This is a genomic window from Limnohabitans sp. MMS-10A-178 (assembly GCF_003063375.1).
Taxonomy (GTDB): domain Bacteria; phylum Pseudomonadota; class Gammaproteobacteria; order Burkholderiales; family Burkholderiaceae_C; genus Limnohabitans_A.
On sequence record NZ_NERY01000001.1, the window covers coordinates 565,316 to 1,474,467 of the forward strand.

Here is a 909,152-nt window from a genome sequence, read left to right on the forward strand (position 1 = left end):
GCACGGGCAAATTCCGCCAGGCTGTTGGGGTCGGGTAGCGGGGAAACCGCGGTAATCACAGAGAACTGGCTGCCTAAATTCAGAGTTTGCAGAGCTGCCGCTGTGGCATCGGTGGCTTCCTTGGGCTCAGTTCCGGCAAGCTCTTGCCGCTCTCCCTTGGCCATCAAGTCCCGCATCACACCCGCAAATTCCTGCCCATTCATGGGCTTGGCAAGGCTCGGGTCTAAACCCTTAGAACCGCTGGAAGCCCCTACTGACGTGGGGTTTGAGCTAGGGGTCGTTGCAAAATTCAGGTTGGCGTCCATGTTAATTCCATCTTCAGTTGGATGTGTACACCCCGGTTTTCAGGCCGGGCATGCCTTGTATTAGCAAAAACCGTGACAGGTCAGGGCTTGCCGCTTTGGCTGAATCTGGGAAATAGGGCTTGGTGTCGGGATTCCACATGGCATGGTCTTTGCTCGACAAGCTGAACTATGGAAGAAAACCATGCAGTTTGATTGCTTGACCCCTCTAAACAGCCCCTTAGGCCAACTATGAGCACCTTGACCCTGTCAGCGGTTCGACAGAACCTGTCCAAATTTGATTACGCCGGCCTGGGCTTGCCCGCCATGGTGTTGTTGATCATGGCCATGTTGGTGATCCCTCTTCCACCCTTGCTGTTGGACATTCTGTTTACCTTCAATATTGGCTGCAGCTTGTTGGTCATCATGATTGCCATTGGCACCCGCAAGCCGCTCGAGTTTTCATCCTTCCCATCTGTGTTGTTGTTTGCCACCATGCTCCGTTTGGGCTTGAACGTGGCATCTACCCGTGTCATTTTGGTCGATGGCCATGAAGGCCACGAGGCTGCTGGCAAAGTGGTGGCGGCTTTCGGTGAGTTTGTGATCGGTGGCAATTACGTGGTGGGTTTCATTATTTTCGCCATCTTGATGATCATCAACTTCATCGTGGTCACTAAGGGTGCGGGACGTGTATCTGAAGTGAACGCTCGTTTTACCTTGGACGCCATGCCTGGCAAACAAATGTCGATTGATGCCGATTTGAATTCTGGCGTGATTGACCAAGAAACCGCGAAAAAGCGCCGCGAAGAGCTTTCTCAAGAATCAGATTTCTTCGGTTCTATGGACGGTGCCTCTAAATTTGTGTCCGGCGACGCGATAGCGGGCCTACTTATTTTGGTAATTAACTTGGTGGGTGGCCTCATCATTGGCGTCGCTCAACACGATTTGTCTTTGTCCGAAGCTGGCCGTATTTACACCCTGCTGACCATCGGTGATGGCTTGGTGGCACAGATTCCTGCATTGTTCTTGTCATTGGCGACAGCCATCATCGTGACCCGTGTGACCACTGCTGAGTCCATGACGGAACAAGCCTCTTCTCAGTTGTCCAACCCTGCGGCTTTGTACCTTTCGGCCGCGATTTTGGCCATCATGGGCTTGGTACCCGGCATGCCACATTTGGTGTTCCTTACCATCGCTTTGGCCACGGCAGGCTTGGCTTATCGACTTACACAAAAACAAGACAACCCCGTTGCCACGCCAGCAGAGCAGGCTGCCCAAGCCGCTTTGGAAGAGCCCAAAGAATTGGATTGGGACGATGTCGATCAAGTGGACCTGATTGGCCTAGAAATTGGCTACGGCTTGATTCCCTTGGTCAACCCCGAAACAGGCGGTCAATTGATGAACCGTGTAAAGGGTGTGCGCAAAAAATTGTCTGCTGAGTTGGGCTTTTTGGTTCAACCCGTGCGCATTCGCGACGCTTTGACCATCGATCCCGATGCTTATCACATTGTGTTGAAGGGTGTGGTTCGCGGTAAGGGTCAAATTAAAGTGGGCAAAGAATTGGCCATCAACCCAGGACAAGTTTATGGTCCTTTGGAAGGACAAGCTACGCAAGAGCCAGCTTTTGGTTTGGACGCCGTGTGGATTGAGCCTTCGCAGCGCGACTTGGCCCGTACTTTGGGCTACACCGTGGTCGATGCCAGCACCGCAGTGGCCACGCACCTGAACAAAGTGCTGCGTGACAACGCTTCCGATTTGCTCAGCCACGACGAAGTTCAGCAGTTGCTCGACAAGTTGGCTGCCAAGTCACCTAAGTTGGTGGAAGACTTGGTGCCTGGCAAGTTGTCTTTGGGTGTGGTCACTCGCACCTTGCAAAATTTGTTGAACGAATCGGTGTCGATTCGGGACATGCGCACCATTGCCGAGACCTTGTCTGAAGTGGCCAGCCGCACACAAGAGCCCGAGCAACTCACCTCGCTGGTTCGTCCTAAGTTGGGCCGCATGATTGTTCAGAGCTTGGTTGACGACAGCAATGGTTTGTCGGTTATGACCTTGGACCCTAGCCTTGAGCAACTCATTCACAACATCTTGCAACAAACCGCCCCTGGCCAAAGCATTGCCATGGAGCCTGGTTTGGCTGAGCGTTTGTTTGGTGCTTTGCGCGATGGCGCACGCGCCGTAGAAGAAATGGGTCACCCCGCTGTGTTGGTGGTGTCCCCTGTGATTCGCCCCTGGTTGTCCAAGGCTGTGCGATATCGCGTGAACGATTTGACCTTGTTGTCTTACAGCGAAATTCCAGATGACCAGACCGTGAAGGTGGTCCATACGGTTCACGCTGAAACTCGATAAAACACGTCCAAATATTAAGATTGAAGAAGAGATAACGCCATGGAACTTAAACGCATACTTGCCCGCGACACGCGCAGTGCCACTGAAAAGGCAATGGCTTTGTACGGCCCCGATGTGTTGATCATCTCCAATAACCGTGTGGAAGGTCAAACCGAGTTGATCGTGGCCATGGATGTGGCTGAAACTGCGCCCGAAGAAATGTTTGATATGACATCAGAGGCTCAAAGCCAGGCGTCTAGCCCAGTGACTGTGGCAGCCACAGGTCCTCGTGCTCGTATCTCCAGCACGCCGTCTTCTGTGAACAATCCTTTCAGTGATCATTTGCATCAGTTGCTGCAGCCTGGTTCAAAGATGGCCCAAGCAGAAGAAGCAGAACCTGCTGCTCCAATCAGCACAGAGCAGCTTTTGACACAAGGCCGCGACCAAGTGAGAAGCCAAGAAATTGTGTCTTTGGTTCGTGAAGAGTTGGCCGCCTTGCGCCAAGAATTTCGCTTGAGCCAGCAAACAGCCAGTTGGCAAATGAACCAATATTGGCCAGCGCACATTCAACCTTTGATTCAAACCATGACCGAAGCAGGTGTGCCCACTGCTTTGCGTGCCTTGTTGCAAGAAGGTTTGCGTGAGCAACCCACTTTAGACCGCGCCTTGGACAGCATTCGCGCCCAGTTGGCACACAATTTAGAGCGCCCTCAAGAGGGCTTCCCTAATCGCGGCGTCCATGTCATGGCTGGATTGTCGGGTTCTGGGAAAACCTTGATGGTGGCCAAAGCCGCTCAGCAGGTGGCCATGCATTACGGCGCAGAATATGTGGCGGTGGTGAGCTATCACGACATGCGTGCTGGAGCTTGGAGTCAAACTCAAATGTTGTGCGCACAATTGGGCGTCGACTGTTTCCGTGCAAGCAACCCTGAAACGCTGCAATTGTTGCTCAATGAGTTGTCGTCCAGAAGGCTCGTTTTGATTGACACACCGGGTGTTCAAATGACGGACCGTTTGGCAGAAATTGTGCAAATCTGCCCACAAGCTGGCTTGCACGCTGTGGTGCCAGCCGATTCTTCGGGTGTCAGTCTGTCTCGAATCATGTCCAAATCCAAGGTGCAATGGCAGTCGCTCATGATCAGCAAGCTGGATGAGTCCAATTCACCTTGGCCATTGATACAGTTTTTGATTGCAGACGGTGCGCAGTGCGTGGTTTCTGCGGGCGGTAGCTCTGACAGAATTTCCGATGGTTTGAAATCTTCGGGTTTGCAAAAACTGATCAACATTGCGATTGACAATTTGCACCCAATTTCAGAGGCATTTGAAGGCTCAGAGCTCGAACAGGGCGTAAAACCTGCGACACTAGACACTCAGGTGAACGAAGTGGAAGCTGCCAATGAGCCAATCACCCATGACATGGGTTTGAGCCGTCCCAATTGGTCGCTTGAAATTCCTCAAAGTGAGCTTCATGGATAAAGCAAAAACAACGCAAGTCATTGGCATTGCCAGTGGCAAAGGAGGAGTGGGTAAGACCACGGTCTCCGTGAACTTGGCTGTTGCACTGCAAGCCATGGGTCACCGCGTCATGTTGTTTGATGCCGACATGAGCTTGGCCAATGCTCAAATTGCATTGGGCTGCCGTTGTCCCTACAACCTGAGTCATTTTTTAAGCGGCGAAAAAACCCTTGCCGAAATCATCGTCACCACCCGCCAGGGCGTGAAGTTGGTCCCCGGAGCTTCTGGCATTCAAGAAATGGCCGCCTTGGGCGACATTCAGGCGGCCAACATCGTGCGGGCTTTTAGTGCCCTAGACGATGACATCGATTTCCTCATTGTTGACATGGCCGCCGGCATTTCGCCAGAAGTTTTGGCCTTCATGGCGGCCTGTTCTAGGCGCTTTGTAGTGGTGCGAGACGATCCGTCTTCCATTGCCGACGCCTATGCCACCATCAAGGTGCTCATTCAAGATCATGGCTTGGACGAAATTTACCTGGTGCCCAATGGCGTTGGCAGTGCGCAAGAGGGCTATCAACTTTTTGAGCGAATCAACCAGGTTTGCGCCCGCTTTCTCAACCGAACCGTGCGATATTTGGGCTCGATTGAAAACGATGAACTCATTTTGGCGGCCTTGAAAAAATACCAACCTGTTTCAGAATACGCCCCTGGCAGCGCCGGTGCAAGAGACTTCAGGCGCTTGGCGGAAGCCGTTCGCCAACTCGAGCCCATTGACGAAGCCTCGGGTGGCTTGCAATTTTTTGTGGAGCGGTTGGTGAAAACCAGCGCATAAACAACATGGCCAACTCCACTCGACTTTACGAACAGGTTCAAAACAACAGCGAAGCGCTGGTCATGGCCCATTTGGGCATGGTCAAGCGCGTGGCTTTGCACCTCAAAGTCAGGTTGCCTCCTTTCATGGAGTTGGACGAACTTATTCAAGTGGGCATGATTGGCCTTTTAGAAGCCGCACGCGCCTTTGACCCTGTAAAAGGCATGGAGTTTGAGAACTTTGCCCACAGCCGTGTTCGCGGCGCTATTTTGGACGAAGTTCGCAGGCTGTCATTTTTGCCTCGTTCTGCCGTGGCCATTAATAAGTCGCACAGCGAAGCCACTCACGAATTGGCCGCCGAGCTGGGGCGCACCCCCACCCAAGCTGAGCTGGCCGACCACATGGGCAAAGACATTGAGCTTTTTCACAAGGAACGCACGCAAGCCCGCAGGTTTGAAACCTATTCCATGGAAGTGGTTACCGAAGAGGTGATGAACATTGCCACCGATTCGTCGCAGCAGCCCGAAGCCATTGTGGAACACGAGCAGTTCATGGGCGTGCTCACGGAAGCCATTGCCGATTTGCCCGAGCGCGACCAATTGTTAATGAATTTGTATTACGTTGAAGAGCTCAACCTCAAAGAAATTGGGGAAGTTTTGGGTGTGACCGAGTCGCGGGTCAGTCAGTTGCTCACGGCGGTTGTCAAAAAGTTGCGGGGCACTTTGAAAGTCGAGCCCGCCCACGTGGCCAAACCCAAGGCTGGGAAGGGCGCATGATGTTTGCCAATTTAGCTCTTTCAAGCCTGGGTGTGTCCCATTTGCCCCTCAATGCTTCTTTTCTGGAAGAAGACTCAAGTTTTCCGGTGTCCCTCCGATTCCTGCTGTGTCAGGAACAAAAGGAACAAGACATCATGCGAGTACATTTCAAGGCGATGGAGAGCTACGGCGAAGGTAACAATGCATCACAAGCGTTGGTGGCCGACAAAGTTGAGCTCATTCAAATGTTGTTTGACGGCTTGATTGACAGCCTGGTGACTGCCAAGGGCCACATTCAGCGTGGCTCTATTGAAGACAAGAACAAAAGCTTGATGCGCGCTGGTCGCATTGTTTTGGGCTTGCAAGGCTCGCTTGATTTAGACAAAGGTGGCGATTTGGCCCGTAACCTGTACGAGTTGTACAGCTATGTGACACGCCGCTTGGTTCACGTGAACGCTCGCAATGACCTCGATGCATTGCAAGAAGTTCACACCTTGTTGAATGAAATTCGCCAAGCTTGGCGTGATGTTCCTAACTTGTTACCCAAATCTGCGCCTGCTTCAGGTGTTGTAATGTCTTCAATGCATTGAGCTTTTGCCTTTAGAGGCAAGGTTTTGAGGGAACAATGACGGGCGCAGCTGGGAAGCCAGCCGCCCGTTTGGTCGTTTTTGGAGAGAAATATGAATGCGATTATTGGTATCGTTGTTTTGATGGTCTGCGTGTTCGGCGGCTTTATCATGGCCGGCGGAAGCATGAAGCCGATTATCAAAGCGGCGCCGGTTGAGACTTTCATTATTTTGGGCGCTGGTATTGGCGGCATGCTCATTGGCAACAGCATGGACATTTTCAAGGGCGCCTTGGGCGGCATGGGCAAAGTGTTCAAGGGCCCTGCCTACAAAAAAGAAGATTATTTGAGCACCATTTTTGTGGTGTCCAAAATCATGAAAACGCTAAAAACCGAGGGCCCTGTGGCTCTTGAGGCGCACATTGAGAATCCTGAATCCAGTGCCATCTTTGCTGAGTACCCCAAAATTTTGCACGACCATGCTTTGTTAGATTTGGTTTGCAACACAGTTCGTTTGATGGTGGTGTCTACCAGCCCCTTAAGCCCATATGCGGTGGAAGACGTGATGGACCTCTCTATCAAAACCCACCACCACGATGCCCTGAAAGCCCAAACCGCCTTGGCCACTTTGGCTGGTGCCCTTCCCGCTTTGGGTATTGTGGCTTGCGTGTTGGGTGTGGTGAAAACCATGGACGCGATTGACCAGCCGCCCGCTGTTTTGGGTGCCATGATTGGTGGCGCTCTGGTGGGCACGTTCTTGGGTGTGTTCATGGCTTACGGCTTTGTTGAACCCATGGCCTCGCGCTTGGCGCAGATCATTGACGATGAAGGTCAAATTTACAAAGTGGTGAAACAAATCATCATTGGTACCTTGCACGGTCACCCTATGCCATTGATCATTGAGGCTGCGAGGGCAGGTATCAGTCACCACAATCAGCCAAGTTTTGCTGAAGTATTTGATGGCTTGCGAGGGGGCTAATAGCCATGGCTGAGGCAGTTTTAGAGGCTCCAACAGACGAGGCCAAGGTTCTGGAGGCTGAAGCACCGGCTGGTGCTGATGCCGCAGAGGGTGCGGCCGAAGCTGCTCCTCTCATTCCAGAAGAGGCGGATGTCGATGCGCCTGTGGTGGTTGCGCCTAGCATCACCATTAAGAAAATCATGGACGATGGGCACGGCGGTGCCCACGGTGGTGCCTGGAAAATTGCCCTAGCCGACATGATGACCGCCATGATGGCCTTCTTCTTGTTGATGTGGCTTTTGGGTGCCTCCAATGCCGACCAACGCAAAAGCATTGCCGACTATTTCAAGCCCACTTCGCACAGCAATGTGACCATGGGCAAGCTGGCGGGCTCTGACGGCATGTTGGGCGGTCGCTCCGTCATTGATCCTGATGGTTTTCCCTTCTCTGCCAAGCAAACCAGCGCTTTGAACATGGTGACACCGCGTTCGCAAGGTGGCCCCACAGAAAACGATCCTTCGCCCAATGGCGCTGACAGCAAAGAGTCTGGGCAGGACGGCGATCCAGGTAAAAAATCGGCAGCTGCTGCTGCCGCAGCCGCCGCTGCAGCTGCAGACGCCGCCAACTTTGAGAAGTTGGAAAAAGATATCAAAGAGGCCATGGCAAAGAATCCTAGGCTGGACAAACTCAAAGACCAAGTTTCATTTGCCCGCGACAACGAAGGCCTGCGCATAGAGATCATCGACAAAGCCGATTTCGCCATGTTTGGTCTGGGTACCACCACCATGACACCCAGAGCCCAGGCTTTGCTCACCGAGGTGTCCAAAACACTGGCAGCCTTGCCCAACAAAGTGGCCATTCGCGGTCACACCGACAGCGTGCAGTTTGCCAACACCGATGACCGCAACAACTGGTCCTTGTCGGCAGAGCGAGCCGAGGAAACTCGCAAGATCATTGAGAAAAAAGGCATTCCAGGAAATCGATTTGCCAAAATTGAAGGTGTGGCCGATACGGCCCCCTACAACCCCAAAGACCCCAAAGACCCGCGCAACAGGCGGATCAGCATCACGGTCATGAACCAATAAAACCCTCAAAAGCAGCTTTTTCAAGCTGCTTTTTTTTGGCCCTTGACCAGCTACATCAGATTGCCCATAATCATTTCAAGCTTCAACTATTGAAGTCAAAACAATTTGCCGGACGGGCTTGATACAAGGAACCTCATCATGAACATCGTGTGCTTGGGCGGCGGCCCCGCAGGCTTGTATTTTGGGCTGCTCATGAAGTTGCGGCATCCTGAACACCGCATCACCGTGCTAGAGCGCAACAAGCCTTACGACACCTTTGGCTGGGGCGTGGTTTTCTCCGATGCCACCATGTCGAGGTTGCAAGTGGCAGATCCCGTTACAGCTTCAGAAATTTTGGGTGCTTTTAATCACTGGGACGACATTGCTGTGCACTTCAAGGGCGAAACCATGCGCTCAGGAGGGCACGGGTTTTGTGGCATTGGCCGCAAGCGTTTGCTCAATATTTTGCAAAAGAGATGTGAAAGCTTGGGCGTTGAATTGGTGTTTGAAGCAGAGGTGGATGCCCATGCCGACATCGGTGCGCTGTACCAAGCCGACTTGGTCATTGCATGTGATGGCATCAACTCTAGGGTTCGCACCCGTTTTGAAAAGACCTACAAGCCCGACATCGATGAGCGCCATTGCCGCTTTGTGTGGTTGGGCACGCGCAAGCTGTTTGATGCCTTCACATTCGCCATTGAGGAAACTGAGCACGGTTGGTTTCAAGCCCATGCTTACCAGTTTGATGGCGACACCTCCACCTTTATTGTGGAAACACCAGAGTCTGTTTGGAAGGCCGCGGGGTTTGAGGACATGTCGCAAGAAGAGTCGGTGGCATTTTGTGAAAAGTTGTTTGCCAAATACTTGGACGGCAACCCCCTTATGACCAATGCCAAGCACCTGCGTGGTTCGGCGCATTGGATCAAATTTCCAAGGGTGATTTGCGATCAGTGGGTGCACTGGGACACATCCTCCGATGGCCGCTCAGTACCTTATGTTTTGATGGGAGATGCTGCACACACGGCCCACTTTTCAATTGGCTCTGGCACCAAGCTGGCGCTGGAAGATGCCATTGAATTGGCTGATACCTTTGAGCGTGTGGGACACGGTGTGAAGGGCATGCCAGAAGTGATGAACGCTTATCAAGCGACGCGCTCGATTGAGGTCTTGAAGATTCAAAATGCAGCGCGCAATTCCACAGAGTGGTTTGAGAATGTGGCGCGCTATGTCAATTTGCCACCGCAGCAATTTGCCTATTCATTGCTCACACGCAGCCAACGCATTTCGCATGAAAACTTGCGACTGCGCGATGCTAAGTTTGTAGAGTCATACGAACGTTTCATGGCGTCATTGGTTAGCTTCGATGACAGCTCGCGCCCCAAGTCAACACCACCCATGTTTTTGCCTTTGCAGGCGCGCAGCATCACTTTGAAAAATCGCGTGATGGTGTCGCCCATGGCCACATACTCGGCCATAGACGGTGTGCCTGGTGATTTTCATTTGATGCATTACGGCGCACGCGCTGTAGGTGGCGCTGCCATTGTGTTCACCGAGATGACGTGCGTTTCACCCGAAGGCCGCATCACACCCGGTTGCCCTGGTTTGTGGAATGATGTGCAGCAAAACGCTTGGGCGCGCATTGTGAGTTTGGTGCACGCTCAGTCGGATGCCAAGATGGCTTTGCAGTTGGGTCATGCAGGTCGCAAAGGTTCTACACGCCGAGCGTGGGATGGCATTGACATGCCTTTGAACGATGGAGCGCGAGATGGCCCCAATTGGCCACTCATGGCGCCATCGGCTGTGCCCTACATAGACGGCGTGAGTCAGGTGCCACATGAAATGACACGTGCTGACATGGAGGTGGTGCTGGCAGACTTTGTATCTGCAGCGGAGCGGGGCGCTAAAGCGGGGTTTGACTGGCTGGAGCTGCACTGCGCGCACGGTTATTTGCTGTCTGGCTTTATTTCGCCATTGACCAACCAGCGCACCGACGAATTTGGGGGAAGCTTGGAAAATCGACTGCGTTTCCCCTTGGCCGTCTTTGTAGCGCTGCGAAAAGTGTGGCCTCAAGACAAGCCCATGTCGGTGCGTATTTCTGCACACGATTGGGTTAAAGGCGGCATCACCATCGATGACGCCATCGAGATTGCCAAACAATTTAAAGCAGCTGGCGTTGATTTTGTCGACTGCTCATCGGGCCAAGTAGACAAGCGCGAAAAGCCAGTGTATGGCCGCATGTTTCAAACCCCGTTTGCCGATCGCATTCGCAATGAAGCGGGTGTGCGCACCATTGCTGTGGGCGCTATTTCGGAAGCGGATCATGTCAACAGCATCATCGCAGCGGGCCGTGCCGACTTGTGCGCAGTGGCTCGCCCGCACTTGGCCAATCCCTCTTGGACCATGCAAGAGGCAGCCCGCATTGGCTACACCGATTTGAATTGGCACAAGGCTTATGTGTCTGGCAAGCGGCAAATGGAAACCAACTTTGAGCGAGCTGCAGCCATGGCCGCTGCCAGTGCCACACCGGCCGCAGCCAAGGGAGAAAATTGATGAGGCATGTCTGGGTCACGGGCGCAGGCCGAGGCATTGGTGCTGCCGTGGCCTTGGCATTTGCGCGCCAAGGAGCTGCATTAAGTTTGTCTGGTCGAGACATAAAAACCCTGCAAGCACAAGCAGCGCATTTAAAAAGCCAGTGTCCCAATGTGAAGGTGCACTGCAGTGCCATGGATGTAAGCGATGCAGCTTCGGTTGCAGCCGCCTGGCAGTCAAACCATGCGGCTCTGGGCCCTGTGGAGGTGTTGGTAAACAACGCAGGTCAAGCACTGAGCCAGCCCTTTGCCAAAACAGATTTGGCTTTGTGGCAACAAATGCTCAATGTCAACCTAACCGGCAGCTACTTGTGCATTCAGGCAGCGCTGCCAGATTTGTTGGCTGCTGGCGCCAGTGGCAAGGCGGCCCGCGTTGTCAATATTGCCAGCACAGCTGGCTTGAAGGGCTACGCCTATGTGTCTGCCTACACAGCAGCCAAGCATGGTGTGATTGGTTTAACGCGCAGTTTGGCCATGGAGTTGGCCAAAAAGGGCGTTACCGTGAATGCTGTATGCCCTGGATTTACAGAAACTGACATTGTGCGCGAGTCGATTGCCAACATTGTGGCCAAAACAGGCCAGACAGAACAGCAAGCGCGTGAAGCCTTGGTGTCGCACAACCCGCAAAAGAAAATGATTCAACCAGACGAGGTGGCAAATACCGTGTTGTGGTTGTGCAGCAATGCTGCAGCTTCAGTGAATGGTCAGTCAATTGCCGTTGATGGTGGGGAGACTATGTGATGCATGCGAATTCAAGTTCAGTGGTGAATGTGGATCATGAATTTAGAGCCCACGCCGATCACCATGCCTCCTTGAGATTGTGGTTGCGCTTGTTGTCCTGCACCACGCGGGTAGAAGACAAAATACGGCAAAAGTTGCGCGAGTCATTTGACATCACGCTGCCACGCTTTGACTTGATGGCGCAACTCGAGAGAGATCCAGACGGTTTGAGTATGGGCGAGTTGTCGCGGCGCATGATGGTCACAGGCGGCAACATCACCACCATCGTCGATCAACTTGAAAAAGAAAAGCTGGTGATGCGCCAAGTGGGCTTGAACGATCGCAGGTCGTTCACTGTCAAGCTAACTCCTGCAGGCCGTGTCGCATTCACCGATATGGCCATTGCGCATGAGGAATGGGTGGCTGAGTTGTTTTCTGGCTTGTCCAACAACCAACAAAGCCAGTTGTATAGCTTGTTAGGTGCCATGAAAAAGAATTTACAGAAACAAGAGGAGACATCATGAGTCAAAAGTACTTGCCTGGCCAGCCACAGCAGCTGCCTCGCCACAACAACAAGTTGGCCCACTACAAAGCTGAACACGTGCTGTTTGAAGTGAAGGACGGTGTGGCCACGCTCACCTTGAACAGGCCGGAGCGAAAAAACCCCTTGTCATTTGACTCGTACGCCGAAATGCGCGATTTGTTTCGCGCACTGGCCTATGCCGAAGATGTGCATGCTGTGGTTGTCACTGGCGCAGGCGGTAATTTTTGTTCAGGCGGTGATGTACATGAAATCATTGGGCCCCTTACCAAACTGGATATGCCAGGCTTGTTGGCGTTCACGCGCATGACGGGCGATTTGGTCAAGGCCATGCGGGCGTGCCCGCAACCCATTGTGTCTGCCATCGATGGCATTTGCGCCGGTGCAGGTGCCTTGCTGGCCTTGGCCTCTGACATGCGGTATGGCACGGCCCGCAGCAAAACCTATTTTCTATTCAACAAGGTAGGCTTGGCTGGCTGTGACATGGGCGCGTGCGCCTTGTTGCCCCGTGTGATTGGCCAAGGCCGTGCTTCCGAATTGCTTTACACAGGCCGAGGCCTTGCAGGTGAAGAGGCCGAGCGCTGGGGGTTTTACAACCGAGTGTGTACACCCGAAACTGTTTTAAGCGAGGCACAAGCCATGGCCCAAATGCTGGCAAGTGGCCCTACCTTTGCCAACGGCATGACCAAGAAAATGTTGCAGCAAGAATGGAACATGGGTGTCGACGAAGCCATTGAAGCCGAGGCGCAAGCGCAAGCCATTTGCATGGTCACCAACGACTTTCACAGGGCCTATCACGCCTTTGTGGCCAAGCAAACGCCCGTGTTTCAAGGAGACTGACCATGAACTCAGCAGCTCATTTGGCATGGCCGTTTTTTGATGCGTCGCATCGAGAATTCAAAGCCAACTTGCAACAGTGGAGCACGCAGCAGTTTGGCCAATGGCACGCACACGATGAATCGCGTGAGGCCATTGACCGTGAGTGTGTGAGCTTGGTCAAAGCCTTGGGTCAAGGCGGTTGGTTAAAGCCCGCCATTGCAGGCACCAAGCATGGCGGAGCTGCTGATGTGATCGACACACGCACCATTTGTTTGTTGCGCGAAGAGTTGGCTTGGCATCATGGCTTGGCTGATTTTGCATTTGCCATGCAGGGCTTGGGTTCAGGCGCTATCAGCCTCAAAGGAACACCAGAGCAACAAGCCGCTTACCTACCTCGCGTGGCCAAAGGCGAGGCGCTAGCAGCCTTTGCCTTGAGCGAGCCCGATGCGGGCTCTGACGTGGCGGCCATGCAATGCAGCGCAGTTGAAACCCCCGAAGGCTATCGCTTGAATGGTTTCAAGACCTGGATTTCCAATGGTGGCATTGCCAATTTTTATGTGGTGTTTGCACGCACCGGCGAGGCGCCAGGCGCCAGAGGCATCAGCGCTTTCATTGTGGATGCCAACACCCCAGGTTTGGAAATTGCAGAGCGCATTGATGTGGTGGCACCACACCCTTTGGCCACCCTTCATTTCAACAATGTATTGGTGCCACATGCCAAGCGCATTGGTGCGACGGGTGAGGGGTTCAAGGTGGCCATGGCCACTTTGGATGTTTTTAGAACCTCGGTGGCGGCTGCATCGCTGGGCTTTGCGCGCAGAGCTCTAGATGAATCAATTGCCTGGGCCAAGCAGCGCAAGATGTTTGGCGGGACCTTGGCAGACTTTCAAATTACGCAAAGCAAGTTGGCGCAAATGGCCACCCTGCTCGATGCCGCCACTCTGCTCACTTACAGAGCTGCATGGCTTCGTGATCAAGGGCAACGCATTACTCAAGAAGCGGCCATGGCCAAAATGACCGCCACAGAAAATGCACAGCAAATTATTGATATGGCTGTGCAAATGCATGGAGGCATGGGTGTTAAAAAAGGCTGCATTGTGGAGTCTTTGTACCGAGAAATTAGAGCGCTGCGCATTTACGAAGGCGCCACTGAAGTACAACAATTGATCATTGGTCGTGATTTACTGAAGTGAGGATTGAAATGAGCCAGTCATTAGCGCCTTCATCACACACAGACACATTTACGCGCGACAATTTGCCGCCGCTAGATCAGTGGCCCGTGTTTGTCTTTGATCGACCTGAAGTTCAATATCCTGAACAACTCAATTGTGTTCAGGCCTTGTTAGACGATCATGTGGCGCAAGGCCATGGCAATCGCATGGCAGTGCGCGGCCAAGATACAGCAGGCCCTATGGGCTGGACATATGCGCAACTGCAAAGCAAGGTCAATCAAATTGCCCATGTGTTGGTGCATGACATGGGCTTGAAATCGGGTGAACGTTTGTTGCTGCGTGGGGGCAACAGCCCCATGATGGCGGCGTGTTTCTTGGCGGCATTGAAGGCGGGTTTGGTGGTGGTGCCCACCATGCCTTTGCTGAGGGCCTCAGAACTCAAACAAATCTTGGACAAGGCGCAAGTGAAAGCAGCGTTGTGTGACAGTGTGTTGGCTGAAGAATTGGCGCACTGCACTGATCACACGCATGCTCAATTTGCCCCATCACTCAAACAAGTTTTGTGGTTTAGAAGCTTGGATGAAGAGGGCGTAGAGGCCCGAATGGCCAAGCATTTGAAGGAATTTGAAGCAGTGGCCACCAGCCGCGATGATGTGTGCTTGATTGCCTTTACCAGCGGCACCACCGGAAAGCCCAAAGGCACTATGCATTTTCACCGAGATGTTTTGGCCATGTGCGATTTGTTTCCTAAGCATGTGCTCAATATGGGTGCCAATGATGTGGTGTGTGGTACGCCGCCCATTGCATTCACATTTGGCTTGGGCGGTTTGTTGGCTTTCCCCCTGCGCTATGGCGCATGTGCTGTGCTCCTTGAAAAATACACACCTGAATCATTGCTGCTTGCCATCGGGCAGTATGGCGCTACGCAGTGCTACACCGCTCCTACCATGTACCGCCAAATGGCCATGTTGGTTTCTGAAAAGCCATATGGCTTCAACTTGAAGTCATTGCGTCACACGGTGTCGGCAGGCGAGGCCTTGCCTGATGCCACGCGTCAGTTGTGGAAGAAGGCAACGGGCATTGAGATGACCGACGGTATTGGAGGTACCGAGGTGATTCACATTTATATTTCCAGTGCAGGCCAAGACGTGCGTGCTGGCAGCATTGGCAAAGTGGTGCCTGGCTATCAGGCACAAATTGTGGACGAAGACATGAAACCCGTACCGCCCGGCACAGTAGGACGCTTGGCTGTGAGAGGCCCAACAGGGTGCCGATATTTGGATGACCCGCGGCAAAAAGAGTATGTGAAAGAAGGCTGGAATTTACCCGGCGATACCTTTGTGATGGACGCCGATGGTTACTTCAGTTATCAGGCGCGCAATGACGACATGATCATTTCTGCGGGATACAACATAGCAGGACCCGAAGTAGAGGGAGCGCTGATGCAGCACCCTGCTGTAGCAGAATGTGGCGTGGTGGGTGCTGCTGACGCTGAGCGCGGGCAGGTGGTCATGGCCTTTGTGGTCTTGAAATCAGGATTGACAGGCACACCTGAATTGGAAAAAGAAATTCAAGAATTTGTGAAGCAAACCATTGCGCCCTTCAAGTATCCAAGGCGCGTAGAGTTTTGCACAAGCTTGCCGCGCACCGAAACTGGCAAGTTGCAGCGCTTTAAGTTAAGACAGAAAGCGTCAGCTTTCAATACAGAACAATAAGGAGCAGAAATGTCACAAGATATGTTGAGAGTGCTTCAGCCAGAGGGATGGGCGCCTGCCAAAGGCTATGCCAATGGCATTGCTGCGCGTGGCGAGATGGTGTTTGTTGCAGGCATGATTGGCTGGAACGGCCAATGCCAGTTTGAGACCGATGATTTTGTGGAGCAGTGCAAGCAAGCGCTGCAAAACATTGTGGCCACGCTGGCTTGTGCAGGGGCAGGGCCTGAACACATGGCGCGCATGACTTGGTACGTGAAAGACAAAAAGGAATACATCGCGCGAGGGCGTGAGTTGGGCAAGGTGTACCAAGAGGTGATGGGCAAAAACTACCCTGCCATGACCTTGGTTCAGGTGGCCGACCTGGTGGAAGACCGCGCCTTGGTGGAAATTGAAGTGACGGCTGTGAAGCCTTGAGGTGCAGCGTCTATTGGGCTAGCTTTAGTCAATGTAAATGATCCATTTCAATATCATTTAAACTTGTTTGAAGAGCATCAACACCTTGCCACGACGGCTTGGGAGTTGCAAGGAGTAAAAATGCTAATTGAGCAAATTGAGCACCGTTGGTTGTCAGCGTTTGAGCGCACTTTTTCCTTGTGCAAAGTGCAATCTGACGAGGTGGTTGCCTTGTTAACGGAGAGTCAGTCTAGGCGTGTCAATGTAGACTTGGCAAGACTTGCCCTGCAGCGCATGGGTGCTAAAGTGTTCGAAGTATGTCTACCCACGCCTGCTTTGAGTGCACCGGCGCCCATTCGATCGACGGGTGCCACCGATGTGATTCAAAACTTGGCGCCCGTTGTGTCGGCATTGCAGCGTGCAAATCTAATCATCGATTGCACGGTTGAAGGCATGCTGCATGCGCCTGAATTGCCTGCAATTTTGAAAGGCGCAGATGGCGTGGTGCCACGCCTCTTCATGATATCCAACGAGCATCCTGAAATTTTAGAGCGCACAGTACCCGATGCTGGTCTGGAGGGGGTGGTGCGCCAAGCCATGAAAAAGTTGCGCGCTGCACAGCATATGCATGTCACCTCGAAGGCGGGTACCAATTTGAACATCCAGCTGAAGTCTGCTGTGGTGGGTGGCGTTTGGGGATTTTGTGCCAAACCAGGCATGGTGTCGCACTGGCCAGGCGGTTTGGCGCTGGCGTTTCCTGCTGCTGGCAGCGTCAATGGCACCTTGGTCATGGCGCCTGGTGATGTGAATCTCACTTTCAAACGCTATTTGCGAGACACCATCTATCTCACCATCGAAAACGACACCATCTCGCACATCGAAGGCAAAGGCGTCGACGTGGACATGATGCGCTCTTATTACCAAGCTTGGATTGACAAGGAAGGCCATCGCGATGCCTGTGCTGTATCGCACGTGGGCTTTGGTTTAAATCCTGCTGCGCGTTGGGATGCCATGACGTTTTATGACAAGCGCGATTGCAATGGCACAGAATTGCGAGCCTTTGCTGGCAACTTCTTGTACTCCACGGGCGCCAACGAAGTAGCGGGCCGCCACACTTTGGGACACTTCGATTTGCCCATGCGCCACTGCAGCATTGCTCTAGATGGCCTGTTTGTGGTGCAAGAGGGCGAGTTGGTCAAGGGTGTGTTTGAAAGCACCGCTTCATGACGGCCTCAACACCGGCTTACTTGGAAGCGGGACCGCCCAGTGCCAAAACCTGTTTGGTTTTTTTGCATGGCATTGGTGGCGGTAAAAAAGGTTTTCAATCGTCGGTCGATTTTTTTGCGAAGCAAGGCTTCCGAGCCTTAGCTTGGGACATGCCCGGCTACGGCGAGAGCCAAGCGCACGACACCTTGAGCTTTGAAAGTTTGGCAGCCTCTCTAGAAACCATGTTGGATGCGGCGCATGTGGAGAAAGCCGTTTTGATTGGACACAGCATGGGTGGCATGGTGGCTTTGCAAGCCTGGACCCAATGCCCGTCGCGCATTGCAGGCCTGGTGGTGGCTGCAAGCAGCCCTGCTTTTGGTCATCAGGACGGTGATTTTCAAAAACAATTTGTGGCACAAAGGCTGGCGCCCTTGAACGCTGGAAAAACCATGTCGGAAGTAGCTGATCGTTTGATTCCCAGTATGGTAGCGCCCCTGGCATTGGCCGCCGGTGCAGGTCTTGCGCAATACCCCGCAGGCTTGGCATTGGCACATGCGTGCATGTCGGCGGTGCCGCCAAGCACATACCGCGCAGCTCTTAACGCTTTGGTGAAGTTTGAGCAGCGCGGGGCACTGCCCACCGTCAGTGTTCCCACTTTGTGCTTGGCGGGAGAGCATGACAAAACAGCGCCACCAGAGGTATTGCGGCGCATGGCGCAAAAAATACCCAGTGCCGAGTATGAATGCCTCAAGGGGGTAGGGCATCTGATGAATTTTGAAAATGAAGCCCTATTTCACGAAGCTGTTTTGAATTTCACAAGACGCTATTTTTGACTTGAGGATGTTTGTATGACGACCAATGTGGCTGCTAAGCCTTACATGCCAATTTGCGGGGATGATTACCCGCTCACAGATAAACAAAAACACCTCATGTCATTGGCCCATGATTTGGCCAAAGACAAATTTGCACCCCGTGCCGCTCAATTGGACCGCGACGCACAATTTCCATTTGAGAATTACAAAGACATGAAGGCTGCAGGCCTGCTCGCGCTTTGTGTGCCCGAAGCGCATGGCGGTCAAGGTGCCGATTACGCTACCTATGCCATGGTGTCGGCAGAAATTGGCCGTTGGTGTGGTGCCACAGCGCTTACTTTCAATATGCATGTTTGCACCACAATGTGGAGTGGCTTGTTGTCTGATGATTTAGACATGACGCCTGAGCAGCGTGCTTTGCACCTTGTGCATCAAAAGTCGCACTTTGCGCGTGTTGTCAATGAAGGTGCTATTTATGCACAACCCTTCTCTGAAGGCGGTGCATCGGCATCTGGCGCCCAACCCTTTGGCACACTGGCTGTCAAGGTGGAGGGCGGGTGGTGCATCAATGGCAAAAAGATTTTTGCATCGCTCTCAGATGCTGCAGACTTCTTTGGCGTACTTTGCACTGAGAAAAAACCAGATGCCGACTTGTCGCGCCGTGACACACTTTATTTGGCCATCCCGCGCACAGCCCCTGGCTTGACAATAGAAGGCGACTGGGATCCCTTGGGCATGCGTGCCACGGTGTCGCGCAATTTGATTTTCAAAGATGTGTTTGTGCCTGACAATGCTGCGCTCATGCCGCAAGGTGTTTACTTTCAAGCGGCCAGCCGCTGGCCTCACATGTTCATGACGCTGTCCCCCACTTACATGGGCATTGCACAAGCGGCCTACGATTTCACAGTGGCTTATTTGCGTGGCGAAATTCCTGGTACAGGCCCAGTCAAGCGACGCCAGTTTGCCACCAAGCAAATTGCGGTAGCTGAAATGTTTGTCAAGCTAGAGCAAACGCGAAACTTATTTTTGCGCGCCATTGAAGACGCCACAATTGACCCGCCCAAATCGTCACGCCTGCGTGCCTATGCCGCGCAGTACACCATCATGGAAAACGCACAAGACATTGCACGCTTGGCCATTCGCACTTGTGGTGGGCAGTCGATGCTCAAGTCTTTGCCCCTTGAGCGCTTGTACCGCGATGCCCGTTGTGGCTCTTTGATGCTGCCTTGGACGGCTGAGTTGTGCTTAGACCGATTGGGGCGCGAAACCTTGTACGAAGCCGGCGAGAAAGACGAATGAACGAAAGTTCCAAATTAGCACATCGCTTTTGGGAACTAGCGCAGACGCAGCCAGCAAAATTGGCCATTCGATTTGGCATGCCCGGACACACTGCTGATTTTGACTTTGCCAAATTTTGGCGGCGTGTAGAGCGTATCACTGGGCATCTGCAAATGACGCATGGTTTGACCCTTGGCCAGCGTGTTGCTTGGCTTGGCTTGAACCATGAATTGCAATTGGTCACTTTGGTGGCTTGCGCGCGTTTGGGTTTGATCTTCATGCCACTGAACTTTCGGCTTGCTACAGCTGAGTTGCGCGTGGTGCTGGAAGATGCCAAGCCAAGTATGTTGATTCATGACTCCCTGCACGCCGAGGTGGCCAAAATTTTGTCCCAAAATAGCCTGCCCAGTGACAGCTTGGAGAGTTTCATTTCAAGCCCTTCGCCCCAAAATCTGCTACTGCCTGATCTGGCCAACGATGCAGATGTGTTGTTGGTTTACACCTCAGGCACCACAGGCCATCCAAAGGGCGCTGTACATACCCAATCAGGCTTGCTGGCCAATGCCAAAGCCAGTCTTGAGGCCCATGAGTTCAAGCCCACCGACATTGTGTTGTCAACCTTGCCTTTGTTTCATGTCGGCGGCCTTTGCATTCAAACTCTGCCTGCTTTGCTTGCCGGCGTGTCTGTGCATCTGCACCCACGCTTTGATACCGATGCATGGCTGAGCGATGTATCTACAGCCGAGCCAGAAGAACGTCCCACTTTGTCGCTTTTGGTACCCGCCACGATGCGTGCTGTGTTGGAACATCCACTATGGCCCAGTGTTGATTTAAGATGTTTGCGGGGCATCATGGCGGGCTCATCGACGCTGCCAGAAAGCTATTTGCAAAAATTCCACCAACGAGGTGTGCCCGTTGGACAAATTTATGGCACCACCGAAACAGGCCCAGTGAGTGTGATCTTGAAGTTTCAAGATGCAGTTGAAAAAATAGGGTTTGCAGGTTGGCCCCATGCCAACTCAGAGCTCCAATTGAGAGACCCAGAGGGGCGTGAAGTCAATTCAGGAGCAATGGGTGAGGTGTGTGTGCGCGGTAACAACTTGATGCGCGGCTATTGGCATGCTTCAAGCCAGAGTGTTGCGCCGAGTTTGAAGGATGGTTGGTTCCATACAGGCGACATGGGGCATCTGGATGCGCAGAGGTGCTTGCAAATTGTGGGCCGCAACAAGGACATGATTATCTCGGGGGGAGAAAACATATACCCTGCAGAAATTGAGAATGTCTTGGCTGCTTTCCCAGGACTTGCAGAGTGTGCTGTGGTGGGATTGCCCGATGAGCGGTGGGGTGAAGTGCCCGTGTTGGCTTTGGTTCGAGCACCTTCGCCTGACGGGCTATTGCTTTCTGAAACTGCCATCAAGGCACATTTAGAAACCCTCATTGCGCGCTTTAAATTGCCGCGCCGAATGGTCTTTGTGGACGAATTACCCAAAAGCGCTTTGGGCAAGGTGCAAAAGCCTATTCTCCAGAAACAACTCATGTCTTTGAATTCTTAGACAATGAGGCATCAAATCTCACAAAGGATTTTCAATGACACAGTTGATTTTGGGCCTGATCTTGTTCCTTGGCGCACACTCAGTTCGCATCTTTGCGGATGACTGGCGAACTCGCACCATTGAGGCGAGGGGTGAGAAGGTTTTCAAGGGCATTTATACCCTTGTCGCCCTCCTTGGCTTTTACTTGCTGGTGGTGGGTTATGGCGCAGCAAGGCTGGAAACGGTGGCGCTTTGGAATCCGCCCCGTTTCACCAAACACATCAGCATTCTTTTGATGCTGTTTTCAAGCATTCTCTTGGTGGCCGCCTACATTCCTCGCAACCATTTCAAAATGCGCTTGAGGCACCCCATGGTCTTGTCTGTCAAGGTATGGGCTTTGTCACACCTGATTGCCAATGGCAATTTGGCTGATTTGCTCTTGTTTGGCGCATTTTTAATTTGGGCGGTTTTGAACTTCAGGTCTGCACGTGCGCGTGACCGTGCTCAAGTGCAACTTTCTGATGCCAGCGAAGACGCTCCTCTCAAGCCCAATCTGTTTGCCACCCTCATTGCCTTGTTTGGCGGTATGGCTTTGTGGGCTGTCATCACTTTTGTGTTGCACGCCAAAGTTGTGGGCGTTGCGCCAATGGGATAGCTGAGAGAAAATAGCGCCATGAGCACAAATGACGCATCCACCACAGAAACTCTCAACACTTGGTTCGATGGTTTTGAGAAAAGACAATTCAATGTGAATGGCGTGGTGGTCTGCGCCCGCATATCTGCCAATTGGTTGAACCAATTAGACAAGCCCGTATTGGTGTTGTTGCATGGCTTTCCACAAACACATGTGATGTGGCACCGTGTGGCCCAAGCCCTCAAAACCGACTATCGCTTGGTCTTGCCCGATTTGCGCGGCTACGGAGATTCTTCCCATGCACCAGGTTTGCCAGATCACAGCAACTACAGCAAACGCGCCATGGCGCAAGATGTGGTGGGCCTATTGGATCAACTCAATGTGGACGATTTCTTTTTGTGCGGCCACGATCGTGGCGGCCGCGTGGCCCACAGATTGGCCCTTGACTATCCAGCACGTGTGCGCCGCCTTTGCGTTTTAGACATCGCTCCCACCCTTGACATGTACAAGCGCACCGACATGGATTTTGCGCGTGCCTATTACCATTGGTTTCACCTGATTCAGCCCAGCCCCTTGCCCGAGAAAATGATTGGCGGCAACGTGCTGCATTACTTGCACACCAAGTTGGGCGGATGGGGCTCACAAGGCACTTCTTTCATTGAGCCTGAAGCCATGGCCGAATACGAGCGAAGCATGAATTTGCAGCCAGAACAGCCTGGCGATTTGATGCCAGCCGTGCACACCGCTTGTGAAGATTACAGAGCCAGTGCGGGCATTGATTTGGATCACGACAAGACAAGCCGTGCGCAGAATCAAAAAATACAATGTGATGCGCTGGTACTTTGGGGTGACCGTGGCGTGGTTCAAAAAATGTTCAAGCCGCTTGAACTTTGGCAAGCTCAATGTGCGGGGCAAGTCACTGGACACGCCGTGCCTTCAGGTCACTTCATTCCAGAAGAGTTGCCAGAACGAACCGTTGAAAGCCTTCGCGCTTTCATGGTTTGAACAAGCTCCCTAACCAAGCCTCCTTATCAGGCTTAGTGGGCGCCGCAACACCGCTTGTATTTTTTGCCACTGCCGCAGCTGCAAACATCGTTGCGACCTGGCGCAGCTTCTTTGATTACCTGCGTAACGCGGGGCCCCACGGTTCGCCAAATTTCTCGCAAATCGTAAACAGCCCAGAGGGCTTCGCCATAGGTATTCAGGCGCGACTCGCTCACACTCAAGGGTCCGTCTTCGCTGAGGGCCGACAGGGTGGGTTCGTCGGTGTCGTCTTCGGTGAGTGCCACTATGGCTTCTAGCGCTGTGTCGTGCCACTGCGCGGCGTCTTTGTCTTTTGGCGCGGCCCATTCATCGGGCCAGTTTTCGACGACGAACATAAATCCTAGTGCCCACACCTGTGCAAAGGCTGGGATTTCTTCGCTTGCAATTTCTGCGCGCTCTTCTGCTGGCAGGCTGGCAATGGCGCCTCGCACATCCATCACTTCGGGTGCATAGGCACTGTCTTCGTCGAGGGCTTTGATTTCGGTGTCCAGGGCTTTTTTGACTTCGTCGTAACGCCGTTGCCAAAGATTCAAGAATCTAACTTTTTGCACTTCATCTAAAAATTCTGCGCCGCCCTCATCGTCTTCAAGACCCAGCAAAACTGGCAACCATTCGGCTTCTGGAATGGCTCGTCTGCAACAAATAAGGGCGACCATAAAGCCTTCACAAAATTCCCATTGCGGAGTTTCTTCGTAGCGCGTGCGCAGGTCGTCCAAGATGTCGTCAAGGGCATCAAAGTCTTCGGGTTGCAAACCGGTCATGAGGTGTTCCAGTGTTCAGTTAACGGGAATTTGGGCTGGATTGAGAACCACGCCAGATTGAAGCAGTCTTTTCTTCATGCACAAAATGGCAGCGTCTTTGCTCAATAAAGGTACGGCATGGGCCACTGCCAGATCGATGAATTTTTGATCGTCAGGGTCTTTGCAAGTGCAAGACGCTTTGCTGGCTGGCTCTGCGGTCATGCAGTGATCGTCAAAGCGATTCAATATGTCTTGCGCTTGAATGCCCGACTTGGCCATGCGCTTCACAATGTGGGGGTAGGTGAGAACGCGTTCTAACTCATCGCGCATGCTGGCGGTGGCCAAATGAGAAATGACACCACTTTGCAAAGCAGCGCGCAAAGGTACAGTGGCTGGATCTTCAAACAGCCACAGATCTAGCACGATATTGGTGTCGATTACCCAGGCTTGGGCAGCAGGCCTGGCGTGAACCTCAGAGCTTGTCACGCACAGAGCCCTTCATCAGATCGAAGCGAAACATGCGGCATTCGATAGGGCCATTCCACATGGGCACGCGGCGGGATTCTTTGAGTCGCATCTTGGAGGGCAGCTTCAAGTCGGGTGTGAGCATCCAAGCGGTCCAGCCGTTGTAATTTTTTTTCCAATGCGAGGCCAGTTGCGAGAAGAACTCGCCGCCATCGTCGCCTTCTGCAATTTCACGCGCACGGCTTGAAGCCCCTGCCACACCGGCCGCTTCAATGCGCTCGCCATAAGGTGGGTTGAGAAGCATGAAGCCAGGTGTCTCGCAAGGTGGCATGCGCTGGAGTGCGTCACCGCCTCGCGCTTGCACCACCTGACCGACACCAGCGCGCTCAGCGTTGCGCTGCGTGAAGTCGACCATGCGGAAGGCCACATCGGAGGCATGAATTTCGGTGGTGGGTGCGTGCTCTAGTGCGCGGGCATCGTCTTGCAATGCATGCCATACGTGCGGCTGGAAGGGGAGCAATTTTTCAAAGCCAAAGCGACGCATGATGCCAGGCGCAATGCCACAGGCAATTTGGGCGGCTTCAATGGCAATGGTGCCACTGCCGCAGCAAGGGTCGTACAGGGGCGTGTGCGCATCCCAGCCACTGGCGGCCAGCATGGCGGCGGCCAAAGTTTCTTTGAGAGGCGCATCGCCTTTGTCTTCGCGCCAACCGCGTTTGAACAAAGGTTCACCAGAGGTGTCCATGTAAAGCGTGCAGCTGTCGGTGGTGAGGTGCACATAAATGCGCACATCGGGCCACTGTGTGTTTACATCTGGACGCTCGCCACGCTTGGCGCGAAAGCGATCGGCTACAGCGTCTTTGATTTTGAGTGCAGCAAAGTTCAGGCTGGTGAGCGGGCTGTGTTGTGCCGTGATTTCAATTTTGAAGGTTTGCTTGGTGGTGAACCAAATTTCCCAAGCCACAGCGCTGGCCGCATCGTACAAATCTTTTTCATTGCGATAAAAAGTTTGCGACAGTTGAATCAAGACACGCTGAGTGAGTCTGCTGTGCAGGTTCAGGCGCATGGCTTCGCGCCAAGATGCGTTGGCCATCACACCGCCACGACCTGTGAGCAAGTCATTGCCTGTGAGGCCCGTGAGTTGATGGACCTCGTCGGCCAGCAGACCTTCAACGCCAGCGGCGCAAGGCATAAAGAGTTGGAGCGAATTCACAGAGTTTTACGCAAGTTGGCGGGCGCAATTTTGAGCGCCTCGCGGTATTTGGCAACGGTGCGGCGGGCGCAATCAATGCCTTGTTCTTTGAGCATTTCAGACAGTTGGTTGTCTGAAAGGGGTTTGTTGGGGTTTTCGGCAGCCACCAATTGCTTGATGAGTGCACGCACGGCGGTACTGGACGCTGCGCTGCCGCTGTCGGTGCCCAAGCCGGAGCCAAAGAAAAACTTCAGCTCATACGTGCCCATGGGCGTGGTCATGTACTTGGCTGTGGTGACGCGGCTGATGGTGGACTCGTGCAAACCGAGTTCATCGGCTATTTCGCGAAGCACCAAAGGTCGCATGGCCAGTTCGCCATGAATGAAAAAGTTGCGCTGGCGCTCCACAATGGCGGTGGATACGCGCAATATGGTGTCAAAGCGTTGTTGGATATTCTTGATGAACCAACGCGCTTCTTGTAGCCTTTGTTGCAAACCCAAATGGCCTTCGCCTTTGCCACCGCGCAATGCGTTGGCGTAAATGTCGTGTACGCGCAGTTTGGGCATGACATCTGGATTGAGTTGCACTCTAAAGTGAGGCTCACCACCTTTGCGTGTACCGATGACCAATACATCGGGCACGATGACGTGCTGTTCGGCGTTGGCAAAAGGACGACCTGGCTTGGGTTCTAAGCGTGTGATGAAGGTCAATGCTTGTTTGACAAGTGCTTCGTCTTCGCCGCACTGCACCGCCAAGCGTTTGAAGTCGCGCTTGGCCAAGAGATCTAAGGGCAGAGCACAAATTTTCAAACCCACTGCAGCCACTTCGTTGTCGGGCTCATCTTTCAAGATGGCTTTGAGCTGAATGCGCAAACATTCACCCAAATCGCGAGCGCCAATGCCAACAGGCTCAAGCGATTGCAACAAATTCAAGGCCACGGTAAAGCGGTGCACCAATTCTTCGAGTTGCTCAATGTCATCTGTACCAGCCAAGCCTTGCGCCAAAGACTCGAGGCTGTCTTCCAAGTAGCCGTCGTCGTTCAAAGACTCAATGAGAAAACGCAAGGCCGCACGGTCAATTTCAGACAAGCGCATGGACAAAGCTTGACGGTGCAAATAGTCTGTGAGGGAGCCTAAGCCGCGCGCCAACTCAATGGCGTCTGCGCCCTCGGAGTCGTTGTTGGTGTTGTTCTTGCGAGCGCCTGCGTCAGTGCCCCATTCGCTGTCGTCGGGCGCTATCTCCACGCTGCCATCGCCATCCCAGCTGTCGGCCACATCAGTCACCGCTTCGTCGTTGGACACCGACGCAGACGATTCGCTGGCGGCATCGCGTGAGTCAGAACTGGCGTCGCTGGCGGCTTCAGACACTCGATCGCCTAAGCTCACGCGTGCGTCGGCTTCTGGCAAACCAAAATCCTCTTGCGGTGCATCGTCGGTGCTGCGTTCAAGGAAAGGATTCTCGTCGAGCATTTGCTCAACTTCTTGGCTTAGCTCTAGGGTAGAGAGTTGAAGCAGCCGAATGGATTGTTGCAGCTGTGGCGTAAGCGCCAAGTGCTGGGACATCCGAAGGGAGAGGCTTTGCTTCATATTTTTTCAGCCATCACATTCGGAAATGTTCGCCCAGATACACGCGGCGAACATCGGCATTGTTGACAATGTCTTGCGGCGTGCCTTGTGCCAGCACGCGCCCCTCGCTGATGATGTAAGCATGGTCGCAAATGCCCAATGTTTCGCGCACGTTGTGATCGGTAATGAGCACGCCAATACCGCGCTCTTTCAAGAAGGCAATGATGCGCTGAATTTCAATAACGGCAATGGGATCGATGCCTGCAAAGGGCTCGTCTAACAAAATGAAGCGAGGTTCTGTGGCCAAGGCGCGGGCAATTTCAACCCGCCGCCGTTCGCCACCAGACAATGCCAAAGAAGGTGAGTCGTGCAAATGGTCAACGCGCAAATCTTTCAACAGGCCGTCTAGCCGTGTTTGGATGTCTGTTGGGTTGAGGGGCTGGCCTTGGGCATCGTGTTGCAACTCTAAGACCGCACGCACGTTTTCTGCCACGGTGAGTTTTCTGAAAATAGAAGCCTCTTGCGGCAAATAAGACAAGCCCATGCGCGAGCGACGGTGAATGGGCATGCGGGTGACGTCTTCGCCATCGATCAAAATTTGGCCGCCATCGTTGCGCACCAAACCGACAATCATGTAGAAGGATGTGGTTTTGCCAGCGCCATTGGGGCCAAGCAGACCAACCACCTCGCCTTTTTCAACTTTGACGGAGACGTCAAACACCACTTGGCGGCTGCCGTACGATTTTTGCAAATGCCTCGCTTCTAAACTGCTGACGAGACTTTGCGCACTCATGGCTTGTCGCCCCCTGTGCGAGGACTACTTTTTAAAGCTGGCCCGACGACAGGCGCACTTGCTTCATTGGTTTTGGGCCGTGGTGTGATGGTGGCTTTGACGCGCTGGCTGCCAGCGTTGTTGCCCGCTGCATTGGATTTGCCGTCCACCGAGAAAACTTCGGTGTTGTTGTCGACCAAAATTTGCTGCCCTTGAATTCGGTCTGCCACCACCGTGCCTCGCAACAAGCGCAATTCGGCCCGTTGGGTGAGTGTGAGGGTGTTGGCTTGGCTGTTGTAAACGGCGGTTTCGGCTTCGCCTTCGGTGTATTCGTTAACGCCCTCGCGTTTTTGACGAAAGAAAATGCGTTCGCCGGGCTCGGCCCACAGCCTGGCCACCTGATTGCCTTGGCTGTCTTGCTTGACTTCCATCTTGGCGGCTTTCAGTACCAAAGTGCCCTTGGTCATTAGCACTTTGCCTGTGAAGGTGGTGAGTTGTTGCTGGTCGTCGTGTTTGAGGCTGTCGGCCTCGACGTTCATGGGCTTGTCGCGGTCTGCTTTTTCGGCGAAAGCCATCTGCGCCGTGAAGACGGCAGCCAGAAGACAGAGCAGAATGTTGAGCTTGATTTTCATAAAGGCGCGAATCTTGCTTGATTGTAGGTCGTCAGAGAGAAGTCAAGCCTCTTTGATGAAAAAATGACAAAAAAAAGCCCGCAGATGCGGGCATATGTGCAACACCTGCTTTGAATCAGGCACGACCTTGTCGAACCAAGGCCAGCAAAGAATCGGTCACTTGCAATGCCCGATCCATGTTGCCTGCTGAAGTGCCGTCAATGTAGTATTTGCCGGCAACGCCCAGGGATGGGACGCCTTCGATCTTGAAATCGTTTTGCAATTGCACAGCACGCTTGAGTTTGCTGGCCACACCAAAAGACTTTGCGGTGTCTGCAAACTTGGTTTTATCGACACCTTGCTTTTCGATCCAAGTCAAAATGCTGGCGTCGGTGTTCAAGGGCAAGCGCTCGCCATGAATGGCCTGAAAGACTTTGACATGCAATTTATCGAGCAAGCCCATGGCTTCTAAAGAGAAAAACAAACGTTGTTGGGGCGCGAAGTCTTCTCTGAACGCAACGGGTATGCGGCGCACCACCACATCCTTGGGCGCATTTTTGACCCACTGGGCAAAAGCGGGTTCGAAAGCGTTGCAGTGACCACAGCTGTACCAAAAAAATTCAATCACTTCAATTTTGCCCGCTTCGGTTTCTGTAGGAATGGGACGGCCTAGCTTGATGTAGTCTTTGCCAGCCACAAACTTGGCAGGGCCTTGCGCCAATGCGGGAGCCATGAGGCCCACAGTGCCTACAGCGGCAGCCGTGCCCAATGTAGCCAAAGAAAATTCGCGACGTTTCATGAGTTGCTCCTGGTCAATAGAGGTGTGAGTCAATCAGCCGAAGGCATGATCAGCGTTGCACGCGCACCAAGGCGGCATCCATGCCGCTGGCATCAAGGCGTGATTTGATTTTTTCAGCTTGTTCTTTGTCGTCAAAGGGGCCGCTGCGAACCCGAAAAATAGCGCGTCCAGCTTGCTCACGCTCACTCACTTTGGCCTCAATGCCCATCATGGAAAGCTTGGCTTTTTGAGCGTCTGCATCGGCGGCAGACTTGAAGGCACCGGCTTGAACAAAGTAAGTGAAAGGATCGCTTGAAGCGGCAGCTTTGGTGGCAGGTTGAGGTGTGGCCGCAGGTGCTGGCGCAGCAATGGGTGGATCGGCCGTGACAGCGGGCGCAGGCATATTGGCGGCTGGCGGAGTTGCGCCTGTAGAGCCTGTAGGGCCTGTAGTGCCTGGGGTACCTGCTGTGGCTGCCCCACCTGCAGCACCCGCAGCACCTGTATTTGGGGCAGCTGCCGCATCAGGCGGCACTGCCGGCGCAGCCGGTTTGCTCTGCAATGCTCCGTTGGGATTCCAATCTTTGTTTTTCTGGGCTTCAACCGCATCTTGGTCTGCAGAGCGAGTTTGATTTTTGTTGCTAAAGGGCATGGGCACTTTGGTCACGTACATGGCCACACCGAGTGCCACAGTGAGACCAATGACCAAACCCAGAACAAAACCGAGCAAGGTACCACCGCGCTGGCGTTGGATGTTGGAATGGGACATGTTGTGAAGTACTCTCTAATTCGTTCTGAAAAAGTGACGTCAGAATTACATTTGCTCAGGCGCTGACACACCCAAGACTTTCAAGCCATTTTGCAAGACTTGCGCGCAAGCTGCAACCAGTGCCAAGCGCGCCAATTTGAGCGACTCGTCTTCTACCAAAATGCGTTCGGCATCGTAGTAGCTGTGGTAGCTGGCTGCCAAGTCGCGCAAGTAGAAGGTGACGTCGTGCGGGGCAAAATCTTGTGATGCCGCCGTGAGCATTTCGGGGTACTTGGCCAACAGCAACATGAGCGCTTGTGCCTTGGGGTTGTCCAAACTGGACAGGTCTGCTTTGGCCAAGCTGGCCACATTGCCGCCCCAGGTTCGCAAGATGGATTGAATGCGCGCGTGGGCATACTGCACGTAGTAAACGGGGTTGTCGTTGTTTTTGGCCAAGGCCAAATCAATGTCAAACACATACTCGGTGTCGGGCTTGCGGCTGAGCAAGAAAAACCGCACGGCGTCTTTGCTGGTCCACTCAATGAGGTCGCGCAAAGTCACATAGCTGCCAGCGCGTTTTGAAATTTTCACTTCTTCGCCACCGCGCATCACGCGCACCATGGTGTGCAGCACGTAGTCGGGGTAGCCTTGGGGAATACCTGCGCCTGCGGCTTGCAAGCCAGCGCGCACGCGGGCAATGGTGCCGTGGTGATCGGTGCCTTGAATGTTGACCACCTTGGTAAAGCCACGTTCCCACTTGGTGATGTGATAAGCCACATCGGGCACGAAGTAGGTGTAGGTGCCGTCGCCTTTGCGCATTACGCGGTCTTTGTCATCACCATAGTCGGTGGACTTGAGCCAAAGAGCGCCGTCTTGTTCGTAGGTCTTGCCGGCTTCTTGAAGTTTTTTGACCGCACTGTCGACACGGCCGCTGGTGTAGAGGCTGGACTCGAGGTAGTAGTTGTCAAACTTAACGTCGAAGGCTTTGAGGTCGAGGTCTTGCTCATGGCGCAAATAAGCCACGGCAAATTCACGCATGCCATTCAAATCGTTGAGGTCGCCACTGCCGGTAAATTCGCGGTCGTCCGACTTGACGGTTTTCTTGGCTAAGAAATCTTGCGCAATGTCGTGGATGTAGTCGCCGTTGTAGGCGGCTGCGTTTTCGCCGCTGGGCCACTGAGCATCGCCCGGTTTGAAACCTTGCGCGCGCAATTGCGTGGAGGTGGCCAAGGTGTTAATTTGCACGCCGGCGTCGTTGTAATAGAACTCGCGGTACACCGACCAACCTTGGGTGGCAAACAAATTGCAAATGGCATCGCCCAATGCCGCTTGCCGGCCATGGCCCACATGCAAGGGACCTGTGGGGTTGGCCGACACAAATTCCACCAATACTTTTTCATGGCGCTCGGCTTGTTTGCCAAAGCAAGATGCAGCGTGCAGCACTTCTTTGACCACCGCTTGTTTGGCGCTGGGCTTGAGCTTGAGGTTTAAAAAGCCAGGGCCTGCAATGTCGATGCTTTCAACCCATTGGCTGAACGCAGGTGTGTCCATGAGTGCAGTTCGCAAAGCCTCGCCCACTTGCCTTGGGTTTTGCCCCAGGGGTTTGGCCAAGTGCATGGCGGCCGTACAGGCTAAATCGCCATGGGCGGCCACCTTGGGTGACTCAAAAATGGCTTTGGCGCCGGCACCAGCGTGAAGGCGTTCGAGTTCGGCGGCAAGGGCCGAGAGTAAATCTTGTTTGGCTTGAAGCATCCCCCGATTTTACGGGGCGCTTTGCCAAGTTGCGGGCAAGCTGTAGTGATGCTTTAAAAAGTCTATCCAAAGCCGCAAACGCAGGGGCAAGTGTTTGCGCTGGGGAAAAACACCGTAAATGCCATTGGGCGGGGCCGCATAATTGGCCAAAACCTCTACCAACTGGCCCGATTGGATGTCGTTTTCTACCTCCCAAGTGCTGCGCCAGGCAATGCCCATGCTGGCCAGGCACCAGCTGTGCAAGACCTGACCGTCCGAGCAATCTAAGGGGCCGTGCGGCCTGAGGTGAGTCACTTCTGGGCCTTCTGAGGTGTCTGGGGAAGTGGTTTTGAAGGCCCAGCCGCGGGTTTGAGAGGCATCGCTAGACAAGGTCAAGCAGCTGTGATGCAGCAGGTCTGACGGTTGTTGGGGGGTGCCATGCTTTGCCAAGTAAGCGGGCGTGGCCACACATAGACGGCGGTTGTCGGCCAGGCGAACACTCACCAAGGAAGAGTCTGGCAAGTCGCCCACGCGCACAGCAAAGTCAAAACCTTCTGCAGCAAGGTCTATGACCCGGTCGCTCAGGTTCAAGGAGATTTTGACATCGGGGTTTTGGGCGTGAAACAGGGGGGCCAAGGGAGCCACATGGCGCCTCCCAAAGCCCGCTGGCGCAGTGATGCGCAAATGACCGCTGGCTTTGAGGCCGCCGGCCGATAAGCTGTCTTCGGCATTGGCCACGTCGCTTAAGAGGCGTTGGCAGTTTTCCAAAAACGCACTGCCTTCATGCGTGAGGCTGATGCGGCGGGTGGTGCGCAGCAGCAGCTTCACGCCCAGATGGGATTCCAGAGCATCCAGTCTGCGCCCAATGATGGCTGGCGCTACACCTTCTGCGCGTGCGGCAGCGCTCAGGCTGCCACGGGTGGCCACTGACACAAAAGATTCAAAAACTTTGAGTTTGTCCATGGTGTCTAGTTGTTAATGTGTTGAGGTGTTTGGTTTTAGCTGCTTGGGTTGCTGAGTTTTTGAATGTCTTCGGCGCTGTAGCCCAAGCTGCTGAGCAGAGGCGCGTTGTGCTCGCCCAAGCGAGGTGCAGATTGCCTAACCTTCAAGCGCTCTTGGTTCATGCTGAAAGGCAGCAACACCGTGTTGATGCTGCGGCCATCGTTGAGTTCAACAGGCGCTAAGCTGCCCGTGGCCTTTAAATGCGGATCGTCTAGCAGTTCGTGAGGGGCCGTGATGGGCGCATAAGGCAATGCGTTTTTTTCAAACACTTCGCTCAGGTGAGCCGCAGAAAATGCTTTGAGCCGCTCACGCAGAAGTGGAATTAGCCAATCGCGTTCTTTCACCCGGTCGTTGTTGGTGAGCAAGCGTGGGTCATTGAACAAGTCGGCATAGTGAAAGACCTCGCAGAAAATTTTCCAAGCTGTATCGCTTACAACGGCCAAGAAAATTTGTTCGCCGTCTTTGACCACAAACACATCGTAAACAGCCCAAGCCGAAATGCGTTCTGGCATAGGCGCTGCCGCTTTGCCCGTCACTTGGTATTGCATCATGTGTTGCGCCACCAAGAACACATTGTTTTCAAACAAGGCGCTTTGCACCTCTTGCCCAAGGCCTGTTTGTGTACGTTGCGCCAGTGCTGCCATGGCGCCAATGGCACCAAACATGCCGCCCATGATGTCGTTGACGCTGGTACCTGCGCGCAGGGGATCGCCGGATCGGCCTGTCATGTAGGCCAAGCCGCCCATCATTTGCACCACTTCGTCCAAGGCGGTGCGATGTTCATAAGGGCCTGGCAAAAAACCTTTGAGAGAGACGTAAATCAAGCGTGGGTTGAGCTTTTTCAGGGTGGTGTAATCAAGCCCTAGCTTTTCCATGGTGCCGGCCTTGAAGTTCTCACTGAAGATGTCGGCCGTGGCAATCAAACGCAAAACCGCTTCTTTGCCTTCGGGTGTTTTCAAATCAAGGGCCAAGCTTTTTTTGTTCCGATTGAAAAGCGGAAAAAAACCTGCACCCGAGCCCAAAAGTTTTCGCGTGCCATCGCCCTCGTGGCCGTGGCCAATTGGCTCCACCTTAATCACCTCTGCACCCAAATCGGCCAGCACCATGCCGCAGGTAGGCCCCATCACCATGTGCGTGAGTTCAACAACGCGGATGCCTTCGTAGGGCAATGATGGCAAAACACGGTAAGAGGACATGCTGTCTTTGGGTATGAAAATGTGCGTATGGGTATTTCAATCTTTTCAGAACTGAACAATATTTTCACTAATTTTGACGTAATTGGCCCGAATCTTTGCCAAAAAGTCACAAGTCAAAAGATATTTCTCTGATTTATAAACTCTGAAACATCGAATAAAGTGAGGTTTATTCGGAAAATTGTTTTTATTTTTTTAAAGAGGCTTCCATGACCGATCGCATTGCCATCCACGGACTTCACGTGGCCACACCACTTTTTCGTTTTATCGAAGACCAAATGCTGCCCGCAGTAGGCGTCAAAAGCCAAGCATTTTGGGCGGGCTTTGATGGCATCGTGAAAGACTTGGCACCCGTCAACATCGCTTTGTTGGCTGAGCGCGACCGCATTCAATTGGAAATGGACAAGTGGCACACCGCCAACCCAGGCCCCGTGAGCGATGCCAAAGCCATGAAGGCGTATCGCAAACATCTCTCGTCCATTGGCTATTTGGTGCCCGAACCCAAGAGCCCAAAAGCCACTACCCAAAACGTCGATGCCGAATTGGCAGTGTTGGCTGGCCCACAATTGGTGGTGCCTATTTTGAATGCGCGCTATGCACTCAATGCAGCCAACGCACGTTGGGGCTCTTTGTATGACGCCTTGTATGGCACTGACGCATTGAGCGAGGCCGATGGCTGCGAAAAGGGCACAGGCTACAACCCCAAGCGCGGCGCCAAAGTGATTGAGTATTGCCGCTATGTGCTTGACCGTTGCGCGCCCTTGAAAAAAGGCTCGCACATTGACAGCACGGGTTACAGCGTGAAGGACGGCAAGTTGGTGGTGAGCTTGAAATCGGGCACCACCACCTTGGCCGATGGCAAACAATTTGTGGGCTTCCAAGGCGATGCCAAGGCGCCCACATCATTGCTGTTCAAGCACAACGGTTTGCACCTCGATTTGCAAATCAACAAGTCTCATCCCATTGGCAAAACAGACCCCGCGGGCGTGTCTGACTTGGTGGCTGAAGCGGCGCTTTCCACCATCTTGGATTTGGAAGATTCGGTGGCAGCCGTTGATGCCGAAGACAAAGTGTTGGCCTACAGCAATTGGCTCGGCATTTTGCAAGGCACGTTGTCTGAAGACGTGCTAAAGGGTGGCACAACCTTCAAGCGCACTTTGAATGGCGACCGCGTGTACACCAAGCCCAGCGGCAAAGGCCACGAAGTGTTGCATGGCCGCTCTTTGTTGTTCGTGCGCAATGTGGGTCACCTCATGACCAACCCTGCCATTTTGTACAACGCCGCAGACGGCACGCAAAAAGAAATTCCAGAAGGCATCCTGGACGCCATGATTACCACCACCTGTGCCATGGCCGATTTGCAAAAGAAGAAGGGCGCCGATTTCCGCAATAGCCGCACCGGCAGCGTGTACATCGTGAAGCCCAAAATGCATGGCCCCAAAGAAGTCGGTTTTGCCGACACTTTGTTTGGCCGCGTTGAAAAGGTCTTGGGTTTGAAGGCTTCTACCGTGAAGCTGGGCATCATGGACGAAGAGCGCCGCACCAGTGTCAATTTGGCAGCCTGCATTGCAGCCGCTAAATCGCGCGTGGCCTTCATCAATACCGGCTTCTTGGACCGCACTGGCGATGAAATGCACACCTGCATGTTGGCAGGCCCTGTGATGCGAAAGGGTGACATTAAAGGCAGTACATGGCTGGGTGCTTACGAGCGAAGCAATGTGGCCGTGGGCTTGCAAGCCGGATTGCGCGGTCGTGCACAAATTGGCAAGGGCATGTGGGCCATGCCCGATTTGATGGCCGACATGTTGAAACAAAAAATTGGTCACGCCAATGCGGGTGCCAACACTGCTTGGGTGCCAAGCCCCACAGCGGCCACCTTGCATGCCATGCACTACCACCAAGTGAACGTGCCAGCTCTGCAAAAGCAGATGGAAAAAACCATTGCTAAGCAAAGTGCCAAGGCCATGCGCGAAGAAACCTTGAGCAAGTTGTTGCAGTTCCCCGTAGTGACCGCAGCACAAGCTGCAGAGTGGACCGCGAAAGACAAACAAGATGAGCTCGACAACAACGCCCAAGGCATCTTGGGTTATGTGGTGCGTTGGGTTGACCAAGGCGTAGGTTGCTCCAAAGTACCCGATATCCATGGCGTGGGCTTGATGGAAGACCGTGCCACTTTGCGCATCAGCAGCCAGCACATTGCCAACTGGCTGGCGCATGGTGTGGTGACACAAGCCCAAGTGGAGTCCACCATGGAGCGCATGGCCGCAGTGGTGGACCAGCAAAATGCAGGCGATCCTTTGTACCAAAAGATGGCCGGCAATTTCAAAACATCCAAGGCTTATCAAGCGGCTTGCGACTTGGTTTTCAAAGGCAAAGAGCAGCCTAGCGGTTATACCGAGCCTTTGTTGCATGCATGGCGTTTGAAGGTCAAGGCCGGCTAAACTGTTTCAGGGCGGCCTATTGTGGGCCGCCTTTGAAAAAGGCTTCGATATGTGCCAACTCTTGGGCATGAACTGCAACACGCCCACGGACGCGACGTTCAGCTTCAGTGGCTTTTCGCAAAGAGGCGGTGTCACCGATCACCATTCGGATGGTTGGGGCATTGCCTTTTTCGAAGGTGCGGGGGTGCGGCATTTTGTAGACCACCAAGAGGCCAGCCGTTCGCCGGTGGCCGAACTCATTCGGCGCTACCCCATCAAAAGCCAAAATGTTATTGCGCACATTCGCAAAGCGACGCAAGGTGCGGTGTCACTCGAAAACTGTCATCCGTTTGTGCGCGAGCTCTGGGGCCGTTATTGGGTGTTTGCGCACAATGGCAATTTAGAAAACTTCTATCCGCGCTTGCATGGCCACTTTCAGCCTGTGGGACAAACCGACAGTGAGGGGGCATTTTGTTGGATCATGCAGGAGCTGTCCAAGTCGCATGCAACGGTACCCAGTGTGCAAGAGCTCACCCTCACACTGCGTGAGTTAGTGCCGCAAATTGCCAAGCACGGCACCTTCAATTTTTTGCTGTCCAACGGCCAAGCGCTTTGGGCACATGCCTCCAACAACTTGTACTACGTGATTCGGCAGTACCCATTCAAAACGGCCACGCTCAAAGATGAGGACATGCAAGTGAACTTTGCCGAGCAAACCAAGCCCACCGACCGTGTGGCGGTGGTGGTCACCGCCCCCCTCACGCTAGACGAGCCGTGGACAGCGTTTGTGCCAGGCGAGGTGATGGTGTTTAAGGATGGCGCTTTGCTTTAAGGCGCTTTGCTTCAAGGCGCTTTGATCGCCGCTTCCAATGCATCAATGAAAATAGCCGCCACATCACAGCCGGTTTGGTCAAAAATTTCTTGGAAGCAAGTGGGGCTGGTGACGTTGATCTCGGTCACGCTGGTGCCAATGACGTCAAGACCAATGAGCAACAAACCACGCGCCGCCAAAATGGGGCCAATGGTTTCTGCAATGGCGCGGTCCTTGTCTGTAAGGGGCTGCGCCACACCTTTGCCACCCGCAGCCAAGTTGCCGCGCACTTCGCCACCTTGCGGAATGCGCGCCAAGCAGAAAGGCACAGGCTTGCCGCCAATGATGAGCACGCGTTTGTCACCTTGCGCAATGGCGGGTAAAAACTTTTGAACCATGACCGATTGCGCACCATCGAGGTTGAGCGTCTCAATGATCGAGCCCAAATTCATGCCATCGGCGCCAACACGGAAAATGCCCATGCCGCCCATGCCATCGAGCGGTTTCAAAATGATGTCTTGGTGCTCCGCGTGGAACGCCTTGATGGCGTCGGCCGATCGTGTGACCAAAGTGGGCCCAATGAATTCGGGAAATTCCATGATGGCCAGTTTTTCGGGGTGGTCACGCAAAGCAGATGCTTTGTTGAACACCTTGGCACCTTCGCGTTCGGCTTGGCTTAGCAAATGTGTGGCGTAGAAAAATTCGCTGTCGAAGGGTGGATCTTTGCGCATGATGATGGCGTCAAAGTCTTTCAGCCAAGCTTGGCGCGTGGCCGTCACTTCGTACCAGGTGTTGGCATCGCCGGTTAAGTGCAGATCTTGAACTTGCGCTTTGACGCACTCACCGCGCTGCCATTGAATATGCGGTACCTCGCAAGCCGTGATGCTGTGGCCGCGCTTTTGGGCCTCGCGCATCATGGCAAAACTGGTGTCCTTCTTGATCTTGAAGGAGGCGAGGGGGTCGACAATGAAAAGGATGTTCATGCGCGTAATGTCTCACAAAGACATTAACTGCGCATGACAGTCGGAAATTTACATGTTTCGGCGGTATTGACCACCCACCTCAAACAAGGCATTGGTAATTTGACCCAACGAGCAAACGCGCACAGCGTCCATTAGGACCTCAAACACATTTTGATTGTGAATCACGGCTTGCTGTAGGCGCACCAACATGGCGGGAGACTCTTTGGCATGCTGGGCATGAAAGGCGTGCAAACGATCGAGTTGAGACTTTTTCTCATCTTCCGTAGATCGAGCCAATTCCAGCTTCTCGAGCACTTCGTCACCTTTGGGGTTGCGGAAAGTGTTGACACCAATGATGGGGTACTCGCCGGTGTGCTTGAGCATTTCGTAGTGCATCGATTCGTCTTGAATCTTGCCGCGCTGATAGCCTGTTTCCATGGCGCCCAACACACCGCCTCGGTCTGCAATCTTTTCAAACTCGGCCAACACGGCTTCTTCCACCAACTCGGTGAGTTCTTCAATGATGAAGGCGCCTTGGTTGGGGTTTTCGTTTTTGGCCAAGCCCCACTCGCGGTTGATGATGAGTTGAATGGCCATAGCACGGCGCACGCTGTCTTCGGTGGGCGTGGTAATGGCTTCGTCAAACGCGTTGGTGTGCAAAGAGTTGCAGTTGTCGTAAATGGCAATCAAAGCTTGCAGCGTGGTGCGAATGTCGTTGAACTGAATTTCTTGCGCGTGCAGTGAGCGGCCTGAGGTTTGAATGTGGTACTTCAACTTCTGGCTGCGCTCGTTGGCGCCGTACTTGTTCTTCATGGCCACCGCCCAGATGCGGCGAGCTACACGGCCCATCACGGTGTACTCGGGGTCCATACCGTTGCTGAAGAAGAAACTCAAATTGGGCGCAAAGTCATCGATGTGCATGCCCCGTGCCAAGTAGGCTTCCACAAACGTGAAGCCATTGGACAATGTGAAGGCCAATTGGCTGATGGGGTTGGCACCAGCTTCTGCAATGTGATAGCCGCTGATAGACACGGAGTAGAAATTGCGCACATCGTTGTTGACAAAAAATTGTGCAACGTCGCCCATGACCTTCAAGCTGAACTCGGTGCTAAAGATGCAAGTGTTTTGACCTTGGTCTTCTTTCAGAATGTCGGCTTGCACCGTACCGCGCACATTGGCCAAAACCCACTCGCGAATTTTGGCGGCTTCGGTGGCTGTCGGTTCGCGGCCATTGTCGGCCTTGAATTTATCCAAATTCTGATCGATGGCGGTGTTCATGAACATGGCCAAGATAGAGGGCGCAGGACCGTTGATGGTCATCGACACGCTGGTGCTAGGGTTGCACAAGTCGAAGCCGCCGTAGAGCACCTTCATGTCGTCCAAGGTGGCAATGCTCACGCCAGAATTGCCCACCTTGCCGTAGATGTCGGGGCGAGGATCGGGGTCGTTGCCATACAAAGTGACTGAGTCAAAAGCGGTGGACAAACGCTTGGCGGCCATGCCTTCGCTCAGCAATTTGAAGCGGGTGTTGGTTCTGAATGCATCACCTTCACCAGCAAACATGCGTGTGGGATCTTCCCCTTCGCGCTTGAACGCGAAAGTGCCAGCGGTGTAGGGGAAGCTGCCTGGCACATTGTCGAGCATGAGCCACTTCAAAATTTCGCCGTGGTCTTCGTAGGTGGGCAAAGACACTTTGCGAATGGTGGTGCCCGACAAACTTTTGGAAGTGAGCGCTGTGCGAATTTCTTTGTCGCGAATTTGCACTACGTACTCATCACCAGCGTAGGCCTTTTGCATTTCTGGCCATTGGGCCAACAACTTGCGCGCGCCGGGGTCTTGCGTTTCTTCGCGGCGAGCAGCCAAGTCGATGGCGGCTTCGGAAGCTTTGGCGCGGCCTGGCTTGTCGACTTCCAACATGACAGCGGCTGCGCGCAGTTGTTGAATTTCGCGTGCCAATTTAGCTTGGGCACGGGCTTGTTTTTTGTAGCCCCGCACAGTGTCGGTAATTTCTGCCAAGTATCGCGAGCGTGCAGGTGGAACCACTGGCGTTTGGTTGGTGCTGTGCCGTACATCTACCTTGGGTAGCAGGCCTTCATTCAAGTTCAAACCCAACTCGCCCAAGCGAACTTTGAGCGCTTGGTACAAAGCGGTCACGCCATCGTCGTTGAAGCGAGCGGCCATGGTGCCAAACACGGGCATTTGTTCGGTGGGAACAGTCCAAGCTTCTTGGTTGCGCTGGACTTGTTTGGCCACATCGCGCAGTGCGTCGCTGGCACCTTTGCGGTCAAACTTGTTGATGGCGACGAACTGGGCAAAGTCGAGCATGTCGATTTTTTCCAGTTGGCTGGCTGCGCCAAATTCGGGCGTCATGACGTACATGGGCACATCCACGTGCGGCACGATGGCCGCATCGCCCTGGCCAATGCCAGAGGTTTCCACCACCACCACATCAAAGCCCGCTACCTTGCAAGCAGCCACCACATCGGGCAAGGCAGCAGAGATCTCGCTGCCAAAATCGCGCGTGGCCAAACTGCGCATGAACACTCGCTGTCCATTGCGCCATGGGTTGATGGCGTTCATGCGAATGCGGTCGCCTAACAAGGCGCCGCCGCTCTTGCGGCGTGAAGGATCGATGGAAACCACCGCAATGCGCAAGCTGTCGCCTTGGTCTAAGCGCAAACGGCGAATGAGTTCGTCGGTTAAAGAAGACTTGCCCGCGCCGCCAGTGCCAGTAATGCCCAGCACGGGCACTTTGTGTTTGCCAGCTTCGGTGCGCAATGCGGCCACCATGTCGGCAGAAGCGTTGCCGTTTTCTAAAACGGTGATGAGCTGTGACAGCGCTCGCCAGTTGGCTTCGCTGCCACCTTGAATGGCTTTCAAATCTTTGGGTGCATACGCGCTAATGTCTTTGTCGCAGCGCATCACCATCTCGCCAATCATGCCGGCCAAGCCCATGCGCTGGCCGTCTTCAGGGCTGTAAATTCGGCCCACGCCGTAGGCATGCAACTCGCGAATTTCTGCGGGAACAATCACACCGCCGCCACCGCCAAACACTTGAATGTGTTCGCCGCCGCGCTGGCGAAGTAAGTCGACCATGTATTTGAAATACTCCACATGACCGCCCTGATAGGAGCTGATGGCAATGCCTTGCGCGTCTTCTTGCAAAGCGGCCGTGACCACTTCATCGACTGAGCGGTTGTGACCCAAGTGAATCACTTCGGCGCCCATGCTTTGCAAGATGCGGCGCATGATGTTGATGGCTGCATCGTGGCCGTCGAACAAACTGGCGGCAGTGACAAAACGCACTTTGTGCGTGGGGCGGTATTCAGCGAGGGCTTTGTATTCGGCAGACAAGTCGGTCATGGCATGGTTCCGTTCAAGGTTGACTTTACGTTTACGTCAACGTCAACTAGCGATCTTAGCGGTTTTGCTGAGAAAAGTCTTGCAAATGAACATGCCAGCCAACATGGCGGCCGTAAAAATAAGGGCATCGGCGCTCAAAAGCGCGCTGGCCAATGCTGGGCCTGGGCAATAACCCACCAAGCCCCAGCCTGCGCCAAACATCACTGCTCCACCAACCAGCGGCAGATCGATTTTGTTTTGTGAAGGCTCATAAAACTGATTGCCAAACAAGGGGGTTTGCGAAATTCTGCGGGTCCATGCAAATGCCAAAAGGGTGACGCTGACCGCGCCGCCCATGACAAATGCCAAGGTGGGATCCCATAAACCAGGGAAGGGTCCTTTGCCCATGGCTGTGATGTCTAGGAAGCCCATCACTTTGAGCGGTTGGGTCATGCCAGACAACACCAAACCAGAGGCGAACAAGAGCCCTGCTGAAAAAGCCAGTCCTAGACGGCCGGCACGTTGGGGGTTGTCATTCATACGGCACCTCGCATCAAGGTCACGGCCGCCATGCCAGTGGCCATGAAAACGCCAACTGAGACCAAGGACCTGACAGACAACCTGCCCAAGCCACACACCCCGTGGCCACTGGTGCAGCCACTGCCCCAGACGGTACCAATGCCCACCAGAAGTCCCGCGGGGATCAGCAAATACAAGGGCCGAGTTGGCAGGGTGGGGATTTCTAAGCCCTGACCCAAAAGGCATCCGCCAATAATCAAACCGGCTAAAAAAGCCCAGCGCCAAGTGTCGGGCTGGGTGGGCGCAGCCATGGTTTCTGAGGCAATGCCGCTGATGCCGGCAATACGGCCAAGGCCCCACCAAAGCAGCCAACTGGCCAAACCAATGAGAATACCGCCGAGACCGGCAATGAAATAAGGATGAAAATTGTCAAGCATCAAGCTGTGTTCCCGAAATTGTTCCAAAAAAGCTGGCAAAAGTTATCATAATTTGATCCCATTCTGAAAGATTCTCATGAGCCGCATTGCTGATCCTGAAAAAAAGAAAGCCCTTTGTGCTCGCTTGGCCCGAATTGAAGGCCAAATTCGAGGTTTACAAAAACTCATCGACAGTGACGCCGATTGTGAAAAAGTAGCCCAGCAAATGGCGGCATCTCGCAAAGCTTTAGACAAAGCTTTTTTCTCCATGGTGGGTTGCATGATTGAGCAAGGCGACCAATCGGCTGAGCATGTGGCTGAAATGCTCACCAAATTTGCCTGAAGTTTCAAATGCACACTTCCCAAGCTCAAGTCATTCAGCTGTTTGACCCCCAGTCCAGCACCTACACCTATTTGGTTTATGACCCCCACTCGCTGGATGCGGTCATCATCGATCCGGTCGACGATCAAATTCAACGCGATCAACAACTCATTCAAGACAAGGGCCTCAAAGTCCGATGGGCTTTAGAAACACATGCACATGCAGATCACATCACAAGCGCAGGTTTGCTGGCCGAACATTTGGGCTTGAAAACGGCAGCGCCTGAAGGCTGTCACATTGGAACAGCCTCGGTGCAATTGGTCGATGGTCAATTGATTCCGTTTGGGGCTTTTGCGCTCAAGGCCTTGCACACCCCTGGCCATACAGCAGGAAGCATGAGTTTTTATGTGGCTGCGCAAGAGGGTGGACATGTGTTTACAGGCGATACCCTGCTCATTGGTGGTTGCGGCCGCACCGACTTTCAATCGGGCAGTGCGCAGGCCCTGTATCACAGCATCACGCAAATCTTGTTCAAGTTACCGCAAGACACCACGGTGTGGCCAGGCCATGATTACAAAGGTCAAACTCACTCAAGTATTGGTGATGAAATCAAACACAATGTGCGTGTTGCAGGTCACACCGAAGCGCAGTTTGTGGCCATCATGAACAACCTGAATTTGCCCAAGCCACGGCGAATTGATGAAGCCGTGCCTGCCAATTTAAATTCTGGATTACGGCAAGATGCCGGAGGAGAAACTGTGAGAAATGATGTCCTAACCATTCGTCCCGCAGACGGTTATGCCGGCGATGTCTATCCTGAACTGGCCTGGCACTGGGTGCAGTCGGGCGAAGCTGTTTTGGTAGATGTTCGATCGGATGCAGAACGTGCGTGGGTGGGCTTTGTGCCTGAAGCCAAACCATTGGCTTGGAAGCAATGGCCGGTGGTGGATGTCAATCCAGAGTTTGATGCAGGCATTCGAGCCATTGCATCTACAGGCCTCAAAATTGTGTTGTTGTGTCGCAGTGGTGTAAGGTCTGTTGCTGCAGCACAAAGAGCCACCACTTTGGGCATTGAGGCGTTCAATATTTTGGAAGGTTTTGAAGGCGATCCCGATGCCAATGCGCATCGCGGTAAGTTAGGCGGTTGGCGAATGCGCGGCCTGCCTTGGCGACAGAATTGATCAAGTCAAAAGCCCCACGCGGTTCTTGTGCGCTTCAAGCCTGCACTTTGCTTGCGAGCATTGAGGCTAAGCAAGTTGAAAAAATCAGTATCATCTGCACATGACATTTTTGGCAATCGACGTCGGTAACACGCGTTTGAAGTGGGCACTCTACGATCGGCCGCATACCCAAGCCAATGTGCTTGCGCAAGGCGCGGAATTTTTAGAGAACATCGAAACCCTCTCCGATGGACCTTGGGCGGGCTTGGCTGCGCCCAAACATGTGCTGGGCTGTGTGGTCGCTGGCGATGCCGTGAAGCGCCGTGTGCAAGAACAATTGGAACTGTGGGACGTTGCGCCGCAATGGGTGGTGTCTTCCAACCAGGAGGCTGGCGTGAGCAATGGCTACGACCATCCCACTCGCTTGGGCTCCGACCGTTGGGTGGCCATGATCGGTGCGCGCCACCGCATGTTGGCCAAAGGCCCAGCCCAACCATTGGTGGTGGTCATGGTGGGCACAGCCGTCACAGTGGAAGCCTTGGATCAACACGGTAAATTTTTAGGCGGCTTTATTTTGCCCGGCCACGGCATTATGTTGCGCGCCTTAGAGTCAGGCACCGCTGGATTGCATGTTCCCACTGGGGAAGTCAGGCCCTTCCCCACCAATACCAGTGATGCTTTAACCAGCGGTGGAACCTACGCCATTGCAGGTGCTTGCGAGCGCATGGTGCAGCACCTAAAACAACACACCGGACAAGAGCCGCAGTGTGTCATGACGGGTGGTGCGGGTTGGAAAATGGCCCCAAGCATGGCCATCCAATTTGAGTTGGTGGACAGCCTTATTTTTGATGGCCTGTTGAAGCTGGCGCAAACACGTTTTGTCTAAATTGCTTTAACTCACCTCTGACGCATAGGCATGCGTGAGTTGCATCAAGTGAGCGCGTTCGCTTGGGTTTTCCAAGTAGGGTGCCAACAACAAAAGCACATGCCGTGCACCACGGGCTAAGGCATCGCCAGCGCTTTCTGGCTCCATGGCATGCCTAGGGTTGCGCACATACTCATAACTGAGCCAATAGGTAACGACCACCGACATGCTGGTTGACAAGGTATTGAAGGTGTCGGGCTCATGCCGAATGTGGCCTTGTCTGGCCAAAGCCTGCAGCAACTGGTGAAGCGAAGCTGTTTTAACTTCTAAGATGTTTTTGAAGTTGGTTTCCAAATGCCGATTTTTAGACAGCAAGTCGTTCAGGTCTCGGTACAAAAATCGGTGCGTCCAAATGAGCTCAAACAAGGAGTGCAAAAAGAACCACGCATCTTCCACATCCTTCACATCTTGGCTGGCATCAAGCAGCTTCAGCATGTCTGCTTTGTAGTTGTCAAACAGATGGCTGACCAATTGGTCTTTGGCGGGAAAGTGATAGTACAAATTGCCCGGGCTGATGTTGAGCTCGGACGAAATGAGCGTGGTCGACACATTGGGTTCGCCATAGCGATTGAACAGGTCTAAAGACACTGTGGCAATGCGCTCGGCGGTGCGACGGGGGGCTTTTTTGGCCATGAATTACTTGGCAGGGGTGACGCGTTTTCTGGCGGGCGATTTGGCGTTTGCCTTTGCCTTTGCATCTGCCTTTACTTTTGCATTTGCCAGGGCCGCCTCCAAAACGGCCACTCGATCTTGCAGCTCGGCCACTTCTTGGGCAGTGGGCAGGCCCAAACTTTTGAGCGCCCGAGCCACGCGATCTTCAAAAAGGTGTTCTAAGCGATCAACTTTGGCACCAACCGGTTGAACCAAGCCAGCCCCCAAATTTTGCGTGAGTTGGTTGAAATGCGCTGCGGCTTCTTGGATTTTTTCTTGGGCAGCAGCTTGCGATTTTTTCTGAAACGCCAAACCTTCTGCCACCAAAGCTTCAAAGGCTTTGCTGCCTTGTTCGCGAGCTTGTGCCTGCGCTTGCGCCATGGCGCCGAGGCCTGCTAGCCAAATGTCTTTGGAAGCCGCGCTGTGCGCAGAGCCTGCGCTGCCAGTACCTTTGGAATTGCCTTGAGCTGGCTTTTTGGGGGCGGTGGGGGCCATGAAAACTCCGTACTTCGATTGATGGACCATCAAAACCTCACTTTAACCGCTGCCGCACGACATGCCAATGCTTATAAAATACAGTTTTGGAAAGAAAAAATGACAATTCTTGTGACCGGTGGTGCGGGCTTCATTGGCGCCAACTTTGTATTGGACTGGGTGGCCAACACCGACGAAAAGATTGTGAATCTCGACAAGCTGACCTACGCGGGCAACTTGGAGTCATTGGAACCCTTGAAAAACAAGCCTCAGCACGTGTTTGTGCAGGGTGACATTGGCGATTTTGCTTTGTTGCCCCAGCTTTTGGCCGAGCACCAACCCCGAGCGGTTTTGAATTTTGCAGCCGAGAGCCATGTCGATCGCTCCATTCACGGCCCCGGCGAATTCATTGAAACCAACATTGTGGGCACCTTCCGTTTGTTGGAGTCGGTGCGCGGCTACTGGCAAAGTTTGGAAGCCAATGCGCAAAGCAGTTTCCGCTTTTTGCATGTCTCAACCGATGAGGTTTATGGCAGTTTGGCGCCCCAAGATCCAGCCTTTACCGAGCAACATCCGTACGAGCCCAACAGCCCCTACAGTGCCAGCAAGGCGGCCAGCGATCACTTGGTTCGTGCATGGCATCACACCTATGGCCTGCCGGTGCTCACCACCAACTGCAGCAACAACTACGGTCCTTTGCACTTTCCTGAAAAGCTCATTCCCCTCATGATTGTCAATGCGCTGGCAGGCAAGCCCTTGCCGGTGTATGGCGACGGCATGCAGGTGCGCGATTGGCTTTATGTCAAAGACCATTGCAGCGCCATTAGACGTGTGCTGGAAGGCGGCCAACTGGGCGAGACTTACAACGTGGGCGGTTGGAACGAGAAGCCCAACATTGAAATTGTCAAAACAGTTTGCGCCTTGCTCGACGAGCTGCGCCCGCGTGCCGATGGTGCCAGCTATGCACAGCAAATTACGTATGTCAAAGACCGTCCTGGCCACGACAGACGCTATGCCATTGACGCTCGCAAACTTGAAAAAGAATTGGGCTGGAGGCCCGCCGAAACCTTTGAGACCGGCATTCGCAAAACAGTGGCTTGGTATTTGGAAAACACCGAATGGGTGGCGCACGTGCAAAGCGGCGCTTACCGTGAGTGGGTTTCAAAGCAATACACCGCATGAAAATTTTATTGCTCGGCAAAAAAGGCCAAGTCGGCTGGGAACTGCAGCGCAGCTTGGCGCCATTGGGCGAGTTGCTGGCCCTAGACAGAAACAGCACAACGCACTGTGGCGATCTGAGCAATTTGGAAGGTCTGGCAGAGACTGTGCGGGTGTATCGACCCGACGTGGTGGTTAATGCAGCTGCTTACACAGCAGTTGACAAAGCTGAAACAGATCAGTCAACGGCGAATTTGGTCAATGCCTTGGCGCCAGAGGTCTTGGCCCGTGCCTGTGCGGCCATTGATGCTTACCTGGTGCATTTTTCCACCGACTATGTGTTTGATGGCGCGGGTCAAAAACCTTGGCTTGAGTCTGATGCAACAGGGCCGGTCAATGTCTATGGCCACAGCAAGCTGGCAGGAGAGAAGGGCATTGCCAAGCAAGGCGCCAAGCATGTCATTTTCAGAACCAGTTGGGTGTATGGCACCGAAGGCGGCAACTTTGCCAAAACCATGCTGCGCTTGGCCCAAGAGCGCGAAAAGATGGCGGTTATCAATGACCAGTTTGGCGCTCCCACCGGCGCGGCCTTGTTGGCCGACATCACAGCTTTGTGTTTGCAGCACGAAACGCCCTTGACAGGCATTTACCACTTGGCGGCGGCTGGCGAGACCACATGGCACGCGTACGCACAATATGTTTTGCAGACTGCCCAAAGCCTCAAGCCAGATTTGACGTACACGGTGAAAGAGCTTGCTGCGGTTCCCACCACCCAGTTTCCAACACCTGCGGCTCGCCCGCTGAACTCTAGGCTCAATTGCAGCCAGCTTGAAAAAGCCCTCCAACTCAAATTGCCGGCTTGGCAAACTGGGGTGGATGCCATGCTCGCAAAAATTTTGTAAACTTGGGCTTGCATGGGGTGTTAAATGCCCCAAAAGTGTTCACAATACGGCTCTGACAGCCTTTCATCACATGAGCAAGTACTGACTTGCATGTTTTCACTTTGAAGAACCATCATGACTGACAACGATTCTTTGGCCCACATTTCTCCTCGCGACAAAGCAGAAATTTTGGCCCAGGCTTTGCCTTACATCCGCATGTTTCACGGCAAGACCTTGGTCATCAAATACGGCGGCAATGCCATGACCGACCCCGCCTTGCAAGCCGACTTTGCTGAAGACGTGGTGCTCTTGAAATTGGTAGGCATGAACCCTGTGGTAGTGCACGGTGGCGGCCCGCAAATTGAAACCGCCTTAAACCGCTTGGGTAAAAAAGGTGAATTCATTCAAGGCATGCGCGTGACCGACGCAGAAACCATGGAAGTGGTGGAGTGGGTGTTGGCCGGTGAAGTGCAGCAAGACATTGTGGGCTTGATCAATCAAGCAGGCGGCAAAGCAGTGGGTTTAACGGGCCGTGATGGCGGTTTGATTCGCGCCAAAAAATTGAAAATGGTCGACAACGCCGATCCCAACAAAGAATACGACGTGGGTCAAGTGGGCGAGATTGAATCGATTGACCCCAGCGTGGTCAAAGCTTTGCAAGACGATGCCTTCATTCCTGTTATCAGCCCCATTGGCTTTGGCGAAAACAATGAAAGCTACAACATCAATGCTGATGTGGTGGCAGGCAAGTTGGCCAGTGTTTTGAAGGCGGAAAAACTGGTGCTCCTCACCAACACACCTGGTGTGTTGGACAAAGCTGGCAATTTGTTGACTGACTTGAGCGCTCGCCGCATTGACGAGCTGTTTGCCGATGGCACCATCAGCGGCGGCATGTTGCCCAAAATCAGTGGCGCCTTGGATGCCGCTAAGAGTGGCGTGAAAGCCGTGCACATCATCGATGGCCGTGTACCGCATGCCATGTTGTTAGAAATTCTGACTGATCAAGCCTTCGGCACCATGATTCGCAGCTACTGAGCAGGAGCCTTTCCATGACCACAGAGACAAGCCACGAAGGCAGCATGCCCGACAACGAAGAGGCTGGCGCCACGCCCACACGCAAGCGCCCCAAGCCCGGCGAGCGTCGTTTGCAAATCTTGCAAACCTTGGCCGGCATGCTGGAGCAGCCTGGCGCAGAGCGCATTACCACGGCCGCTTTGTCGGCCAAGTTGGGTGTGAGTGAAGCGGCGCTTTACCGTCACTTTGCCAGCAAAGCGCAAATGTTTGAAGGCCTGATTGATTTTGTCGAGCAGTCGGTGTTTGCGTTTGTGCGGCAAATTGCCGATCGCGAGCCAGCAGGCCCAGCCCAAGTGGCGCGCACCGTAGCGCTCATTTTGCAATTTGCAGAAAAGAACCCCGGCATGGCCCGCGTCATGACGGGTGATGCGCTGGTGTTTGAAAACGAGCGTTTGCAAGAGCGCATGAATTTGTTGTTCGACAAACTCGAAAGTGCATTCAAGCAATCTTTGCGCGATGGCGGTCCTCAGAGCGACACCCCCACTGTGGATGCGCAAGTTACAGCCTCTATGTTGGTGGCCTTCATGATGGGCCTCATGCAACGCTTTGCGCGTTCTGGCTTTAAACGTTTGCCTTCAGAGAATTTGCAGGCTTCGTTGGCTCGCATTCTTTGAGTTGAAGGTTTTGAGAGCATCAGGTTTGAGTGGTTGACATTTTCAAAAAAGCACTAAATAATGTGCTTTTTTAAGTGCTAATTCAATGCCTGTTACCCAAACCATATATGCCCGCAATACAGTCAGCATGACTGATCTTCGGCGAAATCCAGCCGAGGTCATTGAGGTGGCTAATTTGGCACCAGTCGCTGTGTTGAATCACAATAAGCCAGCAGCCTATTTGATATCGGCTGCCGCATATGAAAACATGTTGGAGCAAATTGAAGACGCGGCACTGACCAAGATCGTCAAAGCACGCCAAGGTGGTAAATCAGTCAAGGTCAACATTGACGACCTATAGTCTTGAGTTTCACGAGCTGGCTCTCAAGGAATGGAGAAAATTAGACGGCTCAATCAAATCGCAGTTTCAAAATGCTTTGGCCAAACGTCTTAAAACTCCACATGTGCCTTCTGCCAAGCTGCATGGCGAATTACAAAACACCTACAAGATCAAGTTGCGTGATGTAGGTTACCGTTTAGTTTATGAAGTGATCGAGCAAAAATTGGTCGTCATGGTCATTGCTGTTGGCAGGCGAGACCACAGTGAGGCGTATGTGAGTGCTGTTAAGCGGCACAACTAATTTGAATTACCAACTCCAAAGCGTACCGTCGTGCTGCAATCGGTTGACGGGCAAATACGCGCGCTGATACGGATACTTTGCGGCCAGTTTTTCGTCAATGTCCACGCCGTGGCCTGATGACTCGCCGCAATACAGCATGCCCTTTTCAAAACGCCAATCGTGGGGAAAGACCGACAGCATCTCTTCGCTGTGCGCCATGTGTTCTTGAATGCCAAAGTTGGGTACCCACGTGTCAAAGTGCAATGCAGCACCCATGCAGACTGGCGACAAGTCTGTTGCACCATGAGAGCCAGTGCGCACTTGGTACAGGCTGGCCAAGTTGGCAATGACGCGAAGATGCGTGATACCTCCCGCGTGTGTCACGGTGGTGCGGATGTAGTCGATGAGTTGCTGCTCAATCAAATCTTTGCAGTCCCACACAGTGTTGAAAATTTCACCAACGGCCAAAGGTGTGGTGGTGTGATGGCGAATGAGCTTGAAGGCTTCTTGGTTTTCTGCGGGGGTGGGATCTTCCAGCCAAAACAAATGGAAGGGCTCGAGCTCTTTGCCTAGGCGTCCCGCTTCAATGGGTGTGAGACGGTGGTGTGCGTCATGCAGCAAATGCGTGTCGGGTCCAACGGCATCGCGCACTGCTTGAAACAAGCCAGGCGTGTGACGCAAGTATTTCTCGGTGTTCCAATCGTGCTCGCCTGGCAAAGGGCCATCTGCAGGTTCGTACATGCGGCCATTGCCACTCACGCCATAGACTTTGTGGAGGCCTGGTATGCCGCTTTGTGCGCGAATGGCCAGGTAGCCCATTTCTTTGTAGCGCAACACTTCATCCACTGTTTCTGCGGTGTCGCGTCCTGTGGCGTGTGCATAAGACATGATGCCCGTGCGGCTGCGGCCACCCAACAATTGATACAGCGGCTGTCCTGCAATCTTGGCTTTGATATCCCACAGCGCAGTATCAACTGCGGCTATGGCCGACATGGTGACAGGGCCTCTGCGCCAGTAAGCACCTTTGTAGAGGTACTGCCAAATATCTTCAATTTGTTGTGGATCTCGGCCAGTCAAACAAGGAATAACGTGCTCTTCCAAGTAGCTCACCACCGACAATTCGCGGCCATTGAGCGTGGCATCGCCAATGCCGGTGAGGCCTTCATCGGTTTCAATTTTGAGGGTGACAAAGTTGCGGCCAGGGCAGCAAACAATGACGCGTGCAGCGGTGATTTTCATGAGAATTCTTGCTGAGTGATGTATTTCACGGTGGCGTCGATGCCTTGGTGCAACACTTGATCGTGCCAATAGCTTACGCGTGAAAGCCAAGCTGCTGATGCCGCCAGTTCTTTGCCCCACAAATCTTCACGGGCCAACAATGCACGCACACTTTCATGAGGCTCTGTGGCTTGATTGGCACCAATGGCCATCAGGCTACTGACTTGCGGATCGTTGAGTGCGTAGGCTTTGCCTTGCTCATCTTTGGCCAAGGTGTAGCGCAAAAAAACGGCAGCCGCCAGGGCGTGGTGTTCAAACGAAGCATTGCTAGCCATTTGTCCCAAAACGGAGGGCGGCCAACGCTGCGGAATTTTTTGCGAACTGTCGGTGGCAATTTGGTGCACGCTGTGCTTCAAAAACGGATTGCCAAAACGTTGAATGAGGGCATCGCGGTAGTTGGCCCAATCGGCACGGCTTAAATGGGGGGCAACTTCTTGACTCATCAAGCGTTCAACAAATTGGCGAATGTGGTCTTCGCCAATGCAATCGGCAATGTAGGCGCGACCTGTGACAGCACCCATCAAGGCCATGGCGGAATGACTGCCATTGAGCATTCGCAATTTGGCTTCTTCATAGCTGTGAACATGGGCTGTGACGCGCACCCCACACTGGCTCAGCAAGGCGGCATCAGCAGGGTCTGCAAAATTGTCTTCAATCACCCATTCCCAAAATGTTTCGGTGCTGAGAGCGCACTCGTCTACCAAGCCCAGTGCGGTTTTGGCGGCATTTGTCACTTCAGGGGTAGCGGCAGGCACAATGCGATCGACCATGCTGCAAGGAAACGCGCAATGGGCGTCCATCCACTTCATGGCAGGTGCGTCTTGCGGCGTGGCTGTGGCGTGAATCAAGGCTTTGAGCTTGTGGCCATTGCCTTGCAAGTTGTCGCAAGAGGCGATGGTCAGGCCTGGTCGACCTTCTGCGCAGCGAACGCGCAAGCCTTCTATCAGCAGTTGCGCCAATGTAGGCGTATATCCCTTTTCAGTCACGGTCAGTGTGATCCAACGGGTGCTGGCAGCAGAAATGGCTTTGATCACACTCTGCCGCTCGGTGGTAGCCACGCTGGTTTGCCAAAGGGCGCCAGGTAATTGCCATTCAATGCCTTTTGATCCTGCAATGCGAACCGCATACAAACCGTCTTGTGCGCGCAGTTTGTTCACCAAACCGGGCTGAGTCATGCCCACGCCATGAACGCCCCAGCGCATATCACCTGCACGCAGCAGCTGGTCAAACACCATGGCTTGGTGCGCGCGGTGAAACGCGCCCAATCCGAGATGCAAGACCCCAGCCGCTGAGGGAATGGGTTGATAGGAAGGTGATTGAACGGACTTTGGAAGGCGTGATTGCGTTTCGCGGCACAGAAGCAATTCAGACATGGCGCTGCTTGAGTTTTTCTTCGGATGCTTGAATTTCGGCCAAGGTGGCATCGTCAACCCAGATGCCATTGAGTTGACGATCGGTGCGCGCTTTGCGCTCAGGCTCACCGGCCAGCAAGACACCTTCCGTACCCGGCGCATTGGGGCTTTGGCGCAACCAGTCTTCAAAAGCCAAGGCTTCTTTTTCGAAGGCGTCATGCGTGCCCAAGCGAACAGGGTCGACGATCATGGTGAGCATGCCGTTGAGCACGGCACGCTTGTTGTCTGCTTCGCGGTGCCATGTGCCACCGCCCGTAAGCGCACCGCCTAAAAGTTCGCAAGCCATGGCCATGCCAAAACCTTTGTGATCGCCAAAGGTCATGAGCGCACCAAAGAAACCATTTGATTGCGGCACCACCACCACGCCTGGGTTGTTGGTGGGGTGGCCTTTTTCATCGATCAAGTAGCCATCTGGCACTTGCTCACCTTTGTTGTATGCCACGCGCATCTTGCCTTGCGCCACGCGGCTGGTGGCAAAGTCGAGCACAAAAGGTTTGCGCTGCCCCATGGGCACGCCAATGCAGCAAGGGTTGGTGCCAAAGCGTCCGTCACCGCCTCCATAAGGCGCCACCACAGGGCGCGACAACACATTCACAAAGTGAATCGACACCAAACCTTGCGCCACCGCCATTTCGGCAAAGTGACCGATACGCCCCAAGTGATGGGAGCGGCTCAGCGCCACTGTGCAAACGCCGTATTGTTTGGCGCGTTCAATGCCCATCTGCATGGCTTGCACGCCCGTGATTTGCCCATAACCACGTTGACCATCCAAGTTCAACAAAGGGCCCGTGTCTAGGACAACCTTCACGCCGGTGTTGGGGCTGAGGCCACCTTCCAGGACAGCATCGACATAGCGCGGCACCATGCCCACACCATGCGAGTCGTGGCCACTTAAATTGGCCATGACCAAATTGGCAGCCACTTGCTCAGCCTCCGCGGCTTGGCTTCCTGCCTGTTGAATGATGGAGGCAACACGCTGCCGCAACTGATCGGCTGGAATACATTGGCTCATTGTTTGACTTTCAAATTACATGACGGCGCCCACTTGCCATGGCACAAATTCATTTTGGCCATAGCCGTGCAGCTCGCTCTTGGAAGGTTCGCCTGAAGCGGTTTTCAAAATCATTTCGAAAATGCGCTGACCCATGTCGGCAATGCTCACACCGTTGTCGACAATTTCACCGCAATTGAGATCCATATCTTCCTCTTGTTTTTTCCACAAAGCGGAGTTGGTGGAAAACTTCAAGCTGGGAGAGGGGGCGCAACCATAGGCACTGCCGCGCCCTGTGGTGAAGCAAATGAGGTTGGCACCGCCCGCCACTTGGCCCGTGGCACTCACAGGATCGTAGCCTGGTGTGTCCATGTACACAAAACCATGGGTATTGACTGGCTCTGCATATTCGAAAACGGCCTGCAAGTTGCTGGTGCCGCCTTTGGCCACGGCCCCCAATGACTTTTCCAAGATGGTGGTGAGGCCGCCTGCCTTGTTGCCAGGCGATGGGTTATTGTTCATTTCACCGCCGTTGATCTCGGTGTATTGTTCCCACCAGTGAATGCGGTCAATGAGTTTTTGCGCAACCTCTGGTTTGACTGCACGGCGTGTGAGCAGGTGCTCTGCGCCATAAATTTCGGGGGTTTCGCTCAAGATGGCCGTGCCGCCATGCTGCACAAGCAAGTCAACCGCAGCGCCCAATGCTGGGTTGGCGCTGATGCCAGAGTAGCCGTCAGAACCGCCGCACTGCAAACCCACCGTGATGTGCTCGGCACTGCAGGGCTCGCGCTTGATTTGATTGGCGCGCGGCAGCATTTCTTCAATGAGCGCAATGCCTTTTTCAACGGTGAGTCGCGTGCCGCCTGTGTCTTGAATGTTGAAAACCTTGAGGGTGTCGCCTTCGCGCAAACTGCTGTGCGCCAACCAAGTGTTGAGTTGATTGGACTCGCAGCCCAAACCCACCACCACCACACCCCAAAAATTGGCATGCGTGGCATAGCCTGCCAAAGTGCGCTCTAGCAACTGAATACCCAAGCCCTCAGTGTCCATGCCGCAGCCGGTGCCGTGGGTGAGTGCCACCACGCCATCGACGTTGGGGAAGTTGGCCAAAGCGGCTGGGTTGTTGCGTTTGGAGAAGTGATCGGCAATGGCGCGTGCCGCCGTGGCCGAGCAATTGACGCTGGACAACACCCCAATGTAATTGCGCGTGGCCACACGGCCATCTGAGCGCTTGATGCCCATGAAGGTGGCATGCTTGCGCGGTGCCTCTGGCTTGACATCTTGCCCGATGGCGTAATCGCGTTCAAAGTTGCCTTTCTCGGGGCCCATATTGAGGTTGTGCGTGTGCACGTGCTCGCCGGCTTGAATGGCTTGACTGGCAAAGCCAATGATTTGGTTGTAACGGCGCACAGCTTGGCCAGCTTGAATGGCACGGGTGGCCACTTTGTGTCCTGGTGGAATCAAACCCCGAACAGCAACACCATCAACGCTGGTACCGCTCATGAGTTGTGCGCGCGCAATGACCACGTCATCGGCAGAGTGGAGGCGAATGAAAAGGCTCATGTTGTCGACTTAATAAAATTGTTTTGGCAACCACAGCACCAAGCTGGGTGCGTAAGTGATGACCGCCAAACTGCCCAGTAAGGGAAACAGCCAAGGCAAGATGGCAGCAGTGGTTCTTTCCACGCTGAGTTTGGCCACACGTGCCAACACAAACAACACCATGCCCATGGGGGGGTGCAGCAAGCCAATCATGAGGTTGAGTACCATGATCAAACCAAAGTGAACCAAGTCGATGCCCAATTTTTGGCAAATGGGAACCAAGATAGGAACCAGAATGGTGATGGCCGCAGTGGGCTCTAAGAAGCAGCCTACAAAGAGCATGAGCAAGTTGGCCAAGAGCAAGAACTTCCAGGGCTCTTGCGTCACGCCCAGCACCCAATCGCTGATGGCCGCCGTCACGCCTGTGGCCGTGAGCATCCAACCAAAAATACTGGCCGCAGCCACAATGAACATCACAGTGGCAGTGGTCTCGACGGTGTCTAAACAAATCTTGACGAACATTTTGAGGTTCAGGGTGCGGTACCAGAGGAAGCCCAAAATGAGCGCCCACACGCATGCTGCAATAGCGCCTTCAGTGGGTGTGAATACACCAGTGGTCATGCCGCCAATGAGCAGTACGGGCGTCATGATGGGCAACACAGCCTGAAACTTGAATAATTTGTCTGCCACAAATAAAAAGGCCAAGGCCACAAACACCGTCATTTGGGGTGGTGTTTCAAACACTGTAACCAGACCCCAAACGCAAAAGGGCCAGAACACCACCACGGCAGTTTCTGACAAGGCCTTGAGAACGCGAGGCCAGTTGAATTTGACGTCAGAGCCCCAGTTGTTTTTATGGGCAAAGTAGGCCACAGTGACCATCATCAAAAAAGCCATGAAAACACCTGGCAAGATGCCTGCAAGAAACAAAGAGCCCACAGACACATTGGCCATCATGCCGTAAATCACAAACGGCAAACTCGGGGGGATGATGGGGCCTAGCGTAGCCGAAGCAGCGGTGACACCAACGGCAAACTCGGTGCTGTAGCCATGGTCTTTCATGGCCTTGATTTCAATGGTGCCAAGGCCTGCTGCATCGGCAATGGCCGTGCCACTCATACCAGCAAATACCACAGAGCCCACCACATTGACGTGGCCCAAGCCGCCTTTCATCCAACCCACCAGCGCCAAGGCATAGTTGTAGATGCGGTTGGTAATGCCTGCGTTGTTCATGAGGTTGCCAGCCAAAATAAAAAAGGGCACAGCAAGAAGTGGAAAGCTGTCAATGCCAGACACCATGCGGTGAATGACTACAAAGGGTGGCGAGCTTTGCGTCCAGAACAAATAAATGAGCGACGCACCTGCCATGGCAATAGCAACTGGAATGCCACCACTCATGAGGAGCAAGAAAAGAATTTTTAACATGCGACTACTTTCAGGCGTCTAAACATAAAGGACAGAGATTCAGCGGTCGGTCATTTCTGACTCGGGACGCTCTAAGACCGTAAAGCCGCGTTGCCAATGAATTTTCATAACCCACATGGCTCTCAAACTCATGGCTGCAAAGCCTGCCATCACCACGCCATAAACCAAGTTCATGGGCAAATCGACGATGGTCATTTTGTAAGATCCCAGCTTCTGCATCATTTGCCAAGTTAGGAAGGTGGCTGCCACAAAAAAAGCCACACGCAGAATGTCGACCAAGGTGGTCATGACTCTGGACATCCAAGATGGCATGAAACGAAAAAAGAAATCAACTTGAATGTGGTTGTTTTTGGCCACACCAATGGCGGCGCCAGTGAAGACAACGGCAATTAAAAAGTAACGCGCAATTTCCTCGGTCCACGATGCCGAGTTGTTGAGCACATAGCGCGTGAAAAATTGGTAGAACACAGTTGCACCGAGCAACCAAAAAAATCCCAAGGCCACCCAAGCTTCTATGGGGGTGCCAGACAAATCGACTTCTTCATCAACGGCATGAAACTGACCATCGTCGCCCATCACTTTGGGCATGGCGTCTAGGTCGGGGGTGTTGCTCATGGGTTGTCCTTCAAAACGCAAAAAACCTCAAAGGTCGGGCCTTTCGGCTCGACCCACTTGAATGTACCGAGCCCCGAGGGGCCCGGTGCATGCACTGAACAACTTACTTCGCAGCCTGAATTCTGTCGAAATCAGCTCTGGTAAAGCCCATGGATTCAAGTGGCTTGTTTTTCAAGACAGCGTCTTGGAAAGATTTGCGATCGACTTGCACCACTTGCAAGCCTTTTTTCTTGAACTCTTCGGCCAACTCGGCTTCACGTGTTTTGATTTTGGCGGTTGCGCGAACAGCAGCCTCTTGTGTCACATCGGTAAAAATTTTCTTTTCTGCATCAGAAAGTCTGTTCCAAACGTGAGGTGCAATTTGCGTGGTCAAACCGTCCACGATGTGACCCGTCAGCATGATTGCTTTTTGAACTTCAAAAAACTTTTTGGCTTCGATGGTGGTCAAAGGATTTTCTTGGGCTTCCACAGTGCCGTTTTGCAGAGCCAAATAAACTTCGGCAAATGCAATGGGTGTTGGGTTGGCGCCGCATGCCTCTGGCGTGGCACGGTAGGCAGGCACATCAGGTACGCGAATTTTGATGCCCTTCATACCGGCGCAGTTGGTGAATGCTTTTTGCGCGGTGGTGTGACGCGCGCCATAGTAGGTATAGGCAGTGACCTGAATGCCAGTTTTGGCGCGGAATTCATTCACCATCTCTGCAAACACGGGGCTCTTGGAGTAAGCAATGAGGTGGTCACCATCGCGGAAGATGAAAGGATAGTAAGCAATGCCGAAACGGGGATAAGCGCGGGCTGCAAATGAAGGGCCGCTGATGATCATGTCAACCGTGCCCAAAGTGAGACCTTGGTTGATGTCGGTTTCTTTGCCCAAGGTGGAAGCTGGGAAAACCTGAATTTCAAATTTGCCGTTGGTGCGTTTTTTGATTTCTTCGGCAGCCCACACAGACTCTGTGTGATAGGCCTCTGAAGTCTCATAGACGTGAGCCCATTTCAGTTTGGTTTGCGCTTGCACGGCGGTGCTGCCCAACGCGCCTACCAGCCCTAAGGCGATGAGGCTGGCGCTGGCCAGAGCTTTCAGTGAGTTTCGTTTGGTGGTCATGGTGTCTCCTTTGGTTGAAATGATTTGGATGTGCTGGCGAAAAACTAAGCTCGAGAAGGTGCGCTTCGCCAGCTAGCGCTGAATCGTTTGTGGGCTTGCCGCAGGTGTTTCTGCATGGTTTTGCGTGCGCCCTGTGAATCGTGTGCTTGAATGGCAGCTAACACCTCATGGTGTTCTGCTATGGCCGAAACCCAAGAAGCTGGAGACTCAAAATAGTCGCCAAGGCGTTCAAACAAAGGTCCGTTTCTGGCTTGCAGATACAGCTTCAGGGTGTCTTGCATGACGCTGTTGGCGCATGCGTTGGCAATGGCCATGTGAAACGCAATGTCGTTGTCACGTGGAATGCGCCCAGCCTTGGCATCTTTTTCCATGCCTTTTAAGGCAGCCGACATGGCTTTGATATCGGCCGGCGATGCATACTCAGCCGCCAATGCCGCCATTTCAGCCTCAATAAATAAGCGCGCACGCATCACTTCCAAGGGGCCCCACTCGGCGGGGGTGTTGAGATAATTTGACTTGCTGTGAGAGCTTTGCCCCAAAGATTTCACATAAATGCCAGACCCAGTTCGAACTTCAATGACCCCTTCAACTTCCAGAGCAATGAGTGCTTCTCTGACCGACGGCCGGCTGACACTCAGTTGTGTGGCCAAGTCACGTTCGGCGGGCAAGCGAGAACCCACTGCAAACTCACCAGACTTGATGAGGTCTTGGATTTGTTTGGCAATTTGGCGGTAAAGCCTTTGGGGTTCGACTGACTTGTCTGGCATGAACAGAATTTGCTTATTTAAAAACGTGGGGTCATTCAAAGTGGGGTCAACCAATGTGAGGTCAAAGACGGCTTGTCAGGGAATACGCGCATTGGACAATTGGTCAGACCAGTTGCACAATCTTCACATGGAACCTGAGTGAGGGTCAAGACTGTTTTCATCCAAACAAACCCGAACTCGTCGCAATCAATTTATCGCCACCATGACTTCAGTCACCATCGATCGCGTTCACTTGCGGCAGGTCAACTTGCCGCCCAAGGTGAAGCGTACCGACGCCATTCAATCGTTTGTCACCCAAGAAACGATTTTGCTCACCTTGTTTTGCAGTGATGGCATCCAGGCTACGGGCTATGCGTACACCATTGGCACGGGTGGCAGCTCGGTGGTGGCCTTGCTCAAGGACCATTTGGTGCAACGCCTATTGGGTCAAAACCCAGTTCACATTGAAGCCATTTGGAAAGATTTGTTTTTTCACACCCATGCCACAGCGGTTGGTGCCATGACCAGCTTGGCACTTGCCTGTGTCGATACGGCGCTATGGGATTGGCGAGCCCAAAGCCAGCAGCTGCCCTTGTGGCAATTGTTGGGGGGCGCGCAACACAAGGTGCCGCTTTACACCACTGAAGGCGGCTGGTTGCAGTTGTCAACCGAGGTTTTGGTCGAGCAAACTTTGAAAGCCAAAGAGGAGGGCTTTAAGGGTGCCAAAATCAAAATTGGCAGGCCGCATGTGAGCGAAGATGTGGCCCGTTTGTCAGCTGTGCGAGACGCTGTAGGCCCCGGTTTTGAGATCATGACCGATGCCAACCAAGGCTTTCACCGCGCAGAAGTGGTGCGCCGCGCCAAAGCGTTTGAGGGTCTCGATTTGGCTTGGCTCGAGGAGCCATTGCCTGCCGAAGATGTGAGCGGGCACCGGCACTTGCGCGAGCACACCAGCATTCCGGTGGCGGTGGGTGAATCGATGTACCACCCCATGCAGTTTCGCGAATATTTAGAGCAAGGCGCGTGCAGTGTGGTGCAGCCCGATGTGGCGCGCATTGGTGGCATCACACCGTGGATCAAAACGGCGCATTTGGCCGAAACCTTCGATGTGCCTGTTTGCCCTCACTTCCTCATGGAGTTGCATGTGAGCTTGTGTGCCGCAGTGCCCAATGCCACTTGGGTTGAATACATTCCCCAGCTGGACGACATCACACATTCGCGCATGAAAGTTCAAGACGGCTTTGCATATCCGCCCGACACAAATGGCTTGGGCATCCTATGGAATTGGGATGCCATTGAAAAACGGCAACAGATTTATTTGGAGATTAATCATGCGACTTAAGAACAAAAACATTTTGGTAACCGCTGCCGGACAAGGCATCGGTCATGCAGCCGTCATGGCCATGGCGGCAGAGGGCGCCACTGTGTGGGCCACCGACGTCAATGCCGAGCTGCTCAAAAGCTATGCGGGCGTTGCCAATGTTCACACTGCGGTGCTTGATGTCTTGAACAAAGACGATATTCAAAAGCAAGTGGCGCTAATTCCGCGCATCGATGCCCTGTTTAACTGCGCTGGCGTAGTGCACAGCGGTACCATTTTGCAAGCCACCGACAAAGACTGGGATTTTGCTTTCAGCCTCAATGCGCGTGCACAGTTTTGGATGATTCAAGCTGTGTTGCCAAAAATGCTGGCGCAAGGTGGCGGCAGTATCATCAATATGGCCAGCGTGTGCTCTAGCGTGCGCGGCTTGCCCAACCGATTTATTTATGGCGCTTCGAAAGCAGCTGTCATTGGCCTCACCAAAAGCGTGGCTGCCGACTATGTGACCCAAGGCATTCGATGCAATGCCATTTGTCCTGGTACGGTTGAGACACCTTCTTTGCATGACCGCATCAACGCAGAAGCCGATCCCGTTCAAGCGCGCAAAAACTTCATTGCCCGTCAGCCCATGGGCCGCTTGGCACAAGCCCATGAAATTGCCCCTATCATTGTTTTCTTGGCCTCCGACGAAGCCATTTTTGCCACTGGCAACGCTTACATGGTTGATGGTGGCATGACCATTTAAGCGGCCTTCAAGCCATCAAATTAAATTCGAATCTTTCAATTTATCAACTCACTTCACTGAACAATATTCCATGAACCAATATGACATGAAAGGCCGCCACGCGGTCATTACCGGCGGTGCCACAGGTTTGGGCTATGCCATTGCAGAGCGTGTGCTGGCTTCTGGCGGTAGCGTCACAATTTGGGACCGCGATGAAGCCGGTATGGACAAAGCGCTTGCCAGCTTGAAACACCCTGGCTCTGTGCACAGTGTGCAAGTCGATGTGTCGCAGCATGCCTCTGTGGTTGCGGCCACTGCGGCAACTTTGAAGATCGGTCCGGTCGATGCCGTGGTCAATTGCGCTGGCATCACAGGCCCCAATACCCAAGTTTGGAACTATCCGGTAGATGCTTGGCAGCAAGTCATGGATGTCAACATCAATGGCGTGTTTTATTGCTGCCGCGAATGGGCTCCGCATTTGAAAGATCGACCAGCAGGCCGCATTGTCAACATTGCCTCTGTGGCAGGTAAAGACGGCAACCCCAACGCCAGTGCTTACAGTGCCAGCAAAGCTGCTGTCATGGCCATTACCAAATCCTTGGGCAAAGAATTGGCCAGTACCAACGTGCGGGTCAATTGCGTCACGCCTGCCGCCGTGAAAACCGCCATTTTCGATCAGATGACGCCGGAGCACATTCAGTTTATGTTGTCCAAAATTCCCATGGGCCGTTTTGGCATGCCCGAAGAAGTGGCGGCCATGGTCACTTGGCTCATGACCGAAGATTGCTCCTTCTCAACAGGTGCTGTGTTTGATTTATCCGGTGGCCGTTCAACTTATTGAAGTGATTTCGATCACAATCTTGCCATCGGTATCGACATCACCAGCACCATCACCATCAAAAGTGGCAATTCACAATTCCATCGATTTTTAACAAAGGAAGTTCCCATGAAACTCGTGCGTTATGGCCAACCCGGCAAAGAAAAACCAGGTCTCATTGATGCAGCAGGCAAATTGCGTGACCTCAGTGGCGTGGTTTCCGACATTGGCCCTGAACAGCTGTCTGACAAAGTCTTGGCCAAATTGGCCAAACTTAAAACTGACAAGCTGCCCTTGGTCAAAGGCAAGCCCCGCATGGGATGCCCCGTGTCACACGTGCCAAAGTTCATTGCCATTGGCTTGAACTACGCCGATCATGCGGCTGAAGCCAACATGCCTATTCCCAAAGAGCCCATTGTTTTCATCAAGGCCACTTCTTGCATTCAAGGCCCAGACGATGACGTCATGTTGCCCAAAGGTTCTTTGAAGTCAGACTGGGAAGTTGAGTTGGGCATTGTGATTGGCAAGCGCGCAAGCTATGTGACACAAAAAGAAGCGCTCGACTATGTGGCTGGCTATTGCACCGTCAATGACGTGAGCGAGCGCGCCTACCAACTTGAAATGGGCGGTACTTGGGACAAGGGCAAGGGCTGCGACACATTCGGCCCCATCGGTCCTTGGATGGTTACCAAAGACGAAGTGCCCAATCCGCAAAATCTGAAGATGTACATGGAATTGAATGGCCAGCGCATGCAAGATGGCTCCACCAAAACCATGATTTTTGGGGTGACCAAATTGGTGAGCTATGTCAGCCAGTTCATGACCCTCGAGCCCGGTGATGTAATTACCACTGGCACCCCGCCAGGTGTGGGAATGGGCGTGAAGAAGGACGGCAAACCCGCGCCCGTGTTCTTGAAAAAGGGCGACGTGATGCACTTGGGCATTGAAGGCTTGGGCGAGCAAACCCAAAAAGTGGTGGCCTACAAACGCAAAGCTTAAGCACCAAGCTTCGAGTGTGTCCGTCTCCAAGACGGCAATCTGGGCGAGTCAGGAATAACCCTGATTCGCCTTTTCTTTTTGCCGATGCTTTCTTTTTCATGCAAAATAGCACGAGCGTTCTATTTTAAAAACTTGCAAACCATGAATGTGCGTCACATCACCTCTTTGTCACAAGCTTCACAAGTTGCCGAAGATGGCAGCAGCAGAACCTTGATGAAGGGCCGCCAAACCAAAGCGGCCATTGTCGATGCGGCTTTGGGTTTGGCATCTCAAATTGGACTGGAAGGGCTCTCTATCGGGGCCTTGGCTGAAGTAACAGGCATGAGCAAATCGGGCGTGTTTGCGCACTTTGGTTCGCGCGAAGAATTGCAAATTTCTGTCATCCGCGAATACCACGACCGTTTCGAAAGCGAAGTTTTCTATCCTGCGCTCAGTTGCGCGCGAGGCCTGCCACGCTTGCAGTCTTTGTTTGACAATTGGATGCAACGCACCACCACAGAAATTGACTCAGGCTGCATCTACATCAGCGGCGCGGTTGAGTTTGATGATCGGCCAGGTTCAGTGAGGGATGCGCTGGCATCGTCGGTGAGCACTTGGCAAAACGCACTGCAACGCTCTGTGGCGCAAGAACAAGAAGAAAAACACCTCACCGCCGTGGCAGACCCCTTGCAAGTAGCCTTTGAAATTCATGGCCTCATTTTGGCGCTGCACTACGAGGCCCGTTTTTTGCGCAATCCTGGCGCAGCAGACCGCGCGCGCAAAGGTTTTACAGAAATTGTGGCGCGAAATCAACCGTCAGCTTGATAGATCCAAAGCGCCACACCCCAATGCTTTAAATTGAATTTTTTGAAAGAAAACCATGCCAACCTACAACCCTCCATTGCGTGATCTGCAATTTGTCTTGCATGAAGTACTCGATTTAGAAAATGAATTGAAAGCCTTGCCCAAGCATGCAGAAACAGACGCAGAAACCATCAACGCTGTTCTGGAAGAGGGCGGCAAGTTTGCCGCTGAAGTGGTCTTCCCGCTTAATATCTCTGGCGATGAAGAAGGCTGCCATCTGAACCGTGACACCCATGAAGTGAAAGCGCCCAAGGGTTTCAAGGAAGCTTACGAGCAGTACGTGGCAGGTGGCTGGGCCGCTCTCAGTGCCGAAGCAGAATATGGCGGTCAAGGTTTGCCCCTGATTGTGAATCAGTGCTTCTTTGAAATGTTGAATTCCGCCAACCAAGCTTGGACCATGTACCCTGGCCTGTCGCATGGTGCACATGCGTGCTTGTCAGCACACGGCTCCAAAGAACAAAAGGACATGTACTTGCCCAAGCTCACCAGCGGTGAATGGACTGGCACCATGTGTCTCACCGAGCCACACTGCGGCACCGACTTGGGCATGCTTCGCACCAAGGCCGAGCCGCAGGCCGATGGCACTTACCGCCTCACCGGTCAAAAGATATTCATCAGTGCGGGTGAGCACGACTTAGCGGCCAACATTGTTCACTTGGTCTTGGCCAGATTGCCAGATGCACCAGTGGGCAGCAAGGGCATTAGCTTGTTTGTGGTGCCTAAATTCAATGTGAAGTCAGATGGCTCTGTCGGTGAGCGCAACGGTATTTACTGTGGTGGTTTGGAGCACAAGATGGGCATCCATGGCAATGCCACTTGTCAGATGGTGCTAGACGGTGCGGTAGGCGCCATGGTGGGTCAACCCAACAAAGGTTTGGCCGCCATGTTTGTCATGATGAATGGCGCGCGTTTGGGTGTGGGCAATCAGTCTTTGGGCCTCACAGAAGTGGCTTATCAAAATGCGCTGGCATATGCCAAAGACCGTCTTCAAATGCGCAGTTTGTCTGGTGTGAAAGCGCCGGCCAAACCTGCAGACCCTATCTTGGTTCACCCCGATGTGCGGCGCATGCTGCTAACGGCCAAGGCTTACGCCGAAGGTGGCCGTGCGCTGGCTTGCTATGGTGCTTTGCTGCTCGACAAAGAGTTGAACCACCCCGACGAGAAAGTGCGTGCCGACTCTGCAGAAATTTTGGCCTTGTTGACGCCCATTGTGAAAGCCTTTTTAACCGACAACGGTTTCGCCGCTACCAACATGTGCCAGCAAGTGTTTGGTGGCCATGGTTACATCAAAGAGTGGGGTATGGAGCAGTATGTGCGCGATGCGCGCATCAACATGATTTATGAAGGCACCAATGGCATTCAGTCACTTGATTTGCTGGGCCGAAAAGTACTCGGCAATCAAGGTGCCAGTTTGCAAAAATTTGGCAAGCTGATTGGCAAGTTGGTCGCGCAAGAAATAGGCAATGAAGCCATGGCCGAGTTCATCAAACCATTGGCTGACTTGGGCCAAAAGATGACGCAATTCACCACCGAAATTGGCATGAAGGCCATGGGCAACGCCGACGAGGTGGGCGCTGCTTCGGTAGACTATTTGCGTGTAGCAGGTCACTTGGTGTTTGCTTATTTCTGGGCGCGCATGGCGCAAGTGGCTTTGGCCAAAATTGCAGCTGCCGAGGAAGAAGCCCAGCGACCCGATCCGTTCTACAAAGCCAAACTGCAAACAGCTCGTTTCTACTTTGCTCGCTTGCTGCCCGAAACATTGAGCTTGATGAACACGGCTCGTTCTGGTGCTGATGTTTTAATGGACACTGATTTGGCCTTATCCTGACTGACGTCTGATTGAATTTTTTTGGATTGACTTATGACAACAAAGAACTTGACAACTCGCCTTTTGAAAATCAGTTTACTGACGCTTTCATGTCTCATGACGCCCTGGGCTTTGGCCAACTCACCAGTGGGCCAATGGCACACCTTGGATGAGAAAACGGGGGAGCTCAAAAGCATGGTTGTTATTTTTGAGCATCAAGGTGCCGTTAAGGGCCGAGTTGAGAAGGTGCTGCGCAAAGGTGCAGACCCTGCTGCCAAATGCGATAAGTGCAGCGACGATCGCAAAAACCAGCCAGTGGTGGGGCTTGAGATCATTCGAGGCGCCAAGAAAGCCAGTGGCAAAAATGTTTGGGAAGATGGCGAAATTCTCGATCCTGAAAATGGAAAAACCTATGCCCTGCGCTTAACGCCCATTGAAAATGGTGCCAAGTTGGAAGTGCGCGGTTCATTTGGCCCTATTGGCCGAACACAGACTTGGGTGCGCGTGCCTTAATTCGAGCATCACTCACTTTTATTTTTCGAAAGAAGCTACGCCATGTCAGACATCTTGACCCACATCGACGCAGGTGTGATGACCCTCACCTTCAATCGCTTAGACAAAAAGAATTCCATCACAGGCAACATGTATGCCGCCATGGCGCAAGCCGTTGACCAAGCACAAGCCGATGCCGCCATTCGGGTTTTGGTCATTCAAGGGCACGAAAGTATTTTCAGTGCGGGCAATGACATTGGCGACTTTCTCAACAAGCCGCCGTCTACCGTTGACTCTCCGGTTTTTCATTTCATGCGTGCTTTAACCATGTTTGAAAAACCTGTGATTGCCGCGGTGGCAGGTCCAGCGGTTGGCATTGGAACCACCTTGTTGTTTCACTGCGATTTGGTTTATGCCGGCGACAACGCTGCGTTTTCCATGCCCTTTGTCAATTTAGGCTTGTGTCCCGAATTTGCATCCAGCATGCTGGCGCCGCAAATGTTTGGCTATCACCGTGCCGCAGAGGCTTTGCTTTTGGGTGAGGCATTCTTTGCTGAAGCCGCTTTGGAAATTGGTTTGGTCAATCGCGTGGTGCCACCTACAGAAGTCAATGCCCATGCTCAGGCTCAGGCCAAGAAATTGGCAGCCAAGCCTCTTTCTGCATTGATAGAAACCAAACGCTTGATGAAGGGTGGACAGACCAAGGCCCTCATTGAGCGCATGGGCGAAGAGGGACAAAGCTTCAGACGCATGCTCACCGAGCCTGCTGCCAAAGAAGCTTTTGGTGCTTTCATGGAAAAACGCAAGCCAGACTTCTCTAAAATCTAAGTTCTTCTGCCAACTTAGACCTTCCATGACTTCCTCGCGCTCAGACCTTCCCACCGACGTTGAATTTGAGCCAGAGTTCATTGCCGCCTTGCACGACATTTACGAAGAGAAAATTCTCTTCAATCAGTGGATGGGCTTGAAGGTTGACAAAATCAAGGCCACGGGCATTGTGGCTAGCCTCAACATGAAACCCGAGCTGGTGGGCCACTATGCGTATCACCGCATTCATGGTGGTGTGATCAGTGCCGTGCTAGATGCCATGGGCAGCTTGGCAGTCATGGCAGCGTTAGGCGCCAAGCACATGGATGAATCTGTGGCTAAGCGCTTAGAACGCTTTGCGCGCCACAGCACCATCGATTTGCGCATCGATTTTCTGCGGCCTGGCATTGGCGACTCTTTCATCGTGCATGCCGAGGCCATGCGGGTTGGTGCCAGAGTGGGCAATGCGCGCATGGAGTTTTTGAGTGCCGACGGCAAATTGCTGTCAACGGGCACGGCGGCCTATCTCACTTCTTGAGTACAAAGTTGGAGGCACCGTCTCAGACAGGTGCACAATGTGAGCTTGATTTTGATTCAGATTGTGTCCCATGCGCCACCACGGTGAAAGTTCTCCGCCTGTAGCTTCCTCAGCTGCCAACATCCCTCAAGACTCAGACACCAAAACCCTGAAAAGGTTGTTGCCGTATTTACTGACCTACAAGTGGCGTGTGGCAGCCGCCTTGTTGTTCATGGTGGGCGCCAAATTGGCCAACGTCAGCGTGCCCCTGTTGCTGAAAGATTTGGTCGACGCCATGAGCTTCAAGCCCAACGACCCGGCTCAAATCTTGGTGGTGCCGGTGGCTTTGTTGTTGGGCTATGGTGCGCTTCGGCTCATGACCTCTGCCTTCACCGAACTGCGCGAACTGGTTTTTGCCAAAGCCACGCAGGGCGCAGCACGCACCATTGCGCTTCAAACCTTCGAGCATTTGCATGCCCTGAGCTTGCGTTTCCATCTGGCGCGCCAAACGGGCGGCATGACGCGTGACATAGAGCGCGGTGTGCGCGGTATTGAATCGCTTATTTCTTACTCGCTTTACAGCATCGTGCCCACCTTGATTGAGGTGGCACTGGTGCTCTCCATATTGGCGGTCAAGTTTGACGCTTGGTTTGCATGGATCACATTGGCCGCCCTGAGTTTTTACATTTTCTTCACAGTGCGCATTACCGAGTGGCGTACGCATTTCAGAAAACAAGCCAACGAATTTGATTCAGCAGCGCACACCAAAGCCATCGACTCCTTGCTCAACTACGAAACCGTGAAGTACTTTGGCAATGAAGCCTATGAAGCCAGCCGGTATGACGAAAGCTTGGAGCGACTGCGCAAAGCAAGGTTGAAATCGCAAACGTCTTTGTCCTTGCTCAACACGGGACAGCAGCTCATCATTGCTGCCGCTTTGGTGGCCATGCTGTGGCGCGCCACGCAAGGTGTGGTGGAAGGACGCATGACTTTGGGCGACTTGGTCATGATCAACGCCTTCATGATTCAGCTCTACATTCCCTTGAATTTCTTGGGTGTATTGTACCGCGAAATCAAACAAAGTCTGACTGACTTAGACAAGATGTTTGTGCTGATGGACCGAGAACGCGAAGTGGCCGATGTACCCAACGCGCCCGATTTGAATTGCCAGCAAGGCGCGCATTTGAAGTTTGAGTCGGTGTCGTTTGCCTATGAATCAGACCGCCCCATTTTGCACAACATCAGCTTTGAAATTCCTTCAGGTAAAACAGTGGCTGTGGTGGGCCCTTCTGGTTCTGGTAAATCGACATTGGCGCGTTTAATGTTTCGCTTCTACGACGTGCAGCAAGGCCGCATCACCATCAACGGGCAAGACATTCGCCAAGTGACGCAGCACAGTGTGCGCAAAGCCTTGGGCATCGTGCCGCAAGACACGGTGTTGTTCAACGACACGGTGGCTTACAACATCGGCTATGGCCGCACAGGTTCAACCCAAGTAGAAATTGAAACCGCGGCCAAAGCGGCGCGCATTCACGATTTCATCGCTTCCACCCCCAAGGGCTATGCCACTTCCGTGGGCGAGCGCGGCCTGAAGCTGTCGGGCGGCGAAAAGCAGCGTGTGGCCATTGCGCGAACCTTGCTCAAAAACCCACCCATCTTGGTTTTTGATGAAGCCACATCGGCACTCGACTCGGCCAACGAGCGAGCCATTCAAGCCGAGTTGGCCAGCGCAGCCCAAAACAAAACCACCTTGGTCATTGCCCACCGCTTGTCCACCGTGGTGGATGCACACGAAATTTTGGTCATGGAGGCTGGGCACATTATTGAGCGGGGCAATCACGCCCAGCTGCTGCAACTCAATGGCCGATACGCTCAAATGTGGGCGTTGCAGCAAAATTCAGAGACCAGCTCTGAGGGGGCAACTGCGGGATAATGCGTGCATGGATACCAAGTGGCTTGAAGACTTTGTCAGCTTGGCTGAAACGCGAAGTTTCAGCCGGTCTGCTCAGTTGCGGCATATCACCCAATCGGCCTTTTCTAGGCGCATTCAATCGCTTGAAGCTTGGGCCGGTACTGACTTGATCAATCGCAGTTCATACCCCACCACACTCACGCCGGCTGGCGAGGTGTTACATGCCAAAGCGCTTGAATTGCTGCAATCTTTGCAAAGCATCAAATCTGAAATGAAAGATGAACATGACCCAAAATCTGACAATCACCCAGCCTGACGATTGGCATTTGCATGTGCGCGATGGTGATGCGCTCAAAACGGTGGTGCCCCATACAGCAGCGCAATTTGGCCGCGCCATCATCATGCCCAATTTGAAGCCGCCCGTGACCACAGCCGCCATGGCCCTTGAGTACAAGTCGCGCATCTTGGCCGCCGTTCCTCAGGGTGTTCATTTTGAACCCCTCATGACTTTGTACCTCACCGACAATTTGCCACCCGAGGAAATTGTGAAAGCCAAAGCGGCAGGTGTGCTTGCGTGCAAGTTGTATCCCGCTGGCGCCACCACCAACAGCGATGCAGGCGTCACTGATTTGAAAAAAATCTATCCTACTTTGGCCGCTATGCAAAAAGAGGGCGTGCTCTTGTTGGTGCACGGTGAAGTGACCAGCAGCGACATCGATTTGTTTGACCGTGAAGCGGTGTTTATTGAGACGCAGCTCATTCCCTTGCGCCGAGATTTTCCAGAGCTCAAAATTGTGTTTGAGCACATCACCACCAAAGACGCCGCAGACTATGTCATGTCTGCCGATCGTTTCATGGGCGCTACCCTCACGGCGCATCATTTGCTTTACAACCGCAACGCTATTTTCACAGGCGGTATTCGGCCCCATTACTATTGCTTGCCGGTGCTCAAGCGCGAAACCCATCGCTTGGCTTTGTTGAACGCAGCCACCTCTGGCAATGCGCGATTCTTCTTGGGCACCGACAGCGCACCTCACCCAGCCCATTTGAAAGAGCACGCCACTGGGTGTGCCGGATGCTACACAGCCCATGCCGCCATGGAAATGTATGCAGAAGCTTTTGACAGCGTAGACAAGCTCGATCAACTCGAAGCCTTCGCCAGTTTCAATGGCGCCGACTTTTACGGCTTGCCGCGCAATCAGGGCCAGATCACTTTAAAGCGCGAATCTTGGACGCCCCAAGAAAGCTTTCCTTTTGGCGAGGCTGAACTCAAGCCGCTGCGTTCTGGCGAAGCCTTGCCATGGCGCATGGCCTAAGCAGCATTGATTGGGAAGCGCCTTGGCTCAAGCCCTGGCGCGAACGAGGTGAACCCATTGCCCATCAGGTAAAGCAGGGCGTTTCGGTTGAACAAGCTTTCAACGCAACACTCGCTTTGCACAAGCGTGAGTTGAGCATGCAAGACCTCGGCACCCAGGCCCAGGCTCAGGGCCTGGCCCATGCCATTTGTGAGGTGCAGTTTGTGCCGCAGTCAGCCTTGCCTGACGGCCAAGCGTACGAGCAATTTATTTTTGACACTCAGAGTGTGCCCACGCGAGATGGCCTTCACGATTTTTTCAATGCACTGTGTTGGTTGCAGTTTCCCTTGGCCAAAAAGCAAATCAATCTAGTCCAAGCAACAGCCATTCAAGCGCAAGGGGTGGGCGCGGTGCGTGGGCCCGTGCGAGATGCTGTCACAGTGTTTGACGAAAACGCCACCTTGATTCAATTGCCCGATGACCTTTGGCGTACTTTGCAAGAAAGGCATTGGCACAAGGCATTTGTCAACCTGAAATCTAGCTGGCAAGACGTGCAGATGTGGGTCTTTGGCCATGCGGCTTTGGAAAAATTGGTCAATCCTTACAAAGCCATCACGGTTCATTTGTGGCGTGTGCCTTCCAATTTACCAACTTCCGAATGGGATGCCTGGTTGGCGCAAGACCTGCAGCCCAGAAAGTTGGCCGCCAAACCCTTTTTGCCAACCCCTGTTTTAGGCGTGCCTGGGTGGTGGCCAGCCAATGAAAATCCTGATTTTTATGCCGATACACAGGTGTTTCGCCCACCGAGAGGGGCCTAATTCCGTTCATTTTTGAGGAATTAAAGTCGCGCACTTGATTTTGCGTGCGTCACCCCTAATATTCAGCCTGTGTGCTTGGCCTTCGCTGGGCAGTAAACCTAAATTACTCATGAAACGCATTATTTTGTTTGTATTGACCAACTTGGCTGTGGTGCTGGTGTTGGGTGTTGTGGCCAGTGTGTTGGGCGTGAACCGCTTTCTTACTTCCAATGGCTTAGATTTAACTGCCTTGCTGGGCTTTGCCCTGATCATGGGTTTTGGTGGCGCGTTCATTTCTTTGCTCATCAGCAAGCCCGTGGCCAAGTGGAGCTCGGGTGTTCAGGTCATTGCGCAGCCTAGCAATGCCGACGAAAAGTGGTTGGTCGACACGGTGAAGAAATTGGCCGACAAGTCGGGTATTGGTATGCCAGAAGTGGGCATCTTCGAGGGCGACCCCAACGCGTTCGCCACCGGCGCTTTCAAAAATTCTGCCTTGGTTGCCGTCTCTACGGGCCTGTTGCAAAACATGACCCACGAAGAAATTGAAGCTGTGTTGGCTCACGAAGTGGCCCACATCGCCAATGGCGACATGGTCACCATGGCCCTCATTCAAGGTGTGATGAACACCTTCGTGGTGTTCTTGTCCAGAGTGGTGGGCTATGCCGTCGACAGTTTCTTGCGCAAGAACGACGAAGAAAACACCGGCCCTGGCATGGGTTACTGGATTACGACCATTGTCTTGGACATTTTGTTGGGCTTTGTGGCTGCCATTGTGGTGGCCTGGTTCAGCCGCCAACGCGAGTTCCGAGCCGATGCCGGCGCTGCCGAACTCATGGGCCGCAAGCAACCCATGGTGAATGCCTTGGCCCGATTGGGCGGTTTGCACACCGCCGAGTTGCCAAAAAGCATGGCGGCCATGGGCATTGCAGGTGGCATTGGCCAGTTGTTTTCTACGCACCCCCCCATTGAAGAGCGTATTGCGGCTTTGCAAAACAACTGAGCACAGCTTTCTTGATTGAAAAGGCTCAGCCACATGGCTGGGCCTTTTTTCATGGCGCTCTGCACGCCCTGAAGATGGCTTCTGGTAACCCATGAGACTTTGGCTCACACAGGCGTCCTTTATAGTGCACTGGTGTCCAGATTTGTTCCCACTTCACTGCAGCGATTTTTAACCCTCGCGCTTCTTCAAAGCTCACGTCGTTTTGAACGTTTGCCAGGGCCTGTTCGGGGCATGGCCTGGATGACTCTCGGTGGTTTGACGTTCTCCTTGCTCAATACCATTGCCCGAGGTTTGTCCATGCAAATGGATCCTTTTGAGGCTCAGTTTCTGCGCTATTTTTGTGGCTTGATCGTCATGTTGCCTTTGCTGTGGCACCAAGGCTTGAGCGCCTATGTACCAGTCAATGTGAAAGGGCAGTTTTGGCGGGGTGGTGTGCACACCATTGGCCTCATGTTGTGGTTTGTGGCGTTGCCCCAAATTCCATTGGCCGACATGACGGCCATTGGTTTTACAGGGCCCATCTTCATCATGCTGGGCGCGGCCTGGTTTTTGGGGGAGCCCATGCGCAAAGACCGTTGGATTGCAGCCGCTATTGGCTTTGCCGGTGTGATCGTAGTGGTGGCCCCCAATTTATCGGGCACTGGCGGTTGGTACAACTTGGTGATGTTGGCATCTTCGCCTGTGTTTGCAGCTTCATTTCTCATTACCAAGCACCTCACCCGAACTGAAAAGCCAGGGGTGATTGTGATGTGGCAATCCCTCACGGTGACTTTGTTCAGCTTGCCCTTGGCATTGCTGAATTGGCAAACCCCCACACTTTGGCAGTGGAGTGGTTTCATGGTGGCAGGCTTGTTGGGCACCATTGGCCATTACAGCTTTACCAAAGCATTCAGTGTGGCTGATATTTCTGCCACCCAATCACTTCGGTTCTTGGACTTGTTGTGGGCTTCTCTCTTGGGCTGGTTGGTTTTCAGTGACATCCCCAGCAAATGGACTTGGCTTGGCGCCGCAGTCATTTTGGTGTCGACCATCTGGATTGCGCGGCGCGAGGGCCGCAGAAAAGAAGAGCCTGAAGCGCTGCCTTAGTGGGTCGGATTGCTAATGCCGCTGGCCACATGACCGGCTGGCACGTGTTGGGCTGCCGACTCAATGTGGCCTGTTTGGTCGTCAAAAAAGAAGTCGGGCTCAAACTCTTTGAGAAATTCGCCTTTGGGCAAGCCGCCTAAAAACATGGCCTCGTCTACCTCAATGTTCCACTCCATCAGGGTTCGAATGGCACGTTCGTGCGCCGGGGCACTGCGCGCTGTGACCAGTGCCGTTCTAACGCGAATAGCGGGCGTGCCCTCTTGCTGCAAGCGGTGAAGTGCCGCCAGCAAAGGCTTGAAAGGCCCAGCCAGCAAAGGTTGCGAAGCTTTGGCGCGCTCATGCGCTTGAAATGCAGACAATCCCTCCGACTGAAAAATGCGTTCAGCTTCATCGGAAAACAAAACAGCATCGCCGTCAAATGCAATGCGCACTTCATGGGGATGGGCCTCGGATGCGTGAGCAGAGTGAGGGTAGACCTGCGCAGCTGGAACGCCGGCATCTAAGGCGGCACGCACATCGGAGAGATGGGTCGATAAAAACAAATTGGCGTTCAGAGGTTTTAAATACCGCCAAGGAGATTGGCCACGCGTGAAACTTCCGCGCTGAATAGGCAGGCCATAGTGCTGTGCAGATCTGAAAACGCGCATGCCCGAGACAGGGTCGTTGCGCGACAAAATGACCACCTCCACACGCTGCGTTTGCGCATCGTTGAAGGCCAAAAGTTTTTTCACCAAAGAAAAAGCAACGCCTGGCTTGGCGGGTTCTTCAAGTCGCTCCAATTGAAGCTTCATGTAAGCACGGTCGTCGCTTTGCTCGAACACCAGGTTTTCTTCTTCAAAGTCAAACAGGGCGCGCGACGAAATAGCCACCACCAACTGACCATCTAGGCTGACTGGCATGGGATGCTCCTTGTTAACGAACCCATTGGTTCAATTCCATGATGGGCATGAGCACGGCCAACACAATGAGCATGACCACCCCGCCCATGGCCACAATGAGCAAAGGCTCCAAAATGGTGGCCAATGCCAAGGCACGCCGCTGAACATCGGCCGAAAGTTGTTGGGCTGCGCGCTGCAACATGAGGGGCAGTTGGCCGGTTTGCTCACCCAACCTTGCAAACATGGCCAGCAAACTGGGAAAACGCTTCTTCTGCCCAATGGCCATGGCCAAGGGCGCGCCCTCGCGCACCAACACCAAGGCATCGAGCACATCTTCGCGCATGGCTTGGTTGGACAAGGTGTCTGCAGCCGATTGCAGGGCTTTCAAAATGGGCACGCCAGCCCCAGTTAGCATGGCCAGGGTGCTTGCAAACCTGGCGGTGTTGTAGCCTGTGGCCAGCCTTCCCAAAATGGGCAATTTTAAAAATGCCGCATCAAACTGCACACGCAAACTGGGCTGTTTCATGGCCTGCTGAAAGCCCAACCAGCCCAACACCAACAGCAGTGCCACAGTCCAACCATGGTTGCGCACAAAATCACTGAGCGCCAGCATGAAGACGGTGAGGGTGGGCAGTTTTCTTTGATTGCCAGAGAAAACTTGCGCCACTTGCGGCACCACCGTGCTGAGCAAAAAAATCACGATGAGCAAGGCAATGAGGCTTACGATGGCGGGATACAAGGAGGCACTCAAGAGCTTGGCTTTGAGCGTTTGCTGGTCTTGCAAGTCGTCGGCCAATTGCCCCAACACTGCACCTAAATTGCCGCCTTGCTCGCCAGCACTGATGACCGAGGTGTAAAGCGCAGAAAATTCGGAAGGATGTTGAGACATGGCTTTGGCCAAGCCCAAGCCCGCATTGACCTCGGCCCTGAGGTTGGCCACCAAATGCGCTTGCTTTTCTGATTCCGCTTCATCGCTCAGTGCCGCCAAGGCGCGCTCTAAGGGCAGGCCGCTGCCCACCAGGCTGGCAAGTTGGCGTGTCCAAACGGCCAAGGCATTGGGCGAGAAGCAACGACTCGAGCCAATGTTGTACTGCCATATGCTGCGCTTGTCTGAGCTGCTGGGGGCCAAGGCTTGCACGCTCAATGGCACTAAAGACTGCGCCCGCAGTTGAGTGCGAGCGGCTTTGGCGCTGTCGGCCTCGACCACGCCTTTGCGCAAGGCGCCATCGTTTTGCAGAGCTTCAAAAGAGTAGGCGGGCATTGATTGAAGATCTGAAAAAAAGTAGTCAGTCGCGGGTTACGCGAAGCAATTCTTCAGCGCGAGTAATGCCCAACTGAACCAAGCGCTCGCCATCTTCGCGCATGAGCACCATGCCCCCCGCAACGGCAGCATCTCGAATGCTGGCTTCCGATTGCTTGGCATGAATTTGAGCCCGCAGTGCATCGTCGGTGATGAGCAATTCAAAAATACCGGTGCGGCCAGCATAGCCCGTTTGACCGCATTGCACACAGCCTTCACCAGCACATTGAGTGCAAACTTTGCGCACCAGCCGCTGTGCCAAAACCCCCAACAAAGAAGAGCTCAGCAGGAAGGGCTCGATGCCCATGTCGGTGAGGCGGGTGACTGCACTTGCTGCATCGTTGGTGTGCAGGGTGGCCAAAACCAAATGGCCTGTCATGGAGGCTTGAATGGCAATTTGAGCCGTTTCAAAATCGCGAATCTCACCAATCATGATGATGTCGGGGTCTTGGCGAAGAATGGCGCGCAATGCTTTGGCAAACGTCAAATCGATCTTGGCATTGACCTGCGTTTGGCCCACGCCGGCCAATTCATATTCGATGGGGTCTTCCACCGTCATGATGTTGCTGCCCATGGCATCTAAGCTTTGCAGGGCGGCATACAGCGTGGTGGTTTTGCCAGAGCCGGTGGGCCCAGTGACCAAGATCAAACCGTGAGGTTGGGTGACCAACTGCTGAAAACGCTGCAAGGTAGCGCCTTGCATTCCCACGGAGGCCATGCTGAGACGGCTCTCCGATTTGTCGAGCAAACGCAGAACAGCTCGCTCGCCATGGGCGCTGGGCAACGTTGACACCCGAACATCGACAGCGCGCGAACCCAAGCGCAAACTGATGCGACCATCTTGCGGCAAACGTTTTTCGGCAATGTCGAGTTCGGCCATGATTTTCAAACGCGAAATCAGGGCAGCATGAAGCGCGCGATTGGGTTGAACCACTTCACGCAAGTTGCCATCTACGCGAAACCGCACACTGGAATGCCGCTCGTAAGGCTCGATGTGAATGTCGCTGGCACCATCGCGCGCAGCTTGCGTGAGGAGTGCGTTGAGCATGCGAATGATGGGGGCATCGTCGCTGGTTTCTAGCAAGTCTTCCACGGCGGGAAGCTCTTGCATCATGCGCGACAAGTCGGCTGCCGACTCTACTTCACTCACCACAGCCGCGGCACTCGATTCACCGGCACCATACTGAGCCGCATAAGCCTGACTGATGCGCTGTTTGAGCTGCACTGTGTCTTCGTGTGCAATATCGAGAGACAACTCTGCGTGACCCCATTTGCGCATGACTTCCGAAATGGCATTGGCCCCGCTTTCCGGACAAAGCCACAAGCTCAGCCGCGCGCCATCGTCCTCCAACAACAGTTGGTGGCTGCGCGCAAATGCGTAGGGGAGTGGGTAGCGATGGGCCATCAAGGTTTGCGAGTTGGCTCAGGCAAAATGGGTGCGCCCATAGCGGGCAGGCCTGGGCTGGTGCCGGGTTGCGCCTGAGTTTGCACACCGCGCATTTGCTCATATCGATCCAAAGAGAGTCCGCCGGTAGCAGCGCCATCGCGAACCACCACGGGTCTGAGGAAGACCATCAAATTGGTCTTCTTGCGGCTGCGTGATTCGGCTCTGAACAAATTGCCAAAAATGGGCACATCACTCAAACCAGGCACACGCTCTTGGCTGTTGCCATAGTCGTCTTGCAGCAATCCACCCAACACCACAATAGCACCATCTTCAACCAACACACTAGACTCAATGGAGCGTTTGTTGGTGATCAAGCCGGTCGCGGAGTTGATGGACGCAGGATCGAGTCGACTCACTTCTTGGTAAATTTGCAATTTGACAGTGCCGTTTTCACTGATCTGCGGCTTGACCCGCAATGTAAGGCCCACATCTCTTCTCTCGATGGTTTGGAAAGGGTTGACGGCACCAGAATTGGTGTTGTTGTTGGTGTATTGTCCCGTGACAAAAGGTACATTTTGACCAATCACAATTTTGGCTTCTTCGTTGTCAAGGGTTAAGAGGTTAGGTGTCGACAGCACATTGCCATCGCCTGTGGTTTGTAAAAACCGCGCCAAGAACCCGAGGACATAGGTGCCATTGGTGTTGTGCGCAATGCCCACATTCAAGCCCGAAGAAGGCGCCACATTGCCACTGGCGCCTTGAGCGGCCAGCGCGATGAGGTTGGCGCCACCAACTCGGAAGTTGGTGCCCAAGAGACCGATGTTGGTATCGCCTTTGCCGCCCACAGGGCCTTGCCATTGCACTCCAAACTCAGCCGCTTTTTCGGCGCTCACTTCGGCAATCAAACTTTCAACAAAGACCTGCGCACGCCGTGCATCCAGCTTGTCAATTACCGCACGCAGTTGTCGGTATTGCGGCTCAGGCGCCGTGATGATGAGGGCATTGGTAGATGGGTCCGCTTGAATTTGTCCACCCGTAGACACTTGCCCTCCTGTTGCACCGAAGCTGGCATTGGTGCCACTGGCCGTGGCCCCTGGGTTGTTGGGCATGTTGGTGGTGGAGGGGATACTTGAATTGGGGCCGCTTTGTGCGCTGAGGGCTGCGCGCAAAGTGGCTGCCAATTTGGTGGCGTCTGCGTTTTTCAAATACACCACGTGGATATTGCCGCTGGCCGCATTGGGCCCTGAGGCGGAGGGTTGGTCGAGTTGGACAATGAGGGATCTGGCCAAGGCCATGCGTGCTGCATTGGCAGCCCGCACAATGAGTGAGTTGCTTCGAGCCTCGGCCATGACAGTGGTTTTGAGTGCCGTGTCTGACTGCCCAGGTGCAGGCGCTGCGCCACTGGCAGCACCCGAATCTAGCAAGCGCTGAAGCATGGGCACCAAATCTGAGGCCAAAGCATGTTTCAGAGCAATGACTTCAACACCTGTGGCGTTGGCCACATCCAAGGCCGCAATGATGCGACCCAAGCGCTGCAAGTTGTCGGCATAGTCTGTGATCACCAGAGCATTGGTGCCAGGGTTCACGTTGACGGTGTTGTTGGGGCTAATAAGCGGACGCAGAATGGGCACCAAATTGTTGGCGTTTTCGTGGTTGAGCTGAAAAATTTGGGTAACGATCTGACCATTGGAGGTGGGCACTGTGCCAGCCGATACAGCGCCGCTTTGCAATTTGGCATCGGCCTCGGGTACCACCAAATACAAACCAGCCGATTCAATCAACGCAAAACCTTGTGTGCGCAACTGGGCTGCAAACAGGCGAAGAGCTTGCGATGGCGCCACAGGCACATTGCTGGTGAGGTTGATGGTGCCTTTGACGCGAGGGTCGACCACCACGTTGTGGCCAGACAAGGTGGCCAAAGTTTTGGCCACGGCATCGATCTCAGCATTGTTGAAATTCAATGTGACGGGCTCGGGGGCCTGCTTGCCGGACGCGTTGGATTTTTTGGTGGGCTTTGGCGTTTGTGTTTGTGTTTGTGGTTGTGTTTGAGCTTGAGCGTGGCTTGGGCTCAGCACCATAGGCAAACCTATTCCATAAATGAGGCACAGCCCCATCAAGCAAGTTGCCAAGCGCTGGCGCTGTGGCAAATTTTTGAAAGAAGATTGTCGTGAAACCATGATGTTCAACCCAGTGAAAGCAAGCTGCGCGCCCCTTGGCGACGTCCAATGATATTAAGCAAATTTGACAAAGCTTCTGCATGCTCAGGCACTGCAGAGGCTTCGCCTCGAAATTGAAGTCTTGAGCCTTGCCACTGACCTTGCCCACTGAGCAGCAAGCTGCCAGATTGGGTGCTCAAGGTCAATGAAGGCATGACGTTGGGCGAAGCACTGCCACCCAACTGAATTCGATAGGTGCCCATGGGCTGGAGGGTACTCAGCTTGGAGGACATGTTTTCTGCAGTGAGGGTCAAGCCGCCTTGAAGCCAAGTTGTTGCTGTTTGAAATTGCACTTGCAATTGTTTGGTTTCAAGGATCAAGTTGCCTTCTGGCTGCAGCGTGTTCCAAGGTGCACCCAAGCCACTGAGCAGATGGGCCGGCCATTGCGAGCGGTGGTCGTTGATTTGCAATTGCCAGATGCCCAAACGCTCGGCCACTTGAAGTGACAACTGCACCGTTTGGGTCATGCAACAAGCCGCATTCAAATTGAATACGAATTGTGGCCATTCAAAGCCATGGAAGGCCAATGCGGTTTGCCACTGGATGCGGCCTGGCAATGCCAAGGCATCTCGGCTGCCTTGACCGCCTGTTAGAACCAACTTGCCCGAACCCCGCCAGGCAGAGCCCTGTGCCTCTTGAATTTGCACCTGTTGGTGGGTGGCCTGGGACACCACTTTTGCCAGCCACTGTGCGGGCAAATGAACCAACACGGCCAAAACAGCGCCAAGCACTGCACCCACCAAGGCCCAAGACCAAGTGCTTTGAATGTGAGAAGGGCGCAAGCTGGCCATTGTTATACGCCTGGCAAACTCAAAATAAGCGTGCCGCGCCAAAGATCGGTGGGGGTATTTGTTTTGGTCGCGCCTGCATCTGTGAATTTTTGAAGCTGGGCTTCAATGGGCAAGGCTTGGGCTTGTGTGCGGGCCAAGGCCAAAAACTGCGCAAGAGATTCTGCAGAAACGCGACTGATTGTGAGCGTGGCACGCGAGCCTTCAATGTTGAGTCGGGCGCCATTGTCTAAATTTTCTGTGGCAACTTTTTGCAGCAGTGTGCGAGCGTCCTTGGCTTGAACGCGCGGTGACTTTTGCAAAGCTTGCGCTTGTGCTTGCATGAGTTTCAATTGTTGGGTTTGATCTTGCAACTGAGCCAACTGGGCAGGCATGTCGCGCAAGGTTTGCAAGGCGGGGGAGATCTGCCATGTCCAAAGTATGAGGGCCAACAAAACCAAGGCCAAAGCCAACAGTCGCTGGCGGTCTTTGGGCGGCAAGCTTTGTAGGCTGCTTAAAAATTTCATGCTCATAGGCCGGCCTTCAGACTCACAATGCGCCATTTGCCGTCGTTGCTTTGCGCATCTAGCCCTTGCTTGCGAAGTGCTTGTACAAAGTCATTTGCTTGCGATTCAGACAACTGCAAGCCTTGCAACCGAGTTTCGCCATTGCCTTGAACTTGAAAATCCAAATTGGAAATGAATTGACCCGCTGGCAATGCAGTGCCCACGGCCTGCAAGACCCATTCCAAATCGCGCGGTGAAATGGCGCCTGAATTGCGCTGCAAGCGTTCTAGTTCCTTGGCCATTTGCAATGGGGCATCTACCACCGTGACATGGGGGAAACTTTGGCTGAGGATGTTGTTTTGCAAATCGCTTTGCAGTTGGGCTTGCGCATTGAGTTGCCAGGCGGCCACATTCAAGCCAATGAGCTGCGCTAAAACCAACAAGGCAAGGCTCCAGCGGGCGGCTTTCCAAGAAGGGCTATTGGCAAACGTTTGCCAAATGCGCTTGATTTTTTGAAGCCAACGCGCAGAACCATGTGCTGCAAATTCAAACTGCGCCAAATCCCACTGGGAGGCGGCAGCTTGCGCATAACGGCTCGTACCCGCAGCGACTTCAGCTCGCCATGATGCGAGGCGATCTGCAGTGTCAGTGGCAGCGTTGGCCTGCAATTGGCGCAAAGCTTTTTGTGCCAGTTCTGCCACGGCAGGGTCTGCTTGAATGCGCAATTGGGCGGGTATGTCTTGTTGATTGGCTGACTTTAATTTTTCAATCCAAAAATTAATACCAGCTTCAAGGGGCAAGCGCCATGCGCCTTGGGTGTCGCTTACCCACAACCATGCATCCTCTGGCACACCACTGATCCAAGCGGACATGCCACCCGCTTGGGTATTGGGCACCCACTCAGGCACGATGCGATGGACCACATGGCCCATGGTTTGAAGCTGTGCCAAATGTTGTTGGAGCCAGGTTTTGTTGCAAGCTGCAACCCAGGCTGGTGCATTGGCTTCCCAGTCGGGTTGCAATGCCAAATGCAAGAGCTCGGGTTCATCTAAGAGCCGCTCTTCCATCAAGCTTTGAAGTGCAGCCGCCAATCGGTTAGATTGTTTTTGAAGGCCTGCGGGCAAATTGATGCGGTGCCAAGAAATGGCTTCTGCGGGAACCAAAGCCCAAATTTCTTTGTCGCGCGCACCAGCCACTTGTGAAGACAAGACGGTCTGGGGGTAAGCTGCGCCACTTTGTGGGCGAAGCGGCAGCGTGAAAATTTGAGTACTCATGGCTGGCTTGATTGTAGAAGCGACTGCTGGTTCGTTGGGGGGAGAATTCCGGCAATTTTTTGTCGCCACACAAATGTCACATTTCCTGTATCTCGAAAAATCAATGCGGTTTCTTCATGCGTGCGATCTTCCATGCGCAATCTGCCCCAAACTTCAAAAAAGCGCGACCCCACGGCAAACCAACGTGCCTCCAGTGTTTTCCCGCCCAAGGCCTTGCCAGCATCTGTCAAATTGCCAAAGTGCGAGCGCGAGCGCAGTTCTACAAATTGCTGGGCAGCGGCCAGATCCAAACCCAGAACCATGGCATAAATTACCTCAGCGCTTGCAGTGTTCAGATTGACCGGTGTCGGTTGCGGCAAGATGGTTACAAAGGGGGCGAGCCGCTGCACCGTTTCACGGCTAACCCCCAGCCACTGAAGCTGCGTGATTTGCTGAGGCAGCAGGGCTGTACCAGGTGCCACGTTGGCCAAGGCTTGTCCCACTTCGGGCTTGGCCAGCTTGGCGGCTTGGGACGCAGCGCGCCATGCTTGGCCCAGGCGTTCAAGCTCAATCAGAGGCAAATCCAATACTTTGAACAGACGAACCAAAGCAATTTGCATAGTTTCATTGAGCTGTGTGCCGCCTTTGCTGTCATTGCCCTCTGTCCAATTGGTCAAATTGATGCGGCTTTGCGCATCGGTCATTTGGCCTGACAAAAAGACCTCAGGGTCGCCCTCACGCAGTTGCTGATCTTGAGCCAGAAAGGTAGAAAGCTTGGCCTCTTTAAGGGGCAATGCCCATGGCTCTGCCAAGTGATCGGTGTTTGAATTTGCTTGGCCGCCAGTGCCGCCGCCCCTGGCCAAAGCATCTTCTCTCAAAATGAGCCGAGACCAATCTAAAGCGCCGTTCAACAACCAAGATGCCTGCACCCTGTGCCGCTCTGCACTTTCCACTTCCACATGCTTCCATTGCTGCCACAAAGCCACACTGGCCAATGTGGCCACCAAAGTCACCACCAGCATAGCGCTGATCAAGGCTGCGCCGCGCTGAGCATGCTTGCTGGTGGTCATGCTTGGTCGGCTCATTGTTTGTTCACCGTGAAGGTAGGGCGAACCCAGTCTAGGGTCAGCTTGCCTTGGACTTGCGCGCTCTCAGCCAAATCAATGACCAAACGGATACCTTCTGGCAAGGCCGCCGCTTGATTCAGCGAGCTTTGAACTGAGCTGTTACCCGCACTCGAAAGCGGATTGCTCCAAGCACCGTCGCGGTGGTAATAAATTTGCCAGCTTCGAATGGCATGAATCACAACTTCGCGGGTATTGTTGGACAGGGGCTGACCCGCCGAATCCCCCCAAATTTGCGCTTGGTTCCAAGCTTGAGCCCACACATCGCGTTGAGTCAGGGGCGGAGATTGCCATCTCGTCCACTGACCATTGCCCAAAGTCCATGCCACCACCTGCATGCCTGCTTGAGGATCTTGCGAGTGCTGGCGCGTGATGCGCAGCACACGACCATCCCAATCGAGTGCGGGGATGTTTGGCAAGCTCACCATGTTGTCAAGGTCGGTTCGCCATTGCGCCAAGCCCACTTGCCAAGTTTGATTGGCTTCGCTGCGTGTTTGCAGCGCCTCTTGCGCTTTGGACATGCCCTCCAAACCGCGCCAAGAAATGAGCGCCATGAGCGCCAAGATGGCGCTGGCCACCAGCACCTCAATCAAGGTAAAGCCAGCCATGCTGCGCATGCTGTGGGCCTTGGAATCGGTGCGGCGCATCAATTTCGCCCCAGTACGGTCGACAATTGCAACAAGGGCGTGATTTCTGATCCGCTGCGCTGTACCACCCTGGCATCCACTCGTCTGAAATTGGGGTTGGGTGTCACTTGTACCGTTAAATTCACTTGCAGTTCAAGACCGGCCTGCAAACAGCTGGTACTGCTTTCACCCACAGGGGGCACTTGCCTCGAAAGTCGCAGGCGGCTGAACTCGTTTTCCGCACACATCTGGGCCAGCCATTGAGTCGATTGGCGCGTTGCATTTCTGCTGAGTGCATCGGTTGAGCGCAAACCAGCCATGAGGGCGATGGCCACAATGCCCAAAGCGACCAGCACTTCAATGAGTGTGAAGCCGCTGCTGGCTTGTGACTTTTGGCGCACTGGCCTCGATTTGACGTTCACGGCGCGGCTCGCCTGGCTGCAAATGGTTTGAGCCCATCGGTACTGACCCACATCTGCGAATCGTGCATTCGCAATTGCACGCTTTGCGGGCCAATGATGGGATCGGGCCCTAAGATGACAAGGCTGTTGGGCGCTACTTGAATTTGCGGCGAGAGCCATTTGTCTGGCAGGGTTTGGCTGGGCAAACCATCAAACACAAAACCATTGGGGTTGACGCCGGTGGTTTGTGGGTACCACTTCACGGGCATGCCGCTGGCTCTCGACCTGGCTCTGGCCGATTCAAACAAGGCGGCCAATCGATCGGCATCTCGCTCGAGCACAGTTTGGGCGGAATCGCGCAAACTAAAGCTGACAGCCGCAGTGCCAATGGTAATCAGGGCAATCACCACCAGCAATTCAATCAAGGTGAAGCCGTGAGATGCGCGCATAGAAAATTATTGCCAGCTGCCGATGTCCGCATTGGCCCCATTGCCGCCCGACTTGCCATCAGCGCCCCAAGACATCACATCCACTTCGCCTTTCAGACCGGGATTGAGGTACTGGTAGGGTCGGCCCCAAGGGTCGGCAGGCAGTTTGTCCAAGTAGCTTTTCCAGTTGCTTGGCACAGGCTCAACAGTAGGTCTGACCACCAAGGCTTGTAAGCCTTGCTCGGCGGTGGGAAAGCGCTGGTTGTCTAGCTTGTAGAGCTTAAGGGCTTGCGTCAAATTGCCAACATCGGTTCGCGCGGCAGTAACTCGCGCATCGTCTGCGCGGCCTAAAACATTGGGCACCACCAAGGCAGCCAGGATGCCAATGATGGCCAGCACCACCATCAACTCAATCAAAGTGAAGCCGCGCTGCTGTTTGGCTTTGCGGCCAAGAGGGGCTGCTGTGGTGTTCAAAGTTTGAATATCGGCTATGGAATTTGGATTTTCTAATTTCATGACAAAAGGCTCTCTGCTTTTTCTAACACTTCTCCATCATAATCCCCTCATGTTGCAACTTAAACATGGCAATTCCAAATCCCTCTGGCCTGCGATCTGTGCGCTGGTGCTTGGGGGCTTGGCCGCTTACACAGCCCTTGCTTGGGTGTTGCAAATTCAAAGTATTTCCGTTGCGCCTTCTTCGGTACCTTCTTCGCTACAAGTGGCCGCTCAATCAGCCTCGCCAGCATCCACCCTTCAAAATGTTCAAAGTTCCTACGTGGCAGCCGCTTTGGGCGCGCCCTTGGCAGCCGGTGCTCCAAGTGGCGCCAATGCCATAACTGCCGATCACCAATGGACGCTGTTGGGCGTGGTGGCAGGCGCTTCGGGGCAAGGCAGTGCCTTGCTGTCGGTGGATGGTCAGCCGCCCAAGGCTTATCGACCAGGCCAAGTGGTAGCGCCAGGTTGGGTTTTGCATTCTGTGGGTCACAGGTTGGCACGTTTAGCGCCTGCCCAGCAAAACACACCCACCCTCACATTAGAACTGCCCAAAGCCGAGCCCTGAGCTTGGACAATTTGAGCTTGAAAATTCAGGCAGATTGTTGCAAGAACATCCGGTAAACCGGGTTCAGTGTTTCTTCCACGTAGGGGTAGCCCAAGGTGCTTAAGAATTTGTCAAAGGCTTTGTCGTCTTTTTCAGGCACCTGCAGGCCCACCAAAATGCGCCCGTAATCGGCCCCTTGGTTGCGGTAGTGAAACAAACTGATGTTCCAGCCTGGGCGCATCAGGTTGAGAAATTTGAGCAAAGCGCCGGGGCGCTCTGGAAACACAAATCGCATGAGGCGCTCGTTTTGCGCCAAGCTGGTGTGGCCACCCACCATGTGCCGAATATGCTCTTTGGCCAAATCGTCGTGCGTCAAGTCGAGGTTGTCAAAACCGTGCTTCTTGAAATTGTTGGAAATTTTGGTGCTTTCGCCTGAGCCTTGTGTGGTCAGGCCCACAAACACATGCGCTTTGGCAGCATCACTGATGCGATAGTTAAATTCCGTCACATTGCGCGGGCCGCCAGGCAAGCTGCCAATCAGTTCGCAAAAGCGTTTGAAACTGCCACGCTCTTCGGGAATGGTGACGGCAAAAATGGCTTCGCGTTCTTCACCCACTTCGGCCCGCTCTGCCACAAAGCGTAAGCGGTCAAAGTTCATGTTGGCGCCGCACAAAATGGCTGCGTAGGTTTCACCTTTGGTTTTGTGTTTGGCCACGTACTGCTTGATGGCTGCAACAGCCAATGCACCAGCGGGTTCCACAATAGAGCGTGTGTCTACAAACACGTCTTTGATAGCAGCGCACACTGCGTCTGTGTCTACTGTCATGTAGTCGTCTACCAAGCCGCGCGTTACTCGAAAAGTTTCTTCGCCCACCAGCTTAACGGCTGTGCCATCTGAGAACAAACCAACGTCATTCAAGGTGACGCGTTTTTTGGCATTCACCGATTGGATCATGGCGTCGGAGTCGTTCATCTGCACGCCAATGACTTTGATGTCGGGGCGCACAGCTTTGATGTAATTGGCTACACCAGAAATAAGCCCACCGCCACCGATGGCCACAAACACAGCATCCAAGCGCCCCTGGTGTTGGCGCAACATTTCCATGGCAATGGTGCCCTGCCCCGCAATGACTTCAGGATCGTCGAAAGGGTGCACAAAAGTCATGCCCATTTTTTTCTCGAGCATGACCGCATGGTTGAACGCATCGGAGTAGCTGTCGCCAATCAAGACCACCTCACCGCCCAAGGCTTTCACCGCTTCAATTTTGACTTGAGGTGTGGTGATGGGCATCACGATCACAGCGCGGCATCCCAGCTTGCTGGCGCCTAGGGCAACGCCTTGTGCATGGTTGCCAGCAGAGGCGCAAATAACGCCTTTCTTGAGTTGGGCCGGCGTGAGGTGCGCCATTTTGTTGTATGCGCCGCGTAGCTTGAAGCTGTGCACGGGCTGCTGGTCTTCGCGCTTGAGCAAAACGGTGTTGTGCAGCCGCTTGCTTAAGTTTTGCGCGGGCTCCAAAGCCGATTCGGTGGCAACGTCGTAAACACGTGCGTTCAGAATTTTTTTAAGGTAATCGGCCGGTTTGAGATTTTTCGCAGTCATACCCGAATGATAGCGGGCGAAAAAAATGCCCCGGGTCTTGCGACTCGGGGCAAATCCACCTTTTCGGAGGGTGGAGGAGACAAAGGGTTCGTGCCAATTTCAATAAAAAAGCACGACTGTTCGAAATTCTACATAAATTTTGCTGCAGTGCAATACTTTTTCAAAAGCTTTACGATGCAGATCAAGCTAAGCTTGAATATTTGAAGAAAGAGTTCATCAAAATGGAATGCACAGTGAGTTGGACCGGCGCCTCAGGTGCGCGCTCAGGCATGGGATTTGTGGCAGAAACAGGCAGCGGCCATGTGTTGGTCATGGACGGCGCGCCTGATGCTGCCAAGCCCGAAAACGGCGGACAAAACTTGGCTCCCCGACCTATGGAAACGGTTTTGGCGGGTACAGGTGGTTGCACAGCCTACGATGTGGTGCTCATTTTGAAGCGTGGCCGCCACGACGTACAGGGCTGCTCAGTGAAGCTTACCTCTGAGAGAGCCGACACCGATCCCAAAGTGTTCACCAAAATTCACATGCACTTCACGGTCAAGGGCAAGGGCATACCGGCTTCTGCGGTGGAGCGGTCTGTGGCCATGAGTCACGAGAAATACTGCTCGGCCAGCATCATGTTGGCCAAGACAGCTGAAATTACCACCAGCTTTGATTTGATTCAAATGTGATGGGCCACAGTGGTCATCACTTTGGCTGAAGCTCCCATCATTCTCTTGACGGGCTCTGGCAATTCAAGTGCACCCGACTTTTGAGCCATGCGCGCATGCGCTGCTTCATCGGTTTTCATTTGGGCCACGATGGCTCTGGAGGCAATGTCGTTGGAGGGCAATTGCGACAGGTGCTCTGCCAGGTGTGCTTCCACTTGGTTTTCAGTTTCTACGACAAAGCCCAAGCTCAACTTGTCTCCGCCCAGCTTGCCTGCGGCATAGCCAATGGCAAAAGCACCCGCATACCAAACGGGGTTGAGCAAGGAGGGGCGGCTGTTCAATTGTTCCAATCGCTCCGCTGTCCACGACAAATGATCGGTTTCTTCTCGGCAAGCGGCATCGAGCTTGGCTCGCAGAGCGGGGTTTTGGCAGGCCAGCGCCTGCCCTGTGTAAAGAGCTTGAGCGCAAATCTCGCCCACATGGTTGACGCGCATGAGCGCGGCAGAAAGCGACTTTTCTGCTTCTGTTAGCTCGGGCGGCTCAGACGGCTCAAGCATTTGGCTGTCTGCCTGCACTTGAAGCAGCTTTTGAGGCTTAGGCATAGGCCTTGAAGCCCTTGGCTTGGCAAATAGGGTGCGCAAGGCGCTGTCGGCGGCAAGGATCAAAGCATCGGCATTCATAGAGAGAAGTTTAGCCCCCTTGTTGTGCTTAAGCAACAAAATTGCCGGCTTTCTGGTGATTTTCTTTGCAGTCTGGTCTGTCGTCTGGTGCAATAGCAACAACTTCCACAACGGAGGTTAGCTCAGGATTCAGTGGTCGGCGCTTTTGCAGGCCACTCAAATTGGGCCCTTGTAAAACCTTGGAGAAACTTTCAAATGAAAAAAACCCTTATTGCTCTTGCTGTTTTGGCAGTCTCAGGCACCGCCTTCGCTCAATCTACAGCCACAATTTCTGGTTCCATCTCTGTTGGTGTCATGGACACTGGCCTTGCTAACGCTAAAGCGGCCGTTGCCTCTTTGGGTGGTGGTGCCAATGCCATCAACATCGTCACTGCTGAAGACTTGGGTGGCGGCATGCGCGCTGGTTTCGACAGCCAGATGCGTTTCAGCTCAGCCACTGGTGACCGCAATTCAAATGGTACTGGTGCAGCTTTGTTCCACGGTGCTAACGCTTACATCAGCGGCGGCATGGGTACTATTCGCGTCGGTAAAATCATTGAAGCCAACAACTGCGCATTTGATCCATGGGCATGTACCGGCGGTGCAGGCACCAACGCTGGCGCTTCAGGCACTATCTCTGGCTTGATCGCTGCTGGCACCATTGCCCAGTCTGTCAGCTACGTTACACCCACAGTTGGCGGTTTCAACGCCAGCTACCACACATCAGTGTCTTCACGCAACAATGAGCGTTCGGTCATGAGCTTGAACTACTCACAAGGTCCTTTGCTTGCTCAGTTCTTGCAGAGCAAGAACAGCGCTAACGTTGGTGGTGACGTTGTAGGCGGTGCACCATCTATCAAAGATGAACCAGGTCAAGGTACTTCTATGGGTGCTCGTTACAACTTCGGCTTTGCTACTTTGTCAGCATTCAATGCTAAGACAGAAAACGCTGCTGGTACAGTAACAGCTGACATCACTGCTTTCACAGCAACTGTTCCTATGGGTGCTTACACCTTGTTGGCAAGCTCTGCCAAGAACAAGAAAGCTGCTGCAACTGCTGACACCAAGACAGCCGTTGGTATCAACTACGCTTTGAGCAAGCGCACCACTGTTGGCGCCGACATGTTCAAGCAAGACGCTGTTGGTAGCAGCACAGGCTTCGTGGCTCGCGTTCGCCACAACTTCTAATTCCAAGCTGGCGTAAGCCAGTGAAGAGTTAAGCCAATCAAAACCCACTGTGGCAACACAGTGGGTTTTTTCGTGCCTGCCATCTTTGCAGGTCTGTTGTGCTGTTTGGAAAGTGCTGGCCGCTTGATTAGAAATCCTTTTCTAAAAAGGGCAGTATTCATTTGTGGCATATTCCAACTTAGAAAAATTTGAATGGAGCTGTTATGGCGTTTGAAAATATAAATCGTCGCGATCACCTCAAGTGGATGGGTGCTGCTGGTTTGTCTGCTGCTGGTTTGCCTGCGCTTGGTCAAACAAGCAGCTGGCCCGAAAAAGCAGTGAGATGGATCGTGCCCTTTGCACCAGGCGGCACTTCTAGCATTGTGGCGCGCTCCATTGGTGCTGAGCTCACCAAGCAGTTGGGTGTGCCTTTTGTCATTGACAACAAAGGCGGCGGTGGCGGCGTACCTGCCATGCAAGAGGCCATGCGTGCACCGGCCGATGGGTACACCATTGTCATGAGCCACATCGGCTTGATGGCGGTCAACCCCCTCATTTACCCAGACAGCGGCTACGACGTCAACAAAGACTTCACGTCTGTAACCTTGCTATCTCGCGTACCCAGTTTGTTTGTGGTGCACAAAGATGTACCTGTCAAAGATTTCAAGTCTTTTGTGGCGTATGTCAAATCCAAACCAGGCCAACTCAATTACGCTTCTGCAGGCAATGCCAGTGCAGGCCATTTGGCGGTTGAAGCCTTGAAAGTGGCTACAGGCATGTTTATCACGCACATTCCTTACCGCGGTACTGGGCCTGCGCTGAACGATGTGTTGGCTGGCCGCATTGAGTTCATGTCTGCGGGTACCCCCGCCTTGTTGCCGCACATCAAGAGTGGCGCTTTGCGTTGCATTGCCGTGGGCACTACGCAGCGCATTCCCGTGTTGCCCGATGTGCCCACTGTGGCAGAGTTGGGTTACAAAGACTTTGAAACCGTTCAGTGGTACGGCATCACCGTGCGCAATGGCACACCTGTTGAAATCATCAACAAATTGCAACAAGAGTGTGCAAAAACCATGAAGTCGCCTGAAGTCATTAAACGCAATGAAGCCGAAAGCGCCATTCCAGGTGGAGGCACGCCTGCCGAATACGCAGCGTTCATTGCCAGAGAACAGGCACGTTGGAAGACCGTGGTTGAACGAGCCCAAATCAAACCAAGTTAATTTCATTTGGTTTGGCCTATCCACTAACATCACACAGCATGTTCATGCCGCAAGTTGAACGATGGGGATGGGCTGTTTGCTTAGGGGTCGCTGTATTGACCTTGAGCGCTTGCAGCAGCTTGCCGCCCAGCACCCCCAAGCTGGCTTCTCAGGTGCCAGCCACTTGGCAACCAGAAGATCAATTGAAATGGGAGTCTGTGAAGATTCCAGGCAAATTGGCTACTGAGTACTCGCTGGTGCGTTTGAACAATCGCAACAAGCTCAAGGCCAATGCAAAGGCATCTGCCAGCATGTTGCGCCAAGATTTGCACATCGAGCCTGAGCGTTTGAATGCCTTGAGCTTTTCGTGGCAAATTCAAAAATTGATAGCAGATGCCGACATGTCGCAGAGAGAAACTGAAGACTCTCCTGTGAGATTGGTGTTGGCTTTTGATGGCGATCGCAGTCAGTTTTCAGCCAAAAACGCCATGCTGAGCGAGCTCTCGCATGCGGTCTCGGGTAAGCCGATGCCCTATGCCACGCTCATGTATGTGTGGTGCAACCACCGACCCGTCAATTCGGTCATTCACAATCCCCGAACAGATCGAATTCGCAAAATAGTGATTGAGTCGGGGCCGCAGCGAGTCAATCAATTAATTTCCTACGAACGCAACATCAAGGCTGATTTCGAAAAAGCTTTTGGTGAGGCGCCAGGCGCTTTGATTGGCATTGCCATCATGACCGATACTGACAACACTCGAAGCCATGCCCAGGCTTGGTATGGCCCTATTTCTTTATTGCCCTGAAGTGAAATGGGGATTCCCCTCTGTCCATACCCGACTTCTTTGTTGCATAGTTCAGAGTCTTTTTCAGGGAAGTGAATGTTTGCTTTTATTTTGCAGCGCCTCATCCAGGCCATCATGGTCATGGTGTCCGTGTCCTTTATTGCGTTCTTGTTGTTTCAGTACGTGGGCGACCCTGTTTTGTTCATGTTGGGGCAAGACGCTACAAAAGATCAAATTGATGCACTGCGAAAAGACCTAGGACTAGACCAGTCCTTCATTGTTCAGTTTGGCCATTTTTTGTTGAACGCTGTTCAGGGCGACTTTGGCATCAGTCTGCGGCAAGGTGCCAAAGTATCACAGCTCATTGCCGATCGCTTTCCTGCCACCTTAGAGTTGGCGTTCATTGCGGCAGGCTTGGCCTTGTTGTTGGGCATCCCTATGGGTGTGTATGCCGCACTCCGGCGCGGCAGTTTGTCGAGCCAATTGCTCATGACCTTTTCACTCTTGGGTGTGTCTCTGCCCACTTTTCTCATTGGCATTTTGCTCATATTGTTTTTTGCCGTGCTGTTGGGATGGTTTCCCAGTTTTGGCCGAGGTGATGTGGTCAAAATTGGTTGGTGGAGCACAGGGCTGCTCACCGCCAAAGGCTGGCAGCACATTGTTTTGCCCGCCCTCACGCTCACTGTGTTTCAGCTCACCCTGATCATGCGCTTGGTACGCGCTGAAATGTTGGAAGTGCTGCGCACCGACTACATCAAATTTGCGCGCGCGCGCGGCTTGTCCAATCGGGCCATTCATTTTGGCCACGCCCTTAAAAACACACTGGTGCCTGTAATGACCATCACCGGTTTGCAATTGGGGGGTCTGATTGCCTTTGCCATCATCACAGAAACCGTGTTTCAGTGGCCAGGCATGGGCTTGCTGTTTATCCAAGCCGTTACTTTTGCCGATGTGCCTGTCATGGCGGCTTACTTGTGCCTTATCGCGCTCATCTTTGTGGTGATCAACCTCACTGTCGATTTGCTTTACTTTGCCGTCGATCCTAGATTGCGCGTGGGTAAAGTTGGCGGGCATTGAAGCGAATGCGCTGGCGCATGGCCACACTCCGTACATCCCTTTAGAAAGATTCAGACGGCATGTCCAATTCTATTTCCCGTTGGTTGAGCAGCGATGTGGGCTACAGCTTCAGGCAGTCCAAAACGGCCATGGTGGCTGCGTTCATTGCGTTCGTGTTCATTGTTTGTGCGGTCTTTGCAAAGTGGATTGCCCCTTACGACCCCTTTGATGCTGCTTCGCTTGAACTCATGGACTCGCGCTTGCCCCCCGCTTGGTCTGCCGAGGGCAGTACCAAATACTTGCTAGGCACCGATGATCAAGGTCGCGATATTTTGTCGGCCCTTATGTATGGCACTCGCATTTCTTTGGTGGTGGGCATTTCTTCTGTGTTGCTTTCATTGTTCGCAGGTGTAAGCCTTGGTTTGATTGCAGGCTTTCGCGGTGGTTGGCTCGATGCTTTCCTCATGCGTTTGTGTGATGTCATGCTTTCATTTCCTGCCATCTTGGTGGCCTTGCTCATTGCCGGTGTGGGGCGTGCTGTGTTTCCCAATGCCGATGAATCCTTGGCGTTTGGTGTTTTGATCATTTCAATTTCACTCACGGGCTGGGTGCAATATGCGCGCACGGTGCGCGGCACTACTTTGGTGGAGCGCAATAAAGAGTATGTGCAAGCCGCCAGAGTGACTGGGGTTGCGCCCCTTCGCATCATGCTGCGCCATGTGTTGCCCAATGTGCTGGGGCCTGTCACGGTGCTGGCCACCATTCAAGTGGCCTCTGCCATCATTACCGAGGCCACGCTCTCATTTTTGGGTGTGGGTGTGCCTCCCACTTCACCTTCGCTGGGCACACTCATTCGCATTGGCAACGACTTTTTGTTTTCAGGTGAGTGGTGGATTACCATTTTCCCAGGTGTGACGCTGGTGCTCATTGCCTTGTCTGTCAATTTGTTGGGCGATTGGCTGCGTGACGCCCTGAACCCTCGTTTGCGTTAAATTTTTTTGATTCAAGCGACGTGTTTAAAGAGAGTCCTACTTCATGAGTTTGTTACAAGTTCAAAATTTGGTTGTGGAGTTTCCCAGCCGGCACGGCACCTTGCGCGCCATCGATGAAATTTCTTTCGACATTGCACCCGGCGAAATCTTGGGTGTGGTGGGCGAATCTGGCGCAGGCAAGTCTCTCACAGGTGCTTCCATCATTGGACTCTTAGAGCCGCCAGGTCGCATTGCTTCGGGACAAATCTTGTTAGAAGGCCAGCGCATCGACAATCTCAACAACGACCAAATGCGCAGCATTCGCGGCCGCAAAATTGGCGCTATTTTTCAAGACCCACTCACATCTTTAAACCCCCTGTACTCAGTGGGTAAACAACTGACCGAGACCATTCAAGCCCACTTGCCCGTGTCCGATCAAGAAGCACGTCAGCGTGCCATTGCTTTGTTGCAAGACACTGGCATTCCAGCGGCCGCAGAGCGCATTGACCATTACCCGCATCAATTTTCTGGCGGCATGCGCCAGCGTGTGGTCATTGCCTTGGCACTGGCTGCCGAACCCCAATTGATTGTGGCCGACGAGCCTACCACCGCACTGGACGTTTCCATTCAAGCGCAGATCATCAGCCTCTTGAAAAATATTTGCAAAAAACGCGGTGCTGCCGTGATGCTGATCACGCACGACATGGGTGTGATTGCCGAAACATGCGATCGTGTGGCCGTCATGTATGCCGGGCGCATTGCCGAGATTGGACCAGTGCACCAAGTGATTAACCAGCCAGAGCACCCTTACACCGTGGGCTTGATGGCATCCATTCCAGACATGGACAGTGACCGCGACCGATTGAACCAAATTGATGGTGCCATGCCGCGTCTCAATGCCATACCCAAAGGCTGCGCTTTCAATCCGCGATGCCCGCAAGTTTTTGAGCGTTGCCAAGAAGAGCGCCCAGATTTGGCAGCAGTTTCTAGAGGGGGCCAAAACACCCCAACCCAGGTGGCCTGTTGGCTGCACCAAGCCAACGCATTGGAGGGCGTGTGATGAGCGTTCAACAGTCTTCTCAAGCCTTGGTCGTTGCCCGTGACTTGGCCAAAACATTTGATGTCTCTGCGCCTTGGCTGAGCCGGGTCATTGAGCGCAAACCCCGCCAATTGCTAAAAGCTGTCGACGGTGTGAGTTTTGAAATTGAGCGCGGCAAAACCTTGGCGCTGGTGGGCGAGTCTGGCTGCGGCAAAAGCACGGTTGCACGATTGCTGGTGGGCCTTTATGAACCCACACGCGGCGCTTTGAACTTTGATGGCCAAGATGCCTATGCTGCTTTCAAATCAAGCGATGCCAAGGCCATGCGCAAGCGCATTCAAATGATTTTTCAAGACCCCTATGCCAGCTTGAATCCAAGGTGGACGGTCGAAGCCATTGTGGGAGAACCACTGCACGAGCACGGCTTGATCAAAGACGCGCAAGAGCTGAAAGATCGAGTGGCTGAATTGCTCAAGTCAGTGGGCTTGTCTGCGCTTGACATGGTCAAGTACCCACACCAGTTTTCCGGCGGCCAGCGGCAGCGTATTTCCATTGCACGTGCGTTGGCCACTGCCCCCGATTTTTTAGTCTGCGATGAACCAACCTCTGCCTTGGATGTGAGCGTGCAAGCCCAAGTGCTCAACATCATGAAAGATTTGCAGCGCGAACGCGGCCTCACCTATTTGTTTATTTCGCACAATTTGGCTGTGGTCAGGCATGTCAGCGACAAAGTGGGTGTGATGTATTTGGGGCAGCTGGTGGAGTTGGCCGACAAGCACACCTTGTTTGACAATCCGCAGCACCCTTACACGCGCATGCTGCTCGATGCCATTCCCAAAATGAAAGATACAGGCCGTGCACGCACGCCAGTTCAAGGCGAAGTACCCAACCCGCTCAACCCACCACCGGGTTGTAGCTTCAATCCGAGGTGCCCACTGGCCAACGCCAGATGCAAGACAGAACGCCCGGTGTTGAAAGATCTCAATGGGATCAAAATTGCATGCCATGCGGTAGAAGAAGGCCGCCACTGAGGCTGAAACTGAGGCTAAAACTGACGCTAAAACTAAGGCCAAAAAAAGACACCCGAAGGTGTCTTTTTTCTTGGCACTGTGATTTATTTCACTGTGACGTACATCATCTTAGGCGCATCGTTGGAGTTGTGCGTCATGGTGACGTTTTTCTTCATAGACCAAGGGCGCATCTGATGGTGCAAAGGAATGACCAAGACTTCATCGCGTGCGATGGCCAAGCCATCTTTGATCATGGCGTCGCGCTTGTTTTTGTCAGTCTCAGTTTTCATCGACTCGACCAAAGCGTCTAGTTTGGCATTGCTCACTCTGGAATAGTTGAAGTTGCCATCGGCGCCTTGCGTGCGTGTCATGACCAAAGACTGCAATGAGTATTGTGCGTCGTAGGTGGCAGCGCCCCAGCCGAGCAGGTAAGCGCTGGTGTCGAAGTTTTGGACTTTGGCAATGAAAGGACCAAAGTTAACAGCGTTGAGCTTGGTCTTAATGCCAATGCGAGCCCACATGTTCACAACAGCCTGACAAATTTCTTCGTCATTCACGTAGCGATTGTTGGGGCAGTCGAGGGTAAATTCAAAACCGTTGGGGTAGCCAGCGTCGGCCAACAACTTCCTGGCACCATCAGCGTCGGCGGGGGCTACTCTGTCTAAGTCTGCTGTGTGACCATTCACGCCAGGCGCCACCAAGATGCTGGCAGGAACCGACAAGCCGCGCATGATGCTGCGCTGGATGGCAGTGCGGTCAATGGCCATGCTCATGGCTTTGCGAACACGGACATCCTTGAATGGATTCTTGCCTTTGGGGCCATATTTCAACTCGTCGCTACCCATGTCCAAAGCAAAGAAGATGGTTCTGACTTCGGGGCCGTCCAGCACAGACAAGTTGGGTGAACTCCGCAGACGTGCAACGTCTTGCGTGGGTAAGTCAGTGACCGCATCGACGTTGCCAGCCAAAAGTGCCGCAATGCGGGTGGGATCAGACTTGATGGGGGTGTAAATCACGTCAGTGACGTTGCCTTGCAGCTTGTCCCACCAAGCTTTGTTGTGAGTCATCACCAGCTTTTGGTCGGGTTGCCATTCTTTGATGACATAAGGGCCAGTGCCGTTGGTGTTGTTGGAAGCGAAAGTAATTTCTTTGGCTTTGTAGTCTTGAACTTTTTCTGACTTGTTCTTAACGGCCCAAGCTCTGCTCATGATGTAGAACGTGGTGAAGTTGTTGAACATGGTGGGGTTGGGTTTGTCCAAGATGACGTCCACCGTGTGGTCATCTACCTTTTTCATTTCCTTGACGCCAGCCACATAGATGCCCATGGTGCCTTGAGGCTGACGAATGCGATCGAATGAAAAGACGACGTCGTCGGCGGTGAAGTTAGAACCGTCATGGAACTTCACGTTTTTGCGCAGATTGAATCGCACAGTGGTGGGATTGACGTTGGACCAGCTGGTGGCCAATGAGGGCTCAACTTTGTAATTCTTGTCGTAACGCACCAGAGCTTCGTAGGCATGGCCAACGATGTTGTTGGTGGTGGCGTGGTTTTGTGAGTGAGGGTCGAGCGTCAAAATGTCATTTTGAGCGGCCCATTTGAGCTCGGCAGCTTGCGCGCCAGTGAAGCCTAGCAAGGAGGCTGAGACCCCCACAGCCAGCGTCAGCCAGCGTGAGGTTTTGAGGAAGCGTTGGTACATGCTAAATCCTGTCGAAGTTGAGTGACAGTTTCATTCTAGGGGAGGGTCATGCCCCATCGCAAGTGAAATCAGGGTAATTGCCCAGTGGGAAAAGGCCAGATTTATCGGTTTTAATGTGATCTTTGCAGTCAAGGACGGGTCATTTATGAATGCGATCTTGTTTCAGTCGGCCAATGTGCTGGATGTGGCGTCTTTGCAGCTCAAAACTGGGCAAGACGTTTGGGTAGAAAACGGCATGATCAAGTCAGTTGGACCCCACCAAGCCGACGTGTTCATTCCCTCCGGCACCAAGGTGATCAAAGCCGAGGGCAAAACCCTCATGCCCGGCATGATCGATTGCCATGTTCATGTGATTGCTGCACACCTGAACCTCAACATCACGGCCAATCAGCCCAATGTGTTTGCCACTTTGCGTGCCTTGCCCATTATGAAGGGCATGCTCATGCGCGGTTTCACGACGGTGCGCGATGCTGGCGGCGGCGATTGGAATTTGGCAGAGGCCACACGCACCGACATGGTGGAAGGCCCGCGTATTTTTGCATCTGGCCGGGCGCTGTCTCAAACCGGTGGTCACGGCGACGGCCGGCCGCGCAGCGATGTGATTGAACCTTGCGGTTGTTCCAGCAGAGTGGGCGCATTGGCCCGCGTGGTGGATGGCGTAGACAACGTGCGATTGGCGGTGCGCGAAGAAATCATGAAGGGCGCCAATCAAATCAAGATCATGGCCTCAGGCGGCGTAGCTTCACCCAACGATCCAATCCACTACCTGGGTTATTCAGAAGCCGAAATCAGAGCCATTGTGGAAGAGGCCGAGCACGCGGGCACCTATGTGATGGCGCATGCCTACACCCCCAAGGCGATCCACCGGTCTGTGGCCTTTGGTGTACGCAGCATTGAGCACGGCAACTTGATCGATGAAGCCACAGCCCAGTTCATGGCCGAGAAAGGTGCTTTCATGGTGCCCACCTTGATCACCTACGAAGCCTTGGCCAATGAAGGCGAAAGCCTTGGACTGCCTGCCGTGTCTGTGGCCAAAATTGAAACGGTTCGCAGTCAAGGCCAAAAGGCTTTGGAACTTTTGGCCAAGGTGGGTGTCAAGATGGCGCTGGGCTCTGATTTGTTGGGCGAATCTCACCGCCATCAGTCAGAAGAACTGCGCATTCGGGCCAGCATTTTGGGCAATGGCGCGGCTTTGCAGCAAGCCACCCTCAATGCGGCTGAATTGATCAACATGTCTGGCCAGTTGGGCGTGGTGAAAGCCGGTGCCATTGCCGACTTGTTGCTGGTGAATGGCAATCCGCTGACCGATATCTCTTGCTTGTTAGGCCAAGGCGATCACATCGAAGTGATTGTGAAAGACGGCAAGGTTTACAAGCAAGCTTAAGGCCGCCCAAATCAGGTGTAGCGCTTGTTGCGCAAATTGTTTTTCATTTCGCGCAGAGCAGGTTGCAATGACTCGCCAATTCGCAAAGCCACAGTGGTGGCCAAAATGTCAATGATCAGCAAATGCAACAACCGCGACACCATGGGGCTGTATCGATCGTAGCTTTCAGGGTGGTCAGCTGTGAGGTGAATTTGGCCAGCAGCGGCCAAAGGCGAGCCGCTTGAAGTGATCACAATGATAGTTGCCCCCCGTTTGCGAGCAATGTCAGCGGCATCCATCAAATCGCGGGTGCGACCAGAATTGGAAATGACCACCACACAATCGCCTTTGCCCAACATGGAGGCGCTCATCACTTGCATGTGGCCATCGCTGTAGGCAATGGTGTTCATGCCCAGTCGGAAAAATTTGTGTTGCGCATCTTGCGCCACGATGCCAGAGTTGCCCACGCCATAAAACTCGATGCGCTTGCCGGTGCTGTGGGTCTCTGCCAAAGCTTGCACTGCCATGTCTAATGCAAAAGAAGAGGCATCGTTGCGGTATTTCAAAAATGCCGCTACGGTGTTGTCGATCACTTTGACCGCCACATCACTGGTTTTGTCGTCGACATCGACACTGCGATGAATGAAGGGCACACCCTCACTCACACTGCCAGCCAGCTTCAGTTTGAAATCGGACAGACCGTCATAGCCTACACTTCGGCAAAAGCGCACCACCGTGGGTTTGCTCACGTGCGCGCGCTCAGCCAATTCTGTAACAGGCAAATTGGCAAAGGCGCGCGGGTCTTGCAGCACCAACTTTCCTACGCGCTGTTCTGCAGGTGCCAAGGATGGCAATGATGCTTTGATGCGGTCTAGCATGCTTTTAATTTTCCTCCGACCAGCAAAATCCATCGCGTGCAATCATGGCACTAGAGGCACTCGGGCCCCAAGTACCTGCTGCGTAGTGACGAGGACCTTGGGTGTCGGTGGCCCAATGTTGCAAAATGGGTTCTACCCAACGCCAAGCTTCCTCTTGCTCATCGCTGCGCACAAACAAATTCAAACGGCCATCTAAAACATCCAATAGCAAACGTTCGTAGGCGCCCACGCGTTCGCTGCCAAAGCGCTTGTCGAAATCAAGGTCAAGCTGCACCGAACTCAATTTGGCCGAGGCCTGATTGGTTTTAGGGATGCGTTTGTGTTGGCCTTCAGCAAACAGGTGCAATTCCAAGCCATCCTTTGGCTGCAAATGAATCACCAGTTTGTTGACGCCTCCCGCAGGTAACTGAAAAATAGCATGCGGTGTAGGCCGGAAATTGATTTCAATGTAGCCCTCGCGTGAGGCTAAGCGTTTGCCAGTGCGAATGTAAAAGGGCACACCCGCCCAGCGCCAGTTGGCAATTTCGGTGCGCAGTGCCACAAAGGTTTCGGTGCTGCTGTTGGCATTCACGCCGGTCTCTTGGTTGTAGCTAGGCACTGCGTGCCCGTTCACATTGCCCGCGCTGTATTGGCCTCGCACCACGTGTTGGGTGAGGGTGTCTGTGGTCCAAGGTTTGAGGGCGCGCAAGACTTTGAGCTTCTCATCGCGAATGGCGTCTGCATGCGCATTGATGGGCGGCTCCATGGCAATGGCGCACAACAATTGAAGGGCATGGTTTTGCACCATGTCGCGCAGTGCGCCTGTGTTTTCGTAAAAAGCGCCGCGCTTTTCTACGCCCAACTCTTCGGCAATGGTGATCTGAATGTTGGCGATGTGTTCGCGGCGCCACAGCGGTTCAAACAAGGCATTGCCAAAACGCATGGCAAACAGGTTTTGCACTGAGGGCTTGCCCAAATAATGGTCAATGCGGAAAATTTGTTTTTCTTCAAAAACCTTGCGCACATTTTGGTTAATGGCCTTGTTGGACTTGAGGTCGTGGCCCAGCGGTTTTTCCAACACAATGCGAGTTTGGGGTGTGTTCAGTTTGGCGATGGCCAGTTGTTCGCAAACCGTGTTGAAAAGGTTGGGCGCTGTGGCCAAATAAAACACGACTTGTTCGGTTTTTCGTTCTGCCAATCTGGCCGCCAATTTGGCGTAGTCGGCTGGGTTGGACAAATCGACCCGTTCGTAATGAAGCATGGCCTTGAACAGGCCAAATTCTTCATCGTTGGGTCGTTTGGCGCCCTCAACTTGCTCAAACCGTGATTGAATGAGGGCCCGATACTGCTCATCGCTCATGGCATCGCGTGCCACGCCAATGATTCGACCGCCTTCGGGCAAGGTGCCGTGGCGAAACGCTTGGAAAAGAGCGGGCATCAATTTGCGCCAAACCAGGTCGCCAGTGCCGCCAAAAAAGACCAAATCAAAGGACATGTTTATTTGTTACATAAAAATGATTTTGTAATGTAACTTTGTTTCATTGATAATTCAAGTCTTGCACTCTATTTTTTGCCATGAACCAACTCGACGCGCTCAAATCTCACACCACCGTGGTGGCTGATACCGGTGATTTCAAACAGCTGGCCCAGTTCCAGCCGCAAGATGCAACCACCAACCCATCCTTGATTTTGAAGGCCGTGCAAAAGCCCGAATACGCGCCCTTGCTTGCTGAGTCTGTGGCTGCATACAAAGGCGAGCCATTGGATGTGGTGATGGACCATTTGCTGGTGCGCTTTGGTTGCGAAATTTTGAAGACCATTCCGGGCCGAGTGTCTACCGAGGTGGATGCACGTTTGAGTTTTGACACGCTTGGCACCTTGGCCCGGGCGCGTCGCTTGATGAGTTTGTATGAAGCGCAAGGCATTTCGCGTCAACGTGTGCTGATCAAAATTGCAGCTACTTGGGAAGGCATTCAAGCGGCTGCTGAGTTAGAGCGCGAAGGCATTCACACCAACCTCACTTTGTTGTTCTCGTTTGCGCAAGCCGTGGCATGCGGTCAAGCCAAGGTGCAACTGATATCTCCCTTCGTGGGCCGAATTTACGACTGGTACAAAAAGACGGCAGGCGCTTCATGGGACGAGGCAGCCAGTGCAGGCGCCAACGACCCAGGCGTGAAGTCTGTGCGCGCCATTTACAACTATTACAAAAAGAACGGCATAGCCACCGAGGTGATGGGCGCCAGCTTTCGCAATGTGGGTCAAATTGTGGCTCTGGCAGGCTGTGACTTGCTCACCATCAGTCCCGATTTATTGGCTTTGTTGGCAGCCAATGAAACCGCCTTGACGCCCGCATTGAATGCGCAGGCTGCAAAGGGCATGGACTTGCCTTTGATGCAATATAGCGAAGCAGGTTTTCGTTTTGCCCTGAACGAAGACGCCATGGCCACCGAAAAATTGGCTGAAGGCATACGGGCTTTCTGTGTCGATGCCATCAAGCTCGAAGGCTTGATGCTGGCGGCGCAAAAGGCTTAAGAAGGACGTTTATGCGAGGTGATCAAACAGATGCTTGGCAAAGCTTGACGGCGTATTCGAAAGCGTTTTTTGGTTTTGATTTGCGCAATGCATTTGCGTCGGATGCAACGCGTGCGGCTCATTTCAGTCAAGAAGCACCGGGTGTGTTTGCCGACTTGTCGAAGAACCATTGGGATGCAGGAATTGAAGCGCAACTGATAGCGTTGGCTGATCAAGCTGGCGTTTTGAAGCATCGTGATCGGATGTTCAAAGGTGATGCCATCAACGCCACAGAAAATCGTGCTGTTATGCATTGGTTGTTGCGTCATCCTGCAGAGGGTGCTGCAGCAGATGCACTGCCTGCTTCTGTTCAGGTGTGTTTGAAAGAGGTGCACGAAACCTTGAACGACATGCTCTCGTATGCCGAAAAAATTCGTTCAGATGAGCAGATTACCGACGTGGTGAACATTGGCATTGGGGGTTCAGATTTGGGCCCGCAAATGGCGGTCATGGCTTTGCAGTCTTTTGCCTTGAAGGGCAAGCACTTTCATTTTGTGTCCAATGTGGATGGTCACGAGTTAGATGCCGTGTTGAAGGGTTTGAAATCAGAAAGCACCTTGTTTTTGATAGCCTCTAAAACTTTCACCACCTTGGAAACCATGACCAATGCCTTGTCGGCCAAACGTTGGTTTGAATCGCAAGGCGGTACCAATGTGTCGCGGCATTTTGCGGCGCTCACCACCAACGTAGAAGCGGCTGGCAAGTTTGGCATTCAAACTTGTTTTGGTTTTTGGGATTGGGTGGGCGGTCGTTATTCTTTGTGGTCGGCCATTGGCTTGCCTTTGGCCATTGCCATTGGCGCAGACAAGTTTCGCGAATTTTTGGCGGGTGCGCACGCCATGGATCAGCACTTTCAAAATGCCGATGCAGCACACAATTTGCCAGTTCGATTGGGCATGCTCGATGTTTGGTATCGCAACTTTTTGCATTACACCAGCCGCTGTATTGCGCCGTATCACAGCGCACTCAAACGATTCGCACCTTATCTGCAGCAGCTTGAAATGGAAAGCAATGGCAAGCAGGTTGACCTTCAGGGTCAAGCATTGCCTTATGGCACCTCGCCTGTGCTGTGGGGCGAACCCGGGACCAATGGGCAGCACGCATTTTTCCAAATGCTGCATCAAGGAACCGATGTGGTGCCGCTGGAGTTTATAGCCGTGAAAAACGCCACGCATGCTTTGCCCGATCACCAAGCGTTGTTGTTGTCCAATGCGCTGGCGCAAGCGCAGGCCTTGATGGTGGGCAAGGCCGATGCGGGTGGTCATAAGAACTTTCCTGGCAATCGGCCCAGTACGTTTATCTTGCTGGAGGACTTAACGCCCTTCAACTTAGGCGCATTGATTGCACTGCAAGAACACCGCGTGTTTGTGAGTGGTGCGGTATGGGGTATTAACAGCTTTGACCAATGGGGTGTGGAGCTGGGCAAGGTGTTGGCCAAGGACATTCATGCTCGAATGGCCTCGGGTGACGTTGCAGGGCTTGACGCCTCTACAGCGCAATTGTTGCAGAGGGTACGCACTTCTTGAGCTCTGACAAGGGCTAAGCTTTTCGGTTTAGAAAATTTTCTCAGTGCTTGTGGGTGCTGTGATCGTGCGACTTTGTAGGTTTGGTCGATAGGGCAGACGGCACAGCAGCGCCTTTGTTTTGAACTAGCAACTGCCCCTTCATGCCGGCTTCAAAATGACCCGGAATGAGACACGCCATTTGCAAGGTTTGGGCTTTGTCAAATCGGATGACCCATTCTTTGGTTTCGCCAGGGTTGACGCTGAGTTCGATGAAGTCATTGCCAACACCGTGATGGTGTCTTTGTGAGTTAGTGCGCTTGCATACAGATAAAGCCAAGCCTCATGTTAAGGGACTTGATTGCAGTGTGTACCGGCCATAAAAAAACCCCGCAATGACTTGCGGGGTTTTTTGTGCGAGGTCAAAGGTCTTTGCAGACCTTTGAAGCAGCGAGCAATTACATGCCCATGCCGCCCATACCACCCATGCCGCCCATACCACCCATGCCGCCCATGTCAGGCATGCCGCCGCCGGCGCCAGACTCTTCTTTTGGAGCTTCTGAAACCATGCACTCTGTGGTCAACATCAAAGAAGCCACGGATGCTGCGTTTTGCAAAGCAGTGCGTGTTACTTTGGTTGGGTCCAAAATGCCCATTTCAATCATGTCGCCGTAAGTGTCGTTGGCAGCGTTGAAGCCGTAGTTGCCTTTGCCAGCCAACACAGCGTTCACCACCACTGATGGCTCGCCACCAGCGTTGTACACGATCTCACGCAAAGGCGCTTCGATGGCTTTCAAGACCAGCTTGATGCCAGCTTCTTGGTCAGCGTTGTCACCTTTGATGGTGCCAGCGTTTTGACGAGCGCGCAGCAATGCCACACCACCGCCAGCCACAATGCCTTCTTCCACAGCAGCGCGGGTAGCGTGCAATGCGTCTTCAACACGGGCTTTCTTTTCTTTCATTTCGACTTCGGTGGCAGCGCCAACCTTGATCACGGCAACACCGCCAGCCAACTTGGCCACGCGCTCTTGCAGTTTTTCACGGTCGTAGTCAGAAGTGGCTTCTTCGATTTGAACGCGGATTTGTTTCACACGTGCTTCGATGTCGACAGCAGCACCAGCACCGTCGATGATGATGGTGTTTTCTTTGCCCACTTCGATGCGCTTGGCTTGACCCAAGTCTGCCAATGTCACTTTTTCGAGTGTCAGGCCCACTTCTTCAGCGATCACTTTACCGCCTGTCAAGATAGCGATGTCTTCCAACATGGCTTTGCGACGATCGCCGAAGCCAGGAGCCTTCACAGCCACAACCTTCAAGATACCGCGGATGGTGTTGACCACCAAAGTAGCCAAGGCTTCGCCTTCAACTTCTTCAGCAATGATCAGCAAAGGACGGCCAGCTTTTGCAACGGCTTCCAATGTGGGCAACAAGTCACGGATGTTGCTGATTTTCTTGTCGAACAACAACACGAAGGGGTTGTCGAGCAAAGCAGCTTGCTTCTCGGGGTTGTTGATGAAGTAGGGTGACAGGTAGCCACGGTCGAACTGCATGCCTTCAACGATGTCGAGTTCGTTGTCGAGTGACTTGCCGTCTTCAACAGTGATCACGCCTTCTTTGCCCACTTTGTCCATGGCTTTGGCAATGATGTCGCCAATGCTGTGGTCGCTGTTGGCAGAAATAGAACCCACTTGAGCGATTTCTTTGGTGGTTGTAGTGGCCTTGGTGGCTTTCTTCAACTCTTCGATCAAGGCTGTCACAGCTTTGTCGATACCGCGCTTCAAGTCCATGGGGTTCATGCCAGCGGCAACGTACTTCATGCCTTCGCGAACGATGGCTTGAGCCAACACGGTAGCGGTTGTTGTACCGTCACCAGCGTTGTCAGAAGTCTTGGAAGCAACTTCCTTGACCATCTGTGCGCCCATGTTCTGGAGCTTGTCTTTGAGTTCGATTTCTTTGGCCACGGACACACCGTCCTTGGTCACGGTGGGGGCGCCGAAAGAGCGCTCGAGCACCACATTGCGACCCTTGGGGCCCAAAGTTACTTTGACCGCGTTGGCCAAAATGTTCACGCCTTCAACCATGCGTGCGCGGGCTTCGCCGCCGAAAATTACGTCTTTTGCTGCCATTTGAATTTCTCCGATATAAAAATTACTCGACCACTGCAAAGAGGTCTTCTTCTTTCATGACCAACAGCTCGTCGCCCAAAACCTTGACGGTTTGGCCGCTGTATTTGCCGAACAACACGCGGTCGCCGACTTTCACGTTCATGGCCAACACTTCGCCTTTGTCATTGCGCTTGCCTGGGCCGACGGCCAAGACTTCGCCTTGATCGGGCTTTTCAGCAGCTGCATCGGGAATCACGATGCCAGAGGCTGTTTTGGTTTCGCTTTCGACACGTTTGACGATCACGCGATCGCCGAGAGGACGCAGTTTCATTGGATCTCCTAAATATGAAACAAGGTTAAAAACAAAAAGTATTCAAAATTGAATACTTTAGGGTTCTTTGGAGGGTGCTGAAGTTGTTAGCACTCATCTCCTGCGAGTGCTAATGATAAGGGCGTTTGGACAGATTTCAAGAGGGCTCTTGAAAAATCAGTGATTCAGATCAGAGTTTCTGATGAGAGATTCCGAAAAGGGCTGCTAGTTTAAGCCACAGGCAAAAAGCCGCCCTTCGCGCGAAGCTGAGCGTGTTCTGGGCTCACCAATGTGTTGATCATGGCTTGAGCCTCTTCCACACAGGTGCTTGAGGAGCGAATCCCTGCGGTGTACATGGTGGCCAGTTCAAACTCGAGCGGCAGGTCGGCCACCAAATCAATCCCTGCGGTGATCAGTATTTCAGTGACTTGGGTGCAACCAATGACATGGGGGTCGTCGCATGCAGCCAAAGCGTTCATGGCCGTGTTGCCGTTGGGATAGGGGCGCAAATTGGCAGCCACGGTGTCTGCAATGCCCAAACCGTTCAGCACTTTCATGAAATGAATGCCGGCAGTGGCCAGTTGTGGATCGGCAAAATAAATACCCGTGGCGGCCAATATAGCAGCTTTGAGTTGTTCGGCAGTTTCAATTTGTGGCCAAGGTGTGCCGTGCTTCACAGCCACCCCCGTTTTGACAATACCCAAATTTCGGGCACTTCCCGCCAACACATGCCCTGAGGTGCTGAGTTGCTCAATGAGCGCCGCTGTCAAAATGACCACATCGCAAGGCGCACCTTCCAACAACTTTTGTTTCATCATGCCCACGGCATTGAAGGTGCAAGAGAGTTGCGTGTTGGTGGCTTGTTCAATGGAGGGCTGGAGCGAGGTGACCAAGCCCTGTGCTGCGCCACCACTCAGCAAATGAATAAAACGTGTCAAAGCATCAATCCAATTTGATGTTGGCAGACTTGATCACGCCTGCCCATTTGGCAATGTCGTCTTGTAAATATTTGTCAAACTGTGTGGGGTTCAAAATGATAGGCACAGCGCCTTGCTTGGCCCACTGTTGTTTGACGTCGGCTTGCGCTGCAATTTTGGAAACCGCTTCATTGAGTCTGTCGACTATGGCTTTGGGCGTGCCTTTGGGCGCCATCAAACCCAGCCAAATGGTGGCTTCATAACCTGCCACACCATTTTCGTTCAGCGTGGGAACATCAGGTAGCACGTCAGAGCGAACTCTGCCAGTGGTGCCAACCGCTTTGACCTTGCCAGCTTTCACTTGCTCGGTCATGGTGGTCACAGCATCAAACATCATGTCGACTTGGCCAGCCAGAACGTCGGTGCGTGCACCGGAACTGCCTTTGTAGGGCACGTGCACCACGTCAATTTTGGCCAAGCTCTTGAACAGCTCGCCAGCCATGTGATAGGGCGTGCCTGGGCCAGATGAGGCGTAGTTCAATTTGCCGGGTTGGGCTCTGGCCACGCGAATGACATCGGCCAAAGTGTTCATGCCCTTGCTGGGGTTGACCACCAACACCAAGTCAGAATAGTTGATGGGGGCCACGCCCACAAAGTCTTTCATCAAGCCATAGGGCTTGTTGGGAATCAGTGTTTCATTCACGGTTTGCGTGTTGGACATCAACAGCAAGGTGTAGCCATCGGGAGCAGCTTTGGCGGCCAAGTCGGTGCCAATGACGGAGCCTGCACCTGGTTTGTTGTCAACCACAAAGGTTTGACCCAAGCTGTCTTGCAAGCGTTGCGCCATGAAACGCGCATAGTTATCAGCCGGGCCACCCGTGGCAAAGGGCACCACAATTTTGACGGGGCGAGTGGGGTAGTTTTGCGCGTGCGCTTGTTGCGACAGAAATATGCCCGTACCAATGAATGCAAGACTGGCCAAAGCTGCCAACAAGGCGCGGCGTTTTTGGGTTTGAAGTTTGACCGCTTGAGAGGTTTGTGGGGTGTATTTTGTTTTCATTTGTATTTCCAAATTTAATTTAATTTTTTATTCCACTTTGCCAATTTTCTTAACCACATCGGTCATGCGTCTGGCATCGGCTTGAACGTATTTTTCAAACTCGGGGCTGTCTAAGTACTGCACAGGGCTGCCTGTGTTTTGAATGATGTCGCGGGCTTTGGCATCTTGCGCAGCCACTTTGGCGGCTGCACGCAAGCGCTGCGCAATGGGCTCAGGCGTGCCGCTGGGAATGAACAAACCCGACCACTGGGCGTACTCTGCGTTGAAGCCTAAATCTTTCAAGCTGCTCACATCGGGCATGGATGCCAAGCTGCCAGTGCCCCAATGACCCAAGACACGAATCTTGCCGGCTTTGACATGCTGCAAGACGGTGGCGGGGCCTGTCGACAGAGCGTCAATTTGACCGCCCAACATGGCCACCACAGCAGGGCCTGCGCCTGTGAAGGGTATGTGCGTCATTTTGATGCCGGCTGTTTGCGCCAAAATTTCCATGGGCACGTGCATGGTGCCGTAGTTGCCAGAGGAGCCATAGTTGATGGCGCCTGGACGTTTGCGTGCATCTTCAACGAAATCTTTGACTGTCTTCCAGGGTGAGTCGGCGCGCACTGCCAATACCGTGGGATCGGCGGTGTAGCGTGCAATGGGGCGCAACTCGTTTAATAAAAACATGGGGTTGCGGCCCAGCAAAGCGTCGGCTTCAGGAATGACCGTTAAGGACGACAAGGCCAAGAGAACGGTATAGCCGTCAGGCTTTGAGCGAGCGGCCACGCCCATGCCAATGCCGCCACCGGCACCGCCTCGGTTTTCAATGACCACGGGCTGGCCCAAATCGCGGCTCATGGCTTCTGCCACGGGGCGGGCCACAATGTCGGCCAAGCCACCCGGTGGGAAAGGCACAATCATGGTGATCGATTTGCTGGGATAAGGTGCTGCTTGTGCGAGCACATTGGACGTCAAACCCAAGTTCAAAGACAGGCTGCCAAACAGGGCCAAGGCGGTGCCTAGCAAATGACGTTTTGCGGCAACGGCGGTTTTTGAGTGGGGGAACGGTTTCATAAGTCTCCTGATGTGTCATTTAGCACTGTGGCTCTTCAACGAACTCTAACACCGCGTTTTCTTTTCTGCATGAAGCTAGGTCACAAGGGACCATCGCACAGTGAATTGGGCTCACCGCCAGAATTGGCTCAAAGCGGCACAATAGCGACTGATTTAACCTTCACACTGAGTGTCTCAACATGCGTATTGCTGCTTTCTTTTACCAAAACCAACCACACGTGGGCTTGGTGTCTCAAGATTCAAACTCGGTGGCCCCCTTTGATTTGTCTTTGGACAATCGCGAACTGGGCGCCCTCACTTTGGTCGATGCCTTGTCGCGCGGTGAAGCCTTGCCAGCGCAAGGCGCGCCCATCGCCCTGAAAGATGTGCAGTTGCGTGCGCCACTGCCGCACCCACGTCGCAATATCTTTTGTGTGGGCAAAAACTACCATGCGCACGCCAAAGAATTTGCACGCAGTGGCTTCGACAGCAGCGCCAAAGCCGGTGGTGAGATTCCCGCCGAGCCCATCATCTTTACCAAAGTGCCTGAGTGTGTCATTGCCACCGGCGAAGCCATCGAAATGCCCAAAGTGTCAACCGCCATTGACTACGAAGCCGAATTGGCGGTGATCATTGGCAAGGGCGGCAAGGGCATCACCAAAGCCGATGCCATGAAACATGTGTGGGGTTACACCATTGTGAACGACATCACGGCGCGTGATTGGCAAAACAAGCACATGCAATGGCACATGGGTAAATCGTTTGACACCTTCTGCCCCATGGGCCCATGGCTGGTGAGTGCCGACGAAATGGACGGCCAAAATACCCACGTGCGTTGCTATGTGAACGGCGAAGAGCGCCAAAACGCCGCCACCCCCGATTTGATATTTGACATTCCCACCCTCATCGAAACTTTGAGTGCAGGCATTACCTTGTACCCTGGCGATGTGATTGCCACAGGCACGCCCGTGGGTGTGGGCATTGGCTTCACACCGCCCAAATATTTAAAGTCGGGCGATGTGGTGCGAGTTGAAATTGACGGGATTGGCGTTTTAGAAAATCCCGTCAAATAATCTTTTCAGTGGATTATTTCAGGCCAGCCGCCGCACGCAGTGTGGCGGCCAAGTTGGTGCGCTCCCACGTGAAGTTAGGTTCATCACGGCCAAAGTGACCATAGGCCGCTGTCTTGCTGTAGATAGGGCGCAACAGGTCGAGCATTTGAATGATGCCCTTTGGACGCAGGTCAAAGTGCTCATGCACCAAGGCTGCAATTTGGTCGTCAGAGATCACACCAGTGCCTTCGGTGTTGATGGTGATGTTCATGGGGCGGGCCACACCAATGGCATACGCCACTTGAATTTGGCACTTGGTAGCCAAACCAGCAGCCACAATGTTCTTGGCCACATAACGCGCTGCATAAGCTGCAGAGCGGTCAACTTTCGATGGGTCTTTGCCTGAGAAAGCACCGCCGCCGTGTGGGCAAGCACCGCCGTAGGTGTCCACAATGATCTTGCGACCGGTTAAGCCGCAATCGCCCTGAGGACCACCAATCACAAAGCGGCCTGTGGGGTTGATCAGGTACTTGGTGTCTTGCAGCCACTCTTTTGGCAACACAGGCTTGATGATCTCTTCAATGATGGCTTCGTTGAAGCTGGCCTTCATCTTGGTAGACGATTCGCTTTGGTCTGGGCTGTGCTGCGTGGACAACACCACGGTGTCAATGCTGTGGGGCTTGCCATCGACATAGCGCATGGTGACCTGGCTCTTGGCATCGGGGCGCAGAAAAGGCAAGCGGCCGTCTTTGCGGAGTTGCGCTTGGCGCTCCACCAAACGGTGTGCGTAGTAAATGGGCGCAGGCATGAGGTCGGGGGTTTCGCTGCAAGCGTAGCCAAACATCAAACCTTGGTCGCCAGCACCTGTGTTCAGGTGGTCGTCAGAGGCGTGGTCCACACCTTGGGCAATGTCGTTAGATTGCTTGTCGTAGCAAACCATGACGGCACAGCCTTTGTAGTCAATGCCGTACTCGGTGTTGTCGTAGCCAATGCGCTTGATGGTATCGCGGGCTACTTGGATGTAATCAACGTGTGCGTTGGTGGTGATTTCGCCGGCCAAAACCACCAGACCGGTGTTGGTCAGGGTTTCAGCGGCTACGCGGCTGCGGGGGTCTTGTTCAAAAATAGCGTCGAGAATGGCGTCTGAGATTTGATCGGCAACCTTGTCGGGGTGGCCTTCGGACACGGATTCTGAAGTGAAAAGAAAGTCATTCGCCATGAGGGTTCTCCTGTAAGTTTGGCATGCATGTTGATTTGCGCTGCCAGATGCTTTGGGGCCTCGGCGAACGCTTTAGCAGATTTGTCCGAAGACAAGGCACAATCTGAGGCATGCGGTGCATGCTGTTCCGACTGTGTGTGTCGCCCTGCAAGTTGCTCTAGTTAACTCAGCGACCCAAGAAGTTTACCAAATTTAAAATGATTCTCTGGTTTCGATTTTTTTCCCATTGGCCTTTGTGGGCTTTGCATGCCATCGGCCAGTCTGTTGGTTGGTTGGCTTGGCTGTTTTCGCCCACGTACCGCCAACGGTTTTCTGCCAATGTCAAAACGGCAGGTTTGCAATTTTCCCAAGTGCGAGGCGCCATCGGCCAGGCGGGTTCCATGTCCACCGAACTGCCGCGTTTGTGGATGGGCAAAAGCCCAGCCATGGTTTGGACGGAGGGCTCTCTGGACTGTGTTGAATCAGCCTATGCCGCAGGACATGGCGTCTTGTTTTTAACGCCACACTTGGGTTGCTTTGAAGTGACCGCTCAAGCACTGACGGCCTCGTTCAGTGCCAAGTTTGGGCCCTTGACGGTGCTCTATCGACCCTCACGCAAGGAAGGTTTGGGTCAAGTGATGGAGGCCACGCGTGCAAGGCCCGGCTTGGATACAGTGCCCACCACATTGGCAGGTGTTCGGCAAATGATCAAAGCGCTGCGTGCGGGTCGGGCGGTGGGCCTGCTGCCCGATCAGGTCCCGCCCGAAGGCATGGGGCAGTGGACGCCATTTTTTGGCAAGCCGGCCTACACCATGACATTGGCGGCCAGACTGGCTTTGCAAACGGGCGCAAAACTCATGGTCATTTGGGGTGAGCGTCTGCCTTGGGGGCAAGGCTATCGCATTCATGCCAGTGAACTCAACACCCCAGAAAAAGCCGATGTCGATTTGCTGGTTTTGCAAATCAACCAAGCCATGGAGCGCTTGATTTTGACGCGCCCTGACCAGTACCTGTGGGGTTATGCCCGCTACAAACAGCCGCGCCAGGAGTCCACCGGGTGAAATATTTGTTTGTCGGTTTGATGCGTTGGCTGTCTCGCATGCCCTTAAAAGGTATTCGGGTGTTGGGTCATGGTTTGGGCTTGCTATTGTGGGCTTTTTTAAGCAACCGAAGACACATCGTGCAGACCAACTTAACACTGTGCTTTGCAGAAAAATCAAATCGAGAAATCGAGCAACTCACGCGCGCTCATTTTGTGCAGTTCGCGCAATCATTGCTAGACCGATCATGGCTTTGGCATGCGCCTTTGCAGTTGCTTGAATCGCGTTTGAAATGGGTTGGGACCGCTGCTGCATTTTCTCAATTGGATGCTTACGGCACGAAGATTATTTTGGCCCCCCATTTTGTTGGGCTCGATGCGGGTGGCATGGCGCTTACTTTAAGAGCCAACAAACCAGTGGCCTTTATTTTTGTGCCGCAACACAACAAAGTGATGGATGAATGGGTGACTGAAGGACGCCAACGCACCGGCAATGTGAAGCCTTATTTCCGTCGAGAAGGTGTGAAGCAAATCATGAGTGGCTTGCGGCAGGGAGAGATGCTGCACTTGTCACCCGATATGGATTTTGGTCCCGAAGAGTCTATTTTTGTGCCATTCATGGGCGTGAATGCGGCAACAGTGCCATCCTTGCCAAGATTTGCGCGACTGGGTCGTGCGCAAGTCCTGACGCTGGTAACGCGCATGACGCCTGAGGGCTATGAAATAGAAGTTGGAGAAGCTTGGAGCGAATTTCCAAGCGAAGATTTAAAGGCCGACACGATTCGGATGAACGAGGTAATCGAGAAATCCATTCGCCGTTCGCCCTCTCAGTATTATTGGGTGCACAAGCGCTTTAAAACCCGCCCCGAGGGCGAGAAGTCGGTTTACAAAAACGCTGTGATCTCGCGCTGAACACGTTCAGGTTGTTCGTGCACCACCCAGTGCGTGGCATTGGCAATGGGAACATAAGTGAGCTTGGGAATATAGGCATCCAAGCCTTCATTCAAACTGGGCAGCAGCGCCACATCTTGCATGCCCCATAGCAACAAAGTTGGGATAGAGATACGCAACATGTTGTCTGGCAAAGTCAAATTTTGCAGATCTTGTTGGCCGGCTTGGTTGGGTTTGAGTGGGGATGCCACATAAAAATTGAGACCACCTTGCAAACCATGTGACCACGCGGCTTTGTACTTTGCCTTCACTTCGGGTGTGAGCCAAATGGGTTGAGGGCCTTTTTCAAAGAATGCAAAAAGCTTTTCAAATTCATTGGCAGAGAGCTCTTGCGCTGCTTGCGGCTCGCAAAAATAATTCATGTACGCGCTGGCAGCAATTTGCGCTGAGTTGTCTTTCAAATCACGCAAAAAAGTACCAGGGTGTGGCGAGTTGATGATGACGAGTTTGCGCATGACATCCGGCATTTGATTGGCCAGGTTCCATGCCACGCCACCTCCCCAGTCGTGAGCTATCAAAGCATTCAAAGGGGAAGTGCCGGATTCAATTTGAATCAGGGCGGCAATGTCTTGCACCAAAAATTTGGCACGGTAGGCAGACACCTCTGTGGGGTGGCTTGACTTTTCGTAGCCCCGCAAATTGGGTGCGACACATCGGTAGCCGCCGTTTTCGGGTTTGGAAAAATGCAGCAGCATGTCGTCCCACACAAAAGCCGCTTCAGGAAAGCCGTGCAAGAACATCAATACGGGTGCGCCTTTGGGCCCTGCGGCACGGCAACTCAATTGAATACCGTGGGGCAATGCCTGTTGCCAAGTTTCAACCATGCGTGTCGCTCGCTTCTTGCGTGTCAGCCTCTTCATGGGTCCAATCCCACATCAATTGGGCCAAGTCTTCAACGCCTTGTTTCTTCAATGCCGAGAAAAGCTTGGCTTGCCCGCCCCCCGCTTGCAATTTGGCAATGGACAAGGCTTTGGTGCCTTCAGCGCGGGTCAGTTTGTCTGCCTTGGTGAGCAGCACCAAAAAGTTCAGACCCTCTTCAACCCTGGGGCGAATAACCTCTAGCAGCACCTCGTCGAGTTCGGTCATGCCCAAGCGGGGATCGCACAACAACACAATGCCTTTGAGGTTTTCGCGTGTGACCAAGTAATTGGCCATGACTTTTTGCCAGCGCAATTTGTCTTGTTTGGGAACGGCTGCATAACCATACCCCGGCAAATCGGCCAAAACGGCATCTGTCACCCCTTGTTTGCCCAAGGCAAACAAGTTGATGTGCTGTGTGCGTCCTGGCTTTTTGGAGGCAAAAGCCAGCTGTTTTTGCTGGGTGAGGGTGTTGATGCAGGTGGATTTACCAGCGTTGGAACGGCCCACAAAAGCAATTTCTGGCACATCCAAGGCAGGCAGGTGAAACAACTCGGCCGCGGTGGTCAAAAAACGAGCGGTGTGCATCCAGCCCATGGGGGTAATGGCCTTGGCTTCCGTCATTTCAGGCAATGGCCCTGCTCCGGCAGGTGTCTTCCTGGTTTTCGCAGGAGCTGTAGGCTTTGCTTTTAAGGCTTTGGCGGGACTATTTTTGGTGGCCATTCGGGTCAAACTTGAGGTGCGCCAGAAATGGCGCTAGCAGGCATTGTAGAATCACATGGTTTTTGCGCCCACTATTTCGGATGTCGACCATGAAGTCAATGACTCAATTTTTCCTCGCCGCCCTCACTTCAACACTGATGGCAGGCTCTGTTTTGGCAGCTACACCAGCCCCCAAGGCTGAAAAGCCAGATTTGGCCAAAGGTGAAGCCATTGTGGGCGGCGTTTGCGCTGCTTGCCACATGGCAGATGGCAACTCAACCACCCCCGTCAACCCCAAGTTGGCGCAGCAGCACCCTGAATACATCATCAAGCAGTTGCAAGAGTACAAATCAGGCAAACGTGCCAACGCTGTCATGATGGGCTTTGCCTCTCAATTGAGCGACGCCGACATGCGCAATGTGGCTTATTTCTTGGCCAGCAAACCAGCCAAGCCCGGATTTGCCAAAGAAAAAGAGACCGTTGCTTTGGGTGAAAAGATTTACCGCGGTGGCATTGCCGATCGTCAAATTGCCGCCTGCGCAGGTTGCCACAGCCCCAATGGTGCAGGCATGCCTTCTCAATACCCTCGCTTGTCTGGGCAACACGCCGACTACACCATCAGCCAACTCACACAGTTCCGTGATGGCATTCGCAAAAACAATTTGCAAATGACCCAAGTGGCCGCCAAATTGAACGACCGTGAAATCAAGGCTGTTGCCGACTACATTGCTGGTTTGCGCTAAAAGCAGGCAAAGAGCCAACGCTCTTTTGCACCAAATGGGCCTTTTCGGCCCATTTTTTTGGCTCATTTTTGGCCTGTCTTTGCCGTTTTAACCCTTGCCAATACGGGGTTATGGCTGAAGTTTTCCAATGCTTCATCTACTTTGAAAGTTAGCCATGCTGATTCGCACCCAACAAGATGGATTCATTCACCCCTTTAGCAGCGAAATCACTTCGCCAGAGGTGTATGCCAACCGGCGTCAGTTGCTCCGCCAATGGTCTGCAGGCGCAGCGGCCTTGGGCATGGGCTCTTGGGCGCAACGAGAGGCCTTTGCACAAGGCAGTTCTGCTGCAGTCAAATTGCCAGCACTGCCTGCAACCCAGTCTGGCGTTCAAGGCGCCATGACCGTTGAGAAAGTGACCTCTTACAAAGACGCCACAAGCTACAACAACTTCTACGAATTTGGGCTCGATAAAACAGATCCGGCGCGCTATGCCCACACTTTGAAAACGACACCCTGGTCGATTGAAGTGGAAGGCTTGGTGAAAAAACCCACCCGTTTCAATTTGGAAGACGTCATGAAATGGGGCGCGATGCAAGAGCGTATTTACCGCTTGCGATGCGTGGAAGGTTGGTCGATGGTCATTCCATGGATTGGTTACTCTTTGTCCGATTTGATCAAGCGCGTAGAGCCTTTGCCCAGCGCTAAGTTTGTTGAATTTGTAACCCAGGTCGATCCTCAAACCATGCCCGGCCTGCGCAGTGGCTACATCGATTGGCCCTTCACAGAAGGCTTGCGAATGGATGAAGCCATGCACCCTTTGACCTTGCTGAGTTTTGGCATGTACGGTGAAGTGATGCCCAAACAAAATGGCGCACCTGTTCGTTTGGTGGTGCCATGGAAGTACGGCTTCAAAAGCGGCAAAAGCATTGTGAAAATTCGCTTCGTAGAAAAACAACCCATGGTGTCATGGGCCAAAGCAGCACCGCAAGAATATGGTTTTTATTCCAACGTCAATCCATTGGTGGATCATCCCCGTTGGAGTCAAGCCATGGAGCGTCGCATTGGCGAAGGGGGCTTGTTTGAGAAAAAGCGCAAGACACTCATGTTCAATGGCTATGAAGCGCAGGTGGCCTCACTTTACGCAGGCATGGATTTGGTCAAGAACTTTTGATGCTGCGAGATGTGCTGCGCAAACCCTTCGTCAAGCAGAGCTTGGTGGTGGTATCGCTCTTGCCTTTTATTTGGCTTTTTGCAGCGGCATTTCTCGATCAATTGGGCCCTAACCCTGCCGAATATTTAATTCGCTCCACCGGCGAATGGGCCTTGCGATTTTTGTGCATCACGCTGCTGATCACGCCATTGCGCGTGACCTTGAAAATGCCGGAATGGCTTCTGTTTCGGCGCAGCTTGGGCTTGTTGACTTTCTTCTACGCGCTCCTGCATGCCGTGTGCTACAGCCTGTTTGACATGGGATTGGCGTGGAATGACATCTGGGCCGACATCGTCCAGCGGCCTTTCATTGCTGTGGGTTTTGCTGCAGCTGTGTTGCTGAGCTTGCTGGCCGCAACATCTTCCAATCGGGTTATCAAAAAGATGGGTGTGGTGCGTTGGCGAATCTTGCACCGCTGTGTCTATGCCATTGCAGCTTTGGCCATGTTGCATTTCTTTTGGATGCGCTCAGGCAAAAGAAACTACGATGAGGTGATTGTTTATGGCGCCATACTGAGCGCTTTGCTGGTATGGCGAGTTTGGCACGCGCTGCAAACCAGACGCGAAAAAACTCAGTCTTAAAACCAAATTGGTTTTTATTCAGGGCACCAAGTGCTCGCCAACAAAAGTATCGGCCGCAGTTTCGCGATGGCGAATTAAGTGAACTTGATGGCCATCGATTAAAACTTCTGCGGCTCGTCCACGGGTGTTGTAGTTGCTGGCCATGCTCATGCAATAAGCACCGGCGGACAAAACAGCCAAGGTGTCGCCTGCTTGCACATTGAGTTGGCGATCTCGGCCTATCCAATCGCCGCTTTCACACACGGGGCCCACCACATCCACCAGGGTTGTGGCACCCGCGCGGGGCGTAAGGGGCACAATTTGGTGAAAGGCTTGGTACATGGCAGGGCGAGGCAAATCGTTCATGGCTGCATCAATGATGCAAAAATTCTTTTGCTCACCAGGCTTCATAAACACCACCTCTGACAAGCACACGCCCGCGTTGCCCACCAAGGAGCGGCCTGGCTCAATCATGAGCTGACGATGGCCATAGCCGCGAGCATCCAATTTGGCCAGCAATTGTTGCCACAAGGTGTCGGCGGCAGGCGGCGTGTCGCCGTTGTAGTCAATACCCAAACCGCCACCAAAATCGATGTGGTGAATGGGTACACCTGCCGCTTCAATGTCGGTCACCAAATCGAGAATTCGATCCATGGCATCCAAGTAAGGAGTGGCCTCGGTAATTTGCGAGCCAATGTGGCAATCAATGCCCACCACAGCCAAGCCTGGTAAGGCGGCTGCACGCAGGTAAGTTTGCACAGCGCTTTCGTGCGCAACACCAAACTTATTGCCTTTGAGGCCTGTTGAAATGTAAGGGTGAGTCTTGGGGTCTACGTTGGGGTTCACGCGCAAACTGACGGGGGCTTTTTTGCCAAGCTTCAAGGCGACATCGTTGAGCACTTCAAGTTCGGCTTCACTTTCCACATTGAAGCAACCAATCCCAAGCTCGAGGGCTTGTTGCATTTCGGCGCGTGTTTTGCCTACCCCTGAAAAAATGATTTTGTCGGGTGTGCCGCCGGCTGCCAAAACGCGCGCCAATTCTCCTCCCGACACAATGTCAAAACCACATCCAGCTTTGGCAAAGACTTGCAGCACAGCCAAATTGGAGTTGGCCTTCATGGCGTAGCAAATTTGAACCTTGCGTCCTGCAAAGCCACGCTGGTAAGCCGCCAAGGCAGACAGCATGGCGGCCTTTGAGTATGCAAAAACAGGCGTGCCATATTGGGCTGCCACATCGGCCAGCTTCACATCCTCCATGCACAAGGTGTTGGCTTGGTAAGCAATGTGGGGCTGTCCAGGAAGGGTGTTGGCGTTCATGGTTTGGGGGCAGGCTTATTCGGGGGAGCTGGGATTAAAGTTTGCAGCAAAGTAGCGCGATCAGCAGACAAGGGATCTTGGGGATGCACCAAGGACCCTTTTTGACCACATGCCGTCAAAGCCACCGCACAAACGCCAAGGGTTTGGGCAAGGACTAAAATTCTCAATACTTTGAACATGACACGGATTGTAATGACCGACCTTGAATTTCTGGATACTGCTGAACGTCTTTTGTCGCGGATCGAAACCAGTTGCGATCGAATTAACGATGAAACCGATGCCGACATCGACAACCAAAGGGTGGGCGGCATGATTACCATCACCTTCAGCAATCGGAGCCAGATCATTGTGAATTTGCAAAAACCCTTGCATGAAGTGTGGCTGGCCGCCAAGTCAGGGGGCTACCATTACAAATTCAAAGACGGTGCCTGGCAGGACACCAAGGGTGAGGGTGAGTTTTTTGAAAACCTCTCCCGCTTTGGCACGGCACAGTCGGGCGTCAAGCTTCAATTCTAGGAAGCGCAACTCAATTTCTGAACAGATCGAGAATTCGTTTTTTCTCGTCAGGTTCTGGCAGGCTGCCCCCCTTTTCGTTGCCCAAGCCTAGGCTGGTTACACCGCCGCCACTGGCATATTCGTCAAAGTACCACTCACCGTTGACATAGACCACGCCTTCAGGCGCGATGGCATCCATCACAGGCATGTTTTTAAGGGCAGTTTCCATGAAGCTGATCCAGACGGGCAAGCTCAAGCCGCCGCCTGTTTCACGATCGCCCAGCTTGCGAGGTGTGTCGTAGCCAATCCAAACCACGGCTGCCAAATTACGGTGGTAGCCTGCAAACCAAGCATCCATCGAGTCGTTGGTGGTACCGGTTTTGCCGTAAATATCGTCACGCTTCAGAGCAACGCGGGCTTTGGCCGCCGTGCCAGAACGTGTGACCTCTTGCAGCAAACTGGTCATCACAAATGCGTTGCGAGGCGAAATGGCGCGATCGGCTTCATCGACGGGTTGTGCCGGACTGTCCACCAAAACTTTGCCTTTTTGGTCTGTCACGCGTGTGATCACGTGAGGTTGCACGCGCATGCCGCCATTGGCAAAGACCGAGTAGCCGGTGGCCATTTGCATGGGCGTTACTGAGCCTGCGCCAAGAGCCATGGTGAGGTAGGCAGGGTGTTTGTCCTCGTCAAAGCCAAATTTGGTGACCCATTCTTGGGCATTTCGGGTGCCCACAGACTGCAAGATGCGAATGGAAACCATGTTCTTTGACTTGGCCAGGCCTCTGCGAACGCTCATCGGGCCTTCAAATGTTCCGTCGTAGTTTTTGGGTTCCCAAGCTTGACCGCCTGTGACGCCGGCGTCAAAAAACAGCGGCCCATCGTTCACTATGGTGGCTGGGGTAAAGCCCTTTTCCAAGGCAGCCGAGTAGATGAACGGCTTGAAGCTAGAGCCAGGTTGACGCCAAGCTTGAATCACATGGTTGAATTTGTTCTTGGCAAAATCAAATCCACCCACCAGCGCTCTGACTGAGCCATCTCTCGGATTGATGGCCACGAATGCACCTTCAACTTCCGGCAATTGTGTAATTTCCCAAGTTCCTTTGGGCGTTTGAACCACCCGAATCACTGCGCCGCGTTTGATTCGGATGTTAGGGCCCGCCTTGTCGGAAAGGCCAGACTGGGCAGGCTTGAGGCCATCGCCCGTGATTTCGAGCTGCTCTCCGTTTTGTCTGACAGCCACAATTTTCTTGGGGCCAACTTCCAAGACTACCGCTGACATCACATCGCCGTTGTCGGGATGGTCTTCCAGCACATCGTCAATGGCGTCTTCCGTTTCTTTGGGTGAAGCTGGTAGCACGATGAATTTTTCGGGACCTCGATACACCTGACGGCGCTCAAAGTCCATGATGCCTTGACGCAAAGCTTGATAGGCAGCAATTTGTTCGGTCGATTGCAGGGTGGTGTAAACGTTCAGGCCGCGCGTGTAAGTCTCTTGGCCATACTGTGCAAACATCATTTGACGCACTGTTTCAGCCACGTATTCCGCATGAATTCGGCCCTTGTCGCTGTTGGGTCGAATGCGCAGTGGCTCAGCCTTGGCTTCGGTGGCTTGCTTGGCTGTGATGAAGCCGTTTTCTTCCATTCGCTCAATGATGTACAACTGCCGTGAGCGAGCCCGTTTGGGATTGCTGATAGGGTTGTATGCGGAGGGTGCTTTGGGCAAGCCAGCCAACATGGCAGCTTCTGCAATGCTGATGTCTTTGAGCGGTTTGCCAAAATAGGTTTCGGCTGCAGAAGCAAATCCATAGGCTCTGTTGCCCAAGAAAATTTGATTCATGTAAATCTCAAGAATTTGATCTTTGGTGAGCAAATGTTCGAGTTTGAAGGTGAGCAAAATTTCATAAATTTTGCGGGTGTATGTTTTTTCGGTCGACAAGTAAACGTTGCGCGCAACTTGCATGGTGATGGTGGATGCGCCTTGGCTCTTGCGCTTGCTCAAGTTGGCAATACCAGCCCTCATGAGGCCCAAATAGTCGAGGCCGCCATGTTGGTAAAAACGGGCATCTTCAATGGAAAGCACGGCGTCTTTCATCACTTGAGGAATTTCTTTGATGGGTGTGAGATTGCGCCGTTCTTCTCCAAACTCGCCCATCAAAACGCCGTCAGCGGTGTATACGCGCAGTGGAAGCTTAGGGCGGTAATCGGCCAAATCAGAGATGTCTGGAAGTTGGGGGTATGCCATGACCATGGCCACGCCCACCACCATCAAGATTGACATCAATCCCGCAAACACCAGACCCCCTGCCCAAAGACAAGCACGCAGCGCCCAATGCAATCGGGGTGATTCAATCAGATCTGGCTGTTGAGGTGAGTTTGCGTTGGATTTTTTGGACATGGATAAAGCGGAAAAAACCGCTGACCGCATTATAAAAAACTGCTGGGCAGAAGGCAGATTTTGAAGGTTGCACAAAGCAACTCAATTGTGTGGGATTGTAGTCCTTTCAAATCGAAATCTTGTGTTCAATCAAGGCACTGTTTCCATACCTTGAAAGTTTATCTGTGCTGCCCACCCCCACACTTTGGTCTGCCTCGCCTTTGCGGTTTGTTGTAAGCGCTGTGTCTGCAGTACCAGCAGGAATACAGCCAAGCACTGTCAAAACCTGGGCTGCCATTGCCACTCGGGGTCATCAAACACTGTTTCGAAGGGCTGAAAACCTGTCAGATCTCTTGGTGCAATTGCGCGCCGATTGTTTTGAAAATTGGCTTGATCTAAAGAATCCCTCAAGGCGCATACCCATGGCACTGATGCTTGAGCCCACTGAATTTTTGGAAAGAGAGTTGCAGTGCGCAGCCCATTGGCGACCCGATGACATTGCTGCTGAATGTTGCTTAGAAGCCGCAAGCCAGCTGCAAGTACCGGTGGCTCAGTTGCACATGGACTTTGAAGTTCAATTAAGCGCGCAAGGCCATTGGGTCGCAAAGTATTTGGCTTGCCTTCAAAAATTGGTACAGCCCTATCGGGCTCAACTCAGCGCATTGAATTTTCAATTGGAGGTCTTTACTTCTTCGTCTCAAAGTGAAGCCTTGTGTGCATCTTGGGGCTTGCAGTTTGAAACCATCGCCCATGCTTTCAGATTGCCATACCCTGGTGAGTTGGCTCATGGGTACTTCGAGTTGTGCAAAGGAAGCGATCTATGTTGAATTTGATTCATTCATCAAGGTCCGAATGGCGTCAGACCTGGATCGACATGGCTAGCGCATTGTGCATGGGAGCAATTCTGATGTCAGGCACTATTTTTTACTTGGAAAAAGAAGCGGAGCGTGAGATGACCACGCTGATGAATCATTCGCTAACAGCCAAGAGTTCGCAGGATGCCAAGCCCGTGCAGGAATCCGAGACGGCTATTTCTCAACTTGAATTGGCAGACTTGAAAGCGCGTGTGATGTATCTTTCGCACCGACAAATAGAGCGAGAAAATTTCACTGATGTGCAGCACATTCTGTTGAAAAATGTTCTGAGTCCATCGGGTCAGGCAGCTCTTTCACAAAGTTTGTACAGCTTGAATAGCTTGATCTGGCAAAACGGCAGACTTGAATTTGAAGCACTCAGCCAATCTGCAGCAGATTGGCAGGCCCTGTTGAACGAACTGAATGGGTTTGATCGTTGGAAAACAGCGCCCCAAGTGGTCCAAACTCACCGCTCCGCAATACAAGGTGCAACACAGGGGGCAACACAAGCACCCCCCAACGGGCAGAGTCAGGTGGCCTATATCTTGAAGGCGCATATTTGGGGGCAAGCCACAAGTGCTTCAAGCACGCCCACCACCAAGTCTGCCCCATGACAGTCAAGACATGGTTTGACAAGCGCTTGAACACTTGTGTGGAAGTTGCATCGCTCAAATGGCCGGCAGCCAGCCTGCGCTGGCGCAACGGTAAATTGTTTGCGACTGCCCAAGCAAGAGGGTGGCGCGCCATATTGGTTGGCAGTTTGAGCATGTTGTTGTTCGGCATGGCTTGGCAGCTGCTCAGTGGCGCTGGCTGGATTGATTCCCATCGTGTTGCGATGAAGCAGTGGCAAGGTGAGCAGACCACATTGCAAAACATTGAAGCTTTGCAGCAAATCAAGTTAGAAGCTTTGGCTTTGGCCAATGAAAAAAGAAAAGCGACACATCTGGAATACCAATTGGCCTTGGATGACTTGATATTGGCTTGGCCAAACTCTGCAATGCGCAGCCAGTTGATTGATCGATTGCAAAGGATGGCCCAATATCAAAACTTGCGCATTGAACAAATGGCCTTGGCCCCTTTGCCCAATGAACATGGCTATGAAGCTGGTACCTTGAACTTCATTGTGAAGGGTTCAGAACTGGCTACAGCGTCCTTCTGGAAAGCATTGAATCAGTTGTTTCAAAATGGCAATTGGACTGCACTCACTTGGCGTCGCTTGCCAGATGGCAATTTCTTGTTTGAAGGGCAATTGCACTTGTTGTGGGATGCAGAAGATGCTTTCACCGACACGGGCGTTGAATTGCAAGCAAGGGGTCGCAGCGCTGCTGACGCCAAGGTCAACCTCAAGCAAAAGCTCAACAACACCAACAACACCAACAACATCAGCCTTCAGAAAAGCCACTTGTGGCCAGACCAGTCTCTGAGTCAAATGCGTCTTGTGGGAGCGGCGCAGTCAGCAGATCCCTCAAACAAAGACTGGACTTGGACACTGCTGCAGTTGGGCCGACAAATTCAAGCGGTTCGGCCTGGCCAATACCTTGGCCTTGAAAACCGCCTTGTCCTTTCTTTGGATAGTCAGGGGCTTTGGTTGGAGGGGGCAACAGGAACTGAGCTGAGCCTACCGCTTACTTTGCTGGCATGGGACAAGGTGCAGCCATGAGCGGTTTTAATTGTTCAGGCTCACGCACGAAGCGCTGCTTGATTGGGGCATGCCTTCAAGTTGTCTGCCTATTGCCACTCAGCGCACTTGAAGCAGATCAAAAGTTGAAATGGCGTTTCCAAAACATGGAAGTGAAGGCATTGCTTCAATCCTTGGCTGAAATTGGCAAGCAAAATTTAATCGTTGCCGAGGGGGTGTCTGGACCTGTCAGTTTGCACTTGGCAGACATGACTTGGCGAGAAGCCTTGGCCGTGGTGGTTCAGTCCAAGAATTTGGTAGCAACCCAACAAGCGGGTGTCTTGTGGATTGGACCCAAAACGGAGGCGCCTGAACAATTAAAAACGCTTGTGATCCCTTTGAAATACGCCAAAGCACTTGATGTGACCCAACGCTTGCAAGTTTCCAGTGGCGGCGCCGCTGCTGGCGCTCACAAATGGTTGAGTGCGCGTGGCTCGGTGATGGCCGATCCTAGAACCAATCAATTGTTCTTTTTAGACACGCCTGCTTACTTGAAACAACTTCAAGAGGTCATTCAACGGCTCGATATTCCAGTACGGCAAGTGATGATCGAAGCCAAAATTGTGGAAGCAGAGTCTCAATTTGGTCAATCCTTGGGTGTGCGATTGGGTGGTGCCTTTGCCGCGCCTTTTGCAGCGCCTTTTTCTGCCAATGCCAAGCCAGTCAATGTAGCCATCAGTGGGCAAGTTCAAGGCGGTGTGGGCGGCGTTCAGCCCGCTTATTGGTTAAATTTGCCAGCAGGTTCAGCCGGCCAAGCCGTCTATCCCGCCCCTAGCTTTGCTGTGTCTTTGTTCAACGCAGGCGCCCATCAATTTTTGAACCTCGAAATATCGGCGCTTGAAGCTGACGGCAGAGGCAAAGTGGTGGCCAGTCCGCGAGTGATCACCACCGATCAAACCAAAGCCTTGATTGAGCAGGGCACAGAACTGCCTTATCAAGTGAACAACGGCAATGGTGCAGCATCTGTGGCATTTCGCAAAGCCAACTTGAAGTTGGAAGTCACGCCACAAATTACCCCTGAAGGCGCTGTCGTGTTGGAGTTGGACATCTCCAAAGACAGTGTGGGACAAATTACCGCGGCCGGGTTTGCCATCAACACCAAACATGTCAAAACTCAGGTTTTGGTGGACAACGGCGGCACGGTGGTCATTGGCGGCATTTTGGAAGCCGCCGACAAGGACGATAAGGCCCAATTGCCTGGCTTGGGTGCATTGCCATTGGTGGGGTGGCTGTTTAAAACCCAACAAGCCACTCAGCGCAAAACTGAAATGTTGATTTTTGTGACCCCCAGGGTGCTGGCCGAAAACCAAAGCCTACCGCCCTCGAATACACTTGGAGAATCAATCGTTCCTTGAATTTCTACTTTTGCTCATAATTTTTGTTGGCCTTCCTGGATCTGGCAAAACGACCATCGGCAGACAGATGGGGCGTCGTCTCGGCTTGCCTTTTTTAGATTCTGACACCGTCATCGAGCAGCGTTTGGGTTGTTCGATTCGGGAGTTCTTCGATCGTGAAGGTGAAGAGCGTTTTCGCGACATTGAACAAAACGTCATTGACGACTTAAGCAAGCACCATCACGGCGTTTTATCAACGGGTGGTGGTGCGGTCTTGCGGCCTCTCAATCGTCAACACTTGCACGCTCGGGGCAAGGTGGTTTATTTGCGATCTACGCCGGAAGAAGTTTTTAGAAGGCTGAGGCATGATGTGCAAAGACCGCTGCTTCAAGTCAAGGACCCTCAAGAAAAATTGAGAGATTTATTCAGTGTTCGCGATCCCCTCTATCGTGAGACAGCGCATCATGTGTTTGACACAGGACGTCCCAGCATCAGCAAATTGCTCAACGCCATCATTGCAGAGTTGTCACTTGATGGTTTTGACACGCACAACTCACACCATCATTCAAGCCGACCATGAACGCTTTGCACACGCCCACTGAAACTGTCCGAATAGATTTGGCAGACAGAAGTTATGACATCCTGATTGGTGAAAACTTGCTCGGTGAAGCAGGCACTTACGGACAGTTGCCCAAAGCTGCTGCGGCTCTGATTGTGACCAACACCACAGTTTCACCTCTTTATGAGGCGGCTTTGCGTCAAGCATTGTCGGTGCACTACAAGAGTATTCACAGCATTCAATTGCCAGACGGCGAGGTGTACAAAGATTGGCTCACGCTGAACCTTGTGTTTGACAGCTTGCTCAGCCGAGCTTGTGATCGGAAAACTGTTTTGTTTGCCCTTGGCGGCGGTGTGGTGGGTGACATGACAGGCTTTGCCGCGGCCAGTTTCATGCGAGGTGTGCCCTTTGTGCAAGTGCCCACCACTTTGTTGGCGCAAGTCGATTCATCAGTGGGCGGTAAAACAGCCATCAATCACCCCATGGGCAAGAACATGATTGGGGCCTTTTATCAGCCCCAGCGAGTGGTCTGCGACTTGAACGTTTTGAAAACCTTGCCTGCACGTGAGCTCAGCGCGGGCTTGGCTGAAATTATCAAATATGGCCCCATCTCAGACATGCCATTTTTTGATTGGATTGAAGCCAACATCGATGCCTTAAAAGCATGTCAGACGCAGGCCATGGCGCATGCCGTGAAGCGCAGTTGTGAAATCAAGGCCTATGTGGTGGGTCAAGATGAACGCGAGGCGGGCTTGCGCGCTATCTTGAATTTTGGCCATACCTTTGGGCACGCCATTGAGGCGGGTCTGGGTTATGGGGAATGGCTGCACGGCGAAGCGGTTGCTTGTGGCATGGTCATGGCAGCAAATTTGTCGGCCGAATTGGGATTGATCGATGCTGCATTTGTCAAGCGCTTGACAGCACTTATTGAGCGCGCAGGTTTGCCCATCAAAGGCCCTGTGTTGAATGCCCAAGACAACGCGGGCCAGTATTTGGCGCTCATGCTGCATGACAAAAAATCAGTGGCCGGTGACATTCAGTTTGTCTTGATCGAAGGACCAGGCAAAGCCCGCGTCAGTGCGGCGCCAGAAGCCATGGTGCGGGCTGTGATTGATCGTTGCTGTGCTTGAAATCTACGCTTGTCATGCTGAGCACTCGCGCGGTAGGCGGCATGCCGAAGTGCCAGCGCCAACCCGCAATGACTTTCAAAGAGATCGTGATCGCATCGTTCACTCCACAGCTTTTCGGCGTCTGGTTTACAAAACGCAGGTCTTCCTCAACCATGAAGGCGATTTGTTTCGGACCCGATTGACGCATTCTCTGGAAGTCGCTCAACTGGGCCGCTCGATTGCCCGCGCCTTGGGTTTGAATGAAGATTTGGTTGAGGCGGTAGCGCTGGCCCATGATTTAGGGCACACCCCCTTTGGCCATGCTGGGCAAGACACCCTGAATGAATGCATGCAAGCGTTTGGCGGCTTTGAGCACAATTTGCAAAGTTTGCGTGTGGTCGATCATTTGGAAGAACGCTACCCCGACTTTGACGGACTCAACCTCACCTTTGAAACGCGCGAAGGCATTCTGAAGCACTGTGCAAGGCGCAATGCACTTTTGATTGAAGCGCAAGAACCTGGGGGTGTAGCATCACGATTTTTAGCAGGCACACAGCCCAGCTTAGAAGCCCAACTGTGCAATTTGGCCGATGCCATTGCCTACAATGCCCACGACATTGACGACGGCGTGCGTTCTGGCTTGCTCACCATGTCGCAAATGGCCGAAGTGCCTTTGTTTGCCAACTATCAAAGATTGACCTTGCAGCAGCATCCAGGTTTGGCAGTGCCATCAAAATCCAGGCGCCTCTTGTATGAAACCATCCGCCGCATGCTCAGTGATCAAGTCTATGACGTGATTGACACCACGCGTGCACATTTGAAATTGAACGCGCCACAAAGCGCCGATGAGGCCAGACGGGCGGGCGCTATCGTGGCTTTTGGTGAGGCTATGGCAGAGCAAGTTCAGGCCATGAAATCGTTTCTTTTCAAACACCTTTATCGGCACCCACAGGTGATGGAAAAAACCATCCATGCGCAATTGATGGTGCGCGAGTTGTTTGACGCTTATCTCAGCAGTCCGAAAGAGATGTCGTCTGATTTTGCGGCGCGTGAAGAAACACCTCGTGCAGTGGCTGACTACATTGCGGGCATGACCGATCGCTTTGCTGCCCGCGAGCATGAGCGCTTAACGGGCCGTCGATTGCTTGTATGACAAGCGCAAGTTCGGCGCCCTCAAAGCCAGCGTCTCTAGGGGCTGCTTACGGCGTCATTTTTTCTGGCGTGGTGGCCGCTTTGCAAATTGGAAAACTGCCGCCGGCCTTGCCTGAGTTAAGTCAAACATTGGGCTTGAGTTTGATGCAGTCAGGCTTCTTGCTCTCATTGGTTCAATTGGCCGGCATGACATTGGCACTGGCAGTTGGCTTGTCAGCCGATGGCTTGGGTTTGAAGCGAAGCATGTTGGCAGGCCTTTTGGTTTTGGGCTTTGCCAGTGTCATGGGCGCCACAGCCGACAGTGTTTTCAGCCTGATGGTTTGGCGGGCCCTTGAAGGGGTTGGATTTTTGTGGGTCACCTTGCCAGCGCCTGGACTCATTCGCAAATTGGTCAGCGAACAGCACATGCGAAAGCTGCTGGGCTATTGGGGTGCTTACATGCCCGCAGGCACGGCGCTCACTTTGTTGCTTGGGCCTCTGTGGCTGCCCGAATGGGGATGGCGCAGTTGGTGGATTTTGTTTGCAGTTTTAACGTGGGTGATTGCTTTCGTTTTCTGGCGTGTCGTGCCTGCCGATGTGCTGTCATCCGTTGCCGAACCAATTGATGCGCCCGTTCAAACACAGGCTGGCAAAGCCGTTGCGTGGCCACAGCGATTGCGCGAAACACTTTCTGCGCCAGGACCTTGGTGGGTGGCTCTTTGCTTCGCCATGTACTCAGGCCAGTGGCTGGCTGTGGTGGGATTTTTGCCTTCCATCTACACCCAAGCGGGTTTGTCCGGCCTTACCTTGGGTTTGCTTACCGCTGTGGCCGCTGCCGTCAACATGTCGGGCAACATGGCTTCTGGCCGTTTGTTGCAAAGGGGTATTCATCCCAGCGTGTTGCTGGCCTGCGGATTTTTGGCAATGAGCTTTGGCGCTTTGTTGGCTTTTTCTGAATTCACTCAAAGTTGGCCGTGGTTGCGTTACGCCGGTGTGCTTTTGTTCTCTGCTTGTGGTGGCTTGGTGCCAGGCACTTTGTTTTCTTTGGCTGTGCGTTTGGCACCCCATGAACGCAATGTGTCCACCACAGTAGGCTGGATGCAACAAGGCTCTGCAGCAGGTCAGTTTGCAGGACCACCCTTGGTGGCTTGGTTGGCTTCGCAAGTGGGTGGTTGGCAGTGGACTTGGTTGGCCACTGGCTTGTGCTGTGTGGTTGGGGGCGTGCTGTCTGTGCTAATTGCACGCACCTTGAGTCAGCAAAGAGAGGTTTCATGACAACTGCCGCAACAGATGGGTCGCTTCAAAATCGAATGGTGCAAGACACCTTGCGTTGGTTAGAACGCGCAGTCATTGGCTTGAACTTGTGCCCGTTTGCCAAAGCGGTTTATGTGAAAGGACAAGTGCATTGCACCGTCAGTCAGGCCAGCAACTTGGAAGCTTTGCGTGATGATTTGCTACAAGCGCTGAAAGACCTTGTGGCGCATGAGCCTGCTGAGCGAGACACCACTTTGCTGATCATTCAAAATTTGTTGCAAGATTTTGTCGACTACAACGATTTTTTGAATGTGGCCGATGATTGTTTGCTGGCACTGGATCTGGAAGGCGAAATTCAAATAGCCAGTTTTCATCCGCAATACCAATTTGCTGGAACCGATGAAGATGACATCACCAACTTCACCAATCGCTCGCCGTACCCTACCTTGCACCTGATTCGCGAAGCCAGCATTGACCGCGCAGTGGCTGCATTTCCTGACGCAGAAGATATTTTTGAAGCCAATATGGCCACCATGAACCAATTGGGTTTGCAGGGCTGGCAAGACTTGAATGTGGGGCCTACATGGCCTCAGAATGACACCGATGAAAAAAAATAACACCAAGTCTGATTCGGCCAAGCCTTTAGACCTCGATCTGCGCCCGGGGCAATCGATTGAGTTGCTGAAAGAATTGCACATCCTTACCCGCGAAGGCAAACTGAACCAAGACTCGCGCCGAAAACTCAAGCAGGTCTTGCATCTTTTTCAGTTCATTGAAAAGATTTTGAAAGAGTTGGCGGAGGAGACTTCGGCTTCAGACGCCCTAGGCCTGACCTTGGCCGATCATGGCGCCGGCAAGTCTTATTTGGGTTTCATCGTTTACGACTTGTTTTTCAAGGCTTTGCCGCAAGGTCACATTTACGGCATCGAAACTCGTGCCGAATTGGTTGAGGCCTCGCGCGCATTGGCCCAGCGTTTGGACTTCAAGCGCATGGTCTTTTTGAACACCTCGGTGGCCGAGTCTTCGCAGTCCGATCTCATGCCTGCGCAAATTGATGTAGTCACCGCATTGCATGCTTGCGACACAGCCACCGACGACGCCATTGCCTTTGGTTTGCTGAAAAAAGCTCGCGCCATGGTCTTGGTGCCCTGTTGCCAAGCCGAAGTAGCCTCTAAGCTGCGCCAAAACAAAGCCTTGAACTTGTCGCGCACCCCTTTGGCCGAACTCTGGCGCCACCCCTTGCACACCCGCGAAATTGGCAGCCAACTCACCAACGTCCTGCGCTGCCTTTACCTTGAATCCAAAGGCTACACCGTCACGGTTACCGAACTGGTGGGCTGGGAGCACAGCATGAAAAACGAACTCATCCTGGCCCGCTACTCCGGCCGCCCCAAACCCGACGCCGCCCAACGCCTCCAATCCCTCCTGACCGAATTCGGCCTCACCGAATCCCTTGCATCGCGTTACCCTTAATTGGGGTCAGATCAACATTAATTTCTTTCGGGTTAGCATTCACGCATGGCCCGTCATCCTCGTTTAGCCCTTCCTGGTTACCCGCATCACGTCATTCAGCGGGGGAACAACCGCCAGCCCATCGTGCTGGACGAGGCCGATCGCAAGATGCTTTACAGCTTGTGGCTAGAAGAGTCGCAGCGCCACAAAGTAGCGGTTAACGCCTATGTGCTTCTCGACAATCACTTTCACATGTTGCTCACGCCGCCAAGTGATGAGGCCATGTCTTTGATGATGCAGTCGGTGGGCAGAAGTTATGTGCGCTACTTCAACAATCGCCACTCCCGCAGCGGCACTTTGTGGGAAGGGCGCTACAAATCGTCAGTGATTGACTCAGAAGCCTATCTTTTGACGTGCATGGCTTACATCGATTTAAACCCCGTGAGGGCAGGCGTGGCCGAGTCGGCCGAAGATTTCAACTGGTCTAGTTATAAGCACCTGATTGGTCAAAAAATCGACAAATTGGTGACGCCTCATGCACATTATTGGGGCTTGGGCAATACGCCTTTTTCGAGGGAGGCTGCTTATGCAGAGTTTGTGGCGGGCGGCCTTTCTGCTTCCATTGAAAAAGACCTCACGGAGTCAGTTTTGAAAAGCCGGGTTGTGGGGCGACCCGAATTTTTGAAGTCTTTGCAGAAGACAACCCAGCGCCCCATCCTGCCGAAAAAGGCTGGCAGGCCATTTAAAAAACCACTTTAAAGTCATGAGAAGGTCAAAAAATTGACCTTATTTAATTCTTTTTAATTCAATTTTGATCTGTCCCCAATTAATTAAAATTTGGAAAAAGAGGAAATTAATGTTGATCTGACCCCAATTAATTTACTTGGCATTTTTGTTGCAATGCAATATGCTCTCTTTCCCGCGAAATATCTTTAGGAGTGCGCCATGACTTCGGCTGCCGAAAAATTAGCTTTGCAACAAACCGGTCTGTATGACCCAACTCAAGAGCACGACGCTTGTGGTGTGGGTTTTGTGGCTCACATCAAAGGCGCAAAAACGCATGCCATCGTCACGCAAGCACTCAAGATTCTTGAAAACTTGGATCACCGGGGTGCGGTGGGTGCCGATAAATTGATGGGCGACGGCGCGGGTATCTTGATTCAGTTGCCCGATGCGCTCTACAGAAATGAAATGGCCAAGCAAGGCGTCACTTTGCCTGCGCAAGGCGAGTACGGTGTGGGCATGGTGTTCTTGCCGAAAGAACATGCCTCGCGCATGGCTTGCGAACAAGAGCTTGAGCGTGCTGTGAAGGCCGAAGGTCAGGTGTTGTTGGGCTGGCGCGATGTGCCGGTGAACCGTGACATGCCCATGTCGCCCACCGTGCGCGAAAAAGAACCTGTTCTGAAACAGATTTTCATTGGCCGTGGTGCCGATGTGATTGTGCAAGACGCCCTAGAGCGCAAGCTGTACGTCATTCGTAAAACAGCCAGTGCCGCCATTCAAAACCTCAAGCTGAAGCACAGCAACGAGTACTACATCCCCAGCATGTCTAGCCGTACAGTGGTGTACAAAGGCTTGCTTTTGGCCGATCAAGTTGGTACCTACTTCCGTGATTTGGAAGATGAGCGCTGCGTATCTGCATTGGGCTTGGTGCACCAACGCTTCTCCACCAACACCTTCCCAGAGTGGCCCCTGGCTCACCCTTACCGCTATGTGGCGCACAACGGTGAGATCAACACCGTCAAGGGCAACTACAACTGGATGAAGGCGCGCGAAGGCGTGATGTCTTCACCCGTGCTGGGCAACGACCTGCAAAAGCTCTACCCCATCAGCTTTGCTGGTCAATCCGATACAGCCACTTTCGACAACTGCTTAGAGTTGCTCACCATGGCCGGTTACCCCATCAGCCAAGCTGTGATGATGATGATTCCCGAGCCATGGGAAAACCACAACACCATGGACGAGCGCCGCAAGGCCTTCTATGAATATCACGCCGCCATGCTCGAGCCATGGGACGGCCCCGCTTCCATTGTGTTTACCGATGGCCGTCAAATTGGCGCCACCTTAGACCGCAACGGTTTGCGTCCTTCACGCTATTGCATCACCGACGACGACATGGTCATCATGGGTTCTGAAACCGGTGTATTGCCCATTCCAGAAAGCAAAATTGTTCGCAAGTGGCGCTTGCAACCCGGCAAGATGTTCCTGATCGATTTGGAACAAGGCCGCATGATCGACGACGAAGAACTCAAGTCGAACTTGGCCAGCAGCAAGCCCTACAAACAGTGGATTGAAAACTTGCGCATCAAGCTAGATGACGTCAAAGCCACCACCTCCAACGCGCCTGCGTCGAAAGAGTCTTTGCTCGATTTGCAGCAAGCCTTTGGCACCACCCAAGAAGACATCAAGTTCTTGTTGGCTCCTATGGCTCAAGCCGGTGAAGAAGCCTTGGGCTCCATGGGCAACGACAGCCCCTTGGCTGTTTTGTCAGACCGAAACAAACCGCTTTACAACTACTTCAAACAGTTGTTCGCGCAGGTCACCAACCCACCGATCGACCCCATTCGCGAAGCCATCGTGATGTCCTTGGTGTCATTTGTGGGCCCCAAGCCTAATTTGCTAGACATCAACCAAGTCAACCCACCCATGCGCTTGGAAGTAAGCCAGCCTGTGCTGGACTTTGCAGACATGGCCAAGTTGCGCAACATTGAACAGTCCACACAAGGCAAGTTCAAGAGCGCTACTTTAGACATCACTTACCCCGCAGCATGGGGCCGTGAAGGCGTTGAAGCCAAGTTGGCATCACTCTGCGCTGAAGCCGTAGACGCCATCAAAGGCGGCAACAACATTTTGATCATCAGCGACCGCGGTGTGTCGCCCACACAAGTGGCCATTCCAGCTTTGTTGGCGCTGTCTGCTATTCACCAACACTTGGTGCGCGAAGGCTTGCGTACCACTGCAGGCTTGGTGGTTGAAACCGGCACCGCCCGCGAAGTGCATCACTTTGCCGTGTTGGCAGGTTACGGTGCTGAGGCCGTTCACCCCTACTTGGCCATGGAAACATTGCAGGCTTTGCACAAAGAGTTGCCTGGTGATTTGTCGGCTGACAAAGCCATCTACAACTACATCAAAGCGGTGGGTAAAGGCTTGTCCAAGATCATGTCCAAGATGGGCGTCAGCACCTACATGTCGTATTGCGGTGCGCAGTTGTTTGAAGCCATTGGCGTCAACACCGAAACCGTGAACAAGTACTTCACTGGCACGCCTAGCCGTGTGCAAGGTATTGGTATTTTTGAAATTGCCGAAGAAGCATTGCGCATGCACAAAGCCGCTTTTGGCAACGACCCCGTGTTGGCCACAATGCTCGATGCGGGCGGTGAATACGCATGGCGTGCTCGCGGTGAAGAACACATGTGGACACCCGATGCCATTGCCAAGTTGCAGCACAGCACCCGTGCCAACAACTGGAGCACGTACAAAGAATACGCACAGATCATCAACGACCAAACCAAGCGACAAATGACATTGCGTGGTTTGTTCGAATTCAAGATCGATCCTGCTAAAGCCATTTCAATTGATGAAGTAGAGCCCGCCAGCGAAATCGTCAAGCGCTTCGCCACTGGCGCCATGTCTTTGGGCTCCATCTCCACAGAAGCACACGCCACATTGGCCGTTGCCATGAACCGCATCGGCGGCAAGAGCAACACCGGTGAAGGCGGTGAAGACTCTGCGCGTTATCGCAACGAACTCAAAGGCATCCCGATCAAAAAGGGCGAGACTTTGAAGAGCGTCATTGGCGCCAAAGAAGTGGAAGTTGACATGCCTTTGGAGGATGGCGATTCACTCCGCTCCAAGATCAAGCAAGTGGCTTCTGGCCGCTTTGGTGTGACAGCCGAATATTTGCACAGCGCCGATCAAATTCAGATCAAGATGGCGCAAGGCGCCAAGCCCGGTGAAGGCGGCCAATTGCCAGGTGGCAAGGTGTCCGACTACATCGGCAAGCTGCGTCACTCAGTGCCTGGCGTGGGTTTGATTTCTCCACCGCCACACCACGACATCTACTCCATCGAAGATTTGGCTCAACTCATTCACGACTTGAAAAACGTGGCGCCGCACAGCGACATCAGCGTCAAGTTGGTGTCTGAAATTGGCGTGGGCACCATTGCGGCAGGCGTTGCAAAGTGCAAGAGCGATCACTTGGTGATTGCCGGCCACGACGGCGGTACTGGTGCATCACCTTGGTCTTCCATCAAGCACGCTGGCAGTCCTTGGGAAATTGGTTTGGCTGAAACACAGCAAACCTTGGTGCTCAACCGCTTGCGCGGCCGCATCCGTGTGCAAGCTGACGGCCAGATGAAGACCGGCCGAGACGTGGCCGTTGGCGCGTTGCTGGGCGCAGACGAATTTGGTTTCGCCACTGCACCGCTGGTGGTGGAAGGCTGCATCATGATGCGCAAGTGCCACCTGAATACTTGCCCAGTGGGCGTGGCCACGCAAGATCCTACACTGCGTAAAAAGTTTTCTGGCAAGCCAGAACACGTTGTGAATTATTTCTTCTTCATTGCCGAAGAAGTGCGTCAAATCATGGCGCAGTTGGGCATCAAGAAGTTTGACGACATGGTGGGCCGTGCCGATTTGCTCGACACCCGCAAAGGCATCGAGCACTGGAAATCAAGTGGTCTCGATTTCAGCCGTTTGTTGGCTGTGCCCGATGTACCCGCCGACGTGCCCCGTCGCCACATCGATGTGCAAGACCACGGTTTGGACAAAGCTTTGGACAACATCCTCATTGCCAAGAGCCGCGCCGCCATCGACAAAGGTGAGAAAGTGCAGTTCATGGAGGTGGCGCGCAACGTGAATCGTTCTGTGGGCGCCATGCTCTCAGGTGCCGTCACCAAAGTGCACCCAGAAGGTTTGCCAGACGACACCATTCGCATTCAATTGGAAGGTACGGGCGGTCAATCCTTTGGCGCGTTTGTGGCCAAGGGCATTACCTTGTACCTCATTGGTGAAGCCAACGATTACACCGGCAAAGGTTTGTCGGGCGGTCGCATTGTGGTTCGTCCTAGTCTTGAGTTCCGCGGTGTGGCCAGCCAAAACATCATTGTGGGCAACACTGTGATGTACGGTGCCACCACAGGCGAAGCTTTCTTCGCAGGTGTGGGCGGCGAGCGTTTTGCAGTTCGTTTGTCGGGCGCCACCGCAGTGGTGGAAGGCACAGGCGACCACGGTTGTGAATACATGACCGGCGGTACCGTGGCGGTGCTGGGTAAAACAGGTCGCAACTTTGCGGCCGGTATGAGCGGTGGCATTGCCTATGTGTACGACGAAGACGGACAGTTTGCATCTCGCTGCAACACCGCCATGGTCAGCATGGAAAAAGTACTCAGTGTGGCCGAGCAAGAAGCCGCAGTGGACCGCAAAGTGTGGCACCGCGATCAAGCCGATGAAACACAGTTGAGAAAACTGCTGGAAGACCACCACAAGTGGACTGGTAGCCAGCGGGCACGTGAGTTGCTAGACAACTGGGCGCAAGCTCGTTTGAAGTTCGTGAAAGTATTCCCCAACGAGTACAAGCGCGCTTTGGGTGAAATCAACGCTCGCAAAGCAGCCGCAAAGTCCACCGACACAATTGCTGCTAGCTAATTTGCCAAATAAGTACAAAGAAATAACAAGGATTGATCATGGGGAAAATCACTGGTTTCATGGAATTTGAGCGGGTTGAAGAGGGCTACAAACCCGTCGAAGAACGCGTCAAAAATTACAAAGAATTCGTCATCGGTTTGGACGACGCGCAAGCCAAAGCGCAAAGCGCTCGCTGCATGGACTGCGGCACACCGTTTTGCAACAGCGGCTGCCCTGTCAACAACATCATTCCCGACTTCAACGACTTGGTATTTCAAGGCGATTGGAAAAACGCCATTGACGTGCTGCACAGCACCAACAACTTCCCAGAGTTCACGGGCCGTATTTGCCCCGCTCCATGTGAAGCCGCTTGTACATTGAACGTGGCCGACGATGCCGTGGGCATCAAGTCGATTGAGCACGCCATCATTGACCGTGCTTGGCAAGAGGGTTGGGTCAAGCCTCGTCCCGCCGAGCACAAAACTGGCAAAAAAGTAGCGGTGGTGGGCTCAGGCCCTGCCGGTATGGCCGCTGCTCAGCAATTGGCACGTGTGGGTCACGACGTAACCCTGTTTGAAAAGAACGACCGAATTGGTGGCTTGCTGCGCTACGGCATTCCCGATTTCAAAATGGAAAAATCGCACATTGACCGCCGTACTGAGCAGTTGGTCGCTGAAGGCGTGACTATCAAAACAGGCGTCATGGTGGGCAGTCTGCCTGCAGGTTCCAAAGTGACCAACTGGTCGCAAGAAACCATCAGCCCCGAGCAACTTCAGAAAGACTTTGATGCCGTGCTGCTGACCGGTGGCTCAGAGCAGTCACGCGATTTGAACGTGCCTGGCCGAGATTTGGCTGGCATTCACTTCGCCATGGAATTTTTGCCACAGCAAAACAAAGTGAACGCCGGCGACCAGCTCCAAGACCAATTGCGCGCTGACGGCAAACACGTCATTGTGATTGGTGGTGGCGACACTGGCAGCGATTGCGTGGGCACCTCCAACCGCCACGGCGCCAAAAGCGTGACGCAGTTTGAAGTGATGCCTCAGCCGCCCGAAGAGGAAAACCGTCCTTTGACATGGCCTTACTGGCCCTTGAAGCTGCGCACCAGCTCTAGCCACGAAGAAGGTTGCACCCGCGAATTTGCCGTTTCTACCCAAGAATTCATTGGCGAAAAAGGCAAGGTGACCGGTCTCAAAACCGTTGAAGTCGAATTCAAAGACGGCAAATTGGTCAATGTGCCAGGTACCGAAAAAACTTACCCTGCCGACATGGTGTTCTTGGCCATGGGCTTTGTAAACCCCGTGGCCACCATTTTGGATGCCTTTGGCGTGGACAAAGACAACCGCGGCAACGCCAAAGCCACCACCGACTTCACGGGCGGCTATGCCACCAACGTGCCCAAGGTGTTTGCCGCTGGCGACATGCGCCGCGGCCAGTCCTTGGTGGTGTGGGCTATACGCGAAGGTCGACAAGCTGCCCGTTCAATTGATGAGTTCTTAATGGGAACCAGCGACTTACCCCGTTAAAATGACTGCAGACAGGCTAAGTGACTGAAACGCCAAACGCTTCACGCAAACTTAACCTGAACGCCCTATCCTACTAAAGCCGGCGACCCCGGCTTTTGTTCTTTCAAACATGACCCTGCCCAACTCTCCACTGCTGGTAGAACTCAAAGACCTCAGCTTCGGCTACGGGGATCGGGTCATCTTGAACGACATTTCCTTTGGCATACCCCGCGGCAAAGTCACGGCGCTCATGGGCGTGTCGGGTGGCGGCAAGACTACTGTCTTGCGCCTCATCGGCGGTCAATACAAGGCCCAACAAGGTCAACTGAATTTTGATGGCCAAGATGTGGGTCAGATGAATACCGAGCAACTTTATGCGGCCCGCAGGCGCATGGGCATGCTGTTTCAATTTGGTGCCTTGTTCACCGACATGAACGTGTTTGACAATGTGGCATTTCCATTGAGAGAGCACACCAAAATGTCGGAGTCGATGGTGCGCGACATTGTGCTCATGAAACTCGATGCTGTTGGTTTGCGCGGCGCTAGAAATTTAAAGCCTTCAGAAATTTCAGGCGGTATGGGCAGGCGAGTGGCATTGGCCCGTGCCATTGCGCTCGACCCCGATCTCATGATGTACGACGAGCCCTTTGCGGGGCTGGATCCTATTTCTTTGGGCACTGCAGCAAGGCTCATCAGAAGGTTGAACGACAGCTTGGGCATCACCAGTGTGGTGGTGTCGCACGATGTGGACGAAACCTTCCAAATTGCCGACCAAGTGGTGGTGTTGGCCAATGGCAAAGTGGCTGCGCAGGGTACCCCTGAGTCGCTCAGGCAAACCACCGATCCACTCATCCATCAGTTTGTCAATGGCCTCAGCGATGGCCCGGTTCATTTCCATTACCCAGCAACCTCAGTGGCTGAAGACTTTGGGAGGGCCAGCGCATGACGTTTTTGCACCCTGCTGAGCTTGGCTATGCTGTGCGTCAAAAACTGGCAGACTGGGGCTTCGGAGCACGTTTGTTGGGCCAACTCGCCCTGTTGTCTGGCCCCTGCCTGAAGCGCTTTGGTTTGGTCCGTGACCAAGTTCACTTTTTGGGCAATTACTCACTGGCCATCATCACCGTTTCAGGTTTGTTTGTGGGCTTTGTGTTGGGTCTGCAGGGTTATTACACCTTGCAACGTTATGGCGCAGCCGATGCGTTGGGTTTGCTTGTGGCCTTGAGCTTGGTTCGAGAACTTGGCCCCGTGGTAGCAGCTTTGTTGTTTGCCGGAAGAGCTGGCGCCTCGATCACTGCAGAAATTGGCTTGATGCGAGCAGGCGAGCAGCTCACTGCTTTGGAAATGATGGCCGTCGATCCCAAGTTGCGCATTTTGGCGCCACGTTTGTGGGGCGGCATCATTGCCTTGCCATTGCTCACCGCGGTTTTCAGTGCAGTGGGTATTTTGGGTGGGTATATCGTGGGTGTGCTCCTCATTGGTGTTGATGCTGGTTCGTTCTGGAGTCAAATGCAAAGCGGAGTTGATGTTTTCAAGGACGTGGGCAATGGCATGATCAAAAGTGTTGTGTTTGGCGTGGCAGTGACTTTCATTGCCTTGCTGCAAGGCTATGTGGCAAAGCCAACACCTGAAGGCGTAGCCTCAGCCACCACTCGAAGCGTGGTGATTTCTTCGTTGTCTGTTTTAGGACTGGACTTCATTCTCACAGTGATGATGTTCAGCATTTAAGGAGGACGTGATGCAACGTTCAAAAAATGATGTGTGGGTTGGCTTGTTTGTACTGATTGGCTTGGCCGCTGTGCTCTTTTTAGCGCTCAAGTCTGCCAACTTGTTGCAATACAGTTGGTCCAAAGACTACACCGTGACAGCCAAATTTGACAATATTGGGGGTCTCAAAAAAGGGGCGGCGGTGAAGAGTGCAGGCGTGGTTGTGGGCCGTGTGGAAAACATTCAGTTTGATGGTGACAGCTTTCAGGCTAAAGTCAGCTTGGCTTTGCAAAATCAGTATGCATTTCCCCAAGACAGCTCCTTGAAAATTTTGACCAGTGGTTTGCTCGGCGAACAGTACATTGGTATTGAAGCCGGGGCAGAAGAAAAAAACCTGGTGGCTGGCGACAAAATTGGTTCGACACAGTCTGCCGTGGTTTTGGAAAATTTAATCAGTCAGTTTTTGTACAACAAAGCAGCCGACACGGCTGCGCCCTCGAGCGAAAGTAAAAAGTGATGCTGGGTTGGCGTTTTCGCCTCGGTTTGGCCATTGCAGCTTTGATGCTGCTGCAAGGCTGCGCCTCTTTGAAAGGCCCCGATCCCACTGACCCCCTCGAACCTTTGAACCGACAAGTGACAGCTTTCAACGATGTGGCTGACGATTTGGTTCTGCGCCCCGTGGCTGTGATTTATGGCCAGTATTTGCCCACCGTGGTGCGCAAGGGCATTGGCAACTTTTTCAGCAATCAAAGCGATGTCTTGTCGTTTTTCAACAGCTTGGCGCAATTGAAGCTCGAAAAGGCTGCTAAAAACGCCATGCGTGTGGGAATCAATAGCACCTTGGGATTGGGTGGCATTATCGATTGGGCTTCCGAACTCAAAATTGACAAGCACAAGGAAGATTTTGGTCAGACCTTGGCTTTTTGGGGGGTCTCCTCCGGCCCCTACGTGGTCTTGCCTTTTTTTGGACCGTCCACGGTCCGAGACAGCTTTGGTTTGTATGTTGACATCAAAACAGACGTCAATCAGCAATTGGCCGATCAGGGCTCGCGCAACTTCCTAACTGTCTTGCGCCTTACCGATCGGCGCGAACGCTACTTAAACTTGTCCGATGCTGTTCGGCAGGCCTCTCTCGACCCCTACACTTTCACGCGGGATGCCTACTTGCAAAAGCGCTTGAACGATATTTTTGACGGCAATCCGCCCATGTTGGATGACTTTGACGATCCAGATAAGCCAGCTCCCATGGCGGCGCCCAACCAGCCAGGTACTTCCATTAGCCCAGAGTCATTGCCAAAGGCGCCGCTACCTATAAAGCCTTGATTTTTCAAGAAATTGGCTTGGTGGTCTAATCAACTTTTTTGAAGCTGGCGCGTTAAAGAGTCAAACGCTCTTTATGATCACACTTTATGAATCGCAAATTCTTTACTTTTTTATGGCCCCTTATTTGGGCATTGGGCTTGTCTTTGAGCGCAGGCACTGTTTGGGCAAACGATGAAGCACCCGATGCGTTTATCAAACGCATTTCCAATGAAACCTTGGAAGCGGTGCGCTCCGACAAAAGCATCAAGAGCGGCGACATCAACAAGATCATGCAATTGGTCGACACCAAATTGATGCAGCACGTTAATTTTCGACGAATGACGGCATTGGCCACAGGGCCGGGTTGGCGCAAAGCCACGCCAGAACAGCAAGAGCGCCTGCAAGCAGAGTTTAAATTGCTGCTCATTCGAACTTACTCTGGCGCCCTTAGCCAAATCAGCGACCAGACCATTGAGTTGAAGCCTTTGCGCGGTGCCACCGACGACAAAAATCTGGTGGTTCAAACCGAGGTCAGAGGCAAAGGCGAGCCCATCCAGCTTGACTATCGCCTTGAAAAAACGCCTGGCGAGGGTGCTGGTTGGAAAATTTTTGACCTCAACGTGATGGGCATTTGGTTGGTCGAAAACTACCGTTCGCAATTTGCCAAAGAAATCAACGCAGGCGGCGTCGATGGTTTGATCAAGAGTCTTTCAGACCGCAACAAGTCGAATGCCAAAAAAGCCTGATTGAGCGCCCACTGAATGACCACGGCCCTTCTAACCTTGCCACCTGATTTGCGACACAGCAACGCGGCAGACTGCTTGCAAAAGCTGCAAGCGCAAATCCGAAGCAGTCCAAATTCAGAGGTAGAAATTCAGGCAGGACAGTTGTCAGACTTCGACTCCTCCGCACTCGCAGTTCTCTTGGGTTGCCGCCGAGAAGCCGAAAGTTTGTCGAAAACCTTGAAATTCAAGCAATTCCCGGCCAAATTACGCGAATTGGCCCAGCTTTATGGGGTGTCTGAGCTGTTGATCGAAAGCGCATGACCGTAAAATAGGGGGCTCATGCCCGCCATCTCTTTTCAATCCGTCTCCAAAACTTATCCTGCCAAACAGCCTGGCAGCCAGCCTTTCACAGCACTCAACAAGGTGAGCTTTGACATTGCTGAAGGGGAGTTTTTTGGTCTGCTTGGCCCCAATGGTGCTGGCAAGACCACGCTTATCAGCATTTTGGCGGGACTCACCAAGGCCACCGAAGGTCGTGTCATGGTGCATGGCCACGACGTTCAGTTGGATTACGCCCAAGCAAGGCGCATGCTGGGCGTGGTGCCCCAAGAGTTGGTTTTCGATCCCTTTTTCACGGTTCGCGAGGCTTTGCGTTTTCAGTCGGGCTACTTTGGGGTGAAAAAAAACGATGCTTGGATTGATGAGTTGCTGAGCAACTTAGGGCTTCTTGACAAAGCCAACTCCAATATGCGTCAGCTATCTGGTGGCATGAAAAGGCGTGTCTTGGTGGCGCAGGCTTTGGTTCACAAGCCGCGTGTCATTGTGCTCGACGAGCCCACCGCTGGCGTCGATGTGGAGCTCAGACAAACGCTGTGGCAATTCATTGCCAAGCTCAACCGAGAAGGCCACACCGTTTTGCTCACCACCCATTATTTGGAAGAGGCTGAAGCCCTGTGTGGCCGATTGGCCATGCTCAAACAAGGGCGGGTGTTGGCATTGGCCAGCACTTCTGAGTTGTTGAAATCGGCCTCCAGCAATGTGCTTCGCTTCAAGTTGGATGGTCAATTGCCCCCCGATTTGACTGTCAAAGCGCGAGTTACAGGTCGCATTGTTCAGTTTCCGGCCCACGATGCGGTGGAGATCGAAAGCTACTTGGCGGCAGTTCGCCAAGCAGGCTTGGTGGCAGAGGATGTTGAAATTCGCAAGGCCGATTTAGAAGATGTGTTTTTGGATGTGATGGCCGAGGGGAAATCATGAGCGGCTGGTGCATGTTGCTTTACAAAGAGGTGTTGCGCTTTTGGAAAGTGTCATTCCAAACCATAGCTGCGCCTGTTTTAACCTCGGTGCTGTACATGTTGATTTTTGGCCATGTGCTGGAAGATCATGTGAAGGTGTATGACAACGTGCCCTACACGGCATTTTTATTGCCGGGCCTCATCATGATGAGCGTCTTGCAAAATGCCTTCGCCAACAGCTCATCGAGCTTGGTGCAAAGCAAGATCATGGGCAATGTGGTGTTCTTGCTTCTCACGCCCTTGTCTCACTGGCATTGGTTTGTAGCTTATGTGGGTTCGTCCATGTTGCGCGGTTTGGCCGTTGGCCTGGGTGTATTTGCTGTCACGGTGTGGTTTGCACCTTTGCAATACCATTCGCCAGTTTGGATTTTGGTCTTTGCCGTCTTGTGTGCGGGCTTGTTGGGCGCCTTGGGTTTGGTGGCAGGTCTTTGGTCCGAAAAATTTGACCAAATGGCGGCTTTCCAAAGCTTTGTCATCATGCCCATGACCTTCTTGTCGGGTGTTTTTTATTCCATTCATTCCTTGCCCCCGTTTTGGCAAGGCCTGAGTCACTTGAACCCCTTCTTTTACATGATTGATGGTTTCAGATACGGCTTTTTTGGCCAAAGCGATGTGTCGCCTTGGATTAGCTTGGCAGTCGTTTCTGTGGCCATGTTGGCCGTCAGTGCATTGGCCATTCATTGGCTGAAATCAGGCTACAAAATCAGAGGCTGATTCAAACTTTTCGTGAGCTTTACAAAATGACTGCAGAACAAATTCAAGCCATGATTGCCGCTGGGCTTTCATGCCAGCATCTCACCGTGGACGGTGATGGCCGCCATTGGCAAGCGGTGGTGGTGTCCAATCAATTTGAGGGGCTTCGCCTCATTGCGCGCCACCAAAAGGTGTACGCCACCTTGGGCAACAAAATGCAAAACGACGAGGTTCATGCCTTGTCGATGAAAACATTCACGCCTGCTGAATGGGCCAAAGCGCAAGCTTGAATACCAGGCTATTTCAAACGCGTTCCTCCAGATATTCAAACTAAAAAATGGACAAACTTATCATTCGCGGCGGTCATTCTTTGAATGGCGAGATTGGCATCTCCGGCGCTAAAAATGCCGCTTTGCCAGAACTTTGCGCTGCCTTGTTAACCGACCAAGAGGTGGTGCTGCGCAATGTGCCGAAGTTGCAAGATGTCAACACCATGTTGAAACTCATTCGCAACATGGGTGTGACTTGCCAGCATGCAGAAGACGGCAGCGTGACATTGAATGCCAGCGCTTTGAACAAGCCAGAAGCACCCTACGAGATGGTGAAAACCATGCGAGCTTCCGTGCTGGCCCTGGGCCCTTTGCTGGCCAGATTTGGCCATGCTCGAGTGTCATTGCCTGGGGGCTGCGCCATTGGGTCGCGCCCTGTCGACCAGCACATCAAAGGCCTGCAAGCCATGGGCGCGCAAATTGTGGTGGAGCATGGCTACATGGTGGCCAGTTTGACCCAGGGCCGAACACGCCTGAAAGGTGCCCGCATTGCTACCGACATGGTGACCGTGACGGGTACAGAAAATTTTCTGATGGCGGCCGCTTTGGCGGAAGGTGAAACTGTTTTAGAAAATGCAGCGCAAGAACCAGAAATTCCTGATTTGGCCGAAATGCTGATTCAAATGGGCGCCAAAATTGAAGGCCACGGCACCAGTCGAATTCACATTCAAGGGGTTGAAAAACTCAGTGGCTGTGATCATGCGGTGGTAGCCGATCGCATTGAAGCAGGCACATTTTTGTGCGCCGTTGCGGCCACCGGCGGCGATGTCGTGTTGAAGCATGCGCGGGGCGATCACCTCGACGCTGTGATCGAAAAACTCAGGGCTGCTGGCGCGCAAATTGAAGTGGGCTCTAACTTTGTTCGGGTCAAAGCGCAAGGCCGAATGAAAGCACAAAGTTTTCGGACCACCGAGTACCCCGGTTTTCCAACCGACATGCAAGCGCAGTTCATGGCCTTGAATTGCATTGCAGAGGGCACCAGCAAAGTCACTGAAACCATTTTTGAAAATCGTTTCATGCACGTCAATGAGTTGGTTCGTTTAGGTGCCAACATTCAAATTGATGGCAAAGTGTCCGTGGTGCAGGGCGTTGCGCGCTTGTCGGGGGCCACTGTCATGGCCACCGATTTGCGGGCCTCTGCCAGCCTGGTCATTGCCGGCTTGGTGGCCGAGGGCGAGACCATTGTCGATCGCATCTATCACCTCGATCGAGGCTACGATCGCATGGAAGCCAAACTGCGCAAAGTGGGCGCTCAAATAGAACGTTCAAAGTAATCACAGGAACTGACATGATCACCTTGGCCTTGTCCAAAGGACGCATTTTTGACGAAACCCTGCCACTTTTAAAAGCGGCAGGCATCGAGGTTTTGGAAGATCCCGAAACTTCTCGCAAATTGATTTTGCCCACCAATCAAACTGGCGTGCGGGTGGTGTTGGTTCGTGCCACCGACGTGCCCACTTATGTTGAATATGGCGGTGCCGATTTGGGCGTGACTGGCAAAGACACCCTCATTGAGCATGGTGGCCAGGGCTTGTACCAACCTCTCGACTTGCAAATCGCCAAGTGCCGCATGAGTGTGGCGGTGCGTGCCGACTACGACTATGCCTCCGCCGTTAAATCTGGCTCTCGCTTGAAAGTGGCCACCAAATACACCCAGATTGCGCGTGAATTTTTTGCGCAAAAAGGCGTGCACGTTGACATGATCAAGCTCTATGGCAGCATGGAGTTGGCGCCCCTCACGGGCCTTGCCGATGCCATTGTTGACTTGGTGTCTACGGGTAGCACCCTGAAAGCCAATCACCTCATTGAAGTGGAGCGCATCATGGACATCAGTTCGCGCTTGGTGGTGAATCAAGCCTCGCTCAAACTCAAACAAGAATCCATCCGCGCCATCATTCAAGCCTTTGCGGGTGCCGTGTCAGCGCGTCAAGCTGCCCCAACTTCACGCTAACTACTCAAGAGAAAACCAATGACTGCGCTTGTAGCCAAAGCCCTGCGTTTAAGCACCACCGATGCTGATTTTGAAGCCCAATTTCAAAAGCGCTTGCATTGGTCTGCAGACGCCGATGCAGCCATTGAATCCCGCGTGGCCGAGATCTTGGCCGACGTGCAACAGCGCGGCGATGCCGCCGTGCTTGAGTACACCCAGCGTTTTGATGGCTTGAATGCCAAAGACATGCAGGCTTTGATGCTGACGCAGGCTGAACTCAAGGCTGCTTTTGAAGGCTTGCCAGTGGCTCAAAAAGATGCTTTGCAAGCCGCTGCCAAACGTGTTCGCGCATACCACGAAGCGCAGAAAAAAGCTTCTGGTGAAAGCTGGTCATACCAAGACGAAGACGGCACCTTGCTAGGGCAAAAAGTCACGCCCCTCGATCGAGTGGGTATTTATGTGCCCGGCGGTAAAGCCGCTTATCCATCTTCTGTTTTGATGAACGCCATTCCGGCGCATGTGGCTGGCGTAGAAGAAATCATCATGGTGGTTCCAACGCCGCAGGGTGTGAAGAACCCCTTGGTGTTGGCTGCTGCATATGTGGCGGGTGTGTCGCGCGCCTTCACCATTGGCGGCGCACAAGCTGTTGCGGCTTTGGCGTTTGGCACGGCCACGGTGCCCAAGGTAGACAAAATAACCGGACCCGGCAATGCCTATGTGGCCAGCGCCAAGAAGCGTGTATTTGGTGCCGTGGGCATTGACATGATTGCAGGACCCTCCGAAATTTTGGTGTTGGCCGATGGCAGCACCCCACCAGAGTGGGTGGCCATGGACTTGTTCTCGCAAGCCGAACACGACGAGTTGGCCCAAAGCATTTTGCTGTGCCCCGATGCGGCCTACATTGACAAAGTTCAAACCGCCATCGACCAACTGCTACCCACCTTGCCGCGCGCCGAGATCATTGCCAAATCGATGAACGACCGCGGTGCTTTCATTCAAACACGCAGCATGGAAGAAGCCTGCATCATCAGCAACCGCATTGCCCCCGAGCACTTGGAAGTGTCCAGCCGCAATCCACATGCTTGGGAGCCTTTGCTCAAACATGCGGGCGCCATTTTCTTGGGCGCGTACACCAGTGAGTCACTGGGCGATTACTGCGCTGGCCCCAATCACGTTTTGCCCACCAGTGGCACCGCTAGGTTTTCATCGCCCTTGGGTGTCTACGATTTTCAAAAGCGCTCTAGCCTCATTGAGGTGAGTGAAAAAGGCGCGCAGAGTTTGGGCTTAATTGCAGCTGAGTTGGCCTATGGCGAAGGTTTGCAAGCCCACGCCCGCGCTGCCGAGCTGCGCTTGAACCCCGTGCCACCGCAAAGAGAAACACCATGAGCGCCCATCAAAATTCCGCCGCTTGGCTGAAGCACATTCGTCAAGACGTGCAATCGATGCACGCTTATGCCATTCAAGATTCGACGGGCATGGTCAAACTCGACGCTATGGAAAATCCATTCAGCTTGCCCCCAGATTTGCAAAAGCAATTGGGCGAGCGTTTGGGTGCCTTGGCACTCAATCGCTATCCAGGTGATCGGGTCAATGTCTTGCGTGCTGAGCTGGCCAAGTATGTGCACATGCCCGAAGGCTTTGACATCATGCTGGGAAATGGTTCTGATGAACTCATCACACTTATCTCGGTTGCATGTGATGTGCCGGGTGCTAGCTTTTTGGCGCCGCTGCCTGGCTTTGTGATGTATGCCATGAGCGCGCAACTTCAAGGCGTGCAGTTTCATGGGGTGCCTCTCAAAGCCAATTTTGAGTTGGACGAAGCGGCCATGCTCAGCGCCATTGCAAGCCACAAACCTGCCGTGGTTTATTTGGCTTACCCCAACAACCCAACTGGCACTTTGTGGAATGCTGACGCCATTGAACGCATTGTGGTGGCGCAAGGCCAGCAGGGCGGCTTGGTGGTGATGGACGAGGCTTACCAGCCCTTTGCAAGTCAAACCTACATGTCGCGTCTGGCCAGTCATGGTCACGTGCTGCTAATGCGCACCTTGTCTAAATTTGGCTTGGCCGGTGTTCGCCTCGGTTACATGGTGGGCCCCAAGTCCTTGATTGGCCAAATTGACAAAGTCCGCCCGCCTTACAACATCAGTGTTTTGAACTGTGAATGCGCGCTTTTTGCGTTAGAGCATGCCGATGTTTTTGCCGCTCAAGCCCTTCAAATTCGCGAAGAACGCGAAAACTTAAGCCAATCACTGGCACTTTTGCCAGGTGTCCAAGTTTTCCCCAGTCAGGCCAATATGCTGTTGGTTCGTATGCCAGACGCCACAAAGTGCTTCGAAGGTATGAAAACGAAAGGTATTTTGGTGAAGAACGTTTCTAAAATGCACCCATTGCTGAGCAATTGTTTGCGTCTCACTGTCGGAACCCCCGAAGAAAACGCCCGCATGTTGGCAGCACTCAAGGAATCTTTATGAGCTCACCCCGCGTTGCAGAAGTTACGCGCCAAACTGCAGAAACCCAAATTCGCGTCAAAGTGAATTTGGACGGCACTGGCCAATCCAGCCTGTCCACCGGCATTGGTTTCTTTGACCACATGCTCGATCAAATTGCTCGCCACGGCCTTATCGATTTGGAAATCGAAGCCAAGGGCGATTTGCACATCGATGGCCACCACACCGTGGAAGATGTGGGCATCACTCTGGGTCAGGCCGTGGCCAAAGCGGTGGGTGATAAAAAAGGCTTGCGTCGCTATGGCCATGCCTACGTACCACTCGACGAAGCCTTGTCGCGTGTGGTCATCGACTTTTCGGGCCGTCCTGGCTTGGTCAACCATGTGCCATTCACCAGTGGCATGGTGGGCGGCTTTGACACGCAGCTCATGCACGAATTCTTCCAAGGCTTTGTCAATCACGCCTTGGTCACGCTGCACATTGACAACTTGCGGGGCGACAATGCGCACCACCAAGCTGAAACTGTTTTCAAAGCCTTTGCGCGTGCCTTGCGTGCCGCACTTGAAATCGACCCCCGAGCAGCAGGCATCATTCCTTCAACCAAGGGTTCGCTCTGAGCATGTCCCCCAATTCTGTGGCGGTGGTCGACTACGGCATGGGCAATTTGCGCTCTGTGGCGCAGGCGGTCATGCATGCAGCACAAGACACGGGTGTCGAAGTCAAAATCACTTCTAACCCGCAAGATGTCCGCAATGCCACCCGTGTTGTATTGCCTGGTCAAGGCGCCATGCCCGATTGCATGCGCGAGCTGCGCGACTCTGGCTTGATGGAAGCTGTACTTGATGCGGCAGCCAAAAAGCCTTTGTTTGGCGTGTGTGTGGGCATGCAAATGTTGTTAGATCACAGCGAAGAAGGCAATACGCCCGGCTTGGGCCTCATTCAAGGCAATGTGATCAAGTTCAGTCTTTCAGGCCAAACCCAAGCCGATGGCAGTCGCTTCAAAGTTCCGCAAATGGGCTGGAATCAAGTGAATTTCATGAAGCACGAGGGCGCAGCACATCCCGTTTGGGGAGAGATTCCCAACGGCAGTTATTTCTACTTCGTGCACAGTTTTTACGCAAAACCCCATAATATGGCCGATGTGGCTGGGGAAACAGACTACGGTGGTGGCTTTGCCAGTGCCATTGCGCGCGATAATTTGTTTGCCACGCAGTTTCACCCAGAAAAAAGTGCCAACCAAGGTTTGGCCCTGTACCGAAACTTTTTGCACTGGCAGCCCTGATTTTTAAGACGTCCCCAATTTCATTTTTCTTCACTCTAGCGCTACCCCTTAGCCATGATTCTGATACCTGCAATTGATCTCAAAGACGGCCATTGTGTTCGCCTCAAACAAGGCGACATGGACCAAGCCACTACGTTTGGCGAAGACCCCGCGGCCATGGCCCAAAGCTGGCTCGACAAAGGCGCAAGACGCCTGCACTTGGTCGACCTCAATGGTGCCTTTGCGGGCAAACCGCAAAATTTTGCGGCCATCAAATCCATTCTCAAAGCGGTGGGAGATGAAATCCCAGTTCAGTTAGGTGGTGGCATTCGAGACCTCGACACCATCGAAAAATACATCGATGGCGGATTGCGCTACGTCATTATTGGCACCGCTGCCGTCAAAAACCCTGGCTTCTTGCGCGATGCTTGCAGTGCGTTTGGTGGCCACATCATTGTGGGGCTCGATGCCAAAGACGGCAAAGTCGCCACCGATGGTTGGAGCAAACTCACGGGTCACGAAGTGGTTGACCTGGCCAAGAAGTTTGAAGACTGGGGCGTTGAGTCCATCATTTACACCGACATTGGCCGCGACGGCATGTTGAGCGGCATCAACATCGACGCCACCGTCAAGCTGGCGCAAGCGCTCACCATTCCGGTCATTGCATCGGGTGGCTTGTCCAACATGGCCGACATTGAGCAATTGTGTGCGGTGGAAGAAGAGGGCGTTGAAGGCGTCATTTGCGGCCGCGCCATTTACTCTGGCGACCTTGATTTCCAAGCAGCCCAGGCACGGGCCGATGAACTCAACGACTGACACCCACCAAGGCTACCCCGGTTGGCGTTGGTCTTTGCCCAATGGCGACAGTGTTTTTGTGGCTCAGCAGGGTGCCCAAGTTTTGTCTTGGCAAGCCAAGGGCCGTGAACGTTTGTTTTTGAGCTCAGCCTCCATTGCCGATGGAGCCACTGCCATTCGAGGTGGTATCCCAGTGTGCTTTCCGCAATTCAACCAACGCGGCAATTTACCCAAGCATGGGTTTGCGCGCAATTTGGAGTGGCATTGTGTTCCTGAGCGCAGCCAGGGCTCTGAAAAAGTGTTTGAGCTTGTTGCCAACTCAAGCACCTTGGCCATTTGGCCTTTTCAGTTCAGAGCTTTGCTGAGTGTGCTGCTCACTGAGAGTGATTTGAAAGTTCAATTGCAAGTTGAAAATCTGGGACCGCAAACTTTGAGTTTCACGGGGGCGTTGCACACATACTTGGCGGTCAAGCACCTTGACGCCGTGAGTTTGCATGGCCAAGCTCAACAAGCAGAATGGGACGCCGTGCGCGACACCCACCAAAGCTGTTCTGGTGTGTTGAAGTTTGATGCCGAGTTTGATCGGGTCTACGATATCGAAGCCCAAGCCCAGCCCACCTGGACTTTGCAAGAGGGCCCAAACGCACTGCAAATTGCGCAAAGCGCTTCATGGGGCCAAAGCGTGGTGTGGAATCCGGGTGCTGAAAAATGCAGCCAACTGAAAGACATGCCCAAAGATGCATACCAAGGCATGTTGTGCGTTGAAGCCGCCAGAGTCACATCTTCAATTCAAGTTCAACCAGCTCAAACTTGGACGGGCTGGCAAAGTTTCACTGTTTAAACACCATGCTTGCCAAAAGAATCATTCCCTGCCTCGACGTCACCGGCGGCCGCGTGGTCAAAGGCGTTAACTTTGTAGAACTCCGCGATGCAGGTGACCCTGTTGAAATTGCGGCGCGCTACAACGAGCAAGGCGCAGACGAACTCACCTTTTTAGACATCACGGCCACCAGTGACGGCCGCGATTTGATTCTCCACATCATTGAGGCAGTTGCTTCTCAGGTCTTCATCCCCCTCACGGTGGGCGGTGGCGTCAGAACAGTTGAAGATGTACGGCGTTTGCTCAACGCAGGTGCCGACAAAACCAGCTTCAACTCTGCCGCCATTGCCAACCCCCAGGTTATTCGCGATGCGTCGCAAAAGTATGGCGCGCAGTGCATTGTGGTGGCCATAGATGCCAAGCGCCGTCAGGGTGAGGATGTCAAATTGAGAGGTGAGGGCTGGGATGTTTACAGCCATGGCGGCCGACAAAATACGGGTTTAGACGCCGTGAGGTGGGCCACCCAAATGGCCGAGTTTGGCGCTGGCGAAATTTTGCTCACCAGCATGGACCGCGACGGTACCAAGTCGGGCTTCGATTTGGCCCTGACCAAAGCCGTCAGCGACAGTGTCCAAGTGCCCGTGATTGCCTCAGGCGGGGTGGGAAATTTGGACCATCTGGCCGATGGCGTGCAGCAAGGCGGCGCGGACGCAGTGCTGGCCGCCAGCATTTTTCACTACGGCGAATACACCGTTCAGGAAGCCAAGCAGCGCATGCGCGAGCGGGGAATTCCTGTGCGTTTGTAACAAGTGGTAGATTCAGCGCATGAATTGGCTTGATCAAATTAAGTGGGACGCGCAGGGCTTGGTGCCCGTCATCGCCCAAGAAGCCAGCACCGGCGATGTGCTGATGTTTGCTTGGATGAACCGAGAAGCCCTCGAAAAAACCGCGGAGCTCAAGCGCGCGGTGTACTTCAGTCGTTCCCGCAACAAGTTGTGGTTCAAAGGCGAAGAGTCGGGCCATGTGCAAACCGTGCACGACATCCGCCTCGATTGCGACAACGATGTGGTGCTGCTCAAAGTGACCCAATTGGGCCACGAGCCTGGCATTGCCTGCCATACAGGGCGTCACAGTTGTTTCTTTCAAAAGTATCAAAATGGCGCGTGGACCAGCATTGAGCCGGTCTTGAAAGACCCTGAATCCATTTACAAGTGAGCACTCGTTGCCAAAATCATGAGTTCAACCGATGCTTTGGCCCGCCTAGCGGCCGTGATTGAAAGTCGCAAACCGGCCAACGGTGGCGACCCCGAAAAAAGCTATGTAGCGCGCCTATTGCACAAAGGGCCAGACGCCTTTTTGAAGAAAATTGGCGAAGAAGCCACCGAAACCGTGATGGCGGCCAAAGACATGGACCATGGCGGCGAAGCGCACAAACTGGTGGGTGAGGTGGCCGATTTGTGGTTTCACAGCATGATTGCTTTGGCCCATTATGGTTTGTCGCCCGCCGATGTGGTGGCTGAACTCAGTCGCCGTGAAGGCCTCAGTGGCTTGGAGGAAAAAGCCCTCCGCAAAGCCGAACAACGTGAAAAAACAGGTGAATGATGCACGACCCGAACTGCCTCTTTTGCAAAATCATTGCAGGAAAAATACCTTCTAAGAAGGTCTATGAAGACGAACATGTGTTTGCTTTTCACGACATCGCACCGTGGGCGCCAGTCCATTTTTTGATGGTGCCTAAGCTGCACATCCCATCTATGGCGCAAATTACCCCTGAACATTCGGACTTAATGGGTCATCTCATATCCTTAGCCCCTAAACTGGCTTTGGAACAGGGCTGTCGCCCTTATCCTGAGGGTGGTTACAGAATTGTGACCAACACCGGATCTGAAGGTGGACAAGAAATTCACCATTTGCATTTCCATGTCATGGGCGGACCTCGCCCTTGGCTTCGCGGTTAAACGCTTAGAATCACCAATCATTGTTAGGAGATCTCCATGGGTTCATTTTCTATTTGGCACTGGCTCATCGTTTTGTTAATCGTGGTCATGGTTTTTGGCACTAAAAAGCTGAAAAACATGGGTTCCGACTTGGGCGGCGCTGTCAAGGGCTTCAAAGACGGCATGAAAGATCCAAATGCCCCTGCGGCCACCGATGAAAAGCCGGCCGCTCAAGTAGCCGCTTCGACTGCGGCTGAAAAAACCACGATCGACGTGGAAGCTAAGACAAAGTCCTGATTTGATCGACCTTGGCATTTCCAAAATAGCCCTCATCGGGGTGGTGGCGTTGATCGTCATCGGCCCTGAGAAATTGCCGCGCGTGGCGCGGACCTTGGGCAATCTCTTTGGCAAGGCTCAGCGTTACATTTCTGATGTGAAAGCTGAGGTCAATCGCACCATGGATTTGGATGAGCTCAAGAAAATGAAAGAGTCCATGGAAGGTGCAGCTAAAGACCTTGAAGGCTCTGTGCAATCGTCGGCCGTCGATTTTGAAAAGCAATGGGCTGAAACCACGGCCAGTATCACCTCCGAGCCCAACCACACGCCATGGGTGCCGCCGCCGCCGGTTTACAAGCATCCTGGTAAAAAATTTCGTTTGAAGCAAGCCGCTGTGCCTCAGTGGTACAAAGCGCGTGCTGGTGTCAGAACCAAAACATTGTCGGGTGCAGCCAGAGTGGCGCGTTACCGGCCCACCCGATTAGGTTAATTTTCAGTGTCCGATCAAAAATCCAAGACCGAAGACGAACTGGCTGGCACAGAGCAGCCCTTTGTCACCCATTTGATGGAACTTCGCGACCGCTTGGTGCGCGCCATGGCCGCCATTGGCATTGCAGCCGGTTTGATGGCACTTTATCCTGGCCCAGCAGAACTGTATGACTTGCTGGCAGCCCCCTTGGTGGCCCATTTGCCTGCAGGAACCAACCTCATTGCTACCTCGGTTATTTCACCCTTCATGGTGCCCCTCAAAATACTCTTGATGGCGGCGTTTTTGTTGGCTTTGCCCGTGGTGCTTTATCAAGTCTGGGCCTTCATTGCCCCTGGTTTGTACACCCACGAAAAACGCTTGGTCATGCCGCTGGTGGTTTCTAGCACGCTGTTGTTTTTCATTGGCGTTGCATTTTGTTATTTCTTTGTGTTCGGACAAGTCTTTGCCTTTATCCAAAGCTTCGCCCCCAAAAGCATTACCGCTGCACCAGACATCGAGGCCTATTTGAGCTTTGTCTTGAACATGTTTTTGGCTTTTGGCTTGGCCTTTGAAGTGCCTATTGCTGTGGTGGTATTGGCCAGACTCAATATTGTCACCATCGAAAAGCTCAGAGATTTCCGAGGCTACTTCGTGGTTCTGGCTTTTGTCATTGCAGCCATCGTCACACCGCCCGATGTGGTGTCACAACTTGCTTTGGCCATTCCCATGTGTTTGCTTTACGAAGTTGGAATTTGGGCCGCACAAATTTTCATCAAGCACACGCAGGCACCCAAAGAAGACGAAGCCACTAAGGCCGCCGACTGAACGGGGCTTTGACTTTAAGGTCTTATTGGCCTGGTACCCGGCGTAACCCGAATTTCCATCAACTTGCCGTTGCGCTGTACAGCAAGGCTTGCCGGTTCGCCAGGTTTTAATGCTGCTACACGCGTCAGCATTTCGGGTACATCTGAAACTACTTCACCGGCCACCTTCAAAATCAAATCGCCAGGTTGAATGCCGGCTTTGGCTGCGGGGCTGTTTTGCAAGACACCATTGATCAAAACACCTTGTGGCAACAAACCCGTAGCCTTGTCTTTGGGAATGCCAAAACTCTCGGCAATTTCAGCCGTCAAGGGCCGCGGCTCTACACCAATCCAACCTCGGGTCACTTTGCCATCTTTGATCAAGGCAGCCATGACCTGAGTGGCCGTAGAGACAGGCACCGCAAAGCCAATGCCCAAGTTGCCACCCGAGCGAGAATAAATGGCCGTGTTAATGCCCATTAGCAAACCGTTGGCATCGACCAACGCACCACCAGAGTTGCCAGGGTTGATGGCGGCATCGGTTTGAATGAAATTTTCAAAGGTGTTGATGCCCAATTGTTTGCGTCCCAAAGCACTCACAATGCCAGAGGTGACGGTTTGGCCAACACCAAAGGGATTGCCAATGGCCAAAACGGCGTCTCCCACTTGCAAACTCTCCATTTGACCCAACACGATGCTGGGCAGTTTGGGCAAGTCAATTTTGAGCAAGGCCAGATCTGTCTCGGCGTCGGTGCCAATAACTTTGGCCATGGCGCTGCGGCCATCGTTGAGCGTGACTTCAATGCCTTCAGCTCCCTCGATCACGTGGTGGTTGGTAAGGATGTAGCCGTCTGGACTGACAATCACACCGCTGCCCATGCCAGCGCCAGATGACTCGTCTTCGGGCTCTTCAAAAAAACGGAACCAGGGGTCTGCGCGGCGATTTTTGCTTCTGGCCTTTTGCTGCACATTGATGCTCACCACGGCCGGTGCGGCTTTTTGGGCAGCCAGTCTAAAACTGCCACCCGGCATGCCGTCTGACAGCCCTTCGATTCGGGCTTGGGTGAGGGCGACGGTTTTGGCGTTGTCGACTTCCTTGAGCCACCCAGGCTGGAGGGTTGCAACAATGAACCACGCGGCCAAGAGCACGGTCACGGACTGGGAAAAAAGGAGCCAAAATCTTTTCATGTTGTGCATTGTGGCCTGAACTTGAATAGCGCGCACAAAGCCAGACTTCGTTGACAATACGTTAGCTGGCCATGTAAGGCCAAGCACCTAACTCATTATGTCGACTCTGCCCATTATTGCTATCACGCCAGGAGACCCTTGCGGCATTGGCCCTGAGGTCATTGCGCGTGCATTCTTGAACGACGTTTTGACACCCCAAGCCAAGCCTGTCACTCAAGCATGTTTTGTGGCAGGTGATGTGGAGGTGATGCAGCAGGCCGCTAAGTTGGTCGACCCACAAGCTCAAAAACTTCAAATCAAAGTCATCGAAAAGCTGGCGCAAGCGCTTGGTTTGCCCACGGGTGTGTTGCCTGTGATGCAAGTTGCCGAGTATCTTCCGAATCGCAAGGAGCCAGCTTACGGCTCAGTCCAAGCCGCAGCGGGTCGATTTGCAGGCGAGTGTGTGGTGTGGGCGGCCCAAGCGGCGCTTCGAAAAGAGATTGCCGCCATGGTTACCGCGCCGCTTCACAAAGAAGCCCTCTCTGCGGCAGGCGCGCCCTTTAATCAATTTCCAGGTCATACAGAGCTTTTGCAGTTTGAAGCAGCCGCGCACCAAGGTGTTTCATTGACACACATGCCGGTGAGAATGATGTTGGCCAACGATGAGCTGCGAACGGTGCTGGTGAGCATTCATGTGGCCCTTAGGCAAGCCCTTGAGGCGGTTACGTACGACAACGTGCTTGAAAGCCTGCGCATCACCCATCACTCACTTCGCTTGGTATTGGGACGAGCGCCCAAAATAGCGGTGGCTGGGCTCAACCCTCACGCTGGTGAGGGGGGCTTGTTTGGCCGTGAAGAAATTGACATCATTGAACCCGCCATGGCACAAGCCAGATCGGAGGGCGTCCTAGCGCTAGGGCCTTTTGCCCCAGACACCGTTTTCATGCGGGCGCGACAAAAGCCCCATGCAACCCCAGAATTTGATGTGGTGCTAGCCATGTACCACGATCAAGGCCTGATTCCCGTGAAGTACATGGGCATAGAGCAGGGCGTCAATGTCACGCTGGGCTTGCCTTTGGTGCGAACCAGCCCCGATCACGGCACCGCTTTTGACATTGCCGGGCAAGGCCGTGCAGATGCCTCCAGCATGATGGCGGCCCTCAAAATGGCGCGCCAATTGATTCCCTGAGTCGAGTCAGGGTCTAGAAAAAGCCCCCCGCAGTCGGCTACAATCCGAGGCTAAACCCTGATACCGATTCGCTAGAGGATTCTCATGAGTGATACCCCAGTCGACAGCAGCAAAAGAACGTGGCTCATTGCCTCTACTTGCGCTGGCGCCGTAGGCGCAGGCTTCGTCGCCACCCCCTTTGTCAGCACTTTCCAGCCTTCCGAGCGCGCAAAAGCCGCCGGCGCTGCTGTTGAAGTCGATATTTCCGATGTCAAACCCGGTGAAAAACTCACCGTTGAGTGGCGCGGCAAACCCGTCTGGATCATGCGCCGCACTCCTGAGCAGGTTGAAGCTTTGAAGAAGCTCGATGGTCAATTGGCCGATCCAGCCTCCGACCGCCAGGCCTACCCTACACCCGAATACGCAAAAAACACCCATCGCTCTATCAAGCCTGAGTTCATGGTGGCTGTTGGTATTTGCACCCACTTGGGTTGCTCGCCTGGCGACAAATTCCAAACAGGCCCACAGCCTTCATTGCCAGACGATTGGCAAGGTGGTTTCTTGTGTGCATGCCACGGTTCTACCTTTGACTTTGCTGGTCGCGTTTTTAAAAACAAGCCCGCGCCAGACAACTTGGAAGTACCCCCCCACATGTACCTGTCCGACAGCAAGTTGCTGATCGGTGAAGACAAGAAGGCTTGAGGCAAACCAACATGGCTGAATTCAAGGAAATTTCCCCCAACGCCTCTGCTGGCGAAAAACTCATGAACTGGGTTGATAACCGCTTCCCAGCAACTTCGTTGTTCAAAGCTCACATGAGCGAGTACTACGCATCCAAAAATTTGAACATTTGGTATGTGTTTGGCGCCTTGTCATTGCTCGTGCTCGTCATCCAAATCGTCACTGGCATTTTCTTGGTGATGCATTACAAACCTGACGCCGATTTGGCGTTTGCCTCCGTCGAGTACATCATGCGCGATGTGCCATGGGGTTGGCTCATTCGCTACATGCACTCCACGGGCGCTTCTGCGTTCTTCGTGGTGGTTTACTTGCACATGTTCCGCGGTCTCATGTACGGCAGCTATCGCAAGCCCCGTGAACTGGTTTGGATTTTCGGTTGCGCTATTTTCTTGTGCCTCATGGCCGAAGCTTTCATGGGCTACTTGTTGCCTTGGGGCCAAATGTCCTACTGGGGCGCCCAAGTGATTGTCAACTTGTTCTCTGCCATTCCCTTCATTGGTCCCGATTTGGCTTTGCTCATTCGCGGCGACTTCGTGGTGGGCGATGCTACTTTGAACCGCTTCTTCAGCTTCCACGTCATTGCAGTGCCTTTGGTTCTGTTGGGCTTGGTGGTGGCGCACATCATTGCGTTGCACGAAGTGGGCTCCAATAATCCCGATGGTGTTGAAATCAAGGCTCCCGGTGCACCCAAGGATGCCAATGGTCATCCCTTAGATGGCATTCCATTCCATCCTTACTACACCGTGCACGACATCTTCTCTGTCAGCATTTTCCTCATGGTGTTCTCCGCCATTGTGTTCTTTGCGCCCGAGTTTGGTGGCTACTTCTTGGAGTACAACAACTTCATCCCAGCCGACCCGCTCAAGACACCTCTGCACATTGCGCCAGTTTGGTACTTCACACCTTACTACTCCATGTTGCGCGCCATCACTGGCGAGATGATGTATGTCCTCATCGCTTGCGTCTTGCTGGGTGCATTTTTGGCAGTCAAAAACAACGCCATGCCCACTATTCTCAAAGCAGGTGTTGTTGGCGGCGCAGTGGTCATTTCTGCCCTCATGTACGGCATTGATGCCAAGTTCTGGGGTGTGGTGGTCATGGGTGGTGCGGTCATCATCATGTTCTTCTTGCCTTGGCTTGACCACAGTCCTGTCAAATCAATTCGTTACCGTCCCGACTGGCACAAGTATGTGTACGCCGTGTTCGTCATTGACTTCTTGATCTTGGGCTATTTGGGTGTGCAACCGCCTTCACCCATCGGTGAGCGTGTTTCCCAAGTGGGCACGATGTTCTATTTCGGCTTCTTCTTGCTCATGCCTTGGTGGAGCAAGTTGGGTACACCTAAGCCTGTACCTGACCGCGTCACTTTCGTTGCGCACTAAGCCCAGGAGTATTTGGAAATGAAATCAATTCAAAAATTGGCACTGGCTTTGTGCTTGGTTTTGTCAAGTATCACGGGTGCACATGCTGCGGGCGGCAACACCATCCCTTGGGACAAAGCGCCCGGTAAAACCAATGACCTCGCTTCTTTGCAAAACGGCGCCAAGTTGTTTGTCAACTATTGCCTGAACTGCCACTCTGCAGCCTTCATGCGTTACAACCGCTTGCAAGACATTGGCTTAACCAACCAGCAGATCAAAGACAACCTTTTGTTCACCACCGACAAAGTGGGGGCAACCATGAAGGTCAATTCTGATCCCAAGCAAGTCAAAGACTGGTTTGGTGCAGTGCCCCCCGATCTGACATTGGTGGCTCGTTCACGTTCTGGCAAAGATGGCACGGGTGCAGACTACCTCTATACCTACCTTCGCACTTACTATCGCGATGAAACCAAACCCACTGGTTGGAACAATTTGGCCTTCCCCAACGTCGGTATGCCCAACCCGTTCTGGGAGCTGCAAGGTGAGCGTTCGCCAGTTTATGAAGAGCGTCAATCGCATGGACAAGCGGTACAAGTATTTACAGGTTGGAAAACTGAAAAGCCCGGCACCCTCACACCTCTGCAATACGATCAAGCGATTGGCGATTTGGTCAACTACTTGCAATGGATGGCTGAGCCTGGGCAAAATACCCGCATGCGCATTGGCGTTTGGGTCTTGATTTTCTTGTCTATCTTCACTTTCATTGCATGGCGCTTGAACGCTGCATATTGGAAAGACATCAAGTAACAACTCGTTATTCGGGCCTATGCCCGAATTGATGGAGTGGGCAGGCCTGCCAACCCGGTGGCTTCCCACTCTTTTTGATTTTTAGGAGCCTTCACCATGATGGTGCTTTATTCAGGTACAACCTGCCCTTTCTCTCACCGTTGCCGTTTTGTGTTGTTTGAAAAAGGCATGGACTTTGAAATTCGCGATGTCGATTTGTACAACAAGCCAGAAGACATCAACGTCATGAACCCCTATGGCCAAGTGCCTATTCTGGTGGAACGCGATTTGATTTTGTACGAGTCCAACATCATCAACGAATACATTGATGAGCGCTTCCCTCATCCACAGCTCATGCCCGGCGACCCCGTCGACCGTGCACGCGTTCGCTTGTTCTTGCTCAACTTTGAAAAAGAGTTGTTCACGCATGTGGCCACCCTGGAAAACCGCACACTCAAGGGAAACGACAAAGCTTTGGAAAAAGCCCGCGCGCACATCCGCGACCGCTTGACCCAATTGGCGCCTGTGTTCTTGAAAAACAAATTCATGCTGGGCGACAACTTCTCCATGCTTGATGTGGCCATTGCACCCTTGCTCTGGCGCCTCGACTTTTACGGCATCGACCTCAGCAAAAATGCTGCGCCTTTGCTCAAGTATGCAGAACGCATCTTCTCTCGCCCTGCCTACATTGAGGCACTCACTCCTTCCGAAAAGGTCATGCGCAAGTAATTGGCTGTTTGCGGAATCATTTGTAAATGAGATTTTTATGGTGATGAACGCACTTGAATCTCCCTCTACGCGCCCGTACCTTATTCGGGCGATGTATGAGTGGTGTACTGATCACTCTTTCACGCCCTATGTGGCGGTCAAAGTGGACGGTTCTGTTCAAGTACCCCGTGAATTTGTGCAAGGTGGTGAGATCGTGCTCAACATCAGTTTTGATGCCACAAGTTCTTTGCAGTTGGGCAATGAGTTCATCGAATTCAAAGCCCGGTTTGGTGGCAAGCCCTGTGACATCATGGTGCCTATCCATCGCGTCATGGCCATCTATGCACGTGAAAATGGCCAGGGCATGTCCTTTCCTGTCACAGACTCTCCCATGGGAGCTACGGTGGTTGGTATGGACAAGTTGCACAAGGTGCCGGATGCGGCTTCGTCTGTATCCGCATCTTCATCTGCCAGTGATGCAGACAAACCTGAGCCACCTCCGCCGTCGCGGCCCACGCTTACCAGAATCAAATAAGCGCAGCCAAAAACCCAGCACTTGTCTGCAAAACAGCTGATTATTGACTTACAATTCAGCCCGTGCCGCTTTAGCTCAGTTGGTAGAGCAACCGCCTTGTAAGCGGTAGGTCGTCAGTTCGAATCCGACAAGCGGCACCATTTTGAAAACCAGCTTTTTAGCTGGTTTTTTTTCGCCTGAATTTTGCAAGCCTAGAAGCCAAACGCTTTCAGCGGGGGTTTTGAAGTATTTTCAGCCGAATTTTTTCAACGCCATGCCCGTGGCTGTTCAAGTGAGCTTGAAGGGCTGGCAGCATCTGCCTCAGTTTGGCGGCGGCGGCATTGGAATTGACCAGCAAGCACCATTCAGAGCCTTCAATGGGCCCCGCCTGGATGGCATTTCGCAAGGGATCAGGTATGAGCGTTTGCAGGCTTTTGAGCCTCAGGCTCGACTCTCGGGTGAGCTCCGTCAGGCGCGCCAAACTGGGCGATTCCTGGGCGGCTTCCATGAGCGTGATTGCCTGATTGATTTTTGCCATGCCGCCATTATGCGAGAGCCCTGTGAATCTGAGGTAAATAAGGAAAATCTGGTCGAACTCAGCAGTTAAAATGGCGCATTCACTTGCGCTCTGAGCGCGGGTGCTTTTGAATCCACTTTAAGACAGGATTTTCGGGCCGGTCTTTGCTTTATTGGCATAGACATACCCGTGTCACCATGGCGATCAATTTTCTTACCAAAATTTTCGGCAGTCGCAACGACCGCACGATCAAACAGTACCGCAAAACTGTGGTGCTCATCAATGGCTTAGAAGCTCAGTACGAAGCTTTAAGCGATGAACAATTGCGTGCCAAAACCGATGAGTTTCGTACTCGGGTGGCGCAAGGTGAAACTTTGGACAAAATTTTGCCCGAAGCTTTTGCAGTGGTCCGTGAGGGCTCCAAGCGTGTCATGAAGATGCGCCACTTTGATGTGCAAATGTTGGGCGGTATTTCTCTGCACAAAGGCAAGATTTCTGAAATGGGCACCGGTGAGGGCAAAACCTTGACAGCCACTCTGGCGGTGTACTTGAATGCATTGCCTGGCAAAGGCGTGCATGTGGTCACGGTCAACGATTACTTGGCCAGCCGCGATGCACAGTGGATGGGCAAGCTCTACAACTTTTTGGGCATGAGTGTTGGTATCAACTTGTCACAGCTCTCGCGCGAAGAAAAGCAGGCCGCCTACAACTCAGACATCACGTACGGCACCAACAACGAATTTGGCTTTGACTATCTGCGCGACAACATGGTCTATGAAGCCAAAGACCGTGTACAGCGCAGCCTCAACTACGCCATCGTCGACGAAGTTGATTCTATTTTGATTGACGAGGCGCGCACGCCGCTCATCATCAGCGGTCAAGCCGACGATCACACCGCGCAATACCAAGCCATGAATCAAGTGGTGCCCATGCTGACGCGCCAAGAAGGTGAAGCAGATCCGCGCACAGGTGAGGGCATTACCAAGCCAGGCGATTTCACGGTTGACGAAAAATCACACCAAGTGTTCTTGACCGAACAGGGTCATGAAAAGGCCGAAAGCATTTTGGCCAGCGCAGGGCTCATCCCTGAAGGCGCAAGTCTTTATGACCCCGCCAACATTGCGCTCATGCATCATCTCACGGCAGCCTTGCGTGCCAATCACATCTACCACCGCGATCAGCACTATGTGGTGCAAGATGGCGAGATTGTGATCGTCGACGAGTTCACTGGCCGACTCATGACGGGTCGCCGCTGGAGCGATGGATTGCACCAAGCGGTCGAAGCCAAAGAAGGTGTGGCCATTCAGGCTGAAAACCAAACCATGGCTTCCATCACCTTCCAAAACTACTTCCGTTTGTATGGCAAGTTGGGTGGCATGACCGGTACAGCCGACACCGAAGCATACGAGTTCCAAGAAATTTATGGTTTGGAAACCGTGGTCATTCCACCAAACCGCGTCAGCCGCCGACAAGACCAACTCGATCGCGTTTACAAATCGGCGCCAGAAAAATACAACGCTGCCATTGCTGACATTCGCGAATGTTTTGAGCGTGGCCAACCGGTGTTGGTAGGCACCACCTCCATTGAAAATTCAGAACTCATTTCTGAATTGCTCACCAAAGCCAAGTTACCTCATCAGGTGCTCAATGCCAAGCAACATGCACGCGAGGCCGACATCATTGCCCAAGCAGGCCGCCCTGGCATGATCACCATTGCCACCAACATGGCAGGCCGCGGCACCGACATTGTGCTGGGCGGTAACATTGAAAAAGACATTCAGGCTATTGAGTTCGATGAGAATTTAAACGAAACCGATCGTCAATCGAAAGTGGCAGCCATGCGCACCGAGTGGCTCACGGTGCATGAGCAAGTGAAGTCTTTGGGTGGCTTGCGCATCATTGCCACTGAGCGCCATGAGTCACGCCGTATTGACAATCAATTGCGCGGTCGATCTGGCCGTCAGGGCGACCCAGGCTCTTCGCGTTTTTACCTGAGCTTGGACGATCCACTCATGCGCATTTTTGCGGGCGATCGGGTGCGCGCCATCATGGACCGCCTCAAAATGCCCGAAGGCGAAGCCATTGAAGCCGGCATGGTGACGCGCAGCATTGAAAGCGCGCAGCGCAAAGTAGAGGCGCGCAACTTTGACACGCGCAAACAATTGCTCGAATACGATGATGTGTCTAACGATCAGCGCAAGGTTATTTACCAACAGCGCAACGATATCTTGGATGCCGCCGAAATGGACGCCCAAATCACGGGACTGCGCGAGGGTTGTTTCACAGACCTGGTGCGCCAGTATGTACCAGTAGAAAGCGTAGAAGAGCAGTGGGACTTGGTGAGCCTAGAGCGTGTACTCAGAGACGATTGGCAAATTGAATTGCCGCTGCGCGAAAAAGTAGCGGCCGCCACGGCCATCACAGATGAAGAAATTTTGGAAATGGTTGTGCAAGCAGCCAACAATGTCTTCAAAGAAAAATTGGATGTAGTGGGTGTTGAAAACTTTGTGCCGTTCCAGCGGGTGGTGTTGTTGCAAAGCATCGACACACACTGGCGCGAGCACCTGAGCTCCTTAGACTATTTGCGCCAAGGTATTCATTTGCGAGGTTATGCGCAGAAGCAACCGAAGCAGGAGTACAAACGCGAAGCCTTTGAACTGTTTGGTCAATTGCTTGACTCTGTGAAAAATGAAGTCACACGCATTTTGATGAACGTCAAAATTGAATCACCTGCGCAAATTGAAGAAGCGGCGCAAGTCTTGGAGGAGCGTGCTGAAAACATCAGCAATGTCACCTACACCGCGCCGGATGAAAAAGGCGAGCCGCAAACTCAATCAGATTCCCCAAGTGCGGTGTTCGCGCCTGTGGGTCGCAACGAACCCTGCCCGTGCGGCAGTGGTAAAAAATACAAGTTCTGCCACGGCAAATTGGCATAAACGCTTTTCTAAAGGGTTTTCATGACAGTGAATCTTCAAGCACCCAAGCCCGCCGATGTGTTGGCTGTTCCGGGTGTTCGCTTGGGCATTGCTGAGGCAGGCGTTCGCAAGGTGGGGCGCAAAGACCTCACTGTCATTTTGTTGGATGAAGGCAGCGCTGTGTCGGGTGTCTTTACCCAAAACCGCTATTGCGCTGCCCCTGTCCAAGTGTGTCGCGAGCACTTGCAGCATGTTGATGTGGCCAATGCCAACACCCATATCCGCGCCTTGCTCATCAACACTGGCAATGCCAATGCCGGCACCGGTGCCAAAGGCATGGCCGACGCGCGTGCGACGGCCGAAGCATTGGCCCAATTGCTCAAAGTTAAGCCACAACAAATCTTGCCTTTTTCAACGGGCGTGATCATGGAGAACTTGCCAGTGGACCGCATCGTGGCGGGCCTGCCCGCGGCCATTGCAGATGCGCAAACCCAGCACTGGGCCAAGGCTGCAGAAGGCATCATGACCACCGACACTGTGCCCAAGGCCTACAGCGCGCAAGTGGTGTTGTCTGGTCAAACGGTCACCATCACGGGTATTAGCAAAGGTGCTGGCATGATTCGCCCCAACATGGCCACCATGTTGGGCTTCTTGGCCACCGATGCCAACATCGACCCAGCCTTGTTGCCTGCATTGGCCACCGACTTGGCCAATGCCTCCTTCAACCGCATCACCATCGACGGCGATACCTCCACCAACGATTCCTTCATTGTGATGGCCACGCGCAAAGCAGCGCACGCGGCCATCACATCTTGGGATTCGGCTGATGGCAAAGCCTTGCGCATTGCCATGATGTCTGTCGCGCAAAAATTGGCGCATGCCATTGTGCGAGACGGTGAAGGCGCCACCAAGTTCATCACCATTCGTGTTGAGGGCGGCAAAACTTCGGAAGAATGTCGATTGGCTGCCTATGCCATAGCGCACTCGCCTTTGGTTAAAACAGCTTTCTTTGCCAGCGACCCCAACTTAGGCCGCATCTTGGCCGCAGTCGGCTACGCAGGCATACACGATCTCGATCAAGACTTGATTGGACTGCACCTTGACGATGTGTGCGTGGTGAAAAACGGTGGTCGCAATCCAGATTACCAAGAGGCCGATGGCCAGCGTGTCATGAAGCAAAGTGAAATTACCATCAAAGTGTCATTGGGCCGCGGAAATGCAGCAGACACCGTTTGGACCTGCGATTTAAGCCACGACTATGTTTCCATCAACGCAGACTACCGATCATGAGCGCTGCAATTGAAAAGCTCTTGGAGCGCGCTGTGCTCGTGATGGAGCGCATTGAACGCGTCTTGCCGCAGCCCTTGAGTGAACCCCAGTGGGGTGAGGCCATTGCTTGGCGTTATCGCAAGCGTGCCTCTGGCCATGGCGTGTTAGAGCCTGTGCGCCATGTGTCCGACATGAATTTGGCTGACCTCCAAGAAATTGATGGGCAAAAAGAAAAGCTGCAACAAAACACCTTGCAATTTGTCAAAGGCTTGCCTGCCAACAACGTGCTTCTCACGGGTTCACGGGGCACCGGAAAGTCTTCCCTCATCAAAGCTTGTTTGAATGCTTATGCGTCACAAGGTTTGCGCCTCATTGAAGTTGACAAAGAAGACCTGACCGATTTGCCCGACATTGTCGATGTGGTCTCAGGCCAGCCCCAAAAATTCATCATCTTTTGCGATGACTTGAGTTTTGAAGATGGTGAAGGTGGTTACAAGGCTTTGAAATCGATTCTCGATGGTTCGGTGGCGGCATCTACACCCAATGTGCTCATTTATGCCACCAGCAACCGCCGTCACTTGTTGCCAGAGCATATGAAGGACAACCTCACTTACACGCACACCGAAGACGGTGAGGTGCATCCCGGTGAGGTCATTGAAGAAAAAATTTCTTTGTCTGAGCGCTTTGGTTTGTGGATCAGTTTTTACCCGTTCTCTCAAGAAGAATACCTCACCATCGTGGCGCAGTGGCTGCGCTCATTGGGCGCCACTGAGGCTGTGATTCAATCTTCTGGCCCCGAAGCACTGGTCTGGGCACTCGAGAGAGGGTCCCGAAGCGGCCGTGTGGCGTATCAGTTTGCGCGCGATTATGTGGGTCGCATGGGGCAGGGTGCTTCTACTCAGCGATCTTTATGACTGATGAGACGGCAGCCACGCCAACGCTTTTAGTGGCCGACGCACACCGCCAGCGTGATGGCAGTCAAGATCGAAAGACGGTCGATGTGGCTGTTGGTATCTTGATCAACGAGCACCAACAGTTTTTGCTTACATCAAGGCCCGCAGGCAAAGTCTACGAAGGTTATTGGGAGTTTCCGGGCGGCAAGCTGGAGGCCAACGAAACAGTGGCACAAGCTTTAACACGCGAACTCGAAGAAGAGTTGGGTTTGAAAATTGGTGACGTTCAAATGTGGCGTCAACAATTGGTGGACTACCCGCATGCTCTGGTCAGACTCAACTTTTGCAAAGTTCACAGTTGGCAGGGCAACTTAGAAATGCGCGAAGGACAACAGTTTGCTTGGCAAAGCTTGCCCCTGAATGTGGTGCCGGTATTGCCAGGTACAGTGCCTGTTTTGACTTGGTTGGCTGAAGAGCGTGGCTTTCTAGGAGCCACACACCCAGCTTCTAGCTGAGCACCATCACTGCAGCTTGGGATCGCCAAAATTGTCTTGATCGGAGGGTGTGTCTTCGGGCACTCTGAAGCTCTCATTGGCCCATGCACCCAGATCAATACCCTTGCAACGCGCGCTGCAAAATGGACGATAAGCGTTTTGTGAGCTGAACAAACTGGGGCCACCACAGGTGGGGCATTTCACTTGTTTGGGCTTGGCAGATGGCTCGCTCATGGGTCTCTCACCAGATTCAAAAAGGGTCTGCGTTTTAAGAGCAGAGTGTCATTTCAAAGGGTGTGTCTTCTTTGCTGGCAAGCAGTTTGCCATCGGCTTGTTGTTGCATGAGGCGAATGACCACCAACAAACGGTTGCAGCTGATTTCTGGCGTGAGATTCAAGCCGTCGTCGATGCGCAAGCGCAGCAATTGAAAATTGCGACCCTGTGGCAAATTTTGTTGCAGCTGACCGCCTGTGGCCATCACCTTCTGGGTACTGCCAGATTCGCGCATCATTTTGAGAATGAGTTGAATGGCTTTGGCCAAAGGCGCAAAGTGCTGCGACCAGTTGTACAAATCGGCCTGCCTTGCATCGGGGGCATGGTGTTGCCACGCATGGTAGGCAGGCAAATCAAACTCGCAGGTGCCACCAGGAATGGCTGAGCGGCTTCGAATGCTGTTGAGGAACTCGCTCTCACTCAATGCGCTGCCCATTTTGCCAACCATGTTGTTGAGCGAGTCAAAGCGTTGATCGAGTTGTTCGATGATCAGGTCGAGTGCCTGCTCAGAAATGGAAGGGTTGCCACGGTAGCCGTTGAGTTGCTGTTTGTGCCGCTCGATGTCTTTGAGAATTTCTGACTTGAGCTCTGAGCGAGAAGCAACTTCCATGATTTCAAAAATCGTGGAAAGTGCGTAGTGGTGATCGAGGGCTTCGGATCGCTGGCTCAATTGGTTGAAGCGCGCAAACAAATGTTGCAAACGCAAATAAGTTCGAGTGCGTTCGTTGAGGGGGTATTCGTAAAGTATCACGCTGCGTCTTTCAGTGACAAGATCATAGCCCGAAGCGAGTCATCATTTCATGCACCAAGCGCTCCAAATGCGCTAAATCGATGCCTTCGTTGAAAATGACGGCATCGGCACATGCGAGCCGTTGTTGACGGCTGGCCTGCTGAGAAATGATGCGCTCAACATCGGCGCGGCCAAGTTGATTTCGGGCCATGACCCGCTGAATTTGGGTTTCTACTTCACAGTCGACCACGCAAACCCAGTCGACTTGGCGGCGCCATCGATCGCCAGACTCGACCAAAAGGGGCACGTCATAGACCAAACAGGCGTGGCCAGCCGCCACGGCGGCGTTGCTTTGTTCTTGGAGCACTTGCCCAACCAAAGGGTGAACAATGGCTTCGAGTTGGCGCTTGCTGGAGGGGTTTGAAAAGACCAGCGCGCGCATGGCTTCTCGGTCCATGGCGCCATCGGGGCCGATCAATGTCTCGCCAAATTCGGCCAAGATGGCTGGAATGGCTCTGCCCCCTGCTTGCGTTAAAGACCTGGAAATGGCATCGGCGTCCATAACTGTAGCACCAGCGCGCGCCAAGATACTTGCCACCGTGCTTTTGCCGCTGCCAATGCCTCCCGTGAGGCCCAGTCGAAGTGGCTTGCGGCTCAACGAATCAAGCTCCCATAGAAATGCCTAAAAAGAAACATGCGAATCCAGAAAAGGCCAAAAAAGGTCCAAAAGCGAAGTGTCCATTGTGACCCAGTTGCCCCCTCATTTTTTGACTGACCCCAAAAATCAGCCCTGAAATGGAGGCCAAAAGCAGCAGCGGTAACAGGCTCCACACGCCCACCCAAGCCCCAAGTCCGCCCAACAGTTTGAGATCGCCTTGGCCCATGCCCTCCTTGCCTGCAAGTTGCTCAAAGCCCCAACTGACCATCCAAAGAAGCCCATATCCTAGGACTGCGCCTGAGAGTGAATGCATAAGGGGGGTGGGGGTGAGGGACATGGCGCTGCCAATGAGGCCCACCCAAAGCAGCGCTTGAGTAAGCGCATCTGGTAGCAGGAAGGTTTCGGCATCAATCCAGGCAAGGGCCAAAAGCATGGCGCAAAAGGCGCTGGCTAACAGCGCCGGCCAAGCAAAGCCAAATTTGAGCAGGCACAAGCAGAACAAACCAGCAGTGAGAATTTCAACCAGTGGGTAGCGCCATGAAATTGTCTGCTGACAATGCCGGCATCGTCCTAGGCTCACAGCATAGGACAGCACAGGAATGAGCTCATACCAGTGAAGCTGGTGTTGACAGTGAGGGCAGTGTGACCTCGGCGTTTTGAGATTGAAAGCAGTCGTTTCTGGTTCTTCATTCCGCAAAATCATGAGAGGCAAGCGGTAAATGAGCACATTGAGAAAACTGCCGATGACCAAGCCAAGGACTGCAAACAACACGATGTGCCACAGATTGACCTCTGCCACGTGGGGCAACACCCATCCCATGGCGCCAGGCGGCTGCCAAAGTTGAGGCCATGCAGGGGGTGTGATCAAAAGACTTGTCCTAAGTTAAAGATGGGCAAATACAGGGCCAACAAAATGCCGCCAATGAGGGCACCCAGCAGCACCATGATGAGAGGCTCGAGCAGGGTGGAAAGGTTGCCAATTTGTTGGTTCACATCAGATTCCATGAGTTTGGCAGCTCGTTGAAGCATTGCGTCGAGCGACCCTGTTTCTTCACCAATGGCGCACATTTGAATGGTCATCGCAGAGAATAAGTTCGATTTTGACATGGCCTTGCTCAAACTGTGCCCCTCTTGGATGCGCTGCGCCAATGTGAGCGTGGCTTGGGCCAAATTGGGCGAGGCAGTGGCGGCCGATGCTGGCGAAAGCGCTTCTGCGAGAGGTATGCCAGCCTTGAGCAGCGCAGACAAGGTTTGGGACCATTTGACGGCCATGGCCGTGAGCAGTAAGGGTCCCAAGATGGGTGTAGCAAACACCATTTTTTCAAAATTGATTTGAAATCTCACCGATTTTTGATACCACCAGCGAAGCAAGGTGAGAACAACAAAGATGCCAGCAGAAAGAGCGCCAGCCCAATGTCCCAACCAGAAGCTCAGATCGATCAAAAGTTGTGTGGCCCATGGCAAAGAGGCTCCCATGCTTTTGAAAACATCCTCAAAGACCGGTACGACCCAAAGCAATATGACCACCAAAACCAGTGCCGCAATGGTGAGAATACTCGCCGGATAAATGAGCGCATTTTTGAGTTTGGCTTTCAGGGCGGCTTGGGCCTCTAGCGTATCGGCTAAGCGATCCAAAATGCTGTCGAGGATGCCTGCAGACTCGCCCGCAGACAACAAACTGCAGTAATGCTGATTGAAGATTTGAGGGTGTTTTTGAAAAGCACTGTGCAGCGATTGACCTGCATTGACCTCATCGCGAAGTGTTTGCAAGGTTGCGCCAAAGGCCTTCTGCGTGGCCCGTGTTCCCACAATGCTTTGGCTCAGCAGTTCAAAAGCCTGCGAGAGTGGAATACCGGCACTCATGAGCGCTGACCACTGCCGAGTGAAAACGCTCAGTGTTTTGGCTGGGACTGACTTGCTTGGGTAAACGTTCGCAGGTGGCTTTTCTCGCCTGGCCAAGGCCCGAGACATTGCAGCATCAAGGGACATCGGTGTGCGCCAGAACTTCGGCCAAAGATGTGATGCCCAGGGAAGCCTGCAATAGTCCAGCATGGCGCAACGAGCAGACGCCTTCCTTTTCAGCTTGGGTGGCCAACTCTTGTCGACTGGCATTTTGCAAAATCAAATGCTGAAGAGCAGAAGTGATGGGCATCAATTGGAACAGTCCTATACGCCCCCAATAGCCTTTGTAGCACTGAGAGCAGCCTTCAGCCGAATAAAAATGGTGCTGCGCAGTGGCTTGATGGCTCATGGATTGCAAGCCTAATTCTTTGAGCAAGTGGGCTGAAACCACCATGGGTTTGCGGCAGTGCACACACAAGCGGCGAACCAAGCGTTGCGCAGAAATTAGACTGATACTAGATGCCAAGTTGTAGGAGGCCATGCCCATGTTTCGCAGACGCACCAAAGCACTGGGCGCGTCTTGTGTGTGCAAAGTAGACAAGACCAAATGCCCCGTTTGGGAAGCTTTGATGGCGATGTCGGCCGTCTCATGGTCTCTGATTTCACCCACCATCAAGATGTCGGGGTCTTGCCTTAAAAATGCACGCAGTGACGTAGCGAAATTCAGGCCAATTCTTTCTTTCACATTGACCTGATTGATGCCAGGGAGTTGAATTTCAGAGGGGTCTTCTACAGTGGCAATATTGACTTCGGCTCGGTTGAGTAAATTCAGGCAGGCATACAAAGACTGAGATTTGCCTGAGCCTGTGGGGCCAGTGACCAAAATAAAGCCGTGCGGTTTTTGGATGGCATCGAGTAGTTTTTGCTTGTCCGATGGGTTGTACCCCAAATGATCCAAATTGAGTTTGGCCAAATCGCTTGATAAGACGCGCACCACAATTTTTTCGCCAAAGAGGGTTGGCAAAGTGCTCACCCGCAAATTAAGTCGCTGCGAATTTTCAAGTCCCAGATTCATGCGCCCGTCTTGCGGCAAGCGTTTTTCTGCAATGTCAAGGCGCGACAATACTTTGATACGGGATGCGATTTGGTCTTTGAACTCAAAAGGTGGCGCGGCGATTTCTTGCAGGACACCGTCTACTCGCAGTCGAACACGGTAAAAAGTTTCGAATGGCTCAAAATGAATGTCTGAGGCTCGCAAAAGCGCTGCAATTTCCCAAGTTTGCTGCAGGTAGTGAACCACAGTTGCATCTGTGTAGGGGGGCGGGTTGCCGGATTGGATTTCCATCTGAGCGCCGTTTCATGAGAACTGGGCATTCAATGATGCTTGCAATAGGGCCATCGCGACGGTTCAATTTAGAAATGCAAGAACATGTACGCTGTTGTCCTCTTCCTCAAATTGGATGAAAATCAGGCATGGTTCAAAAACTGAACTTTGAGGAACTCATGAAATTCGTATTTTTATTGGTCACCTTCCTAGCATTGAATGCACATGCAAGCGATCCCCCTAAAAAAGGGGATGACAAAAAATCCCAGGAACGATCGGCAGTACCAGAACGCATCACTCGGCCGAAATCAACGCCAGACTCTTTGCCTCAGCCAGTTGGGAAGAAGGAGGCAGGAGAGGTTTGTAGTAAGTTTGAATACAAAGAAAAGCCTGCCAAAATTGTTTGCTTGGACAAGGCAGTCGGGGAGAAGCCCAAAGCGGCCCCGAAATGAGACGAAAAAAAACCTACCGATTATTTCGGTAGGTTTTTTGGTTTTTGGAGTCTCAACAAAGAGACCCCCCACAATTTGCTTCCGCTTATTGGAACTTGATAGCACCCAAATTCACACCATTGGCGTAAGGGCCACCAACGGGGGTTGTTGACTGCATATTGGCTTGCAACAACTGAGCGTGAACTTCATTGACGCGCAGGGTTTTGAATGCGGTCATTGTGTTGGCAGAGCAACCAGTCACAGTCCAATTGGCATCGGTCAATGTGGAAGAGTAAGTTGGCACTGCACCATTGACTTGTGTTTTGCTAGTGCCAGTATTCACTTTTTCCGTCAATATCGTGATGGGAGTCTTGATGGTGGCAATGCAATCGGTGGTGGTCGATTTCAAGATGATGGTTGCTTTGCAAATGCCCACACATTCGGGGTTGGTTCCAAGTCCGACAGTCATCGATGTAGCGCCATCAATAGACCATGTTGTGGTGCCAGCACCTTTGACATAAACACCAACGCCAGCGCCAGCATTTGCTGGTGCACCAATGCCTTTGTAAACTGAATCGGTACCTACGCCAGACCACCAGTCGTTACCGCCTTGGTTCCAAGCGTAGCTTCCGGTCAAATTGTTACCAGGCAAAGCAGTACCTGCATTCGCAGGCGCATCACCGGCAACATATGAGTTTTGAGTTGCTGTTTGCTCTTGCACAACTGTTAATGCGGCGTATGGCAATGTGACAGTGACGCTGATAGCTGCTGAGGTCGCTTCCAAATAACTTGTATCAGCAGCTTTTTTGGCAGTGACTGAACAAGTACCAGCCGCAGTGGCAGACAAAGTGGAGCCTGAAACGGTGCAAGGACCAGACGCAACTGTGTAAGTCACAGCGCCTGAACCATTGCCACCCGTCGTGCTCAAAGTGGAGCTACCGGATGTGAGAAATGAGCTTGGTGTTGCAACAGCTACCAGTGTGGCCTGCGCAACAGGTGGTGGGGTACTGGAGCCACCGCAAGCGGCTACGAGTGCTGCCACAGAAATTGAAGCTGCTGAAAGTAGCCACCGGTTTGAAATGAAATTCATGAGAGTCTCCAAATAATGACAGGTACAGATACGCATAGAGTTGAAAGCGCTATCTGAAAGCGCTTTCAAGATCATAAATTTGCCGTGTTTAATTTGCAATCAAATTAGCCTAGGGATTTTCCCTAGTGATGTTGCCAGTGCAACGGAGGGTTGAGTGGCTCGATGGTGAGCATTGAAGTGTTTTGACTAATTTTTATAAACACGAACGTGCTCAATTTGAAATTCCACTGGGAAAATACTGTCATCAACTTTGCCGCCTAAATCTCCTCCGATGGCAATGTTCATCAACAAGTATTGAGGTCGGTCAAAAGGCCAAGCCTGTGTATCTCCATTTTTGGGATTGATGTAGTTGAAATAAATACGATCGTCGACGCCGATGCTGATTTTTTCAGGCGTCCAGGTCAATTGGTAGTTGTGAAACGTGGTGCAGGCATCTGGTACTGAAGCGCTGAATGAAGCCGGTGGTGTGCCGCCTTGCCAGTTGTATTTTTTGGTGTGCACTGTTGCAAAAACCTCAGTTGGTTTGCTACCTACAAACTCCATGATGTCTATTTCACCATCGTCTGGCCACACCATGCCTCTGGAGCCACCAACACCCAAGGTCCAAATAGCAGGCCATGTTCCTTGTCCGCACGGCATTTTGGCGCGAATTTCAAAAAAACCATAAGTCCAACTGGCCAAACCGCGGGTCACTAAACGTGCCGATGTATAGTTTTGACCGCCATAATCTGCAGCTGTTGTGAGCCTTTCCTTGCGGGCCGTGATGATCAATTTGCCGTTTTCAACACGAGAGTTTTCTAGCCGATTGGCTGCGTAATATTGCTTCTCATTGTTATACCAACCCGCTCTATTGCGGTCAGTGTCAAAAGCCCATTTTTTAGGATCTGGTAAGCCGTTTGTTTCAAACTCATCAGACCAAACAAGGGTCCAACCAGGCTTGCTAGAAGGGTTGAGTGGCGATGTCTGCGAGACATTCACTGCAATTGTCGAAGGCTCAGAATTCTGAGAAACAACTTGATTGCCGCCCCCACATGAAGTTAGAGAAATCATTGTCAATCCTGCCAGCAGGCACAAAAATTTAATTCTCACGCAGCAACATTCCTGGTTGTACGATCATCGATTTACCATCACTGAATTGAACTTTCAGGTCGGCTTTTCCTGAGTTGAATGCCAAATATGTTTTGCGCCCAGTAGCGTCTTTGAAGACTGAATAAAAGATGGTGTTGGCTGTAACACTGAAATCTGGTACACCCATGTCGTTAAGGCTGTAGAGCCAGTGCAATGCGTGGCTCCGCGTGTCACCTAGCTCAAATGAGCCCCAACGTTTCCAAGAATCAAGGCCTTGCTTTGGATCGGCAAGTGCTAAGTATTTGGCAAAAATGTCTTGCCAAATATCAGGCGGGTTTGCATATTTCCCTCTTGCAGCATACAAGGCAGTTTCAGGTCCAAGTGTGGCCACGCTTCGCTTGACATGGTTGGGCGCTCTCCCAAGGTACGTACTGGCCGTGGTGATGGGAAGCAAGTTAATGCCTTTGATTTGTCGTGGTTCATCTGTCCACCAAGTGTTGTGTGAGTATTTGCCACCGAAGACCATGCTGACCTCAGCATTTTTATAGGCCTTTGGAAAAACAATACCGTGGCTGTCAAACCAGTAATGGTGAATGGCTTCAATCTCTGTTGTGTAGAGGTACAAGCCCAAATTTCTGAGCTGCGTATTGCCAGTTAGCTCGCCCCACTGAATGAGCCCTGCCCAGGCATTGATGGCTTCTGAAGATGACTCTTGATTGTTGCCATGCTCACCCAGTCCAACGCCCGATGCCCATGAGTGACCTTCGTAAGGATCAAAGTTTCTCAAGAAAGGAAAGTCAGCTCTACCCCGTTCGCTGGTAGCGATATCTGCAATGAGTAAATTAACCATCCCACCCCATTGCGAAGGGCTAGCCCAAGCTGGATCGCGCAAGGCAATGTCGGCCATTGTTCGGATCCAATAGCCGTAGTGAAAATGATGGTCATTCATTTGTGAAATGCTGAAATATTCTTCTGGATAGGCAATGACAGCACCAAGAGACTTGTCCAAATGAAAATAAGTTTTGTTGTCTTTGCCCGAGAACCACTTCTCAATTCGGGTCTTCAAGGTTGCCAACAATTGATCGCGTGCTGCCAAGTCGCCTTGCTGCTCAACGACATCCATGAGCTTGGCTATTCGCTGCAATCCCTTACCTTGCCAATAAGGCCCAACGCCAATTTCAAGCATCATGCGCCTGGCGTTTCTCACGTCTGTTTTAGTGACCTCACTCAGTTCTTTAGCCTGCAGAGGATTTTTCACGCCTGGCCAAAAGGGCACAAATCCGTTGTAAGTGAATTGAGTTGCAAATGAATTGCTTGCCAGCAATTTAATGGGCCCCCTGATGGTGTCATACGCAGGTCCCAATTTGTCAGTGACAGTGGCGTTTTGATGCCAATGATGTGGGTAAAGTCCTAGAAGTGGGCTTCTCTGTAAGCCCTCCATCATTTTGCTGCTCACATCAAATTGGGTTTTGACTTGGCTTTTGGCAGAATCGAACTCCCAACTTACTTTGGTGTCAGAAACGAAAGCGTATGCATGCTCTTGGAGCAATTTGAATGCAGCAATTGAAGAGTCGGGTAACGCAGCCAAAGACAGATAGCCTTTTCCCTCGGGCATTGACAAGGCCCAAGAGCGATCATTCATGACCTCCCACTTTGCACCTGTAGGGGCAAAAAGTGCAAAAAATTGACCGTTCACTTCTAAGACCAAATGGTGTGCTTTGAGTGCCAATGGTTGCCCAGAAAGACTCTCTATTTTTTTACCTTCCGCGGGTAAGTCGATCCGAAGATTGCCACGACTGACTTGAAAGTAAACATAAGGACTGCCATGGGTAACGGTGGCTAAAAGTTGATCTTGCCCCTGAGATTGGCTGATATCAATTGACCAATCGCTGGTGCGAGCAAGTTTGGCCTTGCCAAGTGACAAGGTTGAACTTGAAATTCGAAGAGGATTTTTGTGAGCGTAATGTATTTCGACGTCTTGCCTCTCAGTTGGCACAACCTCTTGTCTTGGCAAAGATACTTCGATGCCAGCCTCCGTTGGCTTGACACTCAAAGGATGAGCAAAGATTGCCTCAGGTTTGTCATGAAAAATGAGAGTTGAATACCATTGGTTGGTAGGCGCTGCCTTGGTCAATAAATCTGGGGTTCTATGGGGTGCGGCAGGGGGGCGCGGATCTTGCCCTTTTGGATTAAGGACATAACTCGCAGCGCCAATACTGACATTTTGGGAGTGCGCCGAAAGGGGCAATAAAAAGCCAAACAAACCAAATGCAGTCAATGTGCTTAAGGCCAAGTAACGTGTGAGGGTCATGTTCCTACCTATTTTGTCAATCTATCTTGAAGCATCTGAATCATAATGAAAGCGCTTTCAAAAAGCCAGACAAGCCCTAGAAAAATGGCGTTTTTTTGAAATTTAAGGGTAAACGAGGGTGAATGATCATTGACGGTCAATCTCTCACAATTTAAGATTATGAAAGCGCTTTCAAATTAGTGAAACTATGACACATCCAATCTTGCCAAATATCGCACGCCAAAGTGCGCGGTTCCGATCCATCGCATTAGCCATTGTGCTTTTCTCGGGTGCTTCAAGTTATGCCATTGACTTTGGGCCAGAGGGAATGTTTAGCCTCACTGGATTTGCGAAATCAGAAGTTCGAAGAGGCAGTAACAATTGCAATGAATGCCAACTTTATCCACTCGAGAACAAACAAAGAATTTGGGCCGATGATTTGGTCGTAGGCAAGCCTTATGGCACAAGCAATTCAGATGTCACACTGTTTCAGCCATGGTTGGGCGTGAAATATGACCTAGGTCAGGGTTACAAATTCAATGGCTTGGTCAGCCAGAGATGGCGCGACGGAAAACATGACATTCCTGGCTTCTGGTATGAAAAAAATATAGCGATAAGTCATGACGACTATGGAAGTTTGAGAGTCGGTGCCATGACCACCCGAACATGGAGCATCGCGGACTATCCTTATGGCACCAACATTGGCGTGGCCAGTGTATGGGGATCAAGTGGCGCAGGATACGGCTTGCTGACAAAGGCGGTCAGATATACATCAAGAAAATTTGATGTTGCGCAAGGAGATTTGGTTGTTGAGGCCAGTTACGACCAAGGAAATCGTGATTTCAAAATTAACAAGCCAAAGTTTCTTGAACTTTATGCGCAGTATTACAAAGGCGATTTGGTCATTGACGCCATGTTCCAGGACACCCGAAATGGCAACCCTCAAGCTTGGAGTCAAGGACCCTTCACAAGCCTGACTCCAAATGTAGCCGACGATCCCAAGCTGGGCGGTTCTGGACAATCGATCGCCATGGTCATGGGCCGCTATCAACTTGATTCTCGAATTGAACTTTCTGGTGGCATTCGCATCAATCGCTGGAGTGGTGCATATGCAGTTATCACAGTTCCTGGTGCACAAGCTCAGTGGAATAACATGTTCAATGTCGATTGGAACGGCCAACTCAATGGCGTCCCCAATCCTGGTTATGCCGCAAGAACAGTAGACACCATGCTTGGCGCTCGGTACAGAATGGGGCAATGGACCGCACATACCGGCCTGACATATCTAGGCAAAGCCAATACTTCAAATCCCAGTGAGCGAGGACAAAGCAATGCTGCTCTGATCAATACATTGGGTCTGGGTTATGAAGTTCGTCAAGGCTTCCAAGTTTATGGCTTTGTTGGCATCGTTAACTATGCACGAATTGGCTTAGCTCCAATGTCAATGCCCTCTAACACTGCATTCACCGACGTCGATTCGCGAGTTACTCGCACAGGCAATTGGGCGGGTTTAGGCGCAGTTTACGTGTTCTAAATTGAAGGGACACAAGCATGAATAACTTTGAAAAATTGAACATGAAGAATTTGATCAAAAGCTACCTATCCTTATTGATGGCTGCGAGTATGGCTTTGGTATTGATTGGGTGTGGCGGGGGAGGAGTCGTCCCTTCCAATGGCGTACAAGTAAGAGCTTTAAGTGCAGATTTTGGCACTCGAAAAGCTGTTTCTTATTCTCCTTATCGCAGTACCAGCACCGACGGAAATAATTTTCAAAATGAAGTGGTAACCACCGCCAATGTCTTGCAAGATTTGCGTTTGTTACAAGATGGTGGTTTCACACTCATTCGCTTGTTCAACAGCAGTGATGCAATGGCCAAAGTGATATTGGAGACCATTAAAAATAACAATCTGGATATCAAAGTGATGCTTGGAGTCTGGATCCAATCCGGAAACCCTGGAGGGATCAACGAAGCAGAAATTGCCAGGGCGGTGAGCCTAGCCAACAACTACAAAAGTATCGTTTTGGCTTTGAGCGTGGGCAACGAAACGATGGTCAATTGGTCATTCAATCCAGTGTCTGTAGCCGACATGGTCAAATACATCAACGCTGTCCGTAGTCAAGTCACGCAACCAGTGACCACTGATGACAATTGGGCATTTTTTGCAAAGGCAAACAATAACCAAGAACCAAAAGCTATCTTGAATGCGGTTGATTTTGTGGCAATGCATACTTATCCACTGGCAGACTCAGTGCATGACGCTAACAAATGGAACTGGCAGCAAACTGATAAAGCAGCTAATTTGCGCGCAGAGGCAATGATGGATGCCGCTATTGCAGCCGCAAAAAGTGATTTCAATGCGGTAAGGTCTTACATGGACAACCTCGGCTTAACCAACACGCCCATTGTGATTGGAGAAACAGGCTGGAAGGCAGTAGCGTCTGGCGGTGAAAATTACCGAGCACACCCTGTTAATCAGAAAATGTATTTTGAACGTTTAACAGCTTGGAGCAACTCTAGCGCAGCTGCAAAACCAAAGAGCATTTTCTATTTTGAGGCGTTTGACGAGCCTTGGAAAAAAGCCGACGACAAATGGGGGCTGTTCAATGTCGAACGTAAGGCGCGTTATGTTGTGCAGTCACTCTATCCAAATAGCATTTGGGAATCCGGTGCTTACACATCTGCAGACGCCCTTTATTTTATTCCCACACAGAGTAACGGCACCATCACTGCCAATCGATACACTATTTTCTCGGACATGAATACCGCAGGTGAAGTCAGGCCTTCGGAGTCAATTTTGTGGGTTGGCTGGGACAACCCAGCAACTGCTTATGCGGGAAGCAGCTCTATCAGCTTTGCAACTGGCGATGGGCCCAATTCATTAGAAATCACACCCGCACCTACAAGCTGGGGCTGGGGCATGATTGCGGCCTTGCAAACTTCTGCAGATGACCTTTCACAATTTGCCACAACAGGTAAGTTGAATTTCAGCATCAAGACAACGTATCCAGGAAAAATTGAGTTTGGTTTTTTAACAGGTACCACAACCGCGGGCAGTGCTTACGATGTTTACCTCACAGTTGATCCCGCCAATAATCCATATGGTTATGTCAATGATGGAACTTGGCGCAACGTTTCCATACCTGTCAGCGCCATAACGCCTCGCGGCGCCATGGCCTATGGCATGACCGATGCCAGTAAGTCAAAACTAGATTTAAGCAAAGTGACTAACCCATTGGTCATTGCCGACAGGTATGAAAAAACAGGCAAGTCAAACAACTCGAATGACAGAACTAAGATCTACATTGACAATGTGTATTGGTCAAAATAAGAGTTAAGTGGATACAAGAAAGCCCTGAGATTGCAAATGCACTCTCAGGGCTTTTTCAATCAGCAGATCAGTTGACTCGATGACTTTTTGAGTCAAACCCCAGAATGTGGCTCTTGTTAAAAAACAAACCAATCGAATCATGACTTTTGAATTTTTTGTCAGAGTTCATTTTGACATTGATCAAGTTTGTTAAACCATTAACTTGGCAGTGATAAATGGAAGAGTCGCCTAAATGTTCAGCCAGCACCACGGTGGCTGGTAGACCTTGAGCAGCCTCAACAATGTCAATGTGTTCTGGTCGAAAAGCAATGCAATGTGGCTTTGTTGAAAAATTTTCTGAATGCAAATTCCACCAAGCCTTCAGCCATTCAGAGGCCATGTTGAAATTAGGTTTCTCAATCAAGTTTATGCGAGGCGAACCTAAAAAACTGGCCACAAATTGATTGCAAGGTTGCTCATACAGTGACAAAGGTGAACCCAACTGCTCTATGTTCCCATTGTTAAAAACTGCAATTCGATCGCCCATAGTCATAGCCTCAACTTGATCGTGCGTGACATAGATCATGGTGGTGCCTAATTCTTTGTGCAATCTTGAAAGCTCGATGCGCATGTTGACGCGCAACGCAGCATCAAGGTTGGACAGCGGTTCATCAAAGAGGAAGACTTTTGGTTTTCGAACAATGGCTCGACCAATTGCAACACGTTGACGCTCACCCCCCGATAGCTCTTTGGGAAATTTCTTGAGCATCTGATCAATGCGTAAAACCTCTGCAGCCTGACGGACTTGAAGTTGGCGTTCTTTTTCTTTGATGCCAGACATTTTGAGAGAAAAGCCCATGTTCTCTTCAACCGTCATGTGAGGGTAGAGTGCGTAGTTTTGAAATACCATTGCAACACCCCTGTCGGCTGGGTGTGTGTGCGTTACCTGAACACCGTCTATGGTGAGATCACCAGAACTAATTTCTTCGAGCCCAGCAATCATGCGCAATGTTGTTGACTTTCCACATCCAGATGGACCTACAAAGACCAAAAACTCGCCATCATGAACTTCCAAATCGATGCCGCGAATAACTTCATTTCGGCCATAAGATTTGTGCAGATTTTTAAGTACAACATGTCCCATGAACTTAATTTCCTAGAACGGTCACTGCGGGTTCGTTGAGCATATTTGTTTTTAACTCTGGTAATTGAGTCCCTTGCTTTAAAAACTCTCTGTACCAAAGTGCACTGTCCTTCAGAACCCGCTTTTGTGTCTCGTAATCGACGTGAACGATGCCAAATCTCTTTTCATAGCCACTGGCCCATTCAAAATTGTCCATCAAGCTCCACACCATGTAGGCCTCTACTGGTACGCCTTGCTCAATGGCATCTGACAGTGCTCTGATGTGCTGCTGCAAGTAATCAACGCGATTTTTATCGTGGACGCTGCCGTTGACTATTTTGTCTTTGAACGCTGCGCCATTTTCTGTGATGTAAATGGCAGGCAGTGGATAGTCGCGATGCATTCGAACCAGCAATTCTGTTAAGCCTTGTGGATAGACTTCCCATTGCATGTCTGTTACCGGTAAACCGCTTTTCTGCACGTCCCATGGATCAGCCGCGCTAACCACTGATCTGGAGTAATAGTTAACCCCTAAGAAGTCTAGTGGCTGTTGAATGTGAGCCATGTCGTTTGACTCAATTTGAGGGGCATCACTGCCCAAGAAATCCAAAACATCGGCTGGATATTCTCCCTTGAACAGTGGATCCATGTACCAGCGAAGCAGTCGGCCATCTTCCAGTTTTGTTTTTTGTTTATCTTCAGTTGATTCAGTTGCAGAATGCATTGGCGCTAAATTCAAAACAATCCCAAGCTTGGCGGTTTGACGCTCAGCGCGCAGTGCTTGCAAAGCCAAACCGTGACTCAACAACAGATGGTGCGAAACTTGTGTCGCTACGCCTCTGTGTTTAATCCCTGGCGCAAATATGCCTGTTTCATGGCCAAGATGTGCAATGACCCAAGGTTCGTTGTGTGTTGTAAACGATTGGACCCGATCACCCAAGCGACGAGCCACGGTTTGCGCATAGTCTACGAAGCGATGGACTGTTTCACGGTTAGCCCAACCACCCATTTGCTGCAGCGCATCCGGAAGATCCCAATGGTTGAATGTGACTGATGCCGCTATATTTTTTTCAAACAATGCATCGATAACGCGATCATAAAAATCTAAACCTTTTGAATTCCATGCCCCCTTGCCTGTTGGTTGAACGCGAGGCCAAGAAATGGACATTCGATACGCATTGACGCCCAAATCTGAAATGATTTGAATATCGTCTTGCCAATTGTTGTAGTGGTCACAAGCAACTAGACCATTGCTGGCATCTGCAATCGCGCCTGGTTGCTCGCAAAACCGATCCCAAATTGAAGGACCTTTGCCATCAGATCGACCGCCACCTTCAATTTGAAATGCAGCCGTGGCAACGCCCCAAATAAAATCTTTTGGAAACTTTTTTATGCGCATTGCGTTATTTAGATCGGACATTTGCTTGGAATTTCAATGGTGTAAAAAAATGGTGTTACTTAACAGCGCCTGACGTTAAGCCTTCTATCAATCGCTTGGATGAGAAAGCAAACAAAATGAGCAGGGGAACGGTTGCGATTGCAGAGCCAGCCATCAATGCCCCCCACTCTGTATCTACCGGGCTTTGCATGCTTCTCAGCGCCAATGGCAATGTGTACATTTCAGGGGAACGCATGACCACCAATGGCCCAATAAAGTTATTCCACGAAGCAATGAATGTAATCAGGCCGAGCGTGCCCAATGCAGGCTGCAATAAAGGCAGAACGATCCGTGCATAGATCCCTAGCTCTGAGCAACCGTCCATTCTGGCGGCCTCAATCAGTTCTCTAGGAATGGATGTCAAAACAAATTGGCGCATTAAAAAAATTCCAAATGCACTGGCGGCACCAGGGATGAAAAGAGCATGGGGCTGATCAATCCAACCCAGCACATCCATGATCATGAAGGTAGGAATCATGCCCAAAAAAGAGGGTATCAGCATGGTCCCCATGACCAGGAGAAACAGGGGTTTTTTAAACTTGAACTCAAACATGGCGAATGCATAACCCCCCATGGAGCAAAAGATCAACGTCAATGCAGTAGACGCCAATGCAATGTAGAGACTCCAGCCAAGACTGTTCCAAAAATGAATTTTTTCAGTCAATATTTTCAGATTTTCAAAAAATGCAGTACCAGGCCATAGGGGTGGGGGCAGTGTGAAAATTTCGGATTTAGTGTGTGTGGCAAATACAAACATGAAATAGAACGGCGCAAGCATGATCAGGCTACCCAAACCCACCATGACATATGCCGTCACTACGCTGACTGAATGACTACCTTGCAATCGACGGCTTTCAGTCATCATGTTTCTCCCCTCTTAGGTTTGAATGCCAAGTTGGTCAACCAAGTGAGGACAGCCACAAAAACAAAAAGAATCCAGGATAAAGCGCTGGCTGTTCCGAAATCATTGAAATCAAAAGCAGTCCGATACATGTACATGGCAGTGGTCATGCCAGATTGATCACTGCCGCCACGGCCGCCAGTCAAAATGAAGGGCTCTTCAAACAATTGCAAACCACCAATCAGAGTCAAAGTCACACCAAAATAAATCATTGGTTTGAGACTTGGCAGGGTGATGTACCAAAACTGATTCCAACGACTGGCACCATCCATGGTTGCTGCTTCATACATGTCCTTCGGAATTGTTTGAAGTGCAGCCAAGTACAAGACTGTGTTGAATCCGACATATCGCCAAAACACCACAAATGAAATTGCAGGCTTGATGAATTCAGATTCACCTAACCAATCAATGGGTTGTTGCGGAAAAAAACTACCAATCAAAGGCAGTTGGGCCGCACCAGCAATCACCTGATTGATCAGTCCGTAGTCAGTTGAGAACAAGGTGCTGAACATCATGGCGATGGCCACAGTGGAAGTGATGTACGGTAAAAAATAGGCCCCGACAGTGGCATTGCGTGTGCGCTTGAACTGAGCATGAATGACGCAAGCTAGCGGAATTGCAATGAGATGTTGAGGAATTCCAGACACTGCAGCAAGCCAAAAAGTGTTCTTGATTGATTTCCAAAACCATTCATCTTCTAGTGTGAAAATAAAATTATCAAGGCCTACGTAAGACATGTTGGCCAAGCCAGATGTAGGCTCCCAACTTTGAAATGCCAGAAACAAAGAGAACAGAAGCGGAAACAGTCCAAAGATAAAAAATAAAAGAACAAAAGGTGCCAGTAAAACGTACGGCACAAGTTTGGGGTGGAGTCGCCAGCGAGGACGGCGCTGAAGTTTGGGGGATATTGGGGTCATGGAGTTAACGCCGTGCACGACGCTCCAGCAAACGGTCTGCATCTTTCAATGCCAAGCGTATATCCTTACCTTGATTGAGCACTTTATCGAGCTCTGTGTTGATCACTTCATCGGCAAAAGTATCCAGTCGATGAACTTTAGGCGCTTGAATATGGCGCGTGGCTTCGCGCCATAAAATTCGAGCCTTTTGCTGTCCAAGAAAAGCGATAGGTTCATTGAAAAAAGCATCGTTGTGAACACTGATCAGTGCAGGAAAAGCGTCTTGTGATTTGAAGGCTTCCAACTGACGATCAGGATTGAGAGTCATCAATTGAATCAGATCCCAGGCAAGCTCTTTTTGTGTTGCAGCTTTCGGAATGGCATAGAAGCTTCCGCCCCACGCTGCCCAGGTATTTTCAGGTAACTGTGATGCACGCCAGAGTCCCTTTGTTTCAGGTGCAAGCCAGTTGTTGAGATGTCCTGCAATCCATGCGCCAGACATTTGAGTGGCAACATGACCTCGTCGAAAACCTTCTGCCCATTCGTTAGACCATGCGCTGATTTTGCCGTCCAATTTGTTGTCTCGAATTCGTTTGGCCAACTCAAAAGCCTTTACAAATCGTTCGGTGGTAACAAGAGAATGACCTGCCGCATCAAAATACAAACCTTCGCCTGACTTAACGCCGCCACGAATAATCAAATCTTTCACATCTCGAGCATGGGCTACGAGGTAGGCGCCAGTTGATTTTTTGATGACAACCCCGGCTTTGATGTAACTGTCCCAACTGTTTGTTAGGTCGGCTTCTTGCAGTCCTGATTTCAGCAATAAGTCCTGCCTGTAAAGCAAGGTACCTGGACCTATGTCTGTTGGTATGGCAACCAAGCGACCCGTTGAAGATTTGGCTTGGTCAATTGAAAATGCAACAAACAAATGCTTCGATTCGTTCAAGTTGTAAGGCGGGGCACCAAGGTCTTCAAGTCCACCCCCAGTAGCAAAGCGGGCAACGTAGCTTGACTCTAGAACCATCACATCCGGCGGTTTGGATGAGGTAGACAAAGCGGTGGTCATTGCAGTGTGGTGATCGGCGTACGCTCGACTGATCACTTTGACTTGAACGCCTGGGTGTTTTTTCTCCCATGCGGGCAATGCTGCTTTGATAATACTGTCAACCGCAGGATAGGCGGCCACAGTTAACACTTTCTGAGCATGTGCACAGAGTGTCAGATGGCTTAGCAAAACCGCTATGACAACAGATCGTATATTTGCAAACATTGTGGAAAGACGAAACTCAGGCGCAAATTGACCAATGCGATGCACTGAAAGCAACTCATGAAAGCGCTTTCAAGAATTATAGTGACCGCCGTCAAATTGGGTCAAAGGGTTATCCCTAGCCCTTATGGCTGAGCTCAATCAAGGCTTGGCTGTCGATTCCCGAACGATCAACTTGGGTGCAGGCATGACAGCTGTTGGCTTGGTGTCTGCCAACATTTGCAAAATGGCAGAAGCGGTTAAGCGGCCTAGTTCGTAAGCAGGTTGATGGATTGTGCTCAAAGGCGGCGCAACGTAGATGGAATGGTAAAGATCATCAAAGCCAATGAGGGACACATCTTCGGGAATTTTGAGACCCTTGCGATGCAAGCTCAGAGCTGCACCGTATGCCATTTGGTCATTGGCAGCAAAGAGTGCTGTAAATTTGCGTCGGTTTGAAAGAAGTTGATCCGTGGCATTGAGGCCCCCATCGACTTGGTAGTCGCCTGACACCACCAACTGCGGGTCAAATGGAATGCTCGCATTTTTGAGCGCTGTGGTGTAACCCCGAAATCGCTCATTGGCATCAGGATGTGCGGCATCCCCCGAAATAAAAGCAATTTTGCGATGGCCTAAAGAAATCAAATGCTCAGTGGCTAAAACGCCGCCTGCAAAGTTGTCGAAGTTAAGGGCAAAGAGACCGCCACCTTTGATATTGCGCCCCGTGACGACGATTGGTAAATGTTTGGCAGCGTTTTTAAGTGCTTGGTCACTCAAGCGGCCGTTTAAAACGATCAACCCATCAACACGGCGCGATCTGAGGACATCAATGCAACGGCCTTCAGTCACGGGGTTCCAATGGGCGCTCACAAACAAGGGACTGTAGCCAGCACTGTCGAGTTCATCTTCAATACCGCGCAGAGCAGGGCCATAAAAGGGACTGTCTATGGCTTGCGTAACAACGCCAATGCTCAAAGTGCGTCCACCAGCAAGGCCTCTTGCTACAGGGTTGGGAACAAAACCTAACTCTGCAATAGCTTCATCAATGGCTTTTCTCTTTTCATCGCTGACAACGGCAGTACCGTTGAGGATACGAGAAACAGTGCTTGGTGAGACGCCAGCCAGCTTGGCAACACGCTCAAGTGTGACGGGGCCGGACTTGACATTTTCGGCGCGCTTGTTTTTCATAATTTAAGTAAGTTTCAAAATAGAACTTATCATGAAAACGCTTTCACAGCAATCTTGTGAGGAGGCTAAGTCACTTGAAGTTATTGTCATCCTGATGATCAAGTCATGACTTCATTGATGCATAAATCACCATTAATTGGCCAAACCCACAAATACGTTTTGCACATCGTCATTGCCGTCAATGCCGGCAAGGAAATTTTCCACTTCTTCCAGTTGCTCTACAGACAGATTGGCAGGATCGACTGGGTTTTTAGGTTTGTATCCTAATTTGTTAGATAAGACCGTAAATCCATGGTCTGGCAGGGCTTTGCTAACCAGATCTAAATCTGTCGGGTCCGTGATGAACACAGTCACGCCGTCTTCATCGGCCACTTCGAAGTCTTGTGCGCCTGCTTCAATGGCAGCCAGTTCTGCATCTGCATTGGTTTGAGCAGCTTCTGCTTCAATCAATCCGACGTGATCAAAATCCCAAGAGACCGAGCCAGAAGTGCCCAGCTGACCTTTTCGAAACAAAACACGAACTTCAGATGCTGTGCGGTTGAGGTTGTCGGTCAGTGCTTCGACCATCACAGGAACTTGATGCGGAGCAAACCCTTCATAAATGACACGCTCAAAATTGACGGGGTCACCCAAAAGGCCAGCTCCTTTTTTGATGGCACGTTCAAGCGTGTCTTTGGGCATAGACACTTTTCGGGCTTGCTCGACCACCAGTCGGAGCCGAGAGTTGGCAGCAGGGTCGGCCCCACTTTTGGCAGCCATCATGATGTCTTTGGCCAGACGTCCAAAGAGTTTGCCTCTAGCGTCTGCGGCTTGCGCCTTGCCTTTTGCTTTCCACTGCGCGCCCATGGGGAGTACTTTCTCTGTGAGGGTGTAAGCTTGTCATTTTAAGACATGCTAAGACATTCCTTAGGCGCCTCAAGTTCACACTCTGACGACTCACACAGTGATATCGACGTTGCCGCCCTTGGCCTGGCCAGTTGGTTTGACCTCCTGTCTGGTCACTTCTCGCTGAGCCTCTGTTCTTGGTGGTGGCGCTTCTTTTTTCTGCTCTGTTTGCACGGGGCGCTCTTGTTGCACCCGAGGGGTGTCGGGGCGATTGTTGGCGGGACGAATTTCTGACATGATGAAACTTCCTTGAAATTGATGTGGGAATTTAGGGCGCTTCGACAAATGACATTGTCAAGCAAATTAAGATTCAACAGGCATCATTTGTCTGAAAGCACCTTGTGAAAATCGCCATCCAACTTTTATGAAATTGCTCAAAAAATGCTTGGTCGTTGGCGTTTCGGCATGTATTTATTACCTGTCTTTGCTCATCAATGAGTGGGTCTGGGGCGAACCCGGTTTTTCCTTTGATGTGCACTGGGTGTTTTTCCCAAGCGGCATCAGGTTTGTTCTGGTTCTCCTGGCATTGGAGTCTGGGGCTTTGGGCATCGCATTGGGCGGTATTCTTTGGATCTATCAAGACCACCCTGAATTGGGTCTTCATTTTGCTTTGATGACTGGGTTTATTGCAGGGCTCTCGCCGTTGCTGGCTCGCCAACTCAGCGTGATGTTTCTGGGTTTAGACCGTGAATTTAAAGTGGTCTCCCCCATGACCTTGTTGAAGATTTCACTGCTTTTCGCTACGCTGAGTGCGTTTTTGCATCAACTTTGGTTCTACACCTTGGGACTCACGGAAAGCTGGCTCTTAAGTTTCAGTGTCATGGCATTGAGCAATTGGGCAGGAACCTTGTTGGTCTTAATGACCTTCAAGTTCATGGATCTTTCAGGGATCGACGATATAGGCAAAAAATTACTCGAGACCATTGCCATTAAAAGTGCACAAGGACAGCCTTTGGTCGTGACGCAAACCATGGAGTTGAGTGACATTGCCAGCCCCGCCACCATCCACAGGCGCATTGAGATTTTGAAAAAAGCGGGACTGATTAAGGTCATGCAGACTGAGCAAAATCAAAAGGTCAAATTTTTGGTGCCCACCCAAGCGAGCATCGACTATTTTGAGAAGCTGGGCAAACTCATGACCTCAGCTCTTCGCGCCTAACTCCCTCAGGCATGCCGCAAGCTCTTCCCACCTTCGAGGATGTTCTGGCTGCAGCAGCAAGGCTTGAAGGCGTCGCACTCAAGACGCCCGTTCTTCGGTCTCGTACTTTGGATGATCGACTGCAAGCACAGGTTTTTGTGAAGTGTGAAAACTTCCAGCGCATGGGGGCTTTTAAGTTCAGAGGCGGTTTCAATGCCTTGGCCAAATTAAGCGATTCGGAAAGACGAGCTGGTGTGGTTGCGTATTCATCGGGCAATCATGCGCAAGCAGTGGCTTTGTCGGCAAAAATCCTCCAAATCCCTGCCACCATTTTCATGCCACATGACGCTGCTCCTGCAAAGTTGGCAGCCACCCAAGGCTATGGTGCCAAGGTCATTGCTTATGACCGCTATAAAGAAGATGCCAATCTCCTTGCAACAGAGCTTTCCCTTTCTAAAGGGCTGACCTTCATCCCTCCCTTTGATCATCCCGATGTTTTGTCAGGCCAAGGCACTGCTGCGCTTGAATTGTTCAATGAAGTCGGTGCATTGGATGCGCTGTTTGTGTGCTTAGGCGGCGGCGGGCTATTGAGTGGAAGCGCACTGGCCGCGCAGGCGCTATCGCCTGGTTGCCAAATTGTGGGAGTAGAGCCAGCTGCGGGTAATGATGTACAGCAATCTTTGAGAAAAGGAGAGCGCGTCAAAATTGCAACGCCAGTGACCATTGCTGATGGCGCCCAAACGCCCATGGTGGGTGCCATCACGTTTGAGATCATCAAAGCCTTGGTGCATGACATTCACACCGTGACGGATGAACAACTTGTCCAAACCATGCGTTTTTATGCCGAACGCATGAAGATGATTGTGGAGCCAACAGGATGTCTGTCCTTGGCAGCGGCCTTTCAAGCAAGTGCTTCAATCAAAGGTCAAAAAGTGGGCGTGATCATCAGCGGTGGCAATATTGACATGGCCAGATTCTCGCAATTGATGTCGGCCTATCCTTCAGGCGATTAAGTTCGCCGCTCTAGCAGTTGGGACGCCAGCGCAACCAAAGCGTCTTTGTAGGGGCCATCTGGCAGGTATTGAGCCGCATCAACGGCGCGCTGCGCCTCAGACATGGCCGCCTTGCGGCTGGCTTCAAGGGCTCCCGTTTCGCGCACGATGGCAATGACGCTGCTCAGCTGGTCAACAGAACCTGTTTCGATGGCTTGTTGAATGAGCGCTCGTTGTTCTGCCGTCCCTTTTTGCATGGCCAAAATAAGTGGCAAGGTAGCTTTGCCTTCCCGCAAATCGTCACCGAGGTTTTTGCCCATTTCGGCGGCATTGCCCTCGTAATCCAAAACATCGTCAATGACTTGAAAAGCAGTTCCCAGGGCCTGACCATAGTTTGCGCAAGCTTCTTCCAGCTCAGGCGAAGCCTTCGCCAAGATGGCTGCCAAACGCGTGCTGGCCTCAAACAATTTGGCGGTTTTAGACCGAATGACGTGCAAATAGGCGGCTTCGTCTAAAGAGGCATCGTGCATGTTCATTAACTGTAGAACTTCACCCTCAGCAATGATATTGGTGGCATCGGCCAAAACTTGCATGATGCGCATGCTGCCAGCATCCACCATCATTTGGAAAGCTCGGGAGTAGAGGAAGTCACCCACCAAGACACTGGCTGGATTGCCAAAATTCTCATTGGCTGTTGGCCGACCTCGTCTTAAAGTCGACTCGTCCACCACGTCATCGTGCAACAAAGTTGCCGTGTGGATGAATTCGACAACGGCTGCCAAACTGTATTTGTGCGCTTCTTGGTAGCCCAGTGCGCCACTGGTCAGAAGCAAAATGACGGGTCGAAGGCGTTTGCCACCCGCAGAAATAATGTATTGGGCCACTTGCCCCACCAGCGGCACGCCAGAACTCAGACGTTTGGCAATGACTTCGTCAACCCGAGCCATGTCATTTGCCACCAAGGCCAAAGCGGAGGCTGGAGAGGCTAGATGAGGTGCGGCGGAGGTGGGCAAAATGTCTTTGGTCAACAAAATTCGTGGGCAGAACCCCCAAAAAACCTGCGTTGAAGGGTGAATTTCTGTGCGTGAGCCTGATTATAGAGAGCCAAAACGCAACTGGTATGACTCAAATATTAGAAAAAGGGGGCTTGGCAAGCCCCAAAAGACCGTGCTAAAATCCGCGGTTCCTTAGGGTTCGTCCTAGGGTTCATCCATTTCAGATATCAAAAAATATCAAAAAGGTCATTATGTACGCGGTCATAAAAACCGGCGGCAAACAGTATCGTGTTGCTGCTGGCGAAAAAATTAAAGTAGAACAGATTGCTGCGGACGTGGGCCAGGAAATCGTGATCGACCAAGTTCTGGCAGTCGGAAACGGCGCAGATCTGAAGGTTGGCACGCCCCTGGTGTCCGGCGCAACAGTTACTGTCACAGTGTTGGCACATGGCAAGCACGACAAAGTGCACATCTTCAAGATGCGCCGTCGCAAACACTATCAGAAACGTCAAGGTCACCGTCAGCAGTACACAGAACTGCAAATCGGTGCAATTGCAGGCTAAGGAGCTAGGTCATGGCACAGAAAAAAGGCGGCGGCTCTACGCGAAACGGGCGCGATTCCAAGCCCAAAATGCTCGGTGTGAAGGCTTTCGGTGGTGAACTCATCAGCGCTGGCTCCATCATTGTTCGTCAACGTGGCACCAAGTTCCATGCTGGCACCAATGTCGGCATCGGCAAAGACCACACATTGTTCGCTTTGGTTGACGGCCACGTGTCGTTCGGTATCAAGGGTGCTCTGAACAAGCAAATGGTGAATGTGACTGCTGCTTAAACAGCGTCAGCCATTGCGCAAAGAGCCCCGCCGAGTCGGGGCTTTTTTGTTCCAGTGCTCAAATTTAGAATAGTCAAGCTGGCATAGAAACCGGATCCATCATGAAATTTGTTGACGAAGCCTACATTGACATCGCCGCGGGCGATGGCGGGAACGGCTGCGTTTCGTTCCGGCACGAAAAGTACAAAGAGTTTGGTGGCCCCAATGGCGGCGATGGCGGCCGTGGTGGCCACGTGTTTGCAGTAGCCGACCCCAACCTCAATACCTTGGTCGATTTCCGCTTTTCACGCAGGCACGAAGCCAAGCGTGGCCAGCATGGCATGGGCTCCGACATGTTTGGCGCCATGGGCGACGATGTCACACTCAAAATGCCAGTGGGCACCATCATCACCGACGCCGAAACGGGCGATGTTTTGTATGAGTTGCTCAAGCCGGGCGAGGTCATCATGATTGCCAAGGGCGGTGATGGTGGCTTTGGCAACATGCGCTTCAAGAGCGCCATCAACCGTGCGCCACGCCAAAAAACACCTGGCTGGCCCGGCGAGAAAAAAGAACTCAAGCTGGAGTTGAAAGTTTTGGCCGATGTCGGCTTGCTGGGCATGCCCAATGCGGGCAAGTCCACGCTCATTGCCGCTATATCCAATGCGCGTCCCAAAATTGCTGACTACCCCTTCACCACTTTGCATCCCAATTTGGGTGTGGTGCGCGTAGGCCCCGAGCAAAGCTTTGTGGTGGCCGATGTGCCAGGGCTCATTGAAGGCGCCTCTGACGGTGCTGGTTTGGGCCATTTGTTCTTGCGCCATTTACAGCGCACCCGTTTGCTCTTGCACATCATTGACTTTGCACCCTTCGATGAAGCGGTCGATCCTGTAGCGCAAGCCAAGGCCATTGTGGGCGAACTCAAAAAATACGACAAAGCTTTGTATGACAAGCCACGCTGGTTGGTCCTCAACAAGCTTGACATGGTGCCTGCCGAAGAGCGGGAAGCCCGTGTCAAAGATTTCATCAAGCGCTTTAAATACAAAGGCCCTGTGTTTGAAATTTCCGCCCTCACGCGGGAAGGTTGCGAGCCTTTGATCAAGACCATTTTTCAACATATCAAAGCTCAGCAAGTACAAGAGCAAGAGCCGGTCTACATTGACCCTCGCTTTGTCGAAGAACCGCCGCCATGAGCCAAGCCTTCTCGTCCACTGTTCTGCGCGATGCGCGCCGCATCGTGGTCAAGGTTGGCTCCAGCTTGGTCACCAATGAAGGTCGCGGTCTAGACGAAGCCGCCATTGGTGAATGGTGCCGCCAAATGGCGCTGCTGGCCAAAGAAGGTCGCGAGGTCATCATGGTCTCCAGTGGCGCCATTGCGGAAGGTATGAAGCGTTTGGGTTGGGCCACACGGCCTCAAGAAATTCATGCCTTGCAAGCTGCGGCTGCAGTGGGGCAAATGGGTCTGGCCCAAATGTACGAAACCAAGTTGCGCGAAAACGGTTTGGGCAGTGCGCAGGTGCTGCTCACGCACGCCGACTTGGCCGACCGCGAACGCTATTTGAATGCTCGTTCTACCTTGCTCACTTTGTTGCAGCACAAGGTATTGCCCGTGATCAACGAAAACGACACGGTGGTGAATGACGAAATCAAGTTTGGCGACAACGACACCTTGGGCGCCTTGGTGGCCAATTTGGTTGAAGCCGACGCCCTGGTTATCCTCACCGATCAAAAAGGTTTGTACACCGCCGACCCACGCAAAAATCCGGAAGCTCAATTCGTGCACGAAGCGCGCGCAGGCGATCTCAGTTTAGAAGCCATGGCGGGCGGAGTGGGCTCGAGCATTGGCAGTGGTGGCATGATTACCAAGATATTGGCTGCCAAACGTGCTGCGGGCTCCGGCGCTTCTACCGTCATTGCCTGGGGCCGCGAACCCGATGCCCTCATTCGTTTGTGCAAAGGCGAAGCCATTGGCACCTTGCTTGTGGCGCAAACTCAGAAGCAGCAAGCCCGCAAGCAGTGGATGGCCGATCATTTGCAATTGCGGGGGGCGGTTACCGTCGATCCAGGCGCCGCTGCCAAAGTGCAAGCTGAAGGCAAGAGTTTGTTAGCCATTGGCATGACCCAAGTCGAGGGTGATTTTTCTCGCGGCGATGTGATTGCCATTCGAGATGTGAACGGCTTAGAAATTGCCCGTGGCTTGGCCAATTACGCCAGCGCCGAAGCCCGCCTAATTTGCCGCAAACCTTCTACCGAGTTTGAAGCTTTGCTGGGCTACATCGCTGAGTCTGAGTTCGTGCACCGCGACAACCTGATATTGACGCGTTAATCTTTCAAATCGTTTTGCGGATCGGGATCAAAACTGCCGCCTGGAGGCAGCTCCATGTGGATTTGGGTTTGCATCAAGCCAAATTGAACAGTCATGGAAACTTCGCCGCCTGTCTGACTGGGGGGTGCCGTGTTGGGGCTTTCGTTTCGAGGCCTTGACGGACCGCGATAAGACCTACCACGGTTGTCATAGCGTGGCAGGAATCTAGACAGTTCTGTGAGCGCCATTTCATAAACGCCCCGTTTGAACTCCACCACCACATCGAGTGGCACCCAGAAATCGTTCCAACGCCAAGCGTCAAACTCCGGGTGACTGGTGGCGCGCAAATTGATGTTCCAGTCAGGCTCAACCAGCTGGAGTAAATACCAGATTTGTTTTTGGCCCTTGTAATGGCCCCTAGCATCGCGCCGGATGAAACGATCAGGCACTTCGTAGCGCAACCAATCTCGGGTACGGGCCACGATGCGCACATGCTCCGGCAGGAGCCCCACTTCCTCGTGCAGTTCGCGGAACATGGCTTGTTCGGGGCTTTCACCCCGGTCAATGCCACCTTGCGGAAACTGCCAACTGTGGGTTCGGATGCGCTTGCCCCAAAACACCTGATTTTTCTGGTTGAGCAGAATGATGCCGACGTTAGGCCGAAAGCCTTCGCGGTCAAGCATAATCAAACCCCAAATTTTTAAACTGTGTCCATTATGCACGGACAGATCTGTGCAACATTAGGACTCACCCTGAGAACGCTTGGAATTGCCCATGAAAGCCAGTCAATTTTTAATTTCCACCCTCAAAGAAGCGCCCGCAGACGCCGAGGTGGTGAGCCATCAACTCATGATGCGCGCCGGCATGATCAAACGCTTGGGCGCAGGCATTTACAACTACATGCCCATGGGCCTGCGCGTCATTCGCAAGGTGGAAGCCATCGTGCGCGAAGAAATGGACCGCGCTGGCGCCATTGAGATGACCATGCCTGTGGTGCAGCCCGCTGAGCTTTGGCAAGAAACAGGTCGCTTTGAAAAGATGGGCCCTGAGCTCCTGCGCATCAAGGACCGCCATGGCCGTGACTTTGTGGTGCAGCCCACCAGCGAAGAAGTGATCACCGATGTGGCCCGCCAAGAATTGCGCAGCTACAAACAATTGCCCAAGAATTTCTACCAAATTCAAACCAAGTTCCGTGACGAGCGCCGTCCACGTTTTGGCTTGATGCGCGGCCGCGAGTTCATCATGAAAGACGCGTACAGCTTTGACCGCGACCAAGTGTCCGCCAAGCAAAGCTACAAGATCATGGCCGATGCCTATCGCAAAATCTTTGATCGCTTTGGTTTGAGCTACCGCGTAGTGGCCGCCGACAGCGGCGCCATTGGCGGCGATTTGAGCGAAGAATTCCAAGTGATCGCGGCCACCGGTGAAGACGCCATCGTGTACTGCCCCAACAGCGATTACGCAGCCAACATGGAAAAGGCCGAGGCCTTGGCGCCTACCCAAGCACGTCCCGCTGCTTCTCAAGCGCAAACCCTCACGCCCACTCCTGGCAAGAGCACTTGCGAAGATGTGGCGGCCTTGTTGAACGTGCCTTTGTCGACCACCGTCAAGTCCTTGGTCTTGGCCACTGACGACACCGACGAGCAAGGCAACATCAAGGCTTCCAAAGTGTGGCTGTTGTTGTTGCGCGGCGATCACGACATGAATGAAGTCAAAGTGGGCAAGTTGCCTGGCCTCAATGCCGGTTTCCGCTTTGCCACGCTGTCTGAAATTGAAGACCACTTTGGCTGCAAGCCAGGCTACTTGGGACCCTTGAATTTGAAGAAGCCCTTGAACGTGGTGGCCGATCGTGAAGTGGCCGTCATGGCCGATTGGATTTGCGGCGCAAATCAACCCGACCACCACATCACTGGTGTGAACTGGGGTCGTGATTTGCCTGAGCCCATGATGGTGGCCGACTTGCGCAATGTGGTAGCTGGTGATGCGTCACCCGATGGCAAAGGTCCCTTGGCCATTGAGCGCGGCATTGAAGTGGGTCAAGTGTTCTATTTAGGCACCAAGTACAGCCAAGCCATGAACGCCACATTCTTGGACGAAAACGGCAAACCTCAATTCTTGGAAATGGGTTGCTACGGCATTGGTGTGACACGCTTGCCCGCAGCTGCCATTGAGCAAAACCACGATGCCAAAGGCATCATCTGGCCTGATGCCATTGCGCCATTCACAGTGGTCATTTGCCCCATTGGCGCCGATCGCAGCCCCGATGTCAAAGCCGTATCAGAAAAGCTCTATGCCGACCTGATGGCTGCGGGTGTCGATGTGTTGCTGGACGATCGTGGCGAGCGTCCGGGAGCCATGTTTGCAGACTGGGAGCTGATTGGCGTGCCGCACCGCGTCACTTTGGGCGACCGGGGTCTGAAAGAAGGCAAGGTGGAATACCAACACCGCCGCGATGAAGCCGCCACGGCTGTTGCACCTGCCGACATAGCAGCCTTTGTTTTGGCCAAACTCGGCAAGTGAGTTTGCTTAGCTTGCTTAGTTTGCTCAGAGCCCATTGAAAGCAGGGCGTATGAATTTGCACAGACGCAAGTTTTTGCGCCAATGGGGCTTGAAAATGCTGGTTCTGCCCTGCATGCCATTGGCTTGGGCGGGCAATCAAGCTGAAGAGGCGCTGTCTGATTCAGTGCGCACGGCACTAAGCCAGGCCGTGGCGCAAAGTGGCCCTCCCGTGCCGGTTCTCCATACCGAACTAGAAAAAAATCAATTCAATGACTGGCTGGCCAAAGCTTCACTTCGCTTGAGTCAGTGGATGAAACACCCTGACGATCGACAAGAGTTTCTCCACACCCTTTGGTATGAAGCGCGTCGTGCAGGCTTGTCTTTGTCTTTGGTGTTGGGCCTGATTGAAGTTGAAAGCGCCTTTAGAAAATACGCCATCTCTAGCGCAGGCGCACGAGGCTTCATGCAGGTGATGCCATTTTGGACGCGCAGCATTGGCGATGGCAACGAAAGCACTTTGTTTCACACCCAAACGCAACTGCGCTTTGGTTGTGTCATCTTGAAGTACATGCTGGAGCGTGAAAAAGGCAATCTATTTTTGGCCCTAGGTCGTTACAACGGCAGTCGAGGACAGGCTGCTTACCCCAACGCTGTTTTGGCAGCACAAAAAAAATGGTTTCAGTCGGTGGACTGAAACCATTTTCTTTCAAGCTCCAAAGTAGAAGCTTGAGCTCTCAATCTGAGTGAGATTATTCTTTGGGTGTGGTGCCCAGCACTTGAACCAGTTCACCCGATTCGTACATTTCCATCATGATGTCAGAGCCGCCGACAAATTCACCCTTCACATACAACTGAGGAATGGTGGGCCAGTTGCTGTATTCCTTGATGCCTTGGCGAATTTCAGCGTCGTCTAGGACATTGACGGTTTTCACAGCCTTGGGGTCGACCCCGCAAGCCTTCAAAATTTGAATGGCGCGACCAGAAAAGCCGCACATGGGGAAGCTTGCGCTGCCTTTCATGAAAAGCAGTACTTCGTTTTGTTTGACCAAATCATCAATGCGGGCTTGGGTGTCGCTCATGGAAATTCCTCGTTAACTATCGATGGGGTGATTATTTCATGTTGCAAGGGCTTGTGTTGTTTAGGGTCTATTTTTGACCGCCCGAGCACCTTTCGATGCCGGCCAAGTCCAACTTAGACTGCACATGGCCGTAGCCTGCTGCCTGCAGAAGTGCCCTGACTTGAGCCGCTTGTTGCCAACCGTGTTCAATGAGCAGCCAACCGCCCTGGGCCAAGTTTTTGTGAGCGTTTACAACGATCTTTTGAATGTCTTGAAGGCCCTCTGAGCCGCTGACCAAGGCCTCTTGGGGTTCGTGCTTGAGCAAAGCCAAATGGGGGTCGTTGGCCTCAATATAGGGTGGGTTGGAGACAATCACGTCAAATTCACCCTGCACTTGGTTGAGCCAGTTGCTTTCTAGGAATGACACCCCTAAGCCTAGGTGCTTGGCGTTGTGAGAAGCCAAGCTAAGGGCTTGAGAACTGGCATCAACGGCCATCACCATGGCCGCAGGCCGCTGCGATTGGAGGGCCAGCGCAATGGCCCCGCTGCCAGTGCCTAAATCTAAAAAGCGCGGGGTGGCCAAAGAGGCGGCACAAGCCAAAGCCCATTCCACCAATACTTCGGTGTCGTCTCTGGGATCTAAAACACGTTTGTCAATTTGGAGCGTGAGGCCAAAGAACTCTTTTTGGCCCACGATATAGGCCACGGGTTCGTGCTGAAGTCTTCTTTCAGCAAAGGCCTCAAAGTTTGCAAGCTGCTCTGGCGTCACTCCATCGGTGTCGTGTGCCAGCAGCCAAGCGCGATCGTGCAGCGGTCTGCCAATGGCATGCAAAAACAAGATTTGTGCCTCTAACCGTGGCAGCCCCATGGCTTGGCCGCGGATCAAACATTGGGAGACGTTCATGGGGGTAAGCTCAGTTCCAGTTCAGCCAACTGCTCCGCTTGTCGGGCATACTGCAAAGCCTGCGTGACTTCCTCCAAATCGCCTTCCATGATGAAACTCAGCTTGTACAAGGTGAGGTTGATGCGGTGGTCGGTAAGCCGTCCTTGTGGAAAGTTGTAGGTGCGAATGCGGTCAGAGCGGTCGCCACTGCCAATCAGACCTTTGCGCAAGGCAGCATCTTTGGCGGCGCGCTCGCTCCGCTCTTTTTCTTGAATGCGGGCGGACAAAACTTGCATGGCTTTGGCTTTGTTGCGATGCTGGCTGCGATCGTCTTGACACTCCGCCACAATGCCTGTGGGAATGTGCGTGATGCGCACTGCAGAATCTGTTTTGTTAATGTGCTGGCCACCGGCACCGCTGGCGCGGTAAGTGTCGATGCGCAAGTCAGCTGGATTGATGCTTACCGCTTGGGCTTCGTCGGGTTCAGCCAATACCGCCACTGTGCAGGCACTGGTGTGTATGCGGCCTTGAGTTTCTGTGGCGGGCACGCGTTGCACGCGGTGGCCCCCTGACTCAAAGCGCATGCTGCCAAACACGTTCTCGCCTTCGATTCGAAGGACCACCTCTTTATAGCCACCCAACTCACTGGCAGACTCTGACATGATTTCAGCTCGCCAGCCTTTGCGTTCACAAAACTTGGTGTACATGCGAAGCAAGTCGCCTGCAAACAGTGCCGATTCATCACCGCCAGTGCCGGCTCGGATTTCGAGAAAAGCGGGGCGCGCGTCATCAGGATCCTTGGGTAACAACATGCGCTGTAATTCAACTTCCAGCTCATTCATTTCTTGCGAAGCGCTTTGAATTTCTTCATCGGCCATGGCTTTCATGTCGGGGTCATCCGAGCTGGTCTCGAGCATGGCATTGGCTGCGTCTAAATCGCTGCTGCGTTCTTGAAAGCGGGCATAGCGTTTGGCCACGGCACTCACGTCGGCGTGTTCGCGCGAGAGCTTCAAAAACTGATTCATATCGGACATGATGTCCTCGCGCGACAGCAAAAAGTCGAGTTCTTCTAGACGCTGTGCATAACGCTCAAGCTGATGGCGTAAAAATGGTTTCATGAATCTGAGAGAGAAAATTGAAGGGGCATTGAGCTTTTCTCAATGCAGCGCAGGCTAGGGCGAGAGTCGCTAGCGCTCTTTGCGCAAAAAGATACGTTGAACCGCGTGTGTGGCTTGAGCCACGTGTTCGGGGTCTGCTTCGCGGAGTTCGGCCATTGCGCCATGCAGCATTTTTTGGGTCAAACCGCGGGAAAGTGCTTCCAGTACTTTTTCAGGGTCCTCACCCTTGGCCAGCATTTTGCGGGCACGGGCCATTTCAGCTTCTCGCCACTCATCTGCCTGGGCATTCAATTGCTGAATGAGCGGTACGCTGCCGCGCTGAACCATCCAGTGCATGAAGCTTTGCACGCCGGCGTCAATGATGACCTCCGCTTCTGCCACCGCGGCTTGCCGATGAGCTTGACCGGTTTGAATGACGCTGGCCAAATCGTCGACGGTGTAGAGATAAACATCTTCCAAAGATTTAACTTCGGGCTCGATATCGCGAGGGACCGCCAAGTCGACCATGAACATGGGGCGGTTGCGCCGCTTTTTGAGTGCGCGTTCGACGGCCCCCAAGCCAATGAGAGGCAGTGTGCTGGCGGTGCAGCTGATGACAGCATCGAATTCATGCAAGCGATCGGGCAATTCGGACAAGCGCATGACTTCAGCGCCATATTGGGCCGCCAGCTTTTCACCACGATCCATAGTGCGGTTGGCAATGGCCATGCTGCGCGGGTTTTTGGCGGCAAAGTGAGTGACCACCAATTCAATCATTTCACCCGCACCTACAAACAGCACTTTGATTTTGCTGAGGTCTTCAAAAAGCTGACCGGCCAAGCGCACTGCCGCGGCAGACATGCTGATGGAATGAGCGCCAATTTCGGTGGTCGAGCGCACTTCCTTGGCAACTGCAAAACTTCTTTGAAACAACTGATTCAAGGTGCTGCCCAAGGCACCAGCTTCTTCGGCTGCCCTGACCGCATCTTTCAATTGACCCAGAATTTGGGCTTCACCCAAAACCATGGAGTCGAGCCCGCTGGCAACCCGAAAGGCGTGTCGCGCCACATGGCCTTCTTCAAGCAAGTAGGTGTGGGAGCGCAGTTCGTGGATGGAGACCCCACCACTTTGCGCTAGCCAATTCAAGGTGCCTTCTATGATGGGCTGATCTGCGGCACAATAAATTTCTGTGCGGTTGCAGGTGGAGAGAATGGCTGCTTCAGGTTCGCGCGCTGTTTGTGAGGCCAAATTGCCCCTGAGTTGGTGCAAAGTGGGGGGGAGTTGGTCGACGGCGAACGCAAACCGCCCGCGCAAATCGAGCGGGGCTGTTGTGTGGTTTAACCCCAATGCCCAAACTGCCATGTTTCGGATTATAAAACCTGCACCTCAGATAAGGAAATGAATGACTTGGGATGACGTTTTTTGGCATATGGTGAATTTTTCGCTGCCCGCCTTGATGGTATCTCTTGGCATCACCCTTTGGGGCTCGTTCCAATATCGGCGTCAATCTCAAATCGGGTGGCTTTGGCGCTGGTTTTTCAGTGCCATGGGCGGTTTGGCTGTCTTGGTCGGCGGTTTGGTCATCACCGGCAACGACGGGAAAATGGCCACCTACGGTGCGCTGGTGTTGATTTGCGCCACCATTGAGTGGGCTTTGCAAATGAAATTTAAGCGGCAGGGCTGAAAACATCCACTCGGTCAGTGATAATGCCGTCGGTTCCCAAGGCCAGCAAGTGCTGAGCAGCCCACTCGTCATTCACGGTGTAGCTGAGGCATCTCATTCCGGCGCCGTGAGCAGCCAACACAATTTCCGGGCTCCACAGAGCGTATTGGCAGACGATGGCGCTGCAATCCAAGCGCTTGGCAGATTCTAACCATCCCTCGGTCAGGCTGTGGAGCAATAAACCTCTGGGCAAATGGGGCGCGGCTTGTTGGGCGCCTTTGAGGGAATCAAATTGGAAGGAGGTGAGCAGAGGCGGCACTTTTTCGTGTTGCCAAAGGTGCGCAGCTTGTTGGGCCACGATTTCACCTGTTTTGAATTCAACACCCGGTGTGGGTTTGATTTCAATATTGAGGAAAAATTGGTTCCGATTGCAATATTGGGCGAGGCCGGTCAAAGTTGGCAGAGGCTCGCCGCTGTAGTGTCTTGAGTGCCAACTGCCAGCATCTAATTGTGAGAGTTGATGCCAGCTTTGTTCACCGCCAATGCCGTGGCCGTTGGTGGTTCGATTCAGTGTGGCGTCATGCATTAGAAACACCACATCGTCTGCGCTGAGTTTGGCGTCGCATTCAAACATGCGGTAGCCGTACTCGGCGCCTTTGCGGAATGCGGCAAGTGTGTTCTCGGGCGCTAAAGTGCCTGCGCCTCGATGGGCGATCCAGCGGGGGTAGTGCCAATGTTTCATCGAGTCATTTTAAGCAATGCGTTTTTGGGTCTGCGCATCAAACCAGTGCAAGCGTTCGGCGCGTGGTGTGGCGTGTAACGTGCTGCCCGGATCAGGCGCGGGCAGCGATGCGTCCAGCCGCAAGGTGAGGGTTTCTGGCCCCAAGCGGGCGTGCACCAGGCGCTCGGCGCCCAGCAGTTCCACTGTGTCCACCGTCAACGACCAGCTACCGTTTACGGGTACTGGCGTGATGTCCAGATGCTCGGGGCGAATACCCATAATTTGCCCTGTAGGCGTACCAGGAGAATGTTGGAGCAGGTTCATGGGCGGTGAGCCGATGAAACTGGCGACAAAAGTACTGGCTGGGCGGTTATAGACCTCTTCTGGCGTACCGAATTGCTCCATGTGACCGCCATTCATCACGATCATACGTTGGGCTAAGGTCATGGCTTCGACCTGATCGTGCGTCACAAAAAGGCTGGTGATACCCAACTCGCGGTGCAGCTTTTGAATCTCTAGCCGAGTCTGGGCGCGCAGCTTGGCATCTAGGTTGGACAGAGGTTCGTCGAACAAAAAAACCTGAGGCTGTCGCACGATGGCGCGGCCCATGGCCACGCGCTGGCGCTGACCACCGGAAAGCTCGCGCGGCTTGCGTTGCAGCAGCTGAGACAGCTCCAAAATCGCGGCGGCCTTGTCCACGCGTGCCTTGATTTCCTCCAGCGGTCGCTTGGCGATTTTCAGGCCATAGGCCATGTTGTCGAACACGCTCATGTGTGGGTACAACGCGTAGTTCTGAAACACCATGGCGATGTCTCGCTCAGCGGGCTCAAGGTCGTTGACCACGCGCTCACCAATCGACACGGTGCCTGCGGTGATTTCTTCAAGACCCGCCACCATGCGCAGCAGGGTGGACTTGCCACAGCCTGATGGCCCGACGATGACCACAAATTCGCCATCGTGGATGTCAGCGCTCAGATTTTGAATGACGGTATTGCCCTTAGCGCCTGTGCCATAGGTTTTTTGAAGGTGAGAGAGGGTGATTGAAGCCATCATTTTTCCGTATCAACGAGGCCCTTGACGAACCACTTTTGCATCAGAACCACCACCAAGGCGGGTGGCAGCATGGCCAAAATGGCCGTGGCCATGACCAAGTTCCATTGCACTTGCGAGTCGGGTCCAGCAGTCATGCTGCGGATGCCCATGACAATGGGGTACATGCGCTCTTCGGTGCTCATGAGCAGAGGCCATAGGTACTGGTTCCAGCCATAGATGAACTGGATCACAAACAGGGCCGCAATGCTGGTACGCGACAAAGGCAAGAGCACATCCCAAAAAAACTGCATGGGTGAGGCGCCATCCATCTTGGCTGCTTCGGCCAACTCATCGGGCACCGTCAGAAAAAATTGCCGGAACAAAAAAGTGGCTGTGGCAGAAGCAATGAGGGGGATGGTTAAGCCCGCAAAACTGTTGATCATCCCGAAGTCGGCCACCACTTGGTAGGTCGGCACAATCCGCACCTCGACCGGCAACATCAAGGTGATGAAGATGCCCCAAAACACCGCTTTGCGAAATGGAAAATTGAAGTACACGATGGCAAAAGCACTGAGCAAAGAGATGACGATCTTGCCAAATGCAATGCTTAGGGCTGTGACCAAACTGACCCACATCATCCGCGCTACTGGCACTTGGCTGGTCACACCGGGGCCTTCGCCCAACAATATGGTGCGGTAGTTTAGCCAAGCATCTTGGCCAAACCAGATTGGTATGGGCGACTGCGCCATGTCTTGTGCCGAATGGGTTGACCCGACCAAGGCGAGGTAGATGGGGAACACAATAACCATCACGCCCAAAGCCAGCAGGGCGTGAGAGATCAGATCTAAAAAGGGATGCCGTTCGACCATGTTAGTAATTCACCTTGCGTTCGACATAGCGAAATTGCAGCACCGTCAAACTGATGACGATCGCCATGAGCACCACCGACTGCGCAGCCGAACCGCCCAAATCCATGGCTTTGAAGCCGTCAAAGTAGACCTTGTAGACCAAGATGGCCGTGTCTTTACCAGGCCCTCCTTTGGTGGTGGCGTCGATGATGCCGAAAGTTTCAAAAAAGGCGTAAACCGTGTTAACCACCAACAAGAAAAAAGTGGTGGGGGTCAATAGTGGTAATTGCACGGTCCAAAACCGCTGCCAAACGCTGGCACCATCGATGGAAGCAGCTTCAACCAGTGATTTGGGAATGCTTTGAAAACCTGCCAAAAAGAACAAAAAGTTGTAGGCGATTTGCTTCCAAACCGAAGCGATCACGACCAATGTCATTGCATGGGTGCTGTTGAGCAAAATGTTCCATTCGACGCCGAATTTCTCAAGCACATAGGCCACCAAGCCCACCGAAGGCGAAAACAAAAACAACCACAGAACCCCAGCCACCACTGGCGCGACCGCATAAGGCAAGATTAGCAGGCTGCGGTACAACCAGATGCCCCGCACCACGCGGTCGGCGAAAAAGGCCAAAACCAATGACAGCGAAATCCCCAAGCCTGCCACCAACACCGAAAACAAAGCGGTGGTTTTGAACGATTCCAAATAGGTCTCATCGCGCCACAAAGCGACAAAGTTGTCCAGGCCGCTCCACTGAACCGAAGTGCCAAAAGCATCAGACTGTTGGAAAGACTGCACCAAAGCCTGACCGGCTGGCCAAAAGAAGAACGCCAAAATGATGAAGCCTTGGGGTGCAATCAGCACCCAAGGCAACCATTTGGACCGAAAAATAACTTTTTTATCGCTGCTCAAAATCATTCAAGCCAGCCGACGCGAACACCGGCTGGCTTGCCTTAAAAAAAGACCTAAAAGATCAGGACTTATTGGCTTTTTCAAACCTCTCGAGCAATTCATTGCCGCGCTTGACGATGCTGTCCAAGGCGTCTTTGGCAGACTTTTTGCCCGCCCAAACTTGTTCGAGTTCTTCGTCTTCAATGGTTCGGATTTGCACATAGTTGCCCAAACGGATGCCGCGCGATTTATCGGTTGTCTTGCGAATCATCTGGTTGACCGACACGTCAGTTCCGGGGTTTTGCTTGTAAAAGCCCGAAGCTTCTGTGATCTTGAAGGCTTCCATTGTCACAGGCAAGTAACCGGTGCGCTTGTGGTTCACCGACTGAACGACTGGGTCAGACAGGTAATTGAAGAAAGCTGCAACGCCTTTGTTCTCTTCGGCTTTCTTGCCTGCCATGGCCCAGAGGCTGGCGCCACCAATCACGGTATTCTGAGGCGCACCGGCCACATCGGGGTAATAAGGCAAGGTGCCCACGGCAAACTTGAACTTGGCGTTTTTGCTGATACCGGCATAAGCAGCCGATGAGTTGGTGTACATGGCGCACTCGCCCGACTCAAACGTGGCACCGGCTGCACCGGCGCGACCTTTGTAAACAAACAGGCCTTGTTGGGCCATGTTGCCCAAGTTTTCTATATGGCGCACATGCAAAGGCGAGTTAAGAACCAAGCGGGCGTCCATGCCTTTCATGCCGTTGCCTTTGGTGGCCAATTCGGTGTTGTGCCAAGTGGAGAAGCTCTCCAACTGGGTCCAACCTTGCCAAGCAGTCGTGAAGGGGCATTTGTGGCCGCTGGCTTTGAGTTTGGCCGCGGCCAAAGCGACCTCAGGCCATGTTTGAGGCAGCTTGTCGGTCGAAACGCCAGCTGCCTTTAGGGCATCCACGTTGAACCACATCACGGTGGTTGAGCTATTGAACGGGAAAGACATCATTTGGCCGTTGGGCGCTGTGTAGTAACCGGACACGGCGGGCACATAGGATTGGGGGTCAAATTTATAACCTGCATCGCGCATGATTTTTTCTGCCGGGACCACCACGCCTTTGGAAGCCATCATCGTGGCAGTGCCCACTTCAAACACCTGCAAAATATGTGGGGCATTGCCAGCGCGGAAGGCGGCCACGGCGGCCGTCATGGATTCGTCATAGTTGCCCTTGAAGACGGGCACAATTTTGTAATCTTTTTGCTTGCCGTTGAAATCTTTCGCAATGTCACCGATCCATTCGCCAAGTGCGCCAGACATCGAGTGCCACCACTGAATTTCAGTTTGGGCTTGCGCGCCGAAGCTTGCAAATGCGGCCACAGCGACAGTGGCGAGCGTTTTTTTGTAATTCATAAGTACTCCTTTGAGTGTTGGATCAAACATGAGCATAAGTTCATGATTTCACATCTTATTAATGTGTCATGAAGCTTTGGTGACAAACTGAGCTTTCCAAGATCAAACTCAATGTCTGGGTTCACTGTCCCCACCCTTGGTGCGTGAATTAGCTCCTGCAGTAAAATCTGCGCTTAAACCCCATGAATGCTCCAACCACGCTCCAACACCTCATGCAGGCTGACGATTCGTCGCCTCGCTTGCGCGAAATTCCCTACAACTACACAAGCTTCTCCGATCGAGAAATTGTGATTCGTTTGTTGGGTGTTCGTGCTTGGGACCTGCTCAATCAACTTCGAGACGAGCGCCGCACTGGCAGGTCTGCTCGCATGCTTTATGAAGTCTTGGGCGATATTTGGGTGGTTCAACGCAACCCCTACTTGCAAGACGACCTGCTAGACAACCCCGATCGGAGAAAGCTTTTAGTCGAGGCCTTACAGCATCGACTGGGAGAAGTCCAAAAACGTCGCACCCCTGATGCCGATGCTTTGCGAGATGGTGCCGTGGGCGAGTTGTTGGAATTGGCAGGCAAGGCTGTCAAAGAGTTTGGTGAGACTTTCTCGGCCATGGCCCAGTTGCGCAAAAAAACGCAAAAGGGACTGGGCAAGCACACTGCCAAAGACAATATCAAGTTTGATGCGCTGTCGCGCGTGAGCCATGTAACCGATGCTACCGACTGGCGCGTTGAATATCCCTTTGTGGTTCTCACGCCAGACACAGAAACCGAAATGGCCAATTTGGTCAAAGCCTGTTTCACCTTGGGCTTGACCATCATTCCAAGGGGCGGCGGCACGGGCTACACAGGCGGTGCAGTGCCCCTGACGTGGAACAGCGCAGTGATCAACACTGAAAAGCTCGAAGCCATGTCAGACATTGAGATGGTGAAGTTGCCGGGGCTAGACAAAGAAGTGCCTACGCTTTGGACCGAAGTGGGCGTGGTCACGCAGCGCGTGGCCGATGCCGCAGAGCGCGCCGGCTGGGTCTTTGCTGTTGATCCAACATCTGCCGAAGCCAGCTGCATTGGTGGCAACATTGCCATGAATGCAGGCGGCAAGAAGGCTGTTTTGTGGGGTACCGCACTCGACAATTTGGCCAGTTGGCGCATGGTAACGCCCGATGCGCAGTGGCTCGAAGTGACCCGCTTGAACCACAACTTGGGCAAGATTCACGATGTAGAAGTCGCCAGTTTTGAACTGAAATATTTCGAAGCCAATGGCACCACACTGGTCCGCCAAGAACGCCTTGACATTCCCGGTGCAAACTTCCGCAAAGAAGGCTTGGGCAAGGACGTAACCGACAAATTCTTGGCTGGCTTGCCAGGCGTGCAAAAAGAAGGATGCGATGGCCTGATCACCAGCGCACGCTGGATTTTGCACCGCATGCCTGACCACACGCGCACCGTTTGCCTAGAGTTTTTTGGCAATGCCAAAGATGCGGTGCCCAGCATCGTTGAAATCAAAGACTTCATGTTCGCAGAGCAAAAACGCTCGGGTGTGTTGCTGGCAGGTTTGGAGCATTTGGACGATCGCTATTTGCGCGCGGTGGGCTACACCACCAAGTCCAAACGCGGTGGCTTGCCCAAAATGGTTTTGGTGGGTGACATTGCCGGCGACAACGCCGATGACGTGGCCAAAGTCACATCTGAAGTGGTTCGCCTTGCCAACTCACGCAGCGGCGAAGGCTTCATTGCCATCAGCCCTGAAGCGCGCAAAAAGTTTTGGTTAGATCGCAAAAGAACAGCGGCCATTAGCAAGCACACCAATGCCTTCAAAATCAACGAAGACGTCGTGATTCCACTGCCACGAATGGCCGAGTACACCGATGGCATTGAACTCATCAACATCGAGCTGTCGCTGCGCAACAAAATCAAGTTGTGCAACGAATTGGAGCAGTTTTTAAGCAAGGGCAATTTGCCTTTGGGCAAGGAAGACGACGCTGGTCAAATTGCGCCTGCCGAGCTGTTGGAAGACAGGGTTGGCCAGGCTTTGGCTGTGGTGCGCGATGTGCGAGATTTGTGGCAAGGCTGGTTGCAGTCGGTGGACACCTTGTTTCCACAATTGCAAGATCACACATTGCGTGCCAGTTGGAAAACCCAAATCAAGGCACCTTTTGGAAGCATTTTTTCTGGGTCAGCATTCAAGCCTATCTTGGACGAATGCGTGGCCATCCACAAACGCGTTCTCAAGGGGCGTGTGTGGGTAGCGCTTCACATGCACGCAGGCGATGGCAATGTGCACACCAATCTGCCTGTCAATTCAGACGATTACGACATGCTGCAAACAGCGCATCAAACTGTGTCGCGCATCATGGTCTTGGCACGCAGTTTGGATGGGGTCATTTCTGGAGAACACGGCATTGGCATCACCAAGCTTGAACACCTGACCGACGCTGAACTCCAACCCTTTGCCGATTACAAGCAGCGGGTTGATCCTGAAGGGCGCTTCAACAAAGGCAAATTGATACGCAATGTGAGTGGCTCACAGGGTGTGGGTATTCAAGCCGATCTGACCAATGCCTATACCCCCAGCTTTGGTTTGATGGCTCATGAGTCTCTCATCATGCAGCAGTCTGACATTGGCGCTATTGCCGGCAGCATCAAAGATTGTTTGCGCTGTGGCAAGTGCAAACCTGTGTGCGCCACGCATGTGCCCCGCGCCAATTTGTTGTACAGCCCGCGCAACAAAATTTTGGCCACATCCTTGCTGGTCGAAGCCTTCTTGTATGAAGAGCAAACGCGCCGAGGTGTGTCCATTAAGCACTGGCAAGAATTTGAAGATGTGGCCGACCATTGCACTGTTTGCCACAAGTGCCTGTCGCCTTGCCCAGTCAAAATTGACTTTGGCGATGTGTCCATGAACATGCGCAACTTGCTGCGCAAAATGGGACAAAAAACATTCCGTCCCGGCAATGCTGCGGCCATGTTCATGCTGAATGCCACCAATCCCGAAACCATCAAACTGGCCCGAGCAGGCATGGTGGGTGTGGGCATGAAGGTGCAGCGCTTTGCCCACGATTTGCTCAAAACGTTTGCCCGTAAACAAACCAAAGCGCCGCCGTCTAGCATTGGCGCAGCGCCTATCAAAGAGCAAGTGATTCACTTCATCAACAAAAAGATGCCTGGCGGCTTGCCCAAGAAAACGGCCCGCGCTTTGTTGGACATTGAAGATCAAGACTACGTGCCTATCATTCGCAATCCGAAGGTCACTACGCCCGAGACGGAGGCGGTGTTTTACTTCCCCGGTTGCGGCTCTGAGCGCTTGTTCAGCCAAGTGGGTTTGGCCACGCAGGCCATGCTGTGGCACACGGGTGTTCAAACGGTTTTACCGCCAGGTTATTTGTGCTGTGGCTACCCCCAAAAGGGCAGTGGCCAGTTTGACAAGGCCGAAAAAATCATCACCGACAACCGTGTGCTGTTCCATCGCATGGCCAATACCCTCAACTACCTGGACATCAAAACCGTGGTGGTGAGTTGCGGCACTTGCTACGACCAACTTCAAGGTTATGAGTTTGACAAGATCTTCCCTGGTTGCCGCATCGTCGACATTCACGAGTACCTGCTCGAAAAGGGCATGACGCTCAGCAACCATGGCGCCTACCTGTACCACGACCCTTGCCACAGCCCCATGAAGCTGCAAGACCCCATGAAGACGGTCAAGTCCTTGTTGGGGCCTCAAGTGCTGAAGTCTGATCGCTGCTGCGGCGAGTCGGGCACCTTGGGCGTGACTCGCCCCGACATTGCCACGCAAGTTCGCTTCCGCAAAGAAGAAGAAATTCTCAAAGGCGAAACGCAAATGCGCGCCACTGGCATGGTGGGCGAAAAAGAAAACATCAAAGTCTTAACCAGCTGCCCAAGTTGTTTGCAAGGCTTGTCCCGTTATGGCGACGATTTGAAAAATGGCCTGTTGGAAGCCGACTATATTGTTGTCGAAATGGCCAAGCACATCTTGGGTGAGCAGTGGATGCCTGAGTATGTGGCGGCGGCCAATGCCGGCGGCATTGAGCGGGTTTTGGTTTAACGCAAAGCATCACGAAAGACAGCCTTATGGCCGGATTGACAACAGGCGCACCAACGCCAGAGGCCTTGACCCTTCATGGTCAAAGCCGGGCATTGGAAATTTCCTTTTCCGATGGCCAAACATTTCGCATTCCATTTGAACTCATGCGCGTTTACTCACCATCTGCAGAAGTCCAAGGCCATGGCCCGGGGCAAGAAGTTTTGCAGTCGGGCAAGCGTGAGGTGGATATCGTTGAGCTGGTGCAAGTGGGCAATTACGCAGTCCAGCCCACTTTCTCAGATGGCCACAACAGCGGTATCTTTTCTTGGGATTACTTGTACCACTTAGGTGCAGAACAAGACCGTCTTTTAGACCAATACAAAGAACGCTTGTTGGCGGCTGGCGTGCAAAGAGACGATCCTATGCCCGTTGCCGCGGGTGCCTCTTGTGGCCATTCGCATTGATTGGATTTTGAAAATGAGCTCCACCCACTTTGGCTTCAAAACGGTCGATGAAAAAGAAAAGGCCAAGCATGTCAGGGGCGTTTTTGATTCGGTAGCTTCTAAGTACGACATCATGAATGACCTGATGTCGGTGGGTCTTCACCGTGTTTGGAAAGCGTATACGGTGCAAGTGGCCAACCTGAAAGAAGGTGATCGTGCGCTCGACATTGCGGGCGGCACCGGCGATTTGTCACTGGCTTTTTCCAAAAAAGTCGGTAGCTCGGGCCAGGTTTTTCACACTGACATCAATGAAGCCATGCTCAGGACGGGGCGCGATCGATTGGTCAATGAAGGTGTGTTGTTGCCAACCTTGGTGTGTGACGCTGAGAAGTTGCCTTTTCCCAACAATCATTTCAATGTGGTCAGTGTGGCTTTTGGTCTGCGCAACATGACCCACAAGGATGCTGCACTTCGAGAGATGTGCCGGGTGCTCAAGCCTGGTGGCAAGCTGCTGGTTCTTGAGTTTTCCAAAGTGGCCAAGCCCTTGGAAAAAGCCTACGATTGGTACTCTTTCAATGTCCTGCCCAAACTGGGCAAGTGGGTGGCCGGAGACGATGCCAGTTACCGTTATTTGGCGGAATCGATTCGCATGCACCCTGGTCAAGAAGAGCTTAAAGCCCTTATGAAAAATGCCGGATTTGGACATGCTGAATTTCACAATTTAAGTGCAGGGGTGGTAGCCTTACACGTCGGCATCAAATGTTGATCGTTCTTTTCTGATTTTTCGGAGTTAATGTGAACAAATTTTTCAGCTTATTCCTGACCTCAATTTTGATTTTCAGCACCATGGACGCTGAGGCTTCTCGCCGTATGGGCGGTGGCAAATCTGTTGGACAACAATCCAACAACGTCACTCAGCGTGATGCCGTCAAACCGGCTGCACCAACTGCGCCTAGCCAAGCCGCTGCTCCCGCAAAACCCTCTACACCGACAGCAGCTCCCGCTCCTGCAAAGCGCCCTTGGGGTGCCATGCTGGGTGGCTTGGCAGCTGGCTTAGGTTTGGCGTGGTTGGCAAGCAGCATGGGGTTTGGCGAGGAATTTGGCAACATGCTCATGTTTGCGCTCTTGGCCATGGTGGCCGTGGGTGTGATCGGCTATTTCTTACGCTCACGCAAAGCTGGCGCTACCAGACAGGGTGACTTGGCTTACCAAGGCGCAGGTCAATCCGCAGAATCCCCCGCCACCATGCATCAGTACAACCCCGAAAAAGTGGGCAACGATGCATCAGCACGTCCTTGGGAGTCACAGCAGACGCGCTTTGACCCTACGCCCGCAGCCCAAGCTCCAATGGGTGGCTCCTTGATTGGCTCTGCCATTGGCGGCGCCCAGCCTGCTGCCCAGCAGGGTTCACAAACCTGGGGTGTTCCTGATGGTTTTGACACTGTAAGTTTTGTCGAAGCTGCCAAGCGCAATTTCATCACCTTGCAAGATGCTTGGGACCGCGCCGACATGAGTTCGCTCAAGGCCATGATGACAGACAGCATGCTGTCTGAAATCAAGAGCCAATTGACAGAGCGTGAGGTTAATTTCCCAGGCCAGCCCAACAAAACCGAAGTGGTCATGCTCGAAGCCCAATTGTTGGGTATTGAAGAGTTGGCCGAGGGCTACATGGCCAGCGTTGAATTCAACGGCGTGATCCGTGAAGAGCCCACCTCAGAGCCAAGCCCTTTCCGTGAGGTTTGGAACATGACCAAGCCCAAAAATGGCAACAGTGGCTGGTTGGTTGCTGGTGTACAAGCCCTGCAATAATTTCAAGGCTATCTCAAGCAAAGGCTGGCACAAGCCAGCCTTTCGGGAATAATTGGGGGCTATGGCAACACAGTCCCCTTTTTCTTTGGTTGGCGAAGCTTTTGAGAAGTTCGCAACAAACACGCAAGCACCCGTTTGGGTTGTTGATGAATCACTCAATCGTGTGATTCTATTTTTAAATCACGTCATCAGCAGAGAACCCGAGGCCCAAGCCCGACTTGCGCGCCAAAAGGGTCGCTGCATTCAATTGCAATGGCAAGACAAACACCTACAGTTGGCACCTTCGGCTGCAGGCTTGTTGGAGCGTGTATCGAGCCGGCCATTCGATCTTAAATTGACGCTCACCGACAGCTCACCTTTGAACATGGCGGCCGCCTTGATCAAAGGCGAAAAGCCTGGTGTGCACATTGAGGGCGATGTTCAATTGGCTGCAGAAGTCAATTGGCTCATTGACCATGTGCGCTGGGACATTGAAGAAGATTTGGCGGCCTTGTTTGGTGATGCTGCGGCCCACAAGATGGCCAGTTTTGGGCGTCAAGCAGTGAATGCCATGCAAAGCTTTGTTCGCCAAAAAGCCCCTGGCCATTCCAACGACAAGGCTGCCCCATGAACCGTTTTTTCAGGGGAATATTCATTGTCTGGACGGTATGGCGATTTGGCCTGCATGAGCTGATTCTCTCCAATTTCAATCAGCCCCTGCTAAAACTGCTCTCCAAAATTCTCACCTTGGGCCGCACTTACAAGGCTTCGCGAGGCGAGCGTTTGCGTTTGTCGCTCGAACATTTGGGTCCTATCTTTGTGAAGTTTGGACAAGTGATGTCCACTCGGCGCGACTTGTTGCCTGACGACATTGCCATGGAGTTGGCCAAACTCCAAGACCGTGTGCCGCCCTTTAGCTCAGACATTGCTGTGGCCAGCATTGAGCGAGCCTTTGGGCGATCTGTCGATGAAATTTTCGAGTCCTTTGACCGCGTGCCTGTGGCCAGTGCTTCCATTGCCCAAGTGCATTTTGCTTTGTTGAAAAACAAAGAGGGCTTGGTTCAAGAGGTTGCAGTGAAGGTGCTTCGCCCCAACATGTTGCCAGCCATTGAAAAAGATTTGAACCTCATGCGCATGATGGCGGGCTGGCTCGAAAAACTCAGCGCTGATGGCAAGCGCCTCAAGCCGCGCGAAGTGGTTGCAGAATTTGACAAACATTTGCACGATGAATTGGACTTGGTCCGTGAGGCAGCCAATGCGGCGCAGTTGCGACGCAACATGCAAAGTTTGAATTTGGTCATGATTCCTGAAATGCATTGGGATTTCTGTCATCCCGAAGTCATTGTGATGGAGCGCATGAAAGGCTTGCCCATCAGCCAAGTCGATGCCTTGCGTGCCGCTGGCGTAGACATACCGCAGTTGGCCAAAGATGGTGTGACGCTGTTTTTCACACAGGTATTTCGAGATGGTTTTTTCCACGCCGACATGCACCCGGGCAATATTCAAGTGAGCATTGAGCCCGAAACAATGGGCCGTTATATCTCACTCGATTTTGGCATTGTGGGCACCCTCACAGAATACGACAAAGAATATTTGGCACAAAACTTCAGTGCTTTTTTCAGGCGCGACTACAAGCGCGTGGCCGAATTGCACATCGAGTCGGGCTGGGTGCCTGCCCACACGCGAGTCGACGAACTGGAGTCGGCCATCCGGTCGGTGTGTGAGCCTTACTTTGACAGGCCCTTGAAGGAAATTTCTTTGGGCATGGTGCTCATGCGACTGTTTCAAACCTCGCGTCGTTTCAATGTCGAAATTCAGCCGCAGTTGGTCTTGCTGCAAAAAACGCTTCTCAACATTGAGGGTTTGGGGCGTCAGCTAGACCCAGAGCTCGATTTGTGGAACACCGCCAAGCCATTCCTTGAGCAGTGGATGATTGACCAAGTCGGACCCAAAAGATTTTTTCAACAACTCCGCGAACAGGCTCCCCAATACGCCAAAATATTGCCTCAGTTGCCGCGCTTGATGCATGATTACTTGAAGCAATCCACAGCCAGTGCACACGATCGAAACCAATTGGCTGCGCTGCTGGCTGAACAACAACGGACCAATCGACTGTTGCAGGCTGTTGTCTATGTTGTGATCGGCTTTGTTTCCACCCTCATCGTGCTCAATGCATTCGAAAGATTTCATCAAATCTAAGGAGAGTTATTGTGTTGCTGACATTGGTCATCGCTTATTTGCTCGTCACCATTGCCATCGGATTGGTGGCTGCCAAACGGGTTAAAACTTCAGCTGACTTTGCCATTGCGGGCAGACACTTGCCTTTGGCAATGATTGTGACCACCACCTTTGCCACTTGGTTTGGCTCTGAAACAGTGTTGGGAATTCCTGCTAAGTTTGTCAACAGTGGTTTGGGCGGCGTGGTAGAGGATCCGTTTGGTGCGGGCAGTTGTTTGATTTTGGTGGGCTTGTTTTTTGCCGCTAAGTTGTACCGCATGAGCCTGCTGACCATCAGCGATTACTACCGCGAGCGCTATGGCCGTTCCGTCGAAATCCTGTGTTCCATCATCATCATGGTCAGCTATTTGGGTTGGGTTTCTGCCCAAGTAACGGCGCTTGGCTTGGTGTTCAGTTTGTTATCGGGTGGTGTCATCAGCATGCCTATGGGCATGGTCATTGGTGTGGTGTCCATCTTGGCCTACACCTTGTTTGGCGGCATGTGGTCGGTTGCCATTACCGATTTCATTCAAATGATTATTCTGGTGGTAGGCCTGGCTGCCTTGGCCGTCTATGCGGGAGATCAGGCGGGCGGTGCCGACAAGGTTATTGCTTTGGCCGTCAGCCAAGACATGTTCAACTTTTTCCCTGAACCCAATCTGAAAGAGATTTTGTTTTTTGTAGCGGCCGCCATCACCATCATGTTTGGCTCTATTCCTCAGCAAGATGTGTTTCAGCGTGTGATGTCTGCCAACAGTTTGAATGCCGCCACCAAGGGCCCCATCATTGGCGGCATTTGCTATATCTTGTTTGCTTTTGTGCCCATGTTTTTGGTGGTCAGTGCGCTTATCATCATGCCCGAGAAGGCAGCGCAACTCATTGAGGAAGACCCCCAAAAGGTATTGCCTACTTTGGTGATGGATCACATGCCTTTCATCATGCAAGTGCTCTTTTTTGGCGCATTGCTGTCTGCCATCAAATCTTGTGCGTCAGCCACATTGCTGGCCCCTAGCGTCACATTTACCGAAAACATATGGCGCCAGTTCCGCCCACACCAAAGTGACAAACAGGCCTTGCTGGCCATGCGCATCACGGTCTTGATTTTCAGTGGCTTGGTCTTGGCTTACGCCATTTCCATGCAGGGAAGTTCCATTTACGAGATGGTTTCTGGTGCCTATCAGGTCACTCTGGTTGGCGCTTTCATTCCCTTGCTTTTCGGCCTGTATTGGCAAAAAGCCACCACCCAAGGTGCTATTTTTGCCATTGTTTTGGGTCTCCTGACTTGGCTGCTTTTGCTCTTGACCCCTGCTGGAGAAGAATTTCCAGCCCAATTGGCGGGTGTTTTGGCCAGTTTGGCAGGCATGTTGATCGGTTCTTTGGGCCCCCAAGCCATCGCCAACAAGCATGGTTCCCACCACGTTCTGCAAGGTAGCCGCCTATAATTGAGGGTTTTGTGATTCAACGCGAGAACCTTCTACATGCCCATCTACGCCTACAAGTGTGATTCCTGTGGCCATGCCAAGGATGTTTTGCAAAAGATGTCAGACGATCCCCTGACAAAATGCCCTTCCTGTGGTGCCCCCACATTCAACAAACAACTCACTGCCGCTGGTTTTCAGCTCAAAGGCTCTGGTTGGTACGCTACTGATTTCAAGGGCGGTGCCGCTAGCACGGCTGCACCCGCTGTGGCGGGCGCTGCTGCAGGGACTGCCACGCCATCTGACGCGGGTGGTGGTGCAAGCCCTTCAGCCGAGCCCTCTGCCGCTTCGCCATCTTCATCGGCATCATCGGCTTCTGCCTGCGCGCCTTCTTGCGCCTGTCACTGAGACTTTCTAAATGAACTTGAAAATCCGCCATTATTTGTTGACAGGCTTGCTGGTCTGGTTGCCCATGGGTGTTACGGTCTGGTTGCTGACCTGGTTGGTTGGCACCATGGATGGCATTTTCTTGGCTATTTTGGGCGCGCTCGATGCTGTGATTCCTGGCATGCACGAGTTGGCCGAATCATTGCGTCACATGCCTGGCCTGGGCGTGATCTTGGTGGCATTGGTTATTTACTTCACGGGTTTGTTTGTTACCAATATCTTTGGTCAATGGTCCTTGCGGCAGTGGAACAAGATCATCACCCGAATTCCAGTAGTCAACAGCATTTACTCCAGTGTCAAGCAAGTGGCCGACACTTTGTTTTCTGGCAGTGGCAAGGCTTTTTCCAAAGCGCTATTGGTGCAATACCCCCATCAAGGTTCTTGGACCATTGCTTTTTTGACTGGCGCACCCAGTGGTCAGGTGGCGCAACAACTACCCCATGATTGCGTCAGTGTTTATGTGCCCACAACGCCTAACCCCACTTCTGGCTTCTTCCTCATCATGCCCAGAGCCAATGTGGTGGAGTTGGACATGAGTGTGGACGATGCCTTCAAGTACATCATCTCGATGGGTGTTGTGGTGCCCGGTGGCCCCGACGCATTGCCCCACAAAGCCAATACCTCCAAAGCAGTTTGAATTGGCTTGGAGCCAAAGATTTCCAATTGAAAGAACTTCCCCCATGTCTATGCGTTCACATTACTGCGGTCTAGTTACCGAAGCCCTGATGGGCCAAACCGTCACTTTGTGCGGTTGGGTCAATCGCCGTCGTGACCACGGTGGCGTGATCTTCGTCGACGTGCGCGACCGTGAAGGCTATGTGCAGGTAGTGTGCGACCCCGACCGTGCTGACATGTTCAAAACCGCCGAAGGCTTGCGCAACGAGTTTTGCATCCAGATCAAAGGCCTGGTTCGCGCTCGCCCAGAAGGCACCACCAACGACAACCTGAAAAGCGGCAAGATTGAAATCTTATGCCACGAACTGACGGTGCTCAACCCATCCGTCACGCCCCCGTTCTTGCTCGACGACGATAATCTGTCAGAGACCACGCGCCTCACACACCGCGTGCTCGACCTGCGCCGTCCCTACATGCAAAACAACCTCATGCTGCGCTACAAAGTGGCCATGGAAGTGCGCAAGTTTTTGGACGAAAACGGCTTCATCGACATCGAAACTCCCATGCTGACCAAGAGCACGCCCGAAGGCGCGCGAGATTACTTGGTGCCCAGCCGTGTGCACGATGGCCAGTTCTTCGCTTTGCCCCAGTCGCCCCAGTTGTTCAAGCAATTGCTCATGGTGGCTGGCTACGACCGTTATTACCAAATCACCAAGTGTTTCCGCGACGAAGACTTGCGCGCCGACCGTCAGCCCGAATTCACGCAGATTGATATTGAAACGTCCTTCTTGGGCGAGCAAGAAATTCGCGACATGTTCCAAGGCATGATCAGCAGCGTGTTCAAGAAAGTCTTGAACATCGATTTGGGTGCTTTCCCTGTCATGGCTTACTCTGAAGCCATGCATCGCTTCGGCTCAGACAAGCCCGACTTGCGCGTTAAGTTGGAGTTCACTGAGTTGACCGACATCATGGGCGATGTCGACTTCAAAGTGTTCAGCACGCCTGCCACAACACCCGGCGGCCGTGTGGTGGCTTTGCGCGTGCCTGGTGGCTCCGAAATTAGCCGAGGTGAAATCGATGGCTACACCGAGTTTGTGAAGATCTACGGTGCCAAAGGTTTGGCTTGGATCAAGGTCAATGAAGTGGCCAAAGGCCGCGACGGTTTGCAAAGCCCCATCGTGAAAAACTTGCACGATGCAGCCATTGCCGAAATTCTGAAGCGCACCAATGCTCAAGATGGCGACATTCTGTTCTTCGGTGCCGACAAAGCCAAAGTGGTCAACGATGGCATTGGTGCTTTGCGCCTCAAAATTGGTCACAGCGAATTTGCCAAAAAATCGGGCTTGTTCGAAAACCGTTGGGCACCCATGTGGGTTGTCGACTTCCCAATGTTCGAGTACGACGAAGATTCACAGCGTTACACCGCCGTGCACCACCCCTTCACCGCGCCCAAAGACGGTCACGAAGACTGGATGGTCACAGCCCCCGAGAAATGCATTGCCAAAGGCTATGACATGGTTTTGAACGGCTGGGAAATTGGTGGTGGTTCTGTGCGCATTCACCGAGCCGACGTGCAGCAAAAAGTGTTTGACGCTTTGAAAATCACACCCGAAGAAGCTCAACTCAAATTTGGTTTCTTGCTCGATGCATTGCAGTATGGCGCACCACCCCACGGTGGTTTGGCCTTCGGCTTAGACCGCATCATTACGTTGATGACGGGTGCCGAATCTATTCGCGATGTGATTGCTTTCCCCAAAACACAACGTGCTCAGTGCTTGCTCACCCAAGCGCCAAGCCCTGTGGACGAAAAGCAATTGCGCGAGTTGCACATTCGCGTGCGCAACCCTGAAGCCGCTAAGGTTTCTTAAGGCTTAAGCCAAACCCAAACGCCACAAGGAAGTGACCTCTGCCGCACGTGCTGCGTGCAGAGGGTCGCTTTCATCTTGGACTTTTTTGTGCTCGGCTTTGGTGTCGAGTTTGCCGATGACCTTCAAGCCTCCGGCTGAGATCCATTCTTGAAGCTCTGCGCGAGTGCGCAATCCCAAATGCTCTGCCAAATCTGACAAGATCAACCAGCCTTCTCCTTGGGGTACAAGGTGGGCTGCTAAGCCCGCCAAAAAGCCTTTGAGCATGGCACTGTTCTCATCGTAGATTGCACGCTCAATGGGTGCGCTGGCGCGTGCAGGCAACCAAGGCGGGTTGCATACGATCAGAGACGCTGTGCCTTCGGGAAACAGATTGGCTTTGGACAATTCAACTTTGCCTTGTAGGCCTAAGCGCTTGATATTTTCTTTGGCACATGACAAGGCGCGGTCATCAAGGTCGGTGCCAATCACGCGTTTGACGCCACGTTTGGCCAATACGGCAGACAGCACACCTGTACCCACGCCAATGTCAAATGCCAAGTCGGTACTTGGCAGCGGTGCATCGGCAACCAGTTGAATGTACTCGCCGCGCAGGGGCGAGAACACACCATAGCTGGGGTGAATGCGGTTGTGAGGTGAACTGCCGAGTGCTGAAATTTCCATGCCTTTTTCATGCCACTCGTGGGCTCCCACCAAGCCTAACAATTCGCGCAAGGATGTTACGCAACCGGTGGTGCCGGCAGGGCCCCAGGCTTCATTCATGGCCGCTCGCCAATCTGGCGCGCGGCGCAAACTGATCTGACGGTCTGGATTGACTTGAATCAAGATCATGCTCAAGGTGCGAGCGCGTTGCGACTGGGCTTGGCGGTGCAAGTGAAAATTTTCTTGCGCTGTATGGTTTGTTTCAGGGTGGGACTTTGAAACTCTGCGAATTTTTTTGGGTGCATCGCAGCGCCTGGCCAAGGCTTGCAGCAGAAGCCGTGCATTTTGAAAATCACCCCGCCAGAGCATGCCTGTACCTGCACATGCCAAGCGGTAAGCCCTGTCAGCGCTCAGGGTATCGTCTGCCAACACCACCCGTTTGGGAGCGGGTGCGCCGCGTTCGCTGCGCCAAACATCCTCGCAATCATGGCCGTTTTCTAGCCAAGTAATGGTGGTGGCAACTCCTTGGTGGGAGTTTGCGGGGAGGATGGGGGCGTCTTGACTGTGCATGGCTTGATCATAGGTGCTTCTGGGGCAATTGCTCAATCCCTTCAAGACAAGGGCAAAGTTCATGCAGAATGAACAGGCTATGCAAAATCCTGATTTCAAAATACCTGAGTCTGTTTTGGTTGTGATCTACACCCTTGAAGCCGAGGTCTTGCTCATTCGCAGGGCAGATGCAGGCACCTGGCAATCGGTCACTGGAAGCAAAGATTTTGAACATGAGACTTGGCATCAAACAGCATGCCGAGAGGTGATGGAAGAGACGGGCATTGACATTGCACACCCACATTGCGAGTTGTCTGATTGGGCGTTGGAGAATATTTATGAAATTTATCCGGCTTGGCGTTTTCGATACGCACCCCATGTGAGTCACAACAAAGAACGCGTCTTTGGCTTGAAGATGTCAAAGAAAATGCCCATCCGATTGAGCCCAAAGGAGCACACCGAGTACCAATGGTTGTCTTGGCAAGAGGCGGCAGACACCTGTTTCTCTCCCTCTAATGCAGAGGCCATATTGATGTTGCCCCGTTGGTTGCAAGGTTTGCGATGAAAAAAGAGCAAGCTGCTTTTTTGAAGGTAGCCACCTACAACATCCACAAAGGCGTTCAAGGCATGGGCCCCGGGCGACGGCTAGAAATTCACAACTTAGGTTTGGCCATTGAGCAGTTGGACGCTGACATTGTGTGTCTGCAGGAGGTTCGAAAAGTTCATCGGCGCGAAGAAAAGTATTTCAAGCATTGGCCAGAAATACCGCAGGCTGAATTTTTGGCGCCACCAGGTTATCAGGCCATTTACAAAACCAATGCCGTGACGCGGCACGGTGAACATGGCAATGCCTTGCTGTCACGCTGGCCTGTGGTGTCGCATCGGCATGAAGACATGTCAGACCATCGATTCGAGCAACGTGGCTTGCTGCATGTCGAAATACAAGTGGGTGAAATACATGTGGGCGAAATTCACCGGGGCGCACTTCAAGTGGCTTCACACGGCACGCCCAATACAACAGCCCAAGCCAAGCAGTCATTGCCTTTGAATGTGCACGTGATTGTGGTGCATTTGGGACTGATCCCCGCTAGCAGAGTTCGCCAAGTAGAGCAGTTGCAGCACTACATTGAGCGCGAAGTGCCTAGCAAGTCGCCTCTGCTGGTGGCAGGGGATTTCAACGATTGGGGCACGCGTGTGACCAAAATGATGCGCATGCAAAATTTGAAAGAATGGGAAGGCGCCAAATACCCGACCTATCCCTCGAGATTGCCCATTGTTCAGCTAGACCATGTCTATGCCAAGGGATTGAGTCCTGTCAGTCAGATGGTGCCGCACGGCAAAATTTGGCGCCAAATGTCTGATCACTTGCCTTTGGTTGCGCAATTTGACCTATGAAAAGTCATCCAGTTCTTCGCGATGGCCACCAAATCAAACTGCTTCAGGGTGGCGCAGATTTTTTTCCTGAATTGATTCGTGCACTGGATGCTGCGCGCTCTCACATCCAACTTGAAACCTATATTTTTGATTTCCATGGCGATGGCGCATTGGTGGCTGCTGCTCTAGAGAGGGCAGGCCGACGTGGCGTGCGTGTGTGGGTCGTGGTGGATGGTGTGGGCACACCAAAACTGAAAGAGGAATGGCGAACTCGATTTGACTCGGCTGGCGTGGAGTGGCGCGTTTACTCGCCCTTGGGTACGCTCGGACTTCTCATTCCCAGTCGGTGGCGCAGGCTGCATCGCAAGTTGTGTGTGGTGGATGGCCATGTGGCATTTTGTGGTGGCATCAACATCCTCGATGATCTTTACGACCCCCAGCACGGTACTTTGAAGTCACCCCGTTTGGACTTTGCGGTTTGCGCCGCTGGCGCTTTGGTGCAGCAAGTTCAAGAGGCGACCACGCAGCTTTGGTGGCGCATGCAAGCTGTGCGCCATGTAAGGCAGCAAAATTTTCCTGAGGCATTCAGCTCTTTCAGGGCTGCGGGCCTTCACATGCCCTGGATTCATGACACAAGGCAAGCGCATGGCGACACTTGGGTGGCCAAGGCGGGCTTGTTGCTCAGGGACAACCTGCTACATCGGGGGCAAATTGAAAAAGCTTACCGGCGTGCCATTGGTTTGGCCAGGCACGATATTGTGATTGCCAATGCTTATTTCTTACCTGGCCGTAAATTGCGGCAAGCTTTGGTGCATGCCGCTCAACGAGGTGTGAGGGTGCGCTTGTTGCTTCAAGGTCGGTATGAATACTTCATGCAATACCATGCCGCGCGGCCTGTCTATCGTCAATTGTTGGAAGCGGGTGTTGAAATATACGAATACTCAGAAAGCTTCTTGCATGCCAAAGTGGCCGTGATCGATGCCCATCACGATCGACCCTGGGCCACTGTAGGGTCTTCCAATCTTGACCCCTTTAGTTTGTTACTGGCCAGGGAAGCCAACGTGGTCGTGGCAGACACTTTTTTTGCCAAACACCTTAGAGACGGGCTTGAGCACGCCATGGCGTCCAAAAGCCAGCGAATCATGCCTCAATCCCTCTTGCAACGTTCGCAATTCCAAAGGGCCATGGATTGGACCGCTTTCGGGCTCATGCGATTGGCCATTTGGCTGACTGGCAATCGATATTGAATTGAATGATTGGCTTAAACCGCCATGCCCGTATAGTGAAAAGTGGCTTGATTCACTGGTACGATCTAATTTTGACCATTCTCATTAGACGCCTATGAATGCTCCCGCTCACTTGCCCGCAGAGGACATCGGAACACCCGTTTCCGTGAAAATTCGCGAACGCATCCTGGCCGCCCGCAAACGCTTCAATGCCAACGACAACATTGCTGACTTCATCCAGCCTGGCGAACTGGACCAAATGTTGGACGAAGTGGCGCAAAAAATGCAGACGGTTTTGGACAGCATGGTGATTGATACAAAAAACGATCACAACACCCAAGACACGGCTCGCCGCGTGGCAAAAATGTACCTGAAGGAAGTCTTCAAGGGCCGCTATGTTCAAAGCCCCGAGGTCACCGAATTTCCCAATGCCGAGCACCTCAATGAACTCATGATTGTGGGTCCTATCACGGTGCGCAGCGCATGCAGCCACCACCTGTGCCCCGTCATTGGTCAAATCTGGATTGGTGTCTTGCCTAACGAGCACACCAATGTCATTGGTCTTTCTAAATATGCTCGGCTGGCGGAGTGGATCATGGGCCGTCCTCAAATTCAAGAAGAAGCCGTAGTTCAGTTGGCCGACTTGATTCAGCGCAAAACGCAACCCGATGGCTTGGCCATCGTGATGGAAGCCAGCCACTTCTGCATGGGCTGGCGCGGTGTCAAAGACATGGACAGCAAAATGATCAATTCTGTTATGCGTGGTGTGTTCTTAAAAGATGCCAATTTGCGTCGTGAATTCTTGTCGTTGATTCCTAGAAAGGCCTGATCATGTTGGTTCGTTTACTTTATGCAAGTCGTGCCGTTGACCCTCAGCCATCGGTCATTGAATCCATCTTGTCTCAATCCCGACAATTCAACCCCAGCACAGGCATTACTGGTATTTTGGTTTATGGTGCCGGCATCTTTTTGCAAGCCATCGAAGGTGGTCGTGAGGCAGTGAGTGACTTGTACGGCCATATTCAAAAAGACGCTCGCCACAAGCAAGTTGTGTTGTTGCATTACGAAGAAATTTCACAACGTCGCTTCAGTGGTTGGACCATGGGACAAGTCGATGTCTCACGTGTCAATACCAGCATCTTGTTGAAATACTCTGAGCGTGCCGAGCTTGATCCTTACAGCGTGTCGGGGTCTGTCTCTTTGGCATTGCTCGAAGAACTCATGGCCACAGCTTCCATCATTGGGCGTGCTTGACATTTGTTTGATCGGCTGCGACTTCTCCAGCAGCCCGAGTCAACGCAAGCCCATTGTGGTTGCGCTGGGGACCAAACAGCGCAGCGTCGTCAAGCTTGACCGCTTGGAAAAATTTCACACACTTGATGCTTTTCAAAATTTTTTGAATGCACCCGTGCCTTCAGGCGCGATGTGTGTGGGCGGCTTTGACTTGCCTTTCGGTTTGCCCCGCGAGTGGGTTGAGCACATGCAATGGCCTCTCACATGGCCTGAGTGCATGGACCGCTATGCCTCTTTCTCGCGCGAACAATTGCGTCAATTTTTCAAACAGTTTTGCGACAGTCGTCCAGCAGGATCTAAGTTTGCACATCGCGCTACAGACTTGCCCGCAGGTTCTAGCCCTTCGATGAAATGGGTCAATCCACCCGTTGCATGGATGATGCACGCGGGTGTGCCCCTACTGCGAGCTGCGCATTGGACTTTGCCAGGAATGAGCCAGGGCCATCCCGATCGCGTGGCCTTAGAGGCTTACCCAGGCTTGCTGGCCAAAGAAATTGTGAAGCAGCGCAGCTACAAGAGCGACGACAAATCAAAACAAACCCCCGACCGCTGGATGGCTCGCAAAGACATTTTGCATGCACTCGATTTGGGTCAAACCAAATTGGGTTTGCGGCTCAAGCTCAGCGCGGCGCAACACGACACTTTGTTGCTCGACGGATCGGGCGATTCTTTAGACGCGGTGCTTTGCATGGTGCAAGCGGCGTGGGCGCAGCAACAGCAAGAAACAGGGGCTTCAAAGGGGCCTTATGGCTTGCCAGAGTTTGATCCACTCGAAGGCTGGATTGTGAGCGCCTCAAGCCTAGAGTGATCGCAAAGCTTGAATGGCCTCCGTGTCGTTTCGATACAAGCTCACTTGGCTGTCTGGGCCCAACTCGCCTGCCAACTTGAGGGCTTTTTCTACCGGCAGTTTGATGCCGCTGATGTGCAACTGAATGCCGCTTCGAGTGAGGTATTGACGAAGTTGCTGAAGTGTCTCAACGCCGGTTGCATCAATGCGGTTGATGGGTTGCGCAAACAGGCACACATGTTGAATTTGCGCTTGCTCACGGAGTTGCTCTGTGATGTATTTTTCAAAGCTGCTGGCGGCGGCAAAGTCTAGTTCTGCATCCATCCGAATGGCAAATACATGGGGTGCCAGAGGGGGTAATTGCCACAAGTGACGGTCGCGCAAACTGCCATCTTCGTGCAAGCCCACTTCAATGATGCGAGGATGCAATCGAGTGTGCAAAAAGTGACTGAGGCCAAACAGAACGCCTGCTAAAACACCCCAATAAATGCGCGGGGCACTGAGCAAGGTGATGCCAAAGGTCAGACCTGCAGTCACGGCTTCCATGCGTGCCATTCGCCACAGTTTGACAAAGGCCATGGGCTGAATGAGGCTAGAGACCGCCAAGATCACAATGGCTGCCAATACGGCGCGTGGCACATGAAAAAGCGCAGGCGCTGCAAAGACGGCCAAGAGCACGAATGACGTGGTGCCCACCACAGCCCAGCCTGTTTGGGCGCCCGCGGCCAGATTGATGGCTGATCGAGAGAAGGACGTGCTGGTGGCAAAACTGCCGCTCAAACCCGACACAATTTTGGCCAACCCCTGCCCAATCAAGTCTTGGTTTTCTTGCCAGACAGTGCCCTCTTTTTGGTTCTCTGTTTTGGCACAAGAAGCGGCCTCTAAAAAACTGACTAAGGCAATCAAAACAGCAGGGCCGGCCAGAAAGCCCAATTCTTCCAAAGAGGGTAACTTGGGTAAGGACAGGCTTGGCAGATCTGATGGCAATGCGCCAATGACTGCACCGCCATTGGCAGCATAGCCCATGGCATAACTGACCGCCGCACTGACAACCACAACCACCATGATGCTAGGCGATTTGGGAGCCCATTTTTTGGCCAGGAACAAAGCAGCCAAGCTGGCAGCGCCAAAAGCCAAATCAGCCCATTGGAAAGAGCCGCCAGATTGCCAACCTGTGAGGGCGGGCAATTGTGAAGCCATGATCAAAAGCCCTGCTGCTTGTGTGAACCCCATCATGACCGGCGAGCTGATGAGGTTCAAAAGCCAACCATAACGAAACACGCCCATCATCAACTGCAAAGTGCCTGCCATCAAGGCCAGCCAAACGGCCAAGTGAACCCAATGCCCACTGCCAGGCTGAGCCATGCCGATGAGAGATGCGCTAATCAGAATACAAGTGAGTGCAGAGGGACCGATGGACAGGCGGGTAGAGCCGCCCCACATCACGCCAATCAAAGCCGGCAAGAGCGCGGCATAAAGACCCGTGACCAAAGGCATGCCAGCCAGTGCCGCATAAGCAACCGACTGCGGCACCATGAGCAGGGCCACCGAAAATCCTGCCGTCCACTCTTGTTTAAAAAGCGCAGGCGTTAAGCGCGGCCATTGGAGGAAGGGAAACAAAGCCTTGACGAGGTTCATGATGCCAAGCGTTGTTCAGTGGGCTTTGAAGGGGGGTTCAATGAATGGCCTGCTGGCGATAAGGTCGACACACTGGGCAATTCAAATTTCGGGCCGTGTTCATGGTTTGCCACTCCATGTGCTTCGCGTTGAACATCATGAGCTTGCCGTGAAGGCTGCTGCCCATGCCGCTCAAAATTTTAAGCGCTTCGGTTGCTTGCATGCTGCCAATGACTCCTACCAAGGGCGCCAAGACGCCCATGCTGGCGCAACTAGTTTCTTCAAAACTTTGGGTGGGCGGAAAGACGCAGGCGTAGCACGGTGAGTGTGTTTGCCGTGTGTCGTACACCGCCACCTGACCATCTAGGCGCAAAGCCGCGCCTGAAACCAAGGGCTTGGCAAATTGGGCGCAGGCTTGGTTGATCAGTTGGCGTGTTTCAAAATTGTCTGTGCAGTCCAGCACCACATCGACCGTAGGCACGCATTGAGCGAGCAAGGCTGCGTCTGCTTTTTGGGCATAGCCGCTTACACGAACGTCTGGATTGATGGCTGAAATGGCCGTTTGAAGAGATGCCACTTTGGCTTGCCCCACACGGTTTTGCGCATGCGCAATTTGGCGTTGCAGGTTGGTGACATCGACATGATCGTGATCGACCAAGCTGATATGGCCCACCCCCGCGCTGGCCAGATAAAGGGCAGCAGGTGAGCCTAGACCACCTGCGCCAACGATGAGCGCGTGAGATTGAGAGACCTTCTCCTGACCCTCCACGCCCCATTCATCTAAAAGAATGTGGCGCGAGTAACGCAGCAGCTGATCGTCCCGCATGGGCGATTACTTATCTTTTTTCTCTACTTTGCGCTCAGCCAAAGTGGCACTGGCCTTGACGGGCAAGCCTTTGAGTTGGTTGAGAGCCTGGATCAGTTGGAAGTCTTTGTCAGATCCAAATTCTGGCGGACGTCTTTCGGACTCAGGCTTTTTGGCATCTTCTTCTAATTTTTTGAGTGCTGCTTCTCTGGCTTTTTGGCGCTCTTCATTTTTCTTTTCAGCTTCTTGGCCATTGCCAAGGTGCTTTTCTAAATCGGCCTCGCGCGTGCGCAAAGCTGCAAACACATTGCCGTTTTCAGTTTCGTCCAGCATGACATCCGGCAGGATGCCTTTGGCTTGAATCGATTGGCCATTGGGAGTGTAGTAGCGGGCCGTGGTGAGCTTCAAAGCGGTGTCGGGACCCAGCTGGCGAACCGTTTGAACGGAGCCTTTGCCAAATGTTTGGCTGCCCATGATGGTGGCACGTTTGTGATCTTGAAGTGCACCCGCCACAATTTCACTGGCGGAGGCGGAGCCTTCATTGACCAAGACCACCAAAGGAATTTTTTTCAATTTGCCCTGTGTGTTTTGGGTGAGGCGTTGTATGGGATCGTTGTCTGCATTGCGGCGCCAAAACTGGGGCGCAGCTTTGTACACAAATTTACTTTCTGCCAATTGGCCGTTGGTGGAAACCACGGTAACGTTTTCTGGCAAGAAAGCGGCAGACAAGGCAACTGCGGCATCCAAAAGACCGCCTGGGTCGTTGCGCAAATCGAGCACCAAGCCTTGAAGCTTGGGATCTTGCTTGAACATGTCTTCTAATTTCTTGGAGAAATCTTCGACGGTTCTTTCTTGGAACTGAGAAACTCGAATCCAGCCATAGCCCGGCTGAACCAACCTGGCTTTGACCGATTGGGTTTTAATTTCTTCACGAACAATGGTGACTGTGAAAGTGCGGCTTTCGTCTTTGCGGAAAATGGTGAGGACCACTTTGGTGTTGGGCTCACCCCGCATGCGCTTGACCGCATCGTTCATGGACAAACCTTTGACGATGGTCTCGTCAATTTTGGTAATGAGGTCGTTGGTTTTCAAGCCAGCACGGTCGGCTGGTGAGCCTTCAATGGGGGACACCACTTTGACCACGCCTTCTTCTTGAGTGATCTCAATGCCCACACCCACAAAGCGCCCAGAGGTTCCTTCGCTGAACTCTTTGAAGCTTTTCTTGTCGAAGTATTGAGAGTGCGGGTCGAGGCTTGAAACCATGCCAGAGATGGCTTCGGTGATGAGCTTTTTCTCGTCGACTGTTTCGACATAGTCGCTTTTGACCATGCCAAACACGGCGGCCAGTTGTTGGAGTTCTTCAAGCGGCAAGGGCGCAAAGGCACCTCGCGCTGTGGTTTGAAGCGAAATGGTGGTGAGCGCGCCCGCTAAAGCGCCAATGCTGAGCCAACCTGCGATTTTTAATTTCTGTCCCATGTGCTTGACCCCTTAGGTCTCCTTTTCAACCAATATACACCCTGACAGTCTTCTTTGTGCAAGTCTGGTCATGTCTTTCGGGTAAATCAAGCTTTACCTTGGCTGGCCACAGCCGCCGCCGCCTTGGCTGCTGCATCTGCATCACCCAGGTAGTAGTGTTTGATGGGCTTCAAGTTGGCATCTAGCTCGTAGACCAGCGGAATGCCATTGGGGATGTTCAAGTTCACGATGTCGGCATCGGAAATGTTGTCTAAGTACTTGATAAGGGCTCGGATGGAATTGCCATGTGCGGCCACCACAATTTGCTTGCCAGCCTTGATGGCGGGAGCTATGGACTCGTTCCAAAATGGCATGACCCGGTCTACCGTGTCTTTCAGGCACTCTGTGAGCGGAATATCCTGAGGCTTGAGTTTGGCATAGCGCAAGTCGGCGCGCTCACAGCGGGGGTCGGATGCTTCTAATGCAGGCGGTGGGGTGTCATAGCTTCGGCGCCAAACCAAAACTTGCTCATCGCCAAACTTTTTGGCTGTCTCAGCTTTGTTCAGTCCTTGAAGGGCGCCGTAGTGACGCTCGTTCAGGCGCCAGCTGTGGTGCACAGGCAGCCACTGGCGGTCCATGGCATCTAGGGTGTGCCACAGGGTGTGAATGGCGCGTTTGAGAACGCTGGTGTAAGCTAGGTCGAACTCGTAGCCTGCCGCTTTGAGCAAGCGGCCAGCTGTTTGAGCTTGCTCTATTCCCGTGGGCGTGAGGTCGACGTCAGTCCATCCGGTAAAGCGATTTTCTAAATTCCAAGTGGACTCGCCGTGGCGAATAAGAACGAATTTGTACATGGTCAAAGGATTTATCAAGAAAGAAATGCGGGATCACGCCCAGCATTTTAGAATTCGAATCTGGCATGTCTTATTGAATTAGACTGCAATTGAACTTTTTAAGGGTTTTTTGTGAATTTTTTGATTGAAAACTGGATGTTGGTCGCCGTTGCAGCGGGTTCTGCCTTGGCTTTGTTTTTGCCAACTATCACCAAAGGTGCTGCAGGCGGTGTCGAACCTACAGAGGCTGTTTTGCTCATCAACCGCGAAAAAGCGGTTTTGATTGATGTTTGTGAACCCGCTGAATATGCGCAGGGGCATGCAATGGGCTCCAAGAACATTCCATTGGGTCAGTTGGAGACTCAACTGCCTCTGATGGTCAAAAACAAGAGTTTGCCGGTGATCTTGGTGTGCCAAGTGGGCGGCCGTGCCAGCCGAGCAGCCACACAAGCAAAAAAATTGGGCTACGAGCGTGCGCAGGCCTTATCGGGTGGCTTGAAAGCCTGGCGCGAAGCCAGTTTGCCCGTCGAAAAAGCCTGATCGAATCTGAAAAAGAAATCAGCCTGTTTGAGTATTGAATTGGAGAAGTCATGCCCCACGTGAAGATGTACACCACTGCTGTTTGCCCATATTGCGTTAGAGCCAAGCAAATTTTGAAGGCCAAGGGCGTGACCGAGATTGAGGAAATCAGGATAGATACCCAGCCCGAAATTCGCGAGCACATGATGAGCATCACTGGCCGCAGAACAGTGCCTCAAATTTTCATTGGCGAGACCCACGTTGGGGGTTGCGACGATTTAATGGCCCTCGACGCCAAAGGCGGCTTGATGCCGCTCCTGCAAGCCAGTTAAATCCATTAGTTCAAGCATGACGCGGCCCTTTTCTTATCGGTCATAATGCTTGCAATCTCTCGGCAGGGGCTTTTCAAGCGGCCGAAGGGAAAACCACTTTTTTACCAAGAGTTTTTATGTCAGAAGCAAGCACCCCTGTGTTCCAAATCCAGCGCGTTTACTTGAAAGAAGCGTCTTTGGAGCAACCCAACTCTCCTGCCATTTTGCTCGAGCAACAACAACCCTCAGTCGATATTCAGTTGGGTGTTGAGGCCAACCAAGCAGCAGACGGTGTTTTCGAAGTCTGCGTTACTGCCACAGTGCACACCAAAATTGAAGACAAAACCGTGTTCTTGGTAGAGTGCAAGCAAGCTGGTATTTTTGAAATTCGCAATTTGCCTGAAGACCAAATGGGCTCTGTCATGGGCATCGCTTGCCCCCAAATCATTTACCCCTACTTGCGTGGCAACGTTGCCGACATGATCACCCGTGGAGGCTTTCCACCCGTGCACTTGGCCGAAATTAACTTCCAAGCCATGTACGAGCAACAACAAGCTGAAGCGGCAGGAAAAGCGGCAGCACCGCAAGTCCAGTAATTGACTTTGAGGCCCCCAACTTGAGCCTGAAGATCGCGGTCATCGGGGCAGGTGCTTGGGGCACAGCGCTGGCCGTCAGCGCCAGTCGGCATGCGGCAGGACACCAGGTTCAATTGTGGACGCGTGACCCTGTTGCTGCCAAAGAGATGCAATTGCAAGGTCGCAACCAGCGTTATTTGCCTGAGGTTGAATTCCCCAAAACCTTGCGCTGCACCAGTTCAGATGTTTCGGAATTGGCCTCATGGGCTGCTGGCCATGACCTGATTGTCATTGGCACACCCATGTCTGCGCTGCGCAGCATGCTGCAAACATTGCAAAATGTTCAAGTGCCGGTGGCTTGGCTTTGCAAAGGGTTTGAAGCAGCCTCACCCCACATTGAATCGGGTGCCATGCCTCATGAGGTTTGCCAACAAGTTGCGCCCCATTTGATGTCGGGCGCATTGAGTGGTCCCAGCTTTGCATTGGAAGTGGCGCGCGGTCAGCCCACTGCGCTGGTAGCTGCCAGTGCCCATGCCGCGGTGCGACAAATTTTGGTAGAGGCTTTTCACAGCCCTAGTTTGCGTGTTTATGCCAACGACGACATGGTGGGTGTCGAAGTGGGCGGCGCAGTGAAAAATGTGTTGGCCATTGCCACCGGATTGTGTGATGGCCTGAACTTAGGCCTGAATGCACGGGCTGCATTGATCACCCGAGGTTTGTCAGAAATGACTCGTCTGGGCATGGCCTTGGGCGCCAAAGCAGAAACCTTTATGGGCTTGTCTGGCTTGGGCGATTTGGTTCTTACAGCCACAGGCGATTTGAGCCGCAATCGCAAAGTAGGACTGTTGTTGGCGCAGGGCATGGATTTGCATCAAGCGGTTCAATCCTTGGGCCATGTGGCCGAGGGTGTTTACAGCGCTCGCACCGTGGTCAAGCGTGCACAGGCGCTGGGCATTGAGATGCCCATTGCTCAGGGTGTGGTGGCCTTGCTAGACGGCCACTTAAAACCCTCTGAAGCCGTGGCAGCGCTCATGGGTCGAGACGCCAAGGGCGAAACGGCTTAAAGCATTTGTGAGTTAAACGGGTGTGAACGACAGCCGCACGTAGATGGGTGCGAAGGCTTCAGCTTGGGTAATTTCAATTAGCGTTTCTTTGGCCAACTCAAGCAAGGCAATGAATGTGACTACCAACACGGGCGTGCCTTTGCTGGGATCGAACAAGTTTTCAAACTCGACAAACTTGCGGCCCTGTAAGTGCTTTAAAACGATGCTCATGTGCTCTCGCACACTGAGTTCTTCGCGGGTAATTTTGTGGTGCTGAACCAGTTTGGCACGTTTCAAAATGTCGCGCCAAGCTTCTTGAAGTTCAACCAAGTGCACATCGGGAAAGCGCGGTTGCAGACTTTGCTCGATGTAGACCTGAGCCTTTAAAAAGTCGCGGCCGTACTGCGGCAAATTGCCCAACTGCATGGAGGCCATTTTCATTTGCTCGTATTCCAGCAAACGACGAACCAATTCGGCACGCGGGTCTTCGGGCTCTTGGCCCTCCGCCACTTTTTTGGGTGGCAACAGCATGCGCGATTTGATTTCAATCAGCATGGCGGCCATGAGCAAATACTCAGCAGCCAACTCAAGGTTGTGCTCGCGAATTTCATCGACATAACTGAGGTACTGGCGCGTGACCGCGGCCATGGGAATGTCGAGAATGTTGAAGTTTTGCTTGCGAATGAGGTAGAGCAGCAAGTCCAGAGGACCTTCAAAAGCCTCTAAAAAAACCTCTAAAGCATCGGGTGGGATGTAAAGGTCGTTGGGCATTGAAAACAAAGGCTCGCCATACAAACGAGCCACTGCCACGTGGTCAATGACCTCGGGCAGACCCGCCGTGTTTTCAACGGTGGGCAGAAGCTCTGGGGGAGCAGCGGTGTTTTCCAAAAGACTCAACCTTTTGTTTGATAAACGTAGGGCTTTTGGGCCACACGGCCTGAATTGAATTCTTTCAAGACATGGCGGTCAACCGAGGCGTTCCACAGCAAAGCACGGGCTTCTTTTTGCGCTGCGTCAAGGTGAGGCCGATCTGCCTTGAGTTGTTCAATGAACTGGGTGGTGTCGGATTGGTAGTCAGGGCGACGGAAAAAATGCAGGAGCGACATGGCAAAGCGCTTTCTAATGAATTGAGGCTTATTTTAGCGTTACGGCGCTAGGGTTTTTCTGACATATGGGCCACTTCAAGAGCTGCTTCAAGGGCCGCTTCTAGCGCCGAAGACCAATCTGGGTAAACATTCTGGCCCATTGTGGTGAGCAAGCCGGTTCTGCGAGCAATGTCGAGCGGTTGGTGATGCAGCCCGCAAATGATCAGCTGCACGTGCTTTTTTTGGCAGATTTTGGCCAGAGCCAACAAAGCGTCTGCGCCAGACGAATCGATATAAATCAAATTTTTGAGGTCTAAGACCAGTGATTTTTTCGGCAAATTTTCTTCGATGGCTTCTACCAGTTTCACCGCGCCAAAGAACAAGGCCCCATAAAACCGATATGCACTGACTTGCCCATGCTGGTTCTTTAGCGAGGGGCTGTCCGTGGGACCCAATGGCTCAACACGGCTCAGGTTGGAAATTCGGTAAATGAAAGTGAGGCAGGCGGCAAACAAACCAAATTCGATGGCCACTGTGAGGTCGACCACGATGGTGAGCAAAAAAACGGCCAACAAGGTGATGCGGTAAGGCACTCGGAACTGTGTTAAATCTTTGAATGCGTGCCATTCACCCATGTTCCAAGCCACAAACATCAAGATGGCAGCCAGTGCTGGCAATGGCACGTGATTGGCCAATGGCGCTGCCACCCATACCACCGCCAACAAAACCAGGGCGTGAACCATGCCGGCAATGGGTGAACGACCGCCACTTTTGACGTTGGTCACCGTGCGTGCAATGGTGCCAGTGGCGGGCATGCCACCGAAAAAGGGGGTGACAAAATTGGCCACGCCCTGTGCCATGAGTTCTTGATTGGGGTTGTGCTTGTCGCCAATGAGGCCATCGGCAATGCGGGCGCACAGCAAGGACTCGATGGCACCCAGCAATGTCAAGGTGAAGATGGGCATGCTCAAGTGCTGCAGGTTGGCCAAGCTGAATTCTGGCCAGACAAAACTGGGTAACTCTGAAGGAATGCCACCAAATTTACTGCCGATAGTTTCGACTGGCAGTTGCAGTAAGGATGCAATCAAGGTGGCTGCAATGAGGGCCACGATGGAGCCGGGCACCACTTGCAAAATGCGTTTAAGTCCCTTCACGGGCGCTTGGCCTTGTTGGGCTGAAAACAGCCGCTGCCAAACCACAATCAGGACCAATGAGCCACATGCCAATGCCAGTGCAGGGGCTTGAAAGGTGGGCAGCGTTTCATGCAAGGTTTGCAAAATGCCAAAAAAATCGGCAGGCATGTTTGTGACCTGAAGCCCCAAAAAATCTTTCACTTGCGACAACATGATCAACACGGCAATGCCGTTGGTAAAACCAATGATTACCGCCACGGGTATGAATCTGATGAGGTTGCCCAATTTGAGCAAGCCCATGACAAAGAGCAAGACACCTGAAGCAGCGGTAGCCAGGATGAGATTGGCCAGGCCATAGCGTTCTAAGATGCCATACACAATGACAATGAAGGCGCCCGCCGGGCCGCCAATTTGAACTCTGCTGCCACCCAATGCCGATATGATGAAACCTGCAATGATGGCAGTGAACAGGCCCGCTTCGGGTTTGAGCCCTGAAGCGATGGCAAAGGCCATGGCCAATGGCAAAGCAACCACACCGACGGTAAAGCCTGCCGCGATATCTGTGCCCAGTTGCGCCCGGCTGTAACCCTTCAAAGAGTCGACAAGTTTGGGGCGAAAGAAGAAGGCCATGCTTCAGTGTAGCGTTGGAAACGACCTAGTGATTGGCTGGCCGAAAGAGCCAGATCAGTGAATTCGCATGCCAGGTTTTGCGCCTGGCCATGGATTCAACACATAAATGCCAGGCTCCGCTTTTTCATCCGCATGGCTGGCGGCCAGTACCATGCCTTCAGAAACGCCAAACTTCATTTTGCGTGGCGCCAAATTGGCCACCATGACGGTGAGCTTGCCAACCAAGTCTTCGGGTCTGTAAACACTGGCAATGCCACTGAACACATTGCGGTGTTTGCCTTCGCCCACATCCAAGGTGAGTCTCAACAACTTGCTTGAACCCTCCACCGCTTCGCATTGCACAATTTGCGCAATGCGCAGATCGATCTTGGCAAAGTCGTCGATGGAAATGGTGGGTGCAATGGCTTCGCCGCCAGGCAATGGCGCCGCTTCGACCACAGGTTCAGGTGCTTCAAACAAAGCATCCAACATGGCCACATCGACCCGTTGCATCAGGTGCTTGTAGTCGTTGATGGCATGACCTGCACCCAGCGAAGCTTTCACATCTGTGAAGTTCATGGCATCAATATTCAAGAACTTTTCCACGTTGCTGGCCAAAGAAGGCAGCACAGGTTTTAACATGACACTGAGCAAGCGGAAGGCTTCGATGCAGGTGGTGCAAACGTCGTGCAGGCGTGTGTCCATGCCTTCTTGCTTGGCCAATTCCCAGGGTTTGTTTTGATCGACGTATTCGTTCACTCGGTCGGCCAAGAGCATCACTTCGCGCAATGCTTTGGCGTAGTCACGCTCATCGTAAAGCTTCGCAACGGGCGCCACGCCTTCGTGCAATTGCTTGAGCAAAGCTTGTCCATCGGCAGACACAAGGCCCAGTTTGCCACCTAAGCGCTTGGCAATGAAGCCAGCTGCGCGCGACGCAATGTTGATGTACTTGCCCACCAAGTCGGAGTTGACGCGGGCCATGAAGTCTTCAGGGTTGAAGTCGACGTCTTCGTTGCGGCCATTGAGTTTGGCCGCAATGTAATAACGCAGCCATTCGGGGTTCATGCCCAGTTTCAAATACTTGAGAGGGTCGAGGCCGGTGCCGCGGCTCTTGCTCATCTTCTCGCCGCTGACAGTTAAGAATCCGTGCACATAAACTGCGTTGGGTGTTTTGCGGCCGCTGAAATGCAGCATGGCGGGCCAGAACAAGGTGTGGAAATACGTGATGTCTTTGCCAATGAAGTGGTACTGCTCGACCTTGGGGTTGTTGATGTAGGCGTTGTAGTCCACACCAATTTTGCCCAAATAGTTTTTGAGAGAAGCCAAATAGCCAATGGGTGCATCGAGCCACACGTAAAAATATTTGCCGGGTGCGTCAGGAATTTCAATGCCGAAATAGGGCGCGTCGCGGCTGATGTCCCAGTCGCCCAAGCCGCCCTGGCCTTCTTCGTCTTTGGCAAACCACTCTTTGATTTTGTTCAGCACTTCGGGCTGCAAGCGCCCTGTGTCGTGCGTCCATTTTTCTAGGAACTCAACGCAGCGAGGGTCTGACAGTTTGAAGAAGTAGTGCTCAGATTGCTTCAGCACAGGTGTGGCGCCAGACAAAGCGGAATAGGGATTCTTCACTTCGGTGGGGGCGTAAACCGCACCGCACGATTCGCAGCTGTCGCCATACTGGTCTTTGGCGCCGCACTTAGGGCATTCGCCTTTGATGAAACGGTCGGGCAAGAACATCGACTTTTCGGGGTCAAAGAATTGCTCGATGGTCTTGGTGGCGATGAAGCCTGCAGCTTTGAGATCGCGGTAAATTTGTTGGGCCAGTTCGTGGTTTTCGGGGCCGTCGGTGGAGTGCCAATTGTCAAAGGCGATGTGAAAGCCATCGAGATAAGGCTTGCGACCCGAAGCAATGTTGGCCACAAATTGCTGTGGTGTGATGCCAGCTTTTTCGGCAGCAATCATGATAGGAGCGCCATGCGCGTCGTCGGCACACACAAAGTGCACCTCATGACCTTGCATGCGCTGCGCACGAACCCAAGTGTCGGCCTGGATGTACTCCATGATGTGACCGATGTGGAAATTGCCGTTGGCATAGGGCAAAGCGGTCGTGACAAATATTTGTCGCTTGGTATCGGGGAGGTTCGAAGCAGTCGAGGCAGACATGAGGGGTCAGTTTGTAGGGGAATCCTCGATTTTATGGGCTTCGGCCCTCCGATGTCGCTAAACTTCCTGCCATTCGCAGAAAGTTTCACATGTCGACCCCAGAACAACTCCAAAAAGCCCTCGAATCGGTCATCGACCCCAACACTGGCAAAGATTTCGTCTCCACCAAAGCTCTGAAAAACCTGGTGGTGGACGGTGGCAATGTGGCTTTTGATGTCGAGTTGGGCTATCCCGCCAAGAGCCAAATCCCTGGTTTGCGCAACGCCCTTATTGCCGCAGCCAAACAGGTGCCCGGCGTGACCAATGTTTCTGCCAACGTCACCACCAAAATTGTGGCGCATGCCGCACAGCGAGGTGTGGCCTTGTTGCCTCAAGTGAAAAACATCGTAGCCGTTGCCTCAGGCAAGGGCGGCGTGGGCAAGAGCACCACAGCAGTCAACTTGGCGCTGGCGCTGGCCGCAGAAGGCGCCAGTGTGGGCCTGCTGGATGCCGACATTTATGGCCCCAGCCAGCCCATGATGATGGGCATTGAAGGCCGCCCCGAGAGCGAAGACGGCAAAACCATGGAGCCCATGGAAAACTATGGTGTGCAAGTGATGTCGATTGGCTTCTTGGTGAACCAAGACGAAGCCATGATTTGGCGTGGCCCCATGGCCACACAGGCGCTGGAGCAGCTGCTGCGCCAGACCAATTGGAAAGATTTGGATTACTTGATCATTGACATGCCACCTGGCACTGGTGACATTCAACTCACCCTCAGCCAGCGCGTGCCCATGACCGGTGCCGTGATTGTGACCACACCGCAAGACATCGCTTTGCTCGATGCCAAAAAGGGCATCAAGATGTTTGAGAAAGTGGGCGTGCCCATTTTGGGCATTGTGGAAAACATGGCGGTTCACGTTTGCACCAATTGTGGCCATATTGAGCACATCTTTGGCGCCGATGGCGGCAAGAAAATGGCCGAAAACTACCAAATGGATTACTTGGGCGCCTTGCCCTTGAACATGCAAATTCGCTTGCAAGCCGACAATGGTAAACCTACTGTGGTGGCCGACCCCGATGGCGAAGTGGCGGGCATTTACAAGTCGGTGGCTCGCCAAGTGGCCATCAAAATTGCGGCCAAGGCCAAAGACTTTTCAGCCAAGTTCCCTACCATCACGGTTTCTAAAAACACCTGAACCCCTCAAGCCTTTTTGTTTTCCATATCGCGCAAACGGAAACGTTGAATCTTGCCGGTGGCAGTTTTGGGAAGCTCAGCGATGAACTCTACAAAGCGGGGGTATTTGTAAGGAGCCAAGCGCTCTTTCACAAACACTTTCACGTCTTCTTCCGTCAGGCTCTGGCCGGCTTTCAAAACAATGAAGGCTTTCGTTTTGGTGAGGCCGTCGGTGTCAGCTTTGCCAATGACAGCGGCTTCCAAAATGGCCGGGTGTTGAACCAAGGTCGACTCCACTTCAAACGGCGACACATAAATGCCACTCACTTTGAGCATGTCATCGTTGCGTCCTGCGTAGGTGTAGTAGCCGTCTGAGTCGCGTGAGTATTTGTCGCCGCTTTTGGTCCATTCACCTTGGAAGGTGTCGCGTGATTTTTCGCGGTTGTTCCAGTACATCAATGCAGCACTCGGGCCCTTGATGTAAAGATCGCCAATCTCGTCGTGGCCCGACAGTACCTGGCCCTCTTTCCCGCGTAATTGCACTTCGTAGCCCGGCACAGGCTTGCCTGTGGTGCCATAACGAACATCGCCTGGCGTGTTGGACAAAAATACGTGTAGCATTTCGGTAGAGCCAATGCCGTCGATGATTTCGCAGCCAAAGCGGGCGGTCCAACGCTCACCAATGTCTGCAGGCAAGGCTTCACCAGCGGATGAGCACAGGCGCAATGCCACTTGGTCTTTGCTGGGCAAGTCAGGACTTGCCAACATACCGCCATAGCCCGTGGGCGCACCATAAAACACGGTGGGTTTGTGGGTGATCAATCGCTTGAATGTGGCTTGCGGTGTGGGGCGCTCTGCCATCAACACCACACTGGCGCCAACGCTTAAGGGGAAGGTGAGGGCGTTGCCCAAACCATAGGCAAAGAACAACTTGGCTGCTGAAAACACCACGTCATTGGACGTCAATGCCAAAACGCCTTTGCCATACAACTGCGCGGTCCAATACAGATTGCCTTGAGTGTGTACGGTGCCTTTGGGATTGCCCGTTGAGCCGGAGGAGAACAACCAGAAAGCGGGTTCGTCTGTATGTGTTTCAGCAGGTAAGCTGGGGCCTGCGGCAGACGCCAACAAGTCTTTGAAATGCATGTGGGGTGCTGGCAATTCGCCCTCGTGGCGGGACACCACCACGTGCTTGATGCTTTTGGTGCCTAGCGAAATGGCAGTGTTCAAAGTGGTTAACAAAGCCGAGGACACCAAAGCCGCTTGAGCTCGGCTGTTGTTGATCATGAATACGTAGTCATCTGCCGTTAACAGGGTGTTGACAGCAACGGGCACCACACCTGCATAAAGTGCGCCCAAGAATGACACGATCCAGTCTGTGCTGTCGTGCATCAACAAGAGAACGCGTTCTTCTCGCTTGAGGCCTAACTTTCGCAGACCCGCTGCACAGGCTCTGATTTGTTCGCCCATTTCGCCGTAGGTGAGGCTGCCCGCATCGTCAATGAGCGCCGTCTTGTCTTTGCGACTGTTGTTGGCCGCAATCAAAAATTGTGCAAAGTTGAATTGCGCGGGAGGTGCTGAGGGCAGTGTCATGGTTGTCTCCGTGATCTGGATCAAAATTTTTTATTCAAGGTGCATTAAAAAGCTTTGGAATTCTTTCAACAAGCGGTATAAATGCACTATCTTGCTTGCAGATGAGTATGCAGTAAAGTGCATGTTTTGTCTGCCGCCAAATTTAAGGGTTTTCCCTTATAAATTGAGAAATTTGTATCCCCTTCATAAGTTTTTGGAGACGTCGGTGACTGAAGCATCAACCGCATTTGTTGAAGTTGGAGACTCATTGGAGCCATTGCGCAGCCCTTTTTTGATGGCGTTGGGAGAGCGTGTTCGCAACTTGCGCTCTCGCAAAGGCATGACGCGAAAAGCCGTTGCCTTGGCAGCGGATGTGTCAGAGCGCCACTTGGCCAATTTGGAATATGGCACAGGGAATGTGTCTGTGTTGGTATTGCTCCAGGTGTCTCATGCCTTGCAATGCTCCTTGGCAGAATTGTTGGGCGATATCAGTACCAGCTCACCCGAGTGGCTGCTCATTCGGGAGTTGTTGAGCAAGCGCACAGAGTCTGATTTGAGACGTGCCCGTGTACAGCTGACAGAAATGTTTGGAGAAGGTGGTGATGCTTCTGCTCGTCGGACTCGCATTGCACTGATTGGTCTGCGAGGTGCTGGCAAAACCACGCTGGGTCAGCGTTTGGCAGACGATTTGGGTTTTGCGTTTATCGAACTCAGCCGTGAAATTGAAAAATTTGCAGGCTGTCAAATCAGTGAAATTCACAACCTTTATGGTGCCAATGCCTACCGCCGTTACGAACGCCGTGCGTTAGAGGAAGCCATTCAAATTTATCCTGAGGTGGTCATTGCAACACCGGGTGGATTGGTCTCCGATTCAGCCAATTTCAACTTGTTGTTGTCGCATTGCACCACTGTGTGGTTGCAAGCCAGTGCTAACGATCACATGGCACGAGTGGCTGCACAAGGCGATCTGCGTCCTATGGCGGCCAGCCCTGAAGCCATGGAAGATTTGAAGCGCATCTTGGAGGGCCGCTCGGCTTTTTACTCAAAAGCCGACATCAGCATCGATACCAGTGCGCAAGACACCGACGAGAGCTTCAAACGTTTGAAAACTGAAGTACGCAAAGTAATTCAGTGGGTTGAGTGAAGATTGCAAAATATTTCTAAAATATAGGGTAAATACTTATTATTTGCAATAAATTGCATGTTGAGTGTTTTGAATTTATGCAATAAACTGCATGTCATCGGCTCAGCAACTCAATTTGGAGACACACATGACATCAGCACCCATCGTCAATTACCAAACCTCACCCGAAAACTACAAGCACATCAGCTTGGCATTTGACGGCGCAGTGGCTACTTTGTCCATCAACATCGATGAAAACGCTGGCATTCGGCCTGGCTACAAACTCAAGCTCAACTCATACGACTTGGGTGTGGACATTGAATTGCACGATGCTCTGCAGCGCATTCGCTTTGAGCACCCCGAAGTTCGCTCTGTGGTGGTGACCAGTTTGAAAGACCGCGTGTTCTGCTCTGGTGCCAACATTTTCATGTTGGGTGTTTCTACCCATGGCTGGAAAGTTAACTTCTGTAAGTTCACCAACGAAACACGCAACGGCATTGAAGACTCCAGTAAATACTCTGGCTTGAAATTTGTGGCCGCATTGAACGGCGCCTGCGCTGGCGGTGGTTATGAGTTGGCTTTGGCTTGCGATGACATCGTTTTGGTCGACGACCGTTCTTCATCAGTTTCATTGCCTGAAGTGCCATTGCTTGGCGTATTGCCAGGGACGGGTGGTCTGACTCGCGTCACCGACAAGCGCCACGTACGCCACGACTTGGCCGATATTTTCTGCACCAGTGTGGAAGGTGTTCGTGGTCAAAAAGCCGTCGACTGGCGCTTGGTCGATGCCATTGCCAAGCCCAACCAATTCCAGCAAGTGGTGCGTGAGCGCGCAGACAAATTGGCTGCACAAAGCGATCGTCCTGCTGCTGAAAAAGGGGTATCACTGACACCCATTCAACGCAATATTTCAGAGAACAGTCTCAGTTACAACAACGTCACAGTTGAAATCGACCGCGCAAAACGTGTTGCCACCTTCACAGTCAAAGCGCCTGCCTCTGCACAACCCACAGACATCGCTGGCATCTTGGCAGCTGGCGCTCAGTGGTGGCCCCTGCAAATGGTGCGTGAGTTGGACGACGCCATTTTGCACATGCGTACCAACGAACTTGATATTGGCACATGGCTGCTCAAAGCCACTGGCGATGCCAAAGCCGTGTTGGCCAGCGACGCTACTTTGTTGGCTCACAAAGATCACTGGTTCGTGCGCGAAACCATTGGCCACTTGCGCCGCACTTTGGCACGTTTGGATGTGTCATCACGCAGTATTTTTGCCATCGTCGAAGAGGGCACCTGCTTCGTTGGTACCTTTGCCGAATTGGCCTTCTGTGCAGACCGCACTTACATGTTGGCCTTGCCAGACGATGCTGACAAAGCACCCACCATTCAGTTGAACGAATTCAACTTCGGCTTCTACCCCATGGTGAACGACCAGTCTCGTTTGGCTCGTCGCTTCTACGAAGAAGTGCCGGCCATGGAAGCGGCTCGTGGTGCCATTGGCAAAGCATTGGACGCTGATGCTGCTTTGGATTTGGGCTTGGTCACTGCTGCACCCGACGATATCGATTGGGAAGACGAAATTCGCATGTGCTTGGAAGAGCGCGCTGCCATGTCACCCGACGCCCTCACAGGCCTCGAAGCCAACTTGCGTTTTGCCAGCCAAGAGAACATGCTCACCCGTATTTTTGGCCGCCTCACTGCATGGCAAAACTGGATCTTCCAGCGCCCCAATGCCGTGGGTGAAAAAGGTGCTTTGAAGGTGTACGGCAAAGGTGAAAAAGTGCAGTTCGACATGAACCGTGTGTAAGCCATTTATTTACAAAAAGTTTTGAAAGTGTTGTGCAGCAAGGTTCCCGGTGGTCTTTGCTGCAACCCAAATTTGACCCCACCGTTGCTTTAATTTCTGGAGACTCTCATGTCCGGTATCAACTACAGCGAAAAGATTCCAAACAACGTCAACTTGTCTGAAGACCGCACTCTGCAACGTGCGCTTGAGCAATGGCAGCCTAACTTCATCAACTGGTGGGACGACATGGGCCCCGAGGGTTCAAAAGACATGGACGTGTACTTGCGTACAGCCGTCAGCGTTGACCCACAAGGTTGGGCACAGTTTGGTCACGTCAAAATGCGCGACTACCGCTGGGGTGTGTTTTTGAACCCAGGTGACCAAGAGCGTCAAATTCATTTTGGCGATCACAAGGGTGAAAAAGTTTGGCAAGACGTGCCTGGCGAACACCGCGCTAACCTGCGCCGCATCATCGTGACACAAGGCGACACCGAGCCAGCGTCAGTTGAGCAGCAACGCCACTTGGGCCTCACGGCACCTAGCATGTACGACCTGCGCAACCTGTTTCAAATCAACGTGGAAGAAGGCCGTCACTTGTGGGCCATGGTGTACTTGCTGCACAAATACTTTGGCAGAGACGGCCGTGAAGAAGCCGATGCTTTGTTACAACGCAACAGCGGCAACGAAGACAATCCCCGCATCTTGCAAGCCTTCAACGAGAAGACGCCCGACTGGTTGTCCTTCTTCATGTTCACTTACTTCACAGACCGTGACGGCAAGTTCCAATTGTGTGCTTTGGCCGAGTCTGCATTCGACCCATTGGCACGCACCACCAAGTTCATGTTGACCGAAGAAGCGCACCACATGTTTGTGGGCGAGTCTGGCGTGAGCCGCACCATCCAGCGCACCGTTGATGTGATGAACCAACTCAAGACTGACGACGTGGCCAAACTGCGTGCTGCTGGCGTGATCGATTTGCCCACCATACAGCGCTACATCAACTTCCACTTCTCAGTCACCATCGATTTGTTTGGTGCCGACGAGTCTTCCAACGCTGCTACTTTCTACAGCTCAGGCCTCAAAGGCCGCTACGAAGAAGGCAAGCGCACAGACGACCACGTGTTGAAGGGCAACACTTACAAAATCTTGGCCGTTGAAAATGGCAAGTTGATTGAAAAAGAAGTGCCCATGTTGAACGCTTTGAACGAAGTTCTGCGCGACGACTACATCACCGATTCCAAAGGCGGTATTGAGCGTTGGAACCGTGTGATTGAAAAGGCCGGTATTTCATTCAAGTTGACAGCGCCTCACAAAGCTTTCCACCGCAACATCGGTTCTTTGTCTGGTTCCAAAATCACGCCCGATGGCCGTGTGGTCACCAGCGAAGAGTGGATGTCCAAAGTGGGCGAGTGGTTGCCTACCAACGATGACCGCGCCTATGTAGCCAGCCTGATGGGCCGCGTCACAGAGCCAGGTAAGTTTGCTAACTGGATTGCCCCTCCTGTCATGGGCATCAACCGCCAGCCTGTAGACTTCGACTATGTTCGTTTCAGCTGAGATCTAAAGTAGATCCAACACACACGCCATGACCACAGAAGCCGTTTTAATTCAGCAACACCTGATTGATCCCGAGATCTGCATTCGTTGCAACACCTGCGAGGCCACTTGCCCCGTAGGCGCCATCACGCACGATTCTCGCAATTACGTGGTTGATGCTGACAAATGCAATCTGTGCATGGCCTGTGTGCCACCTTGCCCCACAGGCTCCATTGACAACTGGCGCAGCATGCCCAAGGTCAAGGCCTATTCCACAGAAGAGCAATTGACGTGGGATGAGCTGCCTTCCGCCTTGAGCGAAGCCGAACTTCAAGCCATGGGTGTCAGCAGTGATGCCGTTGCGGCAACTCCTGCGGCAGAGCATGCACCTACGCAAGCAGTGAATGCTTCTGGCGAAGCGACATTCAATTCAGCGGCCTATGGTTCAACTTTGCCACCTTGGTCTGCAGCCCACGCCTACACCAACTTGTATGGTCCTAAAACGCCCACGCAAGCCACTGTGGTGGGCAACTTCAAAGTCAACGAAGCCGGTACATCTAACGAAACCCATCACATCGTGATTGATTTCGGCAGCATGCCTTTCCCAGTATTGGAAGGCCAGTCAGTGGCCATCGTGCCGCCAGGCGTTGATGCTTCTGGCAAGGCACACCATGCACGGCAGTACTCCATTGCCAGTCCGCGCAACGGTGAACGGGCCGGCTACAACAATGTGTCTTTGACCGTCAAGCGCGTGGTTGAAGACCACGAAGGCAAAGCCGTTCAAGGCGTTTGCTCTAACTACCTTTGCGATGTGAAAGTGGGCGACACCATTCAGGTGATTGGCCCGTTTGGCAGCAGTTTCCTGATGCCCAACCACCCCAAGTCCAACATCGTCATGATTTGCACCGGCACAGGCAGTGCGCCCATGCGCGGCATGACCGAGTGGCGCCGTCGTTTGCGTCAAACAGGCAAATTTGAAGGTGGCAAACTCATGTTGTTCTTCGGTGCCCGCACCCAAGAAGAATTGCCTTACTTTGGCCCGCTGCAAAAGCTGCCCAAAGACTTTATTGACATCAACTTTGCCTTCTCTCGCACGCCTGGCCAGCCCAAGCGTTATGTGCAAGACGCCATGCGCGAGCGCGCCGCCGATTTGGTGGCCCTTCTCAAAGACCCCAACACCTATTTCTATGTCTGCGGTTTGAAGAGCATGGAAGAGGGCGTGGTCTTGGCTTTGCACGACGTGGCCACCCAAGCGGGTCTCAATTGGGATCAGGTGGGCGCCGCGCTCAAAAAAGAAGGTCGATTGCACCTCGAAACCTATTAAGGTTTCGCCCTCCAAATAGGTGGTTTAAAGGCTGACAAGCACCGATGACTAGAATCATTGGTACTATCAGCCCATGAGTTCTAGACCTTCCATCGATGTAGCTGTTGTCATGCGCCGTGAGCGTGTGCAGGGTGACATGGCCAAATGGCAAACATGGCGCTGGGTTTTAGACGATGTGACGCCACAATCAGAAGGCTTTGGCACTGAGCCAAAGTGCTTGCGCGAAAGTGAAGAAGGTGCTCTCTGGCTTTTCCCTCATTTCAAGGTCGAGCTCTTCCCTGACGACGCAGAAGGCTATTTGCTCAATGTGACCTCCCCCGATCCTTGTTTTTTTGTGATGTGGCGCATGGAAGAAGAAGCCTGCCTGAGCGAAGAGCCCATTGCCAAACCTGAACGCGTGTCTTTGAGCTATCACGATGCCGGTCGATGGCTTGATGCGCAGGAAACCATCGAACAAGTGCCAGCTTCGCCCGACATCGTTCAGTGGGTTCGCGATTTTGCCAACGAGCATTACACCCCCGAGGTGAAGCGGCGTCAGCGGCCCCAAAGCTTCCAAACCCTCACAGATCGTTTTGGCCAACCCGCCAAAGTTACCACCGGCGATCGCTCAGGCCGCAAAGTGGAGGGCTCATGAGCGAGGGCAGCAAGCAGAACCTTGAAGAATCGGGTGGATTTTTCAGCCGTTGGTCGCAGCGCAAACAGGCTGTGAAGCAGGGTGCGCCATTGGCTGAACCCTTGCCCAAGCCTCAAGAGATACGAAGTGAGCCAAGAAGTGAGCAAAACGGTGCGCTTGCAACATCACCCAACAAGGCAACGGGCGCCAAGGATCAAACCGCCCAAACACCAGAACCCGTCAAAGTCCTGACCTTGGAAGATGTGGCCAAGCTCACCCCCGAATCCGATTTCACCTCTTACATGACCCAGGGCGTATCGCCTGAAGTGCGCAACGCCGCCATGAAAAAACTCTTGGCCGACCCGCACTACAACATCATGGATGGCCTTGACATTTACATTGGCGACTACAACACCCCCGACCCCATGCCCGAGGGCATGTTGGCCAAAATGGTCGGGGCGCAGTTTTTGGGCTTGGTCAAAGCACCAGAAGATGTGGCACAGTCCACCAGCGATGAAATCAAACCTCAGAACCTTCCCGAACTTGTGACAGAGCAAACCAAGGACGACCCGCCCCAGAATGCGGCACACTCTTCTAGCCAAGATACAAGTTCAAACCCTTTAGAAAACGATCCTGCCTCTCATGACCACACTCATTTGCGATTGCAATCAGACCATGCCTCTGCAGACCCAAAAACTGGGTCAGGCGCTGGGTGAATCGCTCACGCTGCACAGCACACTTTGCCGCAGAGAAGCGGGCGCTTTTCAAAAAGCCATTCAGTCGGGCCAAGAGGTCGTTGTGGCTTGTACGCAAGAAAAGAAACTTTTCACTGAACTGGCCACCCAAACCGAAGGTGCCACATCGCCCATCAAGTTTGTCAACATTCGGGAAATGGGCGGTTGGAGCAGCGATGCTCAAAACGCCAGCCCTAAATTGGCAGCACTTCTTGCAGCTGCGCACTTGCCAGAGCCAGATCCCGTACCTGTGGTGCCTTTCAAAAGCGAAGGCCGATTGCTGATCATTGGCCCTCTAGACAAAGCTGAAAAAGCCGCCGCTTTGCTTGCGGATGCCTTGCAAGTTGTGATCTTTGCACAGGGCGCGGGTGATGCCGGTGGCGCGCAGGCAAGACAATATCCAGTCATTGCGGGTCAATTGACAAAACTCACGGGTTGGCTGGGTGCTTTTGACGTTTCTTGGACAGAAAACAACCCCATCAATTTGGACCTGTGCACGCGTTGCAATGCTTGCGTAGAAGCGTGTCCCGAAAACGCCATTGGCTTGGACTATCAAATTGACATGAACGCTTGCAACTCAAGCCGTGCTTGCGTCAAAGTGTGTCAAGCAGCGGGCGCCATTGATTTCAATCGCGAGCCCCATGAAGCCGCAGAAAAGTTTGATCTCATTTTGGACCTTAGAGCTGCTGGCGCGGTGGGCCCTGGCTTTCCTCAGCACGCTCCCCCACAGGGCTATTTCAAGTGGGATGGCCAAGACCTGTCCACCCTCATCAAGCTTCGCGACATGGTGGGCGAGTTTGAAAAGCCCAAATTCTTTGCCTACAAGCAAAAGCTTTGCGCGCACAGCCGCAACGAAACGGTGGGCTGCAATGCCTGCATTGACATCTGCTCTGCAGAGGCCATTTCCAGCGAAAAGTCGCGCCAACAAATCAAAGTCAACCCCAACCTCTGCGTTGGCTGCGGTGCTTGCACCACAGTGTGCCCCACTGGCGCCTTGACCTATGGCTACCCCAAAGCGCAGGAACAAGGGCTGAAAATCAAAACGCTCTTGTCCACTTACCACGCCGCAGGCGGGCAAGACGCCACGCTCTTGCTGCACAGCCAAGACGCGGGCGCGGCATGCATCGAAGAGTTGGGTCGATCAGCGCAACTGAAATTGGCAAAAGGTGTACCCGCCAATGTCATTCCCATGTCTTTGTGGCACACCGCCAGTTTGGGTTTGGAAGTTTGGCTTACGGCCATTGCCTATGGCGCCAAACAAGTGCTGGTGCTCAACACGCACGAAGAGGCACCCCAATATGTCGATGGCTTGAACGCCCAAATGGCAGTAGCCCAAAGTTTGCTCGCTGGCTTGGGCTACACAGGTGTGCATTTTCAAATCATCCAGGCCAAAAGTGCCATGGATTTGGATGTGAGTTTGCAAGCCAATTTGCAGGCGCAAAAGCAGTTATCTTCACAAAGCAAATTGCAAGTTCCCGCTGTGTTTGCCAAATACGCCGTTGCCCCTGAGAAGCGCGGTACGCTTGAACTTGCACTAGACCATTTGAGCGAGCACGCGCCTGCGGCTTTGAATGACACCAACAAAATCATCGCCTTGCCAAAACCCGCACCCATGGGCAGTTTGAAGGTGAATGCCGACAAATGCACCTTGTGTTTGAGTTGTGTCAGCGCGTGCCCCGCCAGCGCCCTTCAAGACAACCCCGAATTGCCTCAACTTCGGTTCATTGAAAAAAATTGTGTGCAGTGCGGCCTGTGTGCCACCACCTGCCCAGAAGACGCCATTGACTTGGTACCGCGTTTCTTGCGAACCCCAGATCGCAAGCAAGCTCAGGTTTTGAATCAATCTCAGCCTTACGGTTGTGTTAAATGCGGCAAAGCCTTTGGTACGCTCAAAGCCATCGAAGCCATGCTTGGCAAATTGGCGGGTCACAGCATGTTTCAGGGGGCCGCCTTGGAGCGACTCAAAATGTGCAGCGATTGCCGCGTGATTGACATCTACTCCAACACTGAAGAAGCCAAAATTTTGAACCTGCCCCCAAAGGCTTGAGGCTTTTCATTGAACTTTTTTAATTGAATCAACACGCCATGACTTCTAATTTGCAATCTTCCTCAGCGCTAGACGAAGAAACGGCCCGCGCAGAAATTTATGGCCTGTTGGCGCAATTGTTTTATCAAGTGCCGTCCGCTGATTTGCTGGCGCAATTGCGTGTGGCCGTCACAGATGCGCCTGTAGAAGGCGGCTTTTTAGAGGAGCCTTGGCGGCAAGTGGTAGCGGCCGCAAGAGCATGCTCTGATTTGGAAATTGCCGATGAATTCAACAGTTTGTTTGGCGGCGTTGGAAAGCCCGAAATCTATTTGTTTGCATCTCACTACATCAGTGGATTTTTAAACGACAAGCCGGTTGCAAGGTTGCGAGAGGACTTGGACGCCTTGGGTTTGCAACGAGATGAGAGCATGTCGGAAACGGAAGACCACTTTGCCTGTCTTTGTGAGGTCATGCGTTACCTGATTGCAGGGGACGATGTGCGTGTTGCCAACTTAACCCAGCAAAGAGAATTTTTTGCCAAACACCTTCAGCCTTGGGCCTCAGACATGGCCGACGTCATTTCAAGGCATCCGAAGGCGCAGTTTTATGGCCGTTTGGCCGATTTCACACAAGCTTTTTTAGGTATTGAAACGCAAGGATTCGATTTGTTGACTTAAGACAAACACAAGAAGTCATGCAAGAGACAATTCCCTAAGGGTTTTCCCATTGTTCATGTTTTGCAAACTGATAAGATTCAGGGGTATGCAAAGTATTTCCTAAGCATCATTCGAGGAAGCGTCTATGAATTCCCAAAATCCCAAAGTTTCTCGCCGCAGTTTGTTTGCAGGTGCCGGTACTGTTGGTGCGGTAGCTGCAGTAACCAGCCTCCTGCCGCAAGTGCAAGAGTTAGCCCCCCAAGCCGTTAAAAAAGCCAAGCCCGAGCGGGGCGGTGGTTACGAGCTTTCAGAGCACGTCAAGCGTTATTACAAGACCACCTTGGTCTAATCCCTTTTCAAACACTCACCTCTTCTGGAGAGTTTCATGTTGTTGACCAAAAAGAACTCGGGCACCACAGGTGCTTCATCGTCCCCATTCGTGCACAGCTTGCGCCGCGGACTCACTCAGGAGTTGCCTACCCTAGATCGCCGCACGTTCTTGCGTCGCTCTGGCTTAGGCGTGGGGGTGGGCTTGGCTGCTTCGCAGCTGAGTTTGGTGAAAAAAGCCCAAGCTGCCAGTACTTCTGGCGGTGTAGTGGGTGCTGGCAAGGTGGAAGTGAAGCGCACCATTTGCACCCACTGTTCTGTGGGCTGCGCGGTAGACGCCGTGGTTGAAAACGGCGTGTGGGTTCGCCAAGAGCCTGTTTTTGATTCCCCCATCAACTTGGGTGCGCACTGCGCCAAGGGTGCTGCATTGCGCGAGCACGGCCATGGCGAATATCGCCTGCGCTACCCCATGAAGTTGGTCAACGGCAAGTACCAGCGCATCAGCTGGGACCTGGCCTTGAAAGAAATCACAGAGCGCATGCTTGAGCTGCGCAAAACCAGTGGCCCCGACAGCATCTACTACGTGGGCTCATCCAAGCACAACAACGAGCAAGCTTATTTGCTGCGCAAGTTTGTGAGCTTCTGGGGCACCAACAACACCGATCACCAAGCGCGTATTTGCCACTCCACCACCGTGGCGGGTGTGGCCAATACATGGGGCTACGGCGCCATGACCAATTCGTACAACGACATGCAAAACAGCAAGTGCGCCATGTACATTGGCTCCAATGCTGCTGAAGCTCACCCCGTGAGCATGTTGCACATGTTGCATGCCAAAGAAAATGGCTGCAAGATGATTGTGGTCGATCCCCGCTTCACACGCACAGCCGCCAGAGCCGATGAGTTTGTCCGTATCCGTTCAGGCACCGACATTCCATTCTTGTTTGGCATTGTTTATCACATCTTCAAAAATGGCTGGGAAGACAAAAAGTACATCAACGACCGTGTGTATGGCATGGAAGCTGTCAAGGCCGAAATCATGGCCAAGTGGACACCCGACAAGGTAGAAGAAGCTTGCGGCGTTAATGAAGCGCAAGTTTTCAAAGTGGCCAAGATGCTGCACGAAAACAACCCCAGCACCATCGTGTGGTGCATGGGCCAAACCCAACACACCATTGGCAATGCCATTGTTCGCGCCTCTTGCATCTTGCAACTGGCACTGGGCAACATTGGTAAAACGGGTGGTGGCACCAACATTTTCCGTGGCCACGACAACGTGCAAGGCGCTACCGATGTAGGCCCTAACCCCGATTCATTGCCTGGCTACTACGGCTTGGCTGAAGGCTCTTGGAAGCACTTTGCCAAAGCTTGGGATGTCGACTTTGAGTGGATCAAAGGCCGCTATTCAAGTCCCGCCATGATGGGTAAGAACGGCATCACCGTGTCACGTTGGATCGATGGTGTGCTCGAGAAAAACGAGCTGATTGACCAAGACAGCAATTTGCGCGGCGTATTCTTCTGGGGCCATGCGCCCAACTCACAAACTCGCGGTTTGGAAATGAAGCGCGCCATGGACAAGCTCGACTTGTTGGTGGTGGTCGATCCATATCCCTCTGCCACAGCGGCCATGGCCGCCATGCCAGGCAAACCTGAAGACCTGAACCCCAACCGCGCGGTTTACTTATTGCCTGCAGCCACACAATTTGAAACCAGCGGTTCTTGCACGGCTTCCAATCGCTCCATTCAATGGCGCGAAAAGGTCATTGAGCCTTTGTGGGAAAGCCGCTCCGATCACATGATCATGCTTCAGTTGGCCGAGAAATTGGGCTTTGCCAAAGAGTTGGTCAAGAACTACAAAATGCAAAAAGTCAAAGGCATGGACGAACCCGTGCCCGAAGACATCCTGCGTGAAATTAACAAGTCTGTCTGGACCATTGGCTATACCGGTCAAAGCCCAGAGCGCCTCAAAGCCCACATGCGCAACATGCATGTGTTCGATGTCAAAACCCTCAAATCGAAGGGTGGCAAAGACAAAGAAACAGGCTACGACTTCGGCGACGATTACTTCGGTTTGCCATGGCCTTGCTACGGCACGGCCGAACTCAAACACCCAGGCTCACCCAATTTGTACGACACCTCCAAGCACGTCATGGAAGGTGGCGGCAACTTCCGCGCCAACTTTGGCATTGAGCGTGAAGGCAAATCATTGTTGGCTGAAGACGGCTCACATTCCAAAGGTGCCGACATCACCACCGGCTACCCCGAACTCGACCACGTGTTGCTCAAAAAGCTCGGCTGGTGGGGTGAACTCACAGAAGCCGAAGCCAAAGCGGCCGAAGGCAAAAACTGGAAGACCGATTCTTCTGGCGGCATGATCCGTGTGTTCATGAAGAACCATGGTTGCCATCCGTTTGGCAATGCCAAGGCCCGTGCAGTGGTTTGGAACTTCCCCGATCCTATTCCTCAGCACCGCGAGCCGCTGTATGGCACTCGCCCCGACATGATGGCCAAGTACCCTACGCACGACGACAGAAAAGCCTTCTGGCGTCTGCCCACTTTGTACAAAACCATTCAAGACAAAAACATTGCCGACAAGGTACATGAGAAGTTCCCGCTCATCATGACCTCCGGCCGTTTGGTCGAATACGAAGGTGGCGGTGAAGAAACCCGTTCCAACCCTTGGCTGGCCGAGTTGCAGCAAGAGATGTTTGTGGAAATCAATCCGCAAACAGCGTCTAAGCGTGGCATTCGCAATGGCGACCGTGCTTGGGTGAAGTCACCCACTGGTGCACGCATCAACGTTCAAGCGCTCGTCACAGAGCGCGTTGCGCCCGATACCGTGTTCTTGCCCTTCCACTTCTCGGGTCGTTGGCAAGGTGCCGACATGCTGGCGCACTACCCCAATGGTGCGGCGCCTATCGTGCGCGGTGAAGCCGTCAACACGGCCACCACGTATGGCTACGACAGCGTCACCATGATGCAAGAATCAAAAACCACCGTTTGCGATGTGGAGAAAGCGTAAAGCTTTCCACACACACAGGAGTAAAACATGGCAAGAATGAAATTTATCTGTGACGCAGAGCGCTGCATCGAATGCAATGGTTGCGTCACAGCTTGTAAAAACGAACACGAAGTACCTTGGGGCGTTAATCGCCGCCGCGTGGTCACATTGAACGATGGTGTGCCCGGCGAGAGGTCTATCTCTGTGGCGTGCATGCACTGCTCAGATGCACCTTGCATGGCAGTTTGTCCCGTCAACTGTTTTTATCGCACCGAAGAAGGCGTGGTCTTGCACGACAAAGACGTGTGCATTGGCTGTGGCTACTGCTCCTACGCATGCCCCTTTGGCGCACCTCAATTCCCAAGCGCTGGCACCTTTGGTGTTCGCGGCAAGATGGACAAGTGCACATTCTGTGCAGGTGGCCCCGAAGCCAATGGCAGCCAAGCCGAGTTTGAAAAATATGGTCGCAACCGTTTGGCCGAAGGCAAGTTGCCTGCTTGCGCTGAAATGTGTTCTACCAAAGCCCTGCTCGCTGGAGACGGCGATGTGGTGGCCGACATCTTCCGCAACCGCGTGGTGCAACGCGGCAAAGGCGCAGAAGTTTGGGGCTGGGGCACTGCCTATGGCAGCAAAACCGATGCGAAAGGTGCCAAATCATGAGCAGCTTTCAACGACTCACGGGTATCGCCATTGCTTTGACAGTGGCAGCAGGCCTCACCGCCTGCGGCGACAAAGCCCAAGAACTGGCCGGCCAGCCCAAGTTCGATGCCGCGCCTTACACAGGCACAGGCGTGAAGGTGTTCACCGAGTCTGACTGGAAAGCAGGCGACAAGAACAGCTGGGCCCAGCAACTCAAAACTCGCGCCCAATATGGGCAAAACGATCACTCGCGATCCAACTGAACGTGGGAGTGCCAGCATGAACCGATTTTCGGTACTGAAACAGATCAAGGCCCATGTTCTCATGGGTGCTGTGATCTTCGGCGTGGCCTTGAGTGTGTCGGCCCAAACACCAGTTGCACCAGCTGCAACAGCTACATCTGCAACATCTGCAGCATCTGCAAAGCCAGCAGCGGCTGACACCAAAGCAGCGGCACCTGAGGCGGCCAAAGCAGGCGCCATGGGCGTGCAAAGTGCCAACATCTTCTCCATTGCACCCGATGCCAGCACCGATCCTAAATACGCAGACCAAAACAATGGCGAGCGTGACAAGGTTCAACCTGGCAACAACGCGCCCATGTGGCGACAAGTAGGCGCAGGTGTGAACGGCTTCAGCAGCTTGCCTGCATCGGAAGCACCTGAAGCGGGCAACCTCATTCAGCCATTTGTGCAATACCCAGGCTCCAAGCTCACCACAGCGGGTGAGGCATGGCGCCAAGTTCGCAACAACTGGATCATCCCCTACGGCGGCTCTTTGCTGTTGATAGTTACTTTGGCCATTGCCTTGTTCTACTACGGCAAAGGCACCATGAAGTTGCATGGCGCAGAAACAGGCCGCAAAATTGAACGCTTCACGCCGCTCGAGCGCGCAGCCCATTGGACCAACGCCATTGCGTTTGTTTTGTTGGCGGTGTCTGGTGTGGTAATAGCTTTTGGCAAGTATTTCATCTTGCCTATCATCGGTTCAGCCTTGTTTGGTTGGCTCACCTATTTCCTGAAAAACGTTCACAACTTTGCCGGCCCCTTGTTTGCGGTGTCCCTCATCATTGTGTTTTTTACTTTCCTCAAAGACAACTGGCCTAGCAAAGAAGACATCACTTGGATGCTGAAGGGCGGCGGCATGTTCTCGGGACAAGAAGTGCCATCACACCGCTTCAACGCAGGTGAGAAAGTGGTGTTCTGGTTGGGTGTGTTGGGCTTGGGCGTCATAGTGGTGGCTTCTGGCCTGGTGCTTGACAAGCTCATTCCTGGTCTCATTTACGAGCGCGGCACCATGCAAATTGCCAACATGATTCATGGCGTGGCCACGGTCCTCATGATGGCCATGTTTTTGGGCCACATTTACATGGGCACCATTGGCATGCAAGGCGCTTACAGTGCCATGCGCACTGGTTATGTCGATGAAACCTGGGCCAAAGAGCACCACGAACTTTGGTACAACGACATCAAGGCAGGCAAAATTCCTGCCCAAAGATCTCCCGAAGCAGTAGCCCATGGTGGCGCGGCTTCCACGTCAGCATCTGCTTGAAGTTTGAGGATTCAAACCATGAAAAAAACATTCATCAGCATGGCCACTTTGGTGTTGGCATCTTTGTTCAGCGTTTCGGCCATGGCCAAGTTGCCCCCTCTGAGCGACGAAGCCAAGGCCAAAGCGGCAGAAGCCGCTGCCAAAACAGCCCATGGCAACAAAGTAGCCGATTTTCAGTTGTGCAAGTCGCGCGAAAAAGTAGCGGCCCACTACTACAAAACAGCCAAGGCCAGTGGCAAGCCCACTAACCCACCCGTGGCTACACCCCCATGCGTCGACCCAGGTGCCTTTGTGGCAGCAGCCCCAGCCGCTCCTGCAGCGGTGGCCGCAGCCCCAGCGGCAGGTGCTAAGCCTGCAGCCCCTGGTGCTGCACCAGCCCCTGCTCCCGCGGCTGCTCCAGCCAAAAAATCCTGATTTTTCCCTGAATTCTTCGGGTTGAAAGTCCCTCGCTGCATAAGCGTGGGACTTTTTGCGTTAGGCTCAAGCCTGAATATTTGATTGACCCATGTTGCAAGCTTCTTCCCTTAAACCCAGATTGACTCAAGCGCGCGCTGAATTGACGCGTCAAATCAGTGTGGTCAATGAGTTTGGTGAAACATCCCAAGTGCACATTCCTGCAGAGCGTGCGCTCACTGTGTACTTGGATAAAAAAGAGTTGGTCACACTCATGACCTTGGGTGCCAGCCCTGAGTATTTGGTTTTAGGTTTCTTGCTAAACCAACGCTTGATTCAGTCGGTGGATGAAATTGAATCTGTCACGGTAGATTGGACTCTGGGTGAAGGCGAATTGGGCCAACCCGGTGTGGCGGCCATCAAAACGCGCGAAGGCCTGAGCCAAGCGGGCCCTAAAACTGCAGCGCGTGTGGTGACCACAGGTTGCGGTCAAGGCAGTGTTTTTGGCGATTTGGTGAATGACATCGACGCCATTCAGCTGCCTGCTGACGCACACATTTCTCAAGCCACTTTGTATGCTTTGGTCAATGCCATTCGCCTTCAAGAAACCACTTACAAATCTTCGGGCTCTGTGCATGGGTGTGCTTTGTTCAAAGGCGCTGACATGCTCATGTTTGTGGAAGATGTAGGCCGCCACAATGCGGTGGACACCATTGCTGGTTGGATGGCCATGAATGATGTGAGTGGGTACGACAAAGTTTTTTACACCACTGGCAGGCTTACCAGCGAGATGGTGATCAAATCGGCTCAAATGGGTGTGCCCATTGCAGTCTCGCGCAGTGGCATTACCCAAATGGGCTTGGAAGTGGCCGAGCGCGTGCAGCTTTGTGCCATTGGCCGCGCCACCAACAAACGCTTCTTGTGCTTTAGCGCACCCCAAAGATTGAAGTGGCAAACGGAGTTGGCTGAAACTGCGGGCAAGCCCGTGTTGCATGATGCAAGCTGAAGGAGCACAAGTGCCCAGCACCCCTTCTCTGCCGATGTTGACTCAACATTCTTGGCAACGCTCATTTGAATTGGGTTGGCGCAACCTTTGGCGAGATTTTCGTTCAGGCGAACTCAACCTGCTCATCATTTCAGTTGTGCTGGCAGTGGCCGCACTCACGGCGGTTGGATTTTTCTCAGACCGGTTGCAAGCCGGTTTGTGGCGCGATGCTAGACAGCTTTTGGGCGGCGATGCGGTGGTGGTGAGCGACAAGCCCACACCCGCCAACTTCCAGCAAAAGGCTCAAGCCTTGGGTCTCAAAACCAATGACACCCTGAGTTTTCCCAGCATGGCACGCGCAGACGATGCCAAAGGTGGCGAAACCAAATTGGTGGCCTTGAAGGCGGTGTCAGAAGGTTATCCCTTGCGCGGGCAAATGAGTCTGTTGAACCTAGAAGGCAGAGACGCCATCAAACCAGATTTGTCAAAGATCTATCCCGCTAAACCTACCCGCGAAGTACCTCAACCTGGCCAAGCCTGGGTAGATCCTGCCCTGCTCGAGGTGCTGAATTTGCAACTGGGTGATGCGCTGTGGCTTGGCGACAAGGCCTTTCAAATAGCGGCGCTCATTGACCGCGAACCAGACCGAGGCGCTGGTTTCATGAACTTTGCACCCAGGGTCATGATTCACCAATCGGATGTGATGGCCACGGGCTTGATTCAGCCGGCCAGTCGCTTGTCATACCGCATGGCGGTAGCGGGTGAAGCATCGCAAGCCAATGTGCAGCAGTTTTTAAAGTGGGCTCGCGATGAAGTGGCTAAGCCTGAGGTCAGGGGTATTCAAGTTGAGTCGATGGAGAGTGGTCGCCCTGAAATGCGTCAAACCCTAGACCGTGCCGAGAAGTTTTTGAATTTGGTGGCTTTGTTGGCAGCGCTTTTGTGCGCGGTGGCGGTAGCACTGGCAGCCAGAACTTTTGCAAGCAAGCACCTTGATGGCTGTGCTTTGCTGCGTGTGCTAGGGCAGAGCCAAAAAACATTGTCTGTGGCTTATGCCTTCGAATTCATCACTGCAGGTTTGGCTGCCAGTTTGTTGGGCGTCATCATGGGCTATGGCATTCACCATGCCTTTATTTGGTTGCTGGCTGGATTGGTCGATGTGCAATTGCCGCCAAGCTCTGGTGCACCGGCGCTGTTGGGCTTGGGCATGGGCCTGACCTTGTTGTTGGCGTTTGGTTTGCCGCCTGTTTTGCAGTTGGCCAAAGTGCCTGCCATGCGCGTTATTCGCCGCGACATGGGTGGACTGCAGCCAGCTTCTTTGGGTGTCCTGCTCACGGGTTTAGTAGGCTTCGCGGGTGCCTTGATGTGGGCTAGCCGCGATGTCAAACTGGGTTTGATGACGGTCGGTGGTTTTGCAATAGCCACCTCGATGTTTGCGGGCGCCACCTGGTTGGTTTTGAAGTTGCTGCGCAAGTGGGTGCCCAGCGACACCACACCGCGTTGGTTGCTGTTGGCCACGAGGCAGGTCATGGCACGGCCGGTGTATGCCGTGGTGCAAGTGAGTGCTTTGTCTGTGGGCTTGCTGGCCTTGGTCTTGTTGGTGTTGCTCAGAACCGATTTGATCAGCAGTTGGCGCAAGGCCACGCCAGTCAATGCACCCGATCGATTTGTGATCAATGTCCAGCCCGATCAAACTCAAGCGTTTCAAGACAAATTGAGCCAAGTGGGTGTGAAAGATTACGACTGGTATCCCATGATTCGAGGGCGCTTGGTAGCGGTCAACGGCCGAGAAACCAGTCCGCAAGATTACACCGATGAGCGTGCCAAACGCTTGGTCGATCGTGAATTCAACTTGTCGGCCCACGCTACCCAGCCCGAGCACAACGCGGTGGTGAAAGGGCAGTGGCAGGAAGGCGAAAAAGATGCTGTGAGTGTTGAAGTTGGCATTGCTCAAACGCTGGGTTTGAAGATGGGCGATCGTTTGCGATTTGATGTGGGGGGTGTGATTTCAGAGGGCCGAGTGACATCATTGCGCAAAGTGGATTGGGGCTCTATGCGAGCCAACTTTTTTGTGATTTACCCTGTCGACAATTTGCCAGAAGTGCCCTTGAGTTACATGGCCGCTTTTAAAACTCCCGATGTACCTGCCTTCGAGCGCAATTTGCTGCAGCAGTTTCCCAACGTCACCAGTGTCGACTTGCGGGCCTCCTTGATGCAAGTGCAAAAGGTTTTAGATCAGGTCATTCGCGCCGTTGAGTTCTTGTTTGCCTTCACTTTGATGGCGGGCTTGCTGGTACTCACTGCAGCAGTAACCTCGACACGCGAAGAGCGCAAACGCGAATTTGCCATCATGCGCGCCTTGGGCGCTACGGGCCGTTTGCTTAGTCAAGTGCAAACAGCCGAGCTGATGGGTGTTGGGCTGATGGCGGGTTTCTTGGCCAGCATGGTGGCCGAGTTGGTGGGCTGGGGCTTGGCGCGCTTTGTCTTTGAATTTGAATGGACTGCTTCGCTGTGGGTGCCAGTGGCTGGCGCACTCACTGGTGCGGTGTTGGCTTGGGTTGCGGGCTGGTGGGGTTTGGCGGAAGTGCTTCGCCAACCCGTGTCGCAAACTTTGCGTCAAGCGTCTGAGTAAATCAAGACGCTGTGTCAAGAAGCTGTGTCAAGACGGTGTGAGCAACACCACCAATGCACCGGCGCCACCTTCAGCCGGTTTGGCTTGAACAAAAGCCATGACTTGATTTTTTTGTACCAGCCAACTGTGCACTTTGGATTTGAGCACAGGCGTTTTGCCTGGTGATCCCAAACCTTTGCCATGCACCACGCGCACACACCGAATACCGTGCTTGTGTGCATCGCGAATGAAGGTGGTGAGCGCCAAGCGCGCCTCGTCGCTGCGCAGGCCATGCAAATCGATTTCACGCTGAATAGCCCAGTCGCCTTTGCGCAACTTGCGTGTGACCTCGGGCCCCACCGTGGGGCGCCTGAAGCTCAGGGCATCGTCGGTGTCTAGCAAGGTACTCACATCGAACTCATCGCTCAAGGAATCTTGAATGACTTGGGCTTCGTCTTTTTTAAGCTGTGTGGCAATAGGCTGGCGCGGTTGAATGGGGAGATGCGCTTTGTTGTGAGCAGGTAACGGAGCCACTTTGCCTATGGCGCGTGAAAAAAGATTTTTATCTGCTTCTGCCTTGCGAATGGCTGCAGCGCGCGCGGCCTCCTCAGCAGCTGCTTGGGCCTGCGCCGCCGCAATTTGCTTTTGAACTTTTTTGAGATCTTGAAGCGATTGGAATTTCACCAGCCAATGTTGCCACAAGCTTTGCAGGTTTTGAGGGCGGGTTTACAAAACACCTTGTTCGGCCATTGAAAAGGCCTGCCCGGGCCCCACGATCACATGGTCTAGAACCCTGACATCGACCATGGCCAAGGCCGATTTCAAACTCTGGGTGAGGTGCAAATCGGCAGGGCTGGGGTGCACCGAGCCACTGGGATGGTTGTGCGCCAACACAACGGCTGCGCTGTGGTGATGCAAGGCCCTAAGTACCACCTCGCGCGGATAGACACTGGTTTGACTCAAAGTGCCCCGAAACAAGGTTTCCATGCACAAGAGCCTGTGCTGGGCGTCTAAAAACATCATTGCAAACACCTCGTGAGTTTGGTGTGCCAAGTGAAGTTGCAAATAAAACTGCACGCTGGCGGCGCTTTGCATCACCTCGCGTCTGGAAAGTTGCTGTGCCATGGCCCGTTTGGCCAATTCAATGACGGCCATCAGCTCGGATTGTTTGGCGGGCCCTAAGCCTTTGATGGCATGTTGGTAGGCTGGTGGTGTGAGCAGTAAATTGGCCAATCCCCCACTGGCCAGCAGCATGTCTTGTGCCAATTGCAGCACATTTCGGCCTGCCGCTCCGGTTCTGAGGAGCAGGGCCAACAACTCGGTATCGCTTAAAGCGCTGGGCCCGCGGGTGAGCATTTTTTCGCGGGGACGAGTGTCTGGGGGTAATTCTTGGAGCTTCATGGGCATTCTATTCAGATAAATGCCCCAGATTCAGACTTTTTGGGGCGAAAGCCTTAGAAGCTTTTTACAATGGCGCATTGGACCAATGAGTCTGAGCCAAAACCCCGGTCTTTGGGGCGGTTAGGATTTTCATTGGCCTGCATTGAATTGCGTTTCCTGAGCATTTGAAGTCTCATTCTCAGAATTTAGATTTATGACCACAGTCCAAGCCGGATCTTTTTTAACGCTGCATTACCGTTTGGCCGGTCCTCAGGGAACGCTCATCAATACTTTTGAAGACAAGCCTGCCACGTTGTCATTGGGATCTGGCGAACTGTCGCCCGGTATGGAAGCGGCTTTGATTGGTTTAGAAGAGGGCGTTCGCACCACGTTTGAGTTGGCCTCGGGCGTGGCATTTGGCGATCGCAACCCCGATATGCAGCAATGGGTGGCGCGCAAGTTGATGGCCCAGTTGGGTGCTGCACAAGAACACTATGTGCCTGGCGATGTGGTGCAGTTTCCCACGCCCGATGGCCATGGCACTTATGCCGGTGCTGTGGTTCAGGTGGCCGAAGATGGCGCAGTGTTGTTTGACTTCAACCATCCACTGGCAGGCCATCCCGTCACGTTTGAAGTGCATGTCATTGGTATTTTGTAAATCCACATTAGAAAGATGAAAGAGACTATGGGCGTACAAGAAATTTTGTTGGCTGAGCCTCGTGGATTCTGCGCCGGCGTTGACCGTGCCATCGACATTGTCGAAGCAGCCATTGCCAAATTTGGCCGACCTATTTATGTGCGCCATGAAATTGTGCACAACACCTATGTGGTCAACGATCTCAAAACCAAGGGCGCCATCTTCATTGAAGAATTGAGCGATGTACCGCCCGGCGCCACCTTGGTGTTCAGCGCGCATGGGGTGAGCAAGGCAGTTCAGGCCGAAGCAGAAGCGCGGGGCTTTAACATTTTTGATGCCACTTGCCCCTTGGTCTCCAAGGTGCATGTGGAAGTGGCCAAGCTGCACAAAGAAGGCTACGAGTTCATCATGATTGGGCATAAGGGCCACCCCGAGGTAGAAGGCACCATGGGCCAATTGCCCGATGGCATTCACTTGGTGGAAGATGTGCACGATGTGGTCAACGCCCGTCCCAAGCAAACCGAACTTTTGGCAGTAGTGACCCAAACCACCTTGAGTGTGGACGACGCTGCCGAAATTTTGCAAGCAGTGAAACTGCGCTTTCCCAAAGTGCGTGAACCCAAACAACAAGACATTTGCTACGCCACTCAAAACCGGCAAGATGCGGTCAAACTGATGGCCCCTCAAATTGATGTGTTGGTGGTGGTGGGCAGCCCCACCAGCTCCAACAGCAACCGTCTGCGTGAGTTGGGCAGCAGAATGGGCGCCGATAGCTACATGATTGACAGCGCCGAAGAATTGCAAAATGAATGGTTCGTTGGCAAACACCGCGTAGGCCTCACCGCTGGAGCTTCTGCCCCCGAAGTGCTGGTGCAAGATGTGATTCATCGCTTGCGCGACCTGGGCGCAACATCCATTCGCAAATTGGATGGCGTGACCGAAACCATCAAATTCCCTTTGCCCAAGGGCCTCAAATTAAACGATGGCCACTGATACTCCGACTGCCTTATTTTTATCACCATGCTAGACATTCTTCTGCTCCGCAAAGACCTAGACGCAGCTGTTGCGCGTTTGGAGACTCGTAAAAAACCACAAGCTTTCTTGAATGTCGAAAAGTTTCGCGCTTTAGAAGCCGAGCGCAAAACATTGCAAACACGCACAGAAGAACTGCAAAGCCAGCGCAACAGCTTGTCCAAACAAATTGGCATGCTCAAATCTAAAGGCGAAAGCACCGATCAAGTCATGGCCGATGTGGCCAGCATCAAAACCGAACTCGACGCATCTGCACTGCGCTTAGATGCCTTGCAGGCAGAACTTCAAGACATGCTGTTGGCTGTGCCCAACTTGCCACATGAAAGCGTGCCTGTGGGCGCCGATGAACACGGCAACGTGGAAGTGCGCAAGTGGAGCGTGGACGGCAAGGGCCCCAAGGTATTTGATTTTGAGGTGCGCGACCACGTGGACATTGGCGAAAAGCTGGGCCTCGACTTTGACATTGGCATCAAGTTATCGGGCGCACGCTTTACTTTCATGCGCGGCCAAATTGCACGCATGCACCGTGCCTTAGCGCAGTTCATGCTGGACACTCAAACACAGCAACACGGCTACACCGAGTGCTACACGCCTTACATTGTGAATGCAGACACTTTGCGCGGCACGGGCCAACTGCCCAAATTTGAAGGTGATTTGTTTGCTGCCAAAAAGGGCGGGCAAGAATCTGAAGAGGGCGCAGAAAGCCAAGCGCTTTATTTGATTCCCACCTCCGAGGTGACCTTGACCAACGTGGTGCGAGATGAAATTTTGGCAGAGTCCGATTTGCCCATGAAGCTCACAGCCCACACACCTTGCTTCCGATCAGAAGCGGGCAGTGCAGGGCGTGATACGCGCGGCCTCATTCGTCAACACCAGTTTGACAAAGTAGAGATGGTGCAAATTGTTCATCCAGAAAAAAGCTACGAAGCGCTGGAAGAAATGACCGGCCATGCCGAAGTCATTTTGCAGAAACTAGGCTTGCCCTATCGCGTCATGCTGCTGTGCTCTGGCGACATGGGTTTTGGTGCCACCAAAACTTATGACCTTGAAGTGTGGGTGCCTGCGCAAGGCACTTACCGCGAAATAAGTTCTTGCTCTAACTGCGAAGCATTTCAAGCGCGTCGCTTGCAAGCCCGCTTTAAAAATTCGCAGGGTAAGAATGAACTGGTACACACCTTGAACGGTTCCGGCTTAGCCGTGGGCCGTGCTTTGGTGGCTGTGCTTGAGAATTATCAGAATGCAGATGGGTCTGTTACGGTACCTGAGGTTTTGAGGGCTTATATGGGCGGCATCACTGAGCTTCGTGCTTAAAGGCTACTGATAGAATTTGCGGCAGTGACCAGCCGCAAATGTGAATGTAGGAGAAGTGGCAGAGTGGTCGAATGTACCTGACTCGAAATCAGGCGTGGTGGCAACATCACCGTGGGTTCGAATCCCACCTTCTCCGCCAAGTTAATTGCCTCGCTAGATTGCTAGGCTTTTTTTGCTGAGCTCGCTGGGCGAGGGTGAGGTGGGTGGGTTCCTCATACTGGAGTACCAGAAATCGTCACCCACCCACCTCACCCTCACCCAGCTGCGAACAGCAGTGTTGGTGTTCAGAAATTTTTCGCGTTAGAAAGTTGAGTGGTTAGCGTATTGGGGGCTGACGATTTCTGGTACCCCAGTATGAGGAAGCCCCCAATACGCTAACCACTCAACGCTCTATCTAAAAATAGAAACAGCTAATCCAATTCTTCATCCTTCAAATTAACCCATGTTGAAATCTCGCAAAGCCTTCGTATTGCTTGCAGTCTCCGCATTGGCATGTGCGCTGCTAGCAGCCTGCGTCAGCATGGCGCCTCGCGCCAACCCCGACTACGACGCCAGCAAACCACACCACCGCCCTGACGGATTTTCTAACCGCTACTCAGAACGATCCGACAAGCCAGGCTTGCTGCGTTGGCAATGGGAGCGCATGCGAGACGGCTTGCCCAAGCCGCCAGCTAAGCCCATCGTGGGTATTGAGCCAAACCTTGAATTGATCAACAGCGACAGCACGCAGCCCAGAGTGACATGGGTTGGACATTCAACGCTGCTGGTTCAAATCGATGGCCTGAATCTTTTAACAGACCCTCACTGGGGACAACGTGCCTCACCCTTTAGTTTTGCAGGCCCCAAACGGCATCAAGCACCTGGCATTGCGTTCGACAAACTTCCAAAAATCGATGCTGTGGTGATCTCACATAACCACTGGGATCATTTGGACCAAGAAACTGTTCAGGCCCTCATGGATCGTCATTCAGGCATTCGTTTCTTTGTGCCGCTTGGCATTCAGCATTGGTTCAAGAAAGAAGTCAAAGGCGCTGTTCTGGAGGGCCCTTCGCGCAACGTCATTGCGCTAGACTGGGATCAACACACCAGCATCAAAGGCAAAACAAAAAACCTAGAGTTGCATTTTCTGGCCGTGCAGCACTGGAGTGCGCGGTCAATTGGCGATCGCTACGAAACCCTTTGGGGCAGTTGGGCCTTCATACACCCAGATTTTCGATTTTGGTTTTCTGGCGACCTTGCCTACTCGCGTGACACCAAAGACATTGGAGAGCGAATGGGTGGCTTCGATTTGGCAGCCATTGCAATTGGCGCTTATGAACCTCGGTGGTTTATGAAGGACTCTCATGTCAATCCTTCAGAGGCACTGCAGGTTCAGAAGGATGTGAAAGCCAAAGCGGCCATGGGCATTCACTGGGGCACATTTGATGGCATGAGCGATGAGCCTTTAGACCAAGCGCCGAAAGACTTAGAGATTGCCAAGAAAGAGTCTTCTGTGCCTTTGAACTTCTTTGTGCTCAAGCATGGAGAGAGCTGGTTCTTGGAAAAAATCAATTCACGGCTTGCAAAATAATCTCGATGGCGTACTCGGTGGGCAGCGTGCCGGTCTGTTGAAACCAAATGGTCATCGGACCTTCGCCGAGTTTCTCTGGAGAGATATTGGCAAGGACATTGCGGTTTAAGTCTGCAGGCCCCATGTGACCATAAACGAGCATGCGGCTAACGTCTACGCCAGCATCAAACACGTTGCTTGATTGAATTGCATAAAACGCAATGGCATCTTCTGACACATAGCGAACCAGCCTGACCGACTTAACTCGGTGGTTCTTGGGAATGTCCCACCGAACATAGTCAGCGTCGCCACGAACAACAACGCCATGAATGAGCATTGTGAGCAAACCTTCAGCCATTTTGCTGGGTTGCAGTGGGTTGGTTGATGCCTCATGGCTCATGCTCGAACCTGCTGCTTGCAGATCAAAGACTTGCGAGGCCGATGCGTTGCCGGCCAAATCGACCTGGCGAATCCAAACCATGCTCAGCCCATTCCCTAAAGTACCCAAAGCAGAGCCGCTGCCTGCATGCCAGCTAATCTGGTTGTCTAGCGAATACTCCCACTTTGCATTCGCTTCAAGGCCTGTTACTTGAAGTGACCGCGTGAAGCCGTCAACGCTTGAGCTCACAGCCACAGGTGCTGGCGCCATGGTGTCTAGGACGCACGTCACCACAACGATCTCAGATTTATTGCCTGCGTCGTCGCGTGCTCTAACCCAAATCATTTTCGGGCCATCACCTTTCACTTCAAAGGATTTGCCGGAGCCTATGGTCCAGGTGACGCCTTGGTCCAAAGAGAACTCCCAAGAATAATCACTGTCTACTGCCCAGAGTCCATTTCGGGTAACGCCATCGCTCACGCTCAATCCGGTGTCTGAAAATGACAGTTTGGGCGGCTTTAAGGTGATGGCGCCAGTGCTAGGCGGATTGGATGTTCCAGGTGGATTTGACGAACTTATTGCGTCCCCCGCTCCTCCTGACCCTCCGCACGCAACGATCAATGAGAGAAAGCCAAGGCTCCCAAAAAGAAACAATCGTCTGACAAGAACACCCATCGAATTCATACCATCACTTTTTAATAAAAAATTGATTTGATGGTGTTGGTCAATTGTGACAATTCCGTGAATTGCCATGGTGTACAAAAGCCTATTGGCTTGTAAGTGCTTGATCTAGGTCTGGTGGATTCAGTTGAAAGATTTTGAGCGAGGGTCAAAACAACGGATCAACTGGCTAGGAATTTCGGGTACTTGTGTTTTGAGATAAGTTCGAATTAATGGCGCTGCCAGCCAAGGTTTGGTATGGCCACTCCAAATGCCACGCGGCACAATTTGCTGTTCACTGTCAGTCATTTGAAGTGTGACAAAAGCGGGCAGAAGTGTCTCAAACTCTACCTCTGCCAAGCTCCATGTTCCAAGGGTCCAAATGCCAGCAATTTGCGCAGATTGAGATTGCGGTGGGCTGTAGGCTTGAATGGCTTTGTGAATGGCTTGAAAGGTTGCTTCGCTTTCTTTTGGTTCAGTCACACCTTTGCAATTCTGAGTGTGCGAAAGCCATTGGTTTTGAATTTTGCCAAGAATGTCGATTTCTATGCCGTCTACCACCATCAAGTAGCTGTGGTCAGCAGCTTTGAAGCTGATGTGCGAGGCAATGACGCCAACTAAGACGATGAGCAATAGCGGTAGGGCTACTTTCTTTTTCATCATTGGATTATGGCTGAGCTTGCTGGGCTCGCTGGGTGAGGGTGAGGTGGGTGGGTTCCTCATACTGGAGTACCAGAAATCGTCACCCACCCACCTCACCCTCACCCAGCTGCGAACAGCAGTGTTGGCCGTCTGAGATTTTCCGTACGCCAGAAGTTGAGTAGTTAGCCTATTGGGGGCTGACGATTTCTGGTACTCCAGTATGAGGAAGCCCCCAATAGGCTAACTGCTCAACGCTCCATTTAATCCAAAGCAAGCTTAAGCAAGCCAAAAAATTGCGTATCTATGTACGATCAAAAAACCAATTATCAAACAACGCTTGTCAGTACATCATCCGGACGCTATGATTCAACTTTTAATCGCCAACAGTGCGCCCATGCCTGCATCTCTCAATCCCAAATCCGAGCGCATCGATGTTCGTGCAAGTACCCCTGTCAAACAGTTGTTGCAGGAAGCCGCGCGCGTTTCACACAAAAACGTGAGTGAATTTTTATTGGATGCGGGTATCAATGCAGCTAACCAAGCACTTGCCGATCGCACAAAGTTTGACCTTAGCAAAGAGACTTGGACAGCCTTTCAGAAGGCTCTCGATCAACCGGTCAAACCTAAACCCAAGCTGAAGAAACTCTTGTCCGATAAAGGTTTGCTCGGTTGATCGCACATAACTTCGAGCCAGTTCACAAGCTGAGCATTGCTGATGGCGTGGAGTCGTTTGATTGTGGGCATGTTGCCCTGAATGAGTTTTTACAGCGCTTTGCTTTAGTCAATCAAAGATCAAACAGTTCACAAACTTATGCGAGTTGCAATGCTGGCCAAGTTGCTGGGTTTTACAGTTTGGCCGTTGGCAGCGTTGAGCCATCACATTCTGCGCCCCGTGTGATCAAAGGAATTCCGCGACATCCAGTTCCTGTGATGATTCTTGCCAGACTGGCCATCGATCAAAGATATCAGCGACAAGGTCTGGGCAAAGCACTGCTGAAAAATGCATTGCTTCGAACTGTGCAGGCTGCAGACATTGCGGGCATTCGGGCACTATTGGTTCATGCGAAAGACGAGGAAGCTAGAAATTGGTACCGCCAATGGGAGTTTGAACAAAGCCCTACTGATGCTTACCATTTGTTTTTGTTGGTGAAAGATATTAAGGCACTGCTTTGATGTTTTTTTGCTGAGCTCGCTGGGTGAGGGTGAGGTGGGTGGGTTCCTCATACTGGAGTACCAGAAATCGTCACCCACCCACCTCACCCTCACCCAGCTGCGAACAGCAGTGTTGGCCGTCTGAGATTTTCCGCACGCCAGAAGTTGAGTAGTTAGCCTATTGGGGGCTGACGATTTCTGGTACTCCAGTATGAGGAAGTCCCCAATAGGCTAACTGCTCAACGCTCCAGCATGAGCTAGCTGCCCTTAGCCTTGCTGCTCAACGCTCCAGCATGAGGAAGCTGCCCTAACCCGCCCCTTAGTTATTTAGAAACAAGCTGCCACCACTTAGAAAATGAGTCGCAACGACGTTCAACATTAGGAAATAAAGCAGGCTGAGATCTGTACATTCCAGAAGATGGCAGCCATGCAGCAATATGCGCTTCACTCACCCCACCTACTTGCTTGGCTTCTTGCAACGCCAACTCAATCGACAAGCGATCGCCATACCAACACTCACTGGTTAACTCGGCCATTCTGCTTTGAACAAACAACCACCGCTTTTCATCCCAAGGCCAATTGCGATGAAAATCCGACACAAAAATACCAATCACCAAACTGTCCTTGGGTAAATCTGCTGGTAACTCTCCCAAACTCCAAGGATGAACCAGCCACACATCGCGCCCCTTAGCCACATTTGAATTTGGAGTTCGAATGTTCAACGAAGTTGACGGTGAAGACATCAATGCTGGTATCTCAATTGAATTGCTTAATGTCTGAGCTTGTCCTTTAGCAGGCAATGCTCGTCTGGCCATTCGATCTAGCACTTCATAGGTCGTGTCAATCACGCTGCCGCTACTGTGCCAAGCTTCAGGCGCAAAACGCGCCACATTTTCTGCATTGAACAAATAGGGTTTGTTACTGCCTGTACCCGCCACCCACTGCCAACTCAAATGATTGCTGGCCAAGTCGCCATCCAACAAATGGCCATAAAGCCAATCGGCCCCCACACGCCAATGAACTTTGCGCAGATGCACCATATAGCTAGCCAGCCACATGCGCGCATGATTGTGCAAATAGCCCGTGGTGTACAAAGTGCTCACAGCCATATCGATAGCGGCTACACCTGTGCAGGCATGCAGAATATCGAAAGGAATTTCATTTGAATAGGCTGCGTCTGGCAACACACCTTCATGCAGCGATTCAAAAATGCCATCGCCTCGGTGCTGCCACACATGCCTGTAGTACTCACGCCACCCCAGCTCAAACAAAAATTTGTCTTGTGAATTCACTGTGTGCTGCGAACGCACGCCCTCCAACATTTCAGGCAAACTCACAAAGCCGTGAGTGATATAGGGTGAAAGCTGAGTTACTGCACCGTTCAATGCATTGCGAGTTCGAGCATATTCTGCAGGTCGAACCAAGGCAATTCTTGCCAATGCTTCTTCGCGAGTTGGGGGAAACAGGGACACGTTTTTGCCTTTAATTCAATTTTCTCTTTTACTTTTGCTGTGCTCGCTGGGTGAGGGTATGGTGGGTGGGTTCCTCATACTGGAGTACCAGAAATCGTCACCCACCCACCTCACCCTCACCCAGCTGCGAAAAGCAGTGTTGGTGTTCAGAAATTTTCCGCACGCCAGAAGTTGAGTAGCAAGGCTAAGGGTGGCTGACGATTTCTGGTACTCCAGTATGAGGATGCTGCCCTTAGCCTTGCTGCTCAACGCTCCAGTATGAGGAAGCCCCCAATACGCTAACTGCTCAACGCTCCATTATGAAGAAAACAAGCAGATGACCTGATAGCATCCCAGTATTCCAAGCACTTCAACCTGCCAACCTAGGCCCCCCCCATGAACCTCACAGTCAACGGAAACAACGTCACCCTAGACGTAGACCCCCAGATGCCCTTGTTGTGGGTCCTGCGCGACTCAATGAACCTCACCGGCACCAAATTTGGCTGTGGTGTGGCTGCCTGTGGAGCCTGCACTGTTCACAAAGACGGCCAAGCTGTTCGCTCATGCGTGACGCCGGTGTCAAGCGTAGCCGGAGCAAAAATCAAAACCATCGAATCATTGGGCACCCCCGAAAAGCCACACCCCTTGCAACTGGCTTGGATTGCCGAACAAGTGCCGCAGTGCGGTTACTGCCAAAGTGGCATGCTCATGGCCGCTGCAGCGCTGCTTGAAAGAAAGCCCAAACCCACCGATGCAGACATCGACGAAGCCATGACCAACCTGTGCAGATGCGGCACCTACCAACGCGTGCGTGCTGCCATTCACCGCGCAGCAGGAGCAACAGCATGAAGCGCCGCAACCTGATATTGAGCGGTCTGGGTATTACCGGCGCGCTGGTAGTGGGTTGGGGTGTGATGCCTGAGCGCTCGCGTTTGGGCAAGCCCAGCAACATGTTGCTCACTGAGGGCGATATTGCGCTCAATGGTTGGATCAAAATTGCCAAAGATGGTTCAGTGGTTCTGGCCATGCACCGCAGTGAAATGGGTCAGGGCATTCACAACGCGCTTTCGATGCTGGTGGCGGAAGAACTCGATGTGCCCTTGAGCCAGATTCGTTTAGAGCAAGCCGGGCACGACAGCATCTACGGCAACGTGGCCATGTTCGTTGGCACTTTGCCGTTTCACCCCCTTCAGTCTGAGGGTGTAGACAAACCCTTTGTGGTTCACAGTGGTGAGTGGATCGTTGGCAAAGTGGCGCGTGAATTGGGCGTCAATGCCACTGGCGGGTCTTCCTCTGTGAAAGATGCGTGGTCTCATTTGCGATTGGCTGCGGCCACCGCCAAGGCCAGCTTGCTGCTTGCCGCAGCAAGCCAATGGAAAGTGCCATTGAACGAAATCAAGGTCAAAGAGGGTTTACTCACGCATGCCTCTGGCAAATCAGCCAACTATGGAGAGTTTGCAAAGGCAGCAGCCGGCCAAACGCCTCAAAATGTTGCCCCCAAAGATCGCAAAGATTGGACCCTCATTGGCAAGCCATCGAAGCGTGCCGATGTCCCTTCAAAAACCAATGGCACAGCAATTTTTGGCATGGACGTGCGTCTGCCCAACATGCTTTTTGCCAGTGTGGTTCAAGTGCCTCAAATGGGCGGCACCATGGTCAATTTTGATGCCAAAGAAGCTTTGGCAATGCCTGGTGTGGTGAAGTTTGTTGAGTTGGCCAGCAAGGCAGGCTCTGCGCCTGGCTTTGCGGTGGTTGCCAAGTCCACTTGGCATGCCAAGCAGGCGGCAGACAAAGTGAAAGCGCAATGGGCCCAGCGTGCTGAAGGTGCTATTGATACCCAAGGCATAGAGGCGCAACTGATTGAAAAGCTCAAAACTGAAAAGGGTTATGCGTTTCACGACCAAGGGAATGCTGACAAGGCTGAAAGCAGTGCGACCCGCATCATTCAAGCGCAATACAAAGCCCCTTATTTGGCCCATGCCACCATGGAGCCCATGAACTGCACTGCGCAGTTCAAAGGCGGTTTGCTTGAAATTTGGGCGCCCACTCAAGTACCAGGTTTGGCGCGTGCTGCAGCTGCCAAGGTGGCCGATGTTTCTGAAGACAAAGTGAAGTTGAATGTCACGCTTTTGGGGGGCGGTTTTGGTCGTCGCTTAGAAGCCGATGTGGTCGCGCAAGCCACCCAAATTGCCATGGCACTCGATGGCGCACCTGTTCAACTGGTTTGGACGCGTGAAGAAGATATGACGCACGATTTTTACCGTCCTATGCATGTGGCGCAGTTGAGCGCCGCCATCAATGCCAAAGGCGAAGTTGAAAGTCTGCGCATCAAGTCGGCAGGCGATGCTATTTCGCCGCGTTGGATGTCGCGTGTTTTGCCTGCATTGTCTGGCCCCATTGATGCGCCCGACAAAACGACAGCTGAGGGTTTGTTTGATTTGCCCTACGGCTTTGCCAACCAGCACATGGCACATGTGTCCACGCGCATGGGGGTGCCCATTGGTTTTTGGCGTTCGGTGGGGCATTCACACAATGCTTTTTTCTCTGAAAGCTTTATCGATGAATTGGCCTTTGAAACCAAACAAGATCCTGTCGCTTTTCGCTTGTCTTTGTTAACTCAAACGCCACGCTATGCGGCGGTTTTAAAGATGGCTGCAGACAAAGCCAAGTGGGGCGCAACCTTGCCTTCAGGCCACGCGCATGGCGTGGCTTTGCACAAGTCTTTTGGTTCTATCGTGGCGCAAGTGGCTGAGGTTTCTATGAAAGAGGGTGTGCTTCGGGTTCACCGCGTGGTGTGTGCCATCGATTGTGGTACGGTGGTTAACCCCGATACAGTTGCCCAGCAAGTTGAGAGCTCTGTGAGCTTTGCCTTGAGTGCAGCCATGTTTGGCAAAATTGACATTCAAGAAGGCGTGGTTCAACAAACCAACTTCACCAACTATCCTTTGGTGAATTTGGCGCAGTCGCCGGTGGTTGAAACTTGGATCATGCCCAGTACGCAGTTGCCAGAGGGTGTGGGCGAGCCCTCTGTACCGCCCTTGGCGCCTGCTGTGGCCAATGCCATGTTCAAACTCATGGGCAAGCGAGTGCGGTCGTTGCCACTAAAGGCATAATCGCTCAGCCTTGTTTGAATTTGTTATCCAATCAAAATCACGATATGCCAAATTACAAACTCCAAGTTGAAGTCGTTCCTCAATATCTGCCTGAACAGTCAGATCCTGCCAGCGATCTTTACACATTTGCCTACAGTATCACCATCACCAACAAGGGCAATATTGCTGCCCAGGTTATTTCAAGATATTGGAGCGTGAACGACGCCAATGGTTTGCATGAAAAGGTCAAAGGCTTGGGTGTGGTGGGCTACCAGCCCTTGTTGCAGCCCGGTGAAAAATTTCAATACACCAGCGGTACGCGGCTTAGAACGCCAACGGGCACCATGCATGGCAGTTATTTTTGCGTGGCTGAAGATGGTGAAAAATTTGATGTCGACATTCCCATGTTTATTCTGGACGCGCTCAGCAGTGAGTCAGGCAAGCGCAACTTGCATTAGCCTTTTCCAAAAAACTGCTTCACTCTGAATGGGGCTATCAATTAGACAGACATGCTCAACTTAGAGTCAAGGCGCCAAGAAAATTTATTGGGAATTGCCTGGATGATTGCATCTATGGCGGCTTTTTCTATTGAAGATGCCTTTCTCAAAACAGTTACCAAACAGGTTCCGGTGGGCCAAGTGCTAATGATGTTTGGCGCGGGCGGTTTGTGCATTTTCGTGTTCATGGCAAGACGCATCAAAGCCCCACTTTTTCAGCCTCAGGTTTTCACTCGAAACATGTTGATCAGAGCTGTGTTTGAGTTCTTTGGCCGTTTGTTTTATATCTTGGCCATTGCGCTCACCCCCATGTCCTCTGCAACGGCCATTTTGCAGGCGGCTCCCTTGTTTGTCGCTCTGGGAGCCCGCGTTTTCTTGCATGAAAAAATAGATGCCAAGACTTGGTTGGCGATCTGGGTGGGCCTGCTGGGCGTGCTCATTATTCTGCGTCCCTCTGCAGACGACTTCTCGGCCCTTTCACTGTTGGCAGTCATTGGTACTTTGGGCTTTGTGGGACGTGATTTATTGACTCGCGCAGCGCCGCCTGCTTTAACCAAAGAAGTACTTGGCTTTTATGGCTTTAGCACCACGGTGATTGCGGGCGCATGCTATGCAATTTGGGATGGCAAAGCCTTCGTGGCACTTGAATCATTTCAGATAGTGATGATCAGCGCTGCATTGTTTGCAGGTGTCTTTGCTTACACAGCGCTCATGAGCGCTATGCGCACAGGTTCGATTGCAGCAGTCACACCTTACAGATACACGCGACTTTTATTTGGCATTTCCATTGGCGTGCTTGCCTTTGAGGAAAAGTTAGATGCACCCATGATCTTGGGCTGCGCAGTGGTTATCTGCGCGGGGCTGTTTGTGGGTTGGCAAAACCAGCGTCGTCAACCCGCTCAATGATGATTGGATCGTTTTCTGGGCGAATCACTCGGATGCCATGCTTGCTCAAAATTTCTACATAAACTGAGGCGGCACCTTCTTTGACCAGTGCGTCAATGCCTTCAATCACAGCACTTACTTTGACCACTGCTGCTGAATCGGCTGTCAGCCCCACTTTGCAATCAAAGTCCCAAAAATCGACATCTATGGGCAACGCACGATTGCGTTCGCGCTTGAAGTATTTGCGAATTTCGTGTTTAACGGCCTCCAACACGCGATCTGGGTTTTTACCTTCAATTTGCAGAGGAAAGTTTTTTTTCATGGAGTGGTCCTAAGTGGGTTGAGCGCCCATTCGGGACGAAGATGAAAGTGTTGATTATGGATCAGGCCCCAGATATGCGTTTGCCAATAGCTTGAAATCGACGTCCCCATGCTTCGCGAGTCAACTCAATGCTGTCGTAAAAACTTGGAATGACCAGCAGCGTCAAGATGGTGGAGGTGATGGTGCCACCAATAATGGCCACTGCCATGGGTCTGTAAAACTCACCGCCTTCACCCACGCCAATGGCCACAGGCAACATGCCCGCAATCAAGGCGAAGGTTGTCATGATGATGGGGCGCAAGCGTTTGCGCCCTGCAGTCATCAGCGCTTCTTCTCGGTCTATGCCTTGCTCTTCTAAGCTGCGTGCAGCATCCAACAGCAGAATAGCGTTTTTGGCCACCAAGCCCATCAGCATGATCACGCCAATGAGGCTCATCAGGTTCAAGGTGCTACCCGTTAAGAGCAAGGCCAGCACCACACCAATGAGCGACAAGGGCAAGGAGAACATCACCGCCAAGGGCGCAGTGAAAGAGCTAAATTGCATCACCAAAATGAAGTACATCAGACCAATGCCTGAAACAAGCGCAATGCCCATTTCGGTGAACACTTCTTTTTGGTCTTTGGAGGCGCCATCCAATTCAATGCCGTAGCCTTCTGGAAAATTGATGCTCTTGGCCAATTTCAGAGCGTCTGCAGTAACCTCACCTGAAGATCGACCCTGCACATTGGCCGAGACTCCGATGGTTCTTTTGCCATCAAAGTGTTCAATTTTGGTGGGTGCTTTGCCCATTGAGATTTTGGCAATTTGAGACAAAGGCACCACGGTGTTCATGCCGCTCAAGGTAATGGGCAGACGTTCAATGTGAGACACATTCATGCGATCTTCAGGTGCCAAACGGATGGCCACGTCGCGGGATTGGCCAGTGGGGTCAACCCAATCACCTACTTCAATACCTGCAAAGGCCACACGCAATGCATTGGCCGTATCGGTAACAGAGATGCCCAGTGAATTGGCCAAACCGCGGTCCAGTTCAATTTGCAATTCGTTTTGCGGATCTTGTTGAGACAAACCAACGTCAACTGCTCCCGGCACTTGTCTCAATTGCGCCATGAAATCGCTGGTGATGTCCAAGAGTTTGCGCGAGTCGGTGCCACTAAAACGAATTTGAACGGGCTTGGATGCGCCATTTGATAAATCGTCTAAAACAGTGTATTCGGCACCCACCAGTTGGGATATTCGTTGGCGCAATTCCGTGGCAATGTCTTGCGCTGTGCGTTGGCGTTCGGTGCTTTTTCCAATGTCAACGTAGATTCGTCCCCCCGTGGGGTTGACATAGCTGTTGGTGGCTTTGGTTTCAGGCAAAGTGCGGGCCATGACGGCCGCGGCTTCAAGCTTTAATCTGGAATATTCCAAATTGCTGCTTGCTGGAGAGCGCACATCAACGGCCAGAGTATTGCCATCCTCTTTGGGTAAGAAGCTGGAGCCTCCAAATTTGACTTGCAAAAAGATGGCGGTAAAAAAACTCACAACTGCAAATGCAATCATCCATCGTCTGTGGTGCAGAGCCCAAGCAATGACATTGCCATATCGGTCTGCTTGATGGTCAAACCAATCGTTAAATTGTTTGAGTTTGAGGCTTAAACCAGTTTTGGGTTCAAGGTGATGATTGGGAGGATCTCCCCAGTACGCAGACAACATGGGATCTAGCGTGAACGAGATCAACAAACTGACCAAAACAGAGGCCACCACCGTCAGTCCAAAGGGGCGAAACCATTCACCCGAAATGCCAGGCATGAAACCCACTGGAATAAAGACAGCCACGATAGAGAAGGTGGTTGCGGCCACCGCCAAGCCAATTTCCGCTGTGCCATTCAAAGCTGCAGTGCGCCTGTCGAAACCTCGCTCCATGTGCCGAACAATGTTTTCTCGAACCACAATGGCATCGTCAATGAGCACGCCAATGGCCAAAGACAGACCCAGCAAACTCATGAAGTTCAGGGTGAATCCGCACAACCACACCGCTATGAAAGAAGCAATGACAGAGGTTGGCAGAGACAGCGCTGTGATAAGTGTAGAGCGCCATGAATTTAAGAAAAAGTAAACCACAAAAATGGTGAGACCTGCGCCAAAAACCAGAGCGTGAACCACATTGTTCAAACTGTTTTGCGCTTCGGTGCCGCCGTCTTGCGTGATGTCAATCTTGGTGCCTTCTGGCAACGATTTGTTGATGTCTGCCACCATGGTGCGAATCTGATTGGCAACACTGACGGTGGATGCATCACGAGAGCGAGTGATGGCCAATCCCACATTGGGTTGACCGTTTCGCACACTGAGCGAATTAAGATCGGCAAAGCCGTCTGTTACCGTGGCTACTTGCCCGAGCCGGATGAGGTCATTGCCACTTCGTTTGATGACAATTTGATTGAATTCAGCAGGCGTTTCAATGCGACCAAGTAATCGAATGCTTTGATCTTCAAGAGAACCGCGAATTTTGCCCACAGGCGCTGTGGCATTTTGTGTCCGCAGAGCATTGACAACTTCTGTAACCGACAAATTGACTTCGCGCAGTTTTTGAGCGTGCAATAAAACACTGAGTTCGCGTCTCAGTGCGCCGTTGACACTGACTTGAGCAACCCCTTGAACACCCCTGAACTTGTCTGCAATTTGATCTTCCGCAATTCGAGAAATTTCTGCATGACTTTGGCTGCGAGACGAAAGAGCCAATTGCATGATGGGTTGCGCTGTTGGGTTAATGCGCAAAATGACGGGCTCGCGAATTTCGGTGGGTAATTTGTAGCGAATTCTGCCAATGGCATTGCGCACTTCGTCTGTGGCCTCAACCATGTTCTTTTTGAATTCGAAGAAAACCAAAATGTTGGCGTTGCCTTCGAAGGCTGTGCCGCGCAATTCTTTGATACCATTGACCGACTGAAGTGCCTTTTCAACTCGATTGAGAACTTCTCGCTCTACGGCATCGGGTGAGGCGCCTGGATAGTTGATGTCAATGGCCAGCAAGGGCATTTCGACATCTGGAATTTCATTGACTTTGAGCTTGGTCAATGCCAACAGCCCAACGGCCATCAGCATCATCAAAATAACGATGGTGACAACCGGCTTTTTAACGCTGAAATTGGACAAAAACATGGTTTATTGACCCACCTTGGTCGATGTGTCAGTGCTCAAGGTGAACTGTTGTCCATCTTTCAAGTTGCTGTTGGCAGTTCTCAAAACCTTCTCGCCTGCACTAAGTCCGCTATTGACGACCCAATTGCCTAAGCGAGTATCGCGACCTCCCAATTGAATACCGCGCTTGACTATTTTGTTGCCATCGAGCATCCATGCAAAAACTTTGTCACCTTCTCTGCGTAAGCTGCTTTCAGCCAGCATGACTGCGGGTTTGGTGCTCGCTTCAATCACACCTTCAGCAAACAAGCCCACCACTGGCGGTTTGTCTTTCGCGTTGATGGCCACAATGACAGACACTTGTCTGGTGACAGGATTGGCAGCACCATCGATCCTTTTCACTGTGCCTTGGCTGCTGAGTTGATCTGTGCTTTGCCCCACACCATTGATTCGGAAATTGACGCGTTGGCCGATTTTCACCACGCCCATTTGATCGGCAGCGACTTGACCTTCAAAGCGAATACTGCTGGGATCAATGACTTGAATCAACTCTTTGCCAATTTGTGCCGTGTCGCCTGCAGAAGCTTTGCGTGCACTCACTATGCCACTGAAAGGCGCACGGACTTCAGAACGCTCGAGTTGTTGTTTGGCAGCAGCAACACGTGCCTTGCTGGCCACATGCTCGCTTTGCGCTGCATTGCGTTTGACTTCAGCCTCTTCCAAACCCTGCATGGACACCATACCTTGAGCTTGCAATGATTTCATGCGTTGAAACTGGCGCTCGGCACCATCTAAAGATTGTGCGGCAGCCCGCATCGATTCTTCTGCAGAGTTGAGGTTGTCGCGTAGCACACTGCTGTCTAGGCTGACAAGCAAATCGCCTTTGCGCACAGGCTCACCATTTTCTTTGTGAACTTTGACCACGGTGGCGCTGATTTCGGCGCGCAAATCGGCACGAACCTCTGGCTGCAAAGATCCAGAGATGACGGGGCCGGTTCCATATTCAGAGCTGCCCAGTTGGACGATGTCTTCGTTGCCCAAAATCAAAGCCACACTTTCGGTCGATTTGCCAGCGTCTGTTTCGGGCTTTTTACAAGCAACCAAGGTACTGCCAATACACAGGCAGGCAATCAAAGAAAGCGACAAGGAATAAGGACCCGAACGAGGGGAACGCAACATGTGAACTCCGACTAGGAAAAAAGTACCCGAATTAAATCACGAAAGTAATTTGCGAAACGCTTAAAAGCTTGGTTTACTTTGGTTATTTTCGTGTTCAGGTCACAGCTTGCTTTTGAGAAAAGCGCTCTTGTTGCCATTCTTGGGTCTCCATCACTTCTCTGAGGTGACGGACTGCGTGCCACACGTCTGCATAACCCAAGTACAAAGGTGTGAGGCCGAATCGCAAAATATCAGGATGTTGCTTGCCATCGCCTGCTCTAAAGTCTCCAATCACGCCGCGGGCTATCAAGGCTTGAACAATGGCGTAGGCGCCTTCGGTTCTGGTGAGGCTTACTTGCGAGCCCCGTATTTCTAATTTTTCTGGGGTGGCGATGCCAAAGCCATGCCCTGCCAATTGGGTTTTGACCAGTTGCATAAAGAGGCTTGTCAGTGCCAGCGATTTTTGGCGCAAAGCTGTCATGCCGCCCAACTTTTCGGCTTCCAAAAATGCATCTAAGCCAGTGTCTAAAGCCGTTAAGCTGAGGATTGCTTGTGTGCCGCATTGATAGCGGGCAATCCCAGCCGCGGGTTGGTAATCGGGCGTGAATTCAAATGGTGCAGCATGGCCCCACCAGCCCGAAAGTGGTTGCCAAAAGCGATTGGTGTGTTTGGGGTTGACCCAGACAAATGCGGGTGCGCCAGGGCCTCCATTGAGGTATTTGTAGCCGCAGCCTACAGCGAAGTCTGCACTGGCGCCATTTAAGTCAACAGGGACTGCGCCTGCGCTGTGCGCCAAATCCCAGATGGCCAACGCGCCCACTGCATGAGCAGCGGCAGTTAAGTCTTTCAGGTTCAGCATGGCACCTGTTCGGTAGTTCACATGCGTCAACATCAACACAGCCACATTCTCTTGCAGTGCTGCATGCAGTTCTTCGGCTTCGACCAGTTTAAGTTGATAGCCGCGCTCTTTGCACAAAGCCTCTGCAATGTAGAGGTCTGTTGGGAAGTTAGTGCGTTCACTCAGAATGATATTTTTTTCAGGCTGGTCTGCTTTGGCAATTGACAGCGCTGCACTGAGCACTTTGAACAAGTTGATGGAGGTGCTGTCGGCTGCGACCACTTCATGGTCTTTGGCGCCAATGAGTCTGGCAATTTTGTTACCGACTTTCAAAGGCATCTGAAACCAGCCCGCCGTGTTCCAACTTTTGATCAAGTCGTTACCCCATTCTTGGGCCACTGCTTGAGCAACGCGTGCAGGCGTTTCCTTTGGGAGAACACCCAAAGAATTGCCATCCAGATAAATCACACCTTCGGGCAACTGAAATAAATCGCGTAGAGATCGCAGCGGGTCATGCTGGTCCAAGACTTGGCAGTCTGAAAGCGTATGAGGTGTCATGTGTCATCTTCACTGTGATTCAGGATTTAAGGGATCTCTATCAGATACATAATCCCCGTACTTCAGTCTACAAGAAGACTTCGTCGTAAACTTGCAAACATGATTTTGACGCCTGATTCTTGGCAAGCCATTCAACTAACGGTGGTTTTGGCCACCTCAACCACCTTGATCTTGTTGATCTTGGCCACGCCATTGGCTTGGTGGCTTTCGCAAACGCAGTCTGCATGGCGCGCCCCCATTCATGCGCTGGTGACTTTGCCTTTGGTGTTGCCACCTTCGGTTTTAGGTTTCTATTTGCTGGTTGTGATGGGGCCGCAAGGACCGCTAGGTCAATTCACGCAAGCCATGGGATGGGGTGTATTGTCTTTCACATTCACCGGCTTGTTGATTGGCTCTATTTTGTTTTCCTTGCCCTTTGCGGTGCAGCCCTTGCAGCACGCTTTCGATGCCATCGGCCCAAGGCCTATGGAGGTGGCGGCCACTTTGCGTGCCAGCCCATTGGATGCTTTCTTTTCTGTGGCCTTGCCCTTGGCCAAGCCGGGCATGGTAACGGCAGCTATTTTGAGCTTTGCGCACACCGTGGGTGAGTTTGGTGTGGTGCTCATGATCGGCGGCAATATTCCTGGCCAGACAAGCGTGGTGTCAACCGAAATTTATGGCCACGTTGAAGCCATGGAATATGCGCAAGCCCATGTTTTGGCGGCAGGCATGTTGGCCTTTTCTTTTGTGGTGCTGTTGGCTTTGGCTTTGATGAACCGTCGTCAAAGGCAAGTGGTATGACCACCCTTCACCTGCAAATTAAGATGAACCGTTCAGCTTTCAAGTTGGAAGTAGACCTCCAATTGCCAGGGCAGGGCATCTCGGCTATTTTTGGTCCATCTGGTTCTGGCAAAACAACATTGTTGCGAGCTGTTGCTGGGTTAGAAAAAAACCAGCAAGGGCGCATTCAAATTGGTGCGAACGTTTGGCAAGACACGCAGCAAGGTATTGACTTGCCTACCTGGCAACGGCCTTTGGGTTATGTGTTTCAAGAATCAAGCTTGTTACCGCATCTCAGCGTGACCGATAACCTCCATTTTGGCTTGAAGCGCGCACTGAAGACATCGGGTAATGCGCAGACAGAAGTAGCCAAAGCACTGCAAGCCTCCATCGAGCTCTTGGGCATTGGCAATTTGCTGCAACGCATGCCCGATCAGCTCTCAGGCGGTGAGCGCCAACGCGTAGCCATTGCCAGAGCCATTGCCATGCAACCGCAATTGCTATTGATGGACGAACCCTTGGCATCACTGGATGCAGCGCGTCGGCAAGAAATTTTCCCTTGGCTGTCTAAATTGCGGGATGAGCTCAAAATGCCCATGCTGTATGTCACGCATTCTGCAGAGGAAGTTACTCGATTGGCCGATCACTTGGTGGTTTTGGACCAAGGGCAAGTCAAAGCGCAAGGGCCTGTGAGCGTCGTCCTCACGCAAGTGGTCAACCCTGTGATGGTGGGTGAAGATGCTGGTGCTTTGATTGAAGGCCGCATCGGCAAAGTTGATGTGCAATGGCATTTGTCACGCGTCGACTTTGAAGGGGGTAGCGTTTGGATGCGCGATGAGGGCTTACCTGTTGGTAAAGCCGTACGCATACGCATCTTGGCGCGTGATGTGAGCTTGGCTACGTCAGAGCCGCAAAACACCAGCATTCAAAACCAGCTGCGCTGCAGCATTCAAAGCATCACGGCCGATGCGCATCCCTCTCAAGTTATGGTGGTGTTGAAGTGCGGAACTGAGGATGTGCTGGCCCGCGTCACAAAGCGTGCGACAGACGAGTTGGGACTGCAAGTGGGGCAGTCTTTGTGGGCGCAAGTGAAGTCGGTGGCTTTGGTAGCGTGAACAGACAAGTCAAATCGTCTCAAACCAATTTTCGAGTTTGAGCTTTGGCACACGCACAAGTTCTTTGACATTGTTTGTCACCAGTGTTCCCTCAATATTGAGTGCATGGGTTGCAATCAAGGTGAGGCGTAAATAGGCTTGCCTTTCTGAATCTATATGCATTAAAGGTATAAACAAACAAAAAATGATTCGTTTGAGTTTTGAAGAATGGGTTCCACAATCGCGTCCTTACTCTTTTGAGACGCTTTATGAACAAAATCAAATCAATCGCTGCAGCCATCTTGCTGGCCGTATCTGGCCTCAACGTATCAGCCCAAACCTTGCTCAACGCCTCCTACGACGTAGCCCGCGAGTTTTACAAGGAATACAACGCCGCCTTCGTGGCCAACTATAAAAGGACCACAGGCAAAGATGTGAAGATTGACCAGGCCCATGGCGGCTCCAGCGCACAAGCGCGCGCCGTGAACGACGGTTTGGATGCCGATGTGGTGACCATGAACACCACCACCGACATCGACTTCTTGGCCAGTAAGGGTATTGTGGCCGCCGATTGGAACAAGCGTTTCCCGCACAGCGCATCGCCCACCAGCTCCACCATGCTGTTCTTAACGCGCAATGGCAACCCCAAAAACATCAAAGACTGGGACGACCTGATCAAGCCGGGCATCCAAGTGATCGTGGTCAACCCTAAAACCGGCGGCAATGGCCGCATGGCTTATTTGGCCGCTTGGGGTTATGTGCGCAAAAAGGGTGGCAGCGAAGCTGACGCCGCTGCCTTCGTGGCGAAGCTCTACAAAAACGTGCCTGTGTTGGCCAAGGGTGGCCGTGATGCCACCACCATCTTCTTGCAACGCAACATTGGCGATGTGCTCGTGACCTTTGAGTCCGAGGTGATTTCTGTCGACAACGAATTTGGTGCCGGCAAGGTAGATGCTATTCACCCGTCCATCAGCATCGTGGCAGAAAACCCTGTGGCTGTTGTCGAGCGCACAGTGGCCAAGAAGGGCACTGGCGATGTGGCCAGAGCTTATTTGAATTATCTCTACTCCGACGAGGCGCAAGAAATTGCAGCCAAGCACGCCTTGCGTCCTAGCAACCCCGCCATCTTGAAAAAATACAGCAAGACCTTCAAGCCATTGCAGCTGTTCACTGTGAATGAAGTGTTTGGTTCTTTCGCTGAAGCGCAAAAAGTGCACTTCAACGATGGCGGTAATTTCGACAAGCTGTACACCGTTAAGTAATTCATGCTATCTCGTCCCGATGCGGCGGCGCCTGCCAAGCGCAGAGCGCCCGCCCGAGTTTTACCCGGCTTCAACATCACCTTGGGGTACACCTTAATGTACCTCAGCCTGATTGTGCTCATTCCATTGTCGGCACTGGTGTTCAAAACTTTCACGCTCACGTGGGATCAGTTTTGGACCGCCGTGACGGGACCACGAGTAATGGCGTCTTACCGCCTAACTTTTGGTGCGTCCCTCATCGCGGCCTTGGTTAACGTGGTGTTTGGTTTGTTGGTGGCTTGGGTGCTGGTGCGTTATCAATTCTTTGGCAAGAAAATAGTTGATGCCTTGGTCGACTTGCCATTTGCATTGCCCACTGCAGTGGCTGGTATTTCTTTGACAGCATTGTTGGCTGGCAATGGTTGGGTGGGGCAGTACCTCGAACCTTTAGGTGTTCAATTGGCATTCAACCCCAACGGCGTTGTGATTGCTCTCATCTTCATCGGCTTGCCCTTCGTGGTGCGCACAGTACAGCCCGTGCTTGAAGATGCAGAAAAAGAATTGGAAGAAGCAGCAACTTGCTTGGGAGCATCGCGTTGGCAAACTTTCAGCAAGGTTATTTTTCCATCCATTGCACCTGCTTTGCTCACTGGTTTTGCCATGGCTTTTGCACGTGGCATAGGCGAGTATGGTTCGGTCATTTTCATAGCGGGCAATATGCCCATGATTTCTGAAATCACACCGCTCATCATCATTGGCAAGTTAGAGCAATACGATTACGCAGGCGCCACAGCGGTGGCCACTGTCATGTTGCTTATCTCGTTTATCTTGCTCTTGATCATCAATGGCTTGCAAGCCTGGCAGCGCCGTCATTCGGGAGCACCTGTATGAGTTCTCAAATGATTCGCCGAGCTGAAGCCGGTACCACAGAGGCCCCTTGGGTTCGCTACACCCTTATTGGTATCACGCTGATCTTCTTGTTTTTATTCTTGGTGTTGCCGCTTGCCGCAGTTTTTGCAGAAGCATTGCGCAAAGGGTTTGATGCCTATTGGGAAGCACTCAAAGAGCCCGATGCATGGTCTGCCATTCGCTTGACCTTGATCACAGCTCTCATTGCTGTGCCTCTCAATTTGGTGTTTGGTATTGCCGCTGCATGGTGTATTGCCAAGTACGAATTTAGAGGTAAATCGATCCTGACCACTTTGGTCGACTTGCCTTTTTCGGTGTCACCCGTGGTGGCTGGTTTGGTTTATGTGTTGATGTTTGGCGCACAAGGCTGGTTTGGTCCTTGGCTGCAAGAGCACGACATCAAAATTATTTTTGCTGTTCCTGGCATTGTGTTGGCCACTGTGTTTGTCACCTTCCCGTTCATAGCGCGTGAACTCATTCCGCTCATGCAAGCGCAGGGCAACGAAGAAGAGCAGGCCGCCATTGTGTTGGGCGCTACTGGCTGGCAAACCTTTTGGTACGTCACGCTGCCCAATATCAAGTGGGGTTTGATCTACGGCGTTATTTTGTGCAATGCGCGTGCCATGGGCGAGTTTGGCGCAGTGTCGGTGGTGTCGGGGCACATTCGCGGTCAGACCAACACCATGCCCTTGCACGTCGAAATTTTGTACAACGAATACCAATCGGTGGCTGCCTTTGCGGTGGCATCTTTGTTGGCCTTGCTGGCGCTGGTGACCTTGGTCATCAAGTCTGTGGCCGAATGGCGCCACGAACGTGAGATGAAAGCCATTGGCGATTTGTCTCCCGAAAATGTCAAGTCAACGCCTTTGGATCTGTCATTGAAAGCAGTATCATGAGCATCGAAATAAGAAACATCCACAAACAGTTTGGCGACTTCCACGCACTGCGCGATGTCAGCCTCGACATTGATTCTGGCGAGTTGGTGGCCTTGCTGGGCCCTTCGGGTTGCGGCAAAACCACTTTGCTTCGCATCATTGCAGGCTTGGAAACTGCCGATGCAGGTAGCATTTCCTTCAGCGGAGAAGACACCACCCACGTGCACGTGCGCGAGCGGCAAGTGGGCTTTGTATTTCAGCACTACGCCTTGTTCCGCCACATGACCGTGTTCGAAAACGTGGCCTTTGGTCTGCGCATGAAACCCCGCAACATCCGCCCATCAGAAAGCGTTATCAAACAAAAAGTACACGACCTTTTGAATCTGGTGCAACTCGATTGGCTGGCCGATCGTTATCCGTCACAGCTTTCAGGCGGGCAGCGTCAGCGCATTGCTTTGGCGCGTGCTTTGGCAGTAGAACCTAAAGTCTTGTTGCTCGATGAACCCTTTGGTGCGCTCGATGCCAAAGTGCGCAAAGAGTTGCGCCGCTGGTTACGCCGCCTTCACGACGATTTGCATGTGACCAGTATTTTTGTCACGCACGATCAAGAAGAAGCCTTGGAAGTGGCCGATCGTGTGGTACTGATGAACAGCGGTCGTGTGGAGCAAATTGGTTCACCCCAACAAGTGTGGGACCACCCAGCTAGCCCCTTTGTGTATGGTTTTTTGGGCGATGTCAATTTATTCCATGGCCGTGCTCACGAAGGTGAAATGCTCATTGGTGGCGACAACGCCGTCAGCTTAAACAGTCCCGAGCATCAACACGTGCAAGACAGCAAAGCCTTTGCTTATGTGCGCCCTCACGACATTGAAGTGAAGCGCTACAGCTCCGGCGACGCAGGTATCAAAGCCAAGCTCACGCGTGCCATTGTGGTAGGTCCTATTGCCCGCTTGGAGTTTGAGCCCGTCGATCACCATGACTTTGCCAAAGACACTGTGATCGAAGCACAGTTGTCAGCCATATTGTTTGCCGAGCAGCAGTACAAAGAAGGCGAGACCTTGGTGCTCACGCCTCGCAAAGCACGCATCTTTGTGGAGAGCTAAGTACATTTACACTTCCCGCTAAGCCTGCTGGAGCGGTAGAGCATGAAGCCCGTTAGAATGGCGTTTTTTCTTGATGCTTCTACAAAATAGGGCATCTCAATAGGTTTTTGCCATGAAATTTATCAATGCCTGCGTGGTTCTTTTCACTAGCTTGTCTTTGCAGGGATGCGCCATCGTGGCCGTGGCCGATGTGGTGGCCTCCACGGTCATTTACACTGGGAAAACAGTCGTGAACGTGATTGACGCTGTCACCCCAGACATCGTCAATAAGAAGAAAAAAGAGAAAAAAGACTGAGCTTAAATGCCGAGCCAGCCGTTGGTGCGCGCAAAGTGCAATGCCTGCGTGCGACTGTTGACACCAAGTCTGCGGAACAAACGCCAGAAGTGAACCTTCACGGTGTGCTCGCTGATGGTGAGTTTGTCGGCAATATCTTTGTTGCTCAAGCCTTGGTCCAACATCAAAATCAATTGCTTCTGACGTTTAGACAGTTTGGTCGGTGCTGCAACAGAGCCTTCAGCTGGGGCCTCTTCCTCGGGTGAAGGCAACAAGCTACGTAAACCCTCAATGATGGTATTGGGTGGGCTGGCTTTTTCTAAAAACAAATGAGCACCGGCTTCCAAGCAAGCAGCTTCGCACTCACTGGCCTCAGACCCTGTAACTACCACCAACGGCACATCAGGAAACTTGGCCCTTACTGCATGAACGCCCGACAAGCCCAAAGTGTCGGGCAATTTGAGATCGAGGCAAATCAATTCTGGCTTGCCCTGACGTTCCACCATGGCTTCCAAGCTGTTTAATTTGGCCACGGAAACCACCTTCAATCCGGGGCGTACCCTCTGAACCAACATGGTGAGAGCGTCGCGCATCAGGGGGTGGTCGTCAATGACGTAAACGGTCATGGTGTGCTCAAGAATGAAACTTAAAGTATGAGAGTATCAGCAAAGTCAGGAACAAATCAAGCAACTTTTCTTGAATTTGAACACTTTTTGCAAATTTGATAACAAGCTCAGCCCTTCGATTTGACTCTTTCTGCAATTTCTGAGACCAGGCTGTCGATGGACGCCAGCACGAGGTCAATGCTCACCTCATGGCCCAATACCACTTGAGGGCCGAGCTCAGTGATGGCAAGTGGGGTGTTTTCCTGAAGTCGTGCGATGGCCAAGCCAGCATCTTTGGGTGAAGTGAAGCCCAAACTTTGCAGCAACACTTTGCCCTGCGGGTCGACCAACTTGAAATAAAACTGACCATCTTTTTCACGGTACTGTTTGAATGAGGGGATGGCGGTGCGAGCTTGTTTGGTGCCCACATTGTTCGAACCAGCACTTGCCAGTGCGCGCAGCCCAACGGCGTGACGCAACTCTTTGATGAAAGGCGTTGCGAGTTCACGGGCTTTGGCCGCTCCTTTGAGCAGCAAGGCATCTACTTTGGCTGGGTTGCTGATGAGTTCTTCATATTGAGCCCGCATTGGCGCCACTTCGCGGTCAATCCGCTCAAACAAAACTTGCTTGGCATCGCCCCATGCAATGCCATCGGCATAGGCCTTGGCCAAATCGGCGGTTTCTTCGGGACTGGCAAAGGCTTGATAGATTTGAAACAAAGCCGAGCCTTCAGTGTCTTTGGCTTCACCCGGTGCGCGTGAATCGGTCACGATGCTCGCAATTAATTTTTTCAATTGCGCACTGCTTGAAAAAAGCGGAATGGTGTTGTCGTAGCTTTTGCTCATCTTGCGGCCATCCAGACCCGGCAGCAGCGCAACCGATTCTTCAATGACAGCCTCTGGCAACACCAAGTGTTCGCCATACAAATGGTTGAAACTAGAGGCCATGTCGCGGGCCATTTCAATGTGCTGAATTTGATCGCGACCGACGGGTACTTTGTGGGCTTTGAACATCAAAATGTCGGCCCCCATGAGCACCGGGTACATGAACAAGCCTGCAGACACATCGGCATCGGGGTCGTTGCCTGCCGCGTTGTTTTTATCGACCGAGGCTTTGTAGGCGTGTGCGCGGTTGAGAACGCCTTTGCCAGTGACACATGTCAAAAACCAGGTGAGCTCTGGAATTTCTGGAATGTCCGATTGGCGATAAAACATGACACGCTCAGGGTCAAGGCCTGCAGCAATCCAGCTGGCGGCAATTTCCAACGTTGAACGTTGAATGCGCGCTGGCTCATCGCACTTTATGAGCGCATGGTAGTCGGCCAAGAAGTAAAAACCTTGCGTGGCTGGATTGCGACTGGCTTGCACAGTGGGGCGAATGGCACCCACATAGTTACCTAAGTGCGGTGTGCCCGTGGTGGTAATGCCTGTGAGGACGCGCGTGCGTGTGGAAGTTTCAGTCGTCATGGCTTGGATTTTTTTCAAGAGAGAGATTTCAACATAATTTCGATCAAGCCAAATGTGGCGCCCATCACAGGGTCTAACCACAAATGATTGACCACACCTGTAATGGCCAATGCCATCACGATGTAGAAGCCGTAGGGCTCAATGCGGGAGAATTGATAGGCCATCTTCCAAGGAAGTAGCCCCACCACAATGCGTCCTCCGTCTAGTGGAGGCAGTGGAAACAGATTGAAGGCAAACATCACCACATTGCTCAAAACGCCGGCCTTGCACATGGCCAAGAAGAATTTTTCAGAGACTCCAAAGTCGGTGTAGACCACAAACAAAAGTGCCCAAATGATGGCTTGCAACAAATTCGCGGCCGGTCCAGCCAAGGCCACCCACACCATGTCGCGTTTCGGATTGCGCAAGTTGCCAAAATCAACAGGGACGGGCTTGGCAAATCCAAACAGCAAGGCGCCGCTGGTGCTGAAGTAAAGCAGCAAGGGCAAAACAAGCGTGCCCAACCAATGGATATGCGGCAAAGGGTTGAGAGTCACTCGACCTAGCATGTAGGCGGTGCGATCGCCAAAATACTTGGCGGCATAGCCGTGAGCGGCTTCATGCAGCGTGATGGCAAAGATCACGGGGATGGCATAGACCGAAACGGTTTGAATGAGGTGCGAGGTATCCACGGATGAATTGTCTCAAAGTGACGGCGAGTTGGTAGAAAAAAGAATTTAAGACAGACCAAGCAAAGCGACATCGCCTAAACCTTGGCGAACGACCTCAATGCCTCCACCCGTGCAGTCCACCACAGTGGTGGGCTCCCGGGTGCAAGCACCGGCGTCAATCACACCTGCAATGAGCTTTTCATAACGATCTCGAATTTCTTCAGGATCATTGAGCGGCTCGGTTTCGCCAATAGGAATAAGCGTGGTGGCCAGCAAGGGCGCGCCGTGCAAGGCTAACAACTCTTGCAACACGGCGTGCTCTGGCACCCTCAGGCCAATGCTTTTGCGCTGAGGGTGGCTCACGCGGCGTGGCACTTCTTTGGTGGCCTCCAAAATGAACGTGAAAGCGCCGGGCGTGGCCTGTTTGAGCATTCGAAACTGAGCGTTGTCGACTTTGGCGTAATTGGCCAATTCACTCAGGTCTCGGCACAACAGGGTGAGATGGTGTTTGTCGTCAACACCGCGCACCTTGCGCAGATGGTCGGCGGCGGCTTTGTCATCCAAGTGGCAAACCAAGGCGTAACTAGAGTCTGTAGGTACCGCCAAAACACCGCCTTGGTTCAACAAAGTGACGGCCTGTTTCAGCAAACGTGTTTGCGGATTTGCAGGGTGAACAGAAAAATACTGAGCCATGAATATTCAAACCATGAAGGTTTGAGCGGGTGAGTGTTTCACTGAATTCGGTCTGACAACAATTCCCACACGGGTTTGAGTTGTCCGGGCAACCACGGCAATGTGCCCAAGTCTGTATGGCTTTCGTCGGGGCTGTGAAAATCGCTGCCACGCGATGCAGCCAGGTCAAACTCGAGTGCCGTTTCTGCATATTGCAAAGCATCTGCGCTGGAGTGACTGCCTGTGACAACCTCAACACCACGCCCACCATGTTGTTTGAACTCGGTAAAAAGTGCGAACTCTTCGTTGGCTGTGAAGCCATAGCGAGCAGGGTGGGCAATGACTGCTACCCCGCCTGCGCCAGTGATCCACTTGACGGCGTTTTCTAAGCTGGCCCAGCGGTGTGGCACAAAACCCGGTTTGTTTTCAGTGAGGTACTTGCGAAAAACCTCTGAGGTGTCTTTGCAGACGCCAGTCTCAACTAAAAAACGTGCAAAGTGAGTGCGCGAAATGAGCTCGTGGTTGCCTGCATATTGGAGGGCTCCTTCGAAGGCGCCCTGAATGCCGACCTTGGCCAAGCCATCCGACATTTCTTTGGCGCGCTCGGCTCGGCCGCCGCGGGTATTGCGCAAACCCTGAACCAAGGCTTGGTTGGTATGGTCAAAACCCAAACCCACAATGTGAACCGTTTTGCCTGCAAAGGTGATGGAAATCTCGACACCCGTGAGGTACTTCATGCCTTCGGCTTTGGCTGCAGCTATGGCTCGTTCTTGGCCGCCAATTTCGTCGTGGTCTGTGAGAGCCCAGAGTTGGACGCCGTTGGCTTTGGCACGCGCAGCCAAAGCCTCAGGCGTGAGCGTGCCATCAGAGACCACGGAGTGGCAATGCAAGTCGGCGTTGAGTAAGGGTTCCACAGGGGTATTTTAGGTGCTAGCGGGTGGGCTGACACCTCTGAACGATAATTCCAGTAGATTTAAGTGAGATTTTTATGGCTTTGATGATCACCGACGAATGCATCAATTGCGATGTGTGTGAACCTGAGTGTCCCAATCAGGCGATCTACCTTGGCCCTGAAATCTATGAAATTGATCCGAGCAAGTGCACAGAATGCGTCGGTCATTTTGACGAGCCCCAATGCGTCCAGGTCTGTCCTGTGGCGTGTATTCCGGTCAACCCCGCTCACTTGGAAAACAAAGAAACTTTGTTTCAAAAGTATCTGCGCCTACAACAGGCCAATTAAACGCCCTCGGGCCGAGGCGGCTTGGGTCTGGGCGGTTTGCTGGTGTGAATTTGCACCATGGCTTTCTCCATCTCACCCTCGATCAGCAATGGGGCTGCTTTGACCGAGCGGGCAATGCTTTCCTGAATGAGTTCGCGCTGCTCCGCCATGGGCTTTTTAAGCACCCAATGGATTACCTCGGCCTTAACGCCAGGATGACCAATGCCTAAGCGTAAGCGCCAATAATCGCCGGTTCCCAATTGGGCATGAATATCGCGCAAACCATTGTGGCCTGCATGGCTGCCGCCAAATTTGAGCTTGGCTTGACCTGGCACCACATCCAGCTCGTCATGCGCCACCAAGATTTCTTGCGGGGCAATTTTGAAAAATTTAGCAAGCGCCGCTACTGATTTGCCCGACAAATTCATGAAGGTTTGAGGCTCTAGCAACCAAACCGTTTGGCCTTTGATTTGGGTTCTTGCCACTTTGGCGAAATAACCCTTGTCGGGTACCAAGCTCACATTGAGATCTCGCGCCAAGGCGTCAATCCACCAAAAGCCAGCGTTGTGGCGGGTGTCTTCGTATTCGGCGCCTGGATTTCCGAGGCCAACAAACAGTTTGATCATGTGCAAGTATAAAAACAAAACAACCCGCACAAGGCGGGTTGTTGGGAACACTTGAAGTGTTGAAAGCGCAGAAAAATTACTTCTTCTTGGCTTTGGCTTTTGGATCGGCTGCGGGTGCTGCATCGGCTGCTGGTGCAGCTTCTTCGGCAGCAGGCGCCACAACAGAGACCAACACAGGGTTTTTCTTGCCGTGTGTAACGGCTTTGACGCCCTTGGGCAAAGTGATGTCGGCCAGGTGCAATGAAACACCTTTCTTCAAACCAGACAAATCAACATTGATGGCTTCAGGCAAATCGGCTGGCAAGCAAGTGATTTCGAGCTCATTCATGATGTGGTTGATCAAGCAAGCGTCGACTTTGACAGCAGGCGAAACGTCTTCACCGGTGTAATGGATGGGTACTTTGCGGTTCAAAGTGGTTTTGGCATCAACGCGTTGGAAGTCGATGTGCAAGACCAATTGTTTGTAAGGGTGCATTTGGAAGTCACGGAGCAACACTTTGGTTTCTTTACCGTTCAATTCCATGTCCAAGATGCTTGCGTGGAAAGCTTCTTTTTTCAGGGCGTGCCACAGGGCATTGTGGTCGAGTTCGACCAATTGGGGTTGCTGATCTACACCGCCATAAACAATACCAGGTGTCTTACCTGAATTGCGCAGACGGCGGCTCGCACCCGTACCTTGCATAGAGCGCTCAAAAGCGACAAATTTCATAACTAACTCCAAGTTGAGTCGACCGCGACCAGTACGACTCTGTTTTAAAAAGGCCCACCCGAAAGCAGGCCACATTGATGCTCCCGATCAGTCTTGATCGGAGAACAAACTCATGACCGACTCACCGTAGGCCATGCGCTGGATGGTTTTGGCCAACAGCGGCGCCACAGTGAGTTGGCGAATTTTGGGGCAGGCCGCAGCGGCTTGTGACAACGGAATGGTGTTGGTCACAACCACTTCATCGAGCGCGGAGCCTTTGGCAATGCGGTCGATGGCGGGGCCCGAGAAAATGGGGTGGGTGCAATAAGCGTAAACTTTTTTGGCGCCGCGCTCTTTCAAAACTTCAGCGGCCTTGACCAAGGTGCCGGCCGTGTCAATCATGTCGTCCATGATGACGCAGTTGCGGCCATCGATGTCGCCAATGACGTGCATTACTTCGCTCACATTGGCTTTGGGACGACGCTTGTCGATGATGGCCAAATCGCAGTTGAGTTGTTTGGCCAAAGCGCGTGCACGAACCACACCGCCCACATCGGGCGAGACCACAATGAGGTCTTCGTAGTTCTTTTGACGCAGGTCGCCCAAGAGCACGGGGGAAGCGTAAATGTTGTCGACGGGGATGTCGAAGAAACCTTGAATTTGGTCGGCATGCAAGTCCATGGTGAGGACGTGGTTGACGCCTACGGCTTGCAGCATGTTGGCCACCACCTTGGCCGTGATGGGCACCCGTGTGGAGCGGGGGCGACGGTCTTGGCGAGCATAGCCAAAGTAAGGAATGATGGCGCTGATGCGACCTGCTGAGGCGCGCTTTAAAGCGTCGACCATGATCAGCAATTCCATCATGTTTTCATTGGTGGGCGCGCAAGTAGATTGAATGACAAATACATCTCGTGCGCGCACGTTTTGCTTGAGTTCAACTGTGACTTCGCCGTCTGAGAATCGGCCCACGTCGGCCAAGCCGAGTGAAACATCGAGCTCGTAGGCAACCTCGGCAGCCAACACGGGGTTGGCGTTGCCAGTGAAGACCATAAAGTCGGAGCTTGAATTTGTGTTGGAGGGCTGCATGAGCTTCTCAGCGATCAAATGATGGGCCGATGCGGGTTAGCGCATAAATTTCTATCGTTGCACGATTCAACGTGCATCAATTCACAATGCGTTTGACTGCTTGTGAAAGATTTGGCAGGGGAAGAAGGATTCGAACCTTCGCATGCCGGAATCAAAATCCGGTGCCTTAACCAACTTGGCGACTCCCCTACACGGGTTGGCAGCTTTGGAAAACCAGAGCTGTCGACCGATCAATCGTCGCTGGAGGTCCAACCCTTTTGGGGGTGAACATCCAAATTGCCACACATTCGAATTTGCCAATTGGACCAAGTAGCCGGAACTTGAGGCATTTGGCTTAAATTCGTGCCGCGTGGCACTTGCGCAAACACTGCACTCCCCGACCCTGTCATTCTGCCTTTCACAACAGCGGGCTCTAGGCTGGCTTGTTCAAGCCAGGCGATTGCGTCGCTGATTTGGGGGCAGAGGCTCTGGGCCACTGGCTGCAGGTCGTTGTGGCCGAAGCCGAACGGGTTTGCTGCAAAGACCGAAATTGTAGCAGGCTTTGAGTCTCGGTTGAGGGCCTCAGAGCCAAAAATTTTGGCCGTTTCAAGCCCCTCAGGCGGTTTCACCACTACAAACTGGGCGGGCGGCACTGAGATGGGTTGGATGATTTCACCCACGCCTTCAACCCAAGCGTTGTTTCCTCTTAGAAAAAATGGCACATCGGCACCCAACTTCAAGCCCAACTCAGCCAGTTGATTGACCGAGAAATTGAGCTTCCAAAGCTTGTTGAGTGCCAAGAGGCAAGTGGCAGCATCGGACGAACCGCCGCCCATGCCGGCTTGCGCTGGAATTGACTTTTCAATGGCAATGTGAGCACCCAAGGAAGTGCCGCTGACCTGTTGCAAAAGCCTAGCAGCGCGGGTGATCAGGTCATCTTCTGGCAGCTTGACAGTGAGGTCTTCTCGGCTAATTTGGCCATCTTGTCGAACATCAAAATGCAAGGTGTCATACCAATCAATGAGCATGAACACCGATTGCAGCAGGTGGTAACCATCGGGTCTGCGGCCAGTAATGTGCAAAAACAGATTGAGTTTGGCTGGCGCCAAGACCTGGTGCAAAGACGTCATGATTCAAAGGCAATTCGAAGCACAGTGCGCGGAGCGGGTTGAACCCGTTCAAGGACCAATCGGCGCAAGTGCCATTCACTGACATCGACGTTCCAGCCCTCGGCAGGCGTGGGTTTGCCAGCCAGCCAATCAATGACCGCTGCAGTGGGCAATTGGGTGCCAGTTAGCTCAAAAACCAATCGCTCAAGGCTGGCAGATTCACGCACTTGGCGACCTTGCAAAAGGCGAGCACTTTGAGCTGTCCATTCAAGTCTGGCCATCTGCATTCCCAAAGGGTTGTAGATATTGAGCGTGCCTTCAGGCCAACCTCCGGTAATGTCAAAAGAGGTGATGAACGATTGGGGTGGCTCTGTGTCAATTTGAAGAGCAAATCGACCTGCTTTAAAAGGCGTTGGTAAAGCGGGTGCCTCGACGCTGATAACCTGAGAGTTGGCTGAGGTAGCAGGGGGAGCAGTGCCCGAAGGTGACAAAAAGGTTTGAGTGCCCATGGGCCGAGTAGCGCAGCCCCCCAAAAGCATCATGCACACACTGCAAAGTGCAAGGAAACGGGTTGTCAACATCTCACGCCAGCCAATCAAGGGGTGAACTTGAATTGCTTGAGTGTCTCAAGCAGGGTTTCGTTGTCAGATTTAAGCAGCAGGCCTTCTCGCCAAATGGAGCCTGCTTTGTCTTGCTGCCCCAAGATCCAATACACCTCGCCCAAATGCGCTGCAATTTCGGCATCTGGTCTGGCTTTGTAAGCGGCCTCTAAGATGCGCAGGGCTTCCTTGGTATTGCCCACTCGGTATTCAAGCCAACCCAGGCTGTCTTGAATAAAGGGATCGCGCGGCGCCAGTTGTATCGCCTTGAGAATCAGTTGGCGGGCTTCATCAAGCCTGGTGTTTCTGTCGGCCAGTGAATAGCCCAAAGCATTGAAGGCATGGGGATCGTTGGGCTTGGCTTTCATGATGCCTCGCAACAAACTTTCCATTTGTTCATAGCGGCCCAACTTCTCACAAATCATGGCCAACTCCGACTGCAAGTCAGTGTCTGCAGGAAACTTGGTCAAGGCTTCTTCAATGGTGGTAAGTGCTGCATTGAATTGCTTGTCATCGCGCAACCATTGAGAAATGGCCAACGCCTTTTGCTTTGCAGCTTGTGGGTTGCTGACCTTCACCTGCTCAAGCAAATTCAAACCTTCTGCTTTGCGCCCTTGTTGAGCCAACAAAGCAGCACGTCGGCTGGCAATTTTTAGAGGGTCTGAGTCGGGTGGAATGCGAGCAAGCCATTGGTCGACTTGAGCCAATTGGCCTTGCTTTTGGGCAATTTGCGACAAGGCAAAGTAAGCCTCTGACAATCCGCCAGAGGCGTCAGTGCCACTAGTGCCACTAGTGCCACTAGTGCCACTAGTGCCACTAGGGCCATTGGCAGCATTGGTTGTATCAGTGCTTGCATTCAACTTGATGAATCGCTGAAGCGACAATTCAGCGGCTGCGAATTGAGACAAATCGGTTTGCAGTAAACCTAAAAATAACCAGCCCAGCGCAAAATCGGGGTTCTGTTTGGAAAGTAGATTGAGTTGGACCAATGCAAGCTGCATCTCGTTAAGATCAATCAAGCTGCGGGCATAACCCAGACGCAAGTCTGGCAGTGCATCGCCAGCCATGTAACGGGTGATCATGGGCTGCACTTCGCTTGGAACCACATTGAGAAGACTCAGAGCCAACATGATGGGGCCAGGCGCTTTACCATTGGCCGCGTGACCCGCACGCGCTGCTTCGGCGGCAGGCTGAATTTCACCCGCTTCGCGTTTCATTCGACCGATGGTGGTCCAAGCTGTTGCGGCAGTTTCTGGATTTTGAATGGCCGCAGAGAGCGCTTGCTCGACAACTTTGGCTGCAAAATTTTTGTCTTGGACGCGGCTGAAAACGCGAGGGATAGAGCCAATGGCTGCGGATTGTTCTTGAAGGGGCAGGCTGAAAATGCTGGCCCTTAAGGCTTGTCCAGCTTCTTCGACTCGGTTGAGTGCCAACAAAATTTGCAATATGTAGCGGTTGGCTTCTTGCGACTCTGGCAAGCTTGACTTCCAGCTCCTAGCGGCTTGCAAAGCAGCGTCACCCGATCGAGACTGAAGTGCCAATTCGGTAGCACGCTGAAACAAGGCTTCATCCTTGGTTTTTCGGGCTGCATCCAAAATGATGGCAAAGCCAGATCCAGGCTCCCCAGCGCGTACATTGAGTTCGCCCAACAGCAACTGGTAAAACAAAACCGCATTGAGGTTGGAGTTTTGCACGGGCGGCTGGGCACAAACACCTGTTGTGGCCCAGACCAATGCAATAGAGGAAAACCAATTCTTCATGGAGCCATCATAATCCACAGCCTGTGTCAGAGTCACGGCACCCCCCCATTTCACCCTGTCATTGAAGTCCATCCATGCCTGAATTGCCAGAAGTCGAGGTTACCCGGCTGAGTTTTGCCAGCCGAATAGCTGGCGCTCGGGTTCTGGCCATGCACATGGGCAAGCCTCTAAGGTGGCCCCTGGGTGTTCCGCCCGCCCTGTTGGTTGGGCAAAGCGTGATGGGTGTCAGGCGCCGTGGCAAATACCTTTTGCTGGACATGGACCGCGGCATTTTGATGCTGCACTTGGGCATGTCTGGCAGTCTGAATTTTGCGCCATCGCAAGCTGAAGCAGGCAAGCACGATCACATGGATTTGGTCACTACCCAAGGCGTTTTGCGCTTGCACGATCCCCGCCGCTTTGGCGCGGCCGTTTGGTCTAATTCCGAAACCGATGAACCTGCCGCCAAGTTGCTAGGCAAGCTGGGCATGGAGCCGCTCACAGAGGGCTTTGAGCTCAAGCTGTTTCAGCAAGGTTTGAAAAAACGCGCAGCGCCCATCAAGCAAGTCTTGTTGGCTGGCGATGTGGTGGTGGGTGTGGGCAATATTTATGCTTCTGAAGCGCTGTTCATGTCGGGCATTCGGCCTACCGTCAAATCCAATAAGCTGAGTGCGCCCAGAGTGGCTAAATTGCATGCTGCGATCAGGCAAGTTTTGGCCAGGGCGGTGGAACAAGGTGGCAGCAGCCTGAAAGATTTTGTCAATGCGCAGGGCAACACAGGGTACTTTCAACTAGAAGCCTCGGTGTACGGCAGAGCGAGCTTGCCTTGCCGAACATGCAGCACGCCCATCAAGCAAATTGTGCAAGGCCAGCGCTCAACATTTTTCTGCCCAGTATGTCAAAAGCATTGAAAGAGGCCCGCCCCTTTGCTGAGACGATGGTGGCTTGGCAGAAACTTCATGGCCGCCACCATTTGCCCTGGCAAAACACCCAAGATCCTTACCGCGTTTGGTTGTCTGAAATCATGCTTCAGCAAACACAGGTGAGCACCGTATTGGCCTACTACGAGAAGTTCTTGCAACACTTTCCCACTGTGGCCGACTTGGCAGCTGCACCCCAAGACAAGGTCATGGGCTTGTGGAGTGGTTTGGGTTATTACAGCCGTGCGCGCAATTTGCATCAATGTGCCAAAGATGTGGTGTCAAGGTTCGGTGGCAAGTTTCCGTCCACCGCAGCCGAGTTGATCACGCTGCCTGGCATAGGCCGATCGACCGCCGCTGCCGTGGCTTCGTTTTGTTTTTCTGAGCGCGTGGCCATCATGGATGGCAACGTCAAAAGAGTTCTAACTCGTGTGTGGGCATTTGACGCCGATTTGTCTGTCAGCCAAAACGAAAAAGCTTTGTGGCAAATGGCTGAAAAAGCTTTGCCGACGCGCCAGCTCAAAACAGCCATGCCCCGATATTCGCAAGCACTCATGGATTTGGGCGCTACCATTTGTTTGCCGCGCAAACCCAATTGCCAAGCCTGCCCAGTGAAGCCAGAATGCCAAGCCTTGGCTCAGGGCGAGCCAGAAAAATTTCCTGTCAAAACTCGCAAAGTGAAACGCAGCAGCGAGGTGCTATGGCTCTTGCTGGCGCAAAACTCAAAGGGTGAGGTGTGGCTAGAGAAGCGGCCTTCTGCAGGCATTTGGGCCAGCCTTTACAGCTTGCCTATTTTTGAGTCTGAGGCTGCATTGCGCGCTGTGTTTGAGTTCCCTATCAAGCCTGACCAAGTGCAGGGTAAAAATGCGCAAACGCCCATTGACCTAGAGGTGTCTGTATTGCCCGCATTCAAGCATGTTTTGACCCACAAAGATTTGCATTGTCATGTGGTGAAAGTCAAGCTCAAACAAAAGCCGAAAACGCCTCAAGCTGGCGCATGGTGGTCAGAAAACAATTGGAAAGAATTGGGCTTGCCCACGCCCATTCGTCACTTGCTGTCCAACTCTCTGTGACGTTTTAAGGTGAGCCAATTGGCGCTGAAATGTTGGCTCAGTTGCTCAACCAAATAAACCGATCGATGCTGACCGCCGGTGCAACCAATGGCCACCGTGATGTAGTTGCGATGGTCTTTTTCCAGGGCCGGTAGCCAGTGCTCTATGAAGTTGGTAATGTGCGACTGCATGAGTTTCACATCTGGATAATTTTCTAAAAATTTCTGGACCGGTTCGTCTTTGCCTGTTAAAGCACGGAGCGCGTTTTCGTAGTGTGGATTGGGCAGCATGCGCACATCAAACACATAGTCAGCATCGATGGGAAGGCCTCGTTTAAATCCAAAAGATTCAAACACCAGGGTGAGCTTGGCGCTTGTAGAGGTGATCAATGATTTGACGTAGCTCTGGAGTTGAGGCGCCCGCAAAAAGCTGGTGTCAATGATGTGCGATTTTTCACGCAAACGTGAGAGCAGTTCGCGTTCGTATTCAATCGACTCGGTCAGGGCCAACTCGCCTTCTGTAGCCTTGCTACCCGATAAAGGATGGCGGCGTCTGCTTTCGGAGTATCTGCGCAGCAGAGTATCTGAGGAAGCGTCCAAGAAGATAGATGTAATTTTGTAGCCACGACTTTCCAAAACTTGCAATTGGCCAGGCATGAGGGGCAATGAATTTGCGCTGCGAACATCGATGGCAATGGCCACGCGTTCTTCTTTTTGCCCGTTTTCAAGTTCAATGAATGGAATGAGCAATTCAGGGGGCAAGTTGTCAACGCAATAAAAACCGGAATCTTCTAGGGCGCGCAAGGCCACAGATTTTCCTGAGCCCGACATACCAGTGATGAGAACGATTTCCATGTTTTTTAAATTCAGAACATTATTTGGTGAGCATCTCGCGGGCATGCGCCAGCGTGGTTGCTGATAACTTTTCGCCACCGAGCATGCGCGCAATTTCTGTCACGCGTTGCTCACCTGCAATGGGCGTCACGCTGCTACTAACACCCTCTTTACTGCTGCTCTTGCTCACTAGCAAATGATGGTCGGCACATGAAGCCACCTGCGGCAAGTGAGTTACTGCCAACACTTGGCGGTGTACGCCCAGTTGTTTCATGAGCCTGCCAACGGTTTCGGCCACAGCACCACCTACACCAGAGTCAACCTCGTCAAAAATCAGGGTACCTGCTTCGCCCAATTCGCTGGTGGTGACCGCAATGGCCAAGGCAATGCGCGAGAGCTCGCCGCCTGATGCCACTTTGCCCACGGGCCTAGGCGTGCTGCCTGCATGGCCAGCCACCAAAAATTGAATATCTTCTAAACCATGTTGGGTGGCTTGGTCTAAGCCGAGCAAGGCCACCTCAAAACGGCCGCCTTGCATGCCCAAGTTTTGCATGGCTTGGGTGACGGCTTGAGCGAGCTTAGGGGCAGCTTTTTTGCGCAGCTGTGAGAGTTTTTTGGCTTCAGCGTGGTAAGCCTGTGAGGCCGCTTTTTCTTGGGCTTCTAGGCCTTCTAAATCGCTAGCAGCTTCAAGCGCATTGAGCTCTTTTTTCCAGCCGCTTAACAAGCCGGCCAACTCTTCGGGCGGACGCTTGTACCTTCGCGCCAAAGAAAGCCATTGCGACATGCGCTGATCGAGCTCGTTCAAGCGATCGGGGTCGAGATCGGTTTTGCGCAGGTATGACTGCAATGAATGAGCCGCATCTTCGGCTTGCGCAAGGCTGGATTGAAGCACTTCTGCAATGCTTTGAAACTCAGGCTCTACATGCGCTTGGTCTTGCAATTGCGAAATGGCCTGCGATAGCAAACCCAAGGCGCCCGTGGCGCTACCCAAGCGCGCAGATTCGTCGCCATCGAGTGAGCCAATGGCAGATTGACCCGCGTCAATCAGGGCTTGAGCATGCGAAAGGCGGGTGTGCTGCGCATTCAAGTCGTCCCATTCATCCAAGGCGGGGGCCAGTTTGTCGAGCTCACCTATTTGCCACGCCAAACGCTCTTGCTCTCTGCTCAAAGAATCTTGCGCGTTGCGGGCTGTCTGAACCGCTTGTTGTGTTTGGCGCCAGGCTTGCCAAGCCGTTTTGAGAGCGTCTGTGCTGAGGCCGGCATATGCATCGAGCAAGCCGCGAACCGCATCAGGCCGCGTGAGGCTTTGCCATGCGTGTTGGCCATGAATGTCTAAAAGCATTTCACCCAAGGCGCGCAGTTGGGTGGCAGTGGCTTGGCTGCCATTGACCCAAGCACGGCTTTTGCCTTGCGTATCTACGCTTCGTCTTAAAAGCAAGGTGTCTGACACTTCAAATCCTGCTTCTTCAAGCACAGCTTGCGCGGGTGCGGGGCAATCAAACTCAGCCGACACTTCACAGCGCGTGGCGCCTTCACGCACCACACTTGAGTCGGCGCGCTCGCCCAATGCCAATTGCAAAGCGTCAATCAAAATGGATTTGCCGGCGCCGGTTTCGCCTGTGAGCACGCTGAAGCCTGACGAGAGATTCAAGTCAAGTTCGCGAACAATGACAAAGTCACGCAGACTGATGTGCCGCAAAGCCATGGCCTAGATGCCCCCTTCGTTCCAATGCATTTTTTTGCGCAAGGTGTCAAAGTAGTTCCAGCCTTGCGGATGCAGAAAGCGCACTTTGTGCGACGACTGCTCAACGGTAATTTGATCGCCCATCATGAGGCTGGCCAAAGACTGCATGTCAAAGTTGGCGCTGGCATCTCGGCCAGACACAATTTCGATGCTGATTTTGGAGGTGTCTGGCAACACAATGGGCCGATTGGAAAGGGTGTGCGGTGCAATGGGCGCAATGACCAAGCCACCTAAATTGGGGTGCATCAAAGGACCACCTGCCGACAAGGAGTAAGCGGTAGAGCCTGTGGGCGTGGCCACAATCAGGCCGTCGGCGCGCTGCTTGGCCACAAAGCGGCCATCGACCTCAATGCGAAGCTCAACCATGCCCGAGGTGGCACCGCGGTTGACCACCACATCGTTCATGGCAAACGCATCAAACACGCAATGCTTGTCGCGCCAAACTTGTGCATGCAGCAGGCTGCGCTGCTCTTCTTCATAATGTCCCAAGAGCATGGGCTTGAGCGTTTGTGCATATTCCTCAATGGGAATGTCGGTAATGAAGCCCAGCCGTCCTTGATTGATACCAATGAGCGGGAGGCCAAAAGGTGCCACCTGCCGGCCAATTCCCAGCATGGTGCCGTCGCCGCCCACCACCAAGCCCAAATCGCATTGCTTGCCGATGTCGGCCATTTTGAGGGTAGGGTAGAGGTTCAGGCCCAAATGCTCGGAGGTGCCTTCCTCCATGACCACCTCAGCGCCGATGCGGCTGACAAATTGGGCAACATCGTCCAAAACCCGTCGCGAGCTCTCCAAAGCAGCTCCCGTGACCATGGTGTGGTACTTGCCAAATAAGGCGACATGACGAAATTTTGATTTCATTCGCAAATTACATCATTAAAATGTGTCAATGCTAGATGAACGTGCCAAGTTATTGCTCAAAGCGCTGGTTGAACGCTACATTGCGGACGGCCAGCCTGTGGGTTCCCGCACGCTTTCCAAGGCTTCTGGGCTTGAATTATCCCCTGCCACCATCCGAAATGTCATGTCTGACCTCGAAGAGTTGGGCCTTATTGCCAGCCCGCATACATCGGCTGGCAGGATCCCCACCAATAGGGGTTATCGCCTATTCGTAGACACCATGCTCACGGTTCAGAAGGGTGAATTGCTCACTCAGCGCCTGGCGCCCGACCAACCGCAGAAGGTGATTGCCAACGCAGCCAACATGCTGTCTAGCCTGTCGCACTACGTGGGTGTGGTCATGGCGCCCAAGCGCGCTTCGGTGTTTAGGCACATTGAATTCCTGCGTTTGTCTGAAAAACGCGTGCTTTTGATCATTGTGTCGCCTGAGGGCGATGTGCAAAACCGGGTCATTTTTACCGAGGCCGACTATTCTCAAGGCCAACTCCTAGAAGCTTCTAATTATTTGAACGCTCATTACGCTGGCATGGCCATTGAGCAAGTTCGCCTGCGGGTGAAGCAAGAGTTGGTCAATTTGCAATCTGAAATTGCCAGCCTCATGCAGGCTGCTGTGCAGATGAGCTCTGAGGCCTTGAGTGAAGATGAAGGTGATGTGGTCATTTCAGGCGAGCGCAATTTGTTGTCGGTTAGCGATTTTTCTAGCGACATGGGCAACTTGCGCCAGGCCTTCGATTTGTTTGAACAAAAAACGCAGCTCATGCGTTTGCTCGATGTGTCAAGTCAGGCCGAGGGTGTGCGCATTTTCATTGGCGGCGAAAGCCAGTTTGTGCCCATGCAAGAGTTGTCGGTGGTCAGTGCGCCCTACGAGGTGGATGGCCACATTGTGGGCACCTTGGGCGTCATTGGCCCCACTCGCATGCCCTATGAGCGCATGATTCAAATTGTGGACATCACATCCAAGATGGTGGGCAATGCTTTGAGTCAGTCGAAGTAAATCGACTGACTCGTTTTTCAATCAAGAAGGTTCATGCATCCAAGCCGCATGCTTAGGCGCGCGCTTGGTTTTGCTCCATTCGTTCAGCATGTCCCACTTCACCTCGTCCAGGGTTTTGTACATCTCGGGGGTGCCGGTGTTGGTGGCCAACTCTAGGCGATGGCCATTGGGGTCAAAGAAGTAAATGCTTTTGAAAATGGTGTGGTTGGTTGGGCCAAGTACCTCAACGCCATTGGCCTCTAGTTTGGCTTTGGCGGCCAACAAGGTTTCCATGCTGTCCACTTCAAAGGCCATGTGCTGCACCCATGCTGGGGTGTTTTCGTCTCGGCCCATTTCGGGGGAGTTGGGCAATTCAAAGAAGGCCAGCACGTTGCCACCACCGGCATCCAAGAAGATGTGCATGTAAGGGTCGGGTGCTTTGGTGGAGGGCACCAAGTCTTCAGCAATGGCCAAGACAAAGTCCATGTTCAAGTTTTTCGCGTACCACTCAACGGTTTCTTTGGCGTCTTTGCAGCGGTAAGCAGCGTGGTGAATTCGGCTGATTTTCATAACTTTCCTTTAGGCGTCTACTTGAAGGGCGCCGCGTCTCATTTGATCACGTTCTAAAGACTCAAACAATGCCTTGAAGTTGCCTTCGCCAAAGCCTTCATCGGCTTTGCGCTGAATGAACTCAAAAAACACAGGACCTAGCAATGTTTGCGAGAAAATTTGCAAGAGCAAACGTTTTTCGCCATTGGCAGTTGAACCGTCCATCAATATACCGCGGGCTTGCAGCTCTGCCACGGGTTCGCCATGGCCTTGCAGACGCTCTTCCAGCATTTCATAGTAAATGTCGTTGGGTGCCGTCATGAGGGGAATGCCCGCCATTTGAAGCGAGTCGACGCTCTTCATAATGTCGTCGGTGAGCAGGGCAATGTGCTGAATGCCTTCGCCGTTGAACTGCATCAAGAACTCTTCAATTTGCCCGCCGTTCTTGCCAGACTCTTCGTTGAGCGGAATGCGAATGAGGCCATCGGGCGCCGACATGGCTTTGCTAGTGAGACCTGTGTGTTCACCCTTGATGTCGAAGTAACGAATTTCACGGAAGTTAAAAATCTTCTCGTAAAAGCCGCTCCAAAACGCCATGCGACCCTTGTACACATTGTGTGTGAGATGGTCGATGAGTTTCAGGCCATGGCCGAAGGGGTGACGGTCGGCGCCTTCAATGAATTCAAAGTCAATGTCGTAAATGCTCTTGCCGTCTTCATAGCGGTCAATCAAATAAAGGGGCGCGCCGCCAATGCCCTTGATGGCGGGCAGTCGCAACTCCATGGGGCCTGTAGGCACTTCAACGGGTTGGGCTCCCATGTCGAGTGCGCGTGCGTAGGCTTTGTGTGAATCTTTTACCCTAAAAGCCAAAGCGCAGGCGCAAGGGCCATGCTCTGCCGCAAAGTAGCCCGCCAAGCTTCGAGGCTCGCGGTTGACAATGAAATTGATATCGCCTTGGCGATAAAGCACCACATCTTTAGAGCGGTGTTTGGCTACCAAAGAGAAGCCCATTTTTTCGAACAAGGGCTCTAAAACACCAGGAACGGGGGAAGCAAATTCAACAAACTCGAAACCACACAAACCCATAGGGTTGTCAAACAAATCGGCCATGTCTATCTCCAAAAAAATAAAAACGCTTAGCTAAAAAATTAGAAGCGTTTGTTTGGAGGCGAGCAGATGCGTCCGCGAGTGCTGCGGGCGAGGTGAATACCGACGATGAGTGTTTGTGGTTGCATGGCTTTAGATGGCCTCACGCACAGTTTCGCATATCTTCTGAGTGAATGCACTCTTTTTGTGAGTTGGCTAAACCACCGGCACCTCCGTCCAATCGGTGGTGTAGTTGGGCGACCGCCTTTCCTGCCGCATTTGCCAACCGCTGTAGGCGCCTTGTGTGGACACCTTTACCGCGCCACGACCAAAGCGTTTGTTGAGGGCGTCCAAGGTTTGCATCAGTGTGCCTTGCGTGGGCAAAGGCTCTTCTAGCAAGTCACCTTGGTGGTTCGTGACTGGGCTGATTTCGCTCAGCATGATGCCGGCTTTTTTGTATTGGTACTCGGGCTTGTACATGCGCTCGCACAGCGCATCTACCCACCTGAAAATGACCAAGCTGTCGTTGGTGGGGTAGGGCAGTGGCACCGCCAAGCTGGGGCTGTATTGCGGCAAGTCTTTTCTAAACCGGTTGGTGTGCAAGAACACTTGAATGACGGCGGCTTGGCCGTTTTGTGCGCGCAGTTTGGCGCAGGCATTGGCCACAAATGTAGACAGCGCATCTTTTAAAACAGGCAATTCTGTGACCATATTGCCGAATGAACGGCTAGAAATAATTTGCTGTTTGTCGGGCGTGACTTCTTGTAAATCAACGCACGGAATTTCTTGCAATTCGCGTTGTGTTTTTTCGATCACGACGCCAAAGTCTGCGCGCAGTGTGGGGGTGTGTGCCGTCTTTAAATCTTGCACGGTGTGAATGTTGTACTCGGCCAAACGCTTGGTGAGTTTGCGCCCCACACCCCACACTTCGCTTGCTGGTAATTGCGTAAGCAGCTTTTCTTTTTGTATTTCAGTGAGCGCATTGAAATTGAAAACACCTTGCGAGCGCGGATGCTTCTTGGCCACATGGTTGGCCAGCTTGGCCAGCGTTTTGGTGGGACCAATGCCTACACACACCGGAATGCCCGTCCACTGCACCACACGCTGGCGCATGGCGTAACTCACTTCACGTAAATTGGGCGTGCCCGTGAGGTCTACAAAGCATTCGTCAATGGAATACACCTCGGTGCGCGGCGAGTACTCGCTCAAAATTTGCATGACGCGGTTGGACAAGTCGGCATACAGAGCGTAGTTGCTGCTAAGGGCAAATACGCCGTGCTCTTTCACCAAGTCTTTGCACTCAAACCAAGGTTGCCCCATGCGCACACCCAAGGCCTTCGCCTCGTTGGAGCGCGACACCACGCAGCCATCGTTGTTGGACAACACCACCACGGGCACGTTGCGCAGGTCGGGGCGGAACAAGCGCTCGCAACTGACGTAGAAGTTGTTGCAATCGATCAAGGCCAACTGCTGCAAAGGTTGCTGTATTTGCAAAGCCACGCGCGCGCACCTCTCAATACAACTTGTGCAAGTTGTAAGTGACCACGCCCCAAATGCTGAGCTCCTCGCCACTTTTGACCACAATGGGCGGGTATAAATTGTTCTCGGCCACCAGCTTGACCACGCCACCGCGCTTGTACAAACGCTTCACGGTGAACTCGTTGTTGAGCACGGCCAACACAATGTTGTTGTGCTTGGCTTCAATGGACCGGTCAATCACGAGCGCATCGCCTTCGTAAATGCCAGCACCCACCATGGAGTCGCCCTTCACTTTGAAAATGAAGGTGGCCTCTTTGTTGCGAATGAGGTGGTCATTGAGGTCAATGCGCTTTTGCGTGTGATCGGCCGCAGGCGAGGGAAAGCCAGCGGGCACTTTCCAGGCGCACATGTTGAGCCACAGCTTGGGGGCTGAGGGGTCTAAGGGCTGAGGTGTGATGAAAGCATTTGTAGGCATGCTTGAAATATACTGTACAAAAATACAGTATAGTAAGGAAAATACCACTTCGCAAGTTGCCAGACCTACAATGGCAGCTCGAGGTTTTACAAAGCCAATGCATTTCATCAATCAACGAAGAAAGGCGCTAGATGAACAGAATCACTCTAGAACCAGGCAAGCGTGGTGGCAAGCCATGTATTCGTGGGTTGCGCATCACGGTGTATGACATCCTGTCGCAGTTGTCCCAAGGGGCCACGCAGCAAGAAATTCTCGAAGACTTTCCTGAATTAGAAGCAGAAGACATCCTGGCGGTACTGTCGTTTGCTGCCGATCGCGAGCGAAAAGTCTATTCAGTTGCAGTCTGATGAAGCTGTTGCTAGATGAGAACCTGTCTAGACGGCTGGTTCCTTTTTTACTGACCGCCTATCCAGGATCTACTCAAGTCGTCTTGGTAGGCTTGGAGGCCGTAGACGATGCTCAAGTTTGGCAATACGCCAAGGCAAACGATTTTGTAATCGTTACGCAAGATGCAGATTTCGAAGAACTCTCATTGGTCAAAGGGCATCCGCCTAGTGTCATTTGGATCAAAACTACGCATCCATCGCGCTCTACCATTTTGAAAATCCTATTGGATCAACAGTCCTTGATTCATGAAGTCTTGATCAACCAAAATCAAGGTTGTATTGAAATTACGCAGACACAGAGCTGATCACACCAAGCTACTTTCTCCGCGGTTTATGCGGTGATTGTGGTGTTTTGACCATTTCTAATAATTGCAATGTGCACGTCTTTCGAATGAGATGACCAAAAATTAACCAAGCCTGCGTTTCAGAGGGGTTATTCAGAAGTACGAACCCGTGCTCCTGTGGCCCATTGGTACATTAATTACTTATCAAACTGAGGAGACCTCCCCATGCTAGACCGCCGCTTATTTTTAGGAGCTGGCATTGCCGGCGCATCCGCTCTCACTTTCTCATCCGTGTGGTCTCAAGCTTCTCCCAACTTTGGCCCGCCCACTTTGCCCACTGTGGGCTTTAAGCGCATGAAGTTGGGCAACATGGAAGTCATTGCCTTGAACGATGGCGCGGTGCGCCGTCCTTTGGGTGAAGAGTTTGTGACCAACGCGCCCCTTGAGCAAGTTAAAGCATTGCTTGCAAGTCAAAACCTGCCCACCGATTACATCGATGTGCCCTACACCCCCTTCTTGCTCATCAATGGCAATCAGCGCTATTTGTTTGACACTGGCTTTGCCGACAACGGCCCCCCCACCACCGGCAAACTGGCCGCCCAATTGGACGCTGTTGGCCTGAAACCCACAGACATCAACAACGTGGTGCTCAGCCATTTCCATGGCGATCACATCAACGGTTTGCGCAACAGAGCAGGTCAGTTGGTTTATCCCAATGCGCGTGTGCACGTACCTGCGCCAGAGCATGCTTTCTGGATGGACGACGCCCGCATGGAAGCTGCCCCTCCCGGCATGAAAGGCGCCTTCATGGGCGTGCGCCGTGCACTGGGCAATTTGGGCAGCGATCAGTTGGTCAAATTTGAACCCGGTGCAGTCATAGCGCCAGGCATTACATCCATCGCCGCCTTTGGCCATACACCTGGCCACACTCTGTTCCGCATGGACTCGGAAGGCCAATCGTTTGCTTACGTGGCCGACATCACCAATGTGCCTTCTTTGTTTGCACGCGCGCCCGACTGGTCTGTGTTGTTTGACATGAACCCTGCCATGGCCCGCATGTCACGCCGCCGCGTTTTTGACATGTTGGTCAAAGACAAAATGATGGCCGGTGGTTTCCACTTCCCATTCCCAGCGTTTGGCACCATGGAAGTCAGTGGTACTGGGTATCAGTTCAAGCCGGTGGCAGCGTAAAGTACAAGCCCTTGACTTAATTAACTTAATAGTTAATTATTCGGGGCATGAGTGCCCAACAATCTTCACCAGTCATCAAGACGCGAGACGCCGAAAGGTCTCGCGCAGTCATCCTGAGTGCCGCCCTCGAAGAGTTTGCTCTGTTCGGTTTAGGCGGTGCAAGGATCGACCGCATTGCCGAGCGATCCAATCTCAACAAGAGATTGATTTACTACTATTTCTCCGACAAAGATCAGCTCTTTCAAGCGGTGCTCGAAAGCGCCTACGAGCAAATTCGGGAAAGCGAAAAGAAGCTCAATCTGCAGTCTTTAGAACCAGCCACCGCAGTTCGCACGCTGGTTGAATTCACTTGGAATTACTACCTGGAGCACCCAGAGTTTTTAACCCTTCTTAACAGCGCAAATCTGCACAAAGCCAGGCATATTCAAGAGTCGCCCAATGCGCGAGCACTTAATTCGCCGCTGATCGAACTATTGGGCGAAATATTGGAAAAAGGACGGCTGTCGGGCGAGTTCAGAGGTGGTATTGATCCGGTGCAGCTCTATGTTTCTATTGCAGCACTTTCCTATTTCTACTTATCCAACAACGCCACGCTGTCCACCATCTTCGGACGCGACTTGATGAGCCCCAAAGCCAAGAGCGAGCGCCTGTCGCACATGTGTGAAGTGATCCTAGGGTATGTCCTGAGGAACTAGATTTGATAGCAGGTTGACGCTGGGCTTAAGTCGTTTCTAAAATGAATTATTCACTTAATGGTGAATTATCAAGTTCAATACAGTAGCGCCTTAGCAGGGGTGCGTGTGTTGTGGCTTGTCTTCATTGACTCAAAATTAGGAGGCTTTATGACCCGTTCACGCCGCTTTGCGCTGGCTTTCATTGCATCCCTCACTGCATTCACATCTGGCGTGGCACTGGCCCAAGCGGGTTATCCCAGCAAACCCATCAAGGTTGTTGTGCCGTTTCCTGCAGGTAGCACCACCGACATCATTGCTCGCGCCATTGCCGACAAGATGAGTCAAAGCATGGGCCAGCCTTTGGTCATAGACAACCGCGGCGGCGCCAGTGGCACCATTGGTCAACAGGCGGTGGCCACAGCACCCGCAGACGGTTACACCATCATGGTTCACTCCTCATCGCACACGGTCAGTCCATCCACGTTTGCCAAGTTGCCGTTCGATACCTTGAACGACTTTGTGGGCGTGACGCCCATTTCCAGCACGCCCAATGTGTTGGTCATGTCGCCTTCTAAAAACATCAAAACCTTGCAAGAGTTGTTGGCTGCAGCTCGCGCAAAGCCAGGCAGTATGAACTTTGCTTCTGCTGGTCAGGGCAGTGCAACTCATTTGAATGCAGAGAAATTCAAATTGGCCGCAAAGATTGAAGCCACCAACATTCCATTCAAAGGCTCTAGCGAAGCAGTTACCGAAATCATTGCTGGTCGAGTCGACTACTACTTTTCACCCATTGCACCAGTCATTGGTCAAATTCGAAATGGCCAGTTGGTGCCTTTGGCCGTGGGCTCTTCAAAACGTGCCAGCGCTTTGCCACAAGTGCCCACCACCGCTGAAGCCGGTGTGCCAGGTTCCGAATTCAACTTTTGGATTGGCATGATGGTGCCTTCTAAAACGCCTCGCGATATTGTCAATCGTCTGAATGACGAAGTGGTCAAAGCACTTGCAACACCAGAAGTAAAAGAGCGGTTCACGACATTGGGTGCAGATGCTTGGACCATGAAGCCAGAGCAATTTGACGCCTACATTCGCGACGAAATTAAGAGCAACGCCATCTTGGTGAAGGCTGCGGGACTCTCGCCAGCACCTTAATTTCCAACCAACACCTTTACCCTTCCAAACGCAAAAGAGATATTTATGGCTGTACAGAGACTTGGCATCATCATGCATGGCGTGACGGGGCGCATGGGGATGAATCAACACTTAATTCGATCCATTGTGGCCATTCGCAATCAAGGCGGTGTAACCCTCTCCAATGGTGACAAGGTGATGCCCGATCCTATTTTGATTGGCCGCAATGCTGAAAAAATTGAAGCCTTGGCCAACGCCAATGGCATCACTCGTTTTGACACAGACCTCGACAAAGCTCTGGCCAACAAAGACGACACTGTTTTCTTTGATGCGGGTACAACGGAAATGCGTCCCACCTTATTGGCCAAGGCCATTCAGGCTGGAAAGCATGTGTATTGTGAAAAACCCATTGCCACCAATTTGAATGAAGCGGTAGAAATTGCGCGCCTTGCAGAAAAGTCGGGCGTGAAGCACGGCGCCGTTCAAGACAAGTTGTTCTTGCCTGGTTTGCGCAAACTCGACATGCTCAGAAAAGCAGGCTTCTTTGGCAAGATGCTCAGCGTGCGCATTGAGTTTGGTTATTGGGTGTTTGAAGGCGACTTGCAGCCAATTCAACGACCCAGCTGGAACTACCGCAAAGAGGACGGCGGCGGCATTATTCTCGACATGGTGTGTCACTGGCGCTACGTGCTCGACAACCTGTTTGGTGAAGTTCAATCGGTGTCTTGCTTAGGCGCCACACACATTCCCAAGCGTTGGGACGAGGCCAACAAGCCCTATGAATGCACAGCCGATGACGCAGCCTATGCCACCTTTGAATTGAAAGGTCATCAAGGCGAGCATGTGGTGGCACAAGTCAACAGTTCATGGACCACACGTGTCAATCGTGAAGATTTGGTCACCTTCCATGTCGATGGAACGCATGGCTCAGCGGTTGCAGGACTACAAGCTTGCAAGGCGCAAAGCAGAGTCAATACGCCACGTCCTGTTTGGAACCCTGACGTGAAGCAAACCATGACGTTCACAGACCAATGGCAAGAGGTGCCCGATACGCAGTTCTACGACAACGGTTTCAAAATTCAGTGGGAACACTTTATTCGGCACATTGTCGAAAACGAACCCTATCGTTGGACATTGCCAGAGGGTGCCAAAGGTGTTCAGCTGGTAGAGGCCGCCTTGCAATCTTGGCAAGAGCGTCGCTGGGTTGATGTAGCGCCCCTCAAAATTTAAGGCGCAGCATGACTTACCGCATTCAATTACCCAGCTCTGATGGTCAACTAGAGGGCTATAACCTGGTTGGCACTGCACCCGTCAAACCCAAGTTGGGTGTGAAGTTCAATCGAATTGCTTATTCAGCCGCTCATGTGGTGTCCAATCCTTTGGCGCCACACGAGCCATGGTTAGATTGCGCCGTTGACTGGGATGCCACCATTGCCTACAGAAAACATTTGTGGAAGTTGGGTTTGGGTGTGGCAGAAGCCATGGACACAGCACAGCGCGGCATGGGCTTAGATTGGCCCACATCGCTCACTCTTATACAGCGCTCAATTGATGCTTCTAAAGATGTACCTGGTGCATTTTTGGCTTCTGGTTGTGGCACCGATCATTTAAATTTAGACAGAGTTTCAACTGTAGACGAAGTAATTGCTGCTTATGAATTTCAGATGGAAGCCATTGAAAAGTTAGGTGGCAAGCTCATCATCATGGCCAGCCGTGCCTTGGCCCGAGTGGCCAAATCACCCGCCGATTACGAGCGTGTTTACGACAGAATTTTGAGTCAAGCCAAACAGCCAGTGTTGTTGCACTGGTTGGGTGATGTGTTCGACCCAGCTCTAACAGGCTACTGGGGCAACAAAGATACTGACAAGGCGATGGAAACAGCGTTGGGCATCATTCAGGCGCATGCCAACAAGGTGGATGGCATCAAAATATCTTTGCTGGACAAAGACAAAGAAATACAGATGCGCCGCCGCTTACCAGCCAATGTTCGCATGTACACCGGTGATGATTTCAATTACGCCGAATTGATCGCTGGCGATGGCCAGGGTGAACACGTGGTGCAAAAGCAAAGCGATGCTTTGTTGGGAATTTTTGATGCCATTGCGCCGGCTGCCAGCGCTGCATTGGGTGAGTTGGCCCAAGGCAACGTAGAAAAGTTTCATGCCATCTTGGGGCCCACGGTGCCTTTGTCGCGCCATATTTTCAAAGCACCCACACGTTTTTACAAAACTGGTGTGGTCTTCATGGCTTGGCTGAATGGCCATCAAAAACACTTCACCATGGTGGGCGGGCAGCAGAGCACGCGTTCTGTGATTCATTTGGCAGAGTTGTTCAAATTGGCCGATGCTGCCAATTTATTGGAGCACCCAGACTTGGCTTTGCACCGGATGAAAACCATGTTGGCAATGCATGGTGTTGAATGAATTGAAAACTTATATCCAAGCTCAAATTAAACAGGAGACATCATGAAAAAAATGACACACCACTTAACACTTGTGAGTCTAGGCCTTGCATTGTGTTTTGGTTCTGCCAACCTATGGGCACAAAGCGCCGCCAACTATCCAGACAAGCCAGTCAAGGTCATTATTCCTTTCCCGCCCGGCGGTACGCTCGACAAAATTGGCCGCATGTTGGCCCTCAAAATGGGCGAACAACTCGGCCAAAACTTTGTGGTGGAAAACCGTCCAGGCGGCAACGGCATCATTGGCGCAGACGTGGTGGCCAAGTCCAACGCTGACGGTTATACCTTGCTGTTCAATGCCAGTACTTTTGTGACAGCGCCCATGACCATGAAGTCGGTGCCCTACAAAGTGCAAACCGATTTCACGCCCATTGCTTTCGTAGCTTCTGCGCCGCTGTCCATTGCTGTTAGCAATAAATTGGGTGTATCGGATGTCAAAGGACTGGCTGCTGCTGCCAAAGCCAATCCTGGAAAAATGAATTTTGCGGTAGGCTCTATTGGTTCTGCGGGGCACTTGTGCACCGTCAAATTGGAACAAGCTACTGGCACTCAAATTACCATCGTGCCCTACAAAGGCACAGGCCCTGCCATGACCGATTTGGTAGGAGGACAAATTGAAGGCTTCATTGATCCTGTTTTGGGATCGGTTCAGTTTCACCGTAGCGGCCAACTCAAAGTGGTGGGCGTGACCTCCAGCAAGCGTTTACCCAATTTGCCAGATGTAGCCACCGTCTCTGAAACCATTCCAGATTTTCAGTGTTCCAGTTGGTACGGTTTGTGGGGCCCTAGCAAACTGCCTGCCGACATGGTTCAAAAACTCAATGCAGCAGTTAACAAAGCTTTGTCAGGAGAAATGCGTGATCGCCTAATTGCAGACGGCATTGTGCCTGCAGGTGGCAGTGCTGCTGAGTTTGCAAAATTCCAAGCTGATGACATTGCTATCTCCGGCAAAATCATTGCCGACAAGAAAATTGCATTGGACTAACCCTCTACATGCTAGAAATGCTTTCACCTTGCGCAATTGTCACTGGAACCAGTTCTGGTATTGGTCAAGCAATTGCGTTAAAGCTTTTGAGTGAAGGCTGGCATGTGCATGGGCTAGATGTTGCACCCACCCCCCTTCATCAAGCCCAATTTTCTTCATGGACACTCGACTTGACGCAATCGGATGAATTAGAAGCCGTCTTAGATCAAATTGTGTCCAAGCATCTTCCGCAAGTGTTGGTGCATGCGGCGGGTGTGTTGAGGGTGGGAAGTTTAGGTGCACTCGATATGCAGGCGGGTCAATTGATGTGGCAGTTGCACGTAGATGTGGCTACCAGATTGGCCAATCGCATTCTGCCCATCATGAAGCATGTACATCATGGCCGCATGATTTTGGTGGGTAGTCGTGTCTCTGTTGGTATTGCTGGTAGAAGTCAGTATGCCGCTACCAAGGCAGCCATCTTGTCATTGGCCAGAAGCTGGGCTGCAGAAAGCATTGCAGAGGGTGTGACGGTCAATGTGGTGTCGCCTGCTGCAACCGATACGCCTATGCTGAAAGATCCTGCTCGTGTAGCCACGACACCACGCTTGCCACCCATAGGTCGTTTGATTCAGCCGGACGAAGTGGCTGCACTGGTCGCTTTCTTAACGCGCCCTGAAGCTGCAGCTATTACGGGTCAAGACATTGCCATTTGCGGTGGCGCTTCAGTGTCACGTTGATTAACTTGAGCTTCCAAATGAAGAGTAACAACGTATGAAAGCGTCTTCAGCCTTCGTGACTGATCAATGCGTCGGAATTATTGGCTTGGGTTTGGTGGGCACAGCGTTGGCCACACGCTTAAAAAAAGCAGGATATCGGTGCATTGGTTTTGATATGCGCAACGAAGCCATGCTCGCATTTGAAACTGCTGGATTTAAAGCATGTGAGTCTGTAAACAGCATACTCAATCAAACCAATACATTGGTGCTTGCTGTATTCGACACTTCAGGCGTGCTGGCTGTGGTTGAGCAAATTCAGCAACACAGAAAAAATCAAACAAAGCTGCCCGTTATCACACTGATTGATTGCTCTACAGGCGACCCAAGCAAGCTGGCCGAGTTGGCACATCAGTTGTCTGCGGAAGGTATTCAATTCATTGAAGCACCCTTGTCAGGCTCCAGTGTGCAAATTGAAAACGGCCAAGCCACCTTGCTGCTAGGCGGCGAAGATCAAGATATCGAAAGCGTTAGGTCTGTATTGAATGCATTGGCTACATCGCAAGTCCATGTGGGTGGAGCGGGTATGGCAGCCAAAGCCAAGCTGGCAACCAATTTGGTCTTGGGTTTAAATCGAGCTGCATTGGCAGAGGGGATGGTCTTTGCGCAAACCATGGGCATTCAGCCTGAATCATTTCTACAACTGGTGTTGAACACGCCGGCCCGTTCTGAAGCTGCAGTGGTGAAGGGCGACATGATGGTCAAAGAACAGTTTGAACCACAGTCGCGCATTAGGCAGCATTTGAAAGATGTGCAGCTGATGCTGGATACCGCTGAGATGCGCTCCCAAAATTTGCCACTTTCGCAGGCCCATGCACAGTTGATGCGCAATTCCATTGCACAAGGCGATGGTGAGTTGGACAACGCCGCCATCATTCGCCAAATTCGACGTGAAAAAACCCATTCACCCAACAAAAAATAAATCATGCGCGATTTCTCAAACAACCATGAGTGGCTTTCCATCAACACAGCTACAGTCAGAAAAAGCCGTGGCCAAGACCTGCCATTGACAGACATCATTGAAGCCTGTGTTAGCCGGGGTATCAAAGCCATCTCACCATGGCGCGACCAAGTGGCTGCCGCGGGCTTGAACACCATATCCAAGCTGGTCAAAACTCATGGCTTGAAACTGTCTGGCTATTGCCGCGGCGGTATGTTTCCTGCTGCCACTGCCGCGGGCATACAAGCTGCAGATGCCGACAATCGCCAAGCCGTAGATGAAGCGTGCGAGCTCAATGCGCCTTGTTTGGTGCTGGTGGTGGGAGGCTTGCCTGGCGCATTGGCAGGACAAGCTGCCCATAAAAACATTCAGCAATCGCGCGACCAAGTGTTTGAGGGCATTGAAAAATTATTGGCCTATGCCAAGTCGTGCAACATGCCATTGGCTATTGAGCCGCTGCACCCAATGTATGCGGCAGACCGTGCTTGCATCAACACATTAGAGCAAGCTTTGGATGTGTGCGACAAACTAGACCCTGCGCAGACTGGCGCTTTGGGGGTGGCTGTAGACGTTTATCACGTGTGGTGGGACCCCAAGCTTCGGCAGCAAATTGAACGTGCTGGGCACAACAGGTTGTTGGCCTTCCATGTCTGCGATTGGCTCACCCCCACGCGCGATTTGCTAAACGACCGCGGCATGATGGGCGACGGGGCGATTGATATTCCAAAAATCAGGAGCTGGGTTGAGGCGCAAGGCTTTAATGGTTTTAGCGAGGTAGAGATCTTTTCTACAGAAAATTGGTGGCAAAAAGACTATTCTGAGGTGCTTGAGACGTGTATTGCAAGGCATAGAAGCGCTGTTTGAGTGCCTTACAATGACGCACAAGGGCCTATAGCTCAGTTGGTTAGAGCAGAGGACTCATAAACGATTGTAATACTTTTGTTTCTGAAATACTCTCAATAAAATCAACAGGTTACAGCGCCACAGTTGTCAAAATTTGCTTCCACACCGCTTCCACACTTTGCTGAAAATTTAAGCAGTATTTTTGGGGTCGAAAAGGGGCAAAGTACAATCAGTTTTTCGGGCCTATAGCTCAGTTGGTTAGAGCAGAGGACTTAAAGAGCAGGTGACCTAAAACATCAAAATGTCATGGTCATTTGTCGTTGGGTTGCATGCAGGTAAGTTAACTCTGCTGGCATGTAGAACTACTCAAATTCGGGGAAGCCTGTGCTGTTCACAGCGTGGTAATCCCGAGCCAAGCCCAGTAGCAATATTGGGAAGGTGTAGAGACTGTACGGGTAGGTCGTAAAGACAAGAGACAGTCCAGACTACAAACTGGAAACAGGCAGCGAAAGCTGTAGTAGTAAGCATAATCCTTTGGTCCCAGGTTCAAGTCCTGGTGGGCCCACCAAAAGTGAAAAAGCCACTGATTTTTAAAGTCAGTGGCTTTTTTCAAATCGTCGTTCGATAACTTATAGGGAAACTGAACGACCTGACAAGTTATTGAGCATCTTCAAAAAGGCTTTGGAAGTAGAAGGGTACATACTGGAGACATCGTTTACAGTTTGTACCGGTCACATCCATAGCACCTGATGTCCAAACAGATTGGTTACAGGTGGCAGGCAACAGCTGTCCATATCCAAACTTCGTAGATCGTAGTGACAGAGCTGGCTAACTAATTTTGATATTTGAATTGAACTGCAGGCATTGATTTCAGCCTCTATTTTCTTTCTGAACTTTATCAGCTGAGCCTTCGAGACCAGCCAGCAGAGCTTTGCTGTTGCCGGGAATGACCATTTGAAATTTGTTGTCCACATAGGTGTAGTCATAGTAGCCCATACGAGCCAGTGGTTTGATCTTTAAGACATCAATCAAACCATCCGGCGTGATGATGTTGTCGTCAATGTGAATGGCGACAACACGGCCAAATACAACATCCACAGACCCCATAGGTGGCGTACCAGGAAATCTGACCGTGTTGAGATAGGTGCATTCAAATTGAATAGGTGACCCTTTGACACGTTTCGGCTTGACCAAACGAGAGGGTAATTTTTCAAGGCCAGCAATTTCAAACTCATCAACCCCATGGTCGAGCTCTTGTGCAGATTGATTGACAGCATCGCGCAAATCATAGGTCGCCATGTTCCAAACGAATTCACCCGTTTGTTCTGCGTTGTTAACAGAGTCCTTGCGCAAGCCCTGCGTATTTTGATTGGCACTGAACATGACAATAGGCGGGTCAAATGTGACATTTTGAAATTGACTGTAAGGCGCTAAATTGTCTCGGCCATGTGAATCAATTGTTGAAATCCATCCAATAGGGCGAGGAATGACACAAGATTTGAACGGGTCATGGGGAAGACCATGAGGAGTTCGACCAGGTTCGTAATACATGCTATCTCCAGTGTGTAGTACTTGCTAAACTAAATGTTGAGTTTAGATTGTGCGACCGATAGTCTATCAACCCCACCATTTAACAATGCAGCAGCAAGATAATCAATCAACACGGACACACGGTGTGGGATGTACCTGTTGCTGGGCAATACAGCATAAATGCCCAGTGGCATGGGCTCAAACTTTTGTAAGACTGCGACCACACTTCCATTGTCTAAATAGGGTTGAGCCATGAAGTCTGGGGGGCGCGTGATGCCAAGCCCTTGCGCCGCGGCTTGCAGCAATGCTTCGCCGTTATTAGCCGCTAAGCGAGGGCGAATGGTTACGTTCACATTGCCGTCTTTTGCGCCATAGGTCCACGAGGTAGGTTGAAAGTTTTGTGAGTACACCAAGCACGCGTGCTGTGACAATTCGCGAGGGTGCTTGGGTCGACTGTTCTTTGCCAAGTAATGGGGTGATGCCACCGTGAGCAAACGTGTCTCACCCAATTTACGCACGATGTCGCCTGGCTCTAAACGACTGGTGATGCGAATGGACAAATCAATGCCTTCTTCAATCAGATTACTGCGCCGATCTGAGAAATCCATTACCAATTCAATATTCGAATGGGCTTGAGCAAACTCCAGCAGCACAGGCATGAGGCGCTGCAAACCAAAACTCAACGGCAAGCCCAAACGGATGCGACCACGCGGTTCCGTTTTTTCTTCGATCAAATTCGATTCGGCAGCATCCACCATGTTCAAGATGGCGCGGCATTTTTCAAGGTAGGCCGAACCAGCCGTGGTGAGTGTGAGGCTGCGTGTACTTCGCGTCATCAGCTTGACGCCCAGTTGTTTTTCGAGCGCCGAAATTTGCCGTGTCACGACCGAACGTGCCATACCCAGTTGGTCAGCTACGGCGGTAAAGCTGCCAGTTTCGGCCACCCGCACGAAAAGTTGCATTGCATTGAGTTTGTCCATTGTTGCTAATTTTGCAACAAATAATTGAAGATTGGGTACTTTTTCTAATCTTGAATCGTTTCTACATTACATGCGCCACACCCAATCACTTGTATGCAGACCTTTCGCAATGTTCTTTTTGTTCCGCACGGCGCTCCCACCTTTGCCCTTAATCCCGGTGCTGCGGGCACAGCTATGTTGCAGATGGTGCAAAAGCTGCCCACACCGCGTGCCATCGTGGTGGTGAGCCCTCATTGGGACACTCGAGTCCCCACCGTTAGCATTGCCACTCAGTTAGAAACCATCCACGATTTTTACGGATTTCCCGAAGCGCTGTACACAATTCAATACCCAGCCAATGGCTGTCCAGAAGTGGCCAAAGAAGGTGCCAACGCGTTGCGTAACGCTGGCATGGACGTGGATGACAGCAGCCAACACGGCTTGGACCACGGCGCGTGGCAACCCTTGCGTCAAATGTTTCCCCATGCCGATCTGCCCATCGTACCCCTGTCTATGCAAACGCATGCAGGCCCCGAGCACGCGTATCGCGTGGGACAAGCACTTTCAGGGTTGGTTAAGAAGAATATTTTGGTCATTGCTTCCGGCAACATCACGCACAACTTGCGCGACTGGCAAATTGCGGCATCGACCAACGGACAAACGCCCGACTATGTGCACCAGTTTTCCAATTGGGTGTCTGAAAAATTAAGTGCTCATGATTTGAGCGCATTGATCAACTACCGCCAACGCTCTGCCGAAGGCCGACAAGCCCACCCAAGTGAAGACCATTTGTTGCCGCTGTTTGTGGCGCTGGGCGCTGCAGGAACCGCTGCCACGCCCCAAGCTTTTTACCGAGGTGTGAGCGACTATGTCATCGCTATGGACGGTTATGCCTTTGTAAATTGAGATAACGCTTACGGAACTGCACGGGGAACTTTCTGAGTCACTTATCTTTGTTTCATGTCCTTGTTGGAGTACCCCAGACTATTGGTGGCATCCATCGGTGATTCATGGGCCATAACAGGCAGGTTATTCAACAGATTCGGCTTCCATGCCAGCCGCTTGATCGATCTTTTCCATGTTGTCCAGCAACTTCAGCAAGTAGTGAAGGGTGTGGGTTAAATCGCCTGTTGAAAAATCGACCAGTGCTGATTCGTAATAGGCGCGAATTTTTGGTTGCGCTTCCTTTTCCCAAACATGTCGGCCATTTTGGGTCATGCTGACTCTCTTGGCGCGGCGGTCATGTGTATCAGCGGCCAATTCAATGTGGCCATCCCGTTCCATGCGGCCAATGAGGCCCGACAGATTTTGACGGCTGACCTTCAGGTAATTGGCCAAGTCGCCCACGTTCATGCCGCCTTCTGCCTCTTTGCGAGACAGGGCACCCAAGACCGCCCATTGCTGCGTGGTCAGTCCTTCTTTCTCGACAGCCCTTGTGCCGGTTTTATGCAACATGTTGGCACATTGGTAAAGACGAAAGAACAACCTATTGGCAATTTCTAGTCGAGTTAGATCTCTGTCAATCATAGGGTTAACCATTGGTAAATTATTTAAAAAAATGCTTGCGTTGCAATTTTAGGATACTGCATAATATATCAATACATTGACATATATGCACTCTTATCAATTGCATGATGTTGACGTAAAGCATACCAACATCAGCATTCATCGGAGAGCCAAAATGAAGAAATTTGAAAATAAAACAGTCATCGTCACGGGCGGAGCAGGCGGCATTGGCGGCGCTGCTTGCCGTCGCTTCGCATCTGAGGGCGCCAATGTGGCCGTCTTCGACATGAACTTAGAAGCTGCCCAAAAAGTGGCAGACGAGATTAACGCGGCAGGTGGCAAGGCCGCCGCTTTCAACTGCAACATCACTGACCGCGCGCAAGTGGACGCAGCGGTGGCTGCTACCGAGGCGCAGTTGGGCCCTATTGATGTGTTGGTGAACAACGCGGGTTGGGACATTTTCAAGCCCTTTACCAAAACGGTTCCCACGGAGTGGGACAAGCTGATCGCTATCAACCTCACTGGCGCATTGCACATGCACCACGCTGTTTTGCCAGGCATGGCGGCCAGAGGCGCTGGTCGCATTGTGAACATTGCTTCAGATGCAGCACGTGGCGGATCGTCCGGTGAAGCTGTCTACGCAGCTTGCAAAGGCGGCTTGGTGGCTTTGTCCAAAACCTTGGCGCGTGAGCATGCACGTCACAACATCACAGTCAATGTGGTTTGCCCCGGCCCCACAGACACCGCACTCCTTGCTGGCTTTGCCGAAGGTGCAAGCAACCCAGAAAAACTGATGGATGCTTTTAAGAAAGCCATTCCGTTGGGCCGTTTGGGTCAGCCCGATGACTTGGCAGGCGCCATCGTATTTTTGAGCAGTGACGACGCTTCTTTCATTACGGGTCAAGTGTTGAGTGTGTCCGGTGGACTAACGATGCACGGCTAATCAGTCAATTTAATTTTGGAGAAACACATGCAATTCGAAGACATCCTTTACGAAAACCGCAATGGCGTGGCTTGGATCACGATCAACCGAGCCGACAAAATGAACGCATTTCGCGGTACCACTTGCGATGAAATTATCAAAGCCCTGAACAAGGCGGGCTACGACCGCAGCGTGGGCGCTATTGTGCTGGCAGGTGCTGGCGATCGCGCATTTTGCACAGGCGGCGATCAGTCTGCCCACGACGGCAACTACGACGGCCGTGGCACCATTGGTCTGCCCATGGAAGAGTTGCACACTGCCATTCGCGATGTGCCCAAGCCTGTGATCGCGCGTGTTCAAGGTTTTGCAATTGGTGGCGGCAACGTGCTTTGCACCATTTGCGACCTCACCATTTGCTCAGACAAGGCCATCTTTGGCCAAGTGGGTCCGAAGATGGGTTCTGTGGACCCAGGTTATGGCACCGCATTTTTAGCCCGTGTTGTGGGTGAGAAAAAAGCCCGTGAAATTTGGTATTTGAACAAGCGCTATTCAGGCCATGAAGCTGTGGACATGGGTTTGGCCAACATCTGCGTGCCGCACGATCAACTCGACGCCACGGTGCAAGAGTGGGGTGAAACCATTTGTGAGCGCAGCCCAACGGCCATTGCCATTGCCAAGCGAAGCTTCAACATGGACACCGCTCATCAAAGCGGTATTGCTGGTATGGGCATGTACGCACTCAAACTTTACTACGACACAGAAGAATCGCGTGAAGGTGTGAACGCACTGAAAGAAAAGCGCAAACCCGATTTCCGCAAGTACGCCAAATAAAGTCAAAACGGAGGCATGCCATGAACCCGAACCCTTACATTGATGACGATCTGCAAGCGCTGGCCGAAACGGTCCGTCGCTTTGCAGATGAACGAGTCAAACCAGGTTTTTTGGAGCGCGATAAAACGCGTGATTTAGACCGAAAATTACTCAAAGAAATGGGCGGGCTTGGTTTTATTTGTCCCGAGTTGCCTGAGGCCTATGGTGGTTTGGACATGGGTTGTTTGGCGGCCGGTGTGATCCACGAGGAAATCGCACGAGCCGACTTGAGTTTTTCTTATCTTAATTTGTTGGCGTCTTTGAACAGCCATATTCTTGCCAAATACGGAAACGCAGACATTGTGGCTCCATGGCTAAAGAAGATCATAGCAGGCGAGGCGATCTGTGCCATTGCATTGACTGAGCCACGTGGTGGCTCAGATGCCGCCAATCTGCGCTTAAAGATTGAGCGTGATGGTGATTTTTATGTCATCAATGGCGAAAAAACTTCCATCTCAGCTGCTGATCAAGCCGACATCACGGTGGTCTTTGGACGAACGGGCACGCCTGAGTCGGGTGCACACGGCGTTACGGCATTGCTGGTGCCCATGAACACACCAGGCATCACAACCAATCGTTTTGATTGCCATGGTCAGCGCGCCATTGGTCGTGGCTCGATTTTTTTCGAGAACGTCCGCATTCCCGTCAGTCATCGTCTGGGTGATGAAAACAAAGGCTTTGTGCAAGTGATGCATGGCTTTGATTACTCGCGCTCCTTGATTGGCTTGCAGTGTTTAGCCGTCGCCAGAGTGGCACTCGATGAAACATGGGAGTACATCACGCAACGTCAGGCATTTGGTCAGCCACTTTCGGCTTTTCAAGGCGTGACGCATCCATTGGCGCAATACGACACAGAAGTTGAAGGTGCACGCTTGGTGTGCTTACAGGGACTGTGGCTTAAAGACAAAGGTCTGCCCCATTCTGCCGAGGCGGGCATGGCCAAGTGGTGGGGGCCCAAACTGGCTTATGACGTGATCCATCAGTGCCTCCTGTGCTTTGGTCATGGCGGCTATGACCGAGGCTTGATGGAGCAAAGATTGCGTGATGTGTTGGGCTTCCAGATTGGTGACGGTACGGCCCAAATTATGAAAACCATCATTGCACGTACGCGCGCTGGACGGAAAAACGTACCAGCTTAAAAAGTCATTGAAAAAATCTAATCCAAAGGAGACAACCATGGAGTTCGATGCAGTTTTACTTCCCAAACGCCGTGCACAAATGATTGCGCAAGGTTTTTGGCATGACCGCACCATCAATGACGATTTAGATGCTTGTTTTGCGGCCTGTCCCGATAAATTGGCCTTGACAGCCTATCGGCTAGAAGCAGGCGATTTGCGCCGATTCACATACCGTGAACTGGTACAAATGGCAGATCGCGTGGCCGTTGGCTTGAGCAGGCTGGGTGTTCAGAAAAATGACGTCGTGGCATGTCAACTGCCCAACTGGTGGCATTTCACCGTCACCTATTTGGCTTGCTCTCGAATTGGTGCGGTCATTAACCCGCTGATGCACATCTTCCGTGAACGTGAATTGAATTTCATGTTGAAGCATGGTGAAGCGAAGGTCATCATTGCGCCTAAAACTTTTCGTGGTTTTGACTTCGAGACCATGATCAAGGGCATTCAGCCGAACCTGCCCGACTTGAAACATGTTGTGGTGGTCGACGGCAAAGAAGCCAATAGCTTTGAAGCATTGTTGAGCGGCCCTGCATGGGAAAAAGAAGCTGATGCAAAAGACATCTTGAGTGCCCATCGCCCCGGACCCGATGACATCACGCAACTGATTTACACCTCAGGCACTACTGGTGAGCCCAAAGGTGTCATGCACTCGGCAAATACTGTGATGGCCAACATCATTCCCTACTCGCAGCGCTTGCAGTTGGACGCACAAGATGTCGTCTTGATGGCCTCACCCATGGCGCATCAAACAGGCTTTATGTATGGACTGATGATGCCCATCATGCTTAAGGCCAGCGTAGTGTTGCAGGATATCTGGGAGCCCAATAAGGCTGTCGAAATTGTGCAGCTTGAAAAAGCCAGTTTCACGATGGCTTCAACACCGTTTCTCACTGACTTGACACGTACCGTCATAGAGAAAAAGACCTCAGTGCCCACACTCAAAACATTCTTGTGTGCGGGTGCACCTATTCCAGGACCGTTGGTTGAGCAAGCAAGGGCTGCCTTGAAAACCAAGATCGTTTCTGCATGGGGTATGAGCGAAAACGGCGCAGTGACGCTCATCAAAATTGATGATCCCGACGAGCGTGCTTTTACAACCGATGGTGTCCCATTGCCTGGCGTTGAGCTGAAAGTGGTGGAATCAGATGCTTCTGAACCTGCGTTACCTGTTGGAACGCCGGGTAAATTATTTTTAAGAGCCTGTTCTAACTTCGGTGGTTATCTCAAGCGTCCGCATTTGAATGGAACCGATGCCGATGGCTGGTTTGATACAGGTGATCTGGCGCGCATCGACGAAAAAGGCTATGTCCGCATCACAGGTCGAAGCAAAGACGTCATCATTCGCGGTGGTGAGAACATCCCCGTTGTGGAGATTGAATCCTTGCTGTATCGCCACCCTGCAGTGGCCATGGCTGCGATTGTGGCTTATCCAGATGAGCGCTTAGGCGAGCGAGCCTGCGCTGTGGTTGTGACAAAGCCAGGTGAAAGCTTTGACATGCCTACCATGGTGGCCTACCTGAAAGCGCAAAAAGTTGCCATTCAGTACATCCCCGAAAAGCTAGAGGTGCGTGAAAGTATGCCCTCGACGCCTTCTGGAAAGATTCAAAAATTCAAGCTGCGCGATGAGTTGCGCGACAGTGCTGCTTGAAGAATTTAACGCGCATGGTATTTACAAATTAACAGGAGACCTTTCATGAAACTATTGAAGCAAATTCAAATTCGCAGTGGCTTAACTGTTGCTGCCCTTTCAATTTTGGGTGCAGTTACAAGCACCCCAAGTTTGGCGCAGTCATGGCCTACCAAGCCTATTCGCATCGTGATTGGTTTTGCACCTGGCGGGACCACCGATGTCATGTCAAGACTGGTAGCTCAGGGTTTGACCGAGAGCCTAGGCCAGTCAGTTGTGATTGACAACAAGCCTGGTGCGAGCAGCAACATTGCGGCATCAGAAGTCATTCGTGCCACACCGGATGGCTATACCCTCTTTATTTCACCAACCTCAGTAGAGACCGTCAACCCCTACATTATCAAATCCAATATTCTGCCCTCGAGAGATTTGACACCTGTTGCAGGGATTGGTAAATCGCAAATGTACTTGGTGACCAAACCTCAGACTACAGCCAAGGACGTTAAAGAATTGGTGGCTCAAGCCAAAGGTGGCAAGTTGGCATACGCCTCTGCTGGCGCGGGTACGCCACCCCACTTGGCATGTGAATTGTTCAAACAGGCGACCAATACCAATATTTTGCATGTACCTTATAAAGGCGCCGCACCCGCTTTGCAAGATGTTTTGGCAGGACAAGCTGACATGGTGTGCGATCCAGGTATTGCGTTCCCTCACATTCGCTCTGGAAAAGTAAAGTTGTTGGGCGTATTGAGTGACAAGCGTTCACCATTTTTTCCAGACGTTCCCACAATCGCTGAGCAAGGTTTCAAGGGTGCAAGTTTGGACATTTGGTTTGGCATGTGGGCGCCCAACGGCACACCGCCAGAAATCACTGCACGCTTGAATCGTGAAATTGCCAAGGTTCTGGCATCACCCACCTTGAAAGCGCGCTACGCCGACTTGGGCGGTGAAAACGTGTATTTAGACACTACTGAATTCAAAAGCCTTTTGACCAATGAAGGAAAAGTTTTGTCGGCTTTGATCCGTGATCAAAAAATCACAGTTGATTAAATTGACCCAAGACATGTTGGAAGAACCTGTCATCGTCGCACGTGAAGGTCGGGTGGGCATCATCACCCTCAACCGACCTGCACAGCTCAATGCATTGAACGATGCATTGATGGATGCATTGGGCCGCGAGTTACTCAGTTTTGACCAGGACAAGGACATTGGTGCCATTGTCATTACTGGCAATGAAAAAGCATTTGCCGCTGGTGCTGACATTGCAGTCATGGCCGATTGGTCGTATATGGATGTTTATCAAAGCGGCTTTATCACGCGCAATTGGGAAACAATCCGGCAAGTTCGAAAGCCAGTCATTGCAGCCGTTTCAGGATTTGCCATGGGGGGCGGCTGCGAATTGGCTTTGGCGTGCGACATCATCGTGGCCGCAGAATCAGCCAAATTTGCACTCCCCGAAATCAAATTGGCCATGTTGCCAGGCGCAGGCGGCACGCAACGCTTGCCGCGTGCCATAGGCAAAGCCAAGGCCATGGACATGTGTCTTTCTGCGCGAATGCTGAGCGCAGAGGAAGCAGACCGTTATGGTTTGGTTTCGCGCGTGGTTCCAGACGCGCAGTTAACAGACACAACATTGAAGTTGGCAGCGCAGATTGCGGGCTATTCGCTGCCGGCGCTGATGGCCATTAAAGAATCTTTAAACAGAGCGCATGAGTCAAGTCTGAGTGAGGGCATCCTGTTTGAACGCCGTGAACTTCACGCACGTTTTGCCAGTGCAGATGCACATGAAGGCATGCGGGCATTCATCGAAAAAAGAAAACCTGATTTTCAGCACCGTTAAATATGGCACTCGACACCGAATCCTTTGAGCTTTTGCGCGCCACCGTTCAGCGCTTCATTTTGGAGCGTTTGATTCCTGCTGAGAATCACCTTGAAGAGCACGACGAAGTCCCTCTTGACATTGTTCAAGACATGAAAGACATGGGCTTGTTTGGTTTGACGGTGCCTGAGGAGTTTGGGGGTATCGGTTTGTCTGTCAGCCAAGAGATTTTGGTGAATTACGAATTGGGTCGCACGGCGCCCGCATTTCGCTCGGTGTTTGGTACCAATATTGGCATTGGCTCTCAAGGCATTTTGATGGACGGTACACCTGCTCAAAAGGCCGAGTACTTGCCCAAAGTAGCCAGCGGCGAGTTGGTCATGTCCTTTGCTTTGACAGAGCCCGATGTAGGCTCCGACGCCGCATCACTTAAGACCAAAGCAGAATTAGATGGCGATCACTACGTGCTCAATGGCACCAAACGCTACATCACCAATGCGCCTCGCGCTGGTGCATTCACGCTGATGGCGCGCACGGGGGGACCTGGCGCAAGTGGTGTGTCTGCATTCATTGTGCCTTCTAACTTGCCTGGCATTCGTTTGGGCAAGAAGGACAAAAAGATGGGACAGCGCGGCACGCAAACATGCGATGTCATTTTGGAAAACGTCAGAGTACCTGCTGCCAACATCATTGGTGGTGTCGCAGGTCAAGGTTTTAAAACGGCCATGAAAGTACTTGACCGTGGGCGCCTCAACATATCTGCCGTATCGTGTGGCTTGGCTTCGCGCATCTTGGACGAAGCCAGAACCTATGCCCGCGACAGAAAGCAATTTGGCAAAGCGCTGGGCGAGTTTCAGTTGATTCAAGCCATGCTGGCCGACAGCCAAGCAGAGCTTTTGGCAGCTTGGTCTTTGGTCAAAGAAGTGGCACACCGCTTTGACCAAAAGCCTGCCCACATGTCCAACCCCGAAATTTCAATGCAGGTGTCTTGCGCCAAATTGTTTGCCACCGAGATGGTGGGGCGTGTTGCAGATCGCGGTGTTCAGATCCACGGTGGGGCAGGGTACATCAACGAATATCCCGTCGAGCGTTTTTACAGAGATGCTCGTTTGCTGCGCCTGTATGAAGGCACCTCTCAAATTCAACAAATCATCATTGGACGCGAGCTGCTTCGCACGGCTTGATTTCTTTTCACTTTTTCCTGAATCAATATGTCTACCTCAAAAGCTACTTTTTCATGGTCCGACCCCTTTAACCTCGACGGACAACTGACCGACGAAGAGCGTCAAGTGCGCGATGCTGCCCATGCCTATTGCCAAGAGCGCCTGGCCCCTCGCGTGTTGGATGCCTTTCTCGAGGAAACAACTGACCGTTCTATCTTCACAGAAATGGGTGAACTGGGACTTTTAGGCCCCACCATTTCTGAAGCATACGGCGGTGCGGGTTTGAACTACGTCTGTTATGGCCTGGTGGCGCGAGAAGTCGAACGGGTTGATTCAGGCTACCGCTCCATGATGAGCGTTCAGTCTTCTTTGGTCATGGTGCCCATTGAAGAGTTTGGAACAGAAGCGCAAAAGCAAAAATACCTTCCTAAGTTGGTCACAGGCCAGTGGGTTGGCTGCTTTGGCTTAACTGAGCCCAATCATGGATCAGACCCCGGCAGCATGATCACCCGCGCCCGCAAGGTGCCGGGTGGCTACAGCATCACGGGCAACAAAATGTGGATTACCAACAGTCCCATTGCCGATGTGTTTGTGGTTTGGGCCAAAGACGATGAAGGTCAAATTAGAGGCTTCATTTTGGAAAAGGGTTGGAAGGGTTTGTCAGCGCCTGCAGTCCATGCCAAGGTGGGACTGCGCGCCTCCATTACCGGCGAAATTGTGATGGAAGAAGTGTTCTGCCCCGAAGAAAACGCCTTCCCGGAAGTGCGCGGCTTGAAGGGCCCCTTCACTTGCCTCAACAGTGCACGCTATGGCATTGCTTGGGGTGCATTGGGCGCTGCAGAAGATTGCTACACCCGAGCGCGTCAATACGTGATGGACCGCAACCAATTTGGCCGTCCTTTGGCTGCCAATCAATTGATTCAAAAGAAACTGGCTGACATGTTGACGGAGATCAGCCTGGGCTTGCAGGGCTGCTTGGCATTGGGCCGCATGAAAGATGCCGGCAATGCACCTGTCGAAGTCACTTCAATTTTGAAGCGCAACAGCTGCGGCAAAGCACTGGATGTGGCGCGCATGGCGCGCGACATGTTGGGCGGCAATGGCATCAGCGCCGAATTTGGCGTGGCAAGGCATTTGGTCAACTTGGAAGTAGTGAACACCTATGAAGGCACGCACGATGTTCACGCATTGATCTTAGGTCGCGCCATCACAGGCATTGCTGCATTTACAAATTAAGTTTGAATCACTATGAAAATTCTTGTTCCCGTGAAACGGGTTGTCGACTACAACGTGAAAGTGCGCGTCAAATCTGACGGCACAGGCGTAGACATCGCCAACGTCAAAATGAGCATGAACCCCTTTGACGAGATTGCTGTCGAAGAAGCGGTGCGCTTGAAAGAGAAGGGCATTGCCACTGAGGTGATCGCAGTGTCTTGCGGCGTCACACAATGCCAAGAGACATTGCGCACTGCCATGGCCATTGGCGCCGACCGCGGTATCTTGGTCGAAACACCTGCCGACTTGGATTTGCAACCTTTGGCGGTTGCCAAGTTGCTCAAAGCCTTGGTCGACAAAGAGCAACCCGGTTTGATCATCTTGGGCAAACAAGCCATTGATGACGATTGCAACCAAACCGGTCAAATGTTGGCTGCCTTGGCTGACTTGCCGCAAGCCACTTTTGCCTCCAAAGTGGAAGTGGTTGACGGTAAAGCGCAAGTGACACGCGAAATTGATGGTGGCCTGGAAGTCTTGTCTTTGTCCATGCCTGCGGTGATCACCACAGACTTGCGTTTGAACGAACCACGCTACGTCACTTTGCCAAACATCATGAAGGCGAAGAAGAAACAACTTGATAACTTCAAGCCAGAAGACTTGGGTGTCGATGTGTCACCGCGCATCACAACTCTCAAAGTATCTGAACCACCTAAGCGCTCTGCCGGTATCAAGGTGCCCGATGTTGCGACATTGGTGGATAAGTTGAAGAACACAGCGAAGGTAATTTAATCATGGCTTCTTTGGTTATTGCAGAACACGACAACGCAACCATCAAGGGTGCAACTTTGAACACCGTCACAGCCGCTGTGGCTTGCGGTGGTGATGTGCACGTTTTGGTGGCAGGCCACAACGCTGGCGCTGCCGCACAAGCTGCCGCACAAATTGCAGGCGTCTCCAAAGTGATTCATGCCGACGCAGAAGGCTTGGCCCATGGCTTGGCCGAAAACGTGGCAGCCCAGGTGTTGGCCATTGCCAGCAATTACACACACATCTTGTTCCCCGCTACAGCAGGTGGCAAAAACGTGGCACCTCGCGTAGCTGCTAAGTTGGATGTGGCTCAGTTAAGTGACGTGACCCTGGTCGTGTCTGCCGATACATTCGAGCGTCCCATTTATGCGGGCAATGCGATTGCCACTGTGCAAAGCAAAGACAGCGTCAAAGTGTTGACTGTTCGCACCACAGGTTTTGATGCAGCAGCCGCCACGGGCGGTTCTGCCAGCGTTGAATCTGCAGCAGCAACAACCGACAGCGGCAAGAGCGCGTTCAAGGGCCGCGAAATTGCCAAGAACGATCGCCCTGAACTCACAGCCGCCAAGATCATTGTGTCGGGTGGCCGGGCTTTGGGCAGTGCCGAAAAGTTTGCCGAAGTCATTACGCCTTTGGCCGACAAGCTGGGTGCTGCCATGGGCGCCAGCCGCGCCGCAGTCGATGCAGGTTATGCGCCTAACGATTGGCAAGTGGGTCAAACCGGCAAAATTGTGGCGCCTCAGTTGTATGTGGCCTGCGGTATCTCGGGTGCCATTCAGCACTTGGCCGGCATGAAGGACAGCAAGGTCATTGTAGCCATCAACAAAGACCCTGAAGCACCAATCTTCAGTGTGGCCGATTACGGTTTGGAAGCTGATTTATTTAGTGCGGTTCCAGAGTTGCAATCAGCCCTTTGATTTAACGAGGGCGATAGGTTTATTTTTCTGACATTTTCAGAAAATCAACATCTAAGGAACTTTAAGATGTCATTTTTTACTCGCATTTTCCCCGCTTTTATTACTAGATTTACTGACGCATCAAGCGTTTGCGCAACAGCCTATTAATTTTCCTAGCAAGCCTGTCAATATCGTTTGTAAAGTACAAAAAATTGCTTCCACATTTGCTTCCACACCTCTGAAAAACGCTTGTAACCTATTGATATCATTGAGATAAATTTAATTGAGGCTGCTCATAATCCTTTGGTCCCTGGTTCGAGTCCAGGTGGGCCCACCACTTAAAAAGCGACTTATTCGAGTCGCTTTTTTCTTGCCTTTTAGCTGCAAATGCACGCATTTAAAAGCAGTTTTCTCGAGTGAAACTGCGAATTTTCTGTTTAGTTAGCGCAGAGCAAACCTGAACTATTTTCGCTAGCTAAAAACCGCCTAAATTTGCTTAAAAACCAAGCAAATTTCCCTGTTTCTTCCACACCGCTTCCACACTCTTAGTTCGACTCCTATAAGTCGTTGTTCTGTATGAGGGAAATATTTCTTAAACGGATTTTGTGTTTGTTTAAGAAAGTGGCCCAAGTTGATCAATGCATGCAGCAAAATTGAACGCAAAAAGTTAGACGCTGGCTTCGGGCTTGAACTTGATAGCTAAACGCCCTATGTTTTAAAACCGTGGAATTAATTGCGTAATTGAATTTTCTTTGGGTAAGTAAGGTTTGACTAGGTAAAATAATTCAGAAATGTATTCAATTCAATCATGGGGTGACACCCTACGTCTGCTGGTCGAACTGTCAGCTACAGCTGCCTTTGCTCTCTCTGGGTTGATGAAAGCTGCGGGTAAAAAGCTCGATGCGGTGGGCATTTGTGTTGTGGCTTTTCTAGCCGCGTTTGGAGGAGGCACCTTGCGCGACTTCTTACTTGATAAACGCCCATTTTTTTGGGTGCAACACACCGAAATGCTTTGGGGCGTATTGGCCTTGTGCGTGTTTGCTATGGTCTTCATGCGACAGCGGCATTTTGAAGTCACTGAAAGAACAATACTTTGGCCCGACGCGCTGGGCTTGGGTCTATTTACTGCCACGGGAGTTCACCTCGCCTTGCAGTCACTCATGCCGCCAGTAGTCGCCGTCTTAATGGGCCTGATCACGGGTGTTTTTGGTGGTGTGCTACGTGACATGGTTTGCAATGAAATCCCCACGGCCTTCAAAGACCACCGCCCCTACGCGGTGTGCTCTTTTGCTGGTGGCTGGACTTATGTGCTCCTTTGGACCTTAGACACCCCAGGCTGGGTAGCCTTACTTGGATGCCTTATTGTTACTGTAGGCCTTCGAGCACTGACACTTTGGCGCAACTGGCAACTGCCGGCTTGGCGCGCCTAAAACCAAAAAATTCGCGAGATTTTAAAAGTAGCTATTTGGCATATTGAACTTGCTCTAGGATGGACGAAGGAGTGGGCGATTGAATGATGGTTATCAATTCTTGCTTAACGGTCTCTGCCACCATATCAGCAGTAACAGCCGATAAAGTCCAACCCAAGTGACCATGACCTGTGTTGTAAAACACATTAGAAGCCTTACCCCTGCCAACCTTAGGCATCATGTTGGGCATCATGGGGCGTAAACCTGCCCATGACACCACGGAGCGCGTGTTGATTTTTGGGAAACACTGTTGCACCCAATCGACCAAGGGTTTAATGCGATCCGCTCGAATGTCTTTGTTGTAGCCGTTGAATTCGGCAGTGCCTGCAACGCGAAAGCGATCTGTACCTAAACGACTGGTAACCAATTTGGTTTCATCATCCAACAGGCTGACTTGAGGCGCACCCGCCTGACTTTCTGAGTCGTTCAAATTCACAGTGATTGAATACCCTTTGACTGGATATACATTGACTCTGTCGCCGAGTTGGGTTGCAAATTGTTTGCTGGCCACACCGGCACATACGACAACCCCATCGAAAGTGTGCACAGTAGGTAGTGCATCGCTGTGTGAAACTTGGATGGTGGCTGTCTGATTGTCTGTGGCAACCGAAGTGACATCTTGGCCATACAAGGTGCGAACCCCCAGTCTTTGTGCAGCCAATGCCAGACCAGAACAGAATTTGTGAATATCACCTGTCGAGTCGCTTTCGGTAAAGTAGCCGCCATAGTATTTACCTGCCAGTGTGGGTTCGATGGCTTTCATTTCCTGAGGTGTCACAGCTTGTCTAGGCAGCCCACCTTTGGCTAATAAAGCAGAAACCCGGCCAGCGTGATCAAAACCTGCTTTGTCACGGTAAATGTGCAAGATGCCTTGTTTCTTCAAGTCAAAGTCGATGGCCTCTGCCTCAGCCCATGCAAATAAATGCTGACGCGCAGCAATGGCCAAACGCGCAGTTTGAATTGTGTTGCGTTCATAGTCTTTCATCGAAGCCATGAACTCCATAAACCAAGACAATTTGTGCCAGCTGGGTTTGGGATTCACTAAAAGCGGCGCATCACTTTTGAGCATCCATTTCAGACCCTTCAAAATGGTAGTGTGATGTGTCCATACTTCTGCATTAAAAGCAGACAGTTGACCGCCGTTGGCAAATGAGGTTTCCATCGCCGCGTAGCGATGGCGCTCAAACAGGGTGACGGCAAAGCCGCGCTTGGCCAGGGCGTAGGCTGTGGTGACGCCGGTGATTCCGCCGCCAATCACTGCGATGGAAGTTGCGGTTGATTTCATGATTCAGATCTCCAAACAAGTCAGGGTGTCAAGATGACAAAAAGCAAACTCACGCACCATGCGTGGCATGCACCCCCTCTGTTTGGAACCTGAGAGATTCGCGGCCCATTGTGTTCAATGCAACCACTTGCTCCTGCGGTGTGCCAGGTGACTAAGCCCAGCAACTCTTCAGAGATATCAACAATTCAAATCGGTCCTTTTGCCTGAGAGTTTCCGGGGTGGTTGCTCCTTCGGCGTCGCGGTTTAACGCGATCTCTCCCGATCTGAATTTTAAAAAACACGAACTATGCCAGAAAGCGCTCCGTCAATGCTACCCAGAACGCAGCGCCCACAGGAATGTTGCGATCTTCAAAATCGTAATTGGGGTTGTGCACCATACAGGCGCCGTGACCTCCGTTATCGGCATCGCCATTTCCAATGAATAGATAGCTGCCAGGCACTTGGTCGAGCATGTAGGCGAAGTCTTCACTGGCGGTGAGCGGCTCGGTTTGGAGCACCACGTTGTCTGCGCCTACCAAGGCCACCGCCACTTCGCGGGCTATTGTCGTTTCAGTAGTGGTGTTGACCAGCACTGGGTAACCGGGCAAAAACTCAACTTGCGCGGTCACACCATAACTTTTCGCCTGCAACTCAACGAGCTCCACAATGCGGTTGCGCAACAACTCGCGCACACCCCGATCCAGCGCCCGCACGCTGAGCTTGAGCGTGGCGTTTTGGGGGATGACGTTGTTACTGACGCCCGACTGAAAAGAGCCGACTGTGATCACGGCCATGTGAAGGGGGGGGACGTTGCGCGAAACAATGGTTTGGAGACCCATGACAATGGCCGAACCCGCAACCACCGGATCTGCACTCAGATGCGGCATGGCGCCATGGCCGCCTTTGCCTTCAATGTGAACCACAATATTTTCGCTGGATGCCATGGTTGCGCCTTCGCGCAGTAACAACTGGCCAGGTCGAAAGCCCGGCAGGTTGTGCATGGCAAAGATGGCGTCGCAAGGAAAGCGGTCAAACAGGCCGTCCTCCATCATCTTGCGCGCGCCCCCCAGGCTTTCTTCAGCGGGCTGAAAGATCAAATTCAGCGTGCCATCAAACGTGGTGGACTTTGCCAGATGTTCGGCCGCAGCCAGCAGCATCGCGGTGTGTCCGTCGTGGCCGCAGGCATGCATCAAACCCTCATGGCAACTGGCATGGGGCAGGCCCGTCGTTTCCTGAATGGGCAGCGCGTCCATGTCAGCCCGTAGGCCCAACTTGCGTGCGCCACTGCCGCGTTTTAGCTGACCCACAACACCTGTGCCACCCAAGCCGCGTGTGACTTCATAGCCCCATTGCTTCAAGCGCTCTGCCACCAAGTCGCTGGTGCGAAACTCCTGGAATCCTATTTCGGGGTGCTGGTGAATGTCACGACGCAGCGCGGTGAAGGCACTCGCGCGAGCTTGCAGGGCAGACAAGGTGGCTGACATGGGCTTACTGCGGTTGCAGCTTGATCGACTTGGCAATGGCAGTAGCTGTGACCGTTTCTTTTTTGTAAAAGGCGTCAAGCTGTGCCAGGGTCATGGGTTCGGCCACGGTGCTGCCTGCAGTCTCAATAATTTTGCGAATCTCTGGGTTGCCCAAGGCTGTATAGGTGGCTTTGTGCACAGCGGCCATTTGTGACTCTGGCGTCTTGGCACTCGCTACGACCCCAATCCAGATGCTGAACTGATAGTCTTCAAAGCCTTTGGTGGCGCTTGCCAGGGGCAACTTAGGCAGGCGAGCCAGAGGTTGGCTGGAGGCCACGGCCAGTGCTTTGATCTGACCATTCTCGATGGCACCAATCACCGGACCAACCAGTGGGACGACCGCAAAGTCAAGCACACCGCCCATCAAGTCTTTGAGGTAGGGCGCCATGCCGTTGTAGGGCGCGTGCAAGCCACGTGCACCCGCTGTTTGCAGGGCTTTTTCAGCCATCAGGTGGTAGAGGGAACCCATGCCCGTGGAGCCATAGCTGAGAGGCTTATCTGCCTTCTTGGCGAAAGCGACAAACTCGTCCAACGTGTTCACAGGCAAGTCCTTGCGCACAACGATCGCTATGGGTGTGTGCCCCACCAGAGCGGCCAGGCGCATGTCCTCTGGCTTGTTTTTAGCGGCTGCTACGCCCAATGGGGTGTAGATCAGCTCCAATGGGGAACCCGCCAACAGGGTATAGCCATCGGGCTGGGCATTGCTTGCCTTGAGCACACCCAGTGAGCCACCCACGCCAACGACGTTTTCAACGATGATGGGCTGGCCGAATACATCTGCCATGCCTTTGCCAACGGCGCGGCCCAGCACATCAGAGCCACCACCCGGTGGAAATGCCACGATCATGCTGATGGGCTTGGAAGGGAAAGTCTGCGCGGCAACGGCTGCGGCCAGCGCAATGCCTGCAAACAGTGCACTGCAATGACGAATAAAAGCACGGGGGATGAGGTGCATGGTGGTCTCCAAATATAAGTAGTTATGACAGGGGGCTGAGATCAATGTTAGTGGGCTCAATTCAATGTGTCCAATGACTTATTTTTCTTGTTATCATTCATTTTTCTCATGAAAATAGAAAGCAATCTGCGATGAATATCAAGCACTTGGAACACCTGCTGGCCCTGGCCGATACCGGCTCGTTCAGCCGTGCTGCCGAGAAAATGTTCATCACCCAATCGGCTCTCAGCCGCAGCATTCAAAGCCTCGAGGACGATTTGGGCGGCAAGGTGCTGGACCGTATTGGCAAGCGCAATGAACTCACGCCTTTAGGTTTGGACGTGGTGTCCCGGGCACGGCATATTGTTAGGGATGCATCCGAGCTGCGCCACAGTGCCAAGCTACTCAAGGAAGGCGGCAGCGGCGCTATCAGCGTGGGCCTGGGCTCTGGCCCCGCTGCCTTGTTGATGGTGCCCCTGATGTGCACAGCCGCCTCTCAGCCAGGCATGCGGGTAGCCGTCACGCAAGGGCCAGTGGAGCTGCAGATTCAGCAGCTGCGCAGCCGCCAGATCGATGCCATGGTGGTGGACATGCACCGCGTGATACCGAGCGCTGACCTCAACATCGAATCCCTGGTCGAACTCAAGGCAGGCTTTGTGGTTCGTGACAAGCATCCTCTGGCCGGCAAGAAGTCAGTCAGCCTGTCAGAAGTGGTGCGCTTTCCAGTGGCCTGCATTCCGCTTTCGGATGAGGTGGCACGGTTACTTGTGGACCAATATGGCCTGCAGGCTAACCCATCTGAAATGGTAGCCCTGCGATCCGACGATATCAACGGCCTGCTTGCCACTGTTGAGCAGACAGACGCGATCTATCTGGGGGTGATTGCAGCGGCACGTGACCGTCTCAAGGACGGAAGCCTGGTGGAGCTGCCCCTCAAACCCCGTTTACAGGCCACGGCGCGATTTGCTTATGTGACGCTTGCTGGACGCACCGAAGCGCCGGCGATGGTCTATTTCCGCCAGTTCCTGCGTGCACATTTGAATGAATAGGAAGTGTTTGGCATGGCATCCCTCCATTGACCTAAATTGCGTCAACGTTGCTTCCACATTTGCTTCCACACCTCCGTAGACCGCTTGTAACCTATTGATTTATATAGATTTTTATTTCTTGAGGCTGCTCATAATCCTTTGGTCCCAGGTTCAAGTCCTGGTGGGCCCACCAAAAAGTAAAAAAAACTCTTGTCAGCGATGGCAGGGGTATTTTCATTTTATGAAATGACAAATTCCGACAAAACATTACTAACATTTATAAAAATTGACAGTCTGAACGATTTGAATTTTTTACCCACTCTGGTAACGTTTGTACTCTAACTCCTTCAAATTTAGCTGCATGGACTATTGAGTCAAATTTGCCAAATGGAAAAATTAGGGTTTTACTAGAGCCTTTGATTGCTTGCAACACTGCGGCCTGCACGATGGCCAATCAAAAATGGCTCAATATTGCATTGATCATTTTCTTGTCATCAGAGCTTCATGCTACTCAGTAGTTGGCCAGTAAATTCTTCAAACTGAGGGATCGGTCCTTGAGGGTCCTTTGCAAGCTCATCAATTCGGCGCAATGCTACGGCGTCCTTCCAGTAGGGTGACAACTGAAAGGCGACAACTTCAGCATCTGACATTGGGCCACCTTGGAGGGCCAAGCTTTCAACGGAGTCTTTCGATAACTTCGAAAAGTAGTCTGTTTCAACTGTACAAAGGTAGCGCTTGGCAGCCACATGAAGTCTGATGGGCTCTGTCACATTAGATCCAAAATAGCGTTCAAGCCAATTCGCCCCAATTTTCTCGTGGTGATCGTCAATGCCCAGCCCAGCAGGATGCTCGCCTAATGAATGCACCATGTGGCCTATGTCGTGAAGCAATGCGGCCACTACCACTGAATCTAACAATCCTGCGGCGCGAGCATGGTAAGCAGACTGAACTGCATGGGCCAGCTGGTTGACAAGCGTTAAACCATAGAGCCCATTGGCGCGACCCGCATAAATCGATGTTAAATCGGCCAGTGCTAATTCTTGTTTGTTTGAAATCATTGAGTTCTGATTTAACTTAAATTGACGAGATGACTCCAAGGTCATGCAGCGTTCGAGCAGTGGCTTCTGTCGCTTTGAAAATGTCTTTGGCATCAATGGCCCCAATGCAACCTACCCGAAAAGTTTCAATTTGCGTGAGTTTGCCCGGATAAAGAATAAAGCCCTGTGCTTTTACCCCTTCGTATAACTTAGAGAATTGAAAATTGGGATGATCAGGCGAATGGAAAGTCACGATGATGGGAGCTTGAACGTCATCCGCTAAATAGGTACGCAAGCCAAGGGTTCTCATGCCCGCTACCAAGGCCGCACAATTTTTTTGATACCTAGCATTGCGCGCACTGACGCCGCCTTCTTCATGGAACTGATCGAGTGCTGATCGCAAAGCAGCAACCACATGCGTTGGCGGTGTATACCGCCATTGACCTGTTTTTTGCATGTAGATCCATTGGTCATGCAAATCCAATGCAAGAGAGTGTGAATTGCTTTTGGCACTTTCTAGTACGTCTTGACGCACAATCACAAAACCCATACCAGGTACACCCTCAAGGCACTTTCCAGAGGCTGCAATGAGTGCGTCAATGGGTGTTGTGGTGAGGTCAATCGGAATGGCTGCAAAGGAGCTCATGGCATCTACGATCAGGTGTCTTTTTTGTGCAGCCACCACAAGAGCAATGTCATGTAGTGGGTTCAAAATGCCAGCACTGGTTTCACAGTGCACCATGGCAACGTGCGTAATGCCTGGGTCTGCAATGAGGGCGGCCAGAATGCGATCTGGGCTTGCGGGTTCATCTTCTGCGTGCTCTAAAACCACCACATCTTTTTTCTGATAGCCCAATATTCGCGCAATTCGCTGACAGTACGCGCCATTGCTAGGCACTAAAACTTTGCCAGTTTGGGGAACCAAGCTTCCCAGAGCAGCTTCTACGGCGAAAGTGCCGCTGCCTTGCATGGGGACGCACACATGGGTTGCTTGGCCCTTGACAATTTGAACGATGTCGTTACAAACCGATGCAGTTAATTGATTGAAAGAGACGTCCCAAGAACCCCAATCGGACAACATGGCTTCTTTGGTTCGAGCGGAGGTTGTTAAAGGTCCGGGCGTTAAAAGAATGGCTTGTGACATACAGTTTCCTCAGGGAACAATGGCTGCACGCAGCACGCGTTGTGATGCTGCATCTGACATGGCTTGTGTGACTTCATCGAGTGAATATTGCGCATCCACCAAGTCAGCAAAAGGATAGTGCACTTTATTTTTCACCACAAAATCCAATGCTTCAATCAAGTGCCGCGGGTGATAGTTGTGAACGCCGCGGAGAGTGATCATTTTTTTGACCAATCGGTTGGCATCTAGGGTGACGTTAGCGCCTGGACTGACCAAACCGGCAATGACGTAAGTGCCACCGATTCGTACCATTTCAATGCCCAAAGGGAGGGCGTCTGCAACGCCGCATACCTCGATGACAGCATCAGGCCCCTCAGGTTTACAGTGTGCCTCAATATCCTTCAGTAATTTTTGGGGGTCACTGCTGGCGTCTAAGGCAATGTCAACTCCGAATCGTTTTGATTGCTCGCAACGTTTCGGATTGACATCAAGCCCAATCACGGTGCGGGCGCCGCGAGACTTGGCCAAAGCAGCGCCATACAGTCCCAATAAGCCCAAGCCCTGAATGACTACCGTGCTGCCGAGTCGAATATTGGCGGCTTCTGTGACCGCGACCATGGTGGCGACACCGCAATTGACAGGGGTTGCTTCTGCGTCTGTGATGTCGTCTGGCAAACGCAAGATCCAAGATTTAGGTAGCACATAACAATATTCAGCAAACCCACCATGATGATGGGGAGCGGTAGTGACCGCCATGTGGCCATACTTTTCAACGCCGTGAGACTTTTGGGGCAAATCCAGAACTTCTGAAAAGTAGTTTTCGCCTGGTATGAAGAACTCACTCCATGTAATTCGATCATTGACAGACAAGGGGTCGCCGCGCATATCGTGCGTTAAGCCTTCGCCAAGTGCCACGATTCGGCCCACAATTTCATGACCAAGAAGACCGGGGCATGGGCTGGGACGGTGGCCATGATAGGAGTGAATGTCTGACCTGCAGATGGTCGACATGCTGACTTTGACCAAGGCCTCGTTTGCGTGAGGTGCACGAATGGGATACGCCTGCACTTGGAAAGGTGTATTAGGCGCAGTGTAAACAGCAATTCGCCCAGAGGCTGGAATGGTCATACGCGGGCCGCTACGCCATTGATAGCAAAGTCGAATATGAAGTGGCTCTTGAGAGGGCCGTGTGCCGCTCTTTCAGCGTATTTCTGATTTAATGGCCGATTCAAAATGAAGGGCACGCGAGCTTCTGCCACTGCACCATGGCTGCGCAATCTGGCATCGTTTAGATTCGACAAGTCATGGTCAGATACGCTGGCACCAATGACTGTGCCCGCATCGCCAATGACGACAACATCACCTTCACGGTCTGCGGGCAATTCAAATTGAAGACAAGCTTCATCTTTGGTCAGCGCCAGTTCAACACCTTCAATCTCTTTGACTTTGGCAATGACTTCTTGCACGGTGAGCTTAGTGTCACGCATCCAGATGCGCACAAAACCACCTAAGGCACCATGGTGACGCACAAAGGCATCCGTAATGGGGCAAATAACTTGGGTGGTGCCTTGACCAAACGCATGATCAAGCATGTCTTGGAGGTAAATCACTTTTGGCGTGCCGTCTGGTAAAGACTTGTCATTCATGCCGTGATCTGCCGTCAAAGCTACAACGGCACCTAATTCAGAAAGGCGGCCGAATGCATCATCGAGCCGCTTGTAAAACGTGTTTGAAACTTCATCACCAGGTGCGTACTTGTGTTGAATATAGTCGGTTAAAGATAAAAATAACAACTCAGGTTGATCACGCTCAAGTAATTTAATACCAGCTTCAAGCACAAACAGAGACAGGTCCATGGAGTACATATCGGGTTGAGGCATGCCCACCAACTCGAGCACGTTGGCAATGCCATTTTCTTCAAGAGTGCATTGACTTGCAAATTCTGAAGAGAAGCTCACATTGCCACGTGATAGGTCGAGGCCTTTTCCAAGTTGTTTGCGAAGTTTGTCTTTGGCGGTAATTGAAACCACTTTGGCGCCAGCATTGGCAAATGTGGCCAAGATGGTGGGGCTTCTGAGGAGTTCAGGACCCGTCATGACAACGGCTTCACCGTTTTCATTCAGATAGTAGTTGCCAGAAATGCCATGCACAGAGGGGGGTGCACCGGTAATTAGCGACATGTTGTTGGGGCAGGTAAAGCTAGGGACGGTGCCATTGGCGATGCCCGAATAGCCCTCACGCATGAATTTCTCAATGTTGGGAAGGATGCCGTCTTTAAGGCCTTGTTCAATGTATGCAGGGTCACCGCCGTCGATGCAGACTACAACGACAGGTTGATGCGGCCAGTTGTAACTGACGCCATTGAGTTCAAGTTTGTTCATTTGTAAATTTTAAAAATCAAATACTCCAGCGCCTAATTCGCGCTGAAATGACATCAACCAAGGACACGAAAACAATGATGATAAACAGTATTGCGGCAGTTTCTGCGTAATCAAAGCCGCGAATTGATTCGTGAAGCACAACGCCAATACCTCCGGCGCCGACCATGCCCACAACAGAAGCCGAGCGAACATTGGATTCGAATCGGTAAAGAGAATAGGAGATCCAAAGGGGCAGTACTTGCGGAATGACGCCGTAGAGAATTTCTTCCAATGGATTTGCGCCAGTTGCCCTGACGCCTTCGACGGGTCGTGGGTCAATGGCTTCAACGGCTTCAGCAAATAGTTTGGCCAAGACACCCGTGGTGTGAATCCAAAGCGCCATCACACCTGCAAATGGACCTAACCCAACGGCCACAATGAACAGCATGGCAAACACCATTTCGTTGATGGCTCGAAAAGTATCCATGAGGCGGCGCACAGGTTGATAAACCCAAGCGGGCACAATGTTTTCAGAGCACAGCAAGCCTAAAGGAACGGCGCAAAAAATTGCCAACACAGTGCCCCAAATGGCAATGTGAACTGTGATAACCATCTCACTCAGGTAAATGCGCCAGTCGTGAAAATTAGGGGGAAAAAATTCTTTGCTGAACACAGCCATATTGGCTGAGTCAGCAATGAGCGCCATTGGGCGTATTTCTGCACCTTGCCAGGACCATATGAGCATCATCAATACAAGACCCCAAGCCAGCTGAGTTAACAAGCTGGTGGGTGGCGGTGTAAGCGAAATGTCTTTGATGGTGGTTTTCATGGTCTTGGCAAGCGCAGATGAAGCCTCAAATTATTTGGCTTTTGCCAAAGCTGCTAGCTTGGCATCGATGTCAGCAATCTTGGTTTGCTTTTCGGCGGCGGACATATTGACATCGGACTCAAACTTCATGCGGTCTTTGAACAATTCGAGTTGACGGATGGGGATTAATTGGGCATCAGTGGACGCCTTGAAACCAGCCAAGCGATACATGTTCTTTAAGATTTCTTTTTCGCGGGCATCCTTACCATAACCAACGACGAAGTCTTGCACTTTCTTTTTCACATCAGAAGGCAAGTCTTTGCGCCAGACCAAAGGATCACGAGGAATGAGGGGTGAAGTCCAGAGAATTCGAATTTGATCCATTTTCTCAGGTGATTTCTCCTTCATTTTCTCGGTCATTTCGCTGTTGCTGGTAGCGATGTCAACTTGTTTATTCAAAACAGCCAAGAAATTGCCTTCATGATTGGAGGAGCGCATCACTCTGAAATGCGTTTTGGGATCCAATTTATTGAGTGTAAAAACATAATAGGTTGGGACCAATGTGCCTGATGTGGAAGAAGGGTCGCCAATTCCAAATGAGTATTGTTTGCCATTCTGTAAAACTTGATCAAGCGTTTTAACGGCTGAATCTTTGTGTGTGATCAAGTAGGAGTAGTAGCCTGGCGTACCGTCTAAGTCCACAAACTGAGCAAAAACTTCGCCTTGTGAGCGATCGACTGCATCGATCGCTGATTTGTTGCCGTACCAGGCAAGTTGTACTTTGTTAAAGCGCTGAGCTTCAATAACGCCAGCGTAGTCTGTGGCGTAGAAGCCATTGATTTTAATGCCAGTGGCTTTGGTCATGTCTTGCAAAAACGGTTCCCACATTTGTCTCATCGCACCCGCTTTTTCGGTTGCAATGATGCCAAAGTTGAGTTCCTTGATGTCTGAAGCGCTGGCAAGGGTGGCAGCACTGATGGCCAAGGCCGAGAGAAGGGTCTTCATGGTTTTGAGCATGTTTTTCCTAAATAGAAGTAGTTGAGGGGAGGGGAGAGGGGGAATTAAAAGTTTGCAGTGGGAAATAAATGAGGTGGGTTCTTGGCTTGAAAACCAAATAACGCATCAGGTGGCGTTGCAAAGAGCTCAGAGGCGCTGCTGCCGTATAGCTCGGCCAATAATTCGGGCGTGAGTGCCGCAGACGGTCCGTCGTAAACCACGCGACCGGCATTCAGTGCAATGGTTCGTGGGCAATATCGAACTGCAAACTCCACCTGGTGAAGGGACACCAGAACGGTGCATTTGTTGTCACGATTCATTTGTTGCAGAAGGTCCATGACCTTTCTTGAAGACTCTGGGTCTAAGGAGGCAATGGGTTCGTCAGCCAAAATGACGCGGGCCTTTTGAACCAAACACCTTGCCAATGCAGCCCTTTGCTGCTGGCCGCCAGAAAGGGTGGCAGCACGTTGCCAAGCGGTTTGCTCTATGCCCACTGATGAAAGTGCTTCCAGTGCTTTTTGACGCTGCTCAACGCTAAATTGCATGAACAGACTGCGCCACCAAGGTGTTTCGTAAAGTAGTCCGATTAACACATTGGTAATGACAGGAAGCCTGTTAACCAAATTAAATTGCTGAAAGACAAATCCAACACGACTTCTGACTTGCTTATAGCCAGCCTTGAGCTTTCCGTTAGATTGAACGGTTTGACCCAATACATCAATCTCGCCGCTATTGGATGTCACAAAGCCTGGCAAGTGCCTGAGAAGCGTTGACTTCCCAGAACCTGACGCACCAAGTAAGGCCACCATTTCACCTTCTTCAATTTGAATGGACACCTTGTCCAAAGCTTGACAGTTGGCAAACGATTTACTTAACTCTCGAGTGACGACCGCATAAGGCATGAAAATATCGCTGTCATTGAATTGCAATGAAGCAAGCTTAGAATTCCAATGTGTCAAATTGTTGACAATCTACGATTCAGTGCAATTTAATTTGATTGATTGAAATTCAGTGACAAACTTATGACATTTTCTAGAAACTTGGGCGTGCTCAAACAAAACTCCTTACCCTCATTGGTTCAAGATGAGCTTGAACTCATGTTTCGGAAAGGTAAATTCACACCTGGGCATCCACTGCGAGAGGCAACACTGGCCACCCAGTTGGGTGTATCGCGTGGACCCATTCGTGAAGCATTTCGTTCATTGGAAGAAAAGGGTTTGGTCACGGTTGAAAAGAACCGAGGTGTATTTGTACGCGTCATTACGGCACAAGAAGCAGACGATATTTTTGAGGTGCGTACTGCGCTTGAAAAAATCATTGTGTCCCGCATTGCAAAAGCGCCAGATTGCCTGCATAACTCGGGCCTACCGCAACTTCTAAGCAAAGCCACTAAGTTGGCTGCCAAAGCTGATTTTTCAGCTTGTCATGCTTTGAACATTCAGTTTCACGAACGATTGGCTGAGTTGGCTGGCAATCACACACTTCTCAATACCTATCGCCGCTTGGTCAATGAACTGTCCTTGTTTCGTCAGCAGGCGCATGCCCGTCAAGCCGATGCCTCCAGCTTAAAGCAGTCGGTTGAAGACCACAAAGCCTTGCTTGAAGCGCTATTGATAGGGGATCAAAAAAAAGCCCTTAAAGTACTCAAATTGCATGTGGATGAAAGTCGAAAACGTTTGCAACATATTCTTTCTTAACCTGAGAACTAAAATTGATGTCATTCAACTCTCAGCCCATGCGCATGTGCGGTCAACAAATTCATCGCGATCGTGTCATTGAAATTCAAAACCCCTTTACCGGCGAATGTATAGGCACTGTGCCCAAAGCCACTGTCGATGACATTCGTCAAGCCTTTGAGTTCGCACATGCATATCGACCACGATTGAGTCGATATGAGCGCTCTGATATTTTGCAAAAAGCGGCTAATTTGGTGGTTCAGCGTACAGCGCAAATCAGTGACCTCATTACCCTTGAGTCGGGCTTGTGCAAAAAAGACAGCCTTTATGAAGCGGGTCGGGTGCGGGACGTTCTAATTTTTGGTGCCAATGCCGCGTTGCAAGATGATGGTCAAACATTTTCTTGCGACATCACACCCCATGGCCGTCAACGTCGTGTTTATACCCAACGCGATCCCTTGCTTGGCGTTATCAGTGCCATCACGCCATTCAACCACCCGATGAATCAAGTGGCGCACAAAATTGTGCCTGCCATTGCGACCAACAATCGGATGGTTTTAAAGCCTTCAGAAAAAGTCCCCTTGAGTGCTTTGCTTTTGGCCGATATTTTGTACGAAGCTGGACTCCCGCCTGCAATGTTTCAGGTGGTCACAGGCGATCCCACTGAAATTGCGCATGAATTGTTAACCAACCCGCATATAGATTTGGTGACATTCACTGGTGGTGTTGCCATTGGCAAGCACATTGCTCAAACTGTGGGTTATCGGCGCATGGTGCTTGAGTTGGGGGGTAACGATCCGATCATTGTGATGGACGATGCTGACTTGGAAGAGGCGGCAATGCTTGCCATCTCTGGGTCCTATAAAAACTCAGGTCAGCGTTGTACGGCTGTGAAACGCATTTTGGTGCAAGACAATATTGCAGATGCATTTGTTGAAAAATTACTTGCCAAAACACAGGTATGGAAATTTGGCAATCCTGCCGACCCAGATGTCGATATGGGCACGGTGATAGACCCACAAGCAGCCAGCTTGTTTGAAACCAGGGTCAATGAGGCGGTGGCCCAAGGGGCAAAGCTCTTGTGCGGCAATCATCGTGAGGGGGCTTTGTATGCACCGACCTTGCTTGATCATGTATTGCCTCACATGACCCTGGTGAGGGAAGAAACCTTTGGGCCTGTATCACCTGTCATCCGATTTAACAATCTGGACGAAGCCATTCACATCGTTAACGGCACCGCCTACGGATTGTCTTCTGCAGTATGCACAAATCGATTGGATGTGATTACCCGACTTGTCAATGAATTGCATGTGGGCAGTGTCAATGTTCGCGAAGTGCCGGGTTATCGATTGGAACTGACGCCATTTGGGGGTATCAAAGACTCCGGCCTCGGCTATAAAGAAGGTGTACTCGAAGCCATGAAAAGCTTTACCAACGTCAAAACCTATTCCTTGCCCTGGCCTGCCTAATGTCTGCTTGGGTGGCTGGTTTGGTTCTCCTGTCGGCGTTGATGCATGCTGGGTGGAATTTGTTAGTCAAGAAAGGCGACGACGCTCAGTTAGATACGGCTAAATTTGCACTGGGTTGTAGCTTGATTGCGGCAGTTTGCTTGCCGTTTGTACCTGCACCCGATCCGCAATGTTACCCTTGGTTAATGGCCACAATGTTTGTTCATGTGGCTTACTTCTTAACCTTGGCAGAAGCCTATAAGCACACAGACTTATCTTTGGCCTATCCTTTGATGCGAGGTATTGCACCGATTTTGGTAGCAGGTATTTCCTTTGCCACGGGGGAGTTTCTTTCAAGCATTCAAACCATGGGTATTTTGATCATTGGGCTTGGCATCATGTTGCCTAGTTGGATGGGCAGGCCTTGGCAAACGCGCCATCAAAAAGGTCTATTTTTTTCACTTCTCAATGCGGGCATCATTGCAACGTACACCGTGTTAGACGGCAATGGTGTTCGTCTTTCTGGCAATGCGGCATCCTACACTTTGTGGCTATTTCTATTTAACTCTTGGGGCATTTTAAGTGTTTTGATTTGGCGCCGTGGTTATGCAATGGTCACAATCCAGCTGTTCAATGGGTGGCAAAGATCTTTTTTGGGCGCTTTTTTGAGCATGGCCTCCTATGGCATCGTGCTGTGGGCCATGACACAAGCGAGTATTCCTTCAGTGGCTGCGCTGCGAGAAATATCAGTCGTCTTTGCAGCCTTGATGGGCGCATGGTTTTTAAAAGAACCCTTTGGGCGTTGGCGAATTGCGGGCGCCACCCTGGTTGGGCTTGGCGCTGCAAGCATTCGTTGGAGTTGAAAGTCTTTGAGTCCGACTATCGCTCTTTGAGTTTTTTAATTATTTCCACACTCTTGGTTCGACTCCATGCAAGGTCACAGGTCTAGGCATATTGAACAGCATCGGAATTAAATAGATTCTGAAAAGTCATCATTCAAGTCGGACTGAATTGTTTAAACCTTGACTGACCCACTTTTCGCTGCGTTCCCATAGCTCAGCTGCTAATTCAGAATTTTGCCCCAGCGCTGACGGTTGCTTCGGTTTAGAGTCAGCATAGTACAAGCCTGACTCTTGTTGAGGTGCATGCATTGCGCAGTGCAATGTAGTGCGAGCACCTTCCTCTGGTGTCAGAAAACCTCGTAGTTTTAATAATGGACGGGCCCAATTGGGTAGGGCTCGCCAGATCTCGGTGTCAACAACGCCAGGATGTAATGAGTATGTCGAAATAGAAGTTCCTTGGACTCGCTTTGTCAGTTCTGCACTAAAGAGCAAATTGGCTAATTTTGATACTGCGTACTCGTGAATCCCAGTCCACGAACGGGTAGGCTGACACAAGGCATCCCAATTGATACCTGCTGTTCGATTGTGGGCACGGCTTGATACAGTGACGATACGCGAAAGACCTGACGATTGCATTTTTTCTAGCAGCAATTGAGTCAGCAAAAAGTGACCCAAGTGATTAACACCAAACGTCATCTCGAATCCATCTTTGGTTAAACCTCTCAGACCAGCCACCCCTGCATTATTGACTAGAAGGTGCAAGGGCAAATTGAGTTGAAGAAAAAGTTGCGCGCACTCTCTAACTGATGCAAGGCTGGCCAAATCTAAAGGCAGGAATATGGCCTGCTCATCGACTTTTAGCGACTTGATGTCATCTAAAACAGCTTGAGTTCTTTCAAGTGAACGCCCCGCAATAACGACTTTAAAACCCTTTTTTGCCAGCTCAATGGCCGTAATGCGTCCAATTCCAACATTGCCCCCTGTAATCAGTGCTACTTGGCCCGGAATATAAAACTCTTGGTTCATTGCAGAAGACTTTCCTAATTGCATTCAATGATTCAACTTAGGATGCCATTAAGTTGTGACGTGATCAAGACTGACTAAAGCATGAATACTTTTCAAGCGAGCGTATGGGTCGAGAATAGCCTAATGAATACGTCATCTCTTCTTCATTAAATAGACATGCTGTAGGTCTAGATTGCATTTCGACATCTCTAGAAGCTGTCACCCCCCAACTCAAGGAGAATCTGAATGACATCTGAAATCCATGCACATGAAGTCGACGTCGAAGGTGATTTTGAGGATGAGTTTGACAGCCCAAGCGAAAACCATCGCATGGCTGCGCATCATTTTTCTGAAGCTGCCAAAGAGCATGAACTTGCTGCTGATGCCTACGATGCGGGTGATCAAACTGCATCAGAATTGCATTCATTCAAGGCCTATCGCCATCAATTAAATGCCGTGCAGTATTCTGAGATTGCAGTGATGGAAGCTTTTGAGTTGAATGAAATTAACGAAATTTGAATGAAAAAAGATCGACGCGCAATGCAAGTCGATCTTTTTATTTAATATTTCACTATGCCACTGTATCAGCAGTGGCAAGTAGACTGCGATTAGCGCGCCTTGAGCAACGCCTCTACTTCCAACAAAATAAATTCATTGTCGTCAGCCTTGTTGGGGTCGCGTGATGTAGAGAACGGCAAGTTGTTGTCGTTTCCAACAATGATGTGCTTGTTGTCCACTACATCCACGTTTTCAATGGTGAAGAGTGGGAAAGTCAAAACGCCGTTGTTCATCGGCTTGCGTGACTTGCCTTGTGGATCTTGAATCTTCATCAAATCGATAAAACCTTTTTTGCGAACGGGGCCGTTCACGTTAGCGTCACTCGTTTCAATTTTCACGACACGCTTAAACTTTGCAATATCGTGGAAGCAATTGGGTGCCGCTTTGTTGTCAGCACAAGCACGATCTGCAGTGCCCTCGGCGATTTCTTGTCACAATGGATCTTTACGAACTGGATTAGTCAGTATCGAAATGCAAGGTAAGCATGGGTTTGAGTCGCAGCGTTTTTGCAACGAAGCAGTCATATGTGTATTTGCATTGCTTCCACATTTGCTTCCACACTGTTGTAGGTCGCTTGTAACCTATTGATTTATATAAGATTTTATTTCATAAAGCTGCTCATAATCCTTTGGTCCCAGGTTCAAGTCCTGGTGGGCCCACCAAATTGAAAGCCACTGATTTTTGAAGTCAGTGGCTTTTTTGCTGATGGCCATTGCACCTTTATCGCTAAAGTGTTAAATTTGGTTACACCTGTGTAACTAAAAATATAAGCATAACCATTTGAGAGTCATTCTAGATACGTCAGTTTTGGTCGCTGCAGCGAGGTCGCGTAACGGGGCAAGCTTTTGTTTGCTCTCAATGCTGCCTAGCAAACAGTTTGAAATTGCGCTGTCAGTAGCTCTTTATACGGAGTGGCAATCTGTGTTGACTAGGGCTGAACATTTGCCGCCAGGAGCCAGTGCGGAAAATGCGAATGACTTTTTACGTTACTTGGCTTCGATTGCGCACTTACAAGACGTACACTTTTTGTGGCGTCCATTTCTGCGTGATCCAGATGACGATATGGTTTTGGAGTGTGCTGTAGCTTCAGGTAGTCAGTACATCATTACGCACAACGTAAAAGACTTTAAGCGCGCCCCGGAACTGAAGGTGAATGCCATCAGGCCGGCGGAATTTTTGACATTGATCAGGAGTAAATCATGACAGCATTGACTGTACGACTTCCAAATTCCGTTCATCAGAAAATACGGGAATTGGCCGAGCGCGATGAAATTTCAGTCAACCAATTTATTGCTGCTGCCGTGTCAGAGAAGATGGCCTCAGTGATGACTGTCGACTATCTAAAACAGGAAGCTGCAAAAGGCAGCCGTAGCGACTTTGATCGCTTTTTAAATTTGGTGCCAAACCATCCTCCTGTGGCTGGTGATGAAATGCCTAATCACTAATTTGGATTGCTTTTAGTCCTTTGGTCCCAGGTTCAAGTCCTGGTGGGCCCACCCAATAGGTCTTGCACCGCTGGAACAGCGCCTTTTTATATGCGTATTGTTGAAATTCGACTAATATGCATTGAATCCAACAAAGCAGGAGAGACAGGTGTCGATCAAACGCATTATTGATTTAACTGAAAAGTCTTTTTTGGTCATCATCGCTCTTTTTACAGTCGGAGCGATGGTTCAAGAAGTGATGGTGCTGATTGAGCAGCGGAGGGTTGAGCTGAAGGACTTGCTGCTGATGTTTATTTATGCAGAAGTTTTGGGCATGCTTGGGGCCTTCTACAGCAGCCACCGAATTCCAATCACCATACCGTTGATCATTGCCATGACGGCCTTAAGCCGTTTGATTATTCTTCAAGGCAAAGACGGAGATCCCACTATACTTTTGTATGAAAGCGGCTCTATTTTATTGATTGCGGTTGCTTGTTGGGTCATTAGTAATTTGCATGACCGCGATTGATTTGAGGCTAGCTCACATTTCACCCCGCCAATTTTTCTCAGCACTGTCCCAAGCCCCCAAGGCCTGAAGGTCTGGTACCCATGCCAGCCCTGATTTGGCGTCAGATGATGCCGCTTCGGGTGTAACCAACACATCCAGCAAGGCTGGCCTATTGGCCAAAGCGCGTTGAATGGCGGCGGGCAATTCTTCTGCAGACGTCACTCGCTCGCCGTGCATCCCAAAGGCCCGCGCCATGGCGGCATGATCGGCAAATTGCAATTGCGTACCGACCACCTTGCCATGCGTTTCAAGTTGATCTCGCACCTCAATGGCCCAAGCACCATTGTTAGCCACCACAATCAACACCGGTGCTTTGTGCCTAACGGCTGTGTCAATTTCCATTGCGTTGAAACCAAAAGCACCGTCTCCTGTCGCCACTACCACGGTTCTTTCGGGCAGTGCCAAACTTGCTGCAATGCCAAAAGGTGTGCCTACGCCAATGCAGCCCAAAGATCCTGGATCGAGGTAGGTTGAAGCAGGTAAGCCTACTCGGGCAAAGCTCAAAAAGTCTCCGCCATCTGCTACGACCACAGCATCTTCTGGCAATTCGGTACGCAAGGCCGACAGTAGTTTGTTAGGGTGCATCAAGCCATCGCTGCCAGCTGGCGCTTGTTGCATGCTCAAGACCAGTTTGTCAGCTCGTTGTTCGTGTTGTTGCCTGACTTTTGCAGCCCATTCGCGATCTGTTTGTGGCGCTCTATTGCCCGCCAGCTCTAGAATAGTTTCGAGTGTGCATGAGACGCTTGCAAATACCTCAGCTGCCCCCCTGCGGTTGTCTCTCAACTCAGATGCGCAGTCTGCAATGCGTACAAACTTGGCATCTCCAAATACAGCGGGAGAGCCATAGGCCAATTGGAAGTCGAGCTTGCGGCCCAGAGTCACCACCACATCGGCTTGCGACATGACTGAGCCTCGCATGGCGGCCACCACAGACGGATGATTTTCTGGCACAAGCCCGCGGCTTTCGCCTGTGTCTAAATACAGCGCGCCCAGTTTGTCGAGGAGCTTGACCAAAGGCTGTTGGGCTCCTCTTGCGCCACGTCCTGAAATGATCAGAGGACGCTTGGCTTGCCACAAAATTTCCATGGCAGCTTGCGCGGCGGCCATCTCAGGCAGGATTTTGGGTTGAGCGCGCATTTGAAAATATTCGGCCAATTGAACGGCAGGGCTGACGCGTGCACGCAAGGTATCTACTGGAAAATCCAAGTAGGCGGGACCTGGCTCGCCGCCGTGCCCCAATGCCCTAGAAACTGCTTCGTCAAGCTCTTGCAACACCAAGTCTGGATGGCGAACGGTGCGCGCATAGCGGGTGAGAGGTTTTACAAACTCAACGTGAGACATGTCTTGCAGTGCGCCCCGGTTTTCTTGCGCTTGGGGTGGGGTGCCCGACAGAATAAGCACAGAGGCGCGCGCAGTGTGTGCATTGGCAATGCCCGTCATGGCATTGGTCACACCAGGCCCTGCGGTGACCAGTGCAACACCAATTTGCCCAGTAAGTTCTGAATGGGCATGGGCCATGTAAACCGCAGCACGCTCGTCTCGCACATCTACGATTTGAATACCCTGAGCATCGATTTGCATCCAGATGGGCATGATGTGCCCGCCGCAAAGGGCAAACACGCGGCTGACCCCACGGGCTTTTAGAAATTTGGCAATCAGGGCCGCAGCACTGTCGGGGGAAATTTGCGGTGTAGTCATCGTAGGCGGTTTGAATGTGAAGGATGAGTCAAAAAATAAAGTGAACTAAGGCTCTTCTTGTTGAACTCTGAATTCAGAGTTCTGACATAATAAAGCACTTTTTTGCAATTTGCCCCCGATCGCCATGAATTGTTTGATGAATATTTCCGATGCAGTTGCCACCCATGCACGCCTAACGCCCAACAAAATTGGCGCAAGAGATTCCGTGCGCTCTCTCACCTTTGCGGCATGGCATGAAAGAGCAACTCAATTGGCAAATGGTTTGCTGGCGCTCGGTTTGACCAAAGGAGACAGGGTGGCCTTGTTGGCCTACAACCGTGTTGAGTGGATGGAGATGTATGCTGGTTTAGCCAGAGCAGGTCTTGTGGCTGTACCTTTGAACTTCAGGTTGATGACGGCAGAAATTGATTACATCTTGGGCCACAGTGGCGCAGTGGCGATGATTGTTCAAGATGAGTTAATTGAACGTGTAGAGCCCTTGCGCGCTAAATTGAATTTGCCAAGCAAAGTGTTCATTGCATTGGGAGAGGCCATAGGGGGTTGGACTTCTTATGAGCAAATTTTGGCCACAGCCCCCTTGAATGAGCCACCCGTCAGTGTTTTACCCAGCGACATGAGCGCGTTGATGTACACCTCGGGTACCACCGGACGACCCAAAGGGGCTGTTCGCAGCCACGAGGGTAGCTCTCTCATTGCCTTGGCTACAGCGCTTGAGATGGGCTTCAAAGCAGAAGACTCTGCTTTATTGGTGATGCCCATGTGCCATGCCAATTCGCTGTATTTCAGCCACACCTTCACGCAGTTGGGAGCCACTTGCGTCATCGACGATCGCAAAAGTTTTGACCCAGAAACATTGCTGGCCACCTTGTCAGCTGAAAGAATCACATTTACATCTTTGGTTCCCACGCACTACATCATGATGCTGGGATTGCCCGCAGAGGTGAAGGCAAAGTACGACGTTTCTGCGGTTGAAAAGTTGATGATCTCCTCTGCGCCTGCGCGCAAAGATACCAAACTGGCCATTTTGTCCTTCTTCAAAAACGGCAAGCTTTATGAGTTGTATGGCTCAACCGAGGCAGGCTGGGTCACGCTGCTCAGACCCCATGAACAAATTGATCGATTAGGTTCTGTAGGCCGAGAGTGGGCAGGCTCGGGGGCCATCAAGCTCTTAAATTCTGAGGGTCAAGAGGTGCAAGATGGCGAAGTGGGTGAGCTCTTCTCTAAAACCCCCTACGTTTTCGACGGTTACTGGAACGACCCAGAAAAAACCAAAGAGGCTTTTGCAGGGCAGTGGTGCTCGGTAGGGGACATGGCCTTGCGAGATCAAGACGGCTTTATCCACTTGGTTGATCGCAAAAGCAACATGATCATCAGCGGTGGCGAAAATATCTACCCCTCAGAAGTGGAAGGCGTATTGGGTGCTCATGAAAAAGTCAAGGATGTAGCTGTGCTGGGTGTACCACACGACAAGTGGGGTGAGGCCGTGCATGCGTTTGTGGTGTTGCACCACGAAGTTGAGGCATCCGAAGAAGAGCTAATTACCTGGTGCAAAACCCGAATGGCGGGTTACAAACGTCCGCAAACGATCGCTTTCATTCAAGACGAGGAGATGCCGCGCACAGCCACAGGCAAGATTTTGCACCGTGTGTTGCGCCAATCGATTTTGCAAGGGACTCAGAAGCCTTGAATCAAGTCCATGCCCGCTTGCGATAGACTTGGCATAACATGAAAGCCATAGCCACCCAACCCAACCTGGTCGACCAAGTTAAAGATGCCCTCTTAGCAGAGATTGCGTCTGGAAAAATGAGTCCGGGCGAACGAATTATCCAAGAGCAAATTGCCGTGGCTTTGGGCGTCTCACGCCAGCCCGTCCAACAGGCTTTGTTGTTGTTGCGCAATCAGGGCGTTTTGACGGATGCGCCCGGTCGCGGTTTGATTGTGGCGCCACTAGACGCCGATCATGTGGCCCACATTTATGAATTGCGAGCCGGCATAGAAGGAATGGCCTGTCGTTTGGCCGCTGGCCATATCAGCGAGCAGACCTTGAAACAAGGCTTGGCCATCATTGAGCTGGGACGCAAAGCTGTGGCCAGTGGTGCCATTACCAAAATGATTGCGGCAGACATCAAGTTCCATGAATATTTGTACAGCCTATCGGGCAATCCCCTCATTGGCCCCGCCATGGCTACTCACCTAACCTACACGCAGCGCGCCATGGGGGAGGTGTTGATTGAAGATCAAGAGCCTCGAGATATTTGGGACCAACACGCCAAGATCTTGGATGCCATTGGCAAAGGCAAGGCAGACTTGGCCGAAAAATTGGCTAAAGAGCATTTGATTCATGCTTCGCAATTCATGGTGTCAAGGCTCAAATCCAGTGAAAGATGAGCATGCCCCTTCGAAGTTATTTATTTGTTCCCGCCACACGCATTGATCGTATTGCCAAAGCTGCTTCCAGTGGTGCGGGTGCTGTCATTGTTGATTTGGAAGACGCTGTTGCACCGCAAGACAAAGTGATGGCAAGAGAAGCCTTCAAGAAGTGGTTGCAAACGGATGACGCCGTACCAGTTTATGTGCGAATCAATGGCAGTGACACATCTTGGTACTCAGACGATTGCGAGCTGTGCACGGCTGAACGAGTATTGGGTGTAGTGGTGCCCAAAGCTGAAGACCCAGTTCAACTGAATTTGTTGCAGCAAAAGTTACTGGGTAAGGCGCTTTTACCTTTGATTGAAACTGCAGTTGGTTTTCATCAAGTATTGTCAGTAGCTAAAGCGCCTGGCGTTGAGCGTCTTTTGTTTGGCACAATTGATTTCAAAAAAGACCTGGGTATTTCAGGTGATGGCGAAGCTTTGCTGCATTTCCGATCGCACTTGGTCTTGGTCTCACGCTTGGCGGGACTGCAGTCGCCAGTAGATGGCGTGACCACATCCATAGACAACATGACCTTGGTCAGTGAAGATGCACTGCGTGCGTCATCTTTGGGTTTTGGCGGTAAATTGTGTATTCATCCCAATCAAATTGCTGCTGTTGAAAAAGCATTTCTTCCTAGCTCGGAAGAGCTCGAATGGGCCAAGCGAGTTTTACACGCAGCGGCTCAAAGTCAAGGAGCTGCGGTAGCGTTGGATGGGCAGATGATCGACAAGCCGGTCATTGAGCGCGCGCAATCTGTGCTTGCGCGCGCAGCCTCATAAAACTCAGACAGTTCGCGCGCCGTCCACAGGAAACTCAACGCCACTGATGAATTCAGCTGCATCGGTTGCCAAGAAGTGTGCTACCGCTGCCACATCGGATGGGCGCGAAAGCCGACCCAATGGAATGGTGGCAATGAATTTGGCACGATTTTCAGGGGTGTCGGGCTGGCCCATGAACTGTTGCAACATAGCAGTCTCGCCAATCACAGGACAAATGGCATTGACGCGGATGCCATGGCCACCCAATTCGACTGCCATCGATTTACTCATCAAATTCACGGCACCCTTGGATGCGTTGTACCAAGTAAGGCCTGGACGAGGGCGAATGCCTGCGGTTGACCCCACGTTCAAAATAACACCTTTGCCTCGTTCAATCATGTGAGGTACTACAGCTTGGGTCATGTAGTAGATTGACTTCACGTTGACTGCAAACATTTTGTCAAAGATGCTTTCTTCTACAGACAGCATTGACTGGTTGTTGTGCGTCATACCTGCGTTGTTGACCACAATGTCGGGTACACCAAAGTGTTGGATGCAAGTTTGCAGTGCGGCATCGATGTGCGCTTTTTTTGAAACATCGCAGGTAACGAAATGCGCAGAAGATCCGAGTTTTTGAGCAAGTGATGTACCAGCTTCAATTGCAATATCGGCCAAAATAACTTTAGCGCCTTCTTGAACATAGAGCGTGGCAATGGCGGCACCAAAGCCTGCTGCAGCGCCTGTCACGATGGCAATTTTTCCATTCAATGTGGTCATGGTTTGTTTCTCTGTGTGTTTTAACCGTGGTAATGAACCAAGGTCTTGCAGGAGCTAAGTTCTTCAAGCGCCAACATACCTTTTTCACGTCCGTGGCCGCTGCGTTTGGTACCGCCAAATGGCAACTCCACACCGCCGCCAGCGCCATAACAATTCATAAACACTTGGCCTGCTTGAACTGCCTTGGCCACGCGTTGAAGTCGACCAGCGTTCTCTGTCCATACCGCAGCCAGCAAGCCATAGTCGGTGCCGTTGGCTAAAGCGATGGCATCTGCTTCATCTTCAAAAGGCATGGCCGACAGTACAGGGCCAAAAACCTCCTCGCAAGCCAAGGCATGATTGCGAGGAACGGGTCCAAACAAAGTCGGTTTGACAAAGTAGCCCGATGGGCTAAGTCCAGTGGCCAGTGTGCCTTCCGCCAAAACAGGTACACCACTTTCGCGTGCTTGGTTGATGTAGCGGTTCACGCGAGCATATTGCGCTGGGTTCATGACGGGTCCACAGTCGTGGTCCATCTCGGGTGTGCCTACTTTGACTTTGGCAAAGGCCTCGGCCACTTTGCCCACGAAGCTGTCAAAAATTGTGCGTTGCACCAAAAGACGACTTCCCGCTGTACAAGTTTGGCCAGCATTTTGAACAATGGCCCTAACGATAATGGGCACAGCACGTCCAACGTCCACATCGTCAAACACAATTTGCGGCGACTTGCCGCCCAGTTCTAGAACGCACTTAACCGCATTCTTGGCGGCTGCTTGTTGTACCAAGGTGCCCACTTCGTTCGATCCCGTGAAAGAGATGAAGTTGATGCCAGGGTGCGCAGCCAACGCTGCACCGGCTTCTTCACCCAAGCCAGTGACGACATTCAAGACGCCAGGTGGCAACCCAGCTTCCAAGGCTAATTCAGCTACGCGCAAAGCAGATAGGCTGGTGTCTTCGGCAGGCTTGAGTACGGTGGCATTGCCCACTGCCAAGGCGGGTGCGACAGTGCGCCCCAGCATTTGTGCGGGATAGTTCCAAGGGATGATGTGCGCAGTGACACCCAAAGGCTCGCGAATGAGGCTGACCTGATGACCGTTGACAAAGGGGATCACTTCACCGTGTATTTTGTCGGCAGCCGTTCCGTAAAATTCAAAATAACGCGCCAACACCTTGATGTCATTGCGGGCGGTCGTTATGGGCTTGCCAGTATCACGCGCCTCAAGCTGGGTCAATTCTTCTTCATGGTCCAAAATCTTTTGCGATATCTTCACCAAGATACGCCCTTTGTCTGTCAGGCTCATGGCGCCCCAAGGGCCAGACAAAGCAGCACGCGCCGCTTTCACGGCCAAGTCAATTTCATGGGCGCCACCTCGTGAAATTGAATCAAATACTTGACCATCGCTAGGGTTGCTCACTGGCAGGCTGCCACCATCTTTTGCATGGATCCATTGACCCCCGATCAACATTTTGTGCATGAAATTCCTATAGATTGAATGAATGGGTGGACTTTAGGCAAGACTGAGAAATTTGTGAATTGGAATGTGGGCAACGGCGTGTTGCACGGACTGCAAGCCAATATTGAAAGGTCGCGATAAAATCCCGACCATGCTGCCCGATATCGACTCCCTGGCACTTTTTGTCAAAGCTGCCGAAATGCGCAACCTCACACGCGCTGCTGAGGCCAGTCACATTACTGTGCCCGCTGCTAGCCGGCGATTGTCTTTGTTAGAGCACCAATTCAAATCACAATTGTTTGAACGCCATTCGCGGGGGTTGCAACTCACACCGGCTGGCGAACATCTGCTGAAACACTCACGTGAAGTAATTGCTGCCGTGCAACACATGCGCGCAGAGATGACCAACTATTCGATGGGCCGCAACTCGGTATTGAGAGTTTTGGGAAACACCTCTGCCATGGCGCAATTTCTGCCATCCGACGTGGCCAGCTTCCAAGCCTCAAATAACAACGTTCGCATCATGTTGGAAGAGTCTTGGAGTGAAGAAGTTGTGAGACGCGTCAGAACAGGTGAAGCCGATTTGGGTGTGGTGGTAGAAGGCTGCGACGCTCAAGGTTTATGGTTGCAGCCTTATCGGAACGATCAACTGGCCGCAGTGCTCACACATGATGACGTCTTGAAAACCGAAACTGTTGAATTCAGTGAGTTGTTAGAGCGTGACTTGATCGGACTCGAAGCAGGTAGCACTTTGACACGCTTGTTGACTAATCAAGCCGCTCAATACATGCACCCTATGGCACTGCGTGTGCAGGTTAGAAGTTTTGAAGCAGTGTGTCGTGCCGTGCAGGCTGAATTGGGCATTGGCATCTTGCCCTTGGCTGCCGCCCGCAGTTTTGCGCCTGCCATGAAGCTTAAAGTGATCCCACTGTCTGACAAATGGGCATTGCGCAAAATGATGATCTGTGTTCGCAGTCATCCGGCGTCTCAAACACCCTTGGGACAACTGGCCGCCCACTTACAAGCACTCGCCGCAGACGAAGATGCGGCGATTCTTTAACTTCAATATTTAAGCAATGCGCGGCATTGTGTCTGCAAACGACTGACGCTGTCGCATAGCTTCTGCCAAAGCTTTGAGGGCTGGCGTTTGAGGTAACCAGGCTTGATCGGCGTAGCGCAGTTGTTGATAGTCATACAAAACCACCGCACAGATGATGTCCAAAGAGGGCGCAACATCAAAGGGGTACTTGCCATGAAAGCTTTTGGCAAAATCTTCTAAACGCTCCTGCGTTTCAATCATGGTGCGGCGGCGACGCAAACCCACGGGTGTTTCATCAAACAATGCAGGCGCAGTCACTTTGCGTGTAATGATGGTTGTCACTGATGCATCAATGCCGCCAATGGCAATGCCAGCTCGCGAAAGTACACCTGCAGCCGAAGCCGATGTACCCAACAGACTGGGCCATTTTGGCGCGGGGTAGGTGGCTTCTAGCCATTGCACAATCAACATACTCTCAGTGAGTGGTGTGCCATCGTCTAAAACCAGACTGGGTACGCGCGTTGCTGCATTGGCTTGGCGCAATCTGGAATCGTCGGCCCAAGGATCAACGATGGTTGGCTCGATATTCAAGCCCTTTTCAATCATTGCTATACGCGCAATGCGAACAAAAGGTGATGTTGTATTGGCTAGAAGTTTCATCATGAATCCTTGAGTGAATTACGAAATGATACCCAGTTGTTTTTGCATGCTCAAGTTATCCAGCAGTGCCCAGTGACCCACCAATACGCCGTCTTGCACTTGAAACAAGTCCATCACATCAATGTCAATCTTGCGCTGTGTAGCAGGCAAATCGCCGAAGGGGCCTGTATGTGTGGCCTGTACTTTCAAGCGAACCAAAACTTTGTCGCCTTCGGCTACAAAATCGAAGAAGGGCAACTTCATGTCGGGAAATGCTGGCAACAGCACATCATGCAGTTGGGCCACGCCTTCTGGCCCCTTCACTTGGAAGGGCAGGCCGGGGTCGTTGCGAACGAAGTCGGGTGCAATGTGCTTGGCCATCCAAGCGGTGTCGCGTGCCAGAAATGCCTTAAAGTAATCGCGGCAGGTTTGTTTGTTTTGTTCTTGAACAGACATGATATTTCCTTAAATTGATGAAAATGAATTGAAGTTAAGCGGCGACCAGGGTGTAGCCCAGGCGGGGGAAATGAACGTGCAAATCACCCGCTACGTCGTCGTGTCGGTGAATCACAATGTTGAATGCGTCAGAGGCTACCAAGGTGCCCACCACTGGAACGCGTGCGTTGTCTTCTGGGGTGACACTGACCTTGCTTCCCACAGCAATGCCTTCAGAGTTAGCAGAGGCTGTGATGTGTGTCACAGGCTGAGGCTTTGAAGTTTTAGCAATTTCAAATGCTTCCTCAGGTGTCATGGCCGTTGAGGTGCCGTGGCCCAAGGCTGCAATGCGGTCATACCAAGGCACGATAGGGCCGAGGTTGAGCAAGGTGTCTACCTCAGGTGGGCAGTTCTTGCGCAGCAAGAAAATGGTTTGCCAGCAGGCCAGGTCGGCCGCACTCAGTTGATCGCCCAGCACATACTTGTGAGTGGTGACGGCTTGTGCCAACCAAGCAATTTGTCCACGTACAAACTGAACATGCTCTTGAAATTGTGGCGCCATGGCATTTTTAGAAATATCGATGCCTAAATAACCTTCCTTGCGGTCTTTGATGAACTCGGGCGGAATGTGCTCGCCTATAAAGTGAACAAGCACACCAATGGTGGGCACCCACATTTGACGCTCCCACGCAAAACCTAAGCCGCGTGCCAAACCTTCAGTGTCAGAAGGGAAAAGGCTAGGCGTAGGCTTTAGGCGCTCTAGAGCACTCAAAATGGCATGCGTGTCGCAATAAATGTCTGCACCAATTTGAAGGACAGGTGCGCGGCGGTAGCCGCCAGTCAGTGGTGTTAGCAAAGGTCTTGGAGGCAGACCAGGAATATCGACTGATTTCCAGGCCAGCTGCTTGTAGCCTAATGCGGTCCGAATTTTTTCCGAGAACGTCGAGAACTCGTAGTGATGAAGAATGGGCGTAGTCATGAAAATTACTTTCTGGGTAAGGGTTAGTACATGATGTGGCCGCCGTCAACAACAACGGTTTGGCCAGAAACGAAGGACGATAAATCAGACAATAAATACATGGCCGTTCCCACTAAATCATTGGGACGCTGCTCGCGCGAAATAGCTCGCGCTTTTAAGAAGCTTTGTTGCCACTCAATTGGCCGGTCTTTAGTGGCATCGGTAATGACGAAGCCAGGCGCAATGACATTGACACGAACGCCTGCACTGCCGCATTCTTTGGCCAAGCCTTTGGTCATTGCCAAAACGGCGCCTTTGGTGGCCACATAATGCAAATAACCTGGTTGACCTGCCACGGCCACAACAGAAGAAATATTCAGAATAGAACCCGAATTTTGGGAGCGCATGGCAGGCATGACGGCTTTGCAGCATTGCCAAACACCACGCACATTGACTTGGAAAATCCGCTCCCAAATGGCAGGGTCAATTTCTTCGAACGGCGTCAGCTTGACTTCCCGAAAATAAGCCGCGTTATTAATCAGGCCATCAATGCGTCCATAGGCTTTCAAGGCAGCTTCGGCCATGCCTGTGAGTGACTCTTGGTTAGACACGTCCACTTGAATGCCAATGGCACGTCCGCCCAGTTTTTTGATGCCTTCAACTGTTTCTTCTGCCGAGTTCATATCCGCCACAACCACATTGGCGCCTTGTGCAGCACAGCCCATGGCAAAGGCCTGACCAATACCTGTGGCACCACCCGTGACGATGACGGTCTTTTGTTCAAGCAAATTTTGAATGCTCATCTGATTTTCTCCGTTGAATAAAAAAATGTTTGATATGAGATACGGCTGCGTGGTTGAGCAAACCGCCAGGTCGCCAACGTAGGAAGAGGGCAACCAAACCTCCAAAAATGACCATGCGCCATCCTTCAAAGATGCGAGCAGCTTCTAACAAGCCCAAGTCAAATGCAGCACCCAAGAGCGGACCCAATGGCGTTGCAAGTCCGCCCAACATGGCGTAGCCCACTGCATGAATGCCTAGCATCACATCAAATACAGCAGGTTCAACATACGTGGCTTGGTGTGCATAAAGTGCACCAGCAAGTGCGCCAATACCGCCTGCAAAAGTTTGTGTGAGTGTTTGTAAAACGGCTACAGGTTCACCTTGAACGGTGGTCAATTCAGAATCTAAGCCCACCGATTGAATGGACAAACCCAGTTTGGTTTGGCTAATTTTCCAAATCAGTAAAAGTGCAGATAGCAGTATGACGGCAGTTAAAGTGAGGTAAGTTTCTGGGCCCATTTGGTTTTCAAATAGCCACCGGATTTCTCGAAATCCATGAACACCATCGGGTCCTACTTCATACCCTTTTGCATGCTTTGTACGCCAAGTCCAAGATGACAATCCCAAACGTACCAATTCAGCGATAGCCAAAGTGGCCAAAGCAAACTGCAAACCACTGAGCTTTTGCAACAATCGGGAAATGATGGCTGAAAAAACAATGCCTATCAGCCATGCTACCAACAATGCCGTCATCAAAGAGCCATTGAACATAACTGTGACAACTGCTGCTGCGTAGGCTCCAATACCGAAGTAGGCTTGCTGCCCCAGTGAAATACGGCCTGTTTGCAGTACCAACCAAGTTGATAAACCCATTAGCGACAAAATGATCCATTGGGTGTAAAAACCAACGCCAGGGTCTGTGATGCAAAGTGCGTTGTTCATTCAAACCTTCTTTGCATGAGAAAATTTGTGCTTCAAGGAATGGGCTTGAAACAACAAGGCCAAAAGCAAAAGACCCCAAGTTGCAGCGTCACGCCCAATAGGCCCCCACAAGCTTTGCGCATGCGCCTCCGTAATACCAAGAAGGATGGCGCCCCCCAACACGCCGCGCACAGACCCCAGACCACCTAGCAAGGCACAGGTCAGTCCTTTGATCAACACCCACATACCAAACATGGGTGTCACTTGTCCGTCCATGGACAACACTGCGCAACTGGCCAGCCCGCACAAAGCACATGAAACTGCGGTTCCCATATACCGCAGTCGAAGTATGTTAAAGCCGCAAACTTGTGCCGCTGCTTGACTGTAAGACAATGCGCGAATTCCGAGCCCAAGCCGAGAGTGTTGGAGCCATATTGCCAAACCTGCAATCAGAGCGGATGTCAAAAAGAAGACAAAAATTCGATCTGGTCTTAAGTCAATGCCGCCCCATTCAAAATTGTGCTTTGAAGATAAGTCTGGAAATGGGTGTAGGTGATTGGGCTGAAAATTCACTGCCACTTGCTCAATTTGCATCCAAAGCGCAAAACTGGCTGCCAACACACTGGCTTCACGGATGTCCAATCCGAGGGCCACGCTACTTTGTCGGCGCATTCCCACAACGCTGTCATCGGCAATGTCGAAACACATCCATTCCACATAAAACCCCACCAACACGGTGATGACAATCACTGCCGTCCACACCCCGAGCGCTGGAACGCCCCAACGAACATGCAACCAAGAGCCTACATAGGCCGCCAACAGCGCCGTTGCGCCAAACGCCAAGTTGATTCTTCGCAATACACCAAAGCTGATCGTCAGGCCTAAGCCAATCAGTGCATAAGGACCTGCTTCTAGCAGACCCTCAAGCGTGCGTTGTAGCAGTTCAAGCATGGCGCAAATACAGCTTGCTTAGGCGGCGGCGCTGTGGCCTGCTAAGTAAGCACGCTTGACCAAGTCGTCTCCGGCCAACTGATCGGGTGTGCCAGAAAAAGTGACTCGGCCTTGTTGCAAAAGGTAAAAGTGTTGTGCCACTTTCATGGCCATGTGCACGTTTTGTTCTACCAAGAAAATGGTGGTCCCTTCATGGTGCAATTTTTGGATAATGCCAAAAATCTCTGCCACCACTTTTGGCGCAAGGCCAACAGAAGGCTCATCCATCATTAGAAGGCGCGGTCGAGACATCAATGCACGGCCGACAGCCAGCATTTGCTGTTCACCACCCGATAAGGTGCCTGCCAATTGACCTATCCTCTCGTGCAATCGGGGAAATCGGTGCAGTTGCTGTTCTATGTCGTTGGCAATGCCAGGTTTGTCTTTCCGCAAATAGGCCCCAGCCATCAGGTTTTCACGAACGGTGAGTGCTGGAAATACCAATCTGTTTTCGGGTACCAAGGCCAACCCCCGCTGCACAATTTGCGAAGGTGTCAAACCAATTAAATTTTGTCCTTCAAATTTGATGGAGCCATGAGTGGGCTTCAGAATACCCGCCAAACTCATCATCAAGGTGGTTTTGCCAGCGCCGTTTGGGCCCAACAAACATGTCACCGCATTCTGATTGGCTTTCAGGCTCACTTTGCGCAAGGCTTCAATCTTGCCGTAGCCGCATGCGATTTCTTCAATTTCAAGCATCTCTTCTCCTTAGGCTTGCAAAGCGGCTTGCATGAAATCATCGTCGCTGTCGGAGCCCAAATAGGCCGCTTGCACTTGTGGGTCTTGTTGCACCTGTTCGGGTTTACCTTCTGCTATCTTTCGGCCAAAGTTCAACACCACAACTCGATCACAAACACCCATCACCAATTCCATATGGTGTTCAATCAACATAATCGTTTTTCCTTGATCCCTGAGTTTGCGAATGCGTTGATCAAGGTCGTCAATTTCCTCTGAATTCATACCCGCCGCAGGTTCATCCAAGAGCAAAAGAGGCGCACCTGAAATGGCTGCACGCGCTAACTCCAGTCTGCGTTGCTCGCCGAATGCCAGATTGGCAGCGAGTTGATCGCGCTTGTGTTGTAAACCGCAAAATTCCAAATAAGATTCAGTTTCTAACTTGCCTTGAGAAGCAGTTGAAAACCAACGCTCCTTCAAACCTGACCAGCCTGTTTCGCGCACTACACGCGCAGCCCACAAGTTTTGCCACACACTGAGTTGGCCAAACAAACGAATGTTTTGAAATGTTCGGGCAATACCCAGATTGGCTCGCTCATGAGGCAGCAGACTTTGAATGTCTTGGCCTTCATAAGTCACACGGCCAGTAGTGGGGGCGTAGAGGCCAGCAATTAAATTGACAGTGGTGCTCTTTCCCGAACCATTTGGGCCAATGAGACCCAAGATTTCACCGCGATGAATATCGAAGTCAATGCCATCAACAGCTTTGATACCACCAAAATAGCGAGCTAAGTTTTCCACTTTAAGCATGGCGCGCTCCTGTTTTGCCATCACCAACAGGCGTATTTTTTTTGGAATTGAAGAAAGGTAAACGAAGGGGTGCTGATAGCAAGCCAGTAGGGCGAATTAGCATGATGGCCAAAATCAATGCGCCAAATAGCAGGCTTCGCAAATCACCCAAGAAACGCAAGCCTTCAATCAAAACACCCTGAATGAAAACTACCGCAATCAAAGTGCCTAGCAAACTTTTAAGGCCACCAATGATGGGATAAGCAATTGCAAATGTCGCTAGCAAAATGGTGAAGTTGCCATGTTCAATGTGGGTCGTGTAGTGACTAAAAATACCGCCTGCCAAACCTGCAATGGCGCCACCAATTCCAAAAGCCGATACCTTGGCTGCCGTTAAATTGATGCCAGCACTTTGAGCCGCCACCTCGTCTTCACCAACAGCGCGCCACAGTGTGCCAATTCGGGAACGGTCCAACAACCACAGGACCAGCATGACGCCTGCTACCAAGCACCAAATCAGTGTCAATATTTCAAGGCCACTCCATCCGTTCGCAGGGAAATAACGAATGCCACCAAAACCCAAACCACCGTCTGGGCCAATAGGACCATTGGGTGTTTGCACTTGCCATTTGAGATTGAAAAAAACCAAACGCACAATTTCAGCAAATGCGGTTGTGGCTACAACCAGCATCAACCCCTTAACGCGCAGAGCAGGGAAGCCAATGGCAATGGCAATCAAACTGGCTATGACCGCTGCAATCAATAGGGCTGGCCCCAAAGACCAGCCGGCCATAGCCGTCAACATGCCCGCTACGTAGGCGCCAATAGCAAAAAAGCCACCTTGCGCCATACTCACTTGGCCAGTATGAAGGATGCACCAAGCGGACAAACCCAGTAGGGTGTGTACACCAATGACTTGGAGCAAACCGATGTAAAAATCCATTTCAGTTGCTCCCCATCAGTCGCGTCCGCCAGGGGCTGCAAACAAGCCGTTGGGTCGGAACACCAGAAATACAAAGAGCATGAGCATCACGTAGATATCGCGCTCACTCACGCCACGCACAAATTGGAAAAGGCTTTCAGCGCCGCCCACAATCAAGCCTGCCAAAATGGCACCTGGAATACTGCCTAGTCCACCAATGACGGTAACTACCAAACCTTTGACGGTGAGGGGCAGGGTGAGAAGGGGTGAAAGAACGCCAATGGCAGCGCCTGTCATGGCACCTGCAGTGCCGCCTAAAAAGCCTGCAATCACAAAAGTGGAAGCATTGGTTTGATCCACACTCATGCCACATATTTGAGCAGCGATGGGTTGCTGAGCAACAGCACGTGTCGCCAAACCCAGTCGTGTTTTCTCGAGCATGAATTTCAGGCCTACCATCACAGCACAGCCCAATAAAAATACGAACAACAAATCGCCTCGCACAATGAAGGGGCCTAAGTTGAATACGGTGTCTGCAAACAGCGCGGGATAGTTTTGGGGCATTCCTGCAGTTGCATGCACAATGGCCTCTTCCAAAACCAAAAGCATTCCAACCGTGGACATCAATGTGGCCAAGGCTTGATTGAGGGGTAGAAATTTAAAGCACACAAAATAAATCAATGCACCAAGGAGTCCGCCGCAAAGTGCTGCAAACAAATAGACCAAAGGTGTTGGTGCAACACTGACGATCAGTAGGCTAAGGTATGCTGCGCCTACAGATGCAGCAGCGTATGAAAGATTGATCTTGTGCATCACGCCAAAGATCAGTGTGAAGCCGATGCCAATTAGCGCATATGTGGCACCGAACATCACACCGTCCATGAGAGATTGCACCAGATCGAGAAAATCGATCCAGGCCATCTATAACTCCAGTTTCAATCAGTTAGGCTTGTGAGCGACTGTCCACTCGCCTTTTTTGGCTTGAACAAACAAGAAGGGTTTGATAGCCTCACGATCATCTGTGCGGCCAACTTTGCCCAACAAGCCAGAACTTTCTTTCATGCTGGCCAGTGCATCGCGCATCTTTTGGCGATCGGCCTTGATGGTTTCGGGTTTGGCAATGATCTTGGCTTTTTCAATCAAGTCTTTGAGCGTGAAAATGTTTTCCCAAGCAGCTGCATTGTGCAAGTCCATGCTAGCGCCTGTTGCTGCCAGAGCCTGAGCCGCTTTGCGTGCCTCGTCTGTCACAGGGGCAAAACTGGTTGGAATGATCATGCCCTCTGCTTGTGCTGCGCAACCTTGCAAAGTCTCCATGCTGGAGGAGCTGGTTAAGCCCACCATCATTTTGGGTTTGACGTTTTGGCGTTGCATTTCTTTAAGCGCACCACAAGTGGTGAAGGGGTGTGCAGAGATCATGACCAAGTCAGCTTCGCCACGACGCATTTCGCGCACTTGGTTTGAAAAAGTGGTGTCTGCCAGTAACCACTCACTTTGGCCTTTGACTTCAAAGCCTGCTTTGGTGGCAAAGTCTTTCATGACGTTGAAAGTGGCATTGCTGTGGGCAAAGTCTTTTTCAACAGCACCCCAAATGGTTTTAATTTCGGGACGTGTGGCCTTGATCCAGTCAAACAAGCTTTTGTACATGTTGGCTTCGCTAGGCACATTGCGGAAAGCCCACTGCGACATCGAAGCCAAGCCGCCTTTGGCCGCTACGTCAGTGAAAACTGGGAATTGCAAACCGGTGTCGGTGGCATCGCCCACCTTCTTTTGCAGAATGCCAAACAGTGGTTCTGCTACGTTGCTACATGTTGGTCCCACAGCAACAAAACCATCGGTAGATGCAGCAATTCGACGCAGGGCGTTGATGCCTTCTTCTGCTGTACAGCGATCGTCTAAATACTCAAGAACCAGCCTGCCTTTGGTGCCATCGCCCAAAGTGACACCACCAGCCTTGTTAATTTGATCGGCCGCCGCTTTCATGGCCGCTTCGCTGTTCAAGCCGAAAATACGAACGACACCACTCTTGGCGCCAAAACCATAAATTTTGACATCACGTGTTTGTGAATATGATGCTACTGGCAAGAGTGCAGCAATCACGGGAACCAACGCCAAAGCGTTTTTGCGTAAAAATGACATCCTTGTCTCCTATCGTTGAATGACAGGAACATACTGTGACGACAAGTTTGGGTCCTGACAATTTCAATATCATTCACGCTGTGTTGCAGCGAATGCAACATCTGTGTTTCAACGAATGCAACATCTGTGTTGCCGCACTCGCAATACTGAATTCGAATATTTGTAATTCCCTACTCAACTCAATTTGCTCACAATAGCGTTGCATTACGGAATAGCTTTATGAACGACAACTCATCCTTCGCGACTTCAGCGGCATCGACATCAAGGCCGTTGGATGGCATTTTGGTCATTGCCCTTGAGCAAGCCGTTGCCGCACCCTATTGCACCAGTCGCTTGGCTGATGCGGGGGCACGGGTTATCAAAATTGAGCGTCCTGAAGGTGACTTTGCAAGAGGATATGACCGAACAGTCAATGGAGAGTCTTCTTATTGGATCTGGATTAACCGGGGTAAAGAGTCAGTTTCTTTGAATTTAAAAGACAAAGCCGATATGGTTATCTTGAGGGCCATGTTGTCAAAGGCCGATGTATTGATACAAAACTTGGCACCAGGTGCTACCGAACGCTTAGGCATAGGCTCGGAGCAGCTGCGCAAAGATCATCCTCGATTGATCACTTGTGACATCAGCGGTTATGGTGACGAAGGTAAGTTCTTTGGTATGAAAGCCTACGACTTACTGGTGCAAGCCGAAAGCGGCTTGGTTGCTGTGAGTGGAGCGCCTGGAGAGTGGGGGCGCATTGGTGTGTCTGTGTGCGATATCAACGCAGGTCTGAATGCACTAATTGGCATTCAGCAAGCTTTGTTGTTGCGGGAAAAAACGGGGCAGGGTTCTGCAATCAAAGTTTCCTTGTTTGGCTCTGCTGCTGAGCTCATGAGTGTGCCCTATTTACAAGCGCGATACGGTGGTAAAGCGCCAGAGCGTGTCGGTTTGAAGCATCCTTCAATTGCGCCCTATGGCGGATTTACTTGCGCAGATGGTCGCGACATTGTGATCTCCATCCAGAACGAACGCGAATGGGCCGATTTTTGCAACATCGTTTTGCGCCGTCCAGATTTGTTAGCTGATGAGCGCTGCCAGAACAACGCTTCACGTGTAAAACATCGTGATTTTGTCGATGGTACGGTGGCTGATATTTTTGACAAAATACCTAGCGGCGAAATGATTGACCGCTTGACCGAAGCGCAAACAGCTTTTGGACAAATCAACTCTGTGCACGATTTGATTGCACATCCCCAGTTGCTGACAAAGCGAATGAAAGTTCAGGGCAAAGATATTGAGGTGCCTGTGTCGCCTTGGATGGGGCCTTGGGATACAGAGACTTTTGCAGAGGCGCCTCAGTTAAATGAGCACGGTCATAAGCTGAGAAAAGAGTTTGCACGGTAGAAGTTCTAGTGGATACACCATCTAGATGGTCAATTATTCCAACTCCTTTTTCAATTCATGCACGTAGGCTGGTGCAGGGTGCAGGTCTGTGATACAGCCACTTTTTGCAACCTGTCCGGGTACGGTATGGCCTACAACGTCGAGCATGTGAATGGCATCTTCACTGCAAATGTTGCCTCTGGCGCCTGGTGCATAAGGACATCCACCCAAGTCGGCAAATCGTTATGACCACTTCATTGAAATAAATACGTTGCTTCATACAGCACCTCCCACAATGCCTTTGGCTTTGAGTTCTGCAATTTGTGCCGCGCTCAAACCCATTTCTTTCAAAATCGAATCTGTGTCTTCGCCAAGCTTGGGTGCGTTTCGGCGATGTTGTCCGGGCGTCAAGGACAATTTGGGCACCACACCTGGTATGGTCAATTTGCTACCGTCGCTCATTTCAATGTGTTGCAGCATCTCTCTGGCTGCGTAGTGCGGGTCGGCTGCAATGTCGGCAATGTTGTAAATGCGACCAGCCGGCACAGAAACACTTTCCAGTTTTTCTAAAACTTCTTCAACATTTCTTTGAAGTGTCCAGGCCTCAATGGCTTGGTCTAGTTCTGTGACTCTTGCAACACGTCCTGAGTTGTCTGCCAGGCTTGGGTCATTGGCTAAGTCATTGCGATCAATGAGTGTCATCAAGCGCTTGAAAATACTGTCACCATTGCCCGCAATCAAGGCGTATGCGCCGTCTTTGCATTTGTAGGCGTTGGTGGGTGCAATGCCAGGCAGAGCACTGCCAGCAGGGCCGCGGATGGCATCAAATGCGCTGTACTCGGGAAGCAGGCTTTCCATGCAATTGAACACTGATTCGTACAAAGCCACATCAATAATTTGTCCTTTGCCTGTGACATGGCGATGTTGCAAAGCCAACAAAATACCAATCACTCCGTGCAGGGCAGACAGCGTGTCGCCAATGCTGACGCCTACGCGAACAGGCACACGGCCAGGTTCAGCAGTGAGATGGCGCAAGCCGCCCATGGCTTCACCAATTACTCCAAAGCCGGGTCGATTGCGATAGGGGCCTGTTTGGCCATAACCGCTGATGCGCAAAACAATCAGCTTGGGGTTTTGTTCAATGAGTCGCTCGGGTGAAAGACCCCATCCCTCCAGTGCGCCTGGGCGGAAGTTTTCTATCAGGATGTCGGCTTCGTTGGCCAATGTGTTAACCAGTGCTTGCCCTTCGGGTGTTCTGAGGTCCAATGCCAAGGAGCGTTTGTTGCGCGATTGAACTTGCCACCAAACCGACGTGCCATCTTTGAGCATTCGCCATTTGCGAAGCGGGTCGCCACTTCCTGGCGGTTCAATTTTGATGACTTCTGCACCAAAGTCAGCCAATGTTTTGGCTGCAAAGGGGCCAGCAATGAGTTGGCCCAACTCCAGTACCTTCATGCCTTGAAGGGCAGAAGTTTGTGGATGTTGAGATGAAGTGTCTTGACTTTTCATGCGTTGCAAACACCTTCTTCAAGGTCAATCTGTATTTCAGGAAATTTTTTGGAATATTTGGCAATGAGCGGTGGCAAGAATTGACTGATGGCGGCTATGCCAGCAAAGAGTTGGATGTGCCGATCAGCTTCTTGACTGAATCTAGCATGATTTCACATTGGCTTCCACACCTCTGTCGTTCATGTGTAAGCCATTGATTAATTTGTGCTGGCAAGGCCAGTAGCGCCCTGTCTCAGGCCTGGAAAGCTGGCAGGGGCTTGCCTGCAGTCACTAGCACGCTGGGCTTCATGGCGTCATGAACCACACCACCCACCATGTCCGCCGTCACCGCGGAAAGCGTCCAGCCCAAATGACCATGACCGGTGTTGTAGAACACGTTAGTTAATTTGCCCCGGCCCACTCGCGGCATCATGTTGGGCATCATGGGACGCAGGCCAGCCCTTCAGAAATGGTGTCTCTTCGTTGTGACGACATCAACGGCCTGCTTGCCACTGTGGCACAGACTGACGCCATCTATTTGGGTGTGATGGCAGCAGCAAGTGAAGGGCTCAAGGACGGTAGCCTGGTGGAGCTGAACCTCAAGCCCCGCCTACGGGCCACGGCGCGTTTTGCCTATGTCACGCTTGCCGGGCGCACCGAGGCGCCGGCCATGGCCTATTTTCGCCAGTTCCTGCGCGCACATTTGAACGAGTAGGAAGTGCTCGCCCGGTCAGATCGGATAAATGATGGCGTTGGGAATCATTTCGCTGTCGTACACACACAGGCGCTCAGCGAACTTCAGGCCCTCGGGGGTGGATACGATGGTGTCGATGTAGCGGCCCACATTGAACACTTTGCTTTCTTTGTCGAGCTTGGTGCGAAATACCGCGTAGTTGGCTTCAGCATGAATGCGTTCTCCCTCTACCCGCCGCAACACAGGCGCACTCACCACATGGCGCTGGTAATAAGGGTCGTGGTACAGCGTTTCCTGAATGCCATAGACACGGTCTTTGAGCATGCCCTTGCTGGTGAACGAGAGCGTGCAAAGCGGAAATCCGCGCTCATGGTTTTCACGCGGTATGAGTTTGTAAACGCATTGCTCGGTAAAAAACTCAGGCCACAAATCCCAGTGACCGCTGTCTACTGCCAAGGCGTAATCGGCGTAAAGGCGGCCTAAGGCCATATGGGTTTCAAAGTTAATGGTAGTCATTTTTTTCAAGCCTCCATCACTTTGCGCCAATACTCGTACATACCCCTGATGAGCGTTTCGGTTACCATGTGGTCTGTCTCGCTCACATCGCGCCCGCCCAGTTCCACCAGCATGCGATGCTCGGGTTTGGTCTCAAAGGCTTGCTGTGAAAACTCGATCACCTCGCCGTCGTCTGCACTGACAAAACCAGCCGGACCAAAAAGATTGGACTGGCGCAGGCGACGCTCGGTCATCTCGGGTGTGTCGTCCTCAAAGCCAAAGTGCGTCCAGACAAAGTCAAACGCACCGTGCCCATCGGGCTGAATATGCCGAGTCGACACACTGTTGACCTGCTGCTGAAAAATGACGCTGGGAAACAGCGTCATCATCACGGCTGTGGGCATCTTGTCTTCCATCTGCCACCAAGCTTCGGGCACGATGTCCAGAAAACTCGGGTCGTTAAGCTGCATGCTGTCTTTGAAGCTGCTAACTTGAGTAACTTGTGATGCCGCGCCTGTGGCCTGACCCGCACTGCCCCGAGTGGAGATCATGGCCGCATGACGATGGTGCGCGTCCATGCGCAGCTCACTCTTGTTGTCGGCGCGCCAAAGACCAAAGGTCACAAACCAAGTGTGCAACAAGCCGGGGTGGTAGGGGTCCTTGATGTTTTCTTGCATTAGTTTCCAGTTGCCCGGAATGCGCTGTCGGTTGTAGCCCAGCACCACTAACTTGCGGCCGTTGAAAAGGCGATCAAAGTATTTCAGAATGGTCGGGCCCATGAAGTCTTCGAGCGACTCCACATCATGGTCGAAGGCCGCGAACACCACACCACCGCGTGTGGCCACCTTGAGGGATGTGAGGCCATGGTTCTTCGGGTCAAAGTCGGCGGGCATGCCGCCATTGACTTTGCCGTCCTGGCGAACACCGCGCCGAAACGGCACGCCCTGCAAATCGCCTTTCAGGGTGTAGCTCCACTGGTGGTAGGGGCAGACAAACTCTTTTTTGTTGCCATGCCGTTCGCGGCAAAACTGCATGCCTCTGTGAGCACAGACGTTTTCCACCACATGAATTTGCCCGTCTTCGCTTCGCGTCATGATGACCGAGCGCTCGCCCACCACGGTGCGCTTGAAGTCGCCCGCGTTGGGAACTTCGGCCTCCAAACCCACGTAGCTCCAGTGGCTCTTGTAAAAGAAGCGCTCTAACTCCTTCTTGTGAAGGTCTTCGTCGGTGTAAACAGCAAACGGGACGCGGCTGGTGCCTTGCGTTTCCCAGTGAATGGGGTGTTCGGTCATGAGGTGAGGTCTTCTGGAAATGGGTAACCCCAATCATGGCGAAATGTACCGATTTCGTAAATCTAAATTCGCAGATAATTATTATTTGAATTTCAAATAAGGCCAACCATGGAACTTGCCCGCCTCGACCTGAACTTGCTGCTGGTGTTTCACCATCTGTTGCGAGAAAAGCGCGTGTCCAACGTGGCCACTGTGTTGAGCATGAGCCAGCCTGCCGTGAGCAGCGCGCTGGGCCGCCTGCGCGCAAGCTTGGGCGATGAGCTGTTTTTGCGCACCCAAAGCGGGATGGAACCCACGCCCTACGCTTTGCAACTGGCCGAGCCCGTGGCCGTTGCACTTGAGGGTCTGCAGCAAGCGCTCAATGTGCGCGCCTCCTTCGATCCGCTCACCAGCGAGCGCCGCTTTACCTTGGCCATGACCGATGTGGGCGAGATGTATTTCTTGCCCGTGCTAATGGATGCTTTGGCTCAGGCTGCACCTGGCGTCACACTGCAAGTGGTCAGCGTGACGCAAAGCAGCCTGAAAGACGACATGGCCTCTGGGCGAATCGACCTGGCCCTGGGTCTGCTGCCCCAACTGCAAGCTGGCTTTTTTCAGAAGGCATTGTTTCGCCAGGCCTATGTGTGCTTAATGCGGCAAGGGCACGCCTTGTATGAAAAAAAACGCCTCAGTCTCAAGTCCTTTGCGCAAGCACAGCATGTGCGAATCATTGCTGCAGGCACAGGCCACGGCCGGGTGGATGAAGCACTCGAGAAACAAGGCCTGAAGCGCAGCTTTCGCCTGACGGTGCCGCATTACGTGGCCCTGGGTGATGTGTTGGGGCACTCCGACTTGATTGCCACCGTGCCCGAGCGTTTTGCTCAGCGCGTCATAGCGCCATTTGGTCTGACCACCCGCCCGCTCCCCTTGCACGTTGAAGCCAGTGCCATCCACCAATTCTGGCACGCTCGCCTGCACAAAGACCCTGGCCACCAATGGCTTCGTGCGCTGGTGGCGCAGTGCTTTGGAGATACAAAATAGTACATCCGCCTGCAAGCTTTTCGAGAAGTTTCGTCAACTTGTTTCAGATTAAGTGGCGCGAGAGGTCATTGATACTCAAGCCGCCACTTGGCACCAAGGCATGGTTTCAGGACTTTCTAACCAGAATCAATCGCTCTTGATTTTGGCGTCGCGAATAACTTTGCCGTAACGGGACAGTTGGTCTTTGGTTAGCGCCACAAACTCTTCTGGCGTAGTGCCTGTGATTTTGAGGCCCAGACCGGCATATCGTGCCTTGATTTCTGGATCTGCCAATGCTTTGAGTGCTTCGCGATTGAGAGTGTTCACAATGTCCTTGGGCACACCAGGAGGCGCAGTCAGTGCAAACCAGGTGCTGAACTCAAAGCCCTTAACGCCCACTTCTTCAAAGGTGGGCACATTGGGGTATTCGGGGTGACGCGTTTTAGCGGGGACACCAATCATCCGAAGCTTGTTGCCTTTGATGAGCGCGGAGACAGTGGCAATGCCCTGAAATGTCACATTGACCATACCCGATGCGGCATCTTGTGCTGCTTGGCTGGCACCTTTGTAGGGTACATGTCTCAGATCGATGCCCATTTGTGCAGCAAACATGGCGCCTGCAATGTGCTGTGGGCTGCCATTGCCACCGGATGAGTAAGTGATGGTGTCAGGCTTGGCTTTGGCTGCAGCCACCAAATCGGCGATGGTCTTGAAGGGGGAGTCCATTGGAACAGCCGCTGTGAAATCGATGATCGCTGCCTGAGTGATGTAGGTGAAGTCGTTGATCGGGTTGTAGGGCGTGTTGGGGTTGAGGTTGGGCACCATCGTTAAGACGCTGTCGTTGAAACCGCCAATGGTGTAGCCATCTGGTGCCGCTTTGGCCAGACGTTCTGAACCAATGATGCCGGCTGCACCCGTGATGTTTTCAATCACAATGGGCTGACCCATGTTGACCGACATCTTCTGCGCAAGCAAACGGGCCGCCACGTCCACTGCGCTGCCAGCGGCCAATGGAATGATCATTCGGATAGGTTTGTTAGGGTAGGCTGCTTGCGCCTGAGCTTGGGCACTCAAACTCAAAGTCGAAACGCAAGCCACCACTGTGGCTACTTGCTTCACCAGCTGGTGCAATTGAAATTGCTTCATCATTGTCTCCTAGATAAAAAAAAGAAAAACTCTAAAAAATTTGACAGCTTACTCAAACATTCAGTCCGAGAACCTTTATGGCGTTTTCTCCAAGAATACCCAGACGATCATCGTCGCTGAGCTCAGGGGTACTCATGACGTGGGTCACAGGATCTTCTTCCCAAGGAATGGGATGGTCTGTGCCAATCATGATTTGTCCCGCGCCCACTTCGGCCGCCAAGTGTCGCAATGCCTCTGGTGTGAACACCAGCGAGTCGACGTAAATTTGCCGCATGTATTCAGAAGGTTTTTTGCGCAAAACGATATCGGGGTTGCAGTTCTTAGGGGAAACGAAGCAAGACCTGTCCATGCGAGGTGCATAGGAGCCCAAAAATCCGCCGCCGTGTGCCGCCAATACTTTGAGCTTTGGGTATTGGTCAAAGATGCCTTCGAAAATGAGTTTCTCTAATGCAATGGTGGTATCTAATGGATTGCCAATGGTGTTGGCCAACCAGCCGTTGCCTTTGAAGCGGTGTTGCAATTCGGGGGTGCTTTGAGGATGGATGAATAACATCACGCCCAACTCCTCAGCCTTGGCCAGCACCGGGTGAAACTCGGGATGGCAAAAATCACGACCTAGTACGCTGCCGCCAATGGCTGCGCCCTTGAGGCCGAATTTGCGAACAGCCTCTTCAAGTTGCTGCACCGCCAAGTCTGGAAACTGCATGGCCAAAGAAGCAAAGCCGGCAAATCGATTGGGTTCCCTCGCGCACAGCTCGGCCAGCCCTTCGTTGTTGATGCGGCAGATGGCTTCTGCTGTATCGCGGTCCTTGCGATACCAAAAAGGGTTGATGCTGAGCACCTGCATGTCAATGCCCATGCGGTCCATTGCGGACAGGCGCGAGGGAATATCGATGAAGTGTTCGGGGACGCCTTTCACGGGAGGAATGACGCTGGGGGCTTCATCGCCCATCAAATCAATGGCAGATTGAAAAAAGCAATGTGCATGAACATCCACGGTGCGTGCACGCTTGCCCTTGATCATGACGGGAGGGCGTCGCAAAGAAATGCCTGCCTCATCGCCAGTTGGCATCATGGTGCGCAAACCACATCCACAAAATTGCAGACCCCCAATGGGGTTGCCTGCGCCTTGAGGGATTAACCAATTTTTAAGCATTGTTGTTGTCTTTCTTGAAGGATTTGTTTGTCAATTGATCAGTCTTTTACGGTTGCAGGTGGCATGAGTTGAGCGGCCTGCTCAATTGCCCGAATCATGCGCACATGCGCGCAGCAACGGCACAAATGTTTGTCGAGTGCCTGCGCAATGTCTTGCCGCGAAGGATTGGGCTGGTGCGTTAGCAAGGCCGCAGCAGACGTCACGATACCTGAAACACAAAAGCCGCATTGCGCAGCCCGGTTTTCCAAAAAGGCCGTTTGGACTGGGTGAGGCGCTTCGGGCGTACCCAAGCCTTCTAGGGTGGTGATGTGAGCGTCTTGAACAGACCACACGGGCAAGTTGCACGACGTTTGCGGTTTGCCATCGACCAGCACCATGCAGGCGCCGCATTCTCCTTGCCCGCAGCCAAACTTCGGGCCACTCAGGCCAAGCTCGTCGCGCAATACCGACAGCAACAAGCGCTGCGGGTCTAATTCTTGTGTCACGGTCTGACCATTGACTTGCATGATTGGGACTCCATTGTTTTTATGTATTCATGGTTTCATGTGTTCATGATTTCATGAATTAGCTTCGGCATGAATAGCCACAAGCAACTGGTCAGGCGTTAGTGGCAATTGGCGCAGCCGCAGTCCAAGGGCGTGGCTCACAGCATTGGCCAAGGCTGCTGCAACAGGACCTTGTGCGGCTTCTCCAGCACCGAGCGGCGCTTTGTCAGGGCGGTCTAGCACATGAACGCAGACTTCTGGAACTTCGTTAAATCGCAAAATGGGGTAGCTGGTCCAGTCACGCGACGTGACATGCTGGGTGTCAAAGTTGACTTGTTCTTTTAGTGTCCAACTGAGGCTTTGCAATGCGCCGCCTTCGGTTTGATTGATCACGCCGTCTAGGTCAACCACCATGCCCACGTCAACTGCCAAGTCCAAATTGAGTACTCTCACTTGCTCTCCAACTTCTACGCGCGCAAGCACTGCGCACCAAGCACCCGTGTTTTTGTAGCGTGCCCAAGCCATGCCGTGTCCAATGCCTTCCTCAGTTGGGGTTGACCACCACTTGGAACGTTGGACCACCGTTTGAAGAACATCCTTGGCACGCTCATCCTGCATGTGTCTTAGACGAAAAGCCAGGGGGTCTTGGTTTGTAGCGCTGGCAATTTCGTCCATGAAAGATTCGATGGCGAACACGTTGGCAAATGCACCCAGCCCACGCATGGCCGAAGTCCTTAAGGGCATCACCATCAATCGGTGGTTGATGACATTCAAATTGGCCAAAGCATAACCAGGCACAGCGTTGCGATCGGCGCCACCACCGGCTGACAAAGGTGGGTTGATGGCAATTGGCAAGGGCTCACCGCCAGCCATTTGACTGGCTGCCAATAAGGTAGATGAGCGCGCTCGCCCTGGGCGTGAGCTGTAGCCATTGGCCCAAAGCTCGTGCTGCCAGTGCGTGATTTGGCCGCTAGGGTCTACACAGGCTTGAAGTTGTACGCTTTGGGCTGCACCCAACGGTGCATGAGCCAACTCGTCTTCTCGTGTCCAGAGCACTCGCACGTGTGCATTAGGATACTTCAGAGCCATTAGCACGGCATCGAAAGCCACATCATCGGCGCCGTTATGGCCGTAGCACCCAGCTCCTTCAACGTGATGAACAGTGATGTTGTTGCGCGAGAGTTCAGGCAAGCGCTTGGCTAGGGCCAACACGATGTCATCGCGCAGGTTGTGAATGCCTTGGCTGTGCGTCCAGATTTCAAGGTGGCTGCCATCCCATCGCGCCACCGCACAAGACGGTCCAATGGAGGCGTGGGCCAAATAGGGTTTGAAAAATGTTGCTTCAAAACGTTTCCCAGGCAAGTTGGTTTGAGCCGTCCAGTCGGATTGACCTTGTTGAAAGGGTACCGTGGTCTGGTGTTCAGCTTGACGCAAAAACTCGGGCAAATTGTGTTGCGCGGGTAATTGCTCTGGTAGCTGCCAGGTCAATGCACTGGCCACTCGCTCTGACCAAGTGTGCGCCAGGTGCTCTTGTTTGGCCACCACCGCCACAAAACTGCCATCTGACCAGCACTGCACTTCGGCTGGTAATTGTTCGATCAAGTCATTTGGAAGACTGCTTAGCTTTGCAGTCAGTGATGGTGCTCTGACAACACGGCCATGTCGCATGTCTGGCCAACGCAAATCATGAATGAAGCGGGCACGCCCAAAAACCTTGTCTTGCAGGTCTACTCTGGCGTTATCGCTTTTTCCTAAGAGCCGCCGTTGGTGGGGCTGCTTAGGCAAATATTGACCGTCGTATTCAATGTTCAGGTCGCTGTTTTGTACGAGTTGCCAGTAGTTGCCCAATGCACGCCCATTGGCCGCATGCAAAACGCCCGCCTGAACAGAGATGTCATCGATTGGCACACCCGATTGAGAAGCGGCGCGTTGCAATGCCAAACCTCGCAAATGGGCGCAGGCATGGCGAATGGCACCGCCACTGTCTTGCACCGACAAGCTGCCAGAGGTTACGCCCTCATCGGGGCCGCGCAATGTGCTGGCGCTGATTAGATTGACTTGGGCTAAGTCAACATCTAGCTCTTCGGCAGCCAACAAGCGCAGCGCCGTCAGAATGCCTTGTCCTAATTCGGCTTTGCCGGTCAAAATTTCAATGTGGCCCGGGGTCTGCAAGCTCAACCACTGCGAGAGTTTGCGGTTGGTGTGCAAACTTCCTGGCAGTTGAGTTTGTCCGTCTTGACGCTCAATGACGAAACCTCTCACGGAGGGGGGATTCTGTTGGGTCATGTTCTAAAGTAATTGCTTCTATTTGAATCTATTCTTGGCCTCTCAAGTTGTCTAATACCAATTTCGATCTTCGCCATATCACTATGGCATGGCACGAGCCCAGTCTTTTTTCTCCTGATAAGCGTCAGTGAAGCCTAAATTTCACACGTTTTTTTGTCGGTGTTTTCCCTCGTAAAAAGTGCCTTTTTAAGCTTGATGCGCCACTAATATTTGTAAGGTAGTAGTCAGGAAGTGAATTTCCTCGAATGAAGACGCGAATCAATCGCAAATTTTCATTATTTACTTATTTTTGAAAAGGGCTTTATTTCAATTAGGCGGTCATCAGGCTAATTCATAGAATCCCGAAAATTAGTTGACCCAAGTCAAGAAAGTTCTATGTTGCTTGCAGTTGTCATTGCCAAGAGTTTGATTGAGCTTTCGCTCATGTTCATCGTCGGGCGATTTTTGCTGGGATTGTTGGCTGGGCCCAACCGAGACAACAATGTTTTCTGGCAATTGCTTGATGTGGCTTCCAAGCCTGCTTTGTGGATCACTCGCAAAATCAGCCCGAAGCTGATCTTGGACCGGCACATTCCATTGGCCACCAGCAGCTGGCTCATCATTGCTTGGGTTTTTGTGGTGCAAATGAAAATTGAAATGTGCCTCGAATTGGGTATAGCAGCATGTCAGTGAACACCCATATTTCCCCAGCAAACGCAAGCACTGCTTTTCGCAGTAAATGCTTGTGGTTGAAATTCAAGGCCAAAACACTTTTGGTTTTTGGACTGCGTGCCAAAGCCCATGACACCTTTCAAGAAATTCTCGAGATCAATCCTGCCGATGCTCTAGCGCTCAACAGCCTTGGATACGCGGAGTTGAACGATCGTCATTTAGTTCAAGCTTTGAGTTACTTTGAACGTGCTCTGGTTCAGACACCCAACAATGCCAATGCTCACTTCAATGTCGGATTTGTTTGTGAAGAGCTTGGACGAAGCCAAGAGGCTGAAGTTGCATTCAAGGCGGCTCTTCAATTGGATGAGAAATTTGACCGCGCTTGGTACGGTCTGGGCTTGGTGTTGGTGCGTCAGCGAAAGCTCGAAGAGTCCTTGGAGGCTTTCAAGCGCAATACGCAACTCCAATCAATGAGCCCCTTCGCTTGGTACCAAATGGCACGGGTTCACATGGAATTGAATCAACCGGACGAAGCATTGGCGGTGATGCGTCACCTCAAAGGTTTCGAACCCAAGGTGGCGGCCCAACTCGAAAGAGAAACAGGGCTGAAATTAAACGGGTCGGATTGATGTCGAAGGTCACTTTAGATGGCTTAGAAATTCAAGTTTGTTAGTTGGTTTTTTTTAACATAAGGAGACGAGAATGCAGCTCACTGCACGGCACCAGGAATACTGGAGCAAGAATTTGAGAATCACGGGGCTCTTGCTGGCCCTGTGGTTCTCTGTGACCTTCGTACTTTTGTATTTTTCACGTGATTTGACGTTCAGCTTTTTTGGTTGGCCATTTTCCTTTTGGGTGGCTGCTCAAGGTGCTTTGATTGTCTATTGCCTGATCATTTGGTACTACGCGCGCTACATGAACAACCTTGACAAGGAATATGGCGTATCAGAAGGAGAAGAGTCATGAGCGTTTTTGGAGGGGAGGGCCAATCCCAAGGCCAGTTTCAGAAATCGCTGAACAGAGTTTTCATTTTCTACGGCGTCGGCTTTGCAGCTTTTGTGATTGCACTTGCCGTTCTCGAGCAAATGGGGATGCACAGGGACTACATTGGCTATGCCTTCCTGGCGGCCACGGTACTCTTGTATGCCGGCATTGGCGTGATGAGTCGAACCAATGATGCAGCCGAATATTATGTGGCTGGCCGTCGTGTGCCAGCCATTTACAACGGTATGGCCACTGGCTCTGACTGGATGTCAGCGGCGTCTTTCATTGGTATGGCCGGTACGCTGTACCTCACAGGTTACGGTGGTTTGGCCTTTATTTTGGGCTGGACTGGCGGCTACTGTTTGGTGGCTTTGTTCTTGGCCCCTTACCTGCGTAAGTTTGGCCAGTTCACCATTCCCGACTTCTTGGGTGCACGCTACGGCGGCAACATGGCTCGTTCGATTGGTATCTTTGCTGCCATCTTGGTGTCCTTCGTTTATGTGGTGGCTCAGATCTTCGGCGTTGGCTTGATCACTGCTCGCATGACAGGTTTGTCATTTGATGTGGGTGTGTATGTGGGCTTGGCAGGTATTTTGGTCTGCTCGTTCTTGGGTGGTATGCGCGCAGTGACTTGGACTCAGGTGGCGCAATACCTCATCTTGATCGTGGCTTACATGATTCCTGTGGTTTGGTTGTCGGTGAAACACACTAGCAATCCTGTGCCTCAGGTTGCCTATGGCTACCTGCTTGAAAAAGTGACTGCCAAAGAAGAGCAGCTGTTGAAAGATCCCAAAGAACTTGAAGTTCGCGGTATTTTCAAAGCTCGCGCTGATGCAGCCGCTGAAAAACTGAAAGATGTTCCTGCCGCTTTGGCCGCTGACAGAGAAGCCGCTAACAAAAAGCTGGAAGACCTGAAAGCAGCCAACGCACCAGAAGCTGAAATCAAGGCCGCTACCGCCGCGATTGCTGCTCTGCCTAAAGATGAGGCTGCTGCTAAAGCTGCTTACACCGCTGCTCGTACGACCAACACAGCTCGTGCAGCACCGCCCTTGCGTCATGCTGAGCCTTTCCCTGGCAAAGATGAGGCTGCCAGAGACATTGCACGGAAGAACTTCTTGGCATTGGTCTTCTGCTTGATGATTGGTACGGCCGCTTTGCCGCACATTCTGATGCGCTTCTACACCGTGCCTTCGGTGCGTGAAGCCCGTGAGTCAGTGGCATGGTCTTTGTTCTTCATTTCGCTGCTGTACTTCACGGCGCCTGCTTTGGCGGTGTTGGTGAAGTTCGACATCTACACGCTGTTGGTCGGCACGCCGATGGATCAGCTACCGGGATGGATTGCGCGATGGAATGTGGTTGACCCCACCCTCATGGCAGTTTCTGACATCAACAAAGATGGCATCTTGCAGTTGGCAGAAATCCGCTTGGGCGGTGACATTGTGGTGTTGGCCACACCTGAAATTGGCGGCTTGCCGTTCGTGATTTCTGGTTTGGTTGCTGCTGGTGGTTTGGCTGCGGCTTTGTCCACTGCCGATGGCTTGTTGCTGACCATTGCCAATGCGATGTCACACGACTTGTACTACAAAATCATTGACCCCAATGCATCCGCAAACCGTCGCGTTGCGCTCTCCAAAGTGATTTTGGTGTTCGTTGCTTTGGCAGCTGCTTATGTGGCATCTCTGCGAATGGCTGACATTTTATTCTTGGTGTCTGCCGCGTTCTCGTTTGCTGCTGCAGCCTTCTTCCCAGCATTGACCCTCGGCATCTTCTGGAAGCGTGCCAACAAGTGGGGTGCTTCTTTGGGTATGGTGGCTGGTTTGGGCATTTCCTTCTACTACATGGTCAAGACACATCCTTGGATGTACGGCTTGTTCCACAACGGTAGCCTGACACCAGAAATTCTGAAGGCCAACACATGGTGGGACATTGCGCCTATCTCTGCTGGTATTTTCGGTGTGCCGCTGGGTTTTGCAGTGATCATCATTGTTTCTTTGATCACCAAAGAGCCTTCTCAAGAAGTTCAGGAGCTCGTTGAAAACGTTCGCTTCCCAAGCTTTGACGGTACCACTTCACAAGGTACGGCCATGCACTAAGGACACCATGTTTGCAAGGTCAAACTTGCAAACTTGAATCCTCAAAACAAAACCCCCGATTGCTGTGTGCAATCGGGGGTTTTTGTTTTTGTGAAGTTTCAGCTTTAATTAATTCATGAATCAAGACACTTCAAAGAATCGCATCACCACCCGATCAGGGTGCCTTGCGCCGGTGCCAATGAACATGCGCTCACTGATCCAATGGAGTACTGGGGATGAAGTTTCGAAGCGCGGCATGCAACGAAAGTAAACCGATTCGGGGTTCACCACTTCGCCTTTCAGAAGCTTGGCCATGACATCGGGTGAGGCCGTGCGAATAGCGCTGTTTTGTACATAAATCAAGTCGCCTGCATCGGTTTCTAAAGCATAGCGCGCATCCAGCTCTGCCATTCGCTCGTTCACAATGAGTTGAAAATCTGCGCCGCCAGGCAAGACGCGTGCAGTCCAGCCATTGCCAGTTGCAGAGCCACCCAAAATAGGAATAACTCGCCGCTTGCCGTGAAGGGTTTGGCCCACTTCGATGGGCTTGTCGACTTGCACCGATAGATCGGCAAAGAATTTGAGTTCGGGTGTTGGTAGGAGTGACATAAAACCAATTTGATTTTCAAAAAATGCGAGGGCAAGCTTCTTTCCGCAATAATAGTGCATCAATGACTTCTGCTTCAAAACCCCTGCTCACATCGAACCAGCTGAGAAAACTCGCTACGCATGAGCCCGGTCACTGCACCTGCGCCTTGAGAATATGCCGTGGCTGGGAGAGTGTGGGTGATGATCGCTGGCCTGCTGAACAGATGGTGTCAGCAGGCACGCTCAGAGCCGAACTGCCTGAGGGTCAGCTCGATTTGAGCTTTGAAGAATTTCATCCCGAAGGCACGCGCTACGATTCGCCAGATGCGCCCATTGCGCTGGCCTATTTCCCTTACAACCGTTGCGATGTATACGCCTGCAAAACCTGCCAATGTACCGTTCTCAAGTACACCGAATACGGCGGCTATTATGTCGACCACCGCGTTCGATTGGTGGATGCGGGCAACGTCATTGACCGCACCATAATTGACCCATTGACTTAAAAGTGAGAACCATCTTGAAAACAACTCTACGCTCTTTGATTGCACTTGGCCTGTGCACATTCGCCATATCTTCAGCTTTGGCTCAAAACGATTTTGTCCAAGCCGCAGCCAAGGAGCCTGGTGCCAAAGTCACAGCTTCAGGTTTGGTGTTTCGCTCTTTGCAAGATGGCCAAGGCATTAGCCCCATGGCCACAGACAAAGTCAGAGTGCATTACCGCGGAACTTTTCCAGACGGTAAGGAATTCGACAGTTCTTACAAGCGCAATCAAACCATTGAATTCCCTTTGAATGGTGTGATTCCCTGTTGGACTGAAGGCGTGCAACTCATGAAAGTGGGTGGCAAAGCCAAGCTCACTTGCCCGCCCGCCATTGCCTATGGCTCACGGGGTGCAGGCGGTGTTATTCCGCCCAATGCCACACTTCAATTTGAAGTTGAACTGGTTGCCGTTTCGGGAAAATAACTGAAGCTTCGTGGAGGCTACTCACTTTAAATGAGTAGCCTCAAGCTCTGGGCTGTTTGCTGCAACAGGGGTAGCCACTCATTGGCCAAATGAGGTGCATCTGAGCCTGCACCCGAGCGAACCAAGTTGAGCGCGGCAATGGTTTCACCCCTTTCATTGCGCAGGGGTACCGCCAGTGCATCAACCCCTAGTTCGTGCTCTTGTTTGGCATAGCCATAATCTTGTTTGGCAATTCGTTTTAGTTTTTGCCGAAACACTTTGGCTTGAGTCACTGTGTGTGCGGTAAGGCGGCTCAAAGTGTTTTCTTCTAGCCAAGCATCAAGGGCCTCGCTCGATAAATTTGCCAATAAAACTTGCCCGGTAGATGTGGCGTGTGCGGGCAATCTGGTGCCCACGTGCAGGCCATATGCCAAGACCATTGAATTGGCTTTGGCATTTGTGTCGGCGGCTTGCCAAATACCGCGAGCCACAATCATGACGGCATCTTTTTGCAAAACGGCGACGGAACAAGACAAGCGAGTAGCTGCACTCAACTGATGCAGGCTAGGTTGCACAGAGCGCGGCAGTCTTGCGCCTGATAAGTAGCTGCCAGTGAATCCGAGCACCTTGGCGGAAAGCCAGTAGTACTGGCCATCTGTTTCCAAGTAGCCCAAGTGCGCCAAGGTCAGCAAGTGCCTTCGGGCTGTGGCACGGCTGAGGCCCGTGCGCTCTGCAGTGAGGGTGGCATTGAGGCGCTGCCTGTCCGTGTCAAAACACTCTAAAACCGCCATGCCTCGGGCAATGCCTTCAATCCAATCTGAGGGGTTCATGTTCTGGGGTTCCATCAAATGCGCGATGATCGTGCGTGTATTCTACTCATCGTGCAGAGCTCACAATCTCGGCTTGCGTTAAATTTCGCAAGACTTAAGCTTGGCAAAGAATCAATTAAGGATAAATGCGATGCGAACTCAAGTGGTCATTGTGGGTGCCGGCCCTTCGGGCTTATTGCTAGGTCAGCTCTTGTACAAGGCGGGCGTGGATGCTGTCATTGTGGAGCGTCAAAGCCCGGAGTATGTTCTGGGTCGAATTCGAGCCGGTGTTCTAGAACAAGTCACTTTGGATGTGTTGGCCCAAGCTGGCGTCGATCAACGCTTGAACAAAGAAGGCCTGGTTCATACGGGGTTTGACTTGTTGTTCAAGGGTGAGCGGCACCGGATTGATTTGGAAGCGCTAACGGGCGGGCAGAAGGTGATGGTTTATGGCCAGACCGAAGTGACCAAAGATTTGATGGACGCCCGCAAAGCTGCAGGACTCTCCACCATCTATGAAGCCAATGACGTGACCATTCACGATTTTGACACTGAAAATCCAAGCGTGTCATACGAAAAAGATGGTCAGCGCATCACGATTTCATGCGATTTCATTGCAGGGTGCGACGGTTTTCATGGCGTTTGCCGAGCCAGCGTGCCAAGCAAGTCGATTCAAGAATTTGAAAAAGTTTACCCCTTTGGATGGTTGGGTGTGCTGTCTGATACGCCCCCAGTGCACCATGAACTCATATATGCCAACAGCCACCGTGGTTTTGCACTGTGCTCACAGCGCAGCACCGTCCGCAGCCGTTATTACTTGCAAGTGCCCCTAACCGACAAGGTAGAGCAGTGGTCTGACGATGCCTTCTGGCAAGAGTTGCGTCTTCGACTCGACCCCGAAGCCAGCGAGCAATTGGTCACTGGCCCCAGCATTGAAAAAAGCATTGCACCTTTGCGCAGTTTCGTCACAGAACCTATGCGCTTTGGCACGATGTTTTTGGCAGGCGATGCCGCGCACATCGTACCGCCCACGGGTGCCAAGGGTTTGAATTTGGCGGCCACCGACGTGAAGTATTTGTCGGATGCACTCATTGAAGCCTGCGTTGAAAAATCGCATGCCGGCATCGATCACTATTCCACTCGATGCTTAGCGCGCATTTGGCGTGCAGAGCGCTTCTCTTGGTGGTTCACGAGCTTGATGCACCGCTTTCCCGATCAAGGCGAAATGGGGCAGCGCTTCCAGGAAGCAGAACTCAACTACCTCATCAACAGCGAAGCAGGCTCACGCACCATGGCTGAAAACTACGTGGGCTTGCCACTTAACTTTGGTGAGTGAGCGTAGAACACTTAGTCGGCTTTGGCGCCAGAGCTTTTCACCACAGCAGCCCACTTTGGTACTTCGGCCTTTAAGAAGTTGCTGAACTCAAGGGTGTTGTTGGGCGCGCTGGCCATGCCCAATTGTCCAAAGCGTTCAATTACCTCAGGCGATGCCATGGCGCGATTGAGGGCAGCATTGAGTTTGGTCACCACGTCGGCGGGTGTGCCAGCGGGTGCAAAAAATCCGAACCATGTGTAGTCGTCAAATTCTTTGTAGCCAAATTCTGTGATGGATGGCACATCGGGCAACAAGGGTGAGCGGGTGGCACTGGTCACTGCAATGGCTTTGAGCTTGCCCGATTTGATCATGGGCACTGCAGGTGGCATGGAGGTCGATGCAATTTGGGTATGGCCTGCCACCACCGCATTGACAGCAGCAGCGGGCTGATAAGGCACATGCACAATATCAACTTTGGCTGCCATTTTCAGGCGCTCCATCGACAGGTGAGTGGTGGTTCCAATGCCTGAAGATGCGTAACTGAAGGGCGATTTCTTGGCAGCTTCCACCAGCTCTGGCAAAGTCTTGGCAGCCACGCTGGGGTTGACCGTGAAAATGTTGGGCGTTTTGGGGCCCAGTGCAACAGGTACAAAATCTTTCAGGGCGTCGTAGCCTGCATCGGCATAGAGCGAGGGATTGACAGCAAAGGCCACGCTGTGAACCAAGATGGTGTAGCCATCGGGCGCTGCTCTTTTTACTTGACCGCTTGCAATGTTGCCGCCAGCGCCACCTCTGTTTTCAACAACGAAATTGCCACCCGTGAGTTCATTGAGTTTTTGCGTCAAAGACCGAGCCACAATGTCTGACGAGGCGCCAGGTGCAAAGGCCACCAACAGCGTCACGGGCTTGGCTTTGGGCCACTCAGCTTGAGCCCAGCTTGAAAGGTGCACGCTGCCGAGCAGCGCCAAACTCAGAAGTACCTTGAAAGAATGAACCATGAATATGTCTCCTTAAAATTCAAACCACTTTAGGTGGTGGACGATTGTGGGACCAACGAAAAATCAAACGCCACTTCTTTGAATGGCTGGGTTAAACCAAATTGTTTGGCAACTTCTTGATTGTGGCAATCTTTGACATCCACAATCAAGCCAGGTCTGACCCCAAACACGGTGTCATTGTCGATATAGGCTGAGCCCGATGGGAAAAGCTCGGTCACCAAACCCACGTAGCCGGGCGCACTCACAATTATGTGAAAATGCGCAGGTCGCCAAATGCCTCTGTTGCTGGCTGCCAAGAGCGCACCCACCGGCCCGTCTGTGGGCACCGTGTAGGGGTGAGGGCGGATGGTCAGTAAATTAAAACCTCCCTGTGCATCACAGTGAATTTTGCAGCGCAAATTTTGGGGATCTTGCGCAGCGTCTTGAGCAGGATACAAACCATTGTCTGCGTTTTGCCAAAAATCAATTTGTGCGTTTGGAATGGGCTTTTGATGAACGTCCAAAACACGGCCATGCAACCAAACGCGTTCACCTGGCTGACCGTGGGTGAGATCGCAACCATTGGGCTGAATTTGTGAATCGTGGTTGTGAAATGGCCCCAACACGCTGCTGGGTGTACCGCCTGGAGGCTGAGATACCACATCGACCATGGAGGAGATGCCCATGATGTCTGAGAACAAGCTAAATTCATTGCGCTCATGGTCGGTAATTTGGGCAGCAGCAGTGAGAAATTCTAGGCCCTTGAGCCATTCAGCTTTGCTTAAATTGGACTCACTCACAAAGGCATGCAAGTGTTTGACCAACAAAGCCATCACTTCGGCCAAGCGAGGATCGGTGGCATTGGAAAAACTGTTTATTGCATCCCGTGTGACTGGGTTGTTAAGGTGCTCTTTATTAATATGCTGATTCATGAATGTCCTAATATCATGGTCATGACTGTACAGCTTTGATGGCCCCTTGATCAATGAGTTTGTTGGCTACCGTTACACCCAGTTGGCTGGCCTGCTGAAGGACATCCTTCGACTGAAGATCGATGCTGCATTGATCTTTGGCATGGATCAGTGCTGCCTTGGGCTGAAGTGGGTCGCCCCATGCTGCATGGATGGAAAGCGTGTTGCCAGTGAGAGTGGCGTGCGCTGCCAAGGGCATGGAGCAACTGCCCCCCATGGTTCGGCTAACGCCTCTTTCTGCGTACACCCGCACCGCCGTCGTGAGGTGATTTAAGGGCTCCAAAATGCGTGCAAGCTCAGGTCGATTGGCGCAAATTTCAATGCCAATGGCGCCTTGACCCGCAGCAGGAATCATGGCGTCTAAAGAAAATGATTGTCGAATTCGATCGTTCAAGCCCAGTCGTTTCAAGCCTGCAGTGGCCAACACAATGCCAGCATATTGGCCTTCATCGAGTTTTCTCAGGCGAGTGTCTAAGTTGCCGCGGAGGGCCGCAATTTGGAGGTCAGGGCGCAAAGCTTGAAGCAAAACCGTGCGGCGCAAGCTTGAAGTGCCCACTACAGAGCCGAGCGGCAAACTTTCGAGGCTTTCAAAATGTGGTGACACCCAAGCGTCTCGCGGGTCTTCACGCTCAAGTATGCAATTGAGCTCAAAACCCTCAGGCAAATCCATGGGCACATCTTTCAAAGAGTGAACAGCAATGTGCGCGGTGCCTTGGTCCAACGCAACCTCGAGCTCTTTGATGAACAGGCCCTTGCCGCCCACCTTGCTCAGAGGTTGGTCCAGAATTTGATCCCCCATGGTGGTCATGCCCAACAGGGAGACCTCATGCCCTTGAGCCTCCAGCAGATGCTTGACATGATTGGCCTGCCACAAGGCCAGTCGGCTTTCGCGTGTTGCAATGATGATTTTGGAGGTCATAGAAGATCAAGAATTAAGTAGACGCTTTGAGCTTTTTGGCGGCATCGATGGCGAAGTAAGTGAGGATGCCATCGGCACCCGCGCGTTTGAAAGCCAGCAAACTTTCCATCATGACAGCATCGTGGTCTAGCCATCCGTTTTGGGCAGCCGCTTTCAGCATGGCATATTCCCCCGACACTTGGTAGGCAAAGGTGGGTACTTTGAATTCGTCTTTGACGCGGCGCACAATGTCCAAGTAAGGCATGCCAGGTTTGACCATGACCATGTCGGCACCTTCTGCAATGTCCAAACCTACTTCTCGCAGGGCCTCATCTGAATTGCCTGGGTCCATTTGGTATGTTTTTTTGTCGCTCTTGCCGAGGTTGGCAGCAGAGCCGACGGCATCGCGAAATGGCCCATAAAAAGCACTGGCATATTTGGCGCTGTAAGCCATGATGCGTGTGTGAATGTGACCTTGATCTTCGAGGACTTGGCGAATGGCGCCAATTCGGCCATCCATCATGTCGCTGGGCGCCACAATGTCAACGCCCGCTGCGGCGTGAGTCAGGGCCTGCTGCTTCAACACTTCTACTGTGATGTCGTTCAGGATGTAGCCAGACTCATCCAGCAAGCCATCTTGGCCGTGGCTGGTGTAGGGGTCAAGCGCAATGTCGGTCATGATGCCAAGCGCAGGAAACTTCTTTTTAAGGGTGGCAACCACATGCGGAATGAGGCCCTGTGGGTTGGTAGCCTCTTTGCCATCGGGTGTCTTGAGGTGGCTGCTAATGACTGGGAAAAGCGCCATCACTGGGATGCCCAAGTTCACACACTCTTGTGCCACGTTGAGCAACAAGTCGAGGCTCAAGCGCTTTACGCCGGGCATCGACGCCACGGGCTCGCGCCTGTTTTCGCCTTCTAAAACAAATACCGGATAAATCAAATCATTCACGCTCAATGCGTGTTCGCGAACCAATCTGCGGCTGAAATCGTCACGGCGCAAACGACGGGGTCTACTGAGTGGAAAGGGTGTTGTCATGATGTGCTTGCTTGAAAGGGTTTGAGAGGTCTGATTATTTTCGCGAAGAATGTTTGTGGACGGCCTCGATGAGCGATGTGACGTGCTCTGGAGGCGTGTTCTGATGAATGCCATGTCCCAAATTGAAAATATGAGTAGGGCCAGTTTGATTCATGTCAGTGTGCGGTGCGCCAAAGCTGTCTAAAACGCGCTTAACCTCCAGCTCAATGCTTGCAGGCGGTGCAAACAAGACATTGGGGTCTATATTGCCTTGAAGCGCTTTGCCAGGGCCGCCCACATTGCCGCCCACCAAGGCACGTGCTTTGCCTAAATTCATGGTCCAGTCGAGGCCCAGAACTTCACAATCCAAATGTTTCATTTCTTCTAGCCACAGGCCGCCACCTTTGGTAAAGACGATTCGGGGAATTTGGCGCCCCTCTGAATGCGTTTTGAGACGAGACAACACCATCGAAGTGTAGTGAAGGCTGAATTGCTGAAAAGCCCCATCGGCCAGTACGCCGCCCCAGCTGTCAAAGATCATGACAGCTTGAGCGCCCGCGTCTATTTGTGCATTCAAATAATCTGCGACAGACAGCGCATTGATTTTCAAAATTTGATGCATCAAGTCAGGGCGGCTGTACATCAAGCTTTTGACATGCCGGTAGTCATCTGATCCTGCGCCCTCAACCATGTAACACGCGAGGGTCCAAGGACTCCCTGAAAAGCCAATTAAGGGCATCCGTCCATTCAAGGCGCTTCGGATAGACGTGACAGCATCAAACACATATTTCAATTTGTTCATGTCTGGCACGTGAAGTGCAGCCACAGAGGCTTCATCTCGCACCACTTTTTCGAAGCGAGGTCCTTCACCTTGTGCGAAATGAAGGCCCAAGCCCATGGCATCAGGCACTGTGAGAATATCGGAGAACAAAATGGCTGCGTCGAGGGCATACCTGTCCAGAGGCTGAAGTGTGACCTCCGTGGCAAAGTCTTTGTCGGTTGCCAAGCCCATGAAGCTGCCGGCTTTTTCACGCGTTGCTCGGTACTCCGGCAAATAACGACCCGCTTGCCGCATGAGCCAGACTGGCGTGTGATCAGTGGCTTGTCTTAAGCAAGCTCGTAGAAAGCTGTCATTTTGTAAAAGAGTTGCCATACAAATGGATGTATTTTTTTTAGAATCCATAAAGTGTCAATTTAACTTGACGATTTGTCAATTCTAGTTAAATTAAACCCCTTTCTTGAAACATGTCACGTCCTTTGAAAACATACATAGACACTGGGCTTGTTTTGTTGGCCATTGCCCTGTTCAGCCTCTGGACCCCCGATCTAGACCGCGCTGAGCTGGAGCAGCGCTATGCCGCCTCAAAGTCTCAGACGATGGAAGTGGATGGCTTGAGGCTGCACTACAAAGAGTCGGGTCCTAAAGATGCGCCAGCTTTGCTGTTGTTGCATGGCTTTGGTTCGAGCTTGCAAACATGGGATGAATGGGCGCTGAAGTTAGAGACAAGCTATCGCGTGATCAGGCTCGATTTGCCTGGGTTCGGCCTTACTGGTGCCAGCCCATCGCGGAACTATTCTGAAGAAAACGACCTCGCCTTGCTCACCCAGTTTGCCGACAAACTAGGCTTGGACAAGTTCTCAATCATCGGCCACTCCATGGGCGGGAAAATGGCTTGGTCCTTGGCAGCCTCTCAGCCCGAACGTGTACAAGCCTTGGTACTCATGGCTCCGGATGGTTTTCCAGAAGCCAAAGACATTGGCAGCAAGCCTTATGAAGTGCCAGCCGTCATGGGCGTTATTCAATATTTTTTACCCAAATACTTTGTTCAAAAATCAATTGAACCGGCGTTTGTGGATGTCAAAGCATTGAATGAGGCCTTGGTGAATCGCTATTACGACATGCTCAGGGCACCCGGCGTGCGGGGTGCTATTTTGGACAGATCGAACCAAACCATTTACACAGATCCTGTGCCGCGTCTGAAGAACATCAAAGCGCCAACGCTGCTTTTATGGGGTGCGCAGGACCAGATGATTCCAAGTGCCAATGCTCAGAGCTATGCAGGTGTTTTGTCAAACTCGACCACCATCGTGATTCCCAATTTGGGGCACTTGTTGCAAGAAGAGCAAGCAGAAAATGGTCTGGCCGCAGTGAAACAGTTTCTGGACGCTCAGTTATTGGCAATCAAGCCATGATGTTTGGACTTTAAAAAACTGCGTGATCACCGCGTTCTAAACTTGCTTTGCCGCTGACCAAAGCTTGGTAGCAATCCCACAGAGTGTCTTGTCCCGTGGAGGGGGTGGCGTCTGCATCGTAGCGGCCTTGGGTCTCGTCCCAAACCAACATCGATTCGGTGGCGTAGTAGCGACCGATGCGGGCCAATTCAGCTTTGTTGGCCAAAGTTGGAATGAGGTGGCCCAACAAAGACAAAGTGCCAATGATGGCATCCATCATTTTGACTGGCACGTGGCTGTACTTGGGCGTTTTACCGAGCAATGAGAAAAGGTATTCGCCCTGTTGCAAAGGCGTGATGGCAGGACCGGGCCCCCCGATGGGCAAAATGCGATTGTGCAGCGCGGGGTCGGTGACACACTGCGCCAAATAGTTGCCCAGATCTTGGTCACTGATGGGTTTGCAGGCCGTGAGTTGGCCATCGCCAAACAACAAAAAAGGTTTGCCCTTTCTAACCCGGTCTATTTGACCGCAAAGTGATTTGAAAAATGCAGTGGGCCTAACGATGGCATAGCGCATGCCCGACATCACCAAGGCGTCTTCAAAGGCCAATTTGGCATGCTGAAACGCGAGCAGAGGTTTTTGCACGCAAATGGCCGAGAGCAAGACAAAGTGTTGCACACCTGCGTCTTTGGCTACCTGCAATGTCAGTATGTGCGCAGCATGGTCAATGGCCCATGCATCTTTGGGATTGCCAGTGCGGGAGGCCAAACAAGACATGACCGTATCAAAATGTTCGCCCGCAAAGCCATCTTGGACAAGAGACTTTGAATCAGTGACATCACCTGTTCGGAAAATAGCGCCGGGCAATCGCGTTTGCCAATCTTGCAATGTGAGTTTGCCATTCACGCCTGCCTTAGCGCGAATGAAGCACACCACCTCGTGACCTTCGCGCAGCAAAGATTTAACGGCAGCTTGACCAATGGTGCCTGTGGCGCCCAATACCAAGACACGTTGCCTGGCTGGCGTATTCAAGGGTGCGTTAGTAGCCATCTCTTTTGGCTTTGGCGCGTGCGCGCAAATCAGCCCCGTGGGCTAAACCAGCTGTGATTAAAAACAAAGCCATGCCGGGCCAGAACCCAGGTGTTAGTGCGCAGCGCAACGCCAGCATGAGTGACAGGCCCGAAAGGATGGTTAACAAAACATCTTGCACCACCAAGCCGCGCCCTGTGAGTTGGTGAAAGGCCCACAATGCAAAAGTTTCGATGACGATAAAGCCAATTGCAATGTCGACCACCAAGGTCGATTGGTAAATATCTTCTAGGTTCACACTTTCGCCAAGCCCAACAAGTGCGCCATGTCTTTGAAGAAAATCTTCACGTGTGCCATTGGTTTTTTGCGCACCAATTTTTTATTCATGTACGACTCAAACGTGAGTTGCTGCACATCGCGGTCTTCGCACATTTTGACAAAGCGTTCGCGTCGCTTTTCGCTGCTGTACCAAAACCATTGCATGATGCCCAGCACCGTAAACACAGTGCGGTGCTCTTTCATAAATTGTTTGCGAGCCATTTGCAAATTTTTAGCGTCGCCTGTGTGCAGTACCTTTTCAACGGCATAGGCCGCTAGCTCACCGCTGTACATGGCGTAGTAAATACCTTCGCCTGATGCAGGCGCTACCACGCCGGCTGCATCGCCAGCCAACACCACATCACGGCCGTTGTCCCATTTTTTTAAAGGCTTCATGGGCAATGGCGCACCTTCACGTCTGAGGACTTCGCTGTTGCCTAAGCCCGATGCATTGCGCAATTCGCCCACCGCATTGCGCAGTGAAAATCCTTTGTCGGCACTGCCAGTGCCAATGCTCAAGGTGTCGCCATGCGGAAACACCCAGCCATAAAAGTCGGGTGACAACTTGCCTTGGTAATAAACGTCACAGCGAGTGTCGTCATAGCCTGCAGGCTTCACTGCTGGCGCTTTCACAATTTCGTGGTACGCAAACACGTATTGCGTCTCGGCTGCGCCTGTTACGCCCCCTTGTCTTCCAACTTGTGACTTCGCACCATCTGCGCCAATGATGGTGCGCGCTTTCACCATGGCAGGCTTGCCGCCGCCGCGTTGTTGGTGCTCACGGGCTTCAAAATGCAAAATGCTCAAACCGTCTTCATCGCGCGTGAGCTTCTCAAAGGTGCCAATGCGCCTGACAGCGCCTGCACTGGCAGCACGGACGCGCAACCACTCGTCAAATTCAGCGCGATCTACCATGCCCACAAAGCCGTTGTCGATGGGAATGTCAACGCCATGGTTGCTCGGGGAAATCATGCGTGCAGATTTTGCCTTGGCCACCAGCAGATGGTCTGGGATTTCATAGTCTTTGATGAGGCGTGGCGGAATGGCGCCGCCACAAGGTTTGATGCGACCTGCCCTGTCCAGCAACAAAACCGAATGTCCTCGCTTGGCCAATGTGTGCGCCGCCGTAGCGCCTGCAGGACCGCCACCCACCACCACAACGTCGAATGTTTCTATGGAGCTCATGACATCACCTTATGAAAGTAAACCGCGCAGGGCGAAGGCGCTGACCATCATGCCCGCTACAAAAAATGGCACACCAAAACCGCTGTACCAAAGGGCGCGTTGCATCACACGCGTTAAAAAATAGTCCATCATCAAAAGCTGAATGCCCAGCAAGACAGTCACTGCCAGAGCGTGCGCAGGACAGCCCCAAGCAAACAACAAAATAATCACAAAGACTTGCGGCAAAGCCATGAACCAACAAGCCACGCCTGCAGCCGACTGAACGCCCAGTTGAACTGGCAGTGAACGCACACCCATTTCGCGATCACCTTGAACCGCTTTGAAGTCATTCAGGGTCATGATGCCGTGGGTGCCGATGCTGTACAAAAATGCCAGCAACAAGGAGCGTTTGTCAGGCATTTGGCCGCCCGCCATCACAGCAGCGCCGGTGGCCCATGCAATGCCCTCATAACTGATGCCGCAAGCCGCATTGCCCCACCAGCCGTTTTCTTTCAATCGAAAAGGCGGTGCGCTGTAGGCCCATGCCAGAGCCAATCCGACCACCGCTGCGCCAAAGCCCCAAGGCCCCAACAAGCTGGCCACAGCCAATGAAACCAAGGTCCACACAATGGCGATGTAGAGGCCCCAGCGGCCTGGCATGCGGCCAGAGGGAATAGGGCGTTGGGGTTCATTGATGGCATCGACATGCCGGTCAAACCAATCGTTGACTGCTTGGCTGGTGGCGCACACAAAGGGGCCGGCCAATGCAATGCCAATAATGGCCAATAGCCATTTGCCATCCATGGCAACACCCGAGGCCACAATACCGCAAGCAAACGCCCACATTGGCGGGAACCAAGTGATGGGTTTGAATAACTCAGTGACAGCTGAAAGTTGAGGGAGGGCCATGGTATGTGTTTTACTCATGACACATTGAAGTGTCAAGTAAAATTTACACATCCTATGGTTTACACCGAGGGCACCGTGGTTAGGGTGCCTCAAAGTGAAGGGTGCGGTTTAGGCTTCTGGCTCGTTGTCTGGTACGTTGATGCCGAAGCGGCGCAGTTTGACGTACAAGCTTTGGCGTGACAGGCCCAGCATTTCTGCGGCTGAAGAACGGTTGTCGCCAGTGAGTTCAAGTGCGGCTTCAATGCACATTTGCTCGATCAGGTCGGTGGTTTCGCTCACAATGTCTTTGAGCGGAACACGTCCTACCAGTTCGGTCATTTGCCCCTTTGATCTGAACACATCGTTGCTAGATTTGGACTCTGACCCCAAGCGCAAACTGATGTCTCGGATGGTGAACCCCAAACAGGGTTGTTCACCACTTCCTACTGAGACGGCAGAAACTTCAACCTCCGTGGCAGAGCCAAGATCACCCCGCATCCGAGTAGCAAACAATCTTACAACATCGCGCTGCTTCAAGTTAGATATCAAAACCTTCATGTCCACGCCGGCCCGACCAAGCCATCGGTCTAGCGGCTCGCCTTGAATCAGGGCTTCGTTGCTGACTTGCGCCATCTGCAAAAAGGAGCGATTGGCTGAGAGAACAATGCCATTCAGATCGGTGACAACCAATGCGTCGGGGGCACTCTCCATGACCTCTGACAACAACTGTCGTGTTTGGTTGTTGGCAGACAATGCTGGACGCGTCTGAATTGGCAAAAGGCGGATGAGAAAGTGAGCCGACTTTTCCTGACGGAAAAGTGAAACATGTGCCAATACTTTGATTTCTCCCTGAGGCAGGGTTAAAGCAACAGGGTTTGATTGGCCGCTGGCAAGCAACTCTGCAAAAGCTTTGTTCAAGGCCGTTGAACTGGCTTTGTCCAAACTTGATGCGATAGACCAACCCGATTTGTGCAGGTCGCCGCCCAGCAATTCAAATGCGGCAGGGTTGCTGTCTTCTAACTTTGAAGTGTCGGCATTGAGAATGAGCATGGCTTCAGATGAAACCTGAAACAACAAGCGGTAGCGAGTCTCAACGTTTTTAAGGTGCCAGTAGTCGCGCTCCATGGCGCGTTGGGCGTTGAGCACTTTTTGCTGAAGAGCAGCTTGGGGACGCAGGTCACGGCCAAAGGCCAATGCACGAACACGGCCATCTGTTTTGCCAGATGGCAAAGTGATGACCGAATAGGACAAAGGCAGGTCGGTACCATTGTCAGCCCATTGGTTGAGTTGCCGCCACTTGGTGCTTTTGTCGCTGGCCATGTCTCTGAGCAAGGCGTTGACCTTGGTTCGGCTTTCCTCGGTGACTGTTTGCCCCCAGGGCTTGCCAACCCAGTGCGTTCGGCCAATGGTGAGCAGTTCCTCGTTGGCAAATGCGGCGTCTTCAATGAGCCCATTTTCATCCATGACGAGCACCACATCTGCGGTCGTGGTGATCAAATTGGAAATGACATTGGCATCCAAGTGCCCAAAAAGGCCCTGTGCATTTTCAAAGCGCCCGGGCGATTGCTCCGATGCTGTTTGAAAACTTGTGTTCATAGGGTTTGCTTTAGTAGGTTAAGTTGAATGGTTTAGATTGAGGCTTAGGCGTTGGCTTTAGCTTTGGCTTGAATGTGTTTTTGGACCAGCTCAGGTGCTAGGTTGGCTTCTTGGACAAAGAGATCGGCTCCAACTAAGCTGACTTTGTCTGGGTTAGTAGCAAAGTAAGGACCACCAACAATTATGCACAATTTATCAGGGCTGACTGATTGCCGAATGGCTGAAATGCATTCTTTCAAACGGTTAAATCCGAGACCTGTTGCCAATGAAAATCCAACAGCATCGTAGTGCTTGGCCTTGACCAAAAGTGCTGGATTGTCGGCGGCGGCAAAAGTACCGCCATCGACGGCCCAGCCATCGCGCTGGAAAAATTCGGCCACCATGGCCAAACCCAAGGTGTGCTGGTCGCCAGGCGATGGCATTAGCAAAATACTCAAGCCATTTGGAACATATTGTTCATGCAGCTCACTCATGGAGGGCAAGACATGCAGAATTTTGTGCAGTTCGGCCAATCCCAGCGTAACTTCAGTGAAGTCGCGTTCATCGTCTTCCCAAAGCTCGCCCAATTGCCTGGCTGCAGGGGCTAACAGGTTTAAAAAGATCGATTCGATGCTGACGCCTTTGGCGCGTGCTTCATCAATCCAAACCAGACCCTCAGCTTGCCGACCTTCTAGCAAAAGATTGACAAAGTTGGTGACATCTGTGGGGGTGATGCTGTATGGCATGACCAAATTGGGCATAGCACACTCAATGGGCGTGCGATGGGCCATCATCAACCTAGGGATGATTTCATTCTGAATAGTTCGCGCCAAAAGTGCCACGGTAGAGCTGGCTGGCGCAGGGATAGGGGCAACACCCGGCGTGCCATCGAAGCGGCTATTGGCCGGCTCGCCGAAACCGCGCCAATGCCCCGCTTCACTGTTTTCAGGGTAAGGGGACCCTTGGGCCTTGTTCCCATTACGCTGATTTGAATTGTCCATTGGTGTCTCCTACATGCTGAAAGAACTTAGCCCAGCAGCGTATTCATTTCATCTTTTGACTCTTTTACGCTTTGAATTGACTTAGGTCAAAGCTTATTTTTATCCCACTAAAACAGTCGGGAATTAAAACATATGTAACTAAGTATTTACGTCAATCAAAGTTGACAAGTTGGGAAAGAGGGAATAAATTGCCCCCATGTCCGAAAAAACCCCAACTTTGACAAACGCAAGCGAAAGCGCGGTCAAGGCGCGCCGACCGCTTTACACCCCAGAAGAACGGCTGCGCCGCGATGGCACCTATTGGACTTTCGTGCAAGGTTTGTTGGCACCTATTCAGTTTTTCATTTTTTTGGGCAGCCTAGGTCTTGTCTTGAGGTATTTATTCACTGGCGAAGGCTTAGAAATTGCCAATGAAAGCGTGGTGGTTAAAACATTGGCGCTCTACACCATCATGGTCACAGGCTGCATCTGGGAAAAAGTTGTATTTGGCCGTTATTTGTTTGCGCCTTCTTTCTACTGGGAGGACGTTTTCAGCATGCTGGTGCTGGCATTGCACACCGCCTATTTGTATGCCATGTACACGAACAAACTTCAGGGTGCTGAGTTGATGTATTTGGCTCTTGCCGCTTATGCCACGTATGTGGTGAATGCAGGTCAATTCATTCTGAAATTGCGCGCGGCACGCTTAGATCAAGAAGCCCAATTGCGACAAGAAGCTGCGAATAAACATTCAAGATATCAGGAGATGCCAGCATGAGCGTGGTGAGTTTCCCTGTACCAGTCACCACAGCCGGCGGTTGCAGCGATGCACCCGTTCTGCGCGAGCGCGGACAACACGAAGTGTTCTGCGTCTTAACAGGCATCATTTGGCTGCATCGAAAAATTCAAGATGCTTTTTTCTTGGTGGTGGGCTCACGCACTTGTGCGCACCTGATTCAATCGGCTGCAGGTGTGATGATTTTTGCGGAACCCCGCTTTGCCACAGCCATCATTGACGAACGCGATTTGGCAGGCTTGTCAGATGCCAACACCGAGCTCGATCGGGTGGTCAATCAGCTGCTGGCCAGACGGCCTGAAATCAAGCTGCTGTTCTTGGTGGGCTCATGCCCGTCCGAGGTAATCAAGCTTGATTTGTCGCGCGCCGCATCTAGGCTTTCTGCTCAGCATGCATCCAATGTGCGAGTTCTGAATTATTCGGGCAGTGGCATTGAAACTACGTTTACACAGGGCGAAGATGCTTGCTTGGCATCCATGGTGCCTGTACTTCCAACAGCCGATGTGAATGCTGCTCAAGAGTTGCTTGTGGTGGGTACCTTGGCGGATGTGGTTGAAGATCAGTTTTTGCGCATCTTTCATCAAATGGGCATCGAGCGTGTTCGCTTTTTCCCGCCCCGCCGTGCAGACGATCAAGTGGCCATCGGACCTGGAACACGTTTGCTCTTAGCGCAGCCTTTCTTGGCGGATACCGCTAAGGCTTTGCAAGCACGCGGCGCCAGTTTGTTGCCAGCACCTTTTCCTTTGGGCATAGAAGGCACCACAGCTTGGTTGCAATCGGCAGCCACGGCCTTTGGTGTAGCAAAAGAACGCTTTGATGCCGCAGTGGCAGCTCCTACAGCCAGAGCCACAGCCTCCTTGTCCCGCGCCAAGTTGCACTTGGAAGGCAAGAGCATTTTCTTCTTCCCAGACTCGCAGCTTGAAATTCCGCTGGCGCGGTTTTTATCCCGTGAATTGGGCATGAAATTGTTGGAAGTGGGTACACCCTACTTGCACCGTCAGCACATGGCCATGGAGTTGGCCATGTTGCCTGAGGGCACCTTCTTGTCTGAAGGCCAGCACGTTGAAAAACAACTTGACCGTTGCCGCGCTTTGCACCCCGACATGGTGGTGTGCGGCTTGGGCTTGGCCAATCCTCTGGAGTCTGAAGGCATGACTACCAAATGGGCCATTGAGTTGGTGTTCACGCCCATTCAGGGCTTTGACCAAGCGGGCGATCTGGCCGAACTGTTCACTCGTCCCTTGGTGCGCCGAATGCGCCTAGCCGCCTAAAGGAACCAGAGCCATGCAACTCACACTCTGGACTTATGAAGGACCTCCACACGTGGGCGCAATGCGCATTGCCACGGCCATGGAAGATGTGCATTACGTTTTGCATGCGCCGCAGGGTGATACCTACGCAGATTTGTTGTTCACCATGATTGAGCGTTTGCAAAAGCGCCCACCCGTGACCTACACCACTTTTCAAGCGCGCGATTTGGGCGGCGATACCGCTGAGTTGTTCAAGACTGCAGCCCGCGAGGCCTTTGAGCGTTTCTCGCCTAAAGCCATGTTGGTGGGAGCCTCTTGCACCGCTGAATTGATTCAAGATGATCCAGGTGGATTGTGCAAAGCACTCAATTTGCCAGTGCCTGTGGTGGCTTTGGAGTTGCCTTCGTATCAGCGCAAAGAAAACTGGGGCGCCTCAGAAACGTTTTACCAATTGGTTCGCAATTTGGCTTTGCCAGCCGATCAAATTGAAAAGACCCAAAGCAGCAAACCACGTTGCAATATTTTAGGACCCGCTGCATTGGGTTTTAGGCATCGCGATGACCTCACAGAAATTCGCAAATTGCTCACAGACATGGGCGTTGAGATCAATGTGGTAGCACCTTTGTCGGCCACACCTGCAGACCTTGCTCGCTTGGCAGATGCCCAGTTCAATGTGGTGCTCTATCCTGAAATTGCCAACTTGAGTGCACAGTGGCTGCAGCGTCAATTTGGCCAAGCCTTTACCAAAACCATTCCCATTGGCACCACAGCAACGCGCAACTTTGTGCGTGAAGTTGCCCAATTGGCTGGACTTGACCCAGAAGTTGCCTTGTCCAAAGCAGAATCTCGCGCGGCTTGGTATGCGCGTTCAGTCGACTCCACCTACCTTACCAACAAGCGGGTGTTTGTATTTGGAGATGCCACGCATGCGGTGGCTGCGGCCAAGGTGGCTGCTGAGGAAATGGGTTTTACCGTTGTTGGCATTGGGACCTACAGCCGTGAGTTTGCGCGCGAAGTGCGTGAAGCCGCCAAGTTATATGGTGTCGAAGCCTTAATCAGCGATGACTATTTGGAAATTGAAGCGCGAATTGCAGAGTTGAATCCTGAGTTGGTGCTGGGCACGCAAATGGAGCGTCACATTGCAAAACGTTTAGGCGTTCCTTGTGCTGTCATTTCGGCACCAGTGCACGTTCAAGATTTTCCGGCACGCTATTCACCTCAAATGGGATTTGAAGGCGCCAATGTGCTGTTTGACACCTGGGTACATCCCTTGATGATGGGCTTGGAAGAGCACCTCATTGGCATGTTCCGCGGTGATTCAGAATTTCACGAAGATGCTGCGCCATCGCATTTGGGTGGCGGTGTGCATGTGCAAACTGCTCAAGCAGCATCCGCTGTTGCAACGTTTGCATCAACAAGTACATCAGCAAGTGCATCAACGCCAGTACCAGAACAAATTAATGCACCTGCTTTGAATCAGGGTGCCTCTCAAACCAACGCCAGCATCCTGATTGCAGCATGGGATGCCGGTGCAGAAAAAGAACTCAAAAAAATACCATTTTTTGTGCGCGGCAAGGCCCGCCGAAATACCGAGAAATATGCCATTGAACGCGGCGTGACTTTGATCACGACGGAGACACTGTATGAATCTAAAGCTTACTACTCACAGTCCTAAGCTGAACATACGTGATGCCACCCCCATCAAACTGGTGGTGGTGACCATGGACACGCACTTTGCGAGTTCGTTCAATCGGGCCAATGCGCAGTTGAAGCGCGATTTTCCGGGCCTGACTTGGAGTCTTCACGCTGCCTCTGAGTACACAGGCAACGATACCCTCATTGCCAAATGCAAAGCCGATATTGCATCAGCCGACATTGTGTTGTGCGGCATGCTGTTTCTTGAAGATCATTTCTTGCCCATCTTGGACGATTTGCGCGCAAAGCGCATGAACTGTGATGCCATGGTTTGCATGGCCAGTGCCACTGAAGTCACGCAGCTCACTCGTTTTGGCCAGTTTGACATGAGCAAACCCGCCAGCGGCCCCATGGCCTTGCTCAAAAAATTGCGCGGTGGTGGCAAAGACAAGCCTGCAACAGGCGGTGCCTCACAAATGAAAATGTTGCGCCGTTTGCCTCAGTTGCTGCGCTTTATTCCAGGCACAGCACAAGATGTTCGGGCCTATTTCATCACTTTGCAGTATTGGTTAGGTGGGTCTGACGACAATGTTTTGAACATGGTGCGCCACCTCATAGACCGCGGTGCTGATGGTCCGCGCAAATCATTGCGTGGCAAGGTCAAGGTGGTAGCCCCCGTTGATTATCCTGAAGTGGGTGTTTACCACCCCCGCATGGCGGGACGTTTTAGCGAAGACGTCAATCAAGTTCCTTTGCCGCAGGGTATACCCGTTAAAGGCACAGTGGGCGTTTTGTTGCTTCGCTCTTATTTGTTGTCTGGCAATGCGGGCCACTACGACGGTGTGATTGCTGCACTCGAGGCAAAAGGCTTGCGAGTCATTCCAGCATTTGCAGCAGGCCTCGATTCACGCCCCGCCATTGATGAGTTTTTCATGAAGAATGGTCAGGTGTGTGTCGATGCGGTGGTCTCCCTCAGTGGTTTCTCACTGGTCGGTGGCCCAGCCTACAACGATGCCAAGGCCGCAGAAGAAGTGCTGGCCAAACTCGATGTGCCCTATGTGTCCGCACATCCCGTTGAATTTCAAACACTCGACCAGTGGGGTGGTTCTGATCGCGGATTGCTCCCAGTTGAAAGCACCATCATGGTGTCTATTCCAGAACTCGATGGCTCTACCAGCCCTATCGTATTTGGTGGGCGCCCTGGAGCGGCCGGTGTCACTTGCACAGGCTGTCACCATGCCTGCACTTTTGGTGAAAGCACCAGCGCACAAGACATGCACTCTTGCCCAGAGCGCGCCATCATGTTGGCGGCCCGCGTTAGCAAGATGGTGGCCTTGAAGCGCAGCGAAAGAAAAGACCGCAATGTGGCCATTGTGTTGTTCAACTTTCCACCCAATGCAGGCAACATAGGCACAGCCGCCTTCTTATCTGTTTTTGAATCTCTTTGGCACACCCTTTCCGCCATGAAGGCACAAGGCTACCAAGTGGATGTTCCCGCCAGTGTGGACGAATTGCGCGATGCTTTGTTATTCGGCAATGCTGCACAACATGGTGCTGATGCCAATGTGCATGCCCTGATTTCTGCTGACGATCATGTCAAGCGTGAGCGGTGGCTTCAAGAAATTGAAGCTCAGTGGGGCCCAGCCCCAGGCCGTCAGTTGAGCAACGGCAGTTCTATCTTTGTGTTGGGTAAGAAGTTTGGCAATGTCTTGGTCAGTGTGCAGCCTTCATTTGGTTATGAAGGCGACCCCATGCGCTTGTTGTTTGAAAAAGGCTTGGCGCCCACGCATGCATTCTCTGCTTTTTATCGCTATCTGCGTGAAGACTTCAAGGCCCATGCAGTACTTCATTTCGGGACGCATGGCGCACTTGAGTTTATGCCAGGCAAGCAATCGGGCATGAGCGGTACTTGCTGGCCCGATCGTTTAATAGACGATTTGCCCAATGTGTATTTGTACGCATCCAACAACCCTTCAGAAGGCGCAATTGCCAAGCGTCGATCTGGCGCTACCCTCATCAGCTATCTCACACCACCCGTTGCACAAGCTGGTTTGTACAAAGGGCTGAACGAGCTGAAATCTTCGCTTGAGCGCTGGCGTTTGCTGGAAAGTGGCAACAGTGAACGTGTCGATTTGGCTGCGGTCATTCAAGCGCAAGCTGCAGAGCTAGACCTGGTGGCTGCAGAACCCGCATGGGATCCGGCCAGCATGGGTGCGGAGCTCGAACGAAAAATGATGCGCTTGAGTGAAGAGATGCTTGAGCTCGAATACACCCTCATTCCGCATGGCTTGCATGTGGCGGGCCGGGCCCCCAGCGCTGCTCAGCAGGTGGACATGTTGCTGGCCATGGCCGAAGCCAACCACGGTATGCAACTCGAGCGTGCGTCTGTTGAAGCTTTGGTAGAAGGTCATTCACCAGAGCGTGCTCTGAAGGCCGCAGGCTTGAATCGCAACCACGCAAGCTTAGAGGTCTTGCGCCAATTGGTTGAACCACTGGCCCACCTGTCTGTTGACACTGAAGTGTCAGCCATATTGCGCGCTTTAGACGCTTGCTACATTCGACCTGCGCCTGGCGGCGACATTTTGCGCACACCTGCCGTGTTGCCCACAGGCCGCAACATTCACGGCTTCGATCCCTTCCGCATTCCCAGCGCCTTGGCGGTGAAGGATGGCAAAGTTCAAGCCCAATTGCTCATCGATCGACATTGTTCCGACGGCAACCCCTTGCCAGAATCCATTGCCATGGTGCTGTGGGGCAGTGACAACTTGAAAAACGAAGGCGCACCCATTGCACAGGCCTTGGCCTTGATGGGTGCTGTACCTCGCTTTGACAGCTATGGCCGAATTGCAGGCGCAAGCCTCATTTCATTGGAAGAATTAGGTCGTCCTCGCATTGATGTGATCATGACTTTGTCTGGCATTTTCCGAGACCTCATGCCTTTGCAAATCAAGCTGTTGGCAGAGGCCGCTTTCTTGGCGGCGTCGGCTGACGAACCGCTGGAAATGAACTGGATTCGCAAGCATGCTTTGGCGTATCAGCAAGAACACGGCTGCAATTTAGAAACGGCCGCTTTGCGTGTGTATGGCAATGCAGAAGGCGCCTATGGCTCCAATGTGAACAACTTGGTAGAAAGCAGCCGCTGGGGCGATGAAGACGAACTGGCCGAAACCTACAAGCGTCGCAAAGGTTTTGCCTATGGCCGTACTGGCCGAGCAGTTCAGCAAACGGCTCTGTTGCAAACGGCATTGGCCGATGTGCAACTCACCTACCAAAACCTAGACTCACTTGAGTTAGGCGTAACCACCGTAGACAATTACTTTGACACTCTGGGCGGCATCACGCAAGCTGTGAAGATGGCCAAGGGAGGTCAAACACCTACCGTCTACATTGGCGATCAAACCAAAGGCAGTGCAGCCGTTCGTTCATTGAACGAGCAAGTCTCCATTGAAATTCGCACCCGCATGCTCAACCCCAAGTGGTATGAGGGCATGTTGGAGCATGGCTACGAAGGCGTGCGCCAAATAGAAGCCCATGTGACCAACACCATGGGCTGGTCTGCCACCACAGGTCAAGTGCAACCTTGGGTATACAAGCAATTGTCTGAGACATTCATGCTTGACCCCGCCATGCGCGATCGCATGGCAAAACTGAATCCCACGGCCTCTGCCCGAGTGGCAAACCGTTTGATCGAAGCGTCTGAACGCAACTATTGGCAGCCTGATGCCGAGACCTTGCAAGCCCTTCGCCAGGTAAGTGAAGAGCTAGAAGATCGCCTTGAAGGCGTTTATGAAGGAGCGACAGTATGAACGTTGAAACCTTACCGTTTCCAACCGTGAAACGCAATTCCAAATTGGATGGCGAGGGCAGCTTGCAAGTTCAGCTTGACCCTAATGTGAAAATTGGCAATGCCAAAGTCTTTGCCATTTATGGCAAGGGCGGCATTGGCAAGAGCACCACATCGTCTAATTTGTCTGCCGCGTTTTCCAAAATGGGCAAACGCGTTTTGCAAATTGGCTGTGATCCAAAGCACGACAGCACCTTCACGCTCACCAAGAAGATGCTGCCTACCGTCATCGACGTACTCGAAACAGTCGACTTTCACTCTGAAGAGTTGCGCGTCGAAGACTTCGTCTTTGAAGGCTACAACGGCGTGATGTGCGTGGAAGCTGGCGGCCCGCCCGCAGGTACAGGGTGCGGCGGCTATGTGGTGGGTCAGACCGTCAAATTGCTGAAAGAGCACCACCTGCTAGAAGACACCGACGTGGTCATTTTTGATGTGCTGGGCGATGTGGTGTGCGGTGGTTTTGCAGCACCCTTGCAACATGCCGATCGCGCCATGATTGTCACAGCCAACGATTTTGACTCTATCTTTGCAATGAACCGCATTGTGCAAGCCATTGGTGCCAAGGCCAAAAACTATAACGTGCGCTTGGGTGGCGTGATTGCCAATCGCAGTGCCGCCACCGATCAAATTGACAAGTACAACGACCGCATTGGTTTGAAGCTGGCAGCGCACTTCCCCGATTTGGATGTCATTCGCCGCAGTCGTTTGAAAAAATCGACACTTTTTGAAATGGAACACTCACCCGAGTTGGAAGCCGTTCAAAAAGAGTACATGCGCTTGGCTGCCAATTTGTGGTTTGGCGGCGAGACTTATTCAGCGGTTCCCATGAAGGACCGCGATATTTTTGATCTGTTGGGTTTTGATTGAGGCTACCTCATGAATGAAATGACTTACGTGCAGCGACGCGGCCAGATCGAACATTATTTCGATCGGACGGCAGTTGCTGCTTGGGAGAAGCTCACTTCTGATGCACCCGTCGGCCGCATTCGGGCAAGCGTGCGCGCCGGCCGCGATCAAATGCGCGCCACCTTGGTTTCGTGGCTTGGTGAAGATTTGCGCGGCAAACGAATTTTGGATGCAGGCTGTGGCACGGGTGCTTTGGCGGTGGAAGCGGCACGCCTGGGCGCTGAAGTGGTGGCCATCGATTTGTCTCCCACCTTGGTCGATTTGGCGCGCGAGAGAATTCCAGAGGATGTGGCGCACTTGGTGGAGTTTCACAGTGGCGACATGCTCGATAAACGTCTGGGCCACTTTGACCATGTGGTGGCCATGGACTCCATCATTCACTATGACACTGAAGATGCTGTCAATGCACTGGCGCAGTTGGCTGAGCGCACCAGCCAATCGATTGTATTTACGTTTGCGCCACGTACTCCCATGTTGGCACTCATGATTTCGGTGGGTCGTTTGTTGCCCCGCGGTGATCGTGCTCCTTGGCTTGAGCCCATGGCCGAGACGCGCATTGCACAGCTCATGAAAACACACGGCGCATTGAACAACTGGCAATGTGCACGCAGTCACAAAGTTTCAAGTGGCTTCTACAAATCCAAAGCCATGGAGTGGGTACGCTCATGAGCGGCAAGACTTTCTCAAAGTTCGTCAAGCAGCTGCCTGCAACATGGTTGCCGTTTGCCGACGTGACCAGCGCAGGTTTGCCAATGTCGCGTTTGCTGCGTTTGTCTTTGTTCAAGTTCACCATGGGCATCACAACGGCACTCATGATTGGCACCCTGAACCGCGTCATGATTGTCGAGCTGGGTGTATCGGCTTGGCTGGTCGCCATGATGTTAGCGCTCCCCCTGTTGGTGGCACCGTTTCGTGCCGTTACTGGTTATCAGTCTGATGTGCATGTGTCGGCGTTTGGCTGGCGCCGTGTGCCTTATATGTGGGGCGGCACCTTGATTCAATTCTTGGGATTGGCCGTCATGCCCTTTGCACTGTTGGTGCTATCGGGTCGCGGCCAAGTGCCAGTGCCCGATTGGGTCGGTCAGGGCGCTGCCGCCATGGCATTTTTGCTGGTTGGTGCAGGCTTGCAAACTTCGCAAACAGCGGGTTTGGCGCTGGCCACAGACCAAGCCAGTGAAGAAACTCGCCCCCGTGTGGTGGCGCTTTTGTACACCATGCTGTTGGTAGGTGCTGTGTTTGGCAGCTTGGTTTACAGCTACTTGCTGTCTAACTTCACGCCTGAGAATTTGGTGCAGACAGTGCAGGGCACTGCTTTGGTGGTTTTGATCCTCAATGGTTTTGCGCTTTGGAAGCAAGAGCCGCGCAATCCTGCACGCGTCGCAGCATTGAAAACCGAAATTCGCAGACCCTTCAGAGAGGTCTGGGCAGAATTTATTGCCATTCCAAATGCGCGTCGCTTCTTGTGGGCCACAGCCCTTGGCACCATGGCATTCAACATGCAAGACATTATTTTGGAGCCCTATGGCGGCGAAATCTTGAAGCTGAGTGTTGGTGCAACCAGTGCATTGACGGCCATGTTGGCGGGCGGTGGATTGCTGGGCTTTTATGTGGCAGGACGAAAGTTGGCCAAAGGCATTGACCCCATGCGTTTGGCAGCCTACGGCGCTTTGGCGGGTTTGCCTGCCTTTTCTGCTGTTATTTTTTCCGCACCGTTTGATGCCGGCTGGTTATTTAGATTTGGTGCCTTTGGCGTGGGTTTTGGTGGTGGCTTGTTTGCGGTGGGTACCTTGTTCACCGCCATGCGCCTTGAATCTGCCTTTGTCGGACTGGCATTGGGTGCCTGGGGCGCTGTTCAAGCGGCGGCTGCGGGTCTGTCGATGTTCTTTGGGGGTGTACTGCGCGATGTGGTCACCACACTCAGCGCTGAAGGTGCATTGGGCCCCGCTCTGACCGACCCTTCCGTGGGCTACAGCATGGTTTACCACGTTGAAATGCTATTGTTGTTTTTAACCCTGATTGCGATTGGCCCCTTGGTCAAGCGCAGGCGCTCAGTTTCACCCGTTGTACCCCAAAGCCTCGGCTTGTCCGAGTCTCGTATTTAGTTGTTTAAAAGGAGAAGTCGTTATGCAAACCGTAGGAAACATTACCGGCTATGTCGATCTGGCGCAAATACTCTTGTATGTGTTCTGGATCTTTTTCGCTGGTCTTATTTATTATCTTGTGCAAGAAGGTCACCGCGAGGGATATCCCATGGAGTCCAGCAGCAGCGGTAGAGCCGTGGTCAAGGGCTTTCCGATTCCTGAGCCCAAAACTTTCTTGTTGGAAGGTGGCAGAAGTGTCACTGTGCCCGACTTGATGCGCAAACAGCCAGCATACAACGCTGTGGCCACCAGCCCCACTTCTGGCGCGCCCATTGAGCCTAAGGGTGATGGCATGCTGGCCGCTGTGGGTCCAGGCGCATACAGCAATCGCGAAGATGTGCCTGAAATGACCTTGCATGGTACGCCATTGATTCAGCCACTTCGCGTTGTCAGTGAATACACCGTCGCCCCACAAGATGTCGACCCGCGTGGCCTGCCAGTCATGGGCGGTGATGGCAAACAAGGCGGCACTGTCAAAGACATTTGGATTGATTCGGCTGAGATGATGTTCCGATATTTGGAAGTTGAAATCGCTGGTGGCAAAACTGTCTTGTTGCCAATGATGTTTTCCAGAGTTCGCAGAAATCAAATTGAAGTGAATTCAATTTATGCGCGTCATTTTGCAGCTGTACCTGCGCTGAGAAATCCCGACCAAATTACCAAATTGGAAGAGGAAAAAATCAGTGCTTATTACGGCGGTGGAACTTTCTACGCTGATGCCAAGCGCAGCGAGCCGCTGATCTGAATTTCAGACCAGCGTCAATTGAAGTTGAATTGAAAGTCTGTTGAGGAAAAGAAAATGGCAATCGAAAATTCAGGTCATGAATATGAGTTTGAACCACAGTTTGGTTTACCCGAACGCTTGCCCAGCGATGAGTTCATTGTCTGGCAGGGCTCACCCGATGTCAGAGCATTGGCCACTTCAGCCTTTCATTTCAACAAGTTGGCATTTTATTTCGCAGCCCTGATTTTGGTCAGTGCTTGGCCTGCTCTAGAGTCGGGTTCTGGCTTCATGGCCATTTTGATGTCTATCAAATGGATTGCACCTCTGGCAGTCATCGGTATGGTCACTGTCTGGTTACTGGCTTCTTTAACGGCCCGCACCACGGTGTACACCATCACCAACAAGCGCGTGGTCATGCGTTTGGGCATTGTGCTCACTGTTTCATTCAATCTGCCATTGAAGCAAGTAGCGTCTGCAGATGTGCGTGTCCTTCCCAAGGGCTTTGGCGACATCACATTGGCATTGAAAGGTTCAGACCGAATTGGATGGGTCCATTTGTGGCCCAGCGTGCGGCCTTGGCGCATTACCAAGCCTGAGCCTACTTTGCGTGCCATTCCAGATGTTGAGCTTGTGGCAGAAAAGTTGCGCGAAGTTTGGACACAGCGCACAGGCCAGACCGCCAACGCCACTCCCGCCAGCAGCGAGACGCAAGCCGATCGTCAAAATAATACGCCCCTGCAAGTGAGACCCATATGAGTCAAGCTTATTCTGTTCAGCCATCACAAGCTGTTGCATCGGTCGCACCCGACAGCTTTCCACGCTGGATTCTCTTTTGCGCGGCCGGCATCATGGCTTTCTCTCTCATTGCGGTTGGTCTTATCCGCATCACAGGCAATGGACCTGATCAAAGGGCAGCTGCTCCTACGGTTCAGCGCTCTTTGCTCTTTCAAGATCAAAAAGATGGTGGCGTTCGAGTTGCAGATGGCGTTTCGGGTCAAACCTTAACTGTCTTGTATGGCGAGCAAGGTTTTGTGCGTGGCGCCTTGCGTGCTTTGTCCCGTGAGCGTTTTTCTCGAGGTATTGGCTCATCTGAGCCCTTTAACTTGATTGCCCGCGTCGATGGCAGAGTGACCTTGATGGACCCGAGCACAGGGCAAAGGGTCGATTTGGAGTCATTCGGGCCTACCAACACGGCCGAATTCGCTCGATTCTTAGCCATGCAACCTGAATAAATCAGGCCTGAATTAACTGATATCTTTAAGCTGGAGTTTTCTTTCATGCAAGCGAATACAACCATCGATACTGCTGAAAAAGCGTCCCAAAAAGCCGTTGAGAGCACCATGCTCAGCCCTCGCTTTTACACCACCGACTTTGCAGCCATGGACAAACTCGACATGTCTCCCATGCGCGCCGAGTGGGACAAAATGATGGCGGAATATGAGGGCGACAACAACCACGATCACTTCCAGCGCGACGAAGAATTTACCAAAGAAGTGGCTGAACGTTTCTCCCAAGTCAGCCCAGAAATGCGCCAAGAGTTTTTAGATTTTCTAATCTCATCACTCACCTCTGAATTCTCGGGTTGCATTCTCTATAACGAAATTTTCAGAAATGTTGAAAACCCAGACATCAAACAATTGATGCGCTACATGGCGCGCGATGAATCGCGTCATGCCAGTTTCATCAATCAGTCTTTGAAAGACTTTGGACTGGGCATTGATTTAGGCGATTTAAAGCGCACCAAAGCCTATACCTACTTCAAGCCCAAATACATTTTCTATGCAACCTACTTGTCAGAGAAAATTGGTTATGCCCGTTACATCACCATCTACCGGCAACTGGAAAAAAATCCTGACAAACGTTTCCACCCCATCTTCCGCTGGTTTGAGCGCTGGTGCAACGATGAGTTTCGCCACGGCGAATCATTTGCATTGATCATGCGTGCGCATCCACACTTGCTGCGCGGTGGCAATGTGTTCTGGATTCGATTCTTCTTGTTGGCTGTTTATGCCACCATGTTCGTGCGCGATCACACCCGCCCCATGCTGCACCATGAGATGGGCCTTGAGTCGTCTACTTACGACTACGAAGTGTTCCGCATTACCAACGAAATTACCAAGCAAGTTTTCCCAGTCAGTTTGGACATTGACAATCCAGCCTTCAGAGCCGGTTTGTCGCATTTGTTCCATGCTCAAACGCAAATGGATGCGGCCAAAGCCAGAGGAGGTTTGATAGGCAACTTGCAACGCGCGCGCTGGGCTATTTCTGGTGCTGTCACTTTTGTGCGTTTGTACTTCTTGCCAGTCAAGCACCATGATTTACCAGCACAAGTTCGCATGGCGCCTGCTTGGTAAATTGAGTGCCAACAGACCCTGAAAGCCCACGATGACCGACACTTTCATTGCGTTGGGATTCGCCATTTTTATCTGGTGGTTTAGCACGGGTATCGTGATTCTTTTAAATCGCATGTCTCGAACTGCCATTGCCATGAGCTTGGTCATCTCATCGGCGTTGGCTTTAGGGGCGCTTGCAGGATTGGCCCACACTGCGCAGCAAACGAGCGTCATGGGGGCTTACTGCGCTTTCACTTGTGCTTTGCTGGCCTGGGGTTGGAACGAATTGAGCTTTCTCACGGGCTGGATCACAGGGCCTCAAAAAACAGCCATCTTAAAAAGCACCACGGGTTGGCCCCGATTTGTAGCCTCCTTCAAAGCAGTGGTGTGGCACGAGTTGGCTATTTTGTTCGTTGGCTTGGCCATTGTGGTCATTACCTGGGATGCGCCCAACCAAGTGGGTACAGGGACTTACTTGGTTTTGTGGATCATGCGCACCAGTGCCAAACTCAACTTGTTTTTCGGGGTTCGCAATTTGAGTGAAGAATTCTTGCCAACCCATTTGGCTTACCTAGAGAGTTTTTTCAAGCGTCGCCGCATGAATGCATTTTTCCCATTTGCAGTGGTCTTGGCCTGTATCTGCTTATGGTATTTAGTAGACTTTGCAAACCAAGCCACAACCACTCCCGCTCAAGTGGTGGGTTCGGTTTTGGTAGGCACCATCTTGGCCTTGGCCATTGTGGAACACATGATGCTAATTCTGCCCATAGACACCACTACATTGTGGCGCTGGGCCATTCGCAAGCACCGAATAGAAACACCTGCAGCCTTTGAGGCGCATGTGCCTTCAGTTTTGCCTGCACACTTGGATTCGCATGACAAATCTTTACAAGTCAATTAACGCCGATGGCGGGCCCGTAGGTGGCGGCGGTGGTCAAAACCATGCCATGAATTTCGGCGCTGAGCTTGGAGGACGTGCACCTACAGCCATTGTGATTGGTACAGGATTTGGTGGTTTGGCAGCAGCCATTCGTTTGAGCGTGAAAGGCTACCGCGTTCAAATGCTGGAAAAACTCGACGCGCCAGGTGGTCGTGCCTATGTGCACAAGCAAGATGGCTTCACCTTTGATGCAGGCCCAACCATCATTACCTTGCCGCACCTTATTGCCGAGCTTTTTACGCTGTGCGGCCAAGACATGAAAGACCATGTCGACCTGCGCTTGATGTCGCCTTTCTATCGCATTCGCTTTGACGACGGTACGCATTTCGATTACAGCAACAACGACGAAGAAATGCTGGATCAAATTGCCAAATTCAGCCCTGAAGATGTGCAAGGTTTCAAAGATTTGATGGTCGCTTCTGAAAAGTGTTTTCAGCTTGGCTTTGTCGAATTGGGCATGGTGCCCTTCGAAACCATTGGCGATGTGATCAAGGCAATGCCCAACCTGGCACGCATGCAAGCTTGGCGCTCTATTTATAGTTTGGTGGCCAAGCACATCAAGCATCCCAAGTTGCGCATCGTCATGAGTTTTCATCCGCTGCTCATTGGCGGCAACCCCTATTCGGTCACCTGCGTTTACTCGCTCATCCATTCCCTAGAGCGGCGCTGGGGTGTCCACTCTGCCATGGGGGGCACTGGCGCGATTGTGCGTGAATTGGTAAAGCTGCTCGACCAACGCCAAGTGCCTATTCGTTACAACACGCCTGTCACGCGCATTCGCGTGGAGGGCGGTCGTGCCAAAGGGGTCGAGTTGGCCAATGGCGAGTTTTTACCGGCCGACATTGTGGTTAGCAATGGCGATGCCGCCTGGACATACAAGCACCTTGTTGAGCCACAACACCGCAAGCATTGGACCGACAAGCGCATTGCTAAAGGCAAGTATTCTTCGGGCTTGTTTGTGTGGTACTTTGGCACCAATCGAAAGTACGAAGATGTACCGCACCACATGATGGTGCTTGGTCCGCGCTACAAAGGCTTGCTCCAAGACATTTTTAAAAATCACAAGTTGTCTGAAGATTTCAGTTTGTATTTGTATCGGCCTACCGCCACCGATCCTTCACTCGCACCTGAAGGCTGCGACAGCTTTTACGCCTTGTCTGTGGTGCCTAATTTGAGCAGCGAAACCGATTGGCCTGCCGTTACCGAACAATATCGAGATGCTATAGCTACAGTGTTGCAAGAAAGTGTGCTGCCAGATTTGAAGCAGCATGTGGTGTCATCCAAAGTCACCACGCCTCAAGATTTTCAGGATCGGCTGTGGTCTTACAAAGGTGCTGGCTTTGGTCTAGAGCCCATCTTGGTTCAAAGCGCATGGTTCCGCCCTCACAACAGAAGTGAAGATGTAGCAGGTTTGTTCATGGTGGGTGCCAGCAGTCAGCCGGGTGCTGGTGTGCCCAGTGTGTTAATGTCAGCAAAAATGCTTGAAACGGTGGTGCCCGATGTCAAATCATTTGCCTGATCCAAGCTTGGGTTCTCCCCCGGTCTCTTTGCCCTACGATTTAGAGGCCTGTACCGCGCTCATGCGCGGTGGTTCGAAATCATTTTTTGCGGCCTCTCGTTTGTTGCCAGTTCGCTTAAGGCCTCCCGCCATTGCCCTTTATGCGTTCTGCCGCTTGGCAGATGATGCCATCGATGATGGTGACGACCCTGTTCTGGCCATGGCAGACTTGAAGTCGCGCTTGGCAGCGATTTATGCGGGTCGACCTGGCGCCGAAGATGCCGACCGAGCTTTGACCATTGTGGTTCATCGCTATGGTGTACCAAGTGGCTTGCTTGAGGCTTTGCTAGACGGGTTCATGTGGGATTCTCAAGGGCGCCGATACGAAACCTTGGCCGATGTAGAGGCTTATGGTGCCAGAGTGGCAGGTACTGTGGGTGCCATGATGTCCATCATCATGGGCGCTAGCTCAGACACCGCCATTGCCCGCGCAAGTGAGTTGGGCGTGGCCATGCAATTGACCAACATTGCCCGAGACATTGGCGAAGATGCGCGAATGGGACGCTTGTACATTCCGCGCGCTTGGTTCCGCGAAATTGGCATGGATGCAGATGCTTGGTTGGCCGATCCTGTTTTTGACCCACGCATTGCGGGTTTCACGCAACGCTTGTTGTTGCGTGCTGATGCCCTTTACCGTCGCGGCGAGTTTGGTTTGGCTGAACTTCCTTGGGACTGCCGTCCAGCTATTCAAGCGGCGCGTTTGGTCTATGCCGAAATTGGCAAACAATTGGAGCGCGATGGGCTCAACTCTGTGAATCACCGAACGGTGGTTTCAACAGCGCGCAAATTGGCGCTTTTGGCTCGTGCTGCCACTGTTGCAGTCAAGGCACCTGCAGTACCGGATGTCTCGCTCAGCCCAGTTCCAGCCATTCATTATTTGGTCGACATCGTGAACACGGAGCGCAATCTCTTGGCTATCGACAAGCCATGGAAACTGCCGGTTCGAAGTTTTGATGAGCGTGTTGTTTGGATGGTCGACTTGTTCAGCCGTTTAGAACAACGCGAGAGAACCCAGCGTTAAAACGCCAGACGCCAGTGAATCTGAAAATCATTGAAGTTGTGGTGTTGCTGTTTGCGGGTGTTGTTTTTGTTGCTTGGCAATTCCGCGATTTGCGACGCGCTAAAGAAATCACACGACTCAAACGTGAAGCAGAAAAACAGCAAGCCATGCAACACATTGACAAATCTGACGAGGCGCTCTCGGCAACTTCCTCTCAAAGAGAGCGCCAATGACGCCAACCCTCAAGGTCATTCACTTGGTATGCGCATGCTTGTTTTTAGGCAATGTGATTGTGAGTGGCGTCTGGGCCTTGTTGGCTGAACGCACGCGCAATCACGCCATCATTCAATTTAGCAACAAGATGGTCCTCATCACAGATGTCATGTTCACCTTGGTTGGGGCAGTGGGTGTGGTTTGGACGGGTCACGGCATGGCCGTGAACTTTGGTGGGGGTGCCAGCCACCCATGGATTCAATGGTCGTATTGGTTGCTCACATTTTCGGGCTTGATTTGGTTGTTTGTATTGGTACCCATTCAGCTCAAACAGCGCGCTTTGCTAAAACAGTATTCAGAGATTACGGAAGAATATTGGCGCCTGTCACGTATTTGGAAAATTGCTGGTGCCATTTCTACGGTACTGCCTTTGCCGATTGTGTATTTCATGGTTACCAAAACGGTTTGACAGACTTCACCGTTCGCCATCACCAGCACGCATGACGCCTTCAAAATCCACACTCACCGACCGCGTGGTGCTGATCACTGGCGCCGCTTCTGGCATTGGCGCTGCCACAGCGCTTGAGCTTGTGGCACAAGGCGGCATTCCTGTGTTGGTGGACTGCGATGCAGAACCCCTTGAGCAAATGGCGCAACGTTGTGGTCCACAAACACTTTACTGGGTGGCAGATGTCACGCAACTGCAAACCATGCAAGAGGTGGTGGACAAAACCATCAGCAAGCTGGGACGCATTGACATTGTGTTTGCCAACGCAGGCGTGGCTGCGTTTGGCCCTGTGGCTTACATTGACCCTGAGGCATGGAGGCGTTGCATCGAGGTCAATGTGTTGGGTGTTTTCAACACCATTCGGGCTGCCTTGCCAGCCATCATGCAGCAGCGTGGCTATGTCCTCATTAACGCGTCGTCATCGTCGTTTGCGCATCCACCTGTGATGTCTGCTTATGCAGCCAGCAAATCTGCAGTCGAGGCCATGGGCAATTCATTGCGCATTGAAATGGCGGCCCATGGCGTGGGGGTAGGGGTGGTGCATGCAGGCTGGGTGCGCACACCATTGGTCACAGAAGGTGCCTTGCACCCTGGCTTTGTCAGGTTGCGCGCCACCATGCCTGGCCCCATGAACAGCGAAACTTCGCCAGAAGAAACGGCACGCGTCATTGTGCAGGGCATGCTGCAGCGTAAGCGCAGAATTTGGGTGCCAGCTTGGTTGAAAATTTTGTTTGCTTTAAGGGCCTTGCTCCACATGCCTTTTGCTGAGCGTGAATTGCTTCGCGCTGCGCCTGAGATAGAAAAAATTTACCTTGAGGGTTTGGAAGCAGAGGGCGCTTTAGCCTCTAGCTTTGGGCCAAGAGAACGCGAGCGCACCTTGGCCAGAGCACGTCAGCAAGATTGAGCAAAACACTTCAAATAAGAGCGCTTCATCTAGGCTCGCCGCGGCATACGCCAAGGTAACATGAATTGCACAGGCAGTGACACCAAGCGCGGTATGTCCAAAGACTCGTGCACTGCCGTGACGTTTTCACCCAGCAGTTGGGTGCGCAGCAAAGAGCGAACATAAAACGGCGTGTCCTCTAAAGTACTGATCACTTCTGGCGCCTGATTCAATTCACTGCACATGCCCCGCGCCAACAACCATCCCGAAGAAGGCAAGCGGTATCGTGCGGGTGCATCAAATGGTGTGTAACTGCCATCTGGTGAAAAGCGTTGGGCCACAACGCGGCCTGGCCCTTGCTTGGGACGCACGTCATACACCACGCTGGTATCGCCATTGGCCATTTCTGCCCGTGCCCAATCCCAATCTTGAAAGCCATTCTCAACGGGCTCGTCCCCTTCATTCGAGTCCATATAAGCATGGCCCCGCCAGCTGAAATGAGGATTTTCCATGTCAACTTCGACTCTCGAGCAGGGCGCAATAGGCCCCCAGCGATGCAAGCCAGCATGGTCTAGATGTGTGACAAAGTTGCAAAGTCCTTCGGGCCTTACCGTCACTCGGCCTCGAACTCGCATGGGAATAGGAACATTGATTTCATCAATGTCAATGGTGAGGGCCTGACCATCCCAGCGCAAACTGCTGGGGCCAATTTGGTAATGATGAGCGCTGCGTGAAACATGCGATCGGCCGCGCTCTGTCATGGTCCAACGCTTACCACCCTTGCCATACAAAGCCATATTCAAAGCGCAATGGTTTTCTGGATCGGCAGTACCCCCTTGGCGATTTCGAGCCCAAGCGTAATAAGGTGAAAACACACTGCCTACAAAGGCAATGATGGAGAGTCCGTATTGGCCGTCGTCGCTCAGCGCATCGACATACCACCAGAGATAACCACCCGGCGGGACAACTTGGTCAAACCGAGGTCCGCCATGAGGGTCGCGGCCGCCAAACGTCCCGACATGGCGGCCATCGGCACGCCCGGCCCCGGGTGCACGCTGCCCCCCGCTGTGTAAAGGCCCGGCACTTTGCTGCGCGATGAGGGGCGAGCGAAGGCCGACATCCATCCGTGTGTTGCTTGGCCATACAGAGCGCCCCCACTGCCCGGAAACAGACGGGCAAAGTCCTGCGGTAGCGTGCGCACCACTTGCTGTGGCGAGGCCTTGATCTCTAGGCCACAGCGACGCATCAGCGCCAAACTGCTCGATTCGCATGCTTTTATCTCCGATGAATTGAAGGAATAGGTGTCACCGTCAGCAGGCGCATTGACAAGGCACAACAGTCTTTCCAGACCAGCGTGAGCCAATCCGTCGTCGCTTCGATCTTGGGCGCAAACATAAACAGTGCCTTGCTCAGGGAGCCTTCGTTTTTGGAAGATATCATCAAACTCACGCTTGTAATTTTGATTGAAAAATACGTTGTGTCGCACCAATGGAAAACCACTCGATTGTGCGTGCATTGACATCGTGAATGCAGACAAAGACCGCTGGTGTGCGGAAACTTCTTGAAAGCTTGGGCGCACTGCTGGGCCAAGAAGGCCTTGCGACAAAGCTGCCACATCACCATTGAAAATCACATGATCGGCTTCGATGGTTTCGCCAGATTGAAGTTGCACGCCACTTACTCGGCCAGTCTGTGTCAGTATGCGCTCACACGCATTTCCATAGCGCGGTTTCACGCCCCATTTTTCACCCAACTGTGCTAAGGCTTTGGCCACTTCAAACATGCCGCCCGAGACAGACCACACGCCATCCAATTCCACTTGGGCCACCAGCATCAAGGTGGCAGGTGCCGACCAAGGTGAAGCGCCGCAGTAAGTGGCATAGCGGCCAAACAATTGTTGCAAGCGGGCATCGTGAAAGTGTCTGCCCAAGCTGCGCCACAAACTGGCAAAAGGACCCAAGCCAGTGAGAGTGGCCATGCCTTGAAATCCGAGGTCGCCCACCATGCTCAAAAGATCGGGTCGTTCGCTTCTGATGTAGGGCTTCTCAAGCGTGTCGTAAAGACTGCGCGCTTCCTTGCAGAAACCCAAAAACCGTTTGGCTTCTTGCGGACTGCTGAACGCCGCAATGGCATCTGCAGTGCGTGCGGTGTCTGACAACAAATCGAGTGTCTGCGGGCTGCCATCCCATGCATGCCGCGCCAGTACCCCGATATTTTCAAGTTTCAAAATATCGGACAGAGAAGTGCCCATCTCTTGCAACATTTGATCCAACACCCAGCGCATGGTGAAAACGGTAGGGCCCGAGTCAACGCCCACACCATCTACTTGAACTTGGCGAATTTTTCCGCCAGGTGTGGCTGCGCTTTCTACCAGCGTGACATCCAAACCGCGATGCGCTAAAACCAGAGCACTTACCAAACCGCCAATGCCCGCACCAACCACCACCACACGAGGCGTGCTCGTAGCACTATGCATAGACCTTGCCTTGCCACTGCCCCTGAACTTGCAAAGGTACAAATCGAGCAAACATGGATTCTGAGAAGTAGTCGTTTTCTGCAGCTGCCTGAATGGCTTCTAAGTGTGCGCCAGAACGCGCATAGGCGTTCATGTCTGACACACTGTCCCAAATGCTGAAAGTAGCTTGCCTTACAAAAGGTGCTTCACCCAAGCCAACGGCCAATTGGCACCCTTTGGCATCGGCCAATGCGTTTTGAGAGGGCGGTGCATGCTTCCAAAATGCAGGCGCTTTGGCCAGCTTGATGGAGGCACGGGTAAGTGCCGCCACAGGGCCTCTGATGGGCTGTGCTGCACAAACGTTCAATGATTGGCCATCCCAGCTGCCGCGACATGACCAAGTTTTGAGGAGCGCACAACAAAACTCATCGGAGCGTTCTTGGTAAGTTTGGATCACACTGGAGCTTGCGATAAACGCTTGTGCTGATGCCAAAGAATCAAACAATCCAAACAAGCCTTGGCGCGAGGGGCTGGGACGAAGACCAAAACCGCCTTCATAACCACTGCCCAAGACTTTTGAAAATAGCAGTCCGGGGATGTCTTGCAAAGCTTGAGGCCCTTTGACAATGCGAGTCCAACCCCACAAGCGCGAGCTTGGCGCAATATCCGCCAACAACAGCACGACCACTTGGTCGTTTTCAACTGTTGTAGGCTGCGTAGACATCACTGAATCTCCAAATAAAAAAAGGCCTGAACCGCATCGGGTGCAGGCCTTGTGAGTCTCAGGGTTTATGGTTTTGCGATGGCTTGAAGTTCTGGGAAATCTTTGGCCATTTTGGCGCCATAAAGTGGCTTGTAAGCACCTTGGTGGCAAGTGCTGCAATTGACCTTGGCCACATCACCTTTGGGTCCCAAGCGATTGGCCGGGAACTTGTCGGTGAGCGGTGTCATGTACTCGTTGTTCAAGTCACGAGCCATCCGAATGCCGTGCCAAGCAGTCACACGTTGCGGCCTTGACTCTTCCCAAGATGCAAAGTTGCGCGTGTTGTGGCAATACGTGCAGTTAACACCCAAAGACTCAGACATGTGCACCATGAGCGAATAAGTGAATTCAGTTTGCTTGGTCGATGCGCGGTTGGCATGAGCGCCGGCACCGGTCATGGCTGTATCGCTGTTCACACGAATTGGCAGTGCATTCATGAGGTAAGGCGAGAACGGATCAGAGGGCAAAGACGATAAACCGGCTGCTTTGGTCGCCATGTTTTGTCCCGCCAAATCGCCTAACAAGCTGTTTGCATATTTGCGATCTTTGGGCGCTGTCCAAACTTCTGTTGGGATGTTGTTGCCACGGTGGCAGGTGTAGCAGGTCACGCCTGTATCGGCCACGTGCGCCTTGTAGTCTTGATTGACTTTTTGTGTCATCTCAATCATGCGACGCGCAACCACCTTGGTGTACTTCTCGTCATCGGCAAAATTTTGAACATTGTGGCAATAAGCGCAACCTGCTTCAGGCGCAACCCATTGGGTAATGGCGGCCATGTGGCGGTTGAACTGACCTACGCTCAAATCGCCCAAAACTTGAACGTTTTTGTAGATGTCCTTGGCCTTGGGGCCCTCTGCGTCAGCCGGATCTGCTGCTGCAGGTGCAACGTTCAATGAAGCCTCCTTGGCAAGTGTCCGAGGATTGTAGATTTGCTCCATGCCGGTACCACGGTAACCCGTTTGAACCGTTTCAATGGGAGGCCGTTCACAACCCGCCAGCATCACAGCTGCCATCAGGCAAAGTGCAGTTTTTAAAATAATTTTCATGGTTTCACTCCCAGAATAGCTGGATCGACCACAACGGGACTGCCCAAAGGATAAGCAGGCACAACATGGTGTTTGACAGACCAGAGGTACCAGTTGTCAACGACGGTTCCTGTGAGCAAGATACCGATACCGCCAACCAAGGGGCACAACACTGCGAACCACCAGGCCCAGCGGTGAATGGATTCCATCGTGGCATTGAAGCCCATGGTCCAGCGCCAGAACAAGGCAGCACGTTCAGACGCTGTACCGCGATCTACAATTTGTTCAATCTCACGCTCGCCGCCATAACGTCCAACGGCCAAGATGGTGGCGCCGTGCATTGCAAACAACAGCGCAGAGCCATACAAGAACACAATGGACAGTGCATGGAACGGGTTGTAGAACAAGTTGCCATAGCGCAGCGAGAGTGCTGACACCCAATCCAAGTGCGGGAAGATTCCAAACGGAACCGCCTCAGACCAGCTACCCATCATGATGGGGCGGAAGAAGCCGCAAACCAAGTAAAGCCAAATGGCTGCTGCAAAGGCCCAAGCCACATGCGTGCCCAAGCCGAGTTGTCTGGCTCGTCTGTAGGTGCGAGCCCACCACAACATGATTGAGATTGTTAGCAAGAAGCCCACAATGAGCCACCAACCGCCTTCAGCCAGCGGTGGAATGCCAAGGCCATATGCAGGCGGTGGCGGCTCCAGTGCCAGCCAGAACAATTGACGAATCAGTTGAATGGGATTCCAGTCAACCGAGGCCAACATGTTGAAGCCAATGATGTTGAACGCCGCGATGCCGAAAATCAAGGACGCTACACCGAGCGAGCCAAGATAGACGGGACCGATTTGGGCGTTGCCAATGCGACCAAAGAGGTGCACCAGGAAGGGTTCTCCCGTGCGCTTGTCGTCGCCGCGAGGTAAGTCAACGCCATGGTGCACAGGCCCCACGGGCTGCACCGAGGTGAAAAGATTTTGGTATTCGGCCATTTCGATTTCCTCTCTTTAATTAGGTGCGCCAGATGGGCATGTTGAGCCACCAGCTCCACCATTCAGGCCAAGCGCCAGTCCAGAACGGGCCGCTCACCACAATACAAACAATACCGAACCAAACACCGGCCAGTGCCAAGAACAGGCCTAAACGGTGAATGCCTAAAGTGCCGACGGAGTAACCAATGAGGTCACGGAAGAAGGTGTCTTCATGTTCTGGTGACTTCACGACTTCTCCCTTACCAGGGTTGGTGGCTGACAACACCAATCCGCCGTGCATAGACAGTGCGAGCGTGGCCGCAAAGAACAAGCTGGCGGCAATCATGTGCCAAGGGTTGTAGTGAAAGTGCAAGTACTGATAAGCCGTGTTGCTCACCCAGTCAAGGTGGCTGTAGATGCCATAGGGGAACGCGTGACCCCAAGCACCCATGAGCACGGGGCGAACCACTTGCAAACTGACATAAGCAAGAATCGCCATACCGAATGCCACAGGCACATGCAAGCCCATGCCTAGCTTGCGAGCAATTTCAACTTCACGCAGGGCCCAAGATACAAACGCGCCAATGGCACAGACTGTGATCAGTTGCCAAAGGCCGCCTTCCATCATGGGTGCCAAGCGCAAACCATAAGAGAGGTCAGGGGGTGCAATGTTAATTTGCCAAATATTCCATGTAGGGCCCATTGCTGCGCCCCACAAAATCAAGGTTGTACCCGTGAGGACAAAAAACATCGTCGTGATTCCAAAGAATCCGACATAAAAAGGACCGACCCAAAAATCAAACAGGTCGCCCCCAAAAAGTGTGCCGCCGCGTACGCGGTATTGGCGTTCAAAACTCAGCATGGACATAGTTGCATCCTCCGACCGATTGACTGTTTGTGAGGTCTTGTAGGCTTGAAATTAAAAACAAAAGGACAGACGCATCGTTCAAATGAATTGAGCGAGGTGCGTCTGTCGACATAAAGACCAGTGGTCCTTATTTTTGCGGCAAAGCCGCATTTTGTGGCTGTGCTTTCGCCGCTGCGGCCTTGGCCGTATCGGGATGCCAGCTGTTGATGTTGTATCGATCGCCGCTGATTTGAATCAGGTGAATCGATGTTGAAATAAAGGCAATCAACAGTCCAGTGAGAACAATTGCCTTGCGGGGGTCTATTACACGCCACATGCGCCACATAGTAATTTCCTTTCTTAACTCAATTGAGAAATAACGGTATAGACAGAAGACTTCACGCCGTCCAAAGTGCTCGTTGAACCCTCTGCACCAGGAAGCCAGCTACGCCAGTCGAGGACCAGCAACTGTCCCGCCACAGCGAGAACCATAAACACTAGAAATAACAAAACAAAAGTAATTCCATAACCATCGAAATGGTCATGAGCTTGAACCGTTGTCATGCGATCGTTCGGGTGGGTCATATTTATCTCCGTTGAATGGTTTTTTTAGAACCAGGGACGCCAGATCCATACCAAGCTGTGGGCGAAGAAAGCTCCCGCAGCCCACAACAGGTAACCCTGTATGAAGTACTGGTGAAACTCTTGGGCTTCTTCGTCTGTCAGCCCTGAAGGGTTAGCTGCATCAGTCATAGTTAGTGCCTCTCTCAAAATGCCTTTCGGCGACTCCCTGAATCCTTTCGAATTCAGGATGAACTGTTGTGGCTTTGACACCGCAACAGGTGGACTCTCGGACTAGCCGAGAGATTGGACGACTCAGCGAAATCAAGTGCACACCTTTCATGCATGTGCTCCTTCATTCGCTTTACCGAACAATTCTGTGAATCTTTCTGCCTCTACATGAGAGCGGCCAGTTTCTCGTGCATCTCGCTCTGCTTGATCGCGCATTCTTTTTGCCGCCGAGATTCGAACCAACACGGGTTGCTGTTCAAGCAAAGCATCCAATCTGTCTTGTGCCTCAGGTTCCCACGGCACGGTGGTATTGGGTGCCGAGCGACCCAAGGTGCCTTCAATCTTGTCCATCTCGGTACCCAAGGGCAGGATATGGAAGAGGGCATCGAAAAGGCCGTTGCAAAATTCTTGAATGATGTAAGTGGCGCCGGCATAACCCATAAAAGGCGTACCGGTATGGCGCCGAATGATGGGCAATGGAAAGCTGGCAGGAATGAAGCTGGTTTTCATCATGCCGCCGCCACCGCACTCTGCCAAATAGATGCGCTCGTTGTAACTGCCGTACAAAATGAGCGGTGTTTTTTCTGTGACCAGTTTTCGTACTTCTTCATTGTCTGTTTTAGCACCTGCAATGCGTGAGATGGCAAAGTTGCAGGGCAGGCCCATTTCGTCTTCTAAGAAATGGCGAATACCGCGGGTGTAGGTTTCGTTGGCCACCACGCCAAAGTTGGCAGTGCCAAAAAAGTCTTGCGTCACAGAGCGCCACAAGTCCCAAATGGGTTTGATGGTGCTGTGTTTTTCTCTTTCGATGAAGGGCTCGGGATCGAGGCCGAGCAGTTCGCCCAAAGAGCGCAAAAATTTGGTGGTGCTGTGCAAGCCAATGGGTGCTTGCAAATAGGGGCGCTCTAAGGCTTCGCAAAGCATGCGGCCAAATTCGCGGTACATGCAAATATTCACATCTGCTTCGACCAAGCGTGACACATCTGCCAAATGGGATCCCAATGGGAAAACCATATTGACGTCGGCGCCAATGCCTTGCACCAAGCGGCGAATTTCAGCCAAGTCGCTGGGTGAGTTGAAAGTGCCGTAGCTGGGGCCAATGATATTGACGCGAGGACGCTCGCCCTCTTTGCGCTCACGCTTGGGCACATGCTTCATGCCGTACTGTTGCCACAGCCAGTACATGGCGCGGTTGGCACATTGCCACTGATCTTCGTCAATGGTGCGCGGTAAAAAACGCTGCAGGTTGGTGCCCTCGGGCGTGACGCCGCCACCAATCATTTCTGCAATGGAGCCTGTGACCACCACGGAGGGCAGGTCGGGGTTGAGCATGGCATGCGCACGGCGCATAGCGCCCTCAGTGCCTTCGCGGCCCAATTGTTCTTCTGCCAAACCTGTGACCACAATGGGCAACTCATGCGGGGGCAGTGCATCGGTGTAATGCAAAACCGAAGTGACAGGCAAGTTTTCGCAGCCCACAGGGCCGTCAATGACAACTTGCAAGCCTTTGATGGCGGTGAACACATACACCGCTCCCCAATAGCCGCCTGCACGATCGTGGTCAAGAACTAGCATCAGATCATGGCCTCCGCTTTGCGTTTTTTGGCTTGCTTCTCGAGTTGTCTGCGCGTTTCAGCTTCAAACTCAGGACGGTTTTGGGGCACGCCATGTGAGGCTTCCCAAACGCCTGCTGCATGACCAGAGCCAGTGCTGCCAAAGAAGGCTTTCATTTCATCAAAGCGCGTCTTGTTGGCAATGGCGTTATTGATCACTTGCGCCAATGAGCCTGCACCGGCAGGACCCATGAGGGGGCGTGCAGAGATGAGGTTGGTGAAATACAAGCTTGGAATGCTGAGCTCTTTGGCCGCTTGAACCACGGGTGTGGTGCCAATGGTGAGGTCGGGCTTCCATTCGTGCATGGCTGCCAGATCTTGTTCTAGCGATGCGCGGTATTGAACATGCACGCCATGGGCCTCAAGCCATTCGCAATCTGGTGCGCTCCAAGGAGTGCGAGGGCAGGCGGTGCCAACGTAGCGCAAATCGGCGCCACTCTCCACCAACAAACGCGCCACCAACAACTCAGAGCCTTCATAGCCACTGAGGGTAATGCGGCCCTTGATGGGTGACTTGGCCAAGCCGCCTTTGATGGCGCCCAGCATGATGTTTTTCACCATGTCAATTTTGGCTTGCGGCACATTGGCTGCATTGCCAATGGCTTGCAACCAGGCTTCTGTGCCGTCATGGCCGACCGGGGCTGAACCCACAATAGGACGACCTGCCGCTTCAAACTCCCGAATGCTGGCAGTGTAAAACGGATGAATGGCCGCCACTGCTGTGCAATCGAGTGCTGCATAAAGTTCGCGCCACTCGCGTGTGGGTACCACAGGACCTGCTGCCAAGCCCATGGGCTCGAGCATGCGGCCAATGATGATGGGGTCGGCGGGGAACATCTCACCAATCATGGTGATGGTGGGTTTGTCGGAGCGGCCTGTGCGAGGTGCTTGAACAGGGCCTGCCAAAATTTCTTCGCGCGCATATTTCAGCATGGCGCCAGCCAACACATCTTTGGCCTCTGCGTGAGTGGGTACGCCGAAACCTGGCACATCGATGCCAATGATGCGAACGCCGTTGATCTCTTTGGGCAGCAATTGCAATGGCACGCCACTGGCTGTGGGAACGCACAAATTGATGATCACAATGGCGTCGTATTTTTCGGGATCGGCTTGGTCGTAAACAGACTCGCGAATGTCCTCGAACAACTTGCCAGTAACCAGTGACTCAGAGTTGAAAGGCACGTAGCCCACACTGCGGCGAGCGCCATAAAAATGCGATGTGAAAGTCAAGCCATACACACAGCATGCGGAGCCCGACAAAATGGTGGCGGTGCGGCGCATGCGCAGGCCAACGCGCAATGAACCAAACGCAGGGCACATGCTTTGCGGTTGATCGTGTGGGCCTGCTTTGGGATCGACAGGATAGTCTTTGGCATATTGCGCCAACACTTCAGACTTGCCTGAGGCCTTGGCGGCAGCCAGCATTTTTTCACCACCCGAGTGACAGCCCATGCCATCACCCTCGATGGTGGTGCTCATGCCCGCAGGTGCTTCTGAGGCTGGGACGATGGGAATCGTTTTGCTCATGGTGTCAGACTTCGTCGTACACAACTTCGAGGGTGGGCTTGCTGGTGTCAGTCTTGCCGCACATGTCAAATTGGGTTGCAGGCTCGAGCACCACATCGCGTCCAACGGCTGAAGCTGCAAACAAGCCCAGCAACTGGTCTTGTGTCATGGGGTTGGGGCGAATGGGCACCGAAGTGGCCACATTGGCAGCCAACTCGGCAAACATGGGGCCCCAAACAGAGTCGGGGCGGCCAATGATTTCGTAGCTGGCGCTCTTTCTGCGAATGTCTTCGTTGGCAGGAATGGTGGACAGCACAGGGATGCCCACCTTGGTGGCAAAGTTGGCGGCTTCACCGGTGCCGTCATCACGGTTAATGACCATGCCAGCCACACCCACGTTGCCGCCTAATTTGCGGAAGTACTCAACTGCTGAGCACACGTTGTTGGCCACATAAAGTGATTGCAAATCGTTGCTGGCCACCACAATGACTTTTTGGCACATGTCGCGGGCAATGGGCAAACCAAAGCCACCGCAGACCACGTCGCCTAAGAAGTCGAGCAGCACATAGTCAAAGCCCCACTCATGGAAACCGAGTTTTTCAAGCAATTCAAAACCGTGGATGATGCCGCGACCACCGCAGCCGCGTCCCACTTCTGGACCGCCCAATTCCATGGCGTAAACACCGTCGCGCTTGAAGCAAACGTCGCCAATGGCAACAGCTTCACCAGCAAGTTTTTTCTTCGATGAGGTTTCAATGATGGTGGGGCAAGCGCGGCCACCAAACAACAAGCTGGTGGTGTCACTTTTTGGGTCGCAGCCAATGAGCAAGACTTTTTTACCTTGCTGCGCCATCATGTAGCTGAGGTTGGCCAGCGTGAAGCTTTTGCCAATGCCACCCTTGCCATAGATGGCAATGATTTGAGTTTCTTTGGTGACCTCAGAGGTGGCCACAGGTGCGGGTTCAATGGCCGCTTCAGTGCGCAAAATGTCGCGCATGAAATTCACGGGTGCTACAGAAGGAATCGAACTCGAGCTCATACTACTTGTCTCCAATCAAGAACCATCTTTAAACAATCGGCATCGCCAAAGGCGGTGCGATATGCAGCGTTTGCTTGTGTTGCATCTTGGTGATGCGTGATCAAGCCATCTAGGGACAAACGACCATTGCCAGCCAATGCAATGACGGCGGCCAGGTCGGGGGGTGACCACTGCGCAGCCACACGAATGCGTGCTTCACGCATGAAGGCTGGTGGAAAAACAAATGAAAGTGGTGTGTCGTAGAAACCAGCCAGCACCACTTCACCACCTGGGGCCAAGCGGCCAATGAGTTCATCCAGAAGTGAACTGACGCCGCTCACATCACAAATGCATTTGTAGTTTTTGCGAGTGTCTGTGCTAGGGTCAATGACCTCGTAGCCCACACCACCTGTGCGGCGCGTGGGGTTGGTTTCCCAAACCACGGGATGGGCACCAGCCAGCACAGCAAGTCTGGCAATCATGCGGCCCAATACACCGTGACCCACAATCAAATCGGGTTGTTGCGTGCCGGGTGCGCTGTGAGCGTGATATGCAGTGGCTGCCAATGCAAACAAAACACCTTGCTCCGCCAACGTTTCTTCAATGGGCAATGCACGTGCAGAAGGCACCACCAATTTGGAGGCAGAGCCACCAAATAAATTCTTAGCGTCTTGGAAGCATTGAGAGCCAGGAATGTAAACCCGTGTGCCCACTTTCAAGGTAGCTTGATCGCCAGCATCGACCACGCGGCCGACCGTTTCATAACCAGGCACCAAAGGGTAGCCCATGCCAGGAAACGAGGGCATGGTGCCCTCCCAGAGAAGCCGTTCTGTACCCGTGCTAATGCCACTGAATTCGACCTCTACTTTGACGTCTGCCGCACCCATTTCGGGCAATGACAAAGCTGTCAAAGCCAATGACTTGGGCTGCTGGAAAACGATAGCGGTGGACTGCATGACTGTATATTTACTCTTACAATGATCTGTGTCAACAAATATTTACAAATAAAACGATTTATTAGTGTAAACCCTGAGATTTTCGCCCCACCAAGATTTGCGTTTGCAAAGGCATTGGGTTAGGCACAAGCTCCAAATTCGAGAATCCAGCCTCTTTCATCATGGCCATCAATTCACGGGGTGTGCGCAACCTGCCAGCGCCCATGGCAAGCAGGTAAAAATGAAAATACGCATCGCCTTGAGGGGTCTCGTCAGGCTCTTGGGCCATGGGTTCTGCCAGCAGCAAAGTACCGCCAATAGGCAGTGCCTCGTAAATGGCACGCAGGGCTGTTTTGACATCTGCGTCGGGGTGGTCGTGTGCCACACGGATGAGGGTGACCAAGTCGGCGCCACGTGGCAGAGAATCCTCTAAGAAACTACCGGGGTTGGCCGTTGCGCGGTCGGCAATGCCTTGACGTTCAAAGTTGGCTTTGGCAAGAGCTGCCACTTCAGGCAGGTCAAACAAGTGCAACTTCAAATGCTTGGCGTGTTGTGCCAAGCGGCCTACGAAAGTACCTTGTCCACCACCTACATCGAGTACGCAGCGGTGCTCATCAAACGAGTAGCTGGCAAAAATTTCATCCACCACAAAAGGCTGTGAGGCAGACATGAGGTTTGAATAGCGAGCAAATTTTTCTGCTTGCGCTGCGTTGGTGGCTTCGCGTTGAGCGTTTTGCTCTTCAATGGTGTAGGGCCAGTATTGAGACATAGCGCCAGGCTGATCGGTGCCCTTCAACATGGCCACAGGGTCTTGCATGTCTTGGTACAGCACGGCGTGATGTTCAATCATGGCGCGAATGCCAACATGGCCTGCTACGGGTGCACCCAAAGCACCCAAGCCGTAGCGGCCTTCGCTGCGCAAATCGAGCAAGCGCAAGGCCAGCGCCGATTGCAGCAAGCGCTGCAAGCTCGCCACTGGCAAGTTGGTGAGTTGCGCCAATTCTTCGAGTGAGCGAGGACGTTCGGCCACTGTTTCTAAGATGCGCAAACGAACGCAAGCCAGCAGCACTTGCGAGTAAACAAAACCCGCCATGAGATCAAACACCTGACGTGCACGACGCTGAGTGATCCATCGAGTGAGAGGATTGGAGACGCTCCAGCGGTACAAGGAGGTGCTGGTCATCATGCGATCCCAGACCGCGGCCAGCGAATCTCGCCAAGGTGTTTTTCGACCTACGCGCTGCGCTGAAGAGGCTAGATCTAGCGTTTTCATGTGTGCGTCCTGTGCTGGGTCACACTCAGTGTGAAACACCTTGGTTGGCGCCAGCGCGATATGCCATACAAGCTGCACGCGGCACCAAACGCTCAGACTGCTGCATCACCAAGTCGCGCATCGACTGAGCATTGGGGCCTTCTGGAATGGAATCGGAGGCCGCTTGAATGAGCGATTCAAAATGCGTAATAGCACCTGAAAGCCCGAGGTTGGCAATGGCGTTGGGTCTGTCGTGCTGTGCGTCTTGCCCAACGGGTTTGCCCAACAAATCGGCTTGACCCATCACGTCGCGAATGTCATCGGCCACTTGGTAAGCCTCGCCCAAACAATCGCCCAGAGCCTGCCATTGCTTGGGGTCTGCACCTGCGCTCAATGCACCTGCGCTGGTGGCCGCTACAAACAGCGCACCTGTTTTGGCACGCTGGTATTGCATGAGAGACACACGAGACTCAGATTCCCAAGCTTGGCCCGCCACGATGCCCGCTGGCATGCCCACACAGGAGGCCAAGATCTGGATCAGAGCTGGTAAGCGAAGCGGCGATTGGGTAGCTGCTGTGGCCAAGGTTTGAAAGGCCAACACGATCAGTGCGTCGCCAGTTAAGACGGCCAAGGGTTCGCCATAAGCGTAGTGCACGGAAGCACGGCCACGTCGTGTTTGCGCATCGTCAAAACAAGGCAAGTCGTCGTGAACCAATGAGGCGCAGTGCATGAGCTCAATGGACACCGCCACAGCTTCGCTCAGGCGGGGATCGTCCATGCCACAAGCCTGTGCAACTGCCAAAGCCAACTGCGGCCGAACGCGAGCGCCGCCTGGAAACACGGCATGGCGTACTGCGCCAGCCAATTTGGGAGGGCAATTGGGGTCATCGGCAGACGCCAAGGCCATGGCCAAACATTGCTCGATTTTCGTAATTGCCTTCATGGGCTTGTCTCCATTGAATGTTGAAGCCATTCGCCAGGTGACAATTAAAGTTGTCAATTGGATATGTCAACAAATATAGACACATGAAGGGTGTCTGTCAACCGTAATTGCCTAGGTTGAGCAAATTAAATTCAAGGTGCGCTGGAAGGTTGCCCCATGGGCCAAATCACGTTGGCAACCCATTCGGCTTGCTCTTCATGAGCCAAGTGCCCCAGGTTAGGGAGGGAAATGATGTCCTGTGTTCGCAGGTGTGTCAGTGTTTCAGCCACGCGATAGGCGACTGACGGCGGCACAATCAAATCTTGTGAGCCGACGATCAAAGAAATGGGATCTTGCAGCTCGCGAAGCCGTTCCCAAAAGGTGTGCAAATCCCAGTGCGCCATCATGGAAAGCGCTGCTTGAGCGTGTGAAGGATTGCTCATCAAGGTTTTGTAGAGCCTTGATCCTTCGTCATCCAGCTTGGAGCCCGTGCCCTCCAAAAGCTTGTGCAAAACAGAAGGACGCGCCGCTTGCCATGCAAACAACTCAGGAACCCACGGCGCCTTGGTTAGCACTTTGGCCAAGGGCGAAAAAAATTGCCCAGCAACTCCGTCCAGAGGCAACAAAGCGCCATTCAATGAGACCAATCGGTTTGGCTGAAGGTGGCCATTGAGTGTCAGCATGCAGGCCACGGCGGCGCCGGCAGAGTGTCCCACCACAATGTTGGGCTTGATTTGCATGTGTTCCAACAATTCAGCCACACCTGCCGCCATGCCCGAAATTGAAAACAAAGTGGCAACGTCCCTGTCCTGAGGCATTGAGGTAAAACCATGGCCCGGAAAATCGATGGCGATCACGGTGTAGTTGTCACTCAACAAGGGAATCAAGTGACGCCAAGAATGGGTCGAGGCGCCTGTGCCGTGCAGCAACAGAATGCTTGCGGCTTGCGGCTTGGGGTGCTGAGCCCATTGCACATGCCAGCGAAGCTTGCTGGTTTCAATGAAGCTTGAAAGATGACGCAAAGGCCATTGGCGGCCATCTGTGTCCCAATCTAATGCTTGTCGTTGGCTCACATTGAACTTTGTTTCAAGCCCTGCCAGCCACAGCACGAACGGCTTGGTTCAAAGTATTGGCGCCGGCGTAGGGCAAGGCTAAATACTGCGCACCCATGGCTTGCGCTAAATTTTGGGCGGCCTCTTGCGCTTGAGGTGAGGTGTCCACCAGCAAGGTGCTAAAGCCTTTTAGGCGCATTTCTGTAGCCGCTGTCAATGCATCTGTTGCAGCTTGCGCGCGACCTGGCCGTCCATCGCGTGCAATATTGCCTTTGCCATCAGTGAGCAAAACCACAATGGGCGTTTCTCCTTTTTTGCGCAACTGCTCAGCCAACAACATCGATGCTTCAATGGCATGGGCCAGTGGTGTGCCACCGCCACCTGGCAAACCAGCCAAGCTTCTTTTGGCACGCGCCAAAGAGCGAGTGGGCGGCAAAATCAATTCCGCTGTTTGACCTCTGAATGCCAGCACCGCCACACTGTCGCGCCTTACATAGCAGTCGGCCAGCAACAACTCAACGGCACCCTTGGCTTCAGCCAAACGGTTGAGTGCAGACGAGCCTGACGCATCAACCACAAAAACCGTGGTGGTCTGACCAGATTGGCGAAATCGCGTGACATGGAAGTCTTCTTTGCGCACCACGATGCGTTGTCTCTGGCCCTCAGCAGTGGCCTGTTGCCTTTGCCGTATTTTTTGCCACGGCGCAGCAGCCCTCAGTGTTTCAAGCACATTGATGCGTTGGCCTGCGCGCGGCTCGCCTTTGCGTGCACCGAAAGGCCTGCCGCGCAATGCGTTTTTTTGCAGTGCACCTGCGCTGCCAGAGGTGGGTGTTTTGGCGCGTTGCAATTGGCCAATTTTCAAACTGGCCAAGAGCCCCGCTGGCATGGCAGCTTGGGCTGCTTCGAGCACCAATTCAACCAAGTTATCGGGTAAGTTATCGGGCAAGTTATTTTCTTCGTTAGAAGCGTCTTCGGGGTCGTCTTTCGTGTCGTCTTTCTTGTCATTTTGATCCTGATTTTCAGTATCAGACTTGTCAGACGGCGGCTCAGGCTCTGGCGGTGGAGTCTCCGAGTTTTCAGTGGCTTCAGGTGTTTCCTCAGTCTGATCTTCTTGAGCTGTTGGCGGTGGCAGCCGAGTTGCGCGAGGCGCAAGAACCAATCGCGCCGCCACGCCAATATGTTCTTCCTCTACGCTTGGACTACCCGCTAGCGCAGCGGCGACACGCGCAACTCGCACGGCAAACACACTGGCCCTGAGAGAGTCTATGCCCAACGCCAATGCAGCGGCGCAAAGGGCCTGCACCGCTTCGTCGTCTATCTTCACGTGTGACAAACGTTGCCGCGCACTCAGCACTTCTTCGGCGGTCCATTCAGGTCCTTCTTCGTTTTCCTCATGCGCGTTCATGAGCAAACGAAATGCCAGACGATCGGCTAGTCCGGCAGGCATTTGTTCGTCATCGCTCGAACCTTCATCGAGAGCCACCAAACCTATGTTGGCCTTGGCTGAAGTGTCTAAGCCATCTCTTTGCAAAGCCACCATGCCTGTATCGAGCACACTGCCAAAACGCGCTGCTGCAGACAAGCTCATGCGCTCTGCCATGGCCAAGACCAACACGCCACCATCGGCTTGTGCCAACAAACCTCGAAGGGCGATGGGTTTTCCTGCTTGCAGCGTTGCACCCAGATCAAGCCCGCCCAGCAGGGCTGTGTCATTGATGTTCAGAGGCACGCGCCGAAGGGGTGTTTGCGCTGGCAAGAGATTTTTTAAAAGCGCTAGCCATTGGTCGCGGTTTTCGCAGGCAGGCGAGCGAAGCGCCACACCCCCCAAACCCACGGGGTCGACTGCAAAAAGTGCAGCGATGGTTGCGGCGTCGCCTTGCATGGGGGGTATGGACTTGCTTAGCTGGTGTATTGTTGGCTCAGGGTTTTGGTGCCGTGAGCTCGGCCAGCGCTCTTTCAACGCGGCTTGAAGAGCCAGAGTCATCGAGGGGGTTGCGGCGCAGGCGATGTCGAAGGGCAGAGGCGGCAACTCGGACCAGGTGCTTCTGCCCAACTTTGCCAGCGCCTTGCAAAGCGGCTTCAGCCCGCGCAGCGCGAACCAAGGTCAAATCACCGCGCAAACCATCGGTGCCCAAACGCATGCACAGCTGAGCGGCAAATTCGCGGGCCTCATCTGGAATGGCCACATCTGCCAATCGTTTGCGGGCAGCCACAATACTGCGCCTCACGCGGTCGTCTTCTTTTTTCCACTGTTCGGTAAAGGCTTGTGGGTTTTGCTCGAAAGCGTCTCGGCGCTTCACCACTTCCACTCGCTGTGCAAGTGTGTCGGGTGTTTTGACTTCTACTGACAAACCAAAGCGGTCTAACAACTGAGGTCTTAATTCGCCTTCCTCTGGATTGCCGCTGCCAATCAAAACGAATCGAGCAGGGTGTCGCACGCTCAGTCCTTCCCGTTCCACTACGTTTTCGCCTGAGGCCGCCACATCAATTAGGAGGTCAACCAAATGGTCTTCCAGCAAATTGACCTCATCGATGTACAAATAACCCCGATTGGCGCGCGCTAAAAGACCAGGTTCAAACGCTTTCACGCCTTGCGACAGGGCGCGTTCCAGATCGAGGGCGCCCACCACCCGGTCTTCAGTAGCACCCAGTGGTAAATCAACCACAGGTACCGAGACCAAATGGCTATTTTTTGAGACATTGCCAGCTTTGCTGACCGTTGCGGCCTTTGTAACGCAATCTGGACATCTGGCATTTTCAGGGTCGCAGCCATAAGGGCAGCCCACCACAGCGCGCATTTTGGGCAGCAAGGCCGCCAGGGCCCGAACAGCAGTTGACTTGCCAGTGCCGCGATCACCAAAGACCAAAACTCCCCCGATACTGGGGTCGATGGCCGTCAGCACGATGGCCATTTTCATGTCGTCCTGGCCCACAATGGCTGAGAAAGGAAAGGTCAAAGGCATGTGAATCACAATCGAAGTTAAACAAGCGGGCTGACAAAGTGTCAACTTAAAAATTAGGTAAAGTGTCAATTTAACTTGACGTTTTGTCAAATCCAGTTAAATTATGGCTCCATTGAACGGAAATGAAGGCAAATGATGGATGCCCTGCTAGATTGGATTCAGTCCCCAGCGCAGCTTAGAACCCTGTCACGTAGCAACTTGGCCCCTTTGGCCAACAGCTTGCGCGAGCGTTTGATTCAGTCGGTTTCGCAAACGGGCGGTCACTTTAGTTCCAATTTGGGCACGGTGGAGCTCACGGTGGCTTTGCATTATGTTTTCAACACCCCAGAAGACCGATTGGTCTGGGATGTGGGCCATCAAACGTATCCCCACAAAATGTTGACGGGGCGCAACGACCAAATGGGCAGCATGCGCCAATTGGGCGGTTTGAGCGGTTTTCCCCGCCGCGAGGAAAGTGTTTACGACGCCTTTGGCACCGCGCACTCTTCAACCAGTATTTCTGCCGCTTTTGGCATGGCCATGGCGGCCCAACAAATGGGCAGTCAACGCAAGGCCGTGGCCATCATTGGCGATGGCGCTCTCACTGCGGGCATGGCCTATGAGGCCTTGAACAATGCAGGCGCCAGCAAATGCAACTTGCTGGTGATCTTGAATGACAACGACATGTCTATCAGCCCCCCCGTGGGAGCCTTGAACCATTACTTGCATGAATTGATGAGCGGCAGGTTTTATGCCGATGCCAAAAAAATTGGCAAGCAAGTACTGAAAAATGCGCCCCCTTTGTATGCCTTGGCGCAAATGATTGAGCAGCAAACGCAAAGCTTCATTCAGCCCCAAACAATGTTTGAAAACTTGGGCTTTGAATACACAGGCCCTATCGATGGCCACAATTTGGATGACTTGGTTGACACTCTGCAAAGTTTGTACAACAAACCTGGCCCGCAGTTTTTGCATGTGGTGACGCGCAAAGGCAAGGGCTATGCAAAGGCCGAAGCCGATCCTGTGGCCTATCACGGCCCGAGCAAATTTGATCCAGCTGTCGGCATTGTCAGCGTTGCTTCATCTACGCCTCCCAAGCCCACATTCACGCAGGTATTTGGCCAATGGCTGTGCGACATGGCTGCAAAAGACCAGCGCTTGGTGGGCATCACGCCGGCCATGCGCGAAGGCTCGGGCATGGTGAGTTTCAGCCAGCAGTATCCAAATCGATATCACGATGTGGGCATTGCAGAACAACATGCCGTGACCTTTGCTGCCGGCATGGCCTGCGAAGGTTTGAAGCCTGTGGTGGCCATCTATTCCACTTTCTTGCAGCGAGCCTACGACCAATTGATTCACGATGTGGCACTGCAAAACTTGCCAGTGGTGTTTGCACTAGATCGTGCTGGCATTGTGGGCGCTGATGGCCCGACGCATGCAGGCATGTACGACATTGCTTTTACACGTTGCATTCCCAACATGAGCATTGCCTGCCCTGCAGACGAGGCGGAATGCCGTCAATTGCTCAGCACGGCCTACGCACAAGACCACGCTGTCACAGTGAGATATCCAAGAGGTGCAGGTGTGGGTGCACCAGTGGGCACTGATTTGGATGTTTTGCCTTTTGGCAAAGCAGAAGTGCGGCGCGAAGGCCAAGGCATTGCCTTGCTTGCGTTTGGCCCCTTGCTTTACGAGGCCCTCAAAGTGGCTGAGTCCCTCAATGCCACTGTTGTGAACATGCGCTGGGCCAAGCCCTTGGATATTGAAACTTTAAAACAAATTGCGCTTTCACATGACCGTCTGGTCACGCTGGAAGATGCAACACGCAAGGGCGGTGCAGGCGCGGCAGTGTTAGAGGCCTTGCAAGACCTGGGCATTGTCATGCCTGTGTTGGTGGTGGGCTTTGAAGACGAATTCACAGAGCATGGTGATCCACAAAAATTGATGCAGCAATACGGCCTCACAGCGCCAGGCATTCAAAAACGCATCGAAACATGCTGGCCTGATTTGAAGGTCGCCCCTATTTTGAGAGCGGTGGGCTAAATGGCTGTTTGGACCTTAGGGCTGAATCACAAAACCGCACCCATTGACTTGCGTGAACGCTTTGCGTTTGCGTCAGAAAAATTGGATCAGTCCCTGAGAGGTTTGCGACAAAGCTTTGCCACCCACAAAGAAGTGGCCATTTTGTCTACTTGCAATAGAACCGAAATATATTGCGCGGGTGATGAAGTTCAAATACCGCAAACTTTGAAGTGGTTGGCCGACGCTGGCAACACACAAGTCAACGTCTTGGCCTCGCACACCTATCGCTTTGAGGGCGATGCTTCTGCGCGGCATGCATTTCGAGTTGCCAGTGGCCTAGATTCAATGGTGTTGGGCGAATCGCAAATTTTGGGTCAATTGAAAGAGGCGGTGCGCGTGGCCAGCGATTCAGGTGCCTTGGGTACCACGCTCAATCAGTTGTTTCAGCGCTCTTTCGCAGTGGCCAAAGAAGTCAGAAGCACCACAGAAATTGGGGCTCACTCCATCAGCATGGCAGCTGCTGCCGTGCGATTGTCTGGCCGTATTTTTGAGAACATCAAAGAAACCAATGTCTTGTTTGTAGGCGCAGGTGAAATGATTGAGCTGTGCGTGGCGCACTTTGCTGCCAAGTCGCCCAAATCGATCACGATTGCCAACCGTTCTGCCGATCGTGCCGATTTGTTGGCCCAATCGCATGGCGGTTTAAGCATTTCCTTGGCAGATTTACCCAAGCGACTGCACGAATTTGACATCGTCATCAGTTGCACAGCCAGTACCTTGCCCTTGATTGGCTTGGGAGCCGTGAAAAGTGCTTTGCGCAAGCGGAAAAGCAAGCCCATGTTCATGGTCGATTTGGCGGTGCCTCGCGACATTGAACCTGAAGTCAAAGACCTTCGCGATGTTTATCTTTACACCGTTGACGACCTCACAGAAGTCATCAACAGCGGACAAGTGCACAGGCAAGCTGCCGTGGTCAATGCCGAGGTGATCATTGACGATGGCGTGCAAAAATTCATGGCTTGGCTGGCGCATCGCAACCAAGTGCCGCTCATTCAAGAGCTGAATTATCAAGCCGACGCATGGCGTCAAGCAGAAGTCATGCGAGCACGCAAATTGATAGACAAAGGTCAAAGCATTGAAAGCGTTTTAGAGTCGCTTTCAATGGGCATGATGAAGAAAATGTTGAACGGCCCCTTGCGTGAATTGAATCATGCGGAGGAGCCGCAAAGGGTTAAGGCCCGTGAGGCCGTTAAGCAAATGTTTTTGAAGGTCTAGCGCCGCGCCTTGCGGTTTGACGAAACAAAAGCGAGTGATGTCAGCCTAGCAGTCGAGCTACTTTGGTAGTGTGGACTCAGCTTATTCGCCCAATGGCGCAACTGACAAAAGACTTGGCGTTGGTAATGCCCGCTTCTAGCCCCGAAACAGAGCCTTTTTCAGGGTAGCCCATCGATTTGAGCTTGTCGATAACGAGTTGCTTGATGGACTCTTCCCCAGAAAAGCTCACCATTTGCTTCTCTTGATCGATGACCAGGTTGGTCACCTTGGCAACACTGTTGATGCCCTTCACGATGGAGTTTTCGCAGCCACCGCATTTGATGTTCTCTACTTCAACTTGGAAATTCTGAGTCATTTTGAGCTCCTTTGCAAAAGCCGCCAAGGCGATCGTCGGGCGGTATAGAGTCAGTATCTAACGAATCAAATGGTTATCATATGATTTAAATCAAGGGTTGCGCTAGATCTAAATTGTAAGAAAAAAGACTCTTTTGATGAAAAGTGGCTTGCTCACTTAGAATTTAACAATAATCCCCAATTTGACATTCCTAGCCAAACATATGAGCCTCAAAATTGTTGTCTATTCCAAGTCGGCTTGCCCCCAATGCGAGTCAGCCAAAATGATTCTCAAGTCCAAATCTTTGGCCTACGAAGAAATCAAAATTGACGACGAAGCCGAGCGCATGGCCTTTTATGAAAAGTGTGGCCCTTCAGTGCGTCAAATGCCACAGATTTTCATCAATGACCAGCGGGTCGGAGGCCTCGCTGGTTTGCAGGCTGCTTTGGCTCAGTTAGGCTGATCTCAATGAACGTCACGCAAATCCAGGCCATTCTGATACTCAGCATGATTCTGGGATTTGCTGCCATGGAGTTCATTAGCCGACGCTATCAAAACACAGTGACGGCCACTGCCAACGACACCAAGATAGAACTGTTTATGTTCATCAGCTTGGTGGCTATTACACAGCCCTTGGCCATGCTCACCACAGCCAAATTGGGCACATGGCTGGCGCCAGAATACAAAGATGCGCTAGCCGACTGGCCTTGGTGGGCCATGGTGGGTATCTTGCTATTGTGCGATGACCTCACGCAGTATTGGTGGCATCGCTTGTCGCACTCACCATTGCTGTGGCCACTGCACCGAGCGCATCACTCTGCGGCTTACATGAGCATTCGCATTACCTATCGGAACAATTTCTTTTACTACCTCATGATGCCAGGCCTGTGGTTTGCTGGCATCTTGCTTTACATGGGTGTCAGCGGCATGGTGTATGCCTTGTACATGGTAGTCAAACTGGGTGTCATCATGGGGGCACACTGCGCTTGGCGTTGGGACGAACCGCTTTACAAAATTCGAGCCTTGCGACCCTTGATGTGGGTTTTGGAGAGAACCATTTCAACACCTGCAACCCACTGGGCACATCATGCCATCACTCAAAAAGATGGCGTGGGTCATTACAAAGGCAACTTTGGCAACCTCTTGTTCATTTGGGACATCATTTTTGGCTCGGCCTACATCACGCGCAAGTACCCCAAGCAAGTGGGCCTGAAAGACGACCAGTTGTTTGGACAAGAACACTGGTATCACCAAATGTTCTTTCCATTGTTGCAGTCGAAGCGCGAATTTTCTGCCTTGAAGAAGGGCGGAAAAATTTACTCTGAAGATGAACCCTTAGCGAAGCACTGACGGCAGTGCTGCGCTTGTTCAAGCCTCAATCTTTTTTCTGAAGTTTGTCTTGCGTGCGCAATTCAAAGTCGCTGGCATCATGGCGTTCGTGCAACTGCATGCTCAAGGGGCCCATGACCCGATTGACCATCCGACCGCGTTGTACAGCAGGGCGCGCTTCAATTTCATCGGCCCAGCGAATGACATGGGTGTATTCGTGAACTTGTAAAAACTCGCCCGATTCATAGCGTTCGCCTTTGGCCAAGCTGCCATACCAAGGCCAAATGGCCATGTCCGCAATGGTGTAATCATCGCCGCACACATATCGGTTGTCTGCCAGCCTTTGATTCAAGACATCGAGCTCGCGCTTCACTTCCATAGCAAAGCGGTCGATGGCGTATTCAATTTTGGTGGGCGCATAAGCGTAGAAGTGTCCAAACCCACCTCCAAGGTAAGGCGCACTGCCCATTTGCCACATGAGCCAAGACATGCACTCGGTGCGTTTTGCAATGTCGGTGGGCAAAAAGGCTTTGAATTTTTCAGCCAAATAGAACAGGATGGATCCTGATTCGAATACACGTTGGGGTTGTGGCGTGCTGTAGTCCATCAAGGCCGGAATTTTGGAGTTGGGGTTGACGCCTACAAAGCCACTGCTAAATTGCATGCCTTCATTGATGCGAATGAGCCATGCGTCGTATTCGGCGCCTTGATGGCCCAATGCCAACAACTCTTCAAGCATGACTGTTACTTTGATGCCATTGGGTGTGCCCAAGGAATAAAGCTGAAGAGGGTGTTTGCCACGTGGCAGTTCTAGCTCGTGGGTTGGGCCAGCAACAGGTCGATTGATGTTGGCAAATCGACCGCCATTGGCTTTGGTCCAAGTCCAAACTTTGGGGGGAATGTAAGCAGTGTCTGACATGAAAGTACCTCTTGAATTAAGATAGCGAGCCTACACGAGATTAGGGCCGCTTTGAACATGGAAAATACGTTCAGAGCTGGAAATTGAATGGCAACAGGCCATCTATTGGCCTTCAAAACGGCCTTAATTATGGCCTTACTAATGGCCTTACTAATGGCCTTAATAATGGCTTTCAAAGCAGCATGCCCAGCACAGATGCTGTGATGAACATTGTCAAAGACAGCCCTATTCTGGCGGCGTAAGCTTTACCGCCGCTAATGAGGCTCAGCACAGACTTGGCCACCACACTGGCAGCCAAGATGCCAATCACCCCCCATTTTGCAAGCGCTGACGCAGGATCTTGTGCGCCATTGAGCGTTGCGATGGCCACGGCTGCAGAATGAATTTCTGCAAAGCCAACCAAAATGGCAGACACAAAAGTGCCGGGTTGGCCAAACCACAAACCCATCCAAGTAGCAAGCAAGCTCACGCCGCTGATGCTGGCGGCAATGATGGCCACATGCTTGATTTGAAACGCACCTTCGGTAGCTGGTAAGGTAAAAAGTGCTGCAGATTCATCGCGCTTGAGCCAAGCGATGGATGTCAAGAAAAGCGCCAATCCGCCCAAACCCAAAGGCCAAGCCACAGCCATGAAAAGTGGCATGGAGCTGGTGGCCAACACCACTGAAAACAACACCAAGGAAGCCAGGGTGGACAAGAGAGAAGAAGCGCAAGCAATGGGCAGCATGACTGGCACTTCTTTCGCACGTCGGCCTAGGTCCATGATGACCTCCGTGGATGAAACAAAGCCGGAGAAAAAACTGGCAATGGGCAAGCCCCACTTGATGCCAGTGACGCGAACTGCCAAGTGACCCAGCATGCCTGCCGACATGATCACGACCACAATTTTCCAAACGTCAAAGGGCTTGAATGTGCCCCAAGGGTCAATGGCATCTTGCGGCATGATGGGCAGAATAATCAAGGCAGCTGCAAACAAAACCAATGCGTCTTCGAGTTCCTTTTCACTCAGCAATTCCTGGCTGAATTTGCGAAGTGGTTTTTTCAAAAACAGCAAGCCAGCCACCGCCACGCCCATGGCTGCCGCCAAATCGCTGGCCGATACTGCCAGGCCACCCAGCAATACAGTGAGGCCAAGCGAGACTTCGCCGGTCATGCCGGGGTCGTTGCGATAGGATTTGGCATAACCAATGGCAATTAGCACACCAATGAAAACAAGTGCAGCCAAGAAAATGGGGGTGCCAAAACTGATGGCCACAGCGCCAATGAGGGCTGCCAGCGTATGAGTGCGAACCCCGGCCATCAAGGTGCCATGCTGATGCAGTCTTTCTCGCACGATGCCGATCAAAAAACCAATGCAAAGTGCGGTGAAGATGCCCAGAGTCGATGGGTTGAGGTTCATGCCCTCATCTTATGCCTTTAGCTGAAGGTGTAACCATCCATAGCAATGTGGTAGCTGCCAATACCTCGCAAAAAGGTCTTGGTGGTGGCCTCTAATCATAAAAATCCGAAAGACACCCTAAAATCTCACCCGCATGTCCAATCAAAAATCTCATTCAACTTCTGTGGTCGCTTTTGCCAGTGTCGAAGACATGAGCTTGAAAATCCGTCAAAAGAGCCAACTCAAAGGGCGGCAAGCAGATGATGTTTCACTGCTTGAAGTAAGTGCCTTGTTGCCAATGGAAGACAAAGTCTTGCAACAACGCCCCGATTTGCTCATAGAACATCTTCACAAAATCAACGACAACTTCAGAGGCTTGCACGAGCGCCACTTGGTGGCATTGGCCAAAATCATGAACATGTCGATGGCTGAAGTTTATGAGGTGGCCACTTTCTATCACCACTTTGAAATTATTCGTGACGGTGAAGAGGCGCCTGTTTTCACTTTGCGTGTATGCGATGGCCTCAGTTGTGACATGGCTGGCGCTTTGACACTGCTAGGGCAGCTCAAAGCATCGCTGGGTACCGGCAACATCAAAGTGGTTTCCGCGCCATGCGTGGGTCGATGTGAACAAGCGCCTGTGGCGGTGGTTCACCAGCATGAAATTGGGCATGCCACTTCAGAAAAAGTCATGCAAGCTGTGCAGTCGCAAAGCATTCAACCTGTGGCGCCCGACTACATCGACTTGGCGGCCTATGTGGCCGATGGCGGTTATGCCCTCTTGAGGGGCGTAGTTGAAGGCAAGCTCGACGCTGAAGCTGTTCTCAAAGCCATGGAAGATTCTGGTTTGCGAGGCTTGGGTGGCGCTGGATTTCCAGCTGGCCGCAAATGGCGCATTGTGCGTGAACAAGCTGCGCCTAGGCTCATGGCTGTCAACATTGACGAAGGCGAGCCCGGTACCTTCAAAGACAGAACATATTTGGAGCGCGACCCTCACCGCTTTTTAGAAGGCATGCTGGTGGCGGCCCATGTGGTGGGCATTGAGGCCATCTACATCTACCTGCGCGATGAATACCATGGCTGCCGTCAAGTTTTGAGCCGTGAACTTGAAAAGCTCCAGGCCAATCCGCCGGTGGGCTTGCCGCTTATTGAACTGCGCCGCGGCGCAGGTGCTTATATTTGTGGTGAAGAATCGGCCATGATTGAAAGCATCGAGGGCAAGCGGGGTGAACCGCGCATGCGACCGCCTTACATTGCGCAAGTGGGTTTGTTTGGCAGGCCCACGCTTGAACATAACTTTGAAACGCTTTATTGGGTGCGAGATATTGTGACAAAGGGACCCCAATGGTTCTCTGGCTTTGGTCGCCACAATCGGCAGGGTTTGCGAAGTTTTAGCGTGAGTGGTCGCGTGAAAAAACCAGGCGTTAAATTGGCACCTGCAGGCATTACTGCGGCCGAGCTCATTGAAGAATATTGTGGCGGCATGCAAGACGGCCACACCTTTTATGCTTACTTGCCCGGCGGCGCGTCAGGCGGTATTTTGCCGGCATCTCTCGCACACATTCCGCTCGACTTCGACACTCTTCAACCCTATGGCTGTTTCATTGGATCGGCTGCTGTGATTGTGTTGGGTCATCAAGATTCAGCGCGCCATGCCGCACTCAACATAATGAAGTTTTTTGAGCACGAAAGCTGCGGGCAGTGCACACCGTGTCGTGTGGGAACGGCCAAAGCAGTGCAGTTGATGCAAGCACCAGTATGGGACCTTAGCACCTTAGAAGACTTGAACCAAGTGATGACTGATGCTTCTATTTGCGGCCTTGGTCAAGCAGCGCCTAACCCAGTGCGTTGTGTTCAAAAGTATTTTTCACAAGAGGTGATTTGAATGAATGCACCTTTGTCGCCAAAATTAATGGCACCCCCAAAAATTGAGTTCAAGCTCAACCACCAAACTGTGTTGGGCTTTGAAGGTGAGTCCATCCTCAATGCGGCCAAGCGCAATGGCGTTGACATTCCCCACCTTTGCTACAAAGAAGGTATGCGCGCAGATGGCAACTGCCGTGCGTGTGTGGTGGAAATCAAAGGCGAGAGAACCCTAGCACCAAGTTGCTGTCGCAATGTGTCACCCGGGCTGGAGGTTTCTAGCCAAAGTTTGCGTGCTCAGAAAAGTCAAGAGATGGTGCTTGAGTTGCTGTTGTCTGACATGCCAGACAATGGCTACAAATGGACAGAGCAGGGGCAGCATGGCGAACTGAGTGACTGGGCTCACAAATTGAATGTAGCCGTTCGCCCAGAACTAAAGAGTTTGAGTCGAGAGCAGCCTGCGTGTGATGTGTCGCACCCGGCCATGGCAGTCAACCTCGATGCGTGTATTCAGTGCAACCGATGTGTTCGGGCTTGCCGCGAAGAGCAAGTGAACGATGTGATTGGTTACGCGCACCGTGGTGCAAACAGCCAAATTGTGTTTGACATTGAAGACAGCATGGGCAGCAGCAGTTGTGTGGCCTGCGGCGAATGCGTGCAGGCATGCCCAACTGGCGCGCTGATGCCCAAGACGCAAATTGGCTCGCAAGTGGTAGACCAAAAAGTCGATTCTGTGTGTCCATTTTGTGGTGTGGGTTGTCTGCTCACCTACAACGTGAAAGACAACAAAATAGTGAGCGTAGAAGGGCGCGATGGTCCAGCCAACCACAATCGTTTGTGTGTCAAAGGCCGCTTTGGCTTTGACTACATTCAACACCCTCAACGCCTAACGGTGCCGCTGATTCGCAAAGCAGGCATGGCCAAAGATCCGGCCTTGATTGGCGCATTGAATCGCAATGCAGCAGATTGGTCTTCTGTGTTCAGAGAAGCCACTTGGGAAGAGGCATTGGCCCTAGGCGCAGGCAAGCTAAAGCAGCTGCGTGACACCCATGGCCCTAAATCTTTGGCCGGCTTTGGCTCAGCCAAGGGCAGTAACGAAGAAGCCTACCTGTTTCAAAAGTTGGTTCGCACCGGATTTGGTTCCAATAACGTCGACCATTGCACTCGCTTGTGCCATGCCTCCAGTGTGTCTGCGCTGTTAGAGGGTGTGGGCTCGGCGGCCGTGAGCAATCAGGTGAATGACGTCGAACACGCTGGGCTGATTTTTATCATCGGCTCCAACCCCACGGCCAACCACCCCGTGGCGGCTACTTGGATGAAAAATGCGGCCAAACGCGGTGCCAAAATTGTGTTGGCCGATCCGCGCATCACAGACATTGGCAAGCATGCTTGGCGCACGCTGCAATTCAAGCCCGATACCGATGTGGCCATGCTCAATGCACTGATTTACACCGTGATAGAAGAGGGCTTGGCCAATCAAGAATTTATACAAACCCGCGCCAACAACTACGAAGCGCTGAAGCAAAACATTCAAGGCTACAGCCCCGAAGTCATGGCCCCCATTTGCGGCATTCCTGCCGAAACTCTCAGGGAAGTCGCCCGCGAATTTGCCACCAGCAAATCGGCCATGGTTCTTTGGGGCATGGGCATCAGCCAGCACGTGCATGGCACCGACAATGCGCGTTGCCTCATTGCCTTGGTCACTGTGACTGGGCAAATTGGCAAGCCTGGTTCTGGCTTGCATCCACTGCGCGGTCAAAACAATGTGCAGGGTGCCAGCGATGCGGGTCTCATTCCCATGATGTACCCCAACTATCAACCCGTTAGCAACCCTGATGCGCATGATTGGTTTGAAAAGTTTTGGAACACACCCCTCGACAAGCAGCCCGGCTACACCGTGGTTGAAATCATGCACAAGGCTTTGGCCGAGGATACCGATCCGCACAAAGTTCGCGGCATGTACATCATGGGTGAGAACCCCGCCATGAGCGATCCCGATTTGAACCATGCGCGCCATGCACTGGCTTCACTGGAGCACTTGGTGGTGCAAGATATTTTCATGACAGAAACGGCGTGGTTGGCCGATGTGGTTTTGCCTGCAACAGCATGGCCAGAAAAAACAGGCACGGTGACCAACACCGACCGCATGGTGCAAATGGGACGGCAGGCCGTTCAAGCACCCGGACAGGCCAAAGCCGACTTGTGGATCATTCAGCAAATAGCCAAAGGCATGGGTTTGAATTGGCAGTATGCAGGCGAGCACCACGGGGTGCCTGCGGTTTACGAAGAAATGCGCCAAGCCATGCACGAAGTGATTAGCGGTATCTCATGGGAGCGTTTGGTGCGCGAGTCTAGTGTCACTTACCCCTGCCTCACAGATGAGGATCCTGGTGAGCCAACGGTGTTCAAGGAACAATTTGCCACCGCTGATGGCCGCGTCAATTTGGTTCCTGCAGACATCATTCCAGCCAATGAACGGCCGGATGCTCAGTTCCCATTTGTACTCATCACAGGTCGGCAGCTTGAGCATTGGCATACGGGCAGCATGACGCGCCGAGCCACCGTGCTAGATGCCATCGAGCCAGAAGCCACAGCATCGATGTGCGGTGCCGATTTATTGGCCTTGGGTATTAGCGCGGGGGATGTTGTTACCCTCAGATCGCGTCGAGGTGAAGTGTGTTTGGTGGTGAGACGAGATGATGGCACACCTCAGGGTGCAGTGTTCCTGCCTTTTGCGTATTACGAAGCTGCAGCCAACTTATTGACCAATGCCGCACTCGATCCATTTGGAAAAATACCGGAATTCAAATATTGCGCTATTTCGGTCGAGGCGGGCGGTCAATTGGCCGCTTCGCTTGGATTTTTTCAAGCCTTGAAATAAACCACTTGATGGCTGGTGGCCAGCAGCTGTTGCTGGTCGCTCCATATTTCGGCCGACTGGTCGTGGTAGCCCAAACCAAATCGGGTTGCGCGTGCCAGCCCCAAAACGTGTTGGCTGCCTTGGCTGCTGAGCAAGGCGGTGTCTGCATGGAAATACGTGGTGAGTGAAATGGTACCGGCAGGGTACCTGCCCATTTTTCGCACAAAAATTCGGGGCACAAATGAGTCACAGATGGCGGTGAGTGATAAAAAATCGAGTGGCCGGGGTGGGTCATCTTGTATCCAAAACTCTGTAACTGCATCGGGTTCGTGTTCAGGCTGTTGACCATCAATCATGAGACCTTTGATAGGGCGCATGTCATAACGCCGAGTCCATTCGGGGGCTTTGGATGTGTCCGCTCTGGCCAATGTCAAGGCTGGTTTTTTGTCGGGAAAACTCAATTCTGTTGATTGCCAAGTTTCACGGCGAACGGCAAACACTGCGCTGGCCGTGGTGGCTATTTGACCATCATGCTGAAACAGCGTGATAGACCAATGCTGTGTGGAGCGATTGGTTCGAGTAGGCTGGGCTGCAATGGTGAATGGGCCATCTTCAATGGGGCCTGCAAAATTCACGGTGAGAGATACGGGATCGCCCAAACGCTGGGCATGCTTCAACACTGCATTCAACAGCACAGCCGCAGTAATACCGCCAAAGGGCCCCACCATGTTGCCATAGGCTGGCTGTGTGTGGCCTTGCCAAAGATTCTCACTGACTGGCTCTAAGTGCACGGCCAAATCGAGTGGGTGTGAATTGTTTGTCATTGTGTCAAGCTTGTAAAAAGGAATGGCCTTGTTAAATTTGACCGGAGCACCAAACGATGGCGGGGAAGGTGGCCACCCAAGCCCAGAAAAAACGGTTCAAACCAAAAAACCAAAAAACCAAAAAATGAAACACCGCGGCAATCGTGCAAAAAATCAAGGCCAAACGGGCATCGAGCAAAGCAAGCGGCGCTGCGCACTCCCACACTATAAACGCCCAAGATCCTAGGGTGGCCAGCCAAGGCTTACGCAGCCAATGCCCTGAAGGGAGAGGGCCATGAATGGCTGCATTTAAAAAGATGGTCATGGCACTGCCGTTGCGCCATTCCCCTTGCAGCAATTTGACTGAGCCTGACAAGAAATAAGACGTCATGGACTGAATGGTGATGTACCAAAAGCCAGCGCGCCAGGCCATTTCAGTATCTGTGAAGCAACTTGCCACTTGGGCTATGAGGAGTCCGGTAATCACCACCAAGGTCATGAAATCGCTGCCACCATTGAAGGCGCCCCGCCATCGAATGAGCACAAGCAAATTGCTCACGAACAAAAAGCCAATGTTGAATAAATGGCCACCCTGCACAAGCAAGCTCATCAATGCCAGGAGCCTGGTAAGCAGCAATACTCTGAACATGCTTGGAGTGAACAGCTTGTCTAAGACTCCACGTATCCAAGCCGTGGGAATATCTTGCCGCTGAATCGACCAAACCCAGAGCCCCTTGCCCTGCATGGCAGATTGCATGCGCCAATACTCCAAGGTCTGAATGCCGGCAGACAAAGCAAATAGCCACTCGATGGCACGAATGGCCCAGGGTGTGCTTAGAACAAACGGGGTTGTCCAGTCGGGTGTCACGACAGTACCTCTATGGGCGAAGTCATCATGACGTGGGTGTGAACAGTTTCTGTGGTGTTGTCTAGCAGCATGCGCAACTCAAATTGACTGTGCGAATGCGCCGGATATTTGTCTTTCAAAACGCCTTGCACAAAATGCGCCACCATTTGGTAGGTGACCAAACTGCGAGGATCGGAGCCATCTGGCGCATCGTTCAAATCGGCCCAGAAGTGGTCAATTAAATTTTGCTGCGCCAAACCCAAGTTGGTATTGGGGTTGTGAAAAAGATGCCAAAAACTTGGCGAGGTACGCGGGTAAAGATGCTCCCATTCGGCCCATGTGTGTTCTCCGCTTGCGCTGAGCTGGGAGGCGCGCGCATACAGATGAGGCACATACCCCACCGTGTGAAAGAACTTCCAGTTGGGGAAAAAAGAGCGGAGTAAGAAAAGCCAAGGGCCCCGAACAACGGGGGTTTTGTAGATCAAGGTGAGGGCGAGCACCAAGAAATAAGCGATGACCCAGTAAATTGACATGACATTCGAGGGAACTTGGCCGCACCATTGCAACACCGAATGTGCCAATTCTATTCATGAATCGGCTTTAAATAGATCGCTTTTCTGGGTCAGTCTGCAGTCAATCGCTTTAATTTAGACCGCAGCTTTTTGATGGTCTTGCGGATTTCATCTGCTTTTTCTTTGTTCTTCTTACTCTGTTTTTTTCTCGACGCTGGTTTTTGAGCTAGCAGTGTTTGACGGCATTTGGGGCTACCGCACCAGCATGGGTATTGAGCAATCAAGGCCTTTGTGATGGGTTCGTCAATGATGAGGCCATAGTCATAATTGAGTTCTGCACCTGCAGGAATATTTTTCTTGGCTTTGATAAAGACCCGACCATCGATCACCTCAGGCTTGCAATTGGGCGAGCAACAATGATTGATCCAACGTGCTGAATTGCCACCATGCAGTGCGTCAATCACGCGGTCTTCATCAATTTGAAAGTAAAAAGTGTGATTCGGATCTTTGGGGTCATGCGGATGCCGGTCTTCGGCTTCTTGGGCAGAGATAATTTCGCCAACGTACTCAATGACGGTATCTCCTTTTGCAATGTCTTGCAGTGCAAACACGCCTTTGCCATGAACGCCAGATTTGCGAACTTGAATTCTTCTTGTGGAAGACTTCGGTGAATCAGTCGATGAGCTTGATTTTTTCATGGAATGATGTTGCCAGAAATTCTGTGAAACACGTCCGATGGCAATTGCTCGCGAAGAAATTCACAGTCGATTGTCACAAATATTTCACAACAATGAAATTTATTTGAAACGCCACGGCGACATCATCAACTTCCAAGTTAATACAACTTGGAGCACATGATGAAAGAATTGCCAAACCCCACTTTTCCCATTTCACAGATTGCTTTGCCACGGGGGTCACTTCATCAAAGCCCTCAAGATCAAGGTGTTGCCAGCTGCGCAAAAGTTTCGAAATCTCCCATCGAAGTTAGCTGGGCTCAGCATCAAGATGAAGTAAGGGAAGCCCAACGACTTCGTTATGAAGTCTTTGCAAACGAAATGGGTGCCCGCTTGCCAGATACATTGGCGGGTCACGACATCGACTTGTTTGACGATTATTGTGAGCACCTCCTGGTTCGCGACGGCGACACTCGCACAGTGATCGGAACTTACCGAGTTTTGACACCTGCGCAAGCCAAACGCGCAGGCGGTACCTACACAGATACTGAATTTGATCTCACTCGCTTGCGTTTTATGAGAGAACGCATGGTTGAATTAGGCAGAAGCTGTGTGCATGCCGACCACCGACACGGTGGCGTGATTTTGGCGCTGTGGGGCGCTCTGTTTGAGTTCATGTCACGCAATCAATTGGACACCATGATTGGTTGTGCAAGCATTCCCATGTTGCACAACGGCATTGTGAGTGGAGATGCCGCGGCCAGCATTTGGAGACAATTGTCGAAAACCAACTTGGCATCGATTGAATTTCACGCTCGCCCCCGCTTACCCTTGCCCATTGAAGAATTAGATTCAGACATACCGGTAGAGCCGCCAGCGCTCATTAAGGGCTACTTGCGGCTCGGTGCCAAAATTCTTGGCGCACCAGCATGGGATCCAGATTTCAATACAGCGGATTTGCCCATGTTGATGCAAGTCAAAGATTTGCCCCTACGTTATCGCAAGCATTTTGTGGGGGCATGATGATGTTCAAAGATGCTCAGGAATTTATGCCTGGCGAGAGCCAAACAGTGCGACACTACCGCGCCATCTTTATTTCTGATTTGCATCTTGGAACGCCTGGCTGCCAAGCAGAAGCCTTGTTAGAGTTTTTAAGAACACACTCTTGCGATACCTTGTATTTGGTTGGGGACATTATTGATGGTTGGCAGCTAAGGCGAAAATGGTTCTGGCCCCAAGCGCACAACGATGTGGTTCAGAAAATTCTTAGAAAAGCTCGCAAAGGTTGCCGTGTTGTTTATGTGCCTGGAAATCACGATGAATTTGCGCGTGAATTTTTAGACCATTCATTTGGTGGTGTTGAAGTGGTCGAGCATGCGGTGCATTTGACGGCAGATGGCAAAAAACTGTGGGTCATCCACGGCGACTATTTTGACGGTGTGATTCAATTTGCCAAATGGCTTGCCTATGTGGGCGACACCTTGTATGAGTGGGCACTCAAGGCCAACCGTCACTTAAATTACATGCGCGGCCGACTAGGCTTACCCTATTGGTCACTGTCAGCCTACTTGAAGCTCAAGGTCAAAAAAGCCGTTAACTTCATCTCTGATTTTGAAGTGGCCGTTGCACGAGAGGCAAAAAAATTGGGTTACGACGGAGTGGTTTGCGGGCACATTCACCACGCCGAAATTCGGAATATCGATGGTGTTCTCTATTGCAACGATGGCGACTGGGTGGAAAGCTTGAGCACCTTGGTAGAGCACCACGATGGTCGTTTGGAAATATTGACATTTGATCCTTACTCAGAAACGAAAATTGCCATTAAAACGACTGCACTGGTGAATGCATGAAACTTGTCCTGGTGACAGATGCCTGGCAACCGCAAGTCAATGGCGTGGTCACCACACTGGTGGAATTGGTAAAAGAACTCAGCTTGGCTGGACATTCCGTAGAGGTGATTCACCCTGGCATGTTTCAAACCAAACCATGCCCAGGCTATGCAGGCATTGATTTGGCCGTTAAACCCAAGAACCAACTTCAAAAAATATTGAAGTCAATAGAGTTTGATGCCATTCATTTGGCAACCGAAGGACCCCTAGGGTGGGCAGCCAGAAGTATTTGCCACAAAAACAAGTGGTGCTATACAACGGCCTACCACACGCGCTTCCCAGAAATTTTGAAAGCTGCTTTGAAATTGCCTTTGTGGGTAGGTTATGCCATTTTCAAGCATTTCCACCGTCACTCGGCGGGTGTGATGGTGCCAACCATTGGCGTTCTCAATTTGTTATCCAAGCAGGGGTTTAAGAATTTAAAGCCATGGACACATGGCGTAGATGTCAACTTATTTGACTATTCGCATGAGCCTGCAGATTACCTGCCATTGGCGCACTTAAAGCGCCCTTTGGCTATTTTTGTAGGTCGTGTTTCCTATGAGAAGAACATTGAAACATTTTTGAAGATGCCCTTTGAAGGGACAAAAGTTGTTTGTGGCGTGGGCCCATTAGAGGCAGATTTAAAAAAGAGATACGCAGGCATCACATGGTTAGGTTTGTTGCCACGGCCAGAACTTGCGCAGGTTTATAGCACAGCGGATGTCTTTGTCTTTCCAAGCCGTCATGAAACTTTCGGTTTGGTCATGCTCGAAGCTATGGCATGCGGCACACCTGTTGCAGCTTTCCCTGTAGATGGGCCACAAGAGGTTCTTTTAAATCACCAGACAGGGGTGATCAAAGGGGGCGTACTGTGCGATGATTTGGCCATAGCAACCCAATCGGCTTTGAAAATTCCCAGAAACTTGGCAAGAGAACGCGCAATGGAGTTTAGTTGGGAAAAATCCAGTACCTCATTCATTGAGAATTTGGTGGCAGCAAAAACAAATGCTTGGTAATTGCGGCCTATCAGATTCAGTTTAACGCTTTGCAGGCGCCGACAATCGCCGCAAATCTTCTTCCGACAGCAACTCGAAAACTCTAACCACTTTCTCTAAACCAGAAACCTGGCTGGTGCTTACCAAATCTGTGACGCGCTTGGCTTCTTGTTCGGTCAGACGACCCATCAAATAAACGATGCCACGCTCCACCACGATGTAAACAGCTGACGAGTGGACGTCCTTGGCTTGAATCAATAGACTCCTGATCTGCCCATTGATCACGCTGTCTTTTGCGCGTTGTGTCAATGAACTTACGGGACCAATAGATAGGTCATTGACCACCGATTTAACATTGTCTTGACTTTTTACGAAGCGCTCGACCAATGCTTTTTCCGATTCATTGCCGACTTCGCCTGTTAAAAGTACCATTCTGTTGTAACTGTGCACGCGGACATTGGTATTTTTAGACAAGATATTTCTCAAACCAGATGCAGATCGAAGCTCAATGGCCTCATCCTCTATTTGGATGCCGGCTGTCCTTCTGTCTATAACGGCTTTGCCAGCCAATGCAACGCCACCAAGTACCATGGGTGCACATGCAGAAAGTTGAAACGATGCCAGTAGGCAAAATACGCAGACAAATCTTGTCGAACAAAAAATGTTGATCAATGTTGAGGCATATTTTTTCATGACGTATAAGCTGTGACTGTTTTAAATTTTAGGAAATACCAAATCAGGCAAGGCCATCACCCAAATTGGGAACCAAGAAATAATAACGGTACCTATGAAAATTGCCAGAAGAGCAGGCAATACCGATTGCATGACTTCCTTCAAACTTTTCTTGAAAACGGCACTTGCAAAATAGATATTCATGCCAGCAGGAGGACACAGAAATCCCATTTCTAGATTTGCAAGAAAAATAATGCCAAAGTGAATTGGGTCAATGCCATAACTCATGGCCAAAGGAAGCAGCAGGGGTACCAAGACGATGATGGCTGCATAAATTTCCATCAGTGCGCCCGCAAAAAACAAAAAGATGTTCAATGCCAATAAAAAAACGTATTTGTTTTGGGTAATGCCTTGCACCCATTCGGATGCCATGTCTGGCACGCCAACATCAATCAAGTAGTTGGTTAATCCAAGTGCCATGCCCATAATAAGCAGAATGCCGCCAATGATTTGGGCTGACTGAACCAAACAATGGATGAACGTTTGCGAACTCAATTCACGGTGTACGCCCCACTGCGTCACAAGCGCATAAACGACAGTCATGGCAGCGCCTTCGGTGGGCGTGGCCAGCCCTGATATGAGAGAGCCAACCGCAACCAAGGGTGCAAGCAACTCCCATTTGGCGTTCCAAAGAGCTTGCTTCAAAGGGATGGCTTCAAATGTCTGAGAAGGGAAGTTGTTAAATATTCTCTGTGAAACTATTGATCGGCCTGTGCCTCGCAAAAATCCACCAAAGACCACCAAGCACACAATCATCAAAACTGCAGGAACCAATCCTGCGACAAACATGGTATTGATTGGAACGCGGGCCATGATGGCATACATGATGAGAGGCACTGAAGGTGCCAACAGAACACCCAAAGAACTGGCGCTGGTAATCAAACCAATTGATTTAGATTCCGGATAGCCTACTTTCAAAAGCAAAGGAAGCATCAATCCGCCAAGGGCAAGGATGGTGACGCCACTACCCCCTGTTAGCGCGGTAAAGCAGCTGCACAAACAAGCAACAGCAAAGATACTGCCGCGTTGCCCTGAACCAAAAAATGCAGTGAACAATTGGCTTAGTCTTTGGGCGGCCTGTGTGTTGGCAAAAATCAATCCAGCCAGCGTGAAAAGGGGCAGTGCGGGAAGCGACGGATTGACCGTTATTTGGTAGTGCGAAAGAGACAATGAGGCCAATGGAATGTTTTCTGAGGAAAACAAAATCCAGGATAGTCCGGCCAGTACCAAGAAAACCGGTCCTCCCAAAATCAACAAGCAAAGCAAGAAAAAACTGGCCAAAGTGCTAGAGATGGTGGCGTCTATCAGCCACGCATTAACCGGTACCACCATGAACCAAACAGCCAGCATGCCCGCCCATTGAATCAACCAATGGTCATGCCACTTTTGGCCCAATTGAATGGCAAGTGTGCAAAACCCTAGGGGAAGAGCACATAAAAACACCCAGGTGGGCACGCCATAAGCAATGACTTGACCAGATTCAATTTCTGACATCACCAAATCATGGCTGCCCAGCGCTAGAACACCACACAAAAGGCTTGAAGATAAAAAGACAAATGCGCGCGCTATTTTTTTCGAAAGGGGGCTGTGAAATTCTTTCCAAAGAGATCCCAAACTTGTCAGATGTCCCGTTCGTTCAGCGTACACAGCACCTGCCAACGAGAAAAGCAATCCTAAGTGTTGAACCACGACAGGCGCATTTTCAATACCGCTGCCTTGAATAGGGCGCAATAGCACTTCTATGAATGGAATCAACACCATGCCCAACAAAGCCGCTGCGGCAATGCTTGAATCCCAAGCCCTTAGCCTAGCCATGGCACGATCCAAAAATTGCATCATGGTGTTTTTTGACTTCGGAAAGTCTTCAAGTGCATGAAGACTTCATCAAAGGTATCAGCAGGAACCATTTTTCCGCGAATGCGCGGGTAAAGCGACTCGCTGAGGTTCTGCCATTCCTTCATTTGCGCTGCATTGGGCTTGTTGACCTGAAGTCCGCGCTTCTTCATGGCATCAACGGCTTCTTCAACTTCTTTGCGTGCTTGCATCCGAATGACCACGCCAGCTTTGTCGGATGAGCTTTTCAATGCACGTTGCATTTCTGGCGTCATGTCGTCCCAAGATTTTTTAGTGATCACAAAGGCGCCGACGATAGGCGCCCAATTGATCTCAAGCATGTGTTGAGCAGAGTTAAAGATTTGTGATGCCAAAGCAAAGTAGGGCGTAGAAGGGACAACGTTGATCATGCCCGTCTGAATAGATGGCAAGATGTCTGTTGGCTCCAATGGCACTGGTGTGTAGCCAAGACTTTTCATGATTTCTTGTTGTTCTGCTTCGGCACCCCAAGCAAAAAACTTCATCTTCTTGTAATCATCAGGGCTGAAAGCCGCTTGTTTAGAAAAAAAGCGCACCCATCCAGCATCTCCCCAGGCCAAAACAACATAGCCTTTCTCCAAAAACTTCTTTTCCATGTTGGGGCGCATTTTTTCGCGCACATAGTCCAACTCTTCCCAGGAGCGAAATGCCAGTGGTAAATTTTGCAACGCAGCAATCGAAGGTTCAATTTCACGCAGGCCCACCACAGACAGCAAGGCTGCTTGTAACTGCCCAATTCGCATTCTGCGAACCATTTCAGCTTCGCCACCTTGGCTACCGTCTGTGAATACGTTGAAGCGCGATGGCCCAGACTGACTTTTCTTCCAAGATTCACCAATTTCCATCAACTGTCGGTGATAAAGAGAATTTTTTGGAACCAGTGAGCCAATTTTCAATTGTGGATCGGCAGCGAGTGATGCCAAGGGTGAGAGTGCTGTCAGTGAGAGGGCCAAGGAGATGGCTTTGCGCCTTTTGATCATGGAACTCATGGTGAATGTGATGTATTAAAAAAGATTGTCGACGTTGTCTAAAAGCCACTTGGCTCTGCGCCGCATGACGGTGTTGGTCAAATCAGTTTGCTTTGCAGAAACATCAATCGCCTGCTGCAGCAGCAATATAAAAGCTTCTTTTTTTCGTGTTGCAACAGCCCAGTTTTCGGCCTTGGAAACCATGGGTGAAATTTGATCTGAGCGCCATTGAATGCTGAGATCAAAATATTTTTCAGCAACTTCAGGTTTGCCATTGGGTTTTGCCAATTCAAGCGTCCCCATCATGCTGGCCAAAGCACCTTTGTCGAACTGAGGTTGGGACTGCCATGCCAGTTCAGCCAATCTGATGACCTGTGGTAGGTCGGCCACCAAATCTGGCGAGTCCTTGGACAGTGAAATAGCGCCTGCCCATGATGTCATGACCCAGTAAGCAAGGCCAACGTGTTCACTGGCCAGTTTTTGCACTTTACCAGTTGATTCACGCTGAAGTTGCACTTCCAGTGTTGGGTACTTGGAGCGAAGGGTTCTCCAGCCAATGTTTTTGGCCCGCATCAGCATCTTGGCAGCGCGTGTTCTTAAGTGGGTGGCTTTCTGAATGCTGTCAGATTCAACGCGATCTGCTTCGTCCATGAGAAAAACAAAAGCGTATTGTGTAAAACCGCGAGTGACAGATTCGGCTAGCTTGACGTGTTCAGGAATTTCATCCAGCAGCGATTCAGAAATTTTTAAGTGGTAGGCACTTGCGTGCATGAGCAACTCAAGATCGTCGTCTGCTGAACTTGTTTCTTTAGACAGTACATCGCCTGCATTTCGCAGCAAATGTTGCTGTACAGAACATGCTGATAAGAAAAAGATTGAAAAAGTGCCAGCCAGAAGAAAAAGACAAAGTCTCAAATATCGTTTCATCAAACTGGCACCTCTTGCACGTCAAGTGTTTTGATAGGACATTTGAAGCAATGCCAATTTGGTTTCATCGCCAAGTCGTTCAACCTTGGCTAAAAATGCGTTGTACACAATCAGGCAAATCAGTGCTGTGCCAATGCCAATGGCAGTGGCAAGCAAAGCGGTCCCGATGCCTGCACTCACGCCTTGTGGATCTGAAATGCCAGATTTAGCCAGTGCAGTGAAGGTGTCGAAAATTCCCAAAATGGTGCCAAGCAGACCCAATAAGGGCGCAGCAGTGACAATGGTATCCAACACCCAAAGGTGTTGATTCAATTGATGCTGAACTCGAATGAAGGCCTGCTCTGCCACATCGTCTGCCACCTTTTGACTGGCAGATGGTTGCAATCCATTGACGAAAGCATGCGCAACGACCTCGCCTACATCGCCTGATTTAAATTCAGGCAATGCAGACTTGGTGTTGAGAGCTTGCAATAGACTTTTAATTTGCCGATTAGCGTGCGTGTAAAAAATAGTGCGTTCTATGGCCAAAAAAACAGCCAATCCCAACGCAAAATAAAGAAGATACAAAGACGCATCGTGCAAAAAAATCATCATGCTGAATGCCTTAGAAGTCGGAACGCAAAGTTACGCTTGCAAAACGAGGCGCACCAATGAAGTAGCTTGGATTCGAACCTGCCAATGTTCCCAAAGGCAAGGCACGCGCAGTAAAGCTAGAGCCACTGGGCGAGTTGATGCGTTTGTATTCGGTATTGGCTATGTTGTCGATATTCAAGCGAATTTCAGGTGATTTGAAGAACGCTGTGCCGGGCAATTTGTAACCGGTAGACAAATTCCACACGGTGTAGGCATCCATCGACTGGTCGTTGACCAAAGTAGAGAACGCTTTGCCTGTGTGCTTGGCTGTCAACAGACCGAACAACGGACCTTGTTTGTAGCTCAACGCCAACGCTGCCATGACTTTGGGTGTGTCAGGCATTTGTTTGCCTGCAGTGGCTTCGGTCAATGTGGCGTTGACTTTGATGTCATCTTTCATTTGGCTTTGTGTATAAGTCAATGAGCCGTAGACAGAGAAATTGGGGTTGATTTTTTGACCCAACTCAAGTTCTGCGCCTTTCATGGTCACTTTACCCACGTTGTAATCCAGCGAGGTCAAGCTAACAGGATCCCAAGAGGAGGCAATGCGATCCTTGAAGTTAACCACGAACAAAGAACCTGAGAAAGTGGTGTCTTTGTTTTGTAAGCGATATCCGTAGTCGAAATTGGTGGAAGTTTCGATGCCGACCACAGGATTGCGCATGGTGGCGCCGGTGAGTGAACCATTGACCACTGTGCCGCCTGTTAACAGGTTTGAAAGTACGAAGTTAGAGGGTGCGCGGAAATTCTCAGCAACGTTGAAGAAAATTGAACTTTGTGAGTCTAAGTTTAGTTTGGCGCCCAAGCTTGGCAAGACTTTGCTGTATTTGCGCTTGATTTGGTAATCAAGATCTGCGCGACCTGCACCAAATGTTCCCGCGTTGGCATAGTTGGTGAAGTCGCGGTCAATGGCAGAATTGCGCAAACCCAGTTGCAAAGACATTTTGTCTTGCATCAAAGAAATACTGTCTTGTACGTACAGGGAAGTGCCAGTGCTGATTGTTTTCCAATCGCGTGCTTGATAGGGGTTACCGTCAGTACGCAGCAAATAAGCGGCAGTGTTGTCAAGCCACAAGTTAGATGGGTTTCCAGCATTGTCAAATGTCACGCGAGGGCCTGTTTGGCGATGAACGGCACGCTCTGTCCAGTAGCCAACATTGATGTTGTGATTTGCAATGCGGTAGTTTGCTTTGAAGGTGACACCAGGGCGATTGGTTTCGGTCAAGCTGCTGCCGTAGGTCATCACTCTGTCTAGCGTATCGCCATCGCCATTGATGTCTTTCACGCGGGTGGCCATGGTGCCAGTTCCACCTTCGCTCAGAAGCTGAAGCTGGCTACCGCCGGTGCCGTAGCCATACCAGAAGTAAGGCTCTGCGCTCACGGTCAAGTCCTTATTGACTTTGAACTCGGCTTTGCTTGTGAACAAATAGTTGCGAAATGGGTTGATGTTGAATTTGTAGAAGCCGTCAGCGGGTGATGTTTCAAGTTGAGCGGTTCCAGCAACGGGTGTGAGGTGCTGGGGGGGCACGTTGCTGAAATCAAAGTTGCGTCCGAATTGTGCAATTTGAGCGTTAGTCAACGTACGGATGTTGTTGTTGATGGCATTGTTGTAAAGCAAAGTTGCACTCAAGAAAACATCAGCAGAGGGTCTGACTTCGGCTGCGATATCAATGTGTTCACGGTCTGCGCCACCTGGACCTTTGAATTTGTTGGCAGATGTTTTGGAGTAAGAGACAAATGCTTTAGCACCGCTTGGACCAAACTTGCCAGTGTCTAGCCGTGCATATGTGCGTTGATAGTTCAACTGGCCAAAAGAAATCGCACCACGCATGCCAAATTTGTCGCTGGGTGCGCATGTGACCATGCCCAAGTTGCCACCAGATGCGCCAACATGAGGTGCATCGGTGTCGGTGGAACCTTGTGTTAAAAATACTTCGCACAAGTTTTCAGTGTCTGTGTATTCTTGTGGATAAACCGCAAAGTTGCCTGAGTCGTTCACGGGTGCGCCATTGATGGTGAGACCCATTTGGTCACCAGCAAAGCCGCGAACTCTAATACCGCCGCCAAATAAGCCAGTGGCATCGTAGCTGAAGGTGTTCACGCCTGGCAGCAAGTCAATCGCTTGGAATGCATTGGTTGATGGATTTAGTTTGTCCAAAAAAGCACGGTTCACAGCGCTTCTTGTCTTGGGAGAATCTTCTTGTGCAATCAAGCCGGTATCAGTGGCGCCAGGCTGCCCCTCTACATTGATTTTGCCCACATCGGTGGCTTGCTGAGCCATCAGAAGTGGGGCGGAAAATGCCAAGCTGATTAAAACAGCAAGTCGAGTTGGTTTTAATTTTTTCATAAATACTCCTGAGATAAAAGATCAATTGAGGGGAACAAAATCGAGGGAAACAGTAAATTTGTGCTGAGATTGCGAGGGCCAAGTGCCGTCTGGCCATGGTGCGTAGTTGGTGCGCCTCACAGTCGCCAAGGCTGCGTTGTCCAAAATAATGGAGTTGCTAGACTCTTCGACGGTTGCCTCTACCAAGCTGCCGTTGCGCGCTAGAACAAAAGCAATCTTGACTTTGCCTGCAGGCCTTTGCAAACTGGCTTCTCGGCCTGTTGGGTAGCGTTTGTTGGCGTTCAATGTGCTTCTGACGCTGGCGATGTAATTGTTTTCCAAGCTCAAAGATGCCGATACTTGTGGTGCAACAGGCTTGGGGATTTCTGGAACAGCTTGCGCTGTTGGCGCCAAAGGTGTCACTGTGGCTAAAGGTGCCAATGCTGGTGTAGGGGCAGTTTGCGCAACAGGTGCCGGGGTTTGGGGAAGGGCTGCCCGAGGTGATTCTGCAGGTGCCATCACCTCTTGCTTGATTTCTTGTCGGGGTGTCGGTGTCGGGTTTGGCGCTGGTAAAGTATTTTTTGGCTTTGCTTCTGGACGAACTTCCGGTGGTTTCGGCTTTTCAAAAAGGGGTTCAATCAATGTCGTGGTCAATTCCATGACTTCTTGTGCCACCATCTCAGCAGGACCCTTGAAAGACTGGGCCATAGAAAAAATCAATGCCACCAAGCAAGTAGAAAAAATGGCAGACAGCGTGTGCCGTTCTTGATTGATCGCATCCAAGTTCAGAGTCATTTGCGCTCTCGTGCTGCCAAAGAAACCTTGCCTATTCCAGATTTCTTGATTTCGTCCATCACGTCAACCAAGGTTTGTACTTCTGCGCCCTTGTCGCTGTTGACGATGACTGCAATTTGATCTGCTTGACCAGCTTTATTTTTGACCGCAGTGGTCAGGTTTTCCAGCGCAACATCTTTGCCGTCCACTTGAATAACATTCTCTTTGCCCAAAGTGACAACCACCTGAACATCTGGGGTCTTCAGTTGTTGAACTTGCGACGAATTGGGCTGTTGCGTTTTAATGCCAAGAGAAGGAATAACGTTGACACTGATCAGCACGAAGAAAACCAATAAAAACATCATCACATCGATCATGGGAATGATCTCGATGCGAGCTTTTTTTCTTTGTGTTTGCTGCCATTGGCGCATGAGGCTTCACCGCTGGTTGATCAACGTAGAAGCTTAATTTGGGAGTGTGACAACTGTGTTACCAGTTGTCATGTGTGCCAATTCACAACAACCGAATTCGATTGGTGGTGGGCGATGTCAAGCCAGGATTGGATTGTATGTAGTGAACCAGTGCATCTATGTCTAGCTCTCCCCCTGACACAGTTGGCGCACGGCTAAACTGAAAGAATCCATCGCCCCCACTGGCTAGAAAACTGTTCATTGTGACGTTGTAAGTCTTTGTGAGGTCAACAATCTCGTTTCTGATGCTCATGCTTTGAATGCGCTGCCCCAAGGCTTGCTTTAAGTCGACGACATAACTGAAATTTTGGGATGGAAACAACACCCTAGGCCGTACGAGGTTCACGTACTGGTGTTCAAGTAATTCCTTAATTTGTTGGCCTGTCATTCGCTTAACCACCAGCGTATTGCCAAACGGTTGAATTTTGAATAACTGACCAAAATTCACATTACCACCGCCAGGTTGAATGATCAGATCAGCACGCACACCACCAGGATTCATGAGGGCAAAGTCGGATCGACCCCTATTTTCACCAGCTGTCGAGGCCCATTGCGCATCTGCAATGAGGTTGCCGAGTACCGACTCGCCTGAACGAGTTTGCATGCGTGTCATGGCATTGGGTAAGTGACCAATCACTTTCATGACTTGGACTTCGGATGCCAATCGGTAATCGTTGATGATTTTTTCGACACTGGTTTCTTTGCCATAAAAGGGCAAAGCAGGGCTGGGCTCAATGTTGATGCCTGCGGCATTTTTGAACGCTTCACTTTGAATGACTGCGTTGTGCGCATGTTTATGGGCCACTTTTTTGGTAACAGGATCTATGCCTAACTCAATGTGGGTTAGAAAAGTCCCATATTGACCTGCACTGGTGAGTAAAAATGGCTTGGAAGGGTTGATAAGGCTGTAGTCACAGGCATAGGCACGGTGTGTATGACCTGATACAACCACGTCAAATGCTGGATCTAGTTTGTTCAAAATAGGAACAATGTCGCCAGACAAGCCAGAGCAGCTGGCGTCATTGTGACCACCCTGAACAATGCCGCCTTCATGAACGACCAAGACCAAGGCCGAGACACCTTGTGCTTTCAAGGGCGCTACCAGTGAATTGGCTGTTTCTGCTTCATCTTCAAACCGAAGACCCTTGACGCCCTCGGGGGTTACCATGATTGGTGTTGCTTTGAGTGTCAAGCCAACAAAACCAACTTTGATTTCATGTTTTCCTTGTCGGAAGGTTTTGATACCGAAAGCGGGAAAAAGCGTGGTTTGGTTGGCTTGTTTGACATTTGCAGCCAAAAACTCAAAGTTGGCACCTGGAAAATTGCGATTGATTTGACAAGGTTCTGTGCGAGTGTGTTTCTCACAACCACCATTGCGCATGCGTTGTAATTCGGCAGTACCTCTGTCAAATTCATGATTGCCAACCGCATTGAAATCAATCCCAATTGCATTGACGGCTTCGATGGTGGGTTCGTCTAAAAAGAGGGCGGAAATTAAAGGTGTAGCGCCAATCATGTCACCTGCAGAGACCACTGCGTGAAGTGGATTGCGTTTCTTATAGTGCTGAATAGCTGCTGCCAGATATGCAAGGCCACCCGCTGGCACGTCTTTCAGTTCGCCATTTATTTTTTCTCTTACGCTGATAATGGGTGGTTCAAGGTTTCCGTGCAAATCATTGAAGGCCAAAATACTGATGTTGATTCTTTCATTGGCAACGGTGGGTACTTCGTTCAAGGGTGCACAAGCACTGACCAAGATGGCCAAAACTGCTACGATGCGTGTGAAGTATTGAGAACTCATTGCGCGATTTTCTCCAGCAAGGCTTGCCCCATTTTGATGCGCTGGCCAGTGGCAATGCCTTCCGCCAATTTGTAGCCCTTGGGTAAAAATACCAAAATAGTGGAGCCATGTTGGAACCAACCTAATTCTTGCCCTTTGTAGGTTTGAATGGCGCATGGAATTTCATTGGGGCCGATGTAGTCAACATGGAAAAGCAAATTCACAGCATGCAATTGAAGGCTCGCAACCAAAATAGCAGCCACAGGCACCATGATCATAGGGGTGCCATCGTCTAATTTGAAATTGAGAACGGCTCTTTCGTTTTTACAAAATAGTTGTTCTACGCGTTTTAAAGCAATGGGATTGACGTTCCAAGTGTCTCCCGCAATGTGAGTGACATGTGTGAGGGTTGCATCGGCTGGTGCATGAAAGCGGTGATACATGCTGGATGTCAATCTGAGCGTGACGTAGGTCCCATTTTTGAGCGATTCAACCAATTCACCTGTGCGTGGCGTGAAGCCCATCAAACTTGTGAGACTGTAAGGAAATCCTTTTGCTTGAAAAACTTGGGTATGGTCAATATTGCCGCATTCACCCACAATGGCATCACAAGGGCTGCTCAGAATATGTGTTCGCATGTCAATCGAGCGTGCTCCAGGCTTGAGTTCCCGAATGAAACAGTCGTGCATGCTGTCAAATTTTGTCTTACGTGCTTCACTCAGATCTAGGTCGGAAAAGAGTTTCCAAACTCCAATCGAGAGATCCCGAATGATGGGGTTCTTGATCTGACTCCACCATCCAATGAAGCGTGTCAAAGTAATTCGAGGAATTCGATTGGTTAACAAAAAGTTCAAGTCCTCTTGTGTGGTGATTCTTTGAATTAATTGTTTCATTTTCATTTTCCTGTCACGAATTTTCAATAAAAAGGTGTCTCCACTCACTCATCTTCGGGTTCAACGTGTCTGTTCAGCTAGCATTGTCTCTTGGTGCCCTTGCCATTTCAATTCCCTACGTTAAACGCAGATTGGAACTGTCGCGTGCCAAACATCCCTCATTGACTGGTCATTCCAGAATGGCTAAACGAGTTGTCTCGTTTCTGCCTGGTTACGAATTTAACGAAGATCAATTCTTTTCATGCGATGGTGCACCTGAATCAGTTGTGAGCACCAGACGCGCAGCTTTTTATCAATTGGCAAATGAGTTGCAAACACGCCATGCCAAAAGCATTGAAATGACAGCGCAAGCACGAGAAATCATTTCTGATTTGCAATTCACAGGCGCTTATCGCGTTCCTTTCCAATTCAGTCCCTTGGTTCGCCAACACTTGAAAGTTGGTGCATTTATACAATCAGCAGATGGCGTATTTGTGACAGACCAGGACGGTCAAAAGTTTTATGACCTAACCGGTTCATATGGTGTCAATGTTTTTGGTGCAGACTTTTACAAAGCTTGCATGAAGGAAGGCTCTGAAAGAGTGCAAGATGTCGGCGCAACACTGGGTGCCTACCATCCGTGTGTAGCCTACAACGTCAAAAGACTCAAAGAAATTTCTGGACTAGACCAAGTCTCGTTCCACATGTCTGGCACAGAAGCTGTCATGCAAGCGGTTCGATTGGCCAGATACCACACGGGTCGGAAAAATTTGGTCCGTTTTTGTGGTGCTTACCATGGTTGGTGGGAGGATGTTCAGCCTGGTCCCGGAAACCCGATGCCGCCTCGCGAGACATACACATTGCGTGACATGCATGAAAACTCCCTGAAAGTGCTGCGAACAAGGAAGGACATTGCTTGCGTTCTCATTAATCCTTTACAAGCGCTTCATTTAAACCAAGGAGCGCCTGGTGATTCCTCGCTGGTCGACAGCAGTCGCAAAGCTTCCTATGACAAAGCGGCCTACACCGACTGGTTGAAAAAAATTCGACAAGTCTGTACAGAACGAAAAATTGTGCTCATTTTTGATGAGGTGTTTTTGGGTTTCAGGCTGGCAAAAGGCGGCGCCCAAGAGTATTTTGGGGTGAAGGCAGACATGGTGACCTATGGCAAAACATTGGGCGGTGGTTACCCAGTTGGAGTGGTGTGCGGCAGAGCAGACTTGATGAAGCGATACAGATCTGAAAGACCCGCAGACATTTGTTTTGCCAGAGGTACTTTCAACGCCCATCCTCATGTGATGGGCGCCATGTCAGTTTTCTTGGAAAAAATTGAACGGCCAGAGTTTTCGAACGTCTACACTGACCTTGATCAGACTTGGAATTTGAGGCGAGAAAAGTTCAACCAAGTGATGATCGACAAGGGGTTGCCTTTGCGGGCGGCCAACATGTCCAGTGTATGGAGTTTGTATTACACCGATACAAGTCGATACAACTGGATGCTTCAGTATTATTTGCGCTCACAGGGATTGGCCTTGAGTTGGGTGGGCACTGGCCGTTTGATTTTTAGCTTGAATTACAGTGATGCAGAATTTGAAGAGGTCTTGAAACGATTTGTCGCAGCTTGCGAAGTCATGAAATCAGCGCATTGGTTTTGGGCACCTGAGGGTTTGACCAACAAACTTATTCGCAGAAGTATTTTGAAAGAGATGTTCTTTAAGAAATCTCCCTCTGCTTGAGGCTTTTTATTTTAATCATCGGATAGGCTTGCAACACATAGCCTGGGCACTCATATCTTTGAATATCTTCATTCGAAATTGGAAATGCACCGCAATTTGAAAATTTTCGAAACAGGGAGTTGTAGACCCCACATTGAAACTTTCCGTCTTCGATGGGTTCTAGAAAAAAGCATTGTTGATTGAGACAACAATTCCCACATTGGGTGCAAGAGCCTGTTATTTGATTGCTCTGATTCAAGCGAGTCTTGTATAGCGATTCAATGTATCTTTTCACTGGACCCTTTGAAAGTGCGCTGTGATGTGTGCGTAATTTTTTAAGAGAATCTTTGTAATTGATCACAAACTTTGATTTCAAAAAAATGATGCCCATGACAAGTGGCATGACCCAAATCAAACGAGACACTATCAATAGAATGAATTGAGTCAGGTATTTAACTTGTGTTTCATTCATGGTGGGTCGTTGATTAGATGGATGGATTTGTGTCAGTATCTCTGCACTTATACCGTTGAGTTGTGAAGCTAGGATGACGCTCTTTAGAGAATTCATAGGCTTGTCATCAAAGGTATAAATAATGTCACCTGTCTCAATCAACTCAGGTGACTACAGTGAAAAATACCCAAGCTCGTCGTGACTTTCTTATCAAGGTAAGCTCTATTTCAGCCGCGCTTGCTGCCGGTGGAATGCTCAGTGCATGCGGAAGCAACGACACCGTCATGGTGAACTTTGACTATGGCGTTGCCAGTGGCGATCCATTGAGCGACAAAGTCATTTTATGGACGCATGCGAAATATCAAGGCTTAACAGATCCTGTCAATTTGACCTGGCAAGTTGCTTCCGATATTGAATTTTCAAAAATCATTTCATCTGGCGTTGCTCAAGCTAGCATCGATTCCGATTACACCTGTAAGGTTGATGCCACAGGCCTTTTGCCAAATCAAAGTTATTTCTATCGTTTTCAAGCAGGACGGCATACCTCGCCCATTGGCAAGACAAAAACATTGCCAGTGGGCTCTGTGAGTGAAGTCAAACTGGCTGTGATGTCTTGCTCAAATTATCCAGCTGGATTTTTTAATGTGTATGCTGAGGTTGCGCGCTCTGATGCAGATGTGGCTGTCCATTTGGGTGATTACATTTATGAATATGCATCAACCGGCTATGCATCGGAAAAAGCAGCAAGCTTGGGACGTACTTCGGTACCAGCCAATGAAATTCTGTCTCTGAGCGACTATCGCTTGCGCCATGCTCAATACAAATCAGATGCTGATTCAAAGCAGCTGCATGCCAGTAAACCCCTCATTGCTGTTTGGGATGATCATGAATTTACCAATGATGCATACAAAGATGGGGCAGAAAATCACACCCCTGAAACAGAAGGTAGCTACACAGCCCGTAAAGCAGTCGCAATGCAGGCTTATCACGAATGGATGCCAATTCGCACTGGGTCTGACAAAGCCAAAATTTACAGAAGCTTTAACTTTGGAAGTTTGCTAAGTTTGCACATGCTTGATACTCGAACCATTGGTCGAGAAAAGCAAATTGAAATCACAGACTTGATTAACCCTGCCAAGCAAGCTGCGGCTGTAGCGGCTATGTCTTCGCCAACAAGACAACTTCTGGGCACAGAGCAAGTGCAGTGGTTGCAGACTCAAATGGCAACTTCCACGGCCACATGGCAGGTTTTGGGTCAACAAGTTTTGATGGCACGCATGGAGTTTCCAGTCAGCATACTTCAGGCACTCAATTCTTCAGATACCAGCCCGCAGGCACTTGCTGCTGGTCAGAAAGCAATTACCGATTACTTGACAGCCAAGACCAAGAAGTCACTTTCAATCCCGCTCACAGATGCTGAAACTGCATTACTGAACCAGCCAAAATTGGGATACAACTTGGATGCTTGGGATGGCTACCCAGCTGCTCGCGAAATCTTATTGTCAACCGCTGCGCAATTGAAAAAGCGTTTGGTTGTACTTGCAGGCGATACCCACAATGCATGGCACAGCAACTTGACCTTGTTGTCCGGTCAAAAAGTGGGTGAAGAATTTGCAACATCCAGTGTCAGCTCGCCTGGCTTGGAAGCTTATTTGGCCTTGCCTACCGCTCAAGTCAAATCAATATTTGAAGGCGTTGTGAATGATTTGAAATGGATGGATTCAGCTAGACGGGGTTACTTGAAATTAACTGTCACCCCCGCACAGGTTCAAGGTGAGTGGTTCTTCATCGATACCATTTCAAGCAGAACATACAAGGTAGATACACCAGCAGCTTCTGAAAAGCGAATCTATAGCGCTTGATTGAAAAAGATCAGCCAACTATTTGGATGTAAAAAAACCCGCTCATTACTGAGCGGGTTTTTTCATGGGCCTCAAAAGATTTCAGTGATACATCTGTTTGGGGTTGGTGTCGATCAGCTCACCCCTCATCAAGTACAAAGGTGCTTTGTGATACAAAATGATGTCGTGGAAAGGGTCAGTGATGATTTTTGTCATCCATACCAACCCTGTTTGTACATCTTTCAAAAAGAAAAGATGAATGGTGCGGAAGAGTAAACCACCAAAGCCCAAGATAAGCCATGAAGCGCCTACTTGGCGAACCCATTCTGTCAATGTTTCCCATGGCTCAATGATGCCAAACAGACCGGGTTGGACGTAAAGTGCCATTGGCAGAATAGCCCAAATGCTAAGCAACACTATTTTGCGATTCAAGTTGTAACCCACTTTAATTTCTTCTTTGTATTCGTGGGTTGCTTGATTGACTTCGTCGTAACCCAGGGGTTCAAAAAAGAAGTGACCAGATTGGCGAGTTGTCATGGAAATGAGCCATGCGATGAGTGCCGATATAACTGGGTCTATGAGCAAGAATGCATACGCAATTACAAAACTGATGGCACTGATGAGGTGCAAGGTTTGATTGATACGGCTATGGTGGTAATAGCGGTGGTCATCAAATCGCTGAATTCTCAAGGCTTCAAAAAATGTAGTCACAAAGTCTCCTGGTGGCAAATTTGAGGCAGCACGAATTGTGCATAGACTGATCATTGTTGAAAACGATGAAATTTCAATGACAAGTTTCATTTGTCATTGAAATTTCATCAAACATTTTTTATTCATCTTATTGTCATCAATTTGAAAAATCCAGCTACGAAAATATCCAGATGGATAATTCAGTTGAACTTCCCATTGTGCTAGAAGACTACCCAGCAAGTCGTCCCTCATTGCGAATTGCGGTAGTGACAGAAACATGGCCACCAGAGGTTAACGGCGTTGCGGTAACTTTGGCTAAACTGGTACAAGGCTTAAGCCATCGCAATCATGATGTTCAACTGATACGACCTCGTCAAACCAAGACCGATGGTCAATTGAACGATACCAATCTCGAGGAAGTCTTGATGCGTGGGATGCCCATACCGCGCTATCCCGAACTAAAGCTAGGTTTACCAAGTAAAAAAACATTGGTGAAAACATGGACTCTGCGCCGTCCAGATTTGGTTCACATTGCAACGGAAGGCCCCTTGGGATGGTCTGCACTTCAAGCCGCAAAGGTATTGAAATTGCCTGTAACTTCCGACTTCCGGACCAACTTTCAAAGTTATTCCAAACACTACGGTGTAGGGTGGCTTCGAAAGCCAATCGTTGCCTATTTGCGTAAATTTCACAACGCAACTGCATGCACCATGGTTCCCACCAATGAACTAAAGCGCACTCTCAGTGAGAACGGGTTTGTCAATTTGAAAGTCGTGTCTCGCGGTGTCGATACCAAGCTGTTTAATATTGGCCGTCGTAGTTCGCAGCTTCGCCATTCTTGGGGTGCTGATGAGCATACCAAGGTGCTGATCTCAGTAGGTAGGATGGCGCCAGAAAAAAACTTAGAGCAAGTACTTCGAACTTATGAGTCTTTGCGCTTAATAGATACGCAACTGAAGTTGGTCATGGTGGGCGATGGTCCACTTCGGGAACAATTTCAACAAAGGCACCCTAACATTATTTTTCCTGGAATGTTGTCTCAAACAGAATTGGCGGCTTACTACGCAAGTTCTGATTTGTTTGTCTTTCCAAGTCAAACAGAAACATTTGGCAATGTGACTTTAGAGGCCCTTGCTAGCGGCATTCCTGTGTTGGCATTCGATTGCGCTGCGGCTCGAGATTGGGTTCAACATGGCATCAATGGATGGCTGGTGCCTGAAAACAATTCAGATGGATTTGTAGACCAAGCTGTTGCGATTTTTAAGACGCCTAATTTGCTAGAACAAGTCACTTTCAGTACGCGTCAGCAAGTTGTCCACTTGGACTGGGATCAAATTGCTGAACAAGTGGAATCGGTTTTTTGGGATGCCATTCGCATGAAATAAAGTATGCCAAGTGTCATGACCGCACCCATGAACGTCATGATCCATTGCAAGGGAAATTCAAAGGCCAACAAACCACTGTAAATTCCCAGCATGATCATCACACTGGCATTCTCATTAAAGCCTTGCACCGCTATGGAGCGTCCTGCTGTTAGAAGTTTGTAGCCTCTGTTTTGCAACAGTGCATTCATGGGAACCATCAGCATTCCGCCTGCAAACCCGGTTAAGAGCATGAGTGGAATGGCTATCCAAAGTGATGACGAAAAAACCAAGGCGGGCAAAGAAATTCCCAGCCATAAGCCCAACGGCAAAACTTTGAACGCATGATGCAGCGCAACCTTATAGCCGGCCATGGCTGCGCCAAAAATAACACCTATGGCGACCACGGCTTGAAGCAGGCTGGCCTGTTCCAGGGGTATATCTAGAGCCTCTTTGGCCCATACTAAAACTGCAAATTGAACAACCGCACCGATTCCCCAAAAGAGTGTGGTAACAGCCAAGGACAGTTGGCCGACAGGGTCAGTCCAAAGAATGCGGTTGCTTTGGTAAAAATTGTGAAACAGTGCTATGGGCTTCATGCTTTGCTGAACATACTTGATGTCAACATGTGGAATTCCAAAGTTCAGAAGTGCTGCTGCAATGTAGATCACAATCAAAGATAGAAGTGGGCCAGCATATTGTGTTTCTAATGAAAGCTGGAAAAATTCAATGAATCCCTGGTTGAGTAAAACCATGAACTCAAAATTTTTCACAGCTACAAGCAAGCCGCCGCAAACGGTGCCCAAAATGACCGACATGACCACGGTCACTTCTAACCAAGCATTGGCCTTGACCAATTGTTCAGCAGGTACGGTCTCGGTCATCAAACCATATTTGGCGGGGGCATAAGCAGACGCAGCCATGCCCACGATGGCAAATGCCAACATGGGATGAAAGCTGGTAAAGACGAATGCCACGCCCACCACTTTGAGGGCATTCATGAAGGCCATCAGTTTGGCTTTGGCAAAGGCATCTGCCAAAGGCCCCATCAGCGGCGCCAATAGAACATAAGATAGAGTGAATGAAAACTTCAGAAGAGGTGCCCACCAGCCTGGGTATCCTTGCTCACTGAGAAACGCAATGCCTAAAATTAGAAAGGCATTGTCTGCCAGACCTGACGCAAATTGAGCGCTGATCAGGTAAAAGAAACCCTTGGGCATGGCTGCCTTATGTCGATGTTTCCTCTAGTTTTCTCAAATGACGGCCTGCCTTGAAGTTCAGCGCAAGTTGATTGCGACGGCCAATTCCTTGATAGGCAATGCCCAGTTCCTCAAGCATATGTGGATCATACAAATTTCGGCCGTCTAAAATGAACGCTTGGTTCATGCATGCTTTGAGTGCCTCAAAATCGGGATGATGGAAGGTTTTCCATTCAGTCACCACCAACAGGGCGTCTGCTTGTTGGGCAGCCTCATAGGCAGACTCAGCCATGTTAAAACGGCTCATGACATCTTTGTTTTTGGTGTCAAGAGCAACAGCCTCTGAACCTTCTTTGGAAACGAGAGGATCAAAGGCGCTAACGTGTGCACCACGCTTGAGGAGTTCTTGAATGATGACTCGGCTAGGGGCCTCACGCATGTCATCGGTGTTTGGCTTGAATGCCAAGCCCCATACTGCAAATTTCAAACCACTGAAATCTTCACCAAAATGCTGAACCAAACGTGAAACCAGCAAGGTTTTTTGTTGATCATTGACATTCTCAACAGCAGTAACCACTTTCATCTGGCTGCCACAGTCTAAGGCTGTTTGAATCAAGGCGCGCGTATCCTTGGGAAAACAGCTACCGCCATAACCAGTTCCGGCGTACAAGAAGTCATGCCCAATTCGCTGGTCTGCCCCTATGCCTCGTCGAATGCTGTCGATGTCAGCACCCAATAAATCAGAAAGATTGGCTATTTCATTCATGAATGAAATGCGAGTGGCCAACATGGCATTGGCTGCATACTTGGTTAGTTCGGCACTGCGAACACCCATCCAGATGGTGCGCGCATGGTGTCTGTTGAAGCTGGAATACAGAAGCTCCATTTTTTGATGCACGGTTTTGTAATTGGGGCTGTCATCCAAGCCAATCACAATCCGATCGGGGTGCATAAAGTCCTTAATTGCAGCACCTTCTTTCAAGAATTCTGGATTGGAAATCACTTCAAAAAGAGAGTCGCTGATGCCGCGCTTGTCCAATTCGTCTTGAAGGCACTTTTGAACACGGTAAGCTGTACCTACTGGCACGGTGGACTTGTTCACAATGACTTTGAATTTCTTCAAATGGCGGCCAATTTGGCTGGCAACTGCCAACACATGCTGTAGATCAGCTGAGCCATCTTCTTGCGATGGAGTGCCAACTGCAATGAAAATGACTTCACCATGTTCAACAGCTTGTGCCATGTCGGTGGTGAAGTGAATGCGCCCTTCAGCCCTGTTTCTGGCCATGAGTTCTTGCAGGCCAGGTTCATAGATGGGCAAGCCAGCCGCATTCAGTGTTGCAACCTTCTTTGCATCGTTGTCGATGCAAATAACTTGGTGACCTAGGTCAGCCAAGCACCCGCCCGTAACCAATCCTACATAGCCGGCGCCAACAATTGAAACTTTCATGGTGATCTCCTAGGTTTGGTTGATTTTGGAGATCAAAGATTTCTTTGTTGTGACCAATTCATGTATTTTTCGTGACGAAAATCTTCGTCACGGATGGCCAACATTGGCTCAAACGGGATTCCATTTTTCTAGCCATTGAACCATTTCAGACAAGCCATCACTCAAACTTGTATGCGGCCATTCGCCAATCATTTTTCTCAATTTGTCATCACTGGCGCAAGTCAGTGGCACATCTGAAACTTGCATGGGCAAAAGTTCAATCGTGGGCTTGATATTCATACAGTCGGCCAGTGTCTGTACAAAATCATTCACTTGTACCGGATTTGAATGCCCAATATTGACCACATCTGCTTGGGTTTGGCTAATTCCGTTCTGAATCAATCGCGCAATAGCAAAAACCGTGTCACCGATGTAGGTAAAGTCGCGTTTCAATACGCCTTCACCAAACAACTGAATCGCTTGTTGGCTGCGCATTTTTTTGGCAAACAAAAAGGGCGCCATGTCCAATCGGCCCCAGGGACCATAGACTGTGAAAAATCTCAGTCCCAAGGAGGCTGTTCGATACTGTGCAAAATAGGCTTTTGCCATCTGCTCATTGGCAATTTTGGTGGCGGCATAAAATGATTCAGGCGCATCGCATCGATCTGTTTCACGAAAGGGTGCTTCTGATCGAACACCGTACACACTTGACGAGCTTGCGTACAAAAATTGCTGAATGCCATGCGTTTTGCAAGCGTCAATTACATTGGCAAACCCATTCAAATTCGATTTAACAAAATCCATGGGCGCTTTGACTGAATGCCTAACGCCGGCTTGAGCTGCCAAATGAACGACCACATCAGGGTGAGCTTTTTGGAAGAGCTTGCTCACTTGAGAATGGTCTGATATGTCAACCGAATGGTATTCAATGCCATTTCGATTTAGAAAATGTGCAATGCGATCAAATCTCAGACGCTGAAGAGTTAGGTGATGTGTGTCGCCAACATCAAAAAATTGGTTTCGAAAATTGTAAATATCACATCCGACAACTTCGAAGCCAAGTTCCGTCAAGTGCTCTGCGAGTTTGGATCCAATAAATCCTGCTGCACCAGTGATCAGAACTTTTCTTTTCATCAAGGTGAATTTAGACAAGTTTCATGACATTGTCATGAAACTTGGTTGAAATATTCACATGCAGAAAGCCTTGTGCTTCATGCTTTCCAAATTATGAGTACTTCTGCAACACACGTCGTTTCTTCTAAACGAATACTCCTTTCTGTTGGAGTAATTTTGTGTTTTTGCCTCGTTTTCGGGGTGTCACTGATCATTTTTGAATTCAACCAGCAGTGGATGCTCCGTATCCATGTAGATCCCATCTTGCCTAATTGGTTTTGGTCGTTGATCAATCTTTTTGGTGATGCATGGGTTGTGTTGCTGATTTTGTTGGTGTCAGAACGTCGGCCTGGAGCAATGACATCTTGGATTCTTAAAACGTGGCTTGCTGGTGCTGCGGTTGTTCAATTGATCAAATATCTTTCTCCAATGCCTAGGCCCGCCAACGTCTTGGGCAAAGAAATGCTGACATTGATTGATCATCCGCCCTTGTTCAGCGGGTCGATGCCTTCTGGGCACGCTTTTGCCGCAATTTCATGTGCACTTATTCTAGTTACTGTTATGAAACAACGTGGCGTAAATCAGTCTTATTTATGGATGATTGCTGCCTTTGCAGGACTGGTTTCATGGGCACGTGTAGCTGTTGGCGCGCACTGGCCCTCTGATGTCATTGTGGGTGCGGGCTTGGCATTTTTTGTCGTAGCCCTAACCTACGTTTGGGAAACTCGGTCTTCTTGGAATCATTGGCTAAGCTCAAAACACGGCGCTGTACTTCTTGTTTTGATTCACTTACTGATTGCGGTGTATCTCCTTGTGCCTCAATCTGATTTTTTGCTGGTTCAAATTTTTCAACTGAGCTTGGCATGTTTATCGGTTTCGAAAGCCATTTACCTGATCAAAGTATCCCTTTGGTTTAGAACGACTTGAGGAGCTTGTATGGTGATACAAAACTTCATCTCTGAAAGCCACTTTGATTCACACATTCGCTTGCGAAAGTGGTTTTACCGGATCGCATTTTGGTTGCTTTCGTTGATGTTGTTGTTGGTTCTGGTTCGCAATTCCAACTGGCAATTGACTTACGCCCGGTTTTTTGAGTTGCCTGCAACTTTGGTTTTGGTGTGTGTGTCTGGTTGGCTTTTCAGTTTTATTTTTAGAGCTATTCGATTTCGATTGGAATGGCAGATGCAAGGCCATGTGAGTTTCTTCCAAGCATTGCATGTTACTTTTTTACACAATGCGGCAGTTGTTTTAGTTCCTTTCAGAGTTGGTGAACTGGGTTACCCAGTTTTGGTTAGAAACTTATTCGATGTTTCTTGGCAAAAATGCATTCGAAGTTTGCTTTGGTTGAGACTACAAGACGCTGTGGTACTTCTTGCTATTGCTTTTTTAATGTGGCCTTCCTTCAGTCCAGAGATAAGAGCGTTGGTTTTGTTTTTTTGCGTGGGGCTGGTGTTATTGACTCAAAAGCATTGGCTTCGACTTTTGCGCTCTCGTCTTTTTCTCGCTCGCCAATTGAGAGCGTTTCTTCATCAACGCTCTGGTGCTTGGAGTTGGGTTTGTTCGGCTGCAAATTGGATTTGCAAAATTACTGTGGTTGCCATCATGCTGCAAAGCCTCACTGGTTTGCCAATTTTGCAATCGCTTGATGGTGCTTTGACAGGGGAGCTTTCGGCAATGCTGCCAATCACTGGACCTGCTGGTTTAGGAACGTACGAGGCTGCGGTGTGGGCGGGACTGGGATTGCCTTGGGAAGAAATGAAAAGCCTTATGGCTTCTATTTTGTTTTCCCATTTGTTTTTTCTCTCAATTTCATTGCTCGGTGCTTTGATTTCATTGTTACTTCATAGCTTTTTTTCTAACAAGAACAATGTCATAAAAGATAACGCGCATGTCTGATACTTCTATTCTCAATCGTCCTTTAACAAGTTCTATGGCTCACTCACTGTCTGTGGTGGTGCCTATGTTCAACGAAGAAGAATTGGCTGCCGATTTGGTCTTTGCCGTTCAGGATGCATTGCAAAACTATGCATTTTCTTGGGAGTTGATTGTTGTCGATGATGGTAGTAGCGACGCAACTTGGGTTCATTTGAACCATGCTGCAAAACAAGTGGGCGCGCATGTTCGTCTCATTCGTCTTCTGCGAAACTTTAAACAAACTGCTGCGATGCAGGCAGGTATCGATGCAGCCCGAGGCGATGTGATCGTGACAATGGATGGTGATCTGCAAAACGATCCAAAGGACATTCCAGCTTTGGTTGAAAAGTTATTGGCTGAAGATCTCGACATGGTGGCTGGCTGGCGTCAAAAAAGACAAGATGGTTTTTGGCTTCGCAAGCTACCTTCAAAAATTGCCAACCGTTTGATTCGCAACGTCAGTGGGCTTCACTTCCAAGACTTAGGCTGCAGCTTAAAGGCCTTTAGAGCGTCAGTGCTCCGCCAAGTTCGCCTCTACGGGGAGATGCACCGATTCATCCCTGCCTGGCTTGCAACGGTCACTTCACCTCAACGCATGGCAGAAGTGCCAGTTTCACATTTTCCTAGAACCAAGGGACTATCCAAATATGGCTTGTCCAGAACCTTCCGGGTGTTGCTTGACCTTCTGTCTATTCATTACTTTTTGCGATTTGGTTCTCGGCCAGGCCACTTTTTTGGTGGACTTGGCAGCATTGTGACGGGCATCGGACTTTTGATTTTGACTTATTTGGGAATACTGAAGTTTTTAGGTGAGTCAATTGGCAACCGGCCCTTGATGTTCTTGGGGTTTTTTGCAGTGGTGAGTGGACTTCAATTGCTCACGACCGGCGTGATTGCTGAAATTTTGATGCGCACTTATTTCGACGCTGGAAAATTCAATTCTTATCACACCTTGCACACTTCAAATTTGAAAACCAATGAAGGCTGGCATGTTGTCAATTGAATCCGGTCATCCAAACCGATGGGTGTGGTTCTTCGGAGCCTTTGCTTTATTGGGTTTCTTTTTGTTGGGGTTGAACCACTCCCTCTTGTTCGATGTTGACGAAGGCGCATTCACTGAAGCAACTCGTGAGATGCTGGTGTCTCAAGACTGGGGGCATACCACCTTGAATGGCCTAGACCGCTTTGACAAACCCATTGGCGTTTATTGGTTGCAAGCGATCAGTGTTTCTATTTTCGGTTTGAATGATTTTGCTTTCAGATTGCCGTCTGCGTTGTCCGCTTGGCTGGCAAGTTTGGCTTTGGCCAAATTTTCAGAGAGGGAATGGGGCGGGCGTGCAGCCGTCATGGCCGCTGTCGTTTCTGCAACCAGTCTTGGGCCTTGGGCCATGGCCAGAACTGCCACTGCCGATGCACTTCTCGGTCTCTTTTTGGTCTTGATTTTTTTAGATCTTTGGCGATCGCTTGAAAACAGAGACCATTGGGCAGGACGCCGAGTTGCACTTTGGGTAGGTTTGGGATTTTTGGTCAAAGGCCCAGTGGCGTTGGTACTGCCGGTGGGCACACTTTTGATTTATTGGTTTTTTGCACCGTTTTACAGGTTGGAAATAAATCGACTCATTACGGATTCGCGTGCTTGGCTTGTCTTTCTTTGCGTGGCTTTACCCTGGTACATCTACGCTTATTTAAGACATGGCCAGCTTTTCATTGATGGCTTTTTGCTCAAGCACAACATTGAGCGATTTATGGGCAGCATGGAAGGTCACTCTGGTCACTGGGCTTATTTCCTAATTGCTTTGCCTTTGCTCTGGCTACCTTGGACCGTTTTGTGGTTTAAGGCGCTACTGGACTTTAAATTGAATTGGCAGAATTCCTTTTTGAAATACTGTTGGATTTGGTTTTTGTTCGTCTTTGTTTTTTTCACCCTTGCCAACACCAAGCTACCGCATTACTTGCTCTATGCAGGTCCTGCAATGTGTTTGATCATTGTCAATGCTTCCTTGCATGCTAAGCGTGGCACATGGACATTGACATGGCTTTTGGCCATATTGGGTCTCAGCGTTTTGATCTTGAGTCCAAGTTATTTGCAGTCTCATCTAGAACTTGTGGTTGATCCCTTTTACAAAGCATTGCTTGCAGACTCTCCCAAATCTGAAATGAAGGTATGGCTTTTTGCCTTGCCGCTGATTTTTTATGTGGCGCCCGCCATTGCGTATTTACTCAGGCTGACAAATCTGGTTCATGTGCAAGTGACGCCAAGCTTTTCATTTCTCATACTGGCACTTTACCAATCGATTGTTCTGTCCTTGCTTACGCTGCCATGGTGGTCTCAAACTCTCCAATCTCCAGTGCATGAACTGGCAATGATTTTCAAAGATGACAAACGCACTGTGGTTCAGTGGGGCGTGCACATGCCATCGTTTGCGAGTTACCGACAGCAAGAGTCGCCTAGGCGTGAACCCCTGCCGGGAGAACTGGCATTGGTTAAAAATACTCAGCCGTATTGGCCAGCAGATTGGCAAGTTTTGGAGACACGCGGTCCCCTTGCCATCGTGATGTTTCCAGAAAGAGCGAAGCCATGACCATGATAAGTAGGATGCTAAGACAATGGTACTGTGCACCCGGATGTTTGCTGCTTTTTGCAATGTCAGCCACTTTGTTCATTCTTTTTCCACAAGCAGACCTTGAATTTACAAACTTGTTCTATGCAGGCCATGGATTATTTCCAGCCAATGATTGGTGGATGGTCCAATTTGTTTACCAAGGAACGCCTTGGTTTGGGCGCTTATTCTTTTTGATTGCAGTAGGCTTCTTACTGTTGGCCATCATCAAACCAACCGTCATTTCACGCCGGCATTGGCGCCGTGCAGCCGCTGTGATGGCTGTGGTTGTATTGGGTATTGGCATGGTCGTTCATGTGTTCTTGAAAGAAGGCATGGGCCGGCCTCGACCGCGCGATGTGCAAACTTTTCAAGGCAGCACTGCCTATGTACCTGTCTTTTTGCCAAGCCAATTTTGTCAAAAAAATTGCTCATTTGTCAGTGGGCATGCGGCGGTTGGCTTTGCTTTGATGTCAGTCGGCTTTTTTGGCGTTCGAAGACGGCGCCAGTTTTGGTTTTTGACTGGGCTTTTTGCGGGGTCCATCATCGGCCTGGTTCGCATCATGCAAGGTGGTCATTTTTTAAGTGATGTGGTGTTTTCCTTGGTTTCAATTTGGACTGTCCATCTTTTTGTGCGTTTCACCTGGATTCGGTTTAGAGCATGGCAGTTGCAAAAAGCAAGGCTGGCAGTTGGCCAGTATTCTAAATCTAATTTGTGACATGCTAATTTAGGCGATTTATCATCAATATGTCACAAATATGACATGATGTGGCGGAAGAATGGGCGTTACAGTTTTGATCACTGTTTGAGACCTACTTTTCAGATAGATACCTACAAGTGAATTCTTCTAGCCAAACACACCCACCCCAGATAAGCGCTGATGTCAAACTGCTAGACCGCGATTGCAGTATTTTGGCATTCAATGAACGTGTTCTTGATTGGGCCAAGAGACCTGAAGTACCGGTGCTAGAAAGACTGAGGTACTTGTGCATCGTGTCTTCCAATTTAGATGAGTTTTTTGAAGTACGTGCTGACTTGCACATGTCTGCCTTTAGGAATCAAGACACAAAAGGCAGCTACAACACGGAAACATTCGAGAAAATCTACGAGACCGCCCGATCTTTGGTGAACGAGCAATACAAGTTGTACAACGATGTGTTGTTGCCAAGGTTGGAAAAAGAAAAGATCAAGATTCTTTCTCATGCTCATCGCAATCAAGCTCAAAAGAAGTGGGTTCAAGAATATTTTCGACGCGAAGTGAAGCCGCTGTTGGTTCCAGTTGGTTTAGATCCTGCACATCCTTTTCCGCAAGTCGCTAACAAATCATTGAACTTCATTGTTCAATTGTCTGGCAAAGATGCATTTGGTCGCTCCAATGACATTGCAATTGTGAAAGTTCCGCGTGTGCTGCCAAGGGTCATCCCATTGCCCGCCAAAGTGTCGGGCAGTGACAAGTCTTTTGTCTTGTTGTCGAGTGTCATTCGTGCCCACTTGAGTGATTTATTTCCAGGCCGAGACGTGGGGCAGTTTTCGCAATTTAGAGTGACACGCAATTCTGATTTGTCGGTAGATGAAGAGGACGTTGAAAATCTGCGCACTGCACTTCGCAAGGGCTTACAGCACCGACAATATGGTGAGGCATTGCGATTAGAGGTTTCAGACAGCTGTTCCGAACACCTGTCAAATTTCTTGCTAAAGCAATTTGGTTTACCAGAAACTGCTCTGTTCAGGGCAGATGGCCCAGTTAATTTGGTGCGACTCACTCAGCTGATTGACCTGGTGTCCGATCCGGCTTTGCTTTTCCCTCCCTATCAGTCGAGTTTTCCTCAGCAACTGATGCAAGGCGCTTCCATTTTTGCACGCATTCGGCAAGGTGATGTGTTGATCCATCAACCTTTTGAAAGCTTTGATGGTGTCTTGGCTTTTTTAAAAGAAGCCGTAGAAGATCCCAATGTCTTGGCCATTAAGCAAACTATTTACAGAACTGGCAGCGATCCCGCCATGATGAATTTGTTGCGAGAGGCTGTGAGGCGCGGTAAAGAAGTAACTGCCGTTGTGGAGCTGAAGGCGCGCTTTGATGAAGAGGCCAATATCAATTGGTCGGAGCAGTTGGAGTCGGTGGGTGCACAGGTTGTCTATGGTGTGGTTGGCTTGAAAACGCATGCCAAAATGTTGCTGGTCACCAGGCGCGAGGGGCGTGTCCTGAAGCGTTACGGGCATTTGTCTACGGGCAACTACAACCCCAGAACTGCCAAGCTGTACACCGATTTGAGCTACCTGACATGTGATGCCAGCTTGACGGCAGACATGGATGCTTTGTTTGTGCATTTGGCCAGTCCCAGTAGATTGGGTCGCATGAAAAAAATGTGGCCGGCACCATTTTTGTTGCAGAAAAAAATGGCCGAAAAAATTGCGGCTGTTGGCGAAGCTGCTGAAAAAGGATTGCCTGCTCGAATTGTGGCAAAGATGAACTCACTCACAGATCCTTTGCTAATCAATGCTCTGATTTTGGCAGGACAAAAAGGCGCTCAGATCGACCTCATCGTAAGAGGTGCATGCATGTTGCCGGCGGGCCTTCCTGGGAAGACTGACAACATTCGAGTAAGGTCTATCATTGGCCGGTTCCTTGAGCACTCGCGTGTATTTTTCTTTGAAGCTGGAGACGTCCAAGACATTTATTTGTCAAGCGCAGACTGGATGTCTCGCAATATGACGCGTCGCATTGAGCTGGCGTGGCCTGTCTTGGATTTGGCTTTGCGACAAAGACTTGTGGACGAATGCCTCTTGGCCTATTTGCATGACACACGCAATGCTTGGACTTTGGAGTCAAACGGCAGTTATGTGCGTGTAGATAAGAAAGGCCATAAAACGCAAAGTGCACAGGCATTGCTCATGAAGAAGTATTCGCCAAGCAATGTCAAATCGCGATAGTGGCAAACTTTCAACGATCAATATCATGGACCTCATCTTATGGCGACATGCTGAAGCTTTTGAAGCTTTAGAAGGGCAAGATGATTTGTCGCGAACTTTGACACCCAAGGGCGAAAAGCAAGCTCTGCGAATGAGTCAGTGGCTTGACCGTCAACTGCCTGAAGGTGTTCGTGTGATGTCCAGTCCTGCCGTGCGGTGCGAGCAAACGGTCAAACACTTGGGCCGAAAAGTGAAATACAAATCGGAACTGTTGCCCGACGGAAGTCTGGATGATTTGTTCCTGACTGCTGGATGGCCAGATTCAAAAATGTCTGTTTTGATAGCCGGACATCAACCCGTTTTAGGCCGAGCCATAGCTTACTTGCTGGGTCTTCCAGGTGGAGATTGCTCGGTGCGCAAAGGCTCAGTGTGGTGGCTGAGGAGTCGGGTTAGAGAAGGGGTGACGCAAACTGTGGTGGTGTGCGTTCAAACCCCCGAACTGCTTTGATCAAGACTTGGCAGGCCTGCCTGTTTTCAATGCAGGCACTTTGCTCAACGCTGACAAAAAGGCTTTGTCGCTCAAACCGTTCAAGAGCATAAGGCCGGCTCGCAAAATTTCACTTTTCTTGGCGCTGTGCTTAAGCCCTAGAGCCTTTTGTTTCAAGCCTGCAATGGCTTGGTACTCATCTTTGGGGAAGGTAAAGCTGTCGCGAACCAATTTGGGTTTTTTCAATTTGAGATCAGGCGTGGTTTGCTGCGCAGGTTTGGCTTTTGGCTTGGGGCTTGGCTCAGTTGCAGGCTTAGTTGCAGGCTTAGTTGCAGGCTTAGTTGCAGTCTTGGCCGCACTCTTAACCGCTGTTTGGCCAACTGCTTTTTGAACTGGCTTTTTTGCAGCAGGCTTGGCTGTACCAATTTTTTTGGCGGCTTTGCGAACTGGTTTTTTTGCGGGTGCTGCGGGGGCTTTGGCAGGGGCGGGCGCTAGGGTATTGCTAGCAACTGCATTGTTGGTGGGTACAGCGACAGTTGAAGTTTCAGTTGACATGGTCAAAATGGATGTGAGTTAAACATTAAAATAGTTTATACCGTTTTCCCATTGATTTCAAGAAATTCCAATTGCCAGCTAGATTTTTGCCAAGCGATGCATTCTTCTCGAAGTAAATGAACCGACTGTGGCCATTGTTGAATCCAAGATTTTTTGCACTCAATCACAAAGCCTGTTTTACTGCCTTCCATCGGTTTGAGGCTAACACCTTTGAGGTCGGGCTCTCTTCTGGCATGGCACAAAATGGCCGCAAGCCGCAAGCTGAGAAGCTGAATCATGAATTCAGGATTTTTCAGTTCAATCTCTAGTTTTTTGAGTTTTCCGCGGTGTCCCAAAATGAGTTGGCTCAAACGATGCAGCTCAGGCATGGAAAATCCTGGCAAATCTGCGTTGTCCAGAATGTAAGCCCCATGCTTGTGGAAGTCACTGTGAGAGATGCGTGTACCAATTTCTAGCAAGTGTGCAGCCCAGCCGAGTTTCTTTTCGAGTCGCTTGGCATGAGAAGCTTGAAGACTTGGTTTGTCTAGGATGCCTTTGAACAATTCAAGGGCTGTTCTTTCAACACGGTCTGCTTGGGCAATGTCTACAGCAAATCTCTTACCCAAGGCCAGCACCATGGCACTTCTAAGGTCTGTATTTTCTTCCCGCTGAAGCAGGTCGTACAAAACCCCGTGACGCAAAGCCCCTTGGGCAGCATGCATGGTGTCAATTTGCATGAGGTCAAATAGCGCGCATAAAACCGCTAAACCACCCCCAATGACCGGCTTTCGGTCTTCCTTGACGCCCTCTAAGCGCAGATTTTCGATGCGTTCTGCCTTGATGAGCTTTTCTTTGAGCCAGTCTAGGCCTTCACGGGTAATGACTTCTTCTGGCCATCCTGCCGCTTGCAGAACATCTGCAACTGCACCAATGGTGCCGGATGAGCCATAGGCAAGGTCCCATGAGTTTTTAGGGTAAAGCGACAAGGCTTCATCCAGCACCGCTTTGGCCGCGACTTCCGCCCACTCAAAAGCCGATGGCGAAAATTGGCCGTCGGCAAAGTATTTCATCGACCATTTGACGCTGCCTACACGGTATGACTCCATTGTCTGCGGCTTGTATCCCTTGCCTAAAATGATTTCTGTCGATCTACCACCAATGTCAATGACCAGTCTTTTTTCATCGGATTGAGGTAGCAAATTGACGACGCCAGAATAAATCAAACGTGCTTCTTCACGCCCAGAAATGACTTCGATAGGGAAGCCTAGAATTTTCTCGGCATGACTGATAAATTCATCCCTGTTCTTGGCTTCTCGCATTGTTTGAGTTGCAACAGCGCGAACAAAACTAGGTCCGAAGCCCGCCAGTCTTTCAGAGAATCTAGCCAAGCATTCCCAGCCTCTTTGCATGGCTTCTTTTGACAGCATTCTGTCTGAATCTAAGCCATTGCCTTGGCGCACAGTCTCTTTGAGGTATTCAACTCGCCTGATGTGGTCGTTCTCAAACAGCCCAATTTCTAGTCGGAAACTGTTTGAACCCAAATCGATGGCAGCTAATAATTGTCCGTTTTGCATCTAATTGCTTGAGTAAGTACTGATCGTCAAAATTCACTATTTTGTGACTTTTTCATGACATTTTCATGAGTTTAAAAAATATAAATGTGACAGTAGCAGGTTCAGATTGCTCTGGCTCCGGCGAGCAAATGTTCGAATGTGTGCCTAAGAAATCGTTTGCAGATCGGTCGTAGCGATTTGATTGGAAATTCGACTTGCTGGGAAAATCAAGTTAAAGGTAGAACCCTTGCCTATTTCGCTTTGAATTTGAAGTTCACCACCATGGCGTTGCATGACGTGTTTAGTGATTGCCAAACCAAGGCCTGTGCCACCTGTTTCTCGAGACCTGCTCTGATCAATTCGATAAAAACGCTCAGTAAGGCGTGGCAAGTGTTCAGAAGCAATGCCTGGACCAGTATCTTTGACAGAAATTGTCAACTGATCATTTGCTTGTGAAAAAGTTAAATGGACCAGCCCACCCAGTGGTGTGTATCTAATTGCATTGCTAACAATATTTGACAATGCACTGATCAGTTCTTTTTTGGAGCCCATGACAAAGAGGCGGGGTACTTGGTCAAAAACCAGCGCATGTTTTTTGCCAATTTGTTGGTCTGCAAGCAATGAGGTTAAGGCATTGGCTTCAGACATGACTTGATCAACCAAATCAGGAAGGCTAATGAGGTCTTGGCCATTAGGTGATTGGTTAACTTCAAGCTGAGACAAGGTGAGCAAATCTGCAACCAAGGATTGCATCCGATCTGCTTGAATTGACATCAATTGAAGGTATTTTTGTGTTTCCTGCTCGTCAAGAGGCACAGACTGCAAGGTTTCTACAAAGCCACCCAAAACAGTGAGGGGTGTTCGAATCTCGTGAGAAACATTGGCTACAAAATCTCTTCTCATGGCTTCTGCTTTAACCACGTCGGTCACATCGCGCGAGAGCAAAAGCAAACGGCCGTCACCATATTTGTGCAACTGAACTGAAAGCTTGCGAAGGTTTGAGACTGAAGTAGATCGGCCATCAATTAAAACTTCACTCGGATGGCTGTCCTGAGCAAAATATCGGGTGAAGAGAGGATCTCGAACCAAATGAACAATGTGCTGCAAGCGATCTTTTTTGACATCTAAGCCCAAATGAACAGCAGCCGTGTCGTTGCACCAGTCAATCCTTGCCTCACCATCTAGCAAAATCACGCCATTGGGTGAAGCTTGAATGGCCAAGAGAAAGTCTTGTAAGCGTCTTTCATTGAGTTTTGCGCTGTTGTCAGCCAAAAGTTGTTGACGAAGAATTCGTCCTGCAACATCAAGCCATGCACCATTCCAATTGGGGTTGACTGTCAGTGGTTCCGTCATGAGCCATTTTTGAAAACGTCTAAATTTCCAATCCTGAACCATAATGTACAGGACCAAAAAAACTGACGCTGCCAAAAGCGCTGCCACTGCATCGAGCCAAATCCAAACTGGCAGCGCAACAACAAAGAGCCAAAATAATAGCTCAAAAATTACATAGAACATTGAGTTGCTGGCTTACACATTGACTTGCTTTGTCATTCGGTAACCTGCACCTCTGACTGTTTCTATCATGTCTGCAGCTTCGCCCAAAGCTTCACGCAGGCGTTTGATGTGCACGTCAACGGTGCGCTCTTCGATGTAAACATGGTCGCCCCAAACTTTGTCAAGCAAAGCGCCGCGGCTGTGCACTCGCTCGGGGTGGTGCATGAGGTGGTGCAAGAGCTTGAATTCGGTGGGACCCACTTTAATTGGCTTGCCTGCAAAGCTAACTCTGTGAGTTTCTGCGTCAAGTTGCAGTTCACCCATTTTGACCACGCCTACAACTGATTCGGGCACACGCCTGCGAAGTACTGCCCGAATTCTGGCCAGCAACTCACGCGGCGAAAAGGGTTTCACAATGTAATCATCAGCGCCAGCATCAAGGCCGGCAACGCGGTCTGCTTCATCGCCTCTTGCGGTGAGCATCAAGATGGGCACCGCCTTGGTTCTTGCGGCGCTTCTCCAGCGTCTGGCCAAAGTGAGTCCACTTTCGCCAGGCAGCATCCAATCGAGCAAAATGACATCGGGCAGAACATCGTCAAGTTCGCGTTGAGCCGTTTCAGAGTCGATGGCCCAAATGGGTTGGAAGCCGTTGTGGCGCAGATTGACAGCAATCAGTTCTGCAATTGAGGATTCATCTTCAACAATCAGAATGCGAGGCAGTGTTTTCATTGCACAGCTTTTTCAATCTCGGTTAAGGCGGTATGGCGAACGTCAGCGCCCTTGACTACGTAAATGACGAATTCAGCGATGTTCTTGGCATGGTCGCCAATGCGCTCAATGGCTTTGGCCACAAACAACAAATCTAAACTTGCAGAAATGGTGCGTGGATCTTCCATCATGTAAGTGATTAATTTACGAACAAAGCCGTTGAACTCTGCATCAATCAAATCGTCTTCTTTCAAAATAGTAACGGCCATATTGACATCCAGGCGGGCAAAAGCATCCAGCGCTTTTCGCAGCAAGCCAGTGGCCAAATCTGCTGCAATGCGCAATTCGGATGAAGGCAAATTGCGCGGCGTGCCTTGTTCAAGGATTTGTTTGACCATGCGCGCAATGCGCTCGGCTTCGTCGCCCGCACGTTCAAGATTGCCCGTGATCTTTGAAATGGCCATCAGCAAGCGAAGATCGCGCGCTGTGGGCTGACGGCGGGCAATGATGGATGCCAATTCGCGATCAATCTCTACCTCTAACTGATTGACTTGTTTTTCAGACGCAATGACTTGATCTGCAACTTCAGAACTGAACTGTGCCAATGCATAAACAGCATGGCGAGTTTGCGACTCAACCAGTCCACCTAATTCTAGGACTCGTGTGGAAACACCCGTAAGTTCGTTGTCGAATTGGCTTGAAATGTGTTTGTCCATGGAGTGCTCCTGATTAGCCGAAACGGCCAGTGATGTAATCTTCTGTTTCTTGACGGGTTGGCTTCATGAAAATTTGCTCTGTAACGCCAAATTCCATCAATTCGCCAAGGTACATGTAAGCTGTAAAGTCTGAAACCCTAGCGGCTTGCTGCATATTGTGGGTCACTATAGCCACGGTATAGTCTTTTTTCAACTCGCTTACCAATTCTTCTACTTTGGCAGTTGAGATGGGGTCTAGTGCTGAGGTGGGTTCATCCAGCAGAATGACTTTGGGTTTGACGGCCACTGTGCGCGCAATGCACAGGCGCTGTTGCTGTCCGCCAGAGAGGGACAAACCACTTTGCCCCAATTTGTCTTTCACTTCATTCCAAATGGCTGCTTTGCTCAAGGCTGACTCAACCCGATCGTCCATGTCCGATTTGCTGAGGTTTTCGTACAAACGAACACCAAAAGCAATGTTGTCATAGATGGACATGGGGAAGGGCGTTGGTTTTTGAAACACCATGCCAATTTGTGCGCGAAGTAAATTCAGGTCTTGGCCTTTTTCGAGGATGTTTTGACCATAGAAGTTGATTTCACCTTCAGCGCGCTGCCCTGGATAAAGGCTGTACATGCGATTGAGTGTGCGCAGCAAAGTAGATTTGCCGCAGCCTGAAGGTCCAATGAAGGCCGTTACTCGATGCTCGGCAATATCGAGGTTGACATTTTTCAGCCCTTGAAATTTACCGTAATAAAAATCGAGATTGCGCACTTCAATGGCGTTTTGTGTTGGCTTGCTATCAGGCATATGTGTTCCTGTGAATTCAAAAAATAACAATGAATGGGGGTTGATTAGCTTGTCGTTTTTTCTCTAAAGAAGACACGCGCAAGAATATTGAGAACCAAGACAGTCAAGGTAATCAGCAGGGCACCGCCCCAAGCCAGTCGAATCCAGTTGTCATAGGGGCTCATTGCAAACTGGAAAATGACAACAGGCAGGTTGGCCATGGGCTTACTCATGTCATCATTGAAGAATTGGTTGTTCAAAGCAGTGAACAACAGAGGAGCAGTCTCTCCACTGATACGTGCAATGGCCAATAAAACGCCAGTGATCACGCCACTCTTGGCGGCACGCAATGTGACGGCCAGTGACACCTTCCAGCGAGGCGCACCCAAAGCAAAGGCTGCTTCACGCAGACTACCTGGAACTAGGCGAAGCATATTTTCTGTGGTGCGCATGACCACAGGCACGGCAATGAGTGTCAAGGCCAGACTGCCTGCATAGCCAGAAAATCGACCCACTGTGGCAACCGCAATGGCGTATACAAACAAACCAATTGTGATGGAGGGCGCTGACAACATGATGTCGGTGACAAAACGTGTAAGGGCAGCTGTTTTGCTTTGATCACCAAACTCGGTGAGATAGATGCCAGCCAAAATACCAACTGGTGTAGCAACCAGCACTGCAAGTCCAACCATGAGCAAACTACCCACGATGGCGTTGCGCAGTCCGCCGCCCTCGGTTCCGGGGGCGGGTGTGTCTTGGCTCACAATGTTCCAATCGAGTGCAGCAAACCCGTTGGCAAACAAAACAAACAAAATCCAGAGTAAAACGGCCAAACCCAAAGTCATGGCCAACATCGAGGTCACCATGCCCCACAGGTTGGCCAGGCGACGCCGGCGATACAGTGCGTGATTCATGTTCATGGCCATATCAGAACCCCTTGGCTTTTTCAGCCCTGCTGATCATGATTTTGGCGAGCGCAAGAACCATGAAAGTGATAATAAACAACAAGAAACCTAGCGCAAACAAGGATGACATGTGGAAGTCGGCGGCCTCGCCAAATTCATTGGCCAATGTTGATGCAATGGACGTTCCTGGTGAAAAAAGTGAGGTGGGCATGCGATTGGCATTGCCAATCACAAAGGTGACGGCCATGGTCTCGCCAAGCGCTCGACCCAGGCCCAACATGACTCCCCCAATGACCCCCTTCTGGGTGTAAGGTAAAACAATCTTTGTGACCACTTCCCAAGTGGTGCAGCCAAGCCCGTATGCAGACTCCCGCAATATAGGGGGCGTGATTTCAAACACATCGCGCATGACGGAGGCCACAAAGGGCACCACCATGAAAGCCAACACAATGCCGGCCGCCAAAATGCCCATGCCGTTGGGCGCGCCACCAAACAAAAATCCAATGATAGGCATGCCACCTAAAACTTGGCGGAGCGGTACTTGAATAAAATCTGCAAACAAGGGTGCAAACACGAACAAACCAAACATGCCATAAATGATGGAAGGCACTGCGGCCAACAATTCAATGGCTGTGCCTAAAGGGCGACGCAACCAAACGGGGCATGTCTCGGTTAAAAATACAGCAATTCCGAACGACAGCGGCACTGCAATGAGCATTGCGAGTCCGGCACTTGTGATCGTGCCCACAATGGCAATGGCGGCGCCAAACTCCTCATTGATGATGTCCCACTCCACATACCAAATGAAGCGCGCGCCAAATTTTGCAAAGGTTGGCCAAGCGTTGATGAACAAAGAGATAATAATTCCGGCCAATGCCAGAAGAACCATGAGTGAAAAAACTTGCGTCATCCGATGAAACAGCCAGTCTTGAGTGCGCTGGCGCTCGGCTGTTTTGAGCAAGTGAGCGGCTTGAGCCGAACTGGGCAGAGGATTTGACATGTCTTGGTTCACTCAACAAGGAAATCAATTTAGAAAGAAAGAATCCGTTGGCTGCGCACAGGCAACCAACGGATGAATACCAAGCTTAAATTACTTCTGAATTTGCGACCAAACTTTGGCGCGAATTTCGTTGGTCAAGCTGTCTGGCAATGGCACATAGTCCAACTCGGCGGCCATTTTCTTGCCATTTTTGAAGGACCAATCGAAGAACTTGAGAGCTTCGTTGGAGGCAGCTTTGTCACCAGGGTTCTTGTACATCAAGATGAAGGAGGCTGTGCTGATGGGCCAGCTGGTGTCGCCTTTGGCGTTGACCATTGACACACCCATGCCAGGAACGCTGAACCAGTCGGCACCGGCAGCAGCAGCAGCAAATGTCAAATCATCTGGGCTCACGTATTTGCCATTGGCATTTTGAACTTGCATGAAATTCATATTGTTCTTTTTAACGTAGGCGTACTCAACATAACCAATAGCACCTTTAATGCGGTTGACGTTGGCTGCAACACCTTCGTTGCCCTTGCCGCCCACAGAGGTGGGTGCGGGCCACTTCACTGCTGCGCCTTTGCCAATTGTGTCGGCAAATTCTTTGCTGACCACTGAGAGGTAGTCTGTCCAGTTGAATGTGGTGCCAGAACCGTCGGCGCGGTGAACCACGGTAATGAGTTCGTTAGGCAAATTTTTACCGGGGTTGAGGGCGGCAAGCTTGGGGTCATTCCACTTGCTGATCTTGCCAATGAACATTTCGGCCAAGACGGGGCCAGTAACGCGCAATTCACCGGGCTTGAAGCCATCCAAGTTGACCACGGGCACGGTGCCACCGATGATGGCGGGGAACTGAACCATGCCGTCTTTGTCGAGGTCAGCGCCAGGCAAAGGTGCATCTGTGGCGCCAAATGTGACTGTTTTGGCGCGAATTTGACGGATACCACCTGATGAACCAATCGATTGATAGTTCATGCCAGTGCCCGTAGCGGCTTTGTAGCCTTCAGCCCACTTGGCATAGATAGGGAAGGGGAATGTGGCGCCTGCACCAGTGATGTCGGCAGCCCAAGAAGTTGCTGCCAATGCTGTCAAGCCGACAGCGGCAACGAGGGATTTAAATTTAAGCATTTCAGCTCCAGTAAGGTATTCGGGGTTGATTTTCTAGCAACTTGTCAGTTACCAGAAAGGACACTTTAATGTTGAATTATGACAAATTCATGTCAGTCGGATGATGTTTAAGCTTCCAACAATGAAAGTTAATGCATCTTTTTTTGTATTTTTAATGCCTTCATAAATCTGTCATTGACATTTGAAATAGTTGCTCCATTGCTTTTTTTTTCAACAAGGAGTGCTTCAATGCCAATCAACGACGATCAGAGTTTCAACAATTCTTCCAACCCCCACTTTCAGGATGTTCTGAAAGAAGCCCTCAAGAACCCATCGCGCCGAAACATTTTGCGCGGTGGCTTGGGCTTGGCTTCCATGATGGCTTTGCCTATGTTGCCTGGCTGCGGCAGCATCGCTTCATCGCTACCCGAACTGTCTACTGCCAATGTTTTGGGTTTCAATGCCGTCACAAAAAGTATCCTAGACCAAGTCACTGTTCCTGCTGGCTACACCGTCAGAGTGTTGCATGCCACCGGCGACAGACTGGCCCCCAGTGTTCCTGCTTATTCCAACTTAGGTTTGGAAACAGATGACTGGAGCATGCGCGTTGGTGATCACCACGACGGCATGGACATTTTCTACATCGACAGCAACGGCCGCTACAGCGCCACGGCCACCAACAGAGCCGTGTTGGCTGTTAACCATGAAAGCTCTGCTGACTCTCACCTCTTGCACCCCAAAGGACAAACGTCTGGCGGCGTGAATGGCAAAAGATTCAGCCAATTTGGCGATTGGGATGTCAAGGCACGTCCAGGTTTGGAAGTTCTGAAAGAAATTAACTTGCACGGAATTTCCGTGGCCGAAATCACTTTGGACAGCTCCGGCAAGCCTACAGGCGGCTACGTACTTGATTCAGCCTTGAACCGCAGAATCACGCCTCAGACCGTGGCGGACGTACAAGGTCCAGCAGCGCATTTAAGCGATATCCGTGCCATGTTTGTTACACGCTTTGACACCACCGGCGCAACTTCCCGCGGCACCTTGAACAATTGCGGTCATGGCATCACACCTTGGGGCACCTACCTGGGCTGCGAAGAAAACTGGGCTGTCTATTTCAACATGCCCACCGGCACCACATTGCCTGATGCAAAAATCATTGCCTCACGCAAGCGCTATGGTGTGAGCAATGCTGTTTTGTCCAGCACTGCCACAACAGGTTTAGGACAAGGCTGGTACACCCCAACTGACTTGCCCGATACAGATTCCCGTTTCTCAAGATGGAATGTTGCGGCCACAGGCGCTACTGCAGCCGCAGACTTCCGCAATGAGCCACACACTTTTGGCTACAACGTAGAAGTTGATCCTGTGAACCCTTCAGCCCGCCCCGCCAAGCGCACGGCCATGGGTCGCTTTGCGCACGAGGCTGCAGTTTGCAGCATTCCAGTTGTGGGCAAGCCATTGGCTTTCTACATGGGTTGCGACAGCCGCAACGAATACATTTACAAATTTGTCACAGCTCAAAACTGGAGCGCCGCCGACATCGGTGGCGGTATGGCAGCTGGCAATAAGTACCTCAACGAAGGTAAGTTGTATGTGGCCAAATTCAACAGCAATGGCGCTGGTGAGTGGATTGAGTTGTCGATCAACAACCCATTGATCAAGTCATATGCTGGCGCAGCTGGCTTTACATTCACCACCCAAGCTGACATTTACGTTCACACACGCTTGGCTGCGGATGCCGTGGGCGCTACCAAAATGGACCGTCCTGAGTGGGGTGCTGTGAATTATGCCAACGGTGAAGTTTATTTTGCCTTGACCAACAACAGCTCCAGCAACCGCACACCCGCTTCAGCAGACGGTGCCAACCCACGCTCCTTCAACGACGCAGACGGCAAAAAGGGTTCAGGCAATCCGAACGGTCACATCATTCGTTTCAAAGAGCAAGACAACCTGGCCACAGCAACGGGCTTCAATTGGGATATTTTTGTGTTTGGCGCAGAAGAAGACATGCCCGCCAATGTCAACGTTTCTAAGTTGACAGCCAACAACAGCTTCTCTTCACCTGATGGTTTGTGGTTCAGCAAGAGCACAGGTATTTGCTGGATTCAAACCGATGATGGCGCCTTCACAGACGAGACCAACTGCATGTTGCTGGCATCTGTCCCTGGTAAAGTGGGTGATGGTGGTGAGTTCTATATCGATAACACTTTAGTCTCTGGAACCTCCTCAAGCAACAACGTGACAAGAACCTTCATTGGCGGTATTTTGGGTGAGTCGCGCCTGCGTCGATTCTTGGTTGCGCCAAAAGGCGCCGAGGTCACTGGCATGACAGAGACGCCAGATGGCAAAACGGTTTTTGTCAACATTCAGCACCCTGGCGAGAACACACCTGCGATTGGTACTGCTGCATCCTTCACCCTTGAAAGCCAATGGCCAGGCAATGGTGGTGGATTGACATCGGCTTATGGCCCTGCTGGACGCCCCCGCTCAGCCACGCTGGTGATTACCAAAAACGACGGCGGTAAGATTGGCCTCTGATATCTTTTAATTGGGGTCAGATCAGAATTAATTTGCTTCACGGCACCGTTCTGTTCTGATCTCAAACTAGATTTAAAATTTGGACATGCGCTGCATGTCCATTTTTTTTGCCTGTCTTATCTCGACACCTGCAATTGCATGGAATCCTTTTTCAAGCGAGGAGTTCACGGATGTTCCATTGTCAAAGCTTGAGCTGCAAAAAGTAAAGATCAATGCCGGTTGGGCCAGGGACGATGATCAGACCCTGATTTTTGAGTTGAGCAACGGTCTGAAAGGCCCTATTCAATGCGGCGCAGCCAATGTTGAGCTCAACACAGGCAAATCGGTGTCAAAAGTGTTTGTACCCAAATTTGCAATTCCAGGCCAAGCCACTCGAAACGCCAGCATGCCGGTGGTTAAAGGCACGATGAAATCTTATGCGCTCACGTGCTCTTGTTTCAAGAAAAAGGGTTCGGAGGACTGTGTGAATCCTCTGGCGCGCTAACTAATTCTTGACGAGATAGTTAGGCTAGATAAAGGGACTGCAGTTTGCTTTGCGCGGCAGGCGTTAAACCCAATTGGCTGCTTAAATAATTTTGAATGCCCTGGTGCCTGCTTTGAATTTCATCCAGAGCCGCTTTTAAAAAACTTTCTTGAACTTCCCACACAATTTTCATGACGTCGGGCGACAGCGTGGTCGCTCCAGTGCTGTTGGGCTTGTAGAGTTGGTTGGTCAGGAGATAGTCTTGCCAAATATCCTGTTGCGAGACGCCCAAGGCACTCAAAATGAGTGCTGCCGCAAGACCTGTGCGATCTTTGCCTGCGGTGCAATGGAACAGAAGCGGTTCAGTGTGGTCTAGCATGTGCTCAAACAATTGGGCAAAGCGGTGCGAATCAGACTTTACAAAATCGCGGTAGGTGGTTTGCATGGCATCCAAGGCATCGGCGGCCGTGAGGGGCTTGCCTGTGAGGTGCTGGGCTTGAAGTCTTTGTACCACTGTTGGCTCAATGCTAAGGCTGTGCCGCTTGATATGAGGCCATTCGTAAGCCTGAGCTTGACTCTCTTGAACGCCTCGAAAATCGAAGGCACGCTTGAGGCCCAGGTTGTGCAATTGCGCCAGGTCTTCACTCTCTAAATTGGCCAAATGATCTGAGCGAAACAGGGTGCGCCACTTAACGGGGCGACCTGCATGGCCCACGTAGCCACCTAAGTCGCGAAAGTTGGAGGCCCCTTTTAAAGGGATATGGCGCTGTATGTGATCTTGCATGAGGTGGTGAGCTTAGATGATGCGGCCGAATCTGGAAAAATTGCGCAGGCACGCTATCAAAATGAAAGCCATTCCCAGCAGGGCCAAATAAGATGTGATTTCACTCAGTGCTCTTTTTTCAAAGCGCAGCCGATAGCCTAGCTGGTCATAGATCTTGGCCAAGCCCTCGGTGCTGTCTGCTCTGTAATAGGCCGCTTGGGTGATGTTGGCTACTTTCTTCAAAGCTTCGTCTTCGAGCTTGACGCGCATGCTGCGGCCTTGTATCTGAACCACATCACCTTCGGGCGTGCCAATGCCAACGGTGTAGACCTTGACTTCGTGGGAGGCCGCCAGTTCGGCCATTTTGATCAATTCGGGTCCCATATTGCTTTGACCATCGCTAATAAGCACGATGGCCGTATTGCGACCGCGGCTGGCAGAAGCTTCTGTTTCTTTGGGCTTTTGAGCGTCTAAGGATTTGCCTGCATCGGCTGGTTTTCGAGGCCCTCCATTGTCGGCAGATTCGTTGATGATTTTTTGGGCATCAATGCCAGAACCAGGTAGCAAGGCTTCTAAAGAAATTAACAAACCAGAGCCTAGCGCAGAGCCGTATTGGAGGGGCAAATTTTCAAGCGCACGGCGAAGCGCGTCCTTCTCTTCTGTGGGTGCTTGAGCCAAGGCGGCTGTGCCAGCTACGATGACCAAGCCTACCCGCAAGTGCGCCGGCTTGCTTTCAATGAATTTGAGCGCAGCTTGCTGGGCGGCTTCAATGCGCGAAGGTTTTAAATCCTTGGCGCGCATGCTGCCTGAGGTGTCCAAGGCCAGCATCACAGTGGCTTCGCGCAAGGGGGTCAACAACACGGCCTGTGGCCGCGCCATGGCCACACAGAGCATGGCCAAGCCAAGGCTCAAAATAAGGGGTGGAAATCGTTTGGTAACGTAGGCATAGGCCAGCCCAAAGACTGGCACCAACATGGCGCTGTAAAGCATCAGAGGCCATAAAAAAGAAATGGAGCTGAGGTCAGGCACGCCAAAGCCTCCTTTTTCTCAGTTCAGAGAATCTTAAAAGTGCAGCCGCAATGTCTTCACTGGTTGAAAGCTCTAGCGCATCGACGCCCGCTTGTGCAAAAGTTGTTTGCAGTTGAAGTTCTCTTTCTTCAACCAATTGGGCGTAGCGTTTTCTGAATGTGGGATGGGTGGTGTCCAGCAGCAATTGTTCGGAAGTCTCGGAGTCTTGCAATGTCATGAGTCCCGCATTGGGCAATTGCATTTCAACAGGATCGTAGAGCCTGGCTGCTACGGTGTCATGCCGCCTGCCTAGGTGCGACATTTGCTGAGCCCAATTGAAATCTCCCATGAAGTCGGACACCACAAAGACGCAAGAGCGCCGCTTGAGAAGGCCATTGGCGCTTATTAGCCATTGATTCAAATCGGTTCGGTGAGGGGCTTTTGAAACGGGTGTGGTTTGCGCTGTGTGCAGCACATGCAGAAGATGACGCCGCCCCATTCGGGCTGGAATGTATTTGAAGCCAGCAGCCTCGTTAGGGCTTAGGATGATAGCACCAATTCGATTACCTCGTTGCATAAGCAACTTGGCCATGATGGCCACAAAAGACAGCATGAGTTCACGCTTGCTCTGAACCGTGCTTGCAAAATCCATGGAGCCAGTCAGGTCTAGTAAAAACCAAGCACTGATCTCTCGATCTTCTTGATGCTCCCTGACATAGGGCGATTGCATGCGTGCCGTGACATTCCAATCGATGTGCCGAACATCGTCGTGTGTTTGGTATTCACGCAGGTCGGCCAACTCCAGCCCTGCACCCCTGAACAAGGTTTTGTGATCTCCCTGCAACAAGCCATCGAGTCGACGAAGAACCGTCCACTCAAGTTGCTGCAACAAAGCTTCAGCGGACATTCGACTCCAAGGGCTTGTCTGGCATAGGCACAGCCTTCATGACCTCTTGAATGATGGCCTCGGGTGTTTTGCCTTCGGCCAAAGCCGTGTAAGACAGCACCAGGCGATGCCTCAAAACATCTGGCACCAAATCGGCTACGTCTTCTGGCAAAGCGTAATCGCGCCCGCGCAAAAGAGCCAGAGCGCGAGCGCCCTCAATCAAGCCAATGCTGGCCCGTGGGCTGGCGCCAAAGCTCAAAAGTCCTTTGAGCTTTTCTAAGCCATAGCGTTCTGGAAAGCGCGTAGCAGAAATTAACTTGACAGCGTAGTGCACCAGGCTGGGGTCGACATAGCAATGGCGGCATTGGGCTTGCAACATTTGCAAGTCTTCTAGGGTAACAACTCCCGAAACTTGAGTGCCCCCCGCAATCACCCTTTGAACAATGACAAACTCATCGTCTTCTGTGGGGTAGTCAATCAAGACCTTCATCATGAACCGATCGACCTGCGCTTCTGGCAGCGGGTAAGTGCCTTCTGTTTCAATGGGGTTTTGAGTGGCCATGACCAAGAAAGGCGACGGTACACGGTGTGTTTGCCCTGCAATAGTCACTTGCCTTTCTTGCATCACTTCCAGCAAAGCACTTTGAACTTTGGCGGGAGCGCGGTTGATTTCATCTGCCAACAAAAGGTTGGTAAACACAGGCCCCAGTACGGTGCTGAACTCACTGGTTTGCTGGTTGAAAATTCGAGTGCCCACCAGGTCGGCGGGCAACAAGTCAGGGGTAAATTGAATTCGACTGAATTGGCCGTTAAGCGTTTTGGCCAGCGTGTTCACAGTCAATGTTTTGGCCAATCCAGGTACGCCCTCAATGAGCAGATGGCCTTGCGCCAACAATGCAATGAGCACCCGCTCTAAAAAAACATCTTGCCCCACCACCACGCGCTTGACTTCATAAAGCACGCGCTGCATCAAAGCAGCCGCTTCTGCAGGATTCTTGAGTTGGGGTGAGGTGTTGTGACCTCGCCAAGCTTCGTTTGAAAGCGTCATGTTGTTGTCTCCGAAAATTAAAAAGGTGGCAGCCCCACCGCTGAGCCTGCACTTTCGATGGTGGTTGCAAAGCCAATGCCAATAAAGGTTCGAGCCGAAGTTGGGTTCAAGATGGCGGTCACAATGCCAACCACTTCGCCCGATACATTGACCAAAGGCCCACCGGAGTTGCCTGGATTGGCGGCTGCATCAAATTGAATCAAGCCTGTGAGAACTTGAGTGCCATCAGGCGATTTGAATTGGCGATTGAGCCCCGACACGACACCTGCAGAAACAGAAGGGCCAATGCCAAACGGAAAGCCAACAGCGACCACCATGTCACCAGGCAAAAGCTGTTGGCTGGAGCCCAGAATGGCGGGTTCAAGGTCGTCTGGAATTTTCTGTGGTTTGATCACTGCCAAGTCTTTGTCGGGCTGTACTGCCACAACAATGGCTTCAGCTTCGGTGCCATCAAAAAAAGTGACCTTCAATTTTTTGGCGCCCGCAATGACGTGAAAGTTGGTCAAGATAGTGCCATCGTCTTTGATGACCACGCCGGTGCCCACACCACTTTCTTTGTCTTGGTCTTTGTTTTTGGGATCGGTCACATACGATTGAACGTGCACCACAGCACCTTGCACCGATGCGGCCGCCCTGGCACTGGCCGATGGCAGCTCTTTGGTTTGAAGCGTGTGCAAAACGGCGCCATCGATGTCTTGTTGTGTGAGGGCTTTGGGTGTGCTTCGCTGTATGAGAAAAACTCCCATGACCACCAAGCTGAATACGACTCCAAGCAAGAAGATAGCCGCAAAATCCCACCTGAACTTAGAGCGCCAGGAGAGTGGCGTTGTGGCAGAGGGAAGTGAGGCGGGCATGTTTAGTTCCGCAGTGGTTTGCGGTATCGAAGCCCTAGCTTGCGGGCTTTTGCTAAAAACCGGCTCTCGTTTCATCAAATAACCATAACATAAGCTTCAATGGTAAATTGGTGAAACTTGCGAAAAACTTGTTGGCTATGCAATTTATACACACACACATGCTTTGGTCGCTTTTGCTCTTGCCGCTCTTGGTGGCGGGTTATGTGTGGCTGTTAAAGCGCAAACGGCAGCAAGTGGTGGCTTTTTCTGGCGTTTCCTGGATCTTGCAAAACATGTCCTTGCCATCGCCTTGGCGGCGCCACGTGCCGCCAGCTTTGATTGCTTTGGCGGTAGCGCTCTTGTTATTGGCCAGTGCCAGACCGATGGCCCGCGTTACGTTGCCGGCCGACTACATGACTCTGATTATGGCGATGGACGTTTCAAGAAGCATGTTGGCCGAGGATGTGGATCCCAGCCGCATCAAGGCTGCCCAAAAAGCAGCCAAAGAATTTTTGCAAGATTTACCTAGCAATGTGCGGGTTGGTATTGTTTCTTTTGCGGGCAATGCTCAGGTTGTGCAACATGTTTCTCAAGACAAAGATGAACTTGTTGCCGCCATCGATCGGTTTCAATTGCAGCGCGGAACGGCCACGGGCAGTGGGCTTTTGTTGGCCTTGAACACTTTGCGACCAGAGGCAAAAATTGACTTAGAGGCTGCGCTTTACAACCCCAATCCTTTTGGCTACAACCCCCAGGGCAATGCTGGGCAGTCAGGCGGTGCCCAGAGCCTAGATGCCAAACCCAAGCCTGCAGAGCGTCCTGCCGAACCGCCGGGTTCTTACAAGGGTGGCGCCATTGTGTTGCTAACCGATGGCCGCCGCACCACTGGCCCCGATCCCTTGAAGGCGGCCCAGATGGCAGCCGATTTGGGAGTGAGAGTTTATACCGTGGGTTTTGGAACGCCCAATGGCTTTATTCCCGGCTACGAAGGCTATTCTTTTTTCACACAAGTAGACGAAGAAAGTTTAAAAGGAGTTGCCAAGATCACAGAGGCAGACTATTTCAAGGCTGGTTCGGCAGAAGATTTAAAGCAGGTTTACAAGCACCTCTCCACTCAATTCACGCTGGAAAAACGCGACACAGAAATTACAGCTTTGCTTTCTGGCTTGGCACTTCTGCTGGTTTTGCTTGCCATCTTTCTCTCGGCGCTGTGGTTCAAAATAGCGCCTCAAAATTCTTTTAAATCGGCAACGTAGGTTTCGCCATGCTTGAAAACGGTATCTTGAAAATTGAATCAATGAAACATCGGTGCACTCCCGAAGAGTGGCAAGCCCGTGTCGATTTGGCGGCGTGCTACAGGTTGGTCGACATTTACGGAATGTCCGACATGATGGCCAACCATGTCTCTTGCAGTGTTCCCGGAGAAGAAGGTGCCTTCTTGATCAATGCCTACGGCATGATGTACGAAGAAATCACAGCTTCAAGCCTGATCAAAATTGACATTCACGGCAATATTTTGGACAAGCCAGACTTCGGTGACTTGAACTACGGCATCAACAAAGCCGGCTATGTCATACACAGTGCCATACATGAAGCCAGACCTGAAGTCAGTTGCGTCATTCACACTCACAGTTGGGCTTCTATGGCAGTGTCATCGCTTGAATGTGGCTTGCTGCCCTTGACGCAAACCGCCATGCGCTTTTTGAAAATTGCGTACCATGACTATCAAGGTGTTGTGCTCAATCACGAAGAAAAAGCTTCGCTGCTCCAAGATTTGGGACAAGGCGAAGCTTTGATTTTGCGCAACCATGGTGCCTTGACAGTAGGCAAAAGTGTGGGCGAAGCCTTTAACTGGATGCACCGATTGGAGCTGGCGTGTCACTCGCAGTTGGCTGCCATGGCGTGCAATACACCTTTTGTGAAGGTGGCGCCAGAAGTGCTGGAAGAAACTTGGAACAACTACCAACCCAGCACCCGCAGGCCCTATGGTTTGATGGAGTGGCCTGCACTGCTGCGCAAACTAGACCGCATGGATCCAAGCTATAAAACTTGATTGCGCAACAAGTTAGAAAAGAACGTCTCAGAACACTACAGAAATCAACAGAACACATCAATGAAGATTTTGCTTTCTGAGTTGGCCTTGCGTGGCTTGTCTTCGCATATTGCGCGCGTCATGGCCGAAAGGCCCTTTGAGTGCGTGAGCTTCGAGCAAGCTGTGGCATTGGGTCGACGCGACTTTGACTGTGCTTTTGTTTCACGAGACGTCACTGGCTTGTCGACCAAACACGAACTGGCCCCCAGCCTCAAAGCTTGTTATCAAGTTTTAGATGAGTCGCCAAATTTACGTTGGGTTCACATTCACTCTGCGGGGGCAGATCGAGACATTTATGTGCGCCTTAAAGCAAAGGGTGTGCAGGTGGCAACTTCCTCGGGAGCCAATTCCGAAGTGGTGGCCCAAACCGCCTTGGCAGGCTTGTTGGCTTTGTCGCGCAAATTTCCAGAGTTGGTTCATGCCATGCATCAGAAAAAATGGGCGCCGTTGCTAGGTTCCCAATTGCCGCCAGATTTGGCAGGGCAAACAGCGATGCTCGTGGGCTGGGGCCCTATTGCGCAAAGGGTTGCGCAGTTTTTGTCCATGTTGGGACTGCGCTTGAAAGTGGTTCGACAACAAGCCCATGCCAGTAACTCCCACCCCTCTGCTGCTGGCTCATCGCACATCGAAATGTTGACTTACGAAACATTCGATGCTGCGCTGCCAAGCACCGACTGGGTTGTTTTGATGTGCCCCCTGACTGCCACCACCCGGGGTTTGTTCGATGCCCGCAGATTGGCTTTGCTGCCTAACAGCGCTGGCTTGGTCAATGTAGCGCGCGGTGAAGTGGTGGTTGAGAAGGATTTGATAGAAGCCCTGCAAACCGGCAATTTGGGCAGTGCGTATCTGGATGTTTTTGAGCACGAACCGCTACCCCCTGCATCTCCACTTTGGAGTTTGCCCAATGTGATCTTGACGCCGCACTCTGCGGGTTTTTCAAGTGGCAATGAAGCTCGGGTGAGCCAAATGTTTTTAGACAATCTGGCTACTTGGGCGAAATAAGCAAAAAATACCGTGCTACAATCCAGAGCTTCGCGGCTGTAGCTCAGCTGGATAGAGTACTTGGCTACGAACCAAGGGGTCGTGGGTTCGATTCCTGCCAGCCGCACCAGATTTCGATTTTTCGAGACTAGAACACAGCTTAGAGGCTTACGCCCCTAGGCTGTTTTTCTTTGTGCCAACCGGATCCAACGGAATTTCTTCAAACACGGCCATGAGCAAAGCTTTCACGCGCGAAACAGACGCTGCAGACGACGATGGCGAAGATCCCAGCCTGCCGCCCCTGCCCGCGGGCACACGCAACTACATGACCCCGCAGGGCTACGCCAATTTGCGCGCAGAGCTCTTTAGCCTCATCGACGATGAACGCCCCAAGGTGGTCGAAATTGTGCATTGGGCCGCCAGCAATGGCGACCGCTCTGAAAATGGTGATTACCTTTATGGCAAAAAAAGACTGCGCGAAATTGACCGGCGCATTCGCTTTTTGACCAAACGATTGGAAATTGCTGAAGTTACAGATCCAAGCGTGCATCACGGCAGGTCCCAAGTTTTCTTTGGTGCCACCGTGACCTATGTTGAAGAAAACGGGGTAGAGCGCACAGTCACCATTCGGGGCATTGACGAGGCCGACAGTTTGAAGGGTGAGGTGAGTTGGGTATCGCCCATTGCACGCACCTTGCTTAAGTCGAGCACAGGTGATGTATTGAAGTTGGTCACACCGCAAGGCTGGCGCGAAATTGAGGTGCTCGATGTGACGTATCCAGCGCCTTCAAAGCCCTCAATTCCTTGAAGAATATGCGCCCAAGAGCAGGACTTTATTTTTGATCTGAACTTTGGCCACGCACTCGGTGCGTGATGCGTTCAGCATTCAAAACTGCTGGTGTGCGCTTCAAGTTTTTGAGCACAGTTTCAAGATGGCTCAAATCACGCACAGAAATAATGAAAGTGTTTTCAGCAGCGTCTTGCGCACTGGCCTGTCCCATTTCAACGTGAATGATGTCAACCTCTGAGTCGGCCAGAGTGCCTGCCACGCGGGCCAACACACCTTTGGTGTTAACCACAGTAACTCTGATGCTGGTTTCAAAGTTGCGCATGATCTCATCTGACCATTCCACTCCAATGAAACGTTCACTGTCTTTTTGCTGAAGCTTCAAGCCCACGCTGCAGTCTGCTGAGTGAACGGCCAATCCTTCGCCGCGGCCTAAGTAGCCAATGATCTTGTCGCCTGGAAGAGGGCGGCAGCAGTGTGAATAAACCACCGAGGCGTTTTCAGTGCCATCCAGCAAGATGGCGCCTTGAGAAATGGTGTCGTTGGCCATGAAGCGTTCGCGGGTCATGAGCAGGGGATCGGGCTTCTCGCCCATCTCTGAGAGCAATGCAGCCATGCGTTTGGCCACAATGCTGGCAATGCGTTTGCCAAGCCCCACATCAACCAAGAGATCGCTTCTGTTTCGGTTGCCCGTGAATCGCAAAACTTTTTCCCACACGGCTTGGTAGCGCGATGTATCGTCTGGCATTTTTTCAATGCCTTCGGCGCGCAAAGCTTGCGTGAGAAGTTTGAGCCCCAAGTCCATTGACTCACTGTGTGCCATGGTTTTGAGGTGGTGTCGAATTCTGGAGCGTGCCCGGCCCGTTCTGACAAAGCCAAGCCATGAGGGGTTGGGTGAAGACACAGGCGCTGTCATGACCTCCACCACGTCGCCATTTTTGAGCTCTGTGCGCAAAGGAACCTGCTGATTGTTGATTTTGGCAGCCACCAAATGATCGCCTAGATTGCTGTGAATCATGTAGGCAAAATCGACCACCGTAGCGCCGCGCGGTAGCGACATGATTTGGCTCTTGGGTGTGAACACATAAACTGCATCGGGAAACAAATCAACTTTGACGTGGTCCCAAAATTCAGATGCGTCGCGTGTTTCTTTTTGAATGTCTAGAAGGGACTGCAACCACTGCGTGCCCAAGCGCTCGGCTTCCATGCTGCTTGATTCTTTGTCTTTGTAAAGCCAGTGCGCTGCAACGCCCGATTCGGCCACCACATTCATGGCTTCGGTGCGCATTTGAAACTCCACATTGACGCCCGAAGGGCCAACCAAAGTGGTGTGCAAAGACTGATAGCCATTGACTTTGCCAATGGCAATGTGATCTTTGAAGCGGCCTGGCACTGGCTTGTACATCTGATGCAAAATGCCCAGCGCCGTATAGCAATCAATGACCGACGGCACAATGAGTCGGAAGCCGTAGATGTCGGTCACCTGTGCAAAGCTGAGGTGCTTGCCATCCATTTTTTTGTAGATGGAATAGAGCGTTTTTTCGCGGCCAGAAATTTGAACCTCAATGCCTGCCTTGGAGAAGGTGGACTCCAGTTCTGCATGTACTTTTTGGATCAAATCACGGCGGCGATTTCGCGCTTTGGCCACCGCCTTTGACAGCACGGCATAGCGCCAAGGCTTGAGGTGCCTGAAGGCAAGTTCTTGCAACTCACGGTAGGTTTGATTCAAGCCCAAACGGTGCGCAATGGGGGCATAAATCTCGATGGTTTCTGAAGAAATGCGGGCCCATTTTTCTCTAGGCATGTCATCCATGGTGCGCATGTTGTGCGTGCGATCGGCCAATTTGATCAAAATCACTCGAACATCTCGCGCCATGGCCAGCAACATTTTCCGGAAAGACTCAGCTTGATTTTCTTCTCGGGTGTTGAATTCCAATTTGTCCAATTTGGTCAGGCCATCGACCAATTCGGCCACGGGCGAACCAAACTTTTCAATCAGGTCAGACTTGGTCACGCCACAGTCTTCCATGACGTCGTGCATCAAGGCGGCCATTAACGCCTGCGCATCGAGTTTCCATTCAGTGCATTGGGTGGCCACTGCAATAGGGTGCGTGATGTAGGGCTGGCCATTTTTGCGAAGTTGGCCTAAGTGGGCTTCGTCTGCAACTCGGTAGGCTTTGCGCACCAACTCGATGTCGGATGCTGAGAGGTAGCTCAGTTGGGCAACCAAGGCTGCAAAGCTGGCCGCGGCGGCATTGGCAGCACTGGCGCTGGGCATGCCAGGCTGAATGTTGTGGGCGTTGTCGCGCTTTCCGGGTATTGAAGTACTACCAGGCTTGTGAAAAATAGATGAAAAAGCTGCGCGCATGCCTTAAATGTAACGCGACTGAGACACCTTCTCATAGCCCTTAGGCAAGACCTGAATCCTGGGTCTCATTCAGGCACAAAAAAAGCCCCAAGTTTGGAGACCTTGGGGCTGATTTTTTGACCAAGCCCTGAAGGGTTGGTGTGATGTAGAAATTAGTTTACTTTTTTGAGCATTTCCAGGCCAACTTTGCCAGCAGCAATTTCGCGCAAAGCGGTAACACCTGGCTTGTTTTTGCTCTCGACGCGGGGAGTGTGGCCCTGGCTCAGCATGCGGGCGCGGTACGTGGCGGCCAAAACCAATTGGAAGCGGTTAGGGATTTGCTCGAGGCAGTCTTCAACAGTGATGCGGGCCATGACGGTCTCCGGTAAAAATTCAGGTGATATGGAGGGATTCGAAAGTTTCGGCACGGGCTCGGTGCTGGGCTGCATATTTCAGTCGCTGAGCGTGCACGATGGCCTTGAGATCAAACAAGGCGCGATCGAAAACTTCGTTGATTATAACGAAGTCGAATTCTTTGACCTGAGCCAGCTCAATGGCCGCATTTTGCAAGCGCAGTTCGATGGTTTTGGAGCTGTCTTCACCGCGGCGCTCCAAACGGCTGCGCAACTCTTCCCAGCTGGGGGGGAGGATGAAGATCAAAATGGCATTGCCAAAGACCTTTTGGATCTGAATAGCACCTTGATAGTCAATTTCAAGGATGACGTCAGAGCCCTGTGTCATGCGCTCTTCGAGCATTTTCTTGGAAGTGCCGTATCGATGGCCGTGCACATGGGCCCATTCGACAAAGGCATCGCCAGCCACCATGGCATCAAATTCTTGTTCGGAGACAAAAAAGTACTCCCGGCCATGTTTTTCTTGACCCCGAGGTGCTCGGGTGGTGTGAGACACCGAAGGCAAAACGCGGGAATCTAGTTCCATGAGGGCCTTGACCAGGCTGGACTTGCCCGCTCCGCTGGGGGCGGCTACAACGTAGAGGTTTCCAGGATATTCCATGGCAAGGAGTGTAATGGTGTCCGGGGCTTATTGAGAGGTGGCAGGCCACTTATTCGATGTTTTGCACCTGCTCACGCATTTGTTCGATGAGCACCTTCATCTCAACCGAGATGTTGGTGAGTTCGAGGGCCGCCGATTTAGAGCCCAAGGTGTTGGCCTCGCGGTGGAGCTCTTGAATGAGAAAGTCGAGGCGTTTGCCAATGTCACCACCTTTTTTGACCAGGCGGCTGATTTCGTCTAAGTGGGACGCCAAACGAGTGAGTTCTTCGGCCACATCAATGCGAATGGCAAAGGCCGTGGCTTCTGTGAGCGCGCGGTCTTTGGCCACATCTGACGAAACAGTGCCTTCTGACAAGGCCATGGCTTCGTTCCAACGGTCAATGAAGCGTTGGCGCTGCTGCTCGACCAATTGGGGCAGCAGGGGGCCAGCTTTGGCTGCCAATTGACGCAATTGGTCAACACGGTCTTGCAGCATGTCGGCCAATCGAGCGCCTTCTCTGGCGCGTGCGTCTTTGAGAGCTTTTACAGCTTGGGTGACCAAAGGCATGAGATCGGCTTCGTTCAGGCCCGTACCAGACTTTTCGTGAGAAGCCAGTTTGATGACATCCGATACGCTGAGGTCGCGAGCACCTGGCAGCCAACTCTGAATTTTGTTTTGGAGGCTGAGCAGTTTTTGGAGCGTGCCAATGGACGGGTCGGCAAGGTCGGTATCTTGGTTGCTGTGGTAAACGGCACGAACCTCCACCTTGCCGCGCTTGATGTGTTGGGTGATGTGCTCCCGAAGCGCGGGTTCGGTGTGGCGCAACTCGTCGGGCAGGCGAAAACTCAGATCTAAAAAGCGGCTGTTGACCGATCGAATTTCCAAGCCAAAACGGACCGATGTGGAGGCCGAGGCATGGGTGCTGGCTTCTTCGGTAGATGGGCTGGATTGCACACTGGCATACCCGGTCATACTGTAAACTGGCATTGATTCTTTCTAGGGAAATCTAGGGAAAGGCAGTCAAGCACTGCTGATCTGTTGGGGGCTTGGCCTCTGTGCAAAAGCCTGTGTCCAATTGAGCCCATTATCTCAAACTTAAACATTGCCTCACCATGACCACCACCACCACACCATTTAAACGCGCTCACGAGCGCCAGCATGATCAATTGCGAGCTGTGCGAATTACGCGTGGCTTCACTGTGCATGCAGAAGGCTCAGTGCTCATTGAGTTTGGCGATACCCGTGTTTTGTGCACGGCTTCGGTAGAGGAGAAAGTGCCGGGACACAAAAAGGGCAGCGGCGAAGGTTGGGTTACGGCAGAGTATGGCATGTTGCCCCGAGCAACGCACACACGCGGCGATCGGGAAGCTGCGCGCGGCAAACAGAGCGGCCGAACGCAAGAAATTCAGCGCCTCATTGGCCGCTCAATGCGTGCCGTGTTCGATTTGAAAAAACTGGGCGAGCGAACCATCCATCTCGATTGTGATGTGCTTCAAGCAGATGGCGGTACGCGCACGGCCAGCATCACTGGTGCTTTTGTGGCGGCACAAGATGCAGTCGAATGGCTCATGCACCAGGGCAAATTAACCGAGTCACCTATTTTGGATTCGGTGGCAGCCATTTCGGTGGGCTTGAAAGACGGCACTGCTTTGCTCGATTTAGATTACAACGAAGACTCTTCTTGCGACACCGACATGAATGTGGTCATGACGGGTGCTGGCAACTTTGTGGAAGTACAGGGCACCGCAGAAGGCGTGGCCTTTACGCGCAAAGAAATGGACAGCTTGTTGGCATTGGCAGAAAAAGGCATTGCCCAATTGGTGCAATTGCAAACTCAATCACGCCAAACGCACATCCACGCCGGAGCTTGATCTCATGAAGATGGTTTTGGCGTCTAACAACGCTGGCAAATTGGCCGAATTGCAAACCATGTTTGGTGCGCTCAATGTGCAACTGGTGAGGCAGTCAGAGCTGAATATTTCGGAAGCCGAAGAGCCCTACAAAACGTTTGTTGAAAATGCCTTGGCCAAAGCACGCCATGCCGCTGCGCACAGTGGTTTGCCGGCAGTAGCCGACGATGCCGGTTTGTGCATTGATGCCTTTGGCGGTCTGCCAGGTGTTGACACGGCTTACTACTGCACACAGTTTGGCTACGAAAAATCGGATGCCAACAATGTGCGTGCCGTGCTTGAGCAAATGGCGTCTGTTGACAATCGGCGTGCGGCCATGGTGAGCACCTTGGTGGCTGTGAGGTCTGCATTTGACCCCGAGCCCTTGATTGCTGTCGGTCGTGTGGTAGTTGATATTGCGCGAGAGCCTATAGGCACCAATGGCTTCGGCTTCGACCCTGTTTTGTTTTTGCCAGAGTTTGGACAAACTTTTGCGCAGTTGCCGGTTGACGTGAAAAACGCCAACAGCCATCGCGGTCGGTCTTCTTTGGCCATGGTGGCCCTGATGCGCGAACGCTGGGGTCTTTGAATGAAGCAAGCCTTTGACGTGGTGCATGCCATGCGACCCGGCATGCTGCAACTGCAATCCTTGCCACCGCTTTCCTTGTACGTGCATTTGCCCTGGTGCATTCAAAAATGCCCCTATTGCGATTTCAATTCGCACGAGTGGCGCGACACTTCTCAAGGCATGCCCGAAGCGCGTTACATCGATGCCCTCATTGCCGATTTAGAGACCAGCCTGCCACTCGTTTGGGGGCGACCCGTTCACAGTGTTTTCATTGGCGGGGGGACGCCGAGCTTGTTCACACCTGCAAGCATCGATCGTCTCATCAGTGCCATCAGAGCGCGCTTGCCTTTGGAAGCCGAGGCCGAGATCACCCTTGAAGCCAACCCAGGCACTTTTGAGAAAGATCGCTTCAAAGCTTTTAGGGCGGCAGGCGTGACGCGTTTGTCCATTGGAGTGCAGAGCTTCAATGATGCGCACCTCAAAGCGCTTGGCCGTGTGCACAATCGAGATCAAGCCATGGCCGCCATTGAAGAGGCGCAGTCTGCCTTCGAGACCTTCAATTTGGATTTGATGTACGCTTTGCCTGGCCAAACGCTGCTCGAATTGAAGCAAGATGTCGAGACTGCATTGAGCTTTAATTCGCCTCATATTTCCATTTACCACCTCACCATCGAGCCCAACACCTTGTTTGCCAAGCATCCGCCTGTGTTGCCTGAGGACGACGACGCCTATGCCATGATGGACTTGATCACAGAGATGACAGGCCAGCGGGGTTTAGAAAGGTACGAGGTGTCGGCTTACGCCAAGCCAGGCCACAGGTGTTGGCACAACCTCAACTACTGGCAGTTTGGCGACTACTTGGGCATTGGTGCTGGCGCCCACAGCAAGCTTAGTTTTGCGCATCGCATTGCTCGGCAAGTTCGCTTTAGAGAGCCTCAGCTTTACATGGCGCAAGCTCTCAAGGGCGAACCAGCCACGCTGCACGAAGAAGTATCGCGCGAAGACTTGCCCTTTGAATACATGCTCAATGCATTGCGCTTGAAAGAAGGCTTCAGCTTGAACGATTTCATGGCTCGAACCGGATTGGCCATGACGGCCATTCAAAAGGGCTTGGCACAGGCTGAAGCCAAAGGTTTGATTGAGCGCAACATGGCCCTTGTAAGGCCGACCGAAAGAGGGTTTGATTTTTTAAGTGATCTGCAAGAGTTGTTCTTGGCAGAGCCCCGAAAAGAGGCTTAAAACGAGGGTTAGAAACTTGCCTGTTGGTTAAACAGGCGAATCTACGGCTGTATTCATTTTCTTGCCGAAGTCGCCAAACAAGGACATGGTTTTGTCTGTTGGAATGAGGTACTTGGCTCGCTTGTCGTCGGGCTGGTTAAAGGTCTTTAGCAAATCTTTTTGACGCAGGCGCGTGATGCGCTTGTGCAAAGTGGCGGGTGAGCCTAAATGCGTTAGGCCAATGGCTTCACGCACGGACATGACACGGTTTTCATACCAACGAAGCACAATTTCTTCAAGCAAAGCTTTTTCATTGGCGTCTAACTGCGGCGCGTCAGGTAGTTGTTGAACGGCTCTGGCCAATTGCAAAAAACGCATGTATGCATTGGCTGTGGCTGATTTATTATTTGAATTCATAAGCAATTCTATAAGCCGTAATGATATTTTGTGATTAAAAACAGATTACAAAATTCACTATGCTTGATTTTGATCATGATTTCTCACAATCCTTGAAGTTGTTCCCACAAGCGGAATGGTGTCATTGGCATTTGAATGTTGCTGGCTTGTTGGCCCCGACCATTTCTGGCAAAAGCATCGGCCACCGCATTGACCACACAGGGCGTTGCCCCTATGGTGCCCAACTCGCCCACACCCTTAACGCCTAAGACATTGTTGGTGCTGGGCACGGTTTGGTTGGTAAATGTATGGAACATTTGCGGCATGATGTCGGCGCGAGGGGCGGCATAGTCCATCAAACTTCCGGTGAGCAATTGACCGCTTTCTGCATCGTAGACCAAGCCCTCTAACAAGGCCTGCCCCAAGCCTTGCACCGCGCCACCGTCGAGCTGGCCATCGACAATCATGGGGTTGACGATGCGGCCCGCATCGTTCATGGAGGTGTAAGACACCACTTTGGTTTCGCCCGTCTGGGGGTTGAACTCAACTTCACAAATATGGCAGCCATTGGGCCAAGTGGGCCCGCTGGCGGTGGTGCTTGATTGCACTTCAATGCGTGCCTCTGGTTGGCGCTTGGCCAAGTCGGCCAATGAAATTTGCAGGTCGGTGCCCTTGACGCTGAACTTGCCACTTTCGTATGTCAAATCGGCTGGTGAGGCTTCTAAAGCCTGTCCGGCCAAGTCGCGTGCCTTGTCCAAGGTTTTTTCTGCGCCCACCCGCATGGCAGATCCTCCGGTAAAGAGAGACCTGGAGCCCGCGCTGCCAAAGCCGTTGGCTCGGTCGGTATCGCCCAAAACCACTCGAACCTGAGAAATGTCAACGCCAAAAACATCGACCACCAATTGGGCCAGCGATGTGGCAATACCCTGTCCCATGGCATTGACTGCAGAGGCAACCTCAATCATGCCATCGGCCAAAATTTGAACCTGCACGTTTTCTTCGAGGGCATTGCCACCCGTCCACTCCAAGAAGGTGGCAATGCCCAAGCCGCGCCAGAGGCCTTGGGCTTTGGAGGCTGCTTCCCTGTTGGCAAAACCGTGCCAGTCTGCTTTTTCCAGAGCCTCATTCATGATCATTTCAAAAGCACCCGTGTCGTACACCTGACCCATGGGATTTTTGTAGGGCATTTGTTCGGGCTTGACGAAGTTTTTGCGGCGCAGTTCGACACGGTCAATGCCGCTCACCCGTGCTGCCTCGTCCATCAAACGCTCCATGTTGTAGATGGCTTCGGGTCGGCCTGCTCCACGGTAAGCACCGGTACTGGCGGTGTTGGTCATGACCCCCGTGAAATGGTAATCAATGGTTTGAATGTCATACACACTGCTTTGCACCCAAGGGCCTATGAGCATTTGGATGGCCAGACCGGTCATGGTGGGGTAGGCCCCTACATTGGCCAAGGTTTTGATGCGCAAGCCCACAATTTTGCCGTCTTGGGTCAAAGCCAAAGAGGCTTTGGTTTGAATGTCGCGGCCGTGTGAGCTGCTTAAAAACTCTTCGCCGCGATCGGCAATCCATTTGACGGGACGGGCCAGTGTATGGGCGCAAAAAGCGGTGACCACATCTTCTGCGTAGGCGCCGGTTTTCATACCAAAGCCGCCTCCCACATCGCCCACAATGACGCGGACTTTTTCTTTGTCAATGCCGATCAAATCGGACACTGTATTGCGAACGCCTGTGGGCATTTGACTGCTCATGCGGATGGTTAGCCGGCCGTTGTCTGGGTAGGCCAAAACGCTACGGGGTTCAATGGATAGCGCGGCCACACGCTGGTTCACAATGTCCAAATGGACCACATGGGCCGCTTGATCAAAGGCTTGTTGGGTAGCGGCGGCATCGCCATAGCGAGTTTCGGCCACGATGTTGTCTGGGGCCTCTGTAAAAAGCGGGGCATTGGGTGCCAGTGCATCGCTCAAAAGGGTGGCGCTGGGCAAGGCTTCAAAGTCAATTTGGATGGCCTCTGCGGCATCCCGAGCCTGCATTTCAGTGTCGGCTACAACCGCCGCAACAGGCTCACCCACAAACAGTACCCTGTCTGTGGCCAAAGGGTAGCGGGTGGTAGATGACAGGGGGCTGCCATCAGCTCGCTTGAAGTTCATGGGCCGCGCCATGGGTTTGACGCCTGCAGCCTGCAAATCGGCCCCAGTGAACACGCCTCGCACGCCAGGCATTTCCTTGGCTGAAGTGGCATCGATGCTCACAATTTTGGCGTGCGGGTAAGGTGACCGTAAAAAAACCAGGTGGGTTTGATCAGGGAGGGCTACGTCGTTGGTGTACTGACCCGCGCCAATGAGCAGTTGCTGATCCTCTAGTCTTTTGACAGCTTTGCCGCTACCGAAGCGGGCGTTTTCTTGGGGGCTCGGGTTTGAGGGGGCGGCAGATGGTGAGTTCACAGACGATTTCTCCTTGGCTCGAAGTGTAGCTTTGGTGCCGGTTTTTTGCACAAACGAGCTAACTGAATTTCAAGCTCTGTTGCCGCTTGGGTGACAGTTGGGTAGGATGAGGTCAAATATTGACGAGGAAAGGTCCGGGATGGACAATTTTTTACTGTTGGTCATTGGAGTACTTTTTATTCTCTTGGCGGGTTTTTTGATTTTTTATTTTCAAACTCAACAAAACTTCCAAGAAATTTCAAAAAAATTAGAGGAAATTCAGCATCCTCAAAACGGCGCACGCTCCAGCGAAGCTCTCAAACGAGAGCTGGCGCTACAACACGACAAGCTGGTGGTTTTGGAGGCTGACATCACCAAAAACAAACGGGAGTCTTTGACGGAAGAAGAGCTCAAAATCTTTGATGTGGCGCGCCATCAGATTAAGGCGAGCATATCGGGCCTCAAGGCCAATGGCGATTGGGTTGGAATTCCATTTGAATATGAGTGGGTAGAGATGCTGGATCGATTGCCCAACGTCTTGTTTTTGTATCGCAAGGCCGAAGCTGAAAAGCAGGCTCTTGAGTTGGCTCAAGAAAACGAGCAGAAAAACGATCAGTGATTTTGAAGGGGCATATTCTGCGATGATATATACCCATGTTCAGTGTTTCCAATCTATCTTGCTCCCGCGGTGACAAGCGCCTTTTTTCAGGTGTTTCCTTCACTTTAGAGCCGGGCCAGTGGTTGCACTTGGAGGGCGATAATGGCGTTGGTAAAACCAGTTTGCTGCGTATTTTGTGTGGTTTGAGTGCCCTCGAAGACGGTGAAATCAGCTGGAAAAATCAATCTGTGGCCCAAAATCCAGACGATTTCCGACAAGATTTGGCCTATTTGGGCCATCAATTGGCACTCAAAGAAGACCTCACCCCCCTAGAAAATCTGCGTGTGAGCTCCGCTATTTCTGGGCAGGAGCTTTCTTTGCCGGAGGCCATGTCAGCCCTGGCCAAGATGGGTTTGCGCGGCAGGGAACAATTGCCCGTTCGGGTTTTGTCCCAGGGCCAAAAAAGGCGCACTGCCTTGGCCAGACTCCTGAGTTCGCGCGCCAAATTGTGGATTTTGGATGAGCCCTTTGTGGCCCTCGATCTGGCAGCTCAGGAAGTTCTGTCGGGTGTGATCAATGCCCACCTGCACCATCAAGGCATGGTATTGCTCACCAGCCACCAAGCCGTGGCGCTGGCTGGCGCTGGAAATTCGTACAGGTTGACAGCATGAGTGCATTTGTGGCCATCGTGAAACGCGACCTGACCTTGGCCTTGAGGCGCAAGAATGAGGTCATTACGGCCGTTTTCTTCTTTGTGGTGGTGGCAGCCCTTTTTCCCTTGGGAATAGGGCCCGAAATGAATACCTTGCGTTTGGTGGCGCCGGGTATTTTGTGGGTGGGGGCTTTGTTGGCCAGCATGCTGTCTTTAAGCCGCATGTTTGCCACCGACTTTGCCGATGGCACACTAGAGCAAATGGCCTTATCGCCCAACAGTTTATCTTTGCTGGTTGCCGCCAAAATTTTGGCGCACTGGTTACTCTCTGGGTTGCCATTGGTCTTGTTGGCGCCTATTTTGGGCTTGCAATTTGACCTGTCCACTAACGCACTTTGGGTTTTGACTTTGAGTTTGCTTTTGGGTACACCGGTGCTTTCCTTGATTGGCGCTGTTGGTGCTGCGCTCACTTTGGGCGTTCGGGGCGGCGATGTGCTTTTGTCTTTGTTGGTTTTGCCCTTGTATGTGCCTGCGCTCGTTTTTGGTGCGGGTGCCGTTCAAGCTGAAATCAGCGGTTTGGGCGCTTCTGCCCATTTGTCTGTTTTGGCTGCGTTGGTGTTGGTGGCGGCCGTGTTCAGCCCCTGGGCGAGTGCGGCATCGCTGCGCATTTCACTTGAATCCTAAGAAGTCGTTCATTCAATGATTCAAAAACTCTTTTCTTACGCTTCTCCCCAAAGCTTTTATCCTTTGGCCGGAAAGCTTTGGCCCCTTTTTGCTTGCTTGGCCACTGCACTTGCAGTTTGGGGTTTGTGGTTAGGCATGTTTGTAGCGCCTACTGATTTTCAGCAGGGTGAGGGCTACCGCATTATTTTTGTGCATGTGCCAGTGTCATGGATGTCTATGTTGATTTATTTGGCTATGGCCTTTTGGGCCTTGCTGGGCCTGACCTTCAACACGCGTCTGTCGGGCATGATGACCAAGGCTTTGGCACCCACAGGTGCTATTTTTGCCTTCTTGTCCCTTTGGACCGGCGCGCTTTGGGGCAAGCCCATGTGGGGCACTTGGTGGGTTTGGGATGCAAGGCTTACGTCTGAGCTTATTTTGTTCTTTTTGTATTTGGGTCACATTGCCCTGACCAACGCCATTGATGATCCTCGCCGTGCAGACAAAGCAGGTGCTGTCTTGGCCTTGGTAGGTGCACTCAATGTGCCCGTCATTTATTTTTCAGTGAAATGGTGGAATACCTTGCACCAAGGTGCCTCGGTGTCTATTACCAAAGGCTCAAGCATGGCGCAAGTGATGCTTGAGGCCATGCTTATCATGAGTGTTGCGTTTTGGATGTTTGCCGTGGCCATGGCACTTTACCGAGTGCGCAGCATTATCTTGGTGCGCGAGAAGCATACTCAGTGGGTAGCCAATTTGCCAGAGGTCAAAGCGCGCATGATGAAGAACACGGCTGGAGGTGCCCAAGCATGATTTGGAACAGCTGGAACGATTTTTGGGCCATGGGTGGATATGGTCTTTATGTTTGGGGTAGCTTCGGGGTCACTGCGCTGTGCATGCTGGTAGAAATTTTTTGGGTCAAACATGCACGTGCGCAAGCTCTGAATCAAATTGCCAATGAGTTGGCTGCAGAACAGAACAGCAAGGAGTGGTCCTGATGAAACCTAGACACCAACGTTTTTTATTGATTGCTGCGGGCATATCCGCATTGGCCATTGCAGGCGTATTTGTTTTGAATGCTTTTCAAAGCAATTTGGTTTTCTTCTTTACTCCCACACAAGTTTACAAAGGCGAAGCACCAAAGGGCAAAGCCTTTCGGGTGGGCGGTATGGTGAAAGAGGGCAGCCTCGTCAAAGATGGTGAAAACGTTCAATTTGTGGTTACCGATTTTGCGCACGATGTGCCCGTCACTTACAAGGGCATCTTGCCCGACTTGTTCAAAGAAGGTAAGGGCGTGGTGGCGCAGGGCAAAATATCGGATGGCCAATTGTTTGCTGCCGCCGAGGTATTGGCCAAGCATGACGAAAATTACATGCCCCCTGAGGCACAGCACGCATTGGATCAGGCCGCTGCTGCCAAGGCTTCACAATCTGTGAAGCCCTACAAATAATGGAAAAGAGTTTTGAATGATTGTTGAAATTGGTCACTTTGCCTTGATCCTGGCCGCGTGTGTGGCGCTGGTTCAAGGTGTTTTGCCGCTTGCCGGAACCTTGAACGACAACCAACGCTGGCAAGCCTTGGCCAAACCGGCTGCAACACTGCAATTTTTGTTGATTGCTTTTTCTTTTGCTGTGCTGGCGCATGGCGCTTTGACCGACGACTTCTCAATCAAATACATCGCTGGACATTCCAACTCACTGCTACCCACGCAATACAAGTTTGCATCGGTGTGGGGTGGTCACGAAGGCTCCTTGTTGTTGTGGATGCTCATGTTGTCTGGATGGACTTTGGCCGTTGCCATTTTTTCTCGCACTTTGCCTTTGGCCATGGTGGCCCGTGTGATTGGCATTTTGGGCTTGGTGTCAACCGGCTTCTTGATGTTCATCTTGATCACCTCAAGTCCTTTTGAACGTTTGTTGCCAGCGCCTGCAGACGGTAAAGATTTGAACCCCTTGTTGCAAGACCCCGGCTTGGTCATACACCCACCCATGTTGTACATGGGCTATGTGGGTTTTTCTGTGGCCTTTGCTTTTGCTGTGGCAGCTTTGTTGTCGGGTCGAATGGATGCTGCTTGGGCGCGATGGTCTCGGCCATGGACCATCGTGGCTTGGATTTTCATGACGGCAGGCATTGCCTTGGGTTCATGGTGGGCCTACTACGAATTGGGCTGGGGCGGTTGGTGGTTTTGGGACCCCGTTGAAAACGCCTCCCTCATGCCTTGGTTGTTTGGTACAGCCCTCATACACGCCCTCATGGTGACCGACAAGCGCGGTGGTTTCAAAGCTTGGTCGGTTTTGCTGGCCATTGGCGCTTTTTCACTTTCGCTGTTGGGCACTTTCTTGGTTCGATCGGGTGTGCTCACATCGGTTCATGCCTTTGCCTCCGACCCCAAGCGCGGCGTCTTTATTTTGATTTTCTTGGCGGTGGTGGTCGGCGTTTCTTTGACGCTGTTTGCTTGGCGCGCGCCCAAAGCCACGTTGGGTGGCAAGATGGGTTTGGTCTCTCGCGAGTCCATGCTGATTGCCAACAGTGTGTTGTTGGTGGTGGCAACAGGCGCGGTGTTGTTGGGCACCATTTACCCGCTCATTGTGGACGCGCTTAATTTAGGCAAACTCTCTGTAGGTGCGCCTTACTTCAATGCGGTGTTTGTGCCCCTCATGGTGCCAGTGGTGTTTTTGATGGTGCCAGGTGGCATTGCGCACTGGCGCGAAGCGCGTTGGGCACAGCTGGGCCACGATTTGCGTTGGCCTGCATTGGCCGCTGTGGTGGCGGGCGTTGCCATTTGGACTCTCACCGAACGTGGTACCTGGCTCACCGGCATGGGCATGGCATTGGCCACTTGGGTGGTGGTGGGTTTGCTCATGCAAATTGCCATCCGCATGAAAAAGCCAGGTCGCATTGCACCTTCTTTTTGGGGCATGCACTTAGCCCACTTGGGCATTGCTGTGATCACCGTCGGCATTACCATGGTAAAAACTTATGAGGTTGAGCGCGATGTGCGCATGGGCTTGAACGACACGGTCACCATTGAAAACTACAGCTTCGAATTGGTGGGTGTGTCGGATGTCGATGGTCCCAACTACAAAGCCCTTCGCGGTGATATCAAGGTGACCAAAGATGGTAAATACCTTGAAATGTTGTACCCCGAAAAACGCAAGTATTTTTCTTCCGCCATGCCCATGACCGAGGCAGGCATCGACTCGGGCTTGTTCCGCGATTTGTATGTTTCTTTGGGTGAGCCCATTGAAGGTGAGCGCATGCAGTGGAGTGTGCGGGTGTTTTACAAACCCTTTGTGTCTTGGCTTTGGTACGGCTCTATTTTGATGGTGCTGGGCGGGCTCTTGGCGGTGAGCGATAGACGCTATCGCAAGTCGGCAAACAGTATTGCTCAGTAAGATGCAGCCCAAGCCCCCTAAGCCATTTAGTTTGAGAGCATTGTTTTGAAAAAGTTTTTAATTCCGCTCGGACTTTTTTTGGGTTTGGTTATCTTCCTAGCCGTAGGGCTTAACCGCGACCCGCGCGAAATTCCATCGCCTTTGGTGGGTAAACCAGCCCCTGCATTTTCCTTGGACACGCTGGATGCCAATGCGCCCAAGTTTGGGCCTCAGGACATGAAGGGCAAGGTCTGGATGTTGAATGTGTGGGCCACTTGGTGTGTGGCTTGCCGCGAGGAGCATCCCATTTTGGTGGCTTTTTCCAAAGCCAACCAATTGCCCATTGTGGGTTTGAGCTACAAGGAAGTTCAGGCGCAAGATGAACCTGCTGGCAAGAAGATGACGCCTGAAGAGAAGTTGCAATTTGCCCGAGAACGCAGTGCACTTTGGCTCAAGCGACATGGCAACCCTTATGTCTTGTCTGCCATAGATTTGGACGGCCGCGTGGGCATCGATTATGGTGTTTATGGTGTACCAGAAACCTATGTCATTGATAAAGAAGGCGTGATTCGCTACAAGCGTGTGGGCGTGGTCACGCCAGAATTGTTGAAGTCAACCATTTTGCCTTTGGTGCAGAAATTGAACGCTTCTTAATGCCTTGAAAAGGCTTGTGAAAGACCGCATGAATTTGCAAACTGTATTTCTAAAGTGGCTGAGTGTGGCCAGCGTGTTGGTGTTGTCTGCATTGTTTGCTTTGGCGCCCGCTCAAGCCAAAGAGGCTGCTCTGTTGGCTGAAGATCCGCTGGTTGAAAAGCGCTTGATTCACATTTCTGAAGAGTTGCGATGCATGGTGTGTCAAAACGAATCGCTGGCTTCTTCGCGCGCAGAGTTGGCCAACGATTTGCGAGAAGAGGTTAGAAAACTCATTCGCGAAGATAGAAGTGATTCGCAAATCAAAGAATACTTGGTCACCCGCTATGGCGACTTTGTGTTGTACAAACCAGAAGTGAAGCCGCTCACCTGGGTCTTGTGGTTTGGTCCCTTTTTGCTGCTGCTGTTGGCCATCGTTGGCATGGCGTATTACTTGCGCCAACGTCAGTCTGCTCAAAATAGCAGGCCTGTTTTGAGCGATGAAGACCGACGCAAGGTGCAAGAATTTTTGAAATCTGGAGATAAGCCATGAATGCCAGCATGTTGTTTGTGGTCATCGCATTTGGCATTGCGTTGTGCGTCGCTGCTGTTTTTTTGTGGGTCTTGCTGCGTGAAAGAAAGCCCTTAACCCAAGCCAGCCAAGCCAGTGCCAACGCCAAGGTCTATCGCGATCAAATTTTAGATCTTGACCGAGAGCACGACAGTGGCCACATCAGTGATGAAGAATGGCAGCAGTCTAGAGATGAGCTAAGCATGCGCTTGCTTGAAGACACATCCGCAGCCGATGACCCTGTTGCCAAAACCGAAAAACCTGCTGTGTGGACAGCCGTTGTTTTGGCTGTTGCCTTGCCAATCAGTGCCATGGGCTTCTACATGTGGGTGGGTGAGCCTGAAGCTTTGAACCCCATGGCGCTCAAATCGCCCGATCAAGTGGATCAAAAAGATTTGGCCAAACTGGCGGAGACCTTGGCTGACAAATTGCAAAGCCAACCCGAGAATTTACAAGGTTGGGTGATGTTAGGCCGCACCTATCGAACACTGGAAAATTTTGATGCGTCCATCAAAGCCTATGACGCCGCGCTCAAACTTTCGGCCGACGACGATTTGCAGTTGGAGCGTATCGAGGTGATGGCCATGCAACGCCAAGGTAATTTTGATGGTGAGCCTTGGCGCGTTATTCGTGACATTTTGCAAAAAGATCCTCAGCATTATGGTGCCTTGCTTACCGCGGGCAGTGCCTCTTATGCTGAAAGAAAGTATGCCGATGCCTTGAAATATTGGGAGCAAGCTCGCAAGCCTTTAGAGGCCAACCACCCTGACTTGCCTAGTTTGGAGAATGCCATTGCCACGGTGCGTGAGACCATGGGCTTGCCAGCGAAGGCTGCATCCACTGGCTCCTCAACGTCTTCAGGCTCTGCTGCTGCTTCCTCAGCACTCAACGTCAGTGGCCAAATCAGTTTGTCTGCTGCACTTAAGGCCAAGACCAGCCCCAACGATGCTGTCTTTGTCTATGCCACACCCGGCAACGGCGATCGGATGCCATTGGCCATTATGAAGACCACCGTCTCGCAACTGCCACTGAATTTCACGCTTGACGATTCAACGGCCATGACCCCTGATCGCAAGCTTTCTAACGCAGGTGAAGTGTTCATCAAGGTGCGCGTGTCTAAGTCTGGCAATGCCATGCCGCAATCAGGCGATTTGACGGGTGGCAGCGAGGGGCCAGTGAAAGTGGGCTCCAAAGGTTTGAAAATAGAAATCAAGGATCAGATGCCGTGATGTTGGCCTTTTGAGAATAGGCCACACTCAAGTTAGAGTCATCAAGCACCACAAGCTTGTTTGAGAATAGCTTCAGCTTGAGTGGTATCGGCACCTCGCCAAGCCACAATTTGATCGGGCCTGATCAGTACCAAGTTGGCTTCATAGAGTTGCGCCAAGTCGTTCGAAGCGTGCTTGACCACTTTCAAATCTAGTTTGAGTTTTGCAGCAGCTTCCACAAACGCTCTCACATCTGAATATGGCTCACCCAGGCTCAATAAAGTCCATTCAAAATTGAAACTGTCGAACAGAGAACTGCCATCGGGTAGCCATGCGTGCGGAGGGCGTCCACCGGGGCATGCGCTGGGTGTGTAGGTGTTGGCTGCATCTTCAGGCGGCTGTGTGCCATCGGCAACAATGAGAGGCGATTGGTCGTAGCGGCCACCAAAAGTCACGCCGGGAATGTTGAACTCTCTGCGCACATGGCCGTTCAAATAATCGGACGCAATGCTTCGAGCGTGTTCGCCTTCGGGGGAGGCTTCTTCTAAACGGGTGTCTGCATCAAACAGTCCAATGGAGTCGGCAAACTGGCGTGCATACGTGGTGTTGCGAATGGCCAAAGGCTTACGTTCAAGCTCGTAACTGTTGAGCAATTGTGGTTGCGCCTGGCCTTTCAGCACAGCCGCCAATTTCCATCCCAAATTGACAGCGTCTTCTACGGCTGTGTTGTAGCCTAAGCCGCCTGTGGGTGTGAACAAGTGAACCGCGTCACCTCCCAAAAAAACATGACCCTTCTGGAATGACTCGGCCACCAAAGCGTGGCCTGCAAGCCATGTGGCCATGGAAAGAATTTCAATGTCGATAGTCTGTCCGAAGGCCAGTGAAAACAGTCGCTTGGCATCTTCTGCAGTGAGTGCCTCTGTGCTGGCATCGTCTGACATTTGAACGTGAAACGCAAATTCACTTTCGCCATCCACCGACATGATGAAGGCCCGCAATTCTGGGTTGACAGCCACATACATCCAAGCTCGGTCGTTTGGGTTGCGCGGGTAAAACTGCGGTGCTTTGAGGTAGACGGCCAGCATTTTGCCGCCCATGAAGTTTCGTTTGAAACCCGTTGCACCACCCCAAGGTATTTGAAGATGATGCCTAATAGAACTGCGAGCGCCGTCAGCGCCAATCAAGTAGTTCGCATGAACTTGAATTCTTTCTGGCGTGGTTGATGCGTTTTGACTTGATTCATTCACACGTTCAATCAGGGCTTGAATGGGCTTTGTGGCCTTGTCAACACTGCTGTCGCTAAATGACTCAAGCTTCCAGCCATAGCGAATGTCGTTGCTTGCAAATTCTTCTGCGTGCTTTCGAAGGCACACTTCGACAAATTTTTGTGAAACACGGTGAGGCAGTTCTGCCGCGCTCCATGACCCCGACATGGCCTTGATGGCTTGGGGTGCAGCAGCGGCCGTGGGCAACCTGAGCCTGGCAAGCTCTGTGCCACTGAAGCGGGTGAGGTATGCAATATCGGTAGGATGATGTGGCGGCAGACCTTGCGCGCGAATTTCGTTGGCAAAACCCAAACGCCTAAAGTGCTCCATGGTTCGTGCTTGGGTGGCATTGGCTTGTGGGTTGAATGCTGTGCTGGGTTTGGGGTCGACCAGCAGGCACCGAATGTTTCTTCGACCCAGTTCGTTGGCAAGCATCAGACCAAACGGTCCGCCGCCCGCAATCAGCACATTGGTTTCAATAGATTGAGTCATATCATTCAGTTGAAATTTTGGCGCCACGAATGAAGCTCAACCATTGGTTTGTAGTGTGTTTGCATGGCTGCGATTATGACAACTCTAGCGAAGCTTTTCTTGGGGTTTATCCCGTCTCAATTCAGCGCTTTAGGTGACTTGTCCGTAAAATCAAACGCGCTAGTATTTATCAATACAAAGACAACAAAGACAACTAACCTCCAATCCAACAGGAAACATCAGCATGCAACTTAGAAAATTTGTGACAAGCGCCAGCAAAGTCGCTGGCTTTTCATCTACGCTAGGGCTTGTCATGGCGTTGAGTTTGCAGTTTGTGCCTGGCGTAGCCCAGAGTCAAACAAGCTTCCCCAGCCGTCCAGTCAACTTGATCGTGCCCGTGCCCCCAGGCGGCATTTTGGACACCGTGGCCCGCATGGTGGTGCCTCCAATGACTCAAACTTTGGGGCAGCCCGTGGTGATTGACAACAAGGCGGGCGCCAGTGGCAACATTGCGGCCAGTTTTGTGGCCAAGTCGGCACCAGACGGCCACAACCTGCTGGTTGGGTATTCCATGTTTCACGTGGGCAATCCCTCCATGTTTCCCAACCTCACTTGGGACCCGCTGCGCGACTTCACCCCTGTGGGCATGCTGGTTGTATCGCCGCATGTGATGGCTGTTCACCCCTCCGTGCCTGCCAAAACCCTGCGTGAATTCGTCGATTTGGCGCGTGCCAATCCAGGCAAACTTAACTACGCCACATCGGGCAACGGCTCGGTGCCGCACGTGGGTGTGGAATTGTTCAAGCAGCAAAACAATGTCTTTATCACCCACATTCCTTACCGAGGCGCGGGCCCGGCCATGTTGGACGTCGTGGCGGGCAATGTGCAAATGACTGTGGCCACACCGCCGTCATTGGTCAGCTTTGTGCAGTCTGGCAAGATGCGCCCATTGGCAGTGGCTGCCAGCAAGCGAATTCCCTTGATGCCTGATGTCCCCACAGCTGCCGAAGCAGGTTTTCCAGGTTTTGAACTCGAAGCTTGGGTAGCGCTCTTTGCACCCATGGGTACGCCCCCCGCTACTGTGCAAAAACTCACTGAGGCTGTGAAGCTGGCCATGGAGTCGCTCAGCGTGCGCAAGTCTGCTGAAGCGGCGGGTGTTGAAATTCGCTATATGCCGCCCGCTCAGCTCGATTCCGTGGTTCGCAAAGATATTCAGTACTGGTCCAAAGTTATCAAGACTGCCAACATCCGTGCCGACTAAGTACTTAGAACTTTTACAGCGCTTTCTTTATTCACCGATCATCTTGATATGACCACTCAAAATTCTTCTGCATCATTTGTGCAGCGCGCCTTGGCGCTTGACTGCGCCGCTTTAAGCGACGCGCTCGACCGATCTGGCGTGGCGGGCCAGTGTTATCAAATCAAGGCTTGCGATCCAAAGTTTCGAATGGCTGGCCACGCTTACACCGTGTTGTACCGCCCTGCAGCCCATGGCGAGGAAGGCCATGTGGGCGACTTCATTGACGATGTAGAACCAGGCAGTGTGATTGTGATTGACAACCGGGGCCATGACCACATGACCACCTGGGGAAACATTCTCACAGAGATGGCTCATCAGCGAAAAATGGCCGGCACAGTGATTGACGGCATTAACCGTGACGTTGCTTTGTGCAGCGAGCTTAACTATCCAATTTACAGTCGAGGCAGCTGGATGCGCACCGGCAAGGGGCGTATTCAATTGGCAGGTTTGCAAGTGCCTGTGCAAATTGGGGGCGTGACGGTATACCCAGGTGATTTGCTTCGCGGCGATGCTGACGGTGTGGTTGTGATTCCCAAAGCTTTGCAAGATCAAGTGCTGGGATATGCGGAGGAAATTACGCGCAAAGAAAACATTGTGCGTGCGGCTATTCGTTCAGGCATGCGAATGGACGAGGCAAGACGGCAAAACCATTATCATGTTCTGCAAAGTCCAGATTACAAAAAGATAGCGGGATAAAGCGGTCTGGTCTGAATGTGTGACAAACGAACGAACTTTCAAAATGTCTTCTCAGAAATTGTTGATGTTCAGATCACGTGCCATTTTGATGTGCACCTTGGGACTTTTTTTGGTTGGATGCGGCGGCGGTAGCGGCGGCCAAGACAACTCAGCTTCAGCTAGGCCACCTACCTCAAGGGAGTTGGCTCAAATTTGTACGAAGGACAGCCCTTACGCGGCCAAGTCTTCCAAACCCAGCCAGCAAGGTGAATTGGCTGATGAAAAAAAATGGGTCAAGGCCTATATGTCTGAAAGATACCTTTGGTACAAGGACATACCAAATATCAATGAAAACGATTCTCGCTACAACGTACTAAAGGGTGGCGTCATAGATGTTTGGAACTCACTGCTCAATTACTTCAATGATTCCAAAACGCCTCTTAAAACTGCCATAGGCACTTTGGTCGATAAGTTCAGTTTCATCATTGACTCTACGGAGTGGAACAACTTTGTTGAAAGCAGTTTGCGCGGCTACGGCTTCATGCTCAAAACCAGCACCCAAGCGGGTCAGAAGGTTTTAACTTTGGCCTATGTTTATCCAAATTCGCCTGCCAAAAATGCAGGTTTGGCCAGGGGAGATCAAATCATCAGCATTGACGGTGCATCCGTCAATGACACAAGCGCTGAAGCGACCAGCATCTTCAATGAAGGTTTACGGCCCACCAAAGTTGCGCCGCATCAATTCCAAATATTGAGAGCTGGCCAGACCCTCAATGTGACCATGCAGGCAGAAGTCATTACCTTGCAGCAAGTTGAGTACAAAGTTTTGAATGTGGGTTCGCAGAAAATTGGGTACTTACTTTTTAACAGCCATGTTCCCGGTGCTGAGGCTTATCTGATTCAAGCCATGACCTATTTCAAACAACAGGCCATTTCCGATCTGGTGGTCGATTTGCGATACAACGGGGGTGGCTATTTGGCCATTGCCAATGCCTTGGCGTATTCGGTGGCTGGCAGAGAAAAAGCGCAAGGCAAAGTTTTTGAGTGGACTCAATTTTCCGACAAACGAAGTTCAGAAAACTACGCCATGTACTTCAACAGCTTTGGCCTGAATAACCAAGCTTATCCCTCATTGGGCTTGGCCAAAATTTATGTGTTGGCAAGCAGTGGAACTTGCTCTGCCAGTGAGTCATTCATCAACGGTCTGCGCGGCATTGATGTACAAGTGGAGTTGATTGGCGGCACCACGTGCGGCAAACCTTATGGGTTTTATCCCCAAGACAATTGCGGCATCACCTATGGCGCCATGGAAATGGAAGGTGTGAACGCCAAATTTGAAGGTCGATTCTCTGATGGTATGACGCCTCAGTGCACGGTTCTCGATGATTTGAGTCGTCCATTGGGCGATGCTTCCGAGGGCATGTTGTCAGTTGCCATCAAGAGAATGCAAGGGCAGTCATGCAGCCAAGCTGCGGGGCTTGCCATCGGCTCGCAAGACTTATTGGGCATGGGGCTTCGAGATCAGGGCGTTTTGCTCAGGCCTGATTGGCAAAACAACAAGTTTTTACAAGCTAAGCCTTGAAACAGTTTTGGTGCTGGCCCATGTGAAAAGGTGGGTGGACAAATTAGAAAGGCCCCGTAAGGGGCTTTTTTTATGATCCGTTGGCGGAAGCGGTGAGATTCGAACTCACGGACCCTTTCGAGCCGCCGGTTTTCAAGACCGGTGCAATCGACCACTCTGCCACACTTCCTGCGGGAGGAATTGTAACCTCGTTCTAAGCCCATTTTGGGGCAGAGTACGAAGGGCGGGGAAAATTAATGTTGATCTGACCCCAATTAAATGAGCATGCTTTGGGTTTCGATTTAGGCAATGGCTTCGAGTGGAAGCCATTCAAGCCGAGTGTTGGGCGCCAATGTGGCAGTCACTTGCTAAAGTGCAGGCTTGCCGCCCGATTTGTAAAAGCGCGTTGCGCCGGGGGTGCTGATCAAGCCATGCGCACCCTCGCCAACTGTGACCTGAATATCCAGAGTGTCGCCCCCAACCAAGCCGCCAGGTGGATGCACCAGCACGCTGTGATTCAAGGGTGTAATCGAGTTTGAGATCTGCGCGCCATGCCATGGTGATCAGTGTTCTTTAGAAGCTGATTGCTGAAGGGCAATCAAGGTCCAGAGCTTTTTGTCTGTTTCCGTCAAACGTTCTGAGCTGTCAACAGCCGCGTGGAACTTGTCTTGGTCGGTCAGCAAGCTGAGTTGTCTGACTTGGCCTAACAAGTGTTTGAAGTGTTCAATGGTGTGGTCTGTATTGGCTGCTATTTTATGCAGCGGTAAAGTCGCTACATCGTCCATCAATTCACGTTCTCGCTTGGCCTTTTCAATTAAGAGTTTGACTTCTTCATCACTCAAGTGCAAGCGCTTGGCTTCTGTTTTGATGTACAGAGCCTCTTCTTCGTCAATATTACCATCTGACAGCATTTCGAAAAGCTTGTTCACCAAGGCTTCGCGGTCCGATTTAAGTTGGTCACTGAAAGCAGAAGACAAAAGCGCAGCAGGGATGGCAAAAATACCAATGCCGATCAAAGCTAGCACAATGGTCATAGCGCGGCCAGCGGGTGTGACGGGTGAAATATCGCCGTAACCCACAGAGGCCAGAGTGATCACCGCCCAGTAAATGGATTGGGGAATGTTCTCAAACTTTTCGGGCTGCGCTTCGTGCTCAAACAAATAGCCCAAGCTGGCGGTCATCACCACCAGCAACAACATGATGAAGGCCGAGGCGGCCATCACAGGCCATTCGCGAGCGATCACTTTCATCAGTGATTGTGTAGCACCCGTATAGCGCGTGAGCTTGAGCAATCGAAGCAACCGGAACACTCGCATGAATCGCAAGTCAATCAGGTGGTGCAAGAACACCTCTAAGAAGAAAGGAGCAATGGCCAACAAGTCGATGATGGACGAGGTGGATTTGGCCATTTTGAGCCTTCCCGCAACGGCCTTCTTGTACCCAGGCTCTTCAACGCAACAGTACATGCGCAAGGTGTATTCCAGCGTGAAGATGGACACCGCAATGGCATCCAGAATGAGGAACTCCATGTTCAGTAAGTAATGAACGCTGTGCACAGATTCCAAGATCACGGCCAACACCGAGACGATCACCCAGACCACAATGAAAGAGTCATAAAGGTTGTGCAACTCGCCACCGTAGGCACTGGGAAATACAAGAGCATGCACGCGCTGGCGGAAGGTTCGCCCTTCGTTGGCAATTTTGAATGCTTTGTAAGCCGGAATTAAAACTCGAAAGAGTTTCAAGATTCGCAGCAGTCGCAAGAATCGAAGGTAGCGCAAGTCAATGGAAATAAAGGCTTGCAAAAAGAACGGCAGGATGGCAATCAAATCAATGATGGCAAAGGGGCTGGTGGCATATTTGGCCCGCGCGAATCGGTGCTTTTTAAACTCTTCGTCTTCGGGCGCTAGGTAGAAACGAACCAAGTACTCAATGGTGAAAATGACCACTGAGGCCACGTCAAAGTAATGAAACCAGGTTGAATAAATTGCATTGATGGCAGGAACGTGCTCGAAGATCAGCACGAACAAATTGGCCACAATCAAGATGGCAATCCACCTGTCGATGGTTTTTTGATAATTGCCCTCAATGTGAGGGTTTAACAGCCAAGCATAAAGCCATTGCCGAAAGGGTAAATCGCTCGAAATGTGGGTTTCGTGGTCGGTGATGAGTTGGGCTTCTAAGTCATTGATTTGCATGATCGTGTTCCTTAGAATTCAAATTCATCAACTTTGTTGGCGTAGCCACCTTTGTCGCACACCGTCAGCCTTAGGCTTAATTTGGTGTCGATGGGGTCGATGTCAACCAACTGAGAGGCCACCACGGGAATGGCCGAACCCAATGGGGTTGCAACCAGTTTTTCTAGAAAGATGGCACCAACGGTGCTTCTGTCCTTGGGGTCGCATTTGGCAACAAAATGAACCGGCACGTTGGTAAATGGATTGGTCAGATTGTTGAGGGGGGCCACTTTTTCAGTCAGTTCCTTGAAGCAGTCGCCCCATCGTTTGCGTTCCGTTTCACTGGCAGCGCAATTTTCAACGCTGAAGCCTTCTTGAGTACGGGCCTCGCTGTTGTCTTTCATCCACTTTACCCAAGCTTCACCGTTGTGCTTGGTGACTTCGTTTTTGTAGCCCTCTTTGTAAGATAAAACGCCAACCCATGCCACAGTGGCCATGATGCAAGCTAGAAAGATAAGAAACAAAATATCTGATCTATTGGGCATGCCCGAATTGACCGGTGCATCTTGAGCAGCATCTTGTGAGCGAACATTTTCTGTCATGTGAGAGGTTTCCATGAAGATGGCAGTAGTCTGAAATACCGACATGGCATTTCCATACATGTGTGCATCGTAAGGAATCGGCTCTAAAGGTCAAGTCTTTAGAATATTTATCAAATAAAGAAGCAAATTTGTGTCATTTGCCAACATCACATGACACAAACCAGGTGCTTATTCGTTGTTGGTGCCGCGGTGCGCCCAAGCAGTGGTGTGCTTTTCAATGTAGCTAAAGAGCTCGTACATCACCATGGCCATGGCGCCAACCACCACCAAGCCAGAGAATGCCAGGCCCATTTGCATGGCTGAACCAGCAGAGATGAGCAAATAGCCAATGCCTTCGTTGGCTGCCGTCATTTCAGACACGGTGGTACCCACAAAGGCCAAAGTGATGGCAACTTTGAGAGAGCCATAGAAGTAGGGCATGGAGCGGGGCAGGCCCACCTTGACCAAAACATCCCAACGCTTGGCACCCAAGACGCGCAGCACGTCTTCCAGTTCGGGCTCGAGTGTGGCCAGACCGGTTGCAATGTTCACCATGATGGGGAAAAAGCTGATGAGAAAGGCTGTGAGGATGGCAGGGCCAATGCCAATGCCAAACCAAACCACCAAGATGGGTACAAAAGCCGCCTTGGGCAGCGCATTGAAGGCTGTCATGAGCGGGTAAACGGCAGCGTAGGCCAAACGAGAGCTGCCAATGACAAAGCCGAGCAAAACGCCAACCACGATGGCAATGCCAAAACCAGCCATGGTGACCCAGTAAGTGCGCCAAGCATGGGCAGCAATGACGCCACTGAATTCAATGGTTTGCTGAGCGATGCGGTAGGGGCTTGGGAAAATAAATTCTGAGACGTTGAAAATGCTGCAGATGGCTTGCCAGAGGGCAAGTGTGAGCACCAACAAAATCCAGGGTGCGCTTGCTTCTAGGGTTTTCTTATTCACAAATCACCTGCTTATTGGTTAATGACGGCGCCGGTTTTGCGAATGGCACCAATGTGGCCTCGCAACTCTTGAACAATTTGGGTGAATTCGGGTGTGTAGGTAACTTCCAAATCGCGGGGGCGAGGCAAGTCAATTTCTTTTTTCACCACAAATCGTCCTGGGCTTTTGCTCATGACATAAACCGTGTCGGCCAAAAAGACAGATTCACGCAAATCGTGCGTGACCAAAATGACATTGAATTTTTGCTCAGTCCAGAGGTCGCGCAAAATGCACCATAGTTCCTCACGGGTGAAGGCATCGAGCGCGCCAAAGGGCTCGTCGAGCAACAACATTTTTGGTTCGTGAATGAGTGCGCGGCAAATGCTGGCGCGTTGTTGCATGCCGCCAGAAAGTTGCCAAGGAAATTTGTTTTCGTAACCACCCAGGCCCACTGTGTTTAACAACTTGATGGCACGCTCGGCAAATTCTGCTTTGCGTTGTTTGAACTGGGAGCGAAAGGGCTCGACAATTTCAAGCGGCAACAAGACGTTGTCTAGCGTGGTACGCCAAGGCAATAAGGAAGGCGCTTGGAACGCCATGCCACTGATTTTCAAGGGGCCTGTGACGGGTTGGCCATCGACAAAAATTTGACCTTTGCTAGGACGTTTGAGTCCGGTGGTCAATTTCATGAAGGTGGACTTGCCGCAACCCGAGGGGCCCACAATGGCAATGAACTCGCCCTGTTTGACTTGCAAGTTGATGTCTTCAACTGCATAGTGGTTTTGCGCTAACAACTCGTCGTTGTAGGCTAACCAGACATTTTGAAAATCAACGAAATTTGCAGAGGTCAAAACAGGCCGCCTTGTTCAATCAATTACTTTTTAGGTTTGGGAAGAATGTCGAGTTCTTTGGCGCTTGGTAAGAAAGAACCATTCCAGATGTCTTCTGCCTTCACACGTGTTTTGGTGTTGAACGCATCGGACACTTGTGAGGCCATGAGGGACAAACGAGGACCTCTGATTTGACCAAAGCCTTCTTCACGCGCTGAAGGGCTGTTGATGACGGTGTCGATGGCCAATTGCAAGCGGCGTGTTTCGAGTTCGACGTTGATGATGCCGTCGCGCGCTTTGACATCTGCAATGACAGCTGCTGGATTATTAATGACATCCTTGGCGCCTTTGGTGAAAGCGCTCAAAAACGCTTTCACGGCAGCAGGATTTTCTTTGATGATTTTGGGTGATGCAATGATGGCGTTGCCATACAACTTCACACCAAATTCGGGGTATTGCATCACAACCACATCATCGGCTTTCACGCCACGAGCTTCGATGTTGACCAATGAAGTGAAGGTGAAACCGGTGATGGCATCGACATCGCCGCGAACCAACATGGTTTCACGCAATGGGGGGTCCATGGCTGTCCAATTCACAGTGCCTACGTTGTTGGCTTTTTGGAAGATGGGGAATGCGCGGCGGCCAGCATCAAAGACCGGTGCGCCCAATTTCTTGCCTGCCAAATCGGTAGGTGTTTTGATGCCAGATTTTTTGAGCGCCATGACAGAGGCTGGCGTGTTGTTGTAAACCATCATGATGGCCACAGGCTTGTTGGGCACATCGGGGTTGTTGGCGTGGAATTCCATGAGGGCTGCCAAATCGGCAAAACCAATGTCATAGCTGCCAGAAGCCACGCGTGTGACGGCACCACCAGAACCATTGCCGGCATCGACTGTGACGTCGAGCTTGGCTTCTTTGAAATAGCCTTTGGCAACCGGCGTTAGGAAAAGTGCGGAGGGGCCTTCAAAACGCCAATCGAGCTGAAATTTGATGGGTGTATTTTGAGCTTGTGCCAAGCCAAAAGAGCAGGTAGCCAACAAAGCGGCGGTGGACTTCAGAAAGAAACGTTTTTTCATAGAGGCTCCGATTAAAAATGACATTGATTATGAAAATAGAACTAAGCAATAACGATGCCATTATGAAGTGCTTGAAAAGCCACTTTGTTTTATAAAGTGTATACACTTTAGCCCATTTTGGGCCTCGGTAAAACCCTTGTTCGCCCCAAAATGGCCCCAAGTCAATTCAGCAGATCCAAAAGGGTGCGTGAAATGACTTTGGTGGCTTTTCGCAGGTCTTCTAAATTAAGCCTTTCATCTGCTCGCTTGGCATGAGATTCCAAGACGGTGCGGGGGCCAGCGCCGTAAATGACGCCCGGAATGCCTTTTTCTACATACAAGCGAACATCTGTGTAAAGCGGTGTGCCCATGGCTGGAATGGGCTCGCCAAAAACTTCACCGCCATGCTTTTGAATGGCTTGAACCAAAGGGGCATTGCCCGCCAGCGGCTTCATGGCGTGAGCCATCAAGAGGCGTTTGATCTCGATGTTGACCAAGGCATCCGATGGCCGGCCCTGGTTGAAGCCATTCACAGCGTCTGCAATGACCTGGCGAATGTTGGCTTCGACTTGCTCTGGATTCTCTTCCGGAATCATGCGGCGATCTAGTTTGAAACTGACCGTACCGGGCACTACATTGGTATTGGTGCCGCCTTCAATTCGGCCCACATTCAAGTAGGGGTGATTGATGCCTTCTACTTGCGAGCTAATTTGTTTGTAGAGTTTGTTTTGCGCATACAGGCTGTTCAAAATGTGAACAGCGGCTTGGAGCGCATCCACCCCTGTATCGGGAATGGCCGCATGCGCCATCTTGCCGTGAACCTTCACTTCCATTTGCAGGCAACCATTGTGGGCCGTGACCACTTGATAGCTAAATCCTGCTGCAATCATCAAGTCGGGGCGTGTGTAGCCTTTGTCGAGTAACCAGCCTGGCCCTTTTTCGCCGCCAAATTCTTCATCGTAGGTGAAATGTAATTCAACATTGCCTTTGAGAGGCAGATTGTTTTGAGCTTGCAAGGCTTCCACAGCACGAAGGGCAAAGGTGAAAGTAGAAAAATCGCATTTGCTCACAGCTGTGGCGCGGCCATACATGTGACCATTTTTAATTTCAGCACCGTAGGGTGGATGCGTCCAGCCCTCGCCTGGTGGCACCACATCGCCGTGGGCATTCAAGGCAATGGTTTTGCCGCCTGCTCCAAAAGGTTTGCGCACAATGAGGTTGGTGAGAGAAGTGAGGCCGTAGGCTTTCACTTCTGCTTCAGGCACCGGAAATTGTTCAGCTTTGTAGCCTATGTTTTTTAGGAGCGCCGTGGTTTTTTCAGCATGAGGTGCATTGTTGCCAGGCGGTGTATCGGTAGGCACTTGCACCAAAGCTTGGAGGAACTGAACTTGCTCATCGAAGTGGGCATCGATCCATTGATCAAGTTGCTGGTAGGTCGATTGTGGTGTTGTCATTGTTTTTAAATTTCAAGCGTATTGGTGCCAGACATGCGCAAAGGCATCAATGCAAAGTTGCATGTCATCAGTGGTCGTTGATTCAAGGGGGTTGTGGCTGATGCCACTGTTTTCGCCGCGCACAAAGAGCATGGCTTGGGGCATCACCTCATGCAACTTCATGGCATCGTGGCCGGCGCCACTGGGCATCACAAAGCGGGGCACACCCAAGTCCTTCAGCGCGTTTTCCCAACGTTGCTGCCATTCTGGTGCACTGGGTGCTGCTGGGGCGCGCAAGGTGGCTTCGCGCTGGCAAATAAGGCCGCGGCGCTTGCAAATTTCGTCTAGGGCGTTCAAGACATCTTTTTCCAAAGCGTCACGCTGCGAGTCGGTGGGCGCGCGCATGTCCATCGAGAAAAGACATTTGCCTGGCACCACATTGATTGAGCCATTGGGTACTTGCAGTTGGCCAATGGTGGCTACTGAATCGCCGTCTGCTGCAGCACGTTTTTCCATGTAAAGCGCCAACTCGGCTACGGCACAAGCGGCGTCGCGTCGGCGGTCCATAGGGGTGGTGCCTGCATGGCTGGCCGTGCCCACCATCTCGCACAAATAACGCACGCTGCCGTTGATGGAACTCACAATGCCCAACGGCAAATTCATTTCATTGAGCACAGGGCCTTGTTCGATGTGAACCTCAATGAAGCCCACGTAGTTGGCTGGATTGCGTTGGATGTGGGGAATTTCTTGTTCGTTCAGGCCGGCATTTTTCATGGCCTCGCGCATCGAGATGCCATTGGCATCCGTCTGCGTTAACCAATCTGGATTGAACTGTCCCACCAAGGCGCCAGAGCCCAGGAAGGTAGCCTTGTAGCGCTGACCTTCTTCTTCTGCAAACGCCACCACTTCCAGGCCGATGGGCAGGCGTTGCTTGGCTTGTGACAATTTTTGAACACAGGCAATAGGCACATAAATGCCCAATCGGCCATCGTATTTTCCGCCGTTGCGAACCGTGTCGAAATGGCTGCCAGTCATGAGGTATTTGGCGCCAGGCACAGCGGGGTGGTAACGTCCCACCACGTTGCCCACTGCGTCAACGAAGACCTCGTCAAAGCCCGCCAACTTCATGGTGCTTTGAATGCTTTTAGAGCAAGCCAAATGGGCCTCAGTGAGGTAAGTGACGGTCAGTTGACCTGCTTCTTTGAAACCAGGATCGCTGTATTGCGCCAAGTCTTCTTGCCAGTCCCACACTTGCTGGCCTTGAAGGGGATGGCAATTGGTTTTGTCGTTCAAGCGAATCTCAACAATTCGGTGAATGTTGCGCAGACACTCTTGCAATTCAAATTCGGGATGGCCGTGCAGGCGCCTTTCAAACGTAGCAATGATTTGATGCTTATTGAGGCCAAGGCCTCGCGGTCCTCTGACAGCCAAAATAAATGGCCAGCCAAATTTTGTGTTGTAAGCCGCGTTGAGATTTTGAATTTTTTCAAATTCAGCGGGGGTGCATTCAGTGAGGCCCGCTTTGCTTTGCTCGTTGGTCGATTCTGCGGTGAGTTCTTTACGCACCATGGCTTTGCCAGCCAACTCTGGGTGCGCGCGGATCAGCCCAATCTGAGCATCTCTGCCGGCATTTTTCAGGACCTGCGCCATGCAGTGTTTGAGGTGCGCCCAAGATGCAAACGGACGGTGCTTCAATGCACCTTCGGCAATCCAAGGCGAGTGTTCATACAAGCCATCCAGCAGCTGCATGGCCTCTTGAGTTGAAGCCGTGTTGAGTTGTTCGAGGCTGAGGGTCATGTTGTGTAGGGGTGCGTGGTTTTCCAATGGCGCGCAATGTCAAGGCGGCGGCAGACCCAGACATGGTCGTGGGCTTGGATATGGTCTAAAAATTTTTGAATGGCGGTGATGCGGCCCGGACGTCCAAGCAATCGGCAGTGCATGCCAATGCTCATCATTTTGGGCCGATTGAGGCCCTGTGAATCGCCTTCTTTGTAGAGGGCGTCAAAGGTATCTTTCATGTATTGAAAGAACGGATCGGCATGCGAATAGCCTTGCGGCAAAGCAAAGCGCATGTCGTTGCAGTCTAGTGTGTAGGGCACGATGAGTTGTGGCACCACTTGGCCATCACTTTTTTCAACCTTCATCCAAAAGGGCAGGTCGTCGCCGTAGTAGTCGCTGTCGTACTCGAAGCCGCCAAAGTCTGCCACCAAGCGGCGCGTGCGCGGGCTGTCGCGGCCGGTGTACCAACCCAAGGGCCTCTCGCCACTGAGCTTTTGCAGGATGTCCATGGCCTCGGCCATGTGCGCGCGTTCGGTGGCCTCATCGATGTTTTGGTAGTGAATCCATTTCAAGCCATGGCATGCAATGTCGTAGCCCAATTCTTGAAATGCTGCTAACACATCGGGGTGTTTTTGAAGCGCTGTGGCCACACCAAATACAGTGAGTGGTAGTTTGCGTTGTTCAAACTCTCGCAGCAAACGCCAAACTCCAGCACGCGAGCCATATTCATAAATGCCCTCCATGCTGATGTGGCGTTCTGGAAAGGAGGCTGGATTGAACATTTCTGATAAGAATTGCTCCGAGCCTGCGTCGCCATGCAACACAGAATTTTCACCACCTTCTTCGTAGTTCAAAACAAACTGCACCGCCACACGCGCTTGACCCGGCCATTGCGCATGAGGCGGATTGCGGCCGTAGCCTTTGAGGTCGCGAGGGTAGGCGGCAGTGGCGTCGTAGACGGAGTTGTTCATGACAGGGCCATTGAAATATCGTGGGTCGGGATTTTTTTGTCGAAGCTCAAACTGCTTTCCACAAAAATCAAATGTTCTTCCATGAGGCGTGCGGCCAAGTCTGCATCTTTTTTGGCCATGGCATCCACAATGGCCTCATGTTCATCGGCAGAGTGTTGGGCCGCATTGCGCGACTGGTACATGAGGGTGATGAGTGCACAGCGCGAGATGAGCTCGCCCAAGCTCTGCGCCAGTACATGGTTGCCCATGAGCTCGGCCATGCGCACATGAAAATCACCGAGCAACTCAGTTCGGCCATGCACATCTTCTTGTGCCACGGCTTCTTTTTCTTGCTTGGTGTGCGCCTTCAGGGCACGTATTTTGGCGGGCGTGATGTCGCGCACAAATTCACGTGTCATTTGAACTTCGAGCATTCGTCGAACAGCAAAAACCTGCTTGGCTTCATCGGCTGAGGGGGCCGCCACGAAAGCGCCTCTGGCGGGCTCCATGCGAATCAAGCGGTTTTGAGAAAGCTGAAAAAGCGCTTGCCTGACCAAGGTTCTGGAAACGCCAAAATGGGTGGCCAACTTCTGCTCGGCCAATTTGGAACCGGGCAAGAGTCGATGCTCCACAATGGCTTTGGTCAAAGCATTGACAATGGCGTGAGTTGAAGAGGTTTCCATGCAGGAAGATAATAGCTTCAAAAGTCAAAAGTGTATACACTTTCAGTCGACCATTTCAATGAAAGATGAACCATGGGTTTAAGCACACACGTTTTGGACACCATGCATGGTTGTCCCGCAGCAGGCATGCAGGTGAGCCTGTACACCACCGAGGGACAATTTGCCACGCTGGTCAAAAGTTTCAAATTGAATGCAGACGGGCGCAATCCAGACGGCCCTCTGTATGACAATGCCAGCCTGCAAAAGGGCACGTACCGACTGGTTTTTGATGTGGCGGCTTATTTCAAGTCCAAGGGCGTGAAGCTGCCAGAGCCTTCGTTTCTGAACTTGGTGAGTTTGGACTTTGGGGTGGCCGATGTCACCCAGCACTACCATGTGCCGCTGTTGGCCAGCCCATGGAGCTATTCCACTTACCGCGGCTCTTGAATTCGCAATTATTTCTAGCTGAAGTGCCCCTTGAGGGGTGGTAAGTCAATAAAATCAGCTTTTGTTTTGAATCTAACCGAAACTCCTCCCCATGAGCCAAGTGACCAACACTGTGCGTTTTGTGCTTGACGGCCAAATTGTCGAAGCCCAAGGCGTACGCCGCACCACCACCGTTTTAGATTACCTGCGCGAGAAATTGCATCGCACAGGCACCAAGGAGGGATGTGCGGAAGGCGACTGCGGCGCGTGTGTGGTCATGGTGGGCGATTTGAACGCCAAGGGCCAAGGCGTCGATTACAAAGCCGTCAACAGCTGTATTCAATTGTTGCCTTCGCTGGATGGCAAGTCGATCAAAACGGTCGAGAGCTTGAAAAAGCCAGATGGCACTTTGCATCCTGTGCAACAAGCCATGGTCAATTGCCACGGCTCGCAGTGCGGTTTCTGCACCCCTGGCATTGTGATGAGTTTGGTCAACTTGGTTCAGGTCAATCAATCTCCCAAACGCCAAGAGGTGAGCGACGCACTCAGTGGCAACCTTTGCCGTTGCACAGGTTACGCCCCTATTTTGGATGCAGCATCCAAAGCTTGTGGCAACAAAGCCGCACTCAAGTTAGACGATTCAGCCGACGTACCTTTGCTCAAAGAAATTCAACGCGCCTCTACGCCCACGGTCAACTTAGAAGGCGACATCATTGTTCAGCCGGTGGTTCGCACGCGCAAAGGCAATGAGTTTGTATCGCCTGCCACTTTGGCGGAGGTAGCCGACTATTTGGTCAAGCACCCCACATCCACTTTGTTGGCAGGCAGCACAGAAGTGGGCTTGCAGGTTAACAAAAAATATTCGCGTCCCGATCACATTGTGTATTTGGGCAACGTGACCAAGCTCAAGCAAGTGAAAGACACTCCGCAAGCTTGGCACATTGGCGCCGTGGTGTCGCTCACAGAAGTGGAAGGGCTGGTGGCCAAGGCCTATCCAGACTTTGCTGAAGTGTTGCGCCGTTTTGGCTCACCCCCCATTCGCTCTACCGCCACATTGGCGGGCAACATTGCCAATGGCTCCCCCATTGGTGATTCCATGCCTTGCCTCATGGCCTTGGGTACCACGCTCACGCTGCGCCGTGGCGACAAAACTCGCACGGTGTCTTTGGACAAGTTTTACACTGGCCAAAAACAAAACGTATTGCAAGCGGGTGAGTTCATTGAAGCTGTGGTGTTGCCCAAGCCTCAAGCTGGCCAAGTGTTCCGCGCTCACAAAGTGAGCAAGCGTTTTGAACAAGATATTTCCGCCACATGTGCTGCCATCACTTACACCCTGAAGGGCGGCAAGCTCAGCAACGTGAAGCTGGCTTTCAACGGCTTGGCACCTTCCCCTTGCCGCGCACCCAAATTGGAAGCGGTCTTAGAAGGCAAAGCGCCTGCCGATGTGAAGGAATCCGATTTGGATGCAGCCATTGCCGACAGCTTTGTGGCACGCGATGGTTTGCGCGCCACTTGGGCCTATCGCTCTTTGGTTGCTCGCAATTTGGTGATCGATTTCATTGAAGAACAAACTCAATCAACTGCGGAGGTGGCTTAAATGAACGCGCCTATTTCTTTGCACAATTTATTGCCTGTGTCTGGCTTGCAACAAGGCACCGAAGTCATTCATGAGTCTGCGCATTTGCACGTGACGGGTGGCGCGACCTTCACCGACGACATGCCCGAGTTGGCGGGCACCTTGTATGCCGCCATCATCAAATCACCGGTGGCCCATGGCGAACTGATTGGCGATGGCATTGACCGCGACGCCATTTTGAAAGCACACGGTGTGGTGGCCGTTTACACCGCCAAAGACATTCCGGGCGAAAACAATTGCGGCCCCATTGTTCACGACGATCCTTTCTTGGCTGTTGGCAAAGTAGAGTTCCTCGGCCAAGCCGTGGCGGTGGTGGTGGCGCGCGAAATGTTGTATGCCCGCGAAGCTGCGCACAATGCCAAAGTGCTAGTGAAAGAACTCAAGCCCATTTTGACCATTGACGAAGCCATGGCGGCGCAGAGTTTTGTCATGCCAGCCAAAGGCATTACGCGTGGCAATGCCTTAGAAGCCATTGCCAATGCGCCTCGCAAAGTGAAGGGCAGCACCGAAACCGGTCAGCAAGAACAGTTTTACATGGAAGGCCAAATTACTTACGCCGTGCCGCGTGAAGATGGTCAACTCACTTTGTATTGTTCTACACAGCACCCCGATGGCAATCAGCGTGAAGCCGCCTCTGCATTGAACCTCAGCACCAACGACGTCGAAGTCATTTGCCGTCGCATGGGTGGTGGTTTTGGTGGCAAAGAAGGCAATGCCAGCATCTTCAGTCAGAGCGCTGCCTTGGCTGCATTTATATTGCAAAAGCCTGTGAAGTTGCGCGTCAACCGCGACGACGACATGATGATCACGGGCAAGCGTCACGACTTCCGCATCGATTACGAAGTGGGCTATGACAACGAAGGCCGTATCTTGGGCGCCGACATCACGCTCATGTCGCGCTGTGGATACAGCATTGACTATTCAGGTCCTGTGAACGATCGTGCTTGTCTGCACATCGACAATTGCTACTACATTCCCAATCTGAAACTCATCAGCCACCGCTGCAAAACCAATACGCAAAGCGCCACAGCTTTCCGCGGCTTTGGTGGCCCGCAGGGTATGTTTGGCATCGAGACAGTGATTGAAGAAATTGCCAACGACATCGGCAAAGATCCTTTGGATGTGCGCTTGCTCAACATCTACAAAGACCCAGCAGTTTCAGGCAATCCCGCCACCATGGTGACGCAATATGGCCAGACTATTGCCGACTGGGTGGGCGACAAGGTCATTGACCAAGTGGCATCTGAGGCCAAGTACCGCGAGCGCCGCGACAGCGTCAATGCCTTCAACAAAGTCAACAAGCGCCGCAAGCGTGGTTTGGCTTTGGTGCCTTTGAAATTTGGCATCAGCTTCACAGCCACCATGTTGAACCAGGGCGGCGCCTTGCTCAACATCTACATGGACGGCTCAGTCAGCTGCAACCATGGCGGCACCGAAATGGGTCAAGGCCTCAACACCAAGATGGCGCAAGTTTGTGCCGATGGTTTGGGCATCGACATCTCATACGTTCGCGTTACCGGTACGGATACCCAAAAGGTGCCCAACGCTTCTGCCACTTCGGCTTCTAGTGGTGCCGACATCAACGGTGCAGCCATCATGAATGCCACGGCGCAAATGCGTGCGCGCTTGGCACCTGTGGCGGCCAACATGTTGGGCTGCAAAGACACCGATGTGAGCTTTGCCAACAACATGGCGCATGGTGGCGGCAAGTCTGTGGCGTGGACCGCTGTGGCCAAGCAAGCTTGGATGGACCGCGTGGGCTTGTCTGTCACAGGCTTCTACATGACACCCGAAATCAAGTACGACTTTGCCACCCTCACGGGTCATGCCTTCTATTACTACTGCTACGGCGCGTCTGTGAGCGAAGTAGAAATTGACACCCGCACAGGTGAGTATTGGATCAAGGCTGTCGATATCGTGCATGACGCAGGCAAGAGCATCAACCCCGCCATCGACAAAGGTCAAATTGAGGGCGGCTATGTGCAAGGCATGGGTTGGCTCACCATGGAAGAGTGCATTTGGGACAAGAAGGGAAAGTTTCTTACTCACGGCCCAAGCACTTACAAAATTCCGGTGGCTGGCGATATTCCCGAGCACTTCAATGTGACGCTGTTTGATGGCAGCAACTTGAAGCCCACACCTTTCTATTCCAAAGCCGTGGGCGAGCCACCTTTGATGTTGGCCTTGTCAACTTTCTTTGCATTGCGTGATGCTGTGAGCGCCAGTGCCGACCACAAAACGGTGGTTCACATGAGTGCACCCGCTACACCTGAAAAGATATTGATGACCTGCGAAAAGGCCAAGGCGGCTGTCTAAACAGCTTCAGTCTTGCCCCTCGGTGAGGGTGTCAAGTTGAAAGTTGCCACTTTTGTGCCACAGCCACACGTCTGAGTACACCACCTTGCCCAAGTGGACAGGGACCGGATAGGGCGCAGCTTGGCGCACGGTTTTTTCAATTTCTCGCATCACTTCGGGGGCGTGGCCTGGAGCCCTTACCCATTGGGTGCGTGTCACTTGTCCTTGCTTGTCAATCTCGACATCTAAGACGCCCACGGCATAGAGCATGGGCGGCATGCGGCCTTTGAAAATGCGCGCGCCATTGAGTTGGTAGAGATGCTTGGCCGCATACACTCGGTAGTCGCGGGCGTTGCGAGCACTTGAGACGGGTAGATTGGGTTTGGCGGGCTCTTCTAATTGCACGATGGGCGTTGCGGGTTTGACCGGTTGAGGAGCAGGCGGTGGCGGTGGTGGGGCCGGAGCCGGTACGGGTGTCGGAGGTGTTGGTTTGAGTTCTGTGGTGGTGCATCCCGTGAGCCACAAAGAAATCATGCAAGCGAACGTGGCTACCCAAAAGGGTTTCATAAGATGGGTAAATTGATGAGTCAAGTGATGATTCATGAGGCAACGATCTTCAAAACAACATGTGCTATTTTGGCACTGTACAGTGTGGTTTGAAAAGAATTGAATTGAAAGCAAAAGCAGGTGCATTGGTCTTCAACATTGAAATTTAAGTTGGCGCAAAAGCCGGCCATCTGGGTCACGATTCTGCAAGCTCAGGGCTCAGTACCCCGAGGCGCAGGCACAGTCATGGCGGTCTTTGACGACGATTTTTTGGGCACCATTGGCGGCGGCCATCTCGAATTTGAGGCTTTGGCGCAGGCACGTCAGTATTTGAGGGACCCCACCCATCTGCCTGCTTTGCCCATAGAAAAACGAATTGCACTGGGCCCCAGTCTGGGGCAATGTTGTGGCGGTGCATTGATCTTGAATTTTGAGCACGTGACAGTCGCAGACGAAGCACGCCTTCAGGCCATTTTGGCGGCCGAAGCCTCGCGCCGTTTTCAGCCTTTGGCCTTGTTTGGTGGCGGTCATGTGGGCCAAGCTTTGGTCAAGGTTTTAGCGCCCTTGCCATTTCATGTTCGTTGGATCGACAGTCGAGACGAAATTTTCCCCAGCGATGTGGCCCCTCAAGTGGTCTGCGAACACTCAAACCCAGTGCATGCGGCCGTGCCCGATCTGGCCCCCAACAGCCGAGTTCTCATCATGAGTTTCAGCCACGCAGAGGATTTAGACGTTGTGGCGGCCTGCTTACTGCGCCAACGCCAGAAAAAGGACTTGCCCTACATTGGCCTGATTGGCAGCGCCACCAAATGGGCCAGTTTCAAGCGGCGCTTGGCCGAGCGTGGTTTTACAGAAGAAGAGTGCCAACAAGTGACTTGCCCCATCGGTGTCCCAGGTATTGAGGGCAAAGAGCCAGAGGTGATTGCGGTTGCTGTGGCTGCCCAACTTTTGCAAGCTTAAAAATTGTATACACTTCGGTAAACAGTTCGGAGCCTTATCGATGGAAGCCTATTTGCTAGATTGGGTTAATTTGCTACTGCGGTGGGTCCATGTGATTACCGCGATTGCTTGGATAGGCTCGTCTTTTTACTTTGTTTTCCTAGACAACAACCTACAAAAGCCCAACTCCCCCGATTTGCTTGAAAAAGGGGTAGACGGCGCAATGTGGGCCATTCATGGCGGTGGTTTTTATAACCCCCAAAAGTACATGGTGGCGCCCAAGAAAATTCACACCAAGTTGCACTGGTTTTTTTGGGAAAGCTATTCCACTTGGATCAGTGGCTTTGCCCTGTTCACGGTGATGTATTTGTGGAATGCCAGCACCTATCTCATTGACAAATCACTCATGGACTGGTCGCCTGCTGCAGCCATCACGGCGGCGCTGAGTTTCTTTGTGGTTTTTTGGTTCGTTTACGACGCTATTTCCCGCGTGTTTGGATTTCGCAAAAACGGTGAATTGATTGTGGCCACACTCATGCTGTGTGTGGTGGCCTTCGCATCTTGGTTGGCCTGTCAATTGTTTGCGGGCAGGGCGGCTTTCTTGTTGGTGGGCGCCATGATTGCCACAGCCATGAGTGCCAATGTGTTTGTATGGATCATTCCTGGTCAACGCAAAGTGGTGGCCGCCATGACGTCTGGTGAAAAGTACGATGCATCAGCGCTGGCCATTCACGGCAAGCGCGGCAAGCAGCGCAGCGTGCACAACACTTATTTCACATTGCCTGTGATTTTTGCCATGTTGAGCAATCATTACAGTTTCTTGTACACGCATCCACAGCGTTGGCTCATTTTGTTTGTGATGATGTTTGCGGGTGCCTTGATTCGTCAGTTTTTTGTGCAGCGCCATGGTTACCATTTAGGTCGTGCAAGCAATCCTTGGCCTTTTGCTGCAGTGGGCGTGGTCCTCATCGTGGCGGCCATTGCTGCCATGGCACCTTGGGGCGCCAAAGATGTTGCGCCTCAGGCGCAAGCCGCACCAGCAACTTTTGCGCAAGTCAAATCGGTCATGGATCAACGCTGTCTCAGTTGCCACGGCGAACAAGTTCAAATGAAAAATGTTCGTTTGGATACCCCTGAATACATCAAGCTTCACGCTCAAAACATTTACCAACAAGTGAGTGTGACGCAGCAGATGCCCATGAACAATGCCACTGGCATTACGGCAGAAGAAAGACAATGGGTTGCCAGTTGGTTTTTGGCTGGCGCCAAAGTAGATCCTTGACGAGTTGCACTGATTGAAATCAGTGCCCCGCCGCCAATTGAACAGCAAACTTGTTGTGCCGTTCAATCACATTGCCCAGATCGACACTGGCCAATTGGCCTTCGCTCACCACCACGCGGCCATTGACCACGGTGTAAGCGGCAGGCGCACTGGCGCACAGCATGAGGCTGCCAATCGCGTCGTGAACTGCGCCACCCGCAAAACTCAAATTGCGCAAATCAAACAGCGCCATGTCTGCGCAGTAACCCACACTCAGTTGGCCAATGTCTTTTCGGCCTAACACTTCGGCGCCGCCTCGGGTGGCCAGCTTGAGTGCATCTCGCGCCGTCATTTCCATGGGGGCTGTATCGCACCCAAAAATGGTTTTTCCTTCTGCACTAACTTGAGGGCCTTCAAGAGATTTTCTGAGGCGTGCCAACAGCATGGCCTGACGTGCTTCATTCACCATGTGGGCGGCATCGTTGCTGGCGCTGCCATCAACGCCCAAACCTACAGGCACACCCGCTTCAATCATTTTTCGGATGGGCGCAATGCCACTGGCCAAGCGCATGTTGCTGCAAGGGCAGTGCGCAATGCCAGTGCGAGTGGCTGCAAACAAAGAGATGCCTTCATCGTCCAATTTGACGCAATGGGCATGCCACACATCGTGGCCCAACCAGCCAAGGTCTTCTGCATATTGCGTGGGTGTTCGATTGAATTTTTCGAGGCTGTAGGCAATGTCGTGGTCGTTTTCTGCCAAGTGGGTGTGCAGGCGCACGCCATAGTGCCGAGCCATCTCTGCCGACAAACGCATGAGGTCTTGGCTCACGCTGAAAGGCGAGCAGGGTGCGACGGCCACTTGCGTCATGGCGCCGTGTGATGCATCGTGGTAGCGCTCAATCAATCGCTGTGTGTCTTTCAAAATAGCATCTTCTTGTTCCACCACTCTGTCGGGAGGCAGGCCCCCCTTCGATTGCCCCACGCTCATGCTGCCCCGCGTGGCCACAAAGCGCATGCCAATTTCTTGGGCTGCTGCAATGCAGTCGTCTAACTTCACGCCATTGGGATAGATGTAGAGGTGGTCACTGCTGGTGGTGCAGCCCGACAGCAACAATTCGGCCATGGCGGTCTGGGTGCTGGCGTAAATCATGTCGGGTTGCAGGCCAGCCCAAATGGGGTAGAGACCCGTGAGCCAACTGAAAAGCTCGGCGTTTTGGACGCCAGGAATGGCACGCGTCAAACTCTGTGACATGTGGTGGTGCGTATTGACCATGCCTGGAATGACCACATGGTGCTGAGCATCGATCACACGATCGGCTGTTGAGGGCAATTGGGCGGCTGGACCAATTGCCTCAATGATATTCCCCCTGACAAAGACAGAGGCATTTCGAAACTCATCGCCAGCATCGTTGAGCGCGGCAATGGTATGAGCGTTGTGGATGAGCAGGGTGTTCATGGGGGGACATTTTGCACGAAGAAATTGCGTAGCCCCCAAGTCTGGCACTACACTCTGAGGCCATGAATGCCAACTCGCCTAACCCACATCTGCACGCCGATATCCAACAAAATCCCCGAGCCTTTCTCAGGCAACTGTTTGATCAAGCGGTTCAAAGGGCACTGCCATTGCACAACACGCCAGCCTTTTTGCCCAAGGTGCCCAAAGGCAGAACTGTGGTGCTGGGAGCGGGCAAGGCAGCGGGCGCCATGGCTCACGCGGTTGAGGCCTTGTGGCCCCTCGATGCGCCCTTGTCTGGCATGGTGGTTACCCGCTACGGCCACACGCCAGTCAGGCCAGAAGGTGTGCCAGAGCGTCTGAAAATTGTGGAAGCCTCCCACCCCGTACCCGATGCCGCTGGCCTGGCTGCTGCCGAAGAAATTTTGTCATTGACCCAGGGCCTCACCGCCAACGATTTGGTGCTCTGCCTCATTTCAGGGGGTGGCTCTGCTTTGCTCACTTTGCCAGCAGAGGGTTTGAGTTTGGCGGAGAAGCAGGCCATCAATCAAGCCTTGCTCAAAAGTGGTGCCAACATTGGTGAAATGAATTGCGTTCGCAAACATTTGTCGCGCATCAAGGGCGGGCGCTTGGCGGCCGCTTGTGCGCCAGCGCAAGTGGTGACGCTTGCTATCAGCGATGTGCCAGGCGACGACCCTTCAGTGATTGCCAGCGGACCCACCGTGCCCGATGCCACAAGCTGTGCCGACGCCTTGCAAATTTTGCAGCGCTACCAAATTGATATTTCGAATGTGGTCTTAAAAGCTCTTCAAGATTCAACATGGGAATCGCCCAAACCAGGTAACCCCGCATTTGCCAAAAGCACGGTGCATCTCATTGCAACCCCTCAACAATCTTTGTTGGCAGCAGCCAGCTTGGCTGAATCTAAGGGCCTGCGAGCCTATGTGTTGAGCGATGAGATGGAGGGTGAATCGCGCGAGGTTGGCAAAGTTCATGCAGCCCTTGCACGGGCCAGTGCGCAGGGTCAGGGTCCGTTTCAAAAGCCTTGTGTCATTCTGAGTGGTGGTGAAACCACCGTCACGGTGCGCGCGGCCAAAACAGAATCCAAAAAACGCGAGGGGCGCGGCGGACGTGCCGGTGAGTTTTGCATGGGTTTGGCGCAAGGCTTACAGGCGCAAGCTGGTGTGTGGGCCATCGCGGCCGACACCGATGGCATTGACGGGGTGGAAGACAACGCGGGTGCGCTTGTAACACCCGATACCCTGTCTAGAGGGGTGGATGCTGGACTTAGCTTGGACGAGCACCTGTCAAACAACGATGCCTATGGCTATTTTCAAGCCCTGAACGATTTGGTCTTCTCGGGTCCAACGCACACCAATGTGAACGATTTTCGCGCCATCTTGGTGTTGTGACAAAGTATTGATTTGTGTCAACGCAGCCAAGGTGTGCGTCTGGCAAATTGGAGGGCATGTTGACTCGTGCCCTCATTCAATCCCAAATTCCCATCGAAGAATTGCCAGGCGGCACTGTATTGCTTCGCAGGGGGCAAGTGGCCAACAAGGCCTTGCATTTGCTCAGCGGTCGTGTGGCTTTTGGAGTTATTGAGCATGGTATTTTGGTCCATCAGTTGGGTGTGATCGAAGGGCCACTCTGGTTGGAGGCTGCGGCAGCCATGTTGGGCTTGCCGCATGCGGTCGATGCACTGGCCGAAAGCCCTGTTACCTTGCAAAGCATGAGCCTGGGGCAATTGAAAAGCCATCTTAAAAATTTACCCGAACCTTTGCACACCCTGATGCTCGATTTGGCCAAGGCTCAACGGCAACAAATTGAAGTGGCGGTTAGTCGCTTGGCCAAAGACGCCGACGCCCGTTTTGCAGAATGGCTTTTAAGGCATGCCGAGCCAGCGGACGCGCACGGTAAATTGGAGGTCATTTTGCACGACAGAAAGCGCCTCATTGCAGCGCAATTGGGTATTGCGCCCGAAACCTTTTCGCGGGTCCTCAAGCACCTGAGAGATCGCAAACTGATCAGCGGCGCTGGGCGAGTTTTAAACCTTCTGGATCCTACGGGATTGCAGTCTTTGGCGGGTATTTAGTCACATTCTCTAGGCTAGGACGAAAAGGCCTTTCAAAGCTCGCTAGAATTTGCCGAACTTTGAGAAATCCATGCAGTCCAGCGAGCCATTGCGCCTCTCACTTTCCAACATCACCAAGCGCTATCCTGGTGTTGTGGCCAATCGCGCGGTTTCTTTGTCTGTCAAGCCTGGTGAAGCGCATGCTGTGTTGGGTGAAAACGGTGCCGGCAAATCCACCCTCATGAAAATCATTTATGGCTCGGTCAAGCCAGATGAGGGCAGCATTCAATACAAGGGCCAAAGCGTTCAAATTCGCAACCCCCAACAAGCCCGTGCTTTGGGCATCAGCATGGTGTTCCAACACTTCAGTTTGTTTGACACGCTCAGTGTGGCTGAAAACGTGTGGTTGGGCCTAGATCCCTCTTTGAGCTTGTCTCAAGTAACGGCCCGAATTACTGCCAAAGCTGCAGAGTACGGTTTGGACATTGATCCTTCTAGGCCTGTTCACACCTTGAGTGTGGGTGAAATGCAGCGTGTCGAAATTATTCGGGCCTTGCTCACAGAGCCGCAATTGCTCATTTTGGATGAGCCCACTTCGGTGCTTACCCCGCAAGCGGTTGACAAGTTGTTTGTGGTTTTGAAAAAACTGGTGAGCCAAGGCTGCAGCTTGCTCTACATCAGTCACAAGCTTCATGAAATTCGCGAACTGTGTTCGGCCTGCACCGTGCTTCGCGGTGGTGAAGTTACGGGTGTTTGTGATCCCAGAGAAGAATCCAATGCGTCGCTCAGTCGCATGATGATTGGTGCAGAACCGCCGGCCTTGCAACACCAACAACGCACGCCGGGCGCGGTCTTGTTTGAAGCGCGCCATTTGTCCTTGGACAAAGAAGATCAATTTGGTGTTAACTTGGTCAACATCAATTTGCAAGTTCGCGCAGGTGAGGTGGTGGGCATTGCTGGCGTTTCTGGCAATGGCCAACGCGAACTTCTCTATGCATTGTCGGGTGAAGATGCTCGCGCTGAAGCCAACGCCGTGCAGTTGGATGGGCAATCGGTGGGTCAAGTGGGGCCTACACAGCGGCGCCAAGCGGGTTTGCATTTTGTGCCAGAAGAGCGTTTGGGGCGAGGCGCTGTGCCCTCGCTTAGCTTGTCGCACAACATGCTGCTCACACGCAATGAAGCGATATCTGCCAGTGGCTGGATTGACACCCGGATGCTTCAAACGCAAACCGAAAAAATCATTCAACAATTTAACGTCAAGGCCAATGGCGCCCAAGCGCCCGCGCAATCTTTGTCGGGTGGCAACTTGCAAAAATTCATTGTCGGTCGGGAGATTGAAGCCAAGCCCAAAGTGTTGTTGGTGTCGCAGCCCACCTGGGGTGTCGACGTGGGCGCTGCGGCCCAAATTCGTGGCGAGATTTTGGCCTTGCGAGACGCGGGTTGTGCGGTGCTGGTGGTCAGCGAAGAGCTTGACGAGTTGTTTGAAATTTCCGATCGCTTGTATGTCATGGCCAACGGCAAACTCTCACCTTCTATTCAGCGCAAAGATGCCACTGTGGCTCAAATTGGTGAGTGGATGAGCGGTCTGTGGGAGGCCCGTGCTGAAGCTTGAACTGCGGCCCCAAGCCTCTGCTTACTGGCGTTATGCATCCCCCGTGTTGGCCTTGCTCATCACGGTGGCCTTGGGCATTGGCTTGTTTGTGTTGCTGGGCAAAGATCCTGTGCGCGGACTCCAAATGTTTTTTTGGGAGCCTTTGAAGTCGACCTATGCCTTGGGCGAGCTCATGGTGAAGGCCACCCCCCTCCTGATCATTGCGCTGGGTTTGGCGGTTTGTTTTCGTTCCAATGTCTGGAACATTGGTGCCGAAGGGCAGTTTGTCATTGGCGCTGTGGCGGCCGGTGGCGTGGCTTTGCTGGCCGACAAAGAAACCGGCCGATGGATTGTGGTGGCGGTGGTTTTGGCGGGCGTCGCTGGTGGCATGTTTTGGGCCGCCATCACTGCTTGGTTGCGCGATAAATTTCACGCCAACGAAATTTTGGTCAGCTTGATGTTGGTCTATGTGGCTGACATGGTGCTGGGTTATTTGGTGTATGGCCCCTGGAAAGATCCTGCTGGCTACAACTTTCCTCAATCTAAAACTTTTGAATCAGTCACCCAAATCCCTCGCCTGATGAGCGGCTCGCGCGTCTCCGTCGGGCTTTTATTGGCTTTGGTGGGGGTTGCCGCGGTTTGGGTCTTTTTATTCAGAACCCGTTCTGGCTTTGCTCAGCAGGTTGGTGGGTTGGCGCCATCTGCGGCACGCTATGCTGGTTTTTCTTCGCGCAAAGCCTTGTGGTTAGCCTTGCTGACATCGGGCGGGGCGGCTGGCCTTGCCGGTGCTCTGGAGGTGGCTGGGCCCATTGGGCAATTGACCCCTTACATTCCTTCTGGCTACGGCTTTGCGGCCATCATCGTGGCCTTTGTGGGCCGCTTGCACCCGGTGGGCATTATTTTTTCTGCAGTCCTCATGAGCATGTTCTACATTGGCGGTGAACTGGCCCAATCTCGCATGGGTCTGCCCAAGTCGATCACCGGCGTGTTTCAGGGCTTGTTGCTGTTCAGCTTGTTGGCATGCGATACCTTGGTGGCATACCGCTTGCGTTGGCAGAGTGGGAGGGTCTGATGGAAACGTATGCCTTGTTGATCGCAGCCACTTTGAATGCAGGCACAGTGCTGGCCATTGCCGCCTTGGGCTTGCTCATCAATGAAAAAGCGGGGGTGGTGAACTTAGGCGCTGAGGGCATGATGTTGTGCGCAGCCATTGCGGGTTTTGCCGCGGTGGTGCACACCGGCAGTGACCTGATGGGGTTTTTGGCAGGCATGGGAGCTGGCGCTTTGTTGGGTGCCATATTTGGTGTCATGGTCATCTACCTCAGCACCAACCAATATGCCACTGGTTTGGCCTTGAGTTTGTTTGGGGTTGGCTTTTCAGCATTTGTGGGTATTTCCTATGTGCAAGAAAAACTCCCACCTCGACCAAAGTTTGAAATTCCTTTTTTGGCAGACATTCCGCTGGTGGGTTCCGCCTTTTTCAAACAGCACCCCTTGGTGTACGGCGTGATTGCATTTGTTTTGGCACTCATTTGGTTTTTTTACAAAACCCGCACAGGTTTGGTGCTTCGGTCGGTGGGTGAGTCACCCGAATCGGCGCATGCGCTTGGTTATCCAGTCCGAAGAATTCGATTTTTTGCTGTGATCGTGGGCGGTGCTTTGTGCGGTCTGGCGGGCGCCTACATTTCTGTGGTCTATACGCCCCTTTGGGTGGAAGGCATGGTGGCAGGGAAGGGCTGGATTGCGTTGGCTTTAACCACCTTCGCCACTTGGCGGCCGGCGCGAATTTTGCTTGGCGCGTACTTGTTTGGAGGGGTCACCATGATTCAGTTTCATTTGCAAGGTTTGGGTGTGCAAGTGCCCAGTCAGTGGCTGTCTGCGCTGCCATACCTTGCGACCATTGTGGTGTTGGCCTTGATCTCTCGAAATCCGGCTTGGATTCGGGTCAATATGCCGGCCTCTTTAGGCAAACCCTTTCAACCCAGTTCATAATGTTTTTTTCGTCCACCCCTGTTCATCCATAAAGGAAATTTCATGACCGTTTTGAACAAGCGATCGATTCTCAAAATCGCTGCAATCTCCGTCGTTGCTGCTGCCACCCTAGTGGCTTGCGGTAAAAAAGAAGAAGCCAAGCCTGCTGCCAAGGCTGAGCCTCTCAAAGTGGCATTTGCCTACGTCGGCCCTGTGGGCGATGGCGGTTGGACATTCGCTCACGACAACGCTCGCAAAGAACTGGAAAAACAGTTTGGCGACAAGATCGTAACCACCTTTGTTGAAAAAGTGCCAGAAAGTGCTGATGCAGAGCGCGTCTTCCGCGACTTGGCCAGCCAAGGCAACAAAGTGATCTTCGGCACCACCTTTGGCTACATGGATCCCATGTTGAAGGTTGCTGCAGACAACAAAGAAATCAAGTTTGAACATGCTACCGGTTACAAAACAGCCGACAACATGCGCACATACGACAGCCGCACTTACGAAGGTGCGTACATGGCAGGCGTGATTGCAGGCAAGATGACCAAGTCCAACACCTTGGGTGTGGTGGCTTCTATTCCAATTCCTGAAGTCATTCGCAACATCAACACCTTCACAATGGGTGCGCAGTCTGTCAACCCCAAAGTGAAGACCAAAGTGGTTTGGATCAATGAATGGTTCAACCCACCGAAGGAATCAGAAGCAGCCACAGCCCTGATCAATGGTGGTGCTGACGTACTGATGCAAAACACCGACTCTTCCGCTGTGTTGCAAACGGCTGAAAAAATGGGCAAGCGCGCTTTCGGTTGGGACTCTGACATGACAGCCTACGGTCCTAAGGCTCACTTAGGCTCTGCCATCATCAACTGGGCACCTTACTACATCAAGTCGGTGGGTGAAGCCCTCGATGGCAAATGGTCTACAAGTCAAAGCTGGTGGGGCGTGAAAGAAGGCGCCATCGACATGGTGAACGTAGCAACCGATGTGCCTGACGACATCAAGAAGCGCGTTGACGAAATCAAGGCTGGCTTGAAAGACGGTAGCTTCAATATCTGGAAAGGTCCTATCGTGGGACAAGACGGCAAAGAAGTACTGGCCAAGGATGTTGTCGCTGACGACAAGTTCTTGAGCGGTATCAAGTTCTACGTCAAAGGCGTGGAAGGCAAAGTGCCTAACTGATCAAACTTGATTTTCAGTTTGAAAAGCCGCGCTTCTTTTGAAGCGCGGCTTTTTTCATGCTTACTTTTTATTCTTTGCTGCAAAATCACCCGCATACACATTGAGAAATTGTGCGGGGTTGAAGAATTTGCGAATGGCGGCATTCACTTCCGCCAGTGTCACGGTGTCAATTTGGGCATCGACTTTTTCAACAAAAGCCAGGGTGCGATTGGCAGATGTTTGTGCCACATGGCCCGCGGCCAAAGCACGGTCTTGTGCGCGGCTAATTTTGCGCTCTTCTTGCCATCCACGTTTGGCGTCAGCCAGCTCTTCAGCCGTGATGCCGTCTTTGACAAACTTGGCCATCTCTTCACTCACAGCAGTTTTGAGCTTGTCTAAATTTTGCGGTGCATAAATGGCGTACATGGCCCACATGCCCGAAGCTTCAAAAGCACTGGCACTGAGTTGACTGCCAGCGCCATAGCTCAAGCCATCTTTTTGACGCAAACGATCAAACAATCTGGACTTGACGCCACCGCCTAAAACACGGTTGGCCAATTGCAAGGGCACAAATTCTGGATTTGTGTCTTGAAGTGGTACGGGCAAGCCCGCCACAAAGAAGGCATTGGACTTGTCGGGTGCTTCAAGTTGAATGACAGAAGCTTTGGGGTTTTTGGGGTCTGCTTTGAGTCGAGCATATGGCTTGGGACTCTTCCAATCGTTGAACAGTTGGCCAATTTGCGCTTGCGAAGCCGCGCTGTCGAAGTCGCCTACCAAGGCAAACTCACTGTTGCTCACACCATAGAAGCCGCTGTGAAATTGTTTCACTTGGTCTAACTTCAGAGCTTTCAATGCGGCGATAGATTCATCGAGGGTACGAGTAGCGCGAACGTCGCCTTTGGGGTAAGTATCGAGTGCCAAAGCCATGGCCAAAGAGCCCATGGCATTGGGTTCGCTGCGTTGACTTTCAAGGCCTGCAATGCTTTCTTGAATTAGCAAATCAAATTCCTTTTGGCTGAGTTGAGGCTTGCGCAAAATGTCGCGAATGAGATTGAGAACCTCAGGCACGTTTTTTCGCAAAGAATCAAAACGAACCGTGACGGTTTGACCGCTGCCACTCACTTCGAGCTGTGTTTTCAATTCGTCCAGTTTGGCTGAAATTTGAGCGCGTTGTAAATCGCCTGCGCCACGTGAAAGCAAATTGGCGGTCACGATGGCTGTGCTGGCTTGATTGAACAAAGAAGTTTGATCGCCAAATCGCAGGGTCAGTATGCCGCTCACTGTTTCGCCTCGAGTTTTCTTGGGCGTCAAAATGAGCTTCATGCCACTGACAAGCGTCAGACGCTGTGTGCGCTTCTCAATGTTGGCCAAGCTGATGTCAAACACCTCGCCTTCCGTGGCAGCTGCTTTGCCCTTGTAATTGGCAACCAGTTTGTCGACATCCACAGGCTCTGGAAACTTCGCACGGTCGGGGGTCGTGGTTGGAATGAACTGGCCCAGTGTGCGATTGCTTTCTTTGAAATAGTTGGTGGCAGCGGCTTGTAGGTCGGCAAGGGTGAGGGCTTCAATTCGATCGCGGTGTAAAAAGAATAGCCGCCAATCGCCATTGGCAATAGATTCTGAAAGTTGAACTGCCAACCTTTGGGGGTCGTTGATGGTCTTGTCGATCTCACTTAGCAAACTGGCTTTGGCTCGTTTGAGTTCGGCCTCAGTGACAGGCTTTTGCTGAAGACCTTCAAGTTCTGCTAGCAAAACTTTTCGAGCTTCTTGCAAGCTTTGAGTTTTGTTCAACTCAGCCATGAAAACCACGTAGCCACGCTCTGCCAGGTCAAAATTCCAGGGGTTGACATTCACCGCCAACTTTTTCTCGATCAAGCTTTGATGCAGACGGCCGTTGGGCGTGCTTGCCAAAACCTCACTCAATGCGGCCATGGCCGCGGCATCTTTGTGGCTGCCAGGGGCAGTGTGATACAGAACAGCTGTGAGCTGTATGTCGCCAATGCGGCGAACATTGACTTCTCTGCTGCCGTCTTGCGCGGGGTCTTGGGTGTAGGTGGGGCTGAGTGTGCGATTGGGTTTGGGAATGGCGCCAAACACTTGTTGAATTAAATTCAAGGTTGCCGCAACATCAAATTTACCTGCCACCAACAAGACTGCGTTGTCTGGCTGGTAATACTTGCGATAGAAATTTTGCAAGTTTTCAATTTTCACGTTCTCCACATCGGTGCGCGCGCCAATGGTGGTTTTGCCGTAGTTGTGCCAGTCGAAGGCCGCGGCTGTCATGCGTTGCCACAGCGTCATGTGGGGATTGTTTTCGCCACTTTCCATTTCGTTGCGCACCACAGAAAACTCAGTGTCGAGATCTTTCTTGGCAATGAAGCTGCTGATCATTCGATCGGCTTCCATCTCGATGGCCCATTTCAAATTGTCTGGGTTGGCTGGAAATGTTTGAAAGTAATTGGTGCGGTCATAAAAAGTTGTCCCGTTGAAGTCCATACCGCGTTTGCCCAACTCTTGCATGATGTTGCCGCGAGTGGGGGTACCTTTGAAGACCAAGTGCTCGAGCAAGTGGGCCATGCCTGTTTCGCCATAGTTTTCATGACGGCTGCCCACCAAGTAAGTGATGTTGACGGTGGTTGTGGGCTTGGATGCATCGGGAGCCAGCAAAACGCGAAGGCCATTTGGGAGGCGGTATTCAGTAATGCCTTCAACCTGAGCAATGGCTTTGAGCATGCCTGTGGCTGAAGCCGCATTGGCAGACGGGGCAGGCTGTGTTTGTGCCACAGCCCAGCAGGGGCTTAACAAAGTAGCTGATAGGAGGGTCAGTTGAAGCAGGCGAATGCGCATGGTGAATCGTTTGGAAAGAAGTGAGCAATCCAACTTTATACACCTTGCTTTAGAATATTGTTCAAATATTCGCGCGCCGGCGGGTATTTTATTTGTTCAACCGGCGTCATGTAGAGGACTACCATGTATAAAAACCTCGCAGCCGTGACCACGGCCGCTTGCTTTTTCTTATCCCTTTCAAACTCTGTCGCAGAGCCATCCAAGTCAGCGCCCTCTAGCGGGTTGACGGGTCCTGTCAAAGCAGCTTTTGTGTATGTCACACCTGTGTTTGACGCAGGGTGGACCCACCAACACGATCAAGGCCGCAAGGCGGTTGAAAAATCACTGGGTGCTGGTGTGAAAACCACCATTGTGGAGAACGTTGCCGAAGGTGCCGACGCGGAGCGTGTGGTTCGCGACTTGGCCCAACAAGGCCACAACATCATTTTCACCACTAGCTTTGGCTACATGGAGCCTACGCTCAAAGTGGCCAAAGAGTTTCCAAATGTGAAATTTGAATCCATTACTGGCTACAAAACCAGCACCAATGTAGCGGTGGCCAATGCGCGCTATTACGAGGGCCGCTATTTGGCCGGGGTAGCGGCAGGCCGCATGACAAAATCGAATGTGGCTGGTTATGTGGCTGGCTTTCCCATTCCCGAAGTTTTGCAGGGCCTCAATGCCTTCACGCTGGGCATGCGCTCTGTGAATCCTCAAGCACAAGTCAAGGTGGTTTGGTTGAACTCTTGGTTTGATCCTGCCAAAGAACGCGATGCGGCATTTGCATTGTTCAATCAGGCCGTCGATGTCATCAGCTTTCACACAGCTTCCAACGCAGTCATGGTGGCGGCGCAAGAGCGCGGCAAGTTGGCCATTGCCTACCATTCTGACATGCGCAAAGTGGCGCCAGATGCACAGTTGATGGCCGTCACACACGAGTGGGGCCGCTACTACGCGCAGCGCGTGACCGATGTGCAAAAAGGCCAATGGCAGACCGGCCAAGTATGGGGTGGATTGAAAGAGGGCATGGTGCGCGTCGGCGATTTTGGCCCCAAGTTGCCAGCCAAAGTACGTGATGAAATTGTGCAAATTCAAAAGGACATTGTCTCTGGCAAGCGGCATCCTTTTCAAGGGCCTTTTTCTGATCAAGACGGCAAGGTCTTGGTGGCTGCTGGCCAGAAACTAAGCGATGTCGAAATTCTGAACATGAACTACGGTGTGTCTGGCTTGGTGGGCAAAATCGCCCCTTGACAGTTCAGCTTTCTCAGAAAAAAAAGCCTGCGTATAGCGCAGGCTTTTTTGTTGGGTGTTGTAGCCGTTTAGCTATCAAGTTGAATGTTGCGAGTCTTGGCCAGCTGGGTCCAGCGGGCAAGGTCAGCCTTCATGTAGGCCGCAAATTCAGCGGGCCTCATGGGCATGAGCTCAACGGCTTCTGAGCTGAGCTTTTCTTTGAAATCAGGCTGAGCCAAAACGGTCAGCAATGCATCATTGAGCACTTTGACAATGGGGGCCGGCATGTTGGCAGGTCCAACCACGCCGTACCATTGTTGCGCATCGAAGCCTTTGAGACCCATTTCTTCCAAAGTGGGAATGTCTTTCACTTGCGGATGCCGCTTGGTGCCTGTGACGGCCAAAGCCCGAATTCTGCCGCTTCGGATGTGTGGCAAAGCCGCCGCCAAGCCTGGGAACATCAATTGCGTTTGGCCACCAATCAGGTCGGTGATGGCAGGGGCAATTCCTCGATAGGGAATATGCACCATGAAGCTGTTGGTTTGCAGTTTGAAAAGCTCAGCTGCCAGGTGTGTCAAAGAGCCTGCACCCGCAGAGCCGTAAGACAAGCGGCCAGGGTTTTGCTTCACATAATCTAGGAAGGCATTGAAGTTTTGAGGCGGCAAGCTGGTGTTGATGCACAGTACATTCGGCGTGCTGCCAATCATGCCAATCGGGGTGAAGTCTTTTTCAGCGTCGTAGGGCAACTTGCGCGTTGCAGGTGCCGTGCCGTGCGTTGCCACGTAGCCTTGCATGAGGGTGTAGCCGTCGGCGGGTGCCCGAGCTGTGTTTTGAGAGGCAATGACACCGCCACCGCCACCAATGTTGTCGACCACCACAGATTGTCCCAAGACCTTGGCCCAACGCTCACACAGTGCGCGCCCCACCATGTCGGAGCCTCCACCGGCGGCCACGGGTACGATGTATCGAATGGTTTTGTTGGGAAAGGCGGCCTGTGCTTGGGCGTTGCCTAAGCCGAGCAACAAAGGGCTGGCTTGGAGGAGGGTGCGTCTTTTCATGTCTTGTCTCGTTGAAGCTGAAATTTAGAAGAAAGTTTAGCCCAGCTCGTTTTGGATTGCTTTGAACGAAGCTGTAAATCCCTTGATTTTGACGCTCTCAAGCACTTTACAATGAGGCTTCGAATTCAATGACCATTGGAAAGACTGAGCGATGAGCATCAAAAGCGACAAATGGATCCGCCGCATGGCCGAAGAGCACGGCATGATCGAGCCCTTTGAGCCTGGACAAGTTCGAAAAAACGCTGCGGGCGAAAAAATTGTCAGCTATGGCACATCCAGCTATGGCTACGACATTCGATGCGCCCCCGAATTCAAGGTGTTCACCAACATTTACAGCACCGTGGTCGACCCTAAAAACTTCGACGAAAAGAGCTTTGTCGATATCCACTCCGATGTGTGTGTCATTCCCCCCAACAGCTTCGCGTTGGCGCGCACCATGGAATATTTCAGAATTCCCCGCAATGTCCTCACCATTTGTCTGGGCAAAAGCACCTATGCGCGCTGCGGCATCATTGTCAACGTCACCCCTTTCGAGCCCGAATGGGAAGGCTATGTGACCCTTGAATTTAGCAACACCACCCCCTTGCCAGCCAAGATTTATGCAGGGGAGGGCTGTGCCCAGGTCTTGTTCTTTGAAAGCGACGAGGTTTGCGAGACCAGCTACAAGGATCGGGGCGGAAAATACCAGGGGCAAGTGGGCGTGACCTTGCCCAAGACTTAAAGTGCGACAATAGCGGGTTAATGACCGCCTCTTTTTCAAATCTATCGCTGGCTGAACCGCTGGCACGAGCCGTAGCCGAAATGGGCTACGAATCCATGACCCCCATTCAAGCCCAGGCCATTCCTGTGGTTTTGACGGGTAAAGACGTCATGGGCGCCGCCCAAACAGGGACTGGCAAAACGGCAGCCTTTTCGCTGCCCTTGCTGCAGCGCTTACTCAAGCACGAAAACACCTCCACTTCGCCAGCACGTCACCCCGTTCGTGCTTTGGTGCTTTTGCCCACCCGCGAATTGGCCGACCAAGTGGCGCAGCAAATCAAGTTGTACGCCAAGTACACCCAAATGCGCAGTGCGGTGGTGTTTGGCGGCATGGACATGAAGCCGCAAACCCTTGAGCTCAAAAAAGGCGTTGAAATTTTGGTGGCCACGCCGGGGCGCTTGCTGGATCACATTGAAGCCAAAAACGCCGTGCTCAATCAAGTTGAGTATGTGGTGCTCGATGAAGCCGATCGCATGCTCGACATTGGCTTTTTGCCCGACCTGCAACGCATTTTGAGTTTCTTGCCCAAGCAGCGCACCACCCTCTTGTTCTCGGCCACGTTCTCGCCCGAAATTAAGCGCTTGGCGGGCAGCTACTTGCAAGACCCCATCACCATTGAGGTAGCTCGCCCCAATCAAACGGCTTCTACCGTTGAGCAGCGTTTTTATGCGGCCCAAGACGACGACAAACGCCGCGTGGTCAAAGCCGTGCTCAATGAGCGCGGTATCAAGCAAGCGTTTATCTTTGTGAACAGCAAGCTCGGTTGTGGACGTTTGGCGCGGTCTCTTGAGCGCGAAGGCCTCAAAACTGCTGCACTGCATGGCGACAAAACTCAAGACGAACGCTTGAAGGCGCTCGAAGCCTTCAAACAAGGCGAGGTCGATTTGTTGGTCTGTACCGATGTTGCCGCTCGGGGTCTTGATATCAAAGATGTGCCCGCGGTATTCAATTTTGATGTGCCCTTCAACGCCGAAGATTATGTCCACCGCATTGGCCGCACAGGACGCGCTGGCGCTTCTGGCCTGGCCGTCACGCTGGTCTCGCCGTCCGACACGCGCCTGATGTCCGATATTGAAAAGCTCATCAAAACCAAGCTTGAGGTTGAAAACTATCCTCTGGAAGATGACCGGTCACGCGGCAATGACGGCCGCCTAGATGACAGGCGGGAAGACCGAAGCCACGATCGTCGTGAAGAGCGTCGCCCTGAACGTGGTTTCGATCGCGGCTCTGACCGTGGCTTTGATAGACAGCGCGATAACGAAGAGTCCCGCGATCGCCGTAGCAGTTTCAGGCCTGCTCAAGTATCAAGAGATCCCTTCTTTGAAAAGCCCTACGAAGCGCCTACGGCTGAGCAAGCCAGTGCCGCTTCTTGGGAGGCCAGTGCCAAGACTGTTGCAAGCCGGCCTGGTTTGTCTGCCAACATCAAGCCCAAGCGAAAAGTGGCTGCTTTGTTCAAAGCTGGCGAATAAAGCCCATCAATCCGTCTAAAAGTAGGCTGATCTCTCGTCGCTGGTGTTTGAACCAAGCACATTGCGAAAGCATTTCCCTGTCAAAATAGGGATTATGAAAATCAAATCTCCTGCCACGCTGGCAATTTTTTCTTTTTTCTCCAGTTTGGCTTCGGCGCAAACCGCTGCGCCCAGTCAGCCTGCCCAAGACATGGGCCGGGTTGAAATCAAGACCAACCGAAACAACGTCACCGAAGAACGCAGACAATCCACGGCAGCCAAAATTGTGATTGGCCGTGAAGAATTGGACAAACAAGGCGACAGTACTTTGGGCGAGGTGCTCAAGCGTCTGCCAGGCGTCACCGTTCAGGGTGCACCCGGGAGAGGGGGCGGTATTCGCATGCGCGGGTTGGGTGGGGGCTATACCCAAATTTTGTTGGATGGCCAACGCGTACCCCCAGGATTTTCAATTGAATCTCTCACGCCAGAGATGGTTGAAAAAGTCGAAATCATGCGGGCCCCTACCGCCGAGACGGGCGCTCGGGCCATAGCCGGAACCATCAACATCATTTTGCGGGAAGGCGTGAAAACCAATCCCGATGATTTAAAGCTTGGTACATCTTTTGAAAATGGCTACCGTTCTGATAGCGTGAATTGGACTCACAACATCAAGTCGGATGCTTTGAATGGCAATTTGACAGTTTCCGCCATGAACTCCTGGCGATCAGAAGAGTCCTTCACCGACACAGATTCTGAGGTGGAGGCCATGGGTCGGCTGCCTGCAGTATCTTCGCAGCGCGAACGTCAGAGTTTCAGCGTGGGACATCGTCAAGGCCTCAACGCCAACGCGCGGCTCATGTGGCGAGGTCAAGAAGGCAGGACGCTGGTGTTGATGCCCTTCATGGTCTATTCCGAATTCAGTAGCTTGGGCAATACCAATCTTTCAGAGAAGCTGTCTTTGAACGGCATCAGCCAGCCCGATGCCTTTGACAGCGCCACTACCAGCAACACCACCCGCTTTGCCATGACAAGGTTGAATGGCCAATGGAATCAGAGGTTCTCAGCCGACAGTCGATTTGAGTTTAGGTTCGGCTTGGGAGAGTCCAATTTCAATAGCCGGTTCAACCAAGTGGCTCAAGGCACCACAGGTTTGTTCAACACCATGCAAGAGTCGCAAAGTTTCAAGGACCTGTCCCAAAATTGGAACGCCAAACTCACCCAAGTTTTGCGCAATGGGCATCAGTTGGTCAGTGGCGTTGAATTGGAAGGCGTGCGTCGAATGGAAGAGGCTGTTGCCGAAGTATCTGACGACGCTGGCAACTTCCGAGCAAGAACTCAACGTTGGGCTGTCTATACCCAAGACGAGTGGACCGTCAATCCCAAGTGGCGTGCACACGCGGGTATTCGCTACGAGAGTATTCTCACTGAGGGGGTTACGCAAGATGGAGAAAAGCGCAATCAAAGTGGTGTCTTAACCCCACTCATGCACGCGGTTTGGAAACCCCTGCCAGACAGCCGTGATCAGGTTAGGATGAGCTTGACGCGCAGTTACAAAACGCCCACCTTGTTGAATTTGGTGGCGCGCACAGCCCTCTCGCGTGAAGCCAACAGCCCCACACGCCCTGATCGCATTGGCAACCCTGGCCTAAAGCCTGAATTGGCCACCGGCATTGACATTGCCGTTGAACGTTATTTGTCTGAGGGTGGGGTGCTGAGTGCCAATTTATTTCGCCGCAACATCAGCGATTTGATTCGCTATGTCACCATTGAGCGCTACGACACCGTTTGGGCTCCTGGCCAAAGGCGCTTTGTTTCAAGCCCTCAAAATGTGGGTGATGCCATCACGCAGGGTTTGGAGTTGGAAGCCAAATTCAGACTCAATCAGGTCTGGGCTGCAGCACCAGCTGTAGATGTGCGCAGCAACCTGAGCTTTTTTGGCTCTAGGGTGCTGGATGTCATGGGCCCCAACAACCGCTTGGACCAGCAGCCCAGCATGACCGCCAACTTGGGTGCCGACTACCGAGTCCGTGCGTTTCCCCTGACCGTGGGTGGCAACATCAACATCAATCCAGATTACATCACCCGACGCACGGAGCAGCAGTGGGTTTACCAAGGATCCAAGCGCGTGGTAGACATCTATGGCTTGTGGCGATACTCACCCAGCACGTCAGTGCGCATGACCATTAGCAACCTCACACCACGCGACTACCTCACTGGTACAAGCTTTATTGGCAGTGGTTTTTCAGAAATCGCCAACACCCAAACACGCAATTGGCAAAACGTTCAACTGCGTTTAGAAATGAAAATTTAAGGAGGACGGGTCATGAGTGCAAAAACAGCCGCTTGGTACGACAGCATGTACAACAACCGCGCCTTGGTGCCCGATCATGCCGAACACTTTGCCTTGTGGGCTGAAAGCTCTGCTCAAGCTCGCGCTTCCCACAAGTGTCAACTCAACATTGCCTATGGCACGGGCCCCAATGAAAGCTTGGACATTTTCCCTGCAAGTCGGCCCAATGCGCCTGTGCTTGTGTTTATCCACGGTGGCTATTGGCGCAGCCTTGACAAAGCAGACCACTCTTTTGTAGCGCCCCCTTTGCACGACATGGGGGCTTGTGTGGTGGTGGTCAATTACGCACTGTGCCCAGGCACGCCGCAAGCACCTGTGACCATTCCCGATATTGCGCTGCAAATGGTCAAGGCCATGGCCTGGACATGGCGCCACATTGTCGAACACGGCGGTAACCCCCACAACGTGACGGTTGCGGGACATTCAGCAGGTGGGCACTTGGCCGCCATGTTGTTGGCCTGTGATTGGCAGCGTGTCGACCCCCAAATTCCTGCGCATTGGATTCAAAAAGCCTTGTCAATTTCCGGTTTGTACGACCTCAGACCTTTGCGCAAAACACCATTTTTGCAAGACTCTTTGAAACTCACCGCCAAGCACGCACAGATGGCCAGCCCAGCACTTTGGCCCAAGCCCAAAAAGGGTGTGTTGTACACCGTGGCAGGTGCCGATGAGAGCCCAGAATTTTTGCGCAACAACCGCTTGATTCACCAAACTTGGGGACCTCGCACGGTGCCTGTGTGTGAAGATTTGGTGGGACTCAATCACTTCAGTGTTGTGATGGACCTTGCAAAAAAAGGCACTCGATTGAGTGCCTTGACGAAAGCTTTGTTAGACCTTTGATTTGCGGCGCTGCCACGCCGACCAAATGGGTGGTAGCAGCAAGCAGGTGGCCACCACGCACAGCAGCGTGAAAGACATGGGTCGATCCCAGAACACGCGCCAGTGGCCTTCGCCAATAGACAAAGCGTTGCGCATTTGGGCTTCCGCCAAGGGCCCTAAGATCATGCCCACAATGACGGGTGCAACTGGAAAATCGTAGCGACGCATGAGTGTTCCAAGCAGACCGAAGCCATACATGATGAACAAGTCAAAGCTGCTTTGACGCATGCCATAAACACCAACAGTTGCAAAAATCAAAATACCTGCATACAGCTGAGGCTTTGGAATTTTCAACAACTTGACCCACAAGCCCACCAGCGGCAAATTCAAGACCAACAACATCACATTGCCAATGTAGAGAGAGGCAATCAATGCCCAGACCAAAGTGGACGAGTTTTGAAACAACTGCGGCCCCGCCTGAATGCCGTAGTTTTGCAGTGCCGACAACAAAATGGCGGCGGTCACAGAGGTGGGAATGCCCAGCGTGAGCAAGGGCACCAAGGTGGCCGTTACCGCTGCGTTGTTGGCAGCTTCTGGGCCGGCCACGCCCTCAATGGCACCTGTGGTGCCAAACTCTTCTTTGTGATTGGAGAGTTTTTTCTCGGTGGCATAACTTAAAAAAGTAGGAATCTCAGAGCCACCGGCAGGAATGGTGCCAAATGGAAAACCAATGGCCGTGCCTCGAAGCCAAGCGGGCCAAGATCTGCGCCACTCCAATGGCGTCATTTGGGCCTTGGTGAGGCGGTTCATGTCGGCGCTGCTTTTGCCTTCATAAAGCGCGTTGTACATGACCTCTGACACAGCAAACAATCCCACGGCAATCAGCACGGTTTCAATGCCGTCCATGAACTCGGGAATGTTGCCGGTGTAACGAACTTGCCCCGAAATTTGGTCCATGCCAACCAAGCCCAAGGCCAAACCAATGAACAAAGCCGTCAGCCCCCGCACGGTGCTTTGACCCAATACCGCACTGACAGTGATAAAGGCCAGCAGCATCATGCAGAAATACTCTGGCGGGCCCAACTTGACTGCAAATTCAGCTACCACGGGAGCAAACAAGGTGACCAAAATGGTGGCCAAAGTACCGGCTACAAAAGAGCCAATGGCGGCTGTGGCCAAGGCTGAACCTGCGCGCCCACTCTTGGCCATCTTGAAGCCTTCGAGTGCTGTGACCATGGTGCCAGTTTCACCTGGCGTGTTGAGCAAAATGGAAGTGGTTGAGCCGCCATACATGGCACCGTAGTAAATGCCCGCGAAAAAAATCATGGAAGCTGTTGGCTCTACTTGCGACGTGATGGGCAAGAGCATGGCCACCGTAACCGCGGGGCCCAAGCCGGGGAGGACGCCAATGGCAGTACCCAAAGCACAGCCCACAAAGGCCCAGAGTAAGTTAATGGGCGTTCCAGCTGTTACAAAACCGGAGAGCAGGTTGTTCCAAGTGTCTAACATGGGGTGCTTTCAACTTGGGCTCAAAGCCAAGGAGTGCCAGTGAGGTTGGGCAAGTTGATGGCCAAGAACAAGGTGAATAACCAAAACACAGGTGCGGCAATGAGAAAGCCCAAGACACAATCTTTGAGTGTTTGCGACAGACTGCCAGCGGGCTCGCCTTGTGCCACGCGAAGCCCTCTGACTGCCAAAATAAAACAGATGGCGCAACTGAGTACAAAGCCAGCCACATTAATCAGTGCGGCATTGGCCAAGATGCCTGCCGAGACCCAAGCAAACGCATGCCAATCGGCTTTCTCAGCGCCGCTGGGCTCTGGCATGTTGCGATAGCCACCCGTGATGGATTCCCAAATTAAGTACCCTGAGCAAGCCGCCAAAAAAATGGCCACTACCCAGGGTAAAAAATTAGGTCCAACACCAGCGTAGCCCGCTTCAGACGAAATACTGGTAGCGCCCCACATCATGAGCAAAGACAGCACCAAGCCGCAAAGGCCGATGCCAACTTGAGTGGGGGAGGGTGACCGAGTGTTCAGATCATGCCCGCCTTGACCATGGTGGCACGCAAGCTTGCAAACTCACGGTCGACGAAATCGTCAAACTGTGGGTTGGGCATCCAAGCGGGTGTCCAGTTGTTCTTTTCCAAAGACTCAGCCCAAGACTTGGACTTGGTGGCTTTCAAAACCATGTCGGTTAGTGCTTTGCGTTGTGCCGCTGTAAGGCCAGCGGGTGCGTAAACACCGCGCCAGTTGCCAATGTCGATGTTGTAGCCTTGCTCGATCATGGTCGGGATGTCGATGCCCTTCAAGCGCTTTGCAGATGTGACCGCAATGGGGCGCATCTTGCCTGTTTCGATGTACTGCTGGAATTCACTGTAGCCACTGCCACCCACAGTGACGTTACCACCCAAAATGGCTGCAACAGCTTCACCACCACCACGGAATGGCACATAGTTGACCTTGGTGGCATCGACTCCCACTTCGCGAGCCAACATGGCCGCTGCAATGTGCTCTGTAGAGCCGCGTGAACCGCCGCCCCACTTAACGCTACCAGGGTCTTTCTTCAATTGCTCAACCACGTCCTTCATTGTTTTGAGCGGTGAATTGGCAGGCACCACAAACACGTTGTATTCGCTGGTGAGGCGCGCAATGGGGGTGACCTTGTCTAGGCTCACAGGCGGCTTGCCAGTGATAATGCCGCCCAACATGACAGCGCCCATGACCATCAAAGAATTGCCATCGCCTTTGGTGGCGTTGGCGTATTGGGCGAGACCAATGATGCCGGCAGCGCCGCCCTTGTTTTCGTAAGTGACCGAGCTGGCCACGCCAGCGTCTTGCAGGGCTTTGCCCAAAGCGCGACCTGTGGTGTCCCAGCCGCCACCGGGGTTGGCTGGAATCATCATTTTGATGTTGGCGGCTGCCAATGATGGCAAAGACAGGCTGGAACCTGCTGCCAAGGCTAGAACGGATTTGATGAATTGATCGCGACGCATAGTGACTCCTTTGTTTGCAAAATCGATGACTGATCATCTTCTTTTTAACTGACATTTGGTTGTTCAAAACCATAGGGAAAGTACTGATCCCTGCACAGAAAGAAGAATTACATCAACAGGTGTTCCCCGGCGTTGTCGCCGCCCAATATCACATAGTTTACCTTGCGAATGTCCATGAGCTTGGTGCCGCCGGAGTAGCTGATGGAGCTTTGGGTATCTTGCTCCATCTCAATCAGGGTGTTGGCCAGCTTGCCCTTGATGGGCTCCAAAATGCGCTTGCCTTCAACGTGCTTGTACTCGCCCTTGTTGAAGTCGGAGGCTGAACCGTAATACTCTTTGTAGAGTTTGCCGTCCACTTCCACAGTGGCACCTGGCGACTCCTCGTGACCGGCCAACATCGAGCCAATCATGATCATGGTGGCGCCAAAGCGAATGCTCTTGGCAATATCGCCATGCTCTCGAATGCCGCCGTCGGCAATGATGGGCTTGGTTGCCACGCGGGCACACCACTTTAAAGCTGACAGCTGCCAACCGCCTGTGCCAAAACCCGTTTTGAGTTTGGTGATACAGACCTTGCCAGGACCAATGCCCACTTTGGTGGCATCGGCGCCCCAGTTTTCCAAATCGATGATGGCCTCAGGGGTGCCCACGTTGCCCGCAATGACAAAAGCTTTGGGCAGCTTTTCTTTCAGGTTGTGAATCATTTTTTGCACGCTGTCGGCATGGCCGTGGGCAATGTCGATGGTGATGTATTCGGGCGTGAGGCCCTCGGCCACCAATTGGTTCACAGTGTCGTAGTCGGGGGCTTTGACGCCCAAAGAAATGGAGGCAAAAAGACCCTTGGCATGCATATCGCGCACAAATTTGACATTGTCCAAGTCAAAGCGATGCATGACGTAGAAGTAACCGTTTTGTGCCATCCAGGTGCAAATTTGTTCGTTCACCACCGTCTTCATGTTGGCAGGCACGACTGGCAGGCGGAATTTGCGGCCACCCAATTCGACGCCGGCGTCGCACTCAGAACGGCTTTCCACGCGGCATTTGCGGGGAAGCAGCAAAATATTGTCGTAATCAAAAATTTCCATTTAACCAAGCTCCAAAAGGATCGTTGAAAGAACGAGTGAGCGCTTGGCTTGGCCGGTTTGATCTGTCCCATTTTTGGACAAAAAAAACCGGGCGCAAGAATCTTGGGCCCGGTGGTTGATTCTACCCGTTTTGTTTTGAAATTTGACAACAAGGCTTCAGGAGTTTCTACAATTGGGCAATGTATGACCAAACGCCCCTGCTGAACAACCTGAACCCTGAACAACTGCGGGCCGTGACACTCCCCTCTGAATCTGCCCTGATTCTGGCCGGAGCCGGATCGGGCAAGACACGGGTATTAACCACCCGAATTGCTTGGTTATTGCAGACCTCCCAAGTGGGGTCGGGCGGGGTGATGGCGGTTACCTTTACCAACAAGGCGGCCAAAGAAATGATGCTCCGCTTGCAAGCCATGCTGCCTGTCAATGTTCGAGGCATGTGGATTGGCACCTTCCATGGCTTGTGCAACCGATTTTTGCGGGCCCATTACAAAATGGCCAACCTGCCGCAAACCTTCCAAATTTTGGACACGCAAGACCAGCTGTCGGCCATCAAACGCTTGTGCAAACAGCACAAAGTCGACGACGAGCGCTTTCCCCCTAAGCAATTGCAATGGTTCATTGCGGGTTGCAAAGAAGACGGCCTGCGCCCCAAAGATGTGGATGTGCGCGACGATGAAACGCGCCGCAAAGTTGAGATCTACCAACTCTATGAAGACCAATGCCAACGTGAAGGCGTTGTCGACTTTGGCGAGTTGATGTTGCGTTCGTTTGAATTGCTGCGCGACAACGACGCCATTCGCTTGCACTACCGAGCGCGCTTCAAACACGTACTGATTGATGAGTTTCAAGACACCAACAAGTTGCAATACGCCTGGATCAAGATGATTGCAGGCTTGCCATCTGAGCACGGCAGTGCGGTGTTGGCTGTGGGCGATGATGACCAAAGCATTTACGCATTTCGCGGCGCGCGCGTGGGCAACATGGCCGACTTTGTGCGGGAATTTGGTGTGCAGCACCAAATTAAGTTAGAACAAAACTACCGCAGCTACAGCAATATTTTGGATTCAGCCAATGCGCTCATTGGCCACAATAAAAATCGCTTAGGCAAAAATCTGCGCACCGACCAAGGCGTTGGCGAACCTGTGCGGGTGTATGAGTCCACCAGCGATTTTGCAGAAGCGCAATGGTTGGTGGATGAAATTCGCCAGCTGGTGAAAGGCGACGGCTTTACACGCAAAGAAGTGGCGGTACTGTATCGCAGCAATGCTCAAAGTCGGGTCATGGAAACAGCCTTGTTCAATGCCGGTGTGCCTTACAAAGTGTATGGCGGCCTGCGCTTTTTTGAACGCGCCGAAATCAAGCATGCCTTGGCTTACTTGCGCATTTTGGAAAATCCCAACGACGACACCAGCTTCTTGCGGGTTGTGAACTTTCCGCCGCGCGGCATTGGCGCTCGCAGCGTAGAGCAGTTGCAAGATGCTGCCAAGGGCTTGGGCTGCTCCTTGCACGATGCTGTCAGCACCACAGCCGGCAAGGCGGGCGCCAAGTTGGCGGGATTTGTGGCCATGATCGATGTCATGCGCGAGCAAACGCCTGGCATGACCTTGCGAGAAATCATTGAAGTGGTGCTAGAAAAAACAGGCCTCATAGAGCACTACAAAACCGAAAAAGAAGGTGCAGACCGCGTAGAAAATTTGGAAGAATTGGTCAATGCGGCTGAGAGTTTTGTCACGCAAGAAGGTTTTGGTCGTGATGCAGAAGCCACTGCATCAGAAATGGCACCCAACGCAGAAGATGGCGAAGTGATGTCGCCCTTGGCTGCCTTCTTAACCCATGCAGCTTTAGAAGCGGGCGACAACCAGGCTCAAGCCGGTGAAGACGCCATTCAACTCATGACAGTGCATGCCAGCAAAGGCTTGGAATTTGATGCCGTATTTATTTCAGGCCTTGAAGAAGGCCTGTTTCCCCACGAAAATTCCATGAACGACTTCGACGGCTTGGAAGAGGAGCGTCGCTTGATGTACGTGGCCATCACGCGTGCGCGCAAACGTTTGTACCTCAGCCATTCGCAAACCCGCATGTTGCACGGACAAACTCGGTACAACCTCAAAAGCCGTTTTTTGGACGAGTTGCCCGAAGAGTGCTTGAAATGGATCACGCCAAAAAACCCAGGTTTTGCAAGTGGCCTGGGGGGTGGGTGGACCTCACCTGCGCAAGCCTTTCAGGCCAAACCTGCTTGGGGCCATAGCAGCTTGAGTTCGGCTGAGACCTACAAGAGCCCGCCTGTGCCTGTGCAAAAATCGGAACCCTCACATGGCATCAAAGTGGCAATGAAGGTGTTTCACACCAAGTTTGGTGAAGGCAAAGTCTTGGCGGTTGAAGGGGCGGGCGCAGATGCGCGAGCTCAGGTGAATTTTCCACGACATGGCGTGAAGTGGTTGGCCCTGTCTGTTGCCAAATTGACACCCGTTGAATGAGTAGAATTTAGGAAGAGGACAACATGAAAATTGAAAAAGACACCGTGGTCACTTTGAAATACAAAGTGTCCGATGCCCAAGGCAAGTTGATGGAAGCGGCGGCAGAGCCCATGGCCTACTTGCATGGCGGTTATGAAAACACTTTGCCTAAAATTGAAGAGGCCTTGGACGGCCAAGAAAAGGGTTATCAAACCACATTGGTGTTGTCGCCTGCCGATTCATTTGGTGAGCGCGACGAAAGTTTGTTGCAAACCATGCCCAAGAAAGATTTCCCACCAGGGGTCAAAGTGGGGGGGCAACTTCGAGGTCGAACAGCCGATGGTCGTGAAGCGGTGTTCAATGTGGTCAAGATCAAGGGTGATACCGTGATGTTGGATGGCAACCATCCTTGGGCTGGTCAAACTTTGCGCTTCCACTTGAATGTCACCGACGTACGCCCTGCCATTCAAGAAGAAATTGAGCATCGGCATGTGCATGGCGCACATGGCCACCACCATTGAAAAAAAGCCTGCTACTGCAGGCTTTTTTTACGCTTGAGTTTCACTGCCCGGTGAAGGCAATTCGAAACAGTCTTTGACACTGAAATAGACCGATGTGAAAAACATGGCAGCCATGAGCAAGGCACCTGGCATGAGCACGATGCCCGACAAATCTTTTCCGCCCAAGGCGCTGCTGATGGTCAGAAGCACTGTGGCGCAAACGATAAACACCCCCAGCCAAGCCACCAGGTAAACCGCAAAGGCCCCCAAATTTCGCCAGCAGGCCACGGCACTGAAAAACATGCTTTTCAAGGGGGGGACACCATGCCAATGAACCAGCGCGGGCGCATGCCAAAAGAGCATTGACAAAGGAATGTACAAAAGAGTGGCAAACCACATGGCCACTTGAAAGTCGGGGTCGTTGACCACTTCGGGCGTGATGGGCGCGTTGGCCAAATAGACTTTGGCAAATCCGCCGCCATCGATGAGCGCAGAGATGGCCATCACAGCCAGAAAACTCACTGCGTACATGCCGCCTAAAACCAGCATGGCTTTGAGGCGTTGCTGGCCAGCCCTGAAGGCCACCATCAAAACCGTGGGCATGGGAAATTGGCCCGAGGCCGCTTGCTCGGTGGCCACCATCAAACCCAAAGTGGCGGCCGGCAAGATGAGCAGTGCCAATGCGGCTCCCAAAACGGGAACCATGGACAACAAAGAGACCCAAGCGATGAACAAAAAGAACAAGCCCGTGAAGGCCAGGGGTTGGCGCCAGAAAGTGCGAATGCCTTGTTTGACCCAGGTCAGGCCTTGTTTGGCAGGAACAATATTGAGATTCATGCGTTGAGCTTAAAGGGCGAATTTGAACGTGCTCGCAATACCCGTTCGAAGTGGGTGGGATCGTGTGGCTTCAACATGGCCGCGTCTCTGGGGAGGTGAAAGTCCCAAAGTCTGGAAATCCAAAATCGCAATGCGCCTGCGCGCAACATGGCGGGTAACAATTGTCTTTCGGCAGCACGCAATGGGCGAACTGCTTGATAGGCCTCTAGCATGGCCTCAGCGCGATCAGATGAGTGTTCGCCAGTTTGTAAATCGATGCACCAGTCGTTCATGCACACGGCTAAGTCGAACAGCCATGTATCAACGCCTGCAAAGTAAAAATCAAACAATCCAGTCAATGTTGCGCCTTCAAACATCACGTTGTCGCGAAACAAGTCGGCATGAACAGGTCCTTTGGGCAGTGCTTGGTAAGCTGCGCCACTGGCAATGTGATTTTGGTAAGCCATTTCACTTTGAAGCAGGCTGGCTTGCGCTTCATCTAAGTAGGGAAGTACCACAGGCACTGTGTCGTTCCACCATGCCAAGCCACGCAAATTGGGCTGGCTTCGGTTGAAGTCTGCGCCCGCGAAGTGCATGCGCGCCAACATGGTGCCCACTGCAGCGCAATGAACTGCATCGGGCGCCAATTGACTTTGGCCAGAAAGCCGGTTGACCACGGCTGTCGGCTTTTCATTCAGGGTGTGCAAGATGTCGCCATCGCGGTTGGCTGCTGGGTTGGGCACCGGAATGCCTTTTTCAGCCAGATGCTTCATGAGGAACAAATAGAAGGGCAGTTGTTCGTGGTTGAGGCGTTCAAACAGGGTGAGCACATATTCGCCGAGGTCGGTGGAGGCGAAATAGTTGGTGTTTTCTATGCCGCCTTCAATGCCCTTTAAGGCAGTGAGTTCGCCAAGGCCTAGTTGGGACATGAGCAGCGCAGCTTGTTCTTCGGTAACGGGCGTGAAAACAGCCATGGCTTAGCGCTTGGTCAAAAAGGTGGAAATAGTGCCCAAAGGCATGTCGGGATGCATGCTGGGATTGTAGAGGGTGTTGATGTCAAAATTGATCGACTTGGCGTCGGCAAATTTCGCTGGGGAAAGGCACAATTGGGGTATGAGCGACAAGAAAACCCTTTTGCTGGTTGACGGTTCAAGTTATTTGTACCGTGCCTTCCATGCCATGCCCGATTTGCGTGCCGTGCCAGGCGATCCTGCCAGCCCCGCAACGGGCGCCATTCGCGGCATGATCAACATGATGGAACGCCTCCGAAAAGACATTCCCGCTGAGTATGCGGCGTGTGTGTTTGATGCCAAAGGCCCCACCTTCCGCGACGACATCTACCCCGAATACAAACAAAATCGCAGCCCCATGCCAGACGATTTGCGCTCGCAAATTGAACCCATCCATGAACTGGTGCGTTTGATGGGCTGGAAAGTATTGGATGTGCCAGGGGTGGAAGCCGATGATGTGATTGGCACCTTGGCTGCCATTGGGTCATCCCTTGGCATTGAAGTCATTGTGTCCAGTGGCGACAAAGACTTGGCGCAATTGGTCAATGAGCACATCACCATCATCGACACCATGAACGGTAAACGCCGCGATTTGGTGGGTGTGCAGGAAGAGTTTGGTGTACCGGCCAGCCTCATGCTCGATTACCAAATATTGGTGGGCGACACCGTGGACAACGTACCTGGTGTGCAAAAGGTGGGCCCCAAAACCGCAGCCAAATTGTTGTTGGAATATGGCTCCTTAGACAACTTGATGGCACATGCCCATGAAGTTAAAGGCGTGGTAGGCGAGAACCTGCGCAATGCCGTCGACTGGTTGCCCACGGGCCGGCAGCTTTTAAAAATTCGCACCGATTGCGATTTGAATGGCTATGTGCCCGAGTTGCCATCGCTCGAAACCATTCGCTTAGCGCCACCCAACGAAGCCGACTTACTGGCTTTCTACGAAAAGTATGGCTTCAAAGGCTTGGTCAGAAGCCGAGGCGCAGGTACGCCAGATTCTTCTGGCAACAGCTCGAGCAGCACCAAGACAGCCAAGCCAGCTTTTGTGCCCAATCTTGATTTGTTTTCAGAACCCGAACCCGTGGTCACGGTCACTGGCGACAAGCACTACGAAACCATTTTGACTTGGCAGCAATTCGATGCATGGCTGCCTAAACTGGAAGCCGCAGACTGCGTGGCCATTGACACTGAGACAACTTCCCTCGATGCCATGCGCGCCGATTTGGTGGGCATCAGCTGGAGTGTGAAGCCAGGCGAGGCCGCTTATGTGCCATTGCGCCATAACGGCCCCGATGCGCCTTTGCAGTTGCCCCTTACTGAAGTACTGGCCAAGCTCAAACCTTGGCTTGAAAACCCACTCAAACTCAAGGTGGGTCAGCACATCAAGTACGACCGCCATGTGTTTGCCAATGTGGGCATTGAAGTGCGTGGCTATGCACACGACACCATGCTGCAAAGCTATGTGCTGGAAGTGCACAAGCCGCACAGCTTGACCAGCTTGGCATTGCGCCACGTGGGCCGCACAGGCATCACTTACGAAGATTTGTGCGGCAAGGGAGCGCATCAAATATCGTTTGCACAAGTCGATGTAGAGAAAGCCTCCGAGTATTCATGTGAAGACTCCGACCAATGCTTAGATGTGCATGGCGTACTTTGGCCACGCATTCAAGCCGATGCCAAATTGCGCGCCATCTATGACATTGAAATTGCCACCAGCGAAGCTTTGTTTCGCATTGAGCGCAATGGTGTTTTGATTGATGGCCCCACACTGGCCGCGCAAAGCCAAGCCTTAGGGCAACGCATCTTGCAATTGGAAACTGAAGCTTATGAGATTGCCGGACAGCCCTTCAATTTGAGTAGTCCCAAGCAGTTGGGCGAAATCTTTTTTGACAAGCTGGGTTTGCCCGTCATCAAGAAAACAGCCACAGGTGCGCGCAGTACCGATGAAGAAGTGCTTGAGAAGTTGGCTGAGGACTATCCTTTGCCCGCGCGCATTTTGGAACATCGCAGTTTGTCCAAACTAAAGGGAACGTATACCGACAAGTTGGCCCAAATGGCCTTGCCTAGAACGGGCAGGGTGCACACGCACTACGCGCAAGCAGTGGCCGTCACTGGTCGTTTGTCGAGCAACGATCCCAACTTGCAAAACATTCCCATTCGCACTGCCGAAGGTCGCAAAGTGCGCGAGGCCTTTGTGGCGCCTGCTGGCAGTTTGATTGCCAGTGCCGATTATTCGCAAATTGAATTGCGCATCATGGCGCACCTCAGCAACGATGAAGCTTTGTTGCGCGCCTTCCATCAAGGTTTGGATGTGCACAAGGCCACTGCGGCCGAAGTGTTTGGCTTAATGCCCGATCAAGTTTCGAGTGAGCAACGTCGCTATGCCAAAACCATCAACTTCGGTTTGATTTACGGCATGAGTGCATTTGGTTTGGCCAAAGCCTTGGGCATTGACAATGGTGCGGCTAAAAACTACATCGAGCGCTACTTCCAACGCTTTGCAGGTGTGAAGCGCTACATGGACGAAACACGCGAGCAAGCCAAATCGCAAGGCTATGTGGAAACTGTGTTTGGCCGGCGTTTGTATTTGCCTGAAATCAATTCACCCAATGGACCAAGGCGCGCTGGTGCAGAACGCGCGGCCATCAATGCGCCCATGCAAGGCACGGCAGCCGATTTGATCAAGCTCTCTATGATTGCCGTTCAAGCGGGCATAGACCGAGAGCAGCGCAAAACCAAAGTCATCATGCAGGTGCACGATGAATTGGTTTTTGAAGTGCCTGAAGATGAAGTGGAATGGCTCAAAGTGGCGGTGCCCCAATGGATGGCCGCCGTGGCTGAACTCAAAGTGCCTTTGTTGGCCGAGGTAGGTGTGGGTGTCAATTGGGATCAGGCTCACTGAAGCCTCATTCAGCTTGAGCAACCAAAGCCTTGAGTTTGATACCATGAATTACAGCATTCAAAAATTTCAAAACGCATTGAGTGATGCAGAACGGCAAGTTTTGCAGTTGTGCTTGCAAGAAGCCATGCAAGCCGTGCCCGATGATGCCGTGCCTTGGTATTTAGGCGATGCTGCTTCCCCCAAGGGTTACCTCAAACCAGAGCATGCCAAAGTGCTTTTGAGTTTGCGCCAAGATTGGCTCACAGAGCCGCAGGGTCTGCGTTGGGACACCCCTGAAAAAACGCCTGCCTCAAGAAGCTTGGCACTGGCCAAGTTGGCCGCTGAGTTGAGTGACCTTGGCCATGTGACGGGCTGGCGCAATGAAAAGTTCAGCTATTGGCCCGACACCACTATTTTGGCCAACGGCCATCCCGTTGAGCCCACCAACAAGCTGGCCGCCGCCTTTGAGATGGAACGCGCCGCTTACCGTTTTTTTGGTTTGCGAGCACATGCTGTGCATGTCAATGGTTTCACGGAAGATGGCTACATGTGGTGCGGACGCCGCTCAATGGCCAAGGCCACCGACCCTGGCATGCTGGACAACATGGCCGCGGGAGGCTTGACTGTGGGAGAGTCATTGCAAAGCTGTGGCGTGCGCGAAATGGCAGAAGAGGCCGGCTTGTCTGAGGCGCTGGCGCTAAGCGCTGTAGCGCAAGGCCAAGTGACCACCTGCCGCGCAGTGCCCCGCGGTTGGCACTATGAAACGCTTTGGGTATACAACTTGTTGATGCCAGCCGATGTGAAGCCGGTGAACCAAGATGGTGAAGTGGCTGAATTCAGTTTGCTTTCGCCGCAGCAAGTGGTTCGGGCCATTGCAGAAAAGCAAATGACTGTGGATGCGGCCTGCGTGGTGGCTCACGCAGTATTACATGCGTGCGGCCTTCAAGAAGTCGAGCAGAATGGGGCTGTCGTCCAACGTCCCTTGTGATGCTTGGTGAAACTCTGGATGCCATTGAATGGCGGCCACATAGGCTTTGCCTTGCAGACGGATGGCCTCGGGTATTTTGTCATGGGGGCAGTAGGCCTCTATTTCAAAATTGGGAGCCAGGTCTTTGATGCCTTGGTGGTGAATGCTATTGACCTTGGCCGATTGAGCGCCGCCAAGCAGCTTGGACAATTGAGTGTTGGCCACAAATTGCACATCATGAAGATTGTGGTCATACAAGTCTGCGTCGCGATGCACAAGAGCTTTTGGCCGTTGTGTGGCAATGTCTTGGTACAAGGTGCCACCAAAAGCAACATTGATAATTTGAAGTCCGCGGCAAATGCCAAGAATAGGCTTTCCCGCTTTCACAAACGCCTCAATCAGACCCTTGTCGTATTGATCGCGGATGCGGTCACCTTCCCAGCGCGGGTCTAGGGCCGTTTCGCCATAGCTGCCTGGCCAGACGTCGCTGCCACCCATCAAGACCAAGGCGTCTAGCCACTCTGCATAGTGATCAAGCTGTACATCGCCTTTTTGGGTGTGCCCTTCTGGCGATGGAATCATGACCGCTAAGTCGCCTTGCGACATGATCCAGTGCGCCACCGATTGCTCGATGTATTGCAGCGTTTTGCCTTTAAAAAGCGAGCGCTCTTCGTTGGGATGAAAGAAGCAGGCTGAAATGCCAATTTTCAGGCGATTGGAAGTTGCAGTCATATTCGGTGATCTTTAACGAGGAAAAAATTGACTGCTATAGATCATAGACCCGTTGAGCTGGCTTGAAATCCCCTTGAGGCGGCGACAGGCATAATCATACTTTTGCACAATCGCCTGAGTTGCTGAAACTTGGGTGGAAATTTGAATGACTTTATTGGCAATTTTGGTGGGAACCCTGGCAGCTGGAATTGGCAGCGTCTGGCTTGCAGCCTGGCTCAGTTTTGGTATTGTCAGCCGTTACACGCAGCACATGCTCAGCTTGGCCGCTGGCGCTTTGTTGGCTACGGCGTTTTTACACCTCTTGCCCGAAGCCTTTGAAGCGGGTGTTGAGCCGCACAATTTGTTTGTCACCTTGCTGTTTGGCTTGCTGTTTTTTTTCTTGCTCGACAAAGCTGAGTTATGGCACCACGGCCATGAACATCACCATGGGGATGGGCAGCATGACCACCATGGTGACCACCATGATGAGCACGATCACCATCACTCAGAGCATGCGCATCATCACGATCACCATCAACACGCCCACCATGCCAAGCCAGTGCCAGGCGGTTGGGCCATTTTGGCGGGCGACAGCGTGCATTGTTTTGGCGATGGCATCTTGATTGCCTCTGCCTTCTTGGTTGACTTGCGTTTGGGCATTGTGGCGGCATTGGCTGTGCTGGCCCACGAAGTGCCTCATCACATGGGTGATTTGGTGGTTTTGCGTGAGGGCTCCAAAAGCCGACAAACCGCGGTGCTGAAAGTATCAATGGCAGGCGCCATCACGGCCTTGGGCGGCGTTGCTGGCTTTGCACTGCTCGAGCAATTGCATGGCATCTTGCCTTACATGTTGGCCATTGCCAGCAGCAGCTTTATTTACGTGGCCTTGGCCGACCTCATTCCGCAGCTGCAAAGGCGACTGAGCTCTCGCGAGACTGCCACTCAAATTGTGTGGCTTGTTTCGGGAATTGCGTTGGTGAGTGGTGTGAGTACCCTGGCGCATTCCTTCGCCTTTCACTAACGCGCCCATGCGCTGAATGGTTTTTTAAGACTTGGCGCAGGGCAAGCCAGGGGTGCCGCTCCACTCGCTCCAGCTGCCAGGATACAAGCGCGTAGAACCTAAGCCTGCTAGTTCCATGGCCAACAGATTGGGCAGGGTGCTAACTCCGCTGCCGCAGTAATGCACTACCGATTCTGGCTTTCGTCCACCCAACAATTTCTCAAACTCAGCACGAAGCACCTCTGCTGATTTGAAAAAACCATTGGCGTCTAAGTTCTCGGCAAAGGGCCTGTTCAAGGCGCCAGGGATGTGACCCGCAACAGGGTCGATGGGCTCCATTTCGCCGCGAAAACGCACAGGACTTCTTGCGTCTATGAGTGTGACCTCAGGGTGTCCAACTTGAGGTGCCAATTGTGCAGTGCTCAACCATTCACGCAATGCAGGTTTCAATTCAAATGTATTGGACTGAGCGGGTGTGGTTGCAGGTGCGCCCGATTCAACAGCGCCGCCAGCTGCTTGCCAGGCCTGCAGACCGCCATTCAAAACGGCCACGGCATCGTGGCCGAGCCATTTCAGCATCCACCAAAGACGCCCACAGTAGTTAGCGCCATTTCTGTCATAAACCACGGCCTGCATTTTGTTTTGAAAACCCAAGCCACCCAGCCATGCAGACAAAGACTCTCGGGCGGGCAGGGGGTTGCGTCCACCATTCACGCCTGAGCCATCGCGGCAGCTGAGGTTGCGGTCGAGATGCGCTTGTTGTGCGCCTTGGATTCGCACGTCAGAAAACATGATGTCGGCCATTTCAGGTTTCATCAACTCAAAACTGCAATCAAAAATCATGAGGGGCTGGCCAGAAGCCTGAAGGGCTTTGAGTTGTTCTGCAGAGATCAAGGTGGTGTACATGTTTGTTCTTTCAATGTTGTACGTTTCAATTTTTTACGTTGCAATATTCTTAAGTGGAAACTTTATTCAAACTTCGTTCTCGAAGCGCGGTGGCGGCAATACCGCTCAAAATAATGATACATATTCCGGCCCAACCCATCCAAGGTATTTGATCACCAAACAAAAACAAACCAAACAAAGCTGAAAAAACAATGCCCGAGTATTGCAAGTTGGCAACGACCATGGTGGCGCCATCGTTGTAGGCGCGAGTCATGCACCATTGGCCCAGTGCGGCCAAAATGCCGATGGGCAACAACAGCCAAGCTTGTGGCCAAACCCATTCGCTGAAGCCCGTATAAAGCATGACAAGCGCGCCAGACACGGCGGCTGCCAATGAAAAATAAAACACAGTGCGCTCAACCGGCTCACCCTCTCTGCCAAGTTCTGCCACTTGGATGTAGGCCAAGGCTGCAATCATGCCGGAGGCCAAGCCCACCAAGCCGGCAATCACTTGGTCTTGTTCGATGGTGGGCCTGAGGACCATGACCACGCCCAAAAAGCTGATGACCACCGTGAGCATCACGGGAAATTGGCGCATCACATCATGGCGCTTGCCCTGCCAAAGTGTGGCGCCCACCAGAAAGGCAGCAACCCAAATGCCACTCATGTAGTTCAAGGTCATGGCCGTGGCCAAGGGCAGATAAGCAATGGCATAAAACCAAGCAGCCAAAGAAACCACGCCTGTGAAGGCGCGCCAAGTGTGCATTTTGGGCACGGTGGTTTGAAGAGAAATGCCTTTGCGTTGACAAGCAATGGCCATGATCACCGCGCCAATAGCGCCACGATAAAAAACCAACTCAAAGGTGCTGAAGTAGGCTGCTGCAAACTTCACACACACACTCATGATGGAGAAAAACAGCGAAGCCAAAACCATCCAGAGTGCTTGCATGCAATTTAGTCGCTTGAAGCTAGGTTCGTCGTTTCGTTCATCTTGTTGCGGTACCACTCGTGGAAGTGTTGCATGCCGTCTTCCATAGGGCTTTGGTAGGGCCCTACTTCGTTGTCACCGCGCTGCATGAGGGCTTTGCGGCCAGAGTCCATGCGCTCTGCAATTTCGTCGTCTTCGATGCAGGTTTCCATGTAAGCGGCTTTTTGGGCTTCTACGAACTCACGTTCAAATGCAACGATTTCTTCAGGGTAATAAAACTCCACCATGTTCAGCGTTTTTTCGGGGCTGATGGGGTGCAAGGTAGAAACTGTGAGCACATGCGGATACCACTCCACCATGATGTGGGGGTAATAGGTGAGCCAGATGGCGCCATATTCGGGCACCGCGCCTTGGCGGTATTGCATGAGTTGCTTTTGCCAGCGCTCATACACAGGGCTGCCAGCTTTGCCCAAGCGGTTGGCAATGCCCACGGTTTGCACTGAAAACTCTTTTTTGAATTGCCAGCTCAGGTCGTCGCAGGTCACGAAGTTGCCAAGGCCGGGGTGAAAGGGCTCAACGTGGTAGTCCTCGAGGTAAACCTCGATGAAGGTTTTCCAGTTGTAGTTGCACTCGTGCAATTCCACATGGTCGAGCTTGAAACCCGTGAAATCCAAGGCCGCCCGAGGCCCCATGTCAGCCAAGTCGGCCTCAATGTCTCGGCCATTGTCTTCAAACAACAAACCGTTCCACTCGCGCAGCGGATAGTTCTTGAGATTCAGACAGGGGTCTTGCGCAAAATGCGGGGCACCCAAAAGCTGACCTTGAGGGGCATAGGTCCAGCGGTGCAGTGGGCACACAATGTTGCCGCCCGCACTGCCTTTTTGCTGCGTGTGAAGAGAGCCTCGACCTTGCAACATCACCGCTTGGCGATGCCTGCAAATGTTGGAAATCAATTCAACGCCTTGGTGGGAGCGAACCAAGGCCCGACCGCCTGCTTCTTGGGGCAAGGCGTGGTAGTCCCCAACGTCGGGAACGGACAATTGATGACCGACATAACGCGGGCCTTGCTGAAAAATGGTTTTCAGCTCGCGCTGAAACAGCGCTTCATCAAAATAGCTTGAAACTGGTAGTTGGCTTGCGGCCTGCTGCAGTTGAAGACTTAAATCAGACATGGGTGACCTGACCTAGAGACTCCCCCTATGAAGGGGCAGGAACAATGCGTGAACCCAAAGGCTCTGACGCGAAAAAAACGGACCTAAGCCCGCGGTGAATTCGTGATTGTACCCTCAGGTCAGCAAAATTGGGCTGAAGTCGACCTAAAATGGCCTCCTTTAGACACAAATTTGCCATGCCCAAAGCCACTTCTTCACCAGACAAAGCACCGGCCGAACAGGCGCTGCCCGCCAGCTATGAAGAGGCGGTTCAAGAGTTGGAGCAATTGTTGGCCAAATTGGAATCTGGCCAGCTGCCCCTTGATCAATTGCTGAGCCACTACCAACGCGGCGCCAGTCTGCTGGCCTATTGCCGCGAAAGATTGGCAGCCATTGAAAACCAAATCAATGTGTTGGATGAAGGGACCTTGAAACCTTGGGATGGTGCATGAGTTCTTTCAATTCAAACCAATTTGATTTCAAGGCTTGGTCGGAACAGCGCCTCACTCAAGTCGAGCAAGTCCTCAAGCAAGGCATTGATGCCCACGCGCCTGCAAATTTAGGCCAAGCCATGCGCTATGCGGTATTGGACGGCGGCAAGCGCCTCAGGCCCCTGCTGGTGCTGGCTGCTGCAGAAGCTGTAGGCGTTGATTTGGAGGCCGCCACGGTGTCTGACCAGCCCAGTTCTTTGGCCGCACTCAGAGCGTCTTGTGCCGTTGAATTGATCCATGCGTATTCTTTGGTTCACGATGACATGCCCTGCATGGACAACGACGTGTTGCGCCGAGGCAAACCCACGGTGCATGTGAAATATGGCGAAGCGCAGGCTTTGCTGGCAGGCGATGCTTTGCAGGCTCTGGCGTTTGAGTTTTTAACCCCCCAAGACGGCAGCACAGAGTTCACAGTTCAGGCTGCTCAAGTGTCTTTGTTGGCCCGGGCTTCTGGCTATCACGGCATGGCGGGAGGCCAGGCCATCGATTTGGCCAGCGTAGGTTTGCCCTTGAACGAAACCCAATTGCGCCAAATGCACCGGCTCAAAACGGGTGCACTGCTTCTTTGCAGTGTGCAATTGGGCGCTGTGAGTGCAGGCAAACCATCCAGTCAAATCTTTGATGCTTTAAGCCAATATGCTGAGGCTCTTGGCTTGGCTTTTCAGGTGGTAGACGATATTTTAGATGTCACCTCCGACTCGGCCACTTTGGGCAAAACGGCAGGCAAGGACGCCGCAGCCGACAAGCCCACCTATGTGTCGCTGATGGGCTTGGCGCAAGCCGAGCAATTGGCCAACAAGCTTTATGCAGAATCCCTGGCAGCACTCGATGCCAGTGGCTTGAACACCACCGCCACTGCCGCTTTGCGCGCATTGGCCACACAAGTGGTGCAACGGAAAAATTAAACATGCTTGAATCGATTCACTCTCCCGCTGATCTTCGAAAATTGCAGCGCGGCGACTTACCCCGTGTGGCGGCTGACGTGCGTCAGTGTGTTTTAGACAATGTGTCTCAAACTGGGGGCCACCTCAGCTCCAATTTGGGCACTGTAGAGCTCACAGTGGCGCTGCACTATGTGTTCAACACACCCGAAGATCGCATCGTGTGGGATGTGGGTCACCAAACTTATCCGCACAAAATTTTGACGGGCAGGCGCGAGCGCATGCCAACGCTTCGTCAATTGGGTGGCCTCTCTGGATTTCCTCGCCGAGACGAAAGTGAATACGACACCTTTGGCACAGCGCACTCGTCTACCAGCATTTCGGCTGCTCTGGGCATGGCCATTGCGGCGCGCCAAAAGGGTGAATCTCGTCACGCCATTGCTGTCATTGGCGATGGCGCCATGACCGCCGGCATGGCCTTTGAAGCCATGAACAACGCGGGCATTGAAGACTGCAGATTGTTGGTCATCTTGAACGACAACGACATGTCCATCAGTCCGCCAGTTGGCGCACTGAACCGTTACTTGGCACAGTTGATGAGTGGGCGCTTTTACTCCACTGCCAAAAGCATGGGCAAGAATGTTCTCAAAGGCGCACCACCTCTCTTTGAATTGGCCAAGCGTTTTGAACAGCATGCCAAAGGCATGGTGGTGCCAGCCACCATGTTTGAGCAATTTGGTTTCAATTACATCGGACCCATCGATGGCCACGATTTAGATTCGCTCATCCCCACTTTGGAAAATATCAAGCACTTGCAAGGCCCTCAGTTTTTGCATGTGATCACCAAAAAAGGGCAGGGCTACCGCTTGGCCGAAGAAGATCCAGTGAACTACCACGGTCCTGGCAAGTTCGACCCCAAGGTGGGCTTGGTGCCGGCCATCAAGCTGGCCAAACCAGCCTTCATGCACATTTTTGGCCAATGGCTGTGCGACATGGCTGCCGCCGACAAACGCTTGGTGGGCATCACCCCCGCCATGCGCGAGGGCTCTGGCATGGTGGAGTTTCACAAGCGCTTTCCCGATCGTTATTACGATGTGGGCATTGCTGAGCAACATGCCGTCACCTTTGCTGCTGGCTTGGCTTGTGAAGGCCTCAAGCCCGTGGTAGCCATTTATTCCACGTTTTTGCAGCGCGGCTACGATCAGTTGATTCACGATGTGGCTTTGCAAAACCTGCCTGTGGTGTTTGCCCTAGACAGAGCAGGCTTGGTTGGGGCCGATGGCGCTACGCATGCTGGCGCCTACGACATTGCTTATTTGCGTTGCATTCCCAATATGTCGATTGCTTGCCCAAGTGATGAGCGCGAGTGCCGCTTGTTGCTGAGCACAGCCTACGCGCAGAATCACCCAGTGGCAGTGCGTTATCCCCGAGGTGCGGGGGTGGGCGTTGCGGCGGGTACCGATTTAGACACGGTGCCCTTGGGCAAGGCCGAGATTCGCCGTGAGGGTGCTGTTCTTTGCATTTTGGCATTTGGCACCCTGCTTTACCCTGCGCTTGAAGTGGCAGAAAAATTGAATGCCACGGTGGTTAACATGCGCTGGGCCAAACCCTTGGATGAGAGCATGGTCTTGCAAATGGCTGCCAAACACACCTGTTTTGTCAGCTTGGAAGACGCGTGCGTGATGGGTGGTGCAGGTAGCGCGGTGGGTGAGTTCCTGCAAAAATCGAATTTGCAGATCCCCTTGTTATCATTGGGGCTTCCAGATCAGTTCATTGAACATGGAGACCCCGCCAAATTGATGGCCATGCAGGGTCTGGATGCCTCAGGCATCGAAAAAGCAATTTCAAATCAATGGCCTCACATCAAATTTTGATTTGAGACAAGCCAAAAGGGTAAACCCCTTCTAATAGGGGTTTCATTTTTTTTTACAATTAACGGTTGTTATTTTTCCTGGAGTCAATATGGATTCTTTGTTATCTCTGTCCAAAAGGATAGACCAATTCAGTGAGTGGGTTGGCAAGTGGGTTGCTTGGTTGGTACTTTTTTCAGTGCTGATCAGTACAGGCAATGCCATTTCACGCAAGGCGTTCAACCTCAGCTCCAATGCTTTTCTGGAAGTTCAGTGGTACATGTTTGCTGCGGTTTTCATGCTTGCAGCGGGCTACACCTTGTTGCGTCAAGAGCACGTGAAAATTGACGTTGTGTCGGGTAGATTCTCAAAGCGAACTCAAATTTGGATTGACATTGTGGGCATTTGCTTCTTTTTGATCCCATTTGTGGCTTACATCATCTATTTGGCCATGCCACTGGTCATTAACGCTTTTGTCACCAAGGAAATGTCATCCAATGCTGGCGGTTTGATTCGCTGGCCCGTGTTTGCCATGTTGCCTTTGGGCCTTTTGTTGTTGGGTATTCAAGGTGTCTCTGAAGTCATCAAGCGCTTTGCGTTCTTGCAAGGCATGATTCCTGACCCTACTAAAAAGCCTGGCGTCAAAACCCCCGAGGAAGAATTTGCAGAATTCTTGTTGCAAAAAGAAGTTGCTGCCCGTGAAGCGGCCCAAATGGGAGCCCAAAAATGACTGAATTCCTAATCGCCAACATGGCGCCCATCATGTTCGTCTCGCTGATCATCTTTTTGATGTTCGGTTATGCGGTCTCATTCTCATTGGCTGCTTGCGGCTTGTTCTTTGGTTTTGTGGGTGTTGAGCTGGGTGTCATTCAAGCCAGTTTCTTGCAAAGTTTGCCGCTTCGCATGTTTGGCATCATGCAAAACGACACGCTGCTCGCCATTCCCTTCTTCACCTTCATGGGCTTGATTCTGGAACGCTCCGGTATGGCAGAAGATTTGCTGGACACCATTGGCCAGCTCTTTGGCCCCATTCGAGGCGGCTTGGCGTTTGCCGTTATTTTTGTGGGTGCCATGTTGGCCGCCACAACGGGTGTGGTGGCCGCTTCTGTCATTTCAATGGGCCTTATTTCGCTGCCCATCATGCTGCGATATGGCTACGACCGCCGCATTGCGGGGGGCGTGATTGCGGCCTCTGGCACCTTGGCTCAAATCATTCCGCCTTCTTTGGTGTTGATTGTGTTGGCCGACCAATTGGGCAGAAGCGTGGGCGACCTCTACAAAGGCGCCTTTGTTCCAGGCTTTGTACTCACAGGCTTGTATGTGGGCTACATCGTCCTGATCAGCTTCATCAAGCCTCAATGGGTTCCTGCATTGCCACCTGAAGCACGCACCATCAAGGAAGCCGATGGCACTTCAGGTCTTCGGTCTTTGAGCATTCTCACTTTGGTTTCCTTGGCAGCAGCCATTGGCTTCGCCAAATGGCTGCCAGACACAACGCCTACCGATGAAACCATCGTGGTGTCCATGTGTGTGGGTGTGGGTGTTGCCTTCTTTGCAGCCATCATCAACAAAGTGACCAAGATGGGCTTGTTGTCCAATATGGCTGAGCGTGTTACTTTTGTGCTCATTCCACCTTTGGCGCTTATTTTCTTGGTGCTGGGTACCATTTTCTTGGGCATTGCAACGCCTACCGAAGGTGGTGCGATGGGTGCTGTGGGTGCTTTGGTCATGGCCATTGCCCGCAATCGCATTGACATGAAACTCATGCGTCAGGCCATGGACTCCACCATGAAGCTGTCATGCTTTGTGTTGTTCATTCTCATTGGCGCCACTGTTTTCAGCTTGGCATTCCAGGGTGTGGACGGCCACATTTGGGTGGAGCATTTGTTGACCGGCTTGCCTGGCGGCCAATTGGGCTTCTTGATTGTGGTGAACATCTTGGTGTTCATCTTGGCCTTCTTCTTAGACTTCTTCGAGTTGGCATTCATCATCATCCCGCTCATTGGACCAGTCGCTGAAAAGATTGGCATTGACTTGGTCTGGTTCGGGGTGTTGTTGGCCGTGAACATGCAGACTTCGTTCATGCACCCACCTTTCGGTTTTGCATTGTTCTACTTGCGCAGTGTGGCCCCGACCGAAGATTACGTCGACAGGGTCACTAAGAAGCCCATTAAGAAAATCACCATTGAACAGATCTATTGGGGTGCAGTGCCCTTCGTGATCATCCAATTGATCATGGTGGCATTGATCATTGCGTTCCCAGGCATCGTCTCTACTGGTGGTAGCAAAGAGCCCATTGTGGATGCCGAAGCCGTCATGATGCAAATGCGCCAAGAATCGGACGATCAAGCCACCGAGGCTGAAAAAACAGAGAATCAAGGTGATCAGGTTGATCCTGTGAAGGCTCTGATGGAGTCGATGAAAGACGACCCTGCCAAGAAGCCTTGATCGACTGAATGCAGACAACAAAAAACCCGCCAAGGCGGGTTTTTTGTTGGACTGAGAAAACTGCAGTACAAAGCTGCTTTAGAGGGCAGCCCAGTTCAATTACAGCTTCTGGCGTTCCATGAAGTTGTTCATGCTGGACTCAGCCAAGCTGAACCACTGATTGGCTTCGCGACGGTAGTTGGAGTAGTCGGTGTAGATTTTTTTCCACTCAGGGTTAGTGTTGCTCAAGTTTGAGTAGACTTCTTGTGAAGACTTGAACGCAGCTTCCATGACATCACGGGGGAATGCCCGCAATTTGGCGCCTTGACCAATGAGGGTCTTCAATGCCGCTGGGTTTTTGTAGTCATACTTGGCAATCATGTCGGTGCCGGCATAAGTAGAGGCGCATTCAATGATGGCCTTGTACTCGCTTGACAAACCGTCATAAGCCTTTTGATTGACGTACAGAGCCAACTGTGGGCCCACTTCCCAGAAGCCAGGGAAGTAGTAGTTGGGCGCCACTTTGTTCAGACCCAATTTTTGGTCATCGTAAGGGCCAACCCACTCGGCGGCGTCAATGGTGCCTTTTTCCAGGGCTTGGTAAATCTCACCACCAGGAATGTTTTGGGGCACAACACCCAGAGGTTCCAAAACCTTGCCGCCGAAACCGCCCACGCGGAATTTCAAGCCCTTCATGTCGGCCAAAGATTTGATCTCTTTGCGATACCAGCCGCCCATTTGAACGCCTGTGTTGCCCATTGGGAAGTTAACAATACCCACTTTGGCGTAGAACTCACGGAAAAGCTTTAAGCCGTTGCCTTCGTACATCCAAGCGTTCATTTGACGGGCGTTCAAGCCGAAAGGAATGGCGCAATCCATCGCGTATGTTGGATCTTTACCGAAGAAGTAGTAAGGCGCTGTGTTGGCCATTTCGACGGTGCCGTTGGACACGCCGTCGAGCACGCCAAATGCGGGCATCAATTCGCCAGCAGCGTGGGTGGTGATGGTGAACTTGCCGCCAGACAATTCGCTAACCTTTTTAGCAAACACGTCGCAAACACCGAACAATGTATCGAGCGATTTTGGAAAGCTCGAAGCACAGCGCCAGCGCAATGTGGCTTGTGCGTGAATGATGGCTGGGGCTGAGCCTGCGGCCAAGACGCCAGCAATACCGGCATTTTTAATTAGGGAACGACGATCCATGGGGTTCACTCCGGAAGTCTAAGTTGATGAATTCAGGTCGCCAAGACGACACCGATGACTGGGAACAGTCATTTAGACATTGTAAGAAATTTGCAACTCCCTTTTGTCGAGGGTTTTCCCTTCGATTGATGGATGTTTGATCTAACTGGCTTTTCTTGCTTTTCTGGGTTTCAAAGCCCACCAAGGGAGTTCTTTGCTGAGGGAGTGCACATTGCCAGACTGGTTTTCTTGGTAGCCCAACATGTCTTGTAGCGCAGTTTGCCATTCTGGACTGGCCAAGTGCTTTCTGAGGGCCTGGACGGGCGGGGAGTCTAGAGCGCTTTTGAGGCAAACCAACCAATAGTTTTCGCTGACCAGGGGTACAAAGTCGAGCCCGGAGGATAAAGCGGCACTTTCGATGGCCAATCCGGCATCTGCTTGACCCGATGCAATGCAGTTGGCCACTGCGCTATGAGACAGTTCTTGATGGTCGTAGCCAATGAGTTGATCTGCAGTTAGCCCCTGATTGGTCATCAATTCATCGAGAAGCAGGCGAGTGCCAGTACCTAGACCTCGATTGACATACTTTAGGCGCTTGGCCATTACATCTTGCAATGAATGGATTTTCAAGGGGTTGCCTGGTTTGACCAACAGCCCCTGGGTGCGTTTTGCGAAACCGATGAGTTTGTGCTTGCCCGGCTTGAGAAGGGGTTTGTAGGTTTGCGCTGAGAGGCTGTTGAGGCGGGGCTGGCTGAGTGTGTGAAACCCTGCCAATTCGCATCGACCTTCGTTCAAGGCCCTGACGGCATCGACACTGCCGCAAAACCGAATGTCTAAGTGCAGCGATTGACTCGCTGTGAACTCTCTGAGTCTCACCAGCGCGTCGTCATGGCTGGCATACAGCGTGAGCAAGTGTGCATCGGGGTCAAAGGCAACGGCAAACGTGCGTTCTAGCTCTGCCATCAAGGCCTCAATGGGTGCGGCCAAACGGGCTTGCGCTTGCCTTTCTGCCCAGAGAAGTTTGCTGGCAAATTCAGACAACTCAGCCGGCATGCCCTTTTCCCACACGATGAGGTTTTGATTCAGCTTGGTTTCCCATTTTTTCAATTCACCCCAAACATGCCTATACGACATGCCCAAAGATTTGGCGGCTGCGGCAATCGAACCATGCTCGCGCACAGCCTGCAGCAAGTCCATGAGGGCATTGCGCAGCAAAGCCTGCTGACGCTGCTTGCTCAAATCAAGGGCATGGAGCCCTGAATTTTCAGAGCCCAAGCTGTATGAAATTTCAATTTTTGACACCACTCAAGTGTGCCTCATTTATGCAGTGGTTCTGATTCAAAGCGCGGCCACCTATGCACACCATTTCATAGCGGATGACCCCTGTAGAAAGGGTGATTCAAAAGGGTTAGCATCAGCGCTCGATTGAATCCAAATGAACACTTTTTCAGACAGCGCTGTCACGGCGCTGCATCTCATTACTTCCCTTGATCCCGGGCTTTGGACCATTGCAGGGCGCTCGCTGGGCGTCAGTGCCACGGCGTGCTTCTTAGGCTGCGTGGCTGGCATTGGGCTGGGTGCGTTTTTGGGGGTCTCCAAGTTTGCGGGCAGGACAGCAGTGCTGACCGTTCTCAACACTTTTTTGGCACTGCCTTCTGTGGTGGTGGGCTTGGTGATTTATTTGCTCTTGTCGCGCACAGGGCCCTTGGGATTTTTGGGTTGGTTGTTCAGCTTCAAGGCCATGGTTTTGGCCCAATTCATTTTGGTGGTGCCAGTGGCCGCTGCACTGTCTCGGCAGGTGGTTGAGGATGTTGAATTGGCCCACGGCGAGCAATGGCGGTCTTTAGGAGCCGGCAATGTGTTGCGAAGCATTTTATTGGCCTGGAACGAACGGTTCGCCTTGCTCACCATTGTGGTGGCATGTTTTGGACGGGCTATTTCAGAGGTCGGTGCGGTCATGATTGTGGGCGGCAACATAGAGGGCTTTACGCGGGTCATGACCACTGCCATTGCGCTAGAAACCAGCAAGGGAGATTTGCCTTTGGCCTTGGCTCTGGGCATTATTTTGCTGGGCATTGTGGGTTGCTTGAATGTGATGTTGTCGCTGCTGCGTTATTGGCAAAATCAAGCGCAACTTAAAGGGCAAAACAGTTTGCGTGGGTGGGTGGCATGAGTGACGCCAATGACACAAGTGGTATGAGTGACATGCGTGCCTTGATTTCACTTCATCAAGTTAGCCTGAAGCTTGGGGGTGTGCAAGCCCTGCAAGATGTTTCTCTGAACATTTTTTCGGGTGAGCAGGTGGCCCTGATTGGTGCCAATGGATCTGGCAAAAGTACAGTGCTTCGGCTGATGAATGGTCTGCATCAACCTACCCAAGGCACGGTGCATTTGCCCTTATGCCGACAAGCCATGCTGTTTCAAAGGCCGCACATGCTGCGCAGCAGCAGCTTGAACAATGTGGCCATCGGCTTGTGGCTAGACCGAAGCCTTCAACTGAATTGGCGTGCTTGCAAACAGCGTGCGCTAGAGGCACTGTCGGTGGTTGGTTTGTCCGGTGTCACTCAACAAAATGCAGCCACTTTATCGGGCGGGCAACAACAGCGATTGGCCTTAGCACGGGCATGGGCCCGTGAACCTCAATTGTTATTTTTAGACGAGCCCACCGCCAGCTTGGACCCGCCTGCCAAACGCGAAGTGGAGGCACTTGTGCACCAACTCATTCGGCCTCAAGGTCAGCAATTGGCAACCACTTTGGTATTTGCCAGCCACAACTTGGGGCAGGTGAAGCGTTGGGCCAGCCGCGTCATTTACCTAGAGCAAGGCAAGGTCTTGGCCGACTTGCCCACCGCTGATTTTTTCGACGCCAATTGTCTGAAACAACACAGTCATCAAGCTTTTTTATTTCTGCAAGGAGAAACTTAATGCGTTCTATTTTTAAACTTTTGCCTCTGACTCGCAAATTGCGGCATGTGGCCTTGGGCCTTGTCTTGACGGGATTCACGGCACACGCCATGGCCCAATCCATTGTGATGTCTTCCACCACGTCCACAGAGCAATCGGGCTTGTTTGGCCACCTCTTGCCAGAATTTAAAAAAGCCAGCGGCATTGACATCAAGGTGGTGGCCTTGGGCACAGGCCAAGCACTCGACATGGCACGCCGCGGCGATGCCGATGTGGTGTTTGTGCATGACCAAGTGGCCGAAGAAAAATTTGTGGCCGATGGCTTTGGCCTCAAACGATTGGCGGTGATGTACAACGACTTTGTGGTGGTGGGCCCCCAAGCAGATCCCGCCAATGTGAAGGGCAACGACATCGTGGCTGCGCTCAAAAAAATCTCGGCTGGCAATGCTGCATTTGTTTCAAGGGGTGACAAAAGTGGCACACATGCTGCCGAGTTGAGGTTTTGGAGCCAAGCCGCAATGACCGACAAAAAAGGCACAGGCTACAAAGAGTGCGGTTGCGGCATGGGCCCCGCTTTGAACATTGGCGCATCCACAGGTGCCTATGTGTTAACGGACCGCGGTACTTGGTTGAATTTTAAAAATCGAGGTGATTTGAGAATTTTGGTTGAAGGCGATGCTCGCTTGTTTAACCAATATGGCGTGATGGTGGTCAACCCAGCCAAACACCCCCATGTGAAACGCGCAGAGGCGCAAAAGTTTGTTGACTGGATTGTGTCCAAGCCAGGCCAAGCTGTCATTGCGGGCTACAAAATTGGCGGGGAGTCGGTGTTCTTCCCCAACGCGGCGCCTTGATCAAATTGATCGCTTTAATTAACGTCCCGTGAAACAAACTGGCACCGAAGGATCGATGGGCGGTCCTTCGTACGTGTTTTTGGCGTGTGCCACATCCATGTCGCGTGGCAGTGGCACGCCATTTTTGACAGCCAACACTTCAGCCATGATGCTGACGGCAATTTCGGCGGGTGTTTTGCTGCCAATGTAAATGCCGATAGGGCCGCGCAGTCTGGCAAGGGAGCTTTCTGTTTGATCGAAGTGCTCAATCATGCGTTGCTGGCGCAGAATGTTGTTGCGCCTAGAACCTATGGCGCCGATGTAGAAGGCATCGGTTTCTAAAGCCGCCAACAAAGCCAAATCGTCTAGCTTGGGGTCGTGGGTGAGGGCAATGACGCAACTGCGCATGTCGGGCTTGAAGCTCAGAACCAAATCGTCTGGCATGTCGTGTTTGATTGTCACTCCCGCCACCGACCATGCGCCTCTGTATTCTTCGCGCGGATCGCACACAGTGACGGCAAAGCCATTGAAGAGGGCCATGGTGGCCAAGTACTCGGTCATTTGACCTGCACCAATGAGCAACATGCGGTACTCAGGTCCAAAGGTGTTGATGAGCTGAGCCTCATCGATGTGCAATTCGCTGGGCGCGTTGCTGGTGGTCAAAGTGACTGCGCCAGTTTTCAAGTTGGTGGCTCTTTGAGTGAGTTGTCCTTTTTCAAGGAACTCAATCAATTGGGCTAGGCTGCCAGCATCTGGATTGAACTCTAGCAACAGCTCTAAGGTGCCGCCGCAAGGCAGGCCAAACCGATGCGCTTCATCGGCACTGATGCCATATTTCAATTGAACTGGCGCGCTGTCAATGATGGCATTGGCTTTGCTGTATTGGGCAATGAGGTCGTCTTCAATACAACCACCAGACACTGAGCCCACCACGGCACCCGTTTCGCACAGCGCCATGATGGAGCCGACAGGGCGCGGCGATGAACCCCAAGTTCGAACCACGGTGGTGAGCAAGGCCTTCTGCCCAGCTTCACGCCAAGCTTTGAGCGTTCTTAAGACAACGATGTCTAGGTTTTCCATGATGCCGCTTTGGATTTGGATTTGGATTTCGATTCTGCTTTTACTTTTGCTTTTGCTTTTGATGAATTAGCGCACCATGAACCAAACCGCGCCTGCGCCCACCAGCAAAGCCAACCAAACCCAGCTGGGTACTGAACCCGAAGAGGGCGCTGCTTCAACCGTTGCAACAGGTTTTGTTTCTGTTTCTGTTTCAGGTTCATTGCTTGGGTACTTGGCTTGCAGCGATTCGTCAAAACGTTTGAAGAAATCTTCGGCCAAAGATTTGGCCGCGCCATCAATGAGGCGTTGTCCCAGCTGGGCCAATTTGCCACCCACGGTAGAGTGCACGGTGTACTTCAATTCACAGCCCTCGGCATGGGGGTGCAATGAAACTTGCGATTCACCTTTGCCAAAACCGGCTACCCCACCTTGCGCTTCAAAATTCAAGGCATATGAATTGGGAGCTTGAATGTCAGACAAGGTGACCTTGCCAGAGAACTTGGCAGACACTGGGCCAATTTTGATGGCCACGCCCACGTTGTAAACATTGGGATCAGTGAGTTCAAATTTATCGCAACCTGGAATGCAGGACTTTAAAATTTCGGGATCGTTGAGGGCATCCCAAGCTTGTGCTTGGGTGACGTGTAATACGCGTTGACCTTGCATGTCCATTTTGTGTTCTCCGTTAATTCGTTTTCAACAGCTTGGTCAAGGCTTGCGCCAATTCTTCCAAGCGAGATAAATTGTGAATGGCCAACATGCCATCTACATGGCGATTCAAAACACTGGCGCCCGTTGCGATGGGAGCGTACCCGTCAAACCTGAGCAGCGGGTTGAGCCAAAGCAAAGAGCGCGTGTGTCGTTTTAGCCAAACAATCTCCGAGTCTAGCGTCTCTGGGGTGCCCGTATCGAGCCCATCACTGATTAACAGCACCACAGTGCGCCTGCCTGTGAGCTTTTTGCCGAAATTTGACCGGAAATGGGTGAGCGATTTGCCAAGTTGAGTGCCGCCTGCAAAATCTTGAATTTGACGGCTGGCCGCAGATAGCATGTCATCGGTGTCGCGCAGTTTGAAGGCTTGGTTCAAGTCGGTCAGATCGGTGCCAAAGGCGTAAATTTGCCTAGGGGTGCACCGTGTGGCATGGTGTAAAAATGCCAGTAAAAGACGGGCATAGCGCTCCATAGAGCCGGATATGTCGACCAAAATAAGAAGGGGCAGGGCTTGCGGCTTTCTTTGCATGCGTGGCAAAGAGAAAACATCGCCATCTTGCCGTGCTGCCATCTGCATGGTTTTGGACCAGTGAATGCGATCGCCTCGACCGCCCGTGCGCGTTCTTCGCCCTTGAATTTTGGGCAGGGGCAGTTTCACTTGCCTGGCCAATTTTTCGACCAACTTGAATTCGCTGGCGCTCAAACTTTGAAAGTCGGCTTGTTGCAGTCTTTGACGATCGCTGGCGCTCATGGCCGCGTCAAATTTCAATTCATCTTCTTTGGGCTTGCCAGGGTCGTTTTGCTTGTTTTTGGCCGCCAAAGCTTCTTGCACCCTTGATTTGCGGGGAACACCTGGTGAGGGCGTGGTGGCTTTGGGCAAAAGTTGCGAGAGGAGCTGGCGCGTGAGCTCTGGGTCTCTAAAAAATGCTGCAAACATTTGATCGAAAACCACCATGTCTTCTTGTCGATTGACCAAGCAGGCCTTCAATGCCGCTGCCAAATCGTCTTTTCTCTCTATGCCTGTGAGCCCTGCAGATTCAATGGCCAAGCTAATGCGAGAGGCATCAACAGGCAGACCCGCACGCCTGAGTGCGCGAGCAAAACCTGTGATGTTGTCGCTGAGTTTGCCGCTGCGCGCGTCGCCCAATAGCATGATGACAAAGCCTGAGTTTTAAAGCTGGCTTGGGGCAGGCGCTAGCAAATCGTTCAGCAAGGGCGTGATGGCGGCAATGTCTTCGCGCTGCTTGAACAAAATGCCCACCGTGTCTTGCACCACTTCAGGGTCAAGGGTGAGTGTGTCCAGGGCCACCAAGGCCTTGGCCCATTCCACACTTTCTGCAATGCCAGGAGCTCGTTGAAACGCACTCGAGAATGGCTGGCTTCTAAGGCGTCCCACAAACTCGGCCACTTGCTCGGTGAGTTGGGCACTGGCCTCAGGCACTTGGGACCTGACCACGGCCAATTCACGCTCGCGATCGGGGTAGTCCATCCACTGATAAAGGCAGCGGCGCTTCACGGCGTCGTTCAAGTCGCGCGTGCGGTTGCTGGTGAGAATGGTAACGGGTGCCACCTCGGCTTTGATGGTGCCCAGTTCTGGAATGCTCACTTGGTACTCGCCCAAATACTCCAGTAAAAAAGCTTCAAAGGGTTCGTCGGCGCGGTCAACCTCATCGATTAGCAGCAGAGCGCCAGGTGGGGGCGTTTGCAGGGCTTCGAGCAAAGGGCGCTTGACCAAGAAACGCTTTTGATACACCTCGCGTTCAATGTCTTGGGGAGTTGCACTTGAGCCGGTCTGAGCGGCTGCCGCGCGCATGTGCAATAACTGCGCAGCGTGGTTCCATTCGTAGAGAGCCTCGCGTTGCTCCATGCCGTCGTAGCATTGCAAACGAATGAGGGGTCGTCCTAGAATTTTGGCCAACGCTTTGGCCAGCTCGGTTTTGCCAACGCCAGGTTCTCCTTCTAAAAGGAGAGGGCGCTCTAATTTGAGGCTCAAAAAAACGGCGGTGATAAGCCGCCGTTCCGCGAAATAGCCCACGCCTTGAAGGGCTTGGGCAAGTTCGTCAATAGATTTGAAAGTGTCTTTTGCGGTCATCCGTTCGCCTGTTTCACCGCCCTTTGAGTTTGCACGGTGATCAGGTGAGCGCGATAGGCCTTTGAAGCGTGCAGGTCGGCATTGAGATCTGTAGAGTCTACCGCGATACCGGCCACTGCTTCTGGGGTAAAACTTTTTGTCAATGCGGCTTCCATGCCAGCATGGCGGAACACGCCATTGCCTGCACCGGTGATGGCCACACGAGCACCACCAGCGGTTTGTGCCACAAACACACCCACCAACGCAAAGCGTGAGGCAGGTTGATTGAACTTGGCATAGGCCGACTTGCTGGGAATGGGGAAACTCACAGCGGTGATGATTTCGCCTGCGTCTAATGCGGTGGCATACATGCCCAGAAAGAAGTCATCTGCCTTGATGGTGCGCTTGTCTGTGTGGATGGTGGCGCCCAAAGCCAACAAGGCACTGGGGTAGCAAGCTGCAGGGTCGTTGTTGGCCACAGAGCCACCAATGGTGCCCATGGCGCGGACTTGCTTGTCACCAATGTTGTTGGCCAATAAAGCCAAGCCTGGAATGTTCTTTTGAACGTCGGCGTTGTCGGCCACATCTTGGTGGCGTGTCATGGCGCCAATGACAATGTTGTTGCCGTCCATTTTGATGCCAGCCAAGCCACTGATAGCGGCCAAGTCAATCAGGGTTTCTGGCTGTTGCAGGCGCTGCTTCATGGCAGCGATCATGGTTTGGCCACCAGCCAAAACTTGACCACCAGCCTGCGCTGCTTTTTGCGCATCTGCCAATGCGGTAGGGCGTTCGTATTTGAATGCGTACATGTTGAGTTCTCCAAATTTCTAATTAATGCTTGGCGGCTTGAATGGCTTCCCACACGCGGTGGGGGGTGGCAGGCATGTCAAAGTCTTTGACACCCAGTGGCGCCAACGCGTCAAGCACGGCATTGATGACAGAAGGGGGTGAGCCAATGGCGCCCGCTTCGCCGCAACCTTTGGTGCCCAATGGGTTGGTGGTGCAAGGTGTGCACTCGTGACCAATGGCGAACACTGGGAAGTCGTCGGCGCGGGGCATGGTGTAGTCCATGAAAGAGCCAGTTAGGAGCTGGCCGGTTTCTTTGTCGTACACGCAGTTTTCCATGAGCGCTTGGCCAATGCCTTGCACCAAACCGCCATGCACTTGGCCTTCCACAATCATGGGGTTGATGATGGTGCCAAAGTCGTCCACTGCTGTGAACTTGTCGATTTTGGTCACGCCCGTTTGGGGATCAATTTCTACTTCGCAGATGTAAGTGCCAGCTGGGAAGGTGAAGTTGGTGGGGTCGTAGAAAGCGGTTTCGTTGAGGCCTGGCTCCAACTTGTCCAAGGGATAGTTGTGGGGCACATAGGCTGTGAGTGCAACGCTGCCAAATGGAATTTTCTTGTCGGTGCCCTTGACACTGAATTCGCCGTTGGCAAACTCAATGTCGGCATCGCCGGCTTCCATGAGGTGGGCGGCAATTTTCTTGGCCTTGGCTTCAATTTTGTCGAGGGCGCGCATGAGTGCGGCGCCGCCCACAGAAATAGAGCGTGAGCCATAAGTGCCCATACCGAAAGGCACGCGGCCGGTGTCGCCGTGAACGATGTCGACGTTTTCAACGGGAATGCCCAAGCGCGCGGCCACCACTTGTGCAAAGGTGGTTTCGTGGCCTTGACCATGGCTGTGCGAGCCGGTGAACACGGTGACGCTGCCTGTGGGGTGCACACGCACTTCGCCGCACTCAAACAAACCAGCACGAGCGCCCAAGGCGCCGGCCACGTTGCTGGGGGCCAAACCGCAAGCTTCGATGTAGCTGGAGTAACCAATGCCGCGCAGCAAACCCTTGGCTGCACTGGCCGCTTTGCGGGCGGGGAAGCCTGCCACATCGCCCAGTTTGTTGGCGTGGTTCATGAGTGCATGGAAATCGCCGGTGTCGTACTGCAAAGCCACTGGCGTTTGGTAAGGAAACTGCGTGATGAAGTTCTTGCTGCGAATGGCGTCTTGCGTCATGCCCAGCTCAAACGCTGCGCGAGACACAATGCGCTCGAGCAAGTAGGTGGCTTCGGGACGACCCGCGCCGCGATACGCATCGACAGGGGCTGTGTTGGTAAACCAAGCATCTACTTCCACATACACCTGAGGTGTAGCGTATTGGCCGGCCAACAAGGTGGCGTAGAGAATGGTTGGAACAGCAGTTGAGAACGTAGACAAGTAGGCGCCCAAGTTGGCGTCGGTGTGGACGCGCAATGCCAAGAACTTACCGTCTTTGTCGATGGCCAACTCTGCATGGCTGGAATGGTCACGGCCGTGTGCGTCGCTTAAGAATGCTTCTGAGCGATCGCAATTCCATTTGATGTTGCGGTTGAGCTTTTTGGAAGCCCAAGTCAGGCACACATCTTCGGCGTACAGATAAATTTTGGCGCCAAAACCACCACCCACATCGGGTGCAATGACGCGCACCTTGTGCTCAGGCAAGCCCAGCACAAACGCGGTCATGAGCAAGCGCTCGACGTGCGGATTTTGATTGGACACATAGAGTGTGTACTCGTCGCTGGCGCGGTTGTAGCTGCCAATGGCGGCGCGTGGCTCCATGGGGTTGGGTGCCAAGCGGTTGTTAATCAAATCAAGCTTGGTAACGTGCGCAGCACCTGCAAACGCAGCATCAACAGCAGCCTTGTCGCCAATGGCCCAGTTGTAGCAATGGTTGTTGGGTGCCTCAGCGTGCAGGGCTGTGGCAGATTTGGCTTGGCGCACATCGACCACCGCGGGCAGCACGTCATATTCAACTTCCACCAACTCGGCAGCGTTTTTAGCTTGCTCCAAAGTTTCGGCCACCACCATGGCCACGTGGTCGCCCACATAGCGCACCTTGCCATTGGCAAGAATGGGGTGAGGTGGCTCGTTCATGGGCTTGCCGCTGGTGTCTGTAATGAGCCAGCCGCAGGGCAGACCATTGATTTTGGCATCGACCACATCGGGGCCGTCAAGCACGGCCACCACACCAGGCGCTGCCAAAGCCTTGGCTTTGTTGATGCTCTTGATGTTGGCGTGGGCATGAGGCGAGCGCACGAACACGGCGTGCGTCATGTTGTCTAGGCGAATGTCGTCGGTGTAGTTGCCGGCGCCAGTGAGGAAGCGGTAGTCTTCCTTGCGACGCAAGGACTCACCGATGTGAGGAAGTTTGGAGAAATCTGATGCACCCATGATGAGCTCCTTAAGCTTTCATAGCAGCACAACCCTGCTGCACGGCTTTGACAATGTTTTGGTAACCCGTGCAACGGCACAGATTGCCTTCGAGCAATTCGCGAATTTCGAGTTCGCTGGCGTTGGGGTGGCGGTTGGCAATGTCGACCGCGCTCATGACCATGCCAGGTGTGCAGAAGCCGCACTGCAAGCCGTGGCATTCTTTGAATGCGGCTTGCATGGGGTGCATGGTGCCATCGGCTTGGGCCATACCTTCAATGGTGGTAACTTCGGCGCCTTGCGCTTGTGCGGTGAGCATGTTGCAAGACTTGACGGCACGGCCGTTGACATGAACGGTACATGCACCACATTGGGCTGTATCGCAGCCCACGTGGGTGCCGGTAAGTTTGAGGTGCTCGCGCAGTGCGTTGACGAGCAAAGTGTTGGGGGCTGCGTCAACGGAAACTGATTTGCCGTTGACCTTCATTTGAACCTGCATGCGTAACTCCTGAGGGTGAATTTATCCTCCAGTAGATCACGCGGTCAGCCCCTTCTTTTTAAGTAGTTTCCCTTAGGTTTAAGAATTCATTCACAAATCTCAAAAGGGCGGGCCATCTTCGTCGCTGGCAGACTCGGCAAAGACGTTTTCGCCACCCAGCGCATCGATCACATCTTTGAGCAATGGGCCTAGCATCCCAGTGCTCAAAACCACATCGGCATCAAATTTGTCTTCCCCTTCGGTGCTGCCTGTGTCTGCTTGGGTGCCATCTAAAAAGGTGACTTTTTTAAGCTGCAAGCCCTCGGTCAAGACGAAGCTGGCTTTGCCTTCCCAGCTTAGCGCCAATTGGGTGGGGAGCTTGCCCTCGCGCACATGTTTGCGCACTTCCTCGGTGCTAAGGTTATGCCGTGTGTACTTCACCATGGGCTGGTCTTCTGCGCCCGACTTCAAAACACATTCTTTTTCTATGCTCAAAGATCTTGGCAGATCGTCAGTGTCGGTGGTCAATAGCCAGGCCGCCATTCCGGCTTGTGGGGATGTGGCAGTTTGCAGCAAGTTCAAGTCTAGGCCTGGCAAGGCGCGAACCAACTGGGTGATGACCTCATCGGCTTTGCCTGTGCTGGCCGCATCTATGGCCAATAGTCGATCTTGGGGGTTGATCCAGACCATGACAGAAGCTTGCTTGGCAAAGGCTTGAGGCAGCAGGCTTTGCAGAATGTCTTCGCGCATTTCGCGATTTTCTTTTTTGCCAGGCTTGCGGCCGGTCTTGGCTTGGATATCTTGCGCCTGCAATTCGGCTTTGCGTTTGACCACAGAGGAGGGGACCGCTTTGGTTTCAATCAGCAACTTGGCAATCCACTGACCGCCAATAGACTCAATCAAGGGGCCATTTTCAAGGCCCCTCGGCTCGGACCAGCCTACGGATTTGTCTTGACCAGGTGTGCATTCAATGAATCGGTTGGCTGAAAAAGCACTTTCAATTTCTGGTACGGTGGCGTTCCAGTTGGGCCCTATGCGGTAGGCCATGACATTTTTAAACACGTATATCCTTGCGGGGTTGTTTGACCTAAAGTCAAATTTGTATCAATGATAGTAGAAACCATGTTTCTATTCGTACCTTTCAACACAAAATGCAGTCGCTTCCGCCTCTACTGAACGCAGATCAAACATCTTGGCAATTTTGGATTGACCGGGGGGGCACTTTCACAGACATCGTCGGCAAGCGGCCCGATGGCCAACTCGTGACGCACAAGCTGTTGTCAGAAAACCCTGGTCAGTACAAAGATGCTGCGGTTGCTGGCATTCGGTTTTTGCTGGGTTTGAAGCAGCATGAGGCCGTCACGCCGTCGGCTGTGAGTTGCGTGAAGATGGGCACCACAGTGGCCACCAATGCATTGCTAGAGCGCAAGGGTGAAAAAACATTGTTGGTTACAACGCGCGGATTTAGAGATGCATTGCGCATCGCTTATCAAAACCGACCCCGCTTGTTTGACCGACACATTGTCTTGCCCGAGCTTCTTTACAGCGAAGTGATCGAAGCACACGAGCGCATGTCGGCGCAAGGTGAAGTCATTGAGCCTTTGAATGACGCTGAATTGCGCGTTCAGTTGCAGGCTCAATTTGATATCGGTATTCGCAGCGTGGCCATTGTGTTCATGCACGCGTATCGTTATCAAGCGCACGAAATCATAGCTGCCAAATTGGCGCGTGAAATTGGCTTTACCCAAATTAGCACGTCGCATCAAACCAGTCCCTTGATGAAGTTTGTCAGCCGAGGTGACACCACGGTGGTGGATGCTTATTTGTCGCCCATCTTGCTTCGCTATGTCGATCAAGTGGCTACTGAAATGCCAGGCGTCAAATTGATGTTCATGCAGTCTTCGGGTGGCCTCACCGATGCGCATGCCTTTGCCGGCAAATATGCCATTTTGAGTGGCCCCGCAGGCGGTATTGTTGGCATGGCACGCACTGCGCAAGGCGCTGGACACGACAAAGTGATTGGCTTTGACATGGGCGGCACGTCGACCGATGTGTCGCATTACGCTGGACAGTTTGAGCGAGAGTTTGAAACGCAAGTGGCAGGCGTTCGCATGCGCGCACCCATGATGAGCATCCACACGGTGGCGGCGGGGGGAGGTTCTTTGTTGCAATTTGACGGTTCACGTTTGCGCGTGGGACCTCAAAGCGCTGGCGCCAATCCTGGCCCTGCCAGTTACAGACGAGGCGGTCCATTGGCCGTGACCGATGCCAATGTGTTGGTGGGCAAGGTACAACCTGATTTCTTTCCCGCGGTGTTTGGCCCTGAGGGCAATCAAACTTTAGACAAGCAGGCGGTAGTAGAGCGCTTTGCCGATTTGTCCAATCAAATGAACCGGCCTGCTGAAGCCATTGCAGATGGTTTCTTGCGCATTGCGGTTCAGCAGATGGCCAATGCCATCAAGAAAATTTCAGTGGCGCGCGGCTACGACGTCACGCGTTATACCTTGCAGTGCTTTGGTGGGGCAGGCGGTCAGCACGCATGCATGGTGGCCGATGCGCTGGGTATGAAGCAAGTCTATGCACATCCTTTGGCCGGCGTGTTGTCGGCGTATGGCATGGGCTTGGCCGATCAAAGCTTGATTCGCGAGCAAGCGGTTGAAATGCGCCTCACACCCGAGGCTATGCCATCCTTGCTGTTGCCGCTCAAAAGTTTGGCTGATGCTGCCAGATCAGCCTTGGCCAAGCAAGCCTTGGGCGATGTGATTCAATTGCACGAGCGTGTGCATGTCCGATATGAGGGCAGTGATTCAGCCTTGGTGGTTGACATGGGTAGCCTGGAGGAAATCACGGCACGTTTTGAGCAGGCTTACCGTCAACGATTTGCATTTTTGATGGTGGGTAAATCGCTCATGGTGGAGGCAGTTTCTGTAGAGGCTGTCATCCAAGGTGATGCCGCGGTTGAAGTGCCTCATGCGCTCAATCCTGCGCGCAATGTGCCTCAGCGCGCTAGCGTGCGCATGTACTCTGCGGGCTCAGATGGCGAGTCGCGTTGGTGGGAGGCCGGTTTGTTTGTGCGCGAAGATTTGCGCATAGGCGATGTCATTGCAGGCCCAGCCATCATCGCCGAGAAAAATGCCACTACGGTGGTAGAGCCTGGATGGCAAGCACAAGTAACAGCTTTAGACCATCTGCTTTTGAATCGCGTGGAAGTGCGTCAAACCAAACATGCTGCGGGTACCTCGGTCGATCCTGTCTTGTTGGAAGTGTTTAACAACCTCTTCATGAACATTGCAGAGCAAATGGGTTTGCAACTGCAAAACACCGCTTACTCGGTGAATATCAAGGAACGCCTTGATTTTTCTTGTGCCTTGTTCAGTTCAGAGGGACATCTAATTGCCAATGCGCCACACATGCCTGTGCACTTGGGCAGCATGGGCGAAAGTATCAAAACGGTCATTCGCGAAAACGCAGGCCAGATGCGCCGTGGTGATGTCTTTGTGCTCAATGACCCCTATCACGGCGGCACGCATTTGCCTGATGTGACCGTTATCACGCCGGTGTTTTTAGAGGGTGCAATTCAACCAGAGTTTTATGTGGGCTCTCGTGGTCACCATGCTGACATTGGCGGTACCACGCCAGGCTCGATGCCGCCTTTTTCCACCACCATTCAAGAAGAAGGTGTGCAAATCAACAACGTCAAGTTGGTGTCGGAAGGTGTGTTGCAAGAGCAAGACATGCTGGCGCTGCTGTCCAGTGGTCAATATCCCAGCCGCAATCCTAAGCAAAACATGGCCGACTTGCGCGCCCAATTGGCGGCCAACGAAAAGGGTGTGCAAGAGCTGCACAAAATGGTGGCCGAATTTGGTTTGGATGTGGTGCAGGCCTACATGCGCCATGTTCAAGACAACGCCGAAGAATCTGTAAGACGCGTGATCACACGCTTGAAAAATGGCAGCTTCACATTGCCACTAGACAATGGTTCGCAAATTCAAGTGGCCGTGCGCGTAGATGCCCAAAACCGCAGTGCAGAAATTGACTTCACGGGCACCAGTGTTCAGCAGACCAACAACTTCAATGCGCCCACTGCGGTGTGCATGGCTGCCGTGTTGTATGTCTTTAGAAGTTTGGTGAACGACGACATTCCCTTGAATGAGGGTTGCCTGAAACCTTTGAAGGTGATCATTCCTGAGGGCTGCATGCTCAACCCCAACTTTCCTGCCTCTGTGGTGGCGGGCAATGTGGAAACATCGAGCTGCATTACCAATGCGCTGTTTGGCGCTTTGGGTGTGATGGCGGGCAGTCAGCCCACCATGAACAACTTCACGTTTGGCAATGCAAAGTACCAGTACTACGAAACCATTTCGGGCGGCAGTGGTGCGGGCGTGATGGTGGACGAACAGGGGCAAATGACCTCGGGCTTTCATGGCACCTCGGTGGTTCAAACCCACATGACCAACTCACGCCTGACCGATCCAGAGATTTTGGAATTCCGATTCCCTGTGCGTTTGGAAAGTTATGCATTGCGCGAAGGCTCGGGTGGTCAAGGCAAATGGCATGGCGGCATGGGCGGAGTGCGCCGCATTCGTTTCTTGGAACCCATGACGGCCAGCATCTTGTCCAATGGCCGAGTCCATCCAGCATTTGGCATGGCGGGTGGTCAATCGGGTGCCCCTGGCATCAACCAAGTCATGCGTAAAGATGGCCATGTGGAGGTGCTAAAACACATTGGCCAAGTAGAAATGGCGCCAGGCGATGTGTTTGAAATTCACACGCCAGGTGGCGGTGGGTTTGGCTTGCCTCAAGCTTGAACTGGCTCAAACTCAAACTCAAAGCAAGCCGCTTTACTTAAGACTTACCAGCTTAAGACTTGCCCGCTTTAGGCTTGTCTGCTGGCTTGTTTGCTGCAGGCTCACTTGCCGTGCCACCTTGATAGGTGGAGCCGTTAACAGTCAGGCCTTGGGCTGAGAGCTTGGCCGAACTTTTCTCGCCCATGCCGTTCACACGGAGCATGAGGTCGGGCCAGTCTTTGAAGTTGCCCTTGCTGCGCTCTTTCAAAATTTTGCCTGACAGTGAAGGGCCAATGCCCTTGATGCCATCCAGATCGGCCGCATTGGCTTTGTTGACATCAATCGCAGCAAAGCTGCTGAGTGAAAACAGCAATGCGGTGGTGGTTAAGATTTTCTTGAACATGTTGAACTCCTTTGTTTGACATCACCCCAACGGTGATGCAAACCAGATTCAACTGCTGATTGAACGCTAGATGTGCATTCTGCAATTCAAGGTGAGCGCAAGCAATGCTTTGAAAGCAATCTAGAGTTCTTCGACGCGGCGTGGTGGGTAGCTGTCCCAAGCTTGGCAGCCAGGGCAGTGCCAAAAATGTTCTTTGGCCTCAAATCCGCAAGCCGCGCAGCGATAGCGTGCCAAGGGACGAGCCGCTTGTTCGAGTGCCTTTTGCAAAGGGGCGCTTGTGGCCTCGGTACCCAAATCGGCGCCCGCTAACCAGCGAGAAGCTGCAATCAGGGAGGGCTGCTTTTGAAGGTGCTCGATGTATCTTTGACGGGTGAGCTTGTCTGAATCTGAGCCTGTTTTTTCCAATGCCACGATGGCGTCCATCACATCGATGCATGGGCTTTGAGCGTAGTGCTGTTGGAGCAAAGACAAAGTGGAGGGTACCTGGTCTGCTGCTTGAGCTGCACGAACCAAGCTGGCAGCTGCCAAAGGGGCTGCCACAGAGGCTGACTCAAACAATTGACTCAAAGTGGCGCAGGCTTGAAGCGCTTGGCCTTGGTTGAGTTGCAGTTGTCCTAGCAAGAGGCGAGGGCGAGGAGCGTCTGGGGCTTCTGTCAAAGCATTTTGAAGGCATTGCAAAGCGCCGATTGCATTGCCTTGCGCATTGAGTTCTCTGGCTTGTTCGCACAGGTAGTGAGCCTTGCGAACCGCGAAGCTCACCTCCCCCGATTGTTCGAGTTGGGTGGCCACTTCTCGAGCTTGTGGCCATTCGCGAGAACGTTCATAAATGGCCAAGCGGGCCAAGCGGGCTTGGCCTTCGAAGGCGGTACCCTCAAGTTTGCGCAAGGCGTCTTCAGCGCGGTCTAGCAAGCCAGCTTTGACAAAATCTTTGGCAAGGGCATTTTGCGCGCGCTGACGGTCGGCTGTGCTGAGGTCGCCACGCGACAACAAATGTTCATGCACCCGAACAGCGCGCTCGTATTCGCCACGCCGGCGAAATAAATTGCCCAAGGCAAAGTGCAACTCTGAAGTGTCGGGGTCGTTTTGAACGGCTTCAATGAAGGCATCAATGGCCTTGTCTTGCTGCTCATTCAATAAAAAATTAAGACCTTTGAAATAGGCGCGGGGGGCTTGACGGTTGTCAATGCGCAATTGCCTTAAATCAAGCCTAGAGGCCAACCAGCCTAAACCAAAAGCGGCTGGCAATCCCACCAAAATCCAAATCAGATCAAGTTCCATTTGAGGCTTCCGGCTGTTCGGTGCTTGCAGAAGGGCCTGGGGTGGTTTGAGTCGATTTGGCCTCTTGCCTTTGGCGCCACCAGCGAGGCACCATGCCTAAAACACCCACCACCATGCCCAGCGCAAACGCAGCGAGCACGATCAGGACCATGGGCGAGCGCCATTGGGTGCCAAAGAAAAAGTAAACCTTGGCCTCGTGCTGATTGTTCAGCGCGAAGGCAAACAAGGTAAAAAATACAGCGGCATTCAGTGTCCACTGAAGCAGCTTGAGAAATTGTTTCATGAATAGCCTCAGACAGCCCTGTCATTCTAAGGCGATGCCAAGGGAAGAAACAAAAAAGGCCCTGATAGGGGCCTAATTATTCCGTCGTTCCGTGCACAGGCTCATTCAGATTTGCCATGCAATACGTCCAATGACCCTTGGTCAACAGCCTCGCGCAAAGCTTTGCCAGGTTTGAAATGGGGCACGCGTTTTTCTGGAATTTGCACGCTTTCGCCAGATCGGGGGTTGCGCCCAAGGCGGGGTGGCCTGCGATTGATGGTGAAACTGCCGAATCCGCGAATTTCGATGCGATGGCCTTTGACCAAAGCTTCGCTCATGGCGTCCAAAACCGTTTTGACAGCGAATTCGGCGTCACGGTGAGTCAGTTGCTCAAAGCGAGCAGCCAAGGCTTCAACGAGGTCGGATCGAGTCATGTGAAAAATGTGCGAGAGGCATAGAAAAAGCCTCCGCCCAGCCCCCTAAGGGCTAGGCAAGAGGCTTTTGTTTTCAGCAGATCATTCGGCTGAATCGTTGTTGTCCAACTTGGCACGCAACAGAGCGCCCAAGCTGGTGGTGCCAGCGTTTTCGCGTGAAGACTGTTGGCTCAAGTTGGCCATGGCTTCACTTTGATCGGCAGCATCTTTGGCCTTGATAGACAACTGGATGTTGCGTGTCTTGCGATCGACGTTGACGACCACGGCTGTGACTTCGTCGCCTTCTTTCAGCAAGCTGCGAGCATCTTCCACGCGATCGCGTGAAATTTCGCTGGCGCGCAAGTAACCAATGATGTCGTCGCCCAAATCGATTTCAGCGCCGCGAGCGTCAACAGTCTTGACCTTACCGGTGACTGTTTGGCCCTTGTCGTTCACTGTCACGAAAGTGGTGAATGGGTCGCCGTCGAGCTGTTTGATGCCCAAGCTGATGCGCTCGCGCTCAACGTCAACTGCCAACACGATGGCTTCAACGTCTTGACCCTTCTTGTAGTTGCGAACAGCGGCTTCGCCGGTTTCGTTCCATGACAAGTCGGACAAGTGAACCAAACCGTCGATGCCAGCGGCCAAGCCCACGAACACACCGAAGTCGGTGATGGACTTGATGGGGCCTTTGACGCGGTCGCCACGCTTGGTGTTTTGAGCAAACTCTTGCCAAGGGTTGGCACGGCACTGCTTCATGCCCAAGCTGATGCGGCGCTTGTCTTCGTCGATTTCCAAAACCATGACTTCGACTTCGTCGCCCAATGACACGATCTTGGAAGGTGCCACGTTCTTGTTGGTCCAGTCCATTTCAGAGACGTGCACCAAGCCTTCGATGCCTGGCTCGAGTTCGACAAACGCGCCGTAGTCGGCGATGTTGGTGATCTTGCCGAACATGCGGGTGCTTTGTGGGTAGCGGCGGTTGACGCCCATCCAAGGATCGTCGCCCATTTGCTTGAGGCCCAAGGACACGCGGTTTTTCTCGGTGTCGAACTTGAGGATCTTGGCGGTAATTTCTTGACCAGCTTGCACCACTTCTGAAGGGTGACGAACACGGCGCCATGCCATGTCGGTGATGTGCAGCAAACCATCGATGCCGCCCAAGTCAACGAATGCACCGTATTCGGTGATGTTCTTGACCACACCGTGAACGACTGAACCTTCGCGGAGGTTTTCCATCAGTTTGGCGCGCTCTTCGCCCATCGAAGCTTCGACCACAGCACGGCGTGATAAAACGACGTTGTTGCGCTTGCGGTCCAACTTGATGACCTTGAATTCCATGGTCTTGTTTTCGTACGGTGACAGGTCTTTGGTAGGACGTGTGTCAACCAATGAGCCTGGCAAGAAAGCACGAATGCCGTTGACCAAAACAGTGAGGCCGCCTTTGACTTTGCCGCTGGTGGTGCCAGTGACGAATTCGCCGGATTCCAAGGCTTTTTCCAATGACAACCATGATGCCAAACGCTTGGCAGTGTCACGGCTCAAAATGGTGTCGCCGTAGCCGTTCTCGATAGAGCCAATGGCTACAGACACGAAGTCGCCCACTTGGACTTCGATTTCGCCCAGATCTGATTTGAATTCTTCCAGGGGTACGTAGGCTTCAGATTTGAGGCCGGCGTTAACAACCACGAAGTTGTGTTCGATGCGAACAACTTCAGCGGTGATCACTTCGCCTGGGCGCATTTCCGTGCGCTTCAGTGATTCTTCAAATAGGGCTGCAAAAGATTCTGACATTCAAGTTCCTAATCCGCAAAAAGGTCTGACGACAGCGGTATTGCGTCGTTAACAAGGCAAGATGCGGCGGTTGTTTGCGTTTTCACGCGGGTTAAGTTGATGAACCACAAGACATGTGCGCAAGCAGCGCGGAGGGTGTCTTGTGGGCCTCTGGCAAGTTCTCTGTTTAACTTTTAGATCAAACAGGGAAGTCTTGTTTGCTTTGCCACCAGTCAAGGACTTGGGTGACCGATTGTTCGATGCCCAAATCTGAGTTGTCTAGCAGCATTGCGTCTTGCGCTGGCTTTAAGGGCGCCACGCTACGGGAACTGTCCCGCAGGTCGCGAGCCTCTAAGTCAGCCCGAAGATCGGCGATTTTAGCCTGAAAACCTTTAGAAATCAATTGCTTATAGCGCCTGTCGGCTCTTTTTGCGGCGCTGGCGGTCAAAAACACCTTCAAAGGCGCACCAGGAAAGATGACGGTGCCCATGTCGCGGCCGTCTGCCAGCAGTCCGGGCAGGCGCTGAAAACTGTGCTGCAGGGCCACCAAAGCCACCCGAACGGCGGGCAAAGTGGACACTTTGGAGGCATTCATGCCGCCTTCTTCGCTGCGGATGGCGTCGGTCACATCTTGCTCATTGAGCAAGACTTTGTCGCCGTCAAAACGCACAGGCAGTTTTTCGGCCATGGCCGCAATGGCGGCTTCATTGGCGGGCTCCAGGCTGAAGCCTGCCTGCAACGCGGCATAAGCCGTGACGCGATACAGGGCGCCAGAGTCAAGGTAGTGGTAGCCCAAACGTTGTGCCACCAAGCTAGACAAAGTGCCTTTGCCCGAAGCGGTGGGGCCATCGATGCAAATGACAGGGATGCGTTCAGCGGGTGTTTGCGACAAAGAGAACAACCCTTCGAAATAATCTGGAAATGTTTTGGCCACGCACTTGGGGTCTTCAATGCGCACGGCTCGTTGGTCGGCGTTGAAGGCGGCCAAAGAGAAGCACATGGCCACACGGTGATCGTCGTAGGTGTGAATGCTAGCGGCTTGCCATTGGCCAGTTGGGATTGGGTGAATGCGCAACCAATCGGGGCCTTCTTCCACTTGGGCGCCCAACTTGCGCGCTTCTTTGGCCATGGCCGCAATGCGATCGGTTTCCTTCACACGCCAGCTGGCAATGTTGCGCAGGGTGCTAGGACCGTCGGCATACAGGGCCATAACGGCCAAGGTCATGGCGGCATCGGGAATGTGATTGCAGTCTAAGTCGATGGCTTTGAGGGGCCATGCACCACGCTTGATTTCTAACCAGTTGGGGCCACTTTCAATGTGTGCGCCCATTTGTGCTGCGGCATCCATGAAGCGAATGTCGCCTTGAATGGAGGATGCGCCCACCCCTTGAATGCGAACGGCTTGGTCGGTTGCCGCCAAGGTACCCAAGGCGATGAAATAACTGGCCGATGACGCATCGGCTTCGACATGAATTTCACCAGGCGAGGTGTAGTGGCTGCCGGCAGAAATGGTGAAACGTTGCCAACCATCGCGTTTGACCTTGATGCCGTAGCGCGCCAACAAGTTCAGGGTGATTTCAATGTAAGGCTTGGAAATGAGTTCTCCCACCACTTCAATCACGATGTCTTTTTGTGCCGCCAAAGGCAAGGACATGAGAAGTGCGGTGAGGAACTGGCTTGACACATCGCCGCGCACTTGAATGGGTTTATCGAGTTGCAGTTGCGGTGAGCGCACACGCAAAGGCGGATAGCCTTCGTTACCCAAATAATCAATGTGACAACCCAAGAGGCGCAGCGCATCGACCAAATCGCCAATGGGCCGTTCGTGCATGCGCGGCACACCTTTGAGTGTGAAGTCGCCACCCATGACCGCCAATGCCGCCGTCAGCGGGCGCATGGCCGTACCGGCATTGCCCATAAATAACTCAATGGCTTCTGAAGGCTTTTTGAAGCCTGCCGATTGTCCGTTGGCAGTGCTTTGTCCTAAGCCCGAAATGCAAACGCTGTTCGTGCCTGCCTTGGATTCAACGCCACAGCCCAGTTGGCGCAAGGCAGCCAACATCACGCGGGTGTCATCTGAATCTAAGAGGTCGTGAACCCATGTGCTTCCTGCACACAGCGCAGACAACAGCAACACGCGATTGGAAATACTTTTGGAGCCAGGCAAAGTGACAGTGCCGCCTGCTTGTTGCAAAGAGGGAAGGTCGAGAAACGCGGTGGCAAACATGTTGGCGTCTTTATTCTTCTGAATGCTTGTTGGCGCCCATGCGCCAATTGAAACGCAAATCGCTGGCTTGTCGGATCATGTCTTCAAGGGCTTGAGGCTCGTTGGCGCGAATTGCTTTTTCAAAGTCGTTCAGTGCCTCTTTGAAGTGGCTGATTTGAAACAAGACCTGCTCGCGGTTGGTGGTCAAAATGTCGCGCCAGATCACTGGATCACTGGCAGCAATGCGTGAGAAATCTCGGAAGCCAGGGCCACCCAGTGCAATTAGGTCTGTTCCGTTGTGCTGTTGAAAAATACCGCGAATGATGGCGTAGGACAATACATGAGGCAGATGGCTGACAGCTGCAAATGCCGCATCGTGTGAGGCAGGTGTGAGCTCTGTGATGTAGCTGCCTAAGCTTTTCCAAATTTGTTTGGCCAACAGTACTTGTGGCGCGCCTGAGCTGGCCATGGGCGTGATAATTAAAGCGCGGTCTTTGTACAGGTCTGCATCGGAATGTTCTACGCCAGCCACCTCTTTGCCGGCTATGGGATGAACTGGCACGAAGCAATGCAGTTTGTCACCCAATGTGTTGAGTGCCGCAGCCACAATGTCTGATTTGGTTGAACCCACATCCATCAAAAGCGCATCTGGTTTCAAGGCAGGGGCAATGGCTTTGAAGCAAGCTTCGGTGGCCGTCACAGGCACTGCCAATAAAACCAAATCGGCCTCCGATACCGCTTGCTCAATGCTGTTGACCGCAAGGTCAATGACGCCCATGCTGAGGGCCTTTTGGCGCGACGATTCAGAAGCACTGTAGCCCACGATGTGAGGCGCCCAGCCAGCCATGCGAGCGGCCAAAGCAAACGAGCCGCCCATCAGACCGCAGCCAATGAGAGCGACTTTTTTGAATTTCATTCCGAAATGGGGTAGGAACCCAACACCTTGTAGAAGGCACACAGGCCTTGCAGTTCTTGCAAGGCCGCTGCCACATGGGGCTGTGAAATGTGGCCTTGAATGTCGATGTAGAAATAGTATTCCCATTGACCCGATTTGGCCGGGCGAGATTCAAAGCGCGTCATCGATACGCTGTTGTTCTTAAGGGGCATGAGCAAGTCATGCACAGCGCCTGGTTTGTTGGGCACAGAGACCACCAAGCTGGTGCAGTCTTTGCCAGACACTGGTGGCGTGGCCAATGTTTGTGGCAAGCAGATGACGGCAAAGCGTGTGCGGTTGGTGGCTTCGTCTTGAATTGCGTGCGCCACAATGTGCAGTCCAAACTGCGATGCTGCACGCTCGCTGGCAATGCCGGCCCAAGCAGGATTTGTAGCGGCCAAGCGAGCGCCCTCGGCATTGCTAGAAACCGCGCGGCGCTCTGCGTGTGGAAGGTGTTGGGTGAGCCAATTTTGGCATTGAGCCAGCGCTTGCGGATGTGCGAGCACCACCTCAATGTCTTTGAGGTGGTCGGTTTGACGCAGCAAATTGTGGCGAACCAACAGACTCACTTCGCCTATGACATGCACCGGTGAACGCAAGAACAAATCGAGCGATCTGGCCACCACGCCTTCAGTTGAATTTTCCATGCCCACCACGCCGTACTGCGCTGTGCCTGCGGCCGTGGCATGAAAAACTTCGTCAAAGTTGTTGCAGTAAATGAGGCTGGCCGCACTGCCAAAAAATTCAACGGCCGCTTGTTCGCAGAAGGTGCCTTGCGGGCCAAGCACTGCAACGCGCTGTGGCGCCTCTAGGGCCAAACATGCCGACATGATTTCGCGCCAAATGGAGGCCACATGGGCATTGTGCAAAGGCCCTTGATTGGCCTTTTCAATTTTGGCAATGACCTGCGCCACGCGATCGGGACGAAAGAAGGGCGAGCCTTCGGCGCGTTTGATTTCACCCACTTTTTCAGCCACTTTGGCGCGCTGGTTCAGCAAGCTCAAGAGCTGCTGATCGAGCGAGTCAATTTGAATGCGCAGTTCGCCCAAAGCGTCTGATTGAATAGGTTGCGTCATGTTGAGTTCAGTCAAGAAAGTCAAACGCTTGAACGATTTTGTTCAAGCCTGTTTTGTTTCGAAATCTTGGAGGTAAGACACCAGCGCCTGCACGCCTTCCAGTGGCATGGCGTTGTAAATACTGGCGCGCATACCGCCCACAGATTTATGGCCTTTGAGTTGCAGCAAGCCGCGGGCTTTGGCGCCCGCTAAGAAAGCATCGTTGCGTGACTCATCACGCAGGTAGAACGGAATGTTCATGCGCGAGCGGCATGATTTGTCAACACGATTTTCGTACAGCTGGGATTGATCAAGGTAATCGTAAAGCAACTTGGCTTTGGCCATGTTGCGCTGCTCCATGGCGGCTACACCTTTCATGCCATTTTCTGTTTGTGATTTCAACCATTTGAAAACCAAACCTGCAATGTAGATGGAATAAGTGGGAGGCGTGTTGTACATGGAGCCGTTGTCGGCCACCATTTTGTAATTGAACGCACTGGGGCAATGTTTCATGGCTTTGCCCAACAGGTCTTCTCGCACCACCACCAAAGTGAGACCTGCGGGGCCTAGGTTCTTTTGTGCGCCACCAAATGCCAAGCCCACTTTGGACCAATCGATGCTGCGCGAGGCAACGTGAGACGAAAAATCAATGACCAAGGGGGCGTTGCTGCCCAGGGCCTTCAGGTCGGGCAGCGCATTGAATTCAACACCATCGATGGTCTCGTTGGTGCAAACATGTACATAGTTTGCGTTGGCGCTTAACTGCCATTCAGCAGGAGAGGGGATGGTGGTGAACTTGGTGCTTTGAGCGCTGGCCGCCAAATATGGCTTGCAAAACTGAGCTGCCTCTTTGAATGACTTTTGGCTCCAGGTGCCGGTAAGCACAAAATCGACCGTGCCTTCTTGAGACAAATTCAAAGGCACGATGGCATTTTCGGCAATGCCGCCGCCTTGCATGAACAGAATTTTGAAGTGGCTCGGTATTGCCAACAATTCACGCAGATCGGATTCTGCTTCTTCGTAAATAGCCGTGAACTCTTTGCCGCGGTGGCTCATTTCCATCACGCCCATGCCGCTGCCATGCCAGTCCAGCATTTCACTGGCGGCCTGAATCAAGACGGCATCGGGAATGGCGGCAGGGCCGGCAGAGAAGTTGAACGGTCGTGTCATTCAGCAGAACCACTTTCGCCGGCATCGCCCTCTGCATCAGCGGCGCCTTCGTTTGCATCGTCTTGCACATTGGCATCGTTTTCCACAATGCGTTGTAAGCCAGACAATTTGGCACCATCGTCTAAACCGATCAGGGTGACACCTTGTGTGGCGCGACCCAATTCGCGAATTTCAGAAACACGGGTGCGAACCAACACACCGGTGTCGGTGATGAGCATGATTTCGTCGTCTGCATGAACTAAGGTGGCGGCAACCACCTTGCCATTGCGCTCAGATTGCTGGATGGCAATCATGCCTTTGGTGCCGCGACCATGGCGTGTGTATTCGGTGATGGAAGTGCGTTTGCCGTAGCCGTTTTCAGTGGCAGTCAAAACGCTTTGCTGTTCATCTTCGGCCACCAACATGGCAATCACGCTTTGTGTCTCGTCCAACATCATGCCGCGCACACCGCGTGCATTGCGGCCCATGGGGCGCACATCGTTTTCATCAAAACGAACAGCTTTGCCGCCGTCGCTAAACAGCATCACATCGTGCTTGCCGTCTGTGAGGGCTGCACCAATGAGGAAGTCGCCTTCGTCCAAGTCAACGGCAATGATGCCGGCCTTGCGAGGGTTGCTGAATTCATCAAGCGATGTTTTCTTCACGGTGCCCATAGAGGTGCCCATGAACACATAGTGATCGGCGGGGAAGCTGCGCATGTCGCCCGTCAAGGGCAAGACCACATTGATCTTTTCGCCTTCTTGCAATGGGAACATGTTGACGATGGGGCGGCCGCGTGAACCGCGCGAACCTGCAGGTACTTCCCATACTTTGAGCCAATACAAACGGCCGCGGTTGGAGAAGCACAAGATGTAATCGTGCGTGTTGGCAATGAAGAGCTGGTCGATCCAGTCGTCTTCTTTGGTGGCGGTAGCTTGCTTGCCGCGACCACCACGTTTTTGGGCGCGGTATTCAGACAAAGGCTGGCTCTTGATGTAACCGCTGTGCGACAAAGTGACAACCATGTCGGTGGGGGTGATCAGGTCTTCGGTAGCCAAGTCTTGCGCATTGTTTTCAATGAAGCTGCGACGCGCGCCAATTTTGGTTTGGCCAAACTCTTGGCGCAACTCACCCAACTCTTCACCAATGATGGTGGACACGCGCTCAGGCTTGGCCAAGATGTCGAGCAAGTCTTCAATTTCAGACATCACTTCTTTGTACTCAACCACAATCTTGTCTTGTTCCAGACCGGTCAAGCGTTGCAAGCGCATTTGCAAAATTTCTTGCGCTTGCGTGTCGCTCAGGCGGTACAAGCCGTCGTTGCCCATGCCAAATTCTTTTTCTAAACCATCGGGGCGATAGTCGTCGGCATTGACAGCGCCACCATCGGCGCGCGTGCGTGTGAGCATTTCGCGAACCAATTTGCTGTCCCAGCGGCGGGTCATCAATTCGGCTTTGGCCACTGGCGGTGTGGGTGCATTGCGGATGATGGCAATGAACTCATCGATGTTGGCCAAGGCAACAGCCAAACCTTCGAGCACGTGACCGCGCTCGCGCGCTTTGCGCAGTGTGAACACGGTGCGACGTGTGACCACTTCGCGGCGGTGTTGCAAGAACACGCTGATGAGGTCTTTCAGGTTGCACAACTTAGGTTGGCCATCAATGAGGGCCACCATGTTGATACCAAAGGTGTCTTGGAGTTGTGTCTGTTTGTACAGATTGTTGAGCACCACCTCGGGCACTTCACCGCGCTTGAGTTCAATGACCAAGCGCATGCCCGATTTGTCGGACTCGTCTTGAATGTGGCTGATGCCTTCGATCTTTTTCTCGTGAACCAATTCGGCCATGCGCTCTTGCAAGGTTTTCTTGTTCACTTGGTAGGGTAGTTCGTCCACCACGATGCACTGACGCTGGCCTTTGTCGATGTCTTCAAAGTGGCACTTGGCGCGCATCACCACACGGCCACGGCCTGTGCGGTAGCCTTCTTTGACACCGCTGATGCCATAAATGATGCCAGCCGTCGGAAAGTCGGGCGCAGGAATAATTTCCATCAACTCTTCGATGCTGGCTTCGGGGTTGCGCAGCATGTGCAAGCAAGCGTCAACCACTTCGTTCAAATTGTGCGGTGGAATGTTGGTGGCCATGCCCACCGCAATACCGCCAGAGCCATTCACCAACAGGTTGGGAATGCGGCTGGGCAACACCAAAGGTTCTTTTTCAGAGCCGTCGTAATTGGGTCCAAAGTCGACGGTCTCTTTGTCGATGTCGGCCAACATTTCGTGCGCAATTTTGGCCAAGCGAATTTCGGTGTATCGCATGGCCGCAGCGTTGTCGCCGTCGACCGATCCAAAGTTGCCTTGACCATCCACCAACATGTGACGCATGGAGAAATCTTGCGCCATGCGAACGATGGTGTCATAGACAGATTGGTCGCCGTGGGGGTGATATTTACCAATGACGTCACCCACAATACGCGCTGATTTTTTGTAGGCGCGGTTCCAGTCGTTGTTGAGCTCGTGCATGGCAAACAACACACGGCGGTGCACCGGCTTGAGGCCGTCTCGTGCGTCGGGCAAAGCGCGTCCCACAATCACGCTCATGGCGTAGTCGAGGTAACTGCGGCGCATTTCCTCTTCTAGACTGATGGGGAGGGTTTCTTTAGCAAACTGGGTCATGAGGGGTCGGGCGCACTGGGTGAAAGACTGTCATTTTAGGTCTAAAGACTGTCGTTGATTTGCAACACATTGGTGGGATTGCTAAGTTGGTAGATAAGGGCTTTTCCTCATATTGGGGATTTGGCTTAGAGCTATGGCACAATGAATTCAACGTTTTGGGTGATGGTCATTCAAATCGTCTCTTTTCTCGCAGGATGTCTGCGGTATTAATCCCCATGAGGAGAACCATGAAAAAATTCAACAAAGTGGCATTGGTGTTGGCTTCAGTCACCTTGGCAAGCGCAGCAAGCGCTCAATCCGTATCCAACTGGCGCGACAGTGCCGGTACTGCTTGGAAAAACGGTACAAATGATCTCTGCTGGAGAGACGCTTCCTGGACGCCTGCTACAGCCGCTGCTGGTTGCGATGGCGCCATTGTTCCACCTAAGGCTGCTCCAGCTCCCGCACCCGCTCCAGCTCCCGCACCAAGAGCAGCTGCGCCTGCACCCGCTCCTGCAGCAAAACCTGCACCAGCACCAGCACCAATACCCCCAGCACCTCCCCCAGCTGCAGCCACCAAAGTGACTTACGCTGCTGACACCTTCTTTGACTTTAACAAATCAGCTTTGAAAGCTGACGGCAAAGCCAAGTTGGACGATTTGGTTGGCAAAGTCAAAGCCATCAACCTCGAAGTGATCATTGCTGTGGGTCACACTGACTCTGTTGGCGCTGACGCCTACAACCAAGCTTTGTCTGTCAAGCGTGCTGACGCTGTCAAGGCTTACTTGGTAACCAAAGGCATCGAGAAAAACCGCGTTTACACAGAAGGCAAGGGCGAGAAGCAACCCGTTGCTGACAACAAGACAGACTCTGGCCGTTCCAAAAACCGCCGCGTTGAAATCGAAGTTGTGGGTACACGCCCCAACTGATCAAGCCTTAGCTTGAATTAAATCAAGCTAAATTGTTCATATAAAGCCTCCTTCGGGAGGCTTTTTTACTTTCGGAGACAATGGCGGCTATGACTTCACAAACAACCCACTCACAATTTTCCTCATCCAATGTGGATCCAGCCGAACTGGCCAAGTTTTCTGACTTGGCGCACCGTTGGTGGGACACTGAAAGTGAATTCAGGCCTTTGCATCAAATCAATCCTTTGAGGTTGAATTGGATTCAGACCCTCGTGCCACTGGCGGGCAAGAAAGTGCTTGATGTCGGTTGTGGCGGTGGCATCTTGGCCGACGCGATGGCAAGACAAGGCGCGCAAGTGTTGGGCATTGATTTGGCCGTCAAGTCACTCAAAGTGGCGCAATTGCATGCATTGGAGGCTGGCACACAAGGTGTTCAATACCAAGAAATTAGCGCCGAAGATTTGGCATCTGAGCAAGCTGGCCAGTTTGATGTTGTTACCTGCATGGAAATGTTAGAGCATGTGCCCGACCCTGCAGCAGTTGTCAAGGCGTGTGCTCAATTGGTGAAGCCTGGCGGCTGGGTTTTCTTTTCCACATTGAATCGCAATCCAAAATCATTCTTGTTTGCCATTGTTGGCGCCGAGTATGTGCTCAATTTGTTGCCCAAGGGTACTCATGAGTACGCCCGCTTGATCAAGCCCAGTGAATTGGCCGATTGGGTGCGATCCGAAGGTCTTTCATTGAATCAAATGAAAGGCATGGGCTACAACCCTTTCACTCGAGTTTACGCCATGAACTCGGACACAGACGTGAACTATCTGATGGCCACTCAAAAGCCATCAGATGTGTGAAAGCTCAAACCATCCATGATGAAGTTTCAAAACATTCAGGCGGTGTTGTTTGACCTCGATGGCACGCTCATTGACAGCGCGCCAGACTTAGGGGCGGCCGTCGATAAGATGCGAGTAGACCGCGGCATGCCTTCCTTGCCGCTGCTTCATTACAGGCCCATGGCCGGCGCAGGCGCAAGGGGCATGATTGGTTTGGCTTTTGGTTTTACACCTGAGCATCCTGAATACGACGCACTGAAAGAAGAATTTTTTTGCAATTACGAAAATTGCATGACCGAAAGAACGTTTGCATTTGAAGGTGTTTCACAAATGATCGAGGCCCTGGTATCAGCCAAATTGCCTTGGGGCGTTGTGACCAACAAGTCCAAGCGTTTTGCCGAGCCTCTCACGCAGGGCATGTCACTTTTTGAGACTGCGGCTGTAGTTATCAGTGGCGATACCACGCCTCATGCTAAACCGCATCCTGCCCCCTTGCTGGAAGCGGCCAGGCGTTTAGGCATTGCACCTGAAGCTTGTGTATATGTGGGTGACGATGAGCGTGACATTGTGGCGGGTCATGCTGCAAATATGAAAACGGTGGCAGCCACCTATGGCTACTTGGGGGCGCACAGCGATGTTGAAAAATGGGGTGCTCATGCCCAAATTCATTCGCCATCTGAGTTGTTAAATTTGATATCAAGCTGAACAAGCTCAACTGAATTTAACAGCCAGCCTAGGGCTCGGAAAAATTTTCACGCTGAGTAGTACTTCTCTGCACAAAAAACGGGCGCCTTGACCTTCTTTTGGGGTTTTGGAGGCTGTCAAATCTGAAGACCCCGTTATGCTATGGGCTGAATTTATCGATGATTTAGCAACAGGAGTTTTCATGAGCAACGTGACTTGGTCTGGTGGTGTAGAGCATTGGACAAAAAAGGGTGATATCAATCTGTTTCTTTGGCAGAAAAAAGCATCCCCCAAGGTGCCTTATGTCGGTACCATTTTCTTTGTACACGGATCGTCTATGGCCTCACAGCCAACCTTCGATTTGTCGGTGCCTGGCCGTCCTTACTCTTCCGTCATGGACTGGTTTACAGAGCGCGGCTTCGATACCTGGACCATGGACAACGAGGGCTATGGCCGCTCTGACAAACACCGCCCTATCAACTCTGACATTGCCAATGGCGCAGAAGATTTGGCGGCAGGCAGTGAGTACATTTTGAAGCATTCAGTGTCTCAAAAGCTTTATTTGTATGGCATTTCCTCTGGTGCTTTGAAGGCGGCATTGTTTGCACAAAATCACCCAGAGCGAATTGCCAAATTGGCCCTTGATGCATTTGTCTGGACGGGTGAGGGCAGCCATACCTTGGAGCAGCGCCGCAAAAAATTACCCGAGTTTTTGGCCAAAAATCGCAGGCCCATTGATCGCGCTTTTGTGCACAGCATTTTTGATCGAGACCATCCAGACACTGCTGACCAAGCCACAGTCAGCGCTTTTGCAGATGCCATTCTGACTTTGGATGACTCCATGCCAACTGGCACGTACGTAGACATGTGCTCCAAGTTGCCAGTGGTCGATCCCCTCAAAATTTCTGTGCCTACCATTGTGATGCGTGGCGAGTACGATGGCATTGCGGGTCTTGATGACCTCGTCGATTTCTACAAACTGCTGCCCAACACAGACAAGCAGTTCAGTGTGATGGCCGGTATTTCTCATGCCAGTTTTCAGCAAAAAAACTACTTGATGGCCTATCATATTCTGCACAGTTACTACACCATGCCTGAACCAATCTACAGGGGATAAACCATGCGTCACACCGTTCGACAGTTTTGTAAAGTTGCACTGCTCAGTTGCATTTTGGGGGGCTCAGCCAGCCTTGCTTTGGCGCAGGCCTATCCCAACAAGCCCATCAAATTGATCGTGCCATTTGCGCCCGGAGGTTTCACGGACGTTGTGGCGCGCATCTTGGGGCAAAAACTATCTGTTTCACTGGGGCAGCCCTTTGTCATTGAAAACAAGGCGGGAGCTGGTTCTACCATCGGCACAGACTTTGTGGCCAAGGCCGCTCCCGATGGCTACACCTTGGTGATGGTGTCTACCACGCACGTGATCAGCCCATCCATCTATCCCAAGTTGCCCTACGATCCCATTAAGAGCTTCACGCCCGTGGCCAAGTTGGTTGATTCTGCGTATGTGTTGTTGGTCAACCCCAAAGTGCCAGCCAACAACGTGGCTGAATTCATTGCGCTGGCCAAGGCCTCGCCTGACAAAATTCACTATGCATCATCTGGCAACGGCAGTGCGCAGCATTTGATGGGCGGTATGTTTGCCGCAATGACAGGCGTCAAGATGAAACACGTGCCTTACAAGGGCAGTGGTGGCGCGGCCAATGACCTGGTTGCGGGTGTGGTTGAGAGTAGTTTTGCGGGTGTTCCCAATGCCATGGCGCAGGTGCCCGCGGGTAGGCTCAAGGCTTTGGCTGTCACCACCTCTAAACGCATTCCACAGCTGCCTGATGTGCCCACCATGCAAGAGGCGGGTGTACCTGGGTACAACGCCAGTATTTGGCTCGGACTTTTGGCACCAGCTGGCACACCCAGAGATGTGGTCATGAAGCTCAATGCTGAAATTGCCAAAGTTTTGAACTCAGCCGATACAAAGAAGGAGTTGTATGCAGCTGGCGTTGAGGCCGATCTTTCTTCCCCTGAGGCATTGAACACCCTGATGGTTCAAGAATTGGACCGTTGGGGCAAAGTGATCAAAGACGCGGGCATTACCATGCAATAAAGCAGAAATTTCATGTCCAATAGCGGCATGACATTTCAGCTAATCAGTGAGATTCGAAACCAATTGCGTTGCTTGGGGGCACGTCCTGCCCATGAGCAACGCATTTTGCGTTTATGGTCCCAAGCCAAGCCGCAAAACAGTGGCAGCCGGCCTTTAGAAAGCTTCATGCCTGCCGGTTTGCGTCAAGCATTGCCGGAGTTGTCTGACAAACTTGCTAACTTGCTTCGCTTGCAATCAGCGCATCCTGCAGAAGATGGCTCGGTGCGTTGGCTACTTGCTCTGCAAGATGGGCAGACCGTTGAAACAGTGGGCTTACCCCGCGATGGTGTGTGCGTGTCTTCTCAAGTGGGCTGCGCAGTGGGTTGTGTGTTTTGCATGACGGGCAAAGAAGGCTTGATTCGCCAAGTGGGCAGTGCAGAAATGGTGGCGCAAGTTGCTTTTGCAAGGCTGCATCGTCCCGTCAAAAAAGTGGTGTTCATGGGAATGGGTGAGCCAGCCCACAATTTAGACAATGTGTTGGAGGCCATCGATCTGCTTGGCACAGTGGGCAACATTGCTCACAAATCATTGGTGTTTTCAACGGTGGGCGACGCGCGTGTTTTTGAGCGATTGCCCCTTGGCTTGGTCAAGCCAGCGTTGGCGCTTTCTTTGCATTCCACCCGCGCCGATTTGCGTGTCCAATTGTTGCCACGGGCACCCAAAATGAGCCCTGAAGAGTTGATAGAGGCTGCAGAAATTTATGCCCAACAAACGGGCTACCCCATCCAATACCAGTGGACACTTCTGCAAGGCGTCAATGACACGGAAGAGGAAATAGAGGGCATCGTTCGCTTGCTAAAGGGCAAATATGCACTCATGAACATGATTCCCTACAACGCCGTAGACGACTTGCCCTTCAAGCGACCCTCATGGGAGCGAGCCGCAGAAATTGCGCGAACGCTTCACAGGCGCGGCATTTTGACCAAGCTCAGAAATTCAGCAGGGCAAGATGTGGAAGGTGGATGCGGGCAATTGCGTGCGCGTCAAATCCAGGCTGCAGCCGGAGAGTCTCAACTTGCCAATGCAGAAAAGCCTATTCACTTTGTCAAAGCGAAGCCAGCCACTGTTTTGTAATTGTCAGAAATTTGGCGCAACTCGTCTTGGCTAATGAGGTCGTCGATGTGTCTGAAGGGCTTGCCGCCGCTCAGCTCTTGCGCCTTCATGATGATGAAGTCGGGTGGCACATTTCGATTGGTCTCGACCACCTTGGCCGTGGGCGCCAAACGCAAAGCTTCGTAGGCTTTCAATGCGTCTTGTGGGTTGCTGTGTTGGCTCAGTTGCTCTGCCAAAGTGCGAGCATCAATCAGCGCTTGCGCTGAGCCGTTGGAGCCACGAGGGTACATCGGGTGAGCCGCATCGCCCATGAGGGTTACGCGGCCTTGTGTCCAAAAGGGCAAAGCATCTTTGTCGACCATGGGGTATTCGAAAACCTTCTCAGCTTTCAAAATAAGCTCGGGCACATTCAGGAAATCAAACTTCCAGTCTTTGAAAATTTCTGCGCACACGGCCGGATCACCTGGCCGATTCCAGTCATTCATGGCGGCATTGGGTTTTTGGAGTTCAGCCACCCAATTGATGAGCTTATTGCCTTTGCCATCGACATTGTCAATGATGGGGTAAATGACCATCTTGCCAACTTCAACAGTGCCAATTCGCAAATAACTTTTGCCAGTCAAAATGGGCGGGTGAACTGTGACGCCGCGCCACGTATTGATGCCCGCAAAACAAAGTGCATCTTGGGGATGCATTTGCTTTCGCATGACGGAGTTCACGCCATCACATGCCACTGCAATTTGAGCCTTGACTGAAACGGGCTGGCCCGTGTGAGCGTTTGAAAAATCAATTTGAACGCCATCGGCATTTTGGGAAAAGCCTGTGCAGCGCATGCCCGTGTGCACTTTGTTGGCTCCCAAACGGCTCACAGCTGCATCAAACAAAATGCGATGCAACTTGCCTCGGTGAATGCCTATTTCAGGCAGGTCATAGCCTGCATGCCGGCCACGGGCTTCTCGGTAGACGTATTGACCATGCTGTGTGTAGAACACACTTTCAAGATTTTCAATGCCAGCCGACTCCAGCGCCTCTTGAACCCCCAATGCTGCAAGCTCGCGCATGCCGTGCGGTAGCAAGGTGATGCCAACGCCAATTTCTTTGATGTCGGTCACACTTTCAAAGACATCGCAATCAATGCCGCGCTTGTGCAGACCCAACGCAAAACTCAAACCGTCAATGCCGCCCCCCACAATGGCAATGTTCATGTTCATTCCGCTTTGATGTTCTGGATTTTGATCAGTTCAGCCCAGCGGTTGGCGTCGCGCTCAACCAGCTTTCCAAACTCCTCGGGAGTGCTGTTGGCGGGATCCATGCCTTGCGGCTGGAAAGCTTTTTGAACGTCCTCACTTGCCAAAATGGTTTTGATTTCTCGGTTGAAAGCTTGAACGATGTCGTTGGGAGTGTTTTTGGGTGCAAAGATGCCGTACCACATGTCAACATTCACTTTGCCTGCTTTGGCTTCACTCAAGGTTGGCACATTGGGCAACAAAGGATGACGTTGATCACTGCCAATGCCCAAGGCCACAAGTTTGCCCGCCTTGATTTGTGGCAAGGCCACATGGATGGGAAGGAACATGGCATCTACCTGGCCGCCCAACAAGTCGGTTACTGCTGGCGCAGTTCCGCGGTAAGGGATGTGCGTTAAGAACACTTGGGCCGTGTTTTTGAACAATTCCATGGACAGATGGTGGGGTGTGCCAACACCGGGCGAGGCGTAATTGAGGCGGCCTGGGTTGGCTTTGGCGTGAGACACCAATTCGGCTGCCGTTTTAAAGTTGGTCTTGGGGTGCGTGACCAACAACAGCTGCCCCCAGCTGGTCAAAATAACGGGCGCCAGATCCTTCACGGGGTCAAAACTTAGGCCGGCATAAAGGCTTCTGTTCATCACCAGGGTGTTGACGCTGACCAACAAGGTCTGCCCGTCTGGTGCAGCCCTTACCACTGCTTCTGTGCCAAGGTTGCCAGACGCACCCACTCTGTTTTCAACGACCACTGGGCGGCCAAGGCGCTGAGAAAGTTTGGGGCCCACTGTGCGTGCAATCAGGTCAATGCCTGTGCCAGGTGTGAACGGTACGATGAGCTTGATAGGCGCTTGGGTACCCGTGAGCACACTGGGCGGCGCGGTTTGGGCAAAGGCATTGGCCCCAAGCAAAATGCCTGCAAGCAGGCTGAAAGTAGTTTGGAGAGTGAAGTTGCGTCGTTTCATAGTTCGATTATTTCATTTTTGGAAAAATACCACTCGACATGGCTGTGCCAAATACGACCACCATGCCTAAAAAGATCATGCTGAGCGTGACCGTTTCATTTAAAAATACAACACCATAGATCAATGCAAACACAGGAATTAAAAAAGTCACGGTGAGTGCTCTGGCGGGTCCTGCGCGGTTGACCAATCTAAAGTAAAGAATGTAGGCAATGCCGGTACAAGCCACACCCAGAATGATAAGGGATAGCCAAGCTTGAGAGCTTGGCATTGCCTCTGGCATGGCCCAAAGCGCCGGTACTGCAAGGGCCAGACTGGCGCCAAATTGGCTGCCTGTGGCAGACACCAAGGGGGGTAAATTGGGCATGTACTTTTTTGTAAAGCTACCGGATATGGCATAGCACAGTGTGGCAAGAAGGCATGCTGCAATGGCTGTGTATTGCCCCCACAAGCTGGCATCTGGATTGGCTTCACTGTGAAAGCTGGTTTGGTTGCTTGCCAACAGGCTGACACCTAAAAAGCCAATGAACAAACCCGCTATTCGCCAGCCATTCAAGCGATCGCCCAACCAAACCCATGCCACCACAGCGGCAAACAAGGGCACTGACGCATTCAAAATGGCTGAAAGACCCGTTGAGATGTGCATCACAGCGTAGGCAAATAAAGCAAAGGGCAAGGCAGAGTTAAAAACCCCAAAACCCAAAACGATTTTCCACTTGGACTTGAACAAGGCCCAATGGCCTTGCCAAAGCATGAGCGGCCATAAAAACAATGTAGCAATGCACACGCGTGTCCAAGCTGTAGCCAAGGCGCCAAACTCAGAAGCGCCCATGCGCATGAATAAAAACGAGGAGCCCCACAGAGCCGCCAGCATCAAATAATCCAATCGCCAGTCCGGCGAAGCACTTGCTTGCGAGTCGCTCATCGATTGCTGCTTGCTTTGACCGTGAAGTTGGCGTTTTCTAATGTGAGCAAGGCTTGCTTTCGCCATTCGCCGCCGGCATAGCCGGTCAGTTGCCCTTGGGTGCCTAAAACCCTGTGGCAGGGAATGAGGATGCTGATGGGATTGCGGCTAATGGCGGTACCCACAGCTCTAACAGCCCGTGGCCGACCGATGGCCGCTGCGAGCTCGCCATAACTGCACGTGCGTCCCATCGGAATGCTCATGAGGGCCTGCCAGACAGCTTGTTGAAAAGGAGTCCCACCACTTGTATCCAGCGGAAGTTTTTTGAGAACCGTGTGAGCAGAGCTGCCTTTCGGCCATTTTTGTTGGAAAAATTGTTCCAAAATTTGCTCGGCTTGAAGCAGCAGGGGGTTGTGCTTGTCAACTGTCCAAGATTGTGTGTCTGGAAAGTGCTTTTGATTTTCAAACCAAACACCACAGAGCCCTTTGGCGTTGGCTGCCAAAGTGAGCAATCCCCACGGGCTTTGCAGTGTTTTGAGGCAGGTATCAGGGTGATATTGCATGTTTTGATGGTATCCGATTTGATGTTGTCGGACCTACAATAGGGGCCAATCGCATTCACTTTCAGCGGCGTTCTCGCAAGCGCGCGCGTTCATTCTAAGGATTTATTGATGCAAGTTACAGCCTCCATTTTCAAGGCCTACGACATTCGTGGAACTTACCAGCGCAACTTAGATGCAAGTCTGGCTCAAGCCTTGGGCCGTGCATTTGGTAGCTTGGCCTTGAAAGAAGGGCGGAACACCGTGGCGGTTGGGCGGGATGGACGACTGAGCGGCCCCGACTTGTCAGCTGCATTGATGCTTGGGCTTGTAGATGTCGGAATTGAGGTCATTGATGTGGGCTTCACCACCACGCCACAACTTTACTTCGCCGCCAACACGGTTTGCGACAGCGGCATTCAGGTCACAGGTAGCCACAACCCCAAAGATGACAACGGATTCAAAATGGTTTTGGGTGGCAGGGCCATTTATGGCGATGAAATCAAGGCACTGCAACACATCATTGAAAACGAATCATGGCAACTGAAAGCGGGGGGCTCTGTTCGCGCCATCGACGTTTTACCTGCTTACATTGAGCGCATTGTGTCAAGCATTCACTTAGCAAGGCCACTCAAAGTTGTGATCGATTCGGGCAACGGCATTGCAGGTGCAAGTGCGCCAGGTATCTTCCGCGCTTTGGGTTGCGAGGTCATTGAATTGTTCAGTGAGGTGGATGGCAATTTCCCCAATCACCATCCCGATCCCAGCAAGCCTGAAAATTTAAAAGATCTCATTGCCACTTTGAAAAGTTCAGGCGCCGAGCTGGGTTTGGCGTTTGATGGGGATGGCGATCGATTGGGCATTGTGACCCAGGATGGTGAAACCATTTACCCAGACCGCCAGATGCAATTGTTTGCGCAAGATGTTCTCAGCCGCGTACCTGGTGGCACTATTTTGTTTGATGTGAAGTGCTCGCAGCGTTTGGCGCCTGCCATTCGCGCCGCTGGCGGTCAAGCCTTGATGTTCAAAACAGGGCACTCCCTGATCAAAGCCAAGATGAAACAAATTGAAGCCGATGGTGGCCAAGCGCCATTGGGTGGTGAAATGAGTGGCCATATCTTTTTCAAGGAACGCTGGTATGGTTTCGATGACGGCACCTATGCGGGTTGTCGCTTGTTAGAAATTTTAAGCCGCAGCCCCAATGCCAACGCTGTTCTCAAAGCATTGCCGACCAGCTTCAGCACCCCAGAGTTGAATGTGCTTTGCAAAGAGGGGGAGCCTCACGTGCTCACAGCGCAGTTGTTGAAAGTGGCCAGCCAACATTTTGTATCGCCTGCAGAAATTTCTGGCATTGATGGCTTGCGTGTCGATTGGCCGGATGGCTTTGGTTTGATTCGCGCATCCAACACCACGCCGGTGTTGGTATTGCGTTTTGAAGGCCACACAGAATCGGCACTTCACCGCATCGAACACGACATGCTGACCTTGCTTAAAACTGTCAAGCCCGATGCCAGTTTGCAAAGCGCTTCACATTGAGGCTTGCATCCGACCTTTTCGGATCAACTGATTGATGCCTGGCTTTTCTCTTTGGCTTTATGGCGTGATCATGCGCTTGGCGCAAGCGCTGTTGCGCCGGAAACTGCGAAAGCGTGCGCAAGCCGAGCCACTCTACGGTCAATACATCGAGGAACGATTTGGATATTACAAGCAGAGTGCTTGTAACGATTGGATTTGGATTCACGCAGTTTCATTGGGTGAAACACGCACAGCCGCCATCTTGCTACAAGGCTTGCGACAAGCCATGCCCCACATGAAATTGTTGCTCACCAATGGCACAGCAACGGGGCGCGAAGAGGGCCTCAAGTTGTTGCAGGAGGGCGATATTCAAGTTTGGCAAGCTTGGGATTCTCCCGAAGTGGTTGAGCGCTTTTTGACTGCTTTCAAACCCCGAATTGGCTTGCTGCTTGAGACCGAGGTGTGGCCCCAATTGATTCACAAGGCCCAAGAAAAGGGCATTCCCATCATGCTCATCAATGCCCGCATGAGCGAAAAATCATTGCATCAAGCTCAGCGTTGGGCGTCATTGATAAAGCCTGCGTTTGCGGGTCTGAGTGCAGTCTGTGCTCAGGCGCCAGACGATGCCATGCGTTTGAAATCTTTGGGGGCCTCAGTCACTGGCATTTTTGGCAATTTGAAGTTTGATGCCAAACCTGATGCTTCGCAAGTAGCCATGGGACGGGCTTGGCGTGAACAATTGAGCGCACCAGTGGTTATGTTGGCCAGTTCGCGCGAGGGCGAAGAAGCTATGTGGTTGGCAGCTTGGCAGACATTCAACAAGCAGCATCCAGAGCTTCAAATTCATTGGTTGATTGTGCCAAGGCATCCCCAACGTGTGAGCGAAGTTGAAAGCCTTATCACATCGAGTGGCTTGCGAGTTTCTAGGCGTTCAACTTGGAGCCAAGAGGCTTTGTTTTCTGCAGCGCTTTTGAATGAGACGGCTCAAGACAGTTCAGTGATTTTGTTGGGCGATTCCCTTGGTGAAATGGCCCTTTATTACAGCCTTGCCGATGCCGCCTTGCTGGGCGGTAGTTTTGAAAAACTAGGAGGCCAAAATCTGATTGAGGCGGCCGCTTGTGCTTGTCCCATCGTGATGGGCCCACACACATTCAATTTTGCAGAGGCCTCGCAGGCCGCTGAAACTGCCGGTGCGGCACAACGTGCGTCTGACATGGCTGCGGCCATGAAATTGGCTGCAGATACCGTTCAGAACAGACCCCTGCAAAAGCAGAAATCAGCGAATGCCTTTCAATTTGCACAGCAACATGGCGGGGCAACGCAGCGCACCGTTCAAGCTGTGCTGGCACAGCTGAAAATCAAAGATTAAATCAAGGATTAAATCAAGGATTTAAGAGTGCATTGATCGAAGCCAAATCGGCATCGGTCAAAACGCCAGCAGCTTGTCGCAATCTGAGTTGACCCAGCAAGACGTCGTAGCGTGCCTTGGCCAAATCGCGCTTGGTTTGGAACAACTGGCTTTGGCTGTTGAGCACATCAATGTTGATGCGAACGCCTACTTGGTAGCCCAGCTTGTTGGCATCCAAAGCACTTTGGCTTGAGGCTTCAGCAGCTTGCAAGGCATTGACTTGACCAATGCCAGACAGCAAGCCAAAAAACGCAGTGCGCGTAGCTTGCGCCACATTCCGTTCTGCAGCTTCGAGGTCTGAGCGCGCTTTTTCCTCTAAGGCCAGTGTTTCCTTGATGCGATTTTGTGTGGCATAGCCAGCAAACAAAGGCATGTTGAATGACAAAGACACGGAAGTTAAATTGTTATCAACTTGTCCTGCGTTGATACCTGTTCCATCTTTGTAGCGTGTGGGCGTAAAGCCAGCAACCAAGTCAAGGGTGGGTTTGTGGCCAGCTTCTGCCTTGGTAGTTTCAAGTTTGGCAATGTCGAGCGCTGCGCGATTTTGGAGAACTACGGGGTTGGCCTCAGAGGACTGGCGCACCCATTGATCGACAGACGATAGCTCAGGGGCTGTCAGCTTGGCTTTGCTCGACAGAGATTTTGGTTCGATGTTGTTCAGGCCCACCAGTTGATTCAAAGCCATGCGCTTGATGCGCAAATCGTTTTCAGCGGCAATTTCTTGCGACAACACCAAGTCATAGCGAGCTTGGGCTTCGCGGCTGTCGGTGATGGTGGAGGTGCCAACTTCAAAGTTGCGCTTGGCAGCGGCCAATTGCTCGGCAACCGCTGTTTTTTGTGCTCGCACAAATTCCAAACTTTCACGAGAAATGAGCACGTCAAAATAAGCTTGGCTCAAACGCACCATGAGGTCTTGCTCTGCGGCCTTGAGTTGGATGCTTGCCAATGACAATTGGCGCATGCCTTGTTGGTAACTTGCAGAATTGGCGGGGCGGTATAGGGGGTGCGAAGCATTGAGAGTCAGTGCCGCGCTTTGTGCAGAGAAGGTTCCAGTCGGGGCTGTCAATCGATCGAAGTTGGTGTTGTTGAGGTTGGCAGTCAAGCCAACTGTGGGCAACAACAGGGCTTTGGCCTGCTCGCCCTTGGACAAATTGTCCGTGTACTGCGACTGAGCAGCTTTGTAGGTGGCATCGTAGCCACGAGCCGTCTCGAACAAAGACATCAAGTTCTGCGCTTGCGCTGAGCCAGCGAAAGCCGCAGACAAGGCCAAGGTGATGGGGAGAAGGCGCAAATTCATAAAGTTCTTTCGAGGCAAAAGCCAATAGAAATAGAAATTAACTCAACTAAATTCAATTCAATTTAATACACAGGTACGCTGGCATCAACCTGGTCAGACCAAGCTTGGATGCCACCACTGATGTTGGTGATGTTTGTGAAGCCGTGATGCTCTAAAAACGTGGCCACTTGCATGCTGCGTCCGCCGTGATGGCAGAGGCAGGCAATGGCTCTGTTTTTGTCCAGTTCGTCAATTCGTGCAGGGATCGTTTGCATGGGCATGATTTGAACTTCACAGCCTTCGGGTGCAATGCTTGCCAATTGGCACTCCCAAGTTTCGCGCACATCCAAAACCAAGGGTTGACCTTGCGCAGATGATTGGGCGATCCATTCTTTGAATTGGGCGGGGCTGACTTGTTGCATTTCTGAAAAGTTCTGATGGAGGTTTGTTTGACAATCGTTTTAGAAAGAAAATCGATTGTGCTCGGGAAAGCCTTGAAGGCGGGGAGCCATGGTGTCCCATGGCTCAGAGGTTTGCCACTGTTGGTCGGAAGTGCGGGTAATGACGCTGGCACGCATGACAGGGTCTTCGCCAACAACCGCCAACAAACGACCGCCAATGCTCAATTGGTTTAGCAACACTTGTGGGACATTGGGAACAGAACCGCTTAGCATGATGACGTCAAATGGGCCATCTGAAGGAGCGCCTTGACTGCCATCGGCTTGTCGAACTTCGACATTGTGAATGCCTGCCGCTTGCAAATTGGTGCGTGCTTGCTGGGCCAAGGTGGCGTCGAGTTCAAAACTTAAAACACTGGCAGCTTGGTGAGCCAAAAGCGCAGCCATGTAGCCAGAGCCTGTGCCAACTTCCAACACTTTGTCGGTGCGCTTCACATCGGCATCTTGCAATAAACGGGCTTCAACACGGGGAGGCAACATGACTTGGCCAGTTTGGTTGCCATCTTTGAGGGGAATCTCCATGTCGACAAAAGCCAAAGCTTTGTGCGCCATGGGTGCAAAGTTTTCGCGCTTCACCACGGATAACAGTGACAAAACTGCGCCATCTAAGACTTCCCAAGGACGGATTTGCTGTTCGATCATGTTGAATCGGGCGATATCGTTGTTCATTTCTACTCCAGGGGGTATCTAAATCCAGCAACTTATATTTTAGCTTCTGCAGAAGCATCAGACGGCGATTTTTGCTTGCCAGACCAAAGCCTTTTCAAAAACTCACTCAAATCGTCCATGTAGCAATACATCACGGGGACCACCACCAGCGTGAGTATGGAAGAGGTGATGACCCCACCGATCACGGCCTGGCCCATGGGAGCTCTTTGTTCTGAGCCCTCCGTAATAGCGAATGCCAGGGGGATCATGCCGAAAATCATGGCCAAAGTTGTCATCAAAATGGGCCGAAGCCGGACTTTGGCCGCCATCAACAGAGCGTCATGACGGCTGAGGCCAGCAATGGGCTGACCTGAATCAGACACGCTGCCTTCACGCGCCCTGATTGCAAAATCGACCAACAAAATGGCGTTTTTGGTGACCAGGCCCATTAGCATCACCACGCCTATCACAGAGAACATGGAAAGAGCAGACCCAAATGCCATGAGTGCCAACACCACGCCAATCAAAGTCAGGGGCAGGGCCGTCATGAGGGCAATGGGTTGTAAGAAACTCTTGAACTGGCTGGCCAAAATCATGTAAATGAAAATCACGGCCATGATCAGCGCTGTGATGGCATATTGAAATGATTCGTTCATGCTTTTGGTAGAGCCACCAAATTGGTAGCGATAACCAGGCGGCCAGGCCACAGTGTCTAGAATTTTTCGAATGTCGTTCGAAATCTCACCGGCTGATCTTTTGGATGAATTGGCGTTGATCGAAACCTCGCGCATCAAATCGCGCCGGTTGATTTGATTCGAACCCGTTGTTTCTTGAATCTGCGCAATTTGACCCAGTCGAACCGTGCGAGATGAGCCGTCGGGTGCAGGCAGACTGAAGGAAAGACGCTCTAAATCCTGGGGGCTGTTGCGGTATTCAGGGGCAAGCCTTACTTTGACGTCGTAGGTCTGATCGTCGGGGGCTCGCCAATTGCCCACTGTTTGGCCGGCAATCAGTGTTCGCAGCGCGCTAGAGATGGGTGCAACACTGAGGCCAAGATCGGCCGCAGACTCTGGCAGCACCTTGATGGCAATGGAGGGCTTGTTGGGTTTGACGCTGGAATCTAAATCGACAAGGCCAGGAATGTTGCGAACCTTTTCCAGAATCAGCAAGGTCAGGCGCTCTAACTCACGTTGGTCAGGACCTTGAAGAGAAAATTCAATTTGCTTGCTACCGCCCACGGCATCTAGGGTTCCAACGTGAGTCACAGTGATGCCCGCAACCTTGCTCAAACGCTCACGCAGTTGGGTGGCAATTTCTTCTACGCTGCGCTCACGCAGTTTTCGGTCTACCAAACGAATGTAAATGCTGGCGTTGTTTTTGCCTTGTGCATTGGGGGTGTTCATGCCCGTCAGGGTGTATTTCACTTCTGGAAACTCACGCACTATTTGTTCAACTTGTTGGGCCTTCAAAGCAGTGCTTTCGAGCGAAGTCCCCACGGGTGTTTGAAAGGTGAGTGTGGTTTCTGAGTAGTCGCCTTTGGGTACAAACTCTGTTCCCAAGAGCCTTACCATGAACACGCTGGCCACAAAGATGAGGAATGCCGCTAACAAGGTGCTGCGCTTGTGCTTAAGAGCCCATGCGAGCATGTTTTGATATTGGTCTGAAACTCGATCGGTCTTTACTTCAAACCAATGTGTGACACGACCCAAAGATTTGTCATACCAATTTGCTGGCGCCTTGTTTTGACCCGCATGGTGAATGCTGGGGTCATGCCAAACACTGGACAACATGGGGTCGAGCGTGAAACTCACAAACATCGAAATCAAGACGGCCGCCACGATGGTGATGCCAAACTCATGAAAGAACTTGCCAATAATGCCTTCCATGAAGCCAATGGGCAGAAACACCGCAACGATGGACAAGGTGGTTGCCAACACAGCCAGGCCAATTTCTTGGGTGCCTATCATGGCGGCGTTGTAAGCATTCTTGCCCATTTGCACATGCCGTACGATGTTTTCACGAACCACAATGGCATCGTCAATGAGCAAGCCCACACACAAAGACAGCGCCATGAGTGTGATCATGTTGATGGTGAAGCCAAACATGCTCATGAACCAGAATGTGCCGATGATTGAAATGGGCAGCGTCAGGCCAGTGATCACTGTTGATCGCCACGAGTTCAAAAACAAAAACACAATGAGGACGGTGAGCACCGCGCCTTCAATCAGGGTTCTGCGAACGTTGTCGACCGACACGCGAATTTGGCGCGAGCCATCAGAGACTGGTTCTAAGCGAATGCCGGCAGGCATTTGTGCCCTGATACCTTGAAGGGTGCTCATCAAGCCATCAACCACTTCGATGGTGTTGGCATCCTGAGATTTTTGTACTGTGAGAATCAATGTGCGCTCACCGTTGTAAAGCGCCATGTTTTCCATTTCTTGGGCGCCATCATTCACATGCGCAACTTGCGAGAGGCGGACAGGGGTGCTGCCTTTTCTGGCCACAATGATGTTGGCAAAATCTTCGGGTCGCTTCACGCGTGACTGAACCTGAATGACACGTTCTTGTGAAAATGAGCGCAAGGCGCCGACGGGCAAGTCTTGATTCTCATTTCGCACTGCTGAGGCAATTTGCTCAGCCGAGACACCCAAGGCCTCCATGGCGTCAGGCCTCAAATAGATGTTGATTTCTCTTCGGCTGCCTCCCAAGACATTGACCGCACCAACGCCTCGCACGTTTTCTAATCGCTTTTTAATGGTTTGTTCTGCGTAGTTGGTCAGCTCAACCAGGTTGGTGTTCTTCGCGTCTTTTTGGGTGTCAGGTATGACGGCCAAGGACCAAATTGACTTGCTGGTTGGATCAAATCGAATGATGCGCGGCTCTTTCACTTCATCGCGCAAAGTGGCCCGAATGCTCGCCACCTTTTCGCGCACGTCATCGGCCGCTTTGCGACCATCCATATTGAGCTGAAACTCAATCACCACCACCGATTGATTTTCATAACTGCGCGAGGTGAGCGCGTTGATTCCGGCAATGGCGTTCACGCCTTCTTCAATTTTTTTAGAGACTTCGCTCTCGACAATTTCGGGGGAGGCGCCAGGGTATTCCGTGAGTACTACCACCACGGGAAAATCAATGTTGGGAAATTGATCAACCTTGAGGCGTTGAAAGGAAAACAAGCCCATGACCACAAACACGAGCATGATCATGGTCGCGAAGACCGGATTTTGGAGGCTGACTTTGGTGAACCACATGCGCGGGGCTTAAGGTTTTGTGTTTGCAGGCAAAACAGAAGCTTTTACAGCCTGCGTGATCAAAGTGCCATCCCTCACAGCGCCTGCGCTGGGCGCCAACACCTTTGTTCCTTCTTTGATTTCTTTCAGAGCCATGACGGCTTTGCCATCGGCTTCGCCCTTGGCACCCAGTTCTACTTGCAGGTGAACAACTTGATTGTCTTGCAGCGTTTGAACATAGGGTTTGGTTTTGTCCGATCGAACACTTTCAAGTGGCACGACCACCGCTTGAACTTTTTGGGTGCCCAAGCTGCCTTGCACAAACACCCCTTGGCGCAGAAGGGGGTGCGATTGGAGTCCCAAATAGACCAAGACACTGCGGCTGCCAGTTTGAGTGCTGGGGTTGATTCTCAAAACCCTTGCCGACACTTCTTCTGATGTACCTTCCACAAGCAGTTTGGCGATTTGTCCTACTTTGACATTCACGGCCTCTGCCGATGTGAGCGTAGCTTCGAGTTCCAATTGGGACAGATCAATGATTTCAATGATGCGAGCTTCAATGGCAACCCGTTCACCCGGCTGAACAAATCGTTGACTAACCAAACCATTGATCGGCGCTCTTAAAACACTGTCGTCCAATGCCTTGGTGCTGACATCGAGGGCTGACAAGGCCGCTTGATAACTGGCTTTGGCACCGTTCAGGTTGGCCATTGAAGTGTCTAAAGCTGTTTTAGAAATAAAGCCTTGGTTCACGAGCGCATTGTTGTTGTCAAATTGACGCTGTGCAACGTCTACTTGCGCCCGCGCAGCTTCTGCTTGTTGCTGCGCTTGGCGTTGCCTTGCCAGGTATTCGGTGTTATCAACCCGCGCCACAATTTGACCCATTTTCACGGGGTCGCCCTCGCGCACTTCTAGCATCACAAGTTCACCCGCAACACGTGCTTTGACCATGGCAGTGCGCACCGCTTTGAGCGTGCCTGTGACGCGCACACCTTGCGTCATGGTCATCGTTTGGGCCACGGCAATGTCATTTGCCGATAACTCGATGCTCACAGGGCCACTGCTTTTTGCCATCTCAGTTGGCGTGACGCGCTTGCCAATCCAGCCTTTTTGAAGGCCCACAGCAATGACGCCAGCCAATGCCAGAACGAAAATGCTGAGGCCCAGTTTTTTTGAAATCATTGTGTTTTCGGGTTGGTGCAAAGTCCACGCACGATCAAATCAGCGTGTTGTGCAATGAGATTTTCAGGGGTGGTTTGATCCGAGCCCGACAGACAAATACCGTAGGTGTTTTTAGACATGATCAAAAACAGCATGGGCGCAATGACCACGGTGGCGGTATGGGCCGTGTCGAAGTCATGAAATTCTCCCGTTGCGCGGCCGCGCTCCAAAATATCTTGGAGCAAACGCGTGGCAGGGTCGATCACTTCCTCTTGATAAAACGCCGCCAAATCTGGAAAGTGGTGGGCCTCGTTGCTGATCAATTTGGTAATGCCCGATGCCTTGGTGGCGCCGTATCTGCGCCACCATTCCATCATCAATGTTTTGAGCAATTCAGAGCAAGAGCCTTTGAAATTGGCAACTTCCAAAGCCCCTTCATTGACTGTTTTGACCACGTTTTCACGAACCACAGCTTTGAACAATTCTTCTTTGCTTGGAAAGTACAAAAACAGGGTGCCTTTTGAGACGCCTGCCTTGGCAGCAACTTCTTCCGACTTGGTGGCAGCAAATCCTTTTTCCACAAACAAATCGAGCGCAGCCTCCAACAGTTCACCTGGGCGGTGCTGCTTGCGGCGCTCTCTTTTGGGGGTAAGGAGGAATTCAGACACGTTTAATGACTCAATGGTTAGTAATATAAGCCGCAAGTCACGGCCCGTCAAGAAGCAGGGTGTTTTGAAATGAAAAAAAGACCGCCCGAGGCAGTCTTTTGCAGCGAGTTTGATTTGAATCAAAGATCAATAAAAAGCTTGCAAACCTGTTTGAGCGCGACCCAAAATGAGGGCGTGCACATCGTGTGTGCCTTCGTAGGTGTTGACTGTTTCCAAGTTGATCATGTGGCGAATGACATGGTATTCGTCGTGAATGCCGTTGCCGCCATGCATGTCGCGCGCCATCCGAGCCACATCCAAGGCCTTGCCGCAGCTGTTGCGCTTGATCAGGCTGATCATCTCTGGCACAGATTGACCTTCGTCCATCAAACGGCCAACTCGCAAGCAGCCTTGCAAACCCAAACTGATTTCAGTTTGCATATCGGCCAATTTCTTTTGGATCAATTGGTTTTGTGCCAAGGGGCGGCCAAATTGAACGCGGTCCATGGTGTATTGGCGGGCGCGGTGCCAGCAGTCTTCTGCTGCACCCAAAGCACCCCATGCAATGCCATAGCGAGCTTTGTTCAAGCAACCAAAAGGACCTTTCAAACCAGATACATTGGGCAACATATTGCCTTCAGGCACAAACACATCGTCCATGACAATTTCGCCTGTGATGCTGGCGCGCAAGCTCATCTTGCCTTCAATTTTCGGGGCCGTGAGACCCTTCATGCCTTTTTCCAAAATGAAGCCGCGAATGGCCGATTGACCATCGCCTTCGCCTTCTAATTTGGCCCACACCACAAACACATCGGCGATTGGCGAATTGGTAATCCACATCTTGGCGCCCTTCATGATGAAACCACCGTCGACAGGTTTGGCGCGGGTGATCATGCTGGCAGGGTCGGAGCCGTGGTTGGGTTCGGTGAGGCCAAAGCAACCCACCCATTCACCAGTGGCCAATTTGGGCAGGTATTTTTGGCGTTGGGCTTCAGAGCCGTATTCGTTAATGGGGTGCATGACCAAAGAACTTTGAACGCTCATGGCGCTGCGATAGCCGCTGTCTACTCGCTCAACCTCTCTGGCTACCAAGCCATAGCTGACGTAGTTCAAACCGGCGCAACCATAGCCCTCAATGGTGGAGCCCAAGAAGCCCATGCTGCCAAACTCGTTCATGATTTCGCGATCAAACTTTTCATGCCGCGCAGCCATCAAAACACGGGTCTGCAATTTTTCTTGGCAGAAGTCATGAGCTGCATCAACGATGGCTCTTTCGTCGTCGCTCAACTGTGAGTTAAGGAGAAAGGGGTCTTGCCATTGGAAGGAGGGCTTCATGATTTGAATCCGTGAAAGATAAAAGATGCCGTATTTTATCGCTATGCGAAATGTCCCATGCGGATGTCCTGTTAAAAAGACCTCTCGGCATGAATTTGAGAGACAATCAGCCCATGACACTACCATCACAATCTGAAATCTTGGTCCTCGGCGGCGGTTGCTTTTGGTGCACTGAGGCAGTCTATGTTCAAGTCAAGGGGGTGCTGGATGTCGAGTCGGGTTATTGCAACGGTCGAACCATCAACCCCACTTACGAGCAGGTTTGTGGTGGCGATACCGGCCACAACGAGGTGGTTAGGCTAACTTACGATCCGCAAATTATCAACACGCGAACCTTGCTCGAAATTTTCTTTGTCATTCACGATCCCACCACGCTCAATCGGCAGGGAAATGACCGAGGTACTCAGTACAGAAGCGGTGTCTACTTCACCACACCAGCTCAGGCCGAAGTGGCCAAATCGCTCATTGCCGAAATTGACGCCGAAAACGTGTTCGATTCGGCAGTCGTGACAGAAGTCTTGCCTTTGCAAAATTACAGCGCAGCTGAGGAATACCATCAAGACTTCTTTGAACGCAATCCAACCCAGGGCTACTGCTTGGCGGTGGCTGCCCCCAAAGTATGGAAGTTCAAGAAAACTTTCTCTGATTGGGTTAAGCCCAAGTGAAATTTAAGTGAAGACCAAGTGAAGCTGCAGTCGTTTTTTGTTCGTGTAATTCAAGCGCTGCTGATCAGCGCTGTCTTGGTGGCGCCCGCGATAGGGCGGGTCCACCAAATATTGCATGCCCACGATTGCGACCTAGAAGTTCAATCGGTCTTATTCAGTGACCATGAAGAAGGTTCACTTTCGTGTGTTGCACTAGACCACTTGGGTTCTGGTGAAGCGCCTGTTGGCCATCAAGTGTCGTTTGCTGCTTCACAGGCTTTCTTCTCCTATCAATGGGTTTTGTTTGAGAAAAGCATTCAAACACCAGCCCATTGTTTCTCTGCCCGCGCGCCGCCTTTTTTCCTTTGAACAGTTGTCATTTGCTTCCCTTTCCTAAGCGGAAAGGGCGCTTCTTTTTTTTCAAAGGATTTCCATGTCTTTCATTTCTTCCCAAAATAGTGGGCGGCGCACGCCTTTTTCACGTCACACATCTTTCTCCGTGTTGGCTTTGATGGCCATGACCTCGTCTGTCTTTGCACCTCTAGCCATCGCTCAAACCATCGCTCAAACTGTCTCAGAAGTTGTCATCACGGGTAACCCACTTTCAAGGTCTGAAAGCACCAACAATGTCAGCAGCTTGTCGGGCATGAACTTAACCCAGCAAGGACAAAGTACTTTGGGCGAAACGCTCAACAACTTGCCCGGTGTGAGCAGCACTTACTTCGGACCCAATGCCAGCCGCCCCATTGTGCGGGGCCTGGATGGCGATCGCATTCGCGTGTTGAGCAACAGTGGCGCCAGCTTAGATGCCTCTTCGCTCAGTTATGACCATGCAGTACCCCTCGATGTGTTGTCGGTCGAACGCATTGAAGTTTTGAGAGGCCCCGCCGCATTGCAATATGGCGGCAGTGCCATTGGTGGTGTGGTCAATGTCATTGACAACCGCATTCCTCGAAATCCGATGCAAGGTGTTTTGGGCAAGATTCAATTGCAAGGCGCTTCGGGCAATCAGGAAGTGTCAAAAGGCGCTTTGCTTGAAACTGGTTTTGGCTCTTGGGTCTTGCACGTTGATGCGTTTGATCGCAATTCAAAAGATGTCAAAGTGCCACAGGCTTTGACATGCACCAAAGCAGGCTCCCCCGAACTCGCCAAGCGCATTTGCAACTCGGCCAACAACGCCAGCGGCGGTGCTGCAGGCGCCAGTTTGTTCTTCGATCAAGGCTTTGTGGGCTTGTCATTGCAAACCTACAAGAGCCAATATGGCACAGTGGCTGAAGACGAGGTCACCATTGGCATGAAATCAGACCGCGCGGCTTTGGAGGGGGCTTGGCGCCCAACAAGTGGCTTCCTCAGAAGTGTCAATTGGCAAGCCAGCCAGACCCGTTATCAGCACACCGAATTTGAAGGTGCTGAAGCGGGTACTGTGTTTGCCAACAAGGGCCATGACGGGCGTGTTCAGCTCCGACACAAGCCATGGAAAACAGGTGCTGGAACCTGGGAGGGCGTTTGGGGTTGGCAGTCTGAGCAAGCACGATTCTCGGCTGACGGATCTGAGGCTTTTGTTCCTTTGAGTCACAGCCGAACACAAGCATTGTTTGCCATTGAGGAGTTTTCACTTGGCAAGGCCAGTGTCAATCTGGGTATTCGCCGAGAGCAAGTGTCAGTTCAGTCGCTGGGCAATCCAGATCCCAATGTCGATCGATTTGAATTGGGAACCCGCAAATTCTCACCTCAAAGTTATGCCATGGCCTCCTCATGGCAGTGGCTGCCCAATTGGCGTTTGAGCGCCAACGTGTCGCGTACTGAAAGAGCACCCCGAGACTATGAACTCTTTGCCAATGGCCCGCACATTGCCACAGCGGCTTGGGAACGAGGTCAATCTGGGCTTGGTTTAGAAAAAGCCAACAGCATGGATGTTTCGGCTCTTTGGCAAAAGGGTGCGCATCAGATGAAGTTGACCGCATTCCAAAGTCGCTTTGGTAACTTCATTGGACTTCTTGGCACTTCGGAAGTGGAAGAAGACTTACCCGTGCAGGTCTATCAAGGTGTGCGCGCCAAGTTTTCAGGTTTTGAAACTTCAGGCCAATGGCGCTTAGCGCAATCTGCAGGTACCTTGGATTTAACATGGCGGGCAGATGCTGTGCGTGCGATCAATCTCAACACCAACGATGCCATGCCGCGAATTGCCCCTCTGCGCTTGGGGGCCGGTTTGGTCCATGCTTCTGGCGCGTGGAGCTCACACCTAGGGTTTGATTGGCATGCTGCCCAAAATAGGGTGCCCGAAGGAAGTTTGACAACACCCGCATTCACGCTCTGGCATGGCCATGTGGCTTACAAGCAAAAAGTGTCGGGCAGTGTGCTCAATTGGTTTGCAAGGGTTGACAACCTAAGCAACCAGTGGGCCTACAGCGCCACGTCCATCTTGACCTCGACAGCACCTGGAAAAGCGCCATTGCCGGGTCGAAGCGTGAAGTTGGGCGTACTGGCCTCTTTTTAAATTAAGCGCTAGCTAAGTTAAGAACTAACTTAAGGCGCCAAGCGTTCGCGAAGCCAATTGCCTTCGTTCAAGCGATAGCGCAAGCGATCGTGCAATCGGCTTTTGCGACCTTGCCAAAATTGCCACTCATCGGGCACCAAACGATAGCCCCCCCAATGGGGTGGGCGTGGCGGGTTCAGCATGAATTGAGCCGCATACTTAGCTGCGTTGGTCACCAACACGCCTCGGCCATCGATGACCTGACTTTGGGGAGAGGCCCATGCGCCAATGCGCGAATCTAGGGGGCGGCTGTGAAAGTAGGCGTCGCTTTCTGCATCGCTTATTTTTTCCATTCGGCCTTCAATGCGCACCACTCGCTCTAACTCGACCCAGTGAAATTGCAAGGCAGCATAGGGGTTGCCAGCAAGCTCTTTGCCTTTGCGTGAGTCGTAGTTGGTGTACCAAACTATGCCGCGTTCGTCATAGCCTTTAATGAGGACTACGCGCGTGCTAGGGCGCATGTTGCTGGCCACAGTGGCCACGGTCATGGCATTGGGTTCGGGTACTTCCGATTGAATGGCTTCATTCAGCCAACGCTCAAATTGTTTTAGCGGATCGGCTGCCGAGGCGTCTTCACTCAGCTCTGCTTTTTCATAACTTTTGCGCAAATCGGCGATGTTCATGGTCAGTCCTTGGCATGCTGCAACAAAGCTTCAAGAGCCTTGTCGTGAATGCCGTGTTGTTTCAAGCTGTTCAAAGTTTCTTGCGCGTAGTCTAAGGTAGTGCCGTAGCGCCCAGTGGCATTTCGAAAGATATGTTGATATTGCGCAGGGGATAAGGTGCCCGTATAACTAGGGCTGCTTCTGGGCAAGGTAAAGGCCAGCGCATTGACTGGCCCTTGAGGGGTAGGGCATTGCAACCACCGGGTGGTGTAAACATTGTTGGGCATTTCACGAAACCAGAGTTGTTCGATGGTTTGCGCCACTTTTTGTGCTGGTGTTCTAAACACCATGCCTTGGCAGCTGCCACCAGACAACAAGGCAAAAACCAAGCCCGGACACTCAGGTGTTCCCCGATTCAAACGACTCCACATTTTGAGTGCGCGGTGCCAGCCTTGTACCTTCGTCTTGTATTGCTCCAGAATGTCAAACTCAGGTCGCCAAATGAGCGAGGCATACCCAAAGACCCATAAATCTTGAGAACGCGGCCAATGCTTGAGCAAGGCCTCTTGGGTAGGCTCGCAAAAGGCTTGGTCAGAGCGATTGTCAGTGGCGGAAAAGCTTGGAATCAAGGGTGTCTTTGAAATGAATGCCTTCAATTTTGAGGGCAAACATGTGCTTTTTTGAAACTGATCATTCAAAATTCGTAACCAGTCTGTAACTTGAAGTCTCCCAAAGCCACGCTTGACGAGTTACTATTCTGCTTGTAACAAAGTTACATGTTCAATTTCACCTGAAATCAGATTGCCTATGACCTTGAATGCAACCGTAGCCAAAGTGACCGCCCGCATAGCGCTGCGAAGCCAATCGACACGGGCCGCTTACCTCGAACAGGTCAATGCGGCGGCTGATCGAGAATCTGGCGCAGATCGGCTTGGCTGTGCCAATGTGGCGCATGCTTTTGCCGCGATGCCAGCTGCCGACAAATCGCGGGCATCTGGTTTGGCCAGCATTACTGTGGTGAGTGCTACAGCGCGTGGCCCCAACATAGGCGTGGTCAATGCCTACAACGATTTGCTGTCGGCGCATGCCCCCTTGCAACATTACCCAGACTTAATCAAAGACGAGGCCAGAAAGTGGGGCGCAACCGCGCAAGTGGCGGGGGGTGTGCCGGCCATGTGCGATGGTGTGACGCAAGGCACGCCTGGCATGGAGCTCAGCTTGTTCAGCCGCGATGTGATTGCCATGTCGACTGCTGTGTCTTTGAGTCACGATGTTTTTGACGCGGCACTCATGTTGGGGGTGTGCGACAAAATTGTGCCGGGCCTCTTGATTGGTGCTTTGCATTTTGGCCATTTGCCCACTGTGTTTGTTCCTGCTGGGCCCATGGGCAGCGGCTTGTCTAACAATGAAAAATCCAAGGTGCGTGAACTGGCCGCTCAAGGTTTGGTAGACCGCACAGAATTGTTGAAAGCAGAGTCTGCGGCTTACCATAGCGAGGGCACTTGCACTTTTTACGGCACAGCCAACAGCAATCAAATGCTGCTCGAAGCCATGGGTTTGCATGTGCCCGGAACCGCCTTTGTAAACCCGGGAGACGGCCTGCGCAACGAACTCACAAGGGAGTCAGTGCGCACCGTGCTGCAGTTGGTGAAAGCCAAAAACTTCACGCCAATCGGCCAATTGGTGGACGAGCGTTGCATCGTCAATGCCATGGTGGCTTTGCTGGCCACAGGCGGCTCTACCAACCACCTGATTCACTGGGTGGCCGTGGCCCGCGCTGCTGGATTGATCATTGACTGGGATGATTTTTCTGAATTGTCAAATGTGGTGCCATTGCTTACGCGCATTTATCCCAATGGCAGTGCGGACGTCAATCAATTTCAAGCAGCGGGTGGGCCAGGGTATGTCATTCGGGAGTTGTTAGATGCAGGCTATATGCATCCAGATGTGCTGACAGTTCGTGCTGGTGGTATTCGGGAATTCACACAGAGGCCTGTTGAGGCCAATGGTCAACTGGCTTGGGAAAAACTGGGAGTTTCAAAAGATGAGACCGTGGTTCGCCCTGCAACATCGCCTTTTAGCGTCACGGGTGGTTTGCGCTTGTTGCAAGGCAATCTGGGTCGCAGTGTGATCAAAGTATCGGCGGTGCCTGAAGCGTGCCATGTCATTGAAGCGCCTGCTCAGGTGTTTAATTCTCAAGAAGAATTGTTGGCTGCTTTCAAAGCTGGCAGCTTGAACAAAGACGTAGTGTGTGTGGTGCGCTGGCAGGGACCTCAAGCCAACGGCATGCCTGAGTTGCACAAGCTCACACCGTCACTCGCTGTTCTGCAAGGACAGGGCTTTAAAGTGGCGCTGGTCACAGATGGCCGCATGAGTGGTGCTTCTGGAAAAGTACCAGCAGCCATTCATGTTTCACCAGAAGCGGCTGCTGGCGGTGCTTTGGCGCGCGTGTTGGATGGCGATGTGATTCGCTTGGACGCAGTGGCCGGCACCTTGCAAGTTTTGATTGATGAAGAAACTTGGAATGCCCGAATACCCGCTACCTTGCCCCCTGAGCTGCAAGCGGCAAACAGCCGCGGTATTGGAAGAGAGTTGTTTGCCAATTTGCGAAAGCATGCGCTCAAAGCTGAAGAGGGGGCCTGCACATGGCTTTGAACACCACAAAGACGCCACCATTCACCGCCTTGCAAGTCATGCAAGATGCGCCTGTGATTCCTGTGATTGTTTTAAACGATGTGGTCCACGCAGTGCCCATGGCGCGCGCTTTGGTGGCCGGTGGCATTCGAATGTTGGAGGTGACCTTGCGTACTTCTCAAGCTTTGGCTTGCATCGAAGCCATTGCCAAAGAAGTGCCGGAAGCCATTGTTGGCGCAGGCACTGTGCGCAACGCGTCCGATGCCAAAGCGGCTGCCAATGCGGGCGCCAAGTTTGCAGTAAGTCCTGGTTATATCCCCTCTGTGGGTCAAGCCTGTCGCGATGTTGGCTTGTCTTTGTTGCCCGGTGTGGCCACTGGCAGCGAAATCATGATGGCGCAAGAAGATGGGTACACCGAGTTAAAGTTTTTCCCTGCCATGCAGGCAGGTGGCTCTGCCATGTTGAAAGCTTGGGGTGGCCCATTCTTTGACGTGCGCTTTTGCCCAACGGGCGGCGTGACGGCGCAAAATGCTTCAGAGTTTTTGAGCCTGCCCAATGTGGCGTGCGTGGGTGGTTCTTGGTTGGTGCCTGCAGAGGCATTGGCCAAAGGAGATTGGGCCCGCATTGAAAAGCTGGCCCGAGAGGCCTGTCAGCTAAAGTTGCGCTGAATCAGTTCTACTTTGTAGCCGTCGGGGTCGGTGATGAATGCAATGACCGTGGTCCCGCCTTTAACAGGTCCTGCCTCGCGCGTGACCTTGCCACCTGCGTGTCGAATTTTTTCACAGGCTTCGTAGGCATCGGGTACAGCAATGGCCAAATGCCCGTAAGCCGTGCCCATTTCATAACTCTCAACCCCCCAGTTGTAGGTAAGCTCAAGCTCTGCATGGTCTGGGTTGCTGCCGTAACCCACAAAGGCCAATGAGTATTTGTACTCTGGGTTCTCAGTGGTTTTGAGCAATTTCATGCCCATCACCTGAGTGTAAAAATCGATTGAGCGTTGAAGGTTGCCAACGCGAAGCATGGTGTGGAGGAGTCTCATAATTTAGAGGGTGTGATGTAAAAAAATCTTTTGAAAAAAATCTGAAGTTGTGAAAATTCAAATTTGAATATAGCTCGCTTTGTTCATGGTGCTCATTGCATATTGTGCCAAGTCTGAACAAAGGCTTCTGCCGATTCGCCCACAGCTTCAGCCGATTTGCCAGGTGCAAACAATGCAGATCCAAGACCAAATCCTGAGGCACCGCTTTGGCGATACGCTGCCATGTTGTGCAAACCAATGCCGCCAACCGGAATGAGCTTCACGTCTTTGGGCAATACCGCCCTCATTGACTTGACCACCGCAGGGCTGATCATCTCAGACGGAAACAACTTCAAGCCATGGGCACCTAGCGCCAGAGCGCGAAAAGCTTCTGTGGGTGTTGCCACACCTGGCAGCGAAATCAAACCCAAATTGACGGCTTCACACACGACGTTGTCATCGAGGTGCGGCGAGATGATCAATTGTCCGCCTGCCGCTTTGATGTCTCTAACTTGCTGTGCGGTGGTCACGGTGCCTGCGCCAATCAGTGCCCTGGGAAAAGCTTCGGACAAAATTTGAATGCTGCGAAGCGGCTCGGGTGAATTGAGGGGCACTTCCAAAATGTGAAAACCGGAACTCACAATGGCTTGGCCTACGGCCAATGCTTCCTCAGGTTTCAGACCGCGCAAAATAGCCATCAGCGGCAAGCGCGTCATGTGAGAATGAAATTGATCGAGCAGAGCGGTCATTGGCTTAGCTTACACTGAAATCATTTGGCAACAAATGATGCGCCAAGGACCAAAGGCCACTCCAAGTGATTTCATCCGTGAGAGATTGGGCTTGAATTTCAAGGGCTGCGAGTGCGCAGGCATAGCGCTGGGTCAGTTGGCTGTTGCCCAAGATAAACAGGGGTGTGCTTGCGCCAGTTTGTTGCGACCGGGCTGACTTAATTTCTTCTCCAATGAGAAGGCCAGAAACATAGCTGCTAGATTGAGCTGGATTTAGTTTTTCAAACAAGGCCAAGCTTCTGGCTGAAAAAGCGTGATGCAACAAGCCCCCCGACTTTTGACTTTGCATGACGCCTTCCAGAAAAACTTCCTTTTTCCATGGTGCATCGGGTAAGCATGTTTTGGCCAAAATGGAATGCTGACTTAGCAGCCCGTAAAACTCACCTGTCATGAATGTTTTGAACGACTGAATGTGGCCACCCACCACCATGGCCCACTTGCTGTGTGTGCCGGGCAAAACAAATTCAGCGTCTGCTATTTGCAAATTGCTCAGAGCACCAAATATTTGAATCTCTTCGCCGCGCATCACATCGGGCGTCTGGTCATTGAACGTGGACAAGCCCGGCACAATGCCAATACGGTCTTTTTCAATCCATTGAAGGTGCTGCGCGATATCTTCAAAGCCGCTGGGGCATGGGCAATAGGGTGCTTCTCGCCAGCCTTGTCGGCTACCCGCCATGCCAGAAATAAGACAAAGCGTTTCGCCAGTCATCCAATCGCCAAAGCGTTGTTCAAAAACATGTTGAAACTGCCCATGAGCCACTTGCATGATGCCCTGCGGGAAGGCACGTTTGTCGAGCACCACGCCATCGCTGCTGATGAGCGCACCCCTTAAGGAGGAGGTGCCCCAATCGACAGCCAGAAGCTTGCGGCTCATGCTTACTTCTTCAAGCCATCCAGTGCATGCGAGGGGTAGTAGGGCAGCTTGCAATCTTCAATGTATTGCTTGATGACTTCTTTGAACGACGCATCGGGCTTCAAACCCAAAGCCGCTGCACGTTGTGCTGAACCCGCTTTGGCCCAATTGGCCACAATGCCTGCAATGTGTTCATCGCGGACAAAGGTTACGTGTTGACGAACGGCGGGTCCGGCCACTTCTTCCAAGGCCTGCAACATTTCTTTGACGGTAACGTTGAGACCAGGCAGGTTCAGTGCCAAGCGGCCTTGCATGGCTTCACGGCTGGCTTCAAACACAGTGATCAAGCCCTTGATGGTGTTGCTAGGCGAAGAAACAGAGTGCGACACATTTTCGTCAACCGGGCAAACAGACGGCATGCCTGCCAAGGGCTCGCGAATGATGCCGCTGAAGAAAGAAGACGCTGCGCCATTGGGTTTGCCTGGCCTGATGGTGACGGTCATCAAGCGTGCGGCACGGCCATCAACGTAACCCTTGCGTGTGAAATCGGCCAGCAAATACTCCAGCATGAGTTTGTGGGTGCCGTAAGAGGTTTGAGGTGAGGGCAATGTGTTGTCAGCCACGATGTCGGGCATGGGATTGCTGGGGTCTGGGCCAAACACGGCCACAGAGCTTGCAAACACCATGCGCGGCACATTGCCGGCTTTGCGCAATCCTTCGAGCAACAGGCGCGTGCTGTCGAGGTTAGAGCGCATGCCCAAGTCAAAATCTTGCTCACATTCGCCAGAAACCGCAGAGGCCAAATGAAACACGCCATCAAAACCGCTTTGAAACAAAGCGCCTTGCTCCAACAAGGGGCCAGCGTGCCCTTTGACTCGGGGGTTTGCCAACAAATCGGCAGGCGCTGGAAACAAGTCGGCAATGTGAATTTCGGTCACTTGTCGGCCGTTGAGTTCTCCTTTTTTGAGAATTTCGCGGGCCAAGCGTGCGCCCAAAAATCCTGCGCCACCGGTAATGAGTAATTTCATGATGCGTACTTTTTAAAATGTGAACAGATTGAGATCAGTGATTGTCTTTTGGAACAAATGAGCCGCGCTGACCCACCAAGAAATCAAAGTCGCAGCCTTCGTCGGCCTGGAGCACCGTATCGACATACAACTTCCAATAACCAGACTTCAAAGGTGGCTCTGGGCGAACCCATTTGGCCAATCGGGCTTTCATTTCTTCATCGCTAATTAACAATTGCATTCTGCGCTCGGGCACATTGAGTTCAATCATGTCGCCATTTTGAACCACCGCCAAAGGCCCGCCATCGGCTGCTTCTGGCGTGGTGTGCAACACCACGGTGCCATAGGCCGTGCCACTCATGCGCGCATCGCTGATTCGCACCATGTCGGTAATGCCTTTGCGCAAGACCTTGGGGGGCAGTGGCATGTTGCCCACTTCGGCCATGCCGGGGTAGCCCTTGGGGCCGCAGTTCTTCAAAACCAAAATGCAGGTTTCATCGACATCCAAAGACTCATCGTCAATGCGTTTGTGGAAATCATCGCTGTCTTCAAACACCACCGCGCGCCCTGTGTGCACCATGAGTGCAGGCGTGGCCGCGCTGGGTTTGATCACGGCACCGCGAGGTGCTAAATTGCCCCGCAAGATGGCGATGCCTGCTTTTTCTTTGAAAGGTGCAGCCACAGTTTTAATCACACGTGGATCGTAGTTCTCAGCGCTGGCCACGTTTTCGGCCACCGTCTTGCCACTCACGGTCACGATGTCATTGTGCAAATACTGCTGAATTTCTTTCATCACCACTGGCAAGCCGCCGGCATAACAAAAGTCTTCCATGAGGTGATCGCCAGAGGGTTGCAGGTTCAAAATATTGGGCAATTCGCTGCCCAGTTTTTCGAAGTCGTCAATGGTCAGGTTGATGTTCAGTCGGCGCGCGATGGCAATCAAGTGAATGACCGCATTGGTTGAGCCACCAATGGCTGCCAAAGTGCAGATGGCGTTTTCGAATGCTTTGCGTGTGAGAATTTGAGAAATTTTCACATCTTGGTGAACCATGTCGACAATGCGTCGGCCAGATTCGCGTGCCAACACGTTGCGGCGGCCATCAACGGCAGGGTAGGCTGCATTGCCAGGCAAGCCAATGCCCAAGGACTCCACCATGCTGGCCATGGTGCTGGCTGTGCCCATGGTCATGCAGTGGCCGTGGCTGCGGTGCATGCAGCTCTCGGCTTCAAAGAAGTCCTGCAGTTTGAGGGTGCCTGCGCGCACTTGTTCGCTCATGCTCCACAAGCCAGTGCCAGAGCCCAGTTCTTGGCCGCGCCATTTGCCATTCAGCATAGGGCCGCCCGAAATACCAATGGTGGGCAAGTCAACGCTGGATGCACCCATGAGCAATGAAGGTGTGGTTTTGTCGCAGCCCATTAAGAGCACCACGCCATCGATGGGGTTGCCGCGAATGCTTTCTTCCACGTCCATAGAGGCGAGGTTGCGATACAACATGGCTGTGGGGCGCAAAAGTGTTTCACCCAAAGACATGACTGGAAATTCAAGGGGGAAACCACCGGCTTCGTAGACGCCAATTTTCACTTGCTCAGCCAAGGTCCGAAAGTGCGAGTTGCAAGGCGTGAGTTCGCTGAAGGTGTTGCAAATACCAATGACGGGGCGACCGTCAAATTGGTCGTGTGGCACGCCTTTGCCTTTGACCCAGCTTCGATAAGCGAAGCCATCACGGTCTTGGCGACCAAACCATTGTTGGCTGCGCAGGTCTTCGGTTTTTTTCTTGGGACTTTGGGTCATGGTGATTTTCTGTGGTGGAGGGGTTATAGGCGATTGTTTGTAATCAATATTATCGTATGATGATAAGGTAATTGAGTCGCTTTTGAAATCCTTTTGGCAGACATTGGCACTCGTGCAAACCCTCAATTCAATCGCCCTTAAGGCGAGCTTCTTTGGCACTCGGAGACCTTCATCATGAGCATTCACCACCCTGAAATCGTTGTGACTTCCCGCATACCTCCTTTTTTAACCACCGGTTTACAAGAGAAGTATGTGGTTCATGAGCGCGACCACATTCGGGATCGTCAAGTTTTTGGACGAGTGCGTGCTTTGGTAGGCGGTGGCGAGTCCAAAATTGATGCGAGTTACATGGCGCTTTTCCCGGCGCTGGAAATGATTTCTGTGTGCGGTGTAGGTTACGACGGCATTGATGTCGCTGCTGCCAAAAAGCGCGGCATCATGGTGTCACACACACCTGAAGTGCTCAACGATGATGTGGCCGATTTGGCCTTGGGCTTGCTTTTGGCGGTTGCTCGCAAAATTCCTGCAGCCGATCGCTTTACCCGCAATGCCGATTGGTTAGACGGTCCATTCCCTCTCACTCGCAAACTCACCGGTGCCAAATTGGGTATTGTTGGCATGGGCCGAATTGGTCAAGCCATTGCCAAGCGAGCGGCTGCATTTGACATGGACATCAGCTACAACACACGCCATCAGCGATCTGATGTGCCTTACAAGTATGTGCCCAATGTCACGGCGCTAGCGGCTGCGGTCGATTTCTTGGTCGTGATCACGCCCGGCGGCGCTGCCACTCGCAACCTCATCAATGCAGAAGTGCTGAAGGCCCTTGGACCCCAAGGTTTCTTGGTCAATGTGGCGCGTGGTTCGGTGGTCGATCAAGTGGCCCTCATAGAGGCCCTACAGAAGAAAACCATTGCGGGTGCAGGCCTGGATGTGTATGTGGACGAGCCCAATGTGCCAGCCGAGCTGAGGAAGCTGGACAACGTGGTGCTCACGCCGCATGTTGCCAGCGGTACCGTTGAAACGCGCAAGGCCATGTCGGCATTGGCTTTGGCCAATTTGGATGCGCACATGTCGGGTCAGCCAATAATTACGCCTGTTCCAGAATGCCGTCCTTGAGCTTGACTTCGAATGATCAAAAACGTTCACGGCAACACGGTTGACTTTTTAGGTGAGGCCATCGTCAGCGGCAAGTATCCCGTGGGCGGCAGCTTGCCGCCAGAACCTGTTCTGTGCGAGCAACTGGGCGTGAGTCGCACCGTGATTCGCGAGTCTGTCAAATCGTTGGTGGCCAAGGGCCTGATTGTTACAGGCCCTAAGGTGGGCACGCGTGTGTTGACTGAGGAGCAATGGAATTGGTTTGATCCGGATGTCATTGCATGGCAAGCCAAAGCGGGGCTGACAGCCGAATTTTTACGCGACCTTCAAGAACTGCGCAAAGTGGTTGAACCGGCCGCTGTGCGTTTGGCCGCACAACGCGCTACGGCCGCCGACATTCAGGGCGTGTCTGCTGCTTATGCAGGTATGAAAAAAGCCATCGAGGAGGGTGGTGACTACGTCACTCACGACATGCACTTTCACACAGGCATGTTGGTGGCCTCGCACAACCGAATGATTGTTCAAATGAGCAAGGCCTTGGGCGCCTTGCTGCGAACCAGCTTTGAAATTTCGACCACGCGCAAAGATGCACCTAAAGAAGCTTTGCCTTTGCACAAAGCGGTGTTGGATGCAGTCATTGCCAAGAACCCCGACAAAGCAGAAAAAGCCATCCGCGTGTTAATTGAAGAGGCGCACCATGATATGGAGCACGTTTTAACGTCGCGGCGCAAACTGCCCACTCTGTCGGGGCCTGCCAAACTTATCAAAGCGCAGTGAAGCTGCAATGCGCTGATCTATTTCATTTTTTTCAGAAAATCATCATGACAAATTTCACCAAAGTGGTGTTGTTCACAGACACTGATGGCAAAGCTCGATTTAAAGAAGAAACCTTGCCGATGGAGGCGGGCAATCCGCAAAGTCAGTTGTCCGAAATTTTTGCAGCTGAGGGTTATCAACTTCGTTACAGTCCGGTTGGATTTAGAAGTCAGTTCCATACGACGGGCAAACCACAGTGGGTGTTTATTTTGTCAGGGCAGATGGAAATTGGTTTGCAAGATGGCAGCTCACGTGTGTTCAACGCGGGTGAGCATTTCTATTCGGCAGACACTTTGCCTGAAGGGGCCACATTTGACCCCAATGTGCATGGCCACTGGAGTCGGCAAGTGGGCGATGTGCCCTTGAGAACTTTATTTCTCAAGGATTGACTCGCCCAAAAGCTTTTCAGTTAGTTTGCAGGGCGATACAACTTAAACAGTTGCTCCGGTCCGATGCTGAAGTAGTCGGCAGGACCGCCGCCACGCATCACGTGCTGGGCATTGGCCGTGTCATAAATGCCATTGCTGATTAAGCGTTCTTCGATGTGAACGCCAATCACCTCGCCAAAGATCATCCAGGTTTCAATCGATTCACCTTGCAAATTTTTCATCTGCAAAATTTGCGTGCAGCGGCATTCAAAACTCACAGGACTCTCAGCCACTCTGGGCACACTGACCAAGCGTGAGGGGGCTGTAGACAAGCCTGCAATTTCAAATTCACTTACCTCCGGCGGCACTGCTTTGCAGGTTTGATTCATGGCTTCAACTTGGGGTTGCGTCACCAAATTCCAAACAAACTCGCCTGTGGCTTCAATGTTGTTGAGCGAGTCTTTGCGCCCAATGCTAGAAAAACCAATGAGCGGTGGCACGTAATTGAAGGCATTGAAAAAACTGTAGGGTGCGAGGTTTAAAACACCATCTGCACTTTGGCTAGAAATCCAACCAATGGGGCGGGGTCCCACAATGGCATTAAAGGGATCGTGCTTAAGTTGATGGCCCAGCTTGGGTTCGTAAAAATGAGTCATGATTTGAATAATGAGTTTTTCAAAGATTTTGCTTGCGCTGCAATGGCCTGTCGCTCGTCATCTGAAAGTCGGTTGAGGTTTTTCAATTGCATCAGCATGCGTGGATTCTTGGCCAATACATCAACGTGTCTGTTTAGATAGTCCCAATACAGTGTGGTGAAAGGGCAGGCCGTTTCGCCGGTGGACAAAGCTGGATTGAAGCGGCAGCCTTTGCAGTGGTTGCTCATGCGGTCGATGTATTTGCCACTTGCCACATAGGGCTTGCTGGCCATGACGCCGCCATCGGCAAACTGGCTCATGCCCAAAGTGTTAGGAAGCTCCACCCACTCTACGGCATCGACATAAACGCCTAAGTACCAAGCATGCACTTCTTTGGGGTGTACACCTAACAGCAAGGCAAACAGACCCGTGACCATCAGGCGTTGTATGTGGTGGGCATAGCCATGGTTCAGCGTTTGCGAGATGGCATCCCGAAGACATGCCATGTCAGTGTCGCCTGTCCAGTAAAACGCGGGTAGCTGGGCTGTCGCCTGCATCTCATTGCGTTCTAAATAGTCTGGCATTTGGGTCCAGTAAATGCCCCTCACGTATTCTCGCCAGCCCAAAATTTGGCGAACAAATCCTTCTACGGCGGGCAGTGGCGCATGACCTTGCTGGTAGGCCTTTTCTGCAGCGCTCACCACTTCTTGGGGCTTCAGCAGTTTCAAATTCAAGGCGCTGGCAATGTGTGAGTGGTAAAGCCAAACTTCTCCTTCCCACATGGCATCTTGGTAAAGGCCAAAGGATGGCAAACGGTATTGAATAAAACTGTCAAGCGCCTCAAGCGCCTGCGCCCTTGTTACAGGCCAGCCAAAGCTTTTTAAATTGCCTGGGTTTGCAGCAAGCTTTTCATTGACCATTTGCATCACCTTGTGTGTGATGTCGTCTGGTTCAAACCGCAGAGGCTTAGGCAGTATGCCCGGGCCGGCTTTGCCAAAGCTGCCTCGGTTTTCTTCGTCAAAGTTCCATTGACCGCCAACGGGCTTTTTGCCGTCCATCAAGATGCCCGTTTTTTGCCGTAACTCACGGTAGAAAAATTCTTGTCGCAGTTGCTTGCGACCCTTGGCATGTTCTGCAAAATCGCGCACGGTGCTAAAGAAATAGGTGTCGTCGTGAATCTCTAAAGACAGATTATTTTTCTTGGCAATGCTGCGCAAGTTTTGCAAAACACGCCACTCGCCAGGTGCCGTCATCACAAGCTGCTTGGGCTTCAATGCTTTGATGGCCTTGTCTAATTCTCTTGCCAAGGTGCCTGTGTTGTGGGCGTCGTCTAGCTGGGTGTAGTGAAGAGGCCAATCTTTTTCTTTGATGGTTTGTGCGAAATGACGCATGGCACTGAGAAACAAAGTGCTCCGTTGTTTGGAAGAAGCAACGTGGGTTGACTCCTCCATCACTTCAGCCATCCAAATGGCATCTTGTGTGGGATCGAAGTCTGCCAAAGCAAGTGCGTCCAAATTCAATTGGTCGCCCAAAATTAAAACCAAGTGACGCAGCGCATTAGCCATGGGCACGGTTTCCTGTTGGGGCAGTCGACTTGTTCTTTCTGCAAGCGTCTGAGCAGTACAAAACTTGTTCCCAGTTTTTGGCCCAAGCTTTGCGCCAGGTCATTTCCCGGCCACAAACGGTACAGGGCTTGCTGGGCAGGCTTTGCTTGTTGCCTTTGAAAGAGGTTTTCATAGGGATATTGTGGCGGTAAGTTGGGGGTGTTTGCAGGCCTGCTAGATAATGTCCCTAGCTCATCGACCTGTGTGAATTCACCCGCCACCATGCCTAAATCGTCTCAAACTTCAACGCCGCTCAGTGCTGGTGACGTGTCTGCTGTGATTCAAATGGCTTGGGAGGATCGCACCACTTTCGAAACCATTTTTGAAAGAACGGGCGTGACCGAGTCCGGTGTGATCAAAATCATGCGCGCCGAACTAAGCGCAAGCTCATTCAAAATGTGGCGAGCCAGAATGCGAGGCAGGGTGACAAAACACCGTGCTTTGCGCAGCCCCGACATGAACTTCGATGACCGGGCCATTGCAGATCATCGACGTGCTAACTTTTAAGCGCTAATGGACAAGCGCTAACGGACAAGCGCTGAAGCAGGTTCGAAGTAGAGGTGATCAGCGGCCGAACGAACGGCCACCGCCACCGCCGCCATATCCACCACCACCACCACCACCGCCAGAGCGACCGCCGCGGCCACCGCCACCACCATAGCCGCCACCACCACCGCCACCACCGTGACGGCGTGGACCGCCGCGACCGCCGCCAGCCAAGCTGTCGATGCTGGTGCGAGTTGGATCGGGTTGACCACCGCCACCACCGTTGTTGCGGCGAGGTGCGCCTTGACGCGCAAATTGGTTGGTCATGAGCGGATCAATGTGACGTGGCAACTCGTCGCCGCGTGGACCACGGTCATTTCCTTGGTCCATGCCACGATCCATGTTGCGATCATTGTTTCTGTCGTTGCGACGATCGTTGAATCGATCTGACGGAGCACCGTCAAAATTTCTTTCGCCGCGTTCTTGACGATCTCCACGGGGACCGCCACTTGCAGGACCACCGCGCCTTGAGGGTGGGGGACCGTTGCGTGAGCGGCCAGCATTGCCTTCAGGGCGAGTTTGACCACCACCCTGACCACCAGCGCGGCCACCCCGGTTGCCGCCTTCGCCTGCTGGGCCTTTGGATTCTCGAATGCGTTGCATCATGTCAGAACGCGCAGCTTTGGCGGCTGCTTGCATCACATCGCGACTTGGAGGGCGACCCGCGCCACCCCACAAGGTTTGACGGCCCATGGCAATAGGCTCGGCCTTTTCACCAGGTTCTGGACCAAAGCCTTCCAAAATTTGAACAGGAATTTCTTGCTTGGTGAAGCGCTCGATTTCCATCATGAAGCCTTCTTCGTCCAAGCACACCAAACTCACCGCTTCACCACTGGCGCCTGCACGTCCCGTGCGGCCAATGCGGTGCACATAGTCTTCAGACACATTGGGGATTTCGTAGTTCACCACGTGTGGCAAGTCTTCAATGTCAATGCCCCGCGCGGCAATGTCGGTTGCAACCAAAACACGGATGTCGCCGCTCTTGAAACCGGCCAATGCTTGGGTGCGGGCTGTCTGGCTTTTGTTGCCATGCAAAGCCATTGACTTGATGCCGTTTTTGGTGAGGTAGTCGGCCACATTGTTGGCGCCAAACTTGGTGCGGGTGAACACCAACACTTGGCTCCAGTTGTGGAGATTGATGATGTGTACCAACACTTCTTTTTTCTTACCGCGGCCCACAGGATGGATGACCTGAGAGATGCGCTGCACGGTGGTATTGCTGGGCGTGACCTGAATGCTTTGGGGGTTCTTCAAAAGCGTGGCAGCCAGGTCGCGAATTTCATCGCTGAAGGTGGCCGAGAACAGCAAGCTTTGCTTCTCTTTAGGCACCAAGGCCAAGACTTTTTTCACGTCGTGAATGAAACCCATGTCGAGCATGCGGTCGGCTTCGTCCAGTACCAAAATTTCAATGCTGGACAAGTCGAGCAAGCCTTGTCCTTGTAAATCGAGCAGGCGACCAGGAGTAGCCACCAGCACGTCTACGCCGCGTTTGACGCGATCGACCTGCGGCTTCATGCCCACACCACCAAACACCACCGTGGATTGGAGGCTGAGGTATTTGCCGTAATCTTTGACAGACTCTTCTACTTGGGCTGCCAATTCGCGGGTGGGCGTGAGCACCAAGGCGCGAATGGCTTTGCCGCCAAACTTGTTGCGACCAGCCTCAGACAAGCTGAGCTTGTGCAGGATAGGCAGAGTGAAGGCCGCTGTTTTACCAGTGCCTGTTTGTGCGCCTGCCAGCAAATCGTGCCCGGCCAAGACGATGGGAATCGCTTGTGCCTGAACAGGCGTGGGTGTGTCGTAGCCTTGCTCTTGCACGGCCTGCAGAATGGCCGGAGCCAAATTCAATTCTTCAAATTTCATGATGGCGCGCCCAAAAAGGCGCATGGCATCGGTATGTCAGGCTGTTTGGAAACAGCCGCCAGTCATAGACCGATGGGATTCACAGGTGGGCATGGAAACCACAGGCGATAGCCTGGGTCAAACCCCAGCAGAAGTGCTGATGTTGCGGCAACTGGAGGCGGCAACAGGCAGATTGTCGCATGTTTCTGTAAACTCTCAAATTAATTCTAAAGAATGAATTTTTTTGTAATATAGAATTTTTTGGTGTTTAATTTAAAGTTAATACAAAAACTATTGAATTCTTATACATGAAACACTTTCAACTTTTGAGCTTTTGCTTCATCAAATACCCTTTGCGCTTAAATGTCGGAATGAAAGTTGTTTTCTGGGGCATGTTGGCGGCACTGGGATTACTTTTGTGTTTTCCATCAGTGGCCCAAACCTCCCGCTTAGAGCGTGTCTTGGCCGCCAAGGAATTGCGCGCCTGTATCTGGACTGAGTACTACAGCATCAGCTACCGCAATCCCAAAACCCGAGAACTCAGTGGCATTGACATTGCCATAACCCAGGAACTGGCACGTGAGCTCGGTGTGAAAATAAAATATGTCGAGAGTAATTTTGCACAACTGTATGAGTCTCTTGAGCAAGATCGCTGTGACATTGCAACCCATGCGATTGGTATCACGCCAGAACGCCAAGCTCGTTTGCAATTTTCTCAGCCTTACCTTAAGAGCGGCTTGTTCGCCATTACCTTGAAAAACAAAGAAGGTCTTCAAAACTGGGAAAGTTTGGATCAACCGGGTCGGGTCATTGCAGTGGCTGCAGGTACTGTCATGGAGGGCGTGATGATCAAGTCCTTGAAAAAAGCCAAGCTGCTCAAAGTTCAAGCGCCTGGCACCAGAGAGCAAGAGGTTTTGTCGGGCAGGGCAGATGCCTTCATGACTGACTACCCCTACAGCTTGCGCATGAAAGATCTAACCGATTGGGCTGCCGTGATTCCTGCGCCCAGCAGCATGCCCACGACTGAATACGCATATGCCTTTGCCAAGGGTGATGACAGTTTGTCAATCAGGGTCAATTCATTTTTGACTCTGATCAAGAAAGACGGTCGACTATTGCGGTTTGCAAAACAAAACAAACTTGAGCCCATTGTTGTGTTGAAACCATAGGCGCGCTGCTGTGAAAAAAACACCAAGTCTCAAAACGCCACGTGCGATGCATTCAGCATCCCATGGTGTTTACCGATTTGGAATTGCTGTAGCGGTGTTCATTGTCTTGGTGACAAGCATCTATCTCTGGAAAGACAGGCAGCAAACACTAGACCGAGAAGAAATTCGTGGCGCGCTCCTCACGCGCATCTTATTCAATCATGTCAGCCGAACATTGGAATCTTCTGTCGCGATCATGACGGTTGCCAATCAATGGTCAGATTCAAATTTGCCCACACAGTTGAAGCTGAATTCGGCCATTGAAAAATCCAGCTTCATTCGATCCTTGTCCATGTTGAATGAAGACGGGTGGGTGCTGGCCAGTTCTGAAGAAGGCTTGGTCAATCAGTCTGTGAGTTGGTCGCAACTGGGCTTGGACCGAGATGTGGGCGAAGATTTGGCCGCGGGGCGTTGGCAACCTGTTCGAAACTTGTATGACCTGAATCGAACAGACATCCATTTGAACGACATTGCCATCTTGCCTCTTTCAATGCGCATGAAACGCGCCAATGGACAAGTGGTGAGATGGTTGGTCTTGATAAACCCACAAGATTTGATTGCAGGTTTCGCCGATTCAGTTGACGAGAAATGTGATGCGGTGTTTGTATTCGATTACGCAGGTCGAATTTTGGCAAGCAGCTCGGATAGATGGTTTCCTCACGACAAGGTGTTTCTCGAGATGCCGGCTGTTAAGAAGGTGGCCAATAACCAAGAATTTGGAACCTACTTTGAAACTCAAACAGACGATACTTCATTCACTGAAAAATTGGAAGTTCACTATCGAACCTCAGCCCAGTTGCCATTGACTGTTGCTGTGGCTATTTCACGCAGTCGGGTTGAGTGGCAGTGGTTGCTAGACTCAAAGGGCATCATTGGCTTGTCTAGCCTCATGCTCTTGGCCACGTTTTTTTTAACCCGTCATGTGGCCTCTATTTGGGTGCGGCGTGAGGAAGATCGGCTTGCCATGTCAAGCGCGCTGGCGGCAGCTGAAGCGGCCAACCAAGCCAAATCAGCGTTCTTGGCGCAGATGAGTCACGAAATAAGGACCCCCATTAACAGCATGGTGGGCATGACTGAATTGGCTTTAAGTACCCCCCTCAGCCCAGAGCAAAAAGACTACTTGGAATTGTCTCGCACAGCGTCGCAAAGCCTGCTTCGGCTCATTGATGATATTTTGGACTTTACCCGTTTAGGCGCAAATCGACTCACGCTAGATGAAACGCTATTCGATCTTCACACGGCTTGTCAGCAAGCCATGAAAGGGTTTGCATTTCAGGCAGAACAGAAAAAAATTGATCTGTACTTGAACATTGAGCCCGATGTACCGCAGTGGCTAATGGGCGATCCATTGAGGCTAGGCCAGGTCTTGCAAAATTTGTTGGGCAACGCGCTTAAATTCAGCGATGAAGGCTGGGTCAAGTTGAGTGTCCGAAAGTCAGAGGCCAATGCTCAGGCGGTAAGCTGCACATTCGATGTGATTGACACTGGGATTGGAATTTCGCCTGAAAAAATGCAAATGATTTTTTCGCCATTCAGTCAGGCAGATGTCTCTGTGAATCGCAAATATGGTGGAAGTGGCTTGGGACTTTCAATCGCGAAAAACTTGGTGAAATTGATGCATGGTGACATTCATGTTCAATCTCGAGAGGGGGGCGGCAGTCAGTTCACATTTTCAGCCAAGTTTCAAGTACCCTTATCAAAGTTGCTTGAAGACCAATCCACCTTGCTACGTGCCAATTCGATGGGCTTCACATCCTTGTCCCATCGTGTGGATGTGGCCCTGGTTGAATCGAATCCATTTGCCAGAGAAATTCTGCGCAATCTTTTGGCTGCTCAGCAAATCACTGCCCAAGAAATCGTCACTCCCACTGCCTTACAAACCTACCTTGAAAATTGGCTTAAGCAGGGTGTCAATCGACAAACACTTTGGGTCATTGATCACAGCATGCTGGCTTACTTAGAGCCAGCTTATTTGCTGGCTCAGCAAAGCACAAAATGGCGAAACTTGTCTTGGCTGGTGTTGTCTGATTTTGGTTTGAACCATGATGTTCAAAATCTGTGTGCCTTGGCCCGCACCATGGGCGTCCGTGTTTCTAATTTGTACAAGCCTGTGACTGTTTTTGAGCTCCAAAACACCCTGATGGCGTTGACCAAAATGGACGTTACAGGTGAAGAAATTGAAAAGGCAGTCGTGCGTCAGAATCAACACGTAGGCAAAATTTTGGTGGTTGAAGATACCCCAATGAACCAGCAACTGGCCATTTGGACGTTGGAAAAGTTGGGCTGTTCTGTTGACATCGCCGAGAACGGTGAAGTTGCTCTGAAAAAAATACGAACCGATGTCTATGATTTGATCTTGATGGACTTGCAAATGCCGGGCATGGATGGACTTACGGCAGCCCATGAAATTAGGCACATTGAAGTGACCGAGGCCTTGAAAATGACGCCCATCGTGGCCATGACGGCCCACGTTTTGGACGAAGACCGAATCTTGGCAAAAAAAGCAGGTATGCAAGACTTCCTCATTAAGCCGGTTTCGGCAGATGAGTTTCAAAGAGTTTTGTCTAAATTTTTATAGCAAGGCTCAGCTCATGAGCCTGTGCTGAGCCCATAATTCAGACAAGATTCACGCTCCGAAGCAAGCCCTTTTTTATGGCCAACGCATTTCAATCAGGATTCATGGTGTTCCATGGCAACCGCCTTGAAGACCTGCGTGATCTCACTGTTGGGCTGTTTAAAAATAATCCTTTGCCACCTTTGGTGCCCGAGACCTTGCTGGTGCAAAGCAACGGTATGAAGCATTGGCTAGAAATGGCCTTGGCCGACGACGCTGCCATGGGTATTTGTGCGGCCACCCATATGGAGTTGCCTTCCAGCTTTATTTGGCGCATGTACCGTTTGGTTTTAGGTCAAGCTTTGGTGCCCGTGGCCATGCCCTTTGACAAGCAAGCTTTGGTTTGGCGTCTGTGGCGCTTGTTGCCTGAGTTTGCCAAAACACACCAGGTGGAAGCTTTGCTGGCCTATGTCAAAGACGATCCCTTGGGTCGACAACGTTTTCAGTTGGCCCAGCAAGTGGCCGACGTCTTTGACGGCTATCAAAGCTACCGCGCCGATTGGCTTAGCGATTGGGCCCAAGGCCGGTATGTGCTGCAGCACCAGAGCGAATCCAAAGCAATGCCCCCCGATCAAATTTGGCAAGCTCAGTTGTGGCAGTTGTTATTGCAAGACGTCATGCAAAAGCAAGCCCCCGAACTTGCCTCGCAGTGCCATTCAAGGGCAGAAGTGCACTCGCAATTCATGCGCAAGCTTGAACACGCTGAGTCACACAAACCTGAAGGTTTGCCGCCGCGCATTGTGGTGTTTGGTATCTCCAATTTGCCCATGCAGGTGGTCGAGGCCTTGGCAGCTTTGGGACGCTGGAGCCAAATCATCCTCATGGTTCAAAACCCCTGCCAAGAATATTGGGGCCATGACATGGACTTGCTGGCGCAAAAGCATTCGCTTTTGTCATCATGGGGGCAACAAGGCCGAGATTACCTACACGCCTTAGAGCGCTTTGACCAACCTGAAAACGCTCTGAGCGTCATGAGCAAGCAAACTTTTTTTGTCGATCCCGCTGAGCATTCAAGACCGACACGTTTGCAAAAAATTCAATCGGATATTCTTAAATTGAATGCCATGCCCAGTTTGCCTGAATCTTGTGACGATGATGGCAGCATTCAAATGGTGCAAGCCCATTCAGCACAGCGCGAGGTTGACATATTGCACGATCGGCTGTGGGCTTGGTTTGATGAAAATCCAACCTGGAAACCCAATGATGTGATGGTCATGGTGCCCGATATGGCCACCTTTGCATCGCATATTCAAGCGGTGTTTGGACGCTTTGGACCACAGCATCCTCGCTTTATTCCATTTTCAGTGGCAGACACTACACCGCGCCAAGTGCCCATGGTGCAGGCCTTGGAATTTTTACTCAAGCTGCCAGAGGCCAGGGTGACCTTGACTGAGTGGCTAAGCCTGTTTGAAGTGTCTGCCGTGCGCGCCAAGTTTCAAATGACTGAGCCTGATGTGCAGACCCTGAAAGATTGGCTGCAGGCCGCCGCTGTGCGTTGGGGCTTGAATCCAGCGCACCGGCAAAAATGGGGTGTGCCGTCTAGCATGCCCAATGCCCAACAAAACACATGGTCTTATGGCATGCAACGATTAATTTTAGGTTACGCCGCAGGTCAAGCTGAAGGCGTGTCTGCTTGGCATGGTGTTTTACCTTTACCGCAGGTTTCAGGCTTGAGTGCGCTCAAGCTAGGGTATTTGGCCCAGTGGTTGGAGGCCGTGTCTCTTACCCTCACTCAATTGAATGCCGAACACACACCAGCCCAATGGTGTTCAGTCATGCACGATGTGTTGCTGCGGTTTTTTGAAGTCGACAACGAAGCCGATGAGCGCATGCTGCTTCGTTTACAGCAAGAACTAAGTCATTGGCAATCACTGTGCGATCAGGCTGGTATGACTGAACCTATACCCCTAACGGTGGTGCGCGAACATTGGCTTTCAGGTCTTGAATCCTCGGGCTTGCAGCAAAGATTTTTTGGGGGTGGTGTTCAGTTTTCTACCCTCATGCCCATGCGTGCCATCCCCTTTAAGGGCTTGTGTTTGCTGGGCATGAACGATGGTGCTTATCCCCGTCAAAGTACCCCCCGCGATTTTGACTTGATGTCATTGCATTGGCGTGCTGGAGATCGATCTCGGCGCGAAGACGATCGGTATTTATTTTTGGAGGCCTTTTTGTCAGCCCGGGAAAAGCTTTACATCAGCTGGCAGGGCAGACGGTCTACCGACAATCAAAAGATGCCGCCTTCTGTGTTGGTCTCGCAGTTGCGAGATACCTTGAAGTCGCGATTTATGCCAGAGACCTCAGCCGTCTTGCAGCCCTTGCAGGCTTTTTCTGCCAAATACTTCCTGCCTCAATCAGAATTTTTAACCTATGCCGACGATTGGGAAAAGGCCCAGCAGTATTCGATTGTTTCAAATACGCCATCTGCCGAACCAGAATCAAGTGCGCTGGCCTTTCCGGCTATTTCAGAATGGCCATTGAAGGAGTGCATGCGTTTGTTGAAACAGCCTGTCGAGGTTTACTGGCGAAGCCGTTTGGGCGTGCAACTGAATGGCCCAGAAGAAGCCTTGCTGGAAGATGAAAATTTTGTTTTAGACGGGCTGGGCAGGTATTCGCTGGGTCGTTCTTTGTTAGAAGCCCCCAACATCGATGAGCAACTGGAAGCGGAAAAGCTGTTGGGTCAATTGCCAATGGGTGCAGCAGGCCAAATGCTACTTAAACAGCAATACGATGCAGCTCAAAAGGTGAAAGAACGTGCTTCGGCCTATTGGCTTGAGTACGCGCATGAGCTGCCCACCCAAACCATTGCAGTTGATGTGGCCATGCCATGGGGTAAGGTTCAAGTGACTGCAGAGGTCTCAGCGCTGAGGCAGTCATTGAGCCCTGCAAATCATTCAATTGACTTAGATCATTTTCTTCAGGCACCCCAAAGCCCACCAACTTTGCAAATCAGCACCCGACCTGGCGCCGTAGCCACGGGCCATAGAGATCAACAATCTGCGCGGGCGGATATCTTGATTCAACTTTGGCCCCAGCATGTCTTGCTGAGTGCAGCTGGTTGGAACATTCAATCGGTGCTTGTGGGTCTGGATGGGGTAACAGTGCTGCAGCCACTCTCTGAACAAAGTGCCCAAAAACTGTTGACTCAGTGGTTGATGGTTTACGCGCAAGCCTGGACTCAGCCTTTGCCTGTCACTTTCAAAGCTGGCTTGGCCTTTGTAACAGAGCAAATCAGTTTACAACGCGCAAGCCAAGTAGGGGTCAATGAGGGTTCCGCTGTAACCTCAGATGTCCTTTCACAAGACGGGATCACCGAGCTGGCCTTAGAAAAGGCGCGCAAAGAATTTTCAGACGACTTTTCGGAAAGCACTGATTTAGCGCGATCCTTGTATGTGCAGCGTTCGTTTGACCATTTCGATGCCATTGCCGAAGGTCTGCCAATCTGGGCCCCCCTTTTGTACGAGGGCCTGATTCATGCTGCTGCCATGGAAGGTGATGCGGCATGAGTCAATTGAAAACACACAAGCTCAATGTGCAAACCCTGCCTTTGCAAGGTATTCAGCTCATTGAGGCCAGCGCTGGCACAGGTAAAACTTGGACCTTGGCAGCCTTGTATGTGCGCCTCATTTTGGGTCATGGTTGGTCTGGCGATAGCCTGATGCCGCCCCAAATCTTGGTAATGACCTTCACCGAGGCAGCCACTGCAGAGCTCAGAGATCGCATTCGAGAACGCTTGGCACAGGCTGCTCAGTTTTTCAGAGGGCAAACTCAATTTGCCGACGATTTTCTTTTGAACCTTCAAGAATCTCTGGGGCCTGAAGCCAATTTGCAGCACGCTGAGCGTTTAGAACATGCAGCCCAGTGGATGGATGAGGCGGCCATCTACACCATCCACAGTTGGTCAAGTCGCATGTTGCGTCAGCATGCCTTTGACAGTCAAAGCTTGTTTGATCAAAAGCGTTTGGACGATTCGGCTTCTTTGAAGTTGAAGTTGGTGAAAGACTATTGGCGAGAATTTGTATATCCCCTAGAAGCCAATCAACTGGGAGCACTCAAAGATTTGGGCGGGTCGCCAGAGGCTTTGCTGAAAAACATTCAAACCCTTTGGCAAAAGTTTGAAAAATCTCCAGGAGGTTTTCCTGATTTAGCACACGACCCCGATCCAAAGGTTTTGGTGCAAGCTTGGACGCAGTGGCAAGAGCGTGTCTTGCATTTGGAATCTGAAGCCAGACAACTTTTGTTGAACAACCTGCCTCAAGCTTTAGATCAATTGGTCTATGCGCTTGAAAATGATTTGAACCGCAATCACTACCGCGCCAACAAACACACTTACTTCCTTCGCCATCTCTCAGACTGGGCTTCAGGTGCAGAGGCCGACACCGATGTACTTGCCAAATTCACAGCTGAAAAACTCAAGGGCAGCTTAAAAGCTGGCGGCAAACCCATCGATCAATCTCACGGTATATGGCACGCAATAGGCGAGTGGATGGCTGAGCGACAAAGCCAGCCTGAAGTGGGGGTTCAGTTGTTGCAGCATGCAGCGCTCAAGGTGGGGCGAGCCTATACGCAGACAAAAAGAAGTCTAGCCAGCTTTGATTTTTCTGATTTGCTGCAAAGACTCCATGCCGCTCTTCATTCACCCGGTAGCCGATTGCCACAAATCATTCGGACTCAATTTCCAGTGGCCCTGGTAGATGAATTTCAAGACACAGACCCTTGGCAATATGAATCACTGACAAGCATTTATGGCGCAGCCATTGGCAAGCAAACCATTCAAGATCAGCAGTTGGCCAGCGCATTTGTGATGATTGGCGATCCCAAGCAGGCCATTTACAGTTTTCGGGGTGCCGACTTGCCAACCTACTTGAAGGCACGACATTCTGCAGATGCCATTTGGACGCTCACAGAAAATCATCGCTCAAGTCCAGAATTGGTAAGCGCTGTCAATCATGTGTTTGATATAGCGCAAGCCCCCTTTGGGGAGGTGCCGTTTGAAGGTGTGCAAACGCCCGTGCCAGCCAAAGCTGAAAGTCTTAGGCAGGCCGATGGTCAAGCCATGCCAGCGCTCACAGTTTGGCATTTGGACTCACCCAAGCCCCTCAGTGGCAAACACTACACAGACGCCATGGCGTCCATCTGTGCCACGCACATGGTGACCTTGCTGAACCAACAAGTTGCGCAACCAGGACAGATGGCGGTGTTGGTCAGGGATGGGCAAGAGGCTAAAAGAATTCGCCAAGCCTTGTCCGATCGCGGTGTTCGAAGCGTTTATTTGTCTGACCGAGAAAGTGTCTATGCCACGCGCGAAGCGCTAGATTTGGCTTGCATTCTGGAAGCGGTTTTGCAGGCGCGCAACGCCAAGCTGCTGCGTGCTGCCATTACCACCCGCACCTTGTGCTTGAGCTTGGCTGAAATTGAACATGTCATTCACGCAGAAGAGGCTTGGGATATTTGGGTAGAGCGCTTCAATGCTTGGCACCTAACTTGGCAGCGCCAAGGATTTTTGCCCATGCTTTACAAATTGCTACACGAGCAAGACATTGGTGGTCGAATGTACGCTCAGGGCGACAACGCTGAAAGGCGCTTGACCAATTTGCTTCATCTGGGTGAATTATTGCAATCGGCTAGCCAAAGTTTGCAAGGCGAGACTGCATTGCTCAGGTTTCTGTCCGATCAGTTGGCCAACCCCCAAGCGCAAGGCGAGGCTGCGCAAATGCGTTTAGAAACCGATACCGAACTGGTGCAGGTCATTACCTTCCACAAGTCCAAGGGCTTGCAATATCCTTTGGTTTTTTTACCCTTTGTCTCCAATTTCAGAGAAGACAAAGACGAAACACTTCGAACGCCCGAAGAGCGTCTGCAAGAAGACATTCGGCTGATTTATGTGGCCCTCACACGCGCCCAGCAAGCCTTGTGGATGGGTGTGGCCAATCGCCAAAAAGATTTCAAGAGCAAAGGGACGCAGCCGCAAAGTGCCATTAGCGTTTTATTGCAGCGAAAGACCGCAGACGATTTGCTTGAAAAACTTAAGACGTGGTCGGCAAGCAAAGACATTGCGGTGATCAACGCGCCAAGGGCCGATGCGCAGGTGTTTGTGCCTACCATGCCGGTCAATTCAGAGGCTCCAACGCCTGCAAGAGCACCATCACGCACATTGCCAAACGCCGGCTGGACCGCCAGCTTCAGTGCGCTCACCCGCAATTTAAGTGAATCCAATTTGGCAAACACCGATTCAGGCTTGGCGCGCGAAGAGCGTTGGAGAGATTCTCAAATTGACAATCCTGTGAGCCAGCCCGATGAACTGTTCTTCGAAGAGGGTGCTGCACCAGTACCAATAGAGGTACCTCCTTACAACGAACTGTCCGCAGGCAGTGTTTACGGCACCTTGCTTCACGATATCTTTGAGTGGCAACTCAAAGAATCTTGGCCATTGCTGCAAAACCAATCTGAGGTTTCAGCCGAAACCAAAATTCGCTGGCAGCTTTGGTGGCAAACCCAAGCAGACAGTCTGCAACTCAAACCAGAACATCAAGCCCTTTGCCTCCAACTCATTCGCGAATGTGCCTCTGCACAGTTAAATCAATTGGGGTCAGATCAACATTGTTTCAGTCTTGCGCAACTCAATGCAATCAATGCTTGGCCCGAAATGGGCTTCACATTCAAAACCCATGGTGTTTCAACTGCTCGCATTGACCATCTCATTGGCGCATCACTGCACCCCAACTCAGCCCGCCCCGCATTGAAAGTCCAGCAATTGAATGGCTTGCTCACAGGCTTCATAGACATTGTGTTTGAACATGAGAGCCGCTATTTTGTGTTGGATTACAAGTCCAACAAATTGCCCAACTATTCGCAAAAAAGCATCACCCAAAGCATGCTCAGTCACCGCTATGAGGTGCAATACACTTTGTATGTTTTGGCGCTGCATCGGCTCTTAAAGTCTCGCCTCCCAAATTACAACTACGAGCAGCACGTGGGCGGTGCCATCTATCTCTATCTGCGAGGCATCGATCAATTGGGCCAGGGTGTTTATGTGAACAAGCCCCCGTACGATTTGATTCGTCAACTGGACGAAGCTTTTCAATCGAATCAACATCCAGTTGGGTCTGGCGTTACAGCATGATGCATCCGGCACTCTCAAACACCCCATTGCCAGAGACGCAAGCTGCGTTCAACTGGCCAGCATGGCCTTGGACTGCTTTAGATCGGGCGTGGCTGCAGTTTTTAAAATCGCATCAAGCTGCGCCTGAACCTTTGCACGAATTGTTGGCGTTGTTGGTCAGTTATCAAATGGGCAGAGGCCACGCTTGTTTAGACCTCGATGCTTTGTGGCACAAGCCCTCTCACTTGTTAGATTGGACCGATGTTCAAATCAAAGCCTTGGTCCATCAAGCAATGTCTTCCAAGCAAGACATAGTTCCTGATGACCTGTTTGCGCCTGCTGTCAATCCTTGGGCTGAGGCTGCCAAAACCATGCCTTGGGCCATGGGTTTACATTCGCCCATGGTGGTGTCATACCAAGACAATGGGCAAGCACAGCGTGTCTATCTCAGGCGCGCATGGCAGGCCGAACAAAGCATTCAAGCATCGATGCAGATTCGCTTGGCAAAAAACTTTGAAGTGCCGCATAACACCGATGACCTGCTCAACCAACTCTTTGGCTTGCAAAACCCGCAGACAGATTGGCAACGCATTGCCTGCGCCAAGGCATTGCGCTCGGGTCTGACGCTCATTACCGGTGGTCCAGGCACTGGCAAAACCACCACGGTGGTTCGCTTGTTGGCCTTGCTACAACGCGCCTCGCACGCTCAAGACAGCACTTTGCGCATTCATTTGGCAGCGCCCACGGGCAAGGCGGCCAGTCGCTTGAGTGCATCTATTCAGTCTGCATTGGCCAGCTTGCCGAAGGGTTGGGCGCATGGAATCCCCTCGCAAGCTCTTACCTTGCATCAGCTTTTGCAGTTCAACCCCGATGCTGCGGCAAGGCCCGCCAAGCTGTTGGCCACCGACTTGGTGGTGGTTGACGAAGCTTCCATGATTGATCTGGAACTCATGGCGCGCCTGATGAAATGTGTACCTGATCAAGCCAGGTTGATATTGTTGGGCGACAAAGATCAGCTGGCATCGGTGGAGGCTGGCGCTGTTTGGTCGCAATTGTGTGAAGGTGCGGCACAAGCTGACTCAAACACACAAGCTCACCCTGCAACACCTTATGCCTTGGCCGAACAAACAGCTGTGCTGCATGTGAGCCGCCGTTTTGATGCCGACAGTGCCATTGGTCAATGGGCCAAATTAATCAACGCAGGTGACTCATCAGTTGTCAAAGCCCAATGGCAAGGTTTAAACGTGTCGAGTTCGGGCCACCCTAATGGCCATCAAACAGTTCAACGCTGGCCAGATGAATGGCGTGAAAGAGCTCAAGGTCAACTGCATCCAGAGGCATTGAATGCATTGCGGATGGGCTGGTCTGCTTGGCTCAATGCTTTGAAACCGCTGCTTCAAGCCAATGCCGTCTGTGACAACCCCAAAGCGCTTCATTTGCTCCAATGCTTTAGCGAATTTCAAGTGCTTTGTGCCCTTCGCCAGGGTCCTTGGGGCGTACAAGCATTGAACGAAAGCATTGCCCTTGCACTGGGATTGTCGAAAGGAAATGACAGGCACTTTCAAACCACAGCTGCCAAAGATGCTTGGTTTGTGGGTCGTCCCATCATGGTGACGCGCAACGACTATCACCTCAAGCTCATGAACGGTGACGTTGGTCAATGCTTGCCCACTGCCAATGGCTTGCGGGTGGCGTTTCCCGATGGCAATGGCGGCGTTCGTTGGGTTTTGCCTTCTCGCTTGGATGCGGTGGAAACAGTTTGGGCCATGACTGTTCACAAATCGCAAGGATCAGAGTACGAGCATGTGCTCATGGCACTTCCCGACCGCGATGCCCCTGTGCTCACGCGAGAGTTGCTTTACACAGGGGTAACTCGGGCTAAAAAATATTTAACTTGGTGGGTGCCCAACCCCGCCGTACTGATCAATGCAGTGGGGCAACGCGTCACTCGAAGTGGCGGCTTGGCAGAAGTCCTGTTTCATCGGTCAAAATAAGTGAATTTCCAAGATCAAGCGAGACGCAGATGAATTTTGAAGACATGGCCATGCAACTGGCGGCCCACCCCGACTACAAAGTCAAGCGACGCTTGGTTCCCATTTTGAATTTTGGCCCTGGCACGGGGGGACCCACCAAGCGCATTTTGGTTTTAGACACTGAAACCACGGGTCTCGATTGGCACGCCGAAAGCATCATTGAATTGGCCATGCTGGCCGTTGATGTAGATTTGCAGACAGGGCAGCCGGTGGGAGAAGTCGAGATCTACGAAGATTTCGAAGACCCTGGTCGCCCCATTCCAGCTGAAATTACCAAGCTCACAGGAATTACCAGCCAAGACGTCAAGGGTCAGAAACTCAATGAAGCCAAAATCAAAGACATGGTGGCCCGTGCCGACTTGATCGTGGCGCACAACGCGGTTTTTGACCGCCCATTTGTTGAAAACCGCTTGGAGGTTTTTGAACACAAAGCGTGGGCCTGCTCCTTTGCAGGCATTGACTGGAAAGCCGAGGGCTTGGGCTCGGCCAAGCTGGAGTTTTTGTGCAGCGAGCTCGGCTGGTTCTACGACGCACACCGAGCACAAATAGACTGCCACGCGCTGCTCAGGGTATTGTCCTCTCCTTTGAAGGCATCTTCCGAGGGCAAGCCTTTGACCGGCTTGCTGCAACTCTTCAAATCTTCAGAAAACGCCCGAACCATCTTGAGGGCATTTGGCTCGCCCTTCGAAACCAAAGACAAACTCAAAGCCCGTGGCTACAGATGGGATGCGGAAGCCCGAGTTTGGTACACAGCTGTGAAGTCGGCTGAAGCTTTGGATGCAGAGGCGGAATGGCTCAAAACAGAGGTTTACAGCGGACGTTCTGCCCGAATAGGCCTAGAAATTCAAGACTCTTGGGTCCAATTTTCGAGCCGAAGCGGCAAATCGGGCGATAGAGTCTTGTAAATTGAAAAATTTCAGGGTCTGAGAGGGTAGAAGGCGTACTCAAAGACAGGGATAATCACGGGTTCGGGAAAAATGTCTTTCCCGCCCTTTTTGAAGAGCATCCCAGCCATGGCCCAATACGTTTTTTCCATGAACCGCGTCGGCAAGATCGTACCGCCGAAGCGTCATATTCTCAAAGATATCTCTCTCAGCTTTTTCCCTGGCGCCAAAATTGGCGTTCTAGGTCTGAATGGTTCTGGTAAATCTACTTTGCTCAAAATCATGGCGGGCATCGACAAAGAGATCGAAGGCGAAGCCATTCCCATGGCTGGTCTCAAAATTGGCTATCTGCCCCAAGAACCCCAAATGAACCCCGACGAAACCGTGCGCGAAGCGGTTGAAGGTGGCATGGGCGAAGTGAAGGCCGCGCAAGCCCGCCTTGAAGAAGTTTATGCAGCCTATGCTGAAGAAGACGCCGATTTTGACGCGCTCGCAGCCGAGCAAGCCAAACTCGAAGCCATCATTTCCACAGCGGGTGATGCGTCTGATCACCAACTTGAAATTGCCGCCGACGCATTGCGTTTGCCCCCATGGGATGCCGTCATTGGCAAGCTGTCCGGTGGTGAAAAACGCCGCGTGGCATTGTGCCGCTTGCTCCTCAGCCGCCCCGATATGTTGTTGCTTGATGAACCCACCAACCACTTGGACGCAGAAAGTGTCGATTGGCTAGAGTTGTTCTTACAACGATTCCCCGGCACCGTGGTGGCCATTACCCACGACCGCTATTTCTTGGACAACGCAGCCGAATGGATTTTGGAACTCGACCGTGGCCACGGAATTCCTTACAAAGGCAACTACTCCACATGGTTGGAGCAAAAAGAAGCCCGCTTGGAGCAAGAACAGCGCACTGAAGACGCTCGCACCAAGGCCATGAAAAAAGAATTGGAATGGGCCCGCTCCAACCCCAAAGGCCGCCAAGCCAAGAGCAAGGCGCGTTTGGCCCGCTTCGAAGAATTGAGCGATTACGACTACCAAAAACGCAATGAAACGCAGGAAATTTTCATTCCAGTGGCCGAGCGTTTGGGCAATGAAGTGTTTGAATTTACCAATGTCAGCAAGTCATTTGGCGATCGTTTGCTGATTGACAACCTCAGCTTCAAAGTGCCTGCTGGCGCCATCGTTGGCATCATCGGCCCCAACGGTGCCGGCAAATCGACACTTTTCAAACTGATTGCAGGCAAAGAGCAACCCGACAGCGGCACCATCAAAGTGGGTCAAACCGTCAAGATGGCTTTTGTCGATCAAAACCGCGACGACTTGTCCAACGAAAAAACTGTTTGGGAAGATGTGTCGGGTGGCCTCGATATCATGACCGTGGGCAAATTCCAAATGCCAAGCCGTGCTTATTGCGGCCGCTTCAACTTCAATGGTGGCGATCAGCAAAAGAAAGTCGGCATGTTGTCCGGCGGTGAACGCGGCCGTTTGCACTTGGCCAAAACACTGATTGAAGGCGGCAATGTGTTGCTGCTAGACGAACCCTCCAATGACTTGGACGTGGAAACATTGCGCGCCTTGGAAGATGCCTTGCTTGAGTTTGCCGGCTCTGTCATGGTGATCAGCCACGATCGTTGGTTCTTGGACCGCATTGCTACGCACATCTTGGCCGCTGAAGGCGACAGCCAATGGGTATTCTTCGATGGCAACTACCAAGAGTACGAAGCCGACAAGAAAAAGCGCTTGGGCGAAGAGGGTGCCAAGCCGAAGCGCGTGCGTTTCAAAGCCTTGAAGTAATTCTTTGCTCACGCAAACCTGGATGCTGCGCGAAGACGTTTGATGAAACCCATGCGCCTAGAGGACATCCTCTTCAGCCAAGGTTTTGGCACGCGCCGCGTTTGTGCGGGTTTGGTGCAGCAGGGCTACGTCAGTGTCAATGGCGAAGTGCAAGAAGACCCCGGGGTTTTCTTTGATCCTGACAATCTGAAGTTCAAAGTGCAGGGTACAGAGTGGCCGTACTTTGATCGTGCTTATCTCATGCTGCACAAACCGACTGGCACAGAGTGTTCGCAAAAGCCGTCTACTTGGCCCAGCATCTACACACTGTTGCCATCACCTTTAAGATTGCGCCCACAAAAAGCAGCCGTGCAGGGCGTTCAGGCCGTAGGACGTTTAGACCAAGACACCACGGGCTTGCTCTTGCTCACCGACGATGGCAAGTTTATTCACCGCATGAGCTCACCAAAGCATCACATGCCCAAGGTCTATGAAGTCACTACCAAGCATGAGATCACCGAGCAGCAAGTGGAAAAATTATTGGCTGGCGTGGTGCTAGACGACAGTCCCAAACCCGTCAAAGCGGCAGCTTGCGAAAAAGTGTCAGAGACTCATTTAAAGCTCACGCTCACCGAAGGCAAGTACCACCAAGTCAAGCGCATGTTGGCGGCGGTTGGCAATCGGGTTGAAGGTTTGCATCGCAGTGCCATTGGCAACTTGCAGTTGCCCGAAGATTTGGCGCCTGGTCAGTGGCGTTGGATTTTGCCCAGCGAACTTGAAAAGTATTTCAAAGCCTGAAGCACTTCTTCGGGTTTGTCTTTGTGGGGGCTGTGCCCACAGTTTTCTAATTTGACCAGTTGCGTTTGTGGTGCGTTCGCAGCAATCTCTTCAATCTGCAAAAGGGTCCCATAAGCATCATCAATGCCTTGAATGGCCATTAGGGGCGCGTGAATCTGGTGAAGCAGTGGGCGAATGTCAAAATCACGAAATGCTTCGCTCAACCAAACATCGTTCCATTGCCAGAAAGCCACATCGACGTCTTTGTGGAAAGGAGCCAGGCGAGGCTTGAGTTTCTCGAAGTTGTCACGCGCTTGAGAGATGGCACTCAAAGAGATGTCTTCCACCATCACATGAGGTGCCAAGACCACACAGCCAGACACAGAAAATTGGCTCGCATGAATAAGCGCAATGGTGGCGCCGTCTGAGTGACCAATCAAGAGGGGCTCGGCGACATGGAGTTCAGTCAACAAAGCCGGTAGAACCTCCAGGGCTTCTCGGTGCATGTAATCGGCATTCAAGCGACCTTGGCCTCGAACGTCGGGAATGCCATCGGATTGGCCATAGCCCCGGCGGTAAAAAACCCATCCTTCGCAACCCAAGCTTTGGCAAATTTGAGTGGGCCAATCTTTCCAAAGAGCAATGCTGCCTAGGCCTTCATGCAGGAACACGCAGGCGGGCTTTTTTTCCCTTAAATGGCCAGATTCAAGCAAGGGGATGTGTTGCACTTCCAATTGGACGCCCAACACAGAGAGCAGCATAGGCTTAGTCATGATTTGAATTTTGACACTAGAAAGATTCAATTGTTGGAATTTTGCCAATGTGTTTTCTTACGAAGCCTCAATACCCCATTACACTTACGGCATGATGTTACGTGCACTGACTTTCACATTGGGCTTGGCATTCTTTGGCTTTGCATCAGCCATGTCCTCCAACCCGCAGCCTGCACCGCCAGTGCCAGTTGTAAAAGCGCCTGCTCCCATTTTTGTGTTGAATTCGCTTGACGGCAACGTCAGCGTGATCGATCCTGTTTCATGGACCGAAACCAAAAGAATTCCAACGGGCAAGGAACCCCATCACCTGTACCTGACGCCTGATGAAAAATCAGTCATTGTTGCCAATGCGCTTTCAGACTCCCTGACTTTCATCGACCCCCGTACAGCGGAAGTTCAGCGCGTCATTCCAGGTATTTTGGATCCCTATCACCTTCGATTTTCTCCCGACATGAAGTGGTTTGTGACAGTTGCCAATCGCCTCAATCACATTGACATTTACAAATGGGATGGTCAAAATCCCATATTGGTCAAGCGCATCCTGTCTTCTAAAACGCCAAGCCACTTGTGGATTGACAGCAAGAGCACCACGGTGTGGACCACCATGCAAGACAGCAATGAATTGGTGGCCATTGATTTGGCCACGCAAACCATCAAATGGCGAGTCAAAACCGGCCCTATGCCCGCCGATGTATTTGGCACTCCCGATGACAAATTTTTGCTCGTCGGTTTGACGGGTGGCGATGGCGTCGAGATTTTCGACGTTTCCGGCAGTGGGCCCGCCAAAAAAGTGAAGCATTTGAAAACCGGCAAGGGTGCGCACGCATTCAGAGCCATTGGCGATAAGCAGCATGTGTTGGTCAGCAATCGAGTGGCCAATAACATCAGCAAAATTGATTACAAAAACTTCACTGTGGTAGACCAATACCCCGGCCCCTCTGGGCCTGATTGCATGGACATCACCGCTGACGGTAAAACCATTTTGCTGGCTTCTCGTTGGGCCCAAAAGTTAACTGTGATTGACATGACCACCCGCCAAGTGGTTCGTCAGATCAAGGTGGGTAAGTCACCTCATGGGGTTTGGACTTTGGACCATGCGCCCCGCCAATGACACTTTGAATCAATTTTTGGCCCGGGTGTTTCTGGCAACCTGTTCGCTCTTTGCACTTTCATTTTCTTCGGCAGCTGAGACTCAGAAATCAGGGCCGCAATGTCAAAAACCCATTTACCTCACATTCGACACCGGTCACATGGGCGTTGCGCTCCTCATTGCTGACGTGCTTCGCAAGCATCAAGTGCCAGTGACTTTTTTTGGCGCCAATGAAAAAACAAAAGAGGGCGACGGCAGCTTAGGTCAGCACTGGGCAGCGTGGTGGAAAGAGCGGGCCGTTGAGGGCCATGACTTTGCAAGTCACACGTTTGATCATGCGTATTGGCGGGCCGACTTGGAAGCGAACAAATTCAAAATTCGTCCAAGTGCAGGCGACCAAAAAGACCAAAACTTAACCTGGCGCGCTGAAGACTACTGTGCCAACTTGAAAAAGGCCGCGCAGCGACTAGAAGCCATGACGGGTCGTGCCACCTTGCCCCTGTTCCGAGCGCCAGGCGGCAAAACATCACCGGCCCTCTTGAAGGCTGCTAGCCAATGTGGTTTCACCCACGTTGCTTGGTCGCCCACTGGTTTTTTGGGTGATGAATTGTCAAGCCAAACCTACAGCAACGCCAAACTGCTTCAATCCTCACTCCAATCGATTAAATCAGGGGATATTTTGATGGCCCACTTGGGCATTTGGTCACGCCAAGACCCTTGGGCACCAGCGGTGCTTGAACCGCTCATTGTGGGCCTGAAAGAAAAAGGTTTTTGTTTTGCGAAGTTGCGGCAACACCCACAATATTCGAAACTACTTTCTTCTGTTCCCTAAAACGAAGATATCTTGCTACTGATGGATGCTCTTGGTCATGTTCACATCCTTGATTGAATGGTTGACGGATGCGTTTGCGGGGATGCAAACACTGCTGTTTGAAAGTCTGATTGTGCCCATGGCCTTTGCCATGGGGGCGGGCAATCTGCTTGACGTCGCCTTTGAAGGAACCGGTTGGTTGTTGGTTGGCATTCTTCAAATCGTGTTGCTCATTGTGGTCATTTTTCCTTTGGAAAAATGGCGACCCGTCGAGCCCGTCACTGAGCCGAGCGCCATCAAAGTCGATGTCATTTACACCCTCATTCACCGTTTGGGTCTGTTTAGCCTGGTGATGTTTTTCACATTTGACAATGTGGTCGAAACAGCTTTCGGCGTGTTGCGGGCCCAAGGCTTTCCCACATTCAATATTGATGCCTTATGGCCTGGTGTCACCGACATTGCATGGGTCAGCTTTTTAATTTATCTCATTGTTTTTGATTTTGTTCACTACCTGATTCATCGGGGTCAACACCAGTTCAACAGATGGTGGGCCTTGCATTCTTTGCATCATTCGCAACGGCAAATGACGCTTTGGACTGACAACCGCAATCACCTCTTAGACGATGTCATGACTGCGCTTGTTTTGACGGTAGTGGCCAAACTGATCGGTGTGGGTCCCGGACAATTTGTGGCCCTCGTAGCCTTGAGTCAACTGAGTGAGAACTTTCAACACGCCAATTTCAGATGTAGTTTTGGTTGGTTGGGAGATCGTTTGTTGGTCAGTCCCAGGTTTCATCGCTTGCACCACGCCATAGGAATTGGCCACGAGTCTGCAGGCCGAAAGACCCTGGGCGGACACAACTTTGGGGTTTTGTTCCCATGGTGGGACATGCTGTTTAAAACAGCTGATTTTTCAAACCGCTACGATCCAACAGGGGTTCGCGATCAAGTCGAAGAAGGGCGTGATTACGGCCAAGGTTTTTGGGCGCAACAAAAATTGGGCTTCAAGCGTTTCTTGGCCAAGGACGGCGTATCTTGAAACAAATGATCGATTCTTTTTGGCGGGCCTTGGCATATTGCCTTCACCCCAAGGTTGTTTTGCTTTCCCTGCTGCCACTTATTTTGATGGCAGTCATTGTGACGGGTCTGGGTGCTTTGTATTGGGATCTTGCAGTCAGCTCTGTGCGCAATTGGATGGAGTTGAGTCCTGTGCTGGGCTGGGGTTCGACCTGGTTAGAGCGCATGGGTCTTTTGAATTTGAAGGCGGTTTTAGCGCCATTGATCATCATTGTGGCAGTGACCCCCGTGGTCATGATCATGTCGCTCTTGGCAGTCTCTTTGATGATGACGCCAACCTTGGTCACTATGGTGGGCTCCAGGCGCTTTCCTGAATTGGCGCTCAAGCGCGGTGGATCGATTTGGCAAGGTCTTGTATGGACATTGATGTCGGTCATTTTGGCCATGGGTGCTTTGATTCTCACTTTGCCACTGTGGTGGGTGCCGCCACTGGCCATGGTCCTACCTGCACTGATTTGGGGTTGGCTTACCTACAGGGTGATGACATACGACGTGTTAGCCGACCATGCCTCTAAACAAGAGCGGCTTGAGCTCATGAGGCGTTATCGATTCCCATTGCTGGGCATGGGCGTTCTGACGGGGGCCATGGGTGCCGCACCCAGTTTGGTCTGGGCTTCGGGTGCTTTGTTTGCTGCAGCTTTTGTGATTCTCATTCCCATCGCAGTTTGGATTTACACCCTTGTGTTTGTCTTTTCTGCACTTTGGTATGTGCACTTTTTACTGGCAGCCTTAAGCGATATGCGATCTGAGCCTGCGTCTTTTCAAACCGACACTGACACACCACTTCGGGATACCATTGAAGTTGAGTCTAAAGTCTTGAGAACCTAATATAACTACACAACAACTGACAAGCGCTAAGACATGAACGCAGCAATTAAGCAAACACCGCCATCCATTGGCATCATCATCATTGGCGATGAAATTTTGTCTGGCAAAAGAACCGACAAACACTTGCCCAAATTCATAGAGTTGCTCAATGAGCGAGGTCTACAGCTTGCTTGGGCTGAATATGTGGGCGATTCGCCTGAGCGAATTACACAAGTTTTGTCCAGAGCTTTCGCCTCCGGTGATGTGGTTTTTTCTTGCGGCGGCATTGGCGCCACACCAGATGATCACACTCGCCAATGTGCAGCCCAGGCATTGGGCTTGCCCTTGGTTTTGCAGGCGCAAGCCAAGGCACTGATTCAAGAGCGCATGCAAGATGTAGCCAAAGAGCAGGGACTTCCTTATGAGCCTGATCGTGACGACAACGTGCACCGCCTGAACATGGGAATGTTTCCGCAGGGTGCCCAAATTATTCACAACCCTTACAACAAGATCCCGGGCTTCACATGCCAAGCCTCGGGCCACGGTATGGTGCACTTTGTACCTGGCTTTCCAGTCATGGCTTGGCCCATGATGCAAGACAAGTTAGATGCCTATTGCCAGACTTGGGGCAAAGCGCCCAAGCGCATTGAAAAGTCAGTCATTGTGTTTGGCGCCATGGAAGCTAGCCTGACCCCGTTGATGGAAAGCATTGAGTCTCTTCATGCGGGCATCAAAGTGTTCAGCCTACCCAGTGTCGATCACCCACAATGGGGCAAGCACATTGAACTGGGCGTCAAAGGGTCTGAGGACGATGTTGACAGGGCCTTTTTGGCCTTGAAAGAGGGACTGAAAGCTTTTTCGCTTCAATTTGGCCCCGAAATGGTGCGTTAACCTAAATTGCACTACAATGGTGCAATTGTGTTTATTTTTGGTGCGTCATTTTGACGCCAAATATTCCCAAATTGGTCCCTAGAGCTGTAGTGTCCTCAGGGCACAATAGCGCTCTTGGGTAAATTCAGCGCACTGCTTTTCTTGGCACAGAAACTGCATTCCCGAAGAACCAATTATCAACACCCATCCTTAGGAGAATTTGATGGCAAAGACCGTCGCAGACGTGATGAAGATGGTGAAGGACAACGAAGTTAAGTTTGTTGACTTCCGATTCACCGATACCCGTGGCAAAGAGCAGCACGTTTCAGTGCCTATTTCCCATTTTGACGAAGACAAGTTTACCGACGGCCACGCATTCGACGGTTCTTCTATCGCTGGTTGGAAGGGCATTGAAGCCTCTGACATGTTGTTGATGCCCGATCCCATGACGGCCAACATCGATCCCTTTTTTGAAGAAACCACTTTGATTTTGGGTTGCGACGTGTTGGAACCCGGTGATGGCAAAGCCTACGACCGCGATCCACGTTCTATCGCCAAGCGCGCAGAAGCCTACTTGAAGGCATCCGGTTTGGGCGACACAGCATTCTTCGGACCCGAGCCAGAATTCTTCTTGTTCGACGACGTTCGTTTCGGCAGCGACATGTCAGGCACCTTCTTCAAGATCGACGACTACGAAGCGCCTTGGAACACAGGTACCAAAATGGAAGGCGGCAACCGCGGTCACCGTCCTACCGTCAAAGGTGGTTACTTCCCAGTGCCTCCCGTTGACAGCACGCAAGACATGCGCGCAGAAATGTCCTTGATTCTCGAAGGCATGGGCATTCCTGTTGAAGTGTTCCACCACGAAGTGGCTGGCGCTGGTCAAAACGAAATCGGTACACGCTTTAGCACTTTGGTGCAGCGCGCTGACTGGACTCAAACATTGAAGTATGTGGTTTGGAACGTGGCCAACGCTTACGGCAAAACCGCTACTTTCATGCCCAAGCCTTTGGTCGGTGACAACGGTTCCGGCATGCACGTGCACCAGTCCATCTGGAAAGACGGCAAGAACTTGTTCGCTGGCAACGGCTATGCAGGTTTGTCAGACTATGCTTTGTATTACATCGGCGGCATCATCAAGCACGCACGTGCATTGAACGCTATTACCAATCCCACCACCAACAGCTACAAGCGTTTGGTGCCTGGTTTTGAAGCCCCTGTGAAGTTGGCTTACTCTAGCCGCAATCGTTCTGCTTCCATCCGCATTCCACACGTTGCTTCTGACAAAGGTCGCCGCATTGAAGCGCGCTTCCCAGATCCAATGGCCAACCCCTACCTGTGCTTCTCTGCACTCATGATGGCTGGTTTGGACGGCGTGGAAAACAAGATCCATCCTGGCGAAGCTGCTACCAAAGATTTGTACCATTTGCCTCCCGAAGAAGATGCATTGGTGCCAACCGTTTGCCACAGCTTGGACCAAGCCCTCGAGTATTTGGACAAAGACCGTGCCTTCCTTACAAAAGGTGGTGTGTTCACAGACTCTATGCTCGACGCTTACATTGAATTGAAAATGGGTGAAGTCACACGCTTCCGTCAAGCAGTGCACCCCATCGAATACGAGATGTACTACTCCCTGTAATTTGCAGCGAGTTGGGGCACCTGAGCCCGACCCCCAAAAGGACGGCTCAGGCCGTCCTTTTTTGATTCTGGAAAGAACATCTGAACATGGCTGTAGGTTTGCAATTTCTAAAATCGACTTGGCAAGGGATGGTCATCATCATGTCTGTCACTGTCGGTTTTGCTGTGGCTCAGCAAGCTGTGTACAAGTGCGGCCAAGAAATTACCAATCAGCCAGCAGATCCCTCTCAGTGCCAAAAGCTCCTCATTTCAAGCCCTACGCAAATAGAAGGAACGCGTGTTCAGAATGGCCAGCCTGCAAAGCCATCGAGCGCCGCGCCAGTCAGTGCCGTTGAGCGGCCGGTGAACACACCCACAGCTACGCCAGAGAATGTGCAAAGAAATGCACAAGCTCGCACCATTTTGGAGGACGAGTGGCAAAAACTGAGCGATCGATACGCAGAAATGGTGCGAAATTTCAATGGTGGGCAACCAGCCTTGATGGCCGGTGAAACATTGCAACACCCTCAATACAAACGTCGAACAGCAGAGATGCAAGTTCAAATTGAGCGAATGGCGCGAGACATGTTGGCCTTGAACCGAGAGTTGGCACGTTACGCCCCCAACCCTGCCAATGTCAAAACCCAATGAAATTCAAATGACGGAACAAACATTGCATCTCAAACAGACTTCAGAGCCTCAGGGGAGGGCGGGTGGAAGTCGTTTGAATTCGGCGGATGCTTCTGGCAATTTAAGGTATCAAGCATTTGATTGGTTGGCAACGCCAATTGCCGTTTTAGAAAGCAAGGGCAAGGTTGTCTTTGTCAATTCAGAGCTAGAGGATGTAATTGGTCAATCGCGCAGGAGCTTAGAGGGGCAGTCCTTTTTGAATTACTTTGCCGATTCGCAGCCGCTGGTTCATGCGTTGGCAGGCGCCAGAGCCAATGAATTTGCAGCGCTGCGTTACGATGCCGAATTGCTTCGCATCAAGCCTGAAGAGGTGCTGCCAGTTCATGTCATTGTGGCGCAGTCTGATCAGTCGGGCCATGTCATCATTGAGTTGTTGCCGATTCAGCAACAAACTCGGCAGGACAGGGAAGAGCGGCTGATGGATCAGGCGCACGCCAACAAGGAGCTCATCCGAAATTTGGCGCATGAAATTAAAAACCCCTTAGGGGGCATTCGAGGTGCTGCGCAACTGCTCGAAATGGATTTGGTTTCTAAAGAGCTGACTGAATACACTCAAGTCATCATTCGCGAAGCAGATCGTTTACAAACTTTGGTTGACAGGCTTTTGGCACCCCACCGCCGTCCTCACATGGTGGGCGATGTCAACATCCATGAAGTGTGTGAGCGAGTGCGCTCACTCATTGTGGCCGAATTTCCAAGAGGCTTGCTTGTTATCAGGGACTACGACATTTCTATCCCTGAATTCAGAGGCGACAGGGAACAACTCATACAGGCCGTATTGAACATTGCACACAACGCGGCATTGGCTTTGTCTGAGCGAGTGACCGAGGGCGACGCACAGTTGACTTTCAAGACGCGAATTACCCGACAAGTGACTTTTGGCAAGCAACGTTATCGACTGGCATTGGAATTGCATGTCATTGACAACGGGCCTGGTGTTCCAGACTCGATCAAGGACCGAATTTTCTTCCCATTGATTTCTGGAAGGGAGGGTGGCTCTGGTTTAGGCCTCACTTTGGCGCAAACCTTTGTTCAGCAACACCACGGAATGATTGAGTGTGAGAGCGTGCCAGGCCGAACAGATTTCAAAATTTTGATTCCATTGCCCTAACCTGATTGCAGGCGGTGCATTCACTTAGAGAAAGTTAAGTCACATGAAGCCTATCTGGATCGTAGACGATGACCAATCCATCCGATTCGTCTTAGAGAAGGCACTTCTTCGCGAAGGCTTGAGTACTCGAAGTTTTACCAATCCGCGTGAAGTTCTTGTTGCTTTGGCCGCCGAGGATGGCAGTGAAGGCCCTCAGGTTTTGGTCAGTGACATTCGGATGCCGGGTGGATCGGGTCTCGATTTGTTGACCCAAGTGAAGCAGCAATTGCCTGCTTTGCCAGTGATCATCATGACTGCATTTTCTGATTTGGACAGTGCCGTTTCTGCATTTCAAAATGGTGCATTTGAGTATCTGCCCAAGCCATTTGATTTGCCAAAAGCCATCGAACTGATTCGACGCGCGCTTGAGGAAAGTCAGCGTGAGGAAGTGGCCGAGGAGCTCATGGCGGATACGCCAGAGATGCTTGGCCAAGCGCCCGCCATGCAGGATGTTTTCAGAGCCATTGGCCGGCTGTCACAAAGCAATGTGACGGTCATGATCACGGGTGAGTCTGGGTCGGGCAAAGAACTTGTTGCACGCGCCTTGCACAAACATTCTCCAAGAGCAAGTGGCCCTTTCGTTGCAATCAATACAGCTGCCATTCCCAAAGACTTGTTGGAGAGCGAGCTCTTTGGACATGAGCGCGGTGCTTTCACTGGTGCGCAAACCTCTCGCCGTGGCAGGTTTGAACAAGCAGAAGGCGGGACTCTGTTTTTAGATGAAATTGGTGACATGCCATTTGATCTTCAGACGCGCTTGTTGCGCGTCTTGTCAGATGGTCACTTTTACAGAGTGGGCGGCCACAGTGCAGTCAAGGCCAACGTTCGAGTCATTGCTGCGACCCATCAAGATTTGGAACAACGCGTCAAGGAAGGTGTTTTCCGTGAGGACTTGTTCCACCGCTTGAATGTGATTCGTTTGCGCCTACCTGCTTTGCGTGAGCGCAAAGAGGATGTTCAGGTTTTGACGAAGCATTTCTTGTTGCAAAGTGCTCAGCAACTGGGTGTAGAGCCCAAGCGCATTTCAGACCAAGCTCTTGAAATTTTGAGCCAATTTCATTTCCCAGGCAATGTTCGCCAATTGGAGAATATCTGCCATTGGCTTACCGTCATGGCACCTGCGCAAATGATTGAAGCCAAAGATTTGCCACCAGAAGTGTTGTTGCCGGTGAGCTCAAATCTGCCTTTGAATACCCAGCCGATTGGTGTGATTCAAGAGGCAATGCCGCAAGGGGGAGCGTTTGCCAATCCTTCATCAGGCAACACGCTGGTTAACTTGGGCGCGCATGCAGGTTGGGAAAGTGCATTGGAGGTGGAAGCTCTCCAACTTTTAGGAACCGACAGACAGGATGTGTGGGATGTCTTAACAAGGCGCTTTGAGTCATTGCTCATTCAAGCAGCTCTTGCCACTACGCGCGGACGGCGAATTGAAGCTGCCGTGAAGCTGGGAATTGGCCGAAACACCATCACCCGAAAAATTCAAGAACTTCACATCGAAGGCTAAAACGTCTTGAAATCAAAAGGCCTCCAATTTGAATTGGAGGCTTTTTTTGTGTCTTACTTTTTTGTGATTTATTTGGAGTTCAATAGATTGCCTAAGTTGTCAGCCACAAGCAGTCGACCTTCTGCTCGCAAAACGGTGCGAAGCTCTGTTTTGGTCTTGCTATCTCGCAGCGTCCATGCAATGCCATCGCTGCTTGTCAGGATGGTGCCATTGGCACCAACGGCAACGAACTGATTCTCCGATGAAAGATGGTTCAAATGGGCTGTTGTGTTGGCACTTCTGGGTGTCCAAGTGATGGCATCAGAACTGCTCAAAACTGTGCCATTGGTGCCAACTGCCAAGTAGGTGAAAGAAGTGGTGTTGTTGACGGTTATCAGCAAGGCACCAGCCGCTTTTAAATCAGCTGATGTATTGGACGTTTGAGCAGTCCAGACAGCGCCATCAGTGCTGGTCAAAATACTGCCATTTGCACCGACAGCAATCCATGTGCCCGAAACTGTGGCTGAGACGCCATACAAATGGGCCGTGGTGGGTACGGTGGTTGCGGCCGTCCATGCAATGCCGTCTTTGCTGGTAATGATGGTGCCGTTGTTGCCTACAGCAACGGCCAAACTGCCATTGGTTTCAATGGCATTCAGATTTTGAACCGTGCCGCTGGTGGCTCGGTTCCAAGTCTGGGTATCTGAGCTGTAAATGATTTGGCCAGCATCGCCTGCAGCCATGAACTTGGAAAAAGAAAAAGTGGCACCGTTGAGGTTGGTGGTCAAGACTGGCGTGATGGCTGTCCATGTGTCAGTGGTGCTGGCCTTGAACATCCGACCACCGTTGCCAACGGCCAAATAAGTCGATAGGCTGGTATTGGTTGCAGTGTCGATGTAGCGGCCAAAACTCAAGCCTGTGTGGTTGCCTGTGTTGACATTGACACCGCTAGTCCATTCAATGCCCGCCAAACGAGGCGTGGCTGTAACAGTAGGGGTGGCATCACCGCCTGGGCCTTTGTTGAATCGGCCAGTGAGGAAAAAGGAGTAGGGCGTGCCATTGACCAAACCGGTTATGACAAAAGGAGACTTCACATTCAAACGGTACGAGGAGCCCGTCGAAGTTAGCCAGTTGCTCAAATTCAATGTTGGTTTGTCTTGGGCAGAAAAAATCCAATAGTCGACGCCGGGTGTTTCTGTCCAACTCAGGGTGACCTGATTTTCGCCTGCAACGACACTGAGGCCTCCCACTGGCGGCGGAGGCGCGGAGGATGATTCACCACCACCACAAGCCAGCAAAATCATGGCGGAAGCCAAGGCCAGTAGAGAAACGCGAATTGAATGCAAAGACATGAATATTTCCTGTGCGGAACCGTTGAGACCCCAAATTCTAAGTGAGCATACGAGGTTTGGTTGCGTAGCGCCTAGAATGGCTCAGTGAAAATTGTCTAATGTTTGAAAGATCTCTATGAATTTGGTCATTGCATCCCTTTTATTGACTGGCGCCATGCCTTGGATTTGTGCGGGCATTGCCAAGGCTGGCCAAAAGAACTACGACAACCACAACCCTCGCGAATGGTTGGCCAAGCAGACGGGTTATCGGGCACGAGCCAATGCGGCTCAAGGCAATTGCTTTGAAGCCTTCCCCATTTATGCAGTGGGTGTTTTATTGGCTTTTTACACCGAGGTGCCACAAGACGAAATTGACTTGTATGCAAGCCTGTTTGTGGCAGCCCGAGTGGCCTATGTCGCTTTGTACATCAGCGATCAAGACAAGTTGCGTTCACTGGCTTGGCTTGTGGGAGTGATTTGCACGGTGGGTTTGTACATTGCCAGCATGGGCAGCATGGCAAGCTAAGTCAGCATTGCAAGCTGATACAGGTGCAAGTCAGCTCACTTGCTCCAAGTGTCTTTCAAGCCTGTACACCGATTGAAAACGGGCTTGTCACAAGAGTAATCTGAGCGGTCGGCTACAAAGTAACCATGCCGCTCAAATTGAAACTTAGCGTCTGGTGAGCTGTTGGCCAACGCGGGCTCTACATAAGCTTGAATTACTTTCAGGCTGTCTGGGTTGAGGCAGCTCAAAAAGTCTTTACCGCCCGAATCGGGATTAGCTTCATTGAACAAGCGGTCGTATAAACGGACCTCGGCTGCAACGGCATCGGCTTGGGCCACCCATGTCATGACCCCTTTGACCTTCACGCTGTCAGAGCCAGGTGTGCCGCTTTTGGTATCGGGAATGAGTTGCGCCAGAACTTCTGTCACATGTCCATTGGAATCTTTGTTGGCCCCTGTGCATTCAATGACGTAGCCATATTTCAGGCGTACTTTGTTGCCGGGAAACAATCGGAAGAAGCCTTTCGGCGGCGTTTCTTCATAGTCGGAGCGCTCAATCCAAAGTGATTTTCCAAATTTGAAATGGCGCTGCCCCAACTCGGGGTGGTGCGGGTGAACTGGGGCGTGGCAATCGTCAAGTGTGCCGGTTCCCATCAATTCATCCCAGTTTGAGATGGTGAGTTGAACAGGGTCGAGGACTGCCATGGCGCGAACTGCTTTGGGGTCTAGGTCGTCGCGCAAGCAGCCTTCAAGGGTGCTGTAGTCAATCCATGAATCACTTTTTGTCACGCCAATGCGGTCTGCAAAAAGCTGTAGGCTCTCGGGGGTGTAACCGCGGCGGCGCAAACCCACAATGGTGGGCATACGGGGATCGTCCCAACCACTCACTTTGCCTTCATTGACCAGTTGAGCCAACTTGCGTTTGCTGGTGACCACGTAGGTAAGGTTCAGGCGTGCAAATTCATACTGCTTAGGGCTTGGGAGGGCCAACAATGCGGGCTGCAAAGAACCGTCTGTGAGCGTGTGCGTTTCGCACAAGCGGGCCATGAGCCAATCGTAAAAGGGACGCTGGTCTTCAAATTCAAGTGTACAAATGCTGTGCGTAATTTGCTCGAGGGCATCTTCAATGGGATGCGCAAAGGTGTACATGGGGTAGATGCACCAAGCATCACCCGTGTTGTGATGGGTGGCTCTTCGAATGCGGTAGATGGCCGGGTCGCGCATGTTGATATTGGGCGAAGCCATGTCAATTTTGGCGCGCAACACCGCAGCACCATCGGCCAGTTTGCCATCTCGCATCTCGCGAAAGCGGCTTAGATTTTCTGCAGTTGTGCGTGCGCGAAACGGACTGTCTTTGCCAGGCGTATTGAAATCGCCTCTGTGAATGCGCATCTCTTCTGCCGACTGTTCGTCAACGTAGGCCAAACCAGCTTGTATCAAAAACTCTGCTGCTCGGTACATGAAATCGAAGTAGTCGCTGGCTTGATAGAGGTGGGAGGTGCCATGTGCATCCCAATTGAAGCCTAGCCATTTCACGGCATCCAAAATGGAATTGACGTATTCGGTGTCTTCTTTTTCGGGGTTGGTGTCGTCAAAACGCATGTGACACACGCCGCCATAGTCGCGTGCCAAGCCAAAGTTCAAGCAAATGCTTTTTGCGTGGCCAACGTGCAAATAGCCGTTGGGCTCAGGGGGAAATCGAGTGCGAATTTTGGCGGGATCGGGGTTGCCGCTGGCATGGTGTGCTGCATCGCCTGGCGTACCGGCCCACTTGCGTTGACCGTAGGTGCCATGAGCCAAGTCGGATTCGATGATTTGGCGTAAAAAATTGCTGACCTTTGGAGGATCTTCGGGAGTGCCCATGGAATTGGCTTTGACGTTGGCTGTGCTCATGGCCAGATTTTAGGGCCAATCACAAGCGATAATCGGGTGTTCTTCAAGGAGTCTCGGTGGATTTAACGTTGTTAGCCAAAGCCGCTGTCATGGGTGTGGTGGAGGGCTTGACCGAATTTTTACCCATCTCGTCAACAGGCCATCTCATTTTGGCGGGGGCCTTGCTTGGTTTTGACGACGCCAAGGCCAAAGTCTTTGACATCGCCATTCAAACCGGCGCTATTTTTGCCGTCATTTTGGTGTACTGGGAAAAAATCTACGCCACCGTCAAAGCCTTTCCTTACCAAGCGGAAGCTCAGCGTTTTGTGCTGAATGTTTTCATTGGATTCTTTCCCGCCGTGATTTTGGGATTGTTGTTTGGCAAGTTCATTAAAGAAAACTTGTTCAATCCTTGGGTGGTGGCCACCACGTTCATTGTGGGCGGCTTCATTATTTTGTGGGCCGAGAGAAGGCCGCCTTCCACCATTCGAATTCGCGCCGTGGAGGACATGCGCGGACGCGATGCATTGATGGTGGGATTGGTGCAGTGCTTGGCCATGATCCCTGGCACAAGCCGAAGCGGTGCCACCATCATTGGTGGAATGCTGCTCGGCTTGTCGCGCAAAGCAGCCACTGATTTTTCCTTTTTCTTGGCCATTCCAACGCTGATTGGCGCAGGTGCCTACAGTCTTTACAAAGAGCGTGCTCTTTTGTCGGTTGAAGATGTGCCCATGTTTGCCACAGGCTTGATCGTTTCCTTCATCAGTGCTTGGATTTGTGTGCGCTGGCTTCTGAAGTACATTGCCAGCCACAGCTTTGAAATTTTTGCTTGGTACCGAATCGCTTTTGGACTGGTTGTGTTGTTCACTGCCTGGACTGGCTTGGTTTCTTGGGCACCCTGAATGGCCGGCCTTGCTAAATTGCTAAATTGCTAATTTGGTTTAGCGCCCATGTTCAGCAAAGAGGCTTCTACAGCAGCGGCTGCGGCAATGGGTTTTTCCATGGGAAAAAGATGAGAGCCATCCAGCCATGTCACTCGGCCTTTGGACACTTTGTCGGTTAATTCAGAGCCTGCAACGCGCATTTCACGAGAATGTGTACCACCAATGAAAGAAACGGCACACTTCAGAGGATGGCGCTTGAGCATGGAGGGCAGGTTGTGGGGCAGCGTGTTGTAGATGGCTGTTTCAATTTCACGATCAAAGCTCAAAACACGTTCGCCATTTTCTTCAACCGTTCCAAATTCTGCATAGTCTCTGAGTGCATCGGGGTGCCAATGCGCAAACGCTCGTTTGTGTTGAAAGTGCTCAATGACCGCTTCAATATGAGGCCAGTGTTGACGGCGTGATTTGCTGATCCTGCCTGGGCTGACAGAGCCAATCCAATTGGTTTTTTTGGCAAGCTGAAGCGCACTGGCTTTCCAGCCCCCCACCACTGGAGAGTCTAAAAGAACCACGCCTGCAGTGAGATGAGGGTGTTTGGAGGCGCACATCAAACTGAGCAGTCCACCCAAAGAATGACCAATTAGAAAAGGCTTTTCGCCAGTTCCATCGTGAATCACTTTGGCGAAATCTGCCAATTCTTGGACCAAAAATGGCCAGTTGCTGGTCACAGGATAGCGTGCATCGTGGCCAAATTTTTCAATCGAAGCAACTTGGAAACCACGTCGATTCAAGTCATTGGTGAAACAGCGGTAAGTACTGGCTGGGAAACCGTTGCCATGCGAAAAAATGATGTTGTTCATCTAATCAATTTTTCTTCAGGGTTCGGAGCGCTTCATCACGCGCTTCAAACTGTAGAGGGCTTCCAGTGCTTCACGGGGGCTCAGGGCATCTGGGTCAATTTGGTTCAAAGCAGCTTCAAGAGGGGTAGGCCCTGTGTTGCTTGCTTCAGGGGGTGGCGCAAACAAGTCCACTTGCACGCGAGCTTCATTGGCGCCTGCTTCTAGGGCTGAAAGGGTGTGACGTGCATGGCTGAGTACACCCGAGGGCATGCCCGCCAATTTGGCCACTTGCACGCCGTAGCTCTTGCTGGCAGGACCGGCTTGAAGTTCATGAAGGAACACGATGTCATTGCCCGATTCTGTGGCGCCTACGTGCATGTTCAATGCGGCGTGGTGCGAAGCTGGGAACTCGGTGAGTTCAAAGTAATGGGTGGCAAACAAAGTGAAGGCCTGCGTTTTGTCATGCAAGTGCGTGGCAATGCCGCTGGCCAATGCCAAGCCATCAAAGGTGGATGTGCCGCGGCCAATTTCGTCCATGAGCACCAAAGACAAAGGGGTGGCGCTGTGCAAAATTTGAGCGGCTTCGGTCATCTCCAACATGAAAGTAGATTGGGCATTGGCCAAGTCATCGGCAGCGCCGATGCGGGTGTGAATGGCGTCAATAGGGCCTAGCCTACAACTGCTGGCAGGCACATGACTGCCTATGCTGGCCAAGAGAACAATCAATGCCACCTGGCGCATGTAGGTTGACTTACCGCCCATATTGGGGCCTGTGATGATTTGCAAACGCTGCTTGCTGTGCATCAGGCAATCGTTGGCAATGAAACTGCCACCAGAGGTTTCAGCCAAGCGCGCTTCCACCACGGGGTGACGACCTTGACGAATTTCAATGCAAGGCTCTTTGGCAAATTGTGGCGCGCACCAATTGAGGGTGGTGGCGCGCTCGGTGAAGGTGCACAGTCCGTCCAGCTGAGCCATGGCTTGCGCCAATTTGGTGAGCGGGTGAATGTGGTTTTGCAGTTGGTCAAGCAAAAGCTCGTACAAATACTTCTCTCGTGCCAGTGCGCGTTCTTGTGCAGACAAAGCCTTGTCTTCAAAGGCTTTGAGCTCGGGCGTGATGAAGCGCTCTGCGTTCTTCAAGGTTTGACGGCGACGGTAATCGTCGGGTACTTTGTCAATTTGACCTTGCGTCACTTCGATGTAGAAGCCATGAACTTTGTTGAACTGTACGCGCAAATTGGCAATGCCTGTGCGTGCTTTTTCGCGTGTTTCCAATTCAAGCAAGAAATCGTCGCAATTGGTTTGAATGGCACGCAGCTCGTCAAGCTCTGCGTCTAGGCCGTGGGCCATCACGCCACCATCGCGAATCAAATTGGCAGGCTCTTCTAAAAGAGCTTGTTGCAAAATTTCTGTGAGGCCAGCAGGCGGCTGCAAATCGAAATGGATGTCGTGCAGCAGTTTGGTGGGTGACAAGTGACCCAAAGTTTCTTGCAAGTGCAGCGCCAAATTGGCCGAGCGGATGAGGGCATTTTTAAGGGCTACCAATTCACGCGGGCGCACTTGTCTGAGTGCAATGCGCGCTGTAATGCGCTCGACATCGCTGGCGCCTTTGAGTTGCTCACGCAATCTAGACCAAATGGCCACACCACTTTGTGCTGAAGCACTGTGGTCATTCAACTGATCGATTGCGGCCAGTCGCTCTACTGCAATTTGACGGTCACGGGGTGGGTTTAAAAGCCATTGCTTCAGTTGACGACTGCCCATGCCTGTCATGCAGGTGTCGAGCAAAGAAAAAAGAGTTGGGGCATCCTCGCCGCGCAAAGTTTGGGTGAGCTCTAAGTTGCGACGCGTGCTGGCAGGCAGGTCAATCAGGTCATTGGCCTTTTGCACTTTGAGTTGAGACACATGCGGCAGCGCTCTGCCTTGCGTGTGTTCTGCATATGTGAGCAAGGCTCCAGCGGCAGCATGGGCGTGACCTAACTTGTCTGCCTCCCAAGCGGCCAAGCTGGCCACATGGAGTTGCTTGATGAGCTTGCCATGACCGAGACCTGCGTCGTATTGAAAGTCGGGACGCAAAGTAAGCGACAGCGCAAGGCCACGTTGACCCAAGCGCATTGCTTGAAGTTGTTGTTCCCATTTGGGCGTGATGCTGGCGCTGACCAGCAACTCGCTGGGCGCAATGCGTTCTAACCAATCGGCCAATTCGTCGTGCGAGCATTCGGCCAAATGCAACACCCCTTGCGTGACGCTGAGCCAAGCCAAGCCGCAGGCGTTGCGCGGCGCAATGTGCAGCGACAACAATATGGCCTCGCTTTTATCAGACAACAATTCGGTGTCTGTGAGGGTGCCTGGTGTGACGACCCTTACAACTTTGCGCTCAACAGGGCCTTTGCTGGTGGCTACATCGCCCACCTGTTCGCAGATGGCCACCGACTCGCCCAGCTTGATGAGCTTGGCCAGATAGTTTTCGACAGAGTGAAAAGGTACGCCAGCCATGGCAATGGGTTTACCGGCTGTTTGGCCACGGTGGGTGAGGGTGATGTCCATTAGGCCGGCGGCACGCTCGGCGTCTTCAAAGAACATTTCATAAAAGTCACCCATCCGGTAGAAAACCAGGGTGTCAGGGAACTCCGCCTTGATGCGCAGATACTGCTGCATCATGGGGGTGTGGGCACTCAAGTCGAGCGCGTCTGTCATGGCTTAGAAGGGGCTGTCCGTTGAGTCTTGCCCGGCCTGAGATGCGGCAGCATCCTTGGCATCGGCAGCGCGCACAGAGGCTTTTTCACCAGCACTGGCAAATTTGCTGTACTTGCTGAGGATAGGCACCAGTTGACCATAAATTTTGGGCGTGCCGGCCAAGCATTCTTTTTGATCCAAGAAATCTGCCTCGCCTGTGAAGTTGCCCACCAGGCCGCCGGCTTCGGTTACCAGCAATGAACCTGCTGCCACGTCCCAAATTTGCAATCCTGTTTCAAAAAAGGCATCTGTGAAACCCGCGGCTACATAAGCCAGGTCCAAAGCAGCAGCACCAGGACGGCGCAGGCCCGCAGTGCGTTGCATCACATCGCCCATCATGCGCAGGTACTGGTTGAAGTTGTCACCGGGTCGGAATGGAAAACCTGTAGAGATGAGGCACTCGTGCATTTGGGTGCGCTTGCTGGTGCGCAAGCGACGATCGTTCATGTAAGCGCCGCGCCCTTTGGTGGCTGTAAACAAATCGTTGCGTGAGGGGTCGTACACCACGGCTTGTTCAACTTTGCCATTCACGGCCAGCGCAATGCTGACGCAATAAACGGGAAAGCCGTGGATGAAATTGGTGGTGCCGTCGAGTGGATCGATGATCCAAACGTGGTCTGCATCGGGGTTGCCGTGCGTTTTGCCAGACTCTTCGGCCAAGATACCGTGGTGCGGGTAGGCGGTGAGCAGGGTTTCGATGATGGCGTTTTCGCTGGCCAAGTCAACTTCGGTCACAAAGTCGTTCACTTGTTTTTGCGAAATTCGAACAGCCTCCACGTCCAAGGCGGCGCGGTTGATGATGGCGCCGGCGGCGCGTGCAGCCTTGACGGCTACGTTGAGCATGGGGTGGAGATTGGTCGACATGAATTTTTAAGAGCAACAACGGGAGCCTCTGTGCGATGACAAAGGCGAATGACGCATTTTCCCATGAATTTGGCTGATCGGAAGGGCTTGTGGGCCGAATTTGGACTTTTTGGATGGGCAGGAACTGGGACAATGTGGCCCATGCGAACCCGATTTATCTTGATTGAAACCAGCCACCCCGGCAATGTGGGTGCGGCGGCCCGAGCTTTGAAAGTCATGGGCTTTGATGACATGGTGTTGGTGGCACCTCGTTATGCCAATGTGCTGCGCAAAGAAGAGACCATCCAAAGGGCCAGCGGTGCCAACGATGTGCTGGACAAAACGCGCATTGTGGGCACCTTGGAAGAGGCGCTGGATGGCATCTCTCATGTGTGCGCTACGGCCATGACACCCAGAGATTTTGGCCCGCCCACGCGATCGCCAAGGGAGCACTTTGATCTCTTGTTGGGGCGATCTCTAACGAAGACTGCATCAGAAATTGTCAAACCTGCCGAAGCCATTTCCTCCATTGGATTCTTGTTTGGCTCGGAACGCTTTGGCATGAAAAACGAAGATGTCTACAAATGCCATGTGGCTTTGTCGATACCCACCAATCCAGATTTCGGCTCGCTCAATTTGGCCGCGGCCCTTCAGTTGGTGGCTTATGAATGGCGCTTGGCTTTGGGTGGATTCCCGGTGGCATCACCCGCTGGGGAGTCTGGTTTGGCCGATGCCGCACAAGTGGCAGGTTTGTTGGGACATTTGGAGCAGGCATTGATTGAAATTGGCTTTCTAGACCCCGAAGCCCCCAAAAAACTCATGCCTCGTTTGAACCAGTTGTTCAACCGGGCAAATTTGACGCCTGAGGAAATCCATATTCTGAGAGGTGTTGCTAAAGCCATGATCGAAACAGCTCAAGCAAAACGCTAGACTTAGCGCATTGACAAGAAGTTTATGTTTGCACGTTTAAATTCCGACATCCAATGCATCCTCGACCGTGATCCTGCTGCGCGCACATCATGGGAGGTGCTCACGTGTTATCCGGGCTTGCATGCGGTGGTGCTTCACCGTTGGGCCCACGCTTGCTGGCGTGCGGGGTTCAAATGGCTAGGCCGATTCATTTCTAATTTTTCTCGCTGGGTGACAGGCATTGAAATTCACCCGGGTGCTAAGTTAGGTGAACGCGTTTTCTTCGATCACGGCATGGGCATTGTGATTGGCGAAACTGCCGAAATTGGCGATGGTTGCACCATCTATCATGGTGTGACTTTGGGTGGTACTTCCCTTTACAAAGGCGAGAAGCGGCATCCCACATTGGGCAAAGATGTCGTGATTGGTGCGGGCGCCAAAGTGTTGGGTGGATTTACTGTGGGCGACGGTGCCAAAGTAGGCTCCAACGCGGTAGTAACCAAGCCGGTGCCAGCAGGTGCTACAGCGGTTGGAAACCCTGCGCGAATTATTCAAGAAGAAGCCGATGTTCAGCGCGAGGCCACGGCTTCCAAAATGGGTTTCTCGGCTTATGGTGTGACGCAAAACGACGATCCATTGTCACAAGCCATGCGTGGCTTGATTGACAACGCCTCCAGCCAAGAGCATCAAATAGCCATGCTTTGGCAAGCCTTGGAGAAAATGAACGCCAACCAAGGCAATACCCAAGGCATTCAAATGCCTGGCGATGCGGCCAAGCGAGAAACTTTTGCAGCTGAAAAGTTGAACCAGCTGGTGGGCAAATAAATTCCCAAGCCTTCTGGCATTTTTTTAGTTTGATGTTTGAGGCGGTCGAATGGCCGTCTTGGGTCTAAATGCCTTGCAAACCTCCTCATTGGTTTCAAGGTAAGGGCCACCAATCAAATCAATGCAATAGGGCACTGCATCAAAAATACCATGCACCACGCTTTGCCCCTGGCTGTCTTTCAAACCTTCCAGTGTTTCGGCAATCGACTTGGGCTGACCCGGTAAGTTGATGATCAAACTTTGCCCGCGAATGACAGCCACTTGGCGAGACAAGATAGCCGTTGGCACAAACTTCAAGCTGATCTGACGCATTTGTTCGCCAAAGCCAGGCATTTCTTTGTCTGCAATGGCCAGCGTGGCTTCTGGGGTGACGTCGCGAATGGCAGGACCTGTGCCCCCTGTGGTCAGCACCAAACTACAGCCTGCATCGACCAACTCAACCAGTGTGGCGCTGATGCGTTCTTTTTCATCGGGAATAAGCCGAGCTTCAAATTGAAGGGGATTTTTGAGGGCTTGCGTGAGCCATGTTTGCAAGGCGGGTAGGCCTTTGTCTTCATAGACGCCTGTGCTGGCGCGGTCACTGATGGAGACGATGCCAATTTTGACGGGGTCGTGAGGCGATGACATGTTGGGATGTGCTGAAAGTTGGGATGAGGTCAGTTGTCTTCGTCGAGGCGGTCAGTGTCTGTGCTGTCACTTTGTGCATTACCCATTTCGGAGCGCACCAATTGAAAAATTTCACGGTAGGCGCGGCTTTGGCGGGGTGCTAAGCCTTGAGATACTGTGGCCGCTGAAGCTGCGGGTGCATCTTTGCGGGCTTGGCGAATGAGCGCGCGCAATTGTTGACTGTCGGTGCCAGGAAAACTTTGCAACCATTCACCACAAGCATCGTCGTCTTTGACCAGACGGTCGCGCCATTGTTCGGCCAAATGCAGCTGCAATGTCTCTTGCGCAGAGCCCTGGCTTTGCTCAAGCAGAGCGGCGCGCACACCTTCGACAGCATCCTCGTCCAATTTGCGCATGAGCTTGCCAATGAACTGCATTTGACGGCGCTTGCCTTCAAAGTTGGTGATGCGTTTGGCTTCGGCCACGGCTTCCACCAGTTTTTCTGGCAAATCTACTTTGGCCATCAAGTCGGCACGCAGTGTCAGCAAGCTTTCGCCCAGTTTTTGCAGCTCATCGCTTTCACGCTTTAACTCGGTGCGGCTCGGTTCATCGCTACCGCCCTTGAGTTCGCGTTTGAGCTCAAGGTCTAACTCACTGCCTTCGGCAACAAATTGACCTTGAACAAAATAACCTTTTTTGAATTTACGGGACATGTGCGCGCTGAAACCTTTGTACGGAACGGCAAGTATCATAGCCGTCACTTAGAATTTTAAAGAATTGACCGTTTTGAAGAATCCGACCCCCATGACAAAAAAAACCAAGGCATCCACCCAAACATTGAACGCTCAGGCCAACGACGGCTTTAGCTACAGCCGCAACTATTTCGAGGGATTGGTTGATTCTGCCCTGAAACACGCCAAAAAGATTGGTGCCACCGATGCCGGTGCAGAAGCATCTGAAGGATGTGGCTTAAGCGTCAGTGTGCGCAAGGGCGAGCTGGAGACCGTTGAACGCAATCGCGACAAGTCTTTGGGCGTCACGGTGTATGTGGGGCACCGCCGCGGCAATGCCAGTACCTCCGACTTTTCGGAGGCGGCCATTCAGCAAACAGTGCAAGCAGCATTTGATATTGCACGATTTACAGCCGAAGACCCTACAGCCGGTTTGCCTGATGAAGAAGACATTGCCAAGGTGCAACCAGAGCTGGATTTGTTTCACCCTTGGGCCATCAACAGCGAAGAAGCAGCCAAGCTGGCATTGGCCTGCGAAGAAGCTGCCTTGAAAACCAGTCGCCGAATTACCAACAGCGAAGGTGCAGGCGTCTCGGCCCAGCAAAGTCATTTTTTCAGTGCGCACACCCATGGTTTTAGAGGTGGCTATGCCAGTTCAAGACACAGCATGTCTGTGGCGCCCATTGCTGCATTGCCTGGCAAAAATGCCGAGATGCAGCGTGATGCTTGGTTCACCTCCATGCGTGCGGCCGATCAAATGGCTTCGCCAGAAGCGGTGGGCCGCTATGCCGCAGAACGCGCACTCAGCCGCCTGGGCAGTCGAAAAATTCCAACGATTGAATGCCCAGTCTTGTTTGAGTCGCCAGTGGCAGCAGGCCTTTTGGGTGGTTTTGTTCAGGCTGTCAGCGGTGGTTCCTTGTATCGCAAAACCAGCTTCTTGGTGGACTCGATGGGCAAGCAAGTGTTTCCCAAGCACATTGATATTTTGGAAGACCCCCATGTGTTGCGCGGCAAAGGCAGCTCACCTTTTGACGATGAAGGTGTGCGCGGCATGAAGCGCAAAGTGGTGTCTGGCGGACGCGTCGAAGGCTACTTCTTGAGTACCTATTCTGCTCGCAAGCTGGGCATGAAGACCACAGGCAATGCAGGTGGTTCGCACAACTTGGTGATGTCATCCAAGCTCACACGCTCGGGCGACGATTTGAAGGCCATGCTCCAAAAACTGGGTACAGGTTTGTTTGTCATTGAGTTGATGGGGCAGGGCGTGAATTACGTCACGGGCGACTACTCTCGCGGTGCTTCAGGTTTTTGGGTCGAGAACGGTGAGATTGCATTCCCTGTGCACGAAATCACCATCGCTGGCAATTTGAAAACCATGTTCAAAGGCATAGAGGCCATTGGCGCAGACACCTACAACTATGGCGCTAAAACTTTGGGGTCCGTGCTGATTAACCGAATGAAGGTTGCGGGCAGCTGATATTTAATTGGGGTCAGATCAACATTAATTTCCATTCAAAGGGGCTAAAGGCTAAGGGGGGCTGACAATAATTGGGGTCAGATCAACATTAATTTACTTAGCGCATAGATCGCTGTGAATCACAAAAAATTAATGTTGATCTGACCCCATTTACCAGAAATCGTTCAGCCCCCTCTGCCTTTAGCCCCTTTGAATGACCAAATTAATGTTGATCTGACCCCAATTAAATTCTTAGCCGGCGAGGGCGGCTTTGACGGCTGCCGAGACTTGGCCCATGTCGGCTTTGCCGGCGAGTTGGGTTTTGACGGCGCCCATCACTTTGCCCATGTCGCCAGGGCCTTTGGCGCCCAATGAGGCCACAATGGCTTGAACGGCTGCAGTCACTTCTTCCGAAGACATGCGGACTGGCAAGTAGGTTTGCAAAACCAGCATTTCAGCTTTTTCAATATCGACCAAATCTTGGCGGGCGGCCAATTCAAACGCGGCAATAGAGTCTTTGCGTTGCTTGACCAGTTTGTCGACGATGGCTACCACGGCCGCATCGTCCAGAACCACTCGCTCATCGACTTCCTTTTGTTTCATTGCCGACAACAACAAACGGATGGTGCCTAGGCGCGCTGAGTCCTTGGCGCGCATGGCATTTTTCATGTCTTCTGTGATTTGGTCTTTGAGGCTCATGGTGTTTCCAGAAAGTGAGATCGAAAAAAAAAACCCGCTTGAGCGTCCTCCAGCGGGCTTTTGCTTGGCCCCTGAGGGCTTCGCAGATTCAAAGATTCAGCCGAAACTTTGAATGAAGCGAACTGACTGCCGAAGCAGATCAGTACATCTTCTTGGGCAACTGCATGCTGCGCACGCGCTTGTAGTGGCGCTTGACGGCAGCAGCTTTTTTGCGCTTGCGCTCTGTGGTGGGTTTTTCATAAAACTCACGGGCACGCAAGTCGGTCAGCAGACCGAGTTTTTCAATGGTGCGCTTGAAGCGGCGAAGTGCTACGTCAAACGGCTCGTTTTCTTTCACGCGAATGGTGGTCATGGATATCAAAGTTTCCAAATTATGCCGACTGACATTGAGAGGGAAGATCGAGCCCTTACAAACAGTTTCGGCGGGTTCCCCGTCACGAACTAGTATTTGGCAGACGGAGGATTGCCAGCAAAGCCTGAGATTATAGCCCTAAGTTTTGGGCTGTTTGGGGCCATTTAGGAGGCAATTTCCTGTTTTTGTTTCAGGGCTTGTGCGCAGGCAAAGGCGCTGGCCCAAGCCCATTGGAAGTTATAGCCGCCTAGCCACCCGGTCACATCTACCACTTCCCCAATGAAATAGAGCCCTGCTTGCTTGGATTCCATGGTTTGCGACGACAAATCTCGAGTGTCGACCCCGCCCATGGTGACTTCAGCCTTTTTGTAGCCCTCGCTACCGTTTGGGGTGAGAGGCCAGTGGCTAAGTTTTTGGGCCAATTGCACCAAAGCTTTGTCGCTGGCTTCGGCCACAGGGCGCTGCCATTGGGGGTCTTGGGCCACCCAAGCATCTGCCAGTCGGTGCGGGACCCAGGCACCCAACTCGTTGGCAATGAGTTTTTTCGACCTGACTTTGGCTTGCATCAGCGAGCCTTCGATGTCCTCTTGCGGCGCGAGGTTCAAATGAAGGGGTTGACCTTCGCGCCAATAGCTGGAAATTTGCAAAACAGCCGGGCCAGAAAGGCCGCGGTGTGTGAACAAGAGATCCTCGTCAAAACTCATGCGGGCCTTTTTGGCCCCAGTCTCGATGCTCACGGGCAATGACAGCCCTGCCAAACTGGCATACGGCGCCCACTCTGCGCCATCAAAGGTTAGCGGCACCAAGCCAGGGCGCCTTGCCACCAAGCGCAAGCCGAACTGTTCAGCAATTCGATAGCCAAAATCGCTTGCGCCAATTTGGGGAATCGACAAGCCGCCAGTGGCAATGACCACAGAACCAGCTTGCACTTCACCTTGGGCGGTTTGCACTTTGAAGCCAGCACCTTCGGTGGCAATGGCCTGAACTGCACATCCGTGCAGGCGTTTGACACCGCCTTTGTCACATTCTTGAAGCAACATTTGGATTATGTCTTCAGCCGACCGATCGCAAAACAATTGCCCCTTGTGTTTTTCGTGAAAAGGGATGTTGTAGGACCGCATCAAATCGATGAAGTCTTGTGCCGTGTATCGAGACAAAGCACTTCTGCAAAAGTGGGGGTTCTCACTTAAAAAATGCTTGTGGGGGGCGCTCGCATCAATTAAGCGGTTGGTGAAATTGCAACGACCACCGCCTGAAATGCGAATTTTCTCAGCCACTTTGACGCTGTGATCGATCAGCATCACAGACAGTCCAAGCTGCCCAGCCAAGCCTGCACAAAAAAGGCCGGCAGCACCGGCGCCCACGATCACCACATCACATGTTTGCATGCAGTGGGAGTGTAGGGGCAGTTGGGTCGTTTTGATCGATTTGAATAATTTGAGCGCAGGCTTTTACCACATCGCCCACCACCAAAATGCTGGGGCTTTGAAGGCCTGATTTTTGCAGGGTGAGGGTGAGTTGGTCTAATTGCGTCAAAGCCTGACGCTGATACGGCATTGAAGCATTTTCAATGATGGCTACAGGTGTGTTGCCGGGTAGACCTGTGAGCAATTCGTTTTGAATGGTCTCAGCACCGCGCACGCCCATGTAAATGACCAATGTGAGTTTGGCATCGCGCGCAGTCGCTGCCAATTGACGCCAGTCAGTGCCCTGATCGCCGCACTTGGCATGGCCGGTGACAAACACCACACCATGGGCATGCTCTCTGTGCGTCAGGGGCGCGCCCAAACTGGTCAAGGCCGCCAGCCCCGATGTAATGCCATTGATCACGCACACCTCAATGCCAGCCTCGCGCAAGTGTTGTGTTTCTTCGCCACCACGGCCGAAAATGAAGGGGTCGCCACCTTTGAGACGCACCACGTTTTCTCCGTCGTGCACCGCATGGACCATGAGTTGATGGATGAAGGCCTGCGGCGTGCTTTTGCAACCCCCGCGTTTGCCAACATGAACAATGCGAGCAGCAGGGGATGCGTGTTGCAAAATTTGTTCGTTGACCAAATCATCGACCAGCAAAACCGTGGCGGCCTGAATGGCTTTCACGGCTTTGAGCGTCAGTAACTCAGGGTCGCCTGGTCCTGCGCCCACCAAGGTACATTTGCTCACACCAGAGGGTCGAATAATGTATGAATCGTTTTGGCTCATGTTGATTTCAAGGCCTGCAAAATATGTTGAACTTGAAGCGCAATGGGCTCGGGTACGGCACGTTTTTGGTTCAAAACATCTTCAATGAAAGCGGCTGTGTCTGCTGCGTTGGGTTCGGGTAAATCTGGAATACTCGCCAGCGCACCGGGCTGCGCCAACTGTACGGTGTGCATTGCACCGTTTTGAAAAAAATCCATTTGGGGTGTGCGTCGTGCGTCTGCCACGGGCTCCCCTTCGGTGCCTCTGAGTAAAAAGGCGCTGGCCTGCGTCAATTTGAAAGTCTGTGCCATGGAGACAGCATATTCAGGGTGGGTATGGCTGCTTACAATGAGAGCAGGCCCCCTGCAAGGATTCATGAGCTTGACCAAGCTGTGAGCGGGATTGCGCAAATTGACCACGCGCCGAACATCAAGCAACTTTTTCAAGGCGGGGCATAAAATTTCTGTGGGCACCAAATTCAAACCGCTGTTCGCTTGCTCCACGTGCGAAAGGCGCTTGTACCCAAGCACTTCGAGCACTTCAAACGAGGTGGTTCGACGGCTTTCAGTGGGTGTGCCATGCAAGCAGACTCGCACACCTTGCTGGCTTAACAGCAAAGCAAGCAGAGGTGCCAGCGCAGGTAATTTTCTGGCGCCGTTGTAGCAAGGAATGACGACGGTGGCTTGCTCATCAAAAGCGGGAAGAGCAGTTAAGCGCAAATGAACGGCATCCAAAAAGCCAGCCATTTCATCTGGCGTTTCGCCTTTGATGCGCATGGCCAAACAAAACGCCCCCACTTCAAGGTCGGTCACTTGGGCGTCCAGCACTTGGCCTAACAAATCGGCAGCTTGCTCACGCGTGAGTGAACGTGCGCCTTCCTTGCCGCGTCCAATTTCTTTGAGGTAGTGACCGATGCCCATAGCCTTATTGTCGCAAAGCTTAGATAACTTGGCGCTATATAGCGAATGAAGTCATCGCATAAACTCTGCCCTTATGATTTTTCTTGGAATTGAATCCTCGTGCGATGAAACAGGGGTGGCTTTGGTTGAAACCCAAAACCATGGTTATCCGCGTTTGTTGTCGCACGCTTTGTTCAGTCAAATTGACATGCACCAAGCCTATGGCGGTGTGGTGCCAGAGTTGGCCAGCAGGGACCACATCAAGCGCGTGATTCCCCTTACACGCAAGGTTCTCAAAAGTGCCAATGTGAATTTAGACCAAGTCGATGTGGTGGCCTATACACGGGGGCCAGGTTTGGCAGGCGCTTTGCTGGTGGGGGCGGGTGTTGCTTGCGCCATCGGAGCGTCACTCCAAAAGCCAGTGCTCGGCATACACCATTTGGAGGGCCATTTGCTCTCACCTTTTTTGAGCGATGACCCACCCGAGTTTCCTTTTGTGGCCTTGTTGGTATCTGGTGGACACACTCAACTGATGCGTGTAGAAGCGGTTGGATCTTATGAAATTTTGGGCGAAACCATTGACGATGCAGCCGGTGAAGCGTTTGACAAATCAGCCAAGCTCATGGGCTTGGGCTATCCTGGAGGACCTACTTTGTCAAAGTGGGCGCATTTGGGTAACCCTCAAGCTTTCAAGTTGCCCAGGCCCTTGCTTCACAGTGGCAACTTTGATTTTTCCTTTGCTGGTTTGAAAACAGCGGTGCTTACGCAAGCCCAAAAGCTAGGGCCTGATTTACACAATCCATCCACAACGCACAAAGCCGACCTCTGCGCTTCAACCGAGGCGGCCATTGTGGAAGTTTTGCTCAAAAAATCGATGGCAGCTTTGAAAGCTACCGGCATGCGCCGACTGGTGGTTGCTGGCGGTGTGGGCGCAAACCGTTCTTTGCGCAATCAGCTCAATGAGTCTTGTAGCAAAGCGGGTGTTCGGGTTCATTACCCCGAACTTCATTTGTGCACAGACAATGGCGCCATGATTGCCATGGCAGCAGCCATGCGGGTTCAGGCTGGCAAGCAACAAGCCGAACTGAGCTATGGCTTTGATGTGAAACCGCGATGGCCTCTTGGCAGCATTGAGTCTGTTGCACTCTGACTTTTTTGGAATTCTCTTGTGACTTTTTTATATCGACATTGTTTTCGTTTGGCTCTGAGTTGCCTATTGTTTTTTTGCTTCTCAGTGAATGCGCAATCAGCTTCTAGTCCCTCACAGTTGCCCCCCATTCAATTGGCTCTCATAGAGGGAATGAGTGGGCCTTTTGCCAATACGGGCGAAGCTGTTTTGCGAAATTTAATTTGGGCCGTAGAGCGAGTCAATGCGCGTGGTGGTGTCAGCACCCAAGAGGGCAAACGCAGGTTGGTGTTAATCAGATACGACAGCAAAGGGCAAAGTGAAGAAGCCCTGACCTCTTTGCGCTCTGCCATCGATGCGGGTGCTCAATTTGTTTTCCAAGGTAACTCCTCGGCCAATGCTGCAGCATTGATTGATGCTATTCAAAAACACAACGAGCGGGAGCCGACACGGCGTGTGCTTTTTTTGAACTACGCTGCGGTAGACCCTTCGCTTACACAAGACAAGTGCAACTTTTGGCACTTTCGGTTTGATGCACATGCCGACATGCGCATGGTCGCGCTCATGCAGGTGTTGAAACAAGATTCAAAATTGAAGTCGGTGTATTTGATTGGACAAGATTACAGCTTTGGACAATCTGTTTTGCGAGAAGCTAAGCTGCAACTTGAAAAGTTAAGGCCCGATATACAAATTGCGGGAGAGGAATTGCACCCTCTAGGTCGAGTGAGAGATTTCTTGCCTTATGCCACCAAAATCAAGGCATCAGGCGCCCAAGCGGTGATCACCGGCAACTGGGGAAATGATTTGAGCTTGTTGGTGAAGGCGGCCAAAGATGTTGGCTATGAAGGGAAGTTTTACACCTTCTATGGCAACGCTTTGGGTGCGCCTGCCGCCATGGGTGAGGCCGGCGTTGGTCGGGTTCTGGCAGTGGCAGAGTGGATGCCCAATGTGCCTGGCGCAGAGAGTGTGAAGTTCTACCAGTCCTTCAAGCAACGGTTTCCAAAACCGGCTGAAGATTATTTGCATTTGCGAATGCAACTCATGATGGAAGCCTTGGCTCAATCAATTGAGAAGGCGGGATCTTCTGAGCCTTTGGCAGTGGCTTTGCAGTTGGAAAATGCTGAGGCCAGCATGGCTGGTCAACGCGGCAAGATGCGATCGACGGACCATCAATTTCAGCAACCCATGGTGGTAGCCATGATGGCCAAACAGGGCGGATCAGATGTGCCTTTTGATGTGGAGGGGTCCGGTTATGGCTTCAAAGTTGTTCGGCAATTCAAGGCTCAAGAGTTAGAGCTGCCGTCTGTGTGCAAAATGAATCGACCCAATTGATGGCTGTCAGTGCACCATGAAAAACGCCCAGAACTTGCTGGGCGTTTTTGCAAGTTGCAATTGATTTAAGCGGGTCTGGCCAAGCCCAATTTCTCAATGATGGCTTTTTCCTTTTGGAAATTATCGCGCGCAAACTTGGTGTACTCCTCGGTGCCCATGTAAATCACCGATTGGTCAAACTTTTCAAAGCTGGCCAATACGAGGGGGTCTTCTAAAGTTTTCTTGAATGCATCATGAAGTTTGCGGGTGACTGCTGGGTCCATGCCTTTAGGCCCGCCAATGCCAAATGGTGAATCTGAAACTGTGTCATAGCCCAACTCATTGAGAGTTGGTACGTTGGACCAACGCTTGGTTCGCTTGCTGCCGTAGGTGGCCAGCAGTCTGCAGGTGCCAGCATCAACGTGGGGGGCCCAGCCTGTTGCATCACTGTGCGACATCACGTGACCACCCAAAAGTGCGTTCATGCCATCGGCATTGCCTTTGAAGGGAATGTGTTGCAACTGAATGCCCGCTTTCATGGCAAATTCTTCGACAGCAAGGTGCGGTGTTGTGCCGTTGCCTGTAGAGCCATATGTGAATTTGCCTGGGTTGGCTTTGGCAAAGTCGACCAAATCTTTGATCGATTTGATGGGCGAGTCTGAACGCACGACAATGCCAAACGTATAACCCGTCAAGCATGCAATGTAGGTAAAGTCTTGCATGGGATTGAATTGCATTTTTTGCATGTGGGGTAAGCGCAAAACACCAATAGTCAATTGAGACAGGGTGTAACCATCCGGCTTGGCATTGACCAACTCGTTGGGGCCCAGCATGCCACTGGCGCCTGCTTTGTTTTCAATGACCACAGGGTTGCCCAAAATTCGGGTAGCACTTTCTGCCAAGGCGCGCATCACGCCATCAGTGGAGCCACCTGCTGGCCAAGGGCAAATCAGCTTGATGGGCCTTGATGGAAAGTTGCTTTGTGCCATGGCAGGCATGGCAATAGTGACTGCACCTGCCAAGCCTGCTTGTAGAACATCGCGTCGATTTAAATCATGCGTCATTGGTTTTCCTAAATGTGTTTGATTAATCGATCAATTACTCGGCCTTAGCGCCAGACTCTTTCACCACTTTGGCCCACTTCACAATTTCAGTTGCTTGGTATTTGGCCAGTTCATCGGGGGATGAAAGAACAGCTTCTAGTCCTAATGTTTTCATACGCTCTGCCACATCAGGCAATTTGAAAACACGCAACACTTCTGCATTCAATCTGTCAATGACAGGCTTGGGCGTGTTGGCGGGGGCAAACATGGCAAACCAAGTGATGGCTTCAAAGCCGGGCAAGGACTCAGCCACGGTGGGCACATCGGGCGCAGCGGCAGAGCGCTTGGCCGTTGTTTGCGCAATTGCCCGAATCTTGCCTTCTTTGGCTAAAGGCAAGGCAGAGGGCATGTTGTCAAACACCAATTGAACACTGCCGCCTAACAAGTCAGGCACGTAAAACTGACGACCTTTATAAGGTACGTGCGTCATGCTGGTGCCGGTCATTGACTTGAACAATTCACCTGACATGTGAACCGAGGTGCCAATGCCTGGTGAGGCATAGGAGAGTTTGTTCGGATTGGCCTTCATGTAAGCAATGAGCTCATTCACGGTTTTCACAGGCACGTCGTTGTTGACCACCAGCAAATTAGGGGCTGATGCAATCAGGGAAATTGGTGTGAAGTTTTTCACCATGTCATAGGGCATTTTTTCGTAGAGTGCGCCATTGATGGAGTGCGTGCCGACAGTGCCCATCACAATGGTATGACCATCGCCAGGTGCTTTGGCCACAATGTCGCTGCCAATGTTGCCACCCGCGCCTGGTTTGTTGTCAATCACAACGGGCTGACCCAATTGGGCTTTTTCACTGAACAAGCGGGCCAGAATGTCGGGTGCACCGCCAGTAGGGAAGGTCACCACCAAACGGATGGGCTTGTTGGGATAAGCCTGCGCCATGGCAGAGTTGCTTGCAATCAGTCCCAAGCCAAGGCCGCCCATCAAACCAATGGCGCTCAACATGCGTAAACCAAAGCGTCGGCTGGCAGGGGTTGGGTGTTTCGTAAACTTCAAAATAGTCTCCTCTGTGTTGCTGTTACGGGAGACTTTAGAGGGGTGACTTGGGAATGGGGAGGGTGAAAACCCCTGAATCTGGTGATTACTGGCACCAAAGTGTCAGCCTTCATCCAAAGATGCGCTCCAACGGCTGTTCCAACCCACTTCCTTGGCCTTTTCCAGTTCTCGCCGATTCCGTTTGGTGGGTCGACCTTGCTCAATGCTCAAAGCCGGTTCTCTCGCCAGACGCCTTTGCAGGCTGGTTTTTTCACGCAAAGCAATGCTTTCTGGTGTTTCTTCATACAAAGCCTGGGCCACAGGGGCGGGGCCGCGTTGGTCGCTCAGGGCTAGAATTTTGAGAGTGCGGTTGATGTCGCCTTGTCGGGTGCTGACCATGTCGCCAACTTTGACCTCACGGGAGGCCTTGGCCGATTGACCGTTGATGGCCACCCGGCCCTTGCCAATTTCGTCAGTGGCCAATGACCGAGTTTTGTAAAAACGTGCGGCCCAGAGCCATTTGTCTATTCTGATTTTGTCCATATGACGCCATTCTGGGCCGAAATTTGAGGTATTTTGACTGTTTTTATACACAGTAGCTCTTGTATTGTCACGAATGAGTGGTTTGTGCTTTGCCTATGGTTATAATTCCAAGGCTTTGCCAAGCAAGACTCTTTTAGGGAAATTGCATGGTCAAGATCGCACGCAGCAGTTGATTCCAAACCGCTTGCGCAAGTTATAAAACCTCGTCAGACGTCTTGGGTGTCTCTTTGCTCAAGTTCATGACGAAAACAAGGAAGAAAAAATGATTGCATCTTCAATCAAGGCTGAGGTCGTCAAGGCCAACGCTCGCGCTGCCAACGACACTGGCAGCCCCGAAGTCCAAGTGGCTTTGCTCACAGCTCGCATCAACGAGTTGACACCCCACTTTAAAACACACGCCAAAGACCATCATGGTCGTCGTGGTTTGCTGCGCATGGTGAGCCGTCGTCGTAAATTGTTGGACTATTTGAAGTCCAAAGACGCTGACCGCTATGTTGCTCTGATCGCCAAACTTGGCCTGCGCAAATAAGCGTATCGAAAGATGACAGGCGCCTGAGTTAGCCCGCTAGCTCAGGCGCTTTCTACTTTAAGTTTTCTAAAAAGACGTTTTCAGACCGAACCCGCGCTGTGTCATTCCATCAATCATCTGTATTTTTAGGCAGATCATTCATGGAATGGCATCGAGTTCAGACTGCAAATTTCTAGGCTTTTCAGTGCAGCCGTTTGCACTGTAATTTTCTGGAGTTACTCAACATGTCCATTTTTAACAAAGTGACAAAAACCTTCCAATGGGGCCAACACAAGGTCATCATGGAAACTGGCGAAATTGCTCGCCAAGCTTCTGGCGCTGTGCTGGTCAACATTGAAGACACCGTGGTTTTGGCCACAGTGGTGGCTTCCAAAAATTCCAAAGCGGGCCAAGACTTTTTCCCATTGACCGTCGACTACATTGAAAAAACATACGCAGCAGGCAAGATCCCTGGCAGCTTTTTCAAGCGTGAAGCCAAGCCCAGCGAGTTTGAAACACTCACCAGCCGCTTGATCGACCGTCCCATTCGCCCTCTTTTCCCAGAAGGTTTCTACAACGACGTGCACGTGGTGGTGCACACCGTTTCTTTGAACCCTGAAGTCGACGCCGACATCGCTGCACTCATTGCTGTGAGCGCTGCGTTGTCTATTTCTGGCGTGCCTTTCAATGGCCCTATTGGCGCTGCACGCGTGGGTTACATCAACGGCGAATACGTGTTGAACCCTGGTCAAACACAACGCAAAGACAGCCAGATGGACCTCGTGGTTGCAGGCACTGAATCTGCTGTGTTGATGGTGGAATCTGAAGCCCAACAATTGTCAGAAGAAATCATGTTGGGTGCGGTGGTGTTTGGTCATGAGCAAGGCAATATTGCTGTCAATGCCATTCACGAATTGGTGCGCGATGCTGGCAAACCCGCTTGGGATTGGTCTGCGCCTGCCAAAGACGAAGGCCTGATTGCCAAAGTCAAAGCACACGCTGAAGAAAAACTGCGCGCTGCTTACCAAATTCGCAACAAACAAAGCCGCACACAAGCTTGCCGTGAAACCTACGCTGCCACCATGGAAGGCCTCAAGGCTGAAGGCGTTGAATTCGACAGCGTCAAAGTGGAAGGCATGTTGTTTGACATCGAAGCCAACATCGTTCGCAGCCAAATCTTGGCAGGCGAGCCCCGCATCGACGGACGCGATACACGCACCGTTCGTCCTATCGAAATTCGCAACTCAGTTTTGCCACGCACACACGGCTCGACCTTGTTTACTCGCGGCGAAACACAAGCTTTGGTCATTACTACTTTGGGCACTGAGCGTGATGCACAACGCATTGATGCCTTGTCTGGTGAATACGAAGACCGCTTCATGCTGCACTACAACATGCCTCCCTTTGCCACCGGCGAAGTGGGCCGCATGGGTTCTACCAAGCGTCGCGAAATTGGTCACGGCCGTTTGGCCAAGCGCGCTTTGACCGCTGTGTTGCCAAGCAAAGAAGAGTTTCCGTACACCATGCGTGTGGTGTCTGAAATTACAGAGTCCAATGGTTCTTCTTCCATGGCCTCAGTTTGCGGCGGCTGTTTGTCCTTGATGGATGCTGGCGTGCCCATGAAAGCACACGTGGCCGGTATTGCCATGGGCCTCATCAAAGATGCCAACCGCTTTGCTGTGTTAACCGACATCTTGGGCGACGAAGATCATTTGGGTGACATGGACTTTAAAGTGGCCGGTACCACCAACGGCGTCACTGCTTTGCAGATGGACATCAAAATCCAAGGCATTACCAAAGAGATCATGCAAGTGGCCTTGGCACAAGCCAAAGAAGCACGCATGCACATTTTGGGCAAGATGCAAGACGCCATGAGCGAAGCCAAAACCGAAGTGTCTAACTTCGCTCCCAAGCTCTTCACCATGAAGATCAACCCCGAGAAAATTCGCGATGTGATCGGCAAGGGCGGCGCCACTATTCGTGCGTTGACAGAAGAAACTGGCACGCAAATCAACATCAGCGAAGATGGCACGATCACCATCGCAGCCACTGACGGTGCCAAGGCCGACGAAGCCAAGCGCCGTATTGAGCAAATTACCGCTGAAGTTGAAATTGGCAAAGTCTACGAAGGCCCTGTGACCAAATTGCTCGACTTCGGTGCTTTGATCAACTTGTTGCCTGGCAAAGATGGCTTGTTGCACATCAGCCAAATTGCCCACGAGCGCGTTGAGAAGGTGTCTGATTATTTGCAAGAAGGTCAGATCGTCAAAGTCAAAGTGCTTGAAACAGACGAAAAAGGCCGTGTCAAATTGTCGATGAAAGCCTTGCTGGATCGTCCTGCTGCACCCTCGCAGTCAGAGTAATTGACGTCTTAGCTTTAAGGATTGACCATGAAGAAAAAGCTCATTGCAGGCAATTGGAAGATGAATGGCAGTTTGTCTGCCAACGCTTCTTTGTTGCAAGCGGTGTTGGACGGTAGCCGTGGCATGAACTGTCAGGCCGCTGTTTGTGTGCCTGCGGCTTATTTGTCGCAGGTACAGGCTTTGCTCTCGGGTCAATCACTCATTGCCTTAGGTTCTCAAGATGTGTCTGCGCATGAGACGGGTGCCTTCACGGGCGAAATCTCTGCAGGCATGTTGAAAGATTTTGCGGTGCGTTATGCCATCGTGGGTCATTCAGAGCGCCGCCAATACCACTCAGAGTCGGATGCTACTGTGGCCCTCAAAGCGCAGCGCGCTTTGTCCGCGGGTATCACACCCATTGTGTGTGTTGGCGAAACTTTGGCCGACCGCGAAGCAGGCAAAACCGAGGAAGTCGTGAAGCGCCAATTGGCTGCGGTCATTCACACCAACGGTCATTGCATCAGCGAAATTGTGGTAGCTTACGAGCCCGTTTGGGCCATTGGGACAGGGCGCACAGCATCACCCGAACAAGCACAAGAAGTGCACGCTGTTTTGCGTGCTCAACTGAAGGCGGCAACACCGCATTCAGACCGTGTTTCTATTTTGTACGGCGGCAGTATGAATGCCGCCAATGCCGCACAGTTGCTGGCACAAACCGATATTGATGGTGGCTTGATTGGCGGCGCAGCCCTCAAGGCACCCGATTTTTTGGCCATCATGGCCGCTGGTTCAGTTGTCGCCTAAGGGCGGCCTGAACGTTTGACTGAAGATATTTAGATAGGGAGCGATACATGAACGCAATGATCACCGTAATTTTGGCTGTACAAATGTTGTCGGCATTGGCCATGATTGGACTTATTTTGGTGCAACAGGGCAAAGGTGCCGACATGGGCGCTGCGTTTGGCAGCGGCAATTCTGGCAGCCTCTTTGGTGCCTCTGGCGGTGCCAATTTCTTGTCGCGTACCACCGCAGTTTTGGCCACTGTATTTTTTGTAACCACTTTGCTGTTGGCCTATTTCGGCAACTTGCGTCCGGCATCTTCAGGCAGCGTTTTAGAGGGTAGCTCTGTCACTGCGCCAACGGCTGTGCCTGCGCCCATTGACAATAGCCCCGCCTCTCAAATTCCGGGTAACAAGCCTGCTGCACCAGCCAGCCCAGCCAGCTCGAAGTAAAAATTCGGACTTGTTGTGACTTCTTGATTACAGTCACAAATTTCGGCGTTTGCCTCTCAGAAACAGCTTGTTTAGAGGTAAACTACGAGTTGTTCTGAGCGCCAAAATTCCACCAGTGGAAGCCTCATGCCACCAGAACAAATAACCGCCGTCGTGGTGAAATTGGTAGACACGCTATCTTGAGGGGGTAGTGGCGAAAGCTGTGCGAGTTCGAGTCTCGCCGACGGCACCAAAATCGAGACGCTGAGTGTTCACATTCAGCGTCTCACCAGTGATTTGAAGTCCATGATCAACCTCGACCAGTATCTGCCTATCTTGTTGTTCATCTTGGTAGGCCTTGCCATTGGTGTTATCCCTCAGGTGCTTGGCTACATTTTGGGTCCTAATCGCCCCGACGCCGCAAAAAACTCTCCCTACGAATGTGGCTTCGAAGCTTTCGAAGATGCGCGCATGAAGTTCGATGTCCGCTATTACTTGGTGGCCATTTTGTTCATTTTGTTTGACCTCGAAATTGCATTCCTGTTTCCTTGGGCGGTTGCCTTGAAGGAAGTGGGCATTGAAGGATTTATCGGTGTCGTTATTTTCCTCAGCATTTTGGTTGTTGGATTTGTGTATGAGTGGAAAAAGGGTGCACTCGATTGGGAGTGACCGCCACTTTGACAGACACCCACCTAAATTTGTATTGACTCTGTGCTTCAACAAGGATGTAAACAATGATTGAAGGCGTGATGAAAGAAGGCTTTATCACCACGAGTTACGACTCTGTGGTGAACTGGGCCAAAACCGGCTCTTTGTGGCCCATGACTTTTGGCTTGGCGTGCTGTGCTGTCGAAATGATGCATGCCGCCACAGCGCGCTACGACTTGGCTCGCTTTGGTGCAGAAGTTTTTCGCGCCAGCCCACGCCAAAGCGATTTAATGATTGTGGCTGGCACCTTGACCAACAAAATGGCACCTGCGCTTCGCAAGGTCTACGACCAAATGTCTGAGCCCCGTTGGGTCATTTCCATGGGTTCATGCGCCAACGGTGGTGGCTATTACCACTACAGCTATTCGGTTGTTCGCGGTTGTGACCGCATTGTGCCGGTCGATGTTTATGTGCCTGGATGCCCACCCACTGCTGAGGCTTTGATCTACGGCATCATTCAGTTGCAACAAAAAATTCGCCGTACCAACACCATTGCTCGGGTTTGAAAGAATCAACATGACTTTTTCAATTCATCCCGAACAGCTTCAGCAAAATCTGGTTCAGGTTTTGGGCGAGCAAGTCTCCGAAGTTGCTTTGTCATTGGGCGAAGTCAGCATCAAAGTGCCTGCGGCCAATTACCTCAGTGTGATGCAAACTTTGCGCGATGCGCCTGATTGCAAATTTGAGCAACTCATGGACCTGTGTGGCATGGACTACTCCACCTTTGGTGAGGTTGGTACCGATGGGCCGCGATTTGGCGTTGTTGTGCACCTTCTGTCTGTTAGCCTCAATCAGCGTGTGCGAGTCATGGTGCTTTGCCCCGATGACGATTTGCCTTTGGTCGATTCAGTCAATCACTTGTGGAACTCGGCCAACTGGTATGAGCGCGAAGCATTTGACTTGTATGGCATTGTGTTTGAAGGCCACCAAGACTTACGCCGCATTCTCACCGACTACGGCTTCATTGGTCATCCCTTCCGCAAAGACTTCCCTGTGTCGGGTCATGTCGAAATGCGATACGACGCCGAGCGCGCTCGCGTGATTTACGAACCGGTTTCCATTGAGCCTCGCGAAATTACACCGCGAATTATTCGCGAAGACAAATACGGAGGTCTGCACTAAGCGCTTTGGCACTTGTGCGAATCAACATGGCAGAAATTAAAAACTACACCCTGAACTTTGGTCCGCAGCACCCTGCAGCCCACGGCGTTCTTCGCTTGGTTCTGGAGCTGGATGGCGAAGTGGTGCAGCGCGCCGACCCGCACATCGGACTCTTGCACCGCGCCACAGAAAAGTTGGCCGAAACCAAAACCTACATTCAGTCCTTGCCCTACATGGACCGCCTGGACTATGTGTCCATGATGTCCAATGAGCATGCCTATTGCTTGGCCATTGAAAAATTGCTTGGCATTGAGGTGCCCAAGCGCGCCCAATACATTCGCGTGATGTTCTCCGAAATCACGCGCTTGCTTAACCACCTCATGTGGTTGGGCTCGCATGCCAACGATTGCGGCAGCTCTACTGTTTTAATTTACGCCTTCCGCGAGCGTGAAGATTTATTTGACATGTATGAAGCCGTGTCGGGTGCTCGCATGCATGCGGCTTATTTCCGCCCAGGTGGCGTCTATCGCGACTTGCCAGACGCCATGGCGCAGTACCAGGTAAACAAAATTCGCAATGCCAAAGCCATTGCCGAATTGAATGTCAACCGCCAAGGTTCTTTGCTAGATTTCATTGAAGATTTCACCAGGCGTTTTCCAGCATGCATTGACGAGTACGAAACACTCTTAACCAACAACCGCATTTGGAAACAACGTACGGTGGGCATTGGTGTGGTGTCACCCGAGCGTGCTCTTAACTTAGGCATGACTGGTCCCATGTTGCGCGGGTCTGGCGTTGCTTGGGATTTGCGCAAAACGCAGCCCTACGAAACATACTCCGAAATGGAGTTTGATGTACCTGTGGGTAAAACAGGCGACAGCTACGACCGATACCTGGTTCGCATGCAAGAAATGCGTGAATCCAATCGCATCATTCAGCAATGCATCAAGTGGTTGCGCGCCAACCCTGGACCAGTCATTACAGACAACCACAAAATTGCACCGCCTTCCCGCGAATCCATGAAGACCAATATGGAAGGTTTGATTCACCATTTCAAACTTTTCACTGAAGGCTTTCATGTGCCCGAAGGCCAGGCCTATGCCGCCGTTGAGCATCCCAAAGGCGAGTTTGGTATCTACCTCGTCAGCGATGGTGCTAACAAGCCTTACCGCTTAAAAATTCGTGCCCCGGGCTATGCCCATCTGGCGACCCTTGATGAAATGGCCCGTGGCCACATGCTGGCCGACGCAGTGGCCATCATTGGCACCATGGACATTGTGTTTGGAGAGATTGACCGATGATCTCTGATGCGACCAAAGCCCGCTTCGATCGCGAAGTGGCCAAATTTCCTGCTGATCAAAAGCAATCTGCTGTCATGGCTTGCTTGTCCATCTTGCAACAAGAGCATGGCTGGGTGAGCTCCGAAAGCGAAAAAGTGGTGGCCGACTATTTGGGCATGGCGCCCATGGCTGTGCATGAAGTCACTACTTTTTACAACATGTACAACCAGCAAAAATTGGGCAAGTTCAAATTGAACGTTTGCACCAATTTGCCCTGCCAATTGCGCGGCGGCCAACAAGCCATGGCCCATTTGCAAAAGCGACTGGGTATTCAAGCCGGCCAAACCACCGCCGACGGACTTATCACTTTGCAGCAAAGCGAATGCCAAGGTGCTTGCGCTGATGCGCCCGTGTTGTTGGTCAACGATCGCACCATGTGCAGTTTCATGAGCGACGAAAAGCTCGACGAGTTGGTCGATACATTGCAAAAATCTGGAGGCGCAGCATGAGCGCTGATTTGAATCAGTTGTTGTCGCGTTTTGCGGCTTCGGGTCAGGAAACTTGTTTTCACGACCGTCACATCAACCCGCAAATTTATGCAGGCTTAGATGGCAAAAACTGGAGCCTCAAAGATTACGAGGCTCGTGGTGGTTACCAGGCCTTGCGCAAAATTTTGGGCAAAGACGGCGGTGAAGGTCTGACGCAAGACCAAGTCATTGCCACTGTCAAAGAATCATCACTGCGCGGCCGAGGCGGTGCGGGCTTTCCAACCGGCTTGAAGTGGAGCTTCATGCCCCGACAGTTCCCAGGTCAAAAGTATTTGGTTTGCAATTCGGATGAGGGTGAACCGGGCACATGCAAAGACCGTGACATTATGCAATTCAATCCGCACATCGTGATTGAAGGCATGGCCATTGCGGCCTATGCCATGGGCATTAACGTGGGTTACAACTACATCCACGGCGAAATTTTCCAAACCTACGAACGCTTTGAAGCCGCGCTAGAAGAAGCGCGCGCTGCAGGCTATCTGGGCGACAAAATCATGGGCAGCAACTTCAACTTCCAGTTGCATGCGTCCCACGGTTTCGGTGCTTACATCTGCGGTGAAGAAACTGCATTGCTTGAGTCTTTGGAAGGCAAAAAAGGCCAGCCTCGCTTCAAGCCACCATTCCCCGCCAGCTTCGGTTTGTACGGCAAGCCCACCACCATCAACAACACCGAAACCTTCGCGGCGGTGCCTTGGATCATTCGCAATGGCGGCCAGGCGTATTTGGAGTGCGGCAAGCCTAACAATGGCGGTACCAAAATTTTCTCTATCAGTGGCGATGTTGAGCGTCCTGGCAATTACGAAATTCCCATGGGCACACCCTTTGCCAAACTCTTGGAGTTGGCCGGTGGCATGCGCGGTGGTCGCAATTTGAAAGCAGTCATTCCTGGTGGCTCATCGGCCCCTGTGTTGCCAGCCAACATCATGATGGACATCACCATGGACTACGACGCCATTGCCAAGGCTGGCTCAATGCTGGGCTCTGGCGCTGTCATTGTCATGGACGAAACACGTTGCATGGTCAAATCATTGCAGCGCTTGTCTTACTTCTACTCGCACGAATCTTGTGGCCAGTGCACACCTTGCCGTGAAGGCACGGGTTGGTTGTGGCGCATGGTCGACAGAATTGAAAATGGCCAAGGCCGCGCAAGCGACCTCGACCTCTTGAACTCGGTGGCAGACAACATCCAAGGCCGCACCATTTGCGCTTTGGGTGATGCCGCCGCCATGCCTGTGCGCGGAATGATCAAACATTTCCGTCACGAATTTGAGTACCACGTTGAGCATAAGACCTGCATGGTCCCCGCTTACGTTTGAGACGGCAGACAACCATGGTTGAAATTGAACTAGACGGTCAAAAAGTAGAGGTCTTAGAAGGCAGCATGGTCATGCATGCCGCTGAAAAGGCCGGCACTTACATTCCTCACTTCTGCTATCACAAGAAATTGAGCATTGCGGCCAATTGCCGCATGTGCTTGGTCGATGTTGAAAAAGCACCCAAGCCCATGCCAGCATGTGCAACACCTGTGACCCAGGGCATGATTGTGAGAACGAAAACAGACAAAGCCATCAAGGCCCAACAGTCTGTGATGGAGTTTTTGCTCATTAACCATCCGCTTGATTGCCCCATCTGCGATCAAGGTGGTGAATGTCAGTTGCAAGACTTGGCGGTGGGTTATGGTGGCTCCGGTTCACGCTACGAAGAAGAAAAGCGTGTGGTGTTTCACAAAGATGTAGGCCCGCTCATCAGCATGCAAGAGATGAGTCGTTGCATTCATTGCACCCGCTGCGTTCGCTTTGGCCAAGAAGTGGCTGGCGTGATGGAGTTGGGCATGTCGCACCGCGGCGAGCATGCCGAAATTGAAACCTTTGTGGGCCAATCGGTTGACTCTGAGCTGTCAGGCAACATGATTGACATTTGCCCCGTGGGCGCGCTCACCAGCAAGCCATTCCGCTACAGCGCCCGCACCTGGGAATTGTCGCGCCGCAAATCGATTGCACCGCACGACTCTTCTGGCGCTAACTTGGTGGTCCAAGTTAAAAACAACGAAGTGCTCCGCGTGGTGCCTTTGGAAAATGAAGATGTCAATGAGTGCTGGATCGCCGACCGCGATCGTTTCTCTTACGAAGCGTTGAACAGTGCAGATCGTCTGCGCGCCCCCATGATCAAACAAGGTGGTGAGTGGAAAGAAGTCGATTGGCAAACCGCTTTGGAATATGTGGCCAATGGTTTGAACCAAATCAGCAAAGACCATGGTGCCAGCAGCATTGGTGCTTTGGTCAGCCCGCACTGCACCCTCGAAGAGTTGCATTTGGCCAGCACGCTGGTTCGCTCCTTGGGCTCTGACAACATTGACTACCGTCTGCGCAACGCAGAATTTTCAAAGCCAGAAGGCGTGCGCTATTTGGGCACTTCCATTGCCAGCTTGTCGCAACTCCAACGCGTGTTGGTGGTGGGCAGCAACTTGCGCAAAGACCATCCGCTGTTTGCGCAGCGCATTCGCCAAGCACAACGCCACGGTGGTCAAGTCAATGTCATTACCTCTAAAGCATTGTTCAATGGCGCTGATGCATGGGCCATGCCCATCAAGAACGCTGATGTGCAAGAGGCCAGCGGCTGGGCACAAAGCATGGCCAATGTGGCTGCGGTCATTGCAGCAGAGAAGGGCGTCACAGCCCCTGCCAATGGTCAAGTCACGCCAGAGGCCCAAGCCATTGCCAAGTCTCTTTTGGGCGGCGAGCGAAAAGCCATTCTGTTGGGCAATGCAGCTGCACACCACGCCAATGCATCAAGCTTGCTCAGCTTGGCCAAGTGGATTGCTGACAATACGGGCGCCACTTATGGTTACCTCACAGAAGCTGCCAACACTGTCGGTGCACAGTGGGCCAAAGCCCAGCCACAGTCTGGTGGTTTGGATGCTGCGCAAATGTTGGCTGGTGGTTTGAAGGCTGCTTTGCTGCTCAATACCGAACCCGTTGAAGATTCAGCGGCAGGTAACAAAGCTGTAGCAGCCTTGGCGGCCATGCAGATGGTGGTCACCCTCAGCCCCTTCAAAACCAACATGGCTTTCTCAGACGTGTTGTTGCCCATTGCGCCGTTCACAGAAACATCGGGCAGTTTTGTCAATGCAGAAGGTCGCTTGCAAAGCTTCCACGCGGTGGTCAAGCCTTTGGCTGAAACCCGTCCGGCTTGGAAAGTGTTGCGCGTCTTGGCCAACATGCTCGGCTTGCCCCAATTGGCCTTTGAAACATCGCAAGATGTGTTGAAGCAAATTAGCGCCACGCCTTTGAACCTCAGCAATGCTGGTGGTTCTGAAGTTCGTTTGGCGGTTGGCATGGATGCACCTTGCGTGGCTTCTATTTATCAACTCGATAGCCTGGTTCGACGCTCGCCGTCCTTGCAACTGACAGCAGACGCCCAAAATGCCAAGTTGCTTGTTGAAGGAGTGCACGCATGATCGACGCTCTTTACAACGGCGGCCTAAATGCCATTTCGGAAACATGGTGGGCTACTATGGTGTGGCCCGTATTGTGGATCTTGCTAAAGATTGTGTGTGTCTTGTTGCCCCTTTTGTTGTCTGTGGCTTACCTCACTTTATGGGAACGCAAACTGCTGGGTTTTATGCAGGTTCGCATAGGCCCCAACCGCGTCGGCCCGTTTGGTTTATTGCAACCCTTTGCCGATGCCATCAAGCTTTTGACCAAAGAGCTCATCACACCTTCTGCTGTGGCCCCTGGCTTGTTCCGTTTAGGCCCAATCATGGCCATCATGCCGGCCTTGGCCGCTTGGGTGGCCATTCCCTTTGGCCCCGAAGTGGCGCTGACCAACATCAACGCGGGCTTGTTGTTGGTCATGGCCATTACCTCCATTGAGGTTTATGGCGTGATCATTGCGGGCTGGGCTTCCAATTCAAAATACGCTTTCTTGGGTGCCTTGCGCGCCTCTGCCCAAATGGTGAGCTACGAAATTGCCATGGGCTTTTGCTTCGTGGTGGTCATCATGGTCACGGGCAGCATGAACCTGACTGAAATTGTGCTGCTTCAGGGCAAGGGCGAAATGGCCAACATGGGCCTTAACTTCTTGTCATGGAACTGGTTGCCTCTGTTCCCCATTTTCTTGGTTTACCTCATCTCTGGTGTAGCTGAAACCAATCGCCATCCCTTTGACGTGGTGGAAGGGGAGGCCGAAATTGTGGCTGGTCACATGGTGGAGTATTCCGGCATGGGCTTTGCCATCTTCTTCTTGGCCGAATATGCCAGCATGTGGTTGGTGTCTATCTTGGCCGTGATCATGTTCTTGGGTGGCTGGATGTCTCCCATCGACAGTGCCTTGTTCAACTGGATCCCAGGTTGGATTTGGTTAGGTCTCAAAACCTTCTTTGTCGTGTCGATGTTCATTTGGATTCGCGCCACCTTCCCGCGTTTCCGCTATGACCAGATCATGCGTTTGGGTTGGAAGATTTTTATTCCAGTCACCTTGGTGTGGCTGTTGATTGTGGGCGCGTGGTTGCACTCGCCTTGGAACATTTGGAAATAACCGGGTTAAGACATGTCTACTGTGGCTGTATCCAATTTCTCGCTCAAAGATTTTCTCAAGAGCTTCATGCTGTTCGAGTTGGTCAAGGGCATGGCCTTGACGGGGCGTTATGCTTTTCGTCGCAAGGTGACGTTGCAATTCCCTGAGGAAAAGACACCTTTGTCGCCTCGCTTCAGGGGCTTACATGCACTGCGCCGCTACGAAAACGGCGAAGAGCGCTGCATTGCTTGCAAGCTGTGCGAAGCTGTTTGCCCCGCCATGGCCATCACCATTGAATCGGACGTTCGTGCAGACGGTTCGCGCCGCACCACGCGCTATGACATCGATTTGACCAAGTGCATCTTCTGCGGTTTCTGCGAAGAAAGTTGCCCTGTCGATTCCATCGTTGAAACCTCCATTCTGGAGTACCACGGTGAGAAGCGCGGTGATTTGCACTACACCAAAGAAATGCTCTTGGCAGTAGGCGACCGTTACGAAAAAGACATTGCTGCGGCCAAAGCTGCAGATGCCAAATACCGTTGATCGGCTGATTTACAAAACTAACAAGCGACAACCCATGGACGTCAAAACTGGTTTCTTTTATCTCTTCTCGGCGGTGCTGTTGTTTGCATCTTTCCGAGTGGTGACTGCGCGCAACCCGGTGCATGCCGTGCTGTTTCTCATGTTGGCATTCTCACAAGCTTCTGGCTTGTGGTTGTTGCTACAAGCAGAATTCTTGGCCATGACCTTGGTCTTGGTGTACTTGGGTGCCGTGATGGTGCTGTTTTTGTTTGTGGTGATGATGCTGGATATCAACCTTGACACCCTGCGTGCAGGCTTTTGGAAGCACTTTCCACTGGCAGCCACTTTGGGCGCATTGGTTGCACTTGAAATGGCTGCGGTTCTCATGAGTGGTTTTAGAACCTCCGAGGCACCCAAAGTAGCGGCCGAAGTGGGGCAAATAGGACAACAGTATTCCAACACCAAAGAGTTGGGTATTTTGTTGTACACCGACTACATCATGCCCATTCAAATAGCGGCTGCCATTTTGTTGGTTGCCATGATTGCTGCCATTGCCCTCACGCTGCGTGAGCGCAAAGACAGCAAGGCCATCAGTGCTTCCGAACAAGTCCATGTCCGTGCCAGCGATCGTTTGGTGATGGTCAAGATGGATGCCGTGAAAGTAGGCGAGGCGCCTAAAGCGCCTGAGGCACCTGAAGCGGCTGAAGCGGCTGAAGCCCCCAAGGAGAGCAAATCATGACATTGACACTCGGACACTACTTGTCATTGGGCGCCATGCTGTTTGCCCTCTCGGTCATCGGTATCTTTTTGAACCGAAAGAATTTAATTGTGTTGTTGATGGCCATTGAGTTGATGCTCTTGGCGGTCAATATGAATTTTGTGGCTTTCTCCCACTATCTTGGTGACATGCACGGACAGGTGTTCGTGTTCTTCATCTTGACGGTGGCCGCAGCCGAATCTGCCATCGGTTTGGCCATCTTGGTGCTCCTGTTCCGTAACTTGAACAGCATCAATGTAGACAAGCTCGATTCGCTCAAGGGTTAAGAGGTTAAAAAAATATGAGCCAAACCCTCAACGCTTATACGCTGCTTGCAGTGCCGCTAGCCCCCTTGGTGGGCTCTGCGCTGGCAGGTATTCTCGGAACTCAGTTTGGTGGCAACTGGATTGGTCGCCGCTTAACTCACTCGCTCACCATCCTGGGCGTTTTAATTGCGTTCATCTTGTCTGCTACAACTTTGAAGAGTGTGGCCATTGATGGTGCACGTTTCAATGAAACCCTCTATACCTGGATGATCGTTGGCGATCTCAAAATGGAGATTGGTTTCTTGGTCGATGGCCTTACCGCCATGATGATGTGCGTGGTGACCTTTGTGTCGCTCATGGTGCACATCTACACCATTGGTTACATGGACGAAGACGAAGGCTACAACCGCTTCTTTGCCTACATTTCTTTGTTCACCTTCTCCATGTTGATGCTGGTCATGAGCAACAACATGTTGCAACTGTTCTTTGGCTGGGAAGCTGTGGGCTTGGTGTCTTATTTGCTCATTGGCTTTTGGTACAACAAGCCTACGGCCATCTTTGCCAACATGAAAGCCTTTTTGGTTAACCGCGTTGGCGACTTCGGCTTCATTCTGGGCATTGGCCTGATTGCGGCCTACGCCGGAACGCTGAATTACTCAGAAGCCTTTGCCAAAGCCGATGAACTGGCTGCACTCACATTGCCTGGCACCTCATGGATGTTGGTCACGGTCATTTGCATTTGTTTGTTCATTGGTGCAATGGGCAAGTCGGCACAATTTCCCTTGCATGTCTGGTTGCCCGATTCCATGGAAGGTCCAACGCCAATCTCCGCATTGATTCACGCCGCCACCATGGTGACGGCAGGTATCTTCATGGTGGCACGCATGTCACCCCTGTTCGAGCTTTCAGATACGGCTTTGAACTTCATCATGATCATTGGCTCCATCACTGCTTTGTTCATGGGCTTTTTGGGCATCATTCAAAACGACATCAAACGCGTGGTGGCTTATTCCACCTTGTCTCAGTTGGGCTACATGACTGTGGCCTTGGGTGCATCTGCTTACTCTGTGGCAGTGTTCCACCTCATGACGCACGCTTTCTTCAAAGCTTTGCTGTTCTTGGCTGCTGGTTCTGTCATCATGGGCTTGCATCACAACCAAGACATTCGCTACATGGGCGGCGTGCGAAAGTACATGCCCATCACATGGATCACAGCGTTGCTTGGTTCTTTGGCTCTCATAGGCACACCATTTTTCTCGGGTTTCTACTCCAAAGACAGCATCATTGAGGCCGTGCACGAAAGCCACTTGGCTGCAGCAGGCTTTGCCAACTTTGCAGTGCTGGCTGGTGTGTTTGTTACGGCGTTCTACTCTTTCCGCATGTACTTCTTGGTGTTCCACGGCAAAGAGCGTTATGACCAGAACCCCGATGCGCACCATGGTCACGACGATCACCATGATGACCACGATCACGACAGTCACAAGCCACACGAATCTCCTTGGGTGGTTACTGTCCCCTTGATTTTGCTAGCCATTCCTTCAGTGGTCATTGGTTTCATGACCATCAACCCCATGTTGTATGGTGAGCTTTTCAAAGACGCTATCTTTATCGATGCAGAAAAGCACCATGCCATGAAAGAGCTGGCAGCGGCGTTCCATGGCCCGGTGGCCATGGCCTTGCACGGTGTATCAACAGCACCTTTCTGGCTTGCATTGGCCGGTGTGGTGGTGGCCTGGTACATGTACTTGATCAACCCAGCTGTGCCTGCTGCCATTGGCCGCGCACTGCGCCCCTTGGTGGTCATCTTGGAAAACAAGTACTACATGGACTGGATTAATGAAAACATCTTGGCCCGAGGCGCGCGCGCATTGGGCACAGGTCTTTGGAAGGTCGGCGATCGCACCTTGATCGACGGATTGGTCGTGAACGGCTCGTGGAAGTTGGTGGGCATGGTCTCCAACTTGGTTCGCAAGCTGCAAACGGGCTATTTGTATCACTACGCACTGGTGATGATCTTGGGTATCTTTTTGCTCATGACGTACTTCGTCTGGCTCAACAAATAAGGATTTACAAAATGGGATTGTTGAGCCTTGCCATTTGGACGCCTATCGCGTTCGGCATTGTTTTATTGGCTTTGGGACGTGACGAGCAGGCTAAGTCTGTGCGTTGGTTGGCTTTGGTGGGTGCTGTGGTCAGCTTTTTGGTCACGCTGCCCTTGTACAGCGGCTTCCAACTCGACACGGCCGAGATGCAGTTTGTTGAGAAGCTTTCTTGGATCGAGCGCTTCAATGTCAACTACCACTTAGGGGTTGACGGTATTTCTTTGTGGTTCGTCATTTTGACGGCATTCATCAACGTCATTGTTGTGATTGCTGGCTGGGAAGTCATCACCCGCAAAGTCAATCAATACATGGCTGCTTTCTTAATCCTTTCCGGATTGATGATTGGCGTTTTCTCTGCATTGGATGGCTTGCTGTTCTATGTGTTCTTCGAAGCCACGCTCATTCCAATGTACCTGATCATTGGTATTTGGGGCGGCCCAAACAAGATCTATGCAGCTTTCAAGTTTTTCTTGTACACCTTGTTGGGCTCATTGCTCACCTTGATCGCCTTGATCTACTTGTACATCCAATCAGGCGGCAGCTTTGACATTGCCTTATGGCATGAATTGCCCTTGTCGGCCACAGCGCAAAACTTCTTGTTCTTTGCGTTCTTTGCCGCCTTTGCCGTCAAGGTCCCCATGTGGCCCGTTCACACTTGGTTGCCTGATGTGCACGTTGAAGCGCCCACGGGTGGATCTGCTGTGCTGGCCGCCATCATGTTGAAACTGGGAGCCTACGGCTTCTTGCGTTTCTCTATGCCCATTGCCCCGGACGCCTCACGTGAGTGGGCTACCTTCATGATCGTGTTGTCTTTGGTGGCGGTGGTCTATGTGGGTTTGGTGGCCATGGTTCAACAAGACATGAAAAAGTTGGTGGCGTATTCTTCTGTTGCGCACATGGGCTTTGTGACCTTGGGCTTCTTCATCTTCAACCCGCTGGGCGTGTCGGGTGGTTTGGTGCAAATGATTGCACACGGCTTCGTGTCAGCGGCCATGTTTTTGTCCATTGGGGTGTTGTACGACCGAGTTCACTCGCGAGAAATTTCAAGCTATGGCGGAGTGGTCAACACCATGCCCAAGTTTGCGGCCTTTGCTTTGTTGTTTGCCATGGCCAATTGCGGTTTGCCAGGCACGGCTGGTTTTGTCGGTGAGTGGATGGTCATTTTGGGCGCAGTCAAGTACGACTTTGTGGTGGGTCTGTTGGCCGCCTCAGCCTTGATCTTTGGCGCGGCTTACACCTTGTGGATGTTCAAGCGTGTGTACCTCGGCCCCGTCACCAATGACGATGTCAAAGAGTTGACCGACATCAATGCCCGCGAATTCACGGTCATGGCTTTGTTGGCCATCGCCATTTTGTACATGGGCTTGTATCCAAAGCCTTTCACCGATGTGATGGAAGTCTCTGTGGCCAATTTGTTGGAGCACGTGGCTGCTTCCAAATTGCCTTGATCGCTTGTGATCAGCTGAAACTTAATAAATAGAGAGAATAGACATGATTGACTCAACCAGCTGGATGACGATCTATCCAGAAATCGTGTTGCTGGTGATGGCCTGCGTGATCGCGCTGGTCGACCTGCTGGTTACAAGCCCAAAGCGCACTGTGACTTACGTTTTGAGCTTGGCCTCCTTGGGTGGCGTTGCATTGCTGCATGCCTTCTACGCCGATGCAGGTCATACCTTGTATGGTTTTGGCCGCTTGGTCGTGTCCGACCCCATGGGCCATTGGCTCAAGTGTTTCTCCACCATTGCCGTCATGGTCACCCTGGTTTACGCGCGTCCTTACGCGGGCGATCGTGACATGCTGCGCGGTGGCGAACTGTTTAGCCTCTCGGTGTTTGCATTGCTTGGCATGAGCGTCATGATCTCTAGCCAAAATTTCTTGGTGTTGTACCTCGGCCTTGAATTGCTCACCTTGTCTAGCTATGCGCTGGTGGCCTTGCGCCGCGACAACACCCAGGCCACAGAAGCAGCCATGAAGTACTTTGTCTTGGGTGCCATGGCTTCCGGCTTCTTGTTGTATGGCATGTCGATGTTGTACGGTGCCACAGGCTCACTCGATTTGGCCACTGTTTTCAAAGTGATTGCCAGCGGTCAGGTGAAGCATCAAGTGTTGGTGTTTGGTTTGGTGTTTGTGGTAGCTGGTTTGGCATTCAAGCTGGGCGTTGTGCCGTTCCACATGTGGGTGCCCGACGTTTACCAAGGTGCGCCTACAGCGGCCACGCTCATGATTGCAGGCGCCCCCAAATTGGCAGCCTTTGCCATCACCATCCGTTTGTTGGTGGAAGGTTTGTTGCCTATGGCTATTGACTGGCAGCAAATGCTGGCGCTGTTGGCCATTGCTTCACTGCTGATAGGTAACTTGGCTGCCATTGCGCAAACCAACCTCAAGCGCATGTTGGCCTACTCCACCATTGCCCAAATGGGCTTTGTTTTGATTGGCCTGATGTCGGGTGTGGTCAGTGGCAACGCTGCCATGGGTGCCAACGCTTACAGCTCTGCCATGTTCTATGTCGTGGGTTATGTGCTCACCACCTTGGCCACCTTTGGCATCATCCTTCTCTTGGCCCGCCAAGGGTTTGAGAGTGAAGAAATTACAGATTTGGCAGGACTGAACAACCGCAGTCCTTTGTACGCCGGTGTGATGGCCATCTGCATGTTCTCCTTGGCGGGCATTCCACCCATGGTGGGCTTCTACGCCAAGTTGTCTGTTCTGCAAGCCCTGATCGCTTCAGGTCATACAGCCGACATTGCATTGGCTGTGTTTGCAGTTGCCATGTCCCTGATTGGTGCCTTCTACTACCTGCGTGTTGTCAAAGTCATGTACTTTGATGAAGCCGTGACGGCCACTACCGTTACAGCCGATACCGATGTCCGCATTGTGCTGTCTCTCAATGGCTTGTTGGTTCTGGTGTTGGGCATCGTGCCTGGTGCATTGATGTCATTGTGCGCGAGCTCAGTGACCCAAATGCTGGCCAATTGATCAGGGTCAATCAGATGGATTCACATCTGATTGAATCCAAGCTGAAGAGTCAGGAGCTCTTCAGGGGTTCTTTTCTTCATGCCTTTCGCGATACGGTGGCCTTGCCCGATGGCTCAGAGGCCTCGCGTGAATATGTCATTCATCCAGGCGCGGTCATGATCGTTCCTTTGCTGGAATTGCCGGGTCAGCCCTTGCAGTTGGTGATGGAACGTCAATTCAGATATCCCGTGCAGCAAGTGATGCTCGAGTTTCCCGCCGGCAAGCTCGACCCCAATGAATCAACCCTTGAGTGTGCGCAACGCGAGCTGTTTGAAGAGACAGGTTACAGCGCCAAGCAGTGGGCCAAAGCGGGTGTGATGCACCCCGTTATTTCTTATTCAACCGAACTCATTGAAATTTGGTTTGCCAAAGATTTAAGCCTGGGAGAGCGTCAGCTTGATCCAGGTGAGTTCTTGGAAGTGATCACGCAAACGCCTGAGGCCTTGAAGCAGGCTTGCTTGAAGGGCGAAGTGACCGATGGCAAAACCCTCACCGGCATGTTTTGGTTGCAGAATTATTTGTCAGGTCAGCATGATTTAACTTGGGTGAATGCCGCATGAAAGTCTTGAACCTTCAGTGCGCTGGCATGCACACCTTTGAGGGCTGGTTTGGCTCTGAAGACGATTACCAATCGCAGCGCGAAAGAAATTTGGTGGCTTGCCCCCTCTGCGCCAACACCGAAGTGCGAAAGTTGCCTTCTGCGCCGCGCTTGAATTTTGGTGCCGAAGAACCTCGGCAGGCCAAGTCTGCAGCCAAAGAAGACTCGTCTGCAGTAGCTGGCCCTGTTGCACCTGCTGGCGGTTTGCCTGCTTTGCCGACTTTGCCTACAGTGCCCAACGCAGAGGCCAAGGCCTCAAGCCTTTCCCAAATGCACCCTGAAGCGGTTGAGATGGTTCAAGAAGCTTGGATGAAAATGGTCAAGCACGTGATTGCCAACACCGAAGACGTTGGTCAAAACTTTGCCGAAGAGGCGCGCAAGATGCACTACGGTGAATCGGAAGAGCGCAACATCCGTGGGCAAGCCTCGATGGAAGAAACGCAAGACTTGTTGGAGGAGGGCATTGAAGTCATGCCCTTGCCAGTGCCTGATGCGCTAAAGGGCGGTCTTCAGTAAGCGCTGTACCAATCTTTGACTGCCGCTACATACCGCTGCACACCTTCAGCCACACTCGCTGCCTCCAACGCACCATAGGACAAACGCTGGTAGTTGGCTTCGTGAGTTTGCGTCAGACCAAAGGCGAAGCCTGGAATGGACGCTACTTTGAACTTCTCTGTCATGGAGCGATTGAAGGCAATAGGCTCGACGCCTTGCTTTAATCCGGGTAGCTTCATCAGCACATAAAACGCACCTTGCGTTTTGGGAAATTGCACCAAATCGCCCAAACCCTCTAGGGCTTGGTAAACCGTATTCCTAACTTGGCTCAAGGCTTCAACTTTGGGCGCAACCCATGGCTTGCCTTTTTTCAAAGCTTGAAGGGCCAACAATTGAGAGGGCATGGGCGCACATATGAGATTGGTGTCTTGTACCTTGTTCATGGCATCAAACAAATCGGCTGGGAACACCACATAGCCCACACGCCAACTGGCCATGCCATAGTTTTTTGACATGGAGTAAAACGACAAGGTGTGCTTCATGGCGCCAGGAATGCTGGCTGGCGAAAAGTGCTTCACGCCTTCATACGTGAAGTATTCATAAGCCTCATCACTGAAGTGATAGAGGCCATGCTGGGCGCACAAAGCGTTGATGGCACGCAGCGATGCTTCTGAGTAAACAGCGCCTGTTGGGTTGTTGGGGGAGACGGTCAGAATGGCTCGCGTGCGTGGTGTGATGGCCGCTGCCATGGCTTCGATGTTCAAACTGAAATCGGCATGCGTGGGTACGGGTACAGGCACGCAGCCGCACATCCGAATGGCCATTTCTTGGTTGAAATAAAACGGCATGGGCAAGATAAATTCATCGCCGGGATCGGCCACGGCCAAGACCGAATTCAAAAAAGCCATGTTGCTGCCCGCTGTGACCATCAGCATGGCGTCGGAACCCAGTTGCACTTGGTTTTCTTGTGCCAGCTTGGCTTGGATGGCTTCGACCAAGCCAGGATGACCGCTGACACCCAAGTATTTGTGCAAACTACCATCACCCATCATGCCAGGCAGGGCTGCAATGGCTTCTGCTGGCGGGCCGTAATTGACCACGCCTTGCCCTAGTGAAATGGTGCCTGGGTTGTTTCTGACCAAGGCTGCAATGGTGGGGATGATGGGGGTTTCGACCGCAGCAAGTCGGTGGTTAGAGCGAATCATGAGGCTTGTTTTTCAGTAGGATCTGGCAGTGAAGTCGTTGTAACACTTCGATTAAAGTATTGTCTATGAACAGTTTTGAAGCTTGGGGTTCCACCTTGCTGCCCAGCATTGAATTGCTGGCCACCTTGGCATTTGCATTGTCAGGGATTATGGAGGCAGCGCGCAAACGCATGGACGTGGTGGGGGTTTGTGTGGTGGGTTTTTTGGCGGCCTTTGGTGGTGGTACCTTGCGCGATATTTTGCTTGATCAACGGCCGTTCTTCTGGGTGGAAAACGAAATTGTCTTGTGGGCAGTTTTGGGCCTTTGCATTTTGTCCATTTCGTTCATGCGACAAAGGCATTTTGATTTGACTGAAAAGACCCTCCAATGGCCCGACACCCTGGGCTTGGGACTGTTCACCGCTTCAGGGGTGGCGCAATCTTTGGCGCTGGGCTTGTCGCCCACTGTGGCTGTTCTCATGGGCACCATCACGGGTATTTTTGGCGGTGTGTTGCGCGACATCGTCTGCAACGAAATTCCAGTTTCTTTCAAGGACCATCGCCCCTATGCCCTTTGCTCTGTGGCTGGGGGTGTTGTCTACATTGTGTTAGATGCACTGAACTCTGAGCCTTGGTTCTGCATGGCCTTGTGTGCCTTGGTCACTGTCATTATCAGAACGCTGGCCATCTGGAAAAATTGGGTCTTGCCAGCTTGGCGCAAAGATTGAATTGAATCTTTGGTTCAAGCCATGCGTACCAAATGCCCTGGTCTCGCAGAAGTGATCTTTCCATGGCGCTGCACTTGTTCACCCGCTACCCAAGTGGCTACATAGCCTTCGGCCTTTTGTAAAAAGCGTTTTCCACCTGCAGGCAAGTCACGAACCAGCTGAGGTAAACCGACGCTGAGCTTTTGAGGATCGATGGCGTTGATGTCTGCACGCATGCCAACCGACAATACGCCGCGGTCTTTGAGGCCTAAGTAGTTGGCGTTGCGACGCGTCAACATTTCAATCACAGTTTCAAGCGGCATAGAGTCTTTGTCGCGGCCTTGGACCCAATGCGTCAACATGAAGGTCGTAAAACTGGCATCGCAGACGGTTCCGACGTGCGCACCGGCATCGCTCAAGCCACTCAGCGCGCGCGGGTGATCTAGCATTTTGCGAACGGTATCGAGGTTGCCTTCGTTGTAATTGAAGATGGGAAAGTAAATCAAACCTTCGCCACGGCCTGCACTCAAATGATCGTAAATCACGTCCAAGGGTGTGACGCCTTTTTGCTTGGCTCGAACCAAGAAGCTCTCCATCACGGAGGGTTCGTAGTTCAAGTTGGCTTCCAATGGGAACATGCGGCCACTGATCATGTCGATCTTGGCCAATAAGATGTCGACCAAAGGCGGAATGGAACTGCCATCGCCGGCAAGTCGTTCAGATTTTTCCGAAAGGATGCGGGCTTTTCTGGCGGGGTCGCGCAGCGCAGCAGCACGTTCAGCCAAAGGCAGGTGAGCCACTTCTTTGTAGGAGGGGAATCCCATAAAAGGATGGAAGCTGGCATCGAGGCCATTCAACACGCCAATGCCACGTGCACCTGTTTGCATGAAAAGGGGCAGACCCTTGGCCACAGCTTTTTCAACGCGTTCCTGAATGCGTAAAAATTGTTCGCTCCCGGGATCTCGCTGAAGCCAAGTGAGAGATAGCGATTTGCCGCTGGCTTTTGCAATAGCTTCTACCAAATCGAATTCAGCTTCAAACTCGGCGGGGCCCTTAAGCAGGTTGTAGTCACTCACCATCTGCACCACACCGTGTGACAGGCCTTGGAAGGCTTGGGCCAAACCAGTCAGTTCGGCATGGCTTGCCTCTGCTGCAGGGGTTTCTTTGCCTTCGGAGGTGCGGTGGTTGTCGCTGCGTCCTGTACTAAAGCCCACAGCACCCGCTTCTAAGGCTTCTCGCAAAAGAGCACGCATTTGTTCGATGTCTTTGGGGGTGGCCTCTTCGTGGGCCAAGGCGCGCTCTTTCATGACGTACATGCGCAGCGGATCATGCGGTACTTGCACCAAAAAATCGAGGCTGTGAGGCGTTGCCTCCAGCGCATTCATGTACTGCGGAAAGCTTTCCCAGTTCCACACAATGCCTTCGTGCAAGGCGGCGCCAGGAATGTCTTCCACGCCTTCCATGAGCTTGACCAAATCGTCTTCAGCGCCTGGGCGCTTAGGTGCAAAACCTACCCCGCAGTTGCCCATGACAACCGTGGTCACACCGTGGTAGATGCTAGGGGTGAAGCACGCGTCCCAAGTCACTTGACCGTCATAGTGGGTGTGCAAATCGACAAAACCTGGCGTGATCCAGAGGCCAGTGGCATCGATGATCTCTTTAGCCGCTTCGTTGATCTTGCCTATTTGGGTGATCCGCCCACCTTGAATACCAACGTCTGCGATGAATGGTTTTTGGCCAGTGCCGTCAACCACAGTGCCGTTTTTAATCAAGCAATCGAGCATCTTTTCTTCTCCAAACATACGCCAAAGACATGCCACTCACAATGTGCCAAATACCCCACAAGCTGGCCAAGGTCACCATGCCTAAATCACTGTTGAATTGCACTGCAATGATGCCCAGGGCCAAACCAGAATTTTGCATGCCGCCTTCAATCATCACGGCGCGGCGATTGCGTTCACTCAAGCCCATCGTGAGGCTGGTGAGCCATCCAAAAAACAAGCCGCTGGCATTGTGCAAAACCACCAACAGCAGCGTGGGAAGCAAGCCCAGAGTGAGCAGCTGACGTTCTTTGATAAGGCCTGCTACGATGAAAAGTAGCAGCGCAATCAAAGAAAAAGTGCCAAGGGGTTTTCGAATGCGCTCGGTAAACGCGGGTAGTCGGTGAGAGGCCAGTAAGCCCAATGTGAGCGGCACACCCAGCAATAAAAACAAACTGATCCAAATGCCGGAGGCGTCGATTGACAACTCTTTCAACCACGACGCCGTCTCTGGATTGGCGACCATCATCCAGCTAAAGTTGAAGGGTGTGGCAAACAAGGCAATGATGCTGGCCACAGCGGAGATGCTGACTGACAAAGCTGTGTTGCCGCGTCCCATGTGGGTCACTACATTGCTGAGGCTTCCGCCAGGGCAGGCTGCTACCAAAATCATGGCGGCTTCAACATTGGGAGGCAGGTCTAAAAGAAGTGTTGCGGCCCATGTGGCTACAGGCAACAAGATGAACTGCGGGATGAGCCCACAGATCACTGCCTTTGGCTGTTGGGCTACTCGCTTGAAATCGTCTAGACGCAGCTCTAGGGCCACTGAAAACACCATGGTTGCCAAGACCATGCTTAAGACGATCTGGGATGCATTCATGTTCAAGACCTTCGTGCAAGCGGCAAATTCAGAAGCAAGTTTTGCGGTTTGATTTTGAGCAGATTTTGTGGGTCCATGGCCATGGCCAAGTACACCGGTTTGCCGCTCACTTCTTGCAGCATGTCGCTGGCGCTGTCAAAGTTCAGAACAAACAAACACAGCATGCGGCGTTGCCTGTCTTCGTCAATGCTTTGACCGTTGTAGAGATCGTTCAGAATGCTGCTGGCCTGCGCATCAAGGCCCACATGCCAAACCCAGTGCGCATCCTCAATTTCGCGGGCTGTGACAATGCGCACACTGGCGCTGGTGAAGTGGGCTATCCAGCGTTCGAGCACCCGGCAAAAAGCGTCAATGAGAGGCTGTCCCAAATTCAAACAGGCCACCATGTCGAAGCGTTCGCTTCGCTCCCAATAGCTGTCTTCCGTGCTGTCTTGAATCACATCCAAGTCGACACTGCGCAGGGGAATGCCGCCTTGCTTGAGCAATTCACCTAAGCTGCCAAATCCACTTTCAAGCGCATGGCGTTCTACCGTTTCGTGATCGGCCGCCATCACGGAGCCATCTTCCAACACCGATATTTTTTGGGTTCTGAACAGCAACTCTGCAGCACGGGCTTCTAAAGGCGAGCAGTCTTGGCCCAAGATGTGTTGCACCAAGACTTGTGTGATTTGATTCACCAAGATGGGCGGCACATCAACGCCTTGCCCCTCAAACAAAGCCCAGTAACTGGCTTCTAGGGTGGCGTGGGCCAAAATGCGGTTGCGAAAACGCAGCCAGACCGCCATGTTGTCGGCCGCATCGCGGTCTTGGATATGTGCCAGGTCGGAAGCTTGCAATTCAAGTCGCGGATTTTCCAGCAAGCGCTCATGAATTTGAATTTCATGCTTGCAAGAACTTTCAATGGGCGCCAATTCTGGGCGCAATAGCAGAACCCTTAGAAAATCATCCGTGACGGTGAGGTGACCTCGTGCGTCTTTTTTCAGTTGTGCGTAGCCAGCTTGTGGCCAAAGACTTTGCGCGTCTTCACTCATCATTGAAAAGCTGTTTTCTATCAAATCGGTTTTTTGCCACGGGGAATCACGGCCGTGATTTTTTGCACTGGGCGCTCTGTGTCTACAGCAATGGTTTTGGGGGGTGAAGTGTCCTTTTTTGGTTTTTTGGACTCTTTGTTTGATTTTTGTTGACCTTTGGCCATAGCATCACCTTGAGGTAGTTAAGCGCCCAGTTTACGCGAGGCACAATCAATGCCCAAGGGGGAACCATCACAGATGCTGCATATTCAGGGTTTGTCATGACAATTTTTCACATCATCGCCATTCAATTGCGCTTTGACATTCAAGGCCATTGTGCATCTAGCCATTTCAGCGCTTGCTGAACAAGCTGAGCACTGTCAGCTTGTACGATGTGACGGTGTGGCATGCTTCTTAACCAAGTCAGTTGTCTTTTGGCCAATTGCCGCGTGGCAAAGATGCCGCGGTCTCGCAGCTCTGTCATGGGCATGATGCCGTCGAGGGCTTCCCAAGCTTGACGATAACCCACGCAACGCATCGAGGGCAGGTCGATTTGCAAATCGCCACGTGCCCGCAGTGTTTTGACTTCCTCTAAAAAGCCTTGGGCCAGCATGTCGTCAAAGCGCTGTTCTATGCGTTGGTGCAGCCAGGCACGATCGAGGGGCTCTAAGCTGAGCATGGGAAAGTTGTACGCATCTTCCTCGCGGATGGCTTTTTGTTGAAAGCTCGACAGGGTTAGACCAGAAATTCTAAATACTTCCAGAGCTCGAGAGATGCGTTGGCTGTCTGCAGGGGCTAGCCTTGCTGCAGTGAGGGGGTCAACAAGTTTCAATTGCGCATGAAGCGCAGGCCACCCCAGTTTTTCTGCTTCTTCTTGAATGCGGGTTCTGATCACAGTATCGGCGCCAGGCATGTCGTTCAAACCTTCCATCAAGGCTTTGAAGTAAAGCATGGTGCCGCCTACCAACAATGGCAGCTTGCCCCGACTTGATATCTCCGCTACACAGGCCAAAGCATCACGCGCAAATTCTGCCGCGCTGTAAGCGTTGAGTGGGTCGCGAATGTTGATCAGGTGATGCGGTACAGCAGCCAGTTCTGCCAGACTGGGCTTGGCCGTGCCAATGTCCATGCCTTTGTAAACCAAGGCTGAGTCGACGCTGATGATTTCGGCACCGCCTCTTTTTTGCAGGTGTTCTGCCATGGCCATGGCCAAGCCTGTTTTGCCGCTGGCGGTGGGCCCTGCAATGGCAACTGCATGGAGCTTCATTTTTGCACCAATGCGGGGGCAGCCTGCGGTAAAGGAATTTTGCGCACGGCCAAAGAGCCAATGAGGCACAAACAAATGGATGCACACATGATGCCTTGTGCCATGGTCAACAAGGGCTCGCTCATGTGCGTGCCAATCCAAGAGCCTATGCCAAAAGCAACCAACATCATCGAGAAGCCGTTCAAGGCCGATGCCGTACCGGCCATTTCAGGAAATGGCGCAACACAACCGCTTTGGCCGCAAGGTTGGTGCACGCCATGCGCCAACAAAAAAATGTTGACAGGCAGCATCACAACCCAAGCGCTAAACCAAGATTGCCCTGGGCCTGCATAAGCCACCAGCATCATCAGGGCGCCTGCCAATAAACTCACTAAACTGGCCATGAAGACGCAGGTTTGAACGCTGATGCGCAACAACAACCAACGACAGATGAAGGTGCCAACGATGTAGGACAGCGACATTGAAAACATCAACAGGCCATACACTGTTTTGCTCAAGCCCATGGTTTGCGTAAAAACAAACGGCGAGGTGGCCAAGAAGGTAAAAAGTCCCGCATAAGAAGCGGTTGACAAAGAGCTGTAGGCCTGAAAGGTGGGGTGACGAACAATGTGTTTGACCGATGTCCACAAGTTGTTGAGTTGCAGCGCATGGGGGTTGCGTTGTTGCAAACTTTCATCAAAGTAAAAGTAAATCAGTGCGCCTGTGAAGGTGGCAAACACAATCAAACTGCTGAGAGCCCAGCGCCAGCCCAGCAGGTCTGTGAGAAAGCCGCCCACAGGCACACAAGTGCAAGCAATGGCACCCAATCCCGTGAGGGCCTGCGACATGATTTTGGCGCCTTGCACAGGCTCATACAAATCGCGAATGATGGCGCGAGCTGCCATGACACACGCGCCCATGGCCACACCTTGAAGCGTTCGCGCTGCAACGAGGGCCTCAATGCTAGGCGCCAATACACAAGCAACAGCAGAAATCACATAAACCGCGATGCCGCCCAACAAAACGGGTCTGCGCCCCCATTTGTCTGACAAGGGCCCCCAGACCAACTGGGAGGTGCCAAAGGCCAAGAGCAGCGCGGTAAGCGTGAGTTGAGCTTGCACCATGCTGGCGCCAAAGCCTTGGGTCAAGGCGGGCAAGGCTGGCAAGTACAAGTCGGTGGTGATAGGCTGCAAGCCAAGCAGCAATGCCAGCAAAATAACCGTCATCAACTGACTGCGAGTACCCAATGGCGGGGAGTTGGACATCAACGACCCCGCAAGAACAGGGCGTCTAATTCACGCAGACTGACTTGCCGCCAGGTAGGGCGGCCGTGGTTGCACTGATCTGAGCGCTCGGTGTCTTCCATTTGTCTGAGCAAGGCGTTCATTTCATCCAATGTGAGTTTGCGGTTGGCGCGCACCGCGCCATGGCAGGCCATGGTGGCCAAGATTTCATTTTGGGCGCGTTGTACCACGGTGGCTGCGTCGTGCTGTGCCAACTCGGCCAACACACTCCGGGCCAGCTCGACGGCATCGCCTTGGGCCAAGGACGTGGGAACTGCTCGAACAGCCAAGGTTTTGGCTGAAAGGGCAGAAATTTCTAGACCCAACTGGGCCAGCACTTCTGCGCAACTCTCTGCCGTGGCAATTTCTTGGGGCGTGGCGGCAAACGCACTTGGAATTAGCAAAGGTTGGCTGCTAATTTGGGTGCTGTCGAGTTGCTGCTTAAGGCGTTCATACACGATGCGTTCATGTGCTGCGTGCATATCGACCACCACCAAGCCTTGCCTGTTTTCAGCCAAGATATACACACCTTGCAACTGGGCAATGGCCCTGCCAAGCGGCCATTCATGTGCTTCTTGCGATGTGGTGTCGGAAGCAAGCTTGGCCATTGAAGGCGTGCTTGCAAAGCTGGCTGTTTCTTCCTCCAGCTTGGAGGTGTTGCCCCACAAGGCTTTTAAATCAGCCAATGCTTGAGCAGGATCTTCTGATCGGCGTTGAACTTCAAATGCCATACCGCGTTGCGACCAATTGGGGTGTGCGGGTGCCACATTGGGGCTAGGGCGAAGTTGGAGTGACTGGGTGGCTTCTGAATCTGCAACGCTGCCAATTGCACCCTGCGTGCCAGCAATCAATTGTGCACGGGGCACTGCCAGTGCACTTTCGATGGCGTGCCGCATGGCCTGATGGACTTCACGGCTATCGCGAAATCGGACTTCAATTTTGGTGGGGTGAACATTGACATCTACACGGGCTGGATCCATTTGCAAATACAGCACATAGACGGGTTGGCGTTGGCCATGCAGCACATCTTCATAGGCGCTACGGGCACCGTGGGAAATGACTTTATCGCGCACAAATCGGCCATTGACATAAGAAAATTGTTGGTCGGCACGTGCGCGCGCGGCATCGGGCGTGCCGGCACGGCCGCGAACATGAACAGGCCCAGACCTGAAATCGATGTTGACTGAAGAAGCCACAAAATCTTCCCCCAAGACATCGGCCAAGCGTTGGTTCCAACCCGCTTCGCCTGAGTGGCTTCGCCATTGCTCCACAATTTTGCCTTCATGCCATATGGCAAAACCAACCTCGGGTCTGGCCAAGGCGTGGCGTCTGACGGCTTCAATGCAATGTGCCAGTTCTGTGTTTTCAGACTTTAGAAAATGGCGGCGTGCCGGTGTTGAAAAGAAGAGCTCTTTGACTTCGACAGTGGTGCCAACGGCCCTGGCCGCGGGCCGAAGTTCGCCCGTTTGACCTTCTAAAAGAAAAGCGCTTGGGGCGCCTTCAATGCGCGACAGCAAACTCATTTCAGACACTGAATTCATGGCTGCCAGTGCTTCGCCCCGAAAGCCCATGGTGGCCACTGATTCCAAATCTTCCAAACTCACAATTTTGCTGGTGGCATGTCTTTTGAGGGCGATGGGAAGTTGTTCTGCTGGAATGCCACAGCCATCGTCTTCAACCGATATCAGCCGAATCCCACCGCCGAGCAGTCGAAGCGTAATTTGCCTTGCGCCCGCATCCAGCGCATTGTCAAGCAGCTCACGCACCACTGAGGCGGGTCGCTCGACCACTTCACCCGCTGCAATCTGGCTGATGAGCACATCAGGCAGTTCTCGAATGGTGGGTGGGGTTTGGACTTTGGACATCGTCAAATTGTAGGTGCAGGACCCCCTTATTTCCCGATGAAAGGGGAGGTGTTTCAAGAAAGGGATAATCTGCGTATGGAATATCTCATGCAATTGATCGATTTTATTCTCCACGTAGACCGCTATTTGGAGATGTTTGTGGCCAATTACGGCCCCTGGGTTTATGCCTTGCTGTTTCTCATCGTGTTTGTGGAAACTGGCTTGGTGGTCATGCCTTTCTTGCCGGGCGACTCTTTGTTGTTTGTGGTGGGCACGCTTTGCGGTACAGGACTTTTGAGCCTGCCTGTGGCCATGAGCTTGTTGCTCATTGCGGCAATCTTGGGGGATCAAGTGAATTACAGAATAGGTCGCTTTTTTGGCCCTAAGGTTTTTCAATGGGAAAACTCACGTTTTTTCAACCGGGCCGCTTTTGACAAGGCGCACAATTTTTACGAAACCTATGGTGGCATCACCATTGTTTTGGCGCGCTTCATGCCCTTTGTGAGAACCTTCGTGCCATTTGTGGCGGGTGTGGCGGCCATGACCCCCTCTCGGTTTGTCGCCTTCAATGTCCTTGGGGCCTTCATCTGGGTGTGCGGCCTCACCGGTGCAGGCTACTTGTTTGGCGAAACAGCCTTTGTGCAAACCCACTTGAGCAAAATCATTTGGGCCATGATTTTGATTCCTGGCTTGTTGGCGTTGTGGGGCGCCTGGCGCGCTAACCAAAAGTCTAGTTAAGTTGAGCGCTTGCGGGTCAAGGGCGGGTTGCGTTCAAAGTATTTTTGCAAGCCTTTGACCAATGCATCGGCAATGTTGTTTTGGTATTGCGGATCGGCCAACTTGGCTTCTTCGCTGGGGTTGCTGATGAATGCCGTTTCTACCAGCACACTGGGAATATCGGGCGCTTTCAAGACCGCAAAGCCTGCTTGCTCAACTTTCGGTTTGTGCAATCTTGCGATGCTGCCAATTTCACGCAAAATAGCGCCACCTAAATTCAAGCTGTCTTTGATTTGAGCGGAGGTACTCATGTCTAGTAGTGCTTGCTGAACCTGTGAGTCTTTCACACCCAGGTTCATGCCGCCAATCAAATCGGCCTTGTTTTCTTGTGAGGCCATCCAACGAGCCGCGCTACTAGACGCAGCGCCTTGACTGAGCGCAAACACACTGGCGCCTTGTGCGTTGGGGGTGAAAAAAGCATCGGCGTGAACACTGACAAACAAATCGGCTTGAACTTTTCTGGCCTTTTGAACACGAACATGTAACGGTACAAAGAAGTCTGCATCGCGCGTCAGAAAAGCCCGCATGGGGCTGCCCTTGACTTGTGTGGCGTTGATCCGATCGCGCAACTTGAGCGCAATTTGAAGCACCACATCTTTCTCTTTGGTGCCATTGGGGCCAATCGCGCCCGGATCTTCACCGCCGTGTCCTGGGTCGATGGCCACCACAATCAAACGATCGGTGATGGGAGGGGCAGTTACATTGCCTGGGGGGCTTTGTACATTGCCAGGCGTTGTTGTATTGCTAGGAGAACTGGCAGAACTGGAGCTTGGGGCGTTGGCGGTGATGTTTGAATTTGAATTTGAAGTTGAATTTGCGTTTGAGTTTGCATTCTTGTTCAGCCAATCCGCAATGGGATCGTTGCTCTGGGTTCGCTCGGCAATCCAACTTTCCAAAGGGTCTACGGGCGTGCTTGGGTACAAATCCAACACCAAGCGGTGTTGGTAGTTGCCGACGGGGGTGAGGGCGAAGACTTGGGGCTGCACAGGCTGTTTCAGGTCAAACACCATGCGCACCACGCCCGGGCTGTTTTGGGCCACACGAACGCCAGTGATGTTGGGATCATCGGGCTTGATTTTGCCCACCCATTCTCTGATGGCGGGGTTGAGTTCCAAGCCTTCAATGTCAATGGCCAAGCGGGGTGGCGATGGCACAAAGGTGTGCTTTGTTTTCAATGCCACATCGGATTCCAAGGTGACGCGCGAGTAGTCTCTGGCGGGCCATACCCGAACGGCCAACAGGCTGGCGCCTTTGCAAATATCGGCCCAGCCCAGCATCAAGGCAAGGCTTGAAAATTTGAGCCAATTACGGCGCTGAATGGGCATGACCTGTCGTCATTTGAGAGTTGCAGGGAATGGCGGCTTGTAGGGCTTGCAAGATACTCAAACCTTGTGGTGTGAACGCACTGGCTTCAACTTGCCGACCGTCGATTTCGTTGACAGTGATCTTCAATTTCAAATCGGGCAGGGGCAACATCCCTTCAGCTTGTTGAGCCCACTCCGAAATTTTCAAGCCTTGGCTGGCAAAAATATCGCGGAATCCAGCTTCTTCAAACTCCTCAGGCTCATTGAATCGATAGAAATCAAAATGCCAAATGGGAAAGCGCAAGCTGTCTATTTCATTCAAGGCTTCATGGGGCTCAACCACAGCGTAGGTTGGGCTTTTGATGCGGCCCTTAACACCCAAGGCTTGCAACAAATGCCTGACCAAGGTTGTTTTGCCAGCTCCCAGGTTGCCTTCTAGTTCGAGGTAGGCGTTGTGCAAGCCGCTTTGTTGTGCCATGCATTGGGCAAACGCCTGAGTTTGGTTTTCTTGAGTCCATAGCCAACTGCCTGTGCCATGGGGCTCAGGAGTTCCTACAATCTCATGGTGAACACCACTCATCATTCTCTTTCAATCAATGCAGCCAAGTTGGATGCCGCAGCCTTGTGGTCCAAAATGCAAAATGCGGCGCAAGCATTGGGATTTTCTCAAATTGGCGTGACAGGTGTGAATTTGTCTGCAGCAGAGCCCGGACTCAAAGCATGGCTTGCCGCTGGATTTCACGGCAGCATGAACTATATGGCAAGTCATGGCTTGAAGCGCGCCAGGCCCGCAGAATTGGTCCCCGGCACCGTCAGTGTCATCACCGTCCGAATGGATTACTTGCCCAGCAATGTGCCCGATCTTTCTTTGGAAAGTGAAGCCAATGCCTTAAAGCAGCCCATGCAGGGGGTAGTGTCTGTGTATGCCAGAGGCCGGGACTATCACAAGGTTTTGCGCCAGCGGCTGCAAAAACTTCAATCGCAAATGGCTGAATGGGTGGGCCCTTTTGGCCACAGAGTCTTTACAGACTCTGCACCTGTTATGGAAGCTGAGTTGGCAGTCAGAAGTGGGCAGGGCTGGCGAGGTAAACACACCTTGGTGCTGCAGCGAGACGCGGGGTCATTTTTCTTTTTGGGTGAAATTTTCATTGACTTTGAGTTACCCGAAACGCAAGCCACGGCATCCCATTGCGGCACCTGTTCGGCATGCCTTGATGTTTGCCCAACGCGAGCCATTGTGGCGCCGTATCAATTGGATGCACGCCGCTGTATTTCTTACTTAACGATTGAACATGCGGGTGAAATACCGCATGAACTGCGCCCCTTGATTGGCAATCGCATTTATGGCTGTGATGACTGTCAATGGGCCTGTCCATGGAATAAATATGCCAAGAAAAGCACCTTGCCTGATTTCAATTCGCGAGAAGCTATGTCTGCACCTCAATTGCTGAATCTTCTCGAATGGGATGAGCAGACCTTTCTCAACAACACAGAGGGTAGTGCCATTCGCCGCATAGGGCATGCCAGATGGCTGCGCAACGTGGCTTTGGCCGCTGGCAATGCATTGGCCCTTGGGCACGCCATTGATGAGTCTGATGCATTGGCTTTGCAAAGAGCCCTGATTCGTTGGCAAGATCACGAGGACCCTGTGGTGCAAGAGCAGGTGGCGTGGTCTTTGGCGCAGCGTGCTTAAAAACGCAAACCTTGGAGTACGCCCAATGCAAAGGGCAAGCTCAACATGCCCAGCAGAGTTGACAGCGTCACCAGCCCTGCCACCAAAGATCCGTTGTAGCCCATCCTGGCGGCCAGCACATAACAGGTTGACGCCGTGGGCAAAGCTGAAAAAATGAGCAAAACGGTGGTTTGCAACTCGTTCAGTTTGAAAATTTGAGCCAAGCTCCATGCAATGCAGGGTAAAAACAAATGTTTGAGAGTCAATACCAAACTGCCCAGAAGCTTTCCTTGGTTCAAGGCTTTGACTTCCATGCCGGCACCGGCAGACAACAGCCCCAAAGCCAAGGAGGCAGCGCCAATTTTGGAGAGGCTTGGATCAAGGATGGCCGGAATGGCAAAGCCTGATAAATTGAAGGCCAAGCCACTGGTGGTGGCCAATATCAAGGGGTTGCGAACAATCTCACGGCCAAACCCTGAGTCACCATGCCTTGCCATAGGCCATACCGCACCCACATTGAACATGGGCACACAAAACCCTATCAGCACTGAAATAAGCAGCAAACCTTCTGCGCCGCACAAGCGTTCAACCAAGGCCAAAGCGATGAAAGAGTTGAATCTGAAACCGATTTGGGCGCTGGCAGCATGATCTCTGCGATTGATTTTGGAGCCTAACCAAGGCCAATAGGGCAGGCTGTAACTCAGCGCAATGCCTGCCAAGCCCATGCTGACGCCAGCCATTAAAAAGCTGGAGGTGGCTTGGATATCTAGGGGACTTTTGGCAATGGAATAGAAAAGTAAGACTGGGAATAAGAAGTAATAAACCAAGTGCTCGGTTTGTTGCCAAACGCTTCGGTTCAGCCCTGTGAAGCGGCACAGGAAGTAACCACACAAAATCAGGGAAAAGTCGGGAAATAAAAGCTGCGCATAATTCACCCCCGTAGCATAACGTTAGTATTTGGGGGTTTGGCCTCTGAACCGCAGCTTATTGCTTATGATGTTAAGTAGTCATTTTTAGGAGTTTTTATGGACCGTCGTCAAAGTTTGCTAGCTTCTGCTGTTGTGATTGCCTTGGGTGTTGTGGCCGGAACCGCCAGTGCTCAAAACTACCCAAGCAAAATCATCAGACTGCAGGTGCCTTTTGCCCCTGGTGGCACCACTGACATCATTGCCCGCGTCATTTCTGAGCCGTTGGGCAAGGCATTGGGACAATCTGTCGTAGTGGAAAATAAGGCCGGTGGTGGCGGTGTTGTCGGTGCAACAGAAACTGTGCGTGCCACCCCTGATGGTTATTCTTTGGGCATGGCAACGGTTTCGACCACGGCGGCCAATCCCGCCATCAACCCTAAAAATCCGTACAACCCCATTACCGATTTCACCCCCATCATCAACATTGCTGCCACGCCCAATGTGATTGCCGTGCATCCCAGCTTTCCCGCACGCAACTACAAAGACTTTGTGGCTGAGTTGAAGAAAAACCCTGGCAAGTATTCCTACGCTTCTTCAGGCACCGGTGGCATTGGCCACTTGCAGACAGAGCTTTGGAAAAGCTTGGCTGGCGTGTTCATCACCCACATTCCTTACAGAGGTGCTGGCCCCGCTTTGAACGACACTGTTGCCGGTCAAGTGCCCATTATTTTTGACAACATGCCGTCCGCTTTGCCATTTATCCAATCGGGCAGATTGATTCCAATTGTGGTGGCTGCCCCTCAGCGTTTGTCTCAACTGCCCAATGTGCCCACTTTCAAAGAAGTTGGTTTAGAGCCAGTCAATCGCATGGCCTATTACGGTATTTTGGGCCCCAAGAATTTGCCCAAAGAAGTGATTGACAAAATCAGCGCTGGCACCAGAAAAGCCTTGGAAGATCCAGCGGTTCGCAAACGCATTGAAGACACAGGCTCTTTGATCATTGCCAATACCCCCGAGCAATTTGCGGCCCAAATCAAAGCTGAATTTGATGTCTACAAAAATGTGGTGGATACGCAAAAACTCAGACTCGACTGATGTCAGTTGCTAGCCAAGCCGCCATCGACCGCTTTGTTGATGCGGTTTGGCTAGAAGATGGTTTGTCGGCCAACACCTTGGCCGCCTACCGACGAGATCTCAAGGCCTTGGCCGATTGGCTTGAAGCTTCAGGCATAGGGCCCTTAGAGTCTGCGCAAGAAGCACACTTGCAAGCTTACTTTGCGGCCCGGCACAGCCTTTCCAAAGCCTCCTCAGCCAATCGCCGCTTAACGGTTTTCAAGCGCTATTACCGTTGGGCCTTGCGCGAGCGAATTGTGCAATTTGATCCCACTCTCAGAATGCTGGCGGCCAAACAAGCTTTGCGTGTGCCCAAAACCTTGTCTGAAGACCAGGTAGACGCATTGTTGTCTGCGCCGGACGAAAACACCAGCTTGGGCTTGCGCGATAAGGCCATGTTGGAATTGCTCTACGCCAGTGGCTTGCGCGTTTCGGAATTGGTCAAACTCAAAACCCTGCATGTTTCATTGAATGAAGGTGTCTTGCGAGTGATGGGCAAAGGCAGCAAAGAGCGACTGGTTCCATTTGGAGATATGGCACGCGACAGTTTGCTGGCCTATATGCAAAATTCTCGGGGCACTTTGCTCGGCTCCAAACAAACCGACGATTTGTTTGTCACGGCCAGTGGACCCAAGGCGGGCACGGCCATGTCGAGAGTGATGTTTTGGCAGCTGATCAAGAAATATGCGCTTACTTCAGGTATCACGGCACCGTTGTCACCCCATACCTTGAGACATGCTTTCGCCACGCATTTGCTCAACCATGGTGCCGACTTGCGGTCAGTTCAGGTATTGCTTGGTCATGCTGATATTTCAACCACCACCATTTACACACACGTTGCCAGAGAGCGCTTGAAGAATTTGCATGCGCAACACCATCCTAGGGGTTGATTGAATTAAAAATGGATTGAGATACCGCTGGTGACCACATAATCATCGTTGACGATGGGCATCCATCGCCACTTGTCAAAGGTGGTGCAAGGATGGGAAATACCGCTGCCAATGATTTGCCCCACAGTAGGGTGCTCAGAGGCGGGTGCTTGCGGATTGAAATACAAATAAGCATGCTGATCGTTCAGTGCCTTGATTTCCCAATGTGCTGGCACAGAACTCACTGCCGCATCGCCTATGGTAGCTTGCCAAATGGGCACAGGCAAATCTAAGTCGTACGACACATCGCGTTTGCCCATGGACAGCAAGGCCAGGCCAGGTTCGGGGCAAGATTGAACCGAGCTAATGACTTCCAGTGCAGGCTTGAGTGTTTCTGCCAGCTTGAGTCGCTCGCCAACACATCTCAACATTTTTCGGTATTCGACATGATCATGCGTGAGGTAGCAACCTGAGCGCAAAATGCCTCGCGCAGGTCTGCTCAGTTGTGGTTGAAGGTGCGCCGCAACCAGATCAAAGATGGCAGATCCGCCAGCTGTGATGAGCACTTCAGCGCATTGGAACAAGTCTTCTTTTTCGCATGCCAAAGCTAAGTTTTGAACGCGCTGCATCAAGGCGGCGACGGCCGCTTGATCGTGCTCATGGTGGCAGGTGGCCAATGCACCTTCATAGCACTCAATACCCGCCAACAAGAGGCCTTGTGTGGCTTTGATTTCACGCGCCAACTGCATGGCAGTTGCATGGTCTCTGCAGCCTGTGCGTTTGCCATCGATGCCTAGCTCAACGAGCACAGAGAACGATTGTTGAGAAGAGCTACTTGCTCGCCAAGTTTCAATCTGTTTGAGTTGCGCCAGAGAGTCGACCAAAAAGAAAACCCTGACATCAGAATGAGTCTCAAGCAGATGCGACAAGGCGTCTAAATCGGATGCCTGAAAAACCTGATTGGCAATGATGATTCGTTTGACATGATTGCGAATGCCCAAGCCAGCTTGAAACACCGTGGCAAAACTGATGCCCCAAGCGCCGGCATCGATTTGCATTTTGTACAACTCTGGCGACATGGTGGTTTTGCCGTGCGGCGCAATGTCGAGCTTGCGACTGCTACAAAAATCTTGCATCCACTTGAGATTGTGAGCGATGGCAGACGCTTTGATGACGGCCAAAGGAAAGGGCAGGTGGCCTTTCAAAAGATGCCAGTTCTGATCTCCAATGTGGGCCAAGTCGACTGGCTCATGATGACCTGGAAACCCTTTGAATGAAGCATTGATTTGCATGATTGTTAAATCGGTTTCGTTTCACAAACCATTGACCGCCAAATAGTTCAATTCTTCTTCATCAAATCCAGCCAATCTTCTGGCTTCAAGGTTGTAAGGCGACTTTAACTTGGGTGCGTCATATTGCTTTATCAGTTGGCGGTAGGTGCTGACAGGGTCAAGCCCTTTTTTCTCGCACACATAGCGGTACCAGCGATTGCCCGCGGCCACATGACCAATTTCTTCTTCCAGAATGATGTCCATGATTCGGCCGGCCGCATGATCGCCTGCACTGATGAGCTTGTTTTTAACGCCAGGTGAGGCGTCTAGCCCCCTGGCTTCCATGGTTCGGGGGACCAAACCAATGCGGGCCACAAGGTCACCGCGCGTGCGCTCTGCCATTTCCCACAGTGAGTTGTGCGCAGGGAAGTCACCATAGTCAAAGCCCATACCCCGCAGATGCTTCTGGATAAGCAAGAAATGCTTGGCTTCCTCTTTGGCAATGCGCACCCAGTCTAAGTAAAAATCTTCGGGCATGCCTTCAAATCGCCAAACCACATCCAAGGCCAAATCGATGGCGTTGAGTTCAATGTGCGCAATGGCATGCAACAGCAAGGCGCGTCCTTCTGGGGACGTCAAGGGTTTTGACTTGAGTGATGTGTAAGCGACCAACTCTGGTTTGGCGGGACGCCCTGGTATGCCGCCAGGATCGCTCACAAGGGCCAGAGGATCGATGGGCAGGCTCAAGTTAAGCGCCAACGTCATTTCAGCTTTTTGAACTGCATTTTGGGCCAGCAAGGGGCCAAGGACAGCCTCGCGCAGGTGCTGATTCAAAGGGGGTGATGAAGTTCCGGCCATGCCCTATTTTAGGCTTGCCTACAATGGTGCTTTTTTGACGCCTATGAGGAGCAAGCAAAATGGCCATTTATGCCTTAGATGACAAGCGACCCGTCATGACCGAAAGCACTTGGGTGGCCGACAGTGCCCAAGTCATGGGCGATGTGGTGTTGGCCGACAACACCAGCGTTTGGTTTGGGGCTGTGATTCGAGGCGACACCGAAACCATTCACATTGGCGAAGGCAGTAACATTCAAGATTGCAGTGTGCTCCATGCAGACCATGGCAAGCCTTTGACCATTGGAAAGCATGTCACAGTGGGGCACCAAGTGATGTTGCATGGTTGCACCATTGGTGACGAGTCGCTCATTGGCATTGGTGCGGTGGTGTTGAATGGCGCCAAAATTGGAAAAAATTGTTTGGTCGGTGCTGGCTCGCTGGTCACAGAAGGCAAAGAATTTCCGGATGGCTCCATGATCATGGGCTCGCCTGCCAAAGTGGTGCGCGAGCTCACACCCGAGCAAATCCAAGGTATCCGAATGTCTGCTAAAAATTACGTACTCAACGCGCAACGTTTTAACGCGGGGCTGAAAAAAATTGTCTGAACTCCATAAGTTTTTATTTGAAGGCCTGCCCGTCAGGGGCGTCATTGTGCGTTTAACTGACGCTTGGCAAGAATCTCTGCAAAGGCGTGCAGCCAATACAGAAACAGGCCCTTATCCAGAGCCCGTGTCTGAATTGTTGGGGCAAATGTCTGCGGCAGCCATCTTGATGCAAGCCAACATCAAGTTCAATGGCGCACTGGTGCTTCAAGTGTTTGGCGATGGACCTGTTAAATTGTCGGTTGTTGAAGTGCAGCCAGATTTTGGATTTCGCGCTACGGCCACCGTGCAAGGTGAGGTGGCGCCTGATGCCTTGCTCAGTCAAATGGTGAACCAAAACAATGAGGGGCGTTGTGCCATCACTCTAGACCCCTTAGAGCGATTGCCAGGCCATCAGCCCTATCAGGGTGTGGTGCCCCTGTTTGACGACCGCAAGGAAAAAATTGAAAACTTAAGCGAGGTCCTGGAGCATTACATGCTGCAGTCGGAGCAACTCGATACCACCTTGGTGTTGGCTGCCAATTCAAAGGTGGCAGCAGGACTATTGATTCAGCGGCTGCCTTTGGAGGGAGAGGGCAATTTGGCGGGTCGCTACGACGCCGTAGAACGTGAATCTGCTCTGGGCAAAGATGAGGACTACAACCGCATCTCCATTTTGTCTAAAAGTTTGAAACCCGAAGAGTTGTTGGGCTTGGATGTCGACAGCATTTTGCACCGCCTTTTTTGGGAAGAGCCTTTGCTTCGGTTTGAGCCCTTAGTGGGTGAAACCGGTCCGCGTTTTCACTGCAGTTGTTCCAGAGAGCGCGTGGGTCGCATGATCAAAAGCTTGGGTACCGCTGAGGTGGAAAGCATTTTGGCTGAGCGTGAATCGATCGAGGTAGGTTGCGAGTTTTGTGGTCAGCAATACCATTTTGACCCAGTCGATGCGGCAGGTTTGTTCACCCAAGCTGAAAGCTCTCCACCCACAGGACCTGCAGTTCATTGAGGTTCACGGCTTGAGCAAATCACTGAACAGTTTGTGTTCACAATCTGCATCGCTGCACAAGTCGCAGCGCCACACTGTGCGGCCTTGATTCAGGCCAAATTGATTGTTTTCCCGCTGCAACTGTGTGTCTGAAAGTGCCAGCGAAGCCAGAAGGCTTTTGAGTTCAGGTGGCAGACTGTCTTGCAAAGCCATCATGGCGGCGTTTACTCTGGCCTGTCCTTGGCCATACACCACCTTAAAGTCAATATTGGCCTTCGACAGTGCTTGGCGGAGTAAGTTGTCAACCGGTTCGCGCACATGCTTGCCGTCTCTTTGCAAGCCATCGGCAACCCAAGCAACATCGAGCCCCATCAACAAGGTGGCGTCAAATTGGCTTTGGTACTCAAGTGCAAAGTCATAAAGTGATTTGTCTTGAAAAATATAGTCACTGTAAACCGCAGTCATCAACGCTGTGGTGTCGGCAATCACCCAGCCCTCGGTGATTGAAAAAATAGCTTCGCACTGTGACGCTGCGATGTTGGCTTGCTCATGTGCTTGGGGGGTTCGTCCATGTTGATTGCACCATTCACGAAGCTTCTCAGTCACTGTCAAAACTTTTTGTCCGTGGGCGCTCAAAGCTTGCGACATGGCCAGACTCAAGCTGGTTTTGCCAGTGCTTTCTGCGCCAAGCAAGGCAATGCGAATAGGCTTATTGCGCATTTTGTTTCCGCCATGTGTTCAAGCCCACCACACTGAGCACCGCAAAGACAAAGTAAAGGAAAGCAGTTAGCCAGAGGTCTTGGGTGACCATCAAAGCGATGGTCAAGATGTTGACGGCCAACCAGATCCACCAAGTTTCAATTTTTTTGCGGCCCAACAAATACTGCCCCAACAAGGCCAATGCCGTGATCAAGGCGTCCAAAACAAGTACCTTGCTGTCGGAGAGTTGGTGGAGAATCACGGTGCACAGAACCCAGGCCAGAAGGGTTGCCATGCCAACACGAAGCCACTCATGCCTTTGAAGAGAGCTGACGGGCAGTAGTTCATTGGCATGCATGACAGTTGGCGCCTGAAGCTGCGATCGACCTTGAAGCCACTGCCGCCAGCCCCAAGCAGCCATGGCAATGAACATCAACTGCAATGCTGCCTGTCCGAAGAGTTGTGACTTCCAAAATACAAAGCCATACAGTGCAGAGCTGACGATGGCCAATAACCATCCCCAGTGAATTTGACGAATGTTGCAATAGACCATTGCCAAGGACAACACGAAGCCGGCCCACTCGACCGGATCTGTCATTTTTCGATCTGCACGAAAATTTCGTTGGCTTTGACCATGCCAAGTTCGTGCCGAGCACGCTCTTCAACCGTGTTCAAACCTTCTTTGAGGTCGTTCACTTCAGAGCTGAGTTGGCCATTGATGCGCTTGGCTTTGGCATTCAACTCGTTTTGCACTTGAATTTTATTTTCCAGCTCAATGACTGTGGGAACACTGCCTTTGCCCAACCAAATCTGACCCTGCAAGACCAGCAGCAGGGTGATCAAGATGGCAGGCAATAGGCGGTTGTCCATGAACATTGAGTTTGGCTATCTGGAAATATTAGCGCAAATTGTAAAACGCAGAGCGACCTGGGTACTCAGCCACGTCGCCCAAGTCCTCTTCAATGCGCAGCAATTGGTTGTATTTGGCCATGCGATCGCTGCGGCTCATAGAGCCGGTTTTGATTTGACCGGCATTCAAGCCCACTGCAATATCGGCAATGGTGGAGTCTTCGGTTTCGCCAGAGCGGTGGCTGATGACGGCGGTGTAGCCTGCGCGCTTGGCCATTTCGATGGCTGCAAAGGTTTCGGTCAAGGTGCCAATTTGGTTGATTTTGATGAGAATCGAATTGGCAATGCCTTTGTCGATGCCTTCTTTCAAAATCTTGGTGTTGGTCACGAACAAGTCGTCGCCCACAATTTGGACCTTTTGGCCCAAACGCTCGGTGAGCATTTTCCAGCCATCCCAGTCGCTTTCAGCCATGCCATCTTCAATGCTGATGATGGGGTACTTGTCGACCCAAGTGGCCATCATGTCGATCCACTGTTCACCCGTCAAAGACAAGCCTTCGCCTTCGAGTTCGTATTTGCCGTCTTTGTAAAACTCGCTGGCTGCGCAATCGAGGCCAATGGCAATTTGCTCACCAGCGGTATAACCGGCCGCGCTGACAGCGTCCAAAATCATTTGAATGGCCGCTTCGTGGTTGGGCACATTGGGGGCAAAGCCACCTTCGTCACCCACGGCAACGCTCATGCCTTTGTCGTGAATGATTTTTTTCAATGCATGGAACACTTCGGCGCCTTGACGCACGGCTTCGCGGAAGTTGGGCGCGCCCACGGGAATGATCATGAACTCTTGCAAATCAAGGTTGTTGTTGGCATGTGCGCCACCATTGATGACGTTCATCATGGGCACGGGCAATTGGCAAGCATGCATGCCGCCGAAGTAGCGGTACAAAGGCAAACCAGATTCCTCAGCTGCGGCGCGGGCCACGGCCATGGACACCGCCAACATGGCGTTGGCGCCCAGGCGGCTCTTGTTGTCTGTACCGTCGAGGTCGATGAGGGTTTTGTCGAGGAATGACTGCTCGGATGCGTCAAGGCCCAGTACGGCTTCAGAAATTTCGGTGTTGATGTGCTCTACCGCTTTTAAAACACCTTTGCCAAGATAGCGGCTCTTGTCGCCATCACGGAGCTCAATGGCTTCGCGGCTGCCAGTGGAGGCGCCAGAAGGCACTGCGGCACGGCCCATGACGCCAGACTCCAACAACACATCGCATTCAACGGTGGGGTTGCCGCGGCTGTCTAAAATTTCGCGGCCCACAATGTCAACAATCGCACTCATGTTTACTTCTCTCTGTCTAATTAAAAAAATGATTCATTCAAAAAAAATCAATGCGGATCAAGCAAGAGATCACTGAAAATTGTTTTCGAGGAAAGGATTCTTTTTGGTAACTGCGTCAAGTTCCAGCAAAGTTTCTAACAAGGCTTTCATGTGTTGCAAGGGCACAGCATTGGGGCCATCCGACATGGCTTGCGCTGGGTTGGGGTGTGTTTCCATGAACAAACCTGCCACGCCCACAGCCACCGCAGCTCGCGACAACACGGGCACCATCTCGCGCATACCGCCTGAGCTGGTGCCTTGGCCGCCAGGCAATTGAACGGAGTGAGTGGCGTCGTACACCACGGGCGCGCCTGTTTCGCGCATGATGGCCAAGCTGCGCATGTCAGACACCAAATTGTTGTAGCCAAAGCTGGCGCCGCGTTCGCAGGCCATGAAGTTGTCCTCAGGGAGGCCTGCTTCACGTGCGGCTGCACGCGCTTTGTCGATGACGTTCTTCATGTCGTGAGGGGCCAAGAACTGCCCCTTCTTGATATTCACGGGTTTGCCCGATTGGGCCACAGCGCGAATGAAGTCAGTTTGGCGGCACAAGAAGGCAGGCGTTTGCAGCACGTCGACAATGGCAGCTACTGCGGGAATATCGGCTTCGGTGTGCACATCGGTGAGGATGGGGACTTGAAGTTCGCGTTTGACCTTGGCCAATATTTCCAAACCTTTTTCCATGCCAGGGCCTCGGAAGGTGCTGCCAGAAGAACGATTGGCTTTGTCGTAGCTGCTCTTGAAAATGAAGGGAATACCCAGAGCAGACGTAATTTCTTTCAAGGTGCCAGCCGTGTCCATTTGCAATTGCTCGGACTCAATGACGCAAGGGCCGGCAATCAAAAAGAAGCGCTGGTCTAGCCCAACATTAAATCCGCACAGTTTCATGGTGTTCCTGGTTGATGTGGTGAGTGGTTGCGGTTTGTTATGCAACGGCCTTCAGGTGTTTGGCACCTTGTTGGTGATCGATGGCTGCTTTGATGAAAGCATTGAACAAGGGGTGGCCATCCCAGGGGGTTGATTTGAATTCGGGGTGAAATTGCACACCGACAAACCAAGGATGCACGGACGTAGGCAGCTCAACAATTTCAGTGAGTTGTTCGCGTTGCGTCAATGCAGAAATGACCAAACCCGCTTTGCGCAAAGTGTCCAAATAATTGACATTGGCTTCGTAGCGATGGCGATGGCGCTCGGTAACCACAGAGCCATAAATGCCGTGTGCCAAACTGCCAGCAGAAACATCTGAGCTTTGTGCACCCAAACGCATCGTGCCACCCAAATCGGATTGCGCGTCGCGGACTTGGATGGTGCCGTCGGCATCTTTCCATTCGTTGATGAGCGCAATGACAGGGAAGGGCGTTTCTGGCTCAAACTCGGTGCTGTTGGCATCTTTCATGCCTGCCACATGGCGTGCATATTCAATGGTGGCCACTTGCATGCCTAAGCAAATACCAAGGTAGGGGACTTTGCCTTCGCGCGCAAAGCGTGCGGTTTGAATTTTGCCTTCAATGCCGCGCTTGCCAAAACCGCCGGGCACCAAAATGCCATCAAATTTGGCCAATTGCGCCACTGTTTCTGGGGTGATGGTTTCAGAGTCGATGTGTTCAATTTTGACGCGCACATGGTTGCGCATACCGGCGTGGCGCAAGGCCTCATTGACCGACTTGTAGCTGTCTGACAGCTCCACATATTTACCGACCATGGCAATGCTGACTTCGCCTTGAGGATGCTCGGTTTCATACACCAAATCGTCCCAGCGTTTTAAATTGGCAGGTTGTGTGTTGATGTGCAAGCGATCACAGATAAGCGCGTCTAGACCTTGCTCATGCAAGACGCGAGGCACTTTGTAAATGGTGTCGACGTCGGGCATGGAAATCACGCCCCATGTTTGAACGTTGGTGAACAGAGAAATTTTGTCTTTCTCGTCTTCGGGAATCATGCGGTCGGCACGGCACAAAAGGGCGTCTGGCTGAATACCAATTTCACGAAGCTTTTGCACGGTGTGTTGAGTCGGCTTGGTTTTGAGTTCGCCGGCTGCGGCAATCCATGGCACATAAGTGAGGTGCACAAAGGCCGCATTGTTGGGGCCCAAGCGCAAGCTGAGTTGGCGCACAGCCTCTAAAAAGGGCAAGGACTCGATGTCACCCACAGTGCCGCCAATTTCTACAATGGCCACGTCAACCGCTTCGGGTGTGCCAAAGCCTGCGCCACGTTTGATGAAGTCTTGTATTTCGTTGGTGATGTGAGGGATGACCTGGACTGTTTTGCCCAAATAATCACCACGCCGCTCTTTTTCAAGCACGCTTTTGTAAATTTGACCCGTGGTGAAGTTGTTGGCCTTCTTCATGCGGGTATTGATAAAACGCTCGTAATGGCCTAAATCGAGGTCAGTTTCGGCGCCATCGTCTGTAACAAACACCTCACCGTGCTGAAACGGCGACATGGTGCCAGGGTCGACGTTGATGTACGGGTCCAGCTTGATGAGGGTGACTGAGAGGCCGCGCGATTCAAGGATCGCGGCGAGAGAGGCGGAGGCAATTCCCTTCCCGAGGGAAGACACCACACCACCGGTGACGAAGACGAATTTGGTCATGTCCAGGACGGGATGCTCAGCACCCGGGAGATGGAAAACGAGATTATAAAGGTCTCCCGATCTGCTACATTGCCAAACATGAACGATTTGCACGGAAAACGCATTGTTTTAGGACTCACAGGGGGCATTGCCTGTTACAAGGCGGCCGAATTGTGCCGCTCGCTTGTCAAGGCGGGCGTTCAAGTTCAGGTGGTCATGACCGAAGCCGCGGCGCAGTTCATCACACCCGTCACCATGCAAGCCTTGTCTGGGCAGCCGGTTTACACCTCGCAATGGGACTCTCGCGAGGGCAACAACATGGCTCACATCAATTTGAGCCGCGAGGCAGATGCCATTTTGATCGCACCGGCCAGTGCCGACTTCATGGCAAAACTGATTCATGGCAAGGCTGACGAATTGTTGAGCCTGATGTGTTTGGCCAGGCCCCTGCAAACGGTGCCCCTTATCTTGGCGCCAGCCATGAACCGTGAAATGTGGGCTCATCCGGCTACTCAACGCAATGTGGCCCAGCTCAATGCAGACGGCTCTCTTGTTTTGGGCGTCGGACAAGGTGACCAAGCCTGCGGAGAAACCGGTGATGGACGGATGCTGGAAGCAGACGAAATTGTGGAGGCGTTGGAAGCTTTTTGGACACCTAAGGTGATGTCAGGCCAACACGTACTGATTACGGCGGGCCCCACCTATGAAGCGATTGATCCGGTTCGGGGCATTACCAATTTATCCAGCGGCAAAATGGGTTTTGCCATAGCGCGTGCCGCCCAACATGCCGGTGCGCAAGTGACTTTGATTGCAGGTCCTGTTAGCTTGCCCACGCCGCGAAATGTCAAGCGCCTGAATGTTCGATCTGCTTTGGAAATGCACCAAGCTGTTCAGCAAACTGTTTCAGATGCTTCTATTTTCATAGCTGCAGCTGCTGTCGCCGATTGGCGTCCTGCTAGCTCGGCTGAGCAAAAAATCAAAAAAGACGGTTCTGGCGAAACCCCTTCACTGAACTTTGTCGAAAACCCCGATATTTTGGCCTCGGTTGCGCAAAATGCGCGCGCGCAAAAGGGCGAATTGTTTTGCGTTGGATTTGCAGCAGAAAGCCACGATTTACTCGCACACGCCACTGCCAAACGCGTTCGCAAGGGTGTTCCTTTGTTGGTCGGCAATATTGGCCCTAGCACCTTTGGCCAAGACGACAATGCGCTGCTGCTGGTTGACGCCCAAGGCGCCAAAGAATTACCCCGTGATACCAAAACAAGACTCGCGCATCAGTTGATTCAAAACATCGCCCGTCGTCTCTCTTCAGTCTGAGCTGTTCAAAAAATGATGAATGTTGATGTCAAAATCTTAGATCTCCGCATGGCAGATCAGTTGCCAGCCTATGCAACGCCCGGCAGTGCGGGCCTAGATTTGCGCGCCTGTTTGGATGCGCCAGTCACACTTCAGCCCAATGCTTGGCAATTGATTTCGACCGGGCTGTCTGTTTATCTCAAAGACCCTGGCTTTGCAGCCATGCTGCTTCCCCGTTCGGGCTTAGGTCACAAGCACGGCATTGTGCTGGGCAATTTGGTGGGCCTGATTGACAGCGATTACCAAGGCCCGCTCATGGTGAGTTGCTGGAATCGCAGCCAAGAAGCTTTCACCATTCAACCCATGGAGCGCATTGCGCAAATGGTCATCGTGCCTGTGGTTCAAGCCCGATTCAATGTGGTGACTGAATTTGGCTCAAGCAGTGAGCGTGGCGAGGGTGGTTACGGTTCTACTGGCAAGGCTTAATGTAATAAACCGCCGGCTGAGCCAGTTGAGCCAGCCGAACCTGGTGTCTCGCCAATTTCAATTTTGAAGAACCCAGTGCCGCAAGTGCCGGCTTCCTGTTCTTGGGCTGTGGCCAATCGAACGTGATTCACCTTCAGGCTAATGCGCAGGGCGATGCCCGACAAGGGATGGTTGCCGTCAAGCACCACATGATCGGGATAAATTTCGGTGATGGTGTAAAGCACATTGCGCGGTGCATCGGGATTGCAACCCGTGGGCAGTGCGGTACCTTCAATGGTGAGGCCTTCTTCGATGTCTTTGGGAAAGAGCGCCTTGGGTTCAAGGAATAACAAATTTTCGTCAAAGTCGCCGAAAGCATCTTCTGGCTCAAGGTGCAAATCAACCTTGGCACCTGCCGAATGACCCTGAAGCGCCTCTTCAATTTTGGGCAGCAAATCTTGGCCCCCCACGAAGAAAGCCACAGGCTCGTCAAGCTCGTCTAAAACTTCGCCCAAAGTATCTTTGAGCGTCCAGGTCAGTTCGACCACACATTGAGAAGTAATATCCATCTCAGAATTGTCGCAGTTTTGAAATCGTTTTTGAATTGAATGTGATGCAAAAAAACACCCCCTTAAACTTGCTCGGCGGATTGAGCCCAGCCCAATTCATGAAGCGCCATTGGCAGAAAAAACCACTGCTGATTCGGCAAGCCATCCCCAATATGAGGCCGCTCATCGACCGGGCGGCTCTGCTGGACATGTTGGAAAGTGAAGAGGTTGAGTCTCGCCTCATTGTTCGCAATGGCGAAAAATGGACCTTGAAAAAGGGACCCCTAAAAAGAAAAAGCTTGCCTAGTCTCAAGACACCCGATTGGACGGTGCTGGTTCAAGGAGTCGATTTGCACAGCCATGCTGTACACGCCTTGTTGCAGCAGTTTCGGTTTGTGCCCGATGCCAGATTAGACGATTTGATGATCAGTTTTGCCACCGATGGCGGTGGCGTAGGGCCCCACTTCGATAGCTATGACGTGTTCTTGTTGCAAGCCCATGGCCAGCGCAATTGGCGAATTGGTCGGCAAAAGAAATTTGAGTTGCAGGAAGGTGTGCCGCTCAAAATTTTGAAAGACTTCAAGCCTGAATCTGAGTTTTTGCTGAACCCCGGTGACATGTTGTATCTGCCTCCAGGATATGCCCACGATGGCACTGCTGTGGGCGAGTGCATGACCTACTCCATTGGCTTCAAGGCGCCTAAAAAGGCTGAATTGGCCAGCCAGCTCTTGATGGGCCTTGCTGAAGAGTTGTCCGAGAAATCAGGTTCAAGTTTGGACGCCATTTATCAGGATCCCAGACAATCTGCCTCAATTCGGGATGCTTGTGTACCCGCTGCCCTGCAAAAATTTGCCTTTCAATCCGTGACCAAGGCGGTTCAAGATCCCCAAATGTTGAATTGCTTGTTGGGTGAGACCCTGACCGAGCCCAAGCCCAATGTTTGGTTCGATCCACCCAATCATGAGGATTTGGCTTTGTGGGCCTGGCCTTGTGGCGTTCGGCTCGATCATCGAAGCAAAATGCTCTTTGACGACAAGCATATTTTTGTGAATGGTGAAAGCTTCCGTGCATCTGGCAGGGATGCCAAGTTGCTGCAAAAGCTGGCCAATGAAAAGGCGCTCAGTGCCAAAGAAGCATCCACTTTGAGTTCAACCGCTGCTGAGTTGATGCAGGCTTGGTGGGAAGAAGGATGGTGGCATTCAGAGGCCTGATGGGAGGCGCCACAGAGAAAGGCTCAATAAAGCTATAATCCGAGGCTGGATAGCAAGAGCTCGAGTGCTTGCTATTCTGTCAACAGGGTTTTTATATGCCTTGATGACAATTTCCCGGAAATTGTTTTTCATTCACTTTAAGGATAATAATCATGAACAAGTCCCTCGTTTTGGCCGCCGTGATCGCTGCTGCTGCTTTGGCCGCTTGCGGTAAAAAAGAAACTCCAGCACCAGCACCAGCACCCGCTCCAGCTGCCGCTCCAGCACCTGCAGCTCCCGCTGCTGATGCCAAGCCAGCTGACGCTGCTGCTCCTGCTGCTGCACCAGCACCTGCTGCTGCGCCAGCTGCGCCTGCTCCTGCAGAAGCTCCTAAGAAGTAATTCTTGGCAGTCAAAGAAAAACCCCGCTCTGCGGGGTTTTTTTTCGCCAGGGTTTTAGAGCCTAAATCATGAGAGCCTAAATCATGAGGGCCTGAATCATGAAGCCCTCTAGACGAAGCCTTTGTTATTTGATTTCGTCGGACAGCAGTTTGATGATTCTTTCTGCATTGGCAGAAGTATCTGGCATACCGTCGGCACCTTGAACCTGAACCGTCGAGACATCGCCTTTGCTGGTCACTGCAATGCGATACTTGGCAAGCGTTGGAATGGCCTTGTCGCTGGTGAAAAGCTTGGCAAAGAAACCAGGCTCTTTGCCTGAAGTGCCCGGCGGTGCATAACGCACAAAGAACATGCCTTGTGCACGATCGCGATCTTCGACTGTGAAACCAGTACGGTCAATGGCGACACCCACTCTGCGCCATGCACGGTCAAAACCATCTCTGATTTCAATGGCTGGCAAATTGTTTAACTTGATAACTTTCACATCACTTGGCAAGCTTGCGCTGGGTGCAGCGGCGCTGACACTGATGGCTCCCTTGTTCGTGGATGAGCCAGCTGTTTGGTCCTGACCACCTAGGCGCAACATGAGCCGGCGTAAGAATTCAATTTCCAATTCGGGGTCTGCAGCGCGAGGTGTCCAAGTGGTGGCGTCTTTGGCATTGGTGGTGTAAATCTCAGCCAAGCCTCTGTGAGTGATGGTGATTTCTAGGCCATTGGCTGTTCGTTCAACACGCGTTCTAAAGCGGTCACGTTCACCGGTAGAGTAGAAGGAGTCAAAAACTTTGCCCAAGGACCTGCGAATAAAGTCTTGTGGCAGTTTGGCGCGATTTTCCGCCCAGTCTGTTTCCATGATGCCCAGTTCTGGTTGATCAAGCGATAGAGCAAAGCCATTGTCTTTCCAGAACTCACGCAGAGGTTCCCAAACTGAATCGGCGTTTCTCTGAACGATCAAAAAACGTTGAGAGCCAGACCGTTCGATGCGTGCACTGCCTGCTTGATTGGTGGCGGTTCCGGCATCGTTGGCTGAGCGACCCATAGAGCCTGATGCTGCTGCCATGCCAGAGGCACTGTTTGATGCGGATACTTGATATCGAGAATCGCGTCTTAACTGCGTCAGGTCGGGTGGGACCTCAAGGGTTCTGGCTTGAGTGGCGCGTTTGTAGTCAATTTTGCTTTCTTCGAGTGCTGAGCAGCCAGACAAAAAACAGATGAGCGTGGCAACACAAAGTAAGGGAGTCAGTTGACGAGCAGAATTGGCGAATCGATTCACTGGGTTGTCCTTAAATAAGTCCGCTGGCAAGCAAAGCAGCTTCTACCACTTGATGCTGAGATTTTGACAGATCGGTCATTGGCAGACGCAATGTACCACCGCACAAGCCCATGCGAGCCATGGCCCACTTGACTGGAATGGGGTTGGCTTCGACAAACAAGTTTTTGTGAATGGGCATGAGTTGAAATTGAATTTCCATGGCCTTCTGAACGTTGCCAGACATGGCGGCCATGCAAAGTTCATGCATTAAACGAGGTGCAATGTTGGCAGACACGCTGATATTGCCCTTACCACCACACAACATGAGGGCTACGGCGGTGGGATCGTCGCCAGAGTACACCGAAAATTCTTTGGGCAAATCGCGAATGAGCCACTGCGCACGTTCAATATTACCTGTGGCCTCTTTGATGCCCACAATGCCAGGAACCTTTGCAAGTCTGAGGACAGTTTCATGCTGCATGTCGGCTACTGTACGGCCTGGCACGTTGTACAAAATGATGGGCAAGTTGGGCACCGCTTCTGCGATGGCCTTGAAATGCTGGTAGATGCCTTCTTGGGTTGGCTTGTTGTAATAGGGTACAACTTGCAGCTGACAATCGGCGCCCACGCTTTGGGCAAATTGAGCCAATTCAATGGCTTCGGCTGTGGAGTTTGCGCCGCAACCCGCCATGATGGGTACACGACCTTTGGCTTGTTCAACCGAGACGCGAATGATTTCGCGGTGCTCTTCGACATTGACCGTGGGTGACTCACCCGTGGTACCCACGACACCAATACAGTCGGTGCCTTCGGCAATGTGCCAATCGATCAATTTTCGAAGGCTGGCGTAATCGACGGAACCGTCCTCCAGCATGGGAGTGACCAAAGCGGGGATGCTGCCTGAAATGGGTTGATATGGTTTCGTCATGGCGAGTGAATAGAACGACAAATAAGCATTCTAACGACTGCTAAGGCAAAACTGACCAGCCTGATTGTCGACTTGTTGAACCGCCACTATTCTTTGGATGTATTTGGCGGGTTCATCCCAATATCCGTCTTCATAAGCAATGACGCGAAGTGGGGCGAATGTTCGGAGCAACTCCCCGGGTTGCAGCAAGAAGTCTGGCCTTGAAGGTTTGCCAATTTTTTCATGCCCCAATGCAAATGTCTCGTAAATCAAAATTCCACCTGGCGCCAGACTTGCCAAAATTTGGGGCATCAATGGCCGCCACAGATAATTGGTAACCACCACCACATCAAAAGTTTGACCGCTCAGGGGCCACGGCCCGCCTTCAATGTCTGCTTCCAACACCCGCCCATGGGCCGCTGCCTCTGCAAGGGCTGCTGCTGAACGGTCAACGCCCGTGCAATGGTGCCCTTGTGACTTTAAATACTGCATGTGTCTGCCAGCACCGCAGGCCAGGTCCAAGACCTGACTTTGAGGTTTGGCCAAGTGCGACCATTTTTGGACCCAAGTGGAAGGGGCTTCTGTGCCATGCATCTTTTCAAACTCCTGCTGAAACTGGTTGGTTTTTAAGCCAGATGGCCTGAATGATGCACGATAGATGCCCTATTTGGCTTGAAGGGAGCTGTAAATTTATCCAGTACTTTGCCTGATTTCACACTACAATCTGCGCCCATGGCTACTACAACCTCAGCAAAATCATCCCCCGAATATGGCGAGGGCTCCATTCGAGTTCTCAAAGGCCTTGAGCCCGTCAAACAGCGACCGGGCATGTACACCCGAACCGACAACCCATTGCACGTCATTCAAGAGGTGCTCGACAACGCGGCCGATGAAGCTTTGGCAGGCCACGGTAAAAAAATCAAAGTGGTTTTGCATGTCGATGGGTCTGTCAGCATCGAAGACGATGGTCGCGGCATTCCATTTGGTTTGCATCCTGAAGAAAAAGCACCGGTGATTGAGCTGGTTTTCACGCGTTTGCATGCGGGTGGCAAGTTCGACAAAGGCAAGGGTGGCGCCTACAGTTTTTCCGGTGGACTGCATGGCGTGGGTGTGAGCGTGACCAATGCATTGGCAAAACGTTTGGAAGCCACCAGTTACCGTGAGGGTCAAGTGGCCTCTTTGACGTTCTCCGGTGGGGATGTCATTGAGCAGCTGGTTACGCGCAAAGCGGCAGATGGCGACCGCAAACAAGGCACTACGGTGCGTGTTTGGCCTGATGCCAAATACTTTGAATCCAGTGCGCTGCCAATGACCGAGCTCACCCATTTGCTGCGCAGCAAGGCGGTTCTCATGCCAGGTGTAACGGTCACGTTGTTGAACGAGAAAACCAAGGAAACCCAAACCTGGCAATACAAGGCGGGACTGCGCGATTACCTCATGCAAACTTTGAATGGCGAACCTGTCATTCCCCTGTTTGAAGGCGAAGGCTTTGCCGACGGCAACAACGACAGCTTTGCCGAGGGCGAGGGCGCCAGCTGGGCGGTGGCATTCACTGAAGACGGCCAGCCTGTGCGCGAGAGCTATGTCAACTTGATTCCTACCACTGCAGGCGGCACCCACGACAGTGGTTTGCGCGATGGTTTGTTCACCGCTGTGAAAAGCTTTATTGAGTTGCACAGCTTGTTGCCCAAGGGCGTCAAGCTCATGCCCGAAGACGTGTTTGCACGCGCCAGTTTTGTGTTGTCTGCCAAAGTGCTCGACCCGCAATTTCAAGGCCAAATCAAGGAACGTTTGAACTCGCGCGATGCCGTTCGCTTGGTCTCAAGCTTTGTGCGTCCTAGCTTAGAGCTCTGGCTCAATGAGCATGTGGAGTACGGCAAAAAATTGGCCGAGCTGGCCATCAAGGCGGCGCAGTATCGACAAAAGGCGGGCCAAAAAGTTGAGAAGCGCAAAAGCTCTGGCGTCGCTGTTTTGCCGGGCAAACTTACCGATTGCGAAAGCAAAGACATAGCGCACAACGAAGTGTTTTTGGTGGAGGGCGATTCTGCTGGCGGCAGCGCCAAGATGGGCCGCGACAAAGAATGCCAAGCCATCTTGCCCCTTCGCGGCAAGGTGCTCAACACCTGGGAAGTCGATCGCGATCGACTGTTTGCCAACAACGAAATTCACGACATTTCGGTGGCCATTGGCGTCGACCCGCACGGCCCCAACGACTCGCCCGATTTGTCGGGTTTGCGCTATGGCAAGATTTGCATCTTGAGCGATGCCGATGTCGACGGTTCACACATTCAAGTTTTACTTCTCACACTGTTCTTCCGTCACTTCCCCAAGTTGATTGAAACCGGCAATGTGTTTGTGGCGCGCCCACCCTTGTTCCGTGTAGATGCCCCCGCGCGCGGCAAAAAACCAGCGGCCAAGATGTACGCATTGGACGAAGCCGAGATGCAAAGCATTTTGGACAAACTGCGCAAAGACGGTGTGCGCGAGGGCGCTTGGAGCATCAGTCGATTCAAAGGCTTGGGCGAGATGAGTGCCGAGCAGTTGTGGGAGACCACGCTCAACCCAGACACACGGCGCTTGTTGCCAGTGCAGCTGGGTACTTTGGATTTTGCGCAAACCGAAAGTTTGATCACGCAGCTGATGGGCAAAGGCGAGGCTGCGGCCCGTCGCGAACTCATGGAATTGCATGGCGATGCCATTGAGGTGGACATTTAATCATGAACGATCAACCAACTTTAGACCTTCAAAACAGCGAGTCAGATGACTCGCTGAATTTGGCCACGTATGCGCAGCGCGCCTACCTTGAATATGCCTTGAGTGTGGTGAAAGGCCGCGCCTTGCCCGATGTGTGCGATGGCCAAAAACCTGTTCAGCGACGCATTTTGTATTCCATGTCCCGCATGGGCTTGGGCTTCTCGGGTGCTACTGGCGCCAAGCCCGTTAAAAGTGCCCGCGTGGTGGGCGATGTGTTGGGTCGTTTTCACCCTCACGGAGACCAAGCGGCCTACGACGCACTGGTGCGCATGGCCCAAGACTTTAGCCAACGTTATCCGCTGATTGATGGCCAAGGCAACTTTGGCAGCCGTGATGGCGATGGCGCAGCGGCCATGCGTTACACAGAAGCGCGTCTTTCCAAAATTACCACTTTGTTGTTGGATGAAATTGACCAAGGCACGGTTGACTTTATTCCCAACTACGACGGCTCTACCGTAGAGCCTCGCCAATTACCAGCGCGCCTGCCGTTCGTATTGATGAATGGCGCCAGCGGCATTGCGGTGGGTTTGGCTACCGAAATCCCGAGCCACAATTTGCGTGAAGTGGCCGACGCATGTGTGGCGCTCATCAAGTCCCCCAAGCTCACCGACGATGAATTGTTTGCATTGGTGCCAGGCCCCGACTATCCGGGCGGCGGTCAAATTATCAGCCCATCTTCAGACATTGCTGATGCGTATCGCACAGGCCGTGGCTCATTGAAGGTTCGCGCACGCTGGAAGATAGAAGACATGGCGCGCGGTCAGTGGCAATTGGTAGTGACCGAGTTGCCCATAGGTGTGAGCTCGCAAAAAGTTTTGGAAGAAATTGAAGAGCTCACCAATCCCAAAGTGAAGGCTGGCAAAAAAGCCCTGAGTGCAGATCAAATGCAACTCAAGGCCAGCATCTTGTCGGTGCTCGATGTGGTGCGCGATGAGTCTAGCAAAGATGCCGCAGTGCGCTTGGTGTTTGAGCCCAAAACCAGTCGCATTGAACAGCAAGAACTCATCACTGCCTTGCTGGCGCATACCAGCTTGGAAACATCTGCTCCCATCAACATGACTTCGGTGGGCATTGATGGCAAGCCAGTGCAAAAGTCCTTGCGCCAAATGATTTTGGAATGGATTACGTTCCGTCAGCAAACCATTGTGCGCCGCTCCGAGCATCGCTTGGGCAAAGTGATGGACCGTATCCATATTTTGGAAGGTCGTCAGTTGGTGTTGCTTAACATCGACGAAGTGATTGCCATCATTCGCCAAAGCGATGAGCCTAAGCAAGCTTTGATGGATCGCTTTAAATTGAGCGAACGACAAGCCGAAGACATTCTTGATATTCGCCTGCGTCAATTGGCGCGTTTGGAAGGCATCAAGATAGAGCAAGAGCTCAAAGAGTTGCGCACAGAGCAAACTCAGCTCGAAGAAATTTTGGCCAATCCAGCTTCGCTCAAACGCTTGATGGTGAAAGAGATTGAGCAAGACGCCAAAACATTTGCCGATCCACGCCGCACACTTATTCAAGAAGAGAAGAAGGCAGTGGCCGAAGTGAAGGTGGTGGACGAGCCGGTTACGGTGGTGGTCTCGCAAAAAGGCTGGGTACGTGCACGTCAAGGTCATAGCCACGATGCCAGCAGCTTTGCTTTTAAAGCCGGTGATGGTTTGTATGGCACCTTTGAATGCCGCACCATTGACACACTGCTGGCCTTTGGTACAGCGCAAAAAGGCAGTGGCCGGGTTTACTCTGTGCCTGTAGCGTCGTTGCCTGGTGCAAGGGGCGATGGCCAGCCTGTGACCACTCTCATTGAACTGGAAGCTGGAACTCAAATTGCCCATTTTTTTGCAGGTCCATCACACTCCACGCTTTTGCTGTCCAGTTCGGGGGGCTATGGATTCATGGCAACTGTTGACAATATGATTTCACGTCAAAAAGGCGGCAAAGCTTTTATCACGGTGGGTGAAGGTGAATCGGTGTGTGCACCTTCTCACGTTTCGGGCTCGAACGCCACGCTTCAGCCTGGCGCCACCAGCATGCCAGCGGCAACGCATGTGGCGTGTGCCTCTACCGGCGGGCGCATTCTGACCTTTGAAATCAGCGAACTCAAGTTGATGGAGAAGGGCGGACGTGGCTTGATGCTGCTTGATTTGGAAGCCAAGGATGCGTTGGCAGGTGCGGCAGCCTACACGCGCAGTGTGAAACTGATCGGCATTGGCCGTGGCGGTAAAGACCGCGAAGAAACTTTGGAGATCAGGAGCCTGAACAATGCCCGCGCTGCCAGAGCACGCAAGGGCAAGGCCGCAGATTTGGGATTTAAGCCAACTCACATTGTGCGAGTCGAATAACGATTTCTGATGAACTGTCTACTCATTCAAGCACCTGACGAGGTGCTTGAATCGTAGGTTTGATTGTTCTTATCTTTTGGGCGCAAAGTGCATGCGAGGTACAAATTGATAAGTTGATCGCCAGCATGTGGCGAGCAATTCTTCCGTGCCGTGCCTTTTCGTCAGCTTCTTGCGAAGCCTCGACACACAAACTTGCAAACGTTTGTTGTTGTAAAAATCGGAAAGCCCCCAGATTGCAAGCTCCAGTGCGTCGCTGCGAAGCGCTTGTTCTGGTGCCATGGCCAATTGGGTGAGCAGCACAGTTTCCATGGCAGTCAAGTCAATGGCGTTGTTGGAAGGGCCCGTGAGCAATGCCCTGACCGGATCGATGGTCCAACCTGTTTTGAGAGTTCTGGGCATTCTGGCGGCCAATCTTTCGATGATGGCAATCAATTCACTTGGGTTAAACGGCTTGCTGATGCAAACATCTGCACCTGCAGCAATGGCCGCAATGCGCACTTGTGGTTCGGTGGCTGGGGCAATCATGACAACTCGAACTTCTGGGTGCTTGGCCAGTTTGGCGGTGTAAGCTAAGCGTTGCTCGCCCAAAGTGTGTGCGTCCAAAACCACCACATCGCTGGTGGGATGGCTGCACTGAGCGCTGAGATCGTGGGCATCCATGAAGTGATGCGCCTGCATACCAGCAGTTTGCAGGTGGGCAAGGACTTGTTCCGCCAAAATTGAGTCTTGTTCGACGAAGCTGACACAGAGGGGTTTCATGGCGGTTGTCCTTTATAAATGTTTACTTAAGAATTCATAGTAATTCTTTTTGTATACACTTATTAATAAAATTTGATCATTTTTGTAGTTAAAAGTGATTCAAATTCAATGTATTTTTAGATTTCTCCTCTCAAAACTAGCATTATTTGCATTGCCTTTCCTTGAACTTGCAAAGAAAGGCAGTGTGGCAATTTTGTTGAATTAGGCTACTTCAGCGATCAATTCGATCTCTACACAGGCACCCAATGGCAGTTGAGCAACACCAAAGGCACTGCGAGCATGCACGCCAGATGCGCCAAAAACTTGGCCCAACAACTCGCTACAACCATTGGTTACCACATGTTGCTCCGTAAAGTCGGAAGTTGAATTCACCAGACTCATGACCTTCACGATGCGCTTGACCTTGTTCAAATCACCGACGGCGGCATGAAGCGTACCGAGTAGATCAATGGCCACTGCGCGGGCAGCGGCTTTGCCTTCCTCTGTTTGAATATTCTTTCCCAGTTGACCCGTCCATGCTTGCCCGTCTTTCTTGGCAATATGGCCGCTGATAAAAACCAAATTGCCTGTTTGAACGAATGGAACATAGGCTGCTGCAGGTGTTGCAACGGGGGGCAAGGTTATTTGAAGTTCTTCTAAGCGTTTGTAGATGGACATGGTGTCAGGCCTTGTGAAAGTTAAAGGGATTGCAAAGGATAAGGTTAAGAGGCTGAAGATCTGTGACCTATTTTCAAAATGCCTGAATTGTACGAACTGCAATGCAAGTCAGCGTAAGAGCGACTACATCGACATGGCAGCTTAAGCCTTCTAAACTGTCAAAAGCCAAGCCATGCTGGGCATCCTGAAAGGTTTTACATGCTCAAGGCAGCGCCTTGGTGTTTGGTTGGCTGGCTGGTGGGCACGGCATGTCAGTTGCAACAGGCAAGTCTTTGGTCGCTTGATGTTATCTTGGCAGCTTGTGTTTTGTCATTGTTACTTGGCCTGATCGCCTGGGTGTTGCACACCCGAATTACTCACATTTCTAAATTTTCTGAAGTTGCCAAATGGCCAATTGCTGCGTTGGTCTTTTTCGGACTGGCTTTGTCTTGCGTCAATGCCCGAGCACTTTGGCAGGCTCAACACAGACTGAATCCTCTGCTGGAGGGACAAGAAATTTTGCTGCTGGGTGTGATTGCATCTTTACCGCAGCAAACAGAGATCAGTGTTCGATTTAGATTTCAAGTTCAATCTGCTTCCAAATTGAATCAAGCTTCAAGTGTTGTGGTGCCTGAATGGATTGATTTGGTCTGGTACGACAGAGAGTCAGCAGAGATGATGAAGGGAAACCTTTGGGCCGATCTCAAAGCAGGAGATACATGGCAGTTCAGCGCTCGTCTCAAAGCCCCTCATGGCACGCTCAATCCGGGTGGCTTTGATGAAGCTTTGTGGCGGTGGGAGCAGGGCGTTATGGCCACAGGCGCTGTGACTACAAGTAAACGCGCGGCAGTGCCACAAAAAATAAAGTCTTCATGGCTGTATCCCATTGCACAGGCGCGGCAATACGTTCGATCTGAAATTGAGAGAAAGCTATTGCAAGGTGATGCACAAAGTCGTTCTTTGGCGGGTGTGATCGCCGCGTTAGTCATGGGCGATCAGGCGGCCATTCAAGCTGCTGATTGGGACCTTTTCAGGGCGACTGGTGTTACCCATTTGATGAGTATTTCTGGTTTGCACATTACTTTGTTTGCTTGGGTCATGGCAGCTGCAATTCGAAGCATGTGGCGTGCGTCTGCCCTTGGCGGAAGTCGCCTTTGTTTGCGTTGGCCAGCCCCACATGTGGCCCTCTTAGCAGGGACCTTGATGGCCACACTTTATGCCTTGTTCAGTGGCTGGGGCTTGCCATCTCAGCGCACAGTCATCATGCTTTGGGTGGTTTGCTTGCTTCGGCTCGTGGGCACAAGATGGCCCATTTTTTGGAGTCTGGGTTTGGCTTTGTGGGTAGTTGTTGCGTTGGACCCTTGGGCAATGCTTCAGCCAGGTTTTTGGTTGAGCTTTGTGGCGGTGGGTGTCTTGATGCTCAATGAATCAGTGCAATCTCCAGATCGCACCCAATTGGAGGATGGGGGCTCCGGCATGTTGATCAAGTTAGTGGGCCAGGCATTTCGGACCTTGAGGAACTTGTTGCGAGAACAATGGGTGATTACGCTGGCTCTAACGCCGCTGGCAGTTTTATTCTTTGGGCAGCTCTCTTGGGTGGGCTTGTTGGCCAATTTGGTCGCCACTCCATGGGTTACATGGCTGGTCACTCCGCTAGCTCTTTTGGGCGTGTTAGCCCCGCCGCTTTGGCTAGTGGCATCTTGGGCTTTGCAGCCTCTTATGACCCTGTTGACGTGGATGGCCAGTTTGCCAGGCAGTGTCTGGTTTTTGCCAACCCCGCCACTTGTTCTAGCGCTATTGGCAATGGGGGGTGGCTTGTTGCTCTTGCAGCAATGGCCTTGGGCCCTGCGAAGCTGGGGGCTATTGTTTATGTTGCCTATCTTCCTATGGCAAGTGCCTAAACCTCCGCCAGGCCAGTTCGATCTTTGGTTTGCCGATGTGGGACAAGGCAATGCAGTGTTAATTAGAACCACCCACCATGCTTTGCTTTATGACGCTGGGCCCCTCTACTCAGAAACTTCAGATGCTGGTCAAAGGATTGTGGTGCCGCTGCTTCATCGCTTGGGGGTGAAGTTGGACAGAGTCATGTTGAGCCACCGCGATGCCGATCACACAGGTGGGGCGCCCGCAGTGTTGCGCGCTCACCCTCAAGCAGACTTATGGAGCTCCTTGGAAGAAGGGCACCCCTTGTCGACCCTCCGGCCTGTAAGTGTTTGTATGGCTGGTCAAAAATGGGAATGGGATGGTGTGCAATTTGAATTGCTGCACCCTTTAGTTTCTGATTACGCCAAGTTGGCAGGCTCCAATGCTTTGAGCTGTGTTTTGAGAGTTGATGCAAGCCAACAGGCCTCTTCAAAGAAGAGCCATGAGCGCCAAAAAGCCAGCGCCTTGTTGGTGGGTGACATCGAGGCAGCACAAGAGTTGGCCATGCTTCAACGCTTGGCATTGCAGCCTGTTGGCGTCTTGTTGGTGCCGCACCATGGCAGTCAAACGTCGTCTACCAATGGTTTCATTGAGGCTCTTAAACCACATTGGGCGGTGGTTCAGGCGGGTTATCTAAATCGGTATGGTCACCCGTCCACTAGCGTTGTTCAGCGCTATGAAACTCAAGACGTGCCCTTGTCGATCTCCTCGGAATGTGGCGCTGCCTACTGGCAAAGTACGCAACCGCAGGAGCTCAGTTGTGAACGTGAAGTACGCCGCCGATATTGGCATACACCCAAAAGAACGGAGTCCAGAAGCCCCGAGTAGCCAACTGTGCAGGTATGGGCAGAGCCACTAAGCGTCTCCTGACGTTCTATCGCTCTATAGCTCTATAGCTCAGTAAATACCCTCTGTGTTTTTTTCCTTGAAAATGATTCAATCATTTTGTTATTTTTCGTACCAATGATTAACTCAAGGAATATTCAAACATGACCACACGTCGCCAATTGATGCAAGGTGCTGCAGTTAGCTTGCTGGGACTGTCCCACTTACCCAACTTTGCTCAAGCACGCGTAGAAAATTTGCGCATCATTGTGGGTTTCCCACCCGGTGGCACCACCGATGCTTTTTCCCGCCGCATTGCTGAAAAAATGCGAGGCACTTACGCCACTAACGTCATTGTGGACAACAAGCCAGGCGCAGGTGGCCAGATTGGTGTGACTACGCTCAAGGCTGCTCCAGCTGATGGAGCTCACATTTTGTATTCGCCCGCATCGATGTTGACCATTTACCCTCACTCGTACTCTAAGCTGAGTTATGCCCAGTCCGACGTCACTCCTATTGGCATTGGACATTCCACCGACCACGCTTTCGTGGTGGGGCCAGCTGTTCCCGAGTCGGTTAAAAACATCAGGGACTTTGTCGAATGGGCCAAGGCCAATCCAGGCAAAGCCAGCATTGGCAATCCCGCAGCGGGCTCCATGCCGCACTTGCTGGCAGGCCGCTTGGCCATGTTGGGTGGATTTCAAATTACCAATGTTCCTTTTGCGGGATCTGGCCCTGCCATTCCTCAAGTCATGGGTGGCCAACTTGCGGGCATGTCATCACCTTTGGGCGATTGGGTGCAGCACCACAAATCTGGCAAGATTCGAATTCTGGCCACCTCCGGCCCCGATCGCGCCATTTTCACCCCCGATGTCGCCACTTTCCGCGAGCAAGGCTTTGGTGAATTGATGGTTCGCGAATGGTTTGGCTTCTTTGCACCTGCAGGCATCAGTGATGCAGTCAGACAAAACCTGAATACGGCACTGCGCCAGGCCATGGGCCAGCAAGACATCCGAGACTTTGTAACTCCGTTGGCGGCTAACTTGGAAGCCAGTACCGCTGCTGAACACACACGTCGTCTTGGCGAAGACTCAGAAATGGCGCGACGTTTGGTTGCGGCCCTTGGTTTCAAGGCCGACTCCTAATTAGATAGCACTGAGACTTTGCGACGGTTCAAGAAGCCTCAGTTTTTCCTTTGGGTTAACAAATCTACTACCGATGAAATTAAAAAGAGTGAAATTTAAAAGAGTGAAATTTAAAAGAGTGAAATTTATTTCAGGTGACAACTTTTAATTCTAAAGTAATCAATAACTTGTTTTGTTATACACAATAAGGCAGTTCTAACCGGCAACCTGCCACTTAAATAGTTACTCTTTTTAATGGTTTTTACTTTACAAAATCAAAGGTATAAAGAGAGTGAGTTAGCCCCCTGAATGACAGTCCCATCGGTATTCCTTAAACTAACAACTAGGAATAAGACTATGGATATGACTATGTCATCAATAAGACCTAACCGGGTGGAAGTGGTCACCAGTGTTCAGCGCCGCAGGCGCTGGACCCCGGAACAAAAGCTTGAAATCGTCAAACAAACCAATGAACCAGGAAGCTCTGTTTCTTTGGTAGCCCGACAGCATGGATTGACTGCAGCCCAGTTGTTTCAATGGCGCAAAGCTTATTTGGAAGGTTCCTTGGTCGCAGTTGGTGCCAATGAAACTGTTGTCCCGGCTTCTGAACTTCAAGAAGCCATGAGACGTATCAAACAACTTGAAGGTGCGCTTGGCCGCAAGACTCTGGAGAACGAGATTCTCAAGGAGGCTGTGGACTTTGCCAAAGCAAAAAAGTGGATTGCGCGCTCGCCTGTATTGCCCGGGGACGAGCAATAAGGGCGGTGTGCACGGCACTGGACGTATCGCGCAGCAACGTATTAACCAAGAAAACTCGATCCTCCGAATGGACTGATTTGAGAAAGTCACCACCCAAGGCCGATGACGCTGACCTGAAGGAGGCCATTGCCAGCGTGGTTAAAGACCGAGCAACATACGGTTACAGGCGCGTTTGGGCTAGGCTGAAGATCGACGGCCGTCAGATTAATCACAAGCGGGTTTACAGGGTTATGCGAGATGAAGGTTGGCTACTGTTCAGACAAGGACAAAAGCCTTTGGACACGAGAAAGCATGAAGGCACAGTAGCGGTCAAGGAAAGCGACACGCGCTGGTGCTCAGATGGATTGGAGCTGTCGTGCGACAACGGAGAACGCGTAAGGGTGGCATTTGCACTGGACTGCTGCGACAGAGAGATCATGAGCTGGGTGGCCACTACGAAAGGCATTGATGCAGGACTGGTTGGCGACTTGATGATGCAGGCTGTGGAGAAACGATTCGGATCAAATGGTAAGCCGCCCAAAACGATTGAGTGGCTGACAGATAACGGCAGCTGTTACACAGCAGCAGAGACAAGAAGCTTTGCAAAACAGCTAGGCTTAAAGCCTGTGACAACACCAGTAACAAGCCCTCAAAGTAACGGCATGGCCGAGAGCTTTGTGAAGACACTAAAACGGGATTACGCCAAATTGGCTAACCGGCCAGATTCAAAAACTGTGATGGCCCAACTGAAAGATTGGTTCAATGACTACAATTCGTATCACCCGCACAGTGCACTTGGCTACTTGCCACCAACGCTGTTCAGGGAGAAAAGATCGGTAACTTAAACATACCGGCGGTACTGGAATACAGGGTCAAGACCAGTTCAATCATCGCAACTACAACATATTTTCTTTTACTTGCATGAGAAGTATGCCAAGTGTGCTACACCAAAAATTCCTGTTCTCTTTTTAAGTACAGCTTTTTTGTTAAATTCTTTACAGTGTTTGTCTGCAACTACTACTCCGTTTTTTATCATCTCCTCAGTTGTTAATGCCGTGTTTTTTATATCAACAACAACGCTATCGTTGGAAGAATTTATTATTTTTGTAGACGCACAACCGCACAAAATAATCGCCACCAAACAAACCGTTAAAGTTTTAAATTGTCTTTGCATTTTGTTTATCAGCTTTCTATCCTTGCTATGCCAGTTTATCCGCAGCCATCGTTGCCGTCAATTTAGAGTAATGCCGCTCCAACATAGTCACAGAAGTTCCCATTTGCCGCGCGAGTGTGTGAATGTCAGTTCCAACTAAAAGTTCCTGTGTAGCATAGGTATGGCGTAAGCTGTAAAACGTTCTGTCTGTACCAGCCTGTCCTTTTACCAAGTTCAATTCTTCCAGTATTCGTCTGAAAATCTTATTCATTTCAAATGGCTTGCGTCCATCTTTAAATCTGAATAGTTTGACTAATATTCTCAGCGCCAGCAAATTGTCAAAACTCAAGACTGCTGTTTCATAGTGTGTTGCCTTTATTCGTTCAAGCACAGATAAACATTCGTGCTTAGCAATCAACCGCCTTGCACCTGTTTTGCCAGACTGACCTGCCCCCTTGAGACGCACCAAAGTGATGGAATACCGTCAATAATTAGTTCCAAGAAACTTTTGAATAAAGTTTGGGGTCTAGAAGTATGTCTTGGAGCGTTTATAGATCAGGCGTATAGCGTTTCAGCATTTCTTCACGGGATTCCACTGGTCCCGTACTCTTAGTTTGATCACTGATGATTTGACCAATCGTTGGCATCGCATCAATATTTTGATGGTGTTCAATAGACCAGAGTTTGGAGCGCATCATTGCTTTGGGGCAATGCATATAGGCAGCTTCCACGATCACTTTGATAACTAGCTTGGGGTTGTTCTTCAAAGTATCAAAGTGCTTGAGAAGATCGCTGTCAGTCTGTAGCGTAGCACTTCCATTCACACGAACAACTTCGTCAATGCCAGGAATGAAAAACAGCAAGCCAACTTGTGATGTAGCGATGATGTTTGTCAGGGTGTCTAACCTGTTATTGCCAATAGAGTCAGGAATTAGGAGTGTTTGCTGATCTAAAACTATGACAAAACCTGCGTCTCCGCCACGCGGTGAGCAATCCATTTGATGAAGTTGATCTCCACTGCTAATCACTAGAAATGGCGACAAAGAGATGAATCTCTTTAGGTGCGTATCAATGTGCGTCAATTCTTTTAGAACGGCACGCTGGCTTGGTGCTTTGTAAAGGGCACGCAATTGGTCTGTGGTTTGAATCTGCATAAATCAAATGAAGTATCCTGAATTTTGGCATAGACAGCGGAAACTCAGATTGTTAGAACTTTTGAATAAAGTTTGTGACCTCGCCAAGCCTTGGCTAAGTGTCTGACCCTCAAAGTCTAAGCAATGTCAGCATCGTGCCGTGCATATGCCGTGCCCAAGTCGCTACTTTGTCGCACACAATCATTCACCTTGCCATTAGAGTTCCTAGCACTGCAAAAGGAGTGATAAATGCTAGTTCAAAAACTAAGACTACAACGAGGATGGTCTCAACAGCAGTTGGCTGAGTTGAGTGGATTGAATGTCCGCACCATTCAGCGTATTGAAAAGGGTCAAGAACCTAGCGTGGAATCTTTGAAGTCTTTGGCTGCCGTGTTCAATTTGGATTTCTCAACACACAAGGAGCAAGGTATGGACAACGTCATCAGTGAAACTCAAAGCGCAGAAGAGATTTTGGCTTTCAAGCAAGTTAGAAAACTCAAAGGTTTCTACATTCACTTGGCGCAGTATGTGTTGGTAATTGCGGTGCTCACGGTCGTCAATGCGTTAACAACCCCTAATCGCTGGTGGGTTCAATGGGTCATTATTGGTTGGGGCATTGGCGTGTTCTCTCATTGGCTTCAGATTTCCGAGCGGTTTGGCTTGCTTGGATCCAAGTGGGAGAAAGAGCAAGTGGAAAAGCGTTTGGGGCGAAAACTTTAAGATTGATGCTCAGCTTCTCAGGACTTTTGAATCGAGTTTGGGCTCCAGAAGGATATAGCTCATTTTTAGCCCTGCGTACGAATCGTTGAGTCAGGTTTAGTTTCTGCGGGTCTACCGTGCTCGTGGGGTCTCGTGGAGATCAGGTGTCGTTTTACACGACAGCGGGTGGTTGTTTAGTTAACTTAATGATCAAAGCATTTTTTTCGTCATTTCATTTCCCTGTTCGCGCTAAGTCATTGGCTTTTTTTGCATTCACAAAGCTTTTAATTAAAAACAGCAATTTGATCTTTATTTCTTCAATTGACATTTCTTTTGCGCTCTGTCCAATTGATGCCCTAATCACTCCTGTGAATGCATGCGTGATAACGAATGCTTCCTCAGGACTGAATCGTATGGCTTGACCGTTTCCGTTTGGAACTCCCTTAGTCGCCAGTGAGTTGGCTATGAGTTTGGAAGAGGCATCAATATTGTTGGCATGTCCCATTTGCCATGCATATTCGAGTAATTCACGGTGCACTCTTGAGCGACCTCCAAATGCACCGAAAACACAATCGATCAGTATCCGAGCAGGTTCCTGAGATTCACCGCTATTTGAGTTTGACAACGTTGCAATTATGTTTTCGTTCACAGTTTTCATTTCACGCTGACCGAGCACTTCAAGAATGGCTGCCTTGCTCCCGAAATATTGATAAAGCGTGCCAATGCTAATTCCTGCTAACTCGGCAATTCGGTTGGTTGTCAGACCCTCCAATCCGTCTTTATCGATGATGCGTGTTGCTGCTTCCAATATGAGTTCAATCTTCTCTTGCGCCCGTCCTTGTTTTGGCGCTCTTCTTGTAAGTGATTGTTTTTTATGAGAATTTTGTGGCATGCGTGGCTTTCAAGAACGCGAGTAGTAAAAACTGAGCATAGCTCATATATTTGCGTCTGTGTATTTAACTCCCATTTAAGTTATGACCCAAATCGTTTGGATTCAAATCATCGTAACAATCGCCATCCTTTGCATAGCGTTGGCAGAAGCCTTGGTTCTGCAATACCGCAAGCCTGGTTCTTTTGACTGGTCCGAGGCTTGGCTTTCACTAGCAGATATGGCAGGACGTAGATTGTTGGGCGTTTTACCGGTAGGTATCGCGACCCCCGTTTTTGAATGGGTCTGGACGCACCGGCTATTCACCATCGAACTCAATGGCTTCGCAGCTTTTTTATTGCTGTTTCTGGGTCTTGAATTTTTCTACTATTGGTATCACCGTGCATCACACCGTGTTCGCTTCTTTTGGGCAACGCATGCGGTGCACCATTCTCCAAACCAACTTACCTTGTCAACTTCTTTTCGTCTTGGTTGGACGAATAAGCTCACAGGAATAACTTTGTTTTACACACCTTTGGTGTACTTTGGCTTTGAACCTAAGATTGTTCTAACTGCACTCTCGCTCAATTTGCTTTATCAGTTCTGGTTGCACACAACATTGATCCCGAAGTTGGGCTGGTTGGAATGGGTACTCAACACGCCTTCAGCACACCGAGTGCACCACGCATCTAACTTAGATTATCTAGATGCAAATTATGGCGGTGTCCTCATCATTTTCGACCGTTTGTTCGGTACTTATCGCCCTGAGCGCCCCGAGGAACCCTGCGTCTATGGTTTGGTAAAACCAATGCGAACTCGCAATGTTTTTACGATGGAGTTTTCTCAGTGGGTTGCCCTTTATCGCGACATGCGAGAAGCCACAAGCCTTGGTTCAGCATTTGCCTATTTTATTAAGCCGCCAGGTTGGTCACCAGATGGAAAAAGTCTTACAACTGAAGCTTTGCGCGCTCAACAAATCAGAACGACTTTGACATGATTCAATTTGTTTTTTCTAGTAAATTTTGGTACGGTCGTTTTGTCATGGCACTACCGATCTTTGCCCTGGGTATGTTCACAATTCCTTCCTCATCTGAGTCGCAGGTCACTGCAACTCAATCGCAATTCCTGCCTGCGGTGACAAGTATCAACCCACAGCGTGTGCAGGCTCAAGCCAATTTCTTCGCAGCTGATGTAGATAAGAATGAGCAACTGAGTCTGTCCGAATTTATGACCTTCATTAACCTGAATGCGGAGCACAATCTGGGACAAGCTGCTAGCATCCGCCAATTTAGAATGTACAAAAGGGCTTTTAAGAAAGCAGATGCGAATGGTGATGGATTCGTGACCAAACAAGAAATCACAGCACAAGCGAAAGAGTAATTTTTTAGTATTTACACCAAAAAATTAATTCTCTCTAAACTGGAATACCCTCCAGCACCATTCTGAGTAACTTTCAAAACTCAGCCACTTTGAAGAGAATTTGTATCCAAATTTGAGCCAAACCAATGGCAGATCCTGCTCGATTTTTGAGTAAGCACAGCCAAGAATCAATCGTCTGGTAACAGGACGATGAAGAAACAAAGGCGCTATCCAGCGCCTTTGTTCAATTCTGATCAGTTAGTGAGCAAAACCATCTCTTAGCTTGTTGGCTGCGGCTTCATTCTGTGTGTCCAACTCTCCGTTAAGAACAACTTGCGCCCAAATCTGTAGCAAATGAAATGGGCTGATTGTTAGAACTTTTGAATAAAGTTTGGGACCTTGGGTTTGAGTTTGCTTATCGGGTGTTCGGGTGGTGCGTAGGAATTGCCGAGTCAGGTTTGGTTTCTACGGGTCTACCGTGCTCGTGGCTTGACGTGGTCTTCAAGTGTCGTTTAACACGACAGTTGGTAATGTGTGGGTTGAAGAACAATAGTTCCCCTGACCATAGGTCTGGCTCTCAAGGCAAAATCAATTTTTTAATTCTGACTTGAGGGATGCGTTCTTGCTTGATATTAGTAGGTTGACTTTACGAATTTGATCAAATCATTTAGAAACTTCTTTTGGGCGTTACCGGATGAGCCGGTCCATCCCCAAGTCTTTTTGGCAGTAGGTCCAGCGCCATATGTTCGGACACCACGATCGATAGGGCCAGCCATGATTCCGTGCGCGGCATCTTCATAAAACCAAATTTCAACATCACGTCCCGTTCCCTTAAGTTCCTTAACCCAAGATTCGGCTGAAATCATGATCCCTTCTGGATTTTGAAGCCGGCTGCAAGTCTTTGAGGTGCCCTCTGGAGCGAGGTCGAATGCCACGTTGAAAGAGCAGGGGGCCACACGACTGAACATCCAGTCGTCCTCTTTATCTCCGCCGTAATTGTCCAACTTGCCGTAGATCATCCTTACCGGGACATTAATGTTGAACGGGAAGCCTAGCCCAGAGGGTGATGCACCCTCCGGAAACACTGCCCGAACGTGCTTGGGGTCAACTGCCCCAGCAATATTCGAGACAACACTCCCACCGTTCGATAGCCCCTGGATAAATATACGGCTTGAGTCTATAGATTGATTTTGAATTAGCCACTGATAGGCACCAAGCGCAACCTTGTAGGTCATGCGCTGACGGGCATCGTTGGTCATACCGGTGAGAAAAAGAGTGAATCCCTCTTCTCTGGTGTAGCCGTTCATCTGATAAGCATCGAATACAAGAGTTGCGATTCCGGCAGAGTTTAATGCGGCTGACAAATTGGTTTCCGCTTTACCCAGGCCGCCGCCACCGTGAACAATGATGAATACGGGCGGTTTTTCAGCGATCTTGGGTGAGAAAAGTCCCGGCATCGAAAGCTTTACTGTTGAGTGGCACGGATTGAAATCGGCAAGTGTTCCACGAACAGTGTGATATCCAGGTCGAATCTGAACCAGTTGATGCGAGCTCTTTTCATACGCAACGCATTGGTTAGCATGCGCCGATTTTGCGAGACTTATTTGAAGTATGACGGCAACGGCTAGAACACCAAGAAACCTTGTGTATGAACCTAAGATATTTTTCATAATACTTATTAATTTATGATGTTTGTCTTTAAGAGCTTAAGCATTCGCAATTGTTGAAAACTTAATCAGCTTAATTAAATTGTACTTTTGCTGTTAGCTTTTGGAGCTTTGCAATTTTGGCTACATGTAACTCCTGACCCTGCACACAAATCGTTCTGTCAGGTTTGATTTCAGCGTGGCTACCGTGCTACTGGCTTGTAGTGGAGATCAGATGTCGTTTAACACGACAGAGAGTGGTGTGTGGTGTTGTCCTTTTAAAGGACATTCATTCAACTTACAGGTGTTAGCGGCGGTCTGAAAGCGCGGAAAAATGGCTTTGGAGAGCGTTTTCAGGTTCTCGGTGAGAGTGGTGGCGCGCAGATACGGCTGGCCGTTTTGTCGTAAATTTGCACTCATATCTAAGCAATGCTTAAATATTTCTTGCCTACGCTTTGCAGTTAATCTAAGATTCGCTTAGATTAACAATCGGAGCACCTAAATGTCAGTTTCCCGCTTTGCCTGTGCCACTCTTGCCCTCCTGGCGTTCTCGCCGTTGTGGTCGAACGCTGCGCCAACCGATGCAATCGTGCGTTTCGAAATCGCCAGTCTTCGCAATGCGCAAGGAGATGTAGGATGCCTCATATTTAACTCTTCGGACGGCTACCCAGAGACGCACGCCAAAGCCTATAAAGAGATACATGCTGCCATTGATGGGGACCATGCCGTTTGTGAATTCAAGGCAGTCACGCCGGGCACCTATGCAGTCATCGTCTTCCATGACGAGAACAAAAATGGCAAGATGGACAAAAACTTCTTGGGCGTTCCACAAGAGGGTTATGTAGCGTCTAACAACCTGCGCCCCCTGATGTCAGCACCAAAGTTCAAGGAAGCGTCGTTCGTCGTTCCGGCGGCCAGCGTCACTGCCATTAAGCTTCAAATAAGGTATTGAGCGATGCGTGCGTTAACTGGAAAAACAGCGCTGGTCACCGGCGCTTCCTCTGGAATTGGCGAGGCCATTGCTCGAAAGCTTGCTGCTGAAGGTGTGAACCTCGTTTTAGTCGCCCGTTCGCAGGACAAGTTAAAGCAGCTTGCTGATGCACTCACTCAGAGCTACGCAGTGCAATGCACGGTCTTGCTGGCAGATTTGAGTACGCAGAATTGTGGTGCAACTGTGCATGGGCAAGTAAAGGCTATGGGTTTGACTGTGGACATCCTTGTGAACAATGCGGGCTACGGGACCTATGGACCGTTTGACTCCATTGCTCCGGAAAATGAGCAAGCTGAGATAGCCGTCAACATCGCAGCGGTTGTCGACTTCGCCCATGCCTTTTTGCCAGAAATGCTCAAGCGCGGTGAAGGCACCATTCTTAATGTAGCGTCCACCGCTGCATTCCAGCCAGTACCATACATGGCCGTTTATGCCGCCAGTAAAGCATTTGTACTGAGCTTTAGTGAAGCCCTTTGGGCCGAGTACCGACAACAGGGTATCCACGTCGTTGCCCTGTGTCCAAGTGCTGTCGACACAGGTTTCATTAACCATCTTGGGAATGAATCCGTTCGTAAAACGGCCGCCTTCTCAACCACTTTGCAGCCCGAGCAAGTCGCCGCCCATGCGATGAAGGCTATTTATGGCAAAGGTCCTACGCACATCACGGGTTTCAAGAATTGGCTGATAGCCCAATCGGCTCGTTTCGCACCAAGAAGCCTGGTAGCCCGCAGCAGTGCCGACATGATGCGCCCCCCGGTACAAAATGGGGCAACTTCGCATTAGCCCAACAAGAAAATCATGCCAACTGTTAAGAGAAGCAAGTATCACCACGGTGACCTTCGAAAGACACTGATTGACGTCAGTGTGGATGTCATCGACAAACAAGGGATAGACGCTCTCAATTTGCGTGGCTTGGCATTACTGGCGGGTGTTTCCTCGGGTGCGCCTTACCATCACTTTGCCGACCGTTGTGAGCTACTTGCAGCCATCGCTCAAGAAGGCTTCGAGGCACTCGAAACCGCTATGGTCTGCGAGGGAGCCGTAGCTGTAGGCGGCACGAGTGAGCGATTGGAAGCGCTGGGTCGCGCCTACGTGCTGTTTGCGACTTCGCACAGAGGGCATTTCCGCGTAATGTTCCGCGGCGACACACATAGCGGTGCGGATGAGGCGTTGAAGAATTCGGGTGACAGGGCGTTTCAATTGTTATGTGAAGCCATCGAAGCCTGTCAGAAGGCTGGCACTGCGCCACTTGGGGACCCACAGCCTTTGGTGCTGCATGCTTGGGCCACGGTGCACGGGCTGGCTACGTTGTGTGTTGACTCCAGCCTCTCGAAAATAGGTATCGCACCCGAACAGTTGGCGCCCATGATTACGAGCCTGACGAGCCAAATGTTTAGTTCCCTGGCTAGGACTCGTGCGTCGACTGTTGCCAAAATAAAGCAGCCCGGTGGTGCACGCAAGCCAAGGTCCCTCAAAAGCCCCAGCCGAACGCAGAAAACTTCTTAAGCAGTTGAAGCACGATGCAACTTACACCAACCATTGCCATTCATATGACCGCTTCATTAATTGCTTTGGTCATTGGTCCCGTTGCGATGTGGGCTCGTTTAGGGCAAACAAAAAGACCTTGGATCCACAGAGCGATTGGTTATGGCTGGGTCTCTATGATGATCGTATCTGCCATATTCATCAGAGACTATGGACTACCCAACGTATGGGGCTATACGCCAATTCATTTGTTAATTCCGTACACCGTGTTTTGGCTTGTCTATGCTTTCAGAGCCTTGGCAATGAAAGAAATTGAAAAGCACCGTAAAGCAATGATTGGTTTGTATCTGGGTGCTTGTATTGGAGCTGGTGCATTTACATTGCTACCAAGCCGCTATTTAGGTGGCATTGTTTGGTCGTATTTTGGGCTTATCAATTAGAAATCTCACTACCGCAGATTCTCATTACTTTTGAATCAAGTTTGGAGTCTAGAAGGATGAGAGGGTGCTTGTGTTGTGAATGAGTTGCTTATTCCACTTAAATCAAATCAACACTTTGCGATCATCATTGGCTTTTGACCAATGAAGTATTTCATAGCTCTGCCTTAGACCAGATGTGTAAAAAGGGTCAGTTTTCAATAGATCATCAAGTTGCTGTTTTGAATCGGCTTCAGCAATCCATAATCCACCTTTTGGAACTTGACCAAGCTCTACGCTCAGTGAGCCACCAACTGGTATCACTTCTTTATGGGTCTCAAGCCATTCAATGTGTTTTTGTGAATATTGCGAACGAATATGTCCGCAGCCTTGCTTATCGGTGAATAGAACAACAAACAGCATAAAAATCTACCTCAAAGGTTTTATCAATCAAATGTGATTTTGACATCCAGTTTGGGGTCTAGAAGGATGAGCTTCAAAGAGACAACCTGTGCGTAAAAATCGTTGCTCTAAGTTGCTATCAGCGTTGGCGCCGTGCTCGTGAATTGATGTGGAGAACAGGTGTCGTTTTAAACGACAGTTGGTGGTGATTTATGATTGCTTTAAAGAACCGAGAAGCTTGACATTGACAAGGTGTCTATGTTTAGAAGCTCTTCGTATATAAATTTCTGATGACCTTGTTGAAGAGCAAAGACTCCTAAAAGTAGGCAACCTAACAATATGAATTTGTACCTGCTGGCAAAAGAAAATAGACGTAAAGTTCCGTCGTTGTTAGCACTAATCAAATCTTTTTTGATAAAAATATTATCTAAAGTTTTTCTTGAAAATTCTTTAGGAAGTTTTGGATGAGTATCAAAAACGATCTGGTCTTTTAATTTCTTGTCGTCGTCATTCATAGCCCAGATGCTCCATTTTTTTCCGTAAGTTGATCTTTGCCCTGTGCAGTAACTGATGCGCAGCATTTATATCTAATCCTATTACTTTTGCAATTTCAGGAATGCCAGCGTCGTGGTAAGCCCAAAGTGCAAGTGCAGCCCGTTGCCTAGCATTTAAAAACTGCATGGCATGTTGTACGTTTGAGTCAGACTGCTTTCTTTCAAGTGACTCAATGGGAGTTAATTTATCGACTGAAAATAGCTCATCATACTCAAATCCATAGTCCAACTTATGGTTGGCACTAGACCGTAGCTTGTCTAAACAGAGCCGAGTCACAATCGTGTGCATATAAGTTGAAAGTGCAGCTTTGCCGTCGTATTGCTTCGCTTCAAAAAGTTTGATGAAAGCTGCTTGAACAATATCCTCAGCTTCACTTGGTTCTCCCAAGATCCTCCAAGCTAATGCGTGGGCTTTAGGACTTAAGCTAGCGATCAATTTTCGAGCTGACTTAGTGTCGCCGTTTAGGGCTGCAGAAAAAGCAGCCGCTTCTGCTTTATGCACCAACATGTTTGCTCATAAAGGACGAGACTTAATTTGTAGCCATATTGAGGGAGTTTCAAGAAATAAAACGTTAGCTAATTTTTGTAGGGCGGTGCATTTCCTCACGCCATTTCTTGCGCTCTTCTGGGCTCATGCTTTCATAGGCTTTACGGCGTTCTTCTCTTAGCTCTTTGCGCTCCTGGGGTGTGAGAATCTCCATCATTGATTTGCGCTCTTGTTTGAGTTGATCTTTTTGTTCAACACTTAGACTTTTCCATTCAGAATGCATTTTTTTATGCAACTCTTTACGCTCTTGCGGCGAAAGTGCTTGCATTTTTTGATGCATCTTTTCTCTATAAGCTTTTCGTTCATCTGGAGTTGCTTTTTTCATCTCCTCTCGAATCAATTGCCCATGGGCTAGGCGTTGTTCGAAATTCATGCTGGATGCTTCGCGTGGATCTAATGGTTCTGGTAAAGCGGCTAAGACTGTACAAGTGACACTTGACATGACAAGACCTAAAATGACAACGCTTAATTTGGAATATTTCATACAGACCTCTTTTTAAAACATGCTCATTAGACGTGTTTCAATACCTCATTCTTACGATAATCCTGCATAATTTTTTTGAAAATCTAGCACCTGCGTAAGAAGCGTTGAGTCAGGTTTTAATTCGGCGGGTCTACCGTGCTGTCGGCTTGTTGTGGACATAAGGTGTCGTTGAGGGGTAGTCACCAAGGGTTTAACACTACATAAAAGATCTAAGTTAAAGCTTCTACTGATTGATTACAACTTAATGGAGAAATTTCATGATCAAAATTCGTCTGGTCCTTTTTGCCTTTCTAGCAGTAGTTTCCTTACATTCATTTGCTGCAGACATCAAAAGTGAACTTAAGGAAGTCATCCTAGCCAATCAAAATTCAGTTATTGAAAGCAATTTAAAGACTTTCTTAGCCACCTCTGCGCCAGATATCAATATCGTTGACGAATTTCCCCCTTTCGTTTGGAACGGTAAGGATGCAGCAGCTAGATACTTTAAAGACTTTCAAGACTTGTTAACAAAATTCAAGGTATCGGACTACAAATTAGATCTCAAGGATCCTACATTTATTGAACAAGATAAGAATGTTGCTTACGCTGTATTTCCAGTTTCTGTTTCCTATAAAGTAGGAAATGTGAAGGCACATACTGATACTGGTTATCAAGCTGTAGTTTTCAAAAAGGCAACAAGCGGCAAATGGTTAATTGAAAGCTCCACCTGGGCAGTTAGCAACAAGACCATTAAGTGAGTGTTGATCTGCGTGGTAATTTTGTTGAATCGAGTTTGGGTCAATCGGAGCCGTCAAGATCGACATGTCGATCTTGACCTCGAACCTCAACAATAAAAGTGGGTTTAGTACTTCTCGGGAACCAACATGTCAGCCGGAACAGGGTGACGAATGTAATCAGGATTGCGAACACGTGCGGGCAACTCGATGCCTGCATGTTCGACTTCATGGTAAGGAAACTGGTTTAACAGATGGTCGATACAGTTTAAGCGAGCACGCTTTTTATCGACAGCTTGAACCACCCACCATGGCGCTTCTGGAATGTGCGTACGCTCAATCATGGTTTCTTTGGCGCGCGTGTAATCTTCCCATCTCCGGCGACTCTCTAAGTCCATGGGGCTAAGCTTCCACTGCTTCAGGGGGTCGTGAATGCGGCCCATGAATCGTGCATGTTGTTCATCATCGGTAATAGAAAACCAATACTTAATGAGTTTGATGCCGCTTCTGCCAAGCATTTTTTCAAACTCGGGCACGGATCTAAAGAACTCTTCGTATTCGTCTTCAGAGCAAAATCCCATGACTTTTTCGACACCAGCACGGTTGTACCAACTGCGGTCAAACAAGACAATTTCACCGGCGGCAGGCAGGTGCGAGACATAGCGTTGGAAGTACCACTGCGTGCGCTCGCGATCATTAGGTGCGGGGAGGGCTGCAACACGGCAAACACGTGGGTTAAGGCGTTGGGTGATGCGCTTGATCACGCCACCTTTGCCCGCAGCATCACGGCCTTCAAACAAAATGACTACCTTCTGCTTATGGGCCAACACCCAATCCTGCAACTTGACCAACTCGCCTTGAAGACGCAGCAGTTCACGGAAATAATTTGCGCGTGCGGCTTTTTCTTCAGCAGAGGCTAAGGGGTCATTTTCATCCACGCCATCTTCCATAGACATTTCAAGCTCTTCGTCAATGGAGTCCAAAATATCTTCACGAATTTTGCGAAGTTGTTCGGCATCTAGCTGTTGTGATTCGTTCATGGCTTATATTCCTTTGCTAGCATCATCAACGCTGTAAATTGCAAATTTATGACTTTTTTCAAGGCATTCCCTCCTCAGATTGCTTGAGATTCTACTGATGCGTAGGAGTTGCTAAGGCAGGTTTAATTTAGGCGTGCCTACCGTGCTCGTGGCTTGATGTGGAGATCCAGTGTCGTGTTACACGACAGTTGGTGGCGGTGTGGGGATGTCCTTTTAAAGGACAAACTCGAGTGAGCGGATTGGCTTTCTAATCAGGTAGCTGACTTAATTTTCTGACTTGACCAGTACCAGTGCTTGCAAAGCAGCATCGAAGACCTTTGCTTTGCCCATGTAGTACCTGTCAAGACGCCATTCCTGCAAGACTTCCATAGCCAATTGAAATTCATTTGCGTCTAATAAGTAGAGATCCTTAAGTGAAAAGTCCGCTTCTTCCGCCTTTGGTTCTAGGGGACGATTACCAGTTGATGTGGTCTGCAAGTGTCTTTTATCACGACAGTTGGTGGTGTTGTCCTTTTAAAGGACAAACGATGTTACCGCCGACACCAAATTGACCAATGGTTTTCTGCACACCTGGTCAAATGGACATCGGCGTCAATGCCAAAACAGAGAACAACACCAAGCTGATGCCCAAAAGACTGGGCATGGCGATCATCAATCGCCGAAGAATATAACGGAACATAGAAATGCTTAAGTGGTCTTGTACCAGTCTTTCAAAAGCCACAAGTCATTGTCCCAGCCCGACAAAGGCGCAACCAAGTTGTTGACTGCGGCTGAAATACTGGGGCGGAAAACCACGGGAATGATTGCAATGTCGTTGATGGGCATGTCGTTCATCCTGACAAACAAAGCTGCACGTTTCACGGGGTCCATTTCAGATCGGGCTGCCAAATAAGCCTTGTCGTATTCGGGGTTGCTGTAGCGCGTGGAATTTCGACCCAGCCATTTGTTGGCTTTGCTGGCAAACTCAGTGCTCAGATACTGATCCATTATTCCCTCTGGATCAGGCTGAAGCATGGTGGTGGTGAACATTTGCATGTCTGCATACAGCTTGGTGTAGGTGTCTGTATTGGCTGGGTCAGACGAGAAGTAGACCGATCCAGGCACCGATTTCAATTCCATGTCAATGCCAGCCTTTTGCGCAGCTTGCTTGATAATTTGTTGCGTTTTTTGACGCGGCCCATTGATCGAAGTTTGGAAAACCAATTTCAGTTTTTTGCCACCTTTTTCACGGATGCCATCGGCACCTTTTTTCCAACCAGCTGCCTCTAAGACCTGAGCTGCCTTTTCTGGGTTGAACTCGTATTTTGTGTTTTTAGAGACAAAGCGCTGTGGGTTGTTCAGGAAGTTGGCCGTTGCAATACCTGTTCGGCCGTAGATGAACTTTTGCACCCCGTCGCGATCGACACACAAACTGATGGCTTGGCGAACCGCAAATTCCGACAAAATGGGGTGCTTGGATTTGGGATTTGAACGCTCGCCATCTGTTTCAGTCCAAGGGTCTGCCATGTTCAGTTGAATGAACTCAATGTTGCCGCCAGACACAATATTTATTTTGCCTTTGCGGCCTTGCTCTAATCGAATGAGAAGTTCGTCTTCGACTTGCAAATTCCAAGCGTAATCGTATTCCCCCGTTTGCAACACAGCGCGGGCAGCAGACACGGCATCACCGCCGCCCTTCATTTCGATGCTGTCAAAGTAAGGGCGATTGGCTTCGTGGTAATTGTTGTTGATGACACCGCGCAGCATGTCACCCGGTTTGAAATCGGCAAACTTGTAGGGCCCAGTACCAACGGGCTTGAGGTTGGCAGGTGCATCGCGAGAAGTAGCGCCTTTGTAAGCTTCAAAAATGTGCTTCGGAATGATCATGCCAGCAGCGCTGACCAAAGGATCTGCCCAAAATGGCGAAGGCTTTTGGTACTCAACCCTGACGGTATGGCTGTCTACTTTGGTGACCTTCACATTTTTGTAAGAGCCACTGGTGATAGCAGAAGTTGTAGGATCGGCCGCATAAGCAGCTGTGAAAACAACGTCATCGGCCGTGAATGCAACACCGTCGTGCCATTGAACATTCCTTTTGAGCTTCCAAGTAATTGATTTTCCATCCCTTGACACGCCACCATTGGCCAAAGTGGGCACTTCTGCCGTCAAGATGGGAATTAGGTTGCCATCTGCATCCCACGCACCCAAAGGTTCATAGAAAATACGTGAGCCTTCTTGGTCTTTGTTACCACTGGCGAAGTGGGGCTGAAGCAAAGTAGCACCCTGCCACCAGAGTAATTTAAGGGTACCACCACCGCCACGTTTGGTGGGCTTATATGTAGAAGCAGTTTGTGCTTGGGCCAAACCTGAAGTGAGCAGCATTTGAGCTGCCATAGGTACAGTTAATCCAGCGCCAATCATGGTGCGAATGAACTGTTTGCGGCTGATGCTATTGTCGCGAACTTTATCGATCAGATCGCGAATTTCACTTTCATTTATAGAGTTCTCATGAGTCATTTGAATTCCTAAATAAAAACTACATAGGTTTTAAAAAACGTTGAAACTTTGTTTTAACCGTATGCCTCTTCCTAAGGTACTTTTGTATTGCCTCATTGCTAAGCGTTGACCCTTTTTCAATAGGTGAAAAATCATGCCGGATTTTTTATACTTTTAAATGGTTAGATTTTTAGGGTCAGGGTCAGTTTCTACGGGACTACCGGGCTCGTGGATTGATGTGGCCGGCAAGTGTCGTGTTACACGACAGCTTGCCTTATTTAAATTTAGTTCAAAGAATACAAGAAAGTTATTTGTTGGGTGCCTTGTATTTGGCAGCTTTGGCTGCAGCATTTGTCATAGCTGTTTTCATTGCTTTAGTTGAAATCAATTCTTCTACATTGATTTCCGTGAATGCACCGCTAGCCATGGTGATCATTTGCGCTTCCGTAACTTGCTCAGCAGTTCCTTCTACCAAGCACACGATACTACCGCTTGAGATAGAGAAAAATATGTCATGAGTTTTCAGCCCTAAAGATTTGAAGAGAGCTTTAGCAGCCTCACCTCTATCACTTGGTGAAGCAAGCATTCCTTGAAAAGCAGTAGATGTGTAGCCTGAACGAACTAGATACAAAGCCATGATGCTTCTCCTTTGTTAAATGGGCAGCTGGCGTGCCAAATTGCTTCTGACCCAACTGCTCAAACCACTGGCAGTTCCCCTTACTTGCCATTCTTGAAATGCAGGGTCTGCATACAAAGCATCAGTGCATTTTCCATAGGCTTCAAAGCTTTCGTAGCGAGCTGAAAAAACCATATTGCCAACTTCTCCAGCCGAAACAGCCCAGATGGAAACCTCAGCGCCATGCTTTCGCCAGAGGGCTGCACTTTCTGCCACCAACGCCATTAACTTGGTCATATCTGCGCCTGGGTTCGGCTTGAAAACTACTTGTGAAATCATTTGAGCCATTTTGAAATCCTAAAGTTAATAAACTGCACCTCGATATGAAGTACAGGATTAAATCTAACGCCAGAGATTTACAAATGAAATAGCATAAGTAGAAAGATTCGTTGGGGTTTACCCAAGCGTTAAGTCTTGATGTGCTTGTTTTGTAATAGATTAGAAATAATCAACACAATCAACCCGTGGGTTGTTAGAATTTTTGAACAAAGTTTGTGAACTTGGTTTTGCTTTGGCTTCCGTCGTATTGGGGCGGTGCGTATGAATCGTTCTGTCAGGTTCGGCTTCGGCGGGGCTACCGTGCTCGTGGCTTGTCGTGGAGATCAGGTGTCGTTTAACACGACAGTTGATGTGTGGATGGCGCCTTTGATGTTTTACATACAAATTTGACTCTAATGCCATCCGAAAATTTCGGACGCCGCGTTTGTCACAAATAGTACACCTTAGACCGTCAACATACTTTGACTACAACAGGAGACTATTTACTATGCTTAATTTCAAAACCCTTGTTCGCTGGATCCCTTTGGCGGGCGCAGCTTCTTTAGCTGTTGCCTTAACCGGTTGCGGAGGAAGCAGTCCGCAAGTCACAAATTTCTCTGAGGCCACTTTTCAAAATGGATTGGCCCTCGCTGGCGATGCAGTAGATTTGTCAACTGGCACAGCGGCTGATCGCCGCTTGGGATATTTCTCCGACATCTACTACGATGCAACTCGCAAAGAGTGGTGGGGTTTGTCGGATAGAGGGCCTGGTGGTGGCTTGTTAAATTATGAAACACGTGTGCAACGCTTTGAAGTTGATATCAGTGCTACCGGTTCAATCAGCAACTTCCGTGTCGTTGAGACCGTTAAGTTTATGCGCGGAACTCAGCCTTTCAATGGCATTGCACCCAGCCCAACCACTGCATTGGGCAATGCCTTCGATCCTGAGGGCATTGTCATCAACCCCAAAAATGGCAACTTGCTGGTGTCCGACGAATACGGCCCTTCTCTTTATGAATTTACCCGTGCCGGTCAGTTCGTTCGCGCCTTCACAACTCCCGCAGGCTTGATCCCTCGCACTGCAGCGACAGGCGTTGCAAACTTCGCTGCCGACACAGGTAATACCGCTGGCAAACGTACCAACAGGGGCTTTGAAGGCTTGGCCATAAGCCCTGATGGTCTGTTTGTTTACGCGATGTTACAAAGCGCGATGTTGAACGAAGGCGGCGGAAATGGGGTTCACAATCGCATTGTTAAATTTGACGCAAGCACCGGTACCGCTGTAGCGCAGTATGCATACCGTATGAAACGCTCAGGTGAGGGGCAGGGCATTTCGGCCTTGATGGCCTTAGGCAATGACAAGTTTTTAGTGCTTGAGCGAAACAACCGGGGTATTGGAGCAGGGGCTGCCTTGGCCACCGCCGACAAAGAGGTTTATCAAATCGACCTGGCTGGCGCAGTAGACGTTACCAACACCATGTTGCCTACTACGGATGTGTTTGCAGGTGCGGTAGTTAAAGGTGACAAGGTAATGGACTTGGCTACCAACACTTTGACAGCCATAGGCAACAAGTCTCCAGAAAAATGGGAAGGCCTTGCTATTGGCCCGCAACTGGCAAATGGCAGCTATGTGGTGTTGGTTGGAACTGATAACGACTACAGCGTGACTCAGACCAGCAGTGGCACTCAATACGATGTATTCTTCCGTTTTACAGATGCTGACCCTTACGCCTCCTCCATCCAGTGCCCGATTGGCACTAAGGTCAACTGCTTTAAGACATCTGATTCAACGCCAATAACTCTAACAAGTGAGTACGCGTTGATGCCAGGCATACTGTCTGCTTTTACCGCCAAGATTACGAATTACATCAAACCTTAACTAGACAAGCTACAGATCACTTTCTGTACCTTAGCCGATTGAAGATGAACAAAGGCGCAATATGCGCCTTTGTTCTTTTAAAAGGAATTATTTAGAAAATTCATCACTCACAGGGTGTCCTAGATTTTGAGCAAACGATTTGGTGAAATTGTTAGAACTTTTGAATAAAGTTTGTGACCTTGTCAAACCATAGCGATGGGTTTGAACCTCAAAGTCTAAGCATTGTCAGCATCGTGCCGTGCCTATGCCGTGCCCAAGTCGCTACTTTGTCGCACACAATCATTAACCTTGCCATTAGAGTTCAAAGCACGGCAAAAGGAGTGATAAATGCTAGTTCAAAAACTAAGACTACAACGTGGATGGTCTCAACAGCAGTTGGCTGAGTTGAGTGGATTGAATGTCCGCACCATTCAGCGTATTGAAAAGGGTCAAGAGCCTAGCGTGGAATCTTTGAAGTCTTTGGCTGCCGTGTTCAATTTGGATTTCTCAACACTCAAGGAGCAAGGTATGGACAACGTCATCAGTGAAACTCAAAGCGCAGAAGAGATTTTGGCTTTCAAGCAAGTTAGAAAACTAAAAGATTTCTACATTCACTTGGCGAACTATGTGTTGGTAATCGCGGTGCTCACGATCGTCAATGCGTTAACAACCCCTAATCGCTGGTGGGTTCAATGGGTCATTATGAGTTGGGGTGTTGGTGTATTCTTTCATTGGCTTCAGATTTCCGAGCGATTTAGCTTGTATGGATCCAAGTGGGAGAAAGAGCAGGTGGAAAAGCGTTTGGGACGGAAACTTTAAGATTGATACCAGCTTCACAGAACTTCTGAACTAAGGTTGGGGTCTAGAAGGATGTCCTTAAAGAGGACAACCTGTGCGTAAGAATCGTTAAGTCAGGTTTGGTTTCGGCGGTTCTACAGTGCTTTTTGAGGCTGCTCATATAATTTTTTACTATGAATGATGCGCTACCTACAGACATACTGAACTTCTTTGCTAAATACAAAGAATCCTTCAATCAATTGGATGGCGTTGCTGTTGCTTCGCTTTATCGTGTTCCATCAGTCATCGTAGATGATGCGAGCTACACCATTTGGGATACACACGAAAAAATTGAAAACAATATGATGGCTTTGTGCGAGATTTACAAACAGCATAAATTCCAACAAACAGATTTTCAAATCAATCAGTTCATATTACAAAACGAAAACTTTGCAGTTGTTGATATGCGATGGACAATTTCGCATACTGACTCAAGTCCGCCGAATGTGTTCAATACGACTTACAACATTCAAAAAATTGATGGTGAATGGAAAGTCAATCTTGTCACTGCCTATAGTGAGAAACGACTGAAGAAAATTGATTCAGTTCAGCGTTGAAGCCGTGTTTATGAGCTTTAGCAAAAAGTGCAACTTAAACTGAATTCACATAGCAAGACACTTAGTAAATTAAATGAATAAATTCAAGATCCGAAAACTTGAAAGAACTGACGCAAAAGAGTTTCAGCGTTTAAGACTATTCGCACTTCAAAATAATTCAACTTCATTTGGATCTAGTTTTGAAGAAGAAGTCAAAAAATCCCTTGAGCAATTTGAAGCCTTCATTGAGCCCAAAAGTGAAAGAGTATTTTGGGGCGCATTTGAAAACGATAGGCTCATTGGAATGGTTGGACTTGGACGAGAAGATGGCGTCAAAACTGAACATAAAGGATTTATACGAAGTATGTTCGTAGATCCATCAGCTAGAAAACTAGGGGTTGCTTCCGAACTTCTTAAAACAGCCATCAATTTTTCCGAAGCGCAAATGAAATTAGAGCAACTGACTTTGGCTGTGAATTCAACAAATATTGAAGCCATCAATTTATATAAAAAATTCAGATTCATTGAGTATGGAGTTGAGCCCAACGCTTTAAAGATTGAAGGTAGGTATTTCGCAGAAATGCTGATGTACAGACTTAACGTTCCTTGAGCTTACGCCAACACGATCACTTACAGATTTTCAGAACTTTTGAACAAAGTTTGGGGTCCTGAAGGGTGCAACCCATTTTTACCCGCTGCTAAGAAATCGTTGCGTCAGATTTGGTTTTTACAGAATTTGGAGACCTATGTGATCGTCAACATTGAAGAAAAAATCAAAACTTTAGATCAGCACTTGGAGACTGAAAGGCTTCATATAAAGCCACTCAAGGCAAGCGATGCGGTGGCAGCTTTTCCTAAACTACAAGATGATGATCTGTATCTTTGGATTTCATTGATAAAGCCAAAGAGTGTTAACTCACTCGCTGAGGATTGGCGCAGAATTGAGTCAAGAACCTCGCCAGATCACAAAGAAATTTGGCTGGCTTGGTTTGTATCTAGCAAGTTTGATAACTCACCATTAGGGTCTATTGATGTCTCCATTGATGAAGATGGGGTGGCAGTTAACTTTGGTTATTACTTTTTTGTAAGTGAATGGGGTAAAGGTTATGGAACTGAAGCAACATCAGCGGTAATCCAACATTTACAAAAGCACCAAGTTAAAAAGTTCATCGCAACTGTCACGGTTGGAAATACGGCATCTGTAGCCGTATTAAAAAAACTAGGCTTTGAATTTGTCAGAACGATTCCAAACAACGACACTTTAAATGGGGTTCTGGTAGACGATGACGAATATGTGCTGCTAACTTCAAGGTGCTAGGTTCCATACAGCAATTGCCAGCATCAATAACGAGAAACTGCGGCCAATGATCCTCAACCAGCGATTACCTGCACGCTCAGTGGCTCGCCAAGGCAGCTTTCGACTTTGCCAGACCATGGTGAGCACCAGTAGGCCAATGATTGCAAAAAAGGTGAGACGACCCTGAGTGCCGATCCACTCCCAGGCTACAAAGTGATAAGCAAAAATGGAGACAACCAGCATTTCCAGCAAGTTCCAAAACAATTCCGACTTACTGCGCAAGATGGCCGACTGATGCCAGCGCAATAATCTGCCGCGCATTCCTGTAGCAGGCAGTTGGCCCAGGCTAGCGCCCGGCATTACCAAAGGATGCAATAGGAGAGACACACAAAAGACGATGGATATAACGATGGCGGTCAAATTTACAATGCGCGGATCGTCTTTAATGGGGAATTTCTGATTCAGAAGATGTAGGCCAATATCGTCCACCCCCTGCGAAACGTTAGACAACACCACAACACCTTTTCCAGATTTGAGGTTGAATCCTGCAAAGGTTCTAAAGCCACCAGTTCCGCCGTTGTGCCAGTGTATTTCTTCGCCATGTCGCTGTTCGATGAACCATCCAAGGGCTACTGACTGCGTATCGTCAATACGCACCTGCGCTGGGTGGGTTGCACTTACGCCTGCCAGGGTACCTTGCATGTGGGCTTGCAGGAAACGCGCCATATCCCGCGTGCTGGATCGCAGCGCGCCCGCCCCTGGCATCGAGGGAAGGTCCCAAAGCGGAACAGGTAACAGCGATACGTTGTGTCCTTGAGCCATAAATGGTGCGCGGTCTGTTGAAAGACTGATACCCGTAGCGGTCATACCCAAAGGTGCAAGAATGCGAGCATTAACCAAATCGATGTAAGACATTTTTTCTGGGCTTGCAAGGACTTGCCCTAGCAAACCAACGCCAAGATTGGAGTACGCGACTGGCCGGTCCAATTGCACCTCTAGTGGAAGCTGGCGCACATAGGTCCACATGTCGGCTTCGCTGTAATTGGCATATGGATTGCGCAGGGAGCGCACCATGCCCCACAGAAAATTCGCATCTTGCGGAAGCCGTGGCAAGCCCGATGTATGCGTCGCCAATTGCCTAAGCGTGACAGCACCCACCCCGGGGTTGGCCCATGTGTGTTTGGCACCCATAACTTCGTCGAGACGTGTGTCTAGGCCAATAGCCCCTTGAGCTGCTATTTGCGCCAGCAATGTGGACGTAAACACCTTGGTGATCGATCCGATTTCAAACAGGGTATCTGCATCTATCTGTGGGCGCGCTGGATTTCCGGATTGGCCTTTAGATAAGAAACGCACAGAGCCATCTGGATCGAGCAACACGACAGCAATGCCTCGTGCAGCGTTCTTGTCAATGCGTTGCTGCAAGATCGTGAGGACCTGATCGTCGGTCGGGGGCATGGCCTGTGGCGGTGTTTGCGCATGGCTCCAAGTTAGCTCCAAAAGGCAGACCATCAATATGAAAAGTTCACCAAGCTTTATATTCATTTTTTCCTGTAGCTTGTAGGTAAAAAGATAGTCTATGTCCGTTGTGATCAAGTGGAGATCAGATGTCTTTTAACACTACACACATATCTTTAATCTTGTGACTATTCCCATTGCTTGCGCAAAGTAAGCAGTAATTGATTCCAAGCTTGTGGACCTGCAATGGGATTGCGTCCAACATGAACCCCTTTACCAGGGTTCACTCCGTTGGGTACATCGGTGCGAAGTCTGACGGTTCCAACTGGGTTGTCAAAGTCGTGATAACTATCTGGATAAACAAAGTAACTTGCGCCAACATTTTTTGCCAACTGAATGCAAGGTCCAGGCGGTGTCCAATCATCTAGTTCTGCCAACATCATCACCAAAGGGATTTGAGGACGAAAATTTTCCTTTAGTGCATCGGAGCAGCCCGGATAGAAGGTTATAGCTGTGCTGGGCTGAATTTTTCGGGATGTTACTTTTTGCCGATTGGCATCAATACTTCTTAACGCGGTACTTCCACCATGTGACCATCCCAGTAATGCGATTTTTGATGTGTCTGCCCATGGTTGTGTTTCTAGCCAAAGTAGAGCTCCATCTACGTCATCTGACCGATGGGATTGTTTAATTTTTCTAGCACTAAATTTTTGTGAGCATAAACTTGACTCTCCGCGAGAAGAGAAACTGTCAGGAAATAAAATTGAGTAACCATTGGCAGTCATGAGTTGCGCCATGCCAGCATGTCTGGAATTTAATTTCCCTTTATTGATCCCAGTCGTTGCATAAAGACCACCGCAACCATGAAGTGCAAGAATCACTGGGCGGGGTTGTGTGCTTGGCAACGCAATTGGATGCAATAGCAATGACTTTATTTGTGTGCCGTCAGTGCTCGAAATGACATGCTGTTCAACTTCTTGCCCAAAGCAGATCCACGGAAAGTAAAAAATACAAACAAGCCATTTTTTTATAAAGTAAGTCATAGCTAGGCTGAAGTGGGAATCGATTATCAATAATAATAAATTAATTGAGATATTGATGTAATTATTCGCGGAACAAGCTATTCGGTGGCTAAGTTTTCTAAACTACAAGATGATTCATTAGAGAATTTCGCATAACAAGTTCAACTCTATGACCAAATTACCAGAAAACCTCCTGTCCGAAAGCTGGCATCGTTTTTTTGCTATCACCGCAAACAATGCAGCCTGGGACATGTCTGAATCATTAGAGGACGTGCTGAACCATACTGAACTTTTAGATGCGGCACATGCCTCAGCTTGGCATTGGAGAGTTGCTGGTACAACCACCAACCAAATGCGAAGTACCATGCTGTTGGCCTTGATTCATGCACGAATGGACATGGGCCCAAGTGCTTGGAATTATGCAGAAAGCATGAAAAAGTACTTCACTGAGATAAGTGAAACGCCAGACTGGGAGTTGGCATTTGTGTATGCCATTCATGCATGGGCTGCGTTGGCTTGCGGCAATCTAGATGAGTACAAAGTTTCGTATCACAAAGCAAGCTTATGTCTAGATGCAATCAAAGATCCTGAAGACCGTGCAGTGGTACTTAAAACTTTCAGTTTGATTCCAAAGATGTGAGGTTCAAATCTAACAACCCCACGATCACTTACACAACAGTTGATGGTGGTGAAAGTCAGTTTTTAAAAGGTAGTCTGACTTGCACATTTTGCGCAAATGCAAGCCTTGTTTTTTGCCTCTTCCGGCACCCGATCAAGAAGCTCTGAAGAGAAAGTTGCAGTCATACACCAGCACCTCTCTGGCGGCTTTCCACTGGCTTTGGAAATCTCCTGAGCACACTGGTTAGGTTCGCCGCAAATGGGGCACTTTATAGGGTCTATTGCTTTGTTCAATGGGCACTACTTTTTGCTGGCCTTGTGCAGAAAATAACTGCTGGAATAGAAATGAAGAAAGGGTAAAAGGCACCAAGGACAAACCATTCACCCCAAGAGTCATCATTTTTTTTTGCATACCAACCACAATAGAAGGCAGAGAAGACTGCCGAAGTGATCCATAAAAAGGTTAAGTTGAGGATTGAGTTAATGCTACTTAAAAACATGAGTTTCTCCGGTTGTGGTAATTTTTTTCAGAGTTGACCTTTCGGTAGTTTTAAATATATGCACTAATCACAGCAAAGCTATACGTATTTGTACATCTATTTGCTTTGGCATTGCCTTTGCCTTTGCCTTTATCGCGCTCGGTTGACCTATCTCATTGAGACGTACCGTTTGCCCTGATCAGTGATACAGACTGGCTAAATCGAGGCTGTGAACTCGAAGATCTGCGTAAAGCTACCATCTTCATTCTTGCTTCATGTGCCTGCGATCATTTGGCGAATGCCGTGAGTCTTGACGCCGTGTCTGAAATAAGAACAGATCTTTCTAATCATGTTTGGGGTCTAGAACCAATAATCGGATACACATTTACCATCTCGAGGTAAATCATCGAAGGTATCCAAGCCATCAAAGTGATCGATGGGAATGTGGGCAACTGCACTTGGTTCTGAAAGTCTTAAATTCACTGCCCATCGGGCGGTCCAACTAACTGCCAAGAAACGGAGCCACATAGACAAGTACCTTCAATCATTTTTATCACATGCTCGCAATTCTTTGTTTGAAATTCTACGTATGCTTAGGAATTGCTGAGTCAGGTTTGTTTGCAGCTTAGCAATCGATCTATTGGGAGTGCTCTTGTATGATGCTTTTCATTAGCCAAAATACTAAAGGTATAGAGATGAAAGTTATCTTTATCAAAAAATTGTTTGCTTTTGCAGTATCTGTTTGCATAGTGTTTTGTTCAACCATTAATCAAGTTAAGGCTCAGCAGCCTTCAGGCAGGATTGGTTTTAGTTTGAAAGTTCAAGCGGATGGCTTTTTCAATCCTAAGGTCACAAAAGTTATTGTTGATCTTGTTGAGCCAGAATCACAAGCACAAAAAGCTGGCATGGTTATTGGAGATGAACTGATTAAAGTTGAAGATATAGAAGTGCCTGGCACAGATGCTTCAGTTCTCAAACCACATATGAAATTTGTTTCAGGCAAACCAAAAAAGCTCGTGCTGCGCAGACCTAATGGGCATACATACGAAGCTACGCTTGTTAAGCCTTGAGCATTTAAGCTAATATTTGTATACCTTGAGGCCTGTATTCAAAAAGGTCAGTGGACAAATCTACTATGTAACATGAGTCAAAACCTCATATTTGAGCTCTAGTATTTTCAAATTTAATTCTTGATTCAAATGCCGCATCTCACATTACCTGTTCCACCACAGACGGAAAAAATTCCTCAGTGGCGCAGTCCCGTGTTTTGGGTTCAAAGTTTGGTGGGTACCTTATTGGGTGGTGGGCTAATGTATTTGTCAATCTCGGCACTACGCAGTTTGAATGGTTGGGAGACTGCCGTTCTTTGTGCCGCACTTCCCGTCATGATTTGGGTTCAAATTCTGATTCATGAACTAGGTCACGCCATTGCTGGTTTTTTTTCTGGCCATCGCATGTTGGCCTTTGGTATTGGGCCAGTTCGTGTATCGCGACAAGGCCAGAATTGGGTGTTCCAGTGGGAAAGCAGCAGGGACGCTATTGCTGGTTTTGTGTTGATGCTGCCCCAACAAGATTCGGCTGGCCGATGGCGCCCAACCATTTATTTGCTGGGAGGACCTTTTGCCAACCTTCTATTTGCAGCATTTTGTTTCCAATGGAACGTCTATGATTTTTACACTGACGCAGACCTGGTTAATGTTCTATTGCGCATCGCGACTGGCATTGCACTCTTGATTGGAATCGTCAATCTGATCCCCTTCATGGCGGGAGGGTGGTATTCAGATGGCCGTTATTTACTCAAGCTTTGGCAAAAATCAGGCGAAACGCATGTCCTGATGTTTCTGAGGCAATTGAGTGCGCTCTCTGTGGCAGGTGTTCGTGCTAGAGACTGGCCTGTGCCTTCTTTCTCTTTCCTTCACCCCCAACATCAACTGCCTCAATCCGTTGTTAATTCACTTGCAGTGTGCTACCTTTACAAAGCAATTGACGAACGCAAACCGCATCAACCCGAGGTGTGTGATGCAGCGATCATTTTGGCAAAGAATTTTTGGCTCGGAACTCCGTCGAGTCGTCCCGTGACGGCCCTCATACTGAGCCGATGGTTAAATGAAGTAGAAGGTGATATTGAAGATTCGCAAGCTTGGGCCAACTTGGCTGAAGGGGGACTGGTAGATCAGTCTGCGGAGTTGGCTCTATTAAAGACACAAATTGCCTTGAGACGAGGTGATGAAAATTTGGCACAACGGTATCTTCAAGAGGCAACTACCTTGCGGCATCGAGTTCAGCCGGGCGCTTCGCTTGTCATGTTTAACGATGACCTGCAATCGATTCATGCACGACTGAGTGACCTGCCCCCTTGAGTCATACCCTCTCGCCTGATAGGTTTACAGACAGGCTAAATCGAGGCTGTGAACTCGAAGATCTGCGTAAAGCTACCATCTTCATTCTTGCGTAATGTGCCTCTAACCATACCTGCTTTAAGTAAAACTCGATGCGAAGCAATGTTCTTTGGTGAGGTGGTTGCGATCATTCGGCCAATGCCGTGTGTCTTGGCGCCGTAGCCGATGAGACCAGCTAACGCTTCAGTGGCGATACCTTGGCCCCAAAATTGTCGCAGGTAAGCATATTTGCACTCAGCTTCTTCTTGCCCGCCTGGATGAACAATGCCGCAGAAACCAATCACACGCGATTCTGATTTCAACTCTACGGCGAACATTCCGTAACCATATTTTTTGTAGTTTCTGTTTGTGACGATCAGCCACTCAGCGCACAAGTCATCGGTAATGGGTTGACCATCTCCAACCCACTTCATGGCTTCTTTATCGCCGTAGACCGCCTTTAGGCTGGGCAGGTCTGAATGGCGCCAACGGCGCACAATTAGGCGATTGGTTTCAAATATGAAATCAATCAAGGAATGGACCCGTTTCGAAATCTATCATCGTTTCTTCTTATTCAGTGCTGCTTAAAAGTCAGTCTAAAACAAGAGCCGTTCTTTTGAATCATGTTTGGGGTCTAGAACCAATAATCGGATACACATTTACCATCTCGAGGTAAATCATCGAAAGTATCCAAGCCATCAAAGTGATCGATGGGAATGTGGGCAACAGCACTTGGTTCTGAAAGTCTTAAATTCACTGCGATGCGTGTGTTACCTGTCTCATCCTTTTGAAGCCCACGCCAGAAAGCTATACATCCACAGATTGGGCAGAAGTGAAACTCTAGAGCCTTGCCCCTCACATAAGCTCTTGTTTCGCCCTGCGTTTTAATGTCTTCGTCAACATAGCCGTATGCCCAAAGGACACCATACCTTCGGCAAGCTGTGCAATTACATGCGGTAGCCCCATCGGGCGTTCCATCTAACTGCCAAGAAACGGAGCCACATAAACAAGTACCTTCAATCATTTTTATCACATGCTCGCAAATCGTTTAATCAGGTTTTATTTCAGTACTGGCTTCGTGCTACTGGGTTGAAGTGGAGATCTGGTATCGCTCATAACGGCTGATTGCGGTCAAAAAAATCAGCCAAGCAGCGATCTTAATTCCACCCTTCGATGACACGCCTTTGACCCTTCATATGCCAGTCTTTCTGCTGTTGTAAGGTCTGTCGCTTGAATTAGCCAAAATCCACTGTAATTTTCTTTGGTATCGAAAAGAGGTTTGCCTGTGGCCAAGTTGGTACCGTTTCGGTTGTCGATCACATTGGCATGCACTGGAGCTGCTAACCCACCTGCAAAAATCCAATGCCCCTTGGCCCTCAAAGAATCATTGAAGGCATCGATGGTGATCATTTCTTCAGGAGTACCCGATTCAGACAAATCGTCTATGACAAAGATTATGAATTTTTTTAACATGGCGTTTCTATTAATCCACCCATCTGGTGTGCTTGAAAAATGTTCACCAGTTCTCAAAGAAGTTTTTTGATTAATATCGAAAAAGGAAATGCATCTTGCGGGGTTCTCTGCATTTTAATTGCCCTCAAACCTAAAAACTGGAGTCAGCAATGCCAAGCGCTAAGAAAACATGGGCTGAAAAGATGAAGGCAAAACCGCCTCATCATGTCATTCTTGAAAAAGATTTTGCAGGAATACCCAAGGGGTCAAAACTGCACATTTCATCTCCACTAGAAATTGCGGCTGAACTGAAGGCAATTCCAGCTGGCTCCACCATGTCCATTCAAGCATTCAGGCACAGACTGGCAGAGAAGAACAAATGTGATGCGACCTGCCCCGTGTCTACTTCTATTTTTCTCAGAGTTGTTGCAGAGTATTCATGGGAGGAGTTCAATCGTTCCAACAGCACACAAAACATATCTCCCTTTTGGCGAGTCCTTGAATCAAGTTCTCCAATGGCTAAAAAACTGAACTTTGATGCTGCATGGATTGACCTACAGCGGGAACTTGAAAAGCAGAACGCTTAGCTAATTCATGAATGGGGCCCCACTCAGCGCTTGTATCAGTGTAAGAATACAAAATCCAGAGTAAGCAAATGCAAGTAACCAAATAAATCGCTTAGAGGTGTTGGCGCTCATGCTGGGAGTCAACCAAATAAATAACATTGCCATAACAGGTAATATTTGCATGGCATGCAGTGCAAAAAAGTGGGCAACACGAAGATCGCCTCCATCGCGCGACCAATTCAACACCATCAAACCAAGCGCATCGTTTGTAGTGCCGCCAACCCAATGACCTCCGCTGTTGGCTCGTCCACCCAAAATTCCTCCGGTTACGATTCCTAGTACGCTTGAGATTATTAGCCCCCAGCCAATTGCATGACGCAATGCCAGAGAGGTAGCAAAAGTTTGCGCTTGATCGCGAAGCACTTTGTAACCCAGCACGCCAGCAGTGCTTGTTAAAAGCACGGCAAAAACAGCCATTGCTGTGTACATTGCGCCATAAAAAGGGCTGCTCGTGTTGTAGTGAGAAGCTAGACCAAATGCACCTTGCCAGCTGATGTAGACAACTTCAAACAACCCGGCTATCAAGGACATCCACACAATAAAACGGCGACTCCAACTAAATTGCTCAGTTGGACCAAAATAACTGATGAACCAAGCAAGGCTCCACCAATACAAAACCGTTGAAATTTGAAACTTCCAAGGCTTGTGCCATACGCTGGCACCTTGAAATAAACGGGGATCAATGACGGAGAGCCCTAAAGTGATTAGGGATGCGCACAGCATGATTGCCCCGCCCCAAGCCAGTGCAGGACTTGCTGTTTGTAGGTTCATCCATATTTGCCTGAATAGGAGCGAAACCTGAATTATTGAATTGTTCAAAAAAAACCTAGTCAAGTATTTTCAGGGACTATAACCACCAATCGGCGACACATTGACTATCTCATGACAAATCATAAAAGTTGCTTTGTCATAAACACACTGTGTGGGTCAAGTTTGTAGTCACTGAATGGCCCGCAAATTTCAAAACCATTTTTGAGATACATAGAACGTGACGCTTGAAATGAATCTGCTGAGCCAGTTTCCAAACTCAAGCGATTCATTCCCTTTTTACTTGCATGATTGATGATGTGAGAAAGTACGGCTTGCCCAACCCCTTGCCCTAAAAACTTCTCTCTTGTTCTCATTGTTTTGACTTCACCGTGTTGAAGATTAAGAGTTTTTAAAGCGCCGCAACCACAAAGCTCAGATCCAACCCACGCAGTCCAAAATGCAATGTTTGGCTGTTTTAGCTTATCTAGAGGTAATGCGTGAACACTTTCAATGGGCGTGTTCGCCAGCATACCTGCCATATGCTCCCGCACAATAGATTGAGATTCTTCACTTGAAAGGTCATCTAAGCGAATGTCAATTTTCATATTTTGGACTTCATTGATCAATTCTCAAATTCAAAATTGACACAGATTGAACATGAATAAATTATATTAATGTCACATCAATAAATAAATTCAAGATTCAATGGCAAAGAAAATTCGTTCACCGCTACAAGGGCTTTGCATCTTTGCAAAAAATGTAAAGCAAGTTTCATTGTTCTATCAGCAAGCGCTGGGCCTCAAGGTTCAAGCGTCAGATAAAACGCATGATCTCTTAGTGGGGCAAGACCACGAAGTGGTGGTGCACGCCATTTCAAAAGCATACGCACAAAGCATTGAAATTGAATCACCGCCAAAATGCCGAGACGATGCCGCCATGAAGCCCACCTTTGTAGTGGATGATCTTGAGGTAGTGCGAGCTGCAGCCAAGGCCAATGGTGGCTATCTCAAACCCATGAAGCAAGCATGGCGTATTCGAGGATATGTTGTGCTTGATGGATGGGATCCGGAGGGCAACGTTGTTCAATTTAAGCAGGTGGATGGGTAATTCCCCGCTGATTTCACCAATATGAAAAGCTGTGAGTTTGATCGTTAATTCTTAGCTTCAACGTGTTTGGCAAACTTATTCAGTATTGCTTGCCAACCTTCTTCTTGTTGCTCAATGGTATGTTCTGTTTCGGCAACAAAAGTGATTCGCACCTTAACGCCATTGTTGGTTTGCATGAACTCAACCGATGCAGAGCGATTGTCGAACACATATTCAATCAATTCATTCGGAACGATTTTGGTATAAGTTCCAGCAAAATCAAATCCAAAGCTGCCATCTTTAGCTTCCATGCGGGATGAAAATGTGCCACCTACACGCAACTCCACGCTTGAAGAAGTTGTGTGCCAATCGTCTGAGGCGGCATTCCATTGGATGATGTCTTCTGGCGATGTATAGGCGCGCCAAACTTTATCAATAGGTGCCTTGACCGTCGTTTCAATAGTGATGTTCATGTTCTAAAGTAAAAAGTGATTGAATGGAATATCGCTGATTATTTCATTCAGAGTTTTGACCTATGCGCCACAAAACCCCTGAAGGGTCAAACAGGCAGAAATCGCGCATTTGCCAAGGCTGAAGTTCAATGGGTGTTATTCGAACGCCATACTTTTCTACTACACCACTGGCATGCACTTGCTCCCACCATGCGTCAACATCCTCCACCAGAATGTGCATCATGAAGTTTTCTGCAAGGGCATTCACGCAATAGTCCTGAAGCAGGAAGCTAACGTTTTCAAAATGAAAGTACGCAATGCCATCTTCGTCAGAGGCCATTGTGAAGCCTAGGTCTTGGTAGAACTGTTTGCTCAACTCAAAGTTCTTGGAAGGCACAAAGGCTTTGATTTCGGTGATGCGCAGATTGGGCAAGTTGAATCCCATTAAAGTTGCTGACTAAATGCGATTGATGAGCTGATCTTACGAGAATTTGTGGTGGATGTATTTGTCTTAAGCAGTTAAATCACTTGAGACATTTCAATTTTCTTGAAGCAATCAATCCAAATGTCATCAATCAGTCGAAGTTTCGCTGGATCAAAGTTGTTAATTTTTTCCCAGTACCGTCCTGAAGGAACTAGATAACCTAATTCCTGTTCTGCAGTCAATGCATAGTTAACTTTTTGCAGATCTAAGAGTTGCTTTTGATTTTTAAAGAATTCATCATCATTGCGCATCTCCTGAAAGTCAGAGAACGATAGCCGAGGGAATGTCAGCCTAGAGTTTGGCATAGACGACAAGTTCACTACTGCGCAATTTAGCTTATTGGCAAGAGCCATCAACCTGTTTGACTTTGCTTCTAAAGACTGAAGCGTGATGTCATTTCTTAAGGGGTCAGCACAGCCCTGCCCGTAAAAATGGCTCGACTTTCCATTCTCAACGGAATAAACCATGTCGCAGCCAATGAATGCAATGATGTCTGGCTTTAAAGCGCCAAGTGCCCAATAACCTGCTGTGAAAGCCATCGTTCCACCTGCATAAATGAAACCACCAAAATTATTTTGGTGAATCACAAATTCATCTGCAGTAATTAATTTTTTATCTGACCCAACAGGCAACTCAGGACGACGTACGGTGGGAAAATCTTCAGGAAAGATTAGATAGTTCCAGTTGGGTGTGACTTGCCATGCATTATTGATGGCGACAGTACTTGTGAAAAATGAAAGATTCCATTTTGAAATCTCAGTAACATCGGGTGCACTTCCAAAGATCAAAACAATGTTTGATTGATGCATTTTTTGCTCATAAATTGATCTGAAGACTTCCAAGTCTGAGATATGAGGTTCAGTCTATAAATCCTTTATGCTATTTTTATGACAGCTATGGATAATCTATCAAAATCAAGTTTGGGTTCTTCATGTTTTGGCAGAGGCAATCATGATCAAACGCTAAAGCTATATGCAATTTTTGCTTCTTCATATTAGGCGTTTTTTTCGCCTGGCCGAAACTGCACTTTTGCGCCATGGAACTCAGCCGCGAACTATTTATTTCCTGGCCGCCTTATCTGCTTTCGATGGGTTTCTTCCCATGTTGCCCGCAGAAGCGTTTGTTGTTTCCCTGGGCATCTTGCAGCCGCAAAGAGGTAAAGTCATTGTGGTGTTGTTTGCTGTAGCTTCTGGGTTGAGTGCACTTGTGTTGGCTTTGCTGCTCGGCATGCTCAGCTTCTCAGCTGAATGGCTTGGGCTGCAACTTATGGGCTCTCAATGGGATGATGCTTCTGCCTTCGTTCGATCTTGGGGGCCGGCAAGCATGGTGTTTTTGTCTGCATTCCCTGACTCTCCAAGAACATCTATTGCCGTGCTCACCTTGAGTGGTGTAGCCCCCGAAGTGATAGGTCTGATGGTATTGTTGGGAAAGCTAATTCTTTACACCGCACTATTGTGCTTAATGCACTTCTTGCCTTCAAGACTGGTACGGTGGCGCAGGGCAGAGGCATTGTGGCAAAAATGGTTGCAGCGCCGCGCTAGCCGTTTCGTTGCCTACTGCCGTCGCATCCGCTGGCTGGCGCATCAAACCGATAAAGCATTTTCAAGATCTGAAGGAGTTTCTTGATGAAGCGCCCTTTTCTTTTCTAAGTTACTGTGGGTCTATCCGAAACACTTGAAGATTGGCATGCCAATCACTCGCCACCACCACCGCCACCGCCACCGCCACCATCGCTGCTCCCAGCGTCGGTGTTGTTTGATGAGCTGTTGGGGTTCAGGGCGTCATTGGCACTTGGAAAAATAAGTGCTTGATTCACAAAGCCGTCGTCTGAGCGCTTTTTTTCTTCCTCAGAAAGCTCAATTGTTTCGTTTGGTTTTGAATTAAAAATTCTTGAGAGCCAGTCGAACATTTAAATTTTCCTTGAGATTTTTAGTCATGCCCTATCAATTGCTTCATCTTTTAGGGCAATACATTGCACAAGCAGTGCGCCGCAGCTCCAAATGGTTGTTTTTTGTCAATCACTGTTTGCAACCAACTCAGGTCTTGACCCAAGGTGTTCAACATCAAAGCATCAGCACCGGAAAGCCCTGACAACACACTCCAAGCTGGCGGGGCCACCGATTCAGCAGAAATCCAGCCCATTTGACCCATGAATTTTTGGGCAAATTTTTCGATGGGTGAGGTTTTGGGTCCTACATATCGAATAGGTAGTTCTTTGCTATTGGCGTTAGCACCATCCAGTTTGGCCACGCGGCTTCGGGCCTCTTCAACCGCATCGGAAAGACTACCGAGTCGATCAATCAGCTTGTGATTGGCTGCCTGAGCACCTGTCCAAATTCTGCCTTGGGCCAGGTCGTCTGCTTTGGCAAGTTCGATGTTGCGAGTGGCAGACACTTTGCCAATGAAATCGGCATAGATGTGTTCAATGCTGGATTGCACCAAAGCTTGCATACGGGGATCTAATGCTTTTCTAGGATCGTAAGCACCCGCAAGCCAGCTGGTTTGATAGCCGCCGGTATTGACCCCAATTTTGCTCATCAAGCCTTCACCGGTGGGCAACATGGAAAACACGCCTATAGACCCTGTGATGGTGGCCGGATCGGCAATGATCACATCGGATGCCATTGAAATCCAATAACCACCAGATGCCGCCAAGTTGCCCATGGAAACCACAATGGGTTTGCCTTTGTCTTTGGCAATTTGCAGCTGCTCGCGAATGAGTTCCGAGCCCAAAACACTGCCGCCGGGCGAGTTCACTCTGAGCACAATGGCTTTGACATCTTTGTCTTCAGCGGCTTTTCGAATACGCTCTGATGTAGAGATGCCGCCAATTTTGCCGGCAGGTGCGCGGCCATCGCCAATTTCACCTTCGGCCACCACAATGGCAATGTGCTCTCCTTTGACTCTCTTGACCTCAGAGGTGAGATAGTCTTTCCAACCAACCTGACGGAAAGATTGAATGTCTTCGTCTTTGCCCACTTCTTTCATGAGCGTTTCACGCAATGACTCAAACGTCTGCAAGCCATCTAGCCATTTCCAATCTAGGGCCAATTGGCCTGGGTTGCCTTTGACCTTGATGAGCGCATCGGGTAGCTTGCCGATGTTTTGATCAATGCTGCCAGCAGGTAAGTTGCGCGCCTTTTCAACGCCGCCTGTGTACAAAGCCCACAAGGCGTCATACACATGGGCCTCGGCTTTCAAGGCTTGCTGTGAAGGTGCATTCAACACATAAGGCTCGCCGGCAGACTTGAACTGGCCCACCCGAATTAAATTGGCTTTGATTCCCAGTTTGTCTAAAGCATCTTTGTAATAGTTTCGGTTTCTGCCCAAACCTTCAATGAGCACACCGCCCATGGGGTGCGACAGCACTTGGTTGGCATGCGCTGCCAAATAGTATTGGCGCTGGTCATAAAAGCTAGACCAAGCCACTACTTGTTTGCCAGAGGCTTTGAATTTTTCAATGGCACTGGCTGCCTCGCGCAAAGAAACCAAACCGCCGCCTTGAAAGTTGTCTAGTTTCAAAAGCACTTTGTCGATGTGCTTGTCTTTGGCTGCCAGCTCAAGCGTCATGACAATATCGCGCAGTCGAACGGTTTCGGGGGCATTGCCTTGAAGCTCACCAATGAGCTTGTCTTTCAAGCCGCCTGGTGATTCTTCAACCAGCACGCCTTTGAGGTCCATGACCAAAACCGTGTGATCTTCAAGGCTTACTTTGTCTGCATAAAGAACAAACCAACCGATGCCTACCGCATACAAAACCAAACCAAAGACCAGCGCAACGCGAAAGCCATTGATCATCCAATCGGATACTTTGAGAATGCCACGATTGATTAGCGCGTAAAAGCTTTTGATTTTTTGAAAAATGGCTTTCATTTTGAATCCTCAGTAATTGAATGCTCAGTGGGCAGTAGCCAAGCTAGCACCATGGATGGCAAGCAAGCCACCCACATGCAAAAAGCAATGAGTGGCGACGTAAATTTGATATGGGTGGCCGCATTTAAATGGCCAGAAAATATTTCGAAAAACCCAATAAACACAAGGGCATACACAAGCATGACAACCGATAGCCAACGGTAAGCATGCAGATAGCCCGTATTTCGGATGGCTACTTGCCGTTCGTCTAACAACTCGTCGGGTGCGTCTGCCACATTGCGAACCGATTTGCGCAATTGAAAATACAGAAGCAATACCAACACCAGCAAAACAATTTCTGAATAGGATTTCAGCTTCGGCTGGTCAATGAAGAAAACAAAACTCAAACCGATGAGGCAAGCCGCTGTGATGAGCACCAAAGCCCGCCTGTTGAACTGATTGCGAAACCTAGACGGCTTGTTGTCGTTCAAACTCTCAATGACTTCATTCTTGGTGACACCTGCCGACCAATAAAACTTATTGCCTTTTTTATCTGTCATGTGATTTGCCTTTGGGAAAAGGTTGGATAGAAAACAAGCTTTGAATGTCTTTTCCCAACACTTCGGCAATTCGCATGGCCAGCACTAGGCTGGGGCTGTACTCGCCCCGCTCTAGGTAGCCAATGGTTTGATAGTGTACGCCCACATATTCGGCCAATTGCTGGCGCGACATGCCGAGCAGCTCGCGCTGCTCTGCGATGCGGTTGTAAACGGGGACTTCTTCATTGCGGCTCATGAAGATAGTATAAATGCTACATAGTATTCATGCAACATTTTTTGGAGAGCGGTTTGAGGTGTCCGTTAAATTGGCTTTAATCGCCACGGACACCTCAACAAAAGGCAACAGAATTACTTAATTTCCCAAACCGACACTGTGCCACTCACTTCATGACCCGCAATCAGCAAAGCCTTGCCGGTTGGGCTTTGTGATGCTGGTACAAAAGTCAAGCCCTCAGGCGAAATGTCGCCATTGGTCAAGTCAGTTGTGTTTTGCAACCATTGAACAAACTTTGGTGCAGCAGGGTTTGTCAGGTCGTACATCATGATGGCACTCGATCTCTCAAGCGCGACAAAGGCATAGGTTTTTTGATTGACCTTGCCAACCACCACGCTCTCGGGTTCTGGGCCTTTGTTGTCTAAGCGTCCCAGAACTTGATCTTTGCTTAACAAAGAGCTGGGCATGGTGCTGTAAGCCAATGTTTCTATATCATTGCCTGAGTCATAAACCTGTGCACCTGTGCTTGCGTTGTAAATTGAGAACGAGCGACCGCCAAGGGTGTACAACTTGTCATACTGGCCGCTGCTGTTCTTACCCATGGTTGAAAACACGGTAAGACGTCCAAGCTCTGTGTCTTTTTTCAAGTCGGTGGCATTGGGAAATGCAGTGCTACTGAGGACCATGCTGCTGTGACTAACGCGTTGAGTTTCTTTTTGACCTGTTGCCAAGAAATCATCACGGTCATCACCTTCGTTGGCAGTAATGATGAAGGTGCTTCCATTGGCACTGAAAGTGGCAATACCATCAGGCATGTAGATGCCAAACAAGTTGGCATAGGGCTTTAAGACAAAGGGCGATGTGGCAGAAACTCTGTCGGATGGCGCAATGGAGTTTGTCGCTAAGCCATGGTTTTTGTAACCCATGGGAATAATGCGATCGATGCGATTTGTAGCCAAGTTAACCACTGCTACTGCATTGTTTTCTTGCAGAGTCACAAAAGCTTGCGAATTGTCTTCACTGATGGTGACGTATTCTGGCTCCATGTCTTGGGCTACTGTGGCGCCTGGGCGGCCAATGCGAACATCGGCTGGCAATTCGCTTGCACGGCTTGCGCCAGCATTGAAGGCTGAAAAGTCTAATGTCGTGGCGGTATCGGCTGGTACACCATTTGCAACGGCAATGATTGAAATGCTGCCAATAGGATCAATGCCGTCGGTTGCAAAGTTGACGCTCAACTCACCTTCGTTGGCAACCACCAATTTGCTGCCATCAGGACTGAAAGCCATGCCGTCTGGCAGGCTTCCAACTGTGACTTTTTTCAAGTAGGAGGCATTACCTTGCGCATCAAGTCTGTAAAACGCCACCACACCTAAGTTTGTTTTAGGTGTTGCTTGAACAGCAATGGCCATCAAGTTGCCACTAATGGCCAAGGTTTGCACACCACCTGCCGTGAAACCGTTGCCATTCACATGTTGTGCAACTGAAATCACAGCACCTGCTGTTAGATTGCTGGCCGTGGTGGGGTTGGCAAGTGCTGTGCTGGTGAGGCTTGAAAGGGAAAGCCTTTGGAATGAAGAAGGCGCCGTGGGGGTATCAACAGTGATGAAGATGGAGCGACTTTCAGCATGATAGGCCACAATTTCTGAAACGCCTGCGCCTGGGTTGAGTGCATAACGGCCGATCAATGTCGCTTTGGGATCAAAGTCGGGCGTATCCGAGCTGCCGCAACCGGAAAGGCTTGCGAGTGAGATTGCTAGAAAAAAGGCACTGAGGGTTTTGTAGATCATGTGAGGCTCTTGAAGTTGTAACTTTCAAGACCACTCTAAAGAAAGTGTGTGACAAAAATATGAATATTGGATGTATCAATTTTCATTGATAGCTTGTCTCACAAGCAGAAAGAATATTGAGAGGGGCTGCTCATTTTAGTGAGTTTGGTTTTTCAAAAATGATTCTGTGAAGGGTAAATTGAAGTGTTAAAGTGCAGCACAGAAAAAATGCAAATTTATTCAAAAGTTCTAACATAATTATTAGAAACAATTTTAAATATTTACAAAGTATGAAATTCCTCAAATGTCCTTAATCTAGGTTTTGGCCCAATGGGATTCTTTTGTTGGACCATTTAAAAAATTTGGCTTTATGATGCTTTGGTAAGAACACAGGGGTCATTGCCTAAATATTGAGGCAATACATCTGTCACAACAATTTGATCAATCAAGGCTTCCTTTCATGTCAACCGTCAAAACAATCATTGATAAAAAAACGAACACTATTTTCTCGGTTACAAGCACTGAGCCTGTAGAAAACGTCTTGAAAGTCATGCGCGATCATCGCGTCAGAGCTGTTTTGGTCATCGACAACGGTGCGTTAACGGGCATTGTTTCTCAGGGCGATTGCGCCATCAAGGTATTGTTGCCGCACGACAATCCAGCACAAGTGACTGTCTCAAAAATCATGACTTCAAACCCCCTTACCGTGACACTCTCGAACACACTCGATGAATGCATGGCCATCATGGTTCACAAACACATTCGGCACTTGCCTGTTGTTGAGAACAACAAGGTAGTTGGCGTTGTTTCTATTGGTGACTTGGTGAAAAATATCATTGAGTTGCAAGGCAGCCAAATCAAGTTCCTTGAAACTTATATCAAAGGGCATGGCGCTTAAGATTGATCAGCTCCTCAGTTTCGCTCTGCTTAAAGTCAAACAGTTCTGATTTATTTAGGTAAGTGTTGAGCCAACAACAAGGCCACATGCATGGCCTCACGCGCTGTGCCATCCATAATTTGATGACGGCAGCTGGTGCCATCGGCCACCACACAGGCGTCTTGCTGCTTTCGAATGCTCGGTAGCAAGCTGGCCTCGGCCATTTGTTTGGACACTTCCAAGTGCGAAGCTTCGTACCCAAAAGAACCCGCCATGCCGCAGCAACTGCTCTCAATTAAATCCACTTTGGCTTGGGGAATGAGCTGAATCACTTGGGTGATGGAAGGCATCAAGCCAAAGGCTTTTTGGTGGCAGTGGCCGTGAAGCAAGATCGGCTTTTGGGCGGGTGCCAATTTGGTCTTCAAAGATTCAAGTTTTCCAGCTTTGTTTTCAGTGGCTAAAAATTCTTCAAACAGCACAGCATGCGCTGCAACTGTTTCTGCCATCTCACCCAAACCCATGACCAAAGACTCATCGCGCAGGGTTAAAAGACACGATGGTTCTAGGCCCACAATGGCAATGCCTTTTTGTGCAAAGGGCAGCAAGGCTTCGAGCAAAGCTTGAGCATGCTCTTTGGCTTTGCTCACTTGGCCGCTTGCCAAGTAGGTGCGGCCACAGCAAAGGTGTTGGCCAGGAGCGTCTTGCTGTGTGCGACTTGCAATGTGAACTTGGTAGCCCGCAGCGGACAAAACATCGAAGGCAGCCCAAGCGTTTTCAGATTCGAAATAGCCATTGAAAGTATCGACAAACAAAACCACGGGTTTACTGGATGCCAATACTTCTTGTGCTGAAACGCCTGTACGTTGGCTGTTGAAAAAATGCTCTTTTTTCCACTCTGGCCATGAGCGCTCGGCAGACAGGCCAGTGAAAGATTCTGCCAAGCGTGCCAACCAAGGCCATTGGTTGCGCAGGTTCATGAGGCGTGGCCATTGAGACGCAATGTGCGCATAGCGCGGCAAGTTGGAAATCAGGGTGTCTTTCAATGGCAAACCATGCTTGGTGTTGTAGTGGTGTTGCACTTCAATTTTCATGCGTGCCATGTCGACGCCGGTGGGGCAATCGCGTTTGCAACCTTTGCAACCCACACACAGGTCCAAAGCTTCCTTTACCTCTGAGCTTTCTAGGCCGCCTTGGAGTTGGCCACTCAAAGCCAATCTGAGTGTATTGGCCCTGCCGCGTGTAGCATGCACTTCATCGCGCGTGACTCTAAAACTGGGACACATGGTGCCCGCATCAAATTTTCTGCAAGTGCCATTGTTGTTGCACATTTCCACGGCTTTGGCCAAGCCTTGTGCAGGATCTTGGCCTGTACCGGGGGCTGTGGTTTGTTCTGTGGCTGGGTCGTTGTGAACGTTCCATGCACTCCAATCCAAAGCGGTTTGAATGGGAATGATTTTGTAATTGTTGCCAAAGCGCATGAGCGATGTGTCGTCCATTTTGGGCGGATTCACCATGCGGTTGGGGCTTAGCAAGTTGAGCGGATCGAGGTGCTGTTTGATTTGGGCAAATGCTTGATTGATCGCAGGGCCAAACTGCCACTCAATCCATTCGCCTCGGCACAGCCCATCGCCGTGCTCTCCGCTGTAGGCACCTTTGTATTTGCGCACCAGTTCGCTGGCTTCTTCGGCAATGGCGCGCATCTTTTGCGGGCCATCACGGCGCATGTCTAGTATAGGTCGCACATGCAAAGTACCCACAGAAGCATGGGCATACCAAGTGCCTTTGCTGCCATGCTTTTGAAACACTTGAGTCAAGGCATCGGTGTATTCAGCCAAGTGCTCTAAGGGCACGGCGCAGTCTTCAATGAAGCTCACGGGTTTGCCATCGCCCTTCAAGCTCATCATGATGTTGAGGCCTGCTTTGCGCACTTCCCACAAGTTTTTTTGCGGCGCATCGTCTACCATTTCCACCACACTGTTGGGCAAGCCCATGTCGCCCATGAGTGCCACCAATTGTTTCAATTCGCGCTTGAGTTGTTCTTTGTCAGAGCCTGCAAATTCAACCAACAAAATGGCTTCAGGGTCGCCAATGATGGCTGTGCGAATAGTGGCTGCAAAAGCTGGAATTTTCAAAGACAGCTCAATCATGGTTCGATCGACCAATTCCACAGCAGTGAGTGTGCCGTTGCCCAGCTTGGCAATGTGCTGGGCTGAGTCCATCGCTTTGTAAAAGCTGTTGAAGTTGACAACGCCCAATACCTTAGACCTTGGAAGTTCGCTGAGCTTCAAGGTGAGCGATTGGGTCATGGCCAAGGTGCCTTCACTGCCCACCAACAAATGCGATAAATTCACTTTGCCATCTGGGGTGTAGGGTCGCACATTTTGATTGTCAAAAATGTCTAGGTTGTAGCCAGCTACACGTCTTAGTACCTTGGGCCATTTGTTTTGGAGTTCTGCTTGATGGTGCACCGCCAGTTGTTTGACAAACTCACCAATTTGCTTGGCACGTCCAGAGCTGTTTTCGAAATGAGAGAAGTCAAGCAACTCACCATTGCTGAGCCAGGCTTTGGCGCCCAAAACGTTGTGCACCATGTTGCCGTAGGCAATAGAGCGGCTGCCGCAAGAGTTGTTGCCGGCCATGCCGCCCAAAGTGGCTTGCGCGCTGGTTGAAACATCGACCGGAAACCACACGCCATGTTTTTTCAAGGAAGCATTGAGGGCGTCAAGGGCTATGCCAGGTTGAACCTCTACCGTGCCTGCTTGGAGGTCTAGGTTGAGGACATTTCGAACATGTTTGCTGTGATCGATGACCAAACCTACGCCGGTGGTTTGACCACACTGGCTGGTGCCGCCGCCTCTTGGCACGATGGGTACCTTCAGGTCGCGGCAAATGGCCATGGCGGTAGCCACTTCCTCGGGGTGCTTGGGCACAAACACACCCAATGGCGTCACTTGATAAATGGAGGCGTCAGTGGCGTAGCGGCCGCGGTCGGCGGCAGAAAACAGCACTTCGCCTTGAGTTTCAGTTTTCAAACGCTTGGCCAAGAGCCCTGCCACCTCATTGCTGGCAGCGGCAACTTGCTCGTAAGTTTCAAGCGCTGAGTTTGGGGCGCTGACTGTAGATGTGTTCATGGAGGGCTGATTCAACAAAAAATACGGGTTTTTCCACATCAGGGAAATCGGAATTCCCGCTATTCTGTCGTCAAATTGATATTTATTCTTAGGAACGCTTTTTAATGCTTAAGCTTGACTTCCATCCAACAGGTCGCCACTTCTTGCAAATCCCGGGTCCGTCGCCGGTGCCAGACCGAATTTTGCGGGCCATGAGCTTGCCCACCATCGACCACCGTGGCCCAGAGTTTGGTGAACTGGGTTTGAAACTGATGGCCAACATGAAGGCTATTTTCAAGACTCAGCACCCCGTCATGATTTACCCAGCCTCTGGCACTGGGGCCTGGGAAGCGGCATTGGTCAATACCCTTAGCGCTGGCGACCATGTGCTCATGTACGAGACGGGTCACTTTGCCTCTTTGTGGTTCAAGCTGGCCGCCCGCTTAGGGATTAAGGCCGAGCTGTTGAGCCTGCCGGGTGCCGAGGGTTGGCGCCAAGGTGTCGATGCTCACAAAATTGAAGCGCGCTTGAAGCAAGACACTTCCCACAGCATCAAGGCGGTGTGTGTGGTGCACAACGAAACCTCTACGGGAGTTACCAGCGATATAGCCGCAGTGCGCCGTGCCATAGACAACGCCAAACATCCTGCGCTGCTCATGGTGGACACCATCTCAGGTTTGGCCTCTGCCGATTACCGCCACGACGAGTGGGGCGTGGATGTCACGGTCAGTGGCTCGCAAAAAGGTTTGATGTTGCCGCCTGGCATGAGCTTTAATGCGCTGTCGCCCAAGGCCATTGAGGCCAGCAAAAAATCGACCTTGCCCAAATCTTTTTGGGCTTGGGATGAGATGCTCGAGATCAACAAATCGGGCTACTACCCTTACACCCCCAATACCAATTTGATGTATGGCTTGAGTGAAGCCTGCGACATGATTTTGGGACAGGGCTTGGACGTGGTTTTCAAGCGGCATGTGCGCTGGGGTGAGGGCGTTCGCGCAGGTGTTCGCGCATGGGGCTTGCCCATTCAATGCGCCGACCCAGCTTTGTACTCGCCCATTTTGACGGGTGTGATGACGCCAGAGGGTGTTGACGCAGACGCTGTGCGCAAAATAATTTACGAGAGATTTGATTGTTCCTTAGGAACGGGGCTGGGCAAGGTCAAGGGCAAGATGTTCCGCATTGGTCACTTGGGCGATTGCAATGACCTGACCTTGATTGCTGCACTTGCTGCTTGCGAGATGGGCTTGAAGTTGAGCGGTGTTCAATTGAATGGCTCGGGCGTTCAAGCCGCCATGGACTACTTTTCAGCCAACCCTGTTCCAGCCCTCATTCACAATTGAAGGACACTCTCATGCAACGCAGAACTCTCCTCCAAGCCGCGGCCGCATCTGCAAGCACGCTGGCCGCACCCATGATCAAGGCCCAAACTTTGCCGTCGGGCCCCATTCGCATTGTGGTGGGTTTCCCGCCAGGGGGAGGGACCGATGCGTTGGCCCGCGTATTGGCCCAAAAGCTTCAAGCCATGTGGAACGTCAGCATCGTCATTGACAACAAAGCGGGCGCGGCTGGTGTGATTGCCGCCGACTTTGTGGCCAAGCAGCCGGCAGATGGCAACACCCTGCTCATGGCGCACATCAACAGCCATGCCTTGGCGGTCAGTTTGCAGCCCAAGTTGGGCTACAACGTTGAGCGTGATTTTTCGCCCATTGGCTTGGTGGGCGTCACGCCCAATTTGCTCATTTGCAATGAATCGCAGCCTGCCAAAAATGTGAAAGATTTGATTGCCTTGTGCAAACAAAACCCAGGCCGCATCAGCTTTGCTTCTGCCGGTGGTGGCTCGGCGCAGCACTTGGCCTTGGAAATGTTCAAGCTGCGAGCTGGCATCGATGCCTTGCATGTGCCCTACAAAGGCTCGGGCCCCGCGCTCACAGACTTGATTGGTGGTCAAGTTCAATATTGTTTTGAAACCATGACCTCTGCCACGCCCCATGTGAAAGGTGGCAAAGCCATTGCGCTGGCTCAAACGCGCACCAAGCGCGCCAAAGGCCACCCCAATGTGCCCACCATGGACGAGCAAGGTTTTCCAGGATTTGATGCCACCACTTGGTATGGTTTGGTCGGCCCTGGCCGCATGAACCCCTCTTTTGTAAAGCGCATCAATGAAGACATGAACAAAGTCATGGCCATGCCCGATGTGATCGAAAAATTTGAACAATATGGCGCAGAAGATGGCGGCGGCTCACCTGAGCGCTTTGCCGAATTCATTCGCACTGAAACGCAAAAGTGGGCAAGGGTTGTGAAAGAAGCTAAGGTTCAGGTCGACGCCTAATCCATGGCCCAAAATGTTCTGCGAATCGGTGCTGGCGCAGGCTATGCGGGTGACCGCATCCCACCTGCGTTGGCCTTGGCAGAAAAAGGTCAGCTCGATTATTTGGTCTTTGAGTGTTTGGCCGAGCGCACCATTGCGCTGGCGCAGTTAGAAAAAATTCAAAACCCTTTGCGAGGTTTTGATCCTTTGCTTTCGGCGCGCATGAAAGCCGTCTTGCCTGCCTGCATGGGGCAAGGCACTCGCATCATTACCAACATGGGCGCGGCCAATCCTTTACAAGCTGGCAAAGAAGTGTTGGCGGTAGCCAAAGAATTGGGGCTACATCACCTTAAGGTGGCGGTGGTGTTGGGCGATGATGTGCTTGCTACTTTGCAGGCGCAATATCTCTCTGAGCCATTGATGGACAGCCTACAAACAGTGGCAGATATACAAGCCTTGTTGGTCTCTGCCAATGCCTATCTTGGCGCAGAAGCACTGTTGCCAGCATTGCAAACCGACGCGCACGTCATCATCAGTGGCCGTGTGGCCGACCCCGCATTATTTTTAGCGCCCCTCATGCACCATTTTCAATGGCTTGCCGATGATTGGCCCATGTTGGGCAAAGGCGTGATGGTGGGGCATTTGCTGGAATGTGCGGCCCAAATCACGGGGGGCTATTTTGCCGATCCGGGTTACAAGGAAGTGCCCAATTTGGCGCAGCTGGGCTATCCCTTGGCAGAGGTTAGCGCCAGTGGTGAGGTAATCATTACCAAACTGGCAGATGCGGGCGGTTGTGTCACGGTGCCCACATGCACCGAACAATTGCTTTATGAAATAGAAAACCCCACGCAATACTTGCAACCCGACGTGGTGGCTGATTTTTCACAAGTGCAGTTTCGCAAAGTGGGTGCAGACAGAGTGCAAGCTTTTGGCGCCAGTGGCACCACTCGGCCCGACACCCTGAAGGTAACTTTGGGGTACCGCGATGGCTTTGTGGGAGAAGGGCAAATGTCGTATGCGGGGCCGGGCGCGCAAGCCAGAGGGCAGTTGGCCCTCGACTTAGTCAAAGCCCGATTGGCCGATGCTGGGTTTGGCCAATTTGAAGCACGCTACGACCTAATTGGTGTGAATGCCATTTTGGGTGACACCATGCCATTGCATGAACCTTCAGAGGTGCGTGCCCGAATTGCGGTGCGTGTAGACACACAGGCACAAGCGGTGCATGTGGCCAATGAGGTAGAGGCCTTGTACACCAACGGCCCTGCTTCTGGTGGTGGTGCAAGCAAATCGGTGCGTGAGGTAATTGCGGCCGAATCGATGCTGATACCTCGAAGTGCCATTCAAACCCAAACCATTTTGCTAACCGGCACAGAGGAGCTGGCCTAACATGCTCTTGAGAGACATTGCACACACCCGAACAGGTGACAAGGGCAACCGATCAACCATCTCGGTCATTGCCTACGACCGGCAACATTTTGAGTTGATTGAGAAATGCCTCACTTCAGAAAAAGTATTGGCGCATTTTGGGGGCATTGTGAAGGGGCCTGTCGAGCGTTACAGCTTGCCCCAACTTGGCGCGCTCAATTTTGTGATGCACAATGCTTTGGGTGGCGGCGTGACGCGTTCCTTGGCCCTTGATGCACACGGAAAATGCCTCAGTGCCAAACTGCTCAGTCTTGTGATTGAATAAAACATAATTCGTTAAATTGGAGATGCTATGAAAATTACCCGTATGGCTGGTTTGAAAAAAAGTTTGCTCAGCATGATGTTGGGTTTGGGTGTGGCACTGCTTGCCACACAAGCTCAAGCGCAGGCCTACCCTAACAAACCCATCAAGGCCATCGTGCCCTTTGCAGCGGGCAGTGCCACCGATCAAATTGGTAGAGCATTTGCGCAAAAAATGTCTGAAGTTTTGGGTCAACCCATCGTGGTTGAAAACAGAGCAGGCGTCAATGGCATGTTGGGTGCAGATGCCGTGGCCAAATCGGCCCCCGATGGCTACACCATTCTCATTGGCACCAACAGCACCAATGCAGCGCTCAAAAGTTTGATGAAGAAACTGCCCTACGATCAAGACACCGCTTTTGCGCCTATTGGTTATATGGGCTCGGTGCCCCTCATTGTGGGTGTCAACAACGATGTGCCTGCCAAAACTTTGAAAGAGTTTGTCGACATGGCAAAGGCAAAGCCCACCACAGTGACATTTGCCAGTGCCAGCACCTCGCAATTGGTGTCGTCTGAAATGTTGGCCAGCATGGCCGGTATTCAAATGACGCACGTGCCCTACAAGAGTGGCCCCGCCGCCATGACCGACCTCATTGGTGGTCAGGTCAATATGTTTACTGCCGATTTTGCGGTCATGCTGCCCCAAGTCAAGGGCGGCAAAATTCGCGGTTTGGCTGTAACATCTACTCAGCGTTCCAAAGCCATTCCTGAGTTGCCCACAGTGAATGAAGCACTCGGCTTGAAAGACTACGAGTTGATTGCTTACTTCGCCATGTTTGCACCAGCAGGTACGCCGGCCGACATGATTCAAAAACTCAATGCTGCTTTGAATGCTGCTGCCAACGACAAAGCCATACTGGAGCGATTCTCTGCACTGGGTTTTGAAACTGCACCAGGCTCGCCTGAAGCGCTGGCACAACGTTCTAGAACTGAAACAGCCAAGTGGGCCAAGGCCATTCGCGAAGCCAAGATTGAACCGCAATAACACTTCAATTTTTTAAAGTGCTAGTTTGGTAGTCACACCCATGATCGCATTGCGTGGCAATGCGGGCTCAAAAAATTGTTTGTTGGCTTGATTGATGATGACGGAACCCACTGCGCGTTTGTCTGTCAAATTGTCGATGCCAACAAAAGCGACAACTTGAGCTTGGCCCCATTGGAAGTGCTGCCTGACGCGTGCATTCAACATGCCATAGCCGATGGCAGTGCCCGACGCGTCATTGCTGTCATTGGCCCAAAGTCGAGAGCGAGCCACCCAATCTAAGTTGGCTTCTTTGCCTGACACTGAATTTTTGTTGCCCAGCTGAAAGCCTTTTTCAGACCAAGCGATGGAAGAAAAAAGTTGTTGGCGTGGGATGCCGGGCAGATACTTGCCAGCCAATGACGTGTTCTCCCCATATTGAGCATTGATGGCCGTAGCAGAGAGAAGCGTGCGACAGTGCTGGTTCCACAAATGTCGTGCAGAAATTTCAATACCCTGGCGCTGCGTTTGCTGTGCATTGGTAAAAGCCGTGCGACCGCCAACCGACAGGCTAGTCACAATTTCATTGTCGGTTTGAATTCTAAAAAGCGCAGTGTCGATGCGGGTCTGTGGCGATGGTGTCCATTTGCCGCCAAGCTCAAGGTGCTGAATGCGTGAGGGCACCAAGTTGGCATTGAACAAGCCTAGAACAGCGTTGCCAGATTGGGTGTACACCGATTCAGACAAGGTGGGCGTTTCAAAGCCACGACCAGAATTGAGGTAAAGGTTGAGCGCATCATTGAGATGCCAGGTGGCCCCCAACACAGGATTGACCGCTTTGTAAGTGACCTTGCCAGAGCCATTGGCGCCATCTGCCAAATAATCGTCGCGGCTTTGCAGTTGGATGGTGCTTGAGCGCAAGCCGGTGGTTATGCTCAACTGAGGCAAGAAGCGCCAGTTTGCTTGAGCAAAGATATCGCTGTTGCTGCTCTCGTTCAGTTCACTGCGATTGATGCTGCCCACTTTGGCGCCCGCATTGGCCAAACCGCCTTGCCGCATTTCACCTGAGAAGTCTTGATCAAAACCCAGCACCCAATCGAAGGATTGATGGGCAAGGCGCTGATTTTTTCCTTGTACCTGAAAGCCTATGCCGTGAAAGTTGCGATCAAGGCCCACCCAAGATCCCGCAGTGGGTGAGCTGGCCTGGTACTGAAGGTTTTCTCGGGTACCGCCATAAATCCGAGCTTGAACTCGGATCTGAGGATCAATCTGGTGTTCGAGCACCGCACCCAATTGTTCTTGGCTCACTGTTTTGCGGCCGTCGTTGACAACAGCGTTGTTGCCGGCTTGTTTGGGATTGGCAAGTGCCTGAGCAAGTGTGAGGCCAAGCGGGTCTTTGGCATAGGGCATGCTAAACAGATTGGCCAGCAGTTTGATGCGTGTTTGCGGGCTGACATCAATGCGCATCAAGGTGTTGATCTGTTCTCTTTTTGCCTCGCTGTGGGCTCTGTAGCCTTGAATGTGAAAAGTGCTGTAATCGCCCACAAAACTGACTTGGCCAGAGCGTTGGCTAAACTGCCAGTCGGTGCGTGAAAGGCCATGGCTGCCCATCACTATTTGGGACTGCAGTGTAGGCACTGCTTCAGCCTCTCTGGTAAACACTTGAATGACACCGCCAGCAGAATTGCCGTAGAGCTGAGCCAAGGGTCCGGTTAAGACTTCAATTCTGTCTGCAGATGTGAGGCTGACCGTAGAAGCCTGTCCTTGCCCATCTGGCGTGGTGGCGGGAATGCCATCTGTGATTAAGCGAAAACCGCGCAATCCAAACGCCGAACGAGCACCAAATCCTCGAATTGAAATTTGAACGTCTTGGGCGTAGTTGTTGCGATTGAACGCAACCACGCCAGGTGCTTGGTTCAAAACATCTGACAAATTAACCTGCGGCCCTGAATTGCGAATGGTCTGGCCATCGATGGCATAAACCGATGCGGGTGCATCAAATTGACGTTGTGCCAAGCGGCCGCTTTGGACTAACACTTCTTGGGTATCTAGGCTTTGTCCAAACACCGACACAGCATGCATTCCAATTGCCACAATGAACCCATGTCGCAATTTGAAGGAAGGCTTGGGCCAAGGAAATTTCATGTGTGTGGTTGAAGGTAAATGATGGTTTTGAAAACCGCTTCGGAAATATTAAATTGCTTTAGATCGTTTGTCTTGAAGCCATCAAGAGACCCCACGATCAGATTTCCATTCTGATGCTTGGCGCACAATCGAAGTGACTATTGACATCGACAAACTTTGGCATAAAGTAGGCTGCTTGTTTTCGGTATCTATCTCAAATGCAATCTACTCAAACCAACTTCAAACGCACACTGGGCCTTGTTAGCCTCATTTTGTGTGCTGTTCTCTTTCTTCAAGCATGCAGTGTGACGCAGCCCGAAACTTATGCGCCAAAGCGAGGCCAGAACGGCAAGGACGTCATGTGGTTGCCCACGGGAGATGATCTGATTGTGAAAATGTTGAAGGCTGCCAAAGTGGGTCCTCAAGATGAAGTGGTTGATTTGGGTGCAGGTGATGGCAAGATCCCCATTGCGGCCGCACGACTTTTTGGCGCCCGAGCTTGGGGCATTGAGTACAACAAAGATTTGGCAGCCCTCGCGCAGCGCAATGCACAAAGGGCCGGTGTGGCCGATCGCGTTCGCATTGTGCAAGGCGATATCTTCAAAGAAGATTTTTCCAAAGCCACGGTGGTCACCATGTATCTGTTGGAAGAGTTGAACGCACAGCTTCGCCCCACCATTTTGGCCATGAAGCCTGGCACGCGGGTGCTTTCACACAACTTTTCAATGGGTGATTGGGAGCCCGATGAGGTCATTACCGTTAGCAACGCCACAGGCTACTTTTGGACCGTGCCAGCCAGAGTGGCCGGTGTTTGGCGTTTGTCGGGGCTGGATGAAAAAAATTTGGCCACTCTGACCATAGACCAAGCCTTTCAGCGAGTGGCTGGCACTTTGACGCTTCAAGGCAAGACCCAAAATGTAATGGGTGCCCGCATGGACGGCGCTGCGCTTCATTTCAGTTTTATCAATGCCGATGGGCTGGTGAAGGCTGTCAAAGTACTTTTGAATGGCAATGTACTAACGGGCGAAGTGACGGGGCCTTACGGCATGGTTGATATTCAACCCTCGGTGGTGAGGGTTGAAGGACGGCGTCCTTGAACAAGCTGTTTAAGGCAGATTAAAAAATGTTTATTGCGTGCAGGTGCGGGTTCTGCTGATGGTGCCGTCTGAGCTGTGCACTTCTGTCCAGGGGGTGCAGCTGGGGTTGTCTTGGGCGAAGGGCAAAGTTTGCTGCTGAATGATGATCGGATTGGGCTGAACAATGACGGGTTGCCTAGTGGCTTCATAAATGATCAAACCACCAATGGCTGCAGGAACCGCCCAATTCCAAGCACCTGAGTGGCCACGGGCCCAATAGCCATGCCCGCCATGCCAACTATGGCCATGTTTGAAGCCATGGCCATGTCTAAAACCAGAACCGTGACCATGGTGCTGAGCCATGGCAGATGCACTGAAGGCTAAAAGCATTAAAACAAACAGTTTTTTCATGGCGGTCTCCTGTGAATAACACTTTAACGTCTGAGCTAGGGTTTTGGTTTACGCCACCCATTTGTCAGATTAAAAGACAGAAAATGAACAATTGGGTAGGATGTAGCGTTTTAATCTACCAACAGTCAATCTGTTTTCAATGATGAAATCACATGCCAATTTGACGGAATTCACTGCGCAAGCCATGGAAGACGGCTTTGACGAGGTTGTTCAAAAAGAGTGGGCGCCCAACCTTGCGGTTGGAAAGCACACCCACCCCTTTGACGTCAAGGTTCAGCTTGCTGCTGGCCAAGTGCAAATGACTTTTGATTCAGGGGTACAGACCTACCAAGCTGGTCAAAGCTTCTTTATTGCTCGCGACGTAGAGCACTCTGAGCTTTATGGCTCAGAGGGCGCCACATTTTGGGTTGCCCGCAAGCTCTAATTTCAAAATGCCGAGTTCAAGATGCAAGGCTGCATGAGCAGAATTTCATTGCTTGTGAATCTGTTTGGGCTCTGTTTGGGGCTGAGTGTGGCTGTGTTGGCGCAAGCACAAACACAGACCCAAACACAAATACAAACACAAGCACCAAGCAATTTGCCAATTGGCAAGCAGCTCAAAGTGCATGGCTTGATGTGGGACGCCCACGAGGTAACTGTGGGGCAGGTCAAACGTTATGCGCAAAGCACGGGTTTTGTCAGCCGCGCTGAAAAAGAAGGCGGTGGTTTTATTTACGAGGCGGGCTTTGTCCTTAAAAAAGGCTGGACTTGGCGTGCGCCCTTCGGAGTTCCGGCGCAAGACAATGAGCCCGCAGTGCATCTCACATTTGATGAGGCCCAAAAAATTTGTCAACACGATGGCAAGCGCTTGCCTCGTGACACCGAGTGGGTCAATGCCGCTTTTGTTGAACAAAGATCGCCAGCCCCTGACGGATTTATTTCAGGCAAACGTTATCGTTATCCAAATGGTGACAGCGCGCGACAAAGTCATTGCTTAGAAGGCTGCACTTCTTTGAAGGGCACAGCGCCCACGGGCTCACTTTGGCGCGGCACAGGGCATGTGCCCGTGATGACAACGCTCCCCGGGGTGAACGGTTTGTTTGACATGGGCGGTAATGTCTGGGAGTGGGTTGACACGGGCAGTGGTGACGAGAGAATCACCCGCGGTGCTTCGTGGTGGTACGACGCCAGCAGACAGGTGGCAGACGACGTAGCCACCAAGCCAAGAGACACCCGAGTGGGCTACGTCGGCTTTAGGTGTGTGACAAAGGCGCTATGAATTTCGCTCCCATGATTGAGCTCACTCGCAACGGCATCTCTGAGTGCCTGCACATGGGCGCTTTGGCAGTCACAGACGCCAATGGCAAATTGATGGCTTCAGCTGGCAATCCACACTGGCTTTGCTTCACTCGATCGACCTTGAAAGCGCTGCAAGCTTTGCCCCTAATGCAAAGTGGGGGTGCCTCACATTTTGGTTTCACTTCTCAAGAGTTGGCGCTCATGTGTGCCAGTCACAACGGCGAAGACATGCATGTGGCGCAGGTCTCGTCCATACTTCAAAAGAGCGGTACCCGCTATCAGCAGTTGCGCTGTGGCTGCCATGTGCCTTATCGCTTTAGCTTCAACGACAAGCCCTTGCCCGATGGCTTTGAATACGACGAGCGGCATCACAACTGCAGCGGCAAGCACAGTGGTTTTTTGGCTTACTGCGCATTGCATGGTTTGCCCACCGAAACCTACACCGACTTAGATCACCCACTTCAGCAGGCCGTTAGAAAAGCGGTGGCAGATGTGTCTGCGGTTGAGTCCAAGGACATGGCCTGGGGCGTAGACGGTTGCTCCGCCCCCAACTTTGCCATGCCACTTTCCAGTTTGGCCAGAGCTTATGCCCGATTGGCCACCCCCGAGTCTGATTCGAAGTATGGCAACAGTTTGAAACTGTTGGGCGAAGCCATGACAGCCCATCCAGAACTGGTGTCGGGTACGGGCCGCAACGATGCAGACCTCATGCGCGCAGGACGCGGCGATTGGGTGACCAAGGTTGGGGCTGATGGCGTGCAAGTGGTGGCCAGTCGTTCTAGAGGGCAGGCGCTGGCTTTGAAGATTGCCGATGGCAACAAGGTGGCCTTGTTTGCGGCCACCATTGAAGCGCTTGATCAGTTGGGGTGGTTGGATGCCCAGCAGCGTGAGGCTTTAGGGGCTTGGCGTGCTCAACCAATTCAAAACATCAAGGGTGCTCAAGTGGGAGAGCGGCGCCCTGTTTTTCAAATTCAGAAGGCCTGAAGCAGCAAGAGGCTGCTTCAATTCATCGAGACCAGCTGACTTTCCAAACAGACACTGCAGTGAGTAAGCCAAAGCTCACCATGCCTGCTGCAATGAGCATAAACAGGTGCTCAATGCTGCCATTTTTTTCAACGAGCCAATAGCCCCCAATTGCCACCACAAGCAGCCTGAAAGTGCCTGCTAAAACAGGCCCCAAAAGCTTGCCTGCGCCTTGCGATGCAAAGTACAGGCACAAACCAATTGCAAAGAAACCATAACAAGGGCCAACCCATAGGAAATACTGATGGGCATGAAATAAAACGGTGGTGTTGCTCGTGAACATTTCAGACCAAACGCCAGGCCAAACAGTGACTAACAGACCAATACCGCCTATCAATGCTGCAGACATGAGAGAGCCAGCCCAGGCCACTTTTTTGGCGCGCTCAAAAAGTTGCGCACCCAAAGCCATGCCCACCATGGGTACACAGGCCACACCAAATGCAAAGGTCATGGGCACCAACAAAAACTCCAGACGTGTGCCAATGCCATAACCTGCCAAGGCTTCGGGGCCAAAGCTTGAAATGAGCCGCGTCAAAATCAAAATGGTGGCCACTGTTTGCAAAGTAGACAAGCTAGACATGGCGCCCACTTTGAGAATGTCCATGAACAAAGGTTTTGACAATGGGCTCTTGAAACTCAAGCGCAGCATGCTGCGAGAAGAGCGCAAATAGGCAAACAAATACAGGGTGCTTGCGCTAAACGCAATGACATATCCCATTGCAATGCCCGCCATGCCGAAACTCGGAATAGGCCCCCAACCCAAACCTAAAACACCGCTCAAGGTCACTTGTGCCACACAAGCTATCAACAACACCAAGGAGGGCGTTTTCATGTTGCCAGATCCGCGAATGACAGACGCAAAACCGTTGGTCAGCCAAATACTCGCGGCGCCCCAAAATGCCACATTCGCATAGGCCAAAGATTGCGCCAGTGCTTCGCCCTGACCCCCTAGCAAGCGAAAAATAGGTTCGCCCCAAACAATGAAAACGAACGTGAAGAATAAGCCCATGCCCAAACAGATCAGGGCGGCATGCAACACCAGCGCGTTGGCTTTGCCCAAATCGTTGGCGCCAAGTGCTCGACTCACAGCCGACGAAATACCGCCTCCCATAGACCCTGCAGACAACATTTGCTGCAACATGATGCATGGAAAAACCAAGGCAATGCCGGCCAAGGACATGGTGCCCAAATACCCCACATACCAAGTTTCAGCAATGCTCACCAGCGTACCGGCGGTCATGGCCAAAAGGTTGGGGAGGGTCAAGCGCCAAATCGTCGGAACGATGGGCGCTGTGGTGAGTGAGTTTTGCAACTAGCGCTTCGGCTTAACGATTCACGAATTGAGGTGCGCGCTTGTTCAAAAATGCGTCCATGCCTTCTTTTTGATCTTCGGTTGCAAACATCGAATGGAACAAACGGCGCTCAAACATCACGCCATCGCTCAGGCCACTTTCGAAGGCGCGGTTGACGCATTCCTTGGCCGCCATCACTGCCAATTGGCCCATGCCGCAAATGACCAGGGCAGCGCCCAAGGCTTCTTCCATCAATTTATCGGTAGGCACCACGCGGCTCACCAGGCCTGCGCGCTCTGCTTCGTGCGCGTCCATCATGCGGGCTGTCAAGGCCATGTCCATGGCCTTTGATTTGCCCACAGCGCGGGGCAAACGTTGTGTACCGCCTGCACCAGGAATGATGCCCAACTTGATTTCGGGTTGGCCAAACTTGGCGTTTTCAGCAGCAATCATAAAGTCGCACATCATGGCCAACTCGCAACCACCGCCCAAAGCAAAGCCGCTCACCGCCGCAATCACGGGCTTGCGAATGCTGCGAATGGTTTCCCAGTTGCGCGTGATGAAATCTTGTTTGTAGACGTCGTTGAAGTTGTGCTTGGCCATGGCCGAGATGTCGGCCCCTGCTGCAAAGGCCTTTTCACTGCCTGTGATGATGATGCAGCCAATGGCTTCGTCGGCGTCAAAGGCCTTCAGAGCTGTGCCCAGTTCGTCCATCAAGGGGCCATTCAAAGCATTCAATGCTTTGGGGCGGTTGAGGGTAACGATACCGACTTTGCCGCCTTCAACGCGGACTTCAATGTTTTCGTAAGACAAAAGGTTTCTCCTATCAGGTGCTAAATGCCATTACCCCTGACTATAACGGGACGCAAAAGGTGCTTAAATCAAGGGAAAATATTAGCCAACCGATCGGTCGGTTAATGGTACATTTTCAGTTTCTGCCAACATCCGAACCTCGACCCAGACTTAGACCATGACCTCAGAACACACTTTGTCAGTGACCTTTGAAAAACGCGGCGCCGTGGCCTTGGTCACATTGAACCGATCCCAAGCGCTGAACAGCTTTACACGCCAAATGCACCACGATTTGTGGGCAGCATTTGACCAAGCCGAAGCTGATGCCGAAATCAGAGCCATGGTGTTAACAGGCGCTGGCAGAGGTTTTTGTGCCGGTGCCGATTTGTCGGAGTTTGATTTCACACCCGGCCCCGACATGGTCAAACGTGCCGATCCTGGCCCCATCATTGATCAAGCGTTCAACCCCACCACACGCCGTATTCAAGCTTTGCGCATGCCTGTAGTGGCCGCCGTCAATGGCGTGGCAGCTGGTGCGGGTGCATCGATTGCCATGGCTTGCGACATTGTCATTGCTTCGCCGCAAGCCAGTTTTATTCAAGCCTTTAGCAAAATTGGTCTCATTCCCGACGCAGGCAGCAGCTGGTTATTGGTAGAGCGTTTGGGTTTGCCGCGCGCTTTGGCACTGGCCATGACGGGCGACAAATTGATGGCCGAGCAAGCCAAGGCGTGGGGCATGATTTGGGATGTGGCCGACGACGCTGTGGCTGCATCGCTCAGCATGGCCGACAAATTGGCCGTCATGCCCACCAAAGCATTGGTGGCCACGCGCAAACTCATGGCAGGTGCGCATACCCGAAGCTTGTCTGAGCAACTTGACCAAGAGCGCGATGCGCAATCTGAGCTGGGTCAATCGCACGATTACTTCGAAGGTGTGAAAGCTTTCCTCGAAAAGCGGCCCGCCAATTTCAAAGGTGAATGAACATGAGTACCACCCATTCCCATCTCGCCACACCTTCACAAGCGGCCATTGATTTGGCCAAGCAAGTGGGTGAGTCGATGTTTGCCGTAGACACTGCCAGCAAAGACACCATGGGCATGCAGCTCATTTCTTGTGAACCGGGTCGCGCTGTAATTCAAATGACGGTCAAAGACATGCACTTGAATGGTCACAAAATTTGTCATGGCGGATTTATCTTTACGTTGGCCGATTCCACCTTTGCGTTTGCTTGCAACAGCTACAACAAGGTGGCTGTGGCCGCCGGTTGCAGCATTGAATTTTTAAAATCGGGCCAGCTGGGCGATGTCTTGACCTGCGTTGGGCAAGAGCAAACCTTAAGTGGCCGCCACGGCATCTATGACATGAAAGTGACCAACCAGAAAGGCGAAGTAATTGCCATGTTCAGAGGCAAGAGCGCGCAAATTCAAGGCACAGTCATTCCTGAATAATTCAGAACCGCAGCAATACGACGGAGAATTTTTGATGAGCACCCCCTCACGTTTGCCTTTAGAACCCATCGAAAAAGCCAGCACCGATGAACTGCGTTCTTTGCAACTCAAGCGCTTGAAAGCCACGCTGCAACACGCTTACGACAACTCGCCGGTTTACAAGCGCAAGTTTGATGCAGCGGGCGTGCACCCCTCTGATTGCAAATCGTTGGCCGACTTGGCCAAGTTTCCTTTCACCACCAAAGCCGATTTGCGCGACAGCTATCCCTACGGCATGTTTGCGGTGCCGCGCTCGGGCTGCTCGCGCATTCATGCATCCAGTGGCACCACCGGCAAGCCGACCGTGGTGGGCTATACACAGCGCGACATTGACACTTGGGCCACGGTGGTGGCGCGCAGTATTCGAGCAGGTGGTGCGCAAGCCGGCGACATGGTGCATGTGAGTTATGGCTATGGTTTGTTCACTGGTGGTTTAGGCGCGCATTACGGTGCAGAAAAATTAGGCCTCACGGTGGTGCCTTTTGGCGGTGGGCAAACCGAGCGCCAAGTGCAGCTCATTCAAGATTTCAAACCCGAGATCATCATGGTCACGCCTAGCTACATGCTGGCCATTGCCGATGAGTTTGAGCGGCAGGGCATTGACCCACGCAGTACATCCTTGCGCATTGGTATTTTTGGTGCCGAGCCCTGGACCAACGACATGCGCGCGGCCATTGAGCAGCGCATGGGCATTGATGCTGTGGACATTTATGGCTTGTCGGAAGTGATGGGCCCAGGCGTTGCCAGTGAGTGCATTGAAACCAAAGATGGTCCCACCATTTGGGAAGACCATTTCTATCCGGAAATCATCAACCCCGAAACGGGCGAGCCGGTGGCCGATGGCGAGATGGGCGAACTGGTGTTCACCAGCCTCACCAAAGAAGCCTTGCCCATCATTCGGTACCGAACCCGTGACTTAACCCGATTGTTGCCAGGCACGGCACGCACCATGCGCCGAATGGAAAAAATCACGGGCCGCAGCGATGACATGATGATCATTCGCGGTGTCAATGTGTTTCCATCTCAAATTGAAGAGTTGATTTTGAAGCGCCCAGAATTGGCACCCCACTACCAATGTGTGCTCACGCGCGAAGGGCCCATGGACAACTTGAAGGTGGCCGTTGAAATACGCCCCGGCACCCAACCAGACAGCCCTGAAGCCCACGCTGCAGCCAAAATGCTGCAGCACGAAATCAAGGTCTACATTGGCTCGAGTGTTGAAATCGATTTGCGCGCAGAAGGCGGCGTAGAGCGCAGCCAAGGCAAGGCCAAGCGAGTGCTCGACCTGCGCGCCAAATAAAGCAAAGCGTTAAACGGAATTGCTGGCGTGGTTGGGGGTGTGGTTTGCAGCACCGTCTAACCACGCGCTGGTGCGCGCTTGGTGTGCTTGGTCGGAGTTGGTGTAGCTCAAACGCCAAGTGTGCACATCAGACGGAATGTTCAAATCCAACTCAAAAACTTTTTGATCGCGCGTGACGGTGGCTTTGGCCTTCTTGTCGTTGCCCAGCAGCAAGGGCAAGTCGTCCAGCTTCTTCAAGCGCCACGTGGTCGATTTGGCTTTGCTGCTGGCCACAGCCCACCATTCATCGCCAGCGGCCATGCCCGCTTTTTCGGCGGCACCACCGCGCAATACGGCTTTGACTTGAACCACACCTTGGGTTTCTGCAACTCGCAAACCCAAGCGCTGTGCCATTTGCGAGGGGTCTTCGTGCACCACAATGCCGTGTGATGACAACAAAGTTTTGAGTGGCAATTCTTGCGTGCTGTGCACCCATGCCTTGATTTCTTTTTGCCAACTGCGGCCTGTTTGAGCTTGCAACTCAGCCAGCAAGTCAGCCTCTGTGAGGGGTCCGCCTTGGCAGCGTTGCCACAAACCTCGCATGACTTGGTCTAGGTTGCCCGAGCCTTCGGAGCGCATTGACAAATCGAGGCACAAGGCCACCAAGGCGCCCTTGGTGTAGTAGCTGATGGTGCTGTTGGGGGTGTTCTCGTCTTGGCGGTAGTACTTCACCCACGCATCAAAACTGGCTTGCGCCACCGACTGCACTTGCCGGCCTGGCGCTTGCAAAACCATATTGATAGTTTTGTTGATCAATTTGAAATAAGTGCTGTCGTCAATGAGCTTGGCACGGCGCAAAAGCAGGTCGTCGTAGTAGCTGGTAAAGCCTTCAAAGAACCAAAGAAGTTGGGTGTAATTTTCTTGGGTGTAGTCGTAGCGCTTGAACTCAGCAGGGCGCAATTGCTTCACATTCCAAGTGTGAAAATACTCGTGGCTGATCAAGCCCAGCAAAGTGACATAAGCGTCTGGCACTTTCTTCATGCCAAGCGCAGGCAAATCACGGCGATTGCAAATGAGGGCCGTTGAGTTGCGATGCTCCAAGCCGCCATAGCCTTCTTCAACCGCATTGAGCATGAACACATAGCGCTTGTAGGGGGCACTGGCAGCGGGTTTTTTGTCGTGCCAAAACTTGATTTCGGTTTCACAAATTTTTTGTGTATCGGCCAACAGACGGGCCCCATCGAAGGAGGCCATGGCGCCCGCCACCACAAACTCATGGGGAATGCCGCAAGCTGTAAATTGGCCGCGCCAAAAATTGCCCAGCTCAAAAGGACAGTCGACCAACTCATCGTAATTGGCCGCCACATAATCGCCAAAGCCTTGCTTGTTGACTTTGCTCGCTTGCAGACCTGTAGCCACTTGCCATGCACTGCCTTTGATGGCTGTCAATGTGATGGCATGGGGCAGCTCTTCTTGACCATGCACCCGCAAACACAAACTGGTGCCATTGAAGAAGCCGCGCTGAGTGTCGAGCCAAGCAGTGCGCACCGAATTGTCGAAGGCATAGACCTCATAGCTCAATTGCAGGGCATGGCCTTCTTTGCACTGAATGTGCCACTGACTTTTGTTGTCTTGGTGTGTTGCAACGGCTTTGCCGCCTTGCGACGCCTTTAAGTTTTGCAAATTCTTGGCAAACTCACGCACCAAATAACTGCCAGGAATCCAAACAGGCAATGACACCAATTGCCCAGCCTGCGGCGCTTCAATGTGGAGTGAAATTTTAAAGAGATGGGAATGGGTGTGACTGGCATCAATGCTGTAGTGAACAGCAGGCAAAGTTTTTCTCGAACTCATGTGGCAGCAGCTCCCATTAAGCAACTCAAGGCAGCCACCAGCGTGAGATTCAATCGCATGGGCAACCACTCTTGTAAACCTGCTTCTATGTATGTTTTGCGGTCGACGGCATAGCAAATGCCCAAGATCAAAGCCAACAATGGCAAACCTGCATAAGCGGGCATGGTGACGGCAATCCATGCCAACAGTGAAGGCACCACGCCCCAGCCAAAATTAAACAGCGGTGCATTGTGCATGCGCAAAACATTTTTAAAACCAATGCCCCAATGAATGCCGCCTAAAAAAGAAACAATGGCGGCGCCGTAACCTGCCATGGCCAAGGCCAAGAAAGGGTGTAAGTCGGCATCGACCAACCAAAGCAAAATGGCCATGCCCACAAATGGCGTGAGGCCTGCATAGGCCAACCATTTGACTTGTCTTCGTGTTTGATCTGCGTGTGGGTTCATGGCTTGACAGCGTTTAACAAGGCTTCAATTTGGGCCGCGTCGATGGCACCAGGAACGCGTGTGCCATCAGTCACAAACATGGTGGGTGTGCCATTGATGCGATTCTTTCTGCCAAACTCCACAATGGCATCGATGTTGTGGTTGTCGCAGGACACGGTAGGAGGCGTAATGCCCTGCAGCATCCAGTCGTTCCAAGTTTTGGCTCTGTCTTTGGCGCATGCAATGTTGCGTGATTTGAGCCTCGAGTCTTCGCCCAAGACGGGGTACATCAGGTGATACAGGGTGACGTTGTCAATCTTTTGCAAATCGCGTTCAAAGCGCTTGCAATAGCCGCAGTTGGGGTCTGAAAAAACCACCAGTTTTCGCTTGCCATTGCCTCTCACTTGTGTAATTGCAAACTTCAAGGGCAGGCTGTCAAATGGAACGGCAGAGAGTTTTTCGGTGCGCTCTTCGGTCAAATTGCGTTTTTGCTTGGTGTCAATCAGTGCACCCTGAATCAGAAAATCGCCTTTGGCATCGGCATAAAAAATCTCATTGCCCTGCACCCGAATTTCAAACACACCAGGCATGGGTGTTTTGGAAATCTCTTCAATTTTGGGCAAAGAAGGCAGGCGTTCACTCAAGATTTTTTTCAAGTTGGCGTCCTGGGCCAAGCTGAATGTGCTTGCCAAAATCAAGCAGGTCAATGTGAAGAATTGAAACAAACGCATGATTTAAAAATCCTAAGGTGTAGATTGGCGTGAAGTTTTCATGGCTTCTCCGGCCATCCATTTCTTCAAAGGGCTCAATTGATTGAAGGCAGACATGCCCCAGTTGCGAAGTTTTTGCACAGGGACAGAGGGCTCAGCAAAAAGTGTTTGCAAGCCATCTGTGACACAGCCCATGGCTACGACTTCTGCCTGCCGGGCGCGTTCGTAGCGACGCAACAATTTCAAATCGCTGATGGGGCGCCAAAACTCTTTGGCCTGAATGACGCTGGCCAATTTGGCCGCATCGGCCAGACCCACATTCAGACCTTGACCCGCCAAGGGGTGGATGGCGTGTGCGGCGTCGCCAGCCAGTACAAACGATGCGGCCTGTTTGCCGGTGCCTGATCCTGGCATAGTGCCCGTCCATCGGCCTGCTTTGGCCAGTTGCAAAGGCCACACGGCGCGCTCACTGATGAGTTCTACAAAGCCAGCAATACCTTGGCTGGCGTCCTGCAATTGAAGCTGAAAAGCATCAGCGCTGACATTTTGCAAAGCTTGCGCGCGAGCAATGGTGAGAGACCAAACCACTGCCCATTCATGGCTGGCTTCGCCGCCAATGGGCAAGAAGGCCAAAATTTCTGGGCCATGCGTGTTTTGAAACCATTGACGGGCCACTTGCGAGTGGGGCGATTGTGTGCGAATGCGGCAGGCCAAGGCGTGTTGGTCGTAATGCTTGACGTCAAATGCAACACCCAATTCGGCTCGTGTTTGACTGGCACGGCCTTCACAAATGACGGTTAGAGCCGCCGCAACATTTTCAGCAAGCTCTTGAATCAGGGGCTGAAAGCCACTGGCCTTGCGCAAATTGTTCTCTAAGCTAGGGACATCCACCATCCAGTTCAGAGCTTCAACGCCCTGATCGGCGGCGCTGAATTCCAAATTGCCGCCTTGGTCACCTTCAATGTGCATTTTTAAAATGGGCGTGCAGGCAGAAGCTTCTGGCCAGCAGCGCAGGTCGGTGAGGAGTTGTTTGGCGGCCGTGTTCAAAGCGTAGGCCCGAACGTCGCTGTGACCTTGGCCAGCGCTGGCGGATGCGTGCAGATTGACAAGCGCAACCCGCAGTCCTTGAGAAGCCAGCATCAAGGCAAGGCTGCGCCCGACGATACCGGCGCCCCTGATGCAAACGTCAAATTGGGTGTTTGAAAGCGACATGCTTCTGATTGTAGGAGGCGTTGGGTAGGCCTTGTTCAGGTGGGGGCAGGGGGCTGGAAAGTGAGCACTTCAAGGTGTTTTGAGAAATGGCTTCTGACATGGATGGAAATTAGACCACGCACACCCTTTAAAATCACGGATTATTCGCAGAATCCAAGAAAGTCATCCATGAGCCTCAAATGCGGCATTGTGGGCCTGCCCAACGTTGGCAAGTCCACCCTTTTTAACGCCCTGACCAAAGCGGGCATTGCGGCCGAGAACTATCCTTTTTGCACCATCGAGCCCAACACGGGCGTGGTGGAAGTGCCCGACACTCGATTGCAAGAATTGGCCGCCATCATCACCCCCGAGCGCATCGTGCCTGCCATCGTGGAGTTTGTCGACATTGCCGGCTTGGTGGCCGGTGCCAGCACCGGTGAAGGCTTGGGCAACAAATTCTTAGCTCACATTCGGGAAACAGACGCCACCATCAATGTGGTGCGCTGCTTTGAAGACGACAACGTGATTCACGTGGCGGGCCGTGTCGACCCCATCTCCGACATTGAAGTGATTCAAACGGAGCTTTGCTTGGCCGACTTAACAGCCGTAGAAAAAGGTTTGCACCGCGTGCAAAAAACGGCGCGCTCTGGCGACAAAGAGTCCATCAAGTTGGTGGCCATTTTGGAAAAATGCCAAGCGGCATTGAACGAAGGCAAGCCCGTTCGCACCATCGACTTCAGCAAAGAAGAGCGCCCATTGCTCAGCCAGTTTTTCTTGATCACGGCCAAGCCGGCCATGTTTGTGGCCAACGTGGCCGAAGATGGTTTTGAAAACAACCCCTTGCTTGACAAACTGAAGGCTTATGCTGCAGCCCAAAACGCACCCGTGGTGGCCATCTGTGCCAAGCTAGAAGCGGAAATGTCTGAAATGTCAGACGAAGACCGCCAGATGTTCTTGGAGGAGTTGGGTCAAACAGAACCAGGCCTCAATCGCTTGATTCGCTCTGCCTATTCACTCTTGGGTTTGCAAACTTACTTCACGGCGGGCGTGAAAGAAGTGCGCGCATGGACCATTCATGTGGGCGATACTGGCCCGCAAGCTGCCGGCGTGATTCACACCGACTTTGAAAAAGGCTACATCAGGGCGCAAACCATTTCCTACGACGATTACATCGCTTACAAGGGTGAGCAAGGTGCCAAGGACGCTGGAAAAATGCGAGCTGAAGGCAAGGAATACGTGGTCAAAGATGGCGACGTGATGAACTTCTTGTTCAGCAGCTAAAGCAGACGGTACAACCTATGCCCATTGATCTCAGCCCAGACATGGTGCTGATCGTCTTGATCTGCTCGGCTGCCATCGTGGGTGGCGGTGTGATCAAGGGCACCTTAGGCGTGGGCTTGCCTTTGTTTGCGGTGCCCGTCATGTCGCTTTTCATCAGCAGCACCCAAGCCATTGCGCTCATTTCGGTGCCCGTTTTGGTTTCCAACATGTGGCAGGTATGGCAAGAAGGCAGCTTGAAAAACAGCATGAAGCGTTTTTGGCCCCTCATGCTGACGCAAGCCATTGTGACTGTGCTAGCGGTGTATTGGACGTTGTCTTTCAGCGTGCGCGAGCTAGACATTTTGCTGGCGTGTGCCCTCATCATTGCCGTGGTGCTCATGGCCTTCAAGCCAAGCTTCAATATTCCGCCCGAAAAAGAATCGGCTGCTGGCACCTTGGTGGGTGCGGTCTCAGGCTTGCTTGGCGGCGCATCTTCACTGATGGGCCCCATTGTGATCAGCTACTTGATGTCTTTGAAGCTCAAACGCGACGAGTTTGTAGGCTGTATCAGTGTGATTTACTTGAACGCAGCATGGCCACTTTATGGGGCCATGTGGCATTTTGACCGGATGCAATTGGACGATGTGGGCTACTCTTTTTTAGCCATCATCCCCATGTTTGTGGGCCTGCTAACCGGCCGAAAAATTCGACATTTTTTGAGTGAAGAGACTTTTCGCAAAGCCTTGCTTGTTTTCCTGGCGGTAATTGCTGTGGTGTTGCTGTTCCGCTAGGTTTCGGATGTGTTTTTAAAACACCCACAACAGCAAACTTGTCATTAGCAAATACCTCAAAAATTTGCCAATCGCCATGTAGATACTGCAGGCCAGCAGCGGCATTTTGAGCCATCCCGCAACGGCGCACAAAGGGTCGCCCACGCCTGGCAACCAAGCCAATAAGCAAGCTTTAGGACCTAATTTCTCAAGCCATTTGAGTGCACGCAAATGCATTTGATCGCTCATGCTGGCACTTGCAGCGTTGTCTTGTGCTTTGCGACTGCGTACTTTGTCTACTGCATGGTGCGCACCAAAGCCCATCCACCAACTGAGCATGCCGCCCAGTGTGTTTCCCGCTGTGGCCACCAAAATAGCGGCCCAAAATAAATCGGGGTTGAGTTTGATCAAACCAAATACAGCAGGCTCGGAGCCCATGGGGAGCAAGGTGGCCGAAATAAAAGCAATGGTGAACACAGTCGACAAACCGTATTCGGGCAAGGCCAACCAAGCCAAGACTTGTGCCATGAGAGAAGATAGCCATGCTTCCATATACCTGAGAGTGTAGCCAAAGGTGTCTATTTCGAAATTTCTTTCAAAATAACCTCCCTGCTCAAAAAGTAAGCAATTACAATCGTGCCTCGTTTTTAAGCAGATCGACTTTTCCTTTCCCTCACCTTGTCCATGCAAATCGGACCTTACGTTTTACCCAATGCCATTTTTGCAGCGCCCATGGCGGGCGTGACAGATCGGCCATTTCGCCAATTGTGCAGACAGTTCGGTGCGGGCTATGCCGTGAGCGAAATGGTCACCTCGCGCAAAGACCTTTGGAAAAGTTTAAAGACCTCTCGCCGCGCCAACCACGAGGGTGAACCCGGCCCTATAGCGGTCCAGATTGCAGGCACCGATGCCGTCATGATGGCTGAGGCCGCTGCCTACAACATCGATCAAGGCGCCCAAATCATTGACATCAACATGGGCTGCCCCGCAAAAAAGGTTTGCAACAAATGGGCGGGCTCTGCCCTGATGCAAAACGAAACTTTGGCCATCGAAATTGCAGAGGCGGTGGTCGCAGCTTGCGCACCCCGTGGTGTGCCCGTGACTTTGAAAATGCGAACGGGTTGGTGTGACACTGAAAAAAATGCCTTGGTGTTGGCCAAGGCCTTTGAAAGCGTGGGCATTCAAATGGTGACTGTGCACGGCCGAACGCGCGAGCAAGGCTACAAAGGCTTTGCCGAATACGACACCGTGGCGGCAGTGAAGGCCGCTCTCAAAATTCCAGTGGTGGCCAATGGTGACATTGACTCGCCCGAAAAAGCTTTGCAGGTGTTAAAGCACACTGGCGCAGATGCGCTCATGGTGGGTCGTGCGGCTCAAGGCCGGCCTTGGATTTTCCGTGAGATTGTGCATTTCTTGGCCACTGGCGAGCACTTGGCTCCACCCTTGGTGGCTGAGGTCAAGCGTGCCTTGCTAGAGCATTTGCAAGATCACTATGGCCTGTATGGTGAGCTCACAGGCGTGCGTTCTGCGCGCAAACACATTGGCTGGTATGTGCGTGATTTACCTGGCGGTGAGGTGTTCAGAGAGTACATGAATACGTTGGAGTCGGCCGATTTGCAATCGCGTGCCGTGGCAGATTTTTTTGAGGAAATGGCAGCGCGCATGGAGCGCATGCCAGTGGCTGTTTCAGGCATGCAAGCTGAAATGGCTTTGGAGACAATGGAATGAGCAAGAAAAAAATTGATGAATGCGTCCGTGACAGCTTGAACGATTACTTTCGCGACATGGCAGGTGAGGAGCCGCATGGCATGTATGACATGTTGCTGAATGTGGTGGAGAAGCCACTTTTGGAAGTGGTTATGCAACGTGCAGACCAAAACCAATCGCGCGCAGCGGAGTGGCTTGGCCTGAACCGCAACACTCTGCGCAAGAAACTTGTAGAACACAAACTTTTGAAATGAAATAATGAAAGCACTGATTTCTGTCTCTGACAAAACTGGCATCGTCGAACTTGCTCAAGCGCTGCATGCGCTGAAGGTGGAGTTGGTATCCACCGGCGGCACCGCCAAACTGCTGGCCGAACAAGGTTTGCCCGTGACAGAGGTGGCTCAAGTGACAGAGTTTCCAGAAATGTTGGATGGCCGCGTTAAAACTTTGCATCCCAAAGTGCATGGTGGCTTGTTGGCTCGACGCGATGTGCCCGAGCACATGGCTGCTTTGAAAGCGCATGGCATTCAAACCATCGATTTGCTCATCGTCAACTTGTACCCCTTCGAAGCCACTGTGACCAAATCAGGTTGCACTTTGGAAGACGCCATTGAGAACATCGACATTGGCGGCCCTGCCATGGTGCGCAGTGCGGCCAAGAATTGGAAAGATGTGGCGGTGCTCACCGATGCATCGCAATACGCCACAGTGATTGAAGAACTCAAAGCCAGCGGCAAAGTGTCTGACAAGACTCGTTTTGCTTTGTCAGTAGCCGCCTTCAATCGCATCAGCAACTACGACGCAGCCATCAGCGACTATTTGTCTTCTTACAATTTGGAAGACGGCACTCGCGCAGAATACCCAGCGCAATCGAATGGCCGTTTTGTGAAGCTGCAAGACTTGCGTTACGGCGAGAACCCGCATCAAACAGCCGCCTTCTATCGCGACTTGTATCCAGCGCCTGGCTCTTTGGTTACGGCTGTTCAACTTCAGGGCAAAGAACTGTCTTACAACAACATTGCCGATGCCGATGCAGCATGGGAATGCGTGAAGAGTTTTTCTGAGTCAGCCTGTGTCATTGTGAAACACGCCAACCCTTGCGGCGTGGCATTGGGTGCCAATGCCCTTGAGTCTTATAACAAGGCATTCCAAACCGATCCAACCTCTGCGTTTGGCGGCATCATTGCGCTGAACCGCACTGTTGACGCCGCTGCTGCACAGCAAATTAGCAAGCAGTTTGTAGAAGTTTTAATGGCACCTGCTTACTCACCCGAAGCGCTGGAAATTTTCAAAGCCAAAGCCAATGTGCGTGTGTTGCAAATTGCATTGCCCGAATTCAAAGCAGGCGGCACGCCTTTTGAACAAGGCCGCAATGCGCAAGACATCAAACGCGTGGGCTCTGGTTTGCTTATTCAAACGGCTGATAACCATGAATTGCAATTGGCCGATCTCAAAGTGGTTACCAAAGTGCAACCCACACCTGCACAACTGCAAGACTTGTTGTTTGCCTGGAAAGTGGCCAAGTACGTCAAGAGCAATGCCATTGTGTTTTGCGCCAACGGCATGACCATGGGCGTAGGTGCTGGCCAAATGAGCCGTTTGGATTCAGCTCGCATAGCCAGTATCAAGGCGGGTCATGCAGGCTTGAGTTTGCAAAACACTGTGGTGGCCAGCGATGCGTTTTTCCCATTTCGCGATGGCTTGAATGTGGTGGTAGACGCTGGCGCCAATTGCGTCATCCAGCCAGGCGGCTCGATGCGCGATCCTGAAGTGATTGCCGCCGCTGATGAACGCGGCGTGGCCATGGTGTTCTCAGGCGTGCGTCATTTCCGCCACTGATTAAAGCGTTTTGAAAATCTCACGCGCGGCACTTACCGTGTCGGCAATGTCTTGTGCCGTGTGTGCGCCACTCACAAAGCCGGCTTCATAAAGGGCCGGCGCAATGTACACACCGCGGTCTAGCAAGCCGTGGAACAAGGTGTTGAACTTGCTGCCATCGGTTTTCATCACTTGCGGATAGTTGCTGGGCAAGGTGGGCAACAAGAAGAAGCCAAACATGCCGCCTTCAGAGTCGCCTGCAAAGGGCACACCTTCAGCTGCTGCTGCAGCCGACAGACCTTCTACCAACGAACGTGTGGTTGCACTCAGCGCATCAAAGAAACCAGGCTTGCTAATTTCGGCCAAGGTGGCCAAGCCGCAAGCTGTGGCCACTGGGTTGCCACTCAAAGTACCAGCTTGATAGACAGGGCCCAAAGGCGCAAGTTGTTCCATGACGGCGCGTTTGCCACCGAAGGCTGCCAAAGGCATGCCGCCGCCAATCACTTTGCCCATGACGGTCATGTCTGGCTCGAAGCCAGGAATGCTTTTGGCATAGACGCTTTGAGCGCTGCCCAAGGCCACGCGGCAGCCTGTCATCACTTCGTCAAACACCAACAGGGCGCCGTATTGGCTGCACAGTTCGCGACATCGTTTCATGAAGGGCACGCTGGCGCGTACAAAGTTCATGTTGCCTGCAATGGGCTCGATCATGAGGCAGGCCAACTCAGGGCCATGAAGTTTGAAAGCTTCTTCCAGTTGCTCGATGTTGTTGTACTCGAGCACCAGGGTGTGTTGCACCACCTCGGGCGGCACGCCCGCACTGGTGGGGTTGCCAAAGGTGGCCAAGCCAGAGCCGGCTTTGACCAACAAGGCATCGGCATGGCCGTGGTAGCAGCCTTCAAACTTGATGAACTTGCTGCGGCCTGTGGCGCCGCGGGCCAAGCGCACTGCGCTCATACCTGCTTCGGTGCCAGAGCTGACCAAGCGCACCATGTCCATGGACGGCACTAGCTTGAGCAAGGCTTCGACCAATTCAACTTCGCGCTCGGTGGGTGCGCCAAAAGAAAAACCATCAAGCGCGGCTTTTTGCACGGCTTCTAAAACGGCAGGGTGGCCGTGGCCCAAAATCATGGGGCCCCAAGATCCGATGTAGTCGATGTATTTTTTGCCGTTGGCATCCCAGAAGTAAGCGCCTTCAGCGCGCTTCACAAAGCGCGGTGTGCCGCCTACGGCGCGAAAAGCGCGCACGGGAGAATTGACGCCGCCAGGAATGACTTTGCGGGCGCGTTCGAACAGGGTGTCGTTGAGGTCAGTGTTTTGTGTCATTGATCGGCATTTCAAAAAAATCGGCGTTCATGTCGGGGCCTTCGGCCTCGGCTTCTTCGTCCTCGTCCTCAATATCGGGTAGGGCCCAAAACAATCGGTCGGGAATGACCTTGCCCATGCCAGGGCGAAAGCCCTCGTCAAGGCAACGGTCTAAATAGTGCAGAGCTTCGCTGGCAGCAGCAGATAAATCAAGGCCTGTGGCAATTAAAGCGGCCAGGGCGGCAGAAAGTGTTTCGCCTGCACCACTGAAAACGGCTTCAATGCGCTCAAACTTTTCATGGCCCACCACGGTTTCGGGGGTGGCCAACACATTGTCAATGTGTTGGTCGTTGACGGTGATGCCAGTGACCAGGGTGTAGGGCACGCCCAACTCTGAAGCGGCCTTGGCAATGTCGCGCGGACCAGGGTTTTTGTCGCTCGACCAATCGGGCAACAACCAGCGGCGCAGCGTGCTGTGATGGCCCACCAAGATGCTGGTTTGGGGCAGCAGCAGTTCGCGAAAAGCATCGAGGTATTGGTCGATTTGCTCGTCTTCCCACCAAGACAGGTTGGGCATGTAGGCCACCACGGGGACGCCGTCGTAATCGGCTGTGAGTTCGGCAATGATGCTGATATTTTCAGCACTGCCCACAAAGCCCACTTTGATCACTTGCGGCGGAATGTCTTCCAATACAGCCCTTGCTTGATCGCCAACGGCTTCTTCATCGAGTGGGAAAAAGTCAAAAATTTGGGCGGAGTCGCGGGCGTAAGCGCCCGTGAGAACGGGCAGTGCGTGTGCCCCAACGGAGGCAATGGCCAAAACATCGGCACTGATGCCACTGGCCCCACTGGGATCGCTGGCATTGAAGACCAAAACGCACGCAATGCTGGCTTCTTCTTCGCCTTCTAGGGCATCCTCTGGTAGATCTGTCGGCGGTAATGTCGTGGTCATGAGTTACAGTGAAGCCCGATACAATCGTTTCATTCTATTCGACACTGGTGACACACTGTGACTGATACTAAAACTTGGATGTGCTTAATTTGCGGCTGGATTTACGACGAGGCCGCTGGTTGCCCAGAAGATGGCATTGCCCCCGGCACCGCATGGGCCGATGTGCCCATGAACTGGACTTGCCCAGAGTGCGGTGCTCGCAAAGAAGACTTTGAAATGGTGGCCATTTAAGCCCCTTTGGAGCGGCCCCACGGGCCCTCTCAAGTTATCTTTTTAACCACGGCGTAGCGCGCCAGGGTTTTTTCTCTGGCTTCTGCGTGGTTCACCACGGGCATTGGATAGTCTTTTCCCAAACTAATGCCTGCTGCTTGCAAGGCCATTGGCTTGGCTTCCCATGGCGCGTGAATGTCAGCGCCTTCCAAACCCGCCAGCTGCGGCAAATAGCGCTTGATAAACTTGCCCTTCGGATCGAACTTTTCACTCTGCGTGACAGGATTGAAAATTCTGAAATAAGGCTGTGCATCGCAGCCACTCGAGCTGGCCCACTGCCAACCACCGTTGTTGGCCGACAAATCAAAGTCGATGAGGTGCTGGGCAAAGTATTTTTCGCCCCAGCGCCAATCGATTCCCAAATCTTTGGTGAGAAACGAAGCCACTACCATGCGCAGGCGGTTGTGCATGTAGCCGGTTTGGTTGATTTGGGCCATGGCGGCATCGACCAAGGGATAGCCGGTTCGGCCTTCGCACCAAGCTGCAAAAAGGGCCTTGCCATGAGGGCCATGTTCCCACTTAATATGATCGTATTCGGCCTTGAAGCAGCGTTCGGCCACATGCGGAAAGTTGGCCAAAATTTGGGCGTAAAAGTCGCGCCAAATGAGTTCGGACAACCACACGCTGGCGCCTTCGCTTGACTTGTACCGCTGCCATGCCTCAAGGGCCAATTGGCGAATAGAGATGGTTCCAAAACGCAGGTGCACGCTCAAATAACTGGGGCCTTTGATGGCCGGGAAATTGCGGGTTTCTTCGTAGCGGTCAATGCGGAGCAAAAAGTCTTCTAGCAAAGCTTGTGCGCCAGATACGCCAGGTTTGTAATGCAAGGCAATGAGGTCGATGTTTTCAAAATCGATGTCGGGCAGGGTTGGGACTGCGGACTGAAATGCCTTGGGCCTTGGGGCCAGAGCGGCTGCATGCTCGGCCACGGGATGAGGCGCCAGGTCTTGGGGCTGAATTTTTTTGAGCCAAGCGTTTTTGTAGGGTGTGAACACGGTGTAAGGGTTGCCCGCCAAGGTTAGGACCTCTTGGCGTTCAAAGACCACATGGTCTTTGTAGGTATGCAAAGCCACACCTGCGTTGGCCAGTGCACCCCGAATTTGGGCGTCGCGGGCAAGGGCGAAAGGCTCATCGTCGTGGTTGGCAAAGACGGCTTGGACTTCCAATTGCTTGGCCAGTTGGGCAATTTCTTGGAGGGGGCGGCCATGCAAAACAATCAGGCCGGCTTGGCTGGCCAGCTTGGCTTCGACACCCGCTTGCACCGCTGCTTGACGAATGAGGTGGTCCAATTCGACCAAAGACTCTCGAATAAAGGCCACTCTGCGGTCTTGGGCGGGCAGCTCTTTCAGAATGTCTGTGTCAAACACAAAGACACAGTGCACTTTGTGGCAATTTTTCAGGGCGTGGAACAGGGCGGCATTGTCTGCCACCCGCAAATCGCGTCGAAACCAGACCAAGCCGGAAGAAAAGGGTTTGTGCATGGGTTAGAGGCCGTTAAAATTGAGACATGTCTGCCGATTTTGCCTCCACTTTGCTTTCGCATCATTTTTTGATTGCCATGCCTGGTTTGGAGGACCCTACTTTTGCCAAAAGTGTGGTGTATTTGTGTGAACACTCTGAGCGCGGTGCCATGGGCTTGATCATCAACAAACCCGGCGATCTGAGTTTGAAGCATTTGTTCGACAAAGTCGAGTTGCCGCTTCACCGCGAAGACTTATTGCAATCCAATGTAATGCATGGCGGCCCAGTTCAAACCGAGCGTGGTTTTGTGCTGCATGAGCCCATGCTGGAATCAGATTTAGAAAATTCTGAAAAGCCAGATACAGCACTGAAGCCAGAAGCTGATTCAAAAAGCACCTCTATTTACGCCTCTACCTTGAGCGTTCCAGGCGGTCTGGCCATGACCACCTCCAAAGATGTCCTTGAAGCCATGTCCAATGGCTCCGGCCCCAAACGCGTGCTGGTGACATTGGGCTATGCCTCCTGGGGCGAAGGTCAACTCGAGTCTGAAATTGGCGAAAACAGTTGGCTCACTGTGGAGGCCGATCCTGCTGTCATTTTTGACACGCCCATTGAAAAGCGTTACGAAAAAGCCTTGGCCTTGTTGGGCCTACAGCCATGGATGCTGTTAAATCAGGCGGGCCACGCATGAGCCTAGACCAGGCGCTCACTGTGCCTGCGTCGCAGCAGAGTTTTTTGGCTTTCGATTTTGGACTCAAGCGCACGGGTGTTGCCGTTGGCAACCGCATGCTTCGCCAAGCCACGCCGCAATCAACCGTGGTGGCTGAAGGCGATGCGCGGTTTGTACACATTGAAAAACGCATTAAAGAGTGGACGCCAGATGCCTTGGTGGTGGGTGTACCTTTTCACCCCGATGGTGCATCTCACGAAAACACCTTGCGCGCGCAAAAGTTTGCCCGTCAATTGCGCGGCCGCTTTGGTTTGTCTGTGTACGAAGTAGACGAGCGTTACAGCACCACAGAAGCCATCTCGAATGGCGCGAAAGATGCCGACGCTGCGTCGGCATGCATTATTTTGGAACAATTTTTAAGGAGTCTGCCGTGAGTGCATTGGCTTTGAATGCAGAGGCGCTGTACAGCGAACTCTTGCGCGGTGTGCGAGCCATGTGCACACCCGAAACACGTTTGGTGGGCATCACCTCGGGTGGCGCTTGGCTGGCCGAGCGTTTGCAAAAAGATTTGGGCTTGAGTGGCAAGCACGGCAGCATTTCATCGGCCATGCACCGCGATGATTTTGCGCAGCGCGGCTTGTCGGCTGGCGGCCAAACCAGCTTGCCATTTGAAATTCAAGGTGCCGATGTGCTGATCTTGGATGATGTGCTTTACACAGGTCGCACCATCAGGGCCGTCATCAATGAATTGTTTGACTATGGCCGGCCCGCCAATGTGCGGCTGGCGGTGCTTGTCGATCGTGGCGGACGTCAGCTGCCCATTCAAGCAGACTATGCAGCTGCACGTGTGGCCTTGCCTAATTCGCAGTCGCTGGCGCTGGTGCGTTTAGACAGCGGCGAGTTCAGCTTTGAAGTACAAGAAGAAAACAGCTAAGCAGGGAAAGAATAAAAATGCTCTACAAACGCAATCCCCAACTCAACAAAAACGGTGAGCTCATTCACTTGCTGTCCACCGAAGGTTTGTCGCGCGACATTCTCACGCACATCCTAAACACCGCGGCCAACTTTGTGAGCGTGAGCGACCGCGAAGTGAAAAAAGTGCCTTTGCTGCGCGGCAAAAGCGTTTTTAACTTGTTCTTCGAGAACAGCACCCGCACCCGCACCACCTTTGAAATTGCAGCTACACGTTTGTCTGCTGACGTCATCAACCTCGACATTGCGCGCTCTTCGGCCTCTAAGGGTGAATCGTTGCTAGACACCATTGCCAACTTATCGGCCATGGCGGCTGATATTTTTGTGGTGCGCCATTCCGAGTCGGGTGCGCCTTACCTCATTGCCCAGCACGTGGCACCGCATGTGCACGTGGTCAATGCCGGTGACGGACGCCATGCACACCCCACTCAGGGTTTGCTCGACATGTACACCATTCGCCACTACAAAAAAGATTTTACCAACCTCACGGTGGCCATTGTGGGCGACGTGTTGCACTCACGCGTAGCGCGCTCCGATATTCATGCGCTAACCACTTTGGGTTGCGCTGAAGTTCGTGTGGTGGGCCCCCAAACCTTGGTGCCCTCCGACATGTCGCAAATGGGCGTGAAGGTGTTCCATAACTTGGAAGAAGGCATTAAAGATTGTGATGTGGTCATTACCTTGCGTTTGCAAAACGAGCGCATGAGCGGCGCTTTGTTGCCCTCAAGCCAAGAGTACTTCAAACGCTTTGGCCTGACGACTGCAAAACTGCAACTGGCCAAACCCGATGCCATCGTGATGCACCCGGGCCCCATTAACCGCGGTGTGGAAATTGACTCGGCGGTGGTGGACGGTCCGCAAAGTGTGATCTTGCCGCAAGTGACCTTTGGCATTGCGGTGCGCATGGCTGTCATGAGCATCGTGGCGGGCAATGAAGCTTGAAGAACCAGAAGAAGAAAGAACAAAGACCATGAAAATTTTGATTCAAGGCGGTCGTGTGATCGACCCCGGCAGCCAAACCGACAATGTGGCAGATGTGGCCATCTCAGACGGCAAAATTGTGGCCATTGGAAAAGTACCTGCAGATTTTCAAGCGCAAAAAACCATCGATGCCAAAGGCTGCATCGTGATGCCCGGCTTGGTTGATTTGTCTGTGCGTCTGAAAGAGCCAGGCCATGAACACGAAGGCATGCTCGATTCAGAATTGGCAGCGGCTGTTGCGGGTGGTGTGACCAGCTTGGTGTGCCCACCTGATACAGATCCCGTGTTGGATGAACCAGGCCTGGTCGAAATGCTGCGCTTTAAAGCCGAAAAACTCAATCGCTCCAAAGTGATGCCGCTGGGTGCATTGACTCGCGGCCTGAAGGGTGAAGTGTTGACCGAAATGGTTCAGCTGACCGAGGCTGGCTGCGTTGGTTTCAGCCAAGCCGAAGTGGCTCTTGAAAACACACAAGTGCTGCAGCGTGCTTTGCAATACGCCAACTCTTTTGGTTACACCGTCTGGCTGCGCCCGCAAGAATTGCATTTGGGCAAAGGCGTGGCCGCAAGTGGTCCCTTGGCCACTCGCATGGGTTTATCGGGTGTGCCTGTGGCGGCAGAAACCATTGCTTTGCACACAATTTTTGAATTGCTCAAAAGCACCAAAGCGCATGTGCACTTGTGCCGCATTAGCAGTGCCGCGGGCGTGGCCTTGGTGCGCCAAGCCAAAGCAGAGGGCTTGCCAATTACTTGCGATGTGAGCATCAACTCATTGCACCTCACCGATGCCGATGTGGGCTACTTCGACAGCCGAGCACGCGTGTCTCCCCCGCTGCGCCAACAACGCGACCGCGATGCATTGCGTGAAGGGTTGGCCGATGGCACCATCGATGCGCTGGTGTCAGACCATAGCCCTGTGAGTGAAGATGAAAAAGCACTGCCTTTTGCAGAAGCAGAACCTGGTGCAACAGGCCTTGAGCTGTTGTTGAGCTTGGCACTTAAATGGTCACAAGACAGCAAAGTGCCTTTGTCGCGTGCCATTGCAACTATCACCCACGAAGCGGCGCGTGTGCTCAAACAAGACATAGGACAGCTGAAGATAGGCGGGCAGGCCGATGTGTGTATTTTGGACCCTGAAGCGCATTGGCAAGTGACGGCTGACAACTTGCGCAGCCAAGGCAAGTACACCCCATTTTCTGGCTATGACTTGCCCGGTCGTGTGCGCTGTACATTGGTTCATGGCCAAGTGGCTTACTCAGCGTAAAGATGCGCGTTGCCATCAAGTTATTGCGCGGTATTTGGCATGTCCTGGTGGGCTGGTTCACCATTTATTTTCGATTTCCTCAGTTAAATCCACAACAGAGAGAGGCGCGGGTACAAGTGTGGGCGACGCAGCTCTTGCGCATTTGGGACATTGAGCTTGAAGTGCGCGGCAAGCCGGTATTGCTGGGGCCTGCATTGTTGGTGTGCAATCACATTTCATGGTTAGACATTGTGGTCATTCACGCCACTCGGCATTGCCGCTTTGTGTCTAAATCAGAATTGCGCGAATGGCCTTTGATTGGCACCTTGGCCACAGGTGCTGGCACTTTGTACATCGAGCGCGAAAACCGAAAAGACGCCGTGCGCATGGTGAAGGAAATGGCGCGAGCTTTGAAAGAGGGCGATGTGTTGGCAGTTTTTCCTGAAGGCACCACGGGTGACGGCATTGACATGCTGCCCTTTCATGCCAACTTGATTCAGTCAGCCATTGATGCCAATGCGCCTGTTCAGCCTTTGGCGCTTCAATTTGTAGATGCTCAAACCAATGAGATTTCGATGGCGGCAAGATTTATTGGCGACGATACCTTGATGGGGTCTATTTGGAGCACGCTCAATTCGAGAGGCTTAAAGGCAGTAGTTCAATATGGTGAAATGGAAGCGGCAAATGGCCAAGACCGTAGAGCCTGGGCACACAGCCTTCGCAGCAAAGTAATGGGCTTGAAGGACGGGTGCCGTAAGTAGCATTCACTGGTGCCTCCGACAGGAATCGAACCTGTATCTAGCGCTTAGGAGGCACTCGTTCTATCCATTGAACTACGGCGGCGGAGGCTGAATTTTAGCCTTCAAACCCATCCACAATGGCAATGTGACCTTCCGAATTGTTGATTCGATCGGGCAAGATGGCTTGGTATTCGGGGCTGTGGTGCCAAGTTTCTGCAGCTTCGCGGCTGGCAAATTCGATAACCACACGGCGGTCGCCCTGGGCCACGCCCTCTACTTGGGTGCTTTTGCCACCGCGTACCAAATATTTACCGCCATATTGCGCCAAAGTGGCTGGCACTTGTTTCGCATATTTGGCATAACCCTCTGGGTTGTGCACAGTAATTTGTCCGATGACATAAGCTTTGGCCATGTGGTGCTCCTTGTTTTGAAGTTGTAAAAATTATTTGCTCATCATGCGCATGGCATCTTCCAGGCCCTTGAGGGTGAGGGGGAACATGCGATTGCTCATGAGTTGTTGAATGACGGCAATGCTTTGGCGGTATTGCCAAACGCCTTGCGGTTCAGGGTTGATCCAAGCGTATTTGGGAAAGGTGTGAGTGAGGCGCTGAAGCCACTCGGCTCCAGTTTCTTCGTTGTTGTATTCCACACTGCCGCCTCGCTGCAAAATTTCATAGGGGCTCATGGTGGCATCGCCTACAAAGATCAGCTTGTAGTCTTTGTTGTACTTGCGCAAGATATCCCAGGTGGGAAACTTTTCGGCATAACGGCGTTTGTTGTTCTTCCACATGAAGTCGTACACGCAGTTGTGGAAATAATAAAACTCGAGGTGTTTGAACTCGGCTTTGGCAGCTGAGAACAATTCTTCAACCCTCGCAATGTGATCGTCCATGGTGCCGCCCACATCCATGAGCAACAACACTTTTACATTGTTGTGACGCTCAGGAATCATCTTGATGTCCAAGTAGCCGGCATTGGCGGCAGTGGCGCGAATGGTGTCTGGCAAATCAAGTTCTTCGGCAGAGCCTTCTCGTGCAAATTTGCGCAGCCGGCGCAAAGCCACTTTGATGTTGCGGGTGCCCAGTTCTTGGGTGTCGTCGTAGTCGCGGTAGGCGCGTTGCTCCCAAACTTTCACGGCGCTTCGGTTGCCGCCTTTGCCGCCAATGCGAATGCCTTGGGGGTTGTGTCCACCGTTGCCGAAAGGGGAGGTGCCGCCTGTGCCAATCCATTTGTTGCCACCTTCGTGGCGTTCTTTTTGTTCTTCCAAGCGTTTCTTCAAAGTCTCCATCAACTCGTCCCAGCCCATTTTTTCAATGGCGGCTTTTTGTTCGGGAGTGAGCTCTTTTTCTAAGATTTTTTGCAGCCAATCGAGTGGCACTTCTTTGGTGAAGTCGGTGAGCATTTCGACGCCTTTGAAGTAAGCCCCAAAGGCTTTGTCAAACTTATCGTAGTGTTTCTCATCCTTCACCATAACAGTGCGGCTCAGGTGATAAAAATCATCAATGCTGCATGCATCGGAGGCCGGGCCCACCACGTTGGCTTGAAGGGCTTCAAGCACATTGAGGTACTCGCGAACAGACACCGGCAATTTGGCGGCACGGAGGGTGTAAAAGAAATCGATCAGCATGGTTCAGGCCTTGCGCGCACGATGGAGTTGGTAATCCAAGTGTGCTTTCACAGAAGGCCACTCGGTGTTCAAAATGCTATAGACACAGGTGTCGCGAAGTGCGCCAACTGCATCGGGGTGTGTGTTGATGGCATGGTTGCGCAGAATGCCATCAAGCTTGGCGCCCAAGCGCTCAATGGCGCGTCGGCTTTGTTGGTTGAAAAAATGAGTTCTAAACTCAACAGCAATGCATTGAAGCTGCTCAAACGCATGTGTCAACAAAAGACGTTTGCATTCTGTATTGAGGGGTGTTCTTTGCACATTGGCTCGGTACCAGGTGGAGCCAATTTCAAGGCGTTTGTTGGGCGCGTCTATGTTCATGTAGGTGGTCATGCCCACGGCTTTTCCAGATGCCATGACTGCGAAAGGCAACATGCTGCCTTGATCTTGCAGCTTCAAACGTCTCTTAATTTCTTCGCCCATTTTTTCGGGAGAGGGAATGAGGGTGTACCAGTGGCGCCAGAGTTCACCGTCTTTGACGGCCTCCACCAAATCGCCCTCATGTGACATGTTCAATGGCAGCAAAGTAACGTGCTGTCCTCGCAGCTTAACGGCAGAAGTGAAGGAGCTGCTGAAACTCATTCCCCGTCCTTCTTGGATGAAGAGTCGTTCTTGGCATCTGAGCGCAAACCTTGATGCGCTTGCCATTTGCGTGCCAATTGCAAACCCAAACCGCCGCCCAAACCCACTAGCAAAATGCCGCCAATGCTATCGGTGCCATAACCACTGGCAAACACATTCCAGCCCAAAAGGCGGCCTGCCCAAAAACCCAGGAGTGCGCCGCCCACAAAGCCAACGGCATCGGAAATGCCTTCAAGAAGAGGATTGCGCGACATGCTCTGAATCTCAGCGGTTGCGTTGGTTCATGAAAACCAACTTTTCAAACAAGCTCACGTCTTGTTCGTTTTTGAGCAAAGCGCCCACCAATGGTGGCACACTGACTTTTTGGTCTGCACTTTGCAAGGCCTCTAAAGGAATGTCTTCTGCCACCAAGAGCTTCAACCAATCGAGCAGTTCGCTGGTGGAGGGCTTCTTTTTCAAGCCGGGCAAACCGCGCACGTCGTAAAAGTTTTTCAAAGCGACTGCAAGCAATTCTTTTTTCAAGTTGGGGAAGTGCACATCCACAATTTGCTTCATGGTGTCGGCTTCTGGAAACTTGATGTAGTGGAAGAAGCAGCGGCGCAAGAAAGCGTCGGGCAATTCCTTCTCATTGTTAGAAGTAATGAACACCACGGGACGCGTTTTGGCTTTGATGAGTTGGCGCGTTTCGTAGCAATAAAATTCCATGCGGTCAATTTCCCTTAGCAAATCATTGGGAAATTCGATGTCGGCTTTGTCGATCTCATCAATCAAGATGGCTACGGGCTCTTCGCTGGTGAAGGCTTGCCACAACACCCCCTTGATGATGTAGTTTTCGATGTTCTTGACTTTCTCATCGCCCAATTGGCTGTCGCGCAGACGGCTTACGGCGTCGTATTCGTAGAGGCCTTGCTGGGCTTTGGTGGTCGATTTGATGTGCCACTGAATGAGTTTCAAACCCAGTGCTTCAGACACTTCTTCGGCCAACATGGTTTTGCCCGTGCCAGGCTCGCCTTTGACAAGCAATGGGCGCTTGAGAGTGATAGCGGCATTGACGGCCAGCTTCAAATCTTGCGTGGCAACGTAGTTTTCGGTCCCTTGGAATTTCATAATTGGCTGCAAAAGTAGATTAAAAGTTGTTTGAAATAAGAAAAGTCAGGATTGAGTAGGCGCACTCGATATAATCCCGCATTGATTTTCATCAATCCAAGTTTGATTGTGCTCGCAAAATGAACGCTTTGTTATCCTCATTGATCGCTTTAACTGTCGCTTCAGCGACCGTTTTCTCAGCCCACGCACAAGACGTGCAGGGCAACGCCAAGGCCGGCGAAGCCAAGATTGACATGTGCATTGGTTGCCATGGCATCAAGGGCTATCAGGCCAGTTTTCCTGAGGTGTACCGTGTGCCCATGATCTCTGGTCAAAACGCCAAGTACATTGCTTCTTCCTTGACCGCCTACCAAAAAGGCGATCGCAAGCACCCCACCATGCGCGGTATTGCTGCTAGCCTCACGGAGCAAGACATTGCCGATATCTCTGCCTATTACGCGCAGCATGGCGTGGTTCAAGGCGCTAAAACTGCCCCCGTCAAAGCCCCCGATGCCAAGGTAGCCGAGTTGCTGAAAAAAGGCGCTTGTGTTTCTTGCCATGGCGAGAGCTTCTCTAAACCCATTGACCCCAGCTACCCCAAAATTGCTGGCCAGCACAAAGACTTTTTGTTCGTGGCGCTTAAGTCCTACAAAACTGAAAACCAAGCCACATGGGGTCGTGCCAATGGCGTCATGGGTGGCATTGCAAAGCAATACACCAACAACGAACTCAAAGCCATGGCAGCCTACATTGCCTCTTTGGATGGCGACTTGAAAACAGTGCCCCAGTCTAAATTCCGCTAGTCTTTGGTAGCGTGCCTTTGCACGCAGTCAATGTAGACATTGCCATCGGGCATTTTGCCGGCGCGTTGGCTTTCATAAATCATGCGTCCCAAGCATTCCATGGTGGCGTGGTGGGCATCGTGCAATGACTGTTTTTTGTGGCTCAGCAATTCCACAGCTTGCCTGATGCCTCGCGGCTGATCAATGCTGCATTGTTCGCTGATTGACAAGTGCATCGACAAATGCAAAAAAGGATTCTCACGCGCAGGATCGGCGTTTTGCATCGCAGCCAAGGCTGCATCAACATCTGCCAATTCGGCATGGTACTCAGGGTGTTCATCAATCCATTGGCTGGCCAAAATTTCGATAGGCTCTAAGGTCACGCCCGAACGAGATTTGGCATACGCACCACAAAAAAAACGCCTCACATCGGCTTGAGAAGGTTGAATTAGCATGTCTGAATTGTCGCCTAGGTAGAAAAAAGGCTTGAAATGAGTCGAAACATGCACTATATTGCATGATTGTCAAAACAACACACCTTAGCAAAAGTAAAGCCATGAGCAGCAACATCACACAAGCCTTCATTTGCGACGCAATTCGTACCCCTTTTGGCCGTTATGGTGGCGCGCTATCGAGTGTGCGTACCGATGACTTGGGCGCCATCCCTTTGCGCGCCCTGATGGCCCGCAACCCGCAAGTCGATTGGGCTGCCGTCACCGATGTGTTTTATGGCAACGCCAATCAAGCGGGTGAAGACAACCGCAACGTGGCCCACATGAGCAGTTTGCTGGCCGGTTTGCCCATTGATGTGCCGGGTGCCACCCTCAACCGTTTGTGCGGTTCGGGCTTGGATGCTGTGGGCTCTGCAGCCCGTGCCATCAAGTCTGGTGAAGCAGGATTGATGATTGCTGGTGGCGTTGAAAGCATGAGCCGCGCACCGTTTGTGATGCCTAAAGCAGAGACAGCCTTTAGCCGAGCCAACGCGGTGTATGACACCACCATTGGCTGGCGCTTTGTGAATAAATTGATGAAGGAAAAATATGGTGTGGACTCAATGCCCGAGACCGCAGAAAACGTGGCCACCGATTACAAAATTGAGCGCGAAGCACAAGACAAAATGGCTCTGAACAGCCAGATGAAAGCAGTGGCTGCGCAAAAGGCGGGCCACTTAGCGCGTGAAATTACAGCCGTCACCATTCCCCAGAAAAAGGGCGATGCCATCGTGGTTGACAAAGACGAACATCCCCGCGAAACCAGCATGGAATCGTTGGCCAAACTCAAAGGCGTAGTTCGCCCCGATGGCACTGTCACTGCCGGCAACGCCAGTGGTGTCAACGATGGTTCTTGTGCATTGCTGTTGGCCAACGAAACTTTGGCTGGCAAGTACAGTCTCACACCCAAAGCCCGTGTGGTGGGCATGGCCACCGCAGGTGTGGCGCCGCGTGTGATGGGCATTGGACCAGCACCAGCCACCTTGAAAGTGTTGGCGCAAACCGGTTTGACGCTCGATCAAATGGACGTGATTGAATTGAACGAAGCCTTTGCAGCACAAGGCTTGGCCGTGCTTCGCATGTTGGGTTTGAAAGACGACGATGAGCGAGTGAATGCATGGGGAGGCGCCATTGCGCTAGGTCATCCGCTGGGTGCATCGGGTGCGCGTTTGGCCACCACCGCTGTGAACCGTTTGCATGCCACTGGCGGGCGCTATGCGCTGTGCACCATGTGCATTGGCGTGGGTCAGGGCATTGCCCTTATTTTGGAACGCGTTTAAGGATTTGCAAATGACAACACCACTCACCACCCGCGCAGCTTGGTATGAAAAAAATGGTGAAGCCCGTGATGTCATGGTGTTGGGCTCGCTGCCATTAAAGGCGCCAGGCGCAGGAGAGGTGTATGTTCGATTGGCCACTTCGGGTGTCAATCCATCCGATGTGAAATCGCGACGCGCAAGACCCCTAAGCGACCCTTGGGTGGTGCCACACAGCGATGGCGCTGGCGTTATTGAAGCGGTGGGTGAGGGCGTGTCAAAACAGCGAGTGGGCGAGCGCGTTTGGATTTGGAATGCACAATGGCAACGGCCCCATGGCACGGCCTCTGAAGCCATTGTGGTGCCTGAAGTACAAGCCGTGAAATTGCCAGACAACACCGATTTTGCAGCCGGTGCTTGCATGGGCATTCCAGGCCTGACTGCTGTGCAAGCTGTGCATTTGGCTGGTGACGAAAATTTGCGTGGTAAAAAAGTTTTGGTCACCGGTGCATCGTCTGCAGTGGGCCATTACATCACCCAACTGGTCACGCAATATGGTGGTCATGTCATTGGCACCGTGGGCTCTGAAGATAAAGCGGTGCATGCCAAAGCAGCTGGTGCTGTCGAAACTATTTTTTACAAAACAGAGCCAGTGGTGGAGCGCTTGAAAGCTTTTAGCCAAGGCCGAGGTGTCGATGTCATCATTGACATGGACTTTGCAACAGCATCGCAGTGGGTGACCACGGGTGGCTTGGCGCCACACGGCTTATTGGTAGGCTATGGCTCCAATGTGGTGGGCGATATTCCATTGACCTTCCGCCCCTTGCTGTTCAATTCAATTGGATTTAAATTTTTCTTGGTCTACGACTTGTTGCCGGCTGACAGAACTTGGTGTGTCAATCGTCTGAATGCATTGATGGCAAGCGGTCAGCTTCAGCACACCATTGGCGCACGCTTCTCGCTGGATGAAATTGTGAAAGCGCACGAAGCAGTGGAAGCAGGTCAACTAGGCAATGTGGTGATTGATCTCTGAGAAAAAGCTGGTTAGAGTGCGGGGTATGAAAACATTTCAAACCCTTCAAGAACTTGCAGCATGCATCGGTCAAACCGTGGCCGTGTCACCTTGGACCGAAATCACCCAAGAACAGGTCAATATGTTTGCCGAGGCCACAGGCGATCATCAGTGGATTCACATCGATGTTGAGAAAGCCAAGGCCGGCCCATTTGGCGCGCCCATTGCGCATGGCTTTCTTACCTTGTCGCTCATTCCCAAGTTGTCTCAAAGCGCCATCAAAATTGAAAATGTGCGCATGGGCGTGAACTATGGCTTGAACAAAGTTCGGTTCACTTCACCTGTGCCAGTGGGCAGCAAATTGCGGGGCCACATGAAACTGCTCAATGCGGTGCCCATTGATGGCAACGGCATGCAGTTCACTTGGGAAATGAGCATTGAGCGTGAAGGCTCTGAAAAACCCGCTTGCATTGCGGAGTCCTTGGCGCGCTATTACGTCTGAGCCTTGTCGTTTAAGTTTTAACGTTTGAGCCTTGACGTTTAAGGTTTAGCAAAGCCATTTTGGCGCCAAGCTTCATACACCGTGACAGCCACACTGTTGGACAAGTTCAAACTGCGCTGACCCTCAAGCATTGGCAGTTTCAAACGGTTGGCCGGTGTAAAACTTTCGCGCAATTCGGGCGCAAGGCCTCGAGTCTCGGCGCCAAAAACCAGCCAGTCGCCTTTTTGAAAAGACGTGTCATGCACAAAGCGTGTGCCCTTTGTGGTGAGGGCAAACAAACGGGCAGGGTCGGGTTGTTCGGAGGCTAAAAACTCTGACCAGTTGGCATGCCTTTTGACCATGGCGTACTCATGGTAGTCAAGACCCGCTCGGCGCATGTGCTTGTCTTCCATAGAAAAGCCAAGCGGTTCAATGAGGTGCAAAGCGCAACCCGTGTTGGCCGCCAAGCGAATCACGTTGCCCGTGTTGGGCGGAATTTCAGGTTCAACCAAAACAATTTGAAACATGGCGCTATTGTCCTTGTTTTAAAGCTGCCTTAAGCCGGTGTTCTGGCAAACACCAATGCGCACACATGCGCTGCGCCTGCTTGCTTTAAAACCCGCGCTGCGGCTTCAAGGGTGGCGCCACTGGTCATGACATCGTCAATGAGCATCACTCGCTGGCCTCGCAGCTTGGCGGCCATCAAAGGCGCTACTGCAAAAGCACCGTTCAAGTTGGTGAGTCTTTCGGGCCGGGGGAGGGTGCTTTGCGCGGGGGTGTGCCGCATTCTCATCAAGCTGTGTGGGTGCGTTTTTTGTAAAGATAACTTTTGTGACAGCAGCAAGGATTGGTTGTAGCCTCTTTCGGCCAAACGCTTGAACGAAAGTGGAATTGGAATCAGTGCGTCTGCTAGTTCGATGGCATCGGCAGCAAAGGGCGCGTTTTGCATGAGCAAGGCAAAATGACTTGCCCAACTGGCTTGGTCCTGAAACTTAAATTCTGCAATGAGCGAGGTCCAAGGCCAAACATAAGCCATGGCTGTCCAGCAGGCATTGAGTGCGCTGGGTGTTTGAAGACAGGCTGAGCAAATTTTGAGGCTTGATTCAGAAGCGCAGCGCTGGCATCTGGGTACAGGTTGACCAAAAGCCCCTACACAGGCACTGCAAATGGCATGTGAGGGCCAAGCTTTGCAAATGGCGCATTGGCTAGGAAGGTGCATTGCAAATCAATATACTTCGCTCACGCCATTCAAACCATTCATGGCATTACAAAACGCTTTCAATCCCATGCCTCACGAACGTCCTCCAAGCCTAGACCCCATTGCTGCTCGCAGATGGGCCACCCTGGCCTTGGGTTCAAAGCCCTTCAAGCCAAGCCGCATCGAATCGCCTTGGCTGCACGAAGAAGTGGCGCGCCGCATGGAGGAAAGATTGGCCTTCATTCGATTGCAACCCAAGTCTTGGGTGTGCTGGAACCCTGTGCGAGCAGGGCTGAATATTTTGGCTTTGTTGCGCAAGCGTTACCCGAAAGCCATTGGGCATTTGTATGCCGATCGAGCAGCGGAGGTCGAATGGGTGCAATCTACTTTTCGCGCACCTTGGTGGAAACCAAAACGTTGGTTTCAAACACAGCTCAAGTCTGAGCTCTTGAAGTCTCACAGCGTCGATCTGGTTTGGGCCAACATGTTGCTGCATCAAGCGGCAGACCCTGAAACTCTCTTGGCCGAATGGCACCGTGTGTTGGCCGTGGATGGTTTTGTGATGTTTTCTTGTTTGGGCCCTGACACACTGCAAGAATTGAGAGCGGTTTATGCCGAGATGGGCTGGCCCATGCCTAGCCATGAATTTACCGACATGCATGATTGGGGCGACATGTTGGTGCATGCTGGTTTTGCAGAGCCGGTGATGGACATGGAAAAAATCACCTTGACCTACGTCAACTCCGAGAAATTACTCAGTGACCTTAGGGTTATTGGGCGTAATTTTCATGTCAGCAGATTTCAAGGAATGAGGGGTCGAAATTGGTTGAAACAATTTCACACGGCACTCCTTCGTTTGGCCCAAAAAGACTCGGAAGGCCGACTGGCTCTCACTTTCGAGGTGGTTTATGGTCACGCTTTAAAGCCTCAGGCGCGTGTGAAAGTTGCGCCGCAAAGCCACATCGGTTTAGAGGATATGCGCCAAATGCTTATAAATCCGCAAAAGAAATCAAATCAACTTTGATAAAGCGCAAAGTCGGCCTTCAACTCGGTTAAAATTTCGCCCGTTGAGCTTGTACATCAACAGTCCTTTTTGGGCTGTGGTTTAAGTCTCTCGCGTGATTCCTTTTGTAATAACTGTAGTGGTTTCATTTTGAAACTTGGAAGTTAGTGAAAACTATGAAGAGCATTTCCAAAACATTGGTGTCTTTGCTGGGCAAAGCTGGCATTTGGGCTGGCGCTTGGGTGGCAACTGCCGCTTACGCTGTCAAAGACTTGCCTGGCGGCCCCGCAGTCAATCAGTTGGATTTCCATCCTGCTGTAACCAAAATTGCTGAAGAGCAACACTCTCTTCATGTGTTCATGATGATTTTGTGCACCGTCATTTTTGTGGCTGTGTTCGCTGTCATGTTCTACTCCATTTGGAAGCACCGCAAATCGGTAGGCCACAAGCCCGCCACATTCCATGAGTCCATGACAGTTGAAGTCATTTGGACCATCGTGCCCTTCATCATTGTGATCTTGATGGCTTTGCCCGCTACCAAAGTGCTGGTGGCCCAAAAAGACACCACCAACGCCGACCTCACCATCAAAGCCACGGGCTATCAGTGGAAGTGGGGCTACGACTACATCAAGGGCGAAGGTGAAGGCATTGGTTTCATCTCTACCCTGGACAACGCTCAGCGCGAAATGTCCAACACAGGCAAGCCTTCAGGCGATGACTATTTGCTCAAGGTAGACAACCCCATGGTGGTGCCTGTCGGCAAAAAAATCCGCATCATCACCACCGCCAATGACGTGATTCACGCCTTTGCTGTGCCTGCTTTTGGTATCAAGCAAGACGCCATTCCAGGCTTCGTGCGCGACACCTGGTTCCGTGCTGAAAAAACCGGCCTCTTCTACGGTCAGTGCCAAGAGTTGTGCGGCAAAGAACACGCCTACATGCCTATCAATGTGAGGGTGGTGTCCGCTGAAGATTATTCCAAGTGGGTTGAAGATGAGAAGAAAAAAATGGCTGCCAAAGCCGATGACCCCACCAAAGTTTGGGCCTTAGAAGATTCAATCAAGCGCGGCGAAAAGGTTTACGCGGCCAATTGCGTGGCTTGCCACCAAGCTGCTGGTAAGGCTGTAGGCTCAATCAAGGCATTGGACGGTTCTGCTCTGGTCTTGAATGCCGACAAATCGAAGCAAATTGCAGTGTTGCTCAACGGTCAAAACAACCAAGCCATGCCTGCATGGAAGCAGTTGTCCGATACCGATATTGCTGCTGTGATCACGTACACCAAAAACAATTGGTCTAACAAAACTGGGCAAGTCGTTCAACCCGCCGAAGTGCTGGCTGCACGCAAGTAATCAGGTACTTTTAAGAGTATTTAAAGGAATCAAAGATGAGCGCTGTTCTCCATCCTCACGATCAAGCCCACGGTCATGATGCCCATGACCATCACGGTGCCCCCACGGGCTGGCGCCGTTGGGTGTATGCCACCAACCACAAAGACATCGGTACTTTGTACTTGTTGTTCAGCTTTGCCATGTTCATGATTGGCGGTATCTTGGCGCTGCTCATTCGCGTCGAGTTGTACCAGCCAGGCTTGCAACTGGTCAATCCTGAGTTGTTCAACCAACTCACCACCATGCACGGACTGATCATGGTGTTCGGCGCCATCATGCCGGCCTTTGTGGGCTTTGCCAACTGGATGATCCCGCTGCAAATTGGCGCATCCGACATGGCTTTTGCGCGCATGAACAACTTCAGCTTCTGGCTCATGATTCCTGCTGCCATCATGTTGGCAGGTTCTTTCTTCATGCCCGGTGGCGCACCTGCTGCTGGCTGGACTTTGTACGCACCCCTCACATTGCAAATGGGTCCTTCCATGGACGCCGGTATTTTTGCGTTGCACATCTTGGGTGCCTCATCCATCATGGGCTCCATCAACATTATTGTGACCATCTTGAACATGCGTGCCCCTGGCATGACGCTCATGAAGATGCCCATGTTTGCTTGGACATGGCTCATTACGGCCTATTTGTTGATTGCGGTCATGCCTGTGTTGGCCGGCGCCATTACCATGACGCTTACTGACCGTCACTTCGGTACCAGCTTCTTCAACCCCGCTGGCGGCGGCGACCCTGTCATGTACCAGCACATCTTCTGGTTCTTCGGTCACCCCGAGGTATACATCATGATTTTGCCGGCCTTCGGCATCATCAGCCAAGTGGTTCCTGCTTTCTCGCGCAAAAAGTTGTTTGGTTACGCCTCCATGGTTTACGCCACTTCTTCCATTGCCATTTTGTCTTTCATCGTGTGGGCACACCACATGTTTACAACCGGCATGCCTGTGACAGGCCAGTTGTTCTTCATGTACGCCACCATGTTGATTGCAGTGCCAACCGCTGTGAAAATTTTCAACTGGATTGCCACCATGTGGCGCGGCTCCATGACGTTTGAAACTCCCATGTTGTTTGCCATTGGCTTCATCTTTGTGTTCACCATGGGCGGCTTCACAGGTTTGATCTTGGCCATGGCGCCTATCGACATTCAATTGCAAGACACCTATTACGTGGTGGCTCACTTCCACTATGTGTTGGTGGCGGGTTCTTTGTTTGCCATGTTCTCTGGCGCTTACTACTGGCTGCCAAAGTGGACAGGCGTGATGTACAACGAAGGCCGCGGCAAGATTCACTTCTGGTGGTCGCTTATTTCCTTCAACGTCACCTTCTTCCCCATGCACTTCTTGGGCTTGGCCGGCATGCCACGTCGTTATGCCGACTACCCCATGCAGTTTGCCGACTTCAATGCGCTGGCCTCAGTGGGTGGTTTCTTGTTCGGTTTTGCACAGGTTTACTTCTTCTTGTTTGTGGTTCTGCCTTGCATGCGCGGCAAAGGTGAAAAAGCACCTCAAAAGCCATGGGAAGCCTCCGAAGGTTTGGAGTGGGAAGTTCCATCTCCTGCACCTTTCCACACATTTGAAAACCCACCCAAGTTGGATGCTACGGCAACCCGCGTGATTGGTTAACTTGGAAATATTGATCATGGCCGCAACCCCTGAACAAAAGAAAAGCAACACACGCTTGGGCCTCATCTTGGCCTCGGTGGCTTTGGTTTTCTTTTTGGGGTTCTTGGTCAAGATGCTCATGCTGACTTCCCGTTAAGCACCTTCTCCAAGCAAACATATGAGCCTGTACCGCGAAAATATCAAAATGGTGAGTAAGCTGGCCATTGTTGCGGCCGGCATGTTTGCGTTTGGTTATGCGCTCATTCCCATCTACAAGCACATCTGCGAAATGACAGGCATTAATATTCTGTCTATCTCAGAGCGGCAAGTGCCCGGCAATGGCATCACCGGAAAAGATGTGAAGCCAGGCAACACCCAAGTCGATTATTCGCGCACCATCACGGTAGAGTTTGATGCCAACTCGCGTGGTCCCTGGGACTTCAAGCCTGCGCAAAGTTCTGTGCAGGTTCACCCTGGTGAACTCGCCACGGTAATGTACCAATTTCAAAACGTGCAAAACAGGCGCATGGCTGCACAAGCCATTCCCAGCTATGCACCCAATCAGGCAGCAGCTCACTTCAACAAAATGGAGTGTTTTTGCTTTAACCAATACACCTTGGAGCCTGGTGAAAAGAAAGAATGGCCGGTGGCCTTTGTGATTGACCCTAAGCTTTCCAAAGACGTCACCACCATCACTTTGTCGTACACATTTTTTGAGGTGGGCGGCAAAACGCCCGCAGCACCAGCATCTACACCCGTGGCGCTAGCACCGGCTTCTTTGTTCACACCCAAGGCGGGTTCATGAGCAGCCATCAAGTGCCATTTTTGCGAACTGTGCAAGCAGTTTTGTGGTCCTTCATTGGTTTGAGAAAAAACAGCGAAGGCCAAGAAGACATGGCCAAGCTCAACCCCTTCCATGTGTTGGTGGTGGGACTGTGTTTGGCATTGATCTTTGTGGTGGGCTTAATCGCCCTCGTCAATTGGGTGGTGGCACAGCCCATCACCTTGTAATTTATTGAGACAGATTTGGTTTAAGAGAGAGCAGGAGCAAGCATGAGTTCTACATCACACGGCACAACGCCTTACTACTACGTTCCCAATGCATCACGCCATCCGGTCATGGCCGCGTTTGGCTTGTTCTTGGTGATCTTGGGCGCTGGCCAATGGATCAATGGTGAAGAGTGGGGCAAGTACTCGCTGTTTGCAGGTTTGGCTTGGTGGTTGGTTGTTTTGTACCAATGGTTCAGTGACGCCATCAGCGAAAGCGAAGGCGGCATGTACAGTCGCAAAATTGATTTGTCGTTCCGTTGGAGCATGACCTGGTTCATCTTCTCTGAGGTGATGTTCTTTGGTGCCTTCTTCACGGCTTTGTGGTGGGCTCGTTCACATTCCGTGCCTGCTCTGGGTGGCTTGGAAAATGCCCTCTTGTGGCCCGACTTCAAAGCGGTGTGGCCTTCTGTGGCTGCCGGCGCTACAGCATCTCCCGCTGGCATTGTTGAGCCCTTCCAAACCATGGGACCTTTCTGGTTGCCCACCATCAACACCGCTTTGTTGTTAACTTCTGGCGTCACCCTGACCATTGCTCACCATGCTTTGCAGCACGGTGACCGCAGCAAAACCATCAAGTTCATGTGGATGACGGTGTTGTTGGGCATGGTCTTCTTGTTTGTTCAAGGCTACGAATATGCCCATGCATGGGGCGATTTAAACCTGAAGCTCAGCTCAGGTATTTATGGCTCTACCTTCTACATGCTCACAGGCTTCCACGGTTTCCACGTGTTTGTGGGCATGCTCATGTTGTTGTTCATTACTTTGCGTTTGCAAAAGGGCCATTTCACCAAAGACCGTCATTTCGGCTTTGAAGGTGCGGCTTGGTACTGGCACTTCGTTGACGTGGTTTGGCTTGGTTTGTACATCTTGGTTTACTGGATGTAAGCAGGCTTGGCCCAAGAAAAAAGCGCCCTTGGGCGCTTTTTTTGTGAATGGCTTTGTGAAGGACTGTTTTTAAGCACCAGCCGGAATGCCAGAGGGTTGGATGTAGCCCAATTGCCAAGCTATCAAGATGCAAATAAAGAGGACAATCGACAAGCCCACGCGAAAAGCCAAGGCCTTGACCATATTGCCTTTGGGTGGTGGCGCAACAGTTTCACCCTCCGCAGGATCTGATGGGTTTTTTACGCCGCCGCGCATCATGTAAAAAAGGGCGGAGGCCAGGCTGGCCAAAATGCCAAAGAAGGCTAGTGCAACAATGATTTTCATGAACGGAATTATCGGATGAGTTGGTCAGCATTGTCAGCGCCATTTCAAAAGAACACACAGCTTCAATTGGTACTGTGGTTCTTGTTGGCGTCGGTGTGCGTGGCCATTGCGTGTTCTTTGGGGTTTTGGCAATTGGGCAGGGCGCAAACCAAGCTCGATTGGCAGGCACAAATCACTCAAAAGGCCCAAATGCCAGCCTTGGATGGTGCGGCTTTGGGTGCGCAGCAAGACACAGAAGGTAAGCGCTCAGATTTGTTGCATCGCCCTGTTCAGCTAGAAGGCGAATGGGTAGACAAGCACACCGTCTTTTTGGACAACCGCCAGATGAATGCGCGGCCAGGTTTTTATGTGCTCACCCCCTTCAAGGTACAAGCCACCGGTGCCGTGGTGTTGGTGCAGCGCGGCTGGGTGGGCAGAGACTTTATCGACCGCACACGCTTACCAACCATTCAAACACCTTCAGGCGTGGTCTCTCTAAAAGGCTTGATAGCCTTGCCGCCATCCAAGCTTTACGCTCTGGGCGAGGAGGCCAAGGCCGTAATACGGCAAAATCTAGACTTGCAAGATTTTCGTCTTGAGACTGGCTTGCCCTTGTTGGAAATCTCAGTTGTTCAAGTAGGTGCAGCGTCTGAAGGCTTGCTGCGTGAATGGCCTCAGGTTGCTTCAGGTGTTCAGAAACACTACGGTTATGCCTTCCAATGGTTTGGTTTGGCACTTTTGATTGCATTGCTTTATGTCTGGTTCCAAATTGTCCGACCCCGTCTCAAATCCAAAGCCACAGCCCCTCGCTGAACAAGCCCAAGGGGAAGATGCACCTTTGGGCTTGACGGTGCACTCTATGCCAAACCCTACAGAGGTGGTCTTGGCCGATGAAAAGCGCACGCGATCAGGACGCTGGAAAATGTTGGCCGTGTTGCTGGTGTGCGCTTCACCCGTCATTGCGTCTTACTTCACCTACTACGTCATTCGTCCCGAAGGTCGGCGTAACCACGGCGAGCTGATTGACCCACAGCGCACCTTGCCGGCCCTTGAAGCCACCAAAATCAGTGGCGAAAAAGTACCTTTCAATTCACTCAAAGGCCAGTGGCTGTTGGTCAGTGTGGCCGATGCGTCATGCAATGAAACCTGTCAAAAGCATTTGTATTTTCAGCGTCAATTGCGCGAGTCATTGGGCAAAGAAAAAGAACGCATTGATTGGGTTTGGTTGGCCACAGGCGATGCCCCTGTAGATGAAAAGCTTCTGCCCGCCCTGTCGCAAGCCACCGTCTTGCGTGTCAACGAGCAAAGCCTTTCCGAATGGTTGCAACCTGCAGCAGGTCGTCAATTGCCAGACCATTTGTACGTGGTTGACCCCATGGGCAATTGGATGATGCGCTTTCCGCCAGGCATTGATTTGAGTGCTGCCTCCAAAGCCAAAAAAGATCTAGATCGCTTGCTAAGAGCTTCATCTTTCTGGGACACACCAGGCCGATAAAAAATGAACGAAGTCGATCTGTACAACCTCTCACCCACCCTGCGTTTGCTGGGCATGGGCGTGCTCATTGCATTGCTGCCCTTGGTGTGGACGTTGTACAGCAATCGCCGCAATTCTGTGAATTCCAAATTGCGCGCCATCACCGTGCTTACTTTGTTTCTCACATTCGATTTGGTTTTGTTTGGCTCTTTCACACGGCTCACCGACTCTGGTTTGGGTTGCCCCGATTGGCCCGGCTGCTATGGCAGCGCAAGCCCCATAGGGGCTGTGGCGCACATTGACGCCGCCGAAGCCGCCATGCCCACAGGCCCTGTCACGCACAGCAAAGCATGGATTGAAATGATTCACCGCTACCTGGCCACGGCGGTGGGTTTCTTGATATTGGTGTTGGCCATTAGCAGCACTTGGCAGCGTTGGAAAGGCCAATACAGTTTCAATGGGGCTTGGCAAGTCAAACCTTTTTGGGCCTGGGTCACCTTGTTTTGGGTGTGCATGCAGGGTGCGTTTGGCGCACTGACGGTTACCATGAAACTGTTTCCGGCCATTGTCACTTTGCACCTGCTGGGTGGCATTGGCTTGTTGGTGTTGTTGTCTGCGCAAGTGGCGTGGAAGCCAGAATCTCAACGCCAAGCCATTGCGCCGCTACACCGCCAACTGATTTGGATTGCCGCTGCGTTGCTCACCTTGCAAATTGCGATGGGCGCTTGGGTAAGCACCAACTATGCGGTGCTGGCCTGCGACGGCTTTCCCGATTGCAATGGCCAGTGGTGGCCTGCCTGGAACTCGCAAGGTTTTCAAATTTGGCGCAGCCTTGGCATGGATGCAGCGGGCCAATTGCTGCCCATGGAAGCTTTGGTGTCTATTCACTTTGTACACCGTCTCATGGCCTTGGTGGTGTTCTCATTTGCGGCTTTCATGGTGTGGCAATTTAAAAAAGCCAACATCCTACCGGGCCTAACCCGCCTTCTTTATGTATTCTTAGCGCTACAGCTCATTACCGGCCTGTCCAACGTGGTGCTCGGTTGGCCATTGTTGGCTGCTGTGGCCCATACGGGCGGTGCAGGCGCCATCATGATGACACTCACCTACATGCTGAGCCGAAGCAAAACGCATTGACAATGAACATGATTATTTTGACAAGAAGAACTATTGCATGAGCACCGCTGCCGAACTACAAGCTGGCTCACCTTGGCGCCAGTATTACGCGCTCATGAAGCCCCGCGTGGTGCAACTCATTGTGTTTTGCGCTCTCATTGGCATGGTCTTGGCGGTGCCAGGTGTGCCCACTTGGGCCGAAGTGTGGTTGGGCTTTGTGGCCTGTGTGGGCATTTGGTTGGTGGCTGGTGCTGCCGCTGCTTTCAATTGCTTGATTGAAAAAAGCATCGACGCTCAAATGAAGCGCACGGCATGGCGCCCCACCGCCAAAGGCCAGTTGAGCGACATGCAAGCCTTGTTGTTTTCAGGCGTGCTGTGCAGCATTGGCTCGGTTATTTTGTACTTTGCAGTCAATCCTCTCACCATGTGGCTCACCTTTGCCACGTTTGTGGGCTACGCCATCATTTACACCGTCATTTTGAAACCGCTCACACCGCAAAACATTGTGATTGGAGGCGCATCTGGCGCCATGCCGCCCGTGTTGGGTTGGGCTGCTATGACCAACAATGTTGGCCCTGAAGCACTCATTCTTTTCTTGATTATTTTCTTGTGGACGCCGCCGCATTTTTGGGCGCTGGCCTTGTATCGCGTGGAAGACTATCGCAAGTCGGGCCTGCCCATGTTGCCCGTGACGCATGGCAATGAATTCACTCGGCTTCAAATTTTGCTTTACACCTTTGTGCTCATGGCCTCATGCCTAATGCCCTTTGCCTATGGCATGAGCTCTTGGCTCTACCTTGCAGCGGCAGTGGTTTTAAGTGTCATGTTCATTGGCTATGCCTGGGCTTTGTGGCGCAATTACTCAGACGAGCTGGCGCGCAAAACCTTCAAGTTTTCGCTCATTCATTTGAGCGTGTTGTTTGCGGCTTTGTTGATCGATCACTATTTGTTTTAATTTACTCAAACTTTGTCATGCTTAAAAGTAAAAGTTTTTTTGCGCCATGGTTGAGATGCTTGTCGGTCTTAACCCTTGTTGCCTCGTTGCTGGGTTTGGCTGCTTGCTCAGAGCCAAAGCCTGCATTCAAAGGCGTTGATATCACCGGTGCCGATTACGCCAAAGAATTGAACTTGCCCGATCAAAATGGCCAGGTGCGCAAGCTGCAAGACTTTTCAGGTAAGTTGGTGGTGGTGTTCTTTGGCTATACCCAATGCCCTGATGTGTGTCCTACCACCATGCAAGAGTTGGCTGAAGTGAAGCGTTTGCTAGGGCCTGATGGCGACAAACTCATAGCCGTGTTTGTCACGGTTGACCCTGAACGCGACACCACCGAATTGTTAAAGGCTTATGTTGAGAATTTTGACGCCAGCTTTGTGGCCTTGAGACCAACGCAGGAGCAACTTCCTGCCATAGCCAAAGAGTTCAAAATTTACTTCAAGCGGGTGGAAGGCAAAACTCCTACCAGCTACACCATGGACCATTCTGCGGGCAGCTACACCTTTGACACGCAAGGCAGAGTGCGCTTGTTCAACCGTTATGGCATGGGCGCACAGGCGCTGGCAGATGACTTCAAGTTGCTTTTGAAATAAGGCAAATTAAGCCTCAGCGTATTCCGTTAACGCCGCTTTCATTTTCTTCATGGCCGCCACTTCAATTTGGCGAATGCGCTCAGCGCTTACGCCAAACTCATCGGCCAAGTCGTGAAGGGTTAAGCCGCCCGAGCCATCGTCGTTCACTTTGAGCCAACGCTCTTCCACAATTCTGCGGCTGCGTTCGTCAAGCGAAGCCAATGCGGTGGCAATGCCATCGCTGGCCATCATGTCGCGCTGGTGGGCTTCAATCATGGCGGTGGGTTCGTGGTGCGCATCGGCCAAATAAGCAATGGGGCCATAGGCTACTTCGCCATCGTCTGAGGGCGAGGGGTCGAGCAGCACATCGCCGCCAGACATGCGCGTTTCCATTTCCATCACTTCTTCGCGTTTGACATGGAGGTCTTTGGCCATGCTGTCAATTTGAGAAGAGGTAAGGGTGTCGCGGTGCGTACCAGTGGCTTCATCGGCTTCGGCTTTGAGGCCTTGCTTCATAGAGCGCAAGTTGAAAAACAATTTGCGCTGTGCCTTGGTGGTGGCCACTTTGACCATGCGCCAGTTCTTCAAGATGTACTCGTGAATTTCGGCCTTGATCCAGTGCATGGCGTAGCTCACCAAGCGCACACCTTGATCGGGGTCGTAGCGTTTGACGGCTTTCATCAAACCGATGTTGCCTTCTTGAATGAGGTCGGCGTGGGGCAGGCCATAGCCCAAGTATTGGCGTGCTACAGAAACCACCACGCGCAGATGCGAGAGCACCAACTTACTGGCTGACTCAAGGTCATTTTCGTTTTTCAGTTTGCGTGCAAACTCTTGCTCTTGCTCTGGGGTGAGCATGGGCATGCGGTTGACCGCAGAAATGTAAGCATCGAGGTGACCCAACGAAGGCACGACGGCCCATGGGTTTTTCAGGGTGACCGCAGTGTCTAGGGATCCAGCGAGGTTTGTCATACCAGAACTCCTTTCCATAATGGTAGGAATTTTAGCACTCTCTTATGGGGAGTGCTAAATATATAACTTATTGATTTTATTGATATTTATCAATAAACCGGACTGGAAATGAGGTCTTGTAGTGCGTCTTCTGGGATCAGTGCACCTCGGTATTGAATGACTCTTGAGGCGACGGCATTGCCAAACTCGGCTGCTCTTTGGGCGCTGGCGCCGCATAGGCGTCGGCTTAAATAGGCTGCCGCAAAGGCATCGCCCGCAGCGGTTGTGTCAATGACCTGTTGAACGCTGAGGGTGGGAATGCTCAGCCATTCCTTGGTTTTCTCTGGCCTCACCAAGGTATGTTCAGCCCCGCGTTTGATGACAAGCTCAGGGATGGTCAAACTTTTTGCATGGACCAAGGCTTCTTCTAAGGAGTTGCTTTCAAACACAGCTTGATGATCGTCCAAAGTGATCAAGGCGGTATGGCACGTTGCAAAAGCTTGAAGATAAATCTCTTGTGCCAGTTTGCGATCAGGCCAGAGCTTGGGCCTAAAGTTGTTGTCAAACACGACTCGACAGCCATTGAGCTGAGCCTGCTTTAACAATGCAAACATTCGGGTGCGCGAAGCGGCATCCAAAATAGCCAGTGAAATACCACTAAAGTAAAGACAATCAAATCGATTCAAATTTTTTTCAAGGGCCGTGACAGACGCTTGAAAGTACGCTCGGGCTGCACTGTTTTCTCGCCAAAAATGAAAAGTGCGTTCGCCGTTTGAATCGGTTTCAATCAAATACATGCCTGGCAATCTGCCTTCAATGTATTCCACGGTGTTTAAGTTGAGACCTAGTTTTTCCCACTCATTGCGCAGTATTTGGCTGAGGTGATCTGTGCCCAGGCCGCTGGTGTAGCTCACTTCAATTTTGTCGGGTGATGAGCAACGCCGCAAATACACAGCTGTATTGAAGGTGTCGCCACCGTAAGAAAGAACCGATGGCCCAAAGCCATTGGCTTGCACTTCCAACATGCATTCTCCAATGGCAACAAATTGAAGAGGCTTCAAGATGGATTTAGCTTTTGAAGCGTTGTGCAAGAGCTGTGGCGCTGTCACGCAAGACATTTTGATCTGCGCCTACAGCCACAAACAAACAGCCCTGTGCCACGCAATGTTGCGCCAATGCCTCATCGCCTGTGAGAATGCCAGGCGCTTTGCCGCAGGCTTTGATGCGGGCAATGGCATCGTCAATTGCTTTCAACACATCGGGGTGCTTGGGGTTGGCCAAGTGACCCAGAGCCGCAGACAAATCGCCTGGGCCAATGAACACACCATCAACGCCATCGACATTGGCAATGGCTTCTAAATTATCCAAGCCTTGTAGCGTTTCCACTTGAAGCAATAAGCACAACTCTTCGGCATTGTGGTGCGCGTAGTCTTTGATGCGACCGTAATTGCTGGCTCTGGGAGCGCCCGCATAGCCGCGAACGCCATGCGGTGGATAGCGGGTGTAGGCCACTGCGTTGCGGGCTTCTTCTGCGGTTTGAATGTAGGGCACCAACAAGTTTTGTACACCAATATCGAGCAATCGTTTGAAAGTTACCATGTCATTCCAAGGGGGGCGCACGATGGGGGTGGCGGTTCCGCCTTTCATGGCTTGAAGTTGAGCCAAGATTTCACTCAAGTCGTTGGGGGAATGCTCCATGTCAAGCAGCAGCCAGTCGTAGCCGCAGTCTGCCAATATTTCGATGCTGATGGGGCTGCACAAATGTGACCAGAGGCCAATTTGTTTTTGTCCACTGAGAATGGCTTGTTTGAATTTATTGTGAATGGCTTGCATGGTGGGCGATGTCTAAAAATTGAAGTTAACTTGAAATTATCGAACCATGGCGGGCATCTTCGGATTGAAGGTCCAGCCAGGAATGAGATATTGCATGGCCATGGCATCGTTGCGCGCACCCAAGCCGTGCTGCAAATAAAGCTGGTGTGCGGCTTCGACGGCCTGCATGTTCAGCTTGACGCCCAAGCCAGGGGCCGTGGGGACATCGATCATGCCGCCCTTGATTTGCAATGGTTCTTGAGTGAGGTATTGGCCGTCTTGCCAAATCCAATGAGTGTCAATGGCGGTTACTTTTCCGGGTGCTGCCGCCGCGCAGTGTGTGAACATGGCCAAAGACACATCAAAGTGGTTGTTGGAATGTGAGCCCCATGTGAGGTCGTACATTTGGCACAACTGTGCAACACGCACCGAGCCTTGAAGCGTCCAGAAGTGTGGGTCGGCCAGCGGAATGTCAACAGCTTGAAGTTGAATGCTGTGGGCCATTTCGCGCCAGTCGGTAGCCACCATGTTGGTGGCGGTGGGCAAGCCAGTGGCGCGCTTGAATTCGGCCATGACCTCACGCCCAGAGAATACGCCTTCTGCACCACATGGATCTTCGGCGTAGGCCATGGTGTTGCGATGATCGCGCAGCAATCGAATGGCGTCCTTCAGCAGCCAGCCGCCATTGGGGTCTAGCGTGATGCGTGCTTCAGGAAAGGTTTCATGCAAGGCCACAATGGCTTCAACTTCTTCCTCTGCGCGAATAGCGCCGCCTTTGAGCTTGAAGTCTTGAAAGCCATAGCGGTCTTGCGCAGCTTTCGCCAAACGCACAATGGCCTCAGGCGTGAGGGCCGCCTCGTGGCGCAGGCGTTGCCAATCGTTGTTGGCTTCAGGCTCTGAGTGGTAAGGCAGATCGGTTTGAAGTCGATCGGCAATGTAGAACAAATAACCCAAGACTTGAACTTGTGAGCGTTGTTGTCCTTCACCTAACAAGGCGGCCACTGGCACCCCCAAATGTTGACCCAACAAATCGAGCAGGGCACTTTCGATGGCGGTGATGGCATGAATGGCTATGCGCAAATCAAAGGTTTGATTGCCGCGACCGCCTGCATCGCGATCGGCAAATTTTTGTTGCAGGCTGTTGAGCAAGTTCTTGGCGTTGCCAATGCTTTGACCTTCTACCCAAGCTCTTGAGTCTTCTAGTGTTTGGCGAATTTTTTCACCTCCCGGCACTTCGCCAATGCCAGTGTTGCCGCTGGAGTCGGTCAAGATCAGGATGTTGCGGGTGAAGTAGGGGCCGTGCGCACCGCTTAAGTTGAGCAACATGCTGTCGCGGCCAGCAACGGGAATGACTTGCAGTTTGACAATGCTAGGGGTGTGGCGGTCGGCATTCATAGGGTTTGTTAGGGTTTGCTTGTGTCATTCTATGGCGGGTGTGAAGCTATCATTGCTCTCGTGAACCCTGAAATTCATCCAAGCATTGTGATGCACCCTGCTGACAATGTGGCCATCGTGGTCGCAGCAGGTGGCTTGAAGCCGGGCGATCGTGTTCGAAGGGGAATGAGTTCTGACGCACTGGTCCTACTGAATGCGGTGCCTCAAGGACACAAAGTGGCCTTGATTGATATTGCTGCAGGTCAAGCGGTTCTGAGATACAACGTGAGTGTGGGCGTTGCCAAAGACAATATCCCTGCAGGCAGTTGGGTGCATGAACGTCTGCTTGAGATGCCTGCAGCGCGCGACTTTCAAAATTTACCCATGGCCACTGCGCCAAAGCCATCGATTGAACCCTTAACAGGATTTACTTTTGAGGGCTATCGCAATGCCGATGGCTCAGTGGGCACTCGCAACATCTTGGCGGTCACTACCACTGTGCAATGCGTTGCAGGTGTGGTGTCCTTGGCAGTACAAAAAATCAAAGAAGAGTTGTTACCGCTTTATCCCAACGTGGACGACGTGGTAGGCATAGAACACACCTATGGTTGTGGTGTGGCCATTGATGCGCCCGATGCCGTCATTCCCATTCGCACCCTGCGCAACATCAGCCTCAATCCTAACTTTGGCAACGAAGTGTTTGTGATCAGTCTCGGTTGTGAAAAATTACCGCCTCAACGTTTGTTGCCGCCTGGTAGTTTTCCATTGGTAGACGAGCGGACAAATGCTGATGGACCCGACACCATTTGTTTGCAAGACGATCAGCACGTTGGCTTCATGTCCATGTTGCAACATATCGTCGATGGCGCCAAGCCACATTTGGCGCGCTTGAATGCCAGACGACGCGAAACCTTGCCCGCCAGTGAATTGGTGGTCGGTGTGCAGTGCGGCGGTAGCGATGCGTTCTCTGGCGTCACTGCCAATCCCATTGTGGGTTATGCCGCCGATTTGCTGGTCCGTGCTGGCGCCACCATCATGTTCAGTGAAAACACAGAAGTGCGCGATGCCGTTGAGCAGCTCACGCATCGCGCTGCCACCCCTGAAGTGGCACACAGCATCGTGCGTGAACTCGACTGGTACGACCGCTACTTAGAACGTGGCAAAGTCGATCGAAGCGCCAACACCACGCCAGGCAACAAGGCGGGCGGCTTGTCCAACATTGTTGAAAAAGCCATGGGCTCTATTGTGAAGAGCGGCTCCATGCCCATCCAACATGTTTTGGCGCCGGGTGAAAAGCTCAAGTCAACTCAAAAGGGTTTGGTATTTGCGGCTACACCGGCCAGCGATTTCATTTGTGGCACTTTGCAATTGGCCGCTGGCATGAACTTGCATGTGTTCACCACCGGACGCGGCACGCCTTATGGCTTGCAAGCTTGCCCTGTGGTGAAAGTGGCCACAAGAACAGATTTGGCCCGGCGATGGCATGATTTGATGGATCTGAATGCGGGCCGAGTTGCCGATGGCGAAATTTCGATTGAAGAAGGCGGCTGGGAATTGTTCAAGCTGCTGTTGGATGTCGCCAGTGGCCGCCAAACTTGGGCTGAGCATTGGAAACTGCACAACGCCATGGTCTTATTCAACCCCGCACCCATCACTTGAAACTTAAAAAAGGAGACTCTCATGACCCAACGTCGTCAATTTTTACAAACCTCTGTTGCACTGGCTTCAGGCTTGCTCACTACAACTGCGTTCAGCCAGGCTGCGTGGCCTTCAAAGCCCATCAATTATTTGGTCGCATTTCCAGCAGGTGGCACCACCGATATCTTGGCGCGCTTGGTATCCCAAAAGTTGGGTGCTGCTTTGGGCACCACCTTGGTCATTGAAAACAAGGGCGGAGCGGGCGGTAGCGTAGGTTCAGAAATTGCAGCGCGTGCCCCCGCCGATGGCCATCACCTACTGGGCGGCACCATCAGCTCGCATGCCATCAACATCAGCCTGTATCCCAAGCTGGCTTATGACCCCATCAAATCTTTCACACCGGTGTATTTGTATGGCACCAACCCTGTGGTCTTGGTGGTCGCAGCCAACAGTCCCTACAAAACGCTGCGCGATTTGATGACCGCAGCCAAAGCCAATCCTGGAAAGTTGTCGGGTGCTTCTGCAGGCAACGGCACATCACAACATTTGGCTCAAGAACTATTGGCTTTCAGAGGTGATGTGAAGTTCACCCATGTGCCTTACAAGGGCAGTGCACCGGCCATTCAAGATGTGATGAGCGGACAAGTCGATTTCATGTTCGACACCACGGTGGTGGCGGGCGCCCACATTCAAAGTGGCAAGTTGCGCGCACTGGCAGTTACTTCGGCCAGACGCTTGACGGACGCCTTCACTGATGTGCCTACAGTGGCCGAATCTGGCTGGCCAGGTACCCAAGGTTTTGAAGTGGTGTCATGGCAGGCCTTGTTTGCGCCCGCTGGAACGCCCAAAGCCATTGTCGATAAATTGCATGCTGAAATTCTCAAGATCATCCAAACACCCGAAATGCAAGATCGCATCAAGGGCCTAGGTATGCAACCTTCTGTCATGACGCCAGAGCAGGTATTGAGCTTTCAAAAAGCAGAAATTGACAAATGGGCGCAAGTCATTAAAGCGGCCAACATCAAGCTCGAATAAGGATGACTTTGAGTGGCGCTGTACCTTTAGCCATGAACCCAGATCAATTTGCGCATTAGATTGATCTGGTTTTCAATGCCCCATCAGCTGCCTCGGCCCACCAAGCTGTAAGCGCTGGTATTGTTTTGCAGCCATTGCTCTGACAGCAAAGCGCTTTGCTGTGCAGGGTGGAAGTCAGCCTTTTTGTAGGCCTTCCAGTGACCAAAGTTACTTCTCAACAAACCATTCTTGCTGAGTAAGAGCTGGTAGCCGCTTTTCCAGGTGCTGGGTTTGAACAGGCTGCCATCGCGCCACAGGTTGTGCATGGTTTGCAGCATGACGTCGGTGAGGAAGGTGTAAGTCACATAATGAAAAATGCGTATACGCCATTTTTCATTGCCGCCCAAGGCTTTGTAAACGTCAAAGGCTGTGCAGCGGTGCTCAGCTTCTTCAGCAGCGTGCCATTGCCACATGGTTCTGAGGCGTGGCTCTGTGCCTTCAAAAATTTCGGAATGGTTTAAGAGCCAGTCGGCAAAGATGTCGGTGAAGTGTTCGGTGGCTGCAGTGGCGGCCAATTGTTGACGTACGTTTTGATTTGCGTTGGCTTTGATGCGTTTGGCAGAGCGCTCCGCAATGATATTTTTAAAGCCTTGAAGCTCAATGTGGCCATTGAACAAAGCATGAATGCGGCGGTGCGTGGCCTCTTGGCCAATGAAGCCTTGAACTTCAGCGGCAAACTTCTCGCGCATGGCGGGGTCCATTTGTTTGGCACCTTCGCGCACGGAGTCGATGAAAAACTGCTCGCCAACAGGGAAGCTCATAGAGAGCGCATTGAAGAAGGCTGACTTGAATGCATCACCACCACACCAGCGCTGTTCAAAGGGCGTTGTGAGGTCAACCAATAATTTTCTAACTGCAAGTTCGGACATGAGGCTCTTTCAGGGGGAACCGAGGGTTTTGGAGGGCTTCTCGGTGATGGCTTATTTTGCTATATTTTCCATACATTCATGTATGTTTCTTTGACAGCCTTGTTTTAAAAGGGTTTTTTATGATCTGGGGCAACAAGTTCAAAGCATTAACATGCCAATTATCAAAACCATAAGCTTGTACTGTTGATGCTGAAAAAAATTGTCATTGCTTTCGGGTTGGTCATTGCTGCTTTTGCCTTGGCGGTGGGCGCACTGTACGCCAAGGGCGGTCGAGCAGAGGTGCTTTTGTGGTTTGTGAAAGTCTTTGTCAGGGAAGAGCATGCACCCAACAGGGAAGTGACCTGGACCATTCCATCTGCTAAGTCGACAGTTCCAGAAAACAGTTCTGGCGTCAAACCACCCAACGTCATCCTGATTGTGGTCGACGACTTGGGCTACAACGACATCACCTTGAACGGTGGTGGCTTGGCAAAGGGCTCTGTTCCAACCCCTCATATCAACAGTTTGGCGCTGCAAGGCGCCAATTTTGAAACCAGCTACTCCGGCAATGCCACGTGTGCGCCTTCACGTGCTGCCATGATGACCGGCCGTTATCCCACTCGATTTGGTTTTGAGTTCACCCCAACGCCTAAGCAGTTCATGAAAGTCATAGGCCACTACAAGGGCCCCAACCAACTTCACGACCCCATCTATCACGCCGATCGAGAAAAAGATCTGATCCCTTACGAAACCATGGGACTGCCACGCTCCGAAATCACAATGGCCAACTTGCTCAAGGGGCAAGGCTATCGAACCCTGCATGTGGGCAAGTGGCATTTGGGCGATGCACCTCAATTTAGAGCTTACGAGCATGGCTTTGAAGAGTCTTTGTCTTTTCCCCATGCCAGCTCTCTTTACTTGCCAGAGAACGATCCCAATGTGGTGAACGCTCAGCAATCGTTTGACATCATTGATAGATTTCAATGGGCTGCTGGTAGTTTTGGCATGCGCTTTAACAACAGCGAACTTTTCAAGCCCAAACGTTATGTCACCGATTACCTCACTGACGAAGCCGAAAAAGCCATTGAGGCCAATCGCAATCAGCCGTTCTTTCTATATCTAGCCTACACCGCACCTCACACGCCTTTGCAAGCTACCAAAGAAGACTACGCTGCACTGTCGCACATCGAAGACCACACACTGCGTGTGTATGCGGCCATGGTTCGCAACCTAGATCGCAACATTGGCCGCTTGATGCAAACACTCAAAGACAAGGGCTTAGACGACAACACACTGGTCATATTTACCAGTGACAACGGCGGGGCGCATTACGTGGGTCTCGATGGATTGAACAAACCATATCGGGGCTGGAAGGCCACGTTCTTTGAGGGCGGCATCCGTGTTCCCATGTTCATGCGTTGGCCTGCTGGTATTCCAAAGGGAGTGAAGCCGCAACTGCCTGTTAACCACATGGACATTTTTTCAACTGTGGCAGCAGCTACCGGCACCAAGCTCCCTACCGATCGACCGATGGACGGCATCAATCTCTTGCCTCAATTGGCCAAGCCTACTGAAAAGGGCCCCGAAAGATCTTTGTTCTGGAGAACTGATTCTTATCGTGTGATTCGAAAAGGCGATTGGAAATTACAAGTCACGCAAAACCCCAGAAAAGATTGGCTCTACAACTTAGCGGCCGATCCCACTGAGCAAACCAATTTGGCTGCGAAGGAGCCTGAGCGAGTGGCTCTCCTGAAAAAAGAGTTAGAGGCTTTCAATGCCACGCAAGTCAAACCCAGCTGGCCCTCAATTGCCGAGGCAGCCATTGCCATCGACAAACACCTTCGACAACCTATGCTGCCGTCTGACGAATACGTTTACTACGGCAACTGAGTTCAAGCGCTGATAAACGACACTAAGGCCTCTGCCACTTCTTCCCCTTTGTCTTCCTGCACAAAGTGGGCTGCGCCGCGAATTTGGGTGTGTTTCTGACCTGCAGCACCCGGCACCTTTTTTTGCCACATCTTTTCACCGCCTTTGGTCACGGGGTCTCGCGTACTGAACAAGGTAATGAAGGGCTTGGTCCAGGCCTTGTACATCTCCCAAGCCCGCTCATTGGCTTCGCGCGCTGGATTGCTGGGATGAATGGGCACCAAGGTTGGGAAGACCCGCGCACCCACTGCATAGCGAGAACTGGGGTAAGGCGCATCGTAGGCGGCCACAGCCGCATCGCTGAGGCCCTGTGCGCAACCCGCGCGCACAATTTTGCCAATTGGAAACCAAGGGCTGTACATGGCAAAGGCGCGCCAGATGTGAAATGCCTTGGGTATTTTTTCATTGCCAGTGGGCAAGCCGCCGTTGCTCAGGGCAATACGGGCAAAGCGGTCAGGCATTTCGGCCACCATGCGAAGGCCGATGAGCGAGCCCCAGTCTTGGCAAAAAAGAGTAATGTCTTGAACATCTACCGATTCAAGCCAAGCACTCATCCACTGCACATGATTTTCATAGGTGTAGTCTGAGCGTTGAGTGGGTTTGTCGGTGCGACCAAAACCTACTTGGTCGGGCACCAACACACGCATGCCGGCCTGAACCAAAACCGGAATCATTTTGCGGTAAAGAAAAGACCATGCAGGCTCACCGTGCATGAGCAAGACCACAGGGCCATCCTTGGGGCCTTCATCAATATAAGCAATGCGCAAGCCGCCAACTTCTGTGTAATGAGGCGTGTAAGGAAAGTCTGGTAAGTTTTGAAATCTTTCTTCGGGTGTGCGAAGAAAGTTTTTGATCTGAGGCAATTGACGCATGAATTGATTTCAATCTTTAAGTGTTTTCTAAATTCAAAATTTAAAAGCGATGACTGACGTCAATGCTTTTCTTTCCCGCTGGCAAGCTCAAGAAATCGCCATCTTTGGCCACTTGAATCTTGCCTTTAAAAACTTCTGCCGTGCCTTTTAGAAACGCATCTACCAAGCCTGGCAGTGGAAGTGGCGGGGCAATGTGGTTCAGCAGCAAATAGGACACCTGCGCTTGCTGGGCAATTTCGGCGGCTTGCACGGGCGAGGTGTGGTAGTCGGTGATGTCCTTCATGATTTGTTCGAGCTTGTCACGTTTGGCCGTTTTTGCGCCTTCTTGGAGCAGCTTCATTAATTCCATCGACATGGCCTCGTGAATCAGTACGTCTACACCTTGCGCAGCCTTGGTCACATGCACAGAAGGGGTGGTATCGCCGCTGATGACAATGCTTCTGTCTTTGTATTGAATTTTGTAGCCTACTGCAGGATGAATGGGGGCATGAGCCACACTGAAGGCGTGAATTTTTGTGTCTTGACTGTCATACACCAGCGTGGTTTCAAATGCTTGGGTTTTGAACGGAACAGCTTTAGCACCAAATCCACTGCTTGGAACAATGGCCTCGCCATGGTGCGCCACCCGATAACCACGGTCTAAGCTATAAGCCTGCATGAACCCGTTGACCACGATGTCGACACCCTCGGGGCCGTGCACCGGAACGGGTTGTGTATTTGAATTGGAGACCCATCGCTGTAGCAGCAATTCACCTAAGCCATCGATGTGGTCTGAGTGAAAGTGCGTGAGGAAGATGCCCTGAATGTTGCCGGCATTGAAGCCCATTTTGTTGATGTTGCGTGCGCTGGTATTGCCGGTGTCAAAGACAAAAAGTTGTTGTCCAGCAATGACCAGAGTGCAAGGCCCACCGCGCTTGTCGTCAGGCATGGGGGAGCCTGCGCCGCACACGGCAATGTGCAAACCATCGGGTAAGTTTTGGAGGGGATTGCTGCCCATTCGCTGTTCTGTGACGCGCTTGGCCACGGCCAAACTCAGAGGTTCTCGAAACGCATACAGGCTGCCTGCAAGCAGTGCAATAACGATGAAGACCGACGCCAGTTTTCCAATGCGCATTTTTAAACTCCAAAAATTCTGGCCATGCGAACGCCAAAGCCTTGAATCCAAGGTGAGGTGTATCGCAATTTGGGCCGAGTGGCTTCGCAAGCTTTGATGATTTGTTTGACGATGCCGTCGGTATTTTTAGCTTCTAAAAATTTAAACGTAGCGCGCTCTTGTTTTTGCATCTTCTGAGCTTGGTGGGCAAAGTAGGAGGATGGCCCCATCCACTTATATTTGCTGTCGGTCATGGCTTGGTTGAATCCGGTATGAATGGCACCGGGTTCAATGAGTGCAATGTGAATATTCTTTTTGAGTTGATCCATTTCGGCACGCAGGCCTGCCCCCGCTGCCGAAAGGGCAAACTTGCTCATGCTGTAGGGCATGAGAAAGGGCATGGGAACTCTGCCAGCAATGGAACTCACCAGCAAGACAGTTCCTTTTTCGCGTTGAATCATGCCGCTCAATGCAAGTTGGGTAAGTTCCAGTGTGCAAAACAAGTTGACTTCGAAAATTTTGCGAACACGTTGCATGTCAACCTCTGCCAAAGAGCCCGATTCACCCATGCCTGCGTTGTTGACCAGAACATCAATGGCAAAGGGCTCAATGAGCTTTCTGTCAGATTCCAGGGTGATGTCAAGCTTGAAAACTTCCAGGTGAATGCCCTTGTTTTGAGACTCCTGGGCAAGTGCCTCTGCTTGAGCCTGAGTTTGGGTGGTGGCCAATACGCGGTGCCCTCTGGCGGCCAAGGCAAACGCCGAGTCTTTGCCAATGCCAGACCCAGCACCTGTGATCAATATGGTTTTAGTCATGTAAATGGCTTGCTTAATTCAACATAAGTGAGGGGACGTAAATTCGGGCCAGTCGGTCCATGGAGCACCAGTAAAAATCTTGGTGCCAGCCCACGCTGGGAAACACCACACCTTGCATGCGCCCACCCGTTTGCACACGCCCTTTTTCTTCACCTGTTTCAATGTCCAAAACAAGGACTTGCTCGTTAAAGCGGCTGTAGTCATTGACGCACAGTTCGCCGGTTTTGGCAAACAGCAGCATATGGCTGGCGGCACCAAACTGAGCGTGATGCCAAAGCGGCGTCAATTCAACATCGTGTTCGTTGCCATTGTGAGCGGCGTCTATTTTCCAAGCTCGCAAATGCCGATTGGCCGAGTCGTAGCCCACCACAATGCGGCGTTTTAAATCGATCAAGGGCGGATTGCTAATGCTGCCGTAGGGCAGGCCACTGACTTCCCAACTTTGATGCGATTGTGCATTGTGCAATGACACCCGAATGAGCCGGTTAGCTGCTTTGTGGCGGCCTGCACCCAACATGCTGACCATGTAGTTGTGCTTGCCGTTGTCCATGAACCAGCCGTGTTCGCCGTCAATGACCATGTCCCAGCCATAGCTTTGGGGGGCATCTCGGAGGTAATGAAACTCCCAATCAGGATCGCGTTTCAATTGCTGTGAGGCTGCATGCCAGTGGTATCTGAAAACGCGGCTGACGCCCACCACATAAACCGTATTGCCATGGGCACTGAGGCGCGCAATGGAAGCTTCGGGGCACACCACATCGCTACTGGCCACTTTCAAGGTATCGGGGTGCAGCGTGGTGAGTTGCGCGGGCGTGGTGGCCGATAAATTTTTGGTCACGATCAAGCCATTGCCTAGCACCACAAAGCTGTTGTAGGGTTCATGGCGTGGCAATAAATACGAAGCCACTGGTTGGCAATGACGGTTGAGTTTGTGTGCAAACCGACCATAAACCACAATGATGTGGCCATTGGCATGAACCGCCATGCCACCTGGCCACATAGGACCGCCCTCAAGCCTTGGAGAGCTTTCGAGTGTTTCTAATGTCAAGGGGTCAATGCGAGAAACCTGCGCTGTGGTGGGTAGTCCCAACCGTGCGCGAATGGCGGAGTGAGTTAGCAGAAATACTTCGCCTGGCGCACCCAATACCGTCATGGTCGACATCCGTGTGCTTCTGGACGTGCATGCCAATTTGGTTCCGGGCTTCAAATTCAGGCATGCCGTGTTGTGCGGTGTTTGAAGTCGAGATGGCCCTGCGTCCTCGCAAGGCCAAGGGCTGTCAAAGTAACCAGAATGCGCCATGGTGATCGTGATGATGACGGTGACGGTGCTCGCTCAATGAGCCGCTTGCACGATAGGCCGATGTTTGCGCCGACGCCAAAACCAAAACAATCCCAATACCAAAATGCCAAGCAGTCCGAGCAAATGCATCTGGTGGCGCGGCCAGTAAACGAACACCAAGGAATTGATGATGACCTGTTGAATGGGATCGTAGCCCGCAGGCATCTCAAGCACCCCATTGGCTTTGGCCCATTTTGCATAGTCGGCTTGCATGCTTAAAAACAGATCGGGAAATTCAAGCTGAAGGTCTTGCGTTTCGCCAGGGTCTTTGACGATGTTGTACAAGCGCCATTGGCCGTCACCCACGGGTGCCAAGTTGCTGAGCAATTTGAAATCACCTTTGAACAAAGCCTTGTTGCCAGACAACTCGTAGCCCAATATTTCGTCGGGTCCTCGAACTCGGATGGCATCGCCAGCAATCACAGGCATTAGGCTGTGACCAGTCAAGGGATAGATGGTTTGTCCTTTATAGACCGTGCCAGGATGTTGCACGCCAGCCAACTCAAGCAAGGTGGGTACGATGTCTTTCACATGCGTGAGGCTGGCATGCACCTTGTTTCTGGCAGACTTGGGCATGTTGGGAATGCCCGAAATAATGAGCGGCACCCGAATACCGCCTTCACCTGCAAAAAACTTGTAGGTGCTTAAGGGTGCTGAGGCGGCACTAGCCCAATTGGGGCCAATGACGCTGTAGGCGCCCTTGCTGCCCAATCGATCTAGATCGCGGTTGTAATGCCGATCCAACCACCATCGCCCAACGGCCAATGCGTAAGGGTCGGAGGCCTCAGCACCATTGTCAGACAAGAACATGAACACAGTTTGGTCGTACTCACCAGTTTCTTTCAAGTGAGCGATAAGCCTGCCAATGTGAAAGTCCATAGCCTCGGCCATGGCTGCATAAACCTCCATCCGACGCGCTTGATAGGCTTTGTCAGAGGCGCTCAAAGAATTCCAAGCTACATGGGTTGAGGGCAAGTTGGCCATCTTGGAAGTGGCGGGTATCAGCCCCAGGGCAATGGCCTTGTCTCGGCGTTCATTGCGCAAGACATCCCAACCTGCGTCATAACGCCCTTTGTATTTATCGATGAAAGACTGGGGTGCTTGCAGCGGAATATGGTTGGCTTGAAAGGCGATGTAAGCAAAAAAAGGCTTGTCTGATTTGGCATCGGCTTTGAGGTACTCAAGGGTTTTGTCAATGTAAAACTCAGAGGAGTAAAACTCTTTGGGCATTTTGGCTTCTTGCCCGTTGTCGTACCAATAAACTTTGTCGGTCAGGTCCAAATACAGCTTGCCTGTCTCCCAGTTGTCTGCGCCACTGTCGCCCATGACCAAAGACCGGTCAAAGCCTCTGGCAGGCGGTAAGTTGTGAGGCTCTTTGCCAACGTGCCATTTGCCCGTTGCATAGGTTCTGTAGCCGTTTTCTTGCAGCAAGCTCGATACGGTTACCACACGCTGATTGAGCACACTCAAGTAACCGGCGCGGCCCACATGCGATTGCGGAATGGTCTCGCGCATGTTGCCCACACCATTGAGGTGGTTGTCAACACCAGTGAGCAACATCGAGCGGGTGGGAGAGCACGACGCACTTACATGAAAATTAGAAAAGCGTGCGCCAGATTTGGCCAATTGGTTCAGGTTGGGTGTTTGAATTTCACTGCCAAAAGCGCCCACATCACTGAAGCCCCAATCGTCGGCCAACATCAAGACGATGTTGGGTCGTTTGGCCGACACAGGCGTACAAATGAGAAATGAGATGCAGGCCAAATAAGCCAAACAAGAACGAAGGGTACTGCTGTTGAATTTCATGATTCGGTGTGAGCGGGCAGATCAAATCGATCGTGCAAAGCTTGTTCAATGACCCAGAATCTGTCTTGGCCCCAGACTGCGGTGTCTTCAAATTTGAAGGAGGGAACACCCCACAAGCCCAGAGCAAAAAGTGCTTCTCGGTTTTGCTCTGCAACGCTGCGCCAATGCTGCTCATTGCTTTGACTTGTCAGGATGTCTTTGGCGGCCTGCCAATGAAGGCCACATCGCTGTACGATGATTTTGAGATGTGCATCTGTGCCAGCATCCAGACCCTCTGACCATACCCCTTGCATGAAGGACATGACATATTCTTCGGCCAGTTGGTGCATTTGGGCAAATGGAATAAGGGCCAAACCCCGCTCGGTGGGTTTGCCCAAGGGGTCATTGAGCCGGCCAAAAGGCACATTTTGAACGTAGGCTTCGCGAGCAGCGTCCAAACTGATGTACTTTCTTTTTTCAGCGGGCACTGGCAAACCGCGCATGACCATGGGCAGCACATAACGCAAGTTGATTTTCACGCCATGTTCTTTGGCCCAAGGAAATAGTTTGGCGCAGCTGATGGCGGAGTAGGGGCTTCTCAATGAGAAAAAGAAATCAATGCTGGTAGCTTCAGGGACATGACCCAAACTTTGATATTGCGGTGTGAAAAAGAGCGGCCGTCGTTCACTCATTTTGGCCGAGGGCGCTTGCTTTGAAAGACCCAAGGCATTGAGCCGTGACTCCAAATGATGCAGTCGATCAATGCCCCAATACCACTCACCTTCGTAATAAATAACGCCACTTAAATAGTGGCCCCATTTTTTTCGCAAACGATGCGAGGTGAGCTGTGCTTCTTTGCCAACCTGAATGGGCGCCGATGGTGAACTGGGTGGCCAATGAAGCCCATACTGCTTGGCCAGACGAGCTGCATCTTGCTGACTGTAGGCTTTGAGTTTGTCACGCTCGGGCACAGCTGAGTCATCAGGCGCCCCCACCACGTGTTGTACGACAGAAACGGCGTACTTGTCTTGAAGGAGTGGGACGGCTTGAGCTAAAAGCTGGGAATAGGGCTCTTCCAGCTCATGAAAGAAATGCAAAACGTGTGGACGCTGTTGGGCGCTGCGTTTAATTTCAGCTTTTTCTCGCAAATCCAAAAGGCGACTTCGAGATAAAAAATGTTGGCTGATGACGGGCATCAGCCAACTCTTGAGACTTCTAAAGGTCATTGAAGTAAGGCTTAAAACGAAACCACATTGACCTTAGAAAGCCAAGACCGAATTACCAAGCCTTGACTAAACGCAGTTGCAGACTTTTGACGACGATGGCATTGCGGCCACCAAAGTTGTCGCTGAATTGCAAATTGAGGCCTGCATCTTTGCCGGGAAGTTTGTAGGACACAAAAGGACCGAAGCCATTGGTTTTATAGCGGTTGCCGCCAGCTGGCGCACCGGTTCCGGTGTCGTCTGACATTTGCTGTGTGGTGAACACGTTTACGCCATACGCCCAGTCGCCGGCGACCTTCACGATACCGCCTTCAGCATAAAGAAAATTGCCACTCTTGTAGTCGGTGTCTTTGTTGCGGGTGTTAATGCCATAAGACACCCGGCCTGCGATGCTAACGCCGGCATCCCAATTAGAGTCTGAGTGCTTGGGGTTCAAGTTGTAAGTCACGGCAACGCCGGGTCGCAAGGTGTAGAAGTTGCCAAAGCCAGGGTTGGGGCCGCGAGTTTTGTCATAGGAGCCTGTTGGAACAAACAGCGACACACCCGCAGCGACCTTCAGGCGATCGGCATGTCGGATCCACACAGTTGACAACTCAGCGTCGCCCATGCCGGAGACTTCAAGATTTTGGGGAACGCTGGCTGCATTAACCCGTTTTTGAACTTCCGCGTTGGCCATGACTGTTCCACCGTTGAGCTGCGCCACCACAGTGGCAGGCAAAGGCGGCGTGGTGGCTGCAGGCGTCAGGACTCCAGCAGGTTGTGTGACGATGTAAGAGCGCTTTTGCTTGATGAAAGGCAAGTTGATTGCAAAAACCATATGACCATTGCCATAGGTGCTCTCGGTGAGATAACCACCCACCAAATTCAACTGTGTTTGGTCTTGGTTGAATGCCAAGCTGCCAGCTGGGAAAACTACTTTGTAGGGCAGTGTTGGGTTCAATTGAATGGGTGAAATGGGGGGCGGTGCTACGTCGTTTCCAGAAGCATCTGCAATTTTATAAATTTGCAATTGGGTGAGACTGGCCGTTCCAAAAAAACCGGGCTTGTCTGCACTTACTGCCATCTCACCGCCAAAGGCACCCACAGGAGCCTGTCGCAATTTAAAACTCTCAGCAGCTTGGGCGTTCAAACCACAGGTCAGTAGCGCGACCCAAGGCAGTGTCGCAAAAACGAGCTGGCGGGGCGTTGCTTTGTGCAGGGAATCGGTCATGGGTGTCTCCAAAATAGTTATTTGATCAGTACACATGTGTATTGACAATTCACTCTAGCACAGCAAAGATCAATGCATGTCTAGGGTTTTCGCTAGCGAGTGCAAATTTGGGAGGCGAACAGACATGCTTCAAAATAGGGCATGACACGCATGGACACACCAGATCAAAATCACAAAACCAAATCGATGGCACCGGAGGCCGCTCGTTTGTCGCGAGACAATTGGCTAGACGAAGCTTTCAAGGCGGTGGTGGCGGGTGGCTTTGAGAATGTCAAAGTTCTGGCCATAGCAGAAAAGCTCAAAGTCACTCGGGGCAGTTTCTACTGGCACTTCAGCGATCACGCCGACTTGATTAACAGCTTGCTCATGCGCTGGAAATTGTCCCAACTCGAATTGGATGAAAAACTTAAATCGCACCGAAGCCACAATCCGATTCAAGATTTGGAATTTGTGGTGGACGCAGCTTTTAACCAAGCGGGCTCAGAACTCGAAAATCTTCGCTTCGAGCAAGCCTTGAGGGCTTTGAGTCATTTGCATGCAGGTGCTGCGCAAATGTTGGTGGAAGTGGATGCTGAACGCATGAATTTGTTTGAGTCCAAATTTTTGGTAATTGTTAAAGACAAAGCCAAGGCGCGTGATTTGGCTGCGTTGCTTTATTTGGCCATTGTGGGCGGTTATCAGGCTTTGAGTCGACCCGTGAATCCACCCAACATCAGAGCTTATTTGCAAGGCTTGATTTCAAATTATTTGGTTTTGAAGCAGGTTACTTGAGTCTCTTAGTTCAGTCGTTCCATCGCGGGCATTTTCCAGGGACCGTTCAATGCCCTGTCTTCTGGCCAATACAAACGTGCATTGAGTAAAAACGGTGCGCCCTTTTGAACGGGCAGCCAATTGGCATGGGCTTCTTTGGAATCGGGTGGCGTAGCTTGTATCCAAATGTCCAATGAACCATCTGCATTGAATACCAATGGATCTCTGTCACCCAGGGCAAATCGTTGAATGGGGTTGTCCAATAAAAACTCATCTGCACCATAAGCTGTGATGGACCAAAAAGCTTTGACGGGTGGCAAGGCTTTGGCCGCAAAATGCATGCGATATCGATGCTGGCCATTCAGGGGTTTTCCTTCGTGGTCTAGTGCAGTGTTGGGGTAGATGGCGTCTTCTGGCAAGTTGGCCCCAAGCCCCACCATGGCCACAGCAGCCCGCGTGTTGTAGTCGGAGCCATAGCGGCCTAAATTCAGGGGCGGAACCGACCAGCTGCCATCCATGGCTTTGTTGTTCAAAGCCTTCATGACGCGCTGGTGAGCAATCCAGCGACCTAAGGCAAAACTCAAATGTTGGTGCCATGACATCGCCACTGCTTGGCCTGGCCGAATTTCAAGTTGTGCCAGTCGTGCAAGCAATGGTGCATCTGCTGGGGCAGGTGGGTTACTCACCATCAGTTGCATGAGTCGATTGAAAAATTCGAGGGTGCTCATTGCGTTCATTTGTGCAAGGGGCGGCACTGCGGGTTCAGTACTGACTTGCCAAGCTGGTGACGCCATTTTTTTAGAATCCGTGCCTGCGGATGCTGAGCCATTGTGGGCATCCCATTTTGTGAGCCTCAGGCGATTTTGCAATTCATGCACCACCGCATAATCTGCTGTGCCGTTGGTTTGCGTTCTGCCAATCAGCCAAACCATGTCGGTGGGCGATTTGAGGAGCGTCATGTCTTTGGGTACGTTGCCTTGCCATTGCGGTCCGGCTAACAAATAAGTTGCCCCCTGATTGCCTGAAGTTCTGCTGCCAGGCGATGCAAACACGTTGGTCCATGCATCCATGAAGGGCATCAACTCATATCGCTTGTCGTTGGCGGGCATTTCAAAAACCCACGGACCATCTTTCATGCTGATGAATGCCGTGGTGTACAGCGTGTCGACATTGGGGCGAACCACATCTTTGAATTGGGCGTTTGGAAATTGCCTGACCAAGCGCAACTGATTTTCAGGCCCGATGTATTTCGCGCTTTGAACCCGCGTAGTTTCCATCATGACCAAGGGGTAGCCATACAAAAAAGCTTCAGCGCCCAGCGTGATCTTGTCTTTCAAGACCAGCACCAAGCCTGCGATCAGGACCAGTAAAAGCAGTACCGCAGTGAGTGTGCGTTTGACGATCTTCATGGCTGATAGATGGTTCTAAAGCCCAAATGGCTCACCGCTAAATCGTCTTCTTGGGGTTGTCTAGACCCAGCGCGATATCGCATGCAGTAATTTGGGGCGCACAAAAATGAACCGCCTTTGATCACCCGAACCTTAGGTTGAGAATTAGGTTGAGAATTTGCTTGAAGTGTTTTGAAAATGGGCGGTCGCTGTGCTTCATCGGGATCAAGTCCTTGATTGGCACTAGAACCTTGGCTGCTGGAAACTGCGGGCCTGTCTGCTACAAACACATCGGCAGTGAGCTCCCACACATTGCCAACCATGTCAAACAGGCCATAGGCATTGGGCGCGTAGCACGCCACAGGTGCTAAGCCTGCAAAGCCATCTTCGCTGGCATTGGCCATGGGAAAAATACCTTGCCAGGTGTTGGCGCTGGCGGGTTGATCGTGCTGGCCTGGCAATGCCTTGGCACCAGCACGGGCGGCCCATTCCCACTCTGCTTCCGTGGGCAAGCGATGGCCCTTCCATTGGGCATAAGCTTGAGCATCTTCGTAAGTGATGTGCACCGCAGGAAATTGGCCAAAATTGTCAATGTTTGAGTGAGGCCCGGCTGGTTGCTTCCAATTGGCGCCTGGAATGTATTGCCACCACTGGCGCGGATCATCGCCATGCGTGAGCTGAGCGGGTACCTTGAAGACCACAGCGCCCGGTTTGCGCATGTCTTCTGGCAAGTTGGCCACCAACTGCGGGTTGACAGGACGCTCTGCCACCGTGACATAGCCTGTGGCTTTCACGAAGGCTGAAAATTCTGCATTGGTGACTTCTGTGCGGTCCATCCAAAAACCTTTGACACGCACATTTCGAACTGGTTTCTCTTCTGGGTAAACACTGTCGCCCATGTCGAAGACGCCATCAGGAATCCAAACCATGCCGGGTTTGGGTGCAGCCGCAGAAGAGGGTGGTAGCTCGCATTGCAATTTGGCTGGCAGAGCTTGTTTGACAGTGGCTTCTTCGCGTGTCAACCAGAAGCCAGTTGCGCCCAAAACCAATATGGCTGAGATAGCGATGAACCAATAGCGTGTTGTCATGTTGGAAAAAAGCTAGCTCAGTTAATGAAGGTCAGTTAAATAAGCTCAGTTAAACAAGCTCAGTTAAGCAAAGCTTCTGCAAATTCACGCGCATCAAAAGTTTGGAGATCATCCAGTTGCTCGCCCACGCCTATGAAGTAAACAGGAATGGCTTTTTCGCGGGCAATGGCGCACAGCACGCCGCCTTTGGCCGTGCCGTCAAGCTTGGTCACAATGAGCCCTGTTAAGCCCAAGGCTTCATCGAAAGCTTTCACTTGCATCAAGGCGTTTTGTCCAGTGTTGCCGTCAATCACCAGCAAGACTTCGTGCGGGGCTGTGGCATCGGCTTTTTGTACCACGCGTTTGATTTTTTTCAGCTCTTCCATGAGGTGCAGTTGGGTGGGCAAGCGGCCCGCTGTATCGACCAACACCACATCTCTGCCGCGTGCTTTGCCAGCCGAGACGGCATCAAAACTCACCGCAGCAGGATCGCCACCTTGTTGGCTGATGATTTCAACCGTATTGCGCTGCGCCCAAACAGCCAGTTGCTCTCGAGCTGCAGCTCTAAATGTATCGGCTGCAGCCAATAACACACTGGCCCCTTGGTCTGCCAAGTGGTGAGTGAGTTTGCCAATGGACGTTGTTTTGCCTGCGCCGTTCACGCCCGCCACCATCAAGACCATTGGCTTTTGAGAGCCAATGTGAAGCTGCTTTTGCAGTGGCATGAGCAAGTCTGTAATGGCCTCTATGAGCAAAGCTTTGACCGCTGCAGGGTCGGTGGCTTTGGTGGCTTTGACGCGAGCCTTAAGGTCTTTCAGCAAGTGTTCAGTGGCTTTGACGCCTGTATCGGCCAACAACAAGGCCGTTTCTAGCTCTTCATAAAGTGCATCATCTAATTGCGTGCCCGTGAAGACGGATGCAATGCTGCCGCCCGTTTTGCGCAAGCCCGCTTTGAGTTTGCTGAGCCAAGACTGCCTAGGGGGCTCAGATGGCGCGGCTTGGCCGGCCGCTGTGCTAATTGCCGTCGGCTTTGCTGAGGGGCTGACCACAGGGGTCTTGTCCTGAGCTGGTTCTGGTTTTGGGGATGAGCGAAAGAATCGGAACATATTGGGCGGTCTGTGAGAGCCTATTCTATGAAAACTTAGGACAAGCTCAAAATCGCCTGACAACGCGGTAAGCTTAAGGGCATGCCTACCAAACCCATCAGTCAAGCAGCTATCGGCTCACCTTCGCACGAAGTGCGCATCATTGGTGGCCAATGGAAGCGCAGCAAAATCAAAGTGATCGATCGACCTGGCCTGCGGCCCACGCCCGACAGAGTGCGAGAAACATTGTTCAATTGGTTAGGCCAAGACCTCACCGATTGGCGCTGTGTCGATGCATTTGCGGGTACGGGTGCCTTGGGCTTTGAGGCTGCTTCGCGGGGCGCGCAAAGTGTCTTGATGTTGGAGCAAGACGCTCTATTGGTCTCTCTGCTAAGTCAAACGCGCGAGCGTTTGAAAGCACAGACGGTACAAGTTCAAAAGGGCGACGCCATGATGGCGCTCCAGCGTTTAGCGCCGAGCAGCCTCGATGTGGTTTTTTTAGACCCACCCTTTGAGGGCTCGCACTTTGAAAATGCTTTGAAGGCTGCAGCCAAAGCCGTTGTGCCTGGCGGGTGGGTGTACCTAGAAGCCCCCATTCATTGGACAGAAGAGGCCATTCAAGCTTGTGGACTTCAAGCCCAAAAGCACATGAAAGCGGGCGCCGTTCATGCCCACTTGCTGCAACGACCAATCGAGGGATAATCCCTCCAAACCATCAGGAGCTCCTCATGAGTCGCACAGTGACCGCTGTTTATTCTGGAACTTTTGACCCCATTACTTTGGGTCATGAGGATGTGGTGTACCGCGCCTCTCAAATGTTTGACAAAGTGGTGGTGGCTGTGGCCACTGCACACCACAAAAAAACCATGTTTACTTTAGATGAGCGTTTGGCCATGGCGCAAGAGCTTACTCAATATTTGAGCAACGTCACGGTTTTGCCTTTCACAGGATTACTGTGCGATTTTGTGCAAAGCCAAGGCGCGCGTGTCATTGTGCGAGGTTTGCGCTCAGTCACTGACTACGATTACGAAACGCAAATGGCCGGTATGAATCGGCATTTGGCACCCGAAGTTGACACCGTCTTTTTGCACACCAGTGCCTCGGTACAGCACATTAGCAGCACCTTGGTCAGAGAAATTGCCACCTTGGGTGGCAAGGTGGAAGGGCTTGTCTCTCCCGCCGTTTTGAAGGCCCTGCAAGCCAAGCGCTGAATGCGCTAAAGCTCAGCGGCTTCCACCATGAAGCGCACGCGTTTTTGTCCTTGCCATTCATCGACATCCAGCCGATAGGCTAGCTTGACACGAGCGGGCAAAGGTTCAATTCGACCAAACCAAATGCCGTCCACTGCTTGACCTTGGTGCTTGAGCTTGAGGGCAAGGTGTTTTTCACCCACCAGCTTTTGTGAAACAACTTCCACTTCGTCGCTGAACACAGGCGCTGCAAAGCCTTGGCCCCATACCTCTTTGTGCATCACATCGATGAATTCAACGCGCCGGTATTGAGCTTGCAGCGGGCCATCGGTTTCCAATTTGCGCTGAAGCGTTGCAGGTGACAAAAGCTCGGCAGCCACTTGCATGAAACAAGCCTCAAACAATTCCAAGTTTTCTTCTTCGATGGTGCAGCCAGCAGCCATGGCATGGCCACCAAATCGCAACAGCACATGCGGATGCTTTTTGGCCATGAGGTCAAGCGCATCTCGCAGGTGAAAGCCCGGAATCGAACGGCCAGAGCCTTTCAATTCATGCTCTTTGCCTGGGGCATTGCTGGCAGCAAAAACAAAGCAGGGTCGGTGAAATTTGTCTTTGATGCGGGAGGCCACAATGCCCACCACACCCTCATGAAAATCGGGATCGAACACGCAGATGGCGGGGGGCGGTTCCTCGCTGTCATCCAACAAGGACTCGGCAATGTCCATGGCTTGCTGGCGCATGTCGCCTTCTATGTCTCGCCGCTCCCGGTTGATGGCGTCCAGTTGCTTGGCCAATTCATCGGCTCTTGCGGCATCATCGGTGGTTAGGCATTCAATGCCCAGCGTCATGTCTGACAAGCGGCCTGCCGCATTGATCCGAGGGCCGAGTGCAAATCCAAAGTCAAAGGTGGTGGCTACTTTGGGCTCCCGACCAGCCGCTTTGAACAATGACAGCATGCCCGCAGGCATCTGCCCTGCCCGAATGCGTTTCAAGCCCTGTGCCACCAAGCGGCGATTGTTGTTGTCAAGCCTCACCACGTCTGCCACTGTGCCCAAGGCCACCAAAGGCAAAAGGGTATCAAGCTTGGGTTGAGACTCGGCTGAGAAAACGCCACGTTGGCGCAGCTCTGCACGCAAGGCCAGCAGCACATAAAACATCACGCCCACACCAGCCAATGACTTGCTTTCGAAATCGCAGCCTGCTTGGTTGGGGTTCACAATGACTTCTGCAGAGGGCAAGGTAGCCGCAGGCAAATGATGATCTGTGATCAAGACTTGCAAGCCCAAAGCTTGCGCTTGCGCAACGCCCTCGATGCTGGCAATGCCATTGTCGACGGTAATGAGCACATCAGCCCCCGATTGCTTCACACGCTCTGCAATGGGGGCCGTCAGACCATAGCCATCCACAACGCGATCGGGCACGATGTAGCTCAATTGCTGCGCGCCCAGCATGCGCAAACCCCGAAGGCCGATTGCACAGGCTGTTGCGCCGTCGCAATCGTAGTCGGCCACGATGCAAAGTCGCTTGTTGCTTGCAATGGCATTGGCCAACAAAACAGCTGCCGCTTGGTTCCCTTTCAAGGAGTTAGGCGCCAATAACTTGGCCAGACCATCGTCTAGTTCTTCTGCACTCAAGATGCCCCGCGCAGCAAACAAGCGCGACAACAGGGGGTGAATGCCGGCTTGTTCTAAGGCCCAAGCACTGCGCGGCGGGACATCGCGCGTCAATATTTTCAAACTCATGAGCTGGCAACTCCATTTGACAAGGTTCGCAATTCTCGGCTCAGCGAGACAGGCTTGAAAACGCGCTGCAGTTTTTGACGCCATGAATCTGGCTGCAGTGAGTAGTGCCGCAAAGAATCTTCACTGCAAAGAGTGAGCGACACAGATTGGTTCAATTCCAACGCTTGGCACAAAGAAAGTGCCAGCGAGTTGTCAATCTGTTGCCATGACTTTTGCCAAAGCGTTGGGTCTGTCGATAGGGCTGCTTCTCGCAAATCGAGGGCCACCGAAACGTCGCTGCTTTTCGGGTAAAGCTGGTCTAAAGCTCTGTGCATCCAAAATGAATTGACCGTCCATCGCCCCTTCAAACTCCGCTCGTCGTTCACAGGGTGTTGGTAAAGAAGCATCTGCATTTCACTTTGTAAACGTTGCAAAGTTTTGGCTTGTTGCAAATTGGGCATCCACGTTTGAATGCTTTTGCCCGACACCCGCTCAATGCTGGCCAAAGGCAAACCATCGATCAAATTGCCAGTGACACGCCAAACCAGAGGGCTTTCGTACACAAGCTGCAGTCCGTCTTCTTCAAAGTAGGGCTGCATGGCAGACAAAACTTGCCTTGATTCTGCGTCGCTCAAGGCCAACTCTTCAGGCTTGAGCAAAATCACTTCATTCATGCCGACTTGCCAATGGCAGGGGGTCATGATGGCTTCTGGGCCTAAGCAGGGAGCAATGCCAACGAGTTTGGGGGCATCTTCGTGCGGCATGAGAAACGCACTCGACTCTGCAGTTGCTGGGCTCGAAATTTTGACATGCGACAGGCGGCTGAGTAATTTTTCCAAGTTGGGCAAATACAATGCATCAGTTGCCTTTTGCAGCACCTCAGATTCTGGGGCGGCGTAGGCAATCACCCCATGGCGGATGGCTACATGGCCTTCATGGACCTGGGGCATTGCGGTGGGTGATAAGCCTGCTTTCATGCCTGTATTGTCAGGGATGACACAATGCCCCTTTGTGACAGTCGGCATGAGGCGTTTGGCGTGTGGCAGTATCTGTCCCTTGAAAGTGGCCCTGAATGAGTTTTGAATTGCCTTACGAGTTGGTATTGGGTTGGCGCTATACCCGCGCAGGCAGAGCCACGCGTCGCAACGGCTTCATCTCTTTCATCTCGGGCGTCTCGATGCTTGGCATAGGCCTTGGTGTTGCAGCCTTGGTCATTGTTTTGTCTGTCATGAATGGCTTTCAGAAAGAAGTCCGAGACAGAATGTTGAGCGTGGTGTCGCACATCGAATTGATTTCAGCCGATGGCGGACCATTAGAAGACGTCAACGGCACTCTTCAGCAACTTAAAAGCAATCCCAAAGTCATTGGCGCAGCCCCTTTCATTGCCGCGCAAGCCTTGCTGGCCAGGGGTGAGGACATGAAGGGTGTCTTGGTGAGGGGCATCGATCCTGCACTCGAACCCAGCGTGGTAGACCTGTCTGCGGGTTCAATGGCTGGCAATCAAGCCTTGCCTGGCATCCAAGAATTGGTGCCCGGGCAGTTTGGGATTGTGTTGGGGCTTGATTTGGCGCGGCAGTTGGGTCTGCGAATTGGCGATCCCGTCACGCTCATTGCGCCCAACGGCCAAGTAACCCCGGCAGGTGTTGTGCCGCGCCTCAAACAAATGCAAGTGGTGGGTGTTTTTAATTCGGGGCACTACGAATACGACGCATCCTTGGCCATGTTGCACGTGGCCGATGCAGGCAAAATTTTTCGCTTAGAAGGCCCCACAGGCATCCGTCTCAAAATCAAAGATTTGCACGAAGCGCGCGCGGTAGCGCGAGAGCTTGCACCCACCTTGCCCATGGGCATGGCGCTGCGCGATTGGACGCAACAAAACAGAACCTGGTTTGCAGCCGTGCAAGTTGAAAAGCGCATGATGTTCATCATTCTCACGCTCATTGTGGCGGTGGCCGCTTTCAATTTGGTGTCTACTTTGGTAATGTCCGTGACCGACAAACGCGCAGACATCGCCATCTTGCGAACCTTGGGTGCAAGCCCTAGAAGCATCATGGGCGTGTTCATGGTTCAGGGCGCATTGGTGGGCGTGATTGGCACATTGGGTGGCATGCTGTTGGGCTTGCTCATTGCATTCAACATTGATGTGATCGTGCCAGCGCTCGAAACACTTTTCCGCGCCAGCTTTTTACCCAAAGACATTTACCTCATTAGCCGCATGCCAAGCGACCCCCAAATGTCTGACATCTTGCCGGTCGTGCTTATTTCATTGATTTTGTCCTTTGTTGCAACGCTCTATCCGAGCTGGCGCGCCAGCAAAGTCAACCCTGCGGAGGCTTTGCGTTATGAGTGATGTGGCCCAACAGCCGGTGCTCGAAGTTCGTGGCTTAAGCAAGCGTTTTTCAGAAGGTGGCTTGAGCGTCTCTGTTTTGCAAGGCGTCGACCTCAGCGTTAAGGCCGGTGAAACTGTGGCCATTGTGGGCGCCTCGGGCTCCGGCAAAAGTACGCTGATGCATTTGATGGGCGGCCTCGACTCGCCCACTCAAGGCAAAGTGTTGTTGCAGGGGCAAGATTGGTCTGGCTACAGTGCCGCTGAACAAGGCGCCAGACGCAACCGTTTGCTGGGTTTTGTTTACCAGTTTCACCATTTGTTGCCCGAATTTACGGCGCAAGAAAATGTGGCCATGCCGCTTTGGATTCGGCGCGACTTGAAACAAGCCGCCAATGCTGTGGCCTTGGAAAGATTGGCGCAAGTGGGCCTTCAAAATAGAGCATTGCACCGACCTGCAGAGCTGTCAGGGGGCGAGCGCCAAAGGGTGGCTATTGCGCGCGCCATGGTGACCCAACCCGCTTGTGTTTTGGCCGATGAGCCTACTGGCAATTTGGACCGGGCCACTGCGGAAAGTGTTTTTGACCTGATGCTCAACACGGCCGAAAAACAAGGCACTGCCTTTGTGGTGGTCACTCACGACCCTCATCTTGCAGCGCGTTGCAGCCGTGTTCTTCGTCTAGAAAAAGGCGTGCTTCAGTCATGAGCCTGCGCTGGCTTGACAGCCATTGCCATTTAGATGCCCCTGAGTTTGACCCAGACCGCACAGCGGTGATTCAAAACGCACAATCGCATGGCGTGGCTTGGTGTGTCATGCCTGCAGTTCAAGCCAAAGATTTTTTGTCTCTGCAAAAGTTGGCGCAAGAATTTCATCAGCCCTATGCGCTTGGCATTCATCCCTTGTATGTGCCACAGGCTCAAGAAAAAGACTTGGATTTTTTAGCGCAATGCATTGAAGGTGCGTTGGAAAAAGACGCCCAAGGTTTGCGCGCCGATACCAGGCTGGTGGCATTGGGCGAAATAGGCTTGGATTTTTTTGTACCTGCTTTGTGTGAACCCGCCATGCGAGAAAAGCAAGAATTCTTCTATCACGCTCAATTGAAGCTGGCGCATAAATTCAAACTTCCCGTCATTTTGCATGTGCGCAAATCTGCAGATGAATTGTTAAAAGGGCTAAGGCGGTATGTGGTGCAGGGCGGCATCGCGCATGCCTTCAATGGCAGTTTTCAGCAAGCTCAGACCTTTATCGAGATGGGTTTTGCTTTGGGTTTTGGGGGTGCGCTCACCTTTGATAGAGCACTGCAACTCAGGCGCTTGGCCACCGAGCTGCCGCTCTCGGCCTTGGTGTTGGAAACCGATGCGCCTGACATACCACCGCATTGGCTTTACAAAACGCAAGCCGAAAGAAAATCAGAACTCGGCCTTGCTGTGCAGGCTCGCAATGAGCCCTCTGAGTTGCCGCGCATCGGTGCTGTTTTGGCGCAGTTGCGCGGCCTTTCAGTGTCTGACATTGCTGCTGTCACACTGGCCAATGCGCAGCGTGTTCTTCCGCAGCTTCATACTTTCGAACATCCATGAGCAAATCTCCATCCAAAGCCCTCGAGCTGCCAGAAGTCAATTTTTCGGAAGATGGTGTGTCGCGCTATTTGCATTTAGGCACGCCCTGGATTCAAGGTGCCATGAACATCAAAGAACCTTTTGACTTAGAGCTTGAGTACATTCAAAGAATGATGGTGGGCTTGCTATTTTTAAAGAGCGCTTCGGTCGCGGGACGTCATGCCATGCAGTTGGGCTTGGGGGCGGCCAGCTTGACCAAGTTTTGCTATAAAAAATTGCGTTGGACATGCACTGCGATAGAACTCAATCCGGGCGTTTTGCATGCCTGTCGGGGCTGGTTCAAATTGCCAGAAGATGGCCCTCGCATGCGTGTCATCATTGCCGATGCAGCCAAGGAAATTCAAAGCCAAGAGTGGCAGGGCACGGTCGATGTTTTGCACGTAGACCTGTACGACCATGAGGCTGCCGCGCCAGTGTTAGACAGCGTGGCGTTTTACAAAAATTGTCGTGCGCTGCTCACAGATGAAGGCACTATGACAGTCAATTTGTTTGGCCGCACTTCGAGTTATGACCAAAGTTTGGCCAAGATGGCTGAGGCTTTTGGAGAAGACGCTTTGTGGGCCTTCAAACCCACCCGCGAGGGCAACACGGTGGTCTTGGCGCAACGCGTGCCAAGCAGACCTTCCAAAGATGCGCTCTTGGTTCAAGCCGAGGCAATTGAAAATAGATTTGGATTACCCGCCACAAAGTGGCTGAGAGTTTTCAAACCCTTGGTGAAATAATCTGAGCGCGCAAAGCTTTGAAAACTAGGGTAAACCCACAAAGTGCATGTCTTTATTTGCCACTCTGTAGGTGAAACCCACATATCTACATAGATAAATTGGCCTGAAAATCCGGCATCCCAAACTTTTTGGAGGAGCGTTCCTGTGAAAATCAAAAGTCAAAAAGACTTTTACTCTGGTCTTCTGTACACCGTGGTTGGTGCTGCATTTGCTTACGGAGCTACAAGCTACAACATCGGTACTGGTGCACGCATGGGTCCCGGCTATTTTCCATTGTTGCTGGGCAGCCTGCTGGCCATCATTGGCGGCATCATCATTTTCAAATCCTTGGTGGTTGAAACCCCCACCGGTGATCGAGTAGGTTCTTGGGCCTGGAAACCTTTGTCATTCATCATTGCAGGCAATTTGTTGTTTGGTGTTTTGTTGGGTGGCTTGCCCAGCATCAAATTTCCGGCCATGGGTTTGATCGTTGCCATTTATGGAACCACCTTGGTTGTGAGCATGGCAGGCGATAAATTCAAACTGAAAGAAGTTTTGGTTTTGGCCACAGTCTTGTCTGTTTTGAGCTACCTCGCCTTCATTGTGCTGCTCAAACTGCAGTTCCCTGTTTGGCCTTCTTTCATTGCAGGTTAAGGAGTACCCCAAATGGATTTAATCAATAACTTATCCTTGGGTTTTGGTGTTGCCTTCACCGTCCAAAACCTGATTTACGCCTTCATCGGTTGTTTGCTGGGTACGCTCATTGGCGTGTTGCCAGGCATTGGCCCTGTGGCCACCATTGCTATGTTGCTGCCCGCAACCTACGCACTGCCTCCCATTGCCGCTCTCATTATGTTGGCCGGTATTTACTACGGCGCCCAATACGGCGGCTCCACAACTGCCATTTTGGTGAACTTGCCTGGCGAGTCGTCCTCGGTGGTCACGGTCATTGACGGCTATCAAATGGCCCGAAAAGGGCGAGCGGGGCCTGCGTTGGCTGCGGCCGGTTTGGGCTCATTCTTTGCCGGATGTGTGGGTACCTTGATTTTGGCTGCTTTTGCTGCCCCTCTAACTGAGGTTGCTTTCAAATTTGGTCCAGCCGAATATTTCTCCCTCATGGTCTTGGGTCTGATTGGCGCCGTGGTGTTGGCCTCTGGCTCCCTCATCAAAGCCGTGGGCATGATTGTGCTGGGCTTGCTGATGGGCTTGATCGGTACCGATGTCAACTCTGGTGTGGCTCGTTATAGCTTCGATATACCTGAACTCACAGACGGTATTGGTTTCATCGTCGTTGCCATGGGTGTTTTTGGTTACGGCGAGATCATTGCCAACTTGGGACAGCCTGAAGACAAACGCGAAGTGTTTACCGGAAAAGTTAAGGGACTCTTCCCAACGGGTGAAGACTTCCGGAACATGATTCCTGCTGTGTTGCGGGGTACAACCATTGGTTCTTGCTTGGGTATCTTGCCTGGCGGCGGAGCTTTGCTTGCAGCGTTTGCGGCTTACACCATCGAAAAGAAAACCAAATTGCGTCCTGGTGAAGTGCCTTTCGGTCAAGGCAACATTCGTGGCGTTGCAGCCCCTGAGTCAGCCAACAACGCAGGTTCGCAAACCTCCTTCATTCCATTGCTCACATTGGGTATTCCACCCAACGCAGTGATGGCCTTGATGGTCGGTGCCATGACCATTCACAACATTCAACCTGGCCCACAGGTGATGACTAGCAACCCAGAGTTGTTCTGGGGTCTGATTGCTTCCATGTGGCTTGGTAACGCCATGCTGATCATTTTGAACTTGCCGCTCATTGGCATCTGGATCAAATTGCTCACAGTGCCATACCGTTGGTTGTTCCCTGCCATCATTTTGTTCTGCGCTATTGGCGTGTACTCCACCAACAACAACACCTTCGACATCTGGATGGTGGGTGCCTTTGGTATCATCGGTTACACGTTTATCAAACTGGGCATGGAGCCTGCGCCCTTGCTGCTCGGCTTCATCTTGGGTCCCATGATGGAAGAGAACTTGCGACGCGCATTGCTCCTGTCGCGTGGTGACTGGTCGGTGTTTGTCACCCGTGGTTTGTCTGCCAGCTTGTTGGCTGTCGCAGCCATCTTGCTGATCATCGTGTTGCTGCCTTCCGTGAAGTCCAAGCGCCAAGAAGCCTTTGTCGAAGAATGATTCTCTGGCTTTGCTAGTACCAAAACGGCACCTTCGGGTGCCGTTTTTATTGGTGTGAATGGTCTTCTTACCTCTGTGAGGGATAGGGAAAAATTTCCTGACACAATGTCAGCTTGAACGTGATTTGGATTTTCATCATGCTACACACAAGCAGCTTTAAGCGTCGTCAAATGGGGGTACTCGCATGGGGTGCCTTTTGGGTCACAGCTTCAGCATTCTGCCTTTCGCCCAAGCTGGCGCAAGCCCAATCCCAAACAAGCTCTGCAAGCTACCCCACAAAACCCATTCGCTTGGTAGTGCCCTTTCCGGCTGGAGGCGCAACCGATATTTTTGCCAGAACCTTGTCGCAAAAACTGGGAGAAAAAATTGGGTCTAGCGTAGTGGTAGACAACAAGCCTGGTGCAGGCGGTACCTTGGGCTCAGATTTGGTAGCCAAGTCTGTGGCCGATGGTTACACCATCCTCTTGGCCACATCTAGCACACACTCCATTGGACCCAATTTAAACCCCAGGATGCCCTACGATGCGGTGCGCGATTTCACGCCCATTGCCCAAGTGGGCAACGCACCCAGCATCATGTTGGTGCCCAACAGCTCGCCCGCCAAAACCATACAAGAATGGATAGAGTTGGCCAAGAAAAACCCAGGCAAGTTGAACTATGCCTCCAGTGGCAATGGCACCATTGTTCAACTCACTGCCGAGTTGTTCAAATCGCAAGCGGGTTTGTTCGTGGTGCACATTCCCTACAAAGGGACGGCGCTCGCCATGCCCGATTTAATCAGTGGCAAAGTAGATGTGCTGTTTGATTCTCTGCCTACAGGTTTGCCGCATGTCAAAGATGGTCGTCTGCGTGCTTTGGGCGTGACCTCTGCCCAAAGAACCAGCATGGCGCCTGGCTTGCCAGCCATTGCCGAAGTTTTGCCTGGTTACGAATCCACCACTTGGTTTGGACTGTTTGGCCCTCAGGGCATGCGTCCTGAAATTGTGGCGCGTGTCAACACGGCAGCTCTGCAAGCTTTGGCCGATCCCGAGGTGAAGGACAAACTGCAGCGCTTGGGCATCGAAGCCGTGGGCACCTCGCCCACTCAATTTACCGCCATGCTGGCCGCGGAATCTGCCAAATGGAAAAAAATAATCACCGAACGCAAAATTACTTTGGACTAAACCATGAACTTTGATTTCAGTACACCTTACTCATCAGCGCGCCTGCCTCAGTTTGCCCGCAACATTGTCTCGACCTCTCACCCCTTGGCGGCCCAAGCGGGTTTGCGCATGATGCTCAAAGGTGGCAATGCAGTAGATGCTGCCATTGCCGCGGCAGCTGCCATCACCATCACAGAACCGGTTAGCAATGGTTTGGGCTCTGATGCATTTTGTATTTTGTGGGATGGTCAAAAGTTGCATGGCTTGAACGCATCAGGACCTGCGCCACAGGCCTGGACGCCCGAATACTTTCACAACAAGTATGGCAAAGAGGCTGTCAATCCGCCCAAGCGAGGTTGGGACTCTGTCACGGTACCAGGCGCCGTGGGTGCATGGGCGGCCATGAGTGAGCGCTTTGGCAAGCTGCCTTTTGCCGATCTCATGGAGCCGGCCATTGAAATTGCAGAGCGAGGTTATTTAATGCCTGTGGTGGTTCAGCAAAAATGGGATGCGGCCACGCCCTTGCTGCAATCGTTGCCTGGCTTTGCCGAAAGCTTTTTGCCTTGGGGCCGTGCCCCCAATGTGGGTGAGTTGTTCCAATTTAAAGCAGCTGCCAAAGGTTTGCGCGCCATTGCCGAAACCAAGGGGCGTGCTTTCTATGAAGGCGAAATTGCGGAAGCCCTGGTGCGTTTTTCCAAGCAGCATGGCGGTGCCATGTCGCTTCAAGATTTGGCCCAATACCGTCCCGAATGGGTTGAGCCCATTGCGCAAAATTACCGCGGCTACACCTTGCACGAAATCCCGCCCAATGGCCAAGGTATTGCGGCGCTGATTGCCTTGGGCATTTTGGAAAACTTCGACATTGCCAGCATGAAGGTTGATGGTATCGATTCTCAGCATTTGCAAATTGAAGCCATGAAGTTGGCCTTCGCCGATGTCTATCGCTACGTGGCCGATCCACGTTACATGGAAGTCACACCTGCGCAGATGCTCGACCCCGCTTATTTAAAGAGCCGTGCCAAACTCATCGACATGAAAAAGGCGCAAGACTTCAAAGCGGGCAATCCAGTGAAGGGCGGCACCATTTACCTCACCACCGCCGACGAAAATGGCATGATGGTGAGCTTCATTCAAAGCAATTACATGGGCTTTGGCTCGGGTGTGGTTGAGCCCACTTATGGTGTCAGTTTGCAAAACCGCGGCTTTGGTTTCAGCACCGACTTGAATGGCGCCAATGCCGCCAACTTGGTGGCACCGGGCAAGAAGCCCTTCCAAACCATCATCCCTGCTTTCCTCACAAAAAATGGTCAGCCTGTGATGAGCTACGGCGTGATGGGCGGCAACATGCAACCGCAGGGCCACATGCAAACCTTGGTGCGCATGCTCGACTATGGTCAGAATCCACAAACAGCATGTGATGCACCTCGCTGGCGCTACAACGCGGGCATGTCTATCAATGCTGAAAACAATATGGACCGCAGCACGGTACAAGGCCTGAACGATTTGGGACACGAGTTGGAGGTCATCAACGACTCTTACCAAGACTTTGGTGCAGGCCAGTTTATTTGGCGCATGGGTGATCCTAAAGTTCAAGGTTATGTGGCTGCCTCCGATCCAAGGCGAGATGGGCAGGCGGTTGGCTTTTGACGCAAACCCCAGCTTCTCAATTCACCACGGGCTTGCTGTTGGCTGCAGCGGGTTCGATTGCATTCAGCGGCAAAGCGATTATTGTCAAACTCGCCTATCGCCATGGTGTCGACGCCATCACCTTGGTGATGTTTCGAATGTTGTTTGCGGTGCCTTTTTTCATTGCCATGGCATGGTGGGCAGGCAGAGGCAAGCCAGCGCTCACCCGTGCCGATTGGTGGGGCGTGTTGGGTCTGGGATTTTCAGGTTATTACATTTCAAGTTTTCTTGACTTCCTAGGTTTGCAATACATCAGCGCTTCCCTCGAGCGGCTCATTTTGTACCTCAATCCCACCTTGGTATTGATTCTGGGTTGGGTGCTTTACCAAAGAAAAATCACCTCCAGGCAAGCCGTGGCCATGGCCGTGAGTTACAGCGGCGTGTTGTTGGTGTTTGGCCATGAGATTTCCTTGGTGGGTGACAACGTGCCCTTGGGTGCAGCACTGGTTTTTGGCAGTGCCGTCACCTATGCCATCTATCTCAGCTACAGCGGTCAATTGGTGCAGCGCCTGGGATCCTTGCGCTTGGCGGGGTTGGCTACCACTGTGGCGTGCTTTTTTTGCATTCTCCAGTTTGTGTTGCTTAAACCTATGTCGGCATTGAATGTGGCGCCCGAAGTGATATGGCTTTCCGTGTTGAACGCGACAGCCTGTACGGTCTTGCCGGTACTCATGGTGATGATGGCCATTGAAAGAATTGGGCCAGGGCTTACTTCACAAATTGGCATGATTGGGCCTATGTCCACACTCACCATGGGCGTTTTCTGGTTGAACGAAACTTTCAACATGTGGATTTTGACGGGAACCGCTTTGGTTTTGGGCGGCGTGTTTTGGGTCACCCAAGGGCCAAAGCAAACGAATCAAATTCAGTAACATCAAAAGATATCAACAGACCCAGTGGGTCATTCATTTTCAAGGAGTCATCATGGATTTAGGCATTAAGGGCAAATGGGCTTTGGTGGGCGGTGCGAGCAAAGGTTTAGGTTGGGGCTGTGCTCGTGCGCTGGCGCTGGAAGGTGTGAATGTGGTCATGGTGGCCCGTGGCGCTGAGGTTTTGAACCAAGCCGTCGCAGACCTCAAAAAAGAAGCGCCTGGCGTACAGCTCATTCCGGTGGCAGCCGACATCACGACAGAAGCTGGCCGTGCGGCCTTGTTCTCCGTAGCAGGCGGCCCGGGCAAAGACTTTGACATCGTGGTCACCAATGCAGGCGGACCTCCTCCAGGCGACTTTCGCAATTGGGACCGTGAAGCTTGGATCAAGGCGGTTGATGCCAACATGCTCACCCCCATCGAACTCATCAAAGCAACAGTCGATGGCATGGCCGCTCGAGGATTTGGCCGCATCGTCAACATCACTTCCAGTTCGGTCAAATCACCCATTGATATTTTGGGATTGTCCAACGGTGCACGAAGCGGTTTGACAGGTTTTGTGGCGGGTGTGGCACGTACCAAAATTGCAGCACAAGGTGTCACCATCAACAACATCTTGCCCGGTAAGTTCGACACCGATCGCATTCGCAGCACAGTGGAAGCCACAGCGCAAAAAACGGGTCAGTCTGTTGCTGAAATTCGCGCCCAACACCAAGCTCAAGTGCCAGCTGGCCGATACGGTACCCCCCAAGAATTTGGTGCACTGTGTGCGTTCATTTGCAGCCTGCAGGCCTCCTACATCACGGGCCAAAATTTCTTGACCGATGGTGGTGCTTATCCAGGCACCTACTGAGTTAGCGTTTAGACGACACCCAGATACCACTCACAATGAGGCCAAAAGCCACAACGTGATAGTACTGTGGCAACTCGCCTAAGAAAACACTCGACATGATGGCGGCAAACAGCGGCGTGAGGTTGGCAAAAAAACCAGCCACCGCTGGGCCTGCTGTTTGCACGCCCAAGCCCCAGCATCTGTAGGCTAAAACGGCGGGCCCCACAGACACAAATGCCAGCGCCATAAAAAGGGTAGGCCCCCAAACGATGTGAGCGTCTGTGAGAGCCCATTCAGCTCCCGAAAACAGTCCTGCCCATCCCAAACCAAAAACAACCTGAGCCATGAGAAATGCAGCCCAATGGTTGCGAATTTCGTCTGGCTCATTGCGTTGGGTGAGCAACCAACTGTAAATAGCCCAGCACGCAGTGGCCAGCAAAATATAGATATCACCCACCACAAAACTCACCTGCAAAAGTTGTTGCCAATCGCCACGTGATAACACCTTCAATACCCCAGCAATGGAGAGGGCTGCACCCAGCCATTGAGCACGCCGAACGGGCGTCTTAAAGAACAAGGCACCGATGGCCAGCATGAACACAGGTGTGCTGGCGGCCACCAGTGTGACGTTGAGCGGTGTAGAGGTTTGCAGTGCCAAATATTGGAGCGCGTTGTAGCACCCGACGCCAAGCAGGCTGAGTAAAGCAAATCGACGCCAGTGTGGCCACAGGGCACTTTGCGGTTTGAGCAAGTGCCCTGCCATGGGAAGCAAAATGAGAAAGGCAATGCTCCAGCGCAAAAAATTGAGCGTAATGGGCGGCACCAAGTCGCTGATCAAGCGGCCCACCACGGCATTGCCTGCCCACAGCAAGGGCGGGACGGTAAGCATCAAGGCAGTGCCGGGTGAGAGTTTTTGTGTCATGACCGTGACTTTAACGGCAACGCCAGGGCTATGTTGTCACGCAGGGACATTCAATTCGTGGCAAAGTAGCGGGCAATGCATCTTTATTTTTTTGGAGAAACCCATGAGCTTAGCCGTCCAAATTGACCAAAACGGTGGTCCTGAACAACTCAAATTGATTGACGTGACAGTGGGTCAACCTGGCCCAGGTGAAATTCGCATTCGTCACAAAGCCATTGGTTTGAACTTCATTGACGTGTACCAACGCAGCGGCTTGTATGCCTTGCCCATGCCCTTGAAGTTGGGCATGGAGGCATCAGGCATAGTGGAAGCCGTGGGCGAGGGTGTAACGCACCTCAAGGTAGGCGATCGTGCTGCTTATGCCAGCCAACCCCCCGGCAGCTACTGTGAAGAGCGCGTGATGCCGGCAAAGTGTGTGTGCAAACTGCCCGACGACATTTCGTTTGAAACTGGCGCCGCCATGATGCTCAAAGGCCTGACTGCGCAATATTTGCTCATGAAGACGCGCCCCGCAGAAGGTCTGCAAGCAGGCGATCATGTGCTGTTCCACGCTGCTGCTGGCGGTGTGGGCCTGATAGCTTGCCAATGGGGCAAAGCATTGGGCTTTCGCATGATTGGTACCGCGGGTTCGGACGAAAAGTGCAAACTTGCTTTGGCCAATGGCGCTGAGCACTGCATCAACTACAGCACCGAAGATTTCTTGCCTCGCGTGAAAGAAATCACGGGTGGCAAAGGGGTGAAAGTGGTTTATGACTCAGTGGGCAAAGACACTTGGGACAAATCGCTTGAATGCTTGCGCCCCTTGGGTTTGATGGCAAGTTTTGGCAATGCTTCAGGTGCCGTGGCACCGTTCGCACCAGGCATGTTGGGCGTTAAAGGCTCTTTGTATGTCACGCGCCAAACCTTGTTCAGCCACATTACTTCGCGTGAAAGCACGCAAGCCATGGCGGATGATTTGTTTGCGGTGGTGCAAAGCGGCAAAGTGAAAATTCACATTGACCAGACTTTCCCGCTGGCCCAAGTTCAAGAAGCTCACCGCGCTTTGGAAGCCCGCAAAACAACGGGTTGCACCATTCTCACTCTGTGAGAATTATTTGCCTCGCCTCACGCGCAGCAGCTCATCCAAAATGAGCATGCCTGCGCCAAGGGTGATGGCGCTGTCGGCCACATTGAAGGCCGGGAAGTGCCAACCTGCATAGTGAAAATCTAGGAAGTCAATGACGTGGCTGTAAAGCACACGGTCAATCACATTGCCAACTGCGCCACCTAAAAGCAATGACAGGGCCAAGCAAAACAAAGTTTGACCCGCATGCATGCGCAGCAAGTAAATCATGACCAAGGCTGCAACAGTGCCTAACCCGGTAAAAAACCAACGCTGCCAACCGCCCGCGTCGGCCAGGAATGAAAACGCAGCACCTGGGTTGTGTACTCGCACCATGTTGAAAAATGAGGTCATGGGCAAACTCTCACCCAATTGAAAAGAGCCGATCACTGCAATTTTCGTGACTTGGTCTAGCAGCAGGGTAATGAGTGCAATGCCCAACCAGAGCCAGACCCCTGAGCCTGATTTGAATGCACTTTTACTTTTTGCCATGGTGTAGAAGTAAGTTGATGAAGAAGTAAGTTGACGTGATTTAAATTGATTTGAATTTGAAGGCCAACGGCATGCTTCATGCTTCATGCAAACAATCGCTTTTCACCTTCGCCATGCAAATTACTGTCGCAGCGCCCGCACAAAGTAGGGTGTGCTGGGTTCACGCCCACGTCTGGCGCATAGTGCCAACAACGCTCGCACTTCACATCCTCACTCACAGATACTTTGGCAAGCAAGCTGTCTCCAGTCTCCAAAACGAGTTGGGAGGTGATGAATACAAACTTCAAATCGTGGCCCAAACTGGCCAGCAGTGCGTGGTCGGCGGGTGCTGCTTGCAGCGTCACACAAGCTTGCAGCGAGGCACCTACTTTGCCATCGGCTCGCAAGGTTTCAATGTCTTTGTTCACTTGATCGCGAATTTCGCGAATGCGGGCCCACTTGGCCAGCAGCGCATCGTCGGGCTTGCCCAGGTCGCTGAAGGTTTCTATGAAAATTGACTCAGAGCTGCCAAAGGTTTGCCAGGCTTCTTCTGCAGTAAAGCTCAAGAAAGGAGCCATCAAACGCAACATGCCGTGAGTAATGCGGTACAGCACGGTTTGAGCAGAGCGACGCGCCAATGATTTGGGTGCACTGGTGTAGAGCCGGTCCTTGAGCACGTCCAAATAAAAAGCGCCCAAATCTTCAGAGCAATACACTTGCAATTTAGACACCACAGGGTGGAATTCATACACCTTGAAGTGCGCCAAGATGTCGGCTTGCAATTGCGCCGCACGGCTCAAGGCAAAGCGATCGATTTCCAATAAATCGGCATCGGCCACAGCATCATTGGCAGGGTCAAAATCGCTCACGTTGGCCAACAAGAAACGCAGGGTGTTGCGAATGCGGCGATAGGCATCGACCACGCGCGCCAAAATTTTGTCGTCAATGTTGAGGTCGCCAGAGTAGTCGGTGGAGGCCACCCACAAGCGCACAATTTCTGCGCCCATCTTGTCGGTAATTTCTTGCGGCGCCACCACATTGCCCAAGCTCTTGCTCATCTTGCGGCCTTGGCCGTCGGTGGCAAAGCCATGCGTCAGCAAGCCACGATAAGGCGCGCGATCGTAAAGTGCGCAACCCAACAACAAAGAGCTGTGGAACCAGCCGCGGTGTTGGTCGTGGCCTTCTAAATACAGGTCGGCTTCGGGACCTGCATCATGAAAAGGCTTGCGATCGTAAGCATCTTTGTGGCTGCCGCGCAGCACGTGTTGGAAGGTGGAACCTGAGTCAAACCACACTTCCAAAATGTCAGTGCTCTTGGTGTAGTTAGGCGCATCGCTTGCACCCAAAATTTCTTCTGCAGTGACGCGGCTCCAAGCTTCAATGCCACCTTGTTCAACGATGTTGGCGGCTTGGTCCATGATTTCCATGGTGCGGGGGTGCAACTCACCCGAGTCTTTGTGCAAGAAGAAGGGCACTGGCACACCCCAGCTGCGCTGACGTGAAATGCACCAGTCAGGTCGGTTGGCAATCATGTCGCGCAAACGCGTCTTGCCGTTTTCGGGGTAGAAGTTGGTTTGGTCAATGGCGTCCAAGGCCAGCTGTCGCAGTGTCTTGGGCGCTTTGTCTTTGGTGAAGACACCAGGGCCATCGTCCATGCGCACAAACCATTGCGCCGCTGCACGGTAAATGACGGGCGTTTTGTGGCGCCAGCAATGCGGATAGCTGTGGGTGATGCCATAAGTGGCCATCAAGCGATTGCTTTCGCCCAAAACTTCAATGATGCGGGGGCAGGCTTTCCAAATGTTCATGCCACCAAACAGGGGCAGGTCTTCGGCGTAGCTGCCGTTGCCTTGAACCGGGTTCAGGATGTCGTCGTAAGCCAAGCCATTGGCCACGCAAGAGTTGAAGTCATCCACACCATAGGCGGGAGATGAGTGAACAATGCCAGTGCCGTCTTGCGCACTCACGTACTCGGCCACATACACAGGCGAGAAACGTTTGTAGCCTTCATGCACATCGTACAAAGGGTGCTTGAAATTCAAGCCGCCCAATTTGTTGCCAGTCGTGGTGGCCATCACTTGGCCTGCCAATTTGTAGCGCTCTAAACATTTTTCCACCAAAGACTCGGCCAACACCAGCAGGCCTTTTTCGGTGTTCACCAAGGCGTAAACCAGTTCGGGGTTCACGTTCAGAGCTTGGTTGGCTGGAAGGGTCCATGCGGTGGTGGTCCAGATCACGGCAAAGGCAGACTTAGTTTGGCCAGGCAGTGCGTCCATGCCAAAGGCCTTGGCCACGGCTGTGTTGTCGGCAGCTTCAAACGCCACATCTAGGGTGTCGCTCTTTTTGTCGGCGTATTCAATTTCGAACTCGGCCAAAGAGGAGCCGCAATCGAAGCACCAGTAAACGGGCTTCAAACCGCGGTAAACAAAGCCACGCTCAATGACGCGTTTGAAGGCGCGAATTTCGCCGGCTTCGTTGGCAAAGTCCATGGTGCGATAGGGACGCTCCCAATCGCCCAACACACCCAAGCGTTTGAAGTCTTCGCGCTGTTGGTCAATTTGTTCGGTGGCAAATGCACGGCTCTTGGCCTGCATGTCGTCGCGGCTCAGTTTGCGGCCGTGCAACTTTTCAATGGCGTTTTCAATGGGCAAGCCGTGGCAGTCCCAGCCTGGAATGTATTGCGCATCAAAGCCCGCCAATTGCTTGGACTTGACGATCATGTCTTTGAGCACTTTGTTCAGTGCGTGACCAATGTGCAATTTGCCATTGGCGTAAGGGGGGCCGTCGTGCAACACAAACAAGGGTGCACCTTTGCGAGCCACACGCAGTTTTTTGTACAGGCCTTGGTCACTCCATGCTTTGGCCCAGGCGGGCTCACGCTTGGGCAAATCGCCACGCATCGCAAACGCGGTGTCGGGCATGTTCAGGGTGGCACGGTAGTTTGTTTTTTGTTCAGACATTGTTCAAAGCGTCATGGTGTAGGGGCCTGCTAAGCCTTTTGCCTAGTGGCAAAAAATGCACGCGCATCGTCGCAGTCCTTTTGAATGCCCACGGTGAGGGCTTCGAAACTGTCGTACTTGAGTTCGTCGTGTAATTTGTGCAGCAAGTCAACTCTGATGATTTTACTGTAGCCCCCTTCTTGCCCAAGGTGGCTAGGCCAGTTGAGGCAATGAGTTTCTAACAACACCCGGCCACCGTTCACATCGCTAGGGTCTAGGGAGGGCCGAATACCCAAATTGGCCACGCCTGGCAATGGCTCAGGGCTTAAGCCATGGACTTCGACAGTGAAAATGCCGCTGGCCGCTGGTTTCCAGTGGCTAAAGCGCAAATTAAGGGTTCGAAAGCCGTCCTCGGCCCCCTCTGCCGAGGCGCCGAGGCCCCTGCCCAATTTGCGGCCGTGCACCACATGGCCGCTGACACTGTAGGGGCGACCTAAAAGGCGTGCGACGGCGTTCATATCGCCTTGGCCTAGCGCTTCCCTGACGGCAGAGCTTGAAACCCTGAGGCCATGCACTTCGTAGCTGTTCATTCGCGCCACATCAAAACCCAGGCGCTGACCAGCGGCGTCCAGCATGCTGTAGTCGCCAGCCCGCTTGGCCCCGAAGCGAAAATCATCACCCACCAGCAAATATTTAACACCCAGACCCTTGATCAATACAGACTGAATGAAGTCTTCTGGTGTTTGACTTGCTAAGCTTGCGTCAAATGGCACCACCACGACTTGGTCAATGCCGCACCTATCGAGTTCTAGCAGTTTGTCACGCAGGTTTGCAATTCGTGCAGGTGCTAATTCGGGCTTGTTGTGCAGCTTGGCAAAAAAATCTCTGGGGTGTGGCTCGAAAGTCATCACACAGCTGGGCACCCCACGGTGCGCAGCTTCGTTTTTCAAAAGGGCGAGCATGGCTTGATGGCCGCGGTGGACACCGTCAAAGTTACCGATCGTCAAGGCGCATTGTTGGGCCCTGTCTGGGTGGTTGAATCCGCGAAATACCTTCATACTGTGTGCGTCATAAAAATGAATTGATTACAGGGTATATTGTGACTGACCAGAAAGGCTGGCCTGTTCTCGTTTCATGTCATGGTTTTACCGTTGGATGGAGTCGCTTGTGAAGGTCTTGAAATTGTCTGCCCAAGGGCTTCCGCAGTCCTGGATTTCTCTGGAACAAGCTGTGGTCTATTACGCAGCCGAAGATGTCCGCTGGGAAGCGGGTCAAGAAATTGCTGTTTTTCGCGGTGGTCACAATGCCATCACGGGTGAACAGTCCATCATCAAGGTCAACAGCATCATTGGCACCCGCGGTGTTCATGGCATCAATCCATTCGAACTCCGCCCCGGTCTGACCAACGGCAAATTGTTCATTCGTGATCGCAATGTGTGTGCTTATTGCGGCCAGAGATTTCATGAAACAGAGCTAACCCGCGAGCATATCGTGCCATTTGCACAAAATGGCATCGACAATTGGATGAATGTGGTCACGGCGTGTCGCTCTTGCAACCATCGCAAAAGCAGCCGAACGCCTGAGCAGGCGGGCATGTCATTGCTCTACACCCCTTATGTGCCAAGTCTGTGGGAAGATTTCATTTTGCGAAACCGCAGAATCTTGTCTGATCAAATGGAGTTTTTGATGGCACACGTCCCCAAAAACTCCAGATTGATCGCCTAGTCCTTATGCAAATACGCCAGCTGTTTCTTGCATGCTGGCAGACACTTCTCCCAAGTGATGCAGGGTGTCGCCAAAGGTCATCTCCAACTGCGTCAATTTCTTGAAGTAGTGGCTCACAATGTACTCGTCCGTCACGCCAATGCCGCCATGCAACTGCACAGACTGTTGGCCGACAAAACGCATGGAGTTGCCAAGTTGAAATTTGGCGCGGGCCATGGCTTGGTGACGCTCGGCAGCGGGCATGTTCAGTTTCAAGCTGGCGTAATAGCTCATGGAGCGGCCCAACTCCAATTGCATTTTCATGTCGGCGACACGGTGACGTAGCGCTTGGAAGGTGGCAATGGCGGTGTTGAACTGCTTGCGCGTGTTCATGTAGTCGACGGTGATGGCCATGGTTTTGTCCATCACGCCCACGGCTTCTGCGCACACACTGGCAATGCCAATGTCCACGGCATGGCTCAAAGCTGTTTGGCCATCCAAGGTCACCAAGCTGGCGGGTGATTGGTTGAGGGTCAACTCGGCGGCGCGAGCGCCATCTTGTGTCACATAGCCAGAAGTGGCGGCACCCTTGGCGCCTTTGGCGACCAAGAACAAAGCCAGTTTGCCGGCTGCCATGGCGGGCACCAAAAAGGCATCAGCATGGTCACCCACGGCCACCACGCTCTTGGTGCCAGAAACTTGCCACTGACCATCTTGCTGTTGTGCTTGCGCATCGCACTTGTGGGTGTTGTAGCGAGATTTGCGCTCTTGGTGTGCCAACACCACGATGGCTTCGCCACCTGCAATTTTTGGCAGCCATTCGGCTTTGACGGCGTCGGTTGCGTAGCCTTCTAAAACGGCGCCCGAAATCAGCGCTTGCTGAATGGGTTCCATCACAATGCCGCGGCCCAACTCTTCCATCACCACCATGCCTTCCACAGGGCCCATGCCCATGCCGCCGTGGTCTTCACTCACATACAGGCCGCACAGGCCCAGTTCGGCAAGCTCGGTGTAGGCTGCGCGGTCAAAACCGCCAGCGCTGGTAATTTCGCGGCGGCGGTCGAAGGTATAGCCCTTGTCCACCCATTTGCGCACTGCATCGCGCAGTTGTTCTTGGTCGTCTGAAAAATCGAAATCCATGATCTGTCCTTGTACGGTTAAACGAATTAACCCAAAACCACTTGAGCCACGATGTTGCGTTGCACTTCATTGCTGCCGCCGTAAATCGTGGTTTTGCGCATGTTGAAATAGTTGGCAGCCAAAGGCGCATTGGCCACTTCTTGACCTGGGAAATTGCCTTGCCAGCCTGCGTCCATGGCTTCAAAGATGAAGGGCAGGCTGTAGGGGCCCGCGGCCAACATCATGAGCTCGCTGTAACGCTGTTGAATTTCGCTGCCCCTGATTTTCAAGAGGCCAGCAATGTCGAGGGAGTTCTTGCCAGACTTTTCGGCAGACAAAACACGCAGCACCAACATTTCGAGGGCCACGACGTCGACTTCCAATTTGGAAATTTCATCGCGGAAGCGCATGTCGTCGTACACGCCTTCAGCTTTGGCAATACGCTTGAGGCGTTCAAGTTCGCGCTTGGCGCGGTTCACATCGGCAATGTTGGTGCGCTCGTGCGCCAACAAATGCTTGGCGTAGTTCCAGCCTTTGTTTTCTTCACCGATCAAGTTCTCGGCGGACACTTCGACGTTGTCAAACCAGACCTCGTTGACTTCGCATTCGCCGTCGAGCAACTTGATGGGGCGAACCGTGATGCCCGGGGTCTTCATGTCGATCAACAAAAAGGAGATGCCGGTTTGGGGCTTGCCTTCGTTGCTGGTGCGTACCAAGCAAAAAATCCACTCGCCGTATTGGCCCAAGGTGGTCCATGTTTTTTGACCGTTGACGATGTACTTATCGCCTACACGCTCTGCACGTGTTTTGAGAGAGGCCAAGTCGGAGCCAGAGCCTGGTTCGCTATAGCCTTGGCTCCACCACACTTCGCCACTTGCAATGCCAGGCAAGAAGCGTTTTTGTTGTTCGGCATTGCCAAAGGCCATGATGACGGGCGCCACCATGACGGGGCCAAATGGCACCACGCGAGGGGCTCCCGCCAAGGCGCATTCTTCTTCGAACAAGTGCTTTTGAACTGCGTTCCAGCCTGGCCCACCAAATTGCTCAGGCCAGCCCCAACCCAGCCATCCTTTTTTGCCCAAAATTTTGGCCCAACGTTGCATATCATCTCGTGTCAGGCGCATTGCGCTGTGCACTTTTTGTGAAATGTCAGCGGGTAAGTTTGCTTTTACCCAAGTGCGAATTTCCTCGCGAAACGCGAGTTCTTCGGGTGTGAATGCCAAATCCATGAAATGAGTCTCCGGTCAAAGCCAGTGAAAGGTGAAAAGAGCGTTTTTAGCACGACCGTGCGCAAATGCGGTGTCTTGGCTGCGACAAATTGCAATTTAGGGGGTGTGAACAGGGATAATCCCAGTGTGAAAAACATCGTGATTCTCATTTCAGGCGCTGGCTCCAACATGGCGGCCATTGTTCAAGCAGCCCACCAGCAGCGTTGGTCAGAGCGTTTGGGTATTCAAATTTCAGCGGTCATCAGCAACAAGGCTCAAGCATCTGGCCTTGCATGGCTCCAATCGTGTTCAGAGTTTGCCGACATTCAAACGGAAGTACTGGAGCACACACAATTTGCAAGCAGGGAAGATTTTGACCAAGCCTTGCTCAAACGCATCGATGTGCATGCCCCTCATTTGGTGGTGTTGGCAGGTTTCATGCGAATTTTGTCTCCTACATTTGTGGCGCATTACGCCGGTCGCTTAATTAACATTCACCCTTCCTTGCTGCCTGCCTTCACCGGACTCAATACCCATCAAAGAGCCATTGATGCAGGCTGCAAGTTTGCTGGCGCTACCGTGCACCAGGTAACGCCAGAGCTAGACCACGGACACATATTGGCTCAGGCGGTGGTGCCAGTTTTGGCGCAGGATACAGCCGCAGACTTAGCGGCCAGGGTACTGACGCAAGAGCACCTGATTTATCCCAAGGCCGTGCTTGATTTTTTCAAGCTTGAGGAAGCTTCTCGCCAAGCCATGTAAAACGCGGTTGCACCACGCCATCGATGTTGACGCTTTCGTTGAACATGGCCGCAGGGCGTACCCACAAGCCTTGCTCGCCATAAAGCGCTTTGTACAAAGTCATGGGCTCCAACGATTCGCTGTGTCTCACAGTACCAAGCACTTGGTACAACAAATTTTTGTAATGGCGGTAGTAGCCTGGTGGCGTGATGATGAGGGGCGGTAAGGTTTCTTCTTGCATGGAATCTCTCGAATCTGCATAGCAGTGGGACAATAGAGGCTATGCATCCTAAAGCCTTGTTAGATGCCTGTGCCGAATTGGTCAGGCTCACACTCCAATTTAACCACCCGGCAGATGCGGTGGTATCACGATTTTTCCGTGACAACCGCAATTTGGGTCCGCGTGAGCGTGCCACTTTGTCCGAGACGGTATTTCAAGTACTTCGCAAAAAATTGTTGTTTGAGCACATGGCTCGCTCTGGCAGTGGTGCCAAAGAAAGACGCTTGGCCATACTGGGCTTTGCGGGTCCTCGCGACTTTGTCAAAAGTGCCCTCAACGACACCGAAAAAAAATGGCTCGACATGTGTGACAGCATTCAGCCATCCGACTTGATGTCGCAGCACATTCACAACTTGCCCGATTGGTTGGCGCGTCCGCTCAAGGATCAATTGGGTGATGAGTTTGAAGCCTTGGCCAAGAGTTTTCTGGAGCCAGGCACTTTGGATTTGCGCGTGAACGATTTGAACGAAAAGCGCGCTGACGTTCAAAAGGAATTGACCGCAGCGGGCATTGTGTGTCAGCCCACGCCTTATTCACCTTGGGGTTTGCGGTTGCAGGGCAAGCCCTCATTGGCCAAAGTCAAAGCCTTTGAACGCGGTGCGAT

885 protein-coding genes, 7 tRNA genes, 6 pseudogenes and 1 riboswitch (2 of these 899 running past the window's edge) are annotated in these 909,152 nt (G+C 51.8%); of the genes and pseudogenes, 479 read left to right on the forward strand and 419 right to left on the reverse strand.

Features of this window, described 5'->3' with window-relative positions; genetic code table 11:
- Positions 1-305: the start of a flagellar hook-length control protein FliK gene (locus B9Z32_RS02820; protein WP_108419847.1), read on the reverse strand. The gene continues 1,156 nt to the left of window position 1, outside the view; 305 of the gene's 1,461 nt are visible here — the first part of the coding sequence; its start codon is at positions 303-305; its stop codon lies off the left edge, out of view.
- A gap of 228 nt (positions 306-533) precedes the next feature.
- Here B9Z32_RS02820 and flhA point away from each other — a divergent pair, with 228 nt between their 5' ends.
- The 20 genes from flhA (at position 534) to B9Z32_RS02920 (ending at position 22,632) form a co-directional block, all read left to right on the forward strand.
- Complete coding sequence (flhA, locus tag B9Z32_RS02825) at positions 534-2,630, forward strand: flagellar biosynthesis protein FlhA (RefSeq protein ID WP_108419848.1); 2,097 nt, start codon at positions 534-536, stop codon at positions 2,628-2,630.
- Positions 2,631-2,669: 39 nt separating this feature from the next.
- Entirely contained in the window at positions 2,670-4,085 is a 1,416-nt protein-coding gene (locus tag B9Z32_RS02830; protein WP_108419849.1) for a DnaB-like helicase C-terminal domain-containing protein, read from the forward strand.
- Positions 4,078-4,896: a MinD/ParA family protein gene (locus B9Z32_RS02835; protein ID WP_108419850.1), complete on the forward strand. Its 819-nt coding sequence runs from the start codon at positions 4,078-4,080 to the stop codon at positions 4,894-4,896. The genes B9Z32_RS02830 and B9Z32_RS02835 overlap by 8 nt, the downstream gene beginning before the upstream one ends.
- Before the next feature lie 5 nt (positions 4,897-4,901).
- Positions 4,902-5,651, forward strand: coding sequence for an RNA polymerase sigma factor FliA (fliA, locus tag B9Z32_RS02840; protein WP_108419851.1), 750 nt, complete (start codon positions 4,902-4,904; stop codon positions 5,649-5,651).
- A gap of 134 nt (positions 5,652-5,785) precedes the next feature.
- Positions 5,786-6,220, forward strand: coding sequence for a flagellar export chaperone FliS (gene fliS, locus B9Z32_RS02845; RefSeq protein ID WP_108420946.1), 435 nt, complete (start codon positions 5,786-5,788; stop codon positions 6,218-6,220).
- Positions 6,221-6,310: 90 nt separating this feature from the next.
- Positions 6,311-7,174 carry a flagellar motor stator protein MotA gene (gene motA, locus B9Z32_RS02850; protein ID WP_108419852.1) on the forward strand — a complete coding sequence of 288 codons (864 nt, stop codon included), beginning with the start codon at positions 6,311-6,313 and terminating at the stop codon, positions 7,172-7,174.
- Positions 7,175-7,179: 5 nt separating this feature from the next.
- Positions 7,180-8,238: a flagellar motor protein MotB gene (locus B9Z32_RS02855; protein WP_199219928.1), complete on the forward strand. Its 1,059-nt coding sequence runs from the start codon at positions 7,180-7,182 to the stop codon at positions 8,236-8,238.
- 138 nt (positions 8,239-8,376) lie between these two features.
- Entirely contained in the window at positions 8,377-10,767 is a 2,391-nt protein-coding gene (locus B9Z32_RS02860) for a bifunctional salicylyl-CoA 5-hydroxylase/oxidoreductase (RefSeq protein ID WP_108419853.1), read from the forward strand.
- The gene (locus B9Z32_RS02865; RefSeq protein ID WP_108419854.1) at positions 10,767-11,546 is read left to right on the forward strand and encodes an SDR family NAD(P)-dependent oxidoreductase; all 780 of its coding nucleotides are present in this window, start codon (positions 10,767-10,769) and stop codon (positions 11,544-11,546) included. Before B9Z32_RS02860 ends, B9Z32_RS02865 begins: the two co-directional genes overlap by 1 nt.
- Entirely contained in the window at positions 11,546-12,049 is a 504-nt protein-coding gene (locus B9Z32_RS02870) for a MarR family winged helix-turn-helix transcriptional regulator (RefSeq protein ID WP_108419855.1), read from the forward strand. The genes B9Z32_RS02865 and B9Z32_RS02870 overlap by 1 nt, the downstream gene beginning before the upstream one ends.
- Positions 12,046-12,906 (forward strand): enoyl-CoA hydratase family protein, encoded by an 861-nt coding sequence (locus B9Z32_RS02875; protein ID WP_108419856.1) that lies wholly within the window; start codon positions 12,046-12,048, stop codon positions 12,904-12,906. The genes B9Z32_RS02870 and B9Z32_RS02875 overlap by 4 nt, the downstream gene beginning before the upstream one ends.
- Positions 12,907-12,908: 2 nt before the next feature.
- Positions 12,909-14,078, forward strand: a complete 1,170-nt coding sequence (locus tag B9Z32_RS02880; protein ID WP_108419857.1) for an acyl-CoA dehydrogenase family protein — start codon at positions 12,909-12,911, stop codon at positions 14,076-14,078.
- An 8-nt stretch (positions 14,079-14,086) separates the two neighbouring features.
- Complete coding sequence (locus B9Z32_RS02885) at positions 14,087-15,772, forward strand: AMP-binding protein (protein WP_108419858.1); 1,686 nt, start codon at positions 14,087-14,089, stop codon at positions 15,770-15,772.
- A 21-nt stretch (positions 15,773-15,793) separates the two neighbouring features.
- Positions 15,794-16,186, forward strand: a complete 393-nt coding sequence (locus B9Z32_RS02890; RefSeq protein WP_108420948.1) for a RidA family protein — start codon at positions 15,794-15,796, stop codon at positions 16,184-16,186.
- Positions 16,187-16,306: 120 nt separating this feature from the next.
- A complete protein-coding gene (locus B9Z32_RS02895) occupies positions 16,307-17,392 on the forward strand; it encodes a peptidase M29 (protein ID WP_108420949.1) in 1,086 nt (361 codons plus the stop codon).
- Positions 17,389-18,204 carry an alpha/beta fold hydrolase gene (locus B9Z32_RS02900; protein WP_108419859.1) on the forward strand — a complete coding sequence of 272 codons (816 nt, stop codon included), beginning with the start codon at positions 17,389-17,391 and terminating at the stop codon, positions 18,202-18,204. The genes B9Z32_RS02895 and B9Z32_RS02900 overlap by 4 nt, the downstream gene beginning before the upstream one ends.
- A 15-nt stretch (positions 18,205-18,219) precedes the next feature.
- Complete coding sequence (locus B9Z32_RS02905) at positions 18,220-19,482, forward strand: acyl-CoA dehydrogenase family protein (RefSeq protein WP_108419860.1); 1,263 nt, start codon at positions 18,220-18,222, stop codon at positions 19,480-19,482.
- Positions 19,479-21,014, forward strand: a complete 1,536-nt coding sequence (locus B9Z32_RS02910; protein ID WP_108419861.1) for a class I adenylate-forming enzyme family protein — start codon at positions 19,479-19,481, stop codon at positions 21,012-21,014. The genes B9Z32_RS02905 and B9Z32_RS02910 overlap by 4 nt, the downstream gene beginning before the upstream one ends.
- Before the next feature lie 34 nt (positions 21,015-21,048).
- Positions 21,049-21,648 (forward strand): NnrU family protein, encoded by a 600-nt coding sequence (locus tag B9Z32_RS02915; RefSeq protein WP_108419862.1) that lies wholly within the window; start codon positions 21,049-21,051, stop codon positions 21,646-21,648.
- 18 nt (positions 21,649-21,666) lie between these two features.
- Positions 21,667-22,632 (forward strand): alpha/beta fold hydrolase, encoded by a 966-nt coding sequence (locus tag B9Z32_RS02920; protein ID WP_108419863.1) that lies wholly within the window; start codon positions 21,667-21,669, stop codon positions 22,630-22,632.
- Positions 22,633-22,664: 32 nt separating this feature from the next.
- Here B9Z32_RS02920 and B9Z32_RS02925 read toward each other — a convergent pair whose 3' ends face one another.
- The 11 genes from B9Z32_RS02925 to B9Z32_RS02975 all read right to left on the reverse strand — a co-directional run bounded on the left by B9Z32_RS02925 (position 22,665) and on the right by B9Z32_RS02975 (position 33,468).
- On the reverse strand, positions 22,665-23,432 hold the full coding sequence (locus tag B9Z32_RS02925) for a YecA family protein (RefSeq protein WP_108419864.1): 768 nt from the start codon (positions 23,430-23,432) through the stop codon (positions 22,665-22,667).
- 15 nt (positions 23,433-23,447) lie between these two features.
- Positions 23,448-23,897 (reverse strand): putative toxin-antitoxin system toxin component, PIN family, encoded by a 450-nt coding sequence (locus tag B9Z32_RS02930; RefSeq protein WP_199219929.1) that lies wholly within the window; start codon positions 23,895-23,897, stop codon positions 23,448-23,450.
- Complete coding sequence (locus tag B9Z32_RS02935) at positions 23,884-25,089, reverse strand: class I SAM-dependent RNA methyltransferase (RefSeq protein ID WP_199219930.1); 1,206 nt, start codon at positions 25,087-25,089, stop codon at positions 23,884-23,886. The genes B9Z32_RS02930 and B9Z32_RS02935 overlap by 14 nt, the downstream gene beginning before the upstream one ends.
- Positions 25,086-26,654 carry an RNA polymerase factor sigma-54 gene (locus tag B9Z32_RS02940; protein ID WP_108419867.1) on the reverse strand — a complete coding sequence of 523 codons (1,569 nt, stop codon included), beginning with the start codon at positions 26,652-26,654 and terminating at the stop codon, positions 25,086-25,088. The genes B9Z32_RS02935 and B9Z32_RS02940 overlap by 4 nt, the downstream gene beginning before the upstream one ends.
- Positions 26,655-26,667: 13 nt before the next feature.
- The gene (gene lptB / locus B9Z32_RS02945) at positions 26,668-27,426 is read right to left on the reverse strand and encodes an LPS export ABC transporter ATP-binding protein (protein ID WP_108419868.1); all 759 of its coding nucleotides are present in this window, start codon (positions 27,424-27,426) and stop codon (positions 26,668-26,670) included.
- A complete protein-coding gene (gene lptA / locus B9Z32_RS02950; protein WP_108419869.1) occupies positions 27,423-28,037 on the reverse strand; it encodes a lipopolysaccharide transport periplasmic protein LptA in 615 nt (204 codons plus the stop codon). Before lptA ends, lptB begins: the two co-directional genes overlap by 4 nt.
- A 115-nt stretch (positions 28,038-28,152) precedes the next feature.
- Positions 28,153-28,815, reverse strand: a complete 663-nt coding sequence (locus B9Z32_RS02955) for a thiol:disulfide interchange protein DsbA/DsbL (protein WP_108419870.1) — start codon at positions 28,813-28,815, stop codon at positions 28,153-28,155.
- Positions 28,816-28,864: 49 nt separating this feature from the next.
- On the reverse strand, positions 28,865-29,560 hold the full coding sequence (locus tag B9Z32_RS02960; protein WP_108419871.1) for an SPOR domain-containing protein: 696 nt from the start codon (positions 29,558-29,560) through the stop codon (positions 28,865-28,867).
- Between the two features lie 45 nt (positions 29,561-29,605).
- Positions 29,606-31,291, reverse strand: a complete 1,686-nt coding sequence (gene argS, locus B9Z32_RS02965; RefSeq protein ID WP_108419872.1) for an arginine--tRNA ligase — start codon at positions 31,289-31,291, stop codon at positions 29,606-29,608.
- 9 nt (positions 31,292-31,300) lie between these two features.
- Complete coding sequence (locus tag B9Z32_RS02970; protein ID WP_108419873.1) at positions 31,301-32,233, reverse strand: LysR family transcriptional regulator; 933 nt, start codon at positions 32,231-32,233, stop codon at positions 31,301-31,303.
- A 35-nt stretch (positions 32,234-32,268) separates the two neighbouring features.
- Complete coding sequence (locus B9Z32_RS02975) at positions 32,269-33,468, reverse strand: CaiB/BaiF CoA-transferase family protein (RefSeq protein WP_108419874.1); 1,200 nt, start codon at positions 33,466-33,468, stop codon at positions 32,269-32,271.
- Positions 33,469-33,674: 206 nt separating this feature from the next.
- Here B9Z32_RS02975 and B9Z32_RS02980 point away from each other — a divergent pair, with 206 nt between their 5' ends.
- Together B9Z32_RS02980 and B9Z32_RS02985 are read left to right on the forward strand one after the other, a co-directional pair.
- On the forward strand, positions 33,675-35,906 hold the full coding sequence (locus B9Z32_RS02980; RefSeq protein ID WP_108419875.1) for a malate synthase G: 2,232 nt from the start codon (positions 33,675-33,677) through the stop codon (positions 35,904-35,906).
- 49 nt (positions 35,907-35,955) lie between these two features.
- A complete protein-coding gene (locus B9Z32_RS02985) occupies positions 35,956-36,717 on the forward strand; it encodes a class II glutamine amidotransferase (protein WP_108420950.1) in 762 nt (253 codons plus the stop codon).
- Between the two features lie 11 nt (positions 36,718-36,728).
- Here the strand turns inward: B9Z32_RS02985 and gshB are convergent, their stop codons facing one another.
- The 4 genes from gshB to B9Z32_RS03005 are packed head-to-tail and all read right to left on the reverse strand — an operon-like array spanning position 36,729 to position 41,956.
- Positions 36,729-37,679: a glutathione synthase gene (gshB, locus tag B9Z32_RS02990; protein WP_108419876.1), complete on the reverse strand. Its 951-nt coding sequence runs from the start codon at positions 37,677-37,679 to the stop codon at positions 36,729-36,731.
- Between the two features lie 48 nt (positions 37,680-37,727).
- Complete coding sequence (gene icmF, locus B9Z32_RS02995) at positions 37,728-41,021, reverse strand: fused isobutyryl-CoA mutase/GTPase IcmF (protein ID WP_108419877.1); 3,294 nt, start codon at positions 41,019-41,021, stop codon at positions 37,728-37,730.
- A 42-nt stretch (positions 41,022-41,063) separates the two neighbouring features.
- On the reverse strand, positions 41,064-41,540 hold the full coding sequence (locus B9Z32_RS03000; RefSeq protein ID WP_108419878.1) for a DUF6691 family protein: 477 nt from the start codon (positions 41,538-41,540) through the stop codon (positions 41,064-41,066).
- Positions 41,537-41,956 carry a YeeE/YedE family protein gene (locus B9Z32_RS03005; RefSeq protein ID WP_108420951.1) on the reverse strand — a complete coding sequence of 140 codons (420 nt, stop codon included), beginning with the start codon at positions 41,954-41,956 and terminating at the stop codon, positions 41,537-41,539. Before B9Z32_RS03005 ends, B9Z32_RS03000 begins: the two co-directional genes overlap by 4 nt.
- A 76-nt stretch (positions 41,957-42,032) precedes the next feature.
- On the opposite strand from B9Z32_RS03005, the gene B9Z32_RS03010 reads away from it, so the two are divergent.
- From B9Z32_RS03010 to B9Z32_RS03020, 4 genes and pseudogenes are all read left to right on the forward strand, one after another.
- Positions 42,033-42,278: a metal-sensing transcriptional repressor gene (locus B9Z32_RS03010; protein WP_108419879.1), complete on the forward strand. Its 246-nt coding sequence runs from the start codon at positions 42,033-42,035 to the stop codon at positions 42,276-42,278.
- 8 nt (positions 42,279-42,286) lie between these two features.
- Positions 42,287-42,814: pseudogene (locus tag B9Z32_RS14200) on the forward strand (MBL fold metallo-hydrolase); the annotation flags it as partial.
- Between the two features lie 201 nt (positions 42,815-43,015).
- On the forward strand, positions 43,016-43,438 hold the full coding sequence (locus B9Z32_RS14205) for a rhodanese-like domain-containing protein (RefSeq protein ID WP_233248178.1): 423 nt from the start codon (positions 43,016-43,018) through the stop codon (positions 43,436-43,438).
- Between the two features lie 100 nt (positions 43,439-43,538).
- A complete protein-coding gene (locus B9Z32_RS03020; protein WP_108419881.1) occupies positions 43,539-44,303 on the forward strand; it encodes a type III pantothenate kinase in 765 nt (254 codons plus the stop codon).
- A 6-nt stretch (positions 44,304-44,309) separates the two neighbouring features.
- On the opposite strand, the gene B9Z32_RS03025 is transcribed toward B9Z32_RS03020, so the two are convergent.
- Positions 44,310-44,975: a TetR/AcrR family transcriptional regulator gene (locus B9Z32_RS03025; protein WP_108419882.1), complete on the reverse strand. Its 666-nt coding sequence runs from the start codon at positions 44,973-44,975 to the stop codon at positions 44,310-44,312.
- 3 nt (positions 44,976-44,978) lie between these two features.
- Positions 44,979-45,488: a phasin family protein gene (locus B9Z32_RS03030; protein WP_158268167.1), complete on the reverse strand. Its 510-nt coding sequence runs from the start codon at positions 45,486-45,488 to the stop codon at positions 44,979-44,981.
- 99 nt (positions 45,489-45,587) lie between these two features.
- Between B9Z32_RS03030 and rfbB the strand changes: the two genes are divergently transcribed.
- The 6 genes from rfbB to B9Z32_RS03060 all read left to right on the forward strand — a co-directional run bounded on the left by rfbB (position 45,588) and on the right by B9Z32_RS03060 (position 49,814).
- Entirely contained in the window at positions 45,588-46,649 is a 1,062-nt protein-coding gene (gene rfbB / locus B9Z32_RS03035) for a dTDP-glucose 4,6-dehydratase (RefSeq protein ID WP_108420952.1), read from the forward strand.
- On the forward strand, positions 46,646-47,527 hold the full coding sequence (rfbD, locus tag B9Z32_RS03040) for a dTDP-4-dehydrorhamnose reductase (protein WP_108419884.1): 882 nt from the start codon (positions 46,646-46,648) through the stop codon (positions 47,525-47,527). Before rfbB ends, rfbD begins: the two co-directional genes overlap by 4 nt.
- 114 nt (positions 47,528-47,641) lie before the next feature.
- Positions 47,642-48,541 carry an acetylglutamate kinase gene (argB, locus tag B9Z32_RS03045; protein ID WP_108419885.1) on the forward strand — a complete coding sequence of 300 codons (900 nt, stop codon included), beginning with the start codon at positions 47,642-47,644 and terminating at the stop codon, positions 48,539-48,541.
- Positions 48,542-48,555: 14 nt separating this feature from the next.
- Positions 48,556-49,194 carry a nucleoid occlusion factor SlmA gene (slmA, locus tag B9Z32_RS03050; RefSeq protein ID WP_108419886.1) on the forward strand — a complete coding sequence of 213 codons (639 nt, stop codon included), beginning with the start codon at positions 48,556-48,558 and terminating at the stop codon, positions 49,192-49,194.
- 127 nt (positions 49,195-49,321) lie between these two features.
- Positions 49,322-49,534, forward strand: coding sequence for a type II toxin-antitoxin system prevent-host-death family antitoxin (locus B9Z32_RS03055; protein ID WP_233248035.1), 213 nt, complete (start codon positions 49,322-49,324; stop codon positions 49,532-49,534).
- Positions 49,521-49,814: a type II toxin-antitoxin system RelE/ParE family toxin gene (locus B9Z32_RS03060; protein ID WP_108419888.1), complete on the forward strand. Its 294-nt coding sequence runs from the start codon at positions 49,521-49,523 to the stop codon at positions 49,812-49,814. The genes B9Z32_RS03055 and B9Z32_RS03060 overlap by 14 nt, the downstream gene beginning before the upstream one ends.
- Before the next feature lie 6 nt (positions 49,815-49,820).
- On the opposite strand, the gene manD is transcribed toward B9Z32_RS03060, so the two are convergent.
- The 8 genes from manD to B9Z32_RS03100 all read right to left on the reverse strand — a co-directional run bounded on the left by manD (position 49,821) and on the right by B9Z32_RS03100 (position 58,925).
- Entirely contained in the window at positions 49,821-51,032 is a 1,212-nt protein-coding gene (gene manD, locus B9Z32_RS03065; protein ID WP_108419889.1) for a D-mannonate dehydratase ManD, read from the reverse strand.
- Entirely contained in the window at positions 51,029-52,444 is a 1,416-nt protein-coding gene (locus tag B9Z32_RS03070; protein ID WP_108419890.1) for a mannitol dehydrogenase family protein, read from the reverse strand. Before B9Z32_RS03070 ends, manD begins: the two co-directional genes overlap by 4 nt.
- On the reverse strand, positions 52,437-53,495 hold the full coding sequence (locus tag B9Z32_RS03075) for a malate/lactate/ureidoglycolate dehydrogenase (protein ID WP_108419891.1): 1,059 nt from the start codon (positions 53,493-53,495) through the stop codon (positions 52,437-52,439). The genes B9Z32_RS03070 and B9Z32_RS03075 overlap by 8 nt, the downstream gene beginning before the upstream one ends.
- A gap of 15 nt (positions 53,496-53,510) precedes the next feature.
- Positions 53,511-55,037: a UxaA family hydrolase gene (locus tag B9Z32_RS03080; RefSeq protein ID WP_108419892.1), complete on the reverse strand. Its 1,527-nt coding sequence runs from the start codon at positions 55,035-55,037 to the stop codon at positions 53,511-53,513.
- 9 nt (positions 55,038-55,046) lie between these two features.
- The gene (locus tag B9Z32_RS03085) at positions 55,047-56,441 is read right to left on the reverse strand and encodes a TRAP transporter large permease (protein ID WP_108419893.1); all 1,395 of its coding nucleotides are present in this window, start codon (positions 56,439-56,441) and stop codon (positions 55,047-55,049) included.
- Between the two features lie 39 nt (positions 56,442-56,480).
- Entirely contained in the window at positions 56,481-57,056 is a 576-nt protein-coding gene (locus tag B9Z32_RS03090) for a TRAP transporter small permease (protein ID WP_108419894.1), read from the reverse strand.
- 103 nt (positions 57,057-57,159) lie between these two features.
- Positions 57,160-58,158, reverse strand: a complete 999-nt coding sequence (locus tag B9Z32_RS03095) for a sialic acid TRAP transporter substrate-binding protein SiaP (protein ID WP_108419895.1) — start codon at positions 58,156-58,158, stop codon at positions 57,160-57,162.
- Between the two features lie 44 nt (positions 58,159-58,202).
- Positions 58,203-58,925: a FadR/GntR family transcriptional regulator gene (locus tag B9Z32_RS03100; protein ID WP_108420953.1), complete on the reverse strand. Its 723-nt coding sequence runs from the start codon at positions 58,923-58,925 to the stop codon at positions 58,203-58,205.
- Between the two features lie 202 nt (positions 58,926-59,127).
- Here B9Z32_RS03100 and B9Z32_RS03105 point away from each other — a divergent pair, with 202 nt between their 5' ends.
- The 15 genes and pseudogenes from B9Z32_RS03105 to B9Z32_RS03175 all read left to right on the forward strand — a co-directional run bounded on the left by B9Z32_RS03105 (position 59,128) and on the right by B9Z32_RS03175 (position 73,321).
- Positions 59,128-60,246: a mandelate racemase/muconate lactonizing enzyme family protein gene (locus B9Z32_RS03105; protein WP_108419896.1), complete on the forward strand. Its 1,119-nt coding sequence runs from the start codon at positions 59,128-59,130 to the stop codon at positions 60,244-60,246.
- On the forward strand, positions 60,236-60,970 hold the full coding sequence (locus B9Z32_RS03110) for an SDR family oxidoreductase (RefSeq protein ID WP_108419897.1): 735 nt from the start codon (positions 60,236-60,238) through the stop codon (positions 60,968-60,970). The genes B9Z32_RS03105 and B9Z32_RS03110 overlap by 11 nt, the downstream gene beginning before the upstream one ends.
- A gap of 70 nt (positions 60,971-61,040) precedes the next feature.
- Entirely contained in the window at positions 61,041-61,790 is a 750-nt protein-coding gene (locus tag B9Z32_RS03115; protein WP_108419898.1) for an SDR family NAD(P)-dependent oxidoreductase, read from the forward strand.
- A gap of 105 nt (positions 61,791-61,895) precedes the next feature.
- A complete protein-coding gene (locus B9Z32_RS03120) occupies positions 61,896-62,765 on the forward strand; it encodes a fumarylacetoacetate hydrolase family protein (RefSeq protein WP_108419899.1) in 870 nt (289 codons plus the stop codon).
- A 213-nt stretch (positions 62,766-62,978) separates the two neighbouring features.
- Positions 62,979-63,569, forward strand: a complete 591-nt coding sequence (locus B9Z32_RS03125; protein ID WP_233248181.1) for a TetR/AcrR family transcriptional regulator — start codon at positions 62,979-62,981, stop codon at positions 63,567-63,569.
- Between the two features lie 55 nt (positions 63,570-63,624).
- The gene (locus B9Z32_RS03130; RefSeq protein ID WP_108419901.1) at positions 63,625-65,436 is read left to right on the forward strand and encodes an acyl-CoA dehydrogenase C-terminal domain-containing protein; all 1,812 of its coding nucleotides are present in this window, start codon (positions 63,625-63,627) and stop codon (positions 65,434-65,436) included.
- Between the two features lie 96 nt (positions 65,437-65,532).
- The gene (locus tag B9Z32_RS03135) at positions 65,533-65,928 is read left to right on the forward strand and encodes a DUF2147 domain-containing protein (protein WP_108419902.1); all 396 of its coding nucleotides are present in this window, start codon (positions 65,533-65,535) and stop codon (positions 65,926-65,928) included.
- 42 nt (positions 65,929-65,970) lie between these two features.
- Positions 65,971-66,735 (forward strand): enoyl-CoA hydratase, encoded by a 765-nt coding sequence (locus tag B9Z32_RS03140; RefSeq protein ID WP_108419903.1) that lies wholly within the window; start codon positions 65,971-65,973, stop codon positions 66,733-66,735.
- A 25-nt stretch (positions 66,736-66,760) separates the two neighbouring features.
- Entirely contained in the window at positions 66,761-67,252 is a 492-nt protein-coding gene (locus B9Z32_RS03145; protein ID WP_108419904.1) for a thioesterase family protein, read from the forward strand.
- A gap of 70 nt (positions 67,253-67,322) precedes the next feature.
- On the forward strand, positions 67,323-69,164 hold the full coding sequence (locus tag B9Z32_RS03150; protein ID WP_108419905.1) for an ABC transporter ATP-binding protein/permease: 1,842 nt from the start codon (positions 67,323-67,325) through the stop codon (positions 69,162-69,164).
- Positions 69,165-69,171: 7 nt separating this feature from the next.
- Positions 69,172-69,420 (forward strand): annotated as a pseudogene (locus tag B9Z32_RS03155) (LysR family transcriptional regulator); the annotation flags it as partial.
- Between the two features lie 7 nt (positions 69,421-69,427).
- Entirely contained in the window at positions 69,428-70,459 is a 1,032-nt protein-coding gene (gene pyrC, locus B9Z32_RS03160; RefSeq protein ID WP_108419907.1) for a dihydroorotase, read from the forward strand.
- On the forward strand, positions 70,444-71,256 hold the full coding sequence (locus B9Z32_RS03165) for a DUF3025 domain-containing protein (RefSeq protein WP_108419908.1): 813 nt from the start codon (positions 70,444-70,446) through the stop codon (positions 71,254-71,256). Before pyrC ends, B9Z32_RS03165 begins: the two co-directional genes overlap by 16 nt.
- A gap of 109 nt (positions 71,257-71,365) precedes the next feature.
- The gene (htpX, locus tag B9Z32_RS03170; RefSeq protein ID WP_108419909.1) at positions 71,366-72,235 is read left to right on the forward strand and encodes a protease HtpX; all 870 of its coding nucleotides are present in this window, start codon (positions 71,366-71,368) and stop codon (positions 72,233-72,235) included.
- Between the two features lie 132 nt (positions 72,236-72,367).
- Positions 72,368-73,321, forward strand: coding sequence for a DMT family transporter (locus B9Z32_RS03175; protein WP_233248037.1), 954 nt, complete (start codon positions 72,368-72,370; stop codon positions 73,319-73,321).
- Here the strand turns inward: B9Z32_RS03175 and B9Z32_RS03180 are convergent.
- The 12 genes from B9Z32_RS03180 to gspG form a co-directional block, all read right to left on the reverse strand.
- Entirely contained in the window at positions 73,318-74,220 is a 903-nt protein-coding gene (locus tag B9Z32_RS03180; RefSeq protein WP_108419911.1) for a 5'-nucleotidase, read from the reverse strand. The genes B9Z32_RS03175 and B9Z32_RS03180 overlap by 4 nt on opposite strands.
- A 13-nt stretch (positions 74,221-74,233) precedes the next feature.
- On the reverse strand, positions 74,234-75,460 hold the full coding sequence (gene gspF / locus B9Z32_RS03185; RefSeq protein WP_108419912.1) for a type II secretion system inner membrane protein GspF: 1,227 nt from the start codon (positions 75,458-75,460) through the stop codon (positions 74,234-74,236).
- Positions 75,461-75,485: 25 nt separating this feature from the next.
- On the reverse strand, positions 75,486-76,904 hold the full coding sequence (locus tag B9Z32_RS03190) for a GspE/PulE family protein (protein WP_108419913.1): 1,419 nt from the start codon (positions 76,902-76,904) through the stop codon (positions 75,486-75,488).
- Positions 76,904-78,964, reverse strand: a complete 2,061-nt coding sequence (gene gspD, locus B9Z32_RS03195) for a type II secretion system secretin GspD (RefSeq protein ID WP_108420954.1) — start codon at positions 78,962-78,964, stop codon at positions 76,904-76,906. Before gspD ends, B9Z32_RS03190 begins: the two co-directional genes overlap by 1 nt.
- A gap of 104 nt (positions 78,965-79,068) precedes the next feature.
- Entirely contained in the window at positions 79,069-79,893 is an 825-nt protein-coding gene (gene gspN / locus B9Z32_RS03200) for a type II secretion system protein N (RefSeq protein WP_108419914.1), read from the reverse strand.
- 2 nt (positions 79,894-79,895) lie between these two features.
- Positions 79,896-80,402 carry a type II secretion system protein GspM gene (gene gspM, locus B9Z32_RS03205; protein WP_158268168.1) on the reverse strand — a complete coding sequence of 169 codons (507 nt, stop codon included), beginning with the start codon at positions 80,400-80,402 and terminating at the stop codon, positions 79,896-79,898.
- The gene (gspL, locus tag B9Z32_RS03210) at positions 80,399-81,649 is read right to left on the reverse strand and encodes a type II secretion system protein GspL (protein ID WP_108419916.1); all 1,251 of its coding nucleotides are present in this window, start codon (positions 81,647-81,649) and stop codon (positions 80,399-80,401) included. Before gspL ends, gspM begins: the two co-directional genes overlap by 4 nt.
- Positions 81,646-82,713 (reverse strand): type II secretion system minor pseudopilin GspK, encoded by a 1,068-nt coding sequence (gspK, locus tag B9Z32_RS03215; RefSeq protein ID WP_108419917.1) that lies wholly within the window; start codon positions 82,711-82,713, stop codon positions 81,646-81,648. The genes gspL and gspK overlap by 4 nt, the downstream gene beginning before the upstream one ends.
- On the reverse strand, positions 82,710-83,399 hold the full coding sequence (locus B9Z32_RS03220) for a type II secretion system protein J (RefSeq protein ID WP_233248040.1): 690 nt from the start codon (positions 83,397-83,399) through the stop codon (positions 82,710-82,712). Before B9Z32_RS03220 ends, gspK begins: the two co-directional genes overlap by 4 nt.
- The gene (gene gspI, locus B9Z32_RS03225; protein WP_108419918.1) at positions 83,399-83,800 is read right to left on the reverse strand and encodes a type II secretion system minor pseudopilin GspI; all 402 of its coding nucleotides are present in this window, start codon (positions 83,798-83,800) and stop codon (positions 83,399-83,401) included. Before gspI ends, B9Z32_RS03220 begins: the two co-directional genes overlap by 1 nt.
- On the reverse strand, positions 83,797-84,228 hold the full coding sequence (locus tag B9Z32_RS03230; protein WP_108419919.1) for a Tfp pilus assembly protein FimT/FimU: 432 nt from the start codon (positions 84,226-84,228) through the stop codon (positions 83,797-83,799). The genes gspI and B9Z32_RS03230 overlap by 4 nt, the downstream gene beginning before the upstream one ends.
- Positions 84,229-84,234: 6 nt before the next feature.
- The gene (gene gspG / locus B9Z32_RS03235; protein ID WP_108419920.1) at positions 84,235-84,723 is read right to left on the reverse strand and encodes a type II secretion system major pseudopilin GspG; all 489 of its coding nucleotides are present in this window, start codon (positions 84,721-84,723) and stop codon (positions 84,235-84,237) included.
- 49 nt (positions 84,724-84,772) lie between these two features.
- Here gspG and B9Z32_RS03240 point away from each other — a divergent pair, with 49 nt between their 5' ends.
- Positions 84,773-85,267, forward strand: coding sequence for a hypothetical protein (locus tag B9Z32_RS03240; RefSeq protein WP_146179444.1), 495 nt, complete (start codon positions 84,773-84,775; stop codon positions 85,265-85,267).
- Between the two features lie 25 nt (positions 85,268-85,292).
- On the opposite strand, the gene ilvA is transcribed toward B9Z32_RS03240, so the two are convergent.
- Positions 85,293-86,846, reverse strand: a complete 1,554-nt coding sequence (gene ilvA, locus B9Z32_RS03245; protein WP_108419922.1) for a threonine ammonia-lyase, biosynthetic — start codon at positions 86,844-86,846, stop codon at positions 85,293-85,295.
- Positions 86,847-87,067: 221 nt separating this feature from the next.
- On the opposite strand from ilvA, the gene B9Z32_RS03255 reads away from it, so the two are divergent.
- Positions 87,068-87,517 carry an OsmC family protein gene (locus tag B9Z32_RS03255; RefSeq protein ID WP_108420956.1) on the forward strand — a complete coding sequence of 150 codons (450 nt, stop codon included), beginning with the start codon at positions 87,068-87,070 and terminating at the stop codon, positions 87,515-87,517.
- On the opposite strand, the gene coq7 is transcribed toward B9Z32_RS03255, so the two are convergent.
- Positions 87,508-88,176 (reverse strand): 2-polyprenyl-3-methyl-6-methoxy-1,4-benzoquinone monooxygenase, encoded by a 669-nt coding sequence (gene coq7, locus B9Z32_RS03260; protein ID WP_108419924.1) that lies wholly within the window; start codon positions 88,174-88,176, stop codon positions 87,508-87,510. The two genes, B9Z32_RS03255 and coq7, sit on opposite strands and share 10 nt — an antisense overlap.
- A 195-nt stretch (positions 88,177-88,371) precedes the next feature.
- On the opposite strand from coq7, the gene B9Z32_RS03265 reads away from it, so the two are divergent.
- From B9Z32_RS03265 to B9Z32_RS03295, 7 genes are all read left to right on the forward strand, one after another.
- Positions 88,372-89,343, forward strand: coding sequence for a porin (locus tag B9Z32_RS03265; RefSeq protein ID WP_199219931.1), 972 nt, complete (start codon positions 88,372-88,374; stop codon positions 89,341-89,343).
- Between the two features lie 203 nt (positions 89,344-89,546).
- Positions 89,547-90,542 carry a tripartite tricarboxylate transporter substrate binding protein gene (locus B9Z32_RS03270; protein ID WP_108419925.1) on the forward strand — a complete coding sequence of 332 codons (996 nt, stop codon included), beginning with the start codon at positions 89,547-89,549 and terminating at the stop codon, positions 90,540-90,542.
- 38 nt (positions 90,543-90,580) lie between these two features.
- Positions 90,581-91,327: a DUF3047 domain-containing protein gene (locus tag B9Z32_RS03275; protein ID WP_108419926.1), complete on the forward strand. Its 747-nt coding sequence runs from the start codon at positions 90,581-90,583 to the stop codon at positions 91,325-91,327.
- A 75-nt stretch (positions 91,328-91,402) separates the two neighbouring features.
- Positions 91,403-92,383: an ABC transporter permease gene (locus tag B9Z32_RS03280; protein WP_108419927.1), complete on the forward strand. Its 981-nt coding sequence runs from the start codon at positions 91,403-91,405 to the stop codon at positions 92,381-92,383.
- Positions 92,384-92,442: 59 nt separating this feature from the next.
- Positions 92,443-93,354: an ABC transporter permease gene (locus B9Z32_RS03285; protein ID WP_108419928.1), complete on the forward strand. Its 912-nt coding sequence runs from the start codon at positions 92,443-92,445 to the stop codon at positions 93,352-93,354.
- A gap of 43 nt (positions 93,355-93,397) precedes the next feature.
- Entirely contained in the window at positions 93,398-94,393 is a 996-nt protein-coding gene (locus B9Z32_RS03290) for an ABC transporter ATP-binding protein (protein ID WP_108419929.1), read from the forward strand.
- Positions 94,393-95,403 carry an ABC transporter ATP-binding protein gene (locus tag B9Z32_RS03295; protein ID WP_108419930.1) on the forward strand — a complete coding sequence of 337 codons (1,011 nt, stop codon included), beginning with the start codon at positions 94,393-94,395 and terminating at the stop codon, positions 95,401-95,403. Before B9Z32_RS03290 ends, B9Z32_RS03295 begins: the two co-directional genes overlap by 1 nt.
- 83 nt (positions 95,404-95,486) lie before the next feature.
- Here the strand turns inward: B9Z32_RS03295 and B9Z32_RS03300 are convergent, their stop codons facing one another.
- Positions 95,487-97,079 carry an ABC transporter substrate-binding protein gene (locus B9Z32_RS03300; RefSeq protein WP_108419931.1) on the reverse strand — a complete coding sequence of 531 codons (1,593 nt, stop codon included), beginning with the start codon at positions 97,077-97,079 and terminating at the stop codon, positions 95,487-95,489.
- A 145-nt stretch (positions 97,080-97,224) separates the two neighbouring features.
- Between B9Z32_RS03300 and B9Z32_RS03305 the strand changes: the two genes are divergently transcribed.
- Positions 97,225-98,463 carry an amidohydrolase family protein gene (locus B9Z32_RS03305; RefSeq protein ID WP_108419932.1) on the forward strand — a complete coding sequence of 413 codons (1,239 nt, stop codon included), beginning with the start codon at positions 97,225-97,227 and terminating at the stop codon, positions 98,461-98,463.
- An 11-nt stretch (positions 98,464-98,474) separates the two neighbouring features.
- On the opposite strand, the gene B9Z32_RS03310 is transcribed toward B9Z32_RS03305, so the two are convergent.
- Together B9Z32_RS03310 and zwf are read right to left on the reverse strand one after the other, a co-directional pair.
- Positions 98,475-99,320, reverse strand: a complete 846-nt coding sequence (locus B9Z32_RS03310; RefSeq protein WP_108420958.1) for a MurR/RpiR family transcriptional regulator — start codon at positions 99,318-99,320, stop codon at positions 98,475-98,477.
- A gap of 4 nt (positions 99,321-99,324) precedes the next feature.
- Entirely contained in the window at positions 99,325-100,794 is a 1,470-nt protein-coding gene (zwf, locus tag B9Z32_RS03315) for a glucose-6-phosphate dehydrogenase (protein WP_108419933.1), read from the reverse strand.
- Positions 100,795-100,874: 80 nt separating this feature from the next.
- Between zwf and tal the strand changes: the two genes are divergently transcribed.
- A complete protein-coding gene (tal, locus tag B9Z32_RS03320; RefSeq protein WP_108419934.1) occupies positions 100,875-101,831 on the forward strand; it encodes a transaldolase in 957 nt (318 codons plus the stop codon).
- Positions 101,832-101,842: 11 nt separating this feature from the next.
- A complete protein-coding gene (pgi, locus tag B9Z32_RS03325; protein ID WP_108419935.1) occupies positions 101,843-103,396 on the forward strand; it encodes a glucose-6-phosphate isomerase in 1,554 nt (517 codons plus the stop codon).
- 40 nt (positions 103,397-103,436) lie between these two features.
- Here the strand turns inward: pgi and B9Z32_RS14080 are convergent, their stop codons facing one another.
- From B9Z32_RS14080 to B9Z32_RS03350, 6 genes are all read right to left on the reverse strand, one after another.
- Positions 103,437-103,712 carry a hypothetical protein gene (locus B9Z32_RS14080; protein ID WP_146179445.1) on the reverse strand — a complete coding sequence of 92 codons (276 nt, stop codon included), beginning with the start codon at positions 103,710-103,712 and terminating at the stop codon, positions 103,437-103,439.
- A 118-nt stretch (positions 103,713-103,830) separates the two neighbouring features.
- Positions 103,831-105,498, reverse strand: coding sequence for a chaperonin GroEL (gene groL / locus B9Z32_RS03330; protein WP_108419936.1), 1,668 nt, complete (start codon positions 105,496-105,498; stop codon positions 103,831-103,833).
- Positions 105,499-105,520: 22 nt separating this feature from the next.
- Positions 105,521-105,808, reverse strand: a complete 288-nt coding sequence (gene groES, locus B9Z32_RS03335) for a co-chaperone GroES (protein ID WP_090130348.1) — start codon at positions 105,806-105,808, stop codon at positions 105,521-105,523.
- A gap of 209 nt (positions 105,809-106,017) precedes the next feature.
- Positions 106,018-106,725, reverse strand: a complete 708-nt coding sequence (locus B9Z32_RS03340; RefSeq protein WP_233248042.1) for a substrate-binding domain-containing protein — start codon at positions 106,723-106,725, stop codon at positions 106,018-106,020.
- A gap of 4 nt (positions 106,726-106,729) precedes the next feature.
- Complete coding sequence (locus B9Z32_RS03345) at positions 106,730-107,764, reverse strand: tripartite tricarboxylate transporter substrate binding protein (RefSeq protein ID WP_108419937.1); 1,035 nt, start codon at positions 107,762-107,764, stop codon at positions 106,730-106,732.
- 27 nt (positions 107,765-107,791) lie between these two features.
- Positions 107,792-108,820, reverse strand: a complete 1,029-nt coding sequence (locus B9Z32_RS03350) for a tripartite tricarboxylate transporter substrate binding protein (RefSeq protein WP_108419938.1) — start codon at positions 108,818-108,820, stop codon at positions 107,792-107,794.
- Positions 108,821-108,999: 179 nt separating this feature from the next.
- Between B9Z32_RS03350 and B9Z32_RS03355 the strand changes: the two genes are divergently transcribed.
- Positions 109,000-109,872 carry a fumarylacetoacetate hydrolase family protein gene (locus B9Z32_RS03355; protein WP_108419939.1) on the forward strand — a complete coding sequence of 291 codons (873 nt, stop codon included), beginning with the start codon at positions 109,000-109,002 and terminating at the stop codon, positions 109,870-109,872.
- Between the two features lie 13 nt (positions 109,873-109,885).
- Here B9Z32_RS03355 and metK read toward each other — a convergent pair whose 3' ends face one another.
- Complete coding sequence (metK, locus tag B9Z32_RS03360; protein WP_108419940.1) at positions 109,886-111,070, reverse strand: methionine adenosyltransferase; 1,185 nt, start codon at positions 111,068-111,070, stop codon at positions 109,886-109,888.
- A 197-nt stretch (positions 111,071-111,267) separates the two neighbouring features.
- On the opposite strand from metK, the gene B9Z32_RS03365 reads away from it, so the two are divergent.
- Both B9Z32_RS03365 and B9Z32_RS03370 read left to right on the forward strand, forming a co-directional pair.
- Positions 111,268-112,110 (forward strand): lysophospholipid acyltransferase family protein, encoded by an 843-nt coding sequence (locus tag B9Z32_RS03365; RefSeq protein WP_108419941.1) that lies wholly within the window; start codon positions 111,268-111,270, stop codon positions 112,108-112,110.
- The gene (locus B9Z32_RS03370; RefSeq protein WP_255416597.1) at positions 112,107-113,000 is read left to right on the forward strand and encodes a lysophospholipid acyltransferase family protein; all 894 of its coding nucleotides are present in this window, start codon (positions 112,107-112,109) and stop codon (positions 112,998-113,000) included. The genes B9Z32_RS03365 and B9Z32_RS03370 overlap by 4 nt, the downstream gene beginning before the upstream one ends.
- Here B9Z32_RS03370 and B9Z32_RS03375 read toward each other — a convergent pair.
- Entirely contained in the window at positions 112,973-113,899 is a 927-nt protein-coding gene (locus B9Z32_RS03375) for an alpha/beta fold hydrolase (protein WP_233248043.1), read from the reverse strand. The two genes, B9Z32_RS03370 and B9Z32_RS03375, sit on opposite strands and share 28 nt — an antisense overlap.
- Positions 113,856-114,494: a ribosome biogenesis GTP-binding protein YihA/YsxC gene (gene yihA / locus B9Z32_RS03380; RefSeq protein ID WP_108420960.1), complete on the reverse strand. Its 639-nt coding sequence runs from the start codon at positions 114,492-114,494 to the stop codon at positions 113,856-113,858. The genes B9Z32_RS03375 and yihA overlap by 44 nt, the downstream gene beginning before the upstream one ends.
- 263 nt (positions 114,495-114,757) lie before the next feature.
- Between yihA and B9Z32_RS03385 the strand changes: the two genes are divergently transcribed.
- The 3 genes from B9Z32_RS03385 (at position 114,758) to B9Z32_RS03395 (ending at position 117,115) form a co-directional block, all read left to right on the forward strand.
- Positions 114,758-115,342: a cytochrome c gene (locus B9Z32_RS03385; RefSeq protein ID WP_233248185.1), complete on the forward strand. Its 585-nt coding sequence runs from the start codon at positions 114,758-114,760 to the stop codon at positions 115,340-115,342.
- A gap of 154 nt (positions 115,343-115,496) precedes the next feature.
- Entirely contained in the window at positions 115,497-116,495 is a 999-nt protein-coding gene (gene msrP / locus B9Z32_RS03390) for a protein-methionine-sulfoxide reductase catalytic subunit MsrP (protein WP_108419945.1), read from the forward strand.
- Entirely contained in the window at positions 116,495-117,115 is a 621-nt protein-coding gene (locus tag B9Z32_RS03395; RefSeq protein ID WP_108419946.1) for a sulfite oxidase heme-binding subunit YedZ, read from the forward strand. Before msrP ends, B9Z32_RS03395 begins: the two co-directional genes overlap by 1 nt.
- Positions 117,116-117,133: 18 nt before the next feature.
- Here B9Z32_RS03395 and lysA read toward each other — a convergent pair whose 3' ends face one another.
- Both lysA and B9Z32_RS14290 read right to left on the reverse strand, forming a co-directional pair.
- Positions 117,134-118,411 carry a diaminopimelate decarboxylase gene (gene lysA / locus B9Z32_RS03400; protein ID WP_108419947.1) on the reverse strand — a complete coding sequence of 426 codons (1,278 nt, stop codon included), beginning with the start codon at positions 118,409-118,411 and terminating at the stop codon, positions 117,134-117,136.
- Entirely contained in the window at positions 118,408-118,722 is a 315-nt protein-coding gene (locus B9Z32_RS14290) for a lipoprotein (protein ID WP_369909404.1), read from the reverse strand. Before B9Z32_RS14290 ends, lysA begins: the two co-directional genes overlap by 4 nt.
- On the opposite strand from B9Z32_RS14290, the gene cyaY reads away from it, so the two are divergent.
- Positions 118,604-118,927, forward strand: a complete 324-nt coding sequence (cyaY, locus tag B9Z32_RS03410) for an iron donor protein CyaY (protein ID WP_108419949.1) — start codon at positions 118,604-118,606, stop codon at positions 118,925-118,927. The two genes, B9Z32_RS14290 and cyaY, sit on opposite strands and share 119 nt — an antisense overlap.
- Positions 118,928-118,937: 10 nt before the next feature.
- On the opposite strand, the gene B9Z32_RS03415 is transcribed toward cyaY, so the two are convergent.
- The gene (locus tag B9Z32_RS03415) at positions 118,938-121,304 is read right to left on the reverse strand and encodes a penicillin-binding protein 1A (protein ID WP_108419950.1); all 2,367 of its coding nucleotides are present in this window, start codon (positions 121,302-121,304) and stop codon (positions 118,938-118,940) included.
- Between the two features lie 164 nt (positions 121,305-121,468).
- On the opposite strand from B9Z32_RS03415, the gene B9Z32_RS03420 reads away from it, so the two are divergent.
- From B9Z32_RS03420 to tatC, 37 genes are all read left to right on the forward strand, one after another.
- The gene (locus B9Z32_RS03420; RefSeq protein ID WP_146179446.1) at positions 121,469-122,110 is read left to right on the forward strand and encodes a hypothetical protein; all 642 of its coding nucleotides are present in this window, start codon (positions 121,469-121,471) and stop codon (positions 122,108-122,110) included.
- Positions 122,104-122,751 (forward strand): hypothetical protein, encoded by a 648-nt coding sequence (locus tag B9Z32_RS03425; RefSeq protein ID WP_146179447.1) that lies wholly within the window; start codon positions 122,104-122,106, stop codon positions 122,749-122,751. The genes B9Z32_RS03420 and B9Z32_RS03425 overlap by 7 nt, the downstream gene beginning before the upstream one ends.
- Positions 122,748-123,797, forward strand: coding sequence for a hypothetical protein (locus B9Z32_RS03430; RefSeq protein ID WP_108419953.1), 1,050 nt, complete (start codon positions 122,748-122,750; stop codon positions 123,795-123,797). The genes B9Z32_RS03425 and B9Z32_RS03430 overlap by 4 nt, the downstream gene beginning before the upstream one ends.
- Before the next feature lie 104 nt (positions 123,798-123,901).
- A complete protein-coding gene (locus B9Z32_RS03435; protein WP_158268169.1) occupies positions 123,902-125,170 on the forward strand; it encodes a type IV pilus secretin PilQ in 1,269 nt (422 codons plus the stop codon).
- Positions 125,171-125,180: 10 nt separating this feature from the next.
- Positions 125,181-125,729, forward strand: coding sequence for a shikimate kinase (locus tag B9Z32_RS03440; protein WP_108419955.1), 549 nt, complete (start codon positions 125,181-125,183; stop codon positions 125,727-125,729).
- Positions 125,726-126,838: a 3-dehydroquinate synthase gene (aroB, locus tag B9Z32_RS03445; protein ID WP_108419956.1), complete on the forward strand. Its 1,113-nt coding sequence runs from the start codon at positions 125,726-125,728 to the stop codon at positions 126,836-126,838. The genes B9Z32_RS03440 and aroB overlap by 4 nt, the downstream gene beginning before the upstream one ends.
- On the forward strand, positions 126,819-127,970 hold the full coding sequence (locus tag B9Z32_RS03450; protein ID WP_108419957.1) for a deoxyguanosinetriphosphate triphosphohydrolase: 1,152 nt from the start codon (positions 126,819-126,821) through the stop codon (positions 127,968-127,970). Before aroB ends, B9Z32_RS03450 begins: the two co-directional genes overlap by 20 nt.
- A complete protein-coding gene (locus tag B9Z32_RS03455) occupies positions 127,967-129,223 on the forward strand; it encodes a CynX/NimT family MFS transporter (protein WP_108419958.1) in 1,257 nt (418 codons plus the stop codon). The genes B9Z32_RS03450 and B9Z32_RS03455 overlap by 4 nt, the downstream gene beginning before the upstream one ends.
- On the forward strand, positions 129,220-129,819 hold the full coding sequence (locus B9Z32_RS03460) for a DUF1415 domain-containing protein (RefSeq protein WP_108419959.1): 600 nt from the start codon (positions 129,220-129,222) through the stop codon (positions 129,817-129,819). Before B9Z32_RS03455 ends, B9Z32_RS03460 begins: the two co-directional genes overlap by 4 nt.
- Complete coding sequence (locus tag B9Z32_RS03465; RefSeq protein ID WP_108419960.1) at positions 129,806-130,675, forward strand: SAM-dependent methyltransferase; 870 nt, start codon at positions 129,806-129,808, stop codon at positions 130,673-130,675. The genes B9Z32_RS03460 and B9Z32_RS03465 overlap by 14 nt, the downstream gene beginning before the upstream one ends.
- Positions 130,676-130,720: 45 nt before the next feature.
- Positions 130,721-131,413, forward strand: coding sequence for a transposase (locus B9Z32_RS03470; RefSeq protein ID WP_108419961.1), 693 nt, complete (start codon positions 130,721-130,723; stop codon positions 131,411-131,413).
- Between the two features lie 186 nt (positions 131,414-131,599).
- Positions 131,600-136,300 carry a glutamate synthase-related protein gene (locus tag B9Z32_RS03475; RefSeq protein ID WP_108419962.1) on the forward strand — a complete coding sequence of 1,567 codons (4,701 nt, stop codon included), beginning with the start codon at positions 131,600-131,602 and terminating at the stop codon, positions 136,298-136,300.
- Positions 136,301-136,338: 38 nt separating this feature from the next.
- Positions 136,339-137,805: a glutamate synthase subunit beta gene (locus B9Z32_RS03480; RefSeq protein ID WP_108419963.1), complete on the forward strand. Its 1,467-nt coding sequence runs from the start codon at positions 136,339-136,341 to the stop codon at positions 137,803-137,805.
- Between the two features lie 109 nt (positions 137,806-137,914).
- Positions 137,915-138,730 carry an ABC transporter ATP-binding protein gene (locus tag B9Z32_RS03485; RefSeq protein ID WP_108419964.1) on the forward strand — a complete coding sequence of 272 codons (816 nt, stop codon included), beginning with the start codon at positions 137,915-137,917 and terminating at the stop codon, positions 138,728-138,730.
- Positions 138,727-139,509, forward strand: a complete 783-nt coding sequence (mlaE, locus tag B9Z32_RS03490; protein WP_108419965.1) for a lipid asymmetry maintenance ABC transporter permease subunit MlaE — start codon at positions 138,727-138,729, stop codon at positions 139,507-139,509. Before B9Z32_RS03485 ends, mlaE begins: the two co-directional genes overlap by 4 nt.
- Positions 139,510-139,519: 10 nt before the next feature.
- On the forward strand, positions 139,520-140,005 hold the full coding sequence (gene mlaD, locus B9Z32_RS03495) for an outer membrane lipid asymmetry maintenance protein MlaD (RefSeq protein ID WP_108419966.1): 486 nt from the start codon (positions 139,520-139,522) through the stop codon (positions 140,003-140,005).
- Entirely contained in the window at positions 140,005-140,811 is an 807-nt protein-coding gene (locus tag B9Z32_RS03500; protein WP_108419967.1) for a VacJ family lipoprotein, read from the forward strand. Before mlaD ends, B9Z32_RS03500 begins: the two co-directional genes overlap by 1 nt.
- An 86-nt stretch (positions 140,812-140,897) precedes the next feature.
- A complete protein-coding gene (locus tag B9Z32_RS03505) occupies positions 140,898-141,536 on the forward strand; it encodes a phospholipid-binding protein MlaC (protein WP_108419968.1) in 639 nt (212 codons plus the stop codon).
- A gap of 15 nt (positions 141,537-141,551) precedes the next feature.
- Positions 141,552-141,836, forward strand: coding sequence for a lipid asymmetry maintenance protein MlaB (locus B9Z32_RS03510; protein WP_108419969.1), 285 nt, complete (start codon positions 141,552-141,554; stop codon positions 141,834-141,836).
- Between the two features lie 18 nt (positions 141,837-141,854).
- Positions 141,855-142,772 carry an ABC transporter ATP-binding protein gene (locus tag B9Z32_RS03515; protein WP_108419970.1) on the forward strand — a complete coding sequence of 306 codons (918 nt, stop codon included), beginning with the start codon at positions 141,855-141,857 and terminating at the stop codon, positions 142,770-142,772.
- Complete coding sequence (locus tag B9Z32_RS03520) at positions 142,769-143,524, forward strand: ABC transporter permease (RefSeq protein WP_108419971.1); 756 nt, start codon at positions 142,769-142,771, stop codon at positions 143,522-143,524. Before B9Z32_RS03515 ends, B9Z32_RS03520 begins: the two co-directional genes overlap by 4 nt.
- A 26-nt stretch (positions 143,525-143,550) precedes the next feature.
- Entirely contained in the window at positions 143,551-143,793 is a 243-nt protein-coding gene (locus tag B9Z32_RS03525) for a BolA family protein (protein WP_108419972.1), read from the forward strand.
- A 47-nt stretch (positions 143,794-143,840) separates the two neighbouring features.
- Positions 143,841-145,106 (forward strand): UDP-N-acetylglucosamine 1-carboxyvinyltransferase, encoded by a 1,266-nt coding sequence (murA, locus tag B9Z32_RS03530; protein ID WP_108419973.1) that lies wholly within the window; start codon positions 143,841-143,843, stop codon positions 145,104-145,106.
- A 14-nt stretch (positions 145,107-145,120) separates the two neighbouring features.
- A complete protein-coding gene (gene hisG, locus B9Z32_RS03535; protein WP_108419974.1) occupies positions 145,121-145,783 on the forward strand; it encodes an ATP phosphoribosyltransferase in 663 nt (220 codons plus the stop codon).
- A gap of 18 nt (positions 145,784-145,801) precedes the next feature.
- Positions 145,802-147,148 carry a histidinol dehydrogenase gene (gene hisD / locus B9Z32_RS03540; protein ID WP_108419975.1) on the forward strand — a complete coding sequence of 449 codons (1,347 nt, stop codon included), beginning with the start codon at positions 145,802-145,804 and terminating at the stop codon, positions 147,146-147,148.
- Positions 147,145-148,236 carry a histidinol-phosphate transaminase gene (hisC, locus tag B9Z32_RS03545; RefSeq protein ID WP_108419976.1) on the forward strand — a complete coding sequence of 364 codons (1,092 nt, stop codon included), beginning with the start codon at positions 147,145-147,147 and terminating at the stop codon, positions 148,234-148,236. The genes hisD and hisC overlap by 4 nt, the downstream gene beginning before the upstream one ends.
- On the forward strand, positions 148,233-148,829 hold the full coding sequence (hisB, locus tag B9Z32_RS03550; RefSeq protein WP_108419977.1) for an imidazoleglycerol-phosphate dehydratase HisB: 597 nt from the start codon (positions 148,233-148,235) through the stop codon (positions 148,827-148,829). The genes hisC and hisB overlap by 4 nt, the downstream gene beginning before the upstream one ends.
- 2 nt (positions 148,830-148,831) lie before the next feature.
- On the forward strand, positions 148,832-149,494 hold the full coding sequence (gene hisH, locus B9Z32_RS03555) for an imidazole glycerol phosphate synthase subunit HisH (RefSeq protein WP_108419978.1): 663 nt from the start codon (positions 148,832-148,834) through the stop codon (positions 149,492-149,494).
- 54 nt (positions 149,495-149,548) lie between these two features.
- On the forward strand, positions 149,549-150,289 hold the full coding sequence (gene hisA, locus B9Z32_RS03560; RefSeq protein WP_108419979.1) for a 1-(5-phosphoribosyl)-5-[(5-phosphoribosylamino)methylideneamino]imidazole-4-carboxamide isomerase: 741 nt from the start codon (positions 149,549-149,551) through the stop codon (positions 150,287-150,289).
- The gene (locus B9Z32_RS03565; RefSeq protein ID WP_108419980.1) at positions 150,273-151,109 is read left to right on the forward strand and encodes a D-hexose-6-phosphate mutarotase; all 837 of its coding nucleotides are present in this window, start codon (positions 150,273-150,275) and stop codon (positions 151,107-151,109) included. The genes hisA and B9Z32_RS03565 overlap by 17 nt, the downstream gene beginning before the upstream one ends.
- A gap of 5 nt (positions 151,110-151,114) precedes the next feature.
- On the forward strand, positions 151,115-151,894 hold the full coding sequence (hisF, locus tag B9Z32_RS03570) for an imidazole glycerol phosphate synthase subunit HisF (protein WP_108419981.1): 780 nt from the start codon (positions 151,115-151,117) through the stop codon (positions 151,892-151,894).
- A 10-nt stretch (positions 151,895-151,904) separates the two neighbouring features.
- On the forward strand, positions 151,905-152,303 hold the full coding sequence (gene hisI / locus B9Z32_RS03575; RefSeq protein WP_199219971.1) for a phosphoribosyl-AMP cyclohydrolase: 399 nt from the start codon (positions 151,905-151,907) through the stop codon (positions 152,301-152,303).
- Between the two features lie 18 nt (positions 152,304-152,321).
- Positions 152,322-152,690 (forward strand): phosphoribosyl-ATP diphosphatase, encoded by a 369-nt coding sequence (locus B9Z32_RS03580; protein WP_055359811.1) that lies wholly within the window; start codon positions 152,322-152,324, stop codon positions 152,688-152,690.
- Positions 152,687-153,046, forward strand: a complete 360-nt coding sequence (locus B9Z32_RS03585) for a histidine triad nucleotide-binding protein (protein WP_199219932.1) — start codon at positions 152,687-152,689, stop codon at positions 153,044-153,046. Before B9Z32_RS03580 ends, B9Z32_RS03585 begins: the two co-directional genes overlap by 4 nt.
- A gap of 36 nt (positions 153,047-153,082) precedes the next feature.
- On the forward strand, positions 153,083-153,322 hold the full coding sequence (gene tatA / locus B9Z32_RS03590; RefSeq protein WP_108419983.1) for a Sec-independent protein translocase subunit TatA: 240 nt from the start codon (positions 153,083-153,085) through the stop codon (positions 153,320-153,322).
- A gap of 1 nt (position 153,323) precedes the next feature.
- Positions 153,324-153,791 (forward strand): Sec-independent protein translocase protein TatB, encoded by a 468-nt coding sequence (gene tatB, locus B9Z32_RS03595; protein ID WP_108419984.1) that lies wholly within the window; start codon positions 153,324-153,326, stop codon positions 153,789-153,791.
- Positions 153,792-153,797: 6 nt separating this feature from the next.
- A complete protein-coding gene (gene tatC / locus B9Z32_RS03600; RefSeq protein ID WP_108419985.1) occupies positions 153,798-154,595 on the forward strand; it encodes a twin-arginine translocase subunit TatC in 798 nt (265 codons plus the stop codon).
- A gap of 14 nt (positions 154,596-154,609) precedes the next feature.
- Here the strand turns inward: tatC and B9Z32_RS03605 are convergent, their stop codons facing one another.
- Positions 154,610-155,761, reverse strand: coding sequence for a S1C family serine protease (locus B9Z32_RS03605; RefSeq protein WP_108420962.1), 1,152 nt, complete (start codon positions 155,759-155,761; stop codon positions 154,610-154,612).
- Between the two features lie 97 nt (positions 155,762-155,858).
- Between B9Z32_RS03605 and pdxA the strand changes: the two genes are divergently transcribed.
- From pdxA to B9Z32_RS03640, 7 genes are all read left to right on the forward strand, one after another.
- On the forward strand, positions 155,859-156,929 hold the full coding sequence (pdxA, locus tag B9Z32_RS03610) for a 4-hydroxythreonine-4-phosphate dehydrogenase PdxA (protein WP_108419986.1): 1,071 nt from the start codon (positions 155,859-155,861) through the stop codon (positions 156,927-156,929).
- Between the two features lie 84 nt (positions 156,930-157,013).
- Positions 157,014-157,610 (forward strand): ubiquinol-cytochrome c reductase iron-sulfur subunit, encoded by a 597-nt coding sequence (gene petA / locus B9Z32_RS03615; protein WP_108419987.1) that lies wholly within the window; start codon positions 157,014-157,016, stop codon positions 157,608-157,610.
- A gap of 11 nt (positions 157,611-157,621) precedes the next feature.
- Positions 157,622-159,031 carry a cytochrome bc complex cytochrome b subunit gene (locus B9Z32_RS03620; RefSeq protein WP_108419988.1) on the forward strand — a complete coding sequence of 470 codons (1,410 nt, stop codon included), beginning with the start codon at positions 157,622-157,624 and terminating at the stop codon, positions 159,029-159,031.
- A 27-nt stretch (positions 159,032-159,058) separates the two neighbouring features.
- Positions 159,059-159,817: a cytochrome c1 gene (locus B9Z32_RS03625; protein WP_108420963.1), complete on the forward strand. Its 759-nt coding sequence runs from the start codon at positions 159,059-159,061 to the stop codon at positions 159,815-159,817.
- Between the two features lie 96 nt (positions 159,818-159,913).
- Entirely contained in the window at positions 159,914-160,525 is a 612-nt protein-coding gene (locus B9Z32_RS03630; RefSeq protein WP_108419989.1) for a glutathione S-transferase N-terminal domain-containing protein, read from the forward strand.
- A gap of 43 nt (positions 160,526-160,568) precedes the next feature.
- On the forward strand, positions 160,569-161,039 hold the full coding sequence (locus tag B9Z32_RS03635) for a ClpXP protease specificity-enhancing factor (RefSeq protein WP_199219934.1): 471 nt from the start codon (positions 160,569-160,571) through the stop codon (positions 161,037-161,039).
- Between the two features lie 64 nt (positions 161,040-161,103).
- Positions 161,104-161,179, forward strand: a tRNA-Thr gene (locus B9Z32_RS03640).
- Between the two features lie 68 nt (positions 161,180-161,247).
- Here the strand turns inward: B9Z32_RS03640 and B9Z32_RS03645 are convergent.
- A complete protein-coding gene (locus B9Z32_RS03645) occupies positions 161,248-161,556 on the reverse strand; it encodes a DciA family protein (protein WP_108419990.1) in 309 nt (102 codons plus the stop codon).
- Positions 161,557-161,732: 176 nt separating this feature from the next.
- Here B9Z32_RS03645 and secA point away from each other — a divergent pair, with 176 nt between their 5' ends.
- From secA to B9Z32_RS03665, 4 genes are read left to right on the forward strand one after another with little or no spacing between them, the layout of a single operon-like run.
- Complete coding sequence (secA, locus tag B9Z32_RS03650) at positions 161,733-164,471, forward strand: preprotein translocase subunit SecA (RefSeq protein ID WP_108419991.1); 2,739 nt, start codon at positions 161,733-161,735, stop codon at positions 164,469-164,471.
- 21 nt (positions 164,472-164,492) lie between these two features.
- Complete coding sequence (gene argJ / locus B9Z32_RS03655; protein ID WP_108419992.1) at positions 164,493-165,740, forward strand: bifunctional glutamate N-acetyltransferase/amino-acid acetyltransferase ArgJ; 1,248 nt, start codon at positions 164,493-164,495, stop codon at positions 165,738-165,740.
- Positions 165,737-166,633, forward strand: coding sequence for an ATP-binding protein (locus B9Z32_RS03660; RefSeq protein ID WP_108419993.1), 897 nt, complete (start codon positions 165,737-165,739; stop codon positions 166,631-166,633). The genes argJ and B9Z32_RS03660 overlap by 4 nt, the downstream gene beginning before the upstream one ends.
- Positions 166,630-167,127, forward strand: a complete 498-nt coding sequence (locus tag B9Z32_RS03665) for an NUDIX domain-containing protein (RefSeq protein ID WP_108419994.1) — start codon at positions 166,630-166,632, stop codon at positions 167,125-167,127. Before B9Z32_RS03660 ends, B9Z32_RS03665 begins: the two co-directional genes overlap by 4 nt.
- Positions 167,128-167,133: 6 nt before the next feature.
- Here B9Z32_RS03665 and B9Z32_RS03670 read toward each other — a convergent pair whose 3' ends face one another.
- The 6 genes from B9Z32_RS03670 to B9Z32_RS03695 are packed head-to-tail and all read right to left on the reverse strand — an operon-like array spanning position 167,134 to position 171,954.
- The gene (locus B9Z32_RS03670) at positions 167,134-167,340 is read right to left on the reverse strand and encodes a DNA gyrase inhibitor YacG (protein WP_108419995.1); all 207 of its coding nucleotides are present in this window, start codon (positions 167,338-167,340) and stop codon (positions 167,134-167,136) included.
- 34 nt (positions 167,341-167,374) lie between these two features.
- Positions 167,375-168,130: a cell division protein ZapD gene (zapD, locus tag B9Z32_RS03675; RefSeq protein WP_108419996.1), complete on the reverse strand. Its 756-nt coding sequence runs from the start codon at positions 168,128-168,130 to the stop codon at positions 167,375-167,377.
- A gap of 22 nt (positions 168,131-168,152) precedes the next feature.
- Positions 168,153-168,767 (reverse strand): dephospho-CoA kinase, encoded by a 615-nt coding sequence (gene coaE, locus B9Z32_RS03680; protein ID WP_108419997.1) that lies wholly within the window; start codon positions 168,765-168,767, stop codon positions 168,153-168,155.
- Positions 168,768-168,771: 4 nt separating this feature from the next.
- Positions 168,772-169,635 (reverse strand): A24 family peptidase, encoded by an 864-nt coding sequence (locus tag B9Z32_RS03685; protein WP_233248046.1) that lies wholly within the window; start codon positions 169,633-169,635, stop codon positions 168,772-168,774.
- Entirely contained in the window at positions 169,632-170,756 is a 1,125-nt protein-coding gene (locus tag B9Z32_RS03690) for a type II secretion system F family protein (protein WP_158268170.1), read from the reverse strand. Before B9Z32_RS03690 ends, B9Z32_RS03685 begins: the two co-directional genes overlap by 4 nt.
- Positions 170,746-171,954: a GspE/PulE family protein gene (locus tag B9Z32_RS03695; RefSeq protein ID WP_108419999.1), complete on the reverse strand. Its 1,209-nt coding sequence runs from the start codon at positions 171,952-171,954 to the stop codon at positions 170,746-170,748. The genes B9Z32_RS03690 and B9Z32_RS03695 overlap by 11 nt, the downstream gene beginning before the upstream one ends.
- Before the next feature lie 128 nt (positions 171,955-172,082).
- On the opposite strand from B9Z32_RS03695, the gene B9Z32_RS03700 reads away from it, so the two are divergent.
- Positions 172,083-172,385 (forward strand): hypothetical protein, encoded by a 303-nt coding sequence (locus B9Z32_RS03700; protein WP_108420000.1) that lies wholly within the window; start codon positions 172,083-172,085, stop codon positions 172,383-172,385.
- Positions 172,386-172,470: 85 nt separating this feature from the next.
- Here the strand turns inward: B9Z32_RS03700 and B9Z32_RS03705 are convergent, their stop codons facing one another.
- From B9Z32_RS03705 to B9Z32_RS03715, 3 genes are all read right to left on the reverse strand, one after another.
- Positions 172,471-173,454 carry a hypothetical protein gene (locus B9Z32_RS03705; RefSeq protein WP_108420001.1) on the reverse strand — a complete coding sequence of 328 codons (984 nt, stop codon included), beginning with the start codon at positions 173,452-173,454 and terminating at the stop codon, positions 172,471-172,473.
- A gap of 186 nt (positions 173,455-173,640) precedes the next feature.
- The gene (locus B9Z32_RS03710) at positions 173,641-174,432 is read right to left on the reverse strand and encodes a family 16 glycosylhydrolase (protein WP_233248048.1); all 792 of its coding nucleotides are present in this window, start codon (positions 174,430-174,432) and stop codon (positions 173,641-173,643) included.
- A 100-nt stretch (positions 174,433-174,532) separates the two neighbouring features.
- Positions 174,533-176,833 carry a glycosyl hydrolase gene (locus B9Z32_RS03715; RefSeq protein ID WP_108420003.1) on the reverse strand — a complete coding sequence of 767 codons (2,301 nt, stop codon included), beginning with the start codon at positions 176,831-176,833 and terminating at the stop codon, positions 174,533-174,535.
- A 187-nt stretch (positions 176,834-177,020) separates the two neighbouring features.
- Between B9Z32_RS03715 and B9Z32_RS03720 the strand changes: the two genes are divergently transcribed.
- On the forward strand, positions 177,021-178,346 hold the full coding sequence (locus tag B9Z32_RS03720; protein ID WP_108420004.1) for a hypothetical protein: 1,326 nt from the start codon (positions 177,021-177,023) through the stop codon (positions 178,344-178,346).
- A gap of 17 nt (positions 178,347-178,363) precedes the next feature.
- Positions 178,364-180,142 carry a glycosyl hydrolase family 17 protein gene (locus tag B9Z32_RS03725; protein WP_108420005.1) on the forward strand — a complete coding sequence of 593 codons (1,779 nt, stop codon included), beginning with the start codon at positions 178,364-178,366 and terminating at the stop codon, positions 180,140-180,142.
- Between the two features lie 67 nt (positions 180,143-180,209).
- Here B9Z32_RS03725 and B9Z32_RS03730 read toward each other — a convergent pair whose 3' ends face one another.
- The 8 genes from B9Z32_RS03730 to B9Z32_RS03765 all read right to left on the reverse strand — a co-directional run bounded on the left by B9Z32_RS03730 (position 180,210) and on the right by B9Z32_RS03765 (position 188,038).
- On the reverse strand, positions 180,210-181,265 hold the full coding sequence (locus B9Z32_RS03730) for an ABC transporter ATP-binding protein (RefSeq protein ID WP_108420006.1): 1,056 nt from the start codon (positions 181,263-181,265) through the stop codon (positions 180,210-180,212).
- 4 nt (positions 181,266-181,269) lie between these two features.
- Complete coding sequence (locus tag B9Z32_RS03735; protein ID WP_108420007.1) at positions 181,270-182,643, reverse strand: GH1 family beta-glucosidase; 1,374 nt, start codon at positions 182,641-182,643, stop codon at positions 181,270-181,272.
- A gap of 55 nt (positions 182,644-182,698) precedes the next feature.
- A complete protein-coding gene (locus B9Z32_RS03740) occupies positions 182,699-183,547 on the reverse strand; it encodes a carbohydrate ABC transporter permease (RefSeq protein WP_233248050.1) in 849 nt (282 codons plus the stop codon).
- The gene (locus B9Z32_RS03745; RefSeq protein ID WP_233248052.1) at positions 183,544-184,230 is read right to left on the reverse strand and encodes a carbohydrate ABC transporter permease; all 687 of its coding nucleotides are present in this window, start codon (positions 184,228-184,230) and stop codon (positions 183,544-183,546) included. Before B9Z32_RS03745 ends, B9Z32_RS03740 begins: the two co-directional genes overlap by 4 nt.
- Before the next feature lie 274 nt (positions 184,231-184,504).
- Positions 184,505-185,752: an ABC transporter substrate-binding protein gene (locus B9Z32_RS03750; RefSeq protein WP_108420967.1), complete on the reverse strand. Its 1,248-nt coding sequence runs from the start codon at positions 185,750-185,752 to the stop codon at positions 184,505-184,507.
- A gap of 138 nt (positions 185,753-185,890) precedes the next feature.
- Positions 185,891-186,916, reverse strand: a complete 1,026-nt coding sequence (locus tag B9Z32_RS03755; protein ID WP_108420009.1) for a LacI family DNA-binding transcriptional regulator — start codon at positions 186,914-186,916, stop codon at positions 185,891-185,893.
- 132 nt (positions 186,917-187,048) lie between these two features.
- Positions 187,049-187,762 carry a YebC/PmpR family DNA-binding transcriptional regulator gene (locus B9Z32_RS03760; protein ID WP_108420010.1) on the reverse strand — a complete coding sequence of 238 codons (714 nt, stop codon included), beginning with the start codon at positions 187,760-187,762 and terminating at the stop codon, positions 187,049-187,051.
- A gap of 90 nt (positions 187,763-187,852) precedes the next feature.
- Positions 187,853-188,038, reverse strand: a complete 186-nt coding sequence (locus B9Z32_RS03765; protein WP_108420011.1) for a hypothetical protein — start codon at positions 188,036-188,038, stop codon at positions 187,853-187,855.
- Positions 188,039-188,165: 127 nt separating this feature from the next.
- On the opposite strand from B9Z32_RS03765, the gene B9Z32_RS03770 reads away from it, so the two are divergent.
- Together B9Z32_RS03770 and B9Z32_RS03775 are read left to right on the forward strand one after the other, a co-directional pair.
- A complete protein-coding gene (locus tag B9Z32_RS03770; RefSeq protein WP_108420012.1) occupies positions 188,166-188,960 on the forward strand; it encodes a hypothetical protein in 795 nt (264 codons plus the stop codon).
- Between the two features lie 11 nt (positions 188,961-188,971).
- Positions 188,972-189,952: a threo-3-hydroxy-L-aspartate ammonia-lyase gene (locus B9Z32_RS03775; RefSeq protein WP_108420013.1), complete on the forward strand. Its 981-nt coding sequence runs from the start codon at positions 188,972-188,974 to the stop codon at positions 189,950-189,952.
- Here the strand turns inward: B9Z32_RS03775 and B9Z32_RS03780 are convergent.
- Positions 189,949-190,878 carry a polyprenyl synthetase family protein gene (locus B9Z32_RS03780; protein ID WP_108420968.1) on the reverse strand — a complete coding sequence of 310 codons (930 nt, stop codon included), beginning with the start codon at positions 190,876-190,878 and terminating at the stop codon, positions 189,949-189,951. The genes B9Z32_RS03775 and B9Z32_RS03780 overlap by 4 nt on opposite strands.
- A gap of 299 nt (positions 190,879-191,177) precedes the next feature.
- Between B9Z32_RS03780 and rplU the strand changes: the two genes are divergently transcribed.
- The 4 genes from rplU (at position 191,178) to proB (ending at position 194,063) form a co-directional block, all read left to right on the forward strand.
- Positions 191,178-191,489, forward strand: coding sequence for a 50S ribosomal protein L21 (rplU, locus tag B9Z32_RS03785; RefSeq protein ID WP_108420014.1), 312 nt, complete (start codon positions 191,178-191,180; stop codon positions 191,487-191,489).
- Positions 191,490-191,500: 11 nt separating this feature from the next.
- Complete coding sequence (gene rpmA, locus B9Z32_RS03790) at positions 191,501-191,758, forward strand: 50S ribosomal protein L27 (RefSeq protein ID WP_090129432.1); 258 nt, start codon at positions 191,501-191,503, stop codon at positions 191,756-191,758.
- A 101-nt stretch (positions 191,759-191,859) separates the two neighbouring features.
- Complete coding sequence (gene cgtA / locus B9Z32_RS03795; protein ID WP_108420015.1) at positions 191,860-192,930, forward strand: Obg family GTPase CgtA; 1,071 nt, start codon at positions 191,860-191,862, stop codon at positions 192,928-192,930.
- Positions 192,927-194,063 carry a glutamate 5-kinase gene (gene proB / locus B9Z32_RS03800; RefSeq protein WP_108420016.1) on the forward strand — a complete coding sequence of 379 codons (1,137 nt, stop codon included), beginning with the start codon at positions 192,927-192,929 and terminating at the stop codon, positions 194,061-194,063. The genes cgtA and proB overlap by 4 nt, the downstream gene beginning before the upstream one ends.
- Here proB and B9Z32_RS03805 read toward each other — a convergent pair.
- A complete protein-coding gene (locus tag B9Z32_RS03805; RefSeq protein ID WP_108420017.1) occupies positions 194,060-194,725 on the reverse strand; it encodes an RNA pyrophosphohydrolase in 666 nt (221 codons plus the stop codon). The two genes, proB and B9Z32_RS03805, sit on opposite strands and share 4 nt — an antisense overlap.
- Before the next feature lie 91 nt (positions 194,726-194,816).
- Between B9Z32_RS03805 and B9Z32_RS03810 the strand changes: the two genes are divergently transcribed.
- Positions 194,817-196,562 carry a proline--tRNA ligase gene (locus B9Z32_RS03810; RefSeq protein WP_108420018.1) on the forward strand — a complete coding sequence of 582 codons (1,746 nt, stop codon included), beginning with the start codon at positions 194,817-194,819 and terminating at the stop codon, positions 196,560-196,562.
- 49 nt (positions 196,563-196,611) lie between these two features.
- On the forward strand, positions 196,612-197,235 hold the full coding sequence (locus B9Z32_RS03815) for a lytic transglycosylase domain-containing protein (protein WP_108420019.1): 624 nt from the start codon (positions 196,612-196,614) through the stop codon (positions 197,233-197,235).
- A 55-nt stretch (positions 197,236-197,290) separates the two neighbouring features.
- Here B9Z32_RS03815 and grxD read toward each other — a convergent pair whose 3' ends face one another.
- The 4 genes from grxD to hemA (B9Z32_RS03835) form a co-directional block, all read right to left on the reverse strand.
- Positions 197,291-197,620, reverse strand: coding sequence for a Grx4 family monothiol glutaredoxin (gene grxD, locus B9Z32_RS03820; RefSeq protein ID WP_108420020.1), 330 nt, complete (start codon positions 197,618-197,620; stop codon positions 197,291-197,293).
- A 67-nt stretch (positions 197,621-197,687) separates the two neighbouring features.
- Positions 197,688-198,503: a peptide chain release factor N(5)-glutamine methyltransferase gene (prmC, locus tag B9Z32_RS03825; RefSeq protein WP_108420021.1), complete on the reverse strand. Its 816-nt coding sequence runs from the start codon at positions 198,501-198,503 to the stop codon at positions 197,688-197,690.
- Positions 198,500-199,600, reverse strand: a complete 1,101-nt coding sequence (gene prfA, locus B9Z32_RS03830) for a peptide chain release factor 1 (RefSeq protein ID WP_108420022.1) — start codon at positions 199,598-199,600, stop codon at positions 198,500-198,502. The genes prmC and prfA overlap by 4 nt, the downstream gene beginning before the upstream one ends.
- Before the next feature lie 69 nt (positions 199,601-199,669).
- On the reverse strand, positions 199,670-200,941 hold the full coding sequence (gene hemA, locus B9Z32_RS03835) for a glutamyl-tRNA reductase (RefSeq protein ID WP_108420023.1): 1,272 nt from the start codon (positions 200,939-200,941) through the stop codon (positions 199,670-199,672).
- 67 nt (positions 200,942-201,008) lie between these two features.
- Between hemA (B9Z32_RS03835) and B9Z32_RS03840 the strand changes: the two genes are divergently transcribed.
- On the forward strand, positions 201,009-201,263 hold the full coding sequence (locus B9Z32_RS03840; protein WP_233248053.1) for a hypothetical protein: 255 nt from the start codon (positions 201,009-201,011) through the stop codon (positions 201,261-201,263).
- On the opposite strand, the gene ugpQ is transcribed toward B9Z32_RS03840, so the two are convergent.
- From ugpQ to ugpB, 5 genes are read right to left on the reverse strand one after another with little or no spacing between them, the layout of a single operon-like run.
- Complete coding sequence (gene ugpQ, locus B9Z32_RS03845) at positions 201,247-201,984, reverse strand: glycerophosphodiester phosphodiesterase (RefSeq protein WP_108420025.1); 738 nt, start codon at positions 201,982-201,984, stop codon at positions 201,247-201,249. The two genes, B9Z32_RS03840 and ugpQ, sit on opposite strands and share 17 nt — an antisense overlap.
- Before the next feature lie 9 nt (positions 201,985-201,993).
- On the reverse strand, positions 201,994-203,013 hold the full coding sequence (gene ugpC, locus B9Z32_RS03850; RefSeq protein WP_108420969.1) for a sn-glycerol-3-phosphate ABC transporter ATP-binding protein UgpC: 1,020 nt from the start codon (positions 203,011-203,013) through the stop codon (positions 201,994-201,996).
- On the reverse strand, positions 203,013-203,864 hold the full coding sequence (gene ugpE, locus B9Z32_RS03855) for a sn-glycerol-3-phosphate ABC transporter permease UgpE (RefSeq protein ID WP_108420026.1): 852 nt from the start codon (positions 203,862-203,864) through the stop codon (positions 203,013-203,015). The genes ugpC and ugpE overlap by 1 nt, the downstream gene beginning before the upstream one ends.
- Before the next feature lies 1 nt (position 203,865).
- Positions 203,866-204,759 (reverse strand): sn-glycerol-3-phosphate ABC transporter permease UgpA, encoded by an 894-nt coding sequence (ugpA, locus tag B9Z32_RS03860; protein ID WP_108420027.1) that lies wholly within the window; start codon positions 204,757-204,759, stop codon positions 203,866-203,868.
- Between the two features lie 55 nt (positions 204,760-204,814).
- Entirely contained in the window at positions 204,815-206,125 is a 1,311-nt protein-coding gene (gene ugpB, locus B9Z32_RS03865; RefSeq protein ID WP_108420028.1) for a sn-glycerol-3-phosphate ABC transporter substrate-binding protein UgpB, read from the reverse strand.
- 182 nt (positions 206,126-206,307) lie between these two features.
- Between ugpB and B9Z32_RS03870 the strand changes: the two genes are divergently transcribed.
- From B9Z32_RS03870 to aspS, 10 genes are all read left to right on the forward strand, one after another.
- Positions 206,308-210,180: a DUF3683 domain-containing protein gene (locus tag B9Z32_RS03870; protein ID WP_108420029.1), complete on the forward strand. Its 3,873-nt coding sequence runs from the start codon at positions 206,308-206,310 to the stop codon at positions 210,178-210,180.
- A 26-nt stretch (positions 210,181-210,206) separates the two neighbouring features.
- Entirely contained in the window at positions 210,207-210,623 is a 417-nt protein-coding gene (locus tag B9Z32_RS03875) for a gamma-butyrobetaine hydroxylase-like domain-containing protein (protein WP_108420030.1), read from the forward strand.
- A 13-nt stretch (positions 210,624-210,636) separates the two neighbouring features.
- Positions 210,637-211,368: a bifunctional demethylmenaquinone methyltransferase/2-methoxy-6-polyprenyl-1,4-benzoquinol methylase UbiE gene (ubiE, locus tag B9Z32_RS03880; protein ID WP_108420970.1), complete on the forward strand. Its 732-nt coding sequence runs from the start codon at positions 210,637-210,639 to the stop codon at positions 211,366-211,368.
- A 29-nt stretch (positions 211,369-211,397) separates the two neighbouring features.
- Positions 211,398-212,411, forward strand: coding sequence for a Tim44 domain-containing protein (locus B9Z32_RS03885; RefSeq protein ID WP_233248055.1), 1,014 nt, complete (start codon positions 211,398-211,400; stop codon positions 212,409-212,411).
- 61 nt (positions 212,412-212,472) lie between these two features.
- Positions 212,473-213,021, forward strand: coding sequence for a hypothetical protein (locus tag B9Z32_RS03890; RefSeq protein ID WP_108420032.1), 549 nt, complete (start codon positions 212,473-212,475; stop codon positions 213,019-213,021).
- On the forward strand, positions 213,018-214,589 hold the full coding sequence (gene ubiB, locus B9Z32_RS03895) for a ubiquinone biosynthesis regulatory protein kinase UbiB (RefSeq protein WP_108420033.1): 1,572 nt from the start codon (positions 213,018-213,020) through the stop codon (positions 214,587-214,589). The genes B9Z32_RS03890 and ubiB overlap by 4 nt, the downstream gene beginning before the upstream one ends.
- Before the next feature lie 11 nt (positions 214,590-214,600).
- Positions 214,601-216,049, forward strand: coding sequence for a sodium:solute symporter family protein (locus tag B9Z32_RS03900; protein WP_108420034.1), 1,449 nt, complete (start codon positions 214,601-214,603; stop codon positions 216,047-216,049).
- A gap of 36 nt (positions 216,050-216,085) precedes the next feature.
- On the forward strand, positions 216,086-216,433 hold the full coding sequence (locus B9Z32_RS03905; RefSeq protein ID WP_108420035.1) for an FmdB family zinc ribbon protein: 348 nt from the start codon (positions 216,086-216,088) through the stop codon (positions 216,431-216,433).
- Positions 216,434-216,443: 10 nt separating this feature from the next.
- A complete protein-coding gene (locus tag B9Z32_RS03910) occupies positions 216,444-217,109 on the forward strand; it encodes a DUF502 domain-containing protein (RefSeq protein WP_108420036.1) in 666 nt (221 codons plus the stop codon).
- 43 nt (positions 217,110-217,152) lie between these two features.
- Positions 217,153-218,955, forward strand: a complete 1,803-nt coding sequence (gene aspS, locus B9Z32_RS03915) for an aspartate--tRNA ligase (RefSeq protein WP_108420037.1) — start codon at positions 217,153-217,155, stop codon at positions 218,953-218,955.
- A 3-nt stretch (positions 218,956-218,958) separates the two neighbouring features.
- Here aspS and B9Z32_RS03920 read toward each other — a convergent pair whose 3' ends face one another.
- Complete coding sequence (locus B9Z32_RS03920) at positions 218,959-220,164, reverse strand: class I SAM-dependent methyltransferase (protein ID WP_108420971.1); 1,206 nt, start codon at positions 220,162-220,164, stop codon at positions 218,959-218,961.
- Positions 220,165-220,243: 79 nt separating this feature from the next.
- On the opposite strand from B9Z32_RS03920, the gene nudB reads away from it, so the two are divergent.
- From nudB to B9Z32_RS03950, 6 genes are all read left to right on the forward strand, one after another.
- Complete coding sequence (nudB, locus tag B9Z32_RS03925; protein ID WP_108420972.1) at positions 220,244-220,708, forward strand: dihydroneopterin triphosphate diphosphatase; 465 nt, start codon at positions 220,244-220,246, stop codon at positions 220,706-220,708.
- Positions 220,705-221,538, forward strand: a complete 834-nt coding sequence (locus B9Z32_RS03930; protein WP_108420038.1) for an endonuclease/exonuclease/phosphatase family protein — start codon at positions 220,705-220,707, stop codon at positions 221,536-221,538. The genes nudB and B9Z32_RS03930 overlap by 4 nt, the downstream gene beginning before the upstream one ends.
- Positions 221,535-222,764, forward strand: coding sequence for a cardiolipin synthase ClsB (gene clsB, locus B9Z32_RS03935; RefSeq protein ID WP_108420039.1), 1,230 nt, complete (start codon positions 221,535-221,537; stop codon positions 222,762-222,764). Before B9Z32_RS03930 ends, clsB begins: the two co-directional genes overlap by 4 nt.
- A gap of 94 nt (positions 222,765-222,858) precedes the next feature.
- Positions 222,859-223,572 carry a GTP cyclohydrolase I gene (gene folE / locus B9Z32_RS03940; RefSeq protein ID WP_108420040.1) on the forward strand — a complete coding sequence of 238 codons (714 nt, stop codon included), beginning with the start codon at positions 222,859-222,861 and terminating at the stop codon, positions 223,570-223,572.
- Positions 223,573-223,574: 2 nt separating this feature from the next.
- Complete coding sequence (locus B9Z32_RS03945) at positions 223,575-223,997, forward strand: BLUF domain-containing protein (protein ID WP_108420041.1); 423 nt, start codon at positions 223,575-223,577, stop codon at positions 223,995-223,997.
- Between the two features lies 1 nt (position 223,998).
- Positions 223,999-224,844, forward strand: coding sequence for a DUF429 domain-containing protein (locus B9Z32_RS03950; RefSeq protein WP_108420973.1), 846 nt, complete (start codon positions 223,999-224,001; stop codon positions 224,842-224,844).
- Here the strand turns inward: B9Z32_RS03950 and B9Z32_RS03955 are convergent.
- The 4 genes from B9Z32_RS03955 to gpmA all read right to left on the reverse strand — a co-directional run bounded on the left by B9Z32_RS03955 (position 224,836) and on the right by gpmA (position 229,551).
- Complete coding sequence (locus tag B9Z32_RS03955; RefSeq protein ID WP_108420042.1) at positions 224,836-226,461, reverse strand: SulP family inorganic anion transporter; 1,626 nt, start codon at positions 226,459-226,461, stop codon at positions 224,836-224,838. The genes B9Z32_RS03950 and B9Z32_RS03955 overlap by 9 nt on opposite strands.
- Before the next feature lie 37 nt (positions 226,462-226,498).
- Positions 226,499-227,266 (reverse strand): HesA/MoeB/ThiF family protein, encoded by a 768-nt coding sequence (locus B9Z32_RS03960; protein WP_108420043.1) that lies wholly within the window; start codon positions 227,264-227,266, stop codon positions 226,499-226,501.
- A 6-nt stretch (positions 227,267-227,272) separates the two neighbouring features.
- On the reverse strand, positions 227,273-228,721 hold the full coding sequence (locus B9Z32_RS03965; RefSeq protein ID WP_108420044.1) for a S41 family peptidase: 1,449 nt from the start codon (positions 228,719-228,721) through the stop codon (positions 227,273-227,275).
- Positions 228,722-228,807: 86 nt separating this feature from the next.
- Complete coding sequence (gpmA, locus tag B9Z32_RS03970) at positions 228,808-229,551, reverse strand: 2,3-diphosphoglycerate-dependent phosphoglycerate mutase (protein ID WP_108420045.1); 744 nt, start codon at positions 229,549-229,551, stop codon at positions 228,808-228,810.
- A 111-nt stretch (positions 229,552-229,662) separates the two neighbouring features.
- On the opposite strand from gpmA, the gene B9Z32_RS03975 reads away from it, so the two are divergent.
- From B9Z32_RS03975 to B9Z32_RS03990, 4 genes are all read left to right on the forward strand, one after another.
- On the forward strand, positions 229,663-230,070 hold the full coding sequence (locus B9Z32_RS03975) for a rhodanese-like domain-containing protein (RefSeq protein WP_108420046.1): 408 nt from the start codon (positions 229,663-229,665) through the stop codon (positions 230,068-230,070).
- Between the two features lie 50 nt (positions 230,071-230,120).
- Positions 230,121-230,381: a glutaredoxin 3 gene (gene grxC, locus B9Z32_RS03980; protein WP_108420047.1), complete on the forward strand. Its 261-nt coding sequence runs from the start codon at positions 230,121-230,123 to the stop codon at positions 230,379-230,381.
- A 116-nt stretch (positions 230,382-230,497) separates the two neighbouring features.
- Positions 230,498-230,956: a protein-export chaperone SecB gene (secB, locus tag B9Z32_RS03985; RefSeq protein WP_108420048.1), complete on the forward strand. Its 459-nt coding sequence runs from the start codon at positions 230,498-230,500 to the stop codon at positions 230,954-230,956.
- A gap of 26 nt (positions 230,957-230,982) precedes the next feature.
- Positions 230,983-231,999: an NAD(P)H-dependent glycerol-3-phosphate dehydrogenase gene (locus tag B9Z32_RS03990; protein ID WP_108420974.1), complete on the forward strand. Its 1,017-nt coding sequence runs from the start codon at positions 230,983-230,985 to the stop codon at positions 231,997-231,999.
- 12 nt (positions 232,000-232,011) lie between these two features.
- Here the strand turns inward: B9Z32_RS03990 and B9Z32_RS03995 are convergent, their stop codons facing one another.
- The 4 genes from B9Z32_RS03995 to metG are packed head-to-tail and all read right to left on the reverse strand — an operon-like array spanning position 232,012 to position 236,965.
- Positions 232,012-232,866 carry a ScpA family protein gene (locus B9Z32_RS03995; RefSeq protein WP_108420975.1) on the reverse strand — a complete coding sequence of 285 codons (855 nt, stop codon included), beginning with the start codon at positions 232,864-232,866 and terminating at the stop codon, positions 232,012-232,014.
- A gap of 5 nt (positions 232,867-232,871) precedes the next feature.
- Positions 232,872-233,075, reverse strand: a complete 204-nt coding sequence (locus B9Z32_RS04000) for a DUF3460 family protein (RefSeq protein WP_108420976.1) — start codon at positions 233,073-233,075, stop codon at positions 232,872-232,874.
- A gap of 56 nt (positions 233,076-233,131) precedes the next feature.
- Positions 233,132-234,826: a SulP family inorganic anion transporter gene (locus B9Z32_RS04005; RefSeq protein ID WP_108420049.1), complete on the reverse strand. Its 1,695-nt coding sequence runs from the start codon at positions 234,824-234,826 to the stop codon at positions 233,132-233,134.
- Positions 234,827-234,880: 54 nt separating this feature from the next.
- The gene (gene metG / locus B9Z32_RS04010) at positions 234,881-236,965 is read right to left on the reverse strand and encodes a methionine--tRNA ligase (protein WP_108420050.1); all 2,085 of its coding nucleotides are present in this window, start codon (positions 236,963-236,965) and stop codon (positions 234,881-234,883) included.
- 89 nt (positions 236,966-237,054) lie between these two features.
- On the opposite strand from metG, the gene apbC reads away from it, so the two are divergent.
- The gene (apbC, locus tag B9Z32_RS04015) at positions 237,055-238,143 is read left to right on the forward strand and encodes an iron-sulfur cluster carrier protein ApbC (protein ID WP_108420051.1); all 1,089 of its coding nucleotides are present in this window, start codon (positions 237,055-237,057) and stop codon (positions 238,141-238,143) included.
- 5 nt (positions 238,144-238,148) lie between these two features.
- On the opposite strand, the gene B9Z32_RS04020 is transcribed toward apbC, so the two are convergent.
- Complete coding sequence (locus tag B9Z32_RS04020) at positions 238,149-239,714, reverse strand: benzoate-CoA ligase family protein (protein WP_108420052.1); 1,566 nt, start codon at positions 239,712-239,714, stop codon at positions 238,149-238,151.
- 205 nt (positions 239,715-239,919) lie between these two features.
- Here B9Z32_RS04020 and B9Z32_RS04025 point away from each other — a divergent pair, with 205 nt between their 5' ends.
- From B9Z32_RS04025 to B9Z32_RS04100, 16 genes are all read left to right on the forward strand, one after another.
- Positions 239,920-240,837 (forward strand): helix-turn-helix transcriptional regulator, encoded by a 918-nt coding sequence (locus B9Z32_RS04025; RefSeq protein WP_233248059.1) that lies wholly within the window; start codon positions 239,920-239,922, stop codon positions 240,835-240,837.
- A gap of 127 nt (positions 240,838-240,964) precedes the next feature.
- On the forward strand, positions 240,965-242,623 hold the full coding sequence (boxC, locus tag B9Z32_RS04030) for a 2,3-epoxybenzoyl-CoA dihydrolase (RefSeq protein WP_108420978.1): 1,659 nt from the start codon (positions 240,965-240,967) through the stop codon (positions 242,621-242,623).
- Between the two features lie 108 nt (positions 242,624-242,731).
- Positions 242,732-244,159, forward strand: a complete 1,428-nt coding sequence (gene boxB, locus B9Z32_RS04035; RefSeq protein ID WP_108420053.1) for a benzoyl-CoA 2,3-epoxidase subunit BoxB — start codon at positions 242,732-242,734, stop codon at positions 244,157-244,159.
- Between the two features lie 28 nt (positions 244,160-244,187).
- The gene (boxA, locus tag B9Z32_RS04040; RefSeq protein ID WP_108420054.1) at positions 244,188-245,462 is read left to right on the forward strand and encodes a benzoyl-CoA 2,3-epoxidase subunit BoxA; all 1,275 of its coding nucleotides are present in this window, start codon (positions 244,188-244,190) and stop codon (positions 245,460-245,462) included.
- Positions 245,463-245,535: 73 nt separating this feature from the next.
- Positions 245,536-246,096, forward strand: a complete 561-nt coding sequence (locus B9Z32_RS04045) for a DUF3305 domain-containing protein (protein ID WP_108420055.1) — start codon at positions 245,536-245,538, stop codon at positions 246,094-246,096.
- Complete coding sequence (locus tag B9Z32_RS04050) at positions 246,093-246,791, forward strand: DUF3306 domain-containing protein (protein WP_108420056.1); 699 nt, start codon at positions 246,093-246,095, stop codon at positions 246,789-246,791. Before B9Z32_RS04045 ends, B9Z32_RS04050 begins: the two co-directional genes overlap by 4 nt.
- Entirely contained in the window at positions 246,751-248,856 is a 2,106-nt protein-coding gene (locus B9Z32_RS04055; protein WP_108420057.1) for a 4Fe-4S binding protein, read from the forward strand. Before B9Z32_RS04050 ends, B9Z32_RS04055 begins: the two co-directional genes overlap by 41 nt.
- 38 nt (positions 248,857-248,894) lie before the next feature.
- Complete coding sequence (locus B9Z32_RS04060; protein WP_108420058.1) at positions 248,895-249,512, forward strand: molecular chaperone; 618 nt, start codon at positions 248,895-248,897, stop codon at positions 249,510-249,512.
- 124 nt (positions 249,513-249,636) lie between these two features.
- A complete protein-coding gene (locus tag B9Z32_RS04065) occupies positions 249,637-249,840 on the forward strand; it encodes a formate dehydrogenase (RefSeq protein WP_108420059.1) in 204 nt (67 codons plus the stop codon).
- Between the two features lie 36 nt (positions 249,841-249,876).
- Complete coding sequence (locus B9Z32_RS04070) at positions 249,877-252,840, forward strand: formate dehydrogenase subunit alpha (RefSeq protein WP_108420060.1); 2,964 nt, start codon at positions 249,877-249,879, stop codon at positions 252,838-252,840.
- A 27-nt stretch (positions 252,841-252,867) separates the two neighbouring features.
- Positions 252,868-253,479 carry a formate dehydrogenase FDH3 subunit beta gene (gene fdh3B, locus B9Z32_RS04075; RefSeq protein ID WP_108420061.1) on the forward strand — a complete coding sequence of 204 codons (612 nt, stop codon included), beginning with the start codon at positions 252,868-252,870 and terminating at the stop codon, positions 253,477-253,479.
- The gene (locus tag B9Z32_RS04080; protein WP_108420062.1) at positions 253,476-253,721 is read left to right on the forward strand and encodes a hypothetical protein; all 246 of its coding nucleotides are present in this window, start codon (positions 253,476-253,478) and stop codon (positions 253,719-253,721) included. The genes fdh3B and B9Z32_RS04080 overlap by 4 nt, the downstream gene beginning before the upstream one ends.
- 16 nt (positions 253,722-253,737) lie before the next feature.
- A complete protein-coding gene (locus B9Z32_RS04085; RefSeq protein ID WP_369909449.1) occupies positions 253,738-255,006 on the forward strand; it encodes a formate dehydrogenase subunit gamma in 1,269 nt (422 codons plus the stop codon).
- An 18-nt stretch (positions 255,007-255,024) separates the two neighbouring features.
- On the forward strand, positions 255,025-255,420 hold the full coding sequence (locus B9Z32_RS14165; RefSeq protein WP_199219936.1) for a hypothetical protein: 396 nt from the start codon (positions 255,025-255,027) through the stop codon (positions 255,418-255,420).
- 91 nt (positions 255,421-255,511) lie between these two features.
- Positions 255,512-256,405, forward strand: coding sequence for a formate dehydrogenase accessory sulfurtransferase FdhD (locus tag B9Z32_RS04095; protein ID WP_108420063.1), 894 nt, complete (start codon positions 255,512-255,514; stop codon positions 256,403-256,405).
- A gap of 34 nt (positions 256,406-256,439) precedes the next feature.
- Positions 256,440-259,013: an ABC transporter permease gene (locus B9Z32_RS04100; protein WP_108420980.1), complete on the forward strand. Its 2,574-nt coding sequence runs from the start codon at positions 256,440-256,442 to the stop codon at positions 259,011-259,013.
- 27 nt (positions 259,014-259,040) lie between these two features.
- Here the strand turns inward: B9Z32_RS04100 and B9Z32_RS04105 are convergent, their stop codons facing one another.
- Complete coding sequence (locus B9Z32_RS04105; protein ID WP_108420981.1) at positions 259,041-259,676, reverse strand: Smr/MutS family protein; 636 nt, start codon at positions 259,674-259,676, stop codon at positions 259,041-259,043.
- A gap of 42 nt (positions 259,677-259,718) precedes the next feature.
- Positions 259,719-260,393, reverse strand: coding sequence for a DNA repair protein RadC (gene radC, locus B9Z32_RS04110; protein ID WP_108420982.1), 675 nt, complete (start codon positions 260,391-260,393; stop codon positions 259,719-259,721).
- Positions 260,394-260,586: 193 nt separating this feature from the next.
- Here radC and B9Z32_RS04115 point away from each other — a divergent pair, with 193 nt between their 5' ends.
- The 5 genes from B9Z32_RS04115 to B9Z32_RS04135 all read left to right on the forward strand — a co-directional run bounded on the left by B9Z32_RS04115 (position 260,587) and on the right by B9Z32_RS04135 (position 264,922).
- Positions 260,587-261,030, forward strand: coding sequence for a peptidylprolyl isomerase (locus B9Z32_RS04115; RefSeq protein ID WP_108420064.1), 444 nt, complete (start codon positions 260,587-260,589; stop codon positions 261,028-261,030).
- A gap of 15 nt (positions 261,031-261,045) precedes the next feature.
- Entirely contained in the window at positions 261,046-262,002 is a 957-nt protein-coding gene (gene ispH, locus B9Z32_RS04120) for a 4-hydroxy-3-methylbut-2-enyl diphosphate reductase (protein ID WP_233248060.1), read from the forward strand.
- Positions 262,003-262,029: 27 nt separating this feature from the next.
- Complete coding sequence (gene serS, locus B9Z32_RS04125; RefSeq protein WP_108420066.1) at positions 262,030-263,352, forward strand: serine--tRNA ligase; 1,323 nt, start codon at positions 262,030-262,032, stop codon at positions 263,350-263,352.
- Between the two features lie 49 nt (positions 263,353-263,401).
- Positions 263,402-263,491: transfer RNA gene (locus B9Z32_RS04130), tRNA-Ser, on the forward strand.
- Between the two features lie 303 nt (positions 263,492-263,794).
- A complete protein-coding gene (locus tag B9Z32_RS04135; RefSeq protein WP_108420067.1) occupies positions 263,795-264,922 on the forward strand; it encodes an MBL fold metallo-hydrolase in 1,128 nt (375 codons plus the stop codon).
- On the opposite strand, the gene B9Z32_RS04140 is transcribed toward B9Z32_RS04135, so the two are convergent.
- Both B9Z32_RS04140 and B9Z32_RS04145 read right to left on the reverse strand, forming a co-directional pair.
- Positions 264,900-265,760 carry a hypothetical protein gene (locus B9Z32_RS04140; RefSeq protein WP_146179448.1) on the reverse strand — a complete coding sequence of 287 codons (861 nt, stop codon included), beginning with the start codon at positions 265,758-265,760 and terminating at the stop codon, positions 264,900-264,902. The genes B9Z32_RS04135 and B9Z32_RS04140 overlap by 23 nt on opposite strands.
- A gap of 324 nt (positions 265,761-266,084) precedes the next feature.
- The gene (locus tag B9Z32_RS04145) at positions 266,085-266,600 is read right to left on the reverse strand and encodes a hypothetical protein (RefSeq protein WP_158268172.1); all 516 of its coding nucleotides are present in this window, start codon (positions 266,598-266,600) and stop codon (positions 266,085-266,087) included.
- Between the two features lie 343 nt (positions 266,601-266,943).
- Here B9Z32_RS04145 and B9Z32_RS04150 point away from each other — a divergent pair, with 343 nt between their 5' ends.
- Positions 266,944-267,255, forward strand: a complete 312-nt coding sequence (locus B9Z32_RS04150; protein WP_233248062.1) for a DUF1778 domain-containing protein — start codon at positions 266,944-266,946, stop codon at positions 267,253-267,255.
- Positions 267,252-267,755 (forward strand): GNAT family N-acetyltransferase, encoded by a 504-nt coding sequence (locus B9Z32_RS04155; RefSeq protein WP_233248063.1) that lies wholly within the window; start codon positions 267,252-267,254, stop codon positions 267,753-267,755. Before B9Z32_RS04150 ends, B9Z32_RS04155 begins: the two co-directional genes overlap by 4 nt.
- 302 nt (positions 267,756-268,057) lie before the next feature.
- Here the strand turns inward: B9Z32_RS04155 and B9Z32_RS04160 are convergent, their stop codons facing one another.
- Positions 268,058-269,206: an FAD-binding domain-containing protein gene (locus tag B9Z32_RS04160; protein WP_233248064.1), complete on the reverse strand. Its 1,149-nt coding sequence runs from the start codon at positions 269,204-269,206 to the stop codon at positions 268,058-268,060.
- 375 nt (positions 269,207-269,581) lie between these two features.
- On the opposite strand from B9Z32_RS04160, the gene B9Z32_RS04165 reads away from it, so the two are divergent.
- Genes B9Z32_RS04165 through B9Z32_RS04180 form a run of 4 tightly spaced genes read left to right on the forward strand, consistent with a single transcriptional unit; the run spans position 269,582 to position 273,680 of the window.
- Positions 269,582-270,034: a (2Fe-2S)-binding protein gene (locus B9Z32_RS04165; RefSeq protein WP_108420071.1), complete on the forward strand. Its 453-nt coding sequence runs from the start codon at positions 269,582-269,584 to the stop codon at positions 270,032-270,034.
- Positions 270,031-272,298, forward strand: coding sequence for a xanthine dehydrogenase family protein molybdopterin-binding subunit (locus tag B9Z32_RS04170; protein WP_108420072.1), 2,268 nt, complete (start codon positions 270,031-270,033; stop codon positions 272,296-272,298). The genes B9Z32_RS04165 and B9Z32_RS04170 overlap by 4 nt, the downstream gene beginning before the upstream one ends.
- Positions 272,299-272,342: 44 nt before the next feature.
- Entirely contained in the window at positions 272,343-272,735 is a 393-nt protein-coding gene (apaG, locus tag B9Z32_RS04175; RefSeq protein WP_108420073.1) for a Co2+/Mg2+ efflux protein ApaG, read from the forward strand.
- A 51-nt stretch (positions 272,736-272,786) separates the two neighbouring features.
- The gene (locus tag B9Z32_RS04180; RefSeq protein WP_255416605.1) at positions 272,787-273,680 is read left to right on the forward strand and encodes a DMT family transporter; all 894 of its coding nucleotides are present in this window, start codon (positions 272,787-272,789) and stop codon (positions 273,678-273,680) included.
- Here B9Z32_RS04180 and B9Z32_RS04185 read toward each other — a convergent pair.
- The 4 genes from B9Z32_RS04185 to kynU all read right to left on the reverse strand — a co-directional run bounded on the left by B9Z32_RS04185 (position 273,622) and on the right by kynU (position 279,659).
- Entirely contained in the window at positions 273,622-273,981 is a 360-nt protein-coding gene (locus B9Z32_RS04185; protein WP_233248065.1) for a DUF6172 family protein, read from the reverse strand. The two genes, B9Z32_RS04180 and B9Z32_RS04185, sit on opposite strands and share 59 nt — an antisense overlap.
- Positions 273,982-274,042: 61 nt before the next feature.
- Positions 274,043-277,126, reverse strand: a complete 3,084-nt coding sequence (locus tag B9Z32_RS04190; RefSeq protein ID WP_108420074.1) for an efflux RND transporter permease subunit — start codon at positions 277,124-277,126, stop codon at positions 274,043-274,045.
- 3 nt (positions 277,127-277,129) lie between these two features.
- Positions 277,130-278,284 (reverse strand): efflux RND transporter periplasmic adaptor subunit, encoded by a 1,155-nt coding sequence (locus tag B9Z32_RS04195; protein WP_108420075.1) that lies wholly within the window; start codon positions 278,282-278,284, stop codon positions 277,130-277,132.
- A 94-nt stretch (positions 278,285-278,378) separates the two neighbouring features.
- Positions 278,379-279,659, reverse strand: a complete 1,281-nt coding sequence (gene kynU, locus B9Z32_RS04200) for a kynureninase (protein ID WP_108420076.1) — start codon at positions 279,657-279,659, stop codon at positions 278,379-278,381.
- Positions 279,660-279,758: 99 nt separating this feature from the next.
- Between kynU and modB the strand changes: the two genes are divergently transcribed.
- From modB to B9Z32_RS04240, 7 genes are all read left to right on the forward strand, one after another.
- Positions 279,759-280,439: a molybdate ABC transporter permease subunit gene (gene modB / locus B9Z32_RS04205; protein ID WP_108420077.1), complete on the forward strand. Its 681-nt coding sequence runs from the start codon at positions 279,759-279,761 to the stop codon at positions 280,437-280,439.
- Positions 280,436-281,533 (forward strand): molybdenum ABC transporter ATP-binding protein, encoded by a 1,098-nt coding sequence (gene modC / locus B9Z32_RS04210; protein ID WP_108420078.1) that lies wholly within the window; start codon positions 280,436-280,438, stop codon positions 281,531-281,533. The genes modB and modC overlap by 4 nt, the downstream gene beginning before the upstream one ends.
- A gap of 248 nt (positions 281,534-281,781) precedes the next feature.
- On the forward strand, positions 281,782-282,774 hold the full coding sequence (locus B9Z32_RS04220) for a sulfate ABC transporter substrate-binding protein (RefSeq protein ID WP_108420079.1): 993 nt from the start codon (positions 281,782-281,784) through the stop codon (positions 282,772-282,774).
- 3 nt (positions 282,775-282,777) lie between these two features.
- On the forward strand, positions 282,778-283,644 hold the full coding sequence (gene cysT / locus B9Z32_RS04225) for a sulfate ABC transporter permease subunit CysT (protein WP_108420080.1): 867 nt from the start codon (positions 282,778-282,780) through the stop codon (positions 283,642-283,644).
- Positions 283,641-284,558: a sulfate ABC transporter permease subunit CysW gene (cysW, locus tag B9Z32_RS04230; protein WP_108420081.1), complete on the forward strand. Its 918-nt coding sequence runs from the start codon at positions 283,641-283,643 to the stop codon at positions 284,556-284,558. The genes cysT and cysW overlap by 4 nt, the downstream gene beginning before the upstream one ends.
- A complete protein-coding gene (locus B9Z32_RS04235) occupies positions 284,555-285,640 on the forward strand; it encodes a sulfate/molybdate ABC transporter ATP-binding protein (RefSeq protein WP_108420082.1) in 1,086 nt (361 codons plus the stop codon). Before cysW ends, B9Z32_RS04235 begins: the two co-directional genes overlap by 4 nt.
- A gap of 112 nt (positions 285,641-285,752) precedes the next feature.
- The gene (locus B9Z32_RS04240) at positions 285,753-285,935 is read left to right on the forward strand and encodes a hypothetical protein (protein WP_108420083.1); all 183 of its coding nucleotides are present in this window, start codon (positions 285,753-285,755) and stop codon (positions 285,933-285,935) included.
- Positions 285,936-285,937: 2 nt separating this feature from the next.
- On the opposite strand, the gene B9Z32_RS04245 is transcribed toward B9Z32_RS04240, so the two are convergent.
- The 5 genes from B9Z32_RS04245 to B9Z32_RS04265 form a co-directional block, all read right to left on the reverse strand.
- Positions 285,938-286,540, reverse strand: a complete 603-nt coding sequence (locus B9Z32_RS04245; protein WP_108420084.1) for a response regulator transcription factor — start codon at positions 286,538-286,540, stop codon at positions 285,938-285,940.
- A 107-nt stretch (positions 286,541-286,647) separates the two neighbouring features.
- Positions 286,648-287,985 (reverse strand): tryptophan--tRNA ligase, encoded by a 1,338-nt coding sequence (locus B9Z32_RS04250; protein ID WP_108420986.1) that lies wholly within the window; start codon positions 287,983-287,985, stop codon positions 286,648-286,650.
- Positions 287,986-287,999: 14 nt separating this feature from the next.
- Entirely contained in the window at positions 288,000-288,656 is a 657-nt protein-coding gene (locus B9Z32_RS04255) for a site-2 protease family protein (protein ID WP_108420085.1), read from the reverse strand.
- A 45-nt stretch (positions 288,657-288,701) separates the two neighbouring features.
- A complete protein-coding gene (locus tag B9Z32_RS04260; protein ID WP_108420086.1) occupies positions 288,702-289,328 on the reverse strand; it encodes an L-threonylcarbamoyladenylate synthase in 627 nt (208 codons plus the stop codon).
- Positions 289,329-289,366: 38 nt separating this feature from the next.
- Complete coding sequence (locus B9Z32_RS04265; protein ID WP_108420087.1) at positions 289,367-290,221, reverse strand: 3',5'-nucleoside bisphosphate phosphatase; 855 nt, start codon at positions 290,219-290,221, stop codon at positions 289,367-289,369.
- Between the two features lie 74 nt (positions 290,222-290,295).
- Here B9Z32_RS04265 and B9Z32_RS04270 point away from each other — a divergent pair, with 74 nt between their 5' ends.
- Positions 290,296-290,547, forward strand: coding sequence for a YfhL family 4Fe-4S dicluster ferredoxin (locus B9Z32_RS04270; RefSeq protein ID WP_108420088.1), 252 nt, complete (start codon positions 290,296-290,298; stop codon positions 290,545-290,547).
- Here B9Z32_RS04270 and pth read toward each other — a convergent pair.
- From pth to B9Z32_RS04305, 7 genes are all read right to left on the reverse strand, one after another.
- The gene (pth, locus tag B9Z32_RS04275; protein WP_108420987.1) at positions 290,544-291,152 is read right to left on the reverse strand and encodes an aminoacyl-tRNA hydrolase; all 609 of its coding nucleotides are present in this window, start codon (positions 291,150-291,152) and stop codon (positions 290,544-290,546) included. The genes B9Z32_RS04270 and pth overlap by 4 nt on opposite strands.
- A 76-nt stretch (positions 291,153-291,228) precedes the next feature.
- On the reverse strand, positions 291,229-291,861 hold the full coding sequence (locus B9Z32_RS04280) for a 50S ribosomal protein L25/general stress protein Ctc (protein ID WP_108420089.1): 633 nt from the start codon (positions 291,859-291,861) through the stop codon (positions 291,229-291,231).
- Positions 291,862-291,948: 87 nt separating this feature from the next.
- Complete coding sequence (locus tag B9Z32_RS04285) at positions 291,949-292,926, reverse strand: ribose-phosphate pyrophosphokinase (RefSeq protein WP_108420090.1); 978 nt, start codon at positions 292,924-292,926, stop codon at positions 291,949-291,951.
- Between the two features lie 112 nt (positions 292,927-293,038).
- A tRNA-Gln gene (locus tag B9Z32_RS04290) sits at positions 293,039-293,115 on the reverse strand.
- 41 nt (positions 293,116-293,156) lie between these two features.
- Positions 293,157-294,035 carry a 4-(cytidine 5'-diphospho)-2-C-methyl-D-erythritol kinase gene (gene ispE, locus B9Z32_RS04295; RefSeq protein ID WP_108420091.1) on the reverse strand — a complete coding sequence of 293 codons (879 nt, stop codon included), beginning with the start codon at positions 294,033-294,035 and terminating at the stop codon, positions 293,157-293,159.
- Positions 294,032-294,556, reverse strand: coding sequence for a lipoprotein insertase outer membrane protein LolB (locus B9Z32_RS04300; RefSeq protein WP_158268173.1), 525 nt, complete (start codon positions 294,554-294,556; stop codon positions 294,032-294,034). The genes ispE and B9Z32_RS04300 overlap by 4 nt, the downstream gene beginning before the upstream one ends.
- 53 nt (positions 294,557-294,609) lie before the next feature.
- Positions 294,610-296,373 carry a tetratricopeptide repeat protein gene (locus B9Z32_RS04305; protein WP_158268174.1) on the reverse strand — a complete coding sequence of 588 codons (1,764 nt, stop codon included), beginning with the start codon at positions 296,371-296,373 and terminating at the stop codon, positions 294,610-294,612.
- Between the two features lie 74 nt (positions 296,374-296,447).
- Between B9Z32_RS04305 and mutM the strand changes: the two genes are divergently transcribed.
- Both mutM and mutY read left to right on the forward strand, forming a co-directional pair.
- Positions 296,448-297,263 carry a bifunctional DNA-formamidopyrimidine glycosylase/DNA-(apurinic or apyrimidinic site) lyase gene (gene mutM / locus B9Z32_RS04310; RefSeq protein WP_108420094.1) on the forward strand — a complete coding sequence of 272 codons (816 nt, stop codon included), beginning with the start codon at positions 296,448-296,450 and terminating at the stop codon, positions 297,261-297,263.
- On the forward strand, positions 297,248-298,345 hold the full coding sequence (gene mutY, locus B9Z32_RS04315; protein ID WP_108420095.1) for an A/G-specific adenine glycosylase: 1,098 nt from the start codon (positions 297,248-297,250) through the stop codon (positions 298,343-298,345). The genes mutM and mutY overlap by 16 nt, the downstream gene beginning before the upstream one ends.
- Here the strand turns inward: mutY and rapZ are convergent.
- Genes rapZ through B9Z32_RS04330 form a run of 3 tightly spaced genes read right to left on the reverse strand, consistent with a single transcriptional unit; the run spans position 298,321 to position 301,762 of the window.
- A complete protein-coding gene (gene rapZ / locus B9Z32_RS04320; RefSeq protein ID WP_108420096.1) occupies positions 298,321-299,178 on the reverse strand; it encodes an RNase adapter RapZ in 858 nt (285 codons plus the stop codon). The genes mutY and rapZ overlap by 25 nt on opposite strands.
- Positions 299,179-299,197: 19 nt before the next feature.
- The gene (recN, locus tag B9Z32_RS04325) at positions 299,198-300,862 is read right to left on the reverse strand and encodes a DNA repair protein RecN (protein WP_108420097.1); all 1,665 of its coding nucleotides are present in this window, start codon (positions 300,860-300,862) and stop codon (positions 299,198-299,200) included.
- Between the two features lie 3 nt (positions 300,863-300,865).
- Positions 300,866-301,762: an NAD kinase gene (locus B9Z32_RS04330; protein WP_108420098.1), complete on the reverse strand. Its 897-nt coding sequence runs from the start codon at positions 301,760-301,762 to the stop codon at positions 300,866-300,868.
- Between the two features lie 28 nt (positions 301,763-301,790).
- Here B9Z32_RS04330 and hrcA point away from each other — a divergent pair, with 28 nt between their 5' ends.
- Positions 301,791-302,795 (forward strand): heat-inducible transcriptional repressor HrcA, encoded by a 1,005-nt coding sequence (gene hrcA, locus B9Z32_RS04335; RefSeq protein WP_108420099.1) that lies wholly within the window; start codon positions 301,791-301,793, stop codon positions 302,793-302,795.
- 21 nt (positions 302,796-302,816) lie between these two features.
- Here the strand turns inward: hrcA and B9Z32_RS04340 are convergent, their stop codons facing one another.
- From B9Z32_RS04340 to B9Z32_RS04355, 4 genes are all read right to left on the reverse strand, one after another.
- Positions 302,817-303,344: a VOC family protein gene (locus tag B9Z32_RS04340; protein WP_055359939.1), complete on the reverse strand. Its 528-nt coding sequence runs from the start codon at positions 303,342-303,344 to the stop codon at positions 302,817-302,819.
- Between the two features lie 9 nt (positions 303,345-303,353).
- Entirely contained in the window at positions 303,354-304,433 is a 1,080-nt protein-coding gene (gene hppD / locus B9Z32_RS04345) for a 4-hydroxyphenylpyruvate dioxygenase (RefSeq protein ID WP_108420100.1), read from the reverse strand.
- 192 nt (positions 304,434-304,625) lie between these two features.
- Positions 304,626-305,909 (reverse strand): Y-family DNA polymerase, encoded by a 1,284-nt coding sequence (locus tag B9Z32_RS04350; RefSeq protein ID WP_233248067.1) that lies wholly within the window; start codon positions 305,907-305,909, stop codon positions 304,626-304,628.
- Between the two features lie 13 nt (positions 305,910-305,922).
- Positions 305,923-306,363, reverse strand: coding sequence for a LexA family transcriptional regulator (locus B9Z32_RS04355; protein WP_233248069.1), 441 nt, complete (start codon positions 306,361-306,363; stop codon positions 305,923-305,925).
- A gap of 131 nt (positions 306,364-306,494) precedes the next feature.
- On the opposite strand from B9Z32_RS04355, the gene B9Z32_RS04360 reads away from it, so the two are divergent.
- The 11 genes from B9Z32_RS04360 to B9Z32_RS04410 all read left to right on the forward strand — a co-directional run bounded on the left by B9Z32_RS04360 (position 306,495) and on the right by B9Z32_RS04410 (position 316,031).
- Positions 306,495-306,710 (forward strand): DUF433 domain-containing protein, encoded by a 216-nt coding sequence (locus tag B9Z32_RS04360; protein WP_108420101.1) that lies wholly within the window; start codon positions 306,495-306,497, stop codon positions 306,708-306,710.
- Positions 306,710-307,054, forward strand: coding sequence for a DUF5615 family PIN-like protein (locus tag B9Z32_RS04365; protein WP_108420102.1), 345 nt, complete (start codon positions 306,710-306,712; stop codon positions 307,052-307,054). The genes B9Z32_RS04360 and B9Z32_RS04365 overlap by 1 nt, the downstream gene beginning before the upstream one ends.
- Before the next feature lie 204 nt (positions 307,055-307,258).
- Positions 307,259-308,224, forward strand: coding sequence for an MBL fold metallo-hydrolase (locus tag B9Z32_RS04370; RefSeq protein ID WP_108420103.1), 966 nt, complete (start codon positions 307,259-307,261; stop codon positions 308,222-308,224).
- Positions 308,225-308,271: 47 nt separating this feature from the next.
- Complete coding sequence (locus B9Z32_RS04375) at positions 308,272-308,919, forward strand: TetR/AcrR family transcriptional regulator (protein WP_108420104.1); 648 nt, start codon at positions 308,272-308,274, stop codon at positions 308,917-308,919.
- A gap of 147 nt (positions 308,920-309,066) precedes the next feature.
- Positions 309,067-310,047, forward strand: a complete 981-nt coding sequence (locus B9Z32_RS04380; RefSeq protein WP_108420990.1) for a tripartite tricarboxylate transporter substrate binding protein — start codon at positions 309,067-309,069, stop codon at positions 310,045-310,047.
- A gap of 45 nt (positions 310,048-310,092) precedes the next feature.
- Positions 310,093-311,256, forward strand: a complete 1,164-nt coding sequence (locus tag B9Z32_RS04385) for a Gfo/Idh/MocA family protein (RefSeq protein ID WP_108420105.1) — start codon at positions 310,093-310,095, stop codon at positions 311,254-311,256.
- An 8-nt stretch (positions 311,257-311,264) separates the two neighbouring features.
- Positions 311,265-312,449 carry a dihydrodipicolinate synthase family protein gene (locus B9Z32_RS04390; RefSeq protein WP_108420106.1) on the forward strand — a complete coding sequence of 395 codons (1,185 nt, stop codon included), beginning with the start codon at positions 311,265-311,267 and terminating at the stop codon, positions 312,447-312,449.
- Between the two features lie 51 nt (positions 312,450-312,500).
- Positions 312,501-313,472 (forward strand): tripartite tricarboxylate transporter substrate binding protein, encoded by a 972-nt coding sequence (locus tag B9Z32_RS04395; protein WP_108420991.1) that lies wholly within the window; start codon positions 312,501-312,503, stop codon positions 313,470-313,472.
- A 17-nt stretch (positions 313,473-313,489) separates the two neighbouring features.
- Positions 313,490-314,191: an SDR family NAD(P)-dependent oxidoreductase gene (locus B9Z32_RS04400; protein WP_233248072.1), complete on the forward strand. Its 702-nt coding sequence runs from the start codon at positions 313,490-313,492 to the stop codon at positions 314,189-314,191.
- A 34-nt stretch (positions 314,192-314,225) separates the two neighbouring features.
- Positions 314,226-315,149, forward strand: coding sequence for an NAD(P)-dependent oxidoreductase (locus B9Z32_RS04405; protein ID WP_108420108.1), 924 nt, complete (start codon positions 314,226-314,228; stop codon positions 315,147-315,149).
- Positions 315,150-315,152: 3 nt separating this feature from the next.
- Entirely contained in the window at positions 315,153-316,031 is an 879-nt protein-coding gene (locus tag B9Z32_RS04410) for a sugar phosphate isomerase/epimerase (protein WP_108420109.1), read from the forward strand.
- An 849-nt stretch (positions 316,032-316,880) separates the two neighbouring features.
- On the opposite strand, the gene B9Z32_RS04415 is transcribed toward B9Z32_RS04410, so the two are convergent.
- Positions 316,881-317,561, reverse strand: coding sequence for a flavin reductase family protein (locus tag B9Z32_RS04415; protein WP_108420110.1), 681 nt, complete (start codon positions 317,559-317,561; stop codon positions 316,881-316,883).
- Positions 317,562-317,590: 29 nt separating this feature from the next.
- The gene (locus B9Z32_RS04420; RefSeq protein ID WP_233248074.1) at positions 317,591-318,502 is read right to left on the reverse strand and encodes a LysR family transcriptional regulator; all 912 of its coding nucleotides are present in this window, start codon (positions 318,500-318,502) and stop codon (positions 317,591-317,593) included.
- 111 nt (positions 318,503-318,613) lie between these two features.
- Between B9Z32_RS04420 and B9Z32_RS04425 the strand changes: the two genes are divergently transcribed.
- Entirely contained in the window at positions 318,614-319,405 is a 792-nt protein-coding gene (locus tag B9Z32_RS04425; RefSeq protein ID WP_108420112.1) for a class III extradiol ring-cleavage dioxygenase, read from the forward strand.
- 123 nt (positions 319,406-319,528) lie between these two features.
- Here B9Z32_RS04425 and B9Z32_RS04430 read toward each other — a convergent pair whose 3' ends face one another.
- Positions 319,529-320,038, reverse strand: coding sequence for a MarR family winged helix-turn-helix transcriptional regulator (locus tag B9Z32_RS04430; protein ID WP_108420113.1), 510 nt, complete (start codon positions 320,036-320,038; stop codon positions 319,529-319,531).
- 142 nt (positions 320,039-320,180) lie between these two features.
- Between B9Z32_RS04430 and badH the strand changes: the two genes are divergently transcribed.
- From badH to B9Z32_RS04485, 11 genes are all read left to right on the forward strand, one after another.
- The gene (badH, locus tag B9Z32_RS04435; protein WP_108420992.1) at positions 320,181-320,948 is read left to right on the forward strand and encodes a 2-hydroxycyclohexanecarboxyl-CoA dehydrogenase; all 768 of its coding nucleotides are present in this window, start codon (positions 320,181-320,183) and stop codon (positions 320,946-320,948) included.
- Positions 320,949-320,975: 27 nt separating this feature from the next.
- On the forward strand, positions 320,976-321,758 hold the full coding sequence (badI, locus tag B9Z32_RS04440; RefSeq protein ID WP_108420114.1) for a 2-ketocyclohexanecarboxyl-CoA hydrolase: 783 nt from the start codon (positions 320,976-320,978) through the stop codon (positions 321,756-321,758).
- 20 nt (positions 321,759-321,778) lie between these two features.
- Positions 321,779-322,936 (forward strand): cyclohexanecarboxyl-CoA dehydrogenase, encoded by a 1,158-nt coding sequence (gene aliB, locus B9Z32_RS04445; RefSeq protein WP_108420115.1) that lies wholly within the window; start codon positions 321,779-321,781, stop codon positions 322,934-322,936.
- A 37-nt stretch (positions 322,937-322,973) separates the two neighbouring features.
- Positions 322,974-324,623, forward strand: a complete 1,650-nt coding sequence (gene aliA, locus B9Z32_RS04450; RefSeq protein ID WP_108420116.1) for a cyclohexanecarboxylate-CoA ligase — start codon at positions 322,974-322,976, stop codon at positions 324,621-324,623.
- 45 nt (positions 324,624-324,668) lie between these two features.
- On the forward strand, positions 324,669-325,652 hold the full coding sequence (locus B9Z32_RS04455) for a tripartite tricarboxylate transporter substrate binding protein (RefSeq protein ID WP_108420117.1): 984 nt from the start codon (positions 324,669-324,671) through the stop codon (positions 325,650-325,652).
- Positions 325,653-325,665: 13 nt separating this feature from the next.
- Positions 325,666-326,442 (forward strand): enoyl-CoA hydratase, encoded by a 777-nt coding sequence (locus tag B9Z32_RS04460; RefSeq protein ID WP_108420993.1) that lies wholly within the window; start codon positions 325,666-325,668, stop codon positions 326,440-326,442.
- 2 nt (positions 326,443-326,444) lie between these two features.
- Entirely contained in the window at positions 326,445-327,605 is a 1,161-nt protein-coding gene (locus tag B9Z32_RS04465) for an acyl-CoA dehydrogenase family protein (RefSeq protein ID WP_108420118.1), read from the forward strand.
- A 27-nt stretch (positions 327,606-327,632) separates the two neighbouring features.
- Positions 327,633-328,820: an acyl-CoA dehydrogenase gene (locus B9Z32_RS04470; RefSeq protein WP_108420119.1), complete on the forward strand. Its 1,188-nt coding sequence runs from the start codon at positions 327,633-327,635 to the stop codon at positions 328,818-328,820.
- 12 nt (positions 328,821-328,832) lie between these two features.
- Positions 328,833-329,588 carry an electron transfer flavoprotein subunit beta/FixA family protein gene (locus B9Z32_RS04475; RefSeq protein ID WP_108420120.1) on the forward strand — a complete coding sequence of 252 codons (756 nt, stop codon included), beginning with the start codon at positions 328,833-328,835 and terminating at the stop codon, positions 329,586-329,588.
- A 2-nt stretch (positions 329,589-329,590) separates the two neighbouring features.
- Positions 329,591-330,523: an electron transfer flavoprotein subunit alpha/FixB family protein gene (locus tag B9Z32_RS04480; protein WP_108420121.1), complete on the forward strand. Its 933-nt coding sequence runs from the start codon at positions 329,591-329,593 to the stop codon at positions 330,521-330,523.
- Between the two features lie 770 nt (positions 330,524-331,293).
- On the forward strand, positions 331,294-331,932 hold the full coding sequence (locus B9Z32_RS04485; RefSeq protein WP_108420122.1) for a trimeric intracellular cation channel family protein: 639 nt from the start codon (positions 331,294-331,296) through the stop codon (positions 331,930-331,932).
- Between the two features lie 31 nt (positions 331,933-331,963).
- On the opposite strand, the gene B9Z32_RS04490 is transcribed toward B9Z32_RS04485, so the two are convergent.
- The 3 genes from B9Z32_RS04490 to B9Z32_RS04500 form a co-directional block, all read right to left on the reverse strand.
- Positions 331,964-333,256: a D-amino acid dehydrogenase gene (locus tag B9Z32_RS04490; RefSeq protein ID WP_108420123.1), complete on the reverse strand. Its 1,293-nt coding sequence runs from the start codon at positions 333,254-333,256 to the stop codon at positions 331,964-331,966.
- 181 nt (positions 333,257-333,437) lie between these two features.
- Positions 333,438-333,527: riboswitch (glycine riboswitch) on the reverse strand.
- 13 nt (positions 333,528-333,540) lie between these two features.
- Positions 333,541-334,719, reverse strand: a complete 1,179-nt coding sequence (locus tag B9Z32_RS04495) for a M20 aminoacylase family protein (RefSeq protein WP_108420124.1) — start codon at positions 334,717-334,719, stop codon at positions 333,541-333,543.
- Between the two features lie 4 nt (positions 334,720-334,723).
- Complete coding sequence (locus tag B9Z32_RS04500) at positions 334,724-335,713, reverse strand: tripartite tricarboxylate transporter substrate binding protein (protein WP_108420125.1); 990 nt, start codon at positions 335,711-335,713, stop codon at positions 334,724-334,726.
- A gap of 131 nt (positions 335,714-335,844) precedes the next feature.
- Here B9Z32_RS04500 and B9Z32_RS04505 point away from each other — a divergent pair, with 131 nt between their 5' ends.
- Positions 335,845-336,741 (forward strand): LysR family transcriptional regulator, encoded by an 897-nt coding sequence (locus B9Z32_RS04505; protein WP_108420126.1) that lies wholly within the window; start codon positions 335,845-335,847, stop codon positions 336,739-336,741.
- Positions 336,742-337,214: 473 nt separating this feature from the next.
- Here B9Z32_RS04505 and B9Z32_RS04510 read toward each other — a convergent pair whose 3' ends face one another.
- Genes B9Z32_RS04510 through phnC form a run of 7 tightly spaced genes read right to left on the reverse strand, consistent with a single transcriptional unit; the run spans position 337,215 to position 343,946 of the window.
- Positions 337,215-337,778: an HD domain-containing protein gene (locus tag B9Z32_RS04510; protein WP_108420127.1), complete on the reverse strand. Its 564-nt coding sequence runs from the start codon at positions 337,776-337,778 to the stop codon at positions 337,215-337,217.
- A 16-nt stretch (positions 337,779-337,794) separates the two neighbouring features.
- On the reverse strand, positions 337,795-338,901 hold the full coding sequence (locus B9Z32_RS04515) for a 2-aminoethylphosphonate--pyruvate transaminase (RefSeq protein WP_108420128.1): 1,107 nt from the start codon (positions 338,899-338,901) through the stop codon (positions 337,795-337,797).
- A gap of 9 nt (positions 338,902-338,910) precedes the next feature.
- Positions 338,911-340,008: a zinc-binding dehydrogenase gene (locus B9Z32_RS04520; RefSeq protein WP_108420129.1), complete on the reverse strand. Its 1,098-nt coding sequence runs from the start codon at positions 340,006-340,008 to the stop codon at positions 338,911-338,913.
- On the reverse strand, positions 340,005-341,261 hold the full coding sequence (phnA, locus tag B9Z32_RS04525) for a phosphonoacetate hydrolase (RefSeq protein WP_108420130.1): 1,257 nt from the start codon (positions 341,259-341,261) through the stop codon (positions 340,005-340,007). The genes B9Z32_RS04520 and phnA overlap by 4 nt, the downstream gene beginning before the upstream one ends.
- 16 nt (positions 341,262-341,277) lie before the next feature.
- Positions 341,278-342,069 carry a phosphonate ABC transporter, permease protein PhnE gene (gene phnE, locus B9Z32_RS04530; RefSeq protein WP_108420131.1) on the reverse strand — a complete coding sequence of 264 codons (792 nt, stop codon included), beginning with the start codon at positions 342,067-342,069 and terminating at the stop codon, positions 341,278-341,280.
- A gap of 30 nt (positions 342,070-342,099) precedes the next feature.
- Positions 342,100-343,053: a phosphonate ABC transporter substrate-binding protein gene (gene phnD, locus B9Z32_RS04535; protein ID WP_233248075.1), complete on the reverse strand. Its 954-nt coding sequence runs from the start codon at positions 343,051-343,053 to the stop codon at positions 342,100-342,102.
- 56 nt (positions 343,054-343,109) lie between these two features.
- Positions 343,110-343,946 carry a phosphonate ABC transporter ATP-binding protein gene (gene phnC, locus B9Z32_RS04540; RefSeq protein ID WP_108420994.1) on the reverse strand — a complete coding sequence of 279 codons (837 nt, stop codon included), beginning with the start codon at positions 343,944-343,946 and terminating at the stop codon, positions 343,110-343,112.
- Between the two features lie 120 nt (positions 343,947-344,066).
- On the opposite strand from phnC, the gene B9Z32_RS04545 reads away from it, so the two are divergent.
- The 3 genes from B9Z32_RS04545 to B9Z32_RS04555 are packed head-to-tail and all read left to right on the forward strand — an operon-like array spanning position 344,067 to position 347,031.
- Complete coding sequence (locus B9Z32_RS04545) at positions 344,067-344,741, forward strand: FCD domain-containing protein (RefSeq protein WP_108420133.1); 675 nt, start codon at positions 344,067-344,069, stop codon at positions 344,739-344,741.
- A gap of 17 nt (positions 344,742-344,758) precedes the next feature.
- Positions 344,759-346,189, forward strand: coding sequence for a phosphonoacetaldehyde dehydrogenase (gene phnY, locus B9Z32_RS04550; RefSeq protein ID WP_108420134.1), 1,431 nt, complete (start codon positions 344,759-344,761; stop codon positions 346,187-346,189).
- Positions 346,189-347,031 (forward strand): EamA family transporter, encoded by an 843-nt coding sequence (locus B9Z32_RS04555; RefSeq protein ID WP_108420135.1) that lies wholly within the window; start codon positions 346,189-346,191, stop codon positions 347,029-347,031. Before phnY ends, B9Z32_RS04555 begins: the two co-directional genes overlap by 1 nt.
- Positions 347,032-347,160: 129 nt before the next feature.
- On the opposite strand, the gene B9Z32_RS04560 is transcribed toward B9Z32_RS04555, so the two are convergent.
- The gene (locus B9Z32_RS04560) at positions 347,161-348,060 is read right to left on the reverse strand and encodes an SDR family oxidoreductase (protein WP_199219937.1); all 900 of its coding nucleotides are present in this window, start codon (positions 348,058-348,060) and stop codon (positions 347,161-347,163) included.
- Between the two features lie 201 nt (positions 348,061-348,261).
- Here B9Z32_RS04560 and B9Z32_RS04565 point away from each other — a divergent pair, with 201 nt between their 5' ends.
- Positions 348,262-348,534 carry a hypothetical protein gene (locus B9Z32_RS04565; protein WP_108420137.1) on the forward strand — a complete coding sequence of 91 codons (273 nt, stop codon included), beginning with the start codon at positions 348,262-348,264 and terminating at the stop codon, positions 348,532-348,534.
- Positions 348,535-348,623: 89 nt separating this feature from the next.
- Here B9Z32_RS04565 and B9Z32_RS04570 read toward each other — a convergent pair.
- Positions 348,624-348,992, reverse strand: a pseudogene (locus B9Z32_RS04570) (glycerophosphodiester phosphodiesterase); the annotation flags it as partial.
- Positions 348,993-349,353: 361 nt separating this feature from the next.
- Between B9Z32_RS04570 and B9Z32_RS04575 the strand changes: the two are divergent.
- The 3 genes from B9Z32_RS04575 to B9Z32_RS04585 all read left to right on the forward strand — a co-directional run bounded on the left by B9Z32_RS04575 (position 349,354) and on the right by B9Z32_RS04585 (position 350,526).
- A complete protein-coding gene (locus B9Z32_RS04575) occupies positions 349,354-349,776 on the forward strand; it encodes a putative toxin-antitoxin system toxin component, PIN family (RefSeq protein WP_108420138.1) in 423 nt (140 codons plus the stop codon).
- Positions 349,773-350,018, forward strand: a complete 246-nt coding sequence (locus B9Z32_RS04580) for a toxin-antitoxin system HicB family antitoxin (RefSeq protein ID WP_108420139.1) — start codon at positions 349,773-349,775, stop codon at positions 350,016-350,018. Before B9Z32_RS04575 ends, B9Z32_RS04580 begins: the two co-directional genes overlap by 4 nt.
- 148 nt (positions 350,019-350,166) lie before the next feature.
- Positions 350,167-350,526, forward strand: a complete 360-nt coding sequence (locus B9Z32_RS04585; protein WP_108420140.1) for a phosphate-starvation-inducible protein PsiE — start codon at positions 350,167-350,169, stop codon at positions 350,524-350,526.
- Between the two features lie 12 nt (positions 350,527-350,538).
- On the opposite strand, the gene B9Z32_RS04590 is transcribed toward B9Z32_RS04585, so the two are convergent.
- Positions 350,539-352,263 carry a thiamine pyrophosphate-binding protein gene (locus B9Z32_RS04590; protein WP_108420141.1) on the reverse strand — a complete coding sequence of 575 codons (1,725 nt, stop codon included), beginning with the start codon at positions 352,261-352,263 and terminating at the stop codon, positions 350,539-350,541.
- A 136-nt stretch (positions 352,264-352,399) separates the two neighbouring features.
- Here B9Z32_RS04590 and B9Z32_RS04595 point away from each other — a divergent pair, with 136 nt between their 5' ends.
- From B9Z32_RS04595 to B9Z32_RS04605, 3 genes are read left to right on the forward strand one after another with little or no spacing between them, the layout of a single operon-like run.
- Complete coding sequence (locus B9Z32_RS04595; protein ID WP_199219939.1) at positions 352,400-353,950, forward strand: class I adenylate-forming enzyme family protein; 1,551 nt, start codon at positions 352,400-352,402, stop codon at positions 353,948-353,950.
- Between the two features lie 38 nt (positions 353,951-353,988).
- On the forward strand, positions 353,989-354,651 hold the full coding sequence (locus B9Z32_RS04600; RefSeq protein WP_108420143.1) for a GntR family transcriptional regulator: 663 nt from the start codon (positions 353,989-353,991) through the stop codon (positions 354,649-354,651).
- A gap of 2 nt (positions 354,652-354,653) precedes the next feature.
- A complete protein-coding gene (locus B9Z32_RS04605) occupies positions 354,654-355,457 on the forward strand; it encodes a CoA ester lyase (protein WP_369909486.1) in 804 nt (267 codons plus the stop codon).
- A 3-nt stretch (positions 355,458-355,460) separates the two neighbouring features.
- On the opposite strand, the gene B9Z32_RS04610 is transcribed toward B9Z32_RS04605, so the two are convergent.
- Positions 355,461-356,213 (reverse strand): glucose 1-dehydrogenase, encoded by a 753-nt coding sequence (locus tag B9Z32_RS04610; protein ID WP_108420145.1) that lies wholly within the window; start codon positions 356,211-356,213, stop codon positions 355,461-355,463.
- Positions 356,214-356,233: 20 nt separating this feature from the next.
- The gene (locus B9Z32_RS04615; protein ID WP_108420146.1) at positions 356,234-357,667 is read right to left on the reverse strand and encodes an aldehyde dehydrogenase family protein; all 1,434 of its coding nucleotides are present in this window, start codon (positions 357,665-357,667) and stop codon (positions 356,234-356,236) included.
- Between the two features lie 130 nt (positions 357,668-357,797).
- Here B9Z32_RS04615 and B9Z32_RS04620 point away from each other — a divergent pair, with 130 nt between their 5' ends.
- Positions 357,798-358,706, forward strand: a complete 909-nt coding sequence (locus B9Z32_RS04620; protein ID WP_158268175.1) for a LysR family transcriptional regulator — start codon at positions 357,798-357,800, stop codon at positions 358,704-358,706.
- A gap of 9 nt (positions 358,707-358,715) precedes the next feature.
- On the opposite strand, the gene B9Z32_RS04625 is transcribed toward B9Z32_RS04620, so the two are convergent.
- The 11 genes from B9Z32_RS04625 to B9Z32_RS04675 are packed head-to-tail and all read right to left on the reverse strand — an operon-like array spanning position 358,716 to position 367,933.
- Complete coding sequence (locus B9Z32_RS04625; RefSeq protein WP_199219940.1) at positions 358,716-359,348, reverse strand: glutathione S-transferase family protein; 633 nt, start codon at positions 359,346-359,348, stop codon at positions 358,716-358,718.
- 15 nt (positions 359,349-359,363) lie between these two features.
- Positions 359,364-359,780: an ester cyclase gene (locus B9Z32_RS04630; RefSeq protein ID WP_108420148.1), complete on the reverse strand. Its 417-nt coding sequence runs from the start codon at positions 359,778-359,780 to the stop codon at positions 359,364-359,366.
- 34 nt (positions 359,781-359,814) lie between these two features.
- Complete coding sequence (locus B9Z32_RS04635) at positions 359,815-360,738, reverse strand: glutathione S-transferase family protein (protein ID WP_108420149.1); 924 nt, start codon at positions 360,736-360,738, stop codon at positions 359,815-359,817.
- Positions 360,739-360,761: 23 nt separating this feature from the next.
- On the reverse strand, positions 360,762-361,520 hold the full coding sequence (locus tag B9Z32_RS04640) for an SDR family NAD(P)-dependent oxidoreductase (RefSeq protein WP_108420150.1): 759 nt from the start codon (positions 361,518-361,520) through the stop codon (positions 360,762-360,764).
- Positions 361,498-362,442, reverse strand: coding sequence for a branched-chain amino acid ABC transporter permease (locus B9Z32_RS04645; protein ID WP_108420151.1), 945 nt, complete (start codon positions 362,440-362,442; stop codon positions 361,498-361,500). Before B9Z32_RS04645 ends, B9Z32_RS04640 begins: the two co-directional genes overlap by 23 nt.
- Complete coding sequence (locus B9Z32_RS04650) at positions 362,443-363,372, reverse strand: branched-chain amino acid ABC transporter permease (protein WP_108420152.1); 930 nt, start codon at positions 363,370-363,372, stop codon at positions 362,443-362,445.
- Positions 363,373-363,390: 18 nt separating this feature from the next.
- Entirely contained in the window at positions 363,391-364,110 is a 720-nt protein-coding gene (locus tag B9Z32_RS04655; protein WP_108420153.1) for an ABC transporter ATP-binding protein, read from the reverse strand.
- A gap of 9 nt (positions 364,111-364,119) precedes the next feature.
- Positions 364,120-364,896, reverse strand: a complete 777-nt coding sequence (locus tag B9Z32_RS04660) for an ABC transporter ATP-binding protein (protein ID WP_199219941.1) — start codon at positions 364,894-364,896, stop codon at positions 364,120-364,122.
- Entirely contained in the window at positions 364,889-365,818 is a 930-nt protein-coding gene (locus tag B9Z32_RS04665) for a branched-chain amino acid ABC transporter permease (protein WP_108420155.1), read from the reverse strand. The genes B9Z32_RS04660 and B9Z32_RS04665 overlap by 8 nt, the downstream gene beginning before the upstream one ends.
- 15 nt (positions 365,819-365,833) lie before the next feature.
- Positions 365,834-366,718: a branched-chain amino acid ABC transporter permease gene (locus B9Z32_RS04670; protein WP_108420156.1), complete on the reverse strand. Its 885-nt coding sequence runs from the start codon at positions 366,716-366,718 to the stop codon at positions 365,834-365,836.
- An 18-nt stretch (positions 366,719-366,736) separates the two neighbouring features.
- Entirely contained in the window at positions 366,737-367,933 is a 1,197-nt protein-coding gene (locus B9Z32_RS04675; protein WP_108420157.1) for an ABC transporter substrate-binding protein, read from the reverse strand.
- 219 nt (positions 367,934-368,152) lie between these two features.
- On the opposite strand from B9Z32_RS04675, the gene B9Z32_RS04680 reads away from it, so the two are divergent.
- The gene (locus B9Z32_RS04680; RefSeq protein WP_108420158.1) at positions 368,153-369,316 is read left to right on the forward strand and encodes a CaiB/BaiF CoA-transferase family protein; all 1,164 of its coding nucleotides are present in this window, start codon (positions 368,153-368,155) and stop codon (positions 369,314-369,316) included.
- 33 nt (positions 369,317-369,349) lie between these two features.
- Here B9Z32_RS04680 and B9Z32_RS04685 read toward each other — a convergent pair.
- From B9Z32_RS04685 to B9Z32_RS04695, 3 genes and pseudogenes are all read right to left on the reverse strand, one after another.
- Positions 369,350-369,526, reverse strand: a pseudogene (locus B9Z32_RS04685) (hydroxymethylglutaryl-CoA lyase); the annotation flags it as partial.
- Positions 369,527-369,571: 45 nt separating this feature from the next.
- Positions 369,572-370,804 (reverse strand): CaiB/BaiF CoA-transferase family protein, encoded by a 1,233-nt coding sequence (locus B9Z32_RS04690; protein WP_108420159.1) that lies wholly within the window; start codon positions 370,802-370,804, stop codon positions 369,572-369,574.
- Between the two features lie 232 nt (positions 370,805-371,036).
- Positions 371,037-371,243: pseudogene (locus B9Z32_RS04695) on the reverse strand (FAD-dependent oxidoreductase); the annotation flags it as partial.
- Between the two features lie 9 nt (positions 371,244-371,252).
- Between B9Z32_RS04695 and B9Z32_RS04700 the strand changes: the two are divergent.
- A complete protein-coding gene (locus B9Z32_RS04700) occupies positions 371,253-371,498 on the forward strand; it encodes a LysR substrate-binding domain-containing protein (RefSeq protein ID WP_233248077.1) in 246 nt (81 codons plus the stop codon).
- A gap of 15 nt (positions 371,499-371,513) precedes the next feature.
- On the opposite strand, the gene B9Z32_RS04705 is transcribed toward B9Z32_RS04700, so the two are convergent.
- Both B9Z32_RS04705 and B9Z32_RS04710 read right to left on the reverse strand, forming a co-directional pair.
- Entirely contained in the window at positions 371,514-371,993 is a 480-nt protein-coding gene (locus B9Z32_RS04705; RefSeq protein WP_108420160.1) for an aromatic-ring-hydroxylating dioxygenase subunit beta, read from the reverse strand.
- Between the two features lie 5 nt (positions 371,994-371,998).
- Positions 371,999-373,264, reverse strand: a complete 1,266-nt coding sequence (locus B9Z32_RS04710; RefSeq protein WP_108420161.1) for an aromatic ring-hydroxylating dioxygenase subunit alpha — start codon at positions 373,262-373,264, stop codon at positions 371,999-372,001.
- A gap of 108 nt (positions 373,265-373,372) precedes the next feature.
- On the opposite strand from B9Z32_RS04710, the gene B9Z32_RS04715 reads away from it, so the two are divergent.
- Positions 373,373-374,284: a LysR family transcriptional regulator gene (locus B9Z32_RS04715; protein ID WP_108420162.1), complete on the forward strand. Its 912-nt coding sequence runs from the start codon at positions 373,373-373,375 to the stop codon at positions 374,282-374,284.
- 126 nt (positions 374,285-374,410) lie between these two features.
- On the opposite strand, the gene B9Z32_RS04720 is transcribed toward B9Z32_RS04715, so the two are convergent.
- From B9Z32_RS04720 to B9Z32_RS04735, 4 genes are read right to left on the reverse strand one after another with little or no spacing between them, the layout of a single operon-like run.
- Entirely contained in the window at positions 374,411-375,409 is a 999-nt protein-coding gene (locus B9Z32_RS04720; protein ID WP_233248078.1) for a tripartite tricarboxylate transporter substrate binding protein, read from the reverse strand.
- 52 nt (positions 375,410-375,461) lie between these two features.
- Complete coding sequence (locus B9Z32_RS04725) at positions 375,462-376,565, reverse strand: amidohydrolase family protein (protein ID WP_199219942.1); 1,104 nt, start codon at positions 376,563-376,565, stop codon at positions 375,462-375,464.
- A 38-nt stretch (positions 376,566-376,603) separates the two neighbouring features.
- A complete protein-coding gene (locus tag B9Z32_RS04730) occupies positions 376,604-377,071 on the reverse strand; it encodes a (2Fe-2S)-binding protein (RefSeq protein WP_108420163.1) in 468 nt (155 codons plus the stop codon).
- Positions 377,072-377,122: 51 nt separating this feature from the next.
- Entirely contained in the window at positions 377,123-379,336 is a 2,214-nt protein-coding gene (locus tag B9Z32_RS04735) for a molybdopterin cofactor-binding domain-containing protein (RefSeq protein WP_108420164.1), read from the reverse strand.
- Between the two features lie 375 nt (positions 379,337-379,711).
- Here B9Z32_RS04735 and B9Z32_RS04740 point away from each other — a divergent pair, with 375 nt between their 5' ends.
- From B9Z32_RS04740 to B9Z32_RS04755, 4 genes are all read left to right on the forward strand, one after another.
- On the forward strand, positions 379,712-380,008 hold the full coding sequence (locus B9Z32_RS04740; protein WP_108420165.1) for a hypothetical protein: 297 nt from the start codon (positions 379,712-379,714) through the stop codon (positions 380,006-380,008).
- Positions 379,999-380,616 carry a tetratricopeptide repeat protein gene (locus B9Z32_RS04745; protein ID WP_108420166.1) on the forward strand — a complete coding sequence of 206 codons (618 nt, stop codon included), beginning with the start codon at positions 379,999-380,001 and terminating at the stop codon, positions 380,614-380,616. The genes B9Z32_RS04740 and B9Z32_RS04745 overlap by 10 nt, the downstream gene beginning before the upstream one ends.
- A gap of 73 nt (positions 380,617-380,689) precedes the next feature.
- Complete coding sequence (locus B9Z32_RS04750) at positions 380,690-380,953, forward strand: DUF4212 domain-containing protein (RefSeq protein ID WP_108420167.1); 264 nt, start codon at positions 380,690-380,692, stop codon at positions 380,951-380,953.
- Positions 380,950-383,064 (forward strand): sodium:solute symporter family protein, encoded by a 2,115-nt coding sequence (locus B9Z32_RS04755; protein ID WP_108420168.1) that lies wholly within the window; start codon positions 380,950-380,952, stop codon positions 383,062-383,064. Before B9Z32_RS04750 ends, B9Z32_RS04755 begins: the two co-directional genes overlap by 4 nt.
- A 120-nt stretch (positions 383,065-383,184) precedes the next feature.
- Here the strand turns inward: B9Z32_RS04755 and B9Z32_RS04760 are convergent, their stop codons facing one another.
- On the reverse strand, positions 383,185-383,652 hold the full coding sequence (locus tag B9Z32_RS04760) for a DUF3237 domain-containing protein (protein WP_108420998.1): 468 nt from the start codon (positions 383,650-383,652) through the stop codon (positions 383,185-383,187).
- A gap of 62 nt (positions 383,653-383,714) precedes the next feature.
- On the opposite strand from B9Z32_RS04760, the gene B9Z32_RS04765 reads away from it, so the two are divergent.
- Both B9Z32_RS04765 and B9Z32_RS04770 read left to right on the forward strand, forming a co-directional pair.
- Entirely contained in the window at positions 383,715-384,134 is a 420-nt protein-coding gene (locus B9Z32_RS04765; protein WP_108420169.1) for a hypothetical protein, read from the forward strand.
- 77 nt (positions 384,135-384,211) lie between these two features.
- Positions 384,212-384,595, forward strand: a complete 384-nt coding sequence (locus B9Z32_RS04770; RefSeq protein ID WP_233248190.1) for an FKBP-type peptidyl-prolyl cis-trans isomerase — start codon at positions 384,212-384,214, stop codon at positions 384,593-384,595.
- 26 nt (positions 384,596-384,621) lie between these two features.
- Here B9Z32_RS04770 and B9Z32_RS04775 read toward each other — a convergent pair whose 3' ends face one another.
- Positions 384,622-385,404 carry an IclR family transcriptional regulator C-terminal domain-containing protein gene (locus B9Z32_RS04775; protein WP_233248080.1) on the reverse strand — a complete coding sequence of 261 codons (783 nt, stop codon included), beginning with the start codon at positions 385,402-385,404 and terminating at the stop codon, positions 384,622-384,624.
- 130 nt (positions 385,405-385,534) lie between these two features.
- On the opposite strand from B9Z32_RS04775, the gene pobA reads away from it, so the two are divergent.
- Positions 385,535-386,719, forward strand: a complete 1,185-nt coding sequence (gene pobA, locus B9Z32_RS04780) for a 4-hydroxybenzoate 3-monooxygenase (RefSeq protein ID WP_108420170.1) — start codon at positions 385,535-385,537, stop codon at positions 386,717-386,719.
- 11 nt (positions 386,720-386,730) lie between these two features.
- On the opposite strand, the gene B9Z32_RS04785 is transcribed toward pobA, so the two are convergent.
- Genes B9Z32_RS04785 through hemE form a run of 5 tightly spaced genes read right to left on the reverse strand, consistent with a single transcriptional unit; the run spans position 386,731 to position 391,712 of the window.
- The gene (locus B9Z32_RS04785; RefSeq protein ID WP_108420171.1) at positions 386,731-387,696 is read right to left on the reverse strand and encodes a tripartite tricarboxylate transporter substrate binding protein; all 966 of its coding nucleotides are present in this window, start codon (positions 387,694-387,696) and stop codon (positions 386,731-386,733) included.
- Positions 387,697-387,725: 29 nt separating this feature from the next.
- Positions 387,726-388,607, reverse strand: a complete 882-nt coding sequence (locus tag B9Z32_RS04790) for a dioxygenase (protein WP_108420172.1) — start codon at positions 388,605-388,607, stop codon at positions 387,726-387,728.
- A 19-nt stretch (positions 388,608-388,626) separates the two neighbouring features.
- Positions 388,627-389,565, reverse strand: coding sequence for a hydroxymethylbilane synthase (gene hemC, locus B9Z32_RS04795; protein ID WP_108420173.1), 939 nt, complete (start codon positions 389,563-389,565; stop codon positions 388,627-388,629).
- A gap of 13 nt (positions 389,566-389,578) precedes the next feature.
- On the reverse strand, positions 389,579-390,580 hold the full coding sequence (gene hemB / locus B9Z32_RS04800; protein ID WP_108420174.1) for a porphobilinogen synthase: 1,002 nt from the start codon (positions 390,578-390,580) through the stop codon (positions 389,579-389,581).
- Positions 390,581-390,614: 34 nt separating this feature from the next.
- A complete protein-coding gene (gene hemE / locus B9Z32_RS04805; protein ID WP_108421001.1) occupies positions 390,615-391,712 on the reverse strand; it encodes a uroporphyrinogen decarboxylase in 1,098 nt (365 codons plus the stop codon).
- Between the two features lie 92 nt (positions 391,713-391,804).
- Here hemE and B9Z32_RS04810 point away from each other — a divergent pair, with 92 nt between their 5' ends.
- Positions 391,805-392,752: an alpha/beta fold hydrolase gene (locus B9Z32_RS04810; RefSeq protein WP_108420175.1), complete on the forward strand. Its 948-nt coding sequence runs from the start codon at positions 391,805-391,807 to the stop codon at positions 392,750-392,752.
- Between the two features lie 10 nt (positions 392,753-392,762).
- Here B9Z32_RS04810 and B9Z32_RS04815 read toward each other — a convergent pair whose 3' ends face one another.
- The 6 genes from B9Z32_RS04815 to B9Z32_RS04840 form a co-directional block, all read right to left on the reverse strand.
- Entirely contained in the window at positions 392,763-393,782 is a 1,020-nt protein-coding gene (locus B9Z32_RS04815; protein WP_108420176.1) for an NAD(P)H-binding protein, read from the reverse strand.
- Positions 393,772-394,059: a hypothetical protein gene (locus B9Z32_RS04820; protein ID WP_108420177.1), complete on the reverse strand. Its 288-nt coding sequence runs from the start codon at positions 394,057-394,059 to the stop codon at positions 393,772-393,774. The genes B9Z32_RS04815 and B9Z32_RS04820 overlap by 11 nt, the downstream gene beginning before the upstream one ends.
- Entirely contained in the window at positions 394,056-395,264 is a 1,209-nt protein-coding gene (locus tag B9Z32_RS04825) for a geranylgeranyl diphosphate reductase (RefSeq protein ID WP_108420178.1), read from the reverse strand. Before B9Z32_RS04825 ends, B9Z32_RS04820 begins: the two co-directional genes overlap by 4 nt.
- A gap of 9 nt (positions 395,265-395,273) precedes the next feature.
- Entirely contained in the window at positions 395,274-396,170 is an 897-nt protein-coding gene (gene chlG, locus B9Z32_RS04830; RefSeq protein ID WP_108420179.1) for a chlorophyll synthase ChlG, read from the reverse strand.
- Between the two features lie 90 nt (positions 396,171-396,260).
- Positions 396,261-397,727, reverse strand: coding sequence for a transcriptional regulator PpsR (ppsR, locus tag B9Z32_RS04835; protein WP_108420180.1), 1,467 nt, complete (start codon positions 397,725-397,727; stop codon positions 396,261-396,263).
- Between the two features lie 44 nt (positions 397,728-397,771).
- On the reverse strand, positions 397,772-398,707 hold the full coding sequence (locus B9Z32_RS04840; RefSeq protein WP_108420181.1) for a B12-binding domain-containing protein: 936 nt from the start codon (positions 398,705-398,707) through the stop codon (positions 397,772-397,774).
- Between the two features lie 196 nt (positions 398,708-398,903).
- On the opposite strand from B9Z32_RS04840, the gene bchF reads away from it, so the two are divergent.
- From bchF to B9Z32_RS04920, 17 genes are read left to right on the forward strand one after another with little or no spacing between them, the layout of a single operon-like run.
- Positions 398,904-399,464: a 2-vinyl bacteriochlorophyllide hydratase gene (gene bchF, locus B9Z32_RS04845; protein WP_108420182.1), complete on the forward strand. Its 561-nt coding sequence runs from the start codon at positions 398,904-398,906 to the stop codon at positions 399,462-399,464.
- Positions 399,461-400,753, forward strand: coding sequence for a ferredoxin:protochlorophyllide reductase (ATP-dependent) subunit N (locus tag B9Z32_RS04850; RefSeq protein WP_108420183.1), 1,293 nt, complete (start codon positions 399,461-399,463; stop codon positions 400,751-400,753). The genes bchF and B9Z32_RS04850 overlap by 4 nt, the downstream gene beginning before the upstream one ends.
- 13 nt (positions 400,754-400,766) lie before the next feature.
- Positions 400,767-402,407 carry a ferredoxin:protochlorophyllide reductase (ATP-dependent) subunit B gene (bchB, locus tag B9Z32_RS04855; RefSeq protein ID WP_108420184.1) on the forward strand — a complete coding sequence of 547 codons (1,641 nt, stop codon included), beginning with the start codon at positions 400,767-400,769 and terminating at the stop codon, positions 402,405-402,407.
- The gene (locus B9Z32_RS04860; RefSeq protein ID WP_108420185.1) at positions 402,376-406,173 is read left to right on the forward strand and encodes a magnesium chelatase subunit H; all 3,798 of its coding nucleotides are present in this window, start codon (positions 402,376-402,378) and stop codon (positions 406,171-406,173) included. Before bchB ends, B9Z32_RS04860 begins: the two co-directional genes overlap by 32 nt.
- On the forward strand, positions 406,170-407,078 hold the full coding sequence (bchL, locus tag B9Z32_RS04865; RefSeq protein WP_108420186.1) for a ferredoxin:protochlorophyllide reductase (ATP-dependent) iron-sulfur ATP-binding protein: 909 nt from the start codon (positions 406,170-406,172) through the stop codon (positions 407,076-407,078). The genes B9Z32_RS04860 and bchL overlap by 4 nt, the downstream gene beginning before the upstream one ends.
- 9 nt (positions 407,079-407,087) lie before the next feature.
- The gene (gene bchM, locus B9Z32_RS04870; protein WP_108420187.1) at positions 407,088-407,786 is read left to right on the forward strand and encodes a magnesium protoporphyrin IX methyltransferase; all 699 of its coding nucleotides are present in this window, start codon (positions 407,088-407,090) and stop codon (positions 407,784-407,786) included.
- Positions 407,783-409,219, forward strand: coding sequence for a BCD family MFS transporter (locus B9Z32_RS04875; protein ID WP_108421002.1), 1,437 nt, complete (start codon positions 407,783-407,785; stop codon positions 409,217-409,219). The genes bchM and B9Z32_RS04875 overlap by 4 nt, the downstream gene beginning before the upstream one ends.
- Before the next feature lie 22 nt (positions 409,220-409,241).
- Positions 409,242-410,003, forward strand: coding sequence for a photosynthetic reaction center subunit H (gene puhA / locus B9Z32_RS04880; protein WP_108420188.1), 762 nt, complete (start codon positions 409,242-409,244; stop codon positions 410,001-410,003).
- Between the two features lie 54 nt (positions 410,004-410,057).
- Positions 410,058-410,738, forward strand: a complete 681-nt coding sequence (gene puhB / locus B9Z32_RS04885; RefSeq protein WP_108420189.1) for a photosynthetic complex putative assembly protein PuhB — start codon at positions 410,058-410,060, stop codon at positions 410,736-410,738.
- Positions 410,735-411,214 carry a photosynthetic complex assembly protein PuhC gene (gene puhC / locus B9Z32_RS04890; RefSeq protein ID WP_108420190.1) on the forward strand — a complete coding sequence of 160 codons (480 nt, stop codon included), beginning with the start codon at positions 410,735-410,737 and terminating at the stop codon, positions 411,212-411,214. The genes puhB and puhC overlap by 4 nt, the downstream gene beginning before the upstream one ends.
- A 45-nt stretch (positions 411,215-411,259) precedes the next feature.
- Entirely contained in the window at positions 411,260-412,336 is a 1,077-nt protein-coding gene (gene acsF, locus B9Z32_RS04895) for a magnesium-protoporphyrin IX monomethyl ester (oxidative) cyclase (RefSeq protein ID WP_108420191.1), read from the forward strand.
- 31 nt (positions 412,337-412,367) lie between these two features.
- Positions 412,368-413,216 carry a putative photosynthetic complex assembly protein PuhE gene (gene puhE / locus B9Z32_RS04900; RefSeq protein WP_108420192.1) on the forward strand — a complete coding sequence of 283 codons (849 nt, stop codon included), beginning with the start codon at positions 412,368-412,370 and terminating at the stop codon, positions 413,214-413,216.
- On the forward strand, positions 413,191-414,774 hold the full coding sequence (locus B9Z32_RS04905) for a phytoene desaturase (RefSeq protein ID WP_233248081.1): 1,584 nt from the start codon (positions 413,191-413,193) through the stop codon (positions 414,772-414,774). The genes puhE and B9Z32_RS04905 overlap by 26 nt, the downstream gene beginning before the upstream one ends.
- Positions 414,755-415,834, forward strand: a complete 1,080-nt coding sequence (locus tag B9Z32_RS04910) for a phytoene/squalene synthase family protein (RefSeq protein ID WP_108420193.1) — start codon at positions 414,755-414,757, stop codon at positions 415,832-415,834. Before B9Z32_RS04905 ends, B9Z32_RS04910 begins: the two co-directional genes overlap by 20 nt.
- 14 nt (positions 415,835-415,848) lie before the next feature.
- Entirely contained in the window at positions 415,849-416,046 is a 198-nt protein-coding gene (locus B9Z32_RS14085) for a hypothetical protein (RefSeq protein ID WP_146179451.1), read from the forward strand.
- Positions 416,043-416,495, forward strand: coding sequence for a DUF2269 family protein (locus B9Z32_RS04915; protein WP_108420194.1), 453 nt, complete (start codon positions 416,043-416,045; stop codon positions 416,493-416,495). Before B9Z32_RS14085 ends, B9Z32_RS04915 begins: the two co-directional genes overlap by 4 nt.
- A 31-nt stretch (positions 416,496-416,526) precedes the next feature.
- Complete coding sequence (locus B9Z32_RS04920) at positions 416,527-417,438, forward strand: short-chain dehydrogenase/reductase (RefSeq protein ID WP_108420195.1); 912 nt, start codon at positions 416,527-416,529, stop codon at positions 417,436-417,438.
- Positions 417,439-417,467: 29 nt separating this feature from the next.
- On the opposite strand, the gene B9Z32_RS04925 is transcribed toward B9Z32_RS04920, so the two are convergent.
- The 18 genes from B9Z32_RS04925 to bchI form a co-directional block, all read right to left on the reverse strand.
- Positions 417,468-418,292, reverse strand: coding sequence for a carotenoid 1,2-hydratase (locus tag B9Z32_RS04925; RefSeq protein ID WP_233248082.1), 825 nt, complete (start codon positions 418,290-418,292; stop codon positions 417,468-417,470).
- A 47-nt stretch (positions 418,293-418,339) separates the two neighbouring features.
- Positions 418,340-419,893 (reverse strand): 1-hydroxycarotenoid 3,4-desaturase CrtD, encoded by a 1,554-nt coding sequence (crtD, locus tag B9Z32_RS04930; RefSeq protein ID WP_108420196.1) that lies wholly within the window; start codon positions 419,891-419,893, stop codon positions 418,340-418,342.
- Positions 419,886-420,596 (reverse strand): spheroidene monooxygenase, encoded by a 711-nt coding sequence (locus B9Z32_RS04935; RefSeq protein ID WP_108420197.1) that lies wholly within the window; start codon positions 420,594-420,596, stop codon positions 419,886-419,888. Before B9Z32_RS04935 ends, crtD begins: the two co-directional genes overlap by 8 nt.
- Positions 420,597-420,661: 65 nt before the next feature.
- On the reverse strand, positions 420,662-421,681 hold the full coding sequence (pufC, locus tag B9Z32_RS04940) for a photosynthetic reaction center cytochrome PufC (protein WP_108420198.1): 1,020 nt from the start codon (positions 421,679-421,681) through the stop codon (positions 420,662-420,664).
- Positions 421,678-422,652: a photosynthetic reaction center subunit M gene (gene pufM, locus B9Z32_RS04945; protein ID WP_108420199.1), complete on the reverse strand. Its 975-nt coding sequence runs from the start codon at positions 422,650-422,652 to the stop codon at positions 421,678-421,680. The genes pufC and pufM overlap by 4 nt, the downstream gene beginning before the upstream one ends.
- 19 nt (positions 422,653-422,671) lie before the next feature.
- Entirely contained in the window at positions 422,672-423,499 is an 828-nt protein-coding gene (gene pufL, locus B9Z32_RS04950; protein WP_108420200.1) for a photosynthetic reaction center subunit L, read from the reverse strand.
- A 127-nt stretch (positions 423,500-423,626) separates the two neighbouring features.
- Entirely contained in the window at positions 423,627-423,824 is a 198-nt protein-coding gene (locus tag B9Z32_RS04955) for a light-harvesting protein (protein ID WP_108420201.1), read from the reverse strand.
- 14 nt (positions 423,825-423,838) lie between these two features.
- A complete protein-coding gene (locus B9Z32_RS04960) occupies positions 423,839-424,063 on the reverse strand; it encodes a hypothetical protein (RefSeq protein WP_233248084.1) in 225 nt (74 codons plus the stop codon).
- A 24-nt stretch (positions 424,064-424,087) separates the two neighbouring features.
- Positions 424,088-424,231, reverse strand: a complete 144-nt coding sequence (pufB, locus tag B9Z32_RS04965; protein ID WP_108420202.1) for a light-harvesting antenna LH1, beta subunit — start codon at positions 424,229-424,231, stop codon at positions 424,088-424,090.
- A gap of 147 nt (positions 424,232-424,378) precedes the next feature.
- Entirely contained in the window at positions 424,379-425,845 is a 1,467-nt protein-coding gene (bchZ, locus tag B9Z32_RS04970; protein ID WP_108420203.1) for a chlorophyllide a reductase subunit Z, read from the reverse strand.
- Positions 425,845-427,410 carry a chlorophyllide a reductase subunit Y gene (gene bchY, locus B9Z32_RS04975; protein WP_108420204.1) on the reverse strand — a complete coding sequence of 522 codons (1,566 nt, stop codon included), beginning with the start codon at positions 427,408-427,410 and terminating at the stop codon, positions 425,845-425,847. Before bchY ends, bchZ begins: the two co-directional genes overlap by 1 nt.
- A 4-nt stretch (positions 427,411-427,414) precedes the next feature.
- Complete coding sequence (locus B9Z32_RS04980; protein ID WP_199219943.1) at positions 427,415-428,428, reverse strand: chlorophyllide a reductase iron protein subunit X; 1,014 nt, start codon at positions 428,426-428,428, stop codon at positions 427,415-427,417.
- Complete coding sequence (gene bchC / locus B9Z32_RS04985) at positions 428,425-429,363, reverse strand: chlorophyll synthesis pathway protein BchC (RefSeq protein ID WP_108420205.1); 939 nt, start codon at positions 429,361-429,363, stop codon at positions 428,425-428,427. The genes B9Z32_RS04980 and bchC overlap by 4 nt, the downstream gene beginning before the upstream one ends.
- A gap of 61 nt (positions 429,364-429,424) precedes the next feature.
- Complete coding sequence (locus tag B9Z32_RS04990; protein WP_108420206.1) at positions 429,425-430,615, reverse strand: methyltransferase; 1,191 nt, start codon at positions 430,613-430,615, stop codon at positions 429,425-429,427.
- A 25-nt stretch (positions 430,616-430,640) separates the two neighbouring features.
- Entirely contained in the window at positions 430,641-431,537 is an 897-nt protein-coding gene (locus B9Z32_RS04995; RefSeq protein ID WP_108421007.1) for a polyprenyl synthetase family protein, read from the reverse strand.
- 131 nt (positions 431,538-431,668) lie between these two features.
- Positions 431,669-432,589, reverse strand: coding sequence for an alpha/beta fold hydrolase BchO (gene bchO / locus B9Z32_RS05000; protein ID WP_199219944.1), 921 nt, complete (start codon positions 432,587-432,589; stop codon positions 431,669-431,671).
- A gap of 13 nt (positions 432,590-432,602) precedes the next feature.
- Positions 432,603-434,450, reverse strand: coding sequence for a magnesium chelatase subunit D (locus tag B9Z32_RS05005; protein ID WP_108420207.1), 1,848 nt, complete (start codon positions 434,448-434,450; stop codon positions 432,603-432,605).
- A gap of 37 nt (positions 434,451-434,487) precedes the next feature.
- The gene (gene bchI / locus B9Z32_RS05010; RefSeq protein WP_108420208.1) at positions 434,488-435,531 is read right to left on the reverse strand and encodes a magnesium chelatase ATPase subunit I; all 1,044 of its coding nucleotides are present in this window, start codon (positions 435,529-435,531) and stop codon (positions 434,488-434,490) included.
- Between the two features lie 135 nt (positions 435,532-435,666).
- Between bchI and dxs (B9Z32_RS05015) the strand changes: the two genes are divergently transcribed.
- Positions 435,667-437,553, forward strand: a complete 1,887-nt coding sequence (gene dxs, locus B9Z32_RS05015; protein WP_108421009.1) for a 1-deoxy-D-xylulose-5-phosphate synthase — start codon at positions 435,667-435,669, stop codon at positions 437,551-437,553.
- Positions 437,554-438,807: a glutamyl-tRNA reductase gene (gene hemA / locus B9Z32_RS05020; RefSeq protein WP_108420209.1), complete on the forward strand. Its 1,254-nt coding sequence runs from the start codon at positions 437,554-437,556 to the stop codon at positions 438,805-438,807.
- A 76-nt stretch (positions 438,808-438,883) separates the two neighbouring features.
- Here hemA (B9Z32_RS05020) and B9Z32_RS05025 read toward each other — a convergent pair whose 3' ends face one another.
- The gene (locus tag B9Z32_RS05025; protein WP_108420210.1) at positions 438,884-439,162 is read right to left on the reverse strand and encodes a heavy metal-associated domain-containing protein; all 279 of its coding nucleotides are present in this window, start codon (positions 439,160-439,162) and stop codon (positions 438,884-438,886) included.
- Positions 439,163-439,364: 202 nt separating this feature from the next.
- Here B9Z32_RS05025 and B9Z32_RS05030 point away from each other — a divergent pair, with 202 nt between their 5' ends.
- Together B9Z32_RS05030 and B9Z32_RS05035 are read left to right on the forward strand one after the other, a co-directional pair.
- Positions 439,365-439,604, forward strand: coding sequence for a glutaredoxin domain-containing protein (locus B9Z32_RS05030; RefSeq protein ID WP_108420211.1), 240 nt, complete (start codon positions 439,365-439,367; stop codon positions 439,602-439,604).
- A 5-nt stretch (positions 439,605-439,609) separates the two neighbouring features.
- On the forward strand, positions 439,610-440,491 hold the full coding sequence (locus B9Z32_RS05035; RefSeq protein WP_108420212.1) for a sterol desaturase family protein: 882 nt from the start codon (positions 439,610-439,612) through the stop codon (positions 440,489-440,491).
- Positions 440,492-440,516: 25 nt separating this feature from the next.
- On the opposite strand, the gene yghU is transcribed toward B9Z32_RS05035, so the two are convergent.
- Together yghU and B9Z32_RS05045 are read right to left on the reverse strand one after the other, a co-directional pair.
- Entirely contained in the window at positions 440,517-441,389 is an 873-nt protein-coding gene (yghU, locus tag B9Z32_RS05040; protein ID WP_108420213.1) for a glutathione-dependent disulfide-bond oxidoreductase, read from the reverse strand.
- Between the two features lie 172 nt (positions 441,390-441,561).
- On the reverse strand, positions 441,562-442,788 hold the full coding sequence (locus tag B9Z32_RS05045; protein WP_108420214.1) for a DUF4010 domain-containing protein: 1,227 nt from the start codon (positions 442,786-442,788) through the stop codon (positions 441,562-441,564).
- Between the two features lie 133 nt (positions 442,789-442,921).
- Between B9Z32_RS05045 and B9Z32_RS05050 the strand changes: the two genes are divergently transcribed.
- Positions 442,922-444,652, forward strand: coding sequence for an NADH-ubiquinone oxidoreductase-F iron-sulfur binding region domain-containing protein (locus B9Z32_RS05050; protein WP_108420215.1), 1,731 nt, complete (start codon positions 442,922-442,924; stop codon positions 444,650-444,652).
- Positions 444,653-447,511, forward strand: a complete 2,859-nt coding sequence (gene fdhF / locus B9Z32_RS05055) for a formate dehydrogenase subunit alpha (protein ID WP_108420216.1) — start codon at positions 444,653-444,655, stop codon at positions 447,509-447,511.
- Here fdhF and B9Z32_RS05060 read toward each other — a convergent pair.
- The 4 genes from B9Z32_RS05060 to B9Z32_RS05075 all read right to left on the reverse strand — a co-directional run bounded on the left by B9Z32_RS05060 (position 447,496) and on the right by B9Z32_RS05075 (position 450,350).
- Entirely contained in the window at positions 447,496-448,314 is an 819-nt protein-coding gene (locus B9Z32_RS05060; protein WP_108420217.1) for an acyl-CoA thioesterase II, read from the reverse strand. The genes fdhF and B9Z32_RS05060 overlap by 16 nt on opposite strands.
- A gap of 31 nt (positions 448,315-448,345) precedes the next feature.
- Positions 448,346-449,161 carry a hypothetical protein gene (locus tag B9Z32_RS05065; protein ID WP_233248086.1) on the reverse strand — a complete coding sequence of 272 codons (816 nt, stop codon included), beginning with the start codon at positions 449,159-449,161 and terminating at the stop codon, positions 448,346-448,348.
- Positions 449,158-449,673, reverse strand: coding sequence for a hypothetical protein (locus tag B9Z32_RS05070; RefSeq protein WP_146179452.1), 516 nt, complete (start codon positions 449,671-449,673; stop codon positions 449,158-449,160). Before B9Z32_RS05070 ends, B9Z32_RS05065 begins: the two co-directional genes overlap by 4 nt.
- 89 nt (positions 449,674-449,762) lie before the next feature.
- The gene (locus tag B9Z32_RS05075; RefSeq protein WP_108420219.1) at positions 449,763-450,350 is read right to left on the reverse strand and encodes an SET domain-containing protein; all 588 of its coding nucleotides are present in this window, start codon (positions 450,348-450,350) and stop codon (positions 449,763-449,765) included.
- A 159-nt stretch (positions 450,351-450,509) separates the two neighbouring features.
- Here B9Z32_RS05075 and B9Z32_RS05080 point away from each other — a divergent pair, with 159 nt between their 5' ends.
- The 3 genes from B9Z32_RS05080 to B9Z32_RS05090 are packed head-to-tail and all read left to right on the forward strand — an operon-like array spanning position 450,510 to position 453,213.
- Positions 450,510-451,349, forward strand: coding sequence for a GNAT family N-acetyltransferase (locus B9Z32_RS05080; protein ID WP_108421011.1), 840 nt, complete (start codon positions 450,510-450,512; stop codon positions 451,347-451,349).
- Positions 451,349-452,176 (forward strand): UDP-2,3-diacylglucosamine diphosphatase, encoded by an 828-nt coding sequence (locus B9Z32_RS05085; RefSeq protein WP_233248191.1) that lies wholly within the window; start codon positions 451,349-451,351, stop codon positions 452,174-452,176. The genes B9Z32_RS05080 and B9Z32_RS05085 overlap by 1 nt, the downstream gene beginning before the upstream one ends.
- The gene (locus B9Z32_RS05090; RefSeq protein ID WP_108420221.1) at positions 452,173-453,213 is read left to right on the forward strand and encodes a glycosyltransferase family 1 protein; all 1,041 of its coding nucleotides are present in this window, start codon (positions 452,173-452,175) and stop codon (positions 453,211-453,213) included. Before B9Z32_RS05085 ends, B9Z32_RS05090 begins: the two co-directional genes overlap by 4 nt.
- Positions 453,214-453,234: 21 nt before the next feature.
- On the opposite strand, the gene B9Z32_RS05095 is transcribed toward B9Z32_RS05090, so the two are convergent.
- The 10 genes from B9Z32_RS05095 to asd form a co-directional block, all read right to left on the reverse strand.
- On the reverse strand, positions 453,235-453,783 hold the full coding sequence (locus B9Z32_RS05095; protein ID WP_233248087.1) for a BON domain-containing protein: 549 nt from the start codon (positions 453,781-453,783) through the stop codon (positions 453,235-453,237).
- A 123-nt stretch (positions 453,784-453,906) separates the two neighbouring features.
- Positions 453,907-455,763 (reverse strand): TRAP transporter large permease subunit, encoded by a 1,857-nt coding sequence (locus B9Z32_RS05100; RefSeq protein ID WP_108420223.1) that lies wholly within the window; start codon positions 455,761-455,763, stop codon positions 453,907-453,909.
- Positions 455,760-456,785, reverse strand: a complete 1,026-nt coding sequence (gene dctP / locus B9Z32_RS05105) for a TRAP transporter substrate-binding protein DctP (RefSeq protein ID WP_233248089.1) — start codon at positions 456,783-456,785, stop codon at positions 455,760-455,762. Before dctP ends, B9Z32_RS05100 begins: the two co-directional genes overlap by 4 nt.
- A gap of 15 nt (positions 456,786-456,800) precedes the next feature.
- Positions 456,801-457,691 (reverse strand): TRAP transporter TatT component family protein, encoded by an 891-nt coding sequence (locus tag B9Z32_RS05110; protein ID WP_108420224.1) that lies wholly within the window; start codon positions 457,689-457,691, stop codon positions 456,801-456,803.
- 21 nt (positions 457,692-457,712) lie between these two features.
- Positions 457,713-458,285 (reverse strand): MotA/TolQ/ExbB proton channel family protein, encoded by a 573-nt coding sequence (locus B9Z32_RS05115; protein WP_108420225.1) that lies wholly within the window; start codon positions 458,283-458,285, stop codon positions 457,713-457,715.
- A gap of 10 nt (positions 458,286-458,295) precedes the next feature.
- On the reverse strand, positions 458,296-460,671 hold the full coding sequence (locus B9Z32_RS05120) for a TonB-dependent receptor (RefSeq protein WP_108420226.1): 2,376 nt from the start codon (positions 460,669-460,671) through the stop codon (positions 458,296-458,298).
- Positions 460,672-460,692: 21 nt separating this feature from the next.
- Entirely contained in the window at positions 460,693-461,445 is a 753-nt protein-coding gene (locus B9Z32_RS05125) for a TonB family protein (RefSeq protein ID WP_108420227.1), read from the reverse strand.
- A complete protein-coding gene (locus tag B9Z32_RS05130) occupies positions 461,442-461,855 on the reverse strand; it encodes a biopolymer transporter ExbD (protein WP_108420228.1) in 414 nt (137 codons plus the stop codon). Before B9Z32_RS05130 ends, B9Z32_RS05125 begins: the two co-directional genes overlap by 4 nt.
- An 82-nt stretch (positions 461,856-461,937) precedes the next feature.
- Positions 461,938-463,695 carry a bifunctional UDP-sugar hydrolase/5'-nucleotidase gene (locus B9Z32_RS05135; RefSeq protein ID WP_108420229.1) on the reverse strand — a complete coding sequence of 586 codons (1,758 nt, stop codon included), beginning with the start codon at positions 463,693-463,695 and terminating at the stop codon, positions 461,938-461,940.
- The gene (gene asd, locus B9Z32_RS05140; protein WP_233248090.1) at positions 463,692-464,567 is read right to left on the reverse strand and encodes an archaetidylserine decarboxylase; all 876 of its coding nucleotides are present in this window, start codon (positions 464,565-464,567) and stop codon (positions 463,692-463,694) included. Before asd ends, B9Z32_RS05135 begins: the two co-directional genes overlap by 4 nt.
- Positions 464,568-464,746: 179 nt before the next feature.
- Between asd and B9Z32_RS05145 the strand changes: the two genes are divergently transcribed.
- Complete coding sequence (locus B9Z32_RS05145; RefSeq protein ID WP_108421013.1) at positions 464,747-466,282, forward strand: aminotransferase class III-fold pyridoxal phosphate-dependent enzyme; 1,536 nt, start codon at positions 464,747-464,749, stop codon at positions 466,280-466,282.
- On the opposite strand, the gene B9Z32_RS05150 is transcribed toward B9Z32_RS05145, so the two are convergent.
- On the reverse strand, positions 466,260-466,733 hold the full coding sequence (locus B9Z32_RS05150; protein WP_146179453.1) for a hypothetical protein: 474 nt from the start codon (positions 466,731-466,733) through the stop codon (positions 466,260-466,262). The genes B9Z32_RS05145 and B9Z32_RS05150 overlap by 23 nt on opposite strands.
- 155 nt (positions 466,734-466,888) lie before the next feature.
- Between B9Z32_RS05150 and B9Z32_RS05155 the strand changes: the two genes are divergently transcribed.
- Positions 466,889-468,574, forward strand: coding sequence for an alkaline phosphatase (locus tag B9Z32_RS05155; RefSeq protein WP_146179454.1), 1,686 nt, complete (start codon positions 466,889-466,891; stop codon positions 468,572-468,574).
- Positions 468,575-468,655: 81 nt separating this feature from the next.
- Here B9Z32_RS05155 and B9Z32_RS05160 read toward each other — a convergent pair whose 3' ends face one another.
- Positions 468,656-469,264, reverse strand: a complete 609-nt coding sequence (locus B9Z32_RS05160) for a hypothetical protein (protein ID WP_108421014.1) — start codon at positions 469,262-469,264, stop codon at positions 468,656-468,658.
- A 170-nt stretch (positions 469,265-469,434) separates the two neighbouring features.
- On the opposite strand from B9Z32_RS05160, the gene B9Z32_RS05165 reads away from it, so the two are divergent.
- Positions 469,435-470,628, forward strand: a complete 1,194-nt coding sequence (locus B9Z32_RS05165) for a glycosyltransferase family 1 protein (RefSeq protein ID WP_108420233.1) — start codon at positions 469,435-469,437, stop codon at positions 470,626-470,628.
- Here the strand turns inward: B9Z32_RS05165 and lplT are convergent.
- From lplT to B9Z32_RS05180, 3 genes are all read right to left on the reverse strand, one after another.
- Positions 470,574-471,824: a lysophospholipid transporter LplT gene (lplT, locus tag B9Z32_RS05170; protein WP_108420234.1), complete on the reverse strand. Its 1,251-nt coding sequence runs from the start codon at positions 471,822-471,824 to the stop codon at positions 470,574-470,576. The two genes, B9Z32_RS05165 and lplT, sit on opposite strands and share 55 nt — an antisense overlap.
- A gap of 7 nt (positions 471,825-471,831) precedes the next feature.
- Positions 471,832-473,253: a UDP-glucose/GDP-mannose dehydrogenase family protein gene (locus B9Z32_RS05175; RefSeq protein WP_108420235.1), complete on the reverse strand. Its 1,422-nt coding sequence runs from the start codon at positions 473,251-473,253 to the stop codon at positions 471,832-471,834.
- Positions 473,254-473,361: 108 nt separating this feature from the next.
- Complete coding sequence (locus B9Z32_RS05180; RefSeq protein WP_108421015.1) at positions 473,362-474,366, reverse strand: NAD-dependent epimerase/dehydratase family protein; 1,005 nt, start codon at positions 474,364-474,366, stop codon at positions 473,362-473,364.
- Between the two features lie 180 nt (positions 474,367-474,546).
- Here B9Z32_RS05180 and B9Z32_RS05185 point away from each other — a divergent pair, with 180 nt between their 5' ends.
- The 7 genes from B9Z32_RS05185 to B9Z32_RS05215 all read left to right on the forward strand — a co-directional run bounded on the left by B9Z32_RS05185 (position 474,547) and on the right by B9Z32_RS05215 (position 482,278).
- Positions 474,547-475,272 (forward strand): phosphatase PAP2 family protein, encoded by a 726-nt coding sequence (locus B9Z32_RS05185; protein ID WP_158268176.1) that lies wholly within the window; start codon positions 474,547-474,549, stop codon positions 475,270-475,272.
- 105 nt (positions 475,273-475,377) lie between these two features.
- Complete coding sequence (locus B9Z32_RS05190; protein ID WP_158268177.1) at positions 475,378-476,241, forward strand: lysylphosphatidylglycerol synthase domain-containing protein; 864 nt, start codon at positions 475,378-475,380, stop codon at positions 476,239-476,241.
- Positions 476,234-477,262 (forward strand): glycosyltransferase family 2 protein, encoded by a 1,029-nt coding sequence (locus B9Z32_RS05195; RefSeq protein WP_108420238.1) that lies wholly within the window; start codon positions 476,234-476,236, stop codon positions 477,260-477,262. The genes B9Z32_RS05190 and B9Z32_RS05195 overlap by 8 nt, the downstream gene beginning before the upstream one ends.
- Positions 477,249-478,841, forward strand: a complete 1,593-nt coding sequence (locus B9Z32_RS05200) for a glycosyltransferase family 39 protein (protein ID WP_158268178.1) — start codon at positions 477,249-477,251, stop codon at positions 478,839-478,841. Before B9Z32_RS05195 ends, B9Z32_RS05200 begins: the two co-directional genes overlap by 14 nt.
- A 62-nt stretch (positions 478,842-478,903) precedes the next feature.
- Positions 478,904-479,578 carry a phosphatase PAP2 family protein gene (locus B9Z32_RS05205; protein ID WP_158268179.1) on the forward strand — a complete coding sequence of 225 codons (675 nt, stop codon included), beginning with the start codon at positions 478,904-478,906 and terminating at the stop codon, positions 479,576-479,578.
- A gap of 119 nt (positions 479,579-479,697) precedes the next feature.
- A complete protein-coding gene (gene ppk1, locus B9Z32_RS05210) occupies positions 479,698-481,791 on the forward strand; it encodes a polyphosphate kinase 1 (protein WP_199219947.1) in 2,094 nt (697 codons plus the stop codon).
- Positions 481,792-481,816: 25 nt separating this feature from the next.
- Positions 481,817-482,278 (forward strand): histidine phosphatase family protein, encoded by a 462-nt coding sequence (locus B9Z32_RS05215; RefSeq protein ID WP_108420242.1) that lies wholly within the window; start codon positions 481,817-481,819, stop codon positions 482,276-482,278.
- Here B9Z32_RS05215 and B9Z32_RS05220 read toward each other — a convergent pair whose 3' ends face one another.
- From B9Z32_RS05220 to pstS, 9 genes are all read right to left on the reverse strand, one after another.
- Positions 482,279-482,812 (reverse strand): hypothetical protein, encoded by a 534-nt coding sequence (locus B9Z32_RS05220; protein WP_199219948.1) that lies wholly within the window; start codon positions 482,810-482,812, stop codon positions 482,279-482,281.
- Between the two features lie 35 nt (positions 482,813-482,847).
- The gene (ppx, locus tag B9Z32_RS05225; RefSeq protein ID WP_108420243.1) at positions 482,848-484,365 is read right to left on the reverse strand and encodes an exopolyphosphatase; all 1,518 of its coding nucleotides are present in this window, start codon (positions 484,363-484,365) and stop codon (positions 482,848-482,850) included.
- A gap of 144 nt (positions 484,366-484,509) precedes the next feature.
- Complete coding sequence (gene phoR / locus B9Z32_RS05230; protein WP_108420244.1) at positions 484,510-485,859, reverse strand: phosphate regulon sensor histidine kinase PhoR; 1,350 nt, start codon at positions 485,857-485,859, stop codon at positions 484,510-484,512.
- Between the two features lie 12 nt (positions 485,860-485,871).
- Entirely contained in the window at positions 485,872-486,567 is a 696-nt protein-coding gene (phoB, locus tag B9Z32_RS05235; RefSeq protein WP_108420245.1) for a phosphate regulon transcriptional regulator PhoB, read from the reverse strand.
- Entirely contained in the window at positions 486,564-487,262 is a 699-nt protein-coding gene (phoU, locus tag B9Z32_RS05240) for a phosphate signaling complex protein PhoU (RefSeq protein WP_108420246.1), read from the reverse strand. Before phoU ends, phoB begins: the two co-directional genes overlap by 4 nt.
- Before the next feature lie 13 nt (positions 487,263-487,275).
- Positions 487,276-488,049 (reverse strand): phosphate ABC transporter ATP-binding protein PstB, encoded by a 774-nt coding sequence (gene pstB / locus B9Z32_RS05245; RefSeq protein ID WP_108420247.1) that lies wholly within the window; start codon positions 488,047-488,049, stop codon positions 487,276-487,278.
- Positions 488,050-488,093: 44 nt separating this feature from the next.
- Complete coding sequence (gene pstA / locus B9Z32_RS05250) at positions 488,094-488,948, reverse strand: phosphate ABC transporter permease PstA (RefSeq protein WP_369909534.1); 855 nt, start codon at positions 488,946-488,948, stop codon at positions 488,094-488,096.
- Between the two features lie 7 nt (positions 488,949-488,955).
- Entirely contained in the window at positions 488,956-489,933 is a 978-nt protein-coding gene (gene pstC / locus B9Z32_RS05255) for a phosphate ABC transporter permease subunit PstC (RefSeq protein WP_108421016.1), read from the reverse strand.
- A gap of 90 nt (positions 489,934-490,023) precedes the next feature.
- Complete coding sequence (pstS, locus tag B9Z32_RS05260; RefSeq protein WP_108420249.1) at positions 490,024-491,043, reverse strand: phosphate ABC transporter substrate-binding protein PstS; 1,020 nt, start codon at positions 491,041-491,043, stop codon at positions 490,024-490,026.
- Between the two features lie 228 nt (positions 491,044-491,271).
- On the opposite strand from pstS, the gene B9Z32_RS05265 reads away from it, so the two are divergent.
- Complete coding sequence (locus B9Z32_RS05265; protein ID WP_108420250.1) at positions 491,272-493,560, forward strand: PhoX family phosphatase; 2,289 nt, start codon at positions 491,272-491,274, stop codon at positions 493,558-493,560.
- A gap of 94 nt (positions 493,561-493,654) precedes the next feature.
- Positions 493,655-494,044: a hypothetical protein gene (locus B9Z32_RS05270; RefSeq protein WP_146179456.1), complete on the forward strand. Its 390-nt coding sequence runs from the start codon at positions 493,655-493,657 to the stop codon at positions 494,042-494,044.
- A 19-nt stretch (positions 494,045-494,063) separates the two neighbouring features.
- On the opposite strand, the gene B9Z32_RS05275 is transcribed toward B9Z32_RS05270, so the two are convergent.
- From B9Z32_RS05275 to B9Z32_RS05295, 5 genes are read right to left on the reverse strand one after another with little or no spacing between them, the layout of a single operon-like run.
- Complete coding sequence (locus B9Z32_RS05275) at positions 494,064-494,807, reverse strand: tyrosine-protein phosphatase (protein WP_108420252.1); 744 nt, start codon at positions 494,805-494,807, stop codon at positions 494,064-494,066.
- Positions 494,808-494,819: 12 nt separating this feature from the next.
- The gene (locus B9Z32_RS05280; RefSeq protein ID WP_108420253.1) at positions 494,820-495,815 is read right to left on the reverse strand and encodes a VWA domain-containing protein; all 996 of its coding nucleotides are present in this window, start codon (positions 495,813-495,815) and stop codon (positions 494,820-494,822) included.
- The gene (locus tag B9Z32_RS05285; protein ID WP_108420254.1) at positions 495,808-496,701 is read right to left on the reverse strand and encodes a DUF58 domain-containing protein; all 894 of its coding nucleotides are present in this window, start codon (positions 496,699-496,701) and stop codon (positions 495,808-495,810) included. The genes B9Z32_RS05280 and B9Z32_RS05285 overlap by 8 nt, the downstream gene beginning before the upstream one ends.
- Positions 496,691-497,728 carry a MoxR family ATPase gene (locus B9Z32_RS05290; protein ID WP_108420255.1) on the reverse strand — a complete coding sequence of 346 codons (1,038 nt, stop codon included), beginning with the start codon at positions 497,726-497,728 and terminating at the stop codon, positions 496,691-496,693. Before B9Z32_RS05290 ends, B9Z32_RS05285 begins: the two co-directional genes overlap by 11 nt.
- A 17-nt stretch (positions 497,729-497,745) precedes the next feature.
- Positions 497,746-498,657 (reverse strand): S1C family serine protease, encoded by a 912-nt coding sequence (locus B9Z32_RS05295; RefSeq protein WP_108420256.1) that lies wholly within the window; start codon positions 498,655-498,657, stop codon positions 497,746-497,748.
- Between the two features lie 62 nt (positions 498,658-498,719).
- Here B9Z32_RS05295 and B9Z32_RS05300 point away from each other — a divergent pair, with 62 nt between their 5' ends.
- From B9Z32_RS05300 to greB, 5 genes are all read left to right on the forward strand, one after another.
- The gene (locus B9Z32_RS05300; RefSeq protein ID WP_108421017.1) at positions 498,720-499,817 is read left to right on the forward strand and encodes a VWA domain-containing protein; all 1,098 of its coding nucleotides are present in this window, start codon (positions 498,720-498,722) and stop codon (positions 499,815-499,817) included.
- An 8-nt stretch (positions 499,818-499,825) separates the two neighbouring features.
- On the forward strand, positions 499,826-500,614 hold the full coding sequence (locus B9Z32_RS05305; RefSeq protein WP_108420257.1) for a class II aldolase/adducin family protein: 789 nt from the start codon (positions 499,826-499,828) through the stop codon (positions 500,612-500,614).
- Between the two features lie 60 nt (positions 500,615-500,674).
- Complete coding sequence (locus B9Z32_RS05310; protein WP_108420258.1) at positions 500,675-501,655, forward strand: D-2-hydroxyacid dehydrogenase; 981 nt, start codon at positions 500,675-500,677, stop codon at positions 501,653-501,655.
- 32 nt (positions 501,656-501,687) lie between these two features.
- Positions 501,688-501,764, forward strand: a tRNA-Arg gene (locus tag B9Z32_RS05315).
- A gap of 102 nt (positions 501,765-501,866) precedes the next feature.
- Entirely contained in the window at positions 501,867-502,442 is a 576-nt protein-coding gene (gene greB, locus B9Z32_RS05320; RefSeq protein WP_108420259.1) for a transcription elongation factor GreB, read from the forward strand.
- 25 nt (positions 502,443-502,467) lie between these two features.
- Here the strand turns inward: greB and B9Z32_RS05325 are convergent, their stop codons facing one another.
- From B9Z32_RS05325 to B9Z32_RS05340, 4 genes are all read right to left on the reverse strand, one after another.
- Positions 502,468-504,699: a bifunctional (p)ppGpp synthetase/guanosine-3',5'-bis(diphosphate) 3'-pyrophosphohydrolase gene (locus tag B9Z32_RS05325; RefSeq protein WP_108421018.1), complete on the reverse strand. Its 2,232-nt coding sequence runs from the start codon at positions 504,697-504,699 to the stop codon at positions 502,468-502,470.
- A 242-nt stretch (positions 504,700-504,941) separates the two neighbouring features.
- Positions 504,942-505,142, reverse strand: a complete 201-nt coding sequence (gene rpoZ, locus B9Z32_RS05330; RefSeq protein WP_055360118.1) for a DNA-directed RNA polymerase subunit omega — start codon at positions 505,140-505,142, stop codon at positions 504,942-504,944.
- Between the two features lie 19 nt (positions 505,143-505,161).
- The gene (gene gmk, locus B9Z32_RS05335; RefSeq protein ID WP_108420260.1) at positions 505,162-505,782 is read right to left on the reverse strand and encodes a guanylate kinase; all 621 of its coding nucleotides are present in this window, start codon (positions 505,780-505,782) and stop codon (positions 505,162-505,164) included.
- 49 nt (positions 505,783-505,831) lie between these two features.
- Positions 505,832-506,749, reverse strand: coding sequence for a YicC/YloC family endoribonuclease (locus B9Z32_RS05340; protein ID WP_199219949.1), 918 nt, complete (start codon positions 506,747-506,749; stop codon positions 505,832-505,834).
- A 125-nt stretch (positions 506,750-506,874) separates the two neighbouring features.
- Here B9Z32_RS05340 and rph point away from each other — a divergent pair, with 125 nt between their 5' ends.
- Genes rph through hemW form a run of 3 tightly spaced genes read left to right on the forward strand, consistent with a single transcriptional unit; the run spans position 506,875 to position 509,458 of the window.
- Positions 506,875-507,633, forward strand: a complete 759-nt coding sequence (rph, locus tag B9Z32_RS05345; RefSeq protein ID WP_108420262.1) for a ribonuclease PH — start codon at positions 506,875-506,877, stop codon at positions 507,631-507,633.
- A 4-nt stretch (positions 507,634-507,637) separates the two neighbouring features.
- On the forward strand, positions 507,638-508,240 hold the full coding sequence (locus B9Z32_RS05350; protein WP_108420263.1) for a non-canonical purine NTP pyrophosphatase: 603 nt from the start codon (positions 507,638-507,640) through the stop codon (positions 508,238-508,240).
- The gene (hemW, locus tag B9Z32_RS05355) at positions 508,241-509,458 is read left to right on the forward strand and encodes a radical SAM family heme chaperone HemW (protein ID WP_108420264.1); all 1,218 of its coding nucleotides are present in this window, start codon (positions 508,241-508,243) and stop codon (positions 509,456-509,458) included. It abuts the gene before it with no gap.
- A gap of 27 nt (positions 509,459-509,485) precedes the next feature.
- Here hemW and B9Z32_RS05360 read toward each other — a convergent pair whose 3' ends face one another.
- Both B9Z32_RS05360 and B9Z32_RS05365 read right to left on the reverse strand, forming a co-directional pair.
- Positions 509,486-509,854 (reverse strand): hypothetical protein, encoded by a 369-nt coding sequence (locus B9Z32_RS05360; protein WP_108420265.1) that lies wholly within the window; start codon positions 509,852-509,854, stop codon positions 509,486-509,488.
- 83 nt (positions 509,855-509,937) lie between these two features.
- Positions 509,938-512,283 carry a xanthine dehydrogenase family protein molybdopterin-binding subunit gene (locus B9Z32_RS05365; RefSeq protein WP_108421019.1) on the reverse strand — a complete coding sequence of 782 codons (2,346 nt, stop codon included), beginning with the start codon at positions 512,281-512,283 and terminating at the stop codon, positions 509,938-509,940.
- 139 nt (positions 512,284-512,422) lie between these two features.
- Here B9Z32_RS05365 and B9Z32_RS05370 point away from each other — a divergent pair, with 139 nt between their 5' ends.
- The 10 genes from B9Z32_RS05370 to ccmI are packed head-to-tail and all read left to right on the forward strand — an operon-like array spanning position 512,423 to position 519,979.
- Positions 512,423-512,881, forward strand: coding sequence for a hypothetical protein (locus B9Z32_RS05370; RefSeq protein WP_108420266.1), 459 nt, complete (start codon positions 512,423-512,425; stop codon positions 512,879-512,881).
- 35 nt (positions 512,882-512,916) lie between these two features.
- Positions 512,917-513,531: a cytochrome c biogenesis heme-transporting ATPase CcmA gene (gene ccmA, locus B9Z32_RS05375; RefSeq protein ID WP_108420267.1), complete on the forward strand. Its 615-nt coding sequence runs from the start codon at positions 512,917-512,919 to the stop codon at positions 513,529-513,531.
- The gene (gene ccmB / locus B9Z32_RS05380) at positions 513,528-514,196 is read left to right on the forward strand and encodes a heme exporter protein CcmB (RefSeq protein ID WP_108420268.1); all 669 of its coding nucleotides are present in this window, start codon (positions 513,528-513,530) and stop codon (positions 514,194-514,196) included. The genes ccmA and ccmB overlap by 4 nt, the downstream gene beginning before the upstream one ends.
- A gap of 15 nt (positions 514,197-514,211) precedes the next feature.
- Positions 514,212-514,988, forward strand: a complete 777-nt coding sequence (gene ccmC, locus B9Z32_RS05385) for a heme ABC transporter permease CcmC (protein ID WP_108420269.1) — start codon at positions 514,212-514,214, stop codon at positions 514,986-514,988.
- Positions 514,985-515,173: a heme exporter protein CcmD gene (gene ccmD / locus B9Z32_RS05390; protein ID WP_108420270.1), complete on the forward strand. Its 189-nt coding sequence runs from the start codon at positions 514,985-514,987 to the stop codon at positions 515,171-515,173. The genes ccmC and ccmD overlap by 4 nt, the downstream gene beginning before the upstream one ends.
- Entirely contained in the window at positions 515,173-515,625 is a 453-nt protein-coding gene (ccmE, locus tag B9Z32_RS05395; protein WP_108420271.1) for a cytochrome c maturation protein CcmE, read from the forward strand. Before ccmD ends, ccmE begins: the two co-directional genes overlap by 1 nt.
- A gap of 16 nt (positions 515,626-515,641) precedes the next feature.
- A complete protein-coding gene (locus B9Z32_RS05400) occupies positions 515,642-517,570 on the forward strand; it encodes a heme lyase CcmF/NrfE family subunit (protein WP_108420272.1) in 1,929 nt (642 codons plus the stop codon).
- Between the two features lie 45 nt (positions 517,571-517,615).
- Entirely contained in the window at positions 517,616-518,203 is a 588-nt protein-coding gene (locus tag B9Z32_RS05405; protein WP_108420273.1) for a DsbE family thiol:disulfide interchange protein, read from the forward strand.
- A 28-nt stretch (positions 518,204-518,231) separates the two neighbouring features.
- Positions 518,232-518,732, forward strand: a complete 501-nt coding sequence (locus tag B9Z32_RS05410; RefSeq protein ID WP_108421020.1) for a cytochrome c-type biogenesis protein — start codon at positions 518,232-518,234, stop codon at positions 518,730-518,732.
- Positions 518,729-519,979: a c-type cytochrome biogenesis protein CcmI gene (ccmI, locus tag B9Z32_RS05415; protein ID WP_108420274.1), complete on the forward strand. Its 1,251-nt coding sequence runs from the start codon at positions 518,729-518,731 to the stop codon at positions 519,977-519,979. Before B9Z32_RS05410 ends, ccmI begins: the two co-directional genes overlap by 4 nt.
- A gap of 41 nt (positions 519,980-520,020) precedes the next feature.
- On the opposite strand, the gene B9Z32_RS05420 is transcribed toward ccmI, so the two are convergent.
- Positions 520,021-521,715, reverse strand: coding sequence for an FAD-dependent oxidoreductase (locus B9Z32_RS05420; protein WP_108420275.1), 1,695 nt, complete (start codon positions 521,713-521,715; stop codon positions 520,021-520,023).
- Positions 521,716-521,938: 223 nt separating this feature from the next.
- Between B9Z32_RS05420 and B9Z32_RS05425 the strand changes: the two genes are divergently transcribed.
- From B9Z32_RS05425 to B9Z32_RS05435, 3 genes are read left to right on the forward strand one after another with little or no spacing between them, the layout of a single operon-like run.
- Positions 521,939-522,955 carry a tripartite tricarboxylate transporter substrate binding protein gene (locus B9Z32_RS05425; protein ID WP_108420276.1) on the forward strand — a complete coding sequence of 339 codons (1,017 nt, stop codon included), beginning with the start codon at positions 521,939-521,941 and terminating at the stop codon, positions 522,953-522,955.
- 48 nt (positions 522,956-523,003) lie between these two features.
- A complete protein-coding gene (locus B9Z32_RS05430; RefSeq protein WP_108420277.1) occupies positions 523,004-523,690 on the forward strand; it encodes an RraA family protein in 687 nt (228 codons plus the stop codon).
- A 43-nt stretch (positions 523,691-523,733) separates the two neighbouring features.
- The gene (locus B9Z32_RS05435) at positions 523,734-525,251 is read left to right on the forward strand and encodes a S41 family peptidase (protein WP_108420278.1); all 1,518 of its coding nucleotides are present in this window, start codon (positions 523,734-523,736) and stop codon (positions 525,249-525,251) included.
- Positions 525,252-525,332: 81 nt separating this feature from the next.
- On the opposite strand, the gene B9Z32_RS05440 is transcribed toward B9Z32_RS05435, so the two are convergent.
- The 11 genes and pseudogenes from B9Z32_RS05440 to B9Z32_RS05490 form a co-directional block, all read right to left on the reverse strand.
- Positions 525,333-525,420, reverse strand: a tRNA-Ser gene (locus tag B9Z32_RS05440).
- Positions 525,421-525,538: 118 nt separating this feature from the next.
- A pseudogene (locus B9Z32_RS05445) lies at positions 525,539-525,745 on the reverse strand (urease accessory protein UreD); the annotation flags it as partial.
- Between the two features lie 48 nt (positions 525,746-525,793).
- Entirely contained in the window at positions 525,794-527,428 is a 1,635-nt protein-coding gene (locus B9Z32_RS05450) for an ion transporter (protein WP_108420279.1), read from the reverse strand.
- 11 nt (positions 527,429-527,439) lie between these two features.
- On the reverse strand, positions 527,440-528,054 hold the full coding sequence (locus tag B9Z32_RS05455) for a hypothetical protein (RefSeq protein WP_146179457.1): 615 nt from the start codon (positions 528,052-528,054) through the stop codon (positions 527,440-527,442).
- A 123-nt stretch (positions 528,055-528,177) separates the two neighbouring features.
- A complete protein-coding gene (locus B9Z32_RS05460; protein ID WP_108420281.1) occupies positions 528,178-528,945 on the reverse strand; it encodes an ABC transporter permease in 768 nt (255 codons plus the stop codon).
- A gap of 11 nt (positions 528,946-528,956) precedes the next feature.
- Positions 528,957-529,775 (reverse strand): ABC transporter ATP-binding protein, encoded by an 819-nt coding sequence (locus tag B9Z32_RS05465; protein WP_108420282.1) that lies wholly within the window; start codon positions 529,773-529,775, stop codon positions 528,957-528,959.
- A gap of 23 nt (positions 529,776-529,798) precedes the next feature.
- Positions 529,799-530,833, reverse strand: coding sequence for an ABC transporter substrate-binding protein (locus B9Z32_RS05470; protein ID WP_108420283.1), 1,035 nt, complete (start codon positions 530,831-530,833; stop codon positions 529,799-529,801).
- A 161-nt stretch (positions 530,834-530,994) separates the two neighbouring features.
- Entirely contained in the window at positions 530,995-532,266 is a 1,272-nt protein-coding gene (locus tag B9Z32_RS05475) for an ArgE/DapE family deacylase (RefSeq protein ID WP_108420284.1), read from the reverse strand.
- A gap of 12 nt (positions 532,267-532,278) precedes the next feature.
- The gene (gene uraD, locus B9Z32_RS05480) at positions 532,279-534,042 is read right to left on the reverse strand and encodes a 2-oxo-4-hydroxy-4-carboxy-5-ureidoimidazoline decarboxylase (protein ID WP_108420285.1); all 1,764 of its coding nucleotides are present in this window, start codon (positions 534,040-534,042) and stop codon (positions 532,279-532,281) included.
- Positions 534,039-534,995: an allantoinase PuuE gene (gene puuE, locus B9Z32_RS05485; RefSeq protein ID WP_108420286.1), complete on the reverse strand. Its 957-nt coding sequence runs from the start codon at positions 534,993-534,995 to the stop codon at positions 534,039-534,041. Before puuE ends, uraD begins: the two co-directional genes overlap by 4 nt.
- Positions 534,992-535,657, reverse strand: a complete 666-nt coding sequence (locus B9Z32_RS05490; protein ID WP_108420287.1) for a GntR family transcriptional regulator — start codon at positions 535,655-535,657, stop codon at positions 534,992-534,994. Before B9Z32_RS05490 ends, puuE begins: the two co-directional genes overlap by 4 nt.
- A 72-nt stretch (positions 535,658-535,729) precedes the next feature.
- On the opposite strand from B9Z32_RS05490, the gene uraH reads away from it, so the two are divergent.
- The 3 genes from uraH (at position 535,730) to xdhB (ending at position 540,014) form a co-directional block, all read left to right on the forward strand.
- Positions 535,730-536,083: a hydroxyisourate hydrolase gene (gene uraH, locus B9Z32_RS05495; protein WP_108420288.1), complete on the forward strand. Its 354-nt coding sequence runs from the start codon at positions 535,730-535,732 to the stop codon at positions 536,081-536,083.
- A 91-nt stretch (positions 536,084-536,174) separates the two neighbouring features.
- The gene (xdhA, locus tag B9Z32_RS05500) at positions 536,175-537,659 is read left to right on the forward strand and encodes a xanthine dehydrogenase small subunit (RefSeq protein ID WP_108420289.1); all 1,485 of its coding nucleotides are present in this window, start codon (positions 536,175-536,177) and stop codon (positions 537,657-537,659) included.
- Positions 537,660-540,014, forward strand: coding sequence for a xanthine dehydrogenase molybdopterin binding subunit (gene xdhB / locus B9Z32_RS05505; protein WP_108420290.1), 2,355 nt, complete (start codon positions 537,660-537,662; stop codon positions 540,012-540,014).
- Positions 540,015-540,020: 6 nt separating this feature from the next.
- Here the strand turns inward: xdhB and B9Z32_RS05510 are convergent, their stop codons facing one another.
- A complete protein-coding gene (locus B9Z32_RS05510; protein ID WP_108421021.1) occupies positions 540,021-540,560 on the reverse strand; it encodes an energy transducer TonB in 540 nt (179 codons plus the stop codon).
- Positions 540,561-540,680: 120 nt separating this feature from the next.
- Here B9Z32_RS05510 and xdhC point away from each other — a divergent pair, with 120 nt between their 5' ends.
- Both xdhC and B9Z32_RS05520 read left to right on the forward strand, forming a co-directional pair.
- Complete coding sequence (xdhC, locus tag B9Z32_RS05515; RefSeq protein WP_108420291.1) at positions 540,681-541,499, forward strand: xanthine dehydrogenase accessory protein XdhC; 819 nt, start codon at positions 540,681-540,683, stop codon at positions 541,497-541,499.
- Between the two features lie 40 nt (positions 541,500-541,539).
- Positions 541,540-542,760 carry a urate hydroxylase PuuD gene (locus tag B9Z32_RS05520; RefSeq protein WP_108420292.1) on the forward strand — a complete coding sequence of 407 codons (1,221 nt, stop codon included), beginning with the start codon at positions 541,540-541,542 and terminating at the stop codon, positions 542,758-542,760.
- 19 nt (positions 542,761-542,779) lie between these two features.
- On the opposite strand, the gene B9Z32_RS05525 is transcribed toward B9Z32_RS05520, so the two are convergent.
- A complete protein-coding gene (locus B9Z32_RS05525) occupies positions 542,780-544,195 on the reverse strand; it encodes an 8-oxoguanine deaminase (RefSeq protein WP_108420293.1) in 1,416 nt (471 codons plus the stop codon).
- Positions 544,196-544,257: 62 nt separating this feature from the next.
- Here B9Z32_RS05525 and B9Z32_RS05530 point away from each other — a divergent pair, with 62 nt between their 5' ends.
- From B9Z32_RS05530 to B9Z32_RS05555, 6 genes are all read left to right on the forward strand, one after another.
- Complete coding sequence (locus B9Z32_RS05530) at positions 544,258-545,604, forward strand: glycerate kinase (protein ID WP_108420294.1); 1,347 nt, start codon at positions 544,258-544,260, stop codon at positions 545,602-545,604.
- Between the two features lie 56 nt (positions 545,605-545,660).
- The gene (locus tag B9Z32_RS05535; protein WP_108420295.1) at positions 545,661-546,287 is read left to right on the forward strand and encodes a Crp/Fnr family transcriptional regulator; all 627 of its coding nucleotides are present in this window, start codon (positions 545,661-545,663) and stop codon (positions 546,285-546,287) included.
- A 70-nt stretch (positions 546,288-546,357) separates the two neighbouring features.
- Positions 546,358-547,878 carry an ABC transporter ATP-binding protein gene (locus B9Z32_RS05540; RefSeq protein ID WP_108420296.1) on the forward strand — a complete coding sequence of 507 codons (1,521 nt, stop codon included), beginning with the start codon at positions 546,358-546,360 and terminating at the stop codon, positions 547,876-547,878.
- Positions 547,865-548,929 carry an ABC transporter permease gene (locus B9Z32_RS05545; protein ID WP_108420297.1) on the forward strand — a complete coding sequence of 355 codons (1,065 nt, stop codon included), beginning with the start codon at positions 547,865-547,867 and terminating at the stop codon, positions 548,927-548,929. The genes B9Z32_RS05540 and B9Z32_RS05545 overlap by 14 nt, the downstream gene beginning before the upstream one ends.
- Entirely contained in the window at positions 548,929-549,849 is a 921-nt protein-coding gene (locus B9Z32_RS05550) for an ABC transporter permease (RefSeq protein ID WP_108420298.1), read from the forward strand. The genes B9Z32_RS05545 and B9Z32_RS05550 overlap by 1 nt, the downstream gene beginning before the upstream one ends.
- A 42-nt stretch (positions 549,850-549,891) precedes the next feature.
- Positions 549,892-551,007 carry a BMP family ABC transporter substrate-binding protein gene (locus B9Z32_RS05555; protein WP_108420299.1) on the forward strand — a complete coding sequence of 372 codons (1,116 nt, stop codon included), beginning with the start codon at positions 549,892-549,894 and terminating at the stop codon, positions 551,005-551,007.
- Positions 551,008-551,067: 60 nt separating this feature from the next.
- On the opposite strand, the gene B9Z32_RS05560 is transcribed toward B9Z32_RS05555, so the two are convergent.
- Entirely contained in the window at positions 551,068-553,833 is a 2,766-nt protein-coding gene (locus tag B9Z32_RS05560; protein WP_199219950.1) for a pitrilysin family protein, read from the reverse strand.
- A gap of 123 nt (positions 553,834-553,956) precedes the next feature.
- Between B9Z32_RS05560 and B9Z32_RS05565 the strand changes: the two genes are divergently transcribed.
- Entirely contained in the window at positions 553,957-555,063 is a 1,107-nt protein-coding gene (locus tag B9Z32_RS05565; protein WP_108420300.1) for a BMP family ABC transporter substrate-binding protein, read from the forward strand.
- Positions 555,064-555,131: 68 nt separating this feature from the next.
- Here B9Z32_RS05565 and B9Z32_RS05570 read toward each other — a convergent pair whose 3' ends face one another.
- Positions 555,132-556,100 (reverse strand): tripartite tricarboxylate transporter substrate binding protein, encoded by a 969-nt coding sequence (locus tag B9Z32_RS05570; RefSeq protein WP_108420301.1) that lies wholly within the window; start codon positions 556,098-556,100, stop codon positions 555,132-555,134.
- 151 nt (positions 556,101-556,251) lie between these two features.
- Here B9Z32_RS05570 and dcd point away from each other — a divergent pair, with 151 nt between their 5' ends.
- The 4 genes from dcd to B9Z32_RS05590 all read left to right on the forward strand — a co-directional run bounded on the left by dcd (position 556,252) and on the right by B9Z32_RS05590 (position 561,498).
- Positions 556,252-556,821 carry a dCTP deaminase gene (dcd, locus tag B9Z32_RS05575; RefSeq protein ID WP_055360172.1) on the forward strand — a complete coding sequence of 190 codons (570 nt, stop codon included), beginning with the start codon at positions 556,252-556,254 and terminating at the stop codon, positions 556,819-556,821.
- A 20-nt stretch (positions 556,822-556,841) separates the two neighbouring features.
- Complete coding sequence (locus B9Z32_RS05580) at positions 556,842-558,329, forward strand: DEAD/DEAH box helicase (protein WP_108420302.1); 1,488 nt, start codon at positions 556,842-556,844, stop codon at positions 558,327-558,329.
- Positions 558,330-558,423: 94 nt separating this feature from the next.
- Positions 558,424-560,619, forward strand: a complete 2,196-nt coding sequence (locus tag B9Z32_RS05585; protein WP_108420303.1) for a TonB-dependent siderophore receptor — start codon at positions 558,424-558,426, stop codon at positions 560,617-560,619.
- Positions 560,620-560,631: 12 nt separating this feature from the next.
- Positions 560,632-561,498, forward strand: coding sequence for an alpha/beta hydrolase (locus B9Z32_RS05590; RefSeq protein ID WP_108420304.1), 867 nt, complete (start codon positions 560,632-560,634; stop codon positions 561,496-561,498).
- On the opposite strand, the gene B9Z32_RS05595 is transcribed toward B9Z32_RS05590, so the two are convergent.
- The 4 genes from B9Z32_RS05595 to B9Z32_RS05610 all read right to left on the reverse strand — a co-directional run bounded on the left by B9Z32_RS05595 (position 561,487) and on the right by B9Z32_RS05610 (position 565,557).
- Entirely contained in the window at positions 561,487-562,986 is a 1,500-nt protein-coding gene (locus B9Z32_RS05595; protein ID WP_108420305.1) for a tripartite tricarboxylate transporter permease, read from the reverse strand. The two genes, B9Z32_RS05590 and B9Z32_RS05595, sit on opposite strands and share 12 nt — an antisense overlap.
- A gap of 20 nt (positions 562,987-563,006) precedes the next feature.
- Positions 563,007-563,516, reverse strand: a complete 510-nt coding sequence (locus tag B9Z32_RS05600; RefSeq protein ID WP_255416640.1) for a tripartite tricarboxylate transporter TctB family protein — start codon at positions 563,514-563,516, stop codon at positions 563,007-563,009.
- Complete coding sequence (locus B9Z32_RS05605; RefSeq protein ID WP_108420306.1) at positions 563,513-564,472, reverse strand: tripartite tricarboxylate transporter substrate binding protein; 960 nt, start codon at positions 564,470-564,472, stop codon at positions 563,513-563,515. Before B9Z32_RS05605 ends, B9Z32_RS05600 begins: the two co-directional genes overlap by 4 nt.
- 107 nt (positions 564,473-564,579) lie before the next feature.
- The gene (locus B9Z32_RS05610) at positions 564,580-565,557 is read right to left on the reverse strand and encodes a GMP reductase (RefSeq protein WP_108420307.1); all 978 of its coding nucleotides are present in this window, start codon (positions 565,555-565,557) and stop codon (positions 564,580-564,582) included.
- Positions 565,558-565,736: 179 nt separating this feature from the next.
- On the opposite strand from B9Z32_RS05610, the gene B9Z32_RS05615 reads away from it, so the two are divergent.
- Entirely contained in the window at positions 565,737-568,034 is a 2,298-nt protein-coding gene (locus B9Z32_RS05615; RefSeq protein ID WP_108420308.1) for a UvrD-helicase domain-containing protein, read from the forward strand.
- 23 nt (positions 568,035-568,057) lie between these two features.
- A complete protein-coding gene (locus B9Z32_RS05620) occupies positions 568,058-568,534 on the forward strand; it encodes a peptidylprolyl isomerase (RefSeq protein WP_108420309.1) in 477 nt (158 codons plus the stop codon).
- A gap of 27 nt (positions 568,535-568,561) precedes the next feature.
- Here the strand turns inward: B9Z32_RS05620 and B9Z32_RS05625 are convergent, their stop codons facing one another.
- Positions 568,562-569,350: a BPSS1780 family membrane protein gene (locus B9Z32_RS05625; RefSeq protein WP_108420310.1), complete on the reverse strand. Its 789-nt coding sequence runs from the start codon at positions 569,348-569,350 to the stop codon at positions 568,562-568,564.
- Positions 569,347-570,303 (reverse strand): homoserine kinase, encoded by a 957-nt coding sequence (locus B9Z32_RS05630; protein WP_108420311.1) that lies wholly within the window; start codon positions 570,301-570,303, stop codon positions 569,347-569,349. Before B9Z32_RS05630 ends, B9Z32_RS05625 begins: the two co-directional genes overlap by 4 nt.
- 139 nt (positions 570,304-570,442) lie before the next feature.
- Here B9Z32_RS05630 and polA point away from each other — a divergent pair, with 139 nt between their 5' ends.
- Entirely contained in the window at positions 570,443-573,241 is a 2,799-nt protein-coding gene (polA, locus tag B9Z32_RS05635) for a DNA polymerase I (RefSeq protein ID WP_108420312.1), read from the forward strand.
- Between the two features lie 43 nt (positions 573,242-573,284).
- Positions 573,285-574,208, forward strand: a complete 924-nt coding sequence (locus B9Z32_RS05640; protein ID WP_146179458.1) for an NUDIX domain-containing protein — start codon at positions 573,285-573,287, stop codon at positions 574,206-574,208.
- Here the strand turns inward: B9Z32_RS05640 and B9Z32_RS05645 are convergent.
- Complete coding sequence (locus B9Z32_RS05645) at positions 574,146-574,919, reverse strand: gamma-glutamyl-gamma-aminobutyrate hydrolase family protein (RefSeq protein WP_108420314.1); 774 nt, start codon at positions 574,917-574,919, stop codon at positions 574,146-574,148. The two genes, B9Z32_RS05640 and B9Z32_RS05645, sit on opposite strands and share 63 nt — an antisense overlap.
- A gap of 145 nt (positions 574,920-575,064) precedes the next feature.
- Between B9Z32_RS05645 and B9Z32_RS05650 the strand changes: the two genes are divergently transcribed.
- On the forward strand, positions 575,065-575,919 hold the full coding sequence (locus B9Z32_RS05650; protein ID WP_108420315.1) for a ZIP family metal transporter: 855 nt from the start codon (positions 575,065-575,067) through the stop codon (positions 575,917-575,919).
- Between the two features lie 24 nt (positions 575,920-575,943).
- On the opposite strand, the gene B9Z32_RS05655 is transcribed toward B9Z32_RS05650, so the two are convergent.
- From B9Z32_RS05655 to B9Z32_RS05665, 3 genes are read right to left on the reverse strand one after another with little or no spacing between them, the layout of a single operon-like run.
- Positions 575,944-576,804, reverse strand: coding sequence for a sulfurtransferase (locus B9Z32_RS05655; RefSeq protein ID WP_108420316.1), 861 nt, complete (start codon positions 576,802-576,804; stop codon positions 575,944-575,946).
- 49 nt (positions 576,805-576,853) lie between these two features.
- Positions 576,854-577,732 carry a DMT family transporter gene (locus B9Z32_RS05660; RefSeq protein ID WP_108420317.1) on the reverse strand — a complete coding sequence of 293 codons (879 nt, stop codon included), beginning with the start codon at positions 577,730-577,732 and terminating at the stop codon, positions 576,854-576,856.
- A gap of 5 nt (positions 577,733-577,737) precedes the next feature.
- Positions 577,738-578,883 carry an aromatic ring-hydroxylating dioxygenase subunit alpha gene (locus tag B9Z32_RS05665; RefSeq protein ID WP_108420318.1) on the reverse strand — a complete coding sequence of 382 codons (1,146 nt, stop codon included), beginning with the start codon at positions 578,881-578,883 and terminating at the stop codon, positions 577,738-577,740.
- Between the two features lie 176 nt (positions 578,884-579,059).
- On the opposite strand from B9Z32_RS05665, the gene xseB reads away from it, so the two are divergent.
- The 5 genes from xseB to B9Z32_RS05690 all read left to right on the forward strand — a co-directional run bounded on the left by xseB (position 579,060) and on the right by B9Z32_RS05690 (position 584,532).
- Entirely contained in the window at positions 579,060-579,314 is a 255-nt protein-coding gene (xseB, locus tag B9Z32_RS05670) for an exodeoxyribonuclease VII small subunit (RefSeq protein ID WP_108421024.1), read from the forward strand.
- A complete protein-coding gene (locus tag B9Z32_RS05675) occupies positions 579,311-580,258 on the forward strand; it encodes a polyprenyl synthetase family protein (protein WP_108420319.1) in 948 nt (315 codons plus the stop codon). The genes xseB and B9Z32_RS05675 overlap by 4 nt, the downstream gene beginning before the upstream one ends.
- A 2-nt stretch (positions 580,259-580,260) precedes the next feature.
- On the forward strand, positions 580,261-582,108 hold the full coding sequence (gene dxs / locus B9Z32_RS05680) for a 1-deoxy-D-xylulose-5-phosphate synthase (RefSeq protein WP_108420320.1): 1,848 nt from the start codon (positions 580,261-580,263) through the stop codon (positions 582,106-582,108).
- 88 nt (positions 582,109-582,196) lie between these two features.
- Complete coding sequence (locus B9Z32_RS05685; protein ID WP_108420321.1) at positions 582,197-582,814, forward strand: TRAP transporter small permease subunit; 618 nt, start codon at positions 582,197-582,199, stop codon at positions 582,812-582,814.
- A complete protein-coding gene (locus tag B9Z32_RS05690; protein WP_108420322.1) occupies positions 582,811-584,532 on the forward strand; it encodes a TRAP transporter large permease subunit in 1,722 nt (573 codons plus the stop codon). Before B9Z32_RS05685 ends, B9Z32_RS05690 begins: the two co-directional genes overlap by 4 nt.
- A gap of 99 nt (positions 584,533-584,631) precedes the next feature.
- On the opposite strand, the gene B9Z32_RS05695 is transcribed toward B9Z32_RS05690, so the two are convergent.
- Both B9Z32_RS05695 and B9Z32_RS05700 read right to left on the reverse strand, forming a co-directional pair.
- Positions 584,632-585,714 carry a TRAP transporter substrate-binding protein gene (locus B9Z32_RS05695; RefSeq protein ID WP_108420323.1) on the reverse strand — a complete coding sequence of 361 codons (1,083 nt, stop codon included), beginning with the start codon at positions 585,712-585,714 and terminating at the stop codon, positions 584,632-584,634.
- Positions 585,715-585,855: 141 nt separating this feature from the next.
- Complete coding sequence (locus tag B9Z32_RS05700) at positions 585,856-586,995, reverse strand: substrate-binding domain-containing protein (RefSeq protein ID WP_369909569.1); 1,140 nt, start codon at positions 586,993-586,995, stop codon at positions 585,856-585,858.
- A 133-nt stretch (positions 586,996-587,128) separates the two neighbouring features.
- Here B9Z32_RS05700 and B9Z32_RS05705 point away from each other — a divergent pair, with 133 nt between their 5' ends.
- The 3 genes from B9Z32_RS05705 (at position 587,129) to B9Z32_RS05715 (ending at position 589,451) form a co-directional block, all read left to right on the forward strand.
- Positions 587,129-587,866, forward strand: coding sequence for an ABC transporter permease (locus B9Z32_RS05705; protein WP_108420324.1), 738 nt, complete (start codon positions 587,129-587,131; stop codon positions 587,864-587,866).
- Complete coding sequence (locus tag B9Z32_RS05710; protein WP_233248093.1) at positions 587,863-588,618, forward strand: ATP-binding cassette domain-containing protein; 756 nt, start codon at positions 587,863-587,865, stop codon at positions 588,616-588,618. Before B9Z32_RS05705 ends, B9Z32_RS05710 begins: the two co-directional genes overlap by 4 nt.
- Before the next feature lie 89 nt (positions 588,619-588,707).
- On the forward strand, positions 588,708-589,451 hold the full coding sequence (locus tag B9Z32_RS05715) for a substrate-binding domain-containing protein (protein ID WP_233248195.1): 744 nt from the start codon (positions 588,708-588,710) through the stop codon (positions 589,449-589,451).
- An 18-nt stretch (positions 589,452-589,469) separates the two neighbouring features.
- Here the strand turns inward: B9Z32_RS05715 and B9Z32_RS05720 are convergent, their stop codons facing one another.
- From B9Z32_RS05720 to B9Z32_RS05755, 8 genes are all read right to left on the reverse strand, one after another.
- Complete coding sequence (locus tag B9Z32_RS05720; protein ID WP_108420326.1) at positions 589,470-590,510, reverse strand: XdhC family protein; 1,041 nt, start codon at positions 590,508-590,510, stop codon at positions 589,470-589,472.
- A 66-nt stretch (positions 590,511-590,576) separates the two neighbouring features.
- On the reverse strand, positions 590,577-591,161 hold the full coding sequence (locus B9Z32_RS05725) for a CoxG family protein (RefSeq protein WP_108420327.1): 585 nt from the start codon (positions 591,159-591,161) through the stop codon (positions 590,577-590,579).
- Between the two features lie 13 nt (positions 591,162-591,174).
- Positions 591,175-592,353: a VWA domain-containing protein gene (locus tag B9Z32_RS05730; RefSeq protein ID WP_108420328.1), complete on the reverse strand. Its 1,179-nt coding sequence runs from the start codon at positions 592,351-592,353 to the stop codon at positions 591,175-591,177.
- Positions 592,354-592,371: 18 nt separating this feature from the next.
- A complete protein-coding gene (locus tag B9Z32_RS05735; protein WP_108420329.1) occupies positions 592,372-593,292 on the reverse strand; it encodes a MoxR family ATPase in 921 nt (306 codons plus the stop codon).
- Complete coding sequence (locus B9Z32_RS05740; RefSeq protein ID WP_108420330.1) at positions 593,289-594,080, reverse strand: xanthine dehydrogenase family protein subunit M; 792 nt, start codon at positions 594,078-594,080, stop codon at positions 593,289-593,291. Before B9Z32_RS05740 ends, B9Z32_RS05735 begins: the two co-directional genes overlap by 4 nt.
- A 22-nt stretch (positions 594,081-594,102) precedes the next feature.
- Positions 594,103-596,478, reverse strand: coding sequence for a xanthine dehydrogenase family protein molybdopterin-binding subunit (locus B9Z32_RS05745; RefSeq protein ID WP_108420331.1), 2,376 nt, complete (start codon positions 596,476-596,478; stop codon positions 594,103-594,105).
- A gap of 10 nt (positions 596,479-596,488) precedes the next feature.
- Positions 596,489-596,956 carry a (2Fe-2S)-binding protein gene (locus tag B9Z32_RS05750; protein ID WP_108420332.1) on the reverse strand — a complete coding sequence of 156 codons (468 nt, stop codon included), beginning with the start codon at positions 596,954-596,956 and terminating at the stop codon, positions 596,489-596,491.
- A 99-nt stretch (positions 596,957-597,055) separates the two neighbouring features.
- Positions 597,056-597,997, reverse strand: a complete 942-nt coding sequence (locus B9Z32_RS05755) for a recombination-associated protein RdgC (RefSeq protein WP_108420333.1) — start codon at positions 597,995-597,997, stop codon at positions 597,056-597,058.
- A gap of 89 nt (positions 597,998-598,086) precedes the next feature.
- On the opposite strand from B9Z32_RS05755, the gene B9Z32_RS05760 reads away from it, so the two are divergent.
- Positions 598,087-601,743: a hydantoinase B/oxoprolinase family protein gene (locus B9Z32_RS05760; RefSeq protein ID WP_108420334.1), complete on the forward strand. Its 3,657-nt coding sequence runs from the start codon at positions 598,087-598,089 to the stop codon at positions 601,741-601,743.
- Positions 601,744-601,795: 52 nt separating this feature from the next.
- On the opposite strand, the gene B9Z32_RS05765 is transcribed toward B9Z32_RS05760, so the two are convergent.
- The 10 genes from B9Z32_RS05765 to gyrA all read right to left on the reverse strand — a co-directional run bounded on the left by B9Z32_RS05765 (position 601,796) and on the right by gyrA (position 613,870).
- Positions 601,796-602,125, reverse strand: coding sequence for a helix-hairpin-helix domain-containing protein (locus tag B9Z32_RS05765; protein ID WP_108420335.1), 330 nt, complete (start codon positions 602,123-602,125; stop codon positions 601,796-601,798).
- A 120-nt stretch (positions 602,126-602,245) separates the two neighbouring features.
- Entirely contained in the window at positions 602,246-603,403 is a 1,158-nt protein-coding gene (gene lapB / locus B9Z32_RS05770; protein WP_108420336.1) for a lipopolysaccharide assembly protein LapB, read from the reverse strand.
- Positions 603,393-603,686: a lipopolysaccharide assembly LapA domain-containing protein gene (locus B9Z32_RS05775; RefSeq protein WP_108420337.1), complete on the reverse strand. Its 294-nt coding sequence runs from the start codon at positions 603,684-603,686 to the stop codon at positions 603,393-603,395. The genes lapB and B9Z32_RS05775 overlap by 11 nt, the downstream gene beginning before the upstream one ends.
- Positions 603,687-603,787: 101 nt before the next feature.
- The gene (locus tag B9Z32_RS05780; protein ID WP_108420338.1) at positions 603,788-604,099 is read right to left on the reverse strand and encodes an integration host factor subunit beta; all 312 of its coding nucleotides are present in this window, start codon (positions 604,097-604,099) and stop codon (positions 603,788-603,790) included.
- An 81-nt stretch (positions 604,100-604,180) separates the two neighbouring features.
- Positions 604,181-605,872, reverse strand: a complete 1,692-nt coding sequence (gene rpsA, locus B9Z32_RS05785) for a 30S ribosomal protein S1 (RefSeq protein WP_108420339.1) — start codon at positions 605,870-605,872, stop codon at positions 604,181-604,183.
- A gap of 178 nt (positions 605,873-606,050) precedes the next feature.
- Entirely contained in the window at positions 606,051-608,078 is a 2,028-nt protein-coding gene (locus tag B9Z32_RS05790) for a bifunctional 3-phosphoshikimate 1-carboxyvinyltransferase/cytidylate kinase (RefSeq protein WP_108420340.1), read from the reverse strand.
- Positions 608,079-608,088: 10 nt separating this feature from the next.
- On the reverse strand, positions 608,089-608,973 hold the full coding sequence (locus B9Z32_RS05795; protein ID WP_108420341.1) for a prephenate dehydrogenase: 885 nt from the start codon (positions 608,971-608,973) through the stop codon (positions 608,089-608,091).
- Positions 608,970-610,067, reverse strand: a complete 1,098-nt coding sequence (gene pheA / locus B9Z32_RS05800) for a prephenate dehydratase (protein ID WP_108421027.1) — start codon at positions 610,065-610,067, stop codon at positions 608,970-608,972. Before pheA ends, B9Z32_RS05795 begins: the two co-directional genes overlap by 4 nt.
- A gap of 42 nt (positions 610,068-610,109) precedes the next feature.
- Positions 610,110-611,216: a 3-phosphoserine/phosphohydroxythreonine transaminase gene (gene serC / locus B9Z32_RS05805; RefSeq protein WP_108420342.1), complete on the reverse strand. Its 1,107-nt coding sequence runs from the start codon at positions 611,214-611,216 to the stop codon at positions 610,110-610,112.
- Positions 611,213-613,870: a DNA gyrase subunit A gene (gyrA, locus tag B9Z32_RS05810; RefSeq protein ID WP_108420343.1), complete on the reverse strand. Its 2,658-nt coding sequence runs from the start codon at positions 613,868-613,870 to the stop codon at positions 611,213-611,215. Before gyrA ends, serC begins: the two co-directional genes overlap by 4 nt.
- Before the next feature lie 227 nt (positions 613,871-614,097).
- On the opposite strand from gyrA, the gene ompA reads away from it, so the two are divergent.
- From ompA to B9Z32_RS05840, 6 genes are all read left to right on the forward strand, one after another.
- The gene (gene ompA, locus B9Z32_RS05815; protein WP_108421028.1) at positions 614,098-614,778 is read left to right on the forward strand and encodes an outer membrane protein OmpA; all 681 of its coding nucleotides are present in this window, start codon (positions 614,098-614,100) and stop codon (positions 614,776-614,778) included.
- A gap of 89 nt (positions 614,779-614,867) precedes the next feature.
- Complete coding sequence (gene ubiG, locus B9Z32_RS05820; RefSeq protein WP_108421029.1) at positions 614,868-615,608, forward strand: bifunctional 2-polyprenyl-6-hydroxyphenol methylase/3-demethylubiquinol 3-O-methyltransferase UbiG; 741 nt, start codon at positions 614,868-614,870, stop codon at positions 615,606-615,608.
- Between the two features lie 15 nt (positions 615,609-615,623).
- Positions 615,624-616,292 (forward strand): phosphoglycolate phosphatase, encoded by a 669-nt coding sequence (gene gph / locus B9Z32_RS05825; RefSeq protein ID WP_233248095.1) that lies wholly within the window; start codon positions 615,624-615,626, stop codon positions 616,290-616,292.
- A gap of 181 nt (positions 616,293-616,473) precedes the next feature.
- Positions 616,474-617,388: an alpha/beta hydrolase gene (locus tag B9Z32_RS05830; RefSeq protein ID WP_108421031.1), complete on the forward strand. Its 915-nt coding sequence runs from the start codon at positions 616,474-616,476 to the stop codon at positions 617,386-617,388.
- A 3-nt stretch (positions 617,389-617,391) separates the two neighbouring features.
- Entirely contained in the window at positions 617,392-618,372 is a 981-nt protein-coding gene (locus B9Z32_RS05835; RefSeq protein WP_108420344.1) for a tripartite tricarboxylate transporter substrate binding protein, read from the forward strand.
- A 27-nt stretch (positions 618,373-618,399) separates the two neighbouring features.
- Entirely contained in the window at positions 618,400-619,485 is a 1,086-nt protein-coding gene (locus tag B9Z32_RS05840) for an RNA methyltransferase (protein WP_108420345.1), read from the forward strand.
- On the opposite strand, the gene B9Z32_RS05845 is transcribed toward B9Z32_RS05840, so the two are convergent.
- From B9Z32_RS05845 to B9Z32_RS05860, 4 genes are read right to left on the reverse strand one after another with little or no spacing between them, the layout of a single operon-like run.
- Positions 619,449-620,669 carry a flavin-dependent oxidoreductase gene (locus B9Z32_RS05845; protein WP_108421032.1) on the reverse strand — a complete coding sequence of 407 codons (1,221 nt, stop codon included), beginning with the start codon at positions 620,667-620,669 and terminating at the stop codon, positions 619,449-619,451. The two genes, B9Z32_RS05840 and B9Z32_RS05845, sit on opposite strands and share 37 nt — an antisense overlap.
- Positions 620,670-620,671: 2 nt before the next feature.
- Complete coding sequence (locus B9Z32_RS05850; protein ID WP_108420346.1) at positions 620,672-621,670, reverse strand: tripartite tricarboxylate transporter substrate binding protein; 999 nt, start codon at positions 621,668-621,670, stop codon at positions 620,672-620,674.
- Positions 621,671-621,677: 7 nt separating this feature from the next.
- Entirely contained in the window at positions 621,678-622,592 is a 915-nt protein-coding gene (locus B9Z32_RS05855) for a DMT family transporter (RefSeq protein WP_108420347.1), read from the reverse strand.
- The gene (locus B9Z32_RS05860) at positions 622,589-623,134 is read right to left on the reverse strand and encodes a methylated-DNA--[protein]-cysteine S-methyltransferase (RefSeq protein ID WP_108420348.1); all 546 of its coding nucleotides are present in this window, start codon (positions 623,132-623,134) and stop codon (positions 622,589-622,591) included. The genes B9Z32_RS05855 and B9Z32_RS05860 overlap by 4 nt, the downstream gene beginning before the upstream one ends.
- A 108-nt stretch (positions 623,135-623,242) precedes the next feature.
- Between B9Z32_RS05860 and B9Z32_RS05865 the strand changes: the two genes are divergently transcribed.
- Together B9Z32_RS05865 and B9Z32_RS05870 are read left to right on the forward strand one after the other, a co-directional pair.
- Positions 623,243-624,646 (forward strand): phosphomannomutase/phosphoglucomutase, encoded by a 1,404-nt coding sequence (locus tag B9Z32_RS05865; protein ID WP_108420349.1) that lies wholly within the window; start codon positions 623,243-623,245, stop codon positions 624,644-624,646.
- 34 nt (positions 624,647-624,680) lie between these two features.
- A complete protein-coding gene (locus tag B9Z32_RS05870; RefSeq protein ID WP_108420350.1) occupies positions 624,681-625,994 on the forward strand; it encodes a 3-deoxy-D-manno-octulosonic acid transferase in 1,314 nt (437 codons plus the stop codon).
- A gap of 13 nt (positions 625,995-626,007) precedes the next feature.
- On the opposite strand, the gene B9Z32_RS05875 is transcribed toward B9Z32_RS05870, so the two are convergent.
- The 7 genes from B9Z32_RS05875 to B9Z32_RS05905 all read right to left on the reverse strand — a co-directional run bounded on the left by B9Z32_RS05875 (position 626,008) and on the right by B9Z32_RS05905 (position 634,791).
- Positions 626,008-627,330, reverse strand: a complete 1,323-nt coding sequence (locus tag B9Z32_RS05875; protein ID WP_108420351.1) for a TolC family outer membrane protein — start codon at positions 627,328-627,330, stop codon at positions 626,008-626,010.
- A 62-nt stretch (positions 627,331-627,392) separates the two neighbouring features.
- On the reverse strand, positions 627,393-627,731 hold the full coding sequence (locus B9Z32_RS05880) for a rhodanese-like domain-containing protein (protein WP_108420352.1): 339 nt from the start codon (positions 627,729-627,731) through the stop codon (positions 627,393-627,395).
- A gap of 39 nt (positions 627,732-627,770) precedes the next feature.
- A complete protein-coding gene (locus B9Z32_RS05885) occupies positions 627,771-628,436 on the reverse strand; it encodes a protein-L-isoaspartate O-methyltransferase (protein ID WP_108420353.1) in 666 nt (221 codons plus the stop codon).
- 32 nt (positions 628,437-628,468) lie between these two features.
- Positions 628,469-631,669, reverse strand: a complete 3,201-nt coding sequence (locus B9Z32_RS05890; RefSeq protein WP_108420354.1) for an efflux RND transporter permease subunit — start codon at positions 631,667-631,669, stop codon at positions 628,469-628,471.
- Positions 631,670-631,678: 9 nt separating this feature from the next.
- On the reverse strand, positions 631,679-632,830 hold the full coding sequence (locus B9Z32_RS05895) for an efflux RND transporter periplasmic adaptor subunit (protein WP_108420355.1): 1,152 nt from the start codon (positions 632,828-632,830) through the stop codon (positions 631,679-631,681).
- Positions 632,827-633,477, reverse strand: coding sequence for a TetR/AcrR family transcriptional regulator (locus B9Z32_RS05900; RefSeq protein WP_233248097.1), 651 nt, complete (start codon positions 633,475-633,477; stop codon positions 632,827-632,829). Before B9Z32_RS05900 ends, B9Z32_RS05895 begins: the two co-directional genes overlap by 4 nt.
- Positions 633,478-633,603: 126 nt before the next feature.
- Positions 633,604-634,791: an acyl-CoA dehydrogenase gene (locus B9Z32_RS05905; protein ID WP_108420356.1), complete on the reverse strand. Its 1,188-nt coding sequence runs from the start codon at positions 634,789-634,791 to the stop codon at positions 633,604-633,606.
- Between the two features lie 113 nt (positions 634,792-634,904).
- Between B9Z32_RS05905 and msrA the strand changes: the two genes are divergently transcribed.
- The 3 genes from msrA (at position 634,905) to B9Z32_RS14255 (ending at position 637,932) form a co-directional block, all read left to right on the forward strand.
- Positions 634,905-635,456: a peptide-methionine (S)-S-oxide reductase MsrA gene (gene msrA, locus B9Z32_RS05910; RefSeq protein WP_108420357.1), complete on the forward strand. Its 552-nt coding sequence runs from the start codon at positions 634,905-634,907 to the stop codon at positions 635,454-635,456.
- A gap of 18 nt (positions 635,457-635,474) precedes the next feature.
- Positions 635,475-635,804 carry a hypothetical protein gene (locus tag B9Z32_RS05915; RefSeq protein ID WP_146179459.1) on the forward strand — a complete coding sequence of 110 codons (330 nt, stop codon included), beginning with the start codon at positions 635,475-635,477 and terminating at the stop codon, positions 635,802-635,804.
- A 64-nt stretch (positions 635,805-635,868) separates the two neighbouring features.
- Positions 635,869-637,932: a TonB-dependent receptor gene (locus tag B9Z32_RS14255; RefSeq protein WP_108420359.1), complete on the forward strand. Its 2,064-nt coding sequence runs from the start codon at positions 635,869-635,871 to the stop codon at positions 637,930-637,932.
- A gap of 29 nt (positions 637,933-637,961) precedes the next feature.
- On the opposite strand, the gene pdxH is transcribed toward B9Z32_RS14255, so the two are convergent.
- Positions 637,962-638,594: a pyridoxamine 5'-phosphate oxidase gene (gene pdxH, locus B9Z32_RS05925; RefSeq protein WP_108420360.1), complete on the reverse strand. Its 633-nt coding sequence runs from the start codon at positions 638,592-638,594 to the stop codon at positions 637,962-637,964.
- Between the two features lie 2 nt (positions 638,595-638,596).
- Positions 638,597-639,199 (reverse strand): gamma-glutamylcyclotransferase, encoded by a 603-nt coding sequence (locus B9Z32_RS05930; RefSeq protein ID WP_369909832.1) that lies wholly within the window; start codon positions 639,197-639,199, stop codon positions 638,597-638,599.
- Positions 639,200-639,380: 181 nt separating this feature from the next.
- Here B9Z32_RS05930 and edd point away from each other — a divergent pair, with 181 nt between their 5' ends.
- Positions 639,381-641,228 carry a phosphogluconate dehydratase gene (edd, locus tag B9Z32_RS05935; RefSeq protein WP_108420361.1) on the forward strand — a complete coding sequence of 616 codons (1,848 nt, stop codon included), beginning with the start codon at positions 639,381-639,383 and terminating at the stop codon, positions 641,226-641,228.
- Positions 641,219-641,875, forward strand: coding sequence for a bifunctional 4-hydroxy-2-oxoglutarate aldolase/2-dehydro-3-deoxy-phosphogluconate aldolase (gene eda / locus B9Z32_RS05940; RefSeq protein WP_108420362.1), 657 nt, complete (start codon positions 641,219-641,221; stop codon positions 641,873-641,875). Before edd ends, eda begins: the two co-directional genes overlap by 10 nt.
- Here the strand turns inward: eda and gloA are convergent.
- The 5 genes from gloA to B9Z32_RS05965 form a co-directional block, all read right to left on the reverse strand.
- On the reverse strand, positions 641,857-642,246 hold the full coding sequence (gloA, locus tag B9Z32_RS05945) for a lactoylglutathione lyase (protein WP_108420363.1): 390 nt from the start codon (positions 642,244-642,246) through the stop codon (positions 641,857-641,859). The two genes, eda and gloA, sit on opposite strands and share 19 nt — an antisense overlap.
- A 92-nt stretch (positions 642,247-642,338) precedes the next feature.
- A complete protein-coding gene (locus B9Z32_RS05950; RefSeq protein ID WP_108420364.1) occupies positions 642,339-642,974 on the reverse strand; it encodes a 2-dehydro-3-deoxy-6-phosphogalactonate aldolase in 636 nt (211 codons plus the stop codon).
- A gap of 4 nt (positions 642,975-642,978) precedes the next feature.
- Positions 642,979-643,890, reverse strand: a complete 912-nt coding sequence (locus B9Z32_RS05955; RefSeq protein ID WP_108420365.1) for a 2-dehydro-3-deoxygalactonokinase — start codon at positions 643,888-643,890, stop codon at positions 642,979-642,981.
- Between the two features lie 2 nt (positions 643,891-643,892).
- Positions 643,893-644,897, reverse strand: a complete 1,005-nt coding sequence (gene denD, locus B9Z32_RS05960) for a D-erythronate dehydrogenase (protein ID WP_108420366.1) — start codon at positions 644,895-644,897, stop codon at positions 643,893-643,895.
- A gap of 34 nt (positions 644,898-644,931) precedes the next feature.
- A complete protein-coding gene (locus tag B9Z32_RS05965; RefSeq protein WP_108420367.1) occupies positions 644,932-646,668 on the reverse strand; it encodes an IlvD/Edd family dehydratase in 1,737 nt (578 codons plus the stop codon).
- A 174-nt stretch (positions 646,669-646,842) separates the two neighbouring features.
- On the opposite strand from B9Z32_RS05965, the gene B9Z32_RS05970 reads away from it, so the two are divergent.
- Genes B9Z32_RS05970 through B9Z32_RS05980 form a run of 3 tightly spaced genes read left to right on the forward strand, consistent with a single transcriptional unit; the run spans position 646,843 to position 648,971 of the window.
- Positions 646,843-647,787, forward strand: a complete 945-nt coding sequence (locus B9Z32_RS05970) for a 2-hydroxyacid dehydrogenase (protein ID WP_108420368.1) — start codon at positions 646,843-646,845, stop codon at positions 647,785-647,787.
- Between the two features lie 12 nt (positions 647,788-647,799).
- Entirely contained in the window at positions 647,800-648,543 is a 744-nt protein-coding gene (locus B9Z32_RS05975; RefSeq protein ID WP_108420369.1) for a FadR/GntR family transcriptional regulator, read from the forward strand.
- 44 nt (positions 648,544-648,587) lie between these two features.
- Positions 648,588-648,971 carry a hypothetical protein gene (locus tag B9Z32_RS05980; protein WP_108420370.1) on the forward strand — a complete coding sequence of 128 codons (384 nt, stop codon included), beginning with the start codon at positions 648,588-648,590 and terminating at the stop codon, positions 648,969-648,971.
- 20 nt (positions 648,972-648,991) lie between these two features.
- Here B9Z32_RS05980 and B9Z32_RS05985 read toward each other — a convergent pair whose 3' ends face one another.
- The 3 genes from B9Z32_RS05985 to B9Z32_RS05995 are packed head-to-tail and all read right to left on the reverse strand — an operon-like array spanning position 648,992 to position 651,322.
- Positions 648,992-649,606, reverse strand: coding sequence for a flavin reductase family protein (locus tag B9Z32_RS05985; RefSeq protein WP_108420371.1), 615 nt, complete (start codon positions 649,604-649,606; stop codon positions 648,992-648,994).
- Positions 649,603-651,150, reverse strand: coding sequence for a cryptochrome/photolyase family protein (locus tag B9Z32_RS05990; RefSeq protein WP_108421035.1), 1,548 nt, complete (start codon positions 651,148-651,150; stop codon positions 649,603-649,605). Before B9Z32_RS05990 ends, B9Z32_RS05985 begins: the two co-directional genes overlap by 4 nt.
- Positions 651,143-651,322 (reverse strand): DUF2256 domain-containing protein, encoded by a 180-nt coding sequence (locus tag B9Z32_RS05995; protein WP_199219951.1) that lies wholly within the window; start codon positions 651,320-651,322, stop codon positions 651,143-651,145. Before B9Z32_RS05995 ends, B9Z32_RS05990 begins: the two co-directional genes overlap by 8 nt.
- Before the next feature lie 71 nt (positions 651,323-651,393).
- Here B9Z32_RS05995 and B9Z32_RS06000 point away from each other — a divergent pair, with 71 nt between their 5' ends.
- On the forward strand, positions 651,394-651,696 hold the full coding sequence (locus B9Z32_RS06000; RefSeq protein ID WP_233248099.1) for a TIGR03643 family protein: 303 nt from the start codon (positions 651,394-651,396) through the stop codon (positions 651,694-651,696).
- Between the two features lie 57 nt (positions 651,697-651,753).
- Here B9Z32_RS06000 and B9Z32_RS06005 read toward each other — a convergent pair whose 3' ends face one another.
- Positions 651,754-653,598, reverse strand: a complete 1,845-nt coding sequence (locus B9Z32_RS06005) for a DEAD/DEAH box helicase (RefSeq protein WP_108421036.1) — start codon at positions 653,596-653,598, stop codon at positions 651,754-651,756.
- Between B9Z32_RS06005 and B9Z32_RS06010 the strand changes: the two genes are divergently transcribed.
- From B9Z32_RS06010 to B9Z32_RS06050, 9 genes are all read left to right on the forward strand, one after another.
- The gene (locus tag B9Z32_RS06010) at positions 653,597-653,815 is read left to right on the forward strand and encodes a hypothetical protein (protein ID WP_158268180.1); all 219 of its coding nucleotides are present in this window, start codon (positions 653,597-653,599) and stop codon (positions 653,813-653,815) included. The two genes, B9Z32_RS06005 and B9Z32_RS06010, sit on opposite strands and share 2 nt — an antisense overlap.
- Before the next feature lie 133 nt (positions 653,816-653,948).
- The gene (locus B9Z32_RS06015) at positions 653,949-654,746 is read left to right on the forward strand and encodes an ABC transporter substrate-binding protein (protein ID WP_199219952.1); all 798 of its coding nucleotides are present in this window, start codon (positions 653,949-653,951) and stop codon (positions 654,744-654,746) included.
- A gap of 10 nt (positions 654,747-654,756) precedes the next feature.
- Complete coding sequence (locus B9Z32_RS06020) at positions 654,757-657,363, forward strand: ATP-binding protein (RefSeq protein ID WP_146179460.1); 2,607 nt, start codon at positions 654,757-654,759, stop codon at positions 657,361-657,363.
- Positions 657,364-657,437: 74 nt separating this feature from the next.
- Positions 657,438-660,902 (forward strand): exodeoxyribonuclease V subunit gamma, encoded by a 3,465-nt coding sequence (recC, locus tag B9Z32_RS06025; protein WP_108420376.1) that lies wholly within the window; start codon positions 657,438-657,440, stop codon positions 660,900-660,902.
- A complete protein-coding gene (recB, locus tag B9Z32_RS06030; protein WP_108420377.1) occupies positions 660,899-664,519 on the forward strand; it encodes an exodeoxyribonuclease V subunit beta in 3,621 nt (1,206 codons plus the stop codon). The genes recC and recB overlap by 4 nt, the downstream gene beginning before the upstream one ends.
- Positions 664,516-666,492 (forward strand): exodeoxyribonuclease V subunit alpha, encoded by a 1,977-nt coding sequence (recD, locus tag B9Z32_RS06035; RefSeq protein ID WP_108420378.1) that lies wholly within the window; start codon positions 664,516-664,518, stop codon positions 666,490-666,492. Before recB ends, recD begins: the two co-directional genes overlap by 4 nt.
- The gene (locus tag B9Z32_RS06040) at positions 666,489-667,436 is read left to right on the forward strand and encodes a 3'-5' exonuclease (RefSeq protein ID WP_255416642.1); all 948 of its coding nucleotides are present in this window, start codon (positions 666,489-666,491) and stop codon (positions 667,434-667,436) included. Before recD ends, B9Z32_RS06040 begins: the two co-directional genes overlap by 4 nt.
- A 108-nt stretch (positions 667,437-667,544) precedes the next feature.
- Complete coding sequence (ettA, locus tag B9Z32_RS06045) at positions 667,545-669,206, forward strand: energy-dependent translational throttle protein EttA (RefSeq protein WP_108420380.1); 1,662 nt, start codon at positions 667,545-667,547, stop codon at positions 669,204-669,206.
- A gap of 51 nt (positions 669,207-669,257) precedes the next feature.
- Entirely contained in the window at positions 669,258-669,983 is a 726-nt protein-coding gene (locus B9Z32_RS06050; protein ID WP_108421038.1) for a pseudouridine synthase, read from the forward strand.
- Here the strand turns inward: B9Z32_RS06050 and B9Z32_RS06055 are convergent.
- Complete coding sequence (locus B9Z32_RS06055; protein WP_233248100.1) at positions 669,932-670,735, reverse strand: alpha/beta fold hydrolase; 804 nt, start codon at positions 670,733-670,735, stop codon at positions 669,932-669,934. The genes B9Z32_RS06050 and B9Z32_RS06055 overlap by 52 nt on opposite strands.
- 151 nt (positions 670,736-670,886) lie before the next feature.
- Between B9Z32_RS06055 and B9Z32_RS06060 the strand changes: the two genes are divergently transcribed.
- The 9 genes from B9Z32_RS06060 to ntrC all read left to right on the forward strand — a co-directional run bounded on the left by B9Z32_RS06060 (position 670,887) and on the right by ntrC (position 680,351).
- Positions 670,887-671,846: a YncE family protein gene (locus tag B9Z32_RS06060; RefSeq protein WP_108421039.1), complete on the forward strand. Its 960-nt coding sequence runs from the start codon at positions 670,887-670,889 to the stop codon at positions 671,844-671,846.
- Positions 671,830-672,657 carry a polysaccharide deacetylase family protein gene (locus B9Z32_RS06065; protein WP_108420382.1) on the forward strand — a complete coding sequence of 276 codons (828 nt, stop codon included), beginning with the start codon at positions 671,830-671,832 and terminating at the stop codon, positions 672,655-672,657. Before B9Z32_RS06060 ends, B9Z32_RS06065 begins: the two co-directional genes overlap by 17 nt.
- A 37-nt stretch (positions 672,658-672,694) precedes the next feature.
- On the forward strand, positions 672,695-673,675 hold the full coding sequence (locus tag B9Z32_RS06070; protein ID WP_199219953.1) for a sterol desaturase family protein: 981 nt from the start codon (positions 672,695-672,697) through the stop codon (positions 673,673-673,675).
- Positions 673,676-673,680: 5 nt separating this feature from the next.
- Positions 673,681-674,541: an EI24 domain-containing protein gene (locus tag B9Z32_RS06075; protein WP_233248102.1), complete on the forward strand. Its 861-nt coding sequence runs from the start codon at positions 673,681-673,683 to the stop codon at positions 674,539-674,541.
- Positions 674,542-674,574: 33 nt separating this feature from the next.
- Positions 674,575-675,411 carry a molybdopterin-binding protein gene (locus B9Z32_RS06080; RefSeq protein ID WP_108420384.1) on the forward strand — a complete coding sequence of 279 codons (837 nt, stop codon included), beginning with the start codon at positions 674,575-674,577 and terminating at the stop codon, positions 675,409-675,411.
- Positions 675,412-675,613: 202 nt separating this feature from the next.
- Entirely contained in the window at positions 675,614-677,029 is a 1,416-nt protein-coding gene (glnA, locus tag B9Z32_RS06085; RefSeq protein ID WP_108420385.1) for a type I glutamate--ammonia ligase, read from the forward strand.
- 140 nt (positions 677,030-677,169) lie between these two features.
- Positions 677,170-677,658 carry a hypothetical protein gene (locus B9Z32_RS06090; protein WP_146179461.1) on the forward strand — a complete coding sequence of 163 codons (489 nt, stop codon included), beginning with the start codon at positions 677,170-677,172 and terminating at the stop codon, positions 677,656-677,658.
- Between the two features lie 7 nt (positions 677,659-677,665).
- Positions 677,666-678,808 (forward strand): nitrogen regulation protein NR(II), encoded by a 1,143-nt coding sequence (glnL, locus tag B9Z32_RS06095; RefSeq protein WP_108420387.1) that lies wholly within the window; start codon positions 677,666-677,668, stop codon positions 678,806-678,808.
- A 43-nt stretch (positions 678,809-678,851) separates the two neighbouring features.
- Complete coding sequence (gene ntrC / locus B9Z32_RS06100) at positions 678,852-680,351, forward strand: nitrogen regulation protein NR(I) (protein WP_108420388.1); 1,500 nt, start codon at positions 678,852-678,854, stop codon at positions 680,349-680,351.
- Positions 680,352-680,419: 68 nt separating this feature from the next.
- Here ntrC and B9Z32_RS06105 read toward each other — a convergent pair whose 3' ends face one another.
- The gene (locus B9Z32_RS06105) at positions 680,420-681,682 is read right to left on the reverse strand and encodes a fibronectin type III domain-containing protein (protein WP_108420389.1); all 1,263 of its coding nucleotides are present in this window, start codon (positions 681,680-681,682) and stop codon (positions 680,420-680,422) included.
- Positions 681,683-681,797: 115 nt separating this feature from the next.
- Between B9Z32_RS06105 and B9Z32_RS06110 the strand changes: the two genes are divergently transcribed.
- Positions 681,798-682,187 (forward strand): MAPEG family protein, encoded by a 390-nt coding sequence (locus tag B9Z32_RS06110; RefSeq protein ID WP_108420390.1) that lies wholly within the window; start codon positions 681,798-681,800, stop codon positions 682,185-682,187.
- Positions 682,188-682,222: 35 nt separating this feature from the next.
- Here B9Z32_RS06110 and B9Z32_RS06115 read toward each other — a convergent pair whose 3' ends face one another.
- Positions 682,223-684,058 (reverse strand): glutamine--tRNA ligase/YqeY domain fusion protein, encoded by a 1,836-nt coding sequence (locus B9Z32_RS06115; RefSeq protein ID WP_108420391.1) that lies wholly within the window; start codon positions 684,056-684,058, stop codon positions 682,223-682,225.
- A 56-nt stretch (positions 684,059-684,114) separates the two neighbouring features.
- On the opposite strand from B9Z32_RS06115, the gene B9Z32_RS06120 reads away from it, so the two are divergent.
- The gene (locus tag B9Z32_RS06120; protein ID WP_108420392.1) at positions 684,115-684,939 is read left to right on the forward strand and encodes an undecaprenyl-diphosphate phosphatase; all 825 of its coding nucleotides are present in this window, start codon (positions 684,115-684,117) and stop codon (positions 684,937-684,939) included.
- A gap of 29 nt (positions 684,940-684,968) precedes the next feature.
- Here B9Z32_RS06120 and B9Z32_RS06125 read toward each other — a convergent pair whose 3' ends face one another.
- Genes B9Z32_RS06125 through B9Z32_RS06135 form a run of 3 tightly spaced genes read right to left on the reverse strand, consistent with a single transcriptional unit; the run spans position 684,969 to position 689,360 of the window.
- Positions 684,969-685,781, reverse strand: a complete 813-nt coding sequence (locus tag B9Z32_RS06125) for an alpha/beta hydrolase (RefSeq protein WP_108420393.1) — start codon at positions 685,779-685,781, stop codon at positions 684,969-684,971.
- A 15-nt stretch (positions 685,782-685,796) separates the two neighbouring features.
- Positions 685,797-688,457: a DNA mismatch repair protein MutS gene (gene mutS, locus B9Z32_RS06130; RefSeq protein WP_233248104.1), complete on the reverse strand. Its 2,661-nt coding sequence runs from the start codon at positions 688,455-688,457 to the stop codon at positions 685,797-685,799.
- 3 nt (positions 688,458-688,460) lie between these two features.
- A complete protein-coding gene (locus tag B9Z32_RS06135; RefSeq protein WP_108420394.1) occupies positions 688,461-689,360 on the reverse strand; it encodes an inositol monophosphatase family protein in 900 nt (299 codons plus the stop codon).
- A 141-nt stretch (positions 689,361-689,501) separates the two neighbouring features.
- Between B9Z32_RS06135 and B9Z32_RS06140 the strand changes: the two genes are divergently transcribed.
- Together B9Z32_RS06140 and cysE are read left to right on the forward strand one after the other, a co-directional pair.
- Positions 689,502-690,269: an RNA methyltransferase gene (locus B9Z32_RS06140; RefSeq protein WP_108421042.1), complete on the forward strand. Its 768-nt coding sequence runs from the start codon at positions 689,502-689,504 to the stop codon at positions 690,267-690,269.
- 24 nt (positions 690,270-690,293) lie between these two features.
- Positions 690,294-691,073: a serine O-acetyltransferase gene (cysE, locus tag B9Z32_RS06145; protein ID WP_108420395.1), complete on the forward strand. Its 780-nt coding sequence runs from the start codon at positions 690,294-690,296 to the stop codon at positions 691,071-691,073.
- Between the two features lie 24 nt (positions 691,074-691,097).
- Here cysE and mog read toward each other — a convergent pair whose 3' ends face one another.
- Positions 691,098-691,700, reverse strand: coding sequence for a molybdopterin adenylyltransferase (mog, locus tag B9Z32_RS06150; RefSeq protein WP_108420396.1), 603 nt, complete (start codon positions 691,698-691,700; stop codon positions 691,098-691,100).
- 29 nt (positions 691,701-691,729) lie between these two features.
- Positions 691,730-692,392, reverse strand: a complete 663-nt coding sequence (gene yjgA, locus B9Z32_RS06155; RefSeq protein ID WP_108421043.1) for a ribosome biogenesis factor YjgA — start codon at positions 692,390-692,392, stop codon at positions 691,730-691,732.
- A 91-nt stretch (positions 692,393-692,483) separates the two neighbouring features.
- Here yjgA and pmbA point away from each other — a divergent pair, with 91 nt between their 5' ends.
- Positions 692,484-693,887: a metalloprotease PmbA gene (pmbA, locus tag B9Z32_RS06160; protein WP_108420397.1), complete on the forward strand. Its 1,404-nt coding sequence runs from the start codon at positions 692,484-692,486 to the stop codon at positions 693,885-693,887.
- Positions 693,888-694,118: 231 nt separating this feature from the next.
- Here the strand turns inward: pmbA and B9Z32_RS06165 are convergent, their stop codons facing one another.
- From B9Z32_RS06165 to ybiB, 5 genes are all read right to left on the reverse strand, one after another.
- Positions 694,119-694,565, reverse strand: coding sequence for a GatB/YqeY domain-containing protein (locus B9Z32_RS06165; RefSeq protein ID WP_108420398.1), 447 nt, complete (start codon positions 694,563-694,565; stop codon positions 694,119-694,121).
- A 139-nt stretch (positions 694,566-694,704) separates the two neighbouring features.
- Positions 694,705-694,917, reverse strand: a complete 213-nt coding sequence (gene rpsU / locus B9Z32_RS06170; RefSeq protein WP_108287360.1) for a 30S ribosomal protein S21 — start codon at positions 694,915-694,917, stop codon at positions 694,705-694,707.
- 164 nt (positions 694,918-695,081) lie between these two features.
- Positions 695,082-696,305, reverse strand: coding sequence for an NAD(P)/FAD-dependent oxidoreductase (locus B9Z32_RS06175; protein WP_108420399.1), 1,224 nt, complete (start codon positions 696,303-696,305; stop codon positions 695,082-695,084).
- Positions 696,292-697,119 carry a uroporphyrinogen-III C-methyltransferase gene (gene cobA / locus B9Z32_RS06180; protein WP_108420400.1) on the reverse strand — a complete coding sequence of 276 codons (828 nt, stop codon included), beginning with the start codon at positions 697,117-697,119 and terminating at the stop codon, positions 696,292-696,294. Before cobA ends, B9Z32_RS06175 begins: the two co-directional genes overlap by 14 nt.
- The gene (ybiB, locus tag B9Z32_RS06185; RefSeq protein ID WP_108420401.1) at positions 697,116-698,018 is read right to left on the reverse strand and encodes a DNA-binding protein YbiB; all 903 of its coding nucleotides are present in this window, start codon (positions 698,016-698,018) and stop codon (positions 697,116-697,118) included. The genes cobA and ybiB overlap by 4 nt, the downstream gene beginning before the upstream one ends.
- A 73-nt stretch (positions 698,019-698,091) precedes the next feature.
- Between ybiB and tsaD the strand changes: the two genes are divergently transcribed.
- Both tsaD and B9Z32_RS06195 read left to right on the forward strand, forming a co-directional pair.
- Positions 698,092-699,147 carry a tRNA (adenosine(37)-N6)-threonylcarbamoyltransferase complex transferase subunit TsaD gene (gene tsaD / locus B9Z32_RS06190; RefSeq protein ID WP_108420402.1) on the forward strand — a complete coding sequence of 352 codons (1,056 nt, stop codon included), beginning with the start codon at positions 698,092-698,094 and terminating at the stop codon, positions 699,145-699,147.
- Between the two features lie 66 nt (positions 699,148-699,213).
- The gene (locus B9Z32_RS06195) at positions 699,214-700,455 is read left to right on the forward strand and encodes a branched-chain amino acid ABC transporter substrate-binding protein (RefSeq protein ID WP_233248105.1); all 1,242 of its coding nucleotides are present in this window, start codon (positions 699,214-699,216) and stop codon (positions 700,453-700,455) included.
- A 65-nt stretch (positions 700,456-700,520) separates the two neighbouring features.
- On the opposite strand, the gene B9Z32_RS06200 is transcribed toward B9Z32_RS06195, so the two are convergent.
- The 3 genes from B9Z32_RS06200 to B9Z32_RS06210 all read right to left on the reverse strand — a co-directional run bounded on the left by B9Z32_RS06200 (position 700,521) and on the right by B9Z32_RS06210 (position 703,068).
- Positions 700,521-701,498, reverse strand: a complete 978-nt coding sequence (locus tag B9Z32_RS06200; protein WP_108420404.1) for a tripartite tricarboxylate transporter substrate binding protein — start codon at positions 701,496-701,498, stop codon at positions 700,521-700,523.
- Between the two features lie 34 nt (positions 701,499-701,532).
- Positions 701,533-702,495, reverse strand: coding sequence for a tripartite tricarboxylate transporter substrate binding protein (locus B9Z32_RS06205; protein ID WP_108420405.1), 963 nt, complete (start codon positions 702,493-702,495; stop codon positions 701,533-701,535).
- A gap of 153 nt (positions 702,496-702,648) precedes the next feature.
- Positions 702,649-703,068, reverse strand: a complete 420-nt coding sequence (locus tag B9Z32_RS06210; protein ID WP_108420406.1) for an RNA-binding S4 domain-containing protein — start codon at positions 703,066-703,068, stop codon at positions 702,649-702,651.
- A gap of 262 nt (positions 703,069-703,330) precedes the next feature.
- On the opposite strand from B9Z32_RS06210, the gene rpsO reads away from it, so the two are divergent.
- From rpsO to B9Z32_RS06315, 21 genes are all read left to right on the forward strand, one after another.
- Positions 703,331-703,597 (forward strand): 30S ribosomal protein S15, encoded by a 267-nt coding sequence (gene rpsO / locus B9Z32_RS06215; RefSeq protein ID WP_055360330.1) that lies wholly within the window; start codon positions 703,331-703,333, stop codon positions 703,595-703,597.
- Between the two features lie 224 nt (positions 703,598-703,821).
- On the forward strand, positions 703,822-705,939 hold the full coding sequence (gene pnp, locus B9Z32_RS06220; RefSeq protein WP_108420407.1) for a polyribonucleotide nucleotidyltransferase: 2,118 nt from the start codon (positions 703,822-703,824) through the stop codon (positions 705,937-705,939).
- A gap of 27 nt (positions 705,940-705,966) precedes the next feature.
- Positions 705,967-706,722, forward strand: a complete 756-nt coding sequence (tpiA, locus tag B9Z32_RS06225; RefSeq protein WP_108420408.1) for a triose-phosphate isomerase — start codon at positions 705,967-705,969, stop codon at positions 706,720-706,722.
- Positions 706,723-706,769: 47 nt separating this feature from the next.
- The gene (secG, locus tag B9Z32_RS06230) at positions 706,770-707,150 is read left to right on the forward strand and encodes a preprotein translocase subunit SecG (protein WP_108420409.1); all 381 of its coding nucleotides are present in this window, start codon (positions 706,770-706,772) and stop codon (positions 707,148-707,150) included.
- 147 nt (positions 707,151-707,297) lie between these two features.
- Positions 707,298-707,382 (forward strand) — tRNA-Leu (locus B9Z32_RS06235).
- A 56-nt stretch (positions 707,383-707,438) separates the two neighbouring features.
- Positions 707,439-707,798 (forward strand): NADH-quinone oxidoreductase subunit A, encoded by a 360-nt coding sequence (locus B9Z32_RS06240; protein WP_108421044.1) that lies wholly within the window; start codon positions 707,439-707,441, stop codon positions 707,796-707,798.
- A 65-nt stretch (positions 707,799-707,863) separates the two neighbouring features.
- A complete protein-coding gene (locus B9Z32_RS06245) occupies positions 707,864-708,343 on the forward strand; it encodes an NADH-quinone oxidoreductase subunit B family protein (RefSeq protein ID WP_028820600.1) in 480 nt (159 codons plus the stop codon).
- Between the two features lie 10 nt (positions 708,344-708,353).
- Entirely contained in the window at positions 708,354-708,959 is a 606-nt protein-coding gene (locus tag B9Z32_RS06250; RefSeq protein ID WP_108420410.1) for an NADH-quinone oxidoreductase subunit C, read from the forward strand.
- 26 nt (positions 708,960-708,985) lie between these two features.
- On the forward strand, positions 708,986-710,239 hold the full coding sequence (locus B9Z32_RS06255; protein ID WP_108421045.1) for an NADH-quinone oxidoreductase subunit D: 1,254 nt from the start codon (positions 708,986-708,988) through the stop codon (positions 710,237-710,239).
- On the forward strand, positions 710,236-710,727 hold the full coding sequence (gene nuoE, locus B9Z32_RS06260) for an NADH-quinone oxidoreductase subunit NuoE (protein WP_108420411.1): 492 nt from the start codon (positions 710,236-710,238) through the stop codon (positions 710,725-710,727). Before B9Z32_RS06255 ends, nuoE begins: the two co-directional genes overlap by 4 nt.
- Positions 710,724-712,082: an NADH-quinone oxidoreductase subunit NuoF gene (gene nuoF, locus B9Z32_RS06265; protein WP_108420412.1), complete on the forward strand. Its 1,359-nt coding sequence runs from the start codon at positions 710,724-710,726 to the stop codon at positions 712,080-712,082. Before nuoE ends, nuoF begins: the two co-directional genes overlap by 4 nt.
- A gap of 14 nt (positions 712,083-712,096) precedes the next feature.
- Positions 712,097-714,223: an NADH-quinone oxidoreductase subunit NuoG gene (gene nuoG / locus B9Z32_RS06270; RefSeq protein ID WP_108420413.1), complete on the forward strand. Its 2,127-nt coding sequence runs from the start codon at positions 712,097-712,099 to the stop codon at positions 714,221-714,223.
- Positions 714,220-715,302, forward strand: a complete 1,083-nt coding sequence (gene nuoH / locus B9Z32_RS06275; RefSeq protein ID WP_108420414.1) for an NADH-quinone oxidoreductase subunit NuoH — start codon at positions 714,220-714,222, stop codon at positions 715,300-715,302. The genes nuoG and nuoH overlap by 4 nt, the downstream gene beginning before the upstream one ends.
- 12 nt (positions 715,303-715,314) lie before the next feature.
- Positions 715,315-715,824 (forward strand): NADH-quinone oxidoreductase subunit NuoI, encoded by a 510-nt coding sequence (gene nuoI, locus B9Z32_RS06280; protein ID WP_090131156.1) that lies wholly within the window; start codon positions 715,315-715,317, stop codon positions 715,822-715,824.
- A 34-nt stretch (positions 715,825-715,858) separates the two neighbouring features.
- A complete protein-coding gene (locus tag B9Z32_RS06285; protein WP_108421046.1) occupies positions 715,859-716,542 on the forward strand; it encodes an NADH-quinone oxidoreductase subunit J in 684 nt (227 codons plus the stop codon).
- Positions 716,539-716,847: an NADH-quinone oxidoreductase subunit NuoK gene (nuoK, locus tag B9Z32_RS06290; RefSeq protein WP_108420415.1), complete on the forward strand. Its 309-nt coding sequence runs from the start codon at positions 716,539-716,541 to the stop codon at positions 716,845-716,847. Before B9Z32_RS06285 ends, nuoK begins: the two co-directional genes overlap by 4 nt.
- Before the next feature lie 14 nt (positions 716,848-716,861).
- Entirely contained in the window at positions 716,862-718,889 is a 2,028-nt protein-coding gene (gene nuoL / locus B9Z32_RS06295; RefSeq protein ID WP_108420416.1) for an NADH-quinone oxidoreductase subunit L, read from the forward strand.
- Positions 718,890-718,900: 11 nt separating this feature from the next.
- Complete coding sequence (locus B9Z32_RS06300; protein ID WP_108420417.1) at positions 718,901-720,376, forward strand: NADH-quinone oxidoreductase subunit M; 1,476 nt, start codon at positions 718,901-718,903, stop codon at positions 720,374-720,376.
- A gap of 43 nt (positions 720,377-720,419) precedes the next feature.
- Positions 720,420-721,907, forward strand: a complete 1,488-nt coding sequence (gene nuoN / locus B9Z32_RS06305) for an NADH-quinone oxidoreductase subunit NuoN (protein ID WP_108420418.1) — start codon at positions 720,420-720,422, stop codon at positions 721,905-721,907.
- A 14-nt stretch (positions 721,908-721,921) separates the two neighbouring features.
- The gene (locus tag B9Z32_RS06310; RefSeq protein ID WP_108420419.1) at positions 721,922-722,506 is read left to right on the forward strand and encodes an NUDIX domain-containing protein; all 585 of its coding nucleotides are present in this window, start codon (positions 721,922-721,924) and stop codon (positions 722,504-722,506) included.
- Complete coding sequence (locus B9Z32_RS06315; protein ID WP_108420420.1) at positions 722,503-723,060, forward strand: DUF1178 family protein; 558 nt, start codon at positions 722,503-722,505, stop codon at positions 723,058-723,060. The genes B9Z32_RS06310 and B9Z32_RS06315 overlap by 4 nt, the downstream gene beginning before the upstream one ends.
- On the opposite strand, the gene B9Z32_RS06320 is transcribed toward B9Z32_RS06315, so the two are convergent.
- On the reverse strand, positions 723,054-724,244 hold the full coding sequence (locus B9Z32_RS06320) for an aminotransferase class I/II-fold pyridoxal phosphate-dependent enzyme (RefSeq protein WP_108420421.1): 1,191 nt from the start codon (positions 724,242-724,244) through the stop codon (positions 723,054-723,056). The genes B9Z32_RS06315 and B9Z32_RS06320 overlap by 7 nt on opposite strands.
- Before the next feature lie 65 nt (positions 724,245-724,309).
- Between B9Z32_RS06320 and B9Z32_RS06325 the strand changes: the two genes are divergently transcribed.
- Positions 724,310-724,951: a trimeric intracellular cation channel family protein gene (locus B9Z32_RS06325; RefSeq protein ID WP_108420422.1), complete on the forward strand. Its 642-nt coding sequence runs from the start codon at positions 724,310-724,312 to the stop codon at positions 724,949-724,951.
- A 14-nt stretch (positions 724,952-724,965) separates the two neighbouring features.
- Here the strand turns inward: B9Z32_RS06325 and B9Z32_RS06330 are convergent, their stop codons facing one another.
- The 6 genes from B9Z32_RS06330 to mutL all read right to left on the reverse strand — a co-directional run bounded on the left by B9Z32_RS06330 (position 724,966) and on the right by mutL (position 732,974).
- Entirely contained in the window at positions 724,966-726,714 is a 1,749-nt protein-coding gene (locus B9Z32_RS06330; protein WP_108420423.1) for an amidohydrolase family protein, read from the reverse strand.
- Entirely contained in the window at positions 726,695-727,570 is an 876-nt protein-coding gene (locus tag B9Z32_RS06335; protein ID WP_108420424.1) for a bile acid:sodium symporter family protein, read from the reverse strand. The genes B9Z32_RS06330 and B9Z32_RS06335 overlap by 20 nt, the downstream gene beginning before the upstream one ends.
- A 2-nt stretch (positions 727,571-727,572) precedes the next feature.
- A complete protein-coding gene (locus tag B9Z32_RS06340; protein ID WP_233248106.1) occupies positions 727,573-728,604 on the reverse strand; it encodes a DUF6352 family protein in 1,032 nt (343 codons plus the stop codon).
- A gap of 301 nt (positions 728,605-728,905) precedes the next feature.
- Positions 728,906-729,847 carry a tRNA (adenosine(37)-N6)-dimethylallyltransferase MiaA gene (gene miaA, locus B9Z32_RS06345; protein WP_108420425.1) on the reverse strand — a complete coding sequence of 314 codons (942 nt, stop codon included), beginning with the start codon at positions 729,845-729,847 and terminating at the stop codon, positions 728,906-728,908.
- Positions 729,844-731,091: a multidrug effflux MFS transporter gene (locus tag B9Z32_RS06350; RefSeq protein WP_108420426.1), complete on the reverse strand. Its 1,248-nt coding sequence runs from the start codon at positions 731,089-731,091 to the stop codon at positions 729,844-729,846. The genes miaA and B9Z32_RS06350 overlap by 4 nt, the downstream gene beginning before the upstream one ends.
- Positions 731,091-732,974, reverse strand: coding sequence for a DNA mismatch repair endonuclease MutL (gene mutL, locus B9Z32_RS06355; protein ID WP_108420427.1), 1,884 nt, complete (start codon positions 732,972-732,974; stop codon positions 731,091-731,093). Before mutL ends, B9Z32_RS06350 begins: the two co-directional genes overlap by 1 nt.
- A gap of 75 nt (positions 732,975-733,049) precedes the next feature.
- On the opposite strand from mutL, the gene B9Z32_RS06360 reads away from it, so the two are divergent.
- A complete protein-coding gene (locus tag B9Z32_RS06360) occupies positions 733,050-733,691 on the forward strand; it encodes a DedA family protein (protein ID WP_108420428.1) in 642 nt (213 codons plus the stop codon).
- Here the strand turns inward: B9Z32_RS06360 and B9Z32_RS06365 are convergent.
- Positions 733,688-735,055, reverse strand: coding sequence for an N-acetylmuramoyl-L-alanine amidase (locus tag B9Z32_RS06365; protein WP_108420429.1), 1,368 nt, complete (start codon positions 735,053-735,055; stop codon positions 733,688-733,690). The genes B9Z32_RS06360 and B9Z32_RS06365 overlap by 4 nt on opposite strands.
- Positions 735,036-735,614 (reverse strand): tRNA (adenosine(37)-N6)-threonylcarbamoyltransferase complex ATPase subunit type 1 TsaE, encoded by a 579-nt coding sequence (gene tsaE / locus B9Z32_RS06370; protein ID WP_108420430.1) that lies wholly within the window; start codon positions 735,612-735,614, stop codon positions 735,036-735,038. The genes B9Z32_RS06365 and tsaE overlap by 20 nt, the downstream gene beginning before the upstream one ends.
- A gap of 54 nt (positions 735,615-735,668) precedes the next feature.
- Between tsaE and queG the strand changes: the two genes are divergently transcribed.
- A complete protein-coding gene (queG, locus tag B9Z32_RS06375) occupies positions 735,669-736,727 on the forward strand; it encodes a tRNA epoxyqueuosine(34) reductase QueG (protein ID WP_108421048.1) in 1,059 nt (352 codons plus the stop codon).
- Here the strand turns inward: queG and B9Z32_RS06380 are convergent.
- The gene (locus B9Z32_RS06380) at positions 736,724-737,641 is read right to left on the reverse strand and encodes an AEC family transporter (RefSeq protein ID WP_108420431.1); all 918 of its coding nucleotides are present in this window, start codon (positions 737,639-737,641) and stop codon (positions 736,724-736,726) included. The two genes, queG and B9Z32_RS06380, sit on opposite strands and share 4 nt — an antisense overlap.
- Positions 737,642-737,731: 90 nt before the next feature.
- Here B9Z32_RS06380 and B9Z32_RS06385 point away from each other — a divergent pair, with 90 nt between their 5' ends.
- Together B9Z32_RS06385 and xerD are read left to right on the forward strand one after the other, a co-directional pair.
- Entirely contained in the window at positions 737,732-738,709 is a 978-nt protein-coding gene (locus B9Z32_RS06385) for a tripartite tricarboxylate transporter substrate binding protein BugE (protein ID WP_108420432.1), read from the forward strand.
- Complete coding sequence (gene xerD, locus B9Z32_RS06390; RefSeq protein WP_108420433.1) at positions 738,709-739,617, forward strand: site-specific tyrosine recombinase XerD; 909 nt, start codon at positions 738,709-738,711, stop codon at positions 739,615-739,617. Before B9Z32_RS06385 ends, xerD begins: the two co-directional genes overlap by 1 nt.
- Before the next feature lie 5 nt (positions 739,618-739,622).
- On the opposite strand, the gene B9Z32_RS06395 is transcribed toward xerD, so the two are convergent.
- Together B9Z32_RS06395 and B9Z32_RS06400 are read right to left on the reverse strand one after the other, a co-directional pair.
- Positions 739,623-740,888 carry an alanine racemase gene (locus tag B9Z32_RS06395; protein ID WP_108420434.1) on the reverse strand — a complete coding sequence of 422 codons (1,266 nt, stop codon included), beginning with the start codon at positions 740,886-740,888 and terminating at the stop codon, positions 739,623-739,625.
- Positions 740,889-740,909: 21 nt separating this feature from the next.
- Complete coding sequence (locus B9Z32_RS06400) at positions 740,910-741,725, reverse strand: ferritin-like domain-containing protein (protein ID WP_108420435.1); 816 nt, start codon at positions 741,723-741,725, stop codon at positions 740,910-740,912.
- 59 nt (positions 741,726-741,784) lie between these two features.
- Between B9Z32_RS06400 and B9Z32_RS06405 the strand changes: the two genes are divergently transcribed.
- Both B9Z32_RS06405 and B9Z32_RS06410 read left to right on the forward strand, forming a co-directional pair.
- Positions 741,785-742,309 carry a gamma carbonic anhydrase family protein gene (locus B9Z32_RS06405; protein ID WP_108420436.1) on the forward strand — a complete coding sequence of 175 codons (525 nt, stop codon included), beginning with the start codon at positions 741,785-741,787 and terminating at the stop codon, positions 742,307-742,309.
- Positions 742,302-743,291 (forward strand): Hsp33 family molecular chaperone HslO, encoded by a 990-nt coding sequence (locus B9Z32_RS06410; protein ID WP_108420437.1) that lies wholly within the window; start codon positions 742,302-742,304, stop codon positions 743,289-743,291. The genes B9Z32_RS06405 and B9Z32_RS06410 overlap by 8 nt, the downstream gene beginning before the upstream one ends.
- A 3-nt stretch (positions 743,292-743,294) precedes the next feature.
- On the opposite strand, the gene B9Z32_RS06415 is transcribed toward B9Z32_RS06410, so the two are convergent.
- The 6 genes from B9Z32_RS06415 to B9Z32_RS06440 all read right to left on the reverse strand — a co-directional run bounded on the left by B9Z32_RS06415 (position 743,295) and on the right by B9Z32_RS06440 (position 748,780).
- A complete protein-coding gene (locus B9Z32_RS06415) occupies positions 743,295-743,990 on the reverse strand; it encodes an AAA family ATPase (protein WP_108420438.1) in 696 nt (231 codons plus the stop codon).
- Complete coding sequence (gene pnuC / locus B9Z32_RS06420; protein ID WP_108420439.1) at positions 743,980-744,567, reverse strand: nicotinamide riboside transporter PnuC; 588 nt, start codon at positions 744,565-744,567, stop codon at positions 743,980-743,982. The genes B9Z32_RS06415 and pnuC overlap by 11 nt, the downstream gene beginning before the upstream one ends.
- Positions 744,564-744,839, reverse strand: coding sequence for a septum formation initiator family protein (locus B9Z32_RS06425; protein ID WP_108421049.1), 276 nt, complete (start codon positions 744,837-744,839; stop codon positions 744,564-744,566). The genes pnuC and B9Z32_RS06425 overlap by 4 nt, the downstream gene beginning before the upstream one ends.
- A 28-nt stretch (positions 744,840-744,867) precedes the next feature.
- Positions 744,868-746,151: a phosphopyruvate hydratase gene (eno, locus tag B9Z32_RS06430; protein WP_108420440.1), complete on the reverse strand. Its 1,284-nt coding sequence runs from the start codon at positions 746,149-746,151 to the stop codon at positions 744,868-744,870.
- Between the two features lie 69 nt (positions 746,152-746,220).
- On the reverse strand, positions 746,221-747,075 hold the full coding sequence (gene kdsA, locus B9Z32_RS06435) for a 3-deoxy-8-phosphooctulonate synthase (RefSeq protein WP_108420441.1): 855 nt from the start codon (positions 747,073-747,075) through the stop codon (positions 746,221-746,223).
- Between the two features lie 37 nt (positions 747,076-747,112).
- On the reverse strand, positions 747,113-748,780 hold the full coding sequence (locus B9Z32_RS06440; protein WP_108420442.1) for a CTP synthase: 1,668 nt from the start codon (positions 748,778-748,780) through the stop codon (positions 747,113-747,115).
- Between the two features lie 78 nt (positions 748,781-748,858).
- On the opposite strand from B9Z32_RS06440, the gene coaBC reads away from it, so the two are divergent.
- A complete protein-coding gene (coaBC, locus tag B9Z32_RS06445) occupies positions 748,859-750,076 on the forward strand; it encodes a bifunctional phosphopantothenoylcysteine decarboxylase/phosphopantothenate--cysteine ligase CoaBC (RefSeq protein WP_108420443.1) in 1,218 nt (405 codons plus the stop codon).
- 15 nt (positions 750,077-750,091) lie between these two features.
- Positions 750,092-750,541, forward strand: coding sequence for a dUTP diphosphatase (gene dut / locus B9Z32_RS06450; RefSeq protein ID WP_108421050.1), 450 nt, complete (start codon positions 750,092-750,094; stop codon positions 750,539-750,541).
- On the opposite strand, the gene B9Z32_RS06455 is transcribed toward dut, so the two are convergent.
- Positions 750,538-751,089, reverse strand: a complete 552-nt coding sequence (locus B9Z32_RS06455) for a peptidylprolyl isomerase (protein ID WP_108420444.1) — start codon at positions 751,087-751,089, stop codon at positions 750,538-750,540. The genes dut and B9Z32_RS06455 overlap by 4 nt on opposite strands.
- Before the next feature lie 44 nt (positions 751,090-751,133).
- Between B9Z32_RS06455 and B9Z32_RS06460 the strand changes: the two genes are divergently transcribed.
- Entirely contained in the window at positions 751,134-752,279 is a 1,146-nt protein-coding gene (locus B9Z32_RS06460; protein WP_108420445.1) for a cupin domain-containing protein, read from the forward strand.
- Positions 752,280-752,431: 152 nt separating this feature from the next.
- The gene (locus B9Z32_RS06465) at positions 752,432-752,659 is read left to right on the forward strand and encodes a hypothetical protein (protein WP_108420446.1); all 228 of its coding nucleotides are present in this window, start codon (positions 752,432-752,434) and stop codon (positions 752,657-752,659) included.
- Positions 752,660-752,783: 124 nt separating this feature from the next.
- On the opposite strand, the gene bamC is transcribed toward B9Z32_RS06465, so the two are convergent.
- The 3 genes from bamC to B9Z32_RS06480 are packed head-to-tail and all read right to left on the reverse strand — an operon-like array spanning position 752,784 to position 755,409.
- Positions 752,784-753,929, reverse strand: a complete 1,146-nt coding sequence (gene bamC, locus B9Z32_RS06470) for an outer membrane protein assembly factor BamC (protein WP_233248111.1) — start codon at positions 753,927-753,929, stop codon at positions 752,784-752,786.
- 10 nt (positions 753,930-753,939) lie between these two features.
- A complete protein-coding gene (gene dapA, locus B9Z32_RS06475) occupies positions 753,940-754,836 on the reverse strand; it encodes a 4-hydroxy-tetrahydrodipicolinate synthase (RefSeq protein WP_108420447.1) in 897 nt (298 codons plus the stop codon).
- A 30-nt stretch (positions 754,837-754,866) separates the two neighbouring features.
- Positions 754,867-755,409: a bifunctional 2-polyprenyl-6-hydroxyphenol methylase/3-demethylubiquinol 3-O-methyltransferase UbiG gene (locus tag B9Z32_RS06480; RefSeq protein ID WP_108420448.1), complete on the reverse strand. Its 543-nt coding sequence runs from the start codon at positions 755,407-755,409 to the stop codon at positions 754,867-754,869.
- A 138-nt stretch (positions 755,410-755,547) separates the two neighbouring features.
- On the opposite strand from B9Z32_RS06480, the gene B9Z32_RS06485 reads away from it, so the two are divergent.
- Positions 755,548-757,530 (forward strand): DNA topoisomerase IV subunit B, encoded by a 1,983-nt coding sequence (locus B9Z32_RS06485; RefSeq protein ID WP_108421052.1) that lies wholly within the window; start codon positions 755,548-755,550, stop codon positions 757,528-757,530.
- Positions 757,531-757,532: 2 nt separating this feature from the next.
- Positions 757,533-759,902, forward strand: a complete 2,370-nt coding sequence (gene parC, locus B9Z32_RS06490) for a DNA topoisomerase IV subunit A (RefSeq protein WP_108420449.1) — start codon at positions 757,533-757,535, stop codon at positions 759,900-759,902.
- Between the two features lie 69 nt (positions 759,903-759,971).
- On the opposite strand, the gene B9Z32_RS06495 is transcribed toward parC, so the two are convergent.
- The gene (locus B9Z32_RS06495; RefSeq protein WP_108420450.1) at positions 759,972-760,661 is read right to left on the reverse strand and encodes a response regulator transcription factor; all 690 of its coding nucleotides are present in this window, start codon (positions 760,659-760,661) and stop codon (positions 759,972-759,974) included.
- Positions 760,662-760,862: 201 nt separating this feature from the next.
- Positions 760,863-761,318, reverse strand: coding sequence for a RidA family protein (locus B9Z32_RS06500; RefSeq protein WP_108420451.1), 456 nt, complete (start codon positions 761,316-761,318; stop codon positions 760,863-760,865).
- 198 nt (positions 761,319-761,516) lie between these two features.
- Between B9Z32_RS06500 and B9Z32_RS06505 the strand changes: the two genes are divergently transcribed.
- The 3 genes from B9Z32_RS06505 to B9Z32_RS06515 all read left to right on the forward strand — a co-directional run bounded on the left by B9Z32_RS06505 (position 761,517) and on the right by B9Z32_RS06515 (position 766,752).
- Positions 761,517-764,048 carry a DNA internalization-related competence protein ComEC/Rec2 gene (locus B9Z32_RS06505; protein ID WP_108420452.1) on the forward strand — a complete coding sequence of 844 codons (2,532 nt, stop codon included), beginning with the start codon at positions 761,517-761,519 and terminating at the stop codon, positions 764,046-764,048.
- A 161-nt stretch (positions 764,049-764,209) separates the two neighbouring features.
- Positions 764,210-765,190 (forward strand): tripartite tricarboxylate transporter substrate-binding protein, encoded by a 981-nt coding sequence (locus B9Z32_RS06510; RefSeq protein WP_108420453.1) that lies wholly within the window; start codon positions 764,210-764,212, stop codon positions 765,188-765,190.
- Positions 765,191-765,526: 336 nt separating this feature from the next.
- Positions 765,527-766,752 (forward strand): IS3 family transposase gene (locus tag B9Z32_RS06515; protein WP_369909632.1). Its coding sequence is split into 2 segments (ribosomal slippage): positions 765,527-765,872 and positions 765,872-766,752, totalling 1,227 coding nucleotides; the frame shifts between segments, so codons are not numbered across the junction.
- A gap of 68 nt (positions 766,753-766,820) precedes the next feature.
- Here the strand turns inward: B9Z32_RS06515 and B9Z32_RS14090 are convergent.
- The 3 genes from B9Z32_RS14090 to B9Z32_RS06525 all read right to left on the reverse strand — a co-directional run bounded on the left by B9Z32_RS14090 (position 766,821) and on the right by B9Z32_RS06525 (position 768,214).
- Complete coding sequence (locus tag B9Z32_RS14090; protein WP_146179462.1) at positions 766,821-767,081, reverse strand: hypothetical protein; 261 nt, start codon at positions 767,079-767,081, stop codon at positions 766,821-766,823.
- A 25-nt stretch (positions 767,082-767,106) separates the two neighbouring features.
- Entirely contained in the window at positions 767,107-767,526 is a 420-nt protein-coding gene (locus B9Z32_RS06520; RefSeq protein ID WP_158268181.1) for a hypothetical protein, read from the reverse strand.
- 82 nt (positions 767,527-767,608) lie between these two features.
- A complete protein-coding gene (locus B9Z32_RS06525) occupies positions 767,609-768,214 on the reverse strand; it encodes an MSMEG_1061 family FMN-dependent PPOX-type flavoprotein (RefSeq protein WP_108420455.1) in 606 nt (201 codons plus the stop codon).
- Positions 768,215-768,442: 228 nt separating this feature from the next.
- Between B9Z32_RS06525 and B9Z32_RS06530 the strand changes: the two genes are divergently transcribed.
- Entirely contained in the window at positions 768,443-768,913 is a 471-nt protein-coding gene (locus tag B9Z32_RS06530) for a helix-turn-helix domain-containing protein (RefSeq protein WP_108420456.1), read from the forward strand.
- A 211-nt stretch (positions 768,914-769,124) separates the two neighbouring features.
- On the opposite strand, the gene B9Z32_RS06535 is transcribed toward B9Z32_RS06530, so the two are convergent.
- Complete coding sequence (locus tag B9Z32_RS06535; RefSeq protein ID WP_108420457.1) at positions 769,125-769,784, reverse strand: TetR/AcrR family transcriptional regulator; 660 nt, start codon at positions 769,782-769,784, stop codon at positions 769,125-769,127.
- 82 nt (positions 769,785-769,866) lie between these two features.
- Here B9Z32_RS06535 and B9Z32_RS06540 point away from each other — a divergent pair, with 82 nt between their 5' ends.
- Both B9Z32_RS06540 and B9Z32_RS06545 read left to right on the forward strand, forming a co-directional pair.
- A complete protein-coding gene (locus B9Z32_RS06540; protein WP_108420458.1) occupies positions 769,867-770,757 on the forward strand; it encodes a sterol desaturase family protein in 891 nt (296 codons plus the stop codon).
- A complete protein-coding gene (locus tag B9Z32_RS06545) occupies positions 770,754-771,140 on the forward strand; it encodes a hypothetical protein (protein WP_108420459.1) in 387 nt (128 codons plus the stop codon). Before B9Z32_RS06540 ends, B9Z32_RS06545 begins: the two co-directional genes overlap by 4 nt.
- A gap of 611 nt (positions 771,141-771,751) precedes the next feature.
- Here the strand turns inward: B9Z32_RS06545 and B9Z32_RS06550 are convergent.
- Entirely contained in the window at positions 771,752-772,789 is a 1,038-nt protein-coding gene (locus B9Z32_RS06550; RefSeq protein WP_108420460.1) for a dienelactone hydrolase family protein, read from the reverse strand.
- Positions 772,790-773,267: 478 nt separating this feature from the next.
- Between B9Z32_RS06550 and B9Z32_RS06555 the strand changes: the two genes are divergently transcribed.
- The 4 genes from B9Z32_RS06555 to B9Z32_RS06570 are packed head-to-tail and all read left to right on the forward strand — an operon-like array spanning position 773,268 to position 775,681.
- Positions 773,268-773,717, forward strand: coding sequence for a DUF2141 domain-containing protein (locus B9Z32_RS06555; protein WP_108420461.1), 450 nt, complete (start codon positions 773,268-773,270; stop codon positions 773,715-773,717).
- Between the two features lie 3 nt (positions 773,718-773,720).
- Complete coding sequence (locus B9Z32_RS06560; RefSeq protein ID WP_108420462.1) at positions 773,721-774,539, forward strand: SDR family oxidoreductase; 819 nt, start codon at positions 773,721-773,723, stop codon at positions 774,537-774,539.
- 15 nt (positions 774,540-774,554) lie between these two features.
- Positions 774,555-775,262 (forward strand): TetR/AcrR family transcriptional regulator, encoded by a 708-nt coding sequence (locus B9Z32_RS06565; protein ID WP_108420463.1) that lies wholly within the window; start codon positions 774,555-774,557, stop codon positions 775,260-775,262.
- 14 nt (positions 775,263-775,276) lie between these two features.
- Positions 775,277-775,681, forward strand: coding sequence for a DUF2306 domain-containing protein (locus B9Z32_RS06570; protein WP_108420464.1), 405 nt, complete (start codon positions 775,277-775,279; stop codon positions 775,679-775,681).
- Between the two features lie 102 nt (positions 775,682-775,783).
- On the opposite strand, the gene B9Z32_RS06575 is transcribed toward B9Z32_RS06570, so the two are convergent.
- From B9Z32_RS06575 to B9Z32_RS06590, 4 genes are all read right to left on the reverse strand, one after another.
- Positions 775,784-776,080 (reverse strand): YciI family protein, encoded by a 297-nt coding sequence (locus B9Z32_RS06575; protein WP_108420465.1) that lies wholly within the window; start codon positions 776,078-776,080, stop codon positions 775,784-775,786.
- A gap of 200 nt (positions 776,081-776,280) precedes the next feature.
- Complete coding sequence (locus tag B9Z32_RS06580; protein WP_108420466.1) at positions 776,281-776,574, reverse strand: hypothetical protein; 294 nt, start codon at positions 776,572-776,574, stop codon at positions 776,281-776,283.
- Positions 776,567-777,121: an RNA polymerase sigma factor gene (locus B9Z32_RS06585; protein WP_108420467.1), complete on the reverse strand. Its 555-nt coding sequence runs from the start codon at positions 777,119-777,121 to the stop codon at positions 776,567-776,569. Before B9Z32_RS06585 ends, B9Z32_RS06580 begins: the two co-directional genes overlap by 8 nt.
- 64 nt (positions 777,122-777,185) lie before the next feature.
- Positions 777,186-777,644, reverse strand: a complete 459-nt coding sequence (locus B9Z32_RS06590) for a DUF3106 domain-containing protein (protein WP_108420468.1) — start codon at positions 777,642-777,644, stop codon at positions 777,186-777,188.
- A gap of 257 nt (positions 777,645-777,901) precedes the next feature.
- On the opposite strand from B9Z32_RS06590, the gene B9Z32_RS06595 reads away from it, so the two are divergent.
- Complete coding sequence (locus B9Z32_RS06595) at positions 777,902-778,381, forward strand: hypothetical protein (RefSeq protein ID WP_108420469.1); 480 nt, start codon at positions 777,902-777,904, stop codon at positions 778,379-778,381.
- 104 nt (positions 778,382-778,485) lie between these two features.
- Here the strand turns inward: B9Z32_RS06595 and ppk2 are convergent, their stop codons facing one another.
- The 5 genes from ppk2 to B9Z32_RS06625 form a co-directional block, all read right to left on the reverse strand.
- Positions 778,486-779,397, reverse strand: a complete 912-nt coding sequence (ppk2, locus tag B9Z32_RS06600; protein ID WP_108420470.1) for a polyphosphate kinase 2 — start codon at positions 779,395-779,397, stop codon at positions 778,486-778,488.
- A 264-nt stretch (positions 779,398-779,661) separates the two neighbouring features.
- Positions 779,662-779,874, reverse strand: coding sequence for a hypothetical protein (locus B9Z32_RS06605; RefSeq protein WP_108420471.1), 213 nt, complete (start codon positions 779,872-779,874; stop codon positions 779,662-779,664).
- A 210-nt stretch (positions 779,875-780,084) separates the two neighbouring features.
- Entirely contained in the window at positions 780,085-781,893 is a 1,809-nt protein-coding gene (locus B9Z32_RS06615; RefSeq protein WP_199219954.1) for a peptide ABC transporter substrate-binding protein, read from the reverse strand.
- A gap of 286 nt (positions 781,894-782,179) precedes the next feature.
- Positions 782,180-782,509, reverse strand: coding sequence for a GYD domain-containing protein (locus tag B9Z32_RS06620; RefSeq protein WP_108420472.1), 330 nt, complete (start codon positions 782,507-782,509; stop codon positions 782,180-782,182).
- A 15-nt stretch (positions 782,510-782,524) separates the two neighbouring features.
- Complete coding sequence (locus B9Z32_RS06625; RefSeq protein WP_108420473.1) at positions 782,525-782,836, reverse strand: NIPSNAP family protein; 312 nt, start codon at positions 782,834-782,836, stop codon at positions 782,525-782,527.
- 478 nt (positions 782,837-783,314) lie between these two features.
- Here B9Z32_RS06625 and B9Z32_RS06630 point away from each other — a divergent pair, with 478 nt between their 5' ends.
- From B9Z32_RS06630 to B9Z32_RS06650, 5 genes are all read left to right on the forward strand, one after another.
- Positions 783,315-784,685, forward strand: a complete 1,371-nt coding sequence (locus B9Z32_RS06630) for an esterase-like activity of phytase family protein (RefSeq protein ID WP_108420474.1) — start codon at positions 783,315-783,317, stop codon at positions 784,683-784,685.
- Positions 784,686-785,012: 327 nt separating this feature from the next.
- Positions 785,013-785,483 carry a helix-turn-helix domain-containing protein gene (locus tag B9Z32_RS06635; protein WP_108420475.1) on the forward strand — a complete coding sequence of 157 codons (471 nt, stop codon included), beginning with the start codon at positions 785,013-785,015 and terminating at the stop codon, positions 785,481-785,483.
- A gap of 152 nt (positions 785,484-785,635) precedes the next feature.
- The gene (locus tag B9Z32_RS06640) at positions 785,636-786,058 is read left to right on the forward strand and encodes a hypothetical protein (RefSeq protein ID WP_108420476.1); all 423 of its coding nucleotides are present in this window, start codon (positions 785,636-785,638) and stop codon (positions 786,056-786,058) included.
- Positions 786,059-786,131: 73 nt separating this feature from the next.
- A complete protein-coding gene (locus B9Z32_RS06645) occupies positions 786,132-786,647 on the forward strand; it encodes a GNAT family N-acetyltransferase (protein WP_108420477.1) in 516 nt (171 codons plus the stop codon).
- A 39-nt stretch (positions 786,648-786,686) separates the two neighbouring features.
- On the forward strand, positions 786,687-787,355 hold the full coding sequence (locus tag B9Z32_RS06650) for a GNAT family N-acetyltransferase (protein ID WP_158268182.1): 669 nt from the start codon (positions 786,687-786,689) through the stop codon (positions 787,353-787,355).
- Here B9Z32_RS06650 and B9Z32_RS06655 read toward each other — a convergent pair.
- The gene (locus B9Z32_RS06655; RefSeq protein ID WP_108420479.1) at positions 787,344-788,879 is read right to left on the reverse strand and encodes a serine hydrolase; all 1,536 of its coding nucleotides are present in this window, start codon (positions 788,877-788,879) and stop codon (positions 787,344-787,346) included. The genes B9Z32_RS06650 and B9Z32_RS06655 overlap by 12 nt on opposite strands.
- 101 nt (positions 788,880-788,980) lie before the next feature.
- Positions 788,981-789,835 carry a dienelactone hydrolase family protein gene (locus B9Z32_RS06660; RefSeq protein WP_108420480.1) on the reverse strand — a complete coding sequence of 285 codons (855 nt, stop codon included), beginning with the start codon at positions 789,833-789,835 and terminating at the stop codon, positions 788,981-788,983.
- A gap of 229 nt (positions 789,836-790,064) precedes the next feature.
- Between B9Z32_RS06660 and B9Z32_RS06665 the strand changes: the two genes are divergently transcribed.
- Entirely contained in the window at positions 790,065-790,454 is a 390-nt protein-coding gene (locus tag B9Z32_RS06665; RefSeq protein ID WP_146179463.1) for a hypothetical protein, read from the forward strand.
- Between the two features lie 62 nt (positions 790,455-790,516).
- Here B9Z32_RS06665 and B9Z32_RS06670 read toward each other — a convergent pair whose 3' ends face one another.
- Complete coding sequence (locus B9Z32_RS06670; RefSeq protein ID WP_108420482.1) at positions 790,517-790,726, reverse strand: cysteine-rich CWC family protein; 210 nt, start codon at positions 790,724-790,726, stop codon at positions 790,517-790,519.
- Between the two features lie 841 nt (positions 790,727-791,567).
- Between B9Z32_RS06670 and B9Z32_RS06675 the strand changes: the two genes are divergently transcribed.
- Both B9Z32_RS06675 and B9Z32_RS06680 read left to right on the forward strand, forming a co-directional pair.
- Positions 791,568-791,981, forward strand: a complete 414-nt coding sequence (locus tag B9Z32_RS06675; RefSeq protein ID WP_146179464.1) for a hypothetical protein — start codon at positions 791,568-791,570, stop codon at positions 791,979-791,981.
- Positions 791,982-792,110: 129 nt separating this feature from the next.
- A complete protein-coding gene (locus tag B9Z32_RS06680) occupies positions 792,111-793,271 on the forward strand; it encodes a M50 family metallopeptidase (protein WP_146179465.1) in 1,161 nt (386 codons plus the stop codon).
- A gap of 35 nt (positions 793,272-793,306) precedes the next feature.
- On the opposite strand, the gene B9Z32_RS06685 is transcribed toward B9Z32_RS06680, so the two are convergent.
- The 3 genes from B9Z32_RS06685 to B9Z32_RS06695 all read right to left on the reverse strand — a co-directional run bounded on the left by B9Z32_RS06685 (position 793,307) and on the right by B9Z32_RS06695 (position 794,762).
- Positions 793,307-793,822, reverse strand: coding sequence for a GNAT family N-acetyltransferase (locus tag B9Z32_RS06685; RefSeq protein WP_158268183.1), 516 nt, complete (start codon positions 793,820-793,822; stop codon positions 793,307-793,309).
- Positions 793,823-793,923: 101 nt separating this feature from the next.
- The gene (locus B9Z32_RS06690; RefSeq protein WP_108420486.1) at positions 793,924-794,313 is read right to left on the reverse strand and encodes a GFA family protein; all 390 of its coding nucleotides are present in this window, start codon (positions 794,311-794,313) and stop codon (positions 793,924-793,926) included.
- A gap of 116 nt (positions 794,314-794,429) precedes the next feature.
- Complete coding sequence (locus B9Z32_RS06695) at positions 794,430-794,762, reverse strand: YciI family protein (RefSeq protein ID WP_108420487.1); 333 nt, start codon at positions 794,760-794,762, stop codon at positions 794,430-794,432.
- Positions 794,763-794,911: 149 nt separating this feature from the next.
- Between B9Z32_RS06695 and B9Z32_RS06700 the strand changes: the two genes are divergently transcribed.
- On the forward strand, positions 794,912-795,328 hold the full coding sequence (locus B9Z32_RS06700; RefSeq protein WP_108420488.1) for a hypothetical protein: 417 nt from the start codon (positions 794,912-794,914) through the stop codon (positions 795,326-795,328).
- On the opposite strand, the gene B9Z32_RS06705 is transcribed toward B9Z32_RS06700, so the two are convergent.
- Together B9Z32_RS06705 and B9Z32_RS06710 are read right to left on the reverse strand one after the other, a co-directional pair.
- A complete protein-coding gene (locus B9Z32_RS06705; RefSeq protein ID WP_146179466.1) occupies positions 795,329-796,090 on the reverse strand; it encodes a hypothetical protein in 762 nt (253 codons plus the stop codon). It lies immediately after the preceding gene.
- Between the two features lie 167 nt (positions 796,091-796,257).
- A complete protein-coding gene (locus B9Z32_RS06710; protein WP_108420490.1) occupies positions 796,258-796,722 on the reverse strand; it encodes a GNAT family N-acetyltransferase in 465 nt (154 codons plus the stop codon).
- A 135-nt stretch (positions 796,723-796,857) separates the two neighbouring features.
- Between B9Z32_RS06710 and B9Z32_RS14295 the strand changes: the two genes are divergently transcribed.
- Complete coding sequence (locus tag B9Z32_RS14295; RefSeq protein ID WP_369909833.1) at positions 796,858-796,938, forward strand: MJ0042-type zinc finger domain-containing protein; 81 nt, start codon at positions 796,858-796,860, stop codon at positions 796,936-796,938.
- A gap of 330 nt (positions 796,939-797,268) precedes the next feature.
- On the opposite strand, the gene B9Z32_RS06725 is transcribed toward B9Z32_RS14295, so the two are convergent.
- The 3 genes from B9Z32_RS06725 to B9Z32_RS06735 all read right to left on the reverse strand — a co-directional run bounded on the left by B9Z32_RS06725 (position 797,269) and on the right by B9Z32_RS06735 (position 798,948).
- Positions 797,269-797,676 carry an SRPBCC family protein gene (locus B9Z32_RS06725; protein WP_108420493.1) on the reverse strand — a complete coding sequence of 136 codons (408 nt, stop codon included), beginning with the start codon at positions 797,674-797,676 and terminating at the stop codon, positions 797,269-797,271.
- 43 nt (positions 797,677-797,719) lie between these two features.
- Positions 797,720-798,100 (reverse strand): VOC family protein, encoded by a 381-nt coding sequence (locus B9Z32_RS06730; RefSeq protein ID WP_199219955.1) that lies wholly within the window; start codon positions 798,098-798,100, stop codon positions 797,720-797,722.
- A 74-nt stretch (positions 798,101-798,174) separates the two neighbouring features.
- Positions 798,175-798,948, reverse strand: coding sequence for a hypothetical protein (locus B9Z32_RS06735; protein ID WP_108421056.1), 774 nt, complete (start codon positions 798,946-798,948; stop codon positions 798,175-798,177).
- Between the two features lie 163 nt (positions 798,949-799,111).
- Here B9Z32_RS06735 and B9Z32_RS06740 point away from each other — a divergent pair, with 163 nt between their 5' ends.
- A complete protein-coding gene (locus B9Z32_RS06740; protein ID WP_108420494.1) occupies positions 799,112-799,765 on the forward strand; it encodes a hypothetical protein in 654 nt (217 codons plus the stop codon).
- Positions 799,766-799,832: 67 nt separating this feature from the next.
- Here the strand turns inward: B9Z32_RS06740 and B9Z32_RS06745 are convergent, their stop codons facing one another.
- From B9Z32_RS06745 to B9Z32_RS06765, 5 genes are all read right to left on the reverse strand, one after another.
- Positions 799,833-800,048 (reverse strand): hypothetical protein, encoded by a 216-nt coding sequence (locus B9Z32_RS06745; protein ID WP_108420495.1) that lies wholly within the window; start codon positions 800,046-800,048, stop codon positions 799,833-799,835.
- 50 nt (positions 800,049-800,098) lie between these two features.
- A complete protein-coding gene (gene sppA / locus B9Z32_RS06750; protein ID WP_108420496.1) occupies positions 800,099-802,012 on the reverse strand; it encodes a signal peptide peptidase SppA in 1,914 nt (637 codons plus the stop codon).
- Positions 802,009-802,551, reverse strand: coding sequence for a hypothetical protein (locus B9Z32_RS06755; protein ID WP_108420497.1), 543 nt, complete (start codon positions 802,549-802,551; stop codon positions 802,009-802,011). Before B9Z32_RS06755 ends, sppA begins: the two co-directional genes overlap by 4 nt.
- Positions 802,541-802,786, reverse strand: coding sequence for a helix-turn-helix transcriptional regulator (locus B9Z32_RS06760; RefSeq protein WP_108420498.1), 246 nt, complete (start codon positions 802,784-802,786; stop codon positions 802,541-802,543). The genes B9Z32_RS06755 and B9Z32_RS06760 overlap by 11 nt, the downstream gene beginning before the upstream one ends.
- A 113-nt stretch (positions 802,787-802,899) precedes the next feature.
- Positions 802,900-804,555 carry a choice-of-anchor I family protein gene (locus tag B9Z32_RS06765; RefSeq protein ID WP_108420499.1) on the reverse strand — a complete coding sequence of 552 codons (1,656 nt, stop codon included), beginning with the start codon at positions 804,553-804,555 and terminating at the stop codon, positions 802,900-802,902.
- A gap of 439 nt (positions 804,556-804,994) precedes the next feature.
- Here B9Z32_RS06765 and B9Z32_RS06770 point away from each other — a divergent pair, with 439 nt between their 5' ends.
- A complete protein-coding gene (locus tag B9Z32_RS06770; RefSeq protein ID WP_108420500.1) occupies positions 804,995-805,432 on the forward strand; it encodes a CBS domain-containing protein in 438 nt (145 codons plus the stop codon).
- A 50-nt stretch (positions 805,433-805,482) separates the two neighbouring features.
- Here the strand turns inward: B9Z32_RS06770 and B9Z32_RS06775 are convergent, their stop codons facing one another.
- Complete coding sequence (locus B9Z32_RS06775) at positions 805,483-808,542, reverse strand: FAD-binding and (Fe-S)-binding domain-containing protein (protein WP_108421057.1); 3,060 nt, start codon at positions 808,540-808,542, stop codon at positions 805,483-805,485.
- Between the two features lie 104 nt (positions 808,543-808,646).
- On the opposite strand from B9Z32_RS06775, the gene B9Z32_RS06780 reads away from it, so the two are divergent.
- From B9Z32_RS06780 to B9Z32_RS06800, 5 genes are read left to right on the forward strand one after another with little or no spacing between them, the layout of a single operon-like run.
- Positions 808,647-809,861, forward strand: coding sequence for an alanine--glyoxylate aminotransferase family protein (locus B9Z32_RS06780; protein ID WP_108420501.1), 1,215 nt, complete (start codon positions 808,647-808,649; stop codon positions 809,859-809,861).
- Positions 809,862-809,872: 11 nt separating this feature from the next.
- Positions 809,873-810,850, forward strand: coding sequence for a tripartite tricarboxylate transporter substrate binding protein (locus B9Z32_RS06785; protein WP_108420502.1), 978 nt, complete (start codon positions 809,873-809,875; stop codon positions 810,848-810,850).
- Positions 810,851-810,853: 3 nt separating this feature from the next.
- Positions 810,854-812,215, forward strand: coding sequence for an acyclic terpene utilization AtuA family protein (locus B9Z32_RS06790; RefSeq protein WP_108420503.1), 1,362 nt, complete (start codon positions 810,854-810,856; stop codon positions 812,213-812,215).
- A 1-nt stretch (position 812,216) separates the two neighbouring features.
- Positions 812,217-812,519 carry a hypothetical protein gene (locus tag B9Z32_RS06795; protein ID WP_108420504.1) on the forward strand — a complete coding sequence of 101 codons (303 nt, stop codon included), beginning with the start codon at positions 812,217-812,219 and terminating at the stop codon, positions 812,517-812,519.
- Between the two features lie 27 nt (positions 812,520-812,546).
- Positions 812,547-813,539 carry a tripartite tricarboxylate transporter substrate binding protein gene (locus tag B9Z32_RS06800; protein ID WP_233248115.1) on the forward strand — a complete coding sequence of 331 codons (993 nt, stop codon included), beginning with the start codon at positions 812,547-812,549 and terminating at the stop codon, positions 813,537-813,539.
- A gap of 12 nt (positions 813,540-813,551) precedes the next feature.
- On the opposite strand, the gene B9Z32_RS06805 is transcribed toward B9Z32_RS06800, so the two are convergent.
- Positions 813,552-815,660: a TonB-dependent receptor domain-containing protein gene (locus B9Z32_RS06805; RefSeq protein ID WP_108420505.1), complete on the reverse strand. Its 2,109-nt coding sequence runs from the start codon at positions 815,658-815,660 to the stop codon at positions 813,552-813,554.
- Between the two features lie 197 nt (positions 815,661-815,857).
- On the opposite strand from B9Z32_RS06805, the gene B9Z32_RS06810 reads away from it, so the two are divergent.
- Positions 815,858-816,736 (forward strand): class I SAM-dependent methyltransferase, encoded by an 879-nt coding sequence (locus B9Z32_RS06810; protein ID WP_108420506.1) that lies wholly within the window; start codon positions 815,858-815,860, stop codon positions 816,734-816,736.
- A gap of 30 nt (positions 816,737-816,766) precedes the next feature.
- Here B9Z32_RS06810 and B9Z32_RS06815 read toward each other — a convergent pair whose 3' ends face one another.
- Positions 816,767-817,126 carry a hypothetical protein gene (locus tag B9Z32_RS06815; protein ID WP_108420507.1) on the reverse strand — a complete coding sequence of 120 codons (360 nt, stop codon included), beginning with the start codon at positions 817,124-817,126 and terminating at the stop codon, positions 816,767-816,769.
- A 142-nt stretch (positions 817,127-817,268) separates the two neighbouring features.
- On the opposite strand from B9Z32_RS06815, the gene B9Z32_RS06820 reads away from it, so the two are divergent.
- The 3 genes from B9Z32_RS06820 to B9Z32_RS06830 are packed head-to-tail and all read left to right on the forward strand — an operon-like array spanning position 817,269 to position 819,388.
- Entirely contained in the window at positions 817,269-817,550 is a 282-nt protein-coding gene (locus B9Z32_RS06820) for a cupin domain-containing protein (protein WP_158268184.1), read from the forward strand.
- Between the two features lie 33 nt (positions 817,551-817,583).
- Complete coding sequence (locus tag B9Z32_RS06825; RefSeq protein WP_108421059.1) at positions 817,584-818,384, forward strand: SUMF1/EgtB/PvdO family nonheme iron enzyme; 801 nt, start codon at positions 817,584-817,586, stop codon at positions 818,382-818,384.
- The gene (locus B9Z32_RS06830) at positions 818,381-819,388 is read left to right on the forward strand and encodes an asparaginase (protein ID WP_108420509.1); all 1,008 of its coding nucleotides are present in this window, start codon (positions 818,381-818,383) and stop codon (positions 819,386-819,388) included. The genes B9Z32_RS06825 and B9Z32_RS06830 overlap by 4 nt, the downstream gene beginning before the upstream one ends.
- A gap of 22 nt (positions 819,389-819,410) precedes the next feature.
- Here the strand turns inward: B9Z32_RS06830 and B9Z32_RS06835 are convergent, their stop codons facing one another.
- Both B9Z32_RS06835 and B9Z32_RS06840 read right to left on the reverse strand, forming a co-directional pair.
- Positions 819,411-820,739, reverse strand: coding sequence for an MATE family efflux transporter (locus tag B9Z32_RS06835; protein WP_233248117.1), 1,329 nt, complete (start codon positions 820,737-820,739; stop codon positions 819,411-819,413).
- Positions 820,740-820,752: 13 nt separating this feature from the next.
- Positions 820,753-821,532: an enoyl-CoA hydratase gene (locus tag B9Z32_RS06840; RefSeq protein ID WP_108420510.1), complete on the reverse strand. Its 780-nt coding sequence runs from the start codon at positions 821,530-821,532 to the stop codon at positions 820,753-820,755.
- Positions 821,533-821,689: 157 nt separating this feature from the next.
- Here B9Z32_RS06840 and B9Z32_RS06845 point away from each other — a divergent pair, with 157 nt between their 5' ends.
- Genes B9Z32_RS06845 through paaK form a run of 3 tightly spaced genes read left to right on the forward strand, consistent with a single transcriptional unit; the run spans position 821,690 to position 824,299 of the window.
- The gene (locus B9Z32_RS06845; protein WP_108420511.1) at positions 821,690-822,493 is read left to right on the forward strand and encodes an enoyl-CoA hydratase-related protein; all 804 of its coding nucleotides are present in this window, start codon (positions 821,690-821,692) and stop codon (positions 822,491-822,493) included.
- A 2-nt stretch (positions 822,494-822,495) separates the two neighbouring features.
- Positions 822,496-822,960, forward strand: a complete 465-nt coding sequence (gene paaI / locus B9Z32_RS06850) for a hydroxyphenylacetyl-CoA thioesterase PaaI (RefSeq protein WP_108421061.1) — start codon at positions 822,496-822,498, stop codon at positions 822,958-822,960.
- Between the two features lie 34 nt (positions 822,961-822,994).
- The gene (paaK, locus tag B9Z32_RS06855; protein ID WP_108420512.1) at positions 822,995-824,299 is read left to right on the forward strand and encodes a phenylacetate--CoA ligase PaaK; all 1,305 of its coding nucleotides are present in this window, start codon (positions 822,995-822,997) and stop codon (positions 824,297-824,299) included.
- Between the two features lie 9 nt (positions 824,300-824,308).
- Here the strand turns inward: paaK and B9Z32_RS06860 are convergent, their stop codons facing one another.
- From B9Z32_RS06860 to B9Z32_RS06875, 4 genes are read right to left on the reverse strand one after another with little or no spacing between them, the layout of a single operon-like run.
- Entirely contained in the window at positions 824,309-826,132 is a 1,824-nt protein-coding gene (locus tag B9Z32_RS06860; RefSeq protein WP_108420513.1) for a M61 family metallopeptidase, read from the reverse strand.
- Entirely contained in the window at positions 826,129-826,578 is a 450-nt protein-coding gene (locus B9Z32_RS06865) for a DUF3429 domain-containing protein (RefSeq protein WP_108420514.1), read from the reverse strand. Before B9Z32_RS06865 ends, B9Z32_RS06860 begins: the two co-directional genes overlap by 4 nt.
- Positions 826,575-827,288: a DsbC family protein gene (locus B9Z32_RS06870; RefSeq protein ID WP_108420515.1), complete on the reverse strand. Its 714-nt coding sequence runs from the start codon at positions 827,286-827,288 to the stop codon at positions 826,575-826,577. Before B9Z32_RS06870 ends, B9Z32_RS06865 begins: the two co-directional genes overlap by 4 nt.
- Positions 827,289-827,300: 12 nt before the next feature.
- Positions 827,301-828,479 (reverse strand): FAD-dependent monooxygenase, encoded by a 1,179-nt coding sequence (locus B9Z32_RS06875; RefSeq protein ID WP_108420516.1) that lies wholly within the window; start codon positions 828,477-828,479, stop codon positions 827,301-827,303.
- A 168-nt stretch (positions 828,480-828,647) separates the two neighbouring features.
- Here B9Z32_RS06875 and ychF point away from each other — a divergent pair, with 168 nt between their 5' ends.
- The gene (gene ychF / locus B9Z32_RS06880; protein WP_108421062.1) at positions 828,648-829,739 is read left to right on the forward strand and encodes a redox-regulated ATPase YchF; all 1,092 of its coding nucleotides are present in this window, start codon (positions 828,648-828,650) and stop codon (positions 829,737-829,739) included.
- Between the two features lie 17 nt (positions 829,740-829,756).
- Positions 829,757-830,509 (forward strand): sulfite exporter TauE/SafE family protein, encoded by a 753-nt coding sequence (locus B9Z32_RS06885; protein ID WP_108420517.1) that lies wholly within the window; start codon positions 829,757-829,759, stop codon positions 830,507-830,509.
- A 15-nt stretch (positions 830,510-830,524) separates the two neighbouring features.
- Here the strand turns inward: B9Z32_RS06885 and B9Z32_RS06890 are convergent, their stop codons facing one another.
- On the reverse strand, positions 830,525-831,040 hold the full coding sequence (locus tag B9Z32_RS06890; protein ID WP_108420518.1) for a YqaA family protein: 516 nt from the start codon (positions 831,038-831,040) through the stop codon (positions 830,525-830,527).
- A 132-nt stretch (positions 831,041-831,172) separates the two neighbouring features.
- Between B9Z32_RS06890 and dusB the strand changes: the two genes are divergently transcribed.
- Genes dusB through purH form a run of 3 tightly spaced genes read left to right on the forward strand, consistent with a single transcriptional unit; the run spans position 831,173 to position 834,034 of the window.
- Positions 831,173-832,216: a tRNA dihydrouridine synthase DusB gene (dusB, locus tag B9Z32_RS06895; protein ID WP_108420519.1), complete on the forward strand. Its 1,044-nt coding sequence runs from the start codon at positions 831,173-831,175 to the stop codon at positions 832,214-832,216.
- Positions 832,213-832,449: a Fis family transcriptional regulator gene (locus B9Z32_RS06900; RefSeq protein ID WP_108420520.1), complete on the forward strand. Its 237-nt coding sequence runs from the start codon at positions 832,213-832,215 to the stop codon at positions 832,447-832,449. Before dusB ends, B9Z32_RS06900 begins: the two co-directional genes overlap by 4 nt.
- A gap of 4 nt (positions 832,450-832,453) precedes the next feature.
- On the forward strand, positions 832,454-834,034 hold the full coding sequence (purH, locus tag B9Z32_RS06905; RefSeq protein ID WP_108420521.1) for a bifunctional phosphoribosylaminoimidazolecarboxamide formyltransferase/IMP cyclohydrolase: 1,581 nt from the start codon (positions 832,454-832,456) through the stop codon (positions 834,032-834,034).
- Here the strand turns inward: purH and hemL are convergent, their stop codons facing one another.
- Both hemL and B9Z32_RS06915 read right to left on the reverse strand, forming a co-directional pair.
- A complete protein-coding gene (hemL, locus tag B9Z32_RS06910) occupies positions 834,035-835,339 on the reverse strand; it encodes a glutamate-1-semialdehyde 2,1-aminomutase (protein WP_108420522.1) in 1,305 nt (434 codons plus the stop codon). It lies immediately after the preceding gene.
- Positions 835,323-836,270 carry a bifunctional hydroxymethylpyrimidine kinase/phosphomethylpyrimidine kinase gene (locus tag B9Z32_RS06915; protein ID WP_108420523.1) on the reverse strand — a complete coding sequence of 316 codons (948 nt, stop codon included), beginning with the start codon at positions 836,268-836,270 and terminating at the stop codon, positions 835,323-835,325. Before B9Z32_RS06915 ends, hemL begins: the two co-directional genes overlap by 17 nt.
- Before the next feature lie 78 nt (positions 836,271-836,348).
- On the opposite strand from B9Z32_RS06915, the gene B9Z32_RS06920 reads away from it, so the two are divergent.
- Positions 836,349-836,501, forward strand: coding sequence for a rubredoxin (locus B9Z32_RS06920; RefSeq protein ID WP_055361413.1), 153 nt, complete (start codon positions 836,349-836,351; stop codon positions 836,499-836,501).
- A 29-nt stretch (positions 836,502-836,530) separates the two neighbouring features.
- Here the strand turns inward: B9Z32_RS06920 and B9Z32_RS06925 are convergent, their stop codons facing one another.
- Positions 836,531-838,021, reverse strand: a complete 1,491-nt coding sequence (locus B9Z32_RS06925; protein WP_108420524.1) for a deoxyribodipyrimidine photo-lyase — start codon at positions 838,019-838,021, stop codon at positions 836,531-836,533.
- Positions 838,022-838,047: 26 nt separating this feature from the next.
- Here B9Z32_RS06925 and B9Z32_RS06930 point away from each other — a divergent pair, with 26 nt between their 5' ends.
- The 6 genes from B9Z32_RS06930 to B9Z32_RS06955 are packed head-to-tail and all read left to right on the forward strand — an operon-like array spanning position 838,048 to position 842,625.
- On the forward strand, positions 838,048-838,692 hold the full coding sequence (locus tag B9Z32_RS06930) for a YqgE/AlgH family protein (RefSeq protein WP_108420525.1): 645 nt from the start codon (positions 838,048-838,050) through the stop codon (positions 838,690-838,692).
- Positions 838,689-839,105 carry a Holliday junction resolvase RuvX gene (gene ruvX / locus B9Z32_RS06935; RefSeq protein ID WP_108420526.1) on the forward strand — a complete coding sequence of 139 codons (417 nt, stop codon included), beginning with the start codon at positions 838,689-838,691 and terminating at the stop codon, positions 839,103-839,105. The genes B9Z32_RS06930 and ruvX overlap by 4 nt, the downstream gene beginning before the upstream one ends.
- Positions 839,066-839,605 carry a bifunctional pyr operon transcriptional regulator/uracil phosphoribosyltransferase PyrR gene (pyrR, locus tag B9Z32_RS06940; protein ID WP_108420527.1) on the forward strand — a complete coding sequence of 180 codons (540 nt, stop codon included), beginning with the start codon at positions 839,066-839,068 and terminating at the stop codon, positions 839,603-839,605. The genes ruvX and pyrR overlap by 40 nt, the downstream gene beginning before the upstream one ends.
- Before the next feature lie 17 nt (positions 839,606-839,622).
- The gene (locus tag B9Z32_RS06945; RefSeq protein ID WP_108420528.1) at positions 839,623-840,585 is read left to right on the forward strand and encodes an aspartate carbamoyltransferase catalytic subunit; all 963 of its coding nucleotides are present in this window, start codon (positions 839,623-839,625) and stop codon (positions 840,583-840,585) included.
- 28 nt (positions 840,586-840,613) lie between these two features.
- Positions 840,614-841,885, forward strand: coding sequence for a dihydroorotase (locus B9Z32_RS06950; protein ID WP_108421063.1), 1,272 nt, complete (start codon positions 840,614-840,616; stop codon positions 841,883-841,885).
- A 2-nt stretch (positions 841,886-841,887) separates the two neighbouring features.
- Complete coding sequence (locus B9Z32_RS06955) at positions 841,888-842,625, forward strand: lysophospholipid acyltransferase family protein (RefSeq protein ID WP_108420529.1); 738 nt, start codon at positions 841,888-841,890, stop codon at positions 842,623-842,625.
- Between the two features lie 7 nt (positions 842,626-842,632).
- Here B9Z32_RS06955 and B9Z32_RS06960 read toward each other — a convergent pair.
- From B9Z32_RS06960 to B9Z32_RS06985, 6 genes are all read right to left on the reverse strand, one after another.
- Positions 842,633-842,707, reverse strand: a tRNA-Arg gene (locus tag B9Z32_RS06960).
- 12 nt (positions 842,708-842,719) lie between these two features.
- Positions 842,720-843,016 (reverse strand): DUF1330 domain-containing protein, encoded by a 297-nt coding sequence (locus tag B9Z32_RS06965; protein WP_108420530.1) that lies wholly within the window; start codon positions 843,014-843,016, stop codon positions 842,720-842,722.
- Positions 843,017-843,046: 30 nt separating this feature from the next.
- Entirely contained in the window at positions 843,047-844,231 is a 1,185-nt protein-coding gene (locus B9Z32_RS06970; RefSeq protein ID WP_108420531.1) for a VWA domain-containing protein, read from the reverse strand.
- A gap of 3 nt (positions 844,232-844,234) precedes the next feature.
- Complete coding sequence (locus tag B9Z32_RS06975) at positions 844,235-844,852, reverse strand: GNAT family N-acetyltransferase (RefSeq protein WP_108420532.1); 618 nt, start codon at positions 844,850-844,852, stop codon at positions 844,235-844,237.
- On the reverse strand, positions 844,849-845,106 hold the full coding sequence (locus B9Z32_RS06980; RefSeq protein WP_108420533.1) for a hypothetical protein: 258 nt from the start codon (positions 845,104-845,106) through the stop codon (positions 844,849-844,851). Before B9Z32_RS06980 ends, B9Z32_RS06975 begins: the two co-directional genes overlap by 4 nt.
- 10 nt (positions 845,107-845,116) lie before the next feature.
- Positions 845,117-845,959: a MoxR family ATPase gene (locus B9Z32_RS06985; protein ID WP_108420534.1), complete on the reverse strand. Its 843-nt coding sequence runs from the start codon at positions 845,957-845,959 to the stop codon at positions 845,117-845,119.
- 119 nt (positions 845,960-846,078) lie between these two features.
- Here B9Z32_RS06985 and B9Z32_RS06990 point away from each other — a divergent pair, with 119 nt between their 5' ends.
- Entirely contained in the window at positions 846,079-846,741 is a 663-nt protein-coding gene (locus B9Z32_RS06990) for a cytochrome c (protein ID WP_108420535.1), read from the forward strand.
- Here B9Z32_RS06990 and B9Z32_RS06995 read toward each other — a convergent pair.
- Positions 846,738-847,175 carry a DUF1841 family protein gene (locus B9Z32_RS06995; RefSeq protein WP_108420536.1) on the reverse strand — a complete coding sequence of 146 codons (438 nt, stop codon included), beginning with the start codon at positions 847,173-847,175 and terminating at the stop codon, positions 846,738-846,740. The two genes, B9Z32_RS06990 and B9Z32_RS06995, sit on opposite strands and share 4 nt — an antisense overlap.
- A gap of 113 nt (positions 847,176-847,288) precedes the next feature.
- Here B9Z32_RS06995 and pcaF point away from each other — a divergent pair, with 113 nt between their 5' ends.
- Genes pcaF through B9Z32_RS07010 form a run of 3 tightly spaced genes read left to right on the forward strand, consistent with a single transcriptional unit; the run spans position 847,289 to position 849,981 of the window.
- Positions 847,289-848,491: a 3-oxoadipyl-CoA thiolase gene (pcaF, locus tag B9Z32_RS07000; RefSeq protein ID WP_108421064.1), complete on the forward strand. Its 1,203-nt coding sequence runs from the start codon at positions 847,289-847,291 to the stop codon at positions 848,489-848,491.
- A gap of 10 nt (positions 848,492-848,501) precedes the next feature.
- Positions 848,502-849,500: an NADPH:quinone reductase gene (locus B9Z32_RS07005; RefSeq protein WP_108420537.1), complete on the forward strand. Its 999-nt coding sequence runs from the start codon at positions 848,502-848,504 to the stop codon at positions 849,498-849,500.
- A 25-nt stretch (positions 849,501-849,525) separates the two neighbouring features.
- Positions 849,526-849,981 carry a MaoC family dehydratase gene (locus B9Z32_RS07010; protein ID WP_108420538.1) on the forward strand — a complete coding sequence of 152 codons (456 nt, stop codon included), beginning with the start codon at positions 849,526-849,528 and terminating at the stop codon, positions 849,979-849,981.
- A 38-nt stretch (positions 849,982-850,019) separates the two neighbouring features.
- Here the strand turns inward: B9Z32_RS07010 and trmL are convergent, their stop codons facing one another.
- Together trmL and B9Z32_RS07020 are read right to left on the reverse strand one after the other, a co-directional pair.
- Complete coding sequence (gene trmL / locus B9Z32_RS07015; RefSeq protein ID WP_108420539.1) at positions 850,020-850,487, reverse strand: tRNA (uridine(34)/cytosine(34)/5-carboxymethylaminomethyluridine(34)-2'-O)-methyltransferase TrmL; 468 nt, start codon at positions 850,485-850,487, stop codon at positions 850,020-850,022.
- A gap of 29 nt (positions 850,488-850,516) precedes the next feature.
- Positions 850,517-851,179: a ComF family protein gene (locus B9Z32_RS07020; RefSeq protein WP_108420540.1), complete on the reverse strand. Its 663-nt coding sequence runs from the start codon at positions 851,177-851,179 to the stop codon at positions 850,517-850,519.
- A gap of 67 nt (positions 851,180-851,246) precedes the next feature.
- Here B9Z32_RS07020 and B9Z32_RS07025 point away from each other — a divergent pair, with 67 nt between their 5' ends.
- The 7 genes from B9Z32_RS07025 (at position 851,247) to B9Z32_RS07050 (ending at position 857,088) form a co-directional block, all read left to right on the forward strand.
- Positions 851,247-852,182, forward strand: a complete 936-nt coding sequence (locus tag B9Z32_RS07025; protein WP_108421065.1) for a methyltransferase domain-containing protein — start codon at positions 851,247-851,249, stop codon at positions 852,180-852,182.
- Between the two features lie 155 nt (positions 852,183-852,337).
- Positions 852,338-853,510, forward strand: a complete 1,173-nt coding sequence (gene coxB, locus B9Z32_RS07030) for a cytochrome c oxidase subunit II (RefSeq protein WP_108420541.1) — start codon at positions 852,338-852,340, stop codon at positions 853,508-853,510.
- 35 nt (positions 853,511-853,545) lie between these two features.
- Positions 853,546-855,174, forward strand: a complete 1,629-nt coding sequence (ctaD, locus tag B9Z32_RS07035) for a cytochrome c oxidase subunit I (RefSeq protein WP_108420542.1) — start codon at positions 853,546-853,548, stop codon at positions 855,172-855,174.
- 16 nt (positions 855,175-855,190) lie between these two features.
- Positions 855,191-855,310, forward strand: coding sequence for a cytochrome oxidase small assembly protein (locus B9Z32_RS14230; protein ID WP_233248119.1), 120 nt, complete (start codon positions 855,191-855,193; stop codon positions 855,308-855,310).
- Positions 855,311-855,331: 21 nt separating this feature from the next.
- Positions 855,332-855,958, forward strand: coding sequence for a cytochrome c oxidase assembly protein (locus B9Z32_RS07040; RefSeq protein WP_108420543.1), 627 nt, complete (start codon positions 855,332-855,334; stop codon positions 855,956-855,958).
- Positions 855,955-856,164: a DUF2970 domain-containing protein gene (locus tag B9Z32_RS07045; protein ID WP_108420544.1), complete on the forward strand. Its 210-nt coding sequence runs from the start codon at positions 855,955-855,957 to the stop codon at positions 856,162-856,164. The genes B9Z32_RS07040 and B9Z32_RS07045 overlap by 4 nt, the downstream gene beginning before the upstream one ends.
- A gap of 42 nt (positions 856,165-856,206) precedes the next feature.
- A complete protein-coding gene (locus B9Z32_RS07050) occupies positions 856,207-857,088 on the forward strand; it encodes a cytochrome c oxidase subunit 3 (RefSeq protein ID WP_108420545.1) in 882 nt (293 codons plus the stop codon).
- A gap of 69 nt (positions 857,089-857,157) precedes the next feature.
- Here the strand turns inward: B9Z32_RS07050 and B9Z32_RS07055 are convergent, their stop codons facing one another.
- The gene (locus B9Z32_RS07055) at positions 857,158-857,412 is read right to left on the reverse strand and encodes a twin transmembrane helix small protein (RefSeq protein WP_108420546.1); all 255 of its coding nucleotides are present in this window, start codon (positions 857,410-857,412) and stop codon (positions 857,158-857,160) included.
- A gap of 15 nt (positions 857,413-857,427) precedes the next feature.
- Between B9Z32_RS07055 and B9Z32_RS07060 the strand changes: the two genes are divergently transcribed.
- From B9Z32_RS07060 to B9Z32_RS07080, 5 genes are read left to right on the forward strand one after another with little or no spacing between them, the layout of a single operon-like run.
- Complete coding sequence (locus tag B9Z32_RS07060; RefSeq protein WP_108420547.1) at positions 857,428-858,204, forward strand: SURF1 family protein; 777 nt, start codon at positions 857,428-857,430, stop codon at positions 858,202-858,204.
- Positions 858,146-858,886 (forward strand): hypothetical protein, encoded by a 741-nt coding sequence (locus B9Z32_RS07065; protein WP_108420548.1) that lies wholly within the window; start codon positions 858,146-858,148, stop codon positions 858,884-858,886. Before B9Z32_RS07060 ends, B9Z32_RS07065 begins: the two co-directional genes overlap by 59 nt.
- 3 nt (positions 858,887-858,889) lie before the next feature.
- The gene (locus B9Z32_RS07070) at positions 858,890-860,002 is read left to right on the forward strand and encodes a heme A synthase (RefSeq protein ID WP_108420549.1); all 1,113 of its coding nucleotides are present in this window, start codon (positions 858,890-858,892) and stop codon (positions 860,000-860,002) included.
- A gap of 37 nt (positions 860,003-860,039) precedes the next feature.
- Positions 860,040-860,936 carry a heme o synthase gene (cyoE, locus tag B9Z32_RS07075; protein ID WP_108420550.1) on the forward strand — a complete coding sequence of 299 codons (897 nt, stop codon included), beginning with the start codon at positions 860,040-860,042 and terminating at the stop codon, positions 860,934-860,936.
- Positions 860,937-860,953: 17 nt separating this feature from the next.
- On the forward strand, positions 860,954-861,568 hold the full coding sequence (locus tag B9Z32_RS07080) for an SCO family protein (RefSeq protein WP_108420551.1): 615 nt from the start codon (positions 860,954-860,956) through the stop codon (positions 861,566-861,568).
- 6 nt (positions 861,569-861,574) lie between these two features.
- On the opposite strand, the gene rpoH is transcribed toward B9Z32_RS07080, so the two are convergent.
- The 4 genes from rpoH to B9Z32_RS07100 all read right to left on the reverse strand — a co-directional run bounded on the left by rpoH (position 861,575) and on the right by B9Z32_RS07100 (position 865,705).
- Positions 861,575-862,519 carry an RNA polymerase sigma factor RpoH gene (gene rpoH / locus B9Z32_RS07085; protein WP_108420552.1) on the reverse strand — a complete coding sequence of 315 codons (945 nt, stop codon included), beginning with the start codon at positions 862,517-862,519 and terminating at the stop codon, positions 861,575-861,577.
- A gap of 89 nt (positions 862,520-862,608) precedes the next feature.
- Positions 862,609-863,616: a sugar kinase gene (locus B9Z32_RS07090; RefSeq protein WP_108420553.1), complete on the reverse strand. Its 1,008-nt coding sequence runs from the start codon at positions 863,614-863,616 to the stop codon at positions 862,609-862,611.
- Complete coding sequence (locus B9Z32_RS07095) at positions 863,567-864,331, reverse strand: HpcH/HpaI aldolase/citrate lyase family protein (protein WP_108420554.1); 765 nt, start codon at positions 864,329-864,331, stop codon at positions 863,567-863,569. Before B9Z32_RS07095 ends, B9Z32_RS07090 begins: the two co-directional genes overlap by 50 nt.
- Positions 864,332-864,367: 36 nt before the next feature.
- Positions 864,368-865,705, reverse strand: coding sequence for an enolase C-terminal domain-like protein (locus tag B9Z32_RS07100; protein WP_108420555.1), 1,338 nt, complete (start codon positions 865,703-865,705; stop codon positions 864,368-864,370).
- A 90-nt stretch (positions 865,706-865,795) separates the two neighbouring features.
- On the opposite strand from B9Z32_RS07100, the gene garD reads away from it, so the two are divergent.
- Together garD and B9Z32_RS07110 are read left to right on the forward strand one after the other, a co-directional pair.
- Positions 865,796-867,343 (forward strand): galactarate dehydratase, encoded by a 1,548-nt coding sequence (gene garD, locus B9Z32_RS07105; RefSeq protein ID WP_108421066.1) that lies wholly within the window; start codon positions 865,796-865,798, stop codon positions 867,341-867,343.
- Positions 867,344-867,364: 21 nt separating this feature from the next.
- Complete coding sequence (locus B9Z32_RS07110; protein ID WP_108420556.1) at positions 867,365-868,357, forward strand: tripartite tricarboxylate transporter substrate binding protein; 993 nt, start codon at positions 867,365-867,367, stop codon at positions 868,355-868,357.
- An 83-nt stretch (positions 868,358-868,440) separates the two neighbouring features.
- Here B9Z32_RS07110 and B9Z32_RS07115 read toward each other — a convergent pair whose 3' ends face one another.
- On the reverse strand, positions 868,441-869,265 hold the full coding sequence (locus B9Z32_RS07115; RefSeq protein ID WP_108420557.1) for a metal-dependent hydrolase: 825 nt from the start codon (positions 869,263-869,265) through the stop codon (positions 868,441-868,443).
- A gap of 186 nt (positions 869,266-869,451) precedes the next feature.
- On the opposite strand from B9Z32_RS07115, the gene B9Z32_RS07120 reads away from it, so the two are divergent.
- Entirely contained in the window at positions 869,452-871,134 is a 1,683-nt protein-coding gene (locus tag B9Z32_RS07120) for a sulfatase-like hydrolase/transferase (protein WP_108420558.1), read from the forward strand.
- Positions 871,135-871,136: 2 nt separating this feature from the next.
- Here the strand turns inward: B9Z32_RS07120 and B9Z32_RS07125 are convergent, their stop codons facing one another.
- The 7 genes from B9Z32_RS07125 to B9Z32_RS07155 all read right to left on the reverse strand — a co-directional run bounded on the left by B9Z32_RS07125 (position 871,137) and on the right by B9Z32_RS07155 (position 879,510).
- Entirely contained in the window at positions 871,137-872,045 is a 909-nt protein-coding gene (locus B9Z32_RS07125; RefSeq protein WP_108420559.1) for a haloalkane dehalogenase, read from the reverse strand.
- Between the two features lie 40 nt (positions 872,046-872,085).
- A complete protein-coding gene (locus B9Z32_RS07130; protein WP_108420560.1) occupies positions 872,086-873,159 on the reverse strand; it encodes an MBL fold metallo-hydrolase in 1,074 nt (357 codons plus the stop codon).
- Between the two features lie 2 nt (positions 873,160-873,161).
- Positions 873,162-873,953, reverse strand: coding sequence for an SDR family NAD(P)-dependent oxidoreductase (locus B9Z32_RS07135; protein WP_108420561.1), 792 nt, complete (start codon positions 873,951-873,953; stop codon positions 873,162-873,164).
- A 13-nt stretch (positions 873,954-873,966) separates the two neighbouring features.
- A complete protein-coding gene (locus B9Z32_RS07140) occupies positions 873,967-875,253 on the reverse strand; it encodes a hypothetical protein (protein WP_108420562.1) in 1,287 nt (428 codons plus the stop codon).
- 33 nt (positions 875,254-875,286) lie between these two features.
- Positions 875,287-877,098: an arylsulfatase gene (locus B9Z32_RS07145; RefSeq protein WP_108420563.1), complete on the reverse strand. Its 1,812-nt coding sequence runs from the start codon at positions 877,096-877,098 to the stop codon at positions 875,287-875,289.
- Positions 877,095-878,273 carry a DsbA family protein gene (locus B9Z32_RS07150; RefSeq protein WP_233248120.1) on the reverse strand — a complete coding sequence of 393 codons (1,179 nt, stop codon included), beginning with the start codon at positions 878,271-878,273 and terminating at the stop codon, positions 877,095-877,097. The genes B9Z32_RS07145 and B9Z32_RS07150 overlap by 4 nt, the downstream gene beginning before the upstream one ends.
- An 82-nt stretch (positions 878,274-878,355) precedes the next feature.
- Positions 878,356-879,510, reverse strand: a complete 1,155-nt coding sequence (locus tag B9Z32_RS07155) for a transporter (protein WP_158268186.1) — start codon at positions 879,508-879,510, stop codon at positions 878,356-878,358.
- Between the two features lie 150 nt (positions 879,511-879,660).
- Between B9Z32_RS07155 and B9Z32_RS07160 the strand changes: the two genes are divergently transcribed.
- A complete protein-coding gene (locus tag B9Z32_RS07160; RefSeq protein ID WP_158268187.1) occupies positions 879,661-880,281 on the forward strand; it encodes a TetR/AcrR family transcriptional regulator in 621 nt (206 codons plus the stop codon).
- Positions 880,282-880,286: 5 nt separating this feature from the next.
- On the opposite strand, the gene B9Z32_RS07165 is transcribed toward B9Z32_RS07160, so the two are convergent.
- From B9Z32_RS07165 to ftsY, 3 genes are read right to left on the reverse strand one after another with little or no spacing between them, the layout of a single operon-like run.
- Positions 880,287-881,669 carry a DUF1254 domain-containing protein gene (locus tag B9Z32_RS07165; RefSeq protein ID WP_108420567.1) on the reverse strand — a complete coding sequence of 461 codons (1,383 nt, stop codon included), beginning with the start codon at positions 881,667-881,669 and terminating at the stop codon, positions 880,287-880,289.
- Positions 881,666-882,736: a formylglycine-generating enzyme family protein gene (locus B9Z32_RS07170; RefSeq protein ID WP_199219956.1), complete on the reverse strand. Its 1,071-nt coding sequence runs from the start codon at positions 882,734-882,736 to the stop codon at positions 881,666-881,668. Before B9Z32_RS07170 ends, B9Z32_RS07165 begins: the two co-directional genes overlap by 4 nt.
- A gap of 59 nt (positions 882,737-882,795) precedes the next feature.
- Positions 882,796-883,821: a signal recognition particle-docking protein FtsY gene (gene ftsY, locus B9Z32_RS07175; RefSeq protein ID WP_108420568.1), complete on the reverse strand. Its 1,026-nt coding sequence runs from the start codon at positions 883,819-883,821 to the stop codon at positions 882,796-882,798.
- An 81-nt stretch (positions 883,822-883,902) separates the two neighbouring features.
- On the opposite strand from ftsY, the gene rsmD reads away from it, so the two are divergent.
- Positions 883,903-884,502, forward strand: a complete 600-nt coding sequence (gene rsmD / locus B9Z32_RS07180) for a 16S rRNA (guanine(966)-N(2))-methyltransferase RsmD (RefSeq protein WP_108420569.1) — start codon at positions 883,903-883,905, stop codon at positions 884,500-884,502.
- A 26-nt stretch (positions 884,503-884,528) separates the two neighbouring features.
- Positions 884,529-885,011, forward strand: coding sequence for a pantetheine-phosphate adenylyltransferase (coaD, locus tag B9Z32_RS07185; RefSeq protein WP_108420570.1), 483 nt, complete (start codon positions 884,529-884,531; stop codon positions 885,009-885,011).
- A 5-nt stretch (positions 885,012-885,016) separates the two neighbouring features.
- Here coaD and recJ read toward each other — a convergent pair whose 3' ends face one another.
- Both recJ and B9Z32_RS07195 read right to left on the reverse strand, forming a co-directional pair.
- Complete coding sequence (gene recJ, locus B9Z32_RS07190) at positions 885,017-886,726, reverse strand: single-stranded-DNA-specific exonuclease RecJ (protein ID WP_108421068.1); 1,710 nt, start codon at positions 886,724-886,726, stop codon at positions 885,017-885,019.
- Between the two features lie 2 nt (positions 886,727-886,728).
- Positions 886,729-887,688, reverse strand: a complete 960-nt coding sequence (locus B9Z32_RS07195) for a hypothetical protein (RefSeq protein WP_146179468.1) — start codon at positions 887,686-887,688, stop codon at positions 886,729-886,731.
- Between the two features lie 95 nt (positions 887,689-887,783).
- Here B9Z32_RS07195 and B9Z32_RS07200 point away from each other — a divergent pair, with 95 nt between their 5' ends.
- The 10 genes from B9Z32_RS07200 to B9Z32_RS07245 all read left to right on the forward strand — a co-directional run bounded on the left by B9Z32_RS07200 (position 887,784) and on the right by B9Z32_RS07245 (position 898,083).
- Complete coding sequence (locus tag B9Z32_RS07200) at positions 887,784-889,061, forward strand: lipoprotein-releasing ABC transporter permease subunit (protein WP_108420572.1); 1,278 nt, start codon at positions 887,784-887,786, stop codon at positions 889,059-889,061.
- Complete coding sequence (locus B9Z32_RS07205; RefSeq protein WP_108420573.1) at positions 889,054-889,743, forward strand: ABC transporter ATP-binding protein; 690 nt, start codon at positions 889,054-889,056, stop codon at positions 889,741-889,743. The genes B9Z32_RS07200 and B9Z32_RS07205 overlap by 8 nt, the downstream gene beginning before the upstream one ends.
- Positions 889,740-890,615, forward strand: coding sequence for a TatD family hydrolase (locus B9Z32_RS07210; RefSeq protein ID WP_108420574.1), 876 nt, complete (start codon positions 889,740-889,742; stop codon positions 890,613-890,615). Before B9Z32_RS07205 ends, B9Z32_RS07210 begins: the two co-directional genes overlap by 4 nt.
- Complete coding sequence (locus tag B9Z32_RS07215; protein WP_108420575.1) at positions 890,612-891,376, forward strand: spermidine synthase; 765 nt, start codon at positions 890,612-890,614, stop codon at positions 891,374-891,376. Before B9Z32_RS07210 ends, B9Z32_RS07215 begins: the two co-directional genes overlap by 4 nt.
- A 144-nt stretch (positions 891,377-891,520) precedes the next feature.
- Positions 891,521-892,009, forward strand: coding sequence for a tripartite tricarboxylate transporter TctB family protein (locus B9Z32_RS07220; RefSeq protein WP_108420576.1), 489 nt, complete (start codon positions 891,521-891,523; stop codon positions 892,007-892,009).
- A gap of 12 nt (positions 892,010-892,021) precedes the next feature.
- The gene (locus B9Z32_RS07225; protein WP_108420577.1) at positions 892,022-893,533 is read left to right on the forward strand and encodes a tripartite tricarboxylate transporter permease; all 1,512 of its coding nucleotides are present in this window, start codon (positions 892,022-892,024) and stop codon (positions 893,531-893,533) included.
- Positions 893,534-893,670: 137 nt separating this feature from the next.
- Positions 893,671-894,696, forward strand: coding sequence for a tripartite tricarboxylate transporter substrate binding protein (locus B9Z32_RS07230; protein ID WP_233248122.1), 1,026 nt, complete (start codon positions 893,671-893,673; stop codon positions 894,694-894,696).
- 3 nt (positions 894,697-894,699) lie between these two features.
- Positions 894,700-896,322, forward strand: coding sequence for a gamma-glutamyltransferase family protein (locus B9Z32_RS07235; protein WP_108420578.1), 1,623 nt, complete (start codon positions 894,700-894,702; stop codon positions 896,320-896,322).
- Positions 896,319-897,233 carry a DMT family transporter gene (locus B9Z32_RS07240; RefSeq protein WP_108420579.1) on the forward strand — a complete coding sequence of 305 codons (915 nt, stop codon included), beginning with the start codon at positions 896,319-896,321 and terminating at the stop codon, positions 897,231-897,233. Before B9Z32_RS07235 ends, B9Z32_RS07240 begins: the two co-directional genes overlap by 4 nt.
- A gap of 52 nt (positions 897,234-897,285) precedes the next feature.
- Entirely contained in the window at positions 897,286-898,083 is a 798-nt protein-coding gene (locus B9Z32_RS07245) for an SDR family oxidoreductase (protein WP_108420580.1), read from the forward strand.
- A 1-nt stretch (position 898,084) separates the two neighbouring features.
- Here the strand turns inward: B9Z32_RS07245 and B9Z32_RS07250 are convergent, their stop codons facing one another.
- Positions 898,085-898,984, reverse strand: coding sequence for a DMT family transporter (locus B9Z32_RS07250; RefSeq protein WP_108420581.1), 900 nt, complete (start codon positions 898,982-898,984; stop codon positions 898,085-898,087).
- Between the two features lie 103 nt (positions 898,985-899,087).
- Between B9Z32_RS07250 and B9Z32_RS07255 the strand changes: the two genes are divergently transcribed.
- On the forward strand, positions 899,088-900,071 hold the full coding sequence (locus B9Z32_RS07255; RefSeq protein WP_108420582.1) for a quinone oxidoreductase: 984 nt from the start codon (positions 899,088-899,090) through the stop codon (positions 900,069-900,071).
- Between the two features lie 3 nt (positions 900,072-900,074).
- Here B9Z32_RS07255 and lspA read toward each other — a convergent pair whose 3' ends face one another.
- The 3 genes from lspA to B9Z32_RS07270 all read right to left on the reverse strand — a co-directional run bounded on the left by lspA (position 900,075) and on the right by B9Z32_RS07270 (position 904,554).
- Positions 900,075-900,578: a signal peptidase II gene (gene lspA / locus B9Z32_RS07260; RefSeq protein ID WP_108421070.1), complete on the reverse strand. Its 504-nt coding sequence runs from the start codon at positions 900,576-900,578 to the stop codon at positions 900,075-900,077.
- Between the two features lie 83 nt (positions 900,579-900,661).
- Positions 900,662-903,517: an isoleucine--tRNA ligase gene (ileS, locus tag B9Z32_RS07265; protein ID WP_108420583.1), complete on the reverse strand. Its 2,856-nt coding sequence runs from the start codon at positions 903,515-903,517 to the stop codon at positions 900,662-900,664.
- Positions 903,518-903,546: 29 nt separating this feature from the next.
- Positions 903,547-904,554 carry a bifunctional riboflavin kinase/FAD synthetase gene (locus B9Z32_RS07270; protein ID WP_108420584.1) on the reverse strand — a complete coding sequence of 336 codons (1,008 nt, stop codon included), beginning with the start codon at positions 904,552-904,554 and terminating at the stop codon, positions 903,547-903,549.
- A 109-nt stretch (positions 904,555-904,663) separates the two neighbouring features.
- On the opposite strand from B9Z32_RS07270, the gene B9Z32_RS07275 reads away from it, so the two are divergent.
- Positions 904,664-905,221: an HNH endonuclease gene (locus tag B9Z32_RS07275; RefSeq protein ID WP_108421071.1), complete on the forward strand. Its 558-nt coding sequence runs from the start codon at positions 904,664-904,666 to the stop codon at positions 905,219-905,221.
- A 3-nt stretch (positions 905,222-905,224) separates the two neighbouring features.
- Here the strand turns inward: B9Z32_RS07275 and B9Z32_RS07280 are convergent, their stop codons facing one another.
- Both B9Z32_RS07280 and B9Z32_RS07285 read right to left on the reverse strand, forming a co-directional pair.
- Positions 905,225-906,340, reverse strand: coding sequence for an acyl-CoA dehydrogenase family protein (locus B9Z32_RS07280; protein WP_108420585.1), 1,116 nt, complete (start codon positions 906,338-906,340; stop codon positions 905,225-905,227).
- 26 nt (positions 906,341-906,366) lie between these two features.
- Positions 906,367-907,548 (reverse strand): acyl-CoA dehydrogenase family protein, encoded by a 1,182-nt coding sequence (locus tag B9Z32_RS07285; RefSeq protein WP_108420586.1) that lies wholly within the window; start codon positions 907,546-907,548, stop codon positions 906,367-906,369.
- Positions 907,549-907,674: 126 nt separating this feature from the next.
- Here B9Z32_RS07285 and purN point away from each other — a divergent pair, with 126 nt between their 5' ends.
- Positions 907,675-908,289, forward strand: a complete 615-nt coding sequence (gene purN, locus B9Z32_RS07290) for a phosphoribosylglycinamide formyltransferase (RefSeq protein WP_108420587.1) — start codon at positions 907,675-907,677, stop codon at positions 908,287-908,289.
- Here the strand turns inward: purN and B9Z32_RS07295 are convergent.
- Positions 908,255-908,509, reverse strand: coding sequence for a DUF1653 domain-containing protein (locus B9Z32_RS07295; RefSeq protein ID WP_108420588.1), 255 nt, complete (start codon positions 908,507-908,509; stop codon positions 908,255-908,257). The genes purN and B9Z32_RS07295 overlap by 35 nt on opposite strands.
- 41 nt (positions 908,510-908,550) lie before the next feature.
- Here B9Z32_RS07295 and B9Z32_RS07300 point away from each other — a divergent pair, with 41 nt between their 5' ends.
- Positions 908,551-909,152: the 5' end (the start) of an RsmB/NOP family class I SAM-dependent RNA methyltransferase gene (locus tag B9Z32_RS07300; protein WP_108420589.1), read on the forward strand. It continues 655 nt past the right edge of the window; the window shows 602 of its 1,257 coding nt (coding positions 1-602); the start codon lies at positions 908,551-908,553; the stop codon falls past the right edge of the window.

Excerpts from the sequence above, each read along its gene's own strand:
- B9Z32_RS06570 (WP_108420464.1), top strand. The coding sequence starts at position 775,277 with ATGCAACTTACACCAACCATTGCCATTCATATGACCGCTTCATTAATT.
- proB (WP_108420016.1), top strand. The coding sequence starts at position 192,927 with ATGAGCCAAGCCTTCTCGTCCACTGTTCTGCGCGATGCGCGCCGCATC.
- B9Z32_RS06805 (WP_108420505.1), bottom strand. The coding sequence starts at position 815,660 with ATGAAATTTCCTTGGCCCAAGCCTTCCTTCAAATTGCGACATGGGTTC.
- tsaE (WP_108420430.1), bottom strand. The coding sequence starts at position 735,614 with ATGAGTGGTGTTCACCATGAGATTGTAGGAACTCCTGAGCCCCATGGC.
- B9Z32_RS04390 (WP_108420106.1), top strand. The coding sequence starts at position 311,265 with ATGACTTACCGCATTCAATTACCCAGCTCTGATGGTCAACTAGAGGGC.
- nuoF (WP_108420412.1), top strand. The coding sequence starts at position 710,724 with ATGAGCGCTGATTTGAATCAGTTGTTGTCGCGTTTTGCGGCTTCGGGT.
- B9Z32_RS04505 (WP_108420126.1), top strand. The coding sequence starts at position 335,845 with ATGAATATCAAGCACTTGGAACACCTGCTGGCCCTGGCCGATACCGGC.
- B9Z32_RS04825 (WP_108420178.1), bottom strand. The coding sequence starts at position 395,264 with ATGAGCTCCATAGAAACATTCGACGTTGTGGTGGTGGGTGGCGGTCCT.
- secA (WP_108419991.1), top strand. The coding sequence starts at position 161,733 with ATGGCGATCAATTTTCTTACCAAAATTTTCGGCAGTCGCAACGACCGC.
- B9Z32_RS03220 (WP_233248040.1), bottom strand. The coding sequence starts at position 83,399 with ATGCGCCGCACCGATTCCAAGGCCCACAGCATGCGCAGCATGGCTGGC.
- B9Z32_RS04615 (WP_108420146.1), bottom strand. The coding sequence starts at position 357,667 with ATGCACAAAATGTTGATCGGGGGTCAATGGATCCATGCAAAAGATGGT.
- B9Z32_RS03965 (WP_108420044.1), bottom strand. The coding sequence starts at position 228,721 with ATGGGACAGAAATTAAAAATCGCAGGTTGGCTCAGCATTGGCGCTTTA.
- cgtA (WP_108420015.1), top strand. The coding sequence starts at position 191,860 with ATGAAATTTGTTGACGAAGCCTACATTGACATCGCCGCGGGCGATGGC.
- pmbA (WP_108420397.1), top strand. The coding sequence starts at position 692,484 with ATGACAAAAAAAACCAAGGCATCCACCCAAACATTGAACGCTCAGGCC.
- B9Z32_RS04480 (WP_108420121.1), top strand. The coding sequence starts at position 329,591 with ATGGCTTCTTTGGTTATTGCAGAACACGACAACGCAACCATCAAGGGT.
- ntrC (WP_108420388.1), top strand. The coding sequence starts at position 678,852 with ATGAAGCCTATCTGGATCGTAGACGATGACCAATCCATCCGATTCGTC.
- B9Z32_RS06360 (WP_108420428.1), top strand. The coding sequence starts at position 733,050 with ATGGAATATCTCATGCAATTGATCGATTTTATTCTCCACGTAGACCGC.
- B9Z32_RS05830 (WP_108421031.1), top strand. The coding sequence starts at position 616,474 with ATGAGCAACGTGACTTGGTCTGGTGGTGTAGAGCATTGGACAAAAAAG.
- B9Z32_RS06530 (WP_108420456.1), top strand. The coding sequence starts at position 768,443 with ATGCTAGTTCAAAAACTAAGACTACAACGAGGATGGTCTCAACAGCAG.
- B9Z32_RS03815 (WP_108420019.1), top strand. The coding sequence starts at position 196,612 with ATGAATTTGCACAGACGCAAGTTTTTGCGCCAATGGGGCTTGAAAATG.
- gph (WP_233248095.1), top strand. The coding sequence starts at position 615,624 with ATGATGAAGTTTCAAAACATTCAGGCGGTGTTGTTTGACCTCGATGGC.
- xdhA (WP_108420289.1), top strand. The coding sequence starts at position 536,175 with ATGAGCCAAGTGACCAACACTGTGCGTTTTGTGCTTGACGGCCAAATT.
- B9Z32_RS05400 (WP_108420272.1), top strand. The coding sequence starts at position 515,642 with ATGATTGTTGAAATTGGTCACTTTGCCTTGATCCTGGCCGCGTGTGTG.
- B9Z32_RS06135 (WP_108420394.1), bottom strand. The coding sequence starts at position 689,360 with ATGTCGACCAATCTCCACCCCATGCTCAACGTAGCCGTCAAGGCTGCA.
- B9Z32_RS05410 (WP_108421020.1), top strand. The coding sequence starts at position 518,232 with ATGAATTTGCAAACTGTATTTCTAAAGTGGCTGAGTGTGGCCAGCGTG.
- B9Z32_RS04810 (WP_108420175.1), top strand. The coding sequence starts at position 391,805 with ATGTCACGTCCTTTGAAAACATACATAGACACTGGGCTTGTTTTGTTG.
- ompA (WP_108421028.1), top strand. The coding sequence starts at position 614,098 with ATGAAAAAATTCAACAAAGTGGCATTGGTGTTGGCTTCAGTCACCTTG.
- B9Z32_RS03780 (WP_108420968.1), bottom strand. The coding sequence starts at position 190,878 with ATGGCTCGGGTTGACGAAGTCATTGCCAAACGTCTGAGTTCTGGCGTG.
- B9Z32_RS06945 (WP_108420528.1), top strand. The coding sequence starts at position 839,623 with ATGCTCTACAAACGCAATCCCCAACTCAACAAAAACGGTGAGCTCATT.
- B9Z32_RS06660 (WP_108420480.1), bottom strand. The coding sequence starts at position 789,835 with ATGACTTACTTTATAAAAAAATGGCTTGTTTGTATTTTTTACTTTCCG.
- B9Z32_RS05570 (WP_108420301.1), bottom strand. The coding sequence starts at position 556,100 with ATGAAAAGACGCACCCTCCTCCAAGCCAGCCCTTTGTTGCTCGGCTTA.
- rsmD (WP_108420569.1), top strand. The coding sequence starts at position 883,903 with ATGCCTACCAAACCCATCAGTCAAGCAGCTATCGGCTCACCTTCGCAC.
- B9Z32_RS06555 (WP_108420461.1), top strand. The coding sequence starts at position 773,268 with ATGTCAGTTTCCCGCTTTGCCTGTGCCACTCTTGCCCTCCTGGCGTTC.
- B9Z32_RS06255 (WP_108421045.1), top strand. The coding sequence starts at position 708,986 with ATGGCAGAAATTAAAAACTACACCCTGAACTTTGGTCCGCAGCACCCT.
- B9Z32_RS04665 (WP_108420155.1), bottom strand. The coding sequence starts at position 365,818 with ATGGATTTTTACATCGGTTTGCTCCAAGTCATTGGTGTACACACCCTA.
- B9Z32_RS05030 (WP_108420211.1), top strand. The coding sequence starts at position 439,365 with ATGAGCCTCAAAATTGTTGTCTATTCCAAGTCGGCTTGCCCCCAATGC.
- B9Z32_RS04790 (WP_108420172.1), bottom strand. The coding sequence starts at position 388,607 with ATGAATCAGCATATTAATAAAGAGCACCTTAACAACCCAGTCACACGG.
- B9Z32_RS05340 (WP_199219949.1), bottom strand. The coding sequence starts at position 506,749 with ATGCCAGTTTACAGTATGACCGGGTATGCCAGTGTGCAATCCAGCCCA.
- B9Z32_RS05745 (WP_108420331.1), bottom strand. The coding sequence starts at position 596,478 with ATGGGTGCATCAGATTTCTCCAAACTTCCTCACATCGGTGAGTCCTTG.
- ugpQ (WP_108420025.1), bottom strand. The coding sequence starts at position 201,984 with ATGAAACATTGGCACTACCCCCGCTGGATCGCCCATCGAGGCGCAGGC.
- B9Z32_RS04610 (WP_108420145.1), bottom strand. The coding sequence starts at position 356,213 with ATGACCACATTGAATGGAAAAATTGCCATCGTGACAGGCGCTGCAGCA.
- B9Z32_RS06580 (WP_108420466.1), bottom strand. The coding sequence starts at position 776,574 with ATGAATGACGACGACAAGAAATTAAAAGACCAGATCGTTTTTGATACT.
- B9Z32_RS05455 (WP_146179457.1), bottom strand. The coding sequence starts at position 528,054 with ATGTCGGTATTTCAGACTACTGCCATCTTCATGGAAACCTCTCACATG.
- B9Z32_RS06760 (WP_108420498.1), bottom strand. The coding sequence starts at position 802,786 with ATGAGCCGCAATGAAGAAGTCCCCGTTTACAACCGCATCGCAGAGCAG.
- B9Z32_RS03075 (WP_108419891.1), bottom strand. The coding sequence starts at position 53,495 with ATGAGCCAATGTATTCCAGCCGATCAGTTGCGGCAGCGTGTTGCCTCC.
- B9Z32_RS14165 (WP_199219936.1), top strand. The coding sequence starts at position 255,025 with ATGAAAAAAACATTCATCAGCATGGCCACTTTGGTGTTGGCATCTTTG.
- B9Z32_RS04980 (WP_199219943.1), bottom strand. The coding sequence starts at position 428,428 with ATGAGCTCGAGTTCGATTCCTTCTGTAGCACCCGTGAATTTCATGCGC.
- B9Z32_RS06080 (WP_108420384.1), top strand. The coding sequence starts at position 674,575 with ATGAACGCAGCAATTAAGCAAACACCGCCATCCATTGGCATCATCATC.
- B9Z32_RS04670 (WP_108420156.1), bottom strand. The coding sequence starts at position 366,718 with ATGGCCTGGATCGATTTTCTCGATCTGGTGCAATCTCTCATGGACGGT.
- B9Z32_RS05990 (WP_108421035.1), bottom strand. The coding sequence starts at position 651,150 with ATGGCTAATGCGCTGCGTCACTTGGTTTTAATTTTGGGCGACCAATTG.
- pstB (WP_108420247.1), bottom strand. The coding sequence starts at position 488,049 with ATGCCTGATAGCAAGCCAACACAAAACGCCATTGAAGTGCGCAATCTC.
- B9Z32_RS04145 (WP_158268172.1), bottom strand. The coding sequence starts at position 266,600 with ATGAAAAAGAAAGTAGCCCTACCGCTATTGCTCATCGTCTTAGTTGGC.
- pdxA (WP_108419986.1), top strand. The coding sequence starts at position 155,859 with ATGTCGACTCTGCCCATTATTGCTATCACGCCAGGAGACCCTTGCGGC.
- B9Z32_RS05075 (WP_108420219.1), bottom strand. The coding sequence starts at position 450,350 with ATGAAAAAATCAAGCTCATCGACTGATTCACCGAAGTCTTCCACAAGA.
- ruvX (WP_108420526.1), top strand. The coding sequence starts at position 838,689 with ATGAGCCTAGACCAGGCGCTCACTGTGCCTGCGTCGCAGCAGAGTTTT.
- B9Z32_RS03310 (WP_108420958.1), bottom strand. The coding sequence starts at position 99,320 with ATGCTAGACCGCATCAAAGCATCATTGCCATCCTTGGCACCTGCAGAA.
- B9Z32_RS03055 (WP_233248035.1), top strand. The coding sequence starts at position 49,322 with ATGACTGATCTTCGGCGAAATCCAGCCGAGGTCATTGAGGTGGCTAAT.
- ugpE (WP_108420026.1), bottom strand. The coding sequence starts at position 203,864 with ATGGTCGAACGGCATCCCTTTTTAGATCTGATCTCTCACGCCCTGCTG.
- phnA (WP_108420130.1), bottom strand. The coding sequence starts at position 341,261 with ATGAACAAACTTGAACTCAATGGCGTCAGTTACAACTGGCCGCATCAA.
- lspA (WP_108421070.1), bottom strand. The coding sequence starts at position 900,578 with ATGGCAAAAAGTAAAAGTGCATTCAAATCAGGCTCAGGGGTCTGGCTC.
- B9Z32_RS05855 (WP_108420347.1), bottom strand. The coding sequence starts at position 622,592 with ATGAGCGACTCGCAAGCAAGTGCTTCGCCGGACTGGCGATTGGATTAT.
- B9Z32_RS04420 (WP_233248074.1), bottom strand. The coding sequence starts at position 318,502 with ATGCAACTTTTCGTGCGGGTGGCCGAAACTGGCAGCTTTACCGCCGTA.
- B9Z32_RS04590 (WP_108420141.1), bottom strand. The coding sequence starts at position 352,263 with ATGACTACACCGCAAATTTCCCCCGACAGTGCTGCGGCCCTGATTGCC.
- yghU (WP_108420213.1), bottom strand. The coding sequence starts at position 441,389 with ATGTCAGACACTGCTTACATTCCCCCCAAAGTTTGGACTTGGACCAAA.
- B9Z32_RS06205 (WP_108420405.1), bottom strand. The coding sequence starts at position 702,495 with ATGTTGAGCGCCATTGGTTTGATGGGCGGCCTTGGCTTGGGACTGATT.
- B9Z32_RS03110 (WP_108419897.1), top strand. The coding sequence starts at position 60,236 with ATGCGACTTAAGAACAAAAACATTTTGGTAACCGCTGCCGGACAAGGC.
- B9Z32_RS03930 (WP_108420038.1), top strand. The coding sequence starts at position 220,705 with ATGAAAAAAGAGCAAGCTGCTTTTTTGAAGGTAGCCACCTACAACATC.
- argS (WP_108419872.1), bottom strand. The coding sequence starts at position 31,291 with ATGCTTCAAGCCAAACAAGATTTACTCTCGGCCCTTGCCGCCGAACTC.
- ccmD (WP_108420270.1), top strand. The coding sequence starts at position 514,985 with ATGATTTGGAACAGCTGGAACGATTTTTGGGCCATGGGTGGATATGGT.
- B9Z32_RS03890 (WP_108420032.1), top strand. The coding sequence starts at position 212,473 with ATGGCAACACAGTCCCCTTTTTCTTTGGTTGGCGAAGCTTTTGAGAAG.
- ftsY (WP_108420568.1), bottom strand. The coding sequence starts at position 883,821 with ATGTTCCGATTCTTTCGCTCATCCCCAAAACCAGAACCAGCTCAGGAC.
- B9Z32_RS05660 (WP_108420317.1), bottom strand. The coding sequence starts at position 577,732 with ATGCAAGCACTCTGGATGGTTTTGGCTTCGCTGTTTTTCTCCATCATG.
- lysA (WP_108419947.1), bottom strand. The coding sequence starts at position 118,411 with ATGAACGCCAACACCCTTCCTGGACAGCCCCACATTGCTTACCAAGCC.
- petA (WP_108419987.1), top strand. The coding sequence starts at position 157,014 with ATGAGTGATACCCCAGTCGACAGCAGCAAAAGAACGTGGCTCATTGCC.
- B9Z32_RS05620 (WP_108420309.1), top strand. The coding sequence starts at position 568,058 with ATGAAAATTGAAAAAGACACCGTGGTCACTTTGAAATACAAAGTGTCC.
- B9Z32_RS06765 (WP_108420499.1), bottom strand. The coding sequence starts at position 804,555 with ATGATCTACAAAACCCTCAGTGCCTTTTTTCTAGCAATCTCACTCGCA.
- B9Z32_RS03725 (WP_108420005.1), top strand. The coding sequence starts at position 178,364 with ATGAATAACTTTGAAAAATTGAACATGAAGAATTTGATCAAAAGCTAC.
- aliA (WP_108420116.1), top strand. The coding sequence starts at position 322,974 with ATGGAGTTCGATGCAGTTTTACTTCCCAAACGCCGTGCACAAATGATT.
- B9Z32_RS05845 (WP_108421032.1), bottom strand. The coding sequence starts at position 620,669 with ATGAACATTGCCATTGTGGGGGGCGGCATTGACGGTTTGAGTTTTGCG.
- paaI (WP_108421061.1), top strand. The coding sequence starts at position 822,496 with ATGAGTACCACCCATTCCCATCTCGCCACACCTTCACAAGCGGCCATT.
- B9Z32_RS06695 (WP_108420487.1), bottom strand. The coding sequence starts at position 794,762 with ATGTTAAAAAAATTCATAATCTTTGTCATAGACGATTTGTCTGAATCG.
- B9Z32_RS05305 (WP_108420257.1), top strand. The coding sequence starts at position 499,826 with ATGCTTGAAAACGGTATCTTGAAAATTGAATCAATGAAACATCGGTGC.
- B9Z32_RS06800 (WP_233248115.1), top strand. The coding sequence starts at position 812,547 with ATGAAAATTACCCGTATGGCTGGTTTGAAAAAAAGTTTGCTCAGCATG.
- B9Z32_RS05905 (WP_108420356.1), bottom strand. The coding sequence starts at position 634,791 with ATGAAGCCCTCCTTCCAATGGCAAGACCCCTTTCTCCTTAACTCACAG.
- B9Z32_RS04305 (WP_158268174.1), bottom strand. The coding sequence starts at position 296,373 with ATGAAGAATTGGTTTTCCTCTATTGCATTGGTCTGGGCCACAACAGGT.
- B9Z32_RS06970 (WP_108420531.1), bottom strand. The coding sequence starts at position 844,231 with ATGCTGATCGATTTCTTTTACACCCTCCGTGCCGCCAAATTGCCGGTG.
- B9Z32_RS05885 (WP_108420353.1), bottom strand. The coding sequence starts at position 628,436 with ATGAACAACGATATCGCCCGATTCAACATGATCGAACAGCAAATCCGT.
- B9Z32_RS03120 (WP_108419899.1), top strand. The coding sequence starts at position 61,896 with ATGAAACTCGTGCGTTATGGCCAACCCGGCAAAGAAAAACCAGGTCTC.
- ccmI (WP_108420274.1), top strand. The coding sequence starts at position 518,729 with ATGAATGCCAGCATGTTGTTTGTGGTCATCGCATTTGGCATTGCGTTG.
- B9Z32_RS04070 (WP_108420060.1), top strand. The coding sequence starts at position 249,877 with ATGTTGTTGACCAAAAAGAACTCGGGCACCACAGGTGCTTCATCGTCC.
- modB (WP_108420077.1), top strand. The coding sequence starts at position 279,759 with ATGATTTTGACGCCTGATTCTTGGCAAGCCATTCAACTAACGGTGGTT.
- B9Z32_RS06690 (WP_108420486.1), bottom strand. The coding sequence starts at position 794,313 with ATGATTGAAGGTACTTGTTTATGTGGCTCCGTTTCTTGGCAGTTAGAT.
- B9Z32_RS03460 (WP_108419959.1), top strand. The coding sequence starts at position 129,220 with ATGACAACTGCCGCAACAGATGGGTCGCTTCAAAATCGAATGGTGCAA.
- groL (WP_108419936.1), bottom strand. The coding sequence starts at position 105,498 with ATGGCAGCAAAAGACGTAATTTTCGGCGGCGAAGCCCGCGCACGCATG.
- B9Z32_RS07025 (WP_108421065.1), top strand. The coding sequence starts at position 851,247 with ATGCCTCACGAACGTCCTCCAAGCCTAGACCCCATTGCTGCTCGCAGA.
- B9Z32_RS06005 (WP_108421036.1), bottom strand. The coding sequence starts at position 653,598 with ATGAAATTTGAAGAATTGAATTTGGCTCCGGCCATTCTGCAGGCCGTG.
- B9Z32_RS05080 (WP_108421011.1), top strand. The coding sequence starts at position 450,510 with ATGAAAGAATTGCCAAACCCCACTTTTCCCATTTCACAGATTGCTTTG.
- B9Z32_RS02925 (WP_108419864.1), bottom strand. The coding sequence starts at position 23,432 with ATGACCGGTTTGCAACCCGAAGACTTTGATGCCCTTGACGACATCTTG.
- B9Z32_RS06730 (WP_199219955.1), bottom strand. The coding sequence starts at position 798,100 with ATGGGATTCAACTTGCCCAATCTGCGCATCACCGAAATCAAAGCCTTT.
- bchZ (WP_108420203.1), bottom strand. The coding sequence starts at position 425,845 with ATGCTAGTTCTTGACCACGATCGTGCAGGCGGCTATTGGGGAGCGGTG.
- B9Z32_RS03345 (WP_108419937.1), bottom strand. The coding sequence starts at position 107,764 with ATGAAAACAAAATACACCCCACAAACCTCTCAAGCGGTCAAACTTCAA.
- B9Z32_RS06400 (WP_108420435.1), bottom strand. The coding sequence starts at position 741,725 with ATGGCCGGAACTTCATCACCCCCTTTGAATCAGCACCTGCGCGAGGCT.
- B9Z32_RS04250 (WP_108420986.1), bottom strand. The coding sequence starts at position 287,985 with ATGACGACTGAAACTTCCACACGCACGCGCGTCCTCACAGGCATTACC.
- B9Z32_RS02835 (WP_108419850.1), top strand. The coding sequence starts at position 4,078 with ATGGATAAAGCAAAAACAACGCAAGTCATTGGCATTGCCAGTGGCAAA.
- B9Z32_RS05890 (WP_108420354.1), bottom strand. The coding sequence starts at position 631,669 with ATGTGGTTCACCAAAGTCAGCCTCCAAAATCCGGTCTTCGCGACCATG.
- B9Z32_RS05165 (WP_108420233.1), top strand. The coding sequence starts at position 469,435 with ATGGATAATTCAGTTGAACTTCCCATTGTGCTAGAAGACTACCCAGCA.
- B9Z32_RS04705 (WP_108420160.1), bottom strand. The coding sequence starts at position 371,993 with ATGACTACCATTAACTTTGAAACCCATATGGCCTTAGGCCGCCTTTAC.
- B9Z32_RS04410 (WP_108420109.1), top strand. The coding sequence starts at position 315,153 with ATGCGCGATTTCTCAAACAACCATGAGTGGCTTTCCATCAACACAGCT.
- hisA (WP_108419979.1), top strand. The coding sequence starts at position 149,549 with ATGATTCTGATACCTGCAATTGATCTCAAAGACGGCCATTGTGTTCGC.
- B9Z32_RS05100 (WP_108420223.1), bottom strand. The coding sequence starts at position 455,763 with ATGATGCAATTTTTGGATCGTGCCATGGCTAGGCTAAGGGCTTGGGAT.
- slmA (WP_108419886.1), top strand. The coding sequence starts at position 48,556 with ATGACCACAGAGACAAGCCACGAAGGCAGCATGCCCGACAACGAAGAG.
- pobA (WP_108420170.1), top strand. The coding sequence starts at position 385,535 with ATGCGAACTCAAGTGGTCATTGTGGGTGCCGGCCCTTCGGGCTTATTG.
- pyrC (WP_108419907.1), top strand. The coding sequence starts at position 69,428 with ATGACCCAAAATCTGACAATCACCCAGCCTGACGATTGGCATTTGCAT.
- B9Z32_RS03140 (WP_108419903.1), top strand. The coding sequence starts at position 65,971 with ATGTCAGACATCTTGACCCACATCGACGCAGGTGTGATGACCCTCACC.
- msrP (WP_108419945.1), top strand. The coding sequence starts at position 115,497 with ATGCTGATTCGCACCCAACAAGATGGATTCATTCACCCCTTTAGCAGC.
- apaG (WP_108420073.1), top strand. The coding sequence starts at position 272,343 with ATGCCAAATTACAAACTCCAAGTTGAAGTCGTTCCTCAATATCTGCCT.
- acsF (WP_108420191.1), top strand. The coding sequence starts at position 411,260 with ATGCAAGCGAATACAACCATCGATACTGCTGAAAAAGCGTCCCAAAAA.
- uraD (WP_108420285.1), bottom strand. The coding sequence starts at position 534,042 with ATGACCCTCAGCCTCGAACAACTCAACACGGCTTCAACTCAAGAGGCC.
- B9Z32_RS06565 (WP_108420463.1), top strand. The coding sequence starts at position 774,555 with ATGCCAACTGTTAAGAGAAGCAAGTATCACCACGGTGACCTTCGAAAG.
- B9Z32_RS04425 (WP_108420112.1), top strand. The coding sequence starts at position 318,614 with ATGCAGACCTTTCGCAATGTTCTTTTTGTTCCGCACGGCGCTCCCACC.
- B9Z32_RS07100 (WP_108420555.1), bottom strand. The coding sequence starts at position 865,705 with ATGAATGCCGACCGCCACACCCCTAGCATTGTCAAACTGCAAGTCATT.
- B9Z32_RS04060 (WP_108420058.1), top strand. The coding sequence starts at position 248,895 with ATGACTTCTAATTTGCAATCTTCCTCAGCGCTAGACGAAGAAACGGCC.
- gspL (WP_108419916.1), bottom strand. The coding sequence starts at position 81,649 with ATGAGTACTCAAATTTTCACGCTGCCGCTTCGCCCACAAAGTGGCGCA.
- B9Z32_RS02920 (WP_108419863.1), top strand. The coding sequence starts at position 21,667 with ATGAGCACAAATGACGCATCCACCACAGAAACTCTCAACACTTGGTTC.
- B9Z32_RS05740 (WP_108420330.1), bottom strand. The coding sequence starts at position 594,080 with ATGTACGCATTCAAATACGAACGCCCTACCGCATTGGCAGATGCGCAA.
- B9Z32_RS02985 (WP_108420950.1), top strand. The coding sequence starts at position 35,956 with ATGTGCCAACTCTTGGGCATGAACTGCAACACGCCCACGGACGCGACG.
- mutL (WP_108420427.1), bottom strand. The coding sequence starts at position 732,974 with ATGTCCAAAGTCCAAACCCCACCCACCATTCGAGAACTGCCTGATGTG.
- zwf (WP_108419933.1), bottom strand. The coding sequence starts at position 100,794 with ATGTCCTTTGATTTGGTCTTTTTTGGCGGCACTGGCGACCTGGTTTGG.
- B9Z32_RS07140 (WP_108420562.1), bottom strand. The coding sequence starts at position 875,253 with ATGGCGCATTCTGGTTACTTTGACAGCCCTTGGCCTTGCGAGGACGCA.
- cysE (WP_108420395.1), top strand. The coding sequence starts at position 690,294 with ATGTTTGCACGTTTAAATTCCGACATCCAATGCATCCTCGACCGTGAT.
- B9Z32_RS04245 (WP_108420084.1), bottom strand. The coding sequence starts at position 286,540 with ATGACCGTTTACGTCATTGACGACCACCCCCTGATGCGCGACGCTCTC.
- motA (WP_108419852.1), top strand. The coding sequence starts at position 6,311 with ATGAATGCGATTATTGGTATCGTTGTTTTGATGGTCTGCGTGTTCGGC.
- B9Z32_RS04605 (WP_369909486.1), top strand. The coding sequence starts at position 354,654 with ATGCCCCTTCGAAGTTATTTATTTGTTCCCGCCACACGCATTGATCGT.
- B9Z32_RS04710 (WP_108420161.1), bottom strand. The coding sequence starts at position 373,264 with ATGACCGAACACCCCATTCACTGGGAAACGCAAGGCACCAGCCGCGTC.
- B9Z32_RS04285 (WP_108420090.1), bottom strand. The coding sequence starts at position 292,926 with ATGCAGCCCTCCAACACAAATTCAAGCTCCGACTTTATGGTCTTCACT.
- B9Z32_RS05645 (WP_108420314.1), bottom strand. The coding sequence starts at position 574,919 with ATGACTGCAACTTCCAATCGCCTGAAAATTGGCATTTCAGCCTGCTTC.
- dxs (WP_108420320.1), top strand. The coding sequence starts at position 580,261 with ATGCTTGAATCGATTCACTCTCCCGCTGATCTTCGAAAATTGCAGCGC.
- B9Z32_RS06320 (WP_108420421.1), bottom strand. The coding sequence starts at position 724,244 with ATGATTCGCTCTAACCACCGACTTGCTGCGGTCGAAACCCCCATCATC.
- B9Z32_RS04460 (WP_108420993.1), top strand. The coding sequence starts at position 325,666 with ATGTTGGAAGAACCTGTCATCGTCGCACGTGAAGGTCGGGTGGGCATC.
- B9Z32_RS07115 (WP_108420557.1), bottom strand. The coding sequence starts at position 869,265 with ATGTCCGAACTTGCAGTTAGAAAATTATTGGTTGACCTCACAACGCCC.
- B9Z32_RS03875 (WP_108420030.1), top strand. The coding sequence starts at position 210,207 with ATGGCCGGATTGACAACAGGCGCACCAACGCCAGAGGCCTTGACCCTT.
- bchM (WP_108420187.1), top strand. The coding sequence starts at position 407,088 with ATGAATGAAATGACTTACGTGCAGCGACGCGGCCAGATCGAACATTAT.
- B9Z32_RS05970 (WP_108420368.1), top strand. The coding sequence starts at position 646,843 with ATGAGCATTCACCACCCTGAAATCGTTGTGACTTCCCGCATACCTCCT.
- ppsR (WP_108420180.1), bottom strand. The coding sequence starts at position 397,727 with ATGAACACAAGTTTTCAAACAGCATCGGAGCAATCGCCCGGGCGCTTT.
- B9Z32_RS06630 (WP_108420474.1), top strand. The coding sequence starts at position 783,315 with ATGCTTAATTTCAAAACCCTTGTTCGCTGGATCCCTTTGGCGGGCGCA.
- B9Z32_RS05025 (WP_108420210.1), bottom strand. The coding sequence starts at position 439,162 with ATGACTCAGAATTTCCAAGTTGAAGTAGAGAACATCAAATGCGGTGGC.
- B9Z32_RS03755 (WP_108420009.1), bottom strand. The coding sequence starts at position 186,916 with ATGAAAAACAAGCGCGCCGAAAATGTCAAGTCCGGCCCCGTCACACTT.
- B9Z32_RS04860 (WP_108420185.1), top strand. The coding sequence starts at position 402,376 with ATGAATCTAAAGCTTACTACTCACAGTCCTAAGCTGAACATACGTGAT.
- B9Z32_RS03395 (WP_108419946.1), top strand. The coding sequence starts at position 116,495 with ATGCTGCGAGATGTGCTGCGCAAACCCTTCGTCAAGCAGAGCTTGGTG.
- B9Z32_RS03630 (WP_108419989.1), top strand. The coding sequence starts at position 159,914 with ATGATGGTGCTTTATTCAGGTACAACCTGCCCTTTCTCTCACCGTTGC.
- B9Z32_RS04405 (WP_108420108.1), top strand. The coding sequence starts at position 314,226 with ATGAAAGCGTCTTCAGCCTTCGTGACTGATCAATGCGTCGGAATTATT.
- B9Z32_RS05090 (WP_108420221.1), top strand. The coding sequence starts at position 452,173 with ATGAAACTTGTCCTGGTGACAGATGCCTGGCAACCGCAAGTCAATGGC.
- yihA (WP_108420960.1), bottom strand. The coding sequence starts at position 114,494 with ATGGGCTGGATGCACACCGCTCGTTTTTTGACCACCGCGGCCGAGTTG.
- B9Z32_RS02960 (WP_108419871.1), bottom strand. The coding sequence starts at position 29,560 with ATGTCCCATTCCAACATCCAACGCCAGCGCGGTGGTACCTTGCTCGGT.
- B9Z32_RS03465 (WP_108419960.1), top strand. The coding sequence starts at position 129,806 with ATGAAAAAAAATAACACCAAGTCTGATTCGGCCAAGCCTTTAGACCTC.
- B9Z32_RS06350 (WP_108420426.1), bottom strand. The coding sequence starts at position 731,091 with ATGTCCAACTCCCCGCCATTGGGTACTCGCAGTCAGTTGATGACGGTT.
- B9Z32_RS06975 (WP_108420532.1), bottom strand. The coding sequence starts at position 844,852 with ATGAGTTTCAGCAGCTCCTTCACTTCTGCCGTTAAGCTGCGAGGACAG.
- B9Z32_RS03585 (WP_199219932.1), top strand. The coding sequence starts at position 152,687 with ATGATGCACGACCCGAACTGCCTCTTTTGCAAAATCATTGCAGGAAAA.
- ppx (WP_108420243.1), bottom strand. The coding sequence starts at position 484,365 with ATGCAAAACGGACAATTATTAGCTGCCATCGATTTGGGTTCAAACAGT.
- lptA (WP_108419869.1), bottom strand. The coding sequence starts at position 28,037 with ATGAAAATCAAGCTCAACATTCTGCTCTGTCTTCTGGCTGCCGTCTTC.
- B9Z32_RS05095 (WP_233248087.1), bottom strand. The coding sequence starts at position 453,783 with ATGGTACTTGGTGGCGTTGCATTGGCTGGCAAAGCCGTTATAGACAGA.
- B9Z32_RS07285 (WP_108420586.1), bottom strand. The coding sequence starts at position 907,548 with ATGGATTTGGCATTCACACCCGAAGAACTCGCGTTTCGCGAGGAAATT.
- B9Z32_RS03870 (WP_108420029.1), top strand. The coding sequence starts at position 206,308 with ATGAATGCTCCAACCACGCTCCAACACCTCATGCAGGCTGACGATTCG.
- puhB (WP_108420189.1), top strand. The coding sequence starts at position 410,058 with ATGGCAATCGAAAATTCAGGTCATGAATATGAGTTTGAACCACAGTTT.
- B9Z32_RS06165 (WP_108420398.1), bottom strand. The coding sequence starts at position 694,565 with ATGAGCCTCAAAGACCAAATCACAGAAGACATGAAAAATGCCATGCGC.
- pdxH (WP_108420360.1), bottom strand. The coding sequence starts at position 638,594 with ATGAACATCGCCGATTTGCGCAAAAGTTATGAAAAAGCAGAGCTGAGT.
- B9Z32_RS05060 (WP_108420217.1), bottom strand. The coding sequence starts at position 448,314 with ATGACAAACAATTCACACCCACTCGATTTGGCCGTGCACTTAGAGCCA.
- B9Z32_RS06950 (WP_108421063.1), top strand. The coding sequence starts at position 840,614 with ATGAAAATTTTGATTCAAGGCGGTCGTGTGATCGACCCCGGCAGCCAA.
- cobA (WP_108420400.1), bottom strand. The coding sequence starts at position 697,119 with ATGAGCCAAAACGATTCATACATTATTCGACCCTCTGGTGTGAGCAAA.
- xerD (WP_108420433.1), top strand. The coding sequence starts at position 738,709 with ATGTCAGTTGCTAGCCAAGCCGCCATCGACCGCTTTGTTGATGCGGTT.
- B9Z32_RS05555 (WP_108420299.1), top strand. The coding sequence starts at position 549,892 with ATGACCGTTTTGAACAAGCGATCGATTCTCAAAATCGCTGCAATCTCC.
- B9Z32_RS05995 (WP_199219951.1), bottom strand. The coding sequence starts at position 651,322 with ATGAAAACCTCTTTCAAAGGCAACAAGCAAAGCCTGCCCAGCAAGCCC.
- ccmC (WP_108420269.1), top strand. The coding sequence starts at position 514,212 with ATGATTCAAAAACTCTTTTCTTACGCTTCTCCCCAAAGCTTTTATCCT.
- B9Z32_RS04735 (WP_108420164.1), bottom strand. The coding sequence starts at position 379,336 with ATGACCCAACAGAATCCCCCCTCCGTGAGAGGTTTCGTCATTGAGCGT.
- htpX (WP_108419909.1), top strand. The coding sequence starts at position 71,366 with ATGAAACGCATTATTTTGTTTGTATTGACCAACTTGGCTGTGGTGCTG.
- B9Z32_RS06845 (WP_108420511.1), top strand. The coding sequence starts at position 821,690 with ATGACCTCAGAACACACTTTGTCAGTGACCTTTGAAAAACGCGGCGCC.
- B9Z32_RS03645 (WP_108419990.1), bottom strand. The coding sequence starts at position 161,556 with ATGGCAAAAATCAATCAGGCAATCACGCTCATGGAAGCCGCCCAGGAA.
- B9Z32_RS06495 (WP_108420450.1), bottom strand. The coding sequence starts at position 760,661 with ATGAAACCCCTCTGTGTCAGCTTCGTCGAACAAGACTCAATTTTGGCG.
- B9Z32_RS06930 (WP_108420525.1), top strand. The coding sequence starts at position 838,048 with ATGTCTGCCGATTTTGCCTCCACTTTGCTTTCGCATCATTTTTTGATT.
- B9Z32_RS03470 (WP_108419961.1), top strand. The coding sequence starts at position 130,721 with ATGGCCCGTCATCCTCGTTTAGCCCTTCCTGGTTACCCGCATCACGTC.
- tal (WP_108419934.1), top strand. The coding sequence starts at position 100,875 with ATGAACCAACTCGACGCGCTCAAATCTCACACCACCGTGGTGGCTGAT.
- msrA (WP_108420357.1), top strand. The coding sequence starts at position 634,905 with ATGACACTACCATCACAATCTGAAATCTTGGTCCTCGGCGGCGGTTGC.
- B9Z32_RS06815 (WP_108420507.1), bottom strand. The coding sequence starts at position 817,126 with ATGAAAAAACTGTTTGTTTTAATGCTTTTAGCCTTCAGTGCATCTGCC.
- dctP (WP_233248089.1), bottom strand. The coding sequence starts at position 456,785 with ATGAGTTCCATGATCAAAAGGCGCAAAGCCATCTCCTTGGCCCTCTCA.
- puhA (WP_108420188.1), top strand. The coding sequence starts at position 409,242 with ATGCAAACCGTAGGAAACATTACCGGCTATGTCGATCTGGCGCAAATA.
- clsB (WP_108420039.1), top strand. The coding sequence starts at position 221,535 with ATGAAAAGTCATCCAGTTCTTCGCGATGGCCACCAAATCAAACTGCTT.
- B9Z32_RS02940 (WP_108419867.1), bottom strand. The coding sequence starts at position 26,654 with ATGAAGCAAAGCCTCTCCCTTCGGATGTCCCAGCACTTGGCGCTTACG.
- B9Z32_RS05725 (WP_108420327.1), bottom strand. The coding sequence starts at position 591,161 with ATGGACATGCAAGGTCAACGCGTATTACACGTCACCCAAGCACAAGCT.
- B9Z32_RS02875 (WP_108419856.1), top strand. The coding sequence starts at position 12,046 with ATGAGTCAAAAGTACTTGCCTGGCCAGCCACAGCAGCTGCCTCGCCAC.
- B9Z32_RS03620 (WP_108419988.1), top strand. The coding sequence starts at position 157,622 with ATGGCTGAATTCAAGGAAATTTCCCCCAACGCCTCTGCTGGCGAAAAA.
- B9Z32_RS05205 (WP_158268179.1), top strand. The coding sequence starts at position 478,904 with ATGTCAGCCACTTTGTTCATTCTTTTTCCACAAGCAGACCTTGAATTT.
- B9Z32_RS06105 (WP_108420389.1), bottom strand. The coding sequence starts at position 681,682 with ATGTCTTTGCATTCAATTCGCGTTTCTCTACTGGCCTTGGCTTCCGCC.
- phnD (WP_233248075.1), bottom strand. The coding sequence starts at position 343,053 with ATGAAGACCCTTCTCTCGGCCTTGGCCATCAGTGCTGCCACCCTTGCC.
- B9Z32_RS03705 (WP_108420001.1), bottom strand. The coding sequence starts at position 173,454 with ATGAATTTCATTTCAAACCGGTGGCTACTTTCAGCAGCTTCAATTTCT.
- B9Z32_RS03020 (WP_108419881.1), top strand. The coding sequence starts at position 43,539 with ATGACATTTTTGGCAATCGACGTCGGTAACACGCGTTTGAAGTGGGCA.
- B9Z32_RS07295 (WP_108420588.1), bottom strand. The coding sequence starts at position 908,509 with ATGCAAGAAGAAACCTTACCGCCCCTCATCATCACGCCACCAGGCTAC.
- B9Z32_RS03720 (WP_108420004.1), top strand. The coding sequence starts at position 177,021 with ATGACACATCCAATCTTGCCAAATATCGCACGCCAAAGTGCGCGGTTC.
- B9Z32_RS04510 (WP_108420127.1), bottom strand. The coding sequence starts at position 337,778 with ATGATTTCAAACAAACAAGAATTAGCACTGGCCGATTTAACATCGATT.
- B9Z32_RS07110 (WP_108420556.1), top strand. The coding sequence starts at position 867,365 with ATGACCCAACGTCGTCAATTTTTACAAACCTCTGTTGCACTGGCTTCA.
- gspD (WP_108420954.1), bottom strand. The coding sequence starts at position 78,964 with ATGGTGCTGAGCCCAAGCCACGCTCAAGCTCAAACACAACCACAAACA.
- B9Z32_RS06705 (WP_146179466.1), bottom strand. The coding sequence starts at position 796,090 with ATGCTGTGCGCATCCCTAATCACTTTAGGGCTCTCCGTCATTGATCCC.
- B9Z32_RS03105 (WP_108419896.1), top strand. The coding sequence starts at position 59,128 with ATGACTTCAGTCACCATCGATCGCGTTCACTTGCGGCAGGTCAACTTG.
- B9Z32_RS03750 (WP_108420967.1), bottom strand. The coding sequence starts at position 185,752 with ATGTTTGCAAATATACGATCTGTTGTCATAGCGGTTTTGCTAAGCCAT.
- B9Z32_RS03030 (WP_158268167.1), bottom strand. The coding sequence starts at position 45,488 with ATGGCCCCCACCGCCCCCAAAAAGCCAGCTCAAGGCAATTCCAAAGGT.
- cysT (WP_108420080.1), top strand. The coding sequence starts at position 282,778 with ATGCTATCTCGTCCCGATGCGGCGGCGCCTGCCAAGCGCAGAGCGCCC.
- B9Z32_RS05195 (WP_108420238.1), top strand. The coding sequence starts at position 476,234 with ATGTCTGATACTTCTATTCTCAATCGTCCTTTAACAAGTTCTATGGCT.
- B9Z32_RS06485 (WP_108421052.1), top strand. The coding sequence starts at position 755,548 with ATGGCTACTACAACCTCAGCAAAATCATCCCCCGAATATGGCGAGGGC.
- B9Z32_RS05860 (WP_108420348.1), bottom strand. The coding sequence starts at position 623,134 with ATGCAATATCACCCTGATACCTGCCTCAAAACACTGCAAAGCCCGTGG.
- rplU (WP_108420014.1), top strand. The coding sequence starts at position 191,178 with ATGTACGCGGTCATAAAAACCGGCGGCAAACAGTATCGTGTTGCTGCT.
- ispE (WP_108420091.1), bottom strand. The coding sequence starts at position 294,035 with ATGACGTCTTTGCACCAGGTCTTGGCGCCAGCCAAACTCAATCTGTTT.
- B9Z32_RS03270 (WP_108419925.1), top strand. The coding sequence starts at position 89,547 with ATGGCGTTTGAAAATATAAATCGTCGCGATCACCTCAAGTGGATGGGT.
- radC (WP_108420982.1), bottom strand. The coding sequence starts at position 260,393 with ATGAAGCTCCAAGAATTACCCCCAGACACTCGTCCCCGCGAAAAAATG.
- B9Z32_RS03070 (WP_108419890.1), bottom strand. The coding sequence starts at position 52,444 with ATGTCTGAATTGCTTCTGTGCCGCGAAACGCAATCACGCCTTCCAAAG.
- B9Z32_RS03810 (WP_108420018.1), top strand. The coding sequence starts at position 194,817 with ATGAAAGCCAGTCAATTTTTAATTTCCACCCTCAAAGAAGCGCCCGCA.
- B9Z32_RS04370 (WP_108420103.1), top strand. The coding sequence starts at position 307,259 with ATGCTAGACCGCCGCTTATTTTTAGGAGCTGGCATTGCCGGCGCATCC.
- B9Z32_RS06770 (WP_108420500.1), top strand. The coding sequence starts at position 804,995 with ATGTCAACCGTCAAAACAATCATTGATAAAAAAACGAACACTATTTTC.
- B9Z32_RS07170 (WP_199219956.1), bottom strand. The coding sequence starts at position 882,736 with ATGACAACACGCTATTGGTTCATCGCTATCTCAGCCATATTGGTTTTG.
- modC (WP_108420078.1), top strand. The coding sequence starts at position 280,436 with ATGACCACCCTTCACCTGCAAATTAAGATGAACCGTTCAGCTTTCAAG.
- B9Z32_RS05950 (WP_108420364.1), bottom strand. The coding sequence starts at position 642,974 with ATGACCGCTCTGCTCGATCAATTTCATTCTCACATGACGCGCTTGCCG.
- B9Z32_RS03230 (WP_108419919.1), bottom strand. The coding sequence starts at position 84,228 with ATGCGCGCATCTCACGGCTTCACCTTGATTGAATTGCTGGTGGTGATT.
- coaBC (WP_108420443.1), top strand. The coding sequence starts at position 748,859 with ATGAACGATTTGCACGGAAAACGCATTGTTTTAGGACTCACAGGGGGC.
- B9Z32_RS05270 (WP_146179456.1), top strand. The coding sequence starts at position 493,655 with ATGTCCATTTTTTTTGCCTGTCTTATCTCGACACCTGCAATTGCATGG.
- denD (WP_108420366.1), bottom strand. The coding sequence starts at position 644,897 with ATGAAATTACTCATTACCGGTGGCGCAGGATTTTTGGGCGCACGCTTG.
- recN (WP_108420097.1), bottom strand. The coding sequence starts at position 300,862 with ATGGCTTTGCGGCACATCAGTCTGCGTGACTTTGTCATTGTTCGCGAA.
- B9Z32_RS05435 (WP_108420278.1), top strand. The coding sequence starts at position 523,734 with ATGTCTTCTCAGAAATTGTTGATGTTCAGATCACGTGCCATTTTGATG.
- xdhB (WP_108420290.1), top strand. The coding sequence starts at position 537,660 with ATGAACGCGCCTATTTCTTTGCACAATTTATTGCCTGTGTCTGGCTTG.
- B9Z32_RS06925 (WP_108420524.1), bottom strand. The coding sequence starts at position 838,021 with ATGCACAAACCCTTTTCTTCCGGCTTGGTCTGGTTTCGACGCGATTTG.
- B9Z32_RS02915 (WP_108419862.1), top strand. The coding sequence starts at position 21,049 with ATGACACAGTTGATTTTGGGCCTGATCTTGTTCCTTGGCGCACACTCA.
- B9Z32_RS06870 (WP_108420515.1), bottom strand. The coding sequence starts at position 827,288 with ATGCGTTTGTTTCAATTCTTCACATTGACCTGCTTGATTTTGGCAAGC.
- rpoH (WP_108420552.1), bottom strand. The coding sequence starts at position 862,519 with ATGACAAACCTCGCTGGATCCCTAGACACTGCGGTCACCCTGAAAAAC.
- hisD (WP_108419975.1), top strand. The coding sequence starts at position 145,802 with ATGACTGCGCTTGTAGCCAAAGCCCTGCGTTTAAGCACCACCGATGCT.
- B9Z32_RS04490 (WP_108420123.1), bottom strand. The coding sequence starts at position 333,256 with ATGAAATCAACCGCAACTTCCATCGCAGTGATTGGCGGCGGAATCACC.
- B9Z32_RS06625 (WP_108420473.1), bottom strand. The coding sequence starts at position 782,836 with ATGGCTCAAATGATTTCACAAGTAGTTTTCAAGCCGAACCCAGGCGCA.
- pufL (WP_108420200.1), bottom strand. The coding sequence starts at position 423,499 with ATGTCCATGCTGAGTTTTGAACGCCAATACCGCGTACGCGGCGGCACA.
- B9Z32_RS04430 (WP_108420113.1), bottom strand. The coding sequence starts at position 320,038 with ATGGTTAACCCTATGATTGACAGAGATCTAACTCGACTAGAAATTGCC.
- B9Z32_RS07255 (WP_108420582.1), top strand. The coding sequence starts at position 899,088 with ATGAGCTTAGCCGTCCAAATTGACCAAAACGGTGGTCCTGAACAACTC.
- B9Z32_RS03760 (WP_108420010.1), bottom strand. The coding sequence starts at position 187,762 with ATGGGCGCGCAGTGGAAAGCAAAAGGCAAGGCGCAAGCCGCAGACGCT.
- nuoG (WP_108420413.1), top strand. The coding sequence starts at position 712,097 with ATGGTTGAAATTGAACTAGACGGTCAAAAAGTAGAGGTCTTAGAAGGC.
- trmL (WP_108420539.1), bottom strand. The coding sequence starts at position 850,487 with ATGTTTCAAATTGTTTTGGTTGAACCTGAAATTCCGCCCAACACGGGC.
- B9Z32_RS06710 (WP_108420490.1), bottom strand. The coding sequence starts at position 796,722 with ATGAAAATTGACATTCGCTTAGATGACCTTTCAAGTGAAGAATCTCAA.
- B9Z32_RS03670 (WP_108419995.1), bottom strand. The coding sequence starts at position 167,340 with ATGAGCGAGCCATCTGCCAAGCCCAAACAAGTGAAATGCCCCACCTGT.
- B9Z32_RS06865 (WP_108420514.1), bottom strand. The coding sequence starts at position 826,578 with ATGAACCCACACGCAGATCAAACACGAAGACAAGTCAAATGGTTGGCC.
- B9Z32_RS06920 (WP_055361413.1), top strand. The coding sequence starts at position 836,349 with ATGTGCTTAATTTGCGGCTGGATTTACGACGAGGCCGCTGGTTGCCCA.
- B9Z32_RS05605 (WP_108420306.1), bottom strand. The coding sequence starts at position 564,472 with ATGCGTCGCGATCAATTCATCAAATCCGTTCTAGCCTTGGCAGCAGGT.
- B9Z32_RS02970 (WP_108419873.1), bottom strand. The coding sequence starts at position 32,233 with ATGGACAAACTCAAAGTTTTTGAATCTTTTGTGTCAGTGGCCACCCGT.
- B9Z32_RS04395 (WP_108420991.1), top strand. The coding sequence starts at position 312,501 with ATGACACACCACTTAACACTTGTGAGTCTAGGCCTTGCATTGTGTTTT.
- B9Z32_RS03660 (WP_108419993.1), top strand. The coding sequence starts at position 165,737 with ATGAGCGCTGCAATTGAAAAGCTCTTGGAGCGCGCTGTGCTCGTGATG.
- miaA (WP_108420425.1), bottom strand. The coding sequence starts at position 729,847 with ATGAAGCTCCATGCAGTTGCCATTGCAGGGCCCACCGCCAGCGGCAAA.
- B9Z32_RS03300 (WP_108419931.1), bottom strand. The coding sequence starts at position 97,079 with ATGTACCAACGCTTCCTCAAAACCTCACGCTGGCTGACGCTGGCTGTG.
- B9Z32_RS05775 (WP_108420337.1), bottom strand. The coding sequence starts at position 603,686 with ATGAAACAATTTCTCAAGCTGCTTCAGTGGACACTGAATGCCGCTGTA.
- gyrA (WP_108420343.1), bottom strand. The coding sequence starts at position 613,870 with ATGACCCAGTTTGCTAAAGAAACCCTCCCCATCAGTCTAGAAGAGGAA.
- B9Z32_RS04195 (WP_108420075.1), bottom strand. The coding sequence starts at position 278,284 with ATGTTGCGTTCCCCTCGTTCGGGTCCTTATTCCTTGTCGCTTTCTTTG.
- mutS (WP_233248104.1), bottom strand. The coding sequence starts at position 688,457 with ATGACAGACGCGCTCGACTTGAGTGCCCACACCCCCATGATGCAGCAG.
- coaD (WP_108420570.1), top strand. The coding sequence starts at position 884,529 with ATGAGTCGCACAGTGACCGCTGTTTATTCTGGAACTTTTGACCCCATT.
- ugpB (WP_108420028.1), bottom strand. The coding sequence starts at position 206,125 with ATGAATTACAAAAAAACGCTCGCCACTGTCGCTGTGGCCGCATTTGCA.
- folE (WP_108420040.1), top strand. The coding sequence starts at position 222,859 with ATGAATGCTCCCGCTCACTTGCCCGCAGAGGACATCGGAACACCCGTT.
- B9Z32_RS04560 (WP_199219937.1), bottom strand. The coding sequence starts at position 348,060 with ATGCAATTAGGAAAGTCTTCTGCAATGAACCAAGAGTTTTATATTCCG.
- B9Z32_RS03455 (WP_108419958.1), top strand. The coding sequence starts at position 127,967 with ATGACAAGCGCAAGTTCGGCGCCCTCAAAGCCAGCGTCTCTAGGGGCT.
- B9Z32_RS03000 (WP_108419878.1), bottom strand. The coding sequence starts at position 41,540 with ATGAATGACAACCCCCAACGTGCCGGCCGTCTAGGACTGGCTTTTTCA.
- fdhF (WP_108420216.1), top strand. The coding sequence starts at position 444,653 with ATGAATGCACCTTTGTCGCCAAAATTAATGGCACCCCCAAAAATTGAG.
- B9Z32_RS06015 (WP_199219952.1), top strand. The coding sequence starts at position 653,949 with ATGAAAGTTGTTTTCTGGGGCATGTTGGCGGCACTGGGATTACTTTTG.
- B9Z32_RS03090 (WP_108419894.1), bottom strand. The coding sequence starts at position 57,056 with ATGAGCAACACCCCCGACCTAGACGCCATGCCCAAAGTGATGGGCGAC.
- B9Z32_RS04520 (WP_108420129.1), bottom strand. The coding sequence starts at position 340,008 with ATGACCATTCCAGCCTCTGGGCGAATTGCTGTTTACACTGCGCCTAAT.
- B9Z32_RS06465 (WP_108420446.1), top strand. The coding sequence starts at position 752,432 with ATGAACAAGTCCCTCGTTTTGGCCGCCGTGATCGCTGCTGCTGCTTTG.
- B9Z32_RS04875 (WP_108421002.1), top strand. The coding sequence starts at position 407,783 with ATGAGCGGCAAGACTTTCTCAAAGTTCGTCAAGCAGCTGCCTGCAACA.
- B9Z32_RS03520 (WP_108419971.1), top strand. The coding sequence starts at position 142,769 with ATGAGCGGCTGGTGCATGTTGCTTTACAAAGAGGTGTTGCGCTTTTGG.
- B9Z32_RS14290 (WP_369909404.1), bottom strand. The coding sequence starts at position 118,722 with ATGCCGCCCACCCTTTGGTTGTCGATGTCGGCATCGGTTTCATCGTTA.
- gmk (WP_108420260.1), bottom strand. The coding sequence starts at position 505,782 with ATGGAATATCCTGGAAACCTCTACGTTGTAGCCGCCCCCAGCGGAGCG.
- B9Z32_RS06395 (WP_108420434.1), bottom strand. The coding sequence starts at position 740,888 with ATGCAAATCAATGCTTCATTCAAAGGGTTTCCAGGTCATCATGAGCCA.
- manD (WP_108419889.1), bottom strand. The coding sequence starts at position 51,032 with ATGAAAATCACCGCTGCACGCGTCATTGTTTGCTGCCCTGGCCGCAAC.
- hemA (WP_108420209.1), top strand. The coding sequence starts at position 437,554 with ATGGCTGTTTGGACCTTAGGGCTGAATCACAAAACCGCACCCATTGAC.
- B9Z32_RS07050 (WP_108420545.1), top strand. The coding sequence starts at position 856,207 with ATGAGTTCTACATCACACGGCACAACGCCTTACTACTACGTTCCCAAT.
- B9Z32_RS03910 (WP_108420036.1), top strand. The coding sequence starts at position 216,444 with ATGAACTTGAAAATCCGCCATTATTTGTTGACAGGCTTGCTGGTCTGG.
- B9Z32_RS04465 (WP_108420118.1), top strand. The coding sequence starts at position 326,445 with ATGGCACTCGACACCGAATCCTTTGAGCTTTTGCGCGCCACCGTTCAG.
- ubiB (WP_108420033.1), top strand. The coding sequence starts at position 213,018 with ATGAACCGTTTTTTCAGGGGAATATTCATTGTCTGGACGGTATGGCGA.
- B9Z32_RS06985 (WP_108420534.1), bottom strand. The coding sequence starts at position 845,959 with ATGAAATTCCAAGGGACCGAAAACTACGTTGCCACGCAAGATTTGAAG.
- B9Z32_RS05840 (WP_108420345.1), top strand. The coding sequence starts at position 618,400 with ATGACATTTCAGCTAATCAGTGAGATTCGAAACCAATTGCGTTGCTTG.
- B9Z32_RS04720 (WP_233248078.1), bottom strand. The coding sequence starts at position 375,409 with ATGAAGCAATTTCAATTGCACCAGCTGGTGAAGCAAGTAGCCACAGTG.
- tpiA (WP_108420408.1), top strand. The coding sequence starts at position 705,967 with ATGAAGAAAAAGCTCATTGCAGGCAATTGGAAGATGAATGGCAGTTTG.
- B9Z32_RS05625 (WP_108420310.1), bottom strand. The coding sequence starts at position 569,350 with ATGAATCTCAATATTGTTCCTGCCAAACAAGGCCTGACCTGGGTCAAA.
- pheA (WP_108421027.1), bottom strand. The coding sequence starts at position 610,067 with ATGACGCAACCTATTCAATCAGACGCTTTGGGCGAACTGCGCATTCAA.
- B9Z32_RS04655 (WP_108420153.1), bottom strand. The coding sequence starts at position 364,110 with ATGCTTGAAATTGAAGAAATCGCATGCGGCTACGGCAAGATTGAAGCC.
- ileS (WP_108420583.1), bottom strand. The coding sequence starts at position 903,517 with ATGTCTGAACAAAAAACAAACTACCGTGCCACCCTGAACATGCCCGAC.
- B9Z32_RS05580 (WP_108420302.1), top strand. The coding sequence starts at position 556,842 with ATGACCGCCTCTTTTTCAAATCTATCGCTGGCTGAACCGCTGGCACGA.
- B9Z32_RS04180 (WP_255416605.1), top strand. The coding sequence starts at position 272,787 with ATGCTCAACTTAGAGTCAAGGCGCCAAGAAAATTTATTGGGAATTGCC.
- B9Z32_RS04240 (WP_108420083.1), top strand. The coding sequence starts at position 285,753 with ATGAAATTTATCAATGCCTGCGTGGTTCTTTTCACTAGCTTGTCTTTG.
- B9Z32_RS05565 (WP_108420300.1), top strand. The coding sequence starts at position 553,957 with ATGTATAAAAACCTCGCAGCCGTGACCACGGCCGCTTGCTTTTTCTTA.
- B9Z32_RS03385 (WP_233248185.1), top strand. The coding sequence starts at position 114,758 with ATGGCAGGCTCTGTTTTGGCAGCTACACCAGCCCCCAAGGCTGAAAAG.
- B9Z32_RS07080 (WP_108420551.1), top strand. The coding sequence starts at position 860,954 with ATGCTTAAAAGTAAAAGTTTTTTTGCGCCATGGTTGAGATGCTTGTCG.
- yjgA (WP_108421043.1), bottom strand. The coding sequence starts at position 692,392 with ATGTCCCGTAAATTCAAAAAAGGTTATTTTGTTCAAGGTCAATTTGTT.
- B9Z32_RS04055 (WP_108420057.1), top strand. The coding sequence starts at position 246,751 with ATGCCTCTGCAGACCCAAAAACTGGGTCAGGCGCTGGGTGAATCGCTC.
- fdh3B (WP_108420061.1), top strand. The coding sequence starts at position 252,868 with ATGGCAAGAATGAAATTTATCTGTGACGCAGAGCGCTGCATCGAATGC.
- B9Z32_RS04050 (WP_108420056.1), top strand. The coding sequence starts at position 246,093 with ATGAGCGAGGGCAGCAAGCAGAACCTTGAAGAATCGGGTGGATTTTTC.
- B9Z32_RS02955 (WP_108419870.1), bottom strand. The coding sequence starts at position 28,815 with ATGAAACGTCGCGAATTTTCTTTGGCTACATTGGGCACGGCTGCCGCT.
- aspS (WP_108420037.1), top strand. The coding sequence starts at position 217,153 with ATGTCTATGCGTTCACATTACTGCGGTCTAGTTACCGAAGCCCTGATG.
- hisF (WP_108419981.1), top strand. The coding sequence starts at position 151,115 with ATGCTTGCCAAAAGAATCATTCCCTGCCTCGACGTCACCGGCGGCCGC.
- B9Z32_RS03025 (WP_108419882.1), bottom strand. The coding sequence starts at position 44,975 with ATGGCCAAAAAAGCCCCCCGTCGCACCGCCGAGCGCATTGCCACAGTG.
- B9Z32_RS03605 (WP_108420962.1), bottom strand. The coding sequence starts at position 155,761 with ATGAAAAGATTTTGGCTCCTTTTTTCCCAGTCCGTGACCGTGCTCTTG.
- B9Z32_RS07235 (WP_108420578.1), top strand. The coding sequence starts at position 894,700 with ATGAACTTTGATTTCAGTACACCTTACTCATCAGCGCGCCTGCCTCAG.
- B9Z32_RS04660 (WP_199219941.1), bottom strand. The coding sequence starts at position 364,896 with ATGCTTAAAGTGGAAAACTTAGCTCGCTATTTTGGTGGTATCAAAGCT.
- B9Z32_RS06665 (WP_146179463.1), top strand. The coding sequence starts at position 790,065 with ATGTCTGAATCATTAGAGGACGTGCTGAACCATACTGAACTTTTAGAT.
- eno (WP_108420440.1), bottom strand. The coding sequence starts at position 746,151 with ATGAGTGCGATTGTTGACATTGTGGGCCGCGAAATTTTAGACAGCCGC.
- B9Z32_RS02910 (WP_108419861.1), top strand. The coding sequence starts at position 19,479 with ATGAACGAAAGTTCCAAATTAGCACATCGCTTTTGGGAACTAGCGCAG.
- B9Z32_RS03130 (WP_108419901.1), top strand. The coding sequence starts at position 63,625 with ATGCCAACCTACAACCCTCCATTGCGTGATCTGCAATTTGTCTTGCAT.
- B9Z32_RS04675 (WP_108420157.1), bottom strand. The coding sequence starts at position 367,933 with ATGTCATTTTTACGCAAAAACGCTTTGGCGTTGGTTCCCGTGATTGCT.
- B9Z32_RS04170 (WP_108420072.1), top strand. The coding sequence starts at position 270,031 with ATGAAGCGCCGCAACCTGATATTGAGCGGTCTGGGTATTACCGGCGCG.
- B9Z32_RS07005 (WP_108420537.1), top strand. The coding sequence starts at position 848,502 with ATGACAACACCACTCACCACCCGCGCAGCTTGGTATGAAAAAAATGGT.
- B9Z32_RS03295 (WP_108419930.1), top strand. The coding sequence starts at position 94,393 with ATGAGCGTTCAACAGTCTTCTCAAGCCTTGGTCGTTGCCCGTGACTTG.
- rpsO (WP_055360330.1), top strand. The coding sequence starts at position 703,331 with ATGATTGCATCTTCAATCAAGGCTGAGGTCGTCAAGGCCAACGCTCGC.
- B9Z32_RS06775 (WP_108421057.1), bottom strand. The coding sequence starts at position 808,542 with ATGAACACATCTACAGTCAGCGCCCCAAACTCAGCGCTTGAAACTTAC.
- B9Z32_RS04085 (WP_369909449.1), top strand. The coding sequence starts at position 253,738 with ATGAACCGATTTTCGGTACTGAAACAGATCAAGGCCCATGTTCTCATG.
- cyoE (WP_108420550.1), top strand. The coding sequence starts at position 860,040 with ATGAGCACCGCTGCCGAACTACAAGCTGGCTCACCTTGGCGCCAGTAT.
- B9Z32_RS05750 (WP_108420332.1), bottom strand. The coding sequence starts at position 596,956 with ATGCAGGTTCAAATGAAGGTCAACGGCAAATCAGTTTCCGTTGACGCA.
- purH (WP_108420521.1), top strand. The coding sequence starts at position 832,454 with ATGAAAGCACTGATTTCTGTCTCTGACAAAACTGGCATCGTCGAACTT.
- B9Z32_RS05525 (WP_108420293.1), bottom strand. The coding sequence starts at position 544,195 with ATGAACACCCTGCTCATCCACAACGCTCATACCATTGCCGCGCTCAAC.
- B9Z32_RS07045 (WP_108420544.1), top strand. The coding sequence starts at position 855,955 with ATGAGCAGCCATCAAGTGCCATTTTTGCGAACTGTGCAAGCAGTTTTG.
- mlaD (WP_108419966.1), top strand. The coding sequence starts at position 139,520 with ATGCAACGTTCAAAAAATGATGTGTGGGTTGGCTTGTTTGTACTGATT.
- B9Z32_RS04580 (WP_108420139.1), top strand. The coding sequence starts at position 349,773 with ATGACAGCATTGACTGTACGACTTCCAAATTCCGTTCATCAGAAAATA.
- B9Z32_RS07125 (WP_108420559.1), bottom strand. The coding sequence starts at position 872,045 with ATGCGTCAATTGCCTCAGATCAAAAACTTTCTTCGCACACCCGAAGAA.
- ilvA (WP_108419922.1), bottom strand. The coding sequence starts at position 86,846 with ATGACTGCGAAAAATCTCAAACCGGCCGATTACCTTAAAAAAATTCTG.
- phnE (WP_108420131.1), bottom strand. The coding sequence starts at position 342,069 with ATGAAAACCACCATCAAAGACATTTCGCTTACACCGCCACCCACCAGC.
- B9Z32_RS05735 (WP_108420329.1), bottom strand. The coding sequence starts at position 593,292 with ATGACCGCAAAAGACACTTTCAAATCTATTGACGAACTTGCCCAAGCC.
- B9Z32_RS04065 (WP_108420059.1), top strand. The coding sequence starts at position 249,637 with ATGAATTCCCAAAATCCCAAAGTTTCTCGCCGCAGTTTGTTTGCAGGT.
- B9Z32_RS04745 (WP_108420166.1), top strand. The coding sequence starts at position 379,999 with ATGTCAGTGAACACCCATATTTCCCCAGCAAACGCAAGCACTGCTTTT.
- bchC (WP_108420205.1), bottom strand. The coding sequence starts at position 429,363 with ATGCAGTCCACCGCTATCGTTTTCCAGCAGCCCAAGTCATTGGCTTTG.
- nuoK (WP_108420415.1), top strand. The coding sequence starts at position 716,539 with ATGACATTGACACTCGGACACTACTTGTCATTGGGCGCCATGCTGTTT.
- B9Z32_RS02890 (WP_108420948.1), top strand. The coding sequence starts at position 15,794 with ATGTTGAGAGTGCTTCAGCCAGAGGGATGGGCGCCTGCCAAAGGCTAT.
- B9Z32_RS05560 (WP_199219950.1), bottom strand. The coding sequence starts at position 553,833 with ATGCGCATTCGCCTGCTTCAACTGACCCTCCTATCAGCTACTTTGTTA.
- boxC (WP_108420978.1), top strand. The coding sequence starts at position 240,965 with ATGACATCAGCACCCATCGTCAATTACCAAACCTCACCCGAAAACTAC.
- B9Z32_RS07145 (WP_108420563.1), bottom strand. The coding sequence starts at position 877,098 with ATGAAATTCAACAGCAGTACCCTTCGTTCTTGTTTGGCTTATTTGGCC.
- B9Z32_RS03485 (WP_108419964.1), top strand. The coding sequence starts at position 137,915 with ATGACCCTGCCCAACTCTCCACTGCTGGTAGAACTCAAAGACCTCAGC.
- B9Z32_RS05985 (WP_108420371.1), bottom strand. The coding sequence starts at position 649,606 with ATGACTCATTTTTACGAACCCAAGCTGGGCCATCAACTTAAGCACGAT.
- B9Z32_RS06415 (WP_108420438.1), bottom strand. The coding sequence starts at position 743,990 with ATGCGCAATAAGCCTATTCGCATTGCCTTGCTTGGCGCAGAAAGCACT.
- B9Z32_RS06635 (WP_108420475.1), top strand. The coding sequence starts at position 785,013 with ATGCTAGTTCAAAAACTAAGACTACAACGTGGATGGTCTCAACAGCAG.
- B9Z32_RS02865 (WP_108419854.1), top strand. The coding sequence starts at position 10,767 with ATGAGGCATGTCTGGGTCACGGGCGCAGGCCGAGGCATTGGTGCTGCC.
- puhE (WP_108420192.1), top strand. The coding sequence starts at position 412,368 with ATGACCGACACTTTCATTGCGTTGGGATTCGCCATTTTTATCTGGTGG.
- B9Z32_RS04355 (WP_233248069.1), bottom strand. The coding sequence starts at position 306,363 with ATGCCTACAAATGCTTTCATCACACCTCAGCCCTTAGACCCCTCAGCC.
- B9Z32_RS05215 (WP_108420242.1), top strand. The coding sequence starts at position 481,817 with ATGGACCTCATCTTATGGCGACATGCTGAAGCTTTTGAAGCTTTAGAA.
- B9Z32_RS04650 (WP_108420152.1), bottom strand. The coding sequence starts at position 363,372 with ATGCTTGAACTGCTACAACGCACGCTTGAGGGTCTGCTAGAAGCAGGT.
- B9Z32_RS05650 (WP_108420315.1), top strand. The coding sequence starts at position 575,065 with ATGACTTTATTGGCAATTTTGGTGGGAACCCTGGCAGCTGGAATTGGC.
- B9Z32_RS03115 (WP_108419898.1), top strand. The coding sequence starts at position 61,041 with ATGAACCAATATGACATGAAAGGCCGCCACGCGGTCATTACCGGCGGT.
- hemA (WP_108420023.1), bottom strand. The coding sequence starts at position 200,941 with ATGGCAGTTTGGGCATTGGGGTTAAACCACACAACAGCCCCGCTCGAT.
- B9Z32_RS05765 (WP_108420335.1), bottom strand. The coding sequence starts at position 602,125 with ATGTTCAAGAAAATCTTAACCACCACCGCATTGCTGTTTTCACTCAGC.
- B9Z32_RS04100 (WP_108420980.1), top strand. The coding sequence starts at position 256,440 with ATGTTGACTCAACATTCTTGGCAACGCTCATTTGAATTGGGTTGGCGC.
- B9Z32_RS04635 (WP_108420149.1), bottom strand. The coding sequence starts at position 360,738 with ATGACTACGCCCATTCTTCATCACTACGAGTTCTCGACGTTCTCGGAA.
- B9Z32_RS06810 (WP_108420506.1), top strand. The coding sequence starts at position 815,858 with ATGCAATCTACTCAAACCAACTTCAAACGCACACTGGGCCTTGTTAGC.
- rapZ (WP_108420096.1), bottom strand. The coding sequence starts at position 299,178 with ATGGAAATCGTTCTCATCACTGGTATGTCGGGCTCAGGAAAATCTGTG.
- B9Z32_RS06795 (WP_108420504.1), top strand. The coding sequence starts at position 812,217 with ATGCTCTTGAGAGACATTGCACACACCCGAACAGGTGACAAGGGCAAC.
- B9Z32_RS05450 (WP_108420279.1), bottom strand. The coding sequence starts at position 527,428 with ATGCAAATCAATGACTTAGAAGCCCAACTCATCACCGACCACGAAACC.
- B9Z32_RS05705 (WP_108420324.1), top strand. The coding sequence starts at position 587,129 with ATGAACACTTTTTCAGACAGCGCTGTCACGGCGCTGCATCTCATTACT.
- B9Z32_RS06510 (WP_108420453.1), top strand. The coding sequence starts at position 764,210 with ATGACCACACGTCGCCAATTGATGCAAGGTGCTGCAGTTAGCTTGCTG.
- B9Z32_RS04045 (WP_108420055.1), top strand. The coding sequence starts at position 245,536 with ATGAGTTCTAGACCTTCCATCGATGTAGCTGTTGTCATGCGCCGTGAG.
- hrcA (WP_108420099.1), top strand. The coding sequence starts at position 301,791 with ATGCTAGATGAACGTGCCAAGTTATTGCTCAAAGCGCTGGTTGAACGC.
- B9Z32_RS14230 (WP_233248119.1), top strand. The coding sequence starts at position 855,191 with ATGGCCGCAACCCCTGAACAAAAGAAAAGCAACACACGCTTGGGCCTC.
- B9Z32_RS06955 (WP_108420529.1), top strand. The coding sequence starts at position 841,888 with ATGCGCGTTGCCATCAAGTTATTGCGCGGTATTTGGCATGTCCTGGTG.
- serS (WP_108420066.1), top strand. The coding sequence starts at position 262,030 with ATGCTAGACATTCTTCTGCTCCGCAAAGACCTAGACGCAGCTGTTGCG.
- hisB (WP_108419977.1), top strand. The coding sequence starts at position 148,233 with ATGAGCTCACCCCGCGTTGCAGAAGTTACGCGCCAAACTGCAGAAACC.
- B9Z32_RS02975 (WP_108419874.1), bottom strand. The coding sequence starts at position 33,468 with ATGTCCTCTTACCGTGTTTTGCCATCATTGCCCTACGAAGGCATCCGC.
- B9Z32_RS05895 (WP_108420355.1), bottom strand. The coding sequence starts at position 632,830 with ATGATTTCAAAAAAACTGGGCCTCAGCATTTTCGTTCTGGCATTGGCT.
- B9Z32_RS04680 (WP_108420158.1), top strand. The coding sequence starts at position 368,153 with ATGAACGACAACTCATCCTTCGCGACTTCAGCGGCATCGACATCAAGG.
- garD (WP_108421066.1), top strand. The coding sequence starts at position 865,796 with ATGCACCCTGCTGACAATGTGGCCATCGTGGTCGCAGCAGGTGGCTTG.
- B9Z32_RS03425 (WP_146179447.1), top strand. The coding sequence starts at position 122,104 with ATGTTGAATTTGATTCATTCATCAAGGTCCGAATGGCGTCAGACCTGG.
- ybiB (WP_108420401.1), bottom strand. The coding sequence starts at position 698,018 with ATGGGCATCGGTCACTACCTCAAAGAAATTGGACGCGGCAAGGAAGGC.
- B9Z32_RS07195 (WP_146179468.1), bottom strand. The coding sequence starts at position 887,688 with ATGAAAGCAGGCTTATCACCCACCGCAATGCCCCAGGTCCATGAAGGC.
- B9Z32_RS02980 (WP_108419875.1), top strand. The coding sequence starts at position 33,675 with ATGACCGATCGCATTGCCATCCACGGACTTCACGTGGCCACACCACTT.
- B9Z32_RS06125 (WP_108420393.1), bottom strand. The coding sequence starts at position 685,781 with ATGAACAACATCATTTTTTCGCATGGCAACGGTTTCCCAGCCAGTACT.
- apbC (WP_108420051.1), top strand. The coding sequence starts at position 237,055 with ATGTCGACCCCAGAACAACTCCAAAAAGCCCTCGAATCGGTCATCGAC.
- B9Z32_RS05530 (WP_108420294.1), top strand. The coding sequence starts at position 544,258 with ATGAATGCCAACTCGCCTAACCCACATCTGCACGCCGATATCCAACAA.
- B9Z32_RS04495 (WP_108420124.1), bottom strand. The coding sequence starts at position 334,719 with ATGTCAGCCACCTTGTCTGCCCTGCAAGCTCGCGCGAGTGCCTTCACC.
- B9Z32_RS02880 (WP_108419857.1), top strand. The coding sequence starts at position 12,909 with ATGAACTCAGCAGCTCATTTGGCATGGCCGTTTTTTGATGCGTCGCAT.
- B9Z32_RS04385 (WP_108420105.1), top strand. The coding sequence starts at position 310,093 with ATGGCTGTACAGAGACTTGGCATCATCATGCATGGCGTGACGGGGCGC.
- hisG (WP_108419974.1), top strand. The coding sequence starts at position 145,121 with ATGATCACCTTGGCCTTGTCCAAAGGACGCATTTTTGACGAAACCCTG.
- B9Z32_RS05980 (WP_108420370.1), top strand. The coding sequence starts at position 648,588 with ATGACAAATTTCACCAAAGTGGTGTTGTTCACAGACACTGATGGCAAA.
- B9Z32_RS03080 (WP_108419892.1), bottom strand. The coding sequence starts at position 55,037 with ATGAGCCTTTTCATTCGCCTCCACTCTGCCGATGACGTGGTCATTGCG.
- B9Z32_RS04190 (WP_108420074.1), bottom strand. The coding sequence starts at position 277,126 with ATGTTTTTGTCCAATTTCAGCGTTAAAAAGCCGGTTGTCACCATCGTT.
- B9Z32_RS05615 (WP_108420308.1), top strand. The coding sequence starts at position 565,737 with ATGTATGACCAAACGCCCCTGCTGAACAACCTGAACCCTGAACAACTG.
- B9Z32_RS06200 (WP_108420404.1), bottom strand. The coding sequence starts at position 701,498 with ATGACGCATGATTTAAATCGACGCGATGTTCTACAAGCAGGCTTGGCA.
- rpsU (WP_108287360.1), bottom strand. The coding sequence starts at position 694,917 with ATGACCACCATTCGCGTGAAAGAAAACGAGCCGTTTGACGTAGCACTT.
- B9Z32_RS14090 (WP_146179462.1), bottom strand. The coding sequence starts at position 767,081 with ATGCAAAGACAATTTAAAACTTTAACGGTTTGTTTGGTGGCGATTATT.
- B9Z32_RS06640 (WP_108420476.1), top strand. The coding sequence starts at position 785,636 with ATGAATGATGCGCTACCTACAGACATACTGAACTTCTTTGCTAAATAC.
- serC (WP_108420342.1), bottom strand. The coding sequence starts at position 611,216 with ATGACACGACCGTTCAACTTCTCTGCCGGCCCTGCCGCCATTCCCGAT.
- B9Z32_RS02830 (WP_108419849.1), top strand. The coding sequence starts at position 2,670 with ATGGAACTTAAACGCATACTTGCCCGCGACACGCGCAGTGCCACTGAA.
- B9Z32_RS06315 (WP_108420420.1), top strand. The coding sequence starts at position 722,503 with ATGAAAGTCTTGAACCTTCAGTGCGCTGGCATGCACACCTTTGAGGGC.
- B9Z32_RS02895 (WP_108420949.1), top strand. The coding sequence starts at position 16,307 with ATGCTAATTGAGCAAATTGAGCACCGTTGGTTGTCAGCGTTTGAGCGC.
- B9Z32_RS03740 (WP_233248050.1), bottom strand. The coding sequence starts at position 183,547 with ATGATGACTGAAAGCCGTCGATTGCAAGGTAGTCATTCAGTCAGCGTA.
- B9Z32_RS07095 (WP_108420554.1), bottom strand. The coding sequence starts at position 864,331 with ATGCAAGCCATTCACAATAAATTCAAACAAGCCATTCTCAGTGGACAA.
- B9Z32_RS05350 (WP_108420263.1), top strand. The coding sequence starts at position 507,638 with ATGAAGATGGTTTTGGCGTCTAACAACGCTGGCAAATTGGCCGAATTG.
- B9Z32_RS03135 (WP_108419902.1), top strand. The coding sequence starts at position 65,533 with ATGACGCCCTGGGCTTTGGCCAACTCACCAGTGGGCCAATGGCACACC.
- B9Z32_RS04955 (WP_108420201.1), bottom strand. The coding sequence starts at position 423,824 with ATGTGGCGCATGTGGCGTGTAATAGACCCCCGCAAGGCAATTGTTCTC.
- B9Z32_RS06980 (WP_108420533.1), bottom strand. The coding sequence starts at position 845,106 with ATGTCGCGCAATCCTCTTCTTGAAGGCATTTCCGATGCCGTTGGCTTT.
- B9Z32_RS05880 (WP_108420352.1), bottom strand. The coding sequence starts at position 627,731 with ATGCAACAAGTCAGCCCCGCCCAATTCAAAGAATGGATCGCCCAATCA.
- B9Z32_RS05265 (WP_108420250.1), top strand. The coding sequence starts at position 491,272 with ATGCCAATCAACGACGATCAGAGTTTCAACAATTCTTCCAACCCCCAC.
- B9Z32_RS05520 (WP_108420292.1), top strand. The coding sequence starts at position 541,540 with ATGGAAGCCTATTTGCTAGATTGGGTTAATTTGCTACTGCGGTGGGTC.
- B9Z32_RS03580 (WP_055359811.1), top strand. The coding sequence starts at position 152,322 with ATGAGTTCAACCGATGCTTTGGCCCGCCTAGCGGCCGTGATTGAAAGT.
- B9Z32_RS05310 (WP_108420258.1), top strand. The coding sequence starts at position 500,675 with ATGAAGATTTTGCTTTCTGAGTTGGCCTTGCGTGGCTTGTCTTCGCAT.
- B9Z32_RS04785 (WP_108420171.1), bottom strand. The coding sequence starts at position 387,696 with ATGGTTCATTCTTTCAAGGTACTTCTGAGTTTGGCGCTGCTCGGCAGC.
- B9Z32_RS04455 (WP_108420117.1), top strand. The coding sequence starts at position 324,669 with ATGAAACTATTGAAGCAAATTCAAATTCGCAGTGGCTTAACTGTTGCT.
- B9Z32_RS05965 (WP_108420367.1), bottom strand. The coding sequence starts at position 646,668 with ATGACCCAAAGTCCCAAGAAAAAAACCGAAGACCTGCGCAGCCAACAA.
- B9Z32_RS07065 (WP_108420548.1), top strand. The coding sequence starts at position 858,146 with ATGTCTGGTTCCAAATTGTCCGACCCCGTCTCAAATCCAAAGCCACAG.
- B9Z32_RS04165 (WP_108420071.1), top strand. The coding sequence starts at position 269,582 with ATGAACCTCACAGTCAACGGAAACAACGTCACCCTAGACGTAGACCCC.
- B9Z32_RS06055 (WP_233248100.1), bottom strand. The coding sequence starts at position 670,735 with ATGACTAAGCCTATGCTGCTCTCTGTGTTGGGCGTCCAATTGGAAGTG.
- B9Z32_RS04080 (WP_108420062.1), top strand. The coding sequence starts at position 253,476 with ATGAGCAGCTTTCAACGACTCACGGGTATCGCCATTGCTTTGACAGTG.
- B9Z32_RS03525 (WP_108419972.1), top strand. The coding sequence starts at position 143,551 with ATGACTGCAGAACAAATTCAAGCCATGATTGCCGCTGGGCTTTCATGC.
- B9Z32_RS05835 (WP_108420344.1), top strand. The coding sequence starts at position 617,392 with ATGCGTCACACCGTTCGACAGTTTTGTAAAGTTGCACTGCTCAGTTGC.
- B9Z32_RS03565 (WP_108419980.1), top strand. The coding sequence starts at position 150,273 with ATGAACTCAACGACTGACACCCACCAAGGCTACCCCGGTTGGCGTTGG.
- B9Z32_RS05180 (WP_108421015.1), bottom strand. The coding sequence starts at position 474,366 with ATGAAAAGAAAAGTTCTGATCACTGGTGCAGCAGGATTTATTGGATCC.
- B9Z32_RS05730 (WP_108420328.1), bottom strand. The coding sequence starts at position 592,353 with ATGCTATTGGGCGACGCGCGCAGCGGCAAACTCAGCGACAACATCACA.
- B9Z32_RS05110 (WP_108420224.1), bottom strand. The coding sequence starts at position 457,691 with ATGAAACGATATTTGAGACTTTGTCTTTTTCTTCTGGCTGGCACTTTT.
- B9Z32_RS04840 (WP_108420181.1), bottom strand. The coding sequence starts at position 398,707 with ATGGACAATTCAAATCAGCGTAATGGGAACAAGGCCCAAGGGTCCCCT.
- B9Z32_RS06655 (WP_108420479.1), bottom strand. The coding sequence starts at position 788,879 with ATGAATATAAAGCTTGGTGAACTTTTCATATTGATGGTCTGCCTTTTG.
- B9Z32_RS05050 (WP_108420215.1), top strand. The coding sequence starts at position 442,922 with ATGTCCAATCAAAAATCTCATTCAACTTCTGTGGTCGCTTTTGCCAGT.
- B9Z32_RS03765 (WP_108420011.1), bottom strand. The coding sequence starts at position 188,038 with ATGTCAGAAATTCGTCCCGCCAACAATCGCCCCGACACCCCTCGGGTG.
- B9Z32_RS05870 (WP_108420350.1), top strand. The coding sequence starts at position 624,681 with ATGCCTGGCTTTTCTCTTTGGCTTTATGGCGTGATCATGCGCTTGGCG.
- dut (WP_108421050.1), top strand. The coding sequence starts at position 750,092 with ATGAATGTTGATGTCAAAATCTTAGATCTCCGCATGGCAGATCAGTTG.
- B9Z32_RS06680 (WP_146179465.1), top strand. The coding sequence starts at position 792,111 with ATGCCGCATCTCACATTACCTGTTCCACCACAGACGGAAAAAATTCCT.
- B9Z32_RS05420 (WP_108420275.1), bottom strand. The coding sequence starts at position 521,715 with ATGACTCAATCTATTGAAACCAATGTGCTGATTGCGGGCGGCGGACCG.
- B9Z32_RS04725 (WP_199219942.1), bottom strand. The coding sequence starts at position 376,565 with ATGCTTAAAAATTGGTTAATCCCTCAAGGCGCAGGCAACCCCATTGGG.
- B9Z32_RS03355 (WP_108419939.1), top strand. The coding sequence starts at position 109,000 with ATGCGTATTGCTGCTTTCTTTTACCAAAACCAACCACACGTGGGCTTG.
- bchL (WP_108420186.1), top strand. The coding sequence starts at position 406,170 with ATGAACGTTGAAACCTTACCGTTTCCAACCGTGAAACGCAATTCCAAA.
- asd (WP_233248090.1), bottom strand. The coding sequence starts at position 464,567 with ATGAAACAATTAATTCAAAGAATCACCACACAAGAGGACTTGAACTTT.
- B9Z32_RS06860 (WP_108420513.1), bottom strand. The coding sequence starts at position 826,132 with ATGAGTTCGAGAAAAACTTTGCCTGCTGTTCACTACAGCATTGATGCC.
- B9Z32_RS06780 (WP_108420501.1), top strand. The coding sequence starts at position 808,647 with ATGCTTAAGCTTGACTTCCATCCAACAGGTCGCCACTTCTTGCAAATC.
- B9Z32_RS05875 (WP_108420351.1), bottom strand. The coding sequence starts at position 627,330 with ATGAATTTGCGCCTTCTCCCCATCACCTTGGCCTTGTCTGCGGCTTTC.
- B9Z32_RS03690 (WP_158268170.1), bottom strand. The coding sequence starts at position 170,756 with ATGTCCCTTGATGCTGCAATGTCTCGGGCCTTGGCCAGGCGAGAAAAG.
- B9Z32_RS03480 (WP_108419963.1), top strand. The coding sequence starts at position 136,339 with ATGGGGAAAATCACTGGTTTCATGGAATTTGAGCGGGTTGAAGAGGGC.
- B9Z32_RS06885 (WP_108420517.1), top strand. The coding sequence starts at position 829,757 with ATGCCCATTGATCTCAGCCCAGACATGGTGCTGATCGTCTTGATCTGC.
- B9Z32_RS07055 (WP_108420546.1), bottom strand. The coding sequence starts at position 857,412 with ATGAAAATCATTGTTGCACTAGCCTTCTTTGGCATTTTGGCCAGCCTG.
- bchI (WP_108420208.1), bottom strand. The coding sequence starts at position 435,531 with ATGCCTTTGACCTTTCCTTTCTCAGCCATTGTGGGCCAGGACGACATG.
- phnY (WP_108420134.1), top strand. The coding sequence starts at position 344,759 with ATGTCATTCAACTCTCAGCCCATGCGCATGTGCGGTCAACAAATTCAT.
- B9Z32_RS04920 (WP_108420195.1), top strand. The coding sequence starts at position 416,527 with ATGACGCCTTCAAAATCCACACTCACCGACCGCGTGGTGCTGATCACT.
- B9Z32_RS04630 (WP_108420148.1), bottom strand. The coding sequence starts at position 359,780 with ATGTCTGTTCAAGAACAAAACAAACAAACCTGCCGCGATTACTTTAAG.
- prfA (WP_108420022.1), bottom strand. The coding sequence starts at position 199,600 with ATGAAACCATTTTTACGCCATCAGCTTGAGCGTTATGCACAGCGTCTA.
- B9Z32_RS05135 (WP_108420229.1), bottom strand. The coding sequence starts at position 463,695 with ATGAGTTCTCAATACTTCACACGCATCGTAGCAGTTTTGGCCATCTTG.
- B9Z32_RS05550 (WP_108420298.1), top strand. The coding sequence starts at position 548,929 with ATGGAAACGTATGCCTTGTTGATCGCAGCCACTTTGAATGCAGGCACA.
- B9Z32_RS05780 (WP_108420338.1), bottom strand. The coding sequence starts at position 604,099 with ATGACTCGATCCGACCTCGTTGAAGCCTTGGCTGCTCGCTTTGAGCAA.
- pstA (WP_369909534.1), bottom strand. The coding sequence starts at position 488,948 with ATGAACATGAATCACGCACTGTATCGCCGGCGTCGCCTGGCCAACCTG.
- fliS (WP_108420946.1), top strand. The coding sequence starts at position 5,786 with ATGCGAGTACATTTCAAGGCGATGGAGAGCTACGGCGAAGGTAACAAT.
- B9Z32_RS06700 (WP_108420488.1), top strand. The coding sequence starts at position 794,912 with ATGCCAAGCGCTAAGAAAACATGGGCTGAAAAGATGAAGGCAAAACCG.
- B9Z32_RS04620 (WP_158268175.1), top strand. The coding sequence starts at position 357,798 with ATGCTGCCCGATATCGACTCCCTGGCACTTTTTGTCAAAGCTGCCGAA.
- B9Z32_RS05470 (WP_108420283.1), bottom strand. The coding sequence starts at position 530,833 with ATGAAAAAACGTTTCTTTCTGAAGTCCACCGCCGCTTTGTTGGCTACC.
- B9Z32_RS06065 (WP_108420382.1), top strand. The coding sequence starts at position 671,830 with ATGCGCCCCGCCAATGACACTTTGAATCAATTTTTGGCCCGGGTGTTT.
- B9Z32_RS04415 (WP_108420110.1), bottom strand. The coding sequence starts at position 317,561 with ATGTATTACGAACCTGGTCGAACTCCTCATGGTCTTCCCCATGACCCG.
- B9Z32_RS06915 (WP_108420523.1), bottom strand. The coding sequence starts at position 836,270 with ATGACCACGACATTACCGCCGACAGATCTACCAGAGGATGCCCTAGAA.
- B9Z32_RS07270 (WP_108420584.1), bottom strand. The coding sequence starts at position 904,554 with ATGAAGGTATTTCGCGGATTCAACCACCCAGACAGGGCCCAACAATGC.
- B9Z32_RS06365 (WP_108420429.1), bottom strand. The coding sequence starts at position 735,055 with ATGCCCATTCAGCGCCGTAATTGGCTCAAATTTTCAAGCCTTGCCTTG.
- B9Z32_RS03305 (WP_108419932.1), top strand. The coding sequence starts at position 97,225 with ATGAATGCGATCTTGTTTCAGTCGGCCAATGTGCTGGATGTGGCGTCT.
- ppk2 (WP_108420470.1), bottom strand. The coding sequence starts at position 779,397 with ATGAACGAATCACAACAGCTAGATGCCGAACAACTTCGCAAAATTCGT.
- B9Z32_RS05360 (WP_108420265.1), bottom strand. The coding sequence starts at position 509,854 with ATGAATTCAAATAATAAATCAGCCACAGCCAATGCATACATGCGTTTT.
- B9Z32_RS04375 (WP_108420104.1), top strand. The coding sequence starts at position 308,272 with ATGAGTGCCCAACAATCTTCACCAGTCATCAAGACGCGAGACGCCGAA.
- B9Z32_RS04640 (WP_108420150.1), bottom strand. The coding sequence starts at position 361,520 with ATGAGCATTCAAAATTTGCTTGAACAAAAGACCGTCATCGTCACGGGT.
- B9Z32_RS05175 (WP_108420235.1), bottom strand. The coding sequence starts at position 473,253 with ATGAAAGTTTCAATTGTTGGCGCCGGCTATGTAGGATTGGTTACGGGC.
- B9Z32_RS05275 (WP_108420252.1), bottom strand. The coding sequence starts at position 494,807 with ATGCAAGATCACATACAGCGCCATATCCCTTTAAAAGGGGCCTCCAAC.
- B9Z32_RS05510 (WP_108421021.1), bottom strand. The coding sequence starts at position 540,560 with ATGAAACCCTTTTGGGTAGCCACGTTCGCTTGCATGATTTCTTTGTGG.
- B9Z32_RS05430 (WP_108420277.1), top strand. The coding sequence starts at position 523,004 with ATGACCACTCAAAATTCTTCTGCATCATTTGTGCAGCGCGCCTTGGCG.
- B9Z32_RS02860 (WP_108419853.1), top strand. The coding sequence starts at position 8,377 with ATGAACATCGTGTGCTTGGGCGGCGGCCCCGCAGGCTTGTATTTTGGG.
- B9Z32_RS04220 (WP_108420079.1), top strand. The coding sequence starts at position 281,782 with ATGAACAAAATCAAATCAATCGCTGCAGCCATCTTGCTGGCCGTATCT.
- ccmE (WP_108420271.1), top strand. The coding sequence starts at position 515,173 with ATGAAACCTAGACACCAACGTTTTTTATTGATTGCTGCGGGCATATCC.
- B9Z32_RS06540 (WP_108420458.1), top strand. The coding sequence starts at position 769,867 with ATGACCCAAATCGTTTGGATTCAAATCATCGTAACAATCGCCATCCTT.
- B9Z32_RS06425 (WP_108421049.1), bottom strand. The coding sequence starts at position 744,839 with ATGGACAACCGCCTATTGCCTGCCATCTTGATCACCCTGCTGCTGGTC.
- B9Z32_RS03700 (WP_108420000.1), top strand. The coding sequence starts at position 172,083 with ATGGTTCAAAAACTGAACTTTGAGGAACTCATGAAATTCGTATTTTTA.
- B9Z32_RS03100 (WP_108420953.1), bottom strand. The coding sequence starts at position 58,925 with ATGCCAGACAAGTCAGTCGAACCCCAAAGGCTTTACCGCCAAATTGCC.
- B9Z32_RS03730 (WP_108420006.1), bottom strand. The coding sequence starts at position 181,265 with ATGGGACATGTTGTACTTAAAAATCTGCACAAATCTTATGGCCGAAAT.
- gspF (WP_108419912.1), bottom strand. The coding sequence starts at position 75,460 with ATGCCCGCCTACTCTTTTGAAGCTCTGCAAAACGATGGCGCCTTGCGC.
- pnp (WP_108420407.1), top strand. The coding sequence starts at position 703,822 with ATGTCCATTTTTAACAAAGTGACAAAAACCTTCCAATGGGGCCAACAC.
- B9Z32_RS06620 (WP_108420472.1), bottom strand. The coding sequence starts at position 782,509 with ATGGCTTTGTATCTAGTTCGTTCAGGCTACACATCTACTGCTTTTCAA.
- B9Z32_RS06285 (WP_108421046.1), top strand. The coding sequence starts at position 715,859 with ATGGACGTCAAAACTGGTTTCTTTTATCTCTTCTCGGCGGTGCTGTTG.
- B9Z32_RS04700 (WP_233248077.1), top strand. The coding sequence starts at position 371,253 with ATGGTGTCTCTTCGTTGTGACGACATCAACGGCCTGCTTGCCACTGTG.
- B9Z32_RS07200 (WP_108420572.1), top strand. The coding sequence starts at position 887,784 with ATGAGTTTTGAATTGCCTTACGAGTTGGTATTGGGTTGGCGCTATACC.
- boxA (WP_108420054.1), top strand. The coding sequence starts at position 244,188 with ATGACCACAGAAGCCGTTTTAATTCAGCAACACCTGATTGATCCCGAG.
- B9Z32_RS06725 (WP_108420493.1), bottom strand. The coding sequence starts at position 797,676 with ATGAACATCACTATTGAAACGACGGTCAAGGCACCTATTGATAAAGTT.
- bchY (WP_108420204.1), bottom strand. The coding sequence starts at position 427,410 with ATGAGCAAAACGATTCCCATCGTCCCAGCCTCAGAAGCACCTGCGGGC.
- B9Z32_RS05595 (WP_108420305.1), bottom strand. The coding sequence starts at position 562,986 with ATGTTAGACACTTGGAACAACCTGCTCTCCGGTTTTGTAACAGCTGGA.
- ugpC (WP_108420969.1), bottom strand. The coding sequence starts at position 203,013 with ATGGCTTCAATCACCCTCTCTCACCTTCAAAAAACCTATGGCACAGGC.
- B9Z32_RS05720 (WP_108420326.1), bottom strand. The coding sequence starts at position 590,510 with ATGGAAAACCTAGACATCGTTGTCTTAAGAACGCTCAAAGCTTGGCGT.
- groES (WP_090130348.1), bottom strand. The coding sequence starts at position 105,808 with ATGAAACTGCGTCCTCTCGGCGATCGCGTGATCGTCAAACGTGTCGAA.
- B9Z32_RS05120 (WP_108420226.1), bottom strand. The coding sequence starts at position 460,671 with ATGAAAAAATTAAAACCAACTCGACTTGCTGTTTTAATCAGCTTGGCA.
- B9Z32_RS06825 (WP_108421059.1), top strand. The coding sequence starts at position 817,584 with ATGAGCAGAATTTCATTGCTTGTGAATCTGTTTGGGCTCTGTTTGGGG.
- chlG (WP_108420179.1), bottom strand. The coding sequence starts at position 396,170 with ATGAGTAAAACACATACCATGGCCCTCCCTCAACTTTCAGCTGTCACT.
- tsaD (WP_108420402.1), top strand. The coding sequence starts at position 698,092 with ATGATTTTTCTTGGAATTGAATCCTCGTGCGATGAAACAGGGGTGGCT.
- B9Z32_RS04150 (WP_233248062.1), top strand. The coding sequence starts at position 266,944 with ATGATTCAACTTTTAATCGCCAACAGTGCGCCCATGCCTGCATCTCTC.
- B9Z32_RS05045 (WP_108420214.1), bottom strand. The coding sequence starts at position 442,788 with ATGAACCTCAACCCATCGACTCTGGGCATCTTCACCGCACTTTGCATT.
- B9Z32_RS03280 (WP_108419927.1), top strand. The coding sequence starts at position 91,403 with ATGTTTGCTTTTATTTTGCAGCGCCTCATCCAGGCCATCATGGTCATG.
- B9Z32_RS05475 (WP_108420284.1), bottom strand. The coding sequence starts at position 532,266 with ATGACAACACCACAATCGACCTACCAGCAACTTGATCAATGGATCGAT.
- lplT (WP_108420234.1), bottom strand. The coding sequence starts at position 471,824 with ATGCCCAAGGGTTTCTTTTACCTGATCAGCGCTCAATTTGCGTCAGGT.
- B9Z32_RS04365 (WP_108420102.1), top strand. The coding sequence starts at position 306,710 with ATGAAGCTGTTGCTAGATGAGAACCTGTCTAGACGGCTGGTTCCTTTT.
- B9Z32_RS04995 (WP_108421007.1), bottom strand. The coding sequence starts at position 431,537 with ATGAAGGCAATTACGAAAATCGAGCAATGTTTGGCCATGGCCTTGGCG.
- B9Z32_RS04380 (WP_108420990.1), top strand. The coding sequence starts at position 309,067 with ATGACCCGTTCACGCCGCTTTGCGCTGGCTTTCATTGCATCCCTCACT.
- B9Z32_RS07060 (WP_108420547.1), top strand. The coding sequence starts at position 857,428 with ATGAGTTGGTCAGCATTGTCAGCGCCATTTCAAAAGAACACACAGCTT.
- pnuC (WP_108420439.1), bottom strand. The coding sequence starts at position 744,567 with ATGACAGATCCGGTCGAGTGGGCCGGCTTCGTGTTGTCCTTGGCAATG.
- B9Z32_RS05975 (WP_108420369.1), top strand. The coding sequence starts at position 647,800 with ATGATCAAAAACGTTCACGGCAACACGGTTGACTTTTTAGGTGAGGCC.
- grxC (WP_108420047.1), top strand. The coding sequence starts at position 230,121 with ATGCCCCACGTGAAGATGTACACCACTGCTGTTTGCCCATATTGCGTT.
- B9Z32_RS07120 (WP_108420558.1), top strand. The coding sequence starts at position 869,452 with ATGCTGAAAAAAATTGTCATTGCTTTCGGGTTGGTCATTGCTGCTTTT.
- B9Z32_RS03770 (WP_108420012.1), top strand. The coding sequence starts at position 188,166 with ATGAAATTGCTCAAAAAATGCTTGGTCGTTGGCGTTTCGGCATGTATT.
- gspM (WP_158268168.1), bottom strand. The coding sequence starts at position 80,402 with ATGAGCATGAAATTTTTAAGCAGCCTACAAAGCTTGCCGCCCAAAGAC.
- B9Z32_RS02905 (WP_108419860.1), top strand. The coding sequence starts at position 18,220 with ATGACGACCAATGTGGCTGCTAAGCCTTACATGCCAATTTGCGGGGAT.
- B9Z32_RS06250 (WP_108420410.1), top strand. The coding sequence starts at position 708,354 with ATGACTTTTTCAATTCATCCCGAACAGCTTCAGCAAAATCTGGTTCAG.
- B9Z32_RS06990 (WP_108420535.1), top strand. The coding sequence starts at position 846,079 with ATGAACGCTTTGTTATCCTCATTGATCGCTTTAACTGTCGCTTCAGCG.
- B9Z32_RS06210 (WP_108420406.1), bottom strand. The coding sequence starts at position 703,068 with ATGGACAAAATCAGAATAGACAAATGGCTCTGGGCCGCACGTTTTTAC.
- nuoE (WP_108420411.1), top strand. The coding sequence starts at position 710,236 with ATGATCTCTGATGCGACCAAAGCCCGCTTCGATCGCGAAGTGGCCAAA.
- B9Z32_RS04115 (WP_108420064.1), top strand. The coding sequence starts at position 260,587 with ATGACCACAGTCCAAGCCGGATCTTTTTTAACGCTGCATTACCGTTTG.
- B9Z32_RS05675 (WP_108420319.1), top strand. The coding sequence starts at position 579,311 with ATGAGTTCTTTCAATTCAAACCAATTTGATTTCAAGGCTTGGTCGGAA.
- B9Z32_RS03125 (WP_233248181.1), top strand. The coding sequence starts at position 62,979 with ATGAAGGGCCGCCAAACCAAAGCGGCCATTGTCGATGCGGCTTTGGGT.
- pstC (WP_108421016.1), bottom strand. The coding sequence starts at position 489,933 with ATGTCAAATCCTCTGCCCAGTTCGGCTCAAGCCGCTCACTTGCTCAAA.
- B9Z32_RS06010 (WP_158268180.1), top strand. The coding sequence starts at position 653,597 with ATGATGGCGCGCCCAAAAAGGCGCATGGCATCGGTATGTCAGGCTGTT.
- icmF (WP_108419877.1), bottom strand. The coding sequence starts at position 41,021 with ATGACCGACTTGTCTGCCGAATACAAAGCCCTCGCTGAATACCGCCCC.
- B9Z32_RS07135 (WP_108420561.1), bottom strand. The coding sequence starts at position 873,953 with ATGACTAAAACCATATTGATCACAGGTGCTGGGTCTGGCATTGGCAAA.
- B9Z32_RS04360 (WP_108420101.1), top strand. The coding sequence starts at position 306,495 with ATGAACAGAATCACTCTAGAACCAGGCAAGCGTGGTGGCAAGCCATGT.
- B9Z32_RS03265 (WP_199219931.1), top strand. The coding sequence starts at position 88,372 with ATGAAAAAAACCCTTATTGCTCTTGCTGTTTTGGCAGTCTCAGGCACC.
- argJ (WP_108419992.1), top strand. The coding sequence starts at position 164,493 with ATGACAGTGAATCTTCAAGCACCCAAGCCCGCCGATGTGTTGGCTGTT.
- B9Z32_RS07130 (WP_108420560.1), bottom strand. The coding sequence starts at position 873,159 with ATGCGCATTGGAAAACTGGCGTCGGTCTTCATCGTTATTGCACTGCTT.
- metG (WP_108420050.1), bottom strand. The coding sequence starts at position 236,965 with ATGTCTGCCTCGACTGCTTCGAACCTCCCCGATACCAAGCGACAAATA.
- B9Z32_RS03430 (WP_108419953.1), top strand. The coding sequence starts at position 122,748 with ATGACAGTCAAGACATGGTTTGACAAGCGCTTGAACACTTGTGTGGAA.
- B9Z32_RS05695 (WP_108420323.1), bottom strand. The coding sequence starts at position 585,714 with ATGGATCGTCGTTCCCTAATTAAAAATGCCGGTATTGCTGGCGTCTTG.
- greB (WP_108420259.1), top strand. The coding sequence starts at position 501,867 with ATGAGCAAAGCTTTCACGCGCGAAACAGACGCTGCAGACGACGATGGC.
- B9Z32_RS03505 (WP_108419968.1), top strand. The coding sequence starts at position 140,898 with ATGAATCGCAAATTCTTTACTTTTTTATGGCCCCTTATTTGGGCATTG.
- B9Z32_RS06890 (WP_108420518.1), bottom strand. The coding sequence starts at position 831,040 with ATGGAAGCATGGCTATCTTCTCTCATGGCACAAGTCTTGGCTTGGTTG.
- B9Z32_RS05790 (WP_108420340.1), bottom strand. The coding sequence starts at position 608,078 with ATGTTTGCCACCGCGTTTCTCGACCTTCCCTCTTTGCAACAAGCAGGC.
- B9Z32_RS05220 (WP_199219948.1), bottom strand. The coding sequence starts at position 482,812 with ATGTCAACTGAAACTTCAACTGTCGCTGTACCCACCAACAATGCAGTT.
- B9Z32_RS06675 (WP_146179464.1), top strand. The coding sequence starts at position 791,568 with ATGATGCTTTTCATTAGCCAAAATACTAAAGGTATAGAGATGAAAGTT.
- B9Z32_RS04330 (WP_108420098.1), bottom strand. The coding sequence starts at position 301,762 with ATGAAATCAAAATTTCGTCATGTCGCCTTATTTGGCAAGTACCACACC.
- B9Z32_RS07090 (WP_108420553.1), bottom strand. The coding sequence starts at position 863,616 with ATGTCTTGCGTGACAGCGCCACAGCTCTTGCACAACGCTTCAAAAGCT.
- B9Z32_RS06405 (WP_108420436.1), top strand. The coding sequence starts at position 741,785 with ATGGCCATTTATGCCTTAGATGACAAGCGACCCGTCATGACCGAAAGC.
- ctaD (WP_108420542.1), top strand. The coding sequence starts at position 853,546 with ATGAGCGCTGTTCTCCATCCTCACGATCAAGCCCACGGTCATGATGCC.
- B9Z32_RS03475 (WP_108419962.1), top strand. The coding sequence starts at position 131,600 with ATGACTTCGGCTGCCGAAAAATTAGCTTTGCAACAAACCGGTCTGTAT.
- B9Z32_RS05710 (WP_233248093.1), top strand. The coding sequence starts at position 587,863 with ATGAGTGACGCCAATGACACAAGTGGTATGAGTGACATGCGTGCCTTG.
- xseB (WP_108421024.1), top strand. The coding sequence starts at position 579,060 with ATGCCCAAAGCCACTTCTTCACCAGACAAAGCACCGGCCGAACAGGCG.
- B9Z32_RS06545 (WP_108420459.1), top strand. The coding sequence starts at position 770,754 with ATGATTCAATTTGTTTTTTCTAGTAAATTTTGGTACGGTCGTTTTGTC.
- pgi (WP_108419935.1), top strand. The coding sequence starts at position 101,843 with ATGCGAGGTGATCAAACAGATGCTTGGCAAAGCTTGACGGCGTATTCG.
- B9Z32_RS06785 (WP_108420502.1), top strand. The coding sequence starts at position 809,873 with ATGCAACGCAGAACTCTCCTCCAAGCCGCGGCCGCATCTGCAAGCACG.
- B9Z32_RS04730 (WP_108420163.1), bottom strand. The coding sequence starts at position 377,071 with ATGCAAGTCAATGGTCAGACCGTGACACAAGAATTAGACCCGCAGCGC.
- nuoN (WP_108420418.1), top strand. The coding sequence starts at position 720,420 with ATGATTGACTCAACCAGCTGGATGACGATCTATCCAGAAATCGTGTTG.
- ccmA (WP_108420267.1), top strand. The coding sequence starts at position 512,917 with ATGTTCAGTGTTTCCAATCTATCTTGCTCCCGCGGTGACAAGCGCCTT.
- B9Z32_RS04340 (WP_055359939.1), bottom strand. The coding sequence starts at position 303,344 with ATGAAAATCAGCCGAATTCACCACGCTGCTTACCGCTGCAAAGACGCC.
- lapB (WP_108420336.1), bottom strand. The coding sequence starts at position 603,403 with ATGGAACTTGATCTGATTTGGATTTTGGTGGGATTGCCAGCCGCTTTT.
- B9Z32_RS02855 (WP_199219928.1), top strand. The coding sequence starts at position 7,180 with ATGGCTGAGGCAGTTTTAGAGGCTCCAACAGACGAGGCCAAGGTTCTG.
- B9Z32_RS06175 (WP_108420399.1), bottom strand. The coding sequence starts at position 696,305 with ATGCAAACATGTGATGTGGTGATCGTGGGCGCCGGTGCTGCCGGCCTT.
- ccmB (WP_108420268.1), top strand. The coding sequence starts at position 513,528 with ATGAGTGCATTTGTGGCCATCGTGAAACGCGACCTGACCTTGGCCTTG.
- B9Z32_RS05610 (WP_108420307.1), bottom strand. The coding sequence starts at position 565,557 with ATGGAAATTTTTGATTACGACAATATTTTGCTGCTTCCCCGCAAATGC.
- B9Z32_RS03275 (WP_108419926.1), top strand. The coding sequence starts at position 90,581 with ATGTTCATGCCGCAAGTTGAACGATGGGGATGGGCTGTTTGCTTAGGG.
- pstS (WP_108420249.1), bottom strand. The coding sequence starts at position 491,043 with ATGCTTAAATTTAAATCCCTCGTTGCCGCTGTCGGCTTGACAGCATTG.
- B9Z32_RS04095 (WP_108420063.1), top strand. The coding sequence starts at position 255,512 with ATGTTGCAAGCTTCTTCCCTTAAACCCAGATTGACTCAAGCGCGCGCT.
- B9Z32_RS05005 (WP_108420207.1), bottom strand. The coding sequence starts at position 434,450 with ATGCAAGGCGACGCCGCAACCATCGCTGCACTTTTTGCAGTCGACCCC.
- ubiE (WP_108420970.1), top strand. The coding sequence starts at position 210,637 with ATGAGCTCCACCCACTTTGGCTTCAAAACGGTCGATGAAAAAGAAAAG.
- gloA (WP_108420363.1), bottom strand. The coding sequence starts at position 642,246 with ATGAGACTCCTCCACACCATGCTTCGCGTTGGCAACCTTCAACGCTCA.
- rfbB (WP_108420952.1), top strand. The coding sequence starts at position 45,588 with ATGACAATTCTTGTGACCGGTGGTGCGGGCTTCATTGGCGCCAACTTT.
- B9Z32_RS03085 (WP_108419893.1), bottom strand. The coding sequence starts at position 56,441 with ATGTTAAAAATTCTTTTCTTGCTCCTCATGAGTGGTGGCATTCCAGTT.
- dusB (WP_108420519.1), top strand. The coding sequence starts at position 831,173 with ATGCAAATCGGACCTTACGTTTTACCCAATGCCATTTTTGCAGCGCCC.
- B9Z32_RS04020 (WP_108420052.1), bottom strand. The coding sequence starts at position 239,714 with ATGACACTGCCCTCAGCACCTCCCGCGCAATTCAACTTTGCACAATTT.
- B9Z32_RS04475 (WP_108420120.1), top strand. The coding sequence starts at position 328,833 with ATGAAAATTCTTGTTCCCGTGAAACGGGTTGTCGACTACAACGTGAAA.
- aliB (WP_108420115.1), top strand. The coding sequence starts at position 321,779 with ATGAACCCGAACCCTTACATTGATGACGATCTGCAAGCGCTGGCCGAA.
- B9Z32_RS03735 (WP_108420007.1), bottom strand. The coding sequence starts at position 182,643 with ATGCGCATAAAAAAGTTTCCAAAAGATTTTATTTGGGGCGTTGCCACG.
- dxs (WP_108421009.1), top strand. The coding sequence starts at position 435,667 with ATGGATGCCCTGCTAGATTGGATTCAGTCCCCAGCGCAGCTTAGAACC.
- B9Z32_RS04595 (WP_199219939.1), top strand. The coding sequence starts at position 352,400 with ATGAATATTTCCGATGCAGTTGCCACCCATGCACGCCTAACGCCCAAC.
- B9Z32_RS04715 (WP_108420162.1), top strand. The coding sequence starts at position 373,373 with ATGGAACTTGCCCGCCTCGACCTGAACTTGCTGCTGGTGTTTCACCAT.
- B9Z32_RS03005 (WP_108420951.1), bottom strand. The coding sequence starts at position 41,956 with ATGCTTGACAATTTTCATCCTTATTTCATTGCCGGTCTCGGCGGTATT.
- B9Z32_RS02870 (WP_108419855.1), top strand. The coding sequence starts at position 11,546 with ATGCATGCGAATTCAAGTTCAGTGGTGAATGTGGATCATGAATTTAGA.
- B9Z32_RS06330 (WP_108420423.1), bottom strand. The coding sequence starts at position 726,714 with ATGCTCGATTGCTTGATTAAAAACGGCACTGTGGTTGACGGCACTGGC.
- recB (WP_108420377.1), top strand. The coding sequence starts at position 660,899 with ATGAGTCAATTGAAAACACACAAGCTCAATGTGCAAACCCTGCCTTTG.
- B9Z32_RS05115 (WP_108420225.1), bottom strand. The coding sequence starts at position 458,285 with ATGATGATTTTTTTGCACGATGCGTCTTTGTATCTTCTTTATTTTGCG.
- B9Z32_RS03255 (WP_108420956.1), top strand. The coding sequence starts at position 87,068 with ATGGAATGCACAGTGAGTTGGACCGGCGCCTCAGGTGCGCGCTCAGGC.
- queG (WP_108421048.1), top strand. The coding sequence starts at position 735,669 with ATGCAAAATGCGGCGCAAGCATTGGGATTTTCTCAAATTGGCGTGACA.
- B9Z32_RS06140 (WP_108421042.1), top strand. The coding sequence starts at position 689,502 with ATGCGAACCCGATTTATCTTGATTGAAACCAGCCACCCCGGCAATGTG.
- B9Z32_RS03375 (WP_233248043.1), bottom strand. The coding sequence starts at position 113,899 with ATGAAGAGGCTGACACGCAAGAAGCGAGCGACACGCATGGTTGAAACT.
- B9Z32_RS07165 (WP_108420567.1), bottom strand. The coding sequence starts at position 881,669 with ATGAAGATCGTCAAACGCACACTCACTGCGGTACTGCTTTTACTGGTC.
- phoB (WP_108420245.1), bottom strand. The coding sequence starts at position 486,567 with ATGAAAACACTGCCTCGCATTCTGATTGTTGAAGATGAATCCTCAATT.
- B9Z32_RS05290 (WP_108420255.1), bottom strand. The coding sequence starts at position 497,728 with ATGACGCTTTCAAACGAAGCTTGGCGAGGTCACAACACCTCACCCCAA.
- B9Z32_RS04600 (WP_108420143.1), top strand. The coding sequence starts at position 353,989 with ATGAAAGCCATAGCCACCCAACCCAACCTGGTCGACCAAGTTAAAGAT.
- B9Z32_RS06300 (WP_108420417.1), top strand. The coding sequence starts at position 718,901 with ATGGGATTGTTGAGCCTTGCCATTTGGACGCCTATCGCGTTCGGCATT.
- rpmA (WP_090129432.1), top strand. The coding sequence starts at position 191,501 with ATGGCACAGAAAAAAGGCGGCGGCTCTACGCGAAACGGGCGCGATTCC.
- B9Z32_RS07225 (WP_108420577.1), top strand. The coding sequence starts at position 892,022 with ATGGATTTAATCAATAACTTATCCTTGGGTTTTGGTGTTGCCTTCACC.
- B9Z32_RS03665 (WP_108419994.1), top strand. The coding sequence starts at position 166,630 with ATGACTGATGAGACGGCAGCCACGCCAACGCTTTTAGTGGCCGACGCA.
- nuoH (WP_108420414.1), top strand. The coding sequence starts at position 714,220 with ATGATCGACGCTCTTTACAACGGCGGCCTAAATGCCATTTCGGAAACA.
- B9Z32_RS05865 (WP_108420349.1), top strand. The coding sequence starts at position 623,243 with ATGCAAGTTACAGCCTCCATTTTCAAGGCCTACGACATTCGTGGAACT.
- B9Z32_RS04760 (WP_108420998.1), bottom strand. The coding sequence starts at position 383,652 with ATGTCACTCCTACCAACACCCGAACTCAAATTCTTTGCCGATCTATCG.
- B9Z32_RS03145 (WP_108419904.1), top strand. The coding sequence starts at position 66,761 with ATGACTTCCTCGCGCTCAGACCTTCCCACCGACGTTGAATTTGAGCCA.
- ettA (WP_108420380.1), top strand. The coding sequence starts at position 667,545 with ATGGCCCAATACGTTTTTTCCATGAACCGCGTCGGCAAGATCGTACCG.
- boxB (WP_108420053.1), top strand. The coding sequence starts at position 242,732 with ATGTCCGGTATCAACTACAGCGAAAAGATTCCAAACAACGTCAACTTG.
- B9Z32_RS03365 (WP_108419941.1), top strand. The coding sequence starts at position 111,268 with ATGATTCTCTGGTTTCGATTTTTTTCCCATTGGCCTTTGTGGGCTTTG.
- murA (WP_108419973.1), top strand. The coding sequence starts at position 143,841 with ATGGACAAACTTATCATTCGCGGCGGTCATTCTTTGAATGGCGAGATT.
- B9Z32_RS05035 (WP_108420212.1), top strand. The coding sequence starts at position 439,610 with ATGAACGTCACGCAAATCCAGGCCATTCTGATACTCAGCATGATTCTG.
- B9Z32_RS03095 (WP_108419895.1), bottom strand. The coding sequence starts at position 58,158 with ATGACCACCAAACGAAACTCACTGAAAGCTCTGGCCAGCGCCAGCCTC.
- phoU (WP_108420246.1), bottom strand. The coding sequence starts at position 487,262 with ATGGACAAACACATTTCAAGCCAATTCGACAACGAACTTACGGGTGTT.
- B9Z32_RS07010 (WP_108420538.1), top strand. The coding sequence starts at position 849,526 with ATGAAAACATTTCAAACCCTTCAAGAACTTGCAGCATGCATCGGTCAA.
- B9Z32_RS06755 (WP_108420497.1), bottom strand. The coding sequence starts at position 802,551 with ATGACAGATAAAAAAGGCAATAAGTTTTATTGGTCGGCAGGTGTCACC.
- ubiG (WP_108421029.1), top strand. The coding sequence starts at position 614,868 with ATGACTTCACAAACAACCCACTCACAATTTTCCTCATCCAATGTGGAT.
- recD (WP_108420378.1), top strand. The coding sequence starts at position 664,516 with ATGATGCATCCGGCACTCTCAAACACCCCATTGCCAGAGACGCAAGCT.
- B9Z32_RS05540 (WP_108420296.1), top strand. The coding sequence starts at position 546,358 with ATGCAGTCCAGCGAGCCATTGCGCCTCTCACTTTCCAACATCACCAAG.
- fliA (WP_108419851.1), top strand. The coding sequence starts at position 4,902 with ATGGCCAACTCCACTCGACTTTACGAACAGGTTCAAAACAACAGCGAA.
- B9Z32_RS07160 (WP_158268187.1), top strand. The coding sequence starts at position 879,661 with ATGGACACACCAGATCAAAATCACAAAACCAAATCGATGGCACCGGAG.
- B9Z32_RS03500 (WP_108419967.1), top strand. The coding sequence starts at position 140,005 with ATGCTGGGTTGGCGTTTTCGCCTCGGTTTGGCCATTGCAGCTTTGATG.
- phnC (WP_108420994.1), bottom strand. The coding sequence starts at position 343,946 with ATGCCTTATGCGGTCGTCACTCGAGAGTTAAGTAAATCGTTTGCCAAC.
- B9Z32_RS04935 (WP_108420197.1), bottom strand. The coding sequence starts at position 420,596 with ATGTCTACGCAGCCTACAACAGTTGAAAACGACCAAGTGGTCGTGCTG.
- B9Z32_RS04625 (WP_199219940.1), bottom strand. The coding sequence starts at position 359,348 with ATGATGAAACTTCTAGCCAATACAACATCACCTTTTGTTCGCATTGCG.
- B9Z32_RS05425 (WP_108420276.1), top strand. The coding sequence starts at position 521,939 with ATGCAACTTAGAAAATTTGTGACAAGCGCCAGCAAAGTCGCTGGCTTT.
- badH (WP_108420992.1), top strand. The coding sequence starts at position 320,181 with ATGAAGAAATTTGAAAATAAAACAGTCATCGTCACGGGCGGAGCAGGC.
- B9Z32_RS05285 (WP_108420254.1), bottom strand. The coding sequence starts at position 496,701 with ATGTCCGCTGAAGCTTTGTTGCAGCAACTTGAGTGGACGGTTCTTCGT.
- kdsA (WP_108420441.1), bottom strand. The coding sequence starts at position 747,075 with ATGAAACTGTGCGGATTTAATGTTGGGCTAGACCAGCGCTTCTTTTTG.
- B9Z32_RS06900 (WP_108420520.1), top strand. The coding sequence starts at position 832,213 with ATGAGCAAGAAAAAAATTGATGAATGCGTCCGTGACAGCTTGAACGAT.
- B9Z32_RS03920 (WP_108420971.1), bottom strand. The coding sequence starts at position 220,164 with ATGCACAGTCAAGACGCCCCCATCCTCCCCGCAAACTCCCACCAAGGA.
- B9Z32_RS05190 (WP_158268177.1), top strand. The coding sequence starts at position 475,378 with ATGTTGTTGTTGGTTCTGGTTCGCAATTCCAACTGGCAATTGACTTAC.
- grxD (WP_108420020.1), bottom strand. The coding sequence starts at position 197,620 with ATGAGCGACACCCAAGCCCGCATTGATGATTTGGTCAAACAAAACGAA.
- B9Z32_RS05690 (WP_108420322.1), top strand. The coding sequence starts at position 582,811 with ATGACTGAATTCCTAATCGCCAACATGGCGCCCATCATGTTCGTCTCG.
- B9Z32_RS06500 (WP_108420451.1), bottom strand. The coding sequence starts at position 761,318 with ATGTCCATCTACAAACGCTTAGAAGAACTTCAAATAACCTTGCCCCCC.
- B9Z32_RS06790 (WP_108420503.1), top strand. The coding sequence starts at position 810,854 with ATGGCCCAAAATGTTCTGCGAATCGGTGCTGGCGCAGGCTATGCGGGT.
- mlaE (WP_108419965.1), top strand. The coding sequence starts at position 138,727 with ATGACGTTTTTGCACCCTGCTGAGCTTGGCTATGCTGTGCGTCAAAAA.
- B9Z32_RS03510 (WP_108419969.1), top strand. The coding sequence starts at position 141,552 with ATGACCACGGCCCTTCTAACCTTGCCACCTGATTTGCGACACAGCAAC.
- B9Z32_RS04515 (WP_108420128.1), bottom strand. The coding sequence starts at position 338,901 with ATGTCACAAGCCATTCTTTTAACGCCCGGACCTTTAACAACCTCCGCT.
- nuoI (WP_090131156.1), top strand. The coding sequence starts at position 715,315 with ATGTCTACTGTGGCTGTATCCAATTTCTCGCTCAAAGATTTTCTCAAG.
- paaK (WP_108420512.1), top strand. The coding sequence starts at position 822,995 with ATGAGCACCCCCTCACGTTTGCCTTTAGAACCCATCGAAAAAGCCAGC.
- mutY (WP_108420095.1), top strand. The coding sequence starts at position 297,248 with ATGTCAAAAGCATTGAAAGAGGCCCGCCCCTTTGCTGAGACGATGGTG.
- sppA (WP_108420496.1), bottom strand. The coding sequence starts at position 802,012 with ATGAAAGCCATTTTTCAAAAAATCAAAAGCTTTTACGCGCTAATCAAT.
- B9Z32_RS03905 (WP_108420035.1), top strand. The coding sequence starts at position 216,086 with ATGCCCATCTACGCCTACAAGTGTGATTCCTGTGGCCATGCCAAGGAT.
- B9Z32_RS06385 (WP_108420432.1), top strand. The coding sequence starts at position 737,732 with ATGGACCGTCGTCAAAGTTTGCTAGCTTCTGCTGTTGTGATTGCCTTG.
- B9Z32_RS04815 (WP_108420176.1), bottom strand. The coding sequence starts at position 393,782 with ATGGCTACTAACGCACCCTTGAATACGCCAGCCAGGCAACGTGTCTTG.
- B9Z32_RS06535 (WP_108420457.1), bottom strand. The coding sequence starts at position 769,784 with ATGCCACAAAATTCTCATAAAAAACAATCACTTACAAGAAGAGCGCCA.
- B9Z32_RS03010 (WP_108419879.1), top strand. The coding sequence starts at position 42,033 with ATGAGCCGCATTGCTGATCCTGAAAAAAAGAAAGCCCTTTGTGCTCGC.
- B9Z32_RS06110 (WP_108420390.1), top strand. The coding sequence starts at position 681,798 with ATGAATTTGGTCATTGCATCCCTTTTATTGACTGGCGCCATGCCTTGG.
- B9Z32_RS06090 (WP_146179461.1), top strand. The coding sequence starts at position 677,170 with ATGTCTGTCACTGTCGGTTTTGCTGTGGCTCAGCAAGCTGTGTACAAG.
- prmC (WP_108420021.1), bottom strand. The coding sequence starts at position 198,503 with ATGAACGTCTCCCAATGTTTGATCCGCGGCCAAGCCATGGGGCTGCCA.
- B9Z32_RS07210 (WP_108420574.1), top strand. The coding sequence starts at position 889,740 with ATGAGCCTGCGCTGGCTTGACAGCCATTGCCATTTAGATGCCCCTGAG.
- B9Z32_RS04135 (WP_108420067.1), top strand. The coding sequence starts at position 263,795 with ATGTTGAAATCTCGCAAAGCCTTCGTATTGCTTGCAGTCTCCGCATTG.
- B9Z32_RS06335 (WP_108420424.1), bottom strand. The coding sequence starts at position 727,570 with ATGAATGCATCCCAGATCGTCTTAAGCATGGTCTTGGCAACCATGGTG.
- B9Z32_RS03150 (WP_108419905.1), top strand. The coding sequence starts at position 67,323 with ATGCGCCACCACGGTGAAAGTTCTCCGCCTGTAGCTTCCTCAGCTGCC.
- B9Z32_RS04750 (WP_108420167.1), top strand. The coding sequence starts at position 380,690 with ATGCAGCTCACTGCACGGCACCAGGAATACTGGAGCAAGAATTTGAGA.
- B9Z32_RS06590 (WP_108420468.1), bottom strand. The coding sequence starts at position 777,644 with ATGAAATATTCCAAATTAAGCGTTGTCATTTTAGGTCTTGTCATGTCA.
- B9Z32_RS07070 (WP_108420549.1), top strand. The coding sequence starts at position 858,890 with ATGAACGAAGTCGATCTGTACAACCTCTCACCCACCCTGCGTTTGCTG.
- uraH (WP_108420288.1), top strand. The coding sequence starts at position 535,730 with ATGGGTTTAAGCACACACGTTTTGGACACCATGCATGGTTGTCCCGCA.
- B9Z32_RS06995 (WP_108420536.1), bottom strand. The coding sequence starts at position 847,175 with ATGCTAATTCAACCTTCTCAAGCCGATGTGAGGCGTTTTTTTTGTGGT.
- B9Z32_RS03960 (WP_108420043.1), bottom strand. The coding sequence starts at position 227,266 with ATGCGGGACGATCAGCTGCTGCGTTACTCGCGCCACATTCTTTTAGAT.
- B9Z32_RS05150 (WP_146179453.1), bottom strand. The coding sequence starts at position 466,733 with ATGAATGAAACACAAGTTAAATACCTGACTCAATTCATTCTATTGATA.
- B9Z32_RS06245 (WP_028820600.1), top strand. The coding sequence starts at position 707,864 with ATGATTGAAGGCGTGATGAAAGAAGGCTTTATCACCACGAGTTACGAC.
- B9Z32_RS05640 (WP_146179458.1), top strand. The coding sequence starts at position 573,285 with ATGAATTACAGCATTCAAAAATTTCAAAACGCATTGAGTGATGCAGAA.
- B9Z32_RS02885 (WP_108419858.1), top strand. The coding sequence starts at position 14,087 with ATGAGCCAGTCATTAGCGCCTTCATCACACACAGACACATTTACGCGC.
- B9Z32_RS06340 (WP_233248106.1), bottom strand. The coding sequence starts at position 728,604 with ATGATGAGTGAAGACGCGCAAAGTCTTTGGCCACAAGCTGGCTACGCA.
- hemW (WP_108420264.1), top strand. The coding sequence starts at position 508,241 with ATGAAGCAAGCCTTTGACGTGGTGCATGCCATGCGACCCGGCATGCTG.
- glnL (WP_108420387.1), top strand. The coding sequence starts at position 677,666 with ATGACGGAACAAACATTGCATCTCAAACAGACTTCAGAGCCTCAGGGG.
- coxB (WP_108420541.1), top strand. The coding sequence starts at position 852,338 with ATGAAGAGCATTTCCAAAACATTGGTGTCTTTGCTGGGCAAAGCTGGC.
- B9Z32_RS07040 (WP_108420543.1), top strand. The coding sequence starts at position 855,332 with ATGAGCCTGTACCGCGAAAATATCAAAATGGTGAGTAAGCTGGCCATT.
- B9Z32_RS05200 (WP_158268178.1), top strand. The coding sequence starts at position 477,249 with ATGTTGTCAATTGAATCCGGTCATCCAAACCGATGGGTGTGGTTCTTC.
- B9Z32_RS04280 (WP_108420089.1), bottom strand. The coding sequence starts at position 291,861 with ATGAAATTTGTCGCTTTTGAGCGCTCTATGCAAGGTACGGGTGCGAGC.
- B9Z32_RS14255 (WP_108420359.1), top strand. The coding sequence starts at position 635,869 with ATGTCTTTCATTTCTTCCCAAAATAGTGGGCGGCGCACGCCTTTTTCA.
- dcd (WP_055360172.1), top strand. The coding sequence starts at position 556,252 with ATGAGCATCAAAAGCGACAAATGGATCCGCCGCATGGCCGAAGAGCAC.
- B9Z32_RS03415 (WP_108419950.1), bottom strand. The coding sequence starts at position 121,304 with ATGTCCAAAAAATCCAACGCAAACTCACCTCAACAGCCAGATCTGATT.
- B9Z32_RS05145 (WP_108421013.1), top strand. The coding sequence starts at position 464,747 with ATGGCTAAACGAGTTGTCTCGTTTCTGCCTGGTTACGAATTTAACGAA.
- B9Z32_RS06480 (WP_108420448.1), bottom strand. The coding sequence starts at position 755,409 with ATGCATGGCACAGAAGCCCCTTCCACTTGGGTCCAAAAATGGTCGCAC.
- B9Z32_RS04645 (WP_108420151.1), bottom strand. The coding sequence starts at position 362,442 with ATGAACAACGCACTTTGCATCACAGACCCTGGCGTTGGTTTTTACACC.
- tatA (WP_108419983.1), top strand. The coding sequence starts at position 153,083 with ATGGGTTCATTTTCTATTTGGCACTGGCTCATCGTTTTGTTAATCGTG.
- lptB (WP_108419868.1), bottom strand. The coding sequence starts at position 27,426 with ATGAGTGCGCAAAGTCTCGTCAGCAGTTTAGAAGCGAGGCATTTGCAA.
- secG (WP_108420409.1), top strand. The coding sequence starts at position 706,770 with ATGAACGCAATGATCACCGTAATTTTGGCTGTACAAATGTTGTCGGCA.
- B9Z32_RS06325 (WP_108420422.1), top strand. The coding sequence starts at position 724,310 with ATGAACAGTTTTGAAGCTTGGGGTTCCACCTTGCTGCCCAGCATTGAA.
- rph (WP_108420262.1), top strand. The coding sequence starts at position 506,875 with ATGACCACCACCACCACACCATTTAAACGCGCTCACGAGCGCCAGCAT.
- hemC (WP_108420173.1), bottom strand. The coding sequence starts at position 389,565 with ATGACCTCCAAAATCATCATTGCAACACGCGAAAGCCGACTGGCCTTG.
- nuoL (WP_108420416.1), top strand. The coding sequence starts at position 716,862 with ATGAGCCAAACCCTCAACGCTTATACGCTGCTTGCAGTGCCGCTAGCC.
- B9Z32_RS04910 (WP_108420193.1), top strand. The coding sequence starts at position 414,755 with ATGTCAAATCATTTGCCTGATCCAAGCTTGGGTTCTCCCCCGGTCTCT.
- aroB (WP_108419956.1), top strand. The coding sequence starts at position 125,726 with ATGAACGCTTTGCACACGCCCACTGAAACTGTCCGAATAGATTTGGCA.
- gspK (WP_108419917.1), bottom strand. The coding sequence starts at position 82,713 with ATGAGCCGACCAAGCATGACCACCAGCAAGCATGCTCAGCGCGGCGCA.
- B9Z32_RS04185 (WP_233248065.1), bottom strand. The coding sequence starts at position 273,981 with ATGAAAAAAAACTTTCCTCTGCAAATTGAAGGTAAAAACCCAGATCGC.
- B9Z32_RS02900 (WP_108419859.1), top strand. The coding sequence starts at position 17,389 with ATGACGGCCTCAACACCGGCTTACTTGGAAGCGGGACCGCCCAGTGCC.
- ugpA (WP_108420027.1), bottom strand. The coding sequence starts at position 204,759 with ATGATTTTGAGCAGCGATAAAAAAGTTATTTTTCGGTCCAAATGGTTG.
- pufC (WP_108420198.1), bottom strand. The coding sequence starts at position 421,681 with ATGAAAATTATTTTAAAAACTGCACTTTGCCTGATGGCAGCTGTGATG.
- metK (WP_108419940.1), bottom strand. The coding sequence starts at position 111,070 with ATGGCGAATGACTTTCTTTTCACTTCAGAATCCGTGTCCGAAGGCCAC.
- puhC (WP_108420190.1), top strand. The coding sequence starts at position 410,735 with ATGAGTCAAGCTTATTCTGTTCAGCCATCACAAGCTGTTGCATCGGTC.
- B9Z32_RS05795 (WP_108420341.1), bottom strand. The coding sequence starts at position 608,973 with ATGAAATTCAAAAAAGTCGCTCTCATTGGCTGCGGTCTGATGGGCGGC.
- pyrR (WP_108420527.1), top strand. The coding sequence starts at position 839,066 with ATGCATTATTTTGGAACAATTTTTAAGGAGTCTGCCGTGAGTGCATTG.
- rfbD (WP_108419884.1), top strand. The coding sequence starts at position 46,646 with ATGAAAATTTTATTGCTCGGCAAAAAAGGCCAAGTCGGCTGGGAACTG.
- dapA (WP_108420447.1), bottom strand. The coding sequence starts at position 754,836 with ATGACGAAACCATATCAACCCATTTCAGGCAGCATCCCCGCTTTGGTC.
- B9Z32_RS03165 (WP_108419908.1), top strand. The coding sequence starts at position 70,444 with ATGGCGCATGGCCTAAGCAGCATTGATTGGGAAGCGCCTTGGCTCAAG.
- B9Z32_RS04300 (WP_158268173.1), bottom strand. The coding sequence starts at position 294,556 with ATGATGCTTTTGGGGGGCTGCGCTACTCGGCCCATGGGCACTCAAACC.
- B9Z32_RS04270 (WP_108420088.1), top strand. The coding sequence starts at position 290,296 with ATGGCTTTGATGATCACCGACGAATGCATCAATTGCGATGTGTGTGAA.
- B9Z32_RS06440 (WP_108420442.1), bottom strand. The coding sequence starts at position 748,780 with ATGACCAAATTCGTCTTCGTCACCGGTGGTGTGGTGTCTTCCCTCGGG.
- B9Z32_RS07230 (WP_233248122.1), top strand. The coding sequence starts at position 893,671 with ATGCTACACACAAGCAGCTTTAAGCGTCGTCAAATGGGGGTACTCGCA.
- B9Z32_RS06075 (WP_233248102.1), top strand. The coding sequence starts at position 673,681 with ATGATCGATTCTTTTTGGCGGGCCTTGGCATATTGCCTTCACCCCAAG.
- B9Z32_RS05630 (WP_108420311.1), bottom strand. The coding sequence starts at position 570,303 with ATGGCTGTTTTCACGCCCGTTACCGAAGAACAAGCTGCGCTGCTCATG.
- B9Z32_RS05490 (WP_108420287.1), bottom strand. The coding sequence starts at position 535,657 with ATGGAAACCTCTTCAACTCACGCCATTGTCAATGCTTTGACCAAAGCC.
- B9Z32_RS04235 (WP_108420082.1), top strand. The coding sequence starts at position 284,555 with ATGAGCATCGAAATAAGAAACATCCACAAACAGTTTGGCGACTTCCAC.
- ychF (WP_108421062.1), top strand. The coding sequence starts at position 828,648 with ATGAGCCTCAAATGCGGCATTGTGGGCCTGCCCAACGTTGGCAAGTCC.
- B9Z32_RS05125 (WP_108420227.1), bottom strand. The coding sequence starts at position 461,445 with ATGACTCTGAACTTGGATGCGATCAATCAAGAACGGCACACGCTGTCT.
- glnA (WP_108420385.1), top strand. The coding sequence starts at position 675,614 with ATGGCAAAGACCGTCGCAGACGTGATGAAGATGGTGAAGGACAACGAA.
- B9Z32_RS05130 (WP_108420228.1), bottom strand. The coding sequence starts at position 461,855 with ATGCGCCAATGGCAGCAAACACAAAGAAAAAAAGCTCGCATCGAGATC.
- argB (WP_108419885.1), top strand. The coding sequence starts at position 47,642 with ATGACTGACAACGATTCTTTGGCCCACATTTCTCCTCGCGACAAAGCA.
- B9Z32_RS05655 (WP_108420316.1), bottom strand. The coding sequence starts at position 576,804 with ATGTACACCACCTTGATCTCTGCAGAACAACTCAAAGCCCTTCAGGCT.
- B9Z32_RS06115 (WP_108420391.1), bottom strand. The coding sequence starts at position 684,058 with ATGAGCACAGCCAACGTCAAAGCCAATTCCATGGGCACTCCCGAAGAT.
- B9Z32_RS03190 (WP_108419913.1), bottom strand. The coding sequence starts at position 76,904 with ATGGCCCATCGCTACCCACTCCCCTACGCATTTGCGCGCAGCCACCAA.
- coq7 (WP_108419924.1), bottom strand. The coding sequence starts at position 88,176 with ATGAATGCCGATGCTTTGATCCTTGCCGCCGACAGCGCCTTGCGCACC.
- badI (WP_108420114.1), top strand. The coding sequence starts at position 320,976 with ATGCAATTCGAAGACATCCTTTACGAAAACCGCAATGGCGTGGCTTGG.
- hisH (WP_108419978.1), top strand. The coding sequence starts at position 148,832 with ATGTCCCCCAATTCTGTGGCGGTGGTCGACTACGGCATGGGCAATTTG.
- cysW (WP_108420081.1), top strand. The coding sequence starts at position 283,641 with ATGAGTTCTCAAATGATTCGCCGAGCTGAAGCCGGTACCACAGAGGCC.
- edd (WP_108420361.1), top strand. The coding sequence starts at position 639,381 with ATGACCTTGAATGCAACCGTAGCCAAAGTGACCGCCCGCATAGCGCTG.
- gpmA (WP_108420045.1), bottom strand. The coding sequence starts at position 229,551 with ATGTACAAATTCGTTCTTATTCGCCACGGCGAGTCCACTTGGAATTTA.
- B9Z32_RS04990 (WP_108420206.1), bottom strand. The coding sequence starts at position 430,615 with ATGAAAACGCTAGATCTAGCCTCTTCAGCGCAGCGCGTAGGTCGAAAA.
- B9Z32_RS03350 (WP_108419938.1), bottom strand. The coding sequence starts at position 108,820 with ATGAAACCGTTCCCCCACTCAAAAACCGCCGTTGCCGCAAAACGTCAT.
- B9Z32_RS03955 (WP_108420042.1), bottom strand. The coding sequence starts at position 226,461 with ATGAACCTCGTCAAGGCTTTGTTTCCCTTCCTCCAATGGCCGCGCTTA.
- bchF (WP_108420182.1), top strand. The coding sequence starts at position 398,904 with ATGTCCGAAAAAACCCCAACTTTGACAAACGCAAGCGAAAGCGCGGTC.
- B9Z32_RS07250 (WP_108420581.1), bottom strand. The coding sequence starts at position 898,984 with ATGACACAAAAACTCTCACCCGGCACTGCCTTGATGCTTACCGTCCCG.
- mog (WP_108420396.1), bottom strand. The coding sequence starts at position 691,700 with ATGTCATCGCCTCACGACCCCGTCAAAATTGGCATCGTCTCCATCAGT.
- puuE (WP_108420286.1), bottom strand. The coding sequence starts at position 534,995 with ATGAACAACTCCGTCTACGACGCCACTGCCGCCTACCCTCGCGACCTC.
- hemL (WP_108420522.1), bottom strand. The coding sequence starts at position 835,339 with ATGACACAAAACACTGACCTCAACGACACCCTGTTCGAACGCGCCCGC.
- B9Z32_RS03715 (WP_108420003.1), bottom strand. The coding sequence starts at position 176,833 with ATGACCCTCACACGTTACTTGGCCTTAAGCACATTGACTGCATTTGGT.
- B9Z32_RS07205 (WP_108420573.1), top strand. The coding sequence starts at position 889,054 with ATGAGTGATGTGGCCCAACAGCCGGTGCTCGAAGTTCGTGGCTTAAGC.
- B9Z32_RS03180 (WP_108419911.1), bottom strand. The coding sequence starts at position 74,220 with ATGCCAGTCAGCCTAGATGGTCAGTTGGTGGTGGCTATTTCGTCGCGC.
- crtD (WP_108420196.1), bottom strand. The coding sequence starts at position 419,893 with ATGCATAGTGCTACGAGCACGCCTCGTGTGGTGGTGGTTGGTGCGGGC.
- B9Z32_RS06735 (WP_108421056.1), bottom strand. The coding sequence starts at position 798,948 with ATGCATCAATCAAACATTGTTTTGATCTTTGGAAGTGCACCCGATGTT.
- gspG (WP_108419920.1), bottom strand. The coding sequence starts at position 84,723 with ATGAAATTAGAAAATCCAAATTCCATAGCCGATATTCAAACTTTGAAC.
- B9Z32_RS06575 (WP_108420465.1), bottom strand. The coding sequence starts at position 776,080 with ATGCTGTTTGTTGTTCTATTCACCGATAAGCAAGGCTGCGGACATATT.
- mutM (WP_108420094.1), top strand. The coding sequence starts at position 296,448 with ATGCCTGAATTGCCAGAAGTCGAGGTTACCCGGCTGAGTTTTGCCAGC.
- B9Z32_RS06645 (WP_108420477.1), top strand. The coding sequence starts at position 786,132 with ATGAATAAATTCAAGATCCGAAAACTTGAAAGAACTGACGCAAAAGAG.
- B9Z32_RS06965 (WP_108420530.1), bottom strand. The coding sequence starts at position 843,016 with ATGGCCAAAGCTTATGTCATCGGACAAATTACTGTGCACAACCCAGAG.
- nudB (WP_108420972.1), top strand. The coding sequence starts at position 220,244 with ATGCAAAATCCTGATTTCAAAATACCTGAGTCTGTTTTGGTTGTGATC.
- B9Z32_RS06070 (WP_199219953.1), top strand. The coding sequence starts at position 672,695 with ATGTTCACATCCTTGATTGAATGGTTGACGGATGCGTTTGCGGGGATG.
- pufM (WP_108420199.1), bottom strand. The coding sequence starts at position 422,652 with ATGGCCGAATACCAAAATCTTTTCACCTCGGTGCAGCCCGTGGGGCCT.
- B9Z32_RS06585 (WP_108420467.1), bottom strand. The coding sequence starts at position 777,121 with ATGTTGGTGCATAAAGCAGAAGCGGCTGCTTTTTCTGCAGCCCTAAAC.
- B9Z32_RS04470 (WP_108420119.1), top strand. The coding sequence starts at position 327,633 with ATGTCTACCTCAAAAGCTACTTTTTCATGGTCCGACCCCTTTAACCTC.
- cyaY (WP_108419949.1), top strand. The coding sequence starts at position 118,604 with ATGACCGACCTTGAATTTCTGGATACTGCTGAACGTCTTTTGTCGCGG.
- B9Z32_RS04850 (WP_108420183.1), top strand. The coding sequence starts at position 399,461 with ATGAGCGTGGTGAGTTTCCCTGTACCAGTCACCACAGCCGGCGGTTGC.
- pth (WP_108420987.1), bottom strand. The coding sequence starts at position 291,152 with ATGATCAAACTGTTTGTTGGCCTCGGAAATCCAGGCGCCGAATACGAA.
- phoR (WP_108420244.1), bottom strand. The coding sequence starts at position 485,859 with ATGTTCTATGTAATTTTTGAGCTATTATTTTGGCTCTTTGTTGTTGCG.
- B9Z32_RS04915 (WP_108420194.1), top strand. The coding sequence starts at position 416,043 with ATGACGCCAACCCTCAAGGTCATTCACTTGGTATGCGCATGCTTGTTT.
- ispH (WP_233248060.1), top strand. The coding sequence starts at position 261,046 with ATGAAAGAGACTATGGGCGTACAAGAAATTTTGTTGGCTGAGCCTCGT.
- parC (WP_108420449.1), top strand. The coding sequence starts at position 757,533 with ATGAACGATCAACCAACTTTAGACCTTCAAAACAGCGAGTCAGATGAC.
- pufB (WP_108420202.1), bottom strand. The coding sequence starts at position 424,231 with ATGACTGATGCAGCTAACCCTTCAGGGCTGACAGACGAAGAAGCCCAA.
- B9Z32_RS05585 (WP_108420303.1), top strand. The coding sequence starts at position 558,424 with ATGAAAATCAAATCTCCTGCCACGCTGGCAATTTTTTCTTTTTTCTCC.
- B9Z32_RS06740 (WP_108420494.1), top strand. The coding sequence starts at position 799,112 with ATGCAATTTTTGCTTCTTCATATTAGGCGTTTTTTTCGCCTGGCCGAA.
- B9Z32_RS05070 (WP_146179452.1), bottom strand. The coding sequence starts at position 449,673 with ATGTCAATTTACTGGGTCATCGCTTATTTCTTGGTGCTCGCCCTCACC.
- B9Z32_RS04775 (WP_233248080.1), bottom strand. The coding sequence starts at position 385,404 with ATGAACCCCTCAGATTGGATTGAAGGCATTGCCCGAGGCATGGCGGTT.
- B9Z32_RS03840 (WP_233248053.1), top strand. The coding sequence starts at position 201,009 with ATGGTGAATTTTTCGCTGCCCGCCTTGATGGTATCTCTTGGCATCACC.
- B9Z32_RS04500 (WP_108420125.1), bottom strand. The coding sequence starts at position 335,713 with ATGCACCTCATCCCCCGTGCTTTTATTCGTCATTGCAGTGCACTGTTT.
- B9Z32_RS05665 (WP_108420318.1), bottom strand. The coding sequence starts at position 578,883 with ATGTCTGATTTAAGTCTTCAACTGCAGCAGGCCGCAAGCCAACTACCA.
- B9Z32_RS07150 (WP_233248120.1), bottom strand. The coding sequence starts at position 878,273 with ATGCCCGTCATCAGCCAACATTTTTTATCTCGAAGTCGCCTTTTGGAT.
- B9Z32_RS05685 (WP_108420321.1), top strand. The coding sequence starts at position 582,197 with ATGGATTCTTTGTTATCTCTGTCCAAAAGGATAGACCAATTCAGTGAG.
- B9Z32_RS04565 (WP_108420137.1), top strand. The coding sequence starts at position 348,262 with ATGACATCTGAAATCCATGCACATGAAGTCGACGTCGAAGGTGATTTT.
- B9Z32_RS06525 (WP_108420455.1), bottom strand. The coding sequence starts at position 768,214 with ATGCAGATTCAAACCACAGACCAATTGCGTGCCCTTTACAAAGCACCA.
- eda (WP_108420362.1), top strand. The coding sequence starts at position 641,219 with ATGGCTTTGAACACCACAAAGACGCCACCATTCACCGCCTTGCAAGTC.
- B9Z32_RS06875 (WP_108420516.1), bottom strand. The coding sequence starts at position 828,479 with ATGTCGCTTTCAAACACCCAATTTGACGTTTGCATCAGGGGCGCCGGT.
- rpsA (WP_108420339.1), bottom strand. The coding sequence starts at position 605,872 with ATGTCAGAATCTTTTGCAGCCCTATTTGAAGAATCACTGAAGCGCACG.
- B9Z32_RS04690 (WP_108420159.1), bottom strand. The coding sequence starts at position 370,804 with ATGAAAAGTCAAGACACTTCATCTCAACATCCACAAACTTCTGCCCTT.
- B9Z32_RS06060 (WP_108421039.1), top strand. The coding sequence starts at position 670,887 with ATGTCCTCCAACCCGCAGCCTGCACCGCCAGTGCCAGTTGTAAAAGCG.
- B9Z32_RS05955 (WP_108420365.1), bottom strand. The coding sequence starts at position 643,890 with ATGAGCCGCAAGCTTCTGGCTGTCGATTGGGGCACCTCCTCCTTAAGG.
- B9Z32_RS04765 (WP_108420169.1), top strand. The coding sequence starts at position 383,715 with ATGACTTCTGCTTCAAAACCCCTGCTCACATCGAACCAGCTGAGAAAA.
- B9Z32_RS05590 (WP_108420304.1), top strand. The coding sequence starts at position 560,632 with ATGAGTGCAAAAACAGCCGCTTGGTACGACAGCATGTACAACAACCGC.
- B9Z32_RS04260 (WP_108420086.1), bottom strand. The coding sequence starts at position 289,328 with ATGGCTCAGTATTTTTCTGTTCACCCTGCAAATCCGCAAACACGTTTG.
- B9Z32_RS06745 (WP_108420495.1), bottom strand. The coding sequence starts at position 800,048 with ATGTTCGACTGGCTCTCAAGAATTTTTAATTCAAAACCAAACGAAACA.
- B9Z32_RS05085 (WP_233248191.1), top strand. The coding sequence starts at position 451,349 with ATGATGTTCAAAGATGCTCAGGAATTTATGCCTGGCGAGAGCCAAACA.
- B9Z32_RS03290 (WP_108419929.1), top strand. The coding sequence starts at position 93,398 with ATGAGTTTGTTACAAGTTCAAAATTTGGTTGTGGAGTTTCCCAGCCGG.
- secB (WP_108420048.1), top strand. The coding sequence starts at position 230,498 with ATGTCAGAAGCAAGCACCCCTGTGTTCCAAATCCAGCGCGTTTACTTG.
- rpoZ (WP_055360118.1), bottom strand. The coding sequence starts at position 505,142 with ATGGCCCGCATCACTGTTGAAGACTGCCTCGAGCAAATCCCTAACCGC.
- B9Z32_RS05535 (WP_108420295.1), top strand. The coding sequence starts at position 545,661 with ATGTTGACTCGTGCCCTCATTCAATCCCAAATTCCCATCGAAGAATTG.
- B9Z32_RS07215 (WP_108420575.1), top strand. The coding sequence starts at position 890,612 with ATGAGCAAATCTCCATCCAAAGCCCTCGAGCTGCCAGAAGTCAATTTT.
- B9Z32_RS06505 (WP_108420452.1), top strand. The coding sequence starts at position 761,517 with ATGCTCAAGGCAGCGCCTTGGTGTTTGGTTGGCTGGCTGGTGGGCACG.
- hppD (WP_108420100.1), bottom strand. The coding sequence starts at position 304,433 with ATGGCCGATTTGTTTGACAACCCTATGGGTTTGTGTGGTTTCGAGTTT.
- B9Z32_RS04905 (WP_233248081.1), top strand. The coding sequence starts at position 413,191 with ATGACAAATCTTTACAAGTCAATTAACGCCGATGGCGGGCCCGTAGGT.
- B9Z32_RS04740 (WP_108420165.1), top strand. The coding sequence starts at position 379,712 with ATGTTGCTTGCAGTTGTCATTGCCAAGAGTTTGATTGAGCTTTCGCTC.
- B9Z32_RS06050 (WP_108421038.1), top strand. The coding sequence starts at position 669,258 with ATGCGCCTAGAGGACATCCTCTTCAGCCAAGGTTTTGGCACGCGCCGC.
- B9Z32_RS07155 (WP_158268186.1), bottom strand. The coding sequence starts at position 879,510 with ATGACCGATTCCCTGCACAAAGCAACGCCCCGCCAGCTCGTTTTTGCG.
- hemE (WP_108421001.1), bottom strand. The coding sequence starts at position 391,712 with ATGGCAACTCTTTTACAAAATGACAGCTTTCTACGAGCTTGCTTAAGA.
- B9Z32_RS03285 (WP_108419928.1), top strand. The coding sequence starts at position 92,443 with ATGTCCAATTCTATTTCCCGTTGGTTGAGCAGCGATGTGGGCTACAGC.
- hisC (WP_108419976.1), top strand. The coding sequence starts at position 147,145 with ATGAGCGCCCATCAAAATTCCGCCGCTTGGCTGAAGCACATTCGTCAA.
- polA (WP_108420312.1), top strand. The coding sequence starts at position 570,443 with ATGAGCGACAAGAAAACCCTTTTGCTGGTTGACGGTTCAAGTTATTTG.
- B9Z32_RS05295 (WP_108420256.1), bottom strand. The coding sequence starts at position 498,657 with ATGAAACGAGAGCCGGTTTTTAGCAAAAGCCCGCAAGCTAGGGCTTCG.
- gspN (WP_108419914.1), bottom strand. The coding sequence starts at position 79,893 with ATGGCCAGCTTGCGCCCTTCTCACATTCAAAGCACTTGGTCTTGGGCC.
- B9Z32_RS06460 (WP_108420445.1), top strand. The coding sequence starts at position 751,134 with ATGCAAAAAAACACCCCCTTAAACTTGCTCGGCGGATTGAGCCCAGCC.
- B9Z32_RS06550 (WP_108420460.1), bottom strand. The coding sequence starts at position 772,789 with ATGAAAAATATCTTAGGTTCATACACAAGGTTTCTTGGTGTTCTAGCC.
- B9Z32_RS06560 (WP_108420462.1), top strand. The coding sequence starts at position 773,721 with ATGCGTGCGTTAACTGGAAAAACAGCGCTGGTCACCGGCGCTTCCTCT.
- B9Z32_RS06820 (WP_158268184.1), top strand. The coding sequence starts at position 817,269 with ATGAAATCACATGCCAATTTGACGGAATTCACTGCGCAAGCCATGGAA.
- B9Z32_RS04755 (WP_108420168.1), top strand. The coding sequence starts at position 380,950 with ATGAGCGTTTTTGGAGGGGAGGGCCAATCCCAAGGCCAGTTTCAGAAA.
- B9Z32_RS07020 (WP_108420540.1), bottom strand. The coding sequence starts at position 851,179 with ATGCACCTTCCTAGCCAATGCGCCATTTGCAAAGCTTGGCCCTCACAT.
- B9Z32_RS03695 (WP_108419999.1), bottom strand. The coding sequence starts at position 171,954 with ATGGAAATCCAATCCGGCAACCCGCCCCCCTACACAGATGCAACTGTG.
- B9Z32_RS05300 (WP_108421017.1), top strand. The coding sequence starts at position 498,720 with ATGCAATTTATACACACACACATGCTTTGGTCGCTTTTGCTCTTGCCG.
- B9Z32_RS03775 (WP_108420013.1), top strand. The coding sequence starts at position 188,972 with ATGCCGCAAGCTCTTCCCACCTTCGAGGATGTTCTGGCTGCAGCAGCA.
- B9Z32_RS05715 (WP_233248195.1), top strand. The coding sequence starts at position 588,708 with ATGGCCCAATCCATTGTGATGTCTTCCACCACGTCCACAGAGCAATCG.
- bchB (WP_108420184.1), top strand. The coding sequence starts at position 400,767 with ATGCAACTCACACTCTGGACTTATGAAGGACCTCCACACGTGGGCGCA.
- B9Z32_RS04545 (WP_108420133.1), top strand. The coding sequence starts at position 344,067 with ATGACATTTTCTAGAAACTTGGGCGTGCTCAAACAAAACTCCTTACCC.
- B9Z32_RS07245 (WP_108420580.1), top strand. The coding sequence starts at position 897,286 with ATGGATTTAGGCATTAAGGGCAAATGGGCTTTGGTGGGCGGTGCGAGC.
- B9Z32_RS03515 (WP_108419970.1), top strand. The coding sequence starts at position 141,855 with ATGCCCGCCATCTCTTTTCAATCCGTCTCCAAAACTTATCCTGCCAAA.
- gshB (WP_108419876.1), bottom strand. The coding sequence starts at position 37,679 with ATGAACATCCTTTTCATTGTCGACCCCCTCGCCTCCTTCAAGATCAAG.
- B9Z32_RS06830 (WP_108420509.1), top strand. The coding sequence starts at position 818,381 with ATGAATTTCGCTCCCATGATTGAGCTCACTCGCAACGGCATCTCTGAG.
- kynU (WP_108420076.1), bottom strand. The coding sequence starts at position 279,659 with ATGACACCTCATACGCTTTCAGACTGCCAAGTCTTGGACCAGCATGAC.
- B9Z32_RS06310 (WP_108420419.1), top strand. The coding sequence starts at position 721,922 with ATGGATTCACATCTGATTGAATCCAAGCTGAAGAGTCAGGAGCTCTTC.
- B9Z32_RS03240 (WP_146179444.1), top strand. The coding sequence starts at position 84,773 with ATGTTGCAACTTAAACATGGCAATTCCAAATCCCTCTGGCCTGCGATC.
- B9Z32_RS03805 (WP_108420017.1), bottom strand. The coding sequence starts at position 194,725 with ATGCTTGACCGCGAAGGCTTTCGGCCTAACGTCGGCATCATTCTGCTC.
- B9Z32_RS04960 (WP_233248084.1), bottom strand. The coding sequence starts at position 424,063 with ATGACCCACCCGAACGATCGCATGACAACGGTTCAAGCTCATGACCAT.
- B9Z32_RS04485 (WP_108420122.1), top strand. The coding sequence starts at position 331,294 with ATGTATTCAATTCAATCATGGGGTGACACCCTACGTCTGCTGGTCGAA.
- hemB (WP_108420174.1), bottom strand. The coding sequence starts at position 390,580 with ATGACAACACCCTTTCCACTCAGTAGACCCCGTCGTTTGCGCCGTGAC.
- B9Z32_RS05325 (WP_108421018.1), bottom strand. The coding sequence starts at position 504,699 with ATGCCCAGCGCCAGTGCTGCCAATGCCGCCGCGGCCAGCTTTGCAGCC.
- flhA (WP_108419848.1), top strand. The coding sequence starts at position 534 with ATGAGCACCTTGACCCTGTCAGCGGTTCGACAGAACCTGTCCAAATTT.
- B9Z32_RS05850 (WP_108420346.1), bottom strand. The coding sequence starts at position 621,670 with ATGAAACGACGCAACTTCACTCTCCAAACTACTTTCAGCCTGCTTGCA.
- B9Z32_RS07280 (WP_108420585.1), bottom strand. The coding sequence starts at position 906,340 with ATGGATTTCGATTTTTCAGACGACCAAGAACAACTGCGCGATGCAGTG.
- B9Z32_RS06595 (WP_108420469.1), top strand. The coding sequence starts at position 777,902 with ATGATCAAAATTCGTCTGGTCCTTTTTGCCTTTCTAGCAGTAGTTTCC.
- B9Z32_RS04400 (WP_233248072.1), top strand. The coding sequence starts at position 313,490 with ATGCTTTCACCTTGCGCAATTGTCACTGGAACCAGTTCTGGTATTGGT.
- B9Z32_RS06615 (WP_199219954.1), bottom strand. The coding sequence starts at position 781,893 with ATGACTCATGAGAACTCTATAAATGAAAGTGAAATTCGCGATCTGATC.
- B9Z32_RS03635 (WP_199219934.1), top strand. The coding sequence starts at position 160,569 with ATGAACGCACTTGAATCTCCCTCTACGCGCCCGTACCTTATTCGGGCG.
- B9Z32_RS03945 (WP_108420041.1), top strand. The coding sequence starts at position 223,575 with ATGTTGGTTCGTTTACTTTATGCAAGTCGTGCCGTTGACCCTCAGCCA.
- B9Z32_RS05370 (WP_108420266.1), top strand. The coding sequence starts at position 512,423 with ATGGACAATTTTTTACTGTTGGTCATTGGAGTACTTTTTATTCTCTTG.
- B9Z32_RS05760 (WP_108420334.1), top strand. The coding sequence starts at position 598,087 with ATGCAGTCGCTTCCGCCTCTACTGAACGCAGATCAAACATCTTGGCAA.
- recC (WP_108420376.1), top strand. The coding sequence starts at position 657,438 with ATGGCCAACGCATTTCAATCAGGATTCATGGTGTTCCATGGCAACCGC.
- B9Z32_RS04555 (WP_108420135.1), top strand. The coding sequence starts at position 346,189 with ATGTCTGCTTGGGTGGCTGGTTTGGTTCTCCTGTCGGCGTTGATGCAT.
- B9Z32_RS04005 (WP_108420049.1), bottom strand. The coding sequence starts at position 234,826 with ATGGCCTTCTTCTTTCGCCCCAAACTTGTCGACTCTTTGAAGGGTTAC.
- B9Z32_RS06455 (WP_108420444.1), bottom strand. The coding sequence starts at position 751,089 with ATGGATATTACTTCTCAATGTGTGGTCGAACTGACCTGGACGCTCAAA.